The 922,746-nt window shown below is 70.6% G+C and carries 764 protein-coding genes, 6 tRNA genes, 3 rRNA genes, 18 pseudogenes and 2 riboswitches (1 of these 793 running past the window's edge); of the genes and pseudogenes, 450 read left to right on the forward strand and 341 right to left on the reverse strand.

The features are described from left to right. The first annotated feature begins 119 nt into the window (after positions 1-119). Complete coding sequence (gene serA, locus OG870_RS32265; protein WP_266521951.1) at positions 120-1,709, forward strand: phosphoglycerate dehydrogenase; 1,590 nt, start codon at positions 120-122, stop codon at positions 1,707-1,709. Positions 1,710-1,857: 148 nt separating this feature from the next. Here the strand turns inward: serA and OG870_RS32270 are convergent, their stop codons facing one another. Beyond that, on the reverse strand, positions 1,858-3,375 hold the full coding sequence (locus tag OG870_RS32270) for an MFS transporter (protein ID WP_327691768.1): 1,518 nt from the start codon (positions 3,373-3,375) through the stop codon (positions 1,858-1,860). A 97-nt stretch (positions 3,376-3,472) separates the two neighbouring features. On the opposite strand from OG870_RS32270, the gene OG870_RS32275 reads away from it, so the two are divergent. Further along, positions 3,473-4,075: a TetR/AcrR family transcriptional regulator gene (locus tag OG870_RS32275; protein ID WP_266521955.1), complete on the forward strand. Its 603-nt coding sequence runs from the start codon at positions 3,473-3,475 to the stop codon at positions 4,073-4,075. 90 nt (positions 4,076-4,165) lie between these two features. Here the strand turns inward: OG870_RS32275 and OG870_RS32280 are convergent, their stop codons facing one another. Continuing rightward, on the reverse strand, positions 4,166-5,347 hold the full coding sequence (locus OG870_RS32280; RefSeq protein ID WP_327691769.1) for an MFS transporter: 1,182 nt from the start codon (positions 5,345-5,347) through the stop codon (positions 4,166-4,168). A 47-nt stretch (positions 5,348-5,394) separates the two neighbouring features. On the opposite strand from OG870_RS32280, the gene pdxR reads away from it, so the two are divergent. Next, positions 5,395-6,798, forward strand: a complete 1,404-nt coding sequence (gene pdxR / locus OG870_RS32285) for a MocR-like pyridoxine biosynthesis transcription factor PdxR (protein ID WP_266926459.1) — start codon at positions 5,395-5,397, stop codon at positions 6,796-6,798. On the opposite strand, the gene OG870_RS32290 is transcribed toward pdxR, so the two are convergent. Further along, positions 6,795-7,310 (reverse strand): hypothetical protein, encoded by a 516-nt coding sequence (locus OG870_RS32290; protein WP_266590149.1) that lies wholly within the window; start codon positions 7,308-7,310, stop codon positions 6,795-6,797. The genes pdxR and OG870_RS32290 overlap by 4 nt on opposite strands. Positions 7,311-7,401: 91 nt before the next feature. Beyond that, positions 7,402-8,619 (reverse strand): PucR family transcriptional regulator, encoded by a 1,218-nt coding sequence (locus OG870_RS32295; protein ID WP_266590151.1) that lies wholly within the window; start codon positions 8,617-8,619, stop codon positions 7,402-7,404. Positions 8,620-8,746: 127 nt separating this feature from the next. Here OG870_RS32295 and OG870_RS32300 point away from each other — a divergent pair, with 127 nt between their 5' ends. The 5 genes from OG870_RS32300 to OG870_RS32320 all read left to right on the forward strand — a co-directional run bounded on the left by OG870_RS32300 (position 8,747) and on the right by OG870_RS32320 (position 13,433). Further along, positions 8,747-9,673 (forward strand): proline dehydrogenase family protein, encoded by a 927-nt coding sequence (locus OG870_RS32300; protein ID WP_266590153.1) that lies wholly within the window; start codon positions 8,747-8,749, stop codon positions 9,671-9,673. A 39-nt stretch (positions 9,674-9,712) separates the two neighbouring features. Continuing rightward, positions 9,713-11,344, forward strand: a complete 1,632-nt coding sequence (pruA, locus tag OG870_RS32305) for an L-glutamate gamma-semialdehyde dehydrogenase (RefSeq protein WP_327691770.1) — start codon at positions 9,713-9,715, stop codon at positions 11,342-11,344. A gap of 93 nt (positions 11,345-11,437) precedes the next feature. Beyond that, complete coding sequence (locus OG870_RS32310) at positions 11,438-12,331, forward strand: alpha/beta fold hydrolase (RefSeq protein WP_266590156.1); 894 nt, start codon at positions 11,438-11,440, stop codon at positions 12,329-12,331. A gap of 355 nt (positions 12,332-12,686) precedes the next feature. Continuing rightward, positions 12,687-13,118 (forward strand): hypothetical protein, encoded by a 432-nt coding sequence (locus tag OG870_RS32315; protein WP_266590160.1) that lies wholly within the window; start codon positions 12,687-12,689, stop codon positions 13,116-13,118. A 183-nt stretch (positions 13,119-13,301) separates the two neighbouring features. After that, a complete protein-coding gene (locus OG870_RS32320) occupies positions 13,302-13,433 on the forward strand; it encodes a hypothetical protein (RefSeq protein ID WP_107056436.1) in 132 nt (43 codons plus the stop codon). A 67-nt stretch (positions 13,434-13,500) separates the two neighbouring features. Here OG870_RS32320 and OG870_RS32325 read toward each other — a convergent pair whose 3' ends face one another. After that, positions 13,501-15,063 carry a purple acid phosphatase family protein gene (locus tag OG870_RS32325; protein WP_266590162.1) on the reverse strand — a complete coding sequence of 521 codons (1,563 nt, stop codon included), beginning with the start codon at positions 15,061-15,063 and terminating at the stop codon, positions 13,501-13,503. 143 nt (positions 15,064-15,206) lie between these two features. On the opposite strand from OG870_RS32325, the gene OG870_RS32330 reads away from it, so the two are divergent. From OG870_RS32330 to cimA, 11 genes are all read left to right on the forward strand, one after another. Then, complete coding sequence (locus OG870_RS32330; protein ID WP_266521977.1) at positions 15,207-16,259, forward strand: 3-isopropylmalate dehydrogenase; 1,053 nt, start codon at positions 15,207-15,209, stop codon at positions 16,257-16,259. Positions 16,260-16,512: 253 nt separating this feature from the next. Then, entirely contained in the window at positions 16,513-17,601 is a 1,089-nt protein-coding gene (locus tag OG870_RS32335) for a branched-chain amino acid aminotransferase (protein WP_266521979.1), read from the forward strand. 360 nt (positions 17,602-17,961) lie between these two features. Continuing rightward, the gene (locus OG870_RS32340; protein ID WP_266590164.1) at positions 17,962-18,138 is read left to right on the forward strand and encodes a hypothetical protein; all 177 of its coding nucleotides are present in this window, start codon (positions 17,962-17,964) and stop codon (positions 18,136-18,138) included. A 318-nt stretch (positions 18,139-18,456) separates the two neighbouring features. Next, positions 18,457-19,137: an urease subunit gamma gene (gene ureA, locus OG870_RS32345; RefSeq protein WP_266521983.1), complete on the forward strand. Its 681-nt coding sequence runs from the start codon at positions 18,457-18,459 to the stop codon at positions 19,135-19,137. Beyond that, positions 19,134-20,828 carry an urease subunit alpha gene (locus OG870_RS32350; protein ID WP_266590166.1) on the forward strand — a complete coding sequence of 565 codons (1,695 nt, stop codon included), beginning with the start codon at positions 19,134-19,136 and terminating at the stop codon, positions 20,826-20,828. Before ureA ends, OG870_RS32350 begins: the two co-directional genes overlap by 4 nt. A gap of 9 nt (positions 20,829-20,837) precedes the next feature. Next, a complete protein-coding gene (locus tag OG870_RS32355) occupies positions 20,838-21,914 on the forward strand; it encodes an agmatine deiminase family protein (protein WP_266521986.1) in 1,077 nt (358 codons plus the stop codon). A 9-nt stretch (positions 21,915-21,923) separates the two neighbouring features. After that, entirely contained in the window at positions 21,924-22,421 is a 498-nt protein-coding gene (locus OG870_RS32360; protein ID WP_266521988.1) for a hypothetical protein, read from the forward strand. Beyond that, positions 22,418-23,029, forward strand: a complete 612-nt coding sequence (locus OG870_RS32365) for a TetR/AcrR family transcriptional regulator (protein ID WP_266521990.1) — start codon at positions 22,418-22,420, stop codon at positions 23,027-23,029. Before OG870_RS32360 ends, OG870_RS32365 begins: the two co-directional genes overlap by 4 nt. Before the next feature lie 241 nt (positions 23,030-23,270). Next, positions 23,271-25,379: a hypothetical protein gene (locus OG870_RS32370; RefSeq protein WP_266590170.1), complete on the forward strand. Its 2,109-nt coding sequence runs from the start codon at positions 23,271-23,273 to the stop codon at positions 25,377-25,379. Between the two features lie 39 nt (positions 25,380-25,418). Further along, positions 25,419-26,690, forward strand: coding sequence for a TolB family protein (locus OG870_RS32375; RefSeq protein ID WP_266590172.1), 1,272 nt, complete (start codon positions 25,419-25,421; stop codon positions 26,688-26,690). Positions 26,691-27,006: 316 nt separating this feature from the next. Then, entirely contained in the window at positions 27,007-28,611 is a 1,605-nt protein-coding gene (cimA, locus tag OG870_RS32380) for a citramalate synthase (protein ID WP_266521996.1), read from the forward strand. 80 nt (positions 28,612-28,691) lie between these two features. On the opposite strand, the gene OG870_RS32385 is transcribed toward cimA, so the two are convergent. From OG870_RS32385 to OG870_RS32395, 3 genes are read right to left on the reverse strand one after another with little or no spacing between them, the layout of a single operon-like run. Next, positions 28,692-29,327: a DUF1707 SHOCT-like domain-containing protein gene (locus OG870_RS32385; protein WP_266590174.1), complete on the reverse strand. Its 636-nt coding sequence runs from the start codon at positions 29,325-29,327 to the stop codon at positions 28,692-28,694. A gap of 13 nt (positions 29,328-29,340) precedes the next feature. Then, the gene (locus OG870_RS32390) at positions 29,341-29,604 is read right to left on the reverse strand and encodes a DUF397 domain-containing protein (RefSeq protein WP_266590176.1); all 264 of its coding nucleotides are present in this window, start codon (positions 29,602-29,604) and stop codon (positions 29,341-29,343) included. Further along, positions 29,601-30,422: a helix-turn-helix domain-containing protein gene (locus OG870_RS32395; protein ID WP_266590179.1), complete on the reverse strand. Its 822-nt coding sequence runs from the start codon at positions 30,420-30,422 to the stop codon at positions 29,601-29,603. The genes OG870_RS32390 and OG870_RS32395 overlap by 4 nt, the downstream gene beginning before the upstream one ends. A 112-nt stretch (positions 30,423-30,534) precedes the next feature. Here OG870_RS32395 and OG870_RS32400 point away from each other — a divergent pair, with 112 nt between their 5' ends. From OG870_RS32400 to OG870_RS32410, 3 genes are all read left to right on the forward strand, one after another. Continuing rightward, entirely contained in the window at positions 30,535-30,948 is a 414-nt protein-coding gene (locus tag OG870_RS32400; protein WP_266590181.1) for an ATP-binding protein, read from the forward strand. A gap of 74 nt (positions 30,949-31,022) precedes the next feature. Continuing rightward, a complete protein-coding gene (locus OG870_RS32405) occupies positions 31,023-34,031 on the forward strand; it encodes a glycoside hydrolase family 3 protein (RefSeq protein WP_266590183.1) in 3,009 nt (1,002 codons plus the stop codon). A 57-nt stretch (positions 34,032-34,088) separates the two neighbouring features. Further along, a complete protein-coding gene (locus OG870_RS32410; protein WP_266590185.1) occupies positions 34,089-35,441 on the forward strand; it encodes a hypothetical protein in 1,353 nt (450 codons plus the stop codon). Positions 35,442-35,459: 18 nt separating this feature from the next. On the opposite strand, the gene OG870_RS32415 is transcribed toward OG870_RS32410, so the two are convergent. Then, positions 35,460-35,888, reverse strand: coding sequence for a MarR family winged helix-turn-helix transcriptional regulator (locus OG870_RS32415; protein WP_266590187.1), 429 nt, complete (start codon positions 35,886-35,888; stop codon positions 35,460-35,462). 71 nt (positions 35,889-35,959) lie between these two features. Here OG870_RS32415 and OG870_RS32420 point away from each other — a divergent pair, with 71 nt between their 5' ends. Together OG870_RS32420 and OG870_RS32425 are read left to right on the forward strand one after the other, a co-directional pair. Continuing rightward, on the forward strand, positions 35,960-36,994 hold the full coding sequence (locus tag OG870_RS32420; protein WP_327691771.1) for an FUSC family protein: 1,035 nt from the start codon (positions 35,960-35,962) through the stop codon (positions 36,992-36,994). 99 nt (positions 36,995-37,093) lie between these two features. Continuing rightward, positions 37,094-37,678 carry a YdeI/OmpD-associated family protein gene (locus tag OG870_RS32425; RefSeq protein WP_327691772.1) on the forward strand — a complete coding sequence of 195 codons (585 nt, stop codon included), beginning with the start codon at positions 37,094-37,096 and terminating at the stop codon, positions 37,676-37,678. A gap of 84 nt (positions 37,679-37,762) precedes the next feature. Here OG870_RS32425 and OG870_RS32430 read toward each other — a convergent pair whose 3' ends face one another. Continuing rightward, complete coding sequence (locus tag OG870_RS32430; protein WP_266590193.1) at positions 37,763-38,317, reverse strand: YceI family protein; 555 nt, start codon at positions 38,315-38,317, stop codon at positions 37,763-37,765. Between the two features lie 156 nt (positions 38,318-38,473). Here OG870_RS32430 and OG870_RS32435 point away from each other — a divergent pair, with 156 nt between their 5' ends. The 3 genes from OG870_RS32435 to OG870_RS32445 all read left to right on the forward strand — a co-directional run bounded on the left by OG870_RS32435 (position 38,474) and on the right by OG870_RS32445 (position 42,773). Then, the gene (locus OG870_RS32435) at positions 38,474-40,777 is read left to right on the forward strand and encodes a polysaccharide lyase 8 family protein (RefSeq protein ID WP_327691773.1); all 2,304 of its coding nucleotides are present in this window, start codon (positions 38,474-38,476) and stop codon (positions 40,775-40,777) included. A gap of 154 nt (positions 40,778-40,931) precedes the next feature. Then, positions 40,932-42,524, forward strand: a complete 1,593-nt coding sequence (locus tag OG870_RS32440) for an acyl-CoA carboxylase subunit beta (RefSeq protein ID WP_266522021.1) — start codon at positions 40,932-40,934, stop codon at positions 42,522-42,524. Between the two features lie 57 nt (positions 42,525-42,581). Then, the gene (locus OG870_RS32445) at positions 42,582-42,773 is read left to right on the forward strand and encodes an acyl-CoA carboxylase subunit epsilon (protein WP_266522023.1); all 192 of its coding nucleotides are present in this window, start codon (positions 42,582-42,584) and stop codon (positions 42,771-42,773) included. 191 nt (positions 42,774-42,964) lie between these two features. Here the strand turns inward: OG870_RS32445 and OG870_RS32450 are convergent, their stop codons facing one another. The 8 genes from OG870_RS32450 to OG870_RS32485 form a co-directional block, all read right to left on the reverse strand. Next, positions 42,965-43,546 carry a GTP-binding protein gene (locus OG870_RS32450; RefSeq protein WP_026248371.1) on the reverse strand — a complete coding sequence of 194 codons (582 nt, stop codon included), beginning with the start codon at positions 43,544-43,546 and terminating at the stop codon, positions 42,965-42,967. Next, entirely contained in the window at positions 43,527-44,120 is a 594-nt protein-coding gene (locus OG870_RS32455; protein WP_266522025.1) for a DUF742 domain-containing protein, read from the reverse strand. Before OG870_RS32455 ends, OG870_RS32450 begins: the two co-directional genes overlap by 20 nt. A gap of 96 nt (positions 44,121-44,216) precedes the next feature. Further along, complete coding sequence (locus tag OG870_RS32460; RefSeq protein WP_037781109.1) at positions 44,217-44,630, reverse strand: roadblock/LC7 domain-containing protein; 414 nt, start codon at positions 44,628-44,630, stop codon at positions 44,217-44,219. Between the two features lie 10 nt (positions 44,631-44,640). Next, on the reverse strand, positions 44,641-47,985 hold the full coding sequence (locus OG870_RS32465; protein WP_266590202.1) for a sensor histidine kinase: 3,345 nt from the start codon (positions 47,983-47,985) through the stop codon (positions 44,641-44,643). 391 nt (positions 47,986-48,376) lie between these two features. Further along, positions 48,377-48,952, reverse strand: a complete 576-nt coding sequence (locus OG870_RS32470; RefSeq protein ID WP_266522034.1) for a GTP-binding protein — start codon at positions 48,950-48,952, stop codon at positions 48,377-48,379. Further along, complete coding sequence (locus OG870_RS32475; RefSeq protein ID WP_016432454.1) at positions 48,933-49,328, reverse strand: DUF742 domain-containing protein; 396 nt, start codon at positions 49,326-49,328, stop codon at positions 48,933-48,935. The genes OG870_RS32470 and OG870_RS32475 overlap by 20 nt, the downstream gene beginning before the upstream one ends. A gap of 109 nt (positions 49,329-49,437) precedes the next feature. Beyond that, the gene (locus OG870_RS32480; protein ID WP_003993189.1) at positions 49,438-49,851 is read right to left on the reverse strand and encodes a roadblock/LC7 domain-containing protein; all 414 of its coding nucleotides are present in this window, start codon (positions 49,849-49,851) and stop codon (positions 49,438-49,440) included. A gap of 9 nt (positions 49,852-49,860) precedes the next feature. Further along, positions 49,861-53,778, reverse strand: a complete 3,918-nt coding sequence (locus OG870_RS32485) for a nitrate- and nitrite sensing domain-containing protein (RefSeq protein WP_327691774.1) — start codon at positions 53,776-53,778, stop codon at positions 49,861-49,863. Between the two features lie 602 nt (positions 53,779-54,380). Between OG870_RS32485 and OG870_RS32490 the strand changes: the two genes are divergently transcribed. After that, a complete protein-coding gene (locus OG870_RS32490) occupies positions 54,381-54,578 on the forward strand; it encodes a hypothetical protein (RefSeq protein WP_266522042.1) in 198 nt (65 codons plus the stop codon). Positions 54,579-54,592: 14 nt separating this feature from the next. Here OG870_RS32490 and OG870_RS32495 read toward each other — a convergent pair whose 3' ends face one another. Then, positions 54,593-55,516: a hypothetical protein gene (locus OG870_RS32495; protein WP_266522044.1), complete on the reverse strand. Its 924-nt coding sequence runs from the start codon at positions 55,514-55,516 to the stop codon at positions 54,593-54,595. A 114-nt stretch (positions 55,517-55,630) separates the two neighbouring features. After that, on the reverse strand, positions 55,631-56,071 hold the full coding sequence (locus OG870_RS32500) for a hypothetical protein (RefSeq protein ID WP_266522047.1): 441 nt from the start codon (positions 56,069-56,071) through the stop codon (positions 55,631-55,633). A 291-nt stretch (positions 56,072-56,362) separates the two neighbouring features. On the opposite strand from OG870_RS32500, the gene OG870_RS32505 reads away from it, so the two are divergent. From OG870_RS32505 to OG870_RS32540, 8 genes are all read left to right on the forward strand, one after another. Next, positions 56,363-57,148: a fumarylacetoacetate hydrolase family protein gene (locus tag OG870_RS32505; protein WP_266590206.1), complete on the forward strand. Its 786-nt coding sequence runs from the start codon at positions 56,363-56,365 to the stop codon at positions 57,146-57,148. Then, on the forward strand, positions 57,141-58,625 hold the full coding sequence (gltX, locus tag OG870_RS32510; RefSeq protein WP_327691775.1) for a glutamate--tRNA ligase: 1,485 nt from the start codon (positions 57,141-57,143) through the stop codon (positions 58,623-58,625). Before OG870_RS32505 ends, gltX begins: the two co-directional genes overlap by 8 nt. 45 nt (positions 58,626-58,670) lie before the next feature. Then, positions 58,671-59,402 carry an HAD family hydrolase gene (locus tag OG870_RS32515; RefSeq protein ID WP_327691776.1) on the forward strand — a complete coding sequence of 244 codons (732 nt, stop codon included), beginning with the start codon at positions 58,671-58,673 and terminating at the stop codon, positions 59,400-59,402. Positions 59,403-59,493: 91 nt separating this feature from the next. Continuing rightward, positions 59,494-59,565 (forward strand) — tRNA-Gln (locus tag OG870_RS32520). 45 nt (positions 59,566-59,610) lie between these two features. Continuing rightward, a tRNA-Glu gene (locus tag OG870_RS32525) sits at positions 59,611-59,683 on the forward strand. 62 nt (positions 59,684-59,745) lie between these two features. Continuing rightward, positions 59,746-59,818, forward strand: a tRNA-Glu gene (locus OG870_RS32530). A gap of 20 nt (positions 59,819-59,838) precedes the next feature. Next, positions 59,839-59,910: transfer RNA gene (locus OG870_RS32535), tRNA-Gln, on the forward strand. Positions 59,911-59,938: 28 nt separating this feature from the next. Next, a tRNA-Glu gene (locus OG870_RS32540) sits at positions 59,939-60,011 on the forward strand. A gap of 53 nt (positions 60,012-60,064) precedes the next feature. On the opposite strand, the gene OG870_RS32545 is transcribed toward OG870_RS32540, so the two are convergent. Next, on the reverse strand, positions 60,065-60,709 hold the full coding sequence (locus OG870_RS32545) for a MerR family transcriptional regulator (protein WP_266926487.1): 645 nt from the start codon (positions 60,707-60,709) through the stop codon (positions 60,065-60,067). 86 nt (positions 60,710-60,795) lie between these two features. Here OG870_RS32545 and OG870_RS32550 point away from each other — a divergent pair, with 86 nt between their 5' ends. After that, entirely contained in the window at positions 60,796-61,314 is a 519-nt protein-coding gene (locus OG870_RS32550) for a DUF4188 domain-containing protein (RefSeq protein WP_266590212.1), read from the forward strand. Between the two features lie 84 nt (positions 61,315-61,398). Here the strand turns inward: OG870_RS32550 and ndgR are convergent, their stop codons facing one another. After that, positions 61,399-62,115 (reverse strand): IclR family transcriptional regulator NdgR, encoded by a 717-nt coding sequence (gene ndgR / locus OG870_RS32555; protein WP_007384919.1) that lies wholly within the window; start codon positions 62,113-62,115, stop codon positions 61,399-61,401. A gap of 188 nt (positions 62,116-62,303) precedes the next feature. Here ndgR and leuC point away from each other — a divergent pair, with 188 nt between their 5' ends. The 4 genes from leuC to OG870_RS32575 all read left to right on the forward strand — a co-directional run bounded on the left by leuC (position 62,304) and on the right by OG870_RS32575 (position 65,637). Further along, entirely contained in the window at positions 62,304-63,734 is a 1,431-nt protein-coding gene (leuC, locus tag OG870_RS32560; protein ID WP_266590214.1) for a 3-isopropylmalate dehydratase large subunit, read from the forward strand. A gap of 5 nt (positions 63,735-63,739) precedes the next feature. Then, positions 63,740-64,333 carry a 3-isopropylmalate dehydratase small subunit gene (gene leuD / locus OG870_RS32565; RefSeq protein WP_266522064.1) on the forward strand — a complete coding sequence of 198 codons (594 nt, stop codon included), beginning with the start codon at positions 63,740-63,742 and terminating at the stop codon, positions 64,331-64,333. Between the two features lie 276 nt (positions 64,334-64,609). Then, a complete protein-coding gene (locus OG870_RS32570) occupies positions 64,610-64,840 on the forward strand; it encodes a hypothetical protein (protein WP_266522065.1) in 231 nt (76 codons plus the stop codon). Positions 64,841-64,977: 137 nt separating this feature from the next. Beyond that, entirely contained in the window at positions 64,978-65,637 is a 660-nt protein-coding gene (locus OG870_RS32575; RefSeq protein ID WP_266590216.1) for an HU family DNA-binding protein, read from the forward strand. 84 nt (positions 65,638-65,721) lie between these two features. Here the strand turns inward: OG870_RS32575 and OG870_RS32580 are convergent, their stop codons facing one another. Both OG870_RS32580 and cofC read right to left on the reverse strand, forming a co-directional pair. Then, complete coding sequence (locus OG870_RS32580) at positions 65,722-65,925, reverse strand: hypothetical protein (protein ID WP_266590218.1); 204 nt, start codon at positions 65,923-65,925, stop codon at positions 65,722-65,724. A 9-nt stretch (positions 65,926-65,934) separates the two neighbouring features. Further along, a complete protein-coding gene (cofC, locus tag OG870_RS32585) occupies positions 65,935-66,570 on the reverse strand; it encodes a 2-phospho-L-lactate guanylyltransferase (protein WP_266590220.1) in 636 nt (211 codons plus the stop codon). A gap of 156 nt (positions 66,571-66,726) precedes the next feature. On the opposite strand from cofC, the gene OG870_RS32590 reads away from it, so the two are divergent. The 4 genes and pseudogenes from OG870_RS32590 to OG870_RS32605 all read left to right on the forward strand — a co-directional run. Further along, entirely contained in the window at positions 66,727-67,509 is a 783-nt protein-coding gene (locus OG870_RS32590; RefSeq protein WP_266590222.1) for a lysophospholipid acyltransferase family protein, read from the forward strand. Next, positions 67,506-68,516: an NAD(P)H-dependent glycerol-3-phosphate dehydrogenase gene (locus OG870_RS32595; protein WP_266522075.1), complete on the forward strand. Its 1,011-nt coding sequence runs from the start codon at positions 67,506-67,508 to the stop codon at positions 68,514-68,516. The genes OG870_RS32590 and OG870_RS32595 overlap by 4 nt, the downstream gene beginning before the upstream one ends. A 157-nt stretch (positions 68,517-68,673) precedes the next feature. After that, positions 68,674-69,849 carry a D-alanine--D-alanine ligase family protein gene (locus OG870_RS32600; protein WP_266522076.1) on the forward strand — a complete coding sequence of 392 codons (1,176 nt, stop codon included), beginning with the start codon at positions 68,674-68,676 and terminating at the stop codon, positions 69,847-69,849. A 249-nt stretch (positions 69,850-70,098) separates the two neighbouring features. Next, positions 70,099-70,464: pseudogene (locus OG870_RS32605) on the forward strand (amidohydrolase family protein); the annotation flags it as partial. Between the two features lie 215 nt (positions 70,465-70,679). Here the strand turns inward: OG870_RS32605 and OG870_RS32610 are convergent. After that, positions 70,680-71,174 carry a DUF3515 domain-containing protein gene (locus tag OG870_RS32610; protein WP_266522087.1) on the reverse strand — a complete coding sequence of 165 codons (495 nt, stop codon included), beginning with the start codon at positions 71,172-71,174 and terminating at the stop codon, positions 70,680-70,682. 20 nt (positions 71,175-71,194) lie between these two features. Then, positions 71,195-71,428, reverse strand: coding sequence for an Lrp/AsnC family transcriptional regulator (locus OG870_RS32615; RefSeq protein ID WP_003997603.1), 234 nt, complete (start codon positions 71,426-71,428; stop codon positions 71,195-71,197). Between the two features lie 206 nt (positions 71,429-71,634). Here OG870_RS32615 and OG870_RS32620 point away from each other — a divergent pair, with 206 nt between their 5' ends. After that, the gene (locus OG870_RS32620) at positions 71,635-72,600 is read left to right on the forward strand and encodes a thiamine-phosphate kinase (protein ID WP_266522089.1); all 966 of its coding nucleotides are present in this window, start codon (positions 71,635-71,637) and stop codon (positions 72,598-72,600) included. After that, a complete protein-coding gene (gene thiD, locus OG870_RS32625) occupies positions 72,597-73,415 on the forward strand; it encodes a bifunctional hydroxymethylpyrimidine kinase/phosphomethylpyrimidine kinase (RefSeq protein ID WP_266522092.1) in 819 nt (272 codons plus the stop codon). The genes OG870_RS32620 and thiD overlap by 4 nt, the downstream gene beginning before the upstream one ends. Here thiD and OG870_RS32630 read toward each other — a convergent pair. Next, entirely contained in the window at positions 73,378-75,171 is a 1,794-nt protein-coding gene (locus OG870_RS32630; RefSeq protein WP_327692341.1) for a BTAD domain-containing putative transcriptional regulator, read from the reverse strand. The two genes, thiD and OG870_RS32630, sit on opposite strands and share 38 nt — an antisense overlap. Positions 75,172-75,649: 478 nt before the next feature. Next, on the reverse strand, positions 75,650-75,835 hold the full coding sequence (gene rpmB, locus OG870_RS32635; RefSeq protein ID WP_009190838.1) for a 50S ribosomal protein L28: 186 nt from the start codon (positions 75,833-75,835) through the stop codon (positions 75,650-75,652). A 260-nt stretch (positions 75,836-76,095) separates the two neighbouring features. On the opposite strand from rpmB, the gene OG870_RS32640 reads away from it, so the two are divergent. Next, positions 76,096-77,865, forward strand: a complete 1,770-nt coding sequence (locus tag OG870_RS32640; RefSeq protein ID WP_327667314.1) for a DAK2 domain-containing protein — start codon at positions 76,096-76,098, stop codon at positions 77,863-77,865. 388 nt (positions 77,866-78,253) lie between these two features. On the opposite strand, the gene OG870_RS32645 is transcribed toward OG870_RS32640, so the two are convergent. Continuing rightward, positions 78,254-81,208, reverse strand: coding sequence for a tetratricopeptide repeat protein (locus tag OG870_RS32645; protein ID WP_327691777.1), 2,955 nt, complete (start codon positions 81,206-81,208; stop codon positions 78,254-78,256). After that, a complete protein-coding gene (locus OG870_RS32650) occupies positions 81,208-83,088 on the reverse strand; it encodes an HSP90 family protein (protein WP_266590228.1) in 1,881 nt (626 codons plus the stop codon). Before OG870_RS32650 ends, OG870_RS32645 begins: the two co-directional genes overlap by 1 nt. 167 nt (positions 83,089-83,255) lie before the next feature. Here OG870_RS32650 and OG870_RS32655 point away from each other — a divergent pair, with 167 nt between their 5' ends. From OG870_RS32655 to mutM, 8 genes are all read left to right on the forward strand, one after another. Beyond that, positions 83,256-86,288, forward strand: a complete 3,033-nt coding sequence (locus OG870_RS32655) for a helicase-related protein (RefSeq protein ID WP_266590230.1) — start codon at positions 83,256-83,258, stop codon at positions 86,286-86,288. Between the two features lie 80 nt (positions 86,289-86,368). Next, positions 86,369-86,956 (forward strand): 16S rRNA (guanine(966)-N(2))-methyltransferase RsmD, encoded by a 588-nt coding sequence (gene rsmD, locus OG870_RS32660; RefSeq protein WP_266522104.1) that lies wholly within the window; start codon positions 86,369-86,371, stop codon positions 86,954-86,956. A gap of 26 nt (positions 86,957-86,982) precedes the next feature. Further along, positions 86,983-87,462, forward strand: coding sequence for a pantetheine-phosphate adenylyltransferase (coaD, locus tag OG870_RS32665; RefSeq protein WP_266523777.1), 480 nt, complete (start codon positions 86,983-86,985; stop codon positions 87,460-87,462). 75 nt (positions 87,463-87,537) lie between these two features. Next, on the forward strand, positions 87,538-88,611 hold the full coding sequence (locus tag OG870_RS32670; RefSeq protein WP_266522106.1) for a DivIVA domain-containing protein: 1,074 nt from the start codon (positions 87,538-87,540) through the stop codon (positions 88,609-88,611). Positions 88,612-88,742: 131 nt separating this feature from the next. After that, a complete protein-coding gene (locus OG870_RS32675) occupies positions 88,743-89,402 on the forward strand; it encodes a YceD family protein (protein ID WP_266590232.1) in 660 nt (219 codons plus the stop codon). Between the two features lie 2 nt (positions 89,403-89,404). Next, positions 89,405-89,578, forward strand: a complete 174-nt coding sequence (gene rpmF, locus OG870_RS32680; RefSeq protein ID WP_007493396.1) for a 50S ribosomal protein L32 — start codon at positions 89,405-89,407, stop codon at positions 89,576-89,578. Between the two features lie 7 nt (positions 89,579-89,585). Then, positions 89,586-90,425: a ribonuclease III gene (rnc, locus tag OG870_RS32685; protein ID WP_266522110.1), complete on the forward strand. Its 840-nt coding sequence runs from the start codon at positions 89,586-89,588 to the stop codon at positions 90,423-90,425. 84 nt (positions 90,426-90,509) lie between these two features. Then, positions 90,510-91,394 carry a bifunctional DNA-formamidopyrimidine glycosylase/DNA-(apurinic or apyrimidinic site) lyase gene (gene mutM / locus OG870_RS32690; protein WP_266522112.1) on the forward strand — a complete coding sequence of 295 codons (885 nt, stop codon included), beginning with the start codon at positions 90,510-90,512 and terminating at the stop codon, positions 91,392-91,394. Here the strand turns inward: mutM and OG870_RS32695 are convergent. Beyond that, positions 91,367-91,768 carry a winged helix-turn-helix transcriptional regulator gene (locus OG870_RS32695; protein ID WP_266592510.1) on the reverse strand — a complete coding sequence of 134 codons (402 nt, stop codon included), beginning with the start codon at positions 91,766-91,768 and terminating at the stop codon, positions 91,367-91,369. The genes mutM and OG870_RS32695 overlap by 28 nt on opposite strands. Before the next feature lie 132 nt (positions 91,769-91,900). Between OG870_RS32695 and OG870_RS32700 the strand changes: the two genes are divergently transcribed. Beyond that, positions 91,901-92,482, forward strand: coding sequence for a flavodoxin family protein (locus OG870_RS32700; RefSeq protein WP_266522114.1), 582 nt, complete (start codon positions 91,901-91,903; stop codon positions 92,480-92,482). Between the two features lie 7 nt (positions 92,483-92,489). Here the strand turns inward: OG870_RS32700 and OG870_RS32705 are convergent, their stop codons facing one another. Continuing rightward, positions 92,490-93,596 carry a CAP domain-containing protein gene (locus OG870_RS32705; RefSeq protein WP_266590234.1) on the reverse strand — a complete coding sequence of 369 codons (1,107 nt, stop codon included), beginning with the start codon at positions 93,594-93,596 and terminating at the stop codon, positions 92,490-92,492. Between the two features lie 169 nt (positions 93,597-93,765). On the opposite strand from OG870_RS32705, the gene OG870_RS32710 reads away from it, so the two are divergent. The 4 genes from OG870_RS32710 (at position 93,766) to OG870_RS32725 (ending at position 100,060) form a co-directional block, all read left to right on the forward strand. Then, positions 93,766-94,047 carry an acylphosphatase gene (locus OG870_RS32710; RefSeq protein WP_266522118.1) on the forward strand — a complete coding sequence of 94 codons (282 nt, stop codon included), beginning with the start codon at positions 93,766-93,768 and terminating at the stop codon, positions 94,045-94,047. Between the two features lie 382 nt (positions 94,048-94,429). Beyond that, complete coding sequence (locus OG870_RS32715) at positions 94,430-94,639, forward strand: hypothetical protein (RefSeq protein WP_266522119.1); 210 nt, start codon at positions 94,430-94,432, stop codon at positions 94,637-94,639. Between the two features lie 232 nt (positions 94,640-94,871). After that, entirely contained in the window at positions 94,872-98,450 is a 3,579-nt protein-coding gene (gene smc, locus OG870_RS32720) for a chromosome segregation protein SMC (protein WP_266590236.1), read from the forward strand. 191 nt (positions 98,451-98,641) lie between these two features. Continuing rightward, entirely contained in the window at positions 98,642-100,060 is a 1,419-nt protein-coding gene (locus tag OG870_RS32725) for a sugar porter family MFS transporter (RefSeq protein WP_266590238.1), read from the forward strand. A 75-nt stretch (positions 100,061-100,135) separates the two neighbouring features. Here the strand turns inward: OG870_RS32725 and OG870_RS32730 are convergent, their stop codons facing one another. After that, the gene (locus OG870_RS32730; RefSeq protein ID WP_266590240.1) at positions 100,136-101,107 is read right to left on the reverse strand and encodes an LLM class flavin-dependent oxidoreductase; all 972 of its coding nucleotides are present in this window, start codon (positions 101,105-101,107) and stop codon (positions 100,136-100,138) included. A 100-nt stretch (positions 101,108-101,207) separates the two neighbouring features. On the opposite strand from OG870_RS32730, the gene OG870_RS32735 reads away from it, so the two are divergent. Then, positions 101,208-101,402: a hypothetical protein gene (locus tag OG870_RS32735; RefSeq protein ID WP_266522127.1), complete on the forward strand. Its 195-nt coding sequence runs from the start codon at positions 101,208-101,210 to the stop codon at positions 101,400-101,402. A gap of 129 nt (positions 101,403-101,531) precedes the next feature. Next, positions 101,532-102,743: a signal recognition particle-docking protein FtsY gene (gene ftsY, locus OG870_RS32740; protein ID WP_266522129.1), complete on the forward strand. Its 1,212-nt coding sequence runs from the start codon at positions 101,532-101,534 to the stop codon at positions 102,741-102,743. A gap of 91 nt (positions 102,744-102,834) precedes the next feature. Here ftsY and OG870_RS32745 read toward each other — a convergent pair whose 3' ends face one another. After that, complete coding sequence (locus OG870_RS32745; RefSeq protein ID WP_266590242.1) at positions 102,835-103,491, reverse strand: bifunctional DNA primase/polymerase; 657 nt, start codon at positions 103,489-103,491, stop codon at positions 102,835-102,837. 447 nt (positions 103,492-103,938) lie between these two features. Here OG870_RS32745 and nsdA point away from each other — a divergent pair, with 447 nt between their 5' ends. The 6 genes from nsdA (at position 103,939) to ftsH (ending at position 113,535) form a co-directional block, all read left to right on the forward strand. After that, on the forward strand, positions 103,939-105,423 hold the full coding sequence (gene nsdA, locus OG870_RS32750) for a transcriptional repressor NsdA (protein ID WP_266590244.1): 1,485 nt from the start codon (positions 103,939-103,941) through the stop codon (positions 105,421-105,423). A gap of 324 nt (positions 105,424-105,747) precedes the next feature. After that, positions 105,748-107,088: an ammonium transporter gene (locus OG870_RS32755; RefSeq protein ID WP_266522136.1), complete on the forward strand. Its 1,341-nt coding sequence runs from the start codon at positions 105,748-105,750 to the stop codon at positions 107,086-107,088. Next, a complete protein-coding gene (locus tag OG870_RS32760; RefSeq protein WP_266522138.1) occupies positions 107,085-107,423 on the forward strand; it encodes a P-II family nitrogen regulator in 339 nt (112 codons plus the stop codon). Before OG870_RS32755 ends, OG870_RS32760 begins: the two co-directional genes overlap by 4 nt. 25 nt (positions 107,424-107,448) lie before the next feature. Beyond that, positions 107,449-109,896, forward strand: a complete 2,448-nt coding sequence (locus tag OG870_RS32765; protein WP_266590246.1) for a [protein-PII] uridylyltransferase — start codon at positions 107,449-107,451, stop codon at positions 109,894-109,896. A gap of 94 nt (positions 109,897-109,990) precedes the next feature. Further along, a complete protein-coding gene (ffh, locus tag OG870_RS32770) occupies positions 109,991-111,544 on the forward strand; it encodes a signal recognition particle protein (protein ID WP_266522142.1) in 1,554 nt (517 codons plus the stop codon). A gap of 50 nt (positions 111,545-111,594) precedes the next feature. Continuing rightward, positions 111,595-113,535 (forward strand): ATP-dependent zinc metalloprotease FtsH, encoded by a 1,941-nt coding sequence (ftsH, locus tag OG870_RS32775; RefSeq protein ID WP_266522144.1) that lies wholly within the window; start codon positions 111,595-111,597, stop codon positions 113,533-113,535. A 189-nt stretch (positions 113,536-113,724) separates the two neighbouring features. On the opposite strand, the gene OG870_RS32780 is transcribed toward ftsH, so the two are convergent. Continuing rightward, positions 113,725-114,591 carry a class I SAM-dependent methyltransferase gene (locus OG870_RS32780; protein WP_266590248.1) on the reverse strand — a complete coding sequence of 289 codons (867 nt, stop codon included), beginning with the start codon at positions 114,589-114,591 and terminating at the stop codon, positions 113,725-113,727. A 572-nt stretch (positions 114,592-115,163) separates the two neighbouring features. Here OG870_RS32780 and OG870_RS32785 point away from each other — a divergent pair. From OG870_RS32785 to OG870_RS32865, 17 genes are all read left to right on the forward strand, one after another. Further along, a complete protein-coding gene (locus tag OG870_RS32785; RefSeq protein ID WP_266522148.1) occupies positions 115,164-115,766 on the forward strand; it encodes a hypothetical protein in 603 nt (200 codons plus the stop codon). A gap of 274 nt (positions 115,767-116,040) precedes the next feature. Beyond that, complete coding sequence (gene rpsP / locus OG870_RS32790) at positions 116,041-116,466, forward strand: 30S ribosomal protein S16 (RefSeq protein WP_266522150.1); 426 nt, start codon at positions 116,041-116,043, stop codon at positions 116,464-116,466. Between the two features lie 2 nt (positions 116,467-116,468). Next, positions 116,469-116,708, forward strand: coding sequence for an RNA-binding protein (locus OG870_RS32795; protein WP_005479813.1), 240 nt, complete (start codon positions 116,469-116,471; stop codon positions 116,706-116,708). A gap of 95 nt (positions 116,709-116,803) precedes the next feature. Next, entirely contained in the window at positions 116,804-117,391 is a 588-nt protein-coding gene (rimM, locus tag OG870_RS32800; protein ID WP_266522152.1) for a ribosome maturation factor RimM, read from the forward strand. Further along, complete coding sequence (trmD, locus tag OG870_RS32805) at positions 117,391-118,224, forward strand: tRNA (guanosine(37)-N1)-methyltransferase TrmD (protein ID WP_266522154.1); 834 nt, start codon at positions 117,391-117,393, stop codon at positions 118,222-118,224. Before rimM ends, trmD begins: the two co-directional genes overlap by 1 nt. A gap of 134 nt (positions 118,225-118,358) precedes the next feature. Next, positions 118,359-118,709 (forward strand): 50S ribosomal protein L19, encoded by a 351-nt coding sequence (gene rplS / locus OG870_RS32810; RefSeq protein ID WP_266522156.1) that lies wholly within the window; start codon positions 118,359-118,361, stop codon positions 118,707-118,709. A gap of 45 nt (positions 118,710-118,754) precedes the next feature. Beyond that, the gene (gene lepB, locus OG870_RS32815) at positions 118,755-119,483 is read left to right on the forward strand and encodes a signal peptidase I (protein ID WP_266590251.1); all 729 of its coding nucleotides are present in this window, start codon (positions 118,755-118,757) and stop codon (positions 119,481-119,483) included. Next, complete coding sequence (gene lepB / locus OG870_RS32820) at positions 119,476-120,594, forward strand: signal peptidase I (RefSeq protein WP_266590253.1); 1,119 nt, start codon at positions 119,476-119,478, stop codon at positions 120,592-120,594. The genes lepB (OG870_RS32815) and lepB (OG870_RS32820) overlap by 8 nt, the downstream gene beginning before the upstream one ends. Continuing rightward, entirely contained in the window at positions 120,482-121,465 is a 984-nt protein-coding gene (gene lepB, locus OG870_RS32825; RefSeq protein ID WP_266590255.1) for a signal peptidase I, read from the forward strand. The genes lepB (OG870_RS32820) and lepB (OG870_RS32825) overlap by 113 nt, the downstream gene beginning before the upstream one ends. A 125-nt stretch (positions 121,466-121,590) precedes the next feature. Continuing rightward, a complete protein-coding gene (gene lepB, locus OG870_RS32830) occupies positions 121,591-122,367 on the forward strand; it encodes a signal peptidase I (protein WP_266590257.1) in 777 nt (258 codons plus the stop codon). After that, entirely contained in the window at positions 122,357-122,890 is a 534-nt protein-coding gene (locus tag OG870_RS32835; RefSeq protein ID WP_266590259.1) for an NUDIX hydrolase, read from the forward strand. Before lepB (OG870_RS32830) ends, OG870_RS32835 begins: the two co-directional genes overlap by 11 nt. A 56-nt stretch (positions 122,891-122,946) precedes the next feature. Then, positions 122,947-123,255, forward strand: a complete 309-nt coding sequence (locus tag OG870_RS32840; RefSeq protein ID WP_003965949.1) for a DUF2469 domain-containing protein — start codon at positions 122,947-122,949, stop codon at positions 123,253-123,255. Positions 123,256-123,343: 88 nt separating this feature from the next. After that, complete coding sequence (locus OG870_RS32845) at positions 123,344-123,706, forward strand: YraN family protein (RefSeq protein ID WP_266522166.1); 363 nt, start codon at positions 123,344-123,346, stop codon at positions 123,704-123,706. A gap of 1 nt (position 123,707) precedes the next feature. Further along, on the forward strand, positions 123,708-125,333 hold the full coding sequence (locus OG870_RS32850) for a YifB family Mg chelatase-like AAA ATPase (RefSeq protein WP_266843799.1): 1,626 nt from the start codon (positions 123,708-123,710) through the stop codon (positions 125,331-125,333). Beyond that, the gene (gene dprA, locus OG870_RS32855) at positions 125,330-126,484 is read left to right on the forward strand and encodes a DNA-processing protein DprA (RefSeq protein ID WP_266522170.1); all 1,155 of its coding nucleotides are present in this window, start codon (positions 125,330-125,332) and stop codon (positions 126,482-126,484) included. Before OG870_RS32850 ends, dprA begins: the two co-directional genes overlap by 4 nt. A 277-nt stretch (positions 126,485-126,761) precedes the next feature. Further along, positions 126,762-127,604: an RNA polymerase sigma factor WhiG gene (whiG, locus tag OG870_RS32860; RefSeq protein WP_266522173.1), complete on the forward strand. Its 843-nt coding sequence runs from the start codon at positions 126,762-126,764 to the stop codon at positions 127,602-127,604. Between the two features lie 73 nt (positions 127,605-127,677). Further along, positions 127,678-128,235: a TetR/AcrR family transcriptional regulator gene (locus OG870_RS32865; RefSeq protein WP_266592514.1), complete on the forward strand. Its 558-nt coding sequence runs from the start codon at positions 127,678-127,680 to the stop codon at positions 128,233-128,235. Here OG870_RS32865 and OG870_RS32870 read toward each other — a convergent pair. Then, positions 128,235-128,801: pseudogene (locus OG870_RS32870) on the reverse strand (murein hydrolase activator EnvC family protein); the annotation flags it as partial. The gene OG870_RS32865 and the pseudogene OG870_RS32870 sit on opposite strands and share 1 nt — an antisense overlap. 270 nt (positions 128,802-129,071) lie before the next feature. Between OG870_RS32870 and rpsB the strand changes: the two are divergent. The 11 genes from rpsB to OG870_RS32925 all read left to right on the forward strand — a co-directional run bounded on the left by rpsB (position 129,072) and on the right by OG870_RS32925 (position 140,490). After that, positions 129,072-130,031 (forward strand): 30S ribosomal protein S2, encoded by a 960-nt coding sequence (rpsB, locus tag OG870_RS32875; protein ID WP_266522178.1) that lies wholly within the window; start codon positions 129,072-129,074, stop codon positions 130,029-130,031. A gap of 183 nt (positions 130,032-130,214) precedes the next feature. Continuing rightward, a complete protein-coding gene (gene tsf / locus OG870_RS32880; protein WP_266522181.1) occupies positions 130,215-131,051 on the forward strand; it encodes a translation elongation factor Ts in 837 nt (278 codons plus the stop codon). Positions 131,052-131,239: 188 nt separating this feature from the next. Next, on the forward strand, positions 131,240-131,998 hold the full coding sequence (gene pyrH / locus OG870_RS32885; protein WP_266522183.1) for a UMP kinase: 759 nt from the start codon (positions 131,240-131,242) through the stop codon (positions 131,996-131,998). A gap of 145 nt (positions 131,999-132,143) precedes the next feature. After that, positions 132,144-132,701, forward strand: a complete 558-nt coding sequence (gene frr / locus OG870_RS32890; protein WP_266522185.1) for a ribosome recycling factor — start codon at positions 132,144-132,146, stop codon at positions 132,699-132,701. Continuing rightward, positions 132,701-133,837, forward strand: a complete 1,137-nt coding sequence (locus OG870_RS32895; protein WP_266843792.1) for a phosphatidate cytidylyltransferase — start codon at positions 132,701-132,703, stop codon at positions 133,835-133,837. Before frr ends, OG870_RS32895 begins: the two co-directional genes overlap by 1 nt. A 100-nt stretch (positions 133,838-133,937) precedes the next feature. Further along, the gene (locus OG870_RS32900; protein WP_266522189.1) at positions 133,938-134,390 is read left to right on the forward strand and encodes an SRPBCC family protein; all 453 of its coding nucleotides are present in this window, start codon (positions 133,938-133,940) and stop codon (positions 134,388-134,390) included. Between the two features lie 208 nt (positions 134,391-134,598). Then, on the forward strand, positions 134,599-135,705 hold the full coding sequence (gene rlmN, locus OG870_RS32905) for a 23S rRNA (adenine(2503)-C(2))-methyltransferase RlmN (RefSeq protein ID WP_266522191.1): 1,107 nt from the start codon (positions 134,599-134,601) through the stop codon (positions 135,703-135,705). Positions 135,706-135,930: 225 nt separating this feature from the next. Next, on the forward strand, positions 135,931-137,007 hold the full coding sequence (locus tag OG870_RS32910) for a thiamine ABC transporter substrate-binding protein (protein ID WP_266522193.1): 1,077 nt from the start codon (positions 135,931-135,933) through the stop codon (positions 137,005-137,007). A 38-nt stretch (positions 137,008-137,045) separates the two neighbouring features. Further along, a complete protein-coding gene (locus tag OG870_RS32915) occupies positions 137,046-138,647 on the forward strand; it encodes an ABC transporter permease (RefSeq protein ID WP_266592516.1) in 1,602 nt (533 codons plus the stop codon). Then, the gene (locus tag OG870_RS32920) at positions 138,648-139,667 is read left to right on the forward strand and encodes an ABC transporter ATP-binding protein (RefSeq protein WP_266522195.1); all 1,020 of its coding nucleotides are present in this window, start codon (positions 138,648-138,650) and stop codon (positions 139,665-139,667) included. Between the two features lie 25 nt (positions 139,668-139,692). Beyond that, entirely contained in the window at positions 139,693-140,490 is a 798-nt protein-coding gene (locus OG870_RS32925; protein WP_266522197.1) for a maleylpyruvate isomerase family mycothiol-dependent enzyme, read from the forward strand. A gap of 62 nt (positions 140,491-140,552) precedes the next feature. On the opposite strand, the gene OG870_RS32930 is transcribed toward OG870_RS32925, so the two are convergent. From OG870_RS32930 to OG870_RS32960, 7 genes are all read right to left on the reverse strand, one after another. Next, positions 140,553-141,248: an LAETG motif-containing sortase-dependent surface protein gene (locus OG870_RS32930; protein ID WP_266590272.1), complete on the reverse strand. Its 696-nt coding sequence runs from the start codon at positions 141,246-141,248 to the stop codon at positions 140,553-140,555. Positions 141,249-141,411: 163 nt separating this feature from the next. Continuing rightward, a complete protein-coding gene (locus OG870_RS32935; RefSeq protein ID WP_266590274.1) occupies positions 141,412-142,533 on the reverse strand; it encodes an LOG family protein in 1,122 nt (373 codons plus the stop codon). A gap of 38 nt (positions 142,534-142,571) precedes the next feature. Then, positions 142,572-142,979, reverse strand: coding sequence for a VOC family protein (locus tag OG870_RS32940; RefSeq protein WP_266522204.1), 408 nt, complete (start codon positions 142,977-142,979; stop codon positions 142,572-142,574). A gap of 95 nt (positions 142,980-143,074) precedes the next feature. Continuing rightward, complete coding sequence (locus tag OG870_RS32945; RefSeq protein WP_266590276.1) at positions 143,075-144,418, reverse strand: hypothetical protein; 1,344 nt, start codon at positions 144,416-144,418, stop codon at positions 143,075-143,077. Then, positions 144,400-145,140: an ABC transporter ATP-binding protein gene (locus tag OG870_RS32950; RefSeq protein ID WP_266590278.1), complete on the reverse strand. Its 741-nt coding sequence runs from the start codon at positions 145,138-145,140 to the stop codon at positions 144,400-144,402. Before OG870_RS32950 ends, OG870_RS32945 begins: the two co-directional genes overlap by 19 nt. A gap of 221 nt (positions 145,141-145,361) precedes the next feature. Further along, complete coding sequence (locus OG870_RS32955) at positions 145,362-146,726, reverse strand: aspartate aminotransferase family protein (RefSeq protein ID WP_266522211.1); 1,365 nt, start codon at positions 146,724-146,726, stop codon at positions 145,362-145,364. A gap of 19 nt (positions 146,727-146,745) precedes the next feature. Continuing rightward, positions 146,746-147,261 (reverse strand): Lrp/AsnC family transcriptional regulator, encoded by a 516-nt coding sequence (locus OG870_RS32960; RefSeq protein WP_266522213.1) that lies wholly within the window; start codon positions 147,259-147,261, stop codon positions 146,746-146,748. A 175-nt stretch (positions 147,262-147,436) separates the two neighbouring features. Between OG870_RS32960 and OG870_RS32965 the strand changes: the two genes are divergently transcribed. After that, a complete protein-coding gene (locus tag OG870_RS32965) occupies positions 147,437-148,876 on the forward strand; it encodes a gamma-aminobutyraldehyde dehydrogenase (RefSeq protein WP_266522215.1) in 1,440 nt (479 codons plus the stop codon). Positions 148,877-149,090: 214 nt separating this feature from the next. Continuing rightward, positions 149,091-150,281, forward strand: coding sequence for a polyamine ABC transporter substrate-binding protein (locus OG870_RS32970; RefSeq protein WP_266843786.1), 1,191 nt, complete (start codon positions 149,091-149,093; stop codon positions 150,279-150,281). A 117-nt stretch (positions 150,282-150,398) separates the two neighbouring features. On the opposite strand, the gene OG870_RS32975 is transcribed toward OG870_RS32970, so the two are convergent. Next, complete coding sequence (locus OG870_RS32975; RefSeq protein WP_266522218.1) at positions 150,399-151,076, reverse strand: YceI family protein; 678 nt, start codon at positions 151,074-151,076, stop codon at positions 150,399-150,401. A 203-nt stretch (positions 151,077-151,279) separates the two neighbouring features. Between OG870_RS32975 and OG870_RS32980 the strand changes: the two genes are divergently transcribed. From OG870_RS32980 to OG870_RS33005, 6 genes are all read left to right on the forward strand, one after another. Beyond that, entirely contained in the window at positions 151,280-151,669 is a 390-nt protein-coding gene (locus OG870_RS32980; protein ID WP_266843784.1) for a Tat pathway signal sequence domain protein, read from the forward strand. Further along, on the forward strand, positions 151,666-152,301 hold the full coding sequence (locus tag OG870_RS32985; RefSeq protein ID WP_266843782.1) for a class F sortase: 636 nt from the start codon (positions 151,666-151,668) through the stop codon (positions 152,299-152,301). The genes OG870_RS32980 and OG870_RS32985 overlap by 4 nt, the downstream gene beginning before the upstream one ends. Positions 152,302-152,486: 185 nt before the next feature. Then, on the forward strand, positions 152,487-152,978 hold the full coding sequence (locus OG870_RS32990) for an RNA polymerase sigma factor (RefSeq protein WP_266522225.1): 492 nt from the start codon (positions 152,487-152,489) through the stop codon (positions 152,976-152,978). After that, on the forward strand, positions 152,962-153,477 hold the full coding sequence (locus OG870_RS32995) for a hypothetical protein (RefSeq protein ID WP_266843780.1): 516 nt from the start codon (positions 152,962-152,964) through the stop codon (positions 153,475-153,477). The genes OG870_RS32990 and OG870_RS32995 overlap by 17 nt, the downstream gene beginning before the upstream one ends. A gap of 70 nt (positions 153,478-153,547) precedes the next feature. Further along, the gene (locus OG870_RS33000; RefSeq protein ID WP_266843778.1) at positions 153,548-154,075 is read left to right on the forward strand and encodes a hypothetical protein; all 528 of its coding nucleotides are present in this window, start codon (positions 153,548-153,550) and stop codon (positions 154,073-154,075) included. 186 nt (positions 154,076-154,261) lie between these two features. Further along, positions 154,262-155,953: an RNA polymerase sigma factor gene (locus OG870_RS33005; protein WP_405624931.1), complete on the forward strand. Its 1,692-nt coding sequence runs from the start codon at positions 154,262-154,264 to the stop codon at positions 155,951-155,953. Here the strand turns inward: OG870_RS33005 and OG870_RS33010 are convergent. Together OG870_RS33010 and OG870_RS33015 are read right to left on the reverse strand one after the other, a co-directional pair. Further along, the gene (locus OG870_RS33010) at positions 155,935-156,636 is read right to left on the reverse strand and encodes a glycerophosphodiester phosphodiesterase (RefSeq protein ID WP_266843774.1); all 702 of its coding nucleotides are present in this window, start codon (positions 156,634-156,636) and stop codon (positions 155,935-155,937) included. The genes OG870_RS33005 and OG870_RS33010 overlap by 19 nt on opposite strands. A gap of 19 nt (positions 156,637-156,655) precedes the next feature. Further along, on the reverse strand, positions 156,656-157,720 hold the full coding sequence (locus tag OG870_RS33015) for an adenosine deaminase (protein ID WP_266843772.1): 1,065 nt from the start codon (positions 157,718-157,720) through the stop codon (positions 156,656-156,658). Positions 157,721-158,002: 282 nt separating this feature from the next. On the opposite strand from OG870_RS33015, the gene OG870_RS33020 reads away from it, so the two are divergent. Beyond that, on the forward strand, positions 158,003-158,890 hold the full coding sequence (locus tag OG870_RS33020) for a DUF4190 domain-containing protein (RefSeq protein WP_266590289.1): 888 nt from the start codon (positions 158,003-158,005) through the stop codon (positions 158,888-158,890). Positions 158,891-159,361: 471 nt separating this feature from the next. On the opposite strand, the gene OG870_RS33025 is transcribed toward OG870_RS33020, so the two are convergent. Continuing rightward, entirely contained in the window at positions 159,362-159,946 is a 585-nt protein-coding gene (locus OG870_RS33025) for an NADAR family protein (protein ID WP_266590291.1), read from the reverse strand. A gap of 210 nt (positions 159,947-160,156) precedes the next feature. Between OG870_RS33025 and OG870_RS33030 the strand changes: the two genes are divergently transcribed. The 7 genes from OG870_RS33030 (at position 160,157) to OG870_RS33060 (ending at position 167,982) form a co-directional block, all read left to right on the forward strand. After that, a complete protein-coding gene (locus OG870_RS33030) occupies positions 160,157-161,692 on the forward strand; it encodes a gamma-aminobutyraldehyde dehydrogenase (RefSeq protein ID WP_266522241.1) in 1,536 nt (511 codons plus the stop codon). Between the two features lie 56 nt (positions 161,693-161,748). Then, positions 161,749-162,996: an ABC transporter substrate-binding protein gene (locus OG870_RS33035; RefSeq protein WP_266590293.1), complete on the forward strand. Its 1,248-nt coding sequence runs from the start codon at positions 161,749-161,751 to the stop codon at positions 162,994-162,996. Between the two features lie 5 nt (positions 162,997-163,001). After that, a complete protein-coding gene (locus OG870_RS33040) occupies positions 163,002-164,153 on the forward strand; it encodes an ABC transporter ATP-binding protein (protein WP_266522245.1) in 1,152 nt (383 codons plus the stop codon). Beyond that, entirely contained in the window at positions 164,153-165,076 is a 924-nt protein-coding gene (locus OG870_RS33045) for an ABC transporter permease (RefSeq protein WP_266522247.1), read from the forward strand. Before OG870_RS33040 ends, OG870_RS33045 begins: the two co-directional genes overlap by 1 nt. Continuing rightward, positions 165,077-165,877 carry an ABC transporter permease gene (locus tag OG870_RS33050; RefSeq protein ID WP_266522249.1) on the forward strand — a complete coding sequence of 267 codons (801 nt, stop codon included), beginning with the start codon at positions 165,077-165,079 and terminating at the stop codon, positions 165,875-165,877. A gap of 29 nt (positions 165,878-165,906) precedes the next feature. Next, positions 165,907-167,358, forward strand: coding sequence for an NAD(P)/FAD-dependent oxidoreductase (locus OG870_RS33055; RefSeq protein WP_443063445.1), 1,452 nt, complete (start codon positions 165,907-165,909; stop codon positions 167,356-167,358). A gap of 171 nt (positions 167,359-167,529) precedes the next feature. Next, positions 167,530-167,982, forward strand: a complete 453-nt coding sequence (locus OG870_RS33060; protein WP_266522251.1) for a hypothetical protein — start codon at positions 167,530-167,532, stop codon at positions 167,980-167,982. A 58-nt stretch (positions 167,983-168,040) separates the two neighbouring features. Here OG870_RS33060 and OG870_RS33065 read toward each other — a convergent pair whose 3' ends face one another. Together OG870_RS33065 and gabT are read right to left on the reverse strand one after the other, a co-directional pair. After that, positions 168,041-168,868 carry a phosphatase PAP2 family protein gene (locus tag OG870_RS33065; RefSeq protein ID WP_327692343.1) on the reverse strand — a complete coding sequence of 276 codons (828 nt, stop codon included), beginning with the start codon at positions 168,866-168,868 and terminating at the stop codon, positions 168,041-168,043. Between the two features lie 221 nt (positions 168,869-169,089). Next, positions 169,090-170,424 carry a 4-aminobutyrate--2-oxoglutarate transaminase gene (gene gabT, locus OG870_RS33070; RefSeq protein ID WP_266590297.1) on the reverse strand — a complete coding sequence of 445 codons (1,335 nt, stop codon included), beginning with the start codon at positions 170,422-170,424 and terminating at the stop codon, positions 169,090-169,092. A gap of 263 nt (positions 170,425-170,687) precedes the next feature. Between gabT and OG870_RS33075 the strand changes: the two genes are divergently transcribed. From OG870_RS33075 to OG870_RS33085, 3 genes are all read left to right on the forward strand, one after another. Then, entirely contained in the window at positions 170,688-172,814 is a 2,127-nt protein-coding gene (locus tag OG870_RS33075; RefSeq protein ID WP_266926542.1) for an ATP-binding protein, read from the forward strand. A gap of 128 nt (positions 172,815-172,942) precedes the next feature. Beyond that, positions 172,943-174,538: a PucR family transcriptional regulator gene (locus OG870_RS33080; RefSeq protein ID WP_266843768.1), complete on the forward strand. Its 1,596-nt coding sequence runs from the start codon at positions 172,943-172,945 to the stop codon at positions 174,536-174,538. A gap of 270 nt (positions 174,539-174,808) precedes the next feature. Further along, positions 174,809-176,269: an aldehyde dehydrogenase family protein gene (locus tag OG870_RS33085; protein WP_266522260.1), complete on the forward strand. Its 1,461-nt coding sequence runs from the start codon at positions 174,809-174,811 to the stop codon at positions 176,267-176,269. A gap of 111 nt (positions 176,270-176,380) precedes the next feature. Here OG870_RS33085 and OG870_RS33090 read toward each other — a convergent pair whose 3' ends face one another. Then, on the reverse strand, positions 176,381-179,221 hold the full coding sequence (locus OG870_RS33090; RefSeq protein WP_327691778.1) for a glycoside hydrolase family 3 C-terminal domain-containing protein: 2,841 nt from the start codon (positions 179,219-179,221) through the stop codon (positions 176,381-176,383). A gap of 324 nt (positions 179,222-179,545) precedes the next feature. On the opposite strand from OG870_RS33090, the gene OG870_RS33095 reads away from it, so the two are divergent. The 7 genes and pseudogenes from OG870_RS33095 to OG870_RS33125 all read left to right on the forward strand — a co-directional run bounded on the left by OG870_RS33095 (position 179,546) and on the right by OG870_RS33125 (position 188,817). Then, on the forward strand, positions 179,546-181,231 hold the full coding sequence (locus OG870_RS33095; protein ID WP_266843763.1) for an extracellular solute-binding protein: 1,686 nt from the start codon (positions 179,546-179,548) through the stop codon (positions 181,229-181,231). A gap of 27 nt (positions 181,232-181,258) precedes the next feature. Continuing rightward, positions 181,259-182,290 carry an ABC transporter permease gene (locus OG870_RS33100; RefSeq protein ID WP_266522267.1) on the forward strand — a complete coding sequence of 344 codons (1,032 nt, stop codon included), beginning with the start codon at positions 181,259-181,261 and terminating at the stop codon, positions 182,288-182,290. Next, positions 182,287-183,222, forward strand: coding sequence for a carbohydrate ABC transporter permease (locus OG870_RS33105; RefSeq protein ID WP_266590307.1), 936 nt, complete (start codon positions 182,287-182,289; stop codon positions 183,220-183,222). Before OG870_RS33100 ends, OG870_RS33105 begins: the two co-directional genes overlap by 4 nt. 315 nt (positions 183,223-183,537) lie before the next feature. After that, positions 183,538-183,987 (forward strand): annotated as a pseudogene (locus OG870_RS33110) (WD40/YVTN/BNR-like repeat-containing protein); the annotation flags it as partial. Next, entirely contained in the window at positions 183,987-185,969 is a 1,983-nt protein-coding gene (locus OG870_RS33115; protein ID WP_327691779.1) for a beta-galactosidase, read from the forward strand. The pseudogene OG870_RS33110 and the gene OG870_RS33115, both read left to right, overlap by 1 nt. Then, complete coding sequence (locus tag OG870_RS33120) at positions 185,966-188,164, forward strand: glycosyl hydrolase family 95 catalytic domain-containing protein (protein ID WP_327691780.1); 2,199 nt, start codon at positions 185,966-185,968, stop codon at positions 188,162-188,164. Before OG870_RS33115 ends, OG870_RS33120 begins: the two co-directional genes overlap by 4 nt. 77 nt (positions 188,165-188,241) lie before the next feature. Further along, complete coding sequence (locus OG870_RS33125; RefSeq protein ID WP_266523792.1) at positions 188,242-188,817, forward strand: chorismate mutase; 576 nt, start codon at positions 188,242-188,244, stop codon at positions 188,815-188,817. Between the two features lie 61 nt (positions 188,818-188,878). Here the strand turns inward: OG870_RS33125 and OG870_RS33130 are convergent, their stop codons facing one another. Together OG870_RS33130 and OG870_RS33135 are read right to left on the reverse strand one after the other, a co-directional pair. Continuing rightward, complete coding sequence (locus tag OG870_RS33130; RefSeq protein ID WP_327691781.1) at positions 188,879-190,927, reverse strand: glycoside hydrolase family 31 protein; 2,049 nt, start codon at positions 190,925-190,927, stop codon at positions 188,879-188,881. Positions 190,928-190,988: 61 nt separating this feature from the next. Beyond that, complete coding sequence (locus tag OG870_RS33135) at positions 190,989-191,999, reverse strand: LacI family DNA-binding transcriptional regulator (protein ID WP_266522276.1); 1,011 nt, start codon at positions 191,997-191,999, stop codon at positions 190,989-190,991. 514 nt (positions 192,000-192,513) lie between these two features. Here OG870_RS33135 and OG870_RS33140 point away from each other — a divergent pair. The 7 genes from OG870_RS33140 to OG870_RS33170 all read left to right on the forward strand — a co-directional run bounded on the left by OG870_RS33140 (position 192,514) and on the right by OG870_RS33170 (position 202,106). Beyond that, positions 192,514-194,448, forward strand: a complete 1,935-nt coding sequence (locus OG870_RS33140) for an acyl-CoA dehydrogenase family protein (RefSeq protein ID WP_327691782.1) — start codon at positions 192,514-192,516, stop codon at positions 194,446-194,448. 106 nt (positions 194,449-194,554) lie between these two features. After that, a complete protein-coding gene (gene dxr / locus OG870_RS33145; RefSeq protein ID WP_266522281.1) occupies positions 194,555-195,838 on the forward strand; it encodes a 1-deoxy-D-xylulose-5-phosphate reductoisomerase in 1,284 nt (427 codons plus the stop codon). Between the two features lie 8 nt (positions 195,839-195,846). Continuing rightward, positions 195,847-197,139 carry a M50 family metallopeptidase gene (locus tag OG870_RS33150; RefSeq protein WP_266523794.1) on the forward strand — a complete coding sequence of 431 codons (1,293 nt, stop codon included), beginning with the start codon at positions 195,847-195,849 and terminating at the stop codon, positions 197,137-197,139. Between the two features lie 199 nt (positions 197,140-197,338). Further along, the gene (gene ispG / locus OG870_RS33155; RefSeq protein WP_266522284.1) at positions 197,339-198,496 is read left to right on the forward strand and encodes a flavodoxin-dependent (E)-4-hydroxy-3-methylbut-2-enyl-diphosphate synthase; all 1,158 of its coding nucleotides are present in this window, start codon (positions 197,339-197,341) and stop codon (positions 198,494-198,496) included. Between the two features lie 337 nt (positions 198,497-198,833). Next, positions 198,834-199,682 (forward strand): GNAT family N-acetyltransferase, encoded by an 849-nt coding sequence (locus tag OG870_RS33160; RefSeq protein ID WP_266522286.1) that lies wholly within the window; start codon positions 198,834-198,836, stop codon positions 199,680-199,682. Between the two features lie 54 nt (positions 199,683-199,736). After that, the gene (locus tag OG870_RS33165; protein WP_266522288.1) at positions 199,737-200,303 is read left to right on the forward strand and encodes a GNAT family N-acetyltransferase; all 567 of its coding nucleotides are present in this window, start codon (positions 199,737-199,739) and stop codon (positions 200,301-200,303) included. A 99-nt stretch (positions 200,304-200,402) separates the two neighbouring features. Beyond that, positions 200,403-202,106 (forward strand): proline--tRNA ligase, encoded by a 1,704-nt coding sequence (locus tag OG870_RS33170; protein WP_327691783.1) that lies wholly within the window; start codon positions 200,403-200,405, stop codon positions 202,104-202,106. Between the two features lie 102 nt (positions 202,107-202,208). Here the strand turns inward: OG870_RS33170 and OG870_RS33175 are convergent, their stop codons facing one another. Genes OG870_RS33175 through OG870_RS33185 form a run of 3 tightly spaced genes read right to left on the reverse strand, consistent with a single transcriptional unit; the run spans position 202,209 to position 204,145 of the window. Then, positions 202,209-203,108, reverse strand: a complete 900-nt coding sequence (locus tag OG870_RS33175) for an aminoglycoside phosphotransferase family protein (RefSeq protein ID WP_266590322.1) — start codon at positions 203,106-203,108, stop codon at positions 202,209-202,211. 27 nt (positions 203,109-203,135) lie between these two features. After that, entirely contained in the window at positions 203,136-203,594 is a 459-nt protein-coding gene (locus OG870_RS33180; RefSeq protein ID WP_266522296.1) for a ferritin-like domain-containing protein, read from the reverse strand. Next, on the reverse strand, positions 203,591-204,145 hold the full coding sequence (locus OG870_RS33185; protein ID WP_266590326.1) for a hypothetical protein: 555 nt from the start codon (positions 204,143-204,145) through the stop codon (positions 203,591-203,593). The genes OG870_RS33180 and OG870_RS33185 overlap by 4 nt, the downstream gene beginning before the upstream one ends. A gap of 226 nt (positions 204,146-204,371) precedes the next feature. On the opposite strand from OG870_RS33185, the gene rimP reads away from it, so the two are divergent. The 9 genes from rimP to OG870_RS33235 all read left to right on the forward strand — a co-directional run bounded on the left by rimP (position 204,372) and on the right by OG870_RS33235 (position 217,030). After that, positions 204,372-204,869, forward strand: a complete 498-nt coding sequence (rimP, locus tag OG870_RS33190; RefSeq protein WP_266522300.1) for a ribosome maturation factor RimP — start codon at positions 204,372-204,374, stop codon at positions 204,867-204,869. Positions 204,870-204,871: 2 nt separating this feature from the next. Continuing rightward, complete coding sequence (nusA, locus tag OG870_RS33195) at positions 204,872-205,870, forward strand: transcription termination factor NusA (RefSeq protein WP_266522303.1); 999 nt, start codon at positions 204,872-204,874, stop codon at positions 205,868-205,870. 101 nt (positions 205,871-205,971) lie between these two features. Then, on the forward strand, positions 205,972-206,250 hold the full coding sequence (locus OG870_RS33200) for a YlxR family protein (protein WP_266522306.1): 279 nt from the start codon (positions 205,972-205,974) through the stop codon (positions 206,248-206,250). A 147-nt stretch (positions 206,251-206,397) separates the two neighbouring features. Continuing rightward, on the forward strand, positions 206,398-209,547 hold the full coding sequence (infB, locus tag OG870_RS33205; protein WP_266522309.1) for a translation initiation factor IF-2: 3,150 nt from the start codon (positions 206,398-206,400) through the stop codon (positions 209,545-209,547). A 146-nt stretch (positions 209,548-209,693) separates the two neighbouring features. Next, the gene (locus OG870_RS33210; protein WP_020122665.1) at positions 209,694-209,987 is read left to right on the forward strand and encodes a DUF503 domain-containing protein; all 294 of its coding nucleotides are present in this window, start codon (positions 209,694-209,696) and stop codon (positions 209,985-209,987) included. A 32-nt stretch (positions 209,988-210,019) separates the two neighbouring features. After that, positions 210,020-210,466: a 30S ribosome-binding factor RbfA gene (gene rbfA, locus OG870_RS33215; RefSeq protein ID WP_266522312.1), complete on the forward strand. Its 447-nt coding sequence runs from the start codon at positions 210,020-210,022 to the stop codon at positions 210,464-210,466. After that, positions 210,463-211,368: a tRNA pseudouridine(55) synthase TruB gene (gene truB / locus OG870_RS33220; RefSeq protein WP_266522315.1), complete on the forward strand. Its 906-nt coding sequence runs from the start codon at positions 210,463-210,465 to the stop codon at positions 211,366-211,368. The genes rbfA and truB overlap by 4 nt, the downstream gene beginning before the upstream one ends. Before the next feature lie 286 nt (positions 211,369-211,654). After that, positions 211,655-215,956 carry a trypsin-like peptidase domain-containing protein gene (locus OG870_RS48260; RefSeq protein ID WP_266590329.1) on the forward strand — a complete coding sequence of 1,434 codons (4,302 nt, stop codon included), beginning with the start codon at positions 211,655-211,657 and terminating at the stop codon, positions 215,954-215,956. 126 nt (positions 215,957-216,082) lie between these two features. Continuing rightward, positions 216,083-217,030 carry a bifunctional riboflavin kinase/FAD synthetase gene (locus OG870_RS33235; RefSeq protein ID WP_266522319.1) on the forward strand — a complete coding sequence of 316 codons (948 nt, stop codon included), beginning with the start codon at positions 216,083-216,085 and terminating at the stop codon, positions 217,028-217,030. Positions 217,031-217,211: 181 nt separating this feature from the next. On the opposite strand, the gene OG870_RS33240 is transcribed toward OG870_RS33235, so the two are convergent. From OG870_RS33240 to OG870_RS33250, 3 genes are all read right to left on the reverse strand, one after another. Continuing rightward, a complete protein-coding gene (locus tag OG870_RS33240) occupies positions 217,212-217,994 on the reverse strand; it encodes a TIGR03084 family metal-binding protein (protein ID WP_266590331.1) in 783 nt (260 codons plus the stop codon). A gap of 119 nt (positions 217,995-218,113) precedes the next feature. Then, positions 218,114-218,473: a DoxX family protein gene (locus OG870_RS33245; RefSeq protein WP_266590333.1), complete on the reverse strand. Its 360-nt coding sequence runs from the start codon at positions 218,471-218,473 to the stop codon at positions 218,114-218,116. A gap of 122 nt (positions 218,474-218,595) precedes the next feature. Beyond that, a complete protein-coding gene (locus OG870_RS33250) occupies positions 218,596-219,090 on the reverse strand; it encodes a cupin domain-containing protein (protein WP_266522330.1) in 495 nt (164 codons plus the stop codon). Positions 219,091-219,170: 80 nt separating this feature from the next. Between OG870_RS33250 and OG870_RS33255 the strand changes: the two genes are divergently transcribed. Further along, positions 219,171-220,022: a LysR substrate-binding domain-containing protein gene (locus OG870_RS33255; RefSeq protein WP_266590335.1), complete on the forward strand. Its 852-nt coding sequence runs from the start codon at positions 219,171-219,173 to the stop codon at positions 220,020-220,022. Between the two features lie 261 nt (positions 220,023-220,283). Here OG870_RS33255 and OG870_RS33260 read toward each other — a convergent pair whose 3' ends face one another. Continuing rightward, on the reverse strand, positions 220,284-223,682 hold the full coding sequence (locus OG870_RS33260; RefSeq protein WP_443063471.1) for an AAA family ATPase: 3,399 nt from the start codon (positions 223,680-223,682) through the stop codon (positions 220,284-220,286). A gap of 507 nt (positions 223,683-224,189) precedes the next feature. Then, positions 224,190-224,270 (reverse strand): annotated as a pseudogene (locus OG870_RS48265) (SCO5717 family growth-regulating ATPase); the annotation flags it as partial. Between the two features lie 459 nt (positions 224,271-224,729). Here OG870_RS48265 and OG870_RS33265 point away from each other — a divergent pair. Beyond that, positions 224,730-226,247 (forward strand): outer membrane protein assembly factor BamB family protein, encoded by a 1,518-nt coding sequence (locus OG870_RS33265; protein ID WP_266590339.1) that lies wholly within the window; start codon positions 224,730-224,732, stop codon positions 226,245-226,247. Positions 226,248-226,333: 86 nt separating this feature from the next. Here the strand turns inward: OG870_RS33265 and OG870_RS33270 are convergent, their stop codons facing one another. After that, positions 226,334-226,630, reverse strand: a complete 297-nt coding sequence (locus OG870_RS33270) for a DUF397 domain-containing protein (protein ID WP_266522338.1) — start codon at positions 226,628-226,630, stop codon at positions 226,334-226,336. Between the two features lie 294 nt (positions 226,631-226,924). Here OG870_RS33270 and rpsO point away from each other — a divergent pair, with 294 nt between their 5' ends. From rpsO to OG870_RS33295, 5 genes are all read left to right on the forward strand, one after another. Further along, positions 226,925-227,212 carry a 30S ribosomal protein S15 gene (gene rpsO / locus OG870_RS33275; protein WP_030945091.1) on the forward strand — a complete coding sequence of 96 codons (288 nt, stop codon included), beginning with the start codon at positions 226,925-226,927 and terminating at the stop codon, positions 227,210-227,212. Positions 227,213-227,547: 335 nt separating this feature from the next. Beyond that, complete coding sequence (locus OG870_RS33280; protein ID WP_266522350.1) at positions 227,548-229,764, forward strand: polyribonucleotide nucleotidyltransferase; 2,217 nt, start codon at positions 227,548-227,550, stop codon at positions 229,762-229,764. Further along, positions 229,761-231,140 (forward strand): M16 family metallopeptidase, encoded by a 1,380-nt coding sequence (locus tag OG870_RS33285; RefSeq protein ID WP_266522356.1) that lies wholly within the window; start codon positions 229,761-229,763, stop codon positions 231,138-231,140. The genes OG870_RS33280 and OG870_RS33285 overlap by 4 nt, the downstream gene beginning before the upstream one ends. A gap of 42 nt (positions 231,141-231,182) precedes the next feature. Then, positions 231,183-231,935: a 4-hydroxy-tetrahydrodipicolinate reductase gene (dapB, locus tag OG870_RS33290; RefSeq protein ID WP_266590341.1), complete on the forward strand. Its 753-nt coding sequence runs from the start codon at positions 231,183-231,185 to the stop codon at positions 231,933-231,935. 8 nt (positions 231,936-231,943) lie between these two features. Further along, positions 231,944-232,396: a hypothetical protein gene (locus tag OG870_RS33295; RefSeq protein ID WP_266590344.1), complete on the forward strand. Its 453-nt coding sequence runs from the start codon at positions 231,944-231,946 to the stop codon at positions 232,394-232,396. Between the two features lie 76 nt (positions 232,397-232,472). Here OG870_RS33295 and OG870_RS33300 read toward each other — a convergent pair whose 3' ends face one another. Beyond that, positions 232,473-233,027 (reverse strand): PH domain-containing protein, encoded by a 555-nt coding sequence (locus OG870_RS33300; RefSeq protein ID WP_266522363.1) that lies wholly within the window; start codon positions 233,025-233,027, stop codon positions 232,473-232,475. Between the two features lie 90 nt (positions 233,028-233,117). Beyond that, positions 233,118-233,354, reverse strand: a complete 237-nt coding sequence (locus OG870_RS33305) for a hypothetical protein (RefSeq protein WP_266522365.1) — start codon at positions 233,352-233,354, stop codon at positions 233,118-233,120. A 263-nt stretch (positions 233,355-233,617) separates the two neighbouring features. Here OG870_RS33305 and OG870_RS33310 point away from each other — a divergent pair. From OG870_RS33310 to OG870_RS33355, 9 genes and pseudogenes are all read left to right on the forward strand, one after another. After that, positions 233,618-233,863, forward strand: a pseudogene (locus OG870_RS33310) (FAD-dependent thymidylate synthase); the annotation flags it as partial. Further along, positions 233,861-234,847, forward strand: coding sequence for an FAD-dependent thymidylate synthase (gene thyX, locus OG870_RS48270; protein ID WP_406322753.1), 987 nt, complete (start codon positions 233,861-233,863; stop codon positions 234,845-234,847). The pseudogene OG870_RS33310 and the gene thyX, both read left to right, overlap by 3 nt. Positions 234,848-235,058: 211 nt before the next feature. Beyond that, positions 235,059-235,958: a 4-hydroxy-tetrahydrodipicolinate synthase gene (gene dapA / locus OG870_RS33325; protein WP_266522367.1), complete on the forward strand. Its 900-nt coding sequence runs from the start codon at positions 235,059-235,061 to the stop codon at positions 235,956-235,958. A 141-nt stretch (positions 235,959-236,099) separates the two neighbouring features. Continuing rightward, positions 236,100-237,785: a ribonuclease J gene (locus OG870_RS33330; RefSeq protein ID WP_266522369.1), complete on the forward strand. Its 1,686-nt coding sequence runs from the start codon at positions 236,100-236,102 to the stop codon at positions 237,783-237,785. A gap of 506 nt (positions 237,786-238,291) precedes the next feature. Beyond that, positions 238,292-239,817: ribosomal RNA gene (locus tag OG870_RS33335) — 16S ribosomal RNA — on the forward strand. A gap of 319 nt (positions 239,818-240,136) precedes the next feature. Then, positions 240,137-243,254, forward strand: a 23S ribosomal RNA gene (locus OG870_RS33340). Positions 243,255-243,345: 91 nt separating this feature from the next. Beyond that, a 5S ribosomal RNA gene (rrf, locus tag OG870_RS33345) occupies positions 243,346-243,462 on the forward strand. The 16S, 23S and 5S rRNA genes sit together here, the layout of an rRNA operon. Positions 243,463-243,576: 114 nt before the next feature. Continuing rightward, on the forward strand, positions 243,577-244,239 hold the full coding sequence (locus OG870_RS33350) for a DegT/DnrJ/EryC1/StrS family aminotransferase (protein WP_266523798.1): 663 nt from the start codon (positions 243,577-243,579) through the stop codon (positions 244,237-244,239). Positions 244,240-244,312: 73 nt separating this feature from the next. Next, positions 244,313-244,388 (forward strand) — tRNA-Thr (locus OG870_RS33355). Positions 244,389-244,440: 52 nt separating this feature from the next. Here the strand turns inward: OG870_RS33355 and OG870_RS33360 are convergent. Further along, positions 244,441-247,194: a SpoIIE family protein phosphatase gene (locus OG870_RS33360; protein WP_266590346.1), complete on the reverse strand. Its 2,754-nt coding sequence runs from the start codon at positions 247,192-247,194 to the stop codon at positions 244,441-244,443. Between the two features lie 377 nt (positions 247,195-247,571). Here OG870_RS33360 and OG870_RS33365 point away from each other — a divergent pair, with 377 nt between their 5' ends. From OG870_RS33365 to OG870_RS33405, 9 genes are all read left to right on the forward strand, one after another. Continuing rightward, a complete protein-coding gene (locus OG870_RS33365; RefSeq protein ID WP_266522373.1) occupies positions 247,572-253,040 on the forward strand; it encodes a HAMP domain-containing protein in 5,469 nt (1,822 codons plus the stop codon). A 244-nt stretch (positions 253,041-253,284) separates the two neighbouring features. Next, on the forward strand, positions 253,285-253,968 hold the full coding sequence (locus OG870_RS33370; protein ID WP_266522375.1) for a response regulator: 684 nt from the start codon (positions 253,285-253,287) through the stop codon (positions 253,966-253,968). Between the two features lie 124 nt (positions 253,969-254,092). Next, positions 254,093-256,795, forward strand: a complete 2,703-nt coding sequence (locus tag OG870_RS33375; RefSeq protein WP_266522377.1) for an FtsK/SpoIIIE family DNA translocase — start codon at positions 254,093-254,095, stop codon at positions 256,793-256,795. 244 nt (positions 256,796-257,039) lie between these two features. Beyond that, positions 257,040-257,879 carry a helix-turn-helix domain-containing protein gene (locus tag OG870_RS33380; protein ID WP_266590350.1) on the forward strand — a complete coding sequence of 280 codons (840 nt, stop codon included), beginning with the start codon at positions 257,040-257,042 and terminating at the stop codon, positions 257,877-257,879. 95 nt (positions 257,880-257,974) lie between these two features. Continuing rightward, a complete protein-coding gene (gene rimO / locus OG870_RS33385; RefSeq protein WP_266522381.1) occupies positions 257,975-259,462 on the forward strand; it encodes a 30S ribosomal protein S12 methylthiotransferase RimO in 1,488 nt (495 codons plus the stop codon). Then, positions 259,459-260,250 carry a CDP-diacylglycerol--glycerol-3-phosphate 3-phosphatidyltransferase gene (gene pgsA / locus OG870_RS33390; protein WP_266590353.1) on the forward strand — a complete coding sequence of 264 codons (792 nt, stop codon included), beginning with the start codon at positions 259,459-259,461 and terminating at the stop codon, positions 260,248-260,250. The genes rimO and pgsA overlap by 4 nt, the downstream gene beginning before the upstream one ends. Next, entirely contained in the window at positions 260,247-260,792 is a 546-nt protein-coding gene (locus OG870_RS33395) for a CinA family protein (RefSeq protein ID WP_327691784.1), read from the forward strand. Before pgsA ends, OG870_RS33395 begins: the two co-directional genes overlap by 4 nt. Positions 260,793-260,901: 109 nt before the next feature. Further along, on the forward strand, positions 260,902-261,276 hold the full coding sequence (locus tag OG870_RS33400; RefSeq protein ID WP_016432287.1) for a helix-turn-helix domain-containing protein: 375 nt from the start codon (positions 260,902-260,904) through the stop codon (positions 261,274-261,276). A 255-nt stretch (positions 261,277-261,531) separates the two neighbouring features. Then, entirely contained in the window at positions 261,532-261,810 is a 279-nt protein-coding gene (locus tag OG870_RS33405) for a hypothetical protein (RefSeq protein WP_266522389.1), read from the forward strand. Here OG870_RS33405 and OG870_RS33410 read toward each other — a convergent pair. The 3 genes from OG870_RS33410 to OG870_RS33420 all read right to left on the reverse strand — a co-directional run bounded on the left by OG870_RS33410 (position 261,758) and on the right by OG870_RS33420 (position 268,611). Beyond that, positions 261,758-262,522 (reverse strand): SDR family NAD(P)-dependent oxidoreductase, encoded by a 765-nt coding sequence (locus OG870_RS33410; protein ID WP_266522391.1) that lies wholly within the window; start codon positions 262,520-262,522, stop codon positions 261,758-261,760. The two genes, OG870_RS33405 and OG870_RS33410, sit on opposite strands and share 53 nt — an antisense overlap. Before the next feature lie 32 nt (positions 262,523-262,554). Next, complete coding sequence (locus OG870_RS33415) at positions 262,555-263,391, reverse strand: Fpg/Nei family DNA glycosylase (protein WP_266522393.1); 837 nt, start codon at positions 263,389-263,391, stop codon at positions 262,555-262,557. 129 nt (positions 263,392-263,520) lie between these two features. Next, complete coding sequence (locus tag OG870_RS33420) at positions 263,521-268,611, reverse strand: ATP-dependent helicase (RefSeq protein WP_266843745.1); 5,091 nt, start codon at positions 268,609-268,611, stop codon at positions 263,521-263,523. 175 nt (positions 268,612-268,786) lie between these two features. On the opposite strand from OG870_RS33420, the gene OG870_RS33425 reads away from it, so the two are divergent. From OG870_RS33425 to OG870_RS33435, 3 genes are read left to right on the forward strand one after another with little or no spacing between them, the layout of a single operon-like run. Beyond that, complete coding sequence (locus OG870_RS33425; RefSeq protein ID WP_266843743.1) at positions 268,787-269,752, forward strand: AraC family transcriptional regulator; 966 nt, start codon at positions 268,787-268,789, stop codon at positions 269,750-269,752. Then, on the forward strand, positions 269,653-270,486 hold the full coding sequence (locus OG870_RS33430) for an AzlC family ABC transporter permease (protein WP_266843741.1): 834 nt from the start codon (positions 269,653-269,655) through the stop codon (positions 270,484-270,486). The genes OG870_RS33425 and OG870_RS33430 overlap by 100 nt, the downstream gene beginning before the upstream one ends. Next, positions 270,483-270,791, forward strand: a complete 309-nt coding sequence (locus OG870_RS33435) for an AzlD domain-containing protein (RefSeq protein WP_266590365.1) — start codon at positions 270,483-270,485, stop codon at positions 270,789-270,791. Before OG870_RS33430 ends, OG870_RS33435 begins: the two co-directional genes overlap by 4 nt. Positions 270,792-270,803: 12 nt before the next feature. On the opposite strand, the gene OG870_RS33440 is transcribed toward OG870_RS33435, so the two are convergent. Next, positions 270,804-271,748, reverse strand: a complete 945-nt coding sequence (locus OG870_RS33440; RefSeq protein WP_266522402.1) for a hypothetical protein — start codon at positions 271,746-271,748, stop codon at positions 270,804-270,806. An 80-nt stretch (positions 271,749-271,828) separates the two neighbouring features. Between OG870_RS33440 and OG870_RS33445 the strand changes: the two genes are divergently transcribed. After that, positions 271,829-272,023 carry a DUF3046 domain-containing protein gene (locus OG870_RS33445; protein ID WP_266522404.1) on the forward strand — a complete coding sequence of 65 codons (195 nt, stop codon included), beginning with the start codon at positions 271,829-271,831 and terminating at the stop codon, positions 272,021-272,023. Positions 272,024-272,083: 60 nt separating this feature from the next. Then, on the forward strand, positions 272,084-273,385 hold the full coding sequence (locus OG870_RS33450; RefSeq protein ID WP_266843738.1) for an AI-2E family transporter: 1,302 nt from the start codon (positions 272,084-272,086) through the stop codon (positions 273,383-273,385). Positions 273,386-273,471: 86 nt separating this feature from the next. Here the strand turns inward: OG870_RS33450 and OG870_RS33455 are convergent, their stop codons facing one another. Next, positions 273,472-274,263, reverse strand: coding sequence for a hypothetical protein (locus tag OG870_RS33455; RefSeq protein WP_266843736.1), 792 nt, complete (start codon positions 274,261-274,263; stop codon positions 273,472-273,474). Between the two features lie 384 nt (positions 274,264-274,647). Between OG870_RS33455 and recA the strand changes: the two genes are divergently transcribed. Beyond that, positions 274,648-275,775, forward strand: a complete 1,128-nt coding sequence (gene recA, locus OG870_RS33460; protein WP_266522414.1) for a recombinase RecA — start codon at positions 274,648-274,650, stop codon at positions 275,773-275,775. A 1-nt stretch (position 275,776) separates the two neighbouring features. Continuing rightward, on the forward strand, positions 275,777-276,724 hold the full coding sequence (gene recX / locus OG870_RS33465) for a recombination regulator RecX (protein ID WP_266843733.1): 948 nt from the start codon (positions 275,777-275,779) through the stop codon (positions 276,722-276,724). Between the two features lie 193 nt (positions 276,725-276,917). On the opposite strand, the gene OG870_RS33470 is transcribed toward recX, so the two are convergent. The 8 genes from OG870_RS33470 to OG870_RS33500 form a co-directional block, all read right to left on the reverse strand. Next, on the reverse strand, positions 276,918-277,349 hold the full coding sequence (locus OG870_RS33470; RefSeq protein ID WP_266522418.1) for a rhodanese-like domain-containing protein: 432 nt from the start codon (positions 277,347-277,349) through the stop codon (positions 276,918-276,920). Then, entirely contained in the window at positions 277,346-277,903 is a 558-nt protein-coding gene (locus OG870_RS33475) for a cysteine dioxygenase (protein ID WP_266590371.1), read from the reverse strand. Before OG870_RS33475 ends, OG870_RS33470 begins: the two co-directional genes overlap by 4 nt. Before the next feature lie 77 nt (positions 277,904-277,980). Continuing rightward, on the reverse strand, positions 277,981-278,028 hold the full coding sequence (locus OG870_RS48275; RefSeq protein WP_309506048.1) for a hypothetical protein: 48 nt from the start codon (positions 278,026-278,028) through the stop codon (positions 277,981-277,983). 118 nt (positions 278,029-278,146) lie between these two features. Continuing rightward, positions 278,147-279,751, reverse strand: coding sequence for an FAD-dependent monooxygenase (locus tag OG870_RS33480; protein WP_327691785.1), 1,605 nt, complete (start codon positions 279,749-279,751; stop codon positions 278,147-278,149). A gap of 175 nt (positions 279,752-279,926) precedes the next feature. Continuing rightward, the gene (locus OG870_RS33485; protein WP_266522424.1) at positions 279,927-280,838 is read right to left on the reverse strand and encodes an amino acid ABC transporter permease; all 912 of its coding nucleotides are present in this window, start codon (positions 280,836-280,838) and stop codon (positions 279,927-279,929) included. Further along, positions 280,835-281,500, reverse strand: a complete 666-nt coding sequence (locus OG870_RS33490; RefSeq protein WP_266522426.1) for an amino acid ABC transporter permease — start codon at positions 281,498-281,500, stop codon at positions 280,835-280,837. Before OG870_RS33490 ends, OG870_RS33485 begins: the two co-directional genes overlap by 4 nt. Positions 281,501-281,617: 117 nt before the next feature. Then, on the reverse strand, positions 281,618-282,460 hold the full coding sequence (locus OG870_RS33495) for a glutamate ABC transporter substrate-binding protein (protein ID WP_266522428.1): 843 nt from the start codon (positions 282,458-282,460) through the stop codon (positions 281,618-281,620). Between the two features lie 112 nt (positions 282,461-282,572). Next, on the reverse strand, positions 282,573-283,349 hold the full coding sequence (locus OG870_RS33500) for an amino acid ABC transporter ATP-binding protein (RefSeq protein ID WP_266522429.1): 777 nt from the start codon (positions 283,347-283,349) through the stop codon (positions 282,573-282,575). Between the two features lie 289 nt (positions 283,350-283,638). Between OG870_RS33500 and OG870_RS33505 the strand changes: the two genes are divergently transcribed. Both OG870_RS33505 and OG870_RS33510 read left to right on the forward strand, forming a co-directional pair. Continuing rightward, complete coding sequence (locus OG870_RS33505; protein ID WP_266522430.1) at positions 283,639-284,325, forward strand: response regulator transcription factor; 687 nt, start codon at positions 283,639-283,641, stop codon at positions 284,323-284,325. A 9-nt stretch (positions 284,326-284,334) separates the two neighbouring features. Then, a complete protein-coding gene (locus tag OG870_RS33510) occupies positions 284,335-285,738 on the forward strand; it encodes a sensor histidine kinase (RefSeq protein WP_266522431.1) in 1,404 nt (467 codons plus the stop codon). A 53-nt stretch (positions 285,739-285,791) separates the two neighbouring features. Here the strand turns inward: OG870_RS33510 and OG870_RS33515 are convergent, their stop codons facing one another. Then, positions 285,792-286,790, reverse strand: coding sequence for a TAXI family TRAP transporter solute-binding subunit (locus OG870_RS33515; RefSeq protein WP_266590375.1), 999 nt, complete (start codon positions 286,788-286,790; stop codon positions 285,792-285,794). A 99-nt stretch (positions 286,791-286,889) separates the two neighbouring features. On the opposite strand from OG870_RS33515, the gene OG870_RS33520 reads away from it, so the two are divergent. Further along, positions 286,890-287,294 (forward strand): MazG nucleotide pyrophosphohydrolase domain-containing protein, encoded by a 405-nt coding sequence (locus OG870_RS33520; RefSeq protein WP_266522433.1) that lies wholly within the window; start codon positions 286,890-286,892, stop codon positions 287,292-287,294. A gap of 25 nt (positions 287,295-287,319) precedes the next feature. Here OG870_RS33520 and OG870_RS33525 read toward each other — a convergent pair whose 3' ends face one another. Next, positions 287,320-288,534 (reverse strand): cation:proton antiporter, encoded by a 1,215-nt coding sequence (locus tag OG870_RS33525; protein ID WP_266590377.1) that lies wholly within the window; start codon positions 288,532-288,534, stop codon positions 287,320-287,322. A 4-nt stretch (positions 288,535-288,538) separates the two neighbouring features. Then, complete coding sequence (locus OG870_RS33530; RefSeq protein ID WP_266592524.1) at positions 288,539-288,997, reverse strand: cation:proton antiporter regulatory subunit; 459 nt, start codon at positions 288,995-288,997, stop codon at positions 288,539-288,541. A gap of 17 nt (positions 288,998-289,014) precedes the next feature. Between OG870_RS33530 and OG870_RS33535 the strand changes: the two genes are divergently transcribed. From OG870_RS33535 to OG870_RS33550, 4 genes are read left to right on the forward strand one after another with little or no spacing between them, the layout of a single operon-like run. Continuing rightward, complete coding sequence (locus OG870_RS33535) at positions 289,015-289,668, forward strand: response regulator (protein ID WP_266590379.1); 654 nt, start codon at positions 289,015-289,017, stop codon at positions 289,666-289,668. A gap of 58 nt (positions 289,669-289,726) precedes the next feature. Continuing rightward, on the forward strand, positions 289,727-291,244 hold the full coding sequence (gene miaB / locus OG870_RS33540) for a tRNA (N6-isopentenyl adenosine(37)-C2)-methylthiotransferase MiaB (protein WP_266522434.1): 1,518 nt from the start codon (positions 289,727-289,729) through the stop codon (positions 291,242-291,244). A 52-nt stretch (positions 291,245-291,296) separates the two neighbouring features. Next, a complete protein-coding gene (locus OG870_RS33545) occupies positions 291,297-291,584 on the forward strand; it encodes a hypothetical protein (RefSeq protein ID WP_266590381.1) in 288 nt (95 codons plus the stop codon). A gap of 17 nt (positions 291,585-291,601) precedes the next feature. Then, positions 291,602-292,315 carry a class III extradiol dioxygenase subunit B-like domain-containing protein gene (locus tag OG870_RS33550; RefSeq protein ID WP_266590383.1) on the forward strand — a complete coding sequence of 238 codons (714 nt, stop codon included), beginning with the start codon at positions 291,602-291,604 and terminating at the stop codon, positions 292,313-292,315. A gap of 155 nt (positions 292,316-292,470) precedes the next feature. Here the strand turns inward: OG870_RS33550 and OG870_RS33555 are convergent, their stop codons facing one another. Together OG870_RS33555 and OG870_RS33560 are read right to left on the reverse strand one after the other, a co-directional pair. Continuing rightward, entirely contained in the window at positions 292,471-292,740 is a 270-nt protein-coding gene (locus OG870_RS33555; protein WP_266522437.1) for an antitoxin, read from the reverse strand. Positions 292,741-292,885: 145 nt separating this feature from the next. Next, positions 292,886-293,158, reverse strand: a complete 273-nt coding sequence (locus OG870_RS33560; protein ID WP_266522438.1) for a hypothetical protein — start codon at positions 293,156-293,158, stop codon at positions 292,886-292,888. A 183-nt stretch (positions 293,159-293,341) separates the two neighbouring features. Between OG870_RS33560 and miaA the strand changes: the two genes are divergently transcribed. The 6 genes from miaA to hflX all read left to right on the forward strand — a co-directional run bounded on the left by miaA (position 293,342) and on the right by hflX (position 301,646). Continuing rightward, on the forward strand, positions 293,342-294,280 hold the full coding sequence (miaA, locus tag OG870_RS33565) for a tRNA (adenosine(37)-N6)-dimethylallyltransferase MiaA (protein WP_266522439.1): 939 nt from the start codon (positions 293,342-293,344) through the stop codon (positions 294,278-294,280). A 108-nt stretch (positions 294,281-294,388) separates the two neighbouring features. Next, on the forward strand, positions 294,389-294,892 hold the full coding sequence (locus OG870_RS33570; protein WP_266522441.1) for a hypothetical protein: 504 nt from the start codon (positions 294,389-294,391) through the stop codon (positions 294,890-294,892). A gap of 76 nt (positions 294,893-294,968) precedes the next feature. Next, positions 294,969-295,838, forward strand: a complete 870-nt coding sequence (dapF, locus tag OG870_RS33575) for a diaminopimelate epimerase (protein ID WP_266590385.1) — start codon at positions 294,969-294,971, stop codon at positions 295,836-295,838. 298 nt (positions 295,839-296,136) lie between these two features. Beyond that, positions 296,137-298,308: a RelA/SpoT family protein gene (locus OG870_RS33580; protein ID WP_266590387.1), complete on the forward strand. Its 2,172-nt coding sequence runs from the start codon at positions 296,137-296,139 to the stop codon at positions 298,306-298,308. Between the two features lie 140 nt (positions 298,309-298,448). Beyond that, positions 298,449-300,023 carry a M1 family metallopeptidase gene (locus OG870_RS33585; protein WP_266590389.1) on the forward strand — a complete coding sequence of 525 codons (1,575 nt, stop codon included), beginning with the start codon at positions 298,449-298,451 and terminating at the stop codon, positions 300,021-300,023. A gap of 123 nt (positions 300,024-300,146) precedes the next feature. Beyond that, positions 300,147-301,646, forward strand: coding sequence for a GTPase HflX (gene hflX / locus OG870_RS33590; RefSeq protein WP_266522451.1), 1,500 nt, complete (start codon positions 300,147-300,149; stop codon positions 301,644-301,646). A 117-nt stretch (positions 301,647-301,763) separates the two neighbouring features. On the opposite strand, the gene OG870_RS33595 is transcribed toward hflX, so the two are convergent. Beyond that, positions 301,764-302,969 carry a trypsin-like serine peptidase gene (locus OG870_RS33595; RefSeq protein ID WP_266590391.1) on the reverse strand — a complete coding sequence of 402 codons (1,206 nt, stop codon included), beginning with the start codon at positions 302,967-302,969 and terminating at the stop codon, positions 301,764-301,766. A gap of 178 nt (positions 302,970-303,147) precedes the next feature. Beyond that, positions 303,148-304,380 (reverse strand): trypsin-like serine peptidase, encoded by a 1,233-nt coding sequence (locus tag OG870_RS33600; RefSeq protein WP_266590393.1) that lies wholly within the window; start codon positions 304,378-304,380, stop codon positions 303,148-303,150. Positions 304,381-304,741: 361 nt separating this feature from the next. On the opposite strand from OG870_RS33600, the gene OG870_RS33605 reads away from it, so the two are divergent. From OG870_RS33605 to OG870_RS33620, 4 genes are all read left to right on the forward strand, one after another. Then, the gene (locus tag OG870_RS33605; RefSeq protein ID WP_327691786.1) at positions 304,742-306,196 is read left to right on the forward strand and encodes a diaminobutyrate--2-oxoglutarate transaminase family protein; all 1,455 of its coding nucleotides are present in this window, start codon (positions 304,742-304,744) and stop codon (positions 306,194-306,196) included. A gap of 487 nt (positions 306,197-306,683) precedes the next feature. Next, positions 306,684-308,729 (forward strand): IucA/IucC family protein, encoded by a 2,046-nt coding sequence (locus tag OG870_RS33610; protein ID WP_405626912.1) that lies wholly within the window; start codon positions 306,684-306,686, stop codon positions 308,727-308,729. Positions 308,730-308,817: 88 nt separating this feature from the next. Then, positions 308,818-309,630: a GNAT family N-acetyltransferase gene (locus tag OG870_RS33615; protein ID WP_266590395.1), complete on the forward strand. Its 813-nt coding sequence runs from the start codon at positions 308,818-308,820 to the stop codon at positions 309,628-309,630. A 461-nt stretch (positions 309,631-310,091) separates the two neighbouring features. Beyond that, entirely contained in the window at positions 310,092-312,068 is a 1,977-nt protein-coding gene (locus tag OG870_RS33620; RefSeq protein WP_266590397.1) for an ATP-dependent DNA helicase, read from the forward strand. A gap of 245 nt (positions 312,069-312,313) precedes the next feature. Here OG870_RS33620 and lexA read toward each other — a convergent pair whose 3' ends face one another. Next, positions 312,314-313,093 (reverse strand): transcriptional repressor LexA, encoded by a 780-nt coding sequence (gene lexA, locus OG870_RS33625; protein WP_266522463.1) that lies wholly within the window; start codon positions 313,091-313,093, stop codon positions 312,314-312,316. 564 nt (positions 313,094-313,657) lie between these two features. Here lexA and nrdR point away from each other — a divergent pair. Both nrdR and OG870_RS33635 read left to right on the forward strand, forming a co-directional pair. Beyond that, entirely contained in the window at positions 313,658-314,218 is a 561-nt protein-coding gene (gene nrdR, locus OG870_RS33630) for a transcriptional regulator NrdR (RefSeq protein ID WP_266522465.1), read from the forward strand. A gap of 163 nt (positions 314,219-314,381) precedes the next feature. Beyond that, positions 314,382-317,276: a vitamin B12-dependent ribonucleotide reductase gene (locus OG870_RS33635; protein WP_266522468.1), complete on the forward strand. Its 2,895-nt coding sequence runs from the start codon at positions 314,382-314,384 to the stop codon at positions 317,274-317,276. 108 nt (positions 317,277-317,384) lie between these two features. Here OG870_RS33635 and OG870_RS33640 read toward each other — a convergent pair whose 3' ends face one another. Next, entirely contained in the window at positions 317,385-317,918 is a 534-nt protein-coding gene (locus tag OG870_RS33640) for a TerD family protein (protein WP_266522470.1), read from the reverse strand. A 159-nt stretch (positions 317,919-318,077) separates the two neighbouring features. Between OG870_RS33640 and OG870_RS33645 the strand changes: the two genes are divergently transcribed. The 3 genes from OG870_RS33645 (at position 318,078) to OG870_RS33655 (ending at position 320,394) form a co-directional block, all read left to right on the forward strand. Beyond that, positions 318,078-318,683 (forward strand): YdbC family protein, encoded by a 606-nt coding sequence (locus OG870_RS33645; protein WP_266522472.1) that lies wholly within the window; start codon positions 318,078-318,080, stop codon positions 318,681-318,683. Between the two features lie 133 nt (positions 318,684-318,816). Next, positions 318,817-319,476 (forward strand): histidine phosphatase family protein, encoded by a 660-nt coding sequence (locus OG870_RS33650; protein WP_266522474.1) that lies wholly within the window; start codon positions 318,817-318,819, stop codon positions 319,474-319,476. Between the two features lie 12 nt (positions 319,477-319,488). After that, positions 319,489-320,394 carry an ADP-ribosylglycohydrolase family protein gene (locus OG870_RS33655; RefSeq protein WP_266590399.1) on the forward strand — a complete coding sequence of 302 codons (906 nt, stop codon included), beginning with the start codon at positions 319,489-319,491 and terminating at the stop codon, positions 320,392-320,394. Between the two features lie 315 nt (positions 320,395-320,709). On the opposite strand, the gene OG870_RS33660 is transcribed toward OG870_RS33655, so the two are convergent. Next, complete coding sequence (locus OG870_RS33660; RefSeq protein WP_266522478.1) at positions 320,710-322,257, reverse strand: MFS transporter; 1,548 nt, start codon at positions 322,255-322,257, stop codon at positions 320,710-320,712. Between the two features lie 183 nt (positions 322,258-322,440). Between OG870_RS33660 and OG870_RS33665 the strand changes: the two genes are divergently transcribed. The 3 genes from OG870_RS33665 to OG870_RS33675 all read left to right on the forward strand — a co-directional run bounded on the left by OG870_RS33665 (position 322,441) and on the right by OG870_RS33675 (position 324,582). Beyond that, positions 322,441-323,064 carry a TetR/AcrR family transcriptional regulator gene (locus OG870_RS33665; protein ID WP_266522480.1) on the forward strand — a complete coding sequence of 208 codons (624 nt, stop codon included), beginning with the start codon at positions 322,441-322,443 and terminating at the stop codon, positions 323,062-323,064. Positions 323,065-323,170: 106 nt separating this feature from the next. Then, the gene (locus OG870_RS33670; protein WP_266590401.1) at positions 323,171-323,872 is read left to right on the forward strand and encodes a ribonuclease HII; all 702 of its coding nucleotides are present in this window, start codon (positions 323,171-323,173) and stop codon (positions 323,870-323,872) included. A 68-nt stretch (positions 323,873-323,940) separates the two neighbouring features. Further along, positions 323,941-324,582 carry a hypothetical protein gene (locus OG870_RS33675; RefSeq protein WP_266522484.1) on the forward strand — a complete coding sequence of 214 codons (642 nt, stop codon included), beginning with the start codon at positions 323,941-323,943 and terminating at the stop codon, positions 324,580-324,582. A gap of 376 nt (positions 324,583-324,958) precedes the next feature. On the opposite strand, the gene OG870_RS33680 is transcribed toward OG870_RS33675, so the two are convergent. Beyond that, entirely contained in the window at positions 324,959-325,594 is a 636-nt protein-coding gene (locus OG870_RS33680; protein ID WP_266522486.1) for a hypothetical protein, read from the reverse strand. Between the two features lie 308 nt (positions 325,595-325,902). Beyond that, the gene (locus OG870_RS33685) at positions 325,903-328,065 is read right to left on the reverse strand and encodes a RecQ family ATP-dependent DNA helicase (protein ID WP_266590403.1); all 2,163 of its coding nucleotides are present in this window, start codon (positions 328,063-328,065) and stop codon (positions 325,903-325,905) included. Between the two features lie 185 nt (positions 328,066-328,250). Here OG870_RS33685 and OG870_RS33690 point away from each other — a divergent pair, with 185 nt between their 5' ends. The 7 genes from OG870_RS33690 to OG870_RS33720 all read left to right on the forward strand — a co-directional run bounded on the left by OG870_RS33690 (position 328,251) and on the right by OG870_RS33720 (position 339,852). After that, positions 328,251-329,945 carry a DUF4192 domain-containing protein gene (locus tag OG870_RS33690; RefSeq protein WP_266590405.1) on the forward strand — a complete coding sequence of 565 codons (1,695 nt, stop codon included), beginning with the start codon at positions 328,251-328,253 and terminating at the stop codon, positions 329,943-329,945. A gap of 1,017 nt (positions 329,946-330,962) precedes the next feature. Continuing rightward, positions 330,963-332,831 carry a glycogen debranching N-terminal domain-containing protein gene (locus OG870_RS33695; protein ID WP_405624982.1) on the forward strand — a complete coding sequence of 623 codons (1,869 nt, stop codon included), beginning with the start codon at positions 330,963-330,965 and terminating at the stop codon, positions 332,829-332,831. Positions 332,832-332,961: 130 nt separating this feature from the next. Next, the gene (locus tag OG870_RS33700) at positions 332,962-333,720 is read left to right on the forward strand and encodes an NUDIX hydrolase (RefSeq protein WP_266522494.1); all 759 of its coding nucleotides are present in this window, start codon (positions 332,962-332,964) and stop codon (positions 333,718-333,720) included. 131 nt (positions 333,721-333,851) lie between these two features. Next, positions 333,852-335,843: an ATP-binding cassette domain-containing protein gene (locus tag OG870_RS33705; RefSeq protein ID WP_266590409.1), complete on the forward strand. Its 1,992-nt coding sequence runs from the start codon at positions 333,852-333,854 to the stop codon at positions 335,841-335,843. Between the two features lie 161 nt (positions 335,844-336,004). Further along, entirely contained in the window at positions 336,005-336,892 is an 888-nt protein-coding gene (locus OG870_RS33710) for a FadR/GntR family transcriptional regulator (protein ID WP_266522498.1), read from the forward strand. Between the two features lie 426 nt (positions 336,893-337,318). Further along, positions 337,319-338,851: an RNA polymerase sigma factor gene (locus OG870_RS33715; protein WP_266522500.1), complete on the forward strand. Its 1,533-nt coding sequence runs from the start codon at positions 337,319-337,321 to the stop codon at positions 338,849-338,851. Between the two features lie 134 nt (positions 338,852-338,985). Then, entirely contained in the window at positions 338,986-339,852 is an 867-nt protein-coding gene (locus OG870_RS33720) for a serine protease (protein ID WP_266522502.1), read from the forward strand. A 105-nt stretch (positions 339,853-339,957) separates the two neighbouring features. On the opposite strand, the gene OG870_RS33725 is transcribed toward OG870_RS33720, so the two are convergent. Then, positions 339,958-340,188, reverse strand: a complete 231-nt coding sequence (locus OG870_RS33725) for a DUF7455 domain-containing protein (RefSeq protein WP_266522504.1) — start codon at positions 340,186-340,188, stop codon at positions 339,958-339,960. Positions 340,189-340,630: 442 nt separating this feature from the next. On the opposite strand from OG870_RS33725, the gene OG870_RS33730 reads away from it, so the two are divergent. The 6 genes from OG870_RS33730 to OG870_RS33755 all read left to right on the forward strand — a co-directional run bounded on the left by OG870_RS33730 (position 340,631) and on the right by OG870_RS33755 (position 347,828). After that, on the forward strand, positions 340,631-342,751 hold the full coding sequence (locus tag OG870_RS33730) for a DNA gyrase/topoisomerase IV subunit B (RefSeq protein WP_266522506.1): 2,121 nt from the start codon (positions 340,631-340,633) through the stop codon (positions 342,749-342,751). 499 nt (positions 342,752-343,250) lie between these two features. Beyond that, entirely contained in the window at positions 343,251-343,775 is a 525-nt protein-coding gene (locus tag OG870_RS33735) for a DUF1453 domain-containing protein (RefSeq protein ID WP_327691787.1), read from the forward strand. Beyond that, positions 343,772-344,923 carry a sensor histidine kinase gene (locus tag OG870_RS33740; RefSeq protein WP_266590414.1) on the forward strand — a complete coding sequence of 384 codons (1,152 nt, stop codon included), beginning with the start codon at positions 343,772-343,774 and terminating at the stop codon, positions 344,921-344,923. Before OG870_RS33735 ends, OG870_RS33740 begins: the two co-directional genes overlap by 4 nt. After that, complete coding sequence (locus OG870_RS33745) at positions 344,920-345,603, forward strand: response regulator transcription factor (protein ID WP_266522512.1); 684 nt, start codon at positions 344,920-344,922, stop codon at positions 345,601-345,603. Before OG870_RS33740 ends, OG870_RS33745 begins: the two co-directional genes overlap by 4 nt. A 69-nt stretch (positions 345,604-345,672) precedes the next feature. Continuing rightward, positions 345,673-346,239, forward strand: coding sequence for a DUF485 domain-containing protein (locus tag OG870_RS33750; protein WP_266522515.1), 567 nt, complete (start codon positions 345,673-345,675; stop codon positions 346,237-346,239). Continuing rightward, entirely contained in the window at positions 346,236-347,828 is a 1,593-nt protein-coding gene (locus OG870_RS33755; RefSeq protein WP_266522517.1) for a solute symporter family protein, read from the forward strand. The genes OG870_RS33750 and OG870_RS33755 overlap by 4 nt, the downstream gene beginning before the upstream one ends. Before the next feature lie 74 nt (positions 347,829-347,902). Here OG870_RS33755 and OG870_RS33760 read toward each other — a convergent pair whose 3' ends face one another. Further along, positions 347,903-348,595, reverse strand: coding sequence for a response regulator (locus OG870_RS33760; protein WP_266590416.1), 693 nt, complete (start codon positions 348,593-348,595; stop codon positions 347,903-347,905). Positions 348,596-348,755: 160 nt separating this feature from the next. On the opposite strand from OG870_RS33760, the gene OG870_RS33765 reads away from it, so the two are divergent. The 3 genes from OG870_RS33765 (at position 348,756) to OG870_RS33775 (ending at position 351,588) form a co-directional block, all read left to right on the forward strand. After that, a complete protein-coding gene (locus tag OG870_RS33765; RefSeq protein ID WP_266522521.1) occupies positions 348,756-349,571 on the forward strand; it encodes an ABC transporter ATP-binding protein in 816 nt (271 codons plus the stop codon). Then, on the forward strand, positions 349,561-350,439 hold the full coding sequence (locus tag OG870_RS33770; protein ID WP_266522523.1) for an ABC transporter permease: 879 nt from the start codon (positions 349,561-349,563) through the stop codon (positions 350,437-350,439). Before OG870_RS33765 ends, OG870_RS33770 begins: the two co-directional genes overlap by 11 nt. A gap of 87 nt (positions 350,440-350,526) precedes the next feature. Continuing rightward, on the forward strand, positions 350,527-351,588 hold the full coding sequence (locus tag OG870_RS33775) for an ABC transporter substrate-binding protein (protein ID WP_266522525.1): 1,062 nt from the start codon (positions 350,527-350,529) through the stop codon (positions 351,586-351,588). 55 nt (positions 351,589-351,643) lie between these two features. Here OG870_RS33775 and OG870_RS33780 read toward each other — a convergent pair whose 3' ends face one another. The 4 genes from OG870_RS33780 to OG870_RS33795 form a co-directional block, all read right to left on the reverse strand. Then, the gene (locus OG870_RS33780) at positions 351,644-352,324 is read right to left on the reverse strand and encodes a response regulator (RefSeq protein WP_266522527.1); all 681 of its coding nucleotides are present in this window, start codon (positions 352,322-352,324) and stop codon (positions 351,644-351,646) included. Continuing rightward, a complete protein-coding gene (locus OG870_RS33785) occupies positions 352,321-354,009 on the reverse strand; it encodes an ATP-binding protein (protein WP_266590418.1) in 1,689 nt (562 codons plus the stop codon). The genes OG870_RS33780 and OG870_RS33785 overlap by 4 nt, the downstream gene beginning before the upstream one ends. 61 nt (positions 354,010-354,070) lie before the next feature. Further along, positions 354,071-355,051 carry a sucrase ferredoxin gene (locus OG870_RS33790; protein ID WP_266522531.1) on the reverse strand — a complete coding sequence of 327 codons (981 nt, stop codon included), beginning with the start codon at positions 355,049-355,051 and terminating at the stop codon, positions 354,071-354,073. Positions 355,052-355,140: 89 nt separating this feature from the next. Further along, a complete protein-coding gene (locus OG870_RS33795; RefSeq protein ID WP_266590420.1) occupies positions 355,141-356,403 on the reverse strand; it encodes a citrate synthase in 1,263 nt (420 codons plus the stop codon). A 153-nt stretch (positions 356,404-356,556) separates the two neighbouring features. Between OG870_RS33795 and OG870_RS33800 the strand changes: the two genes are divergently transcribed. Together OG870_RS33800 and OG870_RS33805 are read left to right on the forward strand one after the other, a co-directional pair. Further along, the gene (locus OG870_RS33800) at positions 356,557-357,720 is read left to right on the forward strand and encodes a citrate synthase/methylcitrate synthase (protein ID WP_266522536.1); all 1,164 of its coding nucleotides are present in this window, start codon (positions 356,557-356,559) and stop codon (positions 357,718-357,720) included. A 323-nt stretch (positions 357,721-358,043) separates the two neighbouring features. Further along, the gene (locus tag OG870_RS33805) at positions 358,044-358,283 is read left to right on the forward strand and encodes a hypothetical protein (RefSeq protein WP_266522538.1); all 240 of its coding nucleotides are present in this window, start codon (positions 358,044-358,046) and stop codon (positions 358,281-358,283) included. 55 nt (positions 358,284-358,338) lie between these two features. Here OG870_RS33805 and OG870_RS33810 read toward each other — a convergent pair whose 3' ends face one another. Beyond that, entirely contained in the window at positions 358,339-358,905 is a 567-nt protein-coding gene (locus OG870_RS33810; protein WP_266522540.1) for a DUF6082 family protein, read from the reverse strand. Positions 358,906-359,227: 322 nt separating this feature from the next. Here OG870_RS33810 and OG870_RS33815 point away from each other — a divergent pair, with 322 nt between their 5' ends. Continuing rightward, positions 359,228-360,307 (forward strand): CobW family GTP-binding protein, encoded by a 1,080-nt coding sequence (locus OG870_RS33815; protein ID WP_266590422.1) that lies wholly within the window; start codon positions 359,228-359,230, stop codon positions 360,305-360,307. Here OG870_RS33815 and OG870_RS33820 read toward each other — a convergent pair. Then, positions 360,304-362,760 carry a DNA gyrase/topoisomerase IV subunit A gene (locus OG870_RS33820; RefSeq protein WP_266522544.1) on the reverse strand — a complete coding sequence of 819 codons (2,457 nt, stop codon included), beginning with the start codon at positions 362,758-362,760 and terminating at the stop codon, positions 360,304-360,306. The two genes, OG870_RS33815 and OG870_RS33820, sit on opposite strands and share 4 nt — an antisense overlap. Positions 362,761-363,078: 318 nt before the next feature. On the opposite strand from OG870_RS33820, the gene OG870_RS33825 reads away from it, so the two are divergent. The 4 genes from OG870_RS33825 to OG870_RS33840 all read left to right on the forward strand — a co-directional run bounded on the left by OG870_RS33825 (position 363,079) and on the right by OG870_RS33840 (position 367,884). Then, positions 363,079-364,473 carry a M16 family metallopeptidase gene (locus OG870_RS33825; RefSeq protein ID WP_266522547.1) on the forward strand — a complete coding sequence of 465 codons (1,395 nt, stop codon included), beginning with the start codon at positions 363,079-363,081 and terminating at the stop codon, positions 364,471-364,473. After that, positions 364,470-365,858, forward strand: a complete 1,389-nt coding sequence (locus tag OG870_RS33830; protein WP_266522550.1) for a M16 family metallopeptidase — start codon at positions 364,470-364,472, stop codon at positions 365,856-365,858. The genes OG870_RS33825 and OG870_RS33830 overlap by 4 nt, the downstream gene beginning before the upstream one ends. Before the next feature lie 201 nt (positions 365,859-366,059). Beyond that, positions 366,060-366,222: riboswitch (cyclic di-AMP (ydaO/yuaA leader) on the forward strand. 12 nt (positions 366,223-366,234) lie between these two features. Next, positions 366,235-366,999 carry a M23 family metallopeptidase gene (locus tag OG870_RS33835; RefSeq protein WP_266522553.1) on the forward strand — a complete coding sequence of 255 codons (765 nt, stop codon included), beginning with the start codon at positions 366,235-366,237 and terminating at the stop codon, positions 366,997-366,999. 189 nt (positions 367,000-367,188) lie between these two features. Further along, positions 367,189-367,884: a GntR family transcriptional regulator gene (locus tag OG870_RS33840; protein WP_266522555.1), complete on the forward strand. Its 696-nt coding sequence runs from the start codon at positions 367,189-367,191 to the stop codon at positions 367,882-367,884. 139 nt (positions 367,885-368,023) lie between these two features. On the opposite strand, the gene OG870_RS33845 is transcribed toward OG870_RS33840, so the two are convergent. After that, positions 368,024-368,305 (reverse strand): HPr family phosphocarrier protein, encoded by a 282-nt coding sequence (locus OG870_RS33845; protein WP_107907491.1) that lies wholly within the window; start codon positions 368,303-368,305, stop codon positions 368,024-368,026. A 209-nt stretch (positions 368,306-368,514) separates the two neighbouring features. Between OG870_RS33845 and OG870_RS33850 the strand changes: the two genes are divergently transcribed. From OG870_RS33850 to OG870_RS33865, 4 genes are all read left to right on the forward strand, one after another. Further along, positions 368,515-371,343, forward strand: a complete 2,829-nt coding sequence (locus OG870_RS33850; RefSeq protein ID WP_266843707.1) for a bifunctional acetate--CoA ligase family protein/GNAT family N-acetyltransferase — start codon at positions 368,515-368,517, stop codon at positions 371,341-371,343. 65 nt (positions 371,344-371,408) lie between these two features. Then, the gene (locus OG870_RS33855) at positions 371,409-371,996 is read left to right on the forward strand and encodes a DUF5998 family protein (protein WP_266522562.1); all 588 of its coding nucleotides are present in this window, start codon (positions 371,409-371,411) and stop codon (positions 371,994-371,996) included. Further along, on the forward strand, positions 371,996-373,189 hold the full coding sequence (locus OG870_RS33860; protein ID WP_266590427.1) for an alkaline phosphatase family protein: 1,194 nt from the start codon (positions 371,996-371,998) through the stop codon (positions 373,187-373,189). The genes OG870_RS33855 and OG870_RS33860 overlap by 1 nt, the downstream gene beginning before the upstream one ends. 43 nt (positions 373,190-373,232) lie before the next feature. Further along, positions 373,233-373,880 carry a thymidine kinase gene (locus OG870_RS33865; RefSeq protein WP_266522568.1) on the forward strand — a complete coding sequence of 216 codons (648 nt, stop codon included), beginning with the start codon at positions 373,233-373,235 and terminating at the stop codon, positions 373,878-373,880. Between the two features lie 31 nt (positions 373,881-373,911). Here OG870_RS33865 and OG870_RS33870 read toward each other — a convergent pair whose 3' ends face one another. Further along, positions 373,912-374,715, reverse strand: a complete 804-nt coding sequence (locus OG870_RS33870; protein WP_266522570.1) for a VOC family protein — start codon at positions 374,713-374,715, stop codon at positions 373,912-373,914. Between the two features lie 284 nt (positions 374,716-374,999). On the opposite strand from OG870_RS33870, the gene OG870_RS33875 reads away from it, so the two are divergent. Next, positions 375,000-375,851, forward strand: coding sequence for a sulfurtransferase (locus OG870_RS33875; protein WP_266590431.1), 852 nt, complete (start codon positions 375,000-375,002; stop codon positions 375,849-375,851). Between the two features lie 147 nt (positions 375,852-375,998). Here the strand turns inward: OG870_RS33875 and sepH are convergent, their stop codons facing one another. The 3 genes from sepH to OG870_RS33890 all read right to left on the reverse strand — a co-directional run bounded on the left by sepH (position 375,999) and on the right by OG870_RS33890 (position 379,964). Further along, positions 375,999-377,045 carry a septation protein SepH gene (gene sepH / locus OG870_RS33880; RefSeq protein ID WP_266522576.1) on the reverse strand — a complete coding sequence of 349 codons (1,047 nt, stop codon included), beginning with the start codon at positions 377,043-377,045 and terminating at the stop codon, positions 375,999-376,001. 401 nt (positions 377,046-377,446) lie between these two features. Then, the gene (locus OG870_RS33885; RefSeq protein ID WP_266843706.1) at positions 377,447-378,766 is read right to left on the reverse strand and encodes a D-arabinono-1,4-lactone oxidase; all 1,320 of its coding nucleotides are present in this window, start codon (positions 378,764-378,766) and stop codon (positions 377,447-377,449) included. Next, positions 378,726-379,964 carry an MFS transporter gene (locus tag OG870_RS33890; protein ID WP_266522580.1) on the reverse strand — a complete coding sequence of 413 codons (1,239 nt, stop codon included), beginning with the start codon at positions 379,962-379,964 and terminating at the stop codon, positions 378,726-378,728. The genes OG870_RS33885 and OG870_RS33890 overlap by 41 nt, the downstream gene beginning before the upstream one ends. A 196-nt stretch (positions 379,965-380,160) precedes the next feature. Here OG870_RS33890 and OG870_RS33895 point away from each other — a divergent pair, with 196 nt between their 5' ends. Together OG870_RS33895 and OG870_RS33900 are read left to right on the forward strand one after the other, a co-directional pair. Further along, positions 380,161-381,288, forward strand: coding sequence for a ferrochelatase (locus OG870_RS33895; RefSeq protein ID WP_266843704.1), 1,128 nt, complete (start codon positions 380,161-380,163; stop codon positions 381,286-381,288). Positions 381,289-381,296: 8 nt separating this feature from the next. Further along, on the forward strand, positions 381,297-382,112 hold the full coding sequence (locus tag OG870_RS33900) for an inositol monophosphatase family protein (RefSeq protein ID WP_266590439.1): 816 nt from the start codon (positions 381,297-381,299) through the stop codon (positions 382,110-382,112). Between the two features lie 123 nt (positions 382,113-382,235). Here the strand turns inward: OG870_RS33900 and OG870_RS33905 are convergent, their stop codons facing one another. Continuing rightward, positions 382,236-382,400: a hypothetical protein gene (locus OG870_RS33905; protein ID WP_266522587.1), complete on the reverse strand. Its 165-nt coding sequence runs from the start codon at positions 382,398-382,400 to the stop codon at positions 382,236-382,238. 425 nt (positions 382,401-382,825) lie between these two features. On the opposite strand from OG870_RS33905, the gene OG870_RS33910 reads away from it, so the two are divergent. The 4 genes from OG870_RS33910 to OG870_RS33925 all read left to right on the forward strand — a co-directional run bounded on the left by OG870_RS33910 (position 382,826) and on the right by OG870_RS33925 (position 386,360). Further along, positions 382,826-383,479: a response regulator transcription factor gene (locus OG870_RS33910; RefSeq protein WP_003993508.1), complete on the forward strand. Its 654-nt coding sequence runs from the start codon at positions 382,826-382,828 to the stop codon at positions 383,477-383,479. A 6-nt stretch (positions 383,480-383,485) separates the two neighbouring features. Further along, positions 383,486-384,724, forward strand: a complete 1,239-nt coding sequence (locus OG870_RS33915; protein ID WP_266522589.1) for a sensor histidine kinase — start codon at positions 383,486-383,488, stop codon at positions 384,722-384,724. A 393-nt stretch (positions 384,725-385,117) separates the two neighbouring features. Next, positions 385,118-385,414 carry a DUF4193 domain-containing protein gene (locus OG870_RS33920; protein WP_005481602.1) on the forward strand — a complete coding sequence of 99 codons (297 nt, stop codon included), beginning with the start codon at positions 385,118-385,120 and terminating at the stop codon, positions 385,412-385,414. Positions 385,415-385,427: 13 nt separating this feature from the next. Continuing rightward, positions 385,428-386,360 carry a hypothetical protein gene (locus OG870_RS33925; protein WP_266522590.1) on the forward strand — a complete coding sequence of 311 codons (933 nt, stop codon included), beginning with the start codon at positions 385,428-385,430 and terminating at the stop codon, positions 386,358-386,360. Between the two features lie 49 nt (positions 386,361-386,409). Here OG870_RS33925 and OG870_RS33930 read toward each other — a convergent pair whose 3' ends face one another. After that, positions 386,410-386,874 (reverse strand): DUF3093 domain-containing protein, encoded by a 465-nt coding sequence (locus OG870_RS33930; protein ID WP_266522591.1) that lies wholly within the window; start codon positions 386,872-386,874, stop codon positions 386,410-386,412. Between the two features lie 58 nt (positions 386,875-386,932). Here OG870_RS33930 and OG870_RS33935 point away from each other — a divergent pair, with 58 nt between their 5' ends. The 9 genes from OG870_RS33935 (at position 386,933) to OG870_RS33975 (ending at position 395,513) form a co-directional block, all read left to right on the forward strand. Next, positions 386,933-387,517 carry a PaaI family thioesterase gene (locus tag OG870_RS33935; RefSeq protein WP_266522593.1) on the forward strand — a complete coding sequence of 195 codons (585 nt, stop codon included), beginning with the start codon at positions 386,933-386,935 and terminating at the stop codon, positions 387,515-387,517. Next, positions 387,514-388,065, forward strand: a complete 552-nt coding sequence (gene dut / locus OG870_RS33940; RefSeq protein WP_266590441.1) for a dUTP diphosphatase — start codon at positions 387,514-387,516, stop codon at positions 388,063-388,065. Before OG870_RS33935 ends, dut begins: the two co-directional genes overlap by 4 nt. Before the next feature lies 1 nt (position 388,066). Further along, positions 388,067-388,822 carry a DUF3710 domain-containing protein gene (locus OG870_RS33945; protein WP_266590443.1) on the forward strand — a complete coding sequence of 252 codons (756 nt, stop codon included), beginning with the start codon at positions 388,067-388,069 and terminating at the stop codon, positions 388,820-388,822. Positions 388,823-388,984: 162 nt separating this feature from the next. Then, positions 388,985-390,163 carry an alginate lyase family protein gene (locus OG870_RS33950; RefSeq protein ID WP_266590445.1) on the forward strand — a complete coding sequence of 393 codons (1,179 nt, stop codon included), beginning with the start codon at positions 388,985-388,987 and terminating at the stop codon, positions 390,161-390,163. A 72-nt stretch (positions 390,164-390,235) separates the two neighbouring features. Further along, the gene (locus OG870_RS33955; protein WP_266522607.1) at positions 390,236-390,928 is read left to right on the forward strand and encodes an ABC transporter ATP-binding protein; all 693 of its coding nucleotides are present in this window, start codon (positions 390,236-390,238) and stop codon (positions 390,926-390,928) included. Positions 390,929-391,051: 123 nt separating this feature from the next. Then, positions 391,052-393,604 carry a sensor histidine kinase gene (locus OG870_RS33960; protein WP_266590447.1) on the forward strand — a complete coding sequence of 851 codons (2,553 nt, stop codon included), beginning with the start codon at positions 391,052-391,054 and terminating at the stop codon, positions 393,602-393,604. After that, on the forward strand, positions 393,601-394,287 hold the full coding sequence (locus OG870_RS33965) for a response regulator (RefSeq protein WP_266522611.1): 687 nt from the start codon (positions 393,601-393,603) through the stop codon (positions 394,285-394,287). The genes OG870_RS33960 and OG870_RS33965 overlap by 4 nt, the downstream gene beginning before the upstream one ends. A 77-nt stretch (positions 394,288-394,364) precedes the next feature. Next, the gene (locus OG870_RS33970; protein WP_266522613.1) at positions 394,365-394,763 is read left to right on the forward strand and encodes an OB-fold nucleic acid binding domain-containing protein; all 399 of its coding nucleotides are present in this window, start codon (positions 394,365-394,367) and stop codon (positions 394,761-394,763) included. 3 nt (positions 394,764-394,766) lie between these two features. After that, complete coding sequence (locus OG870_RS33975; RefSeq protein ID WP_266522614.1) at positions 394,767-395,513, forward strand: DUF3159 domain-containing protein; 747 nt, start codon at positions 394,767-394,769, stop codon at positions 395,511-395,513. Between the two features lie 215 nt (positions 395,514-395,728). Here the strand turns inward: OG870_RS33975 and OG870_RS33980 are convergent, their stop codons facing one another. Together OG870_RS33980 and OG870_RS33985 are read right to left on the reverse strand one after the other, a co-directional pair. Continuing rightward, positions 395,729-396,406 carry a potassium channel family protein gene (locus OG870_RS33980; protein ID WP_266522616.1) on the reverse strand — a complete coding sequence of 226 codons (678 nt, stop codon included), beginning with the start codon at positions 396,404-396,406 and terminating at the stop codon, positions 395,729-395,731. Then, positions 396,406-397,077, reverse strand: a complete 672-nt coding sequence (locus OG870_RS33985; RefSeq protein ID WP_266522618.1) for a potassium channel family protein — start codon at positions 397,075-397,077, stop codon at positions 396,406-396,408. Before OG870_RS33985 ends, OG870_RS33980 begins: the two co-directional genes overlap by 1 nt. A gap of 401 nt (positions 397,078-397,478) precedes the next feature. On the opposite strand from OG870_RS33985, the gene OG870_RS33990 reads away from it, so the two are divergent. Then, a complete protein-coding gene (locus OG870_RS33990; RefSeq protein WP_327691788.1) occupies positions 397,479-399,569 on the forward strand; it encodes an APC family permease in 2,091 nt (696 codons plus the stop codon). Positions 399,570-399,660: 91 nt separating this feature from the next. After that, positions 399,661-400,989 (forward strand): class I SAM-dependent RNA methyltransferase, encoded by a 1,329-nt coding sequence (locus OG870_RS33995; RefSeq protein ID WP_266590449.1) that lies wholly within the window; start codon positions 399,661-399,663, stop codon positions 400,987-400,989. Between the two features lie 353 nt (positions 400,990-401,342). Here OG870_RS33995 and OG870_RS34000 read toward each other — a convergent pair whose 3' ends face one another. The 3 genes and pseudogenes from OG870_RS34000 to OG870_RS34010 all read right to left on the reverse strand — a co-directional run. Further along, complete coding sequence (locus tag OG870_RS34000) at positions 401,343-401,513, reverse strand: hypothetical protein (RefSeq protein WP_266590451.1); 171 nt, start codon at positions 401,511-401,513, stop codon at positions 401,343-401,345. Positions 401,514-401,555: 42 nt separating this feature from the next. Continuing rightward, positions 401,556-401,855, reverse strand: a pseudogene (locus OG870_RS34005) (hypothetical protein); the annotation flags it as partial. 2 nt (positions 401,856-401,857) lie between these two features. Then, positions 401,858-401,956 (reverse strand): annotated as a pseudogene (locus OG870_RS34010) (DUF302 domain-containing protein); the annotation flags it as partial. Between the two features lie 176 nt (positions 401,957-402,132). Between OG870_RS34010 and OG870_RS34015 the strand changes: the two are divergent. The 3 genes from OG870_RS34015 (at position 402,133) to OG870_RS34025 (ending at position 404,704) form a co-directional block, all read left to right on the forward strand. Further along, positions 402,133-403,500, forward strand: coding sequence for an MBL fold metallo-hydrolase (locus OG870_RS34015; protein WP_266590453.1), 1,368 nt, complete (start codon positions 402,133-402,135; stop codon positions 403,498-403,500). A 71-nt stretch (positions 403,501-403,571) separates the two neighbouring features. Then, positions 403,572-403,961, forward strand: coding sequence for a rhodanese-like domain-containing protein (locus tag OG870_RS34020; RefSeq protein WP_266590455.1), 390 nt, complete (start codon positions 403,572-403,574; stop codon positions 403,959-403,961). Then, positions 403,958-404,704 carry a sulfite exporter TauE/SafE family protein gene (locus OG870_RS34025; protein ID WP_266590457.1) on the forward strand — a complete coding sequence of 249 codons (747 nt, stop codon included), beginning with the start codon at positions 403,958-403,960 and terminating at the stop codon, positions 404,702-404,704. The genes OG870_RS34020 and OG870_RS34025 overlap by 4 nt, the downstream gene beginning before the upstream one ends. 21 nt (positions 404,705-404,725) lie before the next feature. On the opposite strand, the gene OG870_RS34030 is transcribed toward OG870_RS34025, so the two are convergent. Beyond that, the gene (locus tag OG870_RS34030) at positions 404,726-405,013 is read right to left on the reverse strand and encodes a metal-sensitive transcriptional regulator (protein WP_266522632.1); all 288 of its coding nucleotides are present in this window, start codon (positions 405,011-405,013) and stop codon (positions 404,726-404,728) included. Between the two features lie 83 nt (positions 405,014-405,096). Here OG870_RS34030 and OG870_RS34035 point away from each other — a divergent pair, with 83 nt between their 5' ends. After that, positions 405,097-405,684, forward strand: coding sequence for a rhodanese-like domain-containing protein (locus OG870_RS34035; protein ID WP_266590459.1), 588 nt, complete (start codon positions 405,097-405,099; stop codon positions 405,682-405,684). Positions 405,685-405,731: 47 nt separating this feature from the next. Here the strand turns inward: OG870_RS34035 and trxA are convergent, their stop codons facing one another. Together trxA and OG870_RS34045 are read right to left on the reverse strand one after the other, a co-directional pair. Continuing rightward, entirely contained in the window at positions 405,732-406,103 is a 372-nt protein-coding gene (gene trxA, locus OG870_RS34040) for a thioredoxin (RefSeq protein ID WP_266590461.1), read from the reverse strand. Between the two features lie 2 nt (positions 406,104-406,105). Beyond that, positions 406,106-406,600, reverse strand: coding sequence for a hypothetical protein (locus tag OG870_RS34045; protein ID WP_266590464.1), 495 nt, complete (start codon positions 406,598-406,600; stop codon positions 406,106-406,108). 22 nt (positions 406,601-406,622) lie between these two features. Between OG870_RS34045 and OG870_RS34050 the strand changes: the two genes are divergently transcribed. Then, on the forward strand, positions 406,623-406,973 hold the full coding sequence (locus OG870_RS34050) for a hypothetical protein (RefSeq protein ID WP_266522640.1): 351 nt from the start codon (positions 406,623-406,625) through the stop codon (positions 406,971-406,973). 44 nt (positions 406,974-407,017) lie between these two features. On the opposite strand, the gene OG870_RS34055 is transcribed toward OG870_RS34050, so the two are convergent. Then, entirely contained in the window at positions 407,018-407,230 is a 213-nt protein-coding gene (locus OG870_RS34055; RefSeq protein ID WP_327691789.1) for a hypothetical protein, read from the reverse strand. Positions 407,231-407,237: 7 nt separating this feature from the next. On the opposite strand from OG870_RS34055, the pseudogene OG870_RS48280 reads away from it, so the two are divergent. After that, positions 407,238-407,336, forward strand: a pseudogene (locus OG870_RS48280) (two-component system response regulator); the annotation flags it as partial. Positions 407,337-407,349: 13 nt separating this feature from the next. Here OG870_RS48280 and OG870_RS34060 read toward each other — a convergent pair. The 11 genes and pseudogenes from OG870_RS34060 to OG870_RS34110 all read right to left on the reverse strand — a co-directional run bounded on the left by OG870_RS34060 (position 407,350) and on the right by OG870_RS34110 (position 416,509). Further along, complete coding sequence (locus tag OG870_RS34060; protein WP_327692385.1) at positions 407,350-407,661, reverse strand: three-helix bundle dimerization domain-containing protein; 312 nt, start codon at positions 407,659-407,661, stop codon at positions 407,350-407,352. Between the two features lie 27 nt (positions 407,662-407,688). Then, entirely contained in the window at positions 407,689-407,997 is a 309-nt protein-coding gene (locus OG870_RS34065; protein WP_443063446.1) for a metal-sensitive transcriptional regulator, read from the reverse strand. A 49-nt stretch (positions 407,998-408,046) separates the two neighbouring features. Continuing rightward, positions 408,047-408,409: a hypothetical protein gene (locus OG870_RS34070; protein ID WP_405625079.1), complete on the reverse strand. Its 363-nt coding sequence runs from the start codon at positions 408,407-408,409 to the stop codon at positions 408,047-408,049. Between the two features lie 11 nt (positions 408,410-408,420). Then, positions 408,421-408,831, reverse strand: a pseudogene (locus OG870_RS34075) (rhodanese-like domain-containing protein); the annotation flags it as partial. Positions 408,832-408,923: 92 nt separating this feature from the next. Continuing rightward, positions 408,924-410,102 carry an ATP-binding protein gene (locus OG870_RS34080; RefSeq protein WP_327691790.1) on the reverse strand — a complete coding sequence of 393 codons (1,179 nt, stop codon included), beginning with the start codon at positions 410,100-410,102 and terminating at the stop codon, positions 408,924-408,926. A 782-nt stretch (positions 410,103-410,884) separates the two neighbouring features. Further along, positions 410,885-411,280 carry a D-ribose pyranase gene (gene rbsD, locus OG870_RS34085; RefSeq protein WP_030042307.1) on the reverse strand — a complete coding sequence of 132 codons (396 nt, stop codon included), beginning with the start codon at positions 411,278-411,280 and terminating at the stop codon, positions 410,885-410,887. 4 nt (positions 411,281-411,284) lie between these two features. Beyond that, positions 411,285-412,256 (reverse strand): ribokinase, encoded by a 972-nt coding sequence (locus tag OG870_RS34090; protein WP_323178463.1) that lies wholly within the window; start codon positions 412,254-412,256, stop codon positions 411,285-411,287. Next, the gene (locus tag OG870_RS34095; protein WP_266522653.1) at positions 412,249-413,088 is read right to left on the reverse strand and encodes an ATP-binding cassette domain-containing protein; all 840 of its coding nucleotides are present in this window, start codon (positions 413,086-413,088) and stop codon (positions 412,249-412,251) included. The genes OG870_RS34090 and OG870_RS34095 overlap by 8 nt, the downstream gene beginning before the upstream one ends. Positions 413,089-413,100: 12 nt before the next feature. Then, positions 413,101-414,060 (reverse strand): ABC transporter permease, encoded by a 960-nt coding sequence (locus OG870_RS34100; protein ID WP_008736101.1) that lies wholly within the window; start codon positions 414,058-414,060, stop codon positions 413,101-413,103. 7 nt (positions 414,061-414,067) lie between these two features. Beyond that, the gene (locus tag OG870_RS34105; RefSeq protein WP_266522658.1) at positions 414,068-415,141 is read right to left on the reverse strand and encodes a sugar ABC transporter substrate-binding protein; all 1,074 of its coding nucleotides are present in this window, start codon (positions 415,139-415,141) and stop codon (positions 414,068-414,070) included. 342 nt (positions 415,142-415,483) lie between these two features. Beyond that, on the reverse strand, positions 415,484-416,509 hold the full coding sequence (locus tag OG870_RS34110) for a LacI family DNA-binding transcriptional regulator (RefSeq protein WP_266522660.1): 1,026 nt from the start codon (positions 416,507-416,509) through the stop codon (positions 415,484-415,486). Positions 416,510-416,832: 323 nt separating this feature from the next. Between OG870_RS34110 and OG870_RS34115 the strand changes: the two genes are divergently transcribed. Both OG870_RS34115 and OG870_RS34120 read left to right on the forward strand, forming a co-directional pair. Further along, positions 416,833-417,132: a hypothetical protein gene (locus tag OG870_RS34115; protein WP_266522662.1), complete on the forward strand. Its 300-nt coding sequence runs from the start codon at positions 416,833-416,835 to the stop codon at positions 417,130-417,132. A 1,031-nt stretch (positions 417,133-418,163) separates the two neighbouring features. After that, positions 418,164-419,729, forward strand: a complete 1,566-nt coding sequence (locus tag OG870_RS34120) for a S53 family peptidase (RefSeq protein WP_266843683.1) — start codon at positions 418,164-418,166, stop codon at positions 419,727-419,729. 180 nt (positions 419,730-419,909) lie between these two features. Here the strand turns inward: OG870_RS34120 and OG870_RS34125 are convergent, their stop codons facing one another. The 4 genes from OG870_RS34125 to OG870_RS34140 all read right to left on the reverse strand — a co-directional run bounded on the left by OG870_RS34125 (position 419,910) and on the right by OG870_RS34140 (position 424,528). After that, positions 419,910-420,611, reverse strand: a complete 702-nt coding sequence (locus OG870_RS34125; RefSeq protein ID WP_266522666.1) for a FadR/GntR family transcriptional regulator — start codon at positions 420,609-420,611, stop codon at positions 419,910-419,912. Positions 420,612-420,696: 85 nt separating this feature from the next. Beyond that, positions 420,697-421,740, reverse strand: a complete 1,044-nt coding sequence (locus OG870_RS34130) for an ABC transporter permease (RefSeq protein WP_266590476.1) — start codon at positions 421,738-421,740, stop codon at positions 420,697-420,699. 2 nt (positions 421,741-421,742) lie between these two features. Further along, entirely contained in the window at positions 421,743-423,344 is a 1,602-nt protein-coding gene (locus tag OG870_RS34135) for a sugar ABC transporter ATP-binding protein (protein WP_266522670.1), read from the reverse strand. Positions 423,345-423,481: 137 nt separating this feature from the next. Further along, the gene (locus OG870_RS34140) at positions 423,482-424,528 is read right to left on the reverse strand and encodes a sugar ABC transporter substrate-binding protein (RefSeq protein WP_266522672.1); all 1,047 of its coding nucleotides are present in this window, start codon (positions 424,526-424,528) and stop codon (positions 423,482-423,484) included. An 825-nt stretch (positions 424,529-425,353) separates the two neighbouring features. Between OG870_RS34140 and OG870_RS34145 the strand changes: the two genes are divergently transcribed. The 6 genes from OG870_RS34145 to OG870_RS34170 all read left to right on the forward strand — a co-directional run bounded on the left by OG870_RS34145 (position 425,354) and on the right by OG870_RS34170 (position 431,837). Beyond that, the gene (locus tag OG870_RS34145) at positions 425,354-426,205 is read left to right on the forward strand and encodes a fumarylacetoacetate hydrolase family protein (RefSeq protein ID WP_266590480.1); all 852 of its coding nucleotides are present in this window, start codon (positions 425,354-425,356) and stop codon (positions 426,203-426,205) included. 14 nt (positions 426,206-426,219) lie between these two features. Further along, entirely contained in the window at positions 426,220-427,566 is a 1,347-nt protein-coding gene (locus OG870_RS34150; RefSeq protein ID WP_266590482.1) for an L-fuconate dehydratase, read from the forward strand. Then, positions 427,563-428,321 carry an SDR family NAD(P)-dependent oxidoreductase gene (locus OG870_RS34155; protein ID WP_266522678.1) on the forward strand — a complete coding sequence of 253 codons (759 nt, stop codon included), beginning with the start codon at positions 427,563-427,565 and terminating at the stop codon, positions 428,319-428,321. Before OG870_RS34150 ends, OG870_RS34155 begins: the two co-directional genes overlap by 4 nt. Beyond that, positions 428,318-429,364, forward strand: coding sequence for an aldo/keto reductase (locus tag OG870_RS34160; protein WP_266590485.1), 1,047 nt, complete (start codon positions 428,318-428,320; stop codon positions 429,362-429,364). Before OG870_RS34155 ends, OG870_RS34160 begins: the two co-directional genes overlap by 4 nt. Further along, positions 429,361-429,672, forward strand: a complete 312-nt coding sequence (locus tag OG870_RS34165) for an L-rhamnose mutarotase (RefSeq protein ID WP_266590487.1) — start codon at positions 429,361-429,363, stop codon at positions 429,670-429,672. Before OG870_RS34160 ends, OG870_RS34165 begins: the two co-directional genes overlap by 4 nt. Before the next feature lie 368 nt (positions 429,673-430,040). Beyond that, entirely contained in the window at positions 430,041-431,837 is a 1,797-nt protein-coding gene (locus OG870_RS34170; RefSeq protein ID WP_266522688.1) for an alpha-L-fucosidase, read from the forward strand. A gap of 40 nt (positions 431,838-431,877) precedes the next feature. On the opposite strand, the gene OG870_RS34175 is transcribed toward OG870_RS34170, so the two are convergent. Next, complete coding sequence (locus tag OG870_RS34175; RefSeq protein WP_443063447.1) at positions 431,878-433,551, reverse strand: PucR family transcriptional regulator; 1,674 nt, start codon at positions 433,549-433,551, stop codon at positions 431,878-431,880. Positions 433,552-433,827: 276 nt separating this feature from the next. Between OG870_RS34175 and OG870_RS34180 the strand changes: the two genes are divergently transcribed. The 4 genes from OG870_RS34180 to OG870_RS34195 all read left to right on the forward strand — a co-directional run bounded on the left by OG870_RS34180 (position 433,828) and on the right by OG870_RS34195 (position 439,894). Continuing rightward, positions 433,828-435,096, forward strand: a complete 1,269-nt coding sequence (locus tag OG870_RS34180) for an aspartate aminotransferase family protein (protein WP_327691791.1) — start codon at positions 433,828-433,830, stop codon at positions 435,094-435,096. After that, on the forward strand, positions 435,093-437,993 hold the full coding sequence (locus tag OG870_RS34185) for an FAD-binding and (Fe-S)-binding domain-containing protein (RefSeq protein WP_327691792.1): 2,901 nt from the start codon (positions 435,093-435,095) through the stop codon (positions 437,991-437,993). The genes OG870_RS34180 and OG870_RS34185 overlap by 4 nt, the downstream gene beginning before the upstream one ends. Further along, positions 437,990-439,429, forward strand: a complete 1,440-nt coding sequence (locus OG870_RS34190; protein ID WP_327691793.1) for an NAD-dependent succinate-semialdehyde dehydrogenase — start codon at positions 437,990-437,992, stop codon at positions 439,427-439,429. The genes OG870_RS34185 and OG870_RS34190 overlap by 4 nt, the downstream gene beginning before the upstream one ends. Positions 439,430-439,540: 111 nt before the next feature. Continuing rightward, positions 439,541-439,894 carry a cupin domain-containing protein gene (locus OG870_RS34195; RefSeq protein ID WP_266590493.1) on the forward strand — a complete coding sequence of 118 codons (354 nt, stop codon included), beginning with the start codon at positions 439,541-439,543 and terminating at the stop codon, positions 439,892-439,894. A 39-nt stretch (positions 439,895-439,933) separates the two neighbouring features. Here OG870_RS34195 and OG870_RS34200 read toward each other — a convergent pair whose 3' ends face one another. Together OG870_RS34200 and OG870_RS34205 are read right to left on the reverse strand one after the other, a co-directional pair. Then, on the reverse strand, positions 439,934-440,677 hold the full coding sequence (locus OG870_RS34200) for an IclR family transcriptional regulator (RefSeq protein ID WP_266592530.1): 744 nt from the start codon (positions 440,675-440,677) through the stop codon (positions 439,934-439,936). A gap of 233 nt (positions 440,678-440,910) precedes the next feature. Beyond that, the gene (locus OG870_RS34205; protein WP_266590495.1) at positions 440,911-441,657 is read right to left on the reverse strand and encodes an IclR family transcriptional regulator; all 747 of its coding nucleotides are present in this window, start codon (positions 441,655-441,657) and stop codon (positions 440,911-440,913) included. A gap of 285 nt (positions 441,658-441,942) precedes the next feature. On the opposite strand from OG870_RS34205, the gene solA reads away from it, so the two are divergent. The 24 genes and pseudogenes from solA to OG870_RS34325 all read left to right on the forward strand — a co-directional run bounded on the left by solA (position 441,943) and on the right by OG870_RS34325 (position 464,785). Continuing rightward, entirely contained in the window at positions 441,943-443,079 is a 1,137-nt protein-coding gene (gene solA, locus OG870_RS34210; RefSeq protein WP_266590497.1) for an N-methyl-L-tryptophan oxidase, read from the forward strand. 2 nt (positions 443,080-443,081) lie between these two features. Continuing rightward, positions 443,082-444,143, forward strand: coding sequence for a succinylglutamate desuccinylase/aspartoacylase family protein (locus tag OG870_RS34215; RefSeq protein WP_327691794.1), 1,062 nt, complete (start codon positions 443,082-443,084; stop codon positions 444,141-444,143). A gap of 86 nt (positions 444,144-444,229) precedes the next feature. Continuing rightward, positions 444,230-445,333: an ABC transporter substrate-binding protein gene (locus OG870_RS34220; RefSeq protein WP_266590501.1), complete on the forward strand. Its 1,104-nt coding sequence runs from the start codon at positions 444,230-444,232 to the stop codon at positions 445,331-445,333. After that, on the forward strand, positions 445,326-446,471 hold the full coding sequence (locus OG870_RS34225) for an ABC transporter ATP-binding protein (protein WP_266590503.1): 1,146 nt from the start codon (positions 445,326-445,328) through the stop codon (positions 446,469-446,471). Before OG870_RS34220 ends, OG870_RS34225 begins: the two co-directional genes overlap by 8 nt. Before the next feature lie 5 nt (positions 446,472-446,476). Then, entirely contained in the window at positions 446,477-447,397 is a 921-nt protein-coding gene (locus tag OG870_RS34230; protein WP_405625093.1) for an ABC transporter permease, read from the forward strand. Further along, the gene (locus OG870_RS34235; RefSeq protein WP_266590507.1) at positions 447,394-448,263 is read left to right on the forward strand and encodes an ABC transporter permease; all 870 of its coding nucleotides are present in this window, start codon (positions 447,394-447,396) and stop codon (positions 448,261-448,263) included. The genes OG870_RS34230 and OG870_RS34235 overlap by 4 nt, the downstream gene beginning before the upstream one ends. Then, positions 448,260-449,651, forward strand: coding sequence for an aminotransferase class III-fold pyridoxal phosphate-dependent enzyme (locus OG870_RS34240; protein WP_266590509.1), 1,392 nt, complete (start codon positions 448,260-448,262; stop codon positions 449,649-449,651). Before OG870_RS34235 ends, OG870_RS34240 begins: the two co-directional genes overlap by 4 nt. A gap of 31 nt (positions 449,652-449,682) precedes the next feature. Beyond that, entirely contained in the window at positions 449,683-450,636 is a 954-nt protein-coding gene (locus OG870_RS34245; protein WP_266590511.1) for a succinylglutamate desuccinylase/aspartoacylase family protein, read from the forward strand. Then, the gene (locus tag OG870_RS34250; RefSeq protein ID WP_327691795.1) at positions 450,633-452,093 is read left to right on the forward strand and encodes an aldehyde dehydrogenase family protein; all 1,461 of its coding nucleotides are present in this window, start codon (positions 450,633-450,635) and stop codon (positions 452,091-452,093) included. Before OG870_RS34245 ends, OG870_RS34250 begins: the two co-directional genes overlap by 4 nt. Then, positions 452,090-453,028, forward strand: a complete 939-nt coding sequence (locus OG870_RS34255; RefSeq protein ID WP_327691796.1) for an aldo/keto reductase — start codon at positions 452,090-452,092, stop codon at positions 453,026-453,028. Before OG870_RS34250 ends, OG870_RS34255 begins: the two co-directional genes overlap by 4 nt. 69 nt (positions 453,029-453,097) lie before the next feature. Beyond that, the gene (locus OG870_RS34260; RefSeq protein WP_266522703.1) at positions 453,098-453,763 is read left to right on the forward strand and encodes a haloacid dehalogenase type II; all 666 of its coding nucleotides are present in this window, start codon (positions 453,098-453,100) and stop codon (positions 453,761-453,763) included. 52 nt (positions 453,764-453,815) lie between these two features. Continuing rightward, positions 453,816-455,099 carry an NAD(P)/FAD-dependent oxidoreductase gene (locus OG870_RS34265; protein ID WP_327691797.1) on the forward strand — a complete coding sequence of 428 codons (1,284 nt, stop codon included), beginning with the start codon at positions 453,816-453,818 and terminating at the stop codon, positions 455,097-455,099. 199 nt (positions 455,100-455,298) lie between these two features. Further along, positions 455,299-456,531 carry an MFS transporter gene (locus tag OG870_RS34270; protein ID WP_327691798.1) on the forward strand — a complete coding sequence of 411 codons (1,233 nt, stop codon included), beginning with the start codon at positions 455,299-455,301 and terminating at the stop codon, positions 456,529-456,531. Positions 456,532-456,670: 139 nt separating this feature from the next. Next, positions 456,671-456,928: a hypothetical protein gene (locus OG870_RS34275; RefSeq protein ID WP_327691799.1), complete on the forward strand. Its 258-nt coding sequence runs from the start codon at positions 456,671-456,673 to the stop codon at positions 456,926-456,928. Further along, positions 456,928-459,216 carry a heavy metal translocating P-type ATPase gene (locus OG870_RS34280; protein ID WP_327691800.1) on the forward strand — a complete coding sequence of 763 codons (2,289 nt, stop codon included), beginning with the start codon at positions 456,928-456,930 and terminating at the stop codon, positions 459,214-459,216. Before OG870_RS34275 ends, OG870_RS34280 begins: the two co-directional genes overlap by 1 nt. Then, the gene (locus OG870_RS34285) at positions 459,213-459,806 is read left to right on the forward strand and encodes a copper chaperone PCu(A)C (protein ID WP_327691801.1); all 594 of its coding nucleotides are present in this window, start codon (positions 459,213-459,215) and stop codon (positions 459,804-459,806) included. The genes OG870_RS34280 and OG870_RS34285 overlap by 4 nt, the downstream gene beginning before the upstream one ends. A gap of 93 nt (positions 459,807-459,899) precedes the next feature. Then, positions 459,900-460,583 carry a hypothetical protein gene (locus OG870_RS34290; protein ID WP_327691802.1) on the forward strand — a complete coding sequence of 228 codons (684 nt, stop codon included), beginning with the start codon at positions 459,900-459,902 and terminating at the stop codon, positions 460,581-460,583. A gap of 214 nt (positions 460,584-460,797) precedes the next feature. Further along, a complete protein-coding gene (locus tag OG870_RS34295) occupies positions 460,798-461,406 on the forward strand; it encodes a sigma-70 family RNA polymerase sigma factor (protein WP_266590530.1) in 609 nt (202 codons plus the stop codon). 225 nt (positions 461,407-461,631) lie between these two features. Further along, entirely contained in the window at positions 461,632-461,835 is a 204-nt protein-coding gene (locus tag OG870_RS34300; protein WP_323179457.1) for a hypothetical protein, read from the forward strand. Between the two features lie 47 nt (positions 461,836-461,882). Then, positions 461,883-462,747 (forward strand): annotated as a pseudogene (locus OG870_RS34305) (iron chelate uptake ABC transporter family permease subunit); the annotation flags it as partial. 296 nt (positions 462,748-463,043) lie between these two features. Beyond that, a complete protein-coding gene (locus OG870_RS34310; protein ID WP_266523810.1) occupies positions 463,044-463,259 on the forward strand; it encodes a hypothetical protein in 216 nt (71 codons plus the stop codon). A 63-nt stretch (positions 463,260-463,322) separates the two neighbouring features. Continuing rightward, a riboswitch (cobalamin riboswitch) is annotated at positions 463,323-463,474 on the forward strand. A gap of 34 nt (positions 463,475-463,508) precedes the next feature. Beyond that, a complete protein-coding gene (locus OG870_RS34315; RefSeq protein WP_266522724.1) occupies positions 463,509-463,730 on the forward strand; it encodes a CbtB domain-containing protein in 222 nt (73 codons plus the stop codon). A gap of 21 nt (positions 463,731-463,751) precedes the next feature. After that, positions 463,752-464,504: a CbtA family protein gene (locus tag OG870_RS34320; RefSeq protein ID WP_266590534.1), complete on the forward strand. Its 753-nt coding sequence runs from the start codon at positions 463,752-463,754 to the stop codon at positions 464,502-464,504. Positions 464,505-464,614: 110 nt separating this feature from the next. After that, positions 464,615-464,785 (forward strand): hypothetical protein, encoded by a 171-nt coding sequence (locus OG870_RS34325; protein ID WP_327691803.1) that lies wholly within the window; start codon positions 464,615-464,617, stop codon positions 464,783-464,785. A 118-nt stretch (positions 464,786-464,903) separates the two neighbouring features. On the opposite strand, the gene katG is transcribed toward OG870_RS34325, so the two are convergent. Both katG and OG870_RS34335 read right to left on the reverse strand, forming a co-directional pair. Beyond that, positions 464,904-467,096 carry a catalase/peroxidase HPI gene (gene katG, locus OG870_RS34330; RefSeq protein ID WP_327691804.1) on the reverse strand — a complete coding sequence of 731 codons (2,193 nt, stop codon included), beginning with the start codon at positions 467,094-467,096 and terminating at the stop codon, positions 464,904-464,906. A gap of 25 nt (positions 467,097-467,121) precedes the next feature. Next, the gene (locus OG870_RS34335; protein ID WP_266522731.1) at positions 467,122-467,559 is read right to left on the reverse strand and encodes a Fur family transcriptional regulator; all 438 of its coding nucleotides are present in this window, start codon (positions 467,557-467,559) and stop codon (positions 467,122-467,124) included. A gap of 246 nt (positions 467,560-467,805) precedes the next feature. Between OG870_RS34335 and OG870_RS34340 the strand changes: the two genes are divergently transcribed. Next, complete coding sequence (locus OG870_RS34340; RefSeq protein ID WP_266522733.1) at positions 467,806-468,216, forward strand: hypothetical protein; 411 nt, start codon at positions 467,806-467,808, stop codon at positions 468,214-468,216. A gap of 75 nt (positions 468,217-468,291) precedes the next feature. On the opposite strand, the gene OG870_RS34345 is transcribed toward OG870_RS34340, so the two are convergent. From OG870_RS34345 to OG870_RS34365, 5 genes are all read right to left on the reverse strand, one after another. Next, the gene (locus tag OG870_RS34345) at positions 468,292-468,990 is read right to left on the reverse strand and encodes a cupredoxin domain-containing protein (RefSeq protein WP_266590540.1); all 699 of its coding nucleotides are present in this window, start codon (positions 468,988-468,990) and stop codon (positions 468,292-468,294) included. Then, on the reverse strand, positions 468,978-469,493 hold the full coding sequence (locus tag OG870_RS34350; protein WP_266590542.1) for a hypothetical protein: 516 nt from the start codon (positions 469,491-469,493) through the stop codon (positions 468,978-468,980). The genes OG870_RS34345 and OG870_RS34350 overlap by 13 nt, the downstream gene beginning before the upstream one ends. A 104-nt stretch (positions 469,494-469,597) precedes the next feature. Further along, a complete protein-coding gene (locus OG870_RS34355) occupies positions 469,598-470,620 on the reverse strand; it encodes a plastocyanin/azurin family copper-binding protein (protein WP_327691805.1) in 1,023 nt (340 codons plus the stop codon). 59 nt (positions 470,621-470,679) lie between these two features. Then, entirely contained in the window at positions 470,680-471,996 is a 1,317-nt protein-coding gene (locus OG870_RS34360; RefSeq protein ID WP_327691806.1) for a copper resistance CopC/CopD family protein, read from the reverse strand. After that, positions 471,993-472,640: a hypothetical protein gene (locus tag OG870_RS34365; protein WP_266522742.1), complete on the reverse strand. Its 648-nt coding sequence runs from the start codon at positions 472,638-472,640 to the stop codon at positions 471,993-471,995. Before OG870_RS34365 ends, OG870_RS34360 begins: the two co-directional genes overlap by 4 nt. Positions 472,641-473,159: 519 nt before the next feature. Here OG870_RS34365 and OG870_RS34370 point away from each other — a divergent pair. The 3 genes from OG870_RS34370 to OG870_RS34380 all read left to right on the forward strand — a co-directional run bounded on the left by OG870_RS34370 (position 473,160) and on the right by OG870_RS34380 (position 478,968). After that, positions 473,160-477,239, forward strand: a complete 4,080-nt coding sequence (locus tag OG870_RS34370; protein WP_327692346.1) for a bifunctional nitrate reductase/sulfite reductase flavoprotein subunit alpha — start codon at positions 473,160-473,162, stop codon at positions 477,237-477,239. Between the two features lie 126 nt (positions 477,240-477,365). Then, positions 477,366-478,325, forward strand: a complete 960-nt coding sequence (locus OG870_RS34375; protein ID WP_266590546.1) for an XdhC family protein — start codon at positions 477,366-477,368, stop codon at positions 478,323-478,325. A 148-nt stretch (positions 478,326-478,473) separates the two neighbouring features. Next, the gene (locus tag OG870_RS34380; protein WP_327692347.1) at positions 478,474-478,968 is read left to right on the forward strand and encodes a molybdopterin-dependent oxidoreductase; all 495 of its coding nucleotides are present in this window, start codon (positions 478,474-478,476) and stop codon (positions 478,966-478,968) included. 122 nt (positions 478,969-479,090) lie between these two features. On the opposite strand, the gene OG870_RS34385 is transcribed toward OG870_RS34380, so the two are convergent. The 3 genes from OG870_RS34385 to OG870_RS34395 all read right to left on the reverse strand — a co-directional run bounded on the left by OG870_RS34385 (position 479,091) and on the right by OG870_RS34395 (position 480,805). After that, positions 479,091-479,777: a DUF305 domain-containing protein gene (locus OG870_RS34385; RefSeq protein WP_266590550.1), complete on the reverse strand. Its 687-nt coding sequence runs from the start codon at positions 479,775-479,777 to the stop codon at positions 479,091-479,093. 127 nt (positions 479,778-479,904) lie between these two features. Further along, positions 479,905-480,297: a DUF6153 family protein gene (locus tag OG870_RS34390; RefSeq protein ID WP_266590552.1), complete on the reverse strand. Its 393-nt coding sequence runs from the start codon at positions 480,295-480,297 to the stop codon at positions 479,905-479,907. Positions 480,298-480,337: 40 nt separating this feature from the next. Next, entirely contained in the window at positions 480,338-480,805 is a 468-nt protein-coding gene (locus OG870_RS34395) for a DUF5990 family protein (protein ID WP_266522752.1), read from the reverse strand. A 105-nt stretch (positions 480,806-480,910) separates the two neighbouring features. Here OG870_RS34395 and OG870_RS34400 point away from each other — a divergent pair, with 105 nt between their 5' ends. Both OG870_RS34400 and OG870_RS34405 read left to right on the forward strand, forming a co-directional pair. Continuing rightward, on the forward strand, positions 480,911-481,537 hold the full coding sequence (locus tag OG870_RS34400; protein WP_266590554.1) for a hypothetical protein: 627 nt from the start codon (positions 480,911-480,913) through the stop codon (positions 481,535-481,537). Positions 481,538-481,576: 39 nt separating this feature from the next. Further along, positions 481,577-482,335, forward strand: coding sequence for a YcnI family copper-binding membrane protein (locus tag OG870_RS34405; protein WP_327691807.1), 759 nt, complete (start codon positions 481,577-481,579; stop codon positions 482,333-482,335). An 84-nt stretch (positions 482,336-482,419) separates the two neighbouring features. Here OG870_RS34405 and OG870_RS34410 read toward each other — a convergent pair whose 3' ends face one another. Beyond that, the gene (locus OG870_RS34410; RefSeq protein WP_266522761.1) at positions 482,420-482,932 is read right to left on the reverse strand and encodes a MarR family winged helix-turn-helix transcriptional regulator; all 513 of its coding nucleotides are present in this window, start codon (positions 482,930-482,932) and stop codon (positions 482,420-482,422) included. Between the two features lie 127 nt (positions 482,933-483,059). On the opposite strand from OG870_RS34410, the gene OG870_RS34415 reads away from it, so the two are divergent. Continuing rightward, positions 483,060-483,575: a YceI family protein gene (locus tag OG870_RS34415; protein ID WP_266844827.1), complete on the forward strand. Its 516-nt coding sequence runs from the start codon at positions 483,060-483,062 to the stop codon at positions 483,573-483,575. A gap of 7 nt (positions 483,576-483,582) precedes the next feature. On the opposite strand, the gene OG870_RS34420 is transcribed toward OG870_RS34415, so the two are convergent. Continuing rightward, positions 483,583-485,337, reverse strand: coding sequence for a hypothetical protein (locus tag OG870_RS34420; RefSeq protein WP_266843652.1), 1,755 nt, complete (start codon positions 485,335-485,337; stop codon positions 483,583-483,585). A gap of 266 nt (positions 485,338-485,603) precedes the next feature. Between OG870_RS34420 and OG870_RS34425 the strand changes: the two genes are divergently transcribed. From OG870_RS34425 to OG870_RS34440, 4 genes are all read left to right on the forward strand, one after another. Beyond that, on the forward strand, positions 485,604-485,993 hold the full coding sequence (locus OG870_RS34425) for a cell division protein SepF (protein ID WP_266522765.1): 390 nt from the start codon (positions 485,604-485,606) through the stop codon (positions 485,991-485,993). Positions 485,994-486,129: 136 nt separating this feature from the next. Continuing rightward, the gene (locus tag OG870_RS34430) at positions 486,130-487,248 is read left to right on the forward strand and encodes an ATP-binding protein (protein ID WP_406350063.1); all 1,119 of its coding nucleotides are present in this window, start codon (positions 486,130-486,132) and stop codon (positions 487,246-487,248) included. Next, positions 487,245-487,619, forward strand: a complete 375-nt coding sequence (locus tag OG870_RS34435; RefSeq protein WP_266522767.1) for a nucleotide pyrophosphohydrolase — start codon at positions 487,245-487,247, stop codon at positions 487,617-487,619. Before OG870_RS34430 ends, OG870_RS34435 begins: the two co-directional genes overlap by 4 nt. 195 nt (positions 487,620-487,814) lie before the next feature. Further along, on the forward strand, positions 487,815-488,312 hold the full coding sequence (locus OG870_RS34440; RefSeq protein ID WP_266522769.1) for a DUF6099 family protein: 498 nt from the start codon (positions 487,815-487,817) through the stop codon (positions 488,310-488,312). A 64-nt stretch (positions 488,313-488,376) separates the two neighbouring features. Here the strand turns inward: OG870_RS34440 and OG870_RS34445 are convergent, their stop codons facing one another. Beyond that, positions 488,377-488,538, reverse strand: coding sequence for a hypothetical protein (locus tag OG870_RS34445; protein WP_266522771.1), 162 nt, complete (start codon positions 488,536-488,538; stop codon positions 488,377-488,379). Positions 488,539-488,784: 246 nt separating this feature from the next. Here OG870_RS34445 and OG870_RS34450 point away from each other — a divergent pair, with 246 nt between their 5' ends. Then, a complete protein-coding gene (locus OG870_RS34450) occupies positions 488,785-489,708 on the forward strand; it encodes an LLM class F420-dependent oxidoreductase (RefSeq protein WP_266590564.1) in 924 nt (307 codons plus the stop codon). A gap of 60 nt (positions 489,709-489,768) precedes the next feature. On the opposite strand, the gene OG870_RS34455 is transcribed toward OG870_RS34450, so the two are convergent. The 4 genes from OG870_RS34455 to OG870_RS34470 are packed head-to-tail and all read right to left on the reverse strand — an operon-like array spanning position 489,769 to position 492,942. Further along, positions 489,769-490,593: an enoyl-CoA hydratase/isomerase family protein gene (locus OG870_RS34455; protein ID WP_266522773.1), complete on the reverse strand. Its 825-nt coding sequence runs from the start codon at positions 490,591-490,593 to the stop codon at positions 489,769-489,771. Continuing rightward, positions 490,590-491,783: a beta-ketoacyl synthase N-terminal-like domain-containing protein gene (locus tag OG870_RS34460; protein ID WP_266590566.1), complete on the reverse strand. Its 1,194-nt coding sequence runs from the start codon at positions 491,781-491,783 to the stop codon at positions 490,590-490,592. Before OG870_RS34460 ends, OG870_RS34455 begins: the two co-directional genes overlap by 4 nt. Next, positions 491,780-492,646 carry a hypothetical protein gene (locus tag OG870_RS34465; RefSeq protein WP_327691808.1) on the reverse strand — a complete coding sequence of 289 codons (867 nt, stop codon included), beginning with the start codon at positions 492,644-492,646 and terminating at the stop codon, positions 491,780-491,782. The genes OG870_RS34460 and OG870_RS34465 overlap by 4 nt, the downstream gene beginning before the upstream one ends. A 47-nt stretch (positions 492,647-492,693) precedes the next feature. Next, positions 492,694-492,942 (reverse strand): acyl carrier protein, encoded by a 249-nt coding sequence (locus OG870_RS34470; protein WP_266522776.1) that lies wholly within the window; start codon positions 492,940-492,942, stop codon positions 492,694-492,696. A 365-nt stretch (positions 492,943-493,307) separates the two neighbouring features. Here OG870_RS34470 and OG870_RS34475 point away from each other — a divergent pair, with 365 nt between their 5' ends. From OG870_RS34475 to OG870_RS34540, 14 genes are all read left to right on the forward strand, one after another. Continuing rightward, positions 493,308-494,078, forward strand: a complete 771-nt coding sequence (locus tag OG870_RS34475) for a 2OG-Fe dioxygenase family protein (RefSeq protein WP_266590572.1) — start codon at positions 493,308-493,310, stop codon at positions 494,076-494,078. Positions 494,079-494,090: 12 nt separating this feature from the next. Next, positions 494,091-495,176 (forward strand): aminoacyl--tRNA ligase-related protein, encoded by a 1,086-nt coding sequence (locus OG870_RS34480; protein WP_266522778.1) that lies wholly within the window; start codon positions 494,091-494,093, stop codon positions 495,174-495,176. A 42-nt stretch (positions 495,177-495,218) separates the two neighbouring features. Continuing rightward, a complete protein-coding gene (locus OG870_RS34485) occupies positions 495,219-495,470 on the forward strand; it encodes a hypothetical protein (protein WP_266522780.1) in 252 nt (83 codons plus the stop codon). Positions 495,471-495,498: 28 nt separating this feature from the next. Next, complete coding sequence (locus OG870_RS34490; protein WP_266522782.1) at positions 495,499-496,905, forward strand: MATE family efflux transporter; 1,407 nt, start codon at positions 495,499-495,501, stop codon at positions 496,903-496,905. A 32-nt stretch (positions 496,906-496,937) separates the two neighbouring features. After that, entirely contained in the window at positions 496,938-498,134 is a 1,197-nt protein-coding gene (locus tag OG870_RS34495; protein ID WP_266590576.1) for an ATP-grasp domain-containing protein, read from the forward strand. Then, positions 498,131-499,411 (forward strand): aspartate aminotransferase family protein, encoded by a 1,281-nt coding sequence (locus OG870_RS34500; RefSeq protein ID WP_327691809.1) that lies wholly within the window; start codon positions 498,131-498,133, stop codon positions 499,409-499,411. The genes OG870_RS34495 and OG870_RS34500 overlap by 4 nt, the downstream gene beginning before the upstream one ends. Before the next feature lie 276 nt (positions 499,412-499,687). Beyond that, complete coding sequence (locus OG870_RS34505) at positions 499,688-503,572, forward strand: non-ribosomal peptide synthetase (RefSeq protein ID WP_327691810.1); 3,885 nt, start codon at positions 499,688-499,690, stop codon at positions 503,570-503,572. A gap of 99 nt (positions 503,573-503,671) precedes the next feature. Beyond that, positions 503,672-504,376, forward strand: a complete 705-nt coding sequence (gene fabG, locus OG870_RS34510; protein ID WP_266522790.1) for a 3-oxoacyl-ACP reductase FabG — start codon at positions 503,672-503,674, stop codon at positions 504,374-504,376. A 248-nt stretch (positions 504,377-504,624) separates the two neighbouring features. Continuing rightward, entirely contained in the window at positions 504,625-505,374 is a 750-nt protein-coding gene (locus OG870_RS34515; RefSeq protein WP_266522792.1) for a 4'-phosphopantetheinyl transferase family protein, read from the forward strand. Beyond that, positions 505,371-506,210, forward strand: coding sequence for a dimethylargininase (gene ddaH, locus OG870_RS34520; RefSeq protein ID WP_266522794.1), 840 nt, complete (start codon positions 505,371-505,373; stop codon positions 506,208-506,210). Before OG870_RS34515 ends, ddaH begins: the two co-directional genes overlap by 4 nt. Before the next feature lie 5 nt (positions 506,211-506,215). Beyond that, on the forward strand, positions 506,216-507,268 hold the full coding sequence (locus OG870_RS34525) for a hypothetical protein (RefSeq protein WP_327691811.1): 1,053 nt from the start codon (positions 506,216-506,218) through the stop codon (positions 507,266-507,268). Between the two features lie 232 nt (positions 507,269-507,500). Next, the gene (locus OG870_RS34530) at positions 507,501-508,985 is read left to right on the forward strand and encodes a 3' terminal RNA ribose 2'-O-methyltransferase Hen1 (protein WP_327691812.1); all 1,485 of its coding nucleotides are present in this window, start codon (positions 507,501-507,503) and stop codon (positions 508,983-508,985) included. Then, entirely contained in the window at positions 508,982-511,528 is a 2,547-nt protein-coding gene (locus tag OG870_RS34535) for a polynucleotide kinase-phosphatase (RefSeq protein WP_327691813.1), read from the forward strand. Before OG870_RS34530 ends, OG870_RS34535 begins: the two co-directional genes overlap by 4 nt. A gap of 216 nt (positions 511,529-511,744) precedes the next feature. After that, the gene (locus OG870_RS34540) at positions 511,745-513,868 is read left to right on the forward strand and encodes a RiPP maturation radical SAM C-methyltransferase (protein WP_327691814.1); all 2,124 of its coding nucleotides are present in this window, start codon (positions 511,745-511,747) and stop codon (positions 513,866-513,868) included. A 56-nt stretch (positions 513,869-513,924) separates the two neighbouring features. On the opposite strand, the gene OG870_RS34545 is transcribed toward OG870_RS34540, so the two are convergent. Together OG870_RS34545 and OG870_RS34550 are read right to left on the reverse strand one after the other, a co-directional pair. Then, positions 513,925-514,827 (reverse strand): hypothetical protein, encoded by a 903-nt coding sequence (locus OG870_RS34545; protein WP_327691815.1) that lies wholly within the window; start codon positions 514,825-514,827, stop codon positions 513,925-513,927. After that, positions 514,824-515,873 carry an SPFH domain-containing protein gene (locus tag OG870_RS34550; protein ID WP_327691816.1) on the reverse strand — a complete coding sequence of 350 codons (1,050 nt, stop codon included), beginning with the start codon at positions 515,871-515,873 and terminating at the stop codon, positions 514,824-514,826. Before OG870_RS34550 ends, OG870_RS34545 begins: the two co-directional genes overlap by 4 nt. A 153-nt stretch (positions 515,874-516,026) precedes the next feature. Between OG870_RS34550 and OG870_RS34555 the strand changes: the two genes are divergently transcribed. Both OG870_RS34555 and argF read left to right on the forward strand, forming a co-directional pair. After that, a complete protein-coding gene (locus OG870_RS34555; RefSeq protein ID WP_266590596.1) occupies positions 516,027-517,250 on the forward strand; it encodes an arginine deiminase in 1,224 nt (407 codons plus the stop codon). Between the two features lie 91 nt (positions 517,251-517,341). Next, positions 517,342-518,349, forward strand: a complete 1,008-nt coding sequence (gene argF, locus OG870_RS34560; RefSeq protein WP_266522809.1) for an ornithine carbamoyltransferase — start codon at positions 517,342-517,344, stop codon at positions 518,347-518,349. 15 nt (positions 518,350-518,364) lie between these two features. Here argF and OG870_RS34565 read toward each other — a convergent pair whose 3' ends face one another. After that, complete coding sequence (locus tag OG870_RS34565; protein WP_266590600.1) at positions 518,365-518,817, reverse strand: ATP-binding protein; 453 nt, start codon at positions 518,815-518,817, stop codon at positions 518,365-518,367. Positions 518,818-519,138: 321 nt separating this feature from the next. Between OG870_RS34565 and OG870_RS34570 the strand changes: the two genes are divergently transcribed. Beyond that, positions 519,139-519,966, forward strand: coding sequence for an enoyl-CoA hydratase family protein (locus OG870_RS34570; RefSeq protein ID WP_266590602.1), 828 nt, complete (start codon positions 519,139-519,141; stop codon positions 519,964-519,966). Between the two features lie 2 nt (positions 519,967-519,968). Further along, on the forward strand, positions 519,969-522,386 hold the full coding sequence (locus OG870_RS34575; RefSeq protein ID WP_327692349.1) for a bifunctional salicylyl-CoA 5-hydroxylase/oxidoreductase: 2,418 nt from the start codon (positions 519,969-519,971) through the stop codon (positions 522,384-522,386). 23 nt (positions 522,387-522,409) lie between these two features. Here OG870_RS34575 and OG870_RS34580 read toward each other — a convergent pair whose 3' ends face one another. After that, the gene (locus OG870_RS34580) at positions 522,410-523,222 is read right to left on the reverse strand and encodes a PaaX family transcriptional regulator (RefSeq protein WP_327691817.1); all 813 of its coding nucleotides are present in this window, start codon (positions 523,220-523,222) and stop codon (positions 522,410-522,412) included. A 15-nt stretch (positions 523,223-523,237) separates the two neighbouring features. Further along, a complete protein-coding gene (locus OG870_RS34585; protein WP_327691818.1) occupies positions 523,238-524,878 on the reverse strand; it encodes an AMP-binding protein in 1,641 nt (546 codons plus the stop codon). Between the two features lie 125 nt (positions 524,879-525,003). Between OG870_RS34585 and OG870_RS34590 the strand changes: the two genes are divergently transcribed. Beyond that, positions 525,004-526,344: an acyl-CoA dehydrogenase family protein gene (locus OG870_RS34590; protein WP_266590608.1), complete on the forward strand. Its 1,341-nt coding sequence runs from the start codon at positions 525,004-525,006 to the stop codon at positions 526,342-526,344. Then, positions 526,341-526,739 (forward strand): RidA family protein, encoded by a 399-nt coding sequence (locus OG870_RS34595; RefSeq protein WP_266522826.1) that lies wholly within the window; start codon positions 526,341-526,343, stop codon positions 526,737-526,739. Before OG870_RS34590 ends, OG870_RS34595 begins: the two co-directional genes overlap by 4 nt. A 16-nt stretch (positions 526,740-526,755) precedes the next feature. On the opposite strand, the gene OG870_RS34600 is transcribed toward OG870_RS34595, so the two are convergent. Beyond that, positions 526,756-526,950, reverse strand: a complete 195-nt coding sequence (locus OG870_RS34600; protein WP_266590610.1) for a DUF5999 family protein — start codon at positions 526,948-526,950, stop codon at positions 526,756-526,758. 226 nt (positions 526,951-527,176) lie between these two features. Between OG870_RS34600 and OG870_RS34605 the strand changes: the two genes are divergently transcribed. The 3 genes from OG870_RS34605 (at position 527,177) to OG870_RS34615 (ending at position 528,747) form a co-directional block, all read left to right on the forward strand. Beyond that, positions 527,177-527,650 (forward strand): DUF6299 family protein, encoded by a 474-nt coding sequence (locus OG870_RS34605; RefSeq protein ID WP_266590612.1) that lies wholly within the window; start codon positions 527,177-527,179, stop codon positions 527,648-527,650. 217 nt (positions 527,651-527,867) lie between these two features. Beyond that, the gene (locus OG870_RS34610; RefSeq protein ID WP_266590614.1) at positions 527,868-528,593 is read left to right on the forward strand and encodes a glycoside hydrolase family 16 protein; all 726 of its coding nucleotides are present in this window, start codon (positions 527,868-527,870) and stop codon (positions 528,591-528,593) included. A gap of 22 nt (positions 528,594-528,615) precedes the next feature. Then, positions 528,616-528,747 (forward strand): hypothetical protein, encoded by a 132-nt coding sequence (locus OG870_RS34615; protein WP_266522836.1) that lies wholly within the window; start codon positions 528,616-528,618, stop codon positions 528,745-528,747. A 16-nt stretch (positions 528,748-528,763) separates the two neighbouring features. Here OG870_RS34615 and OG870_RS34620 read toward each other — a convergent pair whose 3' ends face one another. After that, positions 528,764-529,567 carry an SDR family NAD(P)-dependent oxidoreductase gene (locus OG870_RS34620; protein ID WP_266590616.1) on the reverse strand — a complete coding sequence of 268 codons (804 nt, stop codon included), beginning with the start codon at positions 529,565-529,567 and terminating at the stop codon, positions 528,764-528,766. Between the two features lie 139 nt (positions 529,568-529,706). Between OG870_RS34620 and OG870_RS34625 the strand changes: the two genes are divergently transcribed. Next, positions 529,707-530,615, forward strand: a complete 909-nt coding sequence (locus OG870_RS34625) for a LysR family transcriptional regulator (RefSeq protein ID WP_266590618.1) — start codon at positions 529,707-529,709, stop codon at positions 530,613-530,615. A gap of 137 nt (positions 530,616-530,752) precedes the next feature. Here the strand turns inward: OG870_RS34625 and OG870_RS34630 are convergent, their stop codons facing one another. Both OG870_RS34630 and OG870_RS34635 read right to left on the reverse strand, forming a co-directional pair. Beyond that, entirely contained in the window at positions 530,753-532,282 is a 1,530-nt protein-coding gene (locus tag OG870_RS34630) for a helix-turn-helix domain-containing protein (protein WP_266590620.1), read from the reverse strand. 64 nt (positions 532,283-532,346) lie between these two features. Continuing rightward, a complete protein-coding gene (locus tag OG870_RS34635) occupies positions 532,347-532,544 on the reverse strand; it encodes a DUF4236 domain-containing protein (protein WP_266522841.1) in 198 nt (65 codons plus the stop codon). Positions 532,545-532,948: 404 nt separating this feature from the next. On the opposite strand from OG870_RS34635, the gene acnA reads away from it, so the two are divergent. Beyond that, the gene (gene acnA, locus OG870_RS34640; protein WP_327691819.1) at positions 532,949-535,666 is read left to right on the forward strand and encodes an aconitate hydratase AcnA; all 2,718 of its coding nucleotides are present in this window, start codon (positions 532,949-532,951) and stop codon (positions 535,664-535,666) included. Positions 535,667-535,767: 101 nt separating this feature from the next. On the opposite strand, the gene OG870_RS34645 is transcribed toward acnA, so the two are convergent. Next, positions 535,768-536,859, reverse strand: coding sequence for a lytic polysaccharide monooxygenase auxiliary activity family 9 protein (locus OG870_RS34645; RefSeq protein ID WP_266522897.1), 1,092 nt, complete (start codon positions 536,857-536,859; stop codon positions 535,768-535,770). Between the two features lie 597 nt (positions 536,860-537,456). Here OG870_RS34645 and OG870_RS34650 point away from each other — a divergent pair. Next, positions 537,457-540,747, forward strand: a complete 3,291-nt coding sequence (locus tag OG870_RS34650) for a GH92 family glycosyl hydrolase (protein ID WP_327691820.1) — start codon at positions 537,457-537,459, stop codon at positions 540,745-540,747. A 53-nt stretch (positions 540,748-540,800) separates the two neighbouring features. On the opposite strand, the gene OG870_RS34655 is transcribed toward OG870_RS34650, so the two are convergent. Continuing rightward, positions 540,801-541,289 carry a carboxymuconolactone decarboxylase family protein gene (locus tag OG870_RS34655; protein WP_266522901.1) on the reverse strand — a complete coding sequence of 163 codons (489 nt, stop codon included), beginning with the start codon at positions 541,287-541,289 and terminating at the stop codon, positions 540,801-540,803. A 139-nt stretch (positions 541,290-541,428) separates the two neighbouring features. Here OG870_RS34655 and OG870_RS34660 point away from each other — a divergent pair, with 139 nt between their 5' ends. Continuing rightward, on the forward strand, positions 541,429-542,367 hold the full coding sequence (locus OG870_RS34660; protein ID WP_327691821.1) for an RNA polymerase sigma-70 factor: 939 nt from the start codon (positions 541,429-541,431) through the stop codon (positions 542,365-542,367). 53 nt (positions 542,368-542,420) lie between these two features. Here OG870_RS34660 and OG870_RS34665 read toward each other — a convergent pair whose 3' ends face one another. Further along, positions 542,421-546,236: a GH92 family glycosyl hydrolase gene (locus tag OG870_RS34665; RefSeq protein WP_327691822.1), complete on the reverse strand. Its 3,816-nt coding sequence runs from the start codon at positions 546,234-546,236 to the stop codon at positions 542,421-542,423. Positions 546,237-546,605: 369 nt separating this feature from the next. Here OG870_RS34665 and ngcE point away from each other — a divergent pair, with 369 nt between their 5' ends. The 9 genes from ngcE to OG870_RS34710 all read left to right on the forward strand — a co-directional run bounded on the left by ngcE (position 546,606) and on the right by OG870_RS34710 (position 558,721). Beyond that, on the forward strand, positions 546,606-548,075 hold the full coding sequence (gene ngcE, locus OG870_RS34670; RefSeq protein WP_266522907.1) for an N-acetylglucosamine/diacetylchitobiose ABC transporter substrate-binding protein: 1,470 nt from the start codon (positions 546,606-546,608) through the stop codon (positions 548,073-548,075). Positions 548,076-548,124: 49 nt separating this feature from the next. Next, the gene (locus OG870_RS34675; protein WP_266522909.1) at positions 548,125-549,051 is read left to right on the forward strand and encodes a carbohydrate ABC transporter permease; all 927 of its coding nucleotides are present in this window, start codon (positions 548,125-548,127) and stop codon (positions 549,049-549,051) included. Between the two features lie 4 nt (positions 549,052-549,055). Continuing rightward, positions 549,056-549,982 carry a carbohydrate ABC transporter permease gene (locus tag OG870_RS34680; protein ID WP_266522911.1) on the forward strand — a complete coding sequence of 309 codons (927 nt, stop codon included), beginning with the start codon at positions 549,056-549,058 and terminating at the stop codon, positions 549,980-549,982. Positions 549,983-550,166: 184 nt separating this feature from the next. Continuing rightward, positions 550,167-551,366 (forward strand): ROK family transcriptional regulator, encoded by a 1,200-nt coding sequence (locus OG870_RS34685; protein ID WP_266522913.1) that lies wholly within the window; start codon positions 550,167-550,169, stop codon positions 551,364-551,366. Positions 551,367-551,499: 133 nt separating this feature from the next. Further along, the gene (locus OG870_RS34690) at positions 551,500-552,597 is read left to right on the forward strand and encodes a sugar ABC transporter substrate-binding protein (protein ID WP_266523822.1); all 1,098 of its coding nucleotides are present in this window, start codon (positions 551,500-551,502) and stop codon (positions 552,595-552,597) included. A gap of 244 nt (positions 552,598-552,841) precedes the next feature. Further along, positions 552,842-553,633 carry an ATP-binding cassette domain-containing protein gene (locus OG870_RS34695; protein ID WP_266522915.1) on the forward strand — a complete coding sequence of 264 codons (792 nt, stop codon included), beginning with the start codon at positions 552,842-552,844 and terminating at the stop codon, positions 553,631-553,633. After that, positions 553,630-554,928 (forward strand): sugar ABC transporter permease, encoded by a 1,299-nt coding sequence (locus OG870_RS34700; protein WP_266522917.1) that lies wholly within the window; start codon positions 553,630-553,632, stop codon positions 554,926-554,928. Before OG870_RS34695 ends, OG870_RS34700 begins: the two co-directional genes overlap by 4 nt. Before the next feature lie 225 nt (positions 554,929-555,153). Then, a complete protein-coding gene (gene dxs, locus OG870_RS34705) occupies positions 555,154-557,082 on the forward strand; it encodes a 1-deoxy-D-xylulose-5-phosphate synthase (protein ID WP_266522919.1) in 1,929 nt (642 codons plus the stop codon). A gap of 139 nt (positions 557,083-557,221) precedes the next feature. Next, positions 557,222-558,721: an amino acid permease gene (locus OG870_RS34710; protein WP_266522921.1), complete on the forward strand. Its 1,500-nt coding sequence runs from the start codon at positions 557,222-557,224 to the stop codon at positions 558,719-558,721. Between the two features lie 88 nt (positions 558,722-558,809). On the opposite strand, the gene OG870_RS34715 is transcribed toward OG870_RS34710, so the two are convergent. Together OG870_RS34715 and OG870_RS34720 are read right to left on the reverse strand one after the other, a co-directional pair. Continuing rightward, complete coding sequence (locus OG870_RS34715) at positions 558,810-559,184, reverse strand: NTP pyrophosphohydrolase (RefSeq protein ID WP_266590637.1); 375 nt, start codon at positions 559,182-559,184, stop codon at positions 558,810-558,812. A 36-nt stretch (positions 559,185-559,220) separates the two neighbouring features. Next, positions 559,221-560,111, reverse strand: a complete 891-nt coding sequence (locus OG870_RS34720; RefSeq protein WP_266843591.1) for an NAD(P)-dependent oxidoreductase — start codon at positions 560,109-560,111, stop codon at positions 559,221-559,223. Between the two features lie 161 nt (positions 560,112-560,272). Here OG870_RS34720 and OG870_RS34725 point away from each other — a divergent pair, with 161 nt between their 5' ends. Both OG870_RS34725 and OG870_RS34730 read left to right on the forward strand, forming a co-directional pair. Beyond that, on the forward strand, positions 560,273-561,289 hold the full coding sequence (locus OG870_RS34725; protein ID WP_266522930.1) for a hypothetical protein: 1,017 nt from the start codon (positions 560,273-560,275) through the stop codon (positions 561,287-561,289). A gap of 18 nt (positions 561,290-561,307) precedes the next feature. Then, positions 561,308-561,391: pseudogene (locus tag OG870_RS34730) on the forward strand (hypothetical protein); the annotation flags it as partial. Positions 561,392-561,440: 49 nt separating this feature from the next. On the opposite strand, the gene OG870_RS34735 reads toward OG870_RS34730, so the two are convergent. From OG870_RS34735 to OG870_RS34745, 3 genes are all read right to left on the reverse strand, one after another. Continuing rightward, positions 561,441-561,767, reverse strand: coding sequence for a cellulose binding domain-containing protein (locus tag OG870_RS34735; RefSeq protein WP_266843589.1), 327 nt, complete (start codon positions 561,765-561,767; stop codon positions 561,441-561,443). A 174-nt stretch (positions 561,768-561,941) separates the two neighbouring features. Then, a complete protein-coding gene (locus OG870_RS34740; protein WP_266843587.1) occupies positions 561,942-564,068 on the reverse strand; it encodes a 3-hydroxyacyl-CoA dehydrogenase NAD-binding domain-containing protein in 2,127 nt (708 codons plus the stop codon). Then, positions 564,065-565,291, reverse strand: a complete 1,227-nt coding sequence (locus OG870_RS34745) for a thiolase family protein (protein ID WP_266522937.1) — start codon at positions 565,289-565,291, stop codon at positions 564,065-564,067. Before OG870_RS34745 ends, OG870_RS34740 begins: the two co-directional genes overlap by 4 nt. A gap of 331 nt (positions 565,292-565,622) precedes the next feature. Between OG870_RS34745 and OG870_RS34750 the strand changes: the two are divergent. After that, positions 565,623-565,730: pseudogene (locus OG870_RS34750) on the forward strand (carbohydrate ABC transporter permease); the annotation flags it as partial. Between the two features lie 62 nt (positions 565,731-565,792). Here OG870_RS34750 and OG870_RS34755 read toward each other — a convergent pair. The 3 genes from OG870_RS34755 to OG870_RS34765 form a co-directional block, all read right to left on the reverse strand. Continuing rightward, the gene (locus tag OG870_RS34755) at positions 565,793-567,109 is read right to left on the reverse strand and encodes a ribonuclease D (protein ID WP_266522939.1); all 1,317 of its coding nucleotides are present in this window, start codon (positions 567,107-567,109) and stop codon (positions 565,793-565,795) included. Positions 567,110-567,303: 194 nt separating this feature from the next. Continuing rightward, a complete protein-coding gene (locus OG870_RS34760) occupies positions 567,304-567,966 on the reverse strand; it encodes a response regulator transcription factor (RefSeq protein WP_030939825.1) in 663 nt (220 codons plus the stop codon). Between the two features lie 235 nt (positions 567,967-568,201). Next, positions 568,202-568,870: a DUF3000 domain-containing protein gene (locus OG870_RS34765; RefSeq protein ID WP_266590641.1), complete on the reverse strand. Its 669-nt coding sequence runs from the start codon at positions 568,868-568,870 to the stop codon at positions 568,202-568,204. 126 nt (positions 568,871-568,996) lie between these two features. Between OG870_RS34765 and hemE the strand changes: the two genes are divergently transcribed. Next, on the forward strand, positions 568,997-570,085 hold the full coding sequence (gene hemE, locus OG870_RS34770; protein ID WP_266843584.1) for a uroporphyrinogen decarboxylase: 1,089 nt from the start codon (positions 568,997-568,999) through the stop codon (positions 570,083-570,085). Between the two features lie 13 nt (positions 570,086-570,098). Here hemE and OG870_RS34775 read toward each other — a convergent pair whose 3' ends face one another. Then, positions 570,099-570,926: a rhomboid family intramembrane serine protease gene (locus OG870_RS34775; RefSeq protein ID WP_266522948.1), complete on the reverse strand. Its 828-nt coding sequence runs from the start codon at positions 570,924-570,926 to the stop codon at positions 570,099-570,101. A gap of 125 nt (positions 570,927-571,051) precedes the next feature. Here OG870_RS34775 and OG870_RS34780 point away from each other — a divergent pair, with 125 nt between their 5' ends. Beyond that, positions 571,052-571,372 (forward strand): hypothetical protein, encoded by a 321-nt coding sequence (locus tag OG870_RS34780; protein WP_266522950.1) that lies wholly within the window; start codon positions 571,052-571,054, stop codon positions 571,370-571,372. Between the two features lie 212 nt (positions 571,373-571,584). On the opposite strand, the gene OG870_RS34785 is transcribed toward OG870_RS34780, so the two are convergent. Both OG870_RS34785 and OG870_RS34790 read right to left on the reverse strand, forming a co-directional pair. Next, positions 571,585-572,973, reverse strand: coding sequence for an FAD-dependent oxidoreductase (locus tag OG870_RS34785; RefSeq protein WP_327691823.1), 1,389 nt, complete (start codon positions 572,971-572,973; stop codon positions 571,585-571,587). Between the two features lie 65 nt (positions 572,974-573,038). Continuing rightward, complete coding sequence (locus OG870_RS34790) at positions 573,039-574,022, reverse strand: DUF4349 domain-containing protein (protein ID WP_266590649.1); 984 nt, start codon at positions 574,020-574,022, stop codon at positions 573,039-573,041. 158 nt (positions 574,023-574,180) lie between these two features. Here OG870_RS34790 and hemG point away from each other — a divergent pair, with 158 nt between their 5' ends. Both hemG and hemQ read left to right on the forward strand, forming a co-directional pair. Continuing rightward, positions 574,181-575,641 (forward strand): protoporphyrinogen oxidase, encoded by a 1,461-nt coding sequence (hemG, locus tag OG870_RS34795; protein ID WP_266843579.1) that lies wholly within the window; start codon positions 574,181-574,183, stop codon positions 575,639-575,641. 4 nt (positions 575,642-575,645) lie between these two features. Beyond that, a complete protein-coding gene (hemQ, locus tag OG870_RS34800) occupies positions 575,646-576,377 on the forward strand; it encodes a hydrogen peroxide-dependent heme synthase (RefSeq protein ID WP_266522959.1) in 732 nt (243 codons plus the stop codon). A 49-nt stretch (positions 576,378-576,426) separates the two neighbouring features. Here the strand turns inward: hemQ and OG870_RS34805 are convergent, their stop codons facing one another. The 7 genes from OG870_RS34805 to OG870_RS34835 all read right to left on the reverse strand — a co-directional run bounded on the left by OG870_RS34805 (position 576,427) and on the right by OG870_RS34835 (position 583,840). Further along, positions 576,427-578,067, reverse strand: a complete 1,641-nt coding sequence (locus tag OG870_RS34805; protein WP_266590657.1) for an alpha/beta hydrolase — start codon at positions 578,065-578,067, stop codon at positions 576,427-576,429. Positions 578,068-578,165: 98 nt separating this feature from the next. After that, positions 578,166-578,966 (reverse strand): TIGR04222 domain-containing membrane protein, encoded by an 801-nt coding sequence (locus tag OG870_RS34810; protein ID WP_266843576.1) that lies wholly within the window; start codon positions 578,964-578,966, stop codon positions 578,166-578,168. Positions 578,967-579,069: 103 nt separating this feature from the next. After that, a complete protein-coding gene (locus OG870_RS34815; RefSeq protein ID WP_327691824.1) occupies positions 579,070-579,903 on the reverse strand; it encodes a DUF4142 domain-containing protein in 834 nt (277 codons plus the stop codon). 113 nt (positions 579,904-580,016) lie between these two features. Next, entirely contained in the window at positions 580,017-581,399 is a 1,383-nt protein-coding gene (locus OG870_RS34820) for a DUF692 domain-containing protein (protein WP_266843574.1), read from the reverse strand. Positions 581,400-581,541: 142 nt separating this feature from the next. Next, positions 581,542-582,306, reverse strand: a complete 765-nt coding sequence (locus OG870_RS34825; RefSeq protein ID WP_405626926.1) for a DUF4142 domain-containing protein — start codon at positions 582,304-582,306, stop codon at positions 581,542-581,544. A gap of 167 nt (positions 582,307-582,473) precedes the next feature. Further along, the gene (locus OG870_RS34830) at positions 582,474-583,085 is read right to left on the reverse strand and encodes a TIGR03086 family metal-binding protein (protein WP_266843570.1); all 612 of its coding nucleotides are present in this window, start codon (positions 583,083-583,085) and stop codon (positions 582,474-582,476) included. A 107-nt stretch (positions 583,086-583,192) separates the two neighbouring features. Next, positions 583,193-583,840, reverse strand: coding sequence for a TetR/AcrR family transcriptional regulator (locus OG870_RS34835; RefSeq protein WP_266843568.1), 648 nt, complete (start codon positions 583,838-583,840; stop codon positions 583,193-583,195). Between the two features lie 164 nt (positions 583,841-584,004). Here OG870_RS34835 and OG870_RS34840 point away from each other — a divergent pair, with 164 nt between their 5' ends. Next, the gene (locus OG870_RS34840) at positions 584,005-584,274 is read left to right on the forward strand and encodes a hypothetical protein (RefSeq protein ID WP_266522979.1); all 270 of its coding nucleotides are present in this window, start codon (positions 584,005-584,007) and stop codon (positions 584,272-584,274) included. A gap of 115 nt (positions 584,275-584,389) precedes the next feature. On the opposite strand, the gene OG870_RS34845 is transcribed toward OG870_RS34840, so the two are convergent. Then, a complete protein-coding gene (locus OG870_RS34845) occupies positions 584,390-585,244 on the reverse strand; it encodes an alpha/beta fold hydrolase (protein ID WP_266844822.1) in 855 nt (284 codons plus the stop codon). 5 nt (positions 585,245-585,249) lie between these two features. Beyond that, complete coding sequence (locus tag OG870_RS34850; protein WP_266843566.1) at positions 585,250-585,990, reverse strand: peptidyl-tRNA hydrolase; 741 nt, start codon at positions 585,988-585,990, stop codon at positions 585,250-585,252. 75 nt (positions 585,991-586,065) lie between these two features. Here OG870_RS34850 and OG870_RS34855 point away from each other — a divergent pair, with 75 nt between their 5' ends. Both OG870_RS34855 and OG870_RS34860 read left to right on the forward strand, forming a co-directional pair. Beyond that, positions 586,066-586,938, forward strand: coding sequence for an ABC transporter ATP-binding protein (locus tag OG870_RS34855; RefSeq protein WP_266522984.1), 873 nt, complete (start codon positions 586,066-586,068; stop codon positions 586,936-586,938). Then, the gene (locus OG870_RS34860; protein WP_266590674.1) at positions 586,935-587,606 is read left to right on the forward strand and encodes an ABC transporter; all 672 of its coding nucleotides are present in this window, start codon (positions 586,935-586,937) and stop codon (positions 587,604-587,606) included. The genes OG870_RS34855 and OG870_RS34860 overlap by 4 nt, the downstream gene beginning before the upstream one ends. Here OG870_RS34860 and OG870_RS34865 read toward each other — a convergent pair. From OG870_RS34865 to zapE, 11 genes are all read right to left on the reverse strand, one after another. Further along, positions 587,598-587,786, reverse strand: coding sequence for a hypothetical protein (locus OG870_RS34865; RefSeq protein ID WP_266590676.1), 189 nt, complete (start codon positions 587,784-587,786; stop codon positions 587,598-587,600). The genes OG870_RS34860 and OG870_RS34865 overlap by 9 nt on opposite strands. Before the next feature lie 18 nt (positions 587,787-587,804). Further along, positions 587,805-588,665, reverse strand: a complete 861-nt coding sequence (locus OG870_RS34870) for a polysaccharide deacetylase family protein (protein ID WP_266590678.1) — start codon at positions 588,663-588,665, stop codon at positions 587,805-587,807. A 70-nt stretch (positions 588,666-588,735) separates the two neighbouring features. Continuing rightward, complete coding sequence (locus OG870_RS34875) at positions 588,736-589,629, reverse strand: PPK2 family polyphosphate kinase (RefSeq protein ID WP_266926718.1); 894 nt, start codon at positions 589,627-589,629, stop codon at positions 588,736-588,738. Positions 589,630-589,676: 47 nt separating this feature from the next. Then, a complete protein-coding gene (locus OG870_RS34880) occupies positions 589,677-589,775 on the reverse strand; it encodes a hypothetical protein (protein WP_443063472.1) in 99 nt (32 codons plus the stop codon). Beyond that, entirely contained in the window at positions 589,759-590,232 is a 474-nt protein-coding gene (locus OG870_RS34885) for a YbhB/YbcL family Raf kinase inhibitor-like protein (RefSeq protein ID WP_327691825.1), read from the reverse strand. Before OG870_RS34885 ends, OG870_RS34880 begins: the two co-directional genes overlap by 17 nt. A gap of 33 nt (positions 590,233-590,265) precedes the next feature. After that, positions 590,266-591,654: an alkaline phosphatase PhoX gene (locus tag OG870_RS34890; protein ID WP_327691826.1), complete on the reverse strand. Its 1,389-nt coding sequence runs from the start codon at positions 591,652-591,654 to the stop codon at positions 590,266-590,268. Positions 591,655-591,747: 93 nt separating this feature from the next. Then, the gene (locus OG870_RS34895) at positions 591,748-592,608 is read right to left on the reverse strand and encodes a slipin family protein (RefSeq protein WP_266523001.1); all 861 of its coding nucleotides are present in this window, start codon (positions 592,606-592,608) and stop codon (positions 591,748-591,750) included. A gap of 117 nt (positions 592,609-592,725) precedes the next feature. Continuing rightward, on the reverse strand, positions 592,726-594,204 hold the full coding sequence (locus OG870_RS34900) for a SulP family inorganic anion transporter (RefSeq protein WP_266590693.1): 1,479 nt from the start codon (positions 594,202-594,204) through the stop codon (positions 592,726-592,728). A gap of 5 nt (positions 594,205-594,209) precedes the next feature. Continuing rightward, a complete protein-coding gene (locus OG870_RS34905; protein ID WP_266590695.1) occupies positions 594,210-594,788 on the reverse strand; it encodes a carbonic anhydrase in 579 nt (192 codons plus the stop codon). Positions 594,789-594,872: 84 nt separating this feature from the next. Continuing rightward, positions 594,873-595,265, reverse strand: coding sequence for a hypothetical protein (locus OG870_RS34910; protein ID WP_266523009.1), 393 nt, complete (start codon positions 595,263-595,265; stop codon positions 594,873-594,875). A 153-nt stretch (positions 595,266-595,418) separates the two neighbouring features. Beyond that, entirely contained in the window at positions 595,419-596,525 is a 1,107-nt protein-coding gene (gene zapE / locus OG870_RS34915; RefSeq protein ID WP_266590698.1) for a cell division protein ZapE, read from the reverse strand. Positions 596,526-596,562: 37 nt separating this feature from the next. On the opposite strand from zapE, the gene OG870_RS34920 reads away from it, so the two are divergent. The 4 genes from OG870_RS34920 to msrB all read left to right on the forward strand — a co-directional run bounded on the left by OG870_RS34920 (position 596,563) and on the right by msrB (position 600,027). Further along, the gene (locus OG870_RS34920; protein WP_266590700.1) at positions 596,563-597,393 is read left to right on the forward strand and encodes a pyrimidine reductase family protein; all 831 of its coding nucleotides are present in this window, start codon (positions 596,563-596,565) and stop codon (positions 597,391-597,393) included. 132 nt (positions 597,394-597,525) lie between these two features. Beyond that, positions 597,526-597,999 carry an indole-3-glycerol phosphate synthase gene (locus OG870_RS34925; protein WP_266523018.1) on the forward strand — a complete coding sequence of 158 codons (474 nt, stop codon included), beginning with the start codon at positions 597,526-597,528 and terminating at the stop codon, positions 597,997-597,999. Between the two features lie 215 nt (positions 598,000-598,214). Next, complete coding sequence (murC, locus tag OG870_RS34930) at positions 598,215-599,603, forward strand: UDP-N-acetylmuramate--L-alanine ligase (protein ID WP_266523021.1); 1,389 nt, start codon at positions 598,215-598,217, stop codon at positions 599,601-599,603. Between the two features lie 16 nt (positions 599,604-599,619). After that, positions 599,620-600,027 (forward strand): peptide-methionine (R)-S-oxide reductase MsrB, encoded by a 408-nt coding sequence (gene msrB / locus OG870_RS34935; protein ID WP_266590702.1) that lies wholly within the window; start codon positions 599,620-599,622, stop codon positions 600,025-600,027. On the opposite strand, the gene OG870_RS34940 is transcribed toward msrB, so the two are convergent. From OG870_RS34940 to OG870_RS34950, 3 genes are all read right to left on the reverse strand, one after another. Further along, on the reverse strand, positions 599,987-601,195 hold the full coding sequence (locus tag OG870_RS34940) for a hypothetical protein (RefSeq protein WP_266590704.1): 1,209 nt from the start codon (positions 601,193-601,195) through the stop codon (positions 599,987-599,989). The genes msrB and OG870_RS34940 overlap by 41 nt on opposite strands. 52 nt (positions 601,196-601,247) lie before the next feature. After that, complete coding sequence (locus tag OG870_RS34945) at positions 601,248-604,112, reverse strand: ABC transporter substrate-binding protein (RefSeq protein ID WP_327691827.1); 2,865 nt, start codon at positions 604,110-604,112, stop codon at positions 601,248-601,250. A gap of 169 nt (positions 604,113-604,281) precedes the next feature. Next, complete coding sequence (locus tag OG870_RS34950) at positions 604,282-605,322, reverse strand: lysylphosphatidylglycerol synthase transmembrane domain-containing protein (protein ID WP_266590708.1); 1,041 nt, start codon at positions 605,320-605,322, stop codon at positions 604,282-604,284. A gap of 303 nt (positions 605,323-605,625) precedes the next feature. Here OG870_RS34950 and OG870_RS34955 point away from each other — a divergent pair, with 303 nt between their 5' ends. After that, complete coding sequence (locus OG870_RS34955) at positions 605,626-607,113, forward strand: glycoside hydrolase family 3 N-terminal domain-containing protein (protein ID WP_327691828.1); 1,488 nt, start codon at positions 605,626-605,628, stop codon at positions 607,111-607,113. A 37-nt stretch (positions 607,114-607,150) separates the two neighbouring features. Here the strand turns inward: OG870_RS34955 and OG870_RS34960 are convergent, their stop codons facing one another. Beyond that, complete coding sequence (locus tag OG870_RS34960) at positions 607,151-608,368, reverse strand: glycoside hydrolase 5 family protein (protein WP_327692350.1); 1,218 nt, start codon at positions 608,366-608,368, stop codon at positions 607,151-607,153. Between the two features lie 168 nt (positions 608,369-608,536). Between OG870_RS34960 and OG870_RS34965 the strand changes: the two genes are divergently transcribed. Further along, a complete protein-coding gene (locus OG870_RS34965; RefSeq protein ID WP_327691829.1) occupies positions 608,537-609,571 on the forward strand; it encodes an N-acetylglucosamine kinase in 1,035 nt (344 codons plus the stop codon). 94 nt (positions 609,572-609,665) lie between these two features. Continuing rightward, positions 609,666-611,978, forward strand: coding sequence for a glycoside hydrolase family 3 N-terminal domain-containing protein (locus OG870_RS34970; protein WP_327691830.1), 2,313 nt, complete (start codon positions 609,666-609,668; stop codon positions 611,976-611,978). Here OG870_RS34970 and OG870_RS34975 read toward each other — a convergent pair. From OG870_RS34975 to OG870_RS35000, 6 genes are all read right to left on the reverse strand, one after another. Next, positions 611,968-612,846, reverse strand: coding sequence for a carbohydrate ABC transporter permease (locus tag OG870_RS34975; RefSeq protein ID WP_266590716.1), 879 nt, complete (start codon positions 612,844-612,846; stop codon positions 611,968-611,970). The genes OG870_RS34970 and OG870_RS34975 overlap by 11 nt on opposite strands. Next, the gene (locus OG870_RS34980; protein ID WP_405625157.1) at positions 612,843-613,862 is read right to left on the reverse strand and encodes a carbohydrate ABC transporter permease; all 1,020 of its coding nucleotides are present in this window, start codon (positions 613,860-613,862) and stop codon (positions 612,843-612,845) included. The genes OG870_RS34975 and OG870_RS34980 overlap by 4 nt, the downstream gene beginning before the upstream one ends. Positions 613,863-613,864: 2 nt before the next feature. Next, entirely contained in the window at positions 613,865-615,235 is a 1,371-nt protein-coding gene (locus tag OG870_RS34985) for an extracellular solute-binding protein (RefSeq protein WP_327691831.1), read from the reverse strand. A 128-nt stretch (positions 615,236-615,363) separates the two neighbouring features. Further along, positions 615,364-616,077, reverse strand: a complete 714-nt coding sequence (locus tag OG870_RS34990) for a peptidyl-prolyl cis-trans isomerase (protein ID WP_443063448.1) — start codon at positions 616,075-616,077, stop codon at positions 615,364-615,366. Beyond that, positions 616,074-620,297: an NEW3 domain-containing protein gene (locus tag OG870_RS34995; protein WP_327691833.1), complete on the reverse strand. Its 4,224-nt coding sequence runs from the start codon at positions 620,295-620,297 to the stop codon at positions 616,074-616,076. The genes OG870_RS34990 and OG870_RS34995 overlap by 4 nt, the downstream gene beginning before the upstream one ends. Before the next feature lie 120 nt (positions 620,298-620,417). Beyond that, on the reverse strand, positions 620,418-621,302 hold the full coding sequence (locus tag OG870_RS35000) for a MurR/RpiR family transcriptional regulator (RefSeq protein ID WP_266590722.1): 885 nt from the start codon (positions 621,300-621,302) through the stop codon (positions 620,418-620,420). A gap of 157 nt (positions 621,303-621,459) precedes the next feature. Between OG870_RS35000 and OG870_RS35005 the strand changes: the two genes are divergently transcribed. Then, on the forward strand, positions 621,460-622,224 hold the full coding sequence (locus OG870_RS35005; protein ID WP_266590724.1) for an SIS domain-containing protein: 765 nt from the start codon (positions 621,460-621,462) through the stop codon (positions 622,222-622,224). Positions 622,225-622,390: 166 nt separating this feature from the next. Further along, positions 622,391-625,303, forward strand: coding sequence for a SpoIIE family protein phosphatase (locus OG870_RS35010; RefSeq protein ID WP_327691834.1), 2,913 nt, complete (start codon positions 622,391-622,393; stop codon positions 625,301-625,303). 52 nt (positions 625,304-625,355) lie between these two features. Here the strand turns inward: OG870_RS35010 and OG870_RS35015 are convergent, their stop codons facing one another. Next, positions 625,356-626,669: a hypothetical protein gene (locus OG870_RS35015; RefSeq protein ID WP_443063473.1), complete on the reverse strand. Its 1,314-nt coding sequence runs from the start codon at positions 626,667-626,669 to the stop codon at positions 625,356-625,358. Positions 626,670-626,821: 152 nt separating this feature from the next. Between OG870_RS35015 and OG870_RS35020 the strand changes: the two genes are divergently transcribed. Both OG870_RS35020 and OG870_RS35025 read left to right on the forward strand, forming a co-directional pair. Beyond that, complete coding sequence (locus OG870_RS35020; protein WP_327691836.1) at positions 626,822-628,057, forward strand: molybdopterin-dependent oxidoreductase; 1,236 nt, start codon at positions 626,822-626,824, stop codon at positions 628,055-628,057. Next, positions 628,054-628,515, forward strand: a complete 462-nt coding sequence (locus OG870_RS35025; protein ID WP_327691837.1) for a hypothetical protein — start codon at positions 628,054-628,056, stop codon at positions 628,513-628,515. The genes OG870_RS35020 and OG870_RS35025 overlap by 4 nt, the downstream gene beginning before the upstream one ends. Positions 628,516-628,593: 78 nt before the next feature. On the opposite strand, the gene OG870_RS35030 is transcribed toward OG870_RS35025, so the two are convergent. The 3 genes from OG870_RS35030 to OG870_RS35040 form a co-directional block, all read right to left on the reverse strand. Then, positions 628,594-629,292 carry a methyltransferase domain-containing protein gene (locus tag OG870_RS35030; RefSeq protein ID WP_327692351.1) on the reverse strand — a complete coding sequence of 233 codons (699 nt, stop codon included), beginning with the start codon at positions 629,290-629,292 and terminating at the stop codon, positions 628,594-628,596. A 140-nt stretch (positions 629,293-629,432) separates the two neighbouring features. After that, positions 629,433-630,041, reverse strand: coding sequence for a TIGR04282 family arsenosugar biosynthesis glycosyltransferase (locus OG870_RS35035; RefSeq protein WP_327691838.1), 609 nt, complete (start codon positions 630,039-630,041; stop codon positions 629,433-629,435). Beyond that, positions 630,038-630,721, reverse strand: a complete 684-nt coding sequence (locus OG870_RS35040) for a glycosyltransferase family 2 protein (protein WP_327692352.1) — start codon at positions 630,719-630,721, stop codon at positions 630,038-630,040. Before OG870_RS35040 ends, OG870_RS35035 begins: the two co-directional genes overlap by 4 nt. A gap of 178 nt (positions 630,722-630,899) precedes the next feature. Between OG870_RS35040 and OG870_RS35045 the strand changes: the two genes are divergently transcribed. Both OG870_RS35045 and OG870_RS35050 read left to right on the forward strand, forming a co-directional pair. Further along, a complete protein-coding gene (locus tag OG870_RS35045) occupies positions 630,900-631,661 on the forward strand; it encodes a response regulator transcription factor (RefSeq protein ID WP_266590732.1) in 762 nt (253 codons plus the stop codon). Between the two features lie 5 nt (positions 631,662-631,666). Then, a complete protein-coding gene (locus OG870_RS35050; RefSeq protein ID WP_266592552.1) occupies positions 631,667-632,779 on the forward strand; it encodes a sensor histidine kinase in 1,113 nt (370 codons plus the stop codon). A gap of 30 nt (positions 632,780-632,809) precedes the next feature. Here OG870_RS35050 and OG870_RS35055 read toward each other — a convergent pair whose 3' ends face one another. The 3 genes from OG870_RS35055 to OG870_RS35065 form a co-directional block, all read right to left on the reverse strand. Next, a complete protein-coding gene (locus tag OG870_RS35055; protein WP_327691839.1) occupies positions 632,810-633,811 on the reverse strand; it encodes an NAD-dependent epimerase/dehydratase family protein in 1,002 nt (333 codons plus the stop codon). Positions 633,812-633,904: 93 nt separating this feature from the next. Further along, on the reverse strand, positions 633,905-635,359 hold the full coding sequence (locus OG870_RS35060; protein ID WP_266590736.1) for a sensor histidine kinase: 1,455 nt from the start codon (positions 635,357-635,359) through the stop codon (positions 633,905-633,907). Beyond that, positions 635,356-636,045, reverse strand: a complete 690-nt coding sequence (locus OG870_RS35065) for a response regulator transcription factor (protein ID WP_266523074.1) — start codon at positions 636,043-636,045, stop codon at positions 635,356-635,358. Before OG870_RS35065 ends, OG870_RS35060 begins: the two co-directional genes overlap by 4 nt. 152 nt (positions 636,046-636,197) lie before the next feature. On the opposite strand from OG870_RS35065, the gene OG870_RS35070 reads away from it, so the two are divergent. The 4 genes from OG870_RS35070 to OG870_RS35085 all read left to right on the forward strand — a co-directional run bounded on the left by OG870_RS35070 (position 636,198) and on the right by OG870_RS35085 (position 642,235). Beyond that, positions 636,198-637,535, forward strand: a complete 1,338-nt coding sequence (locus OG870_RS35070; RefSeq protein WP_266590738.1) for a ferredoxin reductase family protein — start codon at positions 636,198-636,200, stop codon at positions 637,533-637,535. A gap of 10 nt (positions 637,536-637,545) precedes the next feature. Then, the gene (locus tag OG870_RS35075) at positions 637,546-638,232 is read left to right on the forward strand and encodes an FMN-binding protein (RefSeq protein WP_266590740.1); all 687 of its coding nucleotides are present in this window, start codon (positions 637,546-637,548) and stop codon (positions 638,230-638,232) included. Positions 638,233-638,236: 4 nt separating this feature from the next. After that, positions 638,237-638,977: an FAD:protein FMN transferase gene (locus OG870_RS35080; protein ID WP_266590742.1), complete on the forward strand. Its 741-nt coding sequence runs from the start codon at positions 638,237-638,239 to the stop codon at positions 638,975-638,977. Positions 638,978-639,091: 114 nt separating this feature from the next. Then, complete coding sequence (locus OG870_RS35085; RefSeq protein WP_266590744.1) at positions 639,092-642,235, forward strand: ATP-binding protein; 3,144 nt, start codon at positions 639,092-639,094, stop codon at positions 642,233-642,235. Here the strand turns inward: OG870_RS35085 and OG870_RS35090 are convergent. The 3 genes from OG870_RS35090 to OG870_RS35100 are packed head-to-tail and all read right to left on the reverse strand — an operon-like array spanning position 642,225 to position 645,254. Continuing rightward, entirely contained in the window at positions 642,225-643,445 is a 1,221-nt protein-coding gene (locus OG870_RS35090) for a cytochrome P450 (RefSeq protein ID WP_266590746.1), read from the reverse strand. The two genes, OG870_RS35085 and OG870_RS35090, sit on opposite strands and share 11 nt — an antisense overlap. A 43-nt stretch (positions 643,446-643,488) precedes the next feature. Further along, positions 643,489-644,304: an ABC transporter permease gene (locus OG870_RS35095; protein WP_266590748.1), complete on the reverse strand. Its 816-nt coding sequence runs from the start codon at positions 644,302-644,304 to the stop codon at positions 643,489-643,491. Continuing rightward, positions 644,301-645,254, reverse strand: coding sequence for an ATP-binding cassette domain-containing protein (locus tag OG870_RS35100; protein WP_266590750.1), 954 nt, complete (start codon positions 645,252-645,254; stop codon positions 644,301-644,303). The genes OG870_RS35095 and OG870_RS35100 overlap by 4 nt, the downstream gene beginning before the upstream one ends. A gap of 248 nt (positions 645,255-645,502) precedes the next feature. Here OG870_RS35100 and OG870_RS35105 point away from each other — a divergent pair, with 248 nt between their 5' ends. From OG870_RS35105 to OG870_RS35115, 3 genes are read left to right on the forward strand one after another with little or no spacing between them, the layout of a single operon-like run. Continuing rightward, on the forward strand, positions 645,503-646,633 hold the full coding sequence (locus tag OG870_RS35105; RefSeq protein WP_266523092.1) for an ABC transporter ATP-binding protein: 1,131 nt from the start codon (positions 645,503-645,505) through the stop codon (positions 646,631-646,633). Beyond that, positions 646,630-647,352, forward strand: a complete 723-nt coding sequence (locus tag OG870_RS35110; protein ID WP_266523095.1) for an ABC transporter permease — start codon at positions 646,630-646,632, stop codon at positions 647,350-647,352. Before OG870_RS35105 ends, OG870_RS35110 begins: the two co-directional genes overlap by 4 nt. Further along, positions 647,349-648,017 (forward strand): ABC transporter permease, encoded by a 669-nt coding sequence (locus OG870_RS35115; RefSeq protein ID WP_266523097.1) that lies wholly within the window; start codon positions 647,349-647,351, stop codon positions 648,015-648,017. Before OG870_RS35110 ends, OG870_RS35115 begins: the two co-directional genes overlap by 4 nt. Before the next feature lie 70 nt (positions 648,018-648,087). On the opposite strand, the gene OG870_RS35120 is transcribed toward OG870_RS35115, so the two are convergent. The 4 genes from OG870_RS35120 to OG870_RS35135 are packed head-to-tail and all read right to left on the reverse strand — an operon-like array spanning position 648,088 to position 652,838. Continuing rightward, positions 648,088-648,726 (reverse strand): GTP-binding protein, encoded by a 639-nt coding sequence (locus OG870_RS35120; RefSeq protein ID WP_405625182.1) that lies wholly within the window; start codon positions 648,724-648,726, stop codon positions 648,088-648,090. Then, the gene (locus tag OG870_RS35125; RefSeq protein ID WP_266523099.1) at positions 648,713-649,129 is read right to left on the reverse strand and encodes a DUF742 domain-containing protein; all 417 of its coding nucleotides are present in this window, start codon (positions 649,127-649,129) and stop codon (positions 648,713-648,715) included. Before OG870_RS35125 ends, OG870_RS35120 begins: the two co-directional genes overlap by 14 nt. A 50-nt stretch (positions 649,130-649,179) precedes the next feature. Then, positions 649,180-649,659, reverse strand: a complete 480-nt coding sequence (locus OG870_RS35130; protein WP_266523101.1) for a roadblock/LC7 domain-containing protein — start codon at positions 649,657-649,659, stop codon at positions 649,180-649,182. Then, positions 649,656-652,838 carry an ATP-binding protein gene (locus OG870_RS35135; protein WP_266590752.1) on the reverse strand — a complete coding sequence of 1,061 codons (3,183 nt, stop codon included), beginning with the start codon at positions 652,836-652,838 and terminating at the stop codon, positions 649,656-649,658. The genes OG870_RS35130 and OG870_RS35135 overlap by 4 nt, the downstream gene beginning before the upstream one ends. Positions 652,839-653,186: 348 nt before the next feature. On the opposite strand from OG870_RS35135, the gene OG870_RS35140 reads away from it, so the two are divergent. Then, entirely contained in the window at positions 653,187-654,146 is a 960-nt protein-coding gene (locus tag OG870_RS35140) for an ABC transporter substrate-binding protein (protein WP_266523106.1), read from the forward strand. Positions 654,147-654,247: 101 nt separating this feature from the next. Here the strand turns inward: OG870_RS35140 and OG870_RS35145 are convergent, their stop codons facing one another. From OG870_RS35145 to OG870_RS35165, 5 genes are all read right to left on the reverse strand, one after another. Beyond that, positions 654,248-654,823 carry a GTP-binding protein gene (locus tag OG870_RS35145; RefSeq protein ID WP_266590754.1) on the reverse strand — a complete coding sequence of 192 codons (576 nt, stop codon included), beginning with the start codon at positions 654,821-654,823 and terminating at the stop codon, positions 654,248-654,250. Next, positions 654,810-655,166, reverse strand: a complete 357-nt coding sequence (locus OG870_RS35150) for a DUF742 domain-containing protein (protein WP_266523111.1) — start codon at positions 655,164-655,166, stop codon at positions 654,810-654,812. Before OG870_RS35150 ends, OG870_RS35145 begins: the two co-directional genes overlap by 14 nt. Before the next feature lies 1 nt (position 655,167). Beyond that, positions 655,168-655,599, reverse strand: coding sequence for a roadblock/LC7 domain-containing protein (locus OG870_RS35155; RefSeq protein WP_266523113.1), 432 nt, complete (start codon positions 655,597-655,599; stop codon positions 655,168-655,170). 15 nt (positions 655,600-655,614) lie between these two features. Further along, a complete protein-coding gene (locus OG870_RS35160; protein ID WP_266590756.1) occupies positions 655,615-658,014 on the reverse strand; it encodes a nitrate- and nitrite sensing domain-containing protein in 2,400 nt (799 codons plus the stop codon). A gap of 163 nt (positions 658,015-658,177) precedes the next feature. Then, a complete protein-coding gene (locus OG870_RS35165; RefSeq protein WP_266843539.1) occupies positions 658,178-659,191 on the reverse strand; it encodes a substrate-binding domain-containing protein in 1,014 nt (337 codons plus the stop codon). Between the two features lie 432 nt (positions 659,192-659,623). On the opposite strand from OG870_RS35165, the gene OG870_RS35170 reads away from it, so the two are divergent. Beyond that, positions 659,624-661,054: an MFS transporter gene (locus OG870_RS35170; protein ID WP_266843538.1), complete on the forward strand. Its 1,431-nt coding sequence runs from the start codon at positions 659,624-659,626 to the stop codon at positions 661,052-661,054. A gap of 22 nt (positions 661,055-661,076) precedes the next feature. Here the strand turns inward: OG870_RS35170 and OG870_RS35175 are convergent, their stop codons facing one another. Genes OG870_RS35175 through OG870_RS35185 form a run of 3 tightly spaced genes read right to left on the reverse strand, consistent with a single transcriptional unit; the run spans position 661,077 to position 663,251 of the window. Beyond that, positions 661,077-662,096 carry an Lrp/AsnC family transcriptional regulator gene (locus tag OG870_RS35175; RefSeq protein WP_266590762.1) on the reverse strand — a complete coding sequence of 340 codons (1,020 nt, stop codon included), beginning with the start codon at positions 662,094-662,096 and terminating at the stop codon, positions 661,077-661,079. A 43-nt stretch (positions 662,097-662,139) separates the two neighbouring features. Further along, positions 662,140-662,580, reverse strand: a complete 441-nt coding sequence (locus OG870_RS35180; protein ID WP_266523121.1) for a DUF6114 domain-containing protein — start codon at positions 662,578-662,580, stop codon at positions 662,140-662,142. Continuing rightward, the gene (locus OG870_RS35185) at positions 662,580-663,251 is read right to left on the reverse strand and encodes a DUF6230 family protein (RefSeq protein WP_266523834.1); all 672 of its coding nucleotides are present in this window, start codon (positions 663,249-663,251) and stop codon (positions 662,580-662,582) included. Before OG870_RS35185 ends, OG870_RS35180 begins: the two co-directional genes overlap by 1 nt. A gap of 629 nt (positions 663,252-663,880) precedes the next feature. On the opposite strand from OG870_RS35185, the gene OG870_RS35190 reads away from it, so the two are divergent. Beyond that, on the forward strand, positions 663,881-664,534 hold the full coding sequence (locus OG870_RS35190) for a Tat pathway signal sequence domain protein (RefSeq protein WP_266590764.1): 654 nt from the start codon (positions 663,881-663,883) through the stop codon (positions 664,532-664,534). Between the two features lie 18 nt (positions 664,535-664,552). Here OG870_RS35190 and OG870_RS35195 read toward each other — a convergent pair whose 3' ends face one another. Continuing rightward, positions 664,553-665,482 carry a lytic polysaccharide monooxygenase auxiliary activity family 9 protein gene (locus tag OG870_RS35195; RefSeq protein WP_266843537.1) on the reverse strand — a complete coding sequence of 310 codons (930 nt, stop codon included), beginning with the start codon at positions 665,480-665,482 and terminating at the stop codon, positions 664,553-664,555. Between the two features lie 287 nt (positions 665,483-665,769). Here OG870_RS35195 and OG870_RS35200 point away from each other — a divergent pair, with 287 nt between their 5' ends. From OG870_RS35200 to OG870_RS35210, 3 genes are all read left to right on the forward strand, one after another. Next, entirely contained in the window at positions 665,770-666,651 is an 882-nt protein-coding gene (locus tag OG870_RS35200) for a ScbA/BarX family gamma-butyrolactone biosynthesis protein (protein WP_266523124.1), read from the forward strand. Between the two features lie 69 nt (positions 666,652-666,720). Next, positions 666,721-667,368, forward strand: a complete 648-nt coding sequence (locus OG870_RS35205; RefSeq protein ID WP_266523125.1) for a ScbR family autoregulator-binding transcription factor — start codon at positions 666,721-666,723, stop codon at positions 667,366-667,368. Positions 667,369-667,413: 45 nt separating this feature from the next. After that, on the forward strand, positions 667,414-668,589 hold the full coding sequence (locus tag OG870_RS35210; RefSeq protein ID WP_266590766.1) for a damage-control phosphatase ARMT1 family protein: 1,176 nt from the start codon (positions 667,414-667,416) through the stop codon (positions 668,587-668,589). A gap of 23 nt (positions 668,590-668,612) precedes the next feature. Here OG870_RS35210 and OG870_RS35215 read toward each other — a convergent pair whose 3' ends face one another. Beyond that, positions 668,613-669,875, reverse strand: a complete 1,263-nt coding sequence (locus OG870_RS35215; RefSeq protein WP_266590768.1) for a cytochrome P450 — start codon at positions 669,873-669,875, stop codon at positions 668,613-668,615. A gap of 247 nt (positions 669,876-670,122) precedes the next feature. On the opposite strand from OG870_RS35215, the gene OG870_RS35220 reads away from it, so the two are divergent. The 4 genes from OG870_RS35220 to OG870_RS35235 all read left to right on the forward strand — a co-directional run bounded on the left by OG870_RS35220 (position 670,123) and on the right by OG870_RS35235 (position 675,619). Then, a complete protein-coding gene (locus tag OG870_RS35220; protein WP_266590770.1) occupies positions 670,123-672,510 on the forward strand; it encodes a GTPase-associated protein 1-related protein in 2,388 nt (795 codons plus the stop codon). A gap of 186 nt (positions 672,511-672,696) precedes the next feature. After that, positions 672,697-673,356 (forward strand): vWA domain-containing protein, encoded by a 660-nt coding sequence (locus OG870_RS35225; protein WP_266523837.1) that lies wholly within the window; start codon positions 672,697-672,699, stop codon positions 673,354-673,356. Continuing rightward, positions 673,353-674,249, forward strand: coding sequence for a protein phosphatase 2C domain-containing protein (locus OG870_RS35230; protein ID WP_266590772.1), 897 nt, complete (start codon positions 673,353-673,355; stop codon positions 674,247-674,249). Before OG870_RS35225 ends, OG870_RS35230 begins: the two co-directional genes overlap by 4 nt. A gap of 17 nt (positions 674,250-674,266) precedes the next feature. After that, positions 674,267-675,619: a protein kinase domain-containing protein gene (locus tag OG870_RS35235; RefSeq protein WP_266523132.1), complete on the forward strand. Its 1,353-nt coding sequence runs from the start codon at positions 674,267-674,269 to the stop codon at positions 675,617-675,619. A gap of 16 nt (positions 675,620-675,635) precedes the next feature. On the opposite strand, the gene OG870_RS35240 is transcribed toward OG870_RS35235, so the two are convergent. The 10 genes from OG870_RS35240 to OG870_RS35285 all read right to left on the reverse strand — a co-directional run bounded on the left by OG870_RS35240 (position 675,636) and on the right by OG870_RS35285 (position 694,222). Continuing rightward, positions 675,636-677,732 (reverse strand): hypothetical protein, encoded by a 2,097-nt coding sequence (locus OG870_RS35240; protein ID WP_327691840.1) that lies wholly within the window; start codon positions 677,730-677,732, stop codon positions 675,636-675,638. Between the two features lie 48 nt (positions 677,733-677,780). Continuing rightward, positions 677,781-678,278 (reverse strand): hypothetical protein, encoded by a 498-nt coding sequence (locus tag OG870_RS35245; protein ID WP_266590776.1) that lies wholly within the window; start codon positions 678,276-678,278, stop codon positions 677,781-677,783. Next, positions 678,275-679,564 (reverse strand): hypothetical protein, encoded by a 1,290-nt coding sequence (locus OG870_RS35250; protein WP_266590778.1) that lies wholly within the window; start codon positions 679,562-679,564, stop codon positions 678,275-678,277. Before OG870_RS35250 ends, OG870_RS35245 begins: the two co-directional genes overlap by 4 nt. 58 nt (positions 679,565-679,622) lie before the next feature. After that, complete coding sequence (locus tag OG870_RS35255) at positions 679,623-682,238, reverse strand: Hsp70 family protein (protein ID WP_266590780.1); 2,616 nt, start codon at positions 682,236-682,238, stop codon at positions 679,623-679,625. Further along, positions 682,235-684,379, reverse strand: a complete 2,145-nt coding sequence (locus OG870_RS35260) for an Hsp70 family protein (RefSeq protein ID WP_266523143.1) — start codon at positions 684,377-684,379, stop codon at positions 682,235-682,237. Before OG870_RS35260 ends, OG870_RS35255 begins: the two co-directional genes overlap by 4 nt. After that, positions 684,376-684,846, reverse strand: coding sequence for a nucleotide exchange factor GrpE (locus tag OG870_RS35265; RefSeq protein WP_266590782.1), 471 nt, complete (start codon positions 684,844-684,846; stop codon positions 684,376-684,378). The genes OG870_RS35260 and OG870_RS35265 overlap by 4 nt, the downstream gene beginning before the upstream one ends. Positions 684,847-685,006: 160 nt before the next feature. Next, positions 685,007-685,345 (reverse strand): hypothetical protein, encoded by a 339-nt coding sequence (locus OG870_RS35270; RefSeq protein ID WP_266523148.1) that lies wholly within the window; start codon positions 685,343-685,345, stop codon positions 685,007-685,009. Further along, positions 685,339-691,068, reverse strand: coding sequence for a CHAT domain-containing protein (locus OG870_RS35275; protein ID WP_266590784.1), 5,730 nt, complete (start codon positions 691,066-691,068; stop codon positions 685,339-685,341). Before OG870_RS35275 ends, OG870_RS35270 begins: the two co-directional genes overlap by 7 nt. Then, complete coding sequence (locus OG870_RS35280) at positions 691,068-693,734, reverse strand: tetratricopeptide repeat protein (protein WP_266590786.1); 2,667 nt, start codon at positions 693,732-693,734, stop codon at positions 691,068-691,070. The genes OG870_RS35275 and OG870_RS35280 overlap by 1 nt, the downstream gene beginning before the upstream one ends. 14 nt (positions 693,735-693,748) lie before the next feature. After that, positions 693,749-694,222 carry a hypothetical protein gene (locus OG870_RS35285; protein WP_266590788.1) on the reverse strand — a complete coding sequence of 158 codons (474 nt, stop codon included), beginning with the start codon at positions 694,220-694,222 and terminating at the stop codon, positions 693,749-693,751. 281 nt (positions 694,223-694,503) lie between these two features. On the opposite strand from OG870_RS35285, the gene cyc2 reads away from it, so the two are divergent. The 5 genes from cyc2 (at position 694,504) to OG870_RS35310 (ending at position 700,466) form a co-directional block, all read left to right on the forward strand. Continuing rightward, positions 694,504-696,669: a germacradienol/geosmin synthase Cyc2 gene (cyc2, locus tag OG870_RS35290; protein WP_327691841.1), complete on the forward strand. Its 2,166-nt coding sequence runs from the start codon at positions 694,504-694,506 to the stop codon at positions 696,667-696,669. A 225-nt stretch (positions 696,670-696,894) separates the two neighbouring features. Further along, the gene (locus OG870_RS35295) at positions 696,895-697,473 is read left to right on the forward strand and encodes a PDZ domain-containing protein (protein WP_266590792.1); all 579 of its coding nucleotides are present in this window, start codon (positions 696,895-696,897) and stop codon (positions 697,471-697,473) included. A gap of 110 nt (positions 697,474-697,583) precedes the next feature. After that, positions 697,584-698,201 carry a LysE family translocator gene (locus tag OG870_RS35300; RefSeq protein WP_327691842.1) on the forward strand — a complete coding sequence of 206 codons (618 nt, stop codon included), beginning with the start codon at positions 697,584-697,586 and terminating at the stop codon, positions 698,199-698,201. Between the two features lie 117 nt (positions 698,202-698,318). Next, the gene (locus OG870_RS35305) at positions 698,319-699,446 is read left to right on the forward strand and encodes an aminopeptidase P family protein (RefSeq protein WP_327691843.1); all 1,128 of its coding nucleotides are present in this window, start codon (positions 698,319-698,321) and stop codon (positions 699,444-699,446) included. 48 nt (positions 699,447-699,494) lie between these two features. Then, positions 699,495-700,466, forward strand: a complete 972-nt coding sequence (locus OG870_RS35310; protein WP_327691844.1) for an aminoglycoside phosphotransferase family protein — start codon at positions 699,495-699,497, stop codon at positions 700,464-700,466. 11 nt (positions 700,467-700,477) lie between these two features. On the opposite strand, the gene treZ is transcribed toward OG870_RS35310, so the two are convergent. After that, entirely contained in the window at positions 700,478-702,223 is a 1,746-nt protein-coding gene (gene treZ / locus OG870_RS35315; RefSeq protein ID WP_266523168.1) for a malto-oligosyltrehalose trehalohydrolase, read from the reverse strand. A 172-nt stretch (positions 702,224-702,395) separates the two neighbouring features. Here treZ and OG870_RS35320 point away from each other — a divergent pair, with 172 nt between their 5' ends. From OG870_RS35320 to OG870_RS35330, 3 genes are all read left to right on the forward strand, one after another. Further along, positions 702,396-702,947, forward strand: coding sequence for a DUF1707 and FHA domain-containing protein (locus OG870_RS35320; protein ID WP_266523170.1), 552 nt, complete (start codon positions 702,396-702,398; stop codon positions 702,945-702,947). 160 nt (positions 702,948-703,107) lie between these two features. Continuing rightward, a complete protein-coding gene (locus OG870_RS35325; RefSeq protein WP_327691845.1) occupies positions 703,108-704,472 on the forward strand; it encodes a M14 family zinc carboxypeptidase in 1,365 nt (454 codons plus the stop codon). Further along, positions 704,469-704,885: an SSI family serine proteinase inhibitor gene (locus OG870_RS35330; RefSeq protein WP_266590806.1), complete on the forward strand. Its 417-nt coding sequence runs from the start codon at positions 704,469-704,471 to the stop codon at positions 704,883-704,885. Before OG870_RS35325 ends, OG870_RS35330 begins: the two co-directional genes overlap by 4 nt. A gap of 17 nt (positions 704,886-704,902) precedes the next feature. Here OG870_RS35330 and OG870_RS35335 read toward each other — a convergent pair whose 3' ends face one another. The 3 genes from OG870_RS35335 to glgX all read right to left on the reverse strand — a co-directional run bounded on the left by OG870_RS35335 (position 704,903) and on the right by glgX (position 712,145). Continuing rightward, complete coding sequence (locus OG870_RS35335) at positions 704,903-706,165, reverse strand: M14 family zinc carboxypeptidase (RefSeq protein ID WP_327691846.1); 1,263 nt, start codon at positions 706,163-706,165, stop codon at positions 704,903-704,905. Positions 706,166-706,394: 229 nt separating this feature from the next. Then, a complete protein-coding gene (gene treY, locus OG870_RS35340; protein ID WP_327691847.1) occupies positions 706,395-708,749 on the reverse strand; it encodes a malto-oligosyltrehalose synthase in 2,355 nt (784 codons plus the stop codon). Positions 708,750-710,015: 1,266 nt separating this feature from the next. Continuing rightward, entirely contained in the window at positions 710,016-712,145 is a 2,130-nt protein-coding gene (gene glgX / locus OG870_RS35345) for a glycogen debranching protein GlgX (protein WP_327691848.1), read from the reverse strand. Positions 712,146-712,322: 177 nt separating this feature from the next. Here glgX and OG870_RS35350 point away from each other — a divergent pair, with 177 nt between their 5' ends. The 4 genes from OG870_RS35350 to OG870_RS35365 all read left to right on the forward strand — a co-directional run bounded on the left by OG870_RS35350 (position 712,323) and on the right by OG870_RS35365 (position 716,681). Beyond that, positions 712,323-713,138, forward strand: a complete 816-nt coding sequence (locus tag OG870_RS35350; protein WP_327691849.1) for a Tat pathway signal sequence domain protein — start codon at positions 712,323-712,325, stop codon at positions 713,136-713,138. Positions 713,139-713,193: 55 nt separating this feature from the next. Continuing rightward, positions 713,194-714,513, forward strand: a complete 1,320-nt coding sequence (locus OG870_RS35355; protein WP_266590815.1) for a copper amine oxidase — start codon at positions 713,194-713,196, stop codon at positions 714,511-714,513. Positions 714,514-714,587: 74 nt separating this feature from the next. Next, entirely contained in the window at positions 714,588-715,856 is a 1,269-nt protein-coding gene (locus OG870_RS35360) for an SAV2148 family HEPN domain-containing protein (RefSeq protein WP_266523188.1), read from the forward strand. Positions 715,857-715,958: 102 nt separating this feature from the next. Then, the gene (locus tag OG870_RS35365) at positions 715,959-716,681 is read left to right on the forward strand and encodes a 3'-5' exonuclease (RefSeq protein ID WP_327691850.1); all 723 of its coding nucleotides are present in this window, start codon (positions 715,959-715,961) and stop codon (positions 716,679-716,681) included. A 22-nt stretch (positions 716,682-716,703) separates the two neighbouring features. Here the strand turns inward: OG870_RS35365 and OG870_RS35370 are convergent, their stop codons facing one another. Next, positions 716,704-717,567, reverse strand: coding sequence for a phosphotransferase enzyme family protein (locus OG870_RS35370; RefSeq protein ID WP_327691851.1), 864 nt, complete (start codon positions 717,565-717,567; stop codon positions 716,704-716,706). A gap of 209 nt (positions 717,568-717,776) precedes the next feature. On the opposite strand from OG870_RS35370, the gene OG870_RS35375 reads away from it, so the two are divergent. From OG870_RS35375 to mgt, 5 genes and pseudogenes are all read left to right on the forward strand, one after another. After that, complete coding sequence (locus OG870_RS35375; protein WP_266590819.1) at positions 717,777-718,712, forward strand: carbohydrate ABC transporter permease; 936 nt, start codon at positions 717,777-717,779, stop codon at positions 718,710-718,712. 26 nt (positions 718,713-718,738) lie between these two features. After that, positions 718,739-719,578 carry a carbohydrate ABC transporter permease gene (locus OG870_RS35380; RefSeq protein ID WP_266523839.1) on the forward strand — a complete coding sequence of 280 codons (840 nt, stop codon included), beginning with the start codon at positions 718,739-718,741 and terminating at the stop codon, positions 719,576-719,578. Further along, complete coding sequence (locus OG870_RS35385) at positions 719,578-720,861, forward strand: ABC transporter substrate-binding protein (RefSeq protein ID WP_327691852.1); 1,284 nt, start codon at positions 719,578-719,580, stop codon at positions 720,859-720,861. Before OG870_RS35380 ends, OG870_RS35385 begins: the two co-directional genes overlap by 1 nt. Positions 720,862-720,886: 25 nt before the next feature. After that, positions 720,887-721,303: pseudogene (locus OG870_RS35390) on the forward strand (rRNA adenine N-6-methyltransferase family protein); the annotation flags it as partial. A 107-nt stretch (positions 721,304-721,410) separates the two neighbouring features. Further along, on the forward strand, positions 721,411-722,625 hold the full coding sequence (mgt, locus tag OG870_RS35395; protein ID WP_266590825.1) for a macrolide-inactivating glycosyltransferase: 1,215 nt from the start codon (positions 721,411-721,413) through the stop codon (positions 722,623-722,625). A 101-nt stretch (positions 722,626-722,726) separates the two neighbouring features. On the opposite strand, the gene OG870_RS35400 is transcribed toward mgt, so the two are convergent. Continuing rightward, positions 722,727-724,982 carry an MMPL family transporter gene (locus OG870_RS35400; RefSeq protein WP_266590827.1) on the reverse strand — a complete coding sequence of 752 codons (2,256 nt, stop codon included), beginning with the start codon at positions 724,980-724,982 and terminating at the stop codon, positions 722,727-722,729. Between the two features lie 413 nt (positions 724,983-725,395). Here OG870_RS35400 and OG870_RS35405 point away from each other — a divergent pair, with 413 nt between their 5' ends. The 5 genes from OG870_RS35405 (at position 725,396) to OG870_RS35425 (ending at position 731,134) form a co-directional block, all read left to right on the forward strand. Continuing rightward, entirely contained in the window at positions 725,396-725,944 is a 549-nt protein-coding gene (locus OG870_RS35405) for a DUF1697 domain-containing protein (RefSeq protein ID WP_266590828.1), read from the forward strand. A 54-nt stretch (positions 725,945-725,998) separates the two neighbouring features. Further along, complete coding sequence (locus OG870_RS35410; RefSeq protein ID WP_266590830.1) at positions 725,999-727,027, forward strand: ketopantoate reductase family protein; 1,029 nt, start codon at positions 725,999-726,001, stop codon at positions 727,025-727,027. Between the two features lie 25 nt (positions 727,028-727,052). After that, a complete protein-coding gene (locus OG870_RS35415) occupies positions 727,053-727,649 on the forward strand; it encodes a TIGR03086 family metal-binding protein (protein WP_266590832.1) in 597 nt (198 codons plus the stop codon). A gap of 112 nt (positions 727,650-727,761) precedes the next feature. After that, the gene (locus tag OG870_RS35420; RefSeq protein WP_266590834.1) at positions 727,762-728,391 is read left to right on the forward strand and encodes a mycothiol-dependent nitroreductase Rv2466c family protein; all 630 of its coding nucleotides are present in this window, start codon (positions 727,762-727,764) and stop codon (positions 728,389-728,391) included. A gap of 133 nt (positions 728,392-728,524) precedes the next feature. Then, a complete protein-coding gene (locus OG870_RS35425; RefSeq protein ID WP_266590836.1) occupies positions 728,525-731,134 on the forward strand; it encodes a fibronectin type III domain-containing protein in 2,610 nt (869 codons plus the stop codon). 139 nt (positions 731,135-731,273) lie between these two features. On the opposite strand, the gene OG870_RS35430 is transcribed toward OG870_RS35425, so the two are convergent. From OG870_RS35430 to OG870_RS35530, 21 genes are all read right to left on the reverse strand, one after another. Next, entirely contained in the window at positions 731,274-732,026 is a 753-nt protein-coding gene (locus OG870_RS35430) for a sirohydrochlorin chelatase (protein ID WP_266523212.1), read from the reverse strand. A 5-nt stretch (positions 732,027-732,031) separates the two neighbouring features. Next, a complete protein-coding gene (locus OG870_RS35435) occupies positions 732,032-732,910 on the reverse strand; it encodes an ABC transporter permease (RefSeq protein ID WP_266523214.1) in 879 nt (292 codons plus the stop codon). Further along, positions 732,897-733,682: an ABC transporter ATP-binding protein gene (locus OG870_RS35440; protein WP_266523216.1), complete on the reverse strand. Its 786-nt coding sequence runs from the start codon at positions 733,680-733,682 to the stop codon at positions 732,897-732,899. The genes OG870_RS35435 and OG870_RS35440 overlap by 14 nt, the downstream gene beginning before the upstream one ends. A gap of 32 nt (positions 733,683-733,714) precedes the next feature. Then, a complete protein-coding gene (locus OG870_RS35445; RefSeq protein ID WP_266523219.1) occupies positions 733,715-734,827 on the reverse strand; it encodes an aliphatic sulfonate ABC transporter substrate-binding protein in 1,113 nt (370 codons plus the stop codon). Positions 734,828-735,049: 222 nt separating this feature from the next. Then, complete coding sequence (locus tag OG870_RS35450) at positions 735,050-736,384, reverse strand: sulfate adenylyltransferase subunit 1 (RefSeq protein ID WP_266590846.1); 1,335 nt, start codon at positions 736,382-736,384, stop codon at positions 735,050-735,052. A gap of 2 nt (positions 736,385-736,386) precedes the next feature. Continuing rightward, positions 736,387-737,325, reverse strand: a complete 939-nt coding sequence (gene cysD / locus OG870_RS35455) for a sulfate adenylyltransferase subunit CysD (RefSeq protein WP_266590848.1) — start codon at positions 737,323-737,325, stop codon at positions 736,387-736,389. Beyond that, the gene (cysC, locus tag OG870_RS35460) at positions 737,322-737,858 is read right to left on the reverse strand and encodes an adenylyl-sulfate kinase (RefSeq protein ID WP_266523226.1); all 537 of its coding nucleotides are present in this window, start codon (positions 737,856-737,858) and stop codon (positions 737,322-737,324) included. The genes cysD and cysC overlap by 4 nt, the downstream gene beginning before the upstream one ends. A 23-nt stretch (positions 737,859-737,881) precedes the next feature. Further along, positions 737,882-738,592 (reverse strand): phosphoadenylyl-sulfate reductase, encoded by a 711-nt coding sequence (locus tag OG870_RS35465; RefSeq protein ID WP_266590850.1) that lies wholly within the window; start codon positions 738,590-738,592, stop codon positions 737,882-737,884. Further along, complete coding sequence (locus OG870_RS35470; RefSeq protein WP_266523230.1) at positions 738,589-738,777, reverse strand: hypothetical protein; 189 nt, start codon at positions 738,775-738,777, stop codon at positions 738,589-738,591. The genes OG870_RS35465 and OG870_RS35470 overlap by 4 nt, the downstream gene beginning before the upstream one ends. After that, positions 738,774-740,471 carry a nitrite/sulfite reductase gene (locus OG870_RS35475; protein ID WP_266523232.1) on the reverse strand — a complete coding sequence of 566 codons (1,698 nt, stop codon included), beginning with the start codon at positions 740,469-740,471 and terminating at the stop codon, positions 738,774-738,776. Before OG870_RS35475 ends, OG870_RS35470 begins: the two co-directional genes overlap by 4 nt. A 126-nt stretch (positions 740,472-740,597) precedes the next feature. Next, the gene (locus OG870_RS35480; protein WP_309486338.1) at positions 740,598-740,681 is read right to left on the reverse strand and encodes a putative leader peptide; all 84 of its coding nucleotides are present in this window, start codon (positions 740,679-740,681) and stop codon (positions 740,598-740,600) included. Positions 740,682-740,808: 127 nt separating this feature from the next. Next, positions 740,809-741,381, reverse strand: coding sequence for a GNAT family N-acetyltransferase (locus OG870_RS35485; RefSeq protein WP_266590852.1), 573 nt, complete (start codon positions 741,379-741,381; stop codon positions 740,809-740,811). Between the two features lie 129 nt (positions 741,382-741,510). Beyond that, positions 741,511-742,788 (reverse strand): hypothetical protein, encoded by a 1,278-nt coding sequence (locus OG870_RS35490; protein WP_266590854.1) that lies wholly within the window; start codon positions 742,786-742,788, stop codon positions 741,511-741,513. 195 nt (positions 742,789-742,983) lie between these two features. Next, entirely contained in the window at positions 742,984-744,273 is a 1,290-nt protein-coding gene (locus tag OG870_RS35495; RefSeq protein WP_266590856.1) for a GAF domain-containing protein, read from the reverse strand. A gap of 408 nt (positions 744,274-744,681) precedes the next feature. Then, positions 744,682-746,313, reverse strand: coding sequence for an acyl-CoA dehydrogenase family protein (locus tag OG870_RS35500; protein ID WP_266590858.1), 1,632 nt, complete (start codon positions 746,311-746,313; stop codon positions 744,682-744,684). Positions 746,314-746,406: 93 nt separating this feature from the next. Continuing rightward, entirely contained in the window at positions 746,407-747,381 is a 975-nt protein-coding gene (gene sbnA / locus OG870_RS35505) for a 2,3-diaminopropionate biosynthesis protein SbnA (RefSeq protein WP_266523242.1), read from the reverse strand. A 30-nt stretch (positions 747,382-747,411) separates the two neighbouring features. Beyond that, positions 747,412-748,470, reverse strand: a complete 1,059-nt coding sequence (gene sbnB / locus OG870_RS35510; RefSeq protein WP_266590863.1) for a 2,3-diaminopropionate biosynthesis protein SbnB — start codon at positions 748,468-748,470, stop codon at positions 747,412-747,414. Further along, positions 748,467-749,474 carry a TauD/TfdA family dioxygenase gene (locus OG870_RS35515; protein ID WP_266590865.1) on the reverse strand — a complete coding sequence of 336 codons (1,008 nt, stop codon included), beginning with the start codon at positions 749,472-749,474 and terminating at the stop codon, positions 748,467-748,469. The genes sbnB and OG870_RS35515 overlap by 4 nt, the downstream gene beginning before the upstream one ends. Positions 749,475-749,488: 14 nt before the next feature. Further along, complete coding sequence (locus OG870_RS35520; RefSeq protein WP_266590867.1) at positions 749,489-751,582, reverse strand: non-ribosomal peptide synthetase; 2,094 nt, start codon at positions 751,580-751,582, stop codon at positions 749,489-749,491. A gap of 33 nt (positions 751,583-751,615) precedes the next feature. Continuing rightward, positions 751,616-754,054, reverse strand: a complete 2,439-nt coding sequence (locus OG870_RS35525; RefSeq protein WP_266592554.1) for a Pls/PosA family non-ribosomal peptide synthetase — start codon at positions 754,052-754,054, stop codon at positions 751,616-751,618. A 38-nt stretch (positions 754,055-754,092) separates the two neighbouring features. Then, entirely contained in the window at positions 754,093-755,352 is a 1,260-nt protein-coding gene (locus tag OG870_RS35530; RefSeq protein WP_266523252.1) for a heparan-alpha-glucosaminide N-acetyltransferase domain-containing protein, read from the reverse strand. A 598-nt stretch (positions 755,353-755,950) separates the two neighbouring features. Between OG870_RS35530 and OG870_RS35535 the strand changes: the two genes are divergently transcribed. After that, complete coding sequence (locus tag OG870_RS35535; RefSeq protein WP_266590870.1) at positions 755,951-757,090, forward strand: YihY/virulence factor BrkB family protein; 1,140 nt, start codon at positions 755,951-755,953, stop codon at positions 757,088-757,090. A gap of 32 nt (positions 757,091-757,122) precedes the next feature. On the opposite strand, the pseudogene OG870_RS35540 reads toward OG870_RS35535, so the two are convergent. Next, positions 757,123-757,503: pseudogene (locus OG870_RS35540) on the reverse strand (NmrA family transcriptional regulator); the annotation flags it as partial. Here OG870_RS35540 and OG870_RS35545 point away from each other — a divergent pair. Continuing rightward, positions 757,499-758,017 (forward strand): annotated as a pseudogene (locus OG870_RS35545) (helix-turn-helix domain-containing protein); the annotation flags it as partial. The pseudogenes OG870_RS35540 and OG870_RS35545 overlap by 5 nt on opposite strands. Positions 758,018-758,027: 10 nt before the next feature. Continuing rightward, on the forward strand, positions 758,028-758,714 hold the full coding sequence (locus OG870_RS35550) for a helix-turn-helix domain-containing protein (RefSeq protein ID WP_266590874.1): 687 nt from the start codon (positions 758,028-758,030) through the stop codon (positions 758,712-758,714). Here the strand turns inward: OG870_RS35550 and OG870_RS35555 are convergent. The 9 genes from OG870_RS35555 to OG870_RS35595 form a co-directional block, all read right to left on the reverse strand. Next, positions 758,697-759,098: a VOC family protein gene (locus OG870_RS35555; RefSeq protein ID WP_266590876.1), complete on the reverse strand. Its 402-nt coding sequence runs from the start codon at positions 759,096-759,098 to the stop codon at positions 758,697-758,699. The two genes, OG870_RS35550 and OG870_RS35555, sit on opposite strands and share 18 nt — an antisense overlap. A gap of 113 nt (positions 759,099-759,211) precedes the next feature. Further along, positions 759,212-759,844, reverse strand: a complete 633-nt coding sequence (locus OG870_RS35560) for a VOC family protein (protein WP_266590878.1) — start codon at positions 759,842-759,844, stop codon at positions 759,212-759,214. A 203-nt stretch (positions 759,845-760,047) separates the two neighbouring features. Next, positions 760,048-761,088 (reverse strand): LacI family DNA-binding transcriptional regulator, encoded by a 1,041-nt coding sequence (locus OG870_RS35565; RefSeq protein ID WP_266523264.1) that lies wholly within the window; start codon positions 761,086-761,088, stop codon positions 760,048-760,050. Positions 761,089-761,325: 237 nt separating this feature from the next. Then, positions 761,326-762,915, reverse strand: a complete 1,590-nt coding sequence (locus OG870_RS35570) for a family 43 glycosylhydrolase (RefSeq protein WP_266590880.1) — start codon at positions 762,913-762,915, stop codon at positions 761,326-761,328. Next, positions 762,912-763,826 carry a carbohydrate ABC transporter permease gene (locus OG870_RS35575; protein WP_405626939.1) on the reverse strand — a complete coding sequence of 305 codons (915 nt, stop codon included), beginning with the start codon at positions 763,824-763,826 and terminating at the stop codon, positions 762,912-762,914. The genes OG870_RS35570 and OG870_RS35575 overlap by 4 nt, the downstream gene beginning before the upstream one ends. Beyond that, complete coding sequence (locus OG870_RS35580; RefSeq protein ID WP_266590884.1) at positions 763,823-764,707, reverse strand: carbohydrate ABC transporter permease; 885 nt, start codon at positions 764,705-764,707, stop codon at positions 763,823-763,825. Before OG870_RS35580 ends, OG870_RS35575 begins: the two co-directional genes overlap by 4 nt. A 19-nt stretch (positions 764,708-764,726) precedes the next feature. Beyond that, positions 764,727-766,061 (reverse strand): ABC transporter substrate-binding protein, encoded by a 1,335-nt coding sequence (locus OG870_RS35585; protein ID WP_266843502.1) that lies wholly within the window; start codon positions 766,059-766,061, stop codon positions 764,727-764,729. Positions 766,062-766,460: 399 nt separating this feature from the next. Beyond that, positions 766,461-767,546, reverse strand: a complete 1,086-nt coding sequence (locus tag OG870_RS35590; RefSeq protein ID WP_266523274.1) for a LacI family DNA-binding transcriptional regulator — start codon at positions 767,544-767,546, stop codon at positions 766,461-766,463. A 417-nt stretch (positions 767,547-767,963) separates the two neighbouring features. Continuing rightward, positions 767,964-768,977: a hydroxyacid dehydrogenase gene (locus OG870_RS35595; protein ID WP_266523276.1), complete on the reverse strand. Its 1,014-nt coding sequence runs from the start codon at positions 768,975-768,977 to the stop codon at positions 767,964-767,966. 502 nt (positions 768,978-769,479) lie between these two features. Here OG870_RS35595 and OG870_RS35600 point away from each other — a divergent pair. The 7 genes from OG870_RS35600 (at position 769,480) to OG870_RS35630 (ending at position 780,652) form a co-directional block, all read left to right on the forward strand. Next, complete coding sequence (locus OG870_RS35600; protein ID WP_266590888.1) at positions 769,480-770,829, forward strand: extracellular solute-binding protein; 1,350 nt, start codon at positions 769,480-769,482, stop codon at positions 770,827-770,829. After that, positions 770,826-771,818, forward strand: coding sequence for a carbohydrate ABC transporter permease (locus tag OG870_RS35605; protein WP_266590890.1), 993 nt, complete (start codon positions 770,826-770,828; stop codon positions 771,816-771,818). Before OG870_RS35600 ends, OG870_RS35605 begins: the two co-directional genes overlap by 4 nt. After that, positions 771,815-772,732, forward strand: coding sequence for a carbohydrate ABC transporter permease (locus OG870_RS35610; RefSeq protein WP_443063449.1), 918 nt, complete (start codon positions 771,815-771,817; stop codon positions 772,730-772,732). The genes OG870_RS35605 and OG870_RS35610 overlap by 4 nt, the downstream gene beginning before the upstream one ends. Positions 772,733-772,765: 33 nt before the next feature. Next, positions 772,766-774,295: a glycosyl hydrolase family 28 protein gene (locus OG870_RS35615; protein ID WP_266590892.1), complete on the forward strand. Its 1,530-nt coding sequence runs from the start codon at positions 772,766-772,768 to the stop codon at positions 774,293-774,295. Continuing rightward, complete coding sequence (locus OG870_RS35620) at positions 774,292-777,627, forward strand: alginate lyase family protein (RefSeq protein WP_266590894.1); 3,336 nt, start codon at positions 774,292-774,294, stop codon at positions 777,625-777,627. Before OG870_RS35615 ends, OG870_RS35620 begins: the two co-directional genes overlap by 4 nt. A 27-nt stretch (positions 777,628-777,654) precedes the next feature. Next, a complete protein-coding gene (locus OG870_RS35625) occupies positions 777,655-778,926 on the forward strand; it encodes an alginate lyase family protein (RefSeq protein ID WP_266590896.1) in 1,272 nt (423 codons plus the stop codon). A gap of 139 nt (positions 778,927-779,065) precedes the next feature. Beyond that, positions 779,066-780,652: a carboxylesterase/lipase family protein gene (locus OG870_RS35630; protein WP_266590898.1), complete on the forward strand. Its 1,587-nt coding sequence runs from the start codon at positions 779,066-779,068 to the stop codon at positions 780,650-780,652. 9 nt (positions 780,653-780,661) lie between these two features. On the opposite strand, the gene OG870_RS35635 is transcribed toward OG870_RS35630, so the two are convergent. The 5 genes from OG870_RS35635 to mmuM form a co-directional block, all read right to left on the reverse strand. Continuing rightward, complete coding sequence (locus tag OG870_RS35635) at positions 780,662-781,723, reverse strand: LacI family DNA-binding transcriptional regulator (RefSeq protein ID WP_266523294.1); 1,062 nt, start codon at positions 781,721-781,723, stop codon at positions 780,662-780,664. Positions 781,724-781,815: 92 nt separating this feature from the next. After that, on the reverse strand, positions 781,816-784,164 hold the full coding sequence (locus OG870_RS35640) for an ABC transporter permease (protein ID WP_266590900.1): 2,349 nt from the start codon (positions 784,162-784,164) through the stop codon (positions 781,816-781,818). Continuing rightward, positions 784,161-784,853 (reverse strand): ABC transporter ATP-binding protein, encoded by a 693-nt coding sequence (locus OG870_RS35645; protein WP_266590902.1) that lies wholly within the window; start codon positions 784,851-784,853, stop codon positions 784,161-784,163. The genes OG870_RS35640 and OG870_RS35645 overlap by 4 nt, the downstream gene beginning before the upstream one ends. Continuing rightward, entirely contained in the window at positions 784,850-785,374 is a 525-nt protein-coding gene (locus OG870_RS35650) for a PadR family transcriptional regulator (protein ID WP_266523300.1), read from the reverse strand. The genes OG870_RS35645 and OG870_RS35650 overlap by 4 nt, the downstream gene beginning before the upstream one ends. A gap of 184 nt (positions 785,375-785,558) precedes the next feature. Further along, a complete protein-coding gene (gene mmuM, locus OG870_RS35655) occupies positions 785,559-786,482 on the reverse strand; it encodes a homocysteine S-methyltransferase (RefSeq protein ID WP_266590904.1) in 924 nt (307 codons plus the stop codon). Positions 786,483-786,648: 166 nt separating this feature from the next. Between mmuM and OG870_RS35660 the strand changes: the two genes are divergently transcribed. Next, positions 786,649-788,088: an amino acid permease gene (locus tag OG870_RS35660; protein ID WP_266590906.1), complete on the forward strand. Its 1,440-nt coding sequence runs from the start codon at positions 786,649-786,651 to the stop codon at positions 788,086-788,088. Between the two features lie 269 nt (positions 788,089-788,357). Here OG870_RS35660 and OG870_RS35665 read toward each other — a convergent pair whose 3' ends face one another. Continuing rightward, on the reverse strand, positions 788,358-790,469 hold the full coding sequence (locus OG870_RS35665) for an autotransporter (RefSeq protein WP_266590908.1): 2,112 nt from the start codon (positions 790,467-790,469) through the stop codon (positions 788,358-788,360). Between the two features lie 218 nt (positions 790,470-790,687). Between OG870_RS35665 and OG870_RS35670 the strand changes: the two genes are divergently transcribed. After that, positions 790,688-791,845, forward strand: a complete 1,158-nt coding sequence (locus OG870_RS35670; protein WP_266590910.1) for a glycoside hydrolase family 43 protein — start codon at positions 790,688-790,690, stop codon at positions 791,843-791,845. A gap of 121 nt (positions 791,846-791,966) precedes the next feature. Here the strand turns inward: OG870_RS35670 and OG870_RS35675 are convergent, their stop codons facing one another. Next, positions 791,967-793,652 carry a rhamnogalacturonan lyase B N-terminal domain-containing protein gene (locus OG870_RS35675; protein ID WP_266590912.1) on the reverse strand — a complete coding sequence of 562 codons (1,686 nt, stop codon included), beginning with the start codon at positions 793,650-793,652 and terminating at the stop codon, positions 791,967-791,969. A gap of 207 nt (positions 793,653-793,859) precedes the next feature. Between OG870_RS35675 and OG870_RS35680 the strand changes: the two genes are divergently transcribed. From OG870_RS35680 to OG870_RS35700, 5 genes are all read left to right on the forward strand, one after another. Then, positions 793,860-794,903 (forward strand): rhamnogalacturonan acetylesterase, encoded by a 1,044-nt coding sequence (locus tag OG870_RS35680; RefSeq protein WP_266523312.1) that lies wholly within the window; start codon positions 793,860-793,862, stop codon positions 794,901-794,903. Positions 794,904-795,088: 185 nt separating this feature from the next. Next, positions 795,089-796,822 carry a DUF2264 domain-containing protein gene (locus tag OG870_RS35685; RefSeq protein ID WP_266592558.1) on the forward strand — a complete coding sequence of 578 codons (1,734 nt, stop codon included), beginning with the start codon at positions 795,089-795,091 and terminating at the stop codon, positions 796,820-796,822. Positions 796,823-796,952: 130 nt separating this feature from the next. After that, complete coding sequence (locus OG870_RS35690; RefSeq protein ID WP_266523314.1) at positions 796,953-797,411, forward strand: hypothetical protein; 459 nt, start codon at positions 796,953-796,955, stop codon at positions 797,409-797,411. Continuing rightward, the gene (locus OG870_RS35695) at positions 797,408-798,187 is read left to right on the forward strand and encodes an isocitrate lyase/PEP mutase family protein (RefSeq protein WP_266590916.1); all 780 of its coding nucleotides are present in this window, start codon (positions 797,408-797,410) and stop codon (positions 798,185-798,187) included. Before OG870_RS35690 ends, OG870_RS35695 begins: the two co-directional genes overlap by 4 nt. A gap of 73 nt (positions 798,188-798,260) precedes the next feature. Continuing rightward, positions 798,261-798,680 carry an NUDIX hydrolase gene (locus tag OG870_RS35700; RefSeq protein WP_266523845.1) on the forward strand — a complete coding sequence of 140 codons (420 nt, stop codon included), beginning with the start codon at positions 798,261-798,263 and terminating at the stop codon, positions 798,678-798,680. Here the strand turns inward: OG870_RS35700 and OG870_RS35705 are convergent. The 5 genes from OG870_RS35705 to OG870_RS35725 all read right to left on the reverse strand — a co-directional run bounded on the left by OG870_RS35705 (position 798,667) and on the right by OG870_RS35725 (position 803,911). Beyond that, entirely contained in the window at positions 798,667-799,419 is a 753-nt protein-coding gene (locus OG870_RS35705) for a hypothetical protein (protein WP_266590918.1), read from the reverse strand. The genes OG870_RS35700 and OG870_RS35705 overlap by 14 nt on opposite strands. Positions 799,420-799,554: 135 nt before the next feature. Continuing rightward, on the reverse strand, positions 799,555-800,943 hold the full coding sequence (locus OG870_RS35710; protein ID WP_266926841.1) for a hypothetical protein: 1,389 nt from the start codon (positions 800,941-800,943) through the stop codon (positions 799,555-799,557). A 51-nt stretch (positions 800,944-800,994) separates the two neighbouring features. Further along, positions 800,995-801,810, reverse strand: coding sequence for an alpha/beta fold hydrolase (locus tag OG870_RS35715; RefSeq protein ID WP_327691853.1), 816 nt, complete (start codon positions 801,808-801,810; stop codon positions 800,995-800,997). After that, on the reverse strand, positions 801,803-802,402 hold the full coding sequence (locus OG870_RS35720; protein ID WP_266523327.1) for a TetR/AcrR family transcriptional regulator: 600 nt from the start codon (positions 802,400-802,402) through the stop codon (positions 801,803-801,805). Before OG870_RS35720 ends, OG870_RS35715 begins: the two co-directional genes overlap by 8 nt. Positions 802,403-802,582: 180 nt before the next feature. Next, positions 802,583-803,911 (reverse strand): jacalin-like lectin, encoded by a 1,329-nt coding sequence (locus OG870_RS35725; protein ID WP_266590923.1) that lies wholly within the window; start codon positions 803,909-803,911, stop codon positions 802,583-802,585. 215 nt (positions 803,912-804,126) lie between these two features. On the opposite strand from OG870_RS35725, the gene OG870_RS35730 reads away from it, so the two are divergent. Beyond that, a complete protein-coding gene (locus OG870_RS35730; protein ID WP_327691854.1) occupies positions 804,127-805,410 on the forward strand; it encodes an MFS transporter in 1,284 nt (427 codons plus the stop codon). Between the two features lie 185 nt (positions 805,411-805,595). On the opposite strand, the gene OG870_RS35735 is transcribed toward OG870_RS35730, so the two are convergent. The 12 genes from OG870_RS35735 to OG870_RS35790 all read right to left on the reverse strand — a co-directional run bounded on the left by OG870_RS35735 (position 805,596) and on the right by OG870_RS35790 (position 821,414). Continuing rightward, a complete protein-coding gene (locus OG870_RS35735; protein WP_266926849.1) occupies positions 805,596-806,759 on the reverse strand; it encodes an MFS transporter in 1,164 nt (387 codons plus the stop codon). Next, positions 806,756-807,556, reverse strand: a complete 801-nt coding sequence (locus OG870_RS35740) for an ABC transporter permease (RefSeq protein ID WP_327692353.1) — start codon at positions 807,554-807,556, stop codon at positions 806,756-806,758. Before OG870_RS35740 ends, OG870_RS35735 begins: the two co-directional genes overlap by 4 nt. Positions 807,557-807,561: 5 nt before the next feature. Continuing rightward, complete coding sequence (locus OG870_RS35745; RefSeq protein WP_266523339.1) at positions 807,562-808,365, reverse strand: ABC transporter permease; 804 nt, start codon at positions 808,363-808,365, stop codon at positions 807,562-807,564. A gap of 1 nt (position 808,366) precedes the next feature. Next, positions 808,367-809,374 (reverse strand): ABC transporter ATP-binding protein, encoded by a 1,008-nt coding sequence (locus OG870_RS35750; RefSeq protein ID WP_266523341.1) that lies wholly within the window; start codon positions 809,372-809,374, stop codon positions 808,367-808,369. 6 nt (positions 809,375-809,380) lie between these two features. Further along, entirely contained in the window at positions 809,381-810,448 is a 1,068-nt protein-coding gene (locus OG870_RS35755; RefSeq protein WP_405626945.1) for an MFS transporter, read from the reverse strand. Between the two features lie 89 nt (positions 810,449-810,537). Further along, positions 810,538-813,417 carry a glycoside hydrolase family 2 TIM barrel-domain containing protein gene (locus tag OG870_RS35760; protein WP_327691855.1) on the reverse strand — a complete coding sequence of 960 codons (2,880 nt, stop codon included), beginning with the start codon at positions 813,415-813,417 and terminating at the stop codon, positions 810,538-810,540. Between the two features lie 27 nt (positions 813,418-813,444). Then, a complete protein-coding gene (locus OG870_RS35765; protein WP_266523348.1) occupies positions 813,445-814,311 on the reverse strand; it encodes a carbohydrate ABC transporter permease in 867 nt (288 codons plus the stop codon). After that, a complete protein-coding gene (locus OG870_RS35770; protein ID WP_266590929.1) occupies positions 814,308-815,273 on the reverse strand; it encodes a carbohydrate ABC transporter permease in 966 nt (321 codons plus the stop codon). The genes OG870_RS35765 and OG870_RS35770 overlap by 4 nt, the downstream gene beginning before the upstream one ends. A 20-nt stretch (positions 815,274-815,293) precedes the next feature. After that, positions 815,294-816,559, reverse strand: coding sequence for an ABC transporter substrate-binding protein (locus OG870_RS35775; RefSeq protein ID WP_327691856.1), 1,266 nt, complete (start codon positions 816,557-816,559; stop codon positions 815,294-815,296). 261 nt (positions 816,560-816,820) lie between these two features. Next, positions 816,821-818,665: a glycoside hydrolase gene (locus OG870_RS35780; protein ID WP_327691857.1), complete on the reverse strand. Its 1,845-nt coding sequence runs from the start codon at positions 818,663-818,665 to the stop codon at positions 816,821-816,823. Between the two features lie 11 nt (positions 818,666-818,676). After that, positions 818,677-819,924 carry an ROK family transcriptional regulator gene (locus OG870_RS35785; protein ID WP_266523359.1) on the reverse strand — a complete coding sequence of 416 codons (1,248 nt, stop codon included), beginning with the start codon at positions 819,922-819,924 and terminating at the stop codon, positions 818,677-818,679. A gap of 236 nt (positions 819,925-820,160) precedes the next feature. Beyond that, positions 820,161-821,414 carry an FAD-binding protein gene (locus tag OG870_RS35790; protein ID WP_266590937.1) on the reverse strand — a complete coding sequence of 418 codons (1,254 nt, stop codon included), beginning with the start codon at positions 821,412-821,414 and terminating at the stop codon, positions 820,161-820,163. A 230-nt stretch (positions 821,415-821,644) separates the two neighbouring features. On the opposite strand from OG870_RS35790, the gene OG870_RS35795 reads away from it, so the two are divergent. From OG870_RS35795 to OG870_RS35820, 6 genes are all read left to right on the forward strand, one after another. Next, complete coding sequence (locus tag OG870_RS35795; protein ID WP_266843482.1) at positions 821,645-822,319, forward strand: pyridoxamine 5'-phosphate oxidase family protein; 675 nt, start codon at positions 821,645-821,647, stop codon at positions 822,317-822,319. Between the two features lie 59 nt (positions 822,320-822,378). Further along, positions 822,379-823,713 carry a radical SAM protein gene (locus OG870_RS35800; RefSeq protein ID WP_266590939.1) on the forward strand — a complete coding sequence of 445 codons (1,335 nt, stop codon included), beginning with the start codon at positions 822,379-822,381 and terminating at the stop codon, positions 823,711-823,713. A gap of 390 nt (positions 823,714-824,103) precedes the next feature. After that, on the forward strand, positions 824,104-825,582 hold the full coding sequence (locus tag OG870_RS35805) for a cellulose-binding domain-containing protein (RefSeq protein ID WP_327691858.1): 1,479 nt from the start codon (positions 824,104-824,106) through the stop codon (positions 825,580-825,582). 214 nt (positions 825,583-825,796) lie between these two features. Next, complete coding sequence (rsgA, locus tag OG870_RS35810) at positions 825,797-826,897, forward strand: ribosome small subunit-dependent GTPase A (RefSeq protein ID WP_327691859.1); 1,101 nt, start codon at positions 825,797-825,799, stop codon at positions 826,895-826,897. Between the two features lie 230 nt (positions 826,898-827,127). After that, positions 827,128-828,606, forward strand: a complete 1,479-nt coding sequence (locus tag OG870_RS35815; RefSeq protein WP_405625292.1) for an AlkA N-terminal domain-containing protein — start codon at positions 827,128-827,130, stop codon at positions 828,604-828,606. 3 nt (positions 828,607-828,609) lie between these two features. Next, on the forward strand, positions 828,610-829,104 hold the full coding sequence (locus OG870_RS35820) for a methylated-DNA--[protein]-cysteine S-methyltransferase (RefSeq protein WP_266523373.1): 495 nt from the start codon (positions 828,610-828,612) through the stop codon (positions 829,102-829,104). On the opposite strand, the gene OG870_RS35825 is transcribed toward OG870_RS35820, so the two are convergent. The 3 genes from OG870_RS35825 to OG870_RS35835 all read right to left on the reverse strand — a co-directional run bounded on the left by OG870_RS35825 (position 829,101) and on the right by OG870_RS35835 (position 831,108). Continuing rightward, the gene (locus tag OG870_RS35825) at positions 829,101-829,469 is read right to left on the reverse strand and encodes a PPOX class F420-dependent oxidoreductase (protein WP_266843480.1); all 369 of its coding nucleotides are present in this window, start codon (positions 829,467-829,469) and stop codon (positions 829,101-829,103) included. The genes OG870_RS35820 and OG870_RS35825 overlap by 4 nt on opposite strands. 113 nt (positions 829,470-829,582) lie before the next feature. Further along, positions 829,583-830,065: a DUF456 domain-containing protein gene (locus OG870_RS35830; protein WP_266590949.1), complete on the reverse strand. Its 483-nt coding sequence runs from the start codon at positions 830,063-830,065 to the stop codon at positions 829,583-829,585. A 47-nt stretch (positions 830,066-830,112) separates the two neighbouring features. Beyond that, positions 830,113-831,108 (reverse strand): helix-turn-helix transcriptional regulator, encoded by a 996-nt coding sequence (locus OG870_RS35835; protein ID WP_266590951.1) that lies wholly within the window; start codon positions 831,106-831,108, stop codon positions 830,113-830,115. Between the two features lie 493 nt (positions 831,109-831,601). On the opposite strand from OG870_RS35835, the gene OG870_RS35840 reads away from it, so the two are divergent. Continuing rightward, entirely contained in the window at positions 831,602-833,170 is a 1,569-nt protein-coding gene (locus tag OG870_RS35840) for a protein phosphatase 2C domain-containing protein (protein ID WP_327691860.1), read from the forward strand. A gap of 64 nt (positions 833,171-833,234) precedes the next feature. Beyond that, complete coding sequence (locus tag OG870_RS35845) at positions 833,235-834,977, forward strand: pyruvate dehydrogenase (protein ID WP_266523384.1); 1,743 nt, start codon at positions 833,235-833,237, stop codon at positions 834,975-834,977. Here OG870_RS35845 and OG870_RS35850 read toward each other — a convergent pair. Next, positions 834,974-836,320 (reverse strand): helix-turn-helix domain-containing protein, encoded by a 1,347-nt coding sequence (locus OG870_RS35850; RefSeq protein ID WP_266843473.1) that lies wholly within the window; start codon positions 836,318-836,320, stop codon positions 834,974-834,976. The genes OG870_RS35845 and OG870_RS35850 overlap by 4 nt on opposite strands. 220 nt (positions 836,321-836,540) lie before the next feature. Between OG870_RS35850 and OG870_RS35855 the strand changes: the two genes are divergently transcribed. Further along, positions 836,541-837,152 carry a hypothetical protein gene (locus OG870_RS35855; RefSeq protein ID WP_327691861.1) on the forward strand — a complete coding sequence of 204 codons (612 nt, stop codon included), beginning with the start codon at positions 836,541-836,543 and terminating at the stop codon, positions 837,150-837,152. A 102-nt stretch (positions 837,153-837,254) separates the two neighbouring features. Then, on the forward strand, positions 837,255-837,716 hold the full coding sequence (locus OG870_RS35860; protein ID WP_266523390.1) for a hypothetical protein: 462 nt from the start codon (positions 837,255-837,257) through the stop codon (positions 837,714-837,716). Positions 837,717-837,731: 15 nt separating this feature from the next. On the opposite strand, the gene OG870_RS35865 is transcribed toward OG870_RS35860, so the two are convergent. Next, a complete protein-coding gene (locus OG870_RS35865) occupies positions 837,732-840,740 on the reverse strand; it encodes an alpha-mannosidase (protein WP_327691862.1) in 3,009 nt (1,002 codons plus the stop codon). A 225-nt stretch (positions 840,741-840,965) separates the two neighbouring features. On the opposite strand from OG870_RS35865, the gene OG870_RS35870 reads away from it, so the two are divergent. Continuing rightward, complete coding sequence (locus OG870_RS35870; RefSeq protein ID WP_266590962.1) at positions 840,966-841,418, forward strand: ATP-binding protein; 453 nt, start codon at positions 840,966-840,968, stop codon at positions 841,416-841,418. 58 nt (positions 841,419-841,476) lie between these two features. Here the strand turns inward: OG870_RS35870 and OG870_RS35875 are convergent, their stop codons facing one another. Further along, complete coding sequence (locus OG870_RS35875) at positions 841,477-842,520, reverse strand: DUF2637 domain-containing protein (RefSeq protein ID WP_266523396.1); 1,044 nt, start codon at positions 842,518-842,520, stop codon at positions 841,477-841,479. Between the two features lie 754 nt (positions 842,521-843,274). On the opposite strand from OG870_RS35875, the gene OG870_RS35880 reads away from it, so the two are divergent. Both OG870_RS35880 and OG870_RS35885 read left to right on the forward strand, forming a co-directional pair. Then, positions 843,275-844,072, forward strand: coding sequence for a GntR family transcriptional regulator (locus tag OG870_RS35880; protein ID WP_266523398.1), 798 nt, complete (start codon positions 843,275-843,277; stop codon positions 844,070-844,072). 126 nt (positions 844,073-844,198) lie between these two features. Further along, positions 844,199-844,507, forward strand: a complete 309-nt coding sequence (locus OG870_RS35885) for a hypothetical protein (RefSeq protein WP_266523400.1) — start codon at positions 844,199-844,201, stop codon at positions 844,505-844,507. A 212-nt stretch (positions 844,508-844,719) separates the two neighbouring features. Here the strand turns inward: OG870_RS35885 and OG870_RS35890 are convergent, their stop codons facing one another. Then, positions 844,720-845,502, reverse strand: coding sequence for a hypothetical protein (locus OG870_RS35890; RefSeq protein ID WP_266523402.1), 783 nt, complete (start codon positions 845,500-845,502; stop codon positions 844,720-844,722). Between the two features lie 230 nt (positions 845,503-845,732). Beyond that, positions 845,733-847,406, reverse strand: a complete 1,674-nt coding sequence (locus tag OG870_RS35895; protein ID WP_266523404.1) for a PucR family transcriptional regulator — start codon at positions 847,404-847,406, stop codon at positions 845,733-845,735. 343 nt (positions 847,407-847,749) lie between these two features. Here OG870_RS35895 and OG870_RS35900 point away from each other — a divergent pair, with 343 nt between their 5' ends. The 5 genes from OG870_RS35900 (at position 847,750) to OG870_RS35920 (ending at position 854,470) form a co-directional block, all read left to right on the forward strand. Continuing rightward, a complete protein-coding gene (locus OG870_RS35900; protein ID WP_266523406.1) occupies positions 847,750-848,649 on the forward strand; it encodes an FAD binding domain-containing protein in 900 nt (299 codons plus the stop codon). Beyond that, entirely contained in the window at positions 848,649-849,242 is a 594-nt protein-coding gene (locus OG870_RS35905) for a (2Fe-2S)-binding protein (protein WP_266523408.1), read from the forward strand. Before OG870_RS35900 ends, OG870_RS35905 begins: the two co-directional genes overlap by 1 nt. Positions 849,243-849,244: 2 nt before the next feature. Then, entirely contained in the window at positions 849,245-851,641 is a 2,397-nt protein-coding gene (locus tag OG870_RS35910) for a xanthine dehydrogenase family protein molybdopterin-binding subunit (RefSeq protein WP_266843466.1), read from the forward strand. Positions 851,642-851,811: 170 nt separating this feature from the next. Further along, a complete protein-coding gene (locus OG870_RS35915; protein ID WP_266843464.1) occupies positions 851,812-853,269 on the forward strand; it encodes an NCS2 family permease in 1,458 nt (485 codons plus the stop codon). Positions 853,270-853,318: 49 nt separating this feature from the next. After that, a complete protein-coding gene (locus OG870_RS35920; RefSeq protein ID WP_327691863.1) occupies positions 853,319-854,470 on the forward strand; it encodes an XdhC/CoxI family protein in 1,152 nt (383 codons plus the stop codon). Between the two features lie 23 nt (positions 854,471-854,493). On the opposite strand, the gene OG870_RS35925 is transcribed toward OG870_RS35920, so the two are convergent. Next, a complete protein-coding gene (locus OG870_RS35925) occupies positions 854,494-856,722 on the reverse strand; it encodes a protein kinase domain-containing protein (RefSeq protein WP_327691864.1) in 2,229 nt (742 codons plus the stop codon). Positions 856,723-856,914: 192 nt separating this feature from the next. Continuing rightward, positions 856,915-857,355, reverse strand: a complete 441-nt coding sequence (locus OG870_RS35930; RefSeq protein ID WP_266523420.1) for an SRPBCC family protein — start codon at positions 857,353-857,355, stop codon at positions 856,915-856,917. Positions 857,356-857,589: 234 nt separating this feature from the next. Between OG870_RS35930 and OG870_RS35935 the strand changes: the two are divergent. Continuing rightward, positions 857,590-858,600: pseudogene (locus OG870_RS35935) on the forward strand (DUF2278 family protein). A gap of 165 nt (positions 858,601-858,765) precedes the next feature. After that, positions 858,766-859,425, forward strand: coding sequence for a histidine phosphatase family protein (locus tag OG870_RS35940; protein WP_327691865.1), 660 nt, complete (start codon positions 858,766-858,768; stop codon positions 859,423-859,425). Between the two features lie 41 nt (positions 859,426-859,466). Here the strand turns inward: OG870_RS35940 and OG870_RS35945 are convergent, their stop codons facing one another. The 5 genes from OG870_RS35945 to OG870_RS35965 all read right to left on the reverse strand — a co-directional run bounded on the left by OG870_RS35945 (position 859,467) and on the right by OG870_RS35965 (position 863,547). Further along, complete coding sequence (locus OG870_RS35945; protein ID WP_327691866.1) at positions 859,467-860,093, reverse strand: thiol:disulfide interchange protein DsbA/DsbL; 627 nt, start codon at positions 860,091-860,093, stop codon at positions 859,467-859,469. 94 nt (positions 860,094-860,187) lie between these two features. Beyond that, positions 860,188-860,979: an ABC transporter permease gene (locus tag OG870_RS35950; RefSeq protein WP_266523426.1), complete on the reverse strand. Its 792-nt coding sequence runs from the start codon at positions 860,977-860,979 to the stop codon at positions 860,188-860,190. Next, positions 860,976-861,965: an ATP-binding cassette domain-containing protein gene (locus OG870_RS35955; RefSeq protein WP_327692354.1), complete on the reverse strand. Its 990-nt coding sequence runs from the start codon at positions 861,963-861,965 to the stop codon at positions 860,976-860,978. Before OG870_RS35955 ends, OG870_RS35950 begins: the two co-directional genes overlap by 4 nt. Before the next feature lie 95 nt (positions 861,966-862,060). Continuing rightward, positions 862,061-862,918, reverse strand: coding sequence for a DUF4097 family beta strand repeat-containing protein (locus tag OG870_RS35960; RefSeq protein ID WP_327691867.1), 858 nt, complete (start codon positions 862,916-862,918; stop codon positions 862,061-862,063). Positions 862,919-863,031: 113 nt separating this feature from the next. Beyond that, positions 863,032-863,547, reverse strand: coding sequence for a toxin-antitoxin system HicB family antitoxin (locus OG870_RS35965; RefSeq protein WP_266843456.1), 516 nt, complete (start codon positions 863,545-863,547; stop codon positions 863,032-863,034). A 315-nt stretch (positions 863,548-863,862) separates the two neighbouring features. On the opposite strand from OG870_RS35965, the gene OG870_RS35970 reads away from it, so the two are divergent. After that, complete coding sequence (locus OG870_RS35970) at positions 863,863-864,468, forward strand: IS3 family transposase (protein ID WP_327691868.1); 606 nt, start codon at positions 863,863-863,865, stop codon at positions 864,466-864,468. Here the strand turns inward: OG870_RS35970 and OG870_RS35975 are convergent. Further along, the gene (locus OG870_RS35975; protein WP_266843452.1) at positions 864,457-864,762 is read right to left on the reverse strand and encodes a twin-arginine translocation signal domain-containing protein; all 306 of its coding nucleotides are present in this window, start codon (positions 864,760-864,762) and stop codon (positions 864,457-864,459) included. The two genes, OG870_RS35970 and OG870_RS35975, sit on opposite strands and share 12 nt — an antisense overlap. A 249-nt stretch (positions 864,763-865,011) precedes the next feature. Here OG870_RS35975 and OG870_RS35980 point away from each other — a divergent pair, with 249 nt between their 5' ends. The 5 genes and pseudogenes from OG870_RS35980 to OG870_RS36000 all read left to right on the forward strand — a co-directional run bounded on the left by OG870_RS35980 (position 865,012) and on the right by OG870_RS36000 (position 869,127). Further along, the gene (locus OG870_RS35980) at positions 865,012-865,386 is read left to right on the forward strand and encodes a hypothetical protein (protein WP_327691869.1); all 375 of its coding nucleotides are present in this window, start codon (positions 865,012-865,014) and stop codon (positions 865,384-865,386) included. Beyond that, entirely contained in the window at positions 865,383-866,489 is a 1,107-nt protein-coding gene (locus tag OG870_RS35985; RefSeq protein WP_266523435.1) for a ricin-type beta-trefoil lectin domain protein, read from the forward strand. Before OG870_RS35980 ends, OG870_RS35985 begins: the two co-directional genes overlap by 4 nt. A gap of 46 nt (positions 866,490-866,535) precedes the next feature. Continuing rightward, positions 866,536-866,670: pseudogene (locus OG870_RS35990) on the forward strand (IS701 family transposase); the annotation flags it as partial. A gap of 357 nt (positions 866,671-867,027) precedes the next feature. Beyond that, positions 867,028-868,638: pseudogene (locus tag OG870_RS35995) on the forward strand (glycoside hydrolase family 43 protein); the annotation flags it as partial. A gap of 33 nt (positions 868,639-868,671) precedes the next feature. Continuing rightward, entirely contained in the window at positions 868,672-869,127 is a 456-nt protein-coding gene (locus tag OG870_RS36000) for an RICIN domain-containing protein (protein WP_266523856.1), read from the forward strand. Between the two features lie 621 nt (positions 869,128-869,748). Here the strand turns inward: OG870_RS36000 and OG870_RS36005 are convergent. After that, positions 869,749-870,906: a magnesium and cobalt transport protein CorA gene (locus OG870_RS36005; RefSeq protein ID WP_266590976.1), complete on the reverse strand. Its 1,158-nt coding sequence runs from the start codon at positions 870,904-870,906 to the stop codon at positions 869,749-869,751. Positions 870,907-871,069: 163 nt separating this feature from the next. Between OG870_RS36005 and OG870_RS36010 the strand changes: the two genes are divergently transcribed. Then, positions 871,070-872,173 (forward strand): winged helix DNA-binding domain-containing protein, encoded by a 1,104-nt coding sequence (locus tag OG870_RS36010; protein ID WP_266590978.1) that lies wholly within the window; start codon positions 871,070-871,072, stop codon positions 872,171-872,173. A 28-nt stretch (positions 872,174-872,201) separates the two neighbouring features. On the opposite strand, the gene OG870_RS36015 is transcribed toward OG870_RS36010, so the two are convergent. Continuing rightward, complete coding sequence (locus OG870_RS36015; RefSeq protein ID WP_266843449.1) at positions 872,202-872,849, reverse strand: LysE family translocator; 648 nt, start codon at positions 872,847-872,849, stop codon at positions 872,202-872,204. 65 nt (positions 872,850-872,914) lie between these two features. On the opposite strand from OG870_RS36015, the gene OG870_RS36020 reads away from it, so the two are divergent. Next, positions 872,915-873,781, forward strand: coding sequence for a LysR family transcriptional regulator (locus tag OG870_RS36020; RefSeq protein ID WP_266523570.1), 867 nt, complete (start codon positions 872,915-872,917; stop codon positions 873,779-873,781). A 103-nt stretch (positions 873,782-873,884) separates the two neighbouring features. Then, a complete protein-coding gene (gene dmpI / locus OG870_RS36025; RefSeq protein ID WP_266523572.1) occupies positions 873,885-874,067 on the forward strand; it encodes a 4-oxalocrotonate tautomerase DmpI in 183 nt (60 codons plus the stop codon). A gap of 92 nt (positions 874,068-874,159) precedes the next feature. On the opposite strand, the gene OG870_RS36030 is transcribed toward dmpI, so the two are convergent. The 3 genes from OG870_RS36030 to OG870_RS36040 form a co-directional block, all read right to left on the reverse strand. After that, positions 874,160-874,951, reverse strand: a complete 792-nt coding sequence (locus OG870_RS36030; RefSeq protein WP_266591003.1) for a S1 family peptidase — start codon at positions 874,949-874,951, stop codon at positions 874,160-874,162. 203 nt (positions 874,952-875,154) lie between these two features. After that, entirely contained in the window at positions 875,155-877,962 is a 2,808-nt protein-coding gene (locus tag OG870_RS36035; protein ID WP_266591005.1) for a helix-turn-helix transcriptional regulator, read from the reverse strand. A 173-nt stretch (positions 877,963-878,135) separates the two neighbouring features. Then, positions 878,136-878,969 (reverse strand): helix-turn-helix transcriptional regulator, encoded by an 834-nt coding sequence (locus tag OG870_RS36040; protein WP_266523578.1) that lies wholly within the window; start codon positions 878,967-878,969, stop codon positions 878,136-878,138. Between the two features lie 115 nt (positions 878,970-879,084). On the opposite strand from OG870_RS36040, the gene OG870_RS36045 reads away from it, so the two are divergent. The 3 genes from OG870_RS36045 to gcl all read left to right on the forward strand — a co-directional run bounded on the left by OG870_RS36045 (position 879,085) and on the right by gcl (position 884,736). Continuing rightward, a complete protein-coding gene (locus OG870_RS36045) occupies positions 879,085-880,758 on the forward strand; it encodes an AMP-binding protein (protein WP_266523580.1) in 1,674 nt (557 codons plus the stop codon). Further along, positions 880,755-882,359, forward strand: coding sequence for an AMP-binding protein (locus tag OG870_RS36050; protein ID WP_266591007.1), 1,605 nt, complete (start codon positions 880,755-880,757; stop codon positions 882,357-882,359). Before OG870_RS36045 ends, OG870_RS36050 begins: the two co-directional genes overlap by 4 nt. Positions 882,360-882,951: 592 nt before the next feature. Beyond that, positions 882,952-884,736, forward strand: a complete 1,785-nt coding sequence (gene gcl / locus OG870_RS36055; protein ID WP_266523586.1) for a glyoxylate carboligase — start codon at positions 882,952-882,954, stop codon at positions 884,734-884,736. A 235-nt stretch (positions 884,737-884,971) separates the two neighbouring features. Here the strand turns inward: gcl and OG870_RS36060 are convergent, their stop codons facing one another. The 17 genes from OG870_RS36060 to OG870_RS36140 all read right to left on the reverse strand — a co-directional run bounded on the left by OG870_RS36060 (position 884,972) and on the right by OG870_RS36140 (position 902,637). Beyond that, a complete protein-coding gene (locus OG870_RS36060) occupies positions 884,972-885,235 on the reverse strand; it encodes a hypothetical protein (RefSeq protein ID WP_266591009.1) in 264 nt (87 codons plus the stop codon). A 397-nt stretch (positions 885,236-885,632) separates the two neighbouring features. After that, positions 885,633-887,105 carry a catalase gene (locus OG870_RS36065; RefSeq protein WP_266843443.1) on the reverse strand — a complete coding sequence of 491 codons (1,473 nt, stop codon included), beginning with the start codon at positions 887,103-887,105 and terminating at the stop codon, positions 885,633-885,635. Positions 887,106-887,281: 176 nt separating this feature from the next. After that, on the reverse strand, positions 887,282-888,172 hold the full coding sequence (locus tag OG870_RS36070; RefSeq protein WP_266843441.1) for a 2-hydroxy-3-oxopropionate reductase: 891 nt from the start codon (positions 888,170-888,172) through the stop codon (positions 887,282-887,284). A gap of 112 nt (positions 888,173-888,284) precedes the next feature. Continuing rightward, positions 888,285-889,142 (reverse strand): TIM barrel protein, encoded by an 858-nt coding sequence (locus OG870_RS36075; protein ID WP_266591015.1) that lies wholly within the window; start codon positions 889,140-889,142, stop codon positions 888,285-888,287. 158 nt (positions 889,143-889,300) lie between these two features. Continuing rightward, entirely contained in the window at positions 889,301-889,987 is a 687-nt protein-coding gene (locus OG870_RS36080; RefSeq protein WP_266591017.1) for a hypothetical protein, read from the reverse strand. A 27-nt stretch (positions 889,988-890,014) separates the two neighbouring features. Further along, entirely contained in the window at positions 890,015-890,518 is a 504-nt protein-coding gene (locus OG870_RS36085) for a hypothetical protein (RefSeq protein WP_327691870.1), read from the reverse strand. Beyond that, positions 890,491-891,768, reverse strand: coding sequence for an MlaD family protein (locus OG870_RS36090; protein WP_327691871.1), 1,278 nt, complete (start codon positions 891,766-891,768; stop codon positions 890,491-890,493). The genes OG870_RS36085 and OG870_RS36090 overlap by 28 nt, the downstream gene beginning before the upstream one ends. Further along, complete coding sequence (locus OG870_RS36095) at positions 891,765-893,042, reverse strand: MCE family protein (RefSeq protein ID WP_327691872.1); 1,278 nt, start codon at positions 893,040-893,042, stop codon at positions 891,765-891,767. Before OG870_RS36095 ends, OG870_RS36090 begins: the two co-directional genes overlap by 4 nt. Then, positions 893,039-894,139 carry an MCE family protein gene (locus OG870_RS36100; protein WP_266592567.1) on the reverse strand — a complete coding sequence of 367 codons (1,101 nt, stop codon included), beginning with the start codon at positions 894,137-894,139 and terminating at the stop codon, positions 893,039-893,041. Before OG870_RS36100 ends, OG870_RS36095 begins: the two co-directional genes overlap by 4 nt. Before the next feature lie 35 nt (positions 894,140-894,174). Next, positions 894,175-895,155, reverse strand: coding sequence for an MCE family protein (locus OG870_RS36105; RefSeq protein ID WP_327692355.1), 981 nt, complete (start codon positions 895,153-895,155; stop codon positions 894,175-894,177). A gap of 278 nt (positions 895,156-895,433) precedes the next feature. Next, the gene (locus OG870_RS36110; RefSeq protein ID WP_327691873.1) at positions 895,434-896,471 is read right to left on the reverse strand and encodes an MlaD family protein; all 1,038 of its coding nucleotides are present in this window, start codon (positions 896,469-896,471) and stop codon (positions 895,434-895,436) included. Continuing rightward, positions 896,468-897,712: an MCE family protein gene (locus tag OG870_RS36115; RefSeq protein WP_327691874.1), complete on the reverse strand. Its 1,245-nt coding sequence runs from the start codon at positions 897,710-897,712 to the stop codon at positions 896,468-896,470. The genes OG870_RS36110 and OG870_RS36115 overlap by 4 nt, the downstream gene beginning before the upstream one ends. A gap of 5 nt (positions 897,713-897,717) precedes the next feature. Next, the gene (locus tag OG870_RS36120) at positions 897,718-898,521 is read right to left on the reverse strand and encodes an MlaE family ABC transporter permease (RefSeq protein WP_266523636.1); all 804 of its coding nucleotides are present in this window, start codon (positions 898,519-898,521) and stop codon (positions 897,718-897,720) included. A 3-nt stretch (positions 898,522-898,524) separates the two neighbouring features. Beyond that, positions 898,525-899,295, reverse strand: coding sequence for an MlaE family ABC transporter permease (locus OG870_RS36125; protein WP_266523638.1), 771 nt, complete (start codon positions 899,293-899,295; stop codon positions 898,525-898,527). Then, the gene (locus tag OG870_RS36130; protein ID WP_266591027.1) at positions 899,292-900,233 is read right to left on the reverse strand and encodes an ABC transporter ATP-binding protein; all 942 of its coding nucleotides are present in this window, start codon (positions 900,231-900,233) and stop codon (positions 899,292-899,294) included. Before OG870_RS36130 ends, OG870_RS36125 begins: the two co-directional genes overlap by 4 nt. A gap of 259 nt (positions 900,234-900,492) precedes the next feature. Next, the gene (locus OG870_RS36135) at positions 900,493-901,473 is read right to left on the reverse strand and encodes a sigma-70 family RNA polymerase sigma factor (RefSeq protein WP_327691875.1); all 981 of its coding nucleotides are present in this window, start codon (positions 901,471-901,473) and stop codon (positions 900,493-900,495) included. Positions 901,474-901,620: 147 nt separating this feature from the next. Continuing rightward, on the reverse strand, positions 901,621-902,637 hold the full coding sequence (locus OG870_RS36140; RefSeq protein WP_327691876.1) for a lytic transglycosylase domain-containing protein: 1,017 nt from the start codon (positions 902,635-902,637) through the stop codon (positions 901,621-901,623). Positions 902,638-902,803: 166 nt separating this feature from the next. Between OG870_RS36140 and OG870_RS36145 the strand changes: the two genes are divergently transcribed. Further along, a complete protein-coding gene (locus tag OG870_RS36145) occupies positions 902,804-903,142 on the forward strand; it encodes a MerR family transcriptional regulator (RefSeq protein ID WP_327691877.1) in 339 nt (112 codons plus the stop codon). Between the two features lie 123 nt (positions 903,143-903,265). Here the strand turns inward: OG870_RS36145 and OG870_RS36150 are convergent, their stop codons facing one another. The 5 genes from OG870_RS36150 to kdpB form a co-directional block, all read right to left on the reverse strand. Next, complete coding sequence (locus OG870_RS36150) at positions 903,266-903,784, reverse strand: hypothetical protein (RefSeq protein ID WP_327691878.1); 519 nt, start codon at positions 903,782-903,784, stop codon at positions 903,266-903,268. A 103-nt stretch (positions 903,785-903,887) separates the two neighbouring features. Continuing rightward, positions 903,888-905,840 carry an APC family permease gene (locus OG870_RS36155; RefSeq protein ID WP_327691879.1) on the reverse strand — a complete coding sequence of 651 codons (1,953 nt, stop codon included), beginning with the start codon at positions 905,838-905,840 and terminating at the stop codon, positions 903,888-903,890. Between the two features lie 200 nt (positions 905,841-906,040). Then, entirely contained in the window at positions 906,041-907,381 is a 1,341-nt protein-coding gene (locus tag OG870_RS36160) for an aminotransferase class I/II-fold pyridoxal phosphate-dependent enzyme (protein WP_327691880.1), read from the reverse strand. 383 nt (positions 907,382-907,764) lie between these two features. Continuing rightward, complete coding sequence (locus OG870_RS36165; RefSeq protein ID WP_327691881.1) at positions 907,765-908,577, reverse strand: SDR family NAD(P)-dependent oxidoreductase; 813 nt, start codon at positions 908,575-908,577, stop codon at positions 907,765-907,767. A gap of 338 nt (positions 908,578-908,915) precedes the next feature. After that, the gene (gene kdpB, locus OG870_RS36170) at positions 908,916-911,069 is read right to left on the reverse strand and encodes a potassium-transporting ATPase subunit KdpB (protein ID WP_327691882.1); all 2,154 of its coding nucleotides are present in this window, start codon (positions 911,067-911,069) and stop codon (positions 908,916-908,918) included. A 639-nt stretch (positions 911,070-911,708) separates the two neighbouring features. Between kdpB and OG870_RS36175 the strand changes: the two genes are divergently transcribed. Next, on the forward strand, positions 911,709-913,121 hold the full coding sequence (locus OG870_RS36175) for a hypothetical protein (RefSeq protein ID WP_327691883.1): 1,413 nt from the start codon (positions 911,709-911,711) through the stop codon (positions 913,119-913,121). A 131-nt stretch (positions 913,122-913,252) separates the two neighbouring features. On the opposite strand, the gene OG870_RS36180 is transcribed toward OG870_RS36175, so the two are convergent. Then, a complete protein-coding gene (locus OG870_RS36180) occupies positions 913,253-914,827 on the reverse strand; it encodes a Na+/H+ antiporter (protein ID WP_327691884.1) in 1,575 nt (524 codons plus the stop codon). A 236-nt stretch (positions 914,828-915,063) separates the two neighbouring features. Here OG870_RS36180 and OG870_RS36185 point away from each other — a divergent pair, with 236 nt between their 5' ends. Then, entirely contained in the window at positions 915,064-917,571 is a 2,508-nt protein-coding gene (locus tag OG870_RS36185) for a sensor histidine kinase (RefSeq protein WP_327691885.1), read from the forward strand. Next, positions 917,571-918,383 carry a DUF4118 domain-containing protein gene (locus OG870_RS36190; RefSeq protein ID WP_327691886.1) on the forward strand — a complete coding sequence of 271 codons (813 nt, stop codon included), beginning with the start codon at positions 917,571-917,573 and terminating at the stop codon, positions 918,381-918,383. Before OG870_RS36185 ends, OG870_RS36190 begins: the two co-directional genes overlap by 1 nt. Before the next feature lie 25 nt (positions 918,384-918,408). Here OG870_RS36190 and OG870_RS36195 read toward each other — a convergent pair whose 3' ends face one another. Then, complete coding sequence (locus OG870_RS36195) at positions 918,409-918,966, reverse strand: hypothetical protein (protein WP_327691887.1); 558 nt, start codon at positions 918,964-918,966, stop codon at positions 918,409-918,411. Positions 918,967-919,251: 285 nt separating this feature from the next. Here OG870_RS36195 and OG870_RS36200 point away from each other — a divergent pair, with 285 nt between their 5' ends. From OG870_RS36200 to kdpA, 3 genes are all read left to right on the forward strand, one after another. After that, the gene (locus OG870_RS36200; RefSeq protein WP_327691888.1) at positions 919,252-921,093 is read left to right on the forward strand and encodes an APC family permease; all 1,842 of its coding nucleotides are present in this window, start codon (positions 919,252-919,254) and stop codon (positions 921,091-921,093) included. A gap of 263 nt (positions 921,094-921,356) precedes the next feature. Further along, on the forward strand, positions 921,357-921,446 hold the full coding sequence (kdpF, locus tag OG870_RS36205; protein WP_016434100.1) for a K(+)-transporting ATPase subunit F: 90 nt from the start codon (positions 921,357-921,359) through the stop codon (positions 921,444-921,446). Between the two features lie 8 nt (positions 921,447-921,454). Then, positions 921,455-922,746 carry the 5' portion of a potassium-transporting ATPase subunit KdpA gene (gene kdpA / locus OG870_RS36210; RefSeq protein WP_327691889.1) on the forward strand. It continues 373 nt past the right edge of the window, so only the first 1,292 of its 1,665 coding nucleotides appear in the window; the start codon lies at positions 921,455-921,457; its stop codon lies off the right edge, out of view.

Here is a 922,746-nt window from a genome sequence, read left to right on the forward strand (position 1 = left end):
ACACTGGCGCACAACATACGCGTCAGGCCCACAGCGTCGTGCGTCTTCCACGCGGCCAGTACCCTCCACCGCCTGCGGCCGTCGGGACGGCCGTCCGCATTGGACTTGTGAGGACTCACGTGAGCTCGAAACCCGTCGTACTCATCGCTGAAGAACTGTCGCCCGCGACCGTGGACGCACTCGGCCCGGACTTCGAGATCCGGCACTGCAACGGAGCGGACCGAGCCGAACTGCTCCCGGCCATCGCCGACGTCGACGCGATCCTGATCCGCTCCGCGACCAAGGTCGACGCCGAGGCCGTCGCCGCCGCGAAGAAACTGAAGGTCGTCGCACGAGCCGGCGTCGGCCTGGACAACGTCGACGTCTCCGCCGCCACCAAGGCCGGCGTGATGGTCGTCAACGCCCCCACCTCGAACATCGTGACGGCCGCCGAGCTGGCGTGCGGTCTCCTCGTCGCCACCGCCCGCCACATCCCGCAGGCCAACGCCGCGCTGAAGAACGGCGAGTGGAAGCGCAGCAAGTACACGGGTGTGGAGCTGGCCGAGAAGACCCTGGGTGTCGTGGGTCTCGGCCGCATCGGCGCGCTGGTCGCCCAGCGCATGTCCGGCTTCGGGATGAAGGTCGTCGCCTACGACCCCTACATCCAGCCCGCGCGGGCCGCGCAGATGGGCGTCAAGGTGCTGTCGCTGGACGAGCTGCTGGAGGTCTCCGACTTCATCACCGTCCACCTGCCCAAGACGCCCGAGACCGTCGGCCTCATCGGCGACGAGGCGCTGCGCAAGGTCAAGCCGAGCGTGCGGATCGTCAACGCCGCGCGCGGCGGGATCGTCGACGAGGAGGCGCTGTACTCGGCGCTGAAGGAGGGACGCGTCGCGGGCGCCGGTCTCGACGTGTATGCGAAGGAGCCCTGCACGGACTCCCCGCTCTTCGAGTTCGACCAGGTCGTCGCCACCCCGCACCTCGGTGCCTCCACCGACGAGGCGCAGGAGAAGGCCGGTATCGCCGTCGCCCGCTCGGTGCGGCTCGCCCTCGCCGGTGAGCTCGTGCCCGACGCGGTGAACGTCCAGGGCGGGGTCATCGCCGAGGACGTCAAGCCGGGCCTGCCGCTCGCCGAGCGCCTCGGCCGCATCTTCACCGCGCTCGCCGGCGAGGTCGCGGTCCGCCTCGACGTCGAGGTGTACGGCGAGATCACCCAGCACGACGTGAAGGTGCTGGAGCTCAGCGCCCTCAAGGGTGTCTTCGAGGACGTCGTCGACGAGACGGTCTCGTACGTGAACGCCCCGCTGTTCGCCCAGGAGCGCGGCGTGGAGGTGCGGCTGACGACCAGCTCGGAGTCCGCCGACCACCGCAACGTCGTCACCGTGCGCGGCACGCTCACGGACGGCGAGGAGGTGTCGGTCTCCGGCACGCTGGCCGGCCCGAAGCACCTGCAGAAGATCGTGGCCGTCGGCGAGTACGACGTCGACCTCGCTCTCGCCGACCACATGGTGGTGCTGCGGTACGAGGACCGTCCCGGTGTCGTCGGCACGGTGGGTCGGATCTTCGGTGAGGCCGGGATCAACATCGCCGGTATGCAGGTCGCTCGTGCGGCGGCGGGTGGGGAGGCGTTGGCCGTCCTGACCGTCGATGACACGGTGGCTCCCGGCGTGCTGGCCGAGGTCGCCGAGGAGATCGGGGCGACGTTCGCCCGCTCGGTGAACCTGGTCTGAGGTTGCTGTTGGCTCTGGGGGCTCTGCCTCCAGACCCCCGTTCGCCCTGAACGGGCTCGTCCTCAAACGCCGGACGGGCTGAGCGGGCTGATTACTGAAACGCCGGCCGGGCTGAGAAATCCAGCCCGGCCGGCGTTCGTATGTCCTCTTACTTGTCGTCGACGCGGATCCCCTTCAGCGCCCTCGCCGCCAGCGCCGCCGCGCCGATCAGGAGCACTGTTCCCGCGATCGCCGCCCCCTGCATCCCACTGGTGAATGCTTCGCGGGCCGCCGTTGCCAGGGCGTCTCCCGTGCGCCCGGGGAGCTGACCCGCGACTGCCAGCGCGCCGCCGAGGGTCTCGTGGGCCGCGGCCGGGGCCGAGGCCGGGATGTCGTTGCGGTAGACCGCCGTGCCGATGGAGCCGAGCACCGCCATCCCCAGTGCGCCGCCGAACTCCGCGCCGGTCTCCATCAGGGCGGATGCCGAGCCCGCCCGCTCCACCGGGGCGCTGCTCATCGCGAGGTCCATGATCTGCGAGATGACCATGACGATGCCGGAGGCGAGGACGCCGCACGCGGTCAGCACCAGCCACAGCGAGTCCGTGTCGGCGAGGGCCAGCAGCGCGTAGCCGCAGGCGCCGATGGCGAAGCCGGCGGTGACCACGTAGGCGCGGTTGACGCCCCTCTGGACCAGGGTGGTCGCCAGCGGGGCCGCCATGCCGATCGGCACCGAGGGGAGCAGCGCCCACAGGGCAGCCTCCATCGCGCTCTTGTCGAGCACCGACTGCAGGTACTGCGTGGTGAAGAACGCCGGGCCCAGCATTCCGAACGAGGCGACGAGGTTCAGGGCGACCGAGGGGGCGAAACCGCGGTTGCGGAACAGGGCCGGGTCGATCATCGGTGAGGCCGCGGTGCGCTGGCGGTGGACGAAGAGCGCTGCGAAGAGCAGGCCGACGGTGATCGAGACGACGTACTGCGCGTGCCAGCCCTCGGACGTGATCTCCTTCAGGCCGTAGATGACGGGGAGTACGGCGGCCATCGACAGCGGGACGCTCAGCCAGTCGAAGCGGCCGGGGGCGGGGTCGCGCGACTCCGGCAGCAGGACCGGGCCGAGGACCAGCAGCAGTGCCATCGCGGGCAGGTTGACCAGGAAGACCGAGCCCCACCAGAAGTACTGGACCAGGACACCGCTCATCACCGAGCCGAGGGCGATGCCGGCGGTCATCACGCCGGACCACATGCCGATCGCCTTCGCGCGCTGCCCTGGGTCGGTGAACATCGTGCGGATCAGCGCCATCGTCGACGGCATCAGGGTCGCGCCGCCGATGCCGAGCACCGCGCGGGCCGCGATGAGGGTCTCGGCGCTGTTCGCGTAGGCCGCGATCAGGGAGGCGGTGCCGAAGGCCGCGGCGCCGATCAGGAGGAGCTTGCGGCGGCCTATGCGGTCGCCCAGGGAACCCATCGTCATCAGCAGGCCGGCCAGGACGAAGGCGTAGATGTCGAAGATCCACAGCTGCTGGGTGCCGCTCGGCTCCAGGTCCGCGCTGATCGCGGGGATGGCGAAGTAGAGGACCGAGACGTCCATCGAGACCAGCAGCAGCGGGAGCATCAGCACGCCCAGTGCGGTCCATTCGCGGCGGCCGGCGAGAGAGCCGGCCGGGGTGGTGGTGCACGTCGAGTTCGTCATGCCAGGAACTGTACGAGCGTCTTAAACGGTTGTCTAGAACGAATGTATAAGTCATCTGTCTAGGACGGTTGTATGGATCGGAGGTAGGGTTGCGGGCATGGGACATCGTGAGGATCTGCTCGAAGGCGCCAAGCGCTGCCTGCTGGGGAAGGGGTTCGTGCGCACGACCGCGCGCGACATCGTCAAGGAGTCGGGGACGAACCTGGCGTCGATCGGCTACCACTACGGGTCGAAGGACGCGCTGCTGGTGAAGGCGTACGTCTCGTTGATCGAGGGCCTCGGTGAGACATTCGACCCCGGCTGGGGTGCCGGCGACGTGACGACGCCCGCCGGGTCACTGGAACGGTTCCAGGAGGTGTGGGCGAACATCATCCGCTCGCTGCCCGAGTCCCGTTCCGTCTGGATGCTGAGCCTGGAGATCATCGTCAACGGCGACCGCCTGCAGGAGGTGCGCAAGCTGCTCGCCGAGGCGCAGGAGCAGGGCCGGTCGGGGATCGTGCCCATGTTCAACGGCATCCCCGAGGACCAGCTCGACAAGGAGACCGTCGACACGGAGGGCCGTTTCTACCAGACCCTCCTCAACGGCCTCATGGTCCAGTGGCTCTTCGACCCGGACTCGGCGACCGGCGCCGAGCAGCTCACCGAGGGGTTGCGGCGGGTGCTCGCGGGCGTCGAGCTCGCGGACGTCGAGAAGGGCTGATACGCCCGTCCCGCATCTTGTCGGGGAGTTCGGTTCGGCTACGCGGGCGATCGCGGCGTGATGGCAGTCGCTGCAGTCGCTTCAGTCGTTTCAGTGACCCGGGTGGCGGAGGTCGCGCAGGGCCGGTGCCAGGGCGCCCAGCATCAGTACCGCCGTCACCGCGAAGGCCCAGGGGTAGCCGGTCAGCCCCGCGAGGACGCCGAATCCTGCGGCGCCGACGCCCATTCCGCCGTCGTAGGCGAGGTTCCACAGGGCGCTGACCGTGCCGTAGGAGGAGGCGGAGACCCGTGCGTACATCAGCGTCAGCGTGGCGTTCTGGGCGATGCCGAAACCGGCCCCGAACAGGGCGGTTCCCGCTACGACGGTAAGCGCGCTGCCGGTCGCGGCGGTGACCGGCACGCCCGCCGCGGACAGCAGCAGCGCGGGGAGGACGAGCCGGGCGCTGCCGTGCCGGTCGCCGTACCGCCCGGCCACCCAGCGGGACACGGTCGCGGCGGCCGTCTGCGCGAACAAGGCCACGGTGACCACTCCCGCCGACGCCGAAGGCACCGCCAGCGGCAGGAAGGTGACCAGGATGCCCGCGGCCGTCGCGGTGGCGGCGAACACGACGACGGGCCGCAGCAGGGCGCCCGTGCGCAGTCCGCGGATCACGCCCACCGACTCCTCCGACGGCCGCGCCTGACGGTCCGGCAGTCCGAGCACCGAGACGATCGCGGCCAGCGCCGCCACGCCCGCGGCCACGGCGACGGGCCCGTACCCCACCTGCCCGACCAGCCACAGCCCCAGAGGCAGGGCGATCAGCGACGGAACCCCGGACACCACGCCCACCACCGCCAGGCCCTCGCCCCGCCGCTCGGCCGGGATTAGCGACGCGGTCAGGGCGCCGCCCGCGACGATCGTGAGCGCGAAGCCCAGGCCGCGCACCAGGCACACCGCCACGATCCACGCCATGCTCCCGGAGACCGTCAGCACCATCGCCGGGGCGCCGAGCAGGAACAGCCCGGCCATCAGGGTCGCCCGGTATCCGTGACGCGCGACGAGCCGGGGAGTGATCAGTTCGCCGAGGACCGTGGAGAGCATCAGGGAGCCGGTGGCGAGGCCCGCCGCGCCCCCGCCGCCCGCCTCGGCCGCGTAGGCCGGCACCACCGACAGCAGCAGGAAGAAGCTGACGCTCGCGCCGATCATGCTCACGAAGCGGAGCAGCAGAGGACGGGTCAGCAGGGGCTGAACCGGAAGGGTCGTCTCGGGCGGGCACGCGGCCGAAGTGGTCATACCGTTGACGTTAGGGATCGACCGGCTCCCCGCTAAGCTCCAATTCCATGCCAGTACAGTGGGCCGGTTTGTCACCCGAGCTGCTTCTGACCGTCGACCGGGAGGGCGGGGAACGGCTGTGTGCGCAGCTGGAGCGACAACTGCGCGACGCGATCCGCTCGGGTCGGCTGCAGGCCGGCGAACGCCTCCCGTCCTCCCGCGAGCTCGCCCGCATCCTCGGCCTGTCCCGGGGGCTGGTCCAGGACTGCTACGCCCAGCTCCAGGCCGAGGGCTACCTCGTCACCCGCGTCGGCTCGGCCACCCGCGTGGCGGACTGCGCGCAGGTGGCGCCCGCCCCCACAACGCCCCCGCCCGGCGGCCGTCCCCGTCTGATCGCCGACTTCCGGTACGGCGTCCCGGACCTGGCCTCCTTCCCGGTCGCCGACTGGCTGTGGGCGACCAGGGAGGCGGCCCGCACCATGCCGACCGCGGACCTCGACTACGGTGATCCGCGCGGCAGTTCGGCCTTGCGCGAGGTCGTCGCCGGGTACCTGCGGCGCGTGCGCGGCGCCGCCGCCGACCCCGCCCGTACGGTCGTCTGCTCCGGCTACGCGCAGGGCCTGAGCCTCGCCCTGCGTGCCCTCGCCCGTACGGGAGCGCGGGTCGTGGCCTACGAGGATCCGGGCGGGCCGGCCACCGCGACGGCGGCCGCCGAGGCGGCGGGGCTGACGGCCGTCCCGGTGCCGGTCGACGAGGACGGCGTCGACGTACGGGCGTTGGACGCCACCGGCGCCCGGGCCGTGATCGTCACACCGGCCCACCAGTGGCCGACCGGTGTCGTGCTGGCGCCCGCCCGCCGCCACGCGCTGATCGAGTGGGCCGAGCGCAGGGACGCGTATGTCATCGAGGACGACTACGACGCCGAGTTCCGCTACGACCGCGAACCCGTCGGTGCCCTCCAGGGCCTCGCCGCCGACCGCGTGATCTCCGTCGGCACGGTCAGCAAGTCCCTCGCCCCCGCCCTGCGCCTGGGCTGGCTGCTGTGCCCGCAGGCGCTCACCGAGTCGCTCACCGACCTCAAGCGCATCGCCGACCGCGGCTCACCCTCTCTCGACCAGCTCGCCCTCGCCCGCCTGATCGAGTCCGGCCGCTACGACCGTCATCTGCGCCGCATGCGCACGACGTACGCGACCCGCCGCACCGCCCTCGTCTCGGCCCTCGCCCAACACGCCCCGGCGGTACGCCTGTCGGGGCTGGCAGCCGGGTTCCACGCGGTGGCGCATCTGCCGTCGGGCGTCGAGGAGAGGGGGGTGGTGGCGGAGGCTCGCAGCCGTGGGGTGGGCCTGTACGGCATGAGTGCGTGCCGGTCGTCGGGGGCCGAGTCCCCGGCCCAACTCATCATGGGATTCGGTGATGTGACGGATCGTGCGATCGGGGAGGGGATCGCCGCGGTGGCGGATCTCCTCGGTTAGGCGTTCCGGAGCGACGCGGCGAGGAGTTTGTCCGCCGCCTCGCCGAAGGCGCCGCTCAGCGACTTGTCGGCGATGCGGTCGGCGTACGCCTGGAACATCAGCCCGGTCACGACCTGTACGGCGGGGGTCACGAACTCCGGGCCGATGGGGTTCGGAGGCACCGGGACCGGCCAGCGCTTGGGCCAGGGGAACTCGCGGTACGGAGGCGTGGGACACATGTCGTCGACCACCGACTTCAGGAGGTCGCGGCCCCCACGGCCGGTCTGCTCCGCCACGACCGCGGCCTCGGCGACCTGGCCGACCGTTCGGCGCACGGCACCCCAGAACTCGGCCTGCTGCTGCGGCGCGCCGCCCATCCGGAGGTTCCCGTCGACTCCGAGGGCACTCACCTGCGACGCGGTCAACGCGAGTGCGGGAGGGTGCGGGTCGAGCCCGTCCAGGGCCTCAGGGTGCGTGCGGGCGAGGTACCGCAGGATCTGGGCCGTGTGGGCCGCGCTGATCGGACTGCCCATGCTGAGTCCTCCGTTCGGAGTCGGGATCACCAGCATGTGCAGGACAGCGTGATCGCCGCATTCCGGGCGCGTCACCGCTCCGCCAAGAGGCCTACAACCGCGCGCCCTTCAACGCCATGTGCAGCAGCAGCCGGTCCTCGCCGTCGTCCAGGTCGAGGCCCGTCAGCTGCTCCACGCGGGACAGGCGGTAGTAGAGGGTCTGGCGGTGGATGCCCAACTCCGCCGCCGTGCGGCCGGCCTGGCCCGCGCAGTCCAGGTAGATCTCGGCGGTGCGGGCGAGTTCCCGGTGGGCGGGGGACAGCAGGGCGTGTACGACGGGATCGTGGGCCACCTCCGGCGGCAGCGAGGTCAGCAGGCGGAACGGGCCGATGTGCGCCCACTCGGCGACGGGACCGAGCCGGGGCTCGGCCAGCGCGGCCCGAGCCGCCGCGGAGGCCTCCCGCCAGGCCGTCGCGAGTTCCCCGAGACCGGTGCGCGCGGCGGCGACCCCGGACGCCGCGGCGGCGCCGCCTTCCAGCTGCCGCGCCCGCTCCAGCAGCCGCCCCGCCGCCGAGGTCGCCGGTGTCAGCACGTCCGCCGAGCGCAGCCGCACCAGCAGGGCGAGGGACTGGGACGCGACGCCCCGCGGCACCGTGCACAACGCCGTCGCACCCGGCACCGTACGGACCGAAGGCGCGTCGTGGGGGTCGGCCGACGGCCAGGGGGTCACGCAGACCACCGTGTGCGGGCCGTCCGCCCGCGACCCGAGCGCCGTACGCAGCTCCGCCACCGCCATGTCCTGTGGCCAGCCGCGTTCGGCGGTGAGCACGGCCCGCAGCTCCCGGGTGAGGTCGGCGCCGTGCTGCGCCTCGTCCGCGAGCAGGGCACCGATGCGGACCGTCACGTCCATGGCCGCGGTCAGCTGCCGTTCGGTGGGGCCGGGGTCGGAGTCCAGCAGCCAGACATAGCCCAGGACGACCCCCCGATGGCGTACGGGCAGGCAGATGCGTCCCCGGTACACGCCCGCCTCGGGTGTCGGCGGGATGCGGACCGGGCCCGTCGCCCGGGTGATGCCGAAGCCCTCGAACCAGGAGCGGACGGTGGACGTCGAGCGCCGCGTCAGGATCGAGCGGGTGCGGACCGGGTCCAGGGCCGAGGCGTCGAGGTCGCCCTCGCTGTCGTACGCACCGAAGGCGATCAGCTCGAAGTCCCGGTTCTCCAGGGTCGCGGGGGCGCCGAGGAGCTCCGAGATCTCGTCGACCAGCTCCTGGTAGTCACCTGCGCGGTGGGAAGTTGCAGCATCGCCCGTCACTCGGGCATTCTCCCGCATTTCCACGCCCCTTCATACATCTGTCTGAGATCTGCGGCACGGATGCGTGACAGCTGTCGATGGTCGACGATCGAAGGGATCCTTAGGTTTCACGGTGGTTCTGTCTGCTGGTCTGTGGAGGTGCCCCGTGCTGGGTCCCGTGATTCTTGCCGCGTCGCGCAGCGACCGGATGCGACGTCTGATCTCGGCGGCCCCGGTGACCAAGCAGGTCGTCGACCGCTTCATCCCCGGTGAGACCGTGGACACCATCGTGCCGATCATCGAGGACCTCACCGGCGGGGGTCTGGAGCTGACGATGGACGTCGTCGGTGAGGACATCACCACACCCGAGCAGGCGGCCGTGGCCCGTGACGCCTATCTGACGCTGATCGGGCGGCTGAGCGACCTCGGCCTGGGCGAGCGGGTCGAGATGTCCGTCAAGCTGTCCATGTTCGGGCAGGCGCTGGACGGTGGCCACGAGCTGGCCCTCGCCAACGTCCGGCCCGTCGTCGAGGCCGCCGCCGCCATCGGTACGACGGTCACGCTCGACGCCGAGGACCACACCACCCTCGACTCGATGTTCGCCATCCACGAGGAGCTGCGGAAGGACTTCCCGCAGACCGGCTGCGTCATCCAGGCCTACCTCTTCCGCACCGAGTCCGACGCCCGCCGCCTCGCCGGGAGCGGCAGCCGGGTGCGGCTCGTGAAGGGCGCGTACAAGGAGCCCGCCGAGGTCGCCTACCAGCAGAAGCACGAGATCGACAAGGCGTACGTCCGGGTCCTGAGGACTCTGATGGAGGGCGAGGGGTATCCGATGATCGGGTCCCACGACCCGCGTCTCATCTCCATCGCGCAGGAACTCGCCCGCAAGGCCGGGCGCAAGCTCGACGAGTACGAGTTCCAGATGCTGTACGGGATCAGGAGCGACGAGCACGTGCGGCTGGCCGCCGAGGGCCACCGGATGCGCGTCTACACCGCCTACGGCACCGACTGGTACGGCTACTTCATGCGCAGGCTCGCGGAGAAGCCGGCCAACCTGCGCTTCTTCGTCCGCAGCATGATCAGCAAGGGCTGAACCCGAACACCCGCTCACGTACAAGGAGTTACGCATCCCATGGACGCTGTGACCCAGGTCCCCACCCCCGTCAACGAGCCGGTGCACGGCTATGCCCCCGGCTCGCCCGAGCGCGCCCGGCTCGAAGCCAAGCTGAAGGAGCTGGCCGAGAACCCGGTCGACCTGCCGATGACGATCGGCGGAGAGAAGCGGATGGGCGGCGGCGAGCGCTTCGACGTCGTGCAACCGCACAACCACAAGGCCCGCCTGGGCACGTACGCCAACGCCACCCAGCAGGACGCCCAGGACGCCGTCGACGCGGCCCTCGCCGCCGCGCCCGCCTGGCGCGCGATGGCCTTCGACGACCGCGCCGCGATCATCCTGCGCGCGGCCGAGCTGCTGTCCGGACCGTGGCGCGAGACCCTCGCCGCGTCCACCATGCTCGGCCAGTCGAAGACCGCCCAGCAGGCCGAGATCGACTGTCCCTGCGAGCTCATCGACTTCTGGCGCTTCAACGTCGCCTACGCCCGTCAGATCCTGGCCGAGCAGCCCCCGGCCAACTCCACGGGCGTCTGGAACCGTCTGGACCACCGCCCGCTGGAGGGCTTCGTCTACGCGATCACGCCGTTCAACTTCAGCGCGATCGCCGGCAATCTGCCCACCGCCCCCGCGCTCATGGGCAATGTCGTGGTCTGGAAGCCTTCCCCGACCCAGACCCACGCGGCCGTCCTGCTGATGCAGCTGCTGGAGGAGGCGGGCCTGCCCAAGGGCGTCATCAACCTCGTCACCGGCGACGGCATCGAGGTCTCCAAGGTGGCCCTGGAGCACCGGGACCTCGCCGGCATCCACTTCACCGGCTCGACCAAGACCTTCCAGTACCTGTGGAAGACGGTCGGGAACAACATCGAGAAGTACCGCACCTACCCGCGGATGGTCGGCGAGACCGGCGGCAAGGACTTCCTGGTCGCCCACCCGAGCGCCGACCGCGCGGTCCTCAAGACCGCCCTGACCCGCGGTGCCTTCGAGTACCAGGGCCAGAAGTGCAGCGCGACCTCCCGCGCCTACGTCCCGGCGTCCATCTGGAACTCCGGCTTCAAGGAGGAGTTCGCCGCCGAGGTCGACCACCTGACCATGGGCGACGTCACCGACCTCACCCACTTCATGGGCGCCGTCATCGACGACCGCTCCTTCGCCAAGAACAAGGCCGCCATCGACCGCGCCGAGCAGGACCCCGCGTGCACGATCGTCGCGGGCGGCAGCTACGACGACTCGGTCGGCTATTTCGTCCGACCGACCGTCGTCGAGTGCAGCGACCCGGAGAACGAGGTCTTCCGCACCGAGTACTTCGGTCCCTTCCTCGCCGTGCACGTCTACGAGGACGAGAAGTACGAGGAGATGCTGACCCAGATGGAGTCGGTGTCCGACTACGCGCTGACCGGCTCGGTCATCTCCAACGACCGCGCCGCGGCCGCGTACACGATGGAGAAGCTGCGTTACGCGGCCGGAAACTTCTACATCAACGACAAGTCCACCGGCGCCGTCGTCGGTCAGCAGCCCTTCGGCGGCGGCCGCGCCTCCGGCACCAACGACAAGGCCGGCGCCCCGCAGAACCTGCAGCGCTGGACCCTGACCCGCGCCATCAAGGAGACGCTGGTGCCGCCGACCGACTACGCGTACCCGCACATGGGCTGACGTCCGGTCGTCCTGTTCCTGCGGTGACGGGCCGGAAAGCCGATCTTCGGTTTCCCGGCCCGTCGGCCTGTCCGCACGCATCACACTGGCCTCATGGACGACGTGGACGACGTGGACGGCACGGACGACAGCGTGGACGGCATGGCGACCGTCACGGCCGACGACGGCGTACGGCTGTGGGCCGTGCGGTCGGGGCAGGGCGAGCCGTTGGTGCTGTGTCACGGCGGGCCGGGGCTGTGGGACATGTTCGCGGACGTGGCCGGGCTGCTGGCCGGCGTGACCCCGGTCGTCCGCTGGGACCAGCGCGGGTCGGGGCGGTCGCAGCGGTGCGCCGGACCGTGGACGACGGACCGCTTCGTGGCCGATCTGGACGCCGTACGACGGCACTTCGGGCTGGAGCGGATGGCGCTGCTCGGCCACTCCTGGGGCGCGCAACTGGCGTTGAGCTACGCGTTGGCGCATCCGGAGCGGGTGCGGGCGCTGGTGTACGTGGCCGGTACGGGCATCGGCCCCACCACCGACTGGCACGACGCCTACTGGATGAATTTCCTCGCCAGGCTCGGCGACCACCCCGAACGACTCGCGCGCTGGCGGGAGTTGACGGACCGTACCCAACGCTCGGAGGACGCGGAGCGCGAGCGGGCGGTGCTTCAGTGGTCGGTCGAGTTCGAGGACCGGGAGGGGGCGCTGGAGCCGGCCGGACGCATGGCCGACCCCTGGTTCGGGATCAACCACGCATGCAACAGGGCCCTCAACGACGAGACCGAACGCACGTGGGGCACACCCGAGTTGTACGCGGCCTGCGCGGCCCTCGACGTGCCCGTCCTGATCGTCGACGGCGCCCGGGACATCCGTCCGCGCTCGGCGGTGGACTCGCTGGAGCGGGCGCTGCCGCGGGTGCGGCGAGTGGTGCTTCCCCGGGCCGGCCACCTGCCGTGGGCCGAGGATCCCGAGGGCTTCCGCGACGCGGTGGGGCAGGCCTTGTGAACACCGCGGACGGGCCTGCATTCCGACGTGACCTGTACCGGGGGACGCCGGTGACCGCGACCGCTTCCGCGTCCCGTACCCGGACGACCTGATCGACGACCTGGTCCGGCGCTGCGGCGCGGACGGCGGGGGCGGCTGCTGGACCTCGCCTGCGGCACCGGACAGATCGGCTTCGCGGTGCGGCCGTTCTGCGGCGAGGTGTGGGCCGTCGACGTGATCGCGATCGGCAACGCGTTCCATCGGCTGCCCCGGTCCCGGGTCGCCGCACGCGCGTACCGGTGGCTCCGGCCGGGTGGCCGGCCGGCCCTGGTGTGGTCACAGAGCCAGCGGCGCGGCGAGCTGCCGTGAACGCGACATGGCCGACGTTGTCGCGCGCTGGATGGACCGGGTGGGCGGGCACGACCGTGTCCCGGCGGACGCCGGACAGGCGCGAAGGCTGGTGCCCGACCGGGAGGTTCTGGAGGGGGCGGGGTTAGAGGTGGCCGGGACGTTCGGCTTGCCCGCTCCTCACACCTGGAACCCGCGGGCCCTCGTCGGCAACGTGTTCTCGACGTCGGTGCTGTCCAGGGAGGCCCTCGGCCGGCGCGTGGAGGACTTCGAGGCGGACCTGCGGGGGTCGCCGCGCGGCCACGACAGCCTCACCGAGACCATCGACACCGCCTACGAACTCGGCCGTGCGCCCGGTCGGCGCCGGACGGGAAGCTGTCGGCCTGTCGGCCGAGGAAGTCACCCCAGGTCAGAGCGGTGTGACCTATCCGCCGTCTCAGATAGTAGGAAGTCCGAGTAATTGTGGAGACAGACTCGGGTCGCTCCCTTACGTTTGTAGGAGCCGAACGTCTCGCTCGACCAAGCGAATGGCGGTCGTGAGCCGGGCCCCGTGCAGGCAACCCCTGCGGCACCGCTCTCCCGCCCCATCCGGCGTCTCGTAACCCCTTTCCGCACTCCAGGATGTCGAAGGAGTCGATTTCCCATGGCCGAGACGACCGCCCGCCGCCGAGTCCGTCACATTTCCCGCACGAGCGAGTCCGACCGAAAGAACGCCGCAGCCGCCCTCCAGCGCGCCCTGGACCGCAGGGACAACGGCGGTTCGACCGGCCACTGAGCCGGAACCACCCTCAGACCGGGACCCACGGGCCGGGAGCCGCACCCGCCCGAGGTGCGGCGCGGGCTCACGCTCCGCGCCGCACCTCGAAGTGGTCGATGCGCCTGCCGTCGTCCGTCAGCGCCGACACCTTGAGGGCCGGCCGGGGGCCGCTGTGCGCCTCCACCGAGAGCAGCGAGAAACCCCGGTAGCGCACCCGCGACCACTCCACGGTCTCCGTCTCGGAGGCCTTCGCCTTCGTCCACCGGAAGGTGGCGACGGAGTCGTGGTGCGTGACGTGTCCCTCGTAGCTCTCCTTCACGCCCGCCGGGAAGCCGTACAGGTCCCGGCCGCCGCCGCCCGCCGTGACGTACACGGTTCCGTCGCGCGTCGGATCGGTCGACCCGCCGATGGGCACGGGCCGGCCGACCCCGCCGTCCTTGATGGCGTCGGTCCGCTCGTAGACATGGTTGTGGCCGTTGATCACCAGGTCCACCTGGTGCTTGGCGAACAGCGGCAGCCATTCGGCGCGCACCCCGCCGTCGGAGGCGTGCGCGGAGGTCGAGTAGGCGCAGTGGTGGAAGAAGACGACGACGAAGTCGACGTCCTTCGCCGCCCGCAGCTGGGCCAGCTTCCGGTCCAGCCACTTCGTCTGCTTGCCGCCCGAGTAGCCGAAGTTGGCGGGGATCTCGTACGACACGTCGTTGGCGTCCAGAGCCACGAAGCCGACGTTGCCGTACGTGAACGCGTACACGCCCGGCGCCGTCCGGCCGTCGAAGCCGCTGTCCGGGAGGGACCAGCGGGCCAGCTGGCCGCCGTAGCCCTCCGGCGAGTACCAGGCCTCCATGTCATGGTTGCCGGTCGTCACCATCCACGGCACCGACCTCGCCACCGGCTCGTTCTGCTTGAGGAACAGGTCCCAGAACGCCGGGTCGTAGCCGTCCGACTTCTTGCCCTGGCCGTTGGTGTCGGCGTAGCAGATGTCGCCCGCGTGCAGGTGGAAGGCGGGCTTCTGGCGCAGGATCACATGGTCGTTGGCGGCCGCGGCCTGGCTGACGCCCTGGTCGCCGAAGGCCGTGAACACGAAGGAGCGCGGGGCCGCGGGCGCCGTGCGGAAGGAGCTGATGGTCGAGCGGTGGGCCGGGGACGCCGGGTCGAAGCCCTCGTGGCCGACGCCGTAGTAGTACGTCGTGCCGGGGCGCAGCCCGTCCAGGGCCGCGTGCAGGTAGTACTGCTCCAGCGCCGAGCGCACGCCCGTCACACCCGGAGTGTGCAGGTCGCGGACCTCGGCCTCGATCTTCCGGCTCAGCTCGTCGGGCTTCGTGCCGATCCGGACGTACGGCTTCTTCACCGCGAGTGGCACCTGCCAGGAGACGCGCATCTGCGTCTTCGGGTCGGCGCCGAAGGAGAGATGGCGCCCGAAGGGGGAGACCACCGAACCGTGGACCTCCGAGGCCGCGGGGGAGGGGGTCGCCCTGCTCGACGATCCCGCGCCGCCGCCGCACCCCGTCAGCAGCCCGCCCGCCGCCACCGCGCCCGCCGTCACCAGCGTGCGGCGCCGGGTCAGCTTCGTGCGCAGGTACTCGTGCTGCTCGGCCATGCTCATCCGGCGCGCGAGCTGCGGCGGGATTCCGAAGTCGGGGAGGTCCATGGAAGGGAAGTTCCCAGCGAAACCCAACGCCCGCCATACGCAGGGGTGAACGGGTGGCGACTTATTGACTTCGCCACCCGCCGGAGTGTCCGAATCGCGGACACCTCGTGTCATCCCATGGGACGCGGAGTAGGGTGCTGCGCATGTCGGCAAGCTCTCGCACCCTCAATCTCGCAGTGATTCCCGGTGACGGCATCGGCCAGGAGGTCGTGGCCGAAGGTCTCAAGGTCCTCTCCGCCGTCCTCCCGCAGGATGTGAAGCTGGAGACCAAGGCGTACGACTTCGGCGCCCAGCGCTACCACGCCACCGGTGAGACCCTCACCGAGGCCGACCTCGACGCGCTGAAGAAGCACGACGCCATTCTGCTCGGCGCGATCGGCGACCCGTCGGTTCCGTCCGGTGTCCTGGAGCGCGGCTTCCTGCTCAAGCTCCGCTTCGCCTTCGATCACCACGTCAACCTGCGTCCGTCGAAGCTGCTCCCGGGCGTGGCCACCCCGCTCGCCGGTGAGCCGAGCATCGACTTCGTCGTGGTCCGCGAGGGCACCGAGGGCCCGTACACGGGCAACGGCGGCACCATCCGCAAGGGCACCGAGCACGAGGTCGCCACCGAGGTCTCCGTGAACACGGCCTTCGGAGTGGAGCGCGTGGTCCGTGACGCCTTCGCCCGCGCCCAGGCCCGCCCGCGCAAGAAGCTCGCCCTGATCCACAAGAACAACGTGCTGACCTTCGCGGGTCACCTGTGGACCAACATCTTCAACAAGGTGGCCGCGGAGTTCCCCGACGTCACGACCGAGTACATGCACGTGGACGCGGCGACCATCTACCTGGTCACGCAGCCCGAGCGGTTCGACGTGATCGTCACCGACAACCTCTTCGGCGACATCATCACCGACCTCGCCGCGGCCGTCTCCGGCGGCATCGGCGTGGCCGCGAGCGGGAACATCAACCCGTCCGGTGAGTTCCCGTCGATGTTCGAGCCCGTGCACGGCTCGGCCCCCGACATCGCGGGCCAGGGCAAGGCCGACCCCTCCGCCACGGTCCTGTCCGTCGCCCTGCTCCTGCGCCACCTCGGCTACGAGGCCGAGGCCGCCCGCATCGACGAGGCGGTCTCCGCCGACCTCGCCGAGCGCACCGGCAGGCCCGCCCGCAGCACGTCGGAGATCGGCGACGCGCTGGCCGTGCGAGTAGCCGGCTGACCCCGCCGCTCGTCGAAACCTTTCGAAGCCGCCGGGTCACTCCGCACCCGGCGGCTTCCGCTATGTCCCCGCCGGGTGCCACCATCATCCCCTGGACCGCATTCACGCCATTTCGTCCACGGACTCTCGCTTGCGATAATCGAACGCGGAGCCGCGGAATGAGGGAATGCTCGGACGTCCTAGCACTGGCCACTGACAGTAGCGAGGCGTGAGCGCGGCCCGTCACTACACAACCGGTGAAGGACAACCACTCATGACGACGCCCACGATCGAGCTCAAGCCCTCGGCCTCGCCACTCTCCGACGCGGAGCGCACGGCGATCCTGGCGAACCCCGGGTTCGGCCGCCACTTCACCGACCACATGGTGACGATCAAGTGGACCGAGGGCCGCGGCTGGCACGACGGCCAGCTCGTCCCGTACGCCCCGCTCTCCCTCGACCCCGCCACGATGGTCCTGCACTACGCGCAGGAGATCTTCGAGGGCCTCAAGGCCTACCGTCAGCCCGACGGCACCGTCGCCACCTTCCGCCCCGAGAAGAACGCCGAGCGCTTCCAGCGTTCCGCGCACCGTCTGGGCATGCCCGAGCTGCCGGTCGAGACGTTCATCGAGGCCTGCGACGTCCTGGTCCAGCAGGACAGGGCCTGGGTCCCGGCGCACGGCGGCGAGGAGTCCCTCTACCTCCGCCCCTTCATGATCGCGACCGAGGTCGGCCTGGGCGTGAAGCCCGCCAACGAGTACCTCTTCCTCGTCATCGCGTCCCCCGCCGGCGCCTACTTCCCCGGTGGGGTCAAGCCGGTCTCCATCTGGCTCTCCGAGGACCGCGTCCGCGCCGTCCCCGGCGGCATGGGCGACGCCAAGACCGGCGGCAACTACGCCGCCTCCCTCCTCGCCCAGGCCGAGGCCGCCGCCAAGGGCTGCGACCAGGTCTGCTACCTCGACGCGGTCGAGCACAAGTGGGTCGAGGAGCTCGGCGGCATGAACCTGTACTTCGTGTACGGCGACAAGATCGTCACCCCGTCCCTGACGGGCTCCATCCTCGAGGGCGTCACCCGTGACTCGCTCCTGACGGTCGCGCGCGACCTCGGCTACGAGTCCGAGGAGGGCCGTGTCTCCGTCGACCAGTGGCAGCAGGACGCCGAGAACGGCACCCTCACCGAGGTCTTCGCCTGCGGCACCGCGGCCGTCATCACCCCCGTCGGCACGGTCAAGCGCGAGAGCGCCGAGTGGCAGCAGGCGGGCGGCGAGCCCGGCGAGGTCACCCTGCGGCTGCGCGACGCACTCCTCAACATCCAGCGGGGTGTCGCCGAGGACAAGCACGGCTGGATGCACCCTCTCGGCTGAGTCCAACCCCTGTTCCCGGACCGTAGTTCGTTCGACGCGTAGCGCCTCCCCCCGCGGGTATCCACTGATCCCGCGGGGGGAGCGTGCTCTCCGGTGCGCGGATTCGGCCGGGGGAGGGAGCGCGGGTGAGCGGGCGGACGCACTGCTCCGTACGTCACGCACCGTTCCTGACGACTGAGCGGGAGTGAGTCCTGTTGCCGGGTCTCGTACTCGGCCGAACGCCCCGGACGGTGTTGGGCGTTCTGGTTGCCCGCGTTCGTTCCGCGTCCGGGCGGCACGGATCGTGTCCGTGGTCCGGGGATGCGGGGACGGGTTCCCTCTCGCCCGGCAACACGTCGATCGTCCTGGACGGTCGTCTTCGTGATCGGCCCGCTGATCTCCCGCGCCCAGGAGGGCCGGGTCCGGGAACACACCCGGCTCGACTACGAGTGGTTCAACGCCCAGGTCTACGGCTCGACCCCGAACGTGGAGGTGCTGGACACCTTCTCCGCGGCGTTCGGAGCGAGTGAGTTCCTGCCGGGGCTGGAGCCGGGCTGATCTGTGCTCGGCGGTTGTGTGGCCCTGCTGGGGGCTGCCGCCCCCAGGCCCCCGCTTCGGCCTGAGCGGCCTCGTCCTCAAACGCCGGACGGGCTGAAAGTGCCGAACCCTGCTCAGAGTGAGCCCGGGGGTGTGGCAACAAGTACGCCGCACCGCACACCACCGGCAGTGTGGCGGGATGGCAGTGTTTGAGCAGTGTTCAATGTGTATCGCGTCGGACGCGCTCGTCAAGGGTCATGTCGAGTTAGTACTTCTGTTTCTAGGGAGTCTCGCTTAGAGTGGCGCTCTAAAGTCGGCAAGGCGAGGAGGTGTCGTGGCGTGAGACTGACCCCCACGGAACGTGATCGGCTGCTGTTGTTCGGAGCCGCCGAGCTGGCCCGCGCCCGCCGGGCCCGCGGTCTGAGGCTTAACGTGCCGGAGGCCACCGCGCTGATCGCCGACACCGTCTGCGAGGCCGCCCGGGACGGCGCCCGGCTTGCCGAGGCGATCGAGCGCGCCCGGTCCGTCCTCGGTCCGGCCGACGTGCTGCCGGGCGTCGCCGACGTCGTCACCGAGGTCCACGTGGAGGCCGTCTTCGACGACGGTTCCCGGCTCGCGGTGGTGAGCGATCCCATCGGGGGCGGGCTCGGGGAGCAGGCGCCGGGTGCGCTGCTGCCGGGGCCCGTGCACTCCGAACCCGAGGCGGTCCTGCGGCTCACGGTCACGAACACCGCCACCGTGCCCGTCTCCGTCACCTCCCACTTCCATTTCTTCGAGGCCAACCCGCGCCTGGACTTCGTCCGGGCGACGGCCTACGGGATGCGGCTCGCCGTGCCCGCCGGGTCGTCGGTCCGCTTCGGGCCGGGGGAGAGCGTCGAGGTCGGGCTCCTGCCGATCGGGGGCGAGCGCGTCGCGATCGGGTTCGCGGGGCTCGTCGACGGGGCGCTGGACGCGCCGGGGGTGAAGGAAGAGGCCCTGCGCAGGGCTGCCGCCTGCGGATATCTGGGAGCAGACCGATGAGCACCGACCGCCCTGGGGGCATAGATCCCTACGCGTACGCCGCCACCCATGGTCCCCGCGCCGGCGACCGTGTCCGTCTCGGCGACTCCGGGCTGACGATCCGGGTCGAGTCCGACTCCCAGCGCTACGGCGAAGAGTTCCTCGCCGGATTCGGGAAGACCGCCCGCGACGGGCTGCACCTCAAGGCCGCGGCCGTGCGGGAGACCTGTGACGTCGTCATCAGCAATGTCGTCGTGATCGACGCCGTGCAGGGGATCCGGAAGGTGTCGATCGGGATCCGGGAGGGGCGGATCTGCTCGATCGGGCGCGCCGGGAACCCGGACACGCTCGACGGGGTCGACGTCGTGGTCGGCACCGGTACGTCGATCGTGTCCGGTGAGGGGCTCATCGCCACCGCCGGGGCCGTGGACACGCACGTCCATCTGCTCTCGCCGCGGATCATGGAGGCCTCGCTCGCGTCCGGTGTGACCACGATCATCGGGCAGGAGTTCGGGCCGGTGTGGGGCGTCGGCGTCAACTCGCCGTGGGCGCTGCGGCACGCGTTCAACGCGTTCGACGCCTGGCCCGTCAACATCGGCTTTCTGGGCCGGGGTTCGTCCTCCGACAGGGCTCCTCTGGTGGAGGCCCTCGCCGAGGGCGGCGCCTGCGGTTTCAAGGTGCACGAGGACATGGGCGCCCATACCCGGGCGTTGGACACGGCTCTTCGCGTCGCCGAGGACCACGACGTCCAAGTCGCCCTGCACAGCGACGGGTTGAACGAGTGCCTGTCGGTCGAGGACACCCTGCGGGTGCTGGAGGGGCGCACCATCCACGCCTTCCACATCGAGGGCTGCGGCGGCGGTCATGTGCCGAATGTCCTGAAGATGGCGGGAGTCGCGAACGTCATCGGCTCCTCCACCAACCCCACCCTGCCCTTCGGCCGGGACGCCGTCGCCGAGCACTACGGCATGATCGTCTCCGTCCACGACCTGAAGACCGACCTGCCCGGCGACGCCGTCATGGCCCGGGACCGCGTCCGCGCCGGGACCATGGGCGCCGAGGACGTGCTGCACGACCTGGGCGCGATCGGCATCACCTCGTCCGACGCGCAGGGCATGGGACGGGCCGGTGAGACGGTCCGCCGTACCTTCGCCATGGCCGGAAAGATGAAGACCGAGTTCGGCGCCCCGGACGACCACGACAACGAGCGCGTCCTGCGCTACATGGCCAAGCTGACCATCAACCCGGCCATCGCGCACGGACTCTCGCACGAGGTCGGGTCGATCGAGGTCGGCAAACTCGCCGACATCGTGCTGTGGCGCCCGGAGTACTTCGGGGCCAAGCCGCAGCTGGTGCTGAAGTCCGGATTCCCGGCGTACGGCGTGGTCGGCGACCCGAACGCGGCCACCGACACCTGCGAACCCCTCGTCCTGGGACCGCAGTTCGGCGCGCACGGCGCCACGCCGGCCGAGATCTCGGTCGCCTTCGTCGCGCAGGCGGCCCTCGACCAGGGCAACGACCTGATGCCGACCCGGCGTCGCAGGGTCGCCGTCCGCGGCACCCGCGGCATCGGCCCCGCCGACCTGCGCCTCAACTCCCGTACCGGAGCGGTCGACGTGGACCAGCGCACCGGTCTCGTGACGCTGGACGGAGAGCCGATCCGCGCGCAGCCGGCCGAGTCCGTCTCCCTCAACCGTCTGTACTTCCTCTAAGGACCACCGATGTCTGCTGCCGCCGACGGCTTCCGTATGCCCGCCGAATGGGCCCCGCACGAGCGCACCTGGATGGCGTGGCCGGGTCCCAACCCCACCTTCGAGGACCCGGACGACCTCGCCGCGTCCCGCGCCGCCTGGGCCTCGGTCGCCCGCGCGATCCGGCGCTTCGAGCCGGTGACCGTGGTGTGCGGTCCCGGGCAGTCGGCCGATGCGCGGGCGCTGCTGGGTGAGGGCGTCGACACCGTCGAACGCGACCTCGACGACGCCTGGATGCGTGACATCGGGCCGACCTTCCTGACTGACGGCAACGGTGAACTCGCCGCCGTGGACTGGACGTTCAACGGCTGGGGTGCACAGGGCTGGGCCCGCTGGGAGCACGACGCGAAGATCGCCGCGTACGTCTCGGACCTCGCCGGCGCGAAGACGTACGCCTCGAAACTGGTCAACGAGGGCGGTGCGATCCACGTCGACGGCGAGGGGACGGTGCTGTTGACCGAGACGGTCCAGCTCGGTCCCGAGCGCAACCCGGGCTGGACGAGGCAAGAGGTGGAGGCGGAGATCCACGCCCAGCTCGGCACCCGCAAGGCGATCTGGCTGCCGCGCGGCCTCACCGGCGACTATCCTCCCCCACTGCCTGAAGGGCGTGGGGGGACCCCCAACGGCTTCGGCACCCTCGGCCACGTGGACATCGTCGCCGCGTTCGCGCGCCCGGGGGTCGTCGTGGCCCACTCCCAGCCGGACCCGGCGCACCCGGACCACGAGGTGACCCGGGAGGTCATCGGCCTGCTCAAGGCTCAGACGGACGCGCGGGGCCGCAGCCTTGAGGTCGTCGAGGTCCCGGCGCCCACCGTCCTGGAGGCGGACGGCCACTGGGCCGACTACTCCTACATCAACCACTACCTGTGCAACGGCGGTGTCGTGCTGTGCGGATTCGACGACCCGCGCGACGAGATCGCGGCCGGGATCTTCCGCCGGCTCTTCCCCGAGCGGACGGTGACCCTCGTGGACGCCCGGACGATCTTCGCGGGCGGCGGCGGCATCCACTGCATCACCCAGCAGCAGCCGAGGGCGACGGTCAGGTAGAACGTACGGGTGAATGTGCTGATGTGCGCCGCCTGCGGAACACGGCTGACCGAGCCGCTGCGCCTCCTGCCCGAGGTACCGCCCCGCCCGGAGTACGACGGGCGGAAGAACCCCGACGGGTCCCGACGCGCCCCGTCGACCGTGCCGCGCGGCGCGTACGCGGTGGACCCGGAGCCGTGCGGGGCGCCGTATGTGCCGCATCCCGATCCCGACTGGTGCGACGCCGCCCACCCGGGCAACGCCTGTATGGGGGACCCCGACGGGCAGGGGTTCCTGATGTCCGCCGGGCCGCGCGACACCCTGGTGGTCCACCCCGAGGACACCCGCGGCCATCTGTCCGCCAACCCCGCCCTGCGGGAGATCGGGTGCTGCGGTGCGCCCGGGCGCGAGGGGCCCAACGAGGTGTGCGCGGGGTGCGGCGCGGTGGCGGCGACGCTGTTCTCCGACTGCACGGGCCCGTACGAGACGCACTTCCTGCCCGACGCGGTGCGGGTGGCCGCGGCATGAGCCCGACGCCCTCCCGCCGCCGCACCCCCGCCCCGCCCCGCGAGGACGTCCTCGCCGCCGCCATGGAGATGATCGCCGAGCGCGGTCTGGAGAAGCTCACCATGGCGGCGCTCGGCCGCGAGGTCGGCATGAGCAGCGGCCACCTGCTCTACTACTTCCACTCCAAGGACGAGCTGCTGCTGCAGGCCCTGGAGTGGAGCGAGGGCCGGCTGGGCGCCGAGCGCGGACGGCTGCTGGGCCGCACGGGCACGGCCCGCGAACGACTCGACGCGTACGTCGACCTGTACGTCCCCGACGGCCACCGCGACCCGCACTGGACCCTCTGGCTGGAGGTCTGGAACCGCTCGCAGAACGCCGACGACGACGCCCGCGACCGGCAGGCCGCGATCGAGGGCGTCTGGCACCGCGACCTGGTGGCGCTGATCGCCGAGGGGGTGTCGCGGGGGGAGTTCCGCCGCGTCGACCCCGACCGGTGCGCGACCCGTCTGCGGGCCCTGCTGGACGGCTTCTCCCTGCACGTGGCCGTCGGGCTGCGAGGGTGGGACCGGGCGCAGGTTCTCGGCCACGTACGGGAGTTCGTGGAGGAGGGACTCCTCGCGGACGCGTGACCTCGCGCCCGCGTTGTACGCAATAAGGCCGATTGACCCTGTGGTCGGTGGTGCGTTTGTCTCGAAGGGAGCCCTCGGCACGGGGCCGGGGGAAGTGCGCCATCGGGGACCTCGCGGATCTCGGGGGCCTCCGGGGGCCTCGGGGATCACAGGGGGAGAACATGTCCAGAGCCGCCTTACGCCTGTCGGGCGCGGCCTTGCCGCTCGCGCGCACCGCAACGACCGCGTGGAGGACACGCTGATGTCCCGCGCCTCAAGAGCCGTGCTGGGCACGGCAGTTGTCGTCGCCCTCGCCTGGACGTCCACGACCGCGGCGCAGGCCGGCCCCGGGCAGTCGGATACCGGGCGCGTGAGCACCGCCTCGGGTACCGGGCGCGTGAGCACGGCCGCCGACGGCACCCAGGCCGACGGACCGTCGGACGACGCCGCGATCAGTGCCGACGGACGCCACGTCGCGTTCACGTCCACCGCGCCGAGCTTCGGCTGCGCGCATTTCACCCCGTGCCTGCTCGTGAAGGACCTCGCTGACGGCGGGGTCAGCAGGATCGACCTCGGCAGCGGCTACACCTACGGCTCGCCGACACCGAGCGCCGACGGGGGCCGTATCGGCTACTCCGCGGGCACCCGGTTCCTGGCCCCGTATCTGTACGACCGCGCCACCGGTCGCTCGGAGCGGCTGTGGCCCGAGAACCCGCCCGGTTTCAACGAGCTGGGCCACATGGAGTCGATCAGCCCGGACGGCACGCACGTCGCGTACACCATCGGCAACCGCAACGGCCCGGAGAACTACCGGCTGTTGTACGTGCGCGACACGGCCACCGGCACCGACGAGCTGATCTCACCGGCCGAGGAGGGCGACAAGGCCGGGGCCTCGGTGAGCGCCGACGGCGAGCGTGTCGCGTACGGCATCAGCGGTGACGTCGAGGCGGACGACCCGGCCGACGTCTTCGTCAAGGACCGGGCGACGGGCGAGCGGACCCAGGTCGACGCGGGCCTCGGCGCCGCCTACCTGGTCCGCATCACCGCGGACGGCCGCCGCGTCCTCCTCGACGCCGAGAGCGGCCTGTACGTCCACGACCTGCGCACGGGCGAGTCACGGCGGGTGGCCGAGGGGCGGCCCTTCTCGGCCACGGCGGACGGCCGGTACGCCGTCGTCTCGGGCGAGGACGGCATGCGGGTGCGCGACCTGCGGACGGGGCTGCGCGGGGCCGCCCTCCCGCCGCACGCCCAGCCGGGAGACGAGATGCTGGCCGCCAAGGGGCGTGCGGTGGTGTTCAGTTCGACCGCCTCCCACCTGGTGCCGGGCGACACCAACGGGGAGTCGGACGTGTTCGTCTTCTCGGGCGCGCTCCGGAAGAACCCGCACCCGATGCCGTCCGTCACCGAACGGATCAGCATGACGCGGGACGGGCAGCAGCGGCCCGGGGCCTCGTACGACCCCGTGATGGGGGAGGGCAAGGTCGTCGCCTTCACCTCGCAGCGGACCGATGACCCGAAGGACACCGACGTGTTCGTCAACGCGGCCGGCGGCATCTCCCAGGTGAACGACAGCACTCAGGCCCCCTCGCACGAGGGCACGCCCTGCTACAGCGGCCGCATGGTCGGCTACGTGGCCGCGCACAAGACCGACGGCGGCCCGGAGGTCTACATCCGCAACCGCTCGGTCGGCAAACTGACCGGCCTCGACTCCTACCAGGGCGTCCGCTTCACCTGGATGGGACAGCCCGTCGTGGATCCGACCTGCCAGTGGGTCACCTACGCCGCCACCCTGCCCGCCGGCGACGCCGACCCGCACCCCCAACCCCGCGTCTACCGCTTCAAGTTCAACGGCGGCAGCACCGACGTGGTCAGCGCGCCCACGGGCGAGGCGGCGGGCAACCCGTCCATCAACTACGACGGCAGGTACATCGCCTTCGAACAGGGCGGCGACATCCACGTCCGCGACCTGGACACCGGCGCTCTGGAGGAGGTCGCGGCGCCGGGAACCGCGACGGCACCCTCCCTCAGCGCGGACGGACGCAAGGTCGCCTTCCAGCAGGGCCGGAACAGTTACGTCCGCGATCTCGACACCGGGGCCACGACCCGGATCAGGGGCACGGAGCCCTCGCTCGCCGGGAGCGGCACGCATGTCGCGTACACCTCGGGCGGCGCCGTATACCTGCTCGAACTCGCCACCGGAAAACGGCAGTTGGTCAGCGTCGACCGCTGGGGCGGTCGAGGCGACCTCCCGGCCCGGCACCCCTCCGTCAACGCCGACGGCACGGTCGTCGCGTTCGAGTCGGCATCACCCGATCTGGTGGAGGGGGACACCAACGGGGTGTCGGACGTCTTCCTGCGGACAGTGCAATGACAAGCAGCGATCACCAGCGATCACCACGGGGGAACAACCATGCACAGGAACAGGCAGCGCGCCGCCCTGACGGCCGCCGTCCTCGCCGTCGCACTCGGGGGCGTCGCCGCCCTGCCCGCGGCGGCCGCGCCGGCACCGGAGCCGCGCACCGAACGGGTCACGGTGGCGGCCACCGGCGAGCAGGGCACCGACAACGCCGGCGGACCGTATCTCAGCGCCGACGGCCGCTATGCCGCCTTCGCCTCCTACGCACCCGATCTCGTGCCGGGTGACACCAACGGCGTGCAGGACAGTTTCGTCCGCGACCTGCGCACCGGGCGGGTGGAGCGGGTCAGCGTCACGTCCGACGGCGTGCAGGCCGACAGCGGGACCTCGCCCGTGGCCATCAGCGCGAACGGGCAGTACGTGGTGCTCGTCTCGACCGCGGACAACCTCACCGACTGGCCGGCGCCGAAGGAGTACTGGGCCCAGGACGTCTATGTGCACGACCGCGTCACCGGCCGCACCCAGCGGGTCAGCACGACACCGGACGGCGGGTCCTCCTACGCCCACGGCGACGCCGCCATCTCCGACGACGGGCGGTACGTCGCCTTCAACGCCCGGCCGAGCCGCATGGAGACCAGCCGACCGGACATCGTTCTGCCCGCCGTGTACGTCACCGACCGCCGCACCGGCGAGGTCGAGCGCATCACCAACGGCGATCACCCGGACCTCGCCTCGTACTTCCTGGACATGGACGCCACGGGCCGCCATGTGGCGTACGTGCAGAACGGCCCGCGCGGTGCGCCCGGCCCGCTGATGGTGCACGACCGCCGCACCGGCACCGAGGAAGCGGCCAACGTCACACCCGAGGGCAGGCCCGGCGAACGCTACGGTCTCGACCCCTCGCTCTCCGCGGACGGGCGCCTCGTCTCCTTCACCTACACCGGCGACGACCTGGTGCCGGGCGGCGCCGCCAACACCGACATCTACGTGCGCGACCTGCGCACGGACACCACCCGCGCCGTCGTGCACGCCGGTCCCGGCGAAGCCGGCATCTTCTACGGATCCGTGATCAGCCGCAACGGCAGGTACGTCGCCTACTCGTTCCGGACACCGCAGGGACCGGACAACGTCTACGTCCGGGACCTGCGCACCGGCACCTCCACCCTGGCCAGCGAGTCGACCACCGGCGCCCCGGTCACCGACGGCGATGTCTACGTCACTTCGTTCGGTGGTGACCGGCTGCTCGGCCTCGGCTCCGGCTCCGGCCAGCTGGTCCCCGGCGACACCAACGGCGTGACCGACGGATTCGTACGCCACCTGCGATGAACAGCACAGTGCTCGCATCCTGAGACGGACGGTGAGTGCGGGGGCGGCATGTGCCAGACTGCCCCCGTGCTCTCGTTCGCCATGATTATTGGCAGCAGGCGCGCCGGTCCGCAGTGACCGCCATGTACGACCAGGTACGGGCGGGCACCGTCGTCCTCGACCCGCGCGCAGACCTCTCGCACCCGCGAGGGGTTTTTCGCTTTTCTGGCCCACCTTCAGCCGGGAGTAAAGCGCGAGGGACCATCGGGGGACGGTGGAGCCGGTCATTCCGGTACAGCCGCATCCACTGGGATCCAACACAGGAGCCTTTGACATCATGACCGAAACCAGCGAGCTCGACGATTCGTTCCACGTCTTCGACACCACCCTGCGCGACGGAGCGCAGCGCGAGGGCATCAACCTCACCGTCGCGGACAAGCTGGCCATCGCACGGCACCTGGACGACTTCGGCGTGGGCTTCATCGAGGGCGGCTGGCCCGGCGCCAACCCGCGGGACACCGAGTTCTTCGCCCGCGCCCAGCAGGAGATCGACTTCAAGCACGCCCAGCTCGTCGCCTTCGGCGCGACCCGCCGCGCGAACGCCAAGGCGAGCGAGGACCCGCAGGTCAAGGCGCTCCTGGACTCGGGCGCCGAGGTCATCACGCTGGTCGCCAAGTCCCATGACCGGCATGTCGAACTCGCTCTGCGCACCACTTTGGACGAGAACCTGGAGATGGTCCGCGACACCGTCTCCCACCTGCGCGCGCAGGGCCGGCGCGTCTTCGTCGACTGCGAGCACTTCTTCGACGGCTACCGCGCCAACCCCGAGTACGCGAAGGCCGTCGTGCGGGCCGCGGCGGAGGCCGGCGCCTCCGTCGTGATCCTCTGCGACACCAACGGAGGCATGCTCCCCGCGCAGATCCAGGCCGTCGTCGCGACGGTCCTCGCCGACACCGGCGCCCGGCTCGGCATCCACGCCCAGGACGACACGGGCTGCGCGGTCGCCAACACGCTCGCCGCGGTGGACGCGGGCGCGACCCACGTCCAGTGCACGGCGAACGGCTACGGCGAGCGCGTCGGCAACGCCAACCTCTTCCCGGTCGTCGCCGCCCTGGAGCTCAAGTACGGCAAGAAGGTCCTCCCCGAGGGCGCGCTGCGCGAGATGACCCGTATCTCGCACGCCATCGCCGAGGTCGTGAACCTCACGCCCTCCACCCACCAGCCGTACGTCGGTGTCTCCGCCTTCGCGCACAAGGCCGGCCTGCACGCCTCCGCGATCAAGGTCGACCCGGACCTGTACCAGCACATCGACCCCGAACTGGTCGGCAACACCATGCGGATGCTGGTCTCCGACATGGCGGGCCGCGCCTCCATCGAGCTCAAGGGCAAGGAGCTGGGCGTCGACCTGGGCGACGACCGCGAGCTGGTCGGCCGGGTCGTCGAGCGGGTCAAGGAGCGCGAGCTCAAGGGCTACACCTACGAGGCGGCGGACGCGAGCTTCGAGCTGCTGCTGCGCGGCGAGGTCGAGGGCAAGCCCCTGAAGTACTTCGAGGTCGAGTCCTGGCGCGCCATCGTCGAGGACCGCCCCGACGGCATCCACGCCAACGAGGCCACGGTCAAGCTCTTCGCCAAGGGCGAGCGCATCGTCGCCACGGCCGAGGGCAACGGCCCGGTCAACGCCCTGGACCGGACGCTGAGGGTCGCCCTGGAGAAGATCTACCCCCAGCTCGCCCAGCTCGACCTCGTCGACTACAAGGTCCGCATCCTCGAAGGCGTCCACGGCACCCAGTCCACCACCCGCGTCCTGATCTCCACATCCGACGGCGCGGGCGAGTGGTCCACGGTGGGCGTCGCGGAGAACGTCATCGCGGCGTCGTGGCAGGCCCTTGAGGACGCTTACACGTACGGGCTGCTGCGGGCGGGGGTCGAGCCCGCGGAGTAGGCCGAGGCGGTCGTGTCTCCCACCGAACGGGCCGTGCACATCGGCCCGTTCGGCGTTTCCGGACCCTTGCCGACCGAGTCCTACCTGCGCAGGAGCCACTGCCCGAACGTCCGACGCGGGGGACGCACCACCACGCGGCCGTGGGCCTTCAGACCGACCAGCTCCACGCGCAAAGTGACCGGCGTATCAGGATCCGTCGCAGCCTGACGGTACTTGACCCGGCTGTGTACCAGCTGCAGACCATCGGTGTCGACCACGATCCCCGGCCGCGTGACCAGCGTCAGGGTCTTCCCCGTCATGGCCACGTCGATCCGCAAGGTGTCGTGCGTGATCACGGCGTCGGTGAAGTCGAGCGTCACCTCGCAGTACGTCACCGCGAGCTCCAGCTTCCGCGGTACCACCCAGCGCCCCGCGCGCTCGACCGCGCCGCTGTGGACCTGTTCGATCCGAACCACGTCCTTGACCTCTGCCGCGGTCAAGGCACCCGTAGCCGATACGGGCGGCAGGTCGCCGGTGAGCGCGGCCAGTTCGCTCACAGTCCGCGCCGACAGGGCAGCCTCCACGCGCTCGTCCAACTCGTCCGCAGTCAGCAGGCCGTCCCCGGCCGCGACACGCAGCACGTCCACCACCCGGTCCCGGTCGGCATGAGAGGCTCGCAGCTCGGGCGACGAGCCGGGGCCGGAGGGCTTCCCGAGGGGCGATATCTCTCCCGGCATGCTTCCCTCCTGGTCAGGGAGTTCGACCCTGGACGTGCCCGTCGCGCCGAGCGAGCCCGAGGAAGGCGGCCCAAGTGCCGGGTGCGACGGTGAGGTTGGGGCCGGTGTTCTTGGAGTCGCGGATGTGGATGGCGGAGGGTTGGGTGGCTACCTCGATGCAGTCGCCGCCCTGGCTCCCGCTGTAGCTGGACTTGCGCCAGTCGTGGGCGACCTCGATGCATTCGCCACCCTCATTGCTGCTGTAGCTGGACTTGAACCACTGCAGTGCGGTGCTCATCGGTCTCCTAGCAATCCCTGCACGAGGCGCACGCTCTCCTCCGGTGAGAGCGCCTGTGACCGCAGCATTCCATACTTCAGCTGATAGTCCATGACCTCGTCGGGCTCCTCGACGAGGAAGCTGGCGCGCTGTACCTCCAGGTAGACGAGGTGTGCGTGCTCGGGGGTTCCCAGCAGGGTCATCGGGCCCGCGAGACCGGCGTGGGGCATCCGATCCATGGGCATGATCTGAAAGCTCATGTGGACTGGCTCGGTGTACTCCAGGATCCGGTGGTACTGCGCCCGCATCACTTCCGGCCCTCCGACCTGGCGCTTCAGGATGCTCTCTTCCATGACGAAGTGGCACACGGGAGGCTGCTCCCGCTCCAAGACCAACTGCCGCTCCATGCGGGCGTTCACCCATTGCTCGGCCGTCTCGCTGCCGAGTGCGGGGTAGCGGGCGTCAAAGGTGGCGCGACAGTATTCCCTTGTCTGAAGCAATCCGTGAACCACCAGGCTCTGGTACGACAGGATGCTCAGCGCCTCCTGTTCGTGATCCACGTACCCCTGCGCGAACTGCACCACCTTCTCCCGCACCGGCATCTGCTCCACCAGTACGGCCAACACCCCACCCGTACCCAGTAGTTCATCGAACTGCTCCGCCCGGTCCGGCTGCAACGCGAGCCGCCCCTGCTCGATGGATCTCACCGTGTCCACGCTGATGTTCGCCTGCTCGGCGAGCTGTTCCTGGGTGAGCCGGGCCTGCTTACGGCAGTGTGAGAGCAGTGCCCCCACCGCGCGCCACGAACTGACTTTCCTGGGCTTCTTGGCCGTGTGCATGGCTGGCCCTTTCCCCCGTAGACACACGAACTCCTCGTAGTGAGGTCGTAGCAATCAGAACTACGACCTCACTCACTGCCTCACGATAGTCACTCCCTGTGACAGTCATCCCGTGAACACCCAAACCCAACTACTCCACGCCCGCACCGCCCTCTACCCCCGCGACCGCAGGAACGTGGCCGTGGCCCGAGACCTGACCCGCATCACCCTCGCCGACTGGGGGTTGACCCGGCGCAGCGACGACGTCCTGCTCTGCGTGAGCGAACTCGCCACCAACGCCCTCCTGCACGGCGTCCCGCCGAACCGCTGCTTCCGGCTGGATCTGAGTCTCGACACCGCCGAAGTCCTCCGGGTCGAGGTCCAGGACAGCGGGCCCGGCGAGATCCGCACCCCGGACGTCGCGCCGGAGTCGGAGCGCGGTCGTGGGCTGCTGCTGGTCGCCGCGCTGTCGGACGACTGGGGCGTGCGGCAGCGGGAGCCCGGCAAAGCGGTCTGGTGTGAGTTCCGGGGCTGTCGGCCGTCTTGACGGTTCCCTGCGTCACTCGTTAACTCACGAGGTGAACTAAGTCATTTGAGAGACAAGAGAGTTGAGGGAAGGCCATGCGAAGAACCGCCCTGCTCGTCTCCAGCGCCTTGCTCACCGCCCTGCTGCCCCTCGCCGTCGCCCGGGCGGCCGACGAGCCCGCCCCGGTGCCCGTCGACCGCTTCGAGGGCGAGGTCCCCTTCGCCTCCCAGCCCGCGGAGGGCATCTTCACCTGGGGCGGCGACAGCGACGACCCGCCCGCGCTCCAGCTGACCGCCAGACCCGGCGCCCCCGAGGGCGAAAAGGTACTCACCGGCACCTACGACATCAGCGGCTACGGCGGCTTCACCCACGACTTCGCCGCCGACCGGCCCGCCCACGACTGGTCCGCCCACAAGGGCATCCGCTTCTGGTGGGACGGCCAGGACAACAACAAGAAGATCGCCTTCGAGATCAAGGACGGCGGTGCGAACGGCGAGGCCTCCGAACTCTGGACGACCTCCTTCACCGACGACTTCACCGGCTGGAAACAGGTCGAGATCCCCTTCGCCGACTTCGTCTACCGGACCGACTACCAGCCGGTCGGCGGCATCGACCACGTCCTCGGGCTCACGCAGATGTGGGGCTATTCCCTCACGCTCCCGGTCGGCCTCAAGGGTCAATTCGCCATGGACGAAGTGGAGTTGTACGGGAAGGCCGACCAGTCCCTGCGCGCCTCCGTCACCACGGACGCCGCCGTGTACCCGGTGAAGGAGGGCGGTACGGCCACCGTCGAGGTCACCCTCGCCACCACCGGCTCCGCCCCCGTCGACGACCCCGTGACCGTCACGTACGAGACCACGGGTGGCACCGCCGAGCCCGGCAAGGACTACACACCGGTCACCGGAACCCTCACCTTCCCCGCCGGTACGGCCTCCGGCGCGAGCGGGACCATCCACGTACCGACCCTGCGTGACAAGTCCGCCGAGTCCGCCGAGACGATCCCGCTCAAGCTCACGGTCACCGGCGCCAAGCCTGCGGCAGAGACCCCGCAGGTCGTCGTCGACGCCCACGGACTGCCGTACCTGGACAGCAAGTTGCCGGTGAAGAAGCGCGTCGCCGATCTCCTCTCCCGTATGTCCCTGGAGGAGAAGGCTGGCCAGATGACCCAGGCCGAGCGCGGAGCCGTGGGGAACGGCTCGGACATCGCCGCCTACGACCTCGGCTCACTCCTGTCCGGCGGCGGCTCCACACCCACGCCCAACACCCCCGAGGCCTGGGCGAAGATGATCGACGGCTACCAACTCCGGGCGCAGGCAACGCGGTTCCAGATACCGCTGATCTACGGCGTCGACGCGGTGCACGGCCACAACAACCTGGTCGGCGCCACGATCATGCCGCACAACATCGGCATCGGCGCCACCCGCGATCCCCGGATCGCCGAGAAGGCGGGCGCGGTGACGGCGAGCGAGGTCCGCGCCACCGGCATCCCCTGGGACTTCGCCCCCTGTCTCTGCGTCTCCCGCGACGAACGCTGGGGCCGCTCCTACGAGTCCTTCGGCGAGGACCCGGCCCTGGTGCAGTCCATGGAGACGGTCATCCAGGGCCTCCAAGGACGCGCCGACGGACGGGACTTGGGCCGGAACGACAAGGTCCTCGCCACAGCCAAGCACTTCGTCGGCGACGGCGGCACCGAGTACGGCTCCTCCACCACCGGCACGTACACCATCGACCAGGGCGTCACCAAGGTCACCCGGCAGCAGCTGGAGACCGTCCACCTGGCGCCGTACCGGACCGCCGTCGACCGGGGCATCGGTACGGTCATGCCGTCGTACTCCTCGCTCGACCTCCTCGGCGACGGACAGGGCCCGGTGAAGATGCACGCCCGCGCCGACATGATCAACGGCGTGCTCAAGGGCCGTATGGGCTTCGACGGGTTCGTCATCAGCGACTGGGACGCCATCGACCAGCTCCCCGGCGACTACTCCTCCCACGTCCGCACGGCCGTCAATGCGGGCGTCGACATGATGATGGTGCCGTACTCGTACAAGGACTTCACCGCGCAGCTCGTCGCCGAGGTGCGGGCCGGTCGCATCGGCGAGCGGCGGGTCGACGACGCCGTGTCGCGCATCCTCGCCCAGAAGTTCCGGCTCGGGCTCTTCGAGAAGCCGTACGCCGACACGAGCGGCGCCTCGGCCATCGGATCCGCCGCGCACCGGGCCGTCGCCAGGCAGGCGGCCGCCGAGTCGCAGGTCCTGCTGAAGAACGCGAACGGCGTCCTGCCCCTGAAGAAGAACCAGAAGGTCTACGTCGCCGGGTCCAACGCCGACGACCTCGGCAACCAGACCGGCGGCTGGACCGTCACCTGGCAGGGCGCATCCGGCACCCACACCCAGGGCACGACGATCCTGGACGGGATGCGCAAGGACGCAGACGTCTCCTACTCCAAGGACGCCTCCGCGCCCACGACCGGTTACGACGTCGGCGTGGTCGTCGTCGGCGAGACCCCGTACGCCGAGGGCGTCGGAGACGTCGGCAACGGGCATGATCTTCAGCTCTCCGCCGCGGACAAGGCCGCCGTCGACAAGGTGTGCGCGGCCATGAAGTGCGTGGTGCTGATCGTCTCCGGGCGCCCCCAGCTGATCGGTGACCGGCTCGACGAGACCGACGCTCTGGTCGCCTCCTGGCTGCCGGGCACCGAGGGCGACGGGGTGGCCGACGTCCTCTTCGGCAAACGCCCCTTCACCGGTCAACTCCCGGTCACCTGGCCCAGGTCCGAGGCCCAGCTGCCGATCAACGTCGGCGACAGCGCGTATGACCCGCAGTTCCCGTACGGCTGGGGCCTGACGACCCTGGCCAGGGTGCCCGAGGGCGGCGCGGTGACCCTGAAGGCGCTCGCGGCGGCCGCCGCCGTCGCCGGCAGGGCGGGCGCGGACGAGACGGGCCGCGCACTCGTCACCAAGGCCCGGCTGATCGTCCAGCGGAAGGTGGGTGCGGGCATGACGGAGGCGGTGGCGAAGCCCTTCGCCGACGCGGACCATCTCTCGCTCACCGGACGGTACGGTGCGGCCGTCGAGAAGCTGATCACGGCCTACCGGGCCGCGTGAGGAGAACGCCACCTGCGAGGATGACCGGTTTTGGGAGGCTTCGGGTAGCTTCGAACCATGAAGGCCGTCGTACGGACCCGAAGCCTCCCGGGGCTGCTTGTGACCCTGCTCCTCGCCGCCCTGGCCGTACTGTCGGCGGGCTCCCCGCCGGCCTCCGCCGCCACGAGCGTCTCGACGATCGCCGAGGCCCTCCGCAAGAGCCCGGTCTACGTCGACCCGGCGGCGAGCGCCCAGCTCTCGTCCGCCGAGGCGCACGCCCTCGCCGAACAGATCAAGAACGCCGACAAGCCGCTGTTCATCGCGGTCCTTCCGGCCGGCTACCCCACGGCGAACCTCTTCCGGAACCTCCGCACCGCCACCGGCATCACGGGCCTGTACGCGATCCGCCTGGGCGACCGCTTCGACGCGAGGGCCGACTCCTCCGTCCTGCCGCGCACCGCCGTGCAGAACCTCGTCACCGGAGTCCAGGGCGAAAAGGGCGCCAAGGCCCAGTTGACCGACTTCACGAACAGTGCCCTCACCAACATGGGCGGCTCCGCCCCCTCGGGCTGGGGCTCCTCCTCGAGTGGCGGGGTTTCCTCCACCGCGCTGATCACCGCGGGCGCGGTGCTGGTGGCGGGCAGCGCGGGCGCCTATGTGCTGGTACGACGGGGCCGGCGCCGCAGGGCCGAGGAGCAGCGGGCCGCGCTGGAGCGACTGTCGGTCGTCGTCGACGAGGACATCACGGCCTTCGGTGAGGAACTGGACCGCCTCGACTTCCACCCGGCGGAAGCGGGCGCCGACGACGCCATGCGCGCCGACTACGAACGCGCGCTGGACGCCTACGAACAGGCGAAGTCCCTCATGGGCGCCGCCGCGAAGCCCGAGGACGTCCGCGCGGTCACCCAGGCCCTGGAGGACGGACGCTTCTCCCTCGCCCAGCTCGCCGCCCGCCGTGAGGGCCGCCCGCTGCCCGAGCGCCGGCCGCCCTGCTTCTTCGACCCGCGCCACGGCCCCTCCGTGGCCGACGCCACCTGGACGCCCCCGGCCGGCGCCCCGCGCGAGGTCCCCGTCTGCGCGGCCGACGCCACCCGTCTCGCCGACGGCCGCGACCCCGTCGTCCGTGAGGTCGACACCGACCAGGGCCGCCGCCCGTACTGGGACGCGGGTCCGGCCTACGGCCCCTGGGCGGGCGGCTACTTCGGCGGCGGCCTCCTTCCCGGCCTCCTGGTCGGCACCCTCCTCGGCAGCATGATGGCCGCCCCGTCCTACGCGGCCGACTACGGCTCCGGATACGGCGACTTCGGCGGCGGTTACGACGGCGGCGACATGTCCGGCGCGGACTTCGACCCCGGCGACTTCGGCGGCGGCTTCGGTGACGGCGGGGGAGGGGACTTCGGGGGCGGCGGGGACTTCGGCGGAGGCTTCTGATCCACTGAGACGGGTGGTTCACGGTTCCCGCAGGTCGGCGAGCCGCTCCAGCAGTGGTCCCGCCAGCTCCAGGACACCCCGCTCCGTCAGGCTCAGCGAGGCCAGCGCGGCGGCCAGCCAGACGTCGCGGTCGGCCATGTCCCCCACCAGCTCCCGGCGTCCCTCCTCGGTCAGCGACAGCACGGTCTGACGCCGGTCGCGCGTGCTCGGTTCGCGCGCGATCAGCCCCTCGTCCGCCAGCTCGGCGAAGACCCGGGTCAGCGACTGCGGGCGCTGCCGCTCGGCCGCCGCCACCTCACCGGGTGTGGACGGCCCGTGCCGGTACAGATGACCGAGCACCGACAGCTGGTTGGGACTGAGGCTCCCGGCGCCGCGCTCCTGGCGCAGACGGCGGTTGAGACGGACGACACCGCGACGGATGCGTGCGGCCTCGGGAAGGTGATCCATGACGCATATATTAAGCCGCCCCTTACTATCTACGCCTGTCACGCCTGCGAAGATTCTCGTATCCTCGTCGCGTGACCGCCAAACTAATACGCAATGCGTACGAAGCGGCGCTGACGATGACCGCCGTGCTGCTCTGCTGGGCCGCCGCCCTGACGCTGGAGAGCACCGAGGGACTGCATACCGACGTGCTCGTCCTCGCGGTCGCTCTCGCCCTCACCCTCGCCTCCACCCAGCGCACCGCCGACACCCGGCGGCGGCTCACCTCGCTGGGGGTGCTGCCCGTGACGGTGGGTGCCTCGATCTTCCTGGGCCGGCTGATCGCCTCGCACTACGCGATCGGTGCCGCCGTCTTCACGGCCGGGCTGGCGCTGGCCATCTGGATCCGCCGCTACGGTCCCGCCGCCGCCAAGGCCGGCACGCTGATGACCCTCCCGCTGATCGCCCTTCTCGTCGTCCCCGGACCCGCCCTGCCGCCCGAGGCGCAGAGCGGGCTGGTGACCTGGTTCTGGGCGGCGCTCATCGGGGCGCTGGCGTGCTGCTCGGTCTGGCTGGTGCAGGGGGCGGGGGACCGTTACGGGCCCTGGCGGGCGCAGCCGGCGCCCGAGCAGCCGCCGCGCCGCTCCCGCCTCCACCCCCGCCCCAGCACCCGCATGGCCCTGCAGATGGCGGCCGGCGTCGCCGCCGCCTTCACCCTCGGCCATCTGCTGTTCGACGACCACTGGCCGTGGGTGGTCCTCACCGCGTACGTCGCGGCGAGCGGCAACCGCGGCCGAACCGACGTACTGCGCAAGGGAGTCGAGCGCCTGGCGGGAGCCTGTGCGGGCACGCTGCTGGCGACGGGCGTGGCGGCGGCCGGTATCACCGGGCATGCCGCCGTGGCGCTGATGTTCGCGGTGCTCGCGGTGGCCCTGTGGCTGCGCCCCCTCAACTATGCCTACTGGGCAGCCGGTATGACCTGCGCCCTCTCCCTCCTCCTCGGCTACTTCGGCCAGGATGCCCAGCACCTGCTCCCGACCCGCCTTGAGGGCATCGCGCTCGGCGCGGCGCTGTCGGTGGCGTCGGCGTGGTGGCTGCTGCCGGTGCCACGTCGGCGCACGGCCACGTGAGGCGAGCGGCCCCTTGCCAGCGGGCGTTCGGGAGAGGTGAGCACCTCGAAGCCGCCCACGAGGACAGAAACCGTCCTACTCACGGCCTACGGTCGGCGCATGACCCAAGACCCGCAGGCCTTCGCCGCCGCCCGCGACCTGGACACCTGGCTCACCGCCCACCCCGCCCCGCACGCCGGCCTGTGGGTGAAGATCGCCAAGAAGGGTTCGGGTCTGGTCTCCGTCACCTGGGACGAGGTCAATGACGTCGCCCTCTGCCACGGCTGGATCACGGGTCAGCGCAAGGCACTTGACGCCTCGCACTACCTGCAGAAGATCACCCCGCGGCGCCCGGGCAGCCTCTGGTCGATGGTCAACGTCCGCCGCGTGGCGGAACTGACCGCGGCCGGCCGTATGCGCCCCGCGGGCCTCGCGGAGGTGGCCGCCGCCCAGGCGGACGGACGCTGGTCGGCCGCGTACGCGCCCCAGACGGAGGCCGAGGTGCCCGAGGACCTGGCGGCGGCGCTGGAGCGCACCCCCGAGGCGAGGGCGACCTTCGACGCGCTCGGGCGATCCGACCGGTACCAGGTGATCCTCGGCCTGCTCAGGACGCGCACGCACAAAGGCCGGGCGGCCCGGCTGGCGGCGGAGGTGGCGCGGCTCGGGTCCGGGAGTCCGGCCTCCGTCCGACGTGCTGACGGCTGACCGCGAACGGCTGACGGCCGGCCGGCCTGACACGCCCAGTGCCCGCCCCCTGGAATTCGCCGTACCGGGGGCGGGCGCGCTCGGTCACGCGTTCCTGATCGCCGAGATGTCGAAGTTGAGCTTGATCTTGTCGGAGACCAGGACGCCGCCCGTCTCCAGCGCCGCGTTCCACGTCAGACCCCACTCGGAACGCAGGATCTCCGCCTTGCCCTCGAAGCCGACGCGCTCGTTGCCGAAGGGGTCCTTCGCGGCGCCGTTGAACTCCAGGTCGATCGTGATCGGCTTGGTGGTGCCGAGGATCTCCAGGTCACCGGTGATGCGGTAGTCGTCGCCGCCGAGGGACTCGGCCGAGGTGGAGCGGAAGGTCATCGTCGGGAACTCCTCCGTCTTGAAGAAGTCCGCGCTCTTGAGGTGCCCGTCGCGGTCCGCGGAGCCGGTGTCGATGCTCTCCATCTTGATGTCGAGGGACGCCGTGGACGCGGACGGGGCGCTCCCGTCCAGGTGCAGCGACCCGCTGAAGTCGAGGAACTTGCCCTTGACGTTGGTGACCATGGCGTGCCGGACGGTGAAGCCGATCGTGGAGTGCGCCGCGTCGATCGCGTAGGTGCCGGTCAGTGCGGTCAGGTCGGGGTTGCCCATGACATGCTCCTCAGAAGTGATGTTGAATGTTGAACTACTCAACACGGACGACCGTAGACCTATTCCGTTCAGGCATCAACATCATCCGTGGAGTGTTGGCGTGATGCCCCTGAGGTGGTAGATGCCCAGGGCATGAACCCACACCGAAGGGGCTCCATGAGACCCACTCGTCGAGCGGTCTTACTCGCGGCGGCGCTCCTGTCCGCGGCCGCGCCCCCCGCCCGGGCCGCCGACCCCGACCCTTACGAGGCCCTGCGCCGACGCTGGCTCGACATCGCCCTCGGCACGGACTACGACCCCACGACGGAGCCGTACGCCTCCCGCCTCGCCGAGACCGGCGCACTGGCCGGCACGGCCCAGGCCACCATGGCCCCGACCCCCACCTCCCTCTGGCCCGGCTACCCCTACGACCCGCCGGCCGGCATCACCCAGAGCTACAGCCGCCTGTGGACGATGACCCAGGCCCACGTCCAGCAGGGCACCGGCTCGACCGGCGACCCGGCGCTCCTCGCGGACCTCCTGCGCGGCCTCGACCACCTCTCCGCCACGATCTACAACCCCTCCACCACCCGCTACGGCAACTGGTGGGAATGGCAGATCGGCAGCCCCCGCCTCCTCATGGACATCGTGGCCGCGCTCCACGGCCACCTCACCGAAGCGCAGACCCGCGCGGCCTGCGCCGCCGTGGACCACTTCATCCCCGACTCGATGCTGACCGACTACTCCGGCACCTCCACCGGCGCCAACCGCGTCGACCTGTGCCGTTCGGTGGTCCTGCGCGGCATCCTGGGGCGCGCGGACGACAGGATCGCCCTCGCCCGCGACGCGCTCTCGCCGGTCTTCCCGTACGTCACGAAGGGGGACGGCCTGTACGCGGACGGCTCGTTCGTCCAGCACACCCAGGTCGCGTACTCGGGGACGTACGGCCAGGTGATGCTCGACGGCCTGGGCCGCCTCTTCACGCTCCTCGCGGGGTCCGCCTGGGAGGTGACCGACCCGAACCGCCAGATCGTCCTGGACAGCGTCGAGCACGCCTACGCGCCTCTGATCCACGACGGGTTGGTGATGGACGGCGTCAACGGCCGTGCCATCAGCCGGGGTTACCTCAGGAGCGACGACCTCCACGTCATGCGCAGCGACCACTTCCACGGGCAGGGCATCATCGCGGCCGTCGCCCTGCTGGCCGGCGGCGCGAGTGCGGCGGAGCGCGAGCGCTGGTACGCGGCCGTCAAGGGCTGGATCGAACGGGACACGGTGACACCGGTCCTGACGGCCCCTCAGTTCGGAGTCGCCGACCTGGCCCGGCTGCACGCCATCGCCGGCTCGCCGGAACCGGCGGCCCCGGAACCCGCCGGGCACCGCCTCTTCCCGGCCATGGACCGTGCCGTCCACCGCGGCTCCGGCTTCACGGCGCACATCGCGATGTGCAGCGACCGCATCACGTACTACGAGTGCGGCAACGGCGAGAACCCGCGCGGCTGGCACACCGGCGCCGGAATGGTCTCCTGGTGGGCCGGTGAGCGAAGCGATCAGTACACGGACTGGTTCTGGCCCACCGTCGACTGGTACCGCCTGCCCGGCACCACCGTCTCCACCCTCCGCCTCCCCGACAACGCGGGCGGCGAGTGGGGTGCCCCCAAGCCGGACGTGGGCTGGGTCGGCGGCACGACGGACGGCGAGTACGCGGCCGTCGGCCAGCACCTCAAGGGCCTCGGCTCGACGCTCCGGGCCCGCAAGTCGTGGTTCTGCGTCGCGGACGCGGTGATCTGCCTGGGCGCCGGGATCACCTGCACCGACGGGGTCCCCGTCGAGACGGTCGTCGACAACCGCAACCTGGGGGAGGACGGTACCCAGGAGTTCGTACGGGGCCGGGGCTGGGCCCACCTGGAGGGCCACGGCGGCTGGCTCCTGCCCGACGGCGACCCGCACACCCTGCGCGAGGACCGCACCGGCGCCTGGTCCGACATCAACACCTCCAGTACGACGGAGCGGGCCACCCGGCGCTGGCAGACCCTCTGGCTCGACCACGGCACGGACCCGACGGACGCCGCATACGTCTACGTCCTCATGCCCGGCGCCTCCCGCCGGGCCGTCGTCTCCCGCGCCGCCGACCGCCACTGGCTGTCGCTGCTCGCCAACGACAGCGCCTGCCAGGCCGTCCGGGTCCCCTCCCGGGGGCTCACGGCCGCCAACTTCTGGCAGCCGGGAACGGCGGGCCCGCTGACCGCCTCGGCGCCCGCGAGCGTCCTGCTACGCCGCCACGGCCGTACCGCTACCCTCTGCGTGAGCGAACCTCCCCGAACGGGCGAACCGATCGAGATCACCTGGGACCGTCCCGTGCGCGGGGTGAGCCGGGCCGACGACACCGTCGAAGTCCTCTCCACGGGCCGCCGCCTCACCGTCCGGGTTACCCCAGGCGTGTCGTGTTCCGTTCACCGATGTGAGCTGACTCTCAGCTGACCCCTTTGTGCGACCCCTACAAGCCGGATGCCCCCTGAGCAGTCGGAACGCCTGCACGCCGTCGAGGTTCTGTTCAGGGGCACCAGGAAAACGGGCCGGAGACTGTACGGAGTCGACGGCTCGCATTCCTTGCTGGGCTTCGTAAGGTCACTACATGACCGTTTTGGATGAGGCGCCGGGTGAGTCGACTGAGCCGACGGACGCGCGCGGCCGGGTGGCCGAGCTGCACGAGATCCGTGCGCAGGCGCTGGCCGGGCCGAGCGAGAAGGCGACCGAGGCTCAGCACGCCAAGGGCAAGCTGACCGGCCGGGAGCGCATCGAGCTGCTCCTGGACCCGGGTTCCTTCCAGGAGGTCGAGCAACTGCGCCGGCACCGGGCGGTCGGGTTCGGCCTGGAGGCCAAGAAGCCGTACACGGACGGTGTGATCACCGGCTGGGGCACGGTGGAGGGCCGTACGGTCTTCGTCTACGCCCATGACTTCCGCATCTTCGGCGGCGCGCTGGGCGAGGCCCACGCCACGAAGATCCACAAGATCATGGACATGGCCATCGCGGCCGGTGCGCCGCTGGTCTCACTGAACGACGGCGCCGGCGCCCGCATCCAGGAGGGCGTGTCCGCGCTCGCCGGCTACGGCGGCATCTTCCAGCGCAACACCAAGGCCTCCGGGGTCATCCCGCAGATCAGCGTGATGCTCGGCCCGTGCGCGGGCGGCGCGGCCTACAGCCCCGCGCTGACGGACTTCGTCTTCATGGTCCGCGAGACCTCGCAGATGTTCATCACCGGCCCGGACGTGGTCAAGGCGGTCACCGGCGAGGAGATCACGCAGAACGGCCTAGGCGGCGCCGACGTCCACGCGGAGACCTCCGGCGTCTGCCACTTCGCCTACGACGACGAAGAGACCTGCATCGCCGAGGTCCGCTACCTGCTCTCGCTGCTGCCGCAGAACAACCGTGAGAACCCGCCGCGGGTGGAGTCCACGGACGCGGCGGACCGCCGCAGCGAGGTGCTCCTGGACCTGGTCCCGGCGGACGGCAACCGGCCGTACGACATGACGAAGGTGATCGAGGAGATCGTCGACGACGGCGAATACCTCGAGGTCCACGAGCGCTGGGCCCGCAACATCATCTGCGCGCTGGGCCGTCTGGACGGCCAGGTCGTGGGCATCGTAGCCAACCAGCCGCAGTCGCTCGCGGGCGTCCTGGACATCGAGGCGAGCGAAAAAGCTGCGCGCTTTGTCCAGATGTGTGACGCTTTTAACATCCCGATCGTCACTTTCCTGGATGTCCCAGGCTTCCTTCCCGGTGTCGACCAGGAGCACGGCGGCATCATCCGCCACGGCGCGAAGCTCCTCTACGCCTACTGCAACGCGACCGTGCCGCGGATCTCGCTGATCCTGCGCAAGGCATACGGAGGTGCGTACATCGTCATGGACAGCCAGTCCATCGGTGCGGACCTGACGTATGCCTGGCCGACGAACGAGATCGCCGTGATGGGCGCCGAAGGTGCCGCCAACGTCATCTTCCGCCGGCAGATCGCCGACGCCGAGGACCCCGAGGCCATGCGGGCCCGCATGGTCAAGGAGTACAAGTCCGAGCTCATGCATCCGTACTACGCGGCCGAGCGCGGCCTGGTCGACGACGTCATCGACCCGACCGAGACCCGCGAGATCCTCATCCGCTCCCTGGCGATGCTGCAGACCAAGCACGCCGACCTGCCGTCGCGCAAGCACGGCAACCCCCCGCAGTAACCCAGCGGACCCTCCGCGACACCCTCGCGGAAACCTCTCTCACGGAGACTGAGACCTATGAGCACCTCTGACATTCGCGTCGAGAAGGGCCACGCCGAGCCCGAGGAAGTCGCCGCCATCACGGCCATCCTCCTGGCTCGCGCAGCGGCCGCCCCGTCGGACGTCCAGACCCACCGAGGCCGCCCCAAGGCCGGCTGGCGCCGCCTGGAGCGCGAGGGCGGCTTCCGCGCCCCGCACAGCTGGCACTGACACCTGCGGCGCTTGTACGGCCCCGTTCTCCCCCTTGCGGGGAGGGCGGGGCCGTCGTCGTCTGCGGGCGAGTGGCGGCCGTTCGCGCAGTTCCCCGCGCCCCCGAAGGGGCGCGTGCGTGACAAGCCACTGGGCTGCCGCAGACGGCGTATCACCGTCCGAGGCAGCCCAGTGGCCGCAAGAAGCACCTGTTACCGGAGGCGGGCCATGAGAGCGTGCTCGACCAGCGTGATCAGCGCACTCTTGGCATCGGCACGATGCCGGGCGTCGGTCGTGATGATCGGGGTGTCGGGCCCGATCTGCAGAGCCTCCCGCACCTCGTCCGGGTTGTACGGCTGGTTGCCGTCGAAGCCGTTGAGGGCGATCACGAAGGGGAGGCCCGAGTTCTCGAAGTAGTCGACCGCGGGGAAGCAGTCGGCGAGACGCCGGGTGTCCACGAGCACGATCGCGCCGATCGCGCCGCGGACCAGGTCGTCCCACATGAACCAGAAGCGGTCCTGGCCGGGCGTACCGAAGAGGTACAGGATCAGGTCCTGGTCCAGGGTGATGCGTCCGAAGTCCATGGCGACCGTGGTGGTCGTCTTGTCTCCGGTGTGCGTGAGGTCGTCGATGCCCGCGCTGGCGGACGTCATGACGGCCTCGGTACGCAGCGGGTTGATCTCCGAGACGGCCCCTACGAACGTGGTCTTGCCCACGCCGAAGCCACCCGCCACCACAATCTTCGCTGAGGTGGTGGAGCGGGAAGGACCGCCGCTAGAGCTTGCGAAGTCCACTGAGCACCCTTTCGAGCAGTGTCACGTCTGGCTGGCCGCCGGCGTTCTCGTCGCCGCCGGGCTGATGAATCGCGACCAGTCCCGCCTCCGCCAAGTCGGCGACGAGGATCCTGGCCACGCCGAGAGGGATCGTCAGGAGTGCCGAGATCTCGGCAACCGACTTGATCTCCCGGCAGAGGTTGCAGATCCGCTGATGCTCGGGCAGCTGGCCCTGCATCTGGTGCGGCTGCGCGGTGGTGTGCACCAGCGCCTCGATGGCGAGCTGGTAGCGGGGCCTGGTGCGGCCGCCCGTCATGGCGTACGGGCGCACCAGGGGGTTGCTCGACGACCCTGCGGGCGCCGGCTCAGGGGAACGTCGCTGCGGCTGCACGGGCTGGATGCGCGGCGCCGGCGGCTGATCGTACGGCGACGGCCCGGGGCCCTGCGGACCCTGGGGCGCGTACGGCTGCTGACGCCGGTGGCTCGGGGCGGAGGGGAAGTTGTAACGGTTCGGGTTCTGGGAACCGTCGCCCTGGCCCTGGGCAGGGCCGTACGACCAGTTGCCCGAGGACGAACCGCCTGGGGGTGTTGCCACTTTCTCCTCCTCCGACCGTGCCGGGGCACCCAATCACTGTGGAGCCGCGTCCCGAAACCTTACGGCCCCGGGACGCCAAAACGCACCGTCTGTCTGTCAGTTGAGCAGGCTGCCCTGGAGCTCCGCACGGAGATCCGGCGTCAGGACCGAACCGGCACGGTCCACCAGAAGAGCCATCTCGTACCCAATGAGGCCGATGTCCGCCTCCGGGTGTGCCAGGACTGCGAGCGAGGAACCGTCGGATACGGACATGATGAAGAGGAATCCCCGCTCCATCTCCACAACCGTCTGGTTCACGCTGCCGCCCTCGAAGATGCGCGAGGCACCGGCGGTCAGTGAGGTCAGACCCGACGCGACGGCCGCCAGCTGGTCGGCACGGTCGCGCGGGAACCCTTCGGACATCGCCAGAAGGAGTCCGTCGGCGGAGACCACCACGGTGTGGGACACCCCCGGGGTGTTGTCCACGAAGTTGGTGATCAACCAGTTCAGGTTCTGTGCCGCCTGGCTCATCGGGCTCACACTAACGCTCCTGGTTGTAGGTGCTGTCAGGACCACTGTGGTGATTCCTAGTGGCCTGGCCGTTCGTTTCACTGCCTGCGCCGGCGCTGCGTCCGCGCTGGACGCCCCGACGCAGGTTGCTCAGCCTGCCCCGGACGTCCTCCGGGGCGCGGGAGACCTGTGGGCCGCCCTGGGGGGTGGTCTCGGCGGCTCCCTCGACCAGGTTGGCCTTGGGCACCCGCCGCGGCAGGCCGGAGGCGGTGACCCCGCCCGCCTTGGGCTTCCGGAGCTGCGAGGCCTGCTGCCAGCGGTCGTCGTTCGTGGAACGCCAGTCGCCGGTACCAGTGCCGTTGCCGTTGCTGCTGCCGTTGCTGCTGCCGTTGCTCTCCGGTGCGGGGGCCGGCGCTTCCTGGTTCACCTGCCGGGCGCCGTTCGAACCGTTCGCGGGGGCCCCGAAGGCTCCGCGGCGGGGAAGTCCGGCGTCGGTCAGTGAGTGGCCGGCGGAAGGGGCCGGTCCCGGCTGGTCGAAGCCTACGCGGTCGTGCTCGCTCACGTCAGCGGCCTGCGCGGATTCCGTTTCCGGAACGTACTCGGACGAGTATCCGTTCCGGTAGCCGTCCTGCTGAGGCCAGTCGTCCTGGTAGCGCCGCTCCTCGAAGGCCGCGAAGGGCTCCGGGGCGGGGGCGTGCGAGGCGGCGGGCTCCTCGCGGACCGGCTCCGCATACGGCGGCTCGGGGTAGCCGCCGTTGGGCGAGAACGTGTCGTTCTGAGGCAGGCCGCCGTTCTGCGCGAAGTACGGCTCCTCGTACGACGGGCGGGGAGCCGGCTCGTCATACGCGGGGCGCTGCTGCTCCTCGTACGGAGTCTGCTGCGGCTCGTCGTAGGCGGGGCGCTGGTCGTAGCCGCCCGGCTGCTGCTCCTGGAATCCGGCGGGGCCGTTGTCGTAGGACGACTGCCTGCCGTACGGGTCGGCGTAGGACGACTCGGCGGACTCCTGGCCCGGCTGGTCGCCGCTCGACTGGGCCTCCAGGGCCGCACGGCGCTCCTCGCGCATCAGCGAGCGGCCGACGGGGTCCAGCTCCCGGATGTCGTCCGGGACCTCGGTGTAGCGGCTGTCGTCGAAGCCCAGCTCCGCGGCCGTGCGCATCGGCAGGCCGTTGTTGAAGTCCTCGCCCTGGTAGCTCTGCTCCGGGATGATCTGCGAGACCGTGAACTCGTCGCGCGGCTGCTGCTCGCCGCCGCCACCGCCGTGGGTGATCGCGTCGGGCAGCATGACCAGCGAGGTGGTGCCGGCCTGCTCGCCGGAGGGGCGCAGCTGGACGCGGATGCCGTGCCGGTCGGACAGCCGGCCGACCACGAACAGGCCCATGCGCTGGGAGATCGCGGCGTCCACGGTCGGCGGGTTGGCCAGCTTGTGGTTGATGTCCGCGAAGTCCTCGGCGGTGAGGCCGATGCCCTTGTCGTGGATCTCGATCATGATGCGGCCGTCGGGCAGCCGGGTCGCGGTCACGCGGACCTTGGTCTGCGGGGAGGAGAACGTCGTCGCGTTCTCAAGGAGCTCGGCGAGCAGGTGCACGAGGTCGGTGACCGCGCGGCCGTGGATCTCGGCCTCGGGGACGCCGGAGAGCTCGATGCGCTCGTACTGCTCCACCTCGGAGGAGGCGGCGCGCAGCACGTCGACCAGCGGGACCGGCTGGTCCCAGCGGCGGCCGGGCTCCTCGCCGGCGAGGACCAGGAGGTTCTCGCCGTTGCGGCGCATACGGGTCGCGAGGTGGTCCAGGCGGAAGAGGTTCTCCAGCTGGTCCGGGTCGGCCTCGTTGTTCTCCAGGTCGGTGATCAGGGTCAGCTGGCCCTCGATCAGCGACTGGTTGCGCCGGGACAGGTTGGTGAAGATCGCGTTGATGTTGCCACGGAGCAGGGCCTGCTCGGCGGCGAGTCGCACGGCCTCGCGGTGGACCTGGTCGAAGGCGCGGGCGACCTCGCCGATCTCGTCGCGGGTGTTGATCGGGATGGGCTGGACGCGGGTGTCCACACGGCCCGGGTCGGTGCGCGAGAGCTGGTCGACCAGCATCGGCAGACGCTGCTCGGCGATACCGAAGGCGGCGTTGCGCAGCTGGCGCATCGAGCGGGACATCTGGCGGGCGACGGCACCGGCCAGGATGAACGCCAGGAGCAGGGCGACGACGACGGCGGCACCCGTGATGAGGGCGTCACGCTTGGCGTTGTCGGCGATGTTCGAGGCCTCGTTCACGGCCTTGTCGGCCATGTCCGCCTGGATCTGGCGGTAGACGTCGGCCCGGAGGGTGGTGACCCCCCACCAGTTCTCGGCGGTGGTGCCCTTCTGGGCGAGCAGGGCGCGGGCGCTCGGGTCGGTGGTCTGCAGCGCCGAGAGCGCCGTGACCATCTCCGTCGGGTCGGACGGCGGCGGCACGTAGACCTGGTTGGCGGCCGCTGCCTTCGCGGCGGCCTGCTTGGCCTGGGCCGTGCCCTCGGCCTTCGCCTTGGCCTCGAGGTCGACGAGCTTCCTCGCGTCCGCCTCGGTACCGCCGGCCTTGTACTCCTCGATGGCGATGCCTTCGAGGTAGGCGTACGAGGAGAGGGCGACGCGCTGCTTGGCGAGGTCGTCCTTCTTGGGGCCGGGGCTGACCAGCACGTGCATGCCGATCGACCGCTCCAGCGACAGCGCGGCCTGGGTCAGCGAGATCGCGTAGACGGTACGGCCGTAGCTGGTGATGTTGCCGGTGCCCAGACCGAGCTCGTTGGCGAACTCCATCAGGGGGTGGGCGACTGCGACGTAACCCTCTTCGGTCTCCACTCCGTGGACCCTGGAGGAGTAGGCGGTCGCACGCAGCGTGGCCAGCTGCGGTTCGGCCTGCCGGAAAAGCTTGAGGCGGCGCAGCAGGCCGGCTTTCTTCGGCATGTTCTGCGCCGCCTCGTCGAAGGCGTCTGCTGCGTCGTCGGTCGTCTTGCGGGCCGCGGCGACCGTCTTCTTGTCCTCGGCGGTCTCGCCCTTGCCCTTGAGCAGCGGTGCGGCGGTGATGTCACGCTCGTTGTTGACGGCGTTGGCGTAGGTCAGGGAGGCCCGCACCAGACGCGCGGTGCTCTCGGCGTCCTGCGCCTCCTGCCAGGTGTCGATCGAGCTCTTCACCTGGAAGCCGCCCATGACGAGGCCGACCGTCACGGGTATGAGCAGGATCGCGTTCAGCCGGGTCGGCACCCGCCAGTTGCGGGGGGAGAATCGGCCGCCGCTCGGAGCGGGGACGGCCGTCGGCTCCGAACCGGGCACAGGGGCGGGCGCCGCACCGCGCGGCGGCGGGGTGAAGTTGCCCCGGGCCGACGGCTCGGGACCGTTCTTGCTTCGCCTCACTCGACCAACAACCTCTCGGCGGCGGGCACCAACGTTGTGCCGCAGTGTCTCAGAGCCCAGTACGCCACTGAGTACGCAGTACTACTGAGTACGTCTTTGACTATTGGGCAGTTCACGCATTCCAGCACGACGACCTGCGCTCTTCCAAACAGTGGAAAGCGAGGATTCCGTGTGATGTAAGCCCCAGATAAAACGGTCATAAAGAACGAGCCCCGCCAAATGGCGGGGCTTTCGTGTGCGCAGCGGCACCGGTTGACAACCACCCGTGGCCGTACCACGCGATTCCACTGTCAAAACGTTATGAACACCGGGGTCGACCGTGTCAAACGCCACAGCCGACTCCGGTGCTCCTACGACAACTGCCGTACGGCGTTGCCGACTTGAAGACGATCTACCGCAGCCGCGCCATGAGAGCGTGCTCGACCAGCGTGATCAGCGCACTCTTGGCGTCGGCCCGGTGGCGCGCGTCGGTCGTGATGATCGGGGTGTCGGGGCCTATCTGCAGAGCCTCGCGCACCTCCTCGGGGGCGTACGGCTGGTGCCCCTCGAAGCCGTTGAGCGCGACGACGAACGGGAGGCCCGAGTTCTCGAAGTAGTCGACCGCGGGGAAGCAGTCGGCGAGACGCCGGGTGTCCACGAGCACGATCGCGCCGATCGCGCCGCGGACCAGGTCGTCCCACATGAACCAGAAGCGGTCCTGGCCGGGCGTACCGAAGAGGTACAGGATCAGGTCCTGGTCCAGGGTGATGCGTCCGAAGTCCATGGCGACCGTGGTGGTCGTCTTGCCACCGGTGTGCGTGAGATCGTCGATGCCCGCCGAGGCAGACGTCATGACGGCCTCGGTGCGCAGCGGGTTGATCTCCGAGACGGCGCCGACGAACGTGGTCTTGCCCACGCCGAAGCCACCCGCCACCACAATCTTCGCGGAGGTGGTCGCCCGCCCTCCGTCAGAGCTTGCGAAGTCCACTGAGCACCCTTTCGAGCAGTGTCACGTCCGGCGCACCGGTCGTCTCGTCGCCACCAGGCTGGTGGATGGCGACGAGCCCGGCCTCAGCCAGGTCCGCGACAAGAATCCGGGCCACACCCAGTGGCATGGCCAGGAGCGCCGACACCTCGGCGACCGACTTCACCTCACGGCACAGGTGGCAGATGCGCTGGTGCTCCGGGAGCAGCCCCATGAGCGCTGCCGGGTCGGCCGTCGTGCTGATCAGCGCCTCGATGGCGAGCTGATAGCGCGGCCGCGTCCGGCCGCCGGTCATCGCGTAAGGACGTACCAGCGGCTGGTCGCCCTCATCCTCGTACGGCTCCGCGTACGGATCATGAGAGGCGGTGGGCGGGGTCATGAATCCTCCGGGCGGGACAGCATGTCGGTCAGTCGTGCCGTCGAAAAGGCCGATGGGGGGATTGTGGCGGCCGGACGGTGATTTGGTGAGACGGGTGGTGCGGTGAGGATCAGTGGAGCAAACTGCCTTGCAGTTCGGCGCGGAGGTCGGGTGTGAGCACCGCGCCCGCCCGGTCGACCAGCAGTGCCATCTCGTAGCCGACCAGGCCGATGTCGCACTCGGGGTGCGCCAGTACGGCGAGGGACGAGCCGTCCGAGACGGACATGAGGAAGAGAAAACCGCGTTCCATCTCGACGACCGTCTGCGCCACGCTGCCCCCCTCGAAGATCCGGGAGGCCCCGGCCGTCAACGAGGTGAGACCGGACGCGACGGCCGCCAGTTGATCGGCCCGGTCGCGGGGGAAGCCTTCCGACATCGCCAGAAGGAGACCGTCCGCCGACACGACGACGGTGTGGGACACCCCGGGGGTGTTGTCCACGAAGTTGGTGATCAACCAGTTGAGGTTCTGTGCCGCCTGGCTCATCTGGCTCAACTAACGCTCCTGCTGGTGAGTGGGGCTCGGGAAGCTGCCGGTCTGGCCGGTACCGGCCTGGCGACCCTGCGCGATGCCCCGACGGAGATTGGTCAGCCGGCCGCGTACGTCGTCAGGCGTACGCGAGACAGCCGGACCGGATTGGTGCTGTTGCTGCTGAGCCGTGCCCGGGACGAGGTTCGCCCGGGGCACCCGGCGCGGCAGGCCGGAGGTGGTGACGCCGCCCGCCGCCGGCTGCCTGACGCGTTCCGCCTGCCGGACGAGGTCGTCGTTCGGTGAGGCGCGCCAGGAAGAGGTGGCGGGACGCTGTGGGGAGGAGGAGTGCTCCGGTGCGGGGGCGGAGGCCGGAGCCGGCTGCTGCTGCGCCGCGGAGCCGTTGCCCTGCTGCCCGGAGCCGTTGCTCTGCTCGCTGCCGTGGAACCAGTTGGTCTCCAGCGTGTCGTACAGCGGTGTACGACCGTCGCCCGGGCCGGTCGCCGGAGGCAGCGCCTCAGGCTCCTGGCGGGCGGGCCGCTGCTGCGGACGCGACGGGGCCGGCGGCCGCGGGGCACCGAAGTCGCCCTGGTTGCCGCCCGACTGCGGGCGCTCGAACTGCCCGGTGCTGCCGGGGTTCGCGCGACCGGGCAGCGAGTGCTGGCCGGTGGAGCCGCCGTCGTAGCCAGGCGCGGGGAACTGGCCCGTGGAGCTGCCGTCGTACCCGTACGCCTGGGGGCTCGCGAACTGGCCCGTGTTGGCCGGGTTGCTCGGGTTGTTCTGGCCGTTCTGCCCGTTCGAAGGGCCGAAGACGTCCGAGCGGACGAACTGCCCCGTGTCCTGTGAACCGTTCGTGCCCGGCTGCGGCGCACCGAAGTCCTGCTGGGCGTACTGGCCGGTGTTCTGCGGCGAGTCCGCGCCGGGACGGCCGTACTGGCCCGTGTGCTGCGGGTTGCCCGGTGCCGGTACACCGAAGTCGGGGCGGGGGAAGTCGGAGGCGGTGCCCTGGGAGAACTCGGTCGGGGAGCCGGGACCCTGACGGCCGTCGCTCCGCGGGATCGCCGGCATCTCCGACGTCGAGCCGAGGCCCTGACGGTCGTCGATACGGGGCATCCGGGAGGTCTCGTCGTGACCGCGCGGGGTGTCGAGCGAGGCACGCGGCACCGGCGGCTGCGCGTTCTCGTCGCTCCAACTCGGCGTACGGGGCTGCGGGTTGCCGCCCGGCAGCTCGGCCCGCGGACCACCGCGACCCGGCAGCTGCGGCTGACGGCCACGCCGGCCGCCACCACGCCCACCCTGCTCGTTGCCGGCGTTGCCGGCGTTGCCGGGGGCCGGGGACTGCGGCGGTACGGCGCCACGAGCGCCGCCGAAGCTGTCCTGGCCCGTGCCCGCGGCCTGCAGGCCCTGCGGCGCGCCCGGCGCCTGACCGAAGCCGGCGCCCGCACCCGCGGGAGACGGCCGGCCCTGCTGCGGGGCTGCGGGGGACTGTGGGCCATGCTGTCCGGCCGGCGCGCCCGGACGGCCGCCGCCGTTGCCACCGGCACCCGGCAGCGCGGCACGCGGACCCTGAGCGGCACCCAGCCGACCTCCACCGGAGGGGGCACCGGCACCGAGCGCACCGCCCGGAGCACCACCGCCCGGCGCACCCGCGCCGAGGGGGCCACCGGGGGCGCCGCCGGCGGCACCGGCCTGGCGTCGTGCCGCGGCCACACCGGCGGCGGCCTGCGCGGCGGCCGGACCGCCGCTCACGGGGGCGCCCTGACCCGACTTGGGCTGCGGCTTCTTGCCGCCCTGGGCGACATCGACGGGCAGCATGACCAGCGCGGTCGTACCACCGGAGTCGGAGGGGCGCAGCTGGATGCGGATGCCGTGGCGCTGCGACAGACGACCGACCACGAACAGACCCATGCGGCGGGAGACGGAGACGTCCACGGTGGGCGGCGAGGCGAGCCGCTCGTTGATCGCCGCGAGGTCCTCGGGGGAGAGGCCGATGCCGGTGTCGTGGATCTCGATCAGGACGCGGCCGTCGGGCAGCGCGTGACCGGTGACCTTGACCTTGGTCTGCGGCGAGGAGAACGAGGTCGCGTTCTCGAGCAGCTCGGCGAGCAGGTGCACGAGGTCGTTGACGACTCGTCCGGCCACTTCGGTGGTCGGTACGGCGGCCAGCTCGATGCGCTCGTACTGCTCCACCTCGGACGCGGCGGCGCGGAGCACGTCGACCAGCGGGACCGGGCGGGTCCAGCGGCGGCCGGGCTCCTCACCCGCGAGGACGAGGAGGTTCTCACCGTTACGGCGCATGCGCGTCGCGAGGTGGTCGAGCTTGAACAGCGAGGACAGCTGGTCCGGGTCGGCCTCGCGGGACTCCAGTTCGGAGATCAGCGACAGCTGGCGCTGGATAAGACCCTGGGAGCGGCGCGAGAGGTTGGTGAACATCGCGTTGACGTTGCCCCGCAGCAGGGCCTGCTCGGCGGCGAGGCGGACCGCCTCGCGGTGCACGTCGTCGAAGGCCGCGGCCACCTGGCCGATCTCGTCCTTGGAGTGCACACCGACCGACTCGACGGAGGTGTCGACGTCCTGCGGGTCCGACTCGGACAGCTGCTTTACCAGCTCGGGCAGCCGGTCCTGGGCGACCTTGGTGGCGGTCTCCTGCAGCCGGCGCAGCGAGCGGATCATGGACCGGGCCACCACGAAGGCGCCGACGAGCGAGACACCGAGGACGAGCAGGATCAGCGCACCGGAGATGATCGCCTCGCGCTCGGAGGCAGAGCGCAGCTCGCGGGCCTTCTGCTCCATGTCCTCGAGCAGCGTGTGCTCGATCTTCTTCATCTGCTCGATCTTGGTCGAGCTGTCGTCCACCCAGTCCTGGTACGACCGCTTCGGCAGGTCGGACAGGCCGTCCGTGGAGGCGAGGGCACGGCCGGCGTACTTGTCGGTGGCCGTGATCGTCGCGTTGTTCTCCTCGATGGGCTTGAGGAGGGCGACCGCCGAGTCCGTGCCGTAGATGCTCTTGAAGCTGCGCAGTTCGGAGCCCTGGCTCTGCAGCGCCGACTCGGCGTACAGCCGGTCGTTCTCCGAGAGCTTGCCGACTGTCGTGTTGTTCGCGGGAAGCGCCGCCGCGAGGACCGCGCGCTGCACGGACGCGTACTCCTTGGCGGAGGAGAACGCGGCCAGCGAGCGGGTGCGCTGGATCATCTCGGGGTTGCTGGTGGCCTCCGCCATGTCCTGCGAGAGGTCCAGCAGGTGCGTGATGAGGCGGTGGTAGGACTCGACGGTCTGGGACGAGTTGAGCCGCGTCTCGTAGGCGCCGGCCCGGACCTTCTCCAGCGAGCCCAGGTCGCTGACGACGCTGACGAGGCTCTCGCGCACACCCTGGAGGTGGTTGTCCTCGCCGGAGACGTCGATCTGTTCGGCGGCGTCCTTGAAGTTCTGCTCGGCCCGGTCCGTCTTGTCGCGGTAGCCCTTGACCGTGTACGCGCTGCCGTTCGAGCCGTGCGCCAGCGGGCCGGCGGACTGGTCGCGCTCCTCCTGGAGCGCGGCGGCCAGCTCGGTGGCCTGCTTGGTCATGTCCGTCAGCAGCTTCATGTTGTCGAGCTGCTGGATGTCGTCCATGTTGTCGCTGATGCGCAGGGCGCCCAGCGAGGTCGCCGCCACCACGGGGAGCGCGAGCAGCGACACCAGGCGCGTGGAGATACGCCAGTTGCGCAGTGCTACGCGCGATCCGGGGCCGCCCGGGCCCTTCGGCGGCTTGACCGGCGGGGGAGTGGTGCCGGAGGACCCGGAAGGTCCGGACGCACCGGGGCGCAACGAGCGCTCACCGCCGTCGCCGGACGCCAGGCCCTGGTTCTGGGCGTGCTGGGGCGAGGAACTGCCGGCATTGGGGCCAGTCCCGCCGTGCGGCTCCGGCTCCGCCGAAGCACTGCCATCCCTCTTGAAACGTCCCTGCACTAGCGTCGCAACCTCTGGACCAGGCACCCCTCCGCTTGAACGGAAGGACACGGTGTCGGCGTATTGGAGAGCGCCCTGAACGCGCCCCCTGTTGGTCGTGAGTGACCGGAGCTGGCTCCCCCTTCTCGCCGTCACGCGGCGCTCGTTGCGCCCCCTGTGCGCCGGCTCGATCCCGCGGCGGTCCGTGGCATTCCAGCACAGAGCAGGATCTCCAACAAGGCTCGCGGGTCATGCCGTGACGTACGTGACAGCACGTGAGTGTCGGGTCACCAGCCGTAGAAGGGGATCGCCCGCATAACGGACGTATGCCCGCGAGTTGCACGGGATCGGACGGTGTCCCAGTCGCCATGATCAGGAGCGGAATGATGGCTTCAGGGGGTCAATGTCCGTTTCGTTGGGGTGGGTTGTGGGCCTGAATTGACCGGTTTGTCCGCCACTCCGTGAGCAAACTCACACGCCGATCAAGGGGTCTCCCCGTCTCCGGACGGGAATTGCATGTTTAGTCTGGCGCTTTACAAGACGTAACGTTTTGACAACCGCGCTCGGGCAAAAGGCCCTTTGGCCTGGTCGGGCGCCCCTAGACGACAAGGTCACGTACAACAGTGAAGACGACGATGATGTTCCGCAACATAGCCAACCCGCGGCGCACGACGCTGGCGCACCTCGAGGACGCCGACGCGCTGCAGGCCCCGCAGCAGCCGGAGCACTCCGTCGACCTTCCGGCCCAGACGGCCAACCCGCGACGCACCATTCTGATGGACGTGCCGGCCGGTGCGGTGGCGGCCTCCGCGGCCGAGTAGCGCGGCCGGGGCGGTCACGCTCCGCCCGTCAACTTCCTGGCCGCGTCCACCTTTTGCCGGTGCAGCTCCTCCAACCGCTGCAGCACCTTGGTGTTCTTCCGGATCATTCCTTTCTGGATCCGCGTCTCGGTATCCAGCCAGGACTCCAGGAGATTCGTACTGCGCTTGCACGTCACATCGGCAGCCGCCGTCTTCCTCTCCTTCTGAGTCACTTCCCCCTGGGTGAACGCGGGCGTGCGGAACGGGTCCATCGGAGAGGCGTACTCGTACCCCTTCTCCTTCATGCAGGCGGACCAGCGGGTGAAGAGCGACTTCATTTCGGGGTCCCGCAGGGAATCCTTGTAGCTGTCGGTGGAGATGTTGCTGGCCGCTGTAACTCCCGCCGGGTACGCGTAGGGTTCGGCGAACTTCTTGATGGACGACCCCAGGCAGCCCGTGTCCGGCACAGCCTTTCCCCGGTACTCCAGCTTGCCGTTTTTATCCCCTGATATTTCCCTGCTTCGCGATCCGTAGAGGACTTTCTTCTGGTCCGCGGTGAGTTTCGGCTCCGGCTCGGGCGGCTGCGGTGGAAGCCGGTATCCGTAGCGGTTCGCGTCGTCCATGTTCGACAGTCCGTACCGCCGGTCGGAGGTGGCTGCCGGTGCCGATTTCCCGGGCGGCCGGTAGGGAAGTCCGAAGCTCTTCATGCAATCCCGCGCCATCACCTGCTGGGCGCTTTCGATGACCTCGTATTCGGCGTCGCTGTAGCTGTACGCCGCGATCGGCAACCGGTAGGTGTAGTCGGCCCTGCCGGGCGTCGTGCCGCCGGTGGACGGCTCCGGTGCCCCGGGGGTGGTGGCCGGGCCCCGCCCCGAGGAGTCGTGGGAGGCGCAGCCCGTCAGCAGGGCAAGGCAGAGAGGGAGGGCGAGGGACAGGGCGGGGATCGCCGAACGCTTCATGATTCCAAACGCCTCTGGGATGCCTCTGAGGGATGCCTCTGGGGGAGCCCCGCGCAGGGCCGGGCGCCCCGCGCGGGGTGGATGCCGTTCGTCAGTGGCGTCGTTGCCGCAGCCCTAGTTCCACTTGTAACAGTTGGTGCCGCTCCGGGCGAAGCCCATGGAGGCGTTCTCGTTGTAGGTGTTGTGCAGTCGGTCGGCGGCCGTGAGCGGAGCGAATGTGTCGCAGGCGCCCGAATATCCGCTGTTGAAGAAGACCGTTGCGATGTTGTCGATGCTCTGGTTGCTGAACGAAGCCGCGTTGTTCTTCACGGCCACGCCCTTACCGGCTCCCGAAGTCAGGAAGGTGTAGCCGGCGAGATTGGACACGCTGGTGCCTCTGAACGCGGTGAACGAACCCGACAGTCCACTGTTGTAGAAGAAGACTCCGCAGTTCTTCTGCGAGTCAAGGCAGTACGGTCCGGCGTCGGCGTGCGCCAGGGGTGCCATGCCCAATACCGCGGCGGCCGTGGCGGGAATCGCGACAGCCAGGGCACGGAAGCTTCGAGATACCTTCATGGGGTCCTCTCTGTTGCGAACTCGATGGTTTTCGCGGCGATCAGCCTATGGCTCCCCCATGGCCGAATCAATAGATTTCACGGTCACGAGATCACTCTCTGCGGAAATGCCCCGTTGTAAGTATCTTCCGGAATTCTGTATTCCGTTAAGGCGGCTTCTCTGGCCGAAAGACAGTGCATTTCTGGCCGGAAAAGGGCTGCATGGTGCGCCGGGCCAGCCGAACGGCGCACGGCCCGACCGGTTAACCTGGGGCGTCAGTACGCCGGTTCTCAGTGAGGGGCGCAGGATCCCGTGCGCATCGCCAGATTCTCCATCGACGGGAACGTCGCCTTCGGCGCGGTCGAGGGTGACAAGCCGGACGAGCTCGTCCTCGACATCATCAAGGGCATCCCGTTCGCGGACTTCGAGCTCTCCGGTACGAAGGTTCCGCTGAGCAAGGTCCGGCTGCTGCCGCCGGTGCTCCCCAACAAGGTCGTGGCCTTCGGCCGCAACTACGCGGAGCACGCGCGCGAGCTGGGCCACGAGGTGCCCGACGCCCCGTTCGCCTTCTTCAAGCCCTCCACCTCGGTGATCGGCCCCGGCGACGAGATCCAGTACCCGTCCTTCACCGAGGACCTGCACCACGAGGCCGAGCTGGCCGTGGTCATCGGCCGTATGTGCCGCGAGGTCCCGCGCGAGCGCGTCAAGGACGTCGTCCTCGGCTACACCTGCGCCAACGACATCACGGCGCGCGACGTCCAGAAGCGCGAGAAGCAGTGGGCGCGGGCCAAGGGCTTCGACACCTCCTGCCCGCTGGGCCCGTGGGTGGAGACAGGCCTTGACATCGCCGCCGCGAGCGACCTGACCATCCAGCTCACGGTCAACGGCGAGCAACGCCAGCTCGGCCGCACCAGCGAGATGATCCACTCGATCGAGGATCTGATCGTCAACATCTCCGAGGCCATGACGCTGCTCCCCGGCGACGTGATCCTCACGGGCACCCCGGCAGGCGTCGGACCGCTCACCGTCGGCGACGAGGTCGCCGTCACCATCGAAGGCATCGGCACTCTCACCAACAAGGTTGTCAAGCGTGGCTAGCGCACCCGGCTCCCCAGTTCGCGTCCGTTTCTGTCCGTCGCCCACCGGTAACCCCCACGTGGGCCTGGTGCGCACCGCCCTGTTCAACTGGGCGTTCGCCCGGCACCACCAGGGCACGCTCGTCTTCCGCATCGAGGACACCGACGCGGCCCGCGACTCCGAGGAGTCGTACAACCAGCTGCTCGACGCGATGCGCTGGCTGGGCTTCGACTGGGACGAGGGCCCCGAGGTGGGCGGCCCGCACGCGCCGTACCGCCAGTCGCAGCGCATGGACCTGTACAAGGACATCGCGGGCAGGCTCCTGGACGCGGGTCACGCGTACCACTGCTACTGCTCCCAGGAGGAGCTGGACACCCGCCGCGCGGCCGCCCGCGCCGCCGGCAAGCCCTCCGGCTACGACGGCCACTGCCGTGACCTGAGCGCCGGGCAGGTCGAGGAGTACAAGGCCCAGGGCCGTACCCCGATCGTCCGCTTCCGCATGCCCGACGAGACGATCACCTTCACGGACCTGGTCCGCGGCGAGCTGACGTTCACCCCGGAGAACGTGCCGGACTACGGCATCGTCCGCGCGAACGGCGCCCCGCTGTACACCCTCGTCAACCCGGTCGACGACGCCCTGATGGAGATCACCCACGTCCTGCGCGGCGAGGACCTGCTCTCCTCCACCCCGCGCCAGATCGCGCTGTACAAGGCGCTGACCGAGCTGGGAATCGCCAAGAGCACCCCTCACTTCGGCCACCTGCCGTACGTGATGGGCGAGGGCAACAAGAAGCTCTCCAAGCGCGACCCGGAGTCGTCGCTGAACCTCTACCGCGAGCGCGGCTTCCTCCCCGAGGGCCTGCTCAACTACCTCTCGCTGCTTGGCTGGTCGCTCTCGGCGGACCAGGACATCTTCGCGATCGACGAGATGGTGGCGGCCTTCGACATCGCGGACGTCAACCCCAACCCGGCCCGCTTCGACCTCAAGAAGTGCGAGGCGATCAACGCCGACCACATCCGTCTGCTGGATGTGAAGGACTTCACCGAGCGCTGCGCACCGTGGCTGCGGGCGCCGTTCGCCCCGTGGGAGCCGGAGGACTTCGACGAGGCCAAGTGGCAGGCGGTCGCCCCGCACGCCCAGACCCGTGTGAAGGTCCTGTCGGAGATCACGGACAACGTGGACTTCCTTTTCCTGCCGGAGCCGGTGGAGGACGAGGCGAGCTGGCAGAAGGCGATGAAGGAGGGCTCGGACGCCCTGCTCCGCACGGCCCGCGAGAAGCTCGAGTCCGCCGACTGGACCTCCGCCGAGTCGCTGAAGGAGGCCGTCCTGGCCGCCGGCGAGGCCCACGGCCTCAAGCTCGGCAAGGCCCAGGCCCCGGTCCGTGTCGCCGTCACCGGCCGCACCGTCGGTCTGCCCCTCTTCGAGTCCCTGGAGATCCTGGGCAAGGAGAAGACGCTGACCCGCATCGACGCGGCACTGGCGAAGCTGGCGGCCTGACTCAATCGGAAGACGCGTTCACCCACCCCGCGTTACCGTCGGATCATGAGCATTCGGGCCGTGATCTGGGATGTCGACGACACCCTCTTCGACTACACGACGGCGGACCGCAAGGGGATGCGCATACACCTGACGGCCGAGGGCCTGCTCGACGCGTACGACAGCGTCGAGCAGGCCCTCGTGCGTTGGCGGCAGATCACTGATGTCCAGTGGGCGCGTTTCTCAGCGGGCGAGGTGTCCTTCGAGGGGCAGCGCCGGGACCGGGTACGGGTGTTCCTGGGCGAGGAGCTGACCGACGCCGAGGCCGACGCGTGGTTCCAGCGGTACCTCAACCACTACGAGACCGTCTGGACCCTCTTCCCGGACGTCCTGCCCGCCCTGGACGCCCTCGCCGCCAGCCACCGGCACGCCGTGCTCTCCAACTCCAGCATCCATGTCCAGGACCGCAAGCTGCGCGCCCTCGGCGTGCACGACCGCTTCGAGGTCATCCTGTGCGCCGCCGAACTGGGCGTCTCCAAGCCCGAGGCCGGCGCCTTCCTCGCGGGCTGCGACGCCCTGGAGCTGGCCCCGCACCAGGTGGCGTACGTCGGCGACCATCCGGAGATCGACGGGCGTGGCTCCGCCGACGCCGGGCTGCTGTCCGTCTGGATCGACCGCGCCGGTATGTCCACCGGCGGCGACGCTCCCTCCGGCCCCCACCGGATCGCCTCCCTCGCCGAACTCCCCGCGCTCCTCGGCGCCGATACCCGTTTTGGAGCCCCGTCCACCTTCGGGTAATGTTCTTCCTGCGCCGCCGGAGAGCGGGCCGGAAGGCCGGGAACCGGAGGCGCAAGCTAGAACGAGATCCCCGCAGGGGCTTGAGTTCCAGTGGCCTATGGTGTAATTGGCAGCACGACGGTTTCTGGTTCCGTTAGTCTTGGTTCGAGTCCAGGTAGGCCAGCTCGCAGATCATCCAGAATCTGCAACCGCGGAACACATCCGCAAAGCCCCCGTTGTGTAGCGGCCTAGCACGCTGCCCTCTCAAGGCAGTAGCGCCGGTTCGAATCCGGTCGGGGGTACAGATCCTTCCCAGGAAGGCGGTCAGGGTCGCACCCGCCGTCTCTCATGCAGGATCGCTAGGGCCCCCGTTGTGTAGCGGCCTAGCACGCCGCCCTCTCAAGGCGGTAGCGCCGGTTCGAATCCGGTCGGGGGTACGATTTACTCTAAATCACCTTGGTCTATGGTGTAATTGGCAACACTACGGTTTCTGGTACCGTCATTCTTGGTTCGAGTCCAGGTAGACCAGCTCGGATCTGCGGAAACGCAAGATCCACGCCCCCGTTGTGTAGCGGCCTAGCACGCCGCCCTCTCAAGGCGGTAGCGCCGGTTCGAATCCGGTCGGGGGTACAACAAGAAGGCCCTTCGCTTCGGCGGGGGCCTTCTTTCGTGTCCGGCGGCGGCTAACCGAAGCCGTACCGCCGCGTCGTCTCCTCCTCCTGGGCCAGCCGCCGCAGTGCCTGCAGCATCGGCTCGGTCAGCACGGCACCGAGTACGGCCGTCTCCACCTTCTCCGCCTCGGACGGATGTGTCTCCACGAAGTCCAGGTCGAGTTTCGCGGTCTCGTGCATCAACGTCCCGTACGACATGAGGAGTTCGGCGCCCCATTCGTAGCCGAGCCGGCGGAACGCGGCCACCGCCACCACCAGCGAGCGGTAGGCGGGGGAGATGGTCGTGAGCCGCTTGGCGTTCTCCCAGCCGAGCCGGTCCAGGAGGGTGCTGACCTCCTCGTGTGCCGACCGGACGTATTCGTCGTCCTCGTCCGGCTCCGGCACCTGCGGCAGGGCCCACAGTGCCGCGCCGAGGCGGATCGCCCGGCCCAGGGAGTCGTCGTCCACGTGCCCGAGCACCTCGCGCACCTTCGCCACCGGTACCCCGCCCACCTGGATCATCGCCCGCACCAGCCGAAGCCGGCGCAGGTGCTCCCCGTCGTACTCGGCGGTCCTCGCGTTGATCTGCCGGCCGGGCGCCAACAGCCCTTCACGCAGGTAGTACTTGATCGTCGCGGTGGACACCCCACTGCGCTCGCTGAGCTCGGCCAGCCGCATCTCTTGCGCCTCTCCTTGGGAAGTGCCACTATCCAAGCACCGTCCAGGAGGATAGTGCCGCTATCCCATGTGGAGGAGGGGTCGCCATGTTCGCGAAACCGGTGCCGGGCCGTACCACCGCGGATGCCGAAGGCGATGTGGTGGTCCTGCTCATCGGGATGCGGGTCAACCACTTCTGGGCGGTGCACCAGTGGCTGCCGGTCATGCTGTCGATGTTCCGCATGCTTGGGGAGCTTGCGCGGGACGCCGACCGGGGGCTGCTGGGGCGCGTCGTGCTGACGGCCTCGCCGCGGACGTACTACATCGTCCAGTACTGGGAGAGCAAGGAGAAGCTCTACGCGTACGCCGCCTCGCCGGACATGTTCCACCACCGCGTGTGGGGGATCGTCAACCGCAAGGAGCGGGCGGGGAAGGTGCGCGGGCACGTGGGGTTGTGGCACGAGGCGTACGTGGTGCCCGAGGGGTCGTACGAGTCGATCTACTTCGACATGCCGGCCGTGGGCCTCGCGGGCGCGCACGGGCAGGTGCCGCTGGACAAGCGCGGGCGGTATGCCGAGGACCGGTTCGCGCACCGGTCGGCGGGGGCGGGCCGGAAGACTGGCTGACCAGGGGGATCGGGGAACGGGGAGGGTCTGCCGCGGCGTTGGGGCGGGCCCTCCTCGGCTGTGCCCGAAGGGTTTTGGCGCCGGTCAGCCGGTGCGGCGCAGGGCCTCGGAGAGGCGCGCGGCGGCGTCGATGACCGCCTGGGCGTGCATACGGCCCGGGTGGCGCGTCAGGCGCTCGATGGGGCCGGAGACCGAGACGGCGGCCACCACGCGGTTGGAGGGGCCCCGGACGGGCGCGGAGACGGAGGCGACGCCCGGCTCCCGCTCGCCGATGGACTGGGCCCAGCCGCGGCGTCGTACGCCCGAGAGTGCGGTGGCGGTGAAGCGGGCACCCTGCAGGCCCCGGTGCAGGCGCTCCGGCTCTTCCCAGGCCATCAGGATCTGCGCCGAGGAACCGGCCTTCATCGTGAGCGTCGAACCGACCGGGACCGTGTCCCGAAGGCCGGACAGGCGCTCCGCCGCGGCGACGCAGATGCGCATGTCGCCCTGGCGGCGGTAGAGCTGCGCGCTCTCGCCCGTGATGTCCCGGAGGTGGGTCAGCACCGGGCCCGCGGTCGCGAGGAGGCGGTCCTCGCCCGCCGCCGCGGCCAGCTCCGCCAGCCGAGGGCCGAGGATGAAACGGCCCTGCATGTCGCGTGCCACCATACGGTGGTGCTCCAGGGCCACGGCCAGTCTGTGGGCCGTCGGTCGTGCCAGTCCGGTGGCCGCCACCAGTCCCGCGAGGGTGGCCGGCCCGGACTCCAGGGCGCTGAGGACAAGGGCTGCCTTGTCCAGAACGCCCACGCCGCTGCTGTTGTCCATGAAACGATACTCACGTCTCACTCTGTGAAACGCAAGTTCCTTTTTCCGTGAGACGCGCAACCCTTGTATGCACGGCGGCCCGCAGACCGAACGGGCCGGATGACGGATGCCCGTGAACAGGGGCCGGGTGCCGTCTCCTCAAGATCTCTAGTTGGGCCGGTGGACGTTTGCCGGCCGGAGGGAAAGCGATGGGTAGGACACTCGCGGAGAAGGTCTGGGACGACCATGTCGTCCGGCGCGCCGAGGGCGAGCCCGACCTCCTCTTCATCGATCTGCACCTCCTGCACGAGGTGACCAGCCCGCAGGCCTTCGACGGTCTGCGCAAGAGCGGTCGCCCGGTGCGCCGTCTCGACCTCACCATCGCGACCGAGGACCACAACACCCCGACCCTCGACATCGACAAGCCGATCGCGGACCCGGTCTCCCGGGTCCAGCTGGAGACGCTGCGCAAGAACGCCGCCGAGTTCGGTGTGCGCCTGCACTCGCTCGGCGACGTCGAGCAGGGCGTCGTGCACGTCGTCGGCCCGCAGCTGGGTCTGACCCAGCCCGGTACGACGGTCGTGTGCGGTGACTCCCACACCTCCACGCACGGCGCCTTCGGCGCGCTGGCGTTCGGCATCGGCACCTCGCAGGTCGAGCACGTGCTGGCCACCCAGACGCTGCCGCTGGCCCGCCCCAAGACCATGGCGATCACGGTCGACGGCGAGCTGCCCGAGGGCGTCACGGCCAAGGACCTGATCCTGGCGATCATCGCCAGGATCGGTACGGGCGGCGGCCAGGGCTACATCCTGGAATACCGCGGCTCCGCCATCGAGAAGCTCTCGATGGAGGCCCGGATGACCATCTGCAACATGTCGATCGAGGCCGGCGCCCGCGCGGGCATGATCGCCCCCGACGAGACGACCTTCGAGTACATCAAGGGCCGTGCCCACGCCCCCGAGGGCGAGGACTGGGACGCCGCGGTCGCGTACTGGAAGACGCTGAAGACGGACGAGGGCGCCGAGTTCGACGCCGAGGTCGTCATCGACGCCGCGTCGCTGTCGCCGTTCGTCACCTGGGGCACCAACCCCGGTCAGGGCGCGCCGCTTTCGGCGGACGTCCCCGACCCTGCTTCGTACGAAGACGCTTCGGAGCGCCACGCCGCCGAAAAGGCCCTGGAATACATGGGGTTGGAGGCCGGACAGGCGCTGCGCTCCATCAAGGTGGACACCGTCTTCGTAGGTTCGTGCACCAACGGCCGTATCGAGGACCTGCGCGCCGCCGCCGAGCTCGTGAAGGGCCGCAAAGTCGCCGACGGCGTACGGATGCTGGTCGTCCCGGGCTCCGCGCGGGTGGGTCTGCAGGCCGTCTCCGAGGGCCTGGACGTCGTCTTCAAGGAGGCCGGCGCCGAATGGCGGCACGCGGGCTGCTCGATGTGCCTGGGCATGAACCCGGACCAGCTGGCCCCCGGTGAGCGCTCCGCGTCCACCTCCAACCGCAACTTCGAGGGCAGGCAGGGCAAGGGCGGCCGTACGCACCTGGTCTCGCCGCAGGTCGCCGCCGCGACGGCGGTCCTGGGCCACCTGGCCTCCCCGGCCGACCTGTCCGACGCCGAGACCCGTACGCCCGCTGGAGTCTGAGAGACATGGAAGCATTCACCACGCACACCGGCCGGGCCGTCCCGCTGCGCCGCTCCAACGTGGACACCGACCAGATCATCCCTGCTCACTGGCTCAAGAAGGTCACGCGGGACGGGTTCGAGGACGGTCTGTTCGAGGCCTGGCGCAAGGACGAGAACTTCATCCTCAACCGCCCCGAGCGGCAGGGCGCCACGGTTTTGGTCGCCGGCCCCGACTTCGGCACCGGCTCCTCCCGTGAGCACGCCGTCTGGGCGCTGCAGAACTACGGCTTCAAGACCGTGATCTCCTCCCGCTTCGCCGACATCTTCCGCGGCAACTCGCTGAAGAACGGCCTGCTCACGGTGGTCCTGGACCAGAAGATCGTGGACGCGCTGCAGGAACTCAGCGAGAAGGACCCGCAGACCGAGATCACCGTCGACCTTCAGGCCCGCGAGGTGCGCGCCGAGGGCATCACCGCCTCCTTCGAGCTGGACGAGAACTCCCGCTGGCGGCTGCTGAACGGGCTGGACGACATCTCCATCACCCTCCAGAACGAGGCGGACATCGCGACGTACGAGGCCAAGCGCCCCTCGTACAAGCCGCGGACGCTGAAGGTCTGACCCGGACCGGACCAGGAGAACCGGAACGCGACGGGTTTCGGCCACCGAAGCACCCCCTCTGTACCCCCGATCAGCCCGATCGGGGGTACAGCTGTGTCTGGGTCCGAGCAGCCTCGGGGGCCGGCGCCGTTGTCCTCAACTTCCCACGTTAGGACGGTTGTTGCCGGGGTAGCCGGGTCCTGTAGGCGCGACTTCCGCCGGAGTCCGGAAGGCCGTTTGAGGCATCAGTTGCGACCCCCGCAGGCGACAACTCGCCCCAGATGGCACAATCTGTGCATGGAACACGACGGCCAACTCGAGCTCTATGCGGCAGTCGCGGACCAACTGAAGGAAGCGCACACAACGGTGCGCGCACTGCAAGTCCCGGAGGGCGTACGGATGGCGCTGACCCGGAAGCTGCTGGTCATTACGGCCGCGGCCAAGCACGATCTCGCCGACGCGGCAAGGCGTCTGGAGGCGTTCACCGCGGACCTCGAGGAGGGGCGATTCCCCGAAGAGGACCGCTGAACACGTCCGGGGCAGCCGAGTTCGTTGCGGCGCACGGGTGATTAGCCCGTTTCGTGTTTGATTTGCGGTATATATCTGCCTAACGTGCGAAAAAGCTTGAACACTTTCGTTCTGGCAATGTCTCCGAAGGGGAAGACGTGAACAAGGCGCAGCTCGTAGAAGCGATTGCCGACAAGGTCGGTGGCCGTCAGCAGGCCGCCGAGGCTGTCGACGCGGTCCTGGACGCCATCGTCCGCGCGACCGTCGCGGGGGACCGGGTTTCGGTCACCGGCTTCGGTTCGTTCGAGAAGGTCGACCGTCCGGCCCGCTACGCTCGCAACCCCCAGACGGGCGAGCGGGTTCGGGTCAAGAAGACCTCCGTTCCGCGCTTCCGCGCGGGCCAGGGCTTCAAGGACCTGGTGAGCGGCTCGAAGAAGCTCCCGCGCGGCGGCGAGGTCGCCGTCAAGAAGGCGCCCAAGGGCAGCCTGACCGGCGGAGCTTCCGCGACCGTCAAGAAGGCCGCGGCGAAGAAGACGACCGCCAAGAAGGCGACCGGCGCCGTGAAGAGGACCGCGGCCACCGCCAAGAAGACGACGGCCAAGAAGACCACGGCCACCGCGAAGAAGACGACCGCGAAGAAGACGACGGCCAAGAAGACCACGGGCGCCGCCAAGACCTCCGCGGCGAAGAAGACCACCGCCAAGAAGGCGACGGCCAAGAAGGCTCCGGCGAAGAAGGCGACGGCCAAGAAGGCCCCCGCCAAGAAGTCCGCGGCTCGCACCACCACCGCCAAGAAGGCCACGGCCCGCAAGAGGTAAGGGCACAGGGGCACTCACGCGCCGGGCCGGACTCCGCATCGGAGTCCGGCCCGCGGCGTTGCCGCGGGAGGTCAGGAACGGCCCTCAGAGCGTCTGCAGCGTCACGAGCGTGATCCGGGGGCTGTCCTTGGCGCCCTCGACCTCGATACGCACCCGCTGCCCGGGCCGCAGCAGCCTCAAGCCGCCCGCGTCGAACGCGTCGGCCTCGAAGGGGAGGGGGGTGCCGTCGTCGAGCAGCACACTGCCGCTGCGCGTCCCGGCGTCGTACGTGTATGCGGTCGCGTGCATGGCCGCAGCCTACTGCCCGGGAATCAGCAACTGGGCTGCCGCCGCCGTCCTGGGGCCCACTCCGAGAGCCAGCGCGGCGCGCAGGTCGTCGCCGGTGTCCACGTCCTGGCGTACGGAATCCACCGCGTCGAGGGCCAGTTCCATGGCGCCGGACGCACGGTGGCGGGCCCGGGAATCGGGGCCGAATGCCGGGAGCAATTCCTGGGCGGGAGTTGCGGCCAGCAAGGTCGTCCCGATTGCGGCCGCGTCGGCGAGGAAAGAGCGGGGGAATTCCGCGGCCGTGTCCAGGACCCGGAGCAATTCCCGGGGGCGTAGCGCCGGAAGGTCGGCGTTCAGGGCCGCGACGGGACTTTCGGGGCGCGCTGTGCGTACCGCGACGACGCCGTGCGCCAGCGCCGCGTTGAGGCCGCCGCGGGGTTCGTCGGAGACGATCCGGGCACCCAGCGCGGCCAGCTCACGGCCTGCGAGGGCGTCGTCCGTGACGACCGCCACATCCCTGACAGCCGGGCAGGCCAGCGCCGCCGCCACGGTGTCCTGGGCGAACGCGAGGGCGAGGCCCGGGCGCAGCCCGTCGGCGGCGGTGTCCGAGAGCCTGCTCTTGGCCCGCGCCAGGGCTTTCAGGGGTATGACCAAGGTCCACTGCACCGGTGTTCCGTCCCTCTCTTCTCGCGGCCATTGTCACTCAGCCGTCACCTGGGCCATCTGGCGGTCGCGGCGCCGGGGCGTACGGTGTTCTCGACAGACCGGCGGCCTGGGGCGACACTTGTGCGGCCCCCCAAGGCCCTAGAGGAAGGTGTCCGCGTGCCCCGCCGCAGAATCGGCTTCTGGTACCGCTTCGCAGCGGTCCTCTGCAAACCGCCACTGGTGGTTCTGATCAAGCGGGACTGGCGCGGAATGGAGAACATTCCGGTCGACGGCGGATTTATTACCGCGGTGAACCACAATTCCCATGTGGACCCTTTCGCATACGCGCACTATCAGTACAACACCGGGCGGGTTCCGCGATTCCTGGCGAAGAGCGGCCTTTTCAGGAAGGGATTCGTCGGCGCCGCGATGCGCGGGACCGGGCAGATCCCCGTCTACCGCGAGACCACGGACGCACTCAGTGCCTTCCGGGCCGCGATCGGCGCCGTGGAGCGCGGCGAATGCGTCGCGTTCTATCCCGAGGGCACCATCACCCGGGATCCCGAACAGTGGCCCATGGTCGGCAAGACGGGTGCCGCGCGCGTCGCGCTGACCACCAAGTGCCCGGTGATTCCGGTCGCGCAGTGGGGCGCCAACGAACTGCTGCCGCCCTACGCCAAGAAACCCAACCTCCGCCCGCGCAAGACCCATCACGTGCTCGCCGGCCCGCCCGTCGACCTCTCGCGCTTCTACGACCAGGAGATGACCCCGGACCTCCTGAAGGACGCGACCGCGGTCATCATGGCTGCCGTCACCCGCCAGCTGGAGCAGATCCGCGGCGAGAAGGCGCCCGAGACGCCCTACGACCCGCGCCGTGAGCGGATCGAGCAGCGGCGCAGGACGCAGGCGCAGACACAGGTCCATGAGAAGGCCGAGCAGGAAGAGGGGCAGGGTACGTGAGCAAGCCCGTCAAGGCGGCCGTCTTCGGCACCGGTTCGTGGGGCACCGCGTTCGCCATGGTGCTCGCCGACGCCGGGTGCGACGTCACCCTGTGGGGACGCCGTGCCGAACTCGCGGACGCGGTCAACTCCACGCGTACGAACCCCGACTACCTTCCCGGCGTCGAACTCCCGGACAGCGTACGGGCGACGACGGACGCCGCCGAGGCCGCGCGCGGCGCCGACTTCGCCGTCCTCGCGATCCCCTCGCAGACACTGCGCGGCAACCTCGCCGAATGGGCGCCGCTGCTCGCGCCCGACTCGATCCTCGTCTCCCTCATGAAGGGCATCGAGCTCGGCTCCGCCATGCGGATGAGCGAGGTGATCGAGGACGTCGCCAAGATCGGCGCGGACCGGATCGCCGTCGTCACCGGGCCCAACCTCGCGCGTGAGATCGCCGCGCGGATGCCGGCCGCCGCCGTGGTGGCCTGCACCGACGAGGCGGTCGCCCAGCGGCTCCAGGCCGCCTGCCACACGCCGTACTTCCGGCCGTACACCAACACGGACGTGGTCGGCTGCGAGCTGGGCGGTGCCGTGAAGAACGTCATCGGGCTCGCCGTCGGCATCGCGGACGGCATGGGCCTCGGCGACAACGCCAAGGGCTCGCTCATCACGCGCGGCCTGGCCGAGACCACCCGGCTCGGTGTCGCGCTGGGCGCCGACCCGCTGACCTTCTCCGGACTCGCGGGCCTGGGCGACCTGGTGGCGACCTGCTCTTCGCCGCTGTCGCGCAACCACACCTTCGGCACCAACCTCGGCAAGGGCATGACCCTGCAGGAGACCATCGCGGTCACCAGGCAGACCGCCGAGGGCGTCAAGTCCTGTGAGTCGGTGGCGGATCTGGCCCGTCGGCACGGCGTGGACATGCCGATCACCGAGACGGTCGTGGACATCGTGCACGAGGGCAAGCCCCCCGTGGTCGCCCTCAAGGAACTGATGTCGCGCAGCGCGAAGCCCGAACGACGCTGAGTGCTCCGCCGGGGGTGCCGCAGCGTGCCGGCGGGCGGCTGCGGCACAGTCGCGGCCTGTCGCGCCGTTCCCCGCGCCCTTCCAGGGTGCTGTCCGAACCGCCGCCCGTCAACGGACGCTGACTCAAGGCCCTACCACCGGGTACTCTCAACGCGATATGAGCACCGAGAACCTCCCCCAGAGCCCTGAGCAGCCGCCTCGCAAACCGCGTGTGGCCGTCGTGTTCGGCGGACGCAGTTCCGAACACGGGATCTCCGTGGTCACCGCCGGCGCCGTTCTGCGGGCCGTCGACCGGACCAAGTACGACGTCCTGCCGATCGGCATCACCCGGGACGGCCGCTGGGCCCTCACCGCCGACGCACCGGAACGCATGGCGATCACCGAGCGCCGTACGCCGGACGTCGAGGAGCTCGCCGAGTCGAGCGAGGGCGGCGTGGTGCTCCCCGTCGACCCCGGCAACCGCGAAGTCGTCTACAGCGAGCCCGGATCGGTGCCCAAGGCGCTCGGTGAGGTCGACGTCGTCTTCCCCGTCCTGCACGGCCCGTACGGCGAGGACGGCACCCTGCAGGGCCTGCTGGAGCTCTCCGGCGTCCCGTACGTCGGTTCGGGCGTGCTCGCCTCGGCCGTCGGCCAGGACAAGGACTACATGAAGCGGGTGTTCACGTCCTTCGGGCTCAAGGTCGGCCCGTACGTGGTGATCCGCCCGCGCGAGTGGGAGCAGACCGCCCCGAACGGGGACAAGGGTGCGGCCGCCCGCAAGAAGATCGTGGACTTCGCCGGCGAGCACGGCTGGCCGCTCTTCGTGAAGCCCGCGCGTGCGGGCTCGTCGATCGGCATCACCAAGGTCGACGACCTCTCCGGACTCGACGAGGCGATCGCCGAGGCCCGGCGGCACGACCCGAAGATCCTGGTGGAGGCCGCACTGCGCGGCCGCGAGATCGAGTGCGGGGTGCTGGAGTTCGAGGACGGTCCGCGGGCGAGCGTGCCCTCGGAGATCCCGCCGCCGGACGCGCACGCGTACTACGACTTCGAGGCCAAGTACATCGACTCGACCCCGGGGATCGTGCCGGCGCCGCTGACGCCGGAGGAGACCGCCGAGGTGCAGCGGCTGGCGGTGGACGCCTTCGAGGCCGCGTCCTGCGAGGGCCTGGTGCGCGCGGACTTCTTCCTCACGGAGGACGGCGAGTTCGTGATCAACGAGATCAACACGATGCCCGGCATGACGCCGATCTCGATGTACCCGCAGATGTGGCAGGCGAGCGGTATCGGCTACCCGGAACTGGTGGAACGGCTCATCCAGGCGGCGTTGCGCAGGTCCACGGGACTTCGCTGACGCAGCGGCTGTGCGGACGTCGTGGCGAGGAGGCCGTCGCCCTTCTCGCATGACGGTCCCGAACACCCCTTCCGGGAGGCCTGCTTCGGAGCCAGGGGGTGCTGCGGTGAGGTCATGCGGCGCGTCGAGGCGCTGACCGCGTGATCCGGGAAGGCGACGCCCGGCCCGGACACCTCACCGTTCCACGAAGCGGATCACCTGGTCCGGGGCCGGGCGCAGCAGGCCGTCCCGGACCGCCAGAGCCGTCGCCGGCTCGGCGTGCACGTCACCGGGGACCGGGCCATCGACACCGTCGTGGACGCCTTCGTCGACGCCGACGCGGCCGCGCCCCGCCCCGACGCCCGCCACTACGTCATCCACGGCGACTTCATCGGCGCGGACAGCCTGGCCAAGCTCGCCGCTCACGGCTACGGCGTCAACATGAACCCCGGGATCAAGTGGACCATCGCCGACTTGATGGACGAGGTCGTGGGTCCCCGACGCTCGGCCTACCAGTGGCCCGTCCGTTCGGCGATCGAGGCCGGCGTCACCGTCTGCTCCAGCTCCGACGCGCCGATCACCGAGCCCGACTGGCGTCAGGGCGTGGCCTCGATGATGCTGCGCGAATCCAAGGCAATCCTCACCGAGCATGTCCGCAAGACCCAGCAGCGAGGTCAGAGACCGACCTAGCGCCGCAACAGGCAACGTTCGCCCCGTCGCGACGCCCGGCACGCACTCTCACCGCACCGGCCGAAAGCCCAAGTACGTCCAGTACGAGGACTTCCGGCCGGCACGCCGAGAGCACGCACCGGACGCCGCTCCTTGACGGGCAAACGTTCCCTGCCGCGGCGCTAGTCGGCGATCCCTTCGGGGATCGCCTTCTTTGTCGAGGGCGCCAGGTCGACCAGCGGTGCCATGCCGTCTCCCGTGCGGTCCTTCGGGATGGTGACCTCCACATACGCCGTGCGCAGTGTCGTGGTGAAGCGGAACGAACCGTCGTCCCGCTTCTGCAGCAGCCAGCCGACCCCGTCGACCTCGACCCCGTCGGCTTCGGGGTCGTTCATCCGCGCGGGTCGCTCGACACCGCAGCGCAGTATGATCGCCGGGTCGCCCCAGCCCGCGGTCAGCGCGGAGGCCGGTTCGGGATCCCTGCGGTCCTGACCGTCGACCTTGGACGGCAGCATCTTGTCCAGGTTCTGGCACAGCTTGGTGACCTTCGCGCCCGGACCGGGAACCGAGGTCCGGGCGCTGTCGTCTGCTGAGGAGCAGCCCGTGGCCGTGATCAGCGTCGCGACCAGAGCGGGCAGCCCGAAAACAGTTCGGTGCCGGTGACGGAAGGAGTTCACCGGCCAAGGGTAGACGGGGGCTACAGATGGACGACCGGGCAGGTCAGAGTACGGGTGATGCCGTCCACCTGCTGGACTTTGGCGACCACCATGCGGCCGAGGTCGTCCACGGTGTCGGCCTGGGCCCGCACGATCACGTCATAAGGTCCTGTCACGTCCTCGGCCTGGATGACTCCAGGAATCTTGCTGATCGTCTCGGCGACGGTCGACGCTTTGCCGACCTCCGTCTGGATCAGGATGTACGCCTGTACCACGGAACCTCCAGGGCGGCCACGAGGATCATGTGGGGAAAAGGAACGCCACGGTATCGCGTCGTCACCGGCCGCGGGGAGACCTGCGCGGGCCCGGGACGCCGCGGCCGGGTGCGGGCACGAAAGAAGTCAACGGTCACCTCGACCGTAGCGAGGACACTGATGACGCGCGACCGGGCACGGCAAGGGACAGAAGGGGAGCAAGGGCAATGAAGGGCACTGTTGGTGAGCTCGGGGAGTTCGGGCTCATCAGGGAGCTCACCTCCCGTCTCACCACCACCCCGGCGGTCCGGGTGGGCCCCGGCGACGACGCCGCGGTGGTCGCCGCGCCCGACCGCAGGGTCGTGGCCAGCACCGACATCCTGCTGGAGGGACGGCACTTCCGCCGCGACTGGTCCACCGCCTACGACGTCGGGCGCAAGGCCGCCGCGCAGAACCTCGCGGACATCGCCGCCATGGGCGCCGTGCCGACCGCGCTGCTGCTCGGCCTCGTCGTACCCGCCGAACTCCCGGTGACCTGGGCGAGCGAGCTGATGGACGGGTTGCGCGACGAGTGCCAGGTGGCCGGCGCGTCGGTGGTCGGCGGGGATGTCGTACGAGGCGACACGATCATGGTGTCGATCACCGCGCTCGGCGATCTGCGCAACCAGGAGCCGATCACCCGGGGCGGCGCCCAGCCCGGCGACCTGGTCGCCGTCACCGGCTGGCTGGGCTGGTCCGCCGCCGGTTACGCGGTGCTCTCCCGGGGCTTCCGCTCGCCGCGCGCGTTCGTGGAGGCGCACCGGCGCCCCGAGCCGCCGTATCACGCGGGCCCGGCCGCCGCCGGACTCGGCGCGACCGCGATGTGCGACGTCAGCGACGGCCTGATCGCCGACCTCGGGCACATCGCCGAGGCCAGCAAGGTCCGTATCGACATCCGCTCCGGCGCGATCGACATCCCGTCCCAGATGAACGACATCGGGCAGGCCGTCGGCGTCGACCCCATGCAGTGGGTGCTCACCGGGGGAGAGGACCACGCGATCGTGGCGACCTTCCCGCCGGACGTGAAGCTGCCGGCCCGCTGGAAGGTGATCGGCGAGGTGCTCAACCCCTCGGCGCTGCCCCAGGTGACGGTCGACGGGGCGCCGTGGACCAGCAAGGGCGGCTGGGACCACTTCGGGGACATCGAGTCATGACCGCCCCGCCGAGGGTCCTCACGGTGGCCGGCTCCGACTCCGGCGGAGGGGCCGGAATCCAGGCCGACCTGAAGACGATGCTCGCGCTCGGTGTGCACGGCATGAGTGTCGTCACGGCGGTCACGGCCCAGAACTCGCTCGGCGTGCAGGGGGCTTGGGAACTGCCCGTGGAGGCTGTGCGGGCCCAGTACCGGAGCGTCGTGGACGACATCGGCGTACAGGCCGTGAAGACCGGAATGCTCGCTTCGGCCGAACTCGTCGAGGCCGTGGCCGAGTTGATCGGCGACACGGGCGCTCCGGCGGTCGTCGACCCGGTGGGCGTCTCGAAGCACGGCGACTCTCTGCTGGCCGCCTCGGCACTGGATTCCGTACGGCACAGGCTGCTGCCCCTCGCGACCGTCGCGACGCCGAACCTCGACGAGGTGGCCCAACTCGCCGGTGTGCGGGTCGAGTCGGAGTCGGACCTGCGCGAGGCGGCGGCCGCCGTCCTGTCGTACGGGCCGACATGGGTGCTCGTCAAGGGCGGCCATCTCCCGGGTGAGGCCGTGGACCTGCTCACCGACGGATCCGAGGAGCACTGGCTGCGCGCCCCACGGCACGACAACCGGCACACGCACGGCACGGGCTGCACCCTCGCGTCCGCGATCGCGTCGCAGCTCGCGAAGGGGCAGTCCGTGCCGCAGGCGGTGGCGGTGGCCAAGGAGTACGTCACCGGGGCGATCTCGGCCGGGTTCGCACTCGGCGGCGGGATCGGGCCCGTGGACCACGGGTGGGCCCTCAGGCCCCGGACAGGGCCGGGTACTCCCTCAGCTTGATGTCGGTCGCCGCCTTCTCGGTCAGCTTCTTGAAGAAGCGGGCCAGGGGGCGGGAGCCGAGGACCCGGTACATGCGATCCCGGTTGCGGATGCGCCGCTCGGTCGCCGGGGCGACGAACGGGCCCGCGTTGCCGGAGATCTTCTGGCAGCCGTTGGCGAAGTCCCGGATCCGGGTCTCGTACTCGGCGAACGCGGTACGGAAGTCGCCGCCCGCGAGGGCGAGTTCACCGGCGAGCACATACGCCCCGACGATCGCCACGCCCGTCCCCATACCGCCCATGGTGGCCCCGTACCCGGCGTCACCGAGCAGCGCCACGCGCCCCTTGGTGAGGCGGTCGACATGGATCTGGGCGATCGCGTCGAAGTACAGGTCGTCGGTCTCTTCGAGGGCCCTGAGGACGGCTGGGGCGCCCCGCAGGCCTGTCGCCGCGCCCAGCAGGACGGCGGCCAGTTCGGCCGATTCGGCGACGGATGCCAACGCCTCGGCCGTGTCGGCGAGTTCGAGGTCGCCGGGCCCCTCGGCCGACAGCTCGGCGGCCTGCCGAAGCCAGTCGCGGGCCTCCTCGATGCGGCCCTCGGCGGCGGAGGTGCGGCCGAACCCGATGAGGATCCGTACGGTCTCGCCGACGCTGAACCAGTTGGCGGCGCAGGCCTCCAGGGCGCCTTCGTAGTGCACACGCGCGCGTGCCGTGTCCCCGGACAGCCGGGCCGCGTCACCGAGGCCGCGCCGGGCGGCCGCCATCTTGTCGGGCAGCCCGGCGACGCGCGCGAGCGTCAGCGCCTGCTCGAAATGGGCCTCGGCGCCGGCCGTGTCGCCCCGGCGCAGCAGCACGGCGCCACGGGTGCGCAGCAGATCGGCGGTCTCTTCGGGGGCCGCCACCTCGCGCAGGTAAGCCAGTCCCTCGTCGAGCAGCTCCAGGGCGCGCCGTGAGTCCCCGCGCGCGTGGGCGGACATGCCGACCTGATGGCCGTCCTCTCGTGTTTCTGGCGAAACGCGCACGCCGGGGCAGGCGCCGAGCAGCAGCGCGGCGATCCGGGCGGCCTCCTCGACCAGGTGCTCGCAGTTGTCGAGCACGAGCAGCAGCTCGCGATCCTCCAGGGCGGCCAACAGCCGGCCCGTGCCGTCGCCGACGGGCGTGCGCAGACCGCCCCGCACACCGAGTGCCGTCAGGACGGTGTACGGGATCTGGGTGCCGTCGGTGAGCGGGGCGAGCTCCACGAAACAGACACCGGTGCGCCGGCTCGCCGCCTCGATCGCCAGCCGTGTCTTGCCCGCGCCGCCCGGACCGGTGAGCGTGACCAGGCGGGCGTCGGCCAAAAGGGCGGCGATCCGGGCGAGTTCGCTCTCACGGCCGACGAAGCGGGTCAGCTGGACCGGAAGACGGTGCCGCTCGCGTTCGCCGCCCTGGAGCAGCTCCAGGTGCAGCGCGGACAGTTCGGGAGACGGGTCGGCGCCCAGCTCGTCCGCGAGTGTGCGCCGGGCGTCCTCGAACACCGTGAGCCCCTCGGCGGGCCGGCCGCCCGCGTGCAGGGCCCGCATCAACTGTCCGTACAGCCGCTCGCTCAGCGGGTGGGCCGACACCAGCGTCCGTCGCTCGGGCACGAGTTCGGGGCCGCCATCGAGCGCCAGGTCCGCCTCGATCCGGTCCAGTACGGCGGCCAGCCTGAGCTGGTCGAGCCGGGCGGCCTCGGCGTGCGGGTCCGGGAGGTCGGGCAGGGCCGGGCCGCGCCACAGGGCGAGCGCCTCCCGGAGCAGGGTCGCCGCGCGCGAGGGTGGTCACCGGCGGCGAGGGCGGCCCGCCCCTCCTGCGACAGGCGCTCGAAACGGTGGGCGTCGACGGAGCCGGGCGCGACCGCGACCCGATATCCGGCGGGGCCCGCCTCGATGTCCGTGTGCGGGGCCAGGCGTCTGCGCGGCCGGGAGATCTGCGACTGGAGGGCGTTCGCCGCCCCGGCGGGCGGCTCGGCGCCGTAGAGGCCGTCGGTGAGGCGCTGCGTGGAGACCGCGTGGCCGGCGTCGAGGAGCAGCAGGGAGAGCAGAGCACGGGGGCGCGGTCCGCCGGGGTCCAGTGGGATGCCGTCGTCGGTGCGTACGTCCAGGGCTCCCAGGATGCCGAAGCGCATTCGCACGATTCTTGCAGCACGCACGCGGCCGGGCACAGCAAAAAGCCGGCCCACCGAGGTGGACCGGCTTTGAGCAGCGAACCAGCAGTGGCCGCGCGCTTAGCTGTGCGTCAGCGCGAGACCTTGCCGGCCTTGATGCACGAGGTGCAAGCGTTCACGCGCTTCGGCGTCCCGCCGACCACGGTACGGACGCGCTGGATGTTCGGGTTCCAGCGACGGGACGTACGGCGGTGCGAAAACGAGATGTTGTTGCCGAAGCCCGGCCCCTTGCCGCAGACGTCGCAGTTGGCAGCCACGGGTCACTCCAAAGACTTCAGATGCACTTACGGTGGATCCCGGCATGCCGGGATCAAGATCGCAGGATCAGAGATCTGAGATCTGAGTGGCGGTGCCAGGGGTATGGCCCGATCAGGATCGGGCAACCGGAGCAGCATACAACGACTGCGCCGGTGCCACGAAACTACCATGGCTGATCAGGGCTCCTCCCGGCCCACTTCCGGCGGGCACCGGCCCTGGGTCTACGCTGCGTCCAGTCCAGCAGCTCAAGGAGGCGCAGGTGGCGCAGGTGCCGCAGACATTCTTCGATGCTCTCGCGGTGCGCACCTGGTGCGGCCTCGCGCTGGAGAAGCTCGGCCGCGCGCGCGAGGAGATCGACGCGATCAACGTCTACCCCGTGGCCGACGGGGACACGGGCACCAACCTGTATCTGACCGTGGAGTCCGCGGTGGCGGCCGTGGAAGCCGTTTTCGCAGCTCACGAAGTCGGTGGCGGTGGCGGTGCCGGTGCTCTGTCGGCCGGTGCCGGGGGCCCGGGGGAGTCCGGGAAGCCGACGCTCGCCGACGCGGTGCGCGCGATGGCGCACGGCGCGCTGATAGGCGCCCAGGGGAACTCCGGGACGATCCTCGCGCAGCTGCTGCGCGGTATGGCTCAGGTGTTCACCGTCGATGGTGGGACACCTCACACCGACGGCTCGGGCCTCGGGCTCGCGCTGCGGCACGCGGCCGACTCCGCGCGCCAGGCCGTCGCCCACCCCGTCGAGGGCACGGTCCTGTCGGTCGCCTCGGCCGCCGCCGACGCGGCCGGGAGAGCCGAGGGCGACTGCGGGACGGTCGCACGGGCTGCCTACGAGGGAGCGCGCACGGCGCTGGCCGAGACCACGGGACAGCTGGCCGTGCTGGGGCGCGCCGGGGTGGTCGATGCCGGCGGGCGCGGGCTGGTGGCGGTGCTCGCGGCGCTGGTGGAGACGTTCACGGGGGAGGCGCCGGGGGCGGTTGCGGTGTCCGCGGGGCACGCGCGCGTGGAGACGGTGGCGGCGGGCGACGGCCCGGAGGCCGGCCTGACGGTGGACGGAGGAGCGTCCTCGGCCGATGCCGGAGACTGCGCCGACGCCCTCGAAGAGGACGGTCCCGCCTTCGAGGTGATCTACCTGCTGGAGGCCGAGGACGCGGCCGTCACGCGGCTGCGGACCCGGCTCGACGCCCTGGGGGACTCTCTGGTCGTGGTCGGCGGCGACGGGCTGTGGAACGTCCACGTGCACGTGGACGACGCGGGCGCCGCCGTGGAGGCGGGTGTCGAGGCCGGACGGCCGTACCGGATCCGGATCACCCACTTCGGGCTCGGAGACGTGCACACGCGCGGGGCCGCACGTCCGCCCAGGGAGCCGGTCCAGCGGGCGGTCGTGGCCGTGGTGCCCGGCGAGGGACTGGCCGGGCTGTACACCGAGGCCGGCGCGACCACCGTGCTCGCGCGCCCCGGGGAGCCGCCGGTGAGCGGCGAGCTGGTCGACGCCGTACGGCGGGCACACGCGCGTGAGGTCGTGCTGCTGCCCAACGACGCCGACCTGCGCCACACCGCGGCCGCGGCGGCCGAACAGGCCCGCACCGAAGGCATCCGCGTGGCCCTGATCCCGACCCGCTCCGCGGTCCAGGGGATCGCGGCGCTCGCCGTGCACGAGCCGGAGCGCCGCTTCGACGAGGACGTCGTGTCGATGACCTCGGCGGCGGGCGCGACCCGTTACGCCGAGGTCGCCGTCGCCGAGCGGCAGTCCTGGACCATGGCCGGCATCTGCCAGGCCGGTGACGTCCTCGGCCTCATCGAGGGCGACGTGGCCGTGATCGGCTCCGACGTCACCGGCACCGCCGAGACCGTCCTGGACCGCATGCTCCAGGCCGGTGGCGAGCTCGTCACCCTCGTGCTCGGCGACGAGGCCCCGGAGTCCGTCGCCCACCACCTGGAGGCACGCGTGCGTGAGTCGTATCTCGCCGTCGACACGGTGGTGTACCGGGGCGGACGACAAGGGGCTCTGCTGCTGATCGGCGTCGAGTAGCGTCCCGGTCGGTCTCCTGTTCCCGGGTTCCGGGCTGCTGCGCGGCGGCTGGCTTCCCGCTTCCGGGGCTCCAGGGTCTGCCGCGGCTCGGTCGGTTTCCTGTTTCCGGGTCCGCAGGGTCGGATGGGTGTCGGCCGGTCTCTTGTTTCCGGGCTTGCAGTGTCTGTTGCGCGGCGGCTGGCTTCCTGCGGCTGGTTCTCCGGGGTTTGCCGTGTCTCGGTCGGTTTCCTGCTCCCGGATCTCCAGCTTCTGTTGGGCGTCGGCCGGCGCCCTGTTCCCGGATCTCCAGCTTCTGTTGGGCGGCGGCTGGCCCCCTGTTCCGAGACCTCCAGCTTCTGTTGGTCGTCAGCCGGCGCCCTGTTCCCGGACCTCCAGCGCCCGCTGCGCCTCAGCCGGCGCCCTGTTCCCGAACCTCCAGCAGCTGCTCCGCCTCCGCCCGCCGTTCCTGCGCCGTCTCGTCCTCGCCGCCTGCGCCGTCGTACGCCGCGAGGACCGCACGCGCGTGTGCCACCGCTCGGGCGGGGCGGCCGAGGTCGGCCTCCAGCCAGCCTGCGGCGAGCTCTGCTCCGGTCCGGCTGTCCAGGGCGTCGTCCCCCAGGGTGGCGAACACCGTGATCGCCTCGGTGACCTGGGACAGGGCGTCTTCGAGGGCGGCCCGGATCGAGTCGTCGTCGGCGTCCTCCGCGGCGGAACGGGCGAGCAGGTCGCCGAACTGGCGGTGCGTGTGCCCGAGTTCCGCGACGAGCCGCCCCCGCGCCTCCTCGTCGGTCCCGGCGGCGCCCAGCGCGGCCTCGCACTCCCGGACGGCGCCCGCCATCAACTCCCGTGCCGCACGCGTCCCGTCCTGCGCGCCCGCGCGCAGCTCAAGCCACGCGCGGGCGCGCAGCGAGCGGACCAGGCCGTGGACGTTGCCGAGCGAGCGCCACAGGTCGCCCGCGCGCGCGTAGGCCCGGTCCGCCTCGGCGGGCAGCCCCGCCGCCGCGAGCGACTCGCCGGCGAGATGGGCGAGCGTCGCGTGGTCGTGCTGCTCGGGCCAGTGGCGGGCGGTCTCGGCCGCCTGCAGCCGCCGTTCGGCCGCCTCACGGTGCTCGCCGAGCTCGCTCAGACAGTCGCCGAGCCACCACTGCGTCTGGACGACCGCGCCGTCGCCGTGCGTCTCGGCAGTCAGGTCGGGCAGCGCCGACTCCAGCATCTCCGCGGCCTCGGCCCACCGCTCCTGGCGCAGCAGGAACCCGCCGAGCTGGTGCCGGGCCCAGGCACCGAACGTGGGCCCCTCGCCCGCCTCGTCGGCCCAGTGTGCCGCCTCCAGGGCGTGCTCCGAGGCCTCCACGAACAACCCCCGGCCGCCGAGCACCTCGGCGAGCTGAAGGTGCAGCTGGGCCCGCCCGACCGCCTCCAAGTGGGCTCCGCCGTGGTCCAGGGCCGCCCGCAGGGCCCGCTCCGCACCCGAGATGTCGCCCAAGTGGTGGGAGAGCCCGGCCAGTTGCGCCTCGTACTCCACCGCGAACCACGGCAGCCCGGCCTCCACGAAGCCGGCCGTGGCCCGCCCGAACAGGTCCACGGCCCCCTCCAGGTCCCCGCGACGCATCGCCAGCTCCGCGAGCATGGCCAGCGCCTCGGCGCCCCGCGAGGCGATCCGCACGTCGTCCCCGGCGTACCCGCCGACCAGCGCGAGCAGCTCGCGCACGGACGCCTCGGCGTCGGCGAGAACCGTTTCGCCAGCCGTCGCGTCCGCCGATTCGCCGGCGTCCAGGACTCGCCGCATCAGGATCCGCGCCCGCCCCATCAGCACGGACGCCGTCTGCCGTACGCCCGTGGCGTCCTCGGCGTAGAGCGCCAGGACCCGGTCGTACGGCTCGGCGACCGCCGCGAGCGCCTCGTCGACCCGGCCCGCCAGAGCGCGTACGTACGCCGCACGCGTGCGTGCCGCCAGTGCCTCGCCGGGGTCGCCCGCCTCCTCGTACAGCCCGGCGGCCCGTTCGAAGAGTTCGGCACCCTCAGGGCCCCGGTCCATCGCCTCGTGGTCGACGATCTCCGCGCGGTCGCGGGCGCCCAGCTCGACGTCCTCGGCGGCGCGCGCGACCGCCGCCCACGCCTCCATGGCGTTCGGCTGCAGGGTGTCCGAGAGCCGGCGTGCCTCGGTCAGCAGGCCACGCAGGTCCGGCAGGTCCGGCGCGTCCGCGGTCACGGCGGCCGGTGCCGCCACCGTGGGCGCGGAGACCGGGCGGACCGTCGTGCGCAGTCCGAGCGGCAGCCGGTCCACCAGGGGACGCTGCGCCATGCGCGCGCGTGCCCGGTCGCTGACGTACGAGGTGCCGTTGCGCTCGTCGAAACGGGCGGCCAGGGCGAGGGCCTCCGCACGCGTGTGTGCGGCGAGTTCGCGCGCCGTCCACGTCCGGCCGGCCGGTCCGGGCACCTGGCGGTCGCCGTGGCCCCTGACGCCCAGACGCTCCATGAGCAGGGTCACCACGCTGAGGAAGTCCAGCCTGCTGCGCGGCTGCCCGGTGTCCGTGAAGTACGCCGGCCGCTCCGCGAGCAGCTCCAGGGCCCGCGCCTCGTTGCCCGTCAACGCGCAGAACTCCACGTGGTCCGCGTACGCGCCGCGCATGCTCTCCATGCCCCGCACCAGCCGGAAGCCCCGCAGATGGTGCGCTCGTGCCTCGTCGGTGCGGCCCAGCCGCAGCAGGGGCGTCAAGGAGGACGCGAGGACGGTGTGCGGCTCGTGGGCGCAGGTGAACTCGCCCTCCAGGACCGGCGCCCACAGCCGAAGCGCCTCGGCGTCCCGCCCCCGTTCCGCCTGCCACCAGCCCTGCCCGTGCAGCTCGCACGCGTGACAGTCGGCCATGTCGTCCCGGTCCGCGGCCAGCCACGCGGCGTACGCACGTTCCGCGCGCGCGAGGTCCCCGAGGTGCGCGGCCACGCTGAACTCGGCGCTGCGCACGGCCCGTTCGGAGTGCCCGGCGAGCCGGTAGCGGTGCTCCATCTCGCCGAGCCACTTCTCGATGGAGGCGAGCGGCACGTGCGGCTGGTCGAGCATGCCGGACGACATCCACTTGAAGACCCAGTGCAGCGAGTGCACCTCGTACGCGTCGAAGTCCTCGGGCCGCTCGTCCCACAGGCGCAGCAGACGCGCGAAGGGGACGAACATCTTGTCCTTCTCGGAGCTGTAGTTGTAGACCTTCAGCTGGTGTCCGAGCGCCTCGATCACGGCGAGCGGGATGCCCAGCCGCTCGGCCTCCACGAGCAGCTGCTCCGCGCGCGCGTTGCGTGCGGGGCCCTCCGGGCGCTCGGAGTTCTCCGTCATCGCCCGGCGCAGGGAGTCGAAGTCCGTGATCTCACCCATCAGTGACCGCCCCCCGAGGAGTTGTCCGTCGCGTCGGAATCGCCATGGGTCGCCCATTCCAGCAGGCCGATGAATGACCGGTTCAGCAGCGCCGTGTCCGCCGGCCGCAACGGTCGCTGCGCCATCAACAGCGCCTGCCCGTACAGGGACTCCGTGGCGGTGCCGATCAGTTCCGGGTCGCCGAGCGAACTGATCCGCCGGATCAGCGGGTTGAGGTGGTTGAGCACCAGACGCGCGCGGGGAGTGCTGCCCCGCAGCGACCCGAGAATCCCCGCCCACAGGTCGTCGGCCTGGTCCTCGGCCTCCGCGCGGGCCTGTTCGTGCCGGGCCGCCCGGTCGTCCAGGTGGAGCGCGGGAACGGAGAGGGGGTGGAAGGCCCGCAGCACCACGTCACACGCCAGAGGGTCGAGCTTGGCCCGCGCGGCCGCCAGGAACGCCGACAGCGCCAGTTCCTCCGCCGGATCCACGGCATCCAGATGCGCCGTCACGGTGTCCGCGTCCAGCTCGGCGACCACCGTCCCGGGCCGCACCGACGGCAGCGCCTCGACCAGCTCGCTGTCGTACGTGTAACCGCCGTTGACCACCCCGACGCCCTGCGCGGACGCGATCGCCGCGACCTGCCGGTACTCCTCGACGGTCCGCGTGAAGTGCACCACCGGGTGCCGCTGCGCGAACTCCTCCAGGGACAGCTGCCCGTCGGTGGTCTCGAAGGGCAGCCAGGGCAGCATCGTGCGCAGCATCTCCCTGTCGTGCCGCGCCAGGGACTTCACGCCCAGGTGGTGCACCGCCAGGAAGGCCGCCAGCCGCTCGGGCGCGCCGGCCGCGAGCCCCGTCAGCCAGGACCTGATCCTTTCGCCGAGCGCCTCCCGCACGGCGGCCAGCGTCTCGTCCTCGTACAGCGACTCGCGCGAGGCCGTGGGCCGCAGGCTGTCCGTGTCCAGCACGCACCGCACGAAGAACGCCCAGTCGGGCAGCAGCTGTTCGGCCCGCTCGGTCAGCAGCATGCCCTTGAGGTGCACACGATGCGTCGCCCGCTGGGCCGGGCTGACCGCCGACGGCAGGACGTACGCCACCCCGCGGATCCCGGCGAGCGGCACGTTCAGCTCGATCGAGTCCAGCGGGGTGAAGCCGAACAGCTCGTGACAGTGCCGCGCCAGGGCCACACGCCGGTTGGCGGGGGAGGGGTAGGGCCGGTCCCAGGGCGCGGGCAGATCGGTGACCGCCTCGTCTCCGACCCGGACGTCGTACGGCAGCAGGGAACCGAAGTCCCGCGCCAGCCCGAGCACCCGCTCGGGAGTGAGCCACTCCCCGGCCCCCGCCCGCGCCACCAGATGCACGGTGGTGCCCGGTTCGGGCCGTGCCGCGTGCGGCAGCGTCCGCACGGTGTACGAACCGTCGTCGCTCGCCGTCCACTCCACGGGCGCCGCGTCCGGGGTACGGGCGCTGCGGCTGACGACCCGGATCCGCTCGGCGACCACGAAACAGGCCAGCAGGCCGATGCCGAACTGCCCGAGGAAGTCGGAGCGGACCTGCTGGATGCCGTCGGCGATCTCCTCGGCACGCTTGGAGCTGCGCCCGATGGTCGCGAGCAGGCTGTGCACGTCCGACTCGGTGAGCCCGACCCCCGTGTCCTCGACACGCAGGGTCCCCGCCTCGGCGTACAGCCGCACGAGCCCCGGCGCGTCGGGCTGCTCCGCACGCCGGGCGGTGATGGCGTCCACGGCGTTCTGCAGCAGCTCCCGCAGATAGACCCTGGGGCTGGAGTAGAGGTGATGGGAGAGCAGGTCCACCAGACCACGCAGGTCCACCTGGAACGTGTGCGGTGACTGGGGTGACGGTGACTGGGACGGCTGGGATGACTTCGAGGTCTGGGAGTCCATCGTCGCAGCGCCGGTGGGGGGAGTTTCGCGACGGCGCGGGGTCGGGCGGTCCCTGATGGGGCGGTGACCGCGGGGGAGGCCGGAGCACGTCATCCTACGGCCGGAACGAGCCGTCTGACCAGGGGTTTCGGGAGACGTATACGGCTATGTCAGTGGTGTGGTGTGCAATGGATCTCGTGCCCGCACTGGAAGAACCGCTGAAGAAGGTGCTCGGACCACCCACCGCGAAGGTGATGGCCGAGAACCTCGGCCTGCACACCGTCGGCGACCTCCTGCACCATTACCCGCGCAGATACGAGGAGCGTGGCCAGCTCACCCACCTCGCCGACCTCCCCATGGACGAGCACGTCACGGTGGTCGCCATGGTCGCCGACGCCCGCCTGCACACCTTCGCTTCCTCGAAGGCCCCTCGCGGCAAGGGTCAGCGCCTGGAGGTCACCATCACCGACGGCAGCGGCCGTCTCCAACTGGTCTTCTTCGGCAGCGGTGTTCACAAGCCCCACAAGGAACTCCTGCCGGGCACACGCGCGATGTTCGCGGGCAAGGCCTCCGTCTTCAACCGCCGCCTGCAACTGGCCCATCCGGCCTACGAGTTGCTGCGAGGCGACAGCGAGGAGACGGTCGAGACCTGGGCCGGCGCCCTCATCCCCATCTACCCGGCCACCGCCAAACTGGAGTCCTGGAAGATCGGCAAGGCCCTCCAGACGGTCCTGCCCAGCGCCCAGGACGCCGTCGACCCCCTTCCGCCCACGCTCCGCGAGGGCCGCGGCCTGATCACCCTCCCCGAGGCCCTCCTCAAGATCCACCGCCCGCACACCAAGGCCGACATCGAGGATGCCCGCGCCCGCCTGAAGTGGGACGAGGCCTTCGTCCTCCAGGTGGCCCTCGCCCGGCGCCGCCACGCCGACTCCCAACTCCCGGCGGTCGCCCGCAGACCCAAGCCCGACGGCCTCCTGGCGGCCTTCGACGACCGCCTCCCCTTCACCCTCACCGAGGGTCAGCAGAAGGTCTCCAAGGAGATCTTCGACGACCTGGCGACAGAGCATCCGATGCACCGGCTGCTGCAGGGCGAGGTGGGTTCGGGCAAGGCACAGCCACTTGACTCCCTCGTGCTCACTCCTGCCGGATTCCGCCTCATGGGCGACATGGCGGTGGGGGACGAGGTCGTCGTGCCGGACGGCGACATCGCGCTGATCGACGGCGTGTTCCCGCAAGGGGAGCGTGAGGTCTGGCGCTTGGTTCTCTCCGATGGAAGCTCCGTCGAGTGCGACGACGAGCATCTCTGGATCGTCGGTACGAGCAGTGGATGGCAGCGAGGCCAGAGCCCCGAGGTCATGACGACGCGAGAGCTCCGGCTGGACACGTTCACAGCCGACGGATCCTCGAAGTGGCACCTCCCGGCAGCCGCCCCGGTCGATCTCGGAGGCGACTCGGCGCTGCCGCTCGATCCGTATCGGTTGGGCCTCCGGCTGGGAGACGGGTCATTGCCCGGGGAATCCGTCCCGGACGCCTTCAAGAACACTTCGGTCAAGAACCGTCACGCGCTGCTGCAGGGTCTTCTGGACGCCGATGGCACCGTCGGCGAGGACGGCTTGGGCATCTCCCTGTACTCGGCCTCGCGCGGCTTCGCCGACGACGTCGCCTGGCTGGTCCGGTCGCTGGGTGGCCGGGCCCGTGTGCTGTCGGAGGAATTCGCCTTCAGGGTCTCGGTGGCCCTGCCTGACGAGTACGCACCGTTCCGGCTCACCCGCAAGGCCGAGCGCGTGCGCCCGGGTCCCGGACAGGAGACGTTCCGGCGAGGCATCCGTGCCGTCGAGTACGTGGGACGAAAACCCGTGCAGTGCATCAGCGTCGCCCACCCGAGCCACGCCTACGTCACCGACAACTTCACGGTCACCCACAACACGATGGTGGCTCTGCGCGCCATGCTCGCCACGGTCGACGCCGGTGGTCAGGCCGCCATGCTCGCGCCGACCGAGGTCCTCGCCCAGCAGCACCACCGCTCGATCACCGAGATGATGGGCGACCTGGCCGAGGGCGGCATGCTCGGCGGAGTGGAGCACGCCACCAAGGTGGTGCTGCTCACCGGCTCGATGGGGACGGCCGCGCGCCGCCAGGCCATGCTGGACCTGGTCACCGGTGAGGCCGGAATCGTGATCGGCACGCACGCGCTGATCGAGGACAAGGTCCAGTTCCACGACCTGGGCCTCGTCGTCGTCGACGAACAGCACCGCTTCGGCGTCGAACAGCGCGACGCCCTGCGCGGCAAGGGCAAGCAGCCCCCGCACCTCCTCGTCATGACGGCCACCCCCATCCCGCGCACGGTCGCCATGACCGTCTTCGGCGACCTCGACACGTCGGTCCTCGACCAGCTCCCCGCCGGCCGCTCCCCGATCGCCAGCCATGTCGTCCCCGCTGCCGACAAGCCCCACTTCCTGGCCCGCGCATGGGAGCGGGTCCGCGAGGAGGTCGAGGGCGGCCACCAGGCGTACGTCGTCTGCCCCCGCATCGGCGACGACATCGACGAACAGGCCGACCCGAAGAAGTCCGGCAGGAAGAAGGCCCCCGAGGACGAGGCCGAGAAGCGCCCCCCGCTCGCCGTCCTCGACGTGGCCGGCAAGCTCTCCAAGGGCCCCCTTCAGGGCCTCCGCGTCGAGGTGCTGCACGGCCGCATGCACCCCGACGACAAGGACGCGGTCATGCGCCGCTTCGCGGCCGGCGACACGGACGTCCTGGTGGCCACCACGGTCATCGAGGTGGGGGTCAACGTCCCGAACGCCACGGCCATGGTGATCATGGACGCCGACCGCTTCGGCGTCTCCCAGCTCCACCAGCTGCGCGGCCGGGTGGGGCGAGGTTCGGCGGCCGGCCTCTGCCTCCTGGTCACCGAGATGCCGGAGGCGAGCGCCGCCCGCCAGCGCCTCAACGCCGTCGCCGCCACTCTGGACGGCTTCGAACTCTCCCGTATCGACCTCGAACAACGCCGCGAGGGTGACGTCCTGGGCCAGGCCCAGTCCGGCGCCCGCACGAGCCTCCGCGTCCTGGCGGTCATCGAGGACGAGGAGGTCATCGCGGAGGCGAGGGAGGAGGCGACTGCGGTGGTGGAGGCAGATCCCGAGCTGACGGCGCTTCCGGGCCTGCGCACAGCCCTGGACGCCCTCCTGGACGAGGAAAGGGAGCAGTACTTGGAAAAGGGCTGAACCGGACCCACCGAGGGGCGCGGGGAACTGCGCGACCAGCCACAATGAACCTTGAACCCGCCCACGACCAAGGACCAAAGATGACCCGCGTGATCGCCGGCGCAGCCGGCGGACGTCGCCTAGCCGTCCCACCCGGCAATGGAACCCGCCCCACCTCCGACCGAGCACGCGAAGGTCTCTTCTCCACCTGGCAGTCCCTCCTCGGCGGCCCTCTGGCAGGCGAACGAGTCCTCGACCTCTACGCGGGGTCAGGCGCCGTAGGCCTGGAAGCCCTCTCCCGCGGCGCCGGCCACACCCTCCTGGTCGAGGCGGACGCCCGCGCCGCCCGCACGATCCGCGAGAACGTCAAGAGCATCGGCCTCCCCGGCGCCGAGGTGCGGGCCGGCAAAGCCGAACAGATCATCCAGACTCCGGCGCCGGCGGAGCCGTACGACATCGTCTTCCTCGACCCCCCGTACGCCGTCACGGACGACGATCTTCGCGAGATTCTCCTCACACTCCGCTCGGGGGGCTGGCTCGCGCCGGAAGCCCTCGTCACCGTGGAGCGCAGCACCAGAGGCGGCGAATTCAGGTGGCCGGACGATTTCGAAGCGATCAGGGCCCGTCGTTACGGCGAGGGAACGTTTTGGTACGGTCGCGCCGCCTCTACGTGCGAAGACGCACGATGACCGGACCGGAGAGCGAGGGATCACTAGTGCGCCGCGCCGTCTGTCCCGGGTCGTTCGACCCGATCACCAACGGACATCTCGACATCATCTCCCGCGCCTCACGTCTGTACGACGAGGTCTATGTCGCGGTCATGATCAACCAGTCGAAGAAGGGCTTGTTCGAGATCGAGGAGCGGATCGACCTCATCGGCCAGGTCACCGCCGAATACGGAAACGTGAAGGTCGAGGCATTCCACGGCCTCCTCGTCGACTTCTGCAAGCAGCGCGACATCCCCGCCATCGTCAAGGGCCTGCGCGCCGTCAGCGACTTCGACTACGAGCTGCAGATGGCCCAGATGAACAACGGGCTCTCCGGCGTGGAGACCCTCTTCGTGCCCACCAACCCGACCTACAGCTTCCTGTCCTCCTCGCTCGTCAAGGAGGTCGCGACCTGGGGCGGAGACGTCTCCCACCTGGTCCCGCCGCTGGTCCTCCAGGCCCTCAACAAGCGCCTGCGCAAGGACTGATGGGGCCGAGGGGCTGATGGGGCTACAGTCGTTCCGTCCGTCTCCAACACATCGGCAGAGAGTGGCGAGCACACGGTGGACGTGCAGAAGAAGCTCGACGAGATCGTCGCGGCGGTCTCCAGTGCCCGGGCCATGCCCATGTCGGCCTCGTGCGTGATCAACCGCGCCGACCTGCTCGCCCAGCTCGAAGAGGTGCGCGCGGCCCTGCCCGACTCCCTGGCCCAGGCGCAGGAACTGATCGGCGGCCGCGAGGAGATGGTCGAGCAGGCCCGCCAGGAGGCCGACCGGATCATCGGCCAGGCGCACGCCGAGCGCGGCTCGCTGATCTCCGACACCGAGGTCGCCCGCCGCTCCCAGGCCGAGGCCGACCGCATCCTGACCGAGGCCCGCCAGGAGGCCGAGGAGGTCCGCGCCGAGGCCGACGACTACGTCGACTCCAAGCTCGCCAACTTCGAGGTCGTCCTCACCAAAACGCTCGGCTCCGTCGGCCGCGGCCGCGAGAAGCTGCTCGGCACCGGTCCGGGCGTCGACGAACAGGGCTACGAGGACGAGGACGCCCCCGAGCGCAGCCACGACCCGGAGACCCTGCGCAAGGACGCCGACGCCTACGTCGACGTCAAGCTCGGTGCCTTCGAGGCGGTCCTCGCCAAGACCCTGGAGGCCGTCGGCCGCGGCCGCCAGAAACTGCACGGCCGGATCGCCACCGACGACCTCGGCGCCCTCGCCGACGATGCCTCCGCCCTGCAGCACTCCAGCGACGCCGACTACCTGTCCGACCTCGCCGCCCTCACGCAGCAGGAGACCACCCAGGCCGAGCAGTCCGCCCAGCAGCGGGCGTACACGGAGCCACAGCCGGCATACGGCTACCAACAGCAGACCGACCCCTACGCCGGCGGTTACCAGCAGCAGGGCTACGGCGGACAGGACGCGTACGGCTACCAGCAGGCCGATCCGTACGCGTACCAGGGCTACGACGCCCAGCAGGCGGCGTACGACCCGAACCAGGGGCAGCAGGCGCACCAGGGGCAGCAGGGCCACCAGGCGCATCAGGACCACCAGGCGTACGCCCTCGACGAGACCAGCCTCTTCGACACCGGCATGATCACGCCCGAGCAGCTCAGGGCGTACGAGCAGGGCCGAGGCCAGTAAGGAACCACCGGATTGGGCCGTGAGGGAAAGGTCCAGTATCCTGGCTCTTCGGTCGCGTGTACGTCCGCGATCTGCGCTGCCCGGCAACACCGAGGGCAGCGTCCCTCTGAGCTCGAAGATCGAAAGCAGGAATGGCTCTGAACGCCCGCCTCGACCACCGCAAGCCTCTCGTGTTCGACACACACGAGCTGGGGCGGCGGCCCGGTGCGCTGCAGCGCCTGACCCGCCAGATCGACGCTCCCAAGGATCTCGGGATCGCGGGAGTCATCGGAGTGCCGGAAGGCGCCCCGCTGGAGCTCGCACTCCGGCTCGAGTCGGTCATGGAAGGGGTGCTTGTCACAGGCGCCGCCCGTGCACAGGCCGAGGGGGAGTGCGTAAGGTGTCTGGAGCCGCTAGAGCTGGCGCTCGAAGCGGAATTCCAGGAGATGTTCTCGTACCATGACGCCGACGATCGGGGCCGCCCCAAGGCGGAGCCGACCGACGACGCCGAGGGATCAGCAGAAGACGAGGACAGGCTCTTCATCGAGGACGGATTGTTCGACCTCGAACCCGTGCTGCGGGATGCGGTGGTGCTCGCACTGCCGATGCAGCCGGTGTGCCAGGACGACTGCCTGGGCCTGTGCTCCGAGTGCGGAGCGCGGCTCACGGACGACCCGGACCACCACCACGACGCCGTCGACATCCGTTGGGCGGCACTGCAGGGACTCGCCGGTTCACTCGAAGATGGCGAGAAGGACGAGATGAGCGGCGCTGACGCGGAAGCGGGCGTCGACGAGAAGCAGGAGAAGTAGCCGTGGCTGTTCCGAAGCGGAAGATGTCGCGCAGCAACACGCGCCACCGCCGGTCGCAGTGGAAGGCTGCGGTCCCCACCCTGGTTGCGTGCGAGCGCTGCCACGAGCCCAAGCTGCAGCACATTGCGTGCCCGTCTTGCGGCACTTACAACAAGCGCCAGGTCCTCGAGGTCTGAGCGGCTGGTGAGAGGCACCGTGTCCACTGCCAAGAAGGCGGATGACGCCAAGGCGGACCCATCCGCCAAGAAGAAAGCGGACAACACGGCCTCGTCCCACACGCTTCTGGAAGGGCGGCTCGGGTACAAGCTCGAGTCCGCCCTTCTGGTGCGTGCGCTGACCCACCGTTCGTACGCGTACGAGAACGGCGGTCTGCCGACCAACGAGCGGCTGGAGTTCCTCGGGGACTCCGTGCTGGGCCTCGTGGTCACGGACACGCTGTACACCACCCACCCCGACCTGCCCGAAGGCCAGCTGGCCAAGTTGCGGGCCGCGGTGGTCAACTCGCGTGCGTTGGCGGAGGTCGGTCGTGGTCTCGACCTGGGCTCCTTCATCCGGCTCGGCCGGGGTGAAGAAGGCACAGGCGGCCGGGACAAGGCGTCCATCCTCGCCGACACCCTTGAAGCGGTGATCGGCGCGGTCTATCTCGACCAGGGCCTCGACGCGGCCTCCGAACTGGTGCATCGCCTGTTCGACCCGCTGATCGAGAAGTCCTCGAACCTCGGAGCCGGCCTGGACTGGAAGACCAGCCTCCAGGAGCTCACCGCGACCGAAAGCCTCGGCGTGCCCGAGTACCTGGTCACGGAGACCGGCCCCGATCACGAGAAGACCTTCACTGCTGCCGCCCGCGTCGGAGGCGTCTCGTACGGCACCGGCACCGGCCGCAGCAAGAAGGAGGCGGAGCAGCAGGCCGCCGAGTCCGCCTGGCGGTCCATCCGGGCCGCAGCGGACGAGCGCGCCGAGAAGGCGGCGGCCGAGAAGGCCGCCCTGGACGGCGACGAAGGCCCGACGTCCGTCTCTGCCTGACGAACAGCGCCTCCTGAGCAGCGCCCGTCCCCGCCGCGGGGCGGGCGCTGCGTTCATCCACAGCGTTTTGGTACGGGGGTTGTGATGCCCGAGTTGCCCGAGGTCGAGGTCGTCCGGCGCGGCCTGGAGCGGTGGGTCGCCCACCGGGTCGTCGCCGACGCCGAGGTGCTGCACCCGCGTGCCGTACGCCGTCACATCGCCGGCGCCGACGACTTCGCGCACCGCCTCAAGGGGCATCGCTTCGGTGTCCCGAGCCGCCGCGGCAAGTACCTGTGGCTCCCCCTGGAGGACACCCAACAGTCTGTCCTGGCGCACCTCGGCATGAGCGGCCAGCTCCTGGTCCAGCCGACCGCGGCTCCCGACGAGAAGCACCTCAGAATCCGCGTGCGGTTCGCGGACACGCTGACATCAGCCGCTGCCGCGGCGGGTGCCACTGAGCTCCGCTTCGTCGACCAGCGCACCTTCGGCGGGCTGTCGTTGCACGACAACACCCCCGACGGCCTGCCCGACGTCATCGCGCACATCGCGCGCGACCCCCTCGACCCGCTGTTCGACGACGAGGCCTTCCACCAGGCCCTGCGCCGCAAGCGCACCACCATCAAACGGGCCCTGCTGGACCAGTCGTTGATCAGCGGAGTAGGCAACATCTACGCGGACGAGGCGCTTTGGCGCGCCCGCGTCCACTACGAGCGCCCGACGGCCGGCTTCACCCGCCCGCGCACGGCCGAACTCCTCGGCCACGTAAGGGATGTGATGAACGCGGCGCTCTCCGTCGGCGGCACCAGCTTCGACAGCCTCTACGTCAACGTCAACGGGGAGTCGGGCTACTTCGACCGCTCGCTCGACGCGTACGGCCGTGAAGGTCTGCCGTGCAAGAGGTGCGGTACGCCGATGCGCAGGCGTCCCTGGATGAACCGGTCCAGCTACTTCTGCCCGAGGTGTCAGAGGGCGCCGCGCGCCGAGTCGTAACGCTCCCGCGAGGCGAGGACGTCGTCCATGCGGCCCTCCACCAGGTGGATGAGGCCCAGCAGCCGCTCGGCGACGTCACGGCCGAGCGGGGTCAGTTCGTAGTCCACGCGGGGCGGGTTCGTCGGTTGCGCCTCGCGGTGCACCAGCCCGTCGCGCTCCAGCGCGTGCAGGGTCTGGGCCAGCATCTTCTCGCTCACGCCGGCAACGCGTCGGCGAAGTTCGTTGAAGCGCAGCGTGCCCTCGTACAGAGCGCCGAGCGTCAGCCCGCCCCAGCGGCCCGTCACGTGCTCCAGGGTGCCGCGCGAGGGACAGGCCTTGGCGAACACGTTGTACGGGAGGTCGTCCGCCTCCGTGTGCTCCTGCGGGGTGTCCATCCCAGTGTCCATCCCAGTGTCCATTCCTCAAGCGTACTCGAACGCAGCGCTAACCCGTAGATTGCACTAACTAGAAGTTAGTGCTTTTCTTTGGTTACCGCCTATGAAGTGTCTATTTCAGGAGCGCACATCGTGACCACCCCCGTTGTCTCCATCGCCTACCACTCCGGCTACGGCCACACCGCCGTCCTCGCCGAGGCGGTCCGCTCCGGTGCCGTCGAGGCAGGTGCCGAGGTGCACCTGATCAAGGTCGACGAGATCACCGACGAGCAGTGGGCGCTCCTGGACGGCTCGGACGCCGTCGTCTTCGGCTCGCCGACCTACATGGGCACGGCGTCCGGCGCCTTCCACGTCTTCGCGGAGGCGTCATCGAAGCGCTGGTTCGGGCAGGACTGGAAGGACAAGCTGGCAGCCGGCTTCACCAACTCCGGGTCCAAGAGCGGCGACAAGCTCAACACGCTGCAGTTCTTCCAGGTTCTCGCCGGGCAGCACGGCATGCACTGGGTCAACCTCGGCCTGCTGCCGGGCTGGAACAACAGCGAGGGCTCCGAGCACGACCTCAACCGCCTCGGCTTCTTCGCCGGCGCCGCGGCCTCGACCAACGTCGACGAGGGCCCGGACGCCGTTCACAAGGCGGACATCCAGACCGCGGAGCACCTGGGCCGCCGGGTGACGGAGACGGCGCGGGTCTTCCTGCTGGGCCGCGCCGCCTGACCGGTTTCTAGTAGCCGAAGTCCTGCGTCCACCAGGGGCCGCCGGTCCCGAAGTGCACACCGACCCCGAGGGTCTTGAAGTCGCAGTTCAGGATGTTGGCGCGGTGGCCGGGGCTGTTCATCCAGGCGTTCATCACCGCGGCCGCGTCCGCCTGGCCTCGGGCTATGTTCTCGCCGCCGAGGTTGGATATGCCGAGCTTCGACGCCCGGTCCCAGGGCGTGGCACCGCTGGGGTCGGTGTGGTCGAAGAAGTCCTCGGCGGCCATGGCCTTGCTGAAGGTCTCGGCCAGGTCCGACAGGGTGCTGTTGGCGGACACCGCGCTGCAGCCGACCTTGGCCCGCTCCTCGTTGACCAGCTTGAGCACCTCCGCCTCGGCGGCGGCCTCCGCGGAGACCCTCACCGGGGCGGTGGTCTCCTTCGGCGGCTTGGTCTCCTTCTTCGAGGGCGTCGTCTTCGGCTTCTTGGACGGGGTCGCCTTCGGCTTCTTCGTCGGCGCCTCGGTCGGCGCCGCCGAGGACGTCGACGGGCTCGGCGACGGCGAGGCCGAGCGGTGGGCGTCGCGGCTCGTCGAGGACCCGCCGTCCCGGCCGTGGACACTGCCGGACGTGCCGCCCTGCTCGCTCGCCGAGTTGGTCGGCGTGCTCGCGGCCTGCACCTTGTCGCCGCCACCGCCGCCGAGCTTGTAGTTGTCGAGGCCGGGCATCGAACCCGTGGCGACCGCGACCGTGCCGATGGCGACAGCGGCGGAGACGCCGAGCAGACCGGTCTTCACCGGCGTCGCGGCCCTCTTCTTGCGGCGACGCGACCCACTGCGCCCGGAGCCCTTGCCGGACGACGGCCCGCGCTCCGGGAAGACCGTGGTGTAGTCGTCCTCCGTGGCGAACAGATACGCGGCACTCCTCGCGGAGGACTCGGCGTACTCCTCGGCCTTCAGATAAGGCGCGATCCCCAGGACGGGCTGCTCGTCACCCGCCGCCAGGGCCTCCGGCGGGTCATAGCTGTACGAGTACTGCTGGGGGTCATAGCTGCTCGTGTACGAGCCGTCCCTTCCTGTGACCCCCGTGGCGCGGCCCGTGGCGGCGCGGCCGGCGGCTGAGCGTCGGTGGCGTCCCATGTTCTGGCCTTCCTCGTCCTGGCGGCCAACCCACCCGATATGATCTTGCGGGGTGGCCTAACTCACTCGATCGAGTGAGTTTCATATGAGATTCATTGGGTGGGGACGGTACCGCATGGCGCCAGAGGAGGAAGTGTCCCGAGAGACATTGGCCCGTTAGGTTGCACTCATGAGCGAGGATGTGCGACTGGTCGCCTGGGTGCGGGGACGCGTCCAAGGTGTGGGTTTCCGCTGGTTCACGCGGGCCAAGGCCCTTGAGCTCGGCGCCCTGAGTGGTTTTGCTCTCAATTTGGGGGACGGACGGGTCCAGGTGGTCGCCGAGGGCCCGCGCGAGCGGTGCGACGGGCTCCTCGACTGGCTCCGTGGCGACGACACGCCCGGCCGGGTCGACGGTGTCACCGAGATCTGGGACACACCCCGCGGCGGTTACGACGGCTTCGCGATCCGCTGACCACATTCCGTGAAGAGGCCCGTGCGGAAGCGTAAGAACATGCCATCAGCAGCTGCCTGGAGCGGAAATTGCCTGGTGGTTGTCAAGAACCGCTTGTCGTGGCAGGCTCCGCACCTAAGAATGATCGCCACGCCCCGAGGGCCCCGCTCCAGTCGCAGCGCCGCCGGTTCAGGCCGCGCGACCCTGGGTTGCCCGCCAATACGGGGCGTGATCGTGTTGACCGTCAAACTTTTTGGTGAGACGCTGAAAGCACCCCGCGCACCTTAGCTGTTTGGCATGGATGAACGGCAGCAAGAACTCAAGAGTGTCAAGCACCGCGGGTGCGATTCCCTCACGACCCACACCGCTTCGGTCGGTCACTCAGTGTGGAGGACCATCCATCATGGCAAAGGCGCTTCTCGGTTACGTCGGCGGCTCCGACCCTCGACTCCTCGCCGAGATGCGACGGCTCCAGCAGCGCGTCCAGGACCTGGAATCCGAACTCGGACGAATCCAGGCGGAGAACGACGCGCTCGCGGCTGCCGCTTCTCACGACAGGATCATGGAGAGCATGAGCATCGACGCACACCAGGCGGAGCCTGCGCTCACCTGATCACTGCATCGCACCACGACAGCAGTGGTTGGGCCGCCCGTATCAACCGCTAAGTTGTCAGAGTTTCAGAGTTCAGAGTTTGCAAGGGACGCTTCGGCGTCCCTTCTTTCTTTCCCCCGCGCATCCTTTCACTCTCTTTAACGTCTGATGTGCCCTTCATGTTCATGCGTGAAACCGCGGGGTTGCGAGGGTTCATGGAGTGAGATAGCGGCGGAAGGTAGAGTCCAGCGGCGTGCACCTCAAGGCCCTGACCCTCCGCGGGTTCAAGTCGTTCGCCTCGGCGACCACACTCCGGTTCGAACCGGGCATCACGTGTGTCGTGGGACCGAACGGCTCGGGCAAGTCCAACGTCGTGGACGCCCTGAGCTGGGTCATGGGCGAGCAGGGTGCCAAGTCGCTGCGCGGCGGCAAGATGGAGGACGTCATCTTCGCCGGCACCACCGGCCGTCCGCCACTTGGCCGTGCCGAGGTTTCGCTGACCATCGACAACTCCGACGGCGCCCTGCCCATCGAGTACGCCGAGGTCACCATCACGCGGATCATGTTCCGCAACGGCGGCAGTGAGTACCAGATCAACGGTGACACCTGCCGTCTGCTCGACATCCAGGACCTCCTGTCCGACTCCGGCATCGGCCGCGAGATGCACGTCATCGTCGGCCAGGGCCAGCTCGACTCCGTCCTGCACGCCGATCCCATGGGCCGCCGCGCCTTCATCGAAGAGGCCGCGGGCGTCCTCAAGCACCGCAAGCGCAAGGAGAAGGCGCTCAGGAAACTCGACGCGATGCAGGCCAACCTCGCGCGCGTGCAGGACCTGACGGACGAACTGCGCAGACAGCTCAAGCCACTGGGCCGGCAGGCGGCGGTGGCGCGGCGGGCGGCCGTGATCCAGGCGGATCTGCGGGATGCGCGCCTGAGGCTGCTGGCCGACGATCTCGTACGGCTGCGGGAGGCGCTGAAGGCCGAGGTCGCGGACGAGGCGGCGCTCAAGGAGCGCAAGGAGAACGCCGAGCGGGAGCTGAAGAAGGCCCTGCAGCGCGAGGCGCTCCTGGAGGACGAGGTACGGCAGCTCACCCCGCGGCTGCAGCGCGCCCAGCAGACCTGGTACGAGCTCTCGCAGCTCGCCGAGCGGGTGCGCGGCACGATCTCGCTGGCCGACGCGCGCGTGAAGAGCGCGACCTCCGCGCCGCCGGAGGAGCGGCGGGGCCGCGACCCCGAGGACATGGAGCGCGAAGCCGCCCGCATCCGGGAGCAGGAGGCCGAGCTCGAAGCGGCACTGGAGGCGGCCGAGCGGGCCCTTGAGGACACTGTCGCGCACCGGGCCGAGCTGGAGCGCGAACTCACTCAGGAGGAACGGCGCCTGAAGGATGTCGCGCGCGCGATCGCCGACCGCCGTGAGGGTCTCGCCCGGCTGAACGGCCAGGTCAACGCGGCCCGTTCGCGCGCGGCCTCCGCCCAGGCCGAGATCGACCGGCTGGCCGCCGCCCGCGACGAGGCCCAGGAGCGCGCCGTCGTCGCGCAGGAGGAGTACGAGGCCCTCAAGGCCGAGGTCGACGGCCTCGACGCGGGCGATGCGGAACTCGGTGAGCAGCACGAGGCGGCGAAACAGCGGCTGTCGGACGCCGAGACCGCACTGACGGCGGCCCGGGAGGCGGCCACCGCGGCGGAACGCAAGCGGGCCGCGACCCAGGCCCGGCACGAGGCACTGTCCCTGGGCCTGCGCCGCAAGGACGGAACGGGCGCACTGCTGGGGGCGAAGGATCGTCTCACCGGGCTGCTGGGCCCGGCGGCCGAGCTGCTGACGGTGACACCGGGCTACGAGGTCCCGCTGGCGGCGGCCTTCGGCGCGGCGGCGGACGCCCTCGCGGTCACGTCACCGTCCGCCGCTGCCGAAGCGATCCGCCTGCTGCGCAAGCAGGACGCCGGACGGGCGGCGTTGCTCCTGGCGGGGGAAGCGCCCCAAAGGGGCGCGGGGAACTGGGCGACAAGCCACGACGAACCCGCAGACGCCCCACAACCTCACGCGGCAGATTTCGTCCGCGCCCCTGCCGACCTCATGCCCGCCATCCGCCGCCTCCTCCACGGAGTGGTCGTCGTCGGCACCCTCGAAGACGCCGAGGACCTCGTCTACTCCCGCCCCGACCTCACCGCCGTAACCGCCGAAGGCGACCTGCTGGGCGCTCACTTCGCGCACGGTGGTTCCGCCGGGGCGCCCAGCCTGCTGGAAGTGCAGGCGTCCGTGGACGAGGCCGCCGCCGAGCTGGAAGAGCTGGCCGTGCGGTGCGAGGAGCTGACCGAGGCGCAGTACGCGGCAGGGGAACGACGCAAGGAATGCGCGGCGTCGGTCGAGGAGCTGGGGGAGCGACGGCGCGCCGCCGACCGGGAGAAGTCGACCGTCGCCCAGCAGCTCGGACGGCTCGCCGGGCAGGCACGGGGCGCGGCGGGCGAGGCGGAGCGTTCCCTCGCCGCCGCCGCACGGGCGCAAGAGGCACTCGACCGGGCCCTGGAGGAGGCCGAGGAGCTCGCCGAACGGCTCGCCGTCGCCGAGGAGATGCCGGTCGAGGAGGAGCCCGACACATCCGTACGGGATCGTCTCGCCGCCGACGGTGCCAACGCACGCCAGACCGAGATGGAGGCCCGGCTCCAGGTCCGTACGCACGAGGAGCGGGTCAAGGGCCTTGCCGGGCGCGCCGATTCACTCGACCGGGCCGCCCGCGCGGAACGCGAGGCACGCGCGCGCGCCGAGCAGCGCCGCGCGCGGCTGCGGCACGAGGCGTCCGTGGCGGAAGCCGTCGCCTCCGGAGCCCGGCAGCTGCTCGCGCACGTCGAGGTCTCCCTGGCCCGCGCCGACGAGGAGCGTACGGCGGCCGACGTGGCCAAGGCCCGGCGCGAGCAGGAGCTGGCCGCCGCCCGGAGCGAGGGCCGCGACCTCAAGGGCGAGCTCGACAAGCTGACCGACTCCGTCCACCGCGGTGAGGTGCTCGGCGCCGAGAAGCGCATGCGGATCGAGCAGCTGGAGACCAAGGCGCTGGAGGAGCTGGGCGTGGAGCCGGCCGGGCTCATGTCCGAGTACGGCCCCCATCAGCCCGTGCCGCCGTCCCCGCCCGCCGAGGGCGAGGAGCTGCCCGAGGACCCCGAGCACCCGCGCAATCTGCCCAAGCAGTTCCACCGGGCCGAGCAGGAGAAGCGGCTCAAGGCCGCCGAGCGGGCCTATCAGCAGCTCGGCAAGGTCAACCCGCTCGCCCTGGAGGAGTTCGCCGCGCTGGAGGAACGCCACAAGTTCCTCAGCGAGCAGCTTGAGGACCTGAAGAAGACCCGCCTCGATCTGCTCCAGGTGGTCAAGGAGGTCGACGAGCGCGTCGAGCAGGTCTTCACCGAGGCCTACCGGGACACGGCCCGGGAGTTCGAGGGTGTCTTCAGCCGGCTGTTCCCCGGTGGCGACGGGCGTCTGATCCTCACGGATCCCGACAACATGCTCACCACGGGCGTCGACGTCGAGGCACGGCCGCCGGGCAAGAAGGTCAAGCGGCTGTCGCTGCTCTCGGGTGGTGAGCGCTCCCTCACGGCCGTGGCCCTGCTGGTGTCGATCTTCAAGGCCCGTCCGAGCCCGTTCTACGTGATGGACGAGGTCGAGGCCGCGCTCGACGACACCAACCTGCAGCGGTTGATCCGGATCATGCAGGAACTGCAGGAAGCGTCACAGCTCATCGTCATCACGCACCAGAAGCGGACGATGGAGGTCGCCGACGCCCTGTACGGCGTCTCCATGCAGGGTGACGGGGTGTCGAAGGTCATCAGCCAACGGCTGCGCTAGACCTCCCCCCTCGCTTCCTTCAAGACTTGAACACATTCCCGTTACTTGTGCGCTGGAAAGTCACAGTGGGACCCCCTTGACTTCGAAACTTGAAGGCATAGTCTCGGCGACGTTGCTTTTACCTTCAGGTACCACCTACCTGGAAGGGTCCCCCACCCGGCAGCGACGCCGGTGGCCCGAGGAGTTCGAACGTGACCAGCACTGCACAGGAACCGAAGTCAGGAGCCAGGAAGGCTCATCCCGAGCATCTCGGGCATGTCATCTTCATCGCGGCGGCGGCCGCGATGGGTGGTTTCCTCTTCGGCTACGACAGTTCCGTGATCAACGGCGCCGTTGAGGCGATCCGCGGCCGTTACGACATCGGCTCCGCGGCCCTGGCCCAGGTCATCGCCGTCGCCCTGATCGGCTGTGCCATCGGTGCCGCGACCGCCGGCCGGATAGCCGACCGCATCGGCCGCATCCGGTGCATGCAGATCTCGGCCGTGCTGTTCACCGTCAGCGCCGTCGGCTCGGCGCTGCCCTTCGCCCTGTGGGACCTCGCCCTCTGGCGCATCGTCGGCGGCTTCGCCATCGGCATGGCCTCGGTCATCGGCCCGGCCTACATCGCCGAGGTCGCCCCGCCGGCGTACCGCGGCCGTCTCGGCTCCTTCCAGCAGGCCGCGATCGTCATCGGCATCGCGATCTCGCAGCTGGTCAACTGGGGTCTGCTCAACGCCGCCGGCGGCGACCAGCGCGGCAAGCTGATGGGCCTGGAGGCCTGGCAGGTCATGCTCGGCGTCATGGTGGTTCCGGCCGTCCTCTACGGCCTGCTCTCCTTCGCCATCCCCGAGTCCCCCCGCTTCCTCATCTCCGTCGGCAAGCGCGCGCGTGCCCGCGAGATCCTCGCCGAGGTCGAGGGCGAGCACATCGACCTGGACGCTCGCGTCGACGAGATCGAGCACGCCATGAACAGCGAGCACAGGTCCACGTTCAAGGACCTGCTCGGCGGCGGCTTCTTCTTCAAGCCCATCGTCTGGGTCGGTATCGGCCTGTCGGTCTTCCAGCAGTTCGTCGGCATCAACGTCGCGTTCTACTACTCCTCGACGCTGTGGCAGTCGGTCGGTGTGGACCCGTCGGACTCGTTCTTCTACTCCTTCACGACGTCGATCATCAACATCCTCGGCACCGTGATCGCCATGATCTTCGTGGACCGCGTCGGCCGTAAGCCGCTGGCCCTGATCGGCTCGATCGGCATGGTCGTCGGCCTCGCACTGGAGGCCTGGGCGTTCTCCTTCGACCTGGTCGACGGCAAGCTGCCGGCCGCGCAGGGCTGGACCGCCCTGATCGCAGCCCACGTCTTCGTCCTCTTCTTCGCCCTGTCCTGGGGTGTCGTCGTCTGGGTCATGCTCGGCGAGATGTTCCCGAACAGGATCCGCGCCGCGGCCCTGGGCGTGGCCGCCTCCGCGCAGTGGATCGCCAACTGGGCCATCACCGCGAGCTTCCCGTCGCTGGCCGACTGGAACCTCTCCGTGACCTACGTGATCTACACGGTCTTCGCAGCGCTCTCCGTCCCGTTCGTCCTGAAGTTCGTGAAGGAGACGAAGGGCAAGGCGCTGGAGGAGATGGGCTGAGGCCCCCTGACTCGGGGAGACGGGCCACATCCCCGCCGCCCTTCTCCCCGTATCCGTAGGACGTACTGCCCCGGCTCACTCACCGAGCCGGGGCAGTACGTCTTCGCAGAACAACCGCAGGCTGCGCCATCCCTCGTCCACGGGCATGCCACCCGCCAGCGGATGCAGTACGAGGTTGTCGAGTCCCTGCGCCACGCACTCGTCCGGCGTCAGGATCCGGTACACGCCCTCGGCGCGCAGCTCGTCCACGGTCGTGGCCGCCGACTTCACGGCGGACCGAATGTCCCCGGACTGCCAGGAGGCGTAGGTCCGGGCCTCGTGCAGGAAGTGCCCGCCGTGCTCGGCCCACGCCCGGTCCGGGTCCTCGGCGATGTGCAGCAGCGGGGTCTCGGCGGTGGGCATCATCGTCCAGCCCTCGGTGCCGTACTCCGTCAGCTTCTCCTTGTAGTACGCCTCCAGCTCCGGCAGATGCGCGCTGGGGAAGAACGGCAGGCCCAGGCGGGCGGCCCGGCGGGCGGCGGCCTTCGAGGAGCCCCCGACCAGGAGCAGGGGGTGCGGGTCGGAGCACGGCCGCGGGGTGACCCGTACCGTGCGGCCCCGGTACTCGAACTCCTCGCCGGTCCAGGCCTTGAGCACCGTCTCAAGCAGCTCGTCCTGGAGCCTGCCACGCCGCTTCCAGTCGACGTCGAACTGGGCGTACTCCTCGGGCCGGTACCCGATCCCGGCGACGGTCACCAGCCGGCCGCCGCTCAGCAGATCGAGTACGGCGATGTCCTCGGCCAGCCGCAGCGGGTCGTGCAGCGGGCCGATGACCGCCGAGACGGTGACCGCGATCCGCCGCGTCGCCCCGAACACCGCGCCCGCGAAGGCGAACGGCGACGGCAGCCAGTTGTTCTCGACGCCGTGGTGCTCCTCCGTCTGGACGGTGGTGATCCCGCGGTCGTCGGCGTACGCGGCCATCTCCAGGGCGGCCCGGTAGCGGGCGCCGAGCGAGGCAGGGCTGGCACCGGGTTCGACGAGGTTGAAACGTACGACGGTGACGGGCATGGGGGACCCCCTTCGCCGGGCGGCTGGTGCGGGGGCACGGTAGCTGACGGAGCGTCAGATCGCCATGGGGGCGGCACGAGTGGGCCGTAGGGTGCATGCCATGGCCGATCCCGTACCCACCGATCCGCAGGCGGAGACCGCACAGGGGCGGGTCGCTCTCTGGCTCGACCCGGAGGATCTGCGGTGGCTCGCCCGCCACTGCTGCTGCGCCGAGGACGCGCCGCAGGAGGTCAAGGACCGCTGCGGACGTCTCCGCTTCCGGGCGAGCGCCGCACTGCACAGGCACGGTCACTGAGCCGGCTCGGACACGGCGGCGGTGGATGCCGGTGGCGGGTCGTGTGCTCGGTGTGACGGGGCAGACACGACCTCGGTGCACACCTGAGGCTGGGTGCTGCCGAGACCCATGGCCGATACTGGACGCGTTATGGAAACCGTCATCCTTGCTGTAGTCATCGCCGTGGTCGTGCTCGGTGTGCTCGGCGGGCTCGTGGTCGGCAGCCGGCGCAAGAAGCCGCTGCCCCCGCCGCCCCCCTCCGCACCCGACATCACCGCCCCTCCGGCCGAGCCGCACGTCGGCGACGAGGCCGAGACGCCCCGCGACGAACCCCGCCGGACCATAGAGGAGGTGGATCTTCCGGACGGCTCGACCCCGGTCGCCGTCGAGGAGCCGCCCGTCGTCCCCGGCGTCGAGGTTCCCGAGATCGAGGTCCCCGAGCCGACGGCCGGACGTCTCGTCCGCCTCCGCGCCCGCCTCTCCCGCTCCCAGAACGCGCTCGGCAAGGGGCTGCTCACGCTCCTGTCCCGCGAGCACCTCGACGACGAGACCTGGGAGGAGATCGAGGAGACACTGCTCACCGCCGACGTCGGCGTGGTCCCCACCCAGGAACTGGTCGAGGGCCTGCGCGAGCGGGTGAAGGTCCTCGGCACCCGCACCCCCGCCGAGCTGCGCACCCTGCTGCGCGAGGAACTGCTCAAGCTGGTCGGCACCGAATTCGACCGCACCGTGAAGACCGAGCCCGAGAACAGCAAGCCCGGCATCGTGATGGTCGTCGGCGTCAACGGCACCGGCAAGACCACCACCACCGGCAAGCTCGCCCGGGTCCTGGTCGCCGACGGCCGCACCGTCGTCCTCGGCGCGGCCGACACCTTCCGTGCCGCCGCCGCGGACCAGCTCCAGACCTGGGGCGAGCGGGTCGGCGCCCACACCGTGCGCGGACCGGAGGGCGGAGACCCCGCCTCCGTCGCCTTCGACGCGGTGAAGGAGGGCAAGGAGCTGGGCTCCGACGTCGTCCTCATCGACACCGCCGGTCGCCTGCACACCAAGACCGGGCTCATGGACGAGCTCGGCAAGGTCAAGCGCGTCGTCGAGAAGCACGCCCCGCTGGACGAGATCCTGCTCGTCCTCGACGCCACGACCGGGCAGAACGGCCTGGTGCAGGCCCGCGTGTTCGCCGAGGTCGTCGACATCACCGGCATCGTGCTGACCAAGCTGGACGGCACGGCGAAGGGCGGCATCGTGATCGCGGTCCAGCGTGAGCTGGGCGTACCGGTCAAGCTGGTGGGTCTCGGCGAGGGCGCGGACGACCTGGCGCCGTTCGAGCCGGAGGCGTTCGTTGACGCCCTTATCGGAGAGTGACACCACCTGCCGACATCGGTACGTGGTCGAAGAAGCGCCCGCCCCCAAGGTGCAGTTGGGGTCGGGCGCTTCGCTGTGTACGTCGTAGGGTCTACGCCCGCGACCGGTGCGCCACGTAGGCCAGCGTCCCCAGCAGCAGGCGGGCCGCCGGTGGCTTCGTGGCGGAATCGAGGGCGGGGGGACGCAGCCACCGTGCCGGGCCCAGGCCGCCGCGGTCGGACGGGGGAGCCGTGATGCACCTGCCGGCGCCGAGGCCGCGGAGGTCCAGGGAGGTCGGATCGTCCCAGCCCATGCGGTAGAGCAGCTCGGGGAGTTCGGCGGCGGCGCCGGGAGCGACGAAGAACTGGGCGCGGCCCTCCGGGGTCGCGACGACCGGGCCGAGGGGGAGGCCCATGCGCTCCAGGCGGAGCAGCGCGCGGCGGCCTGCGGGCTCGGCCACCTCGATGACGTCGAAGGCCCGGCCGGCCGGGAGCATGACCGACGCTCCGGGGAACTCGCCCCACGCCTTGGTCACTTCGTCGAGCGTGGCACCGGCCGAGACCTGGGGCGCGAACTCCAGGGGATGCGCTCCCGGCGCGCTGCAATCCGCCCGGCCGCAGGAGCAGGCGCCCGCCGCGGCCCGCGCTCCCGGGACCACGTCCCAGCCCCAGAGCCCCGTGAACTCGGCGACGGCGGTGCACTCCGAGGAGCGGCCGCGCCGACGCGAGCCGGAGCGGATCTCCCGGATGCCGCCGATCGTGAAGCCCATACCCCCTCCAACGGGTCCGACGCGTCGGTGGTTACGGCGCGGAATCGGATCGTGACCCTGCGTGCCTCCGGGGGTGCCGGCTCCGCACGGTCCGAGCGGCGCTCAACGTGCCCCGGGTGGTGAACTCGACGGCACGCGCCCCTGAGTGCTTCGCTCCGCCTACTCCCGATCGGTCTATGTCAAGTGAATCGTGTGGAGGCCACCGTGAGTTCATTCGAAGGGGTGGCGAATGGTGGCGTTTCCGGGATCGCCATGGCTGGAGCAGTGATCGTAGGATTACTTTAAGTGCACGAGTCCTGGGGGCACATGCACTCGTGGGTATGCCGGAGGCAACTCGGCTTCCCGTTCGAAGGGTGACAACCGGCGGACGGGCGGCCGTATTTACCGGCATTCTGATAGGGCTTGGCGCACTCAGCGACAAGTGGTCTCAGGGATGGGGGCGTTCCAGTGAGCGGCAACGGCGGAAGCGGGACGACCGCGACCAGCACGGAGAAGCGCCCCAACGAGCTGCTCACTTCCTGGTTCGTGCGCAGCGGCTGGTCGAAGGGCGAACTCGCCCGCCAAGTCAACCGCAGGGCACGCCAGTTGGGCGCCAACCACATCTCCACGGACACCTCCCGGGTGCGCCGCTGGCTGGACGGCGAGAACCCCCGCGAGCCCATCCCCAGGATCCTGTCCGAGCTGTTCTCCGAGCGCTTCGGCTGCGTGGTCTCCGTCGAGGACCTCGGCCTGCGCGCCGCACGCCAGTCACCCTCCGTGTCCGGCGTGGACCTGCCCTGGACGGGCCCGCAGACGGTGGCGCTGCTCAGCGAGTTCTCGCGCAGCGACCTGATGCTGGCGCGGCGCGGCTTCCTCGGGACTTCGCTGGTCCTGTCCGCGGGCCCGTCCCTCATCGAGCCGATGCAGCGCTGGCTGGTGCCCTCGCTCCAGTCGCCGCAGCCGGAGCCCGAGTCGGCGGCCTCGTCCCGCCGCGTCGGCCGGCTCTCCAAGCCCGAGCTGGACCTGCTGGAGTCCACGACGGTGATGTTCCGGCAGTGGGACGCCCAGTGCGGCGGCGGCCTGCGCCGCAAGGCGGTCGTCGGCCAGCTGCACGAGGTGACGGACCTGCTCCAGGAGCCCCAGCCCGAGGTCACCACCCGCAAGCTGTTCAAGGTCGCCGCCGAGCTGGCCGAGCTCGCGGGCTGGATGTCCTACGACGTGGGGCTGCAGCCCACCGCGCAGAAGTACTTCGTCCTCGCCCTGCACGCCGCCAAGGAGGCCGGCGACAAGCCGCTCGGCTCGTACGTCCTGTCCAGCATGAGCCGCCAGATGATCCACCTCGGCCGGCCCGACGACGCCCTGGAACTGGTCCACCTCGCGCAGTACGGCAGCCGGGACTGCGCAGGCCCCCGCACCCAGTCGATGCTGTATGCGATGGAGGCCCGCGCCTACGCCAACATGGGGCAGCCCGGCAAGTGCAAGCGCGCGGTCCGGATGGCCGAGGACACCTTCGCCGACGTGGAGGAGTGGGACGACCCGGACCCCGACTGGATCCGCTTCTTCTCCGAGGCCGAGCTGCACGGCGAGAACTCCCACTCCTTCCGCGACCTCGCCTATGTCGCGGGCCGCAGCCCCACCTACGCCTCCCTGGCCGAGCCGGTGATGCAGCGGGCCGTCGACCTGTTCGCCCAGGACGGCGAGCACCAGCGCTCGTACGCACTGAACCTGATCGGCATGGCCACGGTGCACCTGCTGCAGCGCGAGCCCGAGCGGAGCACGGTGCTGGCCGAGCAGGCCATGCACATCGCCAAGAAGGTCCGCTCCGAGCGCGTGAACACTCGTATTCGAAAGACGGTCGACACGGCCGTACGCGACTTCGGGGATCTGGCCGAAGTCGTGGACCTCACCGAGAAGCTCGCCGCGGAGCTCCCGGAGACCGCCGAGGCGGTCTGAATCCCTTGACTCCGGCCGTGGGCCGGCCTTCCCGAACTGCCCGACTCGGCTCCCCCGTGCCAGGTCATCGGAAGGCCGCCCGCGGCCGGATCTCCACCTTCGAAGAAGGTTGCGCCACGATAACGATCGCCTCGGCCGACATCCGGCAGTTCATCGAGGCGTAACACGGACGGTGCCTTCGTCACGGCGGCGAAACAACGAGGGGCTTCCAACGAAACGGCGCTGCGCCAATCTCAGGGCGCATAACCGGCCCACCCCCCGCTTTCCCGGACCGCTCACGCTCCGAACCCGCACGGGGCCGTACGAATCGACGAGGAGACGCCGATGGCATCAGCCGCCATCACGCTTGCCGCGGAGGCACCCAAACTGTCATCCGCGAACACAGGCTTCATGCTCATCTGTTCCGCCCTGGTGTTGCTCATGACGCCCGGACTCGCGTTCTTCTATGGCGGCATGGTCCGGGTCAAGAGCACCCTGAACATGCTGATGATGAGCTTCATCAGCATCGGGATCGTCACGATCCTGTGGGTGCTCTACGGCTTCTCCCTTGCCTTCGGCACGAGTAACGGCCTCATCGGCTTCAACTCGGACTGGCTGGGACTGAGCAACATCGGGCTGACACAGCTCTGGGACGGCTACACGATCCCGATCTTCGTCTTCATGATCTTCCAGATGATGTTCGCGGTCATCACGCCGGCCCTGATAAGCGGCGCCCTCGCGGACCGCGTCAAGTTCTCGGCCTGGGCGCTCTTCGTCGCCCTGTGGCTCACGATCGTCTACGTCCCGGTGGCCCACTGGGTGTGGGGTGCCGACGGCTGGGCCTTCAAGCTCGGCGTGATCGACTTCGCCGGTGGTACCGCGGTCCACATCAACGCCGGTGCAGGCGCCCTCGGTGTGATCCTGGTCATCGGCAAGCGCGTCGGCTTCAAGAAGGACCCGATGCGCCCGCACAGCCTCCCGCTGGTCATGCTCGGCGCCGGTCTGCTGTGGTTCGGCTGGTTCGGCTTCAACGCCGGCTCGTGGCTCGGCAACGACGACGGCGTCGGCGCACTGATGTTCGTCAACACGCAGGTCGCCACCGCCGCCGCCATGCTCGCCTGGCTCGCCTACGAGAAGATCCGCCACGGCGCGTTCACCACGCTGGGCGCCGCCTCCGGCGCGGTGGCCGGTCTGGTCGCGATCACTCCGTCCGGTGGCGCTGTCTCCCCGCTCGGTGCGATCGCCGTCGGCGTCATCGCCGGTGTCGCCTGTGCCGCGGCCGTGGGCCTCAAGTTCAAGTTCGGCTACGACGACTCCCTCGACGTGGTCGGCGTCCACATGGTCGGCGGCATCATCGGCTCCCTGCTCATCGGCTTCTTCGCCACGGGCAAGGGCCAGTCCACCGCGACGGGCGTCTTCTACGGCGACCACTCCTTCACCCAGCTGTGGAAGCAGTGCGCCGGTGTCGGCGCGGTCCTCGCCTACTCCCTGATCGCCTCCGCGGTCCTCGCCTTCCTCCTCGACAAGACCATCGGTATGCGGGTCAGCGAGGACGAGGAGGTCGCCGGAATCGACCAGGCCGAGCACGCCGAGACCGCATACGACTTCAGCGGTGCCGGTGGCGGAATCGCCGGAACGGTCTCCGCGGCCCTTTCCGGTTCGAGCAGCAAGAAGGTGGACGCATGAGGGTCATCACCGCGGTCGTCAAGCCGCACCGGCTCGACGAGATCAAGGAAGCCCTCCAGGCCTTCGGGGTACACGGCCTGACGGTCACCGAGGCGAGCGGCTACGGTCGTCAGCGGGGCCACACCGAGGTCTACCGCGGTGCCGAGTACACCGTCGACCTGGTCCCCAAGATCCGTATCGAGGTGCTGGCCGAGGACGACGACGCCGAGCAGCTGATCGACGTCATCGTCAAGGCGGCCCGTACCGGCAAGATCGGTGACGGCAAGGTCTGGTCCCTCCCGGTGGAGACGGCCGTTCGGGTCCGCACCGGCGAGCGCGGTCCCGACGCGCTCTGACAGAAGAAGAACAAGGAGCTGCTGGGTGTCGAGCACGGACGTGCACAAGGAAGCGGAAGACTCCGGACCCAGCGGCTATGCGGCGGCCCGGCTGCGTCTCCTCACTGAGGGCGCGCAGTCCGGGCCGCCGCGCCGTAAGGCCCTGTCGGAACTGACGGACGACTGGCTGTCGGGGCTCTTCGGCGCCGGAGCCGAGGGGCTGAACGGGGTCTCACTGATCGCCGTCGGCGGCTACGGCCGCGGTGAGCTCTCCCCGCGCAGCGACCTGGACCTGCTCCTGCTCCACGACGGCAGCGACCCCCAGGCCGTCGCCGCCCTGGCCGACCGCATCTGGTACCCCGTCTGGGACCTCGGCCTCGCCCTCGACCACTCCGTGCGCACCCCGGCGGAGGCCCGCAAGACCGCCGGGGAGGACCTGAAGGTCCAGCTCGGCCTCCTGGACGCCCGCCACATCGCCGGTGACCTGGGCCTGACGGCCGGCCTCCGTACGGCCGTCCTCGCCGACTGGCGCAACCAGGCGCCGAAACGTCTCCTCGAACTCCAGGAACTGTGCACCGAGCGCGCCGAGCGCCAGGGCGAGCTGCAGTACCTGCTGGAGCCGGACCTGAAGGAGGCCCGCGGTGGTCTGCGGGACGCCACCACCCTGCGCGCCGTCGCCGCCTCCTGGCTGGCCGACGCCCCGCGCGAGGGCCTCGACGACGCCAGGCGCCGGCTGCTCGACGTCCGCGACGCCCTGCACCTGACGACCGGGCGGGCCACCGACAGGCTCGCGCTCCAGGAGCAGGACCAGGTCGCCGCCGAACTCGGCCTGCTCGACGCCGACACCCTGCTGCGGCAGGTGTACGAGTCGGCGCGGGTCATCTCGTACGCCAGCGACGTCACCTGGCGTGAGGTCGGGCGCGTGCTCAGGTCGCGAGCCGTGCGGCCGCGGCTGCGCGCCATGCTCGGCGGCGGGAAGCCGGTCCCCGACCGCTCTCCGCTGGCCGAGGGCGTGGTCGAGCAGGACGGCGAGGTGGTGCTCGCCCGTGCCGCCCGCCCCGAGCGCGACCCCGTGCTGCCGCTGCGCGCCGCGGCCGCCGCCGCCCAGGCCGGCCTCCCGCTCTCCCTGCACGCCGTACGGCGCCTGGCAGCCGTCGCGCGCCCCCTGCCCACGCCCTGGCCCGCAGAGGCCCGCGAACAGCTCGTGACCCTGCTCGGCTCGGGCCGCCCGACCGTCGACGTCTGGGAGGCGCTGGAGGCGGAGGGCCTGATCACCCGGCTGCTCCCGGACTGGGAGCGGGTGCGCTGCCGCCCGCAGCGCAACGCCGTCCACATCTGGACCGTCGACCGGCACCTGATCGAGACGGCCGTACGTGCCTCCGAGTTCACCCGCCGCGTCCACCGCCCCGACCTGCTCCTGGTCGCCGCGCTCCTGCACGACATCGGCAAGGGCTGGCCCGGCGACCACTCGGTGGCCGGCGAGATCATCGCCAAGGACGTGGCCGCCCGCATCGGCTTCGACCGCGACGAGGTGGCCGTCCTCGCCACCCTCGTACGCCACCATCTGCTGCTCGTCGACACGGCCACCCGCCGCGACCTGGAGGATCCGGCCACGGTCCGTGCGGTCGCCGAGGCGGTCGGCTCGCAGTCCACCCTGGAGCTGCTGCACGCGCTGACCGAGGCGGACGCCCTGGCCACCGGTCCGGCGGCCTGGTCGTCCTGGCGGGGCTCCCTGGTCGCCGACCTGGTGAAGCGGGTTGCGGCCGTCCTCGCCGGGGACGTCCTCGACGAGCCCGAGGCCGCCGCGCCCACCGCCGAGCAGGAGCGGCTCGCGATCGAGGCGATCGCCACGGGCAGCCCGGTGTTGTCCCTGCGCGCGCAGACCGAGCCGCCGGCCGGGGAACAGCCGTCCGGCGACCCGGAGCCGCTCGGCGTCGAGCTGCTCATCGCCGTACCGGATCAGCCGGGCGTGCTTCCCGCCGTGGCCGGCGTCCTCGCCATGCACCGGCTGACCGTGCGGACCGCGGAACTGCGTTCCCTGGACCTGCCGGACGGCGTCGAGGGCGCGGTCCTGCTGCTGGACTGGCGGGTCGCCGCCGAGTACGGCTCACTGCCGCAGGCGGCCCGCCTGCGCGCGGATCTCGTACGGGCGCTGGACGGCTCCCTGGACATCGCCGGCCGTCTCGCCGAGCGCGACGCCGCGTATCCCCGCCGCCGGGGCGTCGTGGCGCCGCCGCCCCGGGTGGCCGTCGCCTCGGCCGCGTCGCGGCTGGCCACCGTGATCGAGGTGCGCTCCCAGGACGCCCCCGGTCTGCTGTTCCGGATCGGGCGGGCGCTGGAGGACGCGAACGTACGGATGCGCAGCGCACACGTCTCCACGCTGGGCGCGAACGCGGTGGACGCCTTCTACGTGACCGGGCCCGAGGGCGCGCCGCTGCCGGGTGAGGAGGCGGCGTCGCTGGCGCGGAAGCTGGAGGAGACATTGCGGGGCTGACCGGTTGTGGGAACGGCCGGGGACGATTGTCTTGCGCGGCCCGATACCCTGGAAGACGCTCACACTGCCCCCGACTCCGAGGACCGACGCCGCCGTGTTCGACACTCTCTCCGATCGCCTCTCAGCGACCTTCAAGAATCTGCGCGGCAAGGGGCGTCTGAGCGAGGCGGACGTCGACGCCACCGCGCGCGAGATCCGCATCGCGCTCCTCGAAGCGGACGTGGCCCTGCCCGTCGTACGGTCGTTCATCAAGAACGTCAAGGAGCGTGCCCTCGGCGCCGAGGTCTCCGGTTCGCGGTACCCGGCCCAGCGGGTCCTCGACATCGTCAACGAAGAGCTGGTCACCATCCTGGGCGGCCAGACCCGCCGCCTCCGCTTCGCCAAGCAGCCGCCGACCGTGATCATGCTCGCGGGTCTGCAGGGCGCCGGTAAGACCACCCTCGCCGGCAAGCTCGCCAAGCACCTCAAGGAAGCGGGCCACTCGCCGCTCCTGGTCGCCGCGGACCTCCAGCGCCCGAACGCGGTCACCCAGCTGAGCGTCGTCGCCGAGCGCGCGGGCGTGGCCGTCTTCGCCCCGGAACCGGGCAACGGCGTGGGTGACCCGGTCAAGGTCGCCGAGGACTCCATCCAGCACGCCAGGACCAAGGTCCACGACATCGTGATCGTGGACACGGCCGGCCGCCTCGGCATCGACCAGGACATGATGCAGCAGGCCGCGGACATCCGGGACGCGGTCTCCCCGGACGAGATCCTCTTCGTCGTCGACGCGATGATCGGTCAGGACGCCGTGAACACGGCGGAGGCCTTCCGCGACGGCGTCGGCTTCGACGGCGTGGTCCTCTCCAAGCTCGACGGCGACGCCCGCGGTGGTGCGGCCCTGTCGATCGCCTCGGTCACCGGCAAGCCGATCATGTTCGCGTCGAACGGCGAGAAGCTGGAGGACTTCGACGTCTTCCACCCCGACCGGATGGCCTCGCGCATCCTCGACCTGGGTGACCTGGCCACCCTGTTCGAGAAGGCGCAGAAGGAGTTCAGCGAGGAAGAGGCCGCCAAGATGGCCTCCAAGCTCGCCTCCAAGAAGGGCCAGGACTTCACCCTCGACGACTTCCTGGCCCAGATGGAGCAGGTCAGGAAGATGGGCAGCATCAGCAAGCTGCTCGGCATGATGCCCGGAATGGGCCAGATCAAGGAACAGATCAACAACATCGACGAGCGGGACGTCGACCGCACGGCCGCCATCATCAAGTCGATGACCCCGGCCGAGCGCCAGGACGCGACGATCATCAACGGCTCCCGCCGTGCCCGTATCGCCAAGGGTTCCGGCGTCGAGGTCAGCGCGGTCAAGAACCTCGTCGAGCGGTTCTTCGAGGCCCGCAAGATGATGTCCCGCATGGCCCAGGGCGGTGGCATGCCGGGGATGCCCGGGATTCCGGGCATGGGCGGCGGTCCCGGCCGTACCAAGAAGCAGCCGAAGAAGGCCAAGGGCAAGCAGCGCTCGGGCAACCCGATGAAGCGCAGGCAGCAGGAGCAGGAGGAGGCCGAGCGGCGGGCCGCGGCGGCTCAGGGCGGCGGCGCCTTCGAGGTGCCGGGCCAGCAGGCCCCGCAGGACTTCGAGCTGCCGGACGAGTTCAAGAAGTTCATGGGCTGAGTTCACCCTCTGCGAGTGCCAGGGGTTGGTCATTGTCGTAACGTCCGCATATGACCAACCCCGCCCCGCCGCGCAAGTCGCCCGACCAGCCCTGGCGTACCGAGGGCACTCCCGAGGAGCCGCAGAAGCCGTCCCCGGGTGGTCGGAAGATGCGCGGCGGCTGGTGGAGCCTGATCCTGACCGCGCTGGTCGTGTATCTGATCGCCAACCTGGTGCTGTCGTTCTTCAACGAGGGTGACGAACCGACGATCTCGTACACCGAGTTCAGCAAGCAGGTCGACGCCGGGAACGTCAGCAAGATCTACTCCAAGGGCGACGCGATCCAGGGCCAGCTCAAGAAGGAGCGGGAACGGCCCGGCGGAGGCGGCAAGTACACCAAGTTCAACACCCAGCGCCCGTCGTTCGCCGACGACCAGCTCTGGGAGGACCTGACCAAGCACGACGTCACCGTCACGGCAGAGCCCGTCGTCCAGCACCGTAGTTTTCTGGCCAATCTGCTGATCTCGTTGGCGCCGATGCTGCTTCTGGTCGTGCTGTGGATCTTCATCGCGCGGCGGATGAGCGCGGGATTGGGCGGCGCGGGCGGCATGCTCGGCCGCAAGGCGCCGCCCAAGCCGGTCGAGCTGGAGCCGGGCCAGCCGCGCACGACGTTCGAGGACGTGGCCGGCATCGACGAGGTCGAGGGCGAACTCAACGACGTCGTCGACTTCCTGAAGAACCCCGACGCCTACCGCAGGATGGGCGCGAAGATGCCGCGGGGCGTACTGCTCGCGGGCCCACCCGGCACGGGCAAGACGCTCCTCGCGCGCGCCGTCGCCGGCGAGGCGGGCGTGCCCTTCTTCTCCGCGTCCGCTTCCGAGTTCATCGAGATGATCGTCGGCGTGGGCGCCTCACGCGTGCGTGAGCTGTTCGCGGAGGCACGCAAGGTGGCCCCGTCGATCATCTTCATCGACGAGATCGACACCATCGGCCGGGCCCGCGCCGGCGGCTCCGGCATGGGCGGTCACGACGAGCGCGAGCAGACGCTGAACCAGATCCTGACCGAGATGGACGGCTTCTCGGGCTCGGAGGGCGTCATCGTCATCGCGGCCACCAACCGCGCGGACGTCCTGGACCCGGCCCTGACCCGCCCCGGCCGCTTCGACCGGGTGGTCATGGTCTCGCCCCCGGACCGCGGCGGCCGCGAGGCCATCCTGGCGATCCACACCCGCGAGATCCCGCTCGCGAAGGACGTCGACCTCGGCCAAGTGGCCCGTACGACCCCGGGCATGACCGGCGCGGAACTGGCCAACCTCGCCAACGAGGCGGCCCTGCTCGCCGTCAAGCGCAAGCAGGAGCGGGTGACGCAGAGCGACCTCTCCGAGGCCCTGGAGAAGGTCCAACTCGGCGCCGAACGGCCGCTGGTGATGCCCGAGGAGGAGCGCCGGCGCACCGCGTACCACGAGAGCGGACACGCCCTGCTCGGCATGCTCCAGCCCGGCGCCGACCCCGTCCGCAAGATCACCATCGTCCCGCGCGGCCGCGCCCTCGGCGTCACGCTCTCCACACCGGAGTCCGACAAGTACGCGTACACCGAGGAGTACCTGCGCGGCCGCATCATCGGCGCGCTCGGCGGCATGGCGGCGGAACAGGTCGTCTACGGCGTCGTCACGACCGGTGCGGAGAACGACCTGGAACAGGTCACCAACATCGCGCGCGGGATGGTCGCCCGCTGGGGGATGAGCGAGCGCGTCGGCCGCCTGTCCGCCCTCCCCGGCGACGCCCAACAGGCGTACGGCCTCTCGGCGGCCCCCCAGACCCTGGACGTGATCGAGCACGAGATGCGCCGGATCGTCGACGAGTGCTACGAGGAGGCGTGCCGCAAGCTGCGCGACCACCGCCCCCAACTGGACGCGCTCGCCCGGGCGTTGCTGGCGAACGAGACCCTGGAGGAGGCGGACGCGTACCGGGTCGCGGGGATCACACGAGCGGCGAGGGAGCCGGGCGCCTAGGCCTGTCCGGCGGGGGCTGCGCGTTGTTGCCGACCCGAGTGGGGTCTGGTGCGTGCAGTTGCAAGGCGGAGGAGGGAGTCGGCGAGTGACGACAACGCCGCTGGGGGTCCCCCACGCCTTCAAGGGCAGTGGGGGAGTGCGTGCCTGGGCCCGCGACGCCGGCGTGATCCGCCGGACAGGCCTGGACACCTAGGGCGTACGGGCGACCAGGTACCGGAACACGTTCGGCATCCACACCGTCCTGTCCGTGCGCAGATACGGATGCAGGGCCTCCGTCAGCTCCTTGTCCACCTGTGCCTGGTCCGTCACGGAGATCGCCGCGTCGAACAGGCCCGTCGACAGCAGCCCTCGAACCGCACTGTCCATGTCCGCGTACCCGAAGGGACACGCGACCCGTCCGGATCCGTCGGGCTTCAGCCCCGCCCGCTGGGCCACCTCCTCCAGGTCGTCGCGGAGGGCGGGGCGCCAACTGCCCGCGCTGCGCAGTGGATCCGCCAACCTGGTGGCCACCCGCAGCACGGACGACGTGGCGCAGCGTTCCGGCGGACCCCAGCCGGCCAGCACCACGGGCGCCCCGCGCTCGACGAGCGGTGCCGCCGCCTGCAAGAGCCCACCGAGCCCCTCCGCGTCGCCCGCCAGACACCCGATGGGCTCGAAGGCGGTCACCAGGCCGTACGCGGACGTCTCCGCACCGCCCGCGGCCCCGGCGTCCTCGGGCGAACCGTCCACGAGCCGGGTTTCCGCACGCACGCGCGTGCCCCACGCGTCCGGCAGCAGCCGCTCCCGCGCGAGCGCGAGCCGCTCGGGGGAGGAGTGGTCGACACCGGTGACCGCGGCCCCCCTGGACGCCGCCATGAGGAGGGCCAGTCCGCTGCCGCAGCCGAGGCCCAGCAGCCGGGTGCCGGGGCCCACCTCCAGTCGCTCGTAGACGGCCTCGTAGAGCGGGACCAGCATCCGCTCCTGGATCTCGGACCAGTCACGCGCGCGTGCACACAGATCCACGCGGGGTGTCTCGCCCGCCTGAGACAGGTGCTGCCGCACGAGCGTAGGTGTCATCAAAGCGCCCCAATCCGCCGAGAGTTGCCGCTGTGCCCGTTTCCGTAGCCCCCGTGACGTGCGCTCGCACTCCCCCCGTATGTCAGGTAACTCCGCACTCGACCGCGCGTCCAGGGGTTGTCGGGCCCGGCTTGCGGGTTCGCGGTGCGAGTGGCGAGATTTCACGTCCCGGCAACCTGGGCCCGTACGATCACCGGGGCCGGACCGGCCCGACACGGGGCAGCCGTACCGCGTCTGGCCGTCGAGGAGGGGCCGGTCGCCGGGGATGGCGAAGCTCCCGGTAACGTCACGGCGGCCGTCGGCGCTGACTGAAGTGACGCCCTCCGCCGCGAGAGCGGCCGAAACGCATCTTGCGCACCTGCGGATCACAACCGCACCGGGCCGTGGACATCGGCTACGTGCCGGGTCGTAGGACGGACTACGTACCACCTTGGTACGAGCTGTGAGGTTTCTCCGCAGATCAGCGCACCCGCCCTCGTCAGGACGCATCAGCGGCAACTGACGGGTACGTGCAAATTATTTGGGATGGCCCGGAATAGGAACACAGCGGCACCCCCGCTCGTTGTCATTACGTGAGCACGACACAGACACCACCTGTTCTCGCCGCAGAGCTGGCACAGGCGTGGGCCGACATTCAGCGGTACCACCCCGAGCTGCCCGATCTGGCCGCGCCCGAGTCCCTGATCGGAGAGTCGTCGTCCGCGTGCGGTCACGAACTCTCCTTCGAGCGACTGCTCCATGAGGCAGTCCACGGCATCGCCGCCGCGCGCGGCGTGCGCGACACGTCCCGCGCCGGCCGCTACCACAACCGCAGATTCCTCGCGATCGCCGAGGAGCTGGGCCTGGATCACCCCGAGGAACCGCACCCCAGCAGCGGCTTCTCGCTGGTCACGCTCAACCCCGAGGCGAAGCGCCGCTACCGCCCGACGATGGAGCGGCTCCAGCGCGCCCTGAAGGCCCACACGGCCGCCACCTCCGCGGACACCCCGAAGAGCTTCCGGGGCCCGGCCGCCCGCCACGGCTCGTCCGGGGGAGGGGTGCGAGTGAAGGCGGTGTGCGACTGCGGTCGTAACGTACGCGTCGTTCCGTCCGTCCTGGCCCAGGCGCCGATTGTGTGCGGGGGCTGCGGGAAGCCGTTCCGGATTCCGGAGGTCGTCGGGGCTGCGGCAGGCTGAGGCTGCGACTGCTCGTGGCAGTCGCAGTCCGGATGCCGTAGCCGGCAGACCTGGCCCGTGGGCACCTGGGACGCCGGGTGCCCCACAGCCATGCCTCGCCGTACCCGGGGCGGAGCCGGCCCGCAGGGTGTGGCACAATGGCTAGCTGTACTCGACAGCCGCACAGGAACCCTCTCGCCTCCGGCTGACGCGTCCATCGGGCACTCGGGTACCGCAACCCCACGCGGCAATCTCGCCGTGCCCAACCACGTCAAAACCAGGAGAACCCACTCCCGTGGCAGTCAAGATCAAGCTGAAGCGTCTGGGCAAGATCCGTTCGCCTCACTACCGCATCGTCGTCGCCGACTCCCGCACCCGCCGTGACGGCCGTGCGATCGAGGAGATCGGTCTGTACCACCCGGTGCAGAACCCCTCCCGCATCGAGGTCGACTCGGAGCGCGCGCAGTACTGGCTGGGTGTCGGCGCGCAGCCGACCGAGCCCGTCCTCGCCATTCTGAAGCTGACCGGCGACTGGCAGAAGTACAAGGGCGAGCCCGCCCCGGCTCCGCTGCTCGTGGCCGAGCCGAAGGCCGCCCGCCCGGTGTTCGACGCCCTTGGCGGCGACGACGAGGGCAAGGGTGAGGCGATCACCCAGAAGAAGAAGGCCGAGAAGAAGGACGAGGCTCCCGCTGAGTCCTCGTCTGCGTCGACCGAGGCCTGAGCATGCTCGAGGAGGCTCTCGAGCACCTCGTGAAGGGCATCGTCGACAACCCTGACGATGTGCAGGTCGCCTCGCGCGATCTGCGCCGCGGGCGCGTTCTCGAGGTCCGGGTCCACCCGGACGACCTCGGAAAGGTGATCGGCCGCAACGGCCGCACCGCGCGCGCTCTGCGTACCGTCGTGGGCGCCATCGGCGGCCGCGGTGTCCGCGTCGACCTCGTCGACGTGGACCACGTCCGCTGACGCCAAACGCAGCACCGGCTCGGGCCGGGGAGGGCCACTGTGCCGTCCCCGGCCCGTAGTCGTTTCGAGTCGTTTACGACAGGAGATCTTCGGAAGTGCAGCTCGTAGTCGCGCGGATCGGCCGCGCCCACGGCATCAAGGGCGAGGTCACCGTCGAGGTCCGTACCGACGAGCCCGAACTGCGGCTCGCACCCGGTGCCGTACTGGCCACCGAGCCCGCCGCTGCGGGCCCCCTCACCATCGAGACGGGCCGCGTCCACAGCGGTCGCCTGCTCCTGCGCTTCGCGGGCGTCGCCGACCGCACCGCCGCCGAGGCGCTGCGCAACCTCCTGCTGATCGCCGAGGTAGACCCGGAGGTGCTCCCCGAGGACGAGGACGAGTACTACGACCACCAGCTGATGGACCTGGACGTGGTGACGAAGGACGGCGAGGAGATCGGCCGTATCACCGAGATCTCGCACCTGCCCTCGCAGGACCTGTTCATCGTCGAACGCCCGGACGGGAGCGAGGTGATGATCCCCTTCGTCGAGGAGATCGTCACCGAGATCGACCTCGAGGAACAGCGGGCGGTCATCGACCCGCCGCCCGGCCTGATCGACGACGTGATCGACGACCAGGCCGACAGCGACGAAGCCGCTGATGGATCCGGTGGATCCGGTGCGTCGTCCCGGGACGAGTCCTGATGCGCCTCGACGTCGTCACGATCTTCCCCGAGTACCTGGAGCCCCTGAACGTCTCCCTCGTCGGCAAGGCACGCGCGCGTGGGCAGCTGAACGTCCATGTGCACGACCTGCGCGCGTGGACGTACGACCGCCACAACACGGTCGACGACACCCCGTACGGCGGCGGCCCCGGCATGGTCATGAAGACGGACCCCTGGGGCGACGCCCTGGACTCCGCCCTCGCCGACGGCTACGAGGCGGGCTCGCACGCGCCCGCGCTGATCGTCCCCACGCCCAGCGGCCGCCCCTTCACCCAGGAACTCGCCGTCGAACTCTCCGAGCGCCCCTGGCTGATCTTCACGCCGGCGCGCTACGAGGGCATCGACCGGCGGGTGATCGACGAGTACGCGACCCGGATGCCGGTCCACGAGGTGTCCATCGGGGACTACGTCCTCGCCGGCGGCGAGGCGGCCGTACTCGTGATCACGGAGGCCGTGGCCCGGCTGCTGCCCGGTGTCCTCGGCAACGCCGAGTCCCACCGCGACGACTCCTTCGCACCCGGCGCCATGGCCAACCTCCTGGAAGGCCCCGTCTACACCAAGCCCCCACAGTGGCGCGGCCGTGGCATTCCGGACGTGCTGCTGAGCGGCCACCACGGCAAGATCGCCCGCTGGCGCCGCGACGAGGCCCTGAGGCGTACGACGGCCAACCGGCCCGACCTCATCGAGCGCTGCGACCCGAAGGCCTTCGACAAGAAGGACCGCGAGATGCTCTCCATCCTGGGCTGGGCGCCGGACCCGGAGGGCGGGCCGTACGGCCGATTTTGGCGCAGGACGGACGGCGTGGAAGAATAGGCCGCTGTTGTGCGTCGTCCGGCGTGCGCCCCTGCCGCAGGGGGACACGACGCCCGCCCCGACACGGACAGCATCCTTCAGGAACACCTATCGCCCGTTGATGACCTGTGGCATCAGCGAAGAAAGCAGACGAAATGTCTCACCTGCTCGACACCGTCGATGCCGCGTCGCTGCGCAGCGACGTCCCGGCCTTCCGCCCGGGTGACACCGTCAACGTCCACGTCCGCGTCATCGAGGGCAACCGCTCCCGTGTGCAGCAGTTCAAGGGCGTTGTGATCCGCCGCCAGGGCGCCGGTGTCCGCGAGACCTTCACGGTCCGCAAGGTCTCCTTCTCCGTCGGCGTCGAGCGCACCTTCCCGGTGCACACCCCGATCGTCGAGAAGATCGAGCTCGTCACCCGCGGTGACGTGCGTCGCGCCAAGCTGTACTACCTGCGCGAGCTGCGCGGTAAGGCCGCGAAGATCAAGGAGAAGCGCGACAGCTGAGCTCGCGCAGGCGTTCCCAGCGGGGCCGGATAGCATCTGGCCTCGATGGACACCGAAGCACAGCAGACGGAGCGCGACCGCTCCTCCCGCCCTTCCGATTCCGAGGACGTCTCCCAGGAGATCCCGGAGACGGAAGGGCCGGAGGGACGGTCGCGTTTCGCGTTGGTGGCGCGTATCACCGACTGGCTTCCGGGCGGGTGGATCTCGCTGACCCTGCTGGTCTGCCTGGTGTTTTTGCTGATCCTCAACGCTTTCGTGGTGCAACCCTTCCAGATTCCCAGCGGATCCATGGAAAACGGATTGAGGGTCGGGGACCGCGTTCTCGTAAATAAGTTGGCGTACCGTTTCGGTGCCGAGCCGCGGCGCGGCGATGTCGTCGTGTTCGACGGAACGGGGTACTTCGGGAGCGGCGACTACATCAAGCGCGTCGTGGGCGTGGGGGGAGACCACGTGGTCTGCTGCGACAAGGAGGGGAGGATCGAGGTGAACGGCCGGTCGGTCGACGAGTCGACGTTCCTGTACCCCGGTGACAGCCCGTCCTCGGTGCCCTTCAAGGTCGTCGTGCCCCAGGGCACCCTGTTCCTCCTCGGCGACCACCGCAGCGACTCCAGCGACTCCCGTGACCACCTGGGCTCGCCCGGCGGCGGCATGATCCCGGTGTCCGACGTCATCGGACGGGCCGACTGGATCGTCTGGCCCTCCGCCCACTGGATCCGCCTGCACCGTCCCGGCGCCTACGCGCGCGTGCCCGCGGCGGACGGTGCGCATGGGTAACCGTGGCAGACCACGCGGAGCGGCGACACCCGACGGCCCCTTCGGCACCGAGAACCTGCTGCCCACCGGCTCCCGTCGCACCGGTGGCGGCGCGACCGGCGGACGCACCCGCGCCGAGCGCCGCAAGCTCCAGCGCAAGGTCAAGCGAAAGCGCAGGCGCGGCGCGGTCAAGGAGATACCCCTCCTGGTCGGCGTCGCGGTCCTCATCGCCCTGGTCCTGAAGACGTTCCTCGTCCAGGCGTTCGTGATCCCGTCCGGCTCCATGGAGCAGACGATCCGGATCGGCGACCGTGTCCTGGTCGACAAGTTCACCCCGTGGTTCGGCTCCGAGCCCAAGCGCGGGGACGTCGTCGTCTTCAAGGACCCCGGCGGCTGGCTCGCGGACGAGCAGACCACCACGAAGAAGAACGACCCCGTCGTCGTCAAGCAGGTCAAGGAGGGACTCACCTTCATCGGCCTGCTGCCGTCCGACAACGAGAAGGACCTGATCAAGCGGGTCATCGGAGTCGGCGGCGACCACGTCAAGTGCTGCGACGCCCAAGGGCGGATGACGGTCAACGGCGTACCGCTGACCGAGGGCGACTACCTGTATCCCGGGAACGCCCCCTCCATACAGCCGTTCGACATCACCGTCCCCCAGGGGCGCCTGTGGGTGATGGGCGACCACCGCGCCAACTCCGCGGACTCACGGGCCCACCAGAACACCGACTACGGCGGCACGGTCTCCCTGGACTCCGTGGTGGGACGGGCGAAGGTCATCGCCTGGCCCTTCGGCCACTGGACTTCCTTGAAGGAACCTAAAACTTTCTCCTCCGTTTCCAACTCCGTGTCGGGGGCGACCGCGTCTCCCCGGCTGTCGCATAGGGTTGCTCCGGACGAATTCAACGGAACGATCCAGCTCCCGAGCCCTGCGGAACTCCCGCTCGTTATGGGAGTGGTGGGCCTGCACCGCGTAAGGGGCAGGCGGCGAAGCAGAGTAAGGAGTTGGCGTGGGGGATGTGGCGGTTGGCGCACGGTCCGGACACGACGGCGAGGAGCACCGTGGACAACCCGTCCAAGGGGTCTCCGCGTCCGTCCCGGCCGCGGACAGCGCCGTGACCCCCGGGAGTGACTCCGGGGCGACCGAGGACGGCACGGTGCCGGACGAGCGGGACCGGGCCGGAGAAAAGGGCTCGGGCGGAACACCCCCCAAGCCCAGCAAACAGCGCTCCTTCTGGAAGGAGCTGCCCATTCTGATCGGTATCGCGCTCGTGCTGGCGCTGCTGATCAAGACGTTTCTGGTGCAGGCGTTCTCGATTCCGTCGGACTCGATGCAGAACACCCTTCAGCAGGGCGACCGAGTTCTCGTCGACAAGCTCACCCCCTGGTTCGGCTCGGAGCCGGGGCGCGGCGAGGTCGTCGTCTTCCACGACCCGGACAACTGGCTGGCGGGCGAGCCCACGGCCACTCCGAACGCACTGCAGAAGGTCCTCAGCTGGATCGGCCTGATGCCGTCCGCCGAGGAGAAGGACCTCATCAAGCGCGTCATCGGCGTCGGCGGCGACACCGTCTCCTGCAAGGGCTCAGGCCCGCTGACGGTCAACGGCAAGGCACTCAACGACGCGTCGTTCGTGTACGCGGGCAACACACCGTGCAGCGTCGACGACCAGGGCGGCCAGTTCTCGGTGAAGGTCCCCAAGGGCTACATCTGGGTCATGGGCGACCACCGCCAGAACTCGCGCGACTCGCGCTACAACCAGAGCGACAAGCACAACGGCATGGTCCCGGTGAACAAGGTCGTCGGACGCGCCATCGTCATCGCGTGGCCGATCACCCGCTGGAACACCCTTCCGGTCCCGGACACCTTCGACCAGCCCGACCTGAACAACCAGTCCTCGGCGTCCGCCGCCCTGACGGCCGCACCGAACGCGCTCGCGCTGACCGGTGTGGTCCCGGTGGCCCTGTGGCGCCGCAGGAAGACCGCCGTCGAGCAGATCCGCTGAGCCGCCCCTCGGCCGCCGCTCCCCGGGCGTACCTGACGGTCTGGTGAAACCCTCGTGGAGCTTGTGACCTTGGTCGCGGCGGAGGGGCTGACCGGCTCAGGTACCGCCGGGTAGGGTGCGGACCCATGGGTGGCGAGAGCACGACGCGTACGGCCCCGCGCAGCGGTGGCACCAGCACGAGCCCGGTGGGCAGCCGGACCGGACAGCGACTGTCCGGACTGGCGGTCGCACTGGGCTGTGTGCTGTTCCTGGGAGGATTCGCCTGGGGAGCGGTGGTCTACCGGCCGTATACCGTGCCGACCAGCTCGATGACACCGACCATCGACGCCGGCGACCGGGTCCTGGCACAGCGCGTCGACGGCAGCGAGATACGCCGGGGCGACGTCGTCGTCTTCAACGACAAGTCCTGGGTGACCGGCGCGGCCGTGGTCAAGCGCGTGGTCGCGGTCGGCGGCGACACGGTCTCCTGCTGCACGAACGGCAAGCTGACCGTCAACGGCAAGCAGATCGACGAGGCCTATCTCAAGGGCAACGTCGTCGAGGACAAGAAGATCCCGAGCGTGAAGGTCCCCAAGGACCGCCTGTTCCTGCTCGGCGACGAGCGCGAAGGCTCCCTGGACTCCTCCGCCCACCTCAGCGACGCCGCCCAGGGCACCGTCGCGCGCTCCGCGGTGACCGCCCGGGTGGACGCCGTCGTCTGGCCCATGAACGGCATGCTGGAACGCCCCACCGGCTTCGAGACCCTCGGTGCGCTGTCCCAGCAGGGCCCGCTGCGGGTCATCGTCGCCCTGATCGTGGCCGGAGCCGCCCTCGTCCTCGGTGGCGGAGCGTACGGCCCGGTCGCCAAGCGGATGGACAAGCGCCGTACCAGGGCGCGGACGGAGCCCGTGGGTGCCCGCTGAGGCGGCGGGCGCTGACGAGGACTCGTACCGGGGCGGTCTGCGCAAGGTCGCCCGGATCGTCCTGCTGGACCCGGAGGACCGCATCCTTCTCCTGCACGGCCACGAGCCGGGCGATCCGGCCGACGACTGGTGGTTCACGCCGGGCGGCGGTCTGGAGGGCGACGAGACTCGTGAAGAGGCCGCCCGCAGGGAACTCGCCGAGGAGACCGGCATCACCGAGGTCGAACTCGGCCCGGTGCTGTGGCGACGGATGTGCTCCTTCCCGTTCGCGGGGCGCCGCTGGGACCAGGACGAGTGGTACTACCTGGCCCGGACGGCGGACACGCCCGAGGTGGTGCCCGAGGCCATGGGCCTCACGGAGCTGGAGCGGCGCAGCGTCGCCGGAGCGCGATGGTGGACGTGTCAGGAACTGACCCGGGCACATGAGACGGTGTATCCGACCAGACTCGCCGAGCTGCTGAGCAGGCTGCTCGACGAAGGTCCCCCGGCCGGGCCCGTGACGCTTGACCCCGAAATCGTCTAGGGGCTCACGGGACTGGCGCACAATGGTGGGATCGCACGGGTGAAGGGGAAGCTGCCATGAGCGCCGAGGACCTCGAGAAGTACGAGACCGAGATGGAGCTGAAGCTCTACCGGGAGTACCGCGATGTCGTCGGTCTGTTCAAATACGTGATTGAGACCGAGCGGCGCTTCTATCTGACCAACGACTACGAGATGCAGGTGCACTCGGTCCAGGGTGAGGTGTTCTTCGAGGTGTCCATGGCGGACGCCTGGGTCTGGGACATGTACCGGCCGGCTCGGTTCGTGAAGCAGGTGCGGGTGCTCACGTTCAAGGACGTGAACATCGAGGAGCTGAACAAGAGCGACTTGGAGCTGCCCGGCGGGTGACGGGGTTATCCACAACCGCTGAGTTGTCCACCAAGATCCACTTCTTGGGGGCGGGTGCGTGACGGTTGGCGCCGGAGGTGGTGCCGACATGAACGCACGCAGGGCACTCGGCAGGTACGGCGAAGATCTGGCCGCGCGGCGGCTGGCCGAAGCCGGGATGACGGTCCTTGAGCGGAACTGGCGCTGTGGCAGGGCCGGCGAGATCGACATCGTCGCGCTCGACGGTGAAGTGCTGGTCGTCTGCGAGGTCAAGACCCGCAGGGACGGCCGCTTCGAGCATCCGATGGCAGCGATCGGTCCGGACAAGGCGCAACGGCTGCGTGATCTCGCGGAGCGCTGGATCCAGACACACGGGGGAGCTCCACCGGGAGGCGTCCGCATCGACCTGATCGGCGTCGTCCTCCCGGACAAGGGCGCGCCGGTGGTCGAGCACGCGCGGGGGGTGGCCTGAGATGGGCTTCGCGCGTACGTGCTCGGTGGCGCTGGTCGGCGTCGAGGGTGTGGTGGTCGAGGTCCAGGCCGATCTGGAGCCCGGAGTGGCGGCGTTCACGCTCGTGGGGCTGCCGGACAAGAGCCTGAGCGAGAGCCGGGACCGGGTGCGGGCGGCGGTCGTCAACTCCGGTGGCGAATGGCCGCAGAAGAAACTCACGGTCGGGCTCAGCCCGGCGTCGGTGCCGAAGGCCGGCAGCGGCTTCGACATGGCCATCGCCTGCGCCGTGCTCGGCGCCTCCGAGCGGATCGATCCGCGGGTGCTCGCCGACATCGTGATGATCGGGGAGCTGGGACTGGACGGTCGGGTCCGGCCCGTCCGGGGCATCCTGCCGGCGGTGCTGGCCGCGGCGGACGCCGGCTACGAACAGGTGGTGGTGCCCGAGTGCGCGGCCGCGGAGGCCTCCCTGGTGCCTGGCGTGTCCGTACTCGGTGTGCGCAGCCTGCGGCAGCTGATCGCGGTCCTGGCGGACGAGCCCGTGCCCGACGAGGAACCGGACGAGCGGGGCCGCCCGGATCCGCTCCTCGCCGGTCTGCGGGTGCCCGGCACCGGCGCGGCCACGGGGATGCACAGCCTGGGCGCCGCACAGTACGACCACGGCCATGACCTCGCCGATGTGGTGGGCCAGACCTCGGCGAGGACCGCGGTGGAGGTCGCCGCGGCGGGCGGCCATCACATCTTCCTTGAGGGCCCGCCGGGCGCCGGAAAGACGATGCTCGCGGAGCGACTGCCCGCCATCCTGCCCCGGCTCGGCCGGACCGAGTCGCTCGAGGTCACCGCGGTCCACTCGGTGGCCGGTCTGCTGCCCCCGGGCAAACCCATGATCAACGTCGCACCGTACTGCGCTCCGCACCACTCGGCGACCATGCAGGCCCTCGTGGGCGGTGGACCCGGCATGGCGCGCCCCGGCGCCGTCTCGCTCTCCCATCGCGGCGTTCTCTTTCTCGACGAGACACCCGAGTTCAGCAGCCGGGCCCTCGACGCGCTGCGGCAGCCCCTGGAGGCCGGGCATGTCGTGATCGCGCGCAGCGCGGGCGTCGTGCGGTTCCCGGCGAAGTTCCTGATGGTGCTGGCCGCCAACCCTTGTCCGTGCGGCCGTTTCTCCCAGCGGGACGATTTCTGCGAGTGTCCGCCCTCAGCGATCCGCCGTTACCAGGCGCGGCTGTCCGGCCCCCTGCTCGACCGCGTCGACCTGAGGGTCGAGGTCGATCGGGTCACCCGGGCCGAGCTGACCCGGCGCGATGGCCACGGCGAGTCCACCGTCACGGTCGCCGACCGGGTGCGCGCGGCCAGGGAACGGGCGGCGGCCCGGCTCGAAGGCACCCCATGGCTGACCAACAGCGAAGTCCCCGGCCAGGAGCTGCGCGGTCGCTGGCACGCCGCGAGCGGAGCGATGGACGAGGCGGAACGCAACCTGGAGCGAGGCGTGCTGACCGCCCGCGGTCTCGACCGCGTGCTGCGCGTCGCCTGGACCGTCGCGGACCTCGTCGGCCACGACCGACCTGACGCCACGGACGTCGCCCTGGCGCTGCAACTGCGTACCGGCGTACCGCGCGGCGTGCCCATGGCCATCGGGGCGCGGACATGAGCGCCGACGGCGATCAGCACGATGAGCTGCTCGCCCGTGTCTTCCTCAGCCGAGTCCTCGAACCGGGTGACGAGGTCGCCGGACGGTGGCTGCGTGAGATCGGGGCGAGGGAGGTGGCGGGCAGGCTGCGCGACGGTGGACCGCAGCTCGTCGGAATCACCGACAAGCGGTGGGCCGGGCTGTTGGACCGGGCACGGGAGGCCGAGCCGGAGCGGGACCTGGCCGCCGCCCGGGAAGCCGGGATGCGGTTCGTGGTGCCGGGAGCCGGGGACTGGCCGGGACAGCTCGATGATCTCGGGGACGCGAGGCCCATCGGGCTGTGGGTGCGGGGGCGGCCCAGCCTGCGGATGTGGGCGCTCAGATCCGTCGCCGTCGTGGGCGCACGGGCGTGCACCGGTTACGGAGCCCATGTGGCGGCCACCCTCGGCGCGGGCCTCGCCGAGCACGGCTGGGTGGTCGTGTCCGGCGGTGCCTACGGGGTCGACGGCGCCGCACACCGGGGCGCGCTGGGCGCCGGCGGCGCCACCGTGGCCGTCCTCGCCTGCGGGGCCGACCTCTGCTATCCGCGCGGACACACCGAGTTGATCACCAGGATCGCGGAACAGGGACTCGTCATCGGGGAGTTGCCGCCCGGCGATCATCCGACGCCGAGCAGATTCATCGTCCGCAACCGGGTGATCGCCGCCCTGACCAGGGGCACCGTCGTGGTCGAGGCCGCCCACCGTAGTGGCTCGCTGGCCACGGCACGGGCGGCCCAGCGGCTCGGGCGTCACACGATGGGAGTGCCCGGCCCCGCCACCAGCGCCCTGTCCGCGGGAGTCCACGAACTCCTGCGGGGTGACGCCGTGCTGGTCTCCGACGCCGCGGAAGTAGTCGAGCTCGTCGGCGACATGGGGGAGCTGGCGCCGGACCGGCGCGGGCCGGTGCTGCCCCGCGATCTGCTGGACCCGGGCGCGCGCCGGGTGCTGGCCGCGCTGCCCGGCCGAGGCGCGGCGCCACCTCGGGAGATCGCGCGAGGCGCGCAGACCACGCAGGACGACGCGATCGCGAAACTGTACGAACTCCGATCACTCGGTTACGTCGAACGACACGGCGACGGCTGGAAGTTGACACGCCAGGCGATGATCTCCGTCCGCGGGGGTCGCAGCTGATGCTGACCGAGCGTGTTCGGCCGTCCGGGGGAAGCCTGAAACCTGTGCAAATACGCCCAGTTGGCGCCCCCCGGCCATCACGCACAGCAACCTTCGTGACTCGGCGGAGTGCCCTGCGGAACGCGTCCGCGCACAGGTTCCGTGCCGATGTTCGCGCACCGCAACACTCCAGTCACGCTACGCTCACGTGGATTCCGGCGCAGACCGGCATCTCGACATCAGACCGACAGCTCACCCAGGCAGCCCCACTTCACTGCAGAACGGCACTAGGCGACGAATGCCCCAGCACACCTCCGGGTCCGACCGGGCGGCGATCCCCCCAGCCGCCCGTGACGGTGGCAGCGTGCGACCGCCCGCTCCCTCGACGCTCGACGAGCTGTGGCGGTCGTACAAGGACACGGGGGAGGAGCGGCTGCGGGAGCAGCTGATCCTGCACTACTCGCCGCTGGTCAAGTACGTGGCCGGGCGGGTGAGCGTCGGGCTGCCGCCCAACGTCGAGCAGGCCGACTTCGTCTCGTCCGGGGTGTTCGGGCTGATCGACGCGATCGAGAAGTTCGACATCGACCGGGAGATCAAGTTCGAGACGTACGCGATCACGCGGATCCGGGGCGCGATGATCGACGAGCTCAGGGCGCTGGACTGGATTCCGCGGTCGGTGCGGCAGAAGGCGCGCAACGTCGAGCGGGCGTACGCGACGCTGGAGGCGCGGCTCAGACGGACGCCGTCGGAGGGTGAGGTGGCCTCCGAGATGGGCATTGCGGTGGACGAACTCCACGCGGTGTTCAGCCAGTTGTCGCTGGCGAACGTGGTGGCCCTGGAGGAGCTGCTGCATGTGGGCGGCGAGAGCGGGGACGGGCTCAGCGTGATGGACACGCTGGAGGACACCGCCGCCGACAACCCGGTCGAGGTGGTCGAGGACCGGGAGCTCAGGCGGTTTCTGGCGCGGGCGATCAACACCCTGCCCGAGCGGGAGAAGACCGTGGTCACCCTGTACTACTACGAGGGGCTGACGCTCGCCGAGATCGGGAACGTGCTCGGTGTGACCGAGAGCCGGGTCAGCCAGATCCACACCAAGTCGGTGCTGCAACTGCGCGCGAAGCTGGCGAGCTTCGGACGCTGAGCGGCTCGGTCACTCCCATCGGGGGTGGTGCGTCCGTAGAGTGGTTGACGTGCCAAGGATTCGAGCGGCCTCCGTGGCCGAGCACCGGTCGATGCAGCGAGCCGCCCTGCTGGACGCGGCGCGGTCGCTGCTGTCCGACGGCGGCACGGAGGCGCTGACCTTCCCGGCCCTCGCCGAGCGGACGGGTCTTGCGCGGTCGTCCGTGTACGAGTACTTCCGGTCCCGGGCCGCCGTGGTCGAGGAACTGTGCGCGGTCGACTTTCCCGTGTGGGCCGCCGAGGTCGCTGCGGCGATGGAGCGGGCGGAGTCGGCCGAGGCCACGGTCGAGGCGTACGTGCGACAGCAGCTGGCCCTGGTCGGGGACCGGCGGCACCGGGCCGTGGTCGCCATTTCGGCGAGTGAACTCGACGCGGGCGCCCGGGAGAAGATCCGGGCCGCGCACGGCGGGCTCGTCGCGATGATCGGCGAGGCGCTGGGGGAGCTGGGCCACGCGGAGCCCCGACTGGCGGCGATGCTGCTTCAGGGGATCGTCGACGCGGCTGTCCGGCGGATCGAACTCGGTGCCGCGGAGGACCCGGCGGAGATCACGGACGCGGCCGTGGCCATGGCGCTGCGGGGCGTTCGAGGCTGAGGCAGGGGGACTCCCAGTACGGGCAGCAGCCTGGACGGCCCCCTGTGCAGCAGCCAGGGCGGCAGCAGCGACAGCGGGTCCAGGTAGGTGTCACCCCTCAGCAGGCCCCAGTGCACGCACGTGACCGTGCAGTGCGATCCCGTGCCCTTGACCGTGCCCACCGGCTCGCCGGCCCGCACCTCGTCACCCTTCTTCACCGACGCCGCCACCGGTTCGTACGTCGTTCGCAGATCGGTGCCCGTCAACTCCACGGAGACCACGCCCCGTCCTGCCACCCGGCCTGCGAAGGACACCCGGCCGGCCGCCACCGCCCGCACCGGTGTCCCCGCCGGGGCCGCCAGGTCGACGCCCCGGTGGCCGCGGCCGTAGAGCGTCGCCGGGGGCTCCCAGCCCCGTAGCACCGCCGGGTGCGTTCCCACCGGCCAGGCGCGGGCGACGGCCGGGGTGCCCGGGCTCGGGGCAGGCGGTGGAGGCGGGGCGTCCGCCCAGGCCCAAGGGGTCAGGACCGCCGAGGTCAGCGCCAGCAGGGCCGCTCCCGTCAGGCGCTCGTATCGCTTCGCTCGCATGCCGTCACCGTCCCGCACCCCGCCCGGACATGGCCGGGATCTGTGGACTACTCCCCGGTTGTGGACAGCGACGTCACCCGGCGCCTCGCCGGTCCCGTACACTTCTTCTGGCGATCCGGGTCACCGGGTCGACTTCGCACGCCCCGACATCTGGCGATCAAAAGCCGGTGTCAGCGCTCCTCGGTCCTTCGTGGCACGGCGCATGTGGGCGTCAGGCGCGGGAGCCGTCCGGCCCCCGCGGCACAACCGAGAACACCAAGGAGAACGGCCATGGCCGTCGTCACGATGCGGGAGCTGCTGGAAAGCGGCGTCCACTTCGGTCACCAGACCCGTCGCTGGAACCCGAAGATGAAGCGCTTCATCTTCACCGAGCGCAACGGCATCTACATCATCGACCTGCTCCAGTCGCTGTCGTACATCGACCGCGCCTACGAGTTCGTCAAGGAGACCGTCGCCCACGGCGGCACGGTCATGTTCGTCGGCACGAAGAAGCAGGCGCAGGAGGCCATCGCCGAGCAGGCCACCCGCGTCGGCATGCCCTACGTCAACCAGCGCTGGCTGGGCGGCATGCTCACCAACTTCTCCACCGTCTACAAGCGTCTGCAGCGCCTCAAGGAGCTCGAGCAGATCGACTTCGAGGACGTCGCCGCTTCGGGTCTGACCAAGAAGGAGCTTCTCGTGCTCTCGCGCGAGAAGGCCAAGCTGGAGAAGACCCTCGGTGGTATCCGCGAGATGCAGAAGGTGCCCAGCGCCGTCTGGATCGTGGACACCAAGAAGGAGCACATCGCGGTCGGTGAGGCCCGGAAGCTCAACATCCCGGTCGTCGCCATCCTCGACACCAACTGCGACCCCGACGAGGTCGACTACAAGATCCCGGGCAACGACGACGCGATCCGCTCCGTCACCCTGCTCACCCGTGTGATCGCCGACGCGGTCGCCGAGGGCCTCATCTCCCGCTCTCGCGTCGCCACCGGTGACAAGGGCGAGAAGGCCGCGGGCGAGCCGCTCGCCGAGTGGGAGCGCGACCTGCTCGAGGGCGAGAAGAAGGCGGACTCCGAAGAGGCCGCCGAGAAGCCGGCCGAGGCCGCTGCCGAGGCTCCCGCCGCCGAGGCCCCTGCTGAGGCTCCGGCTGCTGAGGCTCCGGCTGCCGAGGCCCCCGCCGCCGAGGCCCCCGCGGCTGAGGCTCCGGCCGAAGAGGCCGCTCCGGCCGCGGACGCCGAGCAGGCCTGATCCGTCAGCGTCAGAGTTGACGGCGGGAGCGGTACTGAATCCACCAGCGCCTCAGGCGCTGGTGGAGTCCGCTCCCGCCGTTAACCCGTAGGTCGGCGGAGTGTCAGCGGCCTCCGACTACATGGGGGCTGTAGACCCCGTAGATCTTCGATCTTCCAGACTTCGAGAAAGATTCACAGACTCATGGCGAACTACACCGCCGCCGACGTCAAGAAGCTTCGTGAGCTCACCGGCGCCGGCATGATGGACTGCAAGAAGGCGCTGGACGAGGCCGAGGGCAACGTCGAGAAGGCCGTCGAGGCGCTCCGTATCAAGGGCCAGAAGGGCGTCGCCAAGCGCGAGGGCCGCTCCGCCGAGAACGGCGCCGTGGTCTCGATCATCGCCGACGACAACTCCTCCGGCGTCCTGGTCGAGCTGAAGTGCGAGACGGACTTCGTCGCCAAGGGTGACAAGTTCCAGGCTGTCGCGAACGCGATCGCCGAGCACGTCGCCAAGACCTCCCCGGCCGACCTCGAGGCCCTGCTCGCCTCCGAGATCGAGGCCGGCAAGACCGTCCAGGCGTTCGTGGACGAGGCCAACGCCAACCTCGGCGAGAAGATCGTCCTCGACCGCTTCGCGCAGTACGCCGACGGCTTCGTGTCCGCGTACATGCACCGCACGATGCCCGACCTGCCCCCGCAGATCGGTGTCCTCGTCGAGCTGGACAAGCCGAACGCGGAGATCGCCAAGGGCGTCGCCCAGCACATCGCCGCCTTCGCGCCGAAGTACCTCTCCAAGGAGGACGTGCCGGCCGAGGTCGTCGAGTCCGAGCGCCGCGTCGCCGAGGAGACCACCCGCGCCGAGGGCAAGCCCGAGGCCGCCCTGCCGAAGATCGTCGAGGGTCGCCTCAACGGCTTCTTCAAGGACGCCACGCTGCTCGGTCAGCCGTTCGCGCTCGACAACAAGAAGTCGGTCCAGAAGGTCCTGGACGAGGCCGGTGTCACCCTGAAGCGCTTCACGCGCATCAAGGTCGGCATCTGAGTCCGTGCCGCGAACGGCGCGTCGGCCCGATAGGGTCGAGTGCAGTCGTCCGGTACGCCGTCACGCACGCGCGTGACGGACGACAGCAGATCTGACAAGGAGGCCATTGCCGAGAATGGGTTGCGAACGACACCCCACCGGCAGTGGCCTTCTTCGTATGTGCATCACCTGAAAGAGGCGGGATCTCCATGACCACCAAGGCTCAGAAGAGCGACGACGGCAAAGTACACGGCCGGTTTCTGCTGAAGCTGTCCGGTGAGGCCTTCTCCGGCGGCGGGGGCCTGGGCGTGGACCCCGACGTGGTGCACAAGATCGCCCGTGAGATCGCCGCCGTCGTCCGGGACGGCGCCGAGATCGCGGTCGTCATCGGCGGCGGCAACTTCTTCCGTGGCGCGGAGCTGCAGCAGCGCGGCATGGACCGGGCCCGCTCCGACTACATGGGCATGCTCGGCACGGTCATGAACTGCCTCGCCCTCCAGGACTTCCTGGAGAAGGAGGGCATCGACAGCCGGGTGCAGACCGCCATCACCATGGGCCAGGTCGCCGAGCCGTACATCCCGCTGCGCGCCGTACGGCACCTGGAGAAGGGCCGTGTGGTCATCTTCGGTGCCGGTATGGGCATGCCGTACTTCTCCACCGACACCACCGCCGCCCAGCGCGCCCTGGAGATCGACGCCGAGGCGCTGCTGATGGGTAAGAACGGCGTGGACGGGGTCTACGACTCCGACCCGAAGCGCAACCCGGACGCCGTCAAGTTCGACTCCCTCGGCTACGGCGAGGTCATCACCCAGGACCTCAAGGTCGCGGACATGACCGCCATCACCCTGTGCCGCGACAACAAGCTCCCGATCCTGGTCTTCGAGCTCATCGTCGAGGGCAATATCGCCCGCGCCGTCAAGGGTGAGAAGATCGGCACGCTCGTGGGTGACCAGGACAACCGGGACTGACCAGCAACACCCATGGACCCTGACCGGGGGATGGACAATGTCCTGCCGGTCGGGAACCGTGCAGGAAGAAGACGCGACGCAGCCGGCCGCCGCCCCCACCAAGGAACCGCAGCCGGGCCTCACTCAAGACACGCAGGAGCAAGTGGTGATCGAAGAGACCCTCCTCGAGGCCGAGGAGAAGATGGAGAAGGCCGTCGTGGTCGCCAAGGAGGACTTCGCCGCGATCCGCACCGGTCGTGCGCACCCGGCGATGTTCAACAAGATCGTGGCCGACTACTACGGCGCGCCGACGCCGATCAACCAGCTGGCTTCGTTCTCCGTGCCGGAGCCGCGCATGGCGGTAGTGACCCCGTTCGACAAGACGGCCCTGCGCAACATCGAGCAGGCCATCCGTGACTCCGACCTGGGCGTCAACCCGAGCAACGACGGCAACATCATCCGAGTGGTGTTCCCCGAGCTCACCGAGGAGCGCCGCCGCGACTACATCAAGGTCGCCAAGGGCAAGGCCGAGGACTCCCGGGTCTCCATCCGCTCCGTGCGCCGCAAGGCCAAGGACGCCATCGACAAGCTGATCAAGGACGGCGAGGTCGGCGAGGACGAGGGCCGCCGTGCGGAGAAGGAACTCGACGACTCCACCCACAAGTACGTGGCCCAGGTGGACGAGCTCCTGAAGCACAAGGAAGCGGAGCTGCTCGAGGTCTGATGAACGAATCTTCCTGGGGAGCGCCGCCCCACACCGGGTCACAGGCCGGGTACTGGGGGCCGACCGACCAGGGACCTGTCCAGGGGGCTGCCCCGGCGGGTCCCGCGTACGATGCGCCCAAGGCGCAGCAGACTCGCCCCATGCCCATCGTGCCCGAGGTACCCCCGTACGGCGGTGACCAGGATGACGACCGGGGGGCCGCTCGGCTGGGCGGCCCCTTGTTCCGCGACGAACCGCCGCAGTCGCCGCCCTACCCAGCGGCGCAGCAGAATCCGGAGCCCATGCCCGACGCCCCGCAGCCGGCGCCCCCGCCGCAGAAGAAGAGCGCGGGGCGCGACCTGGGTGCGGCCATAGGCGTCGGCGTCGGGCTCGGCGTAGTGATCATCGCGTCCCTGTTCGTCGTCAAGGCCGTCTTCGTCGGAGTGGTCGTCGTCGCCGTCGTGGTGGGCCTGTGGGAACTGACCAGCCGGCTGCAGGAGCGCAAGGGCATCAAGGCGCCCCTGGTCCCGCTGGCGCTCGGTGGCGCCGCGATGGTCGTCGCCGGGTACGTCCGGGGCGCCGAGGGCGCGTGGGTGGCCATGGCGCTCACGGCACTCGCCGTCCTCGTATGGCGTATGACGGAGCCGCCCGAGGGCTACCTCAAGGACGTCACCGCGGGCGTCTTCGCCGCGTTCTACGTGCCGTTCCTGGCGACGTTCGTCGCGCTGATGCTGGCGGCCCACGACGGCCCCTGGCGCGTCATGACCTTCCTGCTGCTGACGGTGGTCAGCGACACCGGCGCGTATGCCGTCGGCTGGCGCTTCGGCAAGCACAAGCTCGCCCCGCGCATCAGCCCCGGCAAGACCCGCGAGGGCCTGCTCGGCGCGGTGTCCTTCGCGATGGTGGCGGGTGCGCTGTGCATGCAGTTCCTCATCGACGACGGCTCCTGGTGGCAGGGTCTGGTCCTCGGCTTCGCGGTCGCGGCCAGTGCCACGCTCGGCGACCTCGGCGAGTCGATGATCAAGCGGGACCTGGGCATCAAGGACATGGGCACGCTGCTCCCCGGCCACGGCGGGATCATGGACCGGCTGGACTCGCTGCTACCCACGGCGCCCGTGGTGTGGCTGCTGATGGTGCTGTTCGTCGGCTCGGGCTGACGGTTTCGGAAGTCCCACCCGGTCGATGGCGTCAGTCTCAGCCGAGTGGGACGATTCCGGTGTAAGCCCTCAAAGGGGATCTCCCTGAAGGGAGGGCGCCATGTCCGCCTTCCATGAAGAGATCGACGTAGACCGCACTCCCGAAGACGTCTGGGCGTACGTCATCGATCCGTCACATCTGCCCGAGTGGCAGCTGAGCGCGGTCTCCGCGGAACAGCTCGACGAGGGGCCGCTCCACCCCGGTTCCCGGGTCCGCGTCACCCGCCGGGTCGGGCGCCGCGAGATGCCGATGACCATGGAGTTCACCGAGTACGACCCGCCGCACAGCTGGGGTCTGCGCGGTATAGACGGCCCGGTCAGGGGGCACTTCCACGGGGCGGTGGAGCCGCTCGACGACGGTCGGCGGTCCCGCGTGACGATGGACCTCGACTTCGACGGCCACGGCATCGGCAAGGTCCTTCTGCCACTCCTCGTCCGCCCCCAGGTCCGCAAGGAGCTGCCGCGCAACGAGCAGTTGCTGAAGGACAGGCTGGAGCACAAGGCGACCACGTAGGGCCTCCGGGTTCAGGCGCCGACGAGAGGTGCAGACGTCGTCGGGGCTCCAGCGGCGTTGTCCACGTAACCCCAGGTCAGGCAGGACCGCGGGGTCGCCGCCGGGCCGTCCGCGGTGGTGGAGGGAGGATCAGTAGGGGCCGTCGACGCCCGCACTCGCAGCCGTGGGCCGCAGGTCACCCGATTCGATCTGCGACACTGGTTGAGCTATGCCTAAGCCCGGAGAACTCACTTTCGTCGCCCCCCGCGGAGCCAAGAAGCCGCCGCGGCACCTTGCCGACCTCACGCCTGCCGAGCGCAAGGAAGCGGTGGCCGAGATCGGCGAGAAGCCGTTTCGTGCCAAGCAGCTCTCGCAGCACTACTTCGCGCGGTTCGCGCACGACCCGGCGGAGTGGACCGACATTCCGGCCGGCTCGCGCGGGAAGCTGCAGGAGGTGCTGCTTCCCGAGCTGATGACCGTCGTACGGCATCTGTCGACGGACGAGGGGACGACCCGCAAGACGCTGTGGCGGCTGTTCGACGGGACGCTCGTCGAGTCGGTGCTGATGCGGTATCCCGACCGGGTGACCATGTGCATCAGTTCGCAGGCCGGGTGCGGGATGAACTGCCCGTTCTGTGCGACCGGGCAGGCGGGGCTGGACCGGAATCTGTCCACCGCCGAGATCGTCCATCAGATCGTGGACGGGATGCGGGCGCTGCGGGACGGTGAGGTCCCCGGTGGGCCCGCGCGGCTTTCCAACATCGTGTTCATGGGCATGGGCGAGCCTCTCGCCAACTACAAGCGGGTCGTGGGAGCCGTACGGGCGCTCACCGACCCTGCCCCCGACGGGCTCGGGCTGTCGCAGCGCGGCATCACCGTGTCGACCGTCGGGCTCGTCCCGGCGATCCACCGGTTCGCCGACGAGGGCTTCAAGTGCCGGCTCGCCATCTCGCTGCACGCCCCCGACGACGAGTTGCGCGACACCCTCGTCCCCGTCAACACCCGGTGGAAGGTGCGCGAGGTCCTCGACGCCGGGTTCGAGTACGTGGAGAAGAGCGGGCGACGGCTGAGCATCGAGTACGCGCTCATTCGCGACATCAACGACCAGGCCTGGCGTGGTGACCGGCTCGGCCGGCTACTCAAGGGCAAGCCCGTGCACGTCAACCTCATTCCGCTGAACCCGACGCCGGGTTCGAAGTGGACGGCCTCACGGCCCGAGGACGAGAAGGCGTTCGTCGAGGCCATCGCGGCGCACGGCGTGCCGGTGACCGTCCGGGACACCCGGGGCCAGGAGATCGACGGAGCCTGCGGCCAGCTCGCTGCCACCGAGCGGTGACCGGGTAACCTGACCCGTACGTACATCTTCATATTCCGACAGGGGAGCGCCACAGCGCTGAGAGTGCGGCAACCGGGCCGCAGACCCTCTGAACCTTGCCCAGGTCATTCTGGGTAGGAAGTTCGGTCTTCACTCAAGCTGTTGCGCCCTGCCCGGGAGCCGGCGGATCTTTCCGACGGTCCCGGGCAGGGCCGCGTCTCTTCCTGGTCAGCCAGGAGGAATCCAGTGCACACCAAGACGTTCGTGGCCGCCGCGGTCGGCCTCGGCCTGATCACGCTGTCCGCGTGCGGGTCGTCGTCCGGCAGCGGGGGCTCGGCGGACTCCAGGACCGTCACCCTCGTCAGCCACGACTCGTGGGCCGTCTCCAAGAATGTCCTCGCCGACTTCGAGAAGCAGTCCGGCTACAAGGTCCACGTCCTCGAGGACGGTGACGCGGGGCAGGCCGTCAACAAGGCCATCCTCACCAAGGACAACCCGCAGGGCGACGTCTTCTTCGGCGTCGACAACACCCTGCTGTCGCGGGCGCTCGACAACGGCCTCTTCCAGCCGTACGAGGCGAAGGGCGCAGGTCAGATCCAGGCGCAGTACCGGGTCGACCAGGACAAGCACCGCGTCACGCCCATCGACTCCGGCGACATCTGCGTCAACTACGACAAGGCGTACTTCAGCAAGCACAAGCTGGCCCCGCCGCAGTCGTTCGACGACCTGGTCAAGCCCGCGTACAAGAACCTCCTCGTCACCGAGAACGCCTCCACCTCCTCGCCCGGCCTCGGCTTCCTGCTCGGTACCGCGGCCAAGTACGGCGACAACGGCTGGCAGGGCTACTGGAAGAAGCTCACGGCGAACGGCGTCAAGGTCGTCGACGGCTGGGAGCAGGCGTACACCGAGGAGTTCTCCGGGTCAGCCGGCGGCAAGAAGGCCAAGGCCGACCGGCCGCTCGTCGTGTCGTACGCCTCCTCGCCGCCCGCCGAGGTGATCTACAGCCACCCGAAGCCGAAGACCGCGCCGACCGGAGTGTCGTACGGCACCTGCTTCCGGCAGATCGAGTACGCGGGGCTGCTCAGCAACGCCAGGAACAGCAAGGGCGGTAAGGCGTTCCTCGACTTCCTGCTCACCAAGGAGTTCCAGGACGACATGCCGCTCAACATGTTCGTCTACCCGGTGCGCGAGGGCGCCCAGGTGCCGCCCGAGTTCGTGAAGTACGGGCCGCAGGCCAAGGACCCCGAGACCATGGCCCCGACCAGGATCGCCGCCAGCCGTGACCAGTGGGTCAAGTCGTGGACGTCACTCGTACTGAAGTAGCGCCGCGCAGGCGCCAGAACGCGGCGCGGCTCGGGCTCATGGCCGTGCCGGTCGCGTTCTTCGCCCTGTTCTTCGCCTGGCCCGTCGCCGCGATCGTGGCGCGCGGGCTCAAGGTCGACGGCGCCTGGCAGTTCGGCCGGATCGTGGACGTCGTCGCGCAGTCCGACATCCGGCACGTGCTGTGGTTCACCACGTGGCAGGCGCTCGCCTCCACCGCGCTCACGCTGCTGATCGCGCTCCCCGGCGCGTACGTCTTCGCGCGCTTCGACTTCCCCGGCAAGCAGGTCCTGCGGGCCGTCGTCACCGTCCCCTTCGTGCTGCCGACGGTCGTCGTCGGTACGGCGTTCCTGGCGCTCGTCGGACGCGGGGGACTCCTCGACGAGATGTGGGGCGTACGGCTGGACACCACCGTCTGGGCCATCCTGCTCGCGCACGTCTTCTTCAACTACGCCGTCGTCGTACGGACCGTCGGCGGCCTGTGGGGGCAACTCGACCCGCGTCAGGAGGAGGCGGCGCGGATGCTGGGCGCCTCGCGATTCCGGGCCTGGCGCAGGGTCACGCTGCCCGCTCTCGCGCCCGCAGTCGCCGCCGCCGCGCTCATGGTCTTCCTCTTCACCTTCACCTCCTTCGGTGTGGTGCAGATCCTGGGCGGGCCGACCTTCTCCACGCTCGAGGTGGAGATCTACCGGCAGACCTCCGAGATCTTCGACCTGTCCACGGCCGCCGTACTCACGATCGTCCAGTTCGTGGCGGTGGGCGCGATCCTCGCCGTGCACGCCTGGACGGTACAGCGGCGGGAGACCGCGCTGCGGCTGGTGGACGCGAACACCACGGCCCGGCGGCCGCACGGGGCCGGGCAGTGGGCGCTGCTGGCCGGTGTCCTCGGCACCATCGCCGTCCTGCTCGTGCTGCCGCTCGCCGTCCTGGTGCAACGGTCGCTGGGCGCACCCGGCTTCGGCTACTACCGGGCGCTCACGAGCGAGGACGGCGGAATCTTCCTCGTCCCGCCGATCCAGGCGATCGGCAACTCCCTCCAGTACGCCCTCGCCGCCACCGCCATCGCCGTGGTGATCGGTGCTCTCGCCGCCGCGGCCCTGACCCGCAGGGACGCGGGCCGGCTGGTCCGCGGCTTCGACGCGCTGCTGATGCTGCCGCTCGGCGTCTCCGCGGTGACCGTCGGCTTCGGCTTCCTGATCGCCCTCGACGAGCCCCCGCTGGACCTGCGCCAGTCCTGGATCCTGGTGCCGCTCGCGCAGGCGCTGGTGGGCGTCCCCTTCGTCGTACGGACCATGCTGCCCGTGCTGCGGGCCGTGGACGCGCGGCTGCGGGAGGCCGCGGCCGTGCTCGGGGCGTCGCCATGGCGGGTGTGGCGGGAGGTCGATCTGCCGATGGTGCGGCGGGCGCTGCTGGTCGCGGCCGGGTTCGCGTTCGCGGTGTCGCTGGGGGAGTTCGGGGCGACCGTGTTCATCGCGCGGCCCGACAACCCGACGCTGCCGGTCGCCGTGGCGCGACTGCTCGGCCGGCCCGGCGATCTCAACTACGGCCAGGCGATGGCCCTTTCGACGATTCTGATGGTGGTGTGCGCGGTGGCGCTGCTGGTCCTTGAGCGGCTCCGTACCGACCGGACCGGGGAGTTCTAGATGCTGCTGAGCCTGGAAGAGGCGACCGTGCGGTTCGGCGGGCGGGCCGTGCTCGACGCCGTCGGCCTCGATGTCGCCGAGCACGAGATCGTGTGCGTGCTCGGGCCCAGCGGCAGTGGCAAGTCGACGCTGCTGCGGGTGGTGGCGGGGCTGCAGCCCCTGGACGGCGGGCGGGTGTCGCTCGACGGACGGGACCAGTCGGGCGTGCCCGCGCACAAGCGTGGGGTGGGTCTGATGTTCCAGGACCATCAGCTGTTCCCGCAACGGGACGTGGGCGGGAACGTCGCCTTCGGGCTGCGGATGCGCGGGGTTTCACGCCCTCAACAGGACGAGCGGGTACGGGAGTTGCTGGAACTCGTCGGTCTCCCGGGCGCCGCCCGCCGGGCCGTCGCCTCGCTGTCCGGCGGTGAGCAGCAGCGCGTCGCGCTGGCCCGTGCGCTCGCGCCCCGTCCCCGGCTGCTGATGCTGGACGAGCCGCTCGGTCAGCTGGACCGCTCGCTGCGGGAGCGGCTGGTCGTCGAACTCAGGGAACTCTTCGGACGGTTGGGCACCACGGTCCTCGCCGTGACACACGACCAGGGCGAGGCCTTCGCGCTCGCCGACCGGGTCGTGGTGATGCGGGACGGGCGGATCGCCCAGTCCGGTACGCCACTTGAGGTGTGGCAGCGACCCGCGGACGAGTTCGTGGCCCGCTTCCTCGGCTTCGACAACGTGGTCGAGGGGATGGTGAGCGGTGAGGCCGCGGACACCCCCTGGGGCAAGCTGCCGGTGACCGAGGACGCTCCGCAGGGGACGCGAACCCTGCTCGTACGCCCCGCCGGTGTGCGTGTGGTCCCCGCCGACGAGGGCCTGCGCTGCACGGTGGCCGCACGCACCTTCAAGGGCACCCACGTCGCCGTACAGCTGCAGCCGGAGGACGCGCCGAGGCTGGAGGCGGCGGTGGCGCTGCGGGAGGCGCCGGAGGTGGGGGAGGCGGTCGGGGTGGAGTTCGATGCCGCCGAAATCGTGGTGCTCGGCTGAGGGGACCGGTCGTAGGGTGATCGACATGACGCTGCTTGCACATGACCGCTACTGCGACGAGATCGCCCACCAGGTCGAACAGTTGAGGGCGGTGGTGACGAGTGGCGCCGATCTGTCCGCGACTGTCCCGACCTGTCCGGACTGGACCCTGGAACAACTCAACCTGCACATGGGCGGCGTCCTGCGCTGGGCTGGGACGCTCGTGCGGAAGCGAGCCGAGGAGAACGTCCCCGACGAGGAGATCCCGCGGGGCGACGGCCCCGAGACCCCGGGGGACGCCGAAGCCCTCGACGCCTGGCTGGCGGAGGCCGGGGAGCTGGCGGTGGGCGCGATGCGCGAGGCCGGGCCCGACGCGAAGGTATGGGCCTGGGCCGGGATCCACACGTCCGGCTTCTGGGCGCGACGCATGGCGCACGAGATCACCGTCCACCGGGCGGACGCCGCACTGGCCGCCGGGCTGCCGTACGAGGTCGCGCCCGAGGTGGCCGCCGACACGATCGACGAGTGGCTGCAGATCGTGGAATGGTCCCAGCGGGCCGAGCCGGACGAGGCCGCTTCGCGAGAGCTGCGCGGACCCGGTCGCAGCATCCATCTCCACGCCACCGACACCGCCCCCGAGCTGAACGCCGAGTGGGTCGTCGAACTCACCGAGGACGGGGTCTCCTGGCACCGCGGCCACGAGAAGGCGGACGTCGCCCTGCGCGGCCCCCTCACCCCGCTCCTTCTCGCCTTCTACGGCCGAATCCCGCTGGACAGCCCCGAGTTGGAGGTCCTCGGCGACCGGGAGCTGCTGGAGTTCTGGCTGGAGCGGGCCAGCTTCTGAACGACTGAGGCCCGCCCCCCGGGGATACGGGGACGGGCCACAGCGGTGTCCTGCGAGAGGCGTCAGCGGCTGCTGTTCGCCCCACGACGGCGCATGCCGAAGAAGACGGCGCCGCCGCCGACCACGACCAGCGCGCCCGCGACACCGGCGATCAGGCCGGTGTTGGAGTTCGCGCCGGTCTCGGCGAGGTTCGAGTCACCGGCCGCCGGGGACGGCGCGTTGCTCGGGGTGCCGGCCGGAGCGGTGGTGCTCTCGGAGGCCGACGGGGTCGGAGTCGGTGACTCCTCGGCCGGAGGCGTGGTGGACTCCGACGGCGACGGGGTCGCGGGCGGCGTCGACTCGTCCTTCGAGCAGCCCTCGGACGGGGTCGTCAGGTTCGGCGTGATGTCCTTGTCGACGATCGTGCGATCGCCCCTGCCGGCCGAGACGTGGACGCGGTACTCGGCGTTCGGCTTCCAGTCCTCGGAGAAGGTGACGACCGTGCCTTCGCGCGAGCCGGTCACCTCCTGCTCGCCGACCTTCTGCACGTCGGCGCCGTTGTTCTCGAGGAACACGGTGACCGTTGCCGGGGTACCGGAGGCGTCCTGGTCGGTGACCGAGATGACGCCCTTGCTGCCGTCGCACTTGGCTTCGGCGGAGAACTCACTGATGTTGCAGGCGAGTGCACTGCCCGCGGCGCTCAGCGCGAGCGCGGAGGAGGCGGCGGCAACGCCCAGGATCTGCACGGAACGACGTGCGGTACGGCGAGTTATGGACACGTTTGCCCTTCACGGGATGCGCAACTGCGGGGGGTTTACGGCGGGAAGTGAGACGACAGTCGAGGTGAAGCCTCACGTACCCCATGAGACTCACAGGTTTATAAGCGTTCCATAAGGAGTGTCAATGCAAAGGCGGGCCTGGACCGTTGGCTTTGCACTCTCATTAACCAGCGAGACGTTTCAACGCCTCCGGAGCCTCCTCGATCCGGTCAACGAGTGCGATACGGGACTCCATCGAGCGTTCCCGGGCGAGTGCCCGCAAGAGGGGCCAGGCCGGCAACCGCTCCGTCCAGTGCGCCCGGTCGACGAGCACCATGGGCGTCGGTTCGCCGCGCGACTCGTAGTAGTTGGGCGTCGCGTTGTCGAAGATCTCCTGTACGGTGCCGGCGGCGCCCGGCAGGAAGACCACGCCCGCGTTCGAGCGGGCCAGCAGGCCGTCCTCGCGGGTGGCGTTGGCGAAGTACTTGGCGATGTGCGAGGCGAACGGGTTCGGCGGCTCGTGGCCGTAGAACCAGGTGGGGATGCCGATCGAGTGGTTGCCCTTCGGCCAGCGGGCGCGCACCTCGAACGCGTACCGCGCCCACTCGCTGACCGACGGCGCGAACGACGGGGCCTTCGCCAGGAGTTCGCAGGCCTCGTCCAGCATGGCGTCGTCGTACGGCGCCGCGTACGCGCCGAGGTTCGCCGCCTCCATCGCCCCCGGTCCGCCGCCCGTCGCCACCGTGAACCCGCCGCGGCTCAGCTCCCGGCCCAGGCGCGCCGCGCCGGCGTACGCCTGCGTCCCGCGCGCCATCGCGTGACCGCCCATGACACCCACCACCCGTGCGCCCCGCAGGAGTTCGTCGAGGGCGTCGGTGACGGAGTCGTCGTGGACGGCGCGCAGCATCGAGGCGTATATGTCGCCGTCGGCCTTGGTGCGCTGGAACCAGGTGTACGCGAGGGCGTCCGGCGTCCGCTCGTACCCCTTGTCCAGTGAGGCGAACAGCTCGTCGGGCGTGTAGAGATGACCGCGGTAGGGGTCGAAGGGCAGATGCGGGACGGGCGGGAAGAGCAGGGCGCCGTCGGCGCGGACCTTCGCCGCCGCGTCCTCGCGCATCGGGCAGCCGAGGAAGACGGCCTCGGCGGTGGCGGTGGTGAGCAACTCCCGCGTACGGTCCGTCAGATCGACGCCCTGCACGCGGTAGCCGGAGAGGGTGCCGCGGGCCGAGACGGTCGCGTCGAAGTCCTCGAGCGTCTCGATCTCGCGGTCGTCGTGGTGGGCCGCATGGGCCGGGCTCGTCTGCACGGCCCCATGCTAGGCAGAGCGATGTCGGGGCGGACGTCTCAGCCCTGGACCGCCGCCGGGTCCATCCACACGACCTCCCAGCTGTGGCCGTCGAGGTCGTCGAAGGAGCGGCCGTACATGTAGCCGTGGTCCTGGACATCGGCGTTGGCGGTGCCGCCGGCCGCGACCGCCTTGTTCACCAGCTCGTCGACCTTCTCGCGGCTCTCCGCGCTCAGGCAGATCAGCACCTCGCTGGTCTTCGTGGGGTCCGCGATCTCCTTCTTCGTGAAGTCGGCGTAGCGCTGCTTGCTCAGCAGCATCGCGATGATGGTGTCGCTGATCACCACGCAGGCGCATTCGTCGTTGCTGAACTGCGGGTTGATCGTGTAGCCGAGCTGCGTGAAGAACTTCTTCGACGCGTCGACGTCGTCGGTTGCCAGGTTCACGAAGATCATCTGCTGGTACATGTGAGGTCTCCCGTCGGGTGCGTGCCTTTCGGTGGGTTAGACCGGGGACCCGCGCGGAACTCATCGGCTCCCGGGATTTTCCTTCGTACGGGTTCTCAGCGGGCCAGTGGCAGGGCCGCCAGCTCCGCCACGATCAGCGTCAGCGGGCCGAACAGGGCGAGCAGCGTGCCTGCCCGGAGGGCTGCGGCACTGCGCAGCATCGTGGCGGGGGCACCCAGGCGCAACAGGGCGGCAGTGGTGTCGGCCCGGGCGTGCTTCGCCTCCACGGCGGCGATGAGCAGCGTGGCGACGGTGCAGCCGGTGACCAGGAACGTGCCGACGGTGGTGAGCGGGCCGAGGGAGGACGAACTGGTCTCGTACAGCGCCGTCATGGCGAACGCGCCGGAGGCGGCCGCGCAGACGACGCCGAGGGGGCGCCCGATGCGGGTGGCCTCCTCCATCAGGACGCGGCCGGCGAGCAGCCGCAGCGCGCCGGGGCGGGCCGCCTGCAGGAGACGGCCGCACAGATGGGTCAGGCCGGGCCCCGCGAGAGCCAGGCCGAGGGCGGTGAGAGCCCAGCCGACGACGACCGCGGGGGTGCCGGAGGTGAGGCCGCCGGGGAGGGCGAGCCCGGGTACGGCCGAGGTGCGGCCCGCGTAGGCCTGCACGGCCAGACCGACGGTGAGTACGGAGATTCCCCAGGGCAGGCCAGCAGGGGCGCTGTGGGGCGCCGGGGGCTGGGTGGGGTCGGGCGCGGCCGTGACAGGGGGCTCCGCAGAGGCGGGGTGGCCTTCGGACGGCGGTGCGGCGGCGGCAGGACGGCGCTCCGCGACCCGCCGGTGGGCGCCGAAGCGGCCGTACGCCCCGAAGGTCTCCCGTGCCACCGACCGGCCGTACGCCCCGAAGCGGCCGTATCGGCGTGCTGCCGTCCGTGCCGCGGCCGGCCTCGTGTCCCGCGGGGCCAGGACGAACGCCACCGTCACCGAGGAGATGGCCGGGACCAGTGCGAGCAGGGTCAGGGCCGCCGGGAAGGGCAACGGCTGGTCGGCGGCCAGGAAGGCCGAGGCCGCGCCGTCGAAGGGCAGGCCGGTGAGATCGCCGCGGAGCTGGAGGAAGAGCAGGAGCGCCAGCAGCGAACCCAGCATGCAGGACAGGGCCGTGGTCATGGCCGAGATCGCCATCAGACCGGCCGGGCCCAGGCCGATGGCCGAGAGGCCGGCGCGGGGTTTCGTGGCCGGGTCGGTGCGGGCCACCGCCACCGCGAGGTGCACGGTGGCGGCCAGCGGGGTCAGGCACCAGGCCAGACGCAGGGCCGAGCCGGCGGGGTCCTCCGCGTGGCTCATCGCGTAGCCGAGGGCGCACAGCAGGAGGAAACCCGTGCCGGCCGACGCCAGCGCCACCAGGACGCGGCGCAGCAGTACGGCCGGGTGGGCGCCGCGGGTCAGACGGAGAGCGAGCACGCGGCCCGGCCTTCCGCCTCGGCGACCGGGGGCAGATGGACCGTGTTCACGCGCCGGCCGTCCAGCAGCGACACCGTGCGGTCGGCGAGGGCCGCGGTCTCCGCGTCATGGGTGGCCAGGACGACCGTGATGCCGTGCGAGCGGGCCGCCGTGGTGAGCGTGCGCAGGACGTGGGCGCGGTCGGCGCGGTGCAGGGGGGCCGTGGGCTCGTCCGCGAACAGGACGGTGGGCGCCGGGGCGAGGGCGCGCGCGATCGACACGCGCTGCCGCTCGGCCTGCTTCAGTTCGTGCGGGCGCCGACGGGACTTGTCGCCGACGTCGAGGCGTTCCAGCCACTCCAGGGCGGCCGTCTTCGCGCGACGGCGGCTGGTGCCGCGCAGCATCAGAGGGAGGGCGGCGTTCTCCCAGACGTTCAGCTCGGGTACGAGCACGGGGGCCGGGTCGATCCAGCCGAACCGGTCGCGGCGCAGCCGCTCACGGGTCAGGGGGCCCATGGTGTGCACCGGCGCGCTGTTGAACCAGACCTCGCCGCGCTGGGCCGACAGCAGGCCGGACAGGCAGCGCAGCAGCGTCGTCTTGCCGCTGCCCCGGGGGCCGCTGACGGCGAGGATCTCGCCCTCCTTGACGCCGATCGAGACGCCGCTGAGCGCGGGCGAGCCGTCCCTGTGCTGGAAGTGCAGGGCTCGTGCCCAGAGCACGTCGTTGTCCGGCGGGGCCACCATCCGCGTACACCTCGGTTCAGATCCGTTTTTGCCGTGCCACATCCCCCGTGCGGGGGAACGAAGACAGGGCCGATCGGTCACTCGGCACGCTAGGCAGTTCAGGTGGGGATGCCGGACAGCACACGGCCCCGGGCCCCCGTTTCTCACTCGAACGGGCGGCACCGGGGCCGGTGTTGATCATCCAGAACGAAGATCGGTCCACGAAGATCGATCCAGGAGGATCAGAGCTTCGTCCACGCCTCCGTCAGGGTCGCGCGCAGGATCTGCTCGATCTCGTCGAAGGTCTCCTGGTTGGAGATCAGCGGCGGGGCGAGCTGGACGACCGGGTCGCCGCGGTCGTCGGCACGGCAGTACAGGCCGTTGTCGTACAGGGCCTTGGAGAGGAAGCCGTACAGGACGCGCTCGGTCTCCTCGTCGTTGAACGACTCCTTGGTGGCCTTGTCCTTCACCAGCTCGATGCCGTAGAAGAAGCCGTTGCCGCGGACGTCGCCGACGATCGGCAGGTCGTGCAGCTTCTCCAGGGTCGAGCGGAAGGCGCCCTCGTTGTCGAGCACGTGCTGGTTGAGGTTCTCGCGCTCGAACAGGTCGAGGTTGGCGAGGCCGACCGCCGCGGAGACCGGGTGGCCGCCGAAGGTGTAGCCGTGCAGGAAGGTGTTGTCGCCCTTGTAGAACGGCTCGGCCAGACGGTCCGAGACGATGCACGCGCCGATCGGGGAGTAGCCCGAGGTCATGCCCTTGGCGCAGGTGATCATGTCCGGGACGTAGCCGAACTTGTCGCAGGCGAAGGTCGTGCCCAGGCGGCCGAAGGCGCAGATGACCTCGTCCGAGACCAGCAGCACGTCGTACTGGTCGCAGATCTCGCGCACGCGCTGGAAGTAGCCGGGCGGGGGCGGGAAGCAGCCGCCGGCGTTCTGGACCGGCTCCAGGAAGACGGCGGCGACCGTCTCCGGGCCCTCGAAGAGGATCTGCTGCTCGATCTGGTCGGCGGCCCAGCGGCCGAAGGCCTCCGGGTCGTCGCCGAAGAGCGGGGCGCGGTAGATGTTGGTGTTCGGGACCTTGTGCGCGCCCGGGACGAGCGGCTCGAACGGGGCCTTCAGGGCCGGCAGGCCCGTGATCGACAGGGCCCCCTGCGGGGTGCCGTGGTAGGCGACCGCGCGCGAGATGACCTTGTACTTGTTGGGCTTGCCCGTCAGCTTGAAGTACTGCTTGGCGAGCTTCCAGGCGGTCTCCACCGCCTCACCGCCACCGGTGGTGAAGAAGACCTTGTTCAGGTCGCCCGGGGCCTGGTCGGCGAGGCGCTCGGCCAGCTCCACGGCCTTCGGGTGGGCGTAGGACCACACCGGGAAGAACGCCAGCTCCTGCGCCTGCTTGAAGGCCGCCTCGGCGAGCTCCACGCGGCCGTGGCCGGCCTGGACCACGAACAGGCCCGCGAGACCGTCGAGGTAGCGCTTGCCCTTGTCGTCGTAGATGTAAGTGCCCTCGCCCCGGACGATGGTCGGGACCGGCGAGTTCTCGTACGAGGACATGCGGGTGAAGTGCATCCACAGGTGGTCGTACGCGGTGCGGCTGAGGTCCTTGGTGCTCACGGTTATCGGGTCCTCACGGTTATCGGGTTCCCCACATGTAGGTCTGCTTCTTGAGCTTCAGATAGACGAAGCTCTCGGTGGAGCGCACGCCGGGCAGTGCCCGGATGCGTTTGTTGATGACGTCCAGCAGGTGGTCGTCGTCCTCGCAGACGATCTCGGCGAGGATGTCGAACGAGCCCGCCGTCATCACCACGTACTCGACTTCCGACATGGCCGTCAGCGCCTCGGCCACCGGGTCCAGGTCGCCCTCGACGTGGACGCCGACCATCGCCTGCCGGCGGAAACCCACGGTGAGCGGGTCCGTGACGGCGACGATCTGCATCACGCCCTGGTCGAGCAGCTTCTGGACGCGCTGGCGCACGGCCGCCTCGGACAGGCCGACGGCCTTGCCGATCGCGGCGTAGGGCCGGCGGCCGTCCTCCTGGAGCTGTTCGATGATGGCGAGGGAGACGGCATCCAGATGAGGAGTGCCGTTCCTGGACTCGCGGGAGTCCCTGTGCTCTGCGCTTCGACTGGCCACGGGCTCACTGTGCACGACGTCTCGACAGTTCCGCAAGGGTGAACCGATGAAATTCGTTGTTTACGGGACTGAGACCTGCGGATTTCGTAGTCTTCTGGCGATCAGGGGTGTTGAAAACGTGGGCTTGCGGATTAGGGTGGTGTCTCAGCCAATGGACACGTTGGATCCACTCGAACTTGGAGGGCCGGCAGTGAGCACCGAGCTGCGTCGTCTGCGCAATTACATCGACGGTGAGTTCCGGGACGCCGCCGACGGACGGACCACGGAGGTGGTCAACCCCGTGACGGGCGAGGCGTACGCGACCGCGCCGCTGTCCGGACCGGCGGACGTCGACGCCGCGATGGCGGCCGCCGCCGCGGCCTTCCCGGCCTGGCGCGACACCACCCCCGCCGAGCGTCAGAAGGCCCTGCTGAAGATCGCGGACGCGTTCGAGGAGCGCGCCGAGGAACTCATCGCGGCCGAGGTGGAGAACACGGGCAAGCCGATCGGACTCACGCGGTCCGAGGAGATCCCGCCCATGGTCGACCAGATCCGCTTCTTCGCGGGTGCGGCCCGGATGCTGGAGGGGCGCAGCGCCGGCGAGTACATGGAGGGGCTGACCTCGATCGTCCGCCGCGAGCCGATCGGTGTCTGCGCGCAGGTCGCGCCGTGGAACTACCCGATGATGATGGCCGTGTGGAAGTTCGCCCCGGCGCTCGCCGCGGGCAACACGGTCGTGCTGAAGCCCTCGGACACGACCCCCGCGTCGACGGTGCTCATCGCCGACATCATCGGCTCCATCCTGCCCACGGGCGTCTTCAACGTCATCACCGGCGACCGTGACACCGGCCGGCTGATGGTCGAGCACACGACCCCGGCGATGGCGTCCATCACCGGCTCCGTGCGCGCCGGCATGTCGGTCGCCGAGTCGGCGTCCAAGGACCTCAAGCGGGTCCACCTGGAGCTGGGCGGCAAGGCGCCGGTCGTGGTCTTCGAGGACACCGACATCGCCAAGGCCGTCGAGGACATCTCGGTGGCGGGCTTCTTCAACGCCGGCCAGGACTGTACGGCGGCGACCCGTGTCCTCGTCCAGGAGGGCATCCACGACGAGTTCGTGGCCGCGCTCGCGAAGGCGGCCGCCGAAACGAAGACGGGTCAGCCGGACGACGAGGACGTGCTCTTCGGCCCGCTCAACAACCCCAACCAGCTGAAGCAGGTCTCCGGCTTCATCGAGCGGCTGCCCGCCCACGCGAAGGTCGAGGCCGGTGGCCACCAGGTCGGCGAGAAGGGGTACTTCTACGCGCCGACCGTCGTGTCCGGGCTGAAGCAGGACGACGAGATCATCCAGAGGGAGGTCTTCGGGCCGGTCATCACCGTCCAGTCGTTCACGGACGAGGCGCAGGCCGTGGAGTGGGCCAACGGCGTGGAGTACGCGCTCGCGTCGTCGGTGTGGACCAAGGACCACGGGCGTGCGATGCGCATGTCGAAGAAGCTCGACTTCGGGTGCGTGTGGATCAACACGCACATTCCGCTGGTCGCCGAGATGCCGCACGGCGGGTTCAAGAAGTCCGGGTACGGCAAGGACCTGTCGGCGTACGGGTTCGACGACTACACGCGGATCAAGCACGTGATGACGTCGCTGGACGGCTAGGACGGGCCAGTAGCTGGACGGCTGTCCTCCAGCCCTCCAGCCCTCCAGTCCTCACGGAGTGGTACGCGGCCCCGGACGGTCAACCGACCGTCCGGGGCCGCGTGTTGCCCCTCGCCACCCGGCTTGCCCGGCTTGACAGGGTGTCCGGACCGGGGCGAGGCACTCGACGCTGCGTCGATTGTCGGGCCACAGGTGGGGGCGGCATGCTGCGTCAATGCCCCTCACGCCGAAGACGTCCTCGTTCTCTCGTCGGTCCCTGCTGCGCGCGCTGGGCGGTGGCGCGGCGCTCGGTGGCCTGGCCGGCTGCGGGGTGCCTGCCGCGTACGTGCATCCCGGTGATCGCGGAGCCGCCGATCTGTCCGCCAGTGACAAGCGGCTGACCTGGGCGAACTGGCCGCTGTACATCGACACCGACGACGACGATCCGAACCGGCGGCCCACGCTGGATGCCTTCGTCAAGCGCACGGGGATCTCCGTCAAGTACACCGAGGAGATCAACGACAACGACGAGTTCTTCGGCAAGATCAGCCCGGCCCTGATGAACCACCAGCAGACCGGCCGCGACCTCGTCGTCATGAGCGACTGGATGTGCGCGCGGTTCGTGCGACTGGGGTGGGTCCAGGCGATGGACCGGGCGAAGCAGCTCAATGTGGCCGAGTACCTGGATCCGCAGCTGCGTTCGCCCGCCTTCGACCCCGGCCGGAAGTACACGGTGCCGTGGCAGTCCGGCATCACCGGCATCGCGTACGACCGCCGCAGGCTGGGCCGCGAGATCCGGGAGGTGCCCGACCTGTGGGCGCGCGACCTCAAGGGACGGGTGACCCTGCTGTCCGGCCTGGACGAGTCGTTCGCGCTGCTGATGCAGGGCAACGGCGTCGACATCACCCGGTGGACCGCCGCCGACTTCCACCAGGTCTGCGACCAGGTCGAGAAGTACGTGGAAAACGGCCAGATCCGCCGCTTCACCGGTAACGACTACACCAAGGACCTGGTCAGCGGTGACGTGCTGGCCTGTCAGGCGTACTCCGGCGATGTGATCCAGCTCCAGGCCGACAACCCGCACATCCGCTTCGTCGTCCCCGAGGCGGGCGCGGAGCTGTGGGCCGACTCCCTGATGATCCCGGACCTGGCCCGGCACAAGAGGAACGCCGAGCGGCTCGTCGACTACTACTACGAGCCCGAGGTCGCCGCCGAACTCGCCGCCTGGGTGAACTACGTCTGCCCCGTCCCGGCCGCCCAGCACGTCCTCGCCGACGCGAAGGACAAGGACACGGCGGCTCTGGCCGAGAACCCGCTGATCTTCCCCGACGCCGGGATGCGGTCGCGGCTCGTCATCGCGCGGGACATCACCTCGGCGGAGCGGGTGGAGTTCGCGAAGCGCTGGAACAAGATCGTGGGGTTGTGACCCGGCCGCCGTGGCCCTGGATGTGGGCGTCACCGATCGCTGTGATCGCGGTGGTCGACGACGGTCGGCGAAGGGCCCGGACCGCCGCCGGAGCAGGCCGACCGGGTCTTCGAGCCGTCAGCCGCGCGGGCTCGTACGGATGGCGGCGATGTCGAACTGGAGGCGCACCTTCTCGCTCACCATGGCACCGCCCTCCGCCAGTCGCTGGTTGTAGGTCAGGCCCCATTCGGAGCGGTTGATGGTGGTCGTACCGTCGAAGCCCACCCGCTCGTCCCCGAACGGGTCGGTGACATGGCCGATGTAGGTCAGTTCCAGGTCGACCGGCCGGGTGGCGTTCTTGATGGTCAGGTCGCCGTTCATGCGGTAGACGTCGCTGCCCACGAGCTGAACTGCCGTACTGACGAAGCGCAGATGGGGATAGGTCGCCGCGTCCAGGAAGTCGCGGTGGACCAGATGGGCGTCGCGCTGTTCCACACCGGTGTCGACCGACGCGGTGGACAGCACGATCTCGGCGCGTGAACGGGACGGATCTCGGCCGTCGAAGTAGAGCCGGCTCTGGTACTCGGTGAACGCTCCCCGCACGGTCGTGACCAGGGCATGGCGGACGGAGAAACCGATACGACTGTGCGCCGGGTCGATCATCCACTCGCCGGTCAGCGCCGCCTGTGCGGGATCCGACAGATTCGCCGTGGGGGCGAACGCCGGTGGCTGATGGGGGCGTTGCGGTGCGGTTGCGGTGGACGGGGTGGGGGGAGCCGGGCGGCGCAGGGACGCACCCCGGGTGAACAGGTTCATGATTCACGTAACTACGTCATGACAAGGAGCGCCGCAAGCCTCCTTCAAGACCCGCGCACACGGTCGTCACCAATTGCCCCACCGAAGCCGTCGACTTTGCCATCTCTTTACAACCTGTGCCGTGGCTGCCTCGTCTCTCCGCTCGATCAGTGACACAGCCCGCCCGGCCGACCGCCGGGCGGACCGACGAAAGAGAGCGATTCATGCGCCGAACCGGCCTCAGTGCCTTGGCAGTTGCGTGCACCGCCGTGCTGGCGGGCGCGGTGCCCGCCTTCGCCGACGGGGCGTCCGCGGCTCCGAGCCCCGTCCCCTCCGCGACCCGCGCGCCCAGCCCCGGTCCCACGTCCGCCCCCGCCGAGAGCACCACCCCGACCACCGCCCCGAGCGCCGCGCCGAGTGCGGCCCCGACCCGGGCGCCGTCGCGCGGTCAGGTCTCCGTCGTGCCGAGCGGTGCGCCCAACACCGGTGTGGCGCCGACCTCTTCGGACTCGTCGGGCGCGGGCACTCTGATCGGCGGGGGTGCCGCCGCGGCCGTCGCCCTCGGCGGCGGCGCGGTCTTCCTCGTGCGCCGCCGTCGGGCGAACGGGGCATGAGTCCGCTCTCCAGGCGCGCCTTCGCCGCCGCGGCGCTCGCCGCGCTCCTCGCGGGCTGCGGCGGCCCGGGCGCCACGAGCGGCAACTCCCCGGACGGGAGCCGGGCGAGCGCCTCTTCGCCCTCCGCATCGTCGTCCTCCGCGCCACCTGCCGCCGGGCCGGTGTCCGCGGTGGGGCGATCGACCCCGGTCAGGCTCCGGATACCGGCCATCGGGGTCGACACCCCGGTCATGAAGCTGGGCCTGGCCGCGGACGGCACCGTGCAGGTGCCGCCGATCGCGGCGCACGACCGGGCGGGCTGGTACGAACACTCCCCGACGCCGGGGCAGACCGGTCCGTCGGTGATCCTCGGCCATGTCACGGTCGGCGCCTACGGGGACGGGGTCTTCCGGCACCTGAAGGACCTGCACAAGGGGGAGCAGATCGTGGCGCGCCTGGAGAACGGCACGGCTGCGGTGTTCGCCGTGACCGACGTGCGGACCGTCGCCAAGGCCGACTTCCCGTCGAAGGAGGTGTACGGGAACGTCAAGCGGCCGGAGCTGCGGCTGATCACGTGCGGCGGCGAACGGAGCGGTGACGGATACCTCGACAACGTGATCGTCTTCGCGGCACTGAGATCGTCGAGCCCCTGACCGGCCGGTCGGCGGGCCGAATCCGACCGGGATCCCGGGCCGACGGAACGTACGCCGTCGGTCCGGGCTCTTCCTCGGTGAGCCTCCCGCCCGGCCTGCCTGACCTGAGTGCCACGAGCGCCACGAGTGCCACGAGCGTTTTGAGCGCTCTGAACGCCACGAGCCCCCCACGACCCGGGAGAACGTTGAAACGGTCCCGCGAGAAGGACGCGTCCGAGCTGTTCGCCGCCCTCTATCCGCGTCTCGCCGGCTGGGTCCGCCGGCTGGTCGACGACGACGAGACGGCCCATGAGATCGCCTCGGAGGCGTTCACCCGGCTCTGGGCACGCTGGACGGCCGTCGCGGAGCCGCGCGGTTTTCTCTACGTCACCGCGGCCAACCTCGTCCGGGACCACTGGCGCAAGCTGGAGCGCGAACGCAGAGCCGTACGCCGGGCGACCACCGAGGCCGCGGTGACCCCGCATCCCGAACAGGCCGACCCCTCGGTGCGCCTGCTCGTGCAGTCCCTCCCGGAACGACTGCGCGTCCCGATCCTCCTGCACTACTACGCTGACATGCCGATCCGGGAGGTGTCCGTGCTCACCGGACGCAAGGAAGGAACCGTCAAGGCCGACCTCCACGCGGCCCGCGAACTGCTCCGCGCCCACCTGAGGAGAAGCCTTGATCACACACTCTGACGAGGGCCCGGACCACGACCCCGACGACCCGCTCACCGTCATCCTGCGACCCCCCGCCGAACACCTCGGCGCGCCCCCCGGCCACTACGAGGCGATCCGCCGCGGCGCGTCCCGTCGCAGGATGCTGCGCGCGGCCGCCGGTGCCGCCCTGACCTGCGGTGTCGCCGCCCTGGTCGTACTGCCGCTGCGCCTGACGGCCTCCGACGCCCCCGGCTCCCCGACGGTGCCCCTCGCCCCGCTCCCGGCGAGCAGCCCCTCGACGCTGCCGCCCCGGCCGGCGAAGCCCGTACCGTCGAGTGCCGGGCCCGGCCGGTCGTCCCGTTCCGCCCCGCCGACCTCCGCACCGACCGCGGGACCGACCAGGGGGCCGAACGCGGCCGAACCGTCCGGATCCACCGCCGCGACGGTTGCCCCGATACCCACCCGAGCCGCCTCCATCCAGCCGTCCGCGCCCGGGTCCCGGGCCGTCGCGACGCCGTCGAGCGCGCCCCGCCACTAGCCACCACGGAAAGGGAGACACCTCGCGCAGACGGTTTTGAACACGTTCAATAAAGGCGTACGCTGCCGTCATGAACGACAGAGCCGCCCTGTTGAAGGGCATCCGCGCCTGGTTGGTCCTGTTCGTCGTTTGCCTGGTGCTCAGCGGCGCCACGGCGTTCCCCCTGGTGCACGAGCTGCGCTGGACCGAGGAGACGCTCAGGGCTCTGTCCGTGCCCGACCACCTCCCCGCGCTCACGGACTGGATCGAGCGTGTCCGGCGCGGACTCGACACCGCGGACACCGACTACCCCTTCCTCCTCTACGGCACGGACTGGCTCGCCTTCGCCCACCTCGTCATCGCGGTCGCCTTCTACGGGCCCTACCGCGACCCCGTACGCAACATCTGGGTCGTCGAGTTCGCGATGATCGCCTGCGCCGGAATCATCCCGCTCGCCCTCATCTGCGGACCGCTGCGCGGCATCCCGTTGTGGTGGTCGGTGATCGACATGTCCTTCGGCGTCTTCGGCGTGCTCCCGCTCTACGTCGTCCGGAAGAAGATCAAGCGACTGGAGACGCTGACCGCCGCCCCGCATCCCGGCCCGCTGCTCGCCACCTGAGGGCGGCCCGCACGATCCGCTCCCCGAAAAAGTGTTATCCCGTCGGCCTCCACCCCGTCTCCCCTCGCGTCCCCCACTTCCCCCACACCCGGGAGCCCCCTTGTACCGCCCGCACCGGGACCGCACTGTGACCTCGGACATAGCCACATACCCGGTGCGGGCTGAGAAAGTGCGGTCGGACGGCATATGACCTGGGAGAGGGCAGACGTGGGAGAGAGGGTCGGGCGGGAGTGGCGTGCCACCATCGCGGCCGCGCAGGCCGGTGACCGGCACGCGTTGGACGACCTCGTCGCCGGCTGGCTGCCGCTGGTCTACAACGTCGTCGGCCGCGCCCTGAACGGCCACGCGGACGTCGACGACGTCGTGCAGGAGACCATGCTGCGGGCCGTCGGCAACCTCGGCTCACTGCGCGACCCGGACAGCTTCCGGTCCTGGCTGATGGCGATCGCCATGCGGCAGATACGGGACCGGGCGCGCCGCAGATCCCCCCGGCAACTGGACGAGAGCGCCGCCCAGGAGGCCACCGACTTCGCCGAACTCACCGTGCTGCGGCTCCAGTTGGAAGGTCAGCGGCGCGAGGTGGCGGAGGCGGTGCGCTGGCTGGACGACGAGGACCGGCAACTGCTGTCCCTGTGGTGGCTGGAGGTCGCGGGCGAGTTGACCCGGCGCGACCTGGCGGCGGCCGTCGGCATCAGCCGGCAGCACGCCGCCGTACGCGTCCAGCGGATGAAGGAGCGCCTGGAGACCTCGCGCGGGATCGTGCGCGCACTGGACGGGGCGTGCCCCGCACTGCGGGAGTTGACCGGCCGCTGGGACGGGCGGCCCGACTCGGTCTGGCGCAAGAGGCTGGCCCGGCACATCAGAGGCTGCGGCTACTGCGGCGACGCGCGCGAGTCCGTCGTACCGGCGGAGCGGCTGCTGGTCGGCATCGCGCTCGTACCGGTCCCGGTCGGCTTCACGCTGTCGCTGGCTCTCGGCGGCAAGACGGCGGCCGCCGCCACCTCCATCGGCTGGTCCGCCAAGGTGCTCGGCATCCTGGCCAAGCCCGCGGTCGCCGTCACGGCGGGGGCGACCATCGTCGCGGGCGGCGCGTACGTCGTCACGCAGACCCCGGGCACCCCGCCCCCGCACCCTCGCGCGGTGATCACCCCCACGGCGGCGAGCACCCACCGCCCACCGCCCCCTTCCGCCTCGCCCACGCCCTCCCCGTCCCCTTCGGTGTCCCCCTCCGTGGCGAAGCAGAAGACCCAGCTCTACGGCAGCGTCGTCGACGCCGTCGACAGGGCGCCCGACCCGGACACCCCGCCCGCCGCCCTCCCGCACCGGCCCGCGTCCGGCGTCACGAGCACCGGCGGGGCGCACGCCGTCATGAACCACCGCGGCGACAGCGTGACGCTCACCGGCCAGGGCTATGTCCTGGTCCGCTGGCAGATCGCACCGCAGTACCGGTCAGGCAGCCTGGTCATGCCTGCCTGGACCGGCCTGAAGGGCAAGCTCTTCCACGTCGCCTCGGGCGGCGGCCGCCGGATGGACGACCCCGTCAGCGACACCGACAGCTCCGCCACCGGCATGGGCAACTCGACCGTCGGCTACACCGTCCCGCAGGCCGGCACCCAGCAGATGTGGCAGAACGAGTACTTCTACCTCGACGGCAGCGTCGCCCTCACCGTGAACGAACGCGGCGCCGACTACAACCTGAGCGTCTTCCCGACCACCTGGGACGCCGTCGAGAAGGACGTCACCACCGGCCCCGCCCAGGGCGTGATCCGCTACGGCCTGGTCCGTGACACCGGCAGGGACGACACCCCGGTCCCGCAGTACCTGACCCGTGCGACGCCGGCCGATCCGGCGACGGTGCCTCAGCGCTCCCGGGTGTAGCCACCGTCGCGCAGTGCGCACAGGACATCGACGCGGTTGGTCGTGATCGAGTCGACGCCGAAGTCGATGAGGCGGCGCATGGAACGGCGGGTGTCCGGGGTCCACACGGACAGCAGGTAGCCGTCGTGGTGGACGCGGGCGGCCAGCTCGCGACTGACCAGGGAGAAGCGGTAGTTGAGCCAGCGCGGCTTCACCGCCGCGAGCAGCGCTGGGCGCGGGGGCGCCAGGCTGGTGCAGGTCAGGGCGATCTCGGCGGACGGGTCGGCGGCGCGGACGGCGAGCATCGCGGAGGAGTCCGCGGTGTAGTAGACGCGCTCGGACGCCCCGGCCTCCCGTACGGCGTCAACGACGCGGCGCGCCGCCCGTACGTCCCGCATCCCCGGCAGGTCCAGCATCAACCGCGTGCCGTCAGCGGTGGCCAGCGCCTCCGCGAGCGTCGGCACCCGGCCGTCCGTGAGCCCGCGCACCTCGTCCGCCGACAGGGAGGCGAGGGGCCGCTCGTGCTCCCACAGCCGTTTCAGCGTCGCGTCGTGCAGCAGCACGGGGACGCCGTCCTTGGTGAGTCGTACGTCGACCTCGACGGCGTCTGCGCCCTGGTCGAGCGCGGAACGCAGCGAGGCGATCGTGTTCTCGCGGACGCGGTAGGGGTCGCCGCGGTGGGCCACGGCGGTCACGTTCTGCATGGCCCCATTGTGGCGGGCGTCAGGGAGCGAGCCACGCCGAGGTGTAGCTGTCGATCTCCTCGCGGATGCGGACCTTGCCCGCCTCGTCGAGGAAGGAGGCGTCGACGGCGCCCCTGGCGAGGGCCGCGAGACCCTGTTCGTCGAGTTCCAGCAGGCGGGCGGCGACCGCGTACTCGTTGTTGAGGTCGGTGCCGAACATCGGCGGGTCGTCGGAGTTGACCGTGATGACGATCCCGGCCTTGGCGAACTCCTTGATCGGGTGCTCGTCCAGGGTGCGGACCGCGCGCGTGGCGATGTTCGACGTCGGGCAGACCTCCAGCGGGATCCGGTGCTCGGCAAGGTGCGCGAGGAGCTTCGGGTCCTGGAAGGAACTGGTGCCGTGCCCGATGCGCTCGGCATGCAGGTGAGTGAGCGCGTCCCACACCGTCTCCGGGCCGGTGGTCTCCCCGGCGTGCGGCACGGAACGCAGACCGGCGGCGACGGCCCGGTCGAAGTACGGCTTGAACTGCGGCCGCGGCACCCCGATCTCGGGACCGCCGAGCCCGAACGACACCAGCCCCTCCGGCCGCAGCCGGTCGTCGGTCGCGAGCCGCGTCGTCTCCTCCGCCGCCTCCAGGCCGGCCTCGCCGGGAATGTCGAAGCACCAGCGCAGCACGGTCCCGAACTCGGCCTCGGCCGCCTTGCGCGCGTCCTCGATCGCGTCCATGAAGGCACGCTCGTCGATGTTGCGGCGGGTCGAGGACCACGGCGTGATGGTCAGCTCGGCGTACCGCACCTGCTGCCGGGCCAGATCCCGGGCCACCTCGTAGGTCAGCAGCCGCACGTCCTCCGGGGTGCGGATCAGGTCGACGACGGACAGATACACGTCGATGAAGTGCGCGAAGTCCGTGAACGTGAAGTAGTCGACCAGGGCCTCGGGGTCGGTGGGCACCTTGGAGTCGGGGTGCCGGGCGGCGAGCTCCGAGACGATCCGGGGGGAGGCGGAGCCGACGTGGTGGACGTGCAGTTCGGCCTTGGGCAGTCCGGCGATGAAGGCGTGCAGGTCACGCGGCACGGCAGCGGACGCGTCGAGATGCTCGGTCAAGAGTTCCTCCCCGGAACGGCGCCCCGGGCGGCTTGGGCCTGGCGGGGCGCGGGTGATCGGCTGATCGGTGGGTCGGGATCATCGTAGGCCGGGGGTTCGGTTCTCGGGGTGGGGCGGGGTGGGGTGAGGCAGGACAGGCAGGACAGGCAGGGCAGGGAAGCCGGGCGGGGCGGGCGCCGGGCCACAGGGCGTTGGCCGTGGGCCCTTGGCCGTGGGTCCGGGTCCGGGTCTCCCGGCTCGGGCCGTAGCATGACGGAACGTTCGACAGAGGGGATTCCGCGCATGTCCGACGACGCGCAGACGCCGGCCGCCCGCGACCCGTGGGCCGCACCGTCGGAGGCAGGCTCGCGCGACGCGGCACCCAAGGTCCCCCTGGCCAAGCCGGACAGCCCCGCCGCCCCCGCCCCGGAACCGAACCCGGGGTCATCACCGGCGCCCGACGGCCAGGCGGGCCCCGGCCACACCGTCGCAGGCCAGGGAGCCGGGTACACGGTTGCCGGGCACGGCCCTGGGGAGGGGGCCGACGAGCCCGGCCCGGCCACCCCGCCGCGGCCTTCCGTCCATGACCAGCTGACGGTCACGTCCATGCCCGGCATCGACGACACACCGCCCCACCCCCGGCCCTGGGCCACCCCCTTCACCCCACAGGGCCCGACGCCCCCGACGGGCGGCCCGGCCAACCCCTTCGCCCCGCCCGGCGCAACGCCCTCGATGGGCGGTCCGGTCAATCCCTTCGCCCCACCCGGCCCAGCGGCGCACGCGAGCGGCTCCGCCGCCCCCTTCGCTCCTCATGCCCACGGCGAGCCGATCCCCCCGCCGCCCATCGCCCCCGAGGGCCCCGGCCAGGTTCCGTACGGCTACGGCTATCCGCCCCAGGCCGGTTACGGCGGACCGGGCTACTACAACTGGCCCGGCATGACGCCCATGCCCAGGAACGGCATGGGCACCGCCGCCCTCGTGCTCGGCATCATCGCGGTGGTCGTCTTCTGTCTGTGGCCGATCGCGGTCGTGCTGGGCGTACTGGCCGTGATCTTCGGCGTGATCAGCCGCGGCAAGGCCCGCCACGGCGAGTCGACGAACCCGGGCCAGGCCCTCGCGGGGATCATCTGCGGCGCCGTCGGCATCGTGCTCGGTGCGGTCATGATCGCGGCCACCATCGCCCACCTCTGACGTCCAGGCCGCCCGGCAACACCGGACGCTCCTGGTCTTGAGCGGGCGGTCCCGAGTGCGCGGTCCCGAGTAGGCGGTCCCGCGCGGGCGGACCGCGTGTGTTCAGCGCGGCAGCCGGTCACCGGCCCGGTACTCGCGCCGAGTCGGTTTCGGTCCCCGCGCCGGGCTGGCTCGGGGACCCCGGCCCAGTCGGCTCGGGCACCCGCGGCGAGCCGACTCAGGCACCCCGGCCCAGCCGGTTCCGCCACCCGCGCCGAGCCGGTTCCGCCACCCGCGCCGAGCCGGTTCCGCCACCCGCGCCGAGCCGGTTCCGCCACCCGCGCCGAGCCGGTTCCGCCACCCGCGCCGAGCCGGTTCCGCCACCCGTGCCCAGTCGGTTCCGGCACCCGTGCCCAGTCGGTTCCGGCACCCGTGCCGAGCCGCTTCCGGTACTCGCGCCCAGTCGACTCAGGCAACCTCCGCCCACCCGGCTCAGGTGCCCCCGCCCAGCCGCCCCCGCGCCTCCATCAACGCGAACCCCAGCAGGTTCGCCCCCCGCCACCGCTCCGGATCCATCGCCGCCTCGGTGTCCGCCGCGAGGCCGATGCCCCACACGCGGTCCATGGGGCTCGCCTCGACCAGGACCCGGTCGCCCGTGCCCAGCAGGAACTCCCGCAGATCCGGGTGCGCGGTGAACTTGTGGACGCTGCCCTCGACCACGATCGCGAAGCGCTCGCGCTTCCATGTCTCCTCGTCGAAGCCGCGCACCAGCCGCCCCGCCTTCTTCGCGAGAGACGGATGGTCCGCGGCCAGCACCAGCAGCTCCGCCTCCGCGTCGTCGAACAGCCGAGCCTTGGCCGCCATCATCCAGTGCTCGGCCGTCGCATACGTCTTCCCGTCCACCGTGAACGCCGCCGGCCACCACTGACTCAGACAGCTCGACCCCACCCGGCCGTCCGCCCGTGCCCGGTGACCCCAGAAGTGCAGATACTTGATGCGGGCCCCGGCGCGGACTTCCCTGACCAGGGCTTCCCGGGAGGCGATCCGCCCCGCGATCTCTCCCATGATCTCTTCCATGCACGCGAGTCTGGCAGGCACCACTGACACTCCGTCCCCCCTTTTCCAAGCTCACTCGACACCTGGTCGACAGATTCCGTCGCGTAACCAAAAGGCAACAACGGAATCACTTGTTGGACGCCATCGGCTCTGTCAGGATCGGCAGTCAAATCGAGCTGGAGCTACGCCACCCACCTCATGAGCCGCGGGGCGACGGCGGAGGAGAGCGACATGCACAACCCGGGCGATACCACCCCGGAACGATTCCCGGCGCAGGACCGCTTCGCGGACGGCGCGCAGTTCATCGCGGGGCGCCTCACCAAGGGCACCTCCGGTCGTACGCACGCGGTCGTCGACCCGGCGACCGGCGACGAGGTGTACACGTACGAACTCGCCGGCCCCGACGACGTCGACGCGGCGGTGGCCGCCGCACGCGAGGCCTTCCCCGGCTGGGCCGCCACCACCCCCGGCGAGCGTTCCGACGCGCTGCACCGCTTCGCCGCCGTGCTCGCGGACCGCGCCGAGGAGTTCGCCCGCGCCGAGTCCCTGCAGTGCGGCAAGCCGCTGAAGCTGACGCGTGAGTTCGACGTGCCCGGCACCATCGACAACACCGCCTTCTTCGCGGGCGCCGCCCGGCATCTGCAGGGGCAGTCCGCCGGCGAGTACTCCGGCGACCACACCTCTTATGTACGCCGGGAACCCATCGGTGTCGTCGGGTCGATCGCGCCCTGGAACTACCCCCTCCAGATGGCCGCCTGGAAGATCCTCCCGGCGATCGCCGCGGGCAACACCATCGTGCTGAAGCCCGCCGAGCTCACCCCGCTCACCTCACTGCTGTTCGCCCAGGCGGCGACCGACGCCGGCCTCCCGGACGGTGTGATCAACATCGTCACCGGCACCGGCAGGGAAGCGGGCGAGCACCTCGTCGGTCACCCCGACGTCGTCATGACCTCGTTCACCGGTTCCACCGCCGTCGGCAAGCGCGTCGCCGAGGTCGCCACCGCGACCGTCAAGCGCATCCACCTGGAGCTGGGCGGCAAGGCCCCCTTCGTGGTCTTCGACGACGCCGACCTGGAGGCCGCCGCCAACGGCGCGGTCGCGGGCGCGCTCATCAACACCGGCCAGGACTGCACGGCCGCCACGCGCGCGTACGTACAGCGCCCGCTCTACGAGGCGTTCGTCGAGCGGACCGCCGCCCTCATGGAGAGCGTCCGGCTCGGCGACCCCTTCGCCGCCGGCACCGACCTCGGCCCGCTGATCTCGCACGTCCAGCGAGACCGCGTCGCCGGTTTCGTCGACCGGGCGCGCTCCTACGCGCGCGTGGTGACCGGCGGCGAGGCTCCCGGGGGAGCTCTGGAGAACGGCGCGTACTACCGCCCCACCCTCGTCGCGGACGCCGCCCAGGACAGCGAGATCGTCCAGTCCGAGATCTTCGGGCCGGTCCTGGTGGTCCTGCCGTTCGACGGCGACGAGGATGGGATCACGCTCGCCAACGACACCCCGTACGGCCTCGCCGCCTCCGCCTGGAGCCGCGACGTCTACCGGGCGAACCGCGCCACCCGTGAGATCAAGGCGGGCTGCGTGTGGATCAACGATCACATCCCGATCATCAGCGAGATGCCGCACGGCGGCTACAAGGCGTCCGGCTTCGGCAAGGACATGTCCACGTACTCCTTCGAGGAGTACACCCAGATCAAGCACGTCATGTTCGACAACACGGCGGTGGCCAGGAAGGACTGGCACCGCACCATCTTCGGGGACCGATAGCAGAACTGGCGGTCGTCCGCAGGCGGCCGCCACCCTCCCGAAAGGGCAGCACGCGCATGGAGCAGTACGAGCCCGACCGCCTGTCACCGGCCACAGCGGCCGCCGTGCGACGCAGTCTCCGCAACGGACGGGCCGCCATGACCCGCCGTTCGGTGCTGCGCGCCTCCGCGGGCGGCGCGCTTGCCGCCGGCGGCATCGCGGCGCTGAGCGGCTGCGGGATCCCCGCGGCCGGCAAATCGCAGGGCGGCGTGTCCGTCGACGACCACTCGGCGAAGGAGAAGGTGATCAACTTCTCCAACTGGCCCGAGTACATCGACGTCGACGACAGCGGCAAGCGCCACCCGACGCTGGACGCGTTCCGCAAGCGGACCGGCATCCAGGTCAAGTACACCGAGGACATCAACGACAACGACGAGTTCTTCGGCAAGATCCAGCCGCAGCTCGCCGCGGGCCAGGACACCGGGCGCGACCTCATCGTGCTCACCGACTGGTTGGCCGCCCGCATGATCCGCCTGGGCTACGTCCAGAAACTGGACGCGGCCAACCTGCCCCACGCCTACGCCAACCTGTCGGACCAGTTCCGCAGCCCGGACTGGGATCCGGGCCGCGCCTATTCGTATGTGTGGCAGGGCATCTCGACCGTCGTCGCGTTCAACAAGAAGGCACTCGACGGCGTCGAGGTGAAGTCGGTCTCCGACCTGCTCGACAACCCCGCGCTCAAGGGCCGGGTCGGCCTGCTGACCGAGATGCGTGACACCGTCGGCATGACCATGCTCGACATGGGCAAGGACCCGGCGAAGTTCACCGACGACGACTACGACGCGGTGATAGCCCGTCTGCAGAAGGCCGTCGACAAGGGCCAGATCCGCCGCTTCACCGGCAACGACTACACCTCCGACCTCAGCAAGGGCGACCTGGCGGCCTGTGTCGCCTGGGGCGGCGACATCGTGCAGCTCCAGACGGACAACCCCGATGTCGGCTACATCATCCCCGACCACGGCTACATGACGTCCACCGACAACCTGTTGATCCCCAACAAGGCGCGGCACAAGACGAACGCCGAGCGGCTCATCGACTACTACTACGAGCCGGGGCCGGCCGCCGAACTCGCCGCCTACATCAACTACGTGAGTCCGGTCGCGGACGTCAAGCCGTACCTTGCCAAGCTCGACAAGTCGGCGGCGAACAACCCGCTGATCCTTCCCGACAAGGCCATGCAGGCGAGGTCCGTGGCCTTCCGCTCGCTGAGCTCGAAGGAAGAGACGGCCTACCAGCAGAAGTTCGCGAAGCTCACAGGGGCGTGACGAAGATGACCACAGACAACAGCGGCGACGTCCGCCTCTCCGGCATCAGCAAGACCTACGGCTCCTTCACCGCCGTGCACCCGCTCGACCTGACCGTGCCGCAGGGGTCCTTCTTCGCCCTGCTCGGCGCCTCGGGCTGCGGCAAGACCACCACCCTGCGCATGATCGCCGGCCTGGAGGAGCCCACCGGCGGCACCGTCCACCTCGGCGACCAGGAGGTCACCAGCCTGCCGCCGTACAAGCGGCCGGTGAACACGGTGTTCCAGTCCTACGCCCTCTTCCCGCACCTCGACATCTTCGAGAACGTCGCCTTCGGCCTGCGCCGGCGCGGCATCAAGAGCGTGAAGAAACAGGTCGAGGAGATGCTCGACCTGGTCCAGCTCGGCGAGCAGTCGCGCAAGAAGCCGCACCAGCTCTCCGGCGGTCAGCAGCAGCGTGTCGCGGTCGCCCGCGCGTTGATCAACACGCCCAAGGTGCTCCTCCTCGACGAGCCCCTCGGTGCCCTCGACCTCAAGCTGCGCCGTCAGATGCAGCTGGAGCTCAAGCGCATCCAGACCGAGGTCGGCATCACCTTCATCCACGTCACGCACGACCAGGAGGAGGCCATGACCATGGCCGACACGGTCGCCGTGATGAACGCGGGCCGCGTCGAGCAACTCGGTTCGCCCACCGACCTCTACGAAAACCCCAACACCACCTTCGTCGCCAACTTCCTCGGCACCTCCAACCTCATCGAGGCCGAGGTCGACTCCAAGAGCGACGGCGACATCGTCCTGAGGGCGGGCGGCGGCAAGCTGGTGCTGCCCGAGTCGCGCTGCTCCGCGCCGACGACGACCGGCGGCAAGGTACTGGTCGGCGTCCGCCCCGAGAAGATCTCCCTCACGCACGCCGACGAGGCGGGCGAGATCGACGAGAACCGCAACCGCATCACCGGAAGGATCGCCGACTCAAGCTTCATCGGCGTCTCCACGCAGTACGTCATCGACAGCCCGGTCTGCCCCGAGTTCGAGGTCTACGCGCAGAACATCGACCGCGACGCCCGGCTGGTGCCCGGCGCCGAGGTCGTCCTGCACTGGAACCCGGCGCACACCTTCGGCCTCGACGCGGATCAGGACATCGACGCCGGGGTGGCCGAGGTCGAGGAGGAGGCCGCCTGATGGCCACGCTCAGTGAGGCGCCACCCCTGGCGCCGGTCCCCGAGAAGAAGCCCCCGCGCAAGCGGGGCCGCCTGGTGCCGTACTGGCTCCTGCTCCCCGGCCTCCTCTGGCTGGTCATCTTCTTCGCGCTGCCGATGATCTACCAGGCCTCCACGTCCGTGCAGACGGGCTCCCTGGAGGAGGGCTACAAGGTCACCTGGCACCTCGCCACCTACTGGGACGCGATGTCCGAGTACTGGCCGCAGTTCCTGCGCTCGCTCCTGTACGCCGGTGCCGCGACGATCCTGTGCCTCGTCCTCGGCTACCCGCTCGCGTACCTGATCGCCTTCCGCGCGGGCCGCTGGCGGAACCTGATCATGGTCCTGGTGATCGCGCCGTTCTTCACCAGCTTCCTGATCCGCACCCTCGCCTGGAAGACGATCCTCGCGGACAGCGGACCGGTGGTGAGCACCCTCAACACGCTGCACGTCCTGGACGTCACCAACTGGCTCGGCTGGACCTCCGGCGACCGTGTGCTGGCCACCCCGCTCGCGGTGGTCTGCGGACTGACGTACAACTTCCTGCCGTTCATGATCCTGCCGCTCTACACCTCGCTGGAACGCATCGACGGGCGGCTCCACGAGGCGGCCGGCGACCTGTACGCCAGGCCCTGGACCACCTTCCGCAAGGTGACCTTCCCGCTGTCGATGCCCGGCGTGGTCTCCGGCACGCTGCTGACCTTCATCCCGGCGGCCGGCGACTACGTCAACGCCGAACTCCTCGGCTCCACCGACACCCGCATGATCGGAAACGTCATCCAGACGCAGTTCCTGAGAATTCTGGACTATCCGACAGCCGCGGCCCTGTCCTTCATCCTCATGGCTGCGATTCTGCTCATGGTGACCATCTACATTCGCCGGGCCGGGACGGAGGACTTGGTTTAAATGCCTGTCGTCAACTGGCTCAAACGCCATTTCGTCGTCATCGCGGGACTGCTGACACTCGGATATCTGCTCCTTCCGAACGTCGTCGTCACGGTGTTCTCCTTCAACAAACCGAAGGGGCGCTTCAACTACGAATGGCAGCAGTTCTCCACGGCCGCGTGGAAGGATCCGTGCGGCGTCGCCGACATGTGCGGATCGCTGTCGATCAGCCTCCAGATCGCCTTCTGGGCGACGGCCGGCGCCACGATTCTCGGCACGATGATCGCCTTCGCGCTGGTCCGCTACCGGTTCCGCGCGCGGGGCACGGTGAACTCGCTGATCTTCCTGCCGATGGCGATGCCCGAGGTCGTCATGGCGGCCTCGCTGCTCACCCTGTTCCTCAACCTGGGTGCCCAGCTGGGCTTCTGGACGATCCTGATCGCCCACATCATGTTCTGTCTCAGCTTCGTCGTCGTCGCCGTCAAGGCGCGTGTGATGTCGATGGACCCGCGCCTGGAGCAGGCGGCACAGGACCTCTACGCCGGTCCGGCGCAGACCTTCCTGCGCGTCACCCTGCCCATCGCGGCGCCCGGAATCGCCGCGGGTGCGCTGCTGTCCTTCGCGCTCTCCTTCGACGATTTCATCATCACCAACTTCAACGCGGGCTCGACCGTCACCTTCCCCATGTTCGTCTGGGGCTCGGCACAGCGCGGAACGCCCGTCCAGATCAATGTCATCGGTACGGCCATGTTCCTCGTCGCCGTACTCCTGGTGCTTTCCTCGATGCTTATCAGTAATCGCCGCAACAAGCAGAAGGCGTAACCGCAAAATCCTTGTAGGGAGTTGAAATCATGGCCCCAGGCGCCATGCCCCTCAATTCTGGGGGAAATACCCCCAGACCCCCTAGTTGGACAAAGTCACTCTCCGACGCACAGCCGGTCCCGTACTGGCTGGAAGACCCCGGCAAGCCCCACGCCGAGCCCGCGCTCACCGGCGCCGAGACCTGCGACCTGCTGGTCGTCGGCGGTGGCTACAGCGGACTGTGGACCGCGCTCATCGCCAAGGAGCGCGACCCCGGACGGGATGTCGTCCTGCTGGAAGGCCGCGAGGTGGGCTGGGCCGCCTCGGGCCGCAACGGCGGCTTCTGCGCCGCCTCCCTCACCCACGGCCTGCCCAACGGTCTGACCCGCTGGCCGGACGAGATCCACAGGCTGCAGGAGCTGGGCGCCCGCAACCTCGACGAGATCGAGAAGGCCGTCGCCCGCCACTCCCTGGACTGCGACTTCGAGCGCACCGGCGAGATCGACGTGGCCACCGAGACGTACCAGGCGTGGGAACTGCGCGACTGGTACGAGGAGATGGAGCGCGAGGGCCTCGCCGACGGCGTCGAGTTCCTGGACGCCGAAGCGGTGCGGGAACAAGTCGACTCGCCGACATTCCAGGCGGGCCTGTGGGACCGCCGGGGCGTTGCCATGCTCCACCCGGCCAAGCTCGCCTGGGGCCTGAAACGTGCCTGCCTCGCGCTCGGCGTGCGCGTCTACGAGCACACTCCGGCCCTGGCCCTGAAGCCGTACGGCGCCGGCATGGCCGTACGCACCTCCTACGGCTCGGTCCTCGCCCGCAAGGTCGCGCTCGGCACCAACATCTTCCCGAACCTGGTCAAGCGCGTGCGGGCGTACACCGTCCCGGTCTACGACTACGCGCTGATGACCGAGCCGCTCAGCGACGAGCAGCTGGCGTCGATCGGCTGGAAGAACCGCCAGGGCCTCGGGGACAGCGCCAACCAGTTCCACTACTTCCGGCTGTCCGCCGACAACCGGATCCTGTGGGGCGGTTACGACGCGGTCCACCACTACGGCGGCCGGGTGCGCGCCGAGTACGACGACCGCCCGGAGACGTACGCCAAGCTGGCCGGGCACTTCTTCACCTGCTTTCCGCAGCTGGAAGGCGTCCGCTTCACGCACGCCTGGGGCGGCGCGATCGACACCTGCTCGCGCTTCTCCGCCTTCTTCGGCACCGCGCACCACGGCAACGTCGCCTACGCGGCGGGCTACACCGGTCTGGGCGTGGGTGCCACCCGCTTCGGTGCCGAGGTGATGCTGGACCTGCTGGCGGGGGAGACCACGGAACGCACCTCCCTCGAAATGGTCCGCAAGAAGCCGCTGCCCTTCCCTCCCGAGCCCTTCGCCTGGACCGGTATCGCGCTCACCAAGTGGTCGCTGGCCCGCGCCGATGCACACGGCGGCCGGCGCAACCTCTGGCTGCGGACGATGGACAGAATGGGCCTCGGGTTCGACAGCTGAATGCGATCCGGTGCGGTCCGGTGCGGTCCCGTGTGATCCAGTGCGATCTGATGTGATCCAGCTCACTTCAACTGGGTGTGGAAACCCGCGTAATGCCTGCCAGGAGACCTCCCTCTCTCCCTTGACGCGATCAGCGTCGATCAGCGTCAAGGAGAGACAGGGAGGCTCCACATGGCTGGGGCGAAAACGGCGGTCGAGTGGCTGGCATCCGTTGCTCCGGATCCCGAGGCCTGCCGCTCGGAGTGGGAGCGCAACCCCCTGGGGATCGCGCTGCTGCCCGCCGGCAAGGCCTGGGACGTACTCATCCTGCCGAGCCGGCTCGGCTACCCCACGCTCGACGTCCTCACGCGCATCCTCGACCGGCAGGGACCGGTCCTGGTCGACTTCGGGGACGCGCGCATGGGCTTCTTCGTGCCGCCGGGCACCGCGGCCCGCTGGCTCGGTACGGGCATCCGCACCGCGGGAGCCGGCACCTGGATCGTGGTGCCGTACCCGGGACGGTCGACCGGTGGGGTGCGCTGGCTGGTCCCGCCGGACGGCTCGGGCACCCTCACCGACCCCGCGCTCCTCGAACTGGCGATGCACGAGGCGGCAGCGGGACTGGCGAGCGAGGAGGGCACATGACGGGCCGTTGACACAGGACGGACCGGTGACACATGACGGGCCGGTGATGGCCAGAGGTCTACTCGTCCTCCGTAGTGCTCTCGCGTCGGCCACCCGTGCTGCCGACGCGAACCAGGAAGATCCACAAAGACGTGAGCAGCACCGTGCACAGGCACCAACTGGCCACGACGTCCAGTGGCCAGTGGTAGCCGCGCCGGACCAGGCCGAACCCGACGGCGAGCGTGACGACGGCGCAGGCGGCGACCAGCGCGCGGCGGGCGTACGCCGTGCGCAGCCAGGGGAGCAGGAGCAGGGTCGCCGAGCCGTAGGCGACGGCGGACGTCGCGGTGTGGCCGGACGGGTAGTAGCCGGTCGACGGGGGCATGAGGGGGGTGCTCGGGCGGTCGACCAGGGCCTTGAGGGGCACGATCAGGGCCGGGACCAGCGCCATCACCAGAGCCGCCGCGAGGGGCGGCAGCCACCAGCGGTACATCCCGGACGCCCGGCCCCGCCAGGCCACGTAGGCCAGGACGACGGCGAGCACCGGCACCGCGACCTCGACATTGCCCAGGTCGGAGAGGCCACCGGAGAAACGGTCCGGGTGCGTGAGGGCGAGGCTGACCCTTCGGTCCACACGCAGAAGCAGGCCGTCGGAGACGACCTGCCAGGTGATCAGCGCGAAGAGAAGGGCGGGAAGCCCGAGAAGGAGAAGAAAGGAGGCCGGCCGCCCCGGAACAGGGGGGGTGGTTCCGGGGCGGCCGATCAGATCGGATCGACGCCCACCCCGGGGGGTTTGGGGCGGGCGACTGTCCGATCGGTGAGGAGATCCGGAGCCGGAAGCTCCGTGTGTGTGCGCGAGGGCACGACCAGGGCGAAGCTGGGGAGGCCCCGTCCTGATGTCGCCCACAGTCCCCTGTGGGCGGGGTGTATCTCTCATCTGGGTAGAACCTACGACAGCCGAAGGGCTCAGGACAGGCGGAATCGCGTTACGCCATCCACCTCGCACACCTTCTTCACACGGCCTGACGGCGGCCGCCCCGGCCCCGGAATCGCAGGAGCCGCAAGGGCTGGGGCGGATGGTGCTCATGTGGTGTGCACCCTGTGTGTGACCTGCGGATTCCGTTTGGCTCAGATGCGCGTGAATGCCTGCTCGATGATGTCGAGACCCTCGTTCAGCAGGTCCTCGCCGATGACCAGCGGGGGCAGGAAACGCAGCACGTTGCCGTACGTGCCACAGGTCAGGACCAGCAGGCCCTCCTGGTGGCAGGCCTTGGCGAGCGCGGCGGTCGCCTCCGGGTTCGGCTCCTTGGTCGCGCGGTCCTTGACCAGCTCGATGGCGATCATCGCGCCCCGGCCGCGGATGTCGCCGATGATGTCGAACTTCTCGGCGATGGCGCCGAGGCGGCTCTTCATGACCGCCTCGATGTTCTTCGCCCTGGCGTTGAGGTCGAGCTCCTTCATCGTCTCGATGGCGCCCAGCGCACCGGCACAGGCGACCGGGTTGCCGCCGTAGGTGCCGCCCAGGCCCCCGGCGTGCGGGGCGTCCATGATCTCGGCGCGGCCGGTGACGGCGGCGAGCGGGAGACCGCCCGCGATGCCCTTCGCCGTCGTGATCAGGTCGGGGACGATGCCCTCGTCCTCACAGGCGAACCACTGGCCCGTACGGCAGAACCCGGACTGGATCTCGTCGGCGACGAACACGATCCCGTTGTCCTGGGCGAACCGGCTGATCGCCGGCAGGAAGCCCTTCGCCGGCTCGATGAAGCCGCCCTCGCCGAGCACCGGCTCGATGATGATCGCGGCGACGTTCTCGGCGCCGACCTGCTTGCTGATCTGGTCGATGGCCTGCGCGGCGGCCTCGGGGCCGGCGTTCTCCGGACCGGTCGGCCAGCGGTAGCCGTAGGCGACCGGGACGCGGTAGACCTCGGGCGCGAACGGACCGAAGCCCTGCTTGTACGGCATGTTCTTCGCCGTGAGCGCCATCGTGAGGTTGGTCCGGCCGTGGTAGCCGTGGTCGAAGACGACGACGGCCTGGCGCTTGGTGTACGCACGGGCGATCTTGACGGCGTTCTCGACGGCCTCGGCGCCACTGTTGAACAGGGCGGACTTCTTGGCGTGGTCACCCGGGGTCAGCTCGGCGAGGGCCTCGGCGACCTCCACGTAGCCCTCGTACGGAGTGACCATGAAGCAGGTGTGGGTGAAGTCGGCGAGCTGCGCGGAGGCGCGGCGTACGACGGCCTCGGCGGACGCGCCGACGGACGTCACGGCGATTCCCGAACCGAAGTCGATGAGCCGGTTCCCGTCGACGTCCTCGATGATCCCGCCGCCCGCGCGCGCGGTGAACACCGGCAGCACGGAGCCCACGCCCTGCGCGACCGCGGCGGTACGGCGGGCCTGCAGTTCCTGCGACTTCGGACCGGGGATGGCGGTGACGATCCGGCGCTCCTGCGGAAGTGCACTCATGAGGGGCTCCTGGGGGTGTGCGGCCTTGCGGACTCTTGTCTTCTTTTCTCGCAGGTTAGGGCCGGGAGAGGGGGGTGGGCATGCTCCATGTGGGCGCTGTCGGGGATTCGGGTTGTCCGTGGTGGACATGGCGGGTACGGGTGGACGGTCACCACCGGGTTCGGTTCCGCTCCACGCTCGCGGCCGCGTAAGCGGTGAACTCCCTTGGCGGGGGCGTTAGATTGACCGCTGAGGACGGAACGGCTGGTCAGGGAGCGAGGGCGATGGACAGCGACGGCACGCACGACGCACGGGGTACGCACGCGAATCCTGTGCCGCGTCCGGCGGGGCCACCGCAGGTTCCGGCGATGCCGGCCCGGCCTCCCGCGGCGCCGGATGTGCCACCGCGGCCGGACGGGTCGGCGTTCCTGACGTGGCTGCGCGCGCCGCGGCCGGAGGTGGCGCCGGGCGTGTGGCGGTTCGGGCACCGGCCCCGGCCGGAGGAGGAGCCCGAACTCATCCCCGCCCGCCAACTGGTCAGCGGCGCGGTGATCGCCTTCCTCGTCGGCTGGCTGATCTGGTCGCTGCTGTGGAACGGCTACCTCGGCGGCTGGTGGCTGCTCCCGCTCTACGCGATGATCCCCGGCTCCTGGGCCGAGCCCCACAGCTTCGCCTCGGTCGTGGTCGTCTACGCCTACTACGTGCTGATCGCCCTGGTCATCATGATCGGCGTCGGCAGGCTCGGACGGTGGGGCGAGATCTGGCGCCGCTACGGCCCGCCCGCCTGGAACCGCCGGTCGGCGCCCCGCACCGAACGCCCGCCCGCCCCCGAACAGGACCCCGCCGAGTGGCCCCAGCTCCGCGCCGCCGGAGCCGTCGACGCCGCCGAGCGCCTCGCCGGCGAGGCCCGCTCCGGGCTGATGCGGGACGTGGACCACGCCCGGATCGTCCGCGCCTGGCAGGGCGTGCGCAGCGGCCGGCACACCCTCGCCGCGTTCACCGGCGCCGTGCTCAAGGACGGCGCCGCCGCCTGTCTGCACCCCTCCGGGGAGCGTGACCTGCCGGCCCGGCTCTCCCGGCACGACCTGCTGACCGGGCAGGTGCGGCTCGGCATCACCGCCGACGACCCCCGCAACCCGTACGCCTACCGCGGCGCCGGCCTCGGCCTCGACCCCGATCTGCTCGGCACCTCGCTGCTCGCCGTCGGCCCGGCCGGCTCCGGCAAGACCGGCACGGTGGTGCGGCCGCTCGCCGAGTCGCTGTGCCTGCACGCCCTCGCCGGACGGGCCGCGGTCGTCGTGGTCGGCGCGGCGGGAGCGGGGCTCGGGCCGGTCGACGCGTACGACGTCGTCGTACGGATCGGGCATCCGGAATCGGTGTACGACCTGGACCTGTACGGCGGGAGCGGCGACCCCGACGAGGCCGCGGCCGTGCTGGCAGAGGCGCTGGTCGGGGACCTCGCCGATCCGCACCCGGGCAGTGACAGCCGTCGGTCCACGACCGTGCTCGCCCAGCTTCTGGGACCGTTCCGGGCGGTCCACGGCCGCTTCCCCTCCGTGCCGGAGCTGCGGCAGCTGCTCGACGGAGCGCCCGGTCCGCTGGACACGCTGCGCACGGCGCTGCAGGGCTCGGGCCAGGAGTCGCTGTTGCGTGAACTGGACGCGCGAGAGCGGCAGTTGGGGCACCCAGGTGATGTGGCGGCGGTGCTCGCGGACCGGGTGGCGCTGCTCGACCGGCCCGCCTTCGCCGCGTTCTTCGACACGTCCGGGCAGTCCAAGCCGTTCTCCCTCAAGGCCCTGGACCACCCGGTGCGGGTCCGCATCGACCTGCCCGAGCGTGGGCACGCGGACGCCTCGCGGATGCTGGCACGGCTGGTGCTCGCACAGTTCACGGCGAGCGTGGCGATGCGCGAGGACCGGTCACTGTTCGCCTGTCTGGTGCTGGACGACGCGTCCGGGGTGGTGACCCCGGAGGCGGTGCGCGGGATCCAGCGGCTGCGGTCGGCGAACGCCGGCGCCGTGCTCACCCTGCGCTCCCTGGACGACGTACCGAGGCCGTTGCGCGGTCCGCTGCTCGGCTCCACCGGATGCCGGATGGCGCTGTCCGGGCTCACCCCGTGGGACGGCCAGGACTTCGCCGAGGTGTGGGGGAAGGAGTGGACCGAGGCGCGGGACGTCACCGACCGGCAGATCATCGCCGAGACCCCGGCGGGGAAGGCCCTGCACGTACTGCGCCGCGTGATCACCGGCAAGGCGCCGACCCAGCGGGCCGTGACCGTCCGGCAGGTCGAACGCGAGCGGTGGTCGGCGTCCGAGCTGGCGCACGGGGTGCCGCCGGGGCATGCGGTGCTGTCGCTGACGAACGTGAAGGGGGAGCACGCGCCACCGCTGCTGGTGGATCTGAGGGGATAGGTCCCTCCGTCACAGCACGCGTGACCGTACGGTGAGGCAGAATCGGCAGAGGTCGTTCATACGTGGCGGCCAAAAGATCACCCTGTTCGCGTGATCTCCGCAGACAGTCCCGCCGACCTGAAGGCCTCATGCCCCCGACGCTCGCCTCGCTCGTCCACCACTCCGCGCTCAAGCTGACCGTGCGCGCGGGTGAGGACCGCCTGGACGTGCCCGTCCGCTGGGCGCATGTCAGCGAGCTCGCCGATCCGGTGCCCTACATGGACGGCGGGGAGCTGCTGTTGATCACCGCGCTGAAGCTGGACGCCGAGGATCCGCAGGCGATGCGGCGGTATGTGAAGCGGCTGGCGGAGGCCGGCGTGGTGGGCCTCGGCTTCGCCGTCGGCGTCAACTACGAGGAGACCCCGAAGGCGCTGGTCGACGCGGCTCGGGAGCAAGGGCTGCCGCTGCTCGAAGTACCGCGCCGCACGCCCTTCCTCGCCATCAGCAAGGCCGTGTCCGCCGAGATCGCCGCCGACCAGTACCGGGCGGTGACGGCGGGCTTCGCCGCACAGCGGGAACTGACGAAGCAGGCGCTCACCGACGGTCCTGAGGGCCTGCTCGCCGGACTCGCCTCGCAGGTCGACGGCTGGGCGGCGCTCTACGACGCCTCGGGCGCCGTCGTCGCCACCGCACCGGAGTGGGCGGGCAGGCGCGCCGCGCGCCTCACCGCGGACGTGGAGCGGCTGCGGGAGCGGCCGGCGCCGGCGTCCTCGGTGGTCGGGCCTCCGGACAACGAGGACCGCGTCGAACTGCACTCCCTGGGCACCGGGCGCCGCCCGCGCGCGGCGCTCGCGGTGGGCACCGCGGCGGCCCTCGGCACGGCCGAGCGGTACGCGGTCCACTCGGCGATCGCGCTGCTGACACTGACGACGGAACGCTCCAGGTCGCTCCACGCCGCGGAACAGCGGATCGGCGCGGCGGTGCTGCGCATGCTCCTCGCGGGGGAGCCGGACCATGCGCGTGCCGTCGCGGGCCACCTGTACGGAGGCCTCCTCGACGCCCCCTTCCGGATGATCGTCGCCGAGACGGCCACGAGGGTGGCCGCCGACGCCGGCGGCGACCCGCTGGCCGCGCTCGCCGAGGCCGTGGAGTCTGCGGCCGCGCGGGCGGGGGAGGCCGTACTGGTCGTGCCCGAGGGGGAACGGCTGATCGTGCTGGCCCCCGACGGAGGTGCGGCGGTCGCCGCGTGCGGTGAGTACGCGGCGGCCCTGGAAGCCGCGCGGGAGCCGGCCGGCGGTGACGGGGACGAGGTCGTGGTGGGGCTGTCGGCGCCCGTGGGGCCGATCGCGGCCGCGGCGGCGTACAAGCAGGCCGAACAGGCGCTGTCGGTGGCCCGGCGCCGGGGACGGGTGTGCGTGGCGCACGAGCAGCTGGCGGCCGGATCCGTGCTGCCCCTGCTCGCCGACGACGCGGTGAAGGCGTTCGCGGACGGGCTGCTGCGCCCGCTGTACGAGCACGACGCGACCGGGCGCGGCGATCTGGTGGCCTCGCTGCGGGCATGGCTCTCCCACCACGGCCAGTGGGACGCGGCAGCGGCCGACCTGGGGGTCCACCGACACACCCTGCGCTACCGGATGCGAAGGGTGGAGGAGATCCTCGGCCGATCCCTGGACGACCCGGACGTACGGATGGAACTGTGGCTTGCCCTGAAGGCGACATCGGCAGGCGACTCCAGCCCGGGGTAAAACCAGCCCTGGCTGATTTCAGCCCCTCCGGCGTTTGAGGAGCGGGGGTCCGGGGGCGGAGCCCCTGGGGAGGGGACGGGCAAGGGCGGCGGGGCGAAAGACCCCTCCCGTGCACCCCGTGCAACCCCTCGCACCCACCACCGCGCCAATCCGGCGCACCCCGCCCGCCGACCAGTACGCCCCGGACAAGCGCACCCCCGCCCCCACCGCCCTACCGTGGACCCACAACCACCCCGCACACCCCCTAACGCGGAAGGGCCGGACCCGCACATGCCCCAGAGCAACGTCGCAGCCACCACCGCCTTCTGGCTCGCCGGCCGCCAGGCCACCGGCGAGGACACCTTCGACGTCACCTCCCCGTGGGACGGCCGGCTCGTCGGCAAGGTGAGCGTGCCGAGCGACGCCCAGGTCGAGGAGGCCGTCGCCGCCGCCCACGCCGTCCGCGAGGACTTCGCCGCCACCCCTGCCCACGTCCGCGCCGCCGCCCTCGACCACGTGAGCCGCAGGCTCGTGGAGCGCACCGAGGAGATCGCGCAGCTGATCTCCGCCGAGAACGGCAAGCCGATCAAGTGGGCCCGCGGCGAGGTCGGCCGCGCCGTCTCCGTCTTCCGGTTCGCCGCCGAGGAGGCCCGACGCTTCAACGGCGGCGAGGCCCAGCGCCTCGACACCGACGCCGGCGGTCAGGGCCGTCTCGCCCTCACCCGCCGCTTCCCGAAGGGCGTCGTGCTCGGCATCGCGCCCTTCAACTTCCCCCTCAACCTGTGCGCCCACAAGATCGCGCCCGCGATCGCCGCCGGTGCGCCCATCATCCTCAAGCCGGCACCCGCCACCCCGCTCTCCGGCCTGATCATCGGCGACCTGCTCGCCGAGACCGACCTCCCGGCCGGGTCCTGGAGCATCCTCCCGGTCGCCAACGACAAGATGCCCGCCCTGGTCCAGGACGAGCGCCTGCCGGTCATCTCCTTCACCGGTTCCGAGAAGGTCGGCTACGCGATCATGGACTCGGTGCCGCGCAAGCACTGCACGCTGGAACTGGGCGGCAACGGCGCGGCCGTCGTCCTCGGCGACTTCGCGAGCGACGCCGACCTCGACTGGGCCGCCACCCGCATCGCGACGTTCTCCAACTACCAGGGCGGCCAGTCCTGCATCTCCGTGCAGCGGGTCATCGCGGACGCCTCCGTGTACGACCGCCTGCTGCCGCGCATCGTCGCCGCCGTCGAGGCCCAGGTCACCGGCGACCCGGGCGACGACAAGACGGACGTCGGCCCGCTGGTCAGCGAGGACGCGGCCAAGCGCGTCGAGTCCTGGGTCAAGGAGGCCGTCGAGTCCGGCGCCACCCTTCTGACCGGTGGCGACCGCGACGGCGCCTCCTACGCGCCGACCGTCCTCACCGACGTACCGGCCGATGTCACCCTCTCCTGCGAGGAGGTCTTCGGACCGGTCCTCACCGTGCAGAAGACGGACGGCGAGGCCGAGGCCCTCGCCGCCGCCAACTCCTCCAAGTACGGCCTCCAGACGGGCGTGTTCACCCACGACCTCCAGGCCGCCTTCCGCGCCCACCGCGCCCTGGAGGTCGGCGGTGTCGTGATCGGCGACGTCCCCTCCTACCGCGCCGACCAGATGCCGTACGGCGGTGCCAAGCAGTCCGGTGTGGGACGCGAGGGCGTGAAGTTCGCGATGGACGACTACACGTACGAGCGCGTGCTGGTCCTGACCGGGCTCGCGCTCTAGCCGATGGATGGCTAGCTAATGGGAACCATTTTCATATAGGCTCCCGAAGGGGCCCGGCACCGATGCCTTCCGGTGCCGGGCCCCTTCTTCAAATCGGCCTTCTCCGGACCCTCAACCGGAGAAGCCGACATGCGCAAGCCGCAGTGGGCCGCGCAGCCTGAGGTGTACGTCGCGCACGCCCTCGGCGACGATGCCGGCGCCGAGCGTGGTGTAGGCGTACAGGTCGTCCGGATCGGCCGGGTCCGGTGTCAGTGAGGCGAGCACCGCGCCCCCGCCGAGGGACAGTTCCACGACGCCCTCGCCGGCCACGGTGACCGTCACCTCCGTGACGCCGTCCCCGAAGTCGCAGTCGCGGTAGATCAGTTCGGCACTCCGGTCCGCGAGCGACGTCACCGCGTCCCCCGACGTCTTCGTACGGTCGACGATCGCGGCGCCGCTCTGCTCGTCGAAGTCGGCCGCGTTCAGGCCGTGCCGCAGGACGGGGCGCGGGGCGCCCGGCTCGCCGTCCAGGATCACCGTCGTACGCAGGCGGATGTCCTCGCTGGAGGCGCCGGCCATGAGGTCGTAGGGGCCCGACTGCAGGCGCCATCCGCCCCGGGCCACGTCCCAGAACTCGAAGGCGGACAAGGGGACTTCGAAGGACAGCTGCTCCCGCGCGCCGGGCGCCAGCGTGATCCGGCGGTGGGCGAGCAGCTCGCGGCGCGGGCGGGGGAGCGTGGACTCGACGGCGCGCGTGTAGAGCTGCGCGACCTCGTCGGCCGTGACGTCACCGGTGTTGGTGACCGTGAAAGCGACGTGCGCCGTCCCGCCCTCGACGCGCACCGACAGGTCGGAGTAGGCGAACGACGTGTACGACAGGCCGTGCCCGAACGGGAACAGCGGCGTCCCCTCGAAGTACAGGTACGTCTGGCGGCCGCCGATCACGTCGTAGTCGAGGAGGTCGGGCAGGTCGGCGTCGTTCTCGTACCAGGTCTGCGGGAGGCGGCCCGCGGGGGAGACGTCGCCGGACAGCACACGGGCCAGAGCCGTGCCCGCGGCCTGGCCGCCGTGCGCGGTCCACAGCACCGCCGGGAGGGAGGCGGTCTCGATGGCGTACGGATACGCGGAGATCAGCGCGAGCGCCGTGTTCGGGTTGGCGGCGCGGGCGGCGCGCAGGATGCGCTCCTGCTGGGCGGGCAGCCGCAGCGTGCTGCGGTCCTCGGTCTCGCGGCCGTTGATGTGCGGGTCGTTGCCCGCGACCACCAGCACCACGTCCGCCCCGGCAGTGACCTGCGTTACTGCGTCGTCGCCGCGTTCGGTCACGATGAGCTCGAACGTTTCCGGATTCTCGTCGGCAACCTTTACTCCGTCCGCGGCGACAGAGACGTGGCGACCCGTACCGATGTGCCTGAGGAGGTGCCCGCTCTCATGAGGTTCCAGCCGGAACGTCTCCTGCACGACCCAGCCGCCCGGCTGGTCCGCGGAGGCACGTACGTAGCCGTCGTCGGCCACCGAGAGATAGCGGCCGTCGGGGGCGCGCAGCGTGAGGACGCCCTCGCCCCAGTCGACCAGGGCGAACTCGGTGCCGTCGGTGGCGGTGGTGAGCGGGGGCAGGTCGGTGCGGCCCGCGAGCAGCGCCGGGTCGAGGGCGCCCTCGGCACCGCGCACCTCGTCGGTGGCGCCGACGGCCGCGGGCACGTGCACGAACGCACCGGAGGACGTCTTCAGGAGCACCCGGTCCACGCCCTCCGCGAACTCCACGTGCTCGGCGCCGAACCGCTCGTACAGGCCCTCCAGCGGGGTGGAGCGGTGGATGAGGGTGCCGCTGTACCAGTCGCGTTTGCATTCGTCGGCGAGCAGGCCGACCACGGCGAGGCGGGTGCCGGGGGCCAGCGGCAGCAGTCCGTCGTTCTTGAGGAGCACGACCGCCTGCTCGGCCGCTTCCCGGGCGAGCGCCTGGTGGTGCGGGGTGTCGAACTCCGCGGTGAGCGCGTGCGGGTCGTAGGCCTGGTCGAACTCGCCGAGCCGGAAGCGGACGGAGAGCTGGCGGCGGACGGCCAGGTCGATGTCGGCCTCGGTCAACAGACCGTCCGCATACGCCTTGTTGACCCGTCCGGCGATCTGCGAACTGTCCGTCCCGTGATCGGTGAAGCTGTCGACGCCCGCCAGCAGCGAGGCCGCCGTCGCCTCCTCGTGGGTGTCGTAGTAGTGCTCGTGGTCGACCAGGTTGGAGGGCGCGCCCGCGTCCGAGCAGACCAGCAGATCCTGGTCGGTCCAGGCACGCAGGTGCTCGCGCAGGTACGGGGAGACGTGGTTGGGGCGGCCGTTGACCAGGTTGTACGCCGGCATCACCCCGGCCACCCCGCCCGCCTCGACGGTCTCGCGGAAGGCACGCAGGTCGTACTCGTGCAGCACGCGGGGGCGGACCGAACTCGACGAAGTGGCCCGGTCCGTCTCGTTGTTGTGGGCGAGCCAGTGCTTGAGGACGGGGGCGGTGCGCCAGTACGTCGGGTGGTCCCCGCGCAGTCCGCGGGTGTACGCGGTGGCGATGGCCGACGTCAGTTTCGGGTCCTCGGAGTAGCCCTCCTCGTTGCGGCCCCACAGGGGGTGGCGCAGGAGGTTCACGGTGGGGGCCCAGACGTTGAGGCCGACGCGGTCGTCGTGGGCGCGCAGGGCGCGGATCTCCTTGGACACTGCCTCGCCGACCCGGCGTACGAGGTCCGTGTTCCAGGTCGCGCCGAGGCCCACGGCCTGCGGGAAGACGGTGGCCGGCCCCATCCAGGCGACACCGTGCAGCGCCTCCTGCCCGGTGCGGAAGGCCTCGATGCCCAGGCGTTCCACCCCGGGCACGAACTGGTGCAGGAAGGAGATCTTCTCGTCGAGCGTGAGCCGCTCCAACAGGTCGTCGATGCGCTTCGCGAACGGCAGTTGCGGGTCGCGGAACGGTGGCGTGGGCGGCGTGTGTGCGGTCACGTGGGGATCCCCTTGCGATGGAGCGGCTTAGCCTTTCGAAGCGCTTCGATGCTCATTCGACGTACGGCCGTGTGTCAAGAGACGCTCACCGTCGCTTCAAGGGGCACATAAGAAAAGGTCAGTTGAGACAGCTCGGAGGAATCTTGGAAGGGACCCTTGTGCACCCCCAGCAGTTCACCTAGCCTCACACCACATCGAAGCGCTTCGACTACGAGGCCCCAAGGCATTGATCGTAGGGGCGCTTCAGCTCAGCCAGTTCCACTCAAGACACCGCAGCCGACGGCCACCGCCGGGTGTCCTGGTGCGCCATGAAGGGTTGACGCAATGACGCCGAACGCCGCTTCCGCCTCCTCCGGGCCCAGCCGGAGAAGCTTCCTCGCCTCCACCGCGGTCGCCACCGCAGCGGTGGCGGGCGGGATGCCTCTGCTTGCCGCGTGTGGGAGTTCGAACGGCGGGTCGGGCGGGGGCACGACGTCGGGGAAGAACGCGAAGAAGATCCTCCCGGCCTACCTGGCCAGCAATGTGGTGACGCCGGACATCCCGTCCAAGAACGGCTCGGCGATGGGCTTCACCCGCGAGCTGGCGATGGCCGACCTCAAGACGTCCGTGCCGAAGAAGCTCGGCAAGGGCGGCAAGGTGACGATCATGTCGCCGTTCTGGGGCTCGCCGCCGAAGCAGAACAACCCGTACTACACGTCGATGAACAGCCTGATCGGCGTCGACGTCCAGTGGCAGAACCAGGACGGCAACACCTACGACCAGAAGCTCGGCGCGGTCCTCGCCTCCAGTGACGTCCCCGACGTGGTGGTCATCCCCGGCTGGAACATGGGCGGCAAGATACCCAGCGCCATCACCAGCAAGTTCGCCGACCTGTCCCCGTACCTGTCCGGGGACAAGGCCAAGGAGTACCCGAACCTCGCGACGATCCCGACCGACGCCTGGCAGCGGTCGATCTTCGGCGGCAAACTGCGCGGCCTGCCCCAGCCGAGCCCGTACGTCACGGGCATCATCCCGCTCTACCGCAAGGACATCTTCGACAAGGAGGGGTACGACCTCCCCAAGTCGGCCGACGAGTTCACGGCCCTGTGCAAGGAGATCACCAACGCCAGGGCCAAGCGCTGGGCCTGCGGCGACATGAAGTGGACCGCGTTCGAGATCTTCGGCGTGCTCTCCGGCTCGGAGAAGCCCCTCGGCTGGAACCTCGCCGACGGCAAGATGACCTACCGCATCGAGACCCCGGAGTACCTCGAAGCGCTGGAGTGGGCCCGCAAGCTGTTCGCCGCCGGGTACGTCCACCCCGACTTCAAGGCGGGCCAGGCCACCGACCCGGCCAGCAAGTTCGGCTCCGGCGAGTTCCTGATCTGGAACAACAACATCACCAACTGGTGGGGGCAGCAGTCGGCCCAGGCCGCCCAGAACCCGGACTTCAAGGTCTGGGGCATGGACCTCTTCGGCCACGACGGCGGCAACCCCACCCTGTGGGCCGAGCAGCCGGCCGGCATCTTCGCCTTCATCAACAAGAAGGCATCCGAGTCCGTCATCCGGGACGTGCTGGCCGTCGCCAACGTCACCGCGGCGCCGTACGGCACCAAGGAGTGGATGATGACCAACTACGGGGTCGAGGGCACCCACTACACGCTGAAGAACGGTGTGCCCGTCAAGAACGACAAGGGCAACAACGAGGTCCTCAACGCCTACGTCATGGTCGCGAGCCCCGCCGCGACCATCGCCCACCCCGACTACCCGGACATCACCAAGGCCAGCGTCGAGTGGCAGCAGCGGATGGGCGCCTTCACCAAGAAGTCGTCCTTCTGGGGCCTGCAGATCACCGAGCCCGCCCGCTACACCAACCTCTCCAACGACTTCGAGAAGCTCGAGGACGACGTCCTCCGCGGCCACAGGAAGATCAGCGACATGCAGCAGGCCGTCTCCGACTGGAAGAAGCAGGGCGGAGACAAGCTGCGCGACTGGTACAAGAAGCTGCTCGACGACAACGGCTCGGCGAACTGACCCGGTACCGAGGCAAGGAGAACGGCCGTGTCCCACAGCACGGTGCCTCGCACCAGGGCCGAGGCGAAGACGAGTCCGACGAAGACCCCGGTGGCGTCCGGCGACGCCACCGGTTCCCGGAAACGGGCCGGAAAGCTCGGCTTCCGGCTGAGGTTCAGACGCGACCGCGTGCTGCTGCTGATGACGCTGCCCGCGCTGCTGCTGCTCGTGGTCTTCAACTACGTGCCGATCCTCGGCAACATCGTCGCCTTCGAGGACTACGACCCCTACGTCAGCGACAACGGCATCGTCTCGATGCTGCACAGCCCCTGGGTCGGCCTGGCCAACTTCCAGCAGATGTTCCAGGACTCGGCCTTCTGGGACGCCGTCCAGAACACGCTGGTGCTGTTCATCCTCCAGCTGGTGCTGTTCTTCCCGATCCCGATCCTGCTCGCGCTGCTCATCAACAGCGTGGTCAGGCCCCGGGTGCGGGCGTTCGCACAGGCCGTCCTCTATCTGCCGCACTTCTTCTCCTGGGTGCTCGTCATCGCCGTCTTCCAGCAGATGTTCGGCGGCGCCGGGATGCTCTCCCAACTGCTGCGGGAGCACGGCCATGGCGGCATCGACATCATGACCAACGCGGCCACCTTCAAGTTCCTGATCACCGCGCAGAGCGTCTGGAAGGACGCCGGCTGGGGGATCATCGTCTTCCTCGCAGCGCTGGCCTCGGTCTCCCCGGACCTGTACGAGGCCGCCGCGATGGACGGCGCCGGCCGCTGGCGCCGCATGTGGCACGTCACCCTGCCCGCGCTGCGCCCGGTCGTCGCGCTCCTGCTCGTCCTGCGGGTCGGGGACGCGCTGACCGTCGGCTTCGAACAGATCCTGCTGCAGCGTGATGCCGTGGGGCCGGGCGCCGCCGAAGTCCTCGACACCTTCGTGTGGTGGAACGGCGTCCGCAACCAGGACTTCGGTTACGCGGCCGCCGCCGGACTCGTCAAGGGCGTGGTCAGCATCGGTCTGGTCCTCGCCGCGAACAAGGTGGCCCATCTCATGGGCGAGCAGGGGGTGTACAAGAAATGACCGCGGTCATCGACGAACCGGCGAGCAAGACGTTCAGGTGGGCGGCCCCTGAGCGGCCGACCTGGGAGGAGGAGCCCTCCAAGGCGGGCGCGGCCGGCAAGGGCGTCGTGCTGGGCCTCGCCTGCCTGGGCGTCCTCTTCCCGCTGTGGATCGTGATCGTCACGAGCCTCTCCAGCAAGAAGACGATCACTGAGGCCGGCGGTCTGGTGATGGTCCCGAAGGACATCACCTTCATCGCCTACAAGGAACTGCTCAGTGGCGGCCAGGTGACCCGCGCGACGATCATCAGCATCCTCGTCACCCTCGTCGGCACGGTGTTCTCGATGACGGTGTCCGTGCTGTGCGCGTACGGTCTCTCCCGGATCGGCTCGCTGGGGCACCGGTGGATCCTGATGGTCCTGCTGGCGACGATGTTCTTCAGCGCCGGTCTCATCCCGACGTATCTGCTGGTGCAGTCGCTCGGCCTGACGGATTCGTATCTCGCGCTGATCCTGCCCAGTGCGCTCAGCGTGTTCAACATCCTTGTGCTGCGCGGTTTCTTCATGGGGATCTCGCAGGAGCTCACCGACAGCGCGCGGATCGACGGAGCCGGGGACTTCCGGATTCTGTGGCAGATCGTGATGCCGTTGTCGCGTGCGGTGCTGGCGGTCATCACGCTGTTCTACGCCGTGGGGTACTGGAGCGCCTGGTTCAACGCGTCGCTGTACCTGAACAACCAGGACATGATGCCGCTGCAGAACGTCATGATCCAGCTGGTGCAGAAGCAGGAGGCGCCGGTGGGACTGGGGCAGGCCATCAGGACCGGGCAGCTGTCCGGGCTTGCTGTGCAGATGGCGGTGATGGTGATGGCTCTGCTGCCGGTGGCCGTGTTGTCGCCGTTCGTGCAGCGGCACTTCAAGAAGGGCATGCTCACCGGCGCAGTGAAGGGCTGACCTGCGCCTACTCGGTGGGGTGCCTGTTGTCGTGTGGCGGCTGCAGTTCGTTGTGGCTGGTCGCGCCCACGCGGCGGAGCCGCACACTGATACTGCCCCGCGCCCCTAAGCGCCTTCCGCGTCCCCCTCTCATGGAACTCACCCCTCTTGCAGAACGAGGTATGTGTCATGCACGCGTCCCGCCTGAGCAGGCGTGCCGTTCTCGCCGGGGCCGCGGCCGCCGCCGCAGGCACCGCCGTACCGCTTCTTCCCGGCCGCGCGCACGCTGCCGAGGCAGAGGCCGCTGCCCCCGCTTACTGCTGGCGCAATGCCACGACCGGCACACTGCACGCCAGCACCGACAGCGGCCGGACCTTCGCCGCGCGGGCCACCGGCCTGAACTCGGGCGACAGCGAGTTCCAGCTGGCCGTGACCCCGGGACGCTCCGGGCATCTGTGGCTGAGCCTGAAGCGGAACGGCCTGTACCGCTCGACCGACGGCGGTGCGACCTTCACCAAGGTGAGCAGCTGCCGGGCGTCGTACACCCTCGGCTTCGGCAAGGCCGCCCGGGGCGCCTCCTACCCGGCGGTGTACATGGTCGGCTCCACCGAGACCATCACCGCCGTGTACCGCTCCGACGACGAGGCGAAGACCTGGACGCGGATCAACGACGACCAGCACCGGTGGGGCTACACTGGCGCGGCCATCACCGGCGACCCCCGCCTCCACGGCCGTGTCTACCTCGCCACCAACGGGCGCGGAATCCAGTACGGAGAGCCCGTCTGATGCCCCCGAACTCCCAGCCCGGCCTGAGTGTCGCCACCCGCGGCCGCATCCTCTTCGGCGGCGACTACAACCCCGAGCAGTGGCCCGAGGAGACCTGGCCCGAGGACGTCCGGCTGATGAAGGACGCCGGCGTCAACTCCGTCACCCTCGGCGTCTTCTCCTGGGCGAAGCTCGAACCCAGCCCCGGGGCACGGGAGTTCCGCTGGCTCGACCGGCTGATGGACCTGATGCACGACAACGGCATCGGTGTCGTCCTCGCCACCCCCACCTCCTCGCCCCCGCCCTGGCTCGGCCGTCTGCACCCCGAGTCGCTGCCCCGCGACGAGGACGGCCGTACCGAATGGTGGGGTGGGCGGCAGCACTTCTCGCACTCCAGCGCCGCCTACCGCCGCTACGCCGCCGCCATCACCGAGGACCTCGCCGCCCGCTACGGCAGCCACCCCGCCCTCACCATGTGGCACATCAACAACGAGTACTGCACCTTCGACTGGGGCGACGAGGCCGCCACCCGCTTCCGCCACTGGCTGCAGGCGAAGTACGGCACCCTCGACGAGCTCAACTCCGCCTGGGGCACCGCCTTCTGGAGTCAGGGCTACGGCGACTGGAACGAGGTCCTGCCGCCCCGCCACGCGCACTACATGAAGAACCCGGGCCAGGTCCTGGACTTCAAGCGGTTCACGTCCGACATGCTTCTGGAGTGCTACATCGCCGAGCGGGACATCGTGCGGCGACACACACCGGGCCAGGTCCCCGTCACCACCAACTTCATGCCGCTGTGGGTCGGGCAGGACGCCTGGCGGTGGGTGGAGGAGGAGGACGTCGTCTCCGTCGACATCTACCCCGACCCGCGCGACCCCCTCGGCGCCCAGCAGGGGGCCCTCGTACAGGACATGACCCGCTCGCAGGCCCGCGGGCCCTGGATGCTGATGGAGCAGGCGGCCGGACCGGTCAACTGGCGCGGCGTCAACCACCCCAAGCCGCGCGGCCTCAACCGTCTCTGGTCCCTCCAGGCCGTCGCCCGCGGCGCCGACGCCGTCTGCTACTTCCAGTGGCGGCAGTCCCGGCAGGGCGCGGAGAAGTTCCACTCCGGGATGCTGAGTCACGCGGGGGAGCAGGGCCGCACCTACCAGGAGGTCAAGCAGCTCGGGGCCGAACTCGCCCGGATCAGTGAGGAGGTGACGGACAGTCACAGCGGACGCGACATCGCGATCCTGCACGACTGGCACTCCTGGTGGGCCGGCGCCCACGAGGGCCGTCTCTCCACCCAGGTCGACTACCCCCAGGTCCTGACCGCCTGGCACCGCGCTCTGTGGCAGGCCCACCTCACCACCGACTTCGCCCATCCCGAGCACGACCTCACCGCCTACCGCATGGTCGTCGTCCCCCAGCTGTACGCCCTCACGGACGCGGCGGTCGACAACCTCCTCGCGTACGTGAGCGGCGGCGGCACCCTCGTCTGTGGCTTCCTGACCGGCGTTGCCGACGAGGACGACCGGGTGCGCCCCGGCGGCATGGACCCGCGCCTGCGCGAGCTGTTCGGCATCCGGACGCTGCACGAGTGGTGGCCGCTGGACCCGGAGGAGACCGCGCAGACCGACGGCTTCCGCGGGACCCTGTGGTCGGAGGAGATCGAAGTCGGCGAGGGCGCCACGGCCGAGGCCACGTACAAGGGCGGCGAGCTCGACGGGATGCCCGCCGTCCTGCGCCGGGGCAGCGCCTGGTACGTCTCCACGCTCCCCGAGGCCGAGGCGCTGCGCGACCTCCTCGCGCAGGTCGCGGCCGACGCCGGCGCCCGGCCCGTCCTCGACCGTCTGCCCGACCAGGTCGAGGCGGTCCGCCGCGGCGATCTGCTCTTCGTGCTCAACCACGGGCGTGAGTCGGTGACAGTGGAGCTGCCGGGCAGCCACCACGACCTGCTGACGGGGACGACCGTCGAGGGCGAGCTGACCCTGGGCCGGTACGACGTGGCGGTGCTGCGGTGACGGACATCGCCCACGGAACCTGGGAACCCCTCCCCGCCGCCCGCTGGGAGGACGGTTTCCTCAGCGGCAACGGCCATCACGGCGCCCTCGTGTTCGGCGGTCCGAACGACGAACGGGTCGTCGTCACCCATCACACCCTCGTGCGCCCCAACGGCAGCGAGAACGCCCAGCCGCCCAAGCTGGCCGATCAACTGCCCCTGCTGCAGGACCAGTTGCTGGCAGGTGAGCTGCACGCCGCCGAGACCTTCACCGACGGCCGTGACCTGCAGTGGGTGCAGCCCTTCCACCCCGCCTTCCAGATACGGCTGCGCACCGCACCCGGCGAGGAGGCGCGCCACTACCGCCGCTCCGTCGAATTCACCACCGGCGTCGTGAAGACGGTCTGCGACGACCGGAGCAGCCGCGTCTTCGTGTCGCGCGCCGACGACGTGATCGTCCAGCACGTCACCGCCGCCGACCTCGACATCGCCCTGGACCACCGGCTGCCGAGCGCGCCCACGGCTCTCGCCGTCGGCGACGGAGCGGTGCTCACCCCCGACGGCGCCCTGCTCACCCTGCGCGTCCGCTACCCCGGCAGCGCCATGGCGTACACGGGCGTGACGCTCGTCGTGCCCGCGGGCGGACGGGCGACGCTCACGCCCCCCGGGGTGCGGGTCGAGGGCGCGGAGTCGGTCCTGCTGCTGACCCGGGTGCTGCGGCACACCGGAGAGCTGGATACGACGTCCCAGGCCCACGCCCTGCGTGAACTGCTGCCGGACGGCGAGGACCCGTACGACGCCCTCCTGGAGCGCCACACCGAACGCCACCGGGCCGCCTACGAGCGCGTCACCCTGGACCTGGACGCGGAACCCGCCGAACGCGCCCTGTGCGGCTCGGAGTTGCTCGCGCGCCCGGACAGCCCCGCCCTCCTGGAGCGTCTCTTCGCCGCCGGCCGCTACCACCTGCTCTCCGCGAGCGGCCTGTTCCCGCCCCGTCTGGTCGGACTGTGGACCGGCGACTGGAACACCGCCTGGTCGGGGGCGTTCACCAACGACGCCAACCTCAACCTCCAGACGGCCTCCGCGGCGGCCGCCGCGCTCCCCGAAGTGACCGAGGCACACGCGTCACTGATTCAGCGTCAGCTCTCCGACTGGGCCGTCAACGCCCGCACGGTCTTCGGGGCCCGCGGTGTCGTCGCCCCCGCCCACACCGACGGCGAGTCGGGGCTGACGTACCACTTCAACCGCGAGTACCCGCTGCACCTGTGGACGGCGGGCGCCGACTGGCTGCTCAAGCCGCTGGTCGACCACGACGAGACGCGCGGCACCCGGGATCCGCGCACCGCCCACGCCCTCGCCCAGGTCGCCCTGTTCTACGAGGACTTCCTCGACCGGACCGACCAGAACGGCCACCTGGTCGTCGTCCCCTCCTACTCGCCCGAGAACCGCCCCGCGAACGCCAGTTGGGGCACGATCAACGCGGCCATGGACCTGTCGGCCGCCCGGCACGCACTGCTGACCGCCGCTGCGCACCACCCGGGCAGCCCCGAGGCCGACCGCTGGCGTGCCCTCGCGCAGCGGATCCCGCCGCACCGGATCAACGCCGACGGCGCCCTCGCCGAATGGGCCTGGCCCGGCCTCGACGACACCTACGACCACCGCCATCTCAGCCACCTCTACGGCGTCTGGCCGCTCGACGAGATCAACCCGTACGACACCCCGGAGCTCGCGGCCGCCGCCCACCGGGCGCTCGAACTGCGCGGCGCCGAGAACGACTCCGCCCACGGGCATCTGCACCACGCCCTCGTCGCCGCGCGCCTGCGGGACGGCGAACGGGTCACGCACGCCCTCGGCCAGGTCCTCAAGGGCGACTTCTTCCACGCCTCCCTGATGAGCGCGCACTACCCCGACCGCGAGGTCTACAACGCCGACGCCGCGCACACCCTGCCCGCCGTGCTGATCGAGATGCTCGTGCAGTCGACGCCGGACCGTCTGGTCCTGTTGCCCGCGCTCCCGGCGGCGTACCCGAAGGGCCGACTGCTGGGCATCCGCACCCGGTTCGGGGCGGCGCTCGACCTCACCTGGAGCCTGCGGCAGGCGACCGCGCTGATCCGCCCCACCCGAACCCACCGCGTCGAACTCCGGACCTCCTCCGGCACACGGCCGCTCGACCTCGTCGCCGGCGAAGACCACGTCCTCTCCCTGGAGGCGTGGTGACCGCCGTGGCCTTCGGCGCCGCAGTGGCGCCGGATTCCACCTCCGGAACGTAGTCGGGGTGGGGTTTCATGGACACCATGCGACTCCCCGCCCCCCTCCGCATCGGCACGATCGCCGCCGCCGCACTGCTCGCCACGTCGGGCACAGCGGCGGCGGCAGCGGCACCCATGGCCTCCCCTCTCCGCCCGGTGGCCTCCCTCGCCGCCGACCGCCTCGCCACCGCCGACCTGGTGGCCGCGGCCAAGTGGGGCACCGACAGCCCCATCGACGACCCGGCCCGCGAGCAGGTGGTCCTCGACACCGTCGCCGCCCAGGCGCGGCAGATCGGCGCCGACCCCGACGAGGTCCGCCGGATCTTCCGCGACCAGATCGAGGCGAACAAGGTCGTCCAGCGCGGCCTGTACGCCCGCTGGACCGCTCGCCCCGACCAGGCCCCGACCACCAAGCCCGACCTGAATGCCGTCCGCCGGACCATCAACCGCATCAACACGGACCTGGTCCGGTCCCTGGCCGACACCTCGACGCGGCGCGCCGCGCCGGCCTGCCGCCCGGAACTCACCGTGGCCGCCATCGACGTCATCCACGAGAAACACCCGGACCTGCTGCACACCGCGGCCTTCACCCGCTCCCTGGCCTCCGTCTGCCGCAACTGACCAGAGACAGGACCGCCCGCGCCCCGTGAGGGGCGCGGGCGACCGCGTGATCAGCGATCGGCTACTCGGCGACAGGCAGTCGCGCACCGTCCCGCAGGAACAACGGGATACGGTCCAGCGGCGCGTCCACCGTCACGGCCGCACCACCCTCATACGTCGCTCCGGTCCACGCGTCCGTCCACGTCGCCCCCGCCGGAAGGTACGTCGTCCGCGCCGTCGCGCCGGCCGTGAGCACCGGCGCCACCAGCAGATCCCGCCCGAACAGATACGCGTCGTCCACCGACCAGGCCGCCGGATCCTCCGGGAACTCCAGGAACAGCGGACGCATGGGCGGCAGCCCCTCCTCGTGCGCCTCCCGCATCACGTCCAGCACGTACGGCTTCAGGCGGTCCCGCAGCCGCAGGTAGCGCTCCAGGATCGCGCCGGCCTCCTCGCCGTACGACCACACCTCGTTCGGGCCGCCGGTCATCTCCGGGCCGAGCGGCATGCCCGGGTCGCGGAAGCCGTGCAGACGCATCAGCGGGGACAGGGCGCCGAACTGGAACCAGCGGACCATCACCTCGCGGTACGCCGGGTCGTCGGGGTCGCCGCCGTGGAAGCCGCCGATGTCCGTGTTCCACCAGGGGATGCCGGACAGGGCCGTGTTGAGTCCGGCCGCGATCTGGCGGCGCAGGGTCGGGAAGTCGGTGCCGATGTCGCCGGACCACAGGGCGGCGCCGTAGCGCTGACTGCCCGCCCAGGCCGAGCGGTTGAGGGTGACGATCTCGTCGTCGCCGGAGCCGGACGCCCGCAGACCCTCGTAGAAGGTGCGGGAGTTCTCGGCCGGGTAGCTGTTGCCGACCTCCAGGCCGGGGCCCGTCCAGTAGCGCAGGTTCTCCTGGAACCCGGGCTTGAGCTCCGGCTCGCAGGCGTCCAGCCAGAAGGCCGTGATGCCGTACGGCTCCAGGTAGTTCTCCCTGACCCTGGACCACACGAACTCACGGGCGTCGGGGTTCGTGGCGTCGTAGAAGGCCACCTGGACGGTGGAGGCGACCTCCTTGTCGGGCCAGTCGGCGTGCGCCATCGGGCCGTACTGGGTGCCGATGAAGTAGCCGCGCTGCTCCATCACCGGGTGGTTCTCGCTCAGCGGCGACACGGACGGCCACACGCTCACCACCAGCTTGATGCCGAGTTCCTCCAGCTCACGCACCATCGCCCCGGGGTCCGGCCATTCGCTCGGGTCGAACTTCCACTCGCCCAGATGCGTCCAGTGGAAGAAGTCGCAGACGATGGCGCTGATGGGCAGGCCCCGGCGCTTGTACTCCCGTGCCACCGCGAGGAGTTCGTCCTGGGTGCGGTAGCGCAGCTTGCACTGCCAGAAGCCGGCCGCCCACTCGGGCAGCATCGGCGTACGTCCCGTCACCGCGCTGTAGCGGCGCTGGCCGTCGGCCGGGGTGCCCGCGGTGATCCAGTAGTCGATCTGGCGGGCCGAGTCGGCCACCCAGCGGGTGCCGTTGTGCGCCAGCTCCACGCGGCCGATCGCCGGGTTGTTCCACAGGAGGGTGTAGCCGCGGCTGGAGGAGAGCACCGGGATGCCGACCTCGGCGTTGCGCTGGATCAGGTCGAGGACCAGGCCCTTCTGGTCGAAGCGGCCGTGCTGGTGCTGGCCGAGGCCGAACAGCTTCTCGTCGTCGTAGGCGGCGAAGCGCTGCTCCAGGCGGTGGTGGCCGCCTCCGACGGCGGTGTAGAGGCGGGAGCCCGGCCACCAGAAGTGGGCGCGTTCCTCCGCGAGGAGCTCGGCGGAGTCCTCGCTGCGCAGGAAGCGGATCTGGCCCTCCGCGTCGACGTGGACGGTCAGCGCGCCCACGGTCAGCTGTCCTTCCGCGTCACCGATCTTCACGGAGCTCTCGGTGGCCGGCGGTTCATCGAGCAGGGCGCCCGGCAGTCCGCCCAGGATCGGTCCACCGAGCCGGGCCCGCACCCGGACCGCGTCCGGACCCCAGGGCTCCACACGCACCGTCTCCTGGCGGCCGCTCCACTCCAGGGCGCCGTCCCGCTCGCGGAACGTGCCGAGGGTGGGAGACGACTGCGCAAGACTGACCTTGGGCTGAATTTCGGCAGGCTGATTCACGAGGGGTGCTCCTGAAGGAGTGCAGACAGGGGCGTGCCGCTCCGGCACGGTGTGCGGGCTGTCAGGGACCCGACGGGGCCGGGCCGGTGCTGGCCCGGACCGTCAACTCGGGGGAGATCAGGACGACTTCGTCGGTCCCGCCGTCGAGCTTGGCGACCAGACGCTCCACGGCGTGCCGGCCCATCTCCTGCGCGGGGATGGCGACGGACGTCAGTCGCACCGAGGCCTGGACGGCGACCTGGTCCGGACAGACCGCGACCACCGACACGTCCTCGGGCACGGCACGTCCCTGCTGGCGCAGCAGGCCGAGCAGGGGCTCGACGGCCTGCTCGTTCTGCACGATGAAGCCGGTGGTGCCCGGGCGCTCGTCGAGGATGCGGGCGAGGGTGACGGCCATGGCGTCGTAACCGCCCTCGCACGGCCGGTGCAGCACCCCGACGCCCAACTCCCGTGCCCGGGAGCGGAGTCCGTCGAGGGTGCGCTCGGCGAAACCGGTGTGCCTTTCGTAGACTCCGGGGGCCTCGCCGATGACAGCGATGTCGCGGTGGCCGAGCATCGCCAGATGCTCGACGCACAACGCGCCCGTCGCCTTGAAGTCGAGGTCGACGCAGGTCAGTCCGCTGGTGTCGGCGGGCAGCCCGATGAGCACGGAGGGCTGGTCGGTGCCGCGCAGCAATGGCAGCCGCTCGTCGTCGAGTTCGACGTCCATCAGGATCATCGCGTCGGCGAGCCCGCTGCCGGTGACCCGGCGCACGGCGTCGGGGCCTTCCTCGCCGGTCAGCAGCAGGACGTCGTAACCGTGTGTGCGGGCCGTGGTGGCGACGGCGATGGCGATCTCCATCATCACCGGCACATACATGTCGGTGCGCAGTGGGACCATCAGCGCGATGATGTTCGACTTGCTGCTGGCCAGGGCCCGCGCGCCCGCGTTCGGGTGGTAGCCGAGCTGGCGGATGCTCTGCTCTACCCGCTCCCGGGTGGTCGTGGAGATGGACCGCTTGCCGCTGAGGACATAACTCACCGTGCTCGCCGAGACTCCGGCGTGCTGGGCGACCTCGGCGAGGGTGACCATCCAGCTCTCCCAGCGGTGTGAAGCGCTTCGACAGTGCGCATTGCGAGTATGGGCGGGTGGGGATGGTTCGACACTAGCCCTACCGAGGGGACGTGTCCATAGGTCGTCGAAGCGCTTCGACACCTTTATTTTCCGAGGTGTCGTTTCTGCGGGCGCGGCGGCCTCTCCGGCTCTCATCGGCCGTGGAGAGGTCGTACCCGAACCGTCCCCCGGAAGCCCCCGCCGATGCAACACCGCTGCACCAAGTACGGCAACCGCGCCGGATCAGGTCCACCGGGCCGGCACTCGTCCGGCGCAAGCCCCCGGTGGTGACAGAGCAGGTGTCCGAGACCGGGTCCGGCACCCACGTCTGCAAGGGCGCGGGGCGACTGGACACCGAGGCGTACTCCGTCAACATCGGCCGAACGGCTGCGCAAAGGGTGGTGGGGTCGTCCGGGATCGGGTACATACGATCGAGTAGCACCCGTCGGTAACCAAACGGCCCAAGATCCCGATTCGCGGCGAGGTGACCCTCATGTCCGCCAGCCCCACCACCAAACCCACCGTCTCCGAACGTGAGGCCCGCCAGGTGGCGGAGGCTGCCCGGGAACAGGAGTGGCGCAAGCCCAGCTTCGCCAAGGAACTGTTCCTGGGCCGCTTCCGGCTCGACCTGGTCCACCCGCACCCCATGCCCTCCACGGAGGCCGTGCAGCGCGGCGAGGAGTTCCTCGCCAAGCTCCGCGACTTCTGCGAGACCGAGATCGACAGCGCGCTGATCGAGCGCGAGGCCCGCATCCCCGACGAGGTCATCAGCGGCCTCAAGGAACTCGGCGCCCTCGGCATGAAGATCGACACCAAGTACGGCGGTCTCGGTCTCACGCAGGTGTACTACAACAAGGCGCTCGCGCTGGCGGGTTCGGCCTCCCCTGCGATCGGCGTGCTGCTGTCGGCGCACCAGTCGATCGGCCTGCCGCAGCCGCTGAAGCTGTTCGGCACGCCCGAGCAGAAGGAGCAGTTCCTGCCCCGGTGCGCCCGCACCGACATCAGCGCCTTCCTGCTGACCGAGCCGGACGTCGGCTCCGACCCGGCCAGGCTCGCGACGACCGCGGTGCCCGAGGGGGACGACTACGTCCTCGACGGGGTCAAGCTGTGGACGACCAACGGCGTGGTCGCCGACCTCCTGGTCGTGATGGCGCGGGTGCCCAAGAGCGAGGGCCACAAGGGAGGCATCACCGCCTTCGTCGTCGAGACCAACTCGCCGGGCATCACGGTCGAGAACCGCAACGCCTTCATGGGCCTGCGCGGCATCGAGAACGGCGTCACCCGCTTCCACCAGGTCCGGGTACCGGCGGCGAACCGCATCGGTCCGGAGGGCGCGGGCCTCAAGATCGCGCTCACCACCCTCAACACCGGCCGGCTCTCCCTCCCCGCCTCCTGCGTGGCCGCCGGCAAGTGGTGCCTGAAGATCGCCCGTGAGTGGTCGGCGGCCCGCGAGCAGTGGGGCAAGCCGATCGCCCACCACGAGGCGGTCGGGTCCAAGATCTCCTTCATCGCGGCGACGACCTTCGCCCTGGAGGCCGTACTGGACCTGTCCTCGCAGATGGCCGACGAGAACCGCAACGACATCCGCATCGAGGGCGCGCTGGCCAAGCTCTACGCCTCCGAGATGGGCTGGCTCATCGCCGACGAACTCGTCCAGATCCGCGGCGGCCGCGGCTTCGAGACGGCGGCGTCCCTGGCCGCCCGCGGCGAACGGGCCGTCCCGGCCGAACAGGTCCTGCGCGACCTGCGCATCAACCGCATCTTCGAGGGCTCGACCGAGATCATGCACCTGCTGATCGCGCGCGAGGCCGTCGATGCCCACCTCTCGGTGGCCGGCGACCTCATCGACCCGGACAAGTCCCTCCAGGACAAGGCGAAGGCCGGCGCGAACGCGGGCGTCTTCTACGCCAAGTGGCTCCCGAAGCTGGTCGCGGGACAGGGACAACTCCCCGGCACCTACGGCGAGTTCCGCCACGAAGTGGACCTGTCCCGGCATCTGCGCTACGTCGAGCGCAACGCCCGCAAGCTGGCCCGCTCCACCTTCTACGCCATGTCCCGCTGGCAGGGCCGCATGGAGACCAAGCAGGGTTTCCTGGGCCGTATCGTCGACATCGGCGCGGAACTGTTCGCGATGAGCGCGGCCTGCGTACGGGCGGAACTCCTGCGCAGCCAGGGCGAGCACGGCCGCGAGGCCTATCAGCTGGCCGACGTCTTCTGCCGCCAGTCCCGCATCCGCGTCGAGGAACTCTTCAACCGTCTGTGGACCAACACCGACGACCTCGACCGCAAGCTGGTCAAGGGCATCATGTCGGGCACCTACGAGTGGCTGGAGGAGGGCATCGTCGACCCCTCGGGCGACGGACCGTGGATCGCCGTGGCGGACCCCGGGCCCTCCGAACACGAGAACGTCCACCGCCCGATCCGGTGATCGATCGGTGATCGTTCCATGACGGGACGTCCCTCTCGGCCCCCCGTGCGGGGGATGAGGGGGACGCACTGTCCTCACACACGGTCCTTACGGCAACAATGGAGGGATGAGCGACAGTCCAGCCCCCTCAGGGTCTCTGCCCCACGCCCTGGCCGACCCGCACCTCGTCTACGACCCCGTGGCGGACGACGGCCCGAAGGACGTGGTGATCCTCGGCTCCACCGGCTCGATCGGCACCCAGGCCATCGACCTCGTGCTGCGCAACCCCGACCGGTTCCGGGTCACCGGGCTCTCGGCCAACGGCGGCCGGATCGCCCTGCTCGCCGAGCAGGCCCACCGGCTCCGGGTGCGGACCGTCGCGGTCGCGCGCGAGGACGTCGTACCGCAGCTGCGCGAGGCGCTGGCCGGCCTGTACGGCGCGGGAGAGCCGCTGCCCGAGATCCTCGCAGGGCCTCAGGCGGCCACCCGGCTCGCCGCGTCCGAGTGCCACACCGTCCTGAACGGCATCACCGGCTCCATCGGTCTCGCCCCGACCCTCGCCGCCCTGGAGGCGGGCCGCACCCTCGCGCTCGCCAACAAGGAGTCGCTCATCGTCGGCGGCCCGCTGGTCAAGGCGCTGGCCAAGCCCGGGCAGATCATCCCGGTCGACTCCGAGCACGCGGCCCTGTTCCAGGCGCTCGCGGCCGGCACGCGCGCGGACGTGCGCAAGCTCGTCGTCACGGCGTCCGGCGGCCCCTTCCGCGGCCGTACGAAGGCCGAACTGGCGAACGTCACCGTCGAGGACGCCCTCGCCCACCCCACCTGGGCGATGGGTCCGGTGATCACGATCAACTCCGCGACCTTGGTCAACAAGGGCCTGGAGGTCATCGAGGCACACTTGCTGTACGACATTCCCTTCGACCGCATTGAGGTCGTCGTGCATCCCCAGTCGTATGTTCACTCGATGATTGAGTTCACCGACGGATCCACGATCGCCCAGGCGACGCCCCCCGACATGCGCGGGCCCATCGCCATCGGCCTCGGCTGGCCCGAGCGCGTCCCTGACGCGGCGCCCGCCTTCGACTGGAGCAAGGCGTCCACGTGGGAGTTCTTCCCGCTCGACAACGACGCCTTTCCCTCGGTGAACCTCGCCCGGCACGTGGGACGGCTCGCGGGCACCGCCCCGGCGGTGTTCAATGCGGCCAACGAGGAGTGTGTCGAGGCGTTCCGCGCCGGTGCACTGCCGTTCAACGGGATCATGGAGACCGTCACCCGGGTCGTCGAGGAGCACGGCACCCCGCGTACGGGAACCTCACTCACCGTCTCGGACGTCCTCGAAGCGGAGACCTGGGCACGGGCCCGGGCGAGGGAACTGACAGGACAGACGGCGACCGCGGAGGCGCGTGCATGACGACCTTGATGATGATCCTCGGCATAGTCGTCTTCGCGTTCGGCCTGCTGGTCTCGATCGCGTGGCACGAGCTGGGGCACCTGTCCACGGCCAAGCTCTTCGGCATCCGCGTGCCCCAGTACATGGTCGGCTTCGGCCCGACCATGTTCTCGCGGAAGAAGGGCGACACCGAGTACGGGATCAAGGCCATCCCGTTCGGCGGCTACATCCGCATGATCGGCATGTTCCCGCCCGGACCCGACGGCAGGCTGGAGGCCCGCTCCACCTCGCCCTGGCGCGGCATGATCGAGGACGCCCGCTCGGCGGCTTTCGAGGAACTGCAGCCGGGCGACGAAACCCGCCTCTTCTACACCCGCAAGCCCTGGAAGCGGGTCATCGTGATGTTCGCGGGCCCGTTCATGAACCTGATCCTGGCGGTGGCGCTGTTCCTCACCGTCCTCATGGGCTTCGGCATCTCCCAGCAGACCACCACGGTCAGCTCGGTCTCCCAGTGCGTCATCGCCCAGAGCGAGAACCGCGACACGTGCAAGAAGGGCGACGCGGCCTCCCCGGCCGCGGCGGCCGGCCTGAAGCCCGGTGACAAGATCCTCGCCTTCAACGGCGTCCGGACCAACGACTGGAACAGGCTCTCCGACCTGATCCGCTCCACCCCCGGCAAGGCGGTCCCGATCGTGGTCGACCGCAAGGGCAAGGAGATCACCCTCAACGCCACGATCGCCAGCAACCAGGTCGCCAGGAAGGACTCCAGCGGCCAGATCGTCGAGGGCAAGTACGTCACCGCCGGCTTCCTCGGCTTCAGCGCGGCCACCGGCATCGTCAAACAGGACTTCGGCCAGTCCCTGACCTGGATGGGCGACCGCGTCGGTGATGCCGTCGACTCCATCGCGGCCCTGCCCGGCAAGATCCCCGGCCTGTGGGACGCGGCCTTCGGCGACGGCAAGCGGGCCCCGGACTCCCCGATGGGCGTGGTCGGCGCGGCCCGTGTGGGCGGCGAGATCTTCACCCTGAACATCCCGGCCACCCAGCAACTGGCCATGTTCGTGATGCTGGTCGCGGGCTTCAACCTCTCCCTGTTCCTCTTCAACATGCTCCCGTTGCTGCCGCTGGACGGCGGCCACATCGCGGGTGCGCTGTGGGAGGCGCTGCGCCGGAACGTGGCGAAGGTGCTGCGCAGGCCGGACCCCGGCCCCTTCGACGTGGCGAAGCTGATGCCCGTCGCCTATGTGGTGGCCGGGATCTTCGTCTGCTTCACCCTCCTCGTCCTCGTGGCGGACGTTGTCAACCCAGTGAAAATCACCTAGTCACATGGAGTTTGTGGCGGCCTGCGACGCTCTGTCGCAGGCCGTCTTCCATTGAGTGGGTTTACGGCCGTGGGGATCCCCCCGCCGAGTGGTTCGAGGTGGGGAAGTGCTGGGGCTTCGGCCCGTGCCGTAATCTCGAAGCCTGGAGCCCGTTGTTCCGGGACCGGACCTTGATCCACGACTTGGGGTTGCTCAACAGATGACTGCGATTTCTCTCGGCATGCCGTCCGTTCCGACCAGGGTTGCCGAGCGTCGGAAGAGCCGGCAGATCCAGGTCGGATCCGTGGCGGTCGGCGGCGACGCCCCCGTGTCCGTGCAGTCGATGACCACGACCCGTACGTCCGACATCGGTGCCACCCTCCAGCAGATCGCCGAGCTCACCGCCTCCGGCTGCCAGATCGTGCGCGTGGCCTGCCCGACGCAGGACGACGCGGACGCGCTCGCCACCATCGCCCGCAAGTCGCAGATCCCGGTGATCGCGGACATCCACTTCCAGCCCAAGTACGTCTTCTCGGCGATCGAGGCCGGCTGCGCCGCGGTCCGGGTGAACCCGGGCAACATCAAGCAGTTCGACGACAAGGTGAAGGAGATCGCGCGGGCCGCGAAGGACCACGGCACGCCGATCCGGATCGGGGTCAACGCCGGCTCGCTGGACCGGCGTCTGCTGCAGAAGTACGGCAAGGCGACACCGGAGGCCCTCGTCGAGAGCGCCCTGTGGGAAGCCTCCCTCTTCGAGGAGCACGACTTCCGGGACATCAAGATCTCGGTCAAGCACAACGACCCGGTCGTGATGATCGAGGCGTACAAGCAGCTCGCCGCCCAGTGCGAGTACCCGCTGCACCTCGGTGTCACCGAGGCCGGTCCGGCCTTCCAGGGCACGATCAAGTCGGCCGTCGCCTTCGGCGCCCTCCTCTCCCAGGGCATCGGCGACACCATCCGCGTCTCCCTCTCGGCCCCGCCGGTCGAGGAGGTCAAGGTCGGCAACCAGATCCTGGAGTCCCTGAATCTCAAGCAGCGCGGCCTGGAGATCGTCTCCTGCCCGTCCTGCGGCCGCGCCCAGGTCGACGTCTACAAGCTGGCCGAGGAGGTCACCGCGGGCCTGACCGGCATGGAGGTCCCGCTCCGCGTCGCGGTCATGGGCTGTGTGGTCAACGGCCCCGGCGAGGCCCGCGAGGCCGACCTCGGCGTCGCCTCCGGCAACGGCAAGGGACAGATCTTCGTCAAGGGCGAGGTCATCAAGACCGTCCCCGAGTCCAAGATCGTCGAGACCCTCATCGAGGAGGCCATGAAGCTGGCCGAACAGATGGAGGCAGACGGCACGGCCTCGGGCGAGCCGTCGGTTTCGGTGGCGGGCTGACGGGACTTTTTCGAGCGCCGGTCGGCAACCTTCAGCCTGTCCGGCGTTTGAGGTCGAGGCCGTTGAGGCTGAAGCGGGGTCTGGGGGCGGGAGTCCTCAGGGACAGCGGGCAGCTGCTACCAACAGACACCTGCCGGTCGGCAACCTTCAGCCTGTCCGGCGTTTGAGGACGAGGCCGTTCAGGCCGAAGCGGGGGTCCGGGGGCGGCAGCCCCCTGTGACGGCACCGCAGCCAAGGGTCACTTGGCAACGGACAGCAGTCCAACAGGGGGCGGCGCGGCTCAGCTTCCGCAGGTACAGTGCGGAGATCCGCAGAACCTCAGGGTGAGGGCCCGCACGTGTTGACGCAGACCACCTCACGGGTGCTCGAACCGAGTGACCTGGACGCCGCGCTCGCCGTCCTCGACCGCGAGCCGGTCGTGAACGCCTTCGTGACGTCGAGGGTCCAGATCGCGGGCCTCGACCCGTGGCGGCTCGGCGGCGAGATGTGGGGCTTCTACGAGGAGGGCATGCTGACCTCCCTGTGCTACGCGGGCGCCAACCTGGTCCCGATCTGCGCCACCCCGCGCGCCGTGCGCGCCTTCGGTGACCGCGCGCGCCGGGCAGGCCGCCGCTGTTCGTCGATCGTCGGCCCCGTGGACGCCACCACCCTGCTGTGGCGGCTGCTCGAACCCAGCTGGGGTCCCGCCCGGGAGGTCCGGTCCCACCAGCCGCTCATGATCACCGACAGCATGCCCGTCGACATCGCCCCGGATCCCTACGTCCGCCGCATCCGCAAGGACGAGATGGAGACGATCATGCCGGCGTGCGTGGCGATGTTCACCGAGGAGGTCGGCGTCTCGCCGCTCGCCGGGGACGGCGGGCTGCTGTACCAGGCCCGGGTCGCCGAACTCGTCGGCTCCGGCCGCTCGTTCGCCCGCCTCGACGAGCACGGCAAGGTCGTCTTCAAGGCGGAGATCGGCGCGGCGACCGACCGGGCCTGCCAGATCCAGGGCGTGTGGGTGGCCCCCGAGTACCGGGGACGCGGGATCGCGGCGCCGGGCATGGCCGCCGTGCTGCGGTACGCGCTGGCGGACGTGGCCCCGATCGCCAGCCTCTACGTCAACGACTTCAACACCCCGGCACGAAGGGCATACCAGCGGGTGGGCTTCCAGGAGGTCGGCGCGTTCATGAGCGTCCTCTTCTAGAGCGCACGTCACGGAGCTGTTCTGACGCTCGGACGATCCCTGTACGCTCCCCACATGCGTCTTCCCGGTCACGGTCACCGCCGCCGCCCCGACGACATCGTGATCGGCCCCCTGGACCTGTCGGCCCACGTCGACGAGGCCTTGGCCGTCCAGGCCGTCGCCTTCGGTCTCGGCGCGGACGAGGTGGCCGTACGCCGTCAGATCGTGCTGCGTCACATGACCTACCCCGGTGCCAGGGCGCTCGGCGCCACCGCTGCAGGACACCTCGTCGGCTTCGTCTACGGCATGCCCAACGACCGCGCCCACTGGTGGTCCACCGTCGTGGAGCCCTACGTCCGGGCGCGGGGACACGAGGACTGGCTCGACGACTCCTTCGTCATCACCGAGCTGCACGTCCACCCCGGCCACCAGAACCTCGGCATCGGCCGCACCCTGATCACCAACATCACCGACGTCGCCGCCGAGCCCCGCTCGATCCTGTCGGCGATCGACGTGGACAGCCCGGCCCGCGGCCTCTACCACTCCCTCGGCTACGAGGACCTGGCCCGCCAGGTCCTCTTCCCGAGCGCCCCGAAGCCGTATGCCGTGATGGGTGCCCCTCTGCCCCTGCGGCGCCGTTAGGGCCTGTCCTCCGGATCGGGCCCAAACCGATTTCCACCGGAACCGGCCCCCCGGCTAACCTCCTTGCCATCACCCTTACCCGGCAGGAGTACGAGAACCATGGCGAACGCACCGGTCCAGCGCATGTCCCAGTTGATGGCCAAGACGCTGCGCGACGACCCGGCGGACGCCGAGGTGCTCAGCCACAAACTCCTCGTCCGCGCCGGCTACGTCCGCCGCACGGCCGCCGGCATCTGGTCCTGGCTCCCCCTCGGCAAGAAGGTCCTCGCCAACGTGGAGCGGATCGTCCGTGAGGAGATGGACGCGATCGGCGCCCAGGAGGTGCTGCTCCCCGCCATCCTGCCCCGGGAGCCGTACGAGGCGACCGGCCGCTGGGAGGAGTACGGCCCCGAACTGTTCCGTCTCCAGGACCGCAAGGGCGGCGACTACCTGCTCGGCCCGACCCACGAGGAGATCTTCACCCTGCTGGTGAAGGACCAGGCGTCCTCCTACAAGGACCTGCCGGTCGTCCTCTACCAGATCCAGAACAAGTACCGCGACGAGGCCCGCCCGCGGGCCGGCATCCTGCGCGGCCGCGAGTTCCTCATGAAGGACTCCTACTCGTTCGACACCGAGGACGAGGGCCTGGCCCGGTCCTACGCCCTGCACCGGGACGCCTACCAGCGGATCTTCGAGCGCCTCGGCCTCGACTACCGCATCTGCGCCGCGACCGCGGGCGCGATGGGCGGCTCCAAGTCGGAGGAGTTCCTCGCCCCGGCCGAGGCCGGCGAGGACACCTTCGCCGACTGCCCGAACTGCGACTTCGCGGCCAACACCGAGGCGATCACCTACGAGTTGAAGCCGGTGGACGCCGCCGGTGTGGCCGCGGTCGAGGAGATTCCCACCCCGGACACCCCGACCATCGAGACCCTCGCCGCGCACCTCGGCGTCCCCGCCTCCGCCACCCTCAAGAACCTCCTGGTGAAGGTCGACGGTGAGATCGTGGCGGTCGGCGTCCCCGGTGACCGCGAGGTCGACCTGGGCAAGGTCGAGGCGCACTTCGCCCCGGCGGCGGTCGAGATGGTCACCGAGGCGGACTTCGCGGGCCGCCCGGACCTGGTCCGCGGCTACGTCGGGCCGCAGGGCCTGGGCGAGAAGGTCACCTACATCGCCGACCCGCGCGTGGCCCCCGGCACCTCCTGGATCACCGGCGCCAGCAAGGACGCCACGCACGCGAGGAACGTCGTCGCGGGCCGTGACTTCGAGGTCGGCGAGTACGTCGACGTCGTGGTCGTCCAGGAAGGCGACCCGTGCCCCAAGTGCGGCACCGGCCTCAAGCTCGACCGTGCCATCGAGATCGGCCACATCTTCCAGCTCGGCCGCAAGTACGCCGACGCCCTCAAGCTCGACGTCCTCGGCCAGAACAGCAAGCCGGTCCGCGTCACCATGGGCTCCTACGGCATCGGCGTCTCCCGGGCGGTCGCGGCACTGGCCGAGCAGACGGCCGACGAGCAGGGCCTGTGCTGGCCGGCCGAGGTCGCCCCGGCCGACGTGCATGTCGTCGCCGCCGGCAAGGCCCAGCAGATCGAGCTGGCGCTGGAGGTCTCGGAGAAGCTGCGGGCGGCCGGTCTGCGCGTCCTGGTCGACGACCGCGCCGGGGTCTCCCCGGGCGTGAAGTTCACCGACTCCGAGCTGATCGGCGTACCGAAGATCCTGGTAGCGGGCCGCCGCGCCGCCGAGGGCGTCCTGGAGCTGAAGGACCGCAGGAGCGGCGAGCGCGAGGAGCTGACCGTGGACGAGGCGATCGCCCGCCTCACCGCGTAAGGACACTCCTCGGGCCGTCCCCCGACCGTAGGGCGCGACAGAGCGCCACTACGGTCGGGGGACGGCCCGGCTCTCAGAGCGACGGCGGCGTACGCAAGGAACTCAGAGCCACCCGGCGAACTCCAGCAACAGCTCCGCGTCCCTCGGTCGCCCCACCCGAAGCGCACGCACTCCCGACTCCACGGCCCGGAACAGCGTCCACCCCCGCAGCCGCTCCTGATCCACGTCGAGCGACTCGGCCAGCCGCTTCACCCGCCGCCGCGTCGTCGCCGCCCCCGACGGCGAGGCGATCAGGTCCTCCACCCGATCCCGCACCAACCGCGCCAGATCGAACGCGCACTCACCCACCACCGGATCGGGCCCCACGGCCAGCCAGGGCATCCGTTCACCGGCGAGAACCTTGCTCTGCCGAAAGGTGCCGTGCAGCAGCCGATCCTCGGGCGGCGCCACCAGCAACTCCTCGCGCGCCCCCACCGCGGCATCGACCAGCACCGCCACGTCCGCCACCGCGGACGCCGTCAGCCGCATCGCCTCCGCCTGCCGACCCGTCCGCTCGGCGACGGTCTCGAAGGAGTGAGTGGCCGGCGGCTCGACCCACAGCCGCCGCAGCGTCCCCGCCGCCTCCAGCAGTGCCTTCGCCTCGGGCAACGACCGCACGGACACATCCGGATGCAGCCGCTCCAGCAGCAGCACACCCTCGACCGGGGGCTCGTCCAGCAGCTGTACGGCACCCGACCCGCCCCAGTGCGCGAGAGCGCGCCGCTCGCTCTCCGGGCGGGCACGGCGGGGGGCAAGCTTCAGCACGGCGGGGGTTGCGTCCGGCCGCCGTACCAGCACGACCAGGCTGCTGCGCCCACCGGGCACCTGCACCCGCTCGACGGTCAACTCGCGTAGCGCGACGGCCTGCCGGGCCGCGTCGGGCAGCTTCTCCAGCCAGTCGTCGCCGTCCGGTGCCGTCTCACCGAGCGCCCTGACCAGACGCTGCGGCGGTGCGAAAACCATGCGCGAGTCGTTCCCTTCCAGTACGCGTCACGCCTTGGGAGCCGGCGAGGCCGAGGCGGTGGCCGCCCGCTCGGCGAGCCCAGGGAAGGCTACGCTCTCGCCGTTCCAGCGCACCGCCCGCACCGCCGCCTCCCGCAGTGCCCCGGCCGCCGAGCGCCGCCGCTCGCCCCCCGTCGCCCGCACCAGGTCGGAGTACACCCCGGCCACCCGGTCCTCCAGCTCGGCGGCCAGCCGCACGGCCGCGGCCGAGTCCGGCACCGGGAACGGCAGCGCGTACCCCGGCGCCGCGGCGACCGGCGTGCCGCCCAGGTCCCGTACCTCGCGCACCAGCGCGTCACGCCGGGCCCGGTGCGCGTCGTACGCCGAGCGGGCCTCCATGCGCCGGTCCGCGCCGATCCGGCCGCCGACGACCCCGTAGCCGTACACCGCGGCGTGCTCGGCGGCCAGCGCCGCCTGCAGGGCCTTCAGCTCCTTCTGGTCGCTCACTTGGCACCTTCCGTCAGCAGATACGCGTGCGCCGCCCCGGCCGCCGCCACCGAGGCCAGCAGCCGTGCCAGCTCGCCCGGCACGTCGAGGAGCGCCGCCGTCCGCCGGTCGGCAAGGGCACGCTCGGCGGCGGCCAGCTCGGCGAGGGCGTCCTTCTCGCTCACCGGCGCGGCGGCGGAGGGGGACGCCGAGGTCTGCGACGCCGAGGTCTGCGACGCCGAAGCCTCCGGCGCCGGGGGGGAGGAGGCCTTGCGGACCGTGCCCCCGAACGCCTCCGTATGCCGTGCGACCTCCGCCCGCAGCGGTCCCAGCCGCTGCGACACCGCGGGATGCGCGGCGATCACGGCGTCGTACCGCCCGAGCATCCCCACGCTCTCCCGGGCCGCAAGCGCGCGTGCCTTCTGGATGACGGACGGGCTGCCGCCGGTGCTCTCCTCGGAGTCTTCGGAACCGCTGGAGCAGCCCACCAGCAGGGCGGCGCCGGCGGCCGAGGCGAACAGGGATCTTCTGCGCGGCCCCGAGGGGGCGCGCGGTGCTGGGGGGTGTGGCACGGGAGACGTCCTCGGGGAGCTCGTACGAACACACGGGCGGGAGGGGCCGCCGGTGATCACGGTACCCGCGCATCCCCCTGACGCACGTCACCGCCTCGACCGCCCAAGAGGCGCCCGGCCCCCCGCCGGAGGCACACGTGGGCGGCAACACGCTCTGCGACCGGATACCCTTTGACCAGACACGCGACCTTCCCACAACAGCACACGCGGCCGAGGAGTCACCCGGATGAGCACCACCCAGAGCGAGAGGCTGCGAGAGCTTCTGGAACCGCTCGTCAGCTCAGAGGGGCTGGATCTCGAAGAGATCGCCGTGGACTCCGTAGGACGCAAGCGGGTGCTGCGCGTCGTCGTCGACTCCGACACGGGTGCCGACCTCGACCAGATCGCCGATGTGAGCCGCGCGCTCTCGGCGAAGCTCGACGAGAGCGACGCGATGGGCGGGGGCGAGTACACCCTCGAAGTCGGAACCCCGGGCGCGGAGCGTCTCCTCACGGAACACCGGCACTACCTGCGCGCCCTGGAGCGGCTGGTCAGGTTCCAGCTGACCGACGGCGACGAGCTGGTCGCCAGGATCCTGAAGGTCGACGACGAAGGCCTCGACCTCGAAGTACCCGGAGTCAAGGGCCGCAAGGCCACCAGCCGCAGACTCGCCTTCGAGGACGTCGAAAAGGCGCGTGTGCAGGTCGAGTTCAACCGCAAGGACAAGAAGGAAGAGGAGGCGTAGCCGTGGACATCGACATGAGTGCCCTGCGGGGCTTGGTTCGGGAGAAGGAGATCTCCTTCCCCCTGCTGGTCGAGGCGATCGAGTCGGCCCTCCTCATCGCCTACCACCGCACCGAGGGAAGCCGCCGCCACGCGCGCGTGGAGCTCAACCGGGAAACCGGCCACGTGACGGTGTGGGCGAAGGAGGACCCCGAGGACCTCGAAGAGGGCCAGGAGGCCCGCGAGTTCGACGACACCCCGTCCGGCTTCGGCCGTATCGCCGCGACCACCGCCAAGCAGGTCATCCTGCAGCGGCTGCGCGACGCCGAGGACGACGCGACGCTCGGCGAGTACGCCGGCCGCGAGGGCGACATCGTCACCGGAGTGGTCCAGCAGGGCCGCGACCCGAAGAACGTGCTCGTGGACATCGGCAAGCTCGAGGCCATCCTGCCCGTGCAGGAGCAGGTGCCGGGCGAGACCTACCCGCACGGGATGCGGCTGCGGTCGTACGTCGTACGAGTGGCGAAGGGCGTCCGCGGCCCGTCCGTCACCCTGTCGCGCACGCACCCCAATCTGGTGAAGAAGCTCTTCGCCCTGGAGGTGCCGGAGATCGCCGACGGGTCCGTGGAGATCGCCGCGATCGCCCGTGAGGCGGGCCACCGCACCAAGATCGCCGTCCGGTCCACCCGGTCCGGGCTGAACGCCAAGGGCGCGTGCATCGGCCCCATGGGCGGACGGGTGCGCAATGTCATGGGCGAACTGAGCGGCGAGAAGATCGACATCGTCGACTGGTCGGACGACCCGGCGGAGATGGTCGCGAACGCGCTCTCCCCGGCCCGGGTCTCCAAGGTCGAGGTCGTCGACCTCGCCGCCCGCTCCGCGCGCGTGACGGTGCCGGACTACCAGCTGTCCCTGGCGATCGGCAAGGAAGGCCAGAACGCCCGCCTCGCGGCCCGGCTGACCGGCTGGCGGATCGACATCCGCCCCGACACCGAGCAGCCCGAGGACCAGCGCGGGGAATAGATCCAAGCCGCGGATGGCTTAGATCACGACAGTTGTATGCGCGGAACTGTTCGATTCTTGCCCCAAAGGGGTGAGGTCGTCAGGGGGAGGTAGACTTAGGAGTGTCTGGCCGGACGCGCGCCCGCGCATGCCCTGAGCGCACCTGTGTGGGGTGCAGGCAGCGAGCGGCCAAGAAGGATCTGCTGCGCATCGTGGCGGTCGAGGGTGAATGTGTCCCCGATCATCGCGGTACGCTGCCCGGCCGGGGTTCGTATGTGCACCCCGCCCAGGTCTGTCTCGACCTGGCGGTACGCCGCCGGGCGTTCACGCGGGCGTTGCGCGCCCCGGGACCGCTCGACACAAAGGCGTTGCGCCTCTATGTCGAGCAGGCAACACCGTAAGAAGCGTCGTACGGAACCCCCGTGCGGCCCTGGTACCCCGCGAGTTGGAAGTAGGTCGAGATTGCGATGAGCACTCGATGAGCACGCGATGAGTACGCCCATGAAGTAGCGACGGTCCGGACGCAACCCGGACCTAAAAGGAGCGAAGTGGCTAAGGTCCGGGTATACGAACTCGCCAAGGAGTTCGGGGTGGAGAGCAAGGTCGTCATGGCCAAGCTCCAAGAACTCGGTGAATTCGTCCGTTCGGCGTCTTCGACCATCGAAGCGCCCGTTGTCCGCAAACTGACGGACGCCCTCCAGCAGGGCAACGGAGGCGGCAAGTCCGCCCCCGCACGCAAGGCTGCCCCGGCTCGTCCGGCAGCCCCCTCTCCCGCGCAGGCCGCCCGTCCGGCCGCCCCGCGCCCGCCGGCCCCCAAGCCGGCCGCCGCCGAGAGGCCCGCGGCTCCCGCCGCGTCGGCCGCTCCCGGCCCCCGTCCCACCCCGGGCCCGAAGCCCGCGCCGCGGCCCGCCCCGGCGTCCCCGGCTCCGACGACGCCCGAGTTCACGGCACCCCCGGCGGCTCCCGCCGCCCCGGCTGCCTCCTCCGGCTCCGGTACCACCGCCCCCCGTCCGGGCGCTCCGCGTCCCGCCGGCCAGGCTCCGCGTCCGGGCGCCCGTCCCGAGCGTCCCGGCCAGGGTGGCCAGGGCCGTAGTGACCGCGGCGACCGCGGTGACCGTGGCGACCGCCCCGCCGGTCCGCGTCAGGGTGGCGGCGCTCCGCGTCCCGGTGCCCGTCCGGCCGGTCCCCGTCCGGGCAACAACCCGTTCACCTCTGGTGGTTCCACCGGCATGGCGCGCCCCTCGGCGCCCCGTCCCGGCGGTGCCCCGCGTCCCGGCGGCCAGGGCGGTCCGGGTGCTCCCGGCGGCGCTCCGCGTCCGCAGGGCCAGGGCGGTCCGCGTCCCCAGGGCGCCTCGGGCGGTCCCCGTCCGCAGGCTCCGGGCGGCGCGCGTCCGACTCCCGGCGGCATGCCTCGCCCGCAGGGCGGCGGCCCCCGTCCCGGTGGCGGCCCCGGCGGTAACCGGCCGAACCCCGGCATGATGCCCCAGCGTCCGGCTGCCGGCCCGCGTCCCGGTGGCGGTGGCCCCGGCGGCCGCGGTCCCGGCGGCGGCGGTCGTCCCGGTGGCGGTGGCGGCGGTCGTCCCGGTGGCGGCGGCGGCTTCGCCGGTCGTCCCGGTGGTCCCGGTGGCGGTGGCGGCGGTTTCGCCGGTCGTCCCGGTGGTCCCGGTGGCGGTGGCGGCGGTTTCGCCGGTCGTCCGGGTGGTCCCGGCGGTGGCGGCGGCGGTCGTCCCGGCTTCGGCGGTCGTCCCGGTGGTCCGGGTGGCCGTGGTGGCACGCAGGGCGCCTTCGGTCGTCCCGGCGGTCCCGCGCGTCGTGGTCGCAAGTCGAAGCGGCAGAGGCGCCAGGAGTACGAGGCCATGCAGGCCCCGTCGGTCGGCGGCGTGATGCTGCCTCGCGGCAACGGACAGTCCGTCCGCCTGTCGCGCGGTGCGTCCCTCACCGACTTCGCCGAGAAGATCGGCGCCAACCCGGCGTCGCTCGTCGGCGTGATGATGAACCTCGGCGAGATGGTCACTGCCACGCAGTCCGTCTCCGACGAGACGCTGAAGCTCCTCGCGGACGAGATGAACTTCGTCCTCGAGATCGTCAGCCCCGAGGAGGAGGACCGCGAGCTGCTCGAGTCCTTCGACATCGAGTTCGGCGAGGACGAGGGTGGCGAGGAGTTCCTCGTCGCGCGTCCGCCGGTCGTGACCGTCATGGGTCACGTCGACCACGGTAAGACCCGCCTTCTCGACACCATCCGCAAGACGAACGTCGTCGCGGGCGAGGCCGGCGGTATCACGCAGCACATCGGTGCGTACCAGGTCACGACCGAGGTCAACGACGAAGAGCGCAGGATCACCTTCATCGACACCCCGGGTCACGAGGCGTTCACCGCCATGCGTGCCCGTGGTGCGAAGTCGACCGACATCGCGATCCTGGTCGTCGCGGCCAACGACGGCGTCATGCCGCAGACGGTCGAGGCGCTCAACCACGCCAAGGCGGCCGACGTCCCGATCGTCGTCGCGGTCAACAAGATCGACGTCGAGGGCGCCGACCCGACCAAGGTGCGCGGCCAGCTCACCGAGTACGGGCTGGTGGCCGAGGAGTACGGCGGCGACACCATGTTCGTCGACATCTCCGCCAAGCAGGGCCTCAACATCGAGAGCCTGCTGGAGGCCGTGGTCCTGACCGCGGACGCCTCGCTCGACCTGCGGGCCAACCCGGAGCAGGACGCGCAGGGTATTGCGATCGAGTCCCACCTCGACCGTGGCCGCGGTGCCGTCGCGACCGTCCTGGTGCAGCGAGGCACCCTGCGGGTCGGCGACACCATGGTGGTCGGCGACGCGTACGGCCGTGTCCGGGCGATGCTCGACGACAAGGGCGAGAACGTGGAAGAGGCGGGTCCGTCGACTCCGGTCCTCGTCCTCGGTCTCACCAACGTCCCGGGCGCCGGCGACAACTTCCTGGTTGTCGACGAGGACCGCACGGCCCGTCAGATCGCCGAGAAGCGCGCGGCGCGTGAGCGCAACGCCAACTTCGCCCGCCGGGGTGTCCGGTTCTCCCTGGAGAACCTGGACGAGGCCCTCAAGGCCGGTCTGGTGCAGGAACTCAACCTCATCATCAAGGGCGACGCGTCCGGTTCGGTGGAGGCTCTCGAGTCCTCGCTGCTCCAGCTCGACGTCGGCGAAGAGGTCGACATCCGCGTCCTGCACCGCGGTGTGGGTGCGGTCACCGAGTCGGACATCGACCTGGCGACCGGCTCCGACGCCATCGTCATCGGCTTCAACGTCCGCGCTGCGGGCCGCGCGGCGCAGATGGCGGAGCGCGAGGGCGTCGACGTCCGGTACTACTCGGTGATCTACCAGGCCATCGAGGAGATCGAGGCGGCCCTCAAGGGCATGCTCAAGCCGGAGTACGAGGAGGTCGAGCTCGGCACGGCGGAGATCCGCGAGGTCTTCAAGTCGTCCAAGCTGGGCAACATCGCCGGTGTCCTGGTCCGCTCGGGCGAGGTCAAGCGCAACACCAAGGCGCGCCTCGTCCGCGACGGCAAGGTCATCGCGGAGAGCCTCAACATCTCCGGTCTGCGTCGCTTCAAGGACGACGTCACCGAGATCCGCGAAGGGTTCGAGGGCGGTATCAACCTCGGCAACTTCAACGACATCAAGGTCGACGACGTCATCGCGACGTACGAGATGCGCGAGAAGCCGCGCGTCTGATCCCAGCACGCGATCGGGGCCGGTCGGCGGGGCAGTTCCCTCAGGGAATTTCCGTCGATCGGCCCCGGCCGTTGCGTGTACGGTTCCCCGTATCGGCGTCGAAGCGTGGCGCCCGTACCCCGAACCGGCGGGACATCCGGATACACATGTATGTGGGGACTCTGTCCTTCGACCTGCTCCTCGGCGACGTCCACTCGCTCAAGGAGAAACGCTCTCTCGTCCGTCCGATCGTGGCCGAGCTCCAGCGCAAGTACGCGGTGAGCGCGGCGGAGACGGGCAATCAGAACCTCCACCGCAGGGCCGAGATCGGGCTGGCGGTGGTCTCCGGGGACACGGGACACCTCACCGACGTACTGGACCGCTGCGAGCGGCTGGTCGCCGGGCGGCCCGAGGTGGAACTGCTCTCGGTTCGACGCAGGCTCCACAGCGACGAAGACTGAAGCAAGAAGTAAGCACTTAAGGAGACGGACCAGTGGCCGACAACGCGCGTGCCAAGAGGCTGGCGGACCTCATCCGAGAGGTGGTGGCCCAGAAGCTGCAGCGCGGGATCAAGGACCCGCGGCTCGGCTCGCACGTCACCATCACGGACACCCGGGTCACCGGTGACCTGAGGGAGGCGACCGTCTTCTACACGGTGTACGGGGACGACGAGGAGCGGGCGGCCGCGGCCGCCGGCCTGGAGAGCGCCAAGGGCGTACTCCGCTCCGCGGTCGGTGCGGCGGCGGGCGTGAAGTTCACGCCGACGCTGGCCTTCGTTGCGGACGCCCTGCCGGACACCGCGAAGACCATCGAGGACCTCCTCGACAAGGCGCGCCAGTCCGACCAGCAGGTGCGCGAGGTCTCGGCGGGCGCCACGTACGCCGGTGAGGCCGACCCGTACAAGAAGCCGGGTGAAGACGAGGACGACACCGCCGAATGACCCAGAAGAACCGGACGCCCGACGGGCTTGTCATCGTCGACAAGCCGTCGGGCTTCACTTCGCACGACGTGGTCGCCAAGATGCGCGGGATCGCGCGCACCCGCCGCGTCGGGCACGCCGGCACCCTCGACCCCATGGCGACGGGCGTGCTCGTCCTCGGCGTCGAGAAGGCAACCAAGCTGCTCGGTCACCTCGCGCTGACCGAGAAGGAGTACCTGGGCACGATCCGCCTCGGGCAGACGACGGTCACGGACGACGCCGAGGGCGAGATCACGAGGTCGCTGGACGCCTCGAAGGTCACCCGGGAGGCCATCGACGCCGGGATCGCCGAGCTGACCGGCCGCATCATGCAGGTGCCGTCGAAGGTGAGCGCCATCAAGATCGACGGTGTGCGCTCGTACAAGCGGGCACGGGAGGGCGAGGAGTTCGAGATCCCCGCCCGGCCGGTCACCGTCTCGTCCTTCGCGGTGTACGACGTGCGCGACGCCGTCGCCGAGGACGGCACCCCGGTGCTGGACCTGGTGGTGTCCGTCGTCTGCTCCTCCGGCACCTACATCCGGGCCCTGGCCCGCGACCTGGGCGCCGGCCTGGGCGTGGGCGGACACCTCACCGCCCTGCGCCGCACCCGCGTCGGCCCGTACAAGCTGGACTCGGCCCGGACGCTGGACCAGCTGCAGGAGGAGCTGACCGTGCTGCCGATCGCCGAGGCGGCCGCGGCCGCGTTCCCGCGCTGGGACGTGGACGAGAAGCGGGCCCGGCTGCTCACCAACGGCGTACGTGTGGAGATGCCCGAGGAGTACGCGTCGCGCGGCCCCGTCGCCGTCTTCGACCCCGATGGGCGCTTCCTGGTGCTCGTCGAGGAGCAGAAGGGCAAGGCGAAGAGCCTGGCCGTCTTCGGCTGAGGCTCGGAGACGACGGACGAGGAACCACGGACGGTGGACGAGGACACCGAGGCTGCCCGCCCGTGGAGCGGCGATCACGGGGTTGCGCCGCCGCTCCACGGTCCCCCTCGGTTCCCCCACCCCTAGGGTGTATCCACCGACCCCCGTCTGTTCACCCGTGCGGGCAGGCGCTCGGAGTGAACCGAGGGAGCGGAAGGGGGCGCGTTCGCCACGCGATCTGTCCCGCTGATCACCGCGCGCCTAACGTCGAAGTGAGGGCACTGGTGTACGGCGGGGAGGTTCGGCCATGGCGGGACGGGGCCCGCGGACCGGGGGCGGACACCGGCAGGGGGATGGTGCGCGGACCGGACATTCCGGTGACGCGGGCCGGCCGCCCGTCCGTGATGACGCCCTGGTCCGCATTCACGACCTTGCCGGCCGCCCCCGCGGCACCGGCTTCGTGGCCGACCACCACGGCACCGTCATCACCAGCCACGAGGCTGTCGACGGTCTGCCCAGGCTGGTACTGCACGCCGCAGGTGACCGCACCTGCCTCGTGACGGCGGATGCGGTGACCGCGCTGCCGGACCTGGACCTGGCCCTGGTCCGCACCGAGGGCCTCGGCGTGGACCCACTGCCGGTCACGGTGCGGGACCGGGTCGAGACGGGCACCTATGTGCGGATCGCCGCCGGATGCTGGCGTGAGGCACGGGTGCTCGGTGCCGCCTCCGTGACGTACGCGGCAACGGAACGCTTCCATCTCCTGGACGGCGCACTGGAGTTGGCGATCGGCACGGCCGGCCGGGACGCGCTGCGGCTGGGCGGCGGGGCGGCCGGGGGACCGGTGCTGGACGCCGGGACCGGCGCTGTCGTCGGCGTCCTCGGTACCGCGCTCCACTCCGGCCGGCGCGACGCCGGATTCGCCGTCCCGCTCCTCCCCGCCCCAAGCGGCCCGCTCGCCGACCTGCTCGCCCGGAACGCGGCGACGGTGCCCGCGTACGGACCCGACCTCAACCTGGCCGGCGTACTGGAGCTGACGGCCACGTCCGTGGGGCAGGACGGCCCGCCGGGGACACTGGCGGGTTACGTCGGCCGCGCGGACGCCTCGGTCGAGCCGGTCGAACGGGCCGCGACAGTGCGGGAGTTCACCACCTTCGCGCGGAGCCGGGCCACCGTCCTCGGCCTCGTCGGAGCACCGGGCAGCGGCCGTACGACAGAACTGGCGTCCCTCGCCGCCCGCCGCAACCGGGAGTCCGAACCCGCCCCCACGCTGTGGTTGCGCGGCGCCGACCTGGAGGACGACGACACCTCGGTCGCGGACGCGGCCCGTCGGGCACTGACCCGCGCCGCCCGCATCGTCACCGCGTCCGGGACGACGACTGTCGCGGACCTCGACGACATCACGCCGGAGCGCCTGGCCCAGGTGGCGTTCGCGGCGGACCGTCCCCTGCTGCTCCTCCTGGACGGCCCCGAGGAGATGCCGGCGGTCCTCGCGCACCGCCTGCGGAAGTGGACGCAGGGGACGGCGAGTTGGCTGCGGGAGTCGGGGGCGCGGTTGGTGGTGGCGTGCCGGGAGGAGTACTGGGAGGGGGCGGGAGCGGAGTTTCCCGCGGAGTTGCTGTTCGGCGGGTCGGCGGTTTCGGCACGTCCGGCGTTTGAGGACGAGGCCGTTCAGCCCGAGGCGGGGGTCCGGGGGCGCGGCCGCGGCCTGGGGGAGGGGACAGCCAGGGGCGGCGGGGGCGGTTGCAGCGATCAGCGGCTCCGCCCCAGGCCCTGCGTACGCCTCGGCGACCTGCAGGACGACGAGGCCCGAAAAGCCCGCGCCCGTTATCGCATCCCAGAAGGCACCCTCACCGACCCCGACACCCGCCACCCCCTCACCCTCCACCTCCTCTCCGAGGTCCTCGCCGCCCTCCAGGACGCCCCGCACGCACGCGTGGACCGCGACGACGTCTTCTCGGCCTACCTGGACCTGATGTGCCTGCGCGTCGCCGTCAGGCTGGCCGCCGAGAACGGCCTGCGCGGCACGGCCGTACGCCGCCTCGCCGCGAAGGTCTCCGGCCAGATCCACGAGGCCGCCCGCCGCAGCCTCGGCCCCGGGCAGGGCGAGCTGGACCGGGAGACGTTCGAGGCGGTGTTCCCGTGGGGCCAGGCTCCCGCGCGGCTCGGAGGCGGCAGCGGCTGGGCGTCCGCCGTCCTCACGGAAGGCCTCCTCATCCCCGCCGGCACCGGCTACCGCTTCGCCCACGAGGAACTCGCCGACTGGATCCAGGGCATGCACCTCGACCTCGACGAGGCCCTGCGCGCCCTGGTCCACCGCCACGGCACTCCGGACGCCGCCCGCCCGCTCTCCGTCCCGCACCATCGCATCGGCCCGGTCGTCCAGGCCCTGCTGCTGGTCGCCCGGCAGCACGGCACCCCCCAACTCGCCGCCCGGCTGGAGGAGTTGGCACACGCTCTGGAGAGGGACCCGCACTCCTGGTGGGCCGCCCGCCTGCTCACCGAAACCCTGCTGCGCGTACCGGACGCCAGGCCGTACCTGACGGTCCTGCGGCAGCTCGCCGCCCGGCTCGCGGCGGTACGTGGGCTGGACCGCTCGGACGCGCGGGGGGAGGAGCGGCCGGACCTGTGGGGGCAGGGCCGCTCGGACGCGCGGGGGCAGGACCGCCCGGAGCCGTGGGGACAAAGCTGCCTGCATCCGCAGGAGCAGGAGCGGCCAGACCCGCAGGAACAGGACCGCCCGGACCCGTGGGGACAGGTAGGGTCGGATCCGTGGGGGCAGGAAGGGCCGGATCCGTGGGGGCAGGACCGCCCGGAAGCCCGGCGGCAGAGGCGCCCGGAGCTGTGGGGGCAAGGCTGCCCGGATCCGCGGGGGCAGGAGCGCCCGGATCTGCGGGAACAGGACTGCCTGGATCGGCGGGGGCAGGAGCGCCCGGATCTGCGGGAACAGGACTGCCTGGATCGGCGGGGGCAGGAGCGCCCGGATCTGCGGGAACAGGACTGCCTGGATCCGCGGGGGCAGGAGCGCCCGGATCTGCGGGAACAGGACTGCCTGGATCCGCGGGGGCAGGATCGCCAGGATCTGCGGGAACAGGACTGCCTGGATCCGCGGGGGCAGGATCGCCCGGATCTGCGGGAACAGGACTGCCTGGATCCGCGGGGGCAGGATCGCCCGGATCTGCGGGAACAGGACTGCCTGGATCCGCGGCGGCAGGAGCGCCCGGATCTGCGGGAACAGGACTGCCTGGACCCGTGGGGACAGGATCGCCCGGACTCCCGGGAGTCAGCCGCCGCCGCCCCCGCTGTCGCGGATGCCTTCGCGCCCAGCTTCTGGACCGCCCTGGCGATCCCGCGGACCAAGTGCTTCGAGCTGCTCCGCGTCCTCCTCCTCGCCGACGGTCCGCAGGACACCGCCCCCCGGTTCCTGGACGCCGCGAGCGGCCTTCTCGCCGCCGACGCCGCCGCCGTACAGCCCCTTCTCACACGCTGGTTCGACGACGACCGCCCGCTGCCCGCGACCCCGCACGCGACCGTCGCGAAGGCGGCGCAGGCGCTGTTGCACACCCATCGGCACCTTGCCCTGGACGACCTGACCGAGGTGCTCGTCGAGTGTGCGCACCTCAGGGCGGACGAGTTGCTCGCCGTGCTGGCCGAGGACGAGCCGTCGGCGCTCTGCCGGGCTGTCGACCGGTGGGCGCACGACGAGCGGCCCGCGCGGCGGGTGGCGGCGGTGGCGTACGGCCTGCGTGCCATGCCCCACGTCCGCACCGAGGCCGACCGTGACCTGCTGCGCTACGCGGCCCTCGCCCTGCTCGCCCGCCCCGCCGACAGCTCCCTGCACGGCGGCGCGCTCGCCCTCCTCGTGCGGGACCCACGCACGCGTGCCCGTCATCTCCCGCAGGCGCTGCGGCACTTCGCGGCCGCCGACCCGCACTTCCCGCCAGGCGCACTGGTCCCCGCCCTCGCCACGCACCCGGAGCCGGTCCTGGACGCCTTCCGCGACCGGCTGCGCAGGCCGGACGCCGGTCAGGCGCTGCGCACGCTCGCCGACGTCACCACGCCCTCGCTCGCCCGAAGGGTCGCCGCCCTCGTGCACGAGGCCGTGGAGCGGCGCCCGGAGACCGCCGTCGACGTGGCCGTGTACGTCGACCGGCGCCTCGACCAGGGGCCGTCTGCCAGGACCGTGCTCTTCCCCCTGGTCACCGGCCTTCTGGACGGCGGTCCGGAAGAGGTCCGGGCCGCGCTCGCGACCGTACTCGCCGCTCCCGGCACCCCCGCCTCCCGCCTGCAGCGCCGCGAACTCCTCGACTTCCTGCTGGCCCACGAACAGGCCCCGGCCGTCCTGGACGCCCTGCTGCACGCGGCGGGCCGGTGCGGCGGCGACGACGTACGCGACCTCGTGCACCGCACCGGCCTGCTCCTCGTCCGCACCCCGGACGGTGCGGCCCGGTTCGACCGCGCGCTGGTCGACCTGGGCCGGCAGGTCCCCGGCTTCGCCGCCCGCATGGCCGGCTGGCTGACCGACACCCCGCAGGCCTGGGTAGCGGTGGTGGGACCCAGCACCCGCCGAATGATCGAGAACCTGTCCGGCGTACGAGTGCCCGTCTGAGCTGTGCTCCCGCGTGCGTCGGGTCACAGCCCCCATGCCGATGAGGGCGGTCCGCGTCCGGCATGGCACCCTTAGTCCTGCGTAAGAGGTCGGTAGACACGGACACGGGTTCGAGGAGCGGTCACAGTGCAGCGCTGGCGTGGCTTGGAGGACATCCCCGAGGACTGGGGGCGCAGCGTCGTCACCATCGGGTCCTACGACGGCGTCCACCGCGGGCACCAGCTGATCATCCGGCATGCCGTGGACCGCGCCCGCGAGCTGGGCGTTCCCTCCGTGGTCGTCACCTTCGACCCGCACCCCAGCGAGGTCGTGCGCCCCGGCAGCCACCCGCCGCTGCTCGCCCCGCACCATCGCCGCGCCGAGCTGATGGCCGACCTGGGCGTGGACGCGCTGCTGATCCTCCCCTTCACCACCGAGTTCTCGAAGCTCTCGCCGGCCGACTTCGTCGTCAAGGTCCTGGTCGACAAGCTGCACGCCAAGGCGGTCGTCGAGGGCCCGAACTTCCGCTTCGGCCACAAGGCCGCGGGGAACGTCGAGTTCCTCGTCGACCAGGGCAAGGTCTACGACTTCGAGGTCGAGGTCGTAGACCTGTACGTGACGGGTGCGGCGGGCGGCGGCGAGCCCTTCTCCTCGACCTTGACGCGGCGCCTGGTCGCCGAGGGCGACGTCGAGGGCGCCGGCGAGATCCTGGGCCGCCCGCACCGGGTGGAGGGCGTGGTGGTGCGAGGAGCTCAGCGCGGCCGTGAACTGGGCTTCCCCACGGCCAACGTCGAGACCCTCCCGCACACCGCGATCCCGGCCGACGGCGTGTACGCCGGCTGGCTGCACGCCCAGGGCGAGGTGATGCCGGCGGCGATCTCCGTCGGCACGAACCCGCAGTTCGACGGCACCGAGCGCACCGTGGAGGCGTACGCCATCGACCGTGTGGGCCTGGACCTGTACGGCCTGCACGTGGCCGTCGACTTCCTGGCCTTCGTGCGCGGCCAGGCGAAGTTCGAGTCCCTGGAGGCCCTGCTGGAGCAGATGGCCGAGGACGTGAAGCGCTGCCGGGAGCTGGTGGCGGCCGCCGAATAGCCGTTCCTACGGCATGGAGCCTGTCGGATGGCCGGTTGATTACGCCGAGCATGGGCCGCTGACGGCCTCGGAGTTGTCGCACCGGCACACACCACCTGATCATTCCGGGGCCGTCGCAGTGCCTGGAGAGCAGATCGCAACCGTCACGCGTCTCGCATGATCCAGGCACCCCGACACGCTTTCAGAGGAAGACGCGCGCCACCTCCAGCCACTTCTCGGCGTCCTCGCCGGTCGCCGTCATGTTGGTCTCGGACCAGGGGCGACGCCGGGTGACACACAGGCAGAAGTCGACAGCGCCGCCCTGTACCCGTTGCGCGGCCGCCTCGGGGCCCCACACCCAGGTCCGTCCGTCAGGTGCTGTCAGCTCGACGCGGAAGGCGTCCGCCGGCTCAGGCAGTCCGACCGCGGCGAAGGACAGCGCCCGTCCCAGCACCCCCAGCGACGCCACGTGCTGCAGTCGATCCGTCGGGCGGTGTGCCACGCCCACAGCATCGAAGACGTCCTGCCCGTGTGCCCAGGTTTCCATCAGACGAAGGGGCGCCATCAGGGCCGGGGTCACCTTCGACATGTACCAGGGGAATGCGTGGTTCCATGGCGTGTCGCGTAGTGCCGCCGCCAGTTCCGCTCGACCGGCCCGCCACTCGTCCAGAAGTACCGACCGTGGTTTGGCCGCTCCCGCGGCGGCGGCCTTGTCTGCATACCCGCTGCCTTCGGCTTCCGCCCGCCCGAGCTCGGCGCCGAACGCGTCCGGAGTGCGTAAGGCGCTGAGTGCGTTCGCGTCCGCCCACGCGAGGTGCGCTATCTGGTGGGCGACCGTCCAGCCCGGTGCCGGTGTCGGTATGGACCAGTCGTCCACTGCACTGACCAGGACGTCGAGCTCGTCACCCTCTGCCATCAGCGCGGACAGGACACCGGCGTCATCCACATCGGGGACGGCGAGGTTGTAGTTCAACATGTGCGCCATGGTTCCACTCGTTCCTGACCAACGGCGGAGACGAAGTGTGCGGGCAGACTTCGATGTCGCCGGAGTCTGCCCACGGGCCGGCCCCGCAGTCGTATCCACCAGTCGAGGACTGTGCTCCATCACAGCCCGGTGGCCAGCCAGATGGTCACGGCCGCGGCGGTGGTGAGCCCGACGTTGAGTGTGATCCGGCGGTCTTCGCCCGTCAGATGGACGGCGATCGCACCGGCCTGCAGGAGGACGAAGCCGATGGCCGCGGCCAGCACCAGCGAGGGCGCGATGCCCGTCAGCGGCGGCAGGATCAGGCCGGTCGCGCCGAGTATCTCGGCCGTCCCCAGCGCCCTGAGGGCGGGCAAGGGTATGCGGTCGACCCAGGCCATCATCGGTCGGATTTGCTCGCGGCTGCGGATCACCTTCAGCGTGCCCGCGTAGAAGTAGAAGAGGGCGAGCAGCCCCGCGACGATCCAATAGGCGATGTTCATGGTTCCCGTTCATGGTTCCCGTTCATGGGTCACCGGTTCACTGGCCCCGTCGACCGCTTCGATTGCCAGAAGAGCCCTGGATCAGGCCCGGTCCGGCGTCCGAGCGTTCCGTCCCGTCGGCTTCAGGCGAGGTTGGTGGCGGGCTCGGTCGCGTAGCGGCTCATCGCGTCGATGTTGGCCTGCTGCGTCAGCGGCCGGCCGTCGGCGAGCACCTTCTGGAGGTCTCGGAAGTACTGCACGTACAGGTCGGGGGTGAATGTGCTGAGCATGACGGCGGGTTGATCCGTCAGGTTGGCGAAGGTGTGCGGGGTGCCGGGCGGAACCATCACGAGCGTTCCCGTGGTCGCGTCGTGGTCCTCGTCCCCGACGGTGAACCGCACGGTGCCGGAGAGGATGTAGAAGCCCTCGTCGTGTCGGGCGTGGCGGTGTTGCGGCGGTCCCTGGGAGTGCGGGGCGAGGACGGACTCGGCGATCGCGAGGCGGTGCCCGGTGTGGCTGCCGTCCTCCAGAACGCGCATGCGTGTGGCGCCCAGAACGATTGTCTCGCCGTCGCCGGGACCCACCACCGATACGGCGGGGTCGGCCTGCGACTCGCTGATCTTCGCTTCTTCGGTCATGCCTCAAGTGCACCGCCGGGGTCCCACGGCTGTCCAAGACTCATCCCGCAGCGCCGATACGTCATGGGTATCGTTGCAGCGTGGAGCTACGGACCCTGCGCTACTTCGTGGCCGTCGCCGAGGAACTCCACTTCGGCCGGGCCGCCACCCGACTGCACATGAGCCAGCCGCCGCTAAGCCGGGCGATCAAGCAGTTGGAGGCCGATGCCGGGGCCCTGCTCTTCGCTCGCTCGCCTGCCGGCGTCACGCTAACTCCCGTGGGCACGGTGCTCCTCGACGAGGCGCGGGCCCTGCTCGACCATGCCGAGCGCGTCCGTGTACGCGTGAGCGCGGCAGCCGGCGTCGCGACCCTCACCCTCGGCATCCTGGGTGACGGCACCGACCCGGGAGTGTCCAGGCTGGCCGCCGCCTATCGCCGAAGCCACCCCGGCATCGACATCCGCATTCGCGACACCGATCTGACCGACCCGACGTGCGGGCTGCGCGCCGGACTGGTCGACATCGCCTTGACCCGGGCGCCGTTCGACGAGACTGCCCTGACGGTGCGGGCGCTGCGGAGCGATCCGGTCGGCGTGGTCCTGCGCGCAGACGATCCGCTGGCCCGCCGCGACCGGCTGCGGCTGGCCGAGCTGAGCGACCGCCGCTGGTTCCAGTTCCCGCAGGGCACGGACCCCGTCTGGCAGTCGTACTGGAACGGCGGCAGCCCGCGCGAGGGCCCAGTGGTGCGCGCCGTCCAGGAATGCCTTCAGGCCGTGCTGTGGAACGGCACGGTCGGCCTGGCCCCGCTCGGACACGACCTGCCCGCGGAGTTGGCCTTGGTGCCGTTGATCGACATGGTGCCGAGCCGAGTGGTGGCGGTGTGGAACGAAGGTGACACCAACCCGTTGATCCGATCCTTCAGTGAGGCCGCGACAGCCGCGTACCGCCACTGAACACCGGCAACCGGTGCTGCCGCAGCTCGTGAACACCGCACCGTCCTGGCCCGGCTCGCGGCTGCCTTCCGCACGGCCGGCCTGGTGCCGACGGCGGATACGCCAACTCCGTTGATTCCACGCTGCTTTCATGTGCCCGCGACGCGTTGGGCATCGTCGTGGAGATCGTCAACCGGCCACGCGACAGGCTCATAGCCGTTCGTACGACGCCGAAGGGCGGCCGGAGCCTGTGAGGCTCCGGCCGCCCTTCGGCCTTCGCCGCTACTGCTGGGGCGGCGGGGGAGGGGTCTGCCCGTCCGGCTGCTGCGGGGGCTGCGGGTATCCGTAACCGGGCTGTCCGGGCTGCCCCGGCTGCTGCGGGTACGGCTGACCCGGCTGCTGCGGATAGGGCTGGCCGGGCTGGGCGTGCGGATACGCCTGTCCGGGCTGCGCGGGCGGTTGACCCGGCTGGGGGTAGGGCTGACCGGGGGCGTACGGCTGTCCGGGCTGGGGCGGCTGGGGAGCCTGCGGATACGGGCCCGGCTGCCCCGGAACCGGCGGCTGACCGGGGACCTGCTGTCCAGGCATCGGCTGCCCTGGCATCGGCTGGCCCGGTGCGTACTGCTGGCCCGGCAACGGCGGGGCGGCGACCGGCGGCGGGTTGCCGTCACTCGTCCACAGCCCGTGCATCTGCTGGTGCCGTACGAAGTCCTCCGCGATCATCGCCGAGAGGTTGAAGTACGCCTCCCGGACCTTCGGCCGCATCATGTCGAGGTCGACCTCGGCGCCGGCGGCCAGGTGCTCGTCGAAGGGCACGACCACGACACCGCGGCACCGCGTCTCGAAGTGGCTGACGATGTCCTCCACCTTGATCATCTTGCCCGTCTCGCGCACACCCGAGATGACGGTGAGGGACCGCGAGACGAGATCGGCGTACCCGTGCGCGGACAGCCAGTCCAGCGTCGTACTGGCACTGCTCGCACCGTCCACCGACGGCGTCGAGACGATGATGAGCTGGTCGGCGAGGTCGAGCACACCGCGCATGGCGCTGTAGAGCAGACCGGTGCCGGAGTCGGTCAGGATGACCGGGTACTGCTTGCCGAGCACGTCGATCGCCCGCCGGTAGTCCTCGTCGTTGAAGGTCGTGGAGACGGCCGGGTCGACGTCGTTGGCGATGATCTCCAGGCCGGACGGCGCCTGGGACGTGAACCGCCGGATGTCCATGTACGAGTTGAGGTACGGGATCGCCTGGACGAGGTCACGGATGGTCGCCCCGGTCTCGCGGCGCACCCGGCGGCCGAGCGTGCCGGCGTCCGGGTTGGCGTCGATCGCGAGGATCTTGTCCTGCCGCTCGGTGGCGAGCGTGGCGCCGAGGGCGGTGGTGGTCGTGGTCTTGCCGACACCGCCCTTGAGGCTGATGACCGCGATCCGGTAGCAGGACAGCACGGGCGTCCGGATCAGTTCGAGCTTCCGCTGCCGCTCGGCCTCCTCCTTCTTCCCGCCGATCTTGAACCGGCTCGGCGCCGCCGCCGGCCGCCCGCTCTTCGCCTTCTGCTTCTTGCTGATCAGCCGGTCGGAGGACAGCTCCACGGCAGCGGTGTAACCCAGCGGCGCGGCACCGGGGTTGGTCATCTGCCGCTGATCGTGCTGAATGGGCTGCGGCCAGGCGGCACCGGCACGGGGATCGACGGGCTGCGGTGCTTGCGGTGCCTCCGGCTGCTGCGGTGCGGGTGATGCCTGCGGCTGCGGCTGCGGCTGCTCGGCGAGACCCTGCGGGGGCTGCGGCGCCTGCGGGGCTTGCGGGTTGGGCTGGAGCTGTCCCTGGGCGGGGGCTCCGGGGTGGGGGAAGCCGTAACCGCCGGGCTGGGCAGGGGGGTTGGGGGCGGGCTGGGCATGCGGGGTGCCCGGGGCCGGTGCGCCGGGGGGCGGGAAACCGTAACCGCCCGGGGTGTTGGGGGCGGGTGGGGTGGGCTCTGGTTGCCCCGGGGCGGGGGCTCCGGGGTAGGGGAAGCCGTAACCGCCTGGCTGCGCCTGCGGGTTGGGGGTGGGCTGGGTGGTCGGTGCGGGTGCGCCGGGGGGCGGGAAGCCGTAACCGCCGTGGGCGTTCGGCGCGGGGGCCGGGGCGCCGCCGGGATGGGGTGCCTGCGCGTTGGGCTGGGGCTGTCCCTGCGGAGGGAAGCCCGGGTAAGGCTGTCCCTGCGGGGGCACGCCGGGCTGCGGCTGAGCCTGCGGCGGCATGCCGGGGTGCGCCTGGGCCTGCGGGCTCGGCGGCTGCGGGAAGCCGTAACCGCCTGGCTGCGCCTGCGGGTTGGGGGCAGGCGGGGTGGTCGGTGCGGGGGCGGGGGCGCCAGGGGGCGGGAAGCCGTAACCGCCGTGGGCGTTCGGCACGGGGGCCGGGGTGCCACCAGGCTGGGGGAAGCCGTAGCCGCCCTGCGGATTGGGTGCGGGGGCCGGTGCCGGGTTCGGCTGGTTCCAGGCCGCGGGGGCGGGCTGCGGGGCCTGTGGCTGGAAGTGCGGCGGCTGTGGCGGCTGGGGCGGCTGGGGCGGCTGTCCCTGAGCGGCCGCGGGCTGCGGCTGCGCAGGCGCCGCCGGGTCCTGCTGCTGAGGCTGCTGCGGTTGTGCCGGCCACTGGGCCGCCGACGCGGGGGCCGCGGGCTGGTACGACGGCGGCAACGGCGGGAGCCCGCCCTGCGGTGCCGGCGGGGGAGCCCATGCGGGCGGCGCGGCCTGCGGTGCGCTCTGCGGGGCGTCGGCCGCGCTCGGAACGGCGTCCTGGGGCTCACTGTCCTGAGGCACCGCGTCCACGGGTACGACGGCGGCGGGCTCGGCGTCGGCGGGCTCAACGTCCTCACGCACCGCGTCCTCGATCACCGCACCCGAAAGCTCAGTGTCCTGGGGCTCAGTGCCATGCGGCGCTGCGTCCTCGGGCTCGGCCACCGCATCCGCCTCGGCGACGACCGCAGCAGCCTCGTCCGCTTCCTCCGCCCTGTCCTCCCCGTCCTCCCCGTCCGCCTCGTCCGCCTCGTCCGCACCGGCGTCCTCGGGCTCGATCGCCGAAGGCTCCGCCTCCTCGGCGGAGTCGTCGTCGGCTTCCAAGGAGCTGGAGGAGTCCCCGAGTTCGACGGAGTCGGCGGTGTCGGACTCCTCCCTCTCCTCGGCGTCGGCGACCTCGTCCGCAGCGTCGCTCTCCGCGTCCGCGGACGCGTCCGTCACCTCGACGTCACCGCCCGAGTCCTCGGCTGCGACGTCGGTCTCCGCACCCTTGTCCGCGGCGCCGTCGTCGACGGATCCGGCAGTCTCGTCGGGAGCCGTGCTCCCGGTGCCGTCAGTGCTCCCGGTGCTCTGCGCGTTCTCTGCGTCGTCCTCGCCCGTCGGCTCCACCGGAGGCTCGACAGCAGCCGCGGCGGCGCGCTCCGCGATCTCCCGCTTCAGAGCGACGGAGGAGAACCGCATGGTGGCGCCGCTCTCCAGATCGCCGTTCCCGGACTCCTCCCCGGACTCCTCCCCGGAAACGGAAGCCGACGGAGCTGCCGGAGGAGCCACCGGCGGCTCAGCCGGTGCGGCCGGAGCTCCCCACTGGGCCTGGAACCCACCAGCAGGAATGTTCGGCACGGCGGTGGGTGACGACGCGTTGCCGGTCGGCTGAGGCTCGAACCCGCTGCCCACCGGAAGCTTGGGCATCGCCCCCGGACCACCGCTCGGCGGTCCGGGCGGTCCGGGCGGCGGGTACGGCGCACCCGCCGCGGGAGCCTGCGGCGGTGTGTGGGGAGCCCCCGGCGCGGGCGCCGCAGCAGGGGGCGTGAAGGGAGCCCCGGGCGCCGGCGGAGGCGGCGTGAACGGAGCCCCCGGAGTGGAGGCCGGGCCGCCGGACGAAGGAGGCTTCGGCATGGAATGAGCCGGCGGAGTCAGCCCCGGCAGCGAGGAGATCGAGAAATCGGAGGGAGACCCGGCGGCAGAGGGCGCGCCCGGAGCAGCCCCGGAACGGCCCGCAGCGGCGCCGGCGGCCCCAGGCGCACCGCCCGCTCCGGACGCCGTGGCCCCGGATCCAGCCGCACCCGACGAGCCGGTCCCCGGCTCACCGGCCCCGGGTCCGCCCCCCGCACCGCCGCCACCGCCACCCGCGCCCTCCGACGCGTTCTGCGTGTACCAGGCGGGCGGTGCGTAGTCGATGGTGAACTCGCCCGTCATCTCGCTGGCGGACTCCGCGTCGGGCTGGTCATCGCCGGGTGTGGCCCAGCCCCCGCGGATCCCGTCCCGATCGCTGCTCACAATTCCTCCTGGTGTGGTCGTGCACCCTCATGCCGTGCAGGGGCGACCATTGCTTGTCGTCCTGTGTCGTTCCGAGGTCGTCCGATTCCACCGGCTTTCCCCCTGAGCGCCGCCACCCGATCCACGGGTCTGGCGACGCGCCCTCACCCCAGCCTAATCACCAGAAGCCTCACCTCGGCAGGCCCGTCCACTCCCGAGCGCCTGACCGCTGCGTCACAACCAGCCCAGAAGTGGCCTACACAGCCTACGTATTGGTGAACAAACCGGGCGATAATCGTGAACCCGCTGCGCAGAACGTGAAGAGAAGTGGTCACGGAGCCCCGAACCGACACGGCCCCGAACTGCCGTACCTCGCAAGGTCCCTGACAGTGCCCGACCTCACCCGGTCGCGCGAGTGATCACGCCGCCCGGCATAGTAGGGGCGCTTCGGTGACCACTTCACAGAAAAAGGACCCCAGCGTGAGCTTCGGCCCGCCCCCTTCCATATACACCCAGTCCGCCGTCAACGCGGAGACGCACGAGAAGAAGCGCCGCCGGAAGGGATTGCTGGGACTGCTCGCGGTCGTGCTCGTCGCGGCGCTGGGCACGGGCGGTTGGCTCCTGTGGGGTGGTGGCGGAGCGAAGACGTCGAACAAGCCGACCGCCACCGGCGACGGCAGGCTCGACGTCCGGGAGACCGTCGAGAAGAGGCCCGCGAGCACCACGGGAAAAATGGCCTTCCGTTTCTCCGTGGACGACCTGAGCCCGGGCGAGCACTACGAACTCCCCGGCATGTGGGCCACGGACAAGATCCTCGCCAAGGGCATCAACAAGACCGTGATCGGCCTGCCCATCGGCGCCGACGCCTCCCCGGGCGACGAGAAGTGGAAGCTCCCCCTGGACGGCCCGGTCTGCGGCTACACGCGCCATGTGACCGGCGACCACCGCACCGCCGTCCTCTACCGGGCGAACGACCGGGGCGGCGCCTACTGCAACCACGTCGCCTTCTTCGACCTCGACGACGGCCGCGAGGTCTGGGACACCGACTTCCCGTACTCCAAGTCGGGGGACGCCGAGGGTCTCGCGACGGGCGGCGACGACCAGGACACCCCGAGCGTGACCCTGACGCACGGCACGGTCGTCGTGACCTGGGGCGGCGGCACCGACGCGTACAGCATGGACACGGGCAGGCGGCTGTGGCGTACGACCTCGACGGGTTCCTGTCAGGACATGGGCGCCGCCGGCGGAGGCGCGCTGCTGATCCGTCAGGAGTGCTGGCACGACGACGCCCCTCTCGGCTCGACGGACGCCACCACCTACAAGGCGCGCAAGGTGGACCCCGGGACGGGCAGGGTCCTGTGGACCTACACCGCCGCGCAGGGCATCCGTGACCTCAACATCCCGTCCGCCGACCCGCCCGTCCTGGCCGTCCAGGCCGGCGAGATCGGCATCTCCGAGATGCTCTCCCTCGGAGCCGGGGGCAGGACCCGCGCCGTGATCCGCCTGCAGAGCGGCACCTATGTGGGCGAGTGCTCGTACGACGACTACCTCAACACCGAGGACTGCCCGACCATCGCCGTCGGCGACGGCCAGGTCTTCCTGCGCAGCAAGGACTCGGGCGAGCTGATCAACTCCAACTGGATCATCGGCTTCGACCTGGCGACCGGGAACACCACCAAGAAGTTCGACTCCGGCCCCGGCTCGCTCCTCTACCCGGTGCGGATGAGCGGCGACGAGCTTCTCGCCGTACGCGTGACCGACCAGCACGTCATGCCGTCGGGACTCGTCAGCCTGGACCCGCAGAGGGGCACCGAGACCCCGTACCTCTACTTCGACCTGCCCCAGGAGGCCGACCTGATGACGATGACGGAGTACAACGACATCGTCGTCCAGGACGGCCGCATCTTCTTCGGCGTCAAAAAGGTCGACGGCCCCGCCAAGGGGCAGCCCCGGTGGGTGTATCTCGTCCTCGGCATCGAGACGCTCGCCGCGAAGTAGACGCCGCCGCGGTCCCGTACGTCCACGACGGGGCGGTCTCGTACGTCAACGACGGGGCGGCCCTGCCACCCCGTCGAGTGACGCCTCTACGCGTCCGCCGCCCGGCCCCCGTTGTGCGGCGCCGGCTCCAGGTCGAACTCGCCGTCCCGCGCCCCGAGCACGAAGGCCCGCCACTCGGCCTCCGTGTACCGCAGCACGGTGTCCGGGTCGAGCGACGAGCGCATGGCCACGGCCCCGGCGGGCAGGTAGGCGATCTCGACCCGCTCCTCCTGCTCCTCGGTACCGGGCGCGCTCTGCCACTGGACGCCGGAGATGTCGAGCGCGTACAGCTCGTCCCGCTCCCGCTCCTTGCGCGCCTTGATCTGCTCTTCCGTCTCCGCCATGCCCCAGCGACCCCTTCCCCACGTACGCGTTCCCTGCGTACGCAAACGATCTGTGCACTCACACTAGTGGCCGCCCCCGCGCCGACCTCAGGCTTTCCACACCCCGGCCAAAGGTGCCCTGGCTGCCTGGTACCCTGGCTGACGGCCGTTTGTGTACGCACCCCCGGAGCCCCGCAGGTTCACCTGCCGGCCCTGGAGGCCGCGCCCAGCGGATCCCGCCTCCCGAGTAACGGAAGCACCCCCGAGACAAAGACCGGGGGCACTCGGTGGCCACACAGACTACGAGGAGTACGCGTGTCGCTCGACGCCGCTACGAAGAAGCAGATCATCACCGAGTTCGGCCAGAAGGAGGGCGACACCGGCTCTCCCGAGGTCCAGGTCGCCATGCTCTCGCGCCGGATCTCGGACCTGACCGAGCACCTCAAGACGCACAAGCACGACCACCACTCCCGCCGTGGTCTGCTGATCCTGGTCGGTCAGCGCCGTCGCCTGCTGCAGTACCTGGCGAAGAAGGACATCCAGCGCTTCCGTGCGCTGGTCGACCGCCTGGGCATCCGCCGCGGTGCGGCGGGCGCCAAGTAAGACGCCGTGAGGGGAGCGGTTCCCGCAAGAGTGGGGACCGCTCCCTTTGCCGTACGTACGGAAACGTGCGGAGTGTCACTGCCGCTTTGTAGTGTGGTAGCACAACGCAATACGCACGACACCACAGAGTGATGGGCCGTACCCGGAGGGGTAGGTCGACATCACAAGACGAACGAGGAGAAGCGCTACCTCGCCGCCGCCGGTCCTCGGTAGTGGCCCCCGGGAAACGACCCGGGTGCTTCGATCGAAGACCGGCCCGCACCAGACGGAGCGCTTCTCCGCAACCGTCCCCCCGCCACACGGGCAGGAGGGACGAAGACGAGGAGAAAACACTAGTGGAGAACGAGACCCACTACGCCGAGGCCGTCATCGACAACGGCTCCTTCGGCACTCGCACCATCCGCTTCGAGACGGGCCGCCTGGCCAAGCAGGCCGCCGGCTCCGCCGTGGCGTACCTGGACGACGACACCATGGTGCTGTCGGCCACCACCGCCTCCAAGAACCCCAAGGACCAGCTCGACTTCTTCCCCCTGACGGTGGACGTCGAGGAGCGGATGTACGCCGCCGGCAAGATCCCCGGCAGCTTCTTCCGCCGTGAGGGCCGTCCCTCCGAGGACGCCATCCTCACCTGTCGCCTCATCGACCGCCCGCTGCGCCCGTCCTTCAAGAAGGGCCTGCGCAACGAGATCCAGGTCGTCGCCACCATCATGGCGCTCAACCCCGACCACCTGTACGACGTCGTGGCGATCAACGCCGCCTCCGCGTCCACGCAGCTGGCCGGTCTGCCCTTCTCCGGCCCGATCGGCGGCGTCCGCGTCGCGCTGATCAACAACCAGTGGGTCGCGTTCCCGACGCACTCCGAGCTCGAGGACGCCGTCTTCGACATGGTCGTCGCCGGTCGCGTCCTGGAGGACGGCGACGTCGCGATCATGATGGTCGAGGCCGAGGCCACCGACAAGACCATCCAGCTGGTCAAGGGCGGCGCCGAGGCGCCCACCGAGGAGGTCGTCGCCGCCGGTCTGGACGCCGCGAAGCCCTTCATCAAGGTGCTCTGCAAGGCCCAGGCCGACCTCGCGTCGAAGGCCGCCAAGCCGACCGGCGAGTTCCCGATCTTCCTCGACTACCAGGACGACGTCCTGGAGGCGCTCACCGGCGCCGTCCGCCCGGAGCTCGCCTCCGCGCTGACCATCGCGGGCAAGCAGGAGCGCGAGTCCGAGCTGGACCGCGTCAAGGCGCTCGCCGCCGAGAAGCTCCTGCCGGAGTTCGAGGGCCGCGAGAAGGAGATCTCCGCCGCGTACCGCTCGCTCACCAAGCAGCTGGTCCGTGAGCGCGTGATCAAGGAGAAGAAGCGCATCGACGGCCGTGGCGTCACGGACATCCGTACGCTCGCCGCCGAGGTCGAGGCCATCCCGCGCGTGCACGGCTCCGCGGTGTTCGAGCGTGGCGAGACCCAGATCCTGGGCGTCACCACCCTCAACATGCTCCGCATGGAGCAGCAGCTGGACACCCTCTCCCCGGTGACCCGCAAGCGCTACATGCACAACTACAACTTCCCGCCGTACTCCACCGGCGAGACCGGCCGCGTGGGCTCCCCGAAGCGCCGCGAGATCGGCCACGGAGCGCTCGCCGAGCGCGCCCTGGTGCCGGTCCTGCCGACGCGCGAGGAGTTCCCCTACGCGATCCGCCAGGTCTCCGAGGCGCTGAGCTCGAACGGCTCGACGTCCATGGGCTCGGTCTGCGCCTCCACCATGTCGCTGCTGAACGCCGGTGTGCCGCTGAAGGCCCCCGTCGCCGGTATCGCCATGGGCCTGATCTCCCAGGACATCGAGGGCGAGACGCACTACGTCACCCTCACCGACATCCTCGGTGCGGAGGACGCCTTCGGCGACATGGACTTCAAGGTCGCCGGCACCAAGGAGTTCGTGACCGCCCTCCAGCTCGACACCAAGCTGGACGGCATCCCGGCCTCCGTCCTGGCCGCCGCTCTGAAGCAGGCCCGTGACGCCCGCCTCCACATCCTCGACGTGATGATGGAAGCGATCGACACGCCGGACGAGATGTCCCCGAACGCCCCGCGGATCATCACCGTCAAGATCCCCGTGGACAAGATCGGTGAGGTCATCGGCCCCAAGGGCAAGATGATCAACCAGATCCAGGAGGACACCGGCGCCGACATCACGATCGAGGACGACGGCACGATCTACATCGGCGCGGTCGACGGACCGTCCGCCGAGGCCGCCCGCACCACGATCAACAGCATCGCCAACCCGACCATGCCGGAGGTCGGCGAGCGCTACCTGGGCACGGTCGTGAAGACGACCACCTTCGGTGCGTTCGTGTCGCTGCTCCCGGGCAAGGACGGTCTGCTGCACATCTCGCAGATCCGCAAGCTCGCCGGCGGCAAGCGCGTGGAGAACGTCGAGGACGTTCTCGGTGTGGGCGCCAAGGTCCAGGTCGAGATCGCCGAGATCGACTCCCGCGGCAAGCTCTCCCTGATCCCGGTCATCGAGGGCGAAGAGAGCGACGACAAGAAGGACGACACCGACCAGTGACGTCGAGCAGCTCCACGGCGACGGCCCGCACCTCTTCGGAGGCGCGGGCCGTCGCCCGTACCCAAACCCTGATCAAGGGCGAGAACGGCATCGGCACGGTCCGCAAGACCACCCTCCCGGGCGGACTGCGCATCGTCACCGAGACCCTGCCCTCGGTGCGCTCCGCGACCTTCGGCATCTGGGCGCACGTCGGCTCCCGCGACGAGACGCCGTCCCTGAACGGTGCCACGCACTACCTGGAGCACCTGCTCTTCAAGGGCACCACGCGCAGGTCCGCACTCGACATCTCCTCCGCGATCGACGCGGTCGGCGGCGAGATGAACGCGTTCACGGCGAAGGAGTACACGTGCTACTACGCACGCGTGCTCGACGCCGACCTGCCCCTCGCCATCGACGTCGTCTGCGACATGCTGACCGGCTCGCTCATCATCGAGGAGGACGTCGACGTCGAGCGCGGCGCCATCCTCGAAGAGATCGCGATGACCGAGGACGACCCGGGCGACTGCGTGCACGACCTGTTCGCGCACACCATGTTCGGCGACAACCCCCTCGGCCGCCCGGTCCTCGGCACGGTCGACACCGTCAACGCCCTCACCGCCGACCGCATCCGGCGCTTCTACAAGAAGCACTACGACCCGACCCACCTCGTGGTCGCGGCGGCCGGCAACGTCGACCACAACAAGGTCGTACGACAGGTCCGCGCGGCCTTCGAGAAGGCGGGCGCCTTCAGGAACGCCGAGGCGGCCCCCATCGCCCCGCGCGACGGCCGCCGCACGATCCGCACGTCGGGCCGCGTGGAACTCCTCGGCCGCAAGACCGAACAGGCGCACGTCGTCCTCGGCATGCCCGGACTGGCCCGCACGGACGACCGCCGCTGGGCCCTCGGGGTGCTCAACACGGCGCTCGGCGGCGGCATGTCGTCCCGCCTGTTCCAGGAGGTCCGCGAGAAGCGCGGCCTGGCCTACAGCGTGTACTCGTACACCTCGGGCTTCGCCGACTGCGGCCTGTTCGGCGTCTACGCCGGCTGCCGGCCCTCGCAGGTCCACGACGTGCTGAAGATCTGCCGCGACGAACTGGACCATGTCGCCGAGCACGGCCTCTCCGACGACGAGATCGACCGCGCCATCGGCCAGCTGCGCGGCTCCACGGTCCTGGGCCTTGAGGACACGGGCGCGCTGATGAACCGTATCGGCAAGAGCGAGCTGTGCTGGGGCGAGCAGATGTCCGTCGACGACCTGCTGGTCCGGATAGCCTCGGTCACCCCGGACGACGTCCGCTCGGTCGCCCGCGAGATCCTGGGACAGCGGCCCTCGCTGTCGGTCATCGGCCCGCTCAAGGACAAGCAGGCGGCCCGTCTGAACGACGCCGTCGCCTGACCACCTCCGGGACTTTCAGAACTCCGTGAAGGAAGCAAGAAGATGAGCAAGCTGCGTGTGGCGGTCCTCGGCGCGAAGGGCCGCATCGGTGCCGAGGCGGTACGAGCCGTCGAGGCGGCCGAGGACATGGAGCTGGTGGCCGCTCTCGGCCGGGGGGACGCGCTGGAGGCGCTGGCCGAGTCCGGCGCCCAGGTCGCGGTCGAACTCACCACCCCCGCCTCGGTGATGGAGAACCTCGAGTACTGCGTGGGCCACGGCATCCACGCGGTCGTCGGCACGACCGGCTGGACCGACGAGCGCCTCGCGCAGTTGAACGGCTGGCTGGCCGAGTCCCCGCAGACGGGTGTCCTCATCGCGCCCAACTTCTCCATCGGCGCCGTCCTCACGATGAAGTTCGCGCAGATCGCCGCGCCCTACTTCGAGTCGGTCGAGGTCGTCGAACTGCACCACCCCAAGAAGGTGGACGCCCCCTCCGGCACCGCCACGCGCACGGCACAGCTCATCGCCGAGGCCCGCGCGAAGGCGGGTTCGGCCCCGGCACCGGACGCCACGGAGACGGCCCTGGACGGTGCGCGCGGCGCCAGCGTCGACGGCATCCCGGTGCACGCGATCCGGCTGCGCGGCCTGCTCGCCCACCAGGAGGTCCTGCTCGGCGGCGAGGGCGAGACCCTGACCGTCCGGCACGACTCCCTGCACCACAGCAGCTTCATGCCGGGCATCCTGCTGGGCGCCCGCCGCGTGGTGACCACCCCGGGCCTGACCTTCGGCCTGGAACACTTCCTGGACCTGGGCTGACACCCGCGATGCGAGCCAAGCTCTCCTACGCCATAACGGCCGCCGTCCTGGTCTTCTACTTCGTCCTGGTCGGCAGCCGCGGCGTCATGCTCATCCAGTCCGGCACGGTCCTCACCGTCACCTTCGGTGTCGCGGTCCTGATCCTGCCGGTCATCGGCCTGTGGTTCCTGTGGAAGAACACCCAGTTCGTCCGCAAGGCCAACGCCCTCGCCGCCGAACTCGACGCCGAGGGCGGACTGCCCGTCGACGAACTCAGGCGCACGCCCGGCGGCCGTATCGACCGCGACTCGGCCGACGAGGTCTTCGCCAAGCGCAAGGCCGAGACGGAGGCCGCTCCCGACGACTGGCGCAGCTGGTTTTGCCTCGCCGTCGCCTATCACGACGCCCGCGACACCCCACGCGCCCGCAAGGCTATGCAACGCGCCATCGCCCTGCACGACGGCAGAACGGTCGAGGCCTGACCCATACCTCGTCCGCACGCCGAAGGGGCCGGCCCGCACACACCGCGGGCCGGCCCCTTCGGCGTGCGGACGCCGGTCAGTCGCGCCTGTGCTCCGCCGCCCATGCCTCGATCGCGTCCGCCGCCCGGTCGAACGACCCGGCCCGCGCCAGGAAGTCGGCGCTGTGGGTGGTCAGCAGCACGGGCGCGTCCTGCGCCGCGCGGTCATTGCGTACGAGGACCAGCGCCTGCCCCTGCACCGTGCGCGGCAGCCCGAGCCAGCGCACCGGCTGCTGCACCGTCCGCACGGCGACGATCCGGTCCCAGGGGGTCGTACGCGTGCCGAAGAAGCTCACCTGGCGCAGTCCGCGCGCACTCACCCATGCGCCCACGCGCAGCAGTCGCAGGGCGACCGCGATGACGGCCAGCGCGATGCCGAAGACCACAGCGGCCTCCGGGGCCGGGGCGGTGAACGCGATGATGACCGCGGCGAACAGCACGAACGAGGCGAGCAGCAGCCAGAGCGCCGCAGCGCCCACCCGCCAGGGCCCCGGACGGTAGGGGCGCCGCCAACGGTCGCGGTCGTCGAAGGGCAGCGCGATGTCGTCGGCTGCCTCGAAAGCGCGGTCGGCCGTCAGGAAGGGCAGGGGCACGGTTGGTCCTCACTCAATCCATGCATGGGCTGTGCCCGGTGAGGTTATCCGGCGGTGTCCCCGCTCACCACCCTTGGGGGGCCGGACGAGTCAGTGCCCCTGAGACGCCTGTGACTGCTGAGCCGGTGTCGAGGCCGGGGTGGACAGCGCCGGCGTCCCGAGGACCAGGGAACCCACGAGTCCGGCGACGATCGTGAGCCCCAGCAGCCAGCGCCCGGCTATCTGACCGGCGGAGGCCCGCTGACGGGGCGGGGGAGTGACGTTGCTGTGGAACCTGTCGGCTCCGGCGAGAAAGGCGAACGGGACGGGCTCACGCCGGCGGAACATCGGTGGTGCGTCTCCCTTCGGGGATCGAACGAATCACTGTCATCAACACAGACGAGCGATTGCCCCAAAGGGTGCCCGGTTTCGCCGAATTCACAGAATTTCGCCGGCGTATGTCGTGTCCCGCTACCGAACGCCCCGTTGTCAGTGCCGGGCATGGCCTGGCCGGGCCGTGCCGTGCAGGCTCCGCCGTAGAGTGAGCGCGGCCTGAGCGACGTGACGGAAGGATCCTCCGAGCCGTGACCGAGACCCCTGCCGACGGCCACGTGCCCAGCTTCCGCAGCGACGTCACCGTCGAGCTGGTCAAGCACACCGCGTCCGACGCCGACGTGCTGTTCGCCGCCCGCGTCTCGACCCTCGGCGAGCAGTCCCTGGACGAGACGAACAGGGATCCCGAGCGCTCCAAGGGCCTGATCAACTACCTCATGCGGGACCGCCACGGCAGCCCCTTCGAGCACAACTCGATGACGTTCTTCATCAGCGCCCCGATCTTCGTCTTCCGCGAGTTCATGCGCCACCGGGTCGGATGGTGCCTGCCGGGTGACGCCATGATCCGTGTCGGCACCGGCAAGAACGGCAGGACCAAACGCCTCGCGGACATCCATGAGGACTGGATGCCGGGTGTGCCCGATCCCGATTCCACGGGGCGTACGCGCGGGCTGAAGACCTCGCAGAACCTCCTGGCCGACACCGTCGATCTGAAGACCGGGCTGGCGGAGAAGGCGCCCGTGGCGGACGTGTTCGAGTCCGGCGTGAAGCCGATCCTCAAGGTGGCGACGACCAACGGCAAGGCCCTGCGCTGCACCGCGGACCACCGTGTGTGGACGCCCGACGGCTGGGTTCGCGCGGGCGACCTGCGCGCCGGCGACCGGGTCGGGCAACTGGGCGGCGTGGGTGTCGGCCGGCGGGCAGGTGTCCCGGAGCACCTCCGCGTGCGCTGGGAGGGCGTCGTCTCCGTCGTCCCCGACGGGAAGGAGATGACCTACGACCTCTCCATGCCGCCGCCGCACCACAACTTCATCGCTGACGGTTTCGTCGTACACAACTCGTACAACGAGGAGTCCGGGCGATACCGCGAGCTCCAGCCGGTCTTCTACGTCCCCGGCAAGGACCGCAGGCTGGTCCAGCAGGGCCGCCCCGGCAGGTACGAGTTCGTCCACGGCACCCCCGAACAGCAACAGGCCGTGGCCGCCGCCATGGAGGAGTCCTACCGGCACTCCTACGCCGCGTACCAGGAGATGCTGGCGGCCGGCGTCGCCCGCGAGGTCGCCCGCGCCACCCTCCCGGTCGGCCTGTTCTCCTCCATGTACGCCACCTGCAACGCCCGCTCGCTGATGCACTTCCTCAGCCTGCGCACCCGGCACGCCCTGGCGAAGGTCCCGTCCTTCCCGCAGCGGGAGATCGAGATGGTCGGCGAGAAGATGGAGGCCGAGTGGGCCCGGCTCATGCCGCTCACACACGCCGCCTTCAACACGAACGGCCGTGTGGCGCCGTAGCGCACCCCCGCTCCCCAACCGGGCACAGATGTACGGGTCAGCCTCGCGAAGTGTCCGTATTGCGGCATTTGGAGAAGTTCATCTAGCCTGATCAAACGGACCCGGTACTGCTTGAACCCCCGAGCAGGCAGTACCGGGCTCCGCATTTGTCCGGACTTATCCCGCACCCCAAGGGCAGACCACGCATTGAGCAGCGAGTAGCGTGTTACCCATGGCTCCGACCTCCACTCCGCAGACCCCCTTCGGGAGGGTCCTCACCGCCATGGTCACGCCGTTCACGGCGGACGGCGCACTCGACCTCGACGGCGCTCAGCGGCTCGCCACCCACCTGGTGGATGCAGGCAACGACGGCCTGATCATCAACGGCACCACCGGCGAGTCCCCCACGACCAGCGACGCGGAGAAATCGGATCTCGTACGGGCCGTACTGGAGGCGGTCGGCGACCGCGCCCACGTCGTGGCCGGAGTCGGCACGAACGACACCCACCACAGCACCGAGCTCGCCCAGGCCGCCGAGAAGGTCGGCGCCCACGGCCTCCTGGTCGTGACGCCGTACTACAACAAGCCCCCGCAGGAAGGCCTGTACCGGCACTTCAAGGCCGTCGCCGACGCCGCCGAGCTGCCGGTCATGCTCTACGACATCCCGGGCCGCAGCGGCGTGCCGATCAGCTCCGAGACGCTGGTCCGCCTCGCGGAGCACCCGCGGATCGTCGCCAACAAGGACGCCAAGGGTGACCTCGGCCGCGCGAGCTGGGCCATCGCGCGCTCCGGCCTCGCCTGGTACTCCGGCGACGACATGCTGAACCTGCCGCTGCTCTCCGTGGGCGCGGTCGGTTTCGTCTCCGTCGTCGGCCATGTGGTCACGCCCGACCTGCGCGCCCTCGTTGACGCCTTCGTCTCCGGCGACGTACAGAAGGCCACGGAGATCCACCAGAAGCTGCTCCCGGTCTACACGGGCATGTTCCGCACCCAGGGAGTCATGACCACCAAGGCCGCCCTCGCCCTCCAGGGCCTGCCCGCGGGACCCCTGCGGGCACCCATGGTCGAGTGCACGCCCGAGGAGATCGCCCAGCTCAAGATCGATCTTGCTGCGGGCGGGGTACAGCTCTAACACCAGACTTGGCACCACAGGCTTCACAACTGAATAAGCGGGCCACCGGTGCCCGCACCCCACAACGACAACTGCTCATGCACGAACGTCATGCGCGCCACGTGCCCACCGGTACGTGGCGCGTGTGGTGAGGAGAGTCTTTTGAGTCATCCGCATCCCCAACTCGGCCTGCCCGCGCCGCTTCCCGAAGGTGGCCTGCGCGTCACCCCACTGGGCGGTCTCGGCGAGATCGGCCGGAACATGACGGTCTTCGAATACGGCGGCCGTCTTCTGATCGTCGACTGCGGCGTGCTCTTCCCCGAGGAGGAGCAGCCCGGGATCGACCTGATCCTGCCGGACTTCTCGTCCGTCAGGGACCGCCTCGACGACATCGACGGCATCGTCCTCACGCACGGCCACGAGGACCACATCGGCGGCGTCCCCTATCTCCTGCGCGAGAAGCCGGACATCCCGCTGATCGGCTCCAAGCTGACCCTCGCCCTCATCGAGGCCAAGCTCCAGGAGCACCGCATCCGCCCGTACACCCTGGAGGTGGCGGAGGGTAACCGCGAACGCGTGGGCCCCTTCGACTGCGAGTTCGTCGCGGTCAACCACTCCATCCCGGACGCCCTGGCGGTCGCGATCCGCACCCCCGCCGGCATGGTCGTCCACACCGGCGACTTCAAGATGGACCAGCTCCCGCTGGACGGCCGTCTCACGGACCTCCACGCGTTCGCGCGACTGAGCGAGGAGGGCATCGACCTGCTCCTCGCCGACTCGACGAACGCAGAGGTTCCCGGCTTCGTCCCGCCCGAGCGCGACATCTCCAACGTCCTGCGCCAGGTGTTCGGGTCCGCCCGCAAGCGGATCATCGTGGCGAGCTTCGCCAGCCACGTCCACCGCATCCAGCAGATCCTGGACGCGGCCCACGAGTACGGCCGCAGGGTCGCCTTCGTCGGCCGCTCGATGGTCCGCAACATGGGCATCGCGCGGGACCTGGGATATTTGAAGGTCCCGCCGGGCCTGGTCGTTGACGTGAAGACACTGGACGACCTGCCCGACAGCGAGGTCGTGCTGGTCTGCACGGGCTCACAGGGTGAGCCGATGGCGGCCCTGTCCCGCATGGCCAACCGCGATCACCAGATCCGCATCGTCGACGGCGACACGGTGATCCTGGCGTCGTCCCTGATCCCCGGCAACGAGAATGCGGTCTACCGCGTGATCAACGGCCTGACCCGCTGGGGCGCCAACGTCGTCCACAAGGGCAACGCCAAGGTGCACGTCTCGGGCCACGCGTCCGCGGGCGAGCTCCTGTACTTCTACAACATCTGCCGCCCGAAGAACCTGATGCCGGTCCACGGCGAATGGCGCCACCTGCGCGCCAACGCCGAACTGGGCGCCCTGACCGGCGTCCCGCACGACCGCATCGTCATCGCCGAGGACGGCGTGGTCGTCGACCTCGTCGAGGGCAAGGCGAAGATCTCGGGCAAGGTCCAGGCGGGTTACGTCTACGTCGACGGGCTCTCGGTCGGCGACGTGGGCGAGCCGGCCCTGAAGGACCGGAAGATCCTCGGCGACGAGGGCATCATCTCGGTCTTCCTGGTGGTGGACTCGTCCACGGGCAAGATCACGGGCGGCCCGCACATCCAGGCACGCGGCTCGGGCATCGAGGACTCGGCCTTCGGCGGCGTGATCCCGAAGATCACCGAGGTGCTGGAACGCTCGGCCCAGGACGGGGTGGTGGAGCCGCACCAGCTGCAGCAACTCATCCGCCGCACCCTCGGCAAGTGGGTCTCCGACACGTATCGGCGCAGGCCGATGATCCTCCCTGTCGTGGTGGAGGTCTGACGGGCGTACGACCTCTCGTACGCCTGAACTCGGAGCGGGGCGCCTCGATTTGCATCGGGGCGCCCCGCTCCAGTACGTTTACGGCTCCGCCAGAACGGGAACCCGGACGCTTCGTGCGTCGGAACCAGTCCCCGATCGGGGCGGGAAATCCGACTCAGAATCTCTGATAAAGTCGGAACCGCCGGAAAGGGAAACGCGAAAGCGGAAACCTGGAAAGCACCGAGGAAATCGGATCGGGAAACGGTCTGATAGAGTCGGAAACGTAAGACCGAAGGGAAGCGCCCGGAGGAAAGCCCGAGAGGGTGAGTACAAAGGAAGCGTCCGTTCCTTGAGAACTCAACAGCGTGCCAAAAATCAACGCCAGATATGTTGATACCCCGTCTGCCGGAATCATCCGGTGGTCGAGGTTCCTTTGAAGTAAAACACAGCGAGGACGCTGTGAACGGCTGGGCTTATTCCGCCCGGCTGTTCCGCTCTCGTGGTGTCATCCCGATTACGGGACAACATTCACGGAGAGTTTGATCCTGGCTCAGGACGAACGCTGGCGGCGTGCTTAACACATGCAAGTCGAACGATGAAGCCCTTCGGGGTGGATTAGTGGCGAACGGGTGAGTAACACGTGGGCAATCTGCCCTTCACTCTGGGACAAGCCCTGGAAACGGGGTCTAATACCGGATATCACTGCCACTCGCATGGGTGGTGGTTGAAAGCTCCGGCGGTGAAGGATGAGCCCGCGGCCTATCAGCTTGTTGGTGAGGTAATGGCTCACCAAGGCGACGACGGGTAGCCGGCCTGAGAGGGCGACCGGCCACACTGGGACTGAGACACGGCCCAGACTCCTACGGGAGGCAGCAGTGGGGAATATTGCACAATGGGCGCAAGCCTGATGCAGCGACGCCGCGTGAGGGATGACGGCCTTCGGGTTGTAAACCTCTTTCAGCAGGGAAGAAGCGAAAGTGACGGTACCTGCAGAAGAAGCGCCGGCTAACTACGTGCCAGCAGCCGCGGTAATACGTAGGGCGCAAGCGTTGTCCGGAATTATTGGGCGTAAAGAGCTCGTAGGCGGCTTGTCACGTCGGGTGTGAAAGCCCGGGGCTTAACCCCGGGTCTGCATTCGATACGGGCTAGCTAGAGTGTGGTAGGGGAGATCGGAATTCCTGGTGTAGCGGTGAAATGCGCAGATATCAGGAGGAACACCGGTGGCGAAGGCGGATCTCTGGGCCATTACTGACGCTGAGGAGCGAAAGCGTGGGGAGCGAACAGGATTAGATACCCTGGTAGTCCACGCCGTAAACGGTGGGAACTAGGTGTTGGCGACATTCCACGTCGTCGGTGCCGCAGCTAACGCATTAAGTTCCCCGCCTGGGGAGTACGGCCGCAAGGCTAAAACTCAAAGGAATTGACGGGGGCCCGCACAAGCAGCGGAGCATGTGGCTTAATTCGACGCAACGCGAAGAACCTTACCAAGGCTTGACATACGCCGGAAAGCATCAGAGATGGTGCCCCCCTTGTGGTCGGTGTACAGGTGGTGCATGGCTGTCGTCAGCTCGTGTCGTGAGATGTTGGGTTAAGTCCCGCAACGAGCGCAACCCTTGTCCTGTGTTGCCAGCATGCCCTTCGGGGTGATGGGGACTCACAGGAGACCGCCGGGGTCAACTCGGAGGAAGGTGGGGACGACGTCAAGTCATCATGCCCCTTATGTCTTGGGCTGCACACGTGCTACAATGGCCGGTACAATGAGCTGCGATACCGTGAGGTGGAGCGAATCTCAAAAAGCCGGTCTCAGTTCGGATTGGGGTCTGCAACTCGACCCCATGAAGTCGGAGTTGCTAGTAATCGCAGATCAGCATTGCTGCGGTGAATACGTTCCCGGGCCTTGTACACACCGCCCGTCACGTCACGAAAGTCGGTAACACCCGAAGCCGGTGGCCCAACCCCTTGTGGGAGGGAGCTGTCGAAGGTGGGACTGGCGATTGGGACGAAGTCGTAACAAGGTAGCCGTACCGGAAGGTGCGGCTGGATCACCTCCTTTCTAAGGAGCACTTCTTACCGATCCCTCCGGGGTGAGGTCAGAGGCCAGTTCATCGGCGAACGTCCGATGCTGGTTGCTCATGGGTGGAACGTTGATTATTCGGTCCGGTTCACGGGTCGGAGGCTGCCAGTACTGCTCTTCGGAGTGTGGAAAGCATGATCTCCGGGCGGGAGTCGGGTCGGGCACGCTGTTGGGTGTCTGAAGGTACGGCCGAGTGTTGGCTGCCTTCAGTGCCGGCCCCAGTGAACTCGCCGAGTGTGGCGGGGTGATGGGTGGCTGGTCGTTGTTTGAGAACTGCACAGTGGACGCGAGCATCTGTGGCCAAGTTTTTAAGGGCGCACGGTGGATGCCTTGGCACCAGGAACCGATGAAGGACGTGGGAGGCCACGATAGGCCCCGGGGAGTCGTCAACCAGGCTTTGATCCGGGGGTGTCCGAATGGGGAAACCCGGCAGTCGTCATGGGCTGTCACCCTTGCCTGAACACATAGGGCAAGTGGAGGGAACGCGGGGAAGTGAAACATCTCAGTACCCGCAGGAAGAGAAAACAACCGTGATTCCGGGAGTAGTGGCGAGCGAAACCGGATGAGGCCAAACCGTATGCGTGTGAGACCCGGCAGGGGTTGCGTATACGGGGTTGTGGGATCTCTCTTTTACGGTCTGCCGGCCGTGAGACGAGTCAGAAACCGTTGATGTAGGCGAAGGACATGCGAAAGGTCCGGCGTAGAGGGTAAGACCCCCGTAGTCGAAACATCAGCGGCTCGTTTGAGAGACACCCAAGTAGCACGGGGCCCGAGAAATCCCGTGTGAATCTGGCGGGACCACCCGCTAAGCCTAAATATTCCCTGGTGACCGATAGCGGATAGTACCGTGAGGGAATGGTGAAAAGTACCGCGGGAGCGGAGTGAAATAGTACCTGAAACCGTGTGCCTACAAGCCGTGGGAGCGTCGGAATGTGCTTGCACATTCTCGTGACTGCGTGCCTTTTGAAGAATGAGCCTGCGAGTTTGCGGTGTGTTGCGAGGTTAACCCGAGTGGGGAAGCCGTAGCGAAAGCGAGTCCGAATAGGGCGGTATAGTAGCGCGCTCAAGACCCGAAGCGGAGTGATCTAGCCATGGGCAGGTTGAAGCGGAGGTAAGACTTCGTGGAGGACCGAACCCACCAGGGTTGAAAACCTGGGGGATGACCTGTGGTTAGGGGTGAAAGGCCAATCAAACTCCGTGATAGCTGGTTCTCCCCGAAATGCATTTAGGTGCAGCGTCGTGTGTTTCTTGCCGGAGGTAGAGCACTGGATAGGCGATGGGCCCTACCGGGTTACTGACCTTAGCCAAACTCCGAATGCCGGTAAGTGAGAGCGCGGCAGTGAGACTGTGGGGGATAAGCTCCATGGTCGAGAGGGAAACAGCCCAGAGCATCGACTAAGGCCCCTAAGCGTACGCTAAGTGGGAAAGGATGTGGAGTCGCACAGACAACCAGGAGGTTGGCTTAGAAGCAGCCACCCTTGAAAGAGTGCGTAATAGCTCACTGGTCTAGTGATTCCGCGCCGACAATGTAGCGGGGCTCAAGCGTACCGCCGAAGTCGTGTCATTGCAGCAATACTCCCAACGGAGGCTGTGATGGGTAGGGGAGCGTCGTGTGCCGGGTGAAGCCGCGCCGGAAGGCAGTGGTGGACGGTTCACGAGTGAGAATGCAGGCATGAGTAGCGATACACACGTGAGAAACGTGTGCGCCGATTGACTAAGGGTTCCTGGGTCAAGCTGATCTGCCCAGGGTAAGTCGGGACCTAAGGCGAGGCCGACAGGCGTAGTCGATGGATAACCGGTTGATATTCCGGTACCCGCTGTGAAGCGTCAAACATTGAATCAGGCGATGCTAAGTCCGTGAAGCCGTTCCGGACCCTTCGGGGAATGGAAAGTGGTGGAGCCGACGGACCAGACTTGTAGTAGGTGAGTGATGGGGTGACGCAGGAAGGTAGTCCAGCCCGGGCGGTGGTTGTCCCGGGGTAAGGGTGTAGCCCGTCATCCAGGTAAATCCGGATGGCATGTGGGTGAGACCTGATGCCGAGCCGATTGTGGTGAAGTGGATGATCCTATGCTGTCGAGAAAAGCCTCTAGCGAGTTTCATGGCGGCCCGTACCCTAAACCGACTCAGGTGGTCAGGTAGAGAATACCGAGGCGTTCGGGTGAACTATGGTTAAGGAACTCGGCAAAATGCCCCCGTAACTTCGGGAGAAGGGGGGCCATCACCGGTGATTGGATTTTCTCCATGAGCTGGGGGTGGCCGCAGAGACCAGCGAGAAGCGACTGTTTACTAAAAACACAGGTCCGTGCGAAGCCGTAAGGCGATGTATACGGACTGACGCCTGCCCGGTGCTGGAACGTTAAGGGGACCGGTTAGTGCGCTTTCGGGCGTGCGAAGCTGAGAACTTAAGCGCCAGTAAACGGCGGTGGTAACTATAACCATCCTAAGGTAGCGAAATTCCTTGTCGGGTAAGTTCCGACCTGCACGAATGGCGTAACGACTTCTCGACTGTCTCAACCATAGGCCCGGTGAAATTGCACTACGAGTAAAGATGCTCGTTTCGCGCAGCAGGACGGAAAGACCCCGGGACCTTTACTACAGTTTGATATTGGTGTTCGGTTCGGCTTGTGTAGGATAGCTGGGAGACTGTGAACTCTGGACGCCAGTTCAGGGGGAGTCGTCGTTGAAATACCAGTCTGGTCGTGCTGGATGTCTAACCTGGGTCCGTGATCCGGATCAGGGACAGTGTCTGATGGGTAGTTTAACTGGGGCGGTTGCCTCCTAAAGAGTAACGGAGGCGCCCAAAGGTTCCCTCAGCCTGGTTGGCAATCAGGTGTTGAGTGTAAGTGCACAAGGGAGCTTGACTGTGAGACCGACGGGTCGAGCAGGGACGAAAGTCGGGACTAGTGATCCGGCGGTGGCTTGTGGAAGCGCCGTCGCTCAACGGATAAAAGGTACCCCGGGGATAACAGGCTGATCTTCCCCAAGAGTCCATATCGACGGGATGGTTTGGCACCTCGATGTCGGCTCGTCGCATCCTGGGGCTGGAGTCGGTCCCAAGGGTTGGGCTGTTCGCCCATTAAAGCGGTACGCGAGCTGGGTTTAGAACGTCGTGAGACAGTTCGGTCCCTATCCGCTGCGCGCGCAGGAATATTGAGAAGGGCTGTCCCTAGTACGAGAGGACCGGGACGGACGAACCTCTGGTGTGCCAGTTGTTCTGCCAAGGGCATGGCTGGTTGGCTACGTTCGGGAGGGATAACCGCTGAAAGCATCTAAGCGGGAAGCCTGCTTCGAGATGAGTATTCCCACCCACTTGATGGGGTAAGGCTCCCAGTAGACGACTGGGTTGATAGGCCGGATCTGGAAGCCCAGTAATGGGTGGAGGTGACCGGTACTAATAGGCCGAGGGCTTGTCCTCAGTTGCTCGCGTCCACTGTGTTGGTTCTGAAACCACGAACAGCCCCGTTGTCGGGCCACGACAACGGTGCGGCTGAACAGTTTCATAGTGTTTCGGTGGTTATAGCGTGAGGGAAACGCCCGGTTACATTTCGAACCCGGAAGCTAAGCCTTACAGCGCCGATGGTACTGCAGGGGGGACCCTGTGGGAGAGTAGGACGCCGCCGAACAATCATTCAAAGGGTTGGATCCTGAACTTCGGTTCAGGGTCCAACCCTTTTTTGTTCTGCGTCACTTGAAGTTCACGTTGCGCAACAACCATCCGAGGCATGGGTACTGCTGCAATGCTCAGGGCCGCCGGCGTCGGTGTCGGTGACGAGGTTGTCGTGCCGGCCTTCGGGAACGCCGAGGTCGCCGGAGCGGTCGCCCTCGCGGGTGCGCTGCCGGTGTTCGCCGACATAGATCCGTTGACGTACTGCCTGGACGCGTCCGCTGTCGAGGCAGCCGTAACTTCGCGGACGGCGGCGATCGTTGTCGTGCACCGCTTCGGTCGGCCGGCTGACATCACGCGGCTGCACGGTGTGGGACAGCGGCACCAGCTCCTGGTGCTGGAGCAGGGCGAGTCAGAGGTGCCGTACGACGAGATCGCTCAACGACGGGAGCGTGCCGCTTATCTCGACGCCAAGTTGAGGGGCGTACGGACGCCCGACGGTGGTGACGGGCACACGTATCAGCAGTACGTCGTCCGGGTGCCCGGGAACGGGCGGCCGGACCGGGATGCCTTTGCCCGGGCCGTGCGGTCCAGGGGAGTTGAGTGCCGGGTGCCGGTGAAGACGCCCGTGCACAGGCTGCCGGAATTCCGTCGGTGCGTGCACTTGCCCGAGACCGAGCGGGCGGCCGATGAGACCCTCGCGCTGCCTGTGGACGCCGCGTTGACGAAGCGGGACATGCAGCGGATCGTCGGCGCGTGCAACGCACTGGGCGGACTGCTCCAGCCTGCTTTCTGAGCGGTTGGGAGCACGTGTCTGTTCGGGGTATGATCTATTCCGTTGCCACGAGGGAAACCTCGTAAGGCAACAGGCCCCTATAGCTCAGTCGGTAGAGCGTCTCCATGGTAAGGAGAAGGTCAACGGTTCGATTCCGTTTGGGGGCTCCAGCCAGAAGGCCCCGCCCAATTGGGCGGGGCCTTCTTCGTGTTCCGGCGTCTGTCAGTCCTTGTGGAGGCCCGGGACTCGCATGGCCAGGATCGCCATGTCGTCGGACGGGGCGTCGGATGCGAAGCGTTCCACCGCGCGCATGATGCGGGCGGCGACCGCACCCGCCGTCAGGCCCGTGCAGGTGGTGAGGACATCGGAGAGGCCGTCGTCGCCCAGCATGCGGGTGCCCTCGCGGCGTTCCGTGACGCCGTCCGTGACGCACAGCAGGACATCCCCCGGGTCGAGGGTGACCGTCTGCTCGTAGAGCTCCAGGTCCTCCATCACGCCCAGGAGCGGCTGCGGTTCGGCGGCCGGCTCCACGGTGCCGTCCTGCCGCAGGCGGAGTGGGAGGGGGTGTCCGGCGCAGACCACCTTCAGTTCCGCGCTGCCGTCCTCCTGCGGTCGCATCTCGCCGTAGAGAAGGGTCAGGAAGCGGCTGCGGGCGCCCTCGTCGAGAATGGCCGAGTTCAGTCGTTCCAGGACGGCCGGGCCGCTGAGGCCCTCGCGGGCCAGCAGGCGCAGGGCGTGCCGGGCCAGGCCCGTGACGGCGGCCGCGTTCGGGCCCGTACCGCAGACGTCGCCGATGGCGAAGCCGTAGGCGCCGTCGCTGATGGGGAAGAGGTCGTAGAAGTCACCGCCGACCTCGTTGCCCTCGCCGGCCGCGCGGTAGATGACCTCGACCTCGACGCCGTCGATCTCGGGGAGTTCGGGCGGCAGGAGGCTGCGCTGGAGGGCCTGGCTGATGGCCGTGCGCTCGGAGTAGAGGCGGGCGTTGTCGAGGGCGAGGGCGGCCCTGCGGCTCAAGTCCTCGGCCAGTTCCAGGATTTCCTGGCGGAAGTGCTCGTCGGTGGGCTTGCCGAGCGTCAGCATGCCGATGACGCGGTTGCGGGCCACCAGGGGGAGCACGACTGTCTCACCGCCCACCGCGGAGGCCGTGGCGAGCGTGGGGCCGATACCCGAGGCGATCTGATGGGTCGGACCGCCGCTCAGGCCGAGGCTGCGCATGGAACTGCGCAGGGCTGCCTGGTGGGCCACCTCGCCGGGAGCCGACCAGACACGGGCGCCGGGGGTGGGGACCGGGTCGGGCGGGGACACCTTCGAGAGCAACGACTTGATGCCGTCGATGAGTTCCTCGTCCTCGTGCAGGACGTACGAGAGGTAGGGCTCGGAGGCCTGGTCGGCGATCGTGTAGACGGCACACCAGGTGGCGAGTGTGGGGACCGTCATCTGTGCCATGAGGGCCAGGGTCTGGTCGCGGTCCAGGGTGCCGGCCAGCAGGTCGGAGGCCTCGACGAGGAAGCTCAGGGAGCCTCGGCGCAGTCGTTCCAGTTCGCCGAGGCGGGCCGACTCGACCGCCAACGCGATGCGGTCCGCGGCGAATTGGAGGCGCAGGGCCTCCTCGTTCGAGTATCTGCCTGGTCCCTCCGCCGCCACGCCGAGGGAGCCGGTGAGGCGACCCTCGACCTTGAGGGGGACCGTGACGACCGAGCGCATGCCCGTGCCGCTGAGGAGCGGGACCGCGCCGGGTACGGCCGCCAAGTCGTCGTGGACCGCCGGCATGCGGGCCGAGCCGTAGCGGCCGGGGCCCGCCTCGACGGGCACGCGGGCGAAGCGCTGGCGGGCGGAGGGCAGGCCTGTGGAGGCGCGGACCTCCAGCTCCGTTTCGTCGTCGGTCGCGAGGAGCAGGAAGGCGGAGTCGGCGTCGAGCATGTCGCGGGCGCGCTCCACCGTCCGCTGGAGGAGGCCGTCGAGGTCGTCCGGGGCCGGCGAGCCGATGAACACCTCGAACGGGTCGGAGCTCTGGCCGTCGGAGGTGGTCGCCGAGTCGGAGGACGGGATGCGCAGCGGGGTCTGCAGGACGGCCCGCTCGTGTTCCCGCACGAGGAGGCAGACCGTGGAGGGCTCGCCGCCCGTGTCGCGGACGCGGAGGTGGGAGGCGTACACCGGAGTGACGCGGCCGTTGGCGCCTCTTATGCCATAGCTGCCCTCCCAGCGGGAGAGCTGGAGTGCCTCCACGATGCCCGTGCTGGTGCCGGGGGTGTGCGGCCAGGCGGCGAAGTCGGTGAGGGGCTTGCCGCTGACCTGTTCGGCCGGGTAGCCGAAGAGTTCCTCCGCGTCCTCGTTCCACGACGTGATGGAGCCGGTGCGGTCGATCTGGATGACCGCCACGCGGACCCGGCCGTCGGCGAGGGGGAGGAGGTCGGAGGGGAGTGAGGGGCCCGCCGCGCGCGTACCGACAGAGCGCTGGGGGAGGTCCAGGTGGAACCAGACCTGCTTCTGCGTCGGTGTGTAGTCGACGCCCCAGCGGCCGGCGAGCGCCGCGCACAGCTGGAGCCCGCGGCCGCCCTCGCGGTCGGGGCTGCCCATGTTGACGGGGTGGCCCTGGAGGGGGATCTCGCGCTCCGGGTAGCGGTCGGCCACCTCGATACGTACACCCTCGTCACTGCGCAGGCACAGGACGTCCGCGGACGTGCCGGCATGCACCACGGCGTTGGTCACCAGCTCGCTGGTGAGGACCACGGCGTCGTCGACGATATCGGCGAAGCCCCAGCCCTGAAGGGTGTCGCGGACGAAGGAGCGGGCCGTCGCCACCGATCGTCCGACGGGCTCGAAGCTGGCGGCCGCGCGCGCGGTGATCACAGAACTCCTCGTCCGGTTGTCGACGGGCAGGGCTGCCTGGCCGACCGGCTCGTGCCGCTGATGCGGCAGGCCGCCCGTCGGCCGGGGGTCCGGGGGTTGTCCCCCCGGGATCAGTCCGGTGGTCATGTTGTGCGGCCGCCCTCCGATGCCCGCTCGTGCTCGTGCCACCGCCCAGGCCGGACGGACCGGCGCGGCTGGACAGCCGCATGCAAGGTTACTTACCTTCGCCGTCCATGCGGATGCCGGTCTGCAGTGTTTCCGCCCAGAGGGTGTGCGGACGATGTGCGAAGCTGCCGAACTGTTATGGCCGGGTTCAGGCAGGGTGAAACACTGGGCAAGCTTCTTGTGAAGGTCCGGGCAGGTGGAGTGTCTTCCGCGCACAGCGGGCAGCAGCCCGTGGTGTGGCCTGGTTACATCCGGCAGAACTACGCAGTAGTAACTGGTACGGCGAACGGTAGTACCGGAGCACAGCAGTAACGGTCGACCCCTGCGGGAGGGACACAGTGGAGTCTGGCGCAGCGACGCGGGGCACTAAGACGCGCGCGAAAGGCGGACAGTCCCTGAGTAACCAGCGTAAACCGCGTGGTGGGACCACCGCGGTGGACACGGCCGCCATGAACCGGCTGTTGGCGGCTCTCGTGGCGATGCGCGACGGGAACTTCCGTAAACGGCTCACGGTGTCCGGGGACGGCGTGATGTCCGAGATCGCGGCGGTCTTCAACGAGGTGGCCGACCGCAATCTGCATCTGACGGGTGAGCTGTCGCGCGTGCGGCGCATGGTGGGTCGTGAGGGCAAGCTCACCGAGCGGCTGGAGACGGGGGCCTATGAGGGTTCCTGGGTGGCCGCCATCGAGGCGTCCAACGCGCTCGTGGACGACCTCGTACGGCCCGTCTCCGAGGTCGGCCGGGTGCTGTCGGCGGTGGCAGAGGGTGATCTGTCGCCGCGCATGGAGCTGCGGACGCAGGCCCAGGACGGGACCGGGCATCCGCTGCGGGGGGAGTTCCTCAAGGTCGGCCGGACCGTGAACAACCTCGTCGACCAGCTGTCGACGTTCACCGACGAGGTCACGCGCGTGGCCAGCGAGGTGGGCACCGAGGGCAAGCTGGGTGGTCAGGCACGCGTGCGTGGCATGTCGGGTTCGTGGAAGGACCTCACGGACTCCGTCAACACGATGGCGTACCGGCTGACGGCCCAGGTGCGGGACATCGCCCTGGTGACGACCGCGGTGGCCAAGGGCGACCTGTCCCGGAAGGTCACGGTTCACGTCGCCGGCGAGATGCTGGAGCTCAAGAACACCGTCAACACGATGGTGGACCAGCTGTCGTCCTTCTCCTCCGAGGTGACGCGTGTCGCGCGCGAGGTGGGCACCGAGGGCGAGCTCGGCGGTCAGGCGCAGGTGCCGGGTGTGGCCGGTGTGTGGAAGGACCTCACCGATTCGGTGAACCTCATGGCCGGCAACCTGACGGCCCAGGTGCGCGGTATCGCGCAGGTCACCACCGCGGTCGCCAACGGTGACCTGTCGCAGAAGGTCACCGTGTCGGCACGCGGTGAGGTCGCGCAGCTCGCGGACACGATCAACCAGATGACCGAGACGCTGCGGATCTTCGCGGACGAGGTCACGCGCGTGGCCAACGAGGTCGGTGCCGCGGGGCAGCTGGGTGGTCAGGCGAACGTGCCGGGCGCGGCGGGCACGTGGAAGGACCTGACGGACTCCGTCAACACGGTGTTCCGGAATCTGACCATTCAGGTGAGGGACATCGCGGCCGTCACGACGGCGGTGGCCAACGGTGACCTCTCCCAGAAGGTCACGGTCGACGTGGCCGGCGAGATGCTCGAGCTGAAGAACACCGTCAACGGCATGGTCGACCAGCTGTCGTCGTTCGGTTCCGAGGTGACGCGTGTGGCCCGTGAGGTCGGCGTCGAGGGTGAGCTGGGCGGGCAGGCGCAGGTGCCGGGCGCGGCCGGAACCTGGAAGGACCTGACCGACTCGGTCAACACCGCTTTCCGCAACCTCACCGGGCAGGTGCGCAACATCGCCCAGGTGACGACGGCGGTGGCCAACGGTGATCTGTCGCAGAAGGTCACCGTGGACGTCTCCGGCGAGATGCTCCAGCTGAAGAACACCGTGAACACGATGGTGGACCAGCTGTCGTCCTTCGCCGACCAGGTCACGCGGATGGCCCGGGACGTGGGCACGGAGGGCCGGCTGGGCGGGCAGGCGGTCGTACCGGGTGTGGCCGGTACGTGGAAGGAGCTCACCGACTCCGTCAACGGCATGGCCGGGAACCTGACGGCCCAGGTGCGCAACATCGCGCAGGTGACCACCGCGGTCGCCCAGGGTGACCTCTCCCAGAAGATCGACGTCGACGCGCGCGGGGAGATCCTGGAGCTGAAGAACACCATCAACACGATGGTCGACCAGCTCTCCGGGTTCGCCGACCAGGTGACCCGCGTGGCCCGTGAGGTGGGCACGGAGGGTCGTCTGGGCGGGCAGGCGCAGGTGCCAGGTGTGGCCGGTGTGTGGCGGGACCTGACCGATTCGGTGAACGGCATGGCCGGGAACCTGACGGCTCAGGTGCGCAACATCGCGCAGGTCGCGACGGCGGTGGCCCGGGGTGACCTGTCCCAGAAGATCACCGTGGACGCGCGCGGGGAGATCCTGGAGCTGAAGAACACCCTGAACACGATGGTCGACCAGCTGTCGTCGTTCGCGGAGGAGGTCACCAGGGTCGCCCGCGAGGTGGGCACCGAGGGCCAGCTGGGCGGTCAGGCCGAGGTGCAGGGTGTCTCCGGCACCTGGAAGGACCTCACGCAGTCCGTGAACTTCATGGCGAACAACCTGACCATCCAGGTGCGCAACATCGCCGAGGTCACGACCGCGGTCGCCAAGGGCGACCTGTCCAAGAAGATCACTGTTGACGCGAAGGGCGAGATTCTCGAACTCGTCACGACGGTCAACACGATGGTTGACCAACTGTCCAGTTTCGCCGAGCAGGTGACCCGGGTGGCCCGCGAGGTGGGCACCGAGGGCATCCTGGGCGGCCAGGCGCACGTGCCCGGCGTCACGGGCATCTGGAAGGACCTCAGCGGCAACGTCAACCTGATGGCCAAGAACCTGACCATGCAGGTGCGCAACATCTCCCAGGTCGCCGCGGCCGTGGCCAACGGTGACCTGACCCGGACGGTGACGATCGAGGCGCGCGGCGAGGTCGCGCAGCTCGCCGACACCTTCAACACCATGGTGAAGACGCTGAGTTCGTTCGCCGACCAGGTCACCAAGGTGGCCCGCGAGGTGGGCACGGACGGCATCCTCGGTGGGCAGGCGCACGTACCCGGTGTGGCCGGTACCTGGAAGGACCTCACCGAGTCCGTGAACCAGATGGCGTCCAACCTGACCGGCCAGGTGCGCAACATCGCCATGGTCACCACGGCCATCGCCAAGGGTGACCTGACCAAGAAGATCGACATTGACGCTCGTGGCGAGATCCTTGAGCTCAAGACGACGATCAACACGATGGTCGACCAGCTGTCCAGCTTTGCCGAAGAGGTCACCCGAGTCGCCCGTGAGGTGGGTACGGAGGGTCAGCTCGGCGGTCAGGCACGCGTGCGTGACGTGGACGGCACCTGGCGCGACCTCACGGAGTCCGTGAACGAGATGGCCGGGAACCTGACCCGGCAGGTGCGCGCCATCGCGCGCGTGGCGACCGCGGTGACCCGCGGCGACCTGAACCTGAAGATCGACGTCGACGCGTCCGGCGAGATCCAGGAACTGCAGGACTACATCAACAAGATGATCGCCAACCTGCGCGACACCACGATCGCCAACAAGGAGCAGGACTGGCTGAAGGGCAACTTGGCCCGTATCTCCGCACTGATGCAGGGCCGCCGCGACCTGCAGGATGTGGCCTCGCTGATCATGAGCGAGCTGACGCCGGTGGTCTCCGCGCAGCACGGCGCCTTCTTCGTGGCGATGACGCCCGTCGACGGCAAGGAGCTCAGCCCCGGGGGCGATGACGCGTACGAGCTGCGGATGCTCGGGTCGTACGGCTACTCGATGGGCTCCATGCCGACGTCGTTCCGGCCGGGCGAGGCGTTGATCGGGACGGCCGCCGAGGAGAAGCGCACGATCCTCGTGGAGAACGCGCCCAGTGGCTACCTGAAGATCTCCTCCGGCCTCGGCGAGGCGCCGCCCGCGCAGGTGATCGTCCTTCCGGTGCTGTTCGAGGGCAAGGTGCTCGGCATCATCGAGCTGGCCTCCTTCACCCCCTTCACGCAGATCCAGAAGGACTTCCTCAACCAGATCGCCGAGATGATCGCGACCAGCGTCAACACCATCTCCGTCAACACCAAGACGGAGCAGTTGCTGAAGCAGTCGCAGGAGCTGACCGAGCAACTCCGTGAGCGGTCGGCCGAGTTGGAGAACCGGCAGAAGGCCCTCCAGGCGTCCAACGCGGAGCTGGAGGAGAAGGCCGAGCTGCTGGCCCAGCAGAACCGCGACATCGAGGTGAAGAACACCGAGATCGAGGAGGCGCGGCAGGTCCTGGAGGAGCGCGCCGAGCAGCTCGCCGTGTCGATGCGCTACAAGAGCGAGTTCCTCGCCAACATGTCGCACGAGTTGCGTACGCCGCTCAACTCGCTGCTGATCCTCGCCAAGCTGCTCGCCGACAACGCGGACTCCAACCTCACTCCGAAGCAGGTCGAGTTCGCCGAGACCATTCACGGCGCGGGCTCCGACCTGCTCCAGCTGATCAACGACATCCTCGACCTGTCGAAGGTCGAGGCGGGCAAGATGGACGTCTCCCCGACGCGCATCGCGCTCGTCCAGCTCGTCGACTACGTGGAGGCCACCTTCCGGCCGCTGACCGCGGAGAAGGGCCTGGACCTGTCCGTACGGGTGTCGCCGGAGCTGCCCGCCACGCTGCACACCGACGAACAACGGCTGCTGCAGGTGCTGCGGAACCTGTTGTCCAACGCGGTGAAGTTCACCGACTCCGGTGCCGTCGAGCTGGTCATCCGGCCCGCGGGCCGGGACGTGCCCATGGCGATCCGGGAGCAACTGCTCGAAGCCGGGTCGATGACCGATCCGGACGCGGACCTGATCGCGTTCTCCGTGACCGACACCGGCATCGGTATCGCCGCCAGCAAGATGCGGGTGATCTTCGAGGCGTTCAAGCAGGCGGACGGTACGACGAGTCGCAAGTACGGCGGTACCGGGCTCGGCCTGTCGATCTCGCGGGAGATCGCGCAGCTGCTCGGCGGTGAGATCTACGCACAGAGCGAGCCGGGGCGTGGATCGACGTTCACGCTGTATTTGCCGCTGCATCCGAGCGAACTGCCGCCGCAGGGCTACCAGCAGGCGCTGCCCGCCCTGGCGGCCGGCGACCTGGTGGCCGCCGCGGATCTTGCCCAGCGCGCCGAGGTGGCGATCGAGACGCCGGCCGAGGTGAAGTCGTACCGCGAGACGCAGAACGGCGCCGCGGCGCTCTTCAGGCGCCGCCGCAGGCCCGGACTCGATGTCGACCACCGTCTGGCGCCCCAGGAGCAGTGGTCGGCCGCGGAGCAGACGGCGCCGGTTCCGCACCGCGGGATCCGCTTCGGCGGCCAGAAGGTGCTGATCGTCGACGACGACATCCGCAACGTGTTCGCGCTGACCAGCGTGCTGGAGCAGCACGGGCTGTCGGTGCTGTACGCCGAGAACGGCCGTGAGGGCATCGAGGTCCTGGAACAGCACGACGACGTCGCGGTCGTCCTGATGGACATCATGATGCCGGAGATGGACGGCTACGCGACGACCACGGCGATCCGCAGGATGCCGCAGTTCGCGGGTCTGCCGATCATCGCGCTGACGGCGAAGGCGATGAAGGGCGACCGGGAGAAGGCGATCGAGTCGGGGGCCTCCGACTACGTGACCAAACCGGTCGATCCCGATCATCTGCTGTCGGTGATGGAGCAGTGGATGCGGGGGGAGTGACGGGAACCATCGATGTTCACGCGGAGTTGCTGACTCAGTGTGGCCGAAGCCGTGTAGAAGTACGGGATTCGGGGAACCTTCTGGTCTCCCACTACGTTTCTGCTATGTGCACAGTGACATCACGGTGACAGGGTGTGGCGACGGGCGGGGTGCGGCTACGATGACCGGCACAAGGACGGGCGGCGAAAGGGAGTCGTCCCCAGGGGCGGCACCCGGTGCACAGCCGGGGCGAGGAGGGCGGGCCATGGTGCAGAAGGCCAAGATCCTCCTGGTCGATGACCGGCCGGAGAATCTGCTGGCGCTGGAGGCCATCCTCTCTGCGCTCGATCAGACGCTGGTGCGGGCATCGTCCGGGGAGGAAGCGCTCAAAGCACTGCTCACGGACGACTTCGCGGTCATTCTGTTGGACGTCCAGATGCCGGGAATGGACGGTTTCGAAACAGCCGCCCACATCAAGCGGCGAGAACGGACCCGGGACATCCCGATCATCTTCCTCACCGCGATCAACCACGGCCCCCACCACACCTTCCGGGGGTACGCGGCCGGTGCGGTCGACTACATCTCCAAGCCGTTCGACCCGTGGGTGCTGCGGGCGAAGGTCTCGGTGTTCGTCGAGCTGTACATGAAGAACTGCCAGCTCCGGGAGCAGGCGGCGCTGCTGCGGCTCCAGTTGGAGGGCGGTGGCGGCAAGGCCGCGGCCGGCGACTCCAAGGAACCTGCCGGACTGCTCGCGGAGCTGTCGGCACGGCTCGCAGCGGTCGAGGAGCAGGCCGAGGCGCTGTCCAAGCAGCTCGACGACGAGTCGGCGGACGCGGCGGCCGTGGCGACCGCGGCTCATCTCGAACGCAAACTCACGGGACTGCGGCGGGCGCTGGACGCCCTGGAGCCGGGGGCCGGCAGCGCATCGTCGGTGCCGTCGCAGAACTGACGTTCAGGCGTGGACCAGTTGCGTATGAGGTCGCGTCAGTTCCGCGCCCGTTCCAGGGCGACACGAACGGGTGAAGCAGTGGGCACACGTGTCCGTTGCCTTCTCCACCGGTAACCTCACATCCATGGCCTCACGTCCCTCCGCTGCCAAGAAGCAGCCCGCGAAGAAGGCGGCGGCTCCGGCGAAGAAGGCTGCTGCGAAGAAGGCCCCGGCGAAGAAGGCGCCCGCCAGGAAAGCCGCGGCGAGGAAGTCGGCGCCGCCGCCGAAGCCGGCACCGAACCCGACCGGCGGCATCTACAAGCTTGTGCGCGCCCTCTGGTTGGGCGTCGCGCACGCCGTGGGCGCCGTGTTCCGCGGCATAGGGAACGGCGCCAAGAACCTCGACCCCGCACATCGCAAGGACGGCGTCGCCCTGTTGCTGTTCGGCATCGCGCTGATCGTCGCCGCGGGCACCTGGGCCGATCTGCGCGGCCCCGTAGGTGACCTCGTCGAGATCCTGGTGACCGGTGCCTTCGGCCGCCTCGACCTGCTCGTGCCGATACTGCTCGCGGTCATCGCCGTCCGCTTCATCCGCCACCCCGAGCAGCCCGAGGCCAACGGCCGCATCGTGATCGGTCTGTCCGCGCTCGTCATCGGCGTGCTCGGCCAGGTCCACATCGCGTGCGGCGCGCCCGCCCGCAGTGACGGCATGCAGGCCATAAGGGACGCCGGCGGTCTCATCGGCTGGGCCACGGCCACCCCGCTGACGTACACGATGGGCGAGATGCTCGCCGTACCGCTGCTCGTGCTGCTGACGATCTTCGGTCTGCTCGTCGTCACGGCCACTCCGGTCAACGCCATCCCGCAGCGGCTGCGGCTGCTGGGCGTGAAGCTCGGCATCCTCCACGACCCGGAGGACGACGATCTCTCGGACGACGAGCAGCGCTACGACGACCAGTGGCGCGAGGCGCTGCCCGCGCGCCCGCGCAGGCGTGGACCGGCCCCGGAGGCCTACGACCCCGACGGCGCCGAGCAGGAGGCGCTCTCCAAGCGTCGCGGCCGCCCCAGGCGTTCCGCGGTGCCGCAGCCGGACATGGCGCGTCAGATGGACGCCGTGGACGTCGCCGCGGCGGCCGCCGCCGCGCTCGACGGCGCCGTCATGCACGGGATGCCGCCCTCGCCGGTCGTCGCCGACCTCACCCAGGGGGTGCGGGTCGGGGATCGCGAGGACACCACTCCGACACCCGTTCCGAGGTCCGTCCCGGCGGCGCGCCCCAAGCAGGAGAAGCTGAAGGGTGAGGTCATGGACCTCACCAAGGCCGCGCCCGAGCAGGTCAACGACCTGCCGCCGCGTGCCGAGCAGCTCCAGCTCTCCGGAGACATCACCTACTCCCTGCCTTCGCTCGACCTCCTCACGCGCGGGGGCCCCGGCAAGGCGCGCAGCGCCGCCAACGACGCGGTGGTCGCCTCACTCACGAACGTCTTCTCCGAGTTCAAGGTCGACGCCGCCGTCACCGGCTTCACGCGCGGGCCGACGGTCACGCGCTACGAGGTCGAGCTCGGCCCCGCGGTGAAGGTCGAGCGGATCACCGCGCTGACGAAGAACATCGCGTACGCCGTCGCCAGCCCGGACGTGCGGATCATCAGCCCGATCCCCGGCAAGTCCGCGGTCGGCATCGAAATCCCCAACACCGACCGCGAGATGGTCAACCTCGGCGACGTGCTGCGCCTGGCGGCGGCCGCCGAGGACGAGCACCCGATGCTGGTCGCGCTCGGCAAGGACGTCGAGGGCGGCTATGTGATGGCCAACCTCGCGAAGATGCCGCACGTCCTGGTGGCCGGTGCCACCGGCTCCGGCAAGTCGTCGTGCATCAACTGCCTGATCACGTCGATCATGGTCCGCGCGACTCCCGAGGACGTCCGCATGGTCCTGGTCGACCCCAAGCGGGTCGAGCTGACCGCGTACGAGGGCATCCCGCACCTGATCACGCCGATCATCACCAACCCGAAGCGGGCCGCCGAGGCGCTCCAGTGGGTCGTACGGGAGATGGACCTCCGGTACGACGACCTGGCGGCGTACGGCTACCGGCACATCGACGACTTCAACGAGGCCGTGCGCAACGGCAAGGTGAAGTCGCCGGAGGGCAGTGAGCGGGAGCTGCAGCCGTACCCGTACCTGCTGGTGATCGTCGACGAGCTCGCCGACCTGATGATGGTCGCCCCGCGCGACGTCGAGGACTCGATCGTGCGCATCACGCAGCTCGCGCGCGCGGCCGGCATTCACCTCGTGCTCGCCACGCAGCGGCCGTCGGTCGACGTGGTGACCGGTCTGATCAAGGCGAACGTGCCCTCGCGGCTCGCCTTCGCCACCTCCTCGCTCGCCGACAGCCGCGTCATCCTCGACCAGCCCGGTGCCGAGAAGCTGATCGGCAAGGGTGACGGGCTGTATCTGCCGATGGGTCAGAACAAGCCCACCCGTATGCAGGGCGCTTTCGTGACCGAGGACGAGGTCGCCTCCGTCGTCCAGCACTGCAAGGACCAGATGGCGCCCGTCTTCCGGGACGACGTCACCGTGGGCACGAAGCAGAAGAAGGAGATCGACGAGGAGATCGGCGACGACCTCGACTTGCTGTGCCAGGCGGCCGAGCTGGTGGTCTCCACACAGTTCGGGTCGACGTCCATGCTCCAGCGCAAGCTGCGCGTCGGCTTCGCCAAGGCCGGCCGGCTCATGGACCTCATGGAGTCCAGGGGCATCGTCGGGCCGAGCGAGGGGTCCAAGGCTCGTGACGTTCTTGTGAAGGCTGACGAGCTGGACGGCGTGCTCGCGGTGATCCGCGGGGAGGCTTGAGAGAGAGCCTGAACGGGTGCGGCGAGCGATGCCCGATCGTGACTCACCCGTAAGGGATCATTGAGCAACCGTTTCCCTTCGGCGTACGTCAAGTTGAGGGAAGCGACAAGCGCATACCCCATCATCGGCGTGTCCGGCCATTCCGATGGGCTACAAAGTCCCGCCGCCCGGTTGCCCCACCCATTTGTACCCCCCATAGACTGAACCTCCAGCACAGGTGGCTTAACGCTCGAAAGGCGCCCCCGTGTCCATCGGCAACTCCCCTGAAGACGAGCGTCCGTTCGAAGACGATCGCGAGGAAGCCCGCTTCTCCGTCGGCCATGCCCTGCGGCAGGCGCGGATCGCGGCCGGGCTGACCGTCGACGACGTCACCAACGCCACCCGGGTCCGCATCGCCATCGTGCACGCCATCGAGGCGGACGACTTCGCCCCCTGTGGCGGCGACGTCTACGCCCGGGGCCACATCAGGACCCTGGCCAAGGCTGTCCACCTCGATCCGGCCCCGCTGATCGCGCAGTACGACGCCGAGCACGGCGGCCGCCCGGCCCCGACGCCGGCAGCCCCCCTCTTCGAGGCGGAACGCATCCGCCCCGAGCGGCGTGGACCCAACTGGACCGCGGCCATGGTCGCCGCGATCGTCGCCGTGGTCGGCTTCGTCGGGTTCACCGCCTTCAAGGGCGGCGACGACGGTGGAGCGAAGTCGCAGGTCGCCGAGGGATCCACACCCACGACCAGCAAGGCCGCCTCGCCCACTCCCAAGAACAGCAAGACCGACAACCCCAAGTCCGACCCCTCGGACAGCGCCATCGCGGCCGCTCCCCAGGACAAGGTGACCGTCCAGGTGAGCGCCGCCGACGGACGCAGCTGGATCTCGGCCAAGGACCACAACGGCCGGCTCCTGTTCGACGGACTCCTCAAGCAGGGCGACTCCAAGACCTTCCAGGACAGCGAGAAGATCAACCTCGTCCTCGGTGACGCAGGCGCGATCCAGCTCTACGTCAACGGCAAGAAGATCGAGGACGACTTCCAGCAGGGCGCGGTGGAGCGCCTGACGTATACGAAGGGCGACCCCCAGGTCGGCTGACCGGATGTGGGCACGGACGGGGACGGACGGGGTTGGCCTGCCAGGGCCAACCCCGTCGACATGGGCTGTCAGTGAGACAAAGTAGTCTTGAGCGCATGCCTGAACGCCGTACCGTCGCACTCGTCACCCTTGGCTGCGCCCGTAACGAGGTGGACTCGGAGGAGCTCGCAGGCCGCTTGGAGGCGGACGGCTGGGACCTCGTGGAGGACGCCGCACAAGCGGATGTCGCCGTCGTCAACACCTGTGGCTTCGTGGAAGCCGCCAAGAAGGACTCCGTCGACGCCCTCCTGGAGGCCAACGACCTCAAGGGTCATGGCAGAACCCAGGCCGTCGTGGCGGTGGGCTGCATGGCCGAGCGCTACGGCAAGGAACTCGCCGAGGCCCTCCCCGAGGCGGACGGCGTGCTCGGCTTCGACGACTACTCGGACATCTCCGACCGTCTGCAGACCATCCTGAGCGGCGGTGTCCACGCCTCGCACACCCCGCGCGACCGGCGCAAGCTGCTGCCGATCAGCCCCGCCGAGCGGCAGGGGTCCGCGGCCGACGTCGCCCTCCCGGGACACGGGCCGGCCGCGCCGGTGGCTCCCGCCGATCTTCCCGAAGGCCTCGCTCCCGCCTCCGGTCCCCGCGCGCCCCTGCGCCGCCGGCTGGACGGCGCCCCGGTCGCCTCGGTGAAGCTCGCCTCCGGCTGTGACCGGCGCTGCTCCTTCTGCGCCATCCCGTCCTTCCGCGGCTCCTTCATCTCCCGCCGCCCCAGCGACGTGCTGAACGAGACGCGGTGGCTGGCCGAGCAGGGCGTCAAGGAGATCATGCTGGTCTCCGAGAACAACACCTCATACGGCAAGGACCTGGGCGACATCCGCCTGCTGGAGTCGCTCCTGCCGGAACTCGCGGAGGTCGACGGCCTCGAGCGCGTACGCGTCAGCTACCTCCAGCCGGCCGAGATGCGCCCCGGGCTGATCGACGTCCTGACCTCGACGCCGAAGATCGCCCCGTACTTCGACCTGTCCTTCCAGCACTCCGCCCCCGGTGTGCTGCGTGCCATGCGCCGCTTCGGCGACACCGACCGCTTCCTGGAGCTGCTCGACACCATCCGGAGCAAGGCCCCCCAGGCGGGCGTGCGCTCCAACTTCATCGTGGGCTTCCCGGGCGAGAGCGCGGACGACCTGGCGGAGCTGGAGCGGTTCCTGAACGGCGCGCGGCTGGATGCCATCGGCGTCTTCGGCTACTCCGACGAGGAGGGCACGGAGGCGGCGACGTACGAGAACAAGCTGGACGAGGACGTCGTGGCCGAGCGGCTGGCACGTGTCTCCCGGCTGGCGGAGGAGCTCGTCTCGCAGCGTGCCGAGGAACGCGTCGGCGAGACCCTGCACGTCCTCGTGGAGTCCGTGGACGACGAGGGTGTGTACGGCCGCGGCGCGCATCAGGCACCGGAGACGGACGGCCAGGTGCTGCTCACGAGCGGCGAAGGTCTGAGCGTCGGCCGTATGGTCGAGGCGAAGGTGGTCGGCACGGAAGGTGTCGACCTGGTGGCCGAGCCGCTGGCGGGCTCGCTCGGGTGTAGTGAGGAGGCGGGCAGATGACCGGAGTACCGGCATCGGCGGCGAACGGCTCCTCCGGCGCACAGGGCGCACCCGCGAGCGCGGCTTCGGGCGGAGCCCCCGGTGTCGTCTCCGGCGCTGTGTCCGGTGCCGTTTCCGCCGAGGCGTCGGACGCGTCCGACGTGACGCCCGACGGCGGGAAGTCGGCGCGGGGCGGAAAGGTCGTGGCCGCGGCCGTCAACCAGGCCAGCGTCTGGAACATCGCCAACCTGCTCACCATGCTCCGGCTGCTCCTGGTGCCCGGCTTCGTCGCGCTGATGCTGGCCGACGGCGGGTACGACCCGGCATGGCGCTCGCTCGCCTGGGCCGCCTTCGCCATCGCCATGATCACCGACCTGTTCGACGGACATCTGGCGCGCGCCTACGACCTCGTCACCGACTTCGGGAAGATCGCCGACCCCATCGCCGACAAGGCGATCATGGGAGCGGCGCTGATCTGTCTCTCCTCGCTGGGCGATCTGCCGTGGTGGGTGACCATCGTCATCCTCGGCCGGGAACTCGGCATCACGCTGCTGCGTTTCCTGGTCATCCGGTACGGCGTCATCCCGGCGAGCCGCGGCGGCAAGATCAAGACGCTCACGCAGGGCGTGGCGGTCGGGATGTACGTGCTGGCGCTGACGGGCTGGCTGGCCACCCTGAGGTGGTGGGTGATGGCAGCGGCCGTCGTTCTGACCGTGGTGACCGGACTCGACTACGTAAGACAGGCCATTGTGCTGCGCAGGCAGGGCATCGCCGAGCGCAAGGCCGCTCTGGAGGAGACGGAAGCGTGAATTCCGCAGCCGCCGAACTCGTGCGACTACTGACGGTGAGGGGCGAGACCCTGGCCGTCGCCGAGTCGCTCACCGGTGGACTGGTTGCGGCGGACATCACATCCGTCCCCGGGGCGTCCAAGGTCTTCCGCGGCTCGGTGACCGCCTACGCCACCGAGCTGAAGCACCGGCTGCTCGGTGTCGATGCCGCCCTGCTGCAACAGCGCGGAGCGGTGGATGCGCAGGTCGCGGCCCAGATGGCGGTCGGTGTGCGCAAGGCGCTCGGCGCCGACTGGGGTCTCGCGACGACCGGCGTCGCCGGCCCGGAACCGCAGGACGGACAGCCTGTGGGGACGGTCTTCGTGGCCGTGGACGGCCCCTTTGCCGCGGATTCCGGTTCTGCCGGTGGCGGAAAAGTAGCGGCCCTGCGGTTGAACGGCGACCGTGCGGAAATTCGTATGGAGAGTGTACGGAGCGTACTCGCACTGCTCCTTGAGGAGTTCGCGAGCGAACAGACCGGAAATGAGCTGGCACAGGATACGGAACAGAACGGGGGGTTTTGATGTTTGCAGCCCTGAGTGAACACGACATCGCTCCCCGCACGGCCGCAGCGCGAGGCGGTACGGTGGGGCGTGAAGGATGCGGCTACGCGGTCCGAGGAGGGAGCCACCGATGATTCTGCTCCGTCGCCTGCTGGGTGACGTGCTGCGTCGGCAGCGCCAGCGCCAGGGCCGTACTCTGCGCGAAGTCTCCTCGTCCGCCCGAGTCTCACTCGGCTATCTCTCCGAGGTGGAGCGGGGGCAGAAGGAGGCTTCCTCCGAGCTGCTCTCCGCCATCTGCGACGCGCTGGACGTACGGATGTCCGAGCTCATGCGGGAAGTGAGCGACGAGCTCGCTCTCGCCGAGCTGGCCCAGTCTGCTGCGGCCACCGAGTCTGTGCCCGCGCCGGTTCGTCCGATGCTGGGTTCCGTATCGGTGACCGGTGTGCCACCGGAACGGGTGACCATCAAGGCGCCCGCCGAGGCGGTGGACGTGGTCGCCGCGTGACATTCACGCGCGTGACTGCGTGAACCGACGTGCACGTGCAAAGCCCCGGCCGGGGCTTCTCCAGGGAGAACTGGAGAGGTGCGGTCGGGGTTTTCGTGTTCCCGGGGTGCCTGCCGCGGCCGACCGGGTCCGTTTGCCGGTGTGGCCCGGGGCGGTCATGGTGGATGCCTGCGGTGCGGTGCGCCCGTGTGCCGTCGGTGCGCCCTCCCAGTGGGTGACGGCCGCGGTCTAGCGTCGGGGCTGGAGGTGGCGTCCATGGCACGGCCGACAGTACGCCGGGGGGCGGCTCTCGGGCTCGGGATGCTGTGGTGGTGGGCGGTGCTGCGCCTGGCCTTCGCGCCCGGTGCCGGGGCGGTGGAGGGGGCGGTCGCGGCCGGCGGGTGGGGGGTGAGCCTCCTGCCGGTGCACTGTGTGCCGAAGGCGCGGGCGGCGGGAGCCGTCGGGGCGGGGCGATGGCGGGGTGCCTGGCGGGCGGCCAGGGCTACCACGGCATCGCCACCCCGCCGTTGGGACGCAGGATCTGGCCCGTTGTGAAGGCCGACGCGTCCGAGGCCAGGTACAGCACGGTGTGGGCGACGTCCTCCGGTTCGCCGACCCGGCCCAGCGGCGACATGCGGGCCATCAGTGCCTCGGTCCGGTCCTGTGCCTCGGCCTCGTGGCGGTCGGTCATGGGCGTGCGGATCCAGCCCGGCGCGACCGAGTTGACCCGGATCCCGTGCCGGCCCATCTCGTTCGCCAGCGTCTTGGTCAGCTGGACGACCGCCGCCTTGGCCGCGCCGTAGCAGAGCAGGCCGGGACGGCCGGTGTCGACGGCACTTGAGGCCATGGTGATGATGCTGCCGCCGGTCTGCCGGTCGAGCATCAGCCGGGCGGCCTCCTGGCAGGCGTACAGCACCCCCTTGAAATTGACGCTCAGGACCTGGTCGAGGTCCTCGTCCCGGGTCTCCAGGACCGGGCTGCTGTGCATGATCCCGGCGATCGCGGCCATCACGTCCAGGCGCTCGCAGGACTCCACGGCCCGGCTGAGCTGCGCCCGGTCGGTCACGTCGAGCCGGTGGGTGTGGGCGGTGCCGCCACCGTCCTTGATCAGGGCCGCCGTCTCGTGCAGGCCGTCCTCGTCGCGGTCGGCGCAGTGGACGGTGGCGCCCGCTTCGGCGAGCAGCACGGCCGAGGCGCGGCCGATACCGCCGGCGGCTCCGGTGACGAATGCGGTGCGTCCGGTGAGTTCGTACGCCTTGACGGGCATGAGGGGACGGTACGAGGGTTTCTGACGGATCGTCAATTAGTCGTACGGTGTGGAGTTCCGCGGGGTCGGGTGGTGCTCGGTGTCGGGCCCGTCTGGCAGTTCGGGCACCAGTAGGTGGGGCGCTCGCGGGAGCCGTCGCCCTGGTCGGCCACGCGGACGGAGGCGTGGCAGCGCAGGCAGGGGCGGGGAGCCCGGCCGTACACGAAGAGGTCCTGGCCGCGGCGGCCCGTCGTCGTGCGGACCGGGCGGTCGCGGTTGGCCTCCAGGAGCCTCTTGGCGAGTTCCGGGAGCTTCGCGGCGCGGTCGGCGGGCAGTGCGCCGACGGGGAGCCAGGGGGTGGCGCCTAGCAGGAAGCAGAGCTCGCTCTTGTAGACATTGCCGATGCCGGCGAGGTTGCGCTGGTCCAGCAGGGCCTCGCCGAGGGGGCGGGCGGGGTCGGCGAGGAGGTTGGCGAGCGCCTGTTCGGGGTCCCAGTCCGGGCCGAGGAGGTCGGGTCCGAGGTGGCCGACGGCGCGCTGTTCGTCGGAGGTGCGGAGGATTTCGAGGACGGGGAGGCGGTAGCCGACGGCAGTGCGGTCCGCGTTGCCCAGGATCACTCGGATCTGGTGGGAGGGGCCGCCGGTCCAGCGCCGGCCGTTCGCGAACACCTTCCAGGAGCCGTCCATCCTCAGGTGCGAGTGGAGCGTCAGGCCGCCCTCGATGCGGGTCAGGAGGTGCTTGCCGCGCGGGGTGACGTCGAGGACGGTACGGCCGGTGAGGTCGGCCGTGGCGTACTTGGGCACCCGGAGGTCGCTTCGGGTCAGCACCTTGCCCGCGAGGGCATCGTGCAGGCGTCGCGCCGTCTGCCAGACCGTGTCTCCTTCGGGCATGGGTCAAGGGTGGCACGTGCGGGAGGCGTACCGCCGGGGTCGACTACCAGGGTCGGCTACTGAGGTCGACTACCGGCAGGAGTGGGCCTGGCTCGGCGTGGTGTCCTCGTAGTCGCGTGCGAAGCGGGCTCATGCGCGCAGCCGTAGGCCGCGGGGGGTCGCGATGAAGCCTGCTCCTTCCAGGAGGGCGCCGATGGGGGACGTCAGGGCCGAGACGCCGTTGACCCGCTCCACCGTGACCGTGCCGAGGGAGCCCGCCCGGGCCGCCGTGGACAGGGCCTGGGCGGCTGCTTGCAGGCGCGGATCGTCCGCCGGGGCGCTGTCCGGGTCGGTGGGCCAGGCGAGCAGCGTCTTGCCGCCGCGCTCCATGTAGAGCGTCAGCTCGCCGTCGACCAGCACCACCAGGGAGCCCGCCTTACGGCCCGGCTTGTGCCCCGCGCCGGTCGGGGGTTCCGGCCAGGGGAGCGCCGCGCCGTACGCGTTCGCCGGGTCGGCGGCGGCCAGGACGACGGCCCGGGACTCGGGGGCGGGGCGGGGGCGGTGGCCGGGAAAGGCGGAGCCGTAGGAGCCGGGGGCGGAGCCCGGGCCGCCGCGGGGGCCGCCGGCGCCGGGGGCGGGGTAGTCGCGAGGTGAGATGTACTCGTCGCGCGAGCCGGGGGCCGGGGGGAAGCCGGAGTCGTCGGTGAAGCCGGTGAGCTCGAACCCGGGCCCGCTGCGGCGGGCAGCGTCGTCGGGCGGGGTGCCGCCGGACGGGATGTCGCCGGTCGGGGTGGAGCCGTCCGCCGATTCGAAGCCGGCGGTCCAGTCGAAGGTGCCGGGATCGTTCGGGTCGTACGGGTCGTGAGGCGTGTGGCCGTGGGGCGGGTCGGCATCGGCGGTGTGGTCGCCGGGAGCGGTGAAGGCGTGGGGCGAGCCGAAGGGGGCGGCAGGAAAGGCGCCCGGGGCGCCGTCGGCGAACGGCTGTGGCAAGGCTTCGCCGCGGTCGCGGGCGTTCGACACCGCGCGCAGTCGGTCCACCGCGCCGTCCATCGCGAACTGTGCCGCGCCGAGCCCCTCCACCACATAGCCACGCCGAGCCTGGCCGCTCTCCTCGAACGCGGACAGTATGCGGTACGTCGCCGAGAAGCCGCCCTCGATGCCCTCCGCGGAGACGGCTCCCCGGGTGACCACGCCGTGCCGGTCGAGGAGGGTGCGGGCGACGGCGTGTGCGCGCACCGTCGGGTCCGCTTCGCGTGGTGGGAGCAGGGACCAGCGGCCGGCCACGGTCGGTGGCCCGCTGCGGGAGGCGGGGCGCGCGGCGGCGGTGAGGGAGCCGTAACGCCCGCGCGGGACGCTGCGCTTGGCGCGGTGGGCTGTGGAGCCGGCGGTGCGGCCCGAGCCCAGGAGCGAGCGCATGGGGGTCAGCGTGTCGTTCGTGAGGTGTCCGGACCAGGCCAGGTCCCAGACGGTGTCGGCCAGTTGGGGATCGGTGACGTCGGGGTGGGTGGTCGCGCGGACCTGGTCGGTGATCTGGCGGAAGAACAGGCCGTAGCCCCCGGAGAGGGCGTCCAGGACGGACTGGTGCAGCGCCGTCAGCTCCAGGGGGTGCGGTGGGGGCAGGAGCAGGGGAGCCGCGTCCGCCAGGTACAGGGAGACCCAGCCGTCCTTGCCGGGGAGGGCCCCCGCGCCCGCCCAGACGATTTCTCCGGCGGCGGTGAGTTCGTCGAGCATCGCGGGCGTGTAGTTGGCGACACGGGACGGCAGGACCAGCTTCTCCAGGGCCGACGCGGGCACGGACGCCCCCTGCAACTGCTCTACTGCACGCACCAGTCCGTCGATGCCGCGCAGCCCATGCCCCTTGCCGATGTGCTGCCACTGCGGGAGGAACTGGGCGAGCGCGGCCGGCGCCACCGGCTCCAGCTCGTGCCGCAGCGCGGCAAGGGAACGGCGACGCAGACGGCGCAGCACGGCCGCGTCGCACCACTCCTGGCCGATGCCCGCCGGGTGGAACTCCCCTTGTACGACACGGCCGTTCGCGGCGAGGCGCTGCAGCGCGCCCTCGGTGACCGCCACGCCCAGGCCGAAGCGGGCAGCCGCGGTGGTCGACGTGAAGGGGCCGTGGGTGCGTGCGTAACGGGCGAGGAGGTCGCCGAGCGGATCCTTCACCGGTTCCGTGAAGGCCTCCGGGACGCCGACCGGCAGGGCTGTGCCGAGGGCGTCGCGCAGGCGGCCCGCATCCTCGATCGCCGCCCAGTGGTCGGCGCCGGCGACACGGACCTTGATCGCGCGGCGGGCGCGGGCCAGCTCCTGCGCCCACGGGGGCTCGGCGCCTCGCTCGACCAGCTCGGCGTCGGTCAGGGGGCCGAGCAGGCGCAGAAGGTCGGCGACTCCCTCGGCGTCCTTGACGCGCCGGTCCTCGGTGAGCCACTGGAGCTCACGCTCCAGCTCGGTCAGCACTTCGGCGTCGAGCAGCTCCCGCAGCTCCGCCTGGCCCAGCAGCTCGGCCAGCAGCCGCGAGTCCAGGGAGAGCGCGGCGGCGCGGCGCTCGGCGAGCGGCGAGTCCCCCTCGTACAGGAACTGGGCGACGTATCCGAAGAGGAGGGAGCGGGCGAAGGGGGAGGGCTCGGGAGTGGTGACCTCGACCAGGCGCACCTTGCGGGACTCCAGGTCGCCCATCAGCTCGACCAGCCCGGGTACGTCGAAGACGTCCTGGAGGCACTCGCGGACCGCCTCCAGGACGATCGGGAACGAGCCGAACTCGCTGGCCACCTGGAGAAGTTGGGACGCGCGCTGGCGCTGCTGCCACAGCGGGGTGCGCTTGCCCGGGTTGCGGCGGGGCAGCAGCAGCGCGCGGGCGGCGCACTCGCGGAAGCGGGACGCGAACAGGGCGGAGCTGCCGACCTGGTCGGTGACGACCTGGTTCACCTCGCCCTTGTCGAAGACGACGTCAGCAGCGCCCACGGGCGCCTGGTCGGCGTCGTATTCCGTGCCCGCCTTCATCGGTTTCTGGTCGAGCAGGTCCAGGCTCATGAGGTCGGCGTCGGGCAGGCGCAGGACGATGCCGTCGTCGGCGTGCATGACCTGGGCGTCCATGCCGTACCGCTCGGAGAGCTTGGCGCCGAGGGCGAGGGCCCACGGGGCGTGCACCTGGGCGCCGAAGGGGGAGTGCACGACGACCCGCCAGTCGCCGAGCTCGTCACGGAAGCGCTCGACGACGATCGTGAGGTCGTCCGGGACGTGGCCGCAGGCCTCGCGCTGCTCGTCCAGATACGACAGGACGTTGTCCGCGGCCCAGGCGTCCAGGCCCGCAGCGAGGAGGCGCAGTCGGGCGTCCTCCTTGGGCAGCGAGCCCACCTCGCGCAGGAACTGGCCCACCGCGCGGCCCAGTTCGAGCGGCCGGCCCAGCTGGTCGCCCTTCCAGAAGGGGAGTCGGCCCGGCACGCCCGGCGCGGGGGAGACCAGGACGCGGTCGCGCGTGATGTCCTCGATGCGCCAGGAACTGGTGCCGAGCGTGAAGACATCGCCGACCCGTGACTCGTAGACCATCTCCTCGTCCAGCTCGCCGACCCGGCCGCCGCCCTTCTTGGGGTCGGCTCCGGCGAGGAAGACCCCGAAGAGCCCGCGGTCGGGGATGGTGCCCCCGGAGGTGACGGCGAGGCGCTGGGCGCCGGGGCGGCCCGTGATCGTGCCGGCGACGCGGTCCCACACCACGCGCGGGCGCAGCTCGGCGAACGCGTCGGACGGGTAGCGGCCCGCGAGCATGTCGAGGACAGCCGTGAACGCCGACTCGGGGAGCGAGGCGAAGGGGGCGGCGCGGCGGACCGTGGCGAGAAGGTCGTCGACCTGCCAGGTGTCCAGCGCCGTCATCGCCACGATCTGCTGTGCCAGCACGTCCAGGGGGTTGGTGGGGACCTTCAGGGACTCGATGGAACCGGTGCGCATGCGCTCGGTGACCACGGCCGCCTGGACGAGGTCGCCGCGGTACTTCGGGAAGACCACGCCGGTGGAGACCGCGCCCACCTGGTGTCCCGCGCGGCCGACGCGCTGCAGGCCGGAGGCGACGGACGGCGGGGACTCGACCTGGACGACGAGGTCGACCGCCCCCATGTCGATGCCCAGTTCGAGGCTCGAGGTCGCGACCACGGCGGGCAGGCGGCCCGCCTTGAGGTCCTCCTCGACGAGGGCGCGCTGCTCCTTCGAGACCGAGCCGTGGTGGGCACGCGCGATGACGGGCGGCGCGCCCTGCGCCGCTCCGGAGCCGCCCATGAGTTCGGCCGGTGCGTGGTGCTCGTCCAGGGGTTCGCCGGTGGCCCGCTCGTACGCGATCTCGTTGAGCCTGTTGCACAGGCGCTCCGCGAGGCGGCGGGAGTTGGCGAACACGATCGTGGAGCGGTGAGCCTGGACGAGGTCGGCGATCCGCTCCTCGACGTGCGGCCAGATCGACGGGCGCTCCGCGCCTTCGGATCCCTCGGCGACCGGTGAGCCGCCCAGCTCGCCCAGGTCCTCGACCGGGACGACGACCGAGAGGTCGAACTCCTTGCCCGACTTCGGCTGGACGATCTCCACCTTGCGGCGCGGCGAGAGGTAGCGGGCGATCTCGTCGACCGGGCGGACGGTCGCGGAGAGGCCGATGCGTCGGGCCGGCTTCGGCAGGATCTCGTCCAGCCGCTCCAGGGAGAGCGCGAGATGGGCGCCGCGCTTGGTGCCCGCCACAGCGTGCACCTCGTCGAGGATCACCGTCTCGATGCCGGTCAGCGCGTCGCGCGTGGCTGACGTCAGCATCAGGAAAAGGGACTCCGGGGTGGTGATCAGAATGTCCGGAGGCCGGGTGGACAGGGCGCGGCGCTCGGCGGGCGGGGTGTCGCCTGAGCGGATGCCCACCTTCACCTCGGGCTCGGGCAGCCCCAGGCGTACGGATTCCTGGCGGATGCCGGTCAGCGGGCTGCGGAGGTTGCGCTCGACGTCGACCGCGAGGGCCTTGAGCGGTGACACGTACAGGACGCGGCAACGCTTGCGGGGGTCGGCCGGCGGGGGTGTCGAGGCCAGCTGGTCCAGGGCGGCGAGGAACGCGGCCAGAGTCTTGCCGGAACCGGTGGGGGCCACCACCAGCACGTCCGACCCCGCACCGATGGCCTGCCACGCGCCCGCCTGGGCCGCGGTGGGCGCGGAGAAGGCCCCCGTGAACCAGCCGCGGGTCGCGGGGGAGAAGCCGTCGAGGGCTCGGTGTGCGGAGCTGACCATGCGTCCATCCTGCACCCGACCACTGACAACTGCTCTGACCTGGGAAGACGACGGATCGAATCGGATCTGGAGCAGGGCCGCCCGCCGTGGGGGTGGGAAGCCGCCTGCTGAGAGGGCCGAGAGCCAGCCGCCGTGAGGTCGAGAGCCGTCCGTCGTGAGGGCCGAGAATGGAGGCATGGCGAGTTCGGGGAAGGAGCTGGCGCGGCACTGGCAGTACGCCGAGCTGCCCGGGGTCGATCTGCTGCGGGCTCGGTACATCCGCAAGGAGTTTGTGCGGCACACGCACGAGAACTTCGTGATCGCCGCCATCGCGGACGGGGTCGAGGTCTTTCATCACCGCGGGGCCGATCAGTACGCCGGGGCGGGGGCGCTCGCACTGGTCAATCCTGATACCCCGCACACGGGGAGGGCCGGCGTGCCTGAGGGGTGGCGGTACGGGGCCGTGTATCCGTCGGCCGACGTGGTGGGCGCGATCGCCGCCGAGACCACTCTCATCCGCGGGACGCCGGGGTTCGTCAGCCCGGTGCTCGACGATCCGTACACCGTGGTGCTCGTGCATCAGGTGCTGCGTGCCGCCGAGGACGGCAACGCGCTGGCCGCCGACACGCTGCTGCGGGTCGCCGTGACCAGGCTGCTGCGGCTGAACGGCGGGCCGCTCCCGCAACGGGAGGTCCGGACGGCAGGAGCCCGGATCGCGGCACGCGCGCGTGCCGTGCTCGAGGAGCACATGGTCGAGCCACCGACCCTGGAGAGACTCGCGGCCGATCTCGGTACCAGGCCGTTCGCGCTGCTGCGGGCGTTCCGGGACGCCTACGGGATGCCGCCCCACACCTGGCTCACGGACGCCCGGGTGCGGCAGGCGCGGCGGCTGCTGGACGCCGGTACGACGCTCGCCGAGGCGGCCCTCGCCGTCGGGTTCACCGATCAGCCGCACCTGAACCGCCACTTCACCCGGATCGTCGGCGTGCCCCCGGGCGCGTACCGGCGGGAGCGCAAGAACGTACAAGACGCGCGCGGGGGACTGCTCCTACCGTCGGACGTGTGGCAGAACAGACAGCACTCGCGGACATACGCCCCGGGGACGGCGGAAAACCGGACGCCGTCGTCGTACGGGACGCACTCGGAGTCGGCGTCGCCGTAGGACTGTCCGGCTTCGCCTTCGGGGTGACCTCGGCCGGCAGCGGGCTCACGGTGCTGCAGACCTGCGCGCTCAGCCTCCTGGTGTTCACCGGAGCGTCCCAGTTCGCGCTCGTGGGGGCGCTCTCGGCCGGGGGCAACCCGCTCACGGCAGCGGCGGGCGCCTTCTTCCTGGGTGTGCGCAACGCCTTCTACGGGCTGCGCCTGTCCCAGTTGCTGGCCCTCCCGCGCGCGGTGCGGCCGTTCGCCGCCCAGTGGGTCATCGACGAGACGACCGCGGTCGCGCTGGCGCAGCCCACACGGCGCAGCACGCGGATCGGGTTCGCCGTCACCGGGCTCAGCCTGTACGTGCTGTGGAACCTCACCACGCTGCTCGGCGCACTGGGCGCCAAGGCCATCGGGGACACCGACGCATGGGGCCTCGACGCGGCAGGCCCCGCCGTCTTCCTGGCGCTGCTCGCGCCGATGCTCAAGACCACCACCGAGCGCACCGTCGCCGGCCTCGCAGTCCTCCTGGGGCTCGGTCTGCTGCCCGTGCTGCCCGCCGGAGTGCCCGTCCTGGTGGCTGCGCTCGCGGCGCCCGCCGTCCTCTGCCTGGAAGGCCGCCGCAAGGGAACATCACACAACGACGCGCGCGGGAACGACGTACCGGGCGACGCGCACGAGGACCACGTACCGGGCGACGCGCACCGCAACGACATACCGCGCGAGAACGACGTACCAGAGGAGGACCGTTGAACACCTGGATCGCGATCGGCGCGACGGCCCTCGGCTGCTACGTCGTCAAGCTCGCCGGACTGCTCGTCCCCGCGGGCGCCCTGGAGAGGCCGCTGGTCAGGCGTCTGGCCGCGCTGCTGCCGGTGGCCCTACTGGCCGCGCTCACGGCCCAGCAGACCTTCGCCGACGGGCACGCCCTGGTGCTCGACGCGAGGGTCGCGGGGCTTGGCGCGGCGGCTCTGGCGCTGGTCCTGCGCGCTCCGTTCCTACTCGTCGTGGCGGCGGCCGTGGTGGTGACCGCCGGGGTGCGGGCCATGGGAGGTTGACGGCCTCCGTGGTCAGCCGACAGGGCGTCCGTGAGCCCTCAGGGTGCGCAGCGCCTCGATGGTCACCATGGGGCGTGCCTCCAGAGCCGTGCCCGGCGCCCACTGGCGCCAGTTGACCGGCCAGCCGCCGTCCGCCTCCTGCGCGTCGGCGAGGAAGTCGAGGGAGCGTGCCATCTCGGCATCCGTGAACCACGCGCGCGCGAGGGAGCCAGGCGTCTTCGCGTAGTCGTGCGGGAAGTGGCGCTCGCCCGGGGCGTATCCGGGCGCGACCGGGTAGGCGGCGAGGTCGTCCGGGTCCAGCGCCACGAGGCGGTGGTCGCGCACCAGGCGGCCGAGGCGGTCGGCGGCCGCCTCCGCGCGTGGGCGGTCGGGTGTGGAGTCCAGGAAGGCCACGGCGGCCTCGATCTCGTAGGGGTGGGACTTCTCCAGCGACTCGACCGTGTGCCAGCAGAAGTCCGTGGCCCTGAACAGCCAGGCGTGCCACACCTCGTTGCGGTGCAGCAGGCCCACCACCGGCCCCGTGGCGAGGAGTTCGCTCGGCGGATCGTCCACGATCGGGATGAACGGGGCCGCCGGATAGCCACGCTGGCCGGGGTGGACCGCCGGCAGGGCGCCGTCCGCCGTGGAGACGGACGTCAGATAGCGGCACACGCGTTCCACACGCTGTCCGCCGCAGCGCCCGATGGAGTCCAGGACACGCAGCGCGTGCGCGGTGTGCAGTGGCTGGCTGACCGGGCCGCGCAGATCGGGCTCCAGCGCGTGGCCGTAGCCGCCGTCCTCGTTGCGGTAGGCGTCGAGCGCCGTTTCCACCGGGTCGGCGCCCCCGTTCAGGAAGTGGTGGGCGAAGAGGCGCTGTTCCAGTACGCGCGCGGTGAGCCAGACGAAGTGCTCGGCGCGGAAGAGCGGGGAGCGTGCCGGGGGCGTGGCAGGGAGTGGGGAAGCTCCTGTTTCGGACATGCGTCAGACCGTAGGGCGGAAAGCGGTCTCGGCAAGCGGTCCCGGCACAGGCCCACCCCCAGGGGCGGGATACTGGAGTCATGCGGTTGACGGTCTTCTGGCAGCGGATGGCGGAGCACTTCGGTCCGGGATACGCCGACACCTTCGCGCACGACCACGTGATGGCGGAGCTCGGCGGTCGAACGGTGCACGGGGCGCTGGACTCCGGGTGGGACGCAAAGGACGTGTGGCGCGTGGTCTGCACAGCCATGGACGTTCCGAGTGAGAAGCGCTGATCGGTCACGAAGATCGCTGGACGGTAGTTGATTGTCAGACGAGTGGGTGAGACTTGGTCCGTGGCACCCACTGACGAGCCTGGGCAGACGGCCCAGCACGCATCCCCGTTCGGCACGACGCCGCCCGGCCCGCCTCCGGCCGACGACGCCGGTCGGGGCGGGCACATGCCGCGCTGGCTGCCGCGCGCCGTGGCGCTCGTGCTCGCCCTCTACGCCGCCTTCCAGCTGGGCACTTGGGCCTTCCACCAGCTCACCGGCCTGCTGATCAACATCCTCATCGCGTTCTTCCTGGCCCTCGCCATCGAGCCCGCGGTGAGTTGGATGGCCTCGCGCGGCCTGCGCAGGGGGCTGGCCACCGGCCTCGTCTTCCTCGCCGTGATGATCATGGCGGCGGGCTTCGTCATCCTGCTCGGCTCCATGCTCGCGGGCCAGATCATCAAGATCGTCGAGGATTTCCCGAACTACCTCGACTCCGTCATCCACTGGATCAACACGCACTTCCACACCGACCTGAAGCGGGTGGACGTCCAGGAGGGCCTGCTCCGCTCCGACTGGCTGCGCAACTACGTGCAGCACAGCGCCACCGGCGTTCTGGACGTGTCCGCCCAGGTACTCGGCGGCCTCTTCCAGCTGCTGACGATCACACTGTTCTCGTTCTACTTCGCTGCCGACGGCCCCCGGCTGCGGCGCGCGATCTGCTCCGTACTGCCGCCCGCACGGCAGGCCGAGGTGCTGCGCGCGTGGGAGATCGCCGTCAACAAGACCGGCGGCTACATCTACTCGCGTGGCCTGATGGCGCTCATCTCCGGTGTGGCGCACTACATCCTGCTGCAGATCCTGGGCGTGCCCTACGCGCCCGTGCTCGGTGTCTGGGTGGGTCTGGTCTCCCAGTTCATCCCGACCATCGGCACGTATCTCGCGGGCGCTCTGCCCATGCTGATCGCCTTCACCGTCGATCCCTGGTACGCGCTGTGGGTGCTGATCTTCGTCGTGGTCTACCAGCAGTTCGAGAACTACATGCTGCAGCCCAAGCTGACGGCGAAGACCGTCGACATCCACCCCGCCGTCGCCTTCGGTTCGGTCATCGCCGGCACGGCGCTCCTCGGCGCCGTCGGCGCGCTGATAGCCATCCCTGCGGTCGCCACACTGCAGGCGTTCCTGGGGGCCTACGTGAAGCGGTACGCGGTTACGGACGACCCGCGTGTCCACGGACACCGCAGAGGGGGATCCGGCCGCGGCCTGTTCACGCGCGCGGGACAGCTGTGGGCACGGCGGCCGGGGGCCGACGAGACCGAACAGGGCGGACAGACCGAGCCGCCGGAGTCCGGGGAGGGCTCCTCCCGGGGGACGACGGATTCGTAGAGGGCTCCTCCCGAGGGCCGGCGGAGTCCGGGGAGGGCGGGCGTGAGCGCGAGGCGTGGTCGGACGGACGGGCAGGCGCAAGCGGCTCAGTACGTGAGGACTGCCCATACTCCGGCGCCGATGACGGCGACGACGTAGCAGCCGATCGCCGCGGCCACGATCCGCCGCCGGATCTGCTCGCTCCAGGACGTGCGGGACAGCAGCCAGGCCAGCGACGGCAGGACCAGGACCGCGTGCAGGCTGACCCCGTGCAGCGGCTTGAGCGGCGCCGTCGAGTGGTACGCCGCCTCCTGGTGCCCGGTGCGGGTGAGCACCACACCGCGCGCGATCATCGCGGCGCCCGTGGCGAGCGCGACGAGCAGGATCGCGAAGCCGGAACGTACCGCCGGTGCCATCCCCGCGGGGCCCGAGGGCCGGTGCCGGAACGAGGCGAGGGCGAACAGGGTGAGCAGCACCACGAGGACGCCGCCGCCCACCGCGAGCGTCATCGACACCGCGGTGTCGAACGACGTCTCCATGTCGAGGTGCGAGGGCACCCGGCGCCAGGCCTGAAGGGTGATGCCGCCGACCTCCACGACGCAGTCGGCGGCGAAGACGGTGAGCAGCAGGGCACGCAGCCGCGGACCGACGCGCAGATACGAAGTGACCCAGGTGACCGCGATCAGGGTCGCCCCGAAGGACAGCCCGAAGGTGACGGGCTTGCGCCAGGAGACGGGCCCGTCCCACGGGCCGCCGTCGACGGCGAACACCGCCAGGTGCACGAGGCCGGAGACGACCAGGACGAGGCCGACGGTGTGACAGAGGCGTTCCGCCGGTCGCAGTCCGGCCCGCCACGTCGTCGGGGCCGACGGTCGCGCAGGCACCGTTTCCGCTGTCATCAGGCCTGCGCTCCTGTCCGCCGGGTGCTCTTCTCGGTCTCCACCTGCATGGCTTCAGGCTTGCGTGACCGCGCGGTCCGGTCATCGTCCGGCAGAAGACACCCGTCGTACATCAGGGGGAGTATCCCGACCTCGCCTCGGGCCAGGGCCCCAACTCGGCGCGGTCACAGTCTCGGAGGTGCCGCGTGGTGCGCTTGACACGAAAATCGAACATCCATTCTTATGGAAGTTCCGGCGAGGCTCTCTGCGGGCAATTCGACATGGTTTTGACGGAGAAGTGCCCGAGTTATCCACAGGCTGGACGGGCGTCGGGGCGCATTGTCAGTGGCAGGCGTTAGCGTCTTTGACGTGAAGCGATCGACTCAAGCAAACCGGGTGGAACCCATGGCAGGAACCGACCGCGAGAAGGCGCTCGACGCCGCGCTCGCACAGATTGAACGGCAATTCGGCAAGGGCGCGGTCATGCGCATGGGCGAGCGGCCGAACGAGCCCATCGAGGTCATCCCCACCGGGTCGACCGCACTCGACGTCGCGCTCGGCGTCGGTGGCATCCCGCGCGGCCGCGTGGTGGAGGTGTACGGACCGGAGTCCTCCGGCAAGACGACCCTGACCCTGCACGCGGTGGCGAACGCGCAGAAGGCCGGCGGCCAGGTCGCCTTCATCGACGCGGAGCACGCTCTCGACCCCGAGTACGCGAAGAAGCTCGGCGTCGACATCGACAACCTGATCCTGTCCCAGCCGGACAACGGCGAGCAGGCCCTGGAAATCGTGGACATGCTGGTCCGCTCCGGCGCACTCGACCTGATCGTCATCGACTCCGTCGCCGCGCTCGTCCCGCGTGCGGAGATCGAGGGCGAGATGGGCGACAGCCATGTCGGTCTGCAGGCCCGTCTGATGAGCCAGGCGCTCCGGAAGATCACCAGCGCGCTCAACCAGTCCAAGACGACCGCGATCTTCATCAACCAGCTCCGCGAGAAGATCGGCGTGATGTTCGGCTCCCCGGAGACCACGACGGGTGGCCGGGCACTGAAGTTCTACGCCTCGGTGCGTATGGACATCCGCCGCATCGAGACCCTGAAGGACGGCACGGACGCGGTGGGCAACCGCACCCGCGTCAAGGTCGTCAAGAACAAGGTCGCGCCGCCCTTCAAGCAGGCCGAGTTCGACATCCTCTACGGCCAGGGCATCAGCCGCGAGGGCGGCCTGATCGACATGGGCGTGGAGCACGGCTTCGTCCGCAAGGCCGGAGCCTGGTACACGTACGAGGGCGACCAGCTCGGCCAGGGCAAGGAGAACGCGCGCAACTTCCTGAAGGACAACCCCGACCTGGCCAACGAGATCGAGAAGAAGATCAAGGAGAAGCTGGGCGTGGGCGTGCGGCCCGAAGAGCCCACCGCCGAGCCGGGTGCGGACGCCGCCGCCGTCTCCGCCACCGCGGACGACGCCGCGAAGACGGTGCCCGCACCGGCGGCCAAGGCCGCCAAGACCAAGGCACCGGCTGCAAAGAGCTGACGTGACACGGCGAACCGACTGGGCCGAGTACGCCCACTTGGATGCTCCGCGTGAGCGAAGGCGGGGAGGCGACGGGGGTTACGACGGGCCGGGCGACGAGGCGTACGCGTACGACCCGGCGCACGGCACGGACGGGGGCCGGGGCCGCGTGGAGTCATACAGCTCCGAGGCGTCGTACTCCGGCGCGTCGCACGGCGACGAACCGGGCGGCGGAGAGTGGCCGGACGATGACGGCTCTGCGTACGGCTCCGATGCGTACGGTTCCGATTCCTTCGGCTCCGACGCGTCCGGCGGCGGCTCGCGCCGTCGCGGCGGTGGGTCCCGCGGCGGTGCCGGGGCCCGTGGTGCGGGTGGCTCCCGAGGGCGTCGGCAGCGACGTCGCGGTGAGCCGTCCGGTGAGGACGGGGGCTCCTCCTCCTCGTCGAGGGCCGAGCAGGAGGAGTCCTCAGGGGACCCGGTCGAGCGGGCACGGGCGATCTGCCTGCGCCTGCTCACCGGGACCCCGCGGACGCGCAAGCAGCTCGCCGACGCCCTGCGCAAGCGCGAGATTCCCGACGACGCGGCGGACGAGGTGCTGTCGCGGTTCGAGGAGGTCGGGTTGATCAACGACAGCGCGTTCGCGGACGCCTGGGTGGAGTCCCGTCACCACGGCCGAGGACTGGCCCGGCGGGCGCTGGCCCAGGAGCTGCGCACCAAGGGCGTCGACTCCACGCTGATCGACGAGGCCGTCTCCCAGCTCGACTCCGAGCAGGAAGAGACGACCGCGCGCGAACTCGTCGCGCGCAAGCTGCGTTCCACGCGCGGCCTGGACCGCGACAAACGGCTGCGGCGCCTCGCGGGCATGCTCGCCCGCAAGGGCTACCCCGAGGGCATGGCCCTGCGGGTGGTCCGGCAGGCGCTGGAGGAAGAGGGCGAGGACACGGAGTTCCTGGGGGACGAGGGGTTCTGAGGGCGAGGGGTTCTGAGCGGGACAGGGGCCTTCAGGATGTGAGCACACGAATGCGTGCCGTGCCGTACTCAGTGCAGCGCGACCACCGGGCCCGGCGCTGCGGTCGCTCCTTGCCGCTGCCGCCTTGGTCCGCCACGAAGCCATGGCGGACGGCACTGAGCACCGGCGTTCACGACGAACGACCGTGAACCGCCTACGACGTCACCGGCAGCCCCGCCGCCCTCCACGCCTGGAAGCCGCCGACCAGATCGGTTGCCCGTGCCAGCCCCAACTGGTGCAGAGACGCAGCAGCGAGGCTCGACGCGTACCCCTCGTTGCAGATCACCACGATCCGCACTTCGTGACCCGTGGCCTCGGGCAGGCGATGACTGCCCTGCGGGTCGAGGCGCCACTCGAGTTCGTTGCGCTCGACGACGAGGGCGCCCGGAATCACGCCGTCCTGCTCGCGAAGGGCGGCGTAACGGATGTCCACCAGCAGGGCCTCGCCCGCCCGGGCGGCGTCGTACGCCTCCTTCGGCTCGATCCGCTCGTAGCCCTCGCGCACCCGCTCCAGCAGCTCGTCGATGCCGACGGGCTGCTGCTTCTCGCCGCTCACTTGCCCGTGGGCCGAACCGCCGCCGCTCACTGCCAGTCCTCCGGGCGCTCGACCTGCTCCAGACGCAGGACGGGACCCACGCGGCTGTAACGACGGATCTGCGGCAGCGGCGGGTAGTAGGCGTGGACGGAGATCGCGTGCCGTTCGGTGGACTCGTTGAGCACCTCGTGGACGTGATGACGGCCGAAGGTCCGGCCCTGGCCGGCCGCCAGCCGCCGCTCCCGGTCCACGCCGTCGGTGAGTTCCAGGGTCTTCCAGCCGTCGGCAGGCAGCCGGGCGGTGAGCGAGTTCTCCTTGAGCTCACCGGCTGCCGTCAGGAAGGCGCCGACGGATTCGGCGTGGTCGTGCCAGCCGGTGCCGGTGCCGGGCGGCCAGCCGATCAGCCAGGCCTCGCTGCCGCCGGGCCCCTCCAGACGCACCCAGGTGCGGCCCTCGGGGTCGAGCGGCAGCGAGGAGATCAGCTCGGGGTCCGCGGCCATACGCCGTACGAAGTCGAGGAGGTCCGCCTGCGTCGGCGCCTGGGAGGGTGCGGAGGGCACGGAGGGTGCGGAGGCAGAGGGAGCCGGAGAGGGAGAGACAGACACGTGACACCGTCCTGAAGAGCATTCGCGTGGGAGCGCGCGGCAGCACTGGGGGCGCGCAGGAGGAGAGGGATGCGAATTCAGCAGGACGGGCGACACACGCAGCCCGCGTAGCGGACGAGGTCCATATGGACCCTCCGCCACAGGCGCACAAAGGTGTCGGTCACGATCCGGAGTACACCATTGGCGGGGCAGAGCGGTCAACTCACCGTCACTATGTGGACCACAGGGTGACGGTGAGTAGGGTCACTTCGCGGCCGAGCCGGCCGTGGCCTCGGCTTTCGCGGGGCCTCCTAACGTCGCCTCCGCCGCCGAGTACAGATCGGCTGGGCGCACGCCGCCCAGCGCCGCGACCAGATGGCCGTCGGGCCGGACCAGCAACACGGTGTGGGCGGCCGCGCCGGGATAGCTCTCGGCGACCAGCAGCTCGGCGGGGTGCGGCAGCGCGGACACCGCAGCCGCCAGCCGGGGCATGACCCCGGCCGTCACCCAGTGCTTGCGCTCCCACACTCCTGTGCCCGGGGCGATCAGCACCACCAGCAGTGCACCGCGCCCGAGCCGGTCGCGGAGCCGTACGAAGGAACCGTCCTCGGCGGTGACCCGTACATCGGCGATCGCCGCACCGGGCGCGGTGGCCACGGGGACCTCCGCTTCGAGGTGCCGGGGCGCGAGCGGCGAGACGTCGTACGCCCCCGGCGCACCGAGCGCACCGCGCCCCAGATGACCGTCCGCGAGCAGCGCGTCGTGGCCGCGGGTCGAGCCGGGCACGTACGCGCGCAGCCCTCCGCCGCCGCGCAGCAGCGGCAGCACCTGGTCGGCGGCGCGCAGCCGGCCGGCGACGATCCCGCGCCGCTCCGCCTGGTAGCTGTCGAGCAGCGCCTCGTGCGGTCCGTGGTGCCAGGCGAGCGCCAGCTTCCAGGCCAGGTTGTCGGCGTCCCTGAGCCCCTCGTCCAGTCCCTGCGTACCCAGCGCACCGAGCAGGTGTGCCGCGTCCCCGGCGAGGAAGACCCGGCCGACGCGCCACCGGCGGGCCAGCCGGTGGTGGACGGTGTGGACTCCGGTGTCGAGGAGTTCGTACGCCGGTGCCGAGCCGCCCTTCCAGCCGGCGAGCGTCTCCCGGACGCGCGCCAGCAGCAGCTCGGGAGTGACCAGGTCCTTTCCCGGCGGCAGCAGCCAGTCCAGGCGCCACACGCCGTCCGGCAGGGGGCGGGCGGTCACCTCACCGGCCGAGGGCGTGGACGTCCGCCACGGCGGCATCCGATGGAGCAACGCTTCGTCCGCCCACGGAAGTTCCGTGCGCAGTGCGGCCACGGCGTGTCGCTCCACAGCCGTACGGCCCGGGAAGCGGATGTCCTGGAGTTTGCGCACGGTGGAGCGCGGGCCGTCGCAGCCGACCAGGTAACTGCCGCGCCACCAGGTGCCCTGCGGGCCGCGGGTGTGCGCCGTGACCCCCGAGGGCTCCTGCTCGACGCTGTCGAGGCGGCTGTCCACGGCGAGGTCGACGAGCGGTTCGGCGGTCAGGGCGGTGCGCAAGGCGCCGGTCAGGACATGCTGGGCGATGTGCAACGGCGCGGGCTCGGCGTCGTCGCCGAACGTGACCTCGCGCATCACCTGCTTGCGCCGCAGAGACCGCCATGCGGCCCAGTGCGCGCCCTCCCGCGCGAGCGGCACTCCCGTCAGCCGCTCCAACAGGGCGGCGGTGTCCTCGCGCAGGACCACGGTGCGCGCGGGGCGCGGATCGTCCTTGCCGGGACCCTCGTCCAGCACTACGGAGGGCACTTCCTGACGGGCCAGCGCCAGGGCGAGCGTGAGCCCGACGGGCCCCGCTCCGACGATGATCACCGGGTCCACGGCGCGGCGCCTCCTGCCCGCGGCGGCGTCCTGACGGACCTATGTGAACAGGAAGGTGGAGCAGGGTGCACGATCACAGAACGTATGCAACCCATTGTCGTTGTTTGCGTCAAGTGACGGAGGCAGTGGCGATCACGCCACTGCCTCCGTACGGGTCAGATGAGTTGACTGGTCATCAGATGCCGGTGCCGCTGCCGGCGCCGGTCCCGTAGGTGCCGCCGATCGCCGCGGGGTTGACTTCCACGGTGTCCTCGCCGAGAACCGCGCCCGTGCTCTTCTTGCTGCGCCGCAGCCTGCCCTCCAGCCAGCTCGCGAAGCTGGTGAGGAGGAAGTTGACCACGATGAAGATGACCGCCACCCCGATGAAGCTCTGGATGACATCGGCGTAGTTGGCCGCGAACGTGCTGCGCGCGTTGAGCAGCTCCGTGTAGCCGATCATCACGCCGCCCAGCGCGGTGTCCTTCACGATGACCACCAGCTGGCTGACGATGGCCGGCAGCATGGCCGTCACCGCCTGCGGGAGCAGGATGCTCGTCATCGTCTGGCCCTTGCGCAGGCCGATCGCGTGCGCGGCTTCCGTCTGCCCCTTGGGGAGCGCCAGGATGCCGGCCCGGACGATCTCCGCGAGGACCGAGGCGTTGTAGAGCACCAGGCCGGTGACGACCGCGTACAGGGGCCGGTCCTCGGTGGATACGCCCGTGGAGCGGGCGTAGAACTCGTTGGCGAACAGCATCAGCAGGAGCACCGGGATCGAGCGGAAGAACTCGACCACGACTCCGGCCGGCACGCGCACCCACCGGTGGTCGGACATGCGCGAGATGCCGAAGAAGGCGCCCAGCGGGAGGGCGATGACCATGGAGAGTGCGGCGGCCTTCAGGGTGTTGCCGAGGCCCGGCAGCAGATACGTCGTCCAGGCCTCGGACGTGGTGAACGGCTGCCACAGGGACCACTTCAGCTGGCCCTTGTCGTCCATCGTCCGCCAGATCCACCAGGCCAGGACAGCGAGCAGGACGACGAACACCACCGAGAGGAGGACGTTGCGCCGCTTGGCCCGGGGGCCGGGGGCGTCGTAGAGAACCGAGGTCATCGCTTCACCGCCAGTCGCTTGCCCAGCCAGCCGAGGATGAGGCCGGTGGGCAGGGTCAGAACCACGAACCCGAAAGCGAAGACCGCGCCGATGAGCAGCGTCTGGGCCTCGTTCTCGATCATCGTCTTCATCAGATACGCCGCCTCGGCCACGCCGATCGCGGCCGCCACGGTGGTGTTCTTGGTCAGTGCGATCAGTACGTTGGCCAGCGGGCCGATGACCGATCGGAACGCCTGCGGCAGCACGATGAGCCGGAGGGTCTGGCTGAAGCTCAGCCCGATGGCGCGGGCTGCCTCGGCCTGCCCCAGCGGCACGGTGTTGATGCCGGAGCGCACGGCCTCGCAGACGAAGGCCGAGGTGTAGGCGATGAAACCGAGCACCGCCAGCCTGAAGCCCTGGACCTTGAAGTCGGAAGCGCCCATCGTCACGCCGAAGATGTCGGCGAGGCCGAGCGAGTTGAAGACGATGATGACCGTCAGGGGGATGTTCCGGACGATGTTGACGTAGGCGGTGCCGAACCCGCGCATCAGCGGGACCGGGCTGACCCGCATCCCGGCCAGCAGGGTGCCCCAGACCAGGGAGCCGACGGCGGAGAGGACGGTGAGCTTCACCGTCATCCAGAACGCCCCTAGGACGTCATAACCTTGAAGAAAGTCGAACACGATCTCCCGCGCTTCCGGGTGTGTGGCGTACGAGAAGGGCGTGGCGCGCCGCCGCCGTGATCGCGGCGGGCGGCGGCGCGCCCCGGTGGACCCCTGCGTGGCCGCGGTTTCCTGGGGTTACTTGACGATGACGCCGACCTTCGGGGCGGGCTCGTACTTGTAGTGGGCCGGACCGAAGTTCTTCTCGACGTCCTTCTTCCAGGTGCCGTCGCTGACCATGGACTTCAGGGCATCGTTGATCTTGTTGAGGGTCGCGGTGTCACCCTTCTTCACACCGATGCCGTAGTTCTCGTTGCTGAGCTTGAGCCCGAGGAGCTTGAACTGGCCCTTGTACTTGTCCTGCGCGGCATAGCCCGCGAGGATCGAGTCGTCCGTGGTCAGCGCGTCCACAGCGCCGCTCTGGAGGCTGGCGATGCACTCCGAGTAGCCGCTGTTCTCCTTGAGGTTGGCCTTGGGGGCGATCGTCTTCTGGACGTTCTGCGCCGACGTGGAGCCGGTCACGGAGCACAGGTTCTGACCGTTGAGGTCCGTGCCCTTGGTGATCTTCGAGTCCTTCTTCACCAGCAGGTCCTGGTGGGCCAGGAAGTAGGGGCCGGCGAAGTCGACCTTCTGCTTGCGCTCGTCGTTGATCGAGTACGAGGCCACGATGAACTTGACGTCGCCACGCTGGAGGGCGTTCTCGCGGTCGGCGCTCTTGGTCTCGACGAAGTCGATCTGGTTCGGCTTGTAGCCGAGCTTGCCTGCCACGTAGGTCGCCACGTCCACGTCGAAGCCGGAGAAGGAACCGCTCGGCTCCTTCAGGCCCAGGCCGGGCTGGTCGTACTTGATACCGATCTTGATCTTGCCGCCGCCGCTGCTGGAGGAGCCGCTGTCCTTGTTGTCGCTCGACCCACAGGCCGTGGCGGCCAGGGCAAGGGCGAGGACGGCTGCCGAGGCGGCGGTGACCTTGCGGAGCTTCATGATGAACATCCTTTGGCTGGTGAAGTGATGCGGGCCGGCGAGGCGACGCGGGCCGGCGAACGACGCGGGCCGGCGAAGCGATGCGAGCCGGTGGTGGCCGGGCGGGCGAACGTCAGTGGTGAAGGATCTTCGACAGGAAGTCCTTGGCGCGGTCGCTGCGCGGATTGCTGAAGAACTGGTCTGGCGCAGCCTCCTCGACGATCCGGCCGTCCGCCATGAACACCACGCGATTTGCAGCCGATCGTGCGAAACCCATCTCATGGGTGACGACGATCATGGTCATGCCGTCCCGGGCGAGCTGCTGCATGACCTCAAGGACCTCGTTGATCATCTCCGGGTCGAGGGCCGACGTCGGCTCGTCGAAGAGCATGACCTTGGGATCCATGGCCAGGGCCCGCGCGATGGCGACGCGCTGCTGCTGGCCGCCGGAGAGCTGCGCGGGGTACTTGTCCGCCTGCGTGGCCACGCCGACGCGGTCCAGCAGGGCCCGGGCCTTCTCCTCGGCCGTCTTCTTGTCGGCCTTGCGGACCTTGATCTGTCCCAGCATCACGTTCTCGAGCACGGTCTTGTGCGCGAAGAGATTGAAGGACTGGAAGACCATCCCGACATCGGCGCGCAGCCGGGCCAGCGCCTTGCCCTCGTGGGGCAGCGGCTTGCCGTCGATCGCGATCGAGCCCGAGTCGACGGTCTCCAGACGGTTGATGGTGCGGCACAGGGTGGACTTGCCGGACCCGGAGGGCCCGATGACCACGACGACCTCGCCGCGGGCGATCGTCAGATCGATGTCCTGGAGTACATGCAACGCGCCGAAATGCTTGTTGACGCTCTTCAGGACGACCAGCTCGCCGGTTGCGGCCGCGTCTTCCTTGGCCACCGATACTTCGGTCATGGCTCTCTGGCTCCGTCCTCCTCGGTTGCGGAGGACAGTAGTGACGCCCGACGACCAGCGTCATTACATCTGAGGGGAATCTGAGCATCACGATCCGATAGCAATCGGACACGTGTCGTAGCAGTTGGCACGCGCTCGCGTATCGGCCGGGTAACTAAAGCGGCGTGCAACCGGAACCCGCTTGACGCCGTTGTCGTCCATCAGCGTGACTGCCTTGGTGCACGCGCGCGCGTGCCCGGGTTTTTGTATCCATCCTGATCGTACGGCCGATGAACCGAAGGAGGCCCGGATGAGACTGCTCCTCGTCGAGGACGACAACCATGTCGCCGCCGCTCTTTCCGCGGTTCTGGCACGGCACGGTTTCGACGTCACGCACGCGCGTAGCGGCGAGGAAGCTCTCCAGGCGCTGGTTCCGGAGAGTGACGGCTTCGGCGTCGTACTGCTCGACCTGGGGCTGCCCGACCAGGACGGCTACGAGGTCTGCGGCAAGATCCGCAAGCGCACCAGCACCCCGGTGATCATGGTCACCGCCCGCTCCGACGTCCGCTCCCGCATCCACGGCCTCAACCTCGGCGCCGACGACTACGTGGTGAAGCCGTACGACACCGGAGAACTGCTCGCCCGGATCCACGCCGTCAGCCGGCGCACCTCCCACGAGGACGCCGCCGCGGGCACCGAGAGCGGGCTGCGCCTCGGTTCCGTGCTCATCGAGCTGCCCACCCGGCAGGTCAGCGTGGACGGTTCGGTTGTCCAACTGACCCGCAAGGAGTTCGACCTTCTCGCGCTCCTCGCGCAGCGCCCCGGAGTCGTCTTCCGCCGGGAGCAGATCATCAGCGAGGTCTGGCGCACCAGTTGGGAGGGGACCGGACGCACCCTGGAGGTGCACGTCGCGTCCCTGCGCGCCAAACTGCGCATGCCGGCCCTGATCGAGACCGTACGAGGCGTCGGCTACCGGCTCGTCGCCCCGGCCTCGTAGCGTGCACGGGTGCGTACACGTCTTCTTCCGCTGCTCATCGTCCTGATGGCGGCCGTGCTGCTCGCTCTCGGCATCCCGCTCGCGGTGAGCGTGGCCGCCGCTCAGCAGCAGAAGGTCGTCGTCGACCGGATCGACGACACGGCACGCTTCGCGTCCCTGGCCCAGTTCGTCACCGACGCCTGCAGCTCCACGCGTACGTCGACGGACGAGCGCCTGGAGACCCTGGAGAGTGAACTCGGCAGCTACTACGGCGTCTACGGCATCCGTGCCGGCGTGTTCTGCCGCACCGACATTCCCATGGCCCAGGCGCCGGAGACCTTCTTCCTGCCCGAGACAGGCGTCGTGCGCGATGCGTTCAACGAGGCGAAGCTCAGCCGCCGCAGCCATGACCCGAAGCAGGTGTGGCCCTGGCAGCGCAGCCGTCTCGTCGTCGCCTCGCCGGTGATCCGGGACGGCGACGTCGTCGCGGTCGTCGTCACCGACTCGCCCACCGGAGCGCTGCGTTCGCGGATCCTGCACGGCTGGCTGGTCATCGGCGTGGGCGAGATCGCCGCGATGCTGCTGGCCGTCGGTGCCGCGCTCAGGCTGACCGGCTGGGTGCTCAGGCCCGTACGCGTACTGGACGCCACCACCCACTCGATCGCGAGCGGCCGGCTGAAGTCGCGGGTCGCGGCCGCGGGCGGACCGCCGGAACTCAGACGCCTGGCCCGGTCGTTCAACGAGATGGCGGACAACGTCGAGGAGGTCCTGGAGCAGCAGCGCGCCTTCGTCGCCGACGCCTCGCACCAGCTGCGCAACCCCCTCGCCGCGCTGCTGCTGCGCATCGAGCTGCTCGCACTCGAACTGCCGGAGGACAACGAGGAGATCGCGTCGGTCCGCACCGAGGGAAAGCGCCTCGCGGAGGTCCTCGACGACCTGCTCGACCTGGCCCTGGCCGAGCACAACGAGGCCGACCTCCGGGTCACCGACATCGGCGCGCTGACCGCCGAGCGCGTCGCGGCGTGGACGCCGACCGCCGAGGCCAAGGGCGTGCGCCTCGTGGGCAGTTGCCCGCCGACCACCGCCTGGGCCGACCCGGTCACTCTCTCCAGCGCCCTGGACGCGGTGATCGACAACGCGGTCAAGTTCACGCCCGAGGACGAGTGCGTCGAGGTGACGGTCGTGGCCGACGGCGACATCTCGACCGTCGTGGTGACCGACAACGGCCCGGGTCTGACCGACGAGGAGCTCGCCCGCGTCGGCGACCGCTTCTGGCGCAGCGGCCGTCACCAGAACATCAAGGGCTCCGGCCTCGGCCTGTCCATCTCGCGCACGCTGCTTGCGGCGGGCGGCGGATCCATCTCGTACGACCGCCACGAGCCGCACGGACTGACGGTGACGGTGTCGGTGCCGAGGAACAGCCCTACGGCCTGACGAGCAGCTCCAGGGCCCGACGGCCCGCCCTGAGCCACGACGACCTGCCCTTGCTAGGGCTTGACGGACTGGTAGTAGCGCCGGGCGCCCTCGTGCAGTTGCAGCGGGTCGGTGTAGATCGCGGTGCGCAGGTCGACGAGTTGCGCGGAGTGCACGCGCGTGCCGATGCCGTCGCGGCTCCTGATCACCGTGCGGGTCACCCACTCGGTGAGCCGGGGGTCCATGTCCTTGCGTGTCATCAGCAGGTTGGACACCGCCAGTGTCGGCACGGCGAACCCGTTCTGAATGCTGGGGTAGGCCGACTCCGGCATGTTGGTGGCGCGGTAGTAGCGGGTGGCGCCGCCCTGCTCGTGCAGCTTGGCGACAAGGTCGGGACGGATCGGGACGAAGCGGAAGGTGAAGCGGTCGGCCAGCTGCTGCAGGCCCTGCGTCGGCAGCCCGCCCGACCAGAAGAAGGCGTCGATCTTGCCCTGCTTCAGCCGGTCCGGCCCGGTGTCGATGCCGTCGGCGAACGGCCTGATGTCCTTCGCCGCGTCTATGCCCGCCGCCTTGAGCACCCGGTTCGCGATCAGCCGCACACCCGAGCTGGGCGGCCCGATGGCCACCCGCTTGTCCTTCAGGTCCGCGACGGACCTGATGCCCGAGTCGCGCGGCACGACGAGCTGCACGTAGTCGTCGTACAGCCGGGCGACCCCGCGCAGCCGGTCGGCACCGGGACCGCCGCCGAGTTCGTACGTCTCCACGGCGTCGGCCGCGGCGATGGTGAAGTCGGCGCGGCCGGCCGCCACGCGCCGGACGTTCTCCTGCGAACCGTGGCTGGTCTGCAACTCCACCTTCAGGTTCGGCATGTCCTGGTCGAGCGCGGTGCGCAGCAGCTTGGCGTACTGCTGGTACACCCCGGCCTGTGTTCCCGTGCTGATCGTGATCGTCCCGCTCGGAGCCGCCTCGCCCAGGGGCAGCAGCCACCACAGCAGCAGCCCGAACGCGACGAAGCCGGCGGCCGCGCCCTGCAGAGCCCGGCGCCGGCCGAACCGGGGGAACAACTTGGACATGCGAGGGATCCTGCCAGCCGGTAAGCGATGCTGACCAGGGCAGGGGTCACAACCCGATCACGAAGGGGTGTTGTCAGTGCTGGTCGATAAGGTCGCCGCATGAGCTCATCGCCCGCCGACCTGGTCCGCCAATTCCACCTCGCCGTCGGGCTGGCCGCCCGCAGCACGCCCGCCGAGGTCTCGCCCGCGCTGGCGGCCCACCGCGGACAGCTGCTCGCGGAGGAGGCCGCGGAGGTCGCCGAGGTCTCGGTCACGGGCCCGCTCGACAAGCTGGCACACGAACTGGCCGACGTCGTCTACGTCGCCTACGGCACGGCCCTGGTCCACGGCGTCGACCTCGACGCCGTGATCGCCGAGATCCACCGCTCCAACATGACCAAGCTGGGCCCCGACGGCCTGGTCGCCCGCAGAGCCGACGGCAAGGTCCTCAAGGGCGAGCACTACGAGGCCCCGGACGTGTCGGCGGTGCTGCGCCGCCAGGGGTGGGTGCCCGACGGCGCCTGAGTCCTGGGGAGGCCCGCTGGCGCCGTCAGTCCCGTCCCACCGACACGCTCGGCTCCGCCGCCCGGGAGGCGTCCGTACGGGCCGTCCGGCGCTCGCTCAGGCGCCGGGCCAACCGCTCCGTGCAGCGCGCGGTGAGCGGGCCGAGGACGACCAGGATGAGGACGTACGCCGTGGCGAGCGGGCCCAGGGACGGCTCGATCCCGGCACTCACCGCAAGCCCGGCGATGACGATCGAGAACTCGCCGCGTGCCACCAGCGCCCCGCCCGCACGCCAGCGGCCCTTGACCGAGATCCCGGCCCGCCGAGCCGCCCAGTACCCGGTGGCGATCTTCGTCGCCGCCGTGAGCAGGGCCAGCGCGAGCGCGGGCAGCAGGACGGGCGGGATGCTCGCCGGGTCGGTGTGCAGCCCGAAGAACACGAAGAAGACCGCGGCGAACAGGTCGCGCAGCGGGCTCAGCAGGGTGTGCGCGCCCTCCGCGACCTCCCCGGACAGTGCGATGCCGACCAGGAAGGCACCGACTGCGGCCGACACCTGGAGCTGCTGTGCGACGCCTGCGACCAGGATCGTCAGACCCAGCACGACGAGCAGCAGCTTCTCCGGGTCGTCGTTGGAGACGAACCGCGAGATGACACGTCCGTAGCGCACGGCCACGAAGAGGACCAGCCCGGCCGCCCCCAGCGCGACGGCCAGCGTCACGCTTCCGGCCAGCAGCCCGGCCCCGGCCACCAGCGCGGTCACGATGGGCAGGTACACCGCCACCGCCAGGTCCTCCAGCACGAGCACGCTGAGGATCACCGGGGTCTCCCGGTTGCCGACCCGGCCCAGGTCACCCAGTACCTTCGCGATGACACCGGACGACGAGATCCAGGTGACACCGGCCAGCACCACGGCGGCCACCGGCCCCCAGCCGAGCAGCAGTGCCGCGACCGCGCCCGGCACGGCGTTGAGCGCGCAGTCGACCAGGCCCGACGGATAGTGCGCCTTGAGGTTGGTGACCAGGTCACCTGCCGAGTACTCCAGGCCCAGCATCAACAGCAGCAGGATGACGCCGATCTCGGCGCCGATGGCGACGAACTCCTCGCTCGCCCCGAGCGGCAGCAGACCGCCCTCCCCGAAGGCCAGGCCGGCCAGCAGGTACAGCGGAATGGGGGAGAGCTGGAAGCGGCCCGCGGCCCGGCCGAGGAGGCCGAGGCCCAGAAGGATGGAACCGAACTCGATCAACAACACGGCGGAGTGCACCCGTTCACTCCCGCCCGAGTATCGCCGCGGCGGCGTCGACGCCCTCGCGGGTGCCGACGACGATGACGATGTCAGCGCCCGCCAGCCGGAAGTCCGGCGTCGGCGACGGTATGGCCTCGGCCCGGCGCAGCACCGCCACCACGGACGCCCCCGTCTCGGTCCGCATCCGTGTGTCGCCCAGCACCCGCCCGTTCCAGCGCGAGGCCGTGGCCACCTCGATCCGCTCGGCGACCAGGCCCACGTCGGTGGTGTACAGCAGGCTCGTGCTGTGGTGGGACGGCTTCAGCGCGTCGATCAGGGCTCCCGCGTCGGAGCCGGTCAGCCGCAACGACTGCGCACACGAGTCGGGATCGTCGGCGCGGTACACGTTCACCGTGCGCGCGCTGTCGCGGTGCGCCACCACGGACAGATGACGTTGGTCGCGGGTCACCAGGTCGCGGGCGGCCGCCGGTGACGTCCCCAGCGATCACGTCCCCGGCAATGAGGTCCCCCGCGCGCGTGCTGCTCGCAGACGACCACGCGCTCGTACGCCAGGGAGTGCGCCTCATCCTGGACGGCGAGCCGGATCTGACGGTCGTCGCCGAGGCCGGGGACGGGGCCGAGGCGGTGGAGCTGGCACGCGCGCGTGAGCTCGATCCGGCCGTCCTGGACATCGCCATGCCCCGCATGACCGGCCTCCAGGCGGCCCGAGAGCTCTCCCGCCGCCTGCCCGGCCTGCGCATCCTCGTCCTGACGATGTACGACAACGAGCAGTACTTCTTCGAGGCCCTCAAGGCCGGCGCCAGCGGCTACGTCCTGAAGTCCGCCGCCGACCGAGACCTGGTCGGGGCGTGCCGGGCCGCCGGCCGCGACGAACCGTTCGTGTACCCCGGAGCCGAGCGGACCCTCGTCCGCTCCTACCTGGACCGTCTGCACCGGGGCGACGACCTGCCCGCGCGCGCGGTCACCGAACGCGAGGAGGAGATCCTCAAACTGGTCGCCGAGGGGCACACCTCGAAGGAGATCGGCGAGCTGCTCTTCATCAGCGCGAAGACGGTCGAACGCCACCGTGCGAACCTGCTGCACAAACTCGGCATGCGCGACCGCCTGGAGCTCACCCGCTACGCGATCCGCGCGGGCCTCATCGAGCCATGAGCCCCTGGTTGTCCACAGGGCGACCGGAGGCACTCCCGGCACCGCCTACCCTTGTCACATGAGCAGCATCGACCGGAGCCAGGCAGTGGGCGTGAAGACCTACGAAGTCCGCACCTACGGGTGCCAGATGAACGTCCACGACTCCGAGCGATTGTCCGGACTGCTGGAGCAGGCCGGATACGTACGCGCACCCGAGGGCTCCGACGGTGACGCGGACGTCGTCGTCTTCAACACCTGCGCGGTCCGGGAGAACGCCGACAACCGGCTGTACGGCAACCTCGGCCGCCTCGCCCCGATGAAGACGAAGCGGCCCGGCATGCAGATCGCGGTCGGCGGCTGTCTCGCGCAGAAGGACCAGGACACCATCGTGAAGAGGGCGCCCTGGGTGGACGTCGTCTTCGGCACGCACAACATCGGCAAGCTGCCGGTCCTGCTGGAGCGGGCGCGTGTGCAGGAAGAGGCCCAGGTCGAGATCGCCGAGTCCCTGGAGGCGTTCCCGTCCACCCTGCCGACACGGCGCGAGAGCGCGTACGCGGCGTGGGTGTCGATCTCCGTCGGCTGCAACAACACCTGCACCTTCTGCATCGTCCCGGCCCTGCGCGGCAAGGAGAAGGACCGCCGCACCGGCGACATCCTCGCCGAGATCGAGGCGCTGGTCGGCGAGGGCGTCTCCGAGATCACGCTGCTCGGTCAGAACGTCAACGCGTACGGCTCAGACATCGGCGACCGCGAGGCCTTCAGCAAGCTGCTGCGCGCCTGCGGCACGATCGAGGGCCTGGAGCGGGTCCGCTTCACCTCCCCGCATCCGCGCGACTTCACGGACGACGTGATCGCCGCGATGGCCGAGACCCCGAACGTGATGCCGCAGCTGCACATGCCCATGCAGTCCGGCTCGGACACGGTCCTGAAGGCGATGCGCCGCTCGTACCGGCAGGAGCGCTATCTCGGGATCATCGAGAAGGTGCGGGCGGCCATCCCGCACGCCGCCATCACCACCGACATCATCGTGGGCTTCCCCGGCGAGACCGAGGAGGACTTCGAGCAGACCCTGCACGCCGTCCGCGAGGCCAGGTTCGCCCAGGCCTTCACGTTCCAGTACTCCAAGCGCCCCGGCACCCCGGCCGCGACCATGGAGAACCAGATCCCCAAGGAAGTCGTCCAGGCGCGCTACGAGCGTCTCGTCGCCGTCCAGGAGGAGATCTCCTGGGACGAGAACAAGAAGCAGGTCGGCCGCACCCTGGAGCTGATGGTCGCCGAGGGGGAGGGTCGCAAGGACGGCGCCACCCATCGCCTGTCCGGCCGTGCCCCCGACAACCGCCTGGTCCACTTCACCAAGCCCGAGCAGGAGGTGCGCCCCGGGGACGTGGTCACGGTCGAGATAACGTACGCGGCCCCGCACCACCTCCTCGCCGAAGGCGCCGTCCTCGACGTGCGCCGCACGCGCGCGGGGGACGCCTGGGAGAAGCGCAACGCGGCCGAGGCGGCGAAGCCGGTGGGTGTCATGCTGGGCCTGCCGAAGATCGGCGCACCCGAGCCGCTGCCGGTCGCGACGGGGAGCGGCTGCGGCTGCGACTGACCGGAGCCGAGCCGAACGACTTGCCGATGATGTGGACACGGGGGACGTGCTGATGCCTCGATGGGCATTGCTGCTGGACAAACCGCCTGGTGAGGGGCCGTACCGCAGACAGTTCGAGTTGATGGCGACGATCGACGGGACGCGCGGGGAGGCCGAGACACGGTTCGGGGAGCTGGTACGGCTCTACCAGCCCCGGCATCCGATGTACCCGCTGCGGATGCGGCGGTTCCGCACCGGCGACGGCTGGATGCTGGTCGGGGACGGTTCTTCAGGCGGTGTGTTCACGTACCACTTCCTGCTCACCGAGCTGGAATGGGACTCGGGACCGATCACGTACTGAGGCGTACCCTGCCGATCATGCTTGTCGCTGCCGCCGTCTGCCCCTGCCCGCCGCTTCTCGTGCCCGACGTCGCCGCGGGCGCCGCATCCGAGCTGGAGGCCGCGCGCGCCGCGTGCACGGACGCGCTCGGCGTGCTCGCCGCGGCGCGGCCCGACCTCCTCGTGGTCGTCGGTCCTGCCGAAGAGAGCGGACGTGGCACGCATCCGCAGGGCACGCAGGGTTCCTTCCGCGGCTTCGGCGTGGATCTCGGCGTACGGCTCGGGGAGGAGACAGGTGCGGAGTCCGGGCGCGAGCTGCCGCCGTCCCTCGCCGTGGCCGCATGGCTTCTGCAGCGCACGGGGTGGTCCGACGCACCGATCGAGGGACTCGGCGTGGGGGAACCTCTCGCGGCCGAGCGGTGTATCGATGTCGGAAGAGGAATCGCGGCCCGGGCGGGGCGGGTGGCGCTGCTGGTGATGGGCGACGCCAGCGCCTGCCGCACGCTCAAGGCGCCCGGTTACCTCGACGAGCGCGCGGCACCCTTCGACGCGGAGGTCGCGCGTGCGCTGGGGGCTGCGGATCTGGCGGCCATCAGGTCACTCGACGCCGAGCTGGCGTACGAACTGAAGGCATCGGGGCGGGCCCCCTGGCAGGTCCTCGCGGGCGCGGCCGAGGGCGCGGACCTCGCCGGCGCGCTGCTGTACGAGGACGCGCCGTACGGGGTGGGATACGTGGTCGCCACGTGGTCGTAGCGGCGACGCCCGGTCCGGCGTCGTAGACGCGGCAGGCCGGGCAAACGGCGGACGAAGGCCAGGGCAAACGGCGGACGGCAGACGGGACGGAGGGCGGGGCATACGGCGGACGGCCGGGAGCCCTCGGGCCCCGCGGCCGTCCGTCGCTGTGCCGCTCAGGAAGCCGGCGGTGGGGAGTCCGGCGGCGCGCTCGTGCCGCCGCCCGCCCCCGTGTCGTCCTTGTGCGCGAGTCGGTCCATGGCGCCCTTGGCCTTGCCGGTCCCGGTCTGGATCCTGTCGCTGTACTTGCCCTTGGTCTTCTCGTCGACCACCTTCGCGGCCTTGTCGAGACCATGCGTGATCTTGCCCCCGTGCTGCTGCGCGAGGCCGGAGACCTTGTCCTTGGCCGGGTTGAGCTTGGCCTTGAAATTGTCCAGGAGACCCATGGTCCACCTTCCGTCGTTCCCGGGCTCCGTGCGCCCCGGGGCACCGCGGCCGATGGCGAGAAGCCGAGCGCGCGGACCCGAAGGCTGAGCACGGCCGGCCTTTCGTCACCGGCGCGCCCCTTCGGCTCACTCGCGCGCGGGCCTGTTACGTGTGGGCGTCCTCACCGGCCTCGCTGTCGGCCGCCTTCTCGGCGGACTGCTGCTTGGGGATCTCGACACCCTCACCGGAGGCGGCCTCGTCGGTCTCCGGCTCCGCCGGCTCGACCTCGGTCCCCTCCTCGGCCTCGGCCGACCCCTTCGCCTCTGCCACCGCCTCCTCCGCCGCGGGTTCGGCCGTCGGTGTGTCGGCCTGCGCCTCGGCGGTTGACGCCTCCTCCGTGGTCTTCGACCTCCGAAGAAGTCGTGCGAAAACGCCCATATCCACTCCATACGTTACTCGTGCGGGCGAAATCCCGCGTCGTCCGGTGCGGCCGTTTGCGTCGCCCGGGTCGCCGTCTCCTGAAAACCGACGGCGAGAACCTCGCAACGGGCAACGACCCCGGCCCCGCGTCGTCACGTAACTCGTTCGAGGAGAGCCCCGGGGGTTTGCGAGACTGGTGCGGTGAGCACCGCACCCCCCGCCCCCCGAGTCATCGCCGTCGTCGGACCGACCGCGGCAGGAAAGTCCGATCTGGGTGTTTTCCTCGCCCGGCAGCTCGGAGGCGAGGTCGTCAACGCCGACTCCATGCAGCTCTACCGGGGGATGGACATCGGAACCGCCAAGCTGACGCCCGAGGAGCGCGGCGGCATTCCACACCATCTCCTGGACATCTGGGACGTGACGGTCACGGCGTCCGTCGCCGAGTACCAGCGACTGGCCCGCGCGCGCATCGACGCCCTGCTTGCCGAGGGCCGTTGGCCGATCCTGGTCGGCGGTTCCGGCCTGTATGTCCGCGGGGCCGTCGACAACCTCGAGTTCCCCGGCACCGACCCCGAGGTCAGGGCCCGCCTGGAGGAGGAGCTCACGCTCCGCGGCTCCGGGGCGCTGCATGCACGTCTCGCCGCCGCCGACCCAGGGGCGGCGGCGGCGATCCTGCCCAGCAACGGCCGCCGGATCGTCCGGGCCCTCGAAGTGATCGAGATCACCGGGCAGCCCTTCACCGCCAACCTCCCCGGACACGACTCGGTCTATGACACGGTCCAGATCGGTGTCGACGTGGCTCGCCCCGAGCTCGACGAGCGCATCGCCCGCCGGGTCGACCGGATGTGGGACGCGGGGCTCGTGGACGAGGTGCGCGCGCTGGAGGCGCAGGGCCTGCGCGAGGGGCGTACGGCCGCCCGCGCGCTCGGCTACCAGCAGGTGCTCGCGGCCCTCGCCGGGGAGTGCACCGAGGACGAGGCACGGACCGAGACCGTGCGCGCCACCAAGCGCTTCGCGCGCCGCCAGGATTCGTGGTTCAGGCGCGATCCGCGGGTGCACTGGCTCAGTGGGGCTGCGACGGATCTCACAGAACTTCCGCACCTCGCACTGGCGTTGGTCGAACGACCGGTCACAGCCTGATCACGTCATGGCATCGGGACGCTCCGGCCGCCGTCCGGGCCTCCGGCGCCGTGCCATCATCGAGCTTCGATCGACCAAGTGGAGTCCTAGTTGGGAGGGCGCGTGGCGATGGAGGCCAGCCCTCGCGACACCGCACAAGGCACCGAGCCCCTCACCGTCGAGAGCGGTGAACAGGAGCGGGACGAGGACCGTCTGAGCCCCGACGGGCCCGACGAGACGCAGGGCGGAGTGACCGACGACGGCCCTGAGCCCGACGAGATGTTCGCCGGTGGTCCCGAGGTCGAGGTCGAGCTGCGCCCGCAGCACCGGCTGCGCATCTGGCAGCTCGCCCCCATCGTCGCCCTGGCCGCGGTCGGCTCCCTGATGTTCGCCTTCCCGCTCGCCTTCGACTTCGGCGACAGCGGGGCCGTGATCGCCATGCTGGGGCTGCTGATCTGCTCCTGCGCGGCCGGCTGGGGAATGATGGCCGCCCGCCGGGTCGGTTACACGGGGCCCGGACTGCCGCAGCGCGGATCCGGGCGGCGCCCGGACTGGCGGGTGGTCCTCGCGTACGTCGTCGTGGTGGCCGCTGTGGTGGTGCTCGCGGTGTGGCGCGTGGCCCGGCTGCGCTGACCTGCACGCGCGCGTGGGCGACGGCTGACCTCACCGAGGGCGCCGGGGTGTCGTACCCACCCCGTACGATCGAGGAATGAGCACGCGGATCGCCTTCCTCAAGGGGCACGGCACGGAGAACGACTTCGTGATCGTCCCGGACCCCGAGAACGCCATCGACCTGCCCCCGGCCGCCGTCGCCGCCCTGTGCGACCGCCGGGCGGGCATCGGCGGCGACGGCCTGCTGCACGTGGTGCGGTCCGCCGCGCACCCCGAGGCGCGGGACATGGCGGCCGACGCCGAGTGGTTCATGGACTACCGCAACGGCGACGGCTCGATCGCCGAGATGTGCGGCAACGGCGTCCGGGTGTTCGCGCACTACCTCCAGCGCGCCGGTCACGTCGGTGAGGGAGATCTCGCCGTGGCCACGCGCGGAGGCGTGAAGAGCGTGCACATCGCGAAGGACGGTGACATCACCGTCGGCATGGGCAAGGCACGCCTTCCCGAAGGGGATGTCACGGTGAGCGTCGGCGAGCGCAGCTGGTCTGCTCGGAACGTGAACATGGGCAACCCGCACGCGGTCGCGTTCGTCGACGACCTCGCGCATGCCGGCAACCTGTTCACGCCGCCGCCGTTCAGCCCGGCCTCCGCGTACCCGGACGGGGTGAACGTCGAGTTCGTGGTCGACCGCGGTCCCCGGCACGTCGCCCTGCGCGTGCACGAGCGCGGCGCCGGCGAGACCCGCTCGTGCGGCACGGGCGCGTGCGCCGTCGCCGTGGCCGCCGCCCGCAGGGACGGCGCCGACCCGGCCGTCACCGGGAGCCCGGCGACGTACACCGTCGAGGTGCCCGGCGGGACCCTGGTGATCACCGAGCAGCCCGACGGCGAGATCGAGATGACCGGCCCCGCGGTGATCGTGGCCGAGGGCGAGATCGATGCCGAGTGGCTGGAAACACTCGCCCGTTGACTGATGCCGCGGCTTGGGATCACAGGCGTGTGCGCCAGGTGGTGCACGCGTCAACTACCGATACGGCGACCAGGCGTTCGAAAGCACGGTCGTCCGCCTGTCATGTGGCGCAAAACCGTAAACCTGCGGACCCTCGCTCGAATGGGTGATCCGTTTCACGCTCGGCGAGAGGCGGTCAGCCGCACGTGATGGGCTCGGTAGCATCAAGCACCGGCCCGGACGGGGGACCGTTGCCATCCCCTGAGCCGTGTCCGCCATGGGGCACCCCGTCCGCCGGTCCACGCAGCCGGAGGTGCCCATGAGTGCGGAGGCCACGAATCCCGCGACCCCAGGTCCGGTAACAGGCTCGGCGGCGCGCTGGCGGGCGCGGATCGACCTGCGCCGCCTGGGCCGTGCCGCCCTGCTCGGCCCCGCCACCCGTGACCGGCTGCCCAGCGCCATCGGCCATGTCGTCGAAGCTCACCGGGCCCACTACCCCGGCGCCGACCTCGACCCCCTGCGCCGCGCCTATGTGCTGGCCGAGTCCTCGCACCGCGGCCAGATGCGCAAGAGCGGTGAGCCGTACATCACACACCCCCTCGCGGTGACCCTGATCCTCGCCGAACTGGGCGCCGAGACCACGACTTTGACGGCTTCTCTGCTCCACGACACCGTCGAGGACACGGACGTGACGCTCGATCAGGTCGGCGAGGAGTTCGGGGCGGAGGTCCGCTACCTCGTCGACGGCGTCACCAAGTTGGAGAAGGTCGACTACGGCGCCGCCGCCGAGCCCGAGACCTTCCGCAAGATGCTCGTCGCCACCGGCAGCGACGTCCGTGTGATGTCGATCAAACTCGCCGACCGGCTGCACAACATGCGCACCCTCGGTGTGATGCGCCCCGAGAAACAGGCGCGTATCGCCAAGGTGACCCGCGACGTCCTCATCCCGCTCGCCGAACGGCTCGGCGTCCAGGCACTCAAGACCGAACTGGAAGACCTCGTCTTCGCGATCCTGCACCCCGAGGAGTACGAGCACACACGGGAGTTGATCGTCGACAACGCGTCCCGCGCCGACGACCCGCTCGCCGAGATCGCCGACGAGGTACGAGGCGTCCTGCGCGATGCCGACATCCCGGCCGAAGTCCTCATCCGGCCGCGGCACTTCGTATCCGTCCACCGTGTCGCCCGCAAGCGTGGCCAGCTGCGCGGTGCAGACTTCGGCCGCCTGCTGGTGCTGGTGAACGAGGACGCGGACTGTTACGGCGTACTCGGCGAACTCCACACGTGTATGACGCCCGTCGTCTCGGAGTTCAAGGACTTCATCGCCGTTCCCAAGTTCAACCTGTACCAGTCGCTGCACACGGCGGTCGCGCACGCGGACGGGCAGGTCGTCGAAGTCCTCATCCGTACCCACCAGATGCACAAGGTCGCCGAAGCCGGCGTCGTCGCGCTGGGCAATCCCTACGCTCCTCCTTCGGAGGAGCAGTCCTCGGTCGACGGCGAGCGCGTCGACCCCACCCGCCCCGGCTGGCTGTCCCGTCTCCTCGACTGGCAGGAGGCGGCGCCCGACCCCGACACCTTCTGGTCCACCCTCCGCGAGGATCTCGCCCAGGACCGTGAGATCACCGTCTTCCGTCCCGACGGCGGCACGCTCGGCCTGCCCGAGGGCGCCAGCTGTGTCGACGCCGCGTACGCCCAGTACGGCGAGGACGCGCACGCGTGCATCGGCGCCCGCGTCAACGGCCGCCTGGCGACGCTGAGTACGGTGCTGCGGGACGGCGACACCGTCCAGCTCCTGATGGGGCAGGACCCGGCCTCCGAGCCCTCCAGGGAGTGGCTGGAGCACGCTCACACGCCCGCCGCCCGGATCGCGATCCAGCGCTGGCTCGCTACCCACCCGGCGCACGACGACGTGCCGGAGGGGGAGCGGGCCGAGGAGCCGGAGAGGCCGCAGGAGACCGAGAAAGGGCCCTCGGCCGCTTCCCGGCCCGCCGGGCCCGCCGTCGAGGGGTCGCCCGCCATTGAGGGGACCAGCCGTCCCACCACCGCCGACATCACCGTCGACCAGCCCGGTGCGACCGTACGCCTCGCCGGCTGCTGCACGCCGGTACCGCCCGACGAGGTGACCGGGTTTGCCGTACGCGGCGGTGTGGTCACCGTCCACCGCGTCGAGTGCGCCGCGGTGGAGCACATGAAGAGCGGGGGGCGTGCGGAGGTCGACGTGCGCTGGGGGGACACCACCGAGTGCCGGGTCACCTTGCTGGCCGAATCGTTCAATCGCCCCCACCTGCTGGCGGATCTGACGGAGGCCATGGCCCTGGAAGGCGCCGAGATCGTCTCCGCGACGGTCGAACCCCCGACCCAGCAGCGCGTCCGCCACACCTACACGGTCCAACTCCCGGACGCGGCCCAGTTGCCCGCACTGATGCGGGCGATGCGGAACGTGCCGGGCGTGTACGACGTGAGCCGGGCGCAGACGCCGGGGGTGTGAGGGGCGCCCGGGGAGGCGTCGCGCCGCGCGAAGCCGGCCCGCGCCGGCCAGAGCCGCACACCTGCACCCGATGTACCCGTTCGGGTGGGTCGGACGCGAGTCGTCGCTGTCCAGGGGCCGCGCGCTGATAGCGGTGATCCATGCCGCTCACCCTCCGTTCCCAGGCCGCACACACCGGCAACGACGACCCCCGGGCCGACACTCCGGCTCGCCTCCGCCGTCAGCCCCGCAGCTCCCGCCGCCTGACGGCCACCGCACTGCTCGCCTCCGCCGTCTCCGTCTGCCTCCTCGCCGCGAGCGCGCCCCCCGCCCCCCTGGGCGTCGGCGACCGCCTCTTCCCGAACCTCGGCAACCCCGGATACGACGTGGCGTCGTACGACCTCTCGTTCACCTATTCCGGCACCAACAGCAAGCCCCTCCAAGCGGTCACCACCATCAACGCCCAGGTGACCAAGGACCTCGATCACCTCAACCTCGACTTCGCGCATGGCAATGTCGAGTCGGTCGCGGTGGACGGGGAGCCGGCCAGGTTCGCCGGCGCGGGTGAGGATCTCGTCGTCACGCCCGACGCGCCGCTGCGCGAGGGCAGCTGGACGCGGATCACCGTGCGGCACACCAGCGACCCCGTGCCCGCCAAGGGCCAGGACGGCGGCTGGGTGCAGACCGCCGACGGGCTGGCGATGGCCAACCAGGCCGACGCCGCGCACCTGGTGTTCCCGTGCAACGACCACCCCTCCGACAAGGCGCTGTTCACCATCCGCATCACCGCCCCGGACGGCTACACGGCCGTGGCCAACGGTGTGGAGACCGACAGGGAGCGCGTCGGCAAGGCGACCACCTGGACGTACCGGACCCGGCACCCCATGGCCACCGAACTCGCCCAGGTGTCCATCGGCCGCTCCAGCGTGCTGCGCCGCAGCGGACCGCACGGCCTGCCCGTACGCGACGTCGTGCCCACCGCGGATCGCAAAGAGCTCGAACCGTGGCTCGCCGAGACCCCCGACCAGATCGCCTGGATGGAGAGCAAGGTCGGCCGCTACCCCTTCGAGACGTACGGCATTCTCATGGCGGAGGCGTCCACCGGCTTCGAACTCGAGACGCAGACGCTCTCTCTCTTCGAGAGAGAGCTCTTCGCCGGGCACACCTACCCCAAGTGGTACGTCGAGTCGATCATGGTGCACGAGCTGTCCCACCAGTGGTTCGGCGACAGCGTCAGCCCGCGCAGCTGGTCCGACCTGTGGCTCAACGAGGGGCACGCCACCTGGTACGAGGCCCTGTACGCGGAGGAGAAGGCCGGCAAGCCCATGGAGAAGCGCATGAAGGCCGCGTACGCCGCCTCCGACGGCTGGCGGGACGCCGGGGGCCCACCGGCCGCGCCCAAGGCGCCCGACGCCGGACAGAAGATCAGCATCTTCCGGCCGAACGTCTACGACGGCGCCGCCCTGGCGCTCTACGCCCTGCGCCAGGAGATCGGCCGCACCGCCTTCGAGCGCCTGGAACGCGACTGGGTGAGCCTCCACCGCGACGGCACGGCCGCGACAGCCGACTACGAACGGCTCGCCTCCCAGATCTCCGGGCGCGACCTGAGCGGCTTCTTCAAGGCATGGCTGTACGGCAAGAAGACCCCGCCGATGCCCGGTCACCCGGACTGGAGGTCGACGGCGCCCGACGCCAAGGCCCCCAAGGACGGCAAGGCGGCCAAGGCCGCGAAATAAGGCGATGACGAGACGAGGCGTGCCGTGGGACCATCATCAGGTCCGCGACTCGGATGCCGGGAATCTCCCGAGGCACCCGAACGTTGTGACCAGTGAAGGAATCCCCATCGACGTAAGGATCCAATGACCTCCTCTTCATCCCCTTCCCAGGACCAGGACACTGAGCGCTTCGCGCACACCTACCCCGAAGGTCTTCGGGCCGATGCCCTGATGGAAGAGGACGTCGCCTGGAGCCACGAGATCGACGGAGAGCGGGACGGCGACCAGTTCGACCGCTCCGAGCGCGCGGCCCTGCGCCGCGTGGCGGGCCTCTCCACCGAACTCGAGGACGTCACCGAGGTCGAGTACCGCCAGCTCCGTCTGGAGCGGGTCGTGCTCGTCGGCGTCTGGACCACGGGGACCGCACAGGACTCGGAGAACTCCCTCGCGGAGCTCGCCGCCCTCGCGGAGACCGCGGGCGCGCTGGTGCTCGACGGCGTGATCCAGCGCCGCGACAAGCCCGACGCGGCCACCTACATCGGTTCCGGCAAGGCCACCGAGCTGCGGGACATCGTCATCGAAACGGGCGCGGACACCGTCATCTGCGACGGTGAGCTCAGCCCGGGTCAGCTCATCCACCTCGAAGACGTCGTCAAGGTCAAGGTCATCGACCGTACGGCCCTGATCCTCGACATCTTCGCCCAGCACGCCAAGTCCCGAGAGGGCAAGGCGCAGGTGGCGCTCGCGCAGATGCAGTACATGCTGCCCAGGCTGCGCGGCTGGGGTCAGTCGCTGTCCCGTCAGATGGGCGGCGGCAAGGGCGGCGGCCTCGCCACCCGTGGTCCCGGTGAGACCAAGATCGAGACGGACCGGCGACGGATCCGCGAGAAGATGGCGAAGATGCGCCGGGAGATCGCGGAGATGAAGACCGGCCGCGAGATCAAGCGCCAGGAGCGCAAGCGCAACAGGGTGCCGTCCGTCGCCATCGCGGGCTACACCAACGCCGGCAAGTCCTCGCTGCTCAACCGCCTCACGGGCGCGGGCGTCCTGGTCGAGAACGCCCTGTTCGCGACCCTGGACCCGACCGTCCGCCGCGCGGAGACCCCGAGCGGCCGCCTGTACACACTGGCGGACACCGTCGGCTTTGTACGGCACCTGCCGCACCACCTGGTCGAGGCGTTCCGCTCCACCATGGAGGAGGTCGGCGAGTCCGACCTGATCCTGCACGTGGTGGACGGCTCGCACCCGGCCCCGGAGGAGCAGCTGGCCGCCGTGCGCGAGGTGATCAGGGACGTCGGCGCCACCGGCGTACCCGAGATCGTCGTGATCAACAAGGCGGACGCGGCGGACCCGTTGACGCTGCAGCGGCTCATGCGGATCGAGAAGCGTTCCATCGCGGTCTCGGCCCGTACCGGCCAGGGCATCGCGCAACTGCTCGCGCTCATCGACAATGAGCTGCCCAGGCCGTCGGTCGAGATCGAGGCGCTCGTGCCGTACACCCACGGCAAGCTGGTCGCACGCGCCCATGACGAGGGCGAGGTGCTGTCCGAGGAGCACACCCCGGAGGGCACCCTGCTCAAGGTCCGGGTGCACGAGGAACTGGCGGCCGACCTCGCGCCGTACGTTCCGGCGCCGCTCGCCTGAACGCTCGCGGGAAACCGGCTCGGGAGCCGTCGTGGAACTACGTCTCTCGAACCGTCGTAGAACGGCCCGAAGGCCCGCCCCCTGTCGCAGGGAGCGGGCCTTCGGCTTCTGGACGGGTCACTGACCGCCGTAGGTCTTGCTCATGTTCTCGTAGAGCGCTTCGGCGTTCCTGCCGAGCTGCGGGCCCGCGAGCCAGGTGTTGTCGGACGGGCCGATCGACGTGTTCGACACCAGTTCGGTCTTGCCGTTGACCACACGGAACCAGCCGCCACCGGACGAGCCGCCGGTCATGCTGCAGCCGATGCGGTACATCGTCGGCAGCGACGTGCTCAGCGAGAGCCGACCCGGCCTGTCGATGCACTTGAACATCTTCAGACCGCTGTACGGCGGAGCCTGCGGGTAGCCCCAGGCGCCCATCTGGCTCACCTCGGTCGCGGACGGCGCGGAGAAGTCGACGTCGAGCGCCGCACCGACCGTCTCTTCCAGAGACTTGGAGCCCTGCTCCGGCTTCACGTGCAGGATCGAGTAGTCGTACGCGGCACCCGCGCCACCCGTCTCCGAGCCGCCCTTGATCCACTGGCTGGAGGTCGAGACCCAGTCCGCCCACCACTGGCCGTACGGAGCGATCTGCGAGCTGTCGGCGCTGCTCAGCTCGGACTCCGACTTGCCGAGGTCGTTGTAGGCCGGCACGAAGGTGATGTTGCGGTACCAGCCGCCGTTCTCGCCGGCGTGCACGCAGTGGCCGGCCGTCCACACGAGGTTCGACCTGCCCGGGTGGTTCACGTCCTTGATGACCGTGCCCGAGCAGACCATCGAGCCCTCGGGGGAGTCGAAGAAGACCTTGCCGACCAGGGCGGCGTGCTGGTGGTACGGCGTCTTCTCCGCCGTTGCCTCGACACGGGCCGGATCCGGGTCGCTCACGCCCTGGTCGGCGGCCGCGTCCTTCGTCGAGACCGTCTTGTTGGCCTCCTTCGCGGACTTCATCCGCTCCGGCTTCCACAGGCCCTTGATCACCGGGTTGGCGAAGTCCTTGGCTTCACGAAGCCATTTGTCCTTGTCCCAGTTCTTCCAGCCACCCTTGGCCCACTGGTCGACGTCGATGCCGTGGTCCTTGAGCTTGCTCGCGATGTCGGCCGGGACCTTGATCTTGCCGTCGCCGGAGGCGGACGCCTGGGACGAGGCGGCGTCGGGCTTGTCGCTCGCCGTGTCGTCACCCGAGTTGCAGGCGGTGGCGGTCAGCGCCAGGGCGGCGGCGAGGCCGGTGGCGACGAGCGCGGTGCGCCGCCCGCGCCGTGACGCGGCGGGCGTACGTGTGGAACGCATGGTGCGGTAACCCCCGTTGGAGCGTGCATGTCGTGTTCTTGTCAGTCCTGCGTTGCTTCCGAGCGAAGTCGGCCCCGGTAGCGACACCCCACTATGCCTGCGGAGTTGAGGGCGAACGGGAATGGGGTGGTGAAGGTTTCCGTGAGGCACCCCAGCCCCGCCCGTACCTATCGGCCTGTCACCGGCCCGCGAACTTCTTGCTCACCGAGTCGTACACGCCCTTGGCCACATCACCCAGGCGCGGGCCTGCCAGCCAGCCCGAACTCACCGGGCCGATCGAGGTGTTGGACACGAGCGCAGGCTTGCCGTCCGATCCGGCCGCCACCCAGCCGCCACCGGACGAACCACCGGTCATCGTGCAGCCGATGCGGTACATCGTCGGGTCCGAGGCGTTGATCGACAGTCGGCCCGGTTTGTCGGTGCACTGGTACAGCTTCTGGCCGTCGAACGGCGCGGCGGCCGGATAGCCGGTCGCGGTGATGCCGGCAACCTTCGGCACGGCCGGCGCGTTGAAGTCGACGGGCAGCGCGGAACCGACCATCTCCTCCAGCGACTTGCCGTTGCCACCCTTCTCCGGCGTCACATGGATGACGGCGTAGTCGTACGAGGCACCATTGCCGCCCGTCTCACCACCCTGCTCGATCCACTGGGCCGAGGTCTGCGCCCAGTCGCCCCACCAGACGCCGTACGGAGCGGCCTCCTCCTTGGTGGCGTTCTGCAACTGGGCGGCCGTCTTGCCCGAGTCGTTGTACGACGGCACGAACGCGATGTTGCGGTACCAGCCGCCGTTCTTGCCGGCGTGCACGCAGTGGCCCGCCGTCCACACGAGGTTCGACTTGCCGGGGTGGGCCGGGTCCTCCACGACCGTCGCCGAGCAGACCATCGTGCCTTCGGGGGAGTCGAAGAAGACCTTGCCGGCGGTCGCCGCGTTGGCGTGGTACGTAGGCGCCACGGCCTTCGCGTCCACCGGCGCCGGCGTCGGGTCGGTCACGCCCTGGTCACCGGAGAGGTCGTTGTCGTCGACGCCCTTGTCCGGGTCGTTGGCCTCCCGCATCCGGTCCGGGTTCCACAGACCCTTGATGATCGGGTTGACGAAGTCGTCGGCCTCGCGCAGCCAGTCGTCCTTGTCCCAGTTCTTCCAAGCCCCTTTCTTCCACTTGTCGATGTCGATCCCGTGCTCTTTGAGCTTGTTCCTGATGTCGTCCGGGATCTTGATCTTGCCGTCGCCGGGGCTCGCCCCGTCGGTGGCGGAGGCGGACGCCTGGCCGTCGGCCTTGGTGTCGCCCGAGTTGCAGGCGGTGGCGGTGAGCGCCAGCGCCGACGCGAGGGCAACGGCGGCAAGAACGGGGGAGGTTCTGCTGCGGGCACCCCTTCCCTGGCGAACGGTGATCAACGGCCGTATGGATCGCATGCTCTGACTCCCCCTGAGGTGAACTGAACGAACTGGGCGCTACCGCCGTGACCGCGCGCTCGGCGCAGGTGATCTCACACGAATGCTGATGTCACGCGACCTCACGCGACTTCACGGCTCCATGGAACGGCATCACACACTATGCGCTCGCTGTGGGGGACTTCCCACGGAACGGCAACGGTTCCGTCACGGCAAGGATCTTGAAGCAACCCGTAACCCCGTGAGCCATCGGCGGTTGGTAGCGGTGGGGGTTCTGCTGTCCGTGTGCGGTCCCCTGGTGGGAGGACAGGGAGTCGTGGCCGAGTCTGCATGCGGCGGGAGTGTGCCCGAGGGATCTCCTGGACGGCGTGGTGTCGGTGCGGTGTCCGCGACGGCGCGGGCCGTGCACGAGGGGATCCTCCGGCGCCAGTCGGCGCGCGAATCGGCGGCGCGCACCTATGCGCGCGCCCTGCCGATCGTGCCCGTGCGGGCCCGGGGACTGACCATCGAGGGTGCCGACGGGCGCCGCTACCTCGACTGCCTCTCCGGCGCCGGGACGCTCGCCCTGGGTCACAATCACCCCGTCGTGCTGGAGGCCATCCGGAAGGTCCTCGACTCGGGTGCACCGCTGCACGTCCTCGACCTGGCGACACCCGTCAAGGACGCCTTCGTCACCGAGCTGTTCCACACCCTGCCGCCCGGACTCGCCGACCACGCGCGCGTGCAGTTCTGCGGACCGGCGGGAACCGACGCCGTGGAGGCGGCGCTCAAGCTGGTCCGCACCGCGACCGGCCGAGCCGGAATCATGGCCTTCACCGGCGCCTATCACGGTATGACCGCCGGAGCGCTCGAAGCATCCGGGGACGCCTCACACACGCTGGTCGCGCGCCTGCCCTATCCGCAGGACTACCGCTGCCCGTTAGGCATCGGCGGCCCACAGGGTGCCGAACTCGCCGCCCGCTGGACCGAGTCCGTCCTCGACGACCCCAAGTCGGGTGTGCCGCACCCGGCCGGCATGATCCTCGAACCCGTCCAGGGCGAGGGCGGGGTGATTCCCGCGCCGGACGCGTGGATGCGGCGCATGCGGGAGATCACGGCGACCCGCTCCGTCCCGCTGATCGCCGACGAAGTCCAGACGGGAGTCGGACGTACGGGCGCCTTCTGGGCGGTGGAGCACAGCGGCATCACCCCCGACGTGATGGTGCTCTCCAAGGCCATCGGCGGCAGCCTTCCCCTTGCCGTGGTGGTCTACCACGAGGACCTCGACGTCTGGGAACCCGGCACCCACGCAGGCACCTTCCGCGGCAACCAACTCGCCATGGCCGCAGGCACGGCCACCCTGATCTACGTCCGCGAAAACCGCCTGGCCGAACGAGCGGCAACCCTCGGCTCTCGCATGCTCAACCAACTCGCAGCCCTGGCAGGAGAGTTCTCGTGCATCGGGGAAGTGCGAGGGCGGGGGCTGATGATCGGGGTCGAGTTCGTGGGCGGGGAAGGAGGCGGTGGGGCCCATTCGTCGGCACCTGAGCCAGGTGGGGTTCTTGACGGCGGGGTGACTCCGGCAGGGAAGCGGGGTCCCAGCGCGGACGGCCCGCGCCCCGCTGCTCCCGAACTCGCCGCCGCCGTCCAACGGGAGTGCCTGCGACGTGGCTTGATCGTCGAGCTGGGCGGCCGACATGCGAGCGTCGTGCGGCTCCTCCCACCACTGACGATCAGCGACGAACAGGCGGCAGCGGTACTCGACCGACTGGCCGACGCGGTGGAGACGGCAGCCCGCGAGCTCGGGAGCGGTCGGGCGAAGGCCGGCGCGACAACTGGCGTAGGTGCGCACTTATAGGCCCTTCTCAGCAGCAACATCTGTGTCCTTACGTTCACTTGGGCCCGTAGCCAATAGGACCAAGGCCCGCCCGCCACCGCACAAGCCAGAACCACCCACGAGGATCACCTTGATTCCCACCCCCACACCCACCCCCACCCCCGCATCCGCATCCGGCGCCGGCTCTCCTATCCCTGAGGGAGGTCCCGACGACGCATCTCCCTCCCATCAGATCCGGCCCGCCCCGGCGGTCCCATCGGTGCCTTGTCGGGAGGGACGGGACGTGGGGCGTGCGCAGGAGCGGGAGCCGGAGCAGGGGCGGGAACAGGAGAGGGCGCAGGAACAGGCGCAGGAACAGGAACAGGAACAGGAGCAGGAGAGGGTCCCGGAGCAACGGAATGCGCCTGTCGGCGAGTTCCCTCGCCGGGCCCCCGCTGACCTCCTGGAGCACTCCGACACGGGCATCGCGGCCGAGGTCGCGGCCGTCGAGAACCTGCTGCGCTGCTGGGTGCGCGAAGCCGGCGTCCAGGCTCCCGACGACGGCACACTCCGCATCCCCCTGCCAGCCAGTGGCACTGCCCTCCTCGCCCCGGTCCACTACTGGTCCCCGACGGGATGGCACCGCTTCGGCCTCCCGTCCCTCGCCAACGCACCCGAGCAATCCCCGTCGGCCGACGCGGTCACAGTCGCCGCACTACTCGCCAGGGAGACCCCCGAACGCGGGCACGGCACCGCGGCCCTACCTGAGGCTCTCGGTGCTGCAACTGGGCTTGGCAGCGGCTTGCCCCTTGCCTCCTCGGGTTCTGTGACGATCGCCGAATCAACGGCTCCTGCCCCAGGTCCCGCGCCTATGACCGGGCCGCGGCCGGCTCCGGGTGCGGAGCCCGCGATGACAGCGGGCACGCCGCCATGGACGCTCGCCCCGGGACCTGCGGCAACGGCAGGCGCTCCGTTTCCTGCTGCCTCCATGTCCGCCTCGCCGGCTCGTCCGCCATCGACTGCTGCCACCCCGGCATTCACCCCCACCCCCACCTCCACCCCCGACCTCGTTGTCCGCGTCGCCGACTCTCTCCGTCGCACCGTCACCTTCATTCACGAGCGCCGCCAGTGCCCCTCCGACGGCCCCGACCTCTTCCTCGCGGCCGAGCAGGCACTCGTACTCGGGCATCCACTGCACCCCACTCCGAAGAGCCGCGAAGGTCTCTCCGAGGCCGAAGCGTGCCTGTACTCACCGGAGTTGCGCGGCTCCTTCCCTCTGAACTGGCTCGCGGTCGCTCCCTCCTTGCTCGCCACGGACTCTTCCTGGACCGAGCGCGGTCGCCGTGTTCCCGCGCCACAACTCATGGCACGGCTCGCCGAAACCGAGCCGGCCCGGCCCGACGGCTACGCCCTCTTGCCCGTGCACCCCTGGCAGCTACGCGATGCCTGCCAACGCCCCGAGACCGCGGCCCTGTTCGACGCCGGGCTCCTCCGCGACCTCGGCACGCATGGCTCCCCATGGCACCCCACCTCCTCCGTACGCACCGTCTATCGGTCCGGCTCCCCGGCCATGCTCAAGCTGTCTTTGGGCCTGCGGATCACCAACTCCCGCCGCGAGAACCTCCGCAAGGAACTGCATCGCGGCGTCGAGGTCCACTGCCTCCTGCGCAGCGGACTGTCCGAGCAGTGGCGGGCCGCCCACCCGGGGTTCGACATCGTCCGCGACCCGGCCTGGCTGGCGGTCGACACACCCGAGGGCAACCCCGTATCCGGACTCGACGTGATGATCCGGCACAACCCGTTCAGCCCGTCGGACGACGTCTCCTGCGTGGCAGGGCTCGTCTCGCCCCGGCCACAGGCACATGCACAGAAGCAGGCACACGCGCAGGCACAAACAGGCAGCAGCACCCCAGCGGGCATGGCGCGCCACCATCCGAAGTCGGCTTCGCAGCCCCTGTGCTCACGACTGGCCATGGTCGTCACGCGCCTTGCCGGTCGAACCGGTCGTCCTCGTGAGGCCGTTGCCGCCGAGTGGTTCCTGCGCTATCTGCAGCAGGTCGTCCGGCCCGTGCTGTGGCTGGACGCGGAGGCGGGGATCGCCCTGGAAGCCCACCAGCAGAACACGCTGGTCCTGCTGGACGCCGACGGCTGGCCTGCGGGCGGCCGCTACCGCGACAACCAGGGCTACTACTTCCGCGAGTCCAGGCGCGCGGAACTCTCCGAGCGACTGCCCAGTATCGGTGAGCGCAGCGACACCTTCGTGTCCGACGAGGTCACCGACGAGCGTTTCGCCTACTACCTGGCGATCAACAACGTGCTCGGCCTCATCGGCGCCTTCGGTTCCCAGCGTCTCGCCGACGAACGGCTGCTGCTCGCCGCCTTCCGCCGTTTCCTCAGCGACATTGCCTCCGGACCCGCCCGGCTGCACACCTCACTCCCAGCCCACCTGCTGGACTCACCGGTCCTGCGCTGCAAGGCCAATCTGCTGACCCGGCTGCACGGCCTCGACGAACTCGTCGGCCCGGTCGACACCCAGTCCGTCTACGTCACCATCGCGAACCCCCTCCACTCCTGACAACCAAACCCGACACCGCCGATCATCACCAGCTCCCTTCCGTACCTGAGGAACATGCCCCACCCCGCCTTCTGAGAGGAGCGTCGTCGTGCCTCCCACCGACGCCAGCGCACACGCAGCCACCGCCCCCAGCACCGACACGGGCGCGGATACGAGCCCCCGTACGGCTGACTGCGGTACCGGCCTGGGCACGGACAGCGAGGACACGCTGGATCTGCGTCTGCCGGACGAGCTGGTTGCGCTCTTCGCAGCGGAGGCCGACCCAGGCGAGGCACCGAGTCGGCGCGAAGCCATGACTTCGCCCATCCCTCCGGGCACCGTGGCCGTCGACGACCTCCTCGACCGTGTCGCCGGTTGGGGGCCGGTCGTCACGCCCGTGGGCATGTTCCACCTTGTCCCCGTGCGCGTAGAGCGAGACCTGCCGCTGATCAGCCGCTGGATGAACGACCCTGCCGTAGCGGAGTTCTGGGACCTGTCCGGCCCACAGACCGTGACCGAGAGCCACCTGCAGGCCCAGCTGTCCGGTGACGGACGGAGCGTGCCCTGCCTCGGAGTGCTGGAGGGCAGACCCATGAGCTACTGGGAGATCTACCGGGCAGATCTCGACCCACTGGCCCGCCACTATCCCGCTCGACCTCACGACACCGGAATCCACCTCCTCATCGGCGGTGTCGCCGACCGTGGCCGCAAGCTCGGCAGCACCCTGCTCAGAGCCGTGGCCGACCTCGCGCTCGACAAGCGGCCTGCCTGCGCACGCGTCATCGCGGAACCCGACCTTCGCAACACCCCCTCCATCGCTGCCTTTCTGAGCGCCGGCTTCCGGTTCTCCGCCGAGGTCGACCTGCCCGCCAAACGGGCCGCCTTCATGGTCCGAGACCGGTCCCTGCGTAATCTGCTGTGACGCCATGCCGCTGCATCATCACTCTTGGTACACCGCTCACCTCGATCCGGTTCCCATCACCACCGAACCGATCTTCGGCCGGGCCGGGCTCTCGCGTAGCCGATCTCCGACCGCGCCGGTCTCTACCGAGCCCATCGCTCACCGCGCCGATCACACCCGAGCCGATCTCTCTCGCGCGGATCCCTCAGGCACCCCGGCAGCCTTCCCCCGCGCCCAAGCCGCTCTCTCTCTCGCACCCCCTCGACCCGCTCGACCTGGCTGCGCCCGGCTCACGGCTCCACCCCCGCGCCATCCCGCACCCCGCCATCCGCCCCGATCGCCCCCTCCCCCCGGCGGTCCGCCCCACCGCCTTCCCAGGCAATCCTCCCGACCTCACCCGAGGAGCACACGGTCTTGATCCCGCCCCTCACCCCCGCTTTGATCACCCGTTTGTCAGTGCCGGGTCGTAGGGTGGTCGCGCTATGACGAAGCCCTCACTCCCCGAACTCCTGCATGCTGCCGTCACTGCCGTTGGCGGTACGGAGCGCCCCGGCCAGGTGACCATGGCCGAAGCCGTCGCGGAGGCGATCGACGACGGTTCCCATCTGCTGGTCCAGGCCGGCACCGGCACCGGAAAGTCGCTGGGCTATCTCGTGCCCGCGCTCGCGCACGGGGAGCGTGTCGTCGTCGCGACGGCCACCCTCGCGCTGCAGCGCCAGCTCGTCGAGCGGGACCTGCCGCGCACCGTCGAGGCATTGCACCCCTTGCTGCGCCGCCGCCCGGAGTTCGCGATGCTGAAGGGCAGATCGAACTACCTCTGCCTGCACCGTCTCCACGAGGGCGTCCCGCAGGACGAGGAGGAGGGACTCTTCGACCAGTTCGAGGCAGCCGCGCCCACCAGCAAGCTGGGTCAGGACCTGCTGCGGCTGCGCGAATGGTCCGACGAGACCGAGACAGGGGACCGCGACAACCTCACGCCCGGAGTGTCCGACCGCGCGTGGGCGCAGGTGTCGGTCTCCTCCCGGGAGTGTCTGGGCGCCACGAAATGCGCATACGGCGCCGAGTGCTTCGCCGAGATGGCCCGCGAGCGTGCCAAGCTCGCAGAGGTCGTCGTCACCAACCACGCGCTGCTCGCGATCGACGCCATCGAAGGCGCCCCGGTCCTGCCGCAGCACGAGGTACTGATCGTCGACGAGGCACACGAGCTGGTCTCCCGCGTCACCGGAGTGGCCACGGGCGAACTCACGCCCGGCCAGGTCAACAGAGCCGTGCGCCGCGCGGCGAAGCTCGTCAACGAGAAGGCCGCCGACCAGCTCCAGACCGCCGCCGAGGGCTTCGAGCGGCTGATGGAGCTGGCTCTGCCGGGCCGCCTGGAGGAGATCCCGGAGGACCTCGGGTACGCGCTCATGGCGCTGCGCGACGCCTGCCGAACGGTGATCTCCGGGATCGGCGCGACCCGCGACAAGTCCGTCCAGGACGAGGACGCGGTCCGCAAGCAGGCACTGGCGTCCGTGGAGTCAGTGCACGACGTGGCGGAACGGATCACCAACGGCTCCGAGTGGGACGTCGTCTGGTACGAGCGCCACGACCGCTTCGGTGCCTCCCTGCGCGTCGCCCCCATGTCCGTGTCGGGCCTGCTCCGGGAGAAGCTCTTCGCAGACCGCTCCGTGGTCCTGACCTCAGCAACGCTGAAGCTGGGCGGCGACTTCAACGGCGTCGGCGCCTCCCTCGGACTCGGTCCGGAAGGCACGGAGGGCGAGGACCTGCCGCAGTGGAAGAGCGCCGACGTCGGCTCGCCCTTCGACTACCCCAAGCAGGGCATCCTCTACGTCGCAAAGCATCTGTCGCGGCCCGCGCGGGACGGCGACCGCGCGGACATGCTGGACGAGCTGACGGAGTTGATCCAGGCAGCGGGCGGCCGCACCCTCGGCCTCTTCTCCTCCATGCGGGCCGCGCAGCTCGCCGCCGAGGAACTGCGCTCCAGGATCCCGGAGTTCCCGATCCTCCTCCAGGGCGAGGAGACGCTCGGCGAGCTGATCAAGAACTTCGCCGCCGACCCCAAGACCTGCCTGTTCGGCACCTTGTCGCTCTGGCAGGGTGTCGATGTCCCGGGCTCCAGCTGTCAGCTGGTGGTCATGGACAAGATTCCGTTCCCGCGCCCGGACGACCCTCTGATGAGCGCCCGCCAGAAGGCGGTGGAAGACGCGGGAGGCAACGGCTTCATGGCGGTCGCCGCCACGCACGCCGCGCTCCTCATGGCCCAGGGCGCCGGCCGCCTCGTACGGGCGTCGGGTGACCGCGGCGTGGTCGCCGTACTGGACCAGCGACTGGCCACCGCCCGCTACGGAAGCTATCTGAAGGCGTCACTGCCGGAGTTCTGGTACACGACGGACCGCAACCAGGTCCGCAAGTCGCTGGCGGCGATCGACGCGACGGCGAAGAAGACAGAGGCGGAATGACAGAGACCGAATGCCCGAGGTCGAACGAATGAGGTCGAACGAACGAGGCCCAATGACCGAGGCCAATGACCGAGGCTGAATGATCGGGTTGGCCCGTCGCGAGCCGTGACAGGCCAACACCGATGCAGAGCCGCCAGCTGATGGGGACTACTGACGGGGCCCGGACAGCACAGGGCCCCGGAACCGGCGCAGGGGTCCCGGGGCCCGGTCAGGAGGCGGTTCCCACGAACCGCCCGCCGCAGCCGTCATACGCGCCGCAGCACTGCCACCACCTTGCCGAGGATGGTCGCGTCGTCGCCGGGGATCGGCTCGTACGCCGCGTTGTGCGGGAGGAGCCAGACGTGGCCGTCCTCGCGCTTGAAGCGCTTGACGGTGGCCTCGCCCTCGAGCATGGCCGCGACGATGTCGCCGTTCTCGGCGACGGGCTGGCGGCGCACCGTGACCCAGTCGCCGTCGCAGATCGCGGCCTCGATCATCGAGTCACCGACGACCTTCAGCACGAACAGCTCTCCGTCACCGACCAGCTGGCGGGGGAGTGGGAAGACGTCCTCGACCGACTCCTCTGCGAGGATGGGGCCGCCGGCGGCGATACGGCCCACCAATGGGACATACGACGCGGCAGGCTTGCCCGCGGTGTCGGTGGGCTGCGCGGAGGCGCCCTGGTCAGAACCGCGGACCTCGTACGCGCGTGGGCGGTGTGGGTCGCGGCGCAGGAAGCCCTTGCGCTCCAGTGCCATCAGCTGGTGTGCGACCGAGGAGGTGCTGGACAGTCCGACCGCCTGGCCGATCTCCCGCATCGACGGCGGGTAGCCGCGCCGCTGTACGGAATCCCTGATGACCTCGATCACCCGACGCTGCCGGTCGGTGAGCCCGGAGCTGTCCGCCCGGATGCCTGGAGGTCGGCCCGGCAAGGAGCGCTTGTGCCCCTCGGGGCTCACGGGTTCATTCATCGCATGCACCGGCTCGAGTCGGCCCTGGGAGCGGTCCTGGGCAGTGATGGTGGCACTGTCTGCGGTCGTGGTCACGTCGGCCCCTCTCGATGGTCTCCCTGCTGGACAACGGTAGTTGCTTTCGAAAGGTTGCGCCAAACACACGTTCGAGTGAAAAACCGCGAATCGCCTGACTTGATCATGTGTCTGGGTGTATAGCTGACGCTGCGCCCGGCGGACAAAAGTGCCCATTGTTGTACTCTTCACCGCCGAGGTGCTGACCTCGTGGGTTCCTGCCCAGTCTGCCATCCGGCATTCCGTCAACCGGGAACCGGTGGTCATCTCTGCCGGAGTCCCACGGGCCCTCCCTCTGGCGCCCACGGTATCTCCGCATGTGTCGCAAGGGTACGGCCCCGCACCTGCGGATCCCGTCCGGCGCCACGGCCGCGTGGCACATTCTCGTGCGCACGCGACACGCGCGCGTGGCGTGTATGTATGGGCCAATCCCTACATCTAGTGGTTGGATTTCAGCAGCAGCCCAGAAGTTGTGGTCCCCCGGGTCTTCAGGCTCCTGGCGATCGCCTATGCTTGGGGCTGCTTCGAGGGGCCCGTGAGGCCCAACGAGGCTATTGAGTCTGCTGTGAGGAGGGTTGGGAGTTCATGCACTGCCCCTTCTGCAGGCACCCCGACAGCCGTGTCGTCGACAGTCGTACGACCGACGACGGCACGTCCATCCGCAGGCGCCGCCAGTGTCCGGACTGCTCCCGTCGTTTCACGACCGTGGAGACGTGTTCGCTCATGGTGGTCAAGCGGTCCGGAGTCACCGAGCCTTTCAGTCGCACCAAGGTCATCAACGGCGTGCGCAAGGCATGCCAGGGGCGACCTGTCACTGAGGACGCACTCGCCCAGCTCGGCCAGCGGGTCGAGGAGGCGGTGCGGGCCACCGGAAGCGCCGAACTGACCACCCACGACGTGGGACTGGCCATACTCGGCCCGTTGCAGGAGCTCGACCTCGTCGCGTATCTGCGATTCGCCTCCGTCTACCGGGCGTTCGACTCGCTCGATGACTTCGAGGCCGCGATCGCGGAACTCAGGGAGGGGACGCGACCCGCCGCCGCGGACAACGACGACCGCGAGGACACCGTTGCGGGGAGCCAGGAAGACGACCGCGGGCGCGGAGGGACTGCTGAAGTCCCCGAGCCCGCCCACGCCGCCGACTGACCGGAGGGCCGGAACCGGGCCAAGGCGCCGGAACCGGCCGCGAGGCGGCGATCGAAGACCTGTTGCGGGCGGCAGTGCGAGAAGCCCGCAGCATCAGACACCACACCGTGCCACGGGAACATCGGGGCACTTCAGGGCGTTTTAGCCCGTACAGGGAGGCGGCATGACAGAGACGGCGAGCGGTCCGGCACGGAGTTCCCGCGCCAAGGGCGCCAAGGCGACCAAGGGACTGCGTATCGAGCGCATCCACACCACTCCTGGCGTGCACCCGTACGACGAGGTGGCCTGGGAGCGCCGTGACGTCGTCATGACCAACTGGCGCGACGGCTCGGTCAATTTCGAGCAGCGCGGCGTCGAGTTCCCCGACTTCTGGTCGGTGAACGCGGTCAACATCGTCACCAGCAAGTACTTCCGCGGTGCCGTCGGCACCCCGCAGCGTGAGACCAGCCTCAGGCAGCTGATCGACCGCATCGTGAAGACGTATCGGAAGGCCGGCGAGGACTACAAGTACTTCGCCTCGCCCGCCGATGCCGAGATCTTCGAGCACGAGCTGGCGTATGCCCTCCTGCACCAGATCTTCAGCTTCAACAGCCCCGTCTGGTTCAACGTCGGTACCCCGCAGCCCCAGCAGGTCTCCGCCTGCTTCATCCTGGCGGTCGACGACTCCATGGAGTCGATCCTCGACTGGTACAAGGAAGAGGGCATGATCTTCAAGGGCGGCTCCGGTGCCGGCCTGAACCTCTCCCGCATCCGCTCCTCCAAGGAGCTGCTCTCCTCCGGTGGCAACGCCTCCGGCCCCGTCTCCTTCATGCGCGGCGCCGACGCCTCCGCCGGCACCATCAAGTCCGGTGGCGCCACCCGCCGTGCCGCCAAGATGGTCATCCTCGACGTCGACCACCCCGACATCGAGGACTTCATCGAGACCAAGGTGAAGGAGGAGGAGAAGATCCGCGCGCTGCGCGACGCGGGCTTCGACATGGACCTCGGCGGTGACGACATCACCTCCGTGCAGTACCAGAACGCCAACAACTCGGTCCGTGTGAACGACGAGTTCATGAAGGCGGTCGAGCAGGGCGGCAAGTTCGGTCTGCGTGCCCGGATGACCGGCGAGGTCATCGAAGAGGTCGAGGCCAAGTCCCTGTTCCGCAAGATGGCCGAGGCCGCCTGGGCATGCGCCGACCCGGGCATCCAGTACGACGACACCATCAACCACTGGCACACCTGCCCGGAGTCCGGCCGTATCAACGGCTCGAACCCCTGCAGCGAGTACATGCACCTGGACAACACGTCCTGCAACCTCGCCTCGCTGAACCTGATGAAGTTCCTGAAGGACGACAGCAAGGGCAACCAGTCCTTCGACGGCGAGCGCTTCGCGAAGGTCGTCGAGCTCGTCATCACCGCGATGGACATCTCCATCTGCTTCGCGGACTTCCCGACCCAGAAGATCGGCGAGAACACGCGCGCGTTCCGCCAGCTCGGCATCGGTTACGCCAACCTCGGCGCCCTGCTGATGGCGACCGGCCACGCCTACGACTCCGACGGCGGCCGCGCCCTCGCCGGGGCCATCACCTCCCTGATGACCGGCACGTCGTACAGGCGCTCCGCCGAACTCGCCGCGGTCGTCGGCCCGTACGACGGCTACGCGCGCAACGCGAGCGCCCACAACCGCGTCATGAAGCAGCACGCCGACGCCAACACCGTGGCCGTACGCATGGACGACCTGGACTCGCCGATCTGGGCCGCCGCCACGGAAGCCTGGCAGGACGTGCTGCGTCTCGGCGAGAAGAACGGTTTCCGTAACGCTCAGGCGTCCGTCATCGCCCCGACCGGCACCATCGGTCTCGCGATGTCCTGCGACACCACCGGCCTCGAGCCCGACCTCGCCCTGGTCAAGTTCAAGAAGCTGGTCGGCGGCGGCTCGATGCAGATCGTCAACGGCACCGTTCCGCAGGCCCTGCGCCGCCTGGGCTACCAGGAGGAGCAGATCGAGGCGATCGTCGCCCACATCGCCGACCACGGCAATGTCGTCGACGCCCCGGGCCTCAAGCACGAGCACTACGAGGTGTTCGACTGCGCCATGGGCGAGCGCTCCATCTCCGCGATGGGCCACGTCCGTATGATGGCCGCGATCCAGCCGTGGATCTCCGGCGCGCTCTCCAAGACGGTCAACCTGCCGGAGTCGGCGACCGTGGAGGACGTCGAAGAGGTCTACTTCGAGGCTTGGAAGCTGGGAGTCAAGGCGCTCGCCATCTACCGCGACAACTGCAAGGTCGGCCAGCCGCTCTCCGCCAAGACCAAGGAGAAGGAGAAGGCCGAGGTCACGGAGAAGGCCGAGGCGACCATCCGCGAGACGGTCGAGAAGGTCATCGAGTACCGACCGGTCCGCAAGCGCCTCCCGAAGGGCCGTCCCGGCATCACCACGTCCTTCACCGTCGGCGGTGCCGAGGGCTACATGACGGCCAATTCCTACCCGGACGACGGCCTGGGAGAGGTCTTCCTGAAGATGTCCAAGCAGGGCTCGACCCTCGCGGGCATGATGGACGCCTTCTCGATCGCGGTCTCCGTCGGCCTCCAGTACGGCGTGCCGCTGGAGACGTACGTCTCGAAGTTCACCAACATGCGCTTCGAGCCGGCCGGCATGACGGACGACCCGGATGTGCGGATGGCCCAGTCGATCGTCGACTACATCTTCCGCCGCCTGGCGCTGGACTTCCTGCCCTTCGAGACCCGCTCCGCGCTCGGCATCCACTCCGCCGATGAGCGTCAGCGTCACCTGGAGACCGGTTCGTACGAGCCCTCCGACGACGAGATGGACGTCGAGGGCCTGGCCCAGTCGGCGCCGCGCACCCAGGAGCTGAAGGCCGTCGCCATGCCGCGTGCCGAGGTCGAGGCGGCGAAGCCCGCCCCGATGCAGGCCCACACCAGCGCCGAGCTGGTGGAGATGCAGCTGGGCATCCAGGCCGACGCCCCGCTGTGCTTCTCCTGCGGTACGAAGATGCAGCGGGCCGGCTCCTGCTACATCTGCGAGGGCTGCGGGTCGACCAGCGGCTGCAGCTGACACCGGTCGGCGGGCCACGCCCGCATGACAGGTAGTCCCTGAAGAGGAGGGGGGCACCGACCACAGGTCGGTGCCCCCCTCCTCGCCGTATGGCGCCGTACGACGCCGTCAGGGCCGGCGGGCTCGGCCCATGGTTCTCGTGAACGTCGCCGGGTCGTCGTCGTAACCGTGGATGCCGGGGTGGAAGGTCCAGTCGCCGGACCCGTCACGCAGGAACTCCCCGATGGTCGCCGCCGTCGCTCCGAGGACGTCGCCGAAGTCGTCCTCGGCCAGGACGGTGTAACCCTCGCGGATCCGCAGGCCAGGGTTGATCACGCCGACGAAGGTGCGGTGCACCGAACGCTGCTGGATGACGACACCGATCACCACGCGCGCGTACCGGCCGTCCAGCCGGTCCAGCTCCAGCGTCATGACCTCGTCCCAGCCGAAGCCCTTGCCGTCCTTGCTGTCTCGGTTGAGGTAGATGGTGCCGTCGGGGGAGCGGCTGTCGAAGTGCACCACGTAGGTGGGCTCGCCGTACGGATCGCCCGCCAGGTAGGTGGCGGCGACGATGTCCAGATCCGTGGGCGGCTGTCCCGTCGGACTCGGATCCCACTTCAGCGCGACTTCGGCCTTACGGATCCCCTTGTTGAGGCCGTTCACCAGTCTTCCCCTTCCCCGTTGCCCGTGTGTTGTCTCCGTCCCTAACTGCCGGACGGACAAGGCCGGTTGTCCATCCTGCCACGCGCGCGTGCACGTGTGCCGCCGAGCTGTCCGGCCGAGCGTGACCGACGCCACGCTCCGTGGCCTTACCATGGCGCGGTGCTGGTCAAGTGGATTCGCTGCACCGTGGTGGACCGCCGCGGCTTCGAGCGGGGGCAGCGAAAATGGGCGGGGCTTCTGGGGGAGCCGGGGTTTCGGGGACAAGGTGGTGGCTGGAGCAGGGGACGGACCGGGGTTGCGCACATCTTCGCCTTCTGGGAGAGCCGTGCGTTCTACGACTCCTTCATGGCGCGTTCCCACGACCGCCTGGCGGCGGCCCAGTCGGGCACCTTCAAGGATGCCCAGGTCAAGCTCTTCGACTACCGCTTCGACGTGAAGACCGGCTTCGAACCGCGTTTCACGGACGCCGACCTGGTGCGGGTCGCCCTCTGCCGAGTCCACGAGGACCGTGCCGAGCACTTCATGCTGATGCAGGAAAAGGTCTGGAACCCGGCCATGGCAGGCTCTCCGGGCATGATCAGAGGCCTGTTCGGCGAGGCGCCGGGACACGAGTTCCTGGTGCTGTCGATGTGGCGATCGGCCGCCGAACACGGCAAGTACCGCGCGGAGCGCGTGGAGCGGCTCGCCCTGCGGGCCCAGACCGAGGCGGACGTCGCGTCGCTCACGGGTGACATCGTCGAGCTGGAGCCGACCTGGACGGTTTGACGCGCTGGGTTTGAAATCCGGACCCGCTTATCGTGCGCCCTGGTGTGACCTGTGGTGCAGGAAATATGTGACCTGCGCCGTATAGAGCCCGTACGAGTGCTCCATCGGCCGTCATCCGATCTAGGGTTTTGGCATGGCACGACCACGGCGCATCGTCCTTGTCCGGCACGGAGAGTCAACGGGCAATGTTGATGACACCGTTTACGAGCGTGAGCCCGACCATGCCCTGGCGCTGACCGAGCGCGGCTGGCAGCAGGCAGAGGAGACCGGTAAACGGCTGCGCGATGTCTTCGGCCGCGAGCGCGTCAGCGTGTACGTGTCCCCGTACCGCCGCACGCACGAGACCCTGCGCGCCTTCCATCTCGATCCCGAGCTCATACGGGTGCGCGAGGAACCCCGGCTGCGCGAGCAGGACTGGGGAAACTGGCAGGACGGCGACGACGTACGCCTCCAGAAGGCCTACCGGGACGCCTACGGTCACTTCTTCTACCGCTTCGCCCAGGGGGAGTCCGGCGCCGACGTGTACGACCGGGTCGGCGGTTTCCTGGAGAGTCTGTACCGCAGCTTCGAGGCACCCGATCACCCGTCCAACGTGCTGCTGGTGACCCATGGACTGGCCATGCGGCTGTTCTGCATGCGCTGGTTCCACTGGACGGTCGCGGAATTCGAGTCACTGTCGAATCCCGGGAACGCGGAGATGAGGATGCTCGTTCTGGGGGACGACGGCAAGTACGTGCTTGACCGGCCTTTCGAACGCTGGCGAGATCCGGAACCGTACGGGATCACCGGATAGAGTGGCAGAGCCATGACCCCCGATTCCTCTCCCGACGGGCGCCTGGACCGCGCCCTGGCCAGCCTGCGTGGACTCGCGGTCGGTGATGCGCTGGGCTCCCAGTTCTTCGTCCCGGCGAACTACCCCCTGCTCAAGAGTCGAGAGCTGCCGCCCGGACCCTGGCAGTGGACCGACGACACGGAGATGGCCTGCTCCGTGGTCGCCGTCCTCGCCGCCCACCACCGCATCGACCAGGACGAGCTGGCGCACTCCTTCGCCGAGCACCACGACTTCGACCGGGGTTACGGCCCTGCCGTCAATCGCCTGCTGCGGCTGGTCCGGGAGGGCGGCGACTGGCGTGAACTCGCCGCCGAGCTGTTCAAGGGACAGGGGTCGTGGGGCAACGGGGCGGCGATGCGGATCGCCCCGCTGGGCGCCTGGTACGCGGACGATCCGGAGCAGGCGACCCACCAGGCGGAGATCTCCGCCTACCCGACGCACCAGCACCGCGAGGCCGTCGTGGGCTCCATGGCGGTTGCGGCGGCCGCCTCGCTGGTCGCCGCTCCCGGTGGCCCGCCGAGCCCCGAGGCACTCCTCGACGGCGTCGTCGCACTCATCCCGAAGAGCGCGGTCGGCGCGGGCCTGCGACGCGCGCGGGACATGCTCGACTACGGCGACGCCGGCACCGTCGCGGCTGTCCTGGGCTGCGGACGGCGTACGTCTGCCCATGACACCGTGCCTTTCGCCCTCTGGTCGGCCGCCCGGGCCCTCGGCGACTACGAGCACGCGTTCTGGACAACCGCGCAGGTCGGCGGTGACGTGGACACGACCTGCGCCATTGTGGGCGGCGTGATCGCCGCGGGGAAGGCGGGGATGCCGCCGACCGAGTGGGCGGACCTGACCGAGGAGCTGCCGGAGTGGGTCCGAACGGCGGGGTGACGCCTGCTTGAGCTTTCCGCGCGGGAAGCGTGCGTGGCAGAGGCTCGGTGGGCACTCTCTGTGGGTATCGGGAACTCTGCGTAATCGCCCGTCCGTTGTTCAGGCATCAGGCGTGTGGCACACGGGTCGGCATGTGTGGAGGACACGCGAGGGTTCCTGGGGGTGGTCATGCGGTTCGTGGTGGTGCTGGTGGCGTTCTTGGCCCTCATGTCGCTGCGCTCTGCAGGGAGGGCGCGGATGGCCGGACCGGCGTCCTCGCCGTCGGTCCCCTGGACCCGGTCCGGCCATCCGCCGCCTGATGCGGGCATGGCTGGGTCAGCCGGCCGGCACCCCCGCCGTGCCGGCGAGTGCCTCCAGGTCGCTCTTGCGGACCCGGATCACGAACCAGGCCGTGCCGAGAGCCAGTACGGCCATGGCCGCGGCCGCCACGAAGCCCATCGAGATGCCCTGGGCGAGCACCTCGTGCCCCCACGCGCCGGGCAGCTGATGTGTCTTGGCGAACTCCGCCTTCTGCTCCGCCGATCCGTTCGCGAGGAACTTCGGCAGTTGCTTCTCGGCCTCGTCCCTGCTGGCAGAGCCGAAAACCGTCGTCAGGATGGACAGGCCGAGCGAACCGCCCACCTGCTGCATCGCGTTGAGCAGTCCGGAAGCCGCACCGGCCTCGTGCTGGGCGACACCGGAGACCGCCGTGACGGTCAGCGTCACGAAGTTCAGGCCCATGCCGAAGCCGAATACCAGCATCGGGCCGAGCACCCCGCCGACGTAGGAGCTGTCGGAGCTGATGAGGGTCTGCCAGGCCAGTCCGATCACCGCGAGAGCCGAGCCGGTGAGCATGAACGGCTTGGGCCCGAGCACGGGCAGGAATCGCTGCGACAGACCCGCGCCGAGCGCGATCACGACCGTCACCGGCAGGAAGGCGAGACCGGCCTGGATCGGGCTGTACCCCAGCACGTTCTGCACGAACAGCACGATGTAGAAGAACATGCCGAACATCGCCGCGGCCAGGCTGAGCATGATCACGTACGTGCCCGAGCGGTTGCGGTCGGCGAACATCCGCAGTGGGGTGATGGGCTCCTTGGCCCGGGACTCGATGAGCGCGAAGGAACCCAGCAGGACCACTGCGGCGGCGAAGGAGCCGATGGTCAGACTGTCCCGCCAGCCATCGTCCGCAGCGCGGATGAAGCCGTAGACGAGGGTTGCCATGCCGGCCGTCGAAGTCGCGGCGCCAGCGATGTCGAAGCGGCCGGTGTGCCGCTCCGACTCGTTGATGTACATCGGTGCCAGCACGGCGATCAGTACGCCGATCGGCACGTTGACGAAGAGCACCCAGCGCCAGTCGAGCCACTCGGTGAGCATGCCGCCCGCGAGCAGGCCGATCGCGCCACCGCCCGCGGAGACCGCGGCGAAGACGCCGAAGGCCCGGTTGCGCTCCGGACCCTCGGGGAACGTCGTGGTGATGAGCGCCAGCGAGGTGGGCGACGCGATTGCGCCACCCATGCCCTGCAGGACGCGTGCGGCCAGCAACTGCCAGGGTTCCTGGGCGAGTCCGCCGAGCAGCGAGGCAAACGTGAACAGCAGGATGCCCGTCATGAAGACCCGGCGGCGGCCGAGGATGTCGCCGGCCCGGCCGCCCAGAAGCAGCAGGCCGCCGAAGGTGAGTGTGTAGGCGCTGACCACCCAGGTGAGGTCGGTGGTGCTGAACTTCAGTGCGTCTTGAATGTGCGGGAGCGCGATGTTCACAATCGTCGCGTCGAGTACCACCATGAGTTGGCAGGCCGCGATGACTGCGAGCGCGATGCCGGGATGCCCGTTCCTGCGAGCCGCACCTGGCTTCTGGTCCTTGATCAACTGAGAGGTTGTCACTATGGGTCCCCCACGAATGCGTTAGTGAACGCTCGCGTTCACTGCCGCGTCAACGGTAGTGAGTCCCCGATAGTGAACGCAAGCGTTCACTTAAATTGGTGTTGCGTGGCGAATCCCCCATGCTGCGTGGCGCACCCTCGCTCCCGAACTCCCCGCTCCCCCCTGCTCGCTGGAGACACTCAGATGGTTACCTCGCGCTGGACGGCCGCCCCCGCTCAGGCGGCCTCCCTCCGTCGGCGCGGCGCCGTGCTCGAACGCGCGATCCTCGATGCCGCCCTGGAACAACTCAGCACGGTCGGCTGGAGCGGCCTCACCATGGAGGGCGTCGCCGCCGGTGCCCAAACCGGCAAGGCCGCGGTCTACCGCCGCTGGCCGTCCAAGGAGGATCTCGTGGCGGACGCGCTGCAGGCCGGACTGCCACGCCTTGATCAGGCACCCGATCTCGGCAGCGTCCGTGAGGATCTGCTCGCGCTGTGCCGGGACGCCCGGGACGCGATGTTCTCCCGCCCCGGTTTCGCGTTTCGCTCGGTGATTCACGAATGCGATCCGATCCAGGCGGAGCGCTTCCATGCCGTGATCTTCGACGGGATCGTGGAGCCCACCGTCAAACTGCTCCGCGAAGTCATCACCCGTGGCATAGAGCGGAACGAGGTCCGCCCCGATGCCGCGAACAGCTACGTCCTCGATGCCATCCCGGCCACCATGATGTACCGCTCCAAGATGCGCGGGAGCGAATGGGGTGATCGTGATCTCGAGGAAATGGTCGACCAGTTGATGCTTCCGTTGCTGCGGCCGAGCGGTAGCTGAGCGGTAGCTGAGCGGTAGCTGAGTGGTGGTCGAGCGCGGGTCGTGGTGCCGCTGAGGGAAGCCGGGGTGTCGCCGGATGATCTGCGGGGCGTAGGCTAAGGGCGCCATGCCGTACGAAGCACCTACTCACACCGTCGAGCGCTCCCTTCGCGCCACGACCGGAGCGAAGATCATCGTCGGCGTCGACGAGGTGGGGCGCGGCGCGTGGGCCGGTCCCGTCACGGTCTGCGCGGCGGTCACCGGACTGCGCCGGCCCCCCGAAGGTCTCACCGACTCCAAGCTGCTCACCGTCAAGCGGCGCACCGTGCTTGCCGTGGAACTGCGGAAGTGGGTGACCTCGTACGCCCTGGGGCACGCTTCCCCGGAGGAGATCGACGATCTCGGCATGACCGCCGCTCTGCGTCTGGCGGCGATGCGCGCCCTCGAGGCTCTGCCGGTCCGTCCTGACGCGGTGATCCTCGACGGGAAGCACAACTATCTCGGCAGTCCCTGGCAGGTCCGTACGGTGATCAAGGGTGATCAGTCGTGCGTGGCGGTCGCGGCGGCCTCGGTGATCGCCAAGGTTCAGCGCGACAAAATGATGGCCGAACTGGGTGTCGACCATGCAGACTTCGGTTTTGCGGCCAACGCCGGGTATCCGTCGCCCGTGCACAAGGCCGCACTGGCGGAGCAGGGCCCCACCCCGTACCACCGGTTGTCGTGGGCGTATCTTGATGCGCTGCCCCAGTGGCGGCATCTCAAGAAGGTCCGCAGTTGGGCGGACGGAGGCGTTCCGGAAATCGAGGGTCAGCTGGGCTTCGATTTCTGACGATTCCGCTCGCACTCATGTGCCACCCGCCGACGCGAGCCGTACCAGTGTTTGATAAAAATCAGCTCATGCCTCTCATTCCCGAGGAGCCTCAGATTCACGAGAGTGCCCAGGGTCCCCGCGCCACTCCGGCCAGTGGCCGCACCGCGCCGACCCCCCGTCCTGTACCCGGCCCCCGCCCCGCGGCTCCGCCGCGTCCCGGTCGTCCTGGTCCGCTCCGGCCCACGCCGCCGGTGCAACGCACGTCGCGTGACGTGGCCACGGTGAAGCCCGGACCCTCGGTCCCGGCTGCTCCTGCCGCCTCCGTCACGGCTTCGGCCACCCCGCAGATCCAGCTGATCCCGGCTTCGGCGGACGGTGCGCTCGACGCCGCCGAAGAAGCCGTGGACCTCCTTCTGGACTCGGGGCGCGCCCCTGGCGACGTGCTGGTGATCACCACCGGCGAACAGCACCCGTGGGCCGCCCACGAGCTGTCCTTCGGTGAAACCTCCTACTGGGCGCAGCACGACGCAGGCGACGACGTCTTCTATGCGGACGCGTCTGCAGCCGGTCGCGCAGCCTCGCGCCCCGTGGTCGTGGTCGCCGTCAACGGCGGTTCCGACGCGGCCGCTGTCACTGTCCTGCCGTTGGCCCTCACGCGGGCCGGAGCCTTGCTGATCGTCTGCGGAGACCCGCAGCAGATCAACTCGGTGCTGGGCGCAGGCGTCTGAGTCTTTTCCGGTACGTCCGCGCGGACGTACCGGAGCGACGTGGGCGCCGCTCCGGCGGCATCGGCACAGCGGGTCTCTTGGCGTGCGCAGAGCACACCGGGTGCCGGGTGTATGCGTTTGTCCGCCCGGGCCGGGGCCGTGCGACGAGCCGAGGGAGAGTCGGCGCGTGAGTCCGTCGTCCCTCGCCCGTGACCATGAAGGCGCGATGCCCTGACCCGACCGGGGGCTGCTCGGAATGCCGTCGGCCCTGACTCTCGGGCACGACTCCCCTTTCAACGCCCCCTGACCCTCTGCAACTCCCCCCGACTGCCGTGCCGTTAAGGGTTGCGGACGGGGGGAAGCCTTGCGGGCGGGGAGGCAGGGCCCGGCCGTGTCCTCAGCGGGCTGCCGCGCGCCGGAGTACCTCCGAAGCGGCACCGCCCGTCCGTGGCAGCAGAGGCGGTGCCTCCGACATGCCGAAGGGCTCCGGTGACGAGTCCGCGCTGGGGCGGCGGCCGCCGCGGCCCTCGCCGAGGACCTGCCAGCCGTCCCGGGTCAGAGTGATGTACGCCCCGCAGCGCAGCCCGTGCAGTGTGCACGCGTCGCGCAGGCCCCACATCCAGGCGCCGTCCTCTTCGGTCCAACGCGCGTCGCCCTCACGGCAGTAGAGCAGCACGGCGGTGCGCACCGGTGTGCGGCGCCGCAGGTCGTGCGGGATCACCCGGCGCAGCTGAGCGAGCAGCGTGTTGCGGAACATCCAGCCGTCGGCCGGAGCCGGGCGGCGGGTGAACGAGGCGCTCGCGCAAAGGCGTTCGTCCGGGCCGAGGACGGCCACGATCGCAGTCGCGGGCCTGGGGTGGTGCCGGGAATGGAGGCCGCTGACGACTTCCCGGGGGTTGCGCAGCAGAGGGATTCCGGCGGCGGCCCACTCCGCGGGTTCGAGCATGCGGGCGAGAGGGTTGGCGGATGCGGCGGACAGGTCGGCAGACGTCGACGTGGATGCCGCCGAGGACGGAGCGAATCCGAAGGTCACGGTCCTCCCTTCGGCTACGCGCCCACACTGCGGGCGGGGTTTTGTTCAGGGGAGCGCACGCCGCAGCAGAGCCCTACCGGACCACGGGCGAGCCGTGCGGGGAGCGGACTCCAATTCTCGCTGTCGAACTGGGATGCGGCAACGAGCAATTGGGGCCACTGACCGGAATCTGATGGTGTGTGGTTTATATCCCTACCCAGGGTGTCGCGTCGCGACGCGTGAGGCGACCGTTCACCTCACGTTCGTACACCGTTGGGATGGAAGTGGTCCAGAGCGGTGGCCGACAGATGTGCGGTGCTGCGCGGCGGTCAGCCCTGAACGGCCAGAACCAGGGGCAACACCCCCTGCGCACCGGCACGTCGGAGCATGCGGGCCGCCACTGCGAGTGTCCATCCGGTTTCGGTGAAGTCGTCCACGAGGAGGACGGGGCCCGCGGCCTCGGCGAGCGCGGAAGCCAGGGCGGCCGGCACGGTGAGCGTGCCATCCAGTGCCTTCAGACGCTGCGCGCTGTTACTGCGGGACACGTGGGGCTCGCCCGTGTATTCCACGGAGCCCAGTAGCGGCAGCCTGCCGACCTCCGCGATGCGCGCACCCAGGGAGTTGATCAGCTGCGGTCGGGTGCGGGAGGCGATGGTGACCACTCCCACTGGACGCGGTTGCACGTCCGCCGCTCCCGAGGCCCAGCCGTCGGGGCCCTTGGCCCAGTCGGTGAGCACGCCCACGACGGCCTTCGCCACGTCGTCCGGCACGGGTCCGTCCGGGGCCTGCGGCGCGAGCATGGGGCGCAGCCGGTTGCCCCAGCCGATGTCCGACAGACGGCCCAACGCCCGCCCCGAGGCGGCCTGTTCGCCGGCCGGGATACGCCCTTTGAGGTCGACGCCGATCGCCGGAAGACCGGTCGGCCACATGCGGCGCGGCTCCACCTCGACGCCCGCCCGGTCGAGATCGACGCGTGCCGCGTCCACAGCGGTCACGGAGGTGTCCGTGGTGAACCGCGCGCCTGCGCAGTTGTCGCAGCGGCCGCAGGGCTTGGCGCCCTCGTCGTCGAGCTGGCGCTGCAGGAATTCCATACGGCAGACCGTCGTCGAGGCGTACTCGCTCATCGCCTGCTGCTCGGCCTTGCGCTGCCGCGCGACCCACTCGTATCGCTCGGTCTCGTAGGTCCACGGTTGCCCGGTCGCGATCCAACCGCCCTTGACCCGCCTGACTGCCCCGTCCACGTCGAGGACCTTGAGCATCGTCTCCAGACGTGAGCGGCGAAGCTCCACCAAGGGCTCCAGGGCGGGCAGCGACAAGGGCCTGTCCGCGCGTGCCATGACATCGAGAGTGCGGCGCACCAGATCCTCCGGTGGGAAGGCGAGCGACGCGAAGTACTCCCAGATCGCCTGGTCCTCCTTGCCCGGAAGGAGAAGTACCTCGGCGTGCTCGACGCCGCGTCCGGCGCGGCCCACCTGCTGGTAATACGCGATCGGGGAGGACGGTGAGCCGAGGTGCACCACGAACCCGAGGTCCGGTTTGTCGAAGCCCATGCCCAGCGCTGAGGTCGCGACCAGGGCCTTAACCTTGTTGGCCAGGAGGTCCTCCTCGGCCTGCTGCCGGTCGGCGTTCTCCGTCTTGCCCGTGTAGGAGGCGACATCGTGCCCGCGGTGTCGCAGGAAAGTGGTGACTTCCTCCGCGGCGGCCACGGTGAGCGTGTAGATGATGCCGGATCCCGGTAGCTCGCCCAGGTGCTCGGCGAGCCAGGCCATCCGGTGCGCGGCGTCCGGCAGCCGAAGCACATTCAGGCTCAGGCTCTCCCGGTCCAGTGGGCCGCGCAGCACCAGGGCGTCCGACGCGCCCCCGGTACCGAGTTGTTCCGCGACGTCGGCGGTCACGCGCGCGTTGGCCGTGGCGGTGGTCGCGAGCACGGGCACTCCCGGCGGCAGATCGCCGAGCATGGTGCGCAACCGTCGGTAGTCCGGGCGGAAATCGTGTCCCCAGTCGGAGATGCAATGCGCCTCGTCCACCACCAGGAGTCCGGTGGCGGCGGCGAGCTTGGGCAGGACCTGGTCCCGGAAGTCCGGATTGTTGAGCCGCTCCGGACTGACCAGCAGGACGTCGACCTCACCCGCGGCGATCTCGTCCTGGACCGTGTCCCACTGCTCGGTGTTGGAGGAATTGATGGTCCGCGCGCGGATGCCGGCCCGAGCGGCGGCCTCGACCTGGTTGCGCATCAGCGCGAGCAGCGGGGAGACGATCACAGTGGGGCCGCTGCCACGGGCGCGCAGCAGCGAGGTCGCCACGAAGTAGACCGCGGACTTGCCCCACCCCGTGCGCTGCACGACGAGCGCCCGGCGTCTGTCGGCAACGAGTGCTTCGATCGCCCGCCACTGGTCCTCACGCAGCCGGGCCATGCCAGTGGCGTCTCCGACGAGGCGGGCGAGGACCGCGTCGGCGGCCGCCCGGAGTTCCGCGTTGCTCGTGTGCTCCATGCGTCCCATCAAACAGGACGGCGCTGACAATCCGGACCGGGCCTGTGGAGAAGAGGGAGTGAGACGCCGAGTCGCCATGGTGCGCGGGCAGACAACCCTCACTGAGGTGATCGGCTTGACGTGTCCCTGGTCCGAGTTATCCACAGGGCAAAGCGGAATATCGCGATCCGCGAGATCGTCTGCGCATGACGAATCACGGCGAAACCACTGGATCCCCCGATAACGGCAAGGCCGGCGGACGTGAGGATCGCGAGTCCAACGACGGACACCACGAGTCGCACGGGCGACGAGAGATGCCCGCCGGCCCGACCTCACCTGACGATCATGGCGGCCGCTACGACCCAGGGAAGCGCGGCGGGCAGGACGGGTACGCCGAGCGCCCGGGCCGCCGCCCGGACCATGCCGACTGCACTGCCTACGACAGCCACGGCGCAGAGCATCAGGTCACGCTGCGCACGCCGGCCGAACTGGCCGACGCACTGCCGTATCTGCTCGGCTACCGCCCCGAGGACAGCATCGTCCTGGTCGCCCTGCATGACAGGGACAGCCGGGGCCGGTTCGGCGGCCGTGCCCGGCTCGGCATCCCCACGAGCGCCGACGACTGGGCGTCCGTGGCCGAGCAGTTGGCGCACGGGCTCGTGACGGGCAGTGAGCGCAGAGGAGCGCGGCCCGAGCAGATGGTCGCCTACCTCTGCCAGGAACCGGCGAAGGGGGAGACGGGACGCCAGGTCATGGAGCGGTTGCGGCCACTGGCCCAGAAACTGCGCGTCGAGTGCGGTCAGCTCGACGTGCCGGTGATCGAGGCGCTGTGCATCTCGGAGGGCCGCTTCTGGTCGTACTGCTGCGTGAACGAGGCATGCTGCCCACCCGCCGGCCTGCCCATGGGGCTGCCCGGCACGTCCGTCCTGGCCGCCGCTGCCACCTATGCCGGCCTCCAGGTGCGCGGCACGCTGCGCGAACTGCGGGTCAGGCTGCTGCCCTGGGAGACCGCCGCGGCCCTGGAGCAGGAGGGCGCCCTGGACGCAGCGAGCATGGCGCTGGTCCCCAGGATTCTGGACGACGCCAGTCGCGCGGGCGTGGCCGAGGAGACACTGGAGCTGGCCGCGCTGGTCATGCGTCGGCTGGCAGACGCCCCGCCCGTGTCCGGCGCGCTCACAGCGGATCTCCGCGATGACGAACTGCTCGCACACGACGAGGCCGCGACCCTGATTCTCGGCCTGCAGGACCGCGCGACCCGAGACCGCGCGGCCGAATGGATGGAGGGCGAGACGGCCACCGCCGCGCTCCGGCTCTGGCGTGCCCTGGCACGCCGATGCGTCGGGTCGTACGGCGAACACGCGGCGGCACCCTTGACCCTGGCGGGTTGGGTCGCTTGGTCCACGGGCGACGAACTGGAGGCCAGGGAAGCCCTCGCCATGGCCCTCGGCGCGGACCCTTCCTACCTCTTCGCCCGCCTGCTGCACCAGGCCTGCAACGAAGGCCTGGACCCGGAGTCGATCCGTCGCTGCCTGCGTGCGGAGCGGAAAGACCGCGCGCGGACGACAGCCCAGCAGGTGCACGGCGAAGAGGAGATCGCAGGGCCGGTGGCAGGCGGGGCCGTTGAGCCGGTGCCGGTGCCGAAGGGGGCTTCCCGGGCACGGCGCCGTGCCCGCCCCGGCAGCACGGTCGGCAACCAGCCACGCTCGGCGAAGGCAGGGGGCCGGGGGAGTGGTGCGGGCCTTCCTCGCCCACGCACTCGGGTAGTAGGCGGCACACGTCCGGGCTCCGCCCGCACGGACCGCTCGCGCCCCAGTGTCTCGGGGAAGGACGCCGCACGCTGTCGCAACGACGGCCTCGGAAGCTTCCAGCCCGGAGGCGACAGCGTCGAGGGGGAGGCGTGAGCGATGCCCGGAGAACGCCGGCGGGGTCGGTCCGATCGACGACGGTTGCCGAACGATCCGCTTGCCGCACCAAGAAGTCGACGGAGGCGATCCGGGTCGCCGCCATTCGGTCAGGTCGGCCCGAAGGGGCGTGACCCGGAGGACTCCCCCTCCGTTCACCTGAGTGGCGGAACGCCCGGATGGCCGTGCCGCCCCACAGACCACGTCCGTCCGGATCCTTCCACCCGGCGCCGCACACAGCCGAGGCCCACCGAGCGTAGAAGAAGCCACCCCATGAATCAGCCGAATCCGTCCTCCGCCGCTGACGACGACCGCTCCGGCGTCGGCCGATCCGGGCTGCCTCCGTGCGCGGGTGTCGAACTGCCTACACACTCGGCCGGCATCGGTCGGCACGAGCCCCGTATCGCGACCGACAGCCCGCGTGTCCATCCACCCGACGGCCACACCTGGCACCCGCCACCCGACGGCCGGGACCGGCGTCCGCCTGCACCGACGGACCGTCCCGGGTCCGGGCCCCGGGCAGACGATCAGAACGGGACCCCTGCCAGGCCGACGGTCCAGGGACGCACCGCCGCTCGACCGACCACCGAGAGCCTCACCACCCCCCGGTCGATCGGCCAGAGCCCCATCACGGCCCGACCGGCGGACCAGCGCCCGATCACCGACCGCCCGTGGGACCAGAGCGGCATCGCCGCTCGACCGCTCGCTCCGGGGCAGCCTGCACTGGATCCGCCCGACCCGAGTCACCTTGCGCTCCCGCCCACGCGCTCGGACCGGCCCCCGGTTCGGGCGGCCGATCCTGACCAGCTCTCGGCTCAGCCTGCGGGCCGTGACCAATCCCGGGTGCGATCGCCGAGAGTTGCTGCCCCATCCCCGTCCTCGACTCCGTCCCCGTCCCCGATCCCGTCCCCGGGCCCGCTTCCGGCACTTCGCCGGTCGGCCGAGCTGCCGTCCACCCACAACGCCATGATCTGCGTCTCGCTCCCGGGTCTCGCCATCTCGACGGAGCAGGGTCAGATGACCGGTCAAGGGCTGGAGGGGTTCTACCGTGCGGGTCGGCGCCTGCTCTCCCGGTGCCAGGTCCGCGTGGCCGGGCGGGAACCGCTGGCGGTCCAGGCTCGGATGACCGCGGCCGACCGAGCCCGCTTCGTGGGCACGCTACGTGCCTCCCCGCACTCCGGCCCGGACCCGGACGTCGTTGTCGAGCGCTTGCGCCATGCGGACGGGACGGAGCGCATCACGTTGCACAGTGCAGCCCTGCGCCCCCTGCGGGTGCCGGTCGAGGTCGCCCTTGGCACGGACCTGGCCGAGCTGGGCGCCATCGCGTCGGGCGCGGCGCAGCCCGAACTGCCCGCCAGCGTCCACGACTCGGGGCTGCGCTGGTCTTGCCCCACCGGGAACTCGTCGGTCACGGCGGATCCGCCCCCCGCGGACGCGCTGGCCTCCGCGGGCCTCCTGCGCTGGGAGCTCGAGCTGCCGCCCGGCGGCAGCAGAAGCGTCGAGCTGCGGGTGCGGCCGGACGGAGCGGGGTCCGCGCGGGCCGTGGGCCGCGCGGCAACGAGCCCTCTCGCCGCCGCCGGGGCGTCCAGTGACGACCCGAGGATCCAGCCGTTGCTGCGCACAAGCGTCGAGGACCTCCAGGCCTTGATGCTGCGCGACCGCAGTCACCCCGGCGACCTGCATCTCGCGGCAGGTGCCCCCTGGCGCACCGGTCTCGCACCGGCCGACGCGCTCGCCGCGGCGCGGATGGCGCTGCCCCTCGGTACCCGCCTCGCCGCAGGCACGCTGCGTACCCTCGCGCGCAGCCAACTCCAGGGCGCAGGACCCCAGTCCGGCATGCTCCCCGGTCCGCGACGGGACGCGGGCACCCATCTGCCGCCGGGTTGCACCGGTACGGAAGCCACCCTGCTCTTCCCGGTACTTCTGGCGGAGGCCCGCCGCTGGGGGCTTCCCGAACCCGAGACGGAAGCGTTGCTGCCGGCGGCCGAGCGCTGTCTGGCCTGGCTGCGGACAACCGTCGGCGACGGCACTTACTTGCGCGACCCGCATCCGAGTGGCCCCGTCCGTTGCGAGATGCAGGCCCACGCCCACCGCGCGGCCCTGCTGGGCGCCGATCTGCTCGATGCGTACGGGAGACCGGGCGGCGCCGAGCTGCGGTACTGGGCGCAGACGCTGCGGACGGCGTTCCGGGAGGACTTCTGGATCGACGACCCGGCGGGCGGCCGACCGGCGGCCGCCCGTGCTCCTGACGGCACCCTGGTGCCGCACCTGGGTGCGGCCGCCGCTCATCTCCTGGACACCGGCCTGCTCGGCGGGGGCGAACTGGCCCCTGGACTGCTCGACAAGGTGCAGACAGAACAACTCGCACGACTGCTCGGCAGCCCGGCCATGGACTCGGGCTGGGGCCTGCGTGGACTGGGCGCGAAGGAAGCCGGATACAACCCGTTCGGCCACCGCAGCGGTGCCGTGCGGGTCCACGAGACGGCGATCGCCGTCGCAGGTCTGGCCGCCGCCGGATACGAGAAGGAGGCGAGTGCGCTCCTGAGAGGCGCGCTGGCGTCGGCAGAGACCTTCGGGCACCGGCTGCCCGAGATGTACGGAGGCGAGCAACGCACCGAAGGGAGCATTCCCCTCCCGCACCCGGCCGCCTGCCGCCCCGCCGCCACCGCGGCGGCCGCAGGCGTGTTGCTGCCGACCACGCTCGCGGGCATCCGCCCCGACGCCCCCGCCCGGACCGTCACGCTGAGCCCCATGCGCAGCGCCCCCCTCGGCGAGATCGTCCTGACGGGGCTCCGGGTAGCCGGGGCCTCCTTCTCCGTACGGGTCAGCCGGCTCGGCCTCGTCATGGTCGAGGAGGCGGCCGACGGGCTGCAACTGGGTGTGTGACCTCGGACGACGCAGCATCGCGCAACGGCACCGACGAGATGGGAGGGTCAGATCGGACCGAAGTGGATCAGCCATCGAAGCGGCCGACGAAGGGAGTGTTTATCGTCAAGCAGACGACTATGATCGCCGCATGCCCTACGACCCGTCAGCATTTCCGCCCTTCGCCGTCACCGTGGACCTGGTAGTGCTGACCGTGCGCCGTCATGCGCTGTGCGCGCTGGCGGTACGCAGGGGGGAATCACCGTTCCAGGGGCGGTGGGCGCTGCCCGGGGGCTTTGTACGGGCCGACGAGGATCTGGCGCAGGCCGCCGCACGCGAGCTGGCCGAGGAGACCGGGCTGCGTGCCCACGACCCGTCGGTTCCCGCTCAGGACAACGGCGCTCACCTGGAGCAGCTCGCCACCTACGGTGACCCCAAGCGGGACCCTCGCATGCGCGTCGTCAGCGTCGCCCACCTGGCGCTGGCCCCCGACCTGCCCGCACCCCGCGCGGGCGGCGACGCCAGCAACGCACGCTGGGCACCGGTCGAGGAGCTGCTTCAGCAGGGCGGCTACGGCCGCGACGGCGAACCGGTGGCACCGCTCGCCTTCGACCACGCACAGATCCTGTCCGACGGTGTGGAGCGAGCCCGTTCCAAGATCGAGTACTCGTCCCTCGCCACGGCGTTCTGCCCCACTGAGTTCACCGTCGGAGAGCTGCGCCGGGTCTACGAGGCGGTGTGGGGTGTGGCACTCGACCCGCGCAACTTCCATCGCAAGGTGACGGGCACACCGGGCTTCCTCGTCCCCACCGGAGGGACCACCACACGCCAGGGCGGTCGCCCCGCCCAGTTGTTCCGGGCCGGGGGTGCCACGCTGCTCAACCCCCCGATGCTGCGCCCCGAAGTGTGACGCAGGAGCCCGGACTCGGCGCGGCCGGCTCAGCGGAGAGCAGCCAACACGGCTGGAGCGGACCGGTCTCGGCCCACGAAGTGGGCGCGCGATCCAGGAAAAAACGGACATAGCGCGCTATCTTGCTGCGGGTGATCCAGGTCTTCGGATTGACCAGCAATCCCCGCAAGGAGCTTGCGCCCGCCGTCGATGACGTCTCCTTCGATGCACGCGCAGGCCACGTCACCGCGCTGCTCGGCCCGAGGGGGGCGGGCAAGACGACCGCACTCAGACTCATGCTCGAGCTCCAACAGGGCCGTGGCATCACCTATTTCAGGGGCCGCCCCCTGCACCGCATCGCCCATCCCTCGCGCGAGGTCGGCGTGCTCCTGGGTGACGTACCGGGACACCCGGCCCGCACGGTCCGAGGCCATCTCCGCATGCTGTGTGCCGCCGCGGGAGTCCCCGTCCGCCGCGCCGACGAGGTCCTCGAAGTGGTCGGCCTCGTCAGCCTTCGCGACGAGCGCCTCGGCACCCTCTCCCGCGGCATGGACCGTCGCCTCGGCCTGGCCTGCGCCCTGCTCCCCGATCCGCACACCCTCGTACTCGACGAGCCCGCCGATGGACTCTCCACCCGCGAGACCCGCTGGCTGTACGGCATGCTGCGCGCGCACGCGGCCCAGGGCGGCACGGTCCTGCTGACCACGGCCGACTCCAAAGAGGCCGCCGGTAGCGCCGACCGGGTCGTCACACTGGAGCAGGGAAGACTCGTCGCCGACCAGAGCTCCGGCGACTTCGCCCGCACCCGGCTGCGCCCCCGCGTCGCCGTCCGCAGCCCGCACGCCGCGCGCCTGGCCGCCCAGCTCACCAAGGAAGCCCGCGGCGCGCGGCGATCCGTCGAGGTCGTGCGTGAGCGCGGCAACCGCCTGTCCGTGTACGGCAGTACCTGCGCCGACGTCGGCGAGACCGCGTTCCGCCACGGCATCCTCGTACATCAACTCGCGGACGAAATCGGGGACATGGGGCCCGGAGCGATGGAAACCCCCATCAGAGAACCGGAAGCCGCCGACGAGCCGTCGAGACCGGAAAGGTCGCGCACCGCGGACCCGGCTCGGAGCCCCGGTATGGCACTTCAGCGGGCAGCCACCGAAGCGCATTCCGCGACGCCGGCGAGTGCGGCTCATGAAACGCGCCCCCATTCCGCTTCCCGGACTCAGGGCGACGGGCTGCACGACGCCGACCCCCTGAGGTCACCCGGCACCGAACCCTCATCGCGCGTACCGTCCAGTTGTGTCGCGATGCCGGCCTCGCGCCCCGCTGGAGCCGACGTCGAAGACGCGTCTCGCCTGCCACCCCCCATCTCCGTCCGCACCGCGCCCAGCCCCCTCCGCCCCCTTCGCTACGAGATCCGTCGTGCCGCCGGCATCGGCACCGGGTTTCTCACCGCGGCCGCTGTGCTCGTCGTGTCGGCTCTCGCCGCCGTCGTCCTGGCACGGATCGGGCACACCCCGCAGTCGCGCCTGCTGGTCGCGTGGCCGCGGGAACTGCCGCTTCCTCCTGCCGCCCTCGGTGCGGGACTGCTGGGTGCGCTGGCCTTCGGCGACGAGTTCCGCCACCCCGCGCTGGCGGCGGACCGCGGCACCGTGCCCCGTCGGCTGGGGCTGCTCGCCGCGAAACTCTTCGTCGCCACTGCCACCGCGCTGATGCTGGCCTTCCTCACGGTCGGCTGCGACGCCGAAATGCTCTATCTCGTATACGGACGGGAGCTCACGCAGGTTCCCGGGGACTGGCTTTCGCTGAGTGCGAGTTGGCTCGGACTGGTTGTCGGCTGCGCCTGGGCCGGAGTGCTGGCCGCCGGCGTCTTCCGGTCCACCACTGCGGGACTTGCTGCCGTACTCGGAGTACCGGTCCTCGTTGTTCCCCTCGTACAAAAGGCCTTGGCGGGATCGTCCGTGCGTACAGCGGCCGGGTTTCCGCTGCGGCTGCGAGAGACGTTCCTCATGCAGTGGCCTTTCGGGGGAGAGCGCTATCTGTCCGCCGTCGCGCGCGTGGTCGCCCAACCCGTGGGTGGCGCCCTGACGTTGTCGCTCAGCGCTCTGCTCTGCGCGTATCTGCTCACCACCCTGCGCAGCAGGGTCCGATGACCACCGTCCGCGCGCTTTCGGCGCACCCTGTGCGCAACTCCCTGGGGTAAGCCCATTTCTTTCCGATAAGGCGTCAATTGCGACGGGGTGAGCGATCACCCTTTCGTGTGCTTTTCACCAAAGACCTCAAGGCAGTTGAGAACGACGCCGACAAAGGATCCGTGAGTACCCTTGCGCACACCATGATGACCGCCGCCCGCTCCGCAGACTCAGGTCTCGTCGGCCCGGGCGAACTCGACCGCTACCCCTACGCCGAGACCCCCGTGGTCGACCGCGTCGGAGCCCCCGCCTGGGAGAGCGCGGACCCGGAGCTGAGCCGCGTCGGGCGGCGTGCCGCAGGCAGCCGGGGACGTGGGCTGCATGGCCAACTCGTCCAGCAGCTTGGCCAGATGATCGTCTCCGGTGACCTGGGCGCCGACCGTCCGCTGGTGCCGGAGGAGATCGGCCAGCGCTTCGAGGTCTCCCGCACCGTCGTCCGTGAGTCGCTCCGCGTGCTGGAGGCCAAGGGCCTGGTAAGTGCCCGCCCGAACGTCGGCACGCGCGTGCGCCCCGTCAGCGACTGGAACCTTCTCGACCCTGACATCATCGAATGGCGCGCCTTCGGGCCGCAGCGTGACGACCAGCGCCGCGAGCTGAGCGAGCTGCGCTGGACGATGGAGCCGCTCGCCGCCCGTCTCGCCGCGGGGCACGGGCGCGAGGACGTCCAGCAGCGGCTCGCTGACATGGTCGAGATCATGGGGCACGCGATGGGGCAGGGTGACGCCATCACCTTCGCCCGCGCCGATGCCGAGTTCCACTCCCTGCTCATCCAGGTCGCGGGCAACCGGATGCTGGAGCACCTGTCCGGGATCGTTTCGGCGGCCCTCCATGTCTCCGGTGGTCCGGTCACCGGCTGTGACCGGCCGAACGAGACCTCGCTGGGGCACCACGGCAGGATCGTCGACGCCCTTGCCACGGGGGACGGCGCGGCGGCCGAATCGGCCATGCGTCAGCTGCTCACGGTCCACCCCGAGGTGGAGCGCGTGGTGCCCGCGCCGCGCGAACACTGACCGCACACCGCGGGCGGCGCGGACGGGGGATGCCTCCCCCCTCCTGAGGCATCGCTCGGTCGTCGAACCGCCTCCGTCGGACCCCGCAGGATCCGCGAGATCCTGCGGGGTCCGACGGCGCAACGGGCCGCGAGGCCCTTGGGGAGCCCCGGCCTAACCCATGGATGACCTTGTCTGTCTATGTCTGACCACTTTTGAGCGCTTACGGGGTGTGACTCGGGCCACGCAGAATGGGCGTAACACTCGCGGAGACAGCGCGATGACCTAAGAGGTGACAGCCGAGGAGGGAATACGGACGCCGTTTGCGGCGCTGTGCATCTTCCCGGCCCTCGCCCGCGCCGTCGGCCCAATCCCCAAGCCGGTGGTCGGCTCCTGTCCGCCTGGATGGGGCCGGAAGCCGTTTTCCAACGTTCCGAGAGGTTGTTCGTGTCGGCCAGCACATCCCGTACGCTCCCGCCGGAGATCGCCGAGTCCGTCTCTGTCATGGCTCTCATTGAGCGGGGAAAGGCTGAGGGGCAGATCGCCGGCGACGATGTGCGTCGGGCCTTCGAAGCTGACCAGATTCCGGCCACTCAGTGGAAGAACGTACTGCGCAGCCTCAACCAGATCCTCGAGGAAGAGGGTGTGACGCTGATGGTCAGTGCCGCGGAGCCCAAGCGCACCCGAAAGAGCGTCGCAGCGAAGAGTCCGGCCAAGCGCACCGCCACCAAGACGGTCGCGGCCAAGACGGTGACTGCCAAGAAGGCCACCGCCACCGCCGCCCCGGAGGCGCCCGCCGTCGGCACGTCCGTCGAGGACGACGCCCAGGCGGTCGCCGCGAAGAAGACGGTCGCCAAGAAGGCGGCGGCCACGAAGAAGACGGTCGCCAAGAAGACGGCGGCCAAGAAGACCAGCTCCTCCAAGAAGGATGACGGCGAAGTCGTCGAGGAGGAGGCGGTCGAGGACACTCCCAAGGGCGCCGACGAGCCCGAGGGCGCCGAGAGCGCGGGCTTCGTGCTCTCCGACGAGGACGAGGACGACGCGCCGGCCCAGCAGGTCGCCGCGGCCGGTGCCACCGCCGACCCGGTCAAGGACTACCTCAAGCAGATCGGCAAGGTCCCGCTGCTCAACGCCGAGCAGGAGGTCGAGCTCGCCAAGCGCATCGAGGCCGGTCTGTTCGCCGAGGACAAGCTGTCCAACGCCGACAAGCTCGCGCCGAAGCTCAAGCGCGAGCTGGAGATCATCGCCGAGGACGGCCGCCGCGCCAAGAACCACCTCCTGGAGGCCAACCTCCGTCTGGTGGTCTCCCTGGCCAAGCGCTACACCGGCCGCGGCATGCTCTTCCTGGACCTCATCCAGGAGGGCAACCTCGGTCTGATCCGCGCGGTCGAGAAGTTCGACTACACCAAGGGCTACAAGTTCTCCACGTACGCCACCTGGTGGATCCGTCAGGCGATCACCCGCGCCATGGCCGACCAGGCCCGCACCATCCGCATCCCGGTGCACATGGTCGAGGTCATCAACAAGCTCGCGCGCGTGCAGCGCCAGATGCTCCAGGACCTGGGCCGCGAGCCCACCCCGGAGGAGCTGGCCAAGGAACTCGACATGACCCCGGAGAAGGTCATCGAGGTCCAGAAGTACGGCCGCGAGCCCATCTCCCTGCATACTCCGCTCGGCGAGGACGGCGACAGCGAGTTCGGTGACCTCATCGAGGACTCCGAGGCCGTCGTCCCGGCCGACGCGGTCAGCTTCACGCTGCTGCAGGAGCAGCTGCACTCCGTGCTGGACACCCTGTCCGAGCGCGAGGCGGGCGTCGTCTCGATGCGCTTCGGTCTCACCGACGGTCAGCCGAAGACCCTCGACGAGATCGGCAAGGTGTACGGCGTGACGCGCGAGCGCATCCGCCAGATCGAGTCGAAGACCATGTCGAAGCTGCGTCACCCGTCGCGTTCGCAGGTGCTGCGCGACTACCTCGACTAGGTCGCCCTCGGACGACATCGAAGGCCCGGTTCCCCAGGTGGGGGACCGGGCCTTCTCGTGCTGTCGCGGGTGCGGGGTGCGACGGACTGGATGACCCTGGGTCTCCCATGATCCACCCAGAGTGAGGAGCCTGTATGCGTCGTCCCTTTGTCCGTGCGCTGGCCCGGCCGCTGGTCCTTGCGGCCGCAGCGACCGCAATACCGTTGCTCTCCACCGCCTCTGTGGCCGCCGACAGCGTGGTCATAGGGAGTTTCCCGATCGACGTGTCAGCGAGCCCGTGGACGGTGGCGCTGTCCAGCCGTGACCGGTTCGGGGGTACGCGTGCGGGGCAGTTCTGCGGCGGTGTGGCCATCGACGCCACGACCGTGCTCACCGCGGCCCACTGCATGAGCGAGGACGTCCTGGGCGCGCCGTCGAAGCGCGTCACCGACCTGAAGGTCATCGTCAATCGTACGGACCTGCTGTCGAAGCACGGCCAGGAGATCCCGGTACGCGACATCCGGGTGAATCCCGACTACGACAGTGCCAACAACGCCGAGGACTTCGCCATGCTCACCCTCGCCGAACCGCTGCCGCGCAGTTCAGTCATCGGGATGGCGTCCTCCGACGATCCTGCCTACAAGCCCGGCACGAGCGCCATGGTCACCGGGTGGGGAGACCTCACGGGCGGCGGCGACTATGCGCGCAGTCTGCGGGCCACCCGCTTGCACGTGCTGCCCGACGCCAGGTGCGCGGAGGCGTATCCGGGCGGTATCGACGGCACGTATCTCCCGAAAAGCATGCTGTGCGCCGGGGAGGCGGGAGGCGGCCATGACGCCTGCCAGGGGGACAGCGGCGGCCCCCTCGTCGCCCAGGGGAAACTGATCGGGCTCGTGTCCTGGGGCAGCGGCTGCGGTCGTGCGGGTAGCCCCGGCGTCTATACGCGCGTCTCCGAGGCCGTACGGGCCCTGGGACGGAGCGGTGGTGGAAGTACGCCTGGCAGGGGTGCTGACGGGGGCTGAGCGGCCTCTCGGGTACGAGTGCGGGCGGTGCGGTCCCTGAAAACAGGGGCCGCACCGCCCGTATACCGGCCTGTGCCGGAGCTGGCTCGTCGGGTATGCGAGGTATCAGCGCTCTTCTTCGGACGCGGATTCGGGAACGGTCGTCAGCCGCTCCGTCTCGTCCTGTATCTCAGCGGCGATCTTCTTGAGTTCCGGCTCGAACTTGCGGCCGTGGTGGGCGCAGAAGAGCAGTTCTCCGCCGCTGAGCAGCACAACGCGCACGTAGGCCTGTGCACCGCAGCGGTCGCAGCGATCGGCGGCCGTCAGTGGGCTCGCGGGGGTCAGAACAGTAGTCACGTCGCCTCTTCTCTAGCTCGACGAGCTGTCGTACCAGGGTCAACATCCAACCAGCCCCAAAACGTTCCCGCCCGGGGCTTTTCCTCGAAAAAATCTCTCGAGGCCGGCTGTCTGCTGCCGGTTGGCGGCGAATGTGCCGTATTGCGTGTCTTTGTGTCTTACGGGTTCGCGCAGTTTGTCAACGTCAGGTCCTCCCGGCTGGCTTGCCGGTTGTTCATGAGGACGTGCCCGGAGCCTAAATGGTTCATGCCTGGAAGGGAACGTGATATGTACTTCACTCCATCGAGGGATCGAACAAGTATACGACCCTGGTCTACTCTTAACTTCACACGAGGGTGGCGTTACAACCGCTCTACCAGGCCTCGGTACCCTCTTGACGGCAACCGAAGCCGAGCCCTTACCCACAAGGGCCCCACCTGAAATTCAGCGAGGAGCGAACCGCGTGACCGCCGAGACGTCCGTGCCGTCCACAGCGCTGCTGGCAGGAGCAGACCGGGACGGTTCCAACTACACCGCGCGGCACCTGCTCGTCCTCGAGGGGCTTGAGGCCGTGCGCAAGCGCCCGGGCATGTACATCGGGTCGACCGACAGCCGTGGTCTGATGCACTGCCTGTGGGAGATCATCGACAACTCCGTGGACGAAGCCCTCGGGAGTTACTGCGACCACATCGAGGTGATCCTTCACGACGACGGCTCGGTGGAGGTCCGGGACAACGGCCGGGGCATCCCGGTCGACGTAGAGCCCAAGACGGGTCTGTCCGGCGTCGAGGTCGTCATGACCAAGCTGCACGCAGGCGGCAAGTTCGGCGGCGGCTCGTACGCCGCCTCGGGCGGTCTGCACGGTGTCGGCGCCTCCGTGGTGAACGCCCTGTCGGCCCGCCTGGACGTCGAGGTGGACCGCGGTGGCCACACCCACGCCATCAGCTTCCGGCGCGGTGTGCCGGGTGCCTTCGCGGCCAGCGGCCCCGATGCCAAGTTCGAAACCGGCGGGCTGCGCAAGACCAAGAGGATCCCCAAGACTCGCAGCGGCACGCGCGTGCGTTACTGGGCCGACCGCCAGATCTTCCTCAAGGACGCCAAGCTCTCCCTGGAGAACCTCCACCAGCGCGCCCGTCAGACGGCGTTCCTGGTGCCCGGCCTGACCATCGTCGTCCGCGACGAGTTGGGTCTCGGCGAGGGCGGCAGCAAGGGCGAGGAGTCCTTCCGCTTCGACGGCGGTATCAGCGAGTTCTGCGAGTACCTGGCCACCGACAAACCGGTGAACGACGTCCTCCGCTTCTCCGGCCAGGGCAGCTTCAAGGAGACCGTCCCGGTCCTGGACGACCACGGCCAGATGACGCCCACCGAGGTCACCCGCGAACTCGCCGTCGACGTCGCGATGCGCTGGGGCACCGGCTACGACACGAACCTGAAGTCGTTCGTCAACATCATCGCCACCCCCAAGGGGGGCACTCACGTCGCCGGCTTCGAGCAGGCGGTCGCCAAGACGATGAACGAGGTGCTGCGCGCGAAGAAGCTGCTGCGCGTCGCCGAGGACGACATCGTCAAGGACGACGCACTGGAGGGGCTCACGGCGGTTGTCACCGTCCGTCTCGCCGAGCCGCAGTTCGAGGGCCAGACCAAGGAGGTCCTCGGCACCTCGGCGGCCCGCCGCATCGTGAACACCGTGATCTCGAAGGAGCTCAAGGCGTTCCTGACGTCCACGAAGCGGGACGCGGCCGCCCAGGCGCGCGTGGTCATGGAGAAGGCGGTCGCCGCGGCCCGCACGCGTATCGCGGCGCGTCAGCACAAGGACGCACAGCGCCGGAAGACGGCTCTGGAGTCCTCGTCACTGCCGGCCAAGCTCGCGGACTGCCGCAGTGACGACGTGGACCGCAGCGAGCTGTTCATCGTCGAGGGAGACTCCGCGCTCGGCACGGCCAAACTGGCCCGGAACTCCGAGTTCCAGGCGTTGCTGCCGATCCGCGGCAAGATCCTCAACGTCCAGAAGTCGTCCGTGACCGACATGCTCAAGAACGTCGAGTGCGGCGCGATCATCCAGGTCATAGGAGCGGGTTCCGGGCGAACGTTCGACATTGACGCGGCCCGCTACGGCAAGATCATCATGATGACCGACGCCGACGTGGACGGCTCGCACATCCGGACCCTGCTGCTGACCCTGTTCCACCGCTACATGCGGCCCATGGTCGAGGCGGGCCGGGTGTTCGCCGCGGTGCCGCCGCTGCACCGCATCGAGATCGTCCAGCCGAAGAAGGGGCAGGACAAGTACGTCTACACGTACTCGGACCGTGAGCTGCGCGACAAGCTGCTCGAGTTCCAGAGCAAGGGCGTCCGGTACAAGGACTCCATCCAGCGCTACAAGGGTCTCGGTGAGATGGACGCCGACCAGCTGGCCGAGACGACGATGGACCCGCGCCACCGCACTCTGCGCCGGATCAACCTGTCCGACCTGGACTCCGCCGAGCAGGTCTTCGATCTGTTGATGGGCAACGACGTGGCACCGCGCAAGGAGTTCATCTCCAGCTCGGCGGCGACGCTGGACCGGTCGCGCATCGACGCGTAGCCGCTGCGCTCGGCCTGGCGGGGGCTGGGCGGGGCGGGGATAGCGGGCTGGGCCTGGGGGCGGAGATCGGCTGGCTCGGCCCCGAGATGCAGCGCTCGCTCGATGGGCCCTGGCTCGGGCGGCCGGCGTTGATTGGGTCAGGTGTCCGGCCAGGGCTTTGGGGTCTTATGCCGCGCCCCGGCTTGGGGCGAGGGGCCGGCGGCCTGGGCTGGCCTTGTCCCGGGCTGGGCGCTGAGCGCTGACCTCGGCAGAAGGATTGCCGGGTGCCGGGTGAGGGGCAGGTTGGCAGCCAGGGCCAGGGCAGGGCCAGTGCCGGGGCCGGGGCCGGGGCAGGGACCGGGCCAGCGGGTGGGCTCCACCCGTGGGTGGATGCCTCGGCGGGGTGCGGATCCACCCACGATCCACCCCAGCTCCGATCTGCTGACCTGCGAATCTCCGTAGCGTCGAAGGCGTCGACAGCACTCGCTGTCGATCCCTTTCCTCGCTCACGGAGGCTCTGATGTCCGGGCTTGTCAACGGGCTCGCGATCGCGGCCGTCGTCGTCCTGGTGGTCGTACGGCAGTTCCGGGCCCAGCAGATCGGCACCGGCCGACGCTGGTGGCTCCTGCCCGCGATCCTTGCGGTCGTGGCGCTGCGCGAGCCCGGCATCGTCGACGCCCACCACCGCGTCGAGTCGATCGCCCTGCTCGGCATCGAACTGCTCATCGGTCTTGCCACAGGGGCCGCTTGGGCCTGGACGACCCGAATATGGGCCGAGCCGGACGGCACCGTGTGGAGCAAGAGCACCAAGGCGAGCGTGACCGTCTGGATCGTCGGCATCGCCCTGCGCGCCGGCCTCTTCGCTCTGGGCGCCGCCGTCGGCGTGCACCAGGACAGCTCCGCCCTGCTCATCGCCCTCGCGGCCACCCTCCTGGTCCGCTCCGGCATCCTGGTCTGGCGGGCCCAGTCGACCGCTCCCGCGGTGGGTGCGACCACGGCGTACGGTGACCACATGGCCCGCCCTGCGCGGAAGGAGCCTGTGTGACGCGGAGCGCGTGGATGCGCTGGCCCTCGCGGGAGGCACTCGGCCGGGAGGGACTCACCCGGCCCCGGCGCCTGCTCGCCCGGGCCGTACGGCTACTGGTCCTCGGCATGCTGCTCTGGGGAGTCTTCAGCAGCGATCATGTGCACGGCTGGAAGGCGGTCGTGGGCGGCGGAGTGGTGCTCGTGGCGGCATTCCTTGCCTGGGCCTTCTTCCGCTGCACGTTTCGGCACCGGCTGTGGCCCTCCCTGGGGTCGCTCGCACTGTTGCAGGGCATCGCGATGCTGGCCCAGTCCTCGGACTTCCGGGTTCCTGCACTCGTCATGTGGTGCGGGTGCGCGGTCGCCTCGCTGGAGCGGCTGCCCTTGGCGGCCGGTCTGCCCGCCGCCGGGGTGGCACTCGGCCTGTACGGGGTTGTCAACAACGACAACCTGCTGACGACAGCCGTCACCGGTGTCGGTCTCGCCCTCGCGGGCTACACCGTGCGCCTCGACGCCGAGGCGCGGGGAAACGCTCAGCGGTTGCTCACCCAGGAGAGGGCCGCCCGGGCCGCCGAAGCGGAGTCGGCGGCGCTCGCGGAGCGGGCCCGGATCGCGCGGGAGATCCACGACGTACTGGCACACAGCCTCTCGGCGCAGCTCGTGCACCTGGAGGCGGCCCGGCTGCTGATCGAGCGGGGCGTCGACCGGGAGCAGATCCTGGAGCGTGTGGTGGCGGCGCGGGGCATGGCTCGCGCCGGTCTCGACGAGACGCGGCACGCCCTGTCCGCGCTGCGCGGCGAGCTCACTCCGCTGGAGGACTTCCTCGCGCAGCTCGTCGGTGCGACGGCCGGAGCCGAGATCACCATTACGGGTGAGCGCACGCAGCTGCCGGCCGAGGCGTCGCAGGCCGTACGCAGGGTCGCTCAGGAAGCCCTGACGAACGTCCGCAAGCATGCGCCCGGGGCCAAGGTGCAACTGAGGCTGGACTACAGCGACCAGCAAGTGACGCTGGACGTACGGGACTCCGGAGGCCCACCGGGCGAACTCGCCGGGGCAGGCGGCGGGTACGGTCTGCTGGGCATGCGCGAGCGCGCCGAGCTGCTGGGCGGCTCGCTGGAAGCCGGGCCGGACGAGGAGGGGTTCGTGGTGACGCTGAAGGTGCCCGTATGACGGAAGGGGCGGAGACGCGGCCCGCGCGCGTGGTCGTCGCGGACGACCAGACCGTCGTGCGTGAGGGCATCGTGATGCTGCTGGGCCTGCTGCCCGGGATCGAGGTGGTCGGCGCCGCGGGCGACGGGGACGAGGCGGTGCAGCTTGTCGCCGAGCTCGCCCCGGACGTGGTGCTGATGGACCTGCGTATGCCCCGCTGTGACGGTGTGGAGGCGACCCGGCGCATTCGTGCCGAGCACCCCGGGACGCAAGTCGTGGTGCTCACGACGTACGCGGACGACGAGTCCTTGTTCCCGGCGTTGCGGGCGGGGGCACGGGGTTATCTCACCAAGGACGCGGGAGGGGACGAGATCGTACGGGCCGTGCAGAGTGTGCTGTCCGGGGACGCGGGGCTGTCGCCCAGCATCCAACGGCGGTTGCTGGAGCGGCTGTCCGATCCGGAGCCGCCGCCGGCGACCATCATGGAGGCGCCGGACGGGCTCACAGCACGGGAGACGGAGGTGCTGCTGCTGATCGCCGAAGGCCTCAGTAACCAGGAAATCGCCCGGAAGCTGCATGTCTCCACCGCGACCGTGAAGACCCACATCAACAACCTCTTCGCCAAGACCGGGCTCAAGGATCGCGCCCAGGCGGTGCGTTACGCGTATGCGAAGGGGCTTGCGCGGCCGCCGGTGGGGTGAGTCACCTGATGGGGTGAAGAGCGAGGAGAAGAAGAGTCAGGGATCTTCCCGTTCTGTCCATCCTTGGGCATGCAGTCAAGCAATGGCCGTCCTCGCGGAGGCGGGGGTGGCGGCGATGGTTCGGCCGAGCACCGCGAGGACCACGAGACGTCCTTCGCCGAGGCGCCCGGGGGCGTGAGATACGACGACCCGTGGTACGACGCACTTGCCTCCGGATGGGGCGAGTTGGACGGCCTCGGCGGACAGGTGCCGGTGCCCGAGGCCGGTTCTGAGCGGCGGGCGGGCGAAGACGGGGCAGCCGTTGCGGCCGAGGTCTATCTCGAGGTGCAGCGCAGCGCGGCGTTCCAGGAAGTGCGCAGCCGGTACCGCAGGTTCGTGGTGCCGGGAGTCATCGTCTTCTTCGTCTGGTATCTGGGGTACGTGGTGACCGCCACCAGCGCACCCGGGTTGATGGCGCATCCCGTGGCGGGCGCCGTGAACGTGGCGATGCTCGCGGGGCTCGGGCAGTTCCTCACGACGTTCCTGTTCGCATGGGCATACGCCCGGCATGCGCGGCTGCGCAGGGACCGGGCCGCGCTCGAACTGCGCTGGGACACCCAGGAACTGACACGGGGCGTACGAGGTGGTGCGCTGTGACGGGCAACCACCAGACGCTGGCGCTGTTTCTGTTCAGCGCGTTCGTCGCCGTCACTCTGGCGATCACGACATGGGTGAGCCGCAACCGGCGTGGCTCGGCGGAGGAGTTCTATGCGGGCGGGCGCCTCTTCTCGCCCATGGAGAATGGTTTTGCCATCGCGGGCGACTACATGTCGGCCGCGTCCTTCCTCGGTGTCACCGGGCTCATCGCGCTCTTCGGATACGACGGGCTGCTGTATGTGGTCGGCTTCCTCGTCGCCTGGCTGCTGGTGCTCTTCCTCGTCGCCGAACTGGTGCGCAACTGCGGGCGGTTCACGCTGGCCGACGTGGTCGCGGCGCGGATGAGCGAGAGACCCGTTCGGATCGCGGCGGGAACTTCCTCGGTCACCGTGTCCGTTCTCTATCTGGTAGCGCAGATGGTGGGCGCGGGGAGCCTGGTCGCACTGCTGCTCGGGGGGACGAGCGGAGCCGCGCGAGCCTGGACCGTCATCGGCGTCGGCGCGCTCATGGTGATCTATGTGTCGTTGGGAGGGATGCGGGCCACCACCTGGATCCAGATCGTCAAGGCGGTTCTCCTGCTCGCCGGTACGGTGGCGCTGACCGTGCTCGTCCTGCTCCGGTTCCACGGCGACTTCGACCAACTGCTGCTGACGGCGGCCGAGCGCAGTGGTCACGGCGACGCGTTCCTGGCACCGGGACTCAAGTACGGCGGAGGCTGGACCGCCCGCTTCGACTTCATCAGCCTCGGGCTCGCCCTGGTGCTGGGCACGGCGGGGCTGCCGCACATCCTGTCCCGTTTCTACACGGTGCCCACGGCCCGGGCCGCCCGCCGCTCGGTGCTCTGGTCGATCGGGCTCATCGGCGGCTTCTACCTGATGACGATCGTCCTCGGCTTCGGCGCGGCCGCGATCGTGGGGCCGGAGGCGGTACGCGGGTCGAGCGCGGCCGGGAACACGGCGGTTCCGCTCCTGGCGCTCAACCTGGGCGGCGGAGCCGGTTCCACAGGAGGAACGGTTCTCTTTGCGATCGTCGCCGCCGTGGCCTTCGCCACCATCCTCGCGGTGGTCGCCGGAATCACACTCGCCTCCTCGGCGTCCGTGGCCCACGACCTGTATGCGTCGCTGCGGCGCCGCCACGCCAAGCCGCGCAGCGAGGTGGCCGTGGCGCGGATCGCCTCGGTCGGGATCGGCGTGGTCGCGATCGCCCTCGGCCTGCTGGCCCGTGACCTGAACGTCGCCTTCCTGGTGGGCCTCGCCTTTGCAGTCGCCGCGTCCGCGAATCTCCCGGTCCTGCTGTACTCGCTGTTCTGGCGCAACTTCACCACCCGCGGCGCCGTGTGGGCGGTTTACGGCGGGCTGATCCCCGCCTTGGGTCTTGTCATGTTGTCGCCGGTGGTCTCGGGCGGTCCGGAATCGCTGTTCCCGGGCGTCGACTTCCAGTACTTCCCGCTTCAGAACCCCGGCCTCGTGTCGATCCCGATGGGCTTCCTCGCCGGCTGGCTCGGTACGGTCACCTCCGCCGAGATCCCGGACGAGGCCAAGCACGCGGAGACCGAGGTGCGGGCGCTGACTGGAGCGGGAGCGGTGTAGGGACTGCCGCCCCCGTCGTCGTACGGCACAACGGGCTGCTGGTCGAGCGGCGGGGTGGCCCAAGTGGCTTCGGGTTACGGGGCCACCCATGCGTAGAGGTGTTCCGGGCGGCCTGTGTCGCCGTATTTCAGCGTGAGGCGGAGGCGGCCGGTCTGTTCGAGGTTGCGGAGGTAGCGCTGGGCGGTGGAGCGGCTCAGGCCGGTCTCGATGGCGACCTCGTGGGCGGAGAGCGGGTGGTCTGCGTGGTGCAGTACGCGGCATATGAGGTCGCTCGTCGGCTCCGACTGGCCGCTGGGCAGGCCCGGTGACGACGTGGCCGGGGCGGTGCGCAGCGCGCCGAAGATCCGGTCCACTTGGTCCTGGCCGGCGATGCCGCGGCCGCCGACCCGATCGACGGTGCGGCGCAGGGCGGCGTACGAGTCGAGGCGGGTGCGCAGGGCGGCGAAGGTGAACGGCTTGACCAGATAGTGCAGCGCTCCGAGGCGCATCGCGGCCTGCACGGTTGTCACGTCGCTGGCCGCGGTGATCATGATGACGTCCGTGCCGTGCCCCTGCTCCCGCATGCGGTGGACGAGATCGAGGCCCGTCTGGTCGGGCAGGTAGTGGTCGAGCAGGACCAGGTCGATGGACCCGCGCTGCACACTGGCCAGAGCCTGGGCAGCGCTGTGTGCGCGGGCGGCGACCCGGAAACCGGGAACCTTTCCCACGTACTTGGCGTTTATCTCGGCGACGCGGAAGTCGTCGTCCACGACCAGGACGTCAATCATCGGGCCTCTTTCTGTCAAGGCCAGGCGGGCCTCAGGCCCGTGTTCGGCTCCGCAGTTGTAGCGCGAGCAAAACGAGCACAACAGGCTGTTGCAAGCAAAAGAACGGCATGCGCTCACAAGGCTGCTGCCGTGCCCCTTGCCACACCTACCGTCCCCGGCCATGAGCGCAGACACCAGCCCCGCCATTCAGCTCCGGGGCGCGAGCAAGATCTTCAGGACCCCGTCGGGGGGTCTGCACACGGCCGTGAGGGAGCTGGACCTCACGGTCGGGCGCGGCGAGTTCGTCGCGGTCGTCGGCCCTACGGGCTGCGGTAAGTCGACCACGTTGACCCTGGTCAGCGGGTTGGAGGAACCCACCGAGGGTGAGGTCCTGGTCGCCGGTGAGCCGGTGAACGGCGTCGGCGACAAGGTCGGTTTCGTCTTCCAGCAGGACGCCACCTTCCCCTGGCGAACCGTCCTGTCCAACGTCATGGCGGGCCCGCGCTTCCGTGGCGTGCCCAAGGCGGAGGCGAAGCAGAAGGCGCGCGAATGGCTGGCCCGGGTCGGCCTCTCGGCCTTCGAGGACCGCTACCCGCACCAGCTCTCCGGCGGTCAGCGCAAGCGCGTCGCGCTCGCCGCGACCTTCGTCAACGACCCCGAGATCCTGCTCATGGACGAGCCCTTCTCGGCGCTCGACGTGCAGACCAGGGCGTTGATGTCGGACGAACTGCTGGAGCTGTGGGCCGGCACGGGCGCCTCCGTCGTGTTCGTCACGCACGACCTGGAGGAGTCGATCGCGCTGGCCGACAAGGTCGTCGTGATGACGGCCGGCCCCGCCACCGTCAAGCAGGTCTTCGACATCGACCTGCCCCGGCCGCGCAAGGTCGAGTCCGTGCGCCTGGAGGCGCGGTTCATCGAGATCTACCGCGAGATCTGGGAGTCCCTCGGCGAAGAGGTCCGGATCACCCGTGAGAGGGGTGCCGCCCATGTCGCCTGACGTCATGCCCGAGGCCCAGGTCGCGCCGGACGTGACCGAGCCAGGCAACAAGACGAACCGCGCACACTCACGCGCGCGTGCGGCCCGTAGACGCAAGATCGTCGTCAATGCCGCCCGGGTACTGCTTCTGGTCGCCGTCCTCGGTCTGTGGGAGGTGCTCGCCCGGACCAAGGTCATCGATCCGTTCAACTTCTCGATGCCCTCGAAGATCTGGGACCAGATCCACACCTGGGTGATGCACGGGACCGCCATCGGGTCCCTCGGCGAGCAGATCTGGTACACGCTGTACGAGGCGCTGCTCGGCTGGGTCCTCGGTGTGATCGCCGGTGTCGTGTTCGGCATCACGCTGGGGCGGATCACCTTCCTCGCCGATGTCCTTGGTCCATACATCAAGGTGCTCAACTCGATACCCAGGATCGTCCTCGCTCCGATCTTCATGATCTGGTTCGGCCTGGGCCCCGCCTCCAAGGTCGCGTCGGCCGTCGTCCTGGTCTTCTTCCCGGTCTTCTTCAACGCCTTCCAGGGCGCCCGCGAGGTCGACCGCAACCTCGTCGCGAACGCCCGGATCCTCGGCGCGAGCGACCGCAGGGTGACGCTTCAGGTAGTCGTGCCCTCCGCGACCTCGTGGATCTTCACCAGCCTCCACGTCAGCTTCGGCTTCGCCCTCATCGGCGCCATCGTCGGCGAGTACATCGGCGCGACCAAGGGCGTCGGCCTGCTCATCTCGCAGTCGCAGGGAACCTTCAACACGGCCGGTGTGTACGCGGCGATGGTCATCCTCGCCGTCGTGGCACTCGCCGCCGAGGGACTGCTGACCTTCGCCGAGCGCCGCATCTTCCGGTGGAAGCCGGCGGGTTCCGACAGCTGAACCCGGCCGAGCCGCCTCTCCTCCCGAGCCGCCTCTCCTGTCCTCTCCGCTCCCCGCACCGCCCTCTCACAAGGACGTGAACCCGTCATGCGCAAGCCCGTCAGATACACCACCCTGGCCGCCGCAGGTCTGCTCGCCCTCTCCTCCCTCACCGCCTGTGCCAACGACGCGGCCAGTACCGCGTCCAGCGGCTCCGGCAGCAAGGGGGACGGCAAGGGCACGAAGGTCAAGATCATGGTCGGCGGCCTGGACAAGGTGATCTACATGCCCGCGATGCTCACCCAGCGGCTCGGCTACTTCGACGCCGAGGGTCTCGACGTGGAGCTGCTGAGCGAGCCCGCCGGTGTCCAGGCCGAGACAGCGCTCGTCTCCGGGCAGGTCCAGGGGGCCGTCGGCTTCTACGACCACACCCTCGACCTGCAGACGAAGGGCAAGGCCATCGAGTCCGTCGTGCAGTTCTCGCATGCGCCCGGCGAGGTGGAGATCGTCTCCACGAAGGCGGCCGGCGACATCACGTCGCCCAAGGACTTCAAGGGCAAGAAGCTCGGCATCACCGGTCTCGGTTCGTCGACCGACTTCCTCACCAAGTACCTCGCCGTCAAGAACGGGGTGAAGGTCAGCGACTTCACGCCCGTCGCCGTCGGAGCGGGACCGACCTTCATCTCGGCGCTCCAGAGGGGTGCCATCGACGGGGGAATGACGACCGACCCGACCGTCGCCACGATCCTGGACAAGAAGGCGGGCAAGGTCCTCCTCGACATGCGGACTCCGGAGGGCTCCCAGGAGGCTCTCGGCGGTCCGTACCCGTCGTCAAGCCTGTACATGCAGACGGACTGGGTCAACAGTCACCGAGACACCGTCCAGAAGTTGGCCAATGCATTCGTCAAGACGCTCAAGTGGATGTCCACACACAGCTCCAGCCAGATCGCGGCGAAGATGCCCGCCGACTACTCGCAGGGCAACAAGCTCCTCTACGCCGCGGCCATCGAGAGCACGCTGCCGATGTTCACCGACGACGGCGTCATGCCCAAGGACGGCCCCGAGACCGTCGAGAAGGTGCTCAAGGCGTTCAACCCCAACATCAAGAACGCCAAGGTGGACCTGAGTAAGACGTTCACCACCGAGTTCGTGGAGAAGGCCGCGGGCTGAATCCGTATCCACCAGGAGGGTGCGGCCCCTTCCCCCGCCCCCACCGGCCGTGCCCTCAGGCGCGGGTCGCCCACACGTAACGGTGTTCAGGGCGGCCCGCGTCGCCGTACTTCAGGGTGAGCCGGGCCCGTCCGGTGCGTTCCAGGAGCTTGAGATAGCGCTGGGCGGTCTGGCGGCTCACACCCGTCCGGTCGGCGATCTCCTGGGCGGACAGCGGGCCTTCGGCGCCCATCAGGGACTGACGCACCAGCTCCGCGGTGGTGGGGGAGTGCCCCTTGGGCAGCCCCGGCTCCGAAGACGCCGACAGGGCGCCGAAGATGCGGTCCACCTCCGCCTGTTCCGCCTCGCCGCCGCCGTCGAGCGTGCGGCGCAACTGCGCGTACGCCTCCAGCTTGGCGCGCAGGCCCGCGAAGGCGAACGGCTTGACCAGGTACTGCAGCGCTCCGTGCCGCATCGCGGCCTGCACCGTCGCCACGTCGCGGGCCGCCGTCACCATGATCACGTCGGTCTGGTGGCCGCGGCGGCGCATCTCCTGGACCACCGCGAGGCCCGTGTCGTCGGGCAGATAGTGGTCCATGAGGACCAGATCCAGACGGGGCAGCGACTCCACCTGACGCAGTGCCTCGGCCGCGTTGTGCGCCTCGCCGGCGACGTGGAAGCCCGGCACTTTCTCGACGTAGGCGGCGTTGACCCGCGCGACTCTGGTGTCGTCGTCCACGACCAGGACCTCGATCATCGCGACTCCTCCTCGGCGGGCATGTCCGCGGTTGCGCTGAGGGCCGGCTCCAGCGCCGGCTCCAGCGTCGACTCCGTCTCGGTCAGCGCCTCCGGCAGGACGACGGTGAACTCCGCGCCGCCGCCGTGCGCCTCGTCGACCGAAACGCTGCCGCCCTGCCTCTCGGCGAGCCTGCGGACCATGGAGAGCCCGATGCCGCGCTTGCGGTGCGCGGGCGGCTCCTTCGTGGACCATCCGTCGGTGAAGACCAACTCGCGCTGCTCCGCAGGGATTCCGGGGCCCGTGTCGCGCACCCTGAGGACGGCGGTACGTCCCTCGGCGTGCAACTCGATCTCCACGCGCGCGTGGAGGGTGCCCGCGACCGCGTCGAGCGCGTTGTCCACCAGGTTCCCGACGATCGTGACGAGCCCCCTGGGATCGATCAGCCGGTCCGGGAGCTGTGTCCGGTCGGAGACCCAGAGGGCCACGCCGCGCTCTGCCGCGACGGTGGCCTTGCCGACCAGCAGCGCGGCGAGCAGCGGATCCTGGATCTTCTCCGTGACCTGCTCGGCGGTGGCCCGATGGTCGCCGACCACCTCACCGACGAAGTCCACGGCGTCGTCGTACATTTCCAGTTCGAGCAACCCCAGCAGCGTGTGCATGCGGTTGGCGTGCTCGTGGTCCTGGGCCCGCAGGGCGTCGATCAGGCCGCGCGTCGAGTCGAGTTCCCGGCCGAGTTGCTCCAGCTCGGTGCGGTCGCGCAGGGTGGCCACGGCGCCGCCGTCGTCGGTGGGCATGCGGTTGGCGACCAGGACGCGCTGCCCGCGGACGGTGAGCAGGTCGGTGCCCGTCACGCGCCCGCCCAGGATGTCGGCCGTACGTCCCTCGCCGAGCGCCTCGTCGGGGGAGCGGCCGAGGGCCTCGTCGTCGATGCTCAGCAGGCGATGCGCCTCGTCGTTGAGGAGGCGGATGCGGCCGGCGCGGTCCAGGGCGACGACGCCCTCCCGGATGCCGTGCAGCATCGCCTCGCGCTCCGCGAGCAGCGCCGAGATGTCCGAGAAAGCCAGGTCACGGGTCTGCCGCTGGACCCTCCGGGAGATCACCCAGGCGGCCAGCGCACCGACGGCCAGGGCGCCGCCGGCGTACGCGAGCAGTTCGGGGATCGCGCCGATGAGCTCGGCCCGCACGCTGTCGTACTTGATCCCGACCGAGACTGCCCCGATGATCTTGCCTTCGGAGTCCCGCAGAGGCACCTTGCCGCGGGCCGACCGGCCCAGGGTGCCCTTGTCGATTTCCATGACGTGCTTGCCGGCCAGGGCGTCGGTGGGGTCGGTGGAGACGATGTGGCCGATCTCCGACTCCGTGGGGTGCGACCAGCGAACCTTGTGCCGGTCCAGGACCACGACGTACTCGGCGTGGGTGGCGCGCCGGATCCGCTCGGCCTCCTTCTGCACCGGGCCGGTCCTGGTCGGCGGGGTGGTCAGTACCCCCTCGGCGATGTGTGGATCCTGGGCCGTCGTCTCGGCGATGGCCAGGGCGCGGCGCATCGCCTCGTTGTCCAGCTGCTTGCTCAGCGGGGCCAGGAACAGTCCGGTCGCGAGCACCGCGACCCCCGCGGCGATCACCACCTGCATCAGCAGTACCTGCGAGAACACCCGCTTCGGCAGGCCAAGGCGCAGGCGGCGTGCGGGGGGAGTGCGGCTCATACCCACGACGGTACGTGGACCTGCCGGAACCGCCGAAGGGGGTGTGGCATGGATCTCTTGATCAATGGATGGACAAGCAGGTCGAAGCGTTGACCGACCGGGTCAACTCACGAGTGCGGCCGTCCTCGTCATGCACCGCCAGGACCTCCATGCGCGCGGGCGAGCCCAGAACCGACGTCCCGCAGCTTTCCGGGCGGGGCGGCAGGGACGCTCCCTGCGCCACCTCGACGCGCCACCGGCGTCCGTCCGTGTGGGCGACGGTCACCTGCCAGAGCGGCGCGGTCCCGTCCGTCCGTACGACGCTCAGGGCGCCCGCCGCGAACTCGCACGCTGCCGCGCGCACCGCCAGCTCGGCCGCCTGGCCCGGCCGCTCCCAGGCGGATCCCCCGCGGCACCCTTCCACGACGATGCGGCCCTCCTGGGCGCCGCTCAGGATCTCCTTGACGGCGTGGGCCTCGGCGCGGCCGTACGCGTATCCGTACGGCAGGACGAGCAGCGTGGGCGAGAAGCGATGGCCACCCAGATGAGTGACCTCCCAGACGCCCTCCACCCCGGAGGAGGCGAGCTCGGCCGCGAGCGGTCGGCCGAGCAGCGCGCAGCAGCGGTCGCGCTTGCCGTTGGTGCAGACGAGGGCGAGCGGGTCACCGGTGTGGGGCCGGGCTTCGAGCACCGAGTCGAAGGTGGTGTGATCGCCCCGGCCGAGCGCGGCGAAGTCGAGGTCGAGCAGGGTCCGTGGATCGCAGGCCGTGGCGGAGTGCAGCCAAGCCTTGCCGGGCACCGTGTGGGCCGCGTACACCTGCCGTGCGGCGGGCGTGCCGTAGTCGGCGTGCCGCCCCGGACGTCGGATGAGCGCGATGCGTACGCCCGTGTCCTTCGCGGCGTTTTCCAGCGCGCGGCCGACCGCCGGATCGAGATGGCTCGACGTGAGCGCGTTGGCGCCCCAGGGGCCCGGCTGCTCCAGCAGCAGCCAGGTCCTCGCGGTGGCCGCGGTTCCCGAGATCGGCTCGTCGAGCTCCCGGGACACGGTCGAGCACGTACTCACAGAGGTGAGCCTAACCTGACTTGGCTCGCGGTGGCTTCCAGTCACGGTCGTGTCCCGTGCGACCGACCGGTGTCCTGTGCGGCCGTGTCCTATTCCGGTGACGGCAGCGGCTGGGGCGGCCTCGGACCGACGTAGTGGCCGGTCGGGCGCATGCGCAGCGGGCGTTCCCCGTACTCCTCCAGCGTGTGGGCGATCCAGCCCGCCGTACGGGCCACCGCGAAGATCGTCTCGCCCGCCGTGGAGGGCATGCCCGAGGAGGCGGTGAGGACCGCCAGGGCCAGGTCGACGTTGGCGTGCAGTGACGTGTGGCGGGCGGTGGTGGCCACGACGTCGCGCGCCGCGGCGAGGGCGGGTGCGGCGCCGGGGATCTCCTCCAGGAGGCCGAACAGGACACGCGCGCGTGGGTCCTCGCGAGGGTAGAGCCGGTGGCCGAGTCCCGGAATGCGGCGGCCCGCCCGCAGCTCCTCCGCGATCACGGGGGCCGCGTCGCCCTCTTCGAGCACGTCGAGCAGCAGCCGGTGGGCGAGCCCGCTGGCCGCCCCGTGCAGGGGGCCTTCGAGCACGCCGAGGCCGGCGGAGACGGCCGCGTAGGCGTGGGCGCGGGCCGAGGCGGCGACACGCACCGCGAGGGTCGAGGCGGCGAGGTCGTGGTCGACGAGTAGGGCGAGCGCGGTGTTCAGCACGCGCAGCGAGGCCTCGTCCGCCTCCCGTCCGCTCAGCCGTGCCCACAGCCGCCGGGCCAGTGGGCCCTCGTCGCGATGGCCGCGCCGGACCGGAGGCAGGGCGGCGACGAGGGTGGGGATGAGGGTGCGTGCTGTGCCGAGAACAGTGTCCTCGGAGAGGTCGAAGCGCAGCGGGTCCGCGACCGCGGCCGCGATCGCCGCGACCCGCAACCGGTCGGTCGGCCCGGTGTGTTCGGGCAGCGCGCCCACGGCACGGCGGGCGACGGCGACGGAGGCTTCGGGTGCCGTGAACTCGATGCCCGGGCGCATCCGGCTGGTCCACAGCCACTCCGCGACCTCCTCGTAGGAGTGGCGTGTGGCCAGTTCAGCGGCGTCGACGCCCCGGAAGTAGTACCGGTCGGGCTCGATGAGCGTGATGCGGGTCCGGACCGAGAGCTCACCGTCCGATGCCGAAGTCCCGCTGCTCTCCCGCCTGTTGCGCCGGGCGAGCGTCTCCACCTCCTTGACGTCGAAGGTGCTGCCCCGGCCGCCGGGCACGCGTCGGCTGCCGAGCTGGCCGCGGCTCACGTACGCGTACACGGTCTCGGGCTTCACGCCCAGCAGTTCGGCGGCTTCCTTTGTGGTCAGCCGCTGCTCGGAGCGGCTGGCGGAGGGCTCTTGATCGCGCATGGCATCACCGTATCGGCATAACGATATATGGATTCCTGAGATTGATGCATATTGATCCAATCAACATTGACAGCAATACAGTCAAGCATGGACAGTCGAATCAATCCCAGGGAGGGATCAAGTCCAGAGAGGGATCAAGTCCAGGGAGGAATCATGTCCGTCAACAGGTCAGCAACCGCCACCATCGACGTGCCGCGCGGGCTCGCCGGTGTCGTCGTCACCGATACCGAGATCGGGGACGTCCGCGGGATCGAGGGCTTCTATCACTACCGCCAGTACTCGGCCGTCGAGCTCGCGCAAAGCCGCGGCTTCGAGGACGTCTGGTATCTCCTGGTCCACGGCGAGCTGCCGGACGGCACGCGGCGCGCGGCCTTCACCGCCGAGACGGCGGCCCTGCGGAAGCTGCCCGACGAGGTACGCGCGGCCCTGCCCGCCATCGCCGCCGCGAGCGGACGGTCCGGCCCGCTGGCCGGCATGCGCACGGCACTGTCGCTGCTCGGCGCGGCCAAGGGCTTCCGGCCGGTGTACGACCTCGACGCGGCCGACCGCCGCCGGGACACTCTCGCGGCGGCCGCGGCCGTACCGACGCTGCTCACGGCGCTGCACCGGCTGGGCCGGGGTCTGGAGCCGGTGGAGCCCCGGAGCGACCTGTCCTACGCGGCCAACTACCTCTACATGCTGACCGGTTCGGTGCCGGACCCGAGGCGGGCCAGGGCGGTCGAGCAGTACTTGATTTCAACCATTGACCACGGCTTCAATGCATCAACCTTCACGGCGCGGGTCATCACGTCGACGGGAGCGGACGTGGCCGCGTGCCTCGTCGGGGCCGTGGGGGCGCTGTCCGGTCCGCTGCACGGTGGTGCGCCGAGCCGTGCGCTGGACACCCTCGACGCGATCGGTAACCCTGACCGCATCGAGCCCTGGATCCGTGAACGGGTCCTCGCAGGCGACCGCATCATGGGCTTCGGTCACGCGATCTACCGGACTGAGGACCCGCGTTCCCGCATGCTGCGCGAGGTGGCCCGGAGTTTCGGAGGTCCGCGCGTGGAGTTCGCCGTGGAGGTCGAGCGTCATGTCGAGGCGATCCTGGCCGAGTTGAAACCGGGGCGGGAGCTGCACACGAACGTCGAGTTCTACGCGGGCGTCGTCATGGAGCAGTGCGGTCTGCCGCGGGAGATGTTCACCCCGACGTTCGCGGCGGGGCGCGTCGTCGGCTGGAGCGCGAACATCCTGGAGCAGGCGGAGGACTCGAAGATCATCAGGCCGGTGGCGCGGTATGTGGGGCCGGGGGCGCCGGTGGCGGTGCCGGCGGCTTGATGGACATTCTTGTCTGGCTATGGGGCTGTGATGCGGACTTCGCCGACTTCCATCACTCTTGGGGGCGTTCATTCGACCTGTGAGCGGCACTCACACCAATCGGTGATAACGAAGCCATAAATGGGCGCACCCCGCAGAGGTTGAGGAGAGTTGACTACGGTGCGCACCGTCGGTGGTCTGCCCGGGTGGTCTGCTCGTGCCATGCGGTGGGGTCGGAGATCGAGTTTGCGCTCAGGACTGCAAGGATGCCACCGCGCACGTGCCTCAGCGTGCGCAGGCGCTTGCGTGCCTTGTGTGTGCCTGAGATCAAAGGGAATTTGACAGTGAGTCAGATCGTCCGCCGCCTTGGCGTCGCTCCACGCCATCGAGGTAGCACCAACGGGGCGACATGCCCCGATATCTTCGAATTGGCAGATGGGAATTTCGCCATAATCGGCACGGATATGACCGATTCACTGGAATCCATGCTTCCGCCTGATGCGGCACGTGCTGACTATGAGCGCATTGTCGTGATTTCCCGCGAGACCCTGGTGAAGGCGAAGGCGGATATTCCGGACGCCTAGCCCTGGGGCAGGGAGGGTCGGCCCGAGCGGTACCGCTCCGGGCCGGTCCTGGACGTCATGGCCCACCCGGTTCGCCCGGCGACTCGCCCACCACCCACCACTCCTCGGTGTCGGCCTCCTCGAGTTGCTGCAGCAGAGCGTCGACGAGCAGACCGAGTTCCGCTTCGTCGGTGTCCGCGAGACTCGCCCGCTGTTGCTGAGTGGTGTACCAGTACTCCCTCACGATCGGGTTCTGGAACATCCCCCGTACGTGCTTGAAGAACTCGTCCTTGCTCAGGTTCCCGATGCGGTAGTAGAAGAGCAGGTTCGTGTAGAGCGCGTTGGCGAAGAGATACTGCCGGCGCTGTTTGGGGGAGACGGAGGCCTCGTAGAGGTCCAGCACCTCAGCGAGTTCGGGATCGTCAATTGCCTTGCTCAGCAACTCCCAGTGCTGGCGTTGCTGGGTGGCGAGGTTGGCGTCCTGCTGCGTGTGTGCGCTCCGCTCCAGATGGTCCAGGCGTATGCGCAGCGACTCAAGCGCGTGGCGCCGCGCCGCCAGTGTGGCGAGGACGCCCGCCGCTACGCCGATGCCGACTGCGGCGGCGGACCTCAGTCCCCGCGTCCGAAAGTTCTGTGTGGTCATGTCAACCCCCGAATCAGGCGGCCGTCCGCCGGTCGTCGGGGTGCGGGTCGACTGTGGGGGACCGGCGAGCGGTGGGCGGCGCTTGCCGTCTCCCAGGATGCCGAGCGGCTCTGATCGGCAGGGAGGCGGAGAGGCGGCGCACGGAGGGAAGCGAGGGTCGCACACTCCGGCGCCTTCCCCAACGTCTGCCCCGCAAGTGCTGCTAACAATCGTTCACTTCGCAGTGATTGTTCCGGCTCGTATCCTGGTCCGGCATTCAATCCTCGTGCGTGCGCCGGGAGCGCGATCCGGTGCACGCGTCGGTGTCAGAGAGGTCGCACAATTGAGTCAGCCGAGCCACGGCGTCCGGCAGATCCCGGTCGTCGTACTCGCCGGATTCCTGGGCTCCGGCAAGACCACCCTTCTCAATCACCTCCTGCACCGCAGCGGCGGCAGCCGCATCGGGGCGATCGTGAACGACTTCGGGGCCATCGAGATCGACGCCATGGCCGTCGCCGGTGCGCTCGGGGACTCCACCGTGTCCCTCGGCAACGGCTGTCTGTGCTGTGCCGTCGACACCGGTGAGCTGGATGTGTACCTGGAGCGGCTCGCCCGGCCCGCCGCCGGCATCGACGTCGTCGTCATCGAGGCGAGCGGCCTCGCCGAGCCGCAGGAACTCGTGCGCATGGTGCTGGCCAGTGAGCATCCGGGGATCGTGTACGGCGGCCTCGTCGAGGTCGTTGACGCCGCCGAGTTCGACGACACCCGCGCGAAGCATCCCGAGGTGGACCGGCATCTCGCTCTCGCCGACCTCGTCGTCGTCAACAAGCTCGACCGGGCCGCCGACGGGGAAAGGGTCCTCGCACTCGTTCGGTCCCTTGCCGACCGTGCCGCCGTCGTGCCCGCGACATACGCGCGCGTCGACCCTGAGTTCCTCTTCGACTGCCGGCCGAGCCAGGAACGCGTCGGGCAGCTGTCCTTCGACGATCTCGAGAACCGTGACGCTCACGCCGAGCACGACCATTCCGACCATCTGCACGCCGCCTACGACAGTGTGTCCGTCAGCTCCGACGTGCCCATGGACCCGCGCCGGTTGATGCAGTTCCTCGACAGCAGGCCCGAAGGCCTGTACCGGATCAAGGGGTACGTCGACTTCGGGGCGTACGACCTCCAGAACCGGTACGCCGTCCACGCGGTGGGGCCGTTCCTGCGGTTCTACCCGGAGCCCTGGGCGCCCGACGAGAAGCGTCGGACCCAGCTCGTCGTCATCGGCTCCGGCATCGACGCGCCCGCCCTCCGCAAGGAGTTGGAGGAGTGCGCGCGCCACGCCCCGCACGCCGCCGACGAGCACGGCATGTGGGGCGTCCTGCGCTACGTACAGGATCCGGAGAGGGGTCCGGCGGAGCTGGATCCCGAGGCCTAGACGGGTCCCGCCACCACCGCCACCGTCTTCGCCAGGGACACCCCCGAGCCGTCGCGGCGCGGGTCGATCTCCGGGAGGTCGGCCGGGGTGCCGTTCTTCTGCGCCGCCTTGGCAGGGACGGGGCCCGCCCAGGCCAGGGACAGGCAGTCCTCACCCTTCAGGAACCGCTGGCAGCGGACGCCGCCGGTGGCGCGGCCCTTGCGCGGGTACTGGTCGAACGGGGTGAGCTTGGCCGTCGTCTGGACCGAGTCGTCGAGCGTGCCGCGCGAGCCCGCGACCGTGAACACGACCGCGTCCGCCGCCGGGTCGACGGCCGTGAAGGAGATGACCTTCGCGCCCTCGGTGAGCTTGATGCCCGCCATGCCGCCCGCCGGACGGCCCTGGGGACGGACCTGGGAGGCCTGGTAGCGCAGCAGCTGTGCGTCGTCCGTGATGAAGACGAGGTCCTCCTCGCCGGTGCGCAGCTCGATCGCGCCGACGATCCGGTCACCGTCCTTGAGCGTGATGACCTCCAACTCCTCCTTGTTGGACGGGTAGTCGGGGACCACACGCTTGACGATGCCCTGTTCCGTGCCGAGGGCGAGGCCGGGGGAGGACTCGTCGAGCGTGATCAGGCAGACCACCGTCTCGCCGTCCTCCAGGGAGATGAACTCCGACAGGGGTGCTCCGCCCGCGAGGTTCGGCGCCGACGCCGTGTCCGGGAGCTGCGGGAGGTCGACGACGTTGATCCGCAGCAGGCGGCCGGAGGAGGTCACCGCGCCGATCTCGCCGCGAGCCGTGGCCGGGACCGCCGAGACGATCACGTCGTGCTTCACGCGCCGGGCGTCGGCGTCCTCCCCGAAGGGCTCGCCGTTCGACGTGCGGGCCAGCAGGCCCGTCGAGGAGAGCAGGATCCGGCACGGGTCGTCCGCGACCTGCAGCGGTACGGCGGCCGCGGGGGCGCCCGACGCCTCCAGCAGGACCGTGCGCCGATCGGTGCCGAACTTCTTGGCCACCGCGGCCAGTTCGGTGGAGACCAGCTTGCGCAGCTCCGCGTCCGACTCGAGGATCCGGGTCAGCTCCGCGATCTCCGCGTTCAGCCGCTCCTTCTCCGACTCCAGCTCGATCCGGTCGAACTTGGTGAGGCGGCGCAGCGGGGTGTCCAGAATGTACTGGGTCTGGACCTCCGACAGGGAGAAGCGCTCCATCAGGCGCTCCTTGGCCTGCGCGGAGTTCTCGCTGGAGCGGATCAGCCGGATGACCTCGTCGATGTCGACGAGGGCGGTCAGCAGGCCCTCCACCAGGTGCAGACGGTCGCGCCGCTTGGTGCGGCGGAACTCGCTGCGCCGCCGTACGACCTCGAAGCGGTGGTCGAGGTAGACCTCCAGGAGCTCCTTGAGACCCAGCGTCAGCGGCTGGCCGTCCACCAGGGCGACGTTGTTGATGCCGAAGGACTCCTCCATCGGCGTCAGCTTGTACAGCTGCTCCAGGACGGCCTCCGGCACGAAGCCGTTCTTGATCTCGATGACCAGGCGCAGGCCGTGCGCGCGGTCGGTGAGGTCCTTGACGTCGGCGATGCCCTGGATCTTCTTGGAGCCGACCAGGTCCTTGATCTTGGCGATGACCTTCTCGGGGCCGACCGCGAAGGGCAGTTCGGTGATGACCAGGCCCTTGCGGCGCGCCGTGACGGTTTCGATCTCCACCGTGGCGCGGATCTTGAAGGTGCCGCGGCCCGACTCGTAGGCGTCCCGGATGCCGGCGAGGCCGACGATGCGGCCGCCGGTGGGCAGGTCGGGGCCCGGTACGAACTTCATCAACGTGTCCAGATCCGCGTTCGGGAAGCGGATCAGGTGCCGGGCGGCCGCGATGACCTCGGCGAGGTTGTGCGGGGGCATGTTCGTCGCCATGCCGACCGCGATGCCCGAGGAGCCGTTCACCAGGAGGTTCGGGAAGGCGGCGGGCAGGGCGACCGGCTCCTGCTCCTGGCCGTCGTAGTTGGGCGTGAAGTCGACCGTGTCCTCGTCGATCGACTCCGTCATCAGGCTCGTCGCCTGGGCCTGGCGGCACTCGGTGTAGCGCATGGCGGCCGGCGGGTCGTCGTTGCCCAGCGAGCCGAAGTTGCCGTGGCCGTCGACCAGCGGCACGCGCATGGAGAAGGGCTGGGCCATGCGCACCAGGGCGTCGTAGATCGACGCGTCGCCGTGGGGGTGCAGCTTGCCCATGACCTCGCCGACCACGCGCGCGCACTTCACATAGCCGCGGTCGGGGCGCAGCCCCATCTCGTTCATCTGGTAGACGATGCGGCGGTGCACCGGCTTGAGACCGTCGCGGGCGTCGGGCAGGGCTCGGGAGTAGATGACCGAGTACGCGTACTCGAGGAAGGAGCCCTGCATCTCGTCGACGACGTCGATGTCGAGGATCTTCTCCTCGTACGAATCGTCGGGCGGCGGGGTCTTCGTGCTGCGGCGGGCCATCGCTGCCGGCTCCTCTTTTCTGGGCGCTCGCCTACGGGTCGCTCACGTCCCCTTCGGCTCACTCTTGCTGAAGCGTGAACAGGATCTGACGCGACCATTGTGGACCGCGGCACTGACAACGCCTGCCAGGACCCGGTGTCGGCGGTCCGGCCGGCGCGCGGGGGTCAACCTCGCTGAGGCTGCCCGCAGGTTACGCGATCCGCTGTGGGCGTATGTCGTCCGGGAACTTCGCCGACGATCCGCACGCTTGCATACAGTGGCAGGACCGGCAGGAAAACCGCGGTTCGAAGCACCGCATCCGCGATCGAAGGGACGTACATGCCCATGGGTCACACGGCCACAGACCAGGCAGGCACCGGGGGCCTGACTGCGACCGAGCACCGCCTGGCCAACGGCCTGCGCGTGGTGCTCTCCGAGGACCACCTGACCCCGGTCGCGGCGGTCTGCCTCTGGTACGACGTCGGCTCACGCCACGAAGTCAAGGGACGCACCGGCCTGGCTCACCTTTTCGAGCACCTGATGTTCCAGGGTTCGGGACAGGTCACGGGGAACGGGCACTTCGAGCTGGTGCAGGGAGCGGGCGGCTCGCTCAACGGCACCACCAGCTTCGAGCGCACCAACTACTTCGAGACCATGCCCACCCACCAGCTGGAGCTCGCCCTCTGGCTGGAGGCCGACCGCATGGGTTCCCTGCTCGCCGCCCTCGACGACGAGTCCATGGAGAACCAGCGGGACGTCGTCAAGAACGAGCGCCGTCAGCGCTACGACAACGTGCCCTACGGCACGGCGTTCGAGAAGCTCACCGCCCTCGCCTACCCCGAGGGCCACCCCTACCACCACACCCCGATCGGCTCGATGGCCGACCTGGACGCGGCGACCCTGGAGGACGCGCGCGCGTTCTTCCGCACGTACTACGCGCCGGGCAACGCGGTCCTGTCGGTCGTCGGCGACATCGACCCGGAGCAGACGCTCGCCTGGGTCGAGAGGTACTTCGGGTCCATCGCCTCGCACGACGGCAAGCCCGCACCCCGGGACGGTTCGCTGCCCGAGATCATCGGCAGCCAGCTGCGCGAGGTCGTGAAGGAGGAGGTGCCCGCGCGCGCCCTAATGGCGGCCTACCGGCTGCCGCACGACGGCACGCGCGAGGCGGACGCCGCCGACCTGGCACTCACCGTCCTCGGCGGCGGCGAGTCCTCCCGCCTCTACAACCGTCTCGTACGGCGCGACCGTACGGCCGTCGCGGCCAACTTCGGCCTGCTGCGGCTGGCCGGAGCGCCCTCCCTGGGCTGGCTGGACGTGAAGACCTCCGGTGACTACGAGGTGCCGGTCATCGAGACCGCGATCGACGAGGAGCTCGCCCGGTTCGCCGAGGAGGGCCCCACCGCCGAGGAAATGGAGCGCGCGCAGGCCCAGTTGGAGCGCGAGTGGCTCGACCGGCTCGGCACGGTCGCGGGCCGCGCCGACGAACTGTGCCGTTACGCCGTCCTGTTCGGCGACCCGCAGCTCGCCCTCACCGCCGTCCAGCGCGTCCTGGAAGTGACACCCCAGGAGGTCCAGGAGGTCGCCAAGGCCCGCCTGCGGCCCGACAACCGCGCGGTGCTCGTCTACGAGCCCGTCGCGGGAGAGACCGCCGAGGACGCCGATCCCCCGCAGGACCCCGAGGCCGAAGCCACGATCGAGGCCGGCGACGACACCACGGAGGCGGCCAAGTGACCGAGCTCACCACGATGGAGTTCCACCCGCAGCCCCAGGCCGGCGAGGCAAGGCCCTGGGCCTTCCCCGCCCCGGAGCGCGGCGCGCTCGGCAACGGCCTGACCGTCCTGCGCTGCCACCGCCCCGGCCAGCAGGTCGTCGCCGTAGAGGTGCTCCTGGCCGCGCCCCTGGAGGCCGAGCCGGCCGGTTTCGAAGGCGTCGCCACGATCATGGCGCGGGCCTTCTCCGAGGGCACCGACAAGCACTCCGCCGAGGACTTCGCCGCCGAACTGGAGCGCTGCGGCGCCACCCTCGACGCGCACGCCGACCACCCGGGTCTGCGCCTGAGCCTCGAAGTGCCGGCCTCCCGCCTCGCCAAGGCGCTCGGTCTGCTCGCCGACGCCCTCAGGGCACCCGCCTTCGCCGACAGCGAGATCGAGCGGCTGGTCCGCAACCGCCTGGACGAGATCCCGCACGAGCTGGCCAACCCCTCCCGCCGAGCCGCCAAGGAGCTCTCCAAGGAGCTGTTCCCGGCGACCTCGCGCATGTCGCGCCCGCGCCAGGGCACCGAGGAGACCGTCGAGAAGATCGACTCGGCGGCCGTACGCGCCTTCTACGACCGGCACGTCAGGCCCGCCACGGCCACCGCCGTCGTCGTCGGCGACCTCACCGGCATCGACCTGGACGCGCTGCTCGGCGAGACCCTGGGCGCCTGGACGGGCTCCGGGGGCGAGTCCCGTCCGGTACCGCCGATCACCGCCGACGACACCGGGCGCGTGATCATCGTGGACCGTCCCGGCTCGGTCCAGACGCAGCTGCTCATCGGACGCGTCGGCCGCGACCGGCACGACCGTGTGTGGCCCGCGCAGGTGCTCGGTACGTACTGCCTGGGCGGCACCCTCACCTCCCGTCTGGACCGCGTCCTGCGCGAGGAGAAGGGCTACACCTACGGTGTGCGCGCGTTCGGCCAGGTCCTCAGGTCCGCCCCGGACGGCTCCGGCGCCGCGATGCTCGCGATCAGCGGCTCCGTCGACACCCCGAACACCGGCCCGGCGCTCGACGACCTTTGGAAGGTGCTGCGCACGCTCGCCGAGGGCGGCCTCACCGACGCCGAGCGCGATGTCGCCGTACAGAACCTCGTCGGGGTGGCGCCGCTGAAGTACGAGACCGCGGCGGCCGTGGCGAGCACGCTGGCCGACCAGGTCGAGCAGCACCTGCCGGACGACTACCAGGCGACGCTGTACCAGCAGCTCGCCGCCACCGGCACCGTGGAGGCCACCGCGGCGGCCGTCAGCGCCTTCCCCGTGGACCGTCTGGTGACCGTCCTCGTCGGTGACGCGGCCGAGATCAAGGAGCCCGTCGAGGCCCTGGGGATCGGCGAAGTCACCGTCGTGGCAGCCGAGTAGAGGACCGGTCGGCGCCACGCGCGTGGGGGCCCTGGTGACTGATGAGTCACCAGGGCCCCCTAATGTCCGAATTGGGGGAGAGGTTGCCTGTCTGACCTGTGGCATGCACTACAAAACGCGTGATCCGTTTGGGAATTGAAAGTCGCCCCGCTTAGCGTCATCCGGTCTGTCCGTCAGGCACAGCGCCGCATCCGCGGCACCGGACAGTCATCGCCGAGTCCCCCTATGGCGCGAGCCAGGGGAGCCGGGGACCCACCGCAGTCCCTGGGGTGAATCGGACGCCCGCGCCCAGCGAGGGGGTCCGTAGGAGACCTTCCTGCTCCGAACCCGTCAGCTAACCCGGTAGGCGAGAGGGAAGGAAAGGAACAGCCACCACATGGCGTTCACGCGCGCCACCGGGAAGCACCGTCGTCCCACGCGGATGCACCGCACCACCACCCGCGCCGCAGGGGTCGCGGCTCTCGCCGCCACCGGCGTCGTCGGCGCCCAGGCCGCTCCGGCCCTCGCCGCCGAGAGCTCCGTCGAGCAGACCGGCCTCAACCCTGTCATCACCATCGGCGACACGATCGCCGACAAGATCGACGCCCAGGCCGACGCCCAGAAGCAGGCCGCCGAGGAGGCCGCCCGCAAGAAGGCGGCCCTGGAGGCGGCGCGCAAGAAGGCCGCCGCGAAGGCCGAGGCGGAGCGCGAGGCCAAGGAGCGCGCCGCGCGCGAGGCAGAGCGCAAGCGCCTCAACACCTTCGTCGCGCCGATCTCGAACTCGTACGTCTCGACGGGCTACAAGACCGGCGGCTCCCTGTGGTCCTCCGGCAGCCACACGGGCATCGACTTCCACGCCGCGAGCGGCACGACCGTCCACGCGGTCGGCGCCGGCACCGTCGTCGAGACCGGCTGGGGCGGCGCCTACGGCAACCAGATAGTGATCAGGATGCACGACGGCATGTACACCCAGTACGGCCACCTGTCGTCCATCGGTGTCTCGGTGGGCCAGACGGTCACCCCGGGGCAGCAGATAGGCGTCTCCGGCGCGACCGGCAACACCACCGGACCGCACCTGCACTTCGAGGCCCGTACGACCGCCGAGTACGGCTCGGACATCGACCCCGTCGCCTACCTGCGCTCGCACGGCGTGAACGTCTGACGACGGATCGCAGGACAACGGCGAAACCCCGGCTCCACCAGCCGGGGTTTCGCCGTTTTCCGTAGCCCTGCTGTCCAAAAAATATCCATGGATTCCGGCCTCCCGTCGGAAATTCCGGCTCTGTGCAATAGAGTCACGGAACACACGTCAATCATCGACGTTTCACGGGGATTAAGTCGGAGGTCGGTCATGCGTATTCCGGCGCACTCGGTGTGCACGGCGATCCGGGACGACATCGTCGCCGGTGTCCACGAGCGTGGCGGCCGCCTCACCGAGGAAGTTCTGGCCCGCCGCTACGGCGTCTCGCGCGTTCCCGTCCGCGAGGCCCTGCGCACGCTGGAGGCCGAGGGCTTCGTGGTGACCCGACGGCACGCGGGCGCCTGCGTGGCGGAACCGACCGAGCAGGAGGCCGCCGACCTGCTGGAGATGCGCATGCTCCTGGAGCCGCTCGGTGCCTCACGGGCCGCCCAGCGGCGCACCGAGGCCCATCTCAAGGTCCTGCGCGGCCTGGTGAGACTGGGCCAGGAGCGGGCCAGGAGGGGCAACAGCGAGGATCTGCGCTCCCTGGGGAACTGGTTCCACGAGACGCTCGCCCAGGCCTCCGGCAGCCCCGCGCTGACTTCGATGCTGACCCAGCTGCGCCACAAGATCGCCTGGATGTACGCCGTGGAGGCGCCCGCCGACCCCGTGGAGTCCTGGGCGGAGCACGGCGCGATCGTCGACGCCGTGGCCCGCGGCGACAGCGAGCGCGCGCGGGCGGTCACGACGCTGCACACCGAGCGTTCCAGCGGGGTGCACCGGCTGCGATTCGCCCCCGGTGCCGATCGCGCCGACCGTGTGAGGAACTCGCAACATGCCGTAAACATGTCGAGCCTGCGTCATTAACACGGGCGCCGTATACAAAGACAAGAGAATTCGCGGGGGTTTATCGATGCTGCCCGCGATCGAGAATTCCACGGTCTCGGAACAAGAAATGCGAAGGGCTCGCCCGGTAATTCGGACGAGCCCTTCTGCGGTGCCGTGATCAGACGGTCTCGGGGAGCTCCTCGAGACCTTCGGAGACCAGCTTGGCCAGACGGTCGAGTGCGGCGTCCGCACCCTCGGCGTCGGAGGCGAGGACGATCTCCTCGCCACCCTGGGCGCCCAGGCCCAGGACGGCCAGCATGGAGGCCGCGTTGACGGGGTTGCCGTCGGCCTTGGCGATCGTCACGGGGATACCTGCGGCCGTGGTGGCCCGGACGAAGATGGATGCGGGGCGGGCGTGGAGGCCCTCGGCCCAGCCGACGTTGACGCGGCGCTCAGCCATGTGATGCTGCCCTTCAGAGTCTCAGGGTTGTCTAGACCAGTTTCCCACAACGTGAAGCATGTCCGGAGCGGTCCTTCGTCCCGTCCGGGGCGGGTCGTCGGACCGCGGCCTCGGCCCGACTTGCGTCCTTGTTCAGTTCTCCGCGGACTGCCGTGTTCTCCACAGACTGCCTCGCGCCGTTGTCGGACGCGAGCCGTACTCTGGGGCCCATGCAGACCTCGCCGGACCGGCACGAGTACCCCGCGCACTGGGAGGCCGACGTGGTGCTGCGCGACGGCGGCACCGCGCGCATCCGCCCCATCACCGTTGATGACGCCGAGCGCCTGGTCAGCTTCTACGAGCAGGTGTCGGACGAGTCGAAGTACTACCGCTTCTTCGCGCCCTACCCTCGCCTGTCCGCCAAGGACGTCCACCGCTTCACGCACCACGACTTTGTGGACCGGGTGGGACTCGCGGCCACGGTCGGCGGCGAGTTCATCGCCACCGTACGCTACGACCGCATCGGCGCCGATGGCATGCCCGCGTCGGTGCCGGCCGACGAGGCCGAGGTGGCCTTCCTCGTCCAGGACGCCCACCAGGGGCGCGGTGTCGCGTCCGCCCTCCTGGAGCACATCGCCGCCGTCGCCCGCGAGCGCGCCATCCGCCGCTTCGCCGCCGAGGTGCTGCCCGCCAACGTCAAGATGATCAAGGTGTTCACGGACGCGGGCTACACCCAGAAGCGCAGCTTCGAGGACGGCGTCGTACGCCTGGAGTTCGACCTCGAACCCACCGACCGCTCCCTCGCGGTACAGCGCGCCCGGGAGCAGCGCGCCGAGGCGCGGTCCGTACGGCGGCTGCTCGTGCCGGGCTCGGTCGCCGTCGTCGGCACCGGGCGCACGCCGGGAGGCGTGGGCCGCGGCATCCTCGACAACATCCGCGACGCCGGCTTCACCGGGTCGCTCCACGCCGTGAACAAGGCACTTCCCGAAGACGTCAAAGAACTCGACGGCGTCCCGGCGCACCGTTCGGTGCGGGACATCGACGGGCCCGTCGACCTCGCGGTCGTCGCCGTGCCGGCCGAGCAGGTCCCCGAGGTGGTCACCGAGTGCGGCGAGCACGGTGTGCAGGGGCTCGTCGTCATCTCCGCCGGGTACGCCGAGAGCGGGCCCGAAGGACGCGAGCGCCAGCGCGAACTCGTGCGGCACGCGCGCACGTACGGCATGCGCATCATCGGACCGAACGCCTTCGGGGTCATCAACACCTCCTCCGACGTACGGCTGAACGCCTCGCTCGCCCCCGAGATGCCCCGCCCCGGCCGGATCGGGCTGTTCGCACAGTCCGGCGCCATCGGCATCGCGCTGCTGTCCCGGCTGCAGCGCCGCGGCGGGGGAGTCACGGGCGTCACGGGCGTGTCCACCTTCGTGTCCTCCGGCAACCGCGCGGACGTGTCCGGCAACGACGTGATCCAGTACTGGTACGACGACCCGGACACCGATGTCGTCCTCATGTACCTGGAGTCCATCGGCAACCCCCGCAAGTTCACCCGCCTCGCCCGGCGGACGGCGGCGGCGAAGCCGCTGGTCGTGGTCCAGGGCGCCGGCAGCGCCCCCCAGGGACATGCCGTACGGGCGACACGGCTGCCGCACACGACCGTGTCCGCGCTGCTCAGGCAGGCCGGCGTGATCCGCGTGGACACCATCACCGAGCTGGTCGACGCGGGGCTGCTGCTCGCCCGGCAGCCGCTGCCGGCGGGGCCGCGGGTGGCGATCCTCGGGAACTCCGAGTCGCTGGGGCTGCTGACGTACGACGCGTGTCTCTCCGAGGGACTCAGGCCCGCGCGACCGCTGGACCTGACGACGGCGGCCTCGGCGGGCGACTTCCACGCCGCCCTGTCGCGCGCCCTCGGGGACGACTCGTGCGACGCGGTGGTGGTGACGGCCATCCCGGCGATCGGCGAGGGATCGCCCGGGGACGCCGAACTGGCGGAGGCGCTGCGATCGGCCGCGGAGGCGGTCCCCGGAAAGCCCGTGCTGGTGGTGCACGTGGAGCTCGGCGGGCTCGCGGAGGCGCTGTCGGCCGCGACGAGCACCGCACCGCAGCCCGACACCGCGGCCTCCGGCACCCGCCGGCTCCGCCCCTCGCAACAACTGCCCGCCCCGGTACGGGCACCGCAACCCACCGCCCCCGACACCGGCCCCCGCCTCATCCCCGCCTACCCCGCCGCCGAGCGCGCCGTCCGCGCCCTCGCCGAGGCCGTGCACTACGCCCAGTGGCGGCGGGAAGCGGCCGAGCCCGGCAAGGTGCCCGAGTACGAGGACATCGACGAGAAGGGCGCCGCCCGGCTCATCGGCGGCATGCTCGCGCGCGGGCAGGGCCTCACGCTCGGCACCGCGGAGACCCGCGACCTGCTCGGGCGGTACGGCATCGCCGTACGCGAGGCGGTTCCCGCCTTCACCCCTGACGACGCCGCGCGGGCCGCCGCCGGCATCGGCTACCCCGTCGCCCTCAAGGCCACCGCCCCGCACCTGCGGCACCGTGCCGACCTGGGCGGCGTACGGCTGGATCTCGCGGACGAGGAGCAACTGCGGCGGGCGTACGCGGAGTTGACCGAACTCTTCGGGAAGCCGGAGGAGCTGCGACCGGTGGTGCAGGGGATGGCACCACGCGGCGTGGACACGGTCGTACGGGCCGTCATCGACCCGGCGGCCGGAGCCGTCCTGTCGTTCGGGCTCGCCGGAGCCGCCTCCCAGCTGCTCGGCGACATGGCGCACCGGCTGGTTCCGGTCACCGACCGGGACGCGACCTCGCTGGTCCGGTCGATCCGGACGGCACCGCTCCTGTTCGGCTGGCGCGGCTCGACGCCCGTGGACACACCTGCGCTGGAAGAGCTGCTGCTGCGTGTGTCACGGCTGGTCGACGACCACCCGGAGGTCGTGGCGGTGACCCTGGAGCCGGTCGTCGTCGCACCCCAGGGCCTGAGCGTTCTCGGCGTCTCCGTCCGCCTGGCCCCGCCACCCGTCCGCGACGACCTCGGCCCGCGCACGCTCCCCGTCTACTGAGACGTGTCACGGAGACGGCCATGACCGGTGCCTCGCAGCCAGTGCACCCCCTTAGGATGGACGTCATGGCCAAGACCAGTACGACGACCCAGGGGCTGCGAGCGGCGATCGAGCGCAGCGGCTACTACCCGGCCCTCGTGGCCGAGGCGGTGGAGGCCGCCTTGGGCGGCGACTCCATCCGGTCGTTCCTGGTCCACCAGGAGACGACGTTCGACCAGAACGAGGTGCGGCGGCACGTGACCGTGCTCGTCCTCACCGGCAACCGCTTCATCGTCAGCCACACCGACGAGCAGGCGGCGGACAGCACCTCCCCGACGCCGTACGCGACGACGTCGACGGAGTCGGTGAAGCTCGGCCGGATCTCGTCGGTCGTGGTCAGCCGGGTGGTCGCCAACCCGGAGAAGTACACGGTGGGCACACTGCCCCGCGAGGTCGTCCTCACCATCGGCTGGGGCGCCGTCTCCCGCATCGACCTCGAACCCGCCGCCTGCGGCGACCCCAACTGCGAGGCCGACCACGGGTACACCGGCAGCTCGACCGCGGACGACCTCAGCCTGCGGGTGAGCGAGGCCGGGGACGGACCGGAGACGGTCCGCCAGGCGCTCGCCTTCGCCCAGTCGCTCTCCGAGGCGACCGCGGACACCACCCGCTGATGTCGCAGTCCGCACCCTGGGACACCGACCCGGAACCCCTCGCCGTCGACTCCGCGCCGCTGCCCGAGTACGGCAGCGGCTCCCTCGCCGACCTCCTGCCCACGCTGGCCGCCGGCATGGCCGTACCGGGCATGACGGCCGCGATCACCGAGCTGGCCCCCGCCGACCGGAACTGCGTGTTCCTGATCGACGGGCTCGGCTGGGAGCAGCTGAGGGCGCATCCGGACGAGGCGCCCTTCATGACCTCGCTCCTCGGCAGCTCGCGCGGCGGCACCGGCCGCCCCCTGACCACCGGCTACCCGGCGACCACCGCCACCTCCCTCGCCTCCGTCGGCACCGGCCTGCCGCCGGGCGCGCACGGCCTGCCCGGCTACACCGTGCGCAACCCGGAGACCGGCGCGCTGATGAACCAGCTGCGCTGGCAGCCGTGGACGTCGCCGCAGGTGTGGCAGCCGTACCCCACGGTCTTCCAGCTGGCCGACGCGGCCGGGGTGCACGCGGCACAGGTGTCGTCGCCCACCTTCCAGAACACCCCCCTGACCAAGGTCGCGCTCAGTGGCGGAACGTTCCACGGGCGGCTGTCCGGCGAGGACCGCATGGATCTCGCGGCCCAGCAACTGGCCGCCGGCGACCGCTCCTTGGTCTACACGTACTACGCGGAACTCGACGGCGCCGGCCACCGTTACGGCGTCGAGTCGGACACCTGGCGCGGCCAGCTCATGCATGTCGACCGGCTGGTCCAGCGCCTGGCCGAGCAACTGCCGCCGCGCACCGCGCTGTACGTCACGGCGGACCACGGCATGGTGGACATCCCCTTCGACGAGCAGCACCGCATCGACTTCGACGAGGACTGGGAGCTGCGGGCCGGCGTCGCCCTGCTGGGCGGTGAGGGCCGGGCCCGGCACGTGTACGCGGTGCCGGGCGCCCAGAGTGACGTGCTGACCTGCTGGCGCGAGGTGCTCGGCGAGCAGTTCTGGGTGGCCTCGCGGGACGAGGCGATCGCCGCGGGCTGGTTCGGGCCGCACATCGACGAGCGGGTCCACGCACGCCTCGGCGACGTGATCGCCGCCGCGCGCGACGACGTCCTCATCATCGCCTCCGAGCGGGAGCCGAAGGAGTCGGCGATGGTCGGCAACCACGGTTCGATGACCCCTGCCGAGCAGCTGGTCCCCCTGCTCGAAGTACGCTCCTGAATCCGTCGTCCTCTCCTCTTTGCCGAAAGGTGCTCAACTCGCCATGCCCGAGCTGGTGTTCTTCTCCGGAACGATGGACTGCGGGAAGTCGACGCTGGCTCTGCAGATCGAGCACAACCGCTCCTCACGCGGCCTGGCCGGGATGATCTTCACGCGTGACGACCGCGCGGGCGAGGGGAAGCTCTCCTCCCGCCTCGGCCTGGTCACGGACGCGGTGGAGGTCGAGGACGGGCAGGACCTGTACGCCTATCTCGTCGACCACCTCTCGCAGGGCGGCCGTGCGGACTACGTCATCGCCGACGAGGCGCAGTTCCTGGCACCGGGGCAGGTCGACCAACTCGCGCGCGTGGTCGACGACCTGGGCCTGGACGTCTACGCCTTCGGCATCACGACGGACTTCCGCACCAGGCTGTTCCCCGGCTCCCAGCGCCTGGTGGAGCTGGCCGACCGCGTCGAGGTCCTCCAGGTGGAGGCCCTGTGCTGGTGCGGCGCCCGCGCCACGCACAACGCCCGCACGATAGGCGGCGCCATGGTCGTCGAGGGCGCACAGGTCGTCGTCGGCGACGTCGACCGGTCGGAGGCGATCGGCTACGAGGTCCTGTGCCGCCGCCACCACCGCCGCCGGATGACGGCGACGACGTCCGGCTCGGCGGCGCTGTCCCCGGACGTGCTGCCGGTGTCGCAGCTCTGAACTGCCTTCCCGCCAGGCGTCTGCCCGGGTCTCAGCGCGGGCTCTCGATCAGGGAGAAGCGGGCGCCCTCGGGGTCGGCCACCGTGGCCACGCGGCCATGTGCGCTGTCCCTCGGCGGCTTGAGGACGTGGCCTCCCAGATCCACCAGGCGGGCGACCGCGTCGTCCGTGTCCGCGACGTCGAAGTACGTGATCCAGTGCGGGCCCCGGTCGCGGGGGAGGGCGTGGCCCACACCGTGGATGCCGGCGACCGGGCGGCCCTCGATGTGCAGCGTCACGTAGTCGAAGTCGGCGGAGACGACCGGCTCCTCCTCGTAGCCGAAGACGGTCTCGTAGAACTTGGCCACGCTCACCGACTCGTAGGTCAGCAGCTCGTTCCAGGCGGGGGTGCCGGGCACGCCCGTGATGGCGGTGCCGTGGTGCCCGGCCGCCTGCCAGATGCCGAAGACGGCGCCGGAGGGGTCCGAGCCGATCGCGAGGCGGCCGGCCTCGGCGGCGTCCAGGGGGCCCACTCCGATGGTGCCGCCGCACAGCCGTACCGTCTCGGCGGTCACGTCCACGTCGTCCGAGGCGAGGTAGGGCGTCCAGGCGATGGGCAGATGACGGTCCGGCGGCAGCTGGCCGATGCCGGCCACCTCGTAACCGTCGAGCAGGGCCCGCGAGTACGGGCCGAGTTGCTGGGGGCCCGGCTGGAACTCCCAGCCGAACAGCGACCCGTAGAAGTCCTGGGTCGCGGTCAAGCCGTGCACCATGAGACTCACCCAGCAGGGTGTGCCGGGCGTGTGCCGAGCGTGCGTCTCGCCGTTCGGGCCGGCCGGCTCCCTTGCCTCGGTCATCGTCACTCTCTCCTCGACCCCTCGCGGTGGCCGTGTCGCGTCCGCTCTCCGGATCTCCGTGCCGATGCTCGCACCAGCGGTGCTGCAGCGCGCTCCGGGCGCGCCGCTTGCCTGGAGGATGCCCGGTGTGCGGTTCCTCGTCCGTTTCTGTGCGATTGCTGACGGATGTCGATCAGCTGTACAGCATGTGCCCGAACCCGTACGCCTCGTGATCGGGCCTGTCCGGCGGAGCAGAGTAGCCGGACACAGACGATGCGGCCACCCCGTGCGCAAGGATGGTGGCCATGAACGCCATCATCTCCGCTTCGGAACTCGCGAGCGACCTGGCGGGGCAGAACCCGCCCGCGCTGCTCGATGTCCGCTGGCAGCTCAGTGTCGCCAAGGCGGCCGGCGAGCCGCCCTTCGACGGCAGCGCCGCGTACACGGCCGGGCACATTCCCGGTGCCGTCTACGTCGACCTGGACTCGGAACTCGCCTCCGCGGCAGGCGAAGGGGGGCGCCACCCGCTGCCCGGCCTCGGGGTCTTCGGCGCAGCGATGCGACGGGCGGGCGTCTCGGCCGGAACACCGGTGGTCGTGTACGACGGCGGGCAGGGCTGGGCAGCGGCCCGTGCGTGGTGGCTGCTGCGCTGGACGGGTCACCCGGACGTGCGGGTCCTCGACGGCGGGTTGCCGGCCTGGGAGGGGCCGCTGGAGACATCGGCGCCGACGCCGACGGAGGGAGACTTCGAGCCGGTTCCGGGCGCTGCGGGGCTGCTGGACGCCGACGGCGCGGCCGCGCTGGCACGGGCCGGGGTGCTGTTCGACGCCCGGGCGGGGGAGCGGTACCGGGGAGAGGTGGAGCCGATCGACCGGGTCGGTGGCCACATTCCGGGAGCGGTGTCGGCGCCCACGAACGAGAACGTGGGCTCCGACGGAAGGTTCCTGCCCGCGGAGGAGCTGGCCGGGCGGTTCAAGGCCCTTGGGGCGGCCGACGGTTCGCAGGTCGGCGTGTACTGCGGCTCGGGTGTCTCCGGGGCGCACGAGGTGCTGGCACTGGCGGTCGCGGGGATCGACGCCGCGCTGTACGTGGGCTCGTGGTCGGAGTGGTCGTCGGACCCGTCGCGTCCGGTGGCGGTCGGTCCGGATCCGCAGTAGCCGGAAGACGGGGAACGGGGAAGGGGCCGCGCTTGAGCAGCGCGGCCCCTTCCCCCCGTACGAGCGACTACTTGTGCTGACGACCGATCACTCCTGCTGTCGGCCGACCACTTCTGCTGTCGACCGACTGTGTCTGCCGACGACCGGTCACTCCTGCTTCTTCCGCCGTGTCCCGAAGACGATCTCGTCCCAACTCGGGACCGCGGCGCGGCGGCCCGGGCGGACGCCGTCGGCCTCGGCCTGGCGGTCGGTGGCGCCGACGAGACGGTCGCGGTGGCTGGTGACGGAGCGGGGCATCAGGACGTCCGCGTAGGCGGAACCGGCCGAGGCCGCGGGGGCCGGGGGTTCCTCCGCCGCGGGTTCGGCGGGGGGCTCCTCCGGCGCCGGCGGCGGAGGAGCGGCTTCCGGCGGACGCTCCGGGACCACCAGGTCGCCGCGGAAGCTCGGTACCGCCTCCAACAGGCTGGTCAGCGAGTCCCGTTCACTCGTGCTCTCCTCCGCGGGCTCGGACGCCTGGGCCGGCAGGCTCGGCCGCTCCAGGGCGCGGTCCAGCGGGCGGTCGCGCGGCAGCCGTGCGATGCGCGGTACGAACGGAAAGCTGGGCTCCGGCGACGTGGCGAGGTCCTCGGACTCGCCGATCAGCGAGCGCGCCTCCTCGTCGACGGCCTGGACGAGCCGCCGGGGCGGATCGTACGTCCAGCTCGCCGAGTGGGGTTCGCCCGCGACCAGGTAGACCAGCAGGACCTCCCAGGTGCCGTCGTCGCGGCGCCACGAGTCCCACTGCACGGTGTCCTTCTCGGCACCGCGCAGCAGCAGCCGCTCCTGGACGGCCTCGCCGAGCTGGGGGCCGGCGTTCTCGCCGGGCCGACGGACGGGTGTCTTGCGCGCCCGCTCGGCCATGAACGCACGCTCCGCGAGCACGGGGCCCTCGAAACGGCGTACGCGGTCGACGGGGATGCCTGCCAGCTGGGCCACTTCTTCCGCGGTCGCTCCGGCACGTATACGCGCCTGGATGTCGCGGGGGCGGAGATGGCTCTCCACCTCGATCTCGATCTGGCCGAGGCGGGGGCGGTCACCGCGGACCGCCGCGCGCAGCCGTTCGTCGATCGGAAGGGTGTACTCCGTAGAGTCGGCAGCCTTCAGCACCAGCCGTGTGCCGTCATTCGAGACGGCCACGACACGCAGTTCGGGCATGGGAACCTCCCGGGTGGTGCCTGCCGACGTCACGTGCGTCGCTGCTTCCGCTAGTCGAGTGTGGCCTGCCCGGGTGCAGCCTGCCACAACCTTGCCGAGTTGCCCGGCGTGTCGGGCATGGGCCCGGGAACGCCGTTATGGCACGGTTACCTATTCGCAACGCTAAGTGACCAACTCCGTCACCCTGTGCAACTTGCCCCCTCCTGGCGGTCCTTCGAGCCGCGGACGCCCTGGCGGGAGACCGGACCCAGGGCTCGTCACAGTACTCCATTCGGGCCACGTGCGTGGATTGGCGCGCCGCTCAACTTCTGGCAAGGGACGGTCCCGGGGCGCCCGTTGAGCGGTTTTCGGGATCTTGGACGTGGCGTAGTTCACGGAATCGCCAGAAATGGAACCAATGCTTACGACCCCAACACCCTGCGCAGGTAGTCGTTCTGGAAGCGCCGATCGGGGTCGAGCCGGTCTCGCAGCGCGGTGAACTCTCCGAAGCGCGGGTAGACCCCGGAGAAGTACTCGGCGTCCCGCGTGTGCACCTTGCCCCAGTGCGGCCGGCCCTCGTGCGCGGTGAGGATGCGCTCGGCGGCGGTGAAGTACGCCTGATAGGGCGTTCCCTTGAACATGTGGACGGCGACGTACGCGCTCTCGCGGCCCGATGCCGTCGACAGCGTGATGTCGTCGGCGGGGGCGGTGCGCACTTCGACCGGGAAGCTGATCCGCAGCCGGGAGCGGTCGATCATCGCCTTCAGTTCGCGCAGCGTCTCGGCCAGGGCCTCGCGCGGGACGGCGTACTCCATCTCCACGAAGCGCACCCGCCGCGGCGAAGTGAAGACCTTGTACGGAATGTCGGTGTACGTGCGCGCGGACAGCGCCTTGCTGGAGATCCGGGCGATCGTCGGGACGGTCGCGGGTGCCGTGCGGCCGACCCACTGGGCCACCTGAAAGACGCCGTTGGAGAGGAACTCGTCCTCGAACCAGCCGGTCACCGGGCTCACCGGCTTCTCCGGGCCCGCGCTGCGGTTGTTGCGCTTGGTGTTGGTGCTGCCGGTGTGCGGGAACCAGTAGAACTCGAAGTGCTCGTTCTCGGCCCAGAGTTCGTCGAACTCGGCGAGGACCCTGTCGAAGGGCATCGGTTCCTCGCGCGCCGTGAGCAGGAAGACCGGCTCCACGGCGAAGGTGATCGCGGTGACGATGCCGAGTGCGCCGAGGCCGATCCGGGCGGCCGCGAAGACCTCCGGATTCTCCTTCTCGGAGCAGCTGAGCACCGAGCCGTCGGCGGTGACCAGCTCAAGTCCCGTGATCTGGGCGGCGATCGACGCCGATTCGCGGCCGGTGCCGTGCGTGCCGGTGCTGGTGGCGCCGGAGACCGTCTGCTCCATGATGTCGCCCATGTTGGTCAGCGACAGACCCTCGCGGGCCAGAGCCATGTTGAGCCTCTTGAGCGGGGTGCCCGCCTCGACCGTGACCGTCATGGCGTCGCGATCAATCTTGCGTATACCGGTCAACAGTTGAGGGCGGATCAACACACCGTCGGTGGCGGCGATGGACGTGAAGGAGTGCCCGGTGCCGACGGCCTTCACCGTCAGACCGTCCTCCGCGGCCTTTCGCACGGCCGCGGACAGTTCCTCCACGGAGGCCGGAGCGACCTCCCGCGCAGGACGGGCCGTGACGTTGCCGCCCCAGTTACGCCACGTGCCGTTCTTCCCGCTCGCTGTGCTGCTCAACGATGCCTCCCCGACGCGGAGCCGGCCTGCTGAGCCGGCGGTACCCCAGGAAACCGACCGCGACCGCGACGGCCCCGGACACCGCCGGAACCCCGTACCCGGCACGCGCGCCGGCAGCGTCGATGACCCAGCCGGCCACGGAGGAGCCGAGCGCGACGCCGACCGCGAGCCCGGTGCTCACCCAGGTCATGCCCTCGGTCAACTGCGCGCGTGGTACGTGCTCTTCGATGAGGGACATCGTCGTGATCATCGTGGGAGCGATGGACAGGCCCGCAACGAACAGCGCCACGGCCAGAAACGGCAAGTTTCCGACCAGTAGGAGGGGGATCATACTCACGGCCATCGCGCATATGCCCAGCAGCCAGCGACGTCCGGGCGCCCCCTCGAAGTGCCGCAGCCCGAACACGACTCCGGCAAGGCAGGAACCCGCCGCGTACACCGCGAGCACGATGCTCGCGGCGGCCTTGTGACCCCGCTCGTCGGCGAAGGCCACGGTGACCACGTCCACCGCCCCGAAGATCGCCCCGGTCGCCACGAAGGTGGCCACCAGGACCTGCAGGCCGGGAGAGCGCATCGCCGTACCGCCGCCCTGCTTCTCGCGCGGGTGCGGCACGGGCTCCGTGGCGCGCTGCGCGGTCAGCCAGAAGACCCCGGCCGCCAGGAAGCAGGCGGCGAGCAACGGCCCCGCCTCCGGGAACCAGGCCGTGGACAGCCCGATGGAGATGATCGGCCCGAAGATGAAGCACACCTCGTCGACCACGGACTCGAAGGAGTACGCGGTGTGCAGCCGCGGAGTGCCCCGGTACAGGGCCGCCCAGCGGGCGCGGATCATCGCGCCGAGGCTCGGCACTGAGCCGATGCCGGCGGCGCACACGAAAAGCACCCAGTCCGGCCACCCGAAGTGCGCGGCGAGCAGCAGCCCGGCCGCCGAGGCGAGCGCCACGAACGTCGCCGGGCGCAGCACCCTGCGCTGTCCGTGCTGGTCCACCAGCCGGGAGATCTGCGGCCCGATCGCCGCGGCGGCGAGCGCGATGGTGGCCGACAGGGCGCCTGCGAGCCCGTAGCGCCCGGTGAGCTGGGAGACCATCGTGACCACGCCGATGCCCATCATCGACAGGGGCATCCGGCCGAGGAGGCCCGCGGCGGAGAAGCTCCTGGAGCCGGGGGCGGCGAACAGGGCGCGGTAGGGGCTGGGCACGGGGTCTCCGGTGGCTACGGCTCAGTAAGGTGCCGACTGTGGCTCAGTAAGGTGCGAATGCGGCGGATACAGCTTACGAGTGAGGTCACCCTAATGCACCCGGTAATCAGCGGGTGAACGCGTCCGGACAGCGGTCCGACCCCGCTCGTCACCCGGCCGTTTCCCGGCCGTCAGTGCCGGGTGGCAGGATCGACCCATGTCAGACGCGCTCGATGCCACCCCCTACGACGCCCTGCTCCTGCTCTCGTTCGGCGGCCCCGAAGGCCCGGACGACGTGGTCCCGTTCCTGGAGAACGTGACGCGAGGGCGCGGCATCCCCAAGGAACGCCTGAAAGAAGTCGGGCAGCACTACTTCCTCTTCGGCGGGGTCAGCCCCATCAACGACCAGAACCGCGCCCTGCTGGACGCCCTGCGCAAGGACTTCGCGGGCCACGGTCTGGATCTGCCGGTCTACTGGGGCAACCGCAACTGGGCGCCCTACCTGACGGACACCCTGCGCGAGATGGTCGCCGACGGCCACCGCCGCATCCTGGTCCTCGCCACCAGCGCCTACGCCTCGTACTCGGGCTGCCGCCAGTACCGCGAGAACCTCGCCGACTCGCTCGCCGCCCTGCAGGCCGAGGGCCTGGAGCTGCCGAAGATCGACAAGCTCCGGCACTACTTCAATCACGAGGGCTTCGTCGAGCCCATGACCGAAGGCGTGCTGCAGTCCCTGGCCGACCTCCCCGAGGACGTCCGGGACGGGGCGCACATCGCGTTCTCGACCCACTCGATCCCGACCGCGTCCGCGGACACCTCCGGCCCGGTCGAGGACCACGGTGACGGCGGGGCGTACGTCGAACAGCACCTGGAAGTGGCGCAGCTGATCGCCGAAGCGGTCCGCGAGCGCACGGGCATCGACCACCCCTGGAAGCTCGTCTACCAGTCGCGCTCCGGAGCCCCGCACATCCCGTGGCTCGAGCCGGACATCTGCGACCACCTGGAGGAGCTGCACGGCGCCGAGGTCCCGGCCGTCGTGATCGCCCCCATCGGCTTCGTCTCCGACCACATGGAGGTCCTCTACGACCTCGACACGGAGGCCATGGCCAAGGCCGAGGAGCTGGGACTGCCGATGCGCCGCTCGGCCACCGTCGGCGCCGACCCGCGCTTCGCCGCCGCGGTCCGCGACCTCGTCCTGGAGCGGGCCTCGGCGGAGCGAGGCGAGGAGGTCACGCCCTGCGCCCTCGGTGCGCTCGGCGCGAGCCACAACCTCTGCCCCGTCGGCTGCTGCCCGGCCCGCGCCCCCCGCCCGGCCGCCGCAGGCGTCGACAGCCCCTACGCGTGAGGAACCCCGTGACCGACCCCCTGCACCAGGAACTGCTCGCGCTGGCCCAGGAGGCCGCCCGCCGCGCCGGGGAGCTGCTGCGCGACGGCCGCCCGGCCGACCTCGCGGTCGCCGCGACCAAGTCCAGCCCGATCGACGTCGTCACCGAGATGGACATCGCGGCGGAGAAGCTGATCACCGAGCTGATCGCCGCGCACCGTCCGGACGACGGCTTCCTCGGCGAGGAGGGTGCCTCCACCGAGGGCACGAGCGGGATCCGCTGGGTGATCGACCCGCTCGACGGGACGGTCAACTATCTGTACGGGCTGCCGACCTGGGCGGTCTCCATCGCGGCCGAGCAGGACGGCGAGACCGTCGTCGGGGTCGTCGCGGCCCCGATGCGCGGCGAGACGTACCACGCGGTCCGCGGTGGCGGCGCCCGTGCCACGGGCGCCTGGGAGGGCGAGCGCGAACTGGCCTGCCGCCCGGCGCCGCCCCTCGACCAGGCCCTGGTCTCGACGGGCTTCAACTACGTCACCGAGGTTCGCACCCACCAGGCCGAGGTCGCCCGGAAACTGATCCCCCTGCTGCGTGACATCCGGCGCAGCGGCTCGGCCGCCGTCGACCTGTGCGACGTCGCGTTTGGCCGCCTCGACGGCTACTACGAGCGCGGGCTGCACGCGTGGGACCTCGCGGCAGGCGACCTCATCGCCCGGGAAGCGGGCGCGCTGACCGGTGGACGCCCGGGAGAGCGCCCCGCACACGACCTGACGATCGCCGCCACCCCGGGCGTCTTCGAGCCGCTCCAGCGCCTCCTGGAGGACTTTGGCGCCTGGCACGACTGAGCCCCCGGCCGGCGGGTTGCGGCACGGCGGCCGGCAGGTGAACGCCGTCGTACGACAACACAGCGGGCCCCCGGCGCTGGATTCGCCGGGGGCCCGCTGCCGTGCGTACGCGCTGATCAGACGCTAGACGCCGACCTCCACACCGTGCTCGGCGGCGAGGCGGCGCAGGTCGTCGAGCTCGCCCTGCTCCACCTCGACGAGGAAATCGTCGCCCTCGTCGCGAGCCCGCGTCAGGTCGGACTCGGTCGTCCTTATGCGCTGCAGAAGTCCTGCGGTGAATGCGTCCATGCTGCGCCCCCTCGTCCAGGGTCGTGGGTCGATGGCACGGGGGTGTGCCGTTCGGAAGGGGCGATCACGTCTCCTGCAGGTGCCCAGCGCTGCCGCGGCCGGGCGGCGACGGTGCCGGACACCCACGCCCACTCTGCGGAAAGCGGATTGCGCCGTGCCGCATGGTGCTGCGGCACTAGCAGAGCGTGATCGCGGGGTATGAACCGTCCTCCCCCCGCTCCCTTCCACGGAAACCTCAACCCAGCGAGAAAATCCTTCATTCCCGGGTCTCACACCTGTCCTTCATCCGGCCCTCATCCTCCGTCCCCCGCCTTACAGCCGACTTATGGCCGAAAAGGGCAGGATGGAGGCACACACTCATGAAGACCCCTGCTCGCGTGTGCCCTTCGGGCGCTACGCGGGTGGACACAGGAAGGACGTGCGACGTGCGCGTACTCGTCGTCGAGGACGAGCAGCTGCTCGCCGATGCGGTGGCCACCGGACTGCGCCGGGAGGCCATGGCCGTCGACGTCGTGTACGACGGTGCGGCCGCCCTGGAGCGCATCGGCGTCAACGACTACGACGTGGTCGTCCTCGACCGCGACCTCCCGCTCGTGCACGGCGACGACGTCTGCCGCAAGATCGTCGAGCTGGGCATGCCCACGCGCGTGCTGATGCTCACGGCCTCCGGCGACGTCAGCGACCGCGTCGAGGGCCTGGAGATCGGCGCCGACGACTATCTCCCCAAGCCCTTCGCGTTCAGCGAGCTCATCGCGCGCGTGCGTGCCCTCGGCCGGCGCACCAGCGTGCCGCTGCCACCCGTCCTGGAGCGCGCGGGCATCAAGCTCGACCCCAACCGCCGCGAGGTCTTCCGCGACGGCAAGGAGGTCCAGCTCGCGCCCAAGGAGTTCGCCGTCCTGGAAGTACTGATGCGCTCCGAGGGCGCGGTCGTCTCCGCGGAGCAGCTCCTGGAGAAGGCCTGGGACGAGAACACGGACCCGTTCACGAACGTCGTGCGCGTCACCGTCATGACCCTGCGCCGCAAGCTGGGCGAGCCGCCGGTCATCGTCACCGTACCCGGCTCCGGCTACCGGATCTGATGCCCGATGGCCGCAACACCCACCCTCCCCACGGCACCCCCCAAGCCCACCTGGGACCCCAGGAAGCCCGAGCCGCCGTTCCCCTGGCTGCGCCCGACCATCCGCATACGGCTCACGCTGCTGTACGGCGGCATGTTCCTGATCGCCGGCATCCTGCTGTTGTCGATCATCTACCTGCTGGCCGCCCAGGCCCTGCACGAGGGCAACAGCCAGAACTTCCAGGTGTCCGGCAGCAACATCGCGATCAGTAGCTCCACCTGCCCGCAGCTCAACTCCGCGAGCTACAGCGAAGTCAGCTCGGTGTGGAAGGCCTGCAACGCCGCCCAGCGTCAGCAGGCCCTGGACGACCTCCTCAGCCGCTCCCTGCTCGCCCTCCTCGGCCTCGCCGTCATCGCCTTCGCCTTCGGCTACGCGATGGCAGGCCGCGTCCTGTCGCCGCTCGGCCGCATTCTCCGCACGGCGCGCGCGGTGGCCGGCTCGGACCTGTCCCGCAGGATCGAGCTGGACGGTCCGGACGACGAGATCAAGGAACTGGCCGACACCTTCGACGACATGCTGGAGCGCCTGCAGCGTGCCTTCACCGCCCAGCAGCGCTTCGTCGGCAACGCCTCCCACGAGCTGCGCACCCCGCTCGCGATCAACCGCACGCTCCTCGAAGTCCACCTGTCCGACCCGAACGCACCGGTGGAGCTCCAGCAGCTCGGCAAGACGCTGCTGGCCACCAACGAGCGCAGCGAGCAACTCGTCGAGGGACTGCTGCTGCTCGCCCGCAGCGACAACCAGATCGTCGAGCGCAAGCCCGTGGACCTCGCCGAGGTGGCCGAGCAGGCCGTCGACCAGGTGCTCTCGGAGGCGGACGCCAAGGGCGTGGTGATCCGCGGAGAGCAGAAGCCCGCGGTCGTCCAGGGCAACGGCGTGCTGCTGGAGCGGATCGCCCTGAACCTCGTCCAGAACGCCGTGCGGTACAACGTGCCGGACGGGGGCTGGGTCGAGGTCAACACGGAGGTACAGCACGGCCAGGCGGTCCTGGTCGTGACGAACACCGGACCCGTCGTACCTGCGTACGAAATCGACAACCTCTTCGAGCCCTTCCGGCGGTTGCGCACCGAGCGCACGGGCAGTGACAAGGGCGTCGGCCTCGGTCTGTCCATCGTCCGGTCCGTGGCCCGGGCCCACGGCGGGCACATCTCGGCACAGCCGCGCGAAGGGGGTGGACTCGTGATGCGGGTCTCGCTTCCGATCTGAGATCATGTCGCCGACACACGGGGATGTTCGCTTTGCGCGGAATTTTCTGGCCGCCGAATGGCGCATCGCATGTGTGATCGATCACAGGGGCGATTTTCCAGCCATCTACTCTCCGTGATCATGGGGGATGCCGGAAAGCCGGGATAATCCGGGTTTTCAGGTGTCCTGATCACGGGAAGTACAGGGTGAGACGCCTTTGAAGAGCGGCATAGGGACCGTGTACGGTCCCGTTCGCCATCCAAGCCGATCACTCTCGAGGGGTCCGGTTGGGTGTCGATTGAGTAACAGACCTTGATGTGAGGCAAAATCTCCGCCTCGGGTCGGGCACAAGTCCGGCCTCTCACGCGTTACGTGCGCTGGAGACACCGCAGACACCCAGAGGGGGAGAGCGACATGGCAACGGATTATGACACCCCACGCAAGACCGACGACGACGTTGACTCGGACAGTCTTGAAGAGCTGAAGGCCAGGCGGAACGACAAGTCGACGTCCGCAGTGGACGTCGACGAGTTCGAGGCTGCCGAAGGCCTGGAGCTGCCCGGCGCGGACCTCTCGAACGAGGAGTTGGCCGTCCGGGTGCTGCCCAAGCAGCAGGACGAGTTCACCTGCATGAGCTGCTTCCTGGTGCACCACCGCAGCCAGCTGGCCCGCGAGAAGAACGGTCAGCCGATCTGCCGCGACTGCGACTGAGGCCGGGTCGGCCGTGACTGGCTCGACCCCTCCTTGGAAGCGCCGCTCCCTGCCGGGAGCGGACCAAGGGCCGTCCGACGGCCCTCCTGGCGCGCGTGAAGACGAGCGGGGCCCCTCCGGTACGACACCGGGTATCACGGGGTCCACGGGATCGGCCTCGCTCGATCCGACGGCCGGCCGGGCTGACTCCCCGGCTGCGTCGCAGACCCCCGCGCCCGTCGCCAGGCGACGGGTCGCGGTGATCCGCGACAAGGCCGTGGAAGGCGTCCGCAAGGGCGGCAGCGCCGCCAGGGCCGGTTTGGCGTACCTCGCCGACCGCATCATCGATATCGCCCCGAGGATCCCCGTACGGGACCTCGCGGCCCTCCGCAAGCAATTCCCGGGCCTGGGACCCGAGCAGCTCGCGGACAAGCTCGTGGCGGGTGCGGCAGCCGCCACGTCGACGGTCGGAGCGGGGGTCGGAGCGGCAGCAATGCTGCCCGTACCGCCCGCGATGCCGACGGAACTCGCCGCCGAGATCACCGGGGTCGCGGCGATCGAGCTGAAACTCATCGCCGAACTCCACGAGGTCTACGGCGTACGCCCGGCCGGCAACCTCAAAGAGCGCAGCACGGCGTATCTGAACTCCTGGTCGGGGGAGCGCGGGATCGACGTGACCAAGCCGTCGACCGTGAGCTCCGCGCTGAACGGCCACATGAAGCGCGAACTGCGCCAGCAGATCATGAAGCGCATGGTTCGCGACCTGCCGAACCTCATGCCCTTCATGGTGGGAGCCGCCGTGGGCGCGGTCATGAACCGCCGGGACACCAGGAAACTCGCCGCGCGAATCCGCAAGGACCTGAGAAAGATCCAGGTCTCCTGGGACGCGCTTCCCGAACTCCCGGCCCTGGAGCCCGTGCCGGACCCGGTCACGATGGCCGAGATCCGCAAGGAAATCGGGCCCTGAGGGCCCTCAGGGCACGGAAAGTGCCCCGTTGCGCCACGAAGGTGCGCCCTTACGCCATGGCCTCCCTGGCGGCCTTCAGGGCCTCGGCCAGACGCTCCGGCTCCCGCGTCGACAGATACAGGTACGGCGTCGGGTCCTCGGGGTCGGTGACCATCACGCGCAGGGCGGTGGGGATGTAGGCGCGCAGCAGCAGGAACGCGCGCGTGTCCGCCTTGTAGGTGCGCCAGGCGCGGGCCTCCTCCTGGTCCAACACCTCGGCCTCGCCCAGGGCCGTGACCGGGATCTTCGCCTCGCCCGCGATCAGGGAGCCGCCCACTACGCGAATACGGACCGAGCCGTACGAACTCGCCATGACCGCCGTCGCCGCCGTACCGCCGACCAGACCGCCGAGCAGCGGCAGCGTCCCGAAGGGCAGCAGGACCAGGGCCATCGCGAGGCCGACCAGGAACGAGATGAACCACCACGAGCGAGGGGCGGTGAGGCGTTCTTCGTACGGTGTGGCGGAGAGCTGCATGGAACCAAGCTTGGCACGGTGTCCGGACAGTGCCGACGCGCGGGTAAGGTCTGCGGCTGTGAGTGGTACTTCCCCAGCTCTTAGGCCTCCCGCCGACGCGGTGACACCGGTGCGGCACCCTGATGCTCCCGCGCCCGGTGAGCTGCTCGGTGCCCACTACGAACAGTGTTTCGGGTGCGGCGGCGGCCAGTCCCATGGGCTGCATCTGGCGGCGCGAGCCGGCGAGGGCGTCACCATCACCGCCGAGTTCACCGTGCAGCCCGCCCACCAGGGGGCGCCCGGCCTCGCCCACGGCGGCGTGCTGGCCACCGCACTCGACGAGAGCCTCGGCTCGCTGAACTGGCTGCTGCGGACGATCGCGGTGACAGGGCGGCTGGAGACCGACTTCGTGCGCCCCGTACCGGTCGGTACGGTGCTGTATCTGGAGGCCGAGGTGACGGCGGTGGCGGGCCGCAAGATCTACTCGTCCGCCACCGGACGCATCGGCGGCCCGGACGGGCCCGTGGCCCTTCGCGCCGACGCGCTCTTCATCGAGGTGAAGGTCGACCACTTCATCGACAACGGCCGCCCGGAGGAGATCCGCGCCGCCATGAACGACCCGGACCAGAGCCGGCGCACCCGCGCCTTCGAGGTGAACCCGTGAGCCGTGACCCCGTGGACGTACTGATCCGGCGAGTCGACCCCGACGTACCGCTTCCTGCGTACGCGCACCCCGGTGACGCGGGAGCCGATCTGCGTACCGTCGAGGCGTGCGAACTGAAGCCGGGGGAGCGGGTTGTTCTGCCCACCGGGGTGTCAATCGCCCTCCCGGAGGGGTACGCGGCCTTCGTGCACCCGCGATCCGGTCTCGCCGCCCGCTGCGGTGTCGCTCTGGTGAATGCCCCAGGGACGGTTGATGCCGGGTACCGTGGGGAGATCAAGGTGATCGTGGTGAATCTCGACCCGCGCGAGGCAGTGCGGTTCGAGCGCTTCGACCGGATCGCCCAACTGGTCGTCCAGCAGGTCGAGAGGGTCCGCTTCCAGGAGGTCGCGGAGCTTCCCGACTCGGTGCGGGCCGAAGGGGGCTTCGGGTCCACCGGAGGTCATGCCGCGGTGACCGGTACAAGCAGCACAAGCGGTCAGGCCGCCGTAGGCGGCCGGGCGGGTGGGAATCGATACGCTTCGGTCGTATCCGACCGGGAAGGACAGTGACGTGTTCGGACGTCGCAACAAGAAGGGTGCCGCCGAGGACGCGGCCGGCGAGGCCGAGCAGGTCGTCGACAGTGTCGGCACTGAGGCGGACGACGAAGAGCGCGAGCGCGTGAGGCTCGAGCCCGAGCCGCGGCCCGACGGGCCCTGGGACGACTCGGAGGTGCACGATCCGGCCGAGGGCCGGGTGGACCTGGGCGGGATCTTCGTGCCCGGAGTCGACGGCATGGAGCTGCGGGTCGAGGTCGCGGGCGACGCGATCGTCGCGGCGACCGTCGTGCTGCGCGACAGCGCCATCCAGCTGCAGGCCTTCGCCGCTCCCAAGCGCGAGGGCATCTGGGGCGAGGTGCGCGAGGAGATCGGCTCGGGGATCACCCAGCAGGGTGGGATCATCGACGAGGTCGAGGGCCCGCTGGGCTGGGAGCTGCGCGCTCAAGTGCCGGTGCAACTGCCGGACGGCACAGGCGGTTTCCAGGTCGTGCGGTTCGTCGGTGTGGACGGCCCGCGCTGGTTCCTGCGCGGTGTGATCTCGGGTCAGGGCGCGGTGCAGCCGCAGGCGGCCGGTCTGCTCGAGCAGATCTTCCGGGACACGGTCGTGGTCCGCGGCGAAGGCCCGATGGCGCCCCGCGACCCGATCGTCCTCCAGCTGCCCAACGACGCCCAGATGGTCCCCGAGGGCGTCCAGCAGGAGGAGGGCTCGCGCTTCTCCGGCGGCATGGGACAGCTGCAGCGCGGACCGGAGATCACAGAGGTCCGCTAGGTACTCCACGGGGAGAATCGTTCAAGAGCCGCACCCTTCGGGGTGCGGCTCTTCTGCGTGTGAGACCCCTTGACGGCGTATTGGTCTGTACCTACGGTCTCCGCTCAACGCCTGTTCACAAAGGCGCTCATCGTTCACGTACGAGAACGGATGGCCCCCACTATGCGCCGTACCGCACTCCTCGCGACCGCCTCTGCGCTTGTCGTGGGCATGCTCGCCTGGCCCTCGGTCCGCCATGCCGACGCCGCTCCCGCCGCCTTCGTCCACCCCGGAGTCACCGTCTCCCGGGCGCAGTTGGACTTCACCCGCACCAAGGTCGACACCGGCGCCCAGCCCTGGAAAGGCGCCTTCGACCAGATGAAGGCGAGCAAGTACGCCGACCTGAACCGCACGCCCAAGCCGCGGGCGACCGTCGAGTGCGGCCCCTACTCGAACCCCGACCGCGGGTGCACGGACGAGCGCGAGGACGCCATCGCCGCGTACACCGACGCGCTCGCCTGGTACATCACCCGCGACGACCGGTACGCCAAGAAGTCGATCCAGCTGATGGACGCCTGGTCGGCCGTGATCAAGGACCACACCAACAGCAACGCGCCCCTGCAGACCGGCTGGGCGGGCTCCTCCTGGCCCAAGGCCGCCGAGATCATCAAGCACGCGTACACGGGAAACTGGGCGAACTCCGGCCGCTTCGCGACCATGCTCCGCACCGTCTACCTCCCGAAGATCATCAACGGCTCGAACTCCAACGGCAATTGGGAGCTGTCGATGATGGAGGCCGCCGTGGGCATCTCCGTCTTCCTCGACGACGGGACGTCGTACGACAAGGCCATGGCGAAGTTCCGTACCCGTACGGCCGCCTACGTCTATCTGTCCTCGGACGGCGACCTGCCCAGGATCGTGCCCAGCCAGCATCTCGACACCAAGGCGAAGATCGTCGGCTACTGGCAGGGGCAGTCCACCTTCGTCACCGGGCTCACCCAGGAGACCTGCCGCGACTTCACCCACACGGGCTATGGAATCTCCGCGATCTCCCATGTCGCCGAGACCAGCCGGATCCAGGGCCAGGACCTCTACCGCACCGACGTCGGCGAACGGCTGCGGCAGGCGCTCGGGTTCCAGGCCGCGTACCAGCTGGGCGCGGCCGTCCCCGGTTGGCTGTGCGGAGGGTCGCTGAAGCTCGGGCTCGGTCCGGTCACCGAGGTCGGCTACAACGCCCTGCACAACCGTCTGGGCATCGCGATGAGCAACACCGGGACGCTGACCGAGCGCAGCCGCCCGGCCGGCAGCAACAACCTCTTCGTCGCCTGGGAGACCCTCACCCACGGGGACAATCCGAGCTGACCGAACGTTGAAGGACCGGGCGCCGGGTGACGATACTGGCGCCCGGCCGACGACTTCACGGGGGCGGGGTACATGAGCCAGGTGGTCACCGAGACCATGGTGCGGGTCGAGAACGTCCACAGGTCCTACGGCCACGGAGCGGCCGCCGTGCACGCGCTGCGCGGTGTCTCCTTCGAGGTGCCGCGCGGCGAACTCGTGGCCCTCAAGGGGCGCTCGGGGTCGGGCAAGACCACGCTCCTCAACATCGTCGGCGGACTCGACGTACCCGACGAAGGACGTGTCACCGTCGACGGCCTCGACCTGTCGGAGCTCGACGAGGACGGGCTGCTCGCCCTGCGCCGCGACCGCGTCGGCTTCGTGTTCCAGTCCTTCGGGCTGATACCGATCCTCACGGCCGCCGAGAACGTCGGCGTGCCGATGCGGCTGCGCCGGACCGAGGTTCGCGCGCGCGAGGAGCGCGTCGAGCTGCTGCTCGCCCTGGTCGGGCTCGCCGACCATGCGGCACAGCGGCCCGGCGAGCTCTCCGGCGGCCAGCAGCAGCGCGTCGCCATCGCCCGCGCCCTCGCGAACAGCCCCGCGCTCCTCGTCGCCGACGAGCCGACCGGGCAGCTGGACGCGGAGACCGGGCACGCCGTCATGGAGCTGCTGCGGGCCGTCGTCCACAGCGAGCAGGTCACGGCCCTGGTCGCCACCCATGACGCGACCCTGCTGGACCTGGCCGACCGGGTACTGGAGCTGGGCGACGGGGAGATCGTCGAGCACTGAACACGTCCCGCGTCAGAGTTGCGTCAAAGACGGCCCGCCCGCCGGTCCTGGCACCATTTGGCGGGATTGCCGGCCGTAAGGTCGACGCTGCGTAGGCAGCAGCGACCGGAAGACAATGGGGCCATGGGACGCGGCAAGCTTCGGATCTACCTCGGTGCGGCACCGGGCGTCGGCAAGACCTACGCCATGCTCTCCGAGGCGCACCGGCGTGTGGAGCGGGGTACGGACTGCGTGGTGGCCTTCGTGGAGCACCACGGCCGGCCGCGCACCGAGGTGATGCTGCACGGCCTGGAGCAGACGGCGCGCAGGGAGCTGGAGTACCGGGGGGCCGTCTTCACCGAGATGGACGTCGACGCCGTGCTCGCCCGCAGCCCCCAGGTGGCCCTCGTCGACGAGCTGGCCCACACCAACGTCCCCGGCTCCCGCAACACCAAGCGCTGGCAGGACGTGGAGGAGCTGCTCGCGGCCGGCATCGACGTGATATCGACCGTCAACATCCAGCACCTGGAGTCCCTCGGGGACGTGGTCGAGTCGATCACCGGCGTACGGCAGCGGGAGACCGTGCCGGACGAGGTCGTACGCCGGACGGACCAGATCGAACTGGTCGACATGTCGCCACAGGCACTGCGCCGGCGGATGGCGCACGGCAACATCTACCAGCCGGACAAGGTGGACGCGGCCCTGTCCAACTACTTCCGGCCGGGCAATCTGACCGCGCTGCGGGAGCTGGCGCTGCTGTGGGTGGCGGACCGGGTCGACGAGTATCTGAAGCAGTACCGCAGCGAGCACCGGGTGTCGAAGATCTGGGGCTCGCGCGAGCGGATCGTGGTCGGCCTGACCGGCGGACCCGAGGGCCGGACCCTGATCCGACGGGCCGCGCGGCTCGCCGAGAAGGGCGCCGGCGGTGAGGTGCTGGCCGTCTACATAGCGAGCACCGACGGGCTGACGGCCGCCTCGCCGAAGGAACTGGCCGTGCAGCGCACCCTGGTCGAGGACCTCGGCGGCACCTTCCACCACGTGGTCGGAGACGACATACCGGCGGCCCTGCTCGCGTTCGCGCGCGGGGTCAACGCCACCCAGATCGTGCTCGGCGTCTCACGGCGCAAGAGCTGGCAGTACGTCTTCGGGCCGGGCGTCGGCGCGACCGTGGCCCGCGACTCGGGACCCGACCTCGACGTCCACCTGATCACGCACGACGAGGCGGGCAAGGGCCGCGGGCTGCCGGTGGCCAGGGGCGCCCGGCTCGGCCGGTCGAGGATCATCTGGGGCTGGCTGGTCGGCGTGGCCGGTCCGGCCGTCCTGGCGGTGCTGCTCAACACCGTCCAGCTCGGCCTCGCCAACGACATGCTGCTCTTCCTGGCCCTCACGGTCGCGGCGGCGCTGCTCGGTGGCCTGCTGCCCGCGCTGGCCTCGGCCGCGGTGGGCTCGCTGCTGCTGAACTACTTCTACACACCGCCCCTGCACCGCTGGACCATCGCCGACCCGAAGAACATCGTCGCCATCGTGATCTTCGTCGGCGTCGGCATCTCCGTGGCCTCGGTGGTCGACCTCGCCGCCCGCCGCACCCACCAGGCTGCCCGACTGCGCGCCGAGTCGGAGATCCTCTCCTTCCTCGCGGGCAACGTACTGCGGGGCGAGACCGGCCTGGAGGAGCTGCTGGAACGGGTCCGCGAGACCTTCGGCATGGAGTCGGCGGCCCTGCTGGAGCGGGCCGGCGACCGGGACCCGTGGACCTGCGCGGGCCGCGCCGGGCTCGGGCCGTCCGTGCAGCGCCCTGACGAGGCGGACGTGGACGTCCCGGTCGGCGACCACATGGCACTCGCACTGACCGGCCGGGTGCTGCCCGCCGAGGACCGACGGGTGCTGGCCGCCTTCGCCGCCCAGGCGGCCGTCGTCCTGGACCGACGGAGGCTGCAGGAGGAGGCCGACCGGGCCCGGGCACTCGCCGAGGGCAACCGCATCCGTACGGCGCTGCTGGCCGCCGTGAGCCACGATCTGCGGACGCCGCTGGCCGGCATCAAGGCGGCGGTGTCGTCACTGCGCTCGGACGACGTGGCCTGGTCCGAGGAGGACCAGGCGGAACTGCTGAAGGGCATCGAGGAGGGCGCCGACCGGCTCGACCACCTCGTCGGCAACCTCCTCGACATGTCCCGCCTGCAGACCGGCACGGTCGCCCCGCTGATCCGGGAGGTCGACCTGGACGAGGTCGTACCGATGGCACTGGTCGGGGTGCCCGAGGACGGCGTCGTCCTGGACGTGCCGGAGACCCTGCCGATGGTCGCCGTCGACCCGGGACTGCTGGAGCGGTCGGTGGCCAACCTGGTCGAGAACGCCGTCAAGTACAGCCCGCGGGACGAGGCGGTGCTGGTCGCCGCGAGCGCCATCGCCGACCGGGTCGAGGTGCGGGTGGTCGACCGCGGCACCGGCGTCCCCGACGAGGCCAAGGAACGCATCTTCGAGCCCTTCCAGCGCTACGGCGACGCCCCGCGCGGCGCCGGCGTGGGCCTTGGGCTCGCCGTGGCGCGGGGCTTCGTCGAGGCCATGGGCGGCACCCTCGACGCCGAGGACACACCCGGCGGCGGCCTCACCATGGTCCTCACCCTGCGCGCGGCAGGACCGCACGCGCAGGAACTTCTCCACCCAGCGGAAGCGGAACCCGAAAGGCAGGTCACATGACCCGGGTGCTCGTGATCGACGACGAGCCGCAGATCGTGCGGGCCCTCGTGATCAACCTCAAGGCGCGCAAGTACGAGGTCGACGCGGCCCACGACGGCACCACCGCCCTTCAGCTCGCCGCCGCCCGCCACCCCGACGTGGTCGTCCTCGACCTGGGCCTGCCCGACATGGACGGCGTCGAGGTGATCAGGGGCCTGCGCGGCTGGACCCGCGTGCCGATCCTGGTGCTCTCGGCCCGGCACACCTCCGACGAGAAGGTCGAGGCGCTGGACGCGGGCGCCGACGACTACGTCACCAAGCCCTTCGGCATGGACGAACTGCTCGCCCGGCTGCGGGCGGCCGTCCGCCGTGCCGAGCCGGTCGGCGCCGGCGAGGACGACGTGACCGCCGTGGAGACCGACGAGTTCACCGTCGACCTGGCCGCGAAGAAGGTCAACCGGGGCGGGCGGGACGTGCGCCTGACGCCCACGGAGTGGCATCTGCTGGAGGTGCTGGTGCGCAACACGGGCCGACTGGTGAGCCAGCGGCAGCTGCTCCAGGAAGTGTGGGGTCCGTCATACGGCACCGAGACCAACTACCTGCGGGTGTACATGGCCCAGCTGCGCAGGAAGCTGGAGGCGGACCCGTCACACCCCAAACACTTCGTCACGGAGCCCGGGATGGGGTATCGCTTCGAGAAGTGAGCCGCCGGGCGGGGCACCGGTTCGAGCGCCGGGCCCGCGGGTACGTGGCTGTCGGGGCACCCCGGTACGCTTCAGACATGAGTGCTGTTCCTCGTTCCGAAAAGCCGGTGGGCCGGTTCCGGCGCATGCTTGACCGGCTCTCCTCGTCGCAGGAGGACCTGGAGTCCGAGGAGCTGCGGGAGGACACGGTGACCGCGGGCTGTACCCGTATCGGTGACTGTCACGACCGACAGATCGTTACGGTTACTGGTACCTTGCGCACGGTCACCCTGCGGCCGCGCGCGGGCGTCCCCGCCCTGGAGGCCGAGCTGTTCGACGGCTCCGCCGCCTTGGACGTGGTGTGGCTCGGCCGGCGCTCCATCGTGGGCATAGAGCCGGGACGCAGACTGATCGCATCGGGCCGGATCTCGATGAGCCGGGGCCGCCGGGTGCTGTTCAATCCGAAATACGAACTGAGACCCCTCGGACGGGAGTAGCCGGTGACGTCGCTCGACAAGCCGACCGAAGACACTCAAGCCGACGATGCCCGGGCGGTGACCGAGGCCGCCCTGTTCGAGGCGTTCGGCGGAGTGCGGGGCATGGTCGAGACGGTACTGCCCGGCCTCCTCTTCGTCACCATCTTCACGATCAACAAGGACCTGCACTGGTCGGCCATCGCCGCCCTCGCCGTGTCCCTGCTGCTCGTGGTGGTCCGCCTGGTCATGCGGGACACCGTCAAGCACGCGTTCAGCGGTGTCTTCGGCGTCGCCTTCGGTGTCGTCTTCGCGATGATGACGGGCAACGCCAAGGACTTCTACCTGCCCGGCATGCTCTACACGCTGGGCCTGGCGCTTGCCTACATCGTCACGACCCTGTGCGGAGTACCGCTGCTCGGCCTGATCCTCGGGCCCGTCTTCAAGGAGAACCTCTCCTGGCGCACCCGCAACCCGGGCCGCAAGAAGGCGTACTCCAAGGCCAGTTGGGCCTGGGGCCTGATCCTGCTCGGCAAGTGCGCGATCCTCTTCCCGCTGTACTGGTGGGCGAACACGGCTCAGCTGGGCTGGGTGCTGGTCGCCCTGAAGATCCCGCCGTTCCTGCTCGCCGTATGGCTGACCTGGGTCTTCCTGGCTAAAGCGCCTGCTCCCATCGACGTGTTCGCGGAGATGGAGGCCGAGGAGCAGGCCGAGAAGGAGCGGGCCGCTGCGGGACGTGAGGCGAGTGCCGGGCGGCACCGTCGGGAGGCGTAGTGCTCGGCATCTGCGCGGCCGTCCCTGGGGGCTGCCGCCCCCAGACCCCCGCTTCGGCCTGAACGGCCTCGTCCTCAAACGCCGGACGGGCTGAAGAGAACAAAGAACAGCCGGACGCGCTGAAGGACAACGGACAGCCGGACGGATTGAAGAACAAACAGCGAGGGCGCCCCCGGAATCCGGGGGCGCCCTCGTCGTCGTAGCGGCCGAAACGATCAGCCCGCCGCGTCCTCCCGTCGCACCGACAGCAGGTCCTCCAGCTGTTCCTCCCTGGCCTGCGCGGCGACGAACAGCAGCTCGTCGCCCGCTTCCAGGGAGTCCTCGCGGGACGGGGTGAGGACTCGGGTGCCGCGGATGATGGTGACCAGGGACGTGTCCTCGGGCCATTCGACGTCGCCGACCTGGGTGCCGGCCAGCGCCGACTCCTCGGGCAGCGTCAGCTCCACCAGGTTGGCGTCGCCGTGGCTGAAGCGGAGCAGTCGGACCAGGTCGCCGACGCTCACCGCCTCCTCGACCAGGGCGGACATCAGACGCGGGGTGGAGACGGCGACGTCGACGCCCCAGGACTCGTTGAAGAGCCACTCGTTCTTGGGGTTGTTGACGCGGGCCACGACGCGCGGGACGCCGTACTCCGTCTTCGCCAGCAGCGAGACGACCAGGTTGACCTTGTCGTCGCCCGTCGCGGCGATCACGACGTTGCAGCGCTGGAGCGCCGCCTCGTCCAGCGCCGTGATCTCGCAGGCGTCGGCGAGCAGCCACTCCGCCCGCGGGACGCGCTCGACCGAGATGGCGGTCGGCGCCTTGTCGATGAGCAGGACCTCGTGGCCGTTCTCCAGCAGCTCGCCCGCGATCGAGCGGCCCACCGCACCGGCACCGGCAATGGCGACCCTCATCAGTGACCGCCCTCCTCTTCGGGACCCTTGGCGAAGGACGCCTCGACCTTGTCGACCTCGTCGGTGCGCATCATCACGTGCACCAGGTCGCCCTCCTGCAGCACCGTCTGCGAGGTGGGCAGCATCGTCTCGCCGAGCCGGGTCAGGAACGCCACGCGGACACCGGTCTCCTCCTGCAGCGTGCTGATCTTGTGGCCGACCCAGGCGGCCGAGGCGTGTACCTCGGCGAGCTGGACACCACCGGTCGGATCGCGCCACAGGGGCTCCGCTCCCGAGGGGAGCAGCCGGCGCAGCATCTGGTCGGCCGTCCAGCGGACCGTCGCGACGGTGGGGATGCCCAGACGCTGGTAGACCTCGGCACGACGCGGGTCGTAGATGCGGGCCGCGACGTTCTCCACGCCGAACATCTCGCGGGCCACGCGTGCGGAGATGATGTTCGAGTTGTCGCCGCTGGACACGGCGGCGAAGGCGCCGGCCTCCTCGATGCCGGCCTCACGCAGGGTGTCCTGATCGAAGCCGATCCCGGTGACCCGGCGGCCGCCGAATCCCGGGCCGAGGCGGCGGAAGGCCGTGGGGTCCTGGTCGATCACTGCGACCGTGTGCCCCTGTTGCTCCAGGGTCTGGGCCAGAGCGGAACCCACTCTTCCGCAGCCCATGATGACGATGTGCACGACCGTCCTTCCGGTGTCCTAAAACTACTGCTCAGCAAAGGGTCTCAGACCGACGCCAAAGCTACACACGCGCGGTAGGACGTCGGCACCCCTGTGCACGGTTGCCGTGCGGACCGTGATGTCAGCGGCGGCTGATGCTGCGGACGCTGGCAAGTGTCAGGATTCCGAGGCCGACGAGGGCCGCCGCGGCGCCGATCAACTCTGCGGTGGCATGCATGGGAACCTCCGGGGGACGGCGACAGGGCGTGACAGCCGGGGGAAAGTGCGGTGCTTGTCATATAGACATGACGCCGCGACGACCTGCGGAATCCGCAGCCGGACCCTCCTCTCTTTTCACCCGGAGGGCAGATGTGGGGTGGCAGGTGGTTGAGCACGCGTTCGAACGCCTACGATTACCTGTTGTGTCCAAACTGACCGACGTGCCCAAACGGATTCTGATCGGGCGCGCACTGCGCAGTGACCGGCTGGGCGAAACGCTCCTGCCGAAGCGCATCGCCCTCCCCGTCTTCGCCTCCGACCCGCTGTCCTCCGTGGCGTACGCCCCCGGTGAGGTGCTGCTGGTCCTGTCCATCGCGGGTGTGTCGGCGTACCACTTCAGCCCCTGGATCGCTCTCGCGGTCGTCGTGCTGATGTTCACCGTGGTCGCCTCCTACCGGCAGAACGTGCACGCCTACCCCAGCGGCGGTGGCGACTACGAGGTCGCGACGACCAACCTGGGCCCCAAGGCGGGACTCACGGTCGCCAGCGCCCTGCTCGTCGACTACGTCCTCACCGTCGCCGTCTCGATCGCCTCCGGCATCGAGAACCTCGGCTCGGCGGTCCCGTTCGTCGTCGAGCACAAGGTGCTCTGTGCCGTCGCCGTGATCGTGCTGCTCACGCTGATGAACCTGCGGGGCGTCAAGGAGTCCGGCAAGCTCTTCGCGATCCCGACCTACGTCTTCGTGGGCGGCGTGTTCATCATGATCGCCTGGGGCGCGTTCCGCGGGCTGGTGCTCGACGACACCATGCAGGCGCCCACGGCGCACTACACGATCAAGGCCGAGCACCAGGGCCTGGCCGGATTCGCCCTGGTCTTCCTGATGCTGCGCGCCTTCTCCTCCGGTTGTGCGGCGCTCACCGGTGTCGAGGCGATCTCCAACGGCGTGCCCGCCTTCCGCAAGCCCAAGTCGAAGAACGCGGCGACCACGCTCGCCGCGATGGGCCTGCTCGCCGTCACCATGTTCTGCGGGATCATCGTCCTCGCCCTGACGACCAAGGTCCGCATGGCGGAGAACCCGGCCACCGACCTGCTGAAGAACGGCGTCGGGGTCGGCTCCGGCTACGTCCAGAACCCGGTGATCACACAGGTCGCCGAGGCTGTCTTCGGCAAGGGCAGCTTCCTGTTCGTGGTGCTCGCCACGGCCACGGCGCTGGTGCTGTTCCTCGCCGCCAACACCGCCTACAACGGCTTCCCGGTCCTCGGCTCCATCCTCGCCCAGGACCGCTATCTGCCCCGCCAGCTGCACACCCGCGGCGACCGCCTCGCCTTCTCCAACGGCATCGTGCTGCTGGCCGGCGCGGCAACCCTGCTGGTCGTGATCTACGGCGCCGACTCGACCCGGCTGATCCAGCTGTACATCGTCGGCGTGTTCGTGTCCTTCACGCTCAGCCAGACCGGCATGGTCCGCCACTGGAACCGCCACCTGGCCACCGAGAAGGACCCGGCCAAGCGCAGCCACATGATCCGCTCCCGCGCGATCAACACCTTCGGCGCCTTCTTCACCGGCCTGGTCCTGGTCGTCGTCCTCGTCACCAAGTTCACGCACGGTGCCTGGGTCGCGCTGCTGGGCATGTGCATCTTCTACGCGACGATGACGGCCATCCGTAAGCACTACGACGGCGTGGCCGCGGAGATCGCGGCGCCCGAGGGCCCGAGCGACGACAGCGTACGGCCGTCCCGGGTGCACTCGGTCGTCCTGATCTCGAAGATCCACCGGCCCACGCTGCGGGCCCTCGCCTACGCCAAGCTCATGCGCTCGGACACCCTGGAGGCGCTGACCGTCAACGTCGACGCGGCGGAGACGAAGGCGCTGAAGGAGGAGTGGGAGCGGCGCGGCATCGACGTACCGCTGAAGGTCCTTGATTCGCCGTACCGCGAGATCACGCGGCCGGTCATCGAGTACGTGAAGGGCCTGCGCAGCCAGTCCCCGCGCGACGCGGTCTCCGTGATCATCCCCGAGTACGTGGTGGGCCGCTGGTACGAGCATCTGCTGCACAACCAGAGCGCGCTCAGGCTGAAGGGCCGGCTGCTGTTCACGCCGGGTGTCATGGTCACCTCGGTGCCCTACCAGCTGGAGTCCTCCGAGGCGGCGAAGCTGCGGGCCCGCAGGCGGCAGGACTGGAACGCGCCGGGTTCGGTGCGGCGCGGTCCGGCCCACCACGGCCGGCCGAAGGAGCCCACGGGCGCGTCGGGACCGTCCGGCTCGTCCGGCTCGTCCGACGGCAAGAGCTGACGCTCGCTGGTCAACGGCCGGACGGCGCCCACGTAGACTGGTGGGCTGTTGTCCGGCCGTTTCCCATTCGATGTTGTGGAGTCACCCCGCCATGCAGGCAGAACCGAAGAAGTCGCTGGTGGGGGAGGAGTACGAGGTCGAGATCGGCCCCGTCGCCCACGGCGGGCACTGCATCGCCCGTACGTCCGAGGGCCAGGTGCTGTTCGTCCGGCACGCGCTGCCCGGTGAGCGGGTCGTGGCGCGGGTGACCGAGGGCGAGGAGGGGGCCCGCTTCCTGCGCGCGGACGCGGTGTCCGTGCTCTCGGCCTCGAAGGACCGTATCGAGGCGCCCTGTCCGTATGCCGGCCCCGGCCGCTGCGGCGGCTGCGACTGGCAGCACGCCAAGCCGGGGGCGCAGCGCCGGCTGAAGGGCGAGGTCATCGCCGAGCAACTGCAGCGGCTCGCGGGTCTCACCCCCGAGGACGTCGGCTGGGACGGCACGGTGATGCCGGCCGAGGGGGACAAGCTGCCGGCAGGCGAGGTGCCGCAGTGGCGGACGCGCGTGCAGTACGCGGTGGACGCCGACGGCAACGCCGGTCTGCGCCGCCACCGTTCGCACGAGGTCGAGCCGATCGAGCACTGCATGATCGCGGCGCCGGGCGTGAGCGAGCTGGGCATCGAGGACCGCGACTGGTCGGGCATGGCGTCGGTGGAGGCGATCGCGGCGACCGGCTCCCAGGACCGCATGGTGATCCTGGAGCCGCAGCCGGACGCCCGGCTCCCGCTGGTCGAACTCGACAAGCCGGTCTCCGTGATGCGCGTCGAGGAGAAGGACGGCGGCATCCACCGCGTTCACGGCCGCGCCTTCGTCCGCGAGCGGGCCGACGGCCGTACCCACCGGGTCGGCAGCGGCGGCTTCTGGCAGGTCCACCCGATGGCCGCCGACACCCTCGTCAAGGCCGTCATGCAGGGCCTGCTGCCGCGCAAGGGCGACATGGCGCTCGACCTGTACTGCGGTGTGGGCCTGTTCGCCGGCGCGCTCGCCGACCGGCTCGGCGACAAGGGGGCGGTCCTCGGCATCGAGTCCGGCAAGCGCGCCGTCGAGGACGCCCGGCACAACCTCGCCGACTTCGATCGGGTGCGGATCGAGCAGGGCAAGGTGGAGTCCGTCCTGCCGCGCACCGGCATCAACGAGGTCGACCTGATCGTCCTGGACCCGCCGAGGGCCGGCGCGGGCCGGAAGACGGTCGAGCAGCTGGCACGGCTGGGGGCGCGGAAGATCGCGTACGTGGCGTGCGATCCGGCCGCGCTGGCCCGGGACTTGGGGTACTTCCGGGACGGGGGGTACCGGGTGCGGACGTTGCGGGCGTTCGATCTGTTTCCGATGACGTCGCACGTGGAGTGCGTGGCAATTCTTGAGCCTGCCTCAAAGGCCCTCTGACCTGCGGGTTCTCCTTGGCGGTCGGGCGTGGTCGGTGGCACTCGATCTGTTTCCCCGAAGTCCACCACGTGAGGCATGGCGCACGCTACCGCCGCCTGTCTGACCTGCGGCTTCGCGTAAGGGGGGTGCAGGTTGACTCGACTTACGCGGGCCGGTTGGGGAAACGTCTTGACGCTCGTTCGACGCTGATTCTGACGGAGCGTCATGCGGTCGTCCCGGGTCAGCCGGCGCGGCTCAATCGGAGTGTCGGGCAGCATGCTTCTAGCGATGCACACCGGGCGGGCGGCGGCTGCTCGAGCACGGCGGGATCGTGCACGCCGAGTCGGCCTGGCGGGGGCTTCATCCTGTTCGAGTCAGGCGTCCAGGAGGCGGAGGCGGCCCGCCAACTCCGTGCCGTCACCGCACACGACGGGCCCGCCGCCTTGGTCCCGGGCCTTGATTACGCCCTCTGGACAGAACGCGCCGCCCTCCAACTGCTCGACGAACACCGCGCCCTGGACCGGTGTCCCCTCGATCTCCACCACGCCCTGCGGCGCAGTTTCAAATGTGCTCTCCTCCGGACGCGCTCAGTCGATGTCCAGCTCACGGGCCTCTTCGAGGAGACGGGCCGCGAGGTCGTCGGCCCAATTTGCGGCCCAGGTGCGCAGGGCGGTGATGGTGGCGTCATCGAGTCCATAGGCGGCGAAGGCTTCATCGTCGGTCCAGTCGGCGCCCGTGAGGTTCGCCTGCAGGTCGCGCTCGAAGCGCCCACGGGCGTGGCGGCGGCCGAACTCCTCGAGCTCGGCATTGGTCCTGTGGCGGGAGGCCGCGAACACGTCGATCAGGTCGCGAGGTGCTCCGCGGCCGGCGAGGGCGCGGACTTTGGTCGGGTGAGGACGCCGAAGCCCTGCTCGGCGAGGGCCTCGCGGACGCGGCTGACTGTGGTGGCGAAGTCGGTGTCGAGGTGCACGGTGCGGTCGTAGCGCATGGCAGGGGTCCTTCCGGTCGGCTCGCACGGCGCGGACCGGGTGTCCGGCCGTGTGCGAGGTGCTCGTGAGGTGTTCCCCGGGGCTTTCCCTGCCCTTGGAAATACCCCCCGGGGTACTCGTGTTACGGTCGTAAGCATACCCCCTGGGGTAATTCTTCATTGGAAGGGAGTACCTCGTGTTCTTCGTCGACACGATCGAGGTGGCCGGGCTCGGCAACCGCAGTTACCTGGCGGGCGGCGAGCGGACGGCGGTGGCGGTCGACCCGCCCCGTGACGTGGATCAGGTGATCGCGGTGGCCGCCCGGCGCGGGGTGCGGATCTCGCACGTCGTCGAGACGCACGTCCACAACGACTACGTCACCGGCGGCCTGGAGCTGGCCCGGATCACGGGTGCGGCCTATCTCGTCCCTGCCGGGGCCAGGGTCTCCTTCGAGCGCACGCCGGTGCACGACGGCGACCACGCGGAGATCGACTCGGACGCGGGCCTGACCCTGCGCGCCGTGGCGACCCCCGGTCACACCCCGCACCACACCTCCTATGCGCTGGAGGAGAACGGCACGGCGGTCGCGGTGTTCACCGGCGGTTCGCTGCTGATCGGCACGGTGGGCCGCCCGGACCTGGTCGAGCCGCGGCTGACGGAGCAGCTGGCCCGCGCCCAGCACGCCTCCGCGCACCGCCTGGCCGCCGAGCTGCCCGACGACACGGCCGTGCTGCCCACGCACGGATTCGGCAGCTTCTGCTCGTCCTCCCAGGCGGAGGGCAGCGACACGAGCATCGGCAAGGAGAAGGCGTCCAACGAAGCCCTCACCAGGGACGTCGACACTTTCGTCGCCGACCTGCTGGCCGGCCTCGACGACATCCCCGCCTACTACACGCACATGGGCCCTGCCAACGCGGCCGGACCCGCGCCCGTCGATCTGACGCCGCCCGCCGTCGCCGACGCCGAGGAGATCGCAGCCCGGCTGGCGGCGGGGGAGTGGGTGGTGGACCTGCGCAACCGCGTCGCGTTCGCCGCCGGGCATGTCTCCGGCTCGTTCAACTTCGAGGCTGAAGGGCAGCTCGCGACGTATCTGGCCTGGCTGATCCCGTGGGGCAAACCGGTCGCGCTGCTCGCCGAGTCACCTGAGCAACTCGCCACCGCCCAGCGCGAACTGGTCCGCGTGGGCATCGACCGCCCCGCTGCCGCGGCCACCGGCGAACCCGGCGACTGGGTCCGGGAGGGGGAGGCCCAGGCTTCCTTCCCGCGCGCCACCTTCGCCGATCTCGCCGGCCGGCACCCGGCGGAGGGAGTCGTCGTCCTCGACGTCCGGCGCGGCTCGGAGCGGGCGGCGGGATACATCGAGGGCTCGGTCCACATCCCAGTCCACGCCCTGCACCGCCGCCTCGGCGAGGTTCCTGACGGTGAGGTATGGGTGCACTGTGCGGGCGGCATGCGGGCCGCCATCGCCGCCTCGCTGCTGGACGCCGCCGGCCGTCGTGTCGTCGCCGTCGACGACTCCTTCGACGCGGCCGAGAAGGCGGGACTCACCCTCCGGACCCTCTGACGGCATCGGACGCGCCGCAGACGTCCCACCGATCTTCGCCGCCGACATGGAAACAGGAGCGAGACACCGACATGAGCATCTTCCGACGAGACCGGCGTGGTCCGGGTCGCGTGACCGTGCAGGAGGCGGCCGCGCGCACCGGCCACGGCAACGCCGTCGACAGCGGCGATGACGCCGTGCTGCTGGATGTGCGCGAGCCGTACGAGTGGCAGGCCGGGCATGCGCCGCGCGCCGTGCACCTGCCCTTGTCCGCGCTGGCCGCCGGGGCGGGGCTGCCCGCTCACGCGCAGGCGCGGCCCCTGGTCGTGATCTGCCGCTCCGGCAACCGGTCCCGGCAGGCCGCGGAACTGCTGGCCACCCGCGGCGCGCAGGCCGTGGACGTGATCGGGGGGATGCGGGACTGGGCGGGGGCGGGGCTGCCGGTGGTGGACGCACGCGGTGGGAACGGCACCGTCGCGTGAGCGCGGTCATACTCGCCCTGGCCGCCGGCGCGGTCATCGGCCTGGCGCTCGGCGCGCTCGGGGGCGGCGGCAGTGTGCTGGCCGTTCCCGCCCTGATCTACCTGCTCGGCTTCAGCCCGGTCGCGGCGACGACCGCGAGTCTGGTCATCGTCACGCTCACCTCGGTCACCGCGCTGGTCGCGCACGCCCGCGACGGCCACGTCCGCTGGCGGACCGGGCTGCTGTTCGCGGCGGCCGGGATCGGCCCGGCGATGCTGGGCGGCGCGCTCTCCACCCGTATCCCGGCGGCCGTACTGACGGCGGCCTTCGCCGTGGTCGCGGGAGTGGCCGCCCTGCGTATGCTGCGGTCCCGGCCGGCTGCGGAGGGCGCCGTGACGGTGCGGCCGGGGCGGGTGGCGATCGCCGGCGGCGGGCTCGGCGCGGTCACCGGTGTCCTCGGTGTCGGCGGCGGTTTCCTCGCCGTACCGGCCCTGGTGAGCGTGCTGGGCCTGCGGATGCGGAACGCGGTGGGTACCAGCCTGCTGGTCATCACCGTCAACTCGCTGGCCGCGCTGGCGACGCGCGCCGGCACGGTCGAGGGGCTGGACTGGGCGGTCGTCGGGCCGTTGGTCGGGGCCGCGATCCTCGGCGCCTGGGACGGCAAGCGGGTGGCCGCGAAGATCTCGGGACACACGCTTCAGCGGATATTCGCGCTGGTGCTGCTGGCGGTGGCGGCCTTCATGCTGATCGACGCGGCGCTGTGACGGCCGCCGTGGCGAGAGTCCTCACGCCAGCGACAGGAAGAGCTTCTCCAGGCGGGTGCGCATCTGCTGGGCGTCCTCGCCGTTCTTGCGGCCGGATTCGATGTCGGTCATGCACTGCTGCATGCCGGTCGCGATGATCGCGAAACCGGCCCGGTCGAGCGCGCGGGAGGCCGCGGCGAGCTGCGTGACGACGTCCTCGCAGTCACGTCCCTCCTCGATCATCCGGATCACACCGGAGATCTGACCCTGCGCACGGCGCAGCCGGTTCAGCACGGACTTCAGGTCCGCACCCTCAAGCTCCAGTTCCACGGCCACTCCTCAAAGAAAATACCCCTAGGGGTACTGTACGTCCCGGTTCGGGACGGCGTCGACCATTAAGGATCACATCTGTCATGGCCAACACCTCCGCCCCCGTCACCCTCGCCACCGAGCAGGCCCGCACCAGGCTGCACGAACTCACCGTCATCGACGTGCGCACGCCCGCCGAGTACGCCTCCGGCCACCTGCCCGGCGCCCTGAACATTCCGCTCGACCACGTCCGCCGCGCCCTGCCGGAGATACGGCACGCCGCCGGACGCGGTGACGTCCTGGTGGTGTGCGCCTCCGGAGCCCGTTCCGAGAACGCCTGCAAGCTGCTGGCAGAGCAGGGCATCACCACGGCCACGCTTGCAGGTGGCACCGGCGCCTGGGCCGCCGAGGGGCACGACCTGCACACACCGGCCGCCTGCGACACGCGGGCCGGCTGGAGCATGGAACGCCAGGTCCGCTTCACCGCCGGCAGCCTGGTCCTGCTCGGCCTCCTGTTCGGCCTGCTCGTGCACCCGGCCCTCCTGCTGCTCTCGGCCGGCGTCGCGGGCGGCCTGGTGTTCTCCGCCCTTACGAACACCTGCGGCATGGCGGTCGTGCTCGGCAAGCTGCCGCACAACCGCCCGCGCGCGGCCGATCTCGACGCCACGCTGGCCGCTCTGCGCAGCCGCTGAACCCGTGTTCCGGGGCGCCCGTGGAGACTTCATGGGCACCCCGGACGTCAGTTCGCTCCCGTCGAGCCCGCGGCGGCCTTCCGGCGCACGTCCTCCATGTCGACGGCCCGGATCCTGCCGATGAGCTCTTCCAGGGCCTGCGGCGGCAGCGCGCCCGGTTGTGAGTGCAGGACGGTCCGGTCTCGGACGGCCATGAGTGTGGGGATGGAGGAGATCTGGAAGGCGCCCGCCAGTTCGGGCTGTGCCTCGGTGTCGACCTTGCCGAAGACGATGTCCGGGTGGCGCGCGGCCGCCTTCTCGTAGACGGGGCCGAACATCCGGCACGGTCCGCACCAGGCCGCCCAGAAGTCGATCAGCGCGATCTCCGAACCGGTGACGGTTTCCTCGAAGTTGTCCTTGGTCAGTTCCACGGTGGGCATGGCTACCGCTCTCCTCTCTTATACCCGGCGGGGTATTCGGGTACACGGTTCAACCGGTGCCGGTCCGAGTTTGTTCCAGGCGGACGGGCGGCAGCGGGAACCAACGCATGCGCTCGAAGTCGGCCGGCAGCCCGGTGGGGCCGTTGTCGAGACGGCCGGAACAAGCGGTGAACACCTCGCGGGCGCGGTTGAGTTGACCTGCCGGTGCCTCCGCCCAGCCGACGGTGACGGGGTGCCGGGGCGCTGATCCGACCGTCCGCCGAGTACCGCACGTCGGTCAGGCGCAGCGGGGGATCGGTGGCGCCGGCATGGTGGCGCCACTGCCCGGTGTGCGGGTCGAAGCGGAAGTCGGGCAGGAGTCGGTGGCCGTGCGTGGCGATCAGGTCGACGGCGGCGATGAGGTAGTCGCGGACGGTATCGCTGATGAAGTAGTTGAAGTTGATGCGGGTCCAGCCGGGTTTGATGCCGTCGCAGCCGTGGACGACCTCGTCGAGCAAGGCGTGGGAGGTGGCCGTTTCGATGGCGAGCAGGCGGTGGCTGTCGGGGCCTGCGCAGGAGCAGCCGGAGGGCGTCACCGGACACCGGGACCACCAACTGGCCACCAGCGCGGCGCGGTTCGTCGCCGGCCAGGCCGGTATCGCGCTGCTGGGCCGGACCCTGCCCCAGGAGGTGGCGGACCGGTTGAACGCCGAGTTCGGCACGTCCTTCACCGGGCGTGACCCGGCCGCGTGCCGAGTCGTCGAGCCGATGCCGCGGGAGCGGCAGTATCGTCCCGTTGCCTGTCATGCCGGCCAGTCGTCCGACACCCCGGTGCTCTGGCGTCGTCTGGAACTCCTCGGCGACCATGAACACCTGCGGATCCCGGAGTGACGCGTCGGCCACCGAGGTCAGAAGGAACGGTCGCTCTTCCGTGGCTACCCGAGGGGCGCGGTGTCGCGCTCGGCCAGGCCGGCGTGCGCGAGGAGCAGACGAGCCAGGTCGCGTGCCTCGTCGGCGGTGAGCGCCGCCCACACTCCCGGCTCGCCGCCCTGGTCCTGGCCCACGTCCAGGGTGATCCGGGTGATGGGACGGTCCGCGGGAGCGAGCCGCAGACACCGCACAGCGATCCTGTGCCCGCAGGTCGTCACAAGACATGTGTCCCTCCTGGTCGTGGACGACGACACCAGAGTCGCGCGGGTCAACGCCGCCTACGTCGAGAAAGTGCCGGGCTTCCACGTCGCCGGCGCAACGCACTTCGGCGTCGGTCTCACGCCACGCCGCCTGCAGCGTCCCGGGTGCCGTAGCGGCCGGACAGTTGCCGCGAGGCGCGTTTGAAGGCCAGAACGGGAACGTAGTGGCGCACGCGCGCGTCGGCGAAGTACGCGAACGACGCTGCCGCTGTGGTCTCCAGCGTCTCGGACGGGGCATCCGGGAATCGGCGCTCGAGCCGCGTCCGGACGTCCTGGCGGGCGCGTTGCTCTGCCGCTGGTGTCGACGGGCCGGCCGGCCGGGTGTCGGGGCAGTGGTTGCCCGGCGGGACGGCCCTCGAGGTGAGGACGGGGAGAAAGGTCACCTTCATACCCCCCGAGGTATGGGGTCCGGATGGTCAGGCCAGGGTCAGGAACAGCTTCTCCAGTTCGGCCTCGCTCAGTGGAGGAGTGCGTCCCCGCCGGCGTTCGGTGAGGCACTGGCGAATGCCGCCCGCCACTATTTTGAAGCTGGCCCGGTCCAGAGCGTGGGAGACCGCGGCCAGCTGGGTGACGACGTCCCTGCGGTCCCGCTCCGCCTCGATCATGGTGATGACCGCGGCCAGTTGTCCCTGGGCCCGCCGGAGCCGGTTGAGTACCTCGGCCCAGGAGTCCGTTTTCTCGGTCACGAGGTTGACGACTTCTCTCACGGCTCCTGTCTCGTCCATCACCGGACACCTCCTGGGGTCGGGTTCGTCGGAGGTTCGGGAGGTGCCGCTACGCGTCGTGCGGCGACGGCGCGGTGCCGCTGCGGATGGTGTCCTCACCTGTGGGGTGGGGGACCGTCTGTGCGTCTTCCTCGATGGACGGCGCTGATACGTCGTTGGTCAGGCTCCGTGTTCGCTCGGCGTTGCGCAGCATGTACCAGCTGAACACGACCCCCGCCGCCGCGGCCACGGAGGCCCAGGTCCACGGACTGGTCAACAGGGTGTGGCGCAGGTCGGAGCTGATCTGCTGGCTCAGTACGAAGACGCCCATGACGGCGACGAACCAGCCGAAGGACTTGCGCAGCGTGTCCTGTGGGATGCGCCCGGCGAGGAAGCCGCCGATCACGCTGCCGACGACAGCGGTTGCCGTCACTAGGGCGGCGGGCCCGCGATGCCGGTGACCACCACGATGGATCCGGCGACCAGGCGCACCTGGCGTTCCAGGTCCCAGCGTTCGGGGCCGCGGGTGAGCGGGCCTCCGGCGGTCTCCCACGCCGTGACGCCGCCGTCGAGGACGCGCAGGTTGGGCAGTCCGGCTTCGGCCAGGGCCTGTTCGGCCTGGGCGGCGCGGGCGCCGGAGCGGCAGATGAGGATGACGTCCTCGTCGAGGTGGTGCAGCAGTTCGGTGCGGTGTTCGCGCAGGGTGTCGAGGGGGACGTTGTAGGAGCCGGGGATGTGGGCGGTGCGGAACTCGCCGGGCGTGCGCACGTCCAGCAGGCGCGGGCCTTCGCCGTTCCGTGTCAGGTCGCGCAGGGTGGCGGGATCGAGTCGGGGCTTGTCGGCGTGGATGGTCATCGAGGGTTCCTTGCTGTCCGTGAAGCGTTCTTCTTGTGAGGGGGACCGGGCGGTGGCCGACGGTTTCGGCCGCCGCCCGGGAGCGGTGTGGATCAGACGTCGGCCGGTGCAGGCAGGGCGAGCCAGGCGCCGTAGCCGCCGAGCAGGTCGGAGACGTCGGTGCGGCCCTGGTGGCGCAGCAGGCTGGCGGCGATGGACGAGCAGTGGCCGCCAGCGCAGTGGACGACCAGGGGGCGGTCAGCCGGGATCTCGTCGATACGGCGGGCGAGTTCGGCCAGCGGGATGTGCAGGGAGCCCTCGATGAAGCCCTCTTCGCGTTCGGCGGTGTTGCGCACGTCCAGGACCAGCGGGGGTTCGTCGCCGTCGAGCAGGTGGCACAGTTCGTCGACGGTCAGCCGGCCGGCCTGTTCCATCTCGTCGGCCAGCGCGGGGAAGGCGCCCTCGGGCTCGCGGAGGTACCCGCCGACCTTGTCGAAGCCGATCCGGGCGAGTCGGGTGACGACTTCCTCCTCGCGGTCCTGCGGCGCGATGACGACGGCGTCCTGCTCGGGGGCGACGACCATGCCGGCCTGCTCGGCGAAGCGGCCGTCCGCGGGCACGTTGACCGAGCCGCGCAGGTGCCCGGGTGCGAAGTCCTGCGGCGAACGGGCGTCGAGGACGACCGCTCCGGCCGCGCGCCGATCCATGAACTCCGCGGCCGACAGCGGCCGGGGCGCGGCGGCCTCGTCGAACAGGCCGTGCTCCTTTCGGTTGAGGATGGCGTCGTAGACGAAGTAGGCGGGCACCCCTAGGGGTATTTGCCCGGGAGGCAAGTCGCGACTCGACGCCGGGGCAGGGAACGAGCCGTGATCCATGGGTGCGGCCCTTGGCAGCCGGAGGGTCAAGCGCGTCCCGCCGCTCGGTCCGGAGTCCGCCGTGACCGTGCCGCCGTGGGCGGTGACCAGCTCCTTGACCACGGCCAAGCCGATGCCGCTACCGCCTCCGGCACGAGCGCGGGCACCGCGCCACAGACGGTCGAAGACGTGCGGCAGCTCTTCGGCGGGGATGCCCGGACCGGTGTCCGCCACCTCCACGAGCGCCTCGAAGGGCGTGGTGGAGGTGGTGACCGTGACGGTGTCGCCAGGACGGTAGTGGCGGGCGGCGTTGCTCAGCAGGTTGCCGAGGGCCTGATGCAGCCGGTCGGCGTCCGCGCGGACCAGCAGGGCGGCTGGGCCGGGGACGGTGCATACGGTCAGCCCGGCGGTACGCAGCTCGGCCTCGCGCTCGGCCACGGCGGCTCGTGCCGGGTGTCTGCAGACCGGCGCCGACGGCGATCGGCAGGGCCGGGGAGGTGGAGCTGATGTCGGCCCGTGCCCCGGGAGTGCCCGAACAGGAAAGACGGACTTGAGGCCGTGACGCTCGTTTGACGCTCCGGGCGCCCGCACGCGGCGCGGCAAGCCTAAAAATGGGCCCTGACCTGGCCTTTTCCGATACTCGATCAGGCCGACATCCTTCCGATGACGCATCACGTGGAGTGCGCGGCGATCCTTGAGCCGGTGGCCAAGGGCTCCTGAACTGCAGTTTTGTGTGTGCGTCCCCGTGTTCATCCGTTCGTCCCCGGCGGCCTGATAGGCCTGGCCCGGCACAGCAACAAGCCCTCTACCTGCGGGAAACCGCAGGTAGAGGGCTTGTTGCTGTGCCGGGCCACGGGGAGTGGGATCTGAATTGATCAACCTGATGGAACGGGTTTCTGATCAACTTCACCGTCCCACAAGATCAGTTCTGTGTGAACCGACGAGGCGGAAACGAGCGGGGGCATGTCCCGTTCTCGGTCGACCGGACCGCCAATCCGCCCGGAGGATCTCGCCTCTGTCCCCTTGGGGGACGAGAACGAAAAGTCACTGAACAGACATGGAAAAGGTGCACCAACGATGAAGCTCACGCTGCGCCGGAACGGGCGCAAGCTCGGGCCAGGCGGGGCTGCGTCGTGAACTGCACAGCGACGACAACCAGAACGCCGCCCCGACCACACGGTTCTCCTCCCAGGTCCGGCTGCCCGTCACGCAGGCGGCTGTCACGGGGTGAAGGGGACCCCCGCGCGGAGGAGCACGTTGGCGTAGAAGGTGTCCTCGCCCGTCCGTACGGCGAACTTGACGTCCCGGACCCTGGCCTTGAACTCGTCGTGGTCGATGGGTTCGGGGTCGAGCCCGAAGGAGCGCAGGCCGGTGTGGACGGTGGGGTTGACCTCGCGGATCTTGTCGGTCACCCAGCTGTGCTCGACGACGATCTCGTTGAGCACGGTCTGGACGACGTCCAGGAACGGGGATTGGCCGTACCGGTAGCCGAGATCCACGACGGGGGTGTCGGGTGCCAGGGGGAGCCCGGCGTCGCTGATCACGAAGGTGTCGGTGTGGCGGAGACCGGCGATCAGCCCGGCCAGCTCGCGGTGGATGATGCCCTTGCGCTGCACGGGTTCAGTCCTTTTCGGTAGGGGGAGTGGTGGGGGCGAGGGCGCGCAGCGTGGCCAGGCCGGCGTACTGCTGGGGCGCACCCGAGACCCGTACGGCCAGGGAGCCCGCGGCGATGCCGAGGCGTGCGGCGTCCAGGAGCGAGTCACCGGCGGCGAGCCGGGCGGCGAGCACTCCGGCGAAGGCGTCACCGGCGCCCGTGGTGTCCACGACGGTCGCGGGGACGGCCGGGAGCGCCGTGGAGACGCCGTCGGCGTCGGTGACGATGGCGCCCGCCTCGCCCAGGGTGGTGACCACGGCCTTGGCACCCCGGGCGTGCAGCGCGTCGTGCGCCTTCCGTACGGACGCTTCGTCCGGCGTGACCTCAGCATCTTTGTCCGTCGCCAACTGGCCTGACACCACCGCCTGTTCGTGCTCGTTCACGATGAGCACGTCACAGCGGGCGATCAGGTCGTCGGGGAGTTCGGCGGCGGGGGCGGCGTTGAGGAGGAACCGTCCCCGGCAGGCGTCCGCCGCGCGGCGGACGACGTCCAGCGGGATCTCCAACTGGGCCAGTACGACGGCTGCTTGAGCCCCGAGGCCCTCGGTGGGGTCGCCCTCGGAGGGCCACTGGTGGTTGGCGCCGGCGACCACCACGATGGTGTTGTCGCCGGCCGCCGTGGTGATCCACGCGGTACCGGTCTCGGCGCCGGGCACCGTGGTCACCGCCTCGACGTCCACTCCGCCGGCGACCAGCCGGGCACGGGCCCGGTCCGCCTCGGCGTCCTCGCCCACCCGGGCGATCATCGCCGTACGAACGCCTCCGGAGGCCGCCGCGGCCGCCTGGTTGGCGCCCTTGCCACCGAGGGTGACGTACGCGGTACGGCCGAGGAGGGTCTCGCCGGGGGAGGGGAAGGCGTCGGCGACGACGACGTGGTCGATGTTCACCGAGCCGATCACCACGACCTGGGGTGACGTACCCGGCACGGCCTCAGGCATGCGCGTCCCCTTGCACGGCCCCGGTGATCAGCCCGACCAGCTCGTCACCCGTGGTGGCGGAGACGGTCCGCCGCGCGGCGGACCGGCCTCGGCGCAGTACGTACGCGGTGTCGGCGACCCGGAGCACCTGCGCCATGTCGTGGCTGATCAGCAGCACGGTCACCGACGCCTCGCGGAGCCGGGCGATGAGCTCCTCCACGGCCGCCGTCTCCCGGACGCCCAGCGCTGCGGTCGGCTCGTCCATGATGACCAGGGTGCGGCCCCAGTTGGCCGCGCGGGCGATGGCGATGCACTGCCGCTGACCGCCCGACATCCGCCGCACGGTGGCCCGTACGTTCGGCACGTTCACGTCCAGCCGGGACAGGATGTCGCTGCTCTGGGCGATCATGGACTTCTTGTCCAGCACCCGGAACGGGCCGAAGCCGCTGGTCAGCTCGTGGTTGAGGTAGAGGTTCTGCCAGACCGGGAGGTCCTCGATGAGGCCGAGGGTCTGGTACACCGTCTCGATGCCCAACTGCCGGGCGTCGTCGGGGGAGTGGAACCGGACCTGCTCGCCCCGGAAGCGGATCTCGCCCGCGTCCTGCGGGTGCACACCGGTCAGACAGCGCACCAGCGTGGACTTGCCCGCGCCGTTGTCGCCGAGGAGCGCGGTGACCTCGCCGGGGGCCAGCTTCAGGTCCACGCCCTGGAGCGCCTGGACCGCGCCGAAGGACTTGCGCAGCCCGGTGATCTCCACGAGCGGCGAGACGACCTGACTGGCCGAGGCGGCGCTCTGGGTGGCGGCCGGGGCGGCGGAGGATGTGCCCGTCACACGGGCCGGAGTGTCCGTCATGGCTGGCTTCTCCTACTTCTGGAACCGGGAGATGAAGGCCGCGCCGAGTACGACGGTGCCGACCGCGATGGGCTGGTAGTACTGCGAGATGCCGAGCAGGGTGAACCCGTTGATGAGGCTCTGGAGCAGCAACGCGCCGGTCACCGTGCCGAACACGGAGGCCTTCCCGCCGAACAGGCTGGACCCGCCGAGGACCACCGCCGCGATGGAGCTGAGCAGCAGGTCGGTCTGGAGGCTGGGGTCGGCGCCGCCCGTGCGGGCCACGAACAGCACGGCCGCGACCCCGCAGGCCAGCCCGGAACTCGCGTACGCGATCAGCCGGATACGGTTGACGTGGATGCCCACACCCCGCGCGGCCTCGATGTTGCCGCCGGTCGACAGCAGATAGGTGCCGGTACGGGTGCGGTAGAGAAGGAAGCCCACCAGCACGGCCACCACGAAGGCCAGTACCCAGAACCAGCGCACCGGGCCGATGCCGTTGATCGCCAGAGCGCGCAGGAAGTCCGAGTTCACGGGGACGGTGTTGCCGCTGGTCAGCAGCAGGGTGAGACCGCTGACCACGGAGAGCGAGCCGAGGGTGACGATGAAGTCGGTCATGTTCAGCCGGGCCACCAGCAGACCGTTGACCACGCCCACCGCCAGCCCGGCCAGCAGGGCCAGGCCGACGGAGACGGTCAGTCCCCAGCCACTGGTGTAGGCGTACCCGAGGACCGCCGCCGACCAGGGCAGGTTGGAGCCCACCGAGAGGTCGATACCGGCGACGGTGACCACCAGCTGCTGGCCCATGGCGAGGACCAGCAGGATCGAGGCCGACACCAGCAGGTCGCTGATGTTGGACGTCGTGAGGAAGTCGGGCGTGGCGATGAAGAAGATGAGGAACACCACGCCCAGCCCGATCGGGGCGGCGTAGCGTGCCGCCGCCTCGACCGAGAAGTCCAGGCCGAGCCGGCCCGGCGCCTGAGTGTCAGCCATGATCAGATCACTTCCCGGCCGAGAGCGGGTTTTCGAACGGGACGAACGGCTGCGGGACGGAGCTGATCGCCTTGTCCACGTTGGTGGAGTCGATCAGGGCGATCGGGGCGACGATCCGGCTGGGCACCTTCTTCTTGGCGACCAGGTCGATGCAGGCCTGCACGGCCAACTGGCCCTCGGCGTACGGGTACTGGGAGATCGTGCCGCTGAGGGTGCCCGCCTTGACCGCCTCCAGCGCGGCGCTGATGCCGTCCACCGAGATGATGGAGACCTTGCCGGTCAGGCCGGCGTTGCGGACCGCCTGCGCGGCGCCCAGACCCATGGTGTCGTTGGCGGCGAAGATACCGGTGATCTTCGGGTGGGCCTTGAGGATGGCCTCGGTGACCGTCTGCCCCTTGGCCTGGTCGTAGTCGGCGGGCTGGGTGGCGACGATGTCCAGCTTGCCCGCGACCTTCTCCGTGAAGCCCTTCTGGCGGTTGATGCCGTTCTGCTCACCGGCGATGCCCTGGAGGATGGCCACCTCGCCCTTGCCGCCCATGAGCTTCAGCAGGCCCTCGCCCGCCTGCTGACCCGCCGACAGGTTGTCCGAGCCGATGAACGAGGCGTACGACACCCCGGCCTGCTTCGAGGCGTTCGCGTCGATCTGGGTGTCCAGGTTGAGGATCGGGATCTTCTTCTGGGCGACCGGGACGAGCGGGGTGATCACGTTGGTGGCGTTGACCGGTACGACGCCGAAGCAGTTGTAGCCCTGGCCCGCGAGGGTGGAGATCTTGGCGTTCTCACCCGTGCTGTCGGTCTCCGACGCGCCCGCCTGGACCTCCACCTTGACGCCCTGCTTCTTGCCCTCGGCTATCGCGCCGTCGCGCAGCGCCGCCCAGTAGGGGTTGGTGAAGTTCCGGGTGACGATGGCGATCTTCGCCTCGCCCGACTTGCTGCCGCTGTCGGAGCTGTCCCCGCCCCGGCCGCAACCGGCCACCACCAGCAGCATCGTCGCGGCGGCGGCGACAGCGGTGGCGGAACGGACTCTGCGTGCGGTGCGGTTGGCGGTGGCGCCGGAGTCGGCGGTGACGTTGGTGTTCATGGGAGTGCCTTTCGTCGCGTCATTGCGTCAAAACGGGGTGGCGTGGGGTCCGCGCGGGGCGCGGGGCGCGCGGGGTGGCCCGGACTCCGAGGCCGGGGGAGGCTGAGTCGGAGACCGGGAGTCTGGGAGTCCGTAAGTCCGGGACCGGGGGCCGAGTTTGAGGTCGGGGCCAGGTGAGCCGGGGCGCACGGTGAGGCCGTAGTCCGTCGTACGGATCAGGTGAGTCGTACGAGTCGTACGGGATGTACGCGGCGTACGGTCGGGCATTTCGGTGCGAGCCGGGAGCCGTGACCGGTCACCCGCTCTGCCCGCTCGCCCGCCGTCGCTATAAGCGCGCGCCGATCATCGAGTCGCCCCGGCGAGGTCCGGGCAGCCGCAGGAGCCGCGGGCGATCAGGGTGGTGGGGTGGGTGATGCGCCGTACCGGGAGGGTGGGGTCGGCGATCTTGGCCAGGAGCCACTCGACGGCCGAGCGGCCCAGCTCGTCGAAGGGCTGCTGCATGGTGGTGAGCGCGGGCACCGTGTACTCGCTGCCGTCGATACCGTCGAAGGCGCAGACCGCCACGTCGTCGGGGACGCGCAGTCCCAGTTCGGCGGCGGCGCGCAGGACGCCGATGGCCTGCTCGTCACTCGCCACGAAGAGCGCGTCCGGATGCCCCGCCTCCGCGAGCATCCGCCGGCCGGCCCGGTACCCGTCGGCCCGTCCGAACGGCACATGCGTCAGCGACGCGCTCTCCGGATCCCGCCCGGCCTCGACGAGGGCCCGGCGCCAGCCCGCGACCCGGTCGACCGTCGGATGCACGCCCTCCAGCCCGGCAATGCACCCGATCCGCTGCCGGCCGTGAGCGAGTAGATGGGAGGTGGCCTGGTACGCGCCGCCCTCGTTGTCGGTGAGCACCTGCGTCGCCCCCGGCAGCTCCAGCTCGCGGTCGAGCACCAGCCGGGGCACGGTCGTCTGCTCGGACAGCTCCGCGACCCAACTGTGCGGGCCGTGGATCGGGACCACGATGAGCCCGTCCACCTGCCGGTCGAGCAGGGTCCGGATGTACGTCGCCTCGCGGGCGTCGTCACCCATCGCGTTGCCCAGCAGCATCGTGTAGCCGGAGGCGAAGCCGACATCCTCGATGACGCGGGCCAGCTCGGCGAAGAAGGGGTTGGAGTTGTCGGGCACGACCAGCCCGAAGGTCATGGTCCGCGAGGTCTTCAGGGACCGGGCCACCACGTTGGGGCGGTAGCCGAGCTCGTCTATCGCCGCGAGGATCCGTTCGCGGGTGGCGGGGGCGACCTTGCGGGGGCCGTTGTTGAGGACGTAGCTGACCAGGGCCTCGGAGGTGCCCGCCAGGCGCGCCACGTCGCGGCGAGTTGCCATCAGACCCTCCTTCGGCTCGGGGGCTGCGTTCTGGAAGTATCAACTCGTGTTGTCAACACGAGTTGATTCGGTTGCGTTGGATGAATATCGACTGCTGATCCGCCGATGCGCAAGAGGTTGCCCGAAATCCTTTGGTAAAGAGTTCGAAACCTTGCTTTGCAGGTGAAACTCGGGCGGGACCTTGATCACCACCTCGGTGATCACCTGATCACCACCCTGATCATCGCGGCGGGATGAATCCGCCGCCCTCCTGCGTTGGTGTTCGCCGAGGGCACCCCGGCCTGGACGCACGCTCTATCACCGCGACGAAACAGCCGAGGCCAGTGTTGCGTCGCCTGGCAGACGTCCGCGCGGACCGAGCCGAAGCCAGTGCCTTCGTCGAGGCGACCGGTGTGCACGTGGCCCCGCTGCTTGCCGCTGGATACTGGGCCCTCGATGATGAGTTCAAGGGCGACCCGTTCGATCTGGAGGGCGCGGTGACCGCTGTGGCGCTCAAGATCGAGGACGAGGGCGAGGCGCGGTGGATCGTCAACTGCCTAGACGTTCTTCAGGTATTCGACCGTGAAGACGTCCAACTGCGCCTGGAACCGCTGTTGCGCCAGTGCGTGACGCTCCGCGTGTGAGCGTGTGACACCCGGTCCGGCCGCCGGCATGTCCGGGCGGCCGGACACCTTGCCGGTAGCCGACCAGACACGGTTGGTCCATCTCCGGGAGGCTCCTTGAGGACGTCGACTTCGCATACCCGCCCGGTGGCCGGGTCGGTCACGGTGAAGCGGGCCGACAGCGGGGCGGTCTCCAGCGCGTGCACCTTGGTGGTTTCACGACCCCTTGGGTCGGGCCGTGCAGCTGGTCCAGCGATTCCGGCAGACGGCGCCGGAACTTCTCCGGTACAGCGCGAGGTCCTCGGCGACCACGCCCGACAGGTCGCTCGGCGTGGGGGCGGGGTGCTGTGGGCTGGAGGGAATGGCCCCATTCTGGCGGCCGGAGCAGTGGCGCGGGTCATGATGTCCGAGCCTGCGTCCGGAGTGAGCGATAGCGAGCTCGTGCGGGCGAGCTGGTCGGGCCGGCCTGTTCCGCCCGAAGACGAGGGATGGACTGTTGGTCATGACGCTCGTTTGGCGCTCTGGTCGCCCGGGCGCGGCACCGTGAGCCGATAAATCGGCTCTGACCTGGTCTTTTCCGTGACTCGCCCAGGCCGACATCCTTCCGATGACGCATCGCGTGGAGTGCGTGGCGATCCTTGAGCCGGTGGCCAAGGGCTCCTGACCTGTGCTCGTGACGCTCATCCGGTACTCGTTGTGACGGGGTGTCAGGCAGCCTTCGGGCAGCTCAAGCCCTTTCAAGCAGGCCGGAATGGGTGACGCCTGACAGGCGTTTCCGCAGTCCACGAATCCGGAGCGTTTCGCGCGTCTCGTCGTGGGGACGGCTCGCAAGCAGCCGCCCCGGAGAGTTCGCCGAGACGCTGGAGCGGGTCACGAACGCCTGGGTCCGGAGGGCCGGCGGTCGACAGGGCATGACGAGACCATCCGCTCCGACGCACCGGGCGAGCAGTTTTTTGCGCCGCGGGCGATGCTGCGGTCGCCGTACTGGTCATGGCTACGCTTGGTGATGACACAGGATGCGAACCGCCCGCGTCGGTGGAACTCTCGACGTCATGGACAACACGCGACTGGTTCCCCTCCGTGGCAGTGAGCGCAGCGCCCACGCGCATGCGCGCTCGACCGGAGCGGTGAGCGATTCAGAACGCATCGAGGTCACACTGGTCCTGCGCCGTCGCTCCGAGATCCCGGATGACCTGGTCGAAGGACCCGAGACGATCACGCGTGAGGAACTGGCGGCCCGTTACGGCGCCGGTCCGGCCGACATCGACATGGTGAAACGGACAGCGGAGCAGCACGGGCTGACGGTGACTCAAACGGATCCGGCCGCACGTCGGGTCAAGATCTCCGGAACGCTCGGTCAGCTACGGTCCGTGGTGCAGGCCGACTCACTCACCATGGTCACGACCCCCGACCCGGCGGACGAAGAACGGATGGTGGAGCACCGGCAGCGGACCGGCGACCTGCGCATCCTGCCCGAGTGGGACGGCGTGGTGATCGGCGTGACGGGCTTGGACAACCGACCGCAGGCCCGCCCGCACATCCAGCGCATGAAGGCCCATGCCGTCCACTCGTCGTACTCGCCCGTCGACCTCGGCAAGATCTACCGCTTCCCCCCGGGCACGGACGGCAGCGGTCACACGATAGGCGTCGTCGAACTCGGCGGCGGGATCCCGGAAGGCGACCTGGACGCGTACTTCGCCATGCTGGGCATCCCCACGCCGCGCGTGGACGTCGTCGAGGTGGGCAGCGGCAGTAACGCCCCGGGCGACCCGGCCGACGGGGAGGTGATGCTCGACATCGAGGTGATCGGCGCGCTGGCGCCCGGTGCGCGCCAAGTCGTGTACTTCGCGGAGAACAGCGCGCAGGGCTTCGCCGACGCCGTCAGCACCGCGGTGTTCGCCGATCCCACGCCCACGGCAGTGAGCATCAGTTGGGGCCAGCGTGAGGACCTGTGGACCGCCCAAGGCCGCGCGATCCTCGACGCCGCACTGGCCGACGCCGCTGCCATGGGCGTCACCGTCTGCGTGGCTTCCGGTGACAACGGCAGCAGCGACGGCGACCCGACGGGCAAGCCGCACACCGACTTCCCTGCCTCAAGTCCTCGCGCCCTCGCCTGCGGCGGTACCCACCTGGAAGCCGACCCGGCCACCAGCACCGTCAACTCCGAGAGCGTGTGGAACAACGGAAACGGTTCCGCCTCCGGCGGCGGCGTCAGCCGCACGTTCATGCAGCCCAGTTGGCAGGCGAACGTCGGCGTACCCAACGGCAACGGCCAGGACCGCCGACGCGGCGTGCCCGATGTGGCCGCTGACGCCGACCCGAAGACCGGATACAGAGTGCTCATCCACGGCCGGGACGAGATCATCGGCGGCACCAGCGCCGTGGCCCCGCTCTGGGCCGCGTTGACCGTCCGTCTCGCCGAGGCACTCGGTCACCCGTTCGGCATGCTCCAGCCCGTGCTGTACGACGGTGCGGCACCGGGGGTGAGCCCGGCCGGCTTCCGTGACATCACCCTGGGCGACATCGGTGGCTTCGCGGCCACGCCCGGCTGGGACGCCTGCACAGGACTCGGTGTCCCGGACGGTCAGGCGCTGCTGGCCCGTCTCGCCTCGGTCTGACAGCCGCACAACCGGCGTGCCGTCCACCGGGAAGCCTCTGGTGGACGGCACGGTGAATCCGGGCCTGACACGACTCGGCGAGTCGGGCGTGCGGAACGCACCAGGACGCTATGGCCGATCCGACGATCCGACCGGGAGGGCGTCTGTTCCCGGCCGTGACCGAACGCGGGGTGCGTGAGGTCAGTCGTCGATTGTTGGGATCGAGTCGTCGCGCAGGCTGGTGGCCAGCCACTGCTCAACGGCCGTGATGTGGACGGCCGCCGCGGCGGCGGCGTGCAGGGCGTCGCGTGACTGGAGTGCGGTGAGGATCTGTTCGTGGTCCTCGTGGGCTCTGTTCAGGGCGTCACCGGCCTGGCTGCCGCGGACGATGCGGACGCGCTGTGTGCGCGTGGAGAGCACTTGCAGCAGCATCGACAGCACGGGGTTGCCGACCGCTTCGATGATTCTGAGGTGGAAGGCGATGTCGTGGGCGACGAACTCCTCCACGGTGGCTACGGTCCGGGACCGGTCGAGGATGTTGCGCAGTTCCTGGAGGTCCTTGGGTTTCAGGAGCGCGGCGGCGAGCCCTGTCGCCTGCGGTTCCAGCAGTCGGCGCACCTGGAGCAGTTGCAGAGCAGTGTGGCCCTGGGAGACATCGGCGGCGAAGGAGAGGCTTTCCAGCAGGAGATGGGGTTCCAGGCTGGAGACGTAGGTGCCGTCGCCCTGACGGGTGATCAGGATCCGCATGGCGGTCAGCGCCCGAACGGCCTCGCGAAGGGAGTTGCGGGACAGGCCGAGTTGCTCGGCGAGGATCTCCTCTCTGGGCAGCCGGGAACCGGGCTCGAGCTCGCCGTCGACGATCATCGTCTTGATCTTGTCGATCGCATCGTCCGTCAGTGCCACGAGCATTCCTCTCCGTGCCGGGATGAGTGGGGCGGGCTCTGCCGGGCCCGGTTCTGGGCCGGTAGACCCCGCCTGCGGTGCGTGGCTATTCCTGCTTCTCGCCGGAGGCGAACCGGGAGATGATCAGGGCGACGATGATGATGGCTCCGTTGAGGAACTGGTTCCACAGCGGAGGCACGCCGGCCAGGGTCATGACGTTCACGACCAGCTGGAGGGTGAGGACGCCGGTGAGGGCACCGAACACGGAGCCCTTGCCGCCGTTGAGGCTGACCCCGCCGATGACGGTCGCGGCGAAGACCTGGAAGATCCAGCCGCTGCCCTGGGTGGCGGAGATGGAGCCGTAGTGGCCGCTGTAGAGGATGCCGGCGAACGCGGCGAGAACGCTGCCGAGGATGAGGACGATCCACACGATGCGGTCGACGCGGATGCCCGCGGTACGTGCCGCCTCCGCGTTGCCGCCGATCGCGTACAGCGCCCGGCCGTGCCGGAGCCAGGCCAGTGCACTGCCCCCGATGGCGAAGAGCAGCGCGCACACCCAGATGGCGGCGGGTACGCCCACCCAGGACGTCCTGCCCAAGTAGGTGAAGGAGGAAGGCAGTTCGACGATCGACTGCCCCTGGGAGAGGGCGACCTGGAGGCCGCGCAGCATGGTCAGGCCGCCCAGGGTGACGATGAAGCCGTTGAGGCGCAGCTTGAGGATGAGGAAGCCGTTGACGGCACCGATCAGCGCGCCGACCAGCAGACACAGCGGGATCGCCGTCCACTCGGGAAAGAGACCCAGCCCGTTGAACCGGCCGCCGCTGGACGGCAGAACGAGCCATACGGCGATGACGGGAGCCACACCGATGGTGGACTCCAGCGACAGGTCCATCCGCCCGGCGACCAGGATGAACGTCGTGGCCAGCACCAGCAGGCTCAGTTCGGTGGACTGCTGGGCCACACCGATGAGGTTGTCGGCGGTCAGGAAGGCCGGCGAGACGATGAACCCGATCAGGCCGAGGACGAGGATCGCCGGAACCAGGGACAGTTCACGGAAGCGCCCGAGGTCGACCCGGCGGCGCGCGGTCTGCGCGTCGGCAGGCTCAGCCTTGCTCACTGCGGGGTCGGTGAGATCTGTGGTGGCGGACATGACTACCTTCCGTGCTCGTCTGCGCCGGTTGAGGCGGGTACGGCGGATGCGGGGGACGCGGTGGCGGGGGCCGTGTCGCCGCTGACGCCCTCGATGGCGGCGACGACGACCTCGTCCTTCCAGCCGCGGTCGAACTCGGCGACCACGCGGCCGTGGAACATGACGACGACCCGGTCGCAGACCTTCAGGTCGTCCAGTTCGTCGGAGACGATCAGCGCGGCCCTGCCGCCGTCCGCGACCTGCCGGATACGGCCGAGGAGAAATTCCTTGGACTTGACGTCCACCCCGTTGGTGGGCCGGATGGCGACCAGGACGTGCGGATCGGTGGCCAGCGCACGGGCGACGACGACCTTCTGCTGGTTGCCGCCCGAGAGGGCGGAGACCGGGGTGGCGGCTCCGGGGGTCTTGATGTCGAGGTCCCGGATCATGCGGGCGGCGAACGCCTTGGTGCGGGCCGGCAGGACCGTGCCGAAGGGACCGAGCTGGTCGGTGACGGTGAGCGTCGCGTTCTCCGCCACGCTGCGGTTGTTCACCAGTCCCTGAAGGTGGCGGTCCTCGGGGACCAGACCGACTCCGGCAGTGAGCGCGGACGGCACGCTGCCGGTGCGCACGCTCCGGTCGGCGACCGTGATCCGGCCGTCCTTGGCGCGGTGCAGACCGGCGATCGCCTCACCCACCTGCACGTTGCCGCTGGCGGTGGCTCCGGCGAGCCCGACGACCTCGCCGGAGCGGACCGAGAGGGAGATGTCCTCGCAGACGTCGGGCAGTGTCAGGCCGTCGATCGTCAGCAGTTCCTTGGCGTCGGACCGCGCGGCCCGGGGCCCGCCCGCGGTGGCGGTGACCATGGAGGCGGACTCGCCGGTCATGGCCTCCACCAGTGCCTGGTGGCCGAGTTCGGCGACGGGCGCGGTGAGGATGTGGCCCGCGTCGCGGTAGACCGTGACCGTGGTGCAGAGGTCGTACACCTCTTGCAGGTGGTGCGAGATGAAGAGGAAGGCGACGCCCTGCTGCTGGAGGTCGCGGAGTTTCTCGAAGAGCCGGTCGATGCCGCGGGCATCGAGTTTGGCGGTCGGCTCGTCGAGGATGATGAAGCGTGCGCCGAAGGACAGGGCTCGTGCGATCTCCACGAACTGCCGCTGCTCGACGGTGAGGTCCCTGGCCCGAGCGGCGGGGTCGACGGCCACGCCGTACTCGCCGAGCAGTTCCTCGGCACGCCGGCGCAGCAGCTTCCAGCGGATGGGCTGCATCGCCCTGCCGCTCTGCCGGTTCAGGAAGAGGTTCTCGGCGACGGTCAGCTCACCGATGATGGTGGAGCGCTGGTAGACACAGGCGACGCGGGAGCGCCAGGCGTCGATGTCGCCGAAGGCGGGCGCGGGCTCACCGGAGAAGCGCAGGGTTCCGGTGTCCGGTTGCTGGAGGCCGGTGAGGACGGACACCAGCGTGGACTTGCCGGCGCCGTTGCGTCCGACCAGGGCGTGCGACTCGCCCGGGGCGACGGTGATGCGGGCTTCGCGCAGTGCGACGGTCGCGCCGAAGCGTTTGCTGATGCCGGTCGCCTCGGCCACCGGGGCCGGGGTGCCGGGGCCGGTCGCGGTGTCCGCCATGGTGGATACCGTCCTTTGCGTACGGGGGCTGGGGCCAAGGGGCGCGGGCGTGGACCCGGGCCTGCGGGGCAGGGGGCGCCGGGAGACGGAGGCGGTGCTCCACGTCTCCCGGCGCGGCGGGCGGGACCCTGCCGTCATCAGCCGACGTTGTTGCCCCACAGGGCCTTGTCGTCGACGTTCTTCTTGGTGACCAGCGGCGCGGGGAGCTGGTCCTCAAGGCCGTTGGGCAGCTTGATGATGGTGGAGTCGTGGTCGGTCGCACCCGGCTTGAAGGTCTTGCCCTCGGCCGCGGCCTTGGCGTAGTACAGCGCGTACTTGGCGTAGAGGTCGGCGGGCTGGGAGATCGTGGCGTCGATCTGGCCCTTGCGGATGGCGTCGAACTCCTGCGGGATGCCGTCGTTGGAGACGATGCTGATGTGGCCCTTCTGCCCGGCGGGCTTGAGCAGGCCCTTCTGCTCCAGCAGGGCGAGGGTCGGCTGGAGGAAGACGCCGCCGGCCTGCATGTAGATGCCGTTCAGGTCCTTGTTCTGGGCGAGGAGCGACTGCAGCTTCGCGGAGGCCACGTCGCCCTTCCAGTCGGTGGGCAGCTCGAAGACCTTGATCTTCGGGAACTCCGTCTTCATGCACTCCGCGAAGGCCTCGGAGCGGTCACGTCCGTTGATCGAGTCCAGCGCACCCTGCAGCTCGGCCACCTTGCCCTTGCCGCCCAGCTGCTTGCCGAGGAACTCGCAGGCCTTGGTGCCGTAGGCCCGGTTGTCGGCGCGGACCACCATGTAGACATCGCCCTTGTCGGGCCTGGTGTCGACGCTGATCACGGGGATCTTCTTCGACGCGAGGGTGTCGAGGGTGGAGGCGATCGCGCCGGTGTCCTGCGGGGCCATGACGACGGCCTTGGCGCCGGTGTTCTGGAACACCTGGACGTTGGCGACCAGCTTGGTCACGTCGTTCTGCGAGTTGCTCAGCGGCAGGGCGTTGATGCCGTCGGTCTTGATGTCCTTCTTCACGTACTGGGCGTACGAGTTCCAGAAGTCGGAGTCGGAGCGCGGCAGGTCGATACCGATGGCGGGCTTGTCACCGCCCGAGGCGACCGAGGCGGTGCTCGCGCGGTTGCAAGCGGTGGCGAGGGTCAGCACCGCGACGACGGTGACGGCTGCGGCGGCGGAACGGGTGTGAGCGAGCTTCATGGCCGTGATCTCTCCTTAGCCAGGGGCACAGGGCCGCAGGGCGACGGTGGGAGGGGGCGTACCTGCCTGTGGGGAGGGGCGAGGTCGTCAGACGGGCAGGTGCCGATCCGGCGCGGAAAACGCGTAGATCGTCCCTGAGAGGGGCGGGTGTGAGGGTCGAGCGGAGACCGAGAACCGGAGGTGAAGCGACCGGCCGGATGGGGCCGAACAGGCGAGCTGGATGGCGGGGTATTCCTCCGATGTCTCTCGGACGACGAGGACGTTACGACGACGTTGCCGCCGTTGACAAGAGTTCACAGCCAGAGATTTACCGGGCATCCTGCGCAGGGCGTCGCGGCGCCGTTCCGGCCTTGTGGCGCCGCGCTGGCTCCCATCTGGCCTGTGTGTTCACGGAACCCGCGGGTGGGGGCGACGCGCCGCGGCAGCTTACGATTCGGCAACGGGAGGCGCGCCCCTGGTGCCCATCGCCGCACATCGGCCCATCCGTAGGCCGACTCCACCCGCTCTCACCAGGGCAGGGAGGCTTGTGGTTCGCCTATGGATTCATCGGATGGCGGATTGGGTGCCCACCTCTCCGGTCGCGTGTGATGGCGGGAGATGTGCCCCTTGTGCGGCTTGACCGGCAACGCCCGAGAAATACATCCGAGGAATCCATTGCCAGGGGTGATCTCTGCGATCTAAGGTCTCCGTGCCGTCATTCATCCGATGACTGGTGAGGCGCAGGAGCGAGGCTCTTCGAGACCTCCCGTCCGGCGCATCGCAGGCGGCCCGGCCCGCGGCCGGCCACCTCTGAGACGAAACCCGCATGGCAAGGGAGCTCCCCCAGTGAAACTGCTACGAGTCGGCGCCCCCGGTGAGGAGCGGCCGGCCGTCCGCACCGACGACGGCCGACTGCTGGACCTGTCCTCCGTGACCCCGGACATCGACGGCGCCTTCCTCGCCTCCGGGGGAGTCGACCGGGCCCGCGCGGCTGTCACGGCGGGAGAGCTGCCCCGACTCGACCCGGAGGGTCTGCGCGTCGGCGCACCCGTCGCCCGCCCCGGCAAGATCGTCTGCGTCGGTCTGAACTACCGCGACCACGCCGCCGAGACCGGCGCGGCGATCCCCGCCCGCCCGGTGGTCTTCATGAAGGACCCGGGGACGGTCGTCGGCCCGTACGACGAGGTGCTGATCCCCCGGGGGTCGGTGAAGACCGACTGGGAGGTCGAACTCGCCGTCGTCATCGGACAGCGGGCCCGCTACCTCGACGGACCCGAGGCCGCGCGGAACGTGATCGCGGGATACGCGATCAGCCATGACGTCTCGGAGCGCGAGTTCCAGCTGGAGTACTCCTCGCAGTGGGACCTGGGCAAGTCCTGCGAGACCTTCAACCCGCTCGGTCCGTGGCTGGTCACCGCCGACGAGGCCGGCGACCCGCAGAACCTCGGCCTGCACCTGAGCGTCAACGGCGTGAAGCGGCAGGACGGCCACACCAGCGACATGATCTTCCCGGTCGAGCACATCGTGTCGTACCTGAGCCAGTACATGGTCCTGGAGCCGGGTGACGTGATCAACACCGGTACGCCCGCGGGCGTGGCCCTCGGCCTTCCCGGCACCCCCTTCCTGCGATCCGGCGACACCGTCGAGCTCTCCGTCGACGGCCTCGGCAGCCAGCGCCAGACCTTCGCCCAAGCGTGAAAGGCACCACCACCGTGACTGCAAACTCCGCCCGGATCACGGCCGTCGACACCTATGACGTCCGCTTCCCCACCTCGCGGGAACTGGACGGGTCCGACGCCATGAACCCGGACCCCGACTACTCCGCCGCCTATGCGGTGCTGCGCACCGACGCCGGCGACGGACACGAAGGCCACGGCTTCACCTTCACCATCGGACGCGGCAACGACGTCCAGGTCGCCGCGATCGACGCCCTGCGGCCCCATCTCGTGGGCCGCAGCGTCCAGGAGCTGTGCGCCGACCCCGGCTCCGTCAGCCGCGACCTGATCGGTGACAGTCAGCTGCGCTGGCTGGGACCCGAGAAGGGCGTGATGCACATGGCGATCGGCGCCGTCGTCAACGCCGTGTGGGACCTCGCCGCCAAGCGCGCCGGACAGCCCCTGTGGCGGCTGCTCGCCCACGCCGACCCCGAGTGGCTGGTCTCCCAGGTCGACTTCCGCTACATCGCCGACGTCCTCACCCCCGAGGACGCCCTCCAACTGCTGCGCGACGGCAGAGACGGGGTCGCGGAGCGCGAGGCCGTCCTGCTGGAGCGCGGCTACCCCGGCTACACCACCTCCCCGGGCTGGCTGGGCTACTCCGACGACAAGCTCACCCGGCTGGCCAAGCAGGCCGTCGCCGACGGCTTCACCCAGATCAAGCTCAAGGTCGGCGCGGACCTGGCCGACGACATCCGGCGCCTGCGTACCGCCCGTACCGCCGTCGGCGACGGCATCCGCATCGCCATCGACGCCAACCAGCGGTGGAACGTGGGCGACGCGATCGAGTGGACCAAGGCGCTCGCCGAGTACGACCCGTACTGGATCGAGGAGCCCACCAGCCCCGACGACGTCCTCGGCCACGCCGCCGTACGGCAGGCGGTGGCCCCCGTGAAGGTCGCCACCGGCGAGCACGTCCAGAACCGCATCGTCTTCAAGCAGCTGCTCCAGGCCGGCGCCATCGACGTCCTCCAGATCGACGCGGCCCGGGTCGGCGGGGTCAACGAGAACCTCGCGATCCTGCTGCTCGCCGCGAAGTTCGGGGTGCCCGTCTGCCCGCACGCCGGCGGAGTGGGCCTGTGCGAGCTGGTGCAGCACCTGTCGATGTTCGACTACCTGGCGCTGTCCGGCACCACCGAGAACCGGGTCATCGAGTACGTCGACCACCTCCACCAGCACTTCACCGCGCCCGTGGTGATCCGCGACGGCCACTACACCGCGCCGCTCGCCGCCGGCTTCTCCGCCACCATGCGGGAGGAGTCCATCGCCGAGTTCCGCTACCCGGACGGTACGTTCTGGCTGGCCGACGGCGCCGCACAGGGAGAGCAGGGAGAGACCGCATGACCGATCTGTCGGGCCTCAGGGCCGTCGTCACCGGGGGCGCGTCCGGCATCGGGCTCGCCACGGCCCGCGCACTGGCGGAGCGGGGCGCGGCGGTGGCCGTGCTCGACCTCGATCCGGGCGCGGTCCCCGAACCGCTGCTCGGCTTCCGGGCCGACGTCACGGACGACGCCTCGGTGCGCGCCGCCGTGGAACAGGCCGCCGAACGGTTCGGCGGTCTGGACATCGTCGTGAACAACGCCGGTATCGGCGCCATCGGAACCATCGAGGACAACCCGGACGAGGACTGGCACCGGGTCCTGGACGTCAACGTCCTCGGTGTCGTACGCACCACCCGTGCCGCGCTGCCGTATCTGCGGCGTTCGTCCCATGCGGCGGTCGTCAACACCTGCTCGATCGGCGCCACCGCGGGCCTGCCCCAGCGCGCCCTGTACTGCGCCAGCAAGGGCGCGGTCCTCTCGTTGACCCTCGCCATGGCCGCCGACCACGTCCGCGAGGGCATCCGGGTCAACTGCGTCAACCCCGGCACCGCCGACACCCCGTGGGTCGGCCGGCTCCTCGACGCCGCGGACGACCCCGAGGCCGAGCGCGCGGCACTCAACGCCCGGCAGCCCTCGGGGCGCCTGGTCACCGCTGACGAGGTCGCCGCGGCCATCGTCTACCTGGCGAGTCCGGCCGCCGCGTCCGTCACCGGCACCTCGCTCGCGGTGGACGGCGGTATGCAGGGGCTGAGGCTGCGCCCGGTGGACCGGTCATGAGGACCACCACGCTGGGCGGCGGCGCGGTACCGGTCACGGAGCTGTCGCTGGGCTGCGCCGCCCTCGGCAACCTCTTCCACCCGGTCACCGACGAGGCCGCCCGTGCGACGGTGGACGCGGCCTGGGACGCCGGCATCCGCACGTTCGACACCGCGCCCCACTACGGTCTCGGCCTGTCGGAGCGGCGGCTCGGGGCCGCGCTGCGCGAACGCCCCCGTGACGCCTACACCCTCTCCACCAAGGTGGGCCGGCTTCTCGTGCCGGACCCGGAGGGCGGCGCCGGCGACGACCTCGCCGATGGCTTCGCCGTCCCGGCCACCCACCGCCGCGTCTGGGACTTCAGCGCCGACGGGGTGCTGCGCTCCCTGGAGGCGAGTCTGGAACGCCTCGGCGTCGACCGCGTCGACGTGGCCCTGCTGCACGACCCGGACGACCACGCCGACCAGGCGTTGCGCGAGGCGTACCCGGCGCTGGAGCGGCTGCGCGCCGAAGGCGTGATCGGGGCGATCGGCGTCGGGATGAACCAGTGCGCGCTGCCCACCCGGTTCCTGCGCGAGACCGACATCGACGTGGTGCTGCTCGCCGGCCGCTACACCCTTCTCGAACAGGACGGGCTGAGCGAACTGCTCCCGGAGGCGGCCGCCCGCGGCCGCAGTGTCGTCATCGGCGGGGTGTTCAACTCCGGGCTGCTCACCGCGCCCCGGCCCGGCGCCACGTACGACTACGCACCCGCTCCGCAGCCGGTGCTCGACCGGGCGCTGCGGCTGCTGGAGGTCTCCGAACGCCACGGTGTGCCGCTGCGGGCCGCCGCGCTGCGCTTCCCCTTCGGCCATCCCGCGGTGGCGAGCGTCCTGACCGGCGCGCGGTCGCCGCAGGAGGTGCGCGACACGGTGGAGCAGCTGCGACGCCCCATCCCGCAGGCCCTGTGGGACGAGCTGCGCGCCGAGGGCCTGCTGGACCCGGACACCCCCGTCCCGCAGGCCGCATGGACCGGTCAGGCCGTGCCGGCCGGGGAGGCCGCGCAGACGAGGGAGCCGTCATGAGGGTCGCCCTGCACACCAGGGTCCGCGCCGACCGCGTCGAGGAGTACGACGCCGCGCACCGCGAAGTGCCCGAGGAGCTGACCGCCGCCATCCGCGCCGCGGGGGTGAGCGAGTGGACGATCTGGCGAAGCGGCACCGACCTCTTCCACCTGCTGGAGGTCGCGGACTACCCGGCGATGATCGCGGAACTGGACAAGCTGCCCGTCAACATCGCCTGGCAGGCGCGGATGGCCGAACTCCTCGACGTCGTCCACGACTACTCCGCGCGGGGCGCGGACGCCTCGCTGCCGGTGGTGTGGAAGCTGTAACCGGAGCAGCCGGTCCTGACGCCGGCTCAGGCGCCTTGAGCCGCCGTACGGTCCGGCGGCGCCTCGCACGGGCGGTACGCGCCCGTGCGAAGCCATGTCCGCCACCTACCGACGGCTGCGATAGATCCCATCTATTTTTCGTCGCCATCTTCGTCTGAGGGGTGCGGGCAGGGTATTTCTCTGTAATTTCCTTGATTCTGCCCCCGGCTCTAGACAAGACATAGAAGCGTGTCACTTAATACATCCGATGTCCGAGTGAGTAGCTCTGGCCTCAAGCGGACGCGAGCCGCGTACCCGCCGCCTGGTCTGCGCCACGGACGAACAGTTGCAGACATGTCTGTGTCCTTCACCCCTCCTGGAGCCGCACGATGTCCTCCGCTCACCTCAGCAGACGCTCCCTCATCAAGGCCGCCGCCCTCGCCGGCGGTACCGTGGCGTTCGGGCTGCCGCAGGCACTGTGGGCCACCCCCGCCGAGGCGTACTCGGTCTCCTCGAAGATGGACTGGTGGTACCAGGCCCGGTTCGGGATGTTCATCCACTTCGGGTCCTACTCCTACCTCGGCCACGGGGAGTGGGCCTTCAGCGCCGAGAACTGGACCAAGGCCAACTACCAGTCCCAGGTGACCTCCCAGTTCAACCCCTCCAGCTTCAACGCCGCCACCATCGCCGAACTGGCCAAGAACGCCGGCATGAAGTACCTGGTGATCACCGCCAAGCACCACGAGGGCTTCGCGATGTGGGACTCCAACGTCGCAAGCTTCACCGACACCACGGGTACCAAGCAGTACAACCTGCACGACTACAACGGCTTCCAGCCCGACCTGCTCGCCCAGCTGAAGACCGAGTGCGAGAGCCGCGGCGTCAAGTTCGGGATCTACTACTCGATCCTGGACTGGAACCACCCCTCGCAGACCTGCGACAACAACACCCTGTACTCCGACATGGCCTCGCAGGCCGCTCGCACCGGCTACATCAACGACATGAAGGCCCAGCTGCAGGAGATCCTGGACCGCTACGACCCGGCCATCCTGTGGTTCGACGGCGACTGGTGCGGCAACCCCGTGCCCCCCACGCTCACCGACTGGTGGACCCAGGCCGACGGCCAGGACCTGTACAACTGGCTGATCGCCCGCAAGCCCAACCTCGTCGTCAACGAGCGGGTCAAGCGCGACCTCGGCATGGGTGACTTCGCCTGCCCGGAGCAGACCGTGCCCGCCGCGCCGCTGGACCGGCCCTGGGAGACCTGCGCCACCATGAACGGCGCCTGGGGATACACCAGTTGGGCGGAGAACTCCTACCGCCCCGTGTCGACCATCATCCAGGAGATGGTCACGGTCGTCTCCCGCGACGGCAACTACCTGCTCAACATCGGCCCCAAGGGCGACGGCACCGTGACCCCGGGAGCCGTGAACGTCCTGGGCGGCCTGGCGTCCTGGATGGCCACCTACTCCGACAGCATCTACGGCACCAGCGGCAGCCCCTTCGCCACCGAACCCTCCTGGGGGAAGATCACCAAGAAGAGCGGCAAGCTCTTCGCGCACGTCCTGACCTGGCCCACGAACGGCACGCTGCAGATCCCGGCCGTCTACAACACCATCAACCGCGTCTACCTGATGAACAACCCCTCCACGTCGCTCTCCTACACCGTCAGCGGCGGCACCATCAACGTCGCCGTGCCGGCCACCGCGCCGAACGCGAGCGACTCGGTGGTCTGCGTGGAGGTCAACGGCATGCCGGCCGTCCTCGCCGACGGCGTCTACCGCCTGGTCAGCGCCCGCAGCGGCAAGGCCCTCGACAACGGCAACGTCACCAACGACGGCGCCCAGGTCATCCAGTGGACCCAGAACGGCGGCTCCCCGCAGCAGTGGACGGTCACCAGCCTGGAGCACGGCTACTACAAGCTGGTCAGCGTGCGCAGCGGAAAGGCCCTGGACGACGACGGCGTCACCAGCGACGGCGCGGCGATCGTGCAGCGGAGCGACAACGGCGGCAAGCAGCAGCAGTGGGCCGTCACCGCGCTGGGCAACGGCGCGTACCGGCTCGTCAACCGGCACAGCGGAAAGGTGCTGGACAACGGCAACGTCGACGGGGACGGGGCCACGGTCATCCAGTGGACCGCCAACGGCGGCTCCCCGCAGCAGTGGAACGCGACGAAGATCGGATGAGCGCAGCCGGGGGGCGCGCCCTGCGGGCCGCCCCCCGGCTCTACGTACCCTGACCGCCGTCCGCGCGGAATCTGAGGACGTCGAGTGCGGTGAGGGCCACATGCAGTTCCGTGCGGTTCTCGCCGGATTCGAGGTCGCAGTCCACAAGGCGCTCGATGGTGCGCAGGCGTTGGTAGACGGTCTCCCGCGACAGCCCGCCCCGGCGCGCGGCCGTGGTCTTGTTGCCTGCCGCGTCCAGATAGAGGCGCAGGGTCGTCAGCAGCTCGCTGCCGTGCCGGGAGTCGTGGTCGATGAGGCGGCCGAGCCGTCGCTCGGCATAGTCCTGGATACGGGTGTCCTCACGGAGTGCGTACAGCAGGCGCCGCAGGCCGATGTCGGACAGCTCGTGGAAGGAGCGGTCCGGAGGGAGGGGCTGGCCGGGTGGGGTGGCCTCGGCGACGCGGGCCGCCTCGTGGAAGGAGCGGGCGCTGTCCCGGAGGTCCGTGACCTCCGAGCCGACGGTCACGATCGCCTGTGATGCCAGGGCACGCGTGGAGCCGCCCACCTGTTCGACGGCGGGCCGCCACGGCTGGGTGGGACGCAGGGCCAGCAGGACACCGAGACGGCCCGGAGCCAGCTCGCCGACGAGCGCCTGAGCCCCCGCCGCCTGGAGCTCCTGGGAAAGACGGCCCTCCAGCACCGCGCTCTCGTCCGCCGTGGGGAGGCCGACGAGGATGGCGCGGTACCGCCTGTCTTCGGTGGGCAGGCCCAGTGCGGCAATGCGGGCCTGGGCGTCCCCGGGTGAGCGGTGGCGCTGGCCCGCCAGGTCCTGCAAGGCGTTTCGGTGCGCTGTGCGTTCCCAGGGCGTGGAGTGAATGAGGCGGGCCACGGTCAGGGCCATCGCCGTCCTCTCCAGCACCGTGACGGGCTCCGGCGCGAAGGCCTGCCCGTCGGCTCCTGGGGCCGGGAGCATGACCACCCGGCCCCAGCGCTCGCCCTGGTACTCCACGGGAGCGACGAGCCGGCCGGCCGTGCCGCTTCCGCCGGCTCCGAACGGGATCTCCCGGGAGCGCTCCTCCCAGTCGCAGAGTGCCTCTTCCACCGTGATGCCGGAGGGCTCGCACATCAGGGCCTGGTGCATCAGGTTTTCCAGGACGACGGTGTGGCCGCTCATCTCGGCCGCCGCGCGCACCACCTCCTCCGGGCCCGCCCCGCGCAAGGTCAGGGCGGTGAATGCCTCGTGGATCCGCTGGGTCCGGCGCATCGCCTCGGCCTGGTTGCCGAGGATGAGGCTGTGGACGACCTGAGTGACCTCAAGGAAGTTGACGTCCTTGGCGAGGGTGATCAGCGGGAGGCCGCGCGCGTGGCAGGCGTGCACGAGCGCGTCCGGCGGGCGGTGGTAGCGCCGTACGAGTTCGATCACCAGGGCCGCCGCCGGTACGTCGGCGAGTTCGTCGACGTACCGGCGCACGCCCGCGGTGTCGTCGGGCAGGGGCATGCCGGTGGTCAGGACGAGTTCGCCGCCCTTGAGGAAGGAGGCGGGGTCCGTCAGCTCGGTGATGTGGACCCAGCGCACCGGCCGGTCGAGGTGGGCGACGCCGGTGACCACGTGCGGCTGTCCGGCGGCCAGGACGGGAAGGGCGAGCACATCGGCGACGGTCGGCGGGTGGCCCGCGGTGGCCGCGGCGAGGCCGTCCGTCAGCGCTGGATGAGCCGTAGTGCGGTGGTCGTTCACGGTGTCTCCAGGGGCCCTGCTCGCGCGGAGCCGCGAGTTCGGGGGACTGCCCGGTCACTCTGACAAGCGCCGCTGACCTGCGCAAGAGGCAGACCGCGGTGGCTGCCGCGGCGAAGAGCGACGGCTGCCGTGCCGCGAGGTTGACACAACGTCCGGACGCGGTGCCCTGGCTGGACACATCACGCGTTGTGGTGCTCGGGCCCGCTCGGGATGCTCGGTGTGTCGGAGCGCACCACGCAGGTCGCGCGACCCATGACACACGGCCGGGAGACGAACATGACCGCACTGTCGCCGCACCTTCGCCAGGCCACGCCCGTCGTGGCGGTCAGGGGCGAGGGCGTCCATCTCCACGGCGAGGACGGCCGCCGCTATCTCGACTTCACCGCCGGTATCGGTGTCACCAGTACCGGCCACTGCCACCCCAGGGTCGTCGCGGCGGCGCAGGAGCAGGTCGGCACGCTCGTCCACGGCCAGTACACGACGGTCATGCACCAGCCGCTGCGGCAGCTCGTCGACAAGCTGGGCGAGGTGCTGCCGGCGGGCCTGGACAGCCTGTTCTTCACCAACTCCGGCAGCGAGGCCGTCGAGGCCGCACTGCGGCTGGCCCGCCAGGCCACCGGCCGGCCGAACGTCCTGGTGTGCCACGGCGGCTTCCACGGCCGTACCGTCGCCGCCGCCTCCATGACCACCTCCGGCACCCGTTTCCGCTCCGGCTTCTCCCCGCTGATGAGCGGCGTGGTCGTCACCCCCTTCCCGACGGCCTACCGCTACGGCTGGGACGAGGAGACCGCGACCCGATTCGCCCTGAGGGAACTCGACTACACGCTCCAGACGATCTCCTCGCCCGCCGACACGGCCGCGGTCATCGTCGAACCGGTCCTCGGCGAGGGCGGCTACGTCCCCGCGACCCGTGCCTTCATGGAGGGGCTGCGGGAGCGCGCCGACCGGCACGGCTTCCTGTTGATCCTGGACGAGGTACAGACGGGCGTCGGCCGCACCGGCCGCTTCTGGGGCCACGACCACTTCGGCGTCACCCCCGACATCCTCGTCACCGCAAAGGGCCTGGCCAGCGGCTTCCCGCTGTCCGGCATCGCGGCCTCCGAGGAACTGATGACCAAGGCGTGGCCCGGCTCGCAGGGCGGCACCTACGGCGCCAACGCCGTCGCCTGCGCGGCGGCCTGCGCCACCCTCGACGTCGTACGCGACGAGAAGCTCGTGGAGAACGCCGAGGCGATGGGCAAGCGGCTGCGGCAGGGATTGGAGGCGGTGGCCGACCGGACGCCGGGCATCGGCGACGTGCGCGGTCTCGGGCTCATGCTGGCCAGCGAGTTCGTCACCGAGGACGGCAGCCCCGACCCCGAGACCGCCGCCCGCGTCCAGCGCGCCGCCATCGACGAGGGCCTGCTCCTGCTGCTGTGCGGGGCCTGGAACCAGGTCGTACGGATGATTCCCGCGCTCGTGATCGACGAGACGGCCGTGGACGAGGGCCTCCAGGCCTGGGCGACCGCGGTCGAGGTCGGCACATCGGGAGCGGCAGGGCGATGACGGACACCACCACGGCCCTGGAGCCGCTGGTCGCGCGGCTCGCCGAGACCGCTCCCGGCCTGCGGGTGGAGACCGGCGCGGGCCCCACCGGCCCCTACGCCTACGACGCCTCCAACTACCGGGTCCCGCCGCGGGCCGTGGTCTTCCCCCGCAGCGCCGATGACGTGGTCGCGGTGCTGCGGGCCTGCCGCGAGGCACACGTTCCGGTCACTGCGCGAGGCGGCGGCACCAGCATGGCCGGCAACGCGGTCGGGCCCGGAGCCGTCCTGGACTTCTCCCGGTACATGAACCGGATCCTGGACATCGACCCGACGGCGCGCACCGCGCGCGTCGAGGCCGGAGTGATCCTGGACGCGCTGCGCGGTGCGACCGCCCTGCACGGACTCACCTTCGGCCCCGACCCGTCCTCGCACAGCCGCTGCACCCTCGGCGGCATGATCGGCAACGACGCCTGCGGCAACCGCTCCGTGCGGCACGGGCGGACCAGCGGCCACATCGAGGCGCTGGAGATCGTGACAGCCGACGGCGTGCGGGCCGTCGCCGACCGAACCGGCCTGCGCGCGGCCGACCCGGGCGACCCGGACGCGGTCCGTCGAGTCGCCCACCTCGAAGCGGACCTACGACGCCTCATCGACGGGAACCTCGCGGCGATCCGCACCGAGCTGGGCCGGGTACCGCGCCAGGTCTCCGGCTACCAGCTGCACCACCTGCTGCCCGAGCACGGCTTCGACGTGGCTCGCGCGCTGGTGGGCACCGAGGGCACCTGTGCGGTCGTCACCGCGGCGACGGTCCGCCTGATGGCGACCGCACAGGCATCGGCGTTGCTCGCGCTCGGCTACGACGACGTGGTCGACGCCGCCGAGGACGTGCCGGAGATCCTGCGTTGGAACCCCACCGCCGTGGAGGGCATGGACGAGGCGATCGTCGCCACCATGCGTGCCCGCCGCGGCCCCGGCGCCGTCACCGGGCTGCCCGAGGGACGCGCCTGGCTCTACGTCGAGCTCGACGGCGACGACCAGGCGGCCGTCGACGCCCGCGCCGCCGAACTGCTGGACGTGCTCAAGGCCCGGGGCCGGATGACCGGCGGGCGGGTCGTGCACAGCCCGGCCGAGCGGCGCTCGCTGTGGCGGGTGAGGGAGGACGGGGCGGGGCTGGCCGCGCGACTCGTCGACGGCGGGGAGTCCTGGCCCGGCTGGGAGGACGCGGCGGTCGCACCCGAGAACCTGGCCACCTACCTGCGCGACTTCCGCGGACTACTGGCCGCGCACGGCCTGACCGGCGTGCTGTACGGGCACTTCGGCGCGGGCTGCGTCCACGTACGCATCGACTTCGACCTCGCCACGGACACGGGGCGTGCCGCCACCCGCCGGTTCCTGACGGAGGCGGCCGCCCTCGTCGTCGAGCACGGCGGAAGCCTGTCGGGCGAGCACGGCGACGGGCGGGCGCGCGGTGAGCTGCTGGAGGTGATGTACAGCCACCGGCTGATCCGGGCGTTCGCCGCCTTCAAGGAGATCTTCGACCCCGAGGGGCTGCTCAACCCCGGTGTCATCGTGGCCCCGGCACCGCTGGACGCCGACCTGGCGCTGCACACGCCCGACGTGCTGCCCGTCGACACGCTGTTCTCCTTCCCGCACGACGAGGACGGTTTCGCCGGAGCGGTCCGCCGCTGTGTCGGAGTCGGCCGCTGCCGCAGCGACGCCGGCGGAGTGATGTGTCCCAGCTACCGGGCCACGGGGGAGGAGAACGACTCGACACGAGGCCGGGCCCGCCTGCTCCAGGAGATGGTGCGCGGCGGAACCGTCCAGGACGGCTGGCGCTCCGCGGACGTACGTGACGCCCTCGACCTGTGCCTGTCCTGCAAGGCCTGCTCCAGCGACTGCCCGGTCGGCGTCGACATGGCCACGTACAAGGCGGAGTTCCTGCACCAGCACTACAAAGGCAGAGCCAGACCCCGCTCCCACTACTCCCTGGGCTGGCTGCCCCTGACGTCCAGGCTCGTCGGATACGCGGCCCGCCCGGTGAACGCGCTGCTGCGCGGGCCCCTCGGGAAGCTGCTCGCCCGCCTCGGCGGCGTGACCACGAAACGCCGGATCCCCGCCTTCGCCTCCCGGCGCGCGCTGCGCCAGGGCCTGCGGACGGCGAGAACCGGTGAACCGGCGAAGACCCTTCTCTTCGTGGACAGCTTCACCCGGGCCTTCCGCCCCGAGGTGGCCGGGGCGGCGAGCCGGGTTCTCGCCGACGCGGGCATTCCCTGCACGACGGAGGACGGCCAGTGCTGCGGCCTGACCTGGGTGAGCACCGGCCAGCTGTCGATCGCGCGCCGCATCATGGCCCGTACGGTCGCCCGCCTGGACAACGGCGACGACCGGCCCATCGTCGTGGCCGAACCCAGCTGCGCCGCGGCCCTCAAGCGTGACGTGCCCGAACTCCTCGGCACCGACGCCGCCCGCCGTGTCGCGGCCCGGGTCCACACCCTCACCGGAGCCCTGACCGACCTCGCCGCACCCGGCTGGGCGCCGCCGGAGCTGCCGGACACCGTCGTCCTGCAGACCCACTGCCACGAGTACGCCACCTTCAAGGGCCGCCACCCCCGCGACCTGCTCGGCAGCCTCGGCGTACGGCGGGTCGACGAGGCCGAGGGCTGCTGCGGACTCGCAGGCAACTTCGGCTTCGAGGAACAGCACTACGACACCTCGATGGCCGTCGCCGACCTCGCTCTCAAACCCCGCCTCGACCAACTCCCGGACGCCACGCGGGCCGTCGTCGTGGCCGACGGCTTCAGCTGCGCCACCCAGATCGACCACCTCGCCTCAGAGCGCGGCATCCGTGCCCTGCACCTCGCGGAACTCCTCGACCCCGCCGCCGACCGACCCGGACCACCAGGAGAGACCTCATGACCGACACACCCACGCAGTTGTTCATCGGCGGCGCCTGGGTGGACGCCGCGGACGGCGCCACCATGTCCGTCGACGACCCGGCGACCGGCGAGATCCTCTGCCATGTCGCCGACGCGGGGCCCAAGGAGGCCCGGCTCGCCGAGGAGGCGGCCGTGCGGGCGCAGACGGAGTGGGCCCGTACGGCACCCCGGGTGCGCAGCGAGATCCTGCGCCGCGCCTACGAGATCATCATCGAGCGCACCGACGAGCTCGCCCACCTGATGACGTCCGAGATGGGCAAGCCGTTGGCCGAGGCCAGGGGGGAGGTGGTGTACGCGGCCGAGTTCTTCCGCTGGTTCTCGGAGGAGGCCGTCCGCATCGACGGCGGCTACGGCACCCTCCCGGACGGCCGCAACCGCATGCTGCTCTCCCGCCGCCCGGTCGGCCCCTGCCTGCTGATCACCCCGTGGAACTTCCCCCTGGCCATGGGCACCCGCAAGATCGGCCCGGCCATCGCGGCCGGTTGCACGATGGTGCTCAAGCCGGCCCCGCAGACCCCGCTGTCCAGCCTGGCGCTCGCCGCGATCCTCAAGGAGGCCGGGCTGCCGGACGGTGTACTGAACGTCGTCACGACCTCTCGTGCGGGGGAGGTGTGCGAGCCGCTCCTGCGCGGCGGGCGGATCCGCAAGCTCTCCTTCACGGGTTCCACTGCCGTCGGGCAGCTACTCCTCGCCCAGAGCGCGGAGGCGGTCGTACGGACCTCGATGGAGCTGGGCGGCAACGCGCCGTTCATCGTCTTCGAGGACGCCGACCTGGACAAGGCCGTGGACGGCGCGATGGTCGCCAAGATGCGCAACATGGGCGAGGCGTGCACGGCGGCGAACCGCTTCTTCGTGCACCGGTCGGTGGCGGAGGAGTTCGGGCGGCGCCTGGCCGAGCGCATGGGCGCGCTCGTCGTGGGCCCCGGCACCCGGGAAGGTGTCGACGTCGGCCCTCTGATCGACAGGACGGGACGCGGCAAGGTGGAGGAACTGGTCGCCGACGCTGTGGAGCGCGGGGCCCGGGTGCTCGTCGGCGGCAGGACCCCCGAGGGCCCCGGCTGCTTCTACCCGCCGACCGTGCTGGCCGGCGTCGATCCCGCAAGCCGCCTGATGGGCACGGAGATCTTCGGCCCCGTCGCCGCGATCCTCACCTTCGACGACGAGGACGAGGTGGTGAGCCGCGCGAACGACACCCCCTGGGGCCTCGTCGGCTACGTCTTCACCGAGGGCCTCGACCGTGCCCTGCGCGTCAGCGAGCGGCTGGAGGTGGGCATGGTGGGGCTGAACACGGGCCTCGTGTCCAACCCGGCCGCTCCCTTCGGCGGGATCAAGCAGTCCGGCCTCGGTCGCGAGGGCGGCCGGATGGGCCTCGACGAGTTCCTGGAGTACCAGTACCTCGCGGTGCCCGTGGGATGAGCGGAGAGGCCCCGACTCCACCGCATCACGCACCGTGACCTGTCTCCTGCCCAGGCCCATGGACCGACCGGGGCCGCGGCGGCAAACTTCTCGACCCCAGGAAGAAAGAACATGTCGTTCCTCAAAACCATCGACACCCGTCCCTCCTCCGCGCCGCACCGCTCCGGCCCGCTCCCGGAACGTCTGGTCTCCGGCGACCCCGCGTTCATGACCTGGCCCCAGGACATCGCCCGCGGGGAGATGATCCACACGGGGGTCTGGGAGGCGACGCCCGGCGAGACGCTCTCGGTCAAGGGCGAGACCTTCGAGTTCTGCCACATCCTCGCCGGCATCGTCGAACTCACGCCGGAGGGTGGCGAGCCGGTGGTCTACAAGGCGGGCGACAGCTTCGTCATGAAGCCTGGCTTCGTCGGTGTCTGGAGGACCGTCGAAACCGTGCGCAAGATCTACGTGATCGTGAAGTGACGCGTCGCTCAGCCGCGCACTGAGCCGCCGGGACCGTCGTCAGGCCAGGTGCCGGGCGGTGATCTCCGCCGCCGTCTCGGCTACCAGCCGGCCCAGGCCGGGCAGCCGGCGGGGCTCGAAGCGGGAGTCGGGCAGGGAGGCGGCCACGGCGGCCAGCGGTGTGCCCTCACCGTCGAGTACGGGTGCCGCGATGGCGCAGACGCCCTGAAGGTACTGGTTGTGGTTGACGGCGTAGCCACGCTCCCGCACGCGCCGGAGTTCCGCCCGCAGCTCTTCCGGGTCGGTGATGGTCTCCTCGCCGTACCCCTCCAGCGTGCCCGCGGTGACCTCGTCCATCTCGGACTTGTCCAGGTGGGCGAGGACGGAGTTCCCGGCGGCGGTGGCGTGCAAGGGTGAGGTGTCGCCGATGGCGTGGAAGGTGCGTACCGGGTGGTCGCAGTCGACGCGGTCGACGACGACCATGCCGTGCAGGGCGTCCGGCACGGACAGGTGGATGGTCTCGTTCAGCTCGTCACGGAGCCGGATCATGGGCTCACGCGCTGCGGCGAACAGGCTGGAGCCCTGTAGGGCGGCGGGTCGTACGGCCAGTACGCGGGCGCCGATCTCCCAGCGGGTGGTGTCCTTGCGGTTCGCGCGCAGCCAGCCGGCCTCGGCCAGGGTGACCAGAGTGCGCTGCACGGTGGACTTCGGCAGTCCGAAGAGCTTCGTCAGCTCCCCGACGGTCACGGGCTGATGCCGGGCGACCGCCTCCAGGACGCGCAGCGACCTCGTGACGCTCTTCATTTCCATGCGATGCCCCCTCAGACCTGTGGATTCTCGTTCTCACCTCGTGACTCCGTGTGGAGTCACGACAAGATCATGCCGGATTCTAGCATGCTGTTCCACAATGCGGCATGGAGTCCGGGGGTGGCCGGTCGGGGCGGTGGCTGTGGTGACAAAAGGCCGGAGGCCGGCTCCGCGCGCGTCAGCGTGCGAAGCCGGCCTCCCGTGGCGGGTGGCCGGCAGCCGGCCTCCGTTCAGGCGCCCAGGCGGCGCTGTGTGATGTCCGTGGCCGTTTCGGCGACGAGGCGGCCCCACTTGGGGGCGCGTTCGCCGTCGTACCGGGCTTCGGGCATGGAGATGGCCACGGCGGCCAGCGGGGTGCCGTCCTCGTCGAGAACGGCGGCGGCGACGGCGCAGACTCCCGGCCGGTACTGGTTGCGGTTGACGGCGTAGCCGTCAGCGCGGACCCGGTCCAGCTCGGCGCGCAGCTCGTCGGGGTCGATGGGGGTCGTGTCGCTGAACCGCTCCAGCCCCGCCGTGATGAGTTCTTCGACGTCCCGCCTCGGCAGGTGGGCGAGAACGGCCCGCCCGACGGCGGTGGCGTGCAGGGGCGAGGTGTCGCCGATCGTGTGGAAGGTGCGTACCGGGTGGTCGCAGTCGACGCGGTCGACGACGACCATGCAGTCCAGCGCGTCCGGGACCGACAGGTGGATGGTCTCGTTCACCGCGTCCCGAAGGCGAACCATGGGCTCCCGTGCCGCGGCGAACAGGCTGGAGCCCTGTAGGGCGGCGGGTCGTACGGCCAGTACGCGGGCGCCGATCTCCCAGCGGGTGGTGTCCTTGCGATTGGCGCGCAGCCAGCCGGCCTCGGCCAGGGTGACCAGAGTGCGCTGCACGGTGGACTTCGGCAGTCCGAAGAGCTTCGTCAGCTCCCCGACGGTCACGGGCTGATGCTGGGCGACCGCCTCCAGGACGCGCAGCGACCTCGTGACGCTCTTCATTTCCATCCGGTTTCCCCCCGTTAATCCTCGAAATTTCTGCTGGACACCCTCTTGACTCCCTTCCGGGCCACTGCCATTGTCTGTGCCAGATTCTAGCACAGCATTCCACAATGTGGCACGGCCTCGCGGAGGATCCCGACGAGGTGAGTGAGCCGGACTGCGAGACGCGGCGGTCAAGAGCTGCGGGCCCCACCGAAGGGCACGGCTCCCGTCAAACCATCTCGAATCGAACAGCCTCACGTCGAGGGCCCAGGATGCGCCCCGGCGATACGAAAGGAAAGCCCTGTGTCAGCTGCCAGGAAGCGCGTCGCGGTGGTCGGCGTCGGAACGATGGGCAGCCAGGCCGCCTGGCGGCTGGCGGCCCGCGGCGCCGAGGTCGTCGGATACGACCGGTACGCACCCGGCCACGACCGCAGCGCCGCCGGCGGCGAGTCCCGGATCTTCCGCAGCGCGCACTTCGAGGACTCCCGGTACGTCCCGCTGCTCAAGCACGCCGACGTCCTGTGGGACCGGCTTCAGCTGGAAACGGGCCGGGAACTGCGGCGGCTGACCGGGTGCCTGCTCATGGGGCCGACCGAGCACCAGCAGATGGCGACCGTCCTGGAGTCCATCGCCGAGCACGGCCTCGACCACGAGGTGCTGGACGCCGAGTCGCTCGCCAAGCGCTTCCCGCAGTACCGCATCGAGGACGGCGACGCGGCCGTGCTCGACCGTCACGCGGGCCTCATCCGGCCGGAGCTGACCGTCCAGGCCGCCGCCCGCCGCGCCGAGGAGCTGGGTGCCGTCATCCAGCGCTACACCGCCGTCCGCGAGATCGTCCCCGTGGCGAACGGCGTGGAGATCCGCACCGACGCCGGCAGCGAGCACTTCGACACGGCCGTCGTCACCCCCGGCCCCTGGGTCAACGACCTGCTGCCCGACCTGCCGTGGCAGGTGGACGTCCGCCGCCTGGTCAGCGCCTGGTACGTGCCCACCACCGGGGCCTGGTTCGGCGAGGAGCGCCCGGCGTTCATCCGCACGGCACCCACCCACTGCTACGGCCTGCCCTCCCCGGACGGTGTCTCCGTCAAGCTCGGCCTGTCCCGCGCACTGCACCGGCCGGCCGGCGACCCGAACCAGCTGGACCGGACCGTGCAGCCGGAGGAGCTGGAGATCTTCGCCGAGCTGATGGGGCGCCACATGCCGGACCTCAACCCCGACCCGATCCGCCTCTCCGTGTTCATGGAGGGCTACACCGAGAGCAGCCGTCCCCTGGTCGGTCCGCTGCCCGGCGCCGAGAACGTCATCCTGCTCGCCGGATTCTCCGGCCACGGCTTCAAGCTCTCGCCCGCCTTCGGCGACATCGCCGCGGACCTCGCGCTGGACGACGTCTCGTCCCAGCCCATCGACTTCATCTCCACCCTCGACCGCGCGGAGGCATGACCATGAACGACACCACGCTCTCCGTGGGCACCCTGCGCGCCGAGCCCGGCACCAAGACTCGCGGCACCGTGCGCGCCGACCTCGGCACGCTCACCGCCGACATCCCGGTCACCCTGGTCAACGGCACCCGCCCCGGCCCCCGCGTCGTGATCACCGCCGGCGTCCACGGCGGTGAGTTCACGCCCGTCGACGCGGCCGTACGGCTCACCGCGCTGCTGGAACCCGGCGAGGTGTGCGGGCAGGTGGTCATCTGCCCGGTCGCCAACCCCCCGGCGGTGTACCAGGGCCGGCTCAACGTCTCCCCGGCCGACGGCGTGAACATCAACCGTGTCTTCCCCGGCGACCCCGACGGCAGCCCCACCGAGCGGCTCGCCGCCTGGCTCTTCACCCACCTGATCGACGGCGCCGACGTCTACGTCGACCTGCACTGCGGCGGCATCGACCAGGTCCTGCGCGACTTCGTCGGCTACCGCCTCACCGGCGACCCGGACCTCGACAAGGCGACATCCCAACTGGCGGGCTCCTTCGGCATCGAGGACGTCATCCTCGGGCTGAAGCCCGACGGCGGCAACAGCCACGCGGCCGCCGCCCGCCGGGGCATCTCGGCGGTGCTCGTCGAGGTGGGCGCACTCGGGCAGCGTGACGCGGCCACGGCCCGCCGCCGCGTCGACGGCCTGTACCGGGCGCTGCGCCGGCTCGGCGTGCTGGACCCGGACGGCTCCGCCCCGGTGCCGATCCGCGAGTGGGTCTGGTCCGCGGGCGTCACGGCCGAGGCCACGGGCCTGTGGTACCCGGAGTTCTCCTTCGACGCCGACGTCATCGGCGAAGTGGCGGAAGGTGACGTCCTCGGCCGCATCGTCGACCCGGCCGACGGCCGGGAGCACACGGTCCACGCCCCGGCCGGCGGGCGGATCTTCTACGGCATGCACGGTCTGACCGTCGCCCCCGGCGCCGAACTGGCCGCCCTGGCCGTCCCCTGGGACCCCGACCCGGCCACGCGAACCGGCACCCTCCGCACCCCCGGCACGGGCGTCGGATCCGACGAGGTGGCCCCCCGCCCCTAGACCCCACCCCACCCCACCCCAGCCGCTCTTCACTCACGTCCCCCCGGCCACTCCCTTCCAGGGCCGGCAGTACCAGGAGGCACACGATGAACGATGCCCGGATCGACCGCAGACTGTTCCTGCGCGGAATAGGCGGGGTCACGGCGGGTGTCGCCGCCACCACCGTCCTCAGCGGCTGCGGCACCGGCACCAGCCGGTCCGTCACCGGCGGAGGCAAGGGCTCCAAGACGCTGGTCGTCCGCGACAGCGGCGGCACGTACGGCGACGCCAACCAGAAGGCGATCTACGAGCCGTTCACCAAGGAGACCGGCATCCGGATCGAGGTGGTGAACATCCAGTACGCGCAGATGCTCGCCCAGGTCCAGCAGGGCCGCCCCCAGTTCGACGTCATCGACGACTCCATGTCCGACTTCCTGCGCTTCAAGAAGGCGGGCGCGACCCAGGACCTGGACTACGACAGGCTGAAGAACTTCAAGAACGCCGGCATCGCCAAGACCCTGGTCACCTCCAACGCGCTCGGCAAGAACTACTGGGCCAGCGTGATGGCGTACCGCACCGACGTCTGGGGCGGCAAGAAGCCCTCCTCCTGGGCCGACTTCTGGGACACCAAGGCCTTCCCCGGTGACCGTGCCCTCCAGGGCCTGGACGCGGACCGGCCCGTGCTGGAGTTCGCCCTGCTCGCCGACGGGGTGCCCCTGGACAAGCTGTACCCCCTGGACCTGGACCGCGCCTTCAAGTCCCTGGACCAGATCAAGGGATCCATCAAGAAGTACTGGGACACCGGCGCCCTGCCCGGCGTGCTGCTGGGCCGCAAGGAGGTCGTCGCCACCGACGTCTGGCACGGCCGCCTCGACGCCCTGATCAAGCAGGGCTCACCGCTCGCCTACCAGTGGAACGGCGCGCGCCGGCAGAGCAACGCCCTGGGCATCCCCAAGGGCACGGCCAACCTGGACGCCGCCTACCAGCTCATCGACTTCGCGCTGCGGCCGGACGTTCAGGCGCACTACGCGGAGCTGTACCCGATGGCGCCGACCGTGCCCGCCGCCTTCAAGAAGCTCTCCCCGACCACCGCCGCGAACCTGGGCAGTTCCCCGGAGCACCTGAAGGCCGGCTTCGACATGGACGTCGAGTGGTGGGCCGAGCACCAGGACGCGGTCGCCAAGCGCTGGCAGGAGTGGACGCATGCCTGAGACACACGTGGTGCCCGAGCCGTCGCTCGCCGCTCCCGCGGCACTGGCCGGCAGCGGCAAAGCCCTGTCCGTGCAGCGACTGCGCAAGACGTACGCGGGAGTGACGGCCGTCGACGAGGTCTCCATGGAGATCGCGGCGGGCGAGTTCGTCACCTTCCTGGGCTCCTCCGGCTCCGGCAAGACCACCACCCTGATGATGATCGCCGGGTTCTGCGAGCCGGACTCCGGCAGCATCGTCGTCGGCGGCAACGACGTGACCCACCTGGCCCCGCAGAAGCGCGGACTGGGCTTCGTCTTCCAGCAGTACCTGCTCTTCCCGCACATGACGGTGTGGGAGAACGTCGCCTTCCCGCTGCAACTGCGCGGCGTGTCCAAGGCGGAGCAGCGTCGACGGGTCGGCGAGACGCTGGAGATGGCCGGCCTGTCCAAGATGGCCCGCCGCCGGCCGCGAGAGCTGTCCGGCGGCCAGCAGCAGCGCGTCGCGCTGTGCCGGGCCCTGGTCTACCGGCCACCGGTGATCCTCATGGACGAGCCGCTGGGCGCCCTCGACAAGAAGCTGCGCGACCAGCTCCAGACCGAGATCAAACGCATCCAGCAGGAACTCGGCCTGACCGTCATCTATGTGACGCACGATCAGGAGGAGGCCCTCGTCCTGTCCGACCGCATCGCCGTCATGCGGGACGGGCGGATCGACCAGTTCGACACCCCGCAGGAACTCTTCGAGCGCCCCCGCACCCCGTTCGTCGCCGACTTCCTCGGCGCGGCCAACTTCCTCTCGGGCCGCGTCGAGGAGCGGCCCGACGGTGGCGCGTACACGCTCGTACGGCTCGACACCGGAGGGCTCATCAAGGCCCGCCCGTACACGGGGCCGTCCTCGGCGAAGGTACGCGCGGCGGTCCAGCCAGGGCGGCTGTACCTGTGTCCCGCCGGCGACGGCTTCTGTACCGGGACCGTCGAGACGGTCACCTACGTCGGCACCCTCGTCCGGGTCACCGTCCGCCCCGACGGCGGCACGGCGACCGACCTCGTACGGCTGGAGCTGCCCGCGGGCCGCGCCCCGGCCCTCGGTGAGCGCGTCGACCTCGCGGCGGATCCCGAGAACGTCAGCGTGTTCGCCGACGCGGAAGACGGGGGCTGAGGACGATGGCCGTGCTCGCTCCGGCACCGGGCTCCGCAGCCCCGGTGGCCCGCAGGAAACCACCGGGCCGTCTGCTGTCCGACCGCCGCACCCGCTTCGGACTGCTCAACGCCGCACCCATCGTCGTATACCTGCTCGTCCTCTTCGTCTATCCGATCTTCAGCATCCTGATGCTGAGCCTCAAGGGCGAGAGCGGAGGCTTCACCCTCCACTGGTACACCGACGCCTTCCAGGGCGCCAACCTGGAGATCCTTTTCACCACGCTGCGGATCTCCGCCGAGACGTCGCTGCTCAGCCTGGTCATCGGCTTCGTCCTGGCCGCCGCGGTCTCCCGGCTCAAGCCCCTGTGGGCGGGCCTGGTGATGGTCATCGTGGTCGTCCCGCACTTCATCAGCGCGCTCGTGCGCACCTACGGCTGGATCATCCTGCTCGGTGAACACGGCGTCGTGAACAACGCCCTGACCGGCCTTCACGTCCCGGGCGCACCCTTCCAACTGCTCTACAACGAGCTGGGAGTCGTCATCGGCACCACCTCGGTGATGCTGCCGTACACCGTGCTGCTGCTGTACGCGGTCATGAAGGGCATCGACCGCCGGCTGATGGCCGCCGCGGCCAGCATGGGCGCCGGCCGGATCACCATCTTCCGCCGGGTCTACGTGCCGCTGGTCGCTCCCGGCCTCGTCAACGCCGGCGTGCTGTGCTTCATCCTCTGCCTCGGCTACTACATCACCCCAGCCCTCATGGGCGGCCCGAAGCAGACCATGGTCGCCTCGCTCATCGACACGCAGGTCATGAAGCAGGACCAGTGGAACGGCGCCTCCGCCCTGGGCATCATCCTGCTCCTGCTCACCTTCGCCGGACTGCTGCTGCTCAGGCTGCTGAAGTCGGCGGTCGAGGCGTACCGGAACCGAGGTACGACGTCATGACCGAACTCCGCTCCACCCTGGCCGGACGCATCACCCTGGCCGTCCTGTCCACGCTGATCCTGCTGTTCCTGGTGCTGCCGATCGTCGTCATCGTCATCACCTCCTTCGGCAAGGACGCCTTCGGCTCCTTCCCGCCCAGCTCCTGGACGCTCAACTGGTACAAGGTGCTGTTCGCCGACGGCAGCAAGTGGCCGGCCGCGCTGTCGCTCAGCGTCCTCGTGGCCTGCCTGACCACCGTCTTCTCCCTCGTCCTGGGGATGACGGCGGCCACGGCCCTGGCCCGCAGCCACCTGCCGCTGCGGACGGCGGTCTACGGCCTGGTCCTGGCCCCCCTGGTGATCCCCCAGGTCGTCATCGCCCTCGGCCTGTTCCTCTTCTTCGAACCGGCCGCGATGCTGGGCAGCCCGATCGCCATCGCGCTCGGCCACACCGTGCTGGCCTCGCCGATCGCGGTGATGATCCTCGTGGCCACGCTGCAGGGCATCGACGAACGGCTGGAGGACGCGGCCGCCAGCATGGGCGCGGGCCGGCTGACCGTCGCCCGGCGCATCACCTTCCCGCTGGCCATGCCCGGCCTGATCGCCGCGGCGATCTTCTCCTTCATCACCAGCTTCGACGAGTTCTTCATCTCCCAGTTCCTGTCCTCCGTCGACACCGTGACCCTGCCGGTCCAGGTGTTCAACGTCCTCCAGTACGACGTCGACCCGTCGGTGACGGCCGTCAGCGCCATCCTCATCGGGATCGCCGTCGTCGCCCTCACCCTGGTCGGCGTGGTCCGCCGGCTCAGCGGCGTCGGCCGGCAGGACGGCCTGCTGCCCACCGAGCCCGGTGCGGGACTCGGCGCGGGAAGCGAGGCCGCGTCATGACCACCGGCACCCGGGCGGCGGCCGGTGACCTGTCCGCCACGGCGGCCAGACACCTCCTGCTCCACATGACCCCCAACGGTTCGCTCGCCCCCCAAGGCGAGGACCTCCTCGTCGTCCAACGGGGGGAGGGCCCGTACGTCGAGGACGCGGACGGCAGGCGCTACATCGACGGCCTGTCGGGGCTGTACTGCTGCCAACTCGGCTACTCCTACGGCCCCGAGTTCGCCGAGGCCGCCGAACGGCAACTGCGCGAGCTGTGCTACAGCCCGCTGTGGACCGGCTCCGCGCACCCCACGGCCATCGAACTCGCCGAGCGGCTGTCGCGGATCGCCCCCGTCGACATCGAGCACACCTTCTTCTCCAGCGGCGGCGCCGAAGCCGTCGAGACCGCCTGGAAGATAGCCCGCCGCTACCACGCCCTGCGCGGCGAGCCGGGCCGCACCAAGGCGATCGCCCGGCGCGGCGCCTACCACGGCCTGACCATCGGCGCCCTGTCGTTCACCGACGACCCGGGGCTGACGGAGCCGTACGGCCCACCGGCGATCGACACCCGCTTCGTGTCGAACACCAACCGGCACGGCCTCGCACCGGAGTTCGCGGACGACGAGGTGTTCACGGCGTGGCTGCTCGCCGAGTTGGAGGCCGCGATCCTGGCCGAGGGCCCGGAGACCGTCGCGATGCTCATCGCCGAGCCGGTGCAGAACCGGGGCGGCTGCATCACCCCGCCCCAGGGGTACTGGCAGGGACTGCGGGCACTGGCCGACCGGTACGGCTTCCTGCTGGTCGCCGACGAGGTGATCACGGGCTTCGGCCGGGTCGGGGAGTGGTTCGGCGGGGACCGATACGGCGCCCGCCCGGACCTGGTCACCGTCGCCAAGGGCATCACCGCCGGATACGCCCCCCTGGGCGCGACCCTGGTCGGCACCAAGGTCACCGAGGTCATCAACCGGCCCGGCGCGGTCCTCAACCACGGCTACACCTTCGCCGGTCACCCGCTGAGCGCAGCCATCGCCCTGCGCAACCTGGAGATCATGGAGCGGGACGGGATCCTGGAGAACGTCCGCGCCCTCCAGGACGACCTGGCCAGGCGCATGGCGGCCCTCACGGACCTGCCGATCGTCGGCGACGTACGCGGCGCGGGGTTCTTCTGGTCCTGCGAACTCGTCGGCGACCTCGACGGCGGCGGCTTCAGCGACACCGCCCGCAAGGAACTCATCGCCGGCCTGATCCCGCGTCGACTGCGGGAGGCCGGCCTGCTGGTCCGCGTCTACGACCGCTCGGCGCCGCTGGTCCAGATCGCGCCCCCGCTGATCAGCGACCGCGCCGTCCTCGACCGTATCGCCGCGATCATCGCGGGCACCCTCGCCGAGGCGTCCGCCCGCCTCTGATCCACGCATTCCCGTATTGGAAAGGAACGACATGTACTCCATCGGTTCGCTGACCGTCGCCCCCGGCGAGCGCGCCCAGGGCCTCATCCCGGTCGGCACCAGCACCTACGGCGTGGAGCTCGGCATTCCGCTGATCGTCGTCAACGGTGTGCAGGACGGCCCGGTCCTGTGCGTGGACGCGGGTGTGCACGGCGACGAGTACGACGGCCAGGAGGCCATCCGGCGCGCCCTGGCCGAGCTCGACCCGGCCACGCTGCGCGGCACCGTCGTCGGCATCCCCTGCATGAACACCCCGGCCTTCGAGGCGGCCGCCCGCGCGAGCGGCATCGACCACCTCAACCTCAACCGCATCTTCCCGGGTGACGCCGAGGGCTCGTACTCGCAGCGGCTGGCCGCCACCTTCGTCGAGCAGGTCGTCCCCGCCGTCGACGCCCTGGTCGACCTGCACACCGGTGGTGCCTACGGCGAGATCGCCCCGCTGGTCATCCTCCAGGGCGGCTACGAGGACCTGGCGACGGACCTCGCCCTCGCCGCCGGGCACGAACTGGTCTGGAAGGGCGGCAAGTGGGGCGGCACGGTCCGCCACCCCGTCCTCGCGGCCGGCAAGCCCGCCATCACCATCGAGTGCGGCGGCGCCACCTACCGCGAGACCAACGTCGAGCACCACCTGCACTCGATCCGCAACATCCTGCGCCGGCTCGGGATGACCGACGGCGAGCCGGAGCTGCGGGACACCTACACGACCGTCTCGGGCACCTTCGCCCGCTCCGCCGCCGGCGGCTTCTTCGTCGCCCGCGCCGAGCCGGGGGAGACCTGCAAGGAAGGCGACCTGATCGCCACCATCACCGACCACTACGGCAACACGCTGGAAGAGGTCAGCGCGCCGCAGGACGGAATCGTGCTCTGGGTGCGCCGGATCCGCACGGTTCGCCCCGGCGACGAGGTCGTCATCTTCGGCGAGGTGCTCGGGGAGATCCGGCCGTGAGCGGCGAAATGCAGCTGACCGAGCTGCTCATCGACGGCAAGCAGGTCCCCGCCGCCGACGGCCGCTCCTTCACCGTCCTCGACCCGTCGAACGGGACGGCCATCGCTCAGGTGGCCCTGGCCGGCACGGCGGACGTGGACCGGGCGGTGGCTGCCGCGCGCGCGGCCTTCACCACTCCCGAGTGGGCCGGGATGCGCGCCGCCGACCGGGGCCGCATCCTCCACCGGATCGCCGAGACCATCCGCTACCAGGGCGAACGACTGGCGCGCCTGGAGAGCCAGGACGTCGGCAAGCCCCTGAGGCAGGCCAAGGCCGATGTCGAGGCGGCGGCCCGCTACTTCGAGTTCTACGCGGGCGTCGCCGACAAGCTCGGCGGTTCGACGATTCCCCTCGGCCCCGGCCTGATCGACTACACCGTCCGTGAGCCGATCGGCGTTTCCGGCCACATCATCCCGTTCAACTACCCGCTGCAGAACACCGCGAGAGGCTCCGCCCCGGCGCTGGCCGCGGGCTGCACGGTGGTGCTCAAGCCGTCACCGGAGGCGCCGCTCACCCCGCTGGAGATCGGCAGGATCGCCCTTGAGTGCGGTCTTCCGCCGGGTGTGCTCAACGTGGTGCCCGGTGACGGCGAGACCGGCGCGGCCCTGGCCGGCCACCCGGACATCGACCAGGTGACCTTCACCGGCTCGGTGCCCACCGGCATCAAGGTCGCCCAGGCCGCCGCCGCCAACGTGGTGCCCACTGTCACGGAACTCGGCGGCAAGTCGCCGGTCGTCGTCTTCGCCGACGCCGATTTCGACCTGGCGCTCGGCGCTGTCGCCGCCTCCGTGTTCGGGAACGCCGGACAGACCTGCTCGGCAGGAACCCGGCTGCTGCTCCAGCGCGGCGCCGAGGAGTTCCTGGACAAGCTCGTCGCGCACGCCGCGTCCCTGCGTCTGGGCCCGGGTCTCACCGATCCGGACGTCGGCCCTCTCGTCGCGGCACGGCAGCGGGACCGGGTCCTCGGCTACCTGGAGCTGGCGCGGCAGGAGGGCGCCGTGGCACGGGCCGGGGGAGGAGCCCCTTCGGACCCTGATCTGGCCGACGGCTACTACGTCCAGCCGACCGTCCTGACCGGGCTGGACAACGAGGCCCGTTGCGCCCGCGAGGAGATCTTCGGTCCGGTCGTCACGGTCATCGAGTTCGACGACGCGGCCGAGGCACTCCGGATCGCCAACGACAGCCCGTACGGCCTCGCCTCGTATGTGTGGACCCGTGACATCGACAAGGCGATGCGCATGGCCGAGGGCATCCGGGCCGGCCAGGTCTATGTCAACGCCACCGGCGTCGGCACCGGCGTCGAGCTGCCCTTCGGCGGCTACAAGCACAGCGGCTGGGGCCGGGAGAAGGGCCTCGAAGGCCTGGCCAGCTACCTGCAGACCAAGAACGTCTGCATCGGATTCGGAAACCGGTCATGAGATACCGCACGCTCGGTGAGCGCGGCCCGACCGTCTCGGTGGTCGGCGTGGGCGGCAACAACTTCGGCGCCCGCCTCGACGAGGACGGCACGAAGGCCGTCGTCCACGTCGCCCTCGACGCGGGGATCACCCTGTTCGACACAGCCGACATGTACGGCGGTTCCGGCGAACTGGGCGGCTCCCGCGGCGACGGCGAACGGCTCCTGGGCGCCGCCCTCAAGGGCCACCGTGACCACGTGGTGCTGGCCACCAAGTTCGGCATGGAGGTGGGCCGGGACGCCGACCTGTACGGTCCGCGCGGAGGCCGCGCCTACATCCGGTACGCGGTCGAGGCATCGCTGACCCGGCTCGGCACCGACCGGATCGACCTGTACCAGTACCACGAGCCGGACGGCGTCACGGCACTGGAGGAGACGGTCGCCGCCCTGCGCGAACTCGTCGACGAGGGCAAGATCCGGTACATCGGCTGCTCCAACCTCCCGGCGGAGCACCTCACCGACGCCTTCGTGTCCGTCCAGGCCCGCTACCACCTGCTCGACCGCGGCGTGGAGCAGGACCTGATCCCCGCCTGCCTGCGCGACGGCGTCGGTCTGCTGCCGTACTACCCGCTGGCCAACGGCCTGCTCAGCGGCAAGTACCGGCGCGGTGAGGAGCCCCCGCCCGGCAGTCGTCTGTCGTGGCGGCAGGGCTGGCTCACCGACGCGGCCCTCGACCGGGCCGAGGCGCTCACCGAGTACGGCGCCGAACGCGGCCTGACCCTCCTCCAGGTCGCGGTCGGCGCACTGGCGGCCCTGCCCGCCGTCGGCTCCGTCATCTGCGGAGCCATGACCCCCCATCAGGTCGCCGCCAACGCGGCGGCGGCCGCCTGGATCCCGAGCCCGGCCGACCTGGCCGCGCTGGACGCGATCGTCGCCCCCGGCGAACGCGTCGTCTGAAGCCCCCGACCCCCTCCCTATGAAGCCCCCAACTCCCTCCCGAAACGCGCGAGATCGAGGTTGAACACCATGCGAGAGATCGTCACTTTCGACGCCTACGGAACCCTGGTCGACTTCCAGCTCGGCCCCACCACCCTCAAGGTCATCTCCGACCGGCTGAACCTGGACAACCTGGACGTCGACGAATTCCTCGACGACTTCCGCGTCATGCGCTTCCAGGCCGTCCTGGAGGCCTACCGCCCCTACCACGAGATCCTGCACTCCAGCCTGCGCAACGCCATGCGCCTGCACGGCCTGGAGTACCGCGAGTCCGACGGCGACGCCCTGGTCGAGGCCGTCCCCACCTTCGGCCCCTTCCCGGAGGTCCCGGACGCGCTGCGCGCCCTGAAGACCAAGTACGAGATCGCCATCATCTCCAACAGCGACGACAACCTGATCGCGCGGAACGTCGAGAACATCGGCGTCGAGTTCGACCACGTCATCACCGCCCAGCAGGCCGGCGCCTACAAGCCGGACCGGCAGACCTTCGAGCACGCCTTCAAGACGATGGGCGTCGAGCCGTCCCAGGTCATCCACACCGCGCAGGGCTGGGAGTACGACCACATCCCGACCCGCGACCTCGGCCTGAAGCGCCGGGTGTGGATCAACCGCTACGGCCGCCCGGGCAGCGCCGACTACCAGCCGTACGACGAGCTGCGTGACCTGTCGGGCCTGCCGAAGCTCCTCGGCTGCTGACGGCTACGGCGCACCGGCGAAACAGGACTGAGAGACACAGAGGACGCACGCCATGAAGCAGATCCCCTACTGGCTGGACACAGCCCCCACCCTGCCGGACCGTACCGGACAGGACCTGCCCGACGAGGCGGACGTGGTGGTGATCGGCGGCGGTCTCACCGGCCTGTCCACCGCCTACCACACCGCCCGCAAGGGAGCCCGGACCGTCCTCGTCGAGAAGGACAAGGTCGGCTCGGGCGCCTCCGGGCGCAACGGCAGCATGTGCACGCAGGGCATCACGATCAGCCCCGCCGAGGCTCGCAAGCGCTTCGGGCAGGAGCGCGCACTTGAGCTGTACAACGCCTTCCGCGAGGCAGTCGACGTCGTCGAGGACCTCACACAGAAGGAACGGATCGACTGCGACTTCCACCGTTCCGGGCGCCTCGGCCTGGTCTGCAAGCCCCAGCACTTCGAGGGCCTGCGGGCCAAGCAGCGCGACCTGGCCGAGAACTTCGGCCACGAGACGGTCGTCCTGAGCAGGAGCGAACTGCGGGCCGAGATCGGCTCCGACTACTACCACGGCGCCCTGCTCGACCCGCTCAGCGCGGGCCTGCACGTGGGCAAGTTCGTCAGCGGCTTGGCGGACGCCGCCGAGCGTGCGGGCGCCGAGATCCACGAGCGCAACGCCGCCACCGGCCTTACCCGCCTGTCCGGCGGCGGCTTCCTGGTGGAGACCCTGCACGGCACCATCCGTGCCAAGCAGGTCATGGCGGCGACGGACGCCTACACCGACAAGTCGATGCCGTGGTTCCGCAAGCGGCTGATCAACGTCGGCAGCTTCATCATCGTCACCGAGCCGCTGGGTGAGGCACGCGCCAAGGAACTCATCCCGAACGGCCGCCTGCTGGTCGCCCACAAGAATGTCGGCCACTACGTCCGCCTCACCCCGGACAACCGCCTCGCCTTCGGCGGCCGGGCCCGCTTCGCACCCTCCAACCCGGCCTCCGACGTCAAGAGCGGTGACATCCTCAAGCGGGAGATGACCGAGATCTTCCCGCAGCTGGCGGGGGTGAAGATCGACTACGTGTGGGGCGGCATGGTGGGCTTCTCCTGGGACCGCATCCCGCACGCGGGAGAGGTCAACGGCCTGTACTACTCCATGGGTTACTGCGGCCACGGCGTCCAGATGGCCACTTACATGGGCCGCGCGATCGCCGAGATGATGGACGGCAAGCCGGAGGCCAACCCGCTGCGCGGCTTCGGTTTCCCGAAGGTCCCCGTCCCCTTCTACAACGGCACACCTTGGTTCCTGCCGTTCGGCGGCGCCTACTACAAGGCGAAGGATCGCCTGTTCTGAGCGGTACCGACACCGGTGACACCACGGGGGCCTTTTGCGCAGCGGCGCGGAAGGCCCCACCAGGCCTCCCGGGACAAGGCCCGCGGTCGTTGCCGTCCCCATGGCCGCCGTCGCAAACGCGTCGGCGGATGATGGGCGGCACGGACGCCGAGGACCGGCGGCGTCACCGAGGCGGGAATCAAGGAGGGAATCCACGTCCATGACAGCCCCGAAAGCCCATGCGGTCCCGGCATCACCGACCCGGATGCGCCCCTGGCGGTTCGTGGTGTGGTTCGGCACGGTCAGCCTGCTCGCGGACTTCGTGTACGAGGGTGCCCGCTCGATCACCGGACCACTGCTCGCCTCGCTGGGCGCGTCGGCCCTGGTGGTGGGCGTGGTCACCGGCGCCGGAGAGGCGGCGGCGCTCGGACTGCGGCTGGTCTCGGGGCCGTTGGCGGACCGCACCCGGCGCTTCTGGGGGCTGGCGATCGCCGGATACGCGCTGACAGTGATCTCCGTACCCCTCCTGGGCGTCGTAGGAGCCCTGTGGGCGGCCTGCGCGCTGGTGATCGCCGAAAGGGTCGGCAAGGCGGTCCGCTCACCCGCGAAGGACACCCTGCTGTCGCATGCCACGGCAGTGACCGGGCGGGGGCGCGGCTTCGCCGTGCACGAGGCGATGGACCAGGTCGGCGCACTCATCGGCCCGCTCGTCGTGGCCGGCATGCTCGCGCTGACCGGCGGCGACTACGGACCGGCCCTCGGGGTGCTCGCCGCCCCGGGCGTAGCGGTACTTGGGCTGCTGGTCTGGCTGCGGGCGCGCGTGCCCGATCCGGAGGCGTACGAGCGGGAGGCAACCCCTCCCGCGAACGCACCCGCGCCCGACGGCCGCCTGCCGCGCGCGTTCTGGACGTACGCGACGTTCACCGCCGCCACCACCGCAGGCTTCACCACCTTCGGCCTGCTCTCCTACCACCTCGTCCAGCGCCACCTCATGACGACGGCATGGGTGCCGGTGCTGTACGCCGCCGCCATGGCCGTCGACGCCCTCGCCGCACTGGCGACCGGCTGGCTGTACGACCGTGTCGGGCCGCGGGTGCTGGTCGCCCTGCCGGTGCTGACCGCCGCCGTCCCGATGCTGGCGTTCACGAACACGGTGGCGGTGGCCGTGGTCGGCTCCCTGGTATGGGGCGCGGCCATGGGCATCCAGGAGTCCACGTTGCGCGCCACGGTCGCCGACCTCGTGCCGTCAGGGCGGCGCGCGACGGCCTATGGCATCTTCGCGGGGGTGGTCGGCGCGGCGAGTCTGGTGGGCGGCGCCGTGACCGGCGCCCTGTACGGCGTGTCGATCCCGGCCCTGATCGGCGTGGTCGTGACCGCGCAGGTGCTGGCCCTCGTCCTGCTGGCGGTCAGCGGGACCGGACGGCGGCGTCAGCGCGGGGACTCGATCGCGTAAAGGACACCGATGTTTACATTGTGATGCACGTCACGATTAGGTGTCGGAACTCTGGGCCTCGTGCGGCCGACTCCTGGAGCGATATGGCTTCAACCGCTGTATTTCGTACGACGGTTCGATGCGACCAGGAAGGTCGAGCATGGCCGAGTTCCGACAGTCGTCCCCCCTTGCCGGAGAGGTTCCCCGCAGGCTGCTGCCCCCGCCGGCGCTCTGCGGCTTCCTGCTGCTGCTCGTCCTGATCTTCTCGGTGGCGTACGCCGTCGGATCGGCCGTGGGACCTGTGGCGCCCGGCATCCACGGCACCGGGAACTCGGGGAGCGGGAGCGGGAGCGGCGGTGGCGGTGGCAGTGGCGGTGGCGTGGAGGACATGCCGGGGATGCACGGGAGTGGTCAGTGATGGCGGGCGAACCGGTGGCGAGCCTGGTGGTCACGGACATCACCGTCGCCGGGATGACCTGTGCGGCGTGCGTGCGGCGGGTGGAGAAGAAACTCGCCAAGCTGGAGGGCGTCACGGCGACCGTGAACCTGGCCACCGGGCTCGCCCGGGTCAGTCATCCGGAGAGCCTTCCGCAGGACGAACTCGTCGCCGCGGTCGAGCAGGCCGGCTACCAGGCGGCACTGCCCGCGCCGCCCTCCCGTGAGGGCGAGGGGGAAGCGGACGCCGGCACAGACGGGTCCGAGGCCACGGCCCGGCAGGAACGCGAACGGCTCCTGGTCACCGCCATCCTCGCCGTACCGGTCCTGGTGCTGTCCATGGTGCCGGCCCTGCAGTTCCGCAACTGGCAGTGGCTGTGCTTCGCACTGGCCGCCCCGGTGGCGGTGTGGAGTGCCTGGCCCTTCCACGAGCGAGCGGTACGGGGGCTGCGCCACTCCACCGCCACCATGGACACCCTCGTCTCGCTGGGCGTCGTGGCGTCCTTCTCCTGGTCGGCGTACGCGCTGTTCCTCGGGGGAGCGGGCGAACCCGGAATGCGGATGCCGTTCAGTCTCCTGCCGTCCGGGTCGGACGGAACGGCGCACGTCTATCTGGAAGCCGCGGTGAGTGTGCCGCTGTTCGTGCTGACCGGGCGGTTCTTCGAGGCGCGGGCCCGCCGGGGGACCGGAGCGGCTCTGTGGTCGCTGGCGGAGCTGGGGGCGAAGGAGGTGTCCGTCCGCGACGAGCGCGGTGAACGCTCTGTCCCCATCGAGCAGTTGCGGGTGGGACAGGTCTTCGTCGTGCGTCCGGGGGAGCGGGTCGCCACCGACGGGCGGGTGACGGAGGGCAGTTCCGCCGTGGACCTGTCCCTGGTCACCGGGGAGAGCGAGCCCGTCGAGGTGAGCCCCGGCTCGGCGCTGGTCGGCGGGGCAGTCAACGCCGGCGGGCTGCTTCTCGTACGGGCCACGGCGGTTGGTGCGGACACCCAGCTGGCGCGGATCACCCGGCTGGTGACGGAGGCTCAGGCAGGCAAGGCGCGGGCGCAGCGGCTGGCCGACGCGGTGGCCGGGGTGTTCGTGCCCGCCGTGCTGTCCATCGCGGTGACCGTCCTCGGGTTCTGGCTCGGTGCCGGGGCCGACCCGCAGGCGGCGCTCACCGCCTGTGTCGCCGTGCTCGTCGTGGCCTGCCCCTGCGCCCTGGGACTCGCCACCCCGACCGCCCTCATGGCCGCCACCGGGCGCGGGGCACAGCTGGGCGTGCTGGTGAGCGGGCCGCAGACGCTGGAGGCACTCCAGCACGTGGACACCGTCGTACTGGACAAGACCGGCACCCTGACCTCCGGCCATATGACCGTCGCTCAGGTGACCGTGGTGCCCGGTGAGTTGGGCCAGGACGAGCTGTTGCGGCTGGCCGGGGCGGTGGAGCAGGGGTCCGAGCACCCGCTCGGGCGGGCGATCACGGCGCACGCACGCCGCTCACCGTCCGCCGAACCGCTGCCCGCCGTGCGGGACTTCGTGGCCACGCCCGGGCTGGGCGTCAAGGGCCGTGTGGAGGGGCAGGCAGTCGAAGTGGCCGCGCCGGACGGCGAGTTGCCGCCCGTGTTGGCCAAGGCGCTGACCGCGGCGGAAAACGCCGCGCACACGCCTGTCCTCGTACGCGTGGACGGCCGGGCCGAGGCCCTGATCGCGATCGGTGACCTCGTGCGGCCCGGCAGCTACCGGGCCGTGCACCGACTGCGCCGGCTCGGTGTCCGCCCGGTGCTCGCCACCGGCGACCGCGAGGCTCCCGCGCGGGCCGTGGCCGATGCCCTCGGCATCGAGGAGGTGCACGCCCGGTGCTCCCCGGAGGAGAAAGCCGCCCTGGTACGCCGGTTGAGGGAGGAGGGCTGCCGGGTCGCGGTCGTCGGCGACGGTGTGAACGACGCCGCCGCGCTCGCCGGGGCCGATCTGGGCATCGCCATGGGCAGCGGTACGGACGTGGCCATCGGGGCGGCCGACCTGACTCTCGTGCGCGGGGACATCGAGGCGCTCGCCGACGCCGTCCGGCTGGCCCGGCGCACCCTCGGCACGATCCGCGCCAACCTGGTGTGGGCCTTCGGCTACAACGTCGTCACCGTGCCGCTCGCCATGGTCGGGCTGCTCAACCCCATGGTCGCCGCCGCCGCGATGTCCGCCAGTTCCGTGCTGGTGGTGTGCAACAGCCTGCGGCTGCGCGCCTGGCAGCCCTCGCCCGTACGTGGGACCCGTTCCGGACCGGCAGGTGTCCGATGAGGAAGATCCTCGCCCCGATGTCGTCCCGGATCGGCGACCGACGGCGGCTGAGGGACACCGCGCTCGCCGCCCTCGTGCCGGTCGCCGCGTGCAGCGTGGCCCTGGCGGGTCTGACCGCTTGGACAGGAACCGGCAGGGCCGGCACCCCGCCGCGCATACGCGTGACCGAGGGGCGCGTCCTGCTGCCCTCCGCCGGAATCCCGGAGACGGCGGCCTTCTTCCGCGTCGCCAACGAGGGCGGCTCGCCCGACCGCCTCATACGGGTCACCTCGCCCGACACCCTCGGCGGCATCACGCTCTCCCGGCACCGTATGAACGAGGGGAACGGGGCCTACCGCGACTCGGTCGGCTCCGTCGCCGTTCCGGCGGGAGGCAACCTCGCCATGTCACCGACCGGAGTGGACCTGACGGTCTCCGCGCCCTCGGGGCAGTGGCGTCCGGGCGACCTCGTCTCCTTCACCCTGGAGTTCCGGCGCAGTGGCAGGGTCAAAGTGCTCGCCGTCGTGGTGCGTCCCAAAGACGCGTTCAGGAGCCGTCTCGTGGCAGTAGTCGTCCCGGCTGCCCGTCGAGTTCCCGGCCGCATCATGTGACATGAGTCACCGTCATTTCGCTGAGTCCGGCGCCCGGTGCGCGCCCGTACCCTCTGATGACGATCAGACGCCGGGTGCAAAGATGGGCGCGCTATGACTGTCGGAGGGTGGTGCCGCACTCTGCGGGCCGGTGTGTTCGCCGCCGCCTGCGTACTGCTGGCCGCCCTCGGCCACGTGACGATGTCCGGGACTCCCGTCCCCTGGTGGACCATGGCCGTCGGCACCGGGGCAAGCGGCATGGCCGGCTGGTTCCTGGCCGGCCGTGAGCGCGGGCGGACGCTGATCGTCACCGTTGTGGTCGCCGCCCAGGCGGTGCTCCACGAGACGTTCTCGCTGGGCCGGACCCTGATGCCCGGGACAACACCGAACCTTGGTGTCGCATCGGCCGCCATGCCGGGCATGCCCGGCATGGGCACGGGTTCCTCGGATGCCGCATCCATGAGCGGCATGGACATGGGCGTCGTGACGCACATGGCGCCCGGCTCGGGCGGCATGGGCGACGGCGCCTCGTTCGGCATGGTGGCCGCCCACCTCCTCGCGGCGGTCCTGTGCGGGCTGTGGCTCGCCCTTGGCGAGCGCGCCGTGTTCCGCATCCTGCGGGCCGCGGCAGCCCGGCTGGCCGCGCCCTTGAGGATGCTGCTGGCGCTACCCGTACCCGCCGGCCGCCCGCCTGCGCGCAGGCGCCGTATCGCCGAGCACCGGTCGTCGCCGGCCCGCTTCCTTCTCTGCTGCTCCGTCACCTCCCGGGGACCGCCCCTGGGTGCCGCTGTCGTCTGAGACAGCCGGATCGACCGGGGCTCACCCCACTTTTCGCCATGCCGCGCTCGCGCGCGGATCCTCCCAGGGCCACACACCTCTTCGTGCGGGCCGATGGGCGGGCGACGAGCCCCGGGCATTCACCGTACCCACCGCGTACGGCCGCACCCATGTGCCGGAGAGCCGCGCCCCATTGCGTGGGCGTCGGCTCCGGATGATCCGAGAAGGACATCACGTGATCACTACTGTCCTGCCTGCTCCCCGCCGGGCGGAGCGCGCGGCGGCGGACGCCTCCGCCACCGCCTGGGCACTGGCCGCCGGCAGGGGCGACCCCCACGCGGCCGAGCACTTCGTCCGCGCGCTCCACGCCGACGTACTGCGCTATGTCGCCTATCTGAGTGGCGACCCCCAGATCGCCGACGACCTGGCCCAGGACACGTTCCTGCGGGCCCTCGACAGCCTGCCGCGCTTCCAGGGGCAGGCCTCGGCCCGCACCTGGCTGCTGTCCATCGCCCGCCGCGCGGTGGCCGACAGCTTCCGCAGGGCCGCGGTCCGGCCCCGGTTGGCCGACCGGCACGACTGGCAGTCGGCGATGGAACGTTCCCAGCCCTGCGGACTGCCGGGCTTCGACGACGGCATCGCGCTCCTCGACCTGCTGGAGACGCTGCCGGACGAACGCCGCGAGGCGTTCGTGCTGACCCAGGTGGTGGGACTGTCCTACGACGAGGCGGCCGGTTTCATCGGCTGCCCCATCGGCACCGTCCGCTCCAGGGTGGCCCGCGCCCGGGCCACCCTGGAGAGCCTGCTGCTGGAAGCCGAGAGTCAGGCCGCCAGAGCGGCTTGATGTGAGGGTCGGCGCCTGCCGGGGGCGCCGACCGACCATCACCCGAATGGAACTCATGGGCCGCCTGCCCGCCTGCCTGCCTGTCTTGCCGCCTGCACCCCGCCTCAACTGGCAATGCCCGTAAAAGAATTGGGAACTGCCGGGAACTCAGGGCCACCACGTCTCGACTACTGCGACAGAGCTTCCAGCCCAATGCGCAGCACATCCCGTACGCACGGAGCCCGCATGTCGATGAACCGGCCGGTCGCCATCGTCCTGGCCGCGGCCCGCTGTCTGCTCACGGCGGCATGCGGTGCCTCCTCGGCCGACGACAAGGCGAGCGCGACGACGACCGAGGCCGCCGCGTCGAAGACCGGTCACCCGGTGGCTCTGGAGAACTGCGGCCAGAAGACGACGTTCAAGCGGGCTCCCAGCCGGGTCGTCCCATGAACGGCGCTTCCGTCGCCGAGGTCTCCACACTCCTCGCCCTCGGTCGGGCCGCCCTGGTCGGCGCCGCCATCGCCGTGTCGGGCGCGGTCCTGCAGACGGTGGTGTCCAACCCACTGGCCGACCCCACCGTGCTGGGCTTCTCCTACGGCGCCACGCTCGGCGCGGTGCTCGTCATCACTCTGGGCGGCGGTGCCGCGGCTGCCGGGCTCGGCAGTGGCAAGTCAACCCTGTTGCGGGCCGTCTACCGCTCGCTGCGCCCGGCGGAGGGGGTCGTCAGGGTCGGCGACGACGACGTCCGGACGCTGTCCGCCCGCGCCGCGGCCCGCCGCACCGCGGCGGTCCTCCAGGACGCCGGCGGCAACACCACCGGCCTGACCGTCACCGAGATCGTCGCGCTGGGGCCGCGCCCCGCATCACGGCCTGCTGGGGCGCGACGGCGCCGAGGACCACCGGGCGGTGGAGGAGGCCATCGACCACTGCGGCGTACGGCCGTACGCGGACCGCGAATACGCCTCCATCTCCGGCGGCGAACGCCAACGCGTCCTGTTGGCAAGGGCGTTGGCGCAGAGCACCCAGCTCCTCGTCCTGGACGAGCTCACCAACCACCTCGACATCCGCGCCCGGTTCGAACTCCTGGACCTGATCCGTGCCACCGGGATCACCACGCTGGCGGTGCTGCACCACCTCGACCTGGCCGCCCGGCTCTGCGACCCCTTTGTCGTCCTGCACGAGGGAGCGGTGGTGGCCGCGGGGCCGGTCCTGGAGGTGCTGACCCCGGAGATCCTCAGGGACGTCTTCGGCGTACGGGCGACCGCCGAGCGGCACGCCGACGGCGTCGTCCGCATCACCTACAGGGCCCAGCCGCTCGCCCACGACCGCACCATCGCCGACGAGGACCTCAGGCGGCCGTGACAGTCACTCCGTCACTCCACCACCCCTTGCGTGGTGCGGTGAACAAATGACGCCTCCTCAGGATGTCGTCGAAGCAATGGCTCTGGTTCCCGTGAGCCGCGGTGGAACGGAAGCACCGGGGGTGAACGGGCGCATGGCACCGCAGGCCCGGGCCCCTGCCGCCCTGCGCGCGGGCGGGTCGCTCCGCGCGCCCGAGGGTATGCCCAGGCCAGTACCCCGGCCCCGGGCGCTCGACATGCCTCCGGCCGCCCGACCTCCCCGCCTCCCGTTTCCTGCTTCCCGAAGGGCAGTACATGATGAGCGACATCACCGGTCTGGAACCGCTGGCGACCTTCTGCGGTGACTGCGACTGCGGCTGTCCGCAGCTCTTCGTCGACCCGAGCGCGCCCGCCGAGCGCCGCGTCCTGCTCACCGACGACTTCGGCCAGCGCGTCCAGATGAGCGCCGACCAGTTCGCCTCGCTGGTGGAGGAGGCGAAGGCGGGCAAGCTGGACGGCGTGGCCGGCACCTGACCGATGGCACGCAGGGGCCACTTGCCGGGAGAGAGGGAGATCACTCCAGGTGGTGCGGTATTGGCCAGGTTCGCGGCACACGGTACCGTCGGTCTGATATCGACGACGGCAAGACGGAAGCCGGTGAGAGTCCGGCACGGTCGCGCCACTGTGTGCCGCCGCCCCGCAGGGGGTGGTGGCGAGTCAGACCCGTAGCCGTCGTCATGTGCACCACCGAGATGGGACGCGAGCTCCCGAGGAGGCCCTGCCATGGCGCAGCATGTCGCCCAGCCGACAGTCACCACCCCCGTCGTACCCGCCAAGCTGCCGCTGAAGGACATAGCCCCCTGGGCCGTCTTCGTCGGCGTCCTGATGCTGGTCCTGCTCTACTTCGTCGGCGCCGAACAGGGCGCCACCTCCGTGTTCAGCGGCACGGACGTCCATGAGTGGGTACACGATGCCCGTCACCTGCTCGGCTTCCCCTGCCACTGATACGAGGGACGCCGCACACCCATGAACTCCACAACGGTAAGAAACCTCCTCGTGCGGGGCATGCTCGCCGGCCTGGCCGCCGGCGTGCTCGCCCTCGTCGCCGCCTATCTGCTCGGTGAACCGTATGTAGACAAGGCGATCGGCTTCGAGGAGGCGCACTCCCACGAGCACGAGATGGAAGTCGTCTCCCGCTCCCTGCAGTCAACCGCCGGTCTCGCCACCGGCGTTCTGCTCTACGGGGTCGCGTTCGGTGGCATCGCCGCGCTCGCCTACTGCTTCGCGCTCGGCCGCGTCGGCCGCTTCTCGCCGCGGGCGACCGCACTGCTGCTGTCCGGCTGCGCGCTGCTGGCGGTGTACGTGGTGCCGTTCCTGAAGTACCCGGCCAATCCGCCGTCGGTCGGCGAGCCCGACACCATCGGCAGGCGGACCACCCTGTACTTCCTGATGATGCTGCTCAGCGTGCTCCTTGCGATCGCAGCCACCATCCTCGGCAAGCGACTCCAGCCGAACCTGGGCACCTGGTGGGCGACGGTGGTCGCGGTTGCCGCGTTCGCCGTCGTGATCGGCCTGGCGTACGAGTTCCTGCCCGTCATCAACGAGGTGCCGAAGGACTTCCCGGCCACCGTGCTGTGGCGGTTCCGACTCGCCGCCCTGGCCATCCAGGCCACCCTCTGGGGCAGCTTCGGACTCGTCTTCGGCGAGCTGGCCGAGCGGTTGCTGAACCCGAAGCCCGTGTCGGCGGCCGCGAAGGCGACGGTCGCCGCTCCCAGCTGACCACGAATCGAACAGGTGAGAGGGCCCCCGCGGAACCATCCGGGGGCCCTCTCGCGTTCCCCCGGCCCCGCCGTATCACCCTGGGCGGCCGTGAGGCGATCGCCCTGACCGTGGCGGAGTACGAGCAACTCATCGTCGGCCGACGGCAGATCGGCGGCCAGAGCGCCGAGCTGCCCGCCTACGAGGCGTTTCTGAGCCAGCGGGTCATGACCATCCCCCGGATCAGGAACGTCACCTCGCACTTCACGATGAAGACCGTCAAGCCGGGCCCGGGCTCATGAGCGAGCGACCGGCCCGCAGGCAAACGACGTCCGGGCCGGCCCCTGTGGGCCGGCCCGGACGTCTTGGTCAGGCAGGTCTGACGGTCGGACGGATCGGACCGTCAGACGGGTCGGACCGTCAGACGAGGTCGAAGCGGTCCGCGTTCGAGACCTTGACCCACGCGTCGACGAAGTCCTTCACGAACTTCTCCTTCGCGTCGTCGGCCGCGTAGACCTCGGCGACCGCGCGCAGCTCGGAGTTCGAGCCGAAGACGAGGTCGGCGCGGGTGCCGGTCCACTTGACCTCGCCGGTCGCGTCGTCGCGGCCCTCGAAGGTGTTCTGGTCCTCGGAGGTGGACTTCCACGTCGTGCCCAGGTCGAGCAGGTTGACGAAGAAGTCGTTCGTCAGCTTGCCCGGGGTGTCGGTGAAGACGCCGTACGAGGTCTGCTGGTGGTTGGCGCCCAGGACGCGCAGGCCGCCGACGAGGACGGTCAGCTCGGGAGCGCTCAGGCCCAGCAGGTTCGCCCGGTCGAGCAGCAGGTACTCGGCCGGCAGGCGGTTGCCCTTGCCCAGGTAGTTGCGGAAGCCGTCGGCGGTGGGCTCAAGGGCGGCGAAGGACTCCGCGTCGGTGTGCTCCTCCGTGGCGTCCACACGACCCGGGGTGAAGGGCACCTCGATGTCGTGACCGGCGTCCTTGGCGGCCTTCTCCACGGCGGCGGCGCCACCCAGGACGATCAGGTCGGCCAGGGAGACCTTCTTGGCGCCGGAGTTGAACTCCGACTGGATGCCCTCAAGGACACGCAGCACCTGCGCCAGCTCGTCGGGCTCGTTGACGTCCCAGCCGGCCTGCGGCTGCAGACGGATACGGGCGCCGTTGGCACCGCCGCGCTTGTCGCTGTTGCGGAACGTCGAGGCCGACGCCCACGCGGTGGAGACCAGCTGGGAGACGGTCAGAGGCGAGTCGAGCAGCTTGGCCTTGAGGGACGCCACGTCGGCGGCGTCGATCGGCTCGCCCTGGGCCTCGGGCAGCGGGTCCTGCCACAGCAGGGTCTCCGCCGGGACCTCCGGGCCGAGGTACAGCGACTTCGGACCCATGTCACGGTGGGTCAGCTTGTACCAGGCACGGGCGAAGGCGTCCGCGAACTCCGCGGGGTTCTCGTAGAAGCGACGCGAGATCGGCTCGTAGACCGGGTCGAAGCGCAGCGACAGGTCGGTCGTGAGCATCGTCGGGAGCTTCTTCTTCGACGCGTCGTGCGCGTCGGGGATGATCGCCTCGGCGTCCTTCGCCACCCACTGGTTGGCCCCGGCCGGGCTCTGCGTGAGCTCGTACTCGTACTCGAAGAGGTTCTTGAAGAAGCCGTTGCCCCACTGGGTCGGCGTCGCCGTCCAGGTGACCTCAAGGCCACTGGTGATCGCGTCGCCGCCCTTGCCGCTGCCGTACGTGCTCGCCCAGCCCAGGCCCTGCGCCTCGATCGGGGCGGCCTCGGGGTCCGCGCCGACGCTCTCGGCCGGGCCGGCGCCGTGGGTCTTGCCGAAGGTGTGGCCACCGGCGATGAGGGCGACGGTCTCCTCGTCGTTCATCGCCATCCGGTGGAAGGTCTCACGGATGTCGCGGGCCGCGGCGTTCGGGTCCGGGTTGCCGTTCGGGCCCTCCGGGTTGACGTAGATGAGGCCCATCTGGACCGCGCCGAGCGGGTTCTCCAGCTCACGGTCGCCGGTGTAGCGCTGGTCGTCCAGCCAGACCTTCTCGGGGCCCCAGTACACGTCCTCCTCGGACTCCCACACGTCCGCGCGGCCGCCGGCGAAGCCGAAGGTGTCGAAGCCCATCGACTCCAGGGCGACGTTGCCGGTGAGGATCATGAGGTCGGCCCAGGACAGGCTCTTGCCGTACTTCTTCTTGACGGGCCACAGCAGACGGCGGGCCTTGTCGAGGTTGCCGTTGTCCGGCCAGCTGTTCAGGGGGGCGAAGCGCTGCTGGCCGGCGCCGGCGCCGCCGCGGCCGTCGCTGATGCGGTAGGTGCCCGCGCTGTGCCAGGCCATACGGATCATGAAGGGGCCGTAGTGACCGAAGTCGGCCGGCCACCAGTCCTTGGAATCCGTCAGCACCTCGGCGATGTCCTGCTTGACCGCTGCCAGGTCGAGGCTCTGGAACGCCGCGGCGTAGTCGAAGTCCTCACCGAGCGGGTTGGCCACGGCCGGGTTCTTGGCAAGGATCTTCAGGTTGAGCCTCTCCGGCCACCACTGGCGGTTGCCGCCGCCCTGGGTGGGGTGAAGGGCACGGTCGTGCGCCACCGGGCACTTCGCTTCGGCGGCGTCGTTCTTCTCGGACATGGGGATCCTTCCGGGGGGTTGGTGCTCAGGCCGTGCGAGCGGTGGAACAGTCGGGGCACAGGCCCCAGTAGATGACCTCGGCCTCGTCGATCGAGAAGCCGCGGTCGTCCGACGCGGTGAGACAGGGGGCGTGACCGACCGCGCAGTCGACGTCGAAGACGGCACCGCACGACCGGCACACGAGGTGGTGGTGGTTGTCGCCGACCCTTCCCTCGAAACGTGCCGGGCTGCCGGGCGGCTCGATTCGGCGTACGAGGCCTGCCGTGGTCAGCGCGTGGAGCGCCTCGTACACGGCTTGAAGGGATATGTGGCCCACCCGGTCGCGTACGCCCGAGGCGATCGCCTCGACACCGAGGTGGTCACCCTCGCGGACGGTCTCCAGCAGTGCGACGCGTGCGGCCGTCACCCGCAGACCGACACCGCGCAGCTCGTCGGCGGTGGTCGGGGCCTGGGGTGAAGTCATGGCACCCAACCTACCCGCACAAACACGAATGGTTCAAGAAAACGAACGGTACAGGTTTGGTGACCGCGTGATGGCTCCCCGGGGAATCCCCGCAGATCAAGGGGTTCGCACCACAGTTCAAGGGGTTCGCACCACTGTTCACGCCTACGGGTGAATCAGGGAATGGATGTCCGGTCCGCGGCGGTGCGGTGCGGTGTGCTGGTCAGGACGTGCCGTGACAGGACGGGACGAAGGGGGAGCGGATCCGTGGATGTCCTCGTGCTGTGTGCCTGGCTGCTGACCGCGGGCCTGGGCGGCTATCTCGCCCTGGTGTGGATCCGGCACGGCGGCCTGCGGCAGCGCACGCCGGGCGTGACGCGGCTGCCGCTGTGGCTCGTCGTCGGGCATGTCGTGCTGGCCGTCACCGGCCTGGCCTGCTGGACGGCCTATCTCGCGGGCGCCGTGCGGGGCACGGCCTGGGCTGCCTGCGCGGTGGTGCTGGTGGTCGCTGCGTTCGGGTTCATGATGCTGCTGCGCTGGCTGCCCAGCTCGGGCCGGCACTCCCGCGGCGGCAGAACCGCCGAGCGTCACTTTCCGCTCACCGCGGTCGTCGCCCACGGGATGAGCGCGGGCGCCACCGTGCTTCTGGTCGTTCTGGTGGTCATGGGACAGGTGTGAGTCGGCTGGGTCTGCGGTCTTCGCTCCGTGGCCGTGAGTCAGCTGGTCCCGGGATCTTCGCTCCGTGGCCGTGAGTCAGTTGGTCCCGGGATCTTCGCTCCGGGGCGCGGCCGAGCGGGAGCCGACGAGCAGCAGGCACAGTACGGCGACGCCGGCGACCACGCCCGTCAGGAGCAGCAGCGGATCGAGAGGGCGGGCGGCGGAGACGTTTGCGCTCCGGGTGTCCGGTGCGGGCTGGGCTGCCGCGGACGGGGCGGGGGAGGACGTTCCCTCCGACGCCGCGGGGGCGGCGGCTTCCCTGGTCGCGGGCTTGGACGGGTCCATGGTCATCGGCGGCATCGCCGATGCGGACCGCCTCGTCGGTGGCGCCGCGGGGTCCGGGGCCGGGTGGTGGTGGACCGGCGCGTGCGTGGTGGGGGCGGCGGCCGGCTCGACGACGAGCTGGGCGGTCATGCCCGGGTGCACCGTACAGAGGTAGCCGTACGTGCCCGCGGCCGTGAACGTGTGGCTCCAGCTGCCGCCCTTGTTCAGCATCGGGGAGTGGATCGGGGCGGGGCCGGACGTGGTCTTCACGTCATGGGGCGCCTGGTCCTGGTTGCTCCAGGTGACGGTGTCCCCGGCGGTGATGGTCAGCGAGCGGGGCGCGAACGCGTAGCCCGACATGACGACCTGGTGCGTGGTGGCCGCCTGCGCCGCCGGGGCGGGCAGCACGGTGACGGGGCCGGCCACGAAGACGGCGGCCAGCAGGATGCGCGGAACGGTCAGGCGGGGCATGTGAACTCCGCGGCGACGAGCAGCCGGATGCCGGCTGCGGGGCGGGTGCGGGGCAGGGTGAGGCCGGTCGTACGGCGCAGGGCGCGGTACGGAAGCCGGAGGGTGCCGAGGAGCAGAAGCCGGCCGGCGGTGCGCTCGACGACGCGGAAGCCGAGGACGGCCGTCGCCGGGTCGCCGGCCAGGGCGAGTTCGCCGGGGACGTGCAGCCGGGTGGCCTCGTCCGTGGGCGTGAGGCTCGAGCTGACGAACGTGAGCGTTCTGCCGTTCAGCGGCCGCCCGGCCAGCTCCAGGCTCAGCACGCAGTCGTCGGGGTCGGGCGCCACGGTGAGGCTCGCGTCCAGGGCGGTGAGCCGGCGCCGCAGGGTGGTCAACGGGCCCAGGCGCGCGCTCAGTTCGACGATGCAGCGGTCCGGGGCGGCGGAGTAGGTGCCGGGGTCGGGCAGCCAGTCGGGGCCCGGGAGGGGCGGTGGGACAGTGGCTGTGGGAAGTGTCTCGGTGGTCATCTCGGCACCTCTGTGGGCGAACGGAGTGACGGATGGGGAGAATGAAGGGGCGGCGGGCCGGCCGACTGCGACTCGGCCGGCCCGCCGCGTCCTGCTGAAGGGGGTCAGCAGGAGTTGGTGACGTAGTTCTCCGTGGGGGCGAGCAGGTGCTCGGCCCAGACGGTGTGCATCTTCACGTAGGCGTCCGGGTTGAGGATGTCCGTGATCTGCTGGCCCAGCGGCTCCTCCAGGTGGGCGGAGTTGATGTGCTGGAGCAGCACACTGAGCGTGTCGTCCGAGACGCTCCCGGCGCCGTTCACCGCGGGCGTGAGGATCGACTCCAGCCATACGGTGTGCATCTTGATGTAGCTGTCGAGCTGGAGCGCGTCCTGGACCTGCTGGCCCGGGGACTGCTCCAGATGCGCCTTGTTGATGTGCTGCAGGATCGGCAGCAGCACCTGCTGGAAGCTGACGCACTGCTCGCCGCCGCCGTCACCTCCTCCGCTGCTGCCGCCGGAGCCGCTGCCCCCGGACGTCGAACCGCCCGTGCTGCCCCCGGTCGAACCGCCCGTCGAACCACCGGTCGAGCCGCCCGTGGAGCCGCCCGTCGAGCCGCCGGTGGAGCCCCCGGTCGAACCGCCGCCGGAACCACCGGAGCTGCCCCCGCTGCTGTCGGGGACCACGGTGATCGAGGCCGTCATGTCCGGGTGAACCGCGCAGTAGTACTCGTACGTACCGGCCTTGGTGAACGTGTACGACCAGCTGTCGCCCTTCTGCAGCGAGCCGGAGTCGAACTTGGCGGGGCCGCTGGTGGTGGTGACCGTGTGCGGAGCGGTGTCCTCGTTGACCCACTTCACGGTCTGGCCGACCTTCACGGTCAGCTTCGGCTGGGCGAACTTGTAGTCCTTGATCTCGATGGTGTAGTCCGCCGCGGCGGCCTTGGTGGACGTCTGGCCCATGTCCGCCATCGAGTGCGCCTCGGCCGCGGGCTGGGCGGTCTGCGTGGTCGCGGCCCCGGCGGACGCCTGGAGCAGGCCGAGGCCGACGGCGGCCGCGAGACCCGCGCCCATACCGGTGGCCAGCAGCACCCGGTTGCCCACCTGGGAGCGCCGGTGGCGCGGAGGTGCGGTGGTTTCTTCAGTGTGCATGTAGGTGCGTCTCCCTTGTGAGGTTCCCTGTCGGGCGACAGGGGTGGGACAGGCGCCGGTCAGCGGCCTGGGGCCGAGGTGACCAGCAGACTCGTCGCGGCCAGCACGACGAGGACGAGCCCCGTCTCCGCCGCGACCGAGTGGACGAAGGGCCGTACGGTGGCGCGGTCGCCGCGCAGCAGTACGGCGATGTCGAGCCGCGTCCTCACCCAGCCGCGGCTGCGCTGAGCGATCGCCAGCACCAGGGCCAGTACGGCGAGTTTGAGCAGCAGCAGCCGCCCGTACCCGGTGTCGACCAGGGCGTCGAAGGACCCGACGACCTGCCAGGTCAGCACCGCTCCGGCCGCCACGATCGCGGCCACCGAGACCCCGGCCAGCGTGGAGTAGCCGGACACCACGGCCGACAGCTCCTCGGGCCGGCGCCGGGGCAGCACCCCGAACAGCAGCAGCATCAGCCCGCCCAGCCACAGCGAGACGCCGAGCAGATGGACCAGGTCGGCCACCTCGCCCCAACCGGGGTGCGTACCCTCGGAGTTGTGGCCGGTCATGCTCGTCGTACGCAGCAGACCGACCGTCACCGCCAGCGCGCCGACCCGCCAGCCGGGCGACCGTGCCGTGCGGTTCCCGCCTTGCAGGACGGCGGCCAGCACGATGGCGGCGAGCACCCACATCAGCACCCGGCAGGCGGCCACGACGCCGACCTCGGTGCCCGACAGGCCGGTGTAGGTGGCCCGTCGGAACACATCGCCGAGGGTGCCCGTCGCGCCGTACGCGCTCTGCAGCCCCGGCGTCACCAGGCTCGCCGCGAGACCGGCGGCCCAGGAGAGCGTGAGGATGCGGCGGGTACGGCGGTCCCCGGCGCCCTGCGGCCACAGCAGTGCCACGAAGGCCAGACCGCCGACGTACAGGGCGAGGGTGAGGTAGCCGACCCAGCGGGCGGTGATCCAGGCCGTGTGCACCGTCTCGGACGGCTGTGGCACCGGCGGCGCGGCGGCGTCGGTGGCCGAGGCCTGCGCGGTGAGGCGGAAGGAGAGCACCCCTGACGTGGTGTGCCCGTCCTCCATGTCAAGGACCTGCCAATTCAAGGTGAGGTGGTCCTGGCCGGAGGTCTTGGGGACGATGACGTGGACGGCCTTGGCGTCGGCGCCGCGGGTCAAGGTCAGCGGCTTGCCCGCAGCCTTGATGTGGACGTCGTCCGGATCCACCGGCTCACTGAAGACCAGGTTCACGGTCGCCGGGGTGTGCGTGAGCAGGGTGTCGTTCTTCGGGGCCGAGGACTCCAGCTCCGTGTGCGCCGACGCGGGCGGCGCGGCGAGCAGCAGGGTCGCGAGGGCGGCCAGGACCGCGACGAGCAGGGACGGTGCGCGGCGTCTCACGGCAGCACCTCCGGTATCACCGAGGGCGAGGCGGCCACGCCGACGCAGATCGACGAGAGGGGCCGCTGGGGGGTGTCCGCGGACGGTGCGGGAGAGGGTGACGGGCTCGCGGAGGACCCGCCGAGCAGGCCGCCCAGCAGCCCGGTCACTGGAGCGGCCACGCCGTTCAACAGCGGCTTCACGAGGCTGACTTCACCCTCGTCGCAGCTGTCCGAGGCGGAGGGAGAGGGGGAGGGGGCCGGCATGGACGAGGGCAGGGGAGAGGCTCCCGCCGGTCCGCCCCCCGTTCCACCCATTCCGCCCGGACCGTGATCGTGGCCGCCGTTTTCCCCGCCCGTCGACGAGCCGCCGTCGGAAATGGGAATTCCGGCGCCGCTTTCTCCCGCCCAGTAACCGCCCGCCGAGCCGGATCCGTAATTCCCGGCCGATGTGTCGGGCGGACCGGTCTCCGAACGGGACGTGGGCTGACGGGGCGTCGGTGAGGCACCGGAGGCCGGTGGCGATGCGGTGTCGACGGTCGTTGTGCCCGGGGCTCCGATGCCCGAGGCGTATCCGAGGACGACGACGACGGCCGCGACGAGCGCGCCCGCGACGATCTCGTCGCGATGGTCTCCTGGCCAGGATGCCCTGGCGAAGAAGGACATGGTCCCTCCTGACGCTGTGCGTGAACGGCGGTGACCAGGAGTGGACCGGCGGGACGATTCCCGTCCGCTACGCGTCAGTTAATCGGTCGTTTCGTTGCCTCATATTCGACAGGGGGTGGGTTGTGAGAACGGACGTCGCCGCATCAATGCGCGTATTGCGTTCCGTGAAGAAAACGAAGGGAACGTGAATTCGAACGCGCAGGGCATTTCTTCTTCACCGAACCACCCTGAATGCATATGCCTCAGCTGTCGGTGTGCAGCTCGACGCAGCACGTGTCCGGCCGCCCCCGGCCCCGGCGGGGCGTCCCGCTGCCCGCGGGCGCCCCAGCACCCATCCCGATCCCCCCTCTCACACCGGCCGCCCCACCCCTGTGCGCCCGGTGTAACTCCTGATGACCGGCTCAGGAGACACCCGTGTAATGGGCATTTCGTACGGTCACGGAAGCTCGACCCGCACGGGACGATCATGAGAGGCAGGGGGTGCCCGTGGCCGCGCCGGACTCGCGGAACGCCAGCACGATGAAGGCGACGAAGGTGCGGACGGTCTGCTCGTACTGCGGTGTGGGCTGCGGCATCGTGCTGGATGTCGGGCTCGGACCTGACGGACGCCGTACGGTCCTGAAGGCGTCCGGCGACAAGGACCACCCGGCCAACTTCGGCCGGCTGTGCACCAAGGGTTCGACCACCGCCGACATGCTCGCCGCTCCCGGACGGCTGACCACCGCCCTGGTACGGCACGAGCGGGGCGAGGAGCACGTACCGGACGCCGTCGGGGCGGCCGTCAGGGAGACGGCCCGGCGGCTGCGGGCCGTCGTCGACGAGCACGGGCCGGACGCCATCGCCTTCTACGTCTCCGGGCAGATGAGCCTGGAGGCCCAGTATCTGGCGAACAAACTGGCCAAGGGGTTCGTCAGGACGAACCAGATCGAGTCGAACTCGCGGCTGTGCATGGCCAGCGCGGGCACCGGATACAAGCTGTCGCTCGGCGCCGACGGGCCTCCGGGGTCGTATCAGGACCTCGACCGCGCCGATCTCTTCCTCGTCATCGGCTCCAACATGGCCGACTGCCACCCCATCCTCTTCCTGCGCATGATGGACCGGGTGAAGTCGGCCGGCGCCAAGCTGATCGTCGTCGACCCGCGCCGCACCGCCACCGCGGCCAAGGCCGACCTGTTCCTGCAGATCAAGCCGGGCACCGATCTGGCCCTGCTGAACGGGCTGTTGCACCTGCTGCACGAGAACGGGCACACGGACGCCGACTTCATCGCGCGCCACACCGACGGCTGGGAGGAGATGCCCGCCTTCCTCGCCGGCTACCCGCCCGCCGCCGTCGCCGAGATCACCGGCATCCCCGAGGACGACATCCGGGAGGCCGCCCGGCTGATCGGCGAGGCGGGGGAGTGGACCAGCTGCTGGACCATGGGCCTCAACCAGTCCACGCACGGCACGTGGAACACCAACGCCCTGGTCAATCTGCATCTGGCGACCGGCGCGATCTGCCGTCCGGGCAGCGGCCCTTTCTCCCTCACCGGGCAGCCGAACGCCATGGGGGGAAGGGAGATGGGCTACATGGGGCCCGGGCTGCCCGGGCAGCGGTCGGTGCTCGTCGCCGAAGAGCGCGCGTTCGTCGAGGAGTTGTGGCAGCTGGAGCCCGGCAGCATCCGTGCCGACGGCGTCGGCAAGGGCACCGTCGAGATGTTCCGGAGGATGGCCGACGGCGACATCAAGGCCTGCTGGATCATCTGCACCAACCCGGTCGCCTCCGTCGGCAACCGCAAGACGGTCATCGAGGGCCTGGAGGCCGCCGAGTTCGTCGTCACCCAGGACGTCTTCCACGACACCGAGACCAACGCGTACGCCGACATCGTCCTGCCCGCCGCCCTGTGGACCGAGACCGAGGGCGTGCTCATCAACAGCGAGCGCAACCTCACGCTCGCCCGCCCCGCCGTCGACCCGCCCGGCGAGGCCATGGCCGATTGGCGGATCATCGCCGCTGTCGCCCGGGAGATGGGGTACGAGCAGGGGTTCTCGTACGACAGCGCCGAGGACGTCTTCGAGGAGATCAAGCGGGCCTGGAACCCGAAGACGGGGTGGGACCTGCGCGGGGTGACGTACGAGCGGCTGCGTGAGACGCCCGTGCAGTGGCCCGCGGCGAGCGGGGACGGGCCCGACCGCAACCCCGTCCGGTACGTCGGCGAGGACGGCACCCTCACCTTCCCCACCGCGAGCGGCCGCGCCGCCTTCTTCGCGCGGCCGCACGTCCCGGCCGCCGAAATGCCCGACGACGACTACCCGTTCGTACTGAACACCGGGCGGTTGCAGCACCAGTGGCACACGCTGACCAAGACGGCGAAGGTGCCCAAGCTGAACAAGCTCAACCCCGGGCCGTTCGTGGAACTCCACCCGCAGGACGCCGACCGGCTGGACATCGCCGAAGGCGACTCGGTGGAGGTGGCCTCGCGGCGCGGGCGGGCCGTGCTGCCCGCGGTGGTCACCGACCGTGTCCGGCCCGGGAGTTGCTTCGCACCGTTCCACTGGAACGACCTGTTCGGGGAGTATCTGAGTGTCAACGCCGTGACCAGCGACGCCGTCGATCCGCTGTCGTTCCAGCCCGAGTTGAAGGTGTGCGCGGTGTCGCTGACCAAGGTGTCGACTCCGGTGACGGTGCGAACACCGGGCGCGGAAGCAGCAGTTGAAGTGCTGCCGACGCCGATGCCGCCTCCCATTCCCGTTCCCCTGCCCGCCGTCGATCCCTTCGGACTCGCCCCCGCCCCGCCGCCCGTGCTCACCGCGCAGGAACGGCAGTACCTCGTCGGGTTCCTCGCCGGCATTTCCTCCGGTGCCCCGGGCGTGCCCGTGCTGCCGCCTTCGGCACCCTTCAGCCCCGAGCACGCCCTGTGGGTGAACGGGGTCCTTGCGGGGATGTACTCCCGGAGCACCGAACCCGCCCCGGTGCTGTCGGCTCCCGGCCGTGAGGTGGTGATCCTCTGGGCCTCCCAGACCGGCAACGCCGAGGACTTCGCGGCCGCCACCGCCGAGCGGCTCAAGACGGACGGCCACGCCGCGTCCCTGCTCGGCATGGACGAGGCCGACCCGGCGGCACTGCCCGCCGGCGCCGACCTCCTCCTCATCACCAGCACCTTCGGCGACGGAGACGCCCCCGACAACGGCACCGGCTTCTGGGAGACGCTGGCCGCGACCGACACCCCGCGCATGGACGGCCGGCGCTTCGCCGTGCTCGCCCTCGGCGACTCCTCCTACGACGACTTCTGCGGCCATGGCAGGCGGCTCGACCACCGGCTGGACGAACTCGGCGGGCTGCGCCTCGCCCCGCGCACGGACTGCGAGCCCGACTACGAGGACGCGGCGCACGCCTGGCTCGCCCAGGTGCTCACCGCCCTGTCCGGGACACCCGCACCCGCACCGGCACTCGCGCCGGCGCCCTCGCCGGCCGCCCCACGCCCTACCCGCACGAGGAAACCCGCCCCCGTCACCGCCCGTCTCACCGGCAACCGTCTGCTGAGCCTCCAAGGCGCCGGAAAGGAGGTACGCCGCTTCACCTTCGACACCCGCGACAGCGAGACGCCGCTCCTCTACGAGGCGGGCGACGCGCTCGGCGTCCGGCCGCTCAACTCCCGCACACTGGTGGGGGAATGGCTGGACGTGACCGGCCTGGACGCGGACAGCGTCGTCGACCTGAACGGCGCAGGCGAAGTCCCCCTCGGTGAGGCCCTGTTGAGCAACCTCGACATCACCCGCATCACTCCCGACCTGCTTCGATTCATCGCCGAAAGGGCCCACGACCCACGGGAGTTGAAGAAGCTGCTGCGCCCTGACAACAAGGGGGAGCTGGCGAAGTGGTCCTGGGGCCGGCAGGCCGTCGACGTGGTCGCCGAGCACGGGGTCCGAGCCGACGCCCAGGACTGGGCCGACGTGCTCGGACGCCTGCAGCCCCGCCTGTACTCCATATCGTCCAGCCCGCTGACCGACCCCCACCTCGTCTCACTGACCGTCTCCGTGGTCCGGTACGAGAACCTGGCCGGCCGCCCCCGCCACGGCGTCTGCTCCCCCTTCCTGGCCGACGCCGAACCGGACACTCCCGTTCCGGTCCATGTGCAGCCCTCCACGCACTTCCGTCCGCCCGCCGACCCCGCCACCCCGATGATCATGATCGGACCGGGCACCGGCGTCGCCCCGTTCATCGGCTTCCTGGAACAGCGCCGCGCCCTCGGCCACCGCGGCCCCAACTGGCTGTTCTTCGGCGAACAGCACCGGGCCACCGACTTCTACTACGAGGACGAGCTGACCGGCTTCGTCGCCGACGGCACGCTCGACCGGCTGGACACCGCCTTCTCCCGTGACCAGCGCGCCAAGGTGTACGTCCAGGACCGTATGCGCGAGCACGGGCCGCTGCTGTGGTCCTGGCTGCAGGACGGTGCGCACTTCTATGTCTGCGGGGATGCGTCCCGCATGGCCAAGGACGTCGACCAGGCGCTCAGGGACATCGCCGTCGTGCACGGGGGGCTGGGCGAAGCGGGGGCGACGGCGTATGTGAAGCAGCTCGCAACGGACAAGCGGTACGTGCGGGACGTGTACTGAGCGGTAGGGGGTAGGGGGTAGGCGGTCGGCGGCCGGCCGCGGACGCATCGTGGCTGGTCGCTCCTACGCGGCGGAGCCGCGCATCCGCACTGTCCCGCGCCCCTTCGGGGCACTTAGGCTCGATGTATGAGAGAGCTCTCAAAGACGGCGCAGCGGTGGGCGGCCCAGCGACGTACGGCGGGGGCGGTTCTCGCGCGGCCCGTCACCGAGCGGGGCTTCGGGCCCCGGCACCCGGGCGACGCGATCCTGATCGACGCGGATGGGACCTGCCACGGCTCCCTCTACCTGGGCGCCTTCGACCGACAGCTGGCCGAGGAGGCCGTCTCGCTCGCCCCCGGGCACACCGCTCGCGTCTGCGCGGTGGCCGTACATGACGACGCGGTGAGGGAGGCGGGCCTGACCTGCGGCGGGCAGGCCGAGATCCTGCTGCAGCCCCTGCCCGCCGTCCCGCCCCGCTGGTGGGAGCTGCTCGCCGCGGGTGCCGACGCCGCGCTGATCACCTGGCTCGACGAACCACGTCTCCATGCCGTCAGCACCGTGGTCACCCCGGGCCCGGGACCGGACGAGGCGGATCTGCCGCCGCAGGCCACCGCACGCGCACGTGAGCTGCTCGCCCGCCACCGCGCCGGGCGTGAGGTGCAGGCCACCGACGCCGGACTCGTCCTCATCGAGACCTGCCCCGCCGTACCCCGTCTGGTGATCGTCGGCGGCGGTGAACTCGCCGAACTCCTCGTCGCCCAGGCCGGATTGCTCGGCTGGCAGGCCGAGGTCACCGCGACCGCACGGGACGCCGCCGAGCTGCTCGCCGAGCGCCCCGCGGCCGCCTGTCTGATCATGCTCAGCCATGAACCCGACGTGGACGTCCCCACCCTGCGCACCGCCCTGACCTCGGGCATCCCGTACGTGGGCGCACTGGGCTCACGGCATACGCAGGAGCGGCGTGCCGCCGGGCTGGTCGAGGCGGGCCTCGACGACGAGCACCTGGACCGCATCCACGGCCCGATCGGCCTGGACATCGGCGCCCGCACCCCGGCGGAGACCGCGATGGCCATCTGCGCGGAGGTCCTCACGGCGCTCGGACACTAGCCGTAGACGCGGATGCCAGTCAAAGATCCCCTGTTGCATCGCACAAGCCCGGCTGTGCACTTGCTTTGGTGCGCAGGTGCGTTTGCCCGAGGCTGCCGTCCGGGTACGGTCTTCCGGGAGGTGGTGGCCCGTGAGCCAGTCCCTGACCCTGTCGGTCGCCCGGACCGGTCCCGTCGCCGAGTTCGCCCGGACCGGTCCCGTCGCCGAGTTCGCCCTGACCGGTGACCTCGCCCGCCCGGCCCGGCTGACCGTGCCCGACCTGCTCGGCTGGCCGCAGCGCGAGGCGCGCGTCGCCTTCGAGTGCCGGACCAGCGGCGTGCAGCACCACCGGTTCACCGGACCCCTGCTGTACGACGTGCTGTCGGACGCGGGCCCCGGCTTCGATCCCGCCCGCCGCAAGGACCGGCTGCGCTTCCTGATCGCCGTCAGCGGCACGGACGGCCATCACGCGCTGCTGTCCTGGGCCGAGATCGACCCCGACTTCGCGCATGCGCCCGTGCTGCTCGCAGTCAGCATCGACGACACCCCGCTGGACCGCGCCGGATCCCAGCTGGTCCTGCCGCAGGACCGCTGCGGAGCCCGCTACATCAGCGGAATCAGGGCGATTCGGGTGGACGGGGGATACCCGCGCGCTGAAGCGTGAGCCATACACGGTCCCGGGTCAGCGGCAGGGCGCCTCCGTGAAGCGCACACCGGTCGGTTCGTGTGTCCGGGGGTGGTGGTGGGGAGGGGCCGGTGCGGGCAGCGGCCCCTCCCCGAAGGGCGTCAGCTCTTGCCGAGGAGCTTGTTCATCTCCGTGATCTCGGCGGTCTGCCCGGTGACGATGTCATCGGCCATCCCGATGGCAGGGCCGTACGCGCCCTTGTCCTTCTCGGTACCGGCCATCTCGACGGCACCCTCGTGGTGCTCGGTCATCATGGTCAGGAACATGGTGTCGAATGCCTTGCCGGACGCCTTCTCCAGCTTGTCCATGTCCTTGCCGTCCATCATGCCGCTCATGCCGCTCATGCCGGTCGTCCCACTCGTCCCGTTCTTGCCCGAGTGCGCCGAGTGGTCCATGCCGGGCATGGCCGAGGGCACCTTCTCGCCCCAGCCCTTCAGCCATCCGCTCATGGTCCGGATCTCCGGGTCCTGCGCCTTCTCGATGCGCGAGGCGAGGTCCTGGACCTTGGCGGACGAGGCCCGGCCGGCGGCGAGCCGCGCCATCTCCAGGGCCTGCTGGTGGTGCGGGATCATGCCCTGCGCGAAGGCCACGTCCTGCGCGTTGTGGGCGGTGCTCGACGAGGACGAGGACGAGGACGCGGACGAAGAGGCGGATGCGGACGGGGTGGTGTCCTGGCCGCCGTTGTCGCTGTCGCCGTCGTTGCCGCAGGCGGCGAGGACGAGCGCTGCGGTGACGGTCGCCGCGGCCAGGGTGGCGCGACGGGCCATGAACGTACGGGTGTTGCGCATGCTGGAACTCCTGCTGTTGTGCGTGCGGCACGGCGCGTTGTCGTAGCGTCGCGTCGCTGCGTGAAAGGGATCCGGACGTGCCGAGGCGCACCGCGCGCATGCCTGTGGGCGCGGTGCGGCGTGGTGTCTAGATCCGCAGGAGCTGGAGTTCCGCCAGGGAGGGCGGCGCGCGTGCACCGTCCGGGGCCGAACCCGCGTACGGGCACGGGGCGTCGGGGGGCACGGGCACGGTCACCGGGTCGGCGACCAGGGCGGGCAGAGTCGGCCCGCCGCTCAACGCCCCTGACGCACAGGTCTGGTCGGCGTGGCGGACATGGCCGCCGCCGCAGTCGTCGCCCGCGCAGTCGTCGTGCACGCCGACCGCCACCGTCATGTGCCGGGGAGCGGAATGCGCGTGGACGGCGCCGCCGGGAGCCAGGCCGTGCATGCCGAGCAGTCCGGCCAGCAGCGCGAGCACGAGCAGCGCCCGCCACCGCACGGAGGGCGGCGGCGCGGCGCGGAGCGGTGCACGGGCTGTCACGGCGCTCATGGTACGCAGACTGCTGAGCGGGCGCCGACGCTCACCCCTGGCCGGCCGGGCGGGCGGTCCAGGTGATAAGCGGCGGCACGATCCGCGCGCACAGGGGGTGACCGCGCCCGTCGGTCAGCCCGAGCCGTCCCACCAGCAGTCCCTCGCGTACGGCGGCGTCGAGCACGTCGGCGGGCACGGCGTCGAGCATCAGCTTGGCGCGCCGGAACATGCCGAAGGCGCCGGAGTCGTCGACCGACCCCCACGAGAGATAGACGAAGCGGTTTCCGGGAGGCCCTTGAACATAAGGGCCCTTCACGTCCGTACCGGTGACCGTGCACTCCAGTGTCCAGCTCGCGGACGCGGCGTCGCCGGGCTGCGGGTCGAGCAACTCGGCGGGCCGCTCCCTGCGCTGCACGGCCACATGGATGTTCGTGTACGACGGGATGCCGTCGTCGGGTCCGCACGCACGGCCGGGCAGGTCCACTCCGTCGATACGGATGCGCAGTCCGGCCGCCATCCCGTCACCGCCTCGTCTCGTCGCTGTGGTGGTCTCCAGTCTGCACCGGTGTGGTTGGGCATCCGCCGGGCGGGGCCGCAGCCGGGCGTGGCAGTATCGGGCGCCATGACGGCGTCGGCTTCGGTACGCGGGGTGCGCGCGGCGGTGTTCGCCGCGCTGTGCGTGCTGCTCGCCGCCGGAGGACACGCGCTGGCGACCGGGATGGCACCGCCCGTGTGGGTACAGGCCGTCGGGTTCCTGCCGGTGTTCGCGGCCGCGTGTCTGCTGGGCGGCCGGGAGCGATCGCTGCCCGCGATCGGCGCGGGAACGCTTGCCGCCCAGGGCGGACTGCATCTCGTCTTCGACGCCATGCGGCCGCACTCCATGACGCTCATGCAGGGAATGCACGGGATATATGGGATGCATGGGATGCACGCCATGCAGGGCATGCGCATGGCCCACTCCCAGGCCCTGACGCCGCACGCCACCGCCGCCCATGTCGGAGCGGCCGTGGTGCTGACCTGGTGGCTGCGGCGCGGCGAGGCCGCGGTGTGGTCGCTGCTCCGCCGGGCCGTCACGCTCGTACCGGGCCTCGCGGCCTGGTGGCAGGCGCGCGGCGGGGCGTGGCGGGTGCCGGGCGCGCGGGACGCCGTACGGCTGTGTGCCGACGGTGCGCGGCCGCTGCGGCGTCTGCTGCTGCGGCACGCGGTGCAGCGGCGCGGTCCGCCGCCGGGGATGTCGTACGCGCTCTGACCTCGACGTCCCTTCCCCAGTACGGAGATCCACCCACCCATGTCGACCGCACGTACCGCCCTGCGCCGCGCCGGTGTCGTCACCGCCCTGGCCGCCGCCGGCGTCCTGACCGCGGCCGGTGTCGCCTCAGCGCACGTCACCGTCCACCCCGACAGCTACGCGAAGGGCGCCACGGACGGCGTCCTGACCTTCCGTGTCCCCAACGAGGAGGACACGGCGAGCACCACCAAGGTGCAGGTCTTCCTGCCCACCGACCACCCCGTCCTCGGAGTGCTCGTCTCACCGCCGCAGAACGGCTGGACGGCGAAGGTCACGAACACGAAGCTGAAGACGCCGGTCAAGACCGATGACGGCACCATCACCGACGCCGTCTCCGAGATCACCTGGACCGGCGGGAAGATCGGCGCGGGCCAGTACCAGGACTTCAACGTAGCCTTCGGTCAACTGCCCGAGAACACCGACCAGTTGACCTTCAAGACCCTGCAGACCTACTCCGACGGCAAGACCGTCCGCTGGATCGAGGAGGCACAGTCGGGCGAGGACGAGCCGGAGAACCCCGCGCCGGTCCTCAAGCTCACCGCCAAGGGCGCCGAGGAGGGCAGCACCCCGGCTGCCTCGGCGAAGGCGTCGAACATCTCCGGCAGCTCAGGCGGTTCAGCCGGCTCCGCGTCGGCCTCCGCCGACAGCAGCGACTCGACCGCCCGCGGGCTCGGGGTCGCCGGGCTGGGCGTGGGTGTGCTCGGCCTCGCGGCGGCGGCATTCGCCCTGGTGCGCAACCGCGCCAACAGGGCCGAGTAGCACAGCGATACACCGCCTGCCCGGACCGCTGCGACCGGACCGGGCAGGCGGTGCACATACCCGGGCGGTGCGGGGACACCCGCCCTACGGAGCCTTCGACGGCCCGGACTCCTCGGCGAGGTCCGGCAGCAGCCCGCACATCGCCTCGTGCTGCTTCGGGCCCATGACGTGGGTCAGGGCCCGGGTCACGGTCGTCGCGAGGGTGCCGGAGGCCTCCTCCAGGAGGCGGCGGGCCTTGTCGGTGAGGGCGACCTCGATGCCCCGCTTGTCGCCGCAGACCGACTTGCGGGTGACGAGCCCGGCGTGCTGGAGGCACGCGATCTGATAGGTGAGCCGGGTCTTGGGGCGGCCGAGGAGCTCCGCGATCCGCGTCATGCGCAGGCCCTCCCTGGGTGACTCGGCGAGCAGGCACAGGATCAGGAACTCGTCGTGCGAGACGTCCAGCCGCTCCTTCACCACGGAGCGCAGCTCCTGCTCCACCGCCCCCATGGCCGCCAGCATCACCATCCAGGCCCGCAGTTCTCCGGGCAGCAGTCCGCCACCCTGCGCCGGCGGGCATTCGGGCAGGTCGGTGGGGTGCTCCTCGGGGTCGGCCATGCTGTCGAGTCTACCTGTTGTCCAATTTTGGATGAGGGGGTTGTCCAGATTTGGATGATGGGTTAGCGTGAGTCATCCAAATTTGAATCACCTGCTCGTGGCATCCCCCCGCTCACTGGAGAAGATCATGACCGCCGCCGTCGAAACCGGTGTCTGGCAGCTCGACGCCGCCGCCTCCACCGTCGCCCTGCGCCACAAGACGATGTGGGGCCTCGTCACCGTCAAGGGCGCCTTCGCCGCCGTCGGGGGACAGGGCGAGGTCCGGCCCGACGGCTCCGCCGCCGGCACCCTGACCCTGGACGCCGCCACCCTCGACACCAAGAACAAGAAGCGCGACGAGCACCTGCGCTCCGCCGACTTCTTCGACGTCGAGAACCACCCCGAGATCACCTTCGCCGTCCGCAGCGCGGAGGCCCGCGCCGGCGACACCGTGGAGGTGTCCGGTCAGCTGACCGTGCGCGGCATCAGCCGCCCGCAGTCCCTCACCGCGCGGCTGGCCGGCGCGGACGCCGACGCACTCACCCTGGACGCGGAGTTCACCCTGGACCGCGCCGAGTTCGGCCTGGGCTGGAACCAGATGGGCATGATCCGCGGCCTCACCACCGTCGCCGCCACGCTCCGCTTCGTGCGTACGGCGGCCTGACGCACCGTCAACCAGCCTGGTGGGCCCGGGAGTCACCGTGGTCCACCAGCTGGACGTCGGTGCTCGACAGGGTCTGCGGCGTCGCCGTGAAGGCGCGCAGGCGGATGCGGGTGCCCGGTTTGACGGGCAGCGGGTACTTCCCGTCGGCCGGCCTGATCTCCATCCGTACGGTGCTGTGCGCGGGCACCGTCGCCGGGCCCCGCACCAGCGACCAGTACTTGCCCGAGCCCTGGTTCGTGGTCAGCATGAAGTGGGGCGTCAGGGCGGTGTCGTCCACATTGGTGACCCGCAGCGTCAGCCGCGAGACGAAGTCGGCCGAGACCCGCCGCACCGCGGCGACCCGCATCTGCAGCGGCGGGGAACCGGTGACCGCCACGGCAGCGCTCACCAGCGCCGGGGAGACCAGGAGCGCGGACGTCGCGACCAGTGCCGTACGGCGGTGCGGGCCGCTCAGTGGACGCGGCCGCGGCTGCCAGGCGCGGACGAACTCCGACGGGGGAGCGGTGACCGCCGCCGCCAGCCACAGCGGCGTCATCATCAGGTAGTAGCCGTCCTGGGACCGGGTCGCCAGGTAGAAGGCGCACCAGGGCAGCACGGTCGCCGCGGGGCCAAGACGGCGCATGAACAGCACCAGCAGCGCGAGCAGGGCAGCGGCCAGCAGCAGACTCGCGTGCCCGTACCAGTCGAGCCGGTCGCTGCCGTCGGTGAAGTACAGGGAGACATCCCCGAGGCCCTGCCCGTGCAGCGTCGCCCCCTGCGTCAGCGGCAGCGCGATGCCCGTGATCCAGGTGCCCGGTTCACTCACGACGAAGTACGTGTTGATCAGCAGCCACACGGTGGCGGCGATACCGACGAACCGCAGCACCACCGGCGTCGCCGCCCGCCCGCCCAGCTCGCCCCGGCGCATCGCGTAGATCCCGGCCAGCAGGAACGGCGCCAGGAACCACGGCAGTTGCTGCGCCGCACACGCGGCGCCCAGACAGGCGGCCCGCGCCACACCGGCCGGCCCCAGACGCCCGCCCCGCCCGATCCGCGGCCAGCGCACCACCACCGGGATCAGCAGGGCCAGCGCCGTGATCGCGGGATAGCCGAGCCGGGCGTACGTCGGCAGGAGACCGAAGCCGAGACAGGCCATGGTCGCCGCCGACCGCCACGGCGCGGGGAGCATCCGCCACAGCACGACCGTGCCGACGACGAGCGCGCCGGTGCTCACCGCCGTCGCCGGGGCGCCGCCGTGGTGCAGCCAGAGCAGGGGCGCGGTGAGGAGGGGGGTCAGCGGCGGATAGCCGTACGTGAAGTCGTAGCCGCCGGTGATCGTCGGGGTGAGGGCGATGCCGTGGCCGAACAGCCAGGGCCACGGCTGCCCGTAGACGGCATGACCCTTGACGAGTTCGTGGGCGGCCTGGGTGGTCAGGAGCGCTTCGTCGGAGCCGGCGTGGTCCATGGCCCAGGCGCACAGGGCGAGGGCCACGGCGGTCACCAGGACGCACAGGTCCAGGCGCGCCAGCGAGCGGGCCCGGCGCACGACCAGCGTCAGCACGCCGCACACCAGGATCGAGGCATAGCAGAGCGAGATCACCGCGGCCACGGGCAGGCGGTGACTGGCCGCCTGCGTCCACACCGTGCGAGTGCCGATGAAGAGACTGACGTCTGCGAGCAGCGTCAGGACGCGATGCCACTGCGCCGGAGGTTCCGGGGCGGCGGACACCGCCGACTGCGTCCGCCGACCGGGTGCCGCCAGCTGTGTTTCTGCCAAGTGCACGTCACGGGACGCTAGTCGCGCCCGGTGAGCGAGGCGCCGCCGGAGGTGAAGAGTCCGGTGTGAGCCCGGTAAGAAGCCTCGATCGGGCAGGAAACCGGTCATATCTGGCGCTGGTCCGGTGCTGTTCCGTCGCGGTCCGACGTCATCTTTCGCAGCTGGAGCGGTTGTGGCGGTCGCGGACCGTGTCGCTGTTGGGCCGAACGGGTGACTTGGCGTAAGAATTGGCCGGTGCAGGCAATGAGTGCGAGTCAGTTCGGGGGGAGCCGGTGAACGGCCACGACATCACCGATGAACAGTGGGAGGGGCTCGCCCAGGTGGTGCCGCTGCGGGGGCGCGACGCCTGGCCGTCATCGGTGGACCACCGCTCGATGCCGGACGCGGAGACGGAGCTGCGGCGCCGTTTCGTGGTCCTCAGGGTCAATGTCTTCGCCGACGCACGCGAGGTGGCCGAGACCCTGATGGCCGGCATCCCCGTCCTGCTCGACCTCAGCAGCGCCGAGACCGAAGTCGCCAAGCGCGTCCTGGACTTCAGCACCGGAGTCGTCTTCGGCCTGGCCAGCGGCATGCACCGCGTCGACCGCAACGTCTTCCTGCTGACCCCGGCGGACACCGAGGTCACCGACCTCATGGAGAGCGCGGGAGCGTCGGGCACCTGAAGTCTCGTCCCCCGATCGTAGGAAGCTCCCTACGCCGTAACGGTTCACCGCACGAACGGAGCCCTACGGTCCGGACATGACCATGCCCTCCGCGCCCTCTCTGTCCTCTGCGCCCCCTCCGCCCGTCTTGGACCGCATGCGGCCGAGTCGGCCCTGTGCCACCGAGTTGCGGTTGTCGGCGTTTGCCGGGCATCGGCGGGCCGGGTTCGCGCTCGGGCCCGTCACCCTCTTCGCCGGGGGCAGTGGGTGCGGGAAGACGAGTGCCCTGCGGGCGTACGAGGCGCTGGCCCGGCTCGGCGGCGGCGCCGAGGTCGGGGAGGTGTTTCCCGACGCGAGCGCGTGCGTGCCCGATCGGTCCCGGCCCGACGCCCAGCGGCGGCGTGGATTCCGTATCGGCTGCACGGTCGACGGGCCCGAGGGCGCGGTCCGGCTCGACGTCGCCGTGCAGGCCGAGCCCGAACTGCGCATCGTGGGCGAGAGGTTGACCGCCGGTGGGCTGGTACTGCTGGAGACCGCCCTGCGCGATCCCTCCCGCCGTACCGTCCAGGCCGCCTGGCACACCGCCGGTTCGGCACCCGTGACCCGGGCCCCGCTGCCCGACGACCGGCTCGGCACCGCGCTGCTGCCGCTGCGCGTGGCCGGCAAGACCGACGGACAGCGCCGGGTGCTCGCCGCCGCCGAACAGATGGTCGTCGCCCTGCGGTCCGCCTTCGCCTGCGATCCCCGCCCCGGCCGGATGCGGGCGCCCGTACCCATGGGCTCCGGCCGGCTCCTCGGTGGCTGCGACAACCTCGCCGACGTCCTTTGGCGTACCCGCGCCGAGTGCGGACGACGGCACGCCCAGCTCGTCGACGCGGTGCGCGCCGGATGCGCGGGACCGGTCGCCGACATGCTCGCCGAGCCGCTCGGCGACGGAACCGTCCGGGCTCTGCTCGACCGCGGCGACGGCTTCATGACTGCTCTGCGGCGGCTGGGCGACGGCGAGTTGAGATACGCGGCCCTCGCCCTGGTCCTGCTGACCGGGCCGGGCGTGCTGGACGTGGACGCCGCGGCCGAGGTGCCCGCCGCGATGCAGACCCTCACCGTCCTCGCCGACGGCTTCGACCGCTCGCTGGACCCACGGCAGCGGCTGGAACTGCTGCGGCTGGCCGTGCGGATGGGCGCGCGCGGCCACATCCGTGTCGTGGCCGCGGTCAGCGACGCGTCCTGGGCCGCCGGGACGGACGGAGTCACGGTGGTACACCTGGAACCGTGACCGATCACCAGGGCGGACCTCCGCACGAATCCCCGCACGAATCCGCGCACGAGCCCCTCGACGTGGCGAAACTCCAACGAAGGCTGGCCGACTTCGCGGCCGCCCGCAACTGGCAGCCGTACCACACCCCCAAGAACCTCGTCGCCGCGCTCAGCGTGGAGGCCTCCGAACTGGTCGAGATCTTCCAGTGGTTGACGCCGGAGCAGTCGGCCGGCGTCATGGACGACCCGGACACGGCGCACCGGGTGAGGGACGAAGTCGCGGACGTACTCGCCTACTTGCTGCAGCTGTGCGAGGTGCTGGGTATCGACCCGCTGGTGGCGCTGAACGCGAAGATCGACCGCAACGAGCGTAGGTTCCCTGCGCCTTAGGCGCTTGTCGCGTGCGGGAGTTGTCCACTCCACTTTCACTCTCCGGAGTCAAAATCCCGCCCGAAACCGATTTGTTGTCCGAAGATTTCCGTCTTCCTCTGGCTTTTCGACCCGCACGCACTCACTCTGGGTAGTGGACAGCGGAGTTCGGGCGGACGCGCGGGCAGCGCGTCGTGACAGACGGGGGCAGCGGCCATGGACGCTGTGTGGCTCATCGTGACGAGCAGACGTGCCCTGGCGGGGAGCGGCGGTGCGCCGGAGACCATGACGGAGGTGTGGCAGGCGCAGGCACTGGCACAGGCGATAGGCAGCCGCCTCGCGGTCTCCGGCCCGCCCGAACTGCGGGGCGAGGCGCTGGGGTTGACGGAGCTGGCGGGCCGTGGCTGCGGCGTCCTCGACACGCCGCACCTCGCCACCGAGGACCTGCGCGCGGCCCAGCTCACCGACCTGGGCGACGCCCGGCAGGCCCTTCTCTGCCTCGGCGGCCTCCTCGGCGAGGTGGGCATCGCCCTGGTGGGCCTCGCCTGCTCCGCGGACGACGAGGGCACCTACTGGCAGTGCATGGAGGCCATCGACGCGGCGGACGAGTCCAGGGACCGGGTGCAGCAGATGCTGCGCAGACTCGCCGACCGGGACGAGGCATTACCCGAGACGGGCCGGAAGCGGGTACTTCCGGAGCGGGAGGCGGGCTAGCGCCCACCCGATCCAGGACCTGCAACCCACCCGGTCCGAACGACACGCCCCGTTGGGTCGGGTCTCAGCCGGCTTCGGTCTCCTGCGTGCCCCGTCCCGCCGACTGCAGGTCTGCGTCCAGGGCCGACAGGTCCGCGTTCAGTGCCGCCATCAGCTCCTCCATCTGCTGCAGCAACCCCTTCGGCTGGCCGCCTCCGCCCTGCTGTGGCACGGACTCTTCGGACATTGACGGCCTCCTCGGTCCCAGGCCCCCTCGGGGAGGCCGATCGGGATCGGGTGACACCCCGGCGACGACCGCCGACGCGGGCGCCGGGCGGTCCGGCTCCGCACGAGCCAACGATCACCGTCAGAGCGGGTCACTGGCGTGGGCGTGCCCCGGGCGCGGTGTTGACGGATTTTCACCCGACCGTGGAGGGGAGTGCACGGAGGGACCGGTGGGATCTACCGGCACCCGTGCGTGCAGGATGGACGCATGGATCTTCGCATCTTCACCGAGCCCCAGCAGGGCGCCTCCTACGACACGTTGCTCGCCGTGGCGAAAGCCACCGAGGACCTCGGTTTCGACGCATTCTTCCGTTCCGACCACTATGTCCGCATGGGCTCGGGGGACGGTCTGCCCGGCCCCACCGACGCCTGGATCACGCTCGCCGGTCTGGCCAGGGAGACCAAGCGCATCCGCCTCGGCACACTGATGACCGCCGGCACCTTCCGGCTGCCCGGCGTGCTCGCCATCCAGGTCGCGCAGGTCGACCAGATGTCGGGCGGCCGGATCGAACTGGGCCTGGGCGCCGGCTGGTTCGAGGAGGAGCACAAGGCGTACGGCATCCCGTTCCCGAAGGAGAAGGTCGGCCGTCTCGAGGAGCAGCTGGAGATCGTCACGGGCCTGTGGCGCACGAAGGTCGGCGACACCTTCGACTTCCACGGCAAGTACTACGACCTCACCGACTCGCCCGCGCTGCCCAAGCCCGCCCAGGACCGGATCCCGGTTCTGATCGGTGGCCACGGCGCGACCCGCACCCCGCGCCTCGCGGCCCGCCACGCCGACGAGTTCAACATGCCGTTCGCCTCGATCGAGGACAGCGAGCGCCAGTTCGCCCGGGTCCGCGCCGCCGCCGAGGAGACCGGCCGGCGGCCCGACGCCCTCACCTACTCCAACGCCCTCGTCGTCTGCGTCGGCAAGGACGACCAGGAGGTGGCCCGCCGCGCAGCGGCGATCGGCCGTGAGGTCGACGAGCTGAAGGCCAACGGCCTCGCGGGTACCCCCTCCGAGGTCGTCGACAAGATCGGCCGCTACGCGGAGATCGGCTCCCGCCGCCTCTACCTCCAGGTCCTCGACCTCGCCGACCTGGACCACCTGGAGCTGATCTCGTCCCAGGTCCAGTCGCAGCTGTCGTAGCGGCAGCAGCAGTAGTGGCAGTAGTAGCAGTGTCTGGGCGCATCGCTGGGCGGGGACCGGTCAGCGGCCTTGGTAGTCCGTCGTGTGTTCCGGGCCGTCCGTGAGGAACGCGGTGACGGCGCGGCGGTGGTCGGTGGTCGCGGCCACCGCCGCGGCAAGGGCCGGAAGGGCGGAGTCAGCCGTGCGGACGCCGCCGTCGAGGTAGCGGCGTACGACGTCCTTGGTGGCCGCGTGGGCGCGGGTGGGTCCGAGGGCGAGACGCATCGCGTAGGCATGCGCGTCGGTGTCGAACGAGGCCGGGGGGAACAGGGCGTTGACCACGCCCCAGTCGGCCAGCACGGCCCCGCGGTACAGATCGCCCGTCATGACGAGCTCGCGAGCCCGGGCCGGACCGGCGCGTTCGGCCAGACGCTGGGTGCCGCCCATCGCCGGTGTGAACGCGATCTTCCGCTCGACCAGGCCGAACCGGGCCTGCGGTGTGGCGACCACGAGGTCGCAGGCCAGCGCCAGTTCGAAGGCGGCGGTGAGGGTCAGCGAGTGCGCGGCGAACACGGTGGGGCAGGGCAGCGCCTCAAGCATCTGCGTGATGCCCAGCTGGGCCTGCCAGAAGGCCGCGGCGTCCTCAGAGGCGAGCCCGGCGAAGACACTCACATCGACACCGGCACTGACGACGCGGCCCTGCGCCCGCACGAGCAGGGCACGCGGGGGGTGAGCGGTCAGCCAGGCGACCGCATCCGCCCACGCGGCCCACATCGCCTTGTCGAACAGGTTCATCGGCGGGCTGTCCAGGGTGAGGACGGCGAGCGGACCGTCGAAGGTCAGCCGCAGTACCGCACTCTCTCCCGTGAGTGTCTCGGGGAGCGTCATGACCGGAGGGAGCGTCATGACACCTTCCGGAAGATGCTGATCGCGTTGTTGCCGCCGAACCCGAAGGCGTTGTTCTGGACGTGCCGCAGGTGCGGCATGGCCAGCGGTGAGCCGGTGACCAGGTTGAGGTCCAGCTCCACGTCGTCGGGATCGACCGCGGTCGGCGGCACCAGGCCGTGCCGCAGTGCCAGGCAGGCCGCCACCGCTCCGGCCGCTCCGGCAGCGCCCATCAGGTGCCCGATGGTGCTCTTGATCGCGGTGACCGCCGCTCGCGGATAGTCCTCGGCGAAGATGCTGCCCTCGATGGTGTCGTTGGCGCGGCTGCCGGTGCCGTGGGCGAAGATCACGTCGATGTCGTCGGCCTTCAGGCCGGCTTCGTCCAGCGACCGGCGATGGCAGGCGGCGACCCCGTCCCGGTCGGGGGCGGTGGGATGGCTCGCGTCATTGCTGACGGCGGTGGCCAGCACCTCGGCGTAGGGGGTGGCGTCCGGGCTGAGGGCGCGCTCGGTCTGCAGGACCAGCATGCCCGCGCCCTCCGACGGCGTGACATAGCGCCGGCTCCTGGTGAAGGGCTTGCAGGGCGTGGGGCCGATGGCCTGCAGGGTGTTGAATCCGATGATGTTCTTTTCCGAGTAGGGGTCGCAGCCCCCGACGACCGCCGTGTCGGCGACGCCCGACCGCAGCATCTCCAGTGCGCAGGACAGTGCCACGTTCGCGGAGGCGCACGTGCTCTGCAGCATGTACGCCGGGCCCGAGGCGCCGACGGTGGCGGCCACGCCCTGGGCGATCGAGTAGCTGGAGAATCCACCGGTCTCGGCGCCGCTGCGGCGTCCGGCGACCACGTCCTCCAGAGCCTCGGCCTGGCCGTCACTGCTGCCGACACAGACGACGGCATTGCGCAGAGCCCGGTCCCCGGGAGTCAGTCCGGCGTCCCGCAGTGCCTCCAGCGCGGCGAACTCCGCGAAGAGGGAGGCGTGGCGCGGGCGTTCCCGGGTGACTTCCCGGACCTGGGCGAGGGCGGTGTCGCGCGCCTCCCGCGGCACCCGGCCGCCGAGGATGCCGGGCTTCATGCCGGCGTAGAGCGGAGGCAGTTCCTCGAAGCGGCTGCGGCCCGCGCACAGGTCGTCCCAGAAGGGCCCGGCACCCGCGCCGGCCGGTGAGATGATGCCGAGTCCGGTGATGAAGACCCTTGCTGTTCCCTGGTTCACAAGGACTCCCTGTCCGTGCCGTTCGCTTGTTGCCGGGTCACCGTCACGCAGGCGTGCCGGCCGTCCGGGGCGTGGCATTCCAGGACGGCCCGCTCGGCGGGTTCCAGGGTGTGGACCAGGTCCAGGAAGGCGCGCGTGGCGAAGGCGCTGTTGCGCTCCGCGAAGGCGACGGGCGTCGCGTCGACGGCGTCCGAGCCCCGGGCGACGGCCTTGCACACGATGCGCGTGAGACCCGGGTGAGGCGCCCGGGCGGCGCCGAAGTCGAACTCGGCGGTGAGCTCGGTGCCCTTGTGCAGGAACGCGTGGGCGATGCCGTCCCGGCAGAGCACTTCGGGCGTGTCGAGCTGTACGTCCGCGACGGCCTCCGGCGCGTAGACGTCGCCGACGAGGAGCCGACTGACGTCGGAGCGTTCACGGCTGAGGGTCGACAGCGCCTGCCACAGAGCGACGACCGGCGTGAGCACGCCCGCGTTGATCGTCATGTTGCGCCCGGTCGCCCCGACGCGGAGGTTGACGTACGCCGACGCCGAACTGGAGGTGGCGTTGGGGAAGTACTGGGCGGACAGCAGCTTTCCCTTTTCCGCGGCGTGCCGCTGGAGGCGGGCCAGTGCGGCGGTGTTGCCGTACTCCGTACCGATCACCACGGTGTCGTCGGTGCGTGTCCCGGCGCTCGCGCCCACCCCGGAGGCGTCGGCCTCGCGCAGGGTGAGATACAGGCAGGTCCGGGTGAACGCGTCGCGGAACTGGTCGCCCGCGGTGCCGATGACGTCGAGCCAGTCGGGCGGCAGGCCCTCGTGGTCGTCCGTGCCCTTCGTCGGCCCGGGCGCGCACAGCGTCACCGGACCCAGGGAGAAATCAAACAACGCAACTCTCCATGGCGCTGATTCGGGTGGGCGAGGGCGTGGCGGTGTCAGGCGCCGACGTGCTCGCTCACATGCCGCTGGAGGTCGCCCACCGTGACGAGGTCGCGGGAGAATTCGTCGCCGAGTTCCACGTCCAGGACCGCTTCCACCTGGACGACGACGTCGATCAGTTTGAGGGAATCGATGTTCAGATCGGTCTTGAGATCCTGATCGGCCGAGATTTCAAAGGAATCCGGAAGTTCCGCGATCTGCTTCAGGACTTCGGAAATGCGACCGTCGATGACATTGCCCGACACGTTTCCCCCATTTTTAACGAGACGCTTGACGGGGACGGACACTAATCACGAGTTGAGCGGCTTGTCAACGAACGCCGGACGAACCTTACGTCCCTCATGCAGGTACGTACCGGATGTGAACGTATGAGTGGAAACTCGCCCCATTCCGAATGGCCGAAAAGTGCACCCGATGGGCTGGATTCAGCCAGGAGTGCTCGATAGCTGGCGGAAGAATCGCTGCTCCTGGAGCTCAGACGGACATATTTCCGGCCAGGAGCCCCGCTGGGTGAAAACTTTGGTGACCCAGATCACGTTGCGACGTGTGGCCACTTCAACTAAGTTCCATTTCTCGTTGGGGAAATTCGCAAAACCGGGGGACATTTAGCATGCCTGTAAACCCTTCGACTCTCTCGCGCCAGGGATATGACCGCTGGGATCTCGGCGCCGAATTCGGAATCGATGAGGGAAACGCCGACTATCAGGCGCTCAAGGCCGCATACGGCGATCTCCCGGAGGATCCGTACGCGACCGGCTCGGGCCGATACCGCCGCTACGCCCGCGGCGTCTACCTGCCCTGGTCCAACGAATTCCACTGGATGCCGGCCACGGAAAGCCAGGCCCGCGAGGGAATGAACGGCTACTACCAGGGCGACAACAATCCCGAATACGTGAACGTCACCCGCAACCTCCCCGCCATCAGCGATGAGGTCTGCAACAACAAGCTCCTGCTGGACATGATCCGGTTCGACTTCTCCCAGACCCGCTGGAACGAGGACGACTCGGTCTGGCCGCTCTACGTCGGGGTCCACCTGATCAAGCTGCACATCGAGGAGGACGGCCATGAGGCCGTCTCCTCCCCGAACGAACTGCACCAGGACGGCGAGCCGTACGTCTTCGCCCACCTGATCTACCGCGACAACGCCGAGGGCGGCGCCAACCTCATCGCCACCCCCGACTACCGGGGCAAGCAGCCGGAGGACGTCCCGCCCGCGGACCGGCTCTCCGAGTTCCAGATGGAACGGCCCCTGGAGGCGTACGCCATCACGGACCACCTCGTCAGCCACTACGTCGGCCCCATCCGCAAGGGCAGCGAAGAGCGGCCCGGGGAGCGGGCCATCCTCCTGGCCGACTGGGTCCCCATGCGCCACCGCATCTGAGAGGGGCGCCACATGAACGGGGTGCGTTACCGCTACGAGCGCCCGGTGGACGCCGGCGCCGCCGACGAACTGCGCAAGGCCCTGGCGTTCCACTACGGGGACGTCACGGTGCGTCAGCTGGACAAGGGCATCGACGTCGTCGTGGCGGCCGGGCCGTCCGAGCCGGAACTGGCCGAGATGGTCCGCCACTTCCTGCGCGGTCACCGCGATGTGCCGGCCACGATCGTCGCCGAGCATCCGGGACGTCCCGGACTGTCCTGCGGCCTGCCCGACGACCACCGGATCGCGGTGGCCCGGGGAGCCTATCTGCACGGCCCGGAGTGGACCGCGGCCATGGACCACGTGCGCGAGCTGTGCCGGGAGCGGCTCGCCGAGCCGTTCGGCGCACCGCTGCTGGCCGGATCGGCGCAGATCTCCCGGGACGTGCTGGTGCGGGCCGGGTACTACAAGAAGTTCCCGAACCTGGTGAACGCGGTCGCCCGGATCCGCGACCACTACTGGGACGGTGTCACCGTCTCGCAGCTGCGGCCCCAGCAGACCGAGGCCCTGGACTCCTTCTACCGGCCGGCCGAGACCGTCCTCACGCCGGTCACCTGCTACCACGTGTACGCGAACGCAGCCGAGCTCAAGAACCGCTACGGCACAGGTCTGTTCGCCATCGACGGCCCGGTCTTCCGGCACGAGTCCCACAACCACAGCGCGACCCGGCTGGGCGAGTTCAGGATGTTCGAACTCGTCCGGATGGGCAGCGCCGAAGAGGTCGCGGACGACTTCGAGCGCATGATGAAGGCCTTCACCGCGTTCTTCGCGGAACTCGGTGTGCCGCACCGCATCATCAGTGCCTCCGATGCGTTCTTCGGGGACGCGCCGACGATGACGCGCGAGGCCCAGCTGCTCAACAAGAGCAAGTTCGAGGTGCGGGTCCCGCTCGGCGACGGCGAACTGTCCGTGGCCAGCGTCAACTCGCACGGCGAGGTGTTCGCCGACTCCTTCGGGCTGCGCGACCTCGGGGCCGAGGCCACCTGCTGTGCGGGGATCGGCCTGGACCGGCTCACGTACGCCCTGCTGTCGTACGGCCTGCTCGGCACGCCGGCCTGACCGGCCCGCTGCAGGACCCTGACCCATCGAGGAATGAGTTCCATGGAAGACCTGAAGAAGGTCGTCGACGATCTGCTGGAGCAGCTCGCGCAGGCACAGGACGTTCCGGCCGACGCCGAACCGTCACGGATCATCGTCAGCTCACTCGACCAGATGCGTTTCCTGGTCGGCCTGGAGGAGCGGCTCGACGCCATGCTGGACGTGGGCGACGTGCTGCCCTTCGACCTGACGGACCGTGAGGCGCTCCTCAAGAGCGTGCACGAGCTGCTCGTCGAATCCGGAGTGACCCCGTGAGCCACGTGCCCGGCGGTGGTGACCGGCCATGAGCACCGCCCGGGCACGGCTGCTCGACCTGGGGGCGATGCGCGAGGTCGTGCGCGTCTCGGTGCCGCTGATGTTCGGGATGGTCGGCAACCTGCTCCTGATGCTGGTCGACCGGATCTGCCTGGCCCGCTACTCGGAGGACGCCCTCAAGGCGTCCGGGCCCGCCGTCTTCACCGCGACCACGGTGATCATGGTGACCACCGGGGCGGTCGGCATCACCCGCTCCTACGTGGCGCAGGCACACGGCCGCGGCGAAGAGCGCGACGCGCTCGACGAGGGCGCCAACGGATTCGTCCTCGGCCTCGTGCTCTCCGCGCTGCTGCTGCTGACCACCCCGCTGCTGATGCGGGTGCCGGCGCTGAGCGGACAGCCCGCGCACATCCAGGAACTGGAGGCACAGTTCCTGGGCCTGTCCACCCTCTACGGCTCCGTCATGACGCTCAACATGGCGCTGTCGTCGTACTTCAACGGGATGGGACGGACCCGGGTGCCGATGACGGTCGGCATCATGGGCCAGGCCGTCGGCATCGTCATGACGGTCGGCCTCGTCTTCGGCCGCTTCGGGCTGCCGGAGCTGGGCATGCGGGGCTCCGCGCTCGGCACGCTCAGCGCCGTGTCCGTCATGTTCCTCGGGTACGCCGTGTGCCTGCCCCGCGGCTACGCGGCGGGCTTCGGCCGGCTGCTGCGCCGGGGAGGCAAGCACGCCGCCGGGGTGCTGTGGCTGCGGTTGCGGCGCGGCGCGCCCGCGGGCGGCTCGCTCAGCCTGGAGGAGCTGGGGCAGACCGCGTTCGTCTGGCTGGCCGGCGTCCTCGGATCGGTGGCGCTCGCCGCGAACAACGTCGCCCTGGCACTGAACTACGCGGCCGTCATCCCGCTGATCGGTCTCGGGCTGGGCTGCAACATCCTGTGCGGCAAGGCCGTCGGCGCCGGGCTGCATCGCGACATCCCGCACATCATGCGGGTCACCCTGACGATCTCCGGCGCGTACGTGGCCGTGGTCGCGGCTTTCCAGATCGGTGCCCCGACCCTGTTGCTGAGCCCGTTCGGACTTGACGGGGCGGGCCCCGCCGTGACCGGAAACGCCGTGGAGACCTCGCGGGTGCTGTGGACGTACTCCGCCGCGTTCATGTTCTCCATGGTCGGCTCGGGCGTCCTGGAGTGCCTCGGCCTCGCCCGCTTCGGATTCGTGGCGCGGATCGTCCTCATGTGGTGTCTGTGCGTACCCACGATCACCGTGTTCGTGCTGCTCAACCGCGGCGACGCGGACGTGCTCCCGGGGATGTGGGTGATCTTCTCCGCCTTCGAGGCGGTGATGGCGGCGGTCTGCCTGTGGCGCATCCGACGCGCCGTCGCCAACGAGGAGAACAGGCTCCACACCACCGAACCGGTCCAGCAGACCGCCTGATCGACCACCTGACAGAGAGTGTGGCCTTTCCCGTGAACGTACTCATCCTCGGTCGTGAGGAAGACTGCCGCGACTACCTCGACTACGCGCAACGGCGCGGCTTCACCGTGCGCTTCTTCGACCCGCCGCGGCTCACCGCCGACCGTGCCGACTGGCGGCGGACCGTCGCCGAAGGCGTCGACCTCACCGGCATCGACGACGTGATCTCCTTCCATGACAGCTACCAGATCCAACTGGAGCTGCTGCGCGGTGAACTGGGCCTGCCCACCCGCGACATCGACACACTGCTGTGCCTCGCCGACAAGACCCGGTTCAAGGCACACCCCGCGGTCCGCGACCACATCACCCGCCACATCGAACTCGATCCGTCGGCGAAGGCACCCGCTGCGCTCGCGGCCGTCAGCGCCGCCCTGTCCTTCCCCGTCGTGGTCAAGCCCTCCAACGGCTTCTACAGCGCGGGCGTGGTGAAGGCCGCGACACCGGAGGAGTTCCCGAAGGCCTTCCTGCAGACCAAGCGGGTCTGCACGGTGCTGCGCGAGGGAGCCGGCCAGTCCGGGATGCTCGCGGAGGAGTACCTCGACGGCAACGAGTACGCCGTCGACGGCATGGTCAGCGACGGCCGGATCATCCCGCTGCAGATCCACCGGAAACTGCCGCCCCTGGTGGGCCCCCTCTTCCACGAAGTGGCCTACCTGACCGAGCCGTTCGACGCGGAGCTGGGCCGTGACTTCACCGCCCTGCTGGAGCACGTGATCCCGGGCGTCGGCCTGGACAACTCGCCCTTCCACGCGGAGTTCCGGTTCGACGGCCAAGGGCGGCTGCGCATCCTCGAACTCGCCCCACGGCTGTGCGGCGGCGGTACCACCACGTACCAGCAACTGCGCATCTGCACCGGAATCGACGCCTACGACCTGCTGCACAGGCTGGGCCGCGAGCCCCTCGCCCCCGAGCCGCTGCACCACCGCGTGGCACTGGAATACGACGCCCCCATCGAGCGCAGCGGCTTCCTCAAGAACACCGCCCGCGCGGTCGAGGTGTGCCACAAGAACGACGTCACCACCGTGCATCTGCACCGCGAGGACGGCCAGTTCGTGCTCGCCCCACCGCTCAACTTCGAGACGGTCCTCACGGCCTACTTCGCCCGCGACACCCGCGAAGAGGCCGAGGCACTGCTGGATGTCCTGATGACCGACTGCACGATCGAGACCGAAACGGAAAAGTCCTCATGAGGCCGGAAATCAAGCGCGCTCAGCACACCATCCCCACCGGCGCCAGCTCGCCGCTGCGCGCCTGCCGCAACGTCGAAAGCGCCCCGCTGGTCGTCGCCGAGGCCCACGGGCAGTATCTCCACGACATCGACGGCACCCGGTACGTCGACTTCATGTACGGCTTCGGGCCGCTCATCCTCGGACACGCCCCGCAGCCCGTCAGCGACGCCATCGCCCGCCAGGCCGCGAACGGCACGCTGTTCGGCACGTACTGCGTGCAGGAGGTCGAGTTGGCCGAGCGCATCGCCGAGACCGCCGGCCACCTGGAGCAACTGCGCTTCGTGTGCAGCGGCACCGAGGCCGTGATGTCCACGCTCAGGCTGGCCCGCGCCCACACCGGGCGCACCGGCGTGCTGCGCTTCAACGGCGGCTACCACGGCCACTTCGACCTGGTGCAGAACAAGGACGAGGCACGCATGCGCGACGCCGGTCTCGACCCGGCCGCGATGCGTTCCAACGTCTACGCCGAGTACAACGACACCGAGAGCGTCGAGCGCGCCTTCGCCGAGCACCCCGGCCGGATCGCCGCCGTGGTCGTCGAACCCATCGCCTGCAACATGTCCCTCGTGCTGCCGCAGGACGGCTTCCTCGCCGACCTGCGCCGCATCTGCGACCGCGAGGGCACGCTGCTGATCTTCGACGAGGTCATCACCGGCTTCCGGCTCACCTACGGACCGGCCTCCGAACTGCTCGGTGTCGCCCCGGACCTCACCGCCTTCGGCAAGATCATCGGAGGGGGCACGCCCGTCGGCGCGTTCGGCGGCCGCCGCGACATCATGCGGCTGCTCGACGAGGAGCAGGTCCTGCAGGGGGGCACCCTGGCCGGAAATCCGCTGACCATGGCGGCCGGCCTCGCCACCCTGGACGTGCTGGCCGAGCCCGGCTTCTACGAGGACCTGGAGCGCAAGGGCGCCCTCCTGGAGGCCGCGGTGGAGCGTCACAGGGCCGAGAAGGGGCTCGACTTCCACTTCGTGCGCACCGGCAGCATCTTCGCGTTCATCTTCGTTCCGCGCAGTGCCACGGTGCGCCGCAAGGCGGACGTCGCCGCCCAGCCTGTGTCGCCGTACACCACGCTGTACGCGGGCATCCGCGAGGCCGGCTACCACCTGGCGCCGGACATCGAGGAGCCGATGTACATCTCCGCCGCGACGACGGACGAGACGCTGGAGGACTTCGCGGCCCGCGCCGTCGAACTCCTCGCCGCGGACCCGAACACGCCGGTCGTCACCCCGGCCTAGGGGCGTTTCCAAAGTCCTGCACAGCACCCACGGCGCCCGGCACGCACTCTCGCCGCACCGGCCGAAACCCCGAGTACGTCCAGTACGAGGGCTTTCGTCCGGCACGCCGAGAGCACGCACCGGACACCGCGGGCACCGCACCGGACTTTCGAAACACCCCTAGGAACGCTCCTCGGCCGGGCGGGCGCCGCTGTCCGGCGCCCGCCCGGCGCACAGGACACCCCCCTGGTACGACCGCGGGCGGTGCCCGCCCGCCCAGAGTCGACGGGACTTTTCATGAACAACGAGGCCGGGACCCTTCCCCTCCTCCCCACCCAAGAGAGCGTGCTGTTCGCCGAGACGGCACACGGACGGCCGGGCACCCACAACCTGGCCCTGGCGCTGCGGCTCTCCGGTCCGCTCGACCGTGCCGCTCTCGACGGCGCGCTGCGCACCCTGACCGAGCGGCACGAGGCGTTGCGGACGGGCATCACCGAGCACGCGGGCGGGCCGCGTCAGTCGATCGCCGACGCGGTGACCGTGCCCGTCGAGGAGACCGACCTCACGGCCACCGCCCCGGACCTCATCGACGGCGTCCTCGACCGGCACTGCACCGAGGCACAGGACCGGCCGTTCCGGCTCGACCGGGCACCGCTGCTGCGAGCCACGCTGTTCCGGCTCGACACGCAGCGCCACGTCCTGCTGCTCGTCGCGCACCACACCATCGCCGACGGCGACTCCCTCGACGTCCTCGCGCGCGAGTTCGCCGTCCTGTACGCGGCGCACGCCGAGGGACGGCCCAGCCCGCTGCCGCCCGCCCCCGGCTATGCGGACCATGTCGCAGCCCGTCTCTCCGGAGCCCACGACCGGCGCCGGGCCCGGGCCCTGGAGTACTGGTGCGCCGAACTCGACGGTGCCCCCGCCACCCTGGACCTGCCCATGGCCCGGCTGGGCGGCTCCACCGGCCGGCACGCGGCCACCCACCGCCGGGATCTGCCGCGGCCGGTGGCCGCACAGCTGCGCGCGCTGGCCGGCGAACACCGCGCGAGTCTCTTCTCCGTGCTCGCCGCCGGGGCCTTCGCCCTGTTCGGGCGCTACACCGGCGAGAGCGACATCGTGCTCGGCGTGCCCCTGTCCACCCGTCTGGAACCGGGCTCCGAAAGCCTCGTCGCCCTGACGGTCAACACCATGCCGCTGCGCGTCAGGTTCGACGCCGACGAAGAGTTCCTGCCGCTGCTGCGCCAGGTCCAGGGCCGCACCTTCCAGGCGCTGCGCCATCAGGGCGTGCCCTTCCACGAGCTGGTCCACACGGTCAACCCGCCCCGGAACGCGGGCCGTCAGCCGGTGTTCCAGCTGGCCCTCAACCACGTCCGCACCGGCCCCGAGGCCGTGCCGGGAGCCGGGCTGCTGGTGGAGTCGCTGCCGATCGCCAACGCGACGGCCGCATTCGAGCTGATGCTCACCTTCGTGGAGTCCGGTGACGACATCCGGTTCTACGTCGAGTACGACACCGAGCGCTTCGACGACAGCGGTGTCCGCACCCTCGCGGACCATCTGGCCAACCTCCTCACCGCTGTCTGCGCCGACCCCCGTACCCCCCTCACCGGCATCGACCTGATGGACGAGGAGGAACGGCGGCGCGTCCTGCACCACTGGAACAGCACCGGCGCACCCCTCACGGACGACACGGTGCCGGTCCTGTTCGCGCGGCAGGCCGCACGGCACGGCGACACGACCGCCGTCGTCTGCGGCTCGGACACCCTCAGCTATCGCGAACTCGACCGGCGCTCCGCCCGAATGGCCCGGTTGCTCTCCGAACGCGGCGTCGGCCGGGGCGACTTCGTGGGCCTGGCGACACACCGCTCCACGGCCACCGTCGTCGCCCTGCTCGCCGTACTCAGGGCGGGCGCCGCCTACGTGCCGCTCGACCCCGTCTATCCGCCCGAGCGACTGGCGTTCATGGTCGAGGACGCCGCCCCCGCCCTGGTGATCAGCGAGTCCTCCGCCGTCGGCAGCCTCCCGGCCCACCCCGACGCACCCCCGGTCCTGCTGTGGGACGACCCCTCTGTGCAGGCCTTCCTCGATGCGCCCGGCGACGGCACGTTCGAGCGTGCGGTGACCGCCGACCAGACCGCCTACGTCATCTACACCTCCGGCTCGACCGGCCGGCCCAAGGGCGTCGAGGTCACCCACCGCAACATCGCCAACCTCGCCGCCTGGGCCGCGGACGCCTTCGGCGACGGACTGCGACGGGTGCTCGCCGCCACCTCCCTGAGCTTCGACGTCTCCGTGTTCGAGATCCTCGGGCCGCTGCTCAACGGCGGCAGCATCGAAATCGTCCGCGACCTGCTGGAGATCGGCGAACGCGGCGGCTGGCAGGGCACACTCGTCAGCGGCGTCCCCTCGGTCCTTGACCGGCTCATCGCCGACGGAGCCCCCGACCTGCGCGCCGACCACCTCGTCCTCGCGGGCGAGGCACTGACCCCGCAGGTCGCCGCCCGGCTGCGGGCCGCCGTACCGGGTGCGCGGCTGGTCAACGCCTACGGCCCCACCGAGACCACCGTGTACGCCAGCGCCTCCGCCACCCGCGACGACGAGGCCGGGACCGCCGAGGACGCGCCGCCCATCGGACGCCCCCTGCGCAACACCCGCCTGTACGTGCTCGACGACCGGATGCGGCCCCAACCCGTCGGCGTGCCCGGTGAGCTGTACATCGCCGGCGCCGGCGTCACCCGCGGCTATCTGCACCGGCCCGACCTCACCGAGGCCCGCTTCCTCCTCGACCCCCACGGGGAACCCGGCGCCCGTATGTACCGCTCCGGCGACATCGTGCTGCGCCGGCCCGACGGGCAGCTGCAGTACGTCGGACGCGCCGACGACCAGGTCAAGCTCCGCGGCTTCCGCATCGAACCCAGCGAGGTGGAGGCGGTCCTCGGCGAGCAGCCCGAGGTGGCCCAGGCCGTCGTCGTCCTGCACCAGGACCGCCAGGGCGAACGCCGGCTGGTCGGCTATGTCACGCCTGCACCCGGCACCACACCGGACCCGGCCCGGCTGCGCGCCGCGGTCGCCCGGCTGCTGCCCGAGTACATGGTCCCGGCCGCCGTTGTCCCGCTGGACGCGCTGCCGCTGTCGCCGGCCGGCAAACTGGACCGGGGCCGGCTGCCGGCCCCCGACTTCGGCGCCCTCGTCGGGCGCCCACCCCGGACCCCGGACGAGACCGCCCTCGCCGCGCTGTTCGCCGAGGCGCTCGGCCTGCCCCAGGTGTCGGCCACCGACAGCTTCTTCGACCTCGGCGGGCACTCGCTGATGGCGATCCAGCTCGTCCGCAGGATCTGCGCGCGACTGGGCACCGAGCTGACCGTGCGCGACCTGTTCGAGACGCCGACCGTGCAGGGCCTGGCCCAACGACTGCGACCCCACGGTGCCACGGCCGCGAGCGCGCCGAGGGCACCCTCCAACGACTTCGGGGTGCTGCTGCCCCTGCGCACCAGAGGCAGCAGGCCCCCGCTGTTCTGCATCCACCCGGGTTTCGGACTCAGTTGGAGCTACGCCGCACTGATGCGCAGGCTGGACGGGGAGCAGCCCGTGTACGCCCTGCAGGCGCGCGGCATCATCCCCGGCGAGGAGATGCCCGACAGCTACCAGGAGTTGCTCGACGACTATCTGCGCCAGATCCGCGACGTGCGCCCGCACGGGCCGTACCGGCTGCTCGGCTGGTCCTTCGGCGGACTGGTCGCCCACTCCCTGGCCACGCGGCTGCAGGCCGAGGGGGAGCGGGTCGAACTGGTCGCGATGCTGGACACCGTGATGGTCACCGGCGACGAGACCGAGCCGGCGGATCTGCGGGAGCTGATCGAGACCGAGACGGCCGCTGTACGTCAGGTGGTGCCCGACGAGCAGCGGCTGCTGGCGGTCGTGGAGAACCTGATCCGGCTGCGCGAGCAGTTCCGCCCCGAGCGGTTGCGAGGCGACGTGCTGTTCCTGGTCGCCGCCGAGGAACCGGGGCGCCCGCCCTCCTTCAGCGAACCGTGGCTGCCGTACGTCGAGGGCCGGCTCCTTGAGCACCGCATCGCCTGCACCCACCTGGAGATGCTGAACGCCCGGCCCGCCCGGGAGATCGGCGACCTGGTGGCCAAAGCGCTCGACGCACTCGGCGACACGGCCCCGCAGCGGGACCGCTGACGGCGCCGGCACGCGCCGCACACCGCCCGGACGACCTGAGACGGGCTCATGAACCGACTCCCTCGCGGGAGGCACCGGATACGGAGAAGGGCTCGCACCATGCCTCGTACTGCCCTGGTACTCGGCGGGAACCGCGGTATCGGCCTGGCCGTCGCACGGCACCTGGCCGCCCGCGGCGACCGGGTCGCCGTCAGCCACCGCACAGGTGAGCCGCCCCCGGGGCTGTTCGCCGTGCGCTGCGACGTCACGGACTCCGAGGCGGTGACCGAGGCCTGCACCCGGGTCAAGGCGGAACTGGGCCCCGTGGAGGTGCTGGTCCACAACGCGGGCATCACCCATGACGGGCCGCTGGCCGCCATGACCGCGGAGGACTTCGAGGCGCCGCTGCGCACCAACCTGCTCGGCGCGTTCCACGGGATCAGGCCGGTACTGCGGGGCATGATGCGCGCCCGCTGGGGGCGCATCGTCCTGATGTCCTCCACCGTCGCGCTGTCCGGCGCGATCGGCCAGACCAACTACGCCGCCTCCAAGGCCGGGCTCATCGGCCTGGCCCGGTCACTGGCGCTGGAGGTGGCCGGCCACGGCATCACCGTCAACGTCGTCGCCCCCGGCTACACGGACACGGACATGGTCGCGGCCATGCCCGCCGAGAAGCGGCAGAGCCTCCTGGCGACCGTGCCCATGCGGCGTATGGCCACCGCCGACGAGGTCGCGGCGGCGGTCGGCTACCTCACCGACGAGGCGGCCGGCTACGTCACCGGCACGGTGCTGCCCGTCGACGGAGGGATCGGCATGGGCCACTGACACGACCTCACCACCACTTGAACCACCCACCACCACTTGAACCACCCACCACCACTTGAACCACCCACCACCACTTGAACCACCCACCACCACTTGAACCACCCACCACCACTTGAACCACCCACCATCACTTGAACCACCCACTGCCACTTGAACCACCCACTGTCACCCGCACTACCCCCTGCCACCCGCACCACAGCCACGGCCGCTCGGACAGCCGGACCGACCCACGCGAGGAGGAACAGGCAATGCGCCCGCCCGCTGGACCGGCCATGCCCGTGAAGGCCCTGCCGGGACCGGACGCACACCACCGGTCCAGGACCCCGCTCGCCATGGTGCGCCGCACCGCGGACGTCCTGCCCCTGCTGGACTCGGTCACGCTCGCCCCCTACGAACGGGACCGCGCCGCCCGACTGCCGGCGGGGGAGCGCCGCGCCGACTATCTGGCAGCGCATGTGCTGGTGCGCGTGTGTGCGGCGCGCCTGCTCGATGTGCCCCCTGCCGCCCTGATGCTCGGTCAGCTCTGCGAGGAGTGCGGCGGCGAGGACCACGGCAGACCGTTCCTCCGCGACCGCCCCGGCGTAGGCGTCAGCCTGTCCCACGCCCGGGGGGCCGTCGCCGCCGCCGCGGGCCCGGGTCCCGTCGGCGTGGATGTGGAGGACGCCTCGGCCGCGGTGTTCGACCCCCGGGTGGCCGCCCGGGTACTGGCGCCCGCAGAACTCGCCGCGGTCCGCGCCGGACCCGACCCCGCACGTTCCTTCCTCCGCCTGTGGGTGCGCAAGGAGGCCTTGGTGAAGGTGGGCCTGGCGACGCTCGGCGGACTGCGCGGAGTCGACCTCACGGCCCCCGGCACCCCGGCCGGCTGGCGGATCGCCGACTGGAGCAGCCCGGACGGCGGCCTCATCGCCGCCGCCGTCGCGCACACCACCCCCGCCGTCGACGGCGGGACAGACCTCAGTTCCTCTCGTTTCGCCTATTCAGGAGAGCAGCACGCATGACTGCGAACCAGTCCGTGGCAGGCAACCGGACCCGCACGGCGATCCCGCGCCGGTTCCTGATGTGCCCCCCGCGCCACTTCGACGTCACCTACTCCATCAACCCGTGGATGAATCCCGGCAAGGCCGTGGACGGCGCCCTCGCACTGCGCCAGTGGGAGGGACTGCGCGACCTGTACCGGGAACTCGGGCACACCGTGCTGGAGATCGAACCGGACCTCGGACTGCCCGACATGGTCTTCGCGGCCAACGGCGCGACCGTGGTCGACGGCAAGGTCCTCGGCGCCCGCTTCCGCCATGTCGAGCGCACCGCGGAGGGCCCCCTCTATCTGGAGTGGTTCCAGCGGCAGGGCTTCGAGGAGCTGTACTGGCCGGAGCACATCAACGAGGGCGAGGGCGACTACCTGACCGTCGGCCGTCGGCTGCTCGCCGGCACGGGCTTCCGTACCGACCAGCGCTCGCACTTCGAGGCCCAGGAGTTCTTCGGACTGCCCGTCACCAGCCTCCGGCTGGTGAATCCGTCGTACTACCACCTGGACACCGCGCTCGCCGTCCTCTCGGACGACGAGGTGGCGTACTACCCGAAGGCGTTCTCCGAGGGCAGCCAGGCAGTGCTGCGCGAGATGTTCCCGGACGCCGTTCTGGCATCCGACGAGGACGCGGCGGTGTTCGGGCTGAACATGCTCTCCGACGGCCGGCACGTACTCCTGCCGAAGGCGGCCACCGCACTCCAGCGGCAGCTCGCCGAGCGCGGTTTCGAGCCGATCGGAGTCGAGCTGACCGAGCTTCTCAAGGCCGGCGGCAGCGTCAAGTGCTGCACCCTCGAACTGCGGAGCTGACGCCCATGGACAGCCACATCGTCGAACAGTACGACGACACCGCCGTCAACTGCCTCACCGGGAGCTACTCGGTCCTCGCCGGCATCGCGGGCCGGCCCGTGGAGGAACAGACCGTCTTCGAGCGCGGGGACGGCTACCTGTTCCAGGCGGGCCTCGACGAGTCGGGATACCCGGAGTACATCTTCCCGGTCGAGGAGGCCGGCGCTCTCGGCATGACGCGGTCGGGCTTCACGGTGCACAAGGAGCCCATCGACTTCCGTGCGCCGGGACCGCAGCTCGAAGCGCTCCTGAAGCGGCACCGGGCGGTCATCGTGTGGGTCAACACGGCTCACCTCAACTACGCCGACGTCTACCGCGAGAACAACCCGTACCTGCACGCGGTCGTCGTCCGGAAGATCTCCGCGGACCACGGGCACGTCGATGTGCACGACAGTCTCGTCGTCGGCCCGCAGCCGTTCAGCTGCCGCGCCGCGGTGACCTTCGACGACCTGGTCCGGTCGGCCGCCGACCGCATCAAGAGCGACGCGCACGACGCGATGGGCTTCTTCTACGCGGTTTCCGACGACCTCCGGGCCGACGGCGACGGTGGCGACGGCGACGGCTCCGCGGACCGGATCGCGGCTGCCGGTGAGAGGTGTGTGGGCGGCGCGGAGCTGAGTGCCGCCCTGACCCGTCAGGCGGAGCGCTTCTTCGCCGAGGACCGTTTCCGGGGGGCGATCCGCCGCTACCAGGAGCTGTGCGAGGAGTGCTTCGCGGGCCCGCCCGAACGCGCAGCCGTCGGTGCCCGGCGGCTCTTCCATCACGCCTCGGTCCTCTACGCGGTGCCCAGCCTGCAGTTGATGGCCCGCTCCCTGCGGGCCGCCGGCGCCTCGGAGCGCAGCCTCGCCCTGCACGAGGAGGCCACACGGCACTGGGAGGCCATGGGTGTGCTCGCCCTGCGCCACGAAGCGACGTCCGCTCCGTCGGTGCTGAAGCGGATCACGCAGCGGTTCGACCAGCTGGACGAGGTGACCGTGAACCTGTGGGAGTCCGTGGCGGCCGGCCCAGAGGTGCGCTGAAAAATCTTGAGTGTGTTACCGGCATTCGCTGTACGTTGAGCGGAAGCGCCGCACCGGTGGCGCTTCCGTGGCCGGCCGAGCTTCGTGCGGTGCCGCTACTGCGACGAGAAGGGGCCGGGAGCCGGCGCGAACCCACCGCGCCCTGCTTCGCCCGCGTTCCCGCAGTGCGCTCGCTGTGCACCGGACACGGTAGACACCCGTAGTCCAGAAGCCATTTCGAGGTGTGCCCACGATGTTCCTGACCATCACCACCACCGGCACCCCGGACCGCCCCGCCACGGATCTCGGCTTCCTGCTGCACAAGCACCCCGACAAATCGCAGGCGTTCTCGACGTCCTACGGCACGGCGCACGTCCTCTACCCCGAGGCGGACGCCCGGCGCTGCACGGCCGCGCTCCTGCTGGAGGTCGACGCGGTGGCGCTGGTGCGGCGGGGCAAGGGCAAGGGACGCGGAGGGGCGCCCGACGCGGCGCTCGCGCAGTACGTCAACGACCGCCCGTATGCGGCGTCCTCGCTGCTCGCCGTGGCCCTGAGCAGCGTGTTCTCCAGCGCGATCAAGGGCACCTGCCACGCCCGCCCCGAGCTGCCGGCGCAGCCGCGCCCGCTGCGCGTCGAGGTGCCCGCGCTGCCGGCGCGCGGCGGCCCGGAGCTCGTACGACGACTCTTCGAACCACTGGGCTGGGCGGTCCGCGTCGACGCGGTGCCACTGGACACCGCGTTCCCGGGCTGGGGCGACTCGCGGTACGTGCGCCTCGTGCTGGACTCCGAGACGCTGACCCTCGCCGAGGCGCTGCGCCATCTGTACGTGCTGCTTCCGGTCCTCGACGACGCCAAGCACTACTGGGTGGCCGGCGACGAGGTCGACAAGCTGCTGCGCGCCGGTGAGGGCTGGCTGCCGGAGCACCCGGAGCAGAAGCTGATCACCAGCCGTTATCTCTCGCGCCGCTGGTCGCTGACCCGGCAGGCGATGGAACGGCTGGAGCTGGTGCGGCTCGCGGAGGCGGACGACACCGAGGTCGAGGAGATCGACAACGCCGTGAGGGCGGAGACCGAGACGGAGGAGAAGCCGACCCCGCTCGCCGTGCAGCGGCGGGACGCGATCATCGCCGCGCTCGGCGCGTCCGGTGCCGCGCGCGTGCTCGATCTCGGCTGCGGGCAGGGCCAGTTGGTGCAGGCCCTGCTCAAGGACCCTCGGTTCACGGAGATCGTCGGCGTCGACGTGTCGGTGCGCGCGCTGACCATCGCCTCCCGGCGCCTCAAGCTGGACCGCATGGGCGAGCGGCATGCCTCGCGCGTCAGCCTCTTCCAGGGCTCACTCGCGTACACCGACAAGCGGCTCAAGGGGTACGACGCCGCCGTGCTCAGCGAGGTGATCGAGCACCTCGACCTGCCGCGGCTGCCCGCCCTGGAGTACGCGGTGTTCGGCTCGGCCCGCCCGCGCACGGTCCTCGTGACCACCCCGAACGTCGAGTACAACGTCCGCTGGGAGTCCCTCCCGGCCGGCCACGTCCGGCACGGCGACCACCGCTTCGAGTGGACGCGGGAGGAGTTCCGGACCTGGGCGCGCACGGTCGCCGAACGGCACGGCTACACGGTGGAGTTCGTGCCCGTCGGGCCCGACGACCCGGAGGTGGGGCCGCCCACCCAGATGGCCGTTTTCGAAACGAGCACAGCCAACGTGAAGACCGAGACCAAGAAGGAGGCGAAGGCAGCATGACCGAGGCAACTGAGAAGAAGGGACGGGTCCTCCCCGTCACCGACCTCTCCCTCGTCGTCCTCGTCGGCGCCTCCGGCTCCGGCAAGTCGACCTTCGCCCGCCGGCACTTCAAGCCGACCGAGGTGATCTCCTCCGACTTCTGTCGCGGCCTGGTCTCCGACGACGAGAACGACCAGAGCGCCACCCGGGACGCCTTCGACGTCCTGCACTACATCGCGGGCAAGCGCCTGGCCGCCGGCCGCCGCACGGTCGTCGACGCGACCAGCGTGCAGCAGGACAGCCGTCGCCAGCTGATCGACCTGGCCAGGCAGCACGACGTGCTGCCCATCGCCATCGTGCTGGACGTCCCGGAGGAGGTGTGCGCCGAACGCAACGCGGGCCGCTCCGACCGGGCCGACATGCCGCGCCGCGTCATCCAGCGCCACATCCGTGAACTGCGCCGCTCCGTCCGTCACTTGGAGCGCGAGGGCTTCCGCAAGGTGCACATCCTGCGCGGCGTGGAGGACGCCGAGAACGCCACCGTCGTCACCGAGAAGCGCTTCAACGACCTGACCCACCTCACCGGCCCGTTCGACATCATCGGCGACATCCACGGCTGCGCCTTCGAACTGGAGTCGCTGCTGGGCAAGTTGGGCTACGCGGACGGCGTCCACCCGGACGGCCGTACGGCCGTCTTCGTCGGTGACCTCGTCGACCGCGGCCCGGACAGCCCGGGCGTGCTGCGCCGGGTCATGTCGATGGTCGGCTCGGGCAACGCCCTGTGCGTGCCGGGCAACCACGAGAACAAGTACGGCCGTCACCTCAAGGGCCGCAACGTCCAGCACACCCACGGCCTCGCCGAGACCATCGAGCAGATGGAGGGCGAGAGCGACGAGTTCCGCGCCCAGGTGCGGGCGTTCATCGACGGGCTGGTCAGCCACTACGTCCTCGACGGCGGCAAGCTGGTGGTCTGTCACGCCGGTCTGCCGGAGAAGTACCACGGCCGCACCTCCGGCCGGGTCCGCTCGCACGCGCTGTACGGCGACACGACCGGTGAGACCGACGAGTTCGGGCTGCCGGTGCGCTACCCGTGGGCGGAGGACTACCGAGGCCGGGCGGCCGTGGTCTACGGCCACACCCCCGTCCCGGACGCGACCTGGCTCAACAACACCATCTGCCTGGACACCGGCGCCGTCTTCGGCGGCAAGCTCACCGCACTGCGCTGGCCGGAGCGCGAACTGGTCGACGTTCCGGCCGAGCAGGTCTGGTACGAGCCGTCGAGGCCGCTGCGGACCGAGGCGCCCGGCGGACAGGACGGCCGGCCGCTCGACCTGAACGACGTGCACGGCCGCCGGGTCGTCGAGACCCGGCACCAGGGCCGTGTCTCGGTCCGTGAGGAGAACGCGGCCGCGGCCCTGGAGGTCATGAGCCGCTTCGCCGTCGACCCGCGCCTGCTGCCGTACCTCCCGCCGACCATGGCACCGACGGCGACTTCGCACGTCGACGGCTACCTTGAGCATCCCGTCGAGGCCTTCGCGCAGTACGCGGCGGACGGGGTGGCGCGGGTCGTGTGCGAGGAGAAGCACATGGGCTCGCGGGCGGTGGCGCTGGTGTGCCGGGACGCCGAGGCCGCGCGCAGGCGGTTCGGCGTCGACGGCCCCACGGGCTCGCTGTACACCCGTACCGGACGCCCGTTCCTCGACGACGAGTCGGTGACGGAGGAGATCCTCGGCCGCGTCCGCAGGGCGGTCACCGAGGCCGGCCTGTGGGACGAACTGGAGACGGACTGGCTCCTGCTGGACGCCGAGCTGATGCCGTGGTCGCTGAAGGCGTCCGGTCTGCTGCGGTCGCAGTACGCGGCCGTCGGTGCCGCCTCCGGCGCGGTGTTCCCGGGTGCGCTCGCCGCACTGGAGGGCGCCGCCGCGCGGGGCGTCGAGGTCACCGACCTGCTGGCCCGCCAGCGCGAGCGCGCCTCGAACGCGGCAGCGTTCACGGACGCCTACCGCCACTACTGCTGGACGACCGAGGGACTGGAGGGCGTACGTCTCGCGCCGTTCCAGATCCTCGCCGTCCAGGGCCGCAGCCTCGCCGCCGTTCCGCACGACGAGCAACTCGCCCTGCTGGACCGGCTGGTGGAGCACGACGGCAGCGGTCTGCTGCAGACCACCCGACGGCTGTACGTCGACACCGCGGACCCGGAGTCGGTGCGGGCGGGCGTCCACTGGTGGCTGGAGATGACCGGTCGTGGCGGCGAGGGCATGGTCGTGAAGCCGCTGGGCGCGCTGGTGCGGAGCGGCGAGGGCCGGCTGGTCCAGCCCGGCATCAAGTGCCGCGGCCGCGAGTACCTGCGGATCATCTACGGCCCGGAGTACACGCGACCCGACAACCTCGCCCGTCTGCGTGGCCGCTTCCTCAACCACAAGCGGTCGCTGGCGACCCGCGAGTACGCCCTGGGTCTGGAGGCCCTGGACCGGCTGGCGGAGGGCGAGCCGCTGTGGCGGGTGCACGAGGCGGTGTTCGGGGTGCTGGCGCTGGAGTCCGAGCCGGTGGACCCACGGCTTTGAGCCATTCGTGAGCGGTGTTCACACGAGCACCATGGAAACCTTGTGTCGCGCACATATCCCCGCCTAACTTGAACAACCTTACGCATCAGGGGAGTTCGAGGAGGGCGGGGTCGGCGTGGAGATCAAGAAGGTAGTGGTCCGGGAGGAAGAGAAGACCAACCGGCAGCCGCGGATCGTGGAGAAACGGCCGACCCGCTGACCGGTCGACGGGGCGGCATGCGCATCACGCTCGTGACCATGCCCTGGCACCCCATCGATCTGCCGTCGCTGCAGATCGGCCTGTTGCACGCCCTCGTCTCGCGCACCCGTCCACAGGACGCGGTGCGCGAGTTCCACGGATCGCTGCGCTGGGCGGAGTTCCTGCTGGAGCGCTCCGGCGGCCGGCTGCGGCCGGGTGACTACGTCCGGGTCGGCAGCGACTCGATCTTCCACGGCCTCGGCGACTGGGTCTTCTCCGGCGTGCTCTACGACGACCCCGACTGGGGCGGCGAACGGCTGCGGGACTACGCCGAGCGGCATGCGATCACCGTCGGCACGGCCCGCGACATGCGCGCCTACGCGGCCGAGTTCATCGCCGAGTGCGCGGACGCCGTACTCGCCGACGATCCGGACGTGGCCGGCTTCACGACCACCTTCATGCAGAACGTGTCCTCGCTCGCGCTGGCCCGCGAACTCAAGCGCCGCAGCCCCCGGTTGACGATCGTCTTCGGCGGCAGCAACTGCGACGGCCCGATGGGACACGCCCTGCACCGCAATCACCGGTTCGTCGACCAGGTGGTGCGCGGCGAGGGGGAGTACGCCTTCCCGGCTCTCCTGCGTCACCTCGACGAGGGCACGCCGCCCGCGGACGTGCCGGGCCTGTGCTGGTGGGACGGCGAGACGTCCCGGGCCAACGACGAGTCACGGCGCACCGTGGCGCCCGCCGACATCCCCTCGCCCGACTACGACCAGTGGCAGTCGGCGCTCGACGCCTCCCCGGTCGCCGAGTACGTGCACCCCAAACTGGTCGTCGAGGGAGCGCGCGGCTGCTGGTGGGGCGAGAAGCACCACTGCACCTTCTGCGGGCTCAACGGCTCGGCCATGGCCTTCCGCGCCAAGCCCGGCGAGCGGCTGTGGGACGAGGTCGACCACCTCGTCCGCCGGCATCGCATCCTCGACGTCGTCACCGTCGACAACATCATCGACATGGCCTACTTCAGGGACTTCCTGCCGCGGGCCGCCGCGAGCGGCTGGGACCTGCGCATGCACTACGAGGTCAAGTCCAACCTCACCCGCGAGCAGCTGGCCCTCCTCGCCGACTCGGGCACCGTCCACATCCAGCCCGGCATCGAGAGCCTCGGCAGCCGTGTCCTCGACCTGATGGACAAGGGCGTCACGGGCGCGCGCAACGTCCGCACCCTCCGCGAGTGCGAGAACCACTCGCTCACCTGCTCCTGGAACCTCCTCTACGGCTTCCCGGGGGAGAGCGCCGACGACTACGCGGCCGTCGTCGACCAACTCCCCGCGCTCGTCCACCTCCAGCCCCCGGGCGGCGCGCACCGTATCCAACTGGAGCGGTTCAGCCCCCACTTCGACGATCCCGGCCTCGGCTTCGGCAAGCGCGCTCCGGCCGAGATGTACCAGCACGTCTACGACCTGCCCGAGAGCGAACTCACCGATCTGGTCTACCTGTTCGACACCGAGGACGCCGGTCTCGGGGGCGAGGCCGAGGCGCGGCTCAAGCAGGCGGTCGAGCGCTGGCTGCTCGGCCACCCCAGCTCGACGCTGACGTTCGAGGAGGACGGCGACGCCCTGTTCGTACACGACCGGCGGCGTGGCTGGCCGTCGCGTACCCACCGGTTCACGGGCTGGCAGGCGGACGCCCTGCGGCTCCTGGAGTCCGGCCGGAACGCGGCGGCACTGCACCGCCTGCTCACCGGGAACGGACACCCGCTCACGCCCGGGCAGGTGGCCGAGTGGCTCCGACGCGCCCTGGAACTGGGCCTGTTGTTCCGTGACGGGCGGACGTACGTCTCCCTGCCCACCTGGCGTGTGCCGGTGCGGATGGACGAGCCGGGTCAGGTCTACGGAAGCTTCTACCACCGGCGCGGGCCCGGTTTCGTCATCGTGATGGACCGGAGGGACAAGGAGGCGTCGGCCCGCTACACGTTCGACGACCCCGACCTGCTCGCCACCTTCGACGCGCTTCAGGAGCCCACTCCGCTCGACGAACTGACCGGCGTCCAGCAGGAGGCGGCGTCGCTGCTGGCCTGCGAAGGGCTGGCTCTGCTCGCCGACGGCCGGGCGGTGGCTCTGCCGCCCCGAATCCAGCACTGGCCCGTGCCCTGCACCGGAATCTGACGCGTGACCGTCCCACCGGACGACCGGCGCGGCAGCGGGCGGGGCAGGAAGTCCCGCTAGCCCACGAGGCGCAGTGACGTCCCCGCCACGCCCACCCGCACCGACTGCCCCCACGTCAGCTGCAGCGCGTCCGCCTCGATGCCGTCCCCGAAGGCGATCAGCCGCTCGGACTCGACGGTGAGGTGAAGGCCTGCGGAGGCGGAGAGCTCGCCGGCCACCAGCGACGTCCCGGTGGCCGGCGACGGCCAGGCCTCCCGTACGAACCACAGCAGCCGGTCGTCGGTGGGGCGGGGCAGGGACAGGGAGGCCAGGGCGGCACCCCGCTCCTGCCACACGGACCGGATCCACCCCGTCGCCCCGGTCCCCGTCCCCACCAGCACTCCGGACGAAGCCTGGGCCTCGACGACACCCCCGTCGTCCTCAAGGCCCAGGCGGTATCTGGCCGTCTGGTGTCCGGCGGCGCCCAGGTAGATCTCGTTGAGCGCGACGATCCGCTGGGTGTCGTCGGCGACCGCCTCGACCATGGTGAGTTCGTCCACCGCGCTCGTGAGGGCCGCCGGGAGCAGTGCCGCCGCGTCGCCGGGACGGTGGCGCACCAGGACGCCGGGGTTGCGGCCGGGGTCGGTGTCGATGCCCACCACCGGCTGCCCGGCCAGGTACTTGGCGGCGTTCGCCACCAGCCCGTCCTGCCCCACCACGACCACCACGTCCTCGGGAGCGAACAGGAACCGGTCCAAGTCCGCGCGCTCTACCCGGCTCTGACGCCAGGTCAGCGGAATCGCGGAGGCGACGTCGGCCAGCGCACGCCGGGTGCGCCGGTCCCGTTCCGCGACCTCCTCGATGTCCCGTCCCCTGGACGAGAGGAAGAAGGCGACCTGCCCGTGCGTACCGTGGTGGGCCACCAACTCCTGGTACTCGGTGGTGCGATGGACGAGAACGGCGCGCGGCGCGAGGCTCATCCCTGTCCCTGTCCGGGCCCTTGACCGCCCAGCCTGGCCAGCAATCCCGTCAGTACGTCCGGCGAGATGGTCACGCTGTCGATGTTCGGCAGGTTCTCCGCCAGCCGGGTGCCGGTGAGGGCGTGCAGGGTCGCCACGTCGACGTCACCGTGCACCCGCAGCCATGCCGCCTGGGCCTGCGCCCGCGCCTCGCCGACCTCGCGTGCACCCTCGGCCTCCGCCCGGGCCAGCCGCACGGACCGTGCAGCCTCGGCGTCGGCGAGCCGTACCGTCCGTGCCGCCTCCGCCCCCGCCCGTACCGCGTCCGCCGCCGCGTGCTCCTCTGCCTCGCGGCGGCTGTTCGTGCCGCGCTGCTCGACCAACTGCTCCTCGCGGCGGGCCAGTTCGATCTGGCTGGCCAGCTCGTTCTCCGCGATCGCCCGCTCCCGCTCGACGGCCACCGCCCGCCGCTCGTACGTCGCCCGGTCCGCCTCCTGCTGGATCTGCTCGCGGGCCGGCGTGCGCAGGGCCCGCTCCACCTCTGGTTCGGGGCGCAGCGCCACCACGCGCACGGCGACCACCTCGATCCCCGTCGACGGCAGTCGCGGCTCCGCGCCGAGCCCGGCCGCGATCCGCTCCCGCACCGCCGCCACGCCGTCGACCAGCGCCGACGCCAGGGACGTACGGGCCAGGACGTCCAGCGCGTGCTGCTGGGCCGTCTCCGTCAGCAGCGTCCCCAGCTGCTCCAGCGGCGCGCCCCGCCACACCCCCGTTTCCGGGTCGACGGAGAAGTCCAGCCGGGCGGCGGCCAGGGCCGGGTCGCTGATCCGGTACGTCACGGTGGCCTGCACCGTCACGTCCTGGAAGTCGGACGTACGGCCATGGAAGGTCATCGCCAACTCCCGGTCGTCGACCGGCACTTCGGACAGCGCCGCGGTCAGCGCGCGGAACCAGAAGCTGAGCCCCGGGCCGTCGTGCAGCAGCTTCCCGGAGCGATGGTGGCGGATGTGCGCCGTGGGCGCCCCGCGCAGGTGGCGCCAGCCCAGGCGCCGGGTGATGTCGGCCATCGGACCCCCTCTTTCTCGTCGCAACGACGATAAGCGAGGTGCCCGTTTATCGTCAAGGGGACGAGAATGGGGGGCGGAGAAGAACCAGAACAAGAAAGCGGAGAAAGCGTCGACCTGCGGGTCAAGACGGCCCCGGATGGTCAGGATGGAGACATGGGATTCCACGTCGACTCCGAGACCGGGCGGCTGCGCCGCGTCATCCTGCACCGGCCGGATCTGGAGCTCAAAAGGCTCACCCCCAGCAACAAGGACGCCCTCCTCTTCGACGACGTGCTGTGGGTGCGCCGGGCGCGCGCCGAGCACGACGGATTCGCCGACGTCCTGCGTGACCGCGGGGTCGCCGTCCACCTCTTCGGCGACCTGCTCACCGAGGCCCTGGAGGTCCCGGCGGCCAGAACGCTCGTCCTGGACCGGGTCTTCGACGAGAAGGAGTACGGCGTCCTCGCCACCGACCACCTCAGAGCCGCCTTCGAGACCCTCGCCGCGCCGGAGCTTGCCGAGGCCCTGGTCGGCGGCATGACCAAGCGCGAGTTCCTTCAGGCACACGCGGAGCCGACCTCCGTGCGCTTCCACGTCATGGACCTCGACGACTTCCTCCTCGGCCCCCTCCCCAACCACCTCTTCACCCGGGACACCTCCGCCTGGATCTACGACGGTGTCTCCATCAACGCCATGCGCTGGCCCGCCCGGCAGCGCGAGACGGTCCACTTCGAGGCGATCTACCGCCACCATCCGCTCTTCCGTGACGAGACGTTCCGCGTCTGGTCCGAGGGGCAGGCCGACTACCCCTCCACCATCGAGGGCGGCGACGTCCTCGTCATCGGCAACGGCGCCGTCCTGATCGGCATGAGCGAGCGCACCACGCCCCAGGCCGTCGAGCTGCTCGCGCACAAGCTGTTCGACGCCGGTTCGGCCCGGACGATCGTGGCCCTCGACATGCCCAAGCGGCGCGCCTTCATGCACCTCGACACCGTGATGACGATGGTCGACGGCGACACCTTCACGCAGTACGCGGGCCTGGGCATGCTCCGCTCGTACACCATCGAACCGGGCGTCGGCGACAAGGAGCTCAAGGTCACCGACCATCCGCCGGAGCACATGCACCGCGCGATCGCCGCCGCCCTCGGGCTGAGCGAGATCCGGGTCCTGACCGCGACCCAGGACGTGCACGCAGCCGAGCGCGAGCAGTGGGACGACGGCTGCAACGTCCTGGCCGTCGAGCCGGGCGTCGTCGTCGCCTACGAGCGCAACGCCACCACCAACACCCACCTGCGCAAGCAGGGCATCGAGGTCATCGAGATCCCGGGCAGCGAGCTGGGCAGGGGCCGGGGCGGGCCGCGCTGTATGAGCTGCCCGGTCGAACGGGAGGCCGTATAGCGAACGGGAGGCCGTACGGAAGGGCTGTATAGAAATGCAAAACTTCGTATAGAGTTCCAGGTGATACGTTCCCGCATTCTGGAGTGCCCCCATGGCGACAGTCCCGACCGCCCTCGCCGGCCGTCACTTCCTCAAGGAGCTCGACTTCTCCGACCAGGAGTTTCTCGGGCTGATCGAGCTGGCCGCCGAGCTGAAGGCGGCAAAGAAGGCCGGGGCGGAGACGCGGTACCTGAGCGGGAAGAACATCGCGCTGGTCTTCGAGAAGACCTCGACGCGCACGCGCTGCGCGTTCGAGGTCGCCGCCGCCGACCAGGGCGCCTCGACGACGTACCTGGACCCGTCGGGCTCGCAGATCGGACACAAGGAGTCCGTGAAGGACACGGCGCGCGTGCTGGGCCGGATGTACGACGGGATCGAGTACCGCGGACACGGCCAGGGCGTCGTGGAGGAGCTGGCCGCGTACGCCGGGGTCCCCGTCTACAACGGGCTCACCGACGAATGGCACCCCACCCAGATGCTGGCCGACGTGCTCACCATGACCGAGCACACCGACAAGCCACTGACCGCGACGGCCTTCGCCTACCTCGGCGACGCCCGCTACAACACGGGCAACTCCTACCTGGTCACCGGCGCCCTGCTCGGCATGGACGTCCGTATCGTCGCCCCCCGGGTGCTGTGGCCGGACGAGACGATCGTCGAGTTGGCCCGGCAGCTCGCCGTGACGTCGGGCGCCCGGATCACCCTCACCGAGGACGTGAAGGAGGGTGTGCGCGGCGCCGACTTCATCGCCACCGACGTATGGGTGTCGATGGGTGAGCCCAAGGAGGTCTGGGACGAGCGCATAGCGCTCCTCGGCCCCTACGCCGTGACCATGGACGTGCTGCGCGCCACCGGCAATCCCGATGTGAAGTTCCTGCACTGCCTGCCGGCCTTCCACGACCTCGGTACCCTCGTCGGCCGCGAGATCCACCAGCGCCACGGGCTCACCTCGCTGGAGGTCACCGACGAGGTGTTCGAGTCCGAGCACTCCGTGGTCTTCGACGAGGCGGAGAACCGGATGCACACCATCAAGGCCATCCTGGTCGCAACGCTGGCCTGACCCTCCGGGCGGCGGTCAGGCGGACCGCCGCTGCTGGGGCACCACCGGCAGCCGGAACCAGACGGCCTTGCCCGACGTGGTCGGCCGATGCCCGCAGGACGAGCTGAGCGCGCGGATCAGCAGCAGTCCGCGCCCGTGCTCCTGCCAGGGATCGGGCACCTGCTCGCCCGGCCAGGTGAGGTTGTGGGGCGGCGCCGGGTCCGGGTCGTGCACCTCGACCTGGCAGCCGCTGGGCAGCAGCTCCAGCACGAGCTCTATGGGGGAGTCCCCGACGGTGTGCTCCACCGCGTTCGCGACCAGCTCCGCCGTGAGCAGTTCCGCGGTGTCGCAGTCGGCCCCGTGGTCCAGCTCGGCCAGCGCGGTGCGCACCAGTGCGCGGGCCACGGGCACGGCCGCGGCGGAATGCGGCAGCGCGATGCGCCAGGAGGCGGAGGCGGCGGGGCGTTCGTACAAGGCGGGTCCGTTCATGAGCAGGCTGTCCTGCTTTCAACCTTATGAAATGGTACGGCGCCGTGGACAAAGGCGTTCAACGGGCACCGTGCGGGACCTTCGGCCCCGTTGACGAGCGACTTACCCGTAACAACGGCCCGCCTCGCGCGGCCGCTCCCACCGTTGCCGCTCTGTCGACGAGCCGTGACGGATGTGACCGGGCCGGGTCGGATCCGGTCAGCCGTATCGTGGACTCGTGACGACAGTCAAAGATGAGTGATAGCTTCGAAGGGCAGAGCTCTCAGTACGGCAGTGCCCGCCTCGCGAGGAGGGTGCCCGCCCCCGAGGAGGCCGCACGTCATGAGTCCCTTCACCGGCTCCGCAGCCCGCACCGCCCATTGGGAGCACCTGCGCGTCGAGCTCACCGACGGTGTCGCCCGGGTGACCCTGGCCCGCCCTGACAAGCTCAACGCGCTCACCTTCGGCGCCTACGCCGACCTGCGCGACCTGCTCGCCGAGCTGTCCCGTGAGCGAGCGGTACGGGCCCTGGTGCTGGCCGGCGAGGGCCGCGGCTTCTGCTCCGGCGGCGACGTCGACGAGATCATCGGCGCGACCCTGTCCATGGACACCGCCCAGCTCCTCGACTTCAACCGCATGACCGGCCAGACCGTGCGGGCGATCCGCGAGTGCCCGTTCCCGGTGATCGCCGCGGTGCACGGGGTGGCGGCGGGCGCAGGCGCGGTCCTGGCCCTGGCCGCGGACTTCCGCGTGGCCGACCCCACGGCCCGCTTCGCGTTCCTCTTCACCCGCGTGGGCCTCTCCGGCGGCGACATGGGCGCCGCATACCTGCTGCCGAGGGTCGTCGGCCTGGGCCACGCGACCCGCCTGCTGATGCTGGGCGACCCGGTCCGCGCACCCGAGGCCGAGCGCATCGGCCTGATCAGCGAGCTGACGGACGAGGGCCGGGCGGACGCGGCCGCGATCGCCCTGGCCCGCCGCCTGGCCGACGGCCCGGCACTGGCGTACGCCCAGACGAAGGCGCTCCTGACGGCCGAGCTGGACATGCCCCTCGCCGCCTCCGTCGAACTCGACGCCTCCACGCAGGCCCTCCTCATGAACGGCGAGGACTACGCGGAGTTCCACGCGGCTTTCAAGGAAAAGCGCCCCCCCAAATGGAGGGGGCGGTGATGATGCCCACCCCAGGGGCGCGAGACTGTGTCGAATCTGCGGCCACCGCCGCGCGGGCGCGATCAGCCACAACGAACCCGCAGCCGCCAAAGACGACCCATCACCCCCTACGAGTGGCGATCATCGGCGGCGGCCCCGGAGGCCTGTACGCCGCCGCCCTCCTCAAACGCCTCGCCCCCGACCGGCAGGTCACCCTCTGGGAACGCAACGCCCCGGACGACACCTTCGGCTTCGGAGTCGTCCTCTCCGACGAGACCCTCGGCGGTATCGAACACGCCGACCCCGTGGTGTACGAGGCCGTGCAGAAGGACTTCGTACGGTGGGACGACATCGACGTCGTGCACCGAGGAGTACGGCACACCTCCGGCGGCCACGGATTCGCGGCGCTCGGCAGACGACGGCTCCTGGAGATCCTGCACGACCGCTGCCGCACCCTCGGCGTCGACCTGCGTTTCGGCTCCGAAGCGCCGTACCCCGACTGGCTGGCCGAGACATACGACCTGGTCATCGCTGCCGACGGAGTCAACAGCCCCACCCGCGAGGCCCACGCCCACGTCTTCCGCCCCAAGGTGACCACCCACCACTGTCGCTACATCTGGCTCGCCGCCGACTTCGCCTTCGACGCCTTCCGCTTCGAGATCGCCGAGACCGAACACGGCGTGATGCAACTCCACGGCTACCCCTATTCCGCAACGGGGTCCTCCGGGCCGCGGAATCCGTCCGACGCCTCCACCGTGATCGTCGAGATGCGTGAAGAGGTGTGGCAGGCGGCCGGATTCGCTGCCCTCGACGAGACCGAGTCCGTCGAGCGATGCGCCAAGATCTTCGCGGACGCGCTCGGCGGCCGGCCCCTGCGCTCCAACAAGTCGGCCTGGACGACCTTCCGCACGGTGACCAACGAGCACTGGTCGCACGGCAACATCGTGCTGCTCGGCGACGCCGCCCACACCGCCCACTTCTCCATCGGCTCCGGCACCAAGCTCGCCGTGGAGGACGCCCTTGCGCTGACCGCCTGCCTGGAGGAACAGCCGTCCCTGGACAAGGCGTTGGCCGCCTACGAGGAGGAGCGCAGGCCCGTCGTCGCCTCCACCCAGCGGGCCGCCCGCGCCAGCCTGGAGTGGTTCGAGAACCTGCGTCTCCATCTCGACCAGCCGCCCCGCCAGTTCGCCTTCAACCTGCTCACCCGCAGCCGTCGCGTCACCCACGACAACCTCCGCCTGCGCGACTCCCGCTTCACCGGCGCCGTGGAGCACGAGTTCGGCTGCCCGCCCGGTACGCCCCCGATGTTCACCCCCTTCCGGCTGCGCGGTCTGACCCTGCGCAACCGGGTCGTGGTCTCACCCATGGACATGTACTCGGCCACCGACGGCGTCCCCGGCGACTTCCACCTCGTCCACCTGGGCGCGCGGGCGCTCGGCGGCGCCGGGCTGGTGATGACCGAGATGGTGTGCGTCAGCGAGGAGGGCCGGATCACCCCCGGCTGCACCGGCCTCTACACCGGCCGGCAGGGCGAGTCCTGGAAACGGATCGTCGACTTCGTGCACACCCGGTCCCCGGGCACCGCGATCGGCGTGCAGCTCGGTCACTCCGGCCGCAAGGGCTCGACCAGGCTGATGTGGGAGGGCATGGACGAGCCGCTGCCGGAGGGCAACTGGCCGCTGACGGCCGCCTCCCCGCTCCCGTACAAGCCGGACAGCCAGACCCCGCGCGAGCTGACCCGGGCTCAACTCACCGACATCCGAGAGCAGTTCACGTCGGCCGCCTGGCGTGCCGCCCGGGCCGGCTTCGACCTCCTCGAACTCCACTGCGCCCACGGCTATCTGCTCTCCGGCTTCCTCTCCCCGCTGACCAACCGCCGCACCGACGCCTACGGCGGCTCGCTCGGCAAACGCCTCCGCTTCCCGCTGGAGGTCTTCGACGCCGTCCGCGGGGTCTGGCCCGCGGAGAAGCCGATGACCGTCCGTATCTCCGCGACCGACTGGACCGAGGGCGGCACGACGGCCGAGGACGCCGTCGAGATCGCCCGCGCCTTCGCCGCCCATGGCGTCGACGCGATCGACGTGTCGACGGGACAGGTCGTGGCCGACGAGCGGCCGGAGTTCGGGCGGTCGTACCAGACGCCGTACGCGGACTGCATCCGCCACAGCGTCGGTGTCCCGGTGATCGCGGTCGGCGCGATCTCCTCCTGGGACGACGTCAACTCCCTGATCCTGGCCGGGCGGGCGGACCTGTGCGCCCTCGCCCGCCCCCACCTCTACGACCCCAACTGGACCCTGCACGCGGCGGCCGAGCAGGGTTACGACGGTCCGGGCGTCTCCTGGCCGGACCCCTACCGTGCGGGCAGCCGCCGCCCGCAGACCGGTCGGACGGACGCGCCCAAGCCCCGGCTCACGCTCGGGATCCGCTCTCGGGTCGAGTGAGTGACGCGTGCGGTTCGCGGACGTCAGACGCCCGCGAACTCGGCCCCCGCGTCCCTGAGCCGCGCGTGCAGACCCTGGAAGACGGCGGCCGAGCGGACGCCGGGCCAGTCCTCGGGGAGGAGACAGGCGGGCAGTCCGGGGTCGGCGTAGGGCAGGTGGCGCCAGGAGTCGAGGGCGAGGAGGTAGTCGCGGTAGGCCCCCTCGGGCGAGGTGCCGGTCCGGTGCTCCCACTCGTGCAGCACCGGCGCGTGCCGGTCCAGGAACGCCTCGTGCTCCTTGGCGATCGAGGCCAGGTCCCACCAGCGGGCAACCGCCTGAGCGGTCGGCGCGAACCCCAGGTGCTCGCCGCGGAACAGATCGACGTACGGGTCCAGGCGCAGCCGCTGCAGGGTGTGCCGGGTCTCCTCGTACAGGCCGGCGGGGGCGATCCACACCCCGGGTGCCGCCGTGCCGAAGCCGAGCCCGGCCAGGCGGGAGCGCAGCACGTGCCGCTTCTGCCGCTCCGACTCCGGCACGGAGAACACGGCGAGCACCCATCCCTCGTCCTCGGGCGGTCTCGTGGCGTAGATGCGCCGGTCGCCGTCGTCGAGCAACTGGCGGGCGTCCGGCGAGAGTTGGTATCCGGCCGCGCCCTGCGCCGTACGGGCCGGCGCCAGCAGCCCGCGCCGTTTGAGACGGGACACCGACGAGCGCACGGAGGGCGCGTCCACGCCGACCGCGGCCAGCAGCCGGATCAGTTCGGCGACGGGCACGGGGCCCGGCGCGAAGCGGCCGTACGCGCCGTAGAGCGTGACGATGAGAGACCGTGGTGCATGCTGGTCGGACACGTTGATCATCTTAGGTCGTCTGCATCAGTGCTGGTCACCTTCGGTGTCGCGTTCGACGGCACCTCGGGCCTCCGGTCCGGCGTCACGTTCGGTGCGCAGTCTGAAGCGCTGCAGCTTGCCCGTCGCCGTGCGCGGCAGTGCGTCCAGGAAGACGATCTCGCGGGGGCATTTGTAGGGCGCCAGCTCGGACTTGACGAAGGTGCGGAGCGAGTCGGCGTCCCGCTCGGCGCCCTCCCTCAGGACGGCGTACGCCACGACCACCTGCCCGCGCGCCTCGTCGGGGCGCCCCACGACGGCTGCCTCCACTACGTCCGGGTGACGCAGCAGAGCGTCCTCGACCTCCGGCCCGGCGATGTTGTACCCGGCCGAGATGATCATGTCGTCGGCGCGTGCGACATAGCGGAAGTAGCCGTCGCCGTCGTGGACATACGTGTCACCGGTGACGTTCCAGCCGCCCTGCACATAGACGCGCTGGCGGGGGTCGGTGAGGTAACGGCAGCCGACGGGCCCGCGTACGGCCAGCAGCCCCGGCTGTCCGTCGGGCACGGGCTCCCCGTTCTCGTCCTGCACGCGCGCGTGCCAGCCCGGTACGGGCACGCCCGTCGTCCCGGGCCTGATCCGCTCGTCGGCCGCGGCGATGAAGATGTGCAGCAGCTCGGTGGCGCCGATGCCGTTGATGATGCGCAGTCCGGTCCGCTCGTACCAGGCCTGCCAGGTGGCGGCGGGCAGGTTCTCGCCGGCCGAGACGCAGCGGCGCAGGGACGAGGTGTCGTGCGCGTCGAGCTCGTCGAGCATCGCGCGGTAGGCCGTCGGCGCGGTGAACAGCACGGAGACCCGGTGCTCGGCGATCGCCGGCAACAGCTGTGCGGGATGGGCCTGTTCGAGCAGGAGCGCACTGGCGCCGGCCCGCATGGGGAAGATCACCAGCCCGCCGAGCCCGAAGGTGAAGCCGAGCGGAGGGCTGCCCGTGAAGACATCGTCCTCATGTGGTTGCAGCACATGTCTGGAGAAGGTGTCGGCTATCGCGAGCACATCCCGGTGGAAGTGCATGCACCCTTTGGGGCGGCCGGTCGTCCCCGAGGTGAACGCGATCAGCGCGACGTCGTCGGCCGCGGTGGCGACGGTGGGATAAAGGGTGTCGGGCGCCGCGCGGCGCAGCAGGTCGTCGGGGGCGTCGCCGCCGTACGTCGTGATCCGCAGTCCCGGTATCTCGGCCTTCGCCAGGTCGTCGACGGCCCGTATGTCGCACAGGGCGTGCCGTACCCCGGCGATCTCGCACATCGTGGCCAGCTCGTGGGGGCGCTGCTGGGCCAGCACGGTGACCGCGACCGCGCCCGCCTTCAGCACGGCCAGCCAGCAGGCCGCGAGCCAGGGCGTGGTCGGGCCGCGCAGCAGGACGCGGTTGCCGGGAACCACCCCGAGGTCGCGGGTGAGGATGTGCGCGACGCGGTCGACGCGGGCGCGAAGGTCGGCGTACGTCCAGGAGGGGCCGGCGGGGGTGTGGAACACCGGCCGGCCGGGGTCGGCGTGGTCCAGGAGTTCGGCGGCGCAGTTCAGCCGATCGGGGTAACGCAGCTCCGGCAGATCGAAGCGCAGTTCGGGCCACTCCTCGGGCGGCGGGAGGTGGTCGCGCGCGAAGGTGTCGACATGGGCCGAGACGTTCATGGCGGTGCGCCCCCTTGCCGTTCTGGCCGTCGTGGTGGGCTCGCGCCTTGAGCGTATCGTGTTGGTGACGACAGTCAACGGTACGCGATACCGTCGGGGGAGGCGCGGAGGAGAGGGGACCGGCAATGCCCGCATTCTCGCTCGAACCTGAACAGATCGCCCGGTGTGGAGCACTGCGCACCACGGCCGCGGAGCGGCTGCGCCCGCTCGCCGAGAAGGGCGAACCGGGGCACGTCAATCGCGCGCTCGTCGCGGAACTGGGCGCACTCGGGCTTCTGGAGCGACTGTTCGGCTCGGGCGCCCTGGACCTGTGCCTGATGCGGGAATCCCTGGCGTACGCCTGCACGGAGGCGGAGACGGCGCTGGCCCTGCAGGGACTCGGCGCCCATCCCGTGCACGCCTGCGGCACCCCGGCCCAGCGCGACCGCTGGCTGCCGAAGGTCATCGAGGGCTCGGCGGTGGCCGCCTTCGCCCTGACGGAGCCGGGGGCGGGGTCGGATGCCGGCGCGCTGGGACTGCGCGCGCAGCCGGAGTCGTCGCCGTCGGGCGGCAGGGCGGGGCGGGCCGCCGCTGTCCCGCGGGCGGCGACCCGGGAGACGGGGGCGCCCGCTCCCGAGGGGAACGCGGGGCCGGATGGCCGACGGTCGGGTGACGTCCGCACGGCCGTGTCCGGCAGTGCGCCATCCCCCGGTGCCGAAAACCGCGATCCGGTTCCGGCCGATTCCCTCGCCGCCGAACCCGACGGCCGCGCCGCCTGGCGCCTCACCGGCGAGAAGTGCTGGATCTCCAACGCGCCCGAAGCCGACTTCTACACCGTCTTCGCCCGCACCACCCCCGGCGCCGGCGCCCGCGGCGTGACCGCGTTCCTCGTGCCGGCCGATCGCCCCGGGCTCACCGGCGCGCCCCTCGACATGCTCTCGCCGCACCCCATCGGCGCCCTCGACTTCGATGCCGTGCCCGTCACCGCGGACGATGTGCTCGGGGACGTCGACGGCGGGTTCCGGGTCGCCATGGGGACCCTCAACCTGTTCCGCCCCAGCGTCGGCGCCTTCGCGGTCGGCATGGCACAGGCGGCACTCGACGCGACCCTCGCGCACACCTCCCAACGGGACGCGTTCGGCGGCAAGTTGAAGGACCTGCAGACCGTCGCCCACCAGGTCGCCGAGATGGCGCTGCGCACCGAGGCGGCCCGCCTCATGGTGTACGCGGCGGCGACGGCGTACGACGAAGGCGCCCGCGGTGTCCCCCGGCGCGCGGCGATGGCGAAGCTGATCGCCACCGAGACCGCGCAGTATGTCGTCGACAAGGCCGTCCAGTTGCACGGCGCCCGCGCCCTGCGCCGCGGCCATCTGCTCGAACACCTCTACCGCGAGGTGCGCGCCCCGCGCATCTACGAGGGCGCGAGCGAGGTCCAACGAGGCATCATCGCCAAGGAGTTGTACGCCGACCTGGAGGAAGCCGAGTGAGCACCGAGCGCGTCAACCCGCCCGACCTCTCACCGCCGACGGGCTTCTCCCACGCGGTCGTCGCCACCGGCACCCGCCTCGTGTTCCTGGCCGGCCAGACCGCCCTCGACGCCGACGGCAAGGTCACGGGCGACACCCTCCCCGACCAGTTCGAGTGCGCCCTCACCAACCTGCTCACCGCCCTGCGCGCGGCGGGCGGCACCCCCGCCGACCTCGCCCGCGTCACCGTCTACGCCACCGACGTCGCCGCGTACCGCGTCCATGCCCCCGAACTGGGCCGCCTCTGGCGGGAGTTGGCGGGCCGTGACTACCCGGCGATGGCGGTCGTGGAGGTCGTACGCCTGTGGGACGAAAAGGCGATGGTGGAACTCGACGGGTTCGCCGTGCTGCCCTAGGGGCCCCGGCACGGGCTCAGGCGGCGATGGCCAGCCGCTCGGCGGGCACCCGGTGCGGCCCGACGGCCCGGCCGTCGGCCGTCAGTTCGCCCGTGTCGTCGAACACGATCGCGCCGTCGCACAGGAGGCTCCAGCCCTGCTCGGGGTGGGTGGCCACGATGTGCACGGCGTCGGCGTCGAGGGAAGGGCACGAGGACTGGTGGGAACACATGGTGCACCTCCACGTCGGTCGGGACCCTCCGTCGGGCCCCTATGGACAGACCATGCTCCCGTCGCGAACTCATCGGAACGGCCGGACGTGAAGCGTGACAACACGCGGACAACACCCGGACGGTTCCACGACCGTCGATGCGGACTCGCCACCGAGTGGGTGACGGTCACGGCCAGAGGTCCGCCCGGCGGGTACCAGTGGAAGCCCCACCTACAGGAGGTCTCCGATGTCCAAACGTCCCGCCCTGGCCCTCGCCGCCGGTGCCGCGCTGTTCCTGCTCGCCGCTCCCGCCGTCCCGGCGGTCGCGGCCGCGCACACCACGGCCGCCGATCTGCAGGAGTCGGTGACCGTCGACCCGAAGGGCCGCATCGCGGAGGACGGCACCATCACCCTCACCGGCACCTACCGCTGCGTCGGCAGCACGGGCCCGGCCTTCGTCAGCTCCTCCGTGCTCCAGACCACCTCGGAGTCCTCCAACAGCACGAGCGCCACGACGGTGATCCAGGGGATCGGCGGCACCATGGCCGTGTGCGACGGCGCGGAACACCGGTGGGAGAACACCAGCAAGCCCTCGCCGGCCATCGGCCCGGGCACGGTCGGCGTCGAGGCCACGGTCACCGAACTCCGCTTCCACGGCATCCTGCCGCTGCCCCACTTCCACGCCGACGAGCGGCACGACGTCACCCTGACCAAGGACTGACCGCCGCCCCGTCGCGCCGCCGTACCGGACCGGTCGGCGGCGCGCGGCATGTGGCGGCCACGCCGCCCGCGCCACGGATGTCTTCAACTCCGGAAGCCAGGAAAGGATCCCGCGCCAGGCATCTTGTCAAACATTGAACGGACTTCTACAGTCCGGCGATACAGGGAGCGTGGGACCGCTCCCGCACCCCCCATGTCATCCGAGCAATGGAACCGCGATGTCATCTGCACTCCTCAGGCCGGGACGCCTGATAGTCGCCGCGCTGGCGGCGCTGTCACTGCTTCTGCTGGGACAGCCGCAAGCCCACGCGGCGTCCTGGGGGAGCCCCCAGACCGTCAACTCGTGGAACACGATCAACGGACGGTGGACCGCCAACAACGAGCTGGAGACCTACACCCCCGGCTGCGTCTCGTACGAGGGCAGCACCCTCGTCATCAAGACCTACAAGTCGGGCGGCACGTACTACTCCGGCCGCGTGGAGTCCAAGGCCCTCTACGGCTACGGCACTTACAGCTTCACCGCGAACATGCCCAACGGCCAGGGCCTCCTGCCCGCGGTATGGGCGGCCTACCTGAATCCGTGGCTGCCCGAGTTCGACGCCGCCGAAATCGTCGGCCAGAACCCGAACACCGTCTTCCAGACCTCGCACGACGCCAACAACACCCAGAACCAGTTCTCGAAGAACAATTCCGCGGGCTGGACCAACGCATACCACAAGTACTCGTTCACCTGGTGGCCCGATCACATCGACTTCGCGGTGGACGGCACCATCACCGGCACCAAGTGGTACACCACCGCCCCGGGCGTCGGGATGCACTTCATCGTCAACACCGCCGTCGGCGGCGACTGGCCGGGCAACCCCAACGACTCGACATGGGCCACATCGGACGGCGCGAGGTACCTGAAGGTCTCCTCGATCACGTACACCCCGTACTTTCCGTAGGGGGTCCGCTCCAGGAGCTGCCTTGGAGGCACGCGCCCACAAGGCAGCCCAGGCCGTGCAGTTGGAGATCGTCGGAGCGCGTCGTGCGGACGCCAACCTGGCCATGCGCGACAGCGCCGGGCAGGCCCTGGCCCGCATGACCGCCCACCACTGACAGCCGGCGCCGGCGCTCAGCCGAACGCAGCCAGGGAGACCGGCTGCCACTGGCGCCAGGTGCTCAGACGCTCCTCGTAGAGAGTGGCGACATCGGTGAAGGACTTGCCGAGGAAGATCCTCAGTGGGGGGCGTTCCGCATCGACGATCCGAAGAATCGCGTCGCGGGTCGCGCGCGGGTCGCCCACCTCGAAATCCGGTGCAGTGGCCGCGCGGGTTTCGGTGTAGTCCGGGTGCCGCGCACTGTGCCGTGCCCCGCCGGCCAGCCAGTCGGTGGCATAGGGGCCGGGCTCGACGTTGGTGATGTGGATGCCGAAGGCTGCCACTTCCTGCGCCAGGGACTCCGACAACCCCTCAAGAGCCCATTTGGAGGCGTGGTACGCACCGATGCCGGGGAATGCACGTACGCCTCCCTCACTGGTCACCTGCAGGATCCTCCCCGAGCGTTGCGACCGCATGAGAGGCAGCACGGCCTGCGTGACCCACACCGCACCGAAGAAATTGGTCTCCATCTGAGCCCGGAGGTCGTCCTCGTTCACCTCCTCGACCATGCCGAAATGCCCGTAGCCGGCGTTGTTGACCGCGATGTCCAGCGAACCGAAATGCGAGGCGGCGAGCTGCACCGCCTCATGCACCGCGGCGCGGTCGGTGACGTCGAGCCGGACCGGCAGTACCGCGTCCCCGTGCCGCTCGACCAAAGGGGTCAGCAGGTGGACGTCCCGGGCCGTCGCCGCGACGTGATCGCCGCGTTCGAGCGCCGCCTCTGCCCACTCGCGGCCGAACCCCCTCGAACTGCCCGTGATGAACCACGTCTTCGCCATGACTGGTGCTCCCCTTGCGTGAATTGCTGTGCGTGAATTGCTTGCTATTGCTCCTCCAGCGTGCTGCTGTTCCAGGTATTCCACCAGCGAAGGTCTTACATATGAGACATGCGGTTTTGGAATGTGCCAGGATGACGGCATGGCGGACTTCACCCTCACCGGTCTGCGCGTCGTCCAGGCAGTGGTCGACACCGGATCGTTCACCGCCGCGGCCGACGCACTCGGGTACACGCAGTCAGCGGTGTCGCGTCAGGTGGCGGCGATGGAAGCCGCCGCGGGCGCACCGTTGTTCGTCCGGGGCGCCCGCGGGGTGGCTCCCTCTCCCGCGGGCATGATGCTCGCCCGCCGAGCCGCGACGGCCCTCAACGAGATCGACGCCGTCAGCACGGACCTCGCCGGACTGCAGGACCACGTCACCGGACGAGTCGCCATCGCGGCGTTCCCCTCGGCCGCAGCCGTGCTCGTCCCCAGGGCACTGGCTCGCCTGGGAAACGACCACCCGGGTCTGATCGTCGACTTCGGCGAGGCGTCCTCGCCCACGCAGCTTCGCCAACTCCGCGCTCACCGTATCGACGTCGCGGTGATCGGCGTGGGACCGGACCTGCCCGCCTACGATTTCGAGGGACTGCGCCGCGACCTGCTCCTCGACGGCGGCCTTCTGCTCGCCGTCCCTGCCGACCACCGGTTCGCCGGCCGCGGAACCATCCCGGTGACCGAGCTGAGGGACGAACCCTGGATCGTCGGCAAAGGACTCCGTGACGATCCCCAGTTCGGTGCCTGGCCGACCCTCGACCATCCGCGGATCGCCTACGCCGCCCGCGAATGGCCCACTCGCCTCGGCCTTGTCGCCACCGGTCTCGGCATCGCCGTACTCCCCGAAGTAGCCGCGGCCGCGGTCCCCACCGGAGTCCGCGTCGTTCAAGTCGACGACCCCGCCTGGCTCGGACGAGCCGTCGTCGCCGTCACGGTCCGCGACCGCTCTCCCGAGGTGACGGCCACCGTGGGGGCACTGCGCCACGAGGCCGCACAGCTTCGTGCGGCGCCATGACGCTCGCTCCGCTCCACAGGCTCTGCCGACCGGCTACGGCTACGCGAAGATCGCGTCGATGAAGTCCCACGGATGCCGCGCGCCCCTCTCTGACCCGCTAAGTAGCAGGTCAGACGGGGCGCGGCGGCACCCGCGCATCAAATGTCCCGGAAGATCTCGATCTGCGCCCCGACCGAGTTGAGCCGCTCGGCGAGGTCCTCGTAGCCGCGGTTGATGACGTAGACGTTGCGCAGCACGGACGTGCCGTCGGCCGCCATCATCGCCAGCAGGACGACCACGGCGGGCCGCAGCGCGGGCGGGCACATCATCTCGGCGGCGCGCCAGCGGGTCGGGCCCTCGACCAGCACCCGGTGCGGGTCGAGGAGCTGCAGGCGCCCGCCGAGGCGGTTCAGGTCCGTCAGATAGATGGCACGGTTGTCGTAGACCCAGTCGTGGATCAGCGTCTTGCCCTGCGCGACGGCGGCGATGGCCGCGAAGAACGGGACGTTGTCGATGTTCAGGCCGGGGAACGGCATCGGGTGGATCTTGTCGATCGGCGCCTCCAGCTTGGAGGGCCGCACGGTGAGGTCCACCAGCCGTGTACGGCCGTTGTCCGCGAAGTACTCCGGCGTACGGTCGTGGTCGAGCCCCATCTCCTCCAGGACCGCCAGCTCGATCTCCAGGAACTCGATCGGCACGCGACGCACCGTCAGCTCCGACTCCGTCACCACGGCGGCGGCCAGCAGGCTCATCGCCTCGACCGGGTCCTCGGAGGGGGAGTAGTCCACGTCCACGTCGATGTCCGGCACGCCGTGCACGGTGAGCGTCGTGGTGCCGATGCCCTCGACCCGCACGCCGAGCGTCTCCAGGAAGAAACACAGGTCCTGGACCATGTAGTTGGAGGACGCGTTGCGGATGACGCTGACCCCGTCGGACCGGGCGGCGGCCAGCAGCGCGTTCTCGGTGACGGTGTCCCCGCGCTCGGTCAGCACGATCGGCCGGTCGGGCCGCACCGTCCGGTCCACCAGGGCGTGGTACTGCCCCTCGGTGGCGGTGATGTCCAGCCCGAACCGGCGCAGCGCGATCATGTGCGGCTCGATGGTCCGCGTGCCGAGGTCGCAACCGCCGGCGTACGGCAACTTGAAGCGGTCCATGAGGTGCAGCAGCGGGCCGAAGAACATGATGATGGACCGCGTGCGTACGGCGGCGTCGGCGTCGATCGCCGCCATGTTCAGCTCGGCCGGCGGCACGATCTCCAGGTCGACGCCGTTGTTGATCCACCGCGCGCGCACACCGATGGAACTCAGCACCTCCAGAAGCCGGTAGACCTCCTCGATCCGCGCCACCCGGCGCAGCACCGTGCGCCCCTTGTTGAGAAGGGACGCGCACAGCAGCGCCACACACGCGTTCTTGCTCGTCTTGACGTCGATGGCCCCGGACAGCCGACGGCCGCCGACCACCCGCAGATGCATCGGGCCCGCATAGCCCAGTGAGACGATTTCGCTCTCCAGGGCTTCGCCGATTCGAGCGATCATCTCAAGGCTGATGTTTTGGTTGCCCCGCTCGATGCGGTTGACGGCGCTCTGGCTGGTGCCGAGCGCTTCCGCGAGCTGCGCCTGTGTCCAGCCTCGGTGTTGCCGGGCGTCACGGATGAGCTTGCCGATGCGTACGAGGTAGTCGTCTGCCATGAGGTTGAGGCTATCTCAGATATGAGATGGGGCCCGTCAGGTGGGCCGTTCGGGTGACGGCCCGTCAATGCCGCCTTGTGCTACGGGTGCGCCGCCACCCGAAAGGTCCGGGCAAATCCATCGATGTCGTACGACGTCCCGTACTGCTGTGCGTGTGCCGCGGACCGTTCCTGCCGCCGGTGGTGAGGGACCAGGACCGCCGGTTGATGTTCAGGCGCACGCCCGGCAGGATCCGGAAACTCTTGCGAAACGTGAGGGGCATCGTGCCTCCTTCGGGAAAGCGGACTCGCTCCTCGGTTACCCCGACTTGGCGAAGTGATGGGTGAAGTGCGGCCCGCGCGCTGCCGGCCGCCCGCCTCGTTCTCGCGGTGGAGCCCGTGGAGGCCGGCTACCTCTCCGCGCCGAAGCTCCCGTCCGGCCGGATAATCACCGGGTGAGCCAAGTCGTGCCGGACGTCACAACGCGGAGGCAGGGCATGACCATCCCGGCCCCATGTACTAGAGTTATCTCGACATCGAGATATCTGCCGAGGAGCACCGCAGCCGCACGCCACCATCGAGCCTGGCAGTAAGGCTTACCTAAGTTAGCCTTACCTTAGCGGAACGGGCAAGATGCCGTGGCGGCAGGATCGTGGTGAGTACGCGCACATCAATGAAGGAGACTGTCGTGTCGGCGAACAGCTTCGACGCCCGCAGCACGCTGCAGGTGGGCGACGAGTCGTACGAGATCTTCCGGCTGGACAAGGTGGAGGGCTCGGCCCGACTGCCGTACAGCCTCAAGGTCCTGCTGGAGAACCTGCTCCGCACGGAGGACGGCGCGAACATCACCGCCGACCACATCCGCGCCCTCGGCGGCTGGGACTCCCAGGCGCAGCCCAGCCAGGAGATCCAGTTCACGCCCGCCCGTGTGATCATGCAGGACTTCACCGGCGTGCCCTGCGTCGTCGACCTCGCCACCATGCGTGAGGCCGTCAAGGAACTCGGCGGCGACCCGGCGAAGATCAACCCGCTGGCCCCGGCCGAGCTGGTCATCGACCACTCCGTCATCGCCGACAAGTTCGGCACCAACGACGCCTTCGCCCAGAACGTCGAGCTGGAGTACGGCCGCAACAAGGAGCGCTACCAGTTCCTGCGCTGGGGCCAGACCGCCTTCGACGAGTTCAAGGTCGTCCCGCCCGGCACCGGCATCGTCCACCAGGTCAACATCGAGCACCTGGCGCGCACGGTCATGGTCCGTAACGGCCAGGCGTACCCCGACACCCTCGTCGGCACCGACTCGCACACCACCATGGTCAACGGCCTCGGTGTGCTGGGCTGGGGCGTCGGCGGCATCGAGGCCGAGGCCGCGATGCTCGGCCAGCCCGTCTCGATGCTCATCCCGCGCGTCGTCGGCTTCAAGCTCACCGGCGAGCTCAAGCCGGGCACCACCGCCACCGACCTCGTGCTCACCATCACCGAGATGCTGCGCAAGCACGGCGTCGTCGGCAAGTTCGTCGAGTTCTACGGTGAGGGCGTCGCCGCCACCTCCCTCGCGAACCGCGCCACCATCGGCAACATGTCGCCGGAGTTCGGCTCCACCGCCGCGATCTTCCCGATCGACGACGAGACCCTGAAGTACCTGCGCCTGACCGGCCGCAGCGACCAGCAGGTCGCGCTCGTCGAGTCGTACGCCAAGGAGCAGGGCCTCTGGCTGGACCCGAAGGCCGAGCCGGACTTCTCCGAGAAGCTGGAGCTGGACCTCTCCACGGTCGTCCCCTCCATCGCCGGCCCGAAGCGCCCGCAGGACCGCATCGTCCTCGCGAACGCGGCCGAGCAGTTCAAGACGGACGTACGCAACTACGTCGACTCCGTGGACGAGGCCGGCCAGGAGTCCTTCCCGGCCTCCGACGCCCCGGCCGTCGCCCCGAACGGCGCCCCGTCCAACCCGGTCACCGTGACCGCCCCCGACGGCTCCACGTACGAGATCGACCACGGTGCGGTGACGGTCGCGGCCATCACCTCCTGCACCAACACCTCGAACCCGTACGTCATGGTCGCCGCCGCCCTCGTCGCGAAGAAGGCCGTGGAGAAGGGCCTGACCCGCAAGCCGTGGGTCAAGACCACCCTCGCCCCGGGCTCCAAGGTCGTCACCGACTACTTCGACAAGGCGGGGCTCACCCCCTACCTCGACAAGGTCGGCTTCAACCTCGTCGGCTACGGCTGCACCACCTGCATCGGCAACTCCGGCCCGCTGCCGGAGGAGGTCTCCAAGGCCGTCAACGACCACGACCTCGCGGTCACCTCGGTCCTCTCCGGCAACCGGAACTTCGAGGGCCGGATCAACCCCGACGTCAAGATGAACTACCTGGCCTCCCCGCCGCTGGTCGTCGCCTACGCCCTCGCCGGCTCCATGAAGGTGGACATCACGCGGGACGCCCTGGGCATCGACCAGGACGGCAACCCGGTCTTCCTGAAGGACATCTGGCCCTCCGAGGCCGAGGTCAACGACGTCGTGGCGAACGCCATCGGCGAGGACATGTTCAACAAGTCCTACCAGGACGTCTTCGCGGGCGACGCCCAGTGGCAGGCGCTGCCGATCCCGACCGGCAACACCTTCGAGTGGGACCCGCAGTCCACCTACGTCCGCAAGCCCCCGTACTTCGAGGGCATGCAGCACGAGCCGTCCCCGGTCTCCGACATCTCCGGCGCCCGCGTCCTGGCCAAGCTGGGCGACTCGGTGACGACGGACCACATCTCGCCCGCCGGTGCGATCAAGGCGGACACCCCGGCCGGCAAGTACCTCACGGAGCACGGCGTCGAGCGCCGCGACTTCAACAGCTACGGCTCGCGCCGCGGCAACCACGAGGTCATGATCCGTGGCACGTTCGCCAACATCCGCCTGCGCAACCAGATCGCGCCGGGGACGGAAGGCGGCTACACCCGCGACTTCACGCAGCCCGACGCGCCCGTGTCGTTCATCTACGACGCCTCGCGCAACTACATCGAGCAGGGCATCCCGCTGGCCATCCTGGCCGGCAAGGAGTACGGCTCCGGTTCGTCCCGCGACTGGGCGGCCAAGGGCACGGCCCTCCTCGGCGTCAAGGCCGTCATCGCCGAGTCGTACGAGCGCATCCACCGCTCGAACCTCATCGGCATGGGCGTCCTGCCGCTGCAGTTCCCGGAGGGTGCCTCGGCCTCCTCCCTCGGCCTGACCGGCGAGGAGACCTTCTCCTTCACCGGCGTCGAGGAGCTCAACAACGGCACCACGCCGCGCACGGTCAAGGTCACCACCGACACGGGCGTCGAGTTCGACGCGGTCGTCCGCATCGACACCCCCGGTGAGGCCGACTACTACCGCAACGGCGGCATCATGCAGTACGTGCTGCGCTCGCTGATCCGCAAGTAAGCGGCAGCGCACGGCAGTCCAAGGCCGCGTCCCCGGTTCGCCGGGGGCGCGGCCTTCGCCGTGTCCAGGCACGGAACCACAGGTGTGCCCGGCCGGCCGGTTCAGCCGACCCGGCAGGGCAGGCTCGTCGCCGTGTCACCGCCGTCGCCCGAGACGACGTACCCGAAGGTCGTGCTCTGGCCCGGACTGAGCGAACCGTTCCAGTCGGCGTTGTGGACCATCACGTCCTGACCGTCGTACGTCGCGCTGCCGTTCCACAGGCTCGCGGCCTTCTGGCCGCCCGGCAGTGTCCAGTCGACCATCCAGCCGAGCATCGGGACGTCGCCGGTGTTGGTGACGGTCACCTCGGACTGGTAGCCCCCGCTCCAGCTGTTGGTGGTCCTGCGGGTGGCCTCGCACTTGCCGGGTACGGGGTCCGTCGGGTTGCCCGGGTCGTGAATGCCCGTCACCTCGCCGTTGCCGCCGTCGAAGACGACGTCGGAGCAGGAGTAGAAGGTCTCCGCGCTGTCGGAGCGCTGCCAGACCATGTAGATGATGTGTCGCCCGGACTTGTTGGCCGGGAGCCTGCCCGTCCAGGAGTAGTTGGCCTCGACCGTGCCCGGGCTGCCGTGCAGCGGCGGGTGGTCGGCCTCCAGGAACGGGGTGTCCTCCATGTCGTCCCAGGTCAGCGGCTTTGCCGGGTCGAAGCCGTCCTTGGTGATGTAGACGTGGAACCAACCCGGGTGCGCGGCCCACGCGTTGTACGAGAAGTCGACTGTCGCGCCCGAGGTGAGATGGGTGAGCGGCCAGTCGTTGCGCGGGATGTCGAAGCCCGTGAAGTTGGGGTTGGCGCCGCTGCACAGCTTGCCGTCCGGCACGAAGCCGCGGGTGCGGCCGGCGCCGTCGGAGCGCAGCACGGAGAACCAGTTGTAGAACGGCGTGGTACCGCCGGCCTGTTGGGCCGCCTTGCACGCCGGGTTGACCGGCTTGATCTCACCGGTGTCCGTGAGGGCGTCCTCCCAGCACAGGAAGGTGCGGCTGCCGGGCTTCATGGGCGTGCCGTGCGCCTCGGCCCTGCCGCCGGCCGTGACGACGAGTGCGACGGCGGGCAGCGTGGTGAGGAGGGAGACGAGGACGAGGAAGAGGGCCCAGGTGGTCAATCGACGGCTCGGTCGCCGTTCGGGTCGGCTCTGACGCAAAGTTGTCAGGATCATGACAGCTCGCTTCCTTCGGGTACGGGCCGTGCGGATGCGGGTGTGCCCTGTGCGAGATGTGCCGTGTGCGAGGTGCGGATGCGGGCGGGGTGGGGGCTTTGCCTCTGAGGCGGCGGGTTCCGGTCCGTCGCTCATATGGGAGCGCTCCCACCCCGCCCTGTGCGGAAGTTAGCGCGAACCGGGGCATCTGTAAACGGCTGACACGGAAACCTGCCGCCGTGAACGGCCGGCGCGGAAGCCTGTCGCCAGTGAACGGCCGACACGGAGGGGATGGGCGCTCGGGGCGGACCCGGTGGCGGTGTAGGCGGTCCACCGGGTCCGCGAGCCGGGCAGGCCGGGGGAGTACCTGCCCGGGTGGTGCTGGCTTGTGGCGACGCTGCGATGCGACAACGTTGTCTGATGGTCTGCACATGACTCTACCGCCTCAACGGACAACGATGTCAAGCCAGTTGACCTGGGTCACCCGTCCGGGTGGCCGTGTCGCGCGCGCCTCGCGCCCGTACGCACCCTTCCGTGGTACGGCTGGCGCACGCTACTGTCCCTGCGGCTTGTGCGACCTGTGATGCGCGACCCGTCCGAAGGAGGAGGGGCCGCGTCATGCGTTTCCGTCCTACGTCCCTGCTGCTCGCCGCCGTTCTCGCGGCCGGCGGCGCCACCCCCGCCCTGGCGACCACCCCTGCGTCGGCCGCCACCGCCGCCCCACCGGACCTCGTCCGGGACCCGACCTCGTACGTCGACCCGCTCATCGGCACCAGGAACGGCGGCAACGTCTTCCCGGGCGCCGTCACCCCGTTCGGCATGCTCTCCTGGAGCCCCGAGAACACCAGAGGCGACGCCACGCGCACGGCCGCGCCCGGCGGTTACCAGTACGACGCCACCCGCATCCGCGGCTTCAGCCTCACCCACATGTCGGGCACCGGCTGCGCGGGCGGCAGCGGCGACATCCCGTTCTTCCCGTACGCCGGGGAGGTCACCTCCTCGCCCGCGAGTGACACCAAGGACGCCGTCTACGCGTCCGACTTCCGTCACGCCGACGAGACGGCCGAGCCCGGCCACTACGAGGTGGGTCTGGCCTCCGGGGTCACAGCCGACCTCACCGCGACGGCCCGCACGGGCTCCGCCCGCTTCACCTACCCGGCCGACAAGCCCGCCTCGCTTCTCGTTCGCACCGCCAACTCCGAGGTGGGCTCCACCGATTCGTCGGTCCGCATCGACCCGGCGACCCGCACGGTCTCCGGCTCCGTCACCTCCGGCGACTTCTGCGGCTACCTCGACCCCGAGGGCCAACGCCCCTACTACACCCTCTACTTCACCGCCCGCTTCGACCGCGCCTTCAAGTCGGCCGGCACCTGGCAGGACGACAGACTGAACCCGGGGTCGACCTCGGCGAACGGCGGCACGGGGGGCTTCTCCAAGGGCGGGCAGCCCGTCGCAGGCAAGGGCGCAGGCGGCTACGTCGAGTTCGAGCCCGGCGCCGGGCCGGTCAACGTCAAGGTCGGCATCTCGTACGTCAGCCGGGCGGGGGCCGCCGCCAATCTCGCGGCCGAGAACCCGTCGTACCGCTCCTTCGACGCGGTGCGGGAGGCCGCCCGCCGGGCCTGGCGCGAGCGTCTGGGCGCCATCCGGGTCGGCGGCGGCACCGATGCCGAGCGCACCACCTTCTACACCGCGTTGTACCACGCGCTGCTCCACCCGAACGTCATCAGCGACGCCGACCGCAGATACACCGGCGGCGACGGTCAGGTGCACACGGTCGCCCGTGGACACCGGGCCCAGTACGGCACCTTCTCCGGCTGGGACGTCTACCGGGACCAGGTACAGCTGCTGACCCTCCTCAACCCGCGCACGGGCTCGGACATCGCGCAGTCGCTGTACGAGCTGGCCGGACAGAACGGCGGCGTCTGGGACCGCTGGCTGCACGGCGCGAGCGGCACGCACGTCATGAACGGCGACCCCTCACCTACCGCCCTCGCCGGTATCCGCGCCTTCGGCGGCACGGACTTCGACCTGCGCGGCGCTTTGAAGTCGCTCGTCACGGCGGCCACGGTCCCCACCGCCCAGGACCTGTCCTCCGCGGGCAAACCGGTGCTGTCCGTCGGCCAACGGCCGTCCCTGGACAAGTACTTGAAGCTGCACTACATGCCGTCCGTCTCCAACGCCTGGGGTGGGGCCGCCGAGACCCTGGAGATGTCCGGCGCCGACTTCTCCCTCGCCCAACTCGCCGCGGCGGCAGGGGAGAAGGACACGGCGGCCGCCTTCGCCACGCGCTCCCAGTGGTGGCAGAACAACTTCGACATCGCGGCCGATCCGACCGGTGGCTACATCGCGAACCGCAAGGCGGACGGCAGTTGGGTCACCGGCTTCACCCCGGCCACCGGCAACGGCTTCGTCGAGGGCACGGCCGCCCAGTACACCTGGATGGTCCAGCACAACCCGGCCGGCCTGTTCGCGGCGATGGGCGGCAAGGACACGGCGCTCGCCCGCCTCGACACCTTCTTCCACGAGGCCGACGGCGGCTGGGCCTTCACCGGCAGCGGCGGCGACAAGTCCGAGCTGGACAACGAGCCGTCCATCAACGTGCCCTACCTCTACGACTACGCGGGCGCGCCCTACAAGGCGCAGGAGACGGTGCGCGCGGCGATGCGGACGCTGTGGTCCACCGAGCCCGCCGGCATCCCCGGCAACGACGACCTCGGCGCGATGTCCTCCTGGTACGTCTTCTCCGCCCTGGGCATGTACCCCCAGGTGCCGTCCCGTGCCGAACTCGCCCTCGCCTCACCGCTGTTTCCGCGCATCGAGATCGACCGGCCCCACGGCAACGACATCTCCATCCGCGCGAACGGCGCCGCCGCCGACGCCCCGTACATCCACTCCCTGAAGGTCAACGGCCGTACCAGCGAACGGCCTTGGCTGGCGGACTCCCTCGTGCGCGACGGCGGCACGCTCGACTACACGCTCTCCGGTACGCCGGACAGGGAGTGGGGAAGCGACCCGTCCGACGCCCCGCCCTCCTTCCGCGCGGGCGAGCAGCCGTACCAGATCGGCGTCGGCCCGACCACGGCGACCGTCGCGCCGGACGGCAGCACGAAGGTCGGCATCCGAGCCCTGTCGCTGAGCGGAGGCACGGGACCCGAGGTGCGGTTCGAGGTCGAGACGCCCGACGGGGTCAGCGCGACTCCCGCCGAGGGGACGGTCGTCGACGGATCACAGGAGATCACTCTCGGCGCGGCCAAGGACCTGAAGCAGGGGTTCTACGACGTCAGGGTCACGGTGACCTCGGGCGGCACCTCGTACGAGCAGCCCGTGGCCCTGACGGTGGCCGCTCCCGGCACACTCCTCGCCACCTACGACAACACCGGCATCTCCGACGACGAAAGCGACCACGGCGAGGCCGACTTCGACGGCGGCGGCTGGAGCTACTCCCGCCAGGCCCTCGCGGCGGCCGGCCTCGCACCGGGCGGACACGGCACGGTCGACGGGCTGGCCTTCAGCTGGCCGAACTCGCCGAGCGCCCGTCCCGACAACGTGGCGGCAGACGGCCAGACCGTCCAACTCGCCGACCCCGCGGCCAGGTTGTCCTTCATCGGCAGCGCGGTCAACGGCGACCAGCGGACCAAGGCCTCCGTCACCTACTCCGACGGCACCACCGACACGATCGACCTCGCCTTCACCGACTGGACCGTCGGCGGCGGCGCCGGGACCGTCCAGTACGGCAACGAGGTCGTCGCGAGGACCGCGTACCGGAATGTCTCGGGCGCCGACAGGGATCCGGTGGCCACCTACGTCTTCGCCACCAAGCCGTTCGCGGCGCCGGAGGGGAAGACGATCGCGAGCGTGACACTGCCACGGAACACGGACCTGCACGTGTTCACCCTCGCGACCGGCTGACTCCTCCTCCGCCACGCCCGGCACCGGAGGCCGGGCGTGGCGGCCTTGCGCCTTCAGCCGGCCGACGCGGCGGCGAACATGCCGACCTCGTAGGAACCGCCCTTCTGGTGCACGATCACGGCGAGCCGGTTGGCCGCGTTGATCTGTGCGACCAGGCAGACCAGTGCGGCGAGCTGGTCGTCGTCGAAGTGCTTCCGCACCTGCTCCCACGTCCCGTCGGACACACCCTGGCCGGCGTCGGCGAGCCGGGTCCCCTCCTCGGCGAATGCCAGCGCGGCCCGCTCGGCCTCGGTGAACACGGTGGACTCGCGCCAGGCGGCGACCAGGTTCAGCCGCACCGAGGTCTCACCGGCGGCCGCCATCTCCTTGGTGTGGAAGTCGATGCACCAGCCGCAGCCGTTGATCTGGCTGACCCGCAGCGACACCAGCTCCTGGGTGGAGACGGGCAGCGGCGACTGCTGGATCACCAGGCTGCTGTTGGCGAACCGCTTGGAGAACCTGCTGGAGATCTCGTTGTCGAACAGGTTGAATCGAGCGTCCATGATCTTGTCCTCACGTGTGGCGTTGCATGGTCGGACAAGAGATGCCGGTGCCCGGCCCCCTGTGACAGGACGATCGTGTGACGTACGCCACCGCTGACGGATGTCACACGGGTGCGGTGGCCGGCGTCTTGTGCGCGTGATGTCATCAAGGGCGAGCAGGCAGGAGCAGCCGGTGAACAGCGAGCACAGGGAGCACACGCAGGACACGGCCACCGAGTCGTTCGTCGCCCACCGCAATCTGCTGTTCACGGTCGCCTACGAGATGCTCGGCTCGGCCGCCGACGCGGAGGACGTCCTGCAGGAGACCTGGTTGCGCTGGGCGGGCGTCGAACTCGACACCGTGCGTGATCACCGTGCCTACCTGGTCCGGATCACCACCCGCCAGGCGCTGACCCGGCTGCGCACACTCGGCCGCCGCAAGGAGTCCTACGTCGGCACCTGGCTGCCCGCGCCGCTGCTGACCGCCCCGGACGTCGCCGAGGACGTGGAGCTGGCGGACAGCGTCTCGATGGCGATGCTGCTGGTGCTGGAGACGCTCACGCCGACCGAGCGGGCGGTGTTCGTGCTGCGCGAGGTGTTCGACCTCGGGCACGACGAGATCGCCGAGGCCGTCGACAAGAGCCCGGCCGCGGTCCGTCAGATCGCGCACCGGGCACGCGCCCATGTCGCGGCGCGCCGCCCCCGCGGGGGCGTGTCCCCGGCCGAGACCCGGCACGCGCTCGACGCCTTCCAGCGGGCGGTCCGGACGGGGGACCTGCAGGGGCTGCTCGACATCCTCGCGCCGGACGTCGTCTTCCTGGGCGACGGCGGCGGCGTCAAGCAGGCCGTCCTGCAGCCCGTGGTGGGGGCCGACAAGGTGGCGCGTCTGCTGGCCACGGGGGTGGGCAGGATCCCGCCCCAGTCGCTGCGGCCGGCCCAGGTCAACGGCTATCCGGCACTGGTCGTCCGGTTCGACGACGAGATCGACACCGTGGTGGCGCTGCGCGTCGACAACGGCCTCATCACCGGGTTCTACGCCGTGCGCAACCCCGAGAAGCTGTCGCACATGGGGCAGGAGACCGCGCTGAGCCTCCGGTAGACGGGGGACGCGCCGCGCTCGACGCGTCCCCCGGGTACCCCCAACTCGACTGCTCAGGCGAGCAGTTCGACCTCAGACACGACCGCCTCGCCGTCGAGGACCAGACGGTACTTCCCGTACGTGCCCGGAGACTTCACGGTGAACGCGCGCGTCTGCCGGTCCCATCGGAAGGACTCGCCGGACCGGATGTCCAGGGTCTTCCAGGTGGCCCCGTCGTCCGAGCCTTGAAGCGTCCAGCCGGTCGGCGCCAAGGCGCGGTCGGCGGACGAGGTCACCGTGTACTGGAGGCCCTTGACCGCCCCGGAGACCGGCAGGTCCACGGAGGTCACGGTCGCGTCCGTCGCCGACGTGTTGTCGAACAGCGCCCCGTCGCCCTTCAGCACGTCCGCACGAGGCGTCGGCACCTTGTCGTCCTGCGTGATCGACATGGGCGCCGCATCCTTGCCCGTGCCCCAGGACGAGGGCTTCGACCCCATGTCGAAGTCCAGGACGCCGCCCTTCTCCAGCAGCGAGTGGGGGAGCGAAGTCCTCGTCCACGTACGGCCGTTGACCTTCAGCCCCTGCACGTACACGTTCTCCGCGCTGTTCTTCGGCGCCTTGACGACGAGGTCGTGCCCGTTCTCCAGGTGCACCGTCGCCTTCTTGAACAGCGGGGAGCCGATGGCGTACTCGCCGCTGCCCATCACCAGCGGATAGAAGCCGAGCGAGGAGAACAGGTACCAGGCCGACTGCTCGCCGTTGTCCTCGTCGCCGTGGTAGCCCTGCCCGATCTCGCTGCCGGTGTACAGGCGGGAGAGCACCTCACGGACGTTCTGCTGCGCCTTGTACGGCTCGCCCGCCGCGTCGTACATGAAGTTGACGTGGTGGGCGACCTGGTTGGAGTGCCCGTACTGGCCCATCCGGACGTCCCGCGCCTCGGTCATCTCGTGGATGACACCGCCGTAGGAGCCGACGAAGTCCGGGGACGCCGTCTCCGGGGTGGCGAAGTAGTCGTCGAGCTTGTCCGCGAGCCTCTTGCGGCCGCCGTACAGGTTGGCCAGGCCCCGGCTGTCCTGCGGGGCGGTGAAGGCGTAGCCCCAGCCGTCGGTCTCCGTGTAGTCGTAGCCCCATACGCGCGGGTCGTACTTGGACGAGTCCACACGCCAGTTGCCCTTGTCGTCCTTCCCCTGGAAGAAGCCCGCCTTGGAGTCGAAGAGATTCACATAGTCCTGGGCGCGGTTGAGGAAGTACTCGGACTCCTCCTCGTAGTGCTTCTCGCCCGTCTTCTTGTAGAGAGCCCGGCCCATCTCTGCGATGCCGTAGTCGTTGACGTAGCCCTCCATCGCCCACGAAAGGCCCTCGCCCGTGTCCGTGCTCGTGTAGCCGAGGAAGGGCGAGGTCGCCATGCCCTTGCGGCCCACGCCCGACGCAGGAGGCACGACCGTCGCGTTCTTCAGGGCCGCGTCGTAGGCCGCCTTGGCGTCGAAGTGGACGCCCTTGACGTACGCGTCCGCGAAGGCCACGTCCGAGGAGGTGCCGGTCATCAGGTCCGCGTAACCCGGCGACGACCAGCGCGAGGTCCAGCCGCCGTCCTTGTACTGCTGCACGAACCCGTCGACCATCTCGCCCGCCTGAGAGGGCGTCAGGAACGAGTACGCCGGCCAGGTGGTCCGATAGGTGTCCCAGAAGCCGTTGTTGACGTACACCTTGCCGTCCACGATCTTCGCACCGGTGTGGGTCGGGGTGTCAGGACCCGGCATCGGCGAGAACGGCGAGGCGTACTGGTCCTTCGAACCGACCTTCTCGAAGCCGGAGTTGGGGTACAGGTACAGCCGGTACATGCTGGAGTAGAGGGTGGTGAGCTGGTCCGGCGTGGCGCCCTCGACCTCGACCTTTCCGAGCAGCCTGTCCCACGTGCGCTGGGCGCGGTTCTTCACCGTGTCGAAGGACATGCCGTCCGGGATCTCCTGGCGGAGGTTGTCCTTGGCCTGGTCGACGCTGATGAGTGAGGTGGCCAGGCGGAGGGTGACGGTACGGTCCTTGCCCGCGTCGAACCGCAGGAAGCCCTTGACCCCGCTCGACGACCCGTCCTTCACGGGCTTGTCGAACACGCCGTAGACGAAGAGCCGGGTCGCGCCCGTCGACAGCCCGGACTTCACGTCCGAGTAGCCGGTGACGACCCCGTTCTCCCTGTCGAGGGTGAGCCCCGCCTGCTCCGTCACGTTGTCGAACACGACGCTCGCGTCGTCGCCCGGATAGGTGAAGCGCAGGGCTGCCGCGTGGTCGGTCGGCGTCATCTCGGCCTTGAGGCCGTTCTCGAACCGCACCCCGTAGTAGTACGGCCGCGCGGTCTCGTTCTCGTGCCGGAAGGCCAGCTCCCGCGCCTGACGGCCGGTGTCCGGGGTGCCGGACGCGGCGGACGGCATCACCTGGAAGGTCTGCCGGTCGCCCATCCACGGGCTCGGCTCGTGGCTCGCGCTGAAGGCCTGGATCGTCGGCAGGTTGTCGTCGTTGTTCGCGCGTGCGTAGTCGTACAGCCAGCTCAGCGAGGACGCGTTGGTCACCGGCGTCCAGAAGTTGAAGCCGTGCGGCACGGCGGTCGCGGGGAAGTTGTTGCCGCGCGAGAAGCCGCCGCTGGAGTTGGTGCCGCGGGTGGTGAGGGCGTAGTCGGACAGATGGGCTCTCGGCTTCTCGGGCGCCACGCTCTTGATCGAGACGTCGTCCAGCCAGCCGCGGAACTCCGCCGGGCCCTTGGGGGAGTCGTACGCCACCAGGATCCGGTCGACGGTCTTGCCGGCCGCGACGGACCCGATCCGTGAGGCGACATTGTTCCACTGGTTGACGTAGAGGATCTTGGCCGCGCCCTGCGCCTGCGGCGAGAGCCCGAAGCCGTGCTGGTCACTCACGCCCAGGCCGCTCAGGTAGGTGCCGTCCGTGAAGGCCAGGTCGACAGAGACGTTCGTGGCGTCGTAGTCCCGGTCGCCGTCCGCCATGGACGGGAAGATCCGGTACGACAGCCGGGTGTCCCGGCCGACGGCCACGTTCACGTCGAAGATCTTGTTGTACGAGTACGCCCGCCCGTCGGCGGTGTGCCGGCCGGCGTAGCGCAGGGCCCTCTTTCCGGTGAATCCGGCGCCCGCCTTCGCGGTGGGCGACCCGCTCGGGCCGCGGTCGACCAGCGAGAGCATGTCCTGCGGCACCGGTCCGCCGCTGCCGCCCGTGGAGAACTGCACGTCGGCGAGTTGCAGGATGTCGTCGGCGCCGTTGTTCTTCGTGATGTCGAGCCGGAAGTGCTGGTACTCGGCGGGCTCGGCCAGGTCGTAGGACTTCGTCCGGAAGCGCTCGGGGAAGGACTCGCCGGAGCGGCTGTCGACGGTCTTCCAGTCCTTGCCGTCGGTGGAGCCCTGCAGGGTCCAGTCCTTCGGGTCGCGCTCGGCGAAGTCGTTGGCCGAGGTGAGCGCGTACGTCACGAGCCTGACCGGCTTGTCCAGGTCGAACTCGGCCCAGCCGGTGGGCGCGAACGTCAGCCACTTGGTGCCGGACTCGCCGTCGACGAGGTTCTCCTTCACCTCGCCGCCGCCCGTGTTCTCGGCACTGGCCCGCACGTCCGTCACATGGTCGGTGACGTTGCCCGGGATGCCGCTGCTGTAGCCGCCGTCGACGCCGGAGGCCCGCTTGCCGCCGCCCGGTGCCGTGTCGACCGTGTTCACCCAGTCCGGTGCCGGGTCACCCGCCTCGAACGAGGAGGCGAACCCCTTCTCGGCGGCCTTCGCCTTCGCCGGCAGCGCGGTCGCCGCCCCCTGCGATCCGATCGCCAAGGCAAAGGCGGCCGCCAACACGACCGCCGGACCCCAGCTGTGCCCCCACCCGTGCCGAGCTCTGTGCCGCATACGCCAGCACCCTCCCTGCGCTCATTGGGACAACGTTGTCAACTTCGACGCGCAGAGACCAGTAGTGGGCCAAGTGGCCAGTGGTGTCAAGGGTGTTGGCTGTGGCATTCGGGGTCTATGTCGCGGATTTTTCCGGCAAGGTGGTCACAGGCGCCTCATATTTCCTGGAGGTCTCAACTCGGATAAGACCATTGGCCAACCTTGCATTCGATCTTGCTCCGTTGGCGGGAAGTGGACTATACCTGTCGGCGATTCACCCGATCCGTTCTTCACGATCCGCACTTCCTGCACGACCCTGCTTGACCTGACCGCGGTGCCGGGGAGGATCCGGTTCACCGCCTGAGTCCTGGAGAAGGCGAGGACTTGAGCATGGGATCCACTTCCGCCGAGAACACCGGCGCGGAAAACAACGGCGCACGGGGTGTCGGCCGCCGCGATCTGATCAAGCGGTCGGCCGCGCTCGGACTGATCTCCGTACCAACGATGAGCTTCCTTTCGGCGTGCGCCAGCAGCGGCGGCGGCGACAGCGGCGACAAGGCCAAGGCGGGCAAGAAGACCGCCAAGAACCCGCTGGGCGTCAACGACACCGCGGGTATGGAGTTCGTCCTCTTCGACGGCGGCTTCGGCAAGGAGTACGCCCAGGACGCCGTGAAGATCTACGAGAAGAACTTCCCGAAGGTGAAGGTGAAGTTCTCCGCGACCCAGAAGATCCAGTCCACCCTGCAGCCCCGCTTCAACCAGGGCACACCGCCGGACCTGATCGACAACTCCGGCGCCGAGCAGATGGACATGGGCGTCCTGGTCGGCAAGAAGCAGCTCGCCGACCTCACCCCGCTCCTTGACGCCCCGTCCTACGACGACCCGAACAAGAAGGTCCGCGACACGCTGCGCCCCGGCATCGTGGAGATGGGCCAGTTCGACGGCGACCCGGTCTGGATCATGTACTACGCCTACACGGTGTACGGCGTCTGGTACTCGCAGAAGGCCCTGGACTCGCTCGACGCGGAGTACCCCAAGACCTGGGACGAGATGCTCGCCGTGTGCGAGAAGGCCAAGAAGAAGGGCATGGCGGGCTGGACGTACGCGGGCAAGTACCCGTACTACATCCCCTTCTCGCTCTACCCCATGATCGGCAAGGTCGGCGGCCGCGAGGTCCTCGACGCCATCGACAACCTTGAGCCGAACGCCTGGAAGCACCCGGCCGTCAAGGCGTGTTTCGACGCCTACTACGAGCTCTACAAGAAGGGCTACATCCTCAAGGGCACCCCCGGCCTGGACCACATCCAGTCGCAGACCGCGTGGGCCAAGGGCAAGGCGTTGTTCATCCCGAACGGCTCCTGGGTGGAGAACGAGTCGGCGAACGTCATCCCCAAGGACTTCAACCTCGCCGTCTCCGCGCCCACCGGCATCGACAGCTCCGACAAGCTGCCCTTCGGCACGATCTGGGCGTCCGGCGGTGAGCCCTTCATCGTGCCGGCCAAGGCGAAGAACCCCGAGGGCGGCATGGAGCAGCTGCGCATCATGCTCAGCGAGGCCTCCTCGAAGAACTTCACCAGCAAGGTGAAGTCGCTGACGGCGTACAACGGCGGCACCTCCGGGATCTCCCTGACCCCGGGGCTCACCTCCGGTGTCGCGGCGCTCAAGCTCGCCGGCCAGAACGTGCTGAATCCACGGCTGCAGGACTGGTACGTGCAGTTGCAGAAGGAGCAGATCGGCGTCGCAGGCCTCGGCGAGATGATGGCCGGGCGGGCGACTCCGGCCGAGACCATCAAGAAGATCCAGGGCTTCGCCGACGCGGCCGCCAAGGACACGTCGATCAAGCACTACAAGCACCAGTGAGGGTCCGTCACCAGCGTCAGCACCCGCCCAGAGATCGGGGTAGGTAGTAATGCAGCACGGCAAGTACCGGTTCATCGTGGGGTTTCTGGCACTGCCCCTGGGGCTGTACGCGCTTTTCGTCGTCTGGCCGTTCATCCAGTCCATCTACTACTCGTTCACGGACTGGACCGGCCTGAGTCCCGAATTCAAGATGGTCGGCTTCGACAACTACAAGAGGATGCTCGACGACGAGATCTTCTGGAAGTCGTTGCAGCACAGCCTGCTGTTCGCGTTGGTGCTGCCGGTGGTGACGATCAGCCTGGCGTTGTTCTTCGCCTTCATGATCAATGTGGGCGGACGGAGAAGGAAGGGCGGCCCGGTGATCTCCGGAGTCCGGGGCTCTTCCTTCTACAAGATCGTCTATTTCTTCCCGCAGGTGCTCTCGATCGCGATCGTCGCCCTGTTGTTCGCCTTCGCGTACAACCCGGACAGCGGCGCGATCAACTCCCTGCTGCGCGGGATCGGGCTCGGCAGCATCCAGCCGCTCTGGCTGGGCGATCCGAGCCTCGCCCTGTGGTGCGTGATGGCCGTGCTCGTCTGGTCCACCGTCGGCTTCTTCGTGGTCCTCTTCTCCGCCGGCATGGCCTCCATCCCGGCGGACCTGTACGAGGCCGCGCTGCTGGACGGCGCGAACCGCGTCAGCACGTTCTTCCGGATCACCCTGCCGCTGCTGTGGGACACCGTGCAGTCCGGCTGGGTCTACATGGGCATCCTCGCGCTGGGCGCCGAGTCGTTCGCGGTCGTACAGATCATGACGACCGGGCCGGGCGGTCCCGACTACTCGACCACCGTCATGGTCCTGTACGTGTACCAGAAGGCGTTCCGTGACGGGCAGGCCGCCTACGCCACCACCATCGGCGTCGCCCTGCTCGTCGTCACGCTGGCCTTCGCGGCGCTCGTGATGCGGCTGGGTCGGCGCGAGCGGCTGGAGTACTGACCAGATGAAGACGACACAGACCCCCGCCCCCGTACCGGCCGAGTCCGGCGCCTCCGTCAGCAAGGTCGACATCCCGGCCGCCGGGCCCGTGAAGAAGGCGAAGAAGGAAGGAAACGTCCTCAACGTCTTCTCCCACGGGATGCTCATCCTCTGGGCGTTCATGGTCGTCATGCCGCTGCTGTGGGCCGTGATGACGTCCTTCAAGGACGACAACTCCATCTTCAGCTCGCCCTGGGCGCTGCCCGACAAGCTGCACTTCGACAACTGGGCGCGGGCCTGGACCGACGCCAACATGAGCGACTACTTCCTCAACACCATCCTGGTGGTGGCGGGTTCGCTCATCGGCACCCTGGTGCTGGGCTCGATGGCGGCGTACGTGCTCGCCAGGTTCGACTTCCCGGGCAACCGCTTCATCTACTACCTGTTCATCGGCGGCATGAGCTTCCCGATCATGCTGGCGCTGGTCCCGCTGTTCTACGTCGTGAACAACATGGGCCTCCTGAACACCATCCACGGTCTGATCCTCGTCTACATCGCCTACTCGCTGCCCTTCACGGTCTTCTTCCTGACCGCGTTCTTCCGCACCCTGCCGACCTCGGTGGCGGAGGCGGCCTTCGTCGACGGGGCCTCGCACAGCCGGACGTTCTTCCAGATCATGCTGCCGATGGCCAAGCCCGGCCTGATCAGCGTGGGGATCTTCAACTTCCTCGGCCAGTGGAACCAGTACATGCTGCCGACGGTGCTCAACACCGACCCGGACAAGCGGGTGCTGACCCAGGGGCTGGTGCAGCTTGCGGCCAGCCAGGGGTACAAGGGCGACTGGTCCGGCCTCTTCGCCGGCCTGGTGATGGCGATGCTGCCGGTGCTGGTGGCGTACATCGTCTTCCAGCGTCAGGTGGTGCAGGGGCTGACCGCGGGGGCGCTGAAGTAGCGTCCGCGGACCGCTTGTGGACGCGCCGCCCCCGGTACCCGGGGGCGGCGCTCACGTATGTGTACAGGAACCCCGATCCGGTTCAACCTCTTGACGGGAGGTGACCCGAACGGCTCAGCTTAGAGTTCACTAGTTGGACATAGAGGGGGCCCCATCGAAGCGGTCCCGCGCGCAGGAGGTCGTCGTGGAGACTCCGGGGTCGCAGTCGTCACTGCACCGAGCCAACCTCGAACGGGTCGTACGGGCCGTACGGCTGGCCGGGTCGCTCACGCAGGCGGAGATCGCCAGGACCACAGGGCTGTCCGCCGCGACGGTCTCCAACATCGTCCGCGAGCTCAAGGACGGCGGAACAGTCGAGGTCACGCCCACTTCGGCGGGTGGCCGCAGGGCCCGCAGCGTTTCCCTGAGCGGGGACGCCGGCATCGTCATCGGCGTGGACTTCGGCCACACGCATCTGCGTGTGGCGGTCGGCAACCTCGCGCACCAGGTGCTGGCCGAGGAGTCCGAGCCGCTGGACGTGGACGCCTCCGCGAAGCAGGGCTTCGACCGGGCGGAAGAGCTGGTCAATCGCCTGATTGCAGCAACGGGCGTCGACCGGTCCAAGGTCGCCGGTGTGGGCGTCGGCGTGCCCGGCCCGATCGACGTGGAGTCCGGCAGCCTCGGCTCGACCGCCATCCTGCCGGGCTGGACCGGCACCAAGCCCGCCGAGGAGCTGCGCGAGCGGCTCGGCGTGCCCGTGCACGTGGACAACGACGCCAACCTGGGCGCCCTCGGTGAGCTGGTCTGGGGCAGCGGCAGGGGTGTCCGCGACCTCGCCTACATCAAGGTCGCGAGCGGCGTCGGCGCCGGCCTGGTGATCGACGGAAAGATCTACCGCGGCCCGGGTGGCACAGCGGGAGAAATCGGTCATATTACTCTTGACGAATCCGGCCCTGTCTGCCGCTGTGGAAACCGGGGCTGTCTGGAGACCTTCGCGGCCGCGCGCTATGTGCTGCCGCTCCTCCAGTCCAGCCATGGGACCGACCTGACGATGGAAGGCGTCGTGCGGCTGGCCAGGGACGGAGACCCGGGTTGTCGTCGGGTGATCGCCGACGTCGGCCGACATATCGGCAGTGGAGTCGCCAATCTCTGCAATCTGCTGAACCCGAGCAGGGTGGTCCTCGGTGGTGATCTCGCCGAGGCCGGTGAGCTGGTGCTCGGGCCGATAAGGGAGTCCGTCGGCCGCTACGCGATCCCCAGCGCGGCGCGTCAACTCTCCGTTCTCCCGGGGGCACTTGGGGGCCGTGCGGAGGTGCTTGGAGCGCTTGCTCTCGCACTCAGCGAGATGGGCGATTCGACCCTTTTGGACGGCACACTCGCTTCGGCGACCCCTGCCTTCACTTAGAGAACGGATGGCACCGTTGCCATCTCGTTAAGGATTTACTTCTTGACGTCGCACGTGTGGCCGAGTTGACTTCCAGCCACCTCGGCCGCACCGTCGCGGCCTCGTCAGGGAGGTTTCTCAAGTGAACACGCTCATGCGCCGCGCAGCCGTGACCGTCGTGGTCTCGGCGCTCGCTGTCTCGGCCGCAGCCTGTGGTAAAGCCGGAGACAAGAAGGACAGCGGATCCAGCGCCAGTTCCGGCAGCGGCGGCGGCAGCAAGTCGATCGGCCTGCTCCTGCCCGACAACGTCACCACGCGGTACGAGAAGTTCGACAAGCCGTACTTCCAGGCCAAGGTCAAGGAGCTGTGCGGCGACTGCACCGTCTCCTACGCCAACGCCGCGGCGGACCCGACCAAGCAGGCCCAGCAGATGAGCAGCATGGTCACCAAGGGCGTCAAGGTCATCGTGATCTCCGCCCAGGACTCCGCAGCCATCAAGTCCTCCATCCAGTCCGCGACCAGCAAGGGCGTCAAGGTCGTCGCGTACGACCGTCTGGCCCAGGGCCCGATCTCCGCGTACGTCTCCTTCGACAACGTCAAGGTCGGCCAGCTCCAGGGCCAGGCGCTGCTCGACGCGCTCGGCTCCAAGGCGACCCCCAAGTCGAAGGTCGTCATGATCAACGGTGACGACGCCGACCCGAACGCCGCCCAGTTCAAGCAGGGCGCGCACAAGGTCCTCGACGGCAAGGTCGACATCGCCTACGAGCAGTCCGGCCTGTGGAAGGACACCGTCGCCGCGCAGAAGATGTCCGCGGCCATCACCCAGCTGGGTGCCAAGAACATCGCCGGCGTCTACGCCGCCAACGACGGCATGGCCGGTGGTATCGCCAACACCCTCAAGGGCGCCGGCATCAGCGGCATCCCGCTGACCGGTCAGGACGCCGAGCTCGCGGCCATCCAGCGGATCGTCGCCGACACCCAGTCGGCGACCGTCTACAAGCCCTACAAGGGCGAGGCCGACAACGCCGCCGAACTCGCGGTCAACCTGCTCCAGGGCAAGGACATCAAGTCCCTCGCCGACACCACGGTGACCAGCGGTTCCGGTGACAAGGTGCAGGCCAAGCTGCTGACCCCGATCTCGGTGACCGTGAAGAACATCAAGGACACGGTCGTCAAGGACGGTCTCTACACCGTCGCCCAGATCTGCACCCCGACCTACGCCGCCGCGTGCAAGAAGGCCGGCCTGCAGTAAGAGGCGCCCGAGCCCCGGGGCGGGTCCCTCGCGGACACGCCCCGACGGCGCGGGCACAGAGCCTGTCCGGCGCCCGCCGCGCCTACCAACCCCGCTGCGGGGCGGGCGCCGGACAGAAACACCGCGCAACCGTTGCCAAGAGGCACCGCGGACGCGCAATTTCGACCTATACGACAGTGCTCACAGCACATCCCTCCGCGCCCTACCCCAAGCGCGGTACCCCGCCGGTCAGGCGGCGAAGGAGATGGTTCACGTGTCCGCTACGCCTGTGTTGGCGTTGCGCGGAGTCTCCAAGCGATTCGGTGCGGTGCAGGCACTCACCGAGGTCGAACTGGAGGTCCACGCCGGAGAAGTGGTCGCCCTGGTCGGCGACAACGGCGCCGGAAAGTCCACGCTGGTCAAGACGATCGCCGGTGTGCATCCCATCGATGAGGGCGTCATCGAGTGGGACGGCAAGCCGGTCAGCATCACCCGGCCGCACGACGCACAGGGACTCGGCGTCGCGACGGTCTACCAGGACCTCGCGCTCTGCGACAACCTCGACGTGGTCGGCAACCTCTACCTCGGACGCGAGCTGCTGCACCGCGGCGTCATCGACGAGGTCACGATGGAGAAGAAGGCGCGCGAGCTGCTGAGCACGCTCTCCATCCGCATCCCGAGCGTGCGCATCCCGATCGCCAGCCTCTCCGGCGGTCAGCGCCAGGTCGTCGCCATCGCGCGCGCCCTGATCGGCGAGCCGAAGGTCGTCATCCTCGACGAGCCCACCGCCGCACTCGGCGTCGAGCAGACCGCGCAGGTCCTCGACCTCGTCGAGCGGCTGCGCGAGCAGAACCTCGCCGTCATCCTCATCAGCCACAACATGGCCGATGTGAAGGCCGTCGCCGATACCGTCGCCGTGCTGAGGCTGGGCAGGAACAACGGTTCCTTCTCGGTGAAGAACACCAGTCAGGAAGAGATCATCTCCGCGATCACGGGTGCCACGGACAACGCCGTCACCCGTCGTGCGGGGCGTCGCAGCACGGAGGCGGCACAGTGAGCGACACATCCAAGGTTTCCAAGACGCAGACCGTGGTCACCGATGACCCCACGGCCGCGTCGATCGCCACGGTCGACCCCCGTCTGCTGGTCCGCGAAGAGGGCTTCAAGGGCTACTGGACGGAGTTCACACGCAAGGTCAAGGGTGGTGAGCTGGGCTCGCTGCCGGTGGTGGTCGGCCTGATCGTCATCTGGACGATCTTCCAGCTGCAGAACGACCGCTTCCTCAGCGCCGACAACCTCTCGAACATCAGCTACTACATGTCGGCCACCGGCATGCTCGCCATCGGCCTGGTGTTCGTCCTGCTGCTCGGCGAGATCGACCTGTCGGTCGGTTCGGTCAGCGGTCTGGGCTCCACCCTGTTCGCGGTGTTCGTGGTTTCACACGGCATGAACCCCTGGCTGTCGCTGGTCCTCGCGGTCCTCACGGGTATCGGTATCGGCGCGCTGCAGGGCTGGTTCTTCGCGAAGATCGGCGTACCCGCCTTCGTGGTCACCCTGGCCGGCTTCCTCGGCTGGAACGGCCTGATGCTGTGGCTGCTGGGTTCCAGCGGCACCATCAACATCCCGTCCGACTCCGGTCCGGTCCACCTGCTCGGCCAGAGCTCGTTCTTCATGGACCAGGCCATCATCGGCGCCTACCTGCTGGCCGCCCTCGGTGTGGTGCTGATGCTCGTCGGCAACTTCAGCGAGCAGCGCCGCCGCAAGGCCGCGGGCGTGCCGTTCCGGCCGACCGCCGAGATCCTGGTGCGCGTCGGCGCGCTGGCGATCGCGTCCTTCGTCGCCGCGGCCGTGCTGAACAACGCCTCCGGTGTCTCCAACGCGCTGGTGATCTTCCTGGCGGCACTGGTGATCGTGGACTTCGTGCTGCGTCGTACGACGTACGGCCGCAAGGTGTTCGCGGTCGGCGGCGGCATCGAGGCCGCCCGCCGTGCCGGTATCAACGTGCCGCTGATCCGCATCACCGTGTTCGCCATCTCCGGTGGCTTCGCGGCGATCGGCGGTATGTTCTTCGCCGGCCAGACCGCGAGCGCGACGCTGAGCGCCGGTGGCGGCAACACCCTGATGCTCGCCATCGCCGCGGCGGTCATCGGCGGCACGTCGCTGTTCGGCGGCCGGGGCTCGGTCTGGTCCGCCCTGCTGGGCATGCTGGTCATCCAGTCGATCCAGACCGGCCTGGACCTGCTCAACATGAACACGTCCATCCAGTACATGATCACCGGCGCGGTCCTGCTGGGCGCCGTGGTCATCGACTCCGTGTCCCGCAGGAGCCAGAAGGCGGCCGGCCGCGCCTAGCACGGCCTCGCGCATCTGTGCCCGGCACCCATGGCGGTGCCGGGCACAGTCATGTGGTGGGACTCGTTCGACTCGTGGGACGGCCCGGTCATGGGTACAGCCGATCGTGGGTACAGCCGATCGCGTGACGTATCACGCACCGCCCGGGCGTCGACCGCAAAGGCGGAACATTAGACTCGACAAGCCCGGCAACAGCTCGATCAGCTCTACTGCAAGGAGGCACGGGTGCCGCTGCTGACCCGCATCAGGGGACCGCGCGATCTGGACCGGCTCAGCCTGGAGCAGCTGGACCAGCTGGCGGAGGAGATCCGGACCTTCCTCGTCGACGCGGTCTCCAAGACCGGCGGCCACCTCGGCCCCAACCTCGGTGTGGTCGAGCTGACCATCGCCCTGCACCGTGTCTTCGAGTCCCCGAAGGACAGGGTGCTGTGGGACACCGGCCATCAGTCCTATGTGCACAAGCTGCTCACCGGCCGTCAGGACTTCTCGAAGCTGAAGATGAAGGGCGGCCTGTCCGGCTACCCCTCGCAGGCCGAGTCCGAGCACGACGTCATCGAGAACAGCCACGCCTCCACGGTGCTCGGCTGGGCCGACGGCCTCGCGAAGGCCAACGAGATCCTCGAACGCGACGACCACGTGGTCGCCGTGATCGGTGACGGTGCGCTGACCGGCGGCATGGCCTGGGAGGCCCTCAACAACATCGCCGCCGCCAAGGACCGGCCCCTCGTCATCGTCGTCAACGACAACGAGCGGTCGTACGCACCGACCATCGGCGGGCTCGCCAACCACCTCGCGACGCTTCGTACGACCGATGGCTACGAGCGCTTCCTGGCCCGCGGCAAGGACCTCCTGGAGCGCACTCCGGTCGTCGGCAGGCCCCTCTACGAGACCCTGCACGGGGCGAAGAAGGGCCTCAAGGACTTCATCGCGCCCCAGGGCATGTTCGAGGACCTGGGCCTGAAGTACGTCGGCCCGATCGACGGCCACGACATCGAGGCCCTGGAGTCGGCGCTGGCGCGCGCCAAGCGGTTCGGCGGCCCGGTCATCGTGCACTGCCTCACCGAGAAGGGCCGCGGCTACCAGCCCGCCCTCCAGGACGAGGCCGACCGCTTCCACGGCATCGGGCCCATCCACCCCGACACGGGCCTGCCGATCAAGGCCTCGGGCGCCGACTGGACCTCGGTCTTCGGCGACGAGATGGTCAAGCTCGGCAAGGAGCGGGGGGACATCGTGGCCATCACGGCGGCGATGCTGCAGCCGGTCGGACTGAAGAAGTTCGCCGACGCCTTCCCGGAGCGGATCTACGACGTCGGCATCGCGGAGCAGCACGCCGCCGTGTCGGCGGCGGGCCTCGCCACCGGCGGACTGCACCCCGTCTTCGCCGTCTACGCCACCTTCCTCAACCGCGCCTTCGACCAGGTCCTGATGGACGTCGCCCTGCACAGGTGCGGGGTCACCTTCGTCCTGGACCGGGCCGGCGTCACCGGCACCGACGGCGCCTCCCACAACGGCATGTGGGACATGTCGATCCTGCAGGTCGTGCCCGGCCTCAGGCTCGCCGCCCCGCGCGACGCCGACCAGGTCCGCGCCCAGCTGCGCGAGGCCGTCGAGGTCAAGGACGCGCCGACCGTGGTCCGCTTCTCCAAGGGCGCCGTCGGCCCCGCCGTACCCGCCGTGGGACGCGTGGGCGGCATGGACGTCCTGCGCGAGCCGGGGACGGACACGCCCGACGTGCTCCTCGTCTCCGTGGGCGCCCTGGCTCCCATGTGCCTGGAGATCGCCTCCCTGCTCGACAAGCAGGGCATCTCCACCACCGTCGTCGACCCGCGCTGGGTCAAGCCCGTCGACGAGGCCATGTCGCCCCTCGCGGAGCGGCACCGCGTGGTCGTCACCGTCGAGGACAACAGCCGTGTCGGCGGCGTCGGTTCGGCGATCGCGCAGGCCTTGCGGGACGCGGGCGTCGACGTCCCGCTGCGCGACTTCGGCATCCCGCCGCGCTTCCTCGACCACGCCGCCCGCGCCGAGGTCATGGCGGAGATCGGCCTCACGGCCCCCGACATCGCCCGCCAGGTCACCGGGCTGGTCTCCAAGCTGGACGGCAGGTTCGACCGTACGGCGGCCGGGGTCGACTCGGTGGAGCCCGCGCGCGACTGATACCGCCGGATGGGCCGCTTCCACCACCGACAAGGGTGGTGGAAGCGGCCCATCCGCGTGAATCCGCCCGCGCCGGGGCATACGCAGTACGCCCCCTCTCGATCATGTCGAGGACGACACAGCGTGGGAGGTACGCCCCATGAGCAGCACCCTCTTCCGGACGAAGAAGGTCGAGCAGTCCATCCTCGATACCGAGGAGCCAGAGCATGCGCTGAAGAAATCCCTCTCCGCGCTGGATCTGACCGTCTTCGGCGTCGGCGTCATCATCGGCACCGGCATCTTCGTCCTCACCGGCACGGTGGCCAAGAACAACGCCGGTCCCGCCGTCGCCCTGGCCTTCGTCGTGGCCGGCGTCGTCTGCGCGCTGGCCGCCATCTGCTACGCCGAGTTCGCCTCCACGGTCCCGGTGGCCGGCTCCGCGTACACCTTCTCGTACGCGTCCCTGGGCGAACTGCCCGCCTGGATCATCGGCTGGGACCTGGTGCTGGAGTTCGCGCTCGGCACGGCGGTGGTCGCCGTCGGCTGGTCCGGGTACATCGCCTCCCTGCTGGACAACGCGGGCTGGCACCTGCCGGACGCGCTGAGCGGCAGAGAGGGGGCGAACGGGTTCGGCTTCGACGTCCTCGCCGCCGCCCTCGTCCTGGTGCTGACCGTCATCCTCGTTCTCGGCACGAAGCTCTCGGCGCGGGTCACCGCCGTCGTGGTCGCCATCAAGGTGACCGTCGTCCTGACCGTGATCGTCGCGGGCGCCTTCTTCATCAACGGCGACAACTACGACCCGTTCATCCCGAAGTCGCAGACGGTCGAGGCGGGCGGGAGCCTGCAAGCCCCCCTCATCGAGCTGATGTTCGGCTGGGCGCCGTCCAACTTCGGCGTGTTGGGCATCTTCACCGCGGCCTCCGTCGTCTTCTTCGCGTTCATCGGCTTCGACGTCGTGGCCACCGCCGCCGAGGAGACGAGGAACCCGCAGCGGGACATGCCGCGCGGCATCATCGGCTCGCTCGTCATCTGCACCACGCTCTACGTCGCCGTGTCGATCGTCGTCACCGGCATGCAGCACTACACCAAGCTGTCCGTGGACGCCCCGCTCGCCGACGCCTTCAAGGCCACGGGACACCCGTGGTTCTCGGGCTTCATCAGCTTCGGCGCCGCAGTCGGCCTGACCACCGTCTGCATGATCCTTCTGCTCGGCCAGACCAGGGTCTTCTTCGCGATGAGCCGCGACGGACTGCTGCCGCGCTTCTTCTCCCACGTCCACCCGCGGTTCAAGACCCCGTACCGGCCGACCATCCTGCTCGGCGTGATCATCGCGATCCTCGCCGGCTTCACCAGCCTGAGCGAACTCGCGGAACTGGTGAACATCGGCACGCTCTTCGCGTTCATCGTCGTCGCGATCGGCGTGATCATCCTCCGCAACACCCGACCGGACCTGCCCCGCTCCTTCCGCACCCCGCTGGTCCCGTTCCTGCCGATCGTGTCGGTGCTGGCCTCGCTGTGGCTGATGCTGAACCTGCCCGCCGAGACCTGGCTGCGGTTCGGCATCTGGATGGTCGTCGGCTTCGTCGTGTACTTCTTCTACGGCCGCACCCACAGCCGCCTCGCACGACCCGAGGCAACGCCCCGACCGCAGGAGCGATAGCGCCGACGGAAACGGCCACGGCCCCGCCCGCCCCGCTTCGGCGGAGGCTGCGGGGCCGTACGGCGTTCTTCCCCCGGCGTGCGAGCGCTCAGGTCGGCCTGACGGTCCGTGGGCCCGTCACGTCCGCGCCCAGTTCCTGCACGCGCCGTCGCAGTTCCCGGTCCGCCGTCACCACCAGTACGGGGCGCTCGCCCGCGTCCGCCACCAGGTCGACCATGTGGTCGTCCCCGCTGCCCGGCGCCGACTCGACCCGCACGCCGGGGACCGTCTCCACGCCGCGCGCCGCCCCCTCCACCACCAGCACGATCTCCACGGGGCCCGCGTGACCCGGGAGGCCGTCGGCGGCCAGCCGGTCGCGGAGGCGTTCCGCGGCGCCCCGTCGGTCGCGCCACCAGCCGTCGGGGACCGACCCGATGACGTTCGCGGCGTCGACGATCACGAGCAGGGGGGAGCGGTCGTCCATGCGGCAAGGTTCGCACGGCCGGGGCAGGGTGCCGGGTCAGTCGGCCCGCTTCTCGTCGAAACTGGCGAAGTACGCCGCGACCATGTCCTCGTCGGCATGGCCCTGTGCGGCGGCCCGCTCCATGCGCTCCGCGCTCGCCGCGGCGACGTCCAGGCGGACCCCGTTGCTCTGGCCCGCCTCGACGATGAGACGGGCGTCCTTCGCCGCCGTGGCCACCGCGAACTGGGCCGGAGTGAGCCGGTCGCCCAGGACCAGTTCCGCCTTGGCCCTGAGATAGCCCATGTCGAGCGGGCCGTCGGCGATGAGGTCGAAGAAGTCGTGCGGGTCGACGCCGAGTGCCTGCGCCAGGGCGAGGACCTCGCCGGTGGCCGCGGTCGCGGCGATCACCCAGCTGTTGGCCACCAGCTTCAGCCGGGTCGCGCTGCCCTGCGCCCCGTCCTCGCCGGTCCACAGCGTCCGGACGCCGACCGCGTCGAACACCGGCTCCACCGCCCCGCGGCCCTCGACGGGCCCGGCGGCCAGCACGGTCAGCCGGCCGGCCTCCGCGGGCTGGCGGGTACCGAGCACGGGGGCGTCGTAGAAGACCAGCCCGTGCTCGCGGGCGAAGGCGGCCAGCTCGCCGATCCCCTCGATGCCGACGGTGGTCGACTGCACCCAGGCGGCGCCGGGCCGCAGGGCGGGCGCCGCCTCGCGCATGACGTCCAGGGCGGCCGGACCGTCGTGCAGGATGGTCAGGACGACGTCGGCGCCCTCGACGGCCTCGGCGGGGGAGTCGGCGACATGGGCGCCGTCGGCGACCAGCGGCTCGGCCTTGGCCCGGGTGCGGTTCCAGGCGCGGACGGAGTGTCCGGCGCGGGCGAGGTTACGGGCCATCGCGGCGCCCATGATGCCCGTTCCGAGGACACTCACGGTGAGCTGATCGGTCATGAGGTCGGCTCCTTACTTGTGCGGTGGAGGCACTCGTGCGGCGGTTGCTGGGAACAGCCTGCCCGCTGGAGTACTCGCCGCGCGCACTGGACCCACAGGGAGACGCGCGTCACCCAGGGGCCGGGACGCGGTCCGCGCAAGGCCCCGCTTAGAGTGAACCGGTGAACGGCGACTGGCTCATACGCGGCCGAGACGGCCGGCTCAGTGTCTACCTGCCGACGGACGACGCCGTCCTGTGCCGCGCGGAACGCGGACCCGGCGGCCCCTGGACGCCCCCGCACAGGATCGGCGGCGACCAGAAGCTGCACTCCTCACCCGCCGTCGGCCGAGGCAGCGACTCCTACGCCCATCTGGTGTCCTGGCGGCCCACCGTCCCCGGCGAGTCCGGCCTCGTCCACTCGACGCACTTCCGCCCCCGGCTCGCCGCCCTCGACTGGAGTCCCGTCGGACACCCCGACCGGAAGGGCCCCGGCACCGGCACTCCCGCCGTCGCCGTCGACGCCGAGGGCCGCGCCCATGTCTTCGTCCGCAACAAGGGCGGCGGGGTGAGCATGCTCGCGCAGAAGGAGAAGGGCGGCTGGGACCCCTGGCGCGACCTCAAGGGGCGTGACGTACAGGACGAGTTGGCGGCCGTGACGGGCGAGTCGGGACGCGTCGAGCTGTACGCGGCCGTCCCCGGCGGCATCCTGCACTGGCGGCAGGAGGAGCCGGGAGCGCAGCCCGCCCTGGAGGAGGCGATGGAGGCCCCGGTCCGCGCGGGCACCCTGCGCGCCCTCGCCACCTCTGCCGACGCCACCACCCTCTTCTACACCGACGAATCGGGCGACCTGTGCGCCTGGCGCCCCGGTGGCAAGCCGGTCGTGCTCCTGCCGTCCGCCGGACCGGGACCCGTCTGCGCCGTGCGCTGCGAACTCGACGGCCACGACTGCACCTTGCTCGCCCAGCGTTCGTCGAGCGGCCGTGTGGCCTTCGCCGCCTACCCCACCGAACAGGAGTCGGCCGGCGCCTGGTGGACCGAGTCGGGTCCCCAACTGCCCCTGGACGCGGGGGTGTCGCTCGCGGTGGACGAGGAAGGCCGCGTGGTGGCGGCAACGTTGTCCCCGTCGACCGGCCAGCTGCTCCTGACCCGCCGCAAGGACGAGCCGGGCCTGGCGCTGGAGGCGTGGCGGGAGGTCTGACCCGCACGCCGCCCTTCCGCCAAGCTGCTGGAGAACACCTACCGGCACGTCAACATCGCCCTCGCCAACGAGATGTCGATGTTCTGCCGGGAGATGGTCATCACGCCGATCCGATCCTGCACCCGGACCGTTTCGTCGCCCACATCGGCGACTACCCGGAGCAGCCGAAGGCGGCCTGGACGCAGTTGAAGGCGTACGAGCCGTCGTCCGCCGTGAAGTAGTACCGCAGCGTCACCGCGCTCAGCGGCAGCGGCTTCTTCGACTCGTTGAAGACTTCCAGCGAGGGCTCGGCCGCCGCGGCCGTCGCGGGGGTCGCCGTCCGGTACCGGAGGGTCAGCTCGGGCGGGTCCGGGTGCGCCTTCTTCCAGATCGGATACAGCGCCGTGGCGCCCGCCGCCCCAACGGCAACGAGAAGGAACAGCTTGACCTTGGGCCACACCCGACGTCGGGGTTGTTGGCGGCGGCGGGTGGACGCCACGGAGTTCCTCCGCAGGACATCGATACGTTCCCGGTCCGGCTCCGATCGGGAACGTCAAACGAACGTGAAGAATGTGATCTGCGTGTGTGGAAATCCTAACTGCAAACGCACGGCAAAAGGGGCGGGTCGCACGGATCGATACCGTGCGGGCCCGCCCCTCTCGGGCAAGCGCTGTTACGCCGGGACGCTCGCGAGACCCGGGGCCAGGAACTTCTTGCCGTTCACGCGCTCGGAGACACCCTCGCGGTCCAGGTACGGCGTGATGCCGCCCAGGTGGAAGGGCCAGCCGGCGCCCGTGATCAGGCAAAGGTCGATGTCCTGGGCCTCGGCGACGACGCCCTCGTCGAGCATGAGCCCGATCTCCTGCGCCACCGCGTCCAGGACGCGGTCACGGACCTGCTCCTCGGTCAGGACGGAGTCACCCTGCTTCAGCAGCGCGGCGACCTCCGGGTCCAGCTCCGGCTTCCCGCTGTCGTACACGTAGAAGCCGCGCTTGCCCGCCTTGACGACGGCCGCGAGGTTCGGGGAGACCGTGAAGCGGTCCGGGAAGGCCCGGTTGAGGGTCTCCGAGACGTGCAGGCCGATCGCGGGACCGACCAGCTCCAGGAGCACGAGCGGGGACATCGGCAGACCGAGCGGCTCTACGGCCTTCTCGGCGACCTCGACCGGGGTGCCCTCGTCGATGACGTTCTGGATCTCGCCCATGAAGCGGGTGAGGATGCGGTTCACGACGAACGCCGGGGCGTCCTTGACCAGCACCGCGGTCTTCTTCAGCTTCTTGGCGACGGCGAAGGCCGTGGCCAGCGAGGCGTCGTCCGTCTGCTCGCCGCGGACGATCTCCAGCAGCGGGAGGATCGCGACCGGGTTGAAGAAGTGGAAGCCCACGACCCGCTCGGGGTTCTTCAGCTTCGACGCCATCTCGGAGATCGACAGCGAGGAGGTGTTGGTGGCGAGGATCGCGTGCGCCGGAGCGACCGCCTCGACCTCCGCGAACACCTGCTGCTTGACGCCGATCTCCTCGAAGACGGCCTCGATGATGAAGTCGGCGTCGGAGAAGCCCTCGGCCTTGTCCAGCACACCGGTGACCAGTGCCTTGAGGCGGTTGGCCTTGTCCTGGTTGATACGGCCCTTACCGAGCAGCTTCTCGATCTCGGTGTGGACGTAGCCCACACCCTTGTCGACGCGCTCCTGGTCGATGTCGGTCAGGACGACCGGCACCTCCAGGCGACGCAGGAAGAGGAGGGCGAGCTGCGAGGCCATGAGGCCCGCGCCGACGACGCCGACCTTGGTGACCGGACGCGCCAGGTTCTTGTCCGGCGCACCGGCCGGACGCTTGCCGCGCTTCTGCACCAGGTTGAACGCGTAGATACCGGCGCGCAGTTCGCCACCCATGATCAGGTCCGCGAGGGCCTGGTCCTCGGCGTCGTAGCCCTGCTGCAGGTCGCCGTTCTTGGCGGCGGCGATGATGTCGAGCGCGCGGTAGGCGGCCGGAGCGGCCCCGTGCACCTTGGAGTCCGCGATGAAACGGCCCTTGGCGACGGCCTGGTCCCAGGCCTCACCGCGGTCGATGACCGGGCGCTCGACCTTGACGTCGCCCTTGAGGACGTTCGCGGTCCAGATCAGCGACTGCTCCAGGAAGTCGGCGCCCTCGAAGATGGCGTCGGCGATCCCCAGGTCGAAGACCTGCTGACCCTTGAGCTGCTTGTTCTGGTTGAGGCTGTTCTCGATGATCACCGAGACGGCCTTGTCGGCGCCGATCAGGTTCGGCAGCAGCGTGCAGCCGCCCCAGCCGGGGACCAGGCCGAGGAAGACCTCGGGGAGCGAGAACGCCGGGAGGGCCTTGGAGACGGTCCGGTACGCGCAGTGCAGACCGACCTCGACGCCACCGCCCATCGCCGCGCCGTTGTAGTACGCGAAGGTCGGCACCGCGATGCCCGCGAGGCGCTTGAACACCTCGTGGCCGCCCTTGCCGATGGCGAGCGCGTCCTTGTGCTCCTTGAGGAGCTCGACGCCCTTGAGGTCGGCGCCGACCGCGAAGATGAACGGCTTGCCGGTGATGCCTACACCGACGATCTCGCCGGCCGCGGCCTCCTTCTCGACCTGGTCGATCGCGGTGTTGAGGTTCGCGAGCGAGGCCGGGCCGAAGGTGGTCGGCTTGGTGTGGTCGAAGCCGTTGTCCAGCGTGACGAGCGCGAAGCGCCCCGCGCCGAACGGCAGGTCGAGGTGGCGTACGTGCGCGGACGTCACGACCTCGTCGGGGAACAGCTCGGCCGCGCCCTTCAGGAGTTCGGTGGTGCTCACTTGTTGCCTCCGGCGTCCTTGTGGTGCGGGTTCTCCCAGATGACCGTGGCGCCCATGCCGAAGCCGACGCACATGGTGGTGAGGCCGTAGCGGACCTCCGGCTGCTCCTCGAACTGGCGGGCCAGCTGCGTCATCAGACGGACGCCGGAGGAGGCGAGCGGGTGGCCGTACGCGATGGCGCCGCCGTACTGGTTGACGCGCGCGTCGTCGTCGGCGATGCCGTAGTGGTCGAGGAAGGCCAGGACCTGGATGGCGAAGGCTTCGTTGATCTCGAAGAGGTCGATGTCCCCGATCGACAGACCGGCCTTGGCGAGGGCCTTCTCGGTGGCCGGGATCGGGCCGTAGCCCATGACCTCCGGCTCGACGCCCACGAAGGCGTACGAGACCAGGCGCATCTTGACCGGCAGGTTGTTCTCGCGGGCGAAGTCCTCGCTCGCGATGATCGAGGCGGTGGCGCCGTCGTTCAGACCGGCCGCGTTACCGGCGGTGACCCGGCCGTGCACGCGGAACGGGGTCTTGAGACCGGAGAGGTTCTCCAGGGTCGTACCCGGGCGCATGGGCTCGTCGGCGGTGACCAGGCCCCAGCCCGTCTCACCGGCCTCCGGGTTCGTCCGGCGTACGGAGATCGGGACCAGGTCGGCCTGGATCTTGCCGTTGGCGTACGCCTTGGCGGCCTTTTCCTGCGAGCGCACGGCGTACTCGTCGGCGCGCAGCTTGGTGATGTGCGGGTAGCGGTCGTGCAGGTTCTCCGCGGTCATGCCCATGAACAGGGCGGACTCGTCGACCAGCTTCTCGCTCACGAACCGCGGGTTCGGGTCCACGCCCTCGCCCATCGGGTGGCGGCCCATGTGCTCGACACCGCCGGCGATGACGGCGTCGTACGCGCCGAAGGCGATGGAGCCCGCGACGCTGGTGACGGCGGTCAGCGCACCGGCACACATGCGGTCGATGGAGTAGCCCGGGACCGACTGCGGCAGCCCGGCCAGGATGCCGGCCGTGCGGCCCAGCGTCAGACCCTGGTCACCGATCTGCGTGGTCGCGGCGATGGCGACCTCGTCGATCTTCTTCGGGTCGAGACCGGGGTTGCGGCGCAGCAGCTCCCGGATCGCCTTCACGACGAGGTCGTCGGCACGGGTCTCGTGGTAGATGCCCTTCGGGCCCGCCTTGCCGAACGGGGTGCGGACGCCGTCGACGAAGACGACGTCCCTGACGGTACGAGGCACGATGGCTCTCCTCCAGATGCGGGATGGCACTGCTGCGGCACGCATGCGCTGAGCGCGCGCTCAGGTCCCATGCTACTTACGGGTAACGTGACTGCACAGTCCTGGAGGGTGGAGCGGCGAAGGTCACATCGACAGCGCCGGTGCCGGAGCGTCCTGCAGGGACGCGGGGCTGTGCTGATTTGCGGCTACCGCCGCGTGGGCGCGACCGGCCACAACGGACCCGCAGTCCCGTACGGCGACTACCGAGGCGGCGCTGTGGGCCCTCTGGGTGTCAGTACCGGCGTAGGCGCGGGGTGCGAACCCGGCCCCTCCCCGGTGATCACCCCGACACGTGGTGATCGTGAAGGGCATCACCGTCTACAACGACTTCTACATCCCCTTCCTCTGCATGCCGTCCCAGGATCTTGGCGTGATCTCGACGTCCCTGTTCCGGTTCAGGCTTCACCCGAGGGGCGACCAGGTGAGGTGCCGCCGGGGGAGGCGGCGGCGAGCGCCCCCGCCCTACGCGGACAGCGCGGCCACCAGTACGGGCGTCACCTGCTCGACCTGCCACGGCCGGGCCCCGTAACCCGCCAGTGCCGCCCCGACCGTCTCCGCGTCGACGACCTTCGGCGGTTCCCAGCACACGCGCCGCACGGTGTCCGGCGTGATCAGGTTCTCCTGGGGCATGTTCAGCTGCTCGGCCAACGCGGACACGGCCGCCCGCGCCGCCGAGAGACGGGCCGCTGCCGCAGGGTCCTTGTCGGCCCAGGCACGCGGCGGCGGAGGCCCCGTCACCGGCTGCCCCGGTGCCGGCAACTGCACCTCCGGCAGGGCCTTCGCGCGATCGACGGCGGCCTGCCACTGCTCCAGCTGCCGCCGCCCCATGCGATGCCCGAACCCGTTCGAGGCGGCCAGCGCCTGCACGTCGGCCGGGAGCGCGAGCGCCGCCTCCACGATGGCGGCGTCACTGAGCACCTTGCCCGGTGACACGTCCCGCCGCTGGGCGATCCGGTCCCGCGTCTGCCACAGCTCCCGCACCACGGCGAGCTGCCGACGCCGCCGCACCTTGTGCATGCCGGACGTGCGCCGCCACGGATCCTTGCGGGGCTCCGGCGGCGGCGCCGAGGCGATCGCGTCGAACTCCTGCCGGGCCCAGTCGAGCTTGCCCTGCCGGTCCAGCTCCTTCTCCAGCGCGTCGCGCAGATCGACGAGCAGCTCGACGTCCAGCGCCGCGTACCGCAGCCACGGATCGGGCAGCGGACGGGTCGACCAGTCGACGGCGGAGTGCCCCTTCTCGAGTACGAAGCCGAGGACGCCCTCGACCATGGCGCCGAGGCCGACCCTGGGGAACCCGGCGAGACGGCCGGCGAGTTCGGTGTCGAACAGCCGCGTCGGCACCATGCCTATCTCGCGCAGACAGGGCAGGTCCTGGGTGGCCGCGTGCAGCACCCATTCGACGCCCGAGAGCGCCTCACCGAGCGCCGACAGGTCGGGGCAGGCCACGGGGTCGATCAGCGCGGTCCCCGCGCCCTCGCGGCGCAGCTGGACGAGGTAGGCGCGCTGGCCGTAGCGGTAGCCGGAGGCGCGCTCGGCGTCGACGGCGACAGGGCCGGAACCGGCCGCGAAGGCGGCGACCGCCTCGGCGAGCGCGTCCGCGTCGGCGATCACGGGCGGAACGCCCTCGCGCGGTTCGAGCAAGGGAATCGGCTCCTGGCCCGGTTCCTGGCCCGGCTCTGGATTCGGCGCCCCCGTAACAGATGTTCCGCCGTCTTCCGGAGGGGCGCCTCCGGTGGTTCGCAGTGAGCTGTCTGCTGCGGTCTCTTGGGCGTCGGTCACGTGTCAAGGGTATCTGTGTATGGACAGCGCCCGCCGACGTAACGTTCCGTCGGCGGGCGCCTGGGGGTCGTAAACCAGTCAGGTCGGTGAAAGATCCGGTTCGCGACAGGTGGGACACGGGCGGGGAATCAGCGGTCGATTCTGTTCATGTCCGTGAACGAAAGAGACGTACGGGTCGGTGGATTGCGTACGGGTCAGTGGATGATGCCGGTCCGGAGGGCCACCGCGACCATCCCGGCGCGGTCGCCCGTGCCGAGCTTGCGGGCGATGCGGGCGAGGTGGCTCTTGACGGTCAGCGCGGACAGGCCCATGGAGACACCGATCGCTTTGTTCGACTGGCCCTCCGCGACCAGTCGCAGCACCTCGACCTCGCGGCCGGAGAGCTCGCGGTAGCCACCCGGGTGACTCGGGGCACCCGGGGGGCGGCGGTGCATACGGGCGGCGGCGGATCCGATGGGCGCGGCGCCCGGCCGGGTGGGGAGCCCGACGTTCGTACGGGTGCCGGTGACGACGTAGCCCTTGACGCCGCCCGCGAGGGCGTTGCGTACGGCGCCGATGTCGTCGGCGGCGGACAGGGCCAGGCCGTTGGGCCAGCCCGCCGCGCGGGTCTCGGAGAGGATGGTGAGGCCGGATCCGTCGGGGAGATGGACGTCGGCGACGCAGATGTCGCGGGGGTTGCCGATGCGGGGACGAGCCTCCGCGATGGACGAGGCCTCGATGACGTCGCGCACACCGAGCGCCCACAGATGGCGGGTGACGGTGGAGCGGACGCGCGGGTCGGCCACGACCACCATTGCGGTCGGCTTGTTCGGGCGGTAGGCGACCAGGCTTGCGGGCTGCTCAAGGAGAACGGACACCAGGCCTCCTGGGGGTGCGGGACGGCTTTCAAGGTCACAAACGTCTTCGGCACCAAACCTGGAGCACTTTAGGGAAAGATCACGATTTAGTGAGTAACAATCCGTGCAATTCGGACAAGCGATCGATCGCTCGATGAATGAATCGGTCCGTTCGAGGACCGTTCGTGACTGAAAGTGGCCGAGTCGACAAAGTGACGGTCAAGAAGGCGGCCAAGAAGAGTGGTCAAGGAGGCGGTCAACGCGACTGCGGGTCCCGTCGCTGCGGCAGCGTCACGACCGACGCGTCGCCCGGCCCGGCCGGCGGCAGTCCGGCGACCTGGGCCAGCAGATCGCACCAGGAGGCAAGGTGGGCGGCCGTGTCGGGGACGCCGCCCAGGCCCTCACGGGGCGTCCAGGAGGCGCGGATCTCGATCTGTGACGCGGCCGGCCGCTCCGACAGCCCGCCGAAGTAGTGCGAGCTCGCGCGGGTGACGGTGCCGCTCGCTTCGCCGTACGACAGCCCGCGCGCGGAGAGCGCGCCGGTCAGCCACGACCAGCACACGTCGGGCAGCAGCGGGTCGGCGGCCATCTCCGGCTCCAGCTCCGCGCGCACCAGCGTGACCAGCCGGAAGGTGCCCCGCCAGGCGTCGTGCCCCTCCGGATCGTGCAACAGCACCAGCCGGCCGTCCGCCAGGTCCTGGTCGCCGTCGACGACGGTGGCCTCCAGCGCGTACGCGAAGGGGGCGAGCCGCTGCGGTGCGCGGGTCGCCTCGACCTCGATCTGCGGCCGCAGCCGCGCGGTCCTCAGCGCGTCGACGGCAGCCCGGAAGGGCACCGGGGGTGTACTGCTCCCATCCCGGTCCCCCTCCTTGGTGTCGTCCATTCCGTCAGCGCCGTCCGACAGTCGTCCCTGAGCCGCAGCCATGCGGGGAAGATTAAAGGGAACGGGGGCTTCGCGCAGGGAGGGACACCCGTGCGGGGGCCGCCTGTCCGGATAGTGCCCCGCGAACCCGGGCCGTCACCGCTGTGACGCCGTGCGAGACTTGCCGTCGTGAGTGCGAACGAGAGCCCTGCGGGCCAGGCCCAGACGCCGACGACAGCAACGCCCGACGCGGTCAGGGAATCCGCCTTCCTGAAGGCGTGCAGGCGCGAGCCCGTGCCGCACACGCCGGTGTGGTTCATGCGGCAGGCCGGGCGTTCGCTGCCCGAGTACCGCAAGGTGCGCGAGGGCATCCCGATGCTCGAGTCCTGCACGCGCCCGGAACTCGTCACCGAGATCACCCTCCAGCCAGTGCGCCGGCACGGCGTGGACGCGGCGATCTACTACAGCGACATCGTCGTCCCGCTCAAGGCCATCGGCATCGACCTCGACATCAAGCCCGGCGTCGGCCCGGTCGTCGAGCATCCCATCCGCACCCGCGCCGACCTGGCCCAGCTGCGCGACCTCACCCCCGAGGACGTCTCGTACGTCAGCGAGGCGATCGGCCTGCTGACGCGCGAGCTCGGCTCGACCCCGCTGATCGGTTTCGCGGGCGCGCCTTTCACCCTCGCGAGCTACCTCGTCGAGGGCGGCCCCTCGCGCACGTACGAGAACGCCAAGGCGATGATGTACGGCGACCCCGAGCTCTGGGCCGACCTGCTCGACCGCCTCGCGGAGATCACGGCCGCGTTCCTGAAGGTGCAGATCGAGGCGGGTGCCTCCGCGGTCCAGCTGTTCGACTCGTGGGCCGGCGCCCTCGCCCCGGTCGACTACCGCCGCTCCGTGCTGCCCGCCTCCACCAAGGTCTTCGAGGCCGTGGCCGGCTACGGCGTCCCGCGCATCCACTTCGGCGTCGGCACGGGCGAACTGCTCGGCCTCATGGGCGAGGCCGGTGCGGACGTCGTGGGCGTCGACTGGCGTGTCCCGCTCGACGAGGCCGCCCGCCGGGTCGGCCCCGGCAAGGCGTTCCAGGGCAACCTCGACCCGACGGTCCTGTTCGCCTCCAAGGAGGCCGTCGAGGCCAAGACCCGCGAGGTCCTCGACTCCGCCGCCGGCCTGGAGGGCCACGTGTTCAACCTCGGCCACGGCGTCATGCCGACCACCGACCCGGACGCGCTGACCCGGCTCGTGGAGTACGTCCACGCGCAGACCGCCCGCTGACTCTCCGCACGACTCACCAGGTGTGCCGGGGCCGTGCCCTCCTGCCGAACAGCAGGCCGCGCGGTTCCGGCGGCGGGGGTGTGCCCGGCTTGAGCGGCCAGGCGAGGAGCATGCCGACCAGGAAGCCGACGACGTGCGCCGCGTACGCCACCGTCCCGGCGGTGGAGACGCCCTCGCCCGACGAGTAGACCGCCTGGAGCACGAACCAGAAGCCCAGCACCAGCCAGGCCGGCAGTCTCAGTGGCAGGAAGATCAGGAACGGCACGAGGACCCAGACCCTGGCCTTCGGATACAGCACCAGATAGGCGCCCAGGACACCGGCGATAGCCCCGGATGCGCCGATCAGCGGGTCACTGGAGTCGGCGTTGACGAGCGCGAAGCCGTACGACGCCGCGTAGCCGCAGACGACGTAGAACAGCGCGTACCTGATGTGCCCCATGCGGTCCTCGACGTTGTTGCCGAAGATCAGCAGGAAGAGCATGTTGCCGAGCAGGTGCAGCCAGCCGCCGTGCAGGAACATGGCGGTGACGACGGACAGCGCCGGGGACTTGTCGTAGCCCGGTGGGGCCACCACGCAGCCCAGTGCGCCGTTCGTCGCCCTGCCGATCTCGCCCGTGGGGACCACACGCGGCATCTGATGGTGGATCAACTCCTGTGGTACCGCCGCGTAGTGGTCCAGGAACGCCTGCAGATGGCACATCTGCGACAGGCTGCTGTCGCCCGCCACGGAACCGGCGAGGCCGGGCGTGTACAGGAAGACGAGGACGTTCGCGGCGATCAGCGCGTACGTCACCCAGGGGGTGCGGCGCACCGGGTTCACGTCATGGACGGGGATGACCACAAGGAATGTGTGCCCCCAGGGGGCCAGGTGAACCGGTGAACACGGGCACGCGCGCGTGCGTATGACTCCTCAACCGCCCGCGGCACGGGGAAGGCGGGTCGCGGGGACGACGTGAGGAACAGGCGATGAACGACCGAGTTACTCCTGCGATGCAGGCCACGCCCGACGGTGAGGCCGAGCTCTCCCTGGTGGTGAGGCTGCCGTGGGAGGACGTCGCCCGGCTCGGCCAGGAGGCGGGGCGGCTGGCTTCGCAGATGCAGCGGCCGGTGACCCTCGACGAGGCGGTGAGCCACCGGCTGCGATCCGTGCGCAGTGCCGCGCATGCGAAACCGGCGGGGGAGCAGCCGGCGGCGGTGACGTCCACGGCCTCCGTGTCGTCGCTGCCGCCGCGGCCTCCGGCGGAGCAGGCGCGGCAGGCGATCGAGCGGATCAACGGGTCGGCGTAGGTTTTCTGCCGGGGGCCGTAGGGGTGCGGGTGCCGGTGCGTTGCGGGTGCGCCGTCGGGGTGCGGGTGCGTGGCGGGGTGCGGGTTCGTCGTGGCTTGTCGCGCAGTTCCCCGCGCCCCTAAAAGCGTTGCGCAGTTCCCCGCGCCCCTGAAGGCGTTGCGCAGTTCCCCGCGCCCCTGACGCCCCTGACGCCCCTGACGCCCCTGACGCCCCTAACGCCCCTGCGCCACCGCCTTTGTCGCTTTGCGGGCGGCGAGCAGTATTGGGTCCCAGACGGGGCTGAAGGGTGGGGCGTAGCCCAGGTCCAGGGCTGTCATCTGTTCCACCGTCATACGGGCGGTGAGGGCCACCGCCGCGATGTCGACGCGCTTGCCCGCGCCCTCCCTGCCGACGATCTGCACGCCGAGCAGGCGGCCCGTCCGCCGCTCGGCGAGCATCTTCACCGTCATGAGGGAGGCGTTCGGGTAGTAGCCCGCTCGGCTCGTCGACTCGACGGTGACCGTCTCGAACTGCAATCCGGCCCTGCGCGCGTCCTTCTCGCGCAGGCCCGTGCGGGCGATCTCCAGGTCGCAGACCTTGGACACCGCGGTCCCGACGACGCCGGGGAAGGTGGCGTAACCGCCTCCCGCATTGGTGCCGATGACCTGGCCGTGCTTGTTGGCGTGGGTGCCGAGCGCTATGTGGCGCTCCTGCCCGGAGACCAGGTCGAGGACCTCGACGCAGTCGCCGCCTGCCCAGATGTTCTCGTGCCCGCGCACCCGCATGGCGAGGTCGGTGAGGAGACCGCGGTGGTGGCCGAGGGGCAGCCCGGCGGCCTCGGCGAGGGCGGTCCCGGGGCGTACACCGATGCCCAGGACCACCACGTCCGCGGGGTACTCGGCGTCCTCGGTGGACACCGCACGCACCCGGCCGTCCTCGCCGGTGTGCACCTTGGTCACCTCGGCGTCGTTGACCATGGTGATGCCCATGCCCTCCATGGCCACGTGCACCAGACGGCCCATGTCCGGATCGAGCGTGGACATCGGTTCGCTGCCGCGGTTGACGACCGTCACCTCGTAACCGCGGTTGATCAGCGCCTCGGCCATCTCCACGCCGATGTAGCCCGCCCCCACGACCACCACGCGACGGCCACGCGTGCGCGTGAGCGAGTCGATGAGCGCCTGCCCGTCGTCCAGCGTCTGCACTCCGTGCACACCGGGTGCGTCGGCGCCGGGCATGTCCGGGCGGATCGGGTGGGCCCCGGTGGCGATCACGAGTTTGTCGTACGACGTCCACGCCTCGGCACCCGAATCGAGGTCACGCGCGCGTACCCGGCTGCCCGCCACGTCGATCTCCGTGACCTCCGTCCGCATGCGCAGATCGATGTCCCGCGCGCGGTGCTCCTCGGGCGTACGGGCGATCAACCGGTCCCGCTCGTCGACGTCCCCGCCCACCCAGTACGGGATGCCGCACGCGGAGAAGGAGGCGAATCGGCCGCGCTCGAACGCCACGATCTCCAGCTCGTCCGGACCCTTCATACGGCGAGCCTGCGATGCCGCGGACATCCCCGCGGCATCGCCGCCGATCACGACCAGTCGTTCCCGCCCAGCGCTCATGTTCATGTGAACACGCTACGTGGGCAGTGCATTTCGGTGCCGCTCCCTCCGTCCCGCTCCCGGTCCCGCGCTCAGTCCTCGTCGTGCTCCCGCGTGCCCGGGGTCCCGGGAACCGGGCGGGCCGTCGGCAGCGGGCCCAGGGTGCTCGCCGCGGACGCGGGGGCCGGGCGGCGCGGCAGCCGGGGCCGGACGAGCCGCAGCCACGCCAGCACGATCAGGGCCGCCACCGCGGCGAACGGCAGCACCGCCCCGAGTGCCACCGCGAGCCAGCGCAGCATCGTCACGAACGCGTCCCAGCCGCCTGCCAGCGCGTCCACGAACCCGGGGTCGTCGTCCGTGGCCGCCGTCTTCACGGGCGTCTGCGAAAGGGCCAGGGTGATCGTGGCGAGGCTCGTGCGGTCCTTCAGGGACGCCTGCTGGGCGAGCAGCGCCTCCAGGTCGGCCTCCCGGTTGCTCAACTCGCCCTCCAGCTCCACCACATCGCTCAACTTGGTGGCCTGGTCCATCAGTTCGCGCACCCGGGCCACGCTGGCCCGCTGCGAGGTGATGCGGCTGTCGACGTCGACGACCTGGTCCGTGACGTCCTCGGCCTTCGCGGTGCGGTCGATGAGCTTGCCCGCGCCCTGGAGGTCGGCGAGGACCTCGTCGTACTTGTCGACCGGCACGCGCAGCACGACCCGGGTGTGCTCGCGGCCCTTCTCGTCCCGGCTGGTGGTCTCGTTGCCGACGTAGCCACCCGCGTTCTCGGTGGTCGTACGGGCGTCTTCGAGGGCCTTCGGCACGTCCTTGACCCGCACGGTCAGCGAGGCGGTGCGGATGATGTGGCTCGCGGTCAGCTTGGGCGCCCGGCTCGCCGCCGCGCCGCCCGCGTCCTTCTCGCCGCCCGGCGCTGCGCCCGGCGCGGCGCCCTTCGCATCGCTCCGTGCGGCGGCACCGTCGGAGGAGCCGCCCGCGGAGGAGTCGTTCGCGCCGCTGCATCCGGTCAGCGCGAGCGCCGTGGCCAGCAGCAGCCCGGCCAGGGCATGAACAGGTCGTACGGAGCTTCGTGCGCGCATGTGGGCCTACCCCCGGGGGTCGTGACGACTGACGCTCCTTCGACGCCGGCACGGGCCGGAACGTTGGACTTGTACGGTCCCGATGCGATCACGGTCGGGACTCGTGAAGGACACCGGGGCGTGGGCGGGCTGTCAGTGGGGTCTGAGAGGCTGGGGACATGCGCGAATCGGAGACTCGTACGGGTGCGGGGCAGGTCGTCGTCATCGGAGCCGGGATCGCCGGACTGGCCGCGGCCCACCGGCTGTTGCAGGGCGGCGCCCGGGTGACCGTGCTGGAGGCGTCGGACCGGGTCGGCGGCAAGCTGCTGCCCGGCGAGATCGCGGGCGCGCGGGTGGACTTCGGTGCCGAGTCGATGCTGGCCCGCAGACCGGAAGCGGTGGCCCTCGCGCGCGAGGTGGGTCTCGACGAGCGCCTCCAGCCGCCGGCCACCGCGACGGCCTCGATCTGGACCCGCGGCGCCCTGCGCCCCATGCCCAAGGGCCACGTCATGGGTGTCCCGGGCACCGCGGCCGCCCTGACCGGCGTGCTGTCCGACGAGGGCCTGGCCCGCATCGAGCGCGACGCCGAACTGCCCCGCACCGAGGTCGGCGACGACGTGGCGGTCGGGGAGTACGTGGCGGCCCGGCTGGGGCGCGAGGTCGTCGACCGCCTGGTGGAACCCCTGCTCGGCGGGGTCTACGCCGGTGACGCGTACCGCATCTCGATGCGCTCGGCGGTCCCGCAGCTGTACCAGGCCGCGAAGACGCACGACTCGCTCACCCAGGCCGTCCGCGAGATCCAGGCCAAGGCGGCCGCGGCCCAGCAGACCGGCCCGGTCTTCATGGGCATCCAGGGCGGCGTGGGCGGCCTGCCGCTCGCGGTGGCGGAGTCGGTGCGGGCGCGCGGCGGCGAGATCGTCACACGGATGCCCGTGACGGAGCTGCGCCGGGCGGACGGCGAGGGCTGGCGCGTGGTCGCCGGTGACCGTGTGCTGTACGCCGACGCGGTCGTCGTCGCCGTCCCCGCCCCGGCCGCCGCGGCGCTCCTGCACGCCGAGGCCCCGGCCGCCGCGACCGAACTCGCCACCGTCGAGTACGCGTCCATGGCCCTGGTCACCCTCGCCTACCGCCGCGCCGACGCCACGCTCCCCCAGGGCAGCGGCTTCCTCGTGCCGCCGGTCGACGGACGCACCATCAAGGCCTCCACGTTCGCCTCCCAGAAGTGGGGCTGGATCGCCGAGGAGAACCCGGACGTGGTCGTCCTGCGCACGTCCGTGGGCCGGTACGCCGAGACCGAGATCCTCCAGCGCGACGACGCCGGCCTCGTGGACGTCTCGCGCCAGGACCTCAAGGCGGCGACCGGCCTCGATGCCACCCCCCTCGAAACCCGTGTCACCCGCTGGACCGACGGCCTGCCCCAGTACCCCGTCGGCCACCACGCGCGCGTGGCCCGCATCCGCGAGCACGTCGCCAAGCTGCCGGGCCTCGCCGTGTGCGGCGCGCCGTACGACGGCGTCGGCATCCCGGCCTGTATCGCGAGCGCGTACGCGGCGGTGGACCAGATCAACGGCGACCTGAGCCGTGCGCAGGAGCTCACCGCCAACCCGGTGCAGAGCCTGCACGGCGGAGCGGGAGAATAGCCGCATGAGTGACGACGCCCCCACCACCGCCCCGGACCGCATCGCGAACAAGGGCAAGCTGGCCAAGGACCTCAACGAGGTCATCCGCTACACCCTGTGGTCCGTCTTCAAGCTGAAGGACGTGCTGCCCGAGGACCGCGCGGGCTACGCCGACGAGGTCCAGGAGCTGTTCGACCAGCTCGCCGCCAAGGACGTGACGATCCGCGGCACGTACGACGTGTCGGGCCTGCGCGCCGATGCCGACCTCATGATCTGGTGGCACGCGGAGACCAGCGACCAGCTGCAGGAGGCGTACAACCTCTTCCGGCGCACCAGGCTCGGGCGTGCCCTGGAGCCCGTCTGGTCGAACATGGCGCTGCACCGTCCCGCCGAGTTCAACCGCTCGCACGTCCCCGCGTTCCTCGCCGACGAGACGCCGCGCAACTACATCAGCGTGTACCCCTTCGTGCGCAGCTACGACTGGTACCTGCTGCCCGACGAGGACCGCCGCCGCATGCTCGCCGACCACGGCAAGATGGCCCGCGGCTTCCCGGACGTGCGCGCCAACACGGTCGCGTCGTTCTCGCTGGGCGACTACGAGTGGCTCCTGGCCTTCGAGGCCGACGAGCTGTACCGCATCGTCGACCTCATGCGCCACCTGCGCGCCTCCGAGGCCCGGATGCACGTCCGCGAGGAGGTCCCCTTCTACACCGGGCGCCGCAAGTCGGTGGCCGAGCTGGTCGAAGGCCTGGCCTGACCGGACACGGTGTTCCGTGCCCGGCCGGTGGCCGTAGGCGGACCCGTGGTCAGCGGCGGGCGGCCTTCCCCTTCAGCGACTCCTTGGCGGGCGTCGGGTGGGAGCGGTCGCCCGGCGCGGCCGGCTTCGGCTCCGGGTGCGGGGCGCAGGACGCGCTCTGCTCGGGCAGACGGCCCTCCAGCAGGTACGCGTCCAGGTAGCCGTTGATGCAGCGGTTCGGGCCGCCCGCGACACCGTGCGTGCCCGAGTCCCGCTCGGTCACCAGGGTCGAGCCGGACAGCCGCCGGTGCATCTCCTCGGCCCCGGCGTACGGCGTCGCCGCGTCCCGCTCGGCGGCCAGGATCAGCGTCGGCGGCAGCTCACCCGGCCCGGTCCGCACGTCCAGGGGCTGCTGCTGGGGCGCGGGCCAGAAGGCGCACGGCAGGTTCATCCACGCGTTGTCCCAGGTCTCGAACGGCGCGACGCGCGACAGACGCGTGTTGTCCCGGTCCCAGATTTTCCAGTCCGTCGGCCAGGGCGCGTCGTTGCACTCGACGGCCGTGTAGACCGCGTTGGAGTTCTCCGACTCGGCCGCCGCCTCCGTGGCGGGCCCCGCCTGGTCGATCAGCGGCTTCGGGTCGCCCTTCAGATAGGCGGACAGCGCCTTCGCGCGCGTCGGCCAGTAGTCGTCGTAGTACCCGGCCTGCAGGAACGAGGCCTGCAGCTCCGCCGGCCCCACCTTGCCGCCCGCCGGCTCGGCGGCCAGCTGCGCGCTCGCCTTGGTGTAGCTGTGCTGGACCGCGGCGGCCGTCTTCCCCAGCCCGTACACGTCGTGGTGCCGTGCGATCCAGTTCCTGAAGTCCGCCCAGCGGCTCTCGAACGCGGCCGACTGGATGAGGTTGTTGCGGTACCAGATCTGGTCGGGAGCCGGGTCCACCGCCGAGTCGAACACCATCCGCCGTACGTGCGAGGGGAACATCGTCGCGTACACCGCGCCGAAGTAGGTGCCGTACGACGCGCCCATGAACGTGATCCGTTCCTCGCCGAGCGCCGCCCGCAGGACGTCCAGGTCACGGGCGTTGTTGAGCGAGTTGAAGTACTGGAGCCCGCTGCCCGACCGCTTGGCGCAGCCCTGCGCGTAGGCCTTCGCCTGCGCGATGCGCTCCTGCTTGTACGACTCCGAGGGATACGTCGGAGCCTGCGAGGGCGCCTTGAAGAAGCGCTTGGGGTCCTCGCAGGACAGGGGCGCGGACCGGCCGACGCCGCGCGGGGAGTAGCCGATCAGGTCGTAGGCCGCCGCGATGCGCTTCCACTGAGGGATCAGGCCGACGAGCGGGAAGTACTGGCCGTCGCCGCCCGGCCCGCCGGGGTTGTAGACCAGCGCGCCCTGCCGGGGCACATGGCGCTTGCTGTTGTGCGGGTCCTTGTGCGTGGCCTTCACCCGGGTGACGGTCAGCTTGATCTGCCGGCCACCGGGCTGTGCGTAGTCCAGCGGAACGGACACCGTGCCGCACTGCAGGCTGCCGGGCATGTCCTTCGCGTCGGCACACGTGCCGAAGTCGATGCCGGAGGCCTTGGCCCGTGCGGCGGCCACCACGGTGCCCTGCTGCTCGGCCCCGTCGGGTGCGACGGGCGTACTGCCGGCCGGCGCGGCGGTGAGGGCGGTCAGGAGCAAGGATCCGGCGGCCGAGTAGAGGGCGGCAGCTCTCATGACGTATCCCTTCGGTGCATGGCAGCGACAAAAGGGATGTTTCGTTCGGTGTATGAAGAAGGCAAGCACCGACCCGGCGGTGTCGGCCTCAATGCCCCCTATGCGCCCCCGGTGTGCGGTTCACGCCACGGCTGGTCGCGGTGCGCGAAGGCCGCGCGCAGGTCCGGTTCGCCGATCGCGCGGACTCCTCGTACGGCGACGCTGGTGAGGTACGTACGGTCGTCACCGCTGCCGGGGCGCCGGGTGAGGGCCCCCAGCAGGCGTTGTCCGGCCGGGGACGCCCAGCGTGAATAGGGGTGGACCTCGACCCGGGCGATGGCCAGGCAGCTCAGCGTCAGCGCCAGCGGCAGGGCGAACCACAGGGCAACCAGGCCGCGCGGCATGTCCGGCTGGGCGGGCACCAGCAGTGCGATGGTGCCCAGCGCGAGCACGGCCGTCGCCGCGAGCTTCACCTGGCGCACTCCGGCCGAGACGGTGGTCCGGGCGGCGGCGGGCACGGCCAGGCCGGCGTCGACGAGCCGGTCGGCGAGGCCGGCGACGGCGTCCGCGGAGGCCGCGGCGGCCCGCACCGGGGCGATCCTGCTCTGCCCTTCGGGTCCGATGGCCCCTATGACCGACCGCTCCATGTCGTCCCGCCCGCGCGGGTCGACCACGGTCGCCCAGCCGGTGTGGGCGAGCAGCAGCCGCCGTTGCCGGGCCATGGAGACCATGGTCAGATCGGCGACCCGGCCGGGTCCGCCGGACAGGAACGCGGCCTCGTAGATCGTCAGATCATGACGCCGGACATCCGCTTCGGCGTCTGCGTCGTCGGCCGCCGTGTGTACGGCGGCCAGGCACAGCCGCGTGCAGGCGGTGCCCGCGGCGGCCCAGGTCAGCAGCAGGAGAAGGACCCAGAACATGCCGCGTTTCTATGCCAGATGCTCTGTGAAACGCCATGCCCTGTTCACGATCCGGACGGAGCGTTGCCTGCATGTGACGTTCCGTTTGGTGGGTGCACCGGGCTCACGGCTGTTGCGGCGGCGGGCTGGAGGCGGCCGACGGCAGCGCATAGGTCGGGGACGACGACACCGTGAGGGGTGTCGCGGAGCCCGGGTCCGTCACCGGACCGGGCGACGACGACACCGTGAGGGGTGTCGCGGAGCCCGGGTCCGTCACCGGACCGGGCGGGGCCGGGGAACCGGTCAGCGGGGGAGTGCTCGCGGAGGCCATGTCCCGGGCGAGGGCGTCCCAGTCGACGTAGCCCGTGGCCTCCAGGACCTTGATGTGGTCCAGCACGGTCGTGTTCGCGTCGTCGGCGAGCGCGCGCACCAGCGAGTTGCGGGTGGTCGCGCGGACCTGGGCGACGACCGAGAACACCTTGCCGTGCGCCAGCCGCGTGATGTTGACGAACTCGCGGTCGTAGTCGGTGCCCTGGGCCGCGTTCAGCGTCGCGAGCCACTGCTTCTGCTGGTCGCTCGGTTCGTTGGGCAGCTGGAGCCCGAGCCTGGCGGCGACGTCGCGCACCCGCTGGTCGAGGAAGGTGTGCCCCTCGACGAGATGCTGCCCCGCCGTGCGCACGGCCGCGGTGGTGCCCTTCTGCTGCGCCTCCTGCCCGGCCGGCAGTTCCCACAGACCGGCCAGCCGGACCTTCGTGACGAAGTCACGGTCGAGGGCGGACAGCGGCCCGTACCGCGTCGACACGGTCTGCGCGTTCAGCGTGCTGACGCCGGTTCCGGACCGGTCGGCGTACGACCAGATCGGGAAGACGAGTGCCATCAGGGTGGCCATCAGGCCGATGACGATGATCCCGGTGCCGCTGAATATCCCTCGGCCCTTGACGGGTGGTCGCGGTCGCATGGTGCCTCCTGTACGGCACCGCATATTACTCAGGAGTTCGGGGTGAACAGGGCCTCGCGGTCTGTTGGCCGCGGCACACTCAGCGCTGCGGCACACTCAGCGCCGCGGCACACTCAGCGGTGCAGCAGCACCCGCCGGGCCGCCCTGGCCATCATCCGCACCCCCGGCCGCCGCGACCGTGGCACGGGCCCCGACCGCTCCAGCCACCACTCCCCGAGCTCCCGCCGTGCCCGCTCCCGCCCGATGGGCCCGGTGAGCAGCAGATGCCCGGCGAAGTCCAGGGCGTCCCTGCGATATCCGCCGGTCATCGGATGGCCGTGGGCGTAGGCGAGGAAGGCGGGCCGGTAGGCGTCGCCGAGGATCTCCGGCAGCTCGGGCGCGACCTTGGCCACGACGTCCGCCCGCTTCCCGGCGAGCGCCCGCGCCTGCACGCCCAGCCGCGCCCGGTCGAACCCCTCCGGAACGGGCGTCCCGGCGACGAGCGCGGACAACAGGGCGGCCTGAGCGAGCCCGAGCCGCTGACGGGCGGCGTCGACGTCGGCATCGATGGGAGGGGCGGGAGAGGCAGGGGCAGGCGACGTCGAAGGAGGGGCGGACAGGGCGGACGAGGCACCCGTCACCACGACCGCCGCCGCCTCGGCCGCTGCGGCTGCCGCCTCCTCCCGCATCACCCGTCCCTTCCGGACGGCCCCCCGAACCGCCTCCAGCTCCCCCTCCAGGACACCCGGTCCGGGAAAGTTCTCGTCCCGTTCCAGCAGCACGCCCGGCGGTGAGACCCGGGAGGCGAGGTCGGTCAGGATGTCGAGGACCGGCTCCGGCACCGGGTGGGCGTGGCTGTCGTGCCAGACGCCGTCGCGTTCGAAGCCGCCCGCGACATGGACGTACGCGATGGCCTCCAGGGGCAGCTCGGCGAGCGCCTTGGCCGGGTCCTCGGCGCGGTTGACGTGGTTGGTGTGCAGGTTGGCCACGTCGATCAGGAGCCGTACGCCGGTGCGGTCGGCGAGGTCGTAGAGGAACTGCCCCTCGGTCATCTCCTCGCCCGGCCAGGCGATCAGCGCGGCGATGTTCTCGACGGCGAGCGGCACCGGCAGCGCGTCCTGGGCGATCCGCACGTTCTCGCACAGCACGTCGAGGGCGTCCCGGGTACGCGGCACCGGCAGCAGGTGTCCGGCCTCCAGCAGCGGGGACGCCGTCAGCGGCCCACCCGCCCGTACGAACGCGATGTGCTCGGTGACCAGCGGCGCGCCCAGCGCCTCGGCCCGCTCGGCGAGTGCCGTGAGCCGGCTCTCCTCGGGCCGGTCGGCGCCGCCGAGACCCAGCGAGACGCCGTGCGGGATCACGGTCACCCCGCGGGCGCGCAGCCGCCGCAGCGACTCGGGGAGGTGCCCGGGGCACACGTTCTCGGCCACGGCCTCGACCCAGTCGATGCCCGGCATGCGCTCCACGGCGTCGGCGATCTCCGGCCGCCACCCGATGCCCGTCCCCAGTCGCTGCATGGTCCGTCCCCCTCCTCGGCTCCGTCCGGCTCCGTCCGGCTCCCGTGTCACGTCTCCTCGGACGTGACGGGGGTATGGCCCCGCCGCCGGGAACCGAACCCCGCCCGGCTCACGTTCAGAGCAACATTTGAGGTTGGCCCGCTCACTCCGTCACGCCCGCCGGGTCCGCGGGATCCGGCCGGTTCGTGTTGACCGTGCCCGGTGCCCCCGGCGACGGCCGCGAGGTCGTACCGATGTCGCCGGAGGCCTCGGCGGCCGGTGCCGAGGGTGCCACCTGGCCGGGGACCGGCGCCGGCGGCCCGGTCGGGCCGGCGGTGGTGCCGGACACCGAGTCGTTGGCGATGGCGTCGAAGTCGACCCGGCCGGTCTTCTCCAGCACCGTGATGTGGTCGAGGACGGTCTGGTTGGTGTCCGAGGCCAGCTGCCGCACCAGTGTGTTCCGGGTGGAGTTCCGTACGGTGCCGATGGCCGGGAAGATCTTGCCGTGCGCGGCGCGCAGCAGGTTCACGAACTTGTACTCGTACTCCGCGCCGGTCGCCGCGCTCATCTCCCCCAGCCAGCCCTGCTGTTGCTCGTTCGGCTGGTTCGGCAGCGCGACCCCGAGCTGGGCCGCGACGATGCGGACCCGCTTGTCGAGGTCGGTGTGACCGACGATGAGATGGTCGCCCGCCTCCTTGATCGCCCGGCTGGGGGCGCGCTCGACGGCCTGTTGCCCGGCGGGCAGCTCCCACAGACCGGCCAGCCGTACGCGCACGATGAGATCGCGGTCGGCGGCGGTCAGCGGGCCCCACTGGGTGTTCACGGTCCCCGCCGCCACGTTCGCCTGGCCGGTGCCCGAACGGTCGGCGTACGACCACATGGGGAAGGCGATGACGCCGAGGGTGGCGACGAGGGCCGCGATGAGCAGGGCCGTACCGTTGATCCGCACGCTCAAGGGTGCCTCCCGGGATGAAACCGACTGGTCAACGGCGCATGCTGCTCGGCCGGCGCCGGTGCCAGGAGGTACGCGCGGAGGACACGCGTTGTTCAAACAACAGGTAAAGAACCAAATTGGCTGGCAAAGCCGCACGTCGCTCAGAGGGCCGTCCCGGACCACTGTTCCGGCGCCCGCCCCAGCAACCGCAGCGCCTCCTCCAGCACCCCGGCCCCCGTCGGGACCTCCAGTGCGGGCGCGAACGCGAACCCCGGCCCCCGCCGCGCCGGATCGGTCGGAACGAGCCGGGCGACGGCGAGCGCCGCGCCGAGCACGTCGTCCGCCAGCTTCACCTCCACCCCGAGCGCGGCGGCGACATCCCAGGCGTGCACCACGTAGTCGACGAAGTGGAAGCTGATCGCCGTCCGCCCGGGAAACCCACCGCCCAGCTCCGGCAGCACGAACTCCCGCTCCTGCGCGCCGGGTTCACCGAAGGCGTCGAGGACGGCCGCCGCGGCCACCCGATGAACTTGCCCCGGCTCGCGCATGTCCTCCGGCTCCCGCCAGTGCGCCGCCTCCTGCCCCGCGCCCCGTGCGGCGGCCGCGAACCCGTGATGCTGGGCCGCCATGTGCGCCACGAGCCGCCGCAGGTCCCACCCCGCACACGGGGTGTCCCGCTCCCAGTCCTCGTCCCGCGCCAGATCCACCACGCGCACCGCCTCGCGCACGGCGATCCGGTCCCACTCGACGATGTCCGCTCCGGTGACAGTCATGCGCCGAGCCTAAAACTATGCGAACGGTCGTGCTACTTCTTAACGGTGTCCGGCGCGCAGGGGCTCAACGGGTAGGCGTGTCATGGGAGTTGGGGGAGTTGGGGAGGTCAGGGAAGTCGGGGAACTTGAGGAACCCGCTCGGGATCGACCGCGGCCGACCGCAGTCGCGCCGTCACTCCCACCCGGGCCCGGAGGTAGGCGCTCTCCTCGTCGTGCAGGACGGAGACCACGTTGGCCGTCTCCATCAACGCCACGAGTTCGAAGGCAAGTTGAGGAACATCCGTGTCGGCGCGCAGCTCTCCGGCATCGCACGCCCCGGCGATCGTGCGTTCCACCAGGGCCGTCCAGTCGCGCTGGGCGCGCACCACGGCGTCGTGCACCGACCCCGAGCGGGCGTCGAACTCGGCGATCACCTCGTAGAAGAAGCAGCCGCCCGGGAAGACCCGCCCCCGCGAGTACTCCAGCCACAGCTCACACAGCCGCCACACGCGGCCGACCCCGGCGGCTTCCTTCTCGGCGGGACGGATCACCCGCTCGGTGAAGATGCGGCCCGCCTCGCGCACGGTGGCGAGCTGCAGCTCCTCCTTCGAGCCGAAGAGCGCGAACACCCCGCTCTTGCTGAGCCGCAACTCCGTCGCCAGCCGCCCGACGGACAGCGCCTCCAGCCCCTCGACGGAGGCGATGTCGACGGTCCGGTTCAGTACCAACCGGCGGGTGCGGTTGCCCCGTTCGACCCTGCCGTCGAGGCGGGTCACCGCAGCGCCGCGTGGTCGGCGGGGACGGTGCTGGAACCGGGGGTGATCTCGGCCGAGGGATTGTTCGGGTCGGTGGGCTCCGGCAAGCGCGTTGCCAGGAATCCGGAGGAAACGGTACCTATCCTGTCTGAGCCTTCCATTCCCCTGCTTTCAGGAGATTTGCCATGCGTGTCAAGCCTGTCGCTCGGGTGGCGATCGCTGCCGTCGTCGCCGGCACCGCCATCGTCACCGCTGTCGGCCCGGCCGTCGCAGCCGCTTCCCGACCGTCGGCGCCGTCGGTGCCGTCGGTCATCCGAGAGAGCACCCCGGGCCCGGGCGGCGCCGGTGCTGCGGGCGGTGGGACGGGCGGCGGCCTGCTGGAATTCGGCGGCGCCACCATCGACTTCGTCGGCCGCCTGATCGGTACGGGCGGCAGCGGCGGCGGCAGCGTCTGAGCGGGATCCGTCCGAGCGAGCAGCGTCCGAGCGGGCTCCGTCGCAGAGGCCGCCGCTCGTGCCGTCGCCCGGCGCAGGTCTGTCGGATGCCCCACAGGTCTTCACGGTGGCCGCCCTAACCCTGTTCATCCGCAGCGGTATGGGCGAGGACGGCGTGGACGATCGTCTCCCAGTCGGCTCGGTCGACGCCGTGGCCTGCTCCTTCCAGGGGCAACAGCCTCGCGGTGGGGATTTCTTCGGTGAGCGCCTCGCCGTGCCCGAACGGGAACATGGGATCCGCGGTTCCATGGATCACCAGGGTGGGCACGGCGATCGACGACAGCGGCTGTCGCGATCGCTCGCCGTCCGGGAGGGAGTCGTGGTTCTGTACGGCGGCGAAGTCGTGCGCACGCTCGACGTCACGACGGACAAGATCGCGGACGGCCGTCTCGTCGAAGGGGCGCCGCTCTCCCGCGAGCACCCGCGAGTAGGCGACCAGGTAATCGATCACCGAGGCGGTCTGCGACCAGTCGACCTGTGCGGATGTCACGAACCGCATGAACTCCCCGGTCGGTCCCGGCAGTTCACGGTCGCCGGGCACGGCGGGGGAGGTGCTGACCAGCACCAGGGAGAGGACCCGCTCGGCATGGTCGAGGGCGACCAGCTGCGCGAGCCCCCCTCCGGCCGACACACCCACCAGATGTGCGGCCGCAATCCCGTAGGCGTCGAGCACGGCGACCGCGTCGCCGACCAGATCCGCGCCGGTGTATCCGGGGCGGCCCGGCTCGTAGGTGGTGGATCGACCGGTGTCGCGGTGGTCGTAACGGACCACGAACCGTCCGCCCTCGGCGAGCTTTTGGCAGAAGCCCTCCTCCCACCAGAGCATCGAAGCTCCCGTGCCCATGACGAGCAGGATCGGCGGGTCCGACCCGTCGCCGAACGACTCGGTGCACAGGGTGACGCCAGCAGTGCGGATCATGCGCTCGGTCATCGTGATCACGTCCGTGACGGTCGGGGCAGCGAACCGACACGGTGGTGTCCCTCGACGGCGACGGTCAGCCCGGGCGCGATCTCCGTGAAGCCCGCGTCGCGCACCAACGGCAGCTCGCTCGACGTCAGTTCGTTCCAGCGTCCCGGGTCCGCGCTCCGTACGGCGAGGGCGAAGTCCGCGTCGCGCCAGGCGTGACGCTCCTCCTCCGACAGTTCCCACCAGGCCAGTTGGGCACCGTGCCCCACCTGGGCCATCGCCTTGCCGGCGGACATGCCGAGGCCGGGGTTGAGCCACAGGACGGGCGCCGCGGGGTCCGCCTGCGGCGGCGGCTCAGGGTCGTCCAGGTCGGTGCCGGAGACCTGCAGTCTGGCCAGGTCCTTGGGCCAGCCGTCGAGCGGTACGGGCGGGAACACCCGTACCTCGGCCGACCTCCCGGTCACCGTGATCCCGGGCAGGGCCTCGGCCCGCCGCCACTCGGCGCCGCGGGCGCGCCGCACCACCTTCCGGATCCGGGCGTCCTGCCAGTCCCGCATCGCTTGCGCCCACTCCCCGTCCCCGAGCGACCGCTCGTCGCTAAGGATCACCAGCACGGCCCGGGCGGCGGTCTCCAGCGCATCGGTGCGGGCGGGCGGCGCCGCCTTCTCGATGCGCACGACGAGAGGCAGCACGAACTGCGGCGCCTGGTCGCGTTCGCCGGGTTCGGAACGGAAGGGGCTGTCGCCGGAGGGCGTCACATCATGGCTCACACCAGCCAACTTTAAGGGGGCGCGGTCCGGCTTTAAGGGGGCGCGGTCCGGTGCCCCCTTTGCGAAGATGCCACCATGCAACGTGATCTTCGGCTGGACAACGTAGGCCGCCGCTACGGCATCCGCGGCCCCTGGGTCTTACGCGGGGTCCACCTCGCCGTGACGCCGGGCACGCTGACTCGTGTCGAAGGCCCGAACGGCACGGGCAAATCCACCCTGCTCCGTCTCCTCGCCGGAATCGACGCACCCACCGAGGGCCGCATCACCGGCCGCCCCCGCACGGCCTTCGTGCCCGAACGCTTCCCGTCGGCCCTCCCCTTCACTCCCCACGGCTACCTCACCCACCTCGGCACGATCCACGGTCTGTCCCGCCGCACGGCGACCCGCGCCGCGGCCGACTGGCTGGACCGCTTCGGCGCCGCCGCCTACGCCCGCACGCCCATGGCCCAGTTGTCCAAGGGCAGCAGCCAGAAGGTCGCCGTGGCGCAGGCCCTGCTCGCCGAGCCGGAGTTGCTCGTCCTCGACGAGGCCTGGACCGGCCTCGACTCGGGCGCCCGCGCCGAGCTGGAGCGGGCCGTCGCCGAGCGCACCGCCGCCGGCGGAGCCGTGGTGTTCGTGGACCACGACCCGCGCCGTCTGGCGGGGGCGCCCGACACGACGTACACCGTGCGCGACGGCGCCCTCAAGACCCGTACCCGGGAGACCACCGCGCCGGCTGACGGCCCGCGGGTCGTGGTCGTCGTGCAGGGTCCACAGGGCGGGCAGCCGCCCACCGACGCGCTGGGCACGCTCGTCTCCGCCGAGGAGACCGCGCCGGGTGTGTACCGCCTCACCGTCCCCGCCTCCCATTCGGACGTCGTGCTGCGCACCCTGCTGACGGCCCGTCCGCCGTGGCACGTGGTCAGCGTGCAGGCCCTCGACCAGCTCGACAAGGACAGCCACCGATGAACGCCCTCCTGCGCTACCAGGCCGACCTTCTCCTGCGCTCACAGCGCTGGCTGCCGCCGATCATCCTGTACGCGGTCTTCCTCGGCGTCGGTGTGCAGAGCGGGCAGCCCGTGCTCGACTCCCTCGGCTACACGGCCGCGGCCCTGCTGCCCGTCGCGGCCTGGCTGGTGCGGATCTGCGTCACGGTCGAACCGCCCGCGGCACGCGCGTGTACGGCCGCGGCCGTCGGGCCGGGGCGGGCGCATCTGGCCCGGCTGCTGGTGGCGCTGCTCGCCGCGGCCGCACTCGGTACGGCGGCGACCGTCGTGGTGACACTGATCAGCGACCCGGTGACCAGCGACCACCAGACCCGCGTCCCCCTGCTTCCGTCCGCCGTGGCCGGGCTGCTCGCCACGCTGGCCTGCGCGCTGCTCGGTACGGCCGTCGGCGCGCTCACCAACTGGCCGGTGCTGCGCTCACCCGGGCGTGCGGTCCCGGCGATGCTGCTCGCGGCGTTGCTGTCGGTGGTGGCGACGGGCTCCCCGGCGCAGGCGGCGGTCAGCGGTCTGGTCACCGGCTCGCAGTCGGGCACCGTCCCCGCGCCCCTGCTCCCGCTGGTCGCGGCCGCCGTCCTCGCCGCGGCGGCGACCGCCGTGGCCTGCGCACTCACCTCCCGCCGCTCACCCTGAACAGGCGGTGCGCTGTGCCTCCTGCCATTCGCAGACCGGGCAGAGCGTGATCCCCTTGTACGCCTCCGGATACTCGGTCGGCTTCCGGCACAGCACGCACTCGGCGTAAGGCGGCCCATCGGCCTTGGGTGGCCTGGTGGCGTCGATCAGGCAGTACGCGTCGTCGCTGTCGTCGCTCATGCCTCCAGCCTAGGCCGGTCACCGACGGCCGCTCGCGGCCCCGATCAGCTGGGACACCTTCACGAACCGGAAGCCCTTCCTGCGCAGCTCGGGCACGATCGTGCGGACGGCCCGTTCGGTGGCCGGGGCGGCGCTGCGGGTGCAGTGCATGACGACGACCGAACCCGGCCGCACCCCGTCCAGCACCTGCCGTGCCACCGCGTCGGAGTCCGTCGCGAACGCGTCCCCGCTCACCACGTCCCACTGCACGGCGGTGACGCCGGTCGAGGCCAGCGCCTTCAGGGCCTGCCGGTCGTAACACCCGCCCGGGAAGCGGAAGTACGGCATCGCGTCCGGCACCCCCGCCTTGCGGAACGCCGTGTACGCCCGCTCCACGTCCGAGCGCATCCGCTCCTCGGAGACGGTCGGCAGGCCGTAGCAGTCACCGGTGAACGCGTAGTGGCTGTAGGAGTGGTTGGCCACCTCGAAGAGCGGGTCCCGCCCGATGGAGCGAGCCTGGACCGGGTACTGGTCGGCCCACCGGCCCGTCATGAACAAGGTGGCCGGTACCTTCAACGCCCGCAGCGTCGCGATGAGCTGCGGATTGTCGAACCGTTCGCCCGCCGCCGCCCGCGCCCCCTCGTCGGCGGTCATGTCGGCGTCGAAGGTGAGCGCGACCGTCTTGCCCTCCGTGCGGAGACCGCTCTTGAACACGGGGGTGAGACCGGCCGGACCCGGCGCGAGGGTCGGCGGCCGGGAGGGAGCGGCGGAGGTGGCGGAGGTGGCTGAAGGGGCCGGGTGCTGGACGCCGTGCGGGGCCCGGGCGGTGCCGCAGGCGGCGAGGGCCGCGCTCAGGGCACAGCCGACGGTGACGCGTCGCAGTCGTACAAGAGTGATCACCGCACGAATTTAAGGCGGTGTCTCTCATTAATAGGATTATGTGGCAAAGGCTCGCCGCGGAGTCACCCGCTCAGTGGGCGAGCAGCCTTTTCCTGCACTCCTCCAGGTCGTAGTCCGGCTCCGGGTACCGCGGGTCCAGGGCCTCCAGGTGCTCCAGGAGCAGGCGCGCGACCGCCCAGTTGCGGAACCACCTGCGATCGGCCGGGATCAGGTACCAGGGGGCGTGCGGGGTCGAGCAGCGGTGCAGGGCGATCTCGTACGCCTCCTGGTACGCGGGCCACAGCGCGCGGTCGTCGATGTCGCTGGGACTGAACTTCCAGCGCTTGTCGGGCCGGTCGAGGCGCCTGAGGAGGCGGCGGCGCTGCTGTTCGGCGGAGATGTGCAGAAAGCACTTGATCACGGTCACCCGGTCGTCGGCCAGGCGCTGCTCGAAGCGGTTGATCTCGTCGTAGCGGCGCTCGATCTCCTCGCGCGGGACCAGGGCGCGGACGCGCGGGACGAGGACGTCCTCGTAGTGCGAGCGGTCGAAGGCGCCGATCTCGCCCGGCCGAGGGAGTTCTTTCTCGATACGCCAGAGGAAGTCGTGTTCCCGTTCCTCGGGCGTGGGCACCTTGAACCCCCTGACCCGGCAGCCGGCCGGGTTGAACAGCCCGACGACGTGCTTGACGGTGCCGCCCTTGCCGCTGGTGTCCATGCCCTGGAGCACCAGCAGGACACGGCGGACGTCGCCCTCGGTTCCGGCCGCCCAGAGGCGCTCCTGGAGTCCGGCGAGGCGTTTGCCCATGTGGGCGAGGTCCTTCAGGCCCGCGGACTTGTCCTTGGGCCCGGCGGGACCGGTCCGGGCGTCGTACGCGGTCCGGGTGTCGTACGCGCCCAGGTCGATCTGCTCGCCCCGGGGAACGCGCAGCAGCTCCCGGAGCCGGAGATCCGCCGCGGCTTGCTGCTTCCTGCCGTCCTTCGCCACCGGTCACCCCTTACGGTCGTGTGCTCTCGACGGTACGTCCACGCGGCTCAGCGGCCGTAGCGGCCGGTCAGGGTGCCCGAGGCCGGCGCGTGACCGGTGAGTGCGCGCTTCAGGTCTTCGGGTGAGGCGTCAGGGGAGAGGGACAGGGTGCGGTCGGCTGCGTAGACCGTGAAGACGTAGTGGTGGGGGGCGCCGCCCTTGGGCGGGCAGGGGCCGCCGTAGCCGGTTCTGCTGGAAGCCGTTGCGGCCCTGCACCGCCCCCTGCGGCACCTGCCCGGCCGCCCACCGGGTCCGCGACGCGTCCGCGTTCCACACCAGCCAGTGGGTGAAGGTGCCGTGCGGAGCGTCGGGGTCCTCTGCCAGCACGACCAGGGCGGTGGCTGCGGAGGGGACGCCGGAGAAGTCCAGCGGGGGTGACACGTTCTCGCCGTCGCAGGTGTAGCGGCGCGGGATCGTGGCGCCGTCGGCGAAGGCCGTACTGGACACGGTGATCCGCTGCGAGGTGCTGGGGGCGGGGACGGACGTACCGCCGTCGTCGTCCCCGCACCCCGAGGCGAGCCCCACCGCCGCCGCGGCGGCCACGAACACGAGCCTGCGGTGCATGGGCGAAACGCTAGCCGTGGGGCCGAAGTCCCGCTACCGGCGCCACGGTCCCGTCACCGCGAACGTCGTGCCGGGCGTGTAGCAGTTGACGAACATCGTTTGCCCGTCCGGCGAGAAGGTGACCCCGGCGAACTCGCCCCACTCGGGCGCCTGTGGTGTGCCGCCGATCACCTGCCTCCCCCGCGCCATCGCGTACACCTCGCCGTGCCGCGTCACGCCGAAGACGTGCTGGGCGCCGTTGCCGTCCTCGCAGACCATGAGGCCGCCGCTCGGGGCGAGGCAGATGTTGTCGGGGGACTCGCCGGGGAGCTGGACGTCGGTGTCCGGGCCGAAGACGATCACCAGGGTCAGACGGCGCGAGGAGGGGTCGTAGCGCCAGATCTGGCCGAAGTGGTCGGCCGCCGAACCCTCGGCGCTGTGCGCGAACGACGACACGAAGTACACGCACCTCCCGCCCCAGTAACAGCCCTCCAGCTTCTGCGCGTGCGTGATGCCCTTCGGGCCGAAGTCCTGGAGACGGACCGGGGTCCGGGCTGCCAGCGGGTCCGGTACGTCGACCCACTCGATGCCCTCGAAGGTGGTGCCGGGCTCCTGGATCGGGGAGAGGTCGGGTACGCCGGGCACGCGCATCGCCTGCAGCCGACCGCCCGCGCGCAGTGAACCGACGCCGCCCAGCGGCTTGTCGGGCAGGAAGCGGTAGAAGAGACCGAAGGGCTTCAGGAACGCGTCCTCGGTCTCGTAGACGATGCCGCGCTTCGGGTCGATCGCGATCGCCTCGTGCTGGAAGCGGCCCATCGCGGTCAGCGGTACGGCGCCGGTGCGGTGCGGGTCGGTGGGGTCGACCTCGAAGATGAAGCCGTGGTCCTTGGTGTAGCCGCTGGTGCCGGCCTTGTCCTCGGTCTCCTCGCAGGTCAGCCAGGTGCCCCAAGGGCTGGGCCCGCCCGCGCAGTTGACGGCCGTACCGGCGATGGCGACCCGCTCCGAGAGGACGTTGTTGTGTCGGTCCAGGGTCAGGGCCGTGCAGCCGCCCTTGCCCTCCGGGTCGTAGGTGAGGCCGGCCACGGTGGGGACGGCGAACTTCGCGGTGGGGCGGTTCTCGTGGTTGCGGACGAGGTGTACGAGACGAGCGCTGCCGTGTCTGCCGGGCAGGGCGGTCATGCCGTCGTGGTTGGAGGGGACGATGCCCTCGCCGGAGCGGAGCCGGTCGCCCTCGCGGGAGAGGACCTTGTAGCGAAAGCCCTCCGGGAGGTCGAGCAGGCCGTCCGGGTCGGGGACCAGCGGGCTGTAGCCGGTGTGGCCGACGTGGCCGAGATTCTGCGCGGCGGCCGTTCCGGCGAAGAGTTGGGAGAGGGCCCCGGTGAAGGCGATGCCCGCTCCCAGAGCACCGGAGCGGGCGAGGATCTGACGTCGTGTCGCGGACATGCGGGTACAACCTTCCTGCTGGCGGACAGGAGCTGTGACCCCGCTGTGTCTATCACCCGGTGTGCGCCTCGGGAACCACGCGCAGAGCACGTGTCACTTCTCGATCTGGCGGTCCTGGGATTGGTCGGGCTGCTGTTCTTGCCGTTGGCCGGGCTGCTGTCGGTGCTGCTGTTCGTGTGGGTGTTCGGGCTGGTGTTCCTGTGCCCTCTCCAGGAACCGCAGCAGCTCCACCGGGAACGGGAGCACGAGGGTCGAGTTCTTCTCGGCGGCCACCGCCACCACCGTTTGCAGCAGCCGCAGCTGGAGTGCGGCCGGCTGCTCGGACATCTGCTTGGCGGCCTCGGCCAGCTTCTTGGAGGCCTGCAGTTCGGCGTCCGCGTTGATGATGCGGGCGCGGCGCTCGCGGTCGGCCTCGGCCTGGCGGGCCATGGAGCGCTTCATCGTGTCCGGCAGTGAGACGTCCTTGATCTCCACGCGGTCGATCTGCACGCCCCAGCCGATGGCCGGACTGTCGATCATCAGCTCCAGGCCCTGGTTGAGTTTCTCGCGGTTGGACAGCAGGTCGTCGAGGTCGCTCTTGCCGATGATGGAGCGCAGGGACGTCTGTGCCATCTGCGAGACCGCGAACTTGTAGTCCTCGACATTGATCAGCGCGGCCGCCGCGTCGACGACCTTGAAGTAGACGACGGCGTCCACGCGCACCGTCACGTTGTCACGGGTGATGCCCTCCTGGGCCGGGATCGGCAGCGTGACGATCTGCATGTTGACCTTGCTCAGCCGGTCCACGAACGGAAGGATCATCGTGAACCCGGGGCCGCGTGCCTCACCGGTGAGCCGGCCGAGCCGGAAGACCACCCCGCGCTCGTACTGCTTGACGACACGTGCCGCCACCGCGCCGTACACCAGACACGCCGAACCGGCCGCGATGGCCGCTGCCAACAGCTCCTGGAGCATGATGACCTCCTTTTGCCAGAGGCCTTGAATGTCCGCTCCTGCAACGATATGCCCGACCCCCGGTTCGGGGCCACGAGTGGTCCCGAACCAGGGGTCGGAGTGAGATCAGAAGCGGGATCAGTCCGAGGTGACCCGGACCGGCTCGGCGGTCACCCGCACCGGTTCGGTGCCGACCGCGCTGTGCCGCTCGGCCCAGTTCTCCAGCGCCGTACGGCAGGCGTGGTCCAGGTGGTGCAGGCCGGACAGGTCCAGCTCCACCGGGCGGTCCTGGGGCAGCGCCTCCAGACTGTCGAGGATCTTCGGCAGCCGCAGGAAGGTCGCGTTGCCCGACAGGTACGCCTGGACGGGACCCGCGCCCTTGTCGATGACCTCCAGCTTGATGTGCGAGGCCTCCCAGGCGGTCTTGGCGACCGCGAGGGCCAGACCGATGAGGACGCCCTCGAACATGCTGACCGCGACGATCGACACGGCCGTGACGACCAGGATCAGCGCCTCGCCGCGGTGGCCGTGCCACAGCGACACGATCTCCCGTACGGGGATCAGCTTGGCGCCGGAGTAGACGAGGATGCCCGCGAGGGCCGGAATCGGGATGTAGGCGAGGACGTCCGGCAGCAGGGCCGCGAACAGCAGCAGCCACACGCCGTGCATCACGCGGGACGCCTTTGTCCGCGCGCCCGCCTGGACGTTCGCCGCGCTGCGCACGATCACCGCGGTCATCGGCAGTGCGCCGAGGAGACCGCACAGGGCATTGCCCGCGCCCTGCGCGACCAGCTCCCTGTCGTACTCGGTGCGCGGACCGTCGTGCAGCCGGTCCACGGCCGCCGCGCTGAACAGTGACTCGGCGGACGCGATCAGGGTGAAGGCGACGATCGTGCCGAGCAGACCGATGTCGGCGAGGTCACCGAAGGCGCCGAGCGGGGGCGGCTGGATGGAGCCCAGCAGGCCCTTCACCTCGACGGTGGCCACCGGCAGCGAGAACACCAGCGCGGCGACGGTCGCGAGACCGACGGCGGCGAGCGGACCGGGGACCGTGCGTACCTGCTTCGGCATCCGCTTCCACAGCACCAGGACGGCGATCGTGCCGGCGCCGACGAGGATCGAGGTGAGCGCCGCCCTGGTCCCGATGGCGTCGAAGAGCGCGCCCGGGAGCTGGGCTATCTTCGCCAGGCCGGAGGCGGGCGCCTTGGTGCCCGCCATCGAGTAGAGCTGTCCGGCGATCAGTACGAGACCGATTCCGGCCAGCATGCCCTCGACGACCGAGACCGAGATGGCCCGGAAGTAGCGCCCCAGTTTCAGGGTGCCCATGAGGATCTGGAGGGCGCCGGTTGCGAGGACGATCACGCCCAGGGCCGGCAGCCCGAACTCCCGCACGGCCTCGAAGACCAGCACGGTCAGCCCCGCCGCGGGTCCGGAGACCTGCAGGCTGCTGCCGCGCAGGAATCCGGTGACGAGGCCGCCCACGATGCCGGTGACCAGGCCCAGTTCGGCCGGGACGCCGGAGGCGACGGCCACACCCACGCACAGCGGGAGCGCGACCAGGAAGACGACCAGCGAGGCGGCGAAGTCCTGCCGCAGGTGAGGGTATTTGGTCATCATGGCGATCACAGGGCCGCGAACGTGTCGGTCTGCGGGTCGTGCGCCTGCACGGCGCCGGTGTGGACCTCGTAGAACCAGGCGTGCAAAGACAGTTGACGGCTCTTCAGCTTCTGCTCGATGTACGGGTACGAGCGCAGCCGCAGCAGCTGCGTCAGGACGTGGCTCTGCACGCCCTCGGAGACGGTCGGGTCCTCTGCCGCGCCTGCCGGGCGCGGGGTGGCGTGCGAGAGCCAGTCCCGCACGGCCGGCACGGCGTCCAGGTCGTCGCCGCGCACTAGGGCGCCGACGGCGCCGCAGTGCGAGTGTCCGCAGACGACGATGTCGGAGACACCGAGCACCTCCACGGCGTACTCGATGGTGCACGCCTCGCTGGTCGCGTGCTCGGAGGTGTACGGCGGGACGATGTTGCCCGCGGTGCGCAGCTCGAAGAGCTCGCCCGGGCGGGCGCCGGTGATCAGGGCCGGTACGACCCTGGAGTCGGAGCAGGTGATGAACAGCACCTGCGGGGACTGGCCTTCGGCGAGTTTGGCGAACTCCTCAGGGCGTTGTCCGAACGTACGGGCGTTGTCGATGAGGGGCTGCATGATGTGGTGACTCCTCCTGGCGCGCCGGGGGCGCGTCGGTGTGGGCAGGACAGGGTGGGGGAACTGCGCTGTTCTGCTTCGCTCTCAGCAGCGGAAGACCTGAAGTGCCGCCGGAGAGTGGGATGTCGAGGGTCTCGACAGATGACGGCCGCGCAGCGCGACCGGTTCGTGGACGGACGCCGGGTCCTGCGCCAGCACTTGGCGCTCGGGCTCCTCGGACGTGCAACCGGTGTTCACGTGACGGTCGCGGGTACGGAGGGGACCGGTCGGGTCCCCGGTGTGGCCACAGCCACGAAACGTGCCGGTCTCGTCACGCAGAGCCTTGCCGGACAGCTTGGTTCCGGGCAGGGCTTTGACCACGACATGACGGGACGTGTGCGCGGCCGCGAAGGATGCGGTCGGCGTGAAGAACTGGAGGGCGAGCAGGACGCCGGCGACGAGTGCCAGGGCGGTCCGAGCCGTCGTACCTCGAAACATGCGCCCCCTCCCTGCCGTTCGCGCTTCTTGGATCGACCAAAGGAAGGTCAATGTCCGGTCAAGAAACACATTAACCCTGCAAAGTCCTTTGCAGGGTTAACTCAACGTTTCGTGATGAAGAGAGCCTGAAATGCGCTGGTGGGGTGGCCTGATCTAGTCCCCGGCGACGAGTGTCCCGCCGTCCCGGGCCAACGCGGTGAGCCGTGATATCGCCCTGAAGTACTTCTTGCGGTAGCCGCCGTTGAGCATCTCCTCGCTGAACAGCCGGTCGAAGGGCAGCCCGGAGGCCAGGACCGGCACCTCGCGGTCGTAGAGGCGGTCCGCGAGCACGACGAGCCTGAGGGCCGTCGACTGGTCGGGGACGGGCCGGACACCGGTGAGGCAGACCGCTTTCAAGCCGTCCGTCAGGGCGCCGTACCTGCTGGGGTGGACCTTGGCGAGGTGGTCGAGAAGGTGCGGGAAGTCGTCGAGCGAGGCACCCGCGGTGGCGTACGCGGCCTTCGTCACCTGTTCCTCGGAGAAGGGCGCCGGTGCCTCGGGCAGACCGCGGTGGCGGTAGTCCTCGCCGTCGATGCGCAGCGCGCGGAAGTGGGCGGACAAGCCCTGGATCTCGCGCAGGAAGTCGACCGCCGCGAAACGGCCCTCGCCGAGCTTGCCCGGGAGGGTGTTGGAGGTGGCGGCCAGGGCCACACCGGCGTCGACGAGCTTGCCGAGCAGGGTCGACACGAGAACGGTGTCGCCGGGGTCGTCGAGCTCGAACTCGTCGATGCACAGCAGCCGGTGGCCGGAGAGGGTCTGGACGGTCTGCTGGAAGCCCAGGGCGCCGACGAGGTTCGTCAGCTCGACGAAGGTGCCGAACGCCTTGAGCGCGGGCTCCGCCGGGGTGGCGTGCCACAGGGAGGCGAGCAGGTGGGTCTTGCCGACGCCGTAGCCGCCGTCGAGGTAGACACCGCGGGGGCCCGCCGGGGTCTTCGGCGCCCTGGCCTTCCCGAACCCGAAGAACCCGCGCTTCCCGCCGCCGACGGCGTGCGCCCCGCCGAGCCCAGCCGCGAAGCTGTCCAGCACCTGGACGGCCTCGGTCTGGCTGGGCTGGTTCGGGTCCGGAATGTACGTGCTGAAGCGGACCGAGTCGAAGCGCGGCGGCGGCACCATCTCGGCGACCAGCCGGTCCGCGGGGACGTGCGGCGCACGGGTGCACAGGGATGACGGAGCCGCGTCGGCTATCGGGCTGAGGCCGGGTGCGGAAGGGGAGGACGACACGGTTCACCATGTTAAGGCGCGTGCCAGACTGCACGACATGCGACGCCTGTTCCCTGTGACCGACGAGACAGTGCCGACAACTCCCGGTGAGGAGGGCGGGGCCGGTGATGCCGGTGTTCTCGACGCCCTGACCGAGCGCGAGTGGAGCCTCGCCGAGCTCGCCGCCGCCTACGCATATCCCGAGCCGACCGCCGCCGGGCAGCCCGTCCCCTGGCTGCGGGCGAACATGGTGTCCACGCTCGACGGGGCCGCCCAGCACGACGGGCGGTCGCAGCCGATCTCCAGCGCGACCGACATGCGGATCTTCGGCACCCTGCGGGCCCTGGCGGACGTGGTGGTCGTCGGCGCGGAAACGGTACGGCAGGAGGGGTACCGGCCCGCACGCGCGCGAGCGGATTTCGCGGAGATGCGGGAGGCGGCCGGACAGGGGGCGGCGCCGGCGATCGCGGTGGTCACCGCAAGCCTCGACCTCGACTTCTCCCTCCCTCTGTTCACCTCACCGCTGGTGCCCACCCTGGTGCTCACCGGCGCCGCGGCGCCCCCCGACCGCATCGCGGTGGCCGAGAAGGCCGGTGCCCGGGTGGTGATCGCCGGTGACGGCATGGGGGTGGAGCCCGCCCGCGCCGTACAGGCCCTGGGCGCCATCGGGTACACCCGGCTGCTGACCGAGGGCGGCCCCCGGCTGCTCGGCCAGCTGGTCGCCGCCGGGGTGCTCGACGAGCTCTGTCTCGCCGTGTCCCCGATGCTCACCGCCGGTCATGCGCAGCGCATCGCGGGCGGGCCCTCGGTCGCGGTTCCGCAACGCTTCGTGCTCGCGTCGGTACTGGAGGAGGAGGGGTTTCTCTTCACCCGCTACCAGCGGTCCTGAGAATCGATCAGCGTTACCGCCGGTCCCGAAACCGGCGGAATCAACCGTTCCGCCTACTTGCGGGCGGGCACACTGAACTCGCAGTCCCCGTGACACCACGGGGCAGGATGGTTTCCGCAGAAGGGGCGCCCGGTGTTCACAAGCGTATTGATGATCGAGAAGGCACTGACGTCCGCAGACGTGGAGTTCGTCACCGGCCTGCACGGGGACGAGGAGGTCTCCTTCCACGTGCTGCTCCAGCCCCGCGGCGACCAGGCGGACCGCCTGCTGCGGGCCATCGACGACGTCGCGCTCGGCGAACTGGACGAGGCGGCGCGCGAGCGCGAGGTCCCCGAGGGGGAGGCCGCCAAGGACTTCGGGGAGCGGGCGCTCGAGGTGTCCCTGCAGGCGCTGCACGCCTGCGGCAGCGAGGCCGGGGGGAGACTGATCGAGGATCATCCGCTGGACGCGTTGAAGGTGCTCGTGGACGAGGTCGGCGCGGACGAGGTGATCGTGCTGACCGATCCCCACTACGTGGAGGAGTTCTTCCACCGGGACTGGGCGTCACGGGCGCGGCACAAGGTGGGGGTACCGGTGCTGAAGCTGTTCTCGCACAGCAAGGCGTGACGCCGGCGCTCGGGCTTGGCCGGGGGCGCCGTCGGGTTTGCGGTGCGTGGTTCGGCTGCGAGTGCGTTGTGGCCGGTCGCGCAGTTCCCCGCGCCCCTTGGGGGCGTTGGCCGGACGTTCCTTGAGAGGCGTGACCCTGGGGGGTTGCAAGCCGCCGGAGCGCATAGGCTGGGCGGTCGAACGTCCGCCGTACGCATCACGCACTGGAGAAACGCATGGCACCCGGCCTTCCCACCGCCATGGACCGACCGCACTTCATCGGGATCGGCGGCGCCGGAATGTCGGGGATCGCGAAGATCCTCGCGCAGCGCGGGGCCAAGGTCGCGGGCAGTGACGCGAAGGAGTCCGCGACCGCCGAGGCCCTGCGGGCGCTGGGTGCGACGGTGCACATCGGGCACGCGGCCGAGCACCTCGCCGACGACGCCAGCTGTGTCGTCGTGTCGTCGGCCATCCGGAAGGACAACCCGGAGCTGGCGCGCGCGGCCGAACTGGGCATTCCGGTGGTGCACCGCTCCGACGCCCTCGCCGCGCTCATGGACGGTCTGCGGCCCATCGCGGTCGCCGGCACCCACGGCAAGACCACCACGACGTCCATGCTGGCCGTCTCGCTGAGCGAGCTGGCGCTGAGCCCGTCGTACGCGATCGGCGGCGATCTCGACGCGCCCGGCTCCAACGCCCTGCACGGCGAGGGCGACATCTTCGTGGCCGAGGCGGATGAATCGGACCGCAGTTTCCACAAGTACGCGCCCGAGGTCGCGATCGTCCTCAACGTGGAGCTCGACCACCACGCCAACTACGCGTCCATCGAGGAGATCTACGAGTCCTTCGAGACGTTCGCCGGACGGATCGTGCCCGGCGGCACGCTGGTGATCAACGCGGACCACGAGGGTGCGCGGGAGCTGACCCGGCGGCTGGCCGGCGCGGTGCGGACGGTCACCTACGGCGACGCCGCGGACGCCGACGTCCGTGTACTGTCCGTCGTCCCGCAGGGGCTGAAGAGCGAGGTCACCGTCCTGCTGGGCGGCGAGGAACTCACCTTCACGGTCTCCGTCCCCGGCCGTCACTACGCGCACAACGCCGTGGCCGCGCTCGCGGCGGGCGTCGCGCTGGGTGTGCCGGCCGCCGAGCTGGCGCCGGCCCTGGCCGCCTACACCGGCGTGAAGCGCCGCCTGCAGCTCAAGGGTGAGGCGGCCGGCGTCCAGGTCATCGACTCCTACGCCCACCACCCGACCGAGATGACGGCCGACCTGGAGGCGATGCGCGCTGCCGCGGGCGACGCCCGGATCCTGGTCGTCTTCCAGCCGCACCTGTTCTCCCGCACGCAGGAACTCGGCAAGGAGATGGGCCAGTCCCTGGCCCTGGCGGACGCCTCCGTCGTCCTCGACATCTACCCGGCCCGCGAGGACCCGATCCCCGGCGTGACCAGCGAGCTGATCATCGAGGCGGCGCGGGCCGCGGGCGCGGACGTGACGCCCGTCCACGACAAGGCGGACGTGCCGTCGGTCGTCGCGGGAATGGCGAAGGCCGGTGATCTCGTTCTCACTATGGGCGCGGGTGATGTGACGGACCTCGGCCCGCGGATTCTGGACCGTCTCGCACAGTAGTAAGGGGCTGAGCTTCATGTCGTACGACGTCGAAAAGCCGGACGAGCAGTGGCGCGCGGAGCTGACCCCCTCCGAGTACGCGGTGCTGCGGCAGGCCGCCACCGAGCCCGCCTTCACCGGTGAGTACACCAACACCAAGACGACGGGCGTCTACTCCTGCCGGGCCTGCGGCGCCGAACTGTTCACCTCGGACACGAAGTTCGACTCCCACTGCGGCTGGCCGTCCTTCTTCGACCCGAAGGACACCGACGCCGTGGAGATCGTCGAGGACCGCTCCCACGGGATGGTGCGGACCGAGGTGCGCTGCGCGCGATGCGGGTCACACCTCGGTCACGTGTTCGAGGGTGAGGGATATGCGACGCCGACGGACCAGCGGTACTGCATCAACAGTATTTCGCTGAGTCTGACGCCGGCAGAGGGCTGAGCGCCCGTCGGCCGTGACGCTCGTTGCGTGGAGTGCGTCGCGGCCACAGGAGGACGTAGGCGGCGGATCCGGCCGCGAAGGCCAGGCGGATGAAGCCCTGGGCCGATGCGGAGGGGACCAGGATGGCGCTGCCGTAGAGGGAGATCAGGGCGAGCCAGCTGACCCAGGGGACCAGGCGGCGCTGGCCGATCGAGTCCCAGAGCAGGGTGCCGAGGAGGACCGAGGCGTTGTAGTACGTGTACACGCTCGGGTCCAGGACGATACGGGCGTCGGCGGCCAGCAGCACGACCGCCGGCCACCGGCGCCGGTGGACGGCCAGCGCGCCCAGGGCGATGCCGAGGGCCATCTGGGCGGGGCGGTCCCACCAGGGGGTGGCCGCGTCCTGCACCCCGAACCAGCGCAGGGACGACGCGGGCTGGTTGGGGATCGTGAAGTGGGCCGCGGCCAGGGTGTCCAGGTGCGTGAGGTAGAAGGGGAGCCACGCGACGGCCACCAGGCCGACGGCCCAGGCGGCGGAGCGCAGGCGGGCCGGGCGCGGCAGTGCCAGCAGGAGCGGCAGGAAGCCGACCGCCCAGGGTTTCGAGTCCACCGCCAGGGCCAGGAAGACACCCACAGCGGTGGCGTTGCCGCGGACCAGCGCGCGGACGGCGAGGGTGGTGAAGAACAACGCCAGGACGTCGTCGAGGTGGGCGAAACGCACCGAGACCTCCACCCACATGGGGATGAAGGCCGCCCCGGCGATCAGCACGCGCTGCTGGAGGCGTCTGTGGTTCAGGCCCGTTCCCCGGTAGTGGTCGGCGGCGGCGCGGCCGACCAGCACCAGCATGTAAAGGCCCAGGCCGGACATGAAGGCGTCGGCGAGCTTCTCGCCCAGCGCGGCGTGGAACGGGGCGAACAGCCCGGCGACCAGGAAGCTGACCGGGCCGATCTGCAGCTCGGGGTGGTTGGCGTAGAGGGCGAGGCCACCGCCCGGTATCTGATGGAAGAGCAGCTGCTGACCGGTCCTCAGATAGTGCCAGGACACCGCCGCGTGGCGTTCTGCCACCATGAACCAGACGACCGTCCACAGGGCCAGCAGCGCATGGTGCCACCGCAGCGGGTAGCGGCCGATCCGGCCGACCCACACCCCGTCCCCCGGCCCGGCCGCCGTCTTCTCCCGGTTTTGCACGCTCCGTCCTTCCCCTCTGCCCTATAGAGGGGGGCTCGGCGCTGTGGGTTGCTCACTTCGGCCGCCGAATCGCGCACTCCTTCAGGGTGAGGGGTCGGGTGTCGCCCGCGATGCGGCTGCAGACGACGTGGGTCTCGGAGGTGCCGTCCGCGGTGCGGTGCACCTCCTTGAGGACGATGCTCTGGCCGGTGCGGTCGCCGTACAGCGGAGCGCCGGTGAAGTCGATGGTGCCGGTGGCCATGCCCTCGATCCTGACCGTGCGCAGGTTCACCCAGGTCGCGGCCCGGCTCTGAGGCGTGTCGTGCGGGGTGGCCGCGTAGTACAGGGCGCGGGTCGCGTCGTGCGCGAGGGCGGTCTGGCCGCTGGCCAGCACGGGGCTGTCATAGCTCAGGGTGCGGCCTGCCAGGCCCGGCAGGTGGTCGGCGGCGTCCACGTAGAAGCTCGTCCGGGTGGCGGCCTTCTTCAGCTCGGCGAGGGCCGCGTGGTACAGCGTGACGTCGGGCGCGGGCGCCACGGCATCCTTCCCGCCGGTGAAGGCGACCTTGGAGAGGTCGTCACCGGTGAGGATGGCCAGGGGCTTCTCGGAGCAGCCCGTCTCGGCGGACAGCTGGGTCATCAGGGGTTCCACGTCCTCCGCCCGCCCGGCGAAGTAGACCACGGACGGGATCCGGTCGCCGCTGCAGATCTCCTCGGCGTGCTCGCGCAGTTCGGGCTTGCCGCCCTTCAGCGTGTAGCGACGCTGCCCGAGCAGTGTGAAGCCGCGGTCGGCGAGCATCCGCTGTCCGTAGCGCGCCTGTTCCTCGGTGTACCGGTCGTCGGTCCGGGCCGTGTCCCGGGCGAGCACCAGCGCGTACTGCCGCTTGCCCGGCGTGCGCAACTGGGCGGCGATCAGGCCCATCTGCCGGGTCTGCCATTCGTCCGTGGCGGCCAGGCTGAACCAGTTCGCGTACTGGCGGGGCAGATAGGTGGCCGAGTTCGTGCCGGAGACGATCGGCAGACCCGCCTTCATGAGGATGTCGGTGGTCTTTCCGCTCGACTCCAGGTCGCGGCCGGTGCCGACCACCCCCACCACACTCGGGTCGTGGGCGGCGTACGCGGCGATCGACTCGGCCATGTCGGTCTGGTGGCCCAGGTCCACGCCGCCGTTCGCGAGCAGGACGCGCAGTTTCACGGTGTAGTTCTTGTTGATGACGGCCTGGGCCAAATAGACGCCCGCCAGTTCCTCGGCGCCCTTCACGAGCGAGGTTCCCTGGGAGTGATCGGCGCTGAGCGGGCCGGCGTAGACGACCGTGACGTAGTCGTCGGCGTAGCTGGTGAGGACGTCCTCGTTCTGCGCGGCGATGCCCTGCTCCAACTCGGCCACGGTCCAAGGCGGTTCGTCACCGGCGGAGAGCGGCTTGGCGTCGGCGCCCGCGGCGGGCTTGGGCAGCCAGTCGGAGAAGCGCACGCCCTTCGTCGCGAGGCCGATGCACTCCGTGCCGCCGCCGGGAGCGGGCTCGCGCCGGGTGTCGCGGTTGGCGGTCAGCAGCGACGCCGAACAGTACCGGTCGTCGAGGGCCTCGGCCCGCATGATCGTGGCCGCGGCCACCAGCGCGACCACCAGCACCAGCGAATGCAGGGCCCACACCATACGGGCGAACGTCGGCCGGGTGGACGCCCGCAGATGCACCCGCCGTTCCTCTATCGCGTCCAGCTGGTCGTGCGGCAGCGGGATCTTCATCACCCAGGGCAGTACGGACCGGTCGCGGCTGGGCGACTGTTCGGCGCGCAGCCGCTGCCCCCATTCCCGGTGCCAGGTGCGCAGCCGGTCGCTGAGTCTGCGCAGCTGGGGGCCAGGGGCCGGTACCGGAGGAGTGCCCCCGTGATCCAGTCGCGGCACGTCCTGCTCGCGCACCGCGGCGAAGACCAGCAGCGGATCGAGCTCGCTGCGTCGGCTGCGTACGTCGCTGACGGCGCGGATGAGTTCGATGCCGCCGTTCGCCGCGTCGGCATGGGGCAGGAACAGCACCGGCGGGCGCGGGCGCTTGAAGCCGCGCAGATCCCAGCTCAGACGGCGGTGGTTGTCCCGCAGGTCCTCCCGCAGGGCCAGCACGCACAGCTGGAGGTGGAAGTCACCGCCCGTCGTGAGCGCCTCGGCCACGTCGTACGCCCGGGCCGCGATCGCCCGCCAGGAACGCACCGGACGCAGCAGCGAGACCTCGGTCGGGTTCTCCTGGTCCGCGGCCCTGAGGAAGGTCGTGGTCATGAACCAGCGGCTCTCCCGGCGCAGCCACAGGAAGATCGGCGCCCGGCCCGGCAGCGCGTAGTTGAGGACCGTCAGCAGGGCGAGGAAGCCGAGGCCCGCGGCCGCCGCCACGTACCAGGCGCTGCGGGCGAGCAGCGCGGCGAGCACGGTCACCAGACTCGCCGGCAGGATGTGCGCCATGTCGAACAGGGGCAGGCCCGAGCGCCAGCGCGCGGTGCCCTCCGGCCGCCAGCGCTGAGCGGCCAGCTGGTCGAGCAGCAGCTGCCGCCGGCCCTGGTCGGACGCCGGGCGGCCGGGAGCGGGCCAGCTGTCTCCCAGCGTCCTGACCGCGTCGTCGATGGCGTGGACCAGGCGCAGCCGGGGAAACGCGTACCGCCGGTAGACGGACGTCCGGCCGCCCCACTTCTTGGGGTCGCTCAGCGCCCGCACCATCGCCGCGGCCCTGCGGACCTCCGAGTCGCCCTCGTACACGTCCTGGGCCGCCGCGCAGCGCGTGCCGTGCGCCTCCTGCCCCTCGTACAGCTGCTGGACCAGCCCGGCCACCGCCTCGTCGTCCGAGCCGTCCTGGGCGTGCACGACGAACACCGGCATCGGCGGCTCGCTCGTACGGAACTCCTGGATGAGGATTTCGAGCTGGTCCTGCAGATCGACGCCGGCGCCGGTCTCCGGCATGCCGTCATGGCCTCCGGGACAGTTCGACGGGCCCCTGCGGTCACCCCTCACCATGGCCAACCCCCGTTCACCTTGGGTGACTTACGAGGCTAGCTGGTGCGAGTGGGGCGCAAGGGCCGTGTACGCGACTTTCATGAACGTTTCTGCGCCGGTCTTGGCCGTGCCGTGATCAGAGCACCTTCCGCTGCACCAGTGCCGAGAGCACCAGGGCGCCCGGCAGCAGGGGGAGCCAGACCGTCAGGACGCGGTAGCCGATGACGGCCGTCGCCGAGATGTCCACGGGGGCGCCGAGGGCGACCATGGCGAACACGACGGCGGCGTCCACGGGGCCGATGCCGCCAGGCGCGGGCACGGCTCCGACGGCCGTGCTCGCGGCCAGGAACGCGAGGGCGACCTGGGCCCACGTCAGGGACAGACCGAGCGCCGACCCGACCGCGAAGATCACGCTCGCCTGCAGCAGCGGGGCGGCGGCCGCCCCTCCCCACAGGGCGAGCATCCGCGCGGGCCGGGTGTGCAGGACCCGTACGTCGGTGAGGGCGCAGCGCAGGCCGTCGAGGAGGGGGCGGCGCAGCGGTCGTACGGTCGCCACGAGCAGGACGCCGATGGTGAGGCCGAGCGTGGCGCCGGCGGTGATCAGGAGCAACGTGTGCTTGTCCGGCACCAGTTCACCGGTCAGCAGCAGGTCGGGGTAGGCCACCAGGAAGACGAGGAGCACCAGCGTCTTCGCGATCGGCCGGGCCACCGAGTACAGGGCGAGCGAGGCGGTGGCGCGGGCCAGGGGGATGCCCTGGCCGCGCAGAAAGCGCAGGGTGACGGCGTGGGCACCGATGCTGGCCGGCAGCACGTGGTTGGCGGCGCCGGCGGCGAACTGCGAGGCGATCAGCAGGCCCGTCGGAAGCCGCTCCGGCAGGGCGCCCTGCCGCACGCACGCGGAGGACAGCCAGCCCAGGCAGGTGAAGAAGAACGCGACCAGCAGCCACCAGGGGTCGGCGGAGGCGAGCCGCGCGGTGCCGTCGTAGACGGTGCGCCAGTCGACCACGGCCCAGATGCCGATCAGCAGCACGGGCAGGATGACCAGTGACCGGCGCAGCAGGCGGGCGGGGGAGGCTAGGCGAAGCGGGGAGGGAGCGGGAGCGGGGAGCGGGGAGGCAGCGCAGGGGACCGTGGCGGGGAGGGGTCCTGGAACGTTTTCGAGCGGAAGCAGGGACACGGCGCACGTCGTCCTTTCGCGTCGGCCGGGCGACGGGGTGCGGGTGCGGGACAGGAGGGGACGGCGGAACCGTTCCCTTTCGGTGTGACGGTGCGGTGTCCGGAAACCCAATGGGCGCGGGCGGCTGGACGACGCGGCGGACTTACGCCGCCCACGGCGTTCGGCAGGGTGTCCGCAGGGGGCCCAGGAGGCTGTGGCGCGCCGCTGCGGAGCCCTCCTGGTACCCCTCAAAGTACCCCGTGGATGAATCGTTCAACCAATGAAGTGTTGACTTTTGGCTTGATAAGCCACCACCATCCTGGAGTGACCTCCGAGCAGGTGTGTGTGGGCCCGGCCCCGTCCTCCGTCTCCTCCGACCTGGACGAGGCGGTGCACCGCTGTCTCGTCGCAGGCTTCGAGGGCACGACGGCCTTCCCCGACACCCTCAAGCGGCTCGTCGACCGGGGCCTGGGCGGCGTCATCCTCTTCACGCGCAACGTACGCGACGCGGAGCAGGTCCGACAGCTCACCGACGCCCTGCGTGCGATCCGGCCCGATCTGATGGTGGGCATCGACAACGAGGGCGGCGGCATCGGCCATCTGGTCGGCGCGGGCGCCCCCGAGGTCCCCGGCTCCTACGCCCTCGGCGTCGCCGACGACCCGGCGCTGACCGCCCTCTGCGCCGACGCGCTCGCCGGCCACCTGGCCACGCTCGGCATCACCGCCTCGTACGCCCCCGTAGCCGATCTCCAGCAACAGCCGCGCAACCCGATCGTGCGCACCCGCTCCTTCGGCGCCGAACCCGCGCTCGCCGCCCGTCACCTGCGCGCCTGGATCACCGCCACCGAAGCCCGCGGCATAGCCTCCTGCGCCAAGCACTTCCCCGGCCACGGCGGCACCGAGACCGACAGCCACTACGGCCTCGCGGTCGACCCGCGGCCGCAGGACGAACTCCTCGCCGACCTCGAACCCTTCCGTGCGGCCGTCGCCGCCGGGGTGCCGATGCTGATGAGCGCGCACGTCGTCTACCCGGCCCTGGACGCCAACCGGCCCGCCACCCTCAGCCGCCGCATCCTGGGCGATCTGCTCCGTCACGAGATCGGCTTCGACGGCGTGCTGGTCAGCGACGCCCTGGAGATGAAGGCGATCTCCGACGGCTACGGTGAGGCGGCCGGCGCGCGTATCGCCCTCGCGGCGGGCGCTGACCAGGTGATCGTCGCCGTACCGGACCTGGAGGTCACGCTGGGCTGCCGGGACGCGCTGCTCGACGCCGTGGAATCAGGTCGGCTGTCCGATGAGCGGGTGTGGGAGGCGGCGGGGCGGGTGCGACGGCTCGCCGAGCGGTACGCCGACCCGGCCGGGCCGGTGGCCGGCTGGGACGCCGGGGCCGGGCTGGAGGCGGCGCGGCGTGCCGTGCGCAGCCGGGCCGTGCCGCGGCCCGTGCGCGGCGCCCATGTCGTCGACCTCTTCCCGCCTCCGCACCCCGCCCTCAACTGGGGCGGCGAGGACCTCCTGACCGAGCTGCGCCCCGTCGACCCCACCGCGGGCGGCGCGGCGGTGAGCGGGGAGCCGGCCGACCCGGGCGCCCTGATCGACTGCATCCTGCGCATGTCCGCCGCCACGCCCCTGGTCGTGGCCACGTGCGACGCCGCACTGCATCCCTGGCAGGCGCGCTTCCGGGACGCCCTGCTGGCCCGGCGTCCGGACGCGACACGCGTGGACACCGGGCTCCCGGAGGGCGGCGACCTGTTCTCCTACGGGCGTGGGCGCGTCAATCTGCGGGCCGTGGCCGAGGTACTCGCCGGCGTCTGACGGCCGTCACGGCAGTCGTACGGCAGTCGTACGGTCGTCACGGCAGTCGTACGGTCTTCTCGATTCCGCGTGCTGCCAAGTACTCGGCGTCGTCCGCCCGTTCGGCGAGCACCACTGCCGGGCGTCCGCCCTGCCTGCGCAGTCGCATCCACTCCTCGAAGTACGCACCGCCCGGACCGGACACGGAGCGGGTGGCGGGCGTGCAGTCCAACACCAGGGCCGTGTCGCGGAGTTGAGGGGAGGCGGGCTTCGCGCGCAGCTCGGCGACCGTCTCCGACAGGGCCTCGGCGATCGGCTTGGCGCGGCCCGCGGAGTCGAACAGGCCCAGCGTGTACTCCAGCTCCGGGTAGTCGGCCAGCGCACGGTCCACGTCGTGGGAGCACCACCAGGTCACGCCCCAAAGCCCCTGGCAGTCGGCCGCGTTGAGGACCGTGGCGCGGGCGAAGCGCGGGGCGTCGGCCGCCGGGATGTGCGGCTCGGGCGCGCCGGTCTCCTGGACCCAGACGGGGCGGGCGGGATCGTCGGCGTACGCCTTCGCGAGTTCGGTGCCGTACTCGGCGAGGTGCAGCACCTCGAAGGAGCCGGGACCGTACCGGCCGGCGCAGTTGGCGGAGAACACCCAGGGGTGGACGGTCGTCACGTCGCCCTTGCGGGCCGAGGCCTCGGGGGTGAACGGGTGGTCGTCGCCGTACCAGGCGGCGTCGTAGGCGGAGTGCGTGGCCAGCTGTCCCGGGCGCAGTCCCTCCCGGGCGGCCGCCAGCAGGGTGTCGAGGTAGTGGTCGACCTCGTCCGCCGTCACCGGGTTGTGCTCGACCAGGTTGTTGAGTTCGTTGCCCAGCTGCAGGCCGATGAGGTTGGGGCGGCCGGCGAGGGCGCGGCCGAGCGTGCGCAGCAGTTCCGCCTGCGCGTCGACGGCCTCCGGGTCGGTGAAGACGTTGCGGTGGTGCCAGCTGCGGGTCCACTCCGGATAGAAGTCGAAGCTGGAGAGGTGGCCCTGCACGCCGTCCACCATGACGTCGAGGCCGGCCTCGGCCGCCAGGTCGACCAGCCGCACCAGCTGGTCGACGGCGGCGGAGCGGATGAGGGTGCGGTTGGGCTGGAGCAGCGGCCAGAGGTGGAAGACCCGCACGTGGTCGAGGCCGAGGCCGGCGATCTGGGCCAGGTCCTCGCGGGCGCGGAGCGGGTCGAAGTCGTGCCAGGAGTGGAACCAGTCGCGGCGGGGCGTGTAGTTGACGCCGAAGCGGAGTGGATGGATGGGATCCTCCTCGGGTCGGGGCCGGGCCCCGAAGGCGGGACCTGTCCGTGGGACGGGGCTTGTCTCTGCTGAATGTATCAACCACCATGGTCGGTAATGAATAGCGATTTGAACCAAGCTTCCGGTGGATCGGAACCGGCCGCGGGGCCGGCTGCGGAGCCGGCGCTGGTGGTCGGCCTCGACGCCGGCGGTACGCGCACCCGGGCGGTCCTCGCCGCGGCGGCGGACGGCCGTGTCCTCGGCGAGGGCGCCGCCGGTCCGGGCAACGCCCTCACGATCCCGCTGCCCCGGCTCACCGAGCACCTCGCCGAGGCCGTGGCCCGCGCGGTGCCGGCGTCCGCGCGGGGCCGTGTCGTGGCGGTGGCCGGCGGCTTCGCGGGCGCCACGGGGGCATCGGAGGACGAGCCCGGTCGTCTCAACGCACTGGCCGCCCTGACCGCCGCCCTGGGGCCGCTCGGCATCACGGCGGGCCGGATCGGCATCAGCAGCGACATCGAGGCCGCCTTCGCCTCCGCTCCCGGCGCCCCGGCCGACGGCCTCGCGCTGGTCGCCGGTACGGGGGCCGTCGCGATGCGCATCACCGACCGCCGCTGCACGGCCACCGTCGACGGTGACGGCTGGCTCCTCGGCGACGACGGCAGCGGCTTCTGGATCGGCCGCGAGGCGGTCCGGGCCGCGCTGCGGATGGCGGACGGGAGGGGCGGGGCGACCGTCCTGGCGGCAGCGGTGGGCAGGGCGCTGGGGCTGCCGGCGGAGGTCCTGCCGGACGCCGACTCCGCCGGCCCCGAGACCGAGGGGTCGCTCGCCGGTTCCGGGGCGGGCGACCCCTCCTACGACACCCCCGTGCCTCACGGCTGGCCCCGCCCCCGCCGCGAGGCCTACCGCATGCGTCTGCTCCCCGTCGTCATGGCCGGGCCCCCGACCCGGCTGGCCCGCCTCGCCCCGCTCGTGGCCGAGGCGGCCCGGGAGAAGGACCGTACGGCGGCGGCGATCCTCGACGAGGCGGTGGACCGACTGACCGACAGCATCCGGGCGTTGGAGCCACGGGGCGGCGAACGCGTCGTCGCGACCGGCGGCCTGCTCGGCCCCGAAGGCCCCCTGAGCGCCCCCCTCACCGCCCGCCTCGAAACCCTCGGCCTCACCCTCGACTGGGTGGCCGACGGCTGCCCCGGAGCCGTCGCCTTCGCCCGCCTCCTCGTCTGACCGGCACACACGAATGACCGGCGGACACGAATGACCGGCGGACACGAATGACCGGCGGACACGAATGACCGGCACACAAGAAAGGACCGGCCGCATGCCGACTCCACACCCCGCGGCCGACCGCGCCGGATCCACTCCCCAAGGGGGCGTCGGTCACGGAGAGCCGACGGTCTTGGACGACCGCGTCCGCGACGGCGGTCCCGCGTATCGAGACCCCACCGCCCCCGTCGAAACCCGCGTCCGCGACCTCCTGTCCCGTATGACCCTGCGGGAGAAGGCCGGGCAGGTCAATCAGCGGATGTATGGCTGGGACGCCTACCGGCGGGCTCCCGGCGGGGGTTATGAACTCACCGACGCCCTGTACGCCGAGACGGAGCGTTTCGAGGGGCTCGGTGCGCTCTACGGGCTGATGCGTGCCGATGCCTGGTCGGGTGTCGGGCACGGCGACGGGCCGGGGGCGCACGACAGTGCGGGCCTTGCCGAGCTGGTGCAGCGGCATGTCGTCAGGCGCAGCCGGCTCGGTGTTCCCGCGCTGTTCGTCGAGGAGGTGCCGCACGGCCACATGGCCCTGGACGGCACGGTGCTGCCCGTCAACCTGGCCGTCGGCGCCACCTGGGACCCCGAGCTGTACGAGCGCGCCGCCGCCCACGCCGCCGCCGAACTCCGCGCCCGTGGCGGCCACTTGGCCCTCACCTCGGCCCTCGACATCGCCCGCGACCCCCGCTGGGGCCGTACCGAGGAGTGCTTCGGCGAGGACCCGTACCTCGCCGCCCGCCTGACAGAAGCACTCGTGCGCGGCATGCAGGGAGGGCCCGCCGAGTACTTCGCCGCCGACAAGGCTCCCGTCGTCCTCAAGCACTTCGCCGGGCAGGGCTCCACCGTCGGCGGCCGCAACTCCGCCGAGTCCGAGCTGGGCCAGAGGGAACTGCACGAGATCCATCTCCCGGCCGCCCGCGCGGGCATCCGCGCCAAGGCGGCCGGCGTCATGGCCGCGTACAACGAGGTCGACGGGACGCCGTGTTCCGGCAACCGTGCCCTGCTCACCGGACTCCTGCGCGAGAGCTGGGGATTCGAGGGCCTGGTGATGGCGGACGGGCTGGCCGTGGACCGACTGGCCCGCATCACCGGGGACAAGGTCTCCGCGGGCGCCCTCGCCCTCGACGCGGGCGTGGACCTGAGCCTGTGGGACGAGGGCTTCACGCACCTTGCGGAGGCGGTCGAGCGCGGGCTCGTCGAGGAGTCCGTCCTGGACGCCGCCGTCGCCCGCGTCCTGCGCCTGAAGTTCCGCCTCGGACTCTTCGAACGGCCCTACGGGGGCAGTGAGTTGCCCCCTCCCGAGCAGGGCCGGGCGTTGAGCACCGCCCTGGCCCGCGCCTCGGTCACCCTCCTCCACAACAACGGCGGCGCCCTCCCGATCCCGGCGACCGTCTCCCGTATCGCCGTCCTGGGTCCGCAATCCGCCACGCCCGCCCACCAGTCGGGCGACTACACGGCTCCTCAGCGCGCCGGCAGCAGCGTCCTCGACGGGCTGCGCACGCTCGCCCCGCCCGGCACCGACATCCGGTACGCCCGTGGCTGCGCCCTCACCGGCGGCGACCTCTCCGGCATCCCGGAGGCGGTCGCCGCTGCCGCCGCCTCCGACGTCGCCGTGCTGGTACTGGGCGGCAGCAGCGCCCGCAGCCCCGAGACGGACTTCGCCGCCAACGGGGCCGCGCTCACGGCCGTTTCCGAGATGACCTGCGGCGAAGGCGTCGACCTCGCCGGGCTGCGGTTGGGCAGGGCCCAGTACGTCCTCCTGGACACCGTCGTCGCGACGGGCACGCCGACGGTGGTCGTGCTGGTCCAGGGCCGCCCGCATGTCGTGCCCGAGACCGCGGCCGCCCTGCTCACCGCCTGGTACCCGGGCCCGTGGGGCGGCGACGCGATCGCCGAGGTGCTGCTCGGGCACGCCGATCCGCGCGGCCGGCTGCCGCTGTCCGTGCCCCGCTCGGCGGCCCAACTCCCCGTCCACTACAACCACAAGGACACCGAGTACGGCGGCTATGCGGACGAGGACGCCGAGCCACAGCACTCCTTCGGGCACGGGCTGTCGTACACGACCTTCGCCTACGGCCCGCCCGGCACGGACGGGCACACCGTGACGGTCGACGTCACCAACACCGGTCGGCGGCACGGGCGTTCGGTCGTGCAGGTCTATCTGCGGCGTCTGATCACGTCCACCTGGCCGCGCACCCTCGAACTGTGCGCGTTCGAGGGTGTCGACCTGGCACCCGGCGAGTGCCGTACGGTCACCCTGCCGCTCGACAGGGACCGGCTCGCCGGGACCACGACCGCGGAGATCCGGGTGGCCCAGTCCTCGCGGGCGGCGCTCACCGCCGTACCCGCAGTGCTGGACGTCAGAGCTTGACGGCTCCCGAGGAGACACCCTTGTAGAACCACCGCTGGGTGATCACGAACAGCACCAGGACCGGGATGACGGAGATCACCGAGCCGGCCATGACCACCCGCTGGTCGTAGCCGAACGACGAGCTCTGCAGCCGGGAGAGCCCCAGCGTCAGCGTCATGTGGTCCTCGGAGCGCAGCACGATCAGCGGCCAGAGGAAATCGTCCCAGGCGCTGATGAACGTGTTGATCGTGACGACCAGGATCGCGCCCCATGCCGACGGCAGGTAGAGGTGGCGGAAGCGTTGCCACTCGCCCGCCCCGTCGAGCATCGCCGAGTCCTCGATCTCGCGCGGCACCGCGAGGAACGCGCCGCGCATCAGCAGGACGTTGATGGCGCCCACGAACCCGGGCAGCCACACGCCCACCAGGTTGTCGACCAGGCCCAGGTCGCGGATGCTCAGAAACAGCGACACCATGATCGACTCGAAGGGGAACATCATCGAGGCGACCAGCACGACCCAGACCGCCTTGCGGCCCTTCCAGCCGGGCTTGGAGAGCATGTAGCCGGCCGTGGTGGAGAACACCAGCTGGCTGGCGATCGACAGCACGACCACGAGCGCGCTGTTCCCGATGTACGTGGCCACCGGCACCTGGTCGAAGACCTGGCGGTACGCGCGCAGTGTCGGGTGGTGCGGCAGGAGCGAGGCGTTCGCGCCGAAGACGTCCTCGCTCGTGCTCTTCAGCGAGGCCAGGAGCTGCCAGACCAGCGGGCCGACCGTGATGCCGAGCACGAAGAGCAACAGCAGGTAGCGGACGACGAGTTCGCGGGGACGGCCGTAGTCCCGCCAGCGCGGCACCAGGCGCCGGGGCTTGTCCACTGCGGTCGTCATGCCTCGTCCTCCTTGGTCAGGCGCTGCGCCAGCAGGGTCAGCCCGAGGGTCAGCACGAACAGCGCCACGCTGACCGCCGAGCCGTAACCGGCGTTGCCGGTCAGCGGGTCCAGGCCGACGTCCCGGATGTAGAAGGGCAGGGTGCGGTCGGCGCCGCCGGGGCCTCCGGTGGAGCTGCCCAGCATGTAGATCTCCGTGAACACCCTGAGGGAGCCGATGCCGGTGAGTGTGCCCACGAGCATCATGGCCTGCCGTACGCCCGGCATGGTGATGTGCCAGAAGCGGCGGACGCTGCCGGCGCCGTCCATGGAGGCCGCCTCGTGCAGTTCCCTGGGCACGTTCCCCAGCGCGGCCAGATAGAAGATCATGTACCAGCCGAGCCCCTTCCACAGCGTCAGGCCCATCGCGGAGAAGAGGATGAGCCAGGAGTCGGAGAGGAACGGGACGGCGGATCTGATCAAGTGGGCTTGCTGCAGCCAGGTGTTGACGAGTCCGTCGTCGGCGAGCAGCCACTGCCAGCTCAGGCCCACGACCACGCTGGAGGCGAGGACGGGCGTGTAGAAGGCCGAGCGGAAGAAGCCGATGCCGGGCAGGTTCTTCTCCACCAGGACGGCCAGCATCAGCGGCAGCAGCACCATCAGCGGTACGACGACCACCGCGTACAGGATGCTGTTGCGGGTCGCCAGCCAGAAGTCGGAGTCGCCCAGCATCCGGCTGTAGTTGTCCAGCCCGACGAAGCTCGCGGCGCCGCCGAGCGGCTTGGCGTTCGTGAACGACAGCAGGACGGTGTTGAGGAACGGGAAGACGCCGAAGACCACCGCGCAGACGATCGCGGGGGCGGTCCACAGCCAGGGCAGCCACCAACGGCGGTACAGCGCCGCGCCGTTGGCGCCGGGCGCGGGGCCCGGCAGCAGCGCCCGGATGATCCGGCGGGTGCGGGACGGGGCCGTGCCCGGCGCGGAGGCTGTGCGCTCCGTACCGGGCACGGACACCGGCTTCGCGGTCTCGGTCGCCACCGTCAGCCCGCCTGCTTCAGCAGCTCATTGGCCTTGGACTGGGCGTCCTTGACGGCCTGTTCGGGGCTCTTCTTGCCCTGCATGGCCAGCTGCACCTCGGCCACGATGGCGTTCTGCACGGCCGGGGAAAGGTTGGTCTGGTAGGCGGTGGTGGTCTTCAGCTGTTCGGCGACGAGCTTGCGGGCCTGGGAGAAGGGGTCGCTGCCGCTCACCTTCTGGAAGAACGGGTCGTTGAGCGAGGTGGTGGTCGTCGGGAAGATCACCACGTTCGGGTCCTTGCACCAGGCCGTCTGGTTCTCGGCGTTGGTGAGGAACTCGGCGAACGACAGGGCCACCGGGGCGTGCTTGCTGGTCGCGGCGACCGATATGTACTGCGGGGCGGCCGTAGTGTGACCGAGCGCGTCGAAGGGCTGCTGGCCGACGCCCGTCCTGGCGTAGACCGACGGGCTGTTCTGCTTCACGAAGCGCACGAAGCTCGGGTTCGTCGAGCCGTAGGCGACCTTGCCCTGGCTGTACAGCGTGGAGGGGTCGTTGCTGGAGGACAGCGAGTCCTTCGGCATGGCGCCTTCCTTGTACAGCTTCGCCATCCACGCGACCCACTGCGTGGTCCGCGGATCGTCGGCGAAGACCGCGGACCTGCCGTCGGCGGACAGCGTCCTGATGTTCATCTGGTCGAAGTCGGCCGGGATCCGCCAGACCGGGTTGGCCATCGTCGCGTAGTACTTGCCCTTGCCCGCCTTGGCGATCTTCTCGTAGTCCGCGAAGAGCCCGAACAGGGTCGTCGGCGGCTTCGCGGGGTCGACCCCGGCCTTCTTCAGCAGGTCGGTGTTGTACGTCAGCAGGACGCCGCCGGTGTACCAGGGGAGCGTGGTGTGGATCGCCGAGCCCGAGGCGTCCTTGAATGTGCTGGACTTCCAGAACGCCGGGACGAACGGCTTGGCCACGTCGGGGTCCTTGGCGCCCAGGTTGAGCAGGTAGCCCGCCTTGGTGAGGGCGGTGGCCGTCTCGGCGTTGAGGTTGAGGACGTCCGGCAACGTACAGGCCTGGGCGTCGGCGACGGTGCGCTGGGTGAACGTGTTGTCGCCGGGATCGTCGATCCACTTGACCTTGGCGCCGGGGTGGGCCTTCTCGAAGTCGTCGATCACTCCGTTGAAGAAGTCACCGAAGTCTTTCTTCAGGTTGGTGGTCTGGAAGGTGATCTGGCCCTTGATGTCACCCGTCAGTTCGCCGGAGCCGACGTTGCCCTTGTCGACCTTGCAGCCCCCGGCGGTGGAGTCCCCGCCACCGGATGTGCCGGACAGGCCGCAGCCGGCCGCCGTCAGTGTCAGTGTGATGATTCCCGCCACGGATGCGGTCAGTCTTCCAGCGCGCATGTCCACCCTCCTGGGACCAGCCGAGTGGCTGGTTCAATCAACCAACTTCGACTCCGATTGATGAAAATGTGGACCAGAATTCATCGGAGGTCAATGGTTGCGGTGTTGCGTTTAGGTTCCGTCGGTGATCAGTGGCGGTGTTCGTGGTCCGGGTGCGAGGGATCGCCGGGGTGCTCGTGTCCGGCGGCGTACACCACATCGGCCCGTGCCTGGTCGAACCAGTCGAAGAAGGCGCGGTGGCCCGCCGCCCGGCCGAGTTCGTGTGCGATGCCCTCGCGGGCCTGCTGGTACGGCAGGAAGTCCGCGGGTGCCGTCCTTCCGAACGGGTCCACCCCGCGCCGTAGCGCGTCCGGGGTCAGGTACCGGTCCCGGTTGCGCTCGTAGTAGTCCTGTACGGCGGCCTCGGGGACGTCCTGTTGCCGCTCCAGCTCGGCCAGCAGCAGGCGGGCGGCCGCCGAGTGGGCGAGGGTCGCGGCGACGATGCTGCCGAGGTCGGCGACGTCGGTGCCGGCGATGGCGAGCACGTGGGTCGGTGACACCTCCGGCGGTTGCTCCAGGCCGCGTTCCTCGCAGGCTCGTCTTGCGAGTTCGTCGGCGACTACCACCTGCGTGGCCCAGCGGCGTCGTTGGCGTTCGGCTTGGGGCGAGTGCGCGGCGGGGGGTGCCGTGTGCGGTTGTCTGGCGTCTGCCGCGCCGGCGTGGCTGGTCGCGCCCACGCGGCGAAGCCGCATATCGGCACTGCCCGCGCCCCTTTGGGGCGTTGTTGTGACGGTTTGCAGGAAAGCGTCCACGCGCTCTCTCGGGACCGCTTCGCCCTGTACGACGGCCGCGTGTCTTGTCATGGGGTCACCTCCAGTGCGATCGCCTGCGTGTAGGCGACCCGGCCATGGCAGGCGACCTTTGCCATCAGCCAGTACGAGCCCGGCGGCATCGCGCCTCCGTCCACGTCGATCCAGCGGTCCAGTTGCTCCCCGGCGGCCACCGTGAACCCCTGGCAGCCGGGGCCGACACCTGCCCACGTGCCCCAGGAGGACACGGCCCACAGGGTGCCGTTCACCGGGCCGCGGGTGCGGTTGTGCAGGGTCACCGGGATCTGGGCCCGCTCGCCTCTGCGCACGGTGACCTTCTCAACTCCCAGATCCACGACCAGAGTTGGACCAGGAACGGAGCCCGGCACCTCCAGGGCCACCACGTCCTCGTACGTCTGCCCCTCGTACGACAGCCGCGCCGCCAGCCAGTGCCGGCCGGGCGGGGCGTCGGGCGGAGGCGTCACCGTGACCTCGGTGAGCGTGAACCCGTTCGGGCCGAGTGCGTACGGCAGTTCGGCGGGCTCGGCGGACCAGCCGGGCGGGACGTCGATCCTCGCGGTGCCGGAGACGGGGGCGTCGGTCAGCTCCGAGGCGATCCGGACCGTCGCGGTGACAGGACCGCCGGAAGCGGTGAGCGTGGTCGGCGAGACATACACCGCGACCGGCATGTTGCCGCGCGGCGCCGGGCCGGAGTTGTGCAGCCAGTAGCGGGTGTGGACCGGCTGGGCGGGCTCGTGGGCGGCGACTTCGGGGCCGTACGGGAGCCTGGCGCCCTCGGGTGGCATGGCCAGCACGGTCGCCACCTCGAAGCCGGTCAGTCCCACGCCGAGCGCGCCCTGTGCGTCGGGTGCCAGCGCTTCCCCGGGTGTCTCCAGGACGTCCGCCCGGGCGCCCCGCACCCACTCCTTCGGGCCGCGCACCCGCGCCCGCACGGGACGTCCGTTGACTTCGTGCATCCGTACGACGACCCCGCGCCCGGGATCGGCGGGCGCCACGCTTCCCCGCGCGAGCGGCGAACCGGCCGGCTTGAGGGCGTCGAGCAGGACGGCACCCGCGGGTTCGACGTTCAGCAGGGCCAGTTCCCTCGGTAGATCGCCCGTGGACGCGGCACCCCGTATCCGCGCGGTCAGTGGATGGTTGAACTCATGGCCGACACGCGGCAGTTGCTGCTGACGCCAGTCGCCCTCGCCGCCGACCACCGCGTACTCGAAGGTGTGGGACCAGCGTTGGAGCTGGAACGCCGAGCCGTCGGGGGCCGTGCGGCGGGGCGGGTCGACCCAGATGCCGGACGGCCAGCCCGTGCAGGAACGCATCAGCGACATGCAGAGGTCGCCCGAGGAGGTGACGACACAGCCGGGCGTGCCACGGTTGAGGACGGCGAAGCCGCGCCCGTCCCAGGCGTCGCCCGGCGGCAGCGCCTCTCCGCCGCCCGCCGCCGTGGCCGTGACGGTCGCGTCGTCCAGGTCGGCGATCAGCGCGTCGACCGCCTTCGCGTCGCCCTCGGCGTCGGTGCCCGCCACCACGAGCAGCGGCAGCCGTTCGAGGTCGCGCAGGTCGGCCCCGGGCACCCACTCCTCGCGCAGCCCGGCACGCGGCGCGACCCAGACGGCCGCCACGCCGGCCTCGGCGAGCCGGCGCCGCAGTTCGCGTCCGGCTGCCGGGTCCCAGCCGAGTGCCTCGGCGACCACGGAGTTGCGCTCCGGGCCGCCGACCGCGATCCGGATGTCGGGCAGGTTGGAGTCGACCTCCAGATCGCCGTAGCGCGGACCGCCGGCGATCGTCGAGGTCGCCGTGACGCCGGCGCGTACGAGGGCCGCCGCGAGCGGGGTGCCCAGTTCACCGGCCTCGTCCCAGGAGGCGTACACCAGCTCGGCGACACCGATCGACCGATGGCCGAGCAACGCGCCTGTGTCGTCCCGCAGTTCGACCCGTGCCGTCGACCCGAGCCCGAACCAGGTGTTGGCCGGGTTGTCCAGCGTCCAGGGGAACCGCTCACTGTCCACGTCGACGAACCCGAAACCGCGGCCGATCACCGCGTCCGCCACCTCGTGCACCGGCAGTCCGCCCCGCACGTCGGAGGGCCAGCGGACCCGGATCAGCCGGTCCGCGCCGTCGTAGCCGTCGATGGTGGTGGTCACGTCGAGGCGCGGCACACCGGTCCAGAGGGTCAGACGCTGGGTGTACCGGAACAGCCCGAGGTCGGCCCTGACGGTGATGCGCGAGCCGGCGGGGGAGTGCTCGACCTCGACGTCCGCCCGCACATCCCGGCTCCGGGCGGCGGTGGTGCCGGTCGGGGTGAGGTGCCAGGGGCCCTCGCCGAACCGGGGGTGGCGCGCGTACTCCTCCTGCACGACCAGTTCGTTGCCGATGTCCCCGGCGCGCAGCAGTTCCCGGCCGCCCTCGGTGAGCGCGCGCAGGCTGCTGACGCCGCCGCCGCGCGCGGGGTCGACCGTCACCTCGTAGAACTCGTTGCGGACGGTCGCGCCCTCGCCGGGTGCCCACTCGGGTGCGGAGCCCTCGGAGAGGGGGAGCGTCGTGTATCCCATGCCGGGCAACTCGGGTACCACGACATGGAGTTGACCGTCCTCACGAACGGAGGGGAGACCGAGGGGCACGAGCCCCGGGTCGTCGACCGTCAGCACGTCCCGCCGCTGCCAGGTCGCGGAGTTGAAGACCACCAGGTCGGTGCCGGTACCGGGCGTGACACGGTCGGCGAGGGCCTGCGTCGCGTCGGCGTGCACGGTCCGGGCGAGGTCGTGCAGCTCGCGCCAGCCGGTCAGCAGGTCGATGTAGACCTGGTCGGACTCGGAGCCCGTGATGGCGTCGTGGTGGGCGCCGTAGATCAGCTGCCGCCAGGCCTTGTCGAGTGCCGCGTCCGGATAGGGGTGCCCCGCGACGAGGGAGGCGAGCGTCGCCCAGGCCTCCGCGTCGGCGAGCAGCGTCTCGCCGTACCGCTGGGCCTGCTTGGTGTCGATGTAGGAGACGTCCTTGCCCGTGTAGACCGGGTTCATGTCCCGTGTCTGCGGGGAGGCCTTGCGTCCCTCGGCGTCGAGCTGGGCGCGGACGGCCGCGAAGAAGTCGCGCGGGATGCCGCTGACGAATCGCGGCCAGACATACCGCTCGTTCCAGTCGCGGTGGATGGCCATCACCCAGCGGCACGGCGGCGCGTAGTCCCCGCCGACCGGCAGCAGCACGTTGCGTGTGAGCGCGACCTTCTTCAGCCCCCGGAACAGCTTGAGCGCGGCCGCCTCCGCCTCGGGGAGGGTGGGCGCGTTGTCGATCGCCCATCCGGCGCCGTAGTGGTTGACCATGTAGGCCGTCAGCAGCCCGCGCCCCGACGGGGCGATCCAGCTGAACTCGGCCGGGAACTGCATCCGCTCGGGGTCGCGCGGCTCCTCGCCGAAGACCGACAGCGTGGGCCCCCACTGGTGGAACGGGCCGCGCGCCCACGAGCTGGAAGTGACCCCGGCGTCCGCCATCAGCCCCGGGAACTGCGGATCGTGCCCGAACGCGTCCAGCTGCCAGGCCGTCTCCGGCGACGAGCCCATGATCCCGCGCTGGAAACCGTCGCCGTACAGCGCGTTGCGTACGGTCGCCTCGGCGCCGGTGAGGTTGGTGTTGGGCTCGTTGTAGGTGCCGCCCATGATCTCGACGCGGCCGGTGCGGATCAGCTCGCGCAGGAAGGCGCGCTCCTCCGGGAAGGAGTCCCAGTACGGCTTCAGGTAGTCGACCTCGGCCAGTACGAAGGTGTACGCGGGGTCGCGCCGGGCCAGGTCGCAGTGGGCGCGCACCAGGCTCATCCCGGACTGGCCGCGCGAGTCGAAGGTGCGGGCCGGCAGGCCGGTGGTGGCCGGGTCGTCGGCGACGTCCCAGGTCTCGGTGTAGGCGGCCTGCGTGTTCCACCAGACGGGGTCGTAGTGGAAGTGGCTGACCATGAACATGGTCCAGCCGGGCTCGGCGGCGGTGAAGGGGACCGTGAGCCGCGCGGTGTGCGCGGGGTCCTCGGCGTCCTCGGCGGTGATCGTGACGTGGGTGCCCTCGCCGGGGGCGAGGTCGCCGGCCACGGGTATCTCGGCGCGGAGCGTGCCGTCGTCGCCCGTGGTCGCGACCGCCGTGCCCAGGACGCCCGGGCCGTCGACGGTGAGGCGGACCGGGCGGCCCGGGGTGTGGCTCAGTTCGACGGCCATCACCTGGTGCGGATGCTCGGTCGTCCCCACGAAGAGCTCGGTCGACTCGGCAGAGGTGACGCGCATGGGTCTCCTACGAGGATGCTCGGCGGAGCCCCATCCTGGCATCGCCGGGATGGTTCAAACAACCATCTTCACGTTTTCTCGGTGGTTCATCCATGCAGAGGCGTCTTGTTCGGAACTGCTTCACCTGGCCCGGCGCGACTTCACCGCATGCTGCGGGGTGATGTGGTCGGTCAGTGCCAGTGAGGCGCTCGCGCGCTGGTAGGAGAGCTGGGCGACCCGGACGTAGAGGCAGTCGACGAGCATCAGGACCGAGTGCCGGCCGCCGATGCTGCCGGTGCGGAAGCTGGTCTCCGAAGTGGCCGAGATCAGCCGGATGTCGGCGGCCCTGGCGAGCGGCGAACGCGGGTCCGTGGTGAGGGCGATCGTCGTGGCGCCCCGCTCCTTGGCCATTTCGAACGGTTCGAGCGTCTCGCGGGTCGCGCCGGAGTGCGAGATGCCGATGACCACGTCCGCAGGGGTGAGCAGGGCCGCGGAGGTGGCCGCGCCGTGCACCTCGGTCCAGCCGCGCACCGAGCAGCCGATGCGGAACAGCCGGGTCTCGGTCTCCTGGGCCACCGCGCCGCTGCCCCCGACGCCGTACACGTCGATGCGCCGCGCTCGGGCAAGGGCCTGGGCCGCGCGCTCGACCGCGTCCAGGTCGATGCGGTCGATGGTCTGCTGGATCGCCCGCAGGTCGGCGACGCCGACGACCTGCACGACCCGCTCCAGGCTGTCGTCGGGCGAGATGTCGGTGTCGATCTCGGTGGAGCCCCACTCGGAGACCTCGCCCCGGCCGCGCTCCTGCGCCAGCTCGATCAGCAGATGCTGGTAGGAGTCGAGCCCGATGGCGCGGCAGAAGCGGGTCACCGTCGCCTGCGAGGTGCCGGTACGGCGGCCGAGCTCGGCGGCCGAGCAGTGGGTGACGGCGGCCGGATCCTCCAGGATCAGCTCGCCGACCTTCCGGAGGGATCCGGCCAGCCGGGGGAGCTCGGTGCGGATCAGTGTGGTGACGTCCGTCGAGGGCATGAAGAGAAGGTATCAGCCACCCTTAGGGGTGCGGATTGAATACCAGGACCATAAAGCGGGTCACGTTCGTGCATTGCTCGCTGCATGAACCATGTGATTTATTGATTCAGCTGTGGAGTCGGATGGGGTGGTTCAATCCACCAGTGGGGAGTATCGCGTGTCCGTCGAGTCTGTGAGCGCCGAGGGCTTCGCGCGGGAGAGCCTGACCGTCCTCCAGCGCATCACCGAGTCCGCGCGCGAGGAGGTGGCGGCCGCCGCCGGGCTGATCGCCGACTGCATCCGCGCGGACGGCGTGATCCAGGCCTTCGGCACCGGCCACTCCCAGGCCATCGTCCTCGAACTCGCCGGCCGGGCGGGGGGCCTGGTCCCCACCAACCGCCTCAGCATGGCCGACCTCGTCCTCTACGGCGGCGGCGACCCGAGCGTCCTCGACGACCCGCTCCTGGAGCGCAGCGAAGGCGTGGCCGAGCGGCTCTACCACCTCGCGGGCCCGAGCCCGCAGGACCTGTTCGTGATCATCTCCAACTCCGGCGTGAACAACGTGATCGTCGAGATGGCCCTGCATGCCAAGGAGCACGGCCACCGCGTCCTCGCCATCACCTCCCTCACCCACACCCGGGCAGTCCCCGCCGGGCACCCGAGCGGCAAGAAGCTTGCCGACCTCGCCGACGTCGTCCTCGACAACCGGGCGCCACGCGGGGACGCGCTGCTGGAGCTTCCCGGCGGCGGCGCCGTGTGCGCCCTGTCGACGCTCACCGGGGTGATGCTGGTCCAGATGGCGGTCGCCCAGGCGTCGAGGCTGCTCCTCGACTCCGGTGACCGCCCGCCCGTCTACGTCTCGGCGAACGTCCCCGGTGGGTTCGAGGGCAACCTGGAGCTGGAGAAGCGGTACGCCGGAAGGATTCGCCGCACCGCCAGCTGAGGGCCGTGGCGGGCGCGGCTCGGTGCCCTGGCGGACGCGACGCCGCCCGATATGTGTTCGATGTTGTGGTGTGGGTCACAGCGGGTCTAGGGTGAAAAAGCCTGGAGAACAACGCCCGGGCGGGCCGAACGGCGGCCCGCGACCGGGCCTGCTCCAGGTGAGGGAAGTGATCTCGTTGTCCGTCGCCTGGGACGACATCGGCGGATTGGTCGATGCCCACGAACGGTTTCTGGCCGGTGCGCGAGTCGAGGCGGACGTCCGTGGCCCGGTGCTCGAGTCCTGGAAGCGCTGCCGTTCGGTCGGGCTCCAGCCGCACCATCTGCTGCTCCCCTACGAAGCGGGCCTGACCCTGGACGAGCGGTTCCGACGGGCCGCCGACCCGGTGCTCGACAAACTCGCCGCCTCCCTGGCCGACATGGGCACGACGATCGCGCTGTGCGACGCGCGGGGCCGCATGATCCAGCGATTCGGCGGAGGCCCGGCGCTGCAGGACCGACTCGACCAGGTCAACTTCGCCCCGGGATTCGACGCCTCCGAGCCGGTGGCCGGCACCAACGGCGTCGGCACAGCGCTCGCCGCACGCGTCCCCGTCTACGTCGTCGGCCGTGAACACTTCGCCGACTGCCTGCAACCCTTCGCCTGCGCGGGCTCGCCCGTGCGGGACCCGCTGAGCGGATGCATCGAGGCCGTCCTCGACCTCACCTGCCTGCGCGATCACGGCGACCCCGCCATGCTGCGACTGGTCCGCACGGCCGCCCGGGACATCGAGGGCAGACTCCTCGACCAGGCCACGGAACGGGAACGGGCCCTCCTCGCCGCCTACCGTCGGGCCGGCCCCGACGCGGGCGGGGCGCCACGGTCGCAGGGCCGGCCGGCGCACGGCCACGGCAGCGGGCAAGACGGCGACGGCCTCGGCCGGATCGACCTGGCCGTGCTGCGGGAACGGGCCGAGGAACTCATCGCCTCGCCGGACCGCACCCTCGACGAGGTGCCGCTGTCCGGCGGCCGGGTCGCCACACTGCTGCGGCGCCAGGTCATGGGCGCGGCGGGGGAGGCCGGGGTCGCGGTGGAGGCGCGCATCCTGGGCGGACCGCGGCTGAGCGGCCTCGGACTGCCGACATCGATGCCGACGTCACCGCCGGCATCGCCGCCGGGAACAGGGCCGGCGCCGGTGACGGTCGCCGCAGCGGGTGCGCCCACAGCGGTGGGCTCCGGGACCGGGACCGGGCCGAGGGCGCCCGCCCCGCCGACTCCGCCCCCCGTCGTCGTACGAACCGTGGTCCCCACGCCTCCCCCTCCCTCTCCACTGGCATCGCATGCCGAAACCGTCGGGGACGTCCTCGACGGGGCCGAGAGGCGGCTGCTGCTCGTCGGTGAGCCCGGTGTCGGGCGGCTGGTCGTACTCGCGCGCAGGCGGCTGGAGTTGCTGCACGAGGCGGGCATCCGGATCGGCACCACGCTCGATGTGGCACGCACCGCGGAGGAACTGGCCGAGGTGACCGTTCCGCGGTTCGCGGACTTCGCCGCCGTCGACCTGCCCGACGCGGTGCTGCGCGGCGAGGAGCCGGAGGCGCTCGGCGGGCGGAGCGCGCTGCGCCGGGTGGCCATCCACGCCGTACGCAAGCAGCCCCACCATCTGTACGACGTCGGCGACACCGTCGAGTACGTCCCGTCCACGCCGCAGGCCCGCTGCCTGGAGACCAGGCAGTCCATCATGGAACCCGCCCTGAGCGAGGCGGCCGGCTGGCTCGCACAGGACCCGGAGCGACTGGCACGGGTGCTCGCGGCGGGCGTCCACTCCCTGATCACCGTGCCGCTGCGGGCCCGCGGCACCACGCTCGGCGTCGTCAGCTTCTACCGCTCCGAGAATCCCGCCCCCTTCGAGGACGACGACCTCTCCCTCGCCCAGGAACTCGTCCTTCGCGCGGCGACCTGCATCGACAACGCCCGCCGCTACACCCGCGAGCGCAACACCGCACTCGCCCTGCAGCGCAGCCTGCTGCCGAAGGGCCGTCCCGAGCAGAGCGCCGTCGAGGTCGCCTACCGCTATCTGCCCGCGCAGGCCGGCGTCGGCGGCGACTGGTTCGACGTCATCCCGCTGTCCGGCGCCCGGGTGGCGCTGGTCGTCGGCGACGTCGTCGGGCACGGCCTGCACGCCGCCGCCACCATGGGCCGGCTGCGCACCGCCGTACACAACTTCTGTGCCCTCGACCTGCCCCCGGACGACCTCCTCGCCCACCTCGACGACCTGGTCGGACGCCTCGACCGGGGCGAGGGCTGGGAGGTGGAGAGCACCCAGGCCGACTCCGGCATAGTCGGAGCGACCTGCCTCTACGCCGTCTACGATCCGGTGTCCCGGCGCTGCTCCCTCACCCGCGCCGGGCACCCCCTGCCCGCGGTCGTCGCGCCGGACGGCACGGTCGAGTTCGTCGACCTGCCCGCCGGCCAGCCCCTGGGCCTGGGCGGCATGCCTTTCGAGACCGTCGAGCTGGAACTGGCCGAAGGCAGCCAACTGGTGCTCTACACCGACGGGTTGGTCGAGGACCGGCTGCGCGACATCGACTCCGGCCTGGACCGGCTCCGTGCCGTCCTGGGCGTCGCCGGCCGGGCCCCGGAGGACACCTGCGAGGCGGTGCTCGACGCGCTGCTGCCGTCCCGGCCGAGCGACGACGTGGCCCTGCTCGTCGCCCGCACCCATGTCCTCGGCCCGGACCGGGTCGCCCAGTGGGACCTGCCCAGCAATCCGGCTGTCGTCTCCCGCGCCCGCACCGCGGTCACCGGGCAGCTGCACGCCTGGAACCTCGACGACCTCGCGTTCACCACCGAACTGGTCGCCAGCGAACTCGTCACCAACGCCATCCGCCACGCCACCGGCCCCGTGCAACTGCGCCTGATGCGGGACCGTGCCCTCATCTGCGAGGTCTCCGACGGCAGCAGCACCTCGCCCCGCCTGCGCCGCGCCCGCACGGAGGACGAGGGCGGGCGTGGCCTGTTCCTGGTCGCCCAGCTCACGGAGCGCTGGGGCACGCGGTACACGCCCTACGGCAAGGTCATCTGGGCGGAACAGCCGCTGCCGTGACGCTCCGCCGGACGCACGGTGATGACTGGACGCACGGTGATGAGTCCGCGGGTCACCAGCCCGTCAACAGCAGGTGGTTGACGAGAAGGGCAAGGGCCGCCTGCGCTGCCAGCCAGCCTCGCGCCCTCGTCAGAAAGGCGCAGCTCGGCAGCAGCCACATCGCGAACGGCAGCCAGATGCGCTCCGTCTCCGCCTTGCTCATGCCGGACACGTCGGCGACGAGAAGGGCGAGCAGAGCGACGGCCACGAGGACGGCGAGGCGGAAGGCGGGCGCCGGGGCGCGACGCGTGAGAGCCACCCCCGTGCGGCGCAGTCCCGCGGCCGTCGCCGGGCCGACGACGAACACCGTGCAGGCCAGGTTCGCCCACACCCAGTAGCCGTACGGTCGGACGCCGCCCGCTCCCTGGCGGTAGCGGGTGACGAGCAGCCGGTACGCCTCCCACCAGTCGAAGCCCAGCGTGGTGAACACGACCGGCACGACGGCGAGTCCGGCGAGCAGGAAGGGGAGCGGGCGGGCGCGCCGGGAGCCCAGGAGGAGGACCGCGGCGGCGATCAGGGCGAAGAGCGTGAGGCCGTAGGAGAGGTATGCGGTCAGGCCGAGGAGGAGGCCCGAGGCGAGCGCCGTGCGGCGGGGGCTGCGACCCGTCACCGCCAGGGCCAGGAACGCGACCGACCAGGCGGCGACCGCCGTGAAGTAGCCGTCGGCGGAGGTCCCCACCCACACCGCCGCCGGGGCCAGGACGAGATATGGGGCGGCGCGCCGGGCGAGCGTCTCGTCGGCGAGTGCCCGTACGGCGATCAGGACCGCGACCGTCGCGGTCGTGCCGACCGTGATGACGAAGGCGCCCGCCCAGCCCCCGCCGCCCAGCCCGGCCCTGTCGAGGAGGACGAAGGTGAGGGTGGCACCCGGGGGATGGCCGGCGACGTGCGCGGGCCAGTTGCCGGGGGAGTCGATCAGGATGTGGTGGTTGAAGTCCCGCAGGGCGGCGGCGATGTCGTGGAAGCGGCCGACGACCGGGAGGTACTCGTTCCGGGTCGTCAGCTGCTCGGCGATGCCCCGGTACCAGCCGTCGACCAGGGCGAGGGACCACGTCCAGGCCGCCGCCGCCCCCCAGCCGGCGAGGAGCAGGGGGCGCCAGGGCAGACGGGCCGCCACGGCGGGGCCGTACGCGACCACGGCGGCCGCGACGGCGAGCGCGGCCGGGGTGCCGGGACCGACGTGCGGCTCCCAGGTCGCCAGCAGCGGGGGCCAGGCGACCCGCAGTGTGCCGTCGCGGTGCTCGATGCCGGAGCCGACGACTACCGCCGTCGCGACGAGCAGCGCGGCGGCGACGGCCGCGTACAGGTCACGAAGGGTCTCGCGCAGAGGCTTGCACTGCGGCTCGCAAAGGGGCTCACTGGTCACGCGGAAACGCTAGGCGGGGCGGGCTGCCCCGAACGGCTGACATGCGCGGACGTCAGAGTTTCGTCATGGTTCGCAGACCCGTTGCCGGGGCGGTCCGGACCTACCGTCGGAGCATGAGACGGCCCCGCTTCTCGTCCCCCTTCTCGCCCTCCTTCTGGCGCAGCCCGCTGCGCGGCCCCTGGTTCACATCGGTGCTCGGCATCGTCCTGCTCGGCGGGATCACCGTGCTGTTCGTGACGGGACTGCTGTCATACGCCGCCTACAACCCGGACCTGTCGCCGGTGAACGACAAGACCCCGGACAAGGGCGTCCTCGGCTTCTACCTGTTCTCCTGGCCGACCGACCCGCACTGGCTGTACCGGCTCACCCAGGGCACCCATGTCACCCTCGGGATCACGCTCATCCCCGTCCTGCTGGCCAAGCTGTGGTCGGTCGTGCCCAGGCTGTTCACGCTGCCGCCCGCCCGCTCCCTCGCCCACGCCCTGGAACGGATCTCGCTGCTGTTGCTGGTCGGCGGCGGCCTGTTCGAGTTCGTCACCGGCGTGCTGAACGTCCAGCTCGACTACGTCTTCCCCGGCTCCTTCTACCCGCTGCACTTCTACGGCGCCTGGGTCTTCTTCGCCGCGTTCCTCGCGCACGCCGTGCTGAAGTTGCCGACGGCCTGGCGCAACCTGCGTCAACTGCACGAGGAGCCGAGCGAGTTGGTGGCCCCGGACCCGGATCCGCCCACCGTCTCCCGGCGCGGCGCCCTCGGGCTGGTCGGGGGCGGCTCGCTGCTGCTGTTGGCCACGACGGCCGGGCAGGACTTCGACGGGCTGCGCTGGAGCGCCGTGCTGGCCCCGCACGGCGGCGTCGATCCCGGCAGCGGCCCCGGCGGCTTCCAGATCAACAAGACCGCCGCGTACGCCGGGATCACCGCCGCCGACAGGAGCGAGGACGCCTGGCGCCTGGTGGTGACGGGACGCTCCGGGACCGTCCGGCTCAGCCGCGCCGAACTTCTCCGACTCCCCTTGCACAGCTCGGCGTTGCCCATCGCCTGCGTCGAGGGCTGGTCGACCTCCGACCAGTGGTGGCGCGGCGTACGGCTGCGGGACCTCGCGGCCCTCGTCGGCCACGACGGGGACCCGCCCGACGTGTTCGTGGAGTCGCTGCAACGGCACGGCGCCTTCCGCCGGGCCGCCCTGCGCGCCAACCAGGTCGCCGACCCGCGATCCCTGCTCGCCCTGTTCGTCAACGGCGAGGACCTGACCCCCGACCACGGCCACCCCGCACGGATCATCGTGCCCGCGGCACCCGGCGTGCTCAACACCAAGTGGGTGGCCGCACTGAGCTTCGGAGACCTGCGATGAGGCGCCCCGGATTCCTGCCACCTGTCGGCAGTCCGCTCCAACTCCTGCTGCTCGCCTGCTCGTTCGCGCTCGCCGGATACGCGGGAGTGCGACTGCTCGCGGGGGACTGGTTCGAGGTGGCCCTGTGGTTCGTTGGGGCGGCGCTGATCCACGACCTGGTGCTGCTGCCGCTGTACGCGGCGGCGGACCGCGCACTGGTGAAGGCGGCCGGCCCGCGGCGCGGGTGGGTGGGGTACGTCCGCGTGCCGGCCGCGCTGTCGCTGCTGCTCCTGCTGGTCTGGTTCCCACTGATCAGCGGACAGGTGGCGACGCGCTACGCGTCCGCCACCAGTCTGTCCGCCGACGGTTTCCTTGCTCGTTGGCTGTTGGTGTCGGCTGTGCTTTTCGGTGGTTCGGCGCTGTTGTTCGTGGTGCGGGTGCGTAGGGCGACGAAGCAGCGGTCGCCGGCGGTCCACTGATCGACGGCACGCCAGCCCGCGCGGTGTGCGTGCCGCAGTGGGGCGGGCGTGTCGAGTTCTGGCTCAGGTGGCGGCGCGTTACGCGTCCGCCACCAGTCTGTCCGCCGACGGTTTCCTCGCCCGTTGGCTGTTGGTGTCGGCCGTGCTCTTCGGCGGCTCGGCGCTGTTGTTCGTGGTGCGGGTGCGTAGGGCGACGAAGCAGCGGTCGCCGGCGGTCCACTGATCGACGGCACGCCAGCCCGCGCGGTGTGCGTGCCGCAGTAGGGCGGGCGTGCCGAGCCTGGCCCAGGGGAAGGGGCTGCCGGCGGCCCCTTGCGCGTCGGTGACATGTACCCGGACCCGCTCGTCGATGTCCGGCCCGGGAACCGTCTCCGCGATCAACAGGCCGCCGGGGGACAGGAGTTGGGCCATCCTGGCGAGCAGGGCGCGCGGGTCGCCGCCGATGCCGAGGTTGCCGTCGAGCAGGAGCACGGTGCCCCAGCGGCCCTCGGCGGGCAGCGCCTCGAAGACGGAGCGGCGCAGTGCCTGTCCGCCCAGCCCGATCGTGCGTGCGACCGCCTCCTCACTCACGTCGATGCCGAGCACCGGCCATCCGCGCGCGCCGAGTGCCGCGACCAGGCGGCCCGGCCCGCAGCCGACGTCCAGCACCGCGCCCTCGCAGCGCCGTACCACCTCCAGGTCCACCGCGTCGGCCTCGGAGCACCAACGCTCCACCTCCAGAAGCAGCAACCATCCGTCGGCGCGCCGCAGGAACAGCGGGCCCCGACCGGTGCGCAGGGCATGGGCGTAGGGGTCCGCGGACCAGGTGCCGTCGTCGGTGAGGGTGTCGGCGCCGACGGGTGTGAAGGTGCCGGTGCCAGTGCCCGGCTGCCGGCCGATCAACGTCGCCACCTCCGGCGCACCACGCGTCGTGCCGCTCACCGGGCCGCCGCCGTGAGCTGTGCCAGGGTCGCCGCGAAGCGTCCGGACGGTGCGGCCCCGGCGACGACTTCGGCGTCCTGCGAGGTGTCCACATCGCGCAGGCGGGGCAGGTCCCGTACCCGCAGGCCCGCGAGGCGGGCCCGTTGGACGGCGCCCGTGTGGGGCGTCGACATCGGGACGCCGAGCAGGAGTGAAGGGTCGGGCTCGGCCAGCCCGAGAGCCCAGAAACCGCCGTCCTGCGCGGGGCCGAACCAGGCGTCGCAGTCGGCGAAGTCGACGCTGAGGAGGCCGGGAGTCACCTGCGGGGTGTCCATGCCGATGAGGAGGGCAGGGCCGGTGCAGCTCGCGAACGCGGCGGCCAGCCGTTCGTCGAGCCCGCCCGGGCACTGCCGTACGACCTCGAAGCCGGACGGCAGCCAGGGGCCCGGAGCGCCCTCCAGGACCAGCACACGGCGGTGTGCGGGGGTCCGCGCCACGACGTCCAGGGTGTCCGCGAGAGCCGCCTCGGCGAGCGCGGCCGCCTCCCGCGGGCTGAACGGCGGTGTCAGCCGGGTCTTCACCTTCCCGGGCACGGGCTCCTTCGCGATGACCAGGAGCGTGGTCATGGGCGGGCCCCTTCCCGCGCCGGCAGGTCCACGGGCGGCTCGGCCAGCACCCGGCTCATGTCCCGCACCGCCTGCCAGGTCCCGCGCCAGGTGCCGGTCACCTTGGAGGTGCCCGCGCGCGGCCGGTACGGGACGTCGTACTCGGCGATGCGCCAGCCCGCGTCGGCCGCGCGGACGACCATCTGCAGGGGGTAGCCGCTGCGACGGTCCGAGAGGCCGAGGGCGAGCAGGGGCTCGCGGCGGGCGGCGCGCAAGGGGCCGAGGTCGCGCAGCCGCAGGCCGGAGCGGCGGCGCAGGAGGCGGGTCACGGCCAGGTTGCCGGCGCGGGCGTGCGGCGGCCAGGCGCCGCGGGACCGCGGGCGGCGGCGGCCGAGCACCAGGTCCGCCTCACCGGCCACGATCCGGCGCACGAAGGGCACCAGGTCGGCCGGGTCGAGCGAGGCGTCGCAGTCGCAGAAGCAGACGATGTCCGCCGTGGCGGCGGTCAGGCCGGCATGGCAGGCGGCGCCGAAGCCGCGCCGCTCCTCGTGCACCACGCTCGCGCCGAGGGCGCGGGCGATGTCCGCCGAGCCGTCGGTGGAGCCGTTGTCCACGACGAGCGCGCGCCAGCCGGCCGGGATGCGTGCCAGGACCTGTGGGAGGGCCTCGGCCTCGTCGAGACAGGGGAGCACGACGTCCACGGACGCCGCGACCGGTTCCCGCGCGTCGGATACGTCTTCGCCAGATTCGTCGGAAGGGGTCGTCACGGCTCTCACCCTACGAGCGCGAAATGGACAAAACGGGCGCCTGTGTCTTACGAAACACGGACGTCAGGAGCCGACGGCGGCGCTCGCGCGTGCGCGGTGCGAGGCTGGCTCCATGGACCATCAGCAGTACGGACACTCCGGGGCCCGGGTGCTCGTCGTCGACGACGACCCCACCGTCGCCGAGGTCGTCACCGGATACCTCGACCGGGCCGGATACGTCGTCGACCGGGCGGCCGACGGCCCCGAGGCGCTCGCCCGGGCCGCGGCGCACTGGCCGGACCTCGTCGTCCTGGACCTGATGCTGCCCGGTATGGACGGCCTGGAGGTGTGCCGGCGGATACGGGGACGCGGGCCCGTGCCGGTCATCATGCTCACCGCGCGCGGCGACGAGGACGACCGCATCCTCGGCCTGGAGGTCGGCGCGGACGACTACGTCACCAAGCCGTTCAGCCCGCGCGAACTGGTCCTGCGCGTCGAGTCCGTACTGCGCCGCACCCGCCCGGCCCAGCCGGCGGGAGTCCTCGGCGCCGCCGGCCTCTCGGTGGATCCGACGGCCCGCCGTGCCCTCAAGGGAGGAGTCGAACTCGCCCTCACCATCCGGGAGTTCGACCTCCTCGCCTTCTTCCTGCGCCACCCCGGCCGTGTCTTCAGCCGCGAGGACCTGATGCGCGAGGTGTGGGGCTGGGACTTCGGTGACCTGTCGACCGTCACCGTCCATGTGCGCCGACTGCGGGGCAAGGTCGAGGACGACCCGGGCAGACCCCGTCTCATCCAGACCGTGTGGGGCGTCGGCTACCGCTTCGACGGCTCCGAAGGCGGCTTCGGCAACGGCACAGAGGGTGGCTCCGAACACGGCTCCCGAGCGGAGGCGTGACGACCATGCGCGACAACCTCCTCATCGCCTTGTTCGCCTTCCTCGGCGCCGCCGCTGCCGGACTCCTCGGCGCCTGTGTGCTGCTGCTGATCCGGCGCCGCTCGCTCGCCCTGCACCTCGGCGTGGTCGCCGCCGTCGCCGTCTCCGCGATGCTCGCGGGCACCCTCGCGGTCGCCCAGGCCATGTTCCTGTCCGGGCACGATCTGAAGGTCGTCACGACCGTCGTCGCGATGGCCGCCGTGGTCTCCCTGGCCACCGCGCTGCTCCTGGGCCGCTGGGTGGCCGCCCGCAGCCGTGCCCTCACCCTCGCCGCCCGCTCCTTCGGCGACGGCGGCGACTTCACCTCGCCCGACGGCCCGGCGACCGCCGAACTCTCCGCCCTGAGCCGTGAGTTGGAGGCCACCAGCGCCAAACTCGCCGAGTCCAGGGAACGCGAACGCGCCCTGGAGACCTCCCGCCGTGAGCTCGTCGCCTGGATCTCCCACGACCTGCGCACTCCGCTGGCCGGCCTGCGCGCGATGTCGGAGGCCCTGGAGGACGGCGTCGCCGCCGACCCCGACCGCTATCTCAGACAGATCCGCACGGAGGTGGAGCGCCTGAACGGCATGGTCGGCGACCTCTTCGAACTCTCCCGTATCCACGCGGGAACGCTGGCGCTGAGCCCGAGCCGGATCTCCCTGTACGACCTCGTCGGCGACGCGCTCGCGGGCGCCGACCCGCTGGCCCGCGAGAACGGCGTACGGCTGGTCGGAGACCGGGTCGAGCCGTTGCCGGTGGAGGTGGACGGCAAGGAGATGAGCCGGGTGCTGGGCAACCTGCTGGTCAACGCGATCCGGCGGACCCCGGCCGACGGAACGGTCGCGGTGGCCGCCGAGCGCTCGCCCGAAGGCGTCGTGGTGTCCGTCACGGATGGCTGCGGGGGCATTCCGGAGGAGGATCTCCCGCGCGTCTTCGACACCGGCTGGCGGGGTACGCACGCCCGAACCCCTCCTGCGGGGGCGGGACTCGGCCTCGCCATCGTCCGCGGCATCGTGGAGGCCCACCAGGGCACGGCCACCGTGCGCAACGTCCCCGGCGGCTGCCGTTTCGAGGTGGTGCTGCCCGCTGCCGCTTCGTGAATGCGGGCAACACCACCGGTCCATCGGGGCTTACTGGTTCCGCATCCCCGCTCGCGCGAACTCCCGCATCCCCTCCTCGAAGGAGACCTCCGGCTTCCACCCCAACTCGGCCCGCAGCCGCGCCGAGTCCGCCGTGATGTGCCGTACGTCGCCCAGGCGGTACTCACCGGTGACGACCGGCTCCGGGCCGCCGTACGCCTGCGCCAGTTCCCGCGCCATCTCGCCGACCGTGCGGGGCTCGCCGCTGCCGGTGTTGTACGCCGTCAGCGTGCCCTCGCGCGAACTCGCCTCCAGCGCCGCCACGTTGGCCGCCGCCACGTCCCGCACATGCACGAAGTCCCGCCGCTGGCACCCGTCCTCGAAGACCCGCGGGGACTCGCCGCGGGCCAGGGACGAGCGGAAGAAGGAGGCGACGCCGGCGTACGGGGTGTCGCGGGGCATGCCCGGCCCGTACACGTTGTGGTAGCGCAGCGAGACGGCAGAGCCGTCCGTGGCGCGGGCCCACGCCGCCGCCAGATGCTCCTGGGCGAGCTTGGTCGACGCGTACACGTTGCGCGGATCGACCGGGGCGTCCTCCGCGACCAGGCCCGGGGACAGGTCCGCGCCGCACATCGGGCACAGCGGTTCGAACCGGCCCGCGTCCAGGTCGGCCACGGCTCGTGGCCCCGGCCGTACGACCCCGTGCCGGGCGCAGCTGTAGCGCCCCTCCCCGTACACCACCATGGACCCGGCCAGCACGAGCCGCCGGACGCCCGCCCCGGCCATGGCGGTGAGCAGCACGGCGGTGCCGAGGTCGTTGCGCGAGACGTACTCCGCCGCGTCCGCGAAGCCCGCGCCCAGGCCGACCATCGCCGCCTGGTGGCACACGGCGTCCACACCGGACAGCGCGCCGCTGACGGAGGCGGGGTTGCGTACGTCCGATGCCGGATCGGCGCGGACGTCGTAGACGACGGGCTCGTGCCCGCGGGCCGCCAGTGCCGAAACGATCTGGGACGCGATGAATCCGGCACCGCCGGTGACCAGTACACGCATGCGTTCACGCTAGGGCCGTGAACAGGCGGAACGAGACGGCGCGCTCGGCACGTCACCGGTCCGTAAGACCTCCCCGGCCGCCCGGAGGCGTCGTCAGCTCTCCCGGGCCCCGCCCCGCAGCGGCAGCGTCACCGTGAACACCGTCGATCCCGGCTCACTGCTCAGCGTGATCGTGCCGCCGTGGGCGCAGACCAGGGAGCCGGCGACCGCGAGGCCGAGGCCGCTGCCGCCGCGGTCGCGGCTGCGGGCCTTGTCGACGCGGTAGAAGCGGTCGAAGACCCGTTCCCGGTCGGCGGGCGGGATGCCGGGTCCGGCGTCCTCGACGCGCACCACGGCCGTGTCCCGCTCCAGCGCGACCGTCATCGACACCGGCGTACCGGCCGGAGTGTGCACGGCCGCGTTGGTGAGCAGGTTGTCCACGACCTGCCGGACGCGGTGCGGGTCCACGCGCAGTTCCAGCGTGCCCGTGCCGGACGTCACCGTCAGCGGGCGGTCCGGATGGCTCGCCCGGAACGCGGCGGCCGCCTCGCCGACCAGCTCCACCAGATCCGCGTCCCGCACCCGCAGCGGGGCCTCCACCTCCGCCGCGTCCAGCCGGGCGAGCAGCAGCAGGTCGTCCAGGAGCACGCCCATCCGGGCGGCCTCGGCGCGCAACCGGGCCAGGTGCCTGTCGCGTTCCTCGGGGGCGTTGGCGGCGGCGTACTGGAAGAGGTCCGCGTAGCCCCGTACGGACATCAGGGGTGTGCGGAGTTCGTGCGAGGCGTCCGCCACGAACCGCCGCAGCCGCTGCTCGGCCCGCGCGCGCACGGCGAGGGAGTCGTCGATGTGCTCCAGCATCGTGTTGAACGCGGTGCGCAGCTCCTCGACCTCCGGGCCGCCGCCCCGCTTGTCGGCGCGCAGCGGCAGCCGGGCCGCCGACTCGGTCAGGTCGTGCGAGGTGATGCCGTGGGCGGTGGACGCCATGTCGCTCAGCGGGTTCAGGCCCCGGCGCAGCAGCCGCCGGCCGAACACCACCAGCGCCAGCAGCGCGAGCCCGAAGGCGATCACCTGCACCGTGATCAGCCGGCGTACCGTGTCGTCGATGTCGGCCATCGGCGCCCCGCTGACCAGCACCACCCCGGGCTTGACCTCGCAGGCGCGCAGCCGGTAGTCGCCGTCGCCGACGAGGTTCGCGGTACGCACGATCTCGGTGTCCGTGGCCTCCTGCGCCCTGGCCAGGGACGTCAGGGGCGCGATGTCCTTCGGGAGGTCGCTGGTCTCCTCGGGCTTGCGGAGGACGGCGGCGCCGTCCGACACGTCGTACACGGCGTAGTACCAGCCCCAGTACTTCTTGCCCTGGAGAGTGCCGGTCTCCGCGACGTTCTTGGACTGGGCGACCTGGGCGAGCCCCAGCTGGTCGTCGAGCTGGTTCGACAGATAGTCGCGCATATAGGTCGTCAGGGCCGTGCCGACGACCGCGAACACCACCAGGGCCAGCACCCCGAGGCCCAGCGCCAGCCGGGTGCCGAGCCGCAGCCGCCGGTACGACCGCGGGAGCCGGCCGGTCACTCGGCGGCCTGCCGGATGACGTACCCGAAGCCCCGTACCGTCTGGATCAGCGGCTCGCCCGTGTCGTCGAGCTTGCGGCGCAGCCGGCTGACGACCAGCTCGACGACGTTCGAGCGGCCCCCGAAGCCGTACTCCCACACATGGTCGAGGATCTGCGCCTTGGTCATCACGGTCGGCGACTTGCGCATCAGGAAGCGCAGCACCTCGTACTCGGTGGGGGTGAGCGTGAGCAGCTTGTCGCCGCGCCGCACCTCGCGGGTGTCCTCGTCCATCGTCAGGTCCGCCACCCGCAGCACCGACCGCTGGAAGGACGGCCCAGCGCTGCGCCGCAGCACCGTCCGCAGCCGCGCCATCAGCTCCTCCACCGCGAACGGCTTGACGAGGTAGTCGTCGCCGCCCCGGGTCAGCCCCGCCACCCGGTCGGCGACGCCGTCCCGGGCGGTCAGGAACACCACCGGCACCATCGTCCCGGAGCGCCGCAGCCGGTCGAGCACGCCGAAGCCGTCCAGGTCGGGCAGCATCAAGTCGAGCACCACGATGTCCGGATGGAACTCGCCGGCCAGCCTGAGCGCCTCCTCACCGGAGTTCGCGGTGGCCGCGTCCCAGCCCTCGTAGCGGGCGACGGTCGCGACGAGATCGGCGATGGGCGGGTCGTCGTCCACGACCAGGAGGCGTACTTTTTCCACCCGCTCATAGTGCGTCACGCGGCAGCGCGGCCGGGTCGGGGGGCTCACAGCGGGCCACATCGATAAGGACTTGTAAGTAGTCCGACAGGTTCTCGACAGCTCCCGCCCGCCAAGCTCGGGTTACCCAGGATCCGATCAAGGAGCTGCCGCCCGTGACGACCGTCCAATCACCCCCTGCGCCCCCCACGGCGATACGCCCCAGGGTGGTGGCCCGCACCGGCCTCTACGTCGTGCTCGCCGCCAACGCGGCCGTGGTCGCCTACTTCTTCGCCGAGGCGGGCTTCGCCTCCAACGCGCTGATCGTCATGGGCCGCCTCGCCGGCCTGTACGGCGCCCTCGTCATGGCCTTCCAGCTGGTGTTGGTCGCCCGGCTGCCCTGGCTCGACCGCCGCATCGGCATGGACCGGCTGACCTCCTGGCACCGCTGGACCGGTTTCGCCCTGCTGTGGACGCTGCTCGCGCACGTCGTCTTCATCACCTTCGGGTACGCGGACGGGGCCGGCGTCGGCCCGGTCACCGAGCTGGTCGACCTCGCCGAGACCACCGAGGGCGTGCTCCGCGCGATCGTCGCGTTCGGCATCATCCTCGTCGTCGGCGCGGTCTCGGCCCGCTACGCCCGCCGCCGCCTCGCCTACGAGACCTGGCACTTCATCCACCTCTACACCTACGTCGCCGTGGTGCTCGCCTTCACGCACCAGGTCGCGGTCGGTACCACCTTCACCTCGTCGGCCACCGCGAAGGCGTACTGGTACGGGGTGTGGGGCGTGGCCCTCGGAGCGGTCGTCCTGGGCCGGTTCGTGCTGCCGCTGTGGCGCAACACCCGCCACCGGTTCCGGGTCTCGGCTGTCGTCCCCGAGTCCGACAACGTCGTCTCGGTCCACATCACCGGCCGCGACCTCGACAGGTTGCCCGCGCAGGCCGGCCAGTTCTTCCTGTGGCGGTTCCTCACCCCGGACCGCTGGTGGCAGGCGAACCCCTTCTCTCTCTCCGCCGCCCCCGACGGCCGCACCCTGCGCCTCACCGCCAAGGCGGCCGGCGAGGGCAGCGCCGCTCTGCGGCACATGAAGGTCGGCACCCGCGTGTTCGCGGAGGGCCCCTACGGCGCCTTCACCGCGCTGCACCGGACGCAGTCCGAGTCGGTGCTCATCGCGGGCGGCGTGGGCGTGACCCCCATCCGTGCCCTGCTGGAGGACCTGGAGGGCCACGCGGTCGTCATCTACCGGGTCGCCTCCGACCGCGACGCCGTCCTCTACGACGAACTGCGCGACCTCGCCCTCGCCAAGGGGGCCGAGCTGCACCTGGTCACCGGCCCGTCGGTCCCCGACAAGCTGGCGCCGCGCGAGCTGGGGCAGCTGGTGCCGGACATCGGCGACCGGGACGTCTTCCTGTGCGGACCGCCGCCGATGATGAACGCGGTGCTGCGGACCCTGGGTGAACTGGGCGTGCCCAAGCAGCAGATCCACTTCGAGCGTTTCAGCCTGGCGGGATGAGAGAGACATCGTGAAGCGAGCCATACCTGTCGTCGTCCTGAGCATCGCGGGCCTCGTCCCCGTCTGGCGCTACGTGCCGTCGACCCCCGTAACCACGCCCTCCGCCTCCTCGGCCTCGGGTTCCACCTCCGGCACCGGCGTCAAGGGCACGACGGTCAAGACGGACAAGGGCCCCGTGCAGGTCCAGGTCACCTTCGACGGCGACAGGATCACCGCCGTGAAGATGCTGCAGCAGCCGAACCATCCGCAGACCACGGCGGCGGTGCCGAAGCTGGTCGCGGAGACGCTGAAGGCGCAGAGCGCGGACATCGACACGGTGTCCGGCGCGACCATCACCAGCAACGGCTACCGGAAGTCCCTCCAGGCGGCGATCGACGCGAACCACGCGAACCCGAAGGCGTCCGCGTCCTCTTCGGGCTCCGCCTCCTCCGCCTCGGGGAAGACCGTGACGGGCCCGACGGTGAACACCTCCAAGGGCGCCGTACAGGTCCAGGTGACCTTCGACGACGACGCCGAGATCACCGCCGTGAAGATGCTCCAGCAGCCGAACCATCCGCAGACCACGGCGGCGGTGCCGAAGCTGGTCGCGGAGACGCTGAAGGCGCAGAGCGCGGACATCGACACGGTGTCCGGCGCGACCATCACCAGCGACGCCTACAAGAAGTCCCTCCAGGCGGCGATCGACTCGGAGGAGTGATCCGATGCACCGAGTCGAACACGTCATGGGCTTCCCCATCTCGCTCAGGGTCGACGACGAGCACGTTCCGGAGTCGGCCGGCGACGCGGTCTTCGCGTGGCTGCGCGAGGTCGACGCCCGCTTCAGCCCGTTCAAGCCTGACAGCGAGGTGTCCCGCCACGACCGGGGCGAGCTGGGGTCGCACGAGCTCAGCGACGACCTCGTCGAGGTCCTCGACCTGTGCGAGCACTACCGGATCGCGACGGGCGGAGCCTTCGACGTACGGCTGCCCGGCCGCCGCCTCGACCCCTGCGCCGTGGTCAAGGGCTGGTCGGTGCAGCGGGCGGCGGAGCTGCTGAAGGCGGCCGGCGCGAAGAGGTTCGTCCTGAACGCCGGCGGTGACGTGGTCGCCGCCGGCGGACCCTGGCGGGTCGGCGTACGGCACCCCGAACACGCCGACAAGCTGTGCACCGTCCTCGAACTCACCGACGGAGCGGTGGCGACCTCCGCTTGCTATGAACGTGGCGACCACATCATCGACGGCCGCACCGGCCTCCCGGCGACCGGGCTGCTCAGCCTGACCGTCGTGGCCGCCACCCTGACGGAGGCGGACTCGGTCGCGACGGCGGCCTTCGCGATGGGCGTGAAGGGCGTCGAGTGGGCCGCCACGCTGCCGGGCTGCGAGGTGTTCGCCGTGGACGCCGGGGGGCAGGTGCTGCGCACGGAGGGGTTTCCGGTGGCCGGGGGGTCTGCGAGGGCTGCCTGACTCCCTCCTCCGCCCGACGTCGTTCGAGCGGAGGAGAACACCCCCGTCGCGGCGGGGCCCCGCGCTCCTTGGGGGCGCTGCCGAACCGCGGCCGACCTCGCCTAACCTGGCGCGGTGACCATCGAGTTGACCCTGCTGACGTCCGTCTCCCACCAGGGGCAGGAGATCACCGCGCCCCGGCTGCGCGGCCTGCTCGCCTTGCTGGCGGGGGAGTTGCGGGCGGGGCGCGCCGCCGGGCGGCTGGTCGACGGGCTGTGGCCGGACGAGCAGCCGGAGAACCCCGCCAAGGCCTTGCAGATCCTGGTGTCGCGGGCCCGTAAGCAGCTGGGCGCCGAGGTCATCGCCAGCACCCCCACCGGTTACCGGCTCGCCCTGCGTGAGGACCAGGTCGACGCAGGTGCCGTCCTGCTGTTCGCCGCCGCCAGCGCCGAAAAGACCCGCGCCGGGGACCATGCGGGCGCCCTCGCCGAGGCCGAGGAGGGACTCGCGCTCTGGGACGGCGCCACCGTCGGCGAAGCGGCCCCCCTCGGCGATCCCGTGGCCGAGCTGCGCGCCGAGCGAGCCGTCACCCGCCATGTGCTGTCCCGCTCCCGTGCCCTCGCCCTCGCCCGCACCGGCCGCCGCGAGGAGGCCGCGGGACCCCTCTTCGAACTGGCCGACGTACAGCCCCACGACGAGGAACTGCTCCTTGAGCTGATGCGCTGCCAGGCGGCCACCGCCGGTCCGGCCGCCGCCCTCACCACGTACGACACCCATCGCCGCCGCCTGCGCGACGCCCTCGGCACCGACCCCGGCCCCGCCCTCCAGGAACTCCACCAGGAACTGCTCCGCGGCGAGGCACCGGTCGTCCGGCGCGGGGTGCCGCACGAGCCCAACCCGCTCCTCGGCCGGGACGCCGACGTCGCCGCCGTGACGCGGCTGCTGCACAGCGCCCGCGTCACCTCGGTCGTCGGACCCGGCGGACTCGGCAAGACCCGCCTCGCGAGCGCCGTCGCCCGCGACGCCGAGCAGCGCGTCGTGCACCTGGTGCCGCTCGCAGGTGTCCGCCAGGACGCCGACGTCGCCGCCGAGGTCGCCTCGGCGCTGGGCGTCGCCGAGACCCTGCGACCCGGCGCGGGAGGCGGCGACGCGGTCGCCGGCATCGTGGGCGCGCTCGGCGCGGGGCCCGCCCTGCTGGTCCTCGACAACTGCGAGCAGGTCGTCCAGGGCGTCGCCGACCTCGTACAGGCACTCGTGTCGCGGACGAGGGACCTGCGCGTCCTCACCACCAGCCGCGCCCCGCTGGGCCTCTCCTCGGAGACCGTCCACCCGCTGCCCGAACTCGATCTCGCCACCACCGTCGAGCTGTTCGAGCAACGCGCCCGCGCCGCCCGCCCCGACGCCGACCTGCCCGCCGACACCGTGGCCGCCCTGTGCCGCCGCCTCGACGGTCTGCCGCTCGCCACCGAACTCGCCGCCGCCCGGGTACGGGTGATGTCGGTCGCCGAGATCGCCCGCCGTCTGGAGGACCGGTTCGCGGTACTGCGCGGCGGCCCCCGGGACGCGCCCCGGCGCCACCGCACCCTGCACGCCGTGGTCGACTGGAGCTGGAACCTCCTCGACGAGGAGGGGCAGTCCGCTCTGCGCGCCCTGTCCGTCTTCCCGGACGGCTTCACCGCCGATGCGGCCGAGCAACTCGTCGGCGGTTTCGACGCGTTGCAGGTCCTTGAGGATCTCGTCGACCAGTCCCTGCTGAAGGTGACCGACACCCCGTACGGCATCCGCTTCCGCATGCTGGAGACGGTGCGCGAATTCGCCGCCGCCCACCGGGAACGGGCCGGTGAGGAAGCGGACGTCACCGAGCGGTTCCTGTGCTGGGCAAGGGAGTTCGGCGCCACTCACCACGACGCGCCCTTCGGCACCGACCCCTTCGCGTCCTGGCAGCTGATCCGCGCCGAGCAGGACAACCTCGTCCAGGCGCTGCGGCAGGCGCTCGCCCGCGAGGACCTCGACACCGTCGCCACGGTCACCGCCGTACTCGGCGCCCTGTGGACCACGGAGACCAACTACCCGCGCATGATCGCCCTCACCGAGGACACCGCCCGACCCCTGTCCCACTACCGGCCCGGCCCCGAGTACGTCGAGCCGACCCGCACCGCCGCCGCCCTGCTGAGCGCCAACCTGTTCCTGGGCGTCGGGCCGGGCGCCGTTCGCACCCTGGCCACCCTGCGCCGGCTGCCTCCCGCGCAGCCGGACACGCTGGTGCGGGCCATGGCGGCGGTGCTGTGCGCCTTCCCGCGCGTGCTCGGCGACCACGACGCACTGGCCGAACTGTGCGACAGCGAACAGCAGTTGCTCGCGGGCGTCGCCAACTGCGTCGCCGGCTACGTGTGGGAGAGCGGGCACCGGCCGGACCTCGCCCTCGCCGCCGCCCGCCGCATGGTCGAGGCGCTCGGCGACGGGGACATTCCGCTGCTGCGGATCTGGCCCGCTTCCCGCCTCGCCGAACTGTGCCTGCAGACAGAGCGCGGGGGTGAGGCCCTGGCGCACATGGAGCGCGCACTGGACGCCTTGGAGAGTCTCGGTGAGTGGAGCGACACGATCGGCATGCGGTGGGGTCTGATGCTCGCCAACCTGCAGATCGGCGACCTCGACGCGGCCGAGCACTGGCTGGCGGAGGCCCTGCGGAACCAGCCGGAGGGCAGCGCCTCCGACGCCTTCACCCCCGACCTGGGCGCCCGCGCCGAGATCGCCCTCGCGCGCGGCGACGTCGAGACGGGGCTCGGGCTGTGGCGCCGGGCCCTGGACCGGCTGGAGCGCACCGCGCGTCCGGTCTTCGGCGACGAACTCGTCATGGAGGGATGGGTGCTGGAGCTGCAGTCGGTCGCCCTGACCGCGCACGCCCGGCACGGCCGCACCGACCTCGTCGCGCCGCTCGCCGCCGCGCTGCCCGCCCGCCTCACCGCCCTGCTGACCCGCCCGACGGCCGCCCCGCACTACGTGACCGTCGACTTCCCGGTGTGCGGCGCGCTGCTGCTGGCCCTGGGCACGGTCGCCCTGGCCGACGGCGACGGCGCTCGCGGGGCCCGCCTGACCGCCCTCGCCGAACGCTTCCGTGCCCTGCGCAACTTCCAGCCCACGATGTCCTCGGCCCGCGCCCGCGAGGACGCGGGGAACGCCGACAGGGCGGCCTACGAGGACGCGGTGTCCACGTACGCCACCCTGGACGCGGTGGGGCTGCGGGAGGCCGCCCTCCGCCTGGTGCGGGTCACAGCGTGACGGGCAGGCTCAGCAGGTGGAAGCCGTCGCCGGGCCAGTGCCCGAACCGCACGTCGGCGCGGTCCACTGCCAGCTCCGGTGCCGCCGGTCGTCGTACGAGAAGCTCCTCGAAGACGACGCCCGTCACCAGCCGGCCCAGCGCCGCGCCGATGCAGTAGTGCGGGCCGTGCCCGAAGGCCAGGTGGCCGTCGCCGCGCCCGAACTCCCTTGTCACGTCGAGGCGTTCGGGGGCGTCGTAGGCGGCCGGGTCGTGGTCCGCGCCGAACAGCGCCACCGTCACCGCCTCGCCCTTCTTCAGCCGGGTGCCGGCGAACACGAAGTCCTCGGTGGCGTACAGCGTGGCGCCCATGCGCACCAGCGTGACGTGGCGGAGGAGTTCGGGGACCGCCCGGCCGAGCAGCTCGGGCTCGGCACGCAGCTTCTCCAACTGGTCGGGGTGGTCCAGCAGGGCGAGGACGGCGTGGGCCAGGAACAGGGCGGGCGGGGTGATACCGGTGTTGATCAGCAGGAAGAAGACGGAGACGATCTCGTCGTCGGTCATGCCGCCGTCCGCGAGCAGCGCCGACACCAGGTCGTCCGCGGGCTCGGCGCGGCGCCGGGCGACCAGGTCCTTCGTGTACTCCACGACACCGCCGAGCCCTTCGAGGACACCGCTGCCGTCGCCGTACGCGAAGTCCCGGATCCACCCGCACACCCTGTCCTGGTCGGCCGCGTCCACGCCGACGAGGGCGCAGATGACCGCCGTGGACAGCGGATAGGCGAACTCGCCGAGCAGATCGGCCTGTTCGCGTTCGGCGAGGGCCTCGATCAGCTCTCGCGCGGCCTTCTCCACGAAGGGGCGGAGCGCGGCCACCCGGCGGGCGGTGAAGGCACGGGTGAGCGGGGAGCGGCGGCGGGTGTGCTCGTCGCCGTCGAAGAGGGCCAGGTGGCCGGAGAGGTACCGGACGTACTCCTCGGGAATGCCCTCCAGGCCCGAGGCCAGCAACTCCGCCTGGGGGTCCGGCATCTCGGAGTCCGCGATGGTCGAACGGTCCCGGACCAGGCGCGGTTCGGTGAGCGCCGCCTTCACCTCCTCGTGCCGGGTGACCAGTCGTACGGGGGTGTCCAGGCCGGGCAGGACGACGTGGCCGAGGCCGGGGCGGGAGCGCAGGTCGGCGTAGGCGCCGGTGGGGTTCTCGACGAGTTCGGGGGTGAGGCGGACGACTGTCATGGCAACTTCCCTTTTCCGGCGGGGGTGTTCAGGTGGGGGTTGTTCAGTGGGTGTCGCGGTCGAACAGGCGGAGTGACCAGACGAATCCGAGGACCGCGATCGCCACGCACCACGCCACCGCCATCCAGCCGTCGTGCCCGATCCCCGTGCCGGTCAGCAGCCCGCGCACGGTCTCGATGACCGTGGTGAACGGCTGGTACTCGGCGAACCAGCGGATCCAGGACGGCATCGAGTCGACCGGCACGAAGGTGCTGCTGACGAAGGGCAGCAGGAACGAGATCGGCAGCGGGGCGTTGCTGGCGCCCTCGGGCGTCTTGCTGATCAGTCCCAGGGCGACCGACAGCCAGGTCAGCGCGAGGACGAAGAGAGCGAGCAGTGCGCAGGCCGCCAGCCACTCCACGGGGCTCGCGTCGGGGCGGAAGCCGATGGCGAGGGCTACGGCGGTCACCAGGACCAGGGTGATCGCCGTCCGGATGACGCTGCCGACCACATGGCCGACCAGGATCGACGCCCGGGAGATCGCCATCGTGCGGAAGCGGGCGACGATGCCCTCGGTCATGTCCGTGCACACGGCGACCGCCGTCGGTACGGCTCCGACCCCCGCGGTCATCAGCAGGATGCCGGGGACGAGGTAGGCGAGGTAGGCGGTGCGGTCACCGTCCTGGCCGATTCCGGTGCCGAGCGCGGAACCGAAGACGTACACGAACAGGAGCAGCAGGAAGACGGGGATGAGTGCGACCTGGAGCGTCATCGAGGGGTAGCGGCGGGCGTGCAGCAGGTTGCGCCGCAGCATGGTGAGCGAGTCGCGCACGTGCGGGACGGGCTGGACGGTCTGGACGGGCTGGGCGGCGGTGGTCATCGGGTCTGCACCTTCTCGTGCTCGGGGCGGTCGGTGACCGCGAAGAAGACGTCGTCGAGGTCGGGGGTGTGGACGGTCAGGGAGTCGACGTCGACGGAGGCGTTGTCGAGGTGGTCGAGCAGTGCGCGCAGGGTGTGCACGCTGCCGTCGCCGGGGACCTGGAGGGTCAGCGCCTCGCTGTCGGGCACGCCCGCCTCCAGCACCTGGGCGGCGCGGGCGAGTTGAACGGGGTCGAGGAACCGCAGCCGGACATGGCCGCCGGGCACGAGTCGCTTCAGCTCGTCCGCGGTGCCCTCGGCGACGATCCGGCCGCCGCTGAGGACCGCGATGCGGTCGGCGAGCTGGTCGGCCTCCTCCAGGTACTGGGTGGTGAGGAAGACCGTGACCCCGCCGTCGACGAGTTCGCGGATGATCTGCCACACGGCGTGCCGTGAGCGCGGGTCGAGGCCGGTCGTCGGCTCGTCGAGGAAGATCACCTCGGGGGAGCCGACCAGGGTCATCGCAAGGTCCAGGCGCCGGCGCATGCCGCCGGAGTAGGCGGAGGCGGGCTTCGTCGCCGCGTCCACCAGGTCGAAGCGCTCCAGGAGCCCGGCGGTGACGCGCCGGCCCTCACGCCGGTCCAGATGGTGCAGGTCCGCCATCAGCGCCATGTTCTCCTCGCCGGTGATCAGGTTGTCGACGGCGGAGAACTGGCCGGTGACCCCGATCGCGGCGCGTACGGACTGCGGCTCGGCGGCCACGTCGTGCCCGGTGATACGGGCGGTGCCGCCGTCGGCGCGGATCAGGGTGGAGAGGATCTGGACGGTGGTGGTCTTGCCGGCGCCGTTCGGGCCGAGCAGCGAGAAGACCGTGCCTCGCGGGACCCTGAGGTCGATGCCGTCGAGGACGACCTTGTCGCCGTACGCCTTGGTCAGGCCGGTGGCTTCGATGGCCGGTGTCGTCGGGTTCATGTCGCAGAGCGTGCCGGGGGCCGGATTCAGGACGGCTTCACGGCGGTTTCAGCGCGGCCGGCGGGTGAAACCGCGCCTGGCCCCAGCAGGGGGAACTCACAGGTCGGGCACAGTCAGGAGGCGAACGAATTCAGCCGGTCTCCGTTCGTGGCCCTGAAACCTCGGCGGTCTAGACTCTGCCTCCAACGGCCCGCGACCGAGGCCGCAGTGCGGTCGGCCTCTGCCACACCCGAAGGGTATTCGGCGTTTTGATACGGATAGATTCAGTCACCAAGCGGTACCCCGACGGCACGGTCGCGGTCGACAACCTCTCCTTGGAGATACCCGACCGCTCGATCACCGTCTTCGTCGGTCCGTCGGGCTGCGGCAAGACGACGACACTGCGCATGATCAACAGGATGATCGAGCCGAGTGAGGGCACGATCACCATCGACGGCAAGGACATCACCCAGCAGCCGGTCAACACGCTGCGCCGGTCCATGGGTTACGTCATCCAGAACGCCGGTCTCTTCCAGCACCGCACGATCATCGACAACATCGCCACCGTGCCCCGGCTGCTCGGCTGGAACAAGGACAAGGCGCGGTCGAGGGCGCGGGAGCTGATGGAGCGGGTCGGGCTCGACGGCGCGCTCGCCAAGCGGTACCCGTACCAGCTCTCCGGCGGACAGCAGCAGCGCGTCGGTGTGGCCCGGGCGCTCGCCGCGGATCCGCCGGTCCTGCTGATGGACGAGCCGTTCTCCGCCGTCGACCCCGTGGTGCGCAAGGGGCTCCAGGACGAACTCCTGCGAATACAGGACGAGTTGGGCAAGACCATCGTCTTCGTCACGCACGACATCGATGAGGCCGTGAAGATCGGCACGATGGTCGCCGTGATGCGCACCGGCGGTCACCTCGCCCAGTTCGCGCCGCCCGCCGAGCTGCTGTCCGACCCCGCGGACGACTTCGTGGAGGACTTCCTCGGCGCGGACCGCGGCATCCGGCGGCTCTCCTTCTTCTCCTCCGCGGGCCTCGGCCTGCTCACCACCCCCATCGTGGCCGTCGACGCCACCGCCGAGCAGATCGCCGAGCGCACCGCGAACGACGTGCCGTACCTGCTCGTCACCGACGTGACCGGCAAGCCGCTCGGCTGGAGCGAACCGGCGGCGCTGACCCCGGGCGCCGTCGACCCCGCGCGGCTGCTGCCCTTCGGACGGCCCTTCCGGCACGGCGAGGAGTCGCTGCGCGCCGCCCTCGACTGCGCCGTGCTCTCGCCCACCGGGTGGGCCGTCGCGGTGGGCGCCGACGGCCGGGTCACCGGCGTCGTCTCGCAGCAGACCATCGGCGAGGCGATCCGCACCGCCCACGCCCAGGGCCGCAGCGACGAGAAGGTCGCCGGATGAACGGCGGCATCTTCCACATCCCGAGCGACCTGCAGAACACGTACTGGGGCCTGGTCGCACTGCATCTGCGCCTGGCCCTGGTCCCGGTCGTGTGCGGGCTTCTGGTGGCGCTGCCCATCGCCCAGTTGTGCGTGCGGCTGCGCTGGCTGTACCCGCCCGTGCTGTGGGTGACGACGATCCTGTACGCGGTCCCCTCGCTGGCCTTCTTCGTCGTCCTCATCGACTACACCGGCCAGAGCGAGCTGACCGTGATGATCCCGCTGGGCGTCTACAGCCTCGTGGTGTTCGTCCCGGCGATCGTCGACGGTGTCCGGTCCGTGCCGCAGGAGACGCTCGACGCCGCGACCGCCATGGGCCTCGGCCCCGTACGCCGGTACTTCCAGGTCCAGTTGCCGATCGCGGCCCCCGCGATCATCGCCGGGCTCCGGGTCGCGACCGTCTCCAGCATCTCCCTCGTCAGCGTCGGCATGCTGATCGGCAACCAGGGCGGACTCGGCAACCTCCTCAACGACGGCATGATCTACCACCAGCCGCGCCTGATCTGGCTCTCGGTGATCGGCTCGGCGGTCCTCGCGATCCTCGCGGACGCCCTGCTGGTCCTCGTCCGGTTGCTGGTGACGCCCTGGATGCCGCGCGGCAGCCGCAAGGCCCGCCCTGTCGACGAGCCCGAGGCTCGGCCCGTACCGGCCGCCGCCGCACTGGAGGACGCAGTCCGATGAACGTACTCCACTTCATCAACGCCTTCTTCAGCGAGAACGCCCACTGGCACGGCTACGACGGCATCCCCACCCGGCTGCGCGAGCACGTCCAGTACTCGCTGATCGCGCTGGCCATCGCCGCCGCCATCGGCCTGCCGGTCGGCCTGCTCACGGGGCACACCGGACGTGGCGGCAACACCGTGGCCTTCGTCGCCACCGCGGGACGCGCCCTGCCCAGCTTCGGCCTGCTGGTGCTGATGTTCGTGCTGCTCGGGCTCGGCCTGACCCCGGTGATGATCCCGCTGGTCGTCCTCGCCGTCCCGCCGATCCTCGTCACCACCTACGAGGCGGTGCGCACCGTCGACCCGTCCCCGGTGGACGCGGCACGGGGCATGGGCATGGCCGAGTCGAGGGTCCTGTTCCAGGTCGAACTGCCGGTCGCGCTCCCGCTGATCCTCAGCGGCCTGCGCTCGGCGGCCATCCAGATCGTCTCGACGGCCACCATCGCCGCGTACGTCTCGCTCGGCGGGCTCGGCCGGTACATCGTCGACGGCCTCTACCAGCGCAACTACGAGAAGGTGGTGGGCGGTGCGACCCTGGTGGCCGTCCTCGCCCTGGTGACGCTCGGCTTCTTCTGGGCGGTGGCGCGGTTCACGGTGTCGCCCGGGGTGCGCCGGGGCAACTGACCCCTCCAAAGGCCGCGGGCCCGGGGCGGATCCTCCATCCGCCCCGGGCCCGCTCGTATGCCGGCCGGCCTCAGCTCTCCGTGCGGGCCAGAGCCAGTTCCAGTACGACGAGCAGGGCGTCCCGCACCGAGCCGCGCTCCCGGGCGTCGAACACGATCAGCGGGACGCGCTCGGCGACGTCGAGCGCCCAGCGGACCTCGTCGAGGGCGTGCTCGACCTTCCCGTCGAAGGCGTTGACGGCGACGGCGAACGGGATCTGCCGGTGCTCGAAGTAGTCGACGGCGGCGTAGCAGTCGTCGAGGCGGCGGGTGTCCACGATGACGAGGCCGCCGACCGCGCCCTCCACGATGTCGTCCCACATGAACCCGAACCGCTCCTGGCCGGGCGTGCCGAACAGGTACAGCTTCAGCGTCGGGTCGATGGTGATGCAGCCGAAGTCCATCGCCACGGTGGTCGTGGTCTTGCGCGGGGTGTGGCTGAGGTCGTCGACGCCCGCCGCGACCTCCGTGATGGCGGCCTCGGTGGTCAGCGGCTCGATCTCGGAGATCGAGCCGACGGTGGTGGTCTTGCCCACGCCGAAACCGCCCGCGACCACCATCTTGACCGGCAGCGGCGGTGGTACGACGGCCACCGGGGCGGCCGTGGGGGTCCCTTCCGTGCGCGTCAGTTCGCGCGTGGGCGAGGCGCCGGCCGGTTCAGTCGGAGTCACGCGGTACCCCTCGGGAGTCGGGTATGGCGCGCAGGGCCTCGATCACCCTGCGCAGGACGGAGGCGTCGTGCGTGACGCCGGAATCGGGCACGTGCACCGCCAGATGTCCGGTGGCGCGCAGGTCCTCGGCGAGGACCCGTACGACGTTGAGGTGGAGCCGCAACCGGGCCGCGAGTTCCGCGATGGACTGCGGCTGCCGGCAGGCGGCGACGATGTCGTGCTGCTCGAAGGCGAGCCCGTCGAGCACGGTGAGACCCTCGGCGGTGGCCACCACCTGGGTCTCGACCGGCACCGGCCGGCCGGACGCCGTCGGTGCCACCCGGCCGGCGGTGACCAGGAAGGGCCGTACGGCGGGGGCTGGGCCGACCGGGTCCGGGACCGGAGGTGGGGTGCCGTCCGCCATGGGTTGAGTCTTCCTCCTCGACCGGGCCCTGAGAGCCTGGCGGCGACCGGTCAGCGTGCTGACGCCGTGCCGACGCTGTTCTTGAGCTGGAGCACGAGCTGGGGGTTGAGCGCGCTGCCGGCCCGGTTGGCGAACAGGGTCATCTCGTAGGCGATGTTGCCCAGCTTCGCCTCCTTGTCGGTGACCACGCCGAGGACGGCGCCGCTGCCGATCGCGGAGACGATGACATGACCGCCTTCAAGGTCGATGATGACCTTGTTGAGCCCACCGAGGCCGTAGTTGCCGGATGCGCCGGCGGCCAGGCTGGTGATGCCCGAGACGATCGCGGCGAGGCGCTCCGAGTGGGCGCGCTCGTGCAGTTCCGCCACGGCGATGAGCAGCCCGTCCGAGGAGACCGCGATGGCGTCGACGACGCCGGCGGTCTCCGTGGCGAAACGGTTGAGCAGCCAGTTGAAGTCGGCTGCCGCGGCCTGCAGTTCGGCCGGCGTGGTGGCTCCCCTGGGGGGAGTGTCGCCTGTCGACGTGCTCACTGCTCGGCTCCTTCCGGGAGGTGGTTCTGGTCATGCGGGTCATTGGTCGCGGGCCGGTGATCGGCGCCGCTGTCGCGGTGTGCCCGCTCCACGGCCGCTTCGAACTCGTCCAGCGCGTCCCGCACGGCAGCCGCGTCGGCGAGCCGCGGGGCCTGCCGTGCCGCCTGCTGGCCGGCGTCGACGGTCGTACGGAGCGTGGCACCGCGGACGCGGCGGCGCAGGGGGCGGGCGGAGGCGTCGCCGGGGGGCGTCGGGCCGGTCCCGGCCTGGGCGGACGGCGTTGTCACACCGGGCCGGACCTGGGAAGACGATACCGGTCCAGCAAGCCCGCCCCGCCCGGCGGGGGTTGAATCGTCGGACCGACGGTGACTCACACCCTCGACCGCTTCGGCACGGCCCCGCGGCACGAAGGGGCTCGCCGCCCCGGCCCCGGCCCCGGAGCCCCCACCGAGGCCGGCACCTGCGACGGCGCCGGAGGTCGTTGGGGTCGGGCCCGAGGTGGTAGTGGTGGGTGTCGGGGTCGGGCCCGCGGTGGCATCGGCGGTTGTCGGGGTCGGGCCCGCGGTGGTGCCGGGGGCGGTCGGCGTCTGGCCTGTGGCGGTGCCGGGGGTTGCCGGGGTCTGGCCCGCGGCGGCATCGCGCGTTTCCGGGGTCTGGTGCGCGGTGGTGCCGGGGGCGGTCGGCGTCCGGCCTGTGGCGGTGCCGGGGGTTGCCGGGGTCTGGCCCGCGGCGGCATCGCGCGTTTCCGGGGCCGGGCCCGCGGTGGTAGTGGTGGGTGTCGGGGTCGGGCCCGTCGTCGCGACGACGGGGGTTGTCGCGTCCGTGGCCGTGACCGGGCTCGTGGGTGGTGTGTCCGTGGGGGTTTCCCGGCGGGGCACGCGGCGTGGGAGCGGGCTGGGGCGGCCGTCGAGGCCGGTGTCGTGCGGCAACCCGGTGTCCTCCTCGCCGGTGGCGGACGGCCGGGGCCCGGAGACGGGGCCGGTCAGCGGCGAAGCACCGGACCGGTCGGCGCCGGCACCCCAACTTGCCGGCTTCCGCGCCGTGGGACCAGCGGGATCGGCCGCGTTGCCGTACGCGCTCGCCGAGAGCGCGAAGCCGGCCGAGCCGTCCGCACCTCCCGCGGGACCCGCCGGTCCGGACAGCTCGGAGCGCTTCCCGACCGCAGGACCGCCGGAGACGACCATCGGGCTCATCGCCAGCAGCAGCGACGACGGCACCGTCACCTCCGCCGTCATACCGCCGCCCGGCGTGCGGGACAGTTCGACGGCGACGTCCCAGCGGCGCGCGAGGCTGCCGACCACGAACAGGCCGAGCACCTTCGTCGGCACCACGTCCAGCCGCTCGCGGCGGATCAGCCGCGCGTTCTCCTCGGCGAGCCGCTCGGGGCTCATGCCCAGACCGTGGTCGGAGATCACGATGGACGCGCCCCCGGCATGCATCGTGTCCGCGCCCGAGGTGTCGCGCACGTACACCTCGACCGGGCTGCCCTCGGGCGAGAACGACACGGCGTTCTCCAGGAGTTCGGCCACCATCAGCGTCAGGTCGCCGATGATGTCGGGCTCCACCATGACCTCGGTGCGGGCGTGCATCCGTACCCGCTGGAAACCCTCGATCTGGCCGAGCGCGGCGCGTACGACGTTGGTGAGCGCCGTGGGGCCGGAGTCGAGGACCGTCTCGCGGATGCCGGCGAGCAGCATCAGACTGTCGGCGTTGCGGCGCAGACGGACGGCGATGTGGTCGATGGAGTAGAGGCGCTCAAGCAGTGCGGGGTCGGTCTCGCCGCGCTCCACCGCGTCGATCAACGCGAGTTGACGGGTCGTCAGATTGCTGACGCGGCGGCCGACGTTGCCGAACATCTCGGCGACGTTGCGGCGGCTGAGCACCTGACGCTCCAGCAGGGCGACCGCGGTGGTCTGCACCTGGTTGATCACCTCGGCCAACTCGCCGATCTCGTCGCGCGCGGTGACCGGCATCTCGCGCAGCATCGGCGCGCTGTCGTCCTCGGCGTCCTCGTCGGCCACCCGCGCCAACTCGCGCCCCGCCACGTCGGCGACCTCCCGGGCGGCGCCGGTGAGCGCCTGCACCGGCCGCACCACCGAGCGGCGCACCAGCACGGAGAAGGCGAGCCAGAGGACGAACCCGAGCAGGGCGGCGGCCAGCAGCAGGCCCGCGCGCCACCAGGCCATCGTCGACGCGCTCTCGGCACCGTCGGCGATCTGGTCGATGAGCGACGAGGTGATCTTCAGCCGGCTCTCCGCCTGCTGCGGATAGGCGGGGTAGTCGTTCAGTGCCTGCTCGAACGCGGTCTTGATCTCCTTCGGCGTGGTCGCCTGGAGGGTGCTGGGAGCGACCTGGAGCTCGGCGTAGGCCTCGGTGATGGCCCCCTGGGAGCTGGTGTGCTCGATGTCGGCGAGCTCGTCGGCCTGCTGTGCGGTGCCGAAGCGGGCGAAGCGCTCGGCCTGGCTGACGTAGAGCTGGTGCGCGCCCACGGCGGTGGTGAACTCGATCAGCGCGTTGGTGTCGCCGGTCGTCGCGGAGAACACGCCGGTCTCGAAGGAGCCGTGCGCCGCGTCGGCACGCAGCAGGGAGTCCAGCAGGTTGCCGGTGAAGGTGGCGGCCAGCTCCGCGTTGCGGTCCAGGCCGAGACCGTCGATCACGGTCCTGGTGGCGTTGTCGTAGGCGGGGTCGATGTTGCTCGCGGGCAGATAGCCCTGCTCGACCGTCCCGCGCAGGCTGGTGAGGCCCTCGACCTCCTTCAGCGCCTGCGCCTCGCCGTCCGGCAGCGTGTCGCCGAAGGCGTCGCGCACCTTCACGATCCGCGCGTCGACCGCGTCCTGCGCCTTGCGGTAGGCGGAGAGGGTGGACCTGACGCCGCGGCCTCCGGCCTCGTAGCGCACGGAGAGCAGGACCGCCAGCTGGTGCTCGCTCTCCACCTCGTTGACCAGCGACGCCACCTGCTCGCTGTTGCGCACCGTGTCCGCCGCGGACGCCGCGTCCCGTGCCTGGCCCACCTGGTCGGCGATGAGATAGGAGAGCAGCGTGGCGACGACGGCCAGGGGTATGCCGACCAGGAGGTTCAGCTTGCGCCGGAAGGGCCATCGGTCGGCGAAGCCTCGTATGCCACCCCTGAGTGGCGACGGGGCCGACCGGGCCGGCGAGTCCACCTCGGTCGTGGACACCGGGCCTCCTTCATGGGGGGTCTCATCGCGCGAGACCACGCGGATGACCGATTCTGATCGCTGAAAATGGTGCAGGATGACACCGAGCGGCCCCCGTGTACCGCCGTGGCCGATGCCAACTGCGGTGAGACTACCGCCTCATTGAACGATCAAGCACGTCGCCCTGCGTCAAGAATCCGTTACAAAGCGACCCCGGATCCGTTCCCTTCTGTTCACACTGCATTCACAACTGATCACGCATTGAGGCCAATTGGTGACCCGGCTGCTCTTGACTGAATAAGAACGCGCTGGATTGGATCAGTGTCAGAGATTGCTTCTCATCTGTCCCCAGAGTCCGGAACGGGAATCGTGACTTCCAAAGCCCCACGCCCCAGGTCCATCAGGAGCTATTCCGCGGCGGCCGTCGCGCTCGTCGCGACCACGGCCCTGCTGGCGGGATGTGGCTCCTCCGACGGCAACAAGTCCTCCGACCCGCTCCAGGGAGGGAAGTCCGACGGCAAGACCGTGGTCGTCGGCTCGAACAACTTCGCCGAGAGCATCCTGATCGCCGACATCTATGGCGAGGCCCTGAAGGCCAAGGGTGTCAAGGTCACCTACAAGCCGAACATCGGCAGCCGTGAGACGACGTACGGGCTGCTGAAGAACGGCTCCATCACCGTGCTGCCCGAGTACAACGGCGCGCTGCTGGCCTACCTCGACCCCAAGGCGACGCCGAAGACGGTCGAGGCCACGACGGCCGCGATCGAGGCCAAGCTGGACTCCAAGCTGACGCTCCTCGACCCCGCGTCCGCGCAGGACAAGGACTCGGTCACGGTCAACAAGGCCACCGCCGACAAGTACAAGCTGACGTCCCAGTCCAGCATCGCGGACCTCAAGGACATCGCGAAGGACCTGACGATAGGTGCCTCGCCGGAGTTCCAGACCCGGCAGCAGGGCCTGGTGGGCCTGAAGTCGGTGTACGGCCTGGAGTTCGAGAGCTTCAAGCCGCTGGACGCGGGCGGTCCGCTGACCCAGGCGGCGCTGAAGAAGAACACGGTGCAGGCCGCGGACCTCTTCACCACCGACGCGACCATCGTCAAGGAGAAGCACGTCGTCCTCCAGGACCCGAAGAACCTCTTCGGCTTCGAGAACGTGCAGCCGCTGGTCTACAAGAGCGGCCTGTCCTCGGACGGCGTCGCCGCACTGAACGCGGTCGCGGCCAAGCTCGACACCAAGTCCCTGCTCGACCTGGACTCCCAGGTGCAGCTCGAGAGCAAGGACCCGCTGGACGTCGCCAAGGCCTGGCTGAAGACGGTCGGCCTCGGCTGATCCGACGTCCCTGGGACGATCTCCGGCACACCGGCGCGGGTGCCCCTCCACACGAGGGGGCACCCGCGCCGTCGTGGTCCTGCTCGGTATGTCGAATTGGTTCAGCCCTGTTGGGCTGCGATCAACTGGTCGATCAGCGCGATGAGTACGTCCCGCGACGACGCCCGCTCGCGGGCGTCGCACAGCAGGACCTGGACGTGGTCCGGGAGGGCGAGGGCCTCGCGGATCTCGTCGGGCGGGTAGGGGTGCTCGCCGTAGAAGCCGTTGACGCCGACGACGAAGGGGATGCCCCGGCGTTCGAAGAAGTCGATGGCGGCGAAGCTGGTGTCCGGGCGGCGGACGTCGATGAGGACGACCGCGCCCAGCGCACCCAGGGCGAGGTCGTTCCACATGAACCAGAAGCGCTGCTGGCCGGGGGTGCCGAAGAGATAGAGGACCAGGTCGCGGCTGACGGTGATGCGGCCGAAGTCCAGGGCCACGGTGGTGGCCTGCTTCTCCTCGATGCCGTCGAGGTCGTCGACGCCCAGGCCGGCCGCGGTCAGGCGTTCCTCCGTGCGCAGCGGGGCGATCTCGCTGACCGAGCCGACCATGGTGGTCTTGCCGACGCCGAAGCCCCCGGCGATCAGTATCTTCACCGTGTCGGGCGCCGCCCGGGTGATGGCGTCAGAGCCGGCCAAGGCCGTCCCTCACTTTCTGCAGCAGGTCCGGATCCGGGTTGCAGGAGACGGGGTGCGGAGCGCGGGCGGTGATGCGGCCCGTCTCCAGGAGATCGCAGAGCATGATCACCACCACGCTCACCGGCAGGTCCAGCAGCGCGGCGAGTTCCGCGACGGCGATCGGCTCGGCGCAGCGGCGCAGGATGCGCTGGTGCTCGGGCTGCGGCCGGGTGGCCCGGGTCGGCGGCGGGTCCACCGCGGTCACCGTCGTGATGAGCGTGAAGTCGGCGCGGCTGGGCCGGGTCCGTCCGCCGGTCAGTGCGAACAGTCGTACGAGACGGCCTGCCGTGTCGCCTGAGCTCACCTCACGCGCCGGGTTCGGCGGTCGGGCCGAGGCCCGCCCGCGGCGCCGCGCTGAGGTGCTCGCCGATCTTCTTCACCAGCATGTTCATCTGGTACGCCACCACGCCCACGTCCGCGCCCTGGCTGGTGAGGACGACAAGGTGGGCACCCGGGCCGGCCGACGTCAGTATCAGATAGCCGTGCGCCATCTCGATCAGCGCCTGGCGCACCGGGCCGCCGCGGAAGTCCATGCTGACGCCCTTGCTCAGGCTCATCAGCCCTGACGCGGTGGCCGCCAGCCGCTCGGCGTCGTCGCGCAGGAACCCGGTGGACCTGCTGACGACCAGGCCGTCCTCGGAGAGCACGACGGCGTGGTTCACCTCGGCGACCCGCTCCACGAGTCCGGTCAGCAGCTGGTCGAGCTGGGTATGGGTGGCGGGGATGGGGCGTGTCATGGCGGTGTTCCTTCGTCAGCGGTCGGCGGGCGGTGTCGAGGACGGGGGTCCCCCCGCTCTGGCGCAGTTCAGAGCGGGGGAGGTGGTGCCTTCGGTGGGGAGCTGCGCATCCGGTTCCCGAGACACGGGTGCGCCCTCCTGGTCGTACTGGTCGTACTGCGTGTCTGCGTCGTCGTCGCGCGCCCGGAGCGTGCCCCGCTGGAAACCGGCGAGCGAGGCAGCGGCCCGCTCCGCGGTGAACTCCTCGGCGTGGCCGTCGTGTTCGTCACCGGCGGGTTCCTCGCGCAGCTCGGCGGCCAGACTGGTCTGGGGCACGCGGCGCGGGAGCGGGGTGACACCTTCGCGCCGGGCGGAGGACGCGAGGGCGGGGGTGGGTGTGGGGACGGTGCGGGCGGGGGCGGCTGGGCCCGGCTCCCGCACGGGCTCCGTGGGCTTCTCCCCGGTGGCCGGCTCCGCCGGATCGGAGGAGTCGCCGGTCGCCGACGACTCCCGTACGACGATCTCGTGCGGGAGCAGCACGATCGCCGTCGTTCCGCCGTACGCCGACGGGCGCAGGGTGACCGCGATGCCGTGCCGGGTGGCGAGACGGGCGATCACGAACATGCCGAGCCTGAGGTCGTCGGCCAGCGCCACCACGTCGAACTGCGGCTCCACCGCCAACTGGGCGTTGAAGGAGGCGTAGTCCTCCTCCGACATGCCGAGACCGCGGTCCTCGACCTCCACGGCCAGGCCCTTGGCCACCAGTGCGGCGCGCACCGCGACGGGGGCCGGCGCGGGCGAGTACACGGTCGCGTTGTCGATCAGCTCGGCCAGCAGGTGGATCACGTCGGCCACCGCGGGCGGCGCCAGACACACGTCCTCGTCGGTGTGCACCTCGACCCGCTGGTACTCGGCGACCTCGCCGACGGCGCTGCGCAGGATGTCGACCAGCGCGACCGGCTCACGCCAGCTGCGCCTGGGCTGCTCGCCGCTGATGATGACCAGGTTCTCCTCGTAGCGGCGCAACTGGCTGGCCGTGGAGTCCAGTTCGTACAGGCCGCTCAGGACGTCCGGGTCGGAGTGCCGGCGCTCCAGCGCGTCGAGCTTGGTGAGCTGCAGGTTGATCAGGTTCTGGCTCTGCCGGGCGATGCCGAGGATGACCTTCTGGAAACCGCGCCGGGTGTCGGCGAGTTCGACCGCGGTGTGCACCGCCGTGCGCTGCGCCTTGTTGAACGCCCGTGCCACCTGGCCGAGTTCGTCACCGCCGTAGTCCAGCGGCGGGGCCGCGAGGTCCGCGTCGATCGTCTCGCCCCGGTCGAGGCGGGCCACGACGTCCGGCAGCCGTTCCTCGGCCAGGCTCAGGGTGGCCTCCCTGAGGCCACGCAGCCGCCGGGACAGGGAGCGGGTGATCCGCCAGGACATGCCCACGCACAGCAGCAGGGCGATCAGCCCGCCCGCGCTGAGCGAGGCGGCGGTGAGCAGCAGGTTGTCGGCCTTGTCGGCGCTCTGGTCGAGCAGGCCGGACGTCTGGCTGTCGATCAGCCGCGTGTACCGGTCGCCGATCTTGTCGAACGCGCCGGCCCACGCCGTGCGCCTCCGCGCGTCGGGCAGCGCGGCCTTCCCGTCGGCGGCGGACGGCCGGGACGCGAGCACCTGGTCCTCGATGCCCTGGAGGGTCTGCCACTCGGGGCTCTGCAGAATCCGCACGGTCTGTGTCTTGGCGCTGCCGCTCAGCGCGGGGACGATCTGGTCCCGGACGAGCCAGCGCCGGGCGTCGACCAGCTCGGCGAACGCGTTCCACTCCTCCTCGCTCAGATGCCCGGACGGCCAGGCCATGGTGAGCTGCGCGTCCTCCTGGGAGACCAGCTCAGCCGCGTGCTCCAGGGCGACCAGCGGGCCGGCCTGCGAGGTGAGGTCGCCGTCGTCGACCTGGGAGAGCTCCTGGAAGGCGTGGATCTGGTCGTCGATGATCGAGCTGTACTGGTCCAGCGCCTGCGCGGCGGTGATATCGGTGGGGTTGTCCACCTGGCCCCGGAAGTACTCCAGGCTGCCCACGGAACCGACGACCGAGTACAGCCGGTCCGAGATGCGCGCGGGTGCCTTGTCGATCGCGTCGGACTGCCCGACCAGCTTCGCGACCGCCTTGTCGGTCTCCTTGCGCTGTGCCTCCAGCGCCGCCCGGGAGCCGTGCGGGTCGGCCAGCCAGGCCGCCGACAGGGTGCGCTCCTGCTGCAGCGCGAGCGTCGCGTCGGTGCCCATGGCGCCGGTCGAACGGCTCAGCTGGGTCTGCCCACGCAGCCGTAGCCCCTCGTCGAACATCTGCTTGGTCGTGATGCCCCACAGGGCGACGAGGGTGACGCTGGGCACCAGGGCCAGCAGGATCAGGGAGAGACGTATGGAGCCGAGACGGCGCCGGGCACCTGTCCGTTCAGACATCGTGGTCCTAGGCAATCAGCGGAAAAAGGGGAGAACACCGGGGGTGGCCGGGAGCGGGGAGGGAAGGGGTGCACAGGATGCTATCCGTACAAGTGACCGCACGTGCCACAGGTCTCCGAATCTTTCGAGACGTTGGTGTACGAACTGTCGTGCGGTGTGCGGATCAGCGTGTGCCGCGTGCCGCGAACCTGGCCACGGAGTCCACGTTCGTCCTGGTCACGAAGGCCGGGCCGGTGAGCACGGGGGACACACCGCCGCCGCTGATGTTGCCGTTGGTCCGGTACAGCCACAGCGCGTCCACCGCGAGGTAGCCCTGCAGATACGGCTGTTGATCGACCGCGAACTGCACGTCACCGCTCTCGACCGCCTTCACCAGGTCCTGGTTCAGATCGAAGGTGGCGACCCGGGCCCGGCTGCCGGACTGCTTCACCGACTTCACCGCGGTCAGCGCGAACGGGGCGCCCAGCGTGACCACTTCGTCGATCGTCGGGTCCTGCCGCAACCTGGCGGTGATCGCGGCGCCGGTCGCGTTCGCGTCGGTGCCCTCGACGTAGAGGTTCTCGGTGGTGCCGTCGAAGGTCTTCTTCACACCGGCGCAGCGGGCCTCCAGGGCGACGTTGCCGCGTTCGTGGATGACGCACAGCGCGTGCCGGGCCTTGAGGCCGTCCAGCTTGTCGCCGACCGCCCGCCCGGCCAGGCTCTCGTCCTCGCCGAAGAACTCCAGGATCCCCTCGGACTGCCAGGAGCCGATGCCCGAGTTGAGGCCGACCACGGGTATGCCCGCCGCCTTGGCCGCAGCCACCGGACCCTTCATCGCCTGCGGCTTGGCGAGGGTCAGCGCGATGCCGTCGACCTTCTGCCGGACCGCGTCCCGCACCAGCTCGGCCTGCCCCGCCGAGTCGGGGTCGTTGGCATACGTCAGATCGATGTCGTCCTTCGCGGCGGCCGCCTCGGCGCCCTTGCGCACCAGGTTCCAGAAGGTGTCGCCGTCCGAGGCGTGCGTGACCAGGGCGACCTTGAGACGGCCGCCGCCGCCTCCCGCCTTGCCGACGGTGTCCGCGGTGGAGTCGCTGCCACCGGATCCGGAGCAGCCGGCCGCGAGCAGACAGACGACCGCGGCCAGGGCGGCGACGCGCGCGCGTCTGCGGGGGAGCGGAGGTGGGGGAGGAGTGTTCATGAGGGTGCGGTACCTCGCAGTGCGGCCGAGCAAGCGGAACGGCGAGAGACCGGCCCCGAACGACGTCCGGCACGTCGTACAGCGTCCGGGAAAACCTCGCTGGCCGGAGCCAATCGTGTGTGACCGCCGTAGTCAAGTGATCAGCAACCTTGAGTGAGTTGTCGGTGCCGCATCGTGATGATGCTTCCAGCCTGGTCAGCTCGCGGGCAACGCAAACCACTTGAGCGGCAGTGGTCACCGCCAGGCGTCGGCCGGTGTGGGAAATCGCGATCGCGAGCGGCATCGACGGAAGAAATCCTCCCTCTCGCGGCTGCGGCTGGAGCCCCCTCTCCCGCCGCCTCCACGCTGAGCCGTGGAAACGACGCGGCCGGTGCCCCGCTGAGGGGGCCGGCCGCTGTGCGCCGACGACGGTGGAGTGGAGAGGAACCCCCGATGACTGCTGAGCGTGTGCTGACGCCGGCCCCCACGGCGTACCGGTGGCGGTGGCCGGCGCTCGTGGCCCTGCTGCTCGGTGAGGCGATGAACCTGCTGGACGCGACCATTGTGCAGGTCGCCGCGCCGGCGATCCATGCCGATCTGGGCGGGTCGGTGTCCGCCGTCCAGTGGTTCACGACCGCGTACACCCTGCCGTTCGCGGTGCTGCTGATCACCGGTGGCCGGCTGGGGGACATCGCCGGCCGCAAGAGACTGTTCGTCCTCGGCGTCACGGGATTCATGCTCGCGTCAGCCGCGTGTGCCGCGGCGCCGTCGGTGGGAGCGCTGATCGCCTTCCGGGTGGTGCAGGGCGCGGCGGCGGCCGTGATCATTCCCCAGACCATCGGCCTGATCAAGGCGATGTTCGCCGGACCCGAGATGTCCAGGGCGCTCGGCGGCATCGGGCCCGTCATGGGTCTCGCCGCGGTCTGCGGACCGGTGCTCGGCGGTGTGCTCACCCACGCCGACCTGTTCGGCTCCTCATGGCGCGCGGCGTTCCTGGTGAACGTCCCCGTCTCGCTCGCCGTGCTCGTGATCTCGCCCAGGCTGTTGGAGAGCCGCGCGCCGCGGCGGCCGGCCCTCGACGTGACCGGCACGCTCCTGGCCATGACCGGCGTCGGGCTCGTCGTGTACCCGCTGATCGGTGCGGACCTCTCGGCGCTGCCGGGGCGGAGCTGGGGGCTCGTCGCCGCCGGGCTGTGCCTGATGTCGCTGTTCACGGTGCACCAGCGCAGGGAGGCCGCCGCCGGGCGCAGCCCACTGGTGGAGCCGAGCCTGTTCGCCCACCGGGGCTTCCCGGCCGCGTTGGTGACGTCCACGTCCTTCTTCGCCGTCACCAACGGCCTGATGACGGTCATCGTGCTCCAGCTCCAACTGGGCCTGGGCGCCGATGTGTTGACGGCGGGCCTGACGCTGGCTCCCTGGTCGGTGGGCCTGGCGGTCGGGTCCTGGACGGCCGGCGCGTACCTGGTCGGGCGGTACGGGGCGCGCCTGATGTCCGTCGGCCTCGCGCTGCTGCTGCTGGGCGCCCTGTCGGCGATCGCGGTGTACGGCACGGCGGATGCGGCCTCCTATCCGACACTGCTGCTGCCCGCCCTCGCCGTCGTCGGACTCGGCGTGGGCCTGTTCACCCCCGCCTTCTTCACCCTCGCCCTGAAGCCGCTCCAGCCCCAGGAGATCGGCTCGGCAGCGGGCCTGCTGAACGCGGTCCAGCAGGTGGGCGCCACGCTGGGGGTCGCCGTCCTGGGCAGCGTCTACCTGAGCAACGCCCGGCCGGACGACGCGTCATCGGCCCTCCACGCGGTCCGGGCGGCGATCTGGGTGGCGGTCGCACTGGTGACGGTCAGCTATGCGGCCAGCCGTGCGATGGGCGGACGCCGGAGGGGCTGATCCTGATCTCGTCAGACGGGGGTCACTGCCACGTGCGCTGCCTCCCGGCGGGGCGCCGCAGGCGGGACAGGTCCGTCATGATCGGGCTGGCCGCCTTGAGGTTCTGCAGGACCGGGCTGGTCTCCAGGGTGTGGATGGCGTCCAGGGAGCCGAGGCGGCGGGTCAGATAGTGGTGCAGGTCCTTGGGGTCGCGGCAGAGGGCCTGGGCGACCAGGTTGGCGGGGCCCGTGGTGGCCGCGACGAAGGCCAGTTCGTCGTGGCCCGCGAGCGTCGTCGCCACGTGTTCCAGACGGGCCGGGCTCGTCGACATCCACAGCAGTGCCCGCGTGTTCGCGCCAAAACGGCCCGCGTCGACCTCGACGTCGTAGAAGATCGCGCCACCCGCGCGCAGATCCGCCAGTCGGCGTGCCACGGTCCCCGGGGACCAGCCCGTCGCCCCCGCCAGCTCGGCGTGCGTGGCCCGCCCGTCCCTCTGCAGGGCCAGCAGCAAGTCGCCGTCCTGGTCGCAGAGTTGGCGCGGCACCGGCACATGCGACGTGTCCGCGGCCTCGTGTTCGCGCAGGACACGCTGCTGTCGTTCGTCCAGCGCGTTCGTGCTCCGGCGCCAGTTCGTCGGACCGCCCAGATAGGTGTGCAGCAGACAGTGCGCGGACACCGCGGTGATGCTGACGGTGCGTGGAATGTCGTGCAGGAGAAGGGAGTTGCCCGCCGTCGAGTCCGTCGGCGTGTGGATGACCGACACGATCTCCGTACCGCCGGAGGTGAGCTTCACCCACGAGGTGTCCCGACGGCGCACCAGGGCCTGCGCCACGTCCTGTGCGGAACCTGCCGCCACGGTGAGCCGGACGAGCCACTGCGTCCGCCCCGCCCGATCCGGGTCCGGCAGCCCCACGACCCGCAACGACGCCTCCGTACGCAGCCGCCGGTACCGTCGGGCGACCGTCTGCGGCGAGACGTCGAGCGCGGTGGCGATCCGGCTGAAGGGCGCGCGGCCGTCGATGTGCAGCGCGTGGATCAGCGCGCGGTCCAGGTCGTCCAGCATGGACACATTCTTCAGTTCCCCGGTGTGGCCCGGACCGGCGCCGCTACGGCTGTACCGCTTCCGGTACGTTCTTCGCCGCCCGCGCTTCCTTCCGCCGTTGCCGTCGGCCGCGGCGCGGCTCCTGGTTCGGCAGCCAGCCGAACGCGAGGCAGCTGCCGACGACTCCCAGGAGCAGGCCGATGAAGAAGCCGCCGAGGTTCGAGGTGAGCCAGCTGCCCAGGGAGCACAGGACACCGATGATCGAGTAGAACAGGCGTTGGGCCGGGCTGAAGAGGATCAGCAGGCCGCACAGCAGCATGACGGTGGGCAGCAGATAGCCGGCCAGGCCCTGCATGCCGATGTGCATGATGACCTTCAGTGAGGCCTTCTCGGTGAGCAGGATCTCCGCTCCACCCAGGGCGAGCAGCAGCCCGCCCGGGAACGGACGGCGGGCCCGCCACTGACGGAAAGCGGGCCGCACGCCTTGTTTCGGGGAGCCCGACATCAGCAACCCGAGTCGCTGAAGCTGAGTTTCAGGCCCGGAAGCTTGAACACAGCGGCGGTGGTCGCGTAGTTGGTCTGCCGCAGGTTGTCGATGTGCACGGTGTCGGCCTGCTGGCTGAAGACGCCCTCCTTGCCCTTGACCCCGGCCTTGGTGAGCGTGCTGGCGTCGTTGCCGATCTCGATGTTGTTGAAGGACGCGTCGCCCGACAGCTCGGTCGAGTCGGTGGTCAGGTTGGTCGCCTTGACCTTCGACGAGCCGCTGCCCGCCTTGATGAGCAGGTTGGTGCCGCCCAGGTCGACGCTCTGGCACAGGCTGTCCAGCGTCGCGTTCTTGATGGCGGAGGTGACGATCAGCACCTGACCACCGGTGTCGCCCGCGTTCGGGCTGTCCGGGATCATGCTGTCGAGGTCGCCGAACTGCTCGAATCCGGTGCCGTCGAGCGACTTGGCGGTGACCGTGAACGGCATGCCGGAGATCGAGAACTGCACGCCCAGCGCGCCCTCGGCGGTCATGATCGCGAGGCCGGCGGCGACCGTGACGGCCGGCACGGCCATCACGGCGGCGCGGCGCAGCCGGACCCGCCCGCGTCTCGCGGGCTCGGGTGCGGAACCGCTTTCGGGATTCCCCGGGGTGTGGTCGGCGGACGAGGTGACGTCCGAGGACGAGGCCATTTCTGCTCCCATGCATAGTCATTGCGGGGTTGGGCATCAGCGGCACGTTGTCCTGGCGCGGACAGCGGACTACGGCGCACGACTCCTCGCAACTCCCGGCGGGCGCAAGGGCTTTCTCGTACTCCGCAGTAGCCGACGAGGAAGTTACCCGTGGTTACATTTAAGGGTCAAGAGAGTTGTGGAAAAAGAGTGTCGGTTGTGCCCCACCTGTGCCTTCGTGGACGGTCGGGGATCTCGTCCCACTCTTGAATGTTCGTCAACTCCCTTGTCACGCCTTGACGTTGACTGACACTCAGGTCTACAACTTGCCCTGGCTTCCCCCAGGATCCGTGGCGCCGGATCCGGCCGCGCGGCATTGGCCCGCGTTCCCGGAATCCCTCACGCCCCCACGCCCTCACGCCCCCGACGGTCTTGCACGGGCACTTCCCCCCTGGTCCGTGCGAGCCGCCTCTCCCCGCCCGGTCTCGGCCGACGGCCCTCCCCACGGGTCTTCGGCCGCTCACCGGCCGGTTGCCGTTGCCGGCCCGTCGCGTACGGAGAAGGCGCCACGGACCGGCAACGGCGGACGCGTACGCGCGTCCTTCCACGCCACTTTCGGCCCCCGCATCTCAGAAAAGAGAGACCCCCGCATGCGTACTCGCACCCTCATCACCCTCGTCGGCGCTGTCGCCGCCCTCTCGATCCCCGCGGCCCTGCCCGCCTCGGCGGCCGACACCGCGGTCCTCACCACCGGTTCGGCCGGCGGCACCGCCGCCGCGGTCGGCGACGTCCTCACCGCGCCGCTGGCCGGCGGCACCAGCGCCACCCTCTACTCCAGCGCGACCGGCACCAGCGGCGTCAAGTGCGCCTCGTCGACGTTCACCGCGACCGTCGCCGACAACCCCGCCGCGCCGGGCACGGCCACCGAGACGGTCAGCGGGCAGACCTTCGACAGCAGCAGCTGCACCAGCAACGTCGTCGGCGTGCTCGGCGTCAAGAGCATCTCGGTCGACAACCTGCCGTACACCACCGCCGTGGCCTCCGACGGTGCCATCACCGTGACCCCGGCCAGCGGCTCCACCATCCAGACCACGGTCAAGCTGACCACCCTGCTGGGCAGCATCACCTGCGTCTACCAGGCCCCCAGCCTGACCGGCACGGCGAGCAACGACGACAACAGCATCAACTTCACCAGCCAGCACTTCACCAAGACGTCCGGCTCGTCGCTCTGCTTCAGCAACGGCTACTTCACCGCCAAGTACGCCCCGGTGACGGACAACGGCGCGGCCGTCTACGTCAACTGACGTAAGCGCAAGGGCAGTTCAGCGTCGACGCAGACGCAGCGCCAGGGCGGCGCCGCCGGTGAGCACCAGTACCGCAGCGGCGCCGCCCGCCAGCATGGGCGCGGAGGGCCCCGAGTGGTCGGTGGAGACCGAGGCCACCGGGGTGCTGTCGGGGGCGGAGGTGTCCTTCTGCGGGCTCGCCGCGGCCTCGGTGCTCCGGGACGGAGTCGTACGGGGCTCGCGCGTCGCCGAAGGGCTGCCGCTCGCGCTCTTCTTCCCGCCGCCCGCGGAGGCCGACGCCTCGGCGCCGCCGGCCGTGCCGCTCCCGGCCGCCCCGAACACCACGTCCGAGCACGAGTAATAGGTGTCCGTCGTGCTGCTGTTCTGCCAGATCGTGTAGAGCACGTGGTGCCCGGTCCGGTCGGACGGCAGCTTCGCGGTGATGCGGTACGCGCCGTTCGTCAGCGCCGGGTCCTTGACCGCCGCGAACGGCTGCTCCGGCAGTTCGGACCAGGTCAGTGGCTTCCTGGGGTCGTAGCCGGGCTTGGTGAGGTAGAGCTTGAACGTGCCGGTGTGCGGGATCGTCGAGGCGTATTTCATCGTCAGCGTCGCGCCCGGCTTCAGCGTCGTCGACGGCCAGTCGGCGCGGGCCAGGTCGAGCCCCTTGTAGGCGCTCAGCCCACCGCTGCACAGCTTTCCGTCGGGGATGACCTGCCGGTCCCGGCCGGCCACGTCCGGCACCCGCAGGTTGTCCCACAGGGTGAAGGGGGCGCCGTTCGCGGCGACGGCCGCCTTGCAGGCCGCCGACCGCGCGTTGCCGCCGCCGTCGGGTGAGCAGGCGTAGACCCGGCTGACGGGATCGGTGGGTGCGCCGTGCGCCTGCGCGGGGCCGGCCGCCCACAGGGGCAGCACGAACGGGGTCACGAGGGCGGCCGTCAGGGCGGTGCGGTGTGCGGTCATCCGGGGCATCCGGAACGTCTCCTCGGCCGGCGCGGAACGGTGGGCTTCCGGGGAGTACGGAAAAACGGTCCGGCCTGTTCACCACCGTCCCCGCTCCCGGTCAACCGCCGCCCCCGTCCCGGAAGGTGCGGACGGGGCGCCGGGCGGCCCGTCGGCCGTTCACCTGCGCCGGACGCCCCACGAGGCCACCGACGTCTCATTGAAAACCAACCGGTCGCCTCGTACTCTGACGGTCACCGGCACGGGCACGTCTCCGTCTGGTCTGTCATCCGCTTTCGGGGGACCGAGGGAGCAACATGCCTCAACCGATCTTGACGGCCACCGTGCCCCGTCAGCTCGTTCACCGGGCAGCCGTCGCGGAGACGTTTCTCACCGACTGGAAGCGGACCGGAGCCGACCGGTTCAGGCTTTTCGCGCAGTGGCCCCGGGCGCACCAGTTACACGTGTCGCCGGACCGGTCCGCGTACGAGCCGCTGCTCGTCGCGGAGACCGTCCGCCAGTGCGGGGCACTCCTCGCGCACGCCGCCTACGACGCCCCGCTCGACCACTGCTTCGTCCTCAAGGAACTCCGCCTCAGCACCTGTCCCGAGCATCTCGCCGTCGGTGCCGCACCCGCCGAACCCGTCCTCGACGTCACCGTCTTCGACGTCCGCCACCGCGCGGGACGCCCCACCGCGCTCCGCTACGACACCGTCGTGCGCCTGGGCGGTGAGCGTGTCGCGAGCGCGCACATCGCCGTCAGCTGGACCAGCGAGTCCGTCTACCGCAGACTCCGCGGCGGCCGCACCGCGGCGACCGTCTGCGCCCTGCCGCTCCCGTCGGCCCTGCCGGCCGGCGTCGTGGGCCGTGCCCTGCCCACGGACGTGGTGCTCGCCCCGCCCGACCGCCACGGCCGCCGACAACTACGGGTAGATACCGCGCATCCCGTTTTCTTCGACCATCCGCTCGACCACGTGCCCGGCATGCTGCTCCTGGAGGCGGCCCGCCAGGCCGCCCGCGCACGCACCGCCGACCCGGCCGGGTCAGCGACCTTCCATGCGGCCTTCCATCAGTACGCCGAGCTGGACAGACCCACCTGGATCGAGGTGACCGAGGGGCACGGGACGGGCCTCGAAGTCCGGGGAAGACAGGGTGAGTCGACGGTCTTCGAGTGCCTCGTCGACGCCGTCGCACGGTGAGATATCGTTCACGGGGAGTAAGAAACAAACAGCACGACCCGTTCTTTCCAGCCCAGGAGTGTTCAGCCGATGGCGAGGCAGTTACGCGCCGAGCAGACCCGCGCGACGATCATCACGGCCGCAGCCGACCTGTTCGACCGTCACGGCTACGAGTCGACCAGCCTCAGCGACATCGTCGAACACGCCCAAGTCACCAAGGGCGCCCTCTACTTCCACTTCGCGGCGAAGGAGGACCTGGCCCACGCGATCATGGAGCTGCAGTCCAGGGCCTGGCACGAGGTGACGAAGGAACTGGACGGCCGGGGCTACTCCTCGCTCGAAAGCCTGATACGCATCACCTTCGGTATCGCCCGGCTGTCCGTCGAGGGCCCGATCCCGCGGGCCGGACTCCGGCTCGCGACCGGGGGAGTCGCGGTGCGGCCGCCGCTGAAGCACCCGTTCACCGAGTGGCGGGACATGGCCACCCGCAGACTCCTCGGCGCCATCAAGGAGGCCGACGTCCACCCGGACGTCGACGTCGAGGCCGTCGCGCACTCCCTCGTCAGCTTCTTCGTCGGCACCCGCGTCGTGGGCCGCTCCCTCGAACCCGTCGCCCGCCAGCCCCGCAGGCTGGCCGAGATGTGGCACGTCATGATCCGCGGCCTGGTCCCGGTGCCCCGCCGCGCCCGCTATCTGAGCCTCGCCGCCCGCCTTGAGCGGGAGATCAGAACGGTCTGAGGTGGCGACGGAGCCCGTGCGGGAACAGGCCCTAGGGTGAGGCGCATGCCCGACACCCCGCCCGCGCCCCTGATCCTCGGCAACGAACCGGGTTCGTTCCCGCACAGTGTGCTCGCCGAGCGGCACCCCGCCATCATCCGGCAGGTACGGGAGGCCTTCCCGTACGGCCCCGCACAGCACCGCGCACTCGACGCGCTCCTCGCGAACTGCACCGAGGGCGTCGTCGAACCGCTCCCCGCCGGGGCGCACGACCGGGCCCGCTGGGAGTCGTGGGGCAGCGCGGAGTACGTCGGCCGCTCCTGGTACGACATCCCCTGGCTCTGGTCTGAGAGCTACTTCTACCGCCAACTCCTCGGTGCCGTCGGCTACTTCGGCACCGGACCCTGGCAGGGCATCGATCCGTTCCGCCCCTTCAAGCTGGCCGAGCTGGACTCCCAGGAGACGGACGAGGAACTGGCCGCGCTCGACGCCCTGTCCGCCGAGGACCAGGACCGGGCCCTGCTGCACGGCTCCCTGTGGGGTAACCGCGCAGACCTCGGCTTCCGCCTCTCCGCCGCCGACACCGAAACCGGCGCCGCGGACACCGCCCCGGGCCTGGTCGCCGACGACAGCGAGACACTCTGGTCGCTGCTCCCACCGTCCGGCGCGGGCACGCTGTGCCTGATCGCCGACAACGCGGGCCGCGAGCTCATCCCCGATCTGCTCCTCATCGCCCACCTCCTCGAACGCGGGCGCGTCGGGCGTGCCGTCCTGCACGTCAAGCCGTACCCGTACTACGTCTCCGACGCGACGACGGCCGACGTCCTCGACGCGCTGCGCAGGCTGACCGGCGCCCAGGGTGCCGCCCCCGAGTACGGCCGCATCCTGTGGTCGGCGATGACGGACGGTCGCCTCATGGTCCGCGCCCACCCCTTCTCCGCCGCACCCCTGCCGTTCGCGGACATGCCCGACGACCTTCGCGCGGAACTCGCGACGGCCACCGTGACCATCGTGAAGGGCGACCTCAACTACCGCCGTCTGGTGGGCGACCGGCTCTGGCCCCCGACCACACCCTTCGGCGAGGTGACCGCCCGCTTCCCCGGGCCGGTCGCCGCCCTGCGCACCCTGAAGTCCGACGTGATCACCGGCCTGGACCCCGGCACGGAGGCCGCGCTCGTGGCGGCCGAGGGACAGCGGTGGCGGACGGGCGGCACACATGCCCTCATCCAGGTCCGCGAGTGAGCGCCCGCGCCCGCCGCTGAGCCTCATGTCAGCCGTATCGGCAGCGACTTGAGTCCATTGATGAAATTGGACGTCAGCCGTCTGGCCGGCTCCGCGGTGCGCAGGACCGGCAGCGCGCACACCGCCTCCCCGTACAGCACCCGCAGCTGCAGCCGGGCGAAGTGGGCGCCCAGGCACACGTGCGGGCCGTCGCCGAAGGAGACGTGCGGGTTCGGCGTACGGGACAGGTCGAGGCGGTCGGGTGCGTCGAAGACCCGCTCGTCCCGGTTGGCGGAGGCGTGGAAGACGACCACCTTGTCGCCGGCCCGGATGCGCCGTCCCGCCAGCTCGGTGTCGCGGGCGGCGGTGCGGCGGAAGGTGAGGACGGGTGGATGCCAGCGCAGCAACTCGTCGACAGCGGTGGTCAGTTCGATCCTTCCGGCCCGGAGCGACTCGTACGCCTCAGGGTGTTCGGCCAGGGCGAGCAGTCCGCCGGGAGCCGCGCTGCGGACCGTGTCGTTGCCCGCGACGGTGAGCAGGAAGAAGAACATCTCCAGTTCGGCGTCGGCGAGTTCCCCGTCGTGGGCGAGCGTGGTCAGCACGTCGTCCGCGGGGTGGCTTCGCTTGTGTGCGGCGAGCTGCTGGGCGTAGGCGAACATGTCCCGGAGCGCCGCGGGGGAGCGTGGATTGACCGGCCTGCCCCGCGGGTCGAGCACCGGCGGGCCGGCCTCGTCCGGGTCCTGGTAGCCGATGACCCGCTGCGTCCAGTGCAGCAGCAGACCGCGGTCGGACTCCGGGACGCCGAGCAGGTCGGCGAGGTTGAGCAGGGCGTAGTCGTCGGTCACGGCGGTGACGAGATCGGCGGTGCCGTCCGCGGCCCGGGCGTCCCGCAGCGCCTGCGCGAACAGCGTCCGCGCCCGCTCCCGCGCGACGGCCGTGAAGCGGTCGATGCGGCCGGGGGTGAAGGCCCGGCTGACCAGCCGCCTCAGCCGTCGGTGCCCCGGCGGATCCTGATTGAGCATCATGCGCCGGATGAAGGGAAGGTCGGCCGGGTCGGGATCGCGGATCTGGGTCGCGCCGAGGTGCGAGGAGTACGTCGCCGAGTCCTTGAGGACGCCTACGACGTCCGCGTGCCGGGTCACCGCCCAGAACCCGGCACCCGCGGGCCAGCCCAGCACCTCCGGCTCCTCCTGCCAGGCCACCGGGTGGTGGTCGCGCAGCACGCGATAGGCGGCGTGGGGTACCCCGGCGGCGTACTGCCGCGGATCGAAGACGTCCGGAACCGGCAGTGCCTCGCGCACGTTCATGAAGCCACCGTGACGTGGCGGCCGGGGCTCCGGCAAGGGAGCGCGCTCGTGCGGGGGCTGAGGGATCCCTGCGGAGTGGAGGGGCGTGCAGGGGGAGCGCGGCAGGTCCGGCTCGGTTCCGCGGGGAGCGCCGAGCGGGACGGCAGGCCGGGCGCCGGGGGATGAGGGGCGTCGTCCGCTTCTGTGCGCCCCGTGCCAACTTGCCGGTCCTCCTGCGGTGTTCGGCGCGGATCGCCAGAATCGGGGCATGGCCATCCGTGAACTCAGCTACGTGCTCCTGCGCGACCCCGACTCGGGTGCCGACCGGCTCACCCCCGTCACCGAGGTGCCCGAGGGCGTGCCGGACGACCTGATGCAGCGGATCATCACGGTCACGCACCGCGCCGCGCCCGCCGTGGGAGCCGCGCTCAGCTACACCCGGCTGCCCCACCGCGCAGGCGGCGGACTCCTGTGCAGCGCACGCCCCGACGAGGAGTCGGACGGGTTGCGCGTCGACGTCCGGTACGAGGCGCACGACGCCGACGGCCCCGACGGGCCGCGGCGGCGCTGGCCCGTCGACGCCTGGCGGCCCAGCACCCTGGGCGGGAGCGGCGACGAGGCGTTCGCGCCGGACACCCGGTGCTGGGACGAGGCGCTGCTGGTGAAGTTCGCCTCCGACCAGGGCCGGCGCGTCGCTCCGTTCCTCGCCGACGTGCGCAGGCTGTTCGCCGACCCCGCCGGCCGCCAGATCGTCGTGGCCGAGCGGGACCAGGAGACCGTGGCCCGCTGGATCGCCCTCGCCTGCGCCTCCCTGCCCGTCCACCACGCGAGGGCGCTGACGTTCAGCACCCATTCCGCGGACCCGGGTGTCGCCCCGCAACAGGTCGTCGGCATCGGCCCGGACACGGACGCCGACCTCTTCGACCGGCACGACGGCCCGACCGTCACCCATCTCTTCCGGGTGCACGACGGCCTGGACGGCCCCGGCAGCCCGCCCCTGTCCGACCCCTGGGCGCAGGTGGCCGCCTGGCTCTGGCAGGAAGGAGTGGTCCCACGGCCCGACGAGCCGACCGAGGGCACCGGCGCCGAACGGCCTGGCGCACAGGCCCCGGACACCGGCGCCCCCCAGGATCCCTTCGCCCTCCTCCCCCTCGTCCGCCGGGCCCTCGCCGCCCGCACCTGGCACGCACTCGGCGACCTCCCCGAGGACGCACTGCGCGAGATCCTGGCCGCCGCCATCCGCGCTGCCGAGCACGGCCGAACGGACGCCGTCTCCGCCCAGCACCTCGCCGTGATCGCCCGGCGGATCGCCGAGCACCGGCCCGACGCGGTCCAGCCGCTCGCCGCCGCCCTGGCTCGCAGCCGGGTCAGGGCGGCGGACCCGCAGGACGTCGTACCGGTCCTTGAGGCCTGCACGGACCTGCCGCTGGACGAGGGAACCTGGCGCACCCTGCGCTCGGAGCTCGGTCCGCCGCCCGAGGACGAGCTGCGCAAGATGCTGCGCTACCCGTTCGACGCCTGGGAGAAGCCGCTGAGTGCCGTCCTCGCGGGCGGCGCCGAGCGGAGTTCCGCCGTGGACGAGGCCGTGGACAAGATCGCGGGCGCCCTGAGCAGCCCCGAGGCCCGGCGCGCCTGCGCCGACGCGGTGGCCCTGCTCGCGGCGGTGAACCACCGCGGGCTGGTCCGCCGGGTCCTGGACCGGCTGGCCCGGGACCTGACGGAGCGCCGGGTCCGGGCGCTGCGCGACCTGGCGGCCTCCTACGGCGACTGGCTGCGCCCGTATCTCGACGGGGCACCCCTCGTCATCCGCCTCGCCGTGTCGGCGGCGAACCTCAAGCACTCCCACCGCCTGGAGGGGGCCGACCTCTGGGTGCAGCTGGCCAAGCGGCACCTGGACGGCCAGGTGCCCGACGGACCCACCCTGCGGATCATGTGGGCGCTGGTCTGGCCCCAGAACGGTTTCCCGGCGCACACCGACCAGAGCAGGGTCACCGAGGTCTGTCCGCCCCGGCTGATCGTCGAGGAGGGGATGGAGATCCGCCTCACCCACTGGCTCAGGCACCCCCCGGCGCCCGACCAGGCCCTCGTCGACTTCGCCCGGGCCAGCGCCCGCTCCCCCCGGTACAACCGCTCGGAGCGGGCCACCGCCCAACTCATCGTGCTGACCTGGGACTTCGCACACCGGAAGGAGTCCGTGCAGCGCGTGATGGAACACCTGCCCACGCTGGAACAGCGGGCTCGGGGCCTGGGCGGCGTCCTGCAGGACGCGATCGACCACTGGCTCGCCACCGGTCTGGCCCGGCTCGGCCCCGAGGAGCTGCGCCGTTCCCACGCGCTGCGCTACCTCGCCACCGGCCACGTGGGGCGGCTGCGCCACTACCGGGCCGCCGTGGCCGACGCCCAGGGCGCGCTGGAGCCCGCGGCGCTGTGCGAACCGCAGCGTGTGGCCGCCCTGTTCGTCGTCTGGCGCAGCGACCAGGAGGGCGCCACCGGAGGCTGGCGGGACACGGCCGACGACCTGCTCCACGACGTCATCGGCTCCGTACTGCCCCAGTTGGGCGAGCGAGGCAACGACGAGGTGCTCGCCGTCCTGAGACGTGATGCCGGAGAGGCCTGGGTAGAGGCCTGGACCAAATGGCGGCGCCGCCTGCGGTGACGGGGGGCGCACATGGGGCGCATGTGAAACCGGTGAACACCCCTCTGTCTCCCCAATCGTCCCAGGCACCAGATCTTCGCCCGCATTCTCAACTAGGCTTGTCCTGAAGGAAGTCCAGGCCGACACGGCCTGACCTCGGGGGAGAGGACCAGCGTGAGCGACACCTTCGATCTGCCGGGCGGCAGCATGGCGAGCCGCCCCGTCCATTTCATCTGGCTGCTGGACTGCTCCGGCTCGATGAGCGTGAACGGAAAGATCGCCGAGCTGAACTTCGCCATCCGCGAGGCGATCCCGGAGATGCAGTCGGCCGCCCGGTCCAATCCCGGAGCCACCCTGCTCGTCCGTGCCGTCTCCTTCGCCAGCGGAGCCAGCTGGCACATCAACGACCCGACCCCGGTGGACCAGTTCACCTGGGAGGACCTGCACACCTACGGCGGCACCGACATGGGCGCCGCGTTCCGGCTGGCGGCCGGCGCGCTGCAGACGCCGCCCATGCCGCAGCGCGCCCTGCCCCCGGTCCTCGCGCTGGTCTCCGACGGCCAGCCCACCGACGACTGGCGCTCGGGGCTGCGCTCCATCGACGACACGCCCTGGGGCAAGCGGGCGGTGCGCGTCGCCCTCGCCATCGGCGACGACGCCGACAAGAGCATGCTCAAGGAGTTCCTCGCCAACCCGGAGCTGGAGCCGCTGCAGGCGAAGAACCCGCGCCAGCTGGCCGCCGCCATCCGCTGGATGTCCACCGCCGTGAAGGCCGCCTCCACGCCCAAGACCGACGGCGGCGGCCCGGTCCAGGCCCCGCCGCCCGTCGCCCTGGGCAAGGACGAGGACGAAGACCCCATCTGGTGACCGGCGTCGTGGCACCGGCCGCCGAGCGGTGGGAACTGCTCAAGGGCGAGGTGAAAGGCGCGGCGAAGAAGTACAGCCAGGACCGCTGCGCCGCACGGCACGTGGCCGGCGGCCGCGCCGTCGTGCTCGCCGTCGCCGACGGACACGGCTCGGCACCCCACTTCCGCAGTGACCTCGGCGCCCGCTGGGCCATCGATGAATTCACCGTCTGCGCACAGGAGTTCGCGGCCGCCGCGGTGCGCTACGACGACGAGGCCGAACAGTACGACGGCCACAGCCCGTGGTGGAACGCCCTCGCGGAACTGCGCGCCGAGGCCCGGCGGCTGCCCCAACTGGTCGCCCACCGCTGGTACGAGCGCGCCACCCTGCACGACTGCAACTCCCCGGCGCACGGCGCGCCCCGGCACACGTCCAAGGGCCCCGACCTCACCGCCTACGGCACCACCCTCGTCGGCGCCGTACTCACCCGGCGCCTGCTGGTGTGCTGGCAACTGGGCGACGGCGATGTCGTCGTCCTGGACGCGGCCGGGACGCCGTACACCCCCCTCTACACGGGCCCCGACCTCGGCGACGAGACGGACTCCCTGTGCGCGCCCGAGTCCTGGAACCGCGCCCGCTGCCACTGGCAGCCGCTGACCAGCGAGGGCCCCTCGGGGGTGCTGCTGTCCACGGACGGGCTGTCCAAGAGCTTCACCGACCACCAGGGCTTCCTCGACTTCGCGGCCGGCGTGCAGGGCCGCGCCCACGAGCTGGGGATGCCCGCGGTGCGCAGCCGGCTGACGGAGTGGCTGAGCCACGCCGCCCAGTACTCCGGCGACGACACGACACTCGTGGGCGCCTTCGAGGCCGCAGGCTCCACCGCGCCCCGGCGCAACGACGCGCCACACACGTGAGCCACGAGAGGAACCGCATGGTGAACGGCATGCTCGCCCCCGGGCAGACCCTGGTGACCGAGCAGGGGGAGAAGGTCAAGGTCGACGACATGTTCGGCTCCGGCGGCCAGGGCGAGGTCTACCGGGTGCGCACACGCAAGGGCGACCGTGCTCTGAAGTGGTACTACCCACAGCTCGCGGACAGCCGCCAGCGGCAGATCCTCGAAGGCCTCATCGGTTGCGGCTGGAGCGACGACCGCTTCCTGTGGCCGCAGACCGTGGTCGTCGACGCCGACGGCAGGCTGCCCGGCTTCGGCTACCTCATGGACGTACGGCCCGAGCGCTTCCACGACCTGCCCGCGCTGTTCCGCCGCGATCCCGCGCTCGCCGCGACCACCCAGCGCACCCTCGTCATGGCCGCCCTGCACACCGTCGAGGCCTACCGCGCCCTGCACGGCAAGGGCATCGCCTACCGGGACATCAACTGGGGCAACATCTTCTTCGACCCGCGCACCGGCGACGTCCTCGTCTGCGACAACGACAACGCGGTCTTCGAGGGCGAGAGCGCGGGCGTCGCCGGCACGATGGACTTCATGGCGCCGGAGCTGGTCCGCGGCGACCGGGGCGCCCAGCCCGGCATCCAGAGCGACCTGCACTCCCTCGCGGTGCTGCTCTTCCTGCTCCTGATGAACCATCACCCGCTGGAGGGCGCCGAGGCGTTGAAGATCCGCTGCATGGACGAGAACGCCCGCAAGAAGCTGTACGGCACCGACCCGGTCTTCCTCTACGACCCGAACGACAACCGCAACCGCCCGGTCCGTGAGGAACAGCAGACCGTCGTGGCCACATGGGGCGCGCTTCCGCCGATCCTGCAGCGGCTGTTCGTCGAGACGTTCACCGACGGCCTGAAGAACCCGGTCCGGCGGGTGCGCGAGGGCCAGTGGCGCGACGCGCTCAGCGAGGTCCTGGACACCGTCTGCGTCTGCCCGTCCTGTGGCCGCCAGAACCTCACCGAACCGGACGGTCCCGCCCCGGACTGCTGGGGCTGCGGCCGTCCGGTGAGCCTGCCGCCGCGCCTGCAACTCACCATCGGCACCGGCATGATGCGCACCAAGCCCAGGTCCGTCCGGCTCGGCCCGCAGGCCCGGCTGTACGCCCACCACCTGGTGGTGGAGGCGGAGCGGCACGACTTCACGGCCGTCGTCGCGGAGGTGACCGAACACCCCAAGCAGCGCGGCCGGTTCGGCATCACCAACCGCTCGCGGAACAGCTGGACGGCCCGCCGCTCCGACGGCTCCGTGCACGACGTCGACCCCGGCCGCACCGTCGCCCTGAGCACGGGCCTGCAGCTGGAACTCGGCGGCGGCGCCGAGGCGGTCGTGCGCGACTGACCACCGCCCGGGGACGTCAGCGGCGGAACGGCCACCACCGACGCCAGCGGCCCCACCAGACATACGGAGGCAGCGGGGGAGGAGGCGGCAGCACCCGGGGCGGTGCCGCGACCGCGGGGAGGTCCGCGCACGCGGCGTCGGCCGGGACCGCCACGGCGTCGGGGCGCGGCACCGCGCGGGCCGTCACACGGTAGGCGTCCGAGGTCACCGGAAACTCCAGGTGGCCGTCGGCGAGGAAGCGGCTGCGGGCCACCCGACGCTCCTCACGGCGACCACCGCCCTCCCAGGCGACCAGCACCAGCACGGCGGGCTCCGGCCAGTCGAACCGTACGGCCGCACGATCGGCGCTGATCCGATGAGCCGTCAGATCCCTTACCGTGCCCGGCCTTTCGACCACCACCGCCGGTCCGGTCAGCGCCCGGTCGCCCAGCGTGCTCACGGCCGTCATCCGGACCCGCGACCGCTCGGGGACGGCCACCTCCACGGACGGCTCGGGCACGGACGGGGAGGGCAGGGGCGTCAGGTCCGTGCGCCGGGAGACGTCCGTGCCCGGGCGCACCGGCCCGCTCGGCCAGGACACCACCGTGCCGAGCCCCTGCTCGGGCGGCCGCCAGGTGAACGCCACCCGGTCGCCGCCGCCGACCAGCCGGGCCGCCAGGTCCTCCACCTGATCGGGCCACTCCACGGCACGAGCCAGCACCCGTACGCCCCCGGACCACACCGTCCCACCGCCCAGCCCCGGATAACCGCAGCGGATCTCATACGTGTAGTCGCCCGCGGGCAGCCGCTCGTCCCGCAGCTCCTCCCGCCCGCACTCCACCAGCTCGGGCCATCCGCTCCCCGCCCCCTCCGCACGGCGTTCCACCTCCACGTGCGTACAGGCCGGGTCCACCTGCCAGCGCAGCCGCAGTCCCTCGGGCACCAGCGAGGCGGCGGCCCCGGTCACGTCCGGCGCGATCACGAGGGCTGTCGTCGCCAGGGGCACCCCGGCGATCACGTCCTGACGCAGCGGTACGACGGCGTAGCGCACCGCCCGGCCGACGGGGGCGTCCGAGTCGGCGTGCCGCAGGGGGCCTCCCGGCAGTCCGTCCGCGGCGCCGAGCACCGCCAGCTCCGTCACGTCCCCCGGTGCGCCGTCCGGGAAGCGCACCACACGGAACGAGACCGGCGTCGCGCCGGGCAGTGCCGTCGGCCACGAGAGACGTACCGTCCGCTCGTCCACGACCGCATCCAGGTGCGGGCCCGAAGCCGACCCGGCCACGTCCGCCGCCCGCGCCGCCGCACCGAGCAGACCCGCCTCCGCCGCCGGGTCGTCCACAGCCCGGCGCACGGCCTCGAACCGGGCCTTGGCCGCGGCCCGCACCGAACCGCCCGCCTCCAACCGAGCCGCCCTGTCGATCAGTTGGTGAACCTCGGTGCGCTGCGCGCGCAACTCCCCCAGAAGCTGCGCCAGCACATGGTCCCGGCCGCTGTCCGGCACCTGCGCGGCCACCTTCTCGGCGTGGCGCAGCCGCCTGCTCGGCCATACGTCGCCCAGCAGTTCCGCCGACTCCCGGGCGGGCCCGGCGTCGGGAAACCCCAGGGCCACCGCCGCCGCCAGGTACCCCGCCTCGTCCCGGTGCACCCCGAGACCGGAGGCCGCCTCCTCGGTCGGCCCGGCGGAGCCGTCGCGCAGCAGACAGCCCAGCTGCCACAGCAGTAGTCGGCGCAGCCCCATCGGGTCGTGCCGGACGAACGCCTCCAGTGTGTCCACGACGCCCACCGCCCCGGCGGCCCGCGGATCGCCGGAAGCCGGCCAGCCGTCGCGGGCCTGCCGGACGTACTCCTCGTCGGCCCGCGCCCACCGTAGGCCGCGGCCGCGGAACCACAGCCCGTCCAGGACCCGGAAGCCGTCGTCGTTCCCAGGACGCTCGAAGGCCGGGTGCCCGGCCGGGGCGGGCGGGCGCAGAGCGTCCGCCACATGCCGGAAGCCCAGTGCGTCTAGGTCCTCGCGCAGCCTGGTGTAACCGTGCATCGCGGGGAAGCAGGGCAGATCGGGCAACGGCGGCCGGGCGGCCGCCCCCTCGCCCGACTCGTCCCATACCGCCCGCTGCCCGGGCCGCCACTGTGCCACGCCGCCTGGTCCTTCCCTCGTGTCCGCCGCTGCCGGTTCCACCTGCCGCTACCCGGCGGGCTGCGTGTAGAAGTACACGCGCACGATCGCCGTGTTCGCCGCCTCGCCGAGGTTGAGGAAGTCGTCCGTCGCCATCCGCCCGCCGAACATGCCGGGCCGCGCCTTGGTGAGCAGGCTGTTGACGTGGTGCGCGTACTCCGTGCCGCCGTTCCCGCCGCCGAATGTCAGCACCAGGGCTGCCGTGCGGCCCTTCCATCTGGCCGTGGCGGAGCGGAGCTGGCGCTGCAGGTCGCCCTTGTCCGTGCCGTGCACCTTGAACTTGACCGGCGAGCGCGACACGCCCTGCGGCCCGGTCGGTGAGGGGCTCGGTGACGGCGACGCGGAGGCCGAGGCGCTCGAGGACGGCCTGGGTTTGACGGCGGCCAGCGGGTCCGGGCGGTCGGCCATCGACACCAGCGCCAGCACCAGCAGCAGGTCGGCGAAGAGCCAGCCCGCGAGTACGACGACGCCCGGACGTCGGATACGGCGCCTGGGGCGTGCGCTCACACGTCACCGCCCTCGGGACGTTCGTGCCCGATGCCGTGGCGCAACTGCATGGTGCCCTGCGTCCCGAGCGCGCCGTTGCTCGGGCCGGGGACGCCGCCGTTCTGCCGTGCGGCCAGGGCGCGGACCGCCTGGTCCAGCCGGGCCGCCGCGTCCTGCCAGTGGGCGGCCGCCGCGTCCCAGCGCTCGGTCGCCTCCCGCATGCCGTCGACGACGTCGTTGGTCCGTCCGGCGCCCGCGGCGATCGCCCGGGCCGCCTGCTCGGCCGCCTGCGCCGCCGCCCCGGACGTGGACGCGAGCGCCTTCTGCTCGGCGATCAGCGACGAGAACGCGGACTGCACCTCGCCCGCGGCCGACTGCAGCTTGTCCGCGATGATCCGGGCCGACTCCTTGCTGTCCTGCCGCACCTGGTCCGTGGCGCTCGTACCGGCCGTCACGGCTGCCTCGACGCGGTCGGCCGCCGTCGCGAGACGCGGCACCTCGGCCGACAGCGTCCCGGCCGCCTGCTGCAGCGCGTCGGTGGCCTTGGCGACCGCGTCCGCGCCGTCCGCAAGCCGCTTGTGACTGCCGTTGGCCTTCTGCAGCAGAGCCTGCAACTGCTGGGCGGCACGCGTCAGTTCCTTGGAGAACTGATCCGGGGACGCGGCCCGGTGCGGGGCGAGGCACAACTGCACCCGGCTCAGCAGCGAGGCCAGCGAACCGAGCAGCCGCTCGTCGCCGTCGTGCCGGCTCTCCTCCTCCCGCTCGGCCCGCGTCCGGGCGTGCGCGTGCCACACCGACAGCAGCACCAGCAGCGTGATCAGTACGACGGCCATCAGGGCGACGTTCTCGAACCGGCCCACCGCCGCCAGATGGCCGTCGAAGCCGGTCTGCCACAGCTGCAGGAAGGGACGCGTCGCCTGCTTGGGGTCCTCCCGGCTCAACTCCCCGTAGGCGCGCACCGCTTCGCGCAGCCCGAACCAGGTGACCAGCAGTGGCACGAACACCAGCACACCGAGCACGGCCTCCAGCACACCGTCTCGGGGGGCCCGCCGCCACCAGGGTGTGCCGGACGGGGAGCCCAGGCTCGGGGCCGTGAGGCTCTCCGGGCGTACGAAGGTCTCGACGAGGGCGAGTTCGGCCCAGGACTGGAGCCTGTTGCCCTGTTCGAGATCGTCGGCGAGTGTCCTCAACTCCGGTCGGCGGGCGGCGAGTCGCTCGGGATGCCTGTCGAGCAGTGCCGTCAACTCCCTGCTCAGCACCTTGGGGTCCAGGAAACTCGGTTCGAGGGGTTTGGCTGCGGTGGGCAAGCGCGTTCTCCTGACTCAGCACCGGTGCCTCCGGTGCTCCTGCGATCTGCCGGGCTCCTCAGCGGGGGACGCCGCCTCTGTCCCGGTGGTTCCTGCCACGGCGGCTGATTCGTTCCAACAGGGCTTGTGCGGACGCGTGTTCGGGATTCCACGTCAGACACTGGTGCAGTGCCTCCACGGCGTCGTCCCGCCGCCCGCGTCCGGCCAGCCGCTCCGCGTGCCGGAACGTGCGCTCGGCGAGCAGCTCGCGCACCCGGGCGTTGGTGGGGTCGTGGCCGTAGGCACAGCGCAGCCAGCGCTCGGCGTCGGTGAAGTGCTCGGGCGAGAAGTCGGCCATCGCCGCCGCGCAGTGCACGGCGATCATCGCGTCCAGTACATCGGCGCCCGTCGTCCCGTCCCCGGCGGCCTGCCAGGCGGCATGCGAGGCCTGCACCGCCTCCTCGTACCGCCCCTCCGTCAACAGATCCCGCGCCACGGTCAGCCGCCGCACGGCCTTGAGATCGGCCCAGTGCTCGGCATCGGTGGGCTCGGGGTCGGTGGGTCCGGGATCGGTGGACTCGGCATCACCGGGGGCGCGCCGTGCCCGACGGGACCGCGGATCGGCGCCGGCGCCGGGATCGGCGGCCACGCGCCGGGGGGCGGTCCCTGTGGGCCCGTGATCCGGGGTGTCGGTCGCATACCCGGTGGTTGAGGCGGTTGAGGTGGTTGCGTCGGAGCGCAGGCCGTCGGGGGCGCGTCCGGGGGTCGGCACCTTTGGTTCACGGTCCGGGGGGCCAGGTGTGTGCGCGGTGGTTGAGGCGTCAGCGTCCGGGTCCGAGTGCGGTGCGCTGGTGGTGTGTCCGGGGGCCGGCCTTGTCGGCTCCGAACCTCGTGTGAAGGGTGCGCGCCCGGAAGGGGAGCCCGCTGCGGTCCCGCCGCCCCTGGCAGCTCGCGGGTCCGAGCCGGCGGCTCCGGTCCCGGTGGATGCCTTTGCCCCTGCTTCTGTCTCTGCATCTGTCGCCGCCGGGCCCGCGTTCGGCGCGGAGACCCTGCGCCCGCCCGTCGGCACCGCTCCTCCCGTGCCTGACCCGGCGGACGCGGATTCGTTGGTCGCCCTCCCCGCCGGCGCCGATTCCGGGGCTGTGCCCCTGCGTTCATCCGTCGGCTGCCACGCTCGTGGGTCCTGACCGCCGGTCTCCCCCGTGGCTGACGCCGAGCCCGGCGCGGCGGCCGAGTGTCCAGTGGCCGGTCCCGCCGGCTCCGAGCCCCGCACGGGCACCCCCGGTGCGGAGGCCCCGCCCCCAGCCGCCGGCCGTGTCGATGTGAGGCCCGTCCGGTCGGCGAGCGGTCCGGCCGACCGGGAGCTGTGGGCGGGGCGCTGCCCGGGTTCCTGCGGGGCCATCGGCCCGGAACCCTGCGCTCCCGGCGTGTCCAGCGAGTCGAGCAACCCCCGTGCCTCGGACAGGATCGTCTCCAGCAGTGTCCTCGCCTCTTCGACCCGTCCCTGCTCCGCCAACCTGCGGGCCAGGCCGACATCCAGGCAGGCGGCAGGGGCGGGAGGCGACAGGAGGGTGACCGACAGGTGCGGTGCCTCCGACAGGGTGTCTTCGGAGGTGTCCGAGGGCTCCACCGCCAGGCCCTCCAGGGGCGTCGACGGTATGCCGGCGAGTTGCGAGGCGTGCAGCAGCGCGCCCGTGGCGAGGAGGTCGGCGGGAGCGAGAACCGTCTCGCGGGCGAGCCCCCGCACCCCTGACCGGACCTCTTCCAGACGGGTGCCGCCACCCACCAACAGCAGCGTGTCGACGTCCCGCCGGTCCATCGCCGACTGGTCGAGCAGAGTGCCCGCGCGGGCGAGCGTACGGCGCACATGGCGCTCCAGATACTCCGCCAACACCTCGCGGTCGTACTGGAGTTGTGCGGGTATGCCGCCACCGAGGTCCAGTTCGAGCAGTGCACCGCCGGCCCCGCCGGACGCGCACAGCTCCTCCCGTATCCGCTCCACCCGCGCCCGCAGCCGCAGCCAGTCCGCCTCTTCCAGGCGGGCCGGGTTCGCCCGCCGCCGGGCGGCCCGCAGCATGCCGGTCAGCGCCGCGTCGTCGAACGCCCGCCCCCCGGTCGACGACGCCGACTCGTGCCCGAGCGCCCGGTACCGCCCCCGCGCCCCCCGTATCAGCCCGAGCTCGAACCCGCCGTACCCCAGCCCGTAGACGAGGCACGTCGTACTGCCCCGTCCCTCCGTGTGCCCGACGACGGCAGCCATCGCGTCGCCGATCAGCCGCACCGAGTCGAGCCCCGCCGCACGCGCCGCGTCCAGCAACGCCGTCCGCTGGGCGGACCCGTAGCTCACCGGGACGCTGATCACGGTCAGGGTGACCCGGCCGCCGGCCTCCGTCTCGGCCCGCTCCCGGGCCTCGCGCAGCAGCCCGGCCACCACCTCCTCCGGCCCTGTCGGCACCCCGTCGACGAGGACCGGCCGGCCGCTGCCGAGGCGGCTCTTGAGGCTCGGGAACGTCACCGGCAGGGGCCCGGTCACCGACGGCTCGCACAGCAGCCACGGCCATCGCGCGCCGGACAGCGTGAACCGCCGCACCGGCCCGCCGGGCCGTCCGAACGCCGCCCGCAGGCCCGTACTGCCGAGATCGAGCCCGAGCCCCAGCTCGTGCCCCTGCCCGTCCGGGCCGCGCGACGCCGTCACGTGTCGGCCGCGTCGTCGGGGACCCGCAGGATCCCGTCGAAGCGTTCCGTGTCGCGCAGCGCCGAGACCCGGCGCGCGTCATACGCCTGCGCCACCAGGTTGGCGAGATTGCGGGCCTGCTGGGCGGCCATCAGGCGGTTGCCCTCCGCGTGTGCCTGCTTCACATAGCCGACCGCCTCGTTGATCAGCCCCGCCGTCTCCGGGGGCGCTCCGTCCGCGGCCTCCTCGGCGTGCAGGAACTGACTGGCAAACCCGCAGTTGTGGTACATGTCGTCGACCAGCAGCTCGGTGAGCCGCTTGTACTCGCCGCTCTCGCCCTGCCGCAGCACCTGCTCGGCCTGCTGCAGGTCCCGGCGAACCTTCATCTCCTGCAGGTCCTCGACGAAACCGCCGTAGCGTTGCAGGAACTTCTCCGCGTCCCGCTTGGCCCACTCCAGGCGCTGGCGCAGCGTGGCGCTGTCCGGCTCGAAGGTCGGCGCCGGCGGCTGGGTGCGGGGCTTCTCGCGCTTGGGCGGGGCCGGAGGCATGTACATGTTGGTGCCGGGCACGTTGATCGACACCGTGATGGTGCGGTCGGCGTCGTAGTTGAACGACACGTCGACGCGCTGGTTGAGTTCGATCTCCTGCTCCAGTTCGAACTCCACGACCCCCTGTTCCTGGTTCTTGCTCGCCACCGGGCTGTTGCCCTCGTACACGGGGACCCGGATGACCCGGGTGTCGGTGGCCTGGAACACCTTGGTGCACGGCTCCGGCAGCGGATACGCGGTGCCGCTCTCGATGATCGGCACGAAGACGTCGCGCTGCGAGCCGCGCACCGCGGAGATGCCCATGGCCACGCCCGTCACCTCGTACAGGCCGGTGGAACCGACCGAACGGCCGCTGGCCAGGCTCGTGCCGCAGGCCGAACAGGTCGTCGCCGCCTCGTCGTTGACGGTCCTGCAGTCCTTGGCCGGGCACTCCACCCCGTCCAGCGTCCCGGCCAGGATGCCCGCGCCGAGCGCCACGCACTCCATGGGGTTGATGGTGCGGCGGACCTTCTCCTTGCCGAAGTACGCCTCCACCGTCTCGTACACCGAACGCGTCAGCGTGCCGCCGCCGACCAGCAGCACGTCCGTGATCTGGGCGGTGGTCAGCCCGTCCTGTTCGAGGGTCTCGCGGACCAGGCTCATGGTGCGCTGCACCAGCGGGTCCGTCAGCTCCCTGAACTCGGCCTGGGTGATCGGCATGTAGACGTCGACGACCACGCCGTCGCCGCGGAACCCGGCCGGGATGTTGATGACGGTCTCGGGCATGTCGTTGAGTTCGCGCTTGGCCTGCTCCGCGTACTTCTTCGCGGTGAACCGGAACTGCTTGTCGTCGGACGGGTCGATGCCGCACTCCTGCTTGACCCACTCGGCGATCCGCTCCACGACCGCCAGGTCGAAGTCGTCGCCGCCGAGCCAGTCGTCGCCCGAGAACTTCCGCACGGCGAACTGGGCTGTCCCGTCACGCCCCTTGGTCGAGTCCAGGACCGAGATGTCGAAGGTGCCCCCGCCCAGGTCGTAGACGAGGATGCGGCTGCGCTCGCCGTCCCGCTTGTCCATGCCGAAGGCGATAGCGGCGGCCGTCGGCTCGTCGATGATCTTCTTGACGGTGACCCCGGCGATCTGCGCGGCCTCCCGGGTCGCGGCCCGCTGCGCGTCACCGAAGTGCGCCGGGACCGTGATCACGGCATGCGTGACCTCCTCGTTGAGGTTGCGGGAGGCGTCCTTGACCAGCTTGCCGAGGATCGCGCTGGAGACCTCCGCCGGTGTGGTGGTGCGACCGCCGAAGACGACATGGGCGCGCGGGTCGTCGTCCTTGCCCGGCACGATCCCGTAGTTGAGCTTCTCCCGGGCCCGAGCCACCTTGGCGTCCGTGTAGTCGCGGCCCATCAGCCGCTTCACGGACAGCACCGTGTCCTGCGGCTGCCGGTCGGCCCAGTTGAGCGCGTGCTGCCCGACGAGCAGCGACTCGGAGCCCTCCCGGCGCAGCATGCCCACCACCGACGGCGTCAGATTGCTCGCCTCGCCGTTGCGGACCACCTGGGCCTCACCGCGGTCCGGGTCGTAGCGCGCCACCACGCTGTTGGTGGTGCCGAGATCGATACCGATCGCCGTCATTCCTGCTCCCCCTCGCGTTCCTTCTCCGTCAACTGCCGGTCCCCGGCGCGCCGTTCACCGTCCGGTACGGCGACCGCCACGCGCGCCGCCCGCAGTACCCGGCCCTCGTGGCCGTACCCGCGCTGCAGTACCTCGACGACCTCGTCCTCGGCGGCCGACACGGACGGCCGGACCTCGACCACGTGGTGGGTGACCGGGTCCGCCGTCTCGCCGGTGACACCGATCGGTTCCAGGCCCTCGCCGCGCAGCGCCGTCTCGAAGCGCTCGGCGATCAGCCGCAGGCTGCCGCGGTACGCCTCGCCGTCCCGCGCCGGACCGTCGGCCAGCAGCCGGTCGAAGTCGTCGAGGGTGTCGCCGCACAGCAGCAACAGCCGTTCCAGGTGCGCCCGGTGCGCCGCCTCGCGCGCCGCGAGCTGTCTGGTGTGGTCGTAACCGAGCCGGGCGGCCGCCATGTCTGCGTCGGTCATCGGACTCCCCAACAAGTCGAACGGACTCGGCCACGGTGCCGCGGCGCCCCGACCGGGTGCCGGGCCGTGTCCCTGTACGGCTCCGCCGCGTGGGCGCCACAGCCACGACGTGACCGCGGACGGCCGACGACATGTCGCGCATGCCCGGCGCCACGGCCGCTCACCGGTCGAACCGGATCAGGTCGTCCAGCAGCCGGGCCGCCCACACCGGCGGCGGTCCGGCGGGCCGCTCCGGATCCCCGTGCTCCGCCGACGCCTCCTCGGCTCCCGGCCCGTCACCGATGTCGTACAGGAACAGGTCGGTCAGCAGTCGGCGGCGGGTGCTGCGCAGGTCGTTCCACGCCTGCTGGGTCTGCGGCGACATCAGGCCCCGGTCCAGCAGTTCGAAGGCCACGTCCTGCATCTCCTCGTGGGTCGTCCACGGGGTGACGCCCACCGGGGCCAGCGCCGCGTAGGGCGACGTACGGGCCGGGCCGCCGGCCGGATCCTCGATCAGCATGCGCCGTCCTCCTCGTGCCCCGGGCCCCGCAGGGTGTCGCGCCAGCCATGGACGGCCTCCAGCAGGAAGCCGCGGATCCGCTCCGAGGACGGATCCGTACGGACCGCGTGAATCAACAGGTGCACGGCCACCGCCGGGTCGCCGTGCTGCTCCCGCTTGTCCCGCGCCCGCTCCGCGAGGTTCTCCGCCAGCGCGGCGGGATCGGTCTCGTTCTCCGGCTTGTCGTGGTGCGTGGCGCGTATCAGCTCGGCCAGTCCGTCGATACCGATCCGCAGTGCCACCAGCCGCTCCAGTGCGTTCAGGGCCTCGGCGAGCGTCTCCCGGTAGTTGTGCGCCAGCTGCTGACGAAGTCCCGTGTGCAGCAGGCCGATCGCCTCCTCCAGCAGCCCCAACTGCTCCACCGGGTCGGACGTGCGCTCGTCCAGCGTGTACACCAGGGCCCGGACCAGATTGCCGCGCGCGTGGCCCGACTCCGGGTTCAGCTCCAGCGCCCGCCGCAGGTCGGCCTCGCCGGCCGGCGCGTCCAGGGGCAGGGCGTACCGCGCGCGCGAGGAGGCGCGCCACACGCCGCGCATCGACAGGATCAGCGACAGCTGGGCGTCCAGCTGGGCCGCCAGGTCCCGGGCGAGCGGCTGCAGCACCGGCTTGACCTGCTCGATCAGCGCCACCGCCTCGTCCAGGGCGGCGTCCCGCTGCTCGGCGGGCGTGTCGATCAGCGCCTCGACGCGGCCGAGCACCATCTGGACGACGGCTCCCGTGATACGGCCCTGCATCCCGGCGTTCGTCGCCGCCGTCACCGCCTGCCCCCAGTGCTCCACCGCCCGGTCAAGGCCGCCCAGGCCGCTGGTGAGCGCCGCCTGGGCCAGCGCGAGCCGGGCGTGCACCGCGAGCGCCGCACCGTCCTGCACGAACCGCGCTCGCCTGCGCGGCAGTTGGAGATACGCCGGGTCGCGGTGCACGAAGCCCTCGCAGTGGCCGCAGCCCTCGATGTGCGTCCCCGCCTCCACGCCAGGGCCCGGGCCCGCGCAGTCCTGGGGGAGATCGGGAAGCGCGGCCAGCTCGGGCAGCGTCGCGAGAGCCTCCTCGAACCGGTGCGCCTCCGCCAGTGCGTACGCCCCGGCCAGCGCCGAGAACGCCCAGCGCAGTCGGCGTACGGCGAACTCGCCCGGATCGTGGCCGTGTTGGGCGGCCGTGCTCAGCTGGGCGACCCGCTCGGCCAGCGGCACCTCCAGCCGCAGCATGTGCAGGTACTGGGGCCCGCAGGCGAGCGCGACGGCCGTACCCGGCACCGTCGGCAGCCCGCCGACCTCCTTGAGGACCCGCGCCCCGCCCAGCTCCGCCTCGAACAGCGTGGTCAACCTCCGGTAGGCCGCGGCCTGTTCGGGCCGGTCCTGGTCGGTGTGGGTCTCCTCGCCCGCGGCCAGCCGGTCGGACAGGCGCAGGCTGAGGTCCCGGCGCAGCCGCGCCAGGTCGTCGGACGACACGGCCCGCTGGTAGCAGCCCGCGCGCTCGGTGCGCCAGCCGTCCCAGTAGCCCTCGTCGCTCAGCAGCGCGGCCCAGTAGGCGAGCGCCTGCTCCCAGGCCCGTACCGCGTGCTCCCAGGCGCCGCTGTGCTCCAGCTCCCGCGCCTGCCACAGCCGGGCCACGGCCAGCCCGTGCACCACCGCCATGTCGCCGGGCGTGCCCGCCAGCCGCTCCTCCCAGGCCGCCACCGCCGCCTCCCGGCCGCGGGCGAGCAGAAGCAGCAGCGGGGCGTCCCTCGGGAACCGCTCGCAGAGGGCCACGAGCGGGTCGGGCCCGTCGCCCGGTGCGAGGTGCGCGACCGCCTCACGGACCGCGGCCGGGGCGTGCCACCGGTACAGCAGGGCGTCCAGCTCCAGCCGCCGCGCGGGCACCCGCAGCCGGTCCCAGGCCACCCGCTCCGGCCAGGTCCAGCTCGTGTCCTGACGCTCCATCAGCGTGAACGACACCTCGTTCACCACGTCCATCGAGGAGCCGGGGCCCACGCCCGCGTCCCGCAGCGCCAGATACGGGAACGTCTCGTCCTGCAGCGCGAACGGATCCGCCACCAGCGGCTCACCGATCGCACCGTCGACCCAGGCCAGCCGCAGCACCCCGCGCAGCCGCGCCGCCTGCGCCCGGGCCCCCTCGTGAGCCCCGCCGGCCCGCTCGTACGCCTCGGCGGCCGCCGCGAACCGGCCCTGCTCCTCCAGCAGCCGGCCCTCGCCGTGGGCGAGCCGCGCCTCGGCGTCCCGGTAGGGCCCGCTCGCGCGGAAGGCGTCCACCGCCCGGTGCCAGTCCCGCCGGCCCTCCGTGAGCCGACCCCGGGCATAGGCGGCGACCCGGGGCGCGTCGGCGTGAGCGCGCAGCGCGTCGGCACTGCGGCACGCCTCCTCCCAGTCGCCCTCGGCCTCGGCGAGCCGGGCACGCGCGTACTGGGCGCGCACCGCGGCGTCCGCGAAACCGCCGTCGTCGGCGAAGGCGTCCGCCAGCTCCCCGTACGCCTCCCGGACGGCCCGCCACTGCTCGGCGCCCTCGGCGACCGCCTCCGCGACCCGCGCCTCGGCGTAGCGGCAGCGGGGTGCCACATCGGCATGGCTCCCGGGCAGCGCACGGTAGGCGGCCAGTGCCTCCCGCCACGCCTCGTCGCGCTCGTGCAGCCGCGCCAGCACATAGCCGTGCAGCCGCCCGAACTCCTCGTCGTCCTCGGAAAACGGCTCGAACAGGCCCCGGGCACGCTCCAGTTCGGCCTGGCTCAGCGCGTGCAGCCCCGTCGCCTTGCGGCGCAGCAGGCCCACCGCCCCCTCCAGGGCCTCGTCCGGTACGTCGTCCAGGTGGCCGAGGACCGAGGTCCAGGTGTCCTCCCTGGCCGCCTCCTGCAGTTCGGCGAGCCGTGCGCGCGCGTACTTGCGCCGGTGGCCGACATCGCCGTCCGCGTGGCTGTCCGGCAGCCCGCCGAAGTCCTCGACGACGGCTCTCCAGTCGCCGCGCGCGGCGGCCGACCGGCCCTGCGCGTACAGCCGCAGCGCGGCGGCCGGCTCCGGGAAGTCGTGGATGCGGTCCGGTACTTCGGCGAAGTGCTCCTGAGCCGTGTCCCACTCCTGGCACAGGGCCGAGGCCCGTCCGAGGGCGTAGTGCCGCCGGGCGGGAGCGTCGGGGTGGAGCGCGTCGTCGTACGCCTCGGCCGCCGCGTCCCACTCGCCGGCCGCCTCCGCGACCCGGCCCTCGGCGAACCGGCACTGGGCCCTGGTGTCCTCGTACGCGTCCGGCAGCAGCCGCAGACACTCCAGCGCCCGCGCCCACTCACCCGACTCCGCGGCGACGCCCGCGCTTTCGCGCACCCGCTCCCTCAACTCCGGTATCCAGGAGCCGGGATCCGGCAGACCGTCCGCCGACCCGACCGGGATGTCCGCCGCGTCGGCCTCCACGCGCAGCTCGGCGGCCGTCTCCATCGAGGCCAGTGCCTCGGGCCAGGCGCCGTCCTTGGCGGCCGCGCGGCCACGGGCGTGATGAGCCCGCAGGAGGGCGTCGCCGAAACCGTCGGCCGCGGCGAACCCCTCGGCAGCCTCCTCCCATCTCTCCTGGACCTCGGCGACGCGCGCTGCGGCGTAGGCGAGCGAGGCGGGGAGGTCGGGGCAGTGCAGGCGCGGCGGGGTGCCCGCGCTCACCCCGGGGGCGACGACCGCGGTGAGCTGCGCGTGCCCGTTCACACGGCCGGCCGCCGCGTCCCGCCGTACGTCCGGAGCCGTCGCGGCGGCGTCCGCGTACCGCGTCGTCGCCTCCTCGAACGCCTCGTGGGCTGTGCCCCAGTCGCCGGCCAGGGCAGCCGCCCGGCCGCGGGCGTGGGACGCACGGGCCGCGGCGTCGTACAGCCGCGGGCAGCGTGCGAAGGCGTCCGCCGCGGCGGACCAGTCACCCGCGTCCTCCGCGGTGCGGCCGTGCGCGTAGGCCGCACCCGTCAGCGCCGGACCGTGGTCGTGCCGCAGGCCGAGGGCCTGGCCGTAGGCGCTGGACGCGATCGCCCAGTCGCCCGAGGCACACGCCACGATCGCGCGTTCGCACGCGTCGGCCAGCGCCAGCTCGTCGGCGGCTGCGTCGCGCAGCCGTACGGCGTCGCCGAACCCGGCGGGCCGCTCGGCGAGGACCTCCTCGCACAGGGCCAGGGTGCCGGTCCAATCCGCCGCCCGTACCGCCGCGTGGGCCTGCTGCAACAGCTCGGTGAGCCTGGCGAGTTCCAGTACTTCCTGGTCCAGGACGGGCAGCCAGGCCTGCTCACCGCGCGGCAGCGCGGCGCGGACCCCGGCCAGCGCGTGCTGTGCCGCCGACGCCTCCTCCGCCGTGAGCAGCTCGCACAGTCCCTGCACCTTCGCCCAGGCCAGCTCGTACGCGGCCTCCTGCCGCAACAGCTCCTGCTCCTTGCGGAACAGTTCGGTGTCGGTGGCGAGGATGTTGCGCACTCCCTCCCACTCCCGGCACAGCCGCTGAAAACGGGCCGCCTCGATCTGTTGGGCCGAATCCACGTCTCCGAAGGGGTCGTTGAAGGCCTTCAGCGCCTCGGCACCCTGCCGTAGCGGATCGTGCGCCGTGCGCTCGCCGTCGCGCACGCCCTTCGCCTTGAACAGCCAGCCGTGCCGGCACTCCTCGTGCAGGAACAGCGCCGGAACCGCCCACTCGGTGGCGGTGTGCCCGGACTGGTAGGAGATGCTGCGGCGGGCGTACGCCATCGCCTCGTCGATCGTCTGGTTGGCTGCGATCTTCTTCAGCAGCGCGGGTCCGAACAGCCCCGCCGACCGGTCGCTCACCCGCCCGTGCATCGCCACCACGGCCGGCACCCCGCCACCTATGAGTGCCTGGGCGAGCCCCGAGAACGGCTCCGTGTGCGAACTGTCCGCCCCCGAACAGAGGTTGAGCACCGCCAAGCGCAGTCGAGGCGCCCGCAGCAGCATGCCGCTGAGCAGGTCGGAGGGGACGTGGTCGGTGCGGCCGTCCGGAGTTTCGAGGTGCACCATGCCCTTGCCGAGTCCGGTGTCGTACGAACCGTGGGCGATCAGCAAAACGGCCGTCGGCAGATCCGAGCGCTCGCCCAGCGCGCTCTCCAGGCGCTCCCGGGTGGCCGGACGCACCAGGGTCGTCTCCACGGCGACCTGCGGCAACTCCCGTAAAAGATGGGCCACTTCCTCCTCGCCGACCGGCAGTTCCCCGCCGTCGGGCGAGGCGTGCACGACCAGGAGCCGGATCTTGCTCGGCGCGTCCTCCGGTTCGGGCAGCCGTCGGCCGATCGGACCGCCCGGCAGCGAGCGCACCAGCGACAGACCGTCGTGCAGGGCCGTCGACTGGCCCGGCTGGGCGGCGGGCGCGCACAGCGCCTCCAGCGGCAGCGACCGCAGGGCGGGTGGCAGGTCGAAGCGCAGCCGCAGTCCGCGCGCCGGCTGCATGCGCCGCACGTGCGTGTGCGCCGCGCCCAGACACTCCGCGGCCCGTCTGCCCAGCAGCACACCGAAGACGTCCCGCCCCAGGTCACGCAGTCGGGACGCGGCGTCCTGGTCGCCCAGGGGCGCGAAGCCGAGCTCGGCCTCGATCAGCTGCTCCAGCCGCTCTCGGTACGCCTCGGGCCGGTCGCCCACCGCCAGCACCTCCGCGGCACCGCCGGCCCCGCTGACCGTCAGCACATGACGGTGTACGCCGACCTGGCGCACCCGGAAGCGCAGTTCCTCGTACTCCATCACTCCGGCAGTCCCCCGATCCGCCCCTGCTCCAACTCCGAGTGAACCAGGGAGAGATCGGCTTCCACCAGATCTCGTAGCTGAGTGAGCTCAGGATCCCCGGGAAAGTGCGCCAACGCGGCCGTGATGTGGTCCAGCGCGTCCTGCAGCCTGTTCCGGCACCCCACGAGGCTTCCCGACCACCGCATGCGTGCGCCGAGGATGCGGAGTACGACACCCAGGTTGGCCTGGGCCCGGTGCAGATGCGGGTTGAGTTCGACGGCGCGACGCAGATCGTCGGCCGGGCCTTCCAGCCGGCCCATGTCACGGTTGGCCTGCGCGATGCCCCGGTCGGTCAGCACCCGCGCCAACTGCCCTTTCAGGCGGTCGGGTTGACTGTCCGCGAGCAGGGTGTACGCGGCCTCCAGCGTCGCCCCCGCCGCGACGATGTCACCGGCCCGGTGCAGCGCCTTGGCCGCGCCGAGCGCCGTGTCGGCGACGATGCCCTCCACCTCGGCGCCCTGCCCGATGGCCTTGGCATGCACGAGCGCCTTCTGCCAACCGGCCGTGGCCTTGCGAACGTTGGGCCCGGCCGGGGCCAACGCGGCCCGCGCCTGCGCCAGTCGTGCCGCCAGTGCCAGCGCCCGCCCGTCCCGCAGCAGCAGCGCGTGTCTGTCGGCCTGTCCGACGTACGCCGGGTTGCGCCGGTCGAAGTGAGCGCAGTCGGGTTCGCAGACGGGGGCACGGTCGGGTCGGCTGCGCACGGACTCGGCGGGCGCCGAGGTGTGCGACGGAACGGCGTCCGGCGTGCTGTCGGGCTGCTCGCCCGCGTGCGACCCGGTGAATTGTCCGGGGTGGGTCGTGGGTCCTCCCGTGGCGGCGGGGACGCGGTTCGGCTGTCCGGCGCTGCGCTGCCTGCTGTCGGCGCCGCTTCTTCCGCGGACTCGGCAACTCGGGCAGCGGAGGCCGGACAGGGCGTCGAGCGCTTCCCCGGGACGGTCGAGACGGAGCAGGGCCTGGGCGAAGCCGAGATGGGAGAAGGCCTGACGCAGCGCCGGTGCCGCCTCGCCCGCCGCACCGACGAACGCGCCCAACTCCGGTTCCCGGCCCAGCTCCACGATTCGTAACGGCCCGCAGACGAGGGCGGCGGAACGGGTCGCGAGAGGCAGCCCTCCGGTCTCCGCCAGCAGGCGCGCCGCCTCGATCTCCCGGTTCAGCAGCGCCTCGGGAGAGGTCCGGTCACCGGCGTCCGGCCCGGGCATGAGGGCTTCGAGTCTGGCCTGGAGGTCGGCACGGAGCGCGGTGAGGGTCTTGTCGTCGACGCTCACGCCATACCGCTGCGCCGCGTCGCTCCGCCGGCGCTCCCAGAAGACGGCGTCGTGCAAGAGCCCGGCCCACGCCGCGACGCACCGCGCCCAGGCATGGGCCACGTCCGCGCCATTGCCGCCGCCGGCACCCGACGCACCAGGTATCTGGACGGCCGGGCTGCCTGCTTCGGGCTGACTGCCTGAGCTGCTGGCTCTGCCCGCGCTGCCTGTGCCGTTCTCGCTCGGCCCGCCCACCGACGCGACCGTGCCGCCCGCGTTGTCCGCGCCCCCTGCATCGCCCCCAGGGGCCAGTGCCTGCCAGGCCATCACCGCCAAGGTGTGGGCGAGGTGACGGTCGGTGGGCGCGGAGCGCGACGCGGTGGCGAGTATCGCGAGCCCGTCCTCGCGGCGGCCGCTCAGACAGAGGGCGACCGCGTGGGGGAGGGCGAACTCCTTTTCGCCTGGGTCGAGTTGGCGCGCCCGGTCGAGGAGCGCCACGGCCCGGCTCCAGTCGGCGGCGGCCCGGGAGCGCCCCTGTGGCCCGGTGGCCCGGGCGCGCTCCATGGCGGACCGTGCGGCCACGCCCAGCAGCCGGGCGACGTCATGCGCAGTGGCCCCCGACAGGGCGGCCAGCACCCAGCGCGCCTCCGCGTCCAGGGCGCCGACGCGCTCGGCGGACCGTAAGTCGGCGAGCGCGTCGGCGGGGCGGCCGAGTCGTACGCGGACGTAGGCACGCTGCACGAGCGCCGGACCGTCCCCCTCCCACCGCTCCACGACCTCCGTGAACCTCAACTCGGCCAGCTCGTAAGCGCCTTGCTGATGCGCGCCCCGGTGAGCGGCGGAACAGCCCAGCCAGTACAACGGATCCCGGTCCACCGGTCGCAACCGCGCCGCCCGCCGGAACTCCTTCTCGGCCCACCCGGTTTCCCCCGCATCGAGCAACAGCCGCCCCAGCCCGACATGCGCCCGCGCGGCCAGCCGACCGGGGGAGGCGCCGACCTCCCCGTCCAAGCCGCTGCCCTCAGGCGCCCCGTGGTCCGCCGGTACGGCGCCGGGCAGAGTTCGCTCCGTTGTGGCCGTGTCTCCCTCGTGCCCCGGTTCCGGGCTGTCGTCCGCCAGTGTCCGGTGGTCCGCCGGTACGGCGCCGGGCAGAGTTCGCTCCGTTGTGGCCGTGTCTCCCTCGTGCCCCGGCTCCGGGCTGCCGTCCTCCAATGGGCCGACCCGCTCCAGGACCGCGCGGAAGGCGCGTTCCGCTCCCGTCAGGTCGCCGGTGGACAGGAGGGCCTCGCCCCGGTCGCACTCCTGTCGGAGTCGGTTCAGTTCGCCGGGCTGCATCTGGCTCTCGGCCCCCGATCCGTGGTGCACCTCGTCGCAGGCCATTTCGTCGCCGCGCCTCAGCCCGCCGCCTCGTCCAACTCGGACCGCCACCTGCCGAGCGCACGGTCGTAGTGGAGGGGCCCGACGGTGAACCGGCTCAGGTCGAGCGCCGCCAACTGCTCGTACGCGCCCTGCGGCAGATCCGCCTCCAGGACGATCCGCAGCATGGTCCGCTCGTCGTGCAGCACCAGTGGACGGGGCGCCTGTGCCGGCGCGGCGTCATCGCGCCCGGCCAGTCGCCCCACGAGGCCCTTCAGCGCCCGGTAGCCGTCTTTCACCGCCTCGCCGCCCAGCCCGCTGAGGAAGGCCTGCAGGGGCAGCGACGCCAGGACCAGCCACTGGAGTTCGGCCGGGCCGCGATGACCGATCGTCCGCCGGACACGGAGCGTGGACGCACCCAACTCGGCGAATCCCGCGGTCAGTTCCCGCTCCAGCTCCGCGGACACGTCGTGGGTGAGCAGCAGTTCCGCGCGCAGCGGTGTCTCAGTCATGACGGCCTACCTCCCCCGGGCCGCTACGGCCGGTCGGCTTCCATGTGGCGCCCGAGCCTAGGCCCCACGGATCGCCGTCCGCCACCTGAACGGTCCTGCCTTCACCCCTACTTGCCAGTACTGCCACAGCCTCGGGTCAGTGCACCCGCGCGCGTGGAGGTGGTGGGGGTGAACGTCACAAGAGTCCGTCGGGACTCCCGGAATCACCCCTGATTCACGCGATGGTGTGATCATGTCCGGCCCCGCGGATGGGCCCGGAGGGCCACGGGTAGGGCCCGGCCATGACGCAGCAGCCCTTCGAACTCCCGCACTTCTACATGCCGTACCCCGCGCGGCTGAACCCACATGTGGACGAGGCGCGTGCCCATTCGACCGAGTGGGCACGCGGGATGGGCATGCTGGAGGGGTCCGGGATCTGGGAGCAGTCCGACCTCGAAGCGCACGACTACGGACTGCTCTGCGCCTACACCCACCCCGAGTGCGACGGCCCGGCCCTCTCCCTGATCACCGACTGGTACGTGTGGGTCTTCTTCTTCGACGACCACTTCCTGGAGACCTTCAAGCGCACCCAGGACCGCGTCGGCGGCAAGGCCTACCTCGACCGGCTCCCGCTGTTCATGCCCATGGACCTGTCGACCCCGATGCCGGAGCCGCAGAACCCGGTGGAGGCCGGCCTCGCCGACCTGTGGACGCGCACGGTGCCGTCCATGTCTGCCGACTGGCGCCACCGCTTCGCCGTCGCCACCGAGCACCTCCTCAACGAGTCGCTGTGGGAGCTGTCCAACATCAACGAGGGGCGGATCGCCAACCCCGTCGAGTACATCGAGATGCGCCGCAAGGTGGGCGGCGCACCCTGGTCGGCCGGGCTGGTGGAGTACGCGACGGCCGAAGTCCCGGCATCCGTCGCGCGGTCGAGGCCGCTGCGGGTGCTGATGGAGACGTTCTCCGACGCGGTCCATCTGCGCAACGACCTGTTCTCCTACCAGCGCGAGGTGGAGGACGAGGGCGAGCTCAGCAACGGCGTGCTGGTTCTGGAGACGTTCTTCGGCTGCACCACGCAGGAGGCCGCCGAAACCGTCAACGACGTCCTCACCTCCCGGCTCCACCAGTTCGAGCACACCGCGCTCACCGAAGTGCCCGCGGTGGCACTGGAGACGGGCCTCGCCCCGCCCGAGGTCACCGCCGTCGCCAAGTACACACAGGGCCTTCAGGACTGGCAGTCCGGCGGCCACGAGTGGCACATGCGCTCCAGCCGCTACATGAACGCCCGCGCGCGGTCCGCGAATCCGTGGCACGGCCTGACCGGCCCCGGCACCTCCGCCGCGGACGTCGGCGCTCTGCTCGCGGCGGCCGGCGCCGAGCGCCTGCGCGCGCACACGCACGTGCCGTTCCAGAAGGTCGGCCCGTCCCTGCTGCCCGACTTCCACATGCCCTACGAGGTGGAACTGAGCCCGCACCTGGAGGGCGCCCGGCACCGGCTCACCGACTGGGCGCACGCGACGGGCATCCTCCAGGAGGGCGTCTGGGACGAGGACAAGCTGGCCTCCTGCGACCTCCCGCTCTGCGCGGCGGGCCTCGATCCGGACGCGACGCCGGAAGCCCTGGACCTCAGCTCGCAGTGGCTCGCCTGGGGCACGTACGGGGACGACTACTACCCGCTCGTCTTCGGCCACCGCCGCGACCTGGCCGCCGCCCGGCTGACGACACAGCGCCTGTCCGACTGCATGCCGGTCGACGGTCAGGAGGCCCTCGTCCCGGCCAACGGCATGGAACGTGGCCTGATCGACCTGTGGGCACGCACGACCTCGGAGATGACCCCGGACCAACGGCGCACGGTCAAGGCCACGGTGGACGTGATGACCGAGAGCTGGGTGTGGGAGCTGTCCAACCAGCTGCAGAACCGCATCCCCGACCCGGTCGACTACCTGGAGATGCGCCGCGCCACCTTCGGCTCCGACCTCACCATGAGCCTGTGCCGGATGGGCCACGGCCCCGCCGTACCGCCCGAGATCTACCGCAGCGGCCCCCTGCGCTCCCTGGAGAACGCGGCCGCGGACTACGCATGCCTGGTCAACGACGTCTTCTCGTACCAGAAGGAGATCGAGTACGAGGGCGAGATCCACAACGCCGTCCTCGTCGTACAGAACTTCTTCGGCATCGACTACCCGACCGCACTCTCCGTCATCCATGACCTGATGACCCAGCGCATGCAGCAGTTCGAGCACGTCGCCGCGCACGAACTGCCCATCGCCTACGACGACTTCGGCCTCTCGGACGAGGCCCGCGAGGTCATGGCCGGCTATGTGAAGGACCTGCAGAACTGGATGGCGGGCATCCTCAACTGGCACCGGAAGGTGGACCGCTACAAGCCCGAATACCTGGCCCGCCGCACCCACACGTTCCTGCCGGACCAGCCACCGTCGGTGCCCGCAGGCCACACGGTCTGACTCTCGGCCTGGGCCACCTGCGCCACCGCGGCTCGCGTCGGCACCCGGACCATCGGGTGCGGGCGCGAGCCGTCGCCGTACAGCTGCGGCCGGATGAGCGAGGCCGGCCCGGGTGCGTCCTGAGGCCCTCCGTTGCCGACCACCCCCTGACCACGGGTCAGTCTCACTCGTTCGTGGCTCGTCGCGCGCCGAAGCCCCGGGTAGCACTCCACTCGGAGGCGATCCATGGAACAGACTGCGTTGCGTCCCAAGCCGATGCCCGGCCGGGAACCCGGTGGTGGCGGCAAGCCCGGCACCGCCGCCCGGCGCCCGCACGCCGCGCGGCGGCGCGGCCGACGGCTCAGGGCCCTGCTGTTCGGCCTGTTCGTCGGGGCGGTCCTGGTGCTGTCCGGGGTCGGTCTCGGCACGGTCGGCGCCACGGTCATCGGCCTGAGCAAACTCGCCGACCTGCAGCGCCAGGCACCGCCGCAGTCCTCTGTTCGGTCCCACCCCGGCCCATCGGCCCCGGCCTCACCCGCGTCCCCGACGCCGGCCCCGGCCGCCGCGACCCTGGGCCTGGAGGCCGTCGACGCCGAGAAGGCGGGAGCGCTGGTCGTCGGCGTCCATGTCCCCGGCCCGGGCTACACGGCGGGCCTGGTCCGCGGTGACGTAGTCCTCGCGTTCGGCAGGACCCGTGTCGACTCGGCCGCCGACCTCGCCCGCACCGTCGCACACGCCCGCCCCGGTTACGGGGTCACCCTGACCGTGCGTCATCGAAGCGGCGGCTACCAGCAGTTGACCGCCGTACCGGGAATCGTCACATGACCAGCCGGAGACCTCCGTCGACCGGGGGCGGGAGAGCCGGGTGGGAGAAAGGCTGATCAGGCCGGGAAAAACAGTGGCCCGACCCCGCGGCACCGACCACGATGACGCTCATGCTGAGCACCCTCCTCGCCTTTCTCGGCGCCTGCACCCTGATCGCCGCCTCGCCCGGCCCCAGCACCGTGCTGATCATCAAGCAGTCGCTGCGCAGCAGACGCTCCGGCTTCCTCACCGTGCTCGGCAACGAGACGGGCGTCTTCATCTGGGGCGTCGTCGCAGCGTTCGGCCTGACCGCGCTGCTCGCGGCCTCCGAAGCGGCGTACGACGTGATGCGGATCGTCGGCGCGGCCGTCCTGGTGGGCTTCGGCATCCAGGCGCTGCGACAGGCGCGGCGCACCGGCAAGGCCGCGGGAGGCTGGGAGAGCGAGGAGAAGAGCGGCTGGGCCGCCTACCGCGGCGGGCTGCTGCTCAACCTCGCCAACCCCAAGGCGGCGATCTTCGCCATGTCCTTCCTGCCGCAGTTCGTGCCCGAGGGCGCCCCCCACCTGCCGACTATGGTGGGACTCGCCGCGCTCTGGGCGGTCTACGAAGTCGGCTACTACGGCCTGTACGTGTGGTTCGTCGGCCGGATGAAGGCCGTCCTGTCCCGCGCCGGGGTGCGCCGCCGCCTGGAGCAGGTCTCCGGGGGCGTGCTGCTGCTCCTCGGCGTCCGTCTCGCCCTGGAAAGCTGACGCCGTGGCCGGAGAAGCGCCCGAAAGATCCGCAGACCGGTCGCGCGGCCCTCTGTGTCCGGGCAGGATGCTGCCCGTAGTCCCTTGTGGTTCCTACACTCGTCCCGGGAGGCCCGGATGACCGGCAGCACGAGCGCGCCCTTCACCGCCGACGACTACCGGGCCCGCATGGACCGCGCCGCGGATGTTGCCGCCGACGCCGGTCTCGCCGGGCTCCTGGTGGCTCCGGGGCCGGACCTGGTGTGGCTCACCGGATACGCCCCCACCGCGGCCACCGAACGGCTCACCCTGCTGGTTCTCGCGCGGGGACGGGCCCCTGTCCTGGTCGTGCCCACACTGGAGGCCCCGGACGCCGCGAAGGCGGTCGGCGCGTCCGCCCTGAACCTGCGCGACTGGACCGACGGCAAGGACCCCTACGCCGCGACCGCCGCCCTGCTCGACAGCACCGGCCGTTTCGGCGTCAGTGACAACGCCTGGGCGATGCACCTGCTCGGCCTGCAGCGCGCGCTGCCCGGTACCGTCTACGCGGCCCTCTCCGAGGCCCTGCCGATGCTGCGCGCCGTCAAGGACGCGGCGGAGCTGGACCTGATGGCGGCGGCGAGCGCGGCCGCGGACGCGACGTTCGAGGAGATCAGGAAGGTTCCCTTCGCCGGCCGTCTGGAGTCAGAGGTCGGCGCCGACCTCGCCGAGCTGCTGCGGCAGTTCGGCCACTCCCAGGTCGACTTCACCATCGTCGCCTCCGGCCCGAACGGCGCCAATCCGCACCACGAGGTGGGCGAGCGCGTCATCGAGCGCGGCGACATGGTCGTCCTCGACTTCGGCGGCCTCAAGGACGGCTACGGCTCCGACACCTCCCGCACGGTCCACGTCGGCGAACCCACCGACTTGGAACGGCGGATCCACGACCTGGTGCGCGAGGCCCAGGAGGCGGGCTTCCGGGCTGTGCGGCCCGGTGCCGCCTGCCAGGACGTCGACCGTGCGGCCCGTGCGGTCATCGCCGACGCCGGGTACGGCGAGTACTTCATCCACCGCACCGGGCACGGCATCGGCGTCACCACGCACGAGCCGCCGTACATGATCGAGGGCGAAATGCAGCCCCTCGTGCCCGGCATGTGCTTCTCCGTGGAGCCCGGGGTGTATCTGCCCGGCCGTTTCGGTGTGCGCATCGAGGACATCGTGACGGTCACCGAGGACGGCGGCCGCCGCCTCAACAACACCGACCGCGAGATGGTCATAGTGGACTGAGCCACCTCAAGGAGCCCCCGTCCACCCTCGAGTGACAACGGCGCGACCATGACCCAGGCACCGACACCCACCGCGGACACCGTCCGCCGGCTGGTCAGCTCCCTGCTCAAGGGCGGCGCGGGCGGCGCCGCCGGACCCGAGGTGCGGCCCGTCGCCGGGGGCGGTGCGTACTCCACCTGGTGGGTCGGCACCCGCCATGTGCTGCGCCTCGCCCCCGACCGCGAGACCGCCCTCCTCCAGCGCCGCGAACTGCGCCTGCGCGATGTCGTGCGCCCGCATCTGCCGGTGGCGGTGCCGGTGAGCGTGGCGCACGGGGAGTGGGCGCCCGGGCTGACGTACACGCTCGACACGGCGGTGCCCGGTGGCTCGGGCGAGGAGCACGACGTGTCCGCCGTCGGGGAGGCCGACCTCGCGGGGCTGCTCACCGGGCTGCGCGAGGTCCCCGCCCGGCAGGCGGAGACCCTGGGCGTCCCGCGCACCGCCCCACGCTCCCTGGAGGCCCTGCGCAGGGCCGCCGAGAAGTCCGCCGTGCGCCTCGCCGCGGCCGACGAGTTCGATCCCGGCCGCCTCCACCAGCTCAGCGCCTCGGCCGCCGTCCAGCTCGCGGCCCAGCCCGGCACCGCCGTCCTCGTCCACCACGACCTCAAGGGCGAGCACCTCGTGGTCAGTGCCGAGGGCCGGGTGCGGGGCATCCTCGACTGGACCGGCGCGGCCGTCGGCGACCCGGCCGAGGACATCGCGGGCCTGGCGATCGCCGTCGGCTCCCCGGCCGCCGTCCGCGCCGCCACGCTGGCCGGCTACGGCGCCCGCCCCTGTCTGCGTGGCCTGTGGCTGGCCCGGTGCGACACGGTGATCCGCCTCGCCGAACGCCTGAGGGGCGGCGACAGCCCCCTGCCGCTGCTGCGGACCCAGCTGCGACGCGCCTGGGAGGCGATCCTGCTGGAGCGGGTGACGGAGTTCCGTGACGAGGACGGGGACGGGGAAGGCGGCGAGGACGGGGACGCGGACGGGGAGCTCTAGAGGCTGTCCGTTCAGTCCTGCAGCAGCACCGCGCACGACTCCCCGGGCACGTGCAGCACGCCGTCCGCGTCCGGCGCGTCCAGCGGTTCCCAGGCGGCCAGCACGCGCGCGGGACGGGTGCCCAGCGGGATGGCCGCCGGTGCCTTGGCGAGGTTCACCACCACCCGGACGTCCCCGCGGCGAAAGGCGAGCCAGCGTTCCCGCTCGTCGTACGCCACCTTGGTGTCGGCGAGGTCGGGATCGGTCAGGTCGGCCTGCTCGTGCCGGAGCGCGATGAGCCTGCGGTACCAGTCCAGCACGCGCGCGTGGGGCTCGTTCCCGGGCTCCGTCCAGTCGAGACAGGAGCGGTCGCGGGTCGCGGGGTCCTGCGGATCCGGTACGTCCTCCTCCGCCCAGCCGTGCTCCGCGAACTCCCGCCGCCTGCCCCGCCGTACGGCCTCGGCGAGCTCCGGATCGGTATGATCGGTGAAGAACTGCCAGGGCGTGCCGGCCGCCCACTCCTCGCCCATGAACAGCATCGGCGTGAAGGGCGCGGTGAGCGTGAGCGTGGCCGCGCAGGCGAGCAGGCCGGGGGAGAGGATCGCCGCGAGCCGGTCTCCCTGCGCGCGATTGCCCACCTGGTCGTGCGTCTGGCTGTACCCGAGGAGCCGGTGAGCGGCCACCCGCGTACGGTCCAGGGGGCGCCCGTGGTGGCGGCCGCGGAAGCTGGAGTACGTGTCGTCGTGGAAGTAGCCGCCGCCGAGTGTCTTGGCGAGCGCGGCGAAGGGAGCGCGCGCGAAGTCGCCGTAGTAGCCCTGGGACTCGCCGGTCAGCGCGGTGTGCAGGGCGTGGTGGAAGTCGTCGTTCCACTGTGCGTGCAGACCGAGGCCGCCCTCCGCGCGGGCGGTGATCAGGCGGGGGTCGTTCAGGTCGGACTCGGCGATCAGGAACAGCGGCCGGCCCAGTTCGGCGGCGAGGGCGTCGACGGCCTTGGACAGCTCCTCCAGGAAGTGGCACGCGCGCGTGTCCGCCAGCGCGTGCACCGCGTCCAGGCGCAGCCCGTCGAACCGGTAGTCACGCAGCCAGGCCAGCGTGCTGCCCACCAGATAGGCCCGGACCTCGTCCGAACCGGGAGCGTCGAGGTTGACCGCGGACCCCCACGGTGTGTGGTGCGTGTCCGTGAAATACGGGCCGAACGCCGGCAGGTAGTTGCCCGAGGGACCGAGGTGGTTGTGCACGACGTCCAGGACCACGCCCAGGCCCAGTTCGTGCGCCCGGTCGACGAAGCGTTTCAGCGCCTCGGGGCCGCCGTAGGGTTCGTGCACCGCCCACAGCGAGACGCCCTCGTAGCCCCAGCCGTGCCGCCCGGGAAAGGGGCACAGCGGCATCAACTCGACGTGCGTGACGCCCAGTTCGACCAGGTGCCCCAGCCGCTCCGCGGCCGCGTCCAGGGTGCCCTCAGGGGTGTAGGTGCCCACGTGGAGCTCGTAGAGGACCGCGCCGGGCAGCGGGCGCCCGGCCCACTCGGTGCGCCACGCGTACCGCCCGTGGTCGACGACGGCGCTCAGCCCGTCCGGTCCGTCCGGCTGTCTGCGCGAACGCGGGTCGGGCAGCAGGGGACCGTCGTCCACCGCGAACCCGTACCGCGAGCCGTCCCGCGCTTCGGCCTCTCCTCGCCACCAGCCCTTCCGTTGCGGATGGTGCTCCAACGCGCGCGTGGCGCCGTCGCACTGGAGCGTCACACGGTCGGCCTGCGGTGCCCACACCTCGAACTGCACGGACGGTCCCCTTCGTCTGCTCACCGTGATGTAGCCCGACCATGGTGCTTCAAACGAGATCAATCCGCTTTTGAATCCTCCCTTTTGCGGCTGGTGTCGTCAGGTACGCGCGCGTGGCGGGCGTTTTCTCGTTTTCTGGACACCCGCAGTCGGCTGACCGACAATCACGAACGTGACGTCGTCTTTCGAATTCAACACGTACCCCGCGCGGCTTTCCGACGCGGAGCGCGACAAGGCGCTGCAGGTGCTGCGTGACGGCGTCGCCATGGGAAGGCTGTCGCACGACACGTTCATCCGCCGCATGGATCTGGCCCTCGCCGCCCGCCGCTCGGACGAACTCGCCGTCCTCACCGCCGACCTCCCCCAGGAGAGCCGCTTCTCGCGCCTGGTGTTCGGCACCGTGGAGGCGGTCTCCGGTTTCACGGTACGGCTGCGCAGGGCCTGGCAGGCCGAGCGTCTTCCCAAGCTGCTGCTGCCGCACCCCGCGGGCGGCTACCCGCTGCGCATCGGACGCGATCCGGCCAACGGACTGCGCCTCACGCATGAAACCGTGTCCCGCGTGCATGCCGAACTCAGCCGCCAGGGAGGCACGTGGGTGCTGCGCGACCTCGGCTCGACCAACGGCACCACGGTGAACGGGCGGCGGGTCATCGGCGCCGCCGTCGTGCGCGAGGGCGATCAGGTCGGCTTCGGTCGGATGTCGTTCCGGCTCGCCGTCGACTGAGGGCCGACTCAGCCACGCCTTAGCTTTGGCCTGAGCATGACACGGCGTTGACGTGCCGTGATGGCCCAAATCGCTTTCCCTTCCATGGTGTTGACGTACCCCTCAAGTCGTGACTGACTGTGCGTACGCCATGTACATCAGGTGAAGCGACGGCGCCACATTGTGGAGGTGCGTCCTGCCGCCACTCCTTCGCTACCCGACCGTCGACGAGCTCGGCGCGCGGGCGGCAACACTCGTCGCCCGCCGTCCCGCGGACGCTCGTCTGCGCCGCGTCGGCACCTCCCGCGCGGGCGCCCCGATGTGGCTGCTTTCCGTCGGTCACGGCAGCCGCCAGGCTCTCGTCGTCGCCGGACCGCACGCCAACGAACCCGTCGGCGGCGCCACCGTGCTGCGCCTCGCCGAACGCGCACTCGCCGACCCGCGGTTCACCGAGGGCGCCGACGCCACCTGGAACCTGCTGCTGTCCCTCGACCCCGACGGCCTGCGCCGCAATGAGGGCTGGCTGCAGGGCCCGTACACCCTCGGCCGCTACTTCCGGAACTTCTTCCGGCCCGGCTTCCTGGAACAGCCCGAATGGCTGCCCGACGGCGCGGCGGGCGCCGCGCTGCCGGAGACCCGCACCCTGCTCGACCTCCAGGACGAACTGCGGCCCTTCCTGCAGTGCTCCCTGCACGGCGTCGACGTCGGCGGCGGCTTCGTCGAACTCACCCACGACCTGCCGGGCCTCGCGACACGCGTCGCCCACACCGCCGCCCGCCTCGGGATCCCGCGCGAACTCGGCCCGTACGACACCCTGTACTGGCCGAGCCTGGGCCCCGCCGTCCACCGCATCCCGCCGCCCCGCATCGGCGATCTGGCAGCGGCCATCACCGAGGCGGCCGTCGAGTCGACCTGGTTCCACCCGCACCGGCACGGCACGGTGACGGCGGTCGTCGAGGCACCCATGTGGGGGGTTGCGGCCGTGGAGGACGGCTCCCCGCCCGCCGACGCCGCCGCAGTGCTGCGCACGGTCAGCCACACGCTGCGCCACGACTCCCGGCTTCTTGAGGTGCTCCTCGCGCGGCTCAGGCCCCACCTCGCGCGTACGCCGGACGTGGCCGCACTGCTCGCCCCGGTGGACGACTATTTACTGGTCTGCCCCGGGCTCGCCGACGCGTGGGACCCCGACGTCGCCGTCGGGGCGCGCCCGCTCCCGCCGCTCAGCACCGCCCACCTGGCCGCCCTGCGCATCGCCGGGCGGCGGCTCGCGCTGCGGACCGCGGGGCTGCTGCACCAGCTCGTGACCGGCGCCGGCCGCGACCCGGCGGGCGTACTGCCCGACCTGGACCGCCTCGTCGAGGAGTGGTGCGCCGACTACCGCGACGGCATGGGGGCGCGCTGGATACCGGTCGCCCGCCAGGTGGAGTACCAGTCGTGCGTGGTGCTCGCCGCGTTCGAACTCGCCGGGCGGTACGCGCCCGCGTTGTCCCGTTCGAGTGAGCCGGACTGGGGTACCCAGGCCGTCGTGCCGATGCATCAGGAATGACGATCAGCACCACAGTGAAAGCGGTACGAGGCGGTCTGCTGGCGGCCGCCCTCCTCGTCGCCGGAGCGGCCCCCGCCCAGGCGACGGCCCGGCACTTCCCGCCGGGCGACTGGCTCTACCTCACGGTCACCAAGGGCGACGCCCGCTCCGGCCCCAGCCACGGCACCCTGCTGATGTGCGACCCACCCGAGGGCCACACACGAGCTGCCGAGGCGTGCAGTGAACTGGCGGCGGTGGACGGCGACATCTCCCGGATCCCGGCCAAGGACCGCTACTGCTCGATGATCTACGCGCCGGTGACCGTCCACGCGCGCGGGCAGTGGAGCGGCCGGCAGGTCGACTACACCCAGACCTACTCCAGCACGTGCTTCATGGGCGCGCGGACGGGATCGGTCTTCGCACTGGACGGCTGATCCCCGGGATCACGCCGTCACGCCGCCCGGTCACGCGCACACAGCGCGGCCGTGACGACCGTACGGGACTGGTGCTCGACCTGGTGCTCCAAAGGCACCCAGCGTGCGCGGAAACGCCGCGCGAAGGAGTCGCTCCAGGTCGCCACGAGCCGCTCCAGACCCGGTGCCGCACGGTCGCCGTTCTCCCGCAGGACCCGTAGCAGCATGGCCGCCGCCCGCAGCGGCAGGCGGCGGCCGAACGCGTCCACACTGCCGACGTACGCCATCGTGTTGTCGGCGGGAGGCGTGTGGATCCAGTCCGCGGCCAGGCCCGGAACCAACTCCAGCGCCCACTTGGCGGCCCGCAGCAGCGGCCCCTCGACGCCCTCCAGACGCGGCAGCGCCTCGGCGAGCACCCGCTCCACCTCCAGCGCGTCCCGCAGCAGCCGGCGGGCCAGCCGTCGCATCGCCGCGGCCGGCGCGGGATGCGGAGCAGGGTCGTCCACCAGGTCGCTCGCCCACATCGGCACCTCGACCACCGCCGTCAGACCGCCGTAGCGGTGGGTGGCGTACCAGGTGCTGTGACGGGCGTCGTCGGGCATGCTCGGGTACGCGGCGCCCGCGCCGGCGGAGGGCATCACATGCACTCCGGGCCCGGACGCGGCCCAGCCGGCGGCGTCCGAGGCGCCCGTCTCCACCGGGATGTGCAGCTGCGCCGCGGACTTGGCGAACGGCTCGGCGAGACCGGGTACGTCCTTCGTCAACTGGACCCAGCTGCCGCCCAGATCCGTGCCGTGCAGGGTCACCTGGAGGTAGGGGCGCAGCTCGTCGATGACCCGGGTCAGCGCGCGCGTCTCGGGCGGCAGCAGGTGCGGCAGCAGGTGCGGCGGCAGCACGGACGGCGACCACTCCGGCTGCTCCTCGGCCGCGGGCCGGAAGAACCCGAGGTGGTAGTCGAAGAGGCTGCGCGGTGCCGGGGTGACGTGCAGGCTCGCCCCGTCGGGATCCGCGCAGAGCAGGAAGTGCCAGGACGTGCCCGCACGCAACGCCCGCTCGAACAGCACTCGTTCGGCGAGTGCGAGGAGGGTCGAGCCGCCGGTCGGCTCGTTGGCGTGGGCACCCGCGACGACCAGCACGGCACGCCGCGCATGGCCCACCGACAGCAGGTGCAGGGGCCTGCCCGCCCGGGACACGCCGACTTGCCGCAGTGTGCACAGGCCCGGTCTATGGGCGGCCAACAACCCTGCGCACGAAACGAGTTGGGGCACGGTGGGGTAGCACAGCTGCGGCAGGAGACTCACCCCCGTCACGTCCGCCCGGCTTGGCCCTCCGCAGTACGCCACGCTCTCTGTGACGTGTCAAGGACACCATGGGGGAGGCTCCCGGGGGCGCCCGGATGCATTTGCCGGCGGCAGCTGTGGGCGTTGCCGGCGGCCGGGGCGCGGACACCGCACTCACCGCTGATGCAGCGCATGCCCGGCGACCGCCGGAAAGCCCTCCACACCGCCTCCAGGGCGCCCTCTTCCCGCCCTACTCCGCGGCGACCCGCTCCAGCAGCACCACCGGCAGTCGTTCGAAAAGGTCCTCCACGCGCGCGTGCCCCGTGAACTCCCGCTCCGGAGACAGCACATCGGACCAGCGCCCGGGCGGCAGCGGAAGGCGCGTGTTCCGCCAGCCGCCCGCCTCCGCCAGCCGCAGCGACAGCCGTGTCACCGCCGTGACGACCTCCCCGGACCGTACGAACGCCGCACAGTGGGCGGCCGCCGGGCCCTCGGCGGTCAGCGGCGCGTACGTCGCCGCGTCCCCGAAGGCGGCGGGCCGCCGCGCGCGAAGCCGGAGCGCCGCCGTGGTCACCGCGTCCTTGTCGCCTGGGTCCTCGGGCGGGAAGCGCACCGTCCGCCGGTTGTCCGGGTCCACCAGCGCCAGGTACTCGCCCTCGGTGCCCTGGTAGACGTCCGGCACGCCCGGCATCGTCAGGTGGACCAGGGCGGTGCCCAGCACGTTCGCCCGGATGTGCTCCTCCAGCGCACTCCTCAGGGCGACCACGTGCTCGCCCGGCGTCCCGCACGGACCCGCCGCGACGAACGCCGCCACCGCCTTCTCGTAGGCGGGCTCCTGCTCCGTCCAGCTCGTGAACAGACCCGCCTCGCGGACATGCTTCAACAGAGCCTGCTGCACGCGCTCCTCGGCTGCCGCACCGAGACCGAACACCGTCTGCCAGGCCGCCCACGCCAGTTGCGCGTCCGGCACGCCCTCTCCCGCGCGCGTCACCTCCGCCAGTACGTCCGCCCAGCGCTGCGGGCACTCGGTGAGCACGGCCAGCGCCGCCCGTACGTCGGCGCTGCGCTTGGTGTCGTGCGTCGACACCACGGTCCCGGTCGCCGGCCAGTCGCGCTGCACGCGCGCGCAGTAGGCGTGAAAGTCCTCCGGGGACACCGCCGGGCTGCCCGGGTTGCCGCCCACCTCGGTCGCCGACAGCAGCGGCACATGGCGGTAGAACGCCGTGTCCTCCACGGACTTGGCGCGCAGCGCCGACGCGGTCTGCGCGAACCGGGCCCGGAACTCCAGGAGGTCGGGCCCGGCACTGGCCCGCCCCAGCACCAGGTCGCGCACCACGTCCACCGCACCGGCCTCCTCCGGTACGACGAAGGCGAGCCGGGCCTCGGCCGCGGCCTCCTCGGTGACCACGGATGCGGCGTCCGCGGAGGCGTAGGGCCGGTAGACGTCCAGGCGGACCAGCAGCTCCTGAAGCGCCGTGCGCAGCGCCCAGGGAGCACGGTCGCGCAGCGCGGGATCCGGTGAGGCGGCGCACAGTCTGTTCGTCACCCGGGTCAGCCGGTCGACCTCGGTGGCCAGCTCGTGCGTGAGCACCTTGTACGCCGCCCGCCGTACCGTCGCCGCCCAGTCGCCGCCCCGGTCCGCCTGCGGGGCCGCGAACCGCCGGTACTGGCCGAGGAGTTCACCGAATCCCGCAGGATCGGTGAAGAGCCCGTCGATGTGCCGCAGGGCGTCGTAGCCGGTGGTGCCCGCGACGGGCCACGAGGCCGGCAGGGGCTCGCCGTCCGACAGGATCTTCTCCACCACCGTCCAGCGGCCGTCCGTCGCCTCGTGCAGCCGCCTCAGGTACGCGTCCGGGTCGGCGAGCCCGTCGGGATGGTCGACGCGCAGCCCGTCGACCACGCCCTCGTGCAGCAGCTGAAGGACCTTCGCGTGTGTCGCCTCGAACACCTCCGGGTCCTCGACCCGCACCCCGATCAGCTCCGAGATGCTGAAGAAACGCCGGTAGTTGAGTTCCGTGCGGGCCAGCCGCCACCACACCGGGCGGTACCACTGCGCGTCAAGGAGCTGAGGCAGCGGCAGCTCCCTGGTGCCCTCGCGCAACGGGAACACGTGGTCGTAGTAGCGCAGCACGTCACCGTCGACGCGCAGGTCGGCGATCACCGAGCCGAGCGGCCCTCCGAGCACCGGCAGCAGCATCTGGCCGCCCTGCGCCTCCCAGTCGACGTCGAACCAGCGCGCGTACGGCGACTTGGGGCCCTCCCGCAGCACCTCCCACAGGGCGTGGTTGTGGCGCGGGGCCATCGCCATGTGGTTCGGCACGATGTCCACCACCAGGCCCAGACCGTGCTCCCGCGCGGTGTGCGCCAGCGCGCGCAGCTCCTCCTCACCGCCCAGTTCCTCGCGTACGCGCGCGTGGTCCACGACGTCGTAGCCGTGCAGGGAGCCGGGCACGGCCTCCAGCACCGGCGACAGATGCAGATGCGAGACGCCGAGCGAGGCCAGGTACGGCACGGCCGCGGCCGCCGCTGCGAACGGGAACGCCGGCTGCAGCTGCAGCCGGTAGGTGGCCGTGGGCACCACGGGGTCGACTCGCTCAGGTGTCATGCAAACCTACGTACCCGTCCTGGCGCCCTTCGTGTCATCGACCCCTCCACAAGTGCACGCGCGCGTGGCCGGCGTCGAGCGACGGGGATCACGGGGCACATGGGGCGCACGAACAAGGACGTCATACGTCATCGCGCCGACCGGGCCGCTGCTGCCGACGGCCACGATCCAGTTCGGGCGTGTGCCGCTCGTCGCCCGCACGAGTGTCTCGCCGACGGCCGCGGGCCTCACCGGCGGGGCACTCACGCCCGGACAGGTGAGCTTCGGCCCGCCGACCGGCAAGGCCGACGGAGGTCGTGCTCCTCTTCTCCCTCGCCTTCTCCCTCGCCGACGGCGTCGCGATCGCCGCGCCAGGTGGCCGGCGTGCTCGCCGGACCGCCCACCGGGCTGCCCGCGCTCGTCGGCGAGCGCGGCCGTACCGCTGATCGGCCCCCGGGCCGCGCCCGCCCGGCAACGCCGGCCCGCCGGCGCTCAGGCCCCCAGCCCACGGTCGGCGCGACCCTCTCCTTCGGAAGCACCCTCGACGAGATCTCCCTCGCCAGGGACCGGCACTGGTCGACCTGGCCGCCGTACTCACACATCCCGCGTACGCCCTGGCCGCCACCGCCCTCCTGGCGGCCGTCTGCGTCACGGGTTTCGCCCTGCACCCGACGACGGGCGCGACCCGGCCCGGCACCCGGCCCGGAACACCACACGTCGGCGGGCCAGGCTCTCGCGGCCGCCGCCACCGGCTCCCCGGCCGAGTTCTACGGCCCGCGGCCACCTTCGGCGCGGCGAGTCCGGCCGCCGTACTCGCCTGCGCGACGCCGGCGAGGGCGCGCCCGGCCTCGTACCCCGGGCTCGCCGAAACGGCTTTCCACGCGCGTGCCCGGCCTCGTCGGCGGGCCAGGGTCTCGTGGTTGCCGTCACCGGCCGACTGGCCGGGTCGTACCGCCCCCGTGGCCGTCTCCACGGCGGCGAGTCTGGCCGGGCACTCGCCTGCGGCGATCGCGGCCGCGGCGTGCCCGGCTTTGTATCCCGGGGCTCGCCGAAACGGCTTTCCACGCGCGTGCCCGGCCTCGTCGGCGGGCCAGGGTCTCGTGGTTGCCGTCACCGGCCGACTGGCCGGGTCGTACCGCCCCCGTGGCCGTCTCCGCGGCGGCGAGGCTGGCCGCCGTACTCGCCTGCGCGACGCCGGCGAGGGCGTGCCCGGCCTCGTACCCCGGGCTCACCGAAACGGTCCTCCACGCGCGCGTGGAGGACCGTTTCGGTGAGCCCGGGCAGGGTCTAGACCGGCCGCTGCAGCACCGTCAGGCTGCGGTCCACCAGGGTAAGCCGGGCGCCGGCGCGTACCTTCGGGCCCGTGTCCGGCTGTGCTCCGTCCGTGCGGGCGGTGTCGACGACGACCTGCCACTGGCGGCCGTGGTTGACCGGCACCACGAAGTCGAGCGTCTCGGGCGAGGCGTTGAACATCAGCAGGAACGAGTCGTCGCCGATCCGCTCGCCGCGCGTGCCGGGCTCGGAGATCGCGTTCCCGTTCAGGAACACCGTCAGCGCCGAGGCCGGTGCCGTGTCCCAGTCACGCTGGGTCATCTCCTTGCCCTCCGGGGTGAACCAGGCGATGTCCGACAGCTCGTCGTGGGTGCCCTCCACGGGGCGCCCGTGGAAGAAGCGGCGCCTGCGGAAGACGGGATGGTCCTTGCGCAGCCACACCATCGCGCGCGCGAACTCCAGCAGCTCGCTGCCGGCCGCGTCCTTCTCCGCGTCGGGGGCCGGCCACTTCACCCAGGCCAGTTCGTTGTCCTGGCAGTAGGCGTTGTTGTTGCCGTTCTGGGTGCGGGCGAACTCGTCGCCGTGGCTGATCATCGGCACGCCCTGGGACAGCATCAGCGTGGCGATGAAGTTCCGCATCTGGCGTGCCCGCAGCTCCAGCACCTCGGGATCGTCGGTGTCGCCCTCCGCCCCGCAGTTCCAGGACCGGTTGTGGCTCTCGCCGTCCCGGTTGTCCTCGCCGTTGGCCCGGTTGCGCTTGTTGTTGTAGGCGACCAGGTCGTGCAGGGTGAAACCGTCGTGGCAGGTCACGAAGTTGATCGAGGCCAGCGGGCGGCGGCCGTCGTCCTGGTAGAGGTCCGACGAGCCCGTCAGCCGGGACGCGAACTCGGCGAGCGCGCGCTGCTCGCCCCGCCACATGTCCCGCACGGTATCGCGGTACTTGCCGTTCCACTCGGTCCACAGCGGCGGGAAGTTGCCCACCTGGTAGCCGCCCTCGCCGACGTCCCACGGCTCGGCGATGAGTTTCACCTGGGAGACCACCGGGTCCTGCTGCACCAGGTCGAAGAACGACGACAGCCGGTCCACCTCGTGGAACTGCCTGGCCAGCGTGGCCGCCAGGTCGAAGCGGAAACCGTCGACGTGCATCTCGGTGACCCAGTACCGCAGCGAGTCCATGATCAGCTGCAGGACGTGCGGGGACCGCATCAGCAGGGAGTTCCCGGTGCCCGTGGTGTCCATGTAGTAGCGCGGGTCGTCGGTGAGCCGGTAGTACTGCGGGTTGTCGATGCCCTTGAAGGAGAGCGTCGGGCCCAGGTGGTTGCCCTCGGCCGTGTGGTTGTAGACCACGTCCAGGATGACCTCGATACCGGCCTCGTGCAGCGCCTTGATCGCCGACTTGAACTCCAGGACCTGCTGGCCGCGGTCGCCCCAGGACGCGTACGCGTTGTGCGGGGCGAAGAAACCGATCGTGTTGTAGCCCCAGTAGTTGTTCAGGCCCATGTCGACCAGCCGGTGGTCGTTCACGAACTGGTGGACCGGCATCAGCTCGAGCGTGGTCACGCCCAGCTCCACCAGATGCTCGATGATCACCGGGTGCGCGAGCGCCGCATAGGTGCCGCGCAACTCCTCCGGCAGCCCCGGATGCTGCATGGTGAGGCCCTTCACATGGGCCTCGTAGATCACCGTCTCGTGGTACCCGCGCCGGGGCCGCCGGTCGTCGCCCCAGTCGAAGTAGGGGTTGACCACGACCGACGTCATCGTGTGCGGCGCCGAGTCCAGGTCGTTGCGCTCCTCGGGCGCGTCGAAGTGGTAGCCGTACACCTCCTCGCCCCAGCGGATGGAACCGCTGATCGCGCGCGCGTACGGGTCGAGCAGCAGCTTCGCCGAGTTGCAGCGCATGCCGCGCTCGGGGGCGTACGGGCCGTGCACGCGGAAGCCGTAACGCTGTCCCGGCATGATGCCGGGCACGTACGCGTGCCGCACGAAAGCGTCGCTCTCGCGCAGTTCCACCGCCGTCTCCGAGCCGTCGTCGTGCAGCAGACACAGCTCTACTCGGTCCGCGGTCTCCGAGAAGACAGCGAAATTGGTGCCGGCGCCGTCGTACGTGGCACCGAGCGGATACGCCTCGCCAGGCCAGACCTGCATGGACACGACTCTTTCAGGTGGGACGCGCCGTCGGGGGCGCCTTCGCGTCGAGTGTCCCCGAAAGTGATGGAACCACCTATGACTTACGTCCCTCTTACCGATCGACCAGGCATACGCGGTATGCCGAAACCACTGGGGCAGACACGTACTCCCGGGATGAAGGGGAGTGGGGGAAATGTGCGCAAGATAGTGCACCGCCATCTGGGCAAGGTGGTGGCCGGAGCGGCCATAGCGGTGGCCGGGACCGCCGTGATGGTCGGCATCACCCTGCCGGGGACGGCGGGGGCCGGCGAGTCGGGAGGCGGCAGCGCCGGGACTCGGGCGGCGCAGGAGGCGGGACAGGGGCAGGACGGCGCGGTCCCGGCCGGTGTGGTCGAGCAGGCGCCCGCCGAGGGCGACAAGGGCAAGGGCAACGACCCGCTCACCGACGACGAGACCAAGCGGGCCGAGCAGATCGCCGCCAGCCGTCAGCTGCTCAACTCCGCCGAGAACGTCGAGGGCGAGCGCGGGCCGCAGCGGCTCACGGTCGACATCGCCGACCCGGAGAACGACGAGGTGGACGACCCGAACGCGCCCCGTCGCGCCGACGTGACGTTCTACGACTACAAGAACGACACCCTCGTCACCAAGACGGTCAACCTGGACACCGGAAAGGTCGAGGAGACCGGCACGCAGCACGGCGTCCAGCCGCCGCTGAGCCGCGCCGAGAACGCCGAGGCCGCCAAGATCCTGATCGCCGACCCGCTCGGCGCCGGACTCAAGGCGGACTACAAGGACGCCACCGGCAAGGAGCTCACCTCGCCGGACCAGCTGCTGCTCAACGGCGCCGTGTACCGGGCCACGCCGGGCGCCCAGCCCGCCGTACTGGACAAGTGCGGTGAGCACCGGTGCGTGCGGCTGTTTCCGAAGGTCGTCAACGGGCCGTGGATCGACGCCAGGTCGCTGATCGTCGACCTCAGTGCGGGCAAGGTCGCCAAGCTCGCCCGACGCTGAGCCCGCCTCCGTTCACTTTTCCCACTTGCTCCTCCTGTAAGGGAGTCACGTCTTCATGCGCGTCATCAGAATGAGCCGTGCCCGCACCCGGACGGCCGTGGGCCTGTCCGTGGCCGCGCTGGCCGCAGGCGCGGTGACCGGTGCCGGGCCGGCCGCCGCCCAGCCGAAGGCCGCCGCAGCCCCCGCCGCCGACTGCAGCGCCGCCTACAAGATCGAGCAGAAGCTGTCCAGCGGTACGACCTGGCGGATGTGCTGGCGCTACGACAGCAAGGCCGGACTCGTCCTCGACAACGTGTCCTACCAGCCCAAGGGCGAGACCACGCCGATCAAGGTGCTCAACAGCGCCCGGCTCGCCCAGATCGACGTTCCCTACGACGACGGCAGCGTCGAGTACGACGACCTCACCGGCTTCGGCTTCGCCCAGGGCCTGATGAACCTGGCGCCCGGCGAGTGCCCCGGCGGCACCATCAAGACCGTCAAGGTGCCGGACGCCTGGGACCCGTCGCAGGCCAACGTCAAGGGCCTGTGCACCACCACCCGCGCCCGCGGCCACGCCTACCGCATGCAGGGCAACAGCGCCAACCAGGTCTACCAGGCCCAGGGCAAGGACCTTCTCGTCTACACGGTCAACCAGGTCGGCTGGTACGAGTACATGACCGAGTGGCGCTTCCAGGACGACGGCACGATCAACATGAACGTCGGTGCCACCGGCAGCCTCTCCTACGAGGACTACGACGCCGGCGACGGCCGCGGCTGGCCCATCGGCAAGGGCGCCACCGCCTCCGCCACCAGCCACACCCACAACGTCTTCTGGCGCCTGGACTTCGGCCTCGACGGCTCCTCCAAGACGAAGGTCGAGCAGTACGACTCGAAGGTCACGGCGCCGGCCCGCGGCCAGGAGGCCCCGAGCGCCAAGACCACCCGCACCAAGGTCACCAAGGAACTCGCCGGCGACTACCAGACCTACCGCTGGTGGCGGATGGTCAGCGCGACCGGCAAGAACAAGGACGGGCACGCCCGCTCGTACGAGATCGTCCCCGGCACCACCACCAAGTACCCGGGGCGTCCCTTCACCAAGCACGACCTGTACTTCACCGAGTACAACAAGTGCGAGCAGTTCGCCAGCAACAACACCGGCAACTGCCCTGCCGCATCGGGCAAGTCCGTCGACAGGTGGGTGAACGGCCAAACCCTCTCCCACCCGATCCTCTGGATGAACGTGGGCTTCCACCACATAGCGCGGGACGAGGACCAGCAGCCCATGCCGGTCCACTGGCAGGGCTTCTCCATCGCCCCGAGGGACGTCACCGCTATGAATCCGCTCACTCCGGACGCCCTCGCGTCCCAGAACGGCCACTGGGAGCCGCGTAGTTGAGAAACGACACTGTCCATCCGGCTGCATCGCCGACCGCTCCCGGAGTACCCTTCCTTGATCGTTGACACGGGGTAGTGCTCGGGGGAGCGGAAGGCGGTGCGCGGGTGGGGTCGGGAGGGCTGGAGTTGCCCCCTGGTGACGAGGGTCACGAGGGGGACTCCACAGACGTCCCGCCCGGCACGGTGTCCCTGGCCAGGCCCATGGCGACGAGTTCCATCGGGCCGGAGCTGGACTGGGACACCGACGCCTGGCGCGAGGTGCGTACGCGCGCTCAGCGAGCCGGCCGGGCCTACATCTGGCTGAACCTCGTCGAACAGCGGCTGCGCGCGGTCGTGGCCGCCGTTCTGCGGCCCATCTACGAACCCGTCCACGGCGACGACTGGGTGGTCGCCGCGGCCGGGCCGGCCGGCCAGGAATGGGTGCAGCGCGCGGTCGCGGTGCGCGAAGTCAGCCGCCGCAAGGGCTACTTGCTCGACCCGGCCGACGACAACGTCCTCAGCTTCCTCACGCTGCCGCAGCTGCGCGAGCTGATGGTGCAGCACTGGCCGTGCTTCGAGCCGTACATCGACGACCGCCGCGACGTCGAACTCGCCCTGGACGAGCTGGAGGTCACCCGCAACGTCGTCTCCCGCAACCGCGCCCTGTCCGAGGCGGTCCTGAACCAGGCCGAGCGGGCCTCGGCGAAGCTGCTGGACATCCTCGGCGCGGCCGGGGACGTGCCGTCGGCACGCCGGCTGCCCGTGGACGCGGTGGAGGACCTGGTCGGCGACCGGTACGCGGACGTGGTCGCCGTACATCCCGACCGGGTGCGGCTGCTGCGTCAGTTCCCGGCCGAGGACATGTTCGGCGGAGCCCGCCGCCTCGACGCCGTCGGCATCGGCCTCAACCTGCTCGTGCAGAACTTCTCCGGGCGACGGCTGCTGCGCCTCGCCGAGGCCGGCTGCCGCGTCCGGCTCCTGTTCCTCAACCCCGCCTCCAGCGCAGTCAAGCGGCGCGAGCGTGAACTCGGCATGAAGCGCGGGGAGTTGAGCCGGGCCGTCGAGATGAACATCCTGCACATGCGCCGCGTGCGGTCCCGGCTGCGCGACCCGGGCGCCTTCGAGATCCAGGTCTACGACGAGACCCCGCGCTGCACGGCCTACCTCGTCGACGGCGACGGCTCGGACGGCATCGCCGTCGTGCAGTCCTATCTGCGGCGCTCGCGCGGCATGGAGGCGCCGGTGCTGGTGCTGCGCAACGGCAACCGGGTGGTCAAATCGGGCGATGTGGATGACAGCGGGCTCTTCCCGACCTATCGCGAGGAGTTCGAAACGACTTGGGCGGATTCGCGGCCCGTGTCCTGAACCGCCCGTGGCCGCAAGCGGAATGCGGTCCTCGGATTGTCAGTGGCACATGGGAAGGTGGAGACCACTGGGGGAAAGCACCACCAAGAAGGGGGACCGCCCATGGGCTGGCACCAGGAGCTGCTGGTCGGCTTCGACCTGGAGACGACCGGGACCGATCCGCGCGAGGCGCGCATCGTCACGGGGGCCGTGATCGAGGTCAGGGGCGGGCAGCCCATAGGGTGCCGGGAGTGGCTGGCGGATCCGGGCGTGGAGATCCCGGCCGACGCGGTCGCGGTCCACGGGATCAGCAACGAGCGGGCGGCGGCGGACGGCCGCCCCGCCGACCAGGTGGCGGACGCCATCGCGGACGTCCTGGCCGGGTACTGGAAGACGGGCGTCCCGGTGGTCGCCTACAACGCAGCCTTCGACCTGAGCCTGCTCTCCGCGGAACTGCGCAGGCACGGCCTGCCGTCCCTCCGCGACCGGCTGGGCGGCATCGACCCCGCCCCGGTCATCGACCCGTACACCATCGACCGCTGGGTCGACCGCTACCGCCGCGGCAAGCGCAACCTCGAAGCGGTCTGCACGGAGTACGGCGTACCGCTCGACGCCGCGCACAACGCCTCGGCCGACGCCCTCGCCGCGGCCTGTCTGGCCGGCGCGATAGCCGCCCGCCACCCCAAGATCGCGGCCCTCGGTCCGGCGGAACTGCACCGCCGCCAGATCGCGTGGTATGCCGAGTGGGCGGCGGACTTCCAGAGCTTCCTGCGCGGCAAGGGGGACGCGACGGCGGTGGTCGACGGCACCTGGCCCCTGCGGGAGCCGGCGGACGAGACGGTCTGAACCCCCTCTCCACCAGGCTCGGTCAGAACGGATACCAGCGCACCGACTCGTCCCCGTCCCGCAGTGACGCCACCCGGCGTTCGAACTCGACCAGGGCCTTGGGGTTGGTCGGTGCGCGCTGGGAGACCCAGGCGCAGCTGGCCGTCTCGCGGGCGCCGCGCAGCACCGAGCAGCCCTCCCACTCGCGCACGTCCCAGCCGTAGGACTCGGTGAAGGAGTCGTAGGCGTCGGTCGGCAGGCCGTAGCGGTCGCGGGACAGGGCCATGACGACCAGGTCGTGCTCACGCAGGTCGACGGAGAAGGTCTCCAGATCGACCAGGACCGGACCGTCCGGGCCGACGTGCACATTGCGGGGCAGCGCGTCCCCGTGGATGGGGCCGGGCGGAAGGTGCGGGGTGAGCGCGGCGGCGGCCGATGCGAAGCCGTCCCGCCGGTCCCGCAGATACGCCGCGTCCGCGGGGTCGATCGCGTCGCCCGCGAGGCGCAGCCAGCGTTCCACACCGCCCAGCAGCTCCCGGGGCGGCACATCGAAGGAGGGCGAGGGCAGAGCGTGGACCACCCGCAGCAGTTCGGCCAAATCCCGCGGTTCCGCGGCCCGTACGGCATCGGGCAGCCGGTGCCAGATGGTCACGGGGTGCCCCCCGACCAGCAGTGGCTTCGGCTCGGCCGCCCGGACCGCCGGTACGCCCGCCTCGGCGAGCCACAGTGCGATGTCCAGTTCCCGGCGCGCCCGGCCGAGGAGTTCGGCGTCGCGGCCCACCTTGACCACCAGGTCACCGGCGGCGAACACCGCGTTCTCGCCCAGCGCGAGGAGCCGCGCGTCGCGTGCCGGGACGGGCAGCACTCCCGCCGCGGCCAGTGCGTCCCGCGCCGTCGCCTCGTCCATCGTCCGCCTCCCGTGTCGTCGTACGGCTGCCGTGTCGTCGTACGCCTGCTGCGTCGTCCCGGGCCTGTCGCGGACGGCGTCGGAATCTCGCCATCCGTCGGTCAGTCTCGCATCCGCACAGGTCCGGCCCTGTGTGCGGTGCCTTGACGGCGTACAGCGCCTTCACGACCATGACGGGGCCACCCGAGCAGCGCGAAGGGGCTGAGTCCGTGACACTGGTGACCGCGCAGGGGCGGGCGGTGCGACGAGCCCCGAGCAGCGGAGGACGCCGGCGCGCCGACGGGCACGGCGCCTGGTTCCTCGTCCTTCCCGCCCTGATCCCCATCCTCGTACTGAGCGTCGGCCCCCTGCTCTACGGCGTCCTGCTGGCCTTCACCGACTCCCAGTCCGGCCGGACCCGGTCCACGCAGTGGATCGGCGGCCTCAACTTCCAGGACCTGCTGCACGACACGCTGTTCTGGGAGTCGTTCCGGATCGGGCTGGTGTGGGCGGTCGGTGTGACCGTCCCGCAGTTCCTGCTGGCACTCGGTCTCGCGTTGCTGCTCAACGAGGACCTGCGGCTGAGATGGCTGGCCCGCGCCCTCGCGATCGTCCCGTGGGCGATGCCCGAAATCGTCGTGGGCATCATGTGGCGGCTGGTCTACAACCCGGACGCGGGCGTTCTCAACGAAACCCTGTACGACCTCGGCCTCGGCGACGGCCGTGACTGGCTCAGCGGTCTCGGGACCGCGCTGCCCGCGGTGATCGTCGTCGGTGTCTGGGCGGGCATGCCGCAGACCACGGTCGCGCTGCTCGCCGGACTGCAGAACACCCCGCGCGAACTCCACGAGGCGGCCGCCGTCGACGGGGCGGGTGCCTGGCGCCGCTTCCGCACGGTCACCTGGCCCGCCCTCAGACCGGTCGCCCTCGCCATCACCGCGCTCAACCTGATCTGGAACTTCAACTCCTTCGCCCTGGTCTATGTACTGACCAGTGGCGGCCCCGGCGGCCGCACCCGTCTGCCCATGCTGTTCGCCTACGAAGAGGCCTTCCGCTACGGGCAGTTCGGGTACGCGGCGGCGATGGGATGTGTGATGGTCGCGGTCATCTCGGTGCTGCTCGGCCTCTTCCTCGTGGGCCGGCTCAGGGGAGGTGACGAGGCATGAGGGCCCGGACCGGCATCCGGACCGGCATCCGGACCGGCATCCGGACCGGCGTCAGGGCCGGCCAGTACGCGGCCCTCCTCGCGTATCTCGTCTTCCTGGCCTTCCCCCTCCTCTGGCTGCTCTCCACCGCCTTCAAGTCGCCCCGGGAACTGGGCGGTCTGCACCCCACCTGGATCCCCCGGCACCCCACCCTCGACAACTTCCGGCAGGCCTTCGACGAGCAGCCCCTGCTGCACGCAGCGCTCAACTCCCTGCTCGCCGCGGTCGGGGCGGCGGTCATCGCGGTGGCGATCGCGACCCCGCTCGCCTATGTCATGGCCCGCCGGCGCTCCGCGCTCACCCGGGCCGCCACCGGCTGGGTGGTGGTCAGCCAGGCGTTCCCGCTGGTCCTGGTGATCATCCCGCTGTTCCTGGTGCTGAAGAACCTGCGGCTGATCAACTCGCCGGCGGGGCTGACGCTGGTGTACGTCGTGTGGGCGCTGCCCTTCGCGCTGTGGATGCTGGCCGGATACGTCCGCGCGGTGCCGACCGAGATCGAGGAGGCGGCCGCCGTCGACGGGGCCGGGCGGCTGCGGACACTGGTGTCGGTGGTGGCGCCGCTGCTCGCGCCGGGGATCGCCGCGACGGGACTGTTCGCCTTCGTCACCGCGTGGAACGAGTTCTTCTTCGCCCTCGTCCTGCTGAAGACCCCCGAGAAACAGACCCTTCCGGTGGTGCTCACCCACTTCATCGGCGCGGAAGGCGTCGCCGACCTCGGCCCGCTCGCGGCGGCCGCGTTCCTCGCGACGCTGCCCTCCCTCGTCGTGTTCGCCCTCATCCAGCGGCGGATCACCGGCGGCATGCTCACCGGGGCGGTGAAGAACTGATGCGCGGCAGGATGATCGGGCTCCTGGCCCTCGTGCTGGCCCTGTTGGCGGGATGCGCGGGCGGCGGCGGTGGCACCGCGGACGGCCGGATCACTCTCCGCTTCCAGTCACTGGCCTGGCAGCAGGAGTCGGTCGCGGCCAACAAGGAGCTGGTGAAGGAGTGGAACGCGAGCCATCCGGACGTCAAGGTCGAGTACGTCCAGGGAAGTTGGGACAGCGTCCACGACCAGCTCCTCACCTCCTTCGAGGGCGGTGAGGCACCCGACATCATCCACGACGCCTCCGACGACCTCGCGGACTTCGCCTACGGCGGCTACCTCGCCGACCTTCGGGGACTGCTGTCCACCCGACTCAAGTCCGATATTCCACAACGGAGTTGGGAGACGGCGACCTTCGGGGACGGCGTCTACGGCGTGCCCTTCCTCCAGGAGCCGCGGGTGATCGTCGCCAACAGGAAATGGCTGAAGGAGTCCGGCGTACGGATCCCCACTCCCGAACGCCCGTGGAGCTGGGCGGAGTTCAGGAGCGTCACCCGGCAGCTGAGCGGCGAGGGGAAGTACGGCGTGGCCTGGCCGCTCAAGGAGCCCGTCTCCGCCACGCTCAACCTCTCGCTGTCGGCGGGCGGCGAACTGTTCCACCGGGGCGCCGACGGCAGGGTGACGATCCGCTTCGAGGCGGCCGACCAGGTGGTGCCCCGCACGATCCACGACCAGGCCGACACCGATCACAGCGCCTCGCCCACCACCCTGGGCAGCGGCGGCTCGGACACCCTGCCCGGGTTCTTCGGCGGCAGGTATGCGATGGTCCCGCTCGGCTTCTCCTACCGCCAGCAGATCGTGCAGCAGGCGCCCAAGGGCTTCGACTGGCAGGTGCTGCCCGCCCCGGCCGGCGCCGACGGCCTCACCCAGGGCGTCAGCCCGCAGACCCTGTCCATCGCCGAGGACAGCCCGCACAAGAAGGAGGCCGCCGAGTTCGTCGACTTCCTGTTGCGGCCGAAGAACATGGTGCGGCTGGCGCTGGGCGACTGGATGCTGCCGACCGGCACCCAGGCCCTCAAGGACCCGGCCCTGCACACGGCCAAGGACGGGTGGGCCACCGGTACCGCCCTCGCCGGCCGGCTCCGCTCGGCACCCGCGCAGTCCGTGCGCGGCTACCCCGAGTGGAAGGACAAGGTGGCGACCCCGGCATTCCAGGAGTACTACAGCGGTGCCATCGGCCTCGGCGAACTGCGCAGACGCCTGGTGAAGGACGGCAACATGGTGCTGGCGCGGTACCAGCGGTGAACCGCCGCCCTCGTCCCGCCCTCGTCCCTCCCTCACCGACGCGACCCTGCTCACCCAGCTCGAATACGCACGCAAACGCACGGGCGACTACGGGAGTTGGACCCTGCTCACCATCCGCAGCTGGCCCCGCTGGGAGTGGCGGCTGGCCGGCCGGGTCGACCGCACGCGGTTTCGGCCCGTGCCCCGCGTCGACGCCGGGATCGTACGCGTCGAACGGCGCCGCACCCCGCTGCTGGAGGACGGCGCCCACGACAGCTGGCGTCGCCTCGTCGAGCTTGGCTTCTCGGGCGTCGGCGGCTCGCTGCACGCCTCGCTCCCGCGGGCCAGTCCGAGGCGTCGGGTGGACGCCGCGTTCCGGGCGGCCGGACTGGACACGCGGGTGCTGGTGGGCGAGGTGGGGCCCGAGCGGTGGCTGACGCTGCACGAGGTGCTGGCCGGATGAGTCGGAGGGAGACACGGGAGACACGGGAGACACAGGAGACACGGAATACACGGAATACACGGAATACAAGTTGCACGAGACGGTTCGTCTCGCCTAGCGTCGATCACATGACGAGCCGAGCCCCCATGACCCGCCCCGCCCACATCGCCATGTTCTCCGTGGCCGCCCACGGCCATGTGAACCCCAGTCTGGAGGTGGTCCGCCGGCTCGTCGCCCGCGGGAACCGGGTCACGTACGCGATCCCGCCGGTCTTCGCGGAGAAGGTCGCCGAGACCGGTGCCGAGCCGAAGCTCTGGAACTCCACCCTGCCGGGGCCGGGCGCCGACCCGGCGGCCTGGGGCAGTGAGCTGCTGGACCACGTCGAGCTCTTTCTCGGCGACGCGATCCAGGCCCTGCCCCAGCTGAGCCGGGCGTACGAGGGCGACGTACCGGACCTCGTCCTGCACGACATCACGGCGTACCCCGGCCGTGTCCTCGCCCATCGCTGGGGCGTGCCCGCGATCTCACTGTCGCCGAACCTCGTCGCCTGGGAGGGCTACGAGGAGGAGGTCGCCGAGCCCATGTGGGCCGAGCCGAAGAGCACCGAGCGCGGTCAGGCGTACTACGCCCGCTTCCGGGCCTGGCTGGAGGAGAACGGGATCACCCTGCACCCCGATTCCTTCATGGGCCGGCCCGACCGTTCGCTCGTCCTGATCCCCAGGGCGTTGCAGCCCAACGCCGACCGGGTCGACGAGAGCGTGTACACCTTCGTCGGTGCCTGCCAGGGGGACCGGTCGGAGCAGGGGGAGTGGCGGCGGCCGGAGCATGCCGAGAAGGTGGTGCTCGTGTCGCTCGGGTCGACCTTCACCAACCAGCCGGGCTTCTACCGGGAGTGCGTGCGGGCCTTCGGCGATCTCCCGGGCTGGCATCTCGTGCTGCAGATCGGTGGGCAGCTGGACCCCGCCGAGCTCGGGGACGTACCGGCGAACGTCGAAGTGCGCTCGTGGGTGCCGCAGTTGGCGATCCTCAAGGAGGCCGACCTGTTCGTCACGCACGCCGGGGCGGGCGGCAGCCAGGAGGGGCTGGCGACCTCGACGCCGATGATCGCCGTACCGCAGGCCGTCGACCAGTTCGGCAACGCGGACATGCTCCAGGCACTCGGAGTCGCCCGCCACGTCCCCACGGCGGAGGCGGACGCCGAGACCCTGCGCACCGCCGCCCTCGCCCTGGTCGACGACCCCGAAGTGGCCCGCCGGCTCAAGGAGATCCGGGACGAGATGGCCCAGGAGGGCGGCACGCACAGGGCGGTCGACCTGATCGAGGCCGAACTGCCCGCGCGGTGACGGCGAGTGAGGCCGCGTGAGAGCGGCTGAGGACGAGTGAGGACGAGTGAGGGCCCGTTGACTCCCCCGGAGACCAACGGGCCCTCAGCCTTGAGGAGGGATCAGACCCTCACACGCTCACCCTCGTCCGGCACCGAGGGCGCGACGGCCTCCGACGACTCGTCGTGCGTCAGGTCAGGCAGCCGGTGCAGCCACTTCGGCAGATACCAGTTGCGCTCGCCCAGCAGCGCCATGACCGCCGGGAGCAGCACGCCCCGGATGATCGTCGCGTCGATGAGCACCGCGGCCGCCAGGCCCACACCCATCTGCTTCATGGACTGCATGGACAGCGTGCCGAAGATCGCGAACACGGCGACCATGATGACCGCGGCGCTGGTGACGACACCGGCCGTGGTGACCACGCCGTGCTGGATCGCGTCCCTCGTCGTACGGCCGCGCATCCGCGCCTCACGGATCCGCGAGACCACGAACACGTGGTAGTCCATCGACAGTCCGAACAGGATCACGAAAAGGAACAGCGGCAGCCAGGTGATGATCGCACCGACGCCCTCCGCACCCACCAGTGAGGCGCCCCAGCCGTGCTGGAAGACGGCGACGAGGATGCCGTAGGCGGCGCCCACCGACAGCAGGTTGAGCACGATCGAGGTGATCGCGACCGTCAGCGAGCGGAACGACAGCAGCATCAGCAGGAAGGCGAAGATCACCACGAACGCGAAGACCGGTACGACCGCACCACCGAGCTGCGCGTTGAAATCGTGCGAGCCGGCGACCTGTCCGGTGATCGGTGCCTCGACGCCGTCGACCTTGCCGAGCGTCGCGGGCCGTACGTCGTCGCGCAGTTTCTCCAGGCTGGCGCCCGCCTTGTCCAGGTCGGAGCCGCCGACCAGGGGGACGTACAGGTAGGCGATGTTCTGGGCGTCGTGCAGCTTGATCTCGACCGGACCACGCGAGGCGCCCGAACTGATCGCCCGCTCCTTGAAGTCGGCGAGGGCGCTCTTCACCTCGGGGGCGTTGATGTCCTTGGCCTTGACGACCACCTCGGCCGGCTCGGAACCGCCCGGGAAGGCGTCGTTGACGCGGTTGTACGTCTGCACGATCGGCAGCCGGTCGCCGAACTCCTGGTCCAGCGTGAGGTTCTGGGTCTTCATGCCGACCGCGGGAGCCGCGATCGCCAGCAGCACACCGGCCGCGACCAGGACCGAGACGAGGGGCTTGGCGAGCACGCCGCGCAGGACCGCGGTCCAGAACCGGCTCTCCCCGCCCGTGCGGGCGGCCCGGCGCTCCATGGCCTTGCGCAGGAACGGGATCCGCCCCTTCTCGACCCGCTCGCCCAGCAGCGACAGCAGTGCGGGCAGCACCGTCACCGACCCGACCATGGCGACCGCCACGACCATCAGCGAGGCCAGGCCCATCCCCTCGAACGTGGCGAGGCCGGTGAACAGCATGCCCGCCATCGCCACGCACACCGTGATACCCGAGACGATGATCGCGCGGCCACTGGTCGCGGCGGCGACCCTGAGAGCCGTCTGCGCGTCCCGCCCGGCCGCTCGCTCCTCGCGCTCACGGCGCAGGTAGAACAGGCAGTAGTCCACGCCGACGGCCAGACCGACCAGCAGCATCACGGAGTTGGCGGTGTCGGTCATCGGCTGGATGTGGCTGACGATGCTCATCAGGCCCATCGTCGCCATGATCGCGGTGAGCGCCAGTGCCACCGGCAGCAGCGCGGCCACGAGCGCCCCGAAGGCGATGAGCAGAATGCCGAGGGCCACCGGCACCGCGGAGAGCTCGGCCTGCTTGAAGTCGTCCCCGAACGCGTCGTCGACCGTCTTCTGCATACTGGCGCTGCCGATCTCCTCGATCCGCAGCGTCGTGTGACTCTTCTGCACCCCGTCGACGGCCTTCTGCACGGGCTCCACACGGTCGCCCGCGGTCTCGGCGTCGCCGCGCATGTCGAACTGCACCAGCGCGCTGCGCCCGTCCTTGGAGATCGTCTGCGTGGTGTACGGCGAGCGCACGTCCGTGACCTTGCCGGTCCCGTCGACGGCCTTGACGACCGCGCCGACGGCGGCCTTGAACTCGGCGTCTGTGGCCTTCAGCCCGCCGCCCTTCGCCTGGATCAGGACCGACTCACTGGCCGGCTCGTTGATCCCGGCGTCGTCGACGATCTTTGCGGCGGTGCGCGTCTCGCCCTTGAGCTGGTCGCTGTCCTTGAGCTTGACGGTGCCCGCGGCCGAACCGAGCCCCATCGCCAGGACGACGAACAACACCCAGATGCCGACGGCAGCCCATCGGTGCCGGGCGCTCCAGCCACCGGCCCGGGCGGCTATGCCCCGCACCCGCGAATCTCCGTTCCCCATGATGGGCTTGCCCCCTTGCGCACGGTGACAGCCCCGTGCCGTCACCTTTCGTTTCGAAGGTATGGCCGGCATAAGCCCATCTCGTCGTGCTGCCCGGTGAGGTGCCGCGGCCCGAACTCATCCCCTCGGACTCGGACGCCTCACCGCTGGGGAGGACAAGGGCCCCTTACATCTATTCGGGCTACTCGAAGGTAGTGATCAGGGTGGCGCTCCGGTGTCCGGTCCGTCGGCATCGCTCCTCTTTGTCATTACGAAACCTTGATGAACACGTCACAGGTACGTGAAGGTGTTGCTCCGGGCCCCGCCGTTGGGCGAGAGTTTCGCGCAGTCCGCCCCGCGCGGACGGCGGCCCTCGTGCCCACCCCCACGGGGCACGACGGCCGCCTCAAGGTCCGCGGACTTATGGTGAGCGGATGACGACGACGTATGCGGCGCTGCTGCGCGGGATCAACGTGGGCGGCAGGAAAAAGCTCGCGATGGCCGAGCTGCGACAGCTGATGGAAGGCCTCGGCCACGACGGCGTACGCACCCACCTGCAGAGCGGCCAGGCCGTCTTCGCCACCGGCCGCGGCGACGAGGAGTCCCTGGCCGCGGAACTCGCGCAGGCGATCGAGAAGCAGTTCGGCTTCCGGGTCGACGTGATCGTCCGAGACCACGCCTACCTGACGGCCGTGGCGGAGGCCTGCCCCTTCCCGGCCGCCGAGCTGGAGGCCAAGCAGCTCCACGTCACCTACTTCTCCGAGTCCGTCGACGCGCAGCGCTTCGCGGAGATCGACCGGGAGGCCTACCTCCCCGAGGAGTTCCGGCTCGGCGACCGCGAGCTGTACCTCTACGCCCCCGAGGGCCTCGGCCGCTCCAAACTCGCCGAGCACCTCGCGAAGCCCCGCATCAACAAGGGCGTGATCGCGACCACCCGCAACTGGAACACCGTCGTGAAGCTGGTCGAGCTCACGCGGGAGTGACCCTGCGACAGGGCCCTTCATGGCAGGTACACACGACTGTGCGAGGCTCCTCCCATGCGCTACGTGATCATCGGAGCAGGTGCCGTCGGCGGTGTGATCGGCGGCCGTCTGGCAGGGGCGGGGCACGAGGTCGTGCTGGTCGCGCGGGGCGCGCATCACGCGGCCCTGCGGGCGGACGGGCTGCGGCTGCAGGTGCCGGACGGGGAGTACACATACCGGCTGCCGGCCGTCGAAGAACCGGGCGAGCTGGGCGAGTTGAGGGCCGACGACGTGCTCGTCCTCGCCGTGAAGACACAGGACACCGTCAGCGCGCTGCAGACCTGGGGCGTGGCGCCGGTCGCGGGCGGCGGCACCGCGGCCGAGCGGTTGCCCCTGTTCTGCGCGCAGAACGGTGTGGAGGGCCAGCGGCTCGCTCTGCGCGTCTTCCGGCACGTCTACGGCGTCTGCGTCTGGCTGCCGGCGACGTTCCTGGAACCGGGCGTCGTCTCCGCGGGCGGCGCCCCGCTCACCGGCATCCTGCATCTGGGCCGGTATCCCCACGGCACCGACGAGACCGCGCGGTTGGTCGCCGCCGACCTGGAGAAGACGAGGTTCCTCGAGGCGCCGGTCGTGCCGGACGTGTTGCGCTGGCAGTACGCCAAGCTGCTGACCAATCTGACCAACACCGTCCAGGCGCTGGCGGGGGAGGACGGGGGCCAGGAGAGCCGGATCTCCCTGTGCGCGCGGGTACGGGCCGAGGGCGAGGCCGTGCTCGACGCCGCCGGGATCCCGTACGCGAGCGTCGAGGAGCAGCAGACGCGGCGCGGTCACAAGGTCGACCTGGTCCCTCTGGAGGGCGCCCCGCGCGGCGGCGGCTCCACCTGGCAGTCCCTGAGCCGGGGCACGGGCGCCGTCGAGGCCGACTACCTCAACGGTGAGATCGCCCTGCTGGGCAGGTTGTACGGTGCCCCGACCCCGCTCAGTGACCTGCTCCAGCAGCTCGCCAACACCTTCGCGCGCGAACGCCGCGCGGCAGGGTCGATGCCGATCGAGGAACTGGTCCGGCGGGCCGACGAGGCTGTCGCGTTTGTTCAAGAGTCCTGAGTCGCCGCTCCCTAGCGTGGGGTGCATGACGTACGACGACCCCAAGCACCTGCACACGTACATGACCGAGTGTGCCGCCGAGGCGGCGCGTGTCGCGCGCGGCGTCCCGGCGGACCGGCTCGGCGAGGCTACCCACTGCCCCGACTGGGACGTCCGTGCCCTGGTCAACCACTGGGTCCTCTACACCTCCCACGGCCTGGAGCACCGCGCCCTGCGCAAGCAGCTCCCCGACGAGCTGACCTCCCGCGACTTCACCGCCGACCCCGACTGGCCCGCCGCCTACGCCGCTCAGCTGGACCGCGCCGTGGCGGCCTGGTCCGAGCCGGCGGTGTGGGAGGGCGAGGTCGACCTCGGCATGGCGAAGATGCCCGCCGCCGAGATCGCCTCGATGGTCATCAAGGAGATGGCGCTGCATGGCTGGGACGTCGCCACCGCCACCGGCCAGCGTTTCCGCGTCTCGGACGACGCGGCCCGCTTCGTCCTCGGCGTGGTGGAGAAGCACGGTGACCTCTACCGCCAGTACGACGGCTTCGCCGACCAGGTGCCCGTGCCGGACGACGCGCCCGTCTTCGACCGCGCACTCGCATCGAGCGGACGGGACCCGAAGCTCGCTCCGGCCTGATGCGCCTGATGTGAGAACGAGTGAAGGTGTGTCTCATGCGCCTGATTGGGCCATGGAAACACTTCTTAATTGGTCCAATAAACTGAACCAATCGGCGACTACCGTCGAGAGCATGACGACGAACACCTCTCGCACCTCTCCCACCCGCGTCGACTTCTGGTTCGACGCCGCGTGCCCCTTCGCCTGGATCACCTCCCGTTGGCTGCTGGAGGTCGAGCGCGAGCGCCCGCTCGACCTCCGCTTCCACGCCATGAGCCTTTATCTGCACAACCTCGGCAACGAACTCCCCGACTGGTACCGGGAGTTGGTCGACAGATCGATCGGCCCGGTGCGGGTCGCCGTGGCCGCCGCCGAACGGCACGGGGAGAAGGTCCTGCGTGATCTGTACACCGCGTTCGGCACGCGCATCCACGAGCGCAAGACCGACGACTTCGATGCCGTGATCGCCGACTCCCTCGCCGAGCTGGGCCTTGACGCCGACCTCGCGGCCGCCGCCCACGACCCGTCGTACGACGAGGCCGTACGTCGCAGCCACGAAGCCGGCGTCGAGCCGGAGTCGGGCGGCTATGTGGGGACGCCGACCCTGCATGTCGACGGAACGGTGTGGTTCGGGCCGGTGCTGCGGGCGATCCCGCGAGGCGGCCGTGCGGCCGAACTCTTCGACAGCTTCCGGGTGTTGGCCACGGACCCGGACCTCTTCGAGCTGAAGCGCACACGCACGGGGTCACTCAGCTTCGACTGATCCGATGAATCTAGTCGGATCGCGAGACCGGTGCGTCCAATCCTGTCCCATTCATTGACTGGGGCATCCAAATGCTCCTACCTTTCCCGACGTTGGGTACAGGCTGATCCGGCTGATCCCACGGGAGGGGTATATGCCCACGCACCGAAGAGCCGCCCTCGTCACCCTTGTCACCGCCGTACTGGCCCTCGGGGTTCCGGGCCTCGCGGCCCCCGCCGAGGCCGCGACCTTCGACCTCTACGTCTCACCGGCCGGCAACGACCATGCCGACGGCAGCGCACGACATCCCGTCCGCACCCTGCAACGCGCCCGCGACCTGGTCCGCGCCCGCGCCGCCGACCTGAAGTCCGACCTCACGGTCCACCTCGCTTCCGGCACCTACCGCCAGTCGGGCCCGCTCGCCCTCGACGCCCGCGACTCCGGCACGAACGGCCACCGGGTGATCTGGCAGGGTGCCCGTGGCACGGTCGTCAGCGGCGGCCGCGAGGTCGTCGGCTGGCACCAGGTCCCCGGCCGCAAGGGGCTGTGGTCCGCACCCGCACCCCAAGGCCTCACCGACACACGGCAGTTGTACGTCGACGGAAGTCGCGCCCAGCGCGCCCGCGGAGCCGTGCCCGTCCAGCTGACGCAGACGGCGACCGGCTACACCGCTTCCTCGGACACCATCGCCCACTGGAAGCACCCCTCGGACGCCGAGTTCGTCTACACCAGCGGCGAGGCGCTGTGGAACATCGAGCGCAACGGCCTCGGCCAGTGGACCGAGCCGCGCTGCCGTATCGCCTCCGCCGAGGGCACCACGATCACGATGGTCCAGCCGTGCTGGGACAACTCCAACAAGCGGGTCGAGTTCCCCGCCATCCCCGGGCGCACGGTCAGCATGGTCGGCCCGGGGCACCTCACCAACAACGGCAAGGCCTCGTACATCGAGAACGCCTACGAACTCCTCGACCAGCCCGGCGAGTGGTACCTCGACAAGGCCGCACACAAGGTCTACTACCTGCCCCGCGAGGGCGAGAACCTCGCCCGCGCCGACGTCGAGGCCGCCGCAGCCGAGAAACTGGTCGACGGCGGCGGCACGGCATCCGCGCCCGTGCACGACATCGCCTTCCGCGGTATCCAGTTCAGCTACGCGACCTGGCTGACGCCCTCCCGTCCCGAGGGCTTCTCCGAGATCCAGGCCGGCTACACCGTCACCGGCGACAAGGGCTGGGCCACGCAGGGCCTGTGCCAGTACGTCGACGGCGGCACCTGCCCCTTCGCGTCCTGGACGAAGATGCCCGGCAACGTGTCCTTGGCGTACGGGCAGCGCATCGAGTTCGCCGACGACGTCTTCACCCATCTCGGCGCCTCCGGCCTGGAGTTGGGCGCAGGGAGCAAGGACTCGTCGGTCAGCGGCAGCATCTTCACCGACATCTCCGGAAACGGCCTGGAGATCGGGGGAGTGGACGGCCAACCCGCCGCCTCCGGCGTGCAGGTGACAAACAATCACCTCTATGCCCTGCCCCGCGAGTACCACGGCGGAGTCGCCATCCTCAACGGCTACACCCAGCGCAACACCATCGCCCACAACCAGATCGACCACGTCGGCTACTCCGCGATCTCGCTGGGCTGGGGCGGCTGGCCCGACAAGATCGGCGACCCGGCGACCCCGAACCCGAGCCACGACAACACCGTCCGCGACAACCTGATCGTCGACTACATGCAGATGCTCGACGACGGCGGCGGCATCTACACCCAGGGGTTGACGGGGACGTCCATGACCGACGGCGAGAAAGTCGCCGGAAACGTCATCCACGACCAGTGGGGCCTCGGCAAGAGCGTCTACACCGACAACGGCTGCACCTACGAGACCGTCGAGGGAAACGTCCTCTACAACGCTTCCTACGCCAACGTCGCCTCCCGCCACACCGACTACCGCGACGCCCTCGGCAACAACGACCCCACCCTCGTCAAGGACAACTGGTGGGAGGAGGGCACGGCCGACGGCGACAACAAGGGGCTGGTGACGGCCGGCAACAAGATCATGACCGCCCCGTCCGACGTACCGTCGGAGATCCTCGACAACGCCGGACTCGAGCCCGCCTACCGGGGGTTGCTGGATCGCCGCGTCCCATCGCCCTCCGTTCCCGAGGCGCCGTCCCGTGTCGGCACCAGCACGGCGGGCGCGGACGCGCTGTACATCACCTTCAACCCGACCTTCGCGGACGGGGGTTCGCCGGTGACCTCGTACACGGCACGGGCGTATGACACCGCCACGGGCAACCAGGTCGGCCAGCAAAGCGTGTCCGCTGCCGACTTCAAGCGCACGGCGCTGGTGCGGATCCGCCAACTACCCTCGGGCGGCGGGCCGTTCACCGCGACGGTGAGCGCGAACAACGCCCACGGCAGCAGCGCCCCGTCCCTCGCCTCGCTGCCACTGACACCCACGGCGGCAAGCACCCTGCCGGGCGCACCCACCGGCCCCAGACTGCGCACGGCATCCACGGCGGCCACCCTGTCCTGGACTCCGCCCACCGCGACCGGGGACGCGAAGATCACCGGCTACCGGGTGACCGTCTCCGACGGCCGCGACCCGATCGACGTCACCGGCAGGGACGCCCTGGTCACCCAGCCCTCGGCCAAGGGCATGTTCCGGGTGATCGGCGGCCTGAAGCCCGGAACCTCGTACACGGTTTCCGTCGCGGCGGTGACAGCGGCCGGGACCGGACCGACGGCCACGGTCCAGGCGACGACCAGGTCCTGAGGTCGTCGACCTCGTCCCGCCACTCCCCGTCCCGCCGTGCCCAGCGCACGGCGGGACGGCACGACCTGGACCTCGAACACCGGGCGGACCGGACGGACCGGACCGGGCAGGCCGAGCGCTGCGGGCCGGTCCCGCTCGATCAGGCGCCGACAGCCGCCAGTCGCGGCACACGTGCCGCCTCGTACCGTTCCAGGAGCACCCGCGCCACCTCCGGCGCCGGGCCGAGCACATCGGCGAGTACGTCGGCCTCCGCCGCGCCCCGCGCTATGCGGTCCGGCAGGAAGCCGGGGGCAAGGACGTACGGGGCGACGGCCACCCGCTCGCAGCCGAGTGCCCGGAGTTCCCGTACCGCGTCCTCGGTCCGGGGAAGGGATGCGGAGGCGAACGCAGGCCGCACGGCGCACCAACCGGTGTGCCGCCACTCCCGCGCGATTTCTGCGATCACTGCGATCGCCTCCGGGTCGGTGGACCCCGCCGAGGCCAGCACGACCCCGGTCGAGGACTTGTCGGCGGGCGTCAACCCCGCCTCGTACAAACGCCGTTCGAGCGCGGAGAGGAGAAGGGGAGAGGGGCCGAGCACCTCCGCCTGGCTGATACGGAGCTGCGGCGGTGCGTCCCGCAGGACCGCCGGGATGTCCGCCTTCGCGTGGAACGCGCGGGTGAGGAGGAGGGGGAGGGCTACGACTTCCCGCACGCCCTCCGCCGCCAGGGACTCCAACACCCCTTGCACGGACGGGATGTTGAAGTCCAGGAAGCCGGTCTCCACCCGTACGTCCGGGCGCAGCGAGCGCACCCGGCGTACGAGGGCGTGCACCGTCGCGGCGTGCCGCGGGTCGCGGCTGCCGTGGGCGATCACTACAAGGACGGGGCGGACCGGCTTCGCAGTTCGCATGGAAATCAGCTCTTCACCAGCAGACCGCGGCTGCGCAGCACCCACCGCTCCAGCGGGCTGAAGATCAGCAGGTCGATCGCTATGCCGACGAACAGGATGAGCAGGATCGCGAGGAAGACCGTAGCCATGCTGCTGTTCGTACGGCCCACCTCCAGCAGCTGGCCCAGACCCATACCCATGTCCGGTGACTGAGCGATGATCTCGGCGGCCATCAGCGAACGCCAGGAGAACGCCCACCCCTGCTTCAGACCGGCCACATAGCCGGGCAGCGCCGCCGGCATCACGATGTGCCACGTGCCGCGCAGTCCCGTCGCGCCCAGCGTGCGGCCCGCACGCAGGAACAGCGGGGGCACCTGGTCGACGCCCGACACCAGGCCGTTGGCGATCGAGGGAACGGCGCCGAGCAGGATCACCGTGAACATCACCGAGTTGTCCAGGCCCAGCCAGATCACCGCGGGCGCGACCCAGGCGACCGAAGGAAGCGACTGCAGACCGGAGAGGATCGGACCGATCGCCGCCCGCACGAACTTCACCCGCGCCACCACCAGGCCCAGCGGCGTGCCTATGGCCAGCGCGAGCAGGAAGCCGAGCAGACCTCGGGAGACGCTGCCCCAGATGTAGTCGAGCAAGGTCCCCTTGAGCCACTGGTCCTCGACCTCGCCCCACACATCGGCGGGGGAGGGCAGCTTCGACGGGTTGTCGACGACCGGGTAGAGGAGGAACCAGGCCACCAGCACCACGGCGATGGCGATGATGGGCGGCAGGATCTTGTTCTTGAAGGTCTGGCTGAAGGGCGTATGGCCGGTGGCCGTGGTCTCCAGCGCGTCGAGGCCCGCCTCGACGCTCCCGGCGTCCTGCGCCGGCGTTGTCTCAGTGCTGGCCATGACGGCGGATCTCCCCACGCAGTACATCGGTGATCTCAAGGGACAGTTCGGCCACGGGCGCATCCTCGATGCGACGGGGCTGCGGGATGTCGACCGTCCACTCGCGCGCGATCCGCCCCGGACGGGACGACAGCAGGATCACCCGCTGCGCGAGCCGGACGGCCTCGCGCACGTTGTGGGTGACGAAGAGGACGGACACGCCCGTCTCCGCCCAGATTCGCGTCAGCTCGTCATGCAGTACGTCCCGCGTGATGGCGTCGAGGGCCGCGAACGGCTCGTCCATCAGCAGCAGGTTGCTCTCCTGAGCGAGTGCGCGGGCCAGCGCCACGCGCTGGCGCATACCGCCCGACAGCTCGTGGACGCGCTTGCCGTGCGCGCCCTTCAGCCGCACGAGTGCGAGCAGCTCCTCGGCCTTGGCGCGCCGGTCGTTCTTCGGAACCCCGCTGAATTTGAGGGCGAGTTCGATGTTCTTGCCCGCGGTCAGCCACGGGAAGAGCGCGTGCTCCTGGAACATCAGGGCCGGGCGGCCGTCGGTCGCGATGGAGCCGGCGGTCGGCTTGTCCAGTCCCGCCACCAGGTTCAGCAGTGTGGACTTGCCGCAGCCCGAGGCCCCCAGGAGAGTGACGAACTCGCCGGGCGCGACATCGAGGCTGATGTCGTCCAGGACGAGCTGCTGCCCGCCCGGTCCTGCGAAGGACTTCGAGACGTGCTCAAGACGAGCGGCGTGCTCCACCGATTCCTCGGCCTTGGCGAGCGTCGTGGTCGTGGCCATGGTCGTCACCTCCTGGGAACTCGGGTCGGAAATCAGCTGGTGCCGAGGCCTGCGTCGTCGACCGTGCTCGCGCCCTCGGCCTTGAGGACCTTGTTGAGGAGCGTGAGGTCGTAGATGCCCGTCAGGTTCGGCTTCTCCAGCAGACCGGCCTTGACCGCGTGGGCCGCCTCGGTGTTGAGGGTGGAGGCCAGTGGGTCGTCGGTGAACTGGATCGACTTCCACGCAGGGTCGAGGACGTCCGCCGGCAGCGCCTTGCCGGAGTCCGCCTCCAGCCGCTTGTTCGCCGTGGCCTTCGCCTGGTCAGGGTTGGCGTTGATCCACTTGTTGGCCTCGACGGAGGCCTTCAGCACGGCCTCGACCGCCTTCGGGTGCTCCTTGAGGAAGTCCTGCCGCACGACGATGTTGGTGATCACGAACTTCTTGTCCGGCCACAGCGAAGCTTCGTCGAGCAGCACCTTGCCGCCCGCCGCGACCAGCTTCGACGCGGTCGGCTCCGGCACCCACGCACCGTCGATGGCACCGGACTTGTAGGCGTCCGGGGTGATCTTGTTGTCGGTGCGGACCACCGACACATCGCCCTTGCCGGTGTTCGCGTCGACCTTCCAGCCCTGGTCGGCGATCCAGTTGAGGAACGCGACGTCCTGGGTGTTGCCGAGCTGCGGGGTCGCGATCTTCTTGCCCTTGACGTCCTTCAGGGACTTGATCTTCTTCGGGTTGACCACGAGCTTCACACCACCGGAGGCCGAACCGCCGATGATCTTCAGGCCCTTGCCGCCCGACTTGACGTAGCCGTTGATCGCCGGGGACGGGCCGATCCAACCGATGTCGATGGACTTCGAGTTGAGGGCCTCGATCTCCGAGGGACCGGCGTTGAAGATCTGGTAGTCCGCCTTGGTGGCGCCCAGCTCCTTCTGGAACAAGCCCTGCTGACGGGCGACGAGCGCGGTGCCGTGGGTCAGGTTGCCGAAGTAGCCGATCTTGACGGAGTCGAGCCCGTCGATCTTCGACGAACCGGCGGCGACCTTCTCCTTGGCGTTGTCGGCCGTGGACTTGGAGCCGTAGCTGCAAGCGGCGAGCGTGAGAAGCGGGAGTGCGGCCACCACGGCGATGCCGCGGCGAAGGAGGGCTGAGCGGTTGACAGGCACGGGAGGTTTTCCCCTCGTTGGCCCGGCGGTCACGGTCTCTCAGGTCGTGGCCGGGAGGTCGGCATGTTTTCGTCTACGGCGGTGGGGGGTGAGGGCGCGCAAGCAGTGCGCGTACGTCAGCGCACACATCGCGCCACTCCGCCCTGCCCGCTGCCGAGCGCACCGCTGCCGACGCGGCCGCCCTCCTTCGCGAACGTGGAGTAGATGTCCAGGGAGTTCATGTCAGAAGTCCCAACCGTCGTCGTCGGACTCGTCCTTGACCGGCTCGGGGGACGCGAACGACTCGCCGACCATGCCCGCGGTGAGCGTGGTGCCGTCGTTCGGGTCGATCAGGATGAACGAGCCCGTGCGGCGGGAATCCGAGTAGGAGTCGACGGGCAGCGGCTCCGCGGTGCGGATCTTCACGCGGCCGATGTCGTTGGCGACGAGCTGTCCCGGGTGCGGGTGCAGGGACAGGTCGTCGAGGGTGAGCCGGGACGGGATGTCCTTGACGATCGCCTTGACCGTGCGGGTGCCGTGCTTGAGCAGCACCCGGTGGCCGACGGTGAGCGCCTGGTCGGCGACGTGGCAGACGGTCGCCTCGATGTCCTGCGTGGTCGCCGGGGCGTCCTTGCTGGGCACGATCAGGTCGCCGCGCGAGATGTCGATGTCGTCCTCCAGCAGGAGGGTCACCGACTGCGTGGTCCAGGCGACGTCGACCGGCTCGCCGAGCAGGTCGATGCCCAGGACGCGGGAGGCGCGGCCCGACGGGAGCACGGTCACCGCCTCGCCCACGTGGAAGGAACCTGCCGCGATCTGGCCGGCGTAACCCCGGTAGTCCGGGTGCTCGGCGGTCTGCGGGCGGATCACGTACTGCACGGGAAGCCGGGCGTGGCAGTGGCTCAGGTCGTGCGTGACCGGGACCGTCTCCAGGTGCTCAAGGAAGGTCGGGCCGCCGTACCAGTCCATGGTGGCGGACGGCTCCACCACGTTGTCGCCGGCCAGCGCGGAGATCGGGATGGCCGTGATCTCCGGGACGCCCAGCTCCAGCGCGTACGCCGTGAACTCCTCGGCGATCGCGGCGAACACGGGCTCCTTGTAGTCGACCAGGTCCATCTTGTTGACGGCCAGCACCACGTGGGGCACTCGCAGCAGGGCCGCGATCGCGGCGTGGCGACGTGTCTGCTCGACGACGCCGTTGCGGGCGTCGACCAGGATCACCGTCAGCTCGGCCGTGGAGGCACCCGTCACCATGTTGCGGGTGTACTGCACGTGGCCGGGGGTGTCGGCGAGGATGAACCGGCGCTTGGCCGTGGCGAAGTAGCGGTACGCCACGTCGATCGTGATGCCCTGCTCGCGCTCGGCCCGCAGGCCGTCCGTCAGCAGCGCGAGGTCGGGGGCCTCCTGGCCGCGGTTGCGGGAGGCGTGCTCGACGGCCTCCAGCTGGTCGGTGAGGACCGACTTGGAGTCGTGCAGCAGCCTGCCCACCAGGGTGGACTTGCCGTCGTCGACGGAGCCCGCCGTCGCGAACCGCAGCAGGGTCGTGGCCGAGAGTTCCTCGGTCGTGAGCGTGCTCATGCTTAGAAGTACCCCTCGCGCTTGCGGTCTTCCATCGCGGCCTCGGACATCTTGTCGTCGGCGCGGGTGGCGCCGCGCTCGGTCAGCCGGGAGGCGGCGATCTCGGTGATGACCTCCTCCAGCGTCACGGCCTCGGAGTCGACGGCGCCGGTGCAGGACATGTCGCCGACCGTGCGGTAGCGCACCTGCCGCTTCTCGACGGTCTCGGTGTCCTTCGGTCCGCCCCACTCCCCGGCCGTCAGCCACATGCCGTTGCGGGCGAACACCTCACGCTCGTGCGCGAAGTAGATCTGCGGCAGTTCGATGCCCTCGCGGGCGATGTACTGCCAGACGTCCAGCTCGGTCCAGTTGCTGAGCGGGAACACGCGGACGTGCTCGCCGGGGGCGTGCCGGCCGTTGTACAGGTTCCACAGCTCGGGGCGCTGGCGGCGCGGGTCCCACTGCGAGAACTCGTCGCGCAGGGAGAACACCCGCTCCTTGGCCCGGGCCTTCTCCTCGTCGCGGCGCCCGCCGCCGAAGACCGCGTCGAACTTCTCGGCCTGGATCTTCTCGGTCAGCGGCAGCGTCTGCAGCGGGTTGCGGGTGCCGTCCGAACGCTCCTTGAGCACACCCCGGTCGATGTAGTCCTGTACGGAGGCCACGTGGAGGCGCAGACCGTGCCGGGCGACCGCACGGTCCCGGTACTCCAGGACCTCGGGGAAGTTGTGCCCGGTGTCCACGTGCAGCAGCGTGAAGGGGACCGCCGCGGGGGCGAAGGCCTTCAGCGCCAGGTGCAGCATGACGATGGAGTCCTTGCCGCCGGAGAACAGGATCACCGGCCGCTCGAACTCGCCTGCCACCTCACGGAAGATGTGCACCGCCTCGGACTCCAGCGCGTCCAGGTGCGAGAGGGCGTACGGGGCGCCCGTACCTTCCTCGGCCTCGGCGACGGTCGTCGTCATGCCAGTCCCCTTTCGGTGAGCAGCGCGTGGACCGCTGCCGCGGACTCCTGGACGCTCTGATGCTGCGACTCGATGCGCAGATCGGGCGTCTCGGGCTCCTCGTAGGGGTCGTCGACCCCGGTGAGCCCGCTCAGCTCGCCCGCCGCCTGCTTGGCGTACAGACCCTTCACATCCCGTACGGAGCACACCTCGACCGGAGTCGCCACGTGCACCTCGATGTACGCCGCCCCGCCCTCCTGGTGGCGCTTGCGGACGGCCTCGCGGCTGTCCGTGTAGGGCGCGATCACCGGGACGAGCGCCTTGACGCCGTTACGGGCGAGCAGTTCGGCGAGGAAGCCGATGCGCTGCACGTTCGTGTGCCGGTCCTCGCGGCTGAAGCCGAGGCCCGCCGAGATGAACTCGCGGATCTCGTCGCCGTCGAGCACCTCGACGAGGTGGCCCTCCTCGCGCAGCCGGCCGGCCAGCTCGTACGCGATGGTGGTCTTGCCGGCGCTCGGCAGACCCGTGAGCCAGACGGTGGCTCCGGTCGTCACGTTCGTCTCCTGAATCGTCGTCGTCATCCGTGCAGCCCGCACTCGGTCTTGGCGTTGCCCGCCCAGCGGCCGGCGCGTGCGTCCTCGCCCTCCAGGACGCGGCGGGTGCAGGGGGCGCAGCCGACGGAGGCGTAGCCGTCCATCAGCAACGGGTTGGTCAGTACGCCGTGTTCGGCGACGTAGGCGTCCACGTCGTCCTGGGTCCAGCGGGCGATCGGGGAGACCTTGACCTTCTGCCGCTTCTCGTCCCAGCCGACGACCGGGGTGTTCGCCCGGGTCGGGGACTCGTCGCGGCGCAGACCGGTCGCCCAGGCCACGTAGCTCTTCAGGCCCTGCTCCAACGGCTGGACCTTGCGCAGCTTGCAGCACAGGTCGGGGTCGCGGTCGTGCAGCCTGGGGCCGTACTCCGCGTCCTGCTCGGCGACCGACTGACGTGGGGTGAGCGTGATGACGTTGACGTCCATCACCGCCTCCACCGCGTCTCGCGTGCCGATCGTCTCGGGAAAGTGATAACCGGTGTCGAGGAACACCACGTCAACGCCGGGCATCGCGCGGGAGGCGAGGTGGGCGACCACCGCGTCCTCCATGGACGAGGTCACGCAGAAGCGCTGGCCGAAGTTCTCGGCGGCCCACTGGAGGATCTCCAGTGCGGAGGCGTCCTCCAGGTCGCGGCCCGCCTGCTCGGCGAGCGCCTTGAGATCCTCCGTCGCGCGTTCTTCCTGAACCGCGGTCATATCTCTTCTCCCCCTGCTTCGGAGTGCTGAAGGCCCCGGGCGAGCAGCCCGAGGAACTTCAGCTGAAAGGCCCGGTTGCAGGCCGCGCATTCCCACGCGCCGTGGCTGCCTTCAAGGGCTTCGCTGGGTCGGAGGTCCTCGTCGCCGCAGTAGGGGCAGTAGAAGGGGGCGGCCCGCTCGCTCATGAGAGGGCCTCCTCGGAGGCACGCGAGGCCCAGGCGGCGAACCGCTCGCCCTCCTCGCGCTCGGCCTCGAAGCGCTTGAGGACGCGCTCGATGTAGTCGGGCAGCTCGTCCGAAGTGACCTTCAGGCCACGGACCTTGCGGCCGAACCCGGCCTGGAGGCCGAGCGCGCCGCCCAGGTGCACCTGGTAGCCCTCGACCTGCTCGCCCTGGTCGTTGAGGATCAGCTGGCCCTTGAGACCGATGTCCGCGACCTGGATACGGGCGCAGGCGTTCGGGCAGCCGTTGAGGTTGATGGTGATCGGCTCGTCGAAGTCCGGGATACGGCGCTCGAGTTCGTCGATCAGGGCAGAACCGCGCTGCTTGGTCTCGACGATGGCGAGCTTGCAGTACTCGATGCCGGTGCAGGCCATGGTGCCGCGCCGGAACGGGGACGGCTTGGCGGTCAGGTCCAGCGCCTCCAGCGCCTCGACCAGCGGCTCGACCTGGGCCTCCTCGACGTCGAGGACGATCATCTTCTGCTCGACGGTGGTGCGGACCCGGCCCGAGCCGTGCGCCTCGGCCAGCTCGGCGATCTTCGTCAGCGTGGCGCCGTCGACGCGGCCGACGCGCGGGGCGAAACCGACGTAGAAGCGGCCGTCCTGCTGCCGGTGCACGCCGACGTGGTCGCGCCAGCGGTGCGTGGGCTCGGCGGGCGCGGGACCGTCGACCAGCTTCCGCTTGAGGTACTCGTCCTCCAGGACCTGGCGGAACTTCTCCACACCCCAGTCGGCGACGAGGAACTTCAGACGGGCCCTCGTACGAAGGCGCCGGTAGCCGTAGTCGCGGAAGATGCCGACCACCCCCGCCCAGGCCTCCGGGACCTCCGCCAGCGGCACCCAGGCGCCGAGCCGGACGCCGATCTTGGGGTTGGTGGACAGGCCGCCGCCGACCCACACGTCGAAGCCGGGGCCGTGCTCGGGGTGCTCGACGCCGACGAACGCGACGTCGTTGATCTCGTGGACCACGTCCAGGAGCGGGGAGCCCGAGATCGCCGTCTTGAACTTGCGGGGCAGGTTGGAGAATTCCTTGCTGCCGATGTAGCGCTCGTGGATCTCGTCGATCGCCCAGGTGCCGTCGATGATCTCGTCCTCGGCGATCCCGGCGACCGGCGAGCCGATGACGACGCGCGGGCAGTCGCCGCAGGCCTCGGTGGTGGACAGCCCGACGGCCTCCAGCCGGTTCCAGATCTCCGGCACGTCCTCGATGCGGATCCAGTGCAGCTGGATGTTCTGCCGGTCGGTGATGTCCGCGCTGCCGCGGGCGAACTCCTGCGAGATCTCGCCGATCACTCGCAGCTGCTGCGTGGTGAGCCGGCCGCCGTCGATGCGGACCCGCAGCATGAAGTACTTGTCGTCCAGCTCCTCCGGCTCCAGGATCGCGGTCTTGCCGCCGTCGATCCCGGGCTTTCGCTGGGTGTACAGGCCCCACCAGCGCATGCGGCCGCGCAGGTCGTTGGGGTCGATCGAGTCGAAGCCCCGCTTGGAGTAGATCGTCTCAATGCGTGTCCGCACATTGAGACCGTCGTCATCCTTCTTGAACTGCTCGTTCCCGTTGAGCGGGGTGTGGTGCCCCATCGCCCACTGACCCTCACCGCGGTGACGGCTCACCTTGCGGCGGACAGGCGCGGCGGCAGGCTTCTGTGGGGTGGCGGCCATGGTTCTACGTCCTTCGGGACAGGCGGGAAAGCGGCTCTGACCTGCGCGTACGGGCGCATGGGTGTGCGTGCGCGTCGTTGCGCGGGATGAGACGGAGTGTCAGGAGATATCGGGCGTGCTGTGCTCTCAGCTCGCCGGACAGATGGCGCTGGACATGCGGCCGAGGTCGACGTGCCGCCGACTCACCAAGGCAATTCCAGTTCCAGACATGACGAAAGCGTGTCACGGCAGTCTGGACACAGTCCAGCTTCGTCCACGATGCGGACACCCTGGTCTCGAAGAGTGAGACGAGCGTGTCGTCGATCACATCCGCTGCGAACGGTCTTGTCGGTGCAGGTCAGGCGCGGTATGCCCCGGGCCACGGGCCGGGCGCGGCCACCTGCGGCTGCTCCTCGACCTTGGTGTCGAACAGCTTGAACCCCCGGCGCAGATAGTTGTCCATGGCGTGCTCCCCGTCCAGACTGCACGTGTGCAGCCAGACCCGCTTGGTCTGCCCCAGCTCCGGCCGGCGCTCGGCGAGGTCCCAGGCGCGGGCGGCGCCGTACGACAGCAGATGCCCGCCGATTCCCCGGCCCCGGAAGGCCGGGATCAGCCCGAAGTAGACGATCTCCACGGCCCCGTCGTCCTGCGGCTCCAGCTCCACGTATCCCGCGGGCGTGCCCTGCTCGTAGGCGACCCACGTCTCCACCCCGGGCCGGTCCAGATGCTCCCGCCACCGCGCGTACGTCCAGCCCAGCCGGTCGATCCAGCGGAGGTCGCCGCCCACGGACGCGTACAGGAATCGGCTGAACTCAGGGGAGGGGACCTCGGAGCGGGCGACCCGTACGTCTCCTTCCGGCGCGGCGGCCGGAAGCAGGTCGGTCGGGGCGGTCTGCTCCAGGGACCAGGTGGTCACGGGGGTGTTCGTCATGCCGTCAGGGAATCATCCGTCCCCGAGGTCTGTCGATTGCGATCTGTCCCACAGTTCCTGAGGCGTGACCCTCGGCCCCTGGGGTCTGACCCCCGGTCCCGGGCCTGTCGACTGTCCCAGGAACCTCGCCTATCCCAGGGACCTGTCGATCGAGCTCAGCGGCAGCTCGTACAGCATCCGCCCCGACTGGGACCAGACCTCGCCGGTCTCCTCCGAGTAGGACAGGGATCCGGCCTGTCCGGTCCAGCAGTGGTTCGACTCGTCCGAGCGGCACTCGGTGGCCTTCGCGTCGCGCGCGTTCTGCCGCCAGAGCGTGCCGTGGCCGTCCGGGGTGTCGGCCGCGCGGGCCAGGTACCACTGCGAGCGGTACGACAGGACGCCGGAGACCTGGGCCGTCTTCGTCTCGTACGCCTCGGTGGCGACCGCGCGGCCCGTGAAATCGGTGGCCAGCAGGCCGGCCCGGGCCGGGTCGCTGCTGAACGCGTAGCGCCACAGACGCGTGTGCCGTCCGCCGTCCGAGGACACACGCTCGCTCGCGACCAGGCTGTCGGGCGCGGTGCTGCGGTCCAGGGAGATCGCCGCCGGACGCGCGCTCCCGCCTGCGAGCCGGTACGAGCCGACGGCCGGCAGGACGTACTTCGAGCCGTACGCCGCCCAGCCGCCCCGCACCTTGCCGACTTGGCCGCTGTCGACGGTGGCCCGCTGGATGCGGTGCATGTCGTACACGTACAGGCCGTCGGCGGCGGTGACCAGCAGCTTGCCCTGGTACCAGACCATGCCGGAGACGGTGGAGGCCAGGCCGCGGTAGTCGCGGCCGCCGTCGACCGGGACGACGAGTGACGCCCAGGTGTAGGTGAGGCGGCCCGGGTCGCTCGCGTCGACGACGGCGACCCGGGCGAGACCGGGCTCGGCCGGCCGCCCGGTGCGGTGCGTCCAGCCGGAGAGGATCACCCGGTGCTCGCCCCAGAGGCCGTCGTCGTCCGCGTCCCCGGACGTGGTGACCGCGCCGGCCCGCCAGCCGCGGGTGTCGGCGGTGTCCCAGCAGTACGCGCGCGTGGCCGCCGGTGCGACGGGCAGCGCCGCACGCTCGGTGGACGGGCAGTCGGCGCCGGTGCGCAGGGAGTGGTCGGCATCGGCGAGGAGGGTGCTCACGCCGACGGGCCGGCCCATCGAGGAGGCGAGCCGGTCGAGCGTCCTCTGCGGCACCGCACGTTCCTGGAGGCGCAGCCCCGCGGCAGCCCGGTCGGACGAGGCGAGCGTCTTCAGACCCCCCGGCTTGTCACCGACCGTGGCCTGCGAGGCGCTGATCATGGTGGCGGCGGCGGTGAGTGCGAGGGCGGTGCCGGCCAGGAAGGCGCGCAGCGCACGGCCCCGCTTCTGCCTGCGGTGTCGGCCACGTTGCTTCATACGTCCTCCCGAGGCGGGCCAACTGCGGTTATTGGTCCGTGTGTTGACCAAAGGAGCAGGTGGGGTGGCCCGTAGAGGGATGCTACGGCAGTATGACGCGGCCCGGGACGAAGACCCTGCAAATATGCGGAAGATGCGGCCGCGGCGTCACTCGATGCCATATTCCGGACACGCACCGATGCGTACGGGAGGCGCTCAGGGCAGTTCGACGGGTTCCCGTACGTTGATCACCGTAGGTGCCGTCGACTGCGGCAGCAGATCGCACGGGTCGGCCGGCAGTAGCAGCTCCACCTCCGCGTCCTCGGCGAAGCGGTACGGCCGGTGCTCCAGCAACCCCCCGAGGTAGCGGCGCACTCGGGACATCTCGGCGCGCACCGTCACCCTGTGGGCCGGGTCGCCGAACACCTCCTCGGCCAGGCCCGCCGCACTGCGCCCACCGCGGTGCAGGGCGAGGAGACAGAGCAACTCGGCGTGCCGGGGGCTCAGTTCGTGGCTCCAGGAGCCCGCGCACCCGGACACCGTCACCGACCAGCGGCGCGGCTGCGTCAGATCCAGCACCACGCGGGTGGCACTGCGCGGAACCGGCTCGTCGGAGGCCCGGATCAGCCAGCCCTCGGCCAGTGGATCCACCGAGCACAGACCGAGCGGGGGCAGCCACCGGCGGCCCGCCGAAAGGGACTTGGGCAGGGTGATCCGGTTCGTGTACAGGATCCCGGTGACCGCCGCGGTCCAGCCGTCCCGGTCCACCGCCAGGGCCCGGCCGCCCACCCGGGCCAGCACCGGTGCGGCCACCGCGCGCAGCCGCTCCAGCGAGCCCAGGTGCAGCTCGCGCAGCCGGGCCTCGGCGAGCTTGGCCACCGAGTCGACCCAGGCCAGCGTGGCCGGGTGCATCGTCTCCAGCGGCCCGCTCACGTCCACGACACCGATCAGCCGGCCGTCACGCGGGTCGGTGATGGGGGCGCCGGTACAGGTCCAGGAGGTCTGTGAGCGCACGAAGTGCTCGGAGGCGAAGACCTGCACGGGCCGGCGGACGACGGCCGGGGTGCCGATGCCGTTGGTGCCGACGACGTCCTCCCGCCAGTCCGCGCCGAGTTCGAAGCCGAGCCCGTCCGCCTTGCGGAGAACGGCTGTGCTGCCCTCGCGCCAGAGCACCCGGGCGTCCTCGTCCGTGACCACCATGATGTGGTGGGCGACGTCCGCGACCGACAGCAGCCCCTCCCGCAGCACCGGCAGGACGTGCCGCAGCGCTGTGGTCTCCCGGCGCCGGCGCACCTCGTCGGCTGAGAGCAGACCGGACCGCCGGTCACGGTCGGGGTCGATACCGCTGCGCAGCATGCGGCCCCAGGACTGCTCGATCACCGGGCGCGGCGCCACGGGCGTGCGCTGCCCGGAGAGCCTGGCGGCACGGACCTCGCTGAGCACCCGCGCCGCGCGCGCCGAGTCGCCCACGACGAGCTGCCTCACGTCCGTCGGCGGGTGCGCCACTGGTCCTCCCGGGGAAGAGCTCGGGAACCGGTTTCCTGTCGCCTCGCGGCCACGGGGTTCGGAGTCGTCCGTACTGTCCGTCTCATACTGCCGTTCGTTGCTGACGGACGGGCACACTCCAGCCACAGACAGCAGCAAGTTGCAACCCCTTGCAACCCTGGTGAACGGTCCCAGGTTGTTTGAATATTGAGCAACGCCGTCCCGAGCGGCGTTCGCGGCCTCGAACGGGCCAGTGCGGCGGGGGTGGTGCCGTGTCGGCGCAGCACCACCCCCGCGGCTTACCTCCGGTGGTTTGGCTGGGTTCGCGGCGGGGGGTAGGGGTGACGTGTGTCGGCGGCTGCGGGTGGTTTGTGGCTTGTCGCGCAGTTCCTCGCGCCCCTGGTGGTGCGGGCGCAGTTCCCCGCGTCTCTAGGTTGGGCGGGCTCGGGCCACGATTGTGGTGTGGGTGAGGGTGGAGGGGAGTGTGCCGAAGGTTGTGCCGGTGTCTCCGGCCAGGCGGGAGGCGCAGAAGGCGTCGGCGACCTCCGGGGGTGCGAACCGGACGAGCAGCGATCCCTGGAGCACCAGTGCCAGTCGCTCCGTCAGCCGCCTGGCCCTCCCCTCGATGCCTTCCAGATCGGCCAGCTCCGTCAGCAGGTTCTTGATCGCGCCGTCCAGCCGGTGGTCGGCGCCGCGCGCCCTGCCGACCTCCTGGAGGTAGGCATGGAGGGCCTCCGGCTCCCGCCGCAGCACGCGCAGCACGTCGAGCGCCTGGACGTTCCCGGCGCCCTCCCAGATCGAGTTCAGCGGCGCCTCGCGCACCAGCCGGGGCAGCCCCGATTCCTCCACGTACCCGTTTCCGCCCAGGCACTCCGCGGCCTCGACCGTCACCGCGGCGCACCGCTTGGTCACCCAGTACTTGGCGGCCGGCACCGCGATCCGCAGCAGCGCCCGCTCCTGCTCGCCGCCGTCGTCGTAGGCGGCGGCGAGCCGCAGCGCGAGAGTGGTCGCCGCCTCGGACTCCACTGCCAGGTCGGCCAGGACATTGCGCATCAGCGGCTTCTCGACCAGCTTCGCGCCGAACGCCTCCCGGTGGGTGCAGTGGTGCACGGCCTGCGCGACCGCCTGCCGCATGAGGCCCGCGGAGCCCAGCACACAGTCCAGCCGGGTCGCCGCCACCATGTCGATGATGGTCCGCACCCCGCGGCCCTCCTCGCCGACCCGGCGCGCCCAGGTCCCGTCGAACTCGACCTCGGCGGAGGCGTTGGAGCGGTTGCCCAGCTTGTCCTTGAGCCGCTGCAGCCGGAAGTCGTTGCGGGCACCGTCCTCCAGAACGCGCGGCACGAGGAAACAGGTGAGCCCGTCCGGAGCCTGCGCGAGCACCAGGAACCCGTCGGACATCGGTGCCGAGCAGAACCACTTGTGCCCGGTGAGTTCGTACGTCCCGTCCTGGGCGAGCGGCCGGGCGGCCGTCGTGTTGGCGCGTACGTCGCTGCCGCCCTGCTTCTCCGTCATGCCCATCCCGAACAGGGCCCCGGCCTTGAGGTGGGCGGGCCGCAGGTCGCGGTCGTAGACCGTGGACGTCAGCCGCGGCTCCCACTCGGCGGCCAGCTCCGGGTCCGTGCGGAGCGCGGGGACGGCCGCGTGGGTCATCGACAGGGGGCAGAGGTTTCCGGCGTCGACCTGGGTCCACAGCAGGAAGGCGGCGGCTCTGCGGACATGGCCGCCGGGCCGGCCCCAGGCCGCGGTCAGCCCGGCCGCTACACCCTTGCCGAGCAGCCGGTGCCAGGCGGGATGGAACTCGACCTCGTCGACACGGTGGCCGTAGCGGTCGTGCGTACGCAGCCGGGGCGGGTTCTCGTTGGCCTGGGCCCCCCACTCCTGCACCTGGGCCGACCCGCAGGCCCGGCCGAGCGCGGTCAGATCGCCGTGTACCTCGTCGTGCAGCGCAGGGGCGAGGTGCCGTTCCACGGCGGAGGTCAGGACGTGGTCGGAGGTGAAGACGTCGTAGCCGACCAGAGGTGGGGGTTGGTTGGTCACGGTGTGGGTGCTTCGCGCCATGTCGCGAACGTACCCCGGGGCGGGGCACCGGTCACACCTTGGACACGGCACACCGGCAGGGACGGTCCAGGGGGCCGAGCCCCCTGGCGGGTGTCAGGCCAGGCGAGCCACCGCGGCCGGCGCCACCTCCGCCTCGATCGCGTCGGCCGGCCAGCCCTCGCGGTAGACGGTGTCCAGGTAGCGCTCGCCGAGGTCCGGGGCGATGGCCACCGAGGTGAGGCCCTGCCGGCCGTGTTCGGCCAGCCACTGCCCGGCTCCGCTGATCACCGTCCCCGTCGAGCCGCCGAACATGAATCCCCGGGCGGCCAGCCGGCGGCAGGCGAGGATGGCGTCGGTCTCCTCGACGCGGACCAGGTGGTCCACGTACGACTCGTCCAGGAACGACGGAGGCACGCTCATGCCGAGCCCCGGGATCATCCGGCGTCCCGGCGGCATGCCGAAGCTCACCGAGCCGACCGTGTCGATGGCAACGATGCGCACCCGGCGCCGCCACTGCCAGAACCAGCGGGCGCAGCCCATCAGGGTCCCGGTCGTGCCGGCGCCGACGAACAGGACGTCCAGGTTCGGGAAGCGGCGGGCGATCTCCGGGGCGGTGGTCCGGAAGTGTGCCCTCCAGTTGCCCTGGTTCTGGTACTGGTTGAGCCACACGTATCTGTCGTCCGACGCGCACAGCGCGTTCACGTACGCCATCCGCGCACCGAGGAAGCCGCCGCGCGGGTCCGGTTCCTCGATGACGTGGACCTGGGTGCCCAGCGACTCCATCAGGCGGATCGTCGGCTGGTTGCAGCGCGCGTCGGTCACGCACAGGAACCGGTAGCCGCGGCTCGCCGCGATCACGCTCAGAGCCACGCCCAGGTTCCCGGACGAGGACTCGACCAGGACCGAGCCCGGACGCAGCAGACCCTCGCGCTCGGCCGCGTTGACCATCTCGGTCGCCGCCTTGAGCTTGATCGAGCCGGCGAAGTTGAAGCCCTCGCACTTCAGGTACAGAGGTAGCCCCAGTGCGGCCCGAAGGTCGACGTAGAGCTCCTGCTCGTTGAACTGGACTGGATCGGAAATGACGGGCATGATGCCCCCTCCTCATGCGCCACGGGCCGGTCAGCCGTGCCGGCGCAGCTCGTGGAAGAACCCGTCGACGACGTGCAGCCCGCCCCTGCGGGCCACTTCGTCGTGGACGAACTTGCCGACCGCGAGGTCGAGCACCCCCAGTCCGAACGGCGAGAACACCACCGTCCGGTCACCCGGAACGGTCGCCCGCCCGGTCAGTACGTCGTTCAGTGTGCCGTCGAGGAACTCCCGGCTCCCCGTGAGCTGTTCGGCCAGGTGCGGCGAGGTCTCCGCCTTCAGGCAGTGCTCGACGTCGTCGACGTAGTTGGCCGACGCGAGCAGGATCCTCGGGTCCAGGTCGCGCAGCGACACATGCAGCACGAGCGGGTGGTGCGCGAACCACGACGGGTCGTGGACGTGCGGTGCGGAGGCGACCGTGGCGAACACCAGCAGGTCGCTTGAGCGGATCAGGGACTCGATGTCGCCGTGCGGCGTGACGTGTCCCTTGGCGCCCGAGCGTTCCAGGTAGCCGCGGAACCCGGCCGCGCTGTCGGGCGACAGGTCGTACACCCCCGTCTCATCGAACTCCCAGCCCGTGGCGGCGAGATGGGTGTGGATGTAGCGGGCGATCAGGCCGGTGCCGATGAAGCCGACCCGCGCCGGGCGCCCGCGGGTCCGGCTCAGCCGGTCGGCGGCCAGCGCCGCCGAGGACGCCGTGCGCGTGGCGCTGATGACCGAACTCTCCAGGCACGCGAACGGATAGCCCGTGTCGGGGTCGTTGAGGATCAGGACCGCCGATGCTCGCGGAAGTCCGGACCTGGTGTTCTCCGGGAAACTGGAGATCCACTTCAGTCCGTCCACCCGCAGCGCCCCGCCGAGCGAGGCGGGCAGCGCGATGATCCTCGACGACGGACGGTCCGGGAAGCGCAGGAAGTACGACGGCGGGTTCACCGAGTCGCCCGCCCCGTGCAGCCGGTACACGGCCTCCACGAGTTCGGCGATCTCCGGCTCCCGGCCGTGCAGCACCTGCTGCACCTGCTCGCCGGAGATCACGGCGAACGGCGGTGCGCCCAGGGCGCCTTGGGCGGCGGCATTGTCGGTGGTCGTCATGCGGTCCTCACTTCGATGGTCGGCGCGCAGTCCGTCAGCCGCACCGGGTCGCCGAGCGCGGCCAGCACCTCGCGTGGCCCGTCGAAGGGCTCCCTGCTGTGCGAGGTGCGGAGGTTGTCGACGAGCAGCAGGTCACCCGAGTGCCACGGCTCGCGCAGGGTGTGGGCCTCGTAGACCTCGTTGATGGCCCGCACGACGTCCTCGTCGAGCGGATCGCCGCCCCCGAAGCGGGTGTTGAAGGGCAGCCCGTCGGACCCGTAGACGTCCACGAGGTACTCGCGCACCTCCGGATCCATCGTCCACTCGTTGAGGAAGGCGATCTGGTTGAACCAGCAGCGCCGGCCGCTTTCCGGGTGGCGCAGGACGGCGCTGCGGTGCTGACGGGTGCGCAGCGAGCCGTCGTCCTGCCAGGCGAACTCGATGGCGTTCGCCCGGCAGTAGCGCTCCACGGCGGTCCGGTCGTCGGTGCCGAAGGCCTCGGCGACCGATGCCCCGATCTCGTCGTTGTACGTCCGGGTCAGCAGCCAGCCCTCCCGCTCGAACCGCTCGACCAGCTCCGCGGGCAGCGCGTCGAGGACCGTCGGCCCGTCGGCGACCGCGGTTGCGCCGCCCGCCTCCGGTGCCACCAGGCAGGCGAAGAGCAACAGGCCCGGGAACCGAAGGGCGTAGCTCAGCTCGTGGTGCATGCACATCTGCTGGTTGTTCGGCCACTTGGAGGAGGAGTACACGCCCTCGGCGTAGGAGCGGCGGGGTGCGAAGGGCTCCCGGTCGGCCATCAGTCGGCCGCCCGCGAGGTTGTGGAACACCGCCTCCGTGGCGGTGGGCTCGGCGAGTCCCAGTCCACGGACCAGGAGGCTGCCGTGCTCGGCGACCGCGGCACGCAGCTCGCCTCGGTGCTCGGCGACCCAACTCGCCGGGTCACCTTCGGACGTGGCCTGCAGCAGCGGCGGGCGGCCCGGAGACTGTTCGATGTCGGGCAGGAAGGTCGGGGACGCGTGCGTCATTGCACAGGTTCCTTTCAGTGGCGCTGGTCGAGCAGCCCCGCCAGGTCGGCGAGAACAGGGTGGCGGGTGACGTCCTTGAGGGTGATCGCCCGGTTCAGGGCGATCGCGAGCTTCACGGCGGACAGCGAGGTGCCGCCGCGGTCGAAGAAGTGGTCCAGGCGGCCGATCCGGCCGGCCGGGACGCCGAGCACCTCGGCCCAGGCGGCGGCCATCCGCCGCTCGGCGGGCGTGTCCGGCGCACCGGAGCCGTCGCAGCCGAGCTCCTGGGCGAGCACGGTCAGCGTCTTGCGGTCGGTCTTGCCGTTGGCGGTCAGCGGCAGCCGCTCCCGCCAGTGCACGAGCGCGGGAACCATGTACGGCGGCAGCGAGGCGGCCAGCTTGTTGCGCACCTCGTCGGCGCCCACCGGCTCGGCGCCGGTGCAGAAGGCCACCAGCTGCGCACCCCGTACGACGACCACGGCGCCGTCCCGCACGCCGGGCACCCGCAGCAGCGCGTTCTCGATCTCGCCGATCTCCACGCGGAAGCCGCGGATCTTCACTTGGCTGTCCCGGCGGCCGAGGAACTCCAGCTTCCCGTCGGGCAGCCAGCGCCCGTGGTCACCGCTGCGGTACAGCCGCTCGCCGGGCCGGTGCGGGTCGGCGACGAAGGCCGCCGCCGTGCGCTCGGGGTCGTTGATGTACCCCCGTCCGACACACACCCCGGAGAAGACGATCTCGCCGGGCGCTCCCAGGGGTACGGGCGTCAGGGCCTCGTCGACGACGTACACCCGCACATTCGCGATCGGCGGCCCGAGCGGCACCCGCTCCCGGTCCGGCACCCGCACCATGACCTCGTGGTTGGTGTCGTCCGACGTCTCCGTCAGGCCGTAGGCGTTGACCAGCCGGATGCCGGGCATGGCGTCGAACCAGCGCTGCACCAGCTCCTTCCTGACCGCCTCCCCGGTGACCGACACACAGCGCAGGTCGGGCAGTTCGCGCGGACGCTGCTCCAACTCGGCGAGCACGGCCTCCAGATACGACGGCACGATCTGCAGCACGTTCACCCGGCCGCGCACGATCGTGTCCACGAACCACGGGACGTCCAGGATCGTCTCCTGCCCGACCAGCAGCGTCCGCCCGCCGACGAGCAGCGCGGAGACCAGCTGCCACAGGGAGATGTCGAAGCACTGCGGAGCGGTCTGCGCGACCGTCCGCCCGGCGCCGATGCCCAGGTCGCCGATCTTGGCGAGGACGTGGTTGACGAAGCCGGCGTGCTCGCACATCGCGCCCTTGGGCTCGCCGGTGGAGCCGGAGGTGAAGTAGATGTAGGCGAGTTGGTCCGCGGTGACGGGCACGCCGAGGTCGTCGTCGGAGTGGTCCTCGGCGTAGGCGGCGTCCACGAACAGGGTGCGGGCGCTGTCGTCGAGGTGTCCGGCGCTGCCGTGCTCGGTGAGGACGAGGCCGCAGCCGGCGCGGGCGAGGGTGGTCGCGATGCGGTCGGCGGGGAAGTGCGGCTCGACGGGCAGATACACGCCGCCCCCCTTGAGGACGGCGAGCACGGACGCCAGCCAGTCCAGGTTCCGCTCCATGACCACCGCGACCACGTCCTCGCGTCGCAGCCCGCGGGCGAGCAGCGCCCGGCCGATGCGGTTGGCGCGGGAGTTGAGCTCCCGGTACGTCCACTGCCGGTCGTCCTGGACGGCGGCCACCGCGTCCGGGTGGAGGCTCACCCGCTGCTCGAACAGCTCGTGCACCCGCCGGTCCGGCAGTTCCCGCTCGGGGCCCGCCAACTCGTCCAGCTGGAACCGGAGTTCCTCCTCGGACAGCAGGCTCGGCCGCTCGGGGTCGGCGAGCGCGGCGAGGTGGTAGCCGGCGACGCGGGCGGCGGCAGCGGCGTCGAGGACGTCGGTGCGGTAGCGCAGCCGCAGCGTGCGGCCCGTGAGGGCGACGTGCAGGGCGCCGTCGTCGGGACCCTCGGTCACCTCGTGTTCCCCGGACAGCGCGGCGAGCACCCTGAGATGTGCGGCCGCCAGCGCGGACGGCGTGCCCGACAGGCCCTCCGGCAGCGGGACTTCGTACTCCGCGACGCCCGGTTGCGGGTCGAGAGTCCATCGCGGGATTGTTTCCATCGTTCGTTCCCCCTGATTTCCTGTCTGTTCGTGTCATCCGTGCCGCGGCGCGACCGCCGGGTTCCCGCCCCAGTGGGAACTCGGTGGCATCTCCTCGCCCTTCATCAGGAAGGAGTCGGGTGCGAGGACGGCGCCGTCGCCCATCGACACGCCGTAGTGCACGAGTGCTCCGGTGCCGAGCGTGCAGCCGGCGCCGATCGTGATGTGGTCGGACTTGAAGGTGCCGTCCTCCTGCGAGTGGGCCTGCACCTTGGTGTGTGCGGCGAGCGTGCAGTCGTCGCCGATCGAGGCCAGCGTGCGGTCGGTGATGTAGCAGCCGTCGTCGAAGACCCGGCGGCCCATCCGGACTCCCAGGAGCCGCCAGACGAAGCTCTTGAACGGCGTCCCGTTGAACACCACGAGGTGGTTGTCCGGCACCTTCCACAGGCGCTCCACCCACCAGAAGTGCGGGTCGTAGATCGAGACCAGCCGTGGCCGCAGCGGCCGGAAGCGGGTGATCAGCCGCTCCACCAGCACGTAGTAGCCGGTGCTGAACGCGAGGCCCACGACCAGGGACGCGCCGATCAGCAGACCGCCTACGGTGCCGTGGGCGCCGTACAGGTCGAAGGCGGCGAAGCCGATCACGCTGAGCGCGAACCAGTGCAGCCAGCGCACGAACAGGAACAGGCCCATCGAGCGCAGGTTGTAGCGGTTCTTCGCGGCCAGACGCCGGTGCAGTTCGTCGCCCTCGCGAAGGTGGTCGAAGCGGCTGTCGCGCTCCACCGAGCGCGGTATCTCGAAGGCGGGCGAGCCCAGCAGGCCCACTCCCTCGCGGATTTCGCCGTCCAGCGGGACCATCACCTTCGTCGCCAGCAGGCAGTTGTCGCCGGTGCGGCCGCCGCTGGGGTAGGCGATGTTGTTGCCGAGGAAGTTGTGCGGGCCGATCGTCGCGCGCGAGACGCGGAAGGACGTACCGGAGAAGTCGGCGTTCACGATCGACAGCCCGTCGGCGACCATCGTGCCGCTGCCCACGGTGACCAGGTACGGCGTCTCGTGCTGGACCTCCGTGCCGAAGTTGGAGCCGGTCTGCTCGACGTGCGAGAGGTCGTAGCCGATGGACTTCAGGTAGTGGACGATGTACGAGCTGTCGCCGCACAGCCACTTGAAGAACTTGATGTTGGTCATGCGGGCGATCGCGCGCTGCACCGAGTAGTGGAAGCCGTGCAGCGGGTAGACCCGGTCCGGGCGCAGCAGCGGGCTCAGCAGGCGCGGCAGCAGGGACACGGCGGCGAAGCCGAGGATCACGAAGCCGACGTAGGCGGCCAGCGAGAAGCCCAGTGCCTCGCCGTAGAACGCGGCCGAGCCCAGGTCCCGGGAGGTCGGGTCGAGCAGGACGTCGAGGGCGGGAACCACCGTCAGCAGCAGGTAGGTTCCGCCGACCGTGACGGGGACGTAGACGACCAGCATCTGCAGCAGCCCGCCGAGACCGTACAGGGCCCGGCGCAGGGTGGAGGTGCGGGCCGGGGGCACGCGGACGTAGTCGACGTCCGTGCGCTGGGCGGGGGAGCCGTGCCAGCGCTCGCCCGCCGGGACCGACGCGCCGCCGTAGAGGGCGGAGGAGTGGCCGAGCTGGGCGCCGTCACCCATCGTCGTACCGATGTCGACGACGGACTTCTCACCGACGTACACGTCCCGGCCGAGCGTCACACGGCCGGTCCGGATGCGGCCTGCCTGCGCCTGGTAGCACAGGACGAAGGAGTCCTTGCGGATCACCGTGCCCGCCCCGACCGTCAGCAGGTCCGGGCAGGCCGGCACCGAGTGGGACAGGATCGTGACGCCCTTGCCGATCCGTGCGCCGAGAGCCCGCAGATACAGCACGTACAGCGGGCTGCCGGTGAACAGGACCAGCGGGCTGGCGTGCAGCAGCGCCTTGACGGTCCAGAAGCGGACGTAGGCGAGGCTCCAGACCGGGAACTCGGTCTCCTTCCACCGGCCGACCAGCAGCCACTTGGCGACGACCGGGAGAACGCAGGCGCCCGCGAACACCGCGGCGCCGAAGACCAGCGACCGCAGATAGATGTCGACGACTCCGTCCACGGCGGAGAGCCACTCGTAGCCCCGGCCCATGACGATCCCGGCGAGCACGCAGTAGACGGCGAAGACCAGGAACTGGAGCGTGCCGCACAGGAGATAGCGCGGGGTGCTGCCGGGCGGGGCGGGCGGTTCGACCCGCACCGGCGCGGGGGCCTGGGCCGGGGCCGTGTCGAGGGCCGCCGCCAGGCTGCGGATCGTCGGGTTGCCGTAGACGTCCTTCATCGACACCGACGGCAGGTCCGAGCGCTTCCTGACCCGGGCGCAGAAGTGCGCCATGACCAGGGAGTTGGCGCCGAGATCGTCGAAGAAGTGGCTGTCGACGGGTATGTGTTCCTTGCATACGACACCGGCCAGCACCTCGGCGAGGACATTTTCGGTGACGGTGTCGATTTTTCCCACCACGGCCACTCCTTACGGTTTTTGCAGGTTTTACACGTTTACGGGTTTTTGGTGTCGACCGGTTCCGTCGGCGGCCGGGCGGTTACGGGCTCGTGGCATTCGGCCGCTCGGCGCGCGTGCCGGGCCCCGGCGGCGACCACGGTCTCCAGTGGTCCCCGGCCCACCGCCCGGCGCCAGACGACGGCGAAGAGCAGCGCGCCGGCCACCTGCAGGGCGTAAAGCAGGTCGGGGGCATCGCTCAGGGCGCCCGTCGCGAGGAACAGGACGTGCGCGCAGTAGAGGGTGAGCGGCATGCTGCCCGCCGCCGAGAGGGGCGCGAGCGCCTTCCGGGCGAGCGGAAGCCTGGTCAGCAGCAGGGCCGCGCCGAGCAGGGCGGCCGCCGAGCCCAGGGTCTGCAGCATGTCGAAGGGCGAGGTGGAGTGGGGGGCGCGGGAGATCAGGGACCACCACGTCGAACCGTCGGAGGTGTCCCACAGGACCTCGCTGCGGGCCTCGCGCCAGGGCGTGTCCGAGAACTCGGCCCGCCACAGGTGCCACAGCCCGCCGAACCACTGCAGCAGGACCGTGGCGGCGAGCCAGGCGCCCGCCGCCAGCGCGAGCCCGCCCGTCAGCAGCCGGGTCGCGACCCGCTTCGACGTCAGGTCCAGGCGTCCGACGGCGAGACCGGCGCACAGGTAGGCCGTCCACGCGAGCACCGGGTAGTTGCCGTGCACGAGCAGGTCGCAGAGCAGTCCGAGCGGGTCGGTGACCACGTCGGTGAGCGTCGGGTCGCCGTCGAAGGCCGGCTCGGGCAGCGCGCCGCGCACCAGGTGCAGGACGACGGGGCCCACGACGGCGAGGGTCAGCGAGAGGCCGATGAGGGTGCGCGGGTGCAGGCGCAGCAGGGGGAGGGCGCACAGGAACAGCAGGGCGTAGAACGTCAGGATCACGTCCACGTCCAGGTCGGCGGCGCGCGAGGCGTAGCCGAGCAGGAGCCCTGCGAGCCCGATGAGCAGCGCCCGGGTGGCGACCGCCACGTAGGCGCCGCGGCCGACGGCGGGGCGTCGCCCACCCGTCGTGAACGCCAGCCCCACCCCCGCCATCAGTGCGAAGGTCGCCGCCGACCGGCCTCCCGCGAACATCCACGCCGGGGTCGGCGAGCCGTCCGCTGCGAACGCGCCGTACACATGAACGGAGAACATCCCGATCAGCGCCAGCCCGCGGGCCGCGTCCACCCCCGCGATGCGCGGCGCAGACCGGCCCGCGCCGTCTCGGTGGGCCTGTGACGGCGTCTGCGTCAACGGGTGCGGAGCTGGCATGAAAAATCCCTCGAGATAAATACGCTGGAAACGAGTCGGATGTTCATGGCGGGCAAAATCCCATGTAATTGATACGCGAGTTGACCCGAGTTGAGAATGTGGCTGAAGTGGGTGAAGTGGCCGCGTGGAAATGGCGCAGAGCAGCACAGCGCGACCCGCATGGAGCCCATGCGGATCACGGGTAACGCGGCTGGATCGGGCCCTTTTCCCGGGCCCTCGATGTCCCCCGTGCCGTGTGCTTCCGAGTCGTTCTCAGCATGCACAACGAATGCAATGTGGATTCTTTCGGAGACTTCATGAACGGTTCAAGGGCGTTTCGGCCATTGGCGCGTTCCGGTCGCTCCGGAGTTCATTGATCGCGCCTGCTGAAAGGGCGTTCATGTGCATGACCGGGGGACTCGTCGAACCGGTGGCGCATGTGCCGGCGCCGGTTCCGGTTGCGCGGCGGAACATTCCGGCCAACGCGGACATGACAGGAAAATGGGTGGGAATCCTCGATGGTTACTGGTCTGTTGCCGCCCGGTTTCCGCTCCGGAGCTTCGAGGGGCTAGGGAGCGGGGGGATGAGTGCACCCGGTCCCGACGGATACCTTTAGGTCGTGCAGCCAGCAAGTGAACCCTCGCAGAGCCCGTCCGGGCGTCTCCACCGGGCGCGTGCCCTCTACCGGAACGTCTCGAAGCGCAGGACCGCCTGGCTGCTGCTCAAGGACACCGTCAACTCGTGCATGGAGTACCGCATCCTGGGCCTCGCGGCCGAGGCCGCGTTCTTCACACTGCTGTCCGTGCCGCCGCTGCTGCTCAGCATGATCGGCCTGCTCGGCTACGTCGACGACTGGACCGGTGCCGACACCATCGCGAGCCTGGAGAACAACCTCCTGGAGGCCTCGCGCACGGTCCTGTCCGACAAGGGCGTCACCGAGATCGCCCAGCCGATCCTGCACGACGTGATGAAGGGCGGCAGACCCGACGTCATCTCCATCGGCTTCCTGTTCGCCCTGTGGTCGGGCTCCCGCGCCGTGAACGTCTTCATCGACACCATCACCGTCATGTACGGCCTCGACGGCGTCCGGGGCATCGTGAAGACCCGCCTGGTGTCCTTCGTGCTGTTCATCGTGGCGCTGATCATCGGCTCCATCGCGCTGCCGCTGATGGTGGCCGGGCCGGACGCCGTGGTGAACGTGGTGCCGTGGTCGACGACCGTCGTACAGGTCCTGTACTGGCCGGTCGTCATCGTCCTGTCGATCGTCTTCCTGACCACGCTGTACCACGTCTCCGTCCCCGTCCGCTCCCCGTGGATCGAGGACGTGCCCGGCGCCCTGGTCGCTCTCGGGATGTGGGTACTCGGCAGCTTCCTGCTGCGCATCTACCTGACCAGCACGGTCGAGGGCCCGACCATCTACGGCTCGCTGGCCGCGCCCGTCGCCGTGCTGCTGTGGATCGGTGTGTCCGCGTTCGCCGTCCTCGTCGGGGCCGCGGTCAACGCCGCCATCGACCGGGTCTGGCCGGCCGCCGCGACCGCCGCGGCCCGCGCCGCGAACGAGCGGCTGCGCGAGGTCCAGCTCGCCGAGCACGTGGCCCGCGCCGCCGCCGGCCACGACCCCGACGACCCCGACGACCCCGACATGCCCTCCGAGTTCCCGGAGCGCTGGTCCCGCTTCCTGCCGCCGGAGGACGTGACGTCCCGGCTGCGCACCCATGTGAAGAGCACCCACCCGCCGCACAAGCACGAGGAATCCTGAAGCGGGCGAGACACCTGGCTGGCGCTGGGGAACTAGGCCTTCCACACCCCCGCCGCCGCGGCCTCCCGCACGAAGTCGCCGAAGTCGCGTGGCGCCCGTCCCAGTGCCTGGCGGACACCGTCCGTGAGACGTGCGTTGCGCCCGTCGAGCAGGCCCTCGAACACCTCCACCAGGAACTCCGCCTCCTCAGGCGGCACCCCGAACCCCGTCAGCGCCTCGCCGTACGCGCGGGCCGGGACCGGCGTATAGGACAGCTTCGTGCCGGTCACCTCGGAGATCTCCGCGACGGCCTCCCGGAAGGACAGCAGCCGCGGGCCGGTCACCTCCACCGTCCGCCAGGCGTACCGGTCCCCGGACGTCAGCGCGGCCACGACGACATCGGCGATGTCCCGCACGTCGATGAACGGCTCCCTGCCGCCGCTGCTGACCCTCACCTCCGAGGTGTGGGACTGCCCGCTCACCCCGTTCCTCATGGACGAGATGGCGCGGGACGAACCGGGCCAGGAGGTGGTCCTCGACCGACTCCTCGACCTGCTGGTCATCGCCGCGCTGCGGGCCTGGTTCTCCCGCCCCGAGGCGGAGGCACCCGCGTGGTACCGGGCACTGGCGGACCCGGTCGTGGGCCGTGTGCTGCGCCTGCTCCAGGACGATCCCGCGCACCCCTGGACGGTGGCCTCCCTCGCCACCAAGGCCGGGGTGTCCCGTGCGGCCCTCGCCCGCCGCTTCACCGAACTGGTGGGGGAGCCGCCGATGACGTACCTGACGGGCTGGCGTCTCGCCCTGGCCGCCGACCGGCTGCGCGACACCGACGACACCCTGGAGGCGATCGCCCGCCAGGTCGGCTACGGCAGCGCGTTCGCCCTGTCCAGCGCCTTCAAAAGGGTGTATGGGGTCAGCCCGCAGGAGCACCGCACGCGCGCGGCGTAGCCTTTCGTACGTGTACACGGAGCGGGCGTCCCGGCTGACCGGGGCCGTCGTGTGGACCAACACCCCGTCCGAGGCCGGTGTCGGAAGGGTGCTGCCCGACGGGTGCATGGACCTGCTCTGGCACGACGGCCGGCTGCTCGTCGCCGGGCCCGACACGCGTGCGTACGTCGCCGAGGGCGCCCCGGGCGTATGGGCCGGCGTTCGTTTCTATCCGGGCACCGCGCCCACCCTCCTCGGCGTGCCCGCACACGAACTGCGTGACCGGCGGGTCGCGCTGGCCGAGCTCCGGCCGGCTGCGGAGGTCCGCCGGTTCGCCGCGCGGGTCAACGCGGCCGCCGAACCGGCAAGCGGACTGGAGGAGTTGGCGCTGCGGCTGGCCGCGAACACGGCGCCCCCCGACCCGCGGCTACGGCACCTCGTGACCGCCCTCGACGAGGGCCGCCCGGTCGCGGCCACCGCCGACGAACTCGGCCTCGGCGCCCGCCAGTTGCACCGCCGCGCCCTGACCGCCTTCGGCTACGGCCCCAAGACGCTGGCCCGAGTGCTGCGGCTGCAGCGGGCGCTGGGGCTGGTCAGGCAGGGCGTACCGTACGCCGAGACGGCGGCCCGAGCCGGGTTCGCCGACCAGGCCCATCTGGCGCGTGACGTCCGGCAGTTGGCGGGCGTGCCGCTCGGGGAGCTACTCGGCCGAGGGTAGTTGTGCGAACAGGTCGACGCCGTTGCCGTCCGGGTCGTGCACGACGGCGTACCGCATGCCCCAGAAGGCGTCCCACGGCTTGAGCTCGCCGTGGTACCCGGCGCCCACGAGATCCTCGTAGACGGCGTCGACCGCGGCGGGCGTCTCGCACTTGAAGGCGAGGGCCGTCCGGCCGCCCCCGGCCGGCGGCTGCCATGCGGGGTGGAAGGAACGGACGGTGGCCTCGGTGTCCAGGGCCAGGGTCAGCCCGCCGGGCAGTTCGGCCTCGACATGCGGCTGGTCCTCGGAGCCCTCGGGGAAGACGAGCCCCAGGCGACGGTAGAAGGCGACAGACGCGGCCAGGTCGGAGGCGACCAGGCCGATCAGGGCGAATTGCGGAGTCATGCCGTCACCGTAGGCAGCACCCCGGCGGCCGGTCTTGAAGGAATCGGACACGGCTCGGGGGAGCCGGACGCGGCTCAGGGACTTCGGGTACGGCTCGCTCGTAGGTCACCCGCTCACTCGTAGGTCACCGGCCCGCGAGGAGTGTCCACCGTGAACGACAGGCCCACCGGTCCCTCCGCCACGGCGAGCTGGGCGCCGACGGCGGACAGCAGCGGGCGTATCTCGTCGGGATCCGGGGCGGTGGCGGAGAGACGCAGCAGGGGAGTGACGGGCAGGTCCGCCGCCGTCGGATGGGCCGAGGAACCCCAGTCGATGAGGAACGGGACCAGACCGGAGGGGTGGGCGGTGTCCCCGTCGGTCAGCCGCCACTCCAGAAGTGTGCCGTCCGGCCTGCGGCGGCTCATCGGGCGTACGGGGCCCGGGTCGTACCCCCGAGCCCGTGCCGCCGCGACCGCCAAGTCCAGGTCGGGCGGGCTGATCGCCCAGGTCACCGTCCGCGCGGCGAGCAGCCGGTCGACGTCGAAGGGGCGCGGACCGTCCGGCGCGGACTGCTCCGGGTCGGGACCGATGATCTCCAGATAGCCGGCACCGCCCAGCGCCACCAGGTGGTTGCGGGTGCCGAATCCGACATGCGCACCGCCGGGCACGGGCGTCACACCGGTACGCCGTGCGAAGTCGGCGACCGTCGCGGCCAGTTCGGGGGTCGCGAGGACGAGATGGTCCAGGTGTGCGGGAATGGCGTTCATCGCGGCCGAGGCTACGCAACCCCGGCACCGTCATGGAACGTCCGTGCGGCGGCGGTGGTTCCTGGACCGATGCGGCCGGGGGAGGGGCAGCGCCCCTTCAGGGGCGCGGGGCTGTGTCGATATGCGGCTGCCGCCGCGCGGGCGCGACCGGCCACGGCGATGCCGCAGACGACCGACGACGCAAAGAGCACTTCCGCGCACGCTCAGTGCGGGCTTGCCGTACTGCACCGCTCCACCAGCCGCGTCGACAGCTCCGTGCGCGTGCTCTCCGGGCGGTCCCCCTGCATCATGCGGACCAGCAGATGCAGGGCCGACGCCGCCATCTCCGCGAGCGGCTGGCGGATCGTGGTGAGGGCGGGGGAGATCCAGCGGGACTCGGGCAGATCGTCGAAGCCCACGACGCTGATGTCGTACGGCACCCGCAGGCCCCGCTCGGCCAGCGCCCGGTACACGCCCAGCGCCATGTGGTCCGAGCAGACGAAGACAGCGGTCGGCGGCTCGCTCAGGTCGAGCAGGTCGAGCGTGCGGCGGTGCGCGACGGTCTCGTCGAAACCGGCGTGCCGGACGTACTCCTGGCGATGGCGGACTCCCGCGGACGCCAGCGCCGAGCGGTACCCGGCGACCCGGGCGCTGCTGCACATCTTGCGCTGGTGGCCGGCGATGACGGCGATGCGTTCGTGGCCGAGGGCGAGCAGGTGCTCGGTCGCGGTGACCCCGCCCTGCCAGTTCGCCGCGCCGACCGACACCACACCCGGCGGCGGTTCGAGGATCGGGTCGATCAGGACGTACGGGATGCGGTGCTGGTCCAGCCAGGCGTACTGGGACACCGACAGCTCGGCCAGGTTGAACAGCACCCCGGACGAACCGCGCGCGATGAGCTTGTCCAGCCAGCCGCGCTCCGGGCGCCCGCCACGGGTGCGGGTGAGCCCGGCCGAGACGACCACCTCGAGACCCGCGTCGTGCGCCGCCGCCTCCACTCCCTGCAGCACCGCCCCCGACCAGGAACTCTCCAGCGAGTGCACCACCAGGTCGACCAGCCCCGGTACCTTCGCCGCGTCGAACCGGGGCCTGCGGACGTAGCCGAGCCGGTCCAGGGCCTCGGTGACGCGGCGGCGCGTCTCCGGTGCCACGTCCTCCCGGCCGTTGACCACCTTGGAGGCGGTCGGCACGGAGACTCCCGCCTCGCGGGCCACGACCGCCAGCGTCGGCCCGGCGGCCACACTCGCACTCCCCGTGCGGACCATCGGGAACCACCTCTCCGGCCCGCCCGAGGGCCATGAAAAGTTTCGAGCAGCGACGGAAACAGTAAGCGCTTCCTAGATCGCTTCCTACGTTAGGTTCACCGGATCCCCTCGGGAAGAGGTCGGGCTTCGCAGGTCTGCACGGTTTCAGGCTTTCGAAACTTCGAACGTGGGCCTGGGTGTACGTACGGCGGATGTCGAAAGGCGAACGAGGGCACCGGAGCGTGCCGGAGGCGACGGCTACCGGCACACGAGGCGGAAGCCGCTGAAGTCGGCCGTGAACGCCGCGTCCACCAGGTCCACGGCGTGGATGCCGGCCATCGACCCGGTGAAACGCAGCTTGGACCCGTGGTCGTCGGAGAGCTTGCCGAAGTCCAACGGCTCCCCGACCGGCGTACGCACCCCGTCCCGCACGTACCAGAACCGCGCCTCGGCGCCGTCGACGGTCACGCCCAGCGTCACCGGGGCCTCGGCGTCCACGTCCACGACGGCGACCGTGCGCGTGTCCGCCTCGTCCCGCTCCACGAGCCGGAGCACCGTACGGCCGGCGCCCCGCCACTGCTGCCCGTGCTGCCCTTCGCTCCCGGGCTCCGTCCAGGTCAGGTCCAGGCTCAGATACGCCTCCGCGTTGTACCGGAGCACCAGACCCGCGGCCTGTGTGAAGGTGTCCGGCCGCGCCTCCACGGTGACCTCGGCCTCCGCCCGGTGCTCGGTGATCCGCTGGGCCAGCAGACTGTGCGCCCACCGCGACTCGGGCCCGTGCCGACCACGCAGCCGGATCCGGCCCGGACGGCTCGTGACGTCGGCCCAGGACGGATCCGGGTCCGCGCGCAGGGAGCTCCACGGCCAGCCCAACGGGTCGTCCGCTGCGGCGGGTTGGGGCGGCAGCGGCTCGGGGCGAGTGGGTACGTCGACCTCGACCGCCGGATGCGAACCCCCGTGCCGCAACCTCGGCCTGCCCTCCTCGTCCCACACCACCGCCTGGATCGCCGTCTCCCGGCCCAGCGTGCAGCGCGGCCCGTCCGGCGTCCGCACCGGACGGGCCGTCAGGTGGCTCAACACCCAGTCCCCGCCCGGGGTCCGCACCAGCTCCCCGTGTCCGGCCTTCTGCAACGGCAGCGACGGGTCGTCCCGCGACGTCAGCAGGGGCCGGTCGTCGAGCTCGTAGGGACCGGTGAGTTCACGACTGCGCGCGACCCGCACCCCGTGCTCGAAGCCGGTGCCGCCCTCGGCCAGCACCAGGTGGTACCAGCCCTCCCGCCACAGCAACTTCGGTCCCTCGATGAGTCGTTCGTGCTGCAGCAGCAAGTGGGTGCCACCGACCGGGCTCAGCGTCTCCCGGTCCAGCTCGGTCATGACGATTCCGGCGAACCGGCGTCCACCCGGTCGGTGGTCGTTCTGGAGATTGAGCAGCCACAGCCGCCCCTCGTGGTGGAAGAGCGCGGGATCGAAGCCGTGGCTCGCCACCCTGCGCGGCGGCGTCCACGTCCCGCTCACCTCATCGGCCGTACTGATGTACGTGTCCGTGTCGAAATACGGTGTCCCGACCGACCGTACGACCGAGTACACCACCCAGAACCGCGCACCGTCCCAGCTCAGCGACGGTGCCCAGATACCGCCCGAGTCCGGCACCCCGGCCAGCGAGTCCCCGGCGACGGCGCCGCGCACATGGCCCGCGTACTGCCAGTCGGCCAGGTCCCGTGAACGGTGGATCGGGATGGTCGGGAACCACTCGAAGGAACTGGTCGCCACGTAGTACCAGTCGCCGACCCGGACCAGCGACGGGTCGGGGGCGAAGCCACGGACAACAGGATTGTGCAGCACGGTCACTTGAGGGCTCCCAGCGTGACGCCGGTGCGCCAGTAGCGCCGCATCGCCACCATCATGATCGCCATGGGCACGATGGACAGCAGCGCGCCGGTCAGCACCAGGCTGGTGAGGTCGACGCCGGACTCAAGGCGTTTGCCGGACCAGTTGTACAGCCCCAGGTTGAGGGTCCAGTTCTCCTCGCCGCGCAGCACCGTCAGGGGGAGGAAGAAGGCGTTCCAGGTGTTGACGAAGGCGAGCAGGAACACCGTGGCACCGCCCGTCGTCATCATCCGCAGCACGATGCTGAAGAAGATGCGCAGCTCACCGGCGCCGTCGATCCGGGCCGCCTCCAGCAGCTCGTACGGGATCGTGGCCTCGGTGTAGACCTTGGCGAGGTAGACGCTGAACGGGTTGATCAGACAGGGGATCAGCATCGCCCAGGGGGTGTCGACGATCCCGATCTTCGAGAACAGCAGATAAAGCGGCAGCGTGAGCAGGGCGATCGGGACCAGGAACGAGCCGACCACGCACGCGAACACCAGGTTGCGGCCCGGGAACTCGAAGCGCGCGAGGCCGTAGCCCGTCGCGAGGGCGAGCAGCGTGCCACCGAGGGAGCCGACACCGGCGTACAGGAACGAGTTGGCTGTCCAGCGCAGGAAGATGCCGTGCTCGTAGGTGAACACCTGATGCACGTTGTGCCACAGGTGCCAGCCGGAGAACCACAGGCCGTTGGTCTGGTACAGGCCGACGCGGTCCTTGGTGGCGGCCGTGATCAGCCACCACACGGGGAACAGGCTGTACACGCCGGCCAGCGTCAGGCCGATGAGCAGGAAGCGCTGGCCGCCGCGCGAACGGGCCGCGGGATCAGGGCGGTTGACACGGCGCACCGTGGCGGGTGCCTGCCTGGTGCCGTTGTCCTTGGTCAGCATCAGTCCGCCTCCTTTGAAGTCAGCCGGTAGAAGAGGAAGGAGGCGACGCCGAGGATGAGGGCGAGGAGGACCGAAAGGGTCGCGGCGTAGTGGTAGTTGCCGGCGTTGAACGCCTGGTTGTAGATGATCATGATGGGGGCGAAGTTGTCGCTGACCGTCTGCGGGGTGATGTTCCTGAACAGCGCGGGCTCGTTGAAGATCTGCAGCATCTGGATGATGGAGAGCATCCCGGTGAGCACCAACGCCCCCCGCACATACGGCACCTTGATGCTGAGCGCGATCCGCCGCTCGGAGGCACCGTCCAGCCGCGCGGCCTCGAACAGCTCGCGCGGAACGCCCTGCAGCGCGGAGTAGATGATCACCATGTTGTAGCCGACGCCGTGCCAGGTGAGCAGGTTGCCGATGGACGGCCACACCATCGACGGCGCGAAGAAGTTCCAGTCGAAGCCGAGGCCCCTGCCCAGCGTCGTCAGCGGACCGACGTCCGGGCTGTACAGGTTGATCCACACGATCGCGGCGACCACGCCGGGGATCATGTACGGCACCAGCAGGACGAGCCGGAACCGGCCGGCGACCTTCGAGGTCAACGTGTCCAGGAACAGCGCCAGTACGAGGCTGACGAGCAGCATCACGGGGATCTGCACGCAGGCGAACAGCACCACCCGCAGCACGGAACCCATGAACGCCGAGTCGGTCAGGCCCTGTTGGTAGTTGTCCAGCCCGGCGAAGGTCTGCGTCGAGCCGCCGAGCCCGAGCCCGGACTGATGCTCCCGGTAAAGCGACTGGTAGATCGCGTAGCCGATGGGGAGCAGATAGAGGAAGACGAAGCCGAGCTGGAAGGGCACCGTGAAGGCGGCACCCTTCCAGCGCAGTGAGCGAGTCATCAGTCGTTGCCCTCAGCCTCTAGCCCTTGACGCTGATGCCGCGGGACTTCAGGTCCTCGACCGTCCACGCCTGCATGTGCGCCAGCAGGCCGGTGACCGTTTCCTGCTTGTCGACGACCTTGGCCCAGCCCGCCTGCATCTCGGTGAACATCGCGGTCCAGTTCGGCCCGAAGGTCCAGTCCGTGGTGATGGTGTCCAGGCTGTCGGTGACCACCTTCTGGCCCGGCCCGTAGTTCTTGCCGAGCAGCTTCTCGGAGGTCGCCGCACCGACGTACGCGTTGCTGTCGGCCAGCGCCGGCATCACGCCGTTGCCGGTCGTCGGGCTCGCCATCGTCTTGACCGCACCGGTGTCGGTGGACATCCACAGGGCTGCCTCGGCGGCCTGCTTCTGGTTCTCGCACTGCTTGGTCACCAGCGTCACGCTGCCGGTCAGGTTGGTACCGGCCGGCGTCTTGGCCGCCTCGCCCCGGAACGTCGGCCACGGCGAAAGGGCCCACTGGCCGAAGGACTTGGTGAAGTTCTGCACCATGCTGGCCATCTGCCAGGTGGAGATCTGCCGGGTCGCCGTGCCGCCGTCCTCGTAGTTGCGCTGCACGGCCGCGTAGTCGGCGAAGGACAGCTTGGAGTTCAGGTCGTTGTCGATGATCTCCTGGATCACCTTCGCGGCCTTCAGCGTGCCGGCGTCCTGGAAGTCCACCTTCCAGGAGTTGCCGTCGATCGCGTACCAGTGCGCCCCGGCCTGCATGGCGAGCACCTCCAGGGTGCTCGGGTCCTCGCCGGCGTAGTTGGTGATCTTGATGCCGTGCTTCTTCAGGACCTTGCCCTCGGCGATGACGTCGTCCCAGGTGCTGGGGGGCTTGATGCCGTACTTGTCGAAGATGTCGGTGCGGTAGATCGTGAAGTTGGGCGCGGAGCTGGTCGGGACGCCGTAGAGCTTGCCCTGTACCTGCGCGCTCGCCCAGGCGCCCGCGTTGAACTTGTCCTTGTTCGATCCCACGTACCGCGTGATGTCGGCGAGCGCGCCCTGCGAGACCCAGCTCGTGACGTACTCCGCGGTGTTCTGCACCAGGCAGGGCGCGTTGCCCGCCTTGACCGCGTTGGTCAGCTGCTTCTGCATGGTCAACTGGTCGGTGACCTTGGTGTACTTGAGCTTGACGTCCTTGTGCGAGGCGTTGAACGCCTTGACGACGGCATCCTGGCCGTTGGCCCAGCCCCAGAAGGGGAGGGTGACCGGGCCCGACGACTTGGCGCCGTCCCCGGAGTCCGATCCGCCACAGGCGGAGAGCAGACCACTGAGTGCGAGTCCCGCGACAGCGGCGTGGGCGAACCTTCTCCGGCGGCTGGTGAAGTTCATCTGACCGTGTTCCTTCGGAAGTTGGGCGGCTGGGAACGAGTGGACGGCGGCTCGGTGCAGGCCGGGAACGGCGGCCGGGATTCCAGTCACTCGCGGTTGAGGGGGCGTCAGCCAAGCGGAAGCTGTAGAAAGCGGTTGCCGCGAAGGTAGGCCGACAGGTCCTGGCGTAGCAAGAGGTATGCGCGAACTTATTGCGGCAGGTGCGGAAAACCGCTGGTAGGGGAAGGAAACCGGTTACGAAACGATCGCATCCAGCGGTGATGTGCTGCGGGCGCGTGAGGCGCCTCGACGGTGCGTGAGCGCCTTGCCTGGGAGGTGCGCGTGTGCCGGGAAGGTGCGTCGGCTGGCTGGAAGGTGCTTTGGTTGCCCGGACGGTGCGCCGGTTGCCTGGACCGTGCGTCAGTGTCTGGACGGCGGCTGTACGGAGTTGCGGACGACGACATGAGTGCCCAGCACCAGGTGGTCGCCGTCGCTGCCCTTACGGCGGCCCGAGCCGCCCTCGCGCCGGTCGGCCACCGCACGCAGGGCCACCCGGCCCATCTCCTCGTACGGCACGTGCACGGTGGTCAGCTGGGGTGTGAGCTGGGAGGCGAGCGGGATGTCGTCGTAGCCGACGATCGACACGTCCTCCGGCACCCGCAGTCCGGCCGCGCGCAGGGCCTGCATGGCGCCCGCGGCGACCACGTCCGTGCCCGCGAGCACCGCCGTGAAGTCCGGCGTCTCGTGCAGGGCCGCCTCGACGGCGCTGTACCCGTGCTCGTCGTCGTAGGGACCGTGCCGCACCATGCCCGGGTCGAAGGGCACGCCGTACGCCTCGAAGGCCCGCTCGGCGCCTCTCAACCGGCCCTGAGCAGTGGTGAGTTCGGCGTGGCCCGGCAACACCAGGACCCTGCGGTGGCCGGCCGACAGCAGATGGCTGGCCATCGCGTAGGCGCCGCCCTCGTTGTCGTAGTCGACCGTCGTGGCCGGGACGTCGCCCTCCAGGGGAGGCCTGCCCACCAGGACGAGATGGGAGCCGGCCGCGTCGAGGGAACGGGCGAAGCGGGCCATCCGCAACTGGTATTCGTCGTAGTCGTAGGCGCCGCCGAGCAGCACCACCGCAGCCACGCCCTGCTGGCGCATGAGGTTCACCAGCGCGAGCTCCCGCTCGGGGTCGTCGCCGGTGGTGCCGACCAGGGAGAGCCAGCCGCGCAGCGTGGCCGCGCCCTCGACTCCCTTGGCCACGTGGGCGAACGCGGAGCCGGTGATGTTGTTGATGAGGATGGCGACCGTCGGTGTTCCACCGCCTGCGAGGGAACGGGCGTGGGCGTTGGTGACGTAGTCCAGGTCCCCGACGACCTTCATCACCCGGCGGCGCAGGTCCTCCGACACCGGGTAGTTGCCGGACAGCACGCGCGACACGCTCGCGACGGAGACCCCTGCACGCTCCGCCACGTCGCGGATGGTGGCCCGTCCGGCGTCCCCGGACGCCTTGCGCTGACTCACCGTGGCTCCTTCACCCTCACGAATTCCCCACCGGCCGAAGGGGGAGGCGGTCGCTTGTCCTCCGGTCGGAGACGACGCCTCTCGCCGAACGAACCCGGTACCGGACCCCTTGCCGGTCGGCCAGAGGCCACGCCCCTCGCCGGTGCGGAAACCGTATCCCATTGTTTCTCAGGGGGGAGGGGCCGCGCAGGTGGGGTGTGGTGTGGCTGGGCGGGGGAGAGGCGGGGTGGCTGGGCGGGGGAGACGTGGGGTGGCTGAGCGCGGGCCGGAGGAGGCTCGTCGACGGAGAGGGATGGGTGGTGCCCCGCGTCGGTGAGGGACGGGCGGCTCTCGTCGACGCCCAGGGATGCGCGGCGGCCGTCGACGGCGGGCCCGGCCTCGGTGTCCGCATCGTGGCCGGGCCGCGGGCGTCGGCCCTCACGCCACACGCGCCAGGTCCGAGTGCCGTACCTCGTGGGCCGGAGGCAGGCCCGCGACCAGGCGTTCCAGTTCCTCGACGACGATACGGCCGAGGCGTTCCAGCTCGTTGCCGAGTGAGCCCGCGATGTGCGGGGTGAGGATGACGTTCGGCAGGCGGTAGAGGGGGGAACCGGCGGGCAGCGGCTCGGGTTCGGTGACGTCGAGAATCGCGTGCAGTCGGCCCGCCAACAGCTCGTCGGTGAGCGCGTCCGGGTCGACCAGGGCGCCGCGCGAGGTGTTGATCAGGACGCCGCCGTCCCGGATCAGCGCGAGTCGGCCGGCGTCGAGCATGCGGTAGGTCTCGGGGATGTCGGGGGCGTGCAGCGACACGATGTCGCTGTGCCGCAACAGGTCGTCCAGCGGCAGGAGTTCGGCTCCGAGGGCGGCCGCCTCGGCGGTGCTGACGTAGGGGTCGTGGAGCAGGACCGTGAAGTCGAACGGCCGGAGCAGTTCGAGCAGCCGACGGCCCACACGTGAGGCGCCGATGACGCCGATCCGGCGGCCGACGTTGCCCGTGTGCGCGGTCTCGGCGTCCGTCGGGTAGGTGTGGGTGACGCGGAAGCGCTCGCGGTGGGCGAACGTGTCCTTTCCGGCGAGCAGGATCATGGCGAGGGTGTACTCCGCGACCGGCAGGGCGTTGGCCGTCACCGCGCTGGAGACCGTGATCCCGCGTTCCCACAGGGCCTCGCCGACCAGTGAACGGACCGAGCCCGCGGCGTGCAGGACGGTGCGCAGGCGGGGCGCGGCCGCCAGGACGCCGGTGTCGAGGGCGGGGCAGCCCCACCCGGTGATCAGTACCTCGGCCCGGGCGAGCGTCTGCGCGGCCGCCGGATCGGCGAAGTCCCGTACGACGAACGAGGGGTCGAGGTCGGACGCCTGCCTCAGCCGGGCCATGAGCGGCGGAGGGAAGAGCAGCGGAAGGTGTACCGGATCCATCGCGAACACGGCCCTCGGCGGCTGGGGGTGGGGCATGGCTCTCCTGACACGCTGGACGACGGGGCTGATGACTGGTGGACAGCTGGTGGGTGACACGGGTGTGGTGCAGGGGTGGCACAGGGTTGGCGCCCGCGCCAGGAAACATTTTCAGAAAGCGCCTTCTACCGTAGATCTGCGGAGAAGCGGCGGTCAATCCGTGGAGGGAGAGGCGTGAGGACGGTGCGCGATGAGAGTTGCGGACCTTGATCCCGCTCTGAGTCGAAATCGGTTACTGCTGTTTCCCCGTCGAGGCTCGCGTCCTGGATCCGACTTCGACAACCGGTTGCCGTCCTGACCAGCACCGTAGCCACTTCGGCCCCCCTACGCCCAGTACGACCACAGTTTTCGAAAACTCGTCATGCCTCTTGACGTGCAGCACTCCCCGACGGAAGCTCCCTGCACCGCGTAGCAACCGGTTTCCGAAACATTCGCACGCCGCCGGCGTCCCGCCGCGTGTCCGGTTCCCGTCATCCATCTCAACGAAGAGAGTGGGTAGTTCATGCACTCCCAGGCCGCCGCTCCCGTGAGCCGCCGCCGCTTTCTCGCCCTCTCGGCAGCCGGGGCCGCGGCAGGCTCGGCAGCACTCAGCGGCTGCGCGATGCAGGTGTCGAGCGCGGTGAGTGGCTCCGGGGAGACCGTCACGGTCATGGCCAAGTCCGACGACTTCTCGCCGGAGCTGATCCGGCAGGCCCAGAAGGAAATCGGCGTCAAGATCAATACGGTGCTGTACAGCACCAGCAAGCTGATCGCCATGATGACCGACGGCAGCCCGCCCGACCTGGTGCGCGGCGTCGGTGCCGTGGACGCCCCGTACTTCGCGGCCCGGGGTGTGATGGAGGACCTCGACCCGTACTTCGCCAAGAGCGGCGTCCTCAAGGCCGACGACCTGGACCCGGTCAACGACCTGTGGCGCTACGACGGCCGCACCCAGGGCAAGGGCCCGCGCTACGGCATGGCGAAGGACTTCTCCCAGGACTCCATGTACTGGTACAACACCGCGCTCTTCGACCAGGCGGACGTCGAGTATCCGCCGGAGCTGGAGCCGGTCACGTACGAGGAATGGCTGGACAAGGCCAAGCGGCTCACCCGGCGCAGGCACGGCCAGACGACCGTCTTCGGCGGCAGCTACAACGGTGTGCTCACGCCCAACCTGCTGGCCAGTCTGACGGTGGCCGCCGGCGGCAGCCTCTTCACCGACGACTTCTCCAGGGTCGACTTCACCAGCCCCGAGGCCCGCAAGGCCCTCGGCTGGTACGTCGACTACTGCCGCACCAAGGTCGGACCCAGCATCATCCAGCCCGACCCCAACACCTGGGACGGGCCCACCTTCCAGGCGAACCGGCTGGCCATGTCCAACTCGGGCTACTGGCTCGGAGGCCTGCTCAACACCGACAGGAAACTGGCGCCGCTCTCACGTCTCGCCCCCGCCCCGGTCTTCGAGGGCGGCAAGCGGATCAGCCCCTGCCAGGCCGGCACCGGCTTCTGGATACCGAGCGGCTCCCACAACAAGGACGCCGCCTGGCGGGTCTTCGAGTGGTTCTTCGGCGAGGCACCGGCCAAGGCGCGGGCCTCCGGTGGCTGGGGCATCCCGACCCTCAAGTCCCTGCGTTCGCTGATGCCGTCCCAAGAGCCGTATCAGAAGCGGGTGTTGAGGGTGCAGGAGGCCGAGCTGAGGCACTACTCGGTGATCGCCTTCACGCCCTACGCCACCGCGGACTCCCTCCTCGCCCTCTTCAACCAGATCGCCCCGGCCGCCATGAGCGGATCGATGTCCCTCGACGCCCTGGCGCGGCGACTGAACTCGGCCATGAACGAGCAGCTCAAGCGCGGTAAGGAGCAGGTGGGATGACGGTCGACCAGTTCGCCACGGCCGCGGACCGGCGCGGACCGGCACAGACGGAGGGCCGGACCCGGCCCCGCAGGCACACCTCCATCGTCGCGCGCAGGCGCCGGGCGTTCTACATGTTCGCCTCGCCCTGGATCGTCGGTTTCGCGCTGCTGACCGTCGCGCCGATGGCGTACGCGCTGTGGCTGAGCTTCACCACGTTCGACGGGATCTCGCCCAAGTGGCACTACGTCGGGTTCGGCAACTACCGCGAGCTGTTCTCCGACGCGCAGACCTGGAACTCCCTGGGCCGCACGGGCCTGTTCGCGATCACCTCGGTGCCGCTGTCGATCGCCGCCGGGCTCGGACTCGCCGTCCTGGTCAACCGGCCGCTCAAGGCGCGCGGGCTCTTCCGCACCCTGCTCTATCTGCCGGCCGTGGTGCCGCCGGTGGGCGCGGGCATCGCGTTCAAGCAGCTCTTCGACCAGAACTCAGGTGCTGCAAACGGGGCGTTGAACCTGTTCGGTATCGACGCCCTGGGCTGGCTCGCCGACCCCTACGCCCGCTACGTCCTGATCATGACGGTGCTCTGGACGGCCGGAAACATCATGATCATCTCGTTGGCCGGGCTCCAGGACATCCCCCGCGAGCTCCTCGAAGCCGCCCGCATCGACGGCGCGAGTGCTTGGCGTAGTTTTCGCAGCATCACGGTGCCGCTGCTGTCGCCGGTGCTGCTCTTCCAGACCGTGACCGGCGTCATCGCCTCGGTGCAGACGATCATGCCGCTCCTGCTGGCCCCCGACCCGACTCCGGCCGGCATCACCGCGCTTCCGCAGTCCAACTACCTCTACATGATGCACGTGTTCGCGGAGTACTTCGCTTTCGGCCGCTACGGCTACGCCTCCGCGCTGCTGTGGGTGCTCTTCGTCCTGATCCTCGTCGCGACCGGACTGATCTTCAAGGCAACGTCCGGCGTGGTGTTCTACAACGTCGACCCGGAGGCGAAGAAGTGACCGCCACCAGCCCGACCGCCACCAGCCAGAGCCCCTCCAGGCCGGCCGCCACCAGCCCGGCCTCCGGCGGCCCGGACCCCAGGTCCGCGCCCCGGATACGTGTCGACCGCCTCGCCCTCTACACGGTCCTCGTCGCGATCACCGGGCTGTTCCTCGGCCCCTTCGGCTGGCTGGTCGTCTCCGGCCTGAAGACCCCCGCAGACCTGGCCGCCTCGCCCGTGCGCTGGCTGCCCCCGCACGTCCAGTGGCACAACTTCGCCGACGCCTTCAACCTCGTCGACTTCCTCGGCTACGCCCGCAACTCCCTGGTCATCGCGCTCATCTACGCCACTCTCGTCACGTTCAGCTCCGCCTGGGTCGGCTTCGGCTTCGCCCGTCTGGAGGCCCCCGGCAAGAAGACCCTGTTCGGCATTCTCCTCGGCTCGATGATGCTGCCCCAGATGGTCACCCTGCTGCCGACCTACCTGATCTTCGCCAAGCTCGGCATGGTCGACACGTACTGGCCATGGGTGCTGTGGGGCCTGGCGTCCGCGCCGTATCTGGTCTTCCTCTTCCGGCAGTTCTTCGCGGGCCTGCCCCGCGAGCTGGAGGAGGCGGCGATCATCGACGGTTGCGGCTACTCGGCCATCTTCTGGCGGATCTTCCTGCCGCAGTCCTGGCCGGTCATCGCCGCGAGCTTCGTGATCGCCTTCACCTGGACCTGGGGTGACTACATCGCTCCGCAGCTCCTGCTCTCCACCGACCGCACCACCCTCGCGGTCGCCGTCATGTCCACCTACGTCACCTCCGCCGGCACCCCGGTCACCAACCTCCAGGCCGCGGCCTCGGTGATGTACGTCGTCCCGATCCTGCTGATCTTCCTGATCGCCCAGCGCGGCTTCGTCGCCGGCATGTCCACCACCGGCCTCAAGTAGCCCCTGCCGCCTCCCTGTTGCAAGGAGTCACGCATGAACACGCCTCTGTCGCGCCGTACCGCTCTCCAGGCGGCCGGTGCCACCGTGCTCGCCACCGGTCTGGTGGGCGGTCCGACGGCCACCGCGGCCCACGCGGACACGGCCAGATCCGCGCCGAAGCTGGTCACCTACCCCCGCCCGTCCGCCATGCCGACCACCACCAGCTTCAAGGTCCGGGTGCGCACCGCGCCCGACGGCGACTGGCAGACCCTCGACATCTACCGGCCGCAGCTGGCGGAGATCAACCCCACCGCCGGCTCGTCCAAGATCTACAACTCCTCGATGGTGTACTTCGACTTCCAGGGCTCCGTCGACATCGAGGTGACGTACCTCAAGGGCGGTACCACCAAGGCCCGGGTGAGGCCGGACGCCCTGGGCATCAAGCCCGAACTCGGCGGCGACACCCTGGTGTTCACGCTGGACGAGCCGAAGGACGTGGTCGTCCAGATCAACGACGAGATCTTCGACTGTCTGCACGTCATCACCAACCATGTCGACCACCACCCGTGCACCGCCGACGACCCGGACGTCATCTACTTCGGCCCCGGCGTGCACAAGGTCACCGGCAACGTCCTCACCGTCCCCAGCGGCAAGACCGTCTATCTCGCGGGCGGCGCGGTCCTCCAGGCGCAGGTGTTCTTCAAGAACGTGGAGAAGGCCGCGCTCAAGGGGCGCGGCATGATCAACGGCGGCCCCAGCGGCGCCATCCTCTGCGAGGGCAGCAAGAACATCCGCGTCGAGAACGTCATCATCATGAACCCGAACGGCTACGCCGGCACGTTCGGCATGAGCGAGAACGTGCACGTCAAGAAGGCGCGGGCGTTCAGCTCGAAGGGCAACGGAGACGGTTTCGACGTCTTCTCCTCGACCGGGATCACCTTCGACGGCTGCTTCATGCGCAATTCCGACGACTGCTTCGCCATCTACTGCCACCGCTGGGACTACTACGGCGACACCAGGGACATCACCATCCAGAACTGCTCCCTCTGGGCGGATGTCGCCCACCCGATCAACATCGGCACGCATGGCAACACCGATGCACCCGAAACGCTTGAGAACCTGCTCATCAAGAACATCGACGTCCTTGACCACCGCGAGCCGCAGATGAACTACCAGGGCTGCATCGCCCTCAACCCCGGCGACGCCAACCTCATCAAGAACGTCCGTATCGAGGACGTCCGTGTCGAGGACTTCCGCTGGGGCCAGGTCATCTACATGAAGGTGATGTTCAACCCGAAGTACAACACCTCCGTCGGGCGCGGCATCCAGGACGTCTACGTCAAGAACCTCAGCTACACGGGCACCCACGCCGAGCCGGCGTTGTTCCTCGGCTACGACGCCGACCACGGCATCGACAAGGTCACCTTCGAGAACCTGGTGATCAACGGTGTGGTCGTCGCCGACTCGATGAAGAAGCCGGCCTGGTACTACACCACCGACGCGGTCCAGTGGTTCTACAACGAGCACGTCACGAACCTGAAGTTCCTCACGACCGCCGAGGCAGAGGCGGCCGCGGCGTCATGACGATCCCCGCACCGAGTCGCCGGGGCTTCCTCGGCGGCACGGCCGCCCTGCTGATGGCGTCGGGTGCGAGCGGACTGCTCGTGCCCGGCTCCGCACAGGCCGCCGTGCAGAACCACACCGGTACCCGGGCCTTCGCCCACCCCGGGCTCCTGCACACCGCGGCCGACCTCGCCCGTATGAAGGCAGCGGTCGCCGCCAAGCAGTCCCCTGTCCACGACGGGTACCTGGCATTCGCGGCCCACGCCCGCTCCTTGGCCTCGTACGCCGTGCAGAACACCGGCCAGATCACCAGCTGGGGCCGCGGCCCGAGCAACTTCCAGAACCAGGCCGTCGCGGACTCGGCCGCCGCCTACCAGAACGCCCTCATGTGGGCGGTCACGGGCGACAGGGCCCACGCGGACAAGGCCCGCGACATCCTCAACGCCTGGTCGACGTCGCTGACGGCGATCACCGGCGCGGACGGCCCTCTCGGCGCGGGGCTGCAGGCCTTCAAGTTCGTCAACGCGGCCGAACTGCTGCGCCACAGCGACTACGACGGCTGGACCGACTCGGACATCGCCCGCTGCGAGCGGTCCTTTCTCGACGTCTGGTATCCGGCCGTGTCCGGCTACATGCTCTACGCCAACGGCAACTGGGACCTGACGGCCATTCAGGTCATCCTGGCCATCGGCGTGTTCTGCGAGGAGCCCGTGCTCTTCGAGGATGCCCTGCGCTTCGCCGCGGCCGGCGCGGGCAACGGCAGCATCCCGCACCGCATCGTCACGGCCGCCGGCCAGGGCCAGGAGGCAGGCCGCGACCAGGGCCACGAACAGCTGGCCGTAGGCCTGACCGGCGACATCGCCCAGGTCGCCTGGAACCAGGGCGTCGACCTGTGGGGCCACGACGAGAACCGCATCCTCGCCAACTTCGAGTACACCGCCCGCTACAACCTCGGCGGCGACGTCCCCTTCACCCCCGACCTCGACCGCACCGGCAAGTACATCAAGACCGCCGTCTCCGCCATCGCTCGCGGTGGCCTGCCTCCCGTCTACGAGATGGCCTACGCCCACTACGCCGGCGTCCGCGGCCTCGACGCGCCGAACACGAAGGCCGCCGTCTTCCGCGGCACCGGCGGTGCCCGCGTCGTCGAGGGCAGCAACGACGACCTGCCCGGCTGGGGCACCTTCACCTACGCCGGCGCGACAGCCCCGGCGTCGACCGTGCCGACCGCTCCGACGGGCGTCACCGCCGTCGGCACCGACAAGGCCGTCACGGTGAGCTGGCTGCCGTCCACCTGGGCGAGCAGCTACACCGTCCGCCGGGCCGCGCACCCCGAGGGGCCGTACGAGGAGATCGCCAGGGGAGTCGACAAGCCGTCCTGCAGCGACGACGGCGCGCAGCGGGGGCGGACGTACTACTACACGGTGGCCGCCGCCAACTCCCTGGGCAGAAGCGGGGATTCGAACGCGGTCGCGGCCACGGCCGGCCTCCCCGACCCCTGGTCCACCCGCGACCTCGGCGATGTGAAGATCCCCGGTTCGGCCGCCTTCGACGGCGGACGCTTCGTCCTGGAGGCGAGCGGCACCTCCGACACCTACCGACTGGTGCATGTGCCGCTGCCCGGCGACGGCACGGTCACCGCGCGGATCGTATGGCCGCTCAGCTCCCAGTACTCCAAGATCGGCGTTACCCTCCGCGCCTCCCTCGACGCCGAGGCCGCGCACGCCGCCATGCTGATCCAGGGGCTGCCGCTGCACACCTGGAGCGGTGTGTGGAGCGTGCGGCCCTCGGACGGGGCGGACGTCTCCGGCACCGGCAGCACACCCGTACCGCCCGCGCAGCAGGACGCCATCACCACCAACGCCGCCTTCCCGATCTCCAGCCTCGGCACCCTCCCGGACTCCGCGACCCCGCTGGAAGCCCCGTACGTCGAGGGCGCGGGCGACGGCTACCGGCTGCGGGCGCCGTACTGGGTGCGGGTGACGCGCAAGGGCCGCCGCTGCACCGGCGCCGTCTCCCCGGACGGCATCCGCTGGACCGAAGTCGGCTCCACGGACGTCGAGTTGGGGCGCACCGCATATGCCGGTCTGGTCCTCACCTCCTGCCTCGGGGTCGACGAGGAGTACGCCGAGACCGGCACGGGCGCCTTCGACAACGTCACCGTGACGTCGGACTCGCGGGACGTCTGGTCGACGCCGCGCCCAACAGGCAAGGCCGGCGGCCTCACCGCGACCAGCGGCGCCGACGCCGTCGAGCTGGCCTGGACCGACCCGGACCCCTCGGCCCGCTTCAAGGTGCTGCGCGCCACGGACGCCGACGGCCCCTACCACACCCTCGCGACCTGCATCGGCGCCGTCGGCTTCGGCACCCGCATCCGGTACGCGGACGCCACCGGCACCCCCGGCACGACGTACCACTACGTCGTCGCGGCGACCGGCTCCGGCGGCCGCGGCCCCCTCTCGGAGTCCGCGGCCGCGCGGATGCCCACTCCCTCGACACCCCAACTCACCTCGTCCACAACGGCGTTCGCGAGCAAAGGCGTTCCGTTCCGCCACCTTCTGCGTGCCTCGCACGAGCCCGTGAGGTTCGCCGCCGACGGGCTCCCCGACGGCCTGCGCGTCGACAGGCGCACCGGCCTGATCTCCGGAACACCCCACAGGACCGGTGAGTTCACCGTCAGGACCGGCGCGGGCAACGCGGCGGGCGACGCGAACGGCACCCTCACCCTCACCGTCGGCACACCCCCGCCCACCCCCTGGACCCATGGGGACCTCGGCGACGTGATCCTCGACGACCGCGCCTACGGGACGCTCGGCGTGGTCGCGATCCGCACGCCCGGCAGCACCTCGTACGGCGACGGGACCTTCACCGTGCGCGGGGCGGGCGTCGACCTGACGGTCAACAACCAGGGAATGACCGGTCAGTTCGTACGCTGGCCCGTGACCGGTGACTGCGAGGTCACCGCCCGCCTTGTCTCCCGGGACGGAGCCACGGCGGACCGGGTGGGGCTGCTGATGGCCAAGTCGCTGTCACCGTTCGACCAGGCCGCCGGTGCGATCGTGACCGGCGGGACCAGCGCGCAGCTGATGCTGCGCAAGACCGTCGCCGGTGGCTCCGCCTTCTCCGGCACCGCGACCGTTCGACTGCCCCTGCTGCTGCGGCTGAAGCGCACCGGGACCGCCTTCGCCGCGGCCGTCTCCACCGATGACGGCGCCACCTGGACGGCCCTCGCCTCGGGCGAGATCCCCGGCTTCGGTGACGCCCCCTACCACGTGGGCCTGGTGGTCTGCTCCCGCAGCCCGCTGGCTCTCGGCACCGCGCAGTTCGCGGGGGTGAGTATCACCCCCGACTGATCCCCCCACGGATTGGAGTCGCACATCATGAGCCGCACTTCCCCCCACCGTGCCTCTCAGCAACATGCCTCTGAGCCAGCCGAGTTGAGCCGCCGCGGTCTGCTGAGGACCGCCGGCGGACTCACCGCCGTACTCGCTCTCGCAGGCTCCTCCGCCGCGCTGGCGGGCACCACCGCCGGCGCGGCCCCGGCGGCCTTCACCCACCCCGGCATGCTCCACAATGCCGGCGACATCAACCGAGCCAAGGTCAGGGTCGCGGCGGGAACCGACCCCTGGCTGTCCGGCTGGAAGAAGCTGACCGCCAACTCCCACTCGCAGTCCACCTGGACGCCCAACCCGCAGGCCACCATCATCCGCGGCGGCACGGGCGAGAACTACGGCATCCTCTACAACGACATCGCGGCCGCCTACCAGAACGCCCTGCGCTGGGCGGTGGGCGGTACGGCAGCCAACGGCGACACCGCCGTCAGGATCCTCAACGCCTGGTCGTCCAAGCTGACCACCCTCACCGGAAACGCCGACCGGTTCCTCGCCGCCGGCATCTACGGCTGGACGTTCTGCCAGGCCGCCGAACTCATGCGCGGCCACGCCGGGTTCGACCTCGCCGCCTTCCAGAAGATGATGGTCAACGTCTTCTACCCGCTCAACAACAGCTTCCTGACCCACCACAACGGCGCCTGCATCACCAACTACTGGGCCAACTGGGACCTGTGCAACATGGCCTCGGTCATGGCCATCGGGATCCTCACCGACAACGCGGCCAAGTACGACCAGGCCGTCACCTACTTCAAGTCCGGCGCCGGCAACGGCTCCATCGCGCACGCGGTGCCGTTCCTCTACACCGACTCCGGCGGCTACGGCCTCGGCCAGTGGCAGGAGTCCGGCCGCGACCAGGGGCACACCGTCATGGGCATGGGCCAGATGGGCGCGATCTGCGAGATGGCCTGGAACCAGGGCGACGACCTGTACTCGTACGACGGCCGCCGCTTCATGAAGGGCGCCCAGTACGTCGCCAAGTACAACCTGGGCCAGGACGTGCCCTACACCACCTACAAGTGGGGCACCGGGCAGAACTGCGCCCAGATGTCCCAGACGGTGATCAGCGTCGGCTCCCGCGGTGCGCTGCGCCCGGTCTGGGCCATGCTCCACTACCACTACAACCGGCGCCTGCACCTCGACGACAAGTACATCTCGGCCATGTACGGCCGCGTCGCCCCCGAAGGCGGAGGGGGTGACTTCGGCTCCACCAGCGGCGGCTACGACCAGCTCGGCTTCGGCACCCTGATGTACGCGAAGTAACCGCGCACGTAACCGTGTACGCAACGTAGCCGCGTACCCCAAGTAGCCGCCGAATCGCGCTCTGCACCGGAATACCAGGACGACCTGTGATGCTCTGTTGTTCATGGTGCAGTAGCGCGGTGAGGAGGCTGGTGGTCGTATGGCGGCAGCAGTCCGGACAGATCCCGTGGTGAGCACGCCGTACGGGGCCGTACGCGGCCGGTACGAGCACGGGATCGCGGTGTTCCGGGGCATCCCGTACGCCGCGCCCCCCTTCGGCCCGCGCCGGTTCCGGCCCCCAGCGCCTCCCGAGCCGTGGGACGGCGTGCGCGACGCGGGCGCGTTCGGGCCGACGCCGCCGAAGCCCCCGTACTCGGATGCCTTCGAGAAGTACCTGTCCGACCCGGTCGTCCCCGGTGACGACTGCCTGAATCTGAACGTGTGGACTCCCGAGCCGAGCCCAGGGGCCCGGCTCCCGGTTCTGGTGTGGCTGCATGGCGGCGCCCTGACCAGGGGATCCTCCGCTGTGCCGGTGTACGACGGGCGGACCTTCGCCCGGGACGGCGTCGTCCTCGTCTCGGTGAACTACCGGCTGGGAGTGGAGGGCTACGGACTGTTCCCGGACACGCCCGCCAACCCCGGCCTGCGCGACCAGCTCGCCGCCCTGCGGTGGGTGCACGAGTCGGTCGCGGCCTTCGGCGGCGACCCGGACCGGATCACCCTGGCCGGCCAGTCCGCGGGGGCGATCAGCACCGGCGCCCTGCTGGCCGCCCCGCAGGCGCAGGGGCTGGTGCGGCGGGCGGTCCTGCAGAGCGGGGCGCCCGAGGCGTTCGAGCGGGACAAGGTGCGGCGGATGGTGCGCCGCATGGCGACGCGGCTGAAGATCCCCGCCACCGCCGCGGCCTTCGCCGAGGTCGACCGCGAGCTGCTGCTGCACACCCAGTCCGAGGTCGGCAAGCTCAGCAGCCCGGTGCTCGGCGGTCCCTCCTTCGGCATCGTCGTCGACGGCGACCTCGTGCCGCGCGACCCGCTGGAGGCACTCGTCGACGGTGACGTGGCGCGGGGCGTCGACCTGATGCTGGGCTGGACCAGCGACGAGTACCGCCTCTGGCTCGTACCCGGCGGCCTCCTGGAACGCGTCGACCGGCTGGGCGCGGTCGCCCTCGCCGGCGCCATGGCCCGCTGCCACTGCGGCACGGAGGTGCCCCGCGGCTACCGCACCCTGCACCCGCGGGCAGGCACCGCCGAGATCGTCGGCCAGATGGTCACCGACCACCTGCTGCGCCTCCCGCTGCACCGGCTGGCGGACGCCCGCCCCGACTCCTCCCACGTCTACGAGTTCGCCTGGCCCTCCGGCCTCCCCGACCTCGGCGCCTGCCACGCCCTGGAGCTGGGCTTCGTCTTCGACTCGGGAGAGGTGCCCGAGTCCCGCAAGCTGGCGGGCGAGGGGGCCCCGCACGCACTGGCCGACACGATGCACCGGGCATGGGTGCGGTTCGCATCCGACGGCGACCCCGGCTGGGAGCGCTGGGACGGGACGCACCCGGTGCGGATCTTCGATGCGGGCGAGCCGCGCACCGCCCACGGCCCGCGCGATGACGAGCTGGCCCTGTGGGCAGCCGACGCCCTCAGGACTGCGGAACCCGCACCCGCGTCGGCCTCTGTCGACGGTTCACCCGCGCGCACCGCGGAACTGCGGTCGGTCGTACGACGGCTCCGCCTGCCCGGCTCCGTCCGCCGGCAGTGACCCGGCCCCTCACGCCGGCTCCTTCAGCGCGGCCAGCGAGTCCCGCACCATCACATGCGTGCCCAGCAGCAGATGCTCGTCGGGCGTCTCCGAGGTACGGCCCAGGGCCGTACGGACGGCGAGGCGGCCCAGCTCCTGGTAGGGGACGTGCACCGTGGTCAGGGCCGGGTGCAGGTCGCGGGCGAACGGGATGTCGTCGTAGCCGGCCAGCGAGACGTCGCCCGGGACGTCCAGGCCCGCCTCGTGCAGCGCGGTCAGCGCGCCGGCCGCGACCATGTCGGTGGCGGCGACCACGGCCGTGAACTCCAGCTCCTCCTTGAGGGCCTCGCGCATCAGGCGATGGCCGGAGTCGCGGGTGAAGTCGCCGTGCAGGAGGAGGGCCGGGTCGGCTTCGATCCCGCGGGCGCGATGGGCGGAGAGATAGCCGCGCTCGCGGCCCTGGGCCGTCGTGTGGTCCGGTTTGCCGCCGAGGAACAGGACCCGGCGGTGGCCCTGCGCGAGCACATGGGCGACCAGGGCGTGGGCGCCGCCCTCGTTGTCGTACTCGATGACCGTCACCGGGGCGCCCGGGCCGAGCGGCGGCCGGCCGCACAGCACCAGGCGCGAACCGGCCGACGCCAGCGAGTCGGCCATACGACCGGTCCGCTCGCGGTACTCGGCGGTGTCGGCGGCCCCGCCCACCAGGATCACGGCCGCGGCGCGCTGGGCGCGCATCATCTCCACGAACTCCAGCTCGCGCCGCACGTCCCCCTCCGTGCCGCACACCAGGCACAGATGGCCGAGCCGGGTCGCCTCGCGCTCCACGCCGTACGCCATGAGCGCGAACGACGGCCCCGTGATGTCCTCAAGGACGAAGGCGAGGGTGGGCGTGCCGACACCGGCGACCGCCTTGGCGCGCGCGTCGGCGACGTAGTCCATCTCGCGCACCGCCCGCATCACCCGCGCACGGGTCTCCGCGCTCACCTGGTACACGCCGCCGAGCACCCGCGACACCGTCGAGGCGGACACCCCCGCACGGGCCGCCACGTCCCGGATCGTGCTGCGGCTCGTGTCCTCGCTCTTTCTCGTCATCCGACCCCCTCCCCTTCGGCAACAGCGGAAACCGTACGGCAACCGGTTGCCTGCGGCGAGATCATTGCCGTCGTCGGGTGCGTGTGCGGGGTCTATTCCGTGCGCAGGCCCTCCGGGCGCATCATCCGCAACAGCGGAGGCAGGCTGAGCAGCGTGACCACGCCGACCACGGCCGCGCCCACGCCGGTCATGCCCAGGACGCTCGCCCAGTCCATGGCCACCGGTGTACGGGTCATTTTGAGCAGCACCGAGCCGAGGGTGACACCCACCGTGGTGGCCAGGACGAGGCCGAGTCCGACCGGGAGGGCCGTCTGCCACAGCACCGACAGGCTCAGGGTGCGGCGCCGGGTGCCGAAGGCGACCAGCGCGGAGAGCAGCTTCCTGCGCTCGCGCAGCTGCTCCAGCTGGGAGACCAGCAGACTCGCGCCGATCAGCGCCAGCACGAAGGCGGAGCCGACGAACAGGCCGGTGCGGAGGGAGGTGTACTTGGCGTCCACCTGGGTCGCCGACCAGCCGTAGGTCTGTGCCAGGGGGTCGATCCGGGCGACGACGTTGCGTATGTACTCCCGTGAGTCCGGCACCGACGGGTCCAGCCGCAGGTAGACCCCGTCCGAGAACAACGCGGGCGCGGCCTTGGCGGGCAGGGCGGCGGGGGTGACCAGCAGACCGTTGGAGTCCTGCAGTGAGTCCTTGCGCGCCTCCACCACGCGTACGTTCGACGGAACGGTCCAGGGCACCTCGATGCCGCGTTCGTCGGCGTCGTCGTACGACGGGTCGATGTAGAGCCGCCGACCGGGCTTCACCACGGCGATCTCGTCGGCGTTGCTGGGGGTGGTGTAGTGGCTCCTCGTTCGCGTGACGAACACGTCGCCGTCCTTGCAAGAGGGAAGCGTGGCGAGTTCGCGCAGGGCGGCGCAGTTGCCCACGCTCAGGCCGTTGCTGGTCTTCGGGTTGCGGCGCGCGTCCCCGTACGACGAGTTGGCCAGGGCCACTGCGGCCCGTACCCCCTTGGTGCCGGTGAATTCGCGCTCGACACCGGACAGCGGCTTGCGGTCGCTGAAGGCGACCTGCATCTGGACCCGGCCGGGGTCCTGGCCGGTGGCCTTCGTGTACTGGCTCTGCGTTCCCGTGAACAGCATCTGCAGGGCGATGGCTCCGGCCACGGCTACGGCGATGCCGTTGACCATGCGGGCGGCGGTTCCGCTGCTCAACTGCAGCCGCCGTACCGCGAGTTGCCAGGACAGCGCGCCCTTGCCGAGGCGGACGACGACCGCCTCCACGGCCCAGGGGAGCAGCGCGGTGATGCCGATGAGGAGCAGCAGCACGCCGCCGATGACGAGGTACTGGTTGAAGTCGCCGTTCTTGCGGCCCTTGCCGATCATCGGGTAGAGCATCGCGAGGCCGGCCAACGGCGGCAGCAGCCGCCACCACAGCCGGCGGCGGCGCTGCTTGGCCGCGCGCACGACACCGAGGGGTTCGACGATCACGCCGCGCATCGCGAGCAGCGTGACGAGCACGGCGGCGACCGGGATCGCCACCGCGACCAGCGCGGCGAGCGCGGGGGAGGGGTCGAGGTAGCCGGGCCAGACGCTCACTCCCAGCACCTCGGTGGAGCCCAGCGTCTGACGGCCCAGCAGGAAGAAGCCGGTGCCGACGACCAGGCCGAGCAGGGCTCCGGCGAGTGCTTCGCCCGCCGCGATCCGCCGGGTCATGTGGCTGTCCGAGCCGACCAGGCGCAGCGCGGCCAGCCGGCGGTCGCGGCGCTCGCCGCCGAAGCGGACGGCGGCGGCGATGAACACGGCGACAGGCGTCAGCAGCACCACGAACACGACCAGGATCATGAGCAGCAGCACCGGGTCGGTCTTCTCGGACGTCGCATCCGGGTTGCCGTACTCGGTCATCCGGTGCACCGGGGAGAATTCCGTGAGTTTCAGCCCCGAGGCGCCCGCGTAGTAGGCCAGTTCGTGGGAGCCGATGAGTCCGCTCTCGCCGATCGTCCCGGTGATCCTGTAGGGCAGGCGTTCCCGCAGCAGCTTGGCGTCGCCCGAGGCGAGCAGGTCCTTGAGCGCGGGGGAGACCACCATCTCGCCCTTGCCCGGGAAAGCGTCGACCCCTGGGGGCAACGGCGCCCGCCTGCCCTCGGGTTCGACCAAGCGGCCGAGGATGTCGTCGTCGTGCCAGGTGGTGTCGGCTTGGGCGATCAGGAAGGTGTTGTCGGCCTTCGGCGGGACCTTCTGGGAGTACAGGTTGGTGTAGCGGGCGTCCTCCACCTTGCTGCGGGCGGCGAAGACGTTGGGCAGGGCGGTGCACAGCAGGAGCAGTGCCACGCCGAGGCCGACGCCGACCGCGGTCAGCGTCATCCGGACCCAGCCCTCGCGGCCGCCGGTGACGGCGAAGCGGGCTCCCATGACCAGGTCTCTGGACCACAGGCGAGGACTCATATGGCGCGCTCCAGGTCCTGGGACTTGCCGTCGCGCACGACGATCTCGCGGTCGGCGTAGGTGGCCACCCGTGCTTCGTGGGTGACGAGGACGACGGCGGCATTGGTGGAACGGGCGGCCTCGGTCAGCAGTTCCATCACACGTTCGCCGTTGGAGGAATCGAGGGCGCCGGTCGGTTCGTCGGCGAACACCACCCGCGGTCCGGTCACCAACGCACGAGCCACGGCGACCCGCTGCCCCTGCCCGCCGGAGACCTCGCCGGGCCGCTTGGCCTGCAGATCGTCGACCTCCAGGCGTTCCATCCAGGCCAGCGCCGCCCGCTCGGCGTCCTTGCGGGAGGCGCCGTTCAGCCTGAGCGGCAGGGCGGCGTTCTCCACGCAGGTCAGCTCCGGCACGAGCTGACCGAACTGGAACACGAAACCGAACTCGGAGCGGCGCAGCGCGCTGCGCTGGGCGTCGCTCATCGTCGCCAGCTCACGCCCGTTGTAGGTGATCGACCCGGAGTCGGGTGGCACGATCCCCGCGAGGCAGTGCAGCAGCGTGGACTTGCCGGACCCGGAGGGGCCCATGATGGCGACGACCTCGCCGGGGCGGACGGAGAACTCGGCGCCGTCCAGCGCGTGGGTCGGGCCGTACGCCTTGCGCAGGTCGTACGCGGTGAGCAGGGCACCAAGGGGAGCAGTCGTCATCGGGTCACGGCCTCACGGAGTTTGTCGAGTCGGGCGGCGGTCAGTTCAAGCCAGCGCACGTCGGCTTCCAGGTGGAACAGGGCGTGGTCGCAGATCAGTTGATCCGCCAGGTCGCCCTTGCGCTTGCGGTCGGTGAGGATCCGCATGCTCCGTAGATGCTCGGAGCGCTGGGTGTCGAGGATCTCGGCGGCGTCGCGCCGGGTGAGCAGGGCGAGGACGACCTTGGTGTAGAGGGTCGACTGGAGGTATTCCTCCGGCTTCTCCGGGGTCGCCAGCCACCGCTGTATGTCGGTGATGCCGGCGTCGGTGATCGCGTAGCGCTTGCGCTCGGGACCGTCGCCCGCCTCGATCCCGTCGACCTCGACGAGACCGTTCTTCAGCAGTCGGGACATCGTCGAGTAGACCTGGCCGTAGTGCAGCGGCCGGTCGTGACCGAACGTCTCGTCGAAGGCCCGCTTCAGGTCGTAACCGTGTCGCGGGCCGGACTCCAGGAGCCCTAAAAGGGTGTGACCGATGGACATGACCCGCACTCTACGCACTGTGTATACGTGGCGTGTATACTCAACGTGTATACACCGAGTGTGCAGGTGATGGCTGGGCGTACGGCAGTGCAGGTGGGGGAGCCGGGAAGGCCGATCGTCACGGTTCGAAAACGGGCCGTCAGAACCCTTACGGCGAGCGGGCGAACCGCTCAGTCGAGGCCGTTCAGCCGACGCCGTTCAGCACCCCGGCGATCCCCGCGACGGCCACCGGTCCCACCCGGCAGCACCCCCCGATGAGCCGGGCCCCCGACGCCCGCCAGCACGAGACCTGCTCCGCGGTGAAGGAGGAGCTCCCCGTCCAGGCGCGCGCCGCGGCATCCCAGGTCTCGCCACTGTTGGGATAGACGACCACCGGCTTGCCGGTGACGCGGGCGGCCGTCTCGACAGCGCCGTCCACGTCCTCGGGCGCACAGCAGTTGACGCCGACCGCGATCACCTCGTCCGCGTCGGCGGCGAGGGCGAACGCCTCCTCCAGGGGCTGGCCGGCACGCGTTCGGCCACCGTCGACCGAGTACGAGAGCCACGCGGGCACCCCGAGTCCGCGCACCGCGCGCAGCAGCGCCCGCGCCTCGTCGGCGTCGGGGACGGTCTCCAGCGCCAGCACATCGGGCCCGGCCGCGGCCAGCACCTCCAGCCGGGGCCGGTGGAAGCGCTCCAGCTCGTCGACGGTCAGGCCGTACCGCCCCCGGTACTCGGAACCGTCCGCGAGCATCGCCCCGTACGGGCCGACGGAGGCCGCCACCCACAGCGGCCGCGCGACCCCCTTCGCGTGCGCCTGCCGCGCCGCCTCACGCGCCAACTCCACGCTCAGGCCGAGGAGTTCGGCCGCCTTCTCCCGTCCGATCCCCCGCTTGGCGAACCCCTCGAACGTGGCCTGGTAACTGGAGGTGATCGCCACGTCCGCGCCCGCCTCGAAGTAGGCGAGGTGCGCCTCGGTGATGGCCTCGGGCCGCTCGGCGAGCAGGCGCGCCGACCACAGCTCGTCGCTCAGGTCGTGCCCGGCGGATTCGAGCTGGTTGGACATGCCGCCGTCGAGGACGACGGCCTGGGCGGCGAGGGCTTCGGCAAGGGTGGTGTCGCTGGTCATGCGGTCGACGGTAGCCGAGCCGGCGCCGGACGCCACATCGCATTGTGTCCACTCCATGAACAAACTGCCCACCATGTGGAATGCCGGGTTACGATCACGCGCTCCCCGTCCCCGCCTCCTCGTCCCCGCCTCCTCGTCCCCGCCTCCTCGTCCCCCGGGAACCGTCATGACCGCCCCCAGCCCCGCCGAAGCCACCGGCCCCACGGAGCCCTCCGAGGCCACCGAGCCCTCCCCGTCCCCGGCGGCCGAAGCCGGTCCGGCCGCTGCCACCCCGCGCCGCCGCTCCTTCGGCCTGGCCGCCGCCACCGCGCTCGTCATGGGCAACATCATCGGCGGCGGCATCTTCGCGCTGCCGGCCGCCGTCGCCTCGTACGGCACGGTCAGCCTGCTCGCCTTCGTCGTGCTGTCCGTCGCCGCCGTGCTGCTCGCCCTCCTCTTCGGCAAGCTCGCCCGGCGCAGCCCCGTCACCGGCGGTCTGTACGTCTACCCGCGAGACGCGTTCGGACCCTTCGCCGGCTTCCTGTCGGCCTGGTCGTACTGGACGATGTGCTGGGTCAGCATCGCCGCGCTCGCCGTCGCGGTCGTCGGCTATGTCGACGTCCTGATCCCGCTGCACGGCAACCACGCCCTCGAAGGCCTCGTCGCCCTGGCCGCGCTGTGGCTGCCGGCCGCCGCGAACTTCGCCGGGACGCGCTGGGTCGGTACGGTCCAGGTCGTCTCCACGGTCCTGAAGTTCGTACCGCTGCTGCTCGTCGCCACGATCGGGCTCTTCTTCGTCCACGCGGACAACTTCGGGCCGTTCAACGCCTCCGGCCAGAGCACGCCGGGCGCGGTCGCCGCCGCGGCCGCACTCCTCCTCTACAGCTTCCTCGGCGTCGAGTCGGCCGCGGTCAGCGCGGGCGAGGTCGAGGATCCGGAACGCAACGTGGGCCGCGCGAGCGTCCTCGGGACCGTCGCGTCCGCCCTCGTCTACATCCTCGGCATCGTCGCCGTCTTCGGCCTCGTCCCGCACGACAAGCTGGTGCACTCCGGTGCGCCCTTCGCCGACGCCGTCAACGCGATCACGGGCGGCTCCTGGGGCGGCACCGCGATCGCCCTGGTCGCCGTCGCCTCGATCACCGGCTGCCTCAACGGCTGGATCCTGATGGCCGCGCAGATGCCGTACGCCGCCGCCCGAGACGGCCTCTTCCCGAAGCCGTTCGCCAAGGTCGGCAAGGGCGGGGTACCCGGATTCGGGGTCTGGGCCGTCGCGGTCCTCGGCACCCTCCTGATCGCCCTGAACTACACGGCGGGCCCCGACACCACCTTCCGCGTCCTCGTGCTGATCACGACGTTCACCGGCTGCGTCCCCTACCTCCTGTCGGCCGCCGCCCAGCTGTACTGGCTCGCCCGGGGCACCCGCGAGCGCGTCCGCCCCGCGGGCCTGGCCCGCGACCTGACCGTCGCCGCACTCTCCTTCGCCTTCTCCTTCTGGCTGATCGCGGGCGCCGGTTACGCGGCCGTCTACCAGGGCGTGCTGTTCCTCTTCGCGGGCATTCCGGTGTACGTGTGGCTGCGGGGACGGAGCCGCGAGACGGCGGAGGAGGCGTCCGGGCTCACCGCCTGAGGACGGGGTACGCGCGGGCCAGGGCCTGTTGCGAAGGTGGCTCCCCCAGAGGGGGTGCCCCCAGCCGCGCGACGCCCGGCACGCTCCCCCACTGCCTTAAGGGCGTGGGAGGTGCCCCCACTCGCCGCACCGTCCGAGAGCCCGAGTACGCCCGGTACGAGGGCTTGCGGGCGGCACTCCTCCAGCCTCCGGCCGGGGGGACCCCCAGAGCACGCACCGGACGCCGCGCGGCCGCCCTTCGGGCGACGACGCCACTCTCGCAACAGGCCCTAACCGTTCGCCGCGTGCCGCCCGCCCCTGCGTCGACCGCCGCTCCTGCGCTTGGCTGCCGGGACCACGAGCCCGATGAGCAGCCCCACCGCCAGCACATACGGCCACCAACCCAGGCCGCTGCCGGCGGTGTTGGCGGTACGAGGGCCGGCGGCCGCCGCCGCGCCCGACCTGGCCGTGTCCGGGCGGTCGTCCGGGGAGGGGCTCGCGGTCGTCGCGGTGAGGATCACGTCGTTGCCGTCGCCGCCCTTGTAGCTGATGCGGTAGGCCGTGTCGGCGAGCTTCAGCCGCGCGCCCTCCTTCAGCCCCTCGAACGTGCCGGTGGTCTTCGACCCGCCGCCGTGCTCCAGGACGGTGATCCGGCGCGCGGGCTTGCTCCCGGCGGCCGAGAAGTCGAGGTCTCCGGCCAGCCGGACCGCACCGTCGACCTTCAACGGCCGGTCTCCCAGGACCAGTTCACCCTGGGCGCGCTGCGTGTAGGCGCCGGAGACGGTGACCCCGCCCGTGACCACGCCGTCGTTGGTCACCGACCCCTTCACCGTGCCCTTGCCGGTCAACGCGGTCACCACCCGCAGCCCCGCCGTCCCCGCGTCCAGCCGCGCCGACGCCGAGGTCAGGCGAATCGCCCTGCTGCGTGCGAGAGTTGCGCCGCCCCGCAGAGCCAGCGTGCCCTTCCTGACGGTCGTCGTCCCGGTGTAGGTCACCGCGCTGCCGGTCAGGGTCGACGTGGCGGCGCCCGCCTGGACCAGCGCGCCCGAGCCGCTGATCCGGGACAGCGACACGCCGGTGGAGGTGTTCTGCAGGACGAGCGTCCCGTCGTTCACCACCCGGCGGCCCGCCGTACCGGTCATCAGGGAGCCGTCGCTGCTGCCCGACGTCCCCAGGCCCAGCCGCAGCACCGCGCCCTTCTCCACGGTCGTGGAGCCGTCGTAGTACTGCTTCGCCGCGAACGTCACGTCGTTCCCGCGCGTCCCCGCGATGACGACGTCTCCGGCGCCGGGCGCGGCGAGGGTGTCGTGGTACTGGCCGCCGCCGATCGGGGCGCCGAGGGTGACGGGGCCGTCGTAGTCGAAGGTCAGCCGGGAACGCCGGCCGCTCCGCTCGTGCAGGTTGATGTAGACGGTGTCCTTGGTGCCCGGCATGAAGATCCGGTGGGTCGTGCCGTCGCCCCACTGGACGTCGGCGCCCTCGATGTTGGTGCCCCGCTTGTTCAACTGGTGGGCGATGGGACGCCAGTTGAGGTTCGGGTCGCTGAGCGAGGGATGCGTGTCGCCGCCCCGGTCGCTGTAGCTGTACTGGCCGGTGAGCACGACCTTGCTGCCGGGCCGGGTGTGGACGTTGACGTCGCTGCCGTATGCGCGCTGGTAGAAGTTCTGCCGCAGGGTGATCGTCCGGTACAGCGGGGTGTCGATGATCCAGGAGCCCTGGTTGAGGATGGCGCGGGCGCTCGGCAGAGCCACGGGGTACTCGGGGCGGCCCACCGCCATCCCGGTCCCGTTGTCGATGACGCCGGAGAAGGGGTGGGTGCCGGCCAGGTCCAGGGTGCCCCACATGTTGCGGGGCTGGGTGAGCAGGCCCGCGCCGCTGATGGTGCCGATGTTGAAGGTGCGGGTCAGGGAGAGACGGAGCGTGCCGTCGACCCGGATGTTGAGCTGGTTCAGCCGGTAGCCGGGGGTGCCGTAGGGGAAGTGGCCGATCAGGCCGGTTCCGCCGCCCGTGCCGTACTGGAGGGTCGTCCCCCGCTCCACCGTGATCGCCGGCGGGTCGGGGTTGGTGACCGTGGTGTACGGATGATTGCCGCCCAGCGTCCTCACGACCTGCCGCTGCCTTGCCTTCGGGAGCGTGAAGTCGCTGTCCTTGCTGAGGACCAGTGTTCCGCCGCCGCGCACGGTGAGCGTGCCCTCGCCGCGGAACACCCCGTCGTACGTCGTCGTCCCGGCCGGCACGGTGACCAGCGTGTCGCCGGTGAGCGTCACGTCCCGGTCCGCGAGCACGTCGGCGGTGACGTCACGGGCACCGGCCGCCGCCGCCGGGGGAACGGTGGCCAGCAGGGCGGCGACCGCGGCGAGGGCTCCGGCGGCGGCCGCTGACTTGTGGGTATGGCTGTACACGTCGTAGGAGACGGCGCCGGAGGGGCGCCGATAACAGAAAACCGGCGCTCGGACCGGAATCGGCGAAAGCGCTCTCTGCGAGTCGTGTTCAAGTCGCGTTCAAGTCGTGTCGAGTCACGTCGGACCCGTTGACCTACTCGTTCCGCAGCCTTACCTTTTCGGCGTTCGTAATGTCAGATGCTGTTCGCTATCTCGAACGTCCCCCGAGAGGCAGCCGTATGAGCCGCACCGACGACCTGCCCCAGGTTCCCGTGGCCCCAGGTCCCCCCGTCCCCAGCCGTCGCCTGGTGCTGAAGGGAGCCGCCGTGGCCGCGGGCGCCCTGGCGACCACGCCCGCCGTGGCCACGGCCGCGCCGTACCGGAAGGCGCCCCCGTTCGTGAACCCGCTCGTACGGCAGCGCGCCGACCCCTACATCCACCGTCACTCCGACGGCCACTACTACTTCACGGCCACGGCCCCCGAGTACGACCGCATCATCCTGCGCCGCGCCGCCACCCTGAACGGCCTCGCGACCGCCGCCGAGTCCGTCATCTGGACCAAGCACGCCACCGGCGTGATGGGCGCGCACATCTGGGCGCCGGAGATCCACCGCATCGGCGGCAAGTGGTACATCTACTTCGCCTCCGCGCCCGCCGAGAGCGTGTGGGACATCCGCATCTGGGTCCTGGAGAACGCCAACCGGGATCCCTTCAAGGGGACCTGGGTGGAGAGGGGGCAGGTGAAGACGGCCTGGGAGACCTTCTCCCTCGACGCCACCACCTTCACCCACCGGGGCACCCGCTATCTCGTCTGGGCGCAGCACGAGCCGGGCCAGGACAACAACACGGGCCTCTTCCTGTCGAAGATGCTGAACCCATGGACCCTGAGAGGTCCTCAGGTCCGGCTCTCCACACCGGAGTTCGACTGGGAGTGCGTCGGCTACAAGGTCAACGAGGGCCCCGCGGTCCTCGCCCGCAACGGCCGCCTGTTCCTCTCCTACTCGGCCAGCGCCACCGACTACCACTACTGTATGGGCCTGCTGACCGTCGACGCGAACGCCGACCTGCTGAACCCGGCGAACTGGTCCAAGTCGCCGACCCCCGTCTTCACCAGCAACGACACCACCAAGCAGTACGGCCCCGGCCACAACTGCTTCACAGTCGCCGAGGACGGCCGCAGTGACGTCCTCGTCTACCACGCCCGCCAGTACAAGGAGATCACCGGCGACCCCCTGAACGACCCCAACCGCCACACCCGTGTCCAGAAGCTGGGATGGAACCGGGACGGCACCCCCGAGTTCGGCGTCCCCGTGGCGGACACGGTCGCCGACTCCGCGAAGGGGAGTGCGCGTGCAGGTGAAGCCGTTGCCGACGCCCGTGCAGGCGGCGGCACTTGAGGCGACGCCGCACGCTTGCAACGAGGCCGCCACCTGGGCCGGCGGGGTCGCGTTCTGCAACGGAGCGACCAACCAGCGGTGGACGCGCGGAACATGACGTCAGGTCGGAAGGCTGCTCAGGTCAGGCCAGTAGATCGATCGCGTCGATCGCGGTGCCCGCGCTGAGGAAGGACGTCGATCCCGAGCCGCTCGCCACGTAGATCTTCAGCGTGTTGTACGCGCTGGTGTCCGTCAGCCAGGCGGACGCCGGCACGCTGTAGGTGAACGTGTGGTTGTTGCCCCGGTACGAGCCCACGGTCAGTGACCGGGTGCTCGGCTGGGAGGGCGGCGAGGGCACGGCGGAGGTCCAGTTGTCGTTGACGACGACCTGCGGGCGGCCGTTCGCGTAGGCCGTCGTCACACCGATGCGCAGGGTGTGCGCGGCGGCGGCCTGGGCGGCCGTCAGCTTGAAGTAGACGATGATGCCGCTGTTGACGTCCTTCCACAGATAGCAGGGGAAGGCCGAGGTCTCGGAGCCGCTGCCGATCACGACATTGCCGGTCCAGGACGCGGCCCGGCTGTCGGACGGATGCGCGTACGTCATCAGGTCCGCGTTCTTGAACCCGCTCGGCGAGCCGTTCCAGTCACCGATCCGCCAGATCGCGCTCGCGTTGCCGGGGTCGTTGGAGGAGGGGATCGCGAGGGTGTTGAGAGTGGTCGTGGCGCCCGCGGTGACCGTCACCGAGCTTGTGTGGACGGCGAGTTCACCCTTGAAGACGGTGAGCGTGTACGCCCCCGGCAGGACGCCCGCGAGGGAGAAGTAGCCGTCCGAGGAGCGGGCCGAACCCCAGTACTGCGCGGCCGAGTTGGCGAGGCCGACGGTGTACGGGAACGCCGTGTTGCGCCCGGTGATCCCGACGCCCGCGACCTTGCCGCGACCGCTCGCCGCGACATACCCGGAGATGCCGAGCGAGTCAGCCCAGGAGGTCGTGAGGTTCGCGTGGTACAGGGACGAGGAGGGCGCGCCGCCGTCCGTGAAGGCGATGACGTAGGGGCCCTGGAGGCCGAAGCGCTGGGCCTCCGTCTGGTTCTCGCCGTAGTGGAGGATCTCGTACAGGCCGCCGCCGTCGGCGCTCTGGTGGCGCAGCAGGGAGCGGTAGAACGGGCCGCCGGAGGCCTTCTCGTGGTTGGAGCGGACCATGTAGAGCCCGACGCTTCCCGTGCTCCAGCCGATGTAGTCGTAGTCGCCGACCCGCAGCTTCGAGTAGTGCTTCGAGCGGGTCTGCCCGTCGGACTTCTTGAACACGTCCGAGGCTTCGATCGTGGTGGGCGCGTAGGTGTACGAGTCGGGCTGGTCGTTGAGGAACAGGCCCGCCCTGACGCGCACGATGTAGCGGGTCGCGCTGACCGAGGCGTCGGCCTTGTTGGTCCACAGGTAGATGTTGTTCTCGCCGCTGCGGGCCGCGTAGTAGTGCTTGAGCGTGCCGTGGGTGACGGAGATCAGGATCGTCGAACCGGACTGCTTGACGGTCACCGTCGAGGCGCCGAGGCCGGATTCGATGTGCGAGTTCTTGCCGCCGTAACCCTGGTACTCCGTGCCCTTGTAGACCAGCGAGGTCAGGTCGCCGTTGGACTTGCTGACCTTGAGGAACAGGCCGGCGCCGGTGTCGACGGCGTAGTTCGAGCCGTCGTCGCTCCAGCCGAAGCCCGCGGCGGCCGCGGAGCCTGCGAGCGGCCCGGCCAGGGCTGCCGCGGCCGTCCCGGCGGCGGCAGCGGAACCGAGGACGAAGGTGCGGCGGCCGACCGGTCTGTTCGCGGATTCGGACATGGGGGTGCCTCCTTCGAAAAACCGTGTGGGGGTGGTGCGAGTGGTTGAGAGAGTGACAGTTGAATCGATTTCGCGAAAGGGCTTTCGCGAGCCAGAAATTGGCAATCTTGTGAAATCGGCCCGAGGTCTAGAAAGCGCTTCCATTAGCCGGTACGGTCCCTGCCGCCAGGCCTTGTCGTCCGGTCGCTTCCTCGGAGGGATTCGCGAATGAGACGTTTCAACCTCGCCGTGCTGGCGGCGCTGACACTGTGCGCCGGCCTGACCGCGGTGCCGGCCCAGGCGCACGAGGACCGACGACCCCTCGGCCTGGAGAACTGCACCGCCACCGCCTGCCACTTCGACGTCCCGCCCGGCACGTACGACGTGCGGGTCCTGCTCGGCGGCGAGGCGGCATCGAGCACCGCCGTCAGCGGCGAGACCCGGCGCTCCCTGCTCCCCGAAACACCCGCGGCGGCCGGCACCCGGGTCGCCCGCAGCTTCACCGTGAACGTCCGCACACCGGAGGGCGAGCCGACGGGCCCGGACGGAACTCCCGGCCTGGATCTCGTGGTGGGCGGCTCGGCCCCGGCGCTCGCGGACATCCGCGTCACGCCCGCCCGGCACGCCCGCCAGATCTTCCTGGTCGGCGACTCCACGGTGTGCGACCAGCCGGGCGACCCGTACTCCGGCTGGGGCCAGCAGCTGCCGCAATACCTCCGCAGGGGTGTTTCCGTCGCCAACTATGGGGACTCGGGGGAGAGTACGGTGACCTATCTGCAGAACCCGCAGCTCTGGGCCACGGTCCGGCCGTTGATCCGCCCCGGCGATCTGGTCCTGGTCCAGCTCGCGCACAATGACAAGACCACCGACGAGGCGACGTATCGCGCCAATCTGGAGACACTGGTGGCGGGTATACGGGAGAAGGGTGGTCGGCCGGTGCTGGTGACTCCCGTCGTGCGGCGCTGGTTCAACTCCGACGGAACCCTGAACAACGACACCGCACTGCTGGTCAACAGCCTCGGTGTGGACCATCCTGCTGTCATCCGCTCGGTCGCGGCGGCGCGGCGCGTGCCGTTGGTCGACCTGACGGCGAAGACGAAGGCGCTGGTGGAGTCCCTGGGCGTCGAAGGCTCCAAGGCGATCTATCTCTACAACGAGAAGAAGGACAACACCCACACCTCCGTCCACGGTGCCACGGTGTACGCGGGACTTGTCCGCGACGCACTCGCCGCCCAGCATCTGGTGCCGAAGGACCTGGTGCGGGTGGGATGAACCCCTGGGGCGTCCCGACCGGAACCGGGGCGTCCCAGGTCTCACCCCTCGTCTCGTCCGCCGTGAGCCCATACGTCGTGAACCCGTACGTCGTGAACCCGTACGTCGTGAACCCGTACGTCGTGAACCCGTACGTCCTGAACCCGTACGTCCTGAAGTCGTACGTACGTCGTGAAAGAGAGCCGATGCAGCTGCCCCCCTACGACCGCACCCTCAGCCCGCGCAGCGGTTACACCCGCGCCCACTGGGAGTCCGCCGCCGACGCCCTGCTCGCCGCGGTCGAGCCGTATGCGGCCGAGGGCGGCGCGCTCTACCACCTCCCCGGCGACCGCACGAGCTGGTCCGGCCGGCTCTCCGACGGCCTGGAGGGCTACGCCCGTACGCTGCTCGCCGCGGCCTTCCGCCGGGACGAGACCGTGCTGCAGCGGTACGCCGAGGGACTCGCGGCCGGCGTCGCGGGCGTCTGGCCCCGGATCGAGGACCGCAGCCAGCCCCTCGTCGAGGCGGCGTCGATCGCCCTCGCGCTGCGGCTGACGCGCCCGCTGCTGTGGGACCGGCTGGACGACGGCGTACGACAGCGAGCGGCCGACTGGCTCGGCGGCGCGCTGACCGCCGAAGCCTGGCCTTGCAACTGGGAGTTGTTCCCGGTCACCGTGGGCGGCTTCCTCCAGGAGATCGGCCACGAGCCCGAGGCGTCCCGCAAGGCCGTCGACCGCGGCCTGGAGCGCATCGAGGACTGGTACGTCGGCGAGGGCTGGTACACCGACGGCGACGGCCGCAAGTTCGACTACTACAACGGCTGGGCCATGCACCTCTATCCGGTGCTGCACGCCTGGCTGGCAGACGACTCCCGGCTGCTGGACCTCTACGGCGGCCGGCTGTCCCGGCACCTGGAGGACTATGCCCGTCTGTTCGGCGGCGACGGCGCCCCCATGCACCAGGGCCGCAGCCTCACCTACCGGTTCGCGACGACCGTCCCGCTGTGGCTGGGTGCGCTGACGGGACACACGCCGCTGCCGCCGGGGGAGACCCGCAGGCTGGCCTCCGGGGCGCTGAAGTACTTCCTGGAGCGAGGCGCGGTGGACTCCCGAGGCCTGCTGACGCTCGGCTGGCACGGCCCCGACTCCGCGGTGCTGCAAGACTATTCGGGTCCCGCCTCCCCGTACTGGGCGAGCAAGGGCTTCCTCGGCCTGCTCCTGCCGCCGGGCCACCCGGTGTGGACGGCCGCCGAGGAGCCGGGCCCGGCGGAGCGATCGGACGCGCTCACGGCGATCTCGGCCCCCAACTGGCTTCTGCAGTCCACGAGTTCGGACGGTGTCGTCCGCCTCCACAACCACGGCAGCGAGGACGTCCGCTACGACCCGTACTACACGCGCCTCGCCTACTCGACGGTGACGGAGCCCTCTTCGTCGTACGACAACAGCGTGATCGTCGGCGACGATCCGAGCCGTACGGACATCGAACCGCTGGGCGTCGGCGAGGGCTGGGTGGCGTCCCGGCACACGGCGGGCGGGGGAGCGCGGGTGACCACTGTCGTGCTCGCGCGCGGGGCAGTGGAGGTGCGGGCCCATCTGGTGGCGGGCGCGGAGCCCTGGACGCCGGTACGGGTGACGGGATGGGCGACGGAGGTCCCCCCGCGCGAGCGGATCCGAGAGTGGGGGCGGGACGGCGTACGGGCCGAACTCCTACCCGCCGTGGGCCTTTCCGGCGCGCTCACAGGTGTCACCGGCGAGGGGGACACCGTCTTCGTCGCGCTGGCACGGCTGACCGGGGAGCCGGAGCCGGTGCCGCTGGCGGAGACGGTGAGCGTACGGGCCGACGGGGAACGGGAGTTGACCGTGCGCTGGAGTGGCGGACCCGAGGTTCGGGTCCGGTGGGGCGACTCCGGAGTGGAGATCGTCCCGACGGCCCGGGGGTGACGCGATGCCCGCCACGGAGCATGCCCAGGTCAGAGCCCCGTTCGCGGAGACGGCGAGGTCGCTCGTGACTTTTAGGAGGGACGCGCACACTTCGGCCGGCGCCGAAGCAATGCGGCTCTAGCGTTCCGGTATGACCGAAAGCACGCGGGAGACACCCGCCCAGGCCGTCACCGGCATGGTCGACCACGTCCTCGCACTGGCCGCCACCTGGACGAACTGGGACGGCAAGCCCGCCCATGTCGACGACCGCGTCCACACCCCCCACAAGGCGATGCGCCGGGTCGCCGACCACCTCGTCGATCATCTCGCCGAGCTGGAGGCCCGGCTGGCCGGCGAGGAGCCGCAGCCGGATCGGTGGCACGCGTCCACGGTGACGACCGAGGCGGACCTCGCCCCCTTCACTCGGGAGGACCTTGACGAAGCCCGCAGCCGCCTCGTGCGGCTCGCCCGCATCTGGGCCAACCGCCTCGACGCCCTCACCGACGAACAGCTCGACCGCTCGCCCGGCGAGGGCTGGAGCTTCCGCGAACTCGCCCTGCACCTCAAGGGATCGACGTACTACGCCGACTCGGTCGGTGACCTCTCATGACCGGGTTCGCCGACCTTCACCACGCCGCAGAGCCGTTGTTCCTGTCCAACGCCTGGGACCACGCCTCGGCCATGGCTCTGGCCGCTCAGGGCTTTGGTGCCGTCGGGACGACGAGCCTGGGCGTCGCCGCGGCCGCCGGCCTGCGCGACGGTGCGTCGGCGACCCGCGACGAGACCCTCCGGCTCGCCCTCACCCTGGGCACGGAAGCCTTCTTACTGTCCGTCGACGCGGAGGGCGGATTCAGCGAGGACCCCGGTGAGGTGGGGGAGTTCGCGCGTGAGCTGGCGGCCGTCGGCGCCGTCGGCATCAACCTGGAGGACGGCCTCGGACCTGTCGAGCGCCATGCCGCGAAGATCGCCGCCGTGAAGGCCGCGGCACCGGACCTGTTCGTGAACGCCCGCACCGACACGTACTGGCTGGGCGACGGCGAGGGCACACGAAGCCGCCTCGACGCCTACCGACAGGCGGGCGCCGACGGCGTGTTCGTGCCCGGGCTGACCGATCCCGATGAAATCGCCGCCCTGGTAGGGCACTTGGGTGACTTCCCCCTCAACATCCTCTACTCGCCCACCGGTCCCACCGTGCCGCACCTCACCGATCTCGGCGTACGACGGGTGAGTCTGGGGTCACTGCTGTACCGGAGGGCGCTGGGGGCTGCGCTGGAGACGGTGGCGGACATCCGGGCCGGTCGGGCACCGCAGGGAACGGCGCCGTCGTATGCGGATGTCCAGACGTGGGGTCACCGGAGCGATCCGGCTCACAGCGCTCGGCGGTGAGTGCTTGGTACGGTGGAGGCTTTCGTGGGTATCAGACCCTTTGGACTCATCTCCGGCGAGGGACCGAGGAACCATGGACATCCCCGGCGACAAGCGACTGGCGGCTGCCGTCGTGATGGACGACGAGGGCCGGGTGCTGCTGGTCCGGCGCAGTGAGACGGAGAAGTTCCTGCCCCGGGTGTGGGGCGTTCCCTGCGGCAAGCTCGAACCGGACGAGAGCGCCCGGGACGGCGCGCTGCGCGAGCTGAAGGAGGAGACCGGGCTCCTCGGCGAAGTCGTCCGCAAGATCGGCGAGTCCTCCTTCGTCAGCGAGTACCGCGGCCACGAGGTCAAGAACTGGCAGGAGAACTTCCTGGTCCGTCCGCTGAGCCGGGCGATCACCCTGCCGAAGGCCGACCAGGCCCATGTCTGGCTGCCCCGCGCCGAGCTGACCACGGTCGACATCGACGACTACAACCTCGACATCGTGGACCAGGCCTTCACGAGCTCCTGAGCAGCTCGGCGAGCCCGCCCAGGGCTCCCAGGTAGTCGTCCACGTCCAGCGGCACCTTCGCCACCGCCCCGGGATGCGGGCCCGCGGGCGTGAACACGTCGGTGTGGGCCCGGCGTCCGCTCCCCGTCTCCAGGAACAGGGTCACCGCGGGCACGTCCGTGTCGCACCAGGCGCGGTGCAGGGTGTGCGCCGGCAGGGCGTACGCGCTTCCCGCCGCGTACTGCCCCACATGCGTCAGTCGCAGCCGCGCCGGACCGGTCGGCTCCAGCAACCAGTCCGCCGAGCCCTCCCTCAACGACTCCTCGTACCGGGCCGCCGAGATACCGCCACCAATCTCCTCGTGGCCGTCGTCACCGCCGCAGTCGACGTCGTACAACTCCATGGCGAGCCGCCCGCGTACGACATAGGAGGCCAGTGGGGAACGGTGGTTGTGGATGTCCTCCTTGCCGACCGCGCCCGCGCCCGGGTGCCACAGGTGGGCACGCAGCATGTGCCGCGGCCCGCCGTCGATCAGCAGCAGCTTGTCGAAGCCGAGGACGTGCCGGTACGAGAGCCGGGCGCACTCCTCCGGGTCGCCCTCGCCGGAGGCCAGTTCGGAGATCAGCTCCAACAGCCGCTCGGGGGTGCCGAGTTCGGCGACGACGAAACGGGCCGCGGCGACCAGTTCGTGCTCGGGCAGGTCACCGTCGAGCGTCCCGGTCAGCAGCCGTCGCGCCGCCAGAACCTGCCGACCGCCCATGCACACGCCCTCCAAGTCCGGGCTCCGCCACCCGAGTTCGTCCTACCCCGTACGTCCTACCGGGCGCGTCCTACTCCGTACGTCCTACCCGGATCGGCCGTCCCGGTTCGCTCCTCGCGGTTCGCGCCACCCGGTTCATTCTTCCGGTCGATACATCCATACGGCATGCGCCCGCAGCGCCGAAAGGCCTTGATAGGTCATCCACATGGGTTGCCGCAGCTCACTGCTGTCGGGCCGACCCCAGGACCAGATGCCGTCGGTCTGCCCGGCCCACACCGCGGCGGCGGCCCCGTCCAGCCGCTCCCGCCACGCCCCCTCCAGCCCGTCCTGCACCGCGACCTCCCGGGCACCGGAGGTCATCAGGGCGCGGATCATCCAGGACGCGGTGAAGTGCCGTACGTTCAGCACCTCATGGCGTGAGGGATCGTCGGTGCGCGGGCGGCGCACCTCCTCGCGCAGGTTCCGCAGGTCCTGGCATCGGTGGTGGGGTGCGTCCGCGCAGGCCAGCAGCCAGCGCACACCGTCCTCCCGAGCGGCGCGCACCGCCTCGTCCTCGTCCTCGCCCAGCACCCGCGCGGCCCGGTCCAGGGCCACGACCGCCTGTGCCGTGTGCAGAGGGGAGGGCAGACCGTACGGCCGGTCGAGCCGGTAACCCCAGCAGCGCAGATGCTCACGGCGGGGGTCGCTGATCGCACCGTCGGCCAGGGCCTCGCGCAGCACGGGCAGTACGGCGGAGTCGGGCGCGGCGCGCAGCAGTCCGCGCAGCACCGTCGTCACGACGTGGGTGGACTCCCGCCCGACGCGGTCGAGTTCGTGGGTGAAGTCGGCCGTGCACCGGGCCACCTCCTCCGCCAGCCGGTCGCCTGACGCCCCGGCGCGGGCCAGCGCGCCCAGCACCAGAGCCGTGACCTCGGGCCGCGCCTCCGCCCCCTGGGACCGGGCGGACCAGCCCCCGCCGGGCAGCCGCAGCCGCCAGAGTGTCTCCACGAGATCGCCGGTGCGCAGCCGCCCCTCGGGCGCACCGAGGTCGAGCATGATGTGCAGGCCGTACGCGGTACCGACGGACGTGGGCCGGGACGGGCCGCTCTCGCCGAGGGAGTGCGACCAGCCGGTGAGGCGGCCGCGGGCGGGGTCGTCGACCACGGTCACCTTCTCGGTGAGCGTGGCGTACGCGGCGGCGAAGAGCCGCGGGAGCGGACCGGCTTCGGTCCGCGCCACGACGACGGCCGTTCGCGTGGCGGGAACGGCCGCCGCTGCCCGGGCCCGGACCAGTGCCGCCGCCAGCCAGGCGGCCACGCCCGTCCCGACCCCGCTGACACCGGCGATCAGATATTTGGCGGCCTCTGAGCCGATCGAGCCGGGCAGTACCCCGAACAGGAACTGGAACACCGCGTACCCGGCGGCCGCACACCCGAGGCTGCCCAGCCATCCGACGAACCGTGCGGTCTCACTCGCCCCGCCGGGCGGCACCGGCGGCTCGCCGTCGGATCTCAAGGGACCGCGCCCCAGCTGCTGTTGAGACAAGGCGGCGCTCCCTCCCCCGAGGCGGCACGTGACTTCCGCGAAGATTCCAGTCTAAGTGGTCAACGGGGCATGTGAGCCGTCGGCCGGAACCAGTGTCTCCGCAAGCAGCTCGGCGAATGCCACGGGGTGCTCGGCCACGCCGACATGCCCGCCGGGGAACCCGACGAAGCGGGCGCCGGTCCGCTCGGCGATGAACCGCGCGGTGCGGTCCAGGAGTTGACCGCGGGAGCCGGAGCCGGCAGCGAGGGTGAGACGGGCGGAGGAGCCCGTGAGTGAGGTGAGGTCGGGCGTGTACGAGGTGAACTGCCGCAGGACGTGGGCGAGGAACAGGGCCATGGGACTCGCCAACTCCTGCTCACGTGAAAGCGGTTGGGGCTCGGCGCACCTCTCCGGCTCCCGCCCGGCCAGCCCGGCGCCCAGCCGTGCCCCGCCGGCCCGCAGCCCGGCGGCGCGATAAGTGTCGTACACCTCGCGGAACATGGCCTGCTGACGCGCCCCGTCCGGCAGCACGCCCACGCACGGCGCCTCGTGCGCGACGACGTGCAGCAGCCGCCCGGGGTGCCGGGTGAGCAGATCGAGGACGGCGATACCGCCGGAACTGGTCCCGAGGGCGTACGCGGACTCGCCCTGGGGGAGGACCTCGTCCAGAACCAGACGGGCCCCCTCGCTCCACTCCTCCACCCGCTGGTCGCCGACGGGTTCGCCGAGCCGTCCGTGTGCGAGCCCGAGGGGGTCGTAGGTCACGACGGTGAACCGGTCGGCGAGCGCCTCGGTCATCCCGTCGAACCCCATGGGATGACCGGCACCGCCGGGGACGACGAGGAGTACGGGCCCCTTGCCGCTGACGTCGTAATGCAGTTCAGCCATCGCTGTTCTTCTCCTCGTCCTTCCCCTCGCGGGGCCAGTGTTCGAGTGTCACGTGCAGGGCGTCGACGGCCTTGTCCCAGGACTTCCGCACATCCCGCGGGGCGCCGAAGCCGCCGGTTGCCTCCAGGGCGCAGTAGCCGTGGAAGGTGCTGCGCAGCAGGCGTACGGCGTCGGTGAGGTCGGGTTCTTCGAGGCCGTAGGCGCGGAGCATGCCGTAGGTGATCTCCGCGGTGCGCCGAAAAACGGGGGAGTCGACGACCAGGGACTGGTCGATGCGGATCTGGGTCGCGGCATACCGTCCCGGCCGCTCCAGCGCGAACTCCCGGTAGGCGCCGGCGAACGCGGCGAGCGCCTCCTTGCCCGCCCGCCCCGCCACCGCGGCGGCGATCCGGTCGATCATCTCGGCACCGGCGAGGAGCGCCATGCGGGTGCGCAGATCCTGAAGGTTCCTGACGTGCGAGTACAGACTCGCGTCCTTGACCCCGAAGCCGCGGGCCAGGGCGGACAGCGTGACGTTCTCGAAGCCCACCTCGTCCGCGAGGTCGGCGGCGGCCGCGGTGATGAGATCTGGGGTGAGACCGGCTCTGACCATAGGGGTGACCTCCGGACGACAATCCCTGAGCACGAACACAAACCTAGTGCCTCTAGGAATTACCCTAGCCCAAGCAGGAAGTCGTGGGTGGCCGATAACGTGACCGGGTGACATGGCAGGGACCTCCGCCCGGCCTCGACGTACAAGACCCTCTGGCGGAGGTCCCTCTGTTCAGGTGCCTCAGCTGATCGGTGCGTACAGCACTCCGAGCTTGTCGATCTCGTCGCCGGCGCGCCCGGTGAAGCCCACGATCTGCCACCCCGACGGTGCCGTGAAGGTCACGGTGTCCGAAGTCGCCGTACCGGACGACAGGCTCCGGCCCTTGTCCGTGGCGAACGCCGCCGAGAAGATCCGCGTCCGGCCGTCCTTCTGGCCCTCCGTCAGTTTCGCCGAGGTGAGGTGCTCGCCCGAGGCCAGCGTGAGGGACGTCGCCGTGCCGCCCGTGCCGCCGTGGGTCAGGGCCGTGCCGCCGTCGTGGGTCAGGGACAGCGAGTCGAGACGGGCGTCGCCGCGCAGGGTCAGGGTGCGCGGGGCGACGGTGGCCGGCAGGTCGTCCGCGTCGTTGAAGGCCGTGCCGTGCGGGCCGCCGAAGAAGTCGCTCGCCCTCAGCGAGGAGTTCAGGGTGTACGAGAAGCCGACCGTGTGCGGGAAGTGGTCGGAGAGGTTGCCGCCCTTGGAGTCCAGGAACTTGGCCCACTCGTCGTTGTAGTGGGTCGCGTCCAGGGAGAGCAGCCTGCTGCTGCGGTAGAGGACCTTGTCGACGACCTCGCAGTCGTTCGACGGGGCCGACGTCGGGCAGAGCAGCGGGTCCGCGCCCTGCGTCGGTGCCGTGCCGCCCTTGACCAGCTTCACCCAGGCGTCCGTCAGGCCGTTGTCGTTCACCAGCGTGCGGATGTTGTCGGCGCTGCGGGTGTAGCGGGTGTTCGTGTCACTCATGACGAGCACCGCGTTGCCGGCCGAGTTCGCCCGGATGAAGTCCGAGAGCTGCTGGATGTTGGCGCGGCGGGCGGCGAGCGCGTCGTCGGAGTCGTCCGCGTTGGGGTGCGCGTTGTAGAGGTCGAGGAAGACGCCCTCGGCCAGCCGCACCCGGGCGAGCGTGAAGCCCTTCGGGGTCAGGCAGTTGGTGCCCGTGCACTTGTTCCACTTGACCCGCTCGAAGTCGTCGAGCGGGTAGTTCGAGAGGGTGTTGAGGCCGTCGCCCACGGCCGCCCCGCCGCTCGTCGCCGTGCGGTACGGGTGGTTGTCGCCCGCGTACAGCGCCGCGTGGTAGTTGAAGTCCTCCTGGACGTTCACGATGTCGTAGGACGCCAACCGCGGTGAGATCAGCGGGGTGTTGGTCGCCGGGTGGCTGGAGCTGAGGCCCTCGGGGAGGCCGGCGACGTTGTACGTGAGCACGTTGAAGGAGCCGGTGGTCGCGGACGCCGCCGCGGAGGCGGGCGTCGCGCCGGTGGCGGCCAGGCCCGAGAGGGCCAGCGTGGCGGCCGCGAGGGTGCCGATCAGTCGTCTCATGGTGGGGGTGTCTCCGGTAGGGGAGTGGAGGAGGTCGAGCGACAAGAACCTGAACGATGCTCAGGTTCGGTGTCGACCAGTGTGACCGGAAAGGGCTTTCGGGGAAACAGTGAAGGGCGAGATCGGCGAAGGATGTGTGGGCGCGGGTGCGTCGGTATCTCGGTCGCCGGTCGTCGGCGAGAGGCATAGGGTTGCCGGGGATTCCAGGGGGGCCGGTGTCGTCGTACGAAGCGCAGAAGGACGGCGGCCGCACGCACGACACCACCACCCCCGCCGGGAGTCAAGTCCTTTGGAAACAAAGGGACTTCGGCATCTTCTGGGCTGCCCAGACCCTCTCCGTCCTCGGTGACTCCTTCGCCCTGATCGCGCTGCCCCTGCTGGTCCTCCAGGCCACGGGCTCGGTGGCGCGCATGGGTCTGCTGACCGCGGTGGGCGGCGCCGCGGCGGTGGCGGCGGGGGTCTTCGCCGGAGTGCTGGTCGACCGGGTCGACCGACGCAGGCTGCTGATCACCTGCGACCTCGTACGGATGGTGCTGTACGGGCTGATCCCGCTGGTGTGGCTCTTCGGCCCGCGGATCTGGCTGCTGTACGTCGTGCTGCCGCTGTGCGAGGCCGTCGGCATGCTCTTCGCCGTCGGCTATGTGACCGTCGTGCGAAGTCTGGTCGGCACCGAGCAACTGACGGAGGCCAACGGGCGTCTGGGCGCGACCGCTGCCGCGGCGGGCGTACTCGGTCCGATGTGTGCGGGGTTGACGGCGGCGTGGGCGGGCCCGGCCGCCGCCGTCGGCGTCGACGCGGGGAGCTTCGGCGTCTCGGCGGCCTGCCTCCTCCTCGTACGCTTCCGTGCCCGCCCCGCGGACGCGCGCTCACCGCAGCGGACCGGCCTGTGGCGGGACCTGCGCACGGGGATCTCCTTCCTCTACGGCCACCCGGTCCTCCGCTCCCTCACCGCCCTTCTCTTCGTCTACAGCTTTCTCACGCTGGGCCTGACCGACCTGGTCATCTATCACCTCAAGCACGACCTCGGCCACGACGACGGCACGGTCGGCACGGTCATGGCGTGCGGCGCGCTCGGCACCATCGCCGGCTCCCTGCTGGTCGCGCGGATCCGCCGCCGGCTCGGCTTCGGATGGACCTGGATGAGTGGGGTCGCGCTGTGCGGCGTGGCGTTCGCCGGGCTGGGATGGGCGCGGGAGGTGCCGGTGATCGCAGTCCTGAGCGCGGCCTTCCTGGCCTGCGGCGGCATCGCGGGCACCTGTTCCATGTCCCTGCGCCAGGAAGTGACTCCGGAACCCCTGCTGGGCCGCGTGACCTCGGCCTTCTGGACCCTCCACTACTCCGCGGCCCCCGTCGGCGCCGCCGTCCTCACCTGGGCGGCGGAACACCGGGGCACGGTGCCGGTGGCGCTGGCGGCGGGTGGCTGCTGCGTACTGATCGCGGGGACGGCGCTGTTCACGCCGATACGAGGGTCGGGGCGCCTCGATCGACCCGCCGACTGACCGACCCGCCGACTGACCGAACTGACCGGTCGACGGACGGGCCGGTCGACGGACTGGCCGACCAGCCAGCCGACTGACAGCCAGCCGACTGACTGGCTGGCCGACCCGCTCACCGGCATGCGCGGCCGACCCGCACAATGCCGTTCGGTGCCGCCACGCGCGCAGCGCCTGGCGCCGACGGCAGGTCAGCCCGTTGCGGGAACCACCACCCGCCTGGCCAGCACCGCGGCCCCCAGTCCCGCCACGATCAGAGCCGCCAGCGCCACCCGCAGGCTCGTCGCCCCGGCCAGCAGGCCCACCGCCGGGCCCGCCAGCAGGAACCCCGGCCACTGGCCGATGGTGATGACCGAGACCCCCTCGCCGGCCGGGACGCCCGGTTGGCGGCCGGCCAGGGCGATCACCGAGGGCAGGACGCACGCGCTGCCCAGACCCACGACGACGAAACCGGTGAGGGCAAGCCACACGGCAGGGCGGACGACGACGACCGTCACCCCCAGTGCCGACGTCAGCAGCGAGAGACGCAGGAAGGCTCGCCGGCCCAGGCGGGCGACGAACCGGTCGCCCAGCAGGCGGCCGGCGAGGATTGCCACCGAGAAGGAGGTGTATGTCGCCGCACCCAGCGCCGCGCCCTCGTCCAGGTAGTCGGCCGTGTAGACCGAACTCCATTGGGAGGCCGCTCCTTCGCCGAAGGATCCCAGGAACGCGATGCCGGCCAGCAGGACGAGCTGGGGAGTGAACCGGTGCTTGAGCGGGCGGCGTTGCTCCTTGTGGGTCGGTGCGTCGCGCGGGAGCCGGGCGCCCAGGATCAGCAGCAGCGTCCCCAGGGTGCCGCTGCTGACCGCCATCTGGATGCCCGGAGAGACGTCCGTGGCCGCGGCGAGGGTGCCCATGACACCGCCCGCCAGCACGCCCACGCTGTAGCAGGCGTGGAAGCCGGACATGAGCGGGCGGCTGTGGGCGCGCTCGACAGCGACGGCGAGTGCGTTCACGGGCGTGGCCAGAAAGGTCGCCCCGACGCCCCACGCGGTCAGGCCCACCACCACGGCCGGGACGGACGAAGCCCCGGCCAGCACCGGCGCGTTGAGCAGGACGACCGCGGCCCCGGCGAGGGCCAGCAGACGCGTACTCACCCGGCCGATCAACAGCGTGATCAGGACGATCGCGACGACATCACCCGCCGCCGACGAGCTGCTCAGCAGTCCCCACCGGGCCGTTTCCACGCCCACCTGGTCCCGGATCGCCGGGATCCGGGCCATCCAACCGCCCTGCGTGCCACCGAGGACGACGAACACCAGGCGTACCGCGAGACGTGCGCGTAAGTCGGCGGATGCGGCCGCCGTGACCGTCATCCGTTCACCCCCGTGTAGTGGTTCAGGCTCCAGCGCCACAGCAGCCGAGCTCCCAGATACGCGATCACCCCGAGCAGCGGGGAGGCCGCCGCCAACCAGTAGGGAACCCCGGTGTTGTGACCGTGACCGGTGAGTACCGCGGCCGGGAAGTAGGCGACGAACGCAAGCGGCAGGCCGAAGGTCAGGAGACCGCTCACCGCCTTGGGCAGCACGTTCAGCGGGTAGCTGCCGAACGTGCCGAGCATTTCCTCCAGCCAGCGGCCCCAGTAGTCCGCGGCCGGGAAGCGCAGCGAGGCGCAGGCCACCGCCGTGAACAGGGCGGCCTCCAGGAGCATGCCGCCGAGCAGACAGGCGAGCAGGTACGTGATCCGCCCCGCGGTCCAGTCGAGGTGGCTGCGGGACAGGGCGCCGACCATCAGGCCCACGGCCACGGTCAGGTCGCCGATCGCGTTGGTGGGGAAGTACTGCAGCTGCACCTGACGGTGGACCGGCATGGGCCGCAGCAGGTAGATGTCGATCAGTCCCTCCTGGATGAACCGGCCGATGCCGTGCATCCGTCCCAGGACCAGCACGAACAGTCCATGCGCGAGCATCCGCGTCGCGGGGATGAGCAGCACGTCGGAGCTGTCCCAGCCGCCCATCCCGGCGAACCGGGACAGCAGCACGGTCGCGAACACGATCACCGACACCTGCCAGATCGCGCCGATCGCGACCATCAGCAGGAACTCGGTGCGGTACTCCAGCTGGGAACGGAGATTGAGACGCGTGACGCGCCAGGCGATCCGGACGGCATTCATAGGCATCAGCCTCCTTGGGAGATGACACGGCGGGCGGCCCGCCGCCACAGGAACCGGGTGAACAGGTGGAGCAGCAGGACCCAGCCGGCCTGGATCGCCAACTGCGGCCCGGCGTCGGACAGGTGGATGCGGCCCACGTACAGCGACAGCGGCACGTTGAGCGTCGCCTGGAAGGGCAGGAAGGTGCTCAGGGTCCGGAACCACCCGGGGAAGAACCACAGCGGGGCGTAGACCCCGGACATCAGGTTCTGCGCGAAGATCAGGATGAGCATCGCCGCGCTGTTGCGCACCGTCCAGAAACACATCTGGTCCAGCAGGAGCATGACGTGGTACAGGACCAGTTGCCCGAGCAGCAGGCTGAGCAGGAACACTCCTGCCACGGCGGCCGATCCGGGTGGCTCCACGACCCCGGCCGCGAGACACACCGCGTAACCGGCGAGCGCCCACGCGGCCCCGTAGACCTGCTCGCCGAGGGCGCGCAGGGCGTGGTAGCGGGCGGGCGGCAGCGGGCGCAGGTACCAGTAGACGATGGTGCCGAAGTGCATGTGCTGGATGACCGTGTCCCGGCCGGCGTACTGGTCCAACTCCCGCAGCCGGGAGGCGAGTACGGCCAGCACGGCGTACGTGATGGCCTGCTCGCGGCTCATCCCGGCCGTGACGGTGGTGTGTTCGTACAGGCCGCTCCACAGCGACGCGACCAGCACCACCTGGACGGTCAGCCGGACCAGCACGGCCGTCATCCGGGGCGGGGCGTGCAACTCGCCGAGGGGGGTGACGCGGGCGGCGCGCCAGGCGTGCAGGACGGCCACCTCAGACCTCTTCCACGGCGGGGCCGGCGTGGACGTACGCCGCCCGCATCACGTCCTCCAGGTCCGCCTCGTCGATGGCGATGCCCGTCACCTCGTAGCGCTCTATGACCGCCTTGAGGGCCTGGTGGACCGTGGGGGCCTCGGGGCCGTCCGGCCCGAACACCACCTGGGGGCCGTCCTGCCGCAGCAGCGCGATGCCCGGCGGCGGTGCGACGTCGGCGTGCCCGTCGGCGAGGGTCGCCCGCACCTGCCAGGTCGAGCCGAACCTGCGGCGGATCTCGTCCAGGGTGCCGTCCAGCACCAGCCGCCCGTGGTTGACCAGGACGACGCGCTCGGCGAGCCGCTCGACCTCGGTCATGTCGTGCGTGGTCAGCAGGACCGTACGGCCGCGTTCCTCCACCTGGTGGCGCAGGAACTCGCGGACCTGCTCCTTGACGACCACGTCCATGCCGATGGTCGGCTCGTCGAGGAAGACCACCGGCGGGTCGTGCAGCAGCGCGGCGGCCATGTCGCAGCGCACCCGCTGGCCGAGGGAGAGATGGCGCACCCGGGTGTCCCAGAACGCGGACAGTTCGAGAATGTCGTCGAACTCCCTTAGCCGGGCGGCGTGTTCGGCCTTCGGCACCTCGTAGATGTCCCGCAGGATCGCGAACGACTCGCGCACCGGCAGGTCCCACCACAGCTGGGTGCGCTGCCCGAACACCGCGCCGATGTTACGGGCGTTGCGCTCCCGGTCCCGGTACGGCACCTCTCCCGCGACCCGGGCCTCGCCGGACGTGGGGGTGAGGATGCCGGTGAGCATCTTGATCGTGGTGGACTTGCCGGCGCCGTTCGGGCCCAGCAGGGCGAGGAGTTCGCCCGCCGCCACCTCGAAGGTGATGTCGGAGACCGCGTGCTTCACCGCTCGTTCCGGGTTGATCAGGGATCTGAGGGTGCCCGTGAGGCCTGGGCGGCGGACCGTGGTGTGGAAGGTGCGGGACAGCCCGCGGACCTCGATGGTGCCGCTCAAATCGACCTACCTCCGGGTGAGTCGGATCAACCAGACGGTCGCCGCGAGCGAGGCGGCGGAGAGTGCGGTGAGCAGCCAGGGGACCGCGTGGATGCCCGAGGTCTCGATGCCCGCACCCAGCAGTGGGGGCGCCGCCACTCCGCCGATCATCGACGCGGCGATGACCCAGGCACCGGCGCGCTTCGCCTGGGGAAGTGCCCTGTTCAGCCAGGGCAGTCCGGTCGGAAAGACCGGCGCGATGAACAAGCCAACACCCGCGTAGGCCACCGGCGCCACTTCTTTTACACGTGCCAGCAGCAGGCAGACGGTCATGCCGGCCGCGCAGATCGTCAGGATCCGCTCGGGGGAGTACCTGAGGGTGATCGGTACGACGAGGAAACGGCCCGCCGTCATCATCAGCCAGTACACGGAGGTCGCGGAAGCGGCCACGGCCGCGCTGTAGCCGACGGTCTCCAGATGGGTGGGCTCCCAGCCGCCGACACCCGCCTCGACGCCGACGTTGAGGATGTACAGGGCGAGGAAGCCGACGAGGACGCGGGGGAGGCCCAGCGGGCGTTCGACGACGGCCGGACCCTCGTCAACCACACCCGTCCGTACGCCACTTGACCCGAAGACGATCAGGAGCGCGGCCAGCACCGCACACGCCCCGAAGGCGTACGCGTACTCGTCCGGACCCAGCCACGCCACGATCGCCGGTCCGAGCACCGCACCGATGCCGAAGTGGGCGTTCAGCACGTTCAGCATGGCGGTGGAGCGGTCGCCGAAGCCGACGGCGAACAGCTGGTTGAGGCCGTAGTCGATGCCGCCGAAGCCGAGGCCGCCGAGGAACGCGGTGCAGAGCGCGAGGGGCCAGTCGGGGGCGAGTGCGAAGCCCGCGGCGCCGGCTGCCATCAGTCCGTAACTCGCCGCCAGCAGAGCCCTGTTGCTGATCCGGGAGTGGATCGCGTTGAAGGCGAGGACGCCTACGACGCCACCCGTGAAGTGCAGGCTCAGGCCGAGACCGGCGCCCGAAGGGGACAGGCCGAACTCCTCGCGCAGGCCCGGGACCACGGGGCCGTAGAGCGCCTGGAGCATGCCGATGAGGACGAAGCCGACGCAGGACGCGACCGCGGCCGGCCGGCTGAAGAGCCGGCCGGCCGCGACGGACCGCGTGTCCGTGTCCGTCAATTGATCTCCGTGAAGACGAAGGAGAACTCGGCCGGCTCGGCGCGCAGGTGGTACTGCGGCAGCACGCCCGGGCCGCAGGAGCCCGTGCCGATGCCGTGCAGGCCGTGGTCGAGGTTGACCCACACGGTGTCACCGGGTGTGAGGTCGGTCAGGTGGGTGGCTGCGTCCAGTTGCTCGGTCGTCCAGCGGCGGGCGCTGAAGTAGAACTCCGGGTCGCCCTCGACGCGCAGCCCGCCGATCTCCGCCCAGCGGACGTCGGCACGCGAGCCGTTCTCCTGCGGACGCACGTACGGAGTCTGCAGCCCGTCCACCGTGGACTCCCAACGGCCCACCCTGGAGGCCTCCTTGGTGTCCGGGTACCCCTCACCGGGGCCGCCGCCGAACCACTTCACGGCGTCGGCCCGAGAGAGCCCGAAGCGGACGCCGAGCCGCGGCAGCGGCATGGTCCACTCGCCCTCGGGCCCCACGGACACGGTCAGCCGCAGCCGGCTGCCGTCGGACGTCCACCGGTACACCACGGCGAGCCCGAACTCCCAGGCGGCCGGCGCCACCCGCGTCCGTACGGTCAACGCGTCGTCGCCGACCTCGACCGAGTCCAGCCGGTGCCGCATGCGGTGCAGGCCGTACTTGCGCCACAGCGTCGAGAAGCGGACGTCCGTCTGCCAGTCCGCGCCCTCGTCGTTGTCCGTGGTCGCCCGCCACACGTCCAGGCGCAGACCGCTCACCTCGACATCGCCGATGGTCTTCAGCGCGCCGGTGCGGGCGTCGAAGGAAGCGGGGCCGAGCGTGATCACGCCGTTGCCCGCCACCGGCCCGTCGGTCGCGGCGACGGAGGCCAACGGCCGTGCGAGGACCGGGATCTGACCCCACGCCACCTCATGGCCCTTCGGCCCCCAGGCGGTGTCCGCGGCCAGCAGCGCCCGTACCGTCCACTGCGTCTCGGCGCCGGCCGGCGTCCGGGAGGGCGGCTGAGGCAGCTTCACGTCGGCCGACTCGCCGGGTGCGAGCGCCGGCACCGACAGCGTGCCCGCCTCGACCGTCTCGCCGTCCACCTGGTACGACCACTCGAAGGCGAGGGCCGACAGGTCCGCGAAGTCGTGCTTGTTGGTCACGCGTACGGTGCCGTCCGCACCGTCGCCCTCGATACGGACCGGCTCGATGACCTTCTTGTACTCGACCAGGCCGGGGGAGGGCCGCCGGTCCGGGAAGACCAGTCCGTCGCAGACGAAGTTGCCGTCGTGCAGCTCCTCGCCGAAGTCGCCGCCGTAGGCGAAGCCCAGCTCGGGATGGGTGATCCCGTGGTCGATCCACTCCCAGACGAAGGCGCCCTGGAGGCGGTCGTACGTCTCGAACAGCCGCTGGTAGTCGCTGAGTCCACCGGGGCCGTTGCCCATGGCGTGCGCGTACTCGCAGAGGATGAAGGGGAGTTCGCGCCGCTTGTGGGTGCCGCCGTCCAGCTCCTGGCCGATTTGCTCGACCTCGGTGTGACTGGCGTACATCCGCGAGTACATGTCGGTGTCGCGGCAGTCCCAGTCGCCCTCGTAGTGCACGAGCCGGGAGGCGTCCCGGCCGTGGATCCACTCGGCCATGGCGGTCAGGCCGCGCCCGGTGCCGGCCTCGTTGCCCAGCGACCAGATGACCACCGACGGGTGGTTCTTGTCCCGCTCCACCATGCGCGCGGCGCGGTCGATCAGGGCGGGGGTCCAGCGGTCGTCGTCGACGGGGTTGTCGCGCCAGGCCTGTTCGGTGAAGCCGTGGGTCTCCAGGTCGCACTCGTCGATGACCCACAGGCCGTACTCGTCGCACAGGTCGAGGAAGGCCGGGTGCGGCGGGTAGTGCGAGGTGCGCACGGCGTTGAGGTTGTGCCGCTTCATCAGCAGCACGTCCTCGCGCATGGTCTCCAGGTCGAGGGTGCGGCCCTTCTCGGGGTGCCACTCGTGGCGGTTGACACCCTTGAAGAGAAGCGGCACGCCGTTGACCTTGATGAGGCCGTCCTCAAGGACGACGGTGCGGAAACCGATGCGCAGCGGCACGCGCTCGCCCTCGGTGACCAGCTCGCCGTCGTACAGCTTCGGCGTCTCGGCGGTCCACGCCTCGACGGGCACCGTCACCGGCTCGCCGGTCGCGACATCGATGTCCAGTGCGGGCACGGACACCCGACCGTCGACGTCGGAGTCGACGCGCAGGGTGCCCTCGCCCGTGACGTGGTCGTAGGCGGCGTGCACGAAGAAGTCGAGGACGCTGCCGGCCGGGCGGTGCAGCAGCGTCACATCACGGAAGATGCCTGGCAGCCACCACTGGTCCTGGTCCTCCAGGTAGGAGCCGGCCGACCACTGGTGCACGCGGACGGCGAGCACGTTCCCGCTCGGCTTCAGCAGATGGCCGACCGCGAACTCGTGCGGCAGCCGGGAGCCCTTGAACTCGCCGAGGTCCGTGCCGTTCAGCCAGAGGCGGGCGCAGGACTCGACGCCGTCGAACCGGATCACCGCACCGCCGTCGGACAGGTCCGGCCAGTCCTGAGGCAGGTCGAAGACACGGATGTGGTCGCCGGTCGGGTTCTCCGTCGGGACGTGCGGCGGATCCACCGGGAAGGGGTAGAGGTGGTTGGTGTAGGCGGGCAGGCCGAACGCGCCGTCGCCCTGCAGAACCCAGTGACCGGGGACCGCGACCTCGGCCCAGTCCCCCGCGTCGAATCCTGGCTCGGCGAACGAGTCGTCCTCGGCGTCGGCGGTCGGTGAGACGCGCAGGCGCCAACTGCCGTTCAGCGAGAGTGACTTGGCGTCAGAAGACGCGTACCAGGCGCGGGGCGGGAGGGCGCCGCTGCCCGGTGAGACGTCCTCGACGTAGTCGATGGCAGTGGTCGTGCGGAAAGACATCGGTCTCCAGGTCTTGAGAGAGAGGTGTCAGCCCTTGATACCGGTCTGCGCGATCCCCTGCACCAGCCAGCGCTGGAGGAAGAGGAACACGAACACCAGGGGCAGGATGGAAACGGCGGTGGCCATGAAGATCAGATGGAAGTTGACGGTCTGGTTGGTCATGAAGGAGGACAGCGCGATCTGGACGGTCCAGGAGCTCGGGTCCTGGCCGATGACCAGCGGCCACAGGAAGGAGTTCCAGGCGCTGATGAACGTGATCGTGGCGATCGCCGCGAAGAAGTTCAGCGAGTTGGGTACGACGATCCGCCAGTACGCGCCCCAGTAGCCGAGTCCGTCCACGCGTGCCGCCTCCTCCAGCTCCTTGGGGAACCCCAGGAAGTACTGCCGGAACAGGAAGCAGGTGAAACCACTGAACAGGCCCGGAATGATCAGACCGCGGTAGGTGTCCACCCAGCCGAGGGACGAGACCAGCACGAAGCTCGGCACGAAGGTGACGGCGGTCGGGACCATCAGGGTCGCCAGGACGGCGTAGAAGACCTTGTTGGCGTGCTTGTACGGGATGCGGGCCAGGCCGTAGCCGGCCAGGGAGCACACCAGGAGGGTGCCGAGCGTCGTCAGGACGGCGACCACCAGCGAGTTGAACATGGAGCGACCGAACTCGACCGTGGGGTCGTCGAACAGTTCGGAGATGTTGCCCCACTGGAAGGAGGGCAGCAGCTTCCAGTTCTCGCCCGTGATCTCCGGGTCGGTGGAGAGAGCGTTGCGGAAGATCAGGTAGAAGGGGATCAGAAAGAGCAGGGCGGCGACGCCGACGGCGACGTACAGTCCCGTGTTCCCGAGGGCGCCCCGGTTCTTCCTGCGCTGCTTGCCGACCTGAGGTGCGGTGGAGGTCACTTGTCCTCCCCCCTTCCGAAGCCCATGAACTTGCCCTGGAGCAGGGTGACGAGGCAGATGAGCAACGACAGGATGACCGCGCCCGCGCTGCCGGCGCCGTAGTCCTGGCTCGTGCCGAGGGCTGTCTTGTACAGCTCCATGAGTGGTGTCTGGGCCCAGGTGGCCTTCTGCCCGACGATGTTGAAGAACTCGTCGAACGCCTGGTACGCGGCGACGAGCAGCAGCAGGATCACCGCGGTCGAGGTGGCCCGCAACTGCGGCAGCGTGATGTGCCGGAAGGTCTGCCAGCCGGGCTTGGCGCCGTCGATGGCGGCGGCCTCGTACAGCTCTGCCGGGATGTTCTGCAGCGCCGCCAGGAACAGGATCATGTAGAAGCCGGACTGGATCCACAGCCGCAGGCTCACGATGACCAGCCAGTACCAGGGCGGGCTGGGATTGGACAGGTAGGCGATGTTGTCGACGCCGAACCAGCCGAGGACCGTGTTCGCCAGGCCGAAGCGGACGCCGCTGAAGATGGACATCTTCCAGATCAGCGCGGCGGCGACGTAGGAGACGGCGGTCGGCAGGAAGAACACCGAGCGGAAGAACGCCCGCATGAACCGCAGTCGGTTGACCAGCAGCGCCAGCCCCAGCGACAGCGCCCAGGTGGTCGGCACGATGAACGCGGCGAACACGGTGAACGTCAGCAGCGAGTCGGGGAACTCGCTGTTGGTCAGGATCTGCTTGTAGTTCTCGAAGCCGGTGAAATGGCTCGGCGTGACGGTGTAGCGCGCGTCGAAGAAGCTGAGCCAGACGCTCCAGCCGATCGGCACGAAGACGAAGATCGCCAGGCCGAAGAGGAACGGCCCGGTGAAGAGCCAGAAGTTGAGGGTGGGGTTGCCCCGCAGGCCCCGCCGCGGCCGGGTCTTGGAGACCTTGGCCGGGGCGGGCTGGGCGACCCCGCGCGTGGTGGTGGTCGACATGTCGTGGTCTTCCCGGCGGCCTATCCGAACAGCTTCTTGAGTTCGACGTTGACCTTCTTGTCGCAGGTGTCGAGCGCCGCCTCCGGGTTGCCGTTCTTACGGACGGAGGACGCGAGCACCTCGGCGAACGCGGTCTGCATGGTCTGGTCGTAGGAGATGTTGTCGAAGTGGCCGTAGTCGGTGAAGAGCTTGACGCCCTCAGCCGGCAGGCCGGACTTGAGCTTGGTGGCCGAGGCCGCGATCGACGTGCGCGGCGGGATGTGGAAGCCGTACGACGTCGCCCAGTCCTCCTGGTACTTCTTCTGGTCGATCCACAGCCACTTGACGTACTCCTTGGCCGCGTCGACGTTCTTGCCCTTGGCGTTGACGAACATCGACCAGCCGCCGTTGTAGACCGACTGCTTGCCGCTGCTGCCGATCTTCGGGAAGGGGAAGATGCCGAGGTCGTCGCCGAGCGCCTTCTGCATGGCCGGCATGGACCACATGCCGCCCCACTGGATGGCACACAGACCCTGGTTGAGCGAGGACGGGTCCCAGAAGTCGGTGGGCGCGTCGAGGAGCACGTTGCCGCTGGTGAACAGCTTGCGGAGCTGCGTGAGGCCCTCGACGACGCCGTCCGTGTGGTAGCCGATCTTGTTGTTCGCGTCGATGGTCTCGGCGCCGGCCGAGAAGATGAGGACGTTCTGTATCGCGGTGAAGTCGTTGCCGAGGAAGACGCCCTTGACCTTGTTGGTGGTGAGTTTGGCGGCGGCCTCGACCAGCTCTTCGAGGGTGGTGGGGACGTCGACCTTGGCCTTCTCCAGCATCGACTTGCGGTAGTAGAAGAACTGCGGGTCGTCGATCATCCGGACGCCGTAGATCTTGCCGTCGACCGTGTGCGACTTGATGTCGGCCGGGTTGAAGTCGTCCTTGACCGGGTCGATGATGTCGCTGAGGTCGGCCACCTGACCGCTCTTGACCATCTGCAGCTGCGGGTGGAACTCGAAGACGTCGGGCGCCTTGCTGGTGAGCAGGGCCGCGAAGAGCGCGGACTCGAAGTTGTTGCCCGTGATCCAGTTGGTGCTGACGTTGGCCTTCTTGTACGCGGCCGCGTACCGCTTGATGGCCTGCTCCGTGCCGGCCTCGCCGTAGGCGTGGAAGTACTGGGTGAGCTGCTCGCCCGAACCCGACCCGCCCCCGCGCCCGTTGTTGCTTCCGCACGCGGCAAGGGTGCCTGCGGCGGCCATGCCTGCGGCGGCCCGGAAGATTGACCGGCGGGACCAGTTGTTGTTGCTCAATGCCGACATGCTGACGTCCTTGTCTCGATTCCGGCTGCGACTGAGGCTGCGGCTCCACGGCTTCAGTGCTGGGTGGCTCAAATTGCGTTGCGGTGCGGGGACGTTAACCTTCGGCTAAGCCTTCGGCAAGGGGTTGGACGAAGTCTGCTCGAAGCGTTGTCTGCGGTTCGGGATGCCGAACAGGGGGATGTGCAAGGGGTTTTGGGGCCGCCGGTTCAGGGGTGGCCGGCGGCCCTCGGACAGCGGGTTTCCCCGGAGTTCTCTACAGTGTCACTGCCTGCTCCAAGCCTCGTTGGTCCCGCCGTTGCAGCTGTAGAGGATCACCCTGCTGCCGTCGGTGGTCGCCTGTCCGCTGACGTCCAGGCACTTGCCGGACGCCTCGCTGAGGATCTGGCCGTTGGCGTTGAGCAGCCAGCGCTGGCCGGCCTCACCGGTGTACTTCGCGGCCGTCGTCAGCCCCGAACCTCCCGCCGTCAGATAGCCGTTCGCGCCCTTCAGAGCGCCCTTGGCGTCGTACGACCAGGACTGCCCGTCGCCGCTCGTGCAGGTGCCGATCGCGGCCCCGGAGGCGTCCGCGGTCAGGCACTTCCCGGACTGCTTGCCCTGGAGTGCGCCCGTGACCGCCGAACTCCCGTGACCCTTCTGGTCGAAGACGTACGTCGTGATGGAGCGGGCCGCGAGGGTCGTCGTGGCCGTTCCCGCGCGTACCGACGGCCTGGCCACCTTGGCCCAGTCCTCGGTGGCCGACGTCCGCACGGCCTGCGAGGCCCGTGCCGGCGACCTGCCGTTGAAGTGCAGGCTCAGCGGTGTGTCGGTGGTGTTGTGGTTGTTGACCACCACTACCCACGTGCCGTTGCTGTCGTAGCTCGACACCTCGACACCGTCGGGCGCCCCGGTCACGTTGTGCGCGACCGAGCCCGGCAGGACGAACTTGCTGTACTGGCCGAGCGCGTAGTACCGCTTGGTGAAGTACAGCTTCTGGTTGCCGTTCGTCGCGTAGTCGGGGTCGTAGTAGATCAGGCCGTCGTTCCAGCCCACGTCGTTCTTCTCGGTGGGGGAGGTGCCGTAGCCGCTGGCCAGGGCCACCCACCACTGGAACGCCGAGTCGTGCGAGCTGGCGAAGTCCTTGTAGATGATCCGCGACGTCAGCAGGGCGTTGTCGATGGTCGGGTCGTACTCCTGGTTCCAGCCCGTCGAGCCCTTGCCGAAGCAGCAGATCTCGCTGGCCCAGGACTTCTTGCCGACCGTTTGCGCCGTCTCGTAGACGTTGCCGAGCTGTCCGTCGTTCGGGTTGTTGTACGTGTGGTGGGCGAGCGCGGACACGTACTGCGCCGTGCCCGGCTGCGAGATCCACTGCGGGACCTCGGACACGAACTGCGTCGTCTGGCTGGACTCGTCGGCGATGATCGACGTCTTCTGGTGCCGGGACCGCTGCTCGGCGCCGAGCGCCCGCACGATGTCGTCGCGTTGGTCCGGCGTGACCTTCATGCCCTCCTGGCCGCAGTCGCCGAAGTCGTTGTCCGGCTCGTTGAACGGGCTGATGTAGTCGAGCTCGGTGCCCTGCTTGGCGAAGTGGTCGGTCACGTCGGCCACGTACTTGGCGTAGTCGCCCTCGTTCGCCGCCTTCAACTGGCCGCCGCAGCTCTGGCCGTTGGTCGTCCACCGAGCGGGCGCGCTGTTGACGAAGCCGATGAGGTCCTCGACACCGTACTTTGCGGCGTACTTGAGGAACGTCCGGCCGCCCTTGTCCCTGCTCCAGTCGTACGTGCCGTCGGAGTTCAGGAAGTCCTGGGCGGCGCGGGCGGGGGTGGTGACCGCGGTGCCGCCACCGCCGATGTTGTAGCGGTACGAGCTGAGGTCCAGGCCTTGCTTCGAGAACAGCAGCTGCGCCACGCGGGCCTGGACCTCGGGCTTGAAGTGCTGCAGGTCGTTGACCCACCAGGCGCCCGACGCACCGATGTCGTCGATGGTCTGGGCGGCGTGCGGGGAGACCTCTGCCGCCGTGGGGGTGGCGGCCGCGGAGGGCGGGGCGGATATGAGGGGTCCGGTGACGGCCAGTGCGGCTGCGGCTGTCAGCAGGACCGATCTACTGCGGTGGGGGTGAGTCACGAGCATCCCTTCCGTCGTCATGAAGGTCGTGCGGTACGGCTCCTGGCGGGGGTGGTGCGCTTGCCGGCCCTCTGCCCCACGGACTGCAGCGCCCCTTCGAGCGCGAACGTGGCCGCGCCCAGGCACACCGGGTCGGTGGGGATGGGGGAGAGGACGATCTCGGTGGCGGCCATCGGCCGCGGCAGCGCGTGCCGGGCGACTGCCTCGCGCACCTCCGTGACCAGGGGCTCGCCGAGGGCGGAGGCGACCCAGCTGCTGAGCACGACCACCTCGGGGTTGAACAGGTTGACCAGGTCGGCGATGCCTGCGCCGAGGTACTTGACGGTGTCGCGGACCACCTTCAGCGCCACCGGGTCGTTGTCGCGCAGCCCCTGGGCCAGCGCGGCGATGGTGGCCGTCTGGTCCTCCGGGTGCAGCAGCGCGCTGTCGGGGCTGAGCTCCCGCAGGTTCAGCATGATTCCGGACGCGCCGACGTAGGCCTCCACGCAGCCGTGCTTGCCGCAGCGGCACAGCCTTCCGTCCAGGACGATCGTGGTGTGGCCCCACTCGCCGGCGCTGTTGCTCACGCCCCGGTGCAGGCCGCCGCCCAGCACCAGTCCGGCGCCCACACCGGTTCCGAGGTTGACCACCACGGCGTCCCCGCGCCCGCGCGCGGCCCCGAACCACAGCTCGGCCACCGCGGAGGCGCGCAGCGGGTTGTCCAGGTACAGGGGGTAGGCGATGTACTCGGTGAGCAGGTCGAGCAGCGGCACGTCGTGCCAGTCCCAGTTCGGCGCGTACTCCGAGACGCCGGTCGCGCGGTCCACCTGTCCGGGCACGCTCACGCCGACGCCGAGCACCCGCGCGCCCTCGATCCCGGCCTGCGCGACCACCGAGCCGACGGCGGCGGCGACATGGCTGACCACCTGCTCGGGGAGGCTCTCGCCGGGGCGCATGTCCTCGTCGGCGCGGGCGAGCACGTTCAGCGCGAGGTCGAACAGCTCGACATGGACGTATGTCTCCGCGATGTCCACGCCGATCAACGCGCCCCCCGACGCGTTGACGGCCACGAGGCCCCGGGGGCGGCCGCCCGCCGAGTCCTCGAATCCGACCTCCGTGATCATCCGCAGATCGAGGAGCTCGCCGACCAGCGTGGCGACCGTGGCGAGGCTCAGCCCGGTGGCGGCCGCCAGCTCCTGCCGAGAGGTGGGAGACTGGGCGATGATCTGGCGCAGCACCTCGTAGCGGTTCGCGGTGCGGATGTCACGTGATGTGCCGCGCTTCATCGAGCTCCCCTTGCTGCCGAACGTGCGGACCGGGGCACGTCGGCTCCGGCGCGGCGCAAATCTATGGGCTCCGGTGACTTTCGACAAGGGGTTAGGAAAGGGGTTTGAGAAAGTCCGGACCCGATGGACCGCGCCGCGCGGCCTGCACGAAGGCGTTGGCGGAGATCAATCGGCGATCAGCGGTGGCTGGTGGCTGGTGGCTGGTGGCTGGTGGCCGGTGAGCGGTCAGTGGGCGATCAGCCGTCCAGTACGTCCCGCACGAACGTGTTGGTGAACTTTCCCGCCGGGTCGAGTCCCCGCACCAGCGCCCGGAAGTCGACCAGTCGCGGATACCGGCCCCGCAGCACGGGTGCCGGCGTGGTGAACACCTTCCCCCAGTGGGGCCGCGCATCGAAGGCATCGAGTGCCTCCTCCACCCGCCGCACCACCGGCAGCACCGCCTCCGTGTCCTCGATCCAGGTGAAGTGCAGCGCCACGGTGTCCCGTCCGTACGCCGGGCTCAGCCACTGTGAGTCGGCGGCCACGGTCCGTACCTCGCAGATCTGCAGCACGGGCGCGATCGTCGTACGGATCGCGTCGAGCGCCTGCAGCGCGTCGAGGGCGTGCGGCCTGGGCAGCAGGTACTCGGACTGCAGCTCGGCACCGCTGCTGGGGACGAACTCGGCCCGGAAGTGCGGCAGTCGCTCGTGCCAGGGCCCCGGCACCCCGAACTGCTCGGTGCAGTTGACCGCCGGCATGCCCGGCACCGGATGCAGCTTCTCCGTCGCCGGCGTGGCCCACGGGAAGTCGGGCAGCGGCTGGTCGGAGCGCCGCTTGAGCCACACCTGCCGGAAGCCGGGCGCCCGCCAGTCGGTGAACAGACTCACGCTGTACGCCGACGCCATGATGGTCTCCAGCGTGCCGAAGTCCAACCCGGCGAGCGGGAGTTCGGTGAACAGATGCTGCTCGACCTGGTAGGCGGGCTCCAGGTCGAGAGTGAGGGCGGTGACGACACCCAGGGCGCCCAGCGAGGTCACGGCTCCTTCGAAGCGCTCGTCGTCGCGCGCGATCGTCACCGTCGCCCCGTCCGCCGCGACCAGCTCCACCTCCCGCACCGCCGACGCGAGCGAGCCGTTGGCGACCCCCGAGCCATGGGTGCCGGTCGCGACCGACCCCGCGACGGAAATGTGCGGCAGGGATGCCATGTTGGGCAGCGCGAGCCCGTGGGCGTCCACCACGCCGGCCAGCTCCGCGTACCGGACCCCGCCCGAGACCCGTACCGTACGGGCCGTCGTGTCCACGTCGATCACCGGCGTCAGCCCGGCGACCGAGAGCAGGACGCCCTCGCTGCCCGGCTCGGCGATCTCGTTGAAGGAATGCCCGCTGCCCAGCACGCGCACCTTCGCGCTCGCGCCCACCAGAGCCCTGAGCGCGTCGAGCGAATGCGGGCGCTGCAGTTCCTTGGCCGCGTAGGTGATGTTGCCGGCCCAGTTGGTGACCGTCTCCGTCATTCCTGCCGTCCCTCGTCTTGAAGTGCGTGTACGTCGACCCTCTCATTTGCCGCCGACACGATAGAGAGCGTTTTCCACACGGTTTCCGCGACCTCGTGCGGTGCGCCGTCGCAATTCTCCAGCGCTGAAGGCGGCTATTCTCCTGCGGATTTCGTTGTCCTGGCGTGCGACAGAGGCTGATCACGCAACTCTCTGGCGATTTCGCCGCGATATCAGTAGTCTGCGGGCCCATGGTCCCTGAACCACTGCCCGCTGCCCTTCCCCGGACCGAGCTGACCCGTCACCGCCGTCTGCGCGAGCAGGGCAGCCTGGAGCGGGCCGATCTGGACGCGATCCTCGATGCCGGGTTCGTCTGCCATCTGGGAGTGGTGGTCGAGGGGCGGCCACTGGTCGTGCCGACGGTCTTCGGGCGCGACCGGCGGCAGCTCTATCTGCACGGCTCCGTGGCCAGCCGCAGCCTCGCGGGCGGCACCCCGGTGTGCGTCACCGTCACGCACGTCGACGGCCTGGTTCTGGCCCGCTCGGTCTTCGAGCACGGCGTGAACTACCGCAGCGCGATGATCCACGGCGAGGCCCGCAAGGTCACCGACCCCGAGGAGAAGCTGGCAGGCCTGCGCCGTCTCACCGAGCAGGCGACACCGGGCCAGTGGCAGTACGCCCGCCGGCCGAACCGCAAGGAACTCGCCGCCACCACTCTCCTCGCCCTCTCCCTCGAAGAGGCCTCGGTCAAGATCCGCACCGGCCCGCCCGACGACGGCGACAGCGACGACGCGGCCCTCGGCGTCTGGGCCGGCACCCTGCCCCTGGCCTCGGCCTGGGGCGCCCCCGTACCCGACCCCCAGCTCCCGCCCGGCATTCCCGTACCGGGACACATCGCGCGCCGCGAGGGGACCCGGCACGGCTGACACCCGGGCGAAGGCATACCGTGAGGAGTCGAACGCCTGAGCCGGGAGGAGAGATCTGGATGGGCAGCCGTACCGCACTGGTCGAGGATCTGATGGAGCGGTTCCCGCACGTACCGCGGGAAGCCGTTTTCAAGGAGGACCTGCTGCGCGGCGGGGTGGCCTTCGACCCGTCCGCGCTCAGCGACAACGAGTCCGGCGAGGTCAAGCCGAAGTCGTACTTCATCTTCTCCTTCGACCACGGCACCCTGCCGGAGCTCGGTGAGGCCGCGCTCAGGCGGCCCCCGGAGGAGATCATCCTCACCGGCGGCCCGTACGACCTGCGCCGGACCGTCGTCTCCGTGCGCGTGAACCCGACCTCGCCCTATCGCGTCGCCGCCGACGACGAGGGCGTGCTCGGGCTCTACCTCGACGGGAAGCGCATCGCCGACGTGGGCGTGCCGCCGATGCCCGAGTACTACCGGCACACCCTCTCCAACGGGAAGTCCGTCATGGAGGTCGCCCCGACCATCCAGTGGGGCTACCTCATCTACCTCACCGTCTTCCGGGTCTGCCAGTACTTCGGCGCCAAGGAGGAGTGCCAGTACTGCGACATCAACCACAACTGGCGTCAGCACAAGGCGGCCGGCCGGCCCTACACGGGTGTCAAGGACGTCGAGGAGGTGCTGGAGGCCCTGGAGATCATCGACCGGTACGACACCCAGAAGGCCTCCACCGCCTACACCCTCACCGGCGGCGCGATCACCAAGACGGTCGCCGGACGAGACGAGGCCGACTTCTACGGGCACTACGCCAAGGCCATCGAGGAGCGCTTCCCGGGCCGGTGGATCGGGAAGGTCGTCGCCCAGGCCCTGCCGCGCGACGACGTGCAGCGGTTCAAGGACTACGGAGTGCAGATCTACCACCCCAACTACGAGGTGTGGGACCGCCGGTTGTTCGAGCTGTACTGCCCGGGCAAGGAGCGCTACGTCGGCCGCGACGAGTGGCACAAGCGCATCCTCGACTCGGCGGAGATCTTCGGCGCGCGCAACGTCATCCCCAACTTCGTGGCGGGCGTGGAGATGGCCGAGCCCTTCGGCTTCACGACGGTCGACGAAGCCATCGAGTCGACCACCGAAGGCCTGCGCTTCTTCATGTCGCACGGCATCACGCCCCGCTTCACCACCTGGTGCCCCGAGCCGACGACCCCGCTAGGCAAGGCCAACCCGCAGGGCGCTCCGCTGGAGTACCACATCCGTCTGCTCCAGGCCTATCGCCAGACGATGGACGACTTCGGCCTCGCCTCCCCGCCCGGATACGGTCCCCCCGGACCCGGCCGCGCCGTGTTCTCCGTCAGCTCCTTCATGGACAGCCTTCCGGCGCAGGAGCCCTCCGCCGAGGAGTCGACGAAGGTGTGACTCCCGCCGAACCGCCGAACCGCCGGCAGGGTCGAGGGGCCGAGGGGCCGAGGGGTCCAGTGTCCGGGGCGCCGAGGGGCCGATAAATGTCGGCAGGGATTGATACTTCGTGGCGTTCCTTCCGTATAACTCTCATAGCAACGAGGAGTGGATGCAGGAGTGCAGGGCCGAGGCCCTCGACGCGCATGGGCGGGTCGTGGGGGTCGTGCACTCCGACCGGTAGGACGGCGCCCACCGGCGGTCGCCGTCCGGCGACCGCCGGTCACGGGATTTGAAAAGGGCGCTTGTCAGTTGTGTGAAAGACGTGAAAGGGTCGGGCCCTGCACGAGGTTCCCCGCAACTCCGTTGCCAATAAGCTGAGTTGACCTCGTTTGTGGATGCAGGAGACTCATGCCCGACCTGCCGACCCCGAAGAACGCCGCCGAGGCAGCGCTGTTCTCCGAGTGCTGGGACGCGGTGCTTTCCTACGCCGACCTGTGCACCGCCGGCGCCGCCGCGGCCACCCAGCTCGCCACGGAGGCGTTCACGCTCGGTGTACGTGAGGTCCGCGCCGCCGAGACCGCAGGCGACCGGAACAACGGCCGCCGCTCGCCCCGACTCCCCGTCATCCCGCTGCTGTTGACCGCCGTACGCACCACGGCGGCGGAGTGGGAGGCCTGCGGACAGGGCCATGACCTCGACCCCGACCTGCGCCTGTGGCTCAACTCGGACAAGGCCGCGCGCTACACCGGACTTCCGCTGCGCCGCCCGCTCGCCCTGCGCGGCCTGCGCGATCTGCAGGAACCGGACGCGGAACTGCTGTGGCTGGCCGAGGTGGAGGCGCTGCCGCGGCCCGTGGTGGCCCGACGCCTCGGCCTCGACCCGGCTCTCGTGGGCGAGGAACTCGACCAGGTACGGGGCCTGTTCAGGGACCGCTGCCACCGCAACCACCTCGACACCCCGATGGACGCGCAGTGCCGCAGCTATGCGCGCCTCCTCGACGCGATCACCAGGTCGCCCGCCGCCGAGATCCCGCAGGACCTCTCGCGGCACCTCGCCACCTGCGTGGACTGCGCGGAGGCCGCCGCCTGTCTGCGTCCTCAGGGCGGCGGACTGCCCGCCGCCCTGTCCGGCGGGGTGATCGGCTGGGGCGGCCTCGCCTACCTGGAACGCCGGCGCCGCGCGGCAGAGGTACGCCTCGGCGCCGGACGCCCCGAGCTCACCGACGGGCAGGGCGACCCGAAGGTCGCCGCCACGAACCGGCCGCGCGCCCTGCGCAACGGCCTCCTCGTCGCCGCCGTGCTCGTGTCGCTGCTCGCGCTGGCCGTGTCGATGATGCCGTTCGGCGGCACCGACGACGCCGCGACCGGCGACCTCCCGGCCGACAGCTCACCCGTGGCGGCACCCCGCCCATCCCTGCCCTCCGTCACCTCGTCGCCGACCGGCACCCCCACGCCGTCCGCCACCGCGACGAAGTCCGGCGACCGCAAGAACCCCGACCCGGAACCCCAGGGCACCTCCTCTGCCACGACCACGGCCACCAGCCGCCCGGTACCCGACAAGAGCGAGCCCGCCACCTGCAAGGTCGCCTACGAACTGGTCAACCAGTGGCCCGACGGCTTCCAGGCCACCGTCTCCGTCACCACGACCGACGCCCTCGACTCCTGGCGGGTCGCCTGGTCCTTCCCGGACGGCCAGCAGGCCACCCAGATGTGGGACGCGAGCTTCGCCCAGAACGGCTCCCGCGTCACCGCCACCGCTGCCGACTACAACAGGTCCGTCCCCGCCGACGGCACGCTCTCCTTCGGCTTCCTCGCCTCCTGGAGCGGCAAGAACGCGCCGCCGTACGACTTCACGCTGAACGGGCACGCCTGCACGAAAACCGGTTGACGCACTGCTGCCGCAGCGGGCTACTGTGGCATCGGTTCGCACGGCGGCAGACGGCCGCCGTGTCCCAAGAGAGCATGAACGAGGAGGTGTTGACCGATGACTGTCATTGCGATGAGTGCTACCCGCATCCAGTTCATCTTCATCAAGTCCACCTCCGTGGCCGCCGGCTGATCTCACCACCGTCTTGCCGGGGCCGCCCCTTGAAGGGTCTCCCTTGACTTCCAGCTCTGCTCTTTCCGATTTCTCCGCGCTCGCTCCCTACGGCTGGGACGACGCATGGGCGGACGAGTTCGCCCCGTACGACACCGAAGGACTGCTGCCCGGGCGCGTGATCCGGGTCGACCGCGGCCAGTGCGACGTGGTCACCGCCGACGGGACGGTGCGGGCCGACACCGCGTTCGTCACCCCGCACGACCCGCTGCGGGTCGTGTGCACCGGCGACTGGGTCGCCCTCGAAACCGGCGGGAACCCCCGCTATGTACGCACGTATCTGCCGCGCCGTACCGCCTTCGTGCGTTCCACCTCCTCCAAGCGGTCCGAGGGGCAGATCCTCGCCGCCAACGTCGACCACGCGATCGTCGCCGTGTCCCTCGCCGCCGAACTCGACCTCGGCCGCATCGAACGATTCCTGGCGCTGGCCTGGGAGTCGGGCGCGCAGCCGCTGGTCGTGCTGACCAAGGCCGACCTGGTGCCGGACGCGGCGACGCGCTCGCATCTCGTCCAGGACGTCGAGCTGTCGGCGCCGGGCGTGAGGGTGCTGACGGTCAGCGCCCAGGACGGCGACGGGCTCGACGCCCTCGTGTCCCTCGTCTCCGGCGGCACCGCCGTGCTGCTCGGGCAGTCCGGCGCGGGCAAGTCCACCCTCGCGAACGCGCTCCTCGGCGCCGAGGTGATGGACGTGCAGGCCACGCGGGACATCGACGGCAAGGGACGCCATACGACGACCACGCGCAACCTGCTCGCCCTGCCCGGCGGGGGTGTCCTCATCGACACGCCGGGGCTGCGGGGCGTGGGTCTGTGGGACGCCGAGATCGGCGTCGGACAGGTCTTCGCCGAGATCGGGGAACTGGCCGGGCAGTGCCGCTTCCACGACTGCGCGCACGAAGCGGAGCCGGGGTGCGCGGTGCGGGGGGCCGTCGAGGACGGTGAGCTGCCGCACCGGCGACTGGAGAGCTACCGCAAGCTCATGCGGGAGAACCAGTGGATCGTGGCCAAGACCGACGCGCGGGTTCGGGCGGAGGTTCGGCGGGAGTGGAAGCGGAAGGGGGCCGCGGGGCGGGCTGCGATGGATCTGAAGCGGGGGCGTTTGCACTGAGCCGGTGTGTCGGCGCTGAGCCGGTGTTGGGGGCGCCGTCCTCTGGGGGCTGCCGCCCCCAGGCCCCCGCTTCGGCCTGAACGGCCTCGTCCTCAAACGCCGGACGGGCTGGTATGTGCTGGCCGGGCTGAAATGCGTCGGCTCGAACTGAAATGAATCAGCTGGACTGAAATGAATCAGCCGGACCGAAATGAATCGGCGCGGGTTGAAATCGATCAGTGCGGGTTGAAATGGATCAGCGCGGGCTGCGGAGCTTCGTGTCCGAATTCCGCCAGCTCGGTGTGGTGGCGGGGTGGAGACTGGGGGATGTGAGGGACGACGACAGCAGGTATGAAGCCGTGCGGAGCCGGGATGCCCGGTTCGACGGGGAGTTCTTCTTCGCCGTCGAGACCACGGGGATCTACTGCCGGCCCAGTTGCCCGGCGGTGACGCCGAAGCGGCGCAATGTGCGGTTCTTCGCGACGGCCGCCGCCGCGCAGGGCTCGGGGTTCCGGGCCTGTAGGCGGTGCCGGCCCGACGCCGTGCCGGGGTCGGCCGACTGGAACGTGCGTGCCGACGCCGTGGGGCGCGCCATGCGGCTGATCGGGGACGGGGTCGTCGACCGGGAAGGCGTGGCGGGACTCGCCGCGCGGCTCGGGTACAGCGCCCGGCAGGTGCAGCGGCAGCTCACCACCGAGCTCGGCGCCGGACCGGTCGCGCTCGCCCGGGCTCAGCGGGCGCACACCGCGCGCGTGCTGGTGCAGACGACGGAGCTGCCGATCACGGAGATCGCGTTCGCGTCCGGGTTCGCCAGCGTGCGGCAGTTCAACGACACCATGCGGGACGTGTACGCGTCGACACCCAGCGAGCTGCGGGCCACCGCGCCCAGGAGCGGCCGGGCCGGCCGGCGGGCGGCCACCCCCACCGCGGGGATCCCCCTGCGGCTCGCCCACCGGGGCCCGTACCAGGCCGGCGCCGTCTTCGACCTGCTGGCGGACGAGGCCGTGTCCGGTGTGGAGGAGGTGAGCGGGGAACGTGGGCGGCGGACGTACCGCCGTACCCTCCGCCTACCGCACGGCACCGGCATCGTCGCCGTCGACGAGCGCACCGGCACGGCGAAGTCCGCGTCCGGTGCCCATCCGGGCGGCTGGCTGGACGCCCGGCTGCATCTCACCGACCCGCGCGACCTGACCACCGGCGTGGGGCGGCTGCGGCGGCTCTTCGACCTCGACGCCGATCCGTACGCCGTCGACGAGCGGCTCGGCGGCGACGAACGGCTCGCGCCACTGGTCGCCGCCCGGCCGGGGCTGCGGTCCCCGGGAGCCGCCGATCCCGACGAACTGGCGGTGAGGGCACTGACGGGCCCGGCGGAGGCCGAGCGGCTCGTGCGCCGGTACGGCAAGGCGCTCGACGCCCCGTGCGGCAGCCTCACCCACCTCTTCCCCGAGCCCGCCGTCCTCGCGGAGGCCGAACCGGAAGGCACCCTGGGCGCGCTCACCGCCGCCCTCGCCGACGGTGCCGTACGCCTCGACCCGGGCGCCGACCGCGACGACGCCGCGGCCGCGCTGCTCGCCCTCCCCGGCCTGGACGCCGGCACGGTCGCCGTCATCCGCACCCGGGCCCTCGGCGACCCCGACGTCGCCCCGCCCGGCCCGGACGTTCCCGACAGCTGGCGCCCCTGGCGCTCGTACGCCCTGCAACACCTGCGTACCGCAGGAGAGTTGGACTGAAGCATGAGCATCCTCTGGACCCACGTCGACAGCCCCGTCGGGCCTCTGCTTCTCACCGCGGACCCCACCGGTGCCCTGACCTCCCTCTCCGTGCCCGGGCAGAAGAACGGCCGCACGGTGCAGGAGGACTGGCGGCACGACCCCGGCCCGTTCCGGACGGCCGAGGAACAGCTCTGCGCCTACTTCGCCGGTGAACTCAAGGATTTCCGGCTGGAGTTCAGCACGGCGGGGAGCGAGTTCCGGGAGAGGGTGTGGGCCGCCCTGGACTCGGTTCCCTACGGGGCGACCACGACGTACGGCGAGATCGCCGCCCGTATCGGCGCTTCCCGTGCCGCCGTGCGGGCCGTCGGCGGTGCGATCGGAGCCAACCCGTTGCTCATCGTCCGGCCGTGCCATCGCGTGATCGGCGCGGACGGGGCCCTCACGGGGTACGCGGGCGGCCTCGATCGCAAGGTGCGGCTGCTGACGCTGGAGGGATCCCTCCCGTCGCCCCGCTAGTCCTCCAGGCCCCAGCTGTGGATCCGCCTCGGATGGATGCGGATCAGCTCCTCGCTGAAGTGTGCGCCCAACTCGTGTGGACCGGTGAGGAGTTCGGCCTCACCGCGGATGTCGACACCGCGCACCTTCCACGGGCGAAGGCTCGCGATGTCGTCGACGACCAGGGCGACCTTGGGGTTCTGCCGGAGGTTGCGCCACTTCTTGGTGGTGCCCAGGGCGTATCCGCCGACCAGGATCGTGCCGTCCTCCTGGGGAAAGAAGCCGACCGGGTTGGCCTGCGGCTGCCCGTGCGGGTCGACGGTGGCCAGCCGCCCCAGCCGCTGCGCCTTCAGATACGCGCGCTCGGCCTCGCTGAATTCGGTCATGACAGTCACCCAAACACGCCCACCCGCCCGGCACATCGGCTCCTCGCCCTAGTACCGCGGGCCTACGCCCGTCGCGTCGGGACTCCGGACACCGGCCGGCCGGACCCCGGCTCTCAGCCCCAGATCACCGCGCCCACCCACGCCCCCGCGATCAGCAGACAGGTGAACAGCTCCGCCAGCACGCTGGAGCCGCCCGAGCGCATCGCGGTGCGCAGCGCGGCCATCGCCTCGCCGTGCCGGCCCAGGCGGAGGCGTTCGCTGAGGTAGATGCCGCCCATGAAGCCGGGGATCGCGCCGAGCACGGGTATCAGGAAGAAGCCCAGGAACGCCCCCGCCCCCGCGTACACCCCCATGCGGGGGGTCGCGCCGCTCTCGCGCAGCCGTCTCGGCGGCAGCGCCCAGCGCACCACCTGGGAGAGGAACAGCGCGACCGTCGCACCCACCAGGACCCACCAGGACACCGCCTGCGGATCCTTCAGCGCCCACCACAGGACCGCGGCCCACACGAGCCACGATCCCGGCACCACGGGCACCAGCACTCCGCACAGGCCGAGCAGGAGGACCAGCGCGACCAGCAGGAGGTCCCACACTCCCATCTGACCAGAGTGCCGGACGGGAGGAGAAGTCGCAGGTCAGTTGGTGCTCATCCGGTGCGGTCCCGGTCCCGGGCCACCCAGCCCCGCTCGTACGCGTGCCAGCCCAGCTGCAGCCGGGTCGTCACCCCGGTCAGCTCCATCAGCCGCTTCACCCGGCGCTGCACGGTCCTCAGGCCCAGGTCGAGCTGTTTGGCGACGCTCGCGTCCGTCAGCCCGGCGAGGAGGAGGGAGAGGACTTCCAGGTCCGTTCCGTCGGGGCCGTCCGGGCCCTGTTCGGTCACGCCGGACGCGCCGATCCTCAGCGGCAGCGCGTCCCGCCACACCGACTCGAACAGGCCGGACAGCAGCTCCAGCAGCCCGCTCGCGTGGACGACCAGCGCGGCGGGCTCCGCGGTGGGCGTGGTGAGCGGCACCAGAGCGAGCGTCCGGTCGGCGACCACCAGCTTGGTCGGCACCTGGTCGACCACCCGCACCTGCTCGTCGCGGCCGAGCGCGGCGGACAGCTCGGTGATGCCGTCCGGCAGGTCCAGCACCGAACGCTCGACCACCACCCGGTAGCGGACCCCGCGCCCGGCCGCCTGCTCCTCCGCCTGGTTGTCCGTGCCGGACACGACGGCCGGGTTGCCGGTGACCAGAGCGCACACCTCGTCGCTCGCCCCGAGCTGCAACTGGAGAAAACGCTGGGCGACCGCGGCCGCGCCGATCACCACCTCGACCAGGTCGTGCACGGCGGGCTCGGCCGCCACCGCCCGGTACTCCTCCGCGAGCAGCGCGGCCGCCAGCTCCGCCTTCTCCAGTTCGTGCCGCTGCTGGGTGAGCAGCGCGCCCAGCGCCACCCCGGGCGGCGCGGCCACCCAGCGTCCCGGCCGGGCCGAGGACTGGGCGGCGAGCCCGTGCCGCTCCAGTCGCCGCAGCGCACGTTCGGTGTCGTGCTCGCCGAGCGCCAGCCGCCGCGCGAGATCCGGCACGTCGGCGGCGCCCACGGACACCAGCGCCCGGTACGCCGACTCGTGCGTCTCGTCCAGCCCCAGCACTGACAGCATCAGCCGCCGCCTTTCCCCGAAGAACCCCGCGATGCGTGCGCGCGGTGGCGGAAAACAGCCACGGCGCAAACCCGCCTCGGAACATCATTGCCGTAGCACCCGGCACTCGGCCAAGGTGTCGCCATGTCGCCAAGACCGTGTTGATCAGCGACTGTCTGCGGCGCGGGGTACGAAGGCGACTCACAGCTGATCTCCAGGGACATGGGTCACACTCGGCTCCGGTCCGGCCGGCTCCTTGGCGTGATCCGGTCACCCAGAACGTGATCCGGGCCCGAAACGTGCCGTCGATGCACCGCCGGCGCCAAGGGGATTCGGGCCCGGGTCACTCCGGCGTCGCCGGGCGGCTCTCCCGTGGGGGGTGGAGCCGTCCGGCGACTTTGCTGCGCACCGCAGTTCGAGGACTCACCCGACGCGCCGTCCTGGGCGGAGATGCCGTGGCGGATTTTCCTGATGCCCCGTTTTCATACGGCCCATGCGGTGGACAATTGGGGGCATGAGCCAGCAGGGGGGAAGTTCCACCGGCCACGAGGACGACTGGTGGGGACAGCTGTACGACGAATCCACCGAGGACACGGGCCCCGCGCCCGCGCCCGACAGCCTGGACGACCGGTTCGCGTCGGTGGCGGGAGCGGTGGGCGGCGGGGCCGATTCCGGGGCGGAGGCCGTGGACGAGGGGGTGGCCGCTGCGGGATCGGGAGTCCCCGCACAGCGCCCCGGTGGCGCCGAACCGGCAGAGTCCTCGCTCGGTTCCGGGCTCACCCGGCGACGCGCGCCTTGGCAGCCGCAGCCCGACAGTCCGGGCGGACCGGAGACATTCCCGGCGGGGCCTGAGGCGTGGCCATACGAGGACGGCAGCGAGCAGAGGCCCCCGGACCGCGGGTCCACGGAGCCCGCCGTGACGACGGTGCCCGCCTCTCGAACGCCCCCCAACACGCCCCCCGCCCACGACCTGCTTGACGCCCCCTCACCCGCTCGCCAGGACCTCCCCGCTCGCCAAGACGTCCCCGCCCCCCACGATCTCCCCACCCCCCACGACCTTCCCACCCCCCAAGACCGCCGCACCGCCACCCACGTCGACCTCCCCACCTTCCCCCCGGCGTCGGTCGACTACGTCGGTTCGGGGCCGCCGACCTATGACGCCGAGCCCACCGCGCTGCCGCCCGCCGATCCGGACGACCTCGACGACCTCGTGGCGGACACCGTGCTCGACGGGGCCCGCTACGGTGCCTGCACCCTGCGTGCCGTATCCGTGCGAGGGGACTCCGCCCGGTACCGGGGCGAACCGCGCCGCGACTCCCTCCTCACCGCCCGCTTCGGCACCGGCGAACAGGCGCTGATCCTGGTCGCGATGGCCACCGGCGCCCGGGCCACCCCCGGAGCGCACCGCGCCGCGGCCGAGGCCTGTCACTGGATCGGCCGGGCCATCGGTCGCAGTCATGCCCGGCTCGCCGAGGACATGAGGGCGGCCAGGCGCGGCGACCTCAAGTCAGGCCTGCACCGCCTCACCGACCGCAGCCTCGGCAAGCTCCGCGCCAGCGCCGCCGAGCAGGGCATCGACCCGGAGGAGTACTCCGCCACCCTGCGCTGCCTGCTCCTGCCCGCCGACCCGGAGTGCCGTATCCGCGTCTTCTTCGGCGTCGGCACCGGCGGGCTGTTCCGGCTGCGCGACGGCGACTGGCAGGACATCGAGCCGCGCGTCACCGACGCCGTCGGTGACGCGGTCGTCGGCTTCGGTTCGCTGCCCGCCGAGACGCCAGAGGGCGACCGTCTCACCATGGACCTGGGCATCACGACACCTCCCAGCCCCTACGACCCCGCCCCCGAGCCGCCCCGCGAACCCTTCCGGTTCCGGGCCTCCGTAGCCCAGACGGGCGACACGCTCCTGATGTGCAGCGGCGGCCTCGCCGAGCCGTTGCGCGGCGAACCCGACCTGTGCCGGTATCTGACGACCCGGTGGTCCGGACCCACCCCGCCGGGCCTGGCCGCGTTCCTCGCGGACACCCAGGTCCGGGTCAAGGGGTACGCGGACGACCGCACGGCTGCCGCTGTTTGGGAGGCGTGAGGGCGCCCGATGTGAATTCATGAACCCGGAGGGATCCACGGAGACCGAAGGGCAAGAGACCGCCATGGCCAAGCAGAACGTCGCCGAGCAGTTCGTCGACATCCTTGTGCGCGCCGGAGTGAAACGCCTCTACGGCGTCGTCGGCGACAGCCTCAACCCGGTCGTGGACGCCGTCCGCCGCAACGCCGCGATCGACTGGGTGCATGTACGCCACGAGGAGACCGCCGCCTTCGCGGCCGGCGCCGAGGCCCAGATCACCGGGAAGCTGACCGCCTGCGCCGGATCCTGCGGGCCCGGCAACCTGCACCTCATCAACGGCCTGTTCGACGCCCACCGCTCCATGGCGCCCGTCCTCGCCCTCGCCTCGCAGATCCCCTCCAGCGAGATCGGCCTCGGCTACTTCCAGGAGACCCACCCCGATCAGTTGTTTCGCGAGTGCAGTCATTACAGCGAACTGATCTCCAATCCGAAGCAGATGCCGAGGCTGCTCCAGACGGCCATCCAGCACGCCGTCGGGCAGAGCGGGGTGAGCGTGGTCTCGCTCCCCGGGGACATCGCCGACCAGCCCGCCCCGGACAAGGCCGCCGAGACCGCCCTCGTCACCTCCCGGCCCACTGTCCGCCCCGGCGACGGCGAGATCGACCGCCTCGTCGAGATGATCGACAAGGCCGGCCGGATCACCCTGTTCTGCGGCAGCGGCACGGCGGGCGCGCATGCCGAGGTCATGGAGTTCGCCGGGAAGATCAAGTCGCCGATCGGCCACGCGCTGCGGGGCAAGGAATGGATCCAGTACGACAACCCGTACGACGTCGGCATGAGCGGCCTGCTCGGCTACGGCGCCGCCTACGAAGCCACCCACGAGTGCGAGCTGCTGATCCTGCTCGGCACCGACTTCCCGTACAACGCCTTCCTCCCGGACGACGTCAAGATCGCCCAGGTCGACGTCAGGCCCGAGCGTCTGGGCCGGCGCTCCAAGCTGGATCTGGCCGTGTGGGGCGACGTACGGGAGACGCTGCGCTGTCTGATCCCGCGGGTGCGGGAGAAGCAGAACCGGCGCTTCCTCGACAAGATGCTGAAGAAGCACGCCGACGCGCTGGAGGGGGTGGTCAAGGCCTACACGCGCAAGGTGGACAAGCACGTGCCCATCCACCCCGAGTACGTGGCCTCCGTGCTCGACGAACTCGCCGACGACGATGCGGTGTTCACCGTCGACACCGGAATGTGCAACGTCTGGGCCGCCCGCTACATCTCCCCCAACGGCCGCCGCCGCGTCATCGGTTCGTTCTCCCACGGCTCGATGGCGAACGCGCTGCCCATGGCGATCGGCGCCCAGTTCACCGACCGCGGGCGGCAGGTCGTGTCGATGTCCGGGGACGGCGGGTTCTCCATGCTGATGGGCGACTTCCTGACCCTCGTGCAGTACGACCTTCCCGTGAAGGTCGTCCTCTTCAACAACTCCTCGCTGGGAATGGTGGAGTTGGAGATGCTGGTGGCGGGCCTTCCCTCGTACGGCACCACGAACAAGAACCCCGACTTCGCCGCCGTCGCCCGCGCCTGCGGCGCCCACGGAGTGCGCGTCGAGAAGCCCAAGGACCTCGCCGGTGCCCTGAAGGCCGCCTTCAAGCACAAGGGCCCGGCCCTCGTCGACATCGTCACCGACCCGAACGCCCTGTCCATCCCGCCGAAGATCAGCGCCGAGATGGTGACCGGCTTCGCCCTGTCCGCCTCGAAGATCGTCCTGGACGGAGGCGTCGGTCGCATGGTGCAGATGGCCCGCTCCAACATCCGTAACGTGCCTCGGCCTTAGGGCCTGTCCGGTACCTCGGCAGGCACCCACTGGCGTACGCCGTGGCCGTTCGTGCCGTACCAGTAGCGCGGCAGGCCCTTGATGCTGCTGGTGCGGAACGGACGACCGTGGTCGTCGATGCGAACGGTGCCGGTGCGACCCTGGGAGGACCAGTCGAGTTCCAGGTACCACGCGCAGTCGTACATCTCGGTCGTCGCGGTGGCCAGCAGCACCTCCGGGTCCTGGGCGGAGACGCGGTACGGGAACTTCACGGCGGGGGCCGGGTTTCCTCTGTCGTCGGCGCCGGAGACCGCGCGGGCGATGGGGCGGTTGATGTCGAGGTTCACGTCGAAGTAGCGCGGGCCGAGGCCGCCGCCGCAGCCCTGCGCCATGTCGTACGTGGTGCCCTTGAGCGGGGTGCCGCGGCTGACGACGCGGACCCGGAGGGCTTCCAGGACCACGGCCGTGGACGACTTCCCCTGCACCGAGATCTGCACCATGGTCTGCCGCCCGTGCACCGCCCCCTGCGTCGCCGCCCACCCCGCGGCGTCCTGCGGCACCGGCGGCGGGGGCACCTGGTCCGGCTCCTTGCCGATGACGTAGTCGTGTGCGCAGCCCCCGTCCCAGATCTGCGAGTCGGTGGTCCATGTGAGGGGCAGTCCGGTGGCCGGCTTTCCGGCGCCGGTGGGGTCGGTGCCCGGTGCGGACGAGCCGGCGGCCTTGTTCTTCGTGCCGGGTGCGGACGAGCCGCCGGCAGTGCTGGGGGAGGAATTCGCGGACGGCTTCGTCTTCGACGAGCTGCGGGGTGAGGGGGAAGCGGTCGTCCCCGGGCCGGAGGGGGAGCGCGGGGCGGCCGTGTCCCGGGAGTGGTCCGTCGACAGCGCGGACAGACCGCCGAGGGTCGCGAGCAGCGCACAGGTGGCGGCGGTGGACGCCAGGACCCGTCGGCGGCGGTACCAGGGGCGGACGACGGGGGAGGGCCGGGGCCCTTCCACGACCTCCGGCACGACGGCCTCCTCGACGGGAGCGGACGTCCGGTCCACCGGCTCCTCGGCGGCAGCCGGTGCCTGGTCCGCCGGCTCCTCGCCCGCCGCGGCCGCCGTACGCACCCGTTGCCGTGCCGCCACCGCGAGCAGCCACAGCCGGTGCAGTTCGAGCCGTTCCTCCGGCGTCGCCGCGCAGAAGGCGGCGAGCCGCTCCACGGGCGCGAAGTCCTGCGGTACGGCTTCACCGGCGCAGTAGCGGTGGAGGGTCGAGGTGTTCATGTTGACGCGCCGGGCCAGCGAGCCGTAGCTCCGGTCCGTGCGGTCCTTCAGCCGGCGCAGCAGCGCCGCGAACTGTTCGACGTCGTCCCGAGTCGACACCGTTCTCCCGTCCTCACGTTAATTTCCGCATCCCAGGCACTCCATATACCTGCACGTCAGATGGGCTGGGATGGTTCCACCGTCGCCGAACGGGCGTCGGGCGTTGCGCCGGGCTGCCGTGACGGCCGATGCTCTTGGTGTCGCACCGACCAGGGCCGGACCGACCATCCGCCGTCGCTGCGACATCCGACACCCATGCACTCATCCACGGGGGACATCCATGCCCAAGCGCACCAGAGCAGGCGCGCTCGTCGCACTCGCCGTCACGGGTCTGGCCGTAGGACTCGCCGGACCGGCGGCCGCGGCACCGAAGGCGCCCGGCTTCCTCGCGGCGGCCGACCTGCCGCCGCACCCCTCCTCGTCCTGGACGGCGGACAAGGTCACCGTCGGCATACCGGAGGCCACGGAGCAGGACACCTGCCTGCGAGCGCTGCCGGGGCACGAGTGGGCCTGGCACCGCGACTTCCGGACCGACCTCGACACGGGCGCCCGCCAGATCTCCGTCGTGCTGCCCGACACCCGTGCCGCCGCCCGGCTGATCTCCGCGCTGGACAAGGACATCAGGTCCTGCCCGGAGCGGATCGAGGGAGCCGACCCGGAGATCGACGCCACGATGAAGGACTACGGAAAGCTCTCCGTCGAGGAGGGGGCCCACGTCTACGGCCTGCACACCGGGACCTCCTGGGGCGCGAGCGACATCCGCCTGCTCTCGGCCGGCCGGGACGGGCGCACGGTCACCGTCGTCGACTGGGGCCAGATGGGCGATTTCGCCGACGCCCCGGTCAAGGCCTTCAAGAAGACGACCACCACGGCCGTGAACAAGCTCCACTGACCGCACCACCACAGCACCACCGGGGCCGCCCTCCCGCACGGGGGTCGGGCGGGCGGCCCCGCATCGACCGAACTCGGCACCACACGAAAACGGGGAAACACCATGAACAGCAAGACCCGCACCGTCCTGACCGCCGGCGTCCTCGCCGTCGCCCTCGGCCTCGGCGCCACCGCCCAGGCCTCCGCCGGCGCACCGCGCAGCGTCAGCGGCACGCCGTCCGACAACGTCACCCGCATCGCCGACTTCTACGGCGCCTACATCGACGCGGTGACCGACGAGGACAGCGGCAACCTCGGTGAGGCCCTGCGCAGCCACTACCTCACCACCGGCTTCCAGAAGGAGCTGAAGGCCTGGGAGGACAGGGAGCACGCGGACGGCGTCCTGCGCGCGCAGAACGTCCCGCTCTCCTGGAAGGTCACCGACAACGGCAGCACGAAGAAGTACACCGAGGCCGTGGTCACCCTCACCTGGAGCAAGAACAGCACCACCAAGGTCGTGGTCGACATCACCCGCGACACCCGCAAGATCTTCCACATCGGGGAGAAGGGCATCGGCGGGAAGTAAGGCGGGCAGCGGCCGCTACGCCGGTCGCAGCCGCACCGTGAGGATCTGGAACGGCCGCAGCTCGAAGCTCAAGTCGCTTTCGTGCTGCGGCCGTTCCAGCAGGTCCGTCACCTCGACGCGGCCCACCGGGAACCCGGCTGCCAGCGTGGCCCGCGCCCGCCCGCCCCGGGACTCGTAGAGCCGTACCACCACGTCCCCGCTGCGGTCCTCCGCCAGCTTGACCGACTCGACGGTCACGGCGGGGTCGTCGACGCGGACCAGAGGCTGGACGACGGGCGCTTCGGCCACCCGCAGCGGCAGGTTCAGCGCGAGCCCCTCGGCGACCGCGCCCCCGACATCCGCGCCCGGCAGCAGCGCGTAGGTGAAGCGGTGCGTGCCGAGGTCCGTCTCCGGGTCCGGGCTGTGCGGGGCGCGCAGCAGTGTCAGACGTACGGTCGTGCCGAGGCCGTCCCCGTGCGGGGTACGGGTCACGTCGTGGCCGTACGTCGAGTCGCCGAGGACCGCCACGCCGTAGCCCTCCTCCGCGACCCTCAGCCAGCGGTGCGCGCAGATCTCGAAACGGGCCGCGTCCCAGGACGTGTTGGCGTGCGTCGGGCGGTGGACGTGCCCGAACTGGATCTCCGCCGTGGAGCGTTCGGCGTGCACATCGATCGGGAAGGCGGCCTTCAGCACCTTCTCGGACTCCTGCCAGTCGACGTCCGTGACGACGTCGAGGCGCCGGGCCCCGGCCGCGAGGCGGATCTCCTGCGTGATCCGCGACTTCCCGAACGTCCGCGTCACCCGCACCACCGCCCGCAGCGGTCCGGCCTCCACCAACTCCACGGACTCGACGTCCGTCAGGTCCGTGTGCCGGCGCCGGTAGTGCCGGTCGATGTCCCAGGCGTCCCAGGCGTTGGGATGGTCGGGGTGCAACTGGAGGAGGTTGCCGGGGCCGCACAGGACCTCGCGGCCGTCGGCCAGGTCGCGGACGGAGGAGAGCAGCCCCCGCGCGTCCACGCTCACCCGGAGCCGGGAGTTCTCCAGCACGTGCGTGCCGCCGTCCCGCCGCGCCCGTACGGCCTCGTCCGCGGTGTCGGTGACCGCCGCGCTCCCCAGCCCCGGCACCGTCACCAGTGCGTCCCCGACCACCTCCGTCCGCGGGTACGGCGAGGCGTTGAACACCGCCGGGCCACCCGCCCCCAGCGCGGCCACCGCCGCCACCGTGATGTCCTCCACCTCGGCCAGCACAGCTGCGTAGGTGTCCCGGGCCTCCCGGTGCACCCAGGCGATCGACGAGCCGGGCAGGATGTCGTGGAACTGGTGCAGCAGCACCGTTTTCCACAGCCGATCCAGGGCGCCGTAGGGGTAGGCGTACGACGGATTCCGTACGGCGGCTGTCGCGCACCACAACTCGGCCTCGCGCAGGGCGTGTTCCGAGCGCCGGTTGCCCTGCTTGGTCTTCGCCTGGGTGGTGTACGTGGCCCGGTGGAGTTCGAGATAGAGCTCGCCCGACCACACGGGCGCCTGGGGCCCGTACTCCTCCTCGGCCGCGGTGAAGAACGCCGCCGGCTTCTCGACCTCGACCCGCGGTGAGCCCTCCAGGGAGCGCAACCGGCGGGCCTTCTCCAGCATTTCGCGGGTCGGGCCGCCACCGCCGTCACCCCAGCCGAAGGGAACGAGGGAGCGCGTCGCGCGGCCCTTGTCGGCGAAGTTGCGTTCCGCGTGGGCGAGTTCGCGGCCGTGGAGCTGGGAGTTGTAGGTGTCGACGGGCGGGAAGTGGGTGAAGACGCGGGTGCCGTCGATGCCCTCCCACCAGAAGGTGTGGTGGGGCATCCTGTTGGACTGGTTCCAGCTGAGTTTCTGGGTGAGGAACCAGCGGATTCCGGCCAGTTTCGCGAGCTGCGGGAAGGCGGCGGTGTAGCCGAAGGAGTCCGGCAGCCAGATCTCCTGCGTCTCCACGCCGAGTTCTTCGGCGAAGAACCGCTTTCCGTGCACGATCTGCCGGGCCAGCGCCTCACCGCCGGGCATGTTGGCGTCGGACTCCACCCACATCGAGCCGACGGGCGCCCAATTGCCGTCCCGGACCGCCTTCTTGATCCGCTCCCAGATGTGCGGCTGGTGCTCCTTCACCCAGGCGTACTGCTGGGCCTGCGAGCAGGAGAACACCAGCTCGGGGTAGTCGGCGGCGAGCGCCGTGACGTTGGCGAAGGTGCGCGAGGCCTTGCGGACCGTCTCGCGCAGCGGCCACAGCCAGGCCGAGTCGATGTGCGCGTGCCCGGTCGCGGAGATCCGGTGGGCGCTCGCCGAGGCGGGCCTGGACAGGACGTCCGCCAGCGTGGCGCGGGCCGCCGGTGTCGTCCCTGACACGTCGTGCAGGTCGAGGGTGTCGAGCATGTCCTCCAACGCCCGCAGGATCTCGTGCCGCCGGGGCCGGTCCATGGGCAGCTCGTGCATCAGCTCCGAGAGCACCTCGACGTCGAGGACCAACTGCCACACGGCTTCATCGAGTACGGCGAGGTCGGCAGAGCGGAATCGGTAGACGGGCCGATCCCCGGCGGTCAGGACGTCGCCCAGGTGAGTGGGTTCGAAGCCGTGCAGCACGGCCGGATTGGCGGCCGCCTCCAGAAGCAGATGCACCGGTTCGCCTCCGCTTGCCGGGGAGGCGACGGGCAGATGGCGGTTGCGCGGGTGAATGCCCTTCAGGGGCACGCCCGCGGCGTCGTAGAGCAGTCCCTCGGCCTGGAAACCGGGCCCGTCGCCGGTGAACCCCGGGTCGATCACCGCCTCGACCCGGCGGCCGGCCCACTCCTCGGGCACCCGGCCCGTCAAGCGGAACCAACTCGTCGACCAGGGCTTTCCCCACGCCGTTCCGGTGGTGAAGTCCTCGTATTCGGCCTGCAACGCCTGGTCCACCGGCACCGGTTCGCCGGGCACATGCCACACGGACACAACCAGTGGCACACGCTCCGCGTACTGGGCGGGCCGTACGAACTGTCCCATGGCGCGCTCCAGGCGCGCCTCCACCAGCGTTCGGTCGTCGTGCACGGCGGCTCCCTGGGCGCTCGGACGGCTCTGGCACCTCTCTCCAAAGGGTCTCTCTACCCGGCCTGAACCCCCGCATCCGTGGCCGAACACCTGGTCGTTGACGATGAGACATGACTGGCGCGTGTCCCGTGGGGCATGGATCCCGTGAACGTGTTCGACAAGGAGGGGACCGACATCGGCACGCGGGCGGGGGTCATGAAGAGGCAGGCGCGAGGGGGCGGTCCCATGGCGATAGGGACCTTCTCGGCGAAAGCGGCGCAGGACAGAGCCGACGGCGGCAAGGACCACGTGGAGCCGTCCCAGCTACGGCAGAGACTGGGCCGGGCGGACCTGAAGGCGGTGCCCGAGGCACGCAGGGCACTGCGCGAGCTGCTCAGGCAGTGGGGCAGGCCGGGTCGGTCGGAGATAGCGGAGCTGCTCACCAGCGAACTCGTCACCAACGCAATCATTCACACCGACCACGACGCGGTGCTGACGGCCACCGTCGGACCTCGCGGACTCAGGGTGGAGGTAAGGGACTTCGTGGCCCGCAGACCCAGGCTGAGGGCGTCGAACACCGACGACGGCACGCACGGAAGGGGCCTGGTCCTGGTGCAGTCCCTCGCGGACGCGTGGGGGGTACGGGCCCACGGGGTGGGAAAGGTCGTCTGGTTCGAACTCGACGCCGGAGCGGCGTGAGCGGACAACGGGAAGGGGCGTGGTCCGAAGACCACGCCCCTTCCCATGACGGCCGTGTCTAGCCGAACTGCTGCTCGAGGTCCTTGAGCTTGCGCTCCAGGGAGTCGAGGCGCGGCAGGGCCATGGTGTCGTCCTCCGCGGTGAGGTCCACGGTGACCGGGTCAGAACCGGCCTTGCGGACGGGCTGCAGGGACGGACGAGAGCGTACGGGCAGCGGTTCCGGGGTCGATATGGCAGGCTCCGCTGAGACCGGGGCGGAAGCCCGCTCCAGGGCCTGGGGCTCCACCTGGCGTCCGCCGCCTCGGCCGGTGAACCCGCGGTGGCCCCGGCTGATGGCCTTGAGCTGAGCGCGTTCCAGGCGGTCGTGCTCGCGCCGACGCAGCCGGTTCGCTTCCTTCTGCCGCTTGTCCTCGCGGACCTCGTCGACCGCCTCGTCCAGGCTGCGTACGTTCTCCAGCAGCATCAGCGACCAGGCCCTGTAGGTCTCGCGAGGAGCGCGCAGCCAGCGGACGATACGGATCTGCGGCAGCGGACGCGGCACGAGACCCTGCTCGCGCAGCGCGGCCCGGCGGGTCTGCTTCAGCGCGCGGTCGAACAGGACGGCCGCGGACAGGGACATACCGGAGAAGAACTGCGGCGCGCCGTCGTGGCCGAGGCCCCTGGGCGCGTGCACCCAGTTGAACCAGGCCGCGGCGCCCGCGAACGTCCACACCAGTATCCGGGAGCCGAGGGCGGCGTCACCGTGGCTGGCCTCGCGCACCGCGAGCACGGAGCAGAACATGGCCGCGCCGTCGAGGCCGAAGGGGACCAGGTATTCCCAGCCGTTGGTGAGGCCGAGGTTCTGCTCTCCGAAGCCGACCAGGCCGTGGAAGGAGAGGGCGGCGGCCACCGCCGCACAGCAGAACAGCAGAACATAGGAGGCGGTGCCATATATGGCTTCCTTGCGCCTACGGCGCTCCTCGCTGCGCTCCCACGTGTCGTCCTTCGCGTGCTCCCCGCTGGACCGCTTGCTGCGCGCGAGCACCGCAACCGCCGCCAGCATGCCCAGGAGCAGTACGGCGCCCGGAAGCAACCAGTTCAGCGATATGTCGGTCAGTCTCATCTGGGGTCCCTTGCATTGGGATAGGGCGTAACGCCCGCCATAGTGGCCCAATCCCACCGGCCCTCAGGGGGTTTCGGGGCAAGAGGCCGCCAAGGAGGTGCAAGGGAATGCCCAGGGCGGCGTTCTGCTCGAACTGCCGCATGAGGGGCGGGAGTTGAGTTCGAATAAGACTACCCGTACGGGTGGTTCCACGGAAAGTTCCTGCGGCAAGTGAGGAAGTTGTGAAACGCCTGTAACCAAGCGGGTGATCTCTTCGGGAGGATCTTACGGGACGGCCGACGGGCGGTGTGCCTGAGGGTCCCTCAACTCGCGGCAACGGCCGACGGCTTGGTGACCCGGTCCGCGTCGCAGGTGCGCGGGCGGGTGGTGGAGGTATCCGCGGGGTTCACCGTGTGGAACCTGCAAAGCGGGATATCCGGCGGAGCGGGAAACCGGCGCACGGTGATCAGCAGGCGGGCCGGATGTGCCTGTGCAGGCGAAGATCGCCGCGACGTCCGGCCGTGCGCGCGGTCCGTGGTCGCGCTGTGGCTGTGCGTCGTCCCAGGTGCGGAACGCCTCCAGGTCTGGCCCGCCCTCCGCAGGCGAGGCGGGGATCATCGATCCGTAACGGATGCGTGACGACTTTGAAGGTAAGCCTAGCCTTATTTGCGATCGGTGAGATTTGAACTGTCGGGAAGTGCGCCTAAGGTGCTTGACGGACGAGTAACAACCAGCCGTAATGACCCCAAGTACCGACACGTCCTCAGGAGGACCCGTGAAGCAGAGCGCCCAGGGCTCCGCCGGCACGTGGATTCCGGAGGTTCTCACGGGGACGCCGAGGGTGCCGCCCCAGCCCGGTGCCCAGGACGTGGACCGTGAGCGGGCCGTCGCCTCAGGAGCCACCCGTGGCGAGCACACCCACAGCGAGCAGCCGATCCCGGGCCCCCGCCCGGTCCAGCGGGCCTCGGTGCGCGGGCAGATCCTCGACGCGTTGCGCACCGCCCTGGTCACGAGCCAGCTGACGCCCGGCGAGGTGTATTCGGCGCCCGCGCTGGGGGAGCGGTTCGGGGTCTCCGCGACGCCGGTCCGGGAGGCGATGCAGCAGCTCGCCCTGGAGGGCGCCGTCGAGGTCGTGCCCAATCGCGGGTTCCGGGTGATCGAGCGGGGGGCGCGGGAGCTGGCCGAGCTGGCCGAGATCCGCGCGCTGATCGAGATCCCCGTGATGCTGCGACTGGCCCGCACGGTCCCCGCCGAACGCTGGGCCGGGCTGCGCCCCCTGGCCGAGGCGACCCTCCGCGCCGCCACCTCCGGCTGCGCCGCGACGTACGCGGAGTCCGACCGCGCCTTCCATCGCGCGGTCTTCGCCCTGTCCGGCAACCAGCAGCTCGTCAAGATCGCCGACGACCTCCACCGCCGCGCCCAGTGGCCCCTCGTCGGCGGCCCGTCCACCCGGGCCCGCGCCGACCTCCTGGCCGACGCGGCCGAACACACGGCCCTGCTGGACGCGTTGACGGAGCGGGACCTGGACGTCGTACGACGGCTGGTGGGGGAGCACTTCGCGGGGGCGTCCTGAGCATGTGACGGCGGTCACGGAAGCGTCGGCTCCCGGTGACGGTTCGGGATGTCGGGAACCCCGGCCCGTCCGGCCCGCGTGGCCCCGGGTACGGCACGGAGAGTGCCGGCCACGGAGGTGACCGCGATGCCCGACCCGTCCTTCTACGCACAGCAGGCGGCACAGCAGGCCCAGCAGCAAGCACAGCAGCAGGCGCAGCAGGCTCATCAGCACGCCATGCGCGCCCATCAGCAGGCCGTGCAGCACGCCCTGCGGCACGGCCACCGCCCGCCGCCCCCGCCCGCCCCCACCGCGTACCGGCGGAGCCGGGGCGGTGGCCTCGTCTCGTTCCTGTTCGTGGTCGTCGTGGTCGTCGTCCTCGCCCGTGACACCGCACTCCGCGAGTCCGTGCTGGGCTCGATCCAGCACCTCCTGGCGCAGATGGAAAGGGGCTAGTCGCCAGAGCCCCGACAGGCAATGGTCGCCCCGTCGCGACGCCCGGCGCGCGCCCCCACCGCCTCAAGGAGCGGCGTCCGGCACCCCCGGTCGCCGCACCGGGCACAGGCCCGAGTCCGCCCCGTACAGGGGCCCGCACCCGGCACGGGCGAGAGCACGCACCGGACGTCGCTCCTTGACGGGCAGACGGCGCCTGCCGAGGTACCAGCGGGTCACGCGGTGGCCGCCCCCGCGGCCGGTGGGGTCAACTGTCGTGCCAGCCAGGTGGGCACGCCCCCCAGCAGCCGGAACAGCCGCCGGGCCTCCTCCCGCAGCCGCGACGCCTCCGGCTCCGCCTCCGCGTCGGCCAGCGAAGCGAGCGCCGGCGCCGTCCCCACCAGGTAGCCCAACTCCTCCCGGATCCGCAGCGATTCGGCGAATCCGTGCCGCGCCTCCGCCAGCTCCCCCTCCCGCAGGGCGAGCCCGGCGAGATGCCGCCAGGTGAACGACAACAGCAGTGGATCGGAGTGCGCCGTGGCCCCGGCGTGCGCCCTCCGGTACGCCGCCCGGGCGGCCTGCGGCGAACGCGCGAGGTTCTCCGCGATCAGCCCCCGCCGGAAGTCCAGTACCGCCCGCCCCGCCGCCCCCGGCGCGATCAGCGCCGCCGCCCGTCCCAGCGCGGCCCGCGCCTCGTCGGCCCGGTCGCGCACCGAGTGCAGCGTCGCCGCGTACGCAAGCTGCCCCCGTTCACAAGCGGCCGCCCCCCGCTCGTCGTCGGTGTGCGCGAGGGCCTCCGCCGTACGCAGCGCGTCCTCGGCCTCCTCCCACCCCTGCTCGGTGTACAGACAGCGCTCCACCAGCAGCGCTGCCCGCTGCAGCGCGTAGTCGGCGGAGACCGGTTCCAGCAGCGCCGCCGCGTCGGCCCAGCAGGCGCGCGAGCGCAGCCGCCATACCGCGGTCTGGAGGGGATCGTCACCTGCGGTCGTTCCGGTACCAGACATGGCGGTATGCGCCACGTTGCCCTCCCCAAGGTCCTGTCCTTCGGATCAGCCCGGCGTCGCAAGGCACCGCGCCCTGCCGCCGACCCGGTCCGAGGAACAGGCCCAGCACGCCATCGAGCTGTTGAGTGGTGGCGGCATCTCAGCACGAATCGCGGCGCCCGGCCAAGGGGGTGGGTGAAGGATTTCACAAAGTCGTGGGACGGCGACGGCACTTGGTGCCACTCCTGTTCCGTCCCCGGATGACCTCAGCTCATGCGCAATGCCAGGAAGAAATCCAGCTTGTCCTCCAGGCGCGAGAGGTCACGGCTCGTCAACTGCTCGATCCGCCCGACCCGATAGCGCAGCGTGTTGACGTGCAGGTGCAGCCGGGTCGCGCAGCGCGTCCAGGAGCCGTCGCAGTCGAGGAACGCCTCCAGGGTGGGGATCAGCTCGGCGCGGTGGCGGCGGTCGTAGTCGCGCAGCGGGTCGAGCAGCCTCGCCGTGAACGCCCGCCGCACGTCGTCCGGCACGAACGGGAGCAGGAGGACGTGCGAGGCCAGTTCCTGGTGGCCCGCCGCACACACCCGCCCGGGCCGGGCCGCCGCCACCCGCCGCGCGTGCCGGGCCTCCTCCAGCGCCCCGCGCAGCCCCTCCGCCGAGTGCACGGCCGCGCTGACGCCGAGCGTGAGCTGCCCGTCGTCGTCGAGTCCGGCCGACAGCGGATCCCGTACGGACTCCAGGAGCGCGTCCGCGAGGATCCCGGACTCCGAGCCGTCGTGCTCGGCGGAGACGGCCGGCAGCGGTACGAGCGCGATGGCCTCGTCGCCCGTGTGGGCCACGGCGATACGGTCGGAGGGCTCGGGACCCGTGGCGAGCGGGTCGACGAGGATCTCCTCCAGGAGCGACTGGGCGACCGGACCGCTCTCGATCCCGGCGCCCTCCCACGCCACGCGGGCGACGACCACCTGCCAGTGCGGGGCGGCCCCCAGGCCGGGCAGCAGCACCGGCGCGGCCACCCGCAGCCGGGCGGCGATCTCGGCGGGCGCCGCGCCCGTCTGCACCAGTTCCAGGACCTCCTGCGCCAGCCGCCTGCGCACCGTGCGCGCCGCGTCCCGGCGGTCCCGCTCGACAGAGATCAGCTGGGTGACGCCCTGGAGCAGGTCGAGCCGCTCCGCGGGCCAGTCCCCGGCGTCCGCCTCGACCGCGAGCAGCCAGTCGGACAGCACCGTCTCGCGCACGTCCCGGGAGGCCTGCGCGGCGCGGCCGCTGCTGCGGATCGGGAAGAGGCTGTACGTGCTCGGGCCGAGCGTCACCCGGTGCGGTCCGCGGCGGCCCGTGCGGGTGGCGGCGAGGTGCTCGGCGGCCAGCTCGGCGCAGGCGTCGGCGGGCAGCCCGGGCCCGGCGACCTTCGTGCCCGCGATCATCCGCCCGGTGGGGGAGAGCACCCAGGCCCGCAGGTCCAGATCGGAGCCGAGCAGGTCGAGGACCACGTCCGGGCCGCCGCCCGCCGGGCCCGAGGTCATCATCCGGCGGTGCCGGTCGACGACCGCCGCGAGGTCGCCCGCGCGCTCGCCGCTGACCTGCCGGACGACATGCTCGGTGATCGTCGCGAACGCCACCGACTCGTGCACCGCGAACAGCGGCAGGCGGTGCCGTACGCACGCCTTCACCAGGTCGTCCGGGATGTCCCCCAGCTCCGCCTCACCTGCCGCCAGCGCGGCCACCCCGGCCTGCGCCAGGATCCGTACGAACGGCTCCGAGTCGTCGGCGTCCCGGCGCCAGGCGAGGCCCGTGAGGACCAGTTCCCCGCCCGACAGGTAGCGGCTGGGATCGCGGAGGTCGGTGGTCATCACACCGCGCACGGTGCGGTCCAGCTCGTCCTCGCCGCCGAGCAGCCGCAGGCCCAGCGCGTCGGTGTCCAGCAGTGCGCGCAGCCGCATCTCGTCGCCGCCGATCTTTGTCTCGAAATCTACGATGAATCGTGAGGGTGGACGCCGGGAGGTGCCCGGGCCAGGGTGCGGGAGCCGCATTCTTCGACTGCCAGGCTGTTTCCTGCGTTTCTACAGGAAGACAGGGAGGTTGCTGATGACCTCCGTTCATACGAATCTACAAGATGCCCGCCCTGGCCAGCCAACTCCTTCATGGTTTCCGTGACTGACCCCGGTGGAGTACGGCGCTGTGTACTGGCTTCACTCCGCGTAAACAGCACATGAACGAGCCGGGCTCACCGCACCGGATCTGGCTCGATCCGTACGACCCACGAGACGAAGAAGAGAGCCGGTCATGGACTTCCTTCGCCCCGCCAGCTGGGAGGAGGCGCTCGCCGCCAAGGCTGAGCACCCCACCGCTGTGCCCATTGCGGGCGGCACCGATGTGATGGTCGAGATCAACTTCGACCACCGTCGGCCCGAGTACCTGCTCGACCTCAACCGCATCGGCGACCTCTACGAGTGGGAGGTCGGCGACGACAGCGTGTGGCTGGGTGCCTCCGTCCCGTACTCGAAGATCATGGAGAACCTGCGCGCCGAGCTGCCGGGTCTCGCTCTCGCCTCGCACACGGTCGCCTCCCCGCAGATCCGCAACCGCGGCGGCGTCGGCGGCAACCTCGGCACCGCCTCCCCGGCCGGCGACGCCCACCCCGCGCTTCTCGCGGCGGGCGCCGAGGTCGAGGTCGAGTCGGTGCGCGGCAGCCGCCGTATCCCCATCGACGAGTTCTACACCGGCGTGAAGCGCAACGCGCTCGCCGCCGACGAGCTCATCAGGGGTGTGCACATCAAGAAGGCCGACGGCCCGCAGCAGTACTCGAAGGTCGGCACCCGCAACGCCATGGTCATCGCCGTGTGCGCCTTCGGTCTCGCCCTGCACCCCGAGACCCGCACGGTCCGCACCGGCATCGGCTCCGCGGCACCCACGCCGGTCCGGGCGAAGGCGGCGGAGGAGTTCCTGGACGCTGCGCTCGAAGAGGGCGGCTTCTGGGACAACCGAAAGATCATCACCCCGTCGGTCGCCAAGCAGTTCGCCCAGCTGTGTTCCGGCGCCTGCAACCCGATCGACGACGTCCGGGGCACCGCGAGCTACCGGCGCCACGCGGTCGGCGTCATGGCCCGCCGCACGCTGACCTGGACCTGGGAGTCATATCGCGGCACTGACGGCCGTACCCATCAGAAGGGGAGTGTCGCCTGATGCGCGTCAACTTCACTGTCAACGGACGCCCGCAGGAAGCCGACGACGTGTGGGAGGGCGAGTCCCTGCTGTACGTGCTGCGTGAGCGCCTCGGGCTGCCCGGTTCCAAGAACGCCTGCGAGCAGGGCGAGTGCGGTTCCTGCACGGTCCGACTGGACGGCGTGCCGGTGTGTTCATGCCTGGTCGCGGCCGGTCAGGTCGAGGGCCGTGAGGTCGTCACCGTCGAGGGGCTCGCGGAGTTCGCCAAGCAGCGCGAGGAGCACGGCGGTTGCGCCTCCGGCGCCTCCGGTGCCTGCGGCACCTCCCTCCAGGACGCCCGGCAGTGGGCGGCCAAGGGCCAGGACTCGCATACCGGCGAGGGAACCGAGCTGTCCCCCGTCCAGCAGGCGTTCATCGACGCCGGCGCCGTCCAGTGCGGCTTCTGCACGCCGGGTCTGCTGGTCGCCGCCGACGAGATGCTCGAACGCAACCCGAACCCGACCGACGGGGACATCCGCGAGGCCCTGTCGGGCAACCTGTGCCGCTGCACGGGCTACGAGAAGATCATGGACGCGGTCCGCCTGGCGGCCGCACGGCAGGGAGAGGCGGTCTGACGATGCCCACCAACGGCGCTCCCCTCGGCACTCCCACCAAGGTCACCCAGGGTTCGAAGACCAAGGGCGGTATCGGCGAGTCCACGCTCCGCCCGGACGGCACCCTCAAGGTCACCGGCGAGTTCGCGTACTCGTCGGACATGTGGCACGAGGACATGCTCTGGGGCCAGATCCTCAGGTCGACCGTCGCCCACGCGGAGATCGTGTCCATCGACACCAGCGAGGCGCTGAAGACCCCGGGCGTCTACGCCGTCATGACGTACGACGACCTGCCGACCGAGGTGAAGAACTACGGCCTGGAGATCCAGGACACACCCGTCCTCGCGCACGGCAAGGTACGCCACCACGGCGAGCCGGTCGCCATCGTCGCCGCCGACCACCCGGAGACCGCGCGCCGCGCCGCCGCCAAGATCAAGGTCGACTATCGCGAACTCCCGGTCGTCACCGACGAGGCATCCGCGACCGCGCCGGACGCGATCCTCATCCACGAGGGCCGCGACGACCACCACAGCGGACACGTCCCGCACCCGAACATCGTCCACCGCCAGCCGATCGTGCGCGGCAACGTCGAAGAGGCCGCGAAGAAGGCCGACTTCGTGGTGAAGGGCGAGTACACGTTCGGCATGCAGGACCAAGCCTTCCTCGGCCCCGAGTCGGGTCTCGCGGTACCCGCCGAGGACGGCGGCGTCGACCTCTACATCGCCACCCAGTGGCTGCACTCCGACCTGCGCCAGATCGCCCCGGTCCTGGGCCTGCCCGAGGACAAGGTGCGCATGACGCTGTCCGGCGTCGGCGGCGCGTTCGGCGGCCGCGAGGACCTGTCGATGCAGATCCACGCCTGCCTGCTCGCCCTGCGCACCGGCAAGCCCGTCAAGATCGTCTACAACCGCTTCGAGTCCTTCTTCGGACACGTCCACCGCCACCCCGCGAAGCTCTACTACGAGCACGGCGCCACCAAGGACGGCAAGCTCACGCACCTGAAGGCACGGATCGTCCTGGACGGCGGCGCCTACGCGTCGGCCTCCCCGGCGGTCGTCGGCAACGCCTCCTCGCTGAGCGTCGGCCCCTACGTGGTCGAGGACGTCGACATCGAGGCCATCGCGCTCTACACCAACAACCCGCCCTGCGGCGCCATGCGCGGCTTCGGCGCGGTCCAGGCGTGCTTCGCCTACGAGGCCCAGATGGACAAGCTCGCCGACGAGGTGGGCATGGACCGGGTCGCGTTCCGGCAACTCAACGCGATGGAGCAGGGCACGCTCCTGCCGACCGGCCAGCCCGTCGACTCCCCGGCCCCGGTCGCCGAACTCCTGCGCCGCGTCCAGGCGATGCCGCTGCCGCCGGAGCGCCAGTGGGAGAGCAGCGAGGGCGCGGACGTACGGCAGCTGCCCGGCGGTCTGTCCAACACCACGCACGGCGAAGGCGTCGTCCGGGGCATCGGCTACGCGGTCGGCATCAAGAACGTCGGCTTCTCCGAGGGCTTCGACGACTACTCCACGGCCAAGGTCCGGATGGAGGTCGTGGGCGGCGAGCCCGTCGCGACCGTCCACACGGCCATGGCGGAGGTCGGCCAGGGCGGCGTCACCGTCCACGCGCAGATCGCCCGCACCGAGCTGGGCGTCGCGCAGGTGACGATCCGCCCGGCGGACACGCAGGTCGGCTCCGCCGGCTCCACCTCGGCCTCCCGCCAGACGTACGTCACCGGTGGCGCCGTCAAGAACTCCTGCGAGCTGGTCCGGGAGAAGGTCCTGGAGCTGGGGCGCCGCAAGTTCGGCACCTACCACCCCGCCTGGGCCACCGCCGAACTGCTCCTGGAGGGCGGCAAGGTCGTCACCGACGGTGGCGAGGTCCTCGCCGACCTGGTGGACGTGCTCGAAGGCGAGGCCGTCGAGGTCGAGGCCGAGTGGCGCCACCGCCCGACCGAGGCCTTCGACCTGCGCACCGGCCAGGGCAACGGCCATGTGCAGTACTCATTCGCCGCGCACCGCGCCGTCGTCGAGGTCGACACCGAGCTCGGCCTGGTGAAGGTGGTCGAGCTGGCCTGCGCCCAGGACGTCGGCAAGGCACTCAACCCGCTGTCCGTCGTCGGCCAGATCCAGGGCGGTACGACCCAGGGCCTGGGCATCGCGGTGATGGAGGAGATCATCGTCGACCCGAAGACGGCGAAGGTCAGGAACCCCTCCTTCACGGACTACCTGATCCCCACGATTCTCGACACGCCGACCATCCCCGTCGATGTGCTCGAACTCGCCGACGACCACGCCCCGTACGGGCTGCGCGGCATCGGCGAGGCACCCACCCTGTCCTCGACACCGGCCGTCCTCGCGGCGATCCGGAACGCGACCGGGCTGGAGCTCAACCGCACACCGGTACGTCCGGAACACCTCACCGGCACCGTGTGACAGACCTCCGGGCGGCGCACGGAACGTCACACACTCCGCGCCGCCCGGAGTACTTCAGATCGTTCGCCTCGGGCCGTCCCCCGGGTCGTGCGGCCACAGCACCTTCCCAAATCCCGCATATCGCCGAATGCAGGCGCGGGTGCCCCTGTGAACCTTGGGAGTAGGCCCACATGACCCAGCAGTCACTGGAGCCAAGCACCACCGCCGACGATGCGGGTGAAGGAACCCGTATCCCGGCCGGCAGGTCCTGGCTCGACCGGTACTTTCACATATCCCAGCGAGGATCCTCCGTCGCGCGCGAGGTGCGCGGCGGCGTCACCACTTTCATGGCGATGGCGTACATCCTCCTGCTCAACCCCCTGATCCTGTCCGGCAAGGACGTGGCCGGGGACATGCTCAGCCAGAAGGCCCTCATCACCGCGACCGCGTTCGCGGCGGCCTTCACCACCCTGCTGATGGGGTTCGTCGGCAAGGTGCCGCTGGCGCTCGCCGCCGGCCTCTCCGTCTCCGGCGTCCTGTCCTCGCAGGTCGCCCCGCAGATGACCTGGCCGCAGGCCATGGGCATGTGCGTGATGTACGGCGTCGTCATCATGCTGCTGGTCGTCACCGGCCTGCGCGAGATGATCATGAACGCGATCCCGCTCGCGCTCAAGCACGCGATCACCATGGGCATCGGCCTGTTCATCGCCCTGATCGGCCTGGTGAAGGCGGGCTTCGTGCACCAGGGCAAGGCGACCCCGGTCACCCTCGGCGCGACCGGTGAACTCGCCGGCTGGCCGGTGCTGCTGTTCGCGGCCACCCTCCTCGCGATCTTCATGCTGCAGGCGCGCGGCGTCCCCGGTGCGATCCTGATCGGCATCGTCGGCGGCACCGTACTGGCCGTGGCACTCAACGCACTTGGCGTCATCGACCCCAAGCAGTGGGCGAGCGGCGCTCCCGAACTGCACGGCAGCGCGGTCTCCATGCCGGACTTCTCGATCTTCGGAAAAGTGGAGTTCGGCGGCTGGGGCGGCGTCGGCGCGATGACGGTCGGCATGATCGTGTTCACACTCGTGCTCGCCGGATTCTTCGACGCCATGGCCACCATCATCGGCGTCGGCACCGAGGCCAAACTGGCCGACGAGCAGGGCCGGATGCCGGGCCTGTCCAAGGCGCTGTTCATCGACGGCGCGGGCGGCGCGATCGGCGGCGTCGCGGGCGCCTCCGGGCAGACCGTGTTCGTCGAGTCCGCGACGGGCGTCGGCGAGGGAGCCCGCACGGGCCTCTCCTCCGTCATCACCGGCCTGTTCTTCGCGGCCTGTCTGTTCTTCACCCCGCTGACGGCGATCGTCCCCGGCGAGGTGGCGGCCGCGGCCCTGGTGGTGATCGGCGCCATGATGATGATGAACGCCCGCCATGTGGACTGGGCCGACCGCGCCACCGCGATCCCGGTCTTCCTGACCGTCGTGATCATGCCGTTCACGTACTCCATCACGGCGGGCGTCGCGGCCGGAGTCATCTCCTACGTCGCCATCAAGATCGCCCAGAGCAAGGCGCGGGAGATCGGCGCCTTCATGTGGGGCCTGACGCTGGTCTTCCTGATCTACTTCGCCCTCAACCCGATCGAGAGTTGGATGGGCGTGCACTGACCCCGCGCCCAACCGCCCCGCGCACACACGCTGTTAAGGAGACCGAGAGATGCTGGACATCGCCGAGGAGCTGAACCGGTGGGTCGAGCAGGGACGTGACTTCGCCGTGGCCACCGTGGTGGCCGTCGGCGGCAGCGCCCCTCGCCAGCCCGGCGCCGCCCTCGCGGTGGACGCCGACGGCACGGCGATCGGCTCGGTCTCCGGAGGCTGTGTGGAGGGCGCCGTGTACGACCTGTGCCGGCAGGCGCTCAAGGACGGCGAAACCGTCCTTGAGCGCTTCGGGTACAGCGACGAGGACGCCTTCGCCGTCGGCCTGACCTGCGGCGGCATCATCGACATCCTCGTCACGCCGGTACGGGCCGCCGACGCCGCCCGTCCGGTCGTCGCGTCCGCGCTGGCCGCCGCCGCCCGCGGGGAGGCGGCGGCGGTGGCGCGGATCGTGTCGGGCCCGGCCGAACTCCTGGGCCGGGCACTCGTGGTCCGCCCCGACGGCTCCCGCGAGGGCGGCTTCGGCGCCCACCCGGAACTGGACCGCACGGTGGCGGGGGAGGCGGGCGCCGTCCTGGACGCCGGACGCACCGGCACCGTCGAGATCGGCGAACAGGGCTCACGCTGCGGTGCCCCACTCACGGTCCTGGTGGAATCGTCCGTGCCCCCGCCCCGCATGATCGTGTTCGGCGCGATCGACTTCGCGGCGGCACTGGTGCGCATCGGCAAGTTCCTCAACTACCACGTGACGGTGTGCGACGCCCGTCCCGTCTTCGCGACCCGGACGCGCTTCCCTGAGGCCGACGAGATCGTCGTCGAGTGGCCCCACACGTACCTGGAGCGGACGTCCGTGGACGCCCGCACCGTCCTGTGCGTGCTCACCCACGACGCCAAGTTCGACGTGCCGCTTCTGCAGCTGGCCCTGCGCCTGCCCGTCGCCTACGTCGGCGCGATGGGCTCCCGGCGCACCCACCTGGACCGCAACGAACGCCTGCGCGAAGTCGGCGTCACCGAACTGGAGTTGGCGCGCCTGCGCTCCCCGATCGGGCTGGACCTCGGCGCTCGTACGCCGGAGGAGACGGCCCTGTCGATCGCCTCGGAGATCGTCGCCAACCGCCGTGGCGGCAGCGGAATCGCACTCACCGGCGCGCACACGCCGATCCACCACGACGCGACGTCAAAGCCGGCCGGACGGATCGGGTCGGTGGCCTGACAGCACGGGCCTGAGCCCGCCGGTCACTTCGCCGTCACGGTCGGCCGGTCCGGTCGTACCGAGAACGCCGTGTCGCCCGCGACGGCCACGATCGCGTCCTTGACCTGCAGCACGTACGGCGTGGTCTGCTCCGCCGACTCTCCGGGATCCCTGATCGCGGCCGTGCGCCAGCGGACCGCGCCGGTGGCGGGGTTCAGGGCCAGCAGACGGCCGTACCGGTTGGCGAAGTACAGCGTGTCGAACTTCTTCGACCGGACCGGCGCCGACAGGTTCTCGATCTCGGTCGCCCGCTGCCACAGCCGCTTGCCGTCCGCAGCTCGTACGGCGGTGACCGTTCCGCCCGGACGGTCGAAGTACAGGACGCCGTCGAGCAGCGTGACCGTGCCGCGCGGTGTGCCCGGCAGCGGGACGCGCTTGACGGCGCCGGTGCGCGGATCCACCAGGTCCAGGGCCGTGTACGGCTGGTCCTCACCGTTGGCGGCGAACTGGCTCTTCGCCAACTTGGGGGTCAGGAACAGCAGTTGGCCGTCGACGACGCCCATCGGCCGGGCGCCCGTGGGCAGCGTGGCGACCTCGTGGGCCGTGCCGTCGGCCGGGTCGAGCCGCAGCAGGCCGACGCCGCCCTTGCCGGGATCGTCCACGGGCGTGCACAGGCCGTACGGCGCGCCGTTCAGCACGGTCACCGCGCAGGCGTCCCCGGCCGACGACTTCGCCGGTGCCTTCCACAGCTGCCGGCCCGAACCGTCGTAGGCGACGAACGCGGTCTTGTTCTCGTCCATCGCGACGATGCCCCGGCTGAACAGGGCGGCCGGTTCGTCCTCGCTGACCGGGCGGGCCCACAGCTCGGTGCCGGTCTTCGCGTCCAGGGCGACCAGGCGCCGGGTGATGTACGTCGCGGTCGAGTCCGGCTTGCGGTAGGTGTAGACGCGCCCGTCCCGGACGCCGACGGGGAGCGAGGTCTCGGGGCTGGTGCCCCGGCGCCAGTCGACCCGACCGGAGGCGGCGTCGAATCTGGTCACGGTGAAGCCGGTGCCGGCGCAGTACACGGCGGTGGAGTCGCCGGGCACGCAGCCGGACTCCTCGTAGTCGAGGGGATCGCCCTTCTTCGCGGTGACCAGGCTCGCCCGCCACGGCTTCCAGCCGGCCGGCAGTCCCGCGGCGGGAGCGGCGGCCCCGAGCGCCGAGCCGCCGGCCGCTGCCCGGTCACCGGTCGCCGTGCCGCTCGACACCATGTGTGCCGCCGTGAGGCCGATCGCGGTGACGGCCACCGCCGTGCCGAGGGCCATGAGGACCCGCCGCAGGCGACGCGCGCCACCGGCGGCCGTTGCACCGGCCCCGAAGGTCGTGCCGTCGCGCGGTCCGGCGGTTCCCGGCGCCGAGGGGGAGTGTGCGAAGTCCGGCACGGTGGGGCCGCTGCTCCCCAAGTCCGGCAGGGCGGGCGCGCCCCCCGTCGGCAACTGCTGCAACACGCCGTGCAGCTCGGCCAGTTGGGGCCGATCGGCCGGATCCTTGGCCAGGCACCGCTCTGCGATGGAACGCAGCGGCTCCGCGACGCCGTCAAGATGCGGCTGCTCGTGCATGACCTGATAGCCCGTCAAATACGGGCTGCCGCCGTCGAAGGGACGGTTCCCGGTGGCCGCGTACACCAGCACCGAGCCCAGCGAGAACACGTCCGACGCGGCCGTGACGTCACGCGGCGCGGCGAACTGCTCCGGTGACATGAAGGGCGGGGTGCCGATCAGCCGGCCGGTCACCGTGAGGTCCTCGTTGTCGGCGGCGCGCGAGATGCCGAAGTCGATCACGCGCGGGCCGTCCTCGGCCATCAGGACGTTGCTCGGCTTCAGGTCCCGGTGCACCACTCCGGCCCGATGGATGTCCCGCAGCGCCTCCACCAGGCCCAGCGCCAGCGTGCGCAACGCGCGCCCGGTCAACGGGCCTTCCTTGGCAACGATGTCGGCGAGCGTGCGGCCGGGCACGTACAGCGTCGCCATCCACGGCTGTTCGGCGTCCGGATCGGCGTCCACCACCGGCGCGGTGAACGCACCGCTCACCCGCCGTGCCGCCGCGACCTCCTGCCGGAAACGGGCCCGGAACTCCTCGTCCAGCGCGTACTGCGCATGGACGACCTTGATGGCGACCTGCCGTCCCGACGCCGAGAGCGCCAGATGGACGACGCCCATTCCGCCGCTGCCGAGCCGGTCGATCAGCGTGTAGCCCCCTATGGACCCGGCTTCCCCCTGGCTCAGCGACATGCGCCGGTACCTTCCCCGTCCCGTTTCCCGATTTCCTTGCCCGGACGGACCGTTACGGACTGTCCGGCCCATCAGCCCATCAGACTAGGCCGTCACTCCACCCGTCCCGACGTGGATCGGCCAACCGGCGCAGCCCGTTCGGCGGGTGCGGGTGCGGTGTCTTCGATGTTCAGTAGTCCCCTCCGGCGGCCCTCAGGGCATCCTGAGGAGGCGGTTCGCCGCACGCCCGAACACGGACCGCGCCGCGCGGGCGAGGAGTGGGTCGAAGACTCCCGGCAGCAGCCGCACCCCCAACTCCTCCCGCCAGACCACCCGGCTTCGCCCGCCGGGCCCGGGCCCCACCTCGATCTCGGCCCAACCCCGCACCACCCGCCCCCGCTTCTCCAGCCGGCACAGGCCCGCCTCGGTGTCCGTCGGCGGCCGCCACACCGTGACCTCCATACGGTCGTCGAAGGCGAGCGGCCCCAGCCCCGAGCGCGCCACGACGACCGTGCCCACCTGCGTCGGCGGGGGCGTGACCACCGTGACGCGGGTCAGTGGGACCACCTCCCCATGGCGGGGCCACTCCGTGAGGCGGCGCCACGCCTCGTGGAGGGGAAGCGGTGCCGTGCGTTCGAGGAGGAAGTTGACCACGTAACGGATCGTAAGCAATCCGGGCTGCTCAGAGGGCTGTTCGCCCGCGCGTCACGCACTTGGCCCAGCGGCGCGCGCGCCAGAAGGCGTAGACAGGACGGCGGGCGCGGATGCGCAAGACCGCAAGACCGCAAGACCGCAAGACCGCAAGACAGGGAGAGACATTTACCACTGTCCTCTAACATTCCTCTCATGGGCGGGCAATCCGCCTGCCCCCGGGGGAAGTTGGTCGCCATGCCGCTCAAGGCCTACGGCGTACTGATCGCACGCGCGGTGGACGTCCGGCGCGAGGGCGCCGCGGGAACGCCGCACTACCAGGTCCACCTCGCGGACGACGGCGGCACGAACTACCGCGCCGCCGTCAACGTCCTCTCCCAGGAGCGGCCCTCCGAGCTGCTGTACCTGGTCGACGAGGACCTCCGGCACCCGGTCACGGCCCGTCTGGACGGCCTGCCGGGCGGCTGGAACTCCCTGCCGCCCGGCCCCGGCGGCCCGAACCTCGACTTCGTGCGCGGCAACCTCTTCGACCCGGCCAGGATGCGGACCCTGCCCCCGGACGTCTCCGGCCCCGACAACGACCTGGCCGACCTCCTCGACCACTACGTACGGCGCGCGGTCGCCGACCCGGAGGCGAGGCTGTACGTCTTCGGTGAGCGCTGGGGCCCCGAACCGGCCGTCAAGGACAAGGCGTTCGGCTTCCTGCCGGGCAACGGCGTCCACGACATCCATATGAACTAGGGCAACAGCCGCCGCTTCCAGGGCGACGACGGGGTGTGGCAGGACGGCGGGATCCTGCTGCACTTCCCCGGGCAGTCACGCTGGGTCGGTGTCTTCCTCGCCTTCCAGAGCCAGTCCTGGCACACGGACGACGCCACCGGGCACTCGATCGACGACGTCGACGGCAACCGCCCGCAGCCGGGCGCCCAGCCCGTCCGTGTCGTCGCGGCGCTCGTCAATCCGGCCGGCCCGGCACCCGAGCCGGAGGCCGTGACGCTGATCAACGCCTCGCCCGCCCCGGTCGATCTGACCGGCTGGCAGGTCGCGGACCGGCTGGGACAGGCCTCGGCGGTCCCGCCCGGCCCTCTCGCCGCCGGCTCCTGTCTGCTCGTACCCCTCACCGGTGGTGCGCAACTCGGCAACCACGGCGGGGAGATCACTCTGAAGAACGCGGACGGCCTCAAGGTGCACGGTGTCTCGTACACCGCCGAGCAGGCGGCCCGCGAAAGCTGGTCGGTGGTGTTCTGACCGCGGCGGAAGGCCATCTGCCGTACCCGCCGCGGGCGCCCCCCGTACGGTGCCTTGCGTCCCGGCGTTCTTCTCCGGCCGGACCTCGCATACCTTGATCGGCGGGTCGCCGTACGGCGACCCGCCGCATCGGTCGCCGAGAAGCCGGGAAGCAGGAACCACCGTATGCCGCTCATCTGCCTCGTCCGCCACGGCCAGGCCTCCTTCGGTGCGGAGGACTACGACGCCCTGTCGGACCTCGGCCGCGAACAGGCCGGCGCCGTCGGCGCGGAGCTGGCCCGCCGCGGCCTGCGTGACCCGCTGCTCGCCTCCGGCACCCTCACCCGCCAACGCGACACCGCTCGACTCCTGGCGGAGTCAGCCGGTTTCGAGAAGCCCTCGGTCGAGGACCCGCGCTGGAACGAGTACGACCACGTCGCCCTGATGTCCCGCTACCCGCACCCCTGGCCGGACGGCCGAGCGGACTCCCGCGCCGTGCAGGAGGTCCTCGACCGTGCCCTCGGGACGTGGATCGAGGACACTGCCGAGACGGGCCCGGCCGGCTGGCCGGCGTTCGCGAGCGGCGCGACCGCGGCGCTCGGCGCATTGTCCGACGCCCTCGGCAAGGGCCGCGACGCGGTCGTCGTCACCTCGGGCGGCGTCCTGGCGGCGCTCTGCGGCTCGCTGCTCGTCCTGCCGCCCGCCTCGGTGGTCGCCCTCAACCGCGTCGTCGTCAACGCCTCCGTCACAGCCCTCGTCGTGGGCGGCTCCGGGACCAGCCTGCTCACCTTCAACGACCACGCCCACTTCACCGGCGACCGACGCCGACTGCTCAGCTACCGCTGAGCACTGGCCGGCCTCGCTCACCGGCTGACGTGGCCGATGCCTCAGCGGCGCGCCGCGGTGCGGTACAGGTGGTCCATCACCGCGACGGTGTCGGCGGCGGTGCCGACCTGGATCGGCGACGTCCGGAAACGCCCGCCCACGACGACGGTGGGCTCCTCGACCACCTGGTAGCGCTCACGGAGCGCAGGTGCCGCCTGGACGGCGGCGTCGACCTGCCCGGACCTGTAGGCGTTCCGTACCGACCTCACGTTGAGCCCCTCCTTGGCCGCCCATGCCAGGACGTTCTCCTCGGTGGTGAGGTCCTTGTGCTGGTCCCGAACGGCGCGGAAGACCGGGAGCGCCTCCCGCTCCGCGAGGCCGAGCTTGTCCAGTGTGTAGAAGAGGCGGGCGTACGAGAGCTGGTCGGGCTGGTCCGTCCAGGCCGCGGGGATGCGCACCACCTTCACCGGGGGGCTCTGCCGCGCCGCCCAGTCCTCCAGCGGCTTCTCGAACTCGTAGGAGTCCGGGCAGTCGTACCAGAACACCTCCACCACCTGGCGGGCGGCCACACCGGTGACCGGGTGCTTGAGCCGGAAGTACTGCTCCCCCTCCTTCGGTCCGGCGGAGGCGGCGCCGAGCAGGCAGGTCAGGACGGTGGACATGGCGAACAGGCGCATCATCTTCTTCATGGCGGCCACCCTGGCGTCCCACGTCCCCGCGCGCCCCGGTGACACACGCAATGTCCCTCGATCGGACCGTGTGCACCGCGGCGCGCTGCCGGCCCTACTTCGGGTCGCGGTGGAACAGTGACTTGGACCAGAGGTAGCCGAGTACGGCGAGTCCCACGCACCAGAGCACGGCCAGCCATCCGTTGTGGCCGATCTCGGTGCCGAGCAGGAGCCCGCGCAGCGTCTCGATGGCCGGGGTGAACGGCTGGTACTCGGCGATCGGCCGGAACCAGCCCGGCATCGCGTCGACCGGCACGAAGGCGCTGGACAGGAGCGGCAGCAGGATCAGCGGCATCGCGTTGTTGCTGGCGGCCTCGGCGTTCGGGCTGACCAGGCCCATGCCGACCGCGAGCCAGGTGAGCGCCAGGGAGACGAGCGCCAGCAGCCCGAGCGCCAGGATCCAGTCCAGGAAGGTGGCGTTCGTGGACCGGAACCCGATCGCCACCGCCACGGCCCCGACCAGGACCACGCTCATCACACACTGCAGCACGCTGCCGACGACGTGCCCGATGAGCACCGAACCGCGGTGGATCGCCATCGTGCGGAAGCGGGCGATGATGCCCTCGGTCATGTCGGTCGAGACGGACACCGCGCTGCCGATCGTGGTGCTGCCGATGGTCAGCATCAGGATGCCCGGGACGAGATACGCGAGGTACTCGGAGCGTCCCGCACCGCCGTGCCCGATGCCGGCGCTCATCGTGTCGCCGAAGATGTAGACGAAGAGGAGCAGCAGCATGACAGGGGTGAGGAGCAGGTTCAGGGTGAGCGACGGATAGCGCCGGGCGTGCAGGAGGTTGCGGCGCAGCATGGTGGTGGAGTCGCGCAGGGCGAGGGTGAGGGAGCTCATCGGGCGTTCTCCTTGGGCTGGTCGGGGACGAGGGCGGCGCCGCCGGTCAGGGCGAAGAAGACGTCGTCGAGGTCGGGGGTGTGCACGGTCAGCTCGTCGGCCTCGATGCCGGCGGCGTCCAGCCGGTCGAGGATGGAGCGCAGTTCGCGCTGGCTGCCGTCGCTGGGGATCTGCAGGGCGAGGGATTCGTCGTCGCGGGTGGTCTCGCGCAGCGCGGAGGCGGCGCGCTGGTATGCGGCCGGGTCGCTGAAGCGGAGCCGGACGTGTCCGCCGGGGATGAGGCGCTTGAGTTCGTCGGCGCTGCCCTCGGCGGCGATCCGGCCGTCGTTGAGTACGGCGATGCGGTCGGCGAGTTCGTCGGCCTCGTCCAGGTACTGGGTGGTGAGGAAGACGGTGACGCCGTCGGAGACCAGTTCGCGGATGATCTGCCACATGGTGTGGCGGGCGCGCGGGTCGAGGCCGGTGGTGGGCTCGTCGAGGAAGATGATCCGCGGGTTGCCGACCAGGGTCATGGCGATGTCCAGGCGGCGCTTCATGCCGCCGGAGTAGGTGGCGGCGGGCTTCCTCGCCGCGTCGACGAGGTCGAAGCGTTCCAGCAGTTCGGCGGCGGTGCGCCGCTTCTCACCGCGGGAGAGGTGGTGCAGGTCCGCCATGAGGAGCATGTTCTCCTCGCCGGTGATCAGACCGTCGACGGCGGAGAACTGGCCGGTGACGCCGATCGCGGCACGCACCCCGTCCGGTGCCGCGGCGACGTCGTGGCCCGCGACCTGGGCCTGCCCCCCGTCGGCGGCGATGAGGGTGGACAGGATCTTCACGGCGGTGGTCTTGCCGGCGCCGTTCGGTCCGAGCAGCGCGAACACCGACCCGGCCGGGACGTGCAGGTCGATGCCGTCGAGCACGACCTTGTCGCCGTACGACTTGCGCAGACCGACGGCGGAGACGGCGGCCGGTGCCGGACGACCGTCCCTCCGGTTGGACGTGGGCATGACAGATGAAGGCATGGGGCCCTCCGTGAGAAGGCTGAAGGAGACAGAAGAGGACTGAAGTGGGCTGGACGCGGGGCGAGTTGGTGATGTGGCGCTCAGGCCTTGGCGCGGAGGACGTCGATGGTGCCCCAGTTGGACCGTGCGCGGACCTTGACGGTGTCCTCGGTCTGCTCCGGGGCCTCGGACGCGGTGAGCGTGTTGCGTACCTGCCCGCGGTTTGAGCTGACGTCGAGCCAGGCGGCGGTGCCCTCGCGGATACCGATCTCGATGGGGCCGTTGGAGGTCTCCAACCGGACCTCGCCACGGGCGACTTCGGCGACGCGAAGGGAGCCGTTGGTCGTGGTGCCGGTGACCGACGCCTCGGCGCGCGCGATGTCGATGCCGCCGTTGGCGCCGCTCACCCGGAGTTCGCCCGTCACGGCGCCGACGGTCGTGGTGCCGTGCGAGTTCTTCAGGACGGCGGTGCCGTCCACGAGGCCGACGCGGATGTTGCCGGTGCTGCTGGTGATGTCGGCCGGGCCCTCGACCCGGTCCACGGTGATCGGGCCGTGCGACAGGGTCAGCTTCAGCGGGCCGGTGGTGTCGAGGCGGACGTCGCCGGTCGAGATCTTCGCCTGGACCTCGCCGAGGCGGCCCTCGCCGAGTACCTGGGTCCAGGAACCGAGCGAGCCGATCACGTCGACGCGTGAGCCCGTGGGCAGGTCGACCGTGACGTCGACGAGGCCGTTGGGCCCGAGGAGGCTGCGGCGCCTGGGCAGCGTCCTGACGGTCAGGACGCCGCTCGCGTACGTGACCTCGGCCTGTTCGGCGGTCCGCACGTCCTTGTCCCGCTCCGGGTCGCGGGGCCGTACCTCGACGACGGTGTCGAGGCGGTCGCTCGCGGTGAACCGGATGGAACCGGCGGGCACCTGGGCGGTGACCGAGATCGGTTCGGGGGTGTCGAAAGAAGGCATGACTGTCCCGTCCTCTTGGGTCTTCAGGCCGTCCCCGCTGGTGGGACGTGGTGTGGGTGAAGTGGAGTGGAGTGGAGTGGAGTGGAGTGGTGCGGGCGCGGATGCGGGCGCTGTCAGCGCACCCAGCCGGTGAAGCTCTGTCCGACGGTGTGGGTCTTCTCTGCCGTACGCGGCCGCGTGCCACCGTCGACCGCGGCCGACAGGGCCCGCACCAGCCACGCGTTGACCGACAGGCCCTCACGGTTCGCCGCCTCCTCGGCGCGCGCCTTGAGGTGGGCCGGCAGCCGCAGATTGATACGGGCGGTGCCGCCCTCGTCGCCGTCGGCGGGCACCTGTGCCCTGAGCGGTTCGATGGGGGCGGCAGGCTCCGTGGGGCCGCCGTAGGTGGGCGGCCGTGTCACCACGAAGTCGGGGTCGAGCCCGCGAAGCCGTACGTCGACCGAGCCGGGGGCGAGTTCGCGGGTGATCTCGTCCATCGCGGCGGAGAGCACGTTGAGCATGGTCAGCCGGGTCGCCGACTCCAGGGGAGCGGTGAGCCGCTCGGCCAGCTCGCGGGCATCGTCCCCGCCGGCTTCGGCGGCCACCGCGAGTTCACGGCGGAGGGTGTCGACATACGGGGTGAGGTCCATGACGCCATAGTGGCACCATTGCGGCACCACGGCAAGTCCGGATGGCGCGCTGAGTGCAGTGGACTTAGGGGTGGCGGCTCTGAACTGCAGGAATGGGCTGTGGTCGGCCTGGATCATTGTGGAGCCATGCGGGCGGGCCTGCTTTTGAGGGCACGGAATGACGCCGGGTGGCGCCGGGTGGCACCGGGTGGCGCTAGATGGCCCTGGATGGCGTCCAAGTGGTGCCACTCCGGGTGGGTGCGATCACCAGCCGTGCGGGGCAACCGGCCCACAGCCGCAGTACTCAGGGGGCGGGGCGTATGTCGCCCGGTGCGGATGTACTGGACCGCCGAGCCGAAACCGGTGATCCGCCGCATGGCCGAGGAACTCGGCGTGCATCACGAAGCCCTGCGGAACTGGATCCGGCAGGCCGAGGCCGACGCCGGCGAGCGGGATGACCTGCTCACCACCGAAGAGAAGAACGAGCCCGCCTGGCTGCGGCGCGAGGTGCGGGACCTGCGCCGCGCAGCTCGACCCGACCCGGCCCAGGTGAGGGCGCTCCTCGACGAGCACCCGCACCTGGGGGTCGAGCCCGTACTGCGGGAACTGCACATCCCCTCCTCCACCTACTACCGCTGGCGCCAGGCCGGGAAGGACCCCTGCGAAGGGATCCGGCAGGACACCGAGCTGACCGGGCAGATCCGGCGGATCCACCAGGCCTCCGGCGGGATCTACGGATCGCCCAGGATCCATGCCGTCCTGAAGCGCGAGGGCGTCCACGTCGGCCGCAAGCGGGTCGAGCGGCTCATGCGCCAGGCCGGCCCGGCCGGGATCAGCCCCCGCAGGAGCAAGGGCTTCACCCGCCGCGACCCAGACGCCGACCTCACTCCTGACCTGGTGCAACGCGATGGCTTCTTGGCGAGGACCCGATCACGGTCGTAGTCGGTGCTGATGCCCTGCTCCATCAGCAGCCGGAGTGGGGGCGGTGTACCTGCCGCCTTTGCCGGGCACGCCGGAGACGGTGACGAGGTGCCCGGACGGGTAGCGGATATCCGGCTGGAGGGACTTGCCGGGCACATGGGCGGGCAGCGTCGCCTTCAGGCCCGCCGTGCCGCTCCCGTCGGTCTGCTGAGGCCTGCGCTCTCCGCACGCGGAGAGCGCAGGGGCCATCGCGGCCGCTCCCGCCACGACGGCGGCTCTGCCGACGAAGCGTCTGCGGTTCCACTCGTTTCTCATGGCGGCGGCCCTCCCCGAACGGGTGTCGAAGCGCTTCACCGGCCGCGAACGCTAACGGCGCATTTCGCACGGAACAAGAGGGCCCGCAAGAAGAAATTTTCTTGCATTCCAGCCATTGACAACCCGATAGAAGCGATGACAGCGTCGAAGCGCTTCAACTCCCCCTACCAGCCTGCTTAGAGGTCAGACTTGCGCTTTCCGTCCCTCCCTGCGACCGAGAGGCATCCGTTCCGCGACGCCGCGCTGCCGATGGGCAAGCGCATCGACGATCTGCTCGGTCGGCTCACGCTCGGCGAGCGGATCGCGCTGCTCCACCACTACGCACCGGACGTGGAGCGCCTCGGCATCGCCTCGTTCCGCACCGGCACGGAGGCGCTGCACGGCGTCTCCTGGCTCGGCGAGGCGACGGTCTTTCCGCAGTCGAGCACCGGGGCAGACGGGACGCCGGATGGCTCGACGTTGTCAACGCTCACCTCGCAAGCCGTTCCCCACCACGCCGTTCCGCCAGTACGTCATGTGCCCGCCGATGCCAACGGGACGGCGCGACGGCCGAGTTGCCGACGCGAACGGCGAGCAGCCCGCGCCAGATTCAGCACTCACTCGCAGAAGAGGACGCCTGCATGAGAAAGCCTTGGATCCTGCCCCTCATCACGCTGGTCACTGCCGCGCTCGGGATGACGGCAGCAGGTGTGGCACCTGCCTCCGCCGCCTCGAACACGCCTTTGCGGGTCATGCCGTTGGGCGACTCCATAACCTGGGGCGTGGGAAGCAGCACGGGCAACGGCTACCGGGGTCCGTTGTGGGACAAGCTCTCGGCGGACGGCCATCCGCTGGACTTCGTGGGCACGGGGCAGAACGGTTCGATGTCCGACCCCGACAACGAAGGCCACTCCGGATACCGCATCGACCAGATCGCCGCCCTCGCCGACGCCTCGCTGACCCGCTACCGGCCCAACGTCGTGACGCTGGAGATCGGCACCAACGACCTGGGCGGGAGCTATCAGCCCTCCACCGCCGCCGACCGGCTGAGGTCGCTGGTCAACCAGATCACCGCCGACGTCCCCGACGCGACCGTCCTCGTGGCCTCCCTGATCGTGTCCACCAGCGGCTCGGAGGAGCAGTACCGTGGCGCGTACAACCAGGCCATCCCCCAGATCGTGAGCGACGCGCAGGCCGCGGGCAAGCGCGTCGCATACGTGGACATGAGCAGCCTGACCACGGCCGACCTGGCCGACGCCGTGCATCCCAACGACGCGGGCTACCAGAAGATGGCCGACGCCTTCCACCGCGGCATCCAGACCGCGGACAGCGCCGGGTGGCTGAGGAACCCCGCCCCCGCCCCCGCACGCGTGCAGTCCGGCATCGCCGGCAAGTGCCTGGATGTCAGCGGCTTCGGCACCGCCGACGGGACCGCCGTCCAGATCTGGAGCTGCGGCGACAGCATCAACCAGTACTGGTCCGCCTACACCGACGGCACCCTGCGCTCCATGGGCAAGTGCCTCGAAGCCGCCGGCTTCGGCACGGCCAACGGCACCAAGGTGCAGCTCTGGGCCTGCCACGGCGGCTCCAACCAGATCTGGCAGCCCTACAACGGCGGCTACCGCAACCCCGCCTCCGGCCGCTGCCTCGACGATCCGGGCTACTCCACGACCGACGGCACACAGCTCCAGCTGTTTGACTGCAACGGCGGCTCCAACCAGAAGTGGACCACTCTGACCGCCGGATGACCCCCGCTCCCGGGACCTGAGCCCCTCCCCGCCCCCGGTCCCGGGATTCGAGGGCCGCTCCTGGACCGGCTGGCATCACCACGTCACCCTGGTCACCGCCGCCCACGCGTTCCTGACCGAGCAGCGCCTGGCCCCCAAAGCCGATGCAGCGGGCTCACCCTCTACCAGATCCTCGACGCCAAGACCTGCTGAACTGCTGGACCGGCACCTGCACCACCTGCCACCGCCCCCTGCCCAGAACATCCGCCTCCAACCAGAACCCCAGAGCCAGAGCGACCTAACGGAGTCCTACTGGTACTCCAGCAGCGTTTCGCTATCTGGCCTGGTCGCGGGCGTCGTGCGGAGTGTAGTTGGCTGATGGTGTGTCAGGGGTGGACTTGCACAACCTCCCCTGAACGAGTGGGGTCGGGACTTGGCCGGGCTCCGACGGGGACAGCCTCCCGGCATGACCACGAGGAGTTGGCCCCCACTCAGAATGATGTCCGATATTTCGAACTTCGACTCTCGGTCCCCTTACCCGTGAGGAAGCTGATCTCGCATGTCCTGGCTCCAACACCCCCACGGCCGCCGGAGAGTCATGGCGGCCACCGTCGGCCTGGTCGCGGGATCCACGCTGCCGGCGATGGGCGCGATGCGCGCGGCGGCGGCCACGACGGCCCAGCAGGAGCGGTTCACCAACCCGGTGGTCTGGCAGGACTTCGCCGACCTTGAGGTCATCCGCGTCGGCGACACGTACTACTACACCGGCTCGACCATGCACTACTCGCCGGGCGCGCCCGTCCTGCGCTCCTATGACCTGGTCAACTGGGAGTTCATCGGCCACTCGGTGCCGGTCCTCGACTTCGGCGACGCGTACGACCTCAACGGCGGACGGGCGTACGTCCAGGGCATCTATGCGTCCTCGATGCGCTACCGCCCCGGCGACGAGACCTTCTACTGGGTGGGTCAGATCGGCTGGCAGCGGTCGTACGTATACAGCGCCACCGACGCGGCGGGCCCCTGGACCCGGCACGCCGAGATCGGCAGCATCTACTACGACGCGGGGCTGCTCTTCGACGACGACGGCACCCCGTACGTGGCGTACGGCGCCAACGAGATCCACGTCGCGCAGCTCGCCCCGGACATGCGCACCGAGGTCAGGTCCGAGCACGTGCTCACCAAGCCGGACGCGTTGCACCTGATGGAGGGCTCCCGCTTCTACAAGATCAACGGGAACTACTACATCTTCGTCACCCTCCCGCCCAACGGCCAGTACGTCTGGAAGTCCACCTCAGGCCCCTTCGGCCCGTACGAGATGCGGGAGGTGCTGTTGAACCTGCCCGGCCCGATCCCCGGCGGCGGCATACCGCACCAGGGCTCGCTGGTCGACACCCCGAACGGCGACTGGTACTACATGGGCTTCATCGACGCCTATCCCGGCGGCCGCGTCCCCGCCCTGGCCCCGGTCACCTGGAACGCCGAGGGCTGGCCCGAGCTCCAGACCGTCAACGGCACGTGGGGCGAGACATACCCCTACCCGGTCACCCCGCACCCGCTCCCGCCGATGACCGGCGCCGACACCTTCGAGGGGACGGCGCTGGCGCCGTACTGGGAGTGGAACCACAACCCCGACACCGCCGCGTTCACCGTCGACAACGGGCTCACCCTCAGGACCGCCACCGTCACCGACGACCTCTACAGTGCCCGTAACACCCTCACCCGCCGCATCCAGGGCCCCGCCTCCACCGCGACCGTCGTGCTCGACTGCTCCGGGATGGCGGACGGCGACCGGGCCGGGCTGGCGATGCTGCGGGACACCTCCGCCTGGATCGGCGTCACGCGGCAGCACGGCGTCAGCAGGCTGGTGATGTTCGACGGCCTGACCATGGACGCCAGCTGGAACACCAGCAGCACCGGCACCGAGCAGGCCGGCGCAGACCTCCCCGCGTCCGGCAGCCGCGTCTGGCTGCGCGCCACCGCCGACATCAGCCCGGGACCGGGCCGCCAGGCGACGTTCTCCTACAGCACCGACGGCACCACCTTCACCTCGCTCGGCCCGGCCTTCACCATGAACGAGAAACCTAATTTCTTCATGGGCTACCGCTTCGCCGTCTTCAACCACGCCACCAAGGTCCTCGGCGGCAAAGTGCGGGTGGAACGCTTCGACTTGCGCGCGTGCGCGCCGACGGCGCAAGCGGCCACTGTGGACACGAACGCCTGGTACGTCATAGTCAACCGCAACAGCGGCAAGGCACTGGACGTGGCGGGCGCGAGCTCCGCGGACGGCGCCGCGGTCACGCAGTGGGGCCGGTACGACGGGACCAACCAGCAGTTCCAGTTCGTGGATTCCGGTGGCGGCTACTACCGGTTGAAGGCGAGGCACTCCGGCAAGCTGCTGGACGTCTCCGGCTGGTCGACGGCCGACAGCGCCGCCATCAACCAGTGGAGCGACCACGGTGGCGTGAACCAGCAGTTCCGGTTGGCGGACTCACCGGACGGATACGTCCGGTTGATCAACCGCAACAGCGGGAAGGCCGTCGAGGTACCGGGCTTCTCCTCCGCCGACGGGACCGGCATCGTCCAGTACTCGGACTGGGGCGGCGTGAACCAGCAGTGGAAGCTCGTCCGCGTCGGCTTCGTGGGCTCGCGCTCCTGCTGACACCGGCATCCGGTTCAAGCCCACCGAAACTCCCCTTGCCCGCTGGGCAAGGGGAGTTTCGGTCTGCGTGCGCCCGAGGGCGCACGGCCGACAGCGAGGTTCGAAAAAATCTCGGACCGGGCGGCAACCTTTTCTGAAGAGGATCGAACGCTGGGTTGCCCGGTCCTGACCGCTGCGTGCTGCGCAGCGCGCTCGGGAGGCGTGGCGTCGCGCTGAGCCGTGTGCCAGGCACGGCAGGCCGCGTTTTCCCCCTGAGCGATTAGCCGGCGCACTGCTCGACGGGGTCGTGGGAGAAGGAGTCGGCTGGTCCTGCTTCTGATCGGTGATGTCACTGTCTGTGACAACATCTGACGCTGTCCCGCTGTGTGGAGGTCGCAGGGTGGGCGTCTGCGGCGGCCTGGTGCGTTGCCGATAGGCGCGGTGCAGGCCGGTCGTTTCTCCCCAGATACTCCCCAGTATCCGGAGGGCGCCAAAATCCCTGGTCAGGGGCACGGTGGAAGCAGGGAGAAGAGATCACCCGCATCAATTCTCCCCAGCGGCTCCCCAAAGCCAGTTACGGCGCCATTTTCGAGATATGCGAGAGCAAACAGGGGCAGCGGCTGGAGGCGCGATTGCCTGACCTTAGAGCCAGTCCCGCCGCTTGAAAATTAGGTACAAGCTTACGCAAACTACCCCCATCAAGCCGATCGCGAAGGGGTATCCGAAGCTCCACCCCAACTCCGGCATGTGCTCAAAGTTCATCCCATAAATAGTTCCCACGAGCGTCGGTGCGAAGAGGATCGCCGCCCACGACGAGATGCGCTTGATCTCCTCGTTCTGCTCGAACCCCGCCTCCGCCAGCGCGCGCATCTCGGCGTTCTGCTGCTGGGTGACGAGGGTCGCGTTCACCGTGAGGATGTCGGTGAGGGCCTGGCGGAAGCCGTCGACGCGTTCGCTGGTGTGGGTGACGTGGTCGGCGACGTCCCGCAGGTGGCGCTGGAGTTCGTCGTCCGTACCGTACTTGGAGAAGCCGGCGATCAGGCCGTGCAGCATGCCGACCAGGGGGCGGGTGGCGCGCTGGAACTCGACCATTTCGCGGGAGAGTTCGTAGATGCGGCGGGAGACCTCCGGGTCGCCGCGGAACACCTCGGTCTCGATCTCGTCGATGTCGTTCTGGACGCCGGAGACGACCGGGGCGTAGCCGTCGACGACCGCGTCGAGAATGGCGTAGAGGACAGCCTCCGGGCCCAGCTTCAGCAGCTCGGGTGTCTCCTGCATGCGGTGGCGGACCGCGGAGAGGTCGGGGGCGGCGCCGTGGCGGACCGTGATGACGAAGTCCGCCCCCACGAACACGTGCAGCTCGCCGAACTCGACCTCCTCCGGGGCGTCCAGGTAGCGGGCCGCTCGCAGGACGACGAACAGCGTGTCGCCGTAGCGCTCCAGTTTCGGACGCTGGTGGGCCTCCATCGCGTCCTCGACCGCCAGTGGGTGCAGATCGAACTCGGCAGCCAGGGAAAGGAGTTCGGCCTCGGTGGGACGGGCCAGGCCGATCCATGCCATGCCGGACGGCTGGTCGCGCAGTTCACGGAAGGTCTCGGCGAGGGTGTCCGGGGCGGAGACGCGGACACCGTCCCGGTACAGCGCCGCCTGGACGACGCTGGCGACCTCCGCCGGCTCCGGGGGTGCCGGGTCGGCGGACGGCGGGGTTTTCGGCACCGGCGGCTGCGGTGGGGTCAGTGCGCGGCGCCAGGCGGATTTCCGGCCGTTCTTGGAGTCCGGACGGGCACGTCGCTCGGACATGCGGCTGCCTCCCGGGGTCGAACCTGTGACCGGCGTGACCGGCGATTCGGCGTGATCCCGGGCAGGATATACGGGGCAAACGGCGCCCGGGTGGTGCGCGCGTCCGGGATTCGGTGAGAGTTGCGGACAGAGCTTGTCCGCAAGCCCGGATAGCGTGCGGGACATGACGAAGACGACAGCGACGGCTCCCGTGCTCGGCACCCGCGCCCTCAACCGGGCGACCCTCGACCGGCAGCTCCTGCTGCGCCGCTCGCCGCTGTCCGCCGAGGCCGCCGTAGGGCATCTGCTCGGTCTGCAGGCGCAGAACGTCAAGCCGCCGTACTACGCGCTCGCCGCCCGCCTCGACGGCTTCGCGCCCGAGGAGTTGTCCGGGCTGATGGCGGACCGCGAGGTCGTCCGGATCGTCACCATGCGCTCGACCATCCACACCCACACCGCCGACGACTGCCTCACCCTGCGCCCGCTCGTCCAGGCGGCCCGCGACCGTGAACTGACCAACTTCCGCACGGGACTTGCCGGTGTGGACCTCGACCGGCTCGCCGCGCTGGCACGGGAACTGGTCGAGGCCGAGCCGCGCACCATGAAGCAGCTGCGCGAGGCCCTCCTCGTCGAGTGGCCCGATGCCGACCCCCAGTCCCTCGGTATCGCCGCCCGTTGCAAGCTCCCGCTCGTCCAGATCACCCCGCGCGGGCTGTGGGGAAAGAGCGGCCAGGTCGCCCTCACGACCGCCGAGCACTGGCTGGGCCGCCCCGCCGAACCGGCGCCCGCTCCCGATGCGACCGTCCTGCGTTACCTCGCCGCCTTCGGTCCCGCCTCCGTCAAGGACATGCAGACCTGGGCCGGTCTGACCCGTCTGCGTGACGCCTTCGAGCGGCTCCGCCCGCAGCTGGTCACCTTCCGGGACGAGAGCGGCGTCGAACTCTTCGACCTGCCGGACGCACCACGTCCCGACGCGGACACCCCGGCCCCGCCCCGCTTCCTCCCCGAGTTCGACAACCTGCTCCTCTCCCACTCCGACCGCACCAGGGTCGTACCGCCCGAGTACCGGGGCCGCAGCTGGGTCGGCAACATGGTCCACTGCACGCTCCTGGTCGACGGCTTCCTCGCGGGGGTGTGGAGGCTGGAGGAGAGCGCGCTCGTCGTCGAGCCCTTCGGCAGGCTCACCAAGGCCCAGCGGGCGGACGTCGTGGAGGAGGGGCAGCGGATGCTCGCCGTCATGCACCCGCAGACGTCGTACGACATCCGCTTCGGCACCGTGATCGGCTAGGGCCTTCGGGACCGGGGTCCCGTGGCACTCAGTCCGCCCGGCCCGTGACCGCCACCGTCAGGCCCAGCCCGATCATCGCGAAGCCGCCCGCGCCGCCGATCATCGACAGCCGGCGGTCGGAGCGCGCGAACCAGGTGCGGGCGGCCGAGGCGGAGAGGCCCCACAGGGTGTCCGTGACCAGGCCGATCGAGATGGGGATCAGGCCGAGCACCAGCATCTGCAGGGGGACGCGGCCCGCCGTGTGGTCCACGAACTGGGGGAGCACGGCGGCGAAGAAGACCACGCCCTTGGGGTTGGTCACCCCGACGAGCGCGCCGTCGAGCACCGTGCGCAGATCGCCGCGGGCCGGTCCCGTCGGTCCTGTCCGGATCGCCGCCGCCGTCAGTTCCCTGCGGTGCCGGAAGGCCTGTACGCCCAGGTGCACCAGATAGGCGGCGCCGGCCAGCTTGACCACCAGGTAGACCGTCACCGACCGCTCGACCAGCGAGCCGATGCCGATCGCGACCGCCACCACCAGCAGGTACGAGCCGAAGACGTTGCCGATCGCCGTGGCGACCGCGGTGCGGCGGCCGTGGGCGAGCGCCCGGCCGATGACGAACAGGACGCTGGGTCCCGGAATCACGATCACCAGCAGGGACATCGCGGCGAAGGCGAGGAAACGGTCCGTGGACACCATGCGTATCACTCCCCTCGGGCGCTCATTCAAACAGCCGCCCACCGGCTCCCTCTAGAGTCGGTCCCATGGAACTGCGGCAGCTCACCTACTTCGTCACGGTCGCCGAGGAGCTGCACTTCGGCCGGGCGGCCGAGCGGCTGCACATCGTGCAGTCCGCGGTGAGCATGCAGATACAGCGGTTGGAACGGGAGCTGGGCGCCGGACTGTTCGACCGCACACCGCGCCGGGTGCGGCTCACGGCGGCGGGGGAGCGGCTGCTGCCCGAGGCGCGGGCGGTGCTGGCCGCGGCCGACCGGGCGCGGGCCGCCGTCGCCCCGCCGCCCGGCCTCCGCATCGGCACCAGTACGGGACTCGGCACGCATCTCGACCGCGTGCTCGCCGCGTTCGCCCGCCGCGCGCCGGACGTGCCCGTCGAACTGTTCTCGCTCCCGGCGGCCGAACGGCTGGCCCGGGTCGCGGGCGGGCAACTGGACGCCGCGTTCGTACGGGCCGTGGAGCCGGTGCCGGGTGTGCGGGTGCTGCCGCTGTGGCCCGACCCCCTGGTCGCCGCCCTGCCCGCCACGCATCCGCTCGCCGGTCGCGCGGAGATCGGCGTCGGGGAACTGGCCGGGCTGCCCCTGAGCCTCACCGAGCGCCGCAACAATCCCGCCCTCGTCGACCTGGTCGTCGGCGCCTGTCAGGAGGCCGGGTTCGAGCCGCTGCCCGGACCGGCGGGCGGCTCCCTCCAGGACACCCTCGCCAGCATCGGCACGCGACCGCTGTGGACGGTCGTCTACGCGTCCCACGCGCGCGTACTGCACAGCCCCCGCGTCGCCTTCGTACCTTTCCGCGCGCCGGGACTCGCCCTGTCGACGGGCCTCGCCGTGCCTCGCGCGACCCCGCCCCCGCACCTGGACACCCTGCTGCTGGCCTGTGGCGATCACGAGAGCTGATCGCTGCGGTCGCGGTCTGCCTCTTGGTCGGGACTGTCCGACGCGATGGACTGGACCCACCGAGACGGAGCCGAAGAGGCAACGTAATCAAGGGAGTTCAGTCATGCCGATCGTCACCATCCAGCAGGGCCCCCGCGACACCGAGCTCAAGCGGGACCTCGTCAAGCGCGTCACGGACGCCTTCGTCGACGCGTACAAGATCCCGGCCGAGACCGTGCAGGTGTGGATCCACGAGGTGCCGACGGACAGCTGGGGAGCGGCCGGGAAGCTCACGGCCGACAAGTAGCGCGCATGGAAAGGGGACGCTGCGGGCTGCTCGTGGTAGCCCGCAACGCCCCCTTGTCTCTCACCTGAGGGGTGCTCAGGAGGTCTTCCGGGTCACGAGGTGATCTGCGCGGTCACCAGGTTCGAGAACGTGGTCAGCCGGGTGTACACACCCGGGTAACCCGCCTCCGCGCAGCCCTCGCCCCAAGAAGTGATCCCTGCCAGGACGCCCCCGATGAGCAGGGGACCGCCGCTGTCGCCCTGGCAGGTGTCTGTGCCGCCGGTTGAGTATCCGGCGCAAACCATGTCGGTCTGGACGAAGTCCGAACCGTAGGAGCTCTTGCAGCTGGAGTCGGCCACGATCGGTACGGTCGCGGTCCGCAGCTGGTTGGAGGAGCTGCCGTTCTCCGAGGTGGTGCCCCATCCGAGGATGCGGGCGGTGGCGCCGGCCGCGTACACCGAGGTGTCCGCGGACGAGACGTACGACGCCTTCGTGTAAGGCATCGCCGTCGACAGCGTCAGGACGGCCACGTCGTCGCCGTTGGTGGCATCCGTGTAGTCCGGGTTGACCCAGATCTTGCTGACCTTGCTGACGGTCCCGTTCGTGCCGTTCAGATAGGTGCGGCCGCCGACGACCCGGACGCTGCTGGTGCTCTCGCCGGCCATGCAGTGCGCGGCCGTGACCACCTTGGTGGCCGAGACGAGGGTGCCGCCGCAGAACTGGTTCTGCGAGGCGTCCGTGATCTGCATGACGAAGGGGTAGGTCGTCGTGGTGGTGGTAGTGCCGCCCACGATGGGCTGGGGCGCGGCAGCCGCGGAAGGCGCGCCGAGCAGTACGGTGGCGGCCGCTGCGGCGGCCGACGTGACTACTGCGGCGGTCTTTCTGACACGGGTTGGCCCGAACATGAGTCTCCTCAGTGGGGGTTGCCGGTGGGGGGTCGCGCGGGTGTGGGGGTGGCACGGGGGTCGCGGGACCGACCCCCGTATGCCCGGGCGAGCGGCACGCCCCTCACGCTAGGACCCGGAACCCCCGGCTCCCAATGAGGGAACCCCCTAGGGGGTTGGGTGAGGGAAAACCCTCGGTCGGGTTCAGTTAACCTGGCGCGCCGTCACTTCGCGCGCCGCTGCGCCGCCAAACGGACGATATCCACGCGCGAGCGGATCCCCAGCTTGCGGTAGACCCGGGTCAGGGTCGCCTCGACCGTCTTCACACTGATGAACAGCCGCGCGGCGATCTCCCGGTTGGTCGCGCCCTCCATGACGAGTGCGGCGACCTGACGTTCCATCGCGGCGAGCCCTTCCAGGCCCTCTGACGCGGCAGGGGGGCTGATCGGTTCCACCCGCCTCGCCACGGCGGCCGCCTCCACCTGACGCACCCAGGGCAGCGCCCGGCAGCGCCGGAACAGCCGGGCCGCCTCGTCGTACGACGCCGGCCCCGCCCGGTCGGTGCGCAGCGACGCCAGCGCGAACGCGGCGCGTGCCTCCTCCAGCGCGTACCCCAGCTTGGCCAGCCGGTCCTGCACCGACGTCAGCTGGGCGAGGGCGGCCTCGTGCTCCCCGCGCGCGGCCCGCATCAGTGCCTCGGCCCGGTCCAGGACCGCCAGCACGCTCTCGCGGTCCAGGCGCAGCGCCTGTTCGCGGGCCACGTCGAGGAGTTGCCGTGCCTCGTCCAGCGCACCGATCCGTACGAGTGCCTCGGCGAGGTCGCCGTGCCAGCGGCCGCGCGCCGGGTCGGTGATGCCGAGCCCGTGCTCCAGCTCCCGCACCCGGCGCAGCGAATGGACCGCGCCCTCGGCGTCCCCGGCGACCAGCTGGGCGTGCCCGAGCGCGGTCAGCCCGCGGGAGGTGTACATCTGGTCGCCTGCCTGCTCGGCCAGTTCCACCGCCTCCCGCCCCAGCGTCAGGGCCCGTTCCACGTCCCCGCCGGAGGCCTCCGCGATGGAGGCGAGCACGGCGGAGGGCATCTCGCCGATCCCGGAGTCACGGGCCAGCCGCATGCTCTCGCGGGCGAGGTCGAGGGCGCGGCCGCAGTGCCCGGAGCGCAGTTCGGTCTCGGCGAGCAGACGCACGAAGTGCACCTCGCTCTCGACCATGCCGCGCCGGCGCACCTCGCGCAGCAGCGCGTTGACGGTGCTGCGGGCCTCGGGCAGCTGGTCGCTCATGATCAGCCAGCGGTAGCGGGTCGCGCCCGGGCCGTTGTGGTGGCACGCCACCTGTGGGTCCTGAGGCTCCTTCAGGGCACGCTTGATGGTCGCGGGGGCGTCCGGATGGCCCATCAGGGTCTCGGTCTGCGCCTGGAACGCCAGCGAGAGGAGTTCGGTGCGGCGGTCACCGCCCCGGGCGGCCAGCTCCGCCGCGTGCGCGGCCTCCTGCCGGCCCTCCGCGAAGTCGCCGTCCACGACGAGGCTGCGCCAGGCCAGCTGGTAGTGGACCAGGGCGAGCAGCCGCGGGTCGTCGCCGGCGTCGGCCAGCGCCTGCGGGTAGACGGTGTCGACGTCGCCGAGGGCCTGCCCGGCCGCCTCGATCACCACCATCCAGGCCCGCACCCGGTCCGCGGGCGTGGTGGCCCGGGTCAGTACCTCGCGGGCGATGTCCCGGGCGAGGTCCACCTCGCCCGCGGTGATCGCGTCCTCGGCCGCCTGCAGCCGGCGCTCGTCCGGGCCCGGTTCGCCGTCGGCGGGGGTGTGCCGGGCGGCGAGCAGCCCGAGCGACGCGGCCACCGAGGGCGCCCCGCGGTCCCGGGCCAGGGCGGCGGCCTCGGCGAGGCGGGCCGCGGCCTCCGGGTCGGTGCCGGTGGTCGCGAGGGCGAGATGGCGGGCGCGCTCGATCGGGTCGGAGGCCGCCGTGGACAGCGCGGCGTGCGCGGCCCGCCGCTCCTGCGCGGGCGCCTCCGCGTACAGCGCGGCCGAGATCAGCGGATGGGCGAACCGTACGGCGGGACCTTCCGGCTCGGTGGCCAGCAGCCCGAGCTCGGCCGCCTGGGCGGTCTCCGCCTCGGCGTTGTCCCGGCCGGCCGCGCGCAGCAGGGCCAGCGTGGGGCGGGCGCCCGCGCTGGCCACCAGGAGGGTGCGGCGGGCCTCGTCGGAGAGCATCCCGAGGCGGTTCAGGACGAGGGCGCGCAGCGAGGTGGGCACCGGCAGCGGCTCGCCCGGCCTCGGCGGGGTCGGATTCTCGGCAAGGGCGCGGCCCAGTTCGAGCGCGAAGAGCGGATTGCCGCCGCTGGTGCGGTGGATCTCCCGGACCGTGGAACGCGGCAGACCGGTGTAGCCGCGGTGGTCGAGCAGCGTGGACACCTGGGCGCGGGAGAGCGCGCCGAGCCGCACGGCGAGGGTGTCGGGCGGCGACGCGCTCAGGTGACGGTCGTACTCCTGACCCTCCGTGCGTACCGCGCACAGCAGTTGCACCCGGGTGTCGCCGAGGCGGCGGGCGGCGAAGCCGAGGAGCTCCGCGCTCGCCGGGTCCAGCCACTGCAGGTCGTCCGCCACGACGAGGACGGGCGCCTCGGCGGCGAGGGCGCGCAGCGCCGACAGGACGGCGAGCCGCAGGGCGAGGCCGTCGCGCTGGAGCGTGGACTCGCCGCGGCCGGTGAGCGCCGACTCCAGTGCCGTGCGCTGGGCGGCGGGCAGCTTGTCGGACACCTCGTCCACGACCAGGCCCAGCAGGTCGGCGAGGGCCAGGAACGGAAGATGGGATTCGGACTCGGTCGCCGAGCAGCGCAACACCGTGTGCGCCGCTGTCCCGTATTCGGATGCCAATGCCCGCAGAGCGGTCGACTTTCCTATTCCGGCGGGGCCGTGGAGCAGCACGCTGCCGCCGCGGGCGAGTTGCTCACGCGCCGCGCTGAGCAGCTCCGCCCGGCCGATGACCAGGTCGGGGCGGCATCTGGCAGGCTCCTTGAAGTCCCGTCGCACGGTCACCGCTCCCCTCCGAGTGTCGTGTCCGGGCCAAATTCTAGGCAACCTCTCTTTGAATTTCGGGCGGACCACGTCGTGAGGGATATAACAACGGTACGGTACGCGGAAATTCAAGCCGCCTGCGAATGAATACAACGCCGACACTGCGGGGCCGCGCCGAAGCGGACCCCTCGGTGCTACGGCAACAGCCCCGCCCGGCGAGCCGCGACCACCGCCTCCCCGCGCGTGTGGGCCCCGAGCTTCCGCATCGCCGACCGCAGATAGCCCTTGACCGTCTCGGCCCGGACCCCGAGCCGCTGAGCGGCCACCGCGTTCGTCGCTCCCGCGGCCACACACGCCAGCACATCCAGCTCACGGGGGGCCAGGCCCACCCCGTCGGCCTGCGCCTTCGGGGTCAGCAGCCCGCACACGCCGAGCAGCTGCGCCCGCAGCGCCGGGTCGGCGATCCGTGGGGCCAGCGCCCGCAGCGCCGCATGCGCCTCCCGCACCTGCTCCCAGTCGGCGCCCGTCGAGGGATCCCCGCCGGGCTCGGCACGCACGGCCGCCGCCAGGCTCCGCGCCTCGTCCCCGACGGCCAGCGCCTGCTCCACGTCCCGCGCCGCCTCCATCGCCGCGTCCAGGGTGCGGTCGCCCAGCGGCCGGGCGGTGCGCAGAGCGCCGTACAGCACACCCCGCACCCGACGTCGTACGACCACCGGAACCGCCAGTATCGAACGCAGCCCCTCCAGGGCGACCGGGATGTCGTACTCGTGGCTGATCTGCCGGGACGAGGAGTAGTCCGTCACGGAGCACGGCCGGGCGCGCGCGACCGCCCGGCCGCCCAGGCCGTTGCCGGACGTCACCGGGAGGCCGCTCAGCGCGGAGGTCGCGTTGCCGCTCAGCTCGGTGATGCGCACATGCCGCCGTCCCGGCTCCACCAGCCCGCCGAAGGCGACCGGCAGCCCGGTCGTGCGCCGCAGCCGTACCAGCGCGTTGCGTATCTCGACCGCCCCGGACGCTTCTGCTGTCACCTGCTTGCCCTTTCCTGCGGCGCACACCCCCGTTCGGGGGTAGTGAGACCTGCATCACGGATTACACGATGGCAGAGAGCCGCCCGGCAATGGTCCGGTGATGAGGAGGACACAGATGACGACGGCGACGGAGGCCTTCCGGAGCGCGCGGGACTTCCTGCTGGAGCACCGCGAGGACTACGCGAGGGCGTACGAGGGCTTCAGCTGGCCCCGGCCCGAGCACTTCAACTGGGCGCTCGACTGGTTCGACGTCATCGCCGACGGCAACGACCGGACCGCCCTGCACATCGTCGAGGAGGACGGCACCGAGGTCCGCGTCTCCTTCGCCGAGATGTCCGAGCGTTCGGACCGGGTGGCCACCTGGCTGCGCGAGCGGGGCGTCGCCGCCGAGGACCGGATCCTCGTCATGCTCGGCAACCAGGCCGAGCTGTGGGAGACGGCCCTCGCGGCGATGAAGCTGCGCGCCGTCGTCATCCCGGCCACCCCGCTGCTCGGCCCCGCCGACCTGCGCGACCGCGTCGAGCGGGGCCGGGTCAGGCACGTGATCGTGCGCGCCGAGGACACCGCCAAGTTCGACGACGTCCCCGGCGGCTTCACCCGTATCGCCGTCGGCGGACTGCCCGAGGAGGGCTGGGAGCCGTACGAGGACGCGTACGTCGCCCCGGCCGAGTTCCTCCCGGACGGCCCCACCCTCGCCGACGACCCGCTGATGCTGTACTTCACCTCGGGCACCACCGCCCGCCCCAAGCTGGTCGAGCACACCCACACCTCGTACCCGATCGGCCACCTGTCGACCCTGTACTGGATCGGCTTGCAGCCCGGCGACGTGCACCTGAACATCTCCTCGCCCGGCTGGGCCAAGCACGCCTGGTCGAACCTGTTCGCGCCGTGGAACGCCGAGGCGACCGTCTTCATCCACAACTACACGCGCTTCGACGCGGGCCGCCTGATGGCCGAGATGGACCGCGCCGGTGTCACCACCTTCTGCGCCCCGCCGACCGTCTGGCGCATGCTCATCCAGGCCGACCTGACCGAGCTGCGCACCCCGCCGCGCGAGGTCGTGGCCGCCGGCGAGCCCCTGAACCCCGAGGTCATCGAGCAGGTCCGGCGCGCCTGGGGCGTCACCATCCGGGACGGCTTCGGGCAGACCGAGACGGCCGTGCAGGTCGCCAACAGCCCGGGGCAGCGGCTCAAGACCGGCTCGATGGGGCGGCCGAGCCCCGGGTACCGGGTCGAATTGCTGGACCCGGTGACGGGCGCGCCGGGTGCCGTCGAGGGCGAGATCGCCCTCGACCTGTCGGGGCGGCCCGTCGGCCTGATGACCGGCTACCACGGCGACCCGGACCGTACGGCGCAGGCGATGGCCGGCGGCTACTACCGCACCGGCGACATCGGTTCGCGGGACGCCGACGGCTACATCACCTACGTCGGCCGCTCCGACGACGTGTTCAAGGCCTCCGACTACAAGATCAGCCCCTTCGAGCTGGAGAGCGCGCTCCTGGAGCACGAGGCGGTCGCCGAGGCCGCCGTGGTGCCCGCCCCGGACGAGCTGCGCCTGGCCGTGCCCAAGGCGTACGTCGTCCTCGCCGAGGGATGGCAGCCGGGCCCCGACACGGCGAAGGTGCTGTTCGAGCACTCCCGAGAGGTCCTCGCCCCGTACAAGCGCATCCGCCGCCTGGAGTTCGCGCCGCTGCCGAAGACCGTCTCGGGCAAGATCCGCCGGATCGAGCTGCGCGAGGCCACGGCCGCGGGCTCGGCGGACGAGTACCGCGAGGAGGACTTCCGGTGACCTCCGAATCGTCTCCGTCGTCGTACACACACGGTACGAGCGACACGAGCCTGCTCGGTGACACGATCGGCGCCAACCTGGACCGGGCGGTCGCGGCCTGGCCGGAGCGCGAGGCGCTCGTCGACGTACCGTCCGGACGCCGCTGGACGTACGCCCAATTCGCGGCGGACGTCGAGGAGTTGGCGCGGGCGCTGGTCGCGAGCGGGGTCGCGAAGGGCGACCGGGTGGGTATCTGGGCGGTCAACTGCCCCGAGTGGGTGCTCGTCCAGTACGCCACCGCCCGGATCGGCGCGATCATGGTGAACATCAACCCGGCGTACCGCACCCACGAGGTCGAGTACGTCCTCAAACAGGCGGGGATCTCCCTGTTGTTCGCCTCGCTCCGCCACAGGACGAGCGACTACCGGGCGATGGTCGAGCAGGTGCGGGGCAGGTGCCCGCAGTTGCGGGAGACGGTCCACATCGGGGACCCGAGCTGGGAGGCGCTGCTCGGGCGAGCGGGCCCCGACGCCCCGTACGAGGAACTCTCCTGCGACGACCCCGTCAACATCCAGTACACGTCGGGCACGACGGGCTTCCCCAAGGGGGCCACCCTCTCCCACCACAACATCCTCAACAACGGCTATTTCGTGGGTGAGGCGGTCGCCTACACCGAGCAGGACCGGATCTGCATCCCGGTGCCCTTCTACCACTGCTTCGGCATGGTGATGGGCAACCTGGCGGCCACCTCGCACGGGGCCTGCATGGTCATCCCGGGCCCGTCGTTCGAGCCGAAGGCCACCCTGGAGGCCGTCCAGCGGGAGCGCTGCACCTCCCTGTACGGCGTCCCGACGATGTTCATCGCGGAGCTGAACCTCGCCGACTTCGCGAGCTACGACCTCACGTCCCTGCGCACCGGCATCATGGCGGGCTCGCCCTGCCCGGTCGAGGTGATGAAACGGGTGGTCGCCGAGATGCACATGGAGGAGGTCTCCATCTGCTACGGCATGACCGAGACGTCCCCGGTGTCGCTCCAGACCCGCAGGGACGACGACCTGGAGCACCGCACCGGCACGGTGGGACGCGTCCTGCCGCACATCGAGGTCAAGATCGTCGACCCGGCCACCGGCGTGACCCGACCCCGCGGCACCGCGGGCGAGTTGTGCACCCGCGGCTACAGCGTGATGCTCGGCTACTGGAACGAGCCCGAGAAGACCGCCGAGTCCGTCGACCCCGGCCGCTGGATGCACACCGGGGACCTGGCGGTGATGCGCGAGGACGGGTACGTCGAGATCGTCGGCCGCATCAAGGACATGATCATCCGGGGCGGCGAGAACATCTACCCGCGCGAGATCGAGGAGTTCCTCTACGGCCACCCGAGGATCAGGGACGTCCAGGTCGTGGGCGTACCGCACGAACGCTACGGCGAGGAGGTCCTCGCGTGCGTCATCCCGCACGACCCGTCCGAGCCGCCGACCCTGGAGGACGTGCGCGCCTTCTGCGAGGGGCAACTGGCCCACTACAAGGTGCCGAGCAGGCTCCAGATCCTCGACTCCTTCCCGATGACGGTGTCCGGGAAGGTACGGAAGATCGAGCTGCGAGAGAAATACGCCGGCGAATAGGCGAATAGTGATGCGTCCCCTTGGGGGCGCGGGGCTGTATCGACAAGCGGCTCCGCCGGACGGGGGCCGCTGGTCGGCCCGGCGGATGTCCCGGTGGCCGAGCCGCCGCGGATACACGGCGGCCGCCGTCATCGCGTCCCGGGCGGTGCGGATGGTGACCGGCTGGAAGCGACGGCGACGCAGGGCCCGGGTGGGGGCGGCGACCTCCGTGCCCGCCTCGTCCGCGATCGCCTGCCCGGCGACGGCGATCCGCGGCACCGTCCCGCACGAGCAGCCCGGCTCCGCCGCGGCCACTGGTTGCCGCGGCCGCAGGAGCCGCACCGCAGGGCGCCCCAGTCCTCCGCCCACGCCCGATGGGTGACGGCCGTCGCCGTCCCGTGCCGGTCGGGCGGCGACTCACATCGTTCCCCAGGCGGCCGCCCCCGCTCGTCCGTCTCTTGACGGCCTCCTCCCACGCACTTACATTGCTTCCAGATAGTAGAAAAGACTTTCCGCAATGCGGAAATTCGGAAGTTGTAGGAAGTCGAACCGGAAGAGCTCACCGCGGGGCGCGACGGGAGTGCGAATCCGACAGCCGAAGCAGGAGAACTCGATGGCACGTATGACCGCTGCCCGCGCGGCAGTTGAGATCCTCAAGCGCGAGGGCGTCACCAACGCGTTCGGTGTGCCCGGCGCGGCGATCAACCCCTTCTACGCGGCGCTCAAGGCGTCCGGCGGCGTCCACCACACCCTCGCCCGCCATGTCGAGGGTGCCTCGCACATGGCCGAGGGGTACACGAGGACCCACCCGGGCAACATCGGTGTCTGCATCGGCACCTCCGGGCCGGCCGGCACCGACATGATCACCGGGCTGTACTCCGCCATCGGCGACTCCATCCCGATCCTGTGCATCACGGGCCAGGCCCCGACCGCCGTGATCCACAAAGAGGACTTCCAGGCCGTCGACATCGCCTCGATCGCCAAGCCGGTCACGAAGATGGCGCTCACGGTGCTGGAGGCCGCCCAGGTCCCCGGCGTCTTCCAGCAGGCCTTCCATCTCATGCGCTCCGGCCGCCCCGGCCCGGTCCTGATCGACCTGCCGATCGACGTCCAGCTCACCGAGATCGAGTTCGACCCGGAGACGTACGAGCCCCTCCCGGTCTACAAGCCGGCCGCGACCCGCGCCCAGATCGAGAAGGCGATCGGCCTCCTCAACCGGTCCGAGCGGCCGCTGATCGTCGCCGGTGGCGGTGTCATCAACGCCGACGCGGCCGAACTCCTCGTCGAGTTCGCCGAGTTGACCGGAACGCCGGTCGTCCCGACCCTCATGGGCTGGGGCGTCCTGCCCGACGACCACGAGCTGAACGCCGGCATGGTCGGCCTGCAGACCTCGCACCGCTACGGCAACGCGACCTTCCTGGAGTCCGACTTCGTCCTCGGCATCGGCAACCGCTGGGCCAACCGCCACACCGGCAAGCTGGACGTCTACACGGCCGGCCGCACGTTCGTCCACGTCGACATCGAGCCCACCCAGATCGGCAAGATCTTCGCCCCCGACTACGGCATCGCATCGGACGCCAAGGCGGCGCTGGAGCTGTTCGTCGAGGTGGCACGGGAGTCGAAGGCGGCGGGCAAGCTGCCCGACCGCTCCGCGTGGGCCGCCTCGGCACAGGAGAGGAAGGCGACTCTCCAGCGCCGTACGCACTTCGACGACATCCCGATCAAGCCGCAGCGTGTCTACGAGGAGATGAACAAGGCCTTCGGCCCCGAGACCCGGTACGTCTCCACGATCGGCCTCTCGCAGATCGCCGGCGCCCAGATGCTGCACGTCTTCAAGCCGCGCCACTGGATCAACTGCGGCCAGGCCGGCCCCCTCGGCTGGACCATCCCGGCCGCGCTCGGCGTCGCCAAGGCCGACCCGGAGGCGCAGGTCGTCGCCCTCTCCGGCGACTACGACTTCCAGTTCATGATCGAGGAACTGGCGGTGGGGGCGCAGCACAGGATCCCGTACGTCCACGTCCTGGTGAACAACGCCTACCTGGGCCTGATCCGCCAGGCGCAGATCGGCCTGGACATCAACTTCCAGGTCAACCTGGAGTTCGAGAACATCAACTCCCCGGAGCTGGGTGTCTACGGCGTCGACCACGTCAAGGTCGTCGAGGGCCTCGGCTGCAAGGCGATCCGCGTGACCGATCCCGCCGAGCTCGGCGCGGCCCTCGAACAGGCCAAGAAGCTCGCCGCCGAGCACCAGGTCCCGGTCGTCGTCGAGGCGATCCTGGAGCGGGTCACCAACATCGCCATGTCGAAGACGAACGACATCGGCAACGTCGTCGAGTTCGAGGAGATCGCGACCGAGCCGGGGCACGCCCCGACCTCGATCAGGACGCTGAAGGTCTGACCCGGCACACACCACGAGGGCGGCCCGACCGGTAGGTCGGGCCGCCCTTCTGCCGTCTTCGGACCGCCGTCTTGAGACCGCCGTCTTCGGACGGGGCCCGCCGCCCCCGTGTCGGCGGACCCCGCGTGAGATGAATGTGCCCGCGTGCGGGAGCGGTTGAAGCCTCTTGAACCATGTTCAGAGGTTGATTTGAGGTACGCGTAGACGTCCTACGTCCCGGGCGGTACGCGCGTTCTCATGCCTCCTCGTGCTGCTCCTCGTGCTGCTCCTCGTGATGTTCCGACAGGCCCGGCCAGTCGTCCGGGCCGCCGCCCTGCCACTCGATGAGGTCGCTGTGCTCGATGTCGGTGACGTAGAGATCGGCCAGCCGCAGGATCTCGCCCACGTCGTCCACGTGCGTGGCGATCCCCAGCGTCTCGGCGCCCTCCGTGACCCGCCGGGACCCGTCCAGGGCCGGCGAGTGCACCACGATGTGCGGATGCTCGGTTGGATGTGCCATGCCTTCAGGCTCCTGCGGAAGGTGCCGCTCCGCACCCCGGAAGCTCCGTACTCCGGAAGCTCCGTACTCCGGAGGCTCCGTACTCCGAGAACACCGAAAGGCGCCGGATGCGGGACCGTCCGCATCCGGCGCCTGACGCCCCGGTGGGTTGTGGCCGTCCGGCGGTGCGAGGCTGGGCGCGACAGGACGTTCGCGCCGCCGGACGGAGTCTGTGTGGCTGGGACCGCGGCGGATGCGATGAGAACCGGTGGCGTCCTTCCCTCAGGTCGAGAAGGGCGCCTCGGAACCTTCACCACCGCACTGGCTCGCACGCCGCCGCGGTCCCGGTCCTGCCCGAACGCCGCCGGACCACCCCTCATCCGGGTCCAACGCCGTTACGGGCGGCTTGAGTCGAGGCTCAGTCCTCGCGCAGGGCGCGGACCGCCTCCTCCACACGCCTGCCGTACTCCGGGTCGGCGGCGTGGAAGTGGGCCAGGTTCTTCTCGATCACGTCGTCGCGGGAGACCTGTGAGAGGCCGCCGGCGATGTTGGCGATCAGACGGGACTTCTCCTCGGCGGACATCAGGCGGTACAGCTCGCCCGCCTGGAAGAAGTCGTCGTCCTTGGTGTGCAGGGGCGCCTCGTGGGTGCCCGAGTGGCCGCTCAGCGCCAGCGGGGCCGCCAGGGGGCGGCCGGTCTCCACCGGGCCGTCGTACGAGTTCGGCTCGTAGTTCTTCGCCTCGCGGCCCTGGGCGTTGGTCGCCATGAGGCCGTCGCGGCCGTAGTTGCTCGCGACCGTCGCCCTGGGCGCGTTCACGGCGAGCTGCGTGTGGTTGACGCCCAGGCGGTAGCGGTGGGCGTCCGCGTAGGCGAAGAGGCGGCCCTGGAGCATCTTGTCCGGCGACGGGCCGATGCCCGGGACGAAGTTGTTCGGGGAGAACGCGGCCTGCTCGACCTCGGCGAAGACGTTGTCCGGGTTGCGGTCGAGGACCAGCCGGCCGACGCGCTGGAGCGGGAAGTCGCGGTGCGGCCACACCTTGGTGAGGTCGAAGGGGTTGAAGCGGTAGTCGGCCGCGTCCGCCGCGGGCATGACCTGCACGTACAGCGTCCAGGACGGGTTCACGCCCCGCTCGATCGCCTGCAGCAGGTCCGTCTGGTGGGAGTTCGCGTCCTTGCCCACGATCTCGGCGGCCTGCTCCGCGGACAGGCTGCGGATGCCCTGGTTCGTCTTGAAGTGGTACTTGACGAAGAAGGCCTCGCCGTCGGCGTTCGTCCACTGGTAGGTGTGCGAGCCGTAGCCGTTCATGTGGCGGTACGACGCCGGGATGCCGCGGTCGCCCATCAGCCAGGTCACCTGGTGCGTGGCCTCGGGGGCGTGCGCCCAGAAGTCCCAGACGCTGTCCGGCTCCTGGCGGCCCGTGAACGGGTCGCGCTTCTGCGAGTGGATGAAGTCCGGGAACTTGAGCGGGTCCTTGATGAAGAACACCGGGGTGTTGTTCCCGACGAGGTCGTAATTGCCCTCTTCCGTATAGAACTTGACCGCGAAGCCGCGCGGGTCACGGACGGCGTCCGCGCCGCCGAGCGAGTCGGCCACGGTCGAGAAGCGCAGGAAGACCTCGGTGCGCTTGCCCACGGCGCTCAGGAAGTCGGCGTGGGTGAACCCGGCGACGTCGTCCGTCACCTCGAAGTAGCCGTAGGCGCCCGAGCCACGGGCGTGCACCACGCGCTCCGGGATGCGCTCACGGTTGAAGCGCGCCAGCTTCTCCAGGAGGTGCTGGTCCTGGAGGAGGAGCGGGCCGCCGATGCCGGCGGAGGCTGAGTTCTGGTTGTCGGCGACCGGGGCGCCGGACTCCGTGGTGAGAGTTCTCGCCGTGAGCGCGCGCTTCGACATCGTGGACCTTCCGTGCGGGTGTCAGCGGAAAACTATTTCCGCTTTGTGGAGCCTAGGTTCGGAACATGCGGAGCGTCAACAGTTTGTTGAAGTGGTTTCCGGGCGACGCCACCGCCTGGGCGCGACAGGACAGATGTCAGCGGTGGCGCCGCCCGGAAGCTTTTGTGGCGCCTGGATCAGACCTGGGCGCCGGAGAGGCGCTCGACGGCCCGCAGGAGCGCCGAGTGGTCCAGGCCGCCGTCGCCCTGCGCTCGCAGGCTGGCGACCAGCTGGGCGACCACGGCGCCGACGGGAAGCGCGGCGCCGACATTGCGGGCGGCGTCCGTGACGATGCCCATGTCCTTGTGGTGCAGGTCGATCCGGAACCCCGGCTTGAAGTCGCGGCCGAGGAAGTTGTCCTTCTTGCGCGTCAGCACGGTCGAACCCGCGAGGCCGCCGTTGAGGACGTCCAAGGCGGCCTTCAGGTCCACGCCCGACTTCTCCAGGAAGACCACGGCCTCGGCGCACGCCTGGATGTTCACGGCGACGATCAGCTGGTTGGCGGCCTTCACGGTCTGGCCCGAGCCGTGCGGACCGCACAGCACGATGGTCTTGCCGAGCGCTTCGAGGATCGGCTTCGCGAGGTCGAAGTCCGCCTGCTCGCCGCCGACCATGATCGACAGTACGGCCTCGACGGCGCCGGCCTCACCACCGGACACGGGTGCGTCCAGGACGCGGATGCCCTGGCCCTCGGCGGCCTTCGCCAGGTCGACGGAGGTCTGCGGGGTGATCGAGGACATGTCGATCAGCAGCGCGCCGGAGCGCGCGTTCTCCAGGATGCCGTCGGGGCCATACGCGATCGCCTCGACCTGAGGCGACGCCGGCACCATCGTGACGATCACGTCGGCGTTCTTCACGGCCTCGGCGATGGACCCGGCCACGGTGCCGCCGGCGGCGGCGAGGCGGTCCAGCTTGTCCTGCTCCAGCGTGAAGCCGGTGACGTCGTAACCCGCCTTGATCAGGTTCTCGGACATGGGGGATCCCATGATGCCGAGGCCGATCCAGGCGATCTTGGGGAGGTTGCTCATGATTGGGGGTACCTCTCTGAACTGCGGTGCTACGTCTGTGGATTGGGGCTGGTCGGCATGTGGCGTGGCCGATGCGGGGCCCGGGGGCGGGCAACCCCCGCGGACGGTGCTGTCAGCGCGCGGCCCGCTGCTCCACCGGCAGCCAGCCGAAGGCTTCCGCGCTCGGGCGGTCGCCCGGCTTGTACTCAAGGCCGACCCAGCCGTCGTAGCCCGCCTTCGTCAGCTGGTCCAACAGCTCCTCCAGCGGCAGCGTCCCCGTTCCCGGCGCACCGCGCCCGGGGTTGTCGGCGATCTGCACATGACCGGTCTTCGCGGCGTACCGCTCGATCACCGACGGCAGGTCCTCGCCGTTCATGGACAGGTGGTAGAGGTCCATGAGGAACTTCGCGTTGCCGAGACCGGTCGCCTCGTTGACCTTGTCGACGATGCCGATGCCCGCCGGGGCGGACACGAGCGGATACAGCGGCGACTCCGGCTTGTTCAGGGTCTCGATGAGGAGAATCGCGCCGATGCGATCGGCCGCGCGCGCGGCGAGGACCAGGTTCTCCAGGGCCAGCGCGTCCTGCTGTGCCGGGTCCACGCCCTCGACGCGGTTGCCGTACAGCGCGTTGAGCGCCTTGCAGCCCAGGGACTCGGCGAAACCGGCGGCCACGTCGATGTTGGCGCGGAACTTCTCCGACTCCTCGCCGGGGATGGACAGGGCGCCGCGGTCCGGTCCGGGCAGTTGTCCGGCGTAGAAGTTCAGCCCCGTGAGCTGGACGCCCGCATCCTCGATCGCCTTCTTCAGGGCGTCGAGCTCGGGCTGCCCGGGGGTGGGGGAGTCGACCCAGGGCCACCACAGCTCGACCGCGGTGAAGCCCGCGGCGGCGGCAGCCGCAGGGCGCTCCAGGAGCGGGAGTTCCGTGAAGAGGATCGACAGGTTGACGTTGAAGCGCTGGTCTGCGGCTGTGCCCAGTTCAAAACCTGGCATGGGGTCGGCGCTCCCTTCCATGGCGGCTTGTTATTTCGTATTGCGGAAGTTTGTTTCTGCTTAATGGAAGACTGCCTGGGGTGGGGGAGAGCTGTCAAGGGCGTCGGCACAAAAAACGCCCCCGCGCCGGATGCGCGGGGGCACGTCGAAGAGGCTGATCAGAGTGCGTCTACGGCGCTCACCTGCCAGCCCTCGGACGTGTGGTTCATCGTCATCCGTACGCGGTTCAGGTCCAGCCGGGAGCCCGAGACCTGGGTGCTCCGCGTGACCTGGTTGACGAAGAGCAGGACGGTGACCCTGTCCGGTGACGCCGAGGCGACGGAGGCCGCGGCGACCGTCGCGTTCACCACCCCGTGGTACTTCTTCGCCGTCGGCCCGACCACACTCGTCGTCGTCTTCCCGTACTCGTCCCGGAAGTGTCCGGTCAGGTGCGTACGCGCCCGCGCGAAGTCGCGGTCCAGATGCCGGTAGTCGTACGACAGCACGACCGGCGCCGCGGTCCGCGCGGCCGTGAGGGCCCCCGACCGGGCGCTCTCCGTGCGCCGCTCCTGCGCGTACTGCCACCCGAGCACCGAGGCCGCGACCAGGCCCACGACGAGGAGGGCGCCGACCACCACGGTGAGCAGCCGGCGTCGGGGCGGAGGCGACGGTGCTTCTTCCCGAGAGGCCTGAGATGTCCGAGAGGCCTGAGGTGTCTCAGGCGCCTGGCGGGCCCGGGGGACCTGAGGGGACCCGGGGGCCCGGGGCGACGGCTCCGGCGTCAGGGGCTCCACCCGTTGGGTGCGCTTGGCCGCCGCGCGGGCGGCCGCGTTCATCGCGCGGCTGCGGACGGTCGGGTTCGCCATGGTCGTACTCCTCACTGGTGGGGCGGATCAGCCCACGAACTCGACGTCGGAGGTGAGCCAGCGCCCGCCCCGGTACACCAGGTCGAGCCGCAGCCGATACGTGCGAGCCTCCCCCTTGGGCACGGCGGTGTTGGTCACCTTGCTGTCGGCGACCACCAGGACGCGGGCCGAGCGGGCGTCCGACCGGACGATGCCGGCGTCGAGGACCTGCCCCTCGGACACGGACCTGTTCTCGGCGACCAGCTTGGTCAGGTCCTGCGTCTGCGCACTGAACTGCTTCTTGAAGTCGCCGGTGGCGCCCTTGAGGACGTTCGTGCTGTCCCGGTCGTAGTGCCGGTAGTCGAGCGAGGTGAAGTTCAGCGCGGACTGGCGGGCGGCGGACAGGATGTCCTGCCGTCTCATCTCCCTCTCGTGCTGGTCGTGGAGGCGCAGGCTCAGCCAGAGCGCGACCGCGGTGGTGAGGACGGTCGCCACGACGAGTCCGACCGTGAGCGCCCTTCCGTTCAGGCCATCGGACCAACGAGCAGCCATTGCCACGACTCCTTTCCGAACAGTGTCTGCTGGCCGCCCGTCGAGCCGATCTCGACGGGCCTTCCGTCCGGGCCGGACGCGGTGCCGGTCTCCGGGTCGTATGGCGTGACGTACGCCGCCTGGTTCGCGCCGCCCGACGCGGACCGCGCGCCGGGGGCATTCTGCGCGCCGCGCACCGACGTCCTGCCGCCGCGCGGGGCGGTGCAGCGCGCGTCGGTGTTCGCCGCGCGCTTGCCGGTGTCCGAGGGGTCCCGCCAGGTCGTGCCGTACCCCTGGGTGCAGGCGGGCGGGTCGTCGGCGTTCACCACAAGGCCGAAGTGGAACGTGCCGTCGCCCGGGACGACCGTGTAGCTGCCCGAGACCAGTGCCGGGAAGGTGACGAGCGCCTGCTCGACGCCGGGCAGGCGGGCGAGCGTGACCTGGCCGCCGCTGATCAGGTTGGCCAGCAGGACCGAAAGCTGCGGACCGGTCGACTTCAGCAGGGAGTTGACCTCCTGGGCGGCCGGGGTGGCGTTGCCGATCAGCTTGCGCAGGTCTCCGTCGCTCGACTTCAACCGGGCGGACAGCAAGGCCAGATCGTGTGCGAACGACTTGATGGACGAACCCTGGTCGGCCTGCGTCCTGAGGACCTTCCGGGAGTCCTCGATCAGCGAGATCGTCTGGGGCAGCGACGCGGACGCCGACTCGACGAGCGCGTTGCCGGAGTCCACCAGCCGGCTCAGATCCGGTCCCGTCCCGTCGAAGGCCTTGCCCAACTCGTCGACGGTGACCCGCAGATCGTCCTTGCCGACGGAGTTCACCAGCCGGTCCAGACCGAGGACCAGCTCGGTCGTGGGCAGCGGCACGCGCGTGCTGCCGCGCGGGATCGCGCTGCCGTCGAGGAGGTACGGACCGTGGGAGGTCCGCGGCTGCAGATCGACGTACTGCTCGCCCACCGCCGAACGGTTCGCGACCACGGCGAGGGTGTCCGCCGGGATGCGCGGCGCCCCGTCCTCGATGTCGAGGGCGACCGACACTCCGCCGTCGCCGGTCAGCCCCAGCTTGCCGACGCGGCCCACCGGCACCCCGCGGTAGGTGACCTCGGCGCCCGGGAAGACTCCCCCGGAGTCGGCGAAGTCGGCCCGCACCGTGTAGCCGCGGTCCAGGACGTCGTCCACCAGGCCCGTGTACTCGGCGCCGACGTACGACACCCCGACGGCGGTGACGGTGGCGAAGGCGAGCAACTGCGCCTTGACGGTACGGGTGATCACGGCTGGACCCCCTTCAGCATCAGCTCGGCGAGCGCGAGGTCGATCCCCTCGGGCGGCTTGGCGTTCGTGGTGTAGCTGCTCGTGCACACCGGCGGGCAGAGCGGCCCGCCGCCGCCCGAGGGAGCCGACGGCTCCGACGGGGTCGACGGCAGGCCCGGTGTGCTCGGCAGTGCGGTCGGTGTCGGGACCTTCGGCAGGTCCGGGAGATCCGGATCCGGCACGTCGGGTGTGCCGGGTGGCTGCGAACCGCCGTCGCCCCGGCCGGAGTTGCCGCCCGTCACGTTCCCGTAGAGGCCCGCCAGATCGAGGTCCGCGGTGAGGTGGAGGTTGACGTAGTCACCCTTGACGGCCTCCGTGGCGTTGCGCGGGAACGGGTAAGTGGTCAGCAGTTCAAGGGAGTTGGGCAGATCGCTGCCCGCCTTGTTCAGCTGCTGCAGGATCGGTCGGAGCTTCTCGAGGTTCGCGACGGTGTCGTCGTGCGAGGCCTCGACCACCTTCGTGCCCGTCCTGCCGAGCTTGGACAGGGCGGTGAGCATCTTCGTCAGGTTGCGCCGCTGGCCCGCCAGCACCTTCAGCGCGGGCGGCATCGTGTCGACGGCGTCGGCGATGGTCTTCTTCTCCTTGCCGAGCCGCCCCGCGAGCCGGTCGACGGCCTTGATCGCGCGGACGGTGTCCGCCTTCTGCTCGTCCAGCCCGCCGACGAACGTGTTCAGTTCCCTGAGCAGGGACCTGACCCGGTTCTCCCGGCCGTCCAGGGCCTTGTTCAGCTCCACGGTGATCGTCTTGAGCTGGGCCACGCCGCCGCCGTTGAGCAGGGCGGACAGTGCGGACAGCACCTCCTCGACCTCGGGATTGCGGCCGCTGCGGGACAGCGGAACGCGGTCGCCGTCGCGCAGCCGGCCCACGGGGGCGGTGCCGGCCGGGGCGGCGAGCGCCACGTACTTCTCGCCGAGCAGGCTGGTCTGCCGCAGCTCGGCGACCGCGTTGGCGGGCAGCTTCACCGAGTCGGCGACCCGCAGCCGTACGCGTGCGTGCCAGCCGTCCAGCTGCACCTTCTCGACCGCGCCCACGGTGACGTCGTCGACCTTCACCGCCGACTGCGGTACGAGATCGAGGACGTCGCGGAACTCGACGGTGACGTGGTATGCGTGTCCGTCCGCGGCCGCGCCACCGGGCAGCGGGACGTCGTACCAGCCGTTGAACTCGCAGCCGGACAGCAGCAGCGAACCGACCGCCGCCCAGGCGAAGGTCCCCGCCTTGCGTCGTACGCTCATGCGCTCGCCCCCAGGATCCCGCCGAGCGTCCTGTCGGTCGTGCCCGTCACCGCGGTGCCCTGCGTGGGCACGTCGGGCAGGGAGTCGAAGAGTTTCCTCAGCTCCTTGCAGTCGGGGTTCTTGCCGCCCTCGTCGCCCGCCGTCCTGAGCAGGGAACACAGGAGGGAGGCCGGATCCTGCGCCTGCCGGGCGTTGTTACGGGTGTCGAGGGTGCCGGAGGACGGGTTGTAGGCGTTGTTGAGGTTCGACAGGCCCGCGGGTGCCACCGCCAACAGCTCGTCCAGCGCGGCCCGTTGGGTGACGAGCACCTTGGTCACCTTGCTCAGGCCCCGCACGTCCGAGGTCAGCGCCTTCTTGTTGTGCTTCACGAAGGAGGACACGTCGCCGAGGGCCGTGGCGAGGTTCGCGAGTGCCGCCGCGAGGTCCTTCCGCTCGCCCGACAGCTGCTGCGCGACCTTGGCGAGGCTGGTGTCGAACGACCGCACGCTCTTGTCGTCGGCCGCGAGCGCCGCCGTGAACACCTGCAGGTTCCGCACCGTGCCGAACAGGTCCCTACGGCCGTCGGACAGCGTGGTGACCGCCTGCGAGAGGTCCTGGACCGTCCGGTTGAGGTTCTCCCCCTGCCCGTCGAGGTTGTCGGCGCTCACCCCGAGCAGCCGCGAAAGGGAGCCGTTCTTGTTGGCGCCCTTGGGGCCGAGGGCGTCCGCGGTGGTGTGCAGGCTGTCGAAGATGCGGTCCAGTTCCACGGGTACGGCGGTGCGCTTCTCGGGGATGACGGCACCGCTGCGCATCACCGGACCCTTCCGGTACACCGGCAGCAGTTGTACGTAACGGTCGCTGACCACCGAGGAGTTGATGATCGCGGCCTTGGCGTCGGCGGGCACCTTGCGCCCTTCGTCGTACTCGAACTCGACGCGCACCCGGTCGCCCTCGGGCGTGATCTTCCCGACCTCGCCGATCCGTACGCCGAGCACGCGGACGTCCGAGCCGGGATAGATGCCGACGGTGCGCGGGAAGTACGCGGTGACGTGGACCTTCCCGGGCCGCGGCCACAGCACGTAGGTGAGGGCGGCGACCAGGGCCAGTGCGGTGAGCATCGCCACCCGCCTGGTCTGGCGGCTCTTCAGACGCTTCACCGGTCGCCTCCCGTCCGCGGCGTCACCGGAGCGGCGACGAGGTTCTGGACGTAGGAGTCGAACCAGCGGCCGTTGCCGAGGGTGTTGGTGAAGAGCCGGACGTAGGGCGCGAGCAGCCGCACGCTCCGGTCGAGACTGGACTGGTTGCGTTCGAGCATCTGCACCACACGCTTCAGGCCCTTCAACGCGGGCCCGATCTCCTTGTTGTTGTCGTCGACCAGGCCGGACAGCTCGATGCCGAGCGCGGCGGAGGTCTTCAGCAGTCGGTGGATCGCCGTGCGGCGTTTGCCGATCTCCTTGAACAGCTTGTCGCCGTCCTTGATCAGGGCGGTGAAGTCCTTGGAGCGGTCGGCGAGTACGCCGGTCGTGCCGTTCGCGTGGTCGAGGAGTTCGCCGAGGGCCTTGTCGCGCGAGGCCACCGTGCGGGAGATCCGCGACAGGCCCTTGATGGACGCGCGCACTTCGGCCGGCGAGTCCTGGAAGGTGGTGGAGATGGTGTCCAGGGCCTTCGCCAGCCGGTCGGTGTCGACCTTCTCCGAGGTGGTGGTGAGGTCGCTGAACGCCTGCACGACGTCGTACGCCGCCACCGTCCGCCGCAGCGGGATCTCACTGCCGGGCTCCAACTGGCCCGGCCCCTTGGGCTGCAGGGCCAAGTACTTGGCGCCGAGGATCGTCTTCACCCGGATCGACGCGCCGGTCTCCGTGCCGAAGGCCGGATCGCCCTTCACCTTGAACGTGACCTTGACGTGGTCGCCGTCCAGGTCGACGTCCCCGACCTTGCCGACCTTCACCCCGGCGATCCGCACCTCGTCGCCGGGCTTGAGACCGCCCGCCTCCGAGAAGGCCGCGCTGTACGTCTTTCCGTCGCCGATGAAGGGCAGGCTGTCGGCGTTGAACGCGGCCACCGTCAGCAGCGCGAGGACGGTGAGGCCCACGGCGCCGATGACGACGGGATTGCGCTCCCGGAACGGGATCAGGCGCGGGCGCCGGATCCGCGGGAGCCTGATGCGGGGCGGGTCGATGCGGACCTTCACCAGCGGCTGCGGTCTGCCGGGGCGGGGAGCCCGGCGGGGGAGCCGTATCCGCGGCAGCTTCGGCGGGTCGATGCGGACCTTCACCAGCGGCTGCGGCTTGCGCGGGCGCGGTGCCCGGCGCGGGAGCAGCCGTACCTTCGGCAGCCGCATCCGGGGCAGCTTCGGCGGGTCGATACGGACCTTCACCAGGGGTTCGGGGCGGTTCTTGCGGGAGACGCGGGTCACGAGCCGCACCTCGCCCTCGCCACGTGCAGGTCGGGGGTCAGCGCCTGCTTGGTCTTCGGCAGCACGATCCGGCCGTCGAAGTCGCAGAGGTAGAAGTTGAACCACGAGCCGTAGGACGCGGTCCCCGTCAGTGCGTTGAGCTTGTTCGGCAGCCGCTTCAGGACGCCCTCCACGGTCTTCTCGTTGTCGTTCAGCGTCCCGGTGAGATCGGTCAGCTTGGCGATGTCGTCCTTCAACGGCGGCCGCGCGTCCGTCAGCAGCCCCGAGGTGGCGTCCGTCAGGTCGCCGATGTTCGTCAGCGACTCGCCGATGGGCTTGCGGTCGGCGGACAGACCGGAGATCACCCGCCGCAGCTGCTTGAGCAGCCCGGAGAACCGGGCGCCGCGCTTGTCCAGCGTCGCCAGCACGGTGTTGAGGTTGTCGATCACCGAGCCGATCAGCTTGTCGCGGCCGGCCAGTGTCGTGGTGAGCGAAGCCGTGTGCGCCAGCAGGCTGTTGACCGTGCCGCCCTCGCCCTGCAGCGTCCTGATGATCTCGGTGGCGAGCTGGTTGACGTCCTGTGGGCTGAGCGCGGCGAACAGCGGTTTGAAGCCGTTCAGCAGGGCGTTGAGGTCCAGCGCGGGCTGGGTGCGCCGCAGCGGAATGGTGGCGCCCGGCCTCAGCCGGGTGCCGTCGCCCGCGCCCTCGGTCAGGGCGACGTAGCGCTGCCCGACCAGGTTGCGATAGCGGATGACGGCGTGCGTGCTGGTGAGCAGCGGCCGGTCCGCGCTCGCGCTGAAGCTGACCTCCGCCAGCGTCCGGTGCTTGATCCGGATGCCCTCGACCTCGCCGACCCGCACTCCGGCGACCCGGATGTCGTCGCCCTTCTCCAGGCCCGTGACATCGCTGAAGACGGCACGGTAGGTGTGCTCGGGGGTGAAGGAGAGGTTGACGATGGTGGCGGCGAGCAGCGCCGTCGCCACCACCGTCACCAGGGCGAAGAGGCTGAACTTGATGAGAGGGGCCGCGGTCTTCCGGGCTGCCGACGTCTTCATGCGACGCTCACCGCCGTCCCGCGTGCCATCGGCCCGAACAGCAGCGTCGCGACCGGCGGCACCTCGTCGGCCGGCACGCCCAGCACCGGCGACACCAGCGAGCCGACGGCCCGCTGCTCGGACCGGGTGGCGGACACACCGAGCGGTCCGGACGAACTGCCCTTTCTGGAGCCGTCGTTGAGCTGGACGCCGGGCGCCGGGACCGAAGGGCTCGGCAGATCACGGCAGTCGGGGCCCGAACCGTCGCCGTAACGCGGCTCCTCGCCGGGTTCGTACGCCCCCTGCTGCCGTACGACCTCGAGCGTGATGTGCATCCTGCCGCCCCGGAACGCCTGGTCGGAGGCCTGCTCCTCGTGGACCAGGCCGGCCAGGAGGCAGGGGTACTCGGGGGAGTAGCGGGCGAAGAGCTCCAGCGTCGGGCGGGAGACCCGGCCGAGGCTGATCAGCCGGTCGCCGTTCGCGCCGAGGAAGTCGTCGGCGGTGTCCGCGGCCGTCGCCGTCGTGGTGAGCGCGGACGCGAGCCGGTCCTGCTGCTCGACCAGGGTGCGGCTGGTGGTGACGGTGTTGCGCAGGATCTCCATCAGGTCCGGTGCCGCGTCGCCGTACACCTTCGCGACGTCGGCCAGACGGGCGAAGTCCTCGGTGAGGGACGGCAGATGAGGATTGAGGCGGTGCAGATAGTCCTCCACGCGGGTGAGGTTGTCGCCGATCCGGTCGCCGCGCCCTTCGAGGGCGGTGGCGAACGCGGAGAGCGTGGCGTTGAGCTTGCCGGGCCGCACGGTCCGCAGCAGCGGCAGCAGGTCGTTCATCAGCTGCTGCACCTCGATGCCGACGCGGGTGCGGTCCTGGGGGATGACGTCGCCGGCCCGGATGGGCCGAGCTGATGCATGCGCAGTGTGGGCGGGCGCGACCAGGTCGACGTACTTCTCGCCGAACAGCGTCTTGGGCAGCAGGCGGGCCCGCACGTCGGAGGGGATGTCGTCGGCGTACTGCGGCTTGAGCGCGATGTCGAGGATCGCCTTCGTCCCGTCGGCGTGCACCGAGCGCACCTCGCCGACCAGCAGACCGCGCAGCTTGACGTCGGCGCGCGGGTCGAGCTGGTTGCCGAGGCTGTCGGCCTCCAGCGTGATCCGCACGGCCGGGGTGAACACCTGCCGGTACACGGCGACGGACAACGACAGCAGCACGGCGAGCACGACGATGAACACCAGGCCGTACAACCGCAGTCTCAGCACCCTCATACGGTTCACCCCGCAATCCGTACGGTCGTGTTGGCGCCCCAGATCGCGAGCGACAGGAAGAAGTCCAGGACGTTGATCGCCACGATCGAGGTCCGCACGGCGCGGCCCACCGCGACGCCGACGCCCGCCGGGCCGCCGCTCGCGTGGTAGCCGTAGAAGCAGTGCACGAGGATGATCAGGACGGCGAAGACGAGCACCTTCCCGAAGGACCACAGGACGTCCACCGGCGGCAGGTACTGGGAGAAGTAGTGGTCGTAGGTGCCGGCCGACTGCCCGTAGTAGCCGGTGGTGATCGTGCGGGCGGCGAGGTACGAGGACAGCAGCCCGATCACGTACAGCGGGATCACGGCGACGAACCCGGCGATCATCCGGGTGGTCACCAGGAACGGCAGCGAGGGCACGCCCATGACCTCCAGAGCGTCGGTCTCCTCGCTGATCCGCATGGCGCCCAGCTGTGCGGTGAAGCCGGCGCCGACGGTCGCGGAGAGCGCGAGCCCGGCCACCAGCGGTGCGATCTCCCGGGTGTTGAAGTACGCCGAGAGGAAGGCCACGAAGTTCGAGGTGCCCAGCTGGTTGAGGGCCGCGTAGCCCTGCAGGCCCACCTCCGTGCCGGTGAAGAACGACAGGAAGGCGATCACACCGACCGTGCCGCCCACCACCGCGAGCGCGCCACGGCCGAAGCTCACCTCGGCGAGCAGCCGCAGGATCTCCTTCTTGTAGCGCCGCACGGTGCGGCCGGTCCAGGCCAACGAGCGGCCGTAGAAGGAGAGTTGGCTGCCCAGCCCCTCCAGACTTTTCAGGAGTGCCATGCCTCAGCCCCTCTGCGGGACGACCTGGAAGTACACCGCGGTCATCACGAAGTTCGTCACGAACAGCAACATGAAGGTGATCACCACCGACTGGTTCACGGCGTCGCCCACACCCTTGGGACCGCCTTTCGCCGTAAGTCCCTTGTACGAGGCGACGATTGCCGCGAGAGCCCCGAACACCAGCGCCTTGACCTCGGCCGCCCACAGGTCGGAGAGCTGGGCGAGGGTGGTGAAGGAGGCGAGGTAGGCGCCCGGAGTGCCGTTCTGCAGAACGACGTTGAAGAAGTAGCCGCCGGCGACACCGACCACCGACACCAGGCCGTTGAGCAGCACCGCCACGACCATGGACGCGAGTACGCGCGGCACGACGAGCCGGTGGATGGGATCGATGCCCAGCACCTGCATCGCGTCGATCTCCTCGCGGATCTTCCGCGCCCCGAGGTCCGCGCAGATCGCCGTGCCGCCCGCGCCCGCGATCAGCAGTGCGGTGACGATCGGCGAGGCCTCGCGCAGCACCGCCAGCACGGACGCCGCCCCGGAGAAGGACTGGGCGCCGAGCTGCCGCGTGAGGCTGCCGATCTGCAGGGCGATGACCGCGCCGAAGGGAATGGACACGAGCGCGGTCGGCAGGATGGTGACGCTCGCGACGAACCAGGCCTGCTGGATGAACTCCCTGGCCTGGAACGGCCGTCGGGGCATCGTACGGACGACGTCCAGCGCCATCGCGAACAGGTTCCCCGACTGCCGCAGCGCTCCGGTCGGCGACACTCTCATACGTCCGCCACCGCCTTCCGGCGACGCAGCTCCGCCTCGCGCTCGGCGATCGCGTCCCAGCGGGGTGGGCGGAGGATGCCCGGCCCCGGCAGCAGGCGGGGAGTCAGAGCCTGGCTGCCGGGAGTCTGTGTGCGGTCACCCAGTTGCGCCAGCTCCTGCTCGACCTGGGCGGCATCCTTCTCCTCCGCCATGCCGATCGGGCCCTGCATCCGCCCGTTCAGGAACTGCCGCACGACCGGTTCGTCACTGGTCAGCAGCTCCTCGCGCGGTCCGAACATCACCAGTTCGCGCCGGAACAACAGCCCGATGTTGTCCGGTACTTGGCGCGCCGAGGCGATGTCGTGGGTGACGATCAGGAAGGTCGCGTCGATCTGGGCGTTGAGGTCGACGATGAGCTGGTTGAGATAGGCGACGCGGACGGGGTCGAGGCCGGAGTCGGGTTCGTCGAAGAGGATGATCTCGGGATCGAGGACGAGGGCCCGGGCGAGCCCGGCCCGCTTCCGCATCCCGCCGGATATCTCGCCGGGCAGCTTCCCCTCCGAACCGATCAGCCCGACCATGTCCATCTTCTCCAGCACGATGTGCCGGATCTGGCTCTCGGACCTGCGGGTGTGCTCGCGCAGCGGGAACGCGATGTTGTCGTAGAGATTCATCGAACCGAACAGCGCGCCGTCCTGGAACAGCACGCCGAACAGCTTCCGCACCTCGTAGAGCTCGTGCTCGCGGAGCCTCGTGATGTCCCGGCCCGCGACCTTCACGCTTCCGCGGTCCGGCTTCAGCAGCCCCACGAGCGTCTTGAGGAACACCGACTTGCCCGTGCCGGAGGGGCCGAGCAGGACCGAGACCTCCCCGGCGGGCAGCGTCAGCGAGACGTCCTGCCAGATGACCTGGTGCCCGAAGGACTTGGTCAGCCCTTCCACACAGATCTCGACACCCATCCGTCACACCCTTCGGCCCGTGGAGCAGCTCCGACATCTGCTCTACGGGGAGGGACGGGGCGTCCGTCGCGGCAGAAGGGATTTTTTTTCGGGCGTGGGAGGGGGAGAGCTCGGATCGCCTGTCCCGGCGGGCTCGGGAGCGCTCGCGCGGCGCATTGTTCTCGGGCGGGTCTGCGCGACCGGCTCGGGAAGGCCCGCGGGATCGGCTCGGGGGCCGCCGGATCGGTCCGTGCCGGTCCAGGGCCGGCTCGGGCCCGCTCTACGGGACCGACGGGAGTGCGCTCAGGGTCGGAGTGGGGAGGGAGACGGACGGAAGGGAGGGAACAGCCGAGTCGGCCGGCGTCGAAGGCAGGTCGGGCAGGTCCGTCACCTTCGGCAGCGCGGGAACCCCGGAGACCTTGGGCACCTGCGGGACCGCCGGCGCCGACACCTGCGGCAGGGGCGGCACGGACAGCGGTACGGCACGGGATCCGTCGCCGGACGAGCCGGCCGTCCGGGGAGTGGCCGTCGTGGCCGAGGGTTCGGGTGACCGCCGGGTGCGGGCCGTGCCGGTGGCCTCGGTCCGCAGGGCTCCCGCGCCGGGAGCCACCGACGGACGCGGCGCCGTCCTGGCACCGCCGCCCCCGTCCAGCGCATACGGCAGCACCAGGCCCGCCACCGCCAGCGTCGCCGCCGTCGACGCGACCGCCACGGCCTGCGCCTTGCCGCCGGCCTTGAGGCGCCCCCGGCCCAGCAGGAAGAGAAGGAAACCGAGCGTCGCGGCGAGGGAGTTGCGCAGGGTCCGTCGGGCCCGGGCGAGCAGCGACTCGACCGTGCGGTAGCTGAGCCCCATCTTCACGGCGACCTGGCCGACGTCCAGGTCCTCGGACTTCAGCCGCAGCGCCTCCGCCTGCCGGGCGGGCAGCTCACCGCTGCGCACCGCCAGCCACCTGGCTTCGGCCCGGTCGCACACCGCCTCCTCCACCGGCACCGGACCAGGCGCGATCAGCGTCGGGCTGACGCGGACCTCGGCCTCGCGGTTGACCTGGCGGTACCGGTCGACGCACAGCCGCATGGTCACCGTCGTCAGCCACGCACCGAGCCGCTCGTCGTCCAGATCGGGCCGTTCCGCGGCGCGCAGCATCGCCTCGTGCACGGCGTCCTCGGCGTCCTCCCGGCTCATCGACCTGCGCCGGGCCACCTTGAGCAGCTGCTCGCGGTGGCTCCACATACGCTGCCAACGCTCGTCTGCGGCTTCCATATCCGCAGGCATCTCCGTCGCCATGAGGGCCCCTTCGCGCTCACCCGCCGGACAGGCCCTGGTCCCGGACCGGCGGGTGGCGACATTACCGCCGGGTAGCAGCGGTTGTGGAGGGGGCGGCGGTCATCGAGTCCGCGCCGTTACTGGTCAGAGGCCGGTGCTGGGGAGCACGTCACCGACGGGAAGTTCGATGCTCGGGGTGGGTACGGGCGCGACGGGTTCCGACGATGTCCCGGGCGCCGAAGGGGAGTTGGAGGGCGTCGCGGAGGCCGGCGCGGGGGACGGGGAGGCGCCGGAACGAGGCGTCGGCGTCGGCTTCGCCGTGGATTTCGGATGCGCAGACTTCGGGCGCTTCGAGGGCCGCGAGGTCGCCTCCACGGGGCCGGAGCCGGAGCCGTGGCCGTCCGGCACCACCCGATGCCCCTCCAGGAAGTACCCGTACCAGGCCCGCACCGTCCGCAGATACACCGCCGAGTGGTTGTAGCCGAGGATCGCCGCGTCCAGCCCGGCGGCCTCGGACAGATCACGCCCGCCCGCACACAGATACCGCCCCGCGGCGAGCGCCGCGTCGAACACGTTGCCCGGGACCGCCCGCCCGTCGCCGTTCCCGTCCGCACCCCACCGCGCCCACGTCGACGGGATGAACTGCATCGGCCCCACCGCCCGGTCGTACACCGCGTCCCCGTCGTACGCACCACCGTCGGTGTCCCGTACGACGGCGAAGGCGCCGCCGTCGAGCCTGGGACCGAGGATCGGCGTCACCGTCGTGCCGTCGGCGGTGACCCGGCCGCCGTCCGCCTGGCCCGACTCCACCCGGCCGATCGCGGCCAGCAGCTGCCAGCGCAGTCCGCAGCCGGGCGCGGTGCGCGCGAGTTCCGCCTCCGCGTGCCGGTAGGCGGCGAAGACGGTGGCGGGCACCGTGCCGCCGGCCGCCGATGCCGTGCCCGTTCCCGCGTCCGCACCCTTGTGCCTGCGCGTGAGCGGCGGGAGATCGGTGCGGTACGGAGTGTCACCGGACACGCTGGGACCGTGCTCGGCGGTCTCCCGGGCCGGCACGGAGGCCCGCGCCTCGGCCGCCCCCGGTGCCTGCGACGCGGTCAGCGCCGCCATCGCCGCCGCCGCGACCGCCGTACCCCTGACACGTCTGACCCTCTGCCCTGCCACGTCCTGTTCCCCTCCCTGTGAGCTGCTCTCGACTGCTCTACGGGGACGGGCGGCACGTCCGTCGCTGCGCCTACCCTGAAGGCGTGGCCCGGTCCAACGACGAGGTCGCCGCGCTGCTGCAGGAGTACGCGGACCTGATCTCGATCACCGGCGGAGACGCGGATGGGTGGACCTGCAACGCGACCTGTGGATCCTCGTGTTCGCCACCCACCCGGACCACGCGATCACCCTGTTTCACGACCAAGCCGAGAACTTGGCCGACCCGACGCTACGGCAGCTCTTCCTCGCCTACGACCACGCGCACGACCTCGACCCCGACGACCCCCGCATCGACGACCTCGCCCGACGGATCGCCGAGGCACATCGGGAACGCTACGGACCCGACGAAGCGCCCCAGCTGGATACAGCCTCCGAGATCCCGGCGCTCATCCAGGGCACGGTCAACGCCTCGTCCCCGGCATGGCATCGACTCGGCACACTCATTCGCGCACAACTGGACGCGTGACTGGGCGGCGTTGCGCCGGCCCACCCCGAGCCCATCCTCGCCGAGCAGCTGAGCCGCCCCGACGCCTCGGTGTGGAACGACTGAACCACGGCGAACGGTGGAGACCACGGTGTTCTCGCGATATCAGGAAAGTCCCGATTCCCGTAGGACCGCCTGTGCTGTCTCGTCGTCGATGCGCCGGCCCAGTCGGTCGAGGACGTCCGCTCCGTGGCGGAGCGTTCCGCGTTCCAGGGAGCGGCGGACGCCCGTGTCGAGTTCGTGCCAGAGCAGGGGGTTGTCGGCGAGGGTCCGGGGGTCGAGTTCCAGGCTGTGGCCGTGGACGTCCCGTAGGACCAGGTGGGAGGAGATGCCGTCGTACTGCCGTACGGCTGCCAGCGCGTCCGTGTGGACCATGTGCCGGCGCCAGGGGGTGCGCACCGTCAGCCAGCCGGGGCCCGCACTCACCCGCTGCGGCAGGAGGACGACGCATACGGCGGCCGACATGGTGACCCAGAGCAGGGCGCGGAGCGGCGTCAGACTTCCCGCGTCCCAGTCGACCAGAAGGCTCATGGTGCAGAACAGCAGGGCGCAGCTCATCGCCAGCCGGGCGCTGCCACGCCAGTGGCGGTCGCCGGCCGACCCCGCCGGTCCGCTCTTTCGCATGACGCTGACGCTAGGTGCGTGTACGCATCTGAGCGACCGGCGCTGACGGGCCCCTGACGGCGTACCGGCGAATCTTGACGGGATCCTTACGGCGACGGGTCGTTCAGCCGGTGTGGACGCGCGGGCGGCGGGCTCGGTCGGGTTCCGCCTCGCGCAGGACCTCGCGGGTGACCGGGGCGACCTCGCCCTGACCGAAGAGGAAGAAGCGCAGGAAGTTGGCGAAGGGGCCGCCCTCGGTCCACTCGAAGTACATGTGCGGGATGCAGCCCGTCGTGTCGCGGACGTGGAGGAGGAGGGCGGCGAGGGCGTTGGGGATGGAGGAGGACTCCAGGGTCAGTACCCGGTAGCGGTTGTGCAGGACCTCGCCGCGCACGGTGAGATCCGCCTCGAACTCGGAGGGGTCGGTGACCGTCACCTCGACGAAGACGAAGTCCTCCTGCTCGGGGAGATCGTTGTCGTTGCGGATCTGTTCGATCTTGTCCCGGTACTTGGCCTTGTCGCGCCGGTCGGGCTCGTTGGCGAGGAAACGGATCTTGCGGCTGGCAATGTCCCGGACGAATCGTTCCGCCATGTCGTCGAGCGTCACGCTGGTGACGCGCAGCTCGAAGGCGCGGGCCAGCCGGGAGAGCAGGGAGACCAGGATGATGCCGGCGATGAAGCAGGCGCCGATCTTCACGCCGTCGGGGCGCTCGACGACGTTTGCCCCGGTGACGTACAGGAGGACCGCCGAGACGGTGGCGAAGCCGATGGTCCAGCCCCGCTGGTGGGCGCGGCGGGCGGCGATGGTCACGGCGATCGCGGCCGAGGACATCAGCACCAGGACGCCGGTGGCGTAGGCGCCGCCCTGGGCGTCGACGTTGGCGTTGAAGAGCCAGGTGACCAGGAAGCCGATCAGGGTGAAGACGATCACCATCGGGCGCACGGCGCGGGCCCAGTGCGGGGCCATGCCGTAGCGGGGCAGGTAGCGCGGCATCAGGTTGAGCAGTCCGGCCATGGCGGAGGCGCCGGCGAACCACAGGATCGCGATGGTCGAGACGTCGTAGACCGTGCCGAAGGCGCCGCCCAGGTACTCGTGCGCCAGATAGGCCAGGGCGCGGCCGTTGGCCTTACCGCCGGGCTCGAACTCCTTCTCCGGGATCAGCCATGTGGTGATGAAGCTGGTCGCGATCAGGAAGACGCTCATGATGGTCGCGGCGGACGTGAGCAGTTTCTTGGTGTCGCGGATACGCCCCTTGGGGCTCTCCTCCGTGTCGCTGTTGTCGCCCTTCACATGGGGCATGACGGCGACGCCGGTCTCGAAGCCGGACAGGCCGAGTGCCAGCTTGGGGAAGACCAGCAGGGACACACCGATCATCGCGAACACGTTTCCGTGCTCGGCTGTCAAAGCGCTCGACCAGTCGGTAACCACATGGCCCGCGGCGCCGACGTGCCACAGGCCGACGATGACGACCACGACATTCAGCGCGAGGTAGACGCCCACGAGGACGACCGCGACGCCGATGGCCTCCAGGAAGCCCTTGAGGAACACCGCCCCGAGGAGGGCGACGAGGATGAGCGTGATCAGCATCTGCTTGTCGTGCAGGGTGCTGGTCAGGTGCGGGTTCTCGACCAGGTGGGTTGAGGCGTCGGCGGCCGACAGGGTGATGGTGATCAGGAAGTCGGTCGCCGCGAACCCGAGCAGGGTGAGGACGAACAGCTTGCCCTTCCAGAAGGACAGCAGCCGCTCCAGCATCGCGATGGAGCCCTCGCCGTGGGGGCTCTCCTCGGCCACCCGACGGTAGACCGGCAGGGCGCCGGCCAGCGTGACCACGACGAGCACGATGGTCGCGATCGGGGAGAGCAGTCCTGCCGCGAGGGCCGCGATGCCGGGCTGGTAGCCGAGAGTGGAGAAGTAGTCCACACCGGTCAGGCACATCACGCGCCACCAGCGCTGACCCTTGTGCGGGGGCTCCGGCTCGGCATGGGGCCCCGTGTGGCCGCCGGTCTTGCCCATGTCGGACAGGCCCTCCAGCATCCACGCACGCAGACGTGGCGGTGGGCGTTCGGCAGTGACCATCGGCGTGCTCCTGGTGCGCGGCTCAGTGTGGGGGACCGGCCATCACGCGGACGGCGGCACCAGCGTAAGCAGAGAGTGACGCCTGGTCCTACGGGAGAGTGCTCCAAGCGCGTTAGGACTCCGTTAAGGGCGGTCGGGTGCGGCGGCCGGGCGGAGCCATTCAAGACGGTTCCGTCCGGCCGCCGGATGGGCGTCAGGGCTCAGCGGGTGGCGGCGGTGGCTCGCCGGGCCGCGCGTATGCAGGTGTCGAGGATGTCGACCGCGCTGTCGACGTCGTCGTCGCTGTGGTCCGCCATGGCCTGCATGCGGAAGCGGGCCGCGTCGGAGGCGACGGCAGGTTGCTCGACGAGGTGGGCGATGAGGCCGGCGCGGGCGATGAGGCCGGAGGCCGTGCGGCCGGTGGGGGTGTCGCCGATGAGGACCGGGACGACTGGGCAGACCACGTCGCCCATGACCTCCAGGCCGCGGGCTGTCAGACCCTCGCGCAGCCGGGTGGCGACGGCTGCGACCGCCGCCCGGCGCCGGGAGCCCTCGGGTGAGGTCACGATGCCCAGGGACGCGAGGGCCACCGCGGTCTGTACGGGGGTGATGGCGCTGGAGAAGGTCTGTGGGCCGCCGAACATCCGCACGTACTCCCGCGCGGACGCCGAAGGAGTGGCCAGGAAGCCGCCGGTGGTGGCGAAGGTCTTGGAGAAGGCGCCGACCACGAAGTCGACCTCGCCGAGGATGCCGTGCACCTCCAGCTGGCCGCCGCCGAACTCGCCCATGGCACCGAAGTCATGGGCGACGTCGACCATCAGCTGTGCGCCGTATTCGCGGCAGATGCCGAGTAGTTCGGCCAGCTGCGGGGTGTCGGAGTCCATGGAGAACACGCCCTCGGTGACGACGAGGACGGCATTCGTGGTGTCGGTGGCACGGATGCCCGCGAGGTGGCGCCGTACGGCGTCGTTGTCGAGGTGGCGGAAGAACTCCACGGTCGCGCCGCTGGCGGCGGCGCCCTGGCGCAGGGAGTCGTGGGAGAGCTTGTCGAGCAGGATGTGGTCGCGGCGGTGCATCAGGGCCCGGATGGTGCCGAAGCCGGATGCCCAGCCGGTGGGGAAGAGGGCGACGTGGTTGGTGCGCAGGGCCTCGGCCAGCCCGGTCTCCAGCGCCTGGCTGATCGGGGTCGCGCCGCCCAGGGCCGGGGAGCCGGCGGTGAGCGGACCGTAGTCGCGCAGGGCCTGGTGGGCGGCGTCGAGGACGGTGGGGTGGCCGGTGAGCGAAAGGTAGTCCTGGCCGCCGAAGTTGGGTCCCTCGGTGATCACGCCGGCGTCGGAGACGACGGTGGCGCGGGTGGTCAGGGCGGTGTCGTAGCGGCGGAAGTACGGCCACAGGTCCGCCTGTTGGCGGTCGAGCTGCCAGGCGAGGTAGGCGTCGTTCCGGTTGGTGAGATCGGGTCCGGACACCGTGCGGAACCGCATGATGTCCTTCTCGCGGGCATCGGCCTGCCGGCCGTCGTCCGGCCCGGCCTGTGTGGGGGTGGCGGGCACTGTGGTCGTCATTTTCTGCGTCGTCTCCTGTGAAGAGGGAGGTGCGGGCCCTCGCCCGGGCGGATCTCGCCGGGTCGGTGGGCCTGCGGCGACGCTACGGCGCCGAGCCTGGTGACCGGGTCCGTGCTGACGACTTCTTGATCGACTGGCAGCGCTTTCTAACGCCGGGCTGACGCGGGGGAGCCTCGATACGTTCATCGACGGCTCCCGGAATCAGTACGGAAGGGGCGGACGACCGAGGGCATCGCTGCTCCTCGTCGCCCGCCCCTCGGCGGACAGCGTTCGGTCAGCGCCGGCCGGCCTTGCTTCCGTGGTTGGCCTTCTTCTTGCGACGCGCCTTCTTCTTGCGGGCACGCTTGGACACGGACGTCAACTCTCCTTCGGATACGGGTGTTTCAGGCGGCGCTGCGGCCCACCAGCAGGTCCGCCAGCTTGTTCAGGCGCTTGACGGTGCGGTCCTCGGTCGCGGCCGGGGCCGGTTCGATGCGCGCGTCGCGGTCGTAGTAGGCGCCGTTGACGATCTCCACGGCCGGGTCGCACAGGCGGACCACGTTCGCCGCGCCCTCGGCGGAAGACATGCCCTCGTGGGAGTACAGGGAGAGCAGCGCTGTGTCGCAGACGCCGGGGTGCACGGACACAGCCGTGACGCGCGGGTCGGCCGCGAACACCGTCAGGGCCAGCTGGGACTGGGCGTAGGCGGCGAGACGCGAGTAGCGGCGGGCGCGGTTGGGGTCGGACCACTGGATGGACCCTGTGCGGTGCAGGGCGGAGGACACGTTGACCACTCGGCCGCCCGGGTCGCTGGTGAGCGCCGGCTCCAGCAGGCACGTGAGCAGGTAGTGGGCGAGGAAGTTGACCTGGAAGGCGATCTCGTTGCCGTCGGCGGTGACCGTGTGCCGCTCAGGGGCGGCCATGGCGGCGTTGTTGACCAGCACGTCGAGGTGCAGGTGCTCGGTGGCCACCTTGCGGGCGAGGGTCTCGACTTCGTCGAGGCGGGCGAAGTCGGCTGCGTACGTGCAGAGTTGGTCCCCGGCGACACCTGCCGTGGCGACGAGCGCGTCGGATGCGGCGAGGGCGTCCTCGGCGGTGCGGCCGTGCAGCAGGACTGTGGCGCCGCGCTCGGCGAGCTGCCTGGCGGTTTCGTAGCCGATGCCGGAGGTGGCGCCGGTGACGAGCACGGTACGGGACGAGAGAGTGGAGTCGGACATGATCCAATCCGGAGTGATGGCACGCGAACGAGGCCCCGGCGAGGGGAAGTTGGCGTGCGGGTACGAAAACGGGGCGGGGCGCCGGACAGGAGTCACGGCGCCCCGGGGGATGCGGAACGCGTCAGTGGGACACGGACGCGGGCATTTCCGCACAGCGCGGCGCAGGACTGGACGGCCGAGCGGGACTCGGCGGCCGGTCGAAGAGGAGCCAGGCGCTGTTCACGTCGTCCATGGAAGCCGTCCCGCAGGACGCGGGCAAGCCCGACCGCCGTTCTCTGACGGGCCTCTGACGTGCGCATACGCGTCCTTGACGGCCGGGCCACGGCAGCGGTCGCGGCTCAGCCGAGGCCGGGCACCCCCGAGATCAGCAGGTCGATCAGCTTGATGCCGGCGAAGGGCAGCACCAGCCCGCCGAGGCCGTACAGGAGCAGGTTGCGGCGCAGCAGGTCGTGTGCCGACGAGGGTGTGTAGCGCACGCCGCGCAGCGCGAGCGGGATCAGTCCGACGATGATCAGGGCGTTGAAGATGATTGCCGAGGTGATCGCGGAGGTCGGGCTGTGCAGGCCCATGACGTTGAGCGCCTCCAGACCGGGGTAGGCGCCCGCGAACATCGCCGGGATGATCGCGAAGTACTTCGCCACGTCGTTCGTGATGGAGAAGGTGGTCAACGCGCCTCGGGTGATGAGGAGTTGCTTGCCGATCTCGACGATCTCGATGAGTTTGGTCGGGTTGGAGTCGAGGTCGACCATGTTGCCGGCCTCCTTGGCGGCCGACGTACCGGTGTTCATGGCGACGCCGACGTCTGCCTGCGCGAGCGCGGGCGCGTCGTTGGTGCCGTCGCCGGTCATCGCGACGAGTTTGCCGCCTTCCTGCTCGCGTTTGATGAGGGCGAGTTTGTCCTCGGGGGTGGCCTCGGCAAGGTAGTCGTCGACGCCTGCCTCCTGGGCGATGGCGCGGGCGGTGAGCGGGTTGTCGCCCGTGATCATGACGGTGCGGATGCCCATGCGGCGCAGTTCCGCGAAGCGTTCGCGGATGCCGTCCTTGACGACGTCCTTGAGGTGGATCAGGCCGAGCACACGGGGGCCGTTCCAGTCGTGCACGGCCACCAGCAGGGGCGTGCCGCCGGAGGCGGCCACCGAGTCGGTGAAGTGCCGTGCTTCGGGCGGGACTTGGCCGCCGTACATCTGCACCCAGTCGATCACCTGCCGGGCGGCGCCCTTGCGGATGGCGCACCTGGCTCCGTTGTTCCAGTGCAGGTCGACGCCGCTCATGCGGGTCTGCGCGCTGAAGGCGACCCAGCGTGCGTTCGCCAACTCCCCTTCGGCGGGGGCCCGTAGGCCGTACCGGTTCTTGGCCAGGACGACGACTGAGCGGCCCTCGGGTGTCTCGTCGGCCAGTGAGGAGAGCTGGGCGGCGTCCGCGAGTTGCTGCTCGTCGATGCCGGGCAGCGGGACGAAGGCGGCGGCCTCGCGGTTGCCGAGGGTGATGGTGCCGGTCTTGTCGAGCAGCAGGGTGTTCACGTCGCCCGCCGCCTCGACCGCCCGGCCGGACATGGCCAGTACGTTGCGCTGCACCAGCCGGTCCATGCCGGCGATGCCGATCGCGGAGAGCAGGGCGCCGATCGTGGTCGGGATGAGGGTGACGAGCAGGACGACCAGGACGGTTGTCGACTGCGCCGCGTTCGCGTACTCGGCCATCGGCTGGAGGGTCACCACGACCAGCAGGAAGATGATCGTGAGCGAGGCGAGCAGGATGTTCAGGGCGATCTCGTTCGGGGTCTTCTGCCGGTTGGCGCCCTCGACCAGGGCGATCATCCGGTCCAGGAAGCTGTGGCCGGGGCGGGCGCTGACGCGCACCACGATGCGGTCGGACAGGACCGTCGTACCGCCCGTGACTCCGCTGCGGTCGCCGCCCGCCTCGCGGATGACCGGCGCGGACTCCCCGGTGACGGCCGATTCGTCGACCGCGGCGACGCCGTCGACGACATCGCCGTCCGCGGGGATCATCTCGCCCGCCTCGACGAGTACGACGTCCAGGGGCTTCAGGTCGGTGGCGGCGACTGCCTCGGTGCGGGCGCTGCGCAGGTTGGTGCCCCAGCGCCATTCGAGCAGTCGCAGCGCCACCGTGTCCGTACGCGCCCTGCGCAGCGACTCGGCCTGCGCCTTGCCGCGGCCTTCGGCGACGGCCTCCGCGAGGTTGGCGAAGACGACGGTCAGCCACAGCCAGGCGCTGATCACCCAGGTGAAGACGGCTGGGTGGAGCAGCGCGGACAGGGTGGTCAGCGCGGCTCCCACGGACACCACGAAGAGGACGGGGTTCCTGACCAGGGTTCGTGGGTGCAGTTTGCGGAGGGCCTCGGGGAAGGAGCGGACAAGCTGGGCGGGTTCGAAGAGCCCGCTCCGGGCGCGGCGTCTCGTTCCTCCTCCTGGTCCGGGCCCCGAGGCGCGCTGGGGGCGGGACGGCGGGGCTTGCTCGGGCGCAGCGGGATGCATGAGACCTTCGTGGCTCGGCGGCGGCACGCGGCAGGGCATGCCGACGGACTGACGGGTGGACGGTCAAGAGATCGCGGGACCGTGCGGTGCCGGGGGTCCCGGCACCGCACGGAGGTGCGCGGACGTCGGCGCGGGAAGACGACGGGACGTCACGCGCCGGTGCCTGCCGTTCGGTGGCACGCACCAGGCCGCCGTGAGCCGCTTTCGGATTGGGGACTCCGGGAGCGGTTGAGGCCGTTGACGCCCACGGCCTCGTCGGCGGACCACAGGAATCTATCCGCGGCCAGCGGTCGAACAACCCTGCTCAGCAAGGAATTTGCGGCTTTCATACGGGTCCGGCGTGAGCGCCGTCAAGGTCCCGTCAAACAATGCCGGCCAGCCGTCAGGAGGGCGTCAACGCAAGCCGTCCATGGCTTGATCCGGTCGCAGACTGAGCGGCAACGGGGGCGGGGTGACCGTCCTCGGCGAGGCGGGGGAGGGACCGTGACCATCACGGCCGGTACATCGCACAGACCTCAGCCGGAGGCCGGTGCGCAGCCGTCGCAGCCTGCGGTCACCCCACCTGGGGGCAGCCCCGGACCGCGGCGACGAGGGGCGTCGCGGACGGGCGGTCCGGGGCAGCACCAGAGGCAGCAGGCCGTGGCCGCGTGGGCCGCTCTGCGCTGTCGCTACTGGGCATCCGTGCCCGCGCGGCTGCGTCTCCTGCGCGCGGCCACGGTCCTGCTCGCCGCCGCCCTGGCACTGCTGCTGACGCTCGCCGGACTCGCGGCCATGGGCACCTGGAACAGCGTGGCCGACCGCGACGCGCCCCGAACCACCAGCGCGGCCGACCTCAACCTCGCCCTGAACGACATGGACGCGCAGGCCGCCAACATCCTGCTGTCCAGTGGCGACGCGGGCAGAGGGCGCCTCCAGACGCCGTACAAGAAGGCCGTCGGTTTCTACGGTGACGCCCGGCGGGAGATCGGGCATGATCTGCGGACTCTCGCGGTCGCGGCTCAGGGCGACCGGGGCGACGAGAAGACCGTGGAGTCGCTCACCGACGGCTTCGCCGAGTACCAGGAGCTGATCGGCCGGGCCCTGGAGAACGACGGACACCGTGACGGCAAGGCGGCCGCGCTCGTCGACTACCGCAAGGCCACGGACCTTCTTCAGCAGCAACTCCTCCCGGCGGCACGGACATTGGTGTCCTCCAACGACAAGGCGTTCGACGCGGAGTACAGCTCGGCCCGATCCACTCTGTCCGCCCAGCTCATCGCCGTCGTCGCGCTCGGCGTGCTGCTGCTGGCCGTGCTCGGCGCCCTGCAGTGGTACCTCGTCCGAAGCTTCCGGCGCATCCTCAACCCAGGAGTGCTGGCCGCCACCGTCTGCACTCTGCTCGCCGTGATCCTCGGCGCACAGCTGTTCACCTCCACGGCCGACGACCTGCGGGGAGCCCGGCGCGACGCCTTCGACTCCGTCGTCGCCCTCACCCGCGCCCGGGCCATCGCCCACGACGCCAACGCCGACGAGAGCCGGTATCTCCTCGACCCCGGGCGCCGTGACCAGTACGCAGCCTCTTTCCTCGCCAAGTCGCAGGAGCTGTACGGCATCAAGGGCGCATCCCTCGCGACGTACGACGCGGAACTTGCCACCAGCTGGCAGGCGTACGAGTCCGACCCCCACGACCTGCGCTTCACCGGCGAGTTCCGGCGCGAGCTCGACAACATCACTTTCGCGGGGGAGCGGGCCGCGGCCGAGAAGACCGTGCAGACCTACGCCGTCTACCAGCGCGACGACCGGAAGATCCGCACGCTGCTGGCTGCGGGCAAGGAGGACCAGGCGGTCGAGTTCTGCATGGGCTGGGAGGCAGGGACGTCCAATGCGCACTTCGGGGCGTGGATGGCCGCGTTGGGCAAGGTGACCGACATCAACCGTGCCCACTTCACAGCCTCGGTCGACGCGGGCCGCTCGGCGGTCACCGGCCTGCTTCCCTGGACGGGCGGGCTGTTGCTTGCCGCGATGGCCCTTACGGCCGTCGGACTACGGCCAAGACTGGCCGAGTTCCGTTAGGCCAGACCGGCAGATCCTGCCCTGGACACGGGGAGGGCAGCGCCCCTTTAGGGGCGCGGGGAACTGCGCGACCAGCCACGACGTCGCCGCAGACGACCGATGACCCCCTCACGGCACCCCCAGCGGAACGGTCACGCGTCCGCGAGCCGGGCCTCCTCCAAGTCCAGTGAGCGCTGCAGCCGACGCCGGGTGGTGTCGCTGATGGCGTGGTCGTCGTAGAGGCGCTGGAGTTCGCCCGTCTCGACGGCGATCAGGTCGCGGCGCAACTGGCGGTAGACGAGGTCGGCGGACTCGGTCGCGGTTCCGTCGCTGTCCTGCTCCGCGAGGCGGTCTCGGGCGTCGTCGAGGCGGGCGGTCAGGCCACGGCGGAGCCGGTCGAGGACGACGTCCGGTACGACCTCCAACTCGGCGAGTTCCTCCAGGCGGGCCAGGCCGGCGTGTGCGAGTTGAGAGCGGGCCTCGGCCTCCTCGCGCGCGGTGTGGGCGGGCTCCAGGGCGATGCCGGAGCGGCGGACGACCGGGGCGAGCGTGAAGCCCTGCACGACGAGGGTCACGACCACCACCGAGGTGGTCAGGACGAGGACGAGCGGCCGGTCCGCGAGGGCGGTGCCGTTCCGCGCGACCTCGGGGATGGACAGGGCGGCCGCCAGCGGCATCACCCCTCGGGTGCCCGCCCAGGTCAGGACCACGGGGATCCGCCAGTTCATGCGGGTGATACCGCCCTTGCGCTGCACCACCGCCGACAGCGGGGCCAGCCACAGCATGCGCACGGCGACGAGCGTGACGGCGACGGCGACGGCGTACAGCGGCCAGGCCCGGTCGCCATCGGCCAGTGCCCGTACCTGGGCCGGCAGGGCCAGCCCGATGAGGCTGAAGACCACGCTCTCCAGCAGGAACACCACCGTGCCGTACACGGCGTGCAGTTGGAGCCGGATGCGTGCGTTGGTGAGGCGGTCGCCCCGGCCGCCCAGGACCACGCCGGCCACCACGCACGAGGTCACGCCGGAGGTGTGCGCCGCCTCCGCCAGCAGGTAGGCCGCGTACGGGGTGACCAGGGCGATCACCGTCTCCAGGACCGGGTCCTCGGTGCGGCGCCGGATCAGGGCGATCACGCCCGCGACCGCTGCGCCGATCACTGTGCCGCCACCGGCGAGCAGCAGGAACTCGCCGCCCGCCGCGCCCCAGTCGGCGGCCGCGGACGCCACGGCGATGCTCGCCGCCACCCGCACCAGCACCAGGGAGGTCGCGTCGTTGAAGAGGCTCTCGGCCTGTACGAGGACCTGGACCTTCGGCGGCAGGGCGAGGCGTCTGCCCAGTGCGGTGACGGCGACGGGGTCCGTGCTGGCCAGGATCGCGCCCAGCACGAACGCCATCTGCCAGGACAGCGGTGTCACCAGCGCCGCCACCGCGCCGACCGCCGCCGCCGACGCCAGGACCAGGCCGATGGCGAGGATCCCGACCGGTTTCCACACCGCGTGCAGCTCACGCCAGGGCATCTCCTCGGCGGAGGCGTACAGCAGTGGCGGGAGCACGACCAGGCCGATGATCTCGGGGCTGATCTCGATCTGAGGGGTGCCCGGGAGCAGCGCCACGCCGAGACCGGCTACCACGAGGAGGGAAGGGGCGGGAATGCGCCACCGCCGCGCGAAGGTGGCCACCACTGTGGCCAGGACCACGAGGGCGAGTACCGTCCCTACGCTGCGCATGCCGTCCCCCTGGGGCCTATGACGGGAGCCACCGCGACTCCCGGCCGACCAGACTTCCCGGCACACCGCCTTCACTCTATCGGGCCCCAGGTGCGTCAAGACAGTGTCAAGGTCCCTGTGACCAGTGCCAAGAAAGCGCTAACGGCAGCCCCGGCCGGTCCGCGGAAGGGCTTTCGTAGGGGAGGAACCCTTCTGCACAGGGGAGTTGGATCAGTGAGCGGAGCGCGTCGGCGGCGATGAGTGACGTACGGCCCGGACGACTGAAGGTCTACCTCGGGGCAGCCCCCGGTGTCGGCAAGACCTACCGCATGCTCGACGAGGGGCGGCGCCGCGCCGCCCGCGGGGCGGACGTGGTGGTGGGATTCGCCGAGTGCCACGGCCGACCCCGCACGGAGGCGATGCTCGACGGCCTGGAGGTCGTCGGCCGTGCCCGCTGCTCCTACCGCGGCGGACAATTCCAGGAGATGGACCTGGGCGCGGTCCTCGCGCGCCGCCCACAGGTCGCGATCGTCGACGAGTTCGCCCACAGCAACGTCCCCGGAGACGGCCGCAACCTCAAGCGATGGCAGGACATCGAGGCACTGCTCGACGCCGGCATCGACGTCATCACCGCGCTGAACATCCAGCACCTGGCCTCCCTCAATGACGTCGTCGAGAAGATCACCGGGGTGCCGCAGCACGAGACGGTCCCCGACGAGGTCGTACGACGCGCCCACCAGGTCGAGCTGGTGGACATGCCGCCCGAGGGACTGCGCCGCCGCATGGCCCACGGCAACGTCTACGCCCCGGAGAAGATCGATGCGGCGCTCGCCAACTACTTCCGGACCGGCAACCTGACCGCGCTGCGCCAGCTGGCGCTCCTGTGGGTGGCCGACCGGGTCGACGAGGCGCTCCAGGAGTACCGCTCCCAGCACGGCATCGGCGGGGTGTGGGAGACCCGTGAGCGAGTTGTCGTGGCACTGACGGGTGGCCCGGAGGGGGACACGCTGATCCGGCGTGCCGCCCGTATCGCCGCCCGGTCGGCCGGGGGCGATCTGCTCGCCGTGCACGTGGCCCGCAGCGACGGCCTCGCGGCCGGAGTCTCGCACGCCTCACTGGCCCGGCAGCGGCGGCTGGTGGAGGACCTCGGCGGCAGCTACCACTCGATCGTCGGCGACGACGTGGCCACCGCGCTGGTGGACTTCGCCCGCGCCGAGAACGCCACCCAGCTCGTCCTCGGCACCAGCCGCCGCGGCCGCCTGGAACGGTTCCTCACCGGGTCGGGCACGGGCGAGACGGTGACCGCCCTCTCCGGCGATATCGACGTCCACCGGGTCACGCACGAGCGGGCCGGCCGCGGGACCCTGCTGCCATCCCGGCGGCGCACCCTGTCGACAGCCCGGCTGATCGCAGGTCCGGTGGCCGGACTGGTGCTGCCGGTGATGCTCACTGCCGTCCTGGCGCAGGTGCGGGGGACGGTGAACCTGACCAGTGAGGCGCTGCTGTTCCTGCTCGCCGTGGTGGGGGTGGCCTGCATAGGCGGGGTCGCCTCGGCCGTGATCGCGTCGGTGACGGCGTCGCTGCTGCTCAACTACTGGTTCATCCCGCCCATCGGGCAGTTCACGTTGGACGATCCCAACGCGTTGCTGGCCCTGGGGGTGTTCGCGGTGGTGGCGGCCACTGTCGCAGCCGTCGTCGACCGCTCCCTGCGCCTTTGGCGGCGCTCGGCCCGGGCCACCGCCGAGGCCGAGACCATGTCGTCGCTGGCCGGAAGCATCGTGCGCGGCGGCGCGACCATTCCGGCGCTGCTGGAGCGCACGCGGGAGACCTTCGGTATGGAGTCGGTGGAGCTGGTGGAGCAGCCGCCCGATGCCGACGGCGCAACGGCCGTGCCGGCCGGTCCCGGCGCGTATCTCGTCCTGGGCGGCCGCACTCTGTCGTCGTCCGAGCGGCGGGTGCTGGCCGCGTTCGCCGCGCACGTGGGGTCCGCGGTGGAGCGGGCCAGGCTCGCCGAGGCCGCCGCCGAGGTGGAACCGGTGAAGGCCGCCGACCGGATGCGTACGGCCCTGCTGCGGGCCGTCGGCCATGACCTACGGACCCCGCTCGCCGCCGGCTGGGCCGCGGTCGCCTCGCTCCGCAGCCGGGACGTGGAGTTCTCCGCCGCGGACCGGGACGAACTCCTCGCCACCGCCGACGAGTCCATGGCCAAGCTCAACCGTCTGGTCGAGAACCTCCTCGACCTCAGCCGCCTGGAAGCGGGCGCGCTCACTCTGAATCTGCGCGCGACCACGCTTGAGGAGGTGCTCCCCATGGCGCTCGCGGACACTCCCGGCATCGAGGTGACGGACGCGGAGGAGATTCCGGCAGTGCAGGCCGATCCACCGCTGCTGGAGCGCGTGATCGCCAACCTGGCCGGAAACGCCGCTCGCCACACGGCTGTTGGACAGAAGGTGCTGGTGACCGCCAGTGCCCTGGCAGGCCGGGTGGAGCTGCGGGTCGTGGACCGGGGGCCCGGTCTGCCCGCCGACGGCCGCGACCGGCTCTTCGAGCCGTTCCAGCGGCTCGGCGACACCGACAACACCACCGGACTCGGCCTCGGCCTGGCCCTCGCCCGCGGCCTGACCGAGGCGATGAACGGGACCCTCACCCCCGAGGACACCCCCGGCGGCGGCCTGACCATGGTCGTGTCGCTGCCCTTCGCCGAACAGACGGAATCCACGGAGTACCCGCACCCGCGTGGTGCGCAGAGCGTAGGAGGTGCCTGATGAGCACCGAGACCGGCACATGGCGGCTGTTGCACCGCACGGAGGGACCGCGCGTCACGTCGGCGGGTACCTGGCCACTGCGGGACCGGCTCGCCCTGACGGCGGGCCTGGCAGTCCCGTTCCTGGTGGCCCTCGCGCTCGTTCCGTTCCGCTCGGATCTGTCCCACACCAACGCCGCCCTCATCCTCGTCGTGGTAGTCGTCGCGGTCGCCGCGCTGGGCAGCCGTACGGCGGGTGCGCTCGCGGCGCTCTCCGCGGCGGCCTGGTTCGACTTCTTCCTCACCCGGCCCTACGAGACGTTCGACATCACCGCGTCCGCGGACGTCGAAACGGCGGTGCTCCTGTTGCTCGTCGGCGTCATCGTGTCCCAACTGGCCGCCCGAGCCCGCCGTTTGGAGGTCATCGCGGTGACCGACGGGGATCACCTGTCCCGGATCCACCGCACGGCCGCCCTCGCCCAGTCCGCCAACTCTGCGGACACCGTGGTCGATCACGTCCGCCGGGAGCTGACCGACCTGCTCGGACTGCGCGCGTGCCGCTTCGAGTACGGCACCCTCATGGGGCAACCGCCCAGGCTGCAGAAGGACGGCAGCGTGACGGTCGGTCGGCGCCCCTGGGACGTGGACGCCGTCGGCTGGCCCGAGGGAGACATCGAGCTCCGGGCATACGGCAACGGTCACTACCTCGGCCGCTTCATGCTCACCCCCGGTAGCGGCCCCGTACCGCCGCTCCAAAGTCGCCTCGTCGCGGTGACCCTGGCCGATCAGACGGGCGCGGCCCTGGACACTGCGGGGCCGGTGAAGGAGGGGTGACCGCGGGCGTCTGTACGGGCGCCTGTCACTCCAGGCCGGAGACCTTGAAAACGGCGCGGGCGGTCTCGCGGTCGACGCGCTGCGAGATGTGGCGCAGGGCGGTGGCACCGCACAGCAGGGTGCCGCCCGCCGCGGACTTCCGTGCGTCCTCGTCCAGGCGGTACCACAGCTGAGGATTGGTCACGAGGACGTCCGGGTCGATCTCGATGCGTCTGCCGAACGCGTCCCGCAGCAGGAGCCGTTGGGAGATGCCGTCCAGGTGGCGGACGGACACCAACAGGTCCGTACGGACCCGGTGCTCCCGCAGCATCCGACGCGAGGACAGCCAACCCTCGCCGGCGGACACTCGGGCGGGATACAACGCGACGAACAGCAGCCCTGCCAGGGCCAGCCACAAGGCGGCACGCCAGGGGGCGAGCCGGCCGGAGCCCCAGTCGACCAGGAGAAGCACGACGAGCAGTACTCCCGCGCAGCGGACGGAACTCCACAACTCCTGCGCCCACTGGAGGTCGTTCGTTGCCTCACCGGGTTTGTCTCCGTGTGCGTCGACCGGTTCGTGTCGCGCGTCGTCGCGGCGTCCCATACCAGTGACGGTAGAGATCCGGAGAACCCGATCGGCGCACTTTGATGCGCCTCTGACGGATATCCAGCGGTTCTTGACGCTATGACTTGCGGTACACGGTGGTCCCGTGCGACGGGACGGCAGTTGCCTGGATCACATGGCCGTCAAGGGCCCGTCAAGTTCGGGCTCTTCGGCGCGAAGATGCCGCAAGGAGTAGTCGGAAGCGACGGGAATCGGACAGAACCTGGAGTGCACTGCGCACTCTTCAGCCCTTGTGCGCGGCCCTGGAAGAAGGAGCGCGCACCCATGTCCGTCCTGACGACCGAGCCGGACGCCGTCCCCGCCGGTGAGGAGCCGCCGGATACCGGCGAACGTCATCGCCTGACCGCCGTCACCGGCCTTGCCGCGCTGTCGCTGGACGCGATGGCGTCGGTGGCGTACGGGCCCGAGGCGATCGTGCTGGTGCTGGCCGCCGCGGGCGGGCACGGCCTCGGCTTCACGCTCCCGGTGACCCTGGCCATCGCGGGCCTGCTGGCGGTGCTGGTCGCCTCGTACCGGCAGGTGATCGCGGCCTTCCCGGACGGCGGTGGCTCGTACGCCGTCGCGAAGACGCACCTGGGAGCCCGCACGAGCCTGGTCGCGGCAGCCTCTCTGGTCCTGGACTACGTCCTCAACGTGGCCGTCGCCGTCACCGCAGGTGTGGCCGCCCTGACCTCGGCCTTCCCGGCCCTCTACGACGACCGGCTGTGGCTGTGCCTGGCAGTGCTCGCCCTGATCACGGGCATCAACCTGCGCGGCATCGTGGAGTCGGCAAGGGCGTTCATCGTGCCGACGGTCGTCTTCGTCGGCTCGATCTTCGTGCTCATCCTGGTGGGCCTGTTCCGGTCCGAGCCGGTGAGCACCGCCACCGCGGCGGGACACGCGTCGGCGCTCGCGGACAACGCCTCCACCGTGGGCGCACTGCTATTGCTGAAAGCTTTCGCCTCCGGCTGCGCCGCACTGACCGGGGTGGAGGCCATTGCCAACGCCGTCCCCTCCTTCCGCCGCCCGCGCGTGAAGCGGGCCCAGCGCGCGGAGGTCGCCCTCGGTGCGGTGCTCGGCGTGATGCTGATCGGCCTGTCGGTGCTGATCTCCCGCTTCCACCTCCAGCCGGTCGAGGGCGTCACCGTCCTCGCCCAGCTCGCAGACGCCTCGCTCGGCCACAACTGGGCCTTCTACGTCATCCAGTTCGCGACGATGATCCTGCTGGCGCTGTCCGCGAACACGTCCTTCGGCGGGCTGCCGGTGCTGCTGAAGCTGCTGGCCCGTGACAACTACGCACCTCACGTGTTCGCCCTGAAGGCTGACCGCCAGGTGCACCGGCACGGCGTCCTCGCTCTCGCCGTGGTCTCCGCGGCATTGCTGGTGTTCTCCGGCGGTGACACCAACACCCTGGTGCCGCTGTTCGCGATCGGCGTCTTCGTCGGCTTCACCATTGCCCAGGTGGGCATGGTCCGGCACTGGCGGTTCGAACGCTCGCCCGGGTGGCGCGGCAAGGCGCTGCTCAACGGGTTCGGTGCCGTCCTCACCGGCGTCGCGACGGTCGTCGTCACGGCGTCGAAGTTCGAGGAGGGCGCCTGGCTGATCGTGATCGCGCTGCCTCTGCTGGTCGCGGTCTTCGAGACCGTGCACCGCGCCTACGCCCGGATCGGCGAGCGGCTGGGCCTGGGCCGTATCCCCGAGCACCCGCACCGCGACCGCTCGGTCGTGATCGTGCCGGTGTCGTCCATCTCCCGCCTCACCTCGGAGGCCCTCACCGCGGCTGCCTCCCTCGGCGACGAAGTCCGTGCGGTCACCGTCTGCTACCCCGACCCCGAGGACCGGGTCTCACTGCACGCTCTGGAGCGCGCCTGGGCCGAGTGGGACCCCGGGGTGCCGCTGGTCCGGCTGACCTGCGAGCGCCGCTCCCTGGGCCGTCCCATCGCCGCCTACGTCCGCGAGGTGTCGGTGTCGGAGCCGGCCACCCGGGTCACCGTTCTCATTCCGGAGACGGAGCCGGAGCGGCTGTGGCAGCGGCTGCTGCAGAACCAGCGGGGCGCCGTCGTCGCGCACGCGGTACGGCGGGAAACCGACGCAGTGATCTGCAGGCTGCGCTTCCGGTTGTTCTGACGCCGCCTGCGCCCGACGGCGGCACCTTGCCACAGGTCGGCGCAGGTGCCGTAAGAGTTACGTCAAAGGTGTACGGCACGCCGTAAGGGACCCGTCAACGACGCTCGATTCCGGCCAGAGACGGGGTTTCCTCTATTCGTCCGATCCGCTTGCGGATTCCAGAACCTCCTCTAGGAGCTCGCGATGGCCGATCTGGCCTTCGTCGTCGCCACGATCGCGGTCTTCGCGCTGGTGGCCCTCGTCGCCAAGGGGGTGACGAAGCTGTGACCGCTGAGAACATCGTCGGCCTCGTCGTGGCCGTCGCCCTGCTGGGCTATCTCGTCCTCGCCCTGATCTTCCCGGAGAGGTTCTGAGCCACGACATGGGTCCCGTACTTGCCGGCTTCCTCCAGCTGCTCGCCCTGATAGGCGCGCTGGCTCTCGCCTACGTCCCCCTTGGCAACTACATGGCCAAGGTCTATTCCTCCGACAAGCACTGGCGTGTCGAGAAGTGGATCTATAAGGGCATCGGCGCCAACCCGGACGCCGAGATGCGCTGGCCCGCGTACCTGCGCGGTGTCCTCGCCTTTTCCGCGATCGGTGTCCTCTTCCTCTACCTGCTGCAGCGGGTCCAGGGCGTTCTGCCGATGTCGCTCGGCTTCTCCGCCATCGAGCCGGCGCAGGCGTTCAACACCGCCTCGTCCTTCGTGACCAACACCAACTGGCAGTCGTACTACGGCGAGCAGGCCATGGGCCACGTCGTGCAGACCGCCGGTCTGGCCGTCCAGAACTTCGTCTCCGCAGCCGTGGGCATCGCCGTCGCGGTGGCTCTCGTACGGGGCTTCGCGCGCTCGCGCACCGGTGAGCTGGGCAACTTCTGGTCCGACCTGGTGCGTGGTGTCATGCGCATCCTGCTGCCGGGTGCCTTCATCGCGGCGATCGTGCTCGTGGCCTGCGGTGCCATCCAGAACTTCTCCGGCATCCACGAGGTCGGTCAGTTCATGGGCGGGTCGCAGCAGTGGAACGGCGGCGCCGTCGCCTCCCAGGAGGCCATCAAGGAGTTCGGCACCAACGGCGGCGGCATCTTCAACGCCAACAGTGCCCACCCGTTCGAGAACCCCGGCCCGTTCACGAACCTCTTCGAGATCTTCCTGCTGCTGGTCATCCCGTTCTCGCTGACCCGCACCTTCGGCATCATGGTCGGCTCGGTCAAGCAGGGCTACGCGATCCTCGCCACCATGGCCACGATCTGGCTCGGCTTCACAGTCCTGATGATGTGGACCGAGTTTGCGCACCACGGCCCGGCGCTGCAGGCCGCGGGCGGTGCGATGGAGGGCAAGGAGACCCGTTTCGGCGTCGGCGCCTCGTCGATCTTCGCGGTGTCGACCACGCTCACGTCGACCGGTGCGGTGGACTCCTTCCACTCCTCGTTCACGGGTCTCGGCGGCGGCATCACCATGCTCGGCATGATGCTGGGTGAGATCGCGCCCGGTGGTACCGGTTCCGGTCTCTACGGCATGCTGATCATGGCGGTCATCGCGGTGTTCATCGCGGGCCTGATGGTCGGCCGTACGCCCGAGTACCTGGGCAAGAAGATCGGCTCGCGTGAGATCAAGCTGGCGGCCTGCTACATCCTGATCACCCCGGCGCTGGTCCTGATCTTCACCGCGGCCTC

This window comes from Streptomyces sp. NBC_00461, from assembly GCF_036013935.1.
Lineage (GTDB): Bacteria > Actinomycetota > Actinomycetes > Streptomycetales > Streptomycetaceae > Streptomyces.

What these genes read in the sequence shown, in the direction of transcription:
- OG870_RS32270 (WP_327691768.1), bottom strand. Translation starts at nt 3,375, where the DNA reads ATGACGAACTCGACGTGCACCACCACCCCGGCCGGCTCTCTCGCCGGC.
- OG870_RS32275 (WP_266521955.1), top strand. Translation starts at nt 3,473, where the DNA reads ATGGGACATCGTGAGGATCTGCTCGAAGGCGCCAAGCGCTGCCTGCTG.
- OG870_RS32280 (WP_327691769.1), bottom strand. Translation starts at nt 5,347, where the DNA reads ATGACCACTTCGGCCGCGTGCCCGCCCGAGACGACCCTTCCGGTTCAG.
- pdxR (WP_266926459.1), top strand. Translation starts at nt 5,395, where the DNA reads ATGCCAGTACAGTGGGCCGGTTTGTCACCCGAGCTGCTTCTGACCGTC.
- OG870_RS32290 (WP_266590149.1), bottom strand. Translation starts at nt 7,310, where the DNA reads ATGGGCAGTCCGATCAGCGCGGCCCACACGGCCCAGATCCTGCGGTAC.
- OG870_RS32295 (WP_266590151.1), bottom strand. Translation starts at nt 8,619, where the DNA reads ATGCGGGAGAATGCCCGAGTGACGGGCGATGCTGCAACTTCCCACCGC.
- pruA (WP_327691770.1), top strand. Translation starts at nt 9,713, where the DNA reads ATGGACGCTGTGACCCAGGTCCCCACCCCCGTCAACGAGCCGGTGCAC.
- OG870_RS32310 (WP_266590156.1), top strand. Translation starts at nt 11,438, where the DNA reads ATGGACGACGTGGACGACGTGGACGGCACGGACGACAGCGTGGACGGC.
- OG870_RS32315 (WP_266590160.1), top strand. Translation starts at nt 12,687, where the DNA reads ATGGCCGACGTTGTCGCGCGCTGGATGGACCGGGTGGGCGGGCACGAC.
- OG870_RS32320 (WP_107056436.1), top strand. Translation starts at nt 13,302, where the DNA reads ATGGCCGAGACGACCGCCCGCCGCCGAGTCCGTCACATTTCCCGCACG.
- OG870_RS32325 (WP_266590162.1), bottom strand. Translation starts at nt 15,063, where the DNA reads ATGGACCTCCCCGACTTCGGAATCCCGCCGCAGCTCGCGCGCCGGATG.
- OG870_RS32330 (WP_266521977.1), top strand. Translation starts at nt 15,207, where the DNA reads ATGTCGGCAAGCTCTCGCACCCTCAATCTCGCAGTGATTCCCGGTGAC.
- OG870_RS32335 (WP_266521979.1), top strand. Translation starts at nt 16,513, where the DNA reads ATGACGACGCCCACGATCGAGCTCAAGCCCTCGGCCTCGCCACTCTCC.
- OG870_RS32350 (WP_266590166.1), top strand. Translation starts at nt 19,134, where the DNA reads ATGAGCACCGACCGCCCTGGGGGCATAGATCCCTACGCGTACGCCGCC.
- OG870_RS32355 (WP_266521986.1), top strand. Translation starts at nt 20,838, where the DNA reads ATGTCTGCTGCCGCCGACGGCTTCCGTATGCCCGCCGAATGGGCCCCG.
- OG870_RS32365 (WP_266521990.1), top strand. Translation starts at nt 22,418, where the DNA reads ATGAGCCCGACGCCCTCCCGCCGCCGCACCCCCGCCCCGCCCCGCGAG.
- OG870_RS32370 (WP_266590170.1), top strand. Translation starts at nt 23,271, where the DNA reads ATGTCCCGCGCCTCAAGAGCCGTGCTGGGCACGGCAGTTGTCGTCGCC.
- OG870_RS32375 (WP_266590172.1), top strand. Translation starts at nt 25,419, where the DNA reads ATGCACAGGAACAGGCAGCGCGCCGCCCTGACGGCCGCCGTCCTCGCC.
- cimA (WP_266521996.1), top strand. Translation starts at nt 27,007, where the DNA reads ATGACCGAAACCAGCGAGCTCGACGATTCGTTCCACGTCTTCGACACC.
- OG870_RS32385 (WP_266590174.1), bottom strand. Translation starts at nt 29,327, where the DNA reads ATGCCGGGAGAGATATCGCCCCTCGGGAAGCCCTCCGGCCCCGGCTCG.
- OG870_RS32390 (WP_266590176.1), bottom strand. Translation starts at nt 29,604, where the DNA reads ATGAGCACCGCACTGCAGTGGTTCAAGTCCAGCTACAGCAGCAATGAG.
- OG870_RS32395 (WP_266590179.1), bottom strand. Translation starts at nt 30,422, where the DNA reads ATGCACACGGCCAAGAAGCCCAGGAAAGTCAGTTCGTGGCGCGCGGTG.
- OG870_RS32405 (WP_266590183.1), top strand. Translation starts at nt 31,023, where the DNA reads ATGCGAAGAACCGCCCTGCTCGTCTCCAGCGCCTTGCTCACCGCCCTG.
- OG870_RS32410 (WP_266590185.1), top strand. Translation starts at nt 34,089, where the DNA reads ATGAAGGCCGTCGTACGGACCCGAAGCCTCCCGGGGCTGCTTGTGACC.
- OG870_RS32415 (WP_266590187.1), bottom strand. Translation starts at nt 35,888, where the DNA reads ATGGATCACCTTCCCGAGGCCGCACGCATCCGTCGCGGTGTCGTCCGT.
- OG870_RS32425 (WP_327691772.1), top strand. Translation starts at nt 37,094, where the DNA reads ATGACCCAAGACCCGCAGGCCTTCGCCGCCGCCCGCGACCTGGACACC.
- OG870_RS32430 (WP_266590193.1), bottom strand. Translation starts at nt 38,317, where the DNA reads ATGGGCAACCCCGACCTGACCGCACTGACCGGCACCTACGCGATCGAC.
- OG870_RS32435 (WP_327691773.1), top strand. Translation starts at nt 38,474, where the DNA reads ATGAGACCCACTCGTCGAGCGGTCTTACTCGCGGCGGCGCTCCTGTCC.
- OG870_RS32440 (WP_266522021.1), top strand. Translation starts at nt 40,932, where the DNA reads ATGACCGTTTTGGATGAGGCGCCGGGTGAGTCGACTGAGCCGACGGAC.
- OG870_RS32445 (WP_266522023.1), top strand. Translation starts at nt 42,582, where the DNA reads ATGAGCACCTCTGACATTCGCGTCGAGAAGGGCCACGCCGAGCCCGAG.
- OG870_RS32460 (WP_037781109.1), bottom strand. Translation starts at nt 44,630, where the DNA reads ATGAGCCAGGCGGCACAGAACCTGAACTGGTTGATCACCAACTTCGTG.
- OG870_RS32475 (WP_016432454.1), bottom strand. Translation starts at nt 49,328, where the DNA reads ATGACCCCGCCCACCGCCTCTCATGATCCGTACGCGGAGCCGTACGAG.
- OG870_RS32480 (WP_003993189.1), bottom strand. Translation starts at nt 49,851, where the DNA reads ATGAGCCAGGCGGCACAGAACCTCAACTGGTTGATCACCAACTTCGTG.
- OG870_RS32495 (WP_266522044.1), bottom strand. Translation starts at nt 55,516, where the DNA reads ATGAAGCGTTCGGCGATCCCCGCCCTGTCCCTCGCCCTCCCTCTCTGC.
- OG870_RS32500 (WP_266522047.1), bottom strand. Translation starts at nt 56,071, where the DNA reads ATGAAGGTATCTCGAAGCTTCCGTGCCCTGGCTGTCGCGATTCCCGCC.
- OG870_RS32515 (WP_327691776.1), top strand. Translation starts at nt 58,671, where the DNA reads ATGAGCATTCGGGCCGTGATCTGGGATGTCGACGACACCCTCTTCGAC.
- OG870_RS32545 (WP_266926487.1), bottom strand. Translation starts at nt 60,709, where the DNA reads ATGCGGCTGGCCGAGCTCAGCGAGCGCAGTGGGGTGTCCACCGCGACG.
- OG870_RS32550 (WP_266590212.1), top strand. Translation starts at nt 60,796, where the DNA reads ATGTTCGCGAAACCGGTGCCGGGCCGTACCACCGCGGATGCCGAAGGC.
- ndgR (WP_007384919.1), bottom strand. Translation starts at nt 62,115, where the DNA reads ATGGACAACAGCAGCGGCGTGGGCGTTCTGGACAAGGCAGCCCTTGTC.
- leuC (WP_266590214.1), top strand. Translation starts at nt 62,304, where the DNA reads ATGGGTAGGACACTCGCGGAGAAGGTCTGGGACGACCATGTCGTCCGG.
- leuD (WP_266522064.1), top strand. Translation starts at nt 63,740, where the DNA reads ATGGAAGCATTCACCACGCACACCGGCCGGGCCGTCCCGCTGCGCCGC.
- OG870_RS32570 (WP_266522065.1), top strand. Translation starts at nt 64,610, where the DNA reads ATGGAACACGACGGCCAACTCGAGCTCTATGCGGCAGTCGCGGACCAA.
- OG870_RS32580 (WP_266590218.1), bottom strand. Translation starts at nt 65,925, where the DNA reads ATGCACGCGACCGCATACACGTACGACGCCGGGACGCGCAGCGGCAGT.
- OG870_RS32600 (WP_266522076.1), top strand. Translation starts at nt 68,674, where the DNA reads ATGAGCACCGAGAACCTCCCCCAGAGCCCTGAGCAGCCGCCTCGCAAA.
- OG870_RS32620 (WP_266522089.1), top strand. Translation starts at nt 71,635, where the DNA reads ATGAAGGGCACTGTTGGTGAGCTCGGGGAGTTCGGGCTCATCAGGGAG.
- thiD (WP_266522092.1), top strand. Translation starts at nt 72,597, where the DNA reads ATGACCGCCCCGCCGAGGGTCCTCACGGTGGCCGGCTCCGACTCCGGC.
- OG870_RS32645 (WP_327691777.1), bottom strand. Translation starts at nt 81,208, where the DNA reads ATGGGTGAGATCACGGACTTCGACTCCCTGCGCCGGGCGATGACGGAG.
- OG870_RS32650 (WP_266590228.1), bottom strand. Translation starts at nt 83,088, where the DNA reads ATGGACTCCCAGACCTCGAAGTCATCCCAGCCGTCCCAGTCACCGTCA.
- OG870_RS32655 (WP_266590230.1), top strand. Translation starts at nt 83,256, where the DNA reads ATGGATCTCGTGCCCGCACTGGAAGAACCGCTGAAGAAGGTGCTCGGA.
- rsmD (WP_266522104.1), top strand. Translation starts at nt 86,369, where the DNA reads ATGACCCGCGTGATCGCCGGCGCAGCCGGCGGACGTCGCCTAGCCGTC.
- OG870_RS32675 (WP_266590232.1), top strand. Translation starts at nt 88,743, where the DNA reads ATGGCTCTGAACGCCCGCCTCGACCACCGCAAGCCTCTCGTGTTCGAC.
- mutM (WP_266522112.1), top strand. Translation starts at nt 90,510, where the DNA reads ATGCCCGAGTTGCCCGAGGTCGAGGTCGTCCGGCGCGGCCTGGAGCGG.
- OG870_RS32695 (WP_266592510.1), bottom strand. Translation starts at nt 91,768, where the DNA reads ATGGACACCCCGCAGGAGCACACGGAGGCGGACGACCTCCCGTACAAC.
- OG870_RS32705 (WP_266590234.1), bottom strand. Translation starts at nt 93,596, where the DNA reads ATGGGACGCCACCGACGCTCAGCCGCCGGCCGCGCCGCCACGGGCCGC.
- OG870_RS32710 (WP_266522118.1), top strand. Translation starts at nt 93,766, where the DNA reads ATGAGCGAGGATGTGCGACTGGTCGCCTGGGTGCGGGGACGCGTCCAA.
- OG870_RS32715 (WP_266522119.1), top strand. Translation starts at nt 94,430, where the DNA reads ATGGCAAAGGCGCTTCTCGGTTACGTCGGCGGCTCCGACCCTCGACTC.
- OG870_RS32730 (WP_266590240.1), bottom strand. Translation starts at nt 101,107, where the DNA reads ATGCCCGTCACCGTCGTACGTTTCAACCTCGTCGAACCCGGTGCCAGC.
- OG870_RS32735 (WP_266522127.1), top strand. Translation starts at nt 101,208, where the DNA reads ATGGCCGATCCCGTACCCACCGATCCGCAGGCGGAGACCGCACAGGGG.
- ftsY (WP_266522129.1), top strand. Translation starts at nt 101,532, where the DNA reads ATGGAAACCGTCATCCTTGCTGTAGTCATCGCCGTGGTCGTGCTCGGT.
- OG870_RS32745 (WP_266590242.1), bottom strand. Translation starts at nt 103,491, where the DNA reads ATGGGCTTCACGATCGGCGGCATCCGGGAGATCCGCTCCGGCTCGCGT.
- OG870_RS32755 (WP_266522136.1), top strand. Translation starts at nt 105,748, where the DNA reads ATGGCATCAGCCGCCATCACGCTTGCCGCGGAGGCACCCAAACTGTCA.
- OG870_RS32760 (WP_266522138.1), top strand. Translation starts at nt 107,085, where the DNA reads ATGAGGGTCATCACCGCGGTCGTCAAGCCGCACCGGCTCGACGAGATC.
- ftsH (WP_266522144.1), top strand. Translation starts at nt 111,595, where the DNA reads ATGACCAACCCCGCCCCGCCGCGCAAGTCGCCCGACCAGCCCTGGCGT.
- OG870_RS32780 (WP_266590248.1), bottom strand. Translation starts at nt 114,591, where the DNA reads ATGACACCTACGCTCGTGCGGCAGCACCTGTCTCAGGCGGGCGAGACA.
- OG870_RS32795 (WP_005479813.1), top strand. Translation starts at nt 116,469, where the DNA reads ATGCTCGAGGAGGCTCTCGAGCACCTCGTGAAGGGCATCGTCGACAAC.
- trmD (WP_266522154.1), top strand. Translation starts at nt 117,391, where the DNA reads ATGCGCCTCGACGTCGTCACGATCTTCCCCGAGTACCTGGAGCCCCTG.
- rplS (WP_266522156.1), top strand. Translation starts at nt 118,359, where the DNA reads ATGTCTCACCTGCTCGACACCGTCGATGCCGCGTCGCTGCGCAGCGAC.
- lepB (WP_266590251.1), top strand. Translation starts at nt 118,755, where the DNA reads ATGGACACCGAAGCACAGCAGACGGAGCGCGACCGCTCCTCCCGCCCT.
- lepB (WP_266590253.1), top strand. Translation starts at nt 119,476, where the DNA reads ATGGGTAACCGTGGCAGACCACGCGGAGCGGCGACACCCGACGGCCCC.
- lepB (WP_266590257.1), top strand. Translation starts at nt 121,591, where the DNA reads ATGGGTGGCGAGAGCACGACGCGTACGGCCCCGCGCAGCGGTGGCACC.
- OG870_RS32840 (WP_003965949.1), top strand. Translation starts at nt 122,947, where the DNA reads ATGAGCGCCGAGGACCTCGAGAAGTACGAGACCGAGATGGAGCTGAAG.
- OG870_RS32845 (WP_266522166.1), top strand. Translation starts at nt 123,344, where the DNA reads ATGAACGCACGCAGGGCACTCGGCAGGTACGGCGAAGATCTGGCCGCG.
- OG870_RS32850 (WP_266843799.1), top strand. Translation starts at nt 123,708, where the DNA reads ATGGGCTTCGCGCGTACGTGCTCGGTGGCGCTGGTCGGCGTCGAGGGT.
- dprA (WP_266522170.1), top strand. Translation starts at nt 125,330, where the DNA reads ATGAGCGCCGACGGCGATCAGCACGATGAGCTGCTCGCCCGTGTCTTC.
- whiG (WP_266522173.1), top strand. Translation starts at nt 126,762, where the DNA reads ATGCCCCAGCACACCTCCGGGTCCGACCGGGCGGCGATCCCCCCAGCC.
- rpsB (WP_266522178.1), top strand. Translation starts at nt 129,072, where the DNA reads ATGGCCGTCGTCACGATGCGGGAGCTGCTGGAAAGCGGCGTCCACTTC.
- tsf (WP_266522181.1), top strand. Translation starts at nt 130,215, where the DNA reads ATGGCGAACTACACCGCCGCCGACGTCAAGAAGCTTCGTGAGCTCACC.
- pyrH (WP_266522183.1), top strand. Translation starts at nt 131,240, where the DNA reads ATGACCACCAAGGCTCAGAAGAGCGACGACGGCAAAGTACACGGCCGG.
- OG870_RS32895 (WP_266843792.1), top strand. Translation starts at nt 132,701, where the DNA reads ATGAACGAATCTTCCTGGGGAGCGCCGCCCCACACCGGGTCACAGGCC.
- OG870_RS32900 (WP_266522189.1), top strand. Translation starts at nt 133,938, where the DNA reads ATGTCCGCCTTCCATGAAGAGATCGACGTAGACCGCACTCCCGAAGAC.
- rlmN (WP_266522191.1), top strand. Translation starts at nt 134,599, where the DNA reads ATGCCTAAGCCCGGAGAACTCACTTTCGTCGCCCCCCGCGGAGCCAAG.
- OG870_RS32915 (WP_266592516.1), top strand. Translation starts at nt 137,046, where the DNA reads ATGGCCGTGCCGGTCGCGTTCTTCGCCCTGTTCTTCGCCTGGCCCGTC.
- OG870_RS32920 (WP_266522195.1), top strand. Translation starts at nt 138,648, where the DNA reads ATGCTGCTGAGCCTGGAAGAGGCGACCGTGCGGTTCGGCGGGCGGGCC.
- OG870_RS32925 (WP_266522197.1), top strand. Translation starts at nt 139,693, where the DNA reads ATGACGCTGCTTGCACATGACCGCTACTGCGACGAGATCGCCCACCAG.
- OG870_RS32940 (WP_266522204.1), bottom strand. Translation starts at nt 142,979, where the DNA reads ATGTACCAGCAGATGATCTTCGTGAACCTGGCAACCGACGACGTCGAC.
- OG870_RS32950 (WP_266590278.1), bottom strand. Translation starts at nt 145,140, where the DNA reads ATGGTGGCCCCGCCGGACAACGACGTGCTCTGGGCACGAGCCCTGCAC.
- OG870_RS32970 (WP_266843786.1), top strand. Translation starts at nt 149,091, where the DNA reads ATGCCCCTCACGCCGAAGACGTCCTCGTTCTCTCGTCGGTCCCTGCTG.
- OG870_RS32975 (WP_266522218.1), bottom strand. Translation starts at nt 151,076, where the DNA reads ATGAACCTGTTCACCCGGGGTGCGTCCCTGCGCCGCCCGGCTCCCCCC.
- OG870_RS32980 (WP_266843784.1), top strand. Translation starts at nt 151,280, where the DNA reads ATGCGCCGAACCGGCCTCAGTGCCTTGGCAGTTGCGTGCACCGCCGTG.
- OG870_RS32985 (WP_266843782.1), top strand. Translation starts at nt 151,666, where the DNA reads ATGAGTCCGCTCTCCAGGCGCGCCTTCGCCGCCGCGGCGCTCGCCGCG.
- OG870_RS33000 (WP_266843778.1), top strand. Translation starts at nt 153,548, where the DNA reads ATGAACGACAGAGCCGCCCTGTTGAAGGGCATCCGCGCCTGGTTGGTC.
- OG870_RS33005 (WP_405624931.1), top strand. Translation starts at nt 154,262, where the DNA reads ATGACCTGGGAGAGGGCAGACGTGGGAGAGAGGGTCGGGCGGGAGTGG.
- OG870_RS33010 (WP_266843774.1), bottom strand. Translation starts at nt 156,636, where the DNA reads ATGCAGAACGTGACCGCCGTGGCCCACCGCGGCGACCCCTACCGCGTC.
- OG870_RS33020 (WP_266590289.1), top strand. Translation starts at nt 158,003, where the DNA reads ATGTCCGACGACGCGCAGACGCCGGCCGCCCGCGACCCGTGGGCCGCA.
- OG870_RS33025 (WP_266590291.1), bottom strand. Translation starts at nt 159,946, where the DNA reads ATGGAAGAGATCATGGGAGAGATCGCGGGGCGGATCGCCTCCCGGGAA.
- OG870_RS33030 (WP_266522241.1), top strand. Translation starts at nt 160,157, where the DNA reads ATGCACAACCCGGGCGATACCACCCCGGAACGATTCCCGGCGCAGGAC.
- OG870_RS33035 (WP_266590293.1), top strand. Translation starts at nt 161,749, where the DNA reads ATGGAGCAGTACGAGCCCGACCGCCTGTCACCGGCCACAGCGGCCGCC.
- OG870_RS33040 (WP_266522245.1), top strand. Translation starts at nt 163,002, where the DNA reads ATGACCACAGACAACAGCGGCGACGTCCGCCTCTCCGGCATCAGCAAG.
- OG870_RS33045 (WP_266522247.1), top strand. Translation starts at nt 164,153, where the DNA reads ATGGCCACGCTCAGTGAGGCGCCACCCCTGGCGCCGGTCCCCGAGAAG.
- OG870_RS33050 (WP_266522249.1), top strand. Translation starts at nt 165,077, where the DNA reads ATGCCTGTCGTCAACTGGCTCAAACGCCATTTCGTCGTCATCGCGGGA.
- OG870_RS33055 (WP_443063445.1), top strand. Translation starts at nt 165,907, where the DNA reads ATGGCCCCAGGCGCCATGCCCCTCAATTCTGGGGGAAATACCCCCAGA.
- OG870_RS33060 (WP_266522251.1), top strand. Translation starts at nt 167,530, where the DNA reads ATGGCTGGGGCGAAAACGGCGGTCGAGTGGCTGGCATCCGTTGCTCCG.
- gabT (WP_266590297.1), bottom strand. Translation starts at nt 170,424, where the DNA reads ATGAGTGCACTTCCGCAGGAGCGCCGGATCGTCACCGCCATCCCCGGT.
- OG870_RS33075 (WP_266926542.1), top strand. Translation starts at nt 170,688, where the DNA reads ATGGACAGCGACGGCACGCACGACGCACGGGGTACGCACGCGAATCCT.
- OG870_RS33080 (WP_266843768.1), top strand. Translation starts at nt 172,943, where the DNA reads ATGCCCCCGACGCTCGCCTCGCTCGTCCACCACTCCGCGCTCAAGCTG.
- OG870_RS33085 (WP_266522260.1), top strand. Translation starts at nt 174,809, where the DNA reads ATGCCCCAGAGCAACGTCGCAGCCACCACCGCCTTCTGGCTCGCCGGC.
- OG870_RS33095 (WP_266843763.1), top strand. Translation starts at nt 179,546, where the DNA reads ATGACGCCGAACGCCGCTTCCGCCTCCTCCGGGCCCAGCCGGAGAAGC.
- OG870_RS33105 (WP_266590307.1), top strand. Translation starts at nt 182,287, where the DNA reads ATGACCGCGGTCATCGACGAACCGGCGAGCAAGACGTTCAGGTGGGCG.
- OG870_RS33115 (WP_327691779.1), top strand. Translation starts at nt 183,987, where the DNA reads ATGCCCCCGAACTCCCAGCCCGGCCTGAGTGTCGCCACCCGCGGCCGC.
- OG870_RS33125 (WP_266523792.1), top strand. Translation starts at nt 188,242, where the DNA reads ATGCGACTCCCCGCCCCCCTCCGCATCGGCACGATCGCCGCCGCCGCA.
- OG870_RS33135 (WP_266522276.1), bottom strand. Translation starts at nt 191,999, where the DNA reads ATGGTCACCCTCGCCGAGGTCGCCCAGCACGCCGGAGTCTCGGCGAGC.
- OG870_RS33140 (WP_327691782.1), top strand. Translation starts at nt 192,514, where the DNA reads ATGTCCGCCAGCCCCACCACCAAACCCACCGTCTCCGAACGTGAGGCC.
- dxr (WP_266522281.1), top strand. Translation starts at nt 194,555, where the DNA reads ATGAGCGACAGTCCAGCCCCCTCAGGGTCTCTGCCCCACGCCCTGGCC.
- OG870_RS33150 (WP_266523794.1), top strand. Translation starts at nt 195,847, where the DNA reads ATGATGATCCTCGGCATAGTCGTCTTCGCGTTCGGCCTGCTGGTCTCG.
- ispG (WP_266522284.1), top strand. Translation starts at nt 197,339, where the DNA reads ATGACTGCGATTTCTCTCGGCATGCCGTCCGTTCCGACCAGGGTTGCC.
- OG870_RS33165 (WP_266522288.1), top strand. Translation starts at nt 199,737, where the DNA reads ATGCGTCTTCCCGGTCACGGTCACCGCCGCCGCCCCGACGACATCGTG.
- OG870_RS33170 (WP_327691783.1), top strand. Translation starts at nt 200,403, where the DNA reads ATGGCGAACGCACCGGTCCAGCGCATGTCCCAGTTGATGGCCAAGACG.
- OG870_RS33175 (WP_266590322.1), bottom strand. Translation starts at nt 203,108, where the DNA reads ATGGTTTTCGCACCGCCGCAGCGTCTGGTCAGGGCGCTCGGTGAGACG.
- rimP (WP_266522300.1), top strand. Translation starts at nt 204,372, where the DNA reads ATGAGCACCACCCAGAGCGAGAGGCTGCGAGAGCTTCTGGAACCGCTC.
- OG870_RS33210 (WP_020122665.1), top strand. Translation starts at nt 209,694, where the DNA reads ATGTATGTGGGGACTCTGTCCTTCGACCTGCTCCTCGGCGACGTCCAC.
- truB (WP_266522315.1), top strand. Translation starts at nt 210,463, where the DNA reads ATGACCCAGAAGAACCGGACGCCCGACGGGCTTGTCATCGTCGACAAG.
- OG870_RS48260 (WP_266590329.1), top strand. Translation starts at nt 211,655, where the DNA reads ATGGCGGGACGGGGCCCGCGGACCGGGGGCGGACACCGGCAGGGGGAT.
- OG870_RS33240 (WP_266590331.1), bottom strand. Translation starts at nt 217,994, where the DNA reads ATGGCGCACATGTTGAACTACAACCTCGCCGTCCCCGATGTGGATGAC.
- OG870_RS33245 (WP_266590333.1), bottom strand. Translation starts at nt 218,473, where the DNA reads ATGAACATCGCCTATTGGATCGTCGCGGGGCTGCTCGCCCTCTTCTAC.
- OG870_RS33250 (WP_266522330.1), bottom strand. Translation starts at nt 219,090, where the DNA reads ATGACCGAAGAAGCGAAGATCAGCGAGTCGCAGGCCGACCCCGCCGTA.
- OG870_RS33260 (WP_443063471.1), bottom strand. Translation starts at nt 223,682, where the DNA reads ATGCCCAAGCTTCCGGTGGGCAGCGGGTTCGAGCCTCAGCCGACCGGC.
- OG870_RS33270 (WP_266522338.1), bottom strand. Translation starts at nt 226,630, where the DNA reads ATGGCGGAGACGGAAGAGCAGATCAAGGCGCGCAAGGAGCGGGAGCGG.
- dapB (WP_266590341.1), top strand. Translation starts at nt 231,183, where the DNA reads ATGAGCAAGCTGCGTGTGGCGGTCCTCGGCGCGAAGGGCCGCATCGGT.
- OG870_RS33295 (WP_266590344.1), top strand. Translation starts at nt 231,944, where the DNA reads ATGCGAGCCAAGCTCTCCTACGCCATAACGGCCGCCGTCCTGGTCTTC.
- OG870_RS33305 (WP_266522365.1), bottom strand. Translation starts at nt 233,354, where the DNA reads ATGTTCCGCCGGCGTGAGCCCGTCCCGTTCGCCTTTCTCGCCGGAGCC.
- thyX (WP_406322753.1), top strand. Translation starts at nt 233,861, where the DNA reads ATGCGCCACCGGGTCGGATGGTGCCTGCCGGGTGACGCCATGATCCGT.
- dapA (WP_266522367.1), top strand. Translation starts at nt 235,059, where the DNA reads ATGGCTCCGACCTCCACTCCGCAGACCCCCTTCGGGAGGGTCCTCACC.
- OG870_RS33350 (WP_266523798.1), top strand. Translation starts at nt 243,577, where the DNA reads ATGCTCAGGGCCGCCGGCGTCGGTGTCGGTGACGAGGTTGTCGTGCCG.
- OG870_RS33360 (WP_266590346.1), bottom strand. Translation starts at nt 247,194, where the DNA reads ATGACCACCGGACTGATCCCGGGGGGACAACCCCCGGACCCCCGGCCG.
- OG870_RS33370 (WP_266522375.1), top strand. Translation starts at nt 253,285, where the DNA reads ATGGTGCAGAAGGCCAAGATCCTCCTGGTCGATGACCGGCCGGAGAAT.
- OG870_RS33375 (WP_266522377.1), top strand. Translation starts at nt 254,093, where the DNA reads ATGGCCTCACGTCCCTCCGCTGCCAAGAAGCAGCCCGCGAAGAAGGCG.
- rimO (WP_266522381.1), top strand. Translation starts at nt 257,975, where the DNA reads ATGCCTGAACGCCGTACCGTCGCACTCGTCACCCTTGGCTGCGCCCGT.
- pgsA (WP_266590353.1), top strand. Translation starts at nt 259,459, where the DNA reads ATGACCGGAGTACCGGCATCGGCGGCGAACGGCTCCTCCGGCGCACAG.
- OG870_RS33400 (WP_016432287.1), top strand. Translation starts at nt 260,902, where the DNA reads ATGATTCTGCTCCGTCGCCTGCTGGGTGACGTGCTGCGTCGGCAGCGC.
- OG870_RS33405 (WP_266522389.1), top strand. Translation starts at nt 261,532, where the DNA reads ATGGCACGGCCGACAGTACGCCGGGGGGCGGCTCTCGGGCTCGGGATG.
- OG870_RS33410 (WP_266522391.1), bottom strand. Translation starts at nt 262,522, where the DNA reads ATGCCCGTCAAGGCGTACGAACTCACCGGACGCACCGCATTCGTCACC.
- OG870_RS33415 (WP_266522393.1), bottom strand. Translation starts at nt 263,391, where the DNA reads ATGCCCGAAGGAGACACGGTCTGGCAGACGGCGCGACGCCTGCACGAT.
- OG870_RS33420 (WP_266843745.1), bottom strand. Translation starts at nt 268,611, where the DNA reads ATGGTCAGCTCCGCACACCGAGCCCTCGACGGCTTCTCCCCCGCGACC.
- OG870_RS33425 (WP_266843743.1), top strand. Translation starts at nt 268,787, where the DNA reads ATGGCGAGTTCGGGGAAGGAGCTGGCGCGGCACTGGCAGTACGCCGAG.
- OG870_RS33440 (WP_266522402.1), bottom strand. Translation starts at nt 271,748, where the DNA reads ATGTCCGAAACAGGAGCTTCCCCACTCCCTGCCACGCCCCCGGCACGC.
- OG870_RS33445 (WP_266522404.1), top strand. Translation starts at nt 271,829, where the DNA reads ATGCGGTTGACGGTCTTCTGGCAGCGGATGGCGGAGCACTTCGGTCCG.
- OG870_RS33455 (WP_266843736.1), bottom strand. Translation starts at nt 274,263, where the DNA reads ATGACAGCGGAAACGGTGCCTGCGCGACCGTCGGCCCCGACGACGTGG.
- recA (WP_266522414.1), top strand. Translation starts at nt 274,648, where the DNA reads ATGGCAGGAACCGACCGCGAGAAGGCGCTCGACGCCGCGCTCGCACAG.
- OG870_RS33485 (WP_266522424.1), bottom strand. Translation starts at nt 280,838, where the DNA reads ATGACCTCGGTTCTCTACGACGCCCCCGGCCCCCGGGCCAAGCGGCGC.
- OG870_RS33495 (WP_266522428.1), bottom strand. Translation starts at nt 282,460, where the DNA reads ATGAAGCTCCGCAAGGTCACCGCCGCCTCGGCAGCCGTCCTCGCCCTT.
- OG870_RS33500 (WP_266522429.1), bottom strand. Translation starts at nt 283,349, where the DNA reads ATGACCGAAGTATCGGTGGCCAAGGAAGACGCGGCCGCAACCGGCGAG.
- OG870_RS33505 (WP_266522430.1), top strand. Translation starts at nt 283,639, where the DNA reads ATGAGACTGCTCCTCGTCGAGGACGACAACCATGTCGCCGCCGCTCTT.
- OG870_RS33515 (WP_266590375.1), bottom strand. Translation starts at nt 286,790, where the DNA reads ATGTCCAAGTTGTTCCCCCGGTTCGGCCGGCGCCGGGCTCTGCAGGGC.
- OG870_RS33520 (WP_266522433.1), top strand. Translation starts at nt 286,890, where the DNA reads ATGAGCTCATCGCCCGCCGACCTGGTCCGCCAATTCCACCTCGCCGTC.
- OG870_RS33535 (WP_266590379.1), top strand. Translation starts at nt 289,015, where the DNA reads ATGAGGTCCCCCGCGCGCGTGCTGCTCGCAGACGACCACGCGCTCGTA.
- miaB (WP_266522434.1), top strand. Translation starts at nt 289,727, where the DNA reads ATGAGCAGCATCGACCGGAGCCAGGCAGTGGGCGTGAAGACCTACGAA.
- OG870_RS33545 (WP_266590381.1), top strand. Translation starts at nt 291,297, where the DNA reads ATGCCTCGATGGGCATTGCTGCTGGACAAACCGCCTGGTGAGGGGCCG.
- OG870_RS33550 (WP_266590383.1), top strand. Translation starts at nt 291,602, where the DNA reads ATGCTTGTCGCTGCCGCCGTCTGCCCCTGCCCGCCGCTTCTCGTGCCC.
- OG870_RS33555 (WP_266522437.1), bottom strand. Translation starts at nt 292,740, where the DNA reads ATGGGTCTCCTGGACAATTTCAAGGCCAAGCTCAACCCGGCCAAGGAC.
- OG870_RS33560 (WP_266522438.1), bottom strand. Translation starts at nt 293,158, where the DNA reads ATGGGCGTTTTCGCACGACTTCTTCGGAGGTCGAAGACCACGGAGGAG.
- OG870_RS33570 (WP_266522441.1), top strand. Translation starts at nt 294,389, where the DNA reads ATGGAGGCCAGCCCTCGCGACACCGCACAAGGCACCGAGCCCCTCACC.
- dapF (WP_266590385.1), top strand. Translation starts at nt 294,969, where the DNA reads ATGAGCACGCGGATCGCCTTCCTCAAGGGGCACGGCACGGAGAACGAC.
- OG870_RS33580 (WP_266590387.1), top strand. Translation starts at nt 296,137, where the DNA reads ATGAGTGCGGAGGCCACGAATCCCGCGACCCCAGGTCCGGTAACAGGC.
- OG870_RS33585 (WP_266590389.1), top strand. Translation starts at nt 298,449, where the DNA reads ATGCCGCTCACCCTCCGTTCCCAGGCCGCACACACCGGCAACGACGAC.
- hflX (WP_266522451.1), top strand. Translation starts at nt 300,147, where the DNA reads ATGACCTCCTCTTCATCCCCTTCCCAGGACCAGGACACTGAGCGCTTC.
- OG870_RS33595 (WP_266590391.1), bottom strand. Translation starts at nt 302,969, where the DNA reads ATGCGTTCCACACGTACGCCCGCCGCGTCACGGCGCGGGCGGCGCACC.
- OG870_RS33600 (WP_266590393.1), bottom strand. Translation starts at nt 304,380, where the DNA reads ATGCGATCCATACGGCCGTTGATCACCGTTCGCCAGGGAAGGGGTGCC.
- OG870_RS33620 (WP_266590397.1), top strand. Translation starts at nt 310,092, where the DNA reads ATGACGAAGCCCTCACTCCCCGAACTCCTGCATGCTGCCGTCACTGCC.
- nrdR (WP_266522465.1), top strand. Translation starts at nt 313,658, where the DNA reads ATGCACTGCCCCTTCTGCAGGCACCCCGACAGCCGTGTCGTCGACAGT.
- OG870_RS33635 (WP_266522468.1), top strand. Translation starts at nt 314,382, where the DNA reads ATGACAGAGACGGCGAGCGGTCCGGCACGGAGTTCCCGCGCCAAGGGC.
- OG870_RS33650 (WP_266522474.1), top strand. Translation starts at nt 318,817, where the DNA reads ATGGCACGACCACGGCGCATCGTCCTTGTCCGGCACGGAGAGTCAACG.
- OG870_RS33655 (WP_266590399.1), top strand. Translation starts at nt 319,489, where the DNA reads ATGACCCCCGATTCCTCTCCCGACGGGCGCCTGGACCGCGCCCTGGCC.
- OG870_RS33665 (WP_266522480.1), top strand. Translation starts at nt 322,441, where the DNA reads ATGGTTACCTCGCGCTGGACGGCCGCCCCCGCTCAGGCGGCCTCCCTC.
- OG870_RS33670 (WP_266590401.1), top strand. Translation starts at nt 323,171, where the DNA reads ATGCCGTACGAAGCACCTACTCACACCGTCGAGCGCTCCCTTCGCGCC.
- OG870_RS33675 (WP_266522484.1), top strand. Translation starts at nt 323,941, where the DNA reads ATGCCTCTCATTCCCGAGGAGCCTCAGATTCACGAGAGTGCCCAGGGT.
- OG870_RS33685 (WP_266590403.1), bottom strand. Translation starts at nt 328,065, where the DNA reads ATGGAGCACACGAGCAACGCGGAACTCCGGGCGGCCGCCGACGCGGTC.
- OG870_RS33690 (WP_266590405.1), top strand. Translation starts at nt 328,251, where the DNA reads ATGACGAATCACGGCGAAACCACTGGATCCCCCGATAACGGCAAGGCC.
- OG870_RS33695 (WP_405624982.1), top strand. Translation starts at nt 330,963, where the DNA reads ATGACCGGTCAAGGGCTGGAGGGGTTCTACCGTGCGGGTCGGCGCCTG.
- OG870_RS33700 (WP_266522494.1), top strand. Translation starts at nt 332,962, where the DNA reads ATGCCCTACGACCCGTCAGCATTTCCGCCCTTCGCCGTCACCGTGGAC.
- OG870_RS33720 (WP_266522502.1), top strand. Translation starts at nt 338,986, where the DNA reads ATGCGTCGTCCCTTTGTCCGTGCGCTGGCCCGGCCGCTGGTCCTTGCG.
- OG870_RS33735 (WP_327691787.1), top strand. Translation starts at nt 343,251, where the DNA reads ATGTCCGGGCTTGTCAACGGGCTCGCGATCGCGGCCGTCGTCGTCCTG.
- OG870_RS33745 (WP_266522512.1), top strand. Translation starts at nt 344,920, where the DNA reads ATGACGGAAGGGGCGGAGACGCGGCCCGCGCGCGTGGTCGTCGCGGAC.
- OG870_RS33750 (WP_266522515.1), top strand. Translation starts at nt 345,673, where the DNA reads ATGCAGTCAAGCAATGGCCGTCCTCGCGGAGGCGGGGGTGGCGGCGAT.
- OG870_RS33760 (WP_266590416.1), bottom strand. Translation starts at nt 348,595, where the DNA reads ATGATTGACGTCCTGGTCGTGGACGACGACTTCCGCGTCGCCGAGATA.
- OG870_RS33765 (WP_266522521.1), top strand. Translation starts at nt 348,756, where the DNA reads ATGAGCGCAGACACCAGCCCCGCCATTCAGCTCCGGGGCGCGAGCAAG.
- OG870_RS33770 (WP_266522523.1), top strand. Translation starts at nt 349,561, where the DNA reads ATGTCGCCTGACGTCATGCCCGAGGCCCAGGTCGCGCCGGACGTGACC.
- OG870_RS33775 (WP_266522525.1), top strand. Translation starts at nt 350,527, where the DNA reads ATGCGCAAGCCCGTCAGATACACCACCCTGGCCGCCGCAGGTCTGCTC.
- OG870_RS33780 (WP_266522527.1), bottom strand. Translation starts at nt 352,324, where the DNA reads ATGATCGAGGTCCTGGTCGTGGACGACGACACCAGAGTCGCGCGGGTC.
- OG870_RS33785 (WP_266590418.1), bottom strand. Translation starts at nt 354,009, where the DNA reads ATGAGCCGCACTCCCCCCGCACGCCGCCTGCGCCTTGGCCTGCCGAAG.
- OG870_RS33795 (WP_266590420.1), bottom strand. Translation starts at nt 356,403, where the DNA reads ATGCGCGATCAAGAGCCCTCCGCCAGCCGCTCCGAGCAGCGGCTGACC.
- OG870_RS33800 (WP_266522536.1), top strand. Translation starts at nt 356,557, where the DNA reads ATGTCCGTCAACAGGTCAGCAACCGCCACCATCGACGTGCCGCGCGGG.
- OG870_RS33810 (WP_266522540.1), bottom strand. Translation starts at nt 358,905, where the DNA reads ATGACCACACAGAACTTTCGGACGCGGGGACTGAGGTCCGCCGCCGCA.
- OG870_RS33820 (WP_266522544.1), bottom strand. Translation starts at nt 362,760, where the DNA reads ATGGCCCGCCGCAGCACGAAGACCCCGCCGCCCGACGATTCGTACGAG.
- OG870_RS33825 (WP_266522547.1), top strand. Translation starts at nt 363,079, where the DNA reads ATGCCCATGGGTCACACGGCCACAGACCAGGCAGGCACCGGGGGCCTG.
- OG870_RS33835 (WP_266522553.1), top strand. Translation starts at nt 366,235, where the DNA reads ATGGCGTTCACGCGCGCCACCGGGAAGCACCGTCGTCCCACGCGGATG.
- OG870_RS33840 (WP_266522555.1), top strand. Translation starts at nt 367,189, where the DNA reads ATGCGTATTCCGGCGCACTCGGTGTGCACGGCGATCCGGGACGACATC.
- OG870_RS33845 (WP_107907491.1), bottom strand. Translation starts at nt 368,305, where the DNA reads ATGGCTGAGCGCCGCGTCAACGTCGGCTGGGCCGAGGGCCTCCACGCC.
- OG870_RS33850 (WP_266843707.1), top strand. Translation starts at nt 368,515, where the DNA reads ATGCAGACCTCGCCGGACCGGCACGAGTACCCCGCGCACTGGGAGGCC.
- OG870_RS33855 (WP_266522562.1), top strand. Translation starts at nt 371,409, where the DNA reads ATGGCCAAGACCAGTACGACGACCCAGGGGCTGCGAGCGGCGATCGAG.
- OG870_RS33860 (WP_266590427.1), top strand. Translation starts at nt 371,996, where the DNA reads ATGTCGCAGTCCGCACCCTGGGACACCGACCCGGAACCCCTCGCCGTC.
- OG870_RS33865 (WP_266522568.1), top strand. Translation starts at nt 373,233, where the DNA reads ATGCCCGAGCTGGTGTTCTTCTCCGGAACGATGGACTGCGGGAAGTCG.
- OG870_RS33870 (WP_266522570.1), bottom strand. Translation starts at nt 374,715, where the DNA reads ATGACCGAGGCAAGGGAGCCGGCCGGCCCGAACGGCGAGACGCACGCT.
- OG870_RS33875 (WP_266590431.1), top strand. Translation starts at nt 375,000, where the DNA reads ATGAACGCCATCATCTCCGCTTCGGAACTCGCGAGCGACCTGGCGGGG.
- sepH (WP_266522576.1), bottom strand. Translation starts at nt 377,045, where the DNA reads ATGCCCGAACTGCGTGTCGTGGCCGTCTCGAATGACGGCACACGGCTG.
- OG870_RS33895 (WP_266843704.1), top strand. Translation starts at nt 380,161, where the DNA reads ATGTCAGACGCGCTCGATGCCACCCCCTACGACGCCCTGCTCCTGCTC.
- OG870_RS33905 (WP_266522587.1), bottom strand. Translation starts at nt 382,400, where the DNA reads ATGGACGCATTCACCGCAGGACTTCTGCAGCGCATAAGGACGACCGAG.
- OG870_RS33915 (WP_266522589.1), top strand. Translation starts at nt 383,486, where the DNA reads ATGGCCGCAACACCCACCCTCCCCACGGCACCCCCCAAGCCCACCTGG.
- OG870_RS33920 (WP_005481602.1), top strand. Translation starts at nt 385,118, where the DNA reads ATGGCAACGGATTATGACACCCCACGCAAGACCGACGACGACGTTGAC.
- OG870_RS33930 (WP_266522591.1), bottom strand. Translation starts at nt 386,874, where the DNA reads ATGCAGCTCTCCGCCACACCGTACGAAGAACGCCTCACCGCCCCTCGC.
- OG870_RS33950 (WP_266590445.1), top strand. Translation starts at nt 388,985, where the DNA reads ATGCGCCGTACCGCACTCCTCGCGACCGCCTCTGCGCTTGTCGTGGGC.
- OG870_RS33955 (WP_266522607.1), top strand. Translation starts at nt 390,236, where the DNA reads ATGAGCCAGGTGGTCACCGAGACCATGGTGCGGGTCGAGAACGTCCAC.
- OG870_RS33960 (WP_266590447.1), top strand. Translation starts at nt 391,052, where the DNA reads ATGGGACGCGGCAAGCTTCGGATCTACCTCGGTGCGGCACCGGGCGTC.
- OG870_RS33965 (WP_266522611.1), top strand. Translation starts at nt 393,601, where the DNA reads ATGACCCGGGTGCTCGTGATCGACGACGAGCCGCAGATCGTGCGGGCC.
- OG870_RS33970 (WP_266522613.1), top strand. Translation starts at nt 394,365, where the DNA reads ATGAGTGCTGTTCCTCGTTCCGAAAAGCCGGTGGGCCGGTTCCGGCGC.
- OG870_RS33980 (WP_266522616.1), bottom strand. Translation starts at nt 396,406, where the DNA reads ATGAGGGTCGCCATTGCCGGTGCCGGTGCGGTGGGCCGCTCGATCGCG.
- OG870_RS33995 (WP_266590449.1), top strand. Translation starts at nt 399,661, where the DNA reads ATGCAGGCAGAACCGAAGAAGTCGCTGGTGGGGGAGGAGTACGAGGTC.
- OG870_RS34020 (WP_266590455.1), top strand. Translation starts at nt 403,572, where the DNA reads ATGAGCATCTTCCGACGAGACCGGCGTGGTCCGGGTCGCGTGACCGTG.
- OG870_RS34035 (WP_266590459.1), top strand. Translation starts at nt 405,097, where the DNA reads ATGGCCAACACCTCCGCCCCCGTCACCCTCGCCACCGAGCAGGCCCGC.
- trxA (WP_266590461.1), bottom strand. Translation starts at nt 406,103, where the DNA reads ATGCCCACCGTGGAACTGACCAAGGACAACTTCGAGGAAACCGTCACC.
- OG870_RS34050 (WP_266522640.1), top strand. Translation starts at nt 406,623, where the DNA reads ATGGCGAGCAGGCGGTGGCTGTCGGGGCCTGCGCAGGAGCAGCCGGAG.
- OG870_RS34060 (WP_327692385.1), bottom strand. Translation starts at nt 407,661, where the DNA reads ATGAAGGTGACCTTTCTCCCCGTCCTCACCTCGAGGGCCGTCCCGCCG.
- OG870_RS34065 (WP_443063446.1), bottom strand. Translation starts at nt 407,997, where the DNA reads ATGGACGAGACAGGAGCCGTGAGAGAAGTCGTCAACCTCGTGACCGAG.
- OG870_RS34090 (WP_323178463.1), bottom strand. Translation starts at nt 412,256, where the DNA reads ATGCCTGAGGCCGTGCCGGGTACGTCACCCCAGGTCGTGGTGATCGGC.
- OG870_RS34095 (WP_266522653.1), bottom strand. Translation starts at nt 413,088, where the DNA reads ATGACGGACACTCCGGCCCGTGTGACGGGCACATCCTCCGCCGCCCCG.
- OG870_RS34100 (WP_008736101.1), bottom strand. Translation starts at nt 414,060, where the DNA reads ATGGCTGACACTCAGGCGCCGGGCCGGCTCGGCCTGGACTTCTCGGTC.
- OG870_RS34105 (WP_266522658.1), bottom strand. Translation starts at nt 415,141, where the DNA reads ATGAACACCAACGTCACCGCCGACTCCGGCGCCACCGCCAACCGCACC.
- OG870_RS34110 (WP_266522660.1), bottom strand. Translation starts at nt 416,509, where the DNA reads ATGGCAACTCGCCGCGACGTGGCGCGCCTGGCGGGCACCTCCGAGGCC.
- OG870_RS34120 (WP_266843683.1), top strand. Translation starts at nt 418,164, where the DNA reads ATGGACAACACGCGACTGGTTCCCCTCCGTGGCAGTGAGCGCAGCGCC.
- OG870_RS34130 (WP_266590476.1), bottom strand. Translation starts at nt 421,740, where the DNA reads ATGTCCGCCACCACAGATCTCACCGACCCCGCAGTGAGCAAGGCTGAG.
- OG870_RS34135 (WP_266522670.1), bottom strand. Translation starts at nt 423,344, where the DNA reads ATGGCGGACACCGCGACCGGCCCCGGCACCCCGGCCCCGGTGGCCGAG.
- OG870_RS34140 (WP_266522672.1), bottom strand. Translation starts at nt 424,528, where the DNA reads ATGAAGCTCGCTCACACCCGTTCCGCCGCCGCAGCCGTCACCGTCGTC.
- OG870_RS34155 (WP_266522678.1), top strand. Translation starts at nt 427,563, where the DNA reads ATGACCGATCTGTCGGGCCTCAGGGCCGTCGTCACCGGGGGCGCGTCC.
- OG870_RS34160 (WP_266590485.1), top strand. Translation starts at nt 428,318, where the DNA reads ATGAGGACCACCACGCTGGGCGGCGGCGCGGTACCGGTCACGGAGCTG.
- OG870_RS34165 (WP_266590487.1), top strand. Translation starts at nt 429,361, where the DNA reads ATGAGGGTCGCCCTGCACACCAGGGTCCGCGCCGACCGCGTCGAGGAG.
- OG870_RS34170 (WP_266522688.1), top strand. Translation starts at nt 430,041, where the DNA reads ATGTCCTCCGCTCACCTCAGCAGACGCTCCCTCATCAAGGCCGCCGCC.
- OG870_RS34180 (WP_327691791.1), top strand. Translation starts at nt 433,828, where the DNA reads ATGACCGCACTGTCGCCGCACCTTCGCCAGGCCACGCCCGTCGTGGCG.
- OG870_RS34185 (WP_327691792.1), top strand. Translation starts at nt 435,093, where the DNA reads ATGACGGACACCACCACGGCCCTGGAGCCGCTGGTCGCGCGGCTCGCC.
- OG870_RS34190 (WP_327691793.1), top strand. Translation starts at nt 437,990, where the DNA reads ATGACCGACACACCCACGCAGTTGTTCATCGGCGGCGCCTGGGTGGAC.
- OG870_RS34195 (WP_266590493.1), top strand. Translation starts at nt 439,541, where the DNA reads ATGTCGTTCCTCAAAACCATCGACACCCGTCCCTCCTCCGCGCCGCAC.
- OG870_RS34200 (WP_266592530.1), bottom strand. Translation starts at nt 440,677, where the DNA reads ATGAAGAGCGTCACGAGGTCGCTGCGCGTCCTGGAGGCGGTCGCCCGG.
- OG870_RS34205 (WP_266590495.1), bottom strand. Translation starts at nt 441,657, where the DNA reads ATGAAGAGCGTCACGAGGTCGCTGCGCGTCCTGGAGGCGGTCGCCCAG.
- OG870_RS34215 (WP_327691794.1), top strand. Translation starts at nt 443,082, where the DNA reads ATGAACGACACCACGCTCTCCGTGGGCACCCTGCGCGCCGAGCCCGGC.
- OG870_RS34220 (WP_266590501.1), top strand. Translation starts at nt 444,230, where the DNA reads ATGAACGATGCCCGGATCGACCGCAGACTGTTCCTGCGCGGAATAGGC.
- OG870_RS34225 (WP_266590503.1), top strand. Translation starts at nt 445,326, where the DNA reads ATGCCTGAGACACACGTGGTGCCCGAGCCGTCGCTCGCCGCTCCCGCG.
- OG870_RS34230 (WP_405625093.1), top strand. Translation starts at nt 446,477, where the DNA reads ATGGCCGTGCTCGCTCCGGCACCGGGCTCCGCAGCCCCGGTGGCCCGC.
- OG870_RS34235 (WP_266590507.1), top strand. Translation starts at nt 447,394, where the DNA reads ATGACCGAACTCCGCTCCACCCTGGCCGGACGCATCACCCTGGCCGTC.
- OG870_RS34240 (WP_266590509.1), top strand. Translation starts at nt 448,260, where the DNA reads ATGACCACCGGCACCCGGGCGGCGGCCGGTGACCTGTCCGCCACGGCG.
- OG870_RS34245 (WP_266590511.1), top strand. Translation starts at nt 449,683, where the DNA reads ATGTACTCCATCGGTTCGCTGACCGTCGCCCCCGGCGAGCGCGCCCAG.
- OG870_RS34255 (WP_327691796.1), top strand. Translation starts at nt 452,090, where the DNA reads ATGAGATACCGCACGCTCGGTGAGCGCGGCCCGACCGTCTCGGTGGTC.
- OG870_RS34260 (WP_266522703.1), top strand. Translation starts at nt 453,098, where the DNA reads ATGCGAGAGATCGTCACTTTCGACGCCTACGGAACCCTGGTCGACTTC.
- OG870_RS34265 (WP_327691797.1), top strand. Translation starts at nt 453,816, where the DNA reads ATGAAGCAGATCCCCTACTGGCTGGACACAGCCCCCACCCTGCCGGAC.
- OG870_RS34270 (WP_327691798.1), top strand. Translation starts at nt 455,299, where the DNA reads ATGACAGCCCCGAAAGCCCATGCGGTCCCGGCATCACCGACCCGGATG.
- OG870_RS34275 (WP_327691799.1), top strand. Translation starts at nt 456,671, where the DNA reads ATGGCCGAGTTCCGACAGTCGTCCCCCCTTGCCGGAGAGGTTCCCCGC.
- OG870_RS34280 (WP_327691800.1), top strand. Translation starts at nt 456,928, where the DNA reads ATGGCGGGCGAACCGGTGGCGAGCCTGGTGGTCACGGACATCACCGTC.
- OG870_RS34285 (WP_327691801.1), top strand. Translation starts at nt 459,213, where the DNA reads ATGAGGAAGATCCTCGCCCCGATGTCGTCCCGGATCGGCGACCGACGG.
- OG870_RS34290 (WP_327691802.1), top strand. Translation starts at nt 459,900, where the DNA reads ATGACTGTCGGAGGGTGGTGCCGCACTCTGCGGGCCGGTGTGTTCGCC.
- OG870_RS34300 (WP_323179457.1), top strand. Translation starts at nt 461,632, where the DNA reads ATGTCGATGAACCGGCCGGTCGCCATCGTCCTGGCCGCGGCCCGCTGT.
- OG870_RS34310 (WP_266523810.1), top strand. Translation starts at nt 463,044, where the DNA reads ATGAGCGACATCACCGGTCTGGAACCGCTGGCGACCTTCTGCGGTGAC.
- OG870_RS34315 (WP_266522724.1), top strand. Translation starts at nt 463,509, where the DNA reads ATGGCGCAGCATGTCGCCCAGCCGACAGTCACCACCCCCGTCGTACCC.
- OG870_RS34320 (WP_266590534.1), top strand. Translation starts at nt 463,752, where the DNA reads ATGAACTCCACAACGGTAAGAAACCTCCTCGTGCGGGGCATGCTCGCC.
- katG (WP_327691804.1), bottom strand. Translation starts at nt 467,096, where the DNA reads ATGTCCGAGAAGAACGACGCCGCCGAAGCGAAGTGCCCGGTGGCGCAC.
- OG870_RS34335 (WP_266522731.1), bottom strand. Translation starts at nt 467,559, where the DNA reads ATGACTTCACCCCAGGCCCCGACCACCGCCGACGAGCTGCGCGGTGTC.
- OG870_RS34345 (WP_266590540.1), bottom strand. Translation starts at nt 468,990, where the DNA reads ATGCCCCGCCTGACCGTTCCGCGCATCCTGCTGGCCGCCGTCTTCGTG.
- OG870_RS34350 (WP_266590542.1), bottom strand. Translation starts at nt 469,493, where the DNA reads ATGACCACCGAGACACTTCCCACAGCCACTGTCCCACCGCCCCTCCCG.
- OG870_RS34355 (WP_327691805.1), bottom strand. Translation starts at nt 470,620, where the DNA reads ATGCACACTGAAGAAACCACCGCACCTCCGCGCCACCGGCGCTCCCAG.
- OG870_RS34365 (WP_266522742.1), bottom strand. Translation starts at nt 472,640, where the DNA reads ATGTCCTTCTTCGCCAGGGCATCCTGGCCAGGAGACCATCGCGACGAG.
- OG870_RS34370 (WP_327692346.1), top strand. Translation starts at nt 473,160, where the DNA reads ATGAAGGCGACGAAGGTGCGGACGGTCTGCTCGTACTGCGGTGTGGGC.
- OG870_RS34375 (WP_266590546.1), top strand. Translation starts at nt 477,366, where the DNA reads ATGAGAGAGCTCTCAAAGACGGCGCAGCGGTGGGCGGCCCAGCGACGT.
- OG870_RS34385 (WP_266590550.1), bottom strand. Translation starts at nt 479,777, where the DNA reads ATGCGCAACACCCGTACGTTCATGGCCCGTCGCGCCACCCTGGCCGCG.
- OG870_RS34395 (WP_266522752.1), bottom strand. Translation starts at nt 480,805, where the DNA reads ATGGCGGCCGGACTGCGCATCCGTATCGACGGAGTGGACCTGCCCGGC.
- OG870_RS34400 (WP_266590554.1), top strand. Translation starts at nt 480,911, where the DNA reads ATGACGGCGTCGGCTTCGGTACGCGGGGTGCGCGCGGCGGTGTTCGCC.
- OG870_RS34405 (WP_327691807.1), top strand. Translation starts at nt 481,577, where the DNA reads ATGTCGACCGCACGTACCGCCCTGCGCCGCGCCGGTGTCGTCACCGCC.
- OG870_RS34410 (WP_266522761.1), bottom strand. Translation starts at nt 482,932, where the DNA reads ATGGCCGACCCCGAGGAGCACCCCACCGACCTGCCCGAATGCCCGCCG.
- OG870_RS34415 (WP_266844827.1), top strand. Translation starts at nt 483,060, where the DNA reads ATGACCGCCGCCGTCGAAACCGGTGTCTGGCAGCTCGACGCCGCCGCC.
- OG870_RS34430 (WP_406350063.1), top strand. Translation starts at nt 486,130, where the DNA reads ATGCGGCCGAGTCGGCCCTGTGCCACCGAGTTGCGGTTGTCGGCGTTT.
- OG870_RS34440 (WP_266522769.1), top strand. Translation starts at nt 487,815, where the DNA reads ATGGACGCTGTGTGGCTCATCGTGACGAGCAGACGTGCCCTGGCGGGG.
- OG870_RS34445 (WP_266522771.1), bottom strand. Translation starts at nt 488,538, where the DNA reads ATGTCCGAAGAGTCCGTGCCACAGCAGGGCGGAGGCGGCCAGCCGAAG.
- OG870_RS34450 (WP_266590564.1), top strand. Translation starts at nt 488,785, where the DNA reads ATGGATCTTCGCATCTTCACCGAGCCCCAGCAGGGCGCCTCCTACGAC.
- OG870_RS34455 (WP_266522773.1), bottom strand. Translation starts at nt 490,593, where the DNA reads ATGACGCTCCCTCCGGTCATGACGCTCCCCGAGACACTCACGGGAGAG.
- OG870_RS34475 (WP_266590572.1), top strand. Translation starts at nt 493,308, where the DNA reads ATGCCTGTAAACCCTTCGACTCTCTCGCGCCAGGGATATGACCGCTGG.
- OG870_RS34480 (WP_266522778.1), top strand. Translation starts at nt 494,091, where the DNA reads ATGAACGGGGTGCGTTACCGCTACGAGCGCCCGGTGGACGCCGGCGCC.
- OG870_RS34485 (WP_266522780.1), top strand. Translation starts at nt 495,219, where the DNA reads ATGGAAGACCTGAAGAAGGTCGTCGACGATCTGCTGGAGCAGCTCGCG.
- OG870_RS34490 (WP_266522782.1), top strand. Translation starts at nt 495,499, where the DNA reads ATGAGCACCGCCCGGGCACGGCTGCTCGACCTGGGGGCGATGCGCGAG.
- OG870_RS34500 (WP_327691809.1), top strand. Translation starts at nt 498,131, where the DNA reads ATGAGGCCGGAAATCAAGCGCGCTCAGCACACCATCCCCACCGGCGCC.
- OG870_RS34505 (WP_327691810.1), top strand. Translation starts at nt 499,688, where the DNA reads ATGAACAACGAGGCCGGGACCCTTCCCCTCCTCCCCACCCAAGAGAGC.
- fabG (WP_266522790.1), top strand. Translation starts at nt 503,672, where the DNA reads ATGCCTCGTACTGCCCTGGTACTCGGCGGGAACCGCGGTATCGGCCTG.
- OG870_RS34515 (WP_266522792.1), top strand. Translation starts at nt 504,625, where the DNA reads ATGCGCCCGCCCGCTGGACCGGCCATGCCCGTGAAGGCCCTGCCGGGA.
- ddaH (WP_266522794.1), top strand. Translation starts at nt 505,371, where the DNA reads ATGACTGCGAACCAGTCCGTGGCAGGCAACCGGACCCGCACGGCGATC.
- OG870_RS34525 (WP_327691811.1), top strand. Translation starts at nt 506,216, where the DNA reads ATGGACAGCCACATCGTCGAACAGTACGACGACACCGCCGTCAACTGC.
- OG870_RS34530 (WP_327691812.1), top strand. Translation starts at nt 507,501, where the DNA reads ATGTTCCTGACCATCACCACCACCGGCACCCCGGACCGCCCCGCCACG.
- OG870_RS34535 (WP_327691813.1), top strand. Translation starts at nt 508,982, where the DNA reads ATGACCGAGGCAACTGAGAAGAAGGGACGGGTCCTCCCCGTCACCGAC.
- OG870_RS34540 (WP_327691814.1), top strand. Translation starts at nt 511,745, where the DNA reads ATGCGCATCACGCTCGTGACCATGCCCTGGCACCCCATCGATCTGCCG.
- OG870_RS34545 (WP_327691815.1), bottom strand. Translation starts at nt 514,827, where the DNA reads ATGAGCCTCGCGCCGCGCGCCGTTCTCGTCCATCGCACCACCGAGTAC.
- OG870_RS34550 (WP_327691816.1), bottom strand. Translation starts at nt 515,873, where the DNA reads ATGGCCGACATCACCCGGCGCCTGGGCTGGCGCCACCTGCGCGGGGCG.
- OG870_RS34555 (WP_266590596.1), top strand. Translation starts at nt 516,027, where the DNA reads ATGGGATTCCACGTCGACTCCGAGACCGGGCGGCTGCGCCGCGTCATC.
- argF (WP_266522809.1), top strand. Translation starts at nt 517,342, where the DNA reads ATGGCGACAGTCCCGACCGCCCTCGCCGGCCGTCACTTCCTCAAGGAG.
- OG870_RS34565 (WP_266590600.1), bottom strand. Translation starts at nt 518,817, where the DNA reads ATGAACGGACCCGCCTTGTACGAACGCCCCGCCGCCTCCGCCTCCTGG.
- OG870_RS34570 (WP_266590602.1), top strand. Translation starts at nt 519,139, where the DNA reads ATGAGTCCCTTCACCGGCTCCGCAGCCCGCACCGCCCATTGGGAGCAC.
- OG870_RS34575 (WP_327692349.1), top strand. Translation starts at nt 519,969, where the DNA reads ATGCCCACCCCAGGGGCGCGAGACTGTGTCGAATCTGCGGCCACCGCC.
- OG870_RS34580 (WP_327691817.1), bottom strand. Translation starts at nt 523,222, where the DNA reads ATGATCAACGTGTCCGACCAGCATGCACCACGGTCTCTCATCGTCACG.
- OG870_RS34585 (WP_327691818.1), bottom strand. Translation starts at nt 524,878, where the DNA reads ATGAACGTCTCGGCCCATGTCGACACCTTCGCGCGCGACCACCTCCCG.
- OG870_RS34590 (WP_266590608.1), top strand. Translation starts at nt 525,004, where the DNA reads ATGCCCGCATTCTCGCTCGAACCTGAACAGATCGCCCGGTGTGGAGCA.
- OG870_RS34600 (WP_266590610.1), bottom strand. Translation starts at nt 526,950, where the DNA reads ATGTGTTCCCACCAGTCCTCGTGCCCTTCCCTCGACGCCGACGCCGTG.
- OG870_RS34605 (WP_266590612.1), top strand. Translation starts at nt 527,177, where the DNA reads ATGTCCAAACGTCCCGCCCTGGCCCTCGCCGCCGGTGCCGCGCTGTTC.
- OG870_RS34610 (WP_266590614.1), top strand. Translation starts at nt 527,868, where the DNA reads ATGTCATCTGCACTCCTCAGGCCGGGACGCCTGATAGTCGCCGCGCTG.
- OG870_RS34620 (WP_266590616.1), bottom strand. Translation starts at nt 529,567, where the DNA reads ATGGCGAAGACGTGGTTCATCACGGGCAGTTCGAGGGGGTTCGGCCGC.
- OG870_RS34625 (WP_266590618.1), top strand. Translation starts at nt 529,707, where the DNA reads ATGGCGGACTTCACCCTCACCGGTCTGCGCGTCGTCCAGGCAGTGGTC.
- OG870_RS34630 (WP_266590620.1), bottom strand. Translation starts at nt 532,282, where the DNA reads ATGGCAGACGACTACCTCGTACGCATCGGCAAGCTCATCCGTGACGCC.
- OG870_RS34635 (WP_266522841.1), bottom strand. Translation starts at nt 532,544, where the DNA reads ATGCCCCTCACGTTTCGCAAGAGTTTCCGGATCCTGCCGGGCGTGCGC.
- OG870_RS34645 (WP_266522897.1), bottom strand. Translation starts at nt 536,859, where the DNA reads ATGATCCTGACAACTTTGCGTCAGAGCCGACCCGAACGGCGACCGAGC.
- OG870_RS34650 (WP_327691820.1), top strand. Translation starts at nt 537,457, where the DNA reads ATGCGTTTCCGTCCTACGTCCCTGCTGCTCGCCGCCGTTCTCGCGGCC.
- OG870_RS34655 (WP_266522901.1), bottom strand. Translation starts at nt 541,289, where the DNA reads ATGGACGCTCGATTCAACCTGTTCGACAACGAGATCTCCAGCAGGTTC.
- OG870_RS34660 (WP_327691821.1), top strand. Translation starts at nt 541,429, where the DNA reads ATGTCATCAAGGGCGAGCAGGCAGGAGCAGCCGGTGAACAGCGAGCAC.
- OG870_RS34665 (WP_327691822.1), bottom strand. Translation starts at nt 546,236, where the DNA reads ATGCGGCACAGAGCTCGGCACGGGTGGGGGCACAGCTGGGGTCCGGCG.
- ngcE (WP_266522907.1), top strand. Translation starts at nt 546,606, where the DNA reads ATGGGATCCACTTCCGCCGAGAACACCGGCGCGGAAAACAACGGCGCA.
- OG870_RS34675 (WP_266522909.1), top strand. Translation starts at nt 548,125, where the DNA reads ATGCAGCACGGCAAGTACCGGTTCATCGTGGGGTTTCTGGCACTGCCC.
- OG870_RS34680 (WP_266522911.1), top strand. Translation starts at nt 549,056, where the DNA reads ATGAAGACGACACAGACCCCCGCCCCCGTACCGGCCGAGTCCGGCGCC.
- OG870_RS34690 (WP_266523822.1), top strand. Translation starts at nt 551,500, where the DNA reads ATGCGCCGCGCAGCCGTGACCGTCGTGGTCTCGGCGCTCGCTGTCTCG.
- OG870_RS34695 (WP_266522915.1), top strand. Translation starts at nt 552,842, where the DNA reads ATGGTTCACGTGTCCGCTACGCCTGTGTTGGCGTTGCGCGGAGTCTCC.
- OG870_RS34710 (WP_266522921.1), top strand. Translation starts at nt 557,222, where the DNA reads ATGAGCAGCACCCTCTTCCGGACGAAGAAGGTCGAGCAGTCCATCCTC.
- OG870_RS34715 (WP_266590637.1), bottom strand. Translation starts at nt 559,184, where the DNA reads ATGGACGACCGCTCCCCCCTGCTCGTGATCGTCGACGCCGCGAACGTC.
- OG870_RS34720 (WP_266843591.1), bottom strand. Translation starts at nt 560,111, where the DNA reads ATGACCGATCAGCTCACCGTGAGTGTCCTCGGAACGGGCATCATGGGC.
- OG870_RS34765 (WP_266590641.1), bottom strand. Translation starts at nt 568,870, where the DNA reads ATGGCTGCGGCTCAGGGACGACTGTCGGACGGCGCTGACGGAATGGAC.
- OG870_RS34780 (WP_266522950.1), top strand. Translation starts at nt 571,052, where the DNA reads ATGAACGACCGAGTTACTCCTGCGATGCAGGCCACGCCCGACGGTGAG.
- OG870_RS34785 (WP_327691823.1), bottom strand. Translation starts at nt 572,973, where the DNA reads ATGAACATGAGCGCTGGGCGGGAACGACTGGTCGTGATCGGCGGCGAT.
- OG870_RS34790 (WP_266590649.1), bottom strand. Translation starts at nt 574,022, where the DNA reads ATGCGCGCACGAAGCTCCGTACGACCTGTTCATGCCCTGGCCGGGCTG.
- hemG (WP_266843579.1), top strand. Translation starts at nt 574,181, where the DNA reads ATGCGCGAATCGGAGACTCGTACGGGTGCGGGGCAGGTCGTCGTCATC.
- hemQ (WP_266522959.1), top strand. Translation starts at nt 575,646, where the DNA reads ATGAGTGACGACGCCCCCACCACCGCCCCGGACCGCATCGCGAACAAG.
- OG870_RS34805 (WP_266590657.1), bottom strand. Translation starts at nt 578,067, where the DNA reads ATGAGAGCTGCCGCCCTCTACTCGGCCGCCGGATCCTTGCTCCTGACC.
- OG870_RS34810 (WP_266843576.1), bottom strand. Translation starts at nt 578,966, where the DNA reads ATGTTCTGGGTCCTTCTCCTGCTGCTGACCTGGGCCGCCGCGGGCACC.
- OG870_RS34815 (WP_327691824.1), bottom strand. Translation starts at nt 579,903, where the DNA reads ATGCGACCGCGACCACCCGTCAAGGGCCGAGGGATATTCAGCGGCACC.
- OG870_RS34820 (WP_266843574.1), bottom strand. Translation starts at nt 581,399, where the DNA reads ATGCAGCGACTGGGGACGGGCATCGGGTGGCGGCCGGAGATCGCCGAC.
- OG870_RS34830 (WP_266843570.1), bottom strand. Translation starts at nt 583,085, where the DNA reads ATGACTGTCACCGGAGCGGACATCGTCGAGTGGGACCGGATCGCCGTG.
- OG870_RS34840 (WP_266522979.1), top strand. Translation starts at nt 584,005, where the DNA reads ATGCGTGTCAAGCCTGTCGCTCGGGTGGCGATCGCTGCCGTCGTCGCC.
- OG870_RS34845 (WP_266844822.1), bottom strand. Translation starts at nt 585,244, where the DNA reads ATGACCGAGCGCATGATCCGCACTGCTGGCGTCACCCTGTGCACCGAG.
- OG870_RS34855 (WP_266522984.1), top strand. Translation starts at nt 586,066, where the DNA reads ATGCAACGTGATCTTCGGCTGGACAACGTAGGCCGCCGCTACGGCATC.
- OG870_RS34860 (WP_266590674.1), top strand. Translation starts at nt 586,935, where the DNA reads ATGAACGCCCTCCTGCGCTACCAGGCCGACCTTCTCCTGCGCTCACAG.
- OG870_RS34865 (WP_266590676.1), bottom strand. Translation starts at nt 587,786, where the DNA reads ATGAGCGACGACAGCGACGACGCGTACTGCCTGATCGACGCCACCAGG.
- OG870_RS34885 (WP_327691825.1), bottom strand. Translation starts at nt 590,232, where the DNA reads ATGCACCGCAGGCTCGTGTTCGTGGCCGCCGCGGCGGCGGTGGGGCTC.
- OG870_RS34890 (WP_327691826.1), bottom strand. Translation starts at nt 591,654, where the DNA reads ATGTCCGCGACACGACGTCAGATCCTCGCCCGCTCCGGTGCTCTGGGA.
- OG870_RS34895 (WP_266523001.1), bottom strand. Translation starts at nt 592,608, where the DNA reads ATGCTCCAGGAGCTGTTGGCAGCGGCCATCGCGGCCGGTTCGGCGTGT.
- OG870_RS34900 (WP_266590693.1), bottom strand. Translation starts at nt 594,204, where the DNA reads ATGATGACCAAATACCCTCACCTGCGGCAGGACTTCGCCGCCTCGCTG.
- OG870_RS34905 (WP_266590695.1), bottom strand. Translation starts at nt 594,788, where the DNA reads ATGCAGCCCCTCATCGACAACGCCCGTACGTTCGGACAACGCCCTGAG.
- OG870_RS34910 (WP_266523009.1), bottom strand. Translation starts at nt 595,265, where the DNA reads ATGTTTCGAGGTACGACGGCTCGGACCGCCCTGGCACTCGTCGCCGGC.
- OG870_RS34920 (WP_266590700.1), top strand. Translation starts at nt 596,563, where the DNA reads ATGCGACGCCTGTTCCCTGTGACCGACGAGACAGTGCCGACAACTCCC.
- murC (WP_266523021.1), top strand. Translation starts at nt 598,215, where the DNA reads ATGGCACCCGGCCTTCCCACCGCCATGGACCGACCGCACTTCATCGGG.
- msrB (WP_266590702.1), top strand. Translation starts at nt 599,620, where the DNA reads ATGTCGTACGACGTCGAAAAGCCGGACGAGCAGTGGCGCGCGGAGCTG.
- OG870_RS34945 (WP_327691827.1), bottom strand. Translation starts at nt 604,112, where the DNA reads ATGCCGGAGACCGGCGCCGGCGTCGATCTGCAGGACCAGCTCGAAATC.
- OG870_RS34970 (WP_327691830.1), top strand. Translation starts at nt 609,666, where the DNA reads ATGCCGACTCCACACCCCGCGGCCGACCGCGCCGGATCCACTCCCCAA.
- OG870_RS34975 (WP_266590716.1), bottom strand. Translation starts at nt 612,846, where the DNA reads ATGACGACCGCAGTGGACAAGCCCCGGCGCCTGGTGCCGCGCTGGCGG.
- OG870_RS34985 (WP_327691831.1), bottom strand. Translation starts at nt 615,235, where the DNA reads ATGCGCGCTGGAAGACTGACCGCATCCGTGGCGGGAATCATCACACTG.
- OG870_RS34990 (WP_443063448.1), bottom strand. Translation starts at nt 616,077, where the DNA reads ATGACAAGACACGCGGCCGTCGTACAGGGCGAAGCGGTCCCGAGAGAG.
- OG870_RS34995 (WP_327691833.1), bottom strand. Translation starts at nt 620,297, where the DNA reads ATGCGCGTCACCTCTGCCGAGTCGACCGAGCTCTTCGTGGGGACGACC.
- OG870_RS35000 (WP_266590722.1), bottom strand. Translation starts at nt 621,302, where the DNA reads ATGCCCTCGACGGACGTCACCACACTGATCCGCACCGAGCTCCCCCGG.
- OG870_RS35020 (WP_327691836.1), top strand. Translation starts at nt 626,822, where the DNA reads ATGAGACGGCCCCGCTTCTCGTCCCCCTTCTCGCCCTCCTTCTGGCGC.
- OG870_RS35025 (WP_327691837.1), top strand. Translation starts at nt 628,054, where the DNA reads ATGAGGCGCCCCGGATTCCTGCCACCTGTCGGCAGTCCGCTCCAACTC.
- OG870_RS35035 (WP_327691838.1), bottom strand. Translation starts at nt 630,041, where the DNA reads ATGACCACGCTCCTGGTCATCGCGAAGGAGCCCGTGCCCGGGAAGGTG.
- OG870_RS35045 (WP_266590732.1), top strand. Translation starts at nt 630,900, where the DNA reads ATGGACCATCAGCAGTACGGACACTCCGGGGCCCGGGTGCTCGTCGTC.
- OG870_RS35050 (WP_266592552.1), top strand. Translation starts at nt 631,667, where the DNA reads ATGCGCGACAACCTCCTCATCGCCTTGTTCGCCTTCCTCGGCGCCGCC.
- OG870_RS35055 (WP_327691839.1), bottom strand. Translation starts at nt 633,811, where the DNA reads ATGCGTGTACTGGTCACCGGCGGTGCCGGATTCATCGCGTCCCAGATC.
- OG870_RS35080 (WP_266590742.1), top strand. Translation starts at nt 638,237, where the DNA reads ATGCACCGAGTCGAACACGTCATGGGCTTCCCCATCTCGCTCAGGGTC.
- OG870_RS35090 (WP_266590746.1), bottom strand. Translation starts at nt 643,445, where the DNA reads ATGACAGTCGTCCGCCTCACCCCCGAACTCGTCGAGAACCCCACCGGC.
- OG870_RS35095 (WP_266590748.1), bottom strand. Translation starts at nt 644,304, where the DNA reads ATGACCACCGCCGCCCAGCCCGTCCAGACCGTCCAGCCCGTCCCGCAC.
- OG870_RS35100 (WP_266590750.1), bottom strand. Translation starts at nt 645,254, where the DNA reads ATGAACCCGACGACACCGGCCATCGAAGCCACCGGCCTGACCAAGGCG.
- OG870_RS35110 (WP_266523095.1), top strand. Translation starts at nt 646,630, where the DNA reads ATGAACGGCGGCATCTTCCACATCCCGAGCGACCTGCAGAACACGTAC.
- OG870_RS35115 (WP_266523097.1), top strand. Translation starts at nt 647,349, where the DNA reads ATGAACGTACTCCACTTCATCAACGCCTTCTTCAGCGAGAACGCCCAC.
- OG870_RS35125 (WP_266523099.1), bottom strand. Translation starts at nt 649,129, where the DNA reads ATGGCGGACGGCACCCCACCTCCGGTCCCGGACCCGGTCGGCCCAGCC.
- OG870_RS35155 (WP_266523113.1), bottom strand. Translation starts at nt 655,599, where the DNA reads ATGACACGCCCCATCCCCGCCACCCATACCCAGCTCGACCAGCTGCTG.
- OG870_RS35160 (WP_266590756.1), bottom strand. Translation starts at nt 658,014, where the DNA reads ATGTCTGAACGGACAGGTGCCCGGCGCCGTCTCGGCTCCATACGTCTC.
- OG870_RS35165 (WP_266843539.1), bottom strand. Translation starts at nt 659,191, where the DNA reads ATGAACACTCCTCCCCCACCTCCGCTCCCCCGCAGACGCGCGCGCGTC.
- OG870_RS35170 (WP_266843538.1), top strand. Translation starts at nt 659,624, where the DNA reads ATGACTGCTGAGCGTGTGCTGACGCCGGCCCCCACGGCGTACCGGTGG.
- OG870_RS35175 (WP_266590762.1), bottom strand. Translation starts at nt 662,096, where the DNA reads ATGCTGGACGACCTGGACCGCGCGCTGATCCACGCGCTGCACATCGAC.
- OG870_RS35180 (WP_266523121.1), bottom strand. Translation starts at nt 662,580, where the DNA reads ATGTCGGGCTCCCCGAAACAAGGCGTGCGGCCCGCTTTCCGTCAGTGG.
- OG870_RS35185 (WP_266523834.1), bottom strand. Translation starts at nt 663,251, where the DNA reads ATGGCCTCGTCCTCGGACGTCACCTCGTCCGCCGACCACACCCCGGGG.
- OG870_RS35190 (WP_266590764.1), top strand. Translation starts at nt 663,881, where the DNA reads ATGCGTACTCGCACCCTCATCACCCTCGTCGGCGCTGTCGCCGCCCTC.
- OG870_RS35195 (WP_266843537.1), bottom strand. Translation starts at nt 665,482, where the DNA reads ATGCCCCGGATGACCGCACACCGCACCGCCCTGACGGCCGCCCTCGTG.
- OG870_RS35200 (WP_266523124.1), top strand. Translation starts at nt 665,770, where the DNA reads ATGCCTCAACCGATCTTGACGGCCACCGTGCCCCGTCAGCTCGTTCAC.
- OG870_RS35205 (WP_266523125.1), top strand. Translation starts at nt 666,721, where the DNA reads ATGGCGAGGCAGTTACGCGCCGAGCAGACCCGCGCGACGATCATCACG.
- OG870_RS35210 (WP_266590766.1), top strand. Translation starts at nt 667,414, where the DNA reads ATGCCCGACACCCCGCCCGCGCCCCTGATCCTCGGCAACGAACCGGGT.
- OG870_RS35215 (WP_266590768.1), bottom strand. Translation starts at nt 669,875, where the DNA reads ATGAACGTGCGCGAGGCACTGCCGGTTCCGGACGTCTTCGATCCGCGG.
- OG870_RS35220 (WP_266590770.1), top strand. Translation starts at nt 670,123, where the DNA reads ATGGCCATCCGTGAACTCAGCTACGTGCTCCTGCGCGACCCCGACTCG.
- OG870_RS35225 (WP_266523837.1), top strand. Translation starts at nt 672,697, where the DNA reads ATGGCGAGCCGCCCCGTCCATTTCATCTGGCTGCTGGACTGCTCCGGC.
- OG870_RS35235 (WP_266523132.1), top strand. Translation starts at nt 674,267, where the DNA reads ATGGTGAACGGCATGCTCGCCCCCGGGCAGACCCTGGTGACCGAGCAG.
- OG870_RS35260 (WP_266523143.1), bottom strand. Translation starts at nt 684,379, where the DNA reads ATGACGGCGATCGGTATCGATCTCGGCACCACCAACAGCGTGGTGGCG.
- OG870_RS35265 (WP_266590782.1), bottom strand. Translation starts at nt 684,846, where the DNA reads ATGACCGACGCAGACATGGCGGCCGCCCGGCTCGGTTACGACCACACC.
- OG870_RS35270 (WP_266523148.1), bottom strand. Translation starts at nt 685,345, where the DNA reads ATGCTGATCGAGGATCCGGCCGGCGGCCCGGCCCGTACGTCGCCCTAC.
- OG870_RS35275 (WP_266590784.1), bottom strand. Translation starts at nt 691,068, where the DNA reads ATGGAGTACGAGGAACTGCGCTTCCGGGTGCGCCAGGTCGGCGTACAC.
- OG870_RS35280 (WP_266590786.1), bottom strand. Translation starts at nt 693,734, where the DNA reads ATGGCCTGCGACGAGGTGCACCACGGATCGGGGGCCGAGAGCCAGATG.
- OG870_RS35285 (WP_266590788.1), bottom strand. Translation starts at nt 694,222, where the DNA reads ATGACTGAGACACCGCTGCGCGCGGAACTGCTGCTCACCCACGACGTG.
- cyc2 (WP_327691841.1), top strand. Translation starts at nt 694,504, where the DNA reads ATGACGCAGCAGCCCTTCGAACTCCCGCACTTCTACATGCCGTACCCC.
- OG870_RS35295 (WP_266590792.1), top strand. Translation starts at nt 696,895, where the DNA reads ATGGAACAGACTGCGTTGCGTCCCAAGCCGATGCCCGGCCGGGAACCC.
- OG870_RS35300 (WP_327691842.1), top strand. Translation starts at nt 697,584, where the DNA reads ATGCTGAGCACCCTCCTCGCCTTTCTCGGCGCCTGCACCCTGATCGCC.
- OG870_RS35305 (WP_327691843.1), top strand. Translation starts at nt 698,319, where the DNA reads ATGACCGGCAGCACGAGCGCGCCCTTCACCGCCGACGACTACCGGGCC.
- OG870_RS35310 (WP_327691844.1), top strand. Translation starts at nt 699,495, where the DNA reads ATGACCCAGGCACCGACACCCACCGCGGACACCGTCCGCCGGCTGGTC.
- OG870_RS35330 (WP_266590806.1), top strand. Translation starts at nt 704,469, where the DNA reads ATGACGATCAGCACCACAGTGAAAGCGGTACGAGGCGGTCTGCTGGCG.
- treY (WP_327691847.1), bottom strand. Translation starts at nt 708,749, where the DNA reads ATGACACCTGAGCGAGTCGACCCCGTGGTGCCCACGGCCACCTACCGG.
- glgX (WP_327691848.1), bottom strand. Translation starts at nt 712,145, where the DNA reads ATGCAGGTCTGGCCTGGCGAGGCGTATCCGCTCGGTGCCACGTACGAC.
- OG870_RS35355 (WP_266590815.1), top strand. Translation starts at nt 713,194, where the DNA reads ATGCGCGTCATCAGAATGAGCCGTGCCCGCACCCGGACGGCCGTGGGC.
- OG870_RS35365 (WP_327691850.1), top strand. Translation starts at nt 715,959, where the DNA reads ATGGGCTGGCACCAGGAGCTGCTGGTCGGCTTCGACCTGGAGACGACC.
- OG870_RS35370 (WP_327691851.1), bottom strand. Translation starts at nt 717,567, where the DNA reads ATGGACGAGGCGACGGCGCGGGACGCACTGGCCGCGGCGGGAGTGCTG.
- OG870_RS35385 (WP_327691852.1), top strand. Translation starts at nt 719,578, where the DNA reads ATGCGCGGCAGGATGATCGGGCTCCTGGCCCTCGTGCTGGCCCTGTTG.
- mgt (WP_266590825.1), top strand. Translation starts at nt 721,411, where the DNA reads ATGACGAGCCGAGCCCCCATGACCCGCCCCGCCCACATCGCCATGTTC.
- OG870_RS35400 (WP_266590827.1), bottom strand. Translation starts at nt 724,982, where the DNA reads ATGGGGAACGGAGATTCGCGGGTGCGGGGCATAGCCGCCCGGGCCGGT.
- OG870_RS35405 (WP_266590828.1), top strand. Translation starts at nt 725,396, where the DNA reads ATGACGACGACGTATGCGGCGCTGCTGCGCGGGATCAACGTGGGCGGC.
- OG870_RS35410 (WP_266590830.1), top strand. Translation starts at nt 725,999, where the DNA reads ATGCGCTACGTGATCATCGGAGCAGGTGCCGTCGGCGGTGTGATCGGC.
- OG870_RS35415 (WP_266590832.1), top strand. Translation starts at nt 727,053, where the DNA reads ATGACGTACGACGACCCCAAGCACCTGCACACGTACATGACCGAGTGT.
- OG870_RS35420 (WP_266590834.1), top strand. Translation starts at nt 727,762, where the DNA reads ATGACGACGAACACCTCTCGCACCTCTCCCACCCGCGTCGACTTCTGG.
- OG870_RS35425 (WP_266590836.1), top strand. Translation starts at nt 728,525, where the DNA reads ATGCCCACGCACCGAAGAGCCGCCCTCGTCACCCTTGTCACCGCCGTA.
- OG870_RS35430 (WP_266523212.1), bottom strand. Translation starts at nt 732,026, where the DNA reads ATGCGAACTGCGAAGCCGGTCCGCCCCGTCCTTGTAGTGATCGCCCAC.
- OG870_RS35435 (WP_266523214.1), bottom strand. Translation starts at nt 732,910, where the DNA reads ATGGCCAGCACTGAGACAACGCCGGCGCAGGACGCCGGGAGCGTCGAG.
- OG870_RS35440 (WP_266523216.1), bottom strand. Translation starts at nt 733,682, where the DNA reads ATGGCCACGACCACGACGCTCGCCAAGGCCGAGGAATCGGTGGAGCAC.
- OG870_RS35450 (WP_266590846.1), bottom strand. Translation starts at nt 736,384, where the DNA reads ATGAGCACGCTCACGACCGAGGAACTCTCGGCCACGACCCTGCTGCGG.
- cysD (WP_266590848.1), bottom strand. Translation starts at nt 737,325, where the DNA reads ATGACGACGACCGTCGCCGAGGCCGAGGAAGGTACGGGCGCCCCGTAC.
- OG870_RS35465 (WP_266590850.1), bottom strand. Translation starts at nt 738,592, where the DNA reads ATGACCGCGGTTCAGGAAGAACGCGCGACGGAGGATCTCAAGGCGCTC.
- OG870_RS35470 (WP_266523230.1), bottom strand. Translation starts at nt 738,777, where the DNA reads ATGAGCGAGCGGGCCGCCCCCTTCTACTGCCCCTACTGCGGCGACGAG.
- OG870_RS35475 (WP_266523232.1), bottom strand. Translation starts at nt 740,471, where the DNA reads ATGGCCGCCACCCCACAGAAGCCTGCCGCCGCGCCTGTCCGCCGCAAG.
- OG870_RS35480 (WP_309486338.1), bottom strand. Translation starts at nt 740,681, where the DNA reads ATGTCTGGAACTGGAATTGCCTTGGTGAGTCGGCGGCACGTCGACCTC.
- OG870_RS35485 (WP_266590852.1), bottom strand. Translation starts at nt 741,381, where the DNA reads ATGACGAACACCCCCGTGACCACCTGGTCCCTGGAGCAGACCGCCCCG.
- OG870_RS35490 (WP_266590854.1), bottom strand. Translation starts at nt 742,788, where the DNA reads ATGAAGCAACGTGGCCGACACCGCAGGCAGAAGCGGGGCCGTGCGCTG.
- OG870_RS35500 (WP_266590858.1), bottom strand. Translation starts at nt 746,313, where the DNA reads ATGGCGCGAAGCACCCACACCGTGACCAACCAACCCCCACCTCTGGTC.
- sbnA (WP_266523242.1), bottom strand. Translation starts at nt 747,381, where the DNA reads ATGCCCGTCATTTCCGATCCAGTCCAGTTCAACGAGCAGGAGCTCTAC.
- sbnB (WP_266590863.1), bottom strand. Translation starts at nt 748,470, where the DNA reads ATGACGACCACCGACAATGCCGCCGCCCAAGGCGCCCTGGGCGCACCG.
- OG870_RS35515 (WP_266590865.1), bottom strand. Translation starts at nt 749,474, where the DNA reads ATGACGCACGCGTCCCCGACCTTCCTGCCCGACATCGAACAGTCTCCG.
- OG870_RS35520 (WP_266590867.1), bottom strand. Translation starts at nt 751,582, where the DNA reads ATGGAAACAATCCCGCGATGGACTCTCGACCCGCAACCGGGCGTCGCG.
- OG870_RS35530 (WP_266523252.1), bottom strand. Translation starts at nt 755,352, where the DNA reads ATGCCAGCTCCGCACCCGTTGACGCAGACGCCGTCACAGGCCCACCGA.
- OG870_RS35555 (WP_266590876.1), bottom strand. Translation starts at nt 759,098, where the DNA reads ATGACTCCGCAATTCGCCCTGATCGGCCTGGTCGCCTCCGACCTGGCC.
- OG870_RS35560 (WP_266590878.1), bottom strand. Translation starts at nt 759,844, where the DNA reads ATGAACGCCATTCCCGCACACCTGGACCATCTCGTCCTCGCGACCCCC.
- OG870_RS35565 (WP_266523264.1), bottom strand. Translation starts at nt 761,088, where the DNA reads ATGGTCCGCACGGGGAGTGCGAGTGTGGCCGCCGGGCCGACGCTGGCG.
- OG870_RS35580 (WP_266590884.1), bottom strand. Translation starts at nt 764,707, where the DNA reads ATGACTCGCTCACTGCGCTGGAAGGGTGCCGCCTTCACGGTGCCCTTC.
- OG870_RS35585 (WP_266843502.1), bottom strand. Translation starts at nt 766,061, where the DNA reads ATGAACTTCACCAGCCGCCGGAGAAGGTTCGCCCACGCCGCTGTCGCG.
- OG870_RS35595 (WP_266523276.1), bottom strand. Translation starts at nt 768,977, where the DNA reads ATGCCCCACCCCCAGCCGCCGAGGGCCGTGTTCGCGATGGATCCGGTA.
- OG870_RS35600 (WP_266590888.1), top strand. Translation starts at nt 769,480, where the DNA reads ATGCACTCCCAGGCCGCCGCTCCCGTGAGCCGCCGCCGCTTTCTCGCC.
- OG870_RS35605 (WP_266590890.1), top strand. Translation starts at nt 770,826, where the DNA reads ATGACGGTCGACCAGTTCGCCACGGCCGCGGACCGGCGCGGACCGGCA.
- OG870_RS35615 (WP_266590892.1), top strand. Translation starts at nt 772,766, where the DNA reads ATGAACACGCCTCTGTCGCGCCGTACCGCTCTCCAGGCGGCCGGTGCC.
- OG870_RS35620 (WP_266590894.1), top strand. Translation starts at nt 774,292, where the DNA reads ATGACGATCCCCGCACCGAGTCGCCGGGGCTTCCTCGGCGGCACGGCC.
- OG870_RS35625 (WP_266590896.1), top strand. Translation starts at nt 777,655, where the DNA reads ATGAGCCGCACTTCCCCCCACCGTGCCTCTCAGCAACATGCCTCTGAG.
- OG870_RS35630 (WP_266590898.1), top strand. Translation starts at nt 779,066, where the DNA reads ATGGCGGCAGCAGTCCGGACAGATCCCGTGGTGAGCACGCCGTACGGG.
- OG870_RS35635 (WP_266523294.1), bottom strand. Translation starts at nt 781,723, where the DNA reads ATGACGAGAAAGAGCGAGGACACGAGCCGCAGCACGATCCGGGACGTG.
- OG870_RS35640 (WP_266590900.1), bottom strand. Translation starts at nt 784,164, where the DNA reads ATGAGTCCTCGCCTGTGGTCCAGAGACCTGGTCATGGGAGCCCGCTTC.
- OG870_RS35645 (WP_266590902.1), bottom strand. Translation starts at nt 784,853, where the DNA reads ATGACGACTGCTCCCCTTGGTGCCCTGCTCACCGCGTACGACCTGCGC.
- OG870_RS35650 (WP_266523300.1), bottom strand. Translation starts at nt 785,374, where the DNA reads ATGTCCATCGGTCACACCCTTTTAGGGCTCCTGGAGTCCGGCCCGCGA.
- mmuM (WP_266590904.1), bottom strand. Translation starts at nt 786,482, where the DNA reads ATGACCAGCGACACCACCCTTGCCGAAGCCCTCGCCGCCCAGGCCGTC.
- OG870_RS35660 (WP_266590906.1), top strand. Translation starts at nt 786,649, where the DNA reads ATGACCGCCCCCAGCCCCGCCGAAGCCACCGGCCCCACGGAGCCCTCC.
- OG870_RS35670 (WP_266590910.1), top strand. Translation starts at nt 790,688, where the DNA reads ATGAGCCGCACCGACGACCTGCCCCAGGTTCCCGTGGCCCCAGGTCCC.
- OG870_RS35675 (WP_266590912.1), bottom strand. Translation starts at nt 793,652, where the DNA reads ATGTCCGAATCCGCGAACAGACCGGTCGGCCGCCGCACCTTCGTCCTC.
- OG870_RS35680 (WP_266523312.1), top strand. Translation starts at nt 793,860, where the DNA reads ATGAGACGTTTCAACCTCGCCGTGCTGGCGGCGCTGACACTGTGCGCC.
- OG870_RS35685 (WP_266592558.1), top strand. Translation starts at nt 795,089, where the DNA reads ATGCAGCTGCCCCCCTACGACCGCACCCTCAGCCCGCGCAGCGGTTAC.
- OG870_RS35690 (WP_266523314.1), top strand. Translation starts at nt 796,953, where the DNA reads ATGACCGAAAGCACGCGGGAGACACCCGCCCAGGCCGTCACCGGCATG.
- OG870_RS35695 (WP_266590916.1), top strand. Translation starts at nt 797,408, where the DNA reads ATGACCGGGTTCGCCGACCTTCACCACGCCGCAGAGCCGTTGTTCCTG.
- OG870_RS35700 (WP_266523845.1), top strand. Translation starts at nt 798,261, where the DNA reads ATGGACATCCCCGGCGACAAGCGACTGGCGGCTGCCGTCGTGATGGAC.
- OG870_RS35705 (WP_266590918.1), bottom strand. Translation starts at nt 799,419, where the DNA reads ATGGGCGGTCGGCAGGTTCTGGCGGCGCGACGGCTGCTGACCGGGACG.
- OG870_RS35715 (WP_327691853.1), bottom strand. Translation starts at nt 801,810, where the DNA reads ATGGCTGAACTGCATTACGACGTCAGCGGCAAGGGGCCCGTACTCCTC.
- OG870_RS35720 (WP_266523327.1), bottom strand. Translation starts at nt 802,402, where the DNA reads ATGGTCAGAGCCGGTCTCACCCCAGATCTCATCACCGCGGCCGCCGCC.
- OG870_RS35725 (WP_266590923.1), bottom strand. Translation starts at nt 803,911, where the DNA reads ATGAGACGACTGATCGGCACCCTCGCGGCCGCCACGCTGGCCCTCTCG.
- OG870_RS35735 (WP_266926849.1), bottom strand. Translation starts at nt 806,759, where the DNA reads ATGACGGTCACGGCGGCCGCATCCGCCGACTTACGCGCACGTCTCGCG.
- OG870_RS35740 (WP_327692353.1), bottom strand. Translation starts at nt 807,556, where the DNA reads ATGAATGCCGTCCGGATCGCCTGGCGCGTCACGCGTCTCAATCTCCGT.
- OG870_RS35755 (WP_405626945.1), bottom strand. Translation starts at nt 810,448, where the DNA reads ATGCTCCAGGCGCTCTACGGCCCCGTGGTCCCGGGCCTGCGCGAGGAG.
- OG870_RS35760 (WP_327691855.1), bottom strand. Translation starts at nt 813,417, where the DNA reads ATGTCTTTCCGCACGACCACTGCCATCGACTACGTCGAGGACGTCTCA.
- OG870_RS35770 (WP_266590929.1), bottom strand. Translation starts at nt 815,273, where the DNA reads ATGTCGACCACCACCACGCGCGGGGTCGCCCAGCCCGCCCCGGCCAAG.
- OG870_RS35775 (WP_327691856.1), bottom strand. Translation starts at nt 816,559, where the DNA reads ATGTCGGCATTGAGCAACAACAACTGGTCCCGCCGGTCAATCTTCCGG.
- OG870_RS35780 (WP_327691857.1), bottom strand. Translation starts at nt 818,665, where the DNA reads ATGCTCGTGACTCACCCCCACCGCAGTAGATCGGTCCTGCTGACAGCC.
- OG870_RS35785 (WP_266523359.1), bottom strand. Translation starts at nt 819,924, where the DNA reads ATGAAGCGCGGCACATCACGTGACATCCGCACCGCGAACCGCTACGAG.
- OG870_RS35790 (WP_266590937.1), bottom strand. Translation starts at nt 821,414, where the DNA reads ATGACGGAGACGGTCACCAACTGGGCCGGCAACATCACCTACGCGGCC.
- OG870_RS35795 (WP_266843482.1), top strand. Translation starts at nt 821,645, where the DNA reads ATGGTCCCTGAACCACTGCCCGCTGCCCTTCCCCGGACCGAGCTGACC.
- OG870_RS35800 (WP_266590939.1), top strand. Translation starts at nt 822,379, where the DNA reads ATGGGCAGCCGTACCGCACTGGTCGAGGATCTGATGGAGCGGTTCCCG.
- OG870_RS35805 (WP_327691858.1), top strand. Translation starts at nt 824,104, where the DNA reads ATGCCCGACCTGCCGACCCCGAAGAACGCCGCCGAGGCAGCGCTGTTC.
- OG870_RS35815 (WP_405625292.1), top strand. Translation starts at nt 827,128, where the DNA reads ATGGATCAGCGCGGGCTGCGGAGCTTCGTGTCCGAATTCCGCCAGCTC.
- OG870_RS35820 (WP_266523373.1), top strand. Translation starts at nt 828,610, where the DNA reads ATGAGCATCCTCTGGACCCACGTCGACAGCCCCGTCGGGCCTCTGCTT.
- OG870_RS35825 (WP_266843480.1), bottom strand. Translation starts at nt 829,469, where the DNA reads ATGACCGAATTCAGCGAGGCCGAGCGCGCGTATCTGAAGGCGCAGCGG.
- OG870_RS35830 (WP_266590949.1), bottom strand. Translation starts at nt 830,065, where the DNA reads ATGGGAGTGTGGGACCTCCTGCTGGTCGCGCTGGTCCTCCTGCTCGGC.
- OG870_RS35835 (WP_266590951.1), bottom strand. Translation starts at nt 831,108, where the DNA reads ATGCTGTCAGTGCTGGGGCTGGACGAGACGCACGAGTCGGCGTACCGG.
- OG870_RS35840 (WP_327691860.1), top strand. Translation starts at nt 831,602, where the DNA reads ATGAGCCAGCAGGGGGGAAGTTCCACCGGCCACGAGGACGACTGGTGG.
- OG870_RS35845 (WP_266523384.1), top strand. Translation starts at nt 833,235, where the DNA reads ATGGCCAAGCAGAACGTCGCCGAGCAGTTCGTCGACATCCTTGTGCGC.
- OG870_RS35855 (WP_327691861.1), top strand. Translation starts at nt 836,541, where the DNA reads ATGCCCAAGCGCACCAGAGCAGGCGCGCTCGTCGCACTCGCCGTCACG.
- OG870_RS35860 (WP_266523390.1), top strand. Translation starts at nt 837,255, where the DNA reads ATGAACAGCAAGACCCGCACCGTCCTGACCGCCGGCGTCCTCGCCGTC.
- OG870_RS35870 (WP_266590962.1), top strand. Translation starts at nt 840,966, where the DNA reads ATGGCGATAGGGACCTTCTCGGCGAAAGCGGCGCAGGACAGAGCCGAC.
- OG870_RS35875 (WP_266523396.1), bottom strand. Translation starts at nt 842,520, where the DNA reads ATGAGACTGACCGACATATCGCTGAACTGGTTGCTTCCGGGCGCCGTA.
- OG870_RS35885 (WP_266523400.1), top strand. Translation starts at nt 844,199, where the DNA reads ATGCCCGACCCGTCCTTCTACGCACAGCAGGCGGCACAGCAGGCCCAG.
- OG870_RS35895 (WP_266523404.1), bottom strand. Translation starts at nt 847,406, where the DNA reads ATGCGGCTGCGCGCACTGCTGGACACCGACGCGCTGGGCCTGCGGCTG.
- OG870_RS35900 (WP_266523406.1), top strand. Translation starts at nt 847,750, where the DNA reads ATGGACTTCCTTCGCCCCGCCAGCTGGGAGGAGGCGCTCGCCGCCAAG.
- OG870_RS35905 (WP_266523408.1), top strand. Translation starts at nt 848,649, where the DNA reads ATGCGCGTCAACTTCACTGTCAACGGACGCCCGCAGGAAGCCGACGAC.
- OG870_RS35910 (WP_266843466.1), top strand. Translation starts at nt 849,245, where the DNA reads ATGCCCACCAACGGCGCTCCCCTCGGCACTCCCACCAAGGTCACCCAG.
- OG870_RS35915 (WP_266843464.1), top strand. Translation starts at nt 851,812, where the DNA reads ATGACCCAGCAGTCACTGGAGCCAAGCACCACCGCCGACGATGCGGGT.
- OG870_RS35920 (WP_327691863.1), top strand. Translation starts at nt 853,319, where the DNA reads ATGCTGGACATCGCCGAGGAGCTGAACCGGTGGGTCGAGCAGGGACGT.
- OG870_RS35925 (WP_327691864.1), bottom strand. Translation starts at nt 856,722, where the DNA reads ATGTCGCTGAGCCAGGGGGAAGCCGGGTCCATAGGGGGCTACACGCTG.
- OG870_RS35940 (WP_327691865.1), top strand. Translation starts at nt 858,766, where the DNA reads ATGCCGCTCATCTGCCTCGTCCGCCACGGCCAGGCCTCCTTCGGTGCG.
- OG870_RS35945 (WP_327691866.1), bottom strand. Translation starts at nt 860,093, where the DNA reads ATGAAGAAGATGATGCGCCTGTTCGCCATGTCCACCGTCCTGACCTGC.
- OG870_RS35950 (WP_266523426.1), bottom strand. Translation starts at nt 860,979, where the DNA reads ATGAGCTCCCTCACCCTCGCCCTGCGCGACTCCACCACCATGCTGCGC.
- OG870_RS35955 (WP_327692354.1), bottom strand. Translation starts at nt 861,965, where the DNA reads ATGCCCACGTCCAACCGGAGGGACGGTCGTCCGGCACCGGCCGCCGTC.
- OG870_RS35960 (WP_327691867.1), bottom strand. Translation starts at nt 862,918, where the DNA reads ATGCCTTCTTTCGACACCCCCGAACCGATCTCGGTCACCGCCCAGGTG.
- OG870_RS35965 (WP_266843456.1), bottom strand. Translation starts at nt 863,547, where the DNA reads ATGGACCTCACCCCGTATGTCGACACCCTCCGCCGTGAACTCGCGGTG.
- OG870_RS35970 (WP_327691868.1), top strand. Translation starts at nt 863,863, where the DNA reads ATGTACTGGACCGCCGAGCCGAAACCGGTGATCCGCCGCATGGCCGAG.
- OG870_RS35975 (WP_266843452.1), bottom strand. Translation starts at nt 864,762, where the DNA reads ATGAGAAACGAGTGGAACCGCAGACGCTTCGTCGGCAGAGCCGCCGTC.
- OG870_RS35980 (WP_327691869.1), top strand. Translation starts at nt 865,012, where the DNA reads ATGGGCAAGCGCATCGACGATCTGCTCGGTCGGCTCACGCTCGGCGAG.
- OG870_RS35985 (WP_266523435.1), top strand. Translation starts at nt 865,383, where the DNA reads ATGAGAAAGCCTTGGATCCTGCCCCTCATCACGCTGGTCACTGCCGCG.
- OG870_RS36005 (WP_266590976.1), bottom strand. Translation starts at nt 870,906, where the DNA reads ATGTCCGAGCGACGTGCCCGTCCGGACTCCAAGAACGGCCGGAAATCC.
- OG870_RS36010 (WP_266590978.1), top strand. Translation starts at nt 871,070, where the DNA reads ATGACGAAGACGACAGCGACGGCTCCCGTGCTCGGCACCCGCGCCCTC.
- OG870_RS36015 (WP_266843449.1), bottom strand. Translation starts at nt 872,849, where the DNA reads ATGGTGTCCACGGACCGTTTCCTCGCCTTCGCCGCGATGTCCCTGCTG.
- OG870_RS36020 (WP_266523570.1), top strand. Translation starts at nt 872,915, where the DNA reads ATGGAACTGCGGCAGCTCACCTACTTCGTCACGGTCGCCGAGGAGCTG.
- dmpI (WP_266523572.1), top strand. Translation starts at nt 873,885, where the DNA reads ATGCCGATCGTCACCATCCAGCAGGGCCCCCGCGACACCGAGCTCAAG.
- OG870_RS36030 (WP_266591003.1), bottom strand. Translation starts at nt 874,951, where the DNA reads ATGTTCGGGCCAACCCGTGTCAGAAAGACCGCCGCAGTAGTCACGTCG.
- OG870_RS36045 (WP_266523580.1), top strand. Translation starts at nt 879,085, where the DNA reads ATGACGACGGCGACGGAGGCCTTCCGGAGCGCGCGGGACTTCCTGCTG.
- gcl (WP_266523586.1), top strand. Translation starts at nt 882,952, where the DNA reads ATGGCACGTATGACCGCTGCCCGCGCGGCAGTTGAGATCCTCAAGCGC.
- OG870_RS36060 (WP_266591009.1), bottom strand. Translation starts at nt 885,235, where the DNA reads ATGGCACATCCAACCGAGCATCCGCACATCGTGGTGCACTCGCCGGCC.
- OG870_RS36065 (WP_266843443.1), bottom strand. Translation starts at nt 887,105, where the DNA reads ATGTCGAAGCGCGCGCTCACGGCGAGAACTCTCACCACGGAGTCCGGC.
- OG870_RS36070 (WP_266843441.1), bottom strand. Translation starts at nt 888,172, where the DNA reads ATGAGCAACCTCCCCAAGATCGCCTGGATCGGCCTCGGCATCATGGGA.
- OG870_RS36075 (WP_266591015.1), bottom strand. Translation starts at nt 889,142, where the DNA reads ATGCCAGGTTTTGAACTGGGCACAGCCGCAGACCAGCGCTTCAACGTC.
- OG870_RS36080 (WP_266591017.1), bottom strand. Translation starts at nt 889,987, where the DNA reads ATGGCGAACCCGACCGTCCGCAGCCGCGCGATGAACGCGGCCGCCCGC.
- OG870_RS36085 (WP_327691870.1), bottom strand. Translation starts at nt 890,518, where the DNA reads ATGGCTGCTCGTTGGTCCGATGGCCTGAACGGAAGGGCGCTCACGGTC.
- OG870_RS36095 (WP_327691872.1), bottom strand. Translation starts at nt 893,042, where the DNA reads ATGAGCGTACGACGCAAGGCGGGGACCTTCGCCTGGGCGGCGGTCGGT.
- OG870_RS36100 (WP_266592567.1), bottom strand. Translation starts at nt 894,139, where the DNA reads ATGCTCACCGCACTGGCCCTGGTCGCCGCCCTCACCTACGTGCTGTGG.
- OG870_RS36110 (WP_327691873.1), bottom strand. Translation starts at nt 896,471, where the DNA reads ATGAAGACGTCGGCAGCCCGGAAGACCGCGGCCCCTCTCATCAAGTTC.
- OG870_RS36115 (WP_327691874.1), bottom strand. Translation starts at nt 897,712, where the DNA reads ATGAGGGTGCTGAGACTGCGGTTGTACGGCCTGGTGTTCATCGTCGTG.
- OG870_RS36120 (WP_266523636.1), bottom strand. Translation starts at nt 898,521, where the DNA reads ATGGCACTCCTGAAAAGTCTGGAGGGGCTGGGCAGCCAACTCTCCTTC.
- OG870_RS36125 (WP_266523638.1), bottom strand. Translation starts at nt 899,295, where the DNA reads ATGAGAGTGTCGCCGACCGGAGCGCTGCGGCAGTCGGGGAACCTGTTC.
- OG870_RS36130 (WP_266591027.1), bottom strand. Translation starts at nt 900,233, where the DNA reads ATGGGTGTCGAGATCTGTGTGGAAGGGCTGACCAAGTCCTTCGGGCAC.
- OG870_RS36135 (WP_327691875.1), bottom strand. Translation starts at nt 901,473, where the DNA reads ATGGAAGCCGCAGACGAGCGTTGGCAGCGTATGTGGAGCCACCGCGAG.
- OG870_RS36150 (WP_327691878.1), bottom strand. Translation starts at nt 903,784, where the DNA reads ATGCGAAAGAGCGGACCGGCGGGGTCGGCCGGCGACCGCCACTGGCGT.
- OG870_RS36155 (WP_327691879.1), bottom strand. Translation starts at nt 905,840, where the DNA reads ATGGTCACTGCCGAACGCCCACCGCCACGTCTGCGTGCGTGGATGCTG.
- OG870_RS36160 (WP_327691880.1), bottom strand. Translation starts at nt 907,381, where the DNA reads ATGACGACCACAGTGCCCGCCACCCCCACACAGGCCGGGCCGGACGAC.
- OG870_RS36165 (WP_327691881.1), bottom strand. Translation starts at nt 908,577, where the DNA reads ATGTCCGACTCCACTCTCTCGTCCCGTACCGTGCTCGTCACCGGCGCC.
- kdpB (WP_327691882.1), bottom strand. Translation starts at nt 911,069, where the DNA reads ATGCATCCCGCTGCGCCCGAGCAAGCCCCGCCGTCCCGCCCCCAGCGC.
- OG870_RS36180 (WP_327691884.1), bottom strand. Translation starts at nt 914,827, where the DNA reads ATGCGCAGCGTAGGGACGGTACTCGCCCTCGTGGTCCTGGCCACAGTG.
- OG870_RS36185 (WP_327691885.1), top strand. Translation starts at nt 915,064, where the DNA reads ATGAGTGACGTACGGCCCGGACGACTGAAGGTCTACCTCGGGGCAGCC.
- OG870_RS36190 (WP_327691886.1), top strand. Translation starts at nt 917,571, where the DNA reads ATGAGCACCGAGACCGGCACATGGCGGCTGTTGCACCGCACGGAGGGA.
- OG870_RS36195 (WP_327691887.1), bottom strand. Translation starts at nt 918,966, where the DNA reads ATGGGACGCCGCGACGACGCGCGACACGAACCGGTCGACGCACACGGA.
- OG870_RS36200 (WP_327691888.1), top strand. Translation starts at nt 919,252, where the DNA reads ATGTCCGTCCTGACGACCGAGCCGGACGCCGTCCCCGCCGGTGAGGAG.